We start from the raw sequence: 860,270 nt of genomic DNA, 5'->3' as shown, positions 1-860,270 counted from the left end.
AGTCGCCTTCGCCACTGGTGTTCCTCCAAATCTCTACGCATTTCACCGCTACACTTGGAATTCCACTTTCCTCTTCTGCACTCAAGTTCCCCAGTTTCCAATGACCCTCCACGGTTGAGCCGTGGGCTTTCACATCAGACTTAAGGAACCACCTGCGCGCGCTTTACGCCCAATAATTCCGGACAACGCTTGCCACCTACGTATTACCGCGGCTGCTGGCACGTAGTTAGCCGTGGCTTTCTGGTTAGGTACCGTCAAGGTACCAGCAGTTACTCTGGTACTTGTTCTTCCCTAACAACAGAACTTTACGACCCGAAGGCCTTCTTCGTTCACGCGGCGTTGCTCCGTCAGACTTTCGTCCATTGCGGAAGATTCCCTACTGCTGCCTCCCGTAGGAGTCTGGGCCGTGTCTCAGTCCCAGTGTGGCCGATCACCCTCTCAGGTCGGCTACGCATCGTCGCCTTGGTGAGCCATTACCTCACCAACTAGCTAATGCGCCGCGGGCCCATCTATAAGTGACAGCGTAAACCGTCTTTCCATCTTCTCTCATGCGAGAAAAGAACGTATCCGGTATTAGCTCCGGTTTCCCGAAGTTATCCCAGTCTTATAGGCAGGTTGCCCACGTGTTACTCACCCGTCCGCCGCTAATCTCAGGGAGCAAGCTCCCATCGATTCGCTCGACTTGCATGTATTAGGCACGCCGCCAGCGTTCGTCCTGAGCCAGGATCAAACTCTCCGAAGAAATGTTTGACTTGCTCATTTGCTTTTTTGATAGTGTGTGCTCACTTATAATTTAACGTTGGCGCTTTGTTTTGTTCAGTTTTCAAAGAGCAATTTGTTGAAGGTTTTTTTCAACTAATTCATCTTAATATAACGTTGAATAGTTGTCAACTTCTACGAAGTATTTCTTTTTTTAAAATCGCTCATTAATTAGGCGACTTCATTATCATACTGCTATTTTTCTTTAGTGTCAACATTTAATTCGTAAAATAAGAATCTCTAATAACATTTTCCTCTTGAAACCCTCTTGTTAATGAATACAAAAAAACACCCTACGTGTTTCATCTTTAAATTAATCAACTGGGACGCACTAAAATAATCGATGGATCATTCAATATGAATATAAAAGTTCGTACGAACAGACTATTGAGAGACATCACTAATTAACAACAGTTCCTAAATGGTAACCACTAGGGGTAATAGGCTCATTCTTCCTAAGTATCCCCTCGTTCCCAATGACGATGGCAGCTTTATTGTACTCAATAGGATAGATCGTTGTAGGTTTCTGTTTTACAGAAGCATTTTCTTGTAAACAATCTTCTATATCTGCTGCTGGTAAAACAGCTAACAAATTAAGTTTTTTATTATACTTTTTAAAAATGGTAAGAAGTTGTTTTTCTTCTTTTTCAGTCACTTCTGTTGAGGGCAATTTTGTCTTCCGAATAAATAAGTTCAGCTTCAGGAGAAGTATGTATTGCGTCATCTTGAAGCATATGTCTTTGTTGTTTCTTATTACGTTCAAGATGCTTATAATAGGAGTGCTTCGCTATTTGACAAAGCCAAACTGACATTTTTGACATTTTACATTCACCATTATATCTATCAATGGATTTTACAGCTTGATAGAAGGTTTCTTGTGTTAGTTCTTCTGATAAATCTGAGTTGTGACAAAGACACATTAGATATTTAAAAACTTCTTCAGCATAATTGCTATAAATTTCATCTAGTTCTCCCAATCCTTTTCCTCCTTTCGTCTATATATCCGATTCAAGTCAATTTTGTTACAAAAAATATTTATTTTTATTGGCAACAGAAAACCGCCAAACAAAATGGCGGCTTAAGCATTTAATTCAACATAACTAACCTGCCCCGTTACTTTAAGTGAAATGTTTCACAATATGTTCTCTTATACAAACAAGAATCTTTTTAATGTTTGTTTCCTTTAGCCTCTATTTGCACGTGTGAAATGAACAAAGCAGCATAAGACATACATATTAGAGTGAACTATGTAAGCTGATTTTTACAATACATTCCATTTCCCTTCTTTTATTTTGAATATTTCAACTGATTACATTCCTTGCAAAAACAAGAATAAGAAGAGGGGCAGGACACAAACTATGCTAAAAAGGAGAGTGTATATCATGGATGAAAAGGGTTTAAAACAGAACGCTAGTAATACTTTACGTACGAATAAAAAGAAAACTTTAGAAATAATAGCAAGTGTTGATGAGTTAAAAAAAGAGCATGAACCAGAGTATGTCTTTTTATATTGGGATGAGTTGAGATAGCCCTTAGTTTAACAAGTTACATGCTTTATAAGCCTTATTTGTACTTATAAAGTTACAATCCTTCTAAAAAATCCACTCTTTTAGAAGGACTTATGACCCTTTCTTTTATAACTTGTTCTGCTTTTTAATACCCGCATACACATCGTCCCTTTGCATTGGTTGCTTTTTACATTTTTCGAACCAATTTCCCGGAATCTTTTATTATCTTCAATTTCACTTTTCCAATCACCATTCTTCATGCTCCATCATATAATACCTCAAAGGAAAACCGGGGGTATCAACATGCAAGACAATCAACATGGATCGCAAATGACTGAGGTTGAAAAGTTTGATGAATGGGTAAAAAGTTTTTTTCTGGATCCGGAAACTTGTGCGTTGGATCATCAACTTTTTTCAATTGATATATACGAAAGTGACGATGAGTATATGGTGGAAGCGGTTTTGGAAGATCATGATGTGAAAGATATTAAAGTATGCCTAAGTGATAATGAGCTATCGATCATCGTTGACGATACTCATAAGCCATTTCTTGAAAAAAAAGAAGATAAGCTACCCACACAGAGAAAGATCCCTTTCCCTTTTTCGATTTGCTCACGAAGAATTACCGCTGAATTCTCGAATCCGATATTGGTGATTCGCATCCATAAGTTTTCCCCCGGAAAAACAGCTGAAGATATTAACATTGAGTAGTTCGTTCATAAAAATAAAAAGAATGGCCTAGGGACCACTTCCCCCTTAGCCATTCTTTTTTCTTGATTAACCAGCAAAATAAAAGGACGTCCGACTTCCTTTTTGTGTCGAAATGACTTGAAGCTGTGCATCGATTCTTTCTTTCAATTCCGGGACATGGGATATTATCCCTACCAATCTCCCGGTGCTTTGTATATCCATTAATGCTTCAATTGCATGATCAAGAGATTCAGGGTCGAGCGTACCGAAACCTTCATCGATGAACATCGTTTCAAGTGAAATTCCGCCAGCATTCTGCTGGACAACATCTGCAAGACCCAAGGCAAGTGCAAGGGAAGCCTTAAAGCTCTCTCCTCCCGAAAGGGTTTTGACATGCCTCTCTTGTCCTGTATATTGATCATACACAGATAACTCCAGACCGCTCTGGATATTCCTTCGTGTAGGATCAAGCTTTCGCAATAACTGATATCTTCCGCTTGTCATTTTCAGCAGCCTTGAATTGGCTTCTTTTAAGATATCATCTAAAAAGGCTGCCAGTACATAACGTTCAAAAGTTATTTTAAAGGAGTTTTGACCTTTGGAAATCTCAGACAGATGACCGACGATACTGTACCTTTCATCCAAACTTTTCTGTTCTTCCCTAATTTGCGCCAATTTCCTTTGGATTTCTTCGTTAGTCCGTTTTTCAGCCTGCAACTCATTCTGTTTTTGGCGTAACGACCCCAATTCTTCATCTATGAAATCGAATGTCTTTTTCAATCCTTCAAGATCCGGTTTGGTCACATCTTTTAATTTCATTTCCAAATCATGAAACAGACTTAAAACACTTTGCCAATTTTGATTATACTGCTGAACTTGGTCCTCCAAATTTCCAAGAGCTGCTTCCGATATTTTTGCTGCCGTATATTCTTTATAATTGGAAAAACCTTGATTGGTCATATCCGCAATTAACTTTTCCCGCTCCTCTTTCAATTCTGTATTTAAAGCCTCGATATTTCCACTTAGGGATTCTTTTTTCGCACTGATGGCCGATTCTCTTTCCTTCACCAGTTGAAGGTTTTTTTGTGCATCTTCCAAGGCAATTTGTAAGCGTTTCTGCGTATTTACTGCCATTAGATAAGCTGCATTATATTCTTCCTCTGTCCGTATTCCGTCTGGCAGGGAATCCGTTAATCCTGTTAGTTTTGTAGAGTTTTCAATATACCTGGTTTTCCCTTGGTCCTCTTTTCTCTCTAAAGAGATCAGATTTTCCTTTAGCTCGGACGCTTTCTCTTTTAAATCCAGCAACCTTTTTTCCTGATCATTTAATACTGACTTTTTCCGCATCAATTCTTTTAGCTGTTCTTGCAGCACTTTTCCTTTTTGTACAAACTGCAGCAAATGCTCATTAATATCTTCATTCCTAAACTCCGGCATGTCATTTTGTAAGTCACTTAGCTTCTCTTGTGAAGACTCTAACAGTGCGTCATATTTGGATTTCGCTTGATAATATTCACTTTCAGCTTGGCTTTTTTGTTGTTCCGCCGTTTTCAGCTTGTTTTCTTGCTCTTTCAGTTCAAAATCCGTCGGCATATGCTCATGCATCTGTGCTGGTTTTGGATGACTTTGTGAACCGCACACAGGACAATTTTCTCCAGAGTGCAGCATGAAAGCAAGCATACCCGCTTGGCCTGATCGCCAGTTTCGGTTCAGGGTTTCCAGTTTTTCCTTCTCCTGATTTTGTATTCTTTGTAACTCCTGGAACCGATTATTCTTTTCATCCAGCACTCGTTTCGTATTCTGGATTTCATAAAGAACTTCTTGAAGCTTTTTAATTTTCGATAAAGCTGAATGATTTCTTTCTGCTTCAATTTCCTGATCACGATAAAGAACAGCCGCTTTTTCCGCTTCTGTTTTTTCTTGAGCGACTTTCTCAGCTTCCGCTTCGACCGACATATGTTCCGAAACAGTTTTTTCACGAAGTCGTTTACAAGTTTGCCACTCTTTTTCATCTAAGGTAACCTGTGCTTTTAAGCTTGAAAAAGTCATGACAGCCTCTTTTACCTGCTCAAGCTGATGAACAGCTCGGACTGCCTGCTCTCTTTCATTTTCCTTCAACATTTCCTTATCATAGCAATCCTGCTTCTCAATGCGCTCAGTTCGTAACTTCTCGGACTGCTCGCTTAACTTTTGAAGTTCGGCATTCGCATCTTGCACTTGTTTGCCAATTCGCAAATAGTATTGTTCCTGCTTTTCAAGTGAAGCCGCTTTGTGTGCCATTTTCATTTGGACTTTCACTTGTTCCATTTCTGGCAGCTTTGCTTCAAGGGCCTCTTTTTCTTTTCGAAGTTTATCTTTTTCCGAAAATCGATTTAATAAATCGACAGCTTTTGAAAGCTCTTGATTTACTTGATCACGAGCTTTTTGCTTTTCCTGTATTTGGTTATTTATATATTCATTTTTTTCTGTTGCTTGCAAAATGACTCCCTGTAACAACGGTAAAACCTGCTGTTCATTAGGCTCTTCCCCTTGCAATTGCGCCTGCAGCTCTTCATGATTTCCAGGATGGATGCCTTTCATCAATTCAATTCGCCGCTGAGCACTTTTTTCGCTTTGCTTTCTTAGGATGGAAGCCTCTTCTTTTAATTTTTCTTCTATTCGTTTATAAAGTTCAGTATGAAATAATTTCTGGAGAATCTGTTCTTTATCCTTGCTGTCGGAAGTTAACAGTTTTCGGAATTCATTTTGTGGAATCATCAGGATTTGCCGGAATTGGTTCGCATCAAGTCCAATGAGTACTTTTATTTTTTCTTCAACTTCCCTTACATTCGCACCCAGCAATTTTTTTCCTTCAGGCAAAACCTCATATAATTCAGCCTTTGCTCCAACCGTAGTTGTTCCTTCACCTGCTTTTTTCTTCCGTTCCTGCTGTGGCGACCGGGTCACCAAATACGTTTTTCCACGCAGGATAAATTGTAATGATACTTCAGTCAACAGATCATCTTCGGCAAACTGACTTCGTAAATCTTGCCCGCTCCGATCTTCACCGCTGGCTTTTCCATATATCGCAAAACTAATCCCATCAAATATCGTTGTTTTCCCTGAGCCTGTCTTTCCAGAGATGACAAACATGGTCCGTTCCCCAAGGGAATTAAAGTCAATGGTTTCGCTTCCTGCATATGGTCCGAATGCCTGCATCGTTAAAATATCCGGTCTCATTTCAAAGCCTCCTCTTTCTTAACAGCTTCAATTACCGAAACCATCAAATCCTGCTTTTGTGAATCAAAGTCCCTATCTGTCATTTCTTGATAAAACGTTTCAAACAGGTCCAATTCTGATTTCCGTTCATCTTTTACAGAAGTGAAGGAATTTTTCCTCCTAAGGTCGGTCAAATCCCACTTTCGCTCCAGATGAAGTACGTTCGGATAAATCTGACGCAAGCGGTTAATAGGATCGATGAGTGCACCCTCATCATTTAGTGTTATTTTCAAATAGTCATCCCTTTTTTGCGATTGATAGAAAGCGGGATCAAGCAACTCTTCCATAACCCCGGATATTTCCCTCATATCGAACTTGGGTGCCAAAGAACGATAACGAATATCAAAGCTTCCATCTTCTTGCATATCGACGATGGAAAGCGACTTATTCTGCTTGGACTCGGAAAAAGAATATTTTAATAGTGATCCAGAGTAAAACACCTTAGGATGACGTATCGCGTCTGGGCTATGTAAATGCCCAAGTGCCGTATAATCGAACGCATCGAATAAGTCGGATGAGACACAGCCAGAACCACCTACCGACAAGACCCTTTCCGAATCGCTCGTTTTTCCGCCTAATACAAAAGCATGTCCTACGAAGACATTCGGCTCATCACTATTGAAATTCTCGGCTATCGTTCCGGTTACCCGCTTCATTGCTTCTTGATGGGAATGGATACTATCATCTTCAAAAAGATGGCGGACCGTCCCAGGTTCTGCATAAGGAACACAATAAAAGTTCACGCCCTTGATGCGAACCGGCTCACATGTTTTTGTCAATTTCCCATGAATGTATAACTGACTATGACGATACCATGATGAACCGAATGCGAGTCTTTCCGCAGAATCATGGTTTCCCGATATCGCAACGATCGGTGTATTCATTTTCACATTAATCGTATAAAGGATTTCATCAAGAAGCTCCACCGCTTCAGTCGGCGGAACGGAACGATCATATAAATCACCGGCAATCACAACCGCATCCGGTTTTTCCTCTTCGACAATTTCTATGAATTGCAAGAGCGCATGCCTTTGGTCATCTGTCATATGTACCCCGTGAACGATTTTACCTAAATGCCAATCAGCCGTATGGATAAATTTCATAGTTTCACTCCGTCCTAAATTTTACTTACTATTATTATATCAAAAATTTAACGAATAGCATGGTTTGGGTACAAACGTTCTAATTTTTACCACGCAGCTCCATTCTTTTGCATGATTCAAAATGAAAAAAGCAGACTCCAAATGAGTCTGCTTCTGAATTTAGACAAACGCGATGAAAATCGAGTTTGTCTACATTTTTTTTGCTTGTACAAATTTTGACGTTGATTTCCACTTCAGGCACTCGCCTTCCGCGGGCGGTCCGGGAGCCTCCTCGGCGCACTCGCGCCTGTGGGGTCTCCTTTAGACTCGCTATTCCCGCAGGAGTCTCGCACACCCGCTCCAATCAACTATGTTTAAAAATTTGGATAGAACTGCACATAACCCTGTCAAGTAGACAATAAAAAAAAGAGTATTTTTTAAGCTGCGGCCTTTTCTCGATATTCAATTGGGGAAAGGCCGTTGAATTTCTCTTGAAAGCGAGCCGTATTGTAAATACTCTATATACTCTTGAATAGCTAGATAAGCTTGCTCTGCTGTTTTTGGACATTTTAAATATAACTTTTCTGTTTTTAAATGTGAGAAGAAGCTTTCTATACACGCGTTGTCGTGACAATTGCCTCGACGAGAGTGGCTTCCTCGAATGCCGAGTTCCTTCACCTGATTTTCATATGATTTCGTCGTATATTGGAATCCTTGATCTGAGTGCAGGAGAGCCCCCTTGCTAATCGGCTTGTCCCTTAGCTGGTTTAGCGTATTATGAACCAATTCAAGATCATTTCGTGTAGAAACTTCCCATGCAACAATTTCATTATTATACAAATCTAAAACGGCAGAAAGGTAGACAAACGTGTCTCCAATCCGTACATAGGTTATATCTGTTACTAACTTATGAAACCTCATCTCTGCGTAGAATTCACGATTTAAGACATTATGAAATACAACTGACCCTCTTCGACCGTAGAAAGGGCGTTTCTTCCGAATGACAGATTGGACCCCCAACTCTCTCATCAATCGACGAACACGCTTGTGGTTTACAACGATTCCTTCTCTGAACAAAGCTCCAGTCATCCGTTTATATCCGTAGTAGGGGTGTAGCTTATGGATGGCTAAAATATGTTCTTTTATCCATAAATTTTTCTCAAGTCGCAAAGAACGAGTAGAATGTGTCTTCCGCCATTTGTAGTATCCAGCCTTTGAAACTTCAGCGATTTTTAATAGCCACGAAAGTGGGTACGTTTTCCTCAAACCATCGATTATTTGAAACCTTTCGGCTTTCAGGACCATTCCTTCCCATGTAGATTTGGATTGCGCTTTTTTAAATAATCCACCTGCGCTTTTAGATAGGCATTTTCCTCTTCGACACTAGAAAAATTCTTACGGTTCCATACACCACGTTGATCTTCAAAAGACTCGTTATTCTGCACTTTCTTCACCCAACTCGCTATCTGTGCATCACTTTTAATACCAAAACGCTCACGAATCTGGCGATATGACCAACCTTCCTCCACTTTCAGACGAACCACTTCTCTCTTTAATTCTTCTGTATACACTTGAAACGTTTGCCCCTTTTTTGCCATACAAAAAACCCCCTCCAGATTGACAGTTAAGAACATTTTATCATGTTCTCTTTTTTCTCTGTCTACCTGAAGGGGATAATACCAAACTCCTTTTGCCTACAGTCTTTTTTGTTTTAAAATAAATCTATTAAAACTTGAGGTGATCAGGATGCTTTCGAAACATCATTCTATTCAACGAGAACAACTTGAAATGATTACTTTTGATCAACTGGTGCCGCCGAACCATTTGGTTCGTAAAATGGAGGCTTCCATTAACTTCACTTTCTTTTATGACTTGGTGAAAGATATGTATTCAGAGGTAGGACGCCGAAGTAATGATCCAGTTATTTTAGTTAAACTGACATTCATTCAATATACCTTCGCTATTCGTTCCATACGACGATTAAGTGTGTATTCGCGGATGCAAAAGAAAAGCAAGGTATGCGTTGGACTACTTTAAGGGGACTTAAAAGATTGTCGATGCAAGCGCTGCTTACTTTCACTGCCATTAATTTAAAGAAGATTGCCATGTGGACATGACAAGGTCCTAAAATAGCATAACCTAGTGGCTCGAAGAGCCCAAATCTCTTAACCTTTGGCCAAAATTAAAAAGGGAATTTTAAAAGGGGTTCGAAATTTTTTTATTCTGAACGCCTTTTGTCTACAAACTGAAGCAGACTCCAAATGAGTCTGCTTTTTTCATCATTAGCTGAATAAATGTTCATATGGACCCATATTCACCTTTCTTTCAGCTAATTTTTTTTGCAAAAATTTATGGTCCCGCTTTGGTGTGGCAATGATATAGCCGCGTATCACTAAATCTTCCGTAATATCGCCCGCTTTTTCCTTTAGCGCCAACTCCCCGATTTTTCCCGCAATCTTATGACGTGCAACATCACGAAAAAGTTCTGGCACAGGACTCACTAAATCTTCCAGTAATTCCTTTTGCTGCTTTGACCATAAGTGCTTTGTTTGATCCAAATAGTATTCTTCCCAATCCATATCGGATTTCCCATCTTCTTTTGGAAATCTTTTCAGGAACTTTCGAAACATGAAAAAGCCACCTATGCTCATCAATATAATTAAAAGGGCTACCCAAAATAGAATGAACCATAAAAACCATCCGCTAAGCAAAGTACCACCTCATATGTATAGAATGATCGTCACTATTATTATAGACAGTAACCCATATCTTTACAAGACTGGCAATGCAATCATTCTTGACCGTTCACTTCCAGCAGGACGAGTGAAAAATCCCCTACCGCATTTTCTTCATATAGATTCGTGACCGAAGTTGCATAGTTAAAAATCTCTGCACGAAACTCCTCGTTTGACTGTGGAATCTTTAAATCAAAAACCATCTGATAAAGAAGTGTAGTAATATCATGATATTCACTATGTGTGACCTTGAAATTGAAACTGACTTTTCTGATTTCCTTACCTTCAGAATCCTTTACAGTTTCAAAAAGAAAATCCGTAACTTGCAGCGGAACATTGTTTAAAATGACCTCGTCAACCATTATCAACATCTCCTTAATAAAGTGGTTAAAGACATGTTATCACTAGAAACTCTCAGCGCCAATTATTCAACCTTGAAAAAATGAAAAAACGTGCACAGGAAACCTGAGCACGTTTTCTTCAAATCAATTTACTTTCCCTTTTTAACGATTATACGCCATTTAGCGCCATCGATTTGCTCGAACTCGGTGATTTCATGACCTTCTGTAGCAGCCCAACGCGGAATGCTCTCCGTTGCTTGTGTGCAATCGAAATTAATGATCAATTCCTCACCTTTTGCCATGTCCGCGATCGCTTCTTTTGCTTCCACTAAAGGGAATGGACACACCATTCCAGTCGTTTCCAATACTTTTGCCATTTATATTCCACTCCTTGATTAAAAAGTTTTTGACTCATATCTTAAGCCGCTTCGGATGCGGCGGCTGCCTGCTTTTGCTTACGGATGATCGTGAAATATGTTGCTACCCATGTACCCAGCAGGAAAAAGACAATCGCAATCCAACCTTGCCAAGCAAATAACGCCGAATTCACCAGGCCATTTCCGATTGTGCATCCCCCGGCAACACTTGCACCGAATCCCATGGTTACACCGCCAATTGCATTATTACGTAACGTTTTCATATCTGGCAAACGCCAACGGAATTCCCCGCTCCCTTTGGCAGCGATGAAAGAACCTAGGAAAATGCCTACTACTAAAAACGTGCCCCAATCGATTAACGCATCATCTCCGGTGATAAGGAAAGTTAAAATGTTCGCGGAAGGCGCTGTAATTCCAAGTCCGAACATCCTCCCTGTCATTGCACTCAGCGGCCAAGCCATGATTGCAATAAGGCCGACCAATAATGCTGTCACAAAAGGATGCCAGCGTTTCTCGAATAAGATGTGGGCCAATCCCGTTTTTTTCGGTTTCATTTTAAAGATTGGAAGTTTCGGTTTTCTCAATTCACGAATCACCAATATGCCAACCAAGAGTGTCACAATAATAACGAGAACCCAAGGCGAAACATTTAACGTTTCATGAATATACGTATCATTTGTACGATAAGATAACAGATTATCCCCTGCCACTTTCCATACACCATATTTCGTCATTGCTGCCCCTAGCATATATCCAAAAAGGGCAACCCAACTTCCGATCATGCCCTCTCCGGCACGATACCATGTTCCAGTCGCGCAACCTCCTGCCAGAACCATACCAATACCAAAAATAAAGCCACCCACAATGGTTCCCAGCCATGGAAAACCATCATTTCCAAACTGAATGACCCCTGTGTCCTTCAATGCATAAACTCCAATACTTTGTATCGCTATAACAACAAATGTAGCCAAAAACATCCGTCCATCTTTAGCTAAAATCAAATCACGATATGCACCAACAACACAGAAACGGCCTCTTTGAAGCACAAATCCCAGCAGTAAACCACAAATAATCCCTAACACAATCATTTGTAACATGTACCGTTTCCTCCTTAAGTAAAATAATAATAATACTAATATAATATAATTCGGATGAAATTACTAGGTTTTTGGATTGATTTTTTTCTAATGAAGTTCCCATGCAAATGAAAAACCCGAGTCATCATGAATAACGACTCAGGTTTTGTAGATTATTCCTTTGATTATCAAACCATACTGCCTCCGCCGAAACTGGCTGCTTTAACTTTCTTATATTGGTAAAGCATGGCAATTCTCCACGGAACGATCATCGCAAAAGCAAGTAAGAAAAACATTCCGCTCAATACACCGATTTCAATCGTGCTTCCCAGCATCAGCTTTGCCACCAGTCGAATCACCATGAGACCAATCAATATGAATATGAACGCTTTAGAGCGCAGAATATAAATTTTTTCATCTCTAACTTCAAATTTAGATGTTTTGATCAATAAGATGGAAAATAGCATTCCTGCAACAAGAGCCTCCAACAATTCGTATCGAGTGACCCTGAACATCGGGAAAATAAACATCAAGGCACCGGTACTCATAAACAGCGGCGGTAAAATGATTTTCTTTTCATTCACTGGTTTTTTCGTTTCCTTCATCCGTAATATGAAAACACCTATAGCCATCACAATCGCTATACCTGTTGATATATATATCATCTCTTAACCATCCCTTTTAACTAATAATAGGTAAGTACCATTAAAAATTATATATGACTTCAATTTATAAACAAAGTATATAGTACCTATTTAAGATAAACAAGGAGGTGTTTATTAATTAAGCCCGCTATTGATGATGCTTCCAATTCCCGCCTCGACAAAAGGCTTGACGATAAAACCTTGGTCCCGGCTTCTATAGACTTCGTCAACCATTTTTGCATTATGAACATCGCTGCCTGAAGTTCCTTCTTAATTTCTTAGATCAGGATTTAATTTCTATATAATATTCAATGCTTACCGCCCAATCCCGCCTTCATCAACCACTTAGTGACTGACTTATACCGAAAATCAACGAATTGGGCACCATAAGACCTAATAGCTGGCCTCAATTAGAATAATATTGAAAAATTAACTTATTATGGACTAAAAACCTGTAAAGCCACCGAATAGTCTAGACAGGACTGCAATTATTTTGGTCATCCAATCAAAAAATAAAACTACACCCATTATAATCATCAAATATCCGCCAATCTTCATGATGTATTGGCTGTACTTTTTGATCCATTTCAACTTTCCGACAAAGAAGGATAATATGAAGAACGGGATGGCAAATCCTAAAATATAGGCAGTCATATAGCTCATGGCAGCACTTGGATTCGTTGCACCCAATGAAATGACAGCACCTAACAACGGACCTGCACAAGGAGTCCATCCAGCGGCGAAGGCCAGTCCGATAAGAATGGAACCTATATATCCGCTAGGTCGATTCTTGAATTCAAAACGACTGTCTTTCATCAAAGATTTCGGCTGAAAGATTCCTACAATGAATAAACCAAAAATGATAATCAGGATAGCACCAATCTGACGAATTAATTCTTTGTAATCCGAGAAAAAAGAACCTAAGTATGAAGTGCTAAAACCAATTGCAATAAAAACCAGGGAAAACCCAAGAAGGAAGAATAAAGTATGCAGCATGCTTCTTCTTTGGAGCATGGCGTTCTCGGATTTGATTTCACCTACACTCATACCAGTGATATAAGATAAAAAGGCCGGATATAGCGGTAAGCAGCAAGGCGAAATAAAACTCAGAAATCCCGCCCCAAAAGCTAAAAACATATTAATATCATTCAAATAAGCTCACTCCTATGTATGTCAACCTATAAACATTGTAACAAATAAGATAAAAAAATACATTTATGGAACTGTGAATATTTCATGACAACCAATAGCTTATAACTGGATGGGCGACAGGCTAAGTTAACTTATTTGAATTCATTAGTCCAAGCCGATATAATTGTTATATTCATACAGATTTTACAACGAACACATAAATTAAGGGTACCTTGAAATAAATGTTGGGGCCAGAAAGGAAATATAATGGCTAAAAAGAATGAATTTCTCGAACAGATTGAAATAAAGAGAAATGAACTTATCAAAATTGTCGCTAAAGATGGTTTAAACTCTCATGTTGCCGTTGAATATAGCCAGCAACTTGATCAGTTACTAAATAAATATAATGAACTTTTTTATAAAACCGGTACAAATTTTTAATCCAGTACATCTCCCATTGATAACCACATAAGTTATTATATGATTTATTTTGCTGTCAATCTCCCCTTTTTACCTTCTTTCTCAATTAGGATACTTAGGCATGACCTTTGCAATATAAGAAAACAGGCAACCGCCATGGGCATTGCCTGTTTTTCCATTTAAAATAATGCATAAGAATCATTTTGCATCGGGATGTCGGAGGATAGGTTGTCACAACTAGAACAGCAGGAGATCCAGCTAAGATGGAAGAACCGTCCGGACCACTTCCTACCCCAATGTGACACCCGGTTGTGTACGTTATTAATCCTCGTTGCAGCACTCTATACACCACATATGAGTATTTTTCGATTATCTAAACACCTTAAGTAATGGCGGCCGGTTCTTAATCAATTTCTTAACTGTACTTCCAAGTCGGCGGCCTCAATTGATTTCCGTATATAATGATCACGAGTAAATGCAAAGAATTCACGAGTAAATCAGCTAAACTCACGAATAAATAGAGCGAATTCACGAGTAAATCGTGTAAATTCACGAGTAAACGCAATATTTACGAGGGCAACAGCTAAATTTACGAGTAAATAGCACAAATTTATGAGTAATTCAGCTAAATTCACGAGTAACAGTGTGAAATTCATGTGTAAGATGTATGTAGCAGGAGGCATTCGTTTAAGAGATATCCCTTACAAATAAAAGGAATGCTTGTTTCTACCTAAATATATTTATTTTCAAATTCAACCTGGAAAACCCTCACCTATCCTCGTTCCTTTTTCTAAAGCAATCATTTTAAATTTAAATGATAAAAATTGTGTTTGACAAATCAATCAAAAAATATTATCTTTAATTAAAGATAAATTAACTCGAGATAATATCACTTTATTTTTTTTAAACATAAATCTCGAATTAAAGATATCTAAATTCAAAATAAACTCTAGGAGGAATCATAAATGATTGGTATTGGTTTATTAGTTATACGCATAGTAATAGGGTTATCGTTTGTTGGACATGGAGCTCAAAAATTATTTGGGTGGTTTGGCGGTCATGGCTTGAAAGGCACAGGAGGCTGGTTTGATTCAATTGGGATGAAGCCAGGAATTACCATGGCCATATTTGCCGGTCTATCTGAACTTATAGGCGGAGCGTTATTTGCTTTAGGTCTCCTTACACCCTTTGCAGGTATATTAATTGCACTTACAATGCTCGTTGCGATCGTTAAAGTCCATGGAGCAAATGGCTACTGGGCAACTCAAAACGGTTATGAATATAATCTTGCCATTCTTGCAGTGGCGATTGGCGTTGCGCTAACCGGAGCTGGCCCATACTCTCTTGATTCCTTTCTATTTTAAGGAAGCTTGGGTTTTATAATCCCTATATTATGAAAAACACGGAGTTGGCTATAACCACTCCGTGTTTTTACTTTTCCCCATTATTAAGAAATTTTTCTAGTGGTTATCAAAGCTTATAACTGAGTGATAGTTACTTCGAGTATAGTTTAAATAGGTTGTCCCATATTTAAATTAGATGGTTTCAATATTAAAATGCAAACTCCCTAAGCATCACTCTTGTACAGTAATTTTCACAAAGGAGTTGGAATAATGCCATTAAATTATAGAGTACCATCGAATCCTATTCTTTATGTTAATACAAAAGAAAATCTTGGATTGAAAACAATAGTTCCTAATTTGAAATATCATGTCTAAATATCCTGCATTAGCTGTGTAGCATCTAACTTATTGGAAACGATCCTTCTCTTTTTCTTATTTTTGAGTAAAAAAACTTTAATTTCCTTCTTGTCACTTTCTCTTTATATTGGATTAAGCAATAATACAGGTTTTCTTGGATAATCAATTGAAATGGTCGTAAAAACTAAATCAACATCCAGCTTGTCAATAAAAGCTAATTCATACGAACTCAATATTGCAACAATCTCGATATTGAAATGCTCTTTCAAATTCGCAGCCAAAAGCTTTCCAGTTGAAACCCCATGATTACAAAGCACAACTGCCTGATAAACATATTGTTCTTTCTGCTTAATCTGGCTGGCAGACGTTGAAAAATAAACGGTCAAAAACCCGATCTCATCTTCTGATAATTTTTTTTGATGTAGTCCTCTATTTGCTTACTAAAGCAAGTGACTGCCTGATAAATCTCGGCATAGGACTCCTTAATAGTGTCTTTCAACGGATTAAATACCTGTAAATCGTTCTTCACCCTGCTTAATAACCCTGTGATATGCCTATACAAACCTTCATACAAATCTTCTTCTCTCTGAGAAAAGGGGATTCTGGTTACTTTTTCTACATGCTCAATTAATTGAATAGTTAATAATTTGTGCGGTAACCCAATCGAATGAATTATTCATATCTTTTGGATTAAACGATTCGATTGTAAAAGTAGTATATTTAATTTCATTTAATGATGGATATAAACCAAACTCCATACAGATGGAATCGACAAAATTTCTGACAGGATCTTCTTTTATTTCGGCTCTAACTTTGGCTAATTCCCTAAGGGTATTTCCTTCTTGCAACCGCCTTACCCATATACCTAAAAAAAGAATGCTTTGATTCCGGTATACATGATTAATCTCCACTCTGGACTTTTCAAAGACTTCGTCATAATGTTCTCCAATGACCCTTAATGCATTTGTATCCAAATAATCGAACAAATTGATCTGTAAAAGTATTTACTGTATCTATATCTCGGTACTCCATTAGTTTAGCAATATCTGTCATACTGTTAATCACATCGTATAACATAGTGCGTATTGAGCGTTCATCGCCTTTTAATACAATACCTTGCTTCGTTAAACTCACTACAGAAATCCCATATTCCTTTAAAAACTGACGAAGTCTTCTCATATCCTCATCCAATGTACTTTTCGATACCTGCAGTTTTTCTTCCATTTTAAAGAGCATTGTCGTTCTAGTGGTATCGGCAATATCTAAAAGTAAGGCAAGAAAACGTTCATTGGGCCGATAATAATCTGTTTCTCTGTCATCACCAATTTTGGACAGGAGCTTTTCGCGATCCACATCAGTTAGGTCTAACTTCAACCCTTTTCCTCTTGTCGTCGTAATTGATGGATAATTATTCTCTGCCAGATATTTATTAATCAGGACCAATTCGTTTCGAAAAGTACGCTCGCTAATATTGAACTCTTTACTTAAATCCTCACATGTCAAAAAGGTATTTACTGTCAAAAACCTGGTAAGTACTCGTTGAGTCCGTTCTTTCATGATAGTAACTCCTTTCATAGTTTCATTATAATTCGCAATATTCTAATAGTTTAGTACATCTTATTGCAACTTCAATTTGCAAAAATGTAAACGTTAACACTTTTTATTCAAACTATAAATCAAATATCCATCGAAAAAAGATGTATCTCTTATAGGGGTACAGACACATACCCATCAAGCTAACACCAATGAGTACTTAAAGTAAATCCATTTTTACAAAACAATCGTTCATACCACTAAAGAAAGATCTGCCAAAAGTCATAAACGGTAACTTTACCGTCTATTTCTCAAATTGAACGTATCCTCGAAATCAATCACCTTACATCCATTACCACCGAAGTAGTATAGGCTGCACGAAATAGCTTAGTGATTGGACATAATTAATGAAGAACCCCAGCTAAACTTCTCATAAGAAGGTAGCTGGGGTTAAAAGTTGGATGTGCAAATTATCACTTAAAACACGCGCAAGATATATCCAAAAGTTACATATTCCTCTTTTTGTTCTTGTTTATGTCTAAAAGATAGTCTGTAATTAAAAGTATAGAAGATATATAACTTTAGGAAAAAAAAGGGTATGAGCAAATGAAAGTTGGATATGCAAGGGTATCGACAGTTGGACAGTCGCTTGAAAGCCAAATTGAACAATTAATAGAATATGGTTGCGAAATAATATATATGGAAAAAGAAAGTGGAAAGAAAACAGATCGCCAGGATTTAGACAATGCAAGAAAAGCATTAAGAAAAGGTGATAAATTAGTCGTTACTAAAATTGACCGCTTGGCCCGTTCTGTTAGGGACCTTCATAATATTGCTATTGAATTGGAAGCTGAAGGAGAAGGCAATAAAAAACGTCCTTTTCAAATCGAACAGTGATGTGTTCAAAAAAGGACGAGTTTTGGAATAAATAATAACTTATTTATAATATCGTGCTTAATCGATAAAAATCATAAACGCCAATCCATAGATATGGGTTGGCGTTTTGGTGTACTTCTTAAAGTTACAAATATGATTAGTTCATTTTATAAACAACATATTAAGAAATGTTTTTCAATTCCTCTGTTAATCGTAGGAATTCTTCTTTGTTTTGATTCTGTAATGACTGGTCAATCTCTTTTCGGATTTGCTCTTTTCGGAAATTAAGAAGAGCTTTGTTTAACACCATTTCAGCAAATTCAGAATCCTTAACGTTTATTTCAGGTTGTGGTGGTGTATTAGCCAAATTCTTTTCCATAGGAAACCAACTCCTTGACCTTTTTTCTATTATACCACCATTTTCAGAATATTCAAATATTAAGTTAAGTAGTTCCAATAATATATCTATTAGACAGATAATTGTTTTATATGTTTTCAATAACAAAACTAATTATATATTACATAAGTACTTCCTTAAATAATCTTATTTCTCTAATTTGAATCGAATAGGTAATTATAAATCTAAAGTTAGTTAATTTATTTGTAGAGCGTTTCTCAGCATTAAATTTTTAAAAAAAGTAGTGTTTTTGACTTTAAAAATAATGTTTTACTTTCAGGTAGGTTTACGTTTAGCTGTTCAGTGATTGCTGGATGGTTCTGGTTTAAACTAAACGAACTTATAGGATACCCCCCCAAAAAATTTTGATTATAGGGGTTTTCTTCCATTTTTCTATTTTTGATTATGTAAAAGCTTATTTTTCATAAATAATGGGGACTAATTCCATCCCCACCTTTTGGGCTGCAATATAGCGTCTGTAACCGTCCCTAAGGATCTTTTGTATCCCTATTTATCATAATGGGTTCATCTAAGCAGCCTGTCCGTTTAACATGATTTAAAACTTGTAGTGTTTTTTCAACACTCGGATTGGAATTTAAAAACTCTTCCGTTACAACAATCTGATTTAGTAAAATAAACTCTTCTGTTTCATCTGGTTTCATTTTTATTTTCACCCCTATCTGAAGTCTAATTATATTCTTTATTCACCTATTATAAGACCGATTTAATCAGCTATTGTCACTTTTCTCATCCTAAGGCCACCATGTGGCAACCTTCTTATGGCGCTAACGCACCCTTTAGTGTAAGTACATTAGTTCACATGTTAGTTCAAATAGAGGATAAATTAAAAAAGAGCAGATAATTTTTATTTATCTGCCCTTCCTTTTTAATAGTTGGAATGACTATTGATTGCCTAGACTAGAACATTATCATTACGTCCAACATTATATCCCGCTAATATAGATACTTGCTTTAATAAAATTATTTTGTTTATTAATTTAATAAAGTTTTTAAATTGATTTTCAAGGTATATCCCTCTTTCATAGTCGTTCTAATTAAATTATTTTTAAGGGAACAGTCCCCATTAAAAATGGGAAAGGAACCCGGTATGACTGCATACAGATAGGGGACTGTTCCTATTTCTCGAAATAAAAAACCGGGCGGCATCAGCCGCCCGGTCCATTCTGTATTCCATTATTGTTTGCGATGTTCAAAGGTTTTACATGCCGTTTCCTCAACATTGTCAGCGTCATTGTTATCAAGGCCCACGACATAAATGGAGTCGGCAACACATTGATTCCCCTCGGCCCAGTACGTACAATTCTCCACGTTACATAAAACTTCGAGTTTCATAAAATGTCTCCTCCTCTTTATCGTTTAGTAACATATCCCCGTTTTTGTATATGGATAAACTCACATAAGCTTTTTCCTTCTTCTATGGAACTACCCAAATGTCTGTAAAACCAAGCTCACACTCGCCTTCTTTGCTGACCATAAGGGAGCAGATAGAATGGAATTCGCCATGCCTTCAGCTGTTTCTGGAGGCAATTATCAAAAGGCTGACAAAGCCGCCATACCTACTTAACTAACGCACCCATTAGTGGAATAAGAACCTTTCAAAAATAATATAAGACTACCCAGTTATGAGTAGTCATTTCTAATATTTGTATGTGCCTATGAGAAATGGGAATTAATTGTATCTTCAATTTTCTTTAATATACCTTTATATGCTTCTTCATCAAGGTATCCAATACTTCCGAATAGTAAATGGCCCACAGGTTCAATTCCAGTAAAATCCCATATTCCAATGTCAGAAGTGACTTTCAAACCTGCTGTCATACCAATTTCATCGTAAACCTCATTAGGAGTACCATGTGTATTGATGATAAAACCTTTTTTACCTTCTAATAATTTAATTACACCTTCTGGTCCAGCAGAATAAGCAAACCCAAATGCAAATACTCGGTCTACATATCCTTTAAGAATAGCTGGAAGACCTGTCCACCAAATAGGGTAAATAAATGTTATTACGTCTGCTTCAGCAATAAATTCTTGTTCCGTTTTAATATCATCAGGAGTTTTTCCTGCTTTCATAGCTGCTGTATCTTCTGGTTTCAGTACAGGTTGAAAATCAAGTGCATATAAATCACGGACAACAACTTCGTGACCACTTTTCTTTAATTCATTGACTGTTGTTTCCATGATAGAGTGATTTAAGCTGTCAGCGTATGGATGTGCATAAACAACAAGATGTTTCATTTAAAATAACCTCCAGGTATTTAATATCTTTTGATTGGATTATTAATCGTAATCTAATATTATAGTATTAGACATTTTTTTATAAGTAGTCATTTTTTTATAACATAGTCACAAAAATAGTACCATTAAGAAAGAGAGGCATTCATTATGGCACGAAGTATGTTCGGTGAACCTCCAGAGGACCAAATAGAGGTTTGTCCAGTTACAGAAACTCAAGATATAATCGCAGGCAAATGGAAACTCGTCATCTTATGGCATTTAAGCAGACAAACAAGAAGATTTAATGAACTTCAAAGGCTGTTACCTGATATTTCAAAAGGAATATTGACACGTCAGTTGAGAGAATTGGAAGAAGATCAAATGGTTCACAGAGAAGTATATAAAGAAGTCCCTCCAAAAGTAGAATACTCGCTCACACCTATAGGTAAAAGTTTTATTCCCCTATTGGACAGTATGGGCGAGTGGGGGAAAAAATATAAGAAATTAACAAAAAGCTAAGTGCCGTGCGTCTTAGCTTTTTTCTTTTTAATTATGTTTGCATGGTTTATCTTAAACTAACCTGCCCCGTTAGTTCCGTAAGAAAAAGGTTGCCGCAGCAACCTATTATGTTCGTCTGTTGGTTCAAGCCGTTTAACTGGAACATGGTGAATAGTGTTTACCTTATTAGGAGGAATATGCGGTCCACCGGCTACTGAGAAACAAAAAAGGTAATATCGTTTCTTTTTAATATTCGAATGATCTTCTGGTCTTCAGACGATTGATAAGCTCCTGTATAAGGCATCCCAATACTGATCCAGTGGTTAAGCGCATTCAAAATGGCCTTTTCTCCTCGGTCAAGTGTATGGTTATTGGCGATTGTCACGAAATCAACCCCGTTTGCCTTTAGAGCATCTCCCACCTCTACTGGTGAATTAAAGGAAGGATATGAGGAAAGCCCTATTTCTTTCCCGCCAATCATCGTTTCCTGATTAGCCACCGTAATATTCGTTTTCCCCAGATAGGGCTTAACAAATCGGAACATCGGATTAAAGTCATACGAGCCGTTTGACTTGCGGGCGGGTATATACACCCTATCGTGAATTAAAATATCTCCCACAGCGCCTATGGTTGCTGAAGTTACTTTTTGTTTCGGAACAGGTGTATGAGCTTGAGATGAAGCGTTGTCGGGTTTAAGTTTCTTTTTATTTTCTGCCTTTGTTTCCGAGACTTTTGGTTCCTCTTGAAATTGACCTTTTACAAATATCATATGGTCATAGAAGAATTGCTGGTACACCTTCTGTGTCAGTTTATCCTGCCGGTTTATCTATTACACCAACAACAGCTACAGATACAAGGTCATATGCATTGACGCTGTCTTATTGATCTGTTGTTAGAAGGGGGGGCCCATGATGCAAGTCATTATTAATTTCATTTTCATTCTAGTCATATCAGTAATTTTATTTTTTATCTTTAGCTATGATGCATCTTTAGATAGTGATTATATGTTGTCTCTTTTACTTATCATTGCTCTACAAATATCTTTGATATTAGCTATTCTGTTAAAAAGAAGATAACACCATAAAAACAGCCTTTAATTAATGGTTGTTTTTATGGTGTTATCTAGCGTCCTTCCTACCTTTTCCACGCGTTCCGTAAAGAAAGCCCAAAATTCCCAAGTGCATCTGCGGTTGAGGCTTAAGTGCTAGTAAATAAAAACTCTAAACTTTCCCCTGTTTTATTTCCGAATCAGCTTAGAAATAGAATGCTCAGTTATTCATTCGGACTCAATTTAAAATCACTATTTAGATTCTCATTCATATAAATGACTTTTCCATACATAAAAACCCGGATAAGAACACTTATATATGTGTTTCTTAACCGGGTTATATAACCAAATCAGTACTTTTACGAACTTTTATTCAATCCCCGGAAACCATCCTGGAGAGTGGATGATCGCTTGCCATAATGGGTCTGGAATATCAAGCTGCTGCTGATTTTCTTTGTTTATTTTGGTCACGATTTCATCTTCTCTGCCTTGTTCCACTTTTTGTACCCATTCAGGATCAATTATGATTTCACGCCCTAATGCAATTAATGGAACCCCCGATTGCAGTGCTTTGATCGCATCATCTGCTGTATAGATGGAACCAACACCAATTAATGGAACTTGTTCTCCGATACGTTCTTTAATGATCTCTATCCGAGGTCGGTCAACGTCGGTTCCCCGTCTTGCTTTCGACCAGAAATCCATTAATGAAACATGAAGATAATCCAGATCCTTTGTTACAAGCCCATCAATTAATGCAAGTGTATCATCCATTGTGATTCCTGGTGTTTCCGGTTCTTCCGGTGAAAAACGGTAACCTACGATGAACGGATCCTTGGCATGGTTGGCAACCGCCTTTTTCACTTCATCCACAACCGCTAATGGAAAAGTCAGGCGCCTTTCAAGAGAACCGCCCCACTCGTCTTCACGACGGTTCGAATGCGGCGAAAAGAATTGCTGTAGCAAGTAACCATTTGCACCGTGAATCTCGACACCGTCAAATCCCGCTTCAATGGCACGTCTGGTGGTTTCACCAAAGTCAAGAATGATCGATTCTATTTCCTTTTCAGATAGTGGACGTGGAACTGCTTTCCCTTCACCTTCCGATGGGATGTTGCTTGCACTGACAACATCACCATTTACCAATTCGGGTGGAACCTCTCGGCCGCCATGAAAGATTTGGAGAATTGCCTTTGCCCCTTTCGCTTTAATCGCTGATGCCAAACGACTTAGACTAGGTATCAATTCATCCTGATCTCCGCCAAATTCCCCGTGAAAACCTTTGCCATTAGCCGTCACGTAAGTACATGCCGTTATAACCATGCCGACCCCGCTTGACCGACGTTCATAATAGTTAACTTCGGCGTCGGTTACAGTCCCGTCAGGATTAGAAGAGAAATTTGTCATAGGTGCCATCACCAATCGATTTTTCACTTCTAATTTCTTTCCTAAATTGAACGATTCAAATAATGGTGTATATTTAGAATTCATTTAGCAATCCTCCATTTAGTTACCCACCCTGTTGGTTGGTATAAGTCCTTAATTAAATATCATCCGCGTATTATGATTATAATCATGCATACTTTGCGATTAATGCCGAAATGGCTTCTTTTGGCTGGAAGCCAATAGCTTGATCTACCTTTTCTCCATCTTTGAATAGAATAAGAGCTGGAATTCCCATCACTCCATATTGGCTCGTCGTATCTGAATTTTCATCCACATTAAGTTTAACGATCTTAACCTGATTACCCATTTCCTCATCTATTTCAGTAAGTACTGGGGCAATCATTTTACACGGACCGCACCATGGGGCCCAAAAGTCAACCAATACTAAGCCTTCCTTGATTTCACTAGCAAAATTATCATCTGTAACATGTTCTATTGTCATGATCATTTCCTCCTTGTATTATCCGAAATATTAATGATCTTTACTCACACTATTTAAAATCGAGTTTTGCGATTCTATTTCCCGGGATTTGAACCTCTGATTTCCGGGCAGTTATTTTCGGGTGGATTTTGATGGATTCCAATTTACCGGATAACTCCATAAACCATGTTTCATCTTTAGAAAGTAAAGCCAAATCAATTAAGGCCAAAAGATGAGCTTCGTTACTGACTTCTAGATCCGGCAGTTTTTCAGTCCATTTACTCGGAATCCAAATCGATTTCCCAACCGCTTTTTCATTGTCACTTTCAACTACATTCACTTTAACGATTTCTCGATTATCGCTTACGTTTTCAACGAAACCATGGATAAGTTCCCCATCTCTTGATTTTCCCTGTACCCAATCCCCATTTTTGAACAGATTGTTTTCAACCATTTCCTTAGCACCCCTTTTATGTTCATTTAATATTAAAACTATAGTTATTAACTGTATTAATAAAATATACATTTTGTGCAAAGAAAAAACTAAATCAATATCACGGACATTGTTTAATTTTTTCCAAAAATGTGCTGAGAGTTATATCTTCTAAATATTTTTCAAAATATAATTCAGCTTCATCAAATATTTGATCCATGACTACCTGGGTATTTGAAGATATGACACATTTTTTCTCCGGATCACCTGTACACCACTTTGGTTTCAGGGTTCCATGTGAGACCGCTATATAAATATCCGCCAAACTTACCTCTTCAGGGTTACAGTCTAGAATATAGCCTCCGCCCACACCTTCTTTAGTCTTAACAAATCCCTTTTTTCTTAAGCTGCTCATCATTTTCCGAATCCTAGCCGAATTTGTACAAACGTTTTCTGCGATGGACTCACTGCTTGCCATATGATCTGGTAGATAAGCTAAATAGACCAAACTATGCACAGCTATTGTAAAATCACTATTCACTTTACGTATCCTCCTCAAGGAGATTACTGTAATATTAATATTTACAGTTGATAAAGTCAACTCAAAAACCTCAACAGCTTCCTCCATTATATTTGATCAATTTAGTATTGCAGTGAAATCCCCACTTTACGCTTTTAATATTGCCCAAGTTAATGAGCCTTAAAGTAAGACTTGGTGATAATATTTATCCCTTAATTATAGATACACTAAATTGACAACGAATCCATTCTTTCTTCATGAATGGTTTTTCTATTTACAAACATTCAAATAAAAAACACCGATTACTCGGATGATTACTTTAATCAATTTTTATAATCACTAACTCATTAATGGTTTAGCGCTTAAATAAAAAGATTAATAGAAAAGATTTATTATTTTTTACATTTAGATTTCAATTTGAATTTTGATTCCCATTTGTTGTCTTTAAATTTACATTTGTGTTCAAATTTAAGCTCACACATAGGAAAACATACCTTACTTTTTTTTACAAAATCATTTATCATTCTAACCACCCTCCTTAATACTATATATGCATCTTTTGATAGAAAGTGTGGACAAGTATAATTTTTTGGCGAATTTACTTTCCAAATAAAAAAGCCCTCACATAGATTGAGGACTTACCTTACCGTTCCAAAACAAAAACTACCTTTTCTGAATCATTCATTCAGAAAAGATGGCTTAAGAAACAAAAATGAAAGATAAACCAAAATTTTATATAAAATCGGTAGAAGGATTCAGACTAAATCCATTTCGATATTATATAAAATTTTGCATCCAATCTTCCAAGAACATTGATATATCAAGGTTTCATGCTATCTTATTTTGTTTGTTGTTTATTCATGGCGCTCATCATTTGATTAATTTTCTTTTGGGATGGTTTCATACCCATTTGCATCATCATCATTTTCAACATTTGTTCGTTAATTGGCGGATTTTTCTTTAAGTAATCCATCATGTATTTACGAGCGATGAAAAATCCCAGCACTACTCCAGCAATCAATGCCAGTACGCCAACTAGAATGTAAACCCACATACTATTTCCTCCTTCATGTTGTCTAACATCAGTGTACTAGACCAAAGGTTATTATACAATACCCGCTACCGAAAAGTCCCCCATTTAGACAAATTTTCTTTCTTTTATCGGTTTTAACCAACCGTATTTTTCATGTTCAAAATCAATGGCCAGAAAACTCGCTTCATATTTTCGAATACTTTCAAAGAAAGCCGTTTCCGCTTCATAGTCTCCTTCAGCTTCAAGAGTAATGGAATCATTCTGAATGATTAAAACGGCTTTACTTGATCCGTTTGTTTTTTCTAAATAGTATTTTCCATTTTGAGTCCAATAATTCATCTTTTTTTGCAAACGTTGTTCAATAGCTAACTGCAACTGGATAATCGGGACTTTTTTGGTGACATATTCGATTTGTTTTTGCAAAATACTCTTTAGTCTGCCCCTTGCTTGAATATATTCCAAAAACAAATTGAAAAATAGCTTTTCTCTTCCATAATAATGATGGGCAAATTCATCTTCGATTAAATAAATTTGATAGGTTCTCATCAGCCAATGCCTCCTAGCTTTCCTATTTTGGAACGAAACATCTAACCACCAGCACCCTGTCCACTATTTTCCACTATTGATGACTTTCCCCTTTAACTGACACATTTAAACGAAATTTATTTATTCTCATTATATATTGACAAACAAAAAAGATATGTTGTTTGCTGGAGAAATTTTCTTCTTTTTTTGTCGAATGGAAGATTTCCTTTAGTATAGAAGCACATTCAATATATAATAGGACTCTTTTGATAAAAAAACTGACACCAATCTAGTTGGTGTCAGTTCCGCATTATTGTTATTTAAGCATTTCTTTAACAAGAGCAACTACATTTTCTACAGAGAAACCGAATTCCTCCATGATTTTACCGCCTGGTGCAGAAGCTCCAAAATGATTGATGGCTAATATTTCACCCTCATCACCTGCATAACGATCCCAGCCAAACGGGGAAGCCACTTCGATAGCTAAACGTTTTTTCACTGCCGGATTGATTACGCTTTGTTTATATTCTTTTGATTGAGTTTCAAATCGGTCCCATGATGGCATGCTGATTACCGCAACATCAATTCCTTCGTTCGCTAAAGCTTCCTGTGCTTCCACAGCCAAGTTCACTTCGGAACCAGTCGCAAGAAGTAATGCATCGGCTACTTCTTTCTTAGAAGCAGAGATGATGTAAGCACCTTTTGAAACACCTTCATACGCAGTTTCGGAAGTGCCTTTTATTGTTGGCAATCCTTGACGAGTCAGTACAAGAGCAGTTGGTTTATTTGTAGACTCCATAGCCACTTTCCAGGCTGCTGCCGTTTCATTGCCATCAGCTGGACGGATTACCCCTAGGTTAGGCATTGCGCGCAATGATGCTAATTGTTCGATTGGCTCATGAGTCGGTCCGTCTTCCCCTACAGCAATGCTGTCATGGGTGAACACATAATTAACAGGCAGTCCCATCAGTGCTGCCATTCTTATGGCAGGACGTAGATAATCAGAGAATACGAAGAATGTTCCTCCATATACTTTTAAGCCACCATGAAGTGCCATTCCATTTAAAGCCGCACCCATAGCGAATTCACGTACACCGAACCATATATTACGGCCACTGTAATTACCAGGTAATAGATCTGTCTCACCTTTGATGGCAGTATTATTAGACCCGGCTAAATCCGCAGAACCCCCAATGAAGCTAGGGACCTTTTTGGCGATCGCATTCAGTACTTCCCCACTTGAAGCACGGGAAGCTAATGTCTTACCTTCTTCATAGACTGGAATTTCCTGATCCCATTCAGCAGGCAGTTCACCTTTAATTGCAAGCTCTAATTGCTGTGCTAACTCAGGATGTGCTTCTTTGTAATTTTTAAACAATTCATTCCAAGCTTCTTCTTTTTGAGCTCCTGCATCAACAACAGCTTCATTGAAGTGTGAATACACTTCTTCAGGTACATGGAAGTCCTCTTCGAATGTCCATTTGTATGCTTCTTTTGTCAATTTAAGCTCATCTGCACCAAGCGGAGCGCCGTGAACGGCAGATTTACCTGAACGATTTGGTGAACCGTAACCGATAACCGTTTTCACTTCGATTAATGTTGGGCGTGCTTCGTCGGTTTTCGCTTCTTCAATCGCTTTAGCAATTTCCTGAAGATCATTGCCATCCTCAACGCGGATATATTGCCATCCATAAGATTTGAACCGGTCTGCTACGCTTTCACTAAATGATTGACTTAAGTCGCCGTCAAGGGAAATATCATTAGAATCATATAAAACAACAAGTCTTCCCAGTTGTAGATGTCCAGCTAATGAAGCGGCTTCTGCAGAAACACCTTCCATTAAATCTCCATCTCCACAAATGCTATATGTATAATGATCGACCACATTATAAGAATCGCGGTTATAGCTTTCTGCCAAGTGACGTTCAGCCATTGCCATTCCGACTGCCATTGCGATACCTTGTCCAAGCGGCCCGGTAGTTGCATCCACACCCGCCGTATGTCCGAATTCAGGATGTCCTGGAGTTTTACTGCCCCATTGACGGAAGCTTTTCAAATCATCGATAGATAAGCCATAGCCCGATAAATGAAGAAGGCTGTATAACAGCATAGAACCATGTCCAGCTGAAAGAACAAAGCGATCTCTATTAAACCAATCTGGATTTTTCGGGTTATGGTTCATATATTCGGTCCATAGTTTATACGCCATTGGCGCTGCCCCCATTGGCATACCTGGATGGCCGGAATTAGCCTTTTCAATTGCATCAATTGATAATGTACGAATCGTATTGATAGAAAGTGCATCTAATTTATCTAACATATTGTAAAAACATCCCTTCCTGTAATGTACCTCTTTATATTATAGTGACAAGCATAATATCACAACTAAAATCACTATTTAATGCCCCAATATTACAATTTTCTAGGAATAAGAAGTCACCTATTTAGATTAAACTAAATAGGAGAATACATACATGAATGCACTCTCTTTTTACTCCAAAATGCCAAAGAATCCTCAAATGGAATATTCCATCAGAAGAATCCAAGCATTAATGTAAATTTCGTTTTTCTTTTATATTTTTTATCTTTTGAGGAGTGACGTCATTACCCTCTGGATCCACGACTTTCACATGCTCCAACGTGTCGGACATGGATTTTCTGAATGTTTCCAAATACTCACTTCTCAATTGGGTTTGCTCTTTCGCTTCAACTTCCGTCAAGCCTTCACCCTTTGCCTTTTTAGAAAGTTCATTTATACGGGCTATTTTTTCTTTTGATAACATAATTTCGCTCCTTCATAATCTGCGGATATTGTCATGGTATTAAAAAAAAAGCGAAATTACAAGTTCTATGATTTACTTTCCTTTGTATTCATTTGATGTTCGAGAAAACGCCTGTTCACAGTAGCTTTAGATACATTGTATCCAAAGCCCCTTAATGTGGCTGCGATTTCTGAGAATGTTAACCCATTGGCACGCAGTTTAATAATTTCTTCAATAGGAATCTCCATACGGTCCCTTCCAGTGGAATTCCTTTGATTCTGAAGATTTTTTTGAGGACGGTACCCTTTTTCAACGGCTCTCATCATTCCGCGCTTTATTTTAAGATTATGTAGTTTCCTTTGATATTCTTCTACAATGCCCACTATCTGAATGACCATGGCATCCGAATCCGATAACTCCAGCTCCCCATCGTGTGAGAGAGTATAAATTTTCACATCTTCTTTAAGGATGACATGGAAAAGGGCTATTTTGGCATTCCCTCTTCCCAGTCTTGTTTCATCCTGGATTAATAGCACTTCAGCTTCTTTGGTTTTAAATAGTTCGAGCATGTCAAAAATGCCATCCCGATTCAACTCATAACCACTTGCCTGTTCTTTTATAATGGAGACAACTTCCACATCCATCTTTTCAGCCAATTTGACTAATTCATCTTCCTGCCTTGCCAATGATGTTTCCTGTGACTCTTTTTCGGTGCTGACCCTACAATAGATTACCGCCTTCATAATACCCTACCTTTACTACTTACTGCTCACTGGCCAAATTCTGGACAAGTTCTTCCCCTTTAACCGGTATGACAATGACTTGTCCAGGCTTTATCGAATCCGCACTGACTCCATTATTCTCTTCTATCCAACCAATGAATTCTTTTTTTGTCAAATTTGATTCTTCATATTCTTCGGCAATTCCCCATAGGGTGTCACCCTCGCTTACTTCTATAGAAAGGAAATCCTTTTTTTGATCATTGTTCAATGTACAAGAGAATAAAATTGAAAAGATGAATACTGATCCCGCTAATAGAATCGTATAAATATAATTTTTGTATAATTTTTTCATAATAATCCCTCCAGAGCGAATGTTCGTTCGTATGTTATGATCAAATTATAATACGAACGTTTGTTTCAGTCAACAACAAATTCGAACTTATGTTTGTATAGAGATGGGGGCCATGCTATAATGTAGCAAAGAACATTGGGGAAGAGGTGCACAAATGACAAAACTATCAAAACGGCAGCAAGATATTCTTGATTTCATTAAAGAAGAGGTCCGCCAAAAAGGGTATCCGCCTTCCGTACGGGAGATTGGCGAAGCAGTGGGACTTGCATCAAGTTCAACAGTACACGGACATTTATCCCGCCTGGAAAGTAAAGGCCTTATTAGACGTGACCCAACCAAGCCAAGGGCCATTGAAATAATGAATTTGGAGGAAGCGAACAATATTCCCAAAGTCAATGTCGTGAACGTGCCGTTACTTGGAAAAGTAACAGCGGGCATGCCGATAACGGCCATTGAGAACATTGAAGAATACTTTCCGCTTCCCGAAAGCATGGTTCCACATGATGACCATGTATTCATGCTGGAAATCATGGGTGAAAGTATGATAGAAGCAGGAATTCATGATGGAGATTATGTCATCGTGAAACAACAAAGCAGTGCCAATAATGGAGATATCGTCGTGGCGATGACTGAAGATGATGAAGCCACTGTAAAACGATTCTTTAAGGAACCGGATTACATAAGGCTTCAGCCTGAGAACTCAAATATGGAACCAATTATTTTACGAGATGTTTCGATACTTGGAAAAGTAATAGGCTTATATAGACAAATACACTAAAAGCGCTTCCCGCGCTTTTTTTGTTTGTTTAATTTATGTCCAGAATTCTCTCAATATGCATATGGAAGAGTAGATATTGAAATATTTTTTAATAGAATCTAGTTTCATGGGAATTTATACATCCCTTATAAGGGATGAAAGTTATACTATCGCCTTTCTGGTAATATGTACTTTGGTAAAAAGCTCATTGAAATAAAAAAAAGAGGATTTAAAATCCCCACTTTAATAAGGTTTAGATCGGCCAAGTCATTTCACTGTTGAATCTGCACTTGTTGACAAGCATTTTCAAGTGCAGGGAAAAAAATACATATATTTATTTTCCCCCGATAACAAAATTCCAACCATATCCATCAGAGACCCGTTGAATTAATACTTCAATAAGTAATTACGACCTGGCTGTTTCCATTGGCTGAATTACCATCTCCTTAGTTACCCCTACCATCAAAATAATGCCTCCTCAACTAAGAGAAGGCATTTCGCTATTTCTCAATATAGACCGAACGAATCAGCGTCCGGGTTCTTTCAGTACCATCCACATTTTTTTCCTTAACATCTATTGTTACATTATAAACACCTGACTTAGGTACTTCTGGAAGGGTGCCAGTAAAATTTTCAGTATCCATTGCCTTAATTGAGTTTTTTTCACTAATTTCATTACCGGTTTCATCTATCAGATGAACCAAAAATGTTGTACTGATTGGTCTTTTTTTATCATTCATTGGATTCTTTATTAAAAATTTTGCATCTTTTTGCTTAACTTTACCAGCCATACTTAATGTAATGGGATTCTTTTCGTTAAATTGTGCTGTGAACAGGAAGGCGTCTTTTGGCGATTTAGTCTTCATTCGTACTTTCCAGTCACCAATTTCAAGGTTATTTCTGTAGAATGATTGGATGGTTGCACCATTAAAAAAGGAAGTTTCATTTTTGGCTGAATGAACCTTTAAGGAAGGTGAATACTTTTTATTGGATGGAGAAATCAATTCAACCTCGACATCATTTGAGGCTGTATATATGCTTATATTACCTGGGGCAGCTTCATTTACATGGAAGCTTTGTTCGACCCAGACATTTTGTTTCAGGACATCACCCAGAACGGTTTGAGCGAGTGCTGTTGTAATGACATCATCTTCAACTCGTTCTTTATAATTGACATGATATGCAGGAATCCCAGCGGTGGATGTGCTTTTTAAATAGGGTTCAATTCTTGAAAATACAGCTGAGCCAACTCGAATATTGTCGTGATCAAAGTTGGGATCCGTAAATAAATGTGTTGCATAGGGTATTTTTGTACTCCATACATTCACCAGTCCATCATTTTCCCCATATGATGATAAATATTGTCCCCCCATTGATAAGGCTGATAGTACCGGGCCTCTGTTCATACCTGCCACAGTGAAATACAAGTTTTTACGAGAGTTGATATGGTTATCCGTGACAGAACGAAATTCAGCCATTTTACCAACTTGTAAAGAATAAGTTCCCTCATCTTTTTGACCTAATAAGGAACCAAGCCAGCCCGCATACCAGCTATAAGCCAAATCAGCTAAGTGAGAACCATGATGTGGGGAAGCTAAAGTGATCACCCTTCCAACATATTGGTGTGCTCCATAGTGGACTAGAGCCGCTTGTGTGTCTGGGCCCCCTTTGCTGTGAGCTATAATATTTACTTTTTTGCCCCCGAAATGGTTACTGATTTCTGAAAGCATTTGAGCTAAAAGCCTTCCATTGGCATATTGGCTCACTGACCCATTTCCAGCTGAATCATGAAGCTGAACAAAAACCGTTTGGTAGCCAGCTTCATACGCTTTGGTATACATATCATTGACACCATGATATTCCGTTTCGCCATACCAGCTGGTTGAACTGCCGTTTTTCCCTTGAACAAACACGATCGGTGGTTTGTTTGTATCAAGATTGGGAGGAATACTTCCAAGAAACCAATCCCCTGGACTGAAAGTTTCGGAGGGCGGTTTCAATTTTCCTGCTGAGGAAATGTCTGGCTTTGCCATAAATAATATGGTTAGAATGAGGACAAGAAAAACGACATAATTGATTACATTCCTTTTCAAGGGTTATCTCCTCCAATATCATCTGGAATTTTTTTGAACTCATCCAATTATCAATGCCCAGCTTCCAAAGCCTTCATTAGCCTTCATTAGTATATAATTGTACTTTTGCATACCATTACCTGCTATCTTCATAAAGATGGGAGAAAAAAACTAGAAGAAGTTTCATTGATAATAGAGAAAAAGTATGAAGATTTGCCTTCCATTCATTTATGTATGTGGTCTTTTTCATTTTATGAAGACGTGCTTTGGGGAAAACGGAATGCTGCCAATTCACGAAAATAGAGAACAGCCCTTATCCTGCATAGGATAAGGGCTTGTTCATCCAGGTTAACTTTTCCTTCGAATTTGCCATTGTCCATTTGCTCCTATTCATGGTGTTCAGAAGTCCGCCCTATACATTAAGTAAATAATTTTCTTTAACAGCAATTGGCTGTCATTATTGGAATCTCAGTAGCAATCGTATATTTGCAAGAAGATTAGATTTGTACACCTTTTACTCCATACACGTATTTTACAAATGTTCTAGTGTCAGCAGCTCCTATGCAAATTCAAAAGAATTATTTTCCCTTTCCTCTTTGTTCCCCCCTTTCCATCGTTACTTGAATCTTGTCCTATGGAAGTCAGGATTGTATGGATTCAAATGTCCACTCTGTTGAGGAAATGCTGGTTCAATTGAAGCTTCAACTACATTTAAAGTGTAGGTCAGGGTCAAAAAAAATGATATCGTCAATTGAGAATCCTACACATTCAGCAAATAAATAAGCCTTATCGATTCGCAAAGGAATCTTATATTGCTCATAGTCAATGTAAGTCCTCTTGGCCATCTTCAGCACTTTAGCCATTTCATCTTGAGTTAATCCTTTATACTTCCTGGCTTGTTTAAGTGTGAACTTAACGCTTGTCATATCTTGTCACCCCCTATCTAAAAAAATAATATCACACTTGAAGTATAGTTACCAACATTTTTTCGCAAAATTCACGCACTTTTCGTTTACTCACTTTCACTCATAGTGTATATTCAAGTAAGAGGTGAAGAAATATGCACATTGGTGAACGGATTAAAATGTTAAGAAAAGAAAGAAAAATGACACAAGAAGATTTGGCAAAAGTATTAAAAGTAGCTCCTACGGCAGTATCAGCTTGGGAATCCGGACGGAATAAACCTTTAATGGATAAATTGAGCATGATGTCCACTTGTTTTGAAATACCGCTATCCCACCTCATTGAAGGAGCGCCTATCGTTAGAAATAATCCTGGAATGGAATTCCTAAATGAAAAAAATGTAAGATTAATTGGTGTCTACGGAAATATCCCCGCTGGAGAGCCTAATTTCACCAACGAATATATAGAAGCGTATATGCCGACATTAAATTCGATGCTTAAATCGGATAAAGAATATTTTTTCCTTAGAGTGAATGGCAATAGCATGAATAAAGAATTCAGAGACGGATCATTGATTCTCGTTGAAAAAACAACCTACCTTGATAACGGGAAAATTGGAGTGGTCTTGGTAAATGGACATGATGCTACGGTCAAAAAAGTGAGAATCAATGAAGAAAACATCATACTCACTCCCTGCAGCACGGATCCTTTTTATGAAGAAAAAACCTATAACATAAAAAATGATAGAGTCCGTATTTTAGGAAAAGTGGTTCAAGCCATCAAAATATACGATTAATATCCAACCCGTGGGTTTCTTACGGAAAGAAAGTAAAATAAATGAATAATGAGCAGCTGTACATAGATTCATTCTTTCAGTTTATCAACTCAATTGCTGTTGCATTTTTGGTACAAGCCATCATGGTTTGTGCTTTTTAGTATTGTTCTTTTATTTGTCTTTACATAAAATCCATTAAATTTGTGTCAGCCCATAAAAAAAGGCATACCTTACATACGGAAGGACCGAATCAGGACGGCAGAATGTAGAGTTTTTCATTACATGCATATTCCTGAATCAAAAAGGCCCCTCTCTTTTTGAGAAGGGCTTACTGCGTGGTGTGCTTCTGGAAATTATAAATAATTATTAATTATTCATTTCACCCGCAATTTCTGGTTAACCGTAATGGTGTACTGACTGTCAAGACCGTTCCAATCTTTAATTTGCTGAACCGTACTGCCATAAGAATTGCTTAAGGAATATACTGTATCCCCACTAACGACAGTGTGGTATACAGCTGTACTTTTCTTAGTTAGATTGAAGCATTTAACTAAACCGTTTACATGTCCGCGAGCCAGTGATTCGATAAAGGATGACGTTTTCAACTTTGCTGCGTCATTTACATTATCGATAAATCCATTTTCAGTCAGGAGTGCAGGCATGTCCGTTTCACGGAGTACATGTAAATCTCCTGTTTTTTGTCCTCTGTCCTGGATGTTGATAAGCTTCATGACCTCTGAATGAATATGATCTTGATACGCTTTCGTTATCTGGTTAGTAGACGTATAAATGTAATCCTCGTACCCGGTTCCTCCGCCGGCATTAATGTGGATGGAGAGAAAAAAGTCAGCTCCCCACGCGTTCGCTGCATTCGTACGATCGTTTAAGGAGGGGTAGGTATCTTGGGTCCTGCTCATTTTCACAGAAACATTATTATATTCTATCAATAAGATGTCTTTGATTCGAGTTGCAATGTATAAAGTTAAATCCTTTTCTCTCAATCCATTCCCGACCGAGCCTGGATCCGTACCGCCATGGCCGGGATCAATAAATACTTTCACCATTTCTATCACCTCTATTAATCTTATGTTACGTATTAACAAATGCTTGTACACATAACTATCGGATTAAAGAAATTCTGCCGTTCTCAAAAAAAAAACACCCCCTAAAGATGAAGTGGCATTCTATGATGACATTCGCCCAATGGTGGGGAATTCTTTGAAAAAGACTTTCTCTATTTTTTTACTTTCGCATCAGGAATTTTTGGAGAATAAGCAATCTATAATCTAAGGAGCAAGAAGATTGAGAGATATTTAAAAAAGTCAACATTAACACAACTTTATCGGTTTTTGGTTTGTTTTATTAATTGCATCTGCACACTCTTTAATTGAGTCAATCACTATAGTCGGTTCTGATAATTGCGGAAAATGTCCACTCTTTTCAGCGACAATGTGTTTGCTGTTTCTTGTCAATGAAAATAATTCCAATTGATTCTCAAGTCGTTTTTTTTCGAGCTTCCTCTGGCATCATTCGATTTTCTTGTCCACCAGTAATGACAAAGTACAGGTATTTCGGGAAATGTATCAGTTAGATGGATTTGATTAATCGTTTTTTCACAAAATTTACTTCACTGAATTGTTTATGTGAAGACAAGGAATCAAACGCTTTGAACATTTTATTAATGGTTTTTACTGCCTGGCCTTGATATTCATTAAGGCTGATACCTTTCGTGGTACTGGATTCTAAATAAACAAGTCCCGCTACTTCCTTCGGGTTAAGGCGAGCATATAACTTAACATATAGGCGCCTAGCGAATGTCCAACCAATAAGAATGGAGGTTCAAATCCCACTCTTGTTAATGCTTCACGTAAAGTGTTAACAATATTTAACCCGTCTTGGCTTACCTTAAGTTTATCGCTGCCAGCAACACCAAAACGATTATAGGAAAATACTGATGATGACTCCGAAATTGCCGGCAGTATTTTCATCCAACCCTCTACCGGTCCAGAACCACCGTTAATCAAAACTATATTTGGTTTGCCGTTTCCACTAATATTATATTGTAGCGTCCCTTTCGTAGTTTCCACTTTATATTTTTCTAATTTCAATGTCAGCACACCTCACTTTGTTTAGATTAATTAACGTGTGTGACAAGCTATTGGTATCATTTATAAAAATTGCTAAATGGAATCTTTGAATTTTTTACGAAAGCTATAGAAAATGATAATGTGAACTTTCATTCCTAAACATTGTAGGGATTCTAAAAGGAGAGATTGTATGATAAATGAATATGATAAGTTTGAACAATTAGTTATAAAGGTGGATCAAGGAAACAAGCTAATTCGCGCATGGAAATTAATGGGCGGAATTTCTGCAAATGTGACAGGACTGGAAATATTACAATCGTCAGGGCGGATCGTAAAAATGATCGTTCGTCAGCATGGTGATAATGACTTGAAACGGAATCCAAATATTGCTTCATTTGAACACAAGCTCTTAGGGATATTGAAAGCTGCCGGTTTGCCTGTACCAATGCCATATTACTTTGAGCAATCCTGCGAGATATTTTCCAAGCCATGCATAGTTATCGAGTTTATTGAGGGTAAGTCAGAATTCACCCCCTCAAATCTTAATGATCATATCTTGCAATTGGCAATCAATCTAGCAAAAATCCATCGTGTTAATTGTGCAGATCTATCTTTATCATTCATGCCTAAACTGGAAAATACATATGTCGAGATGTTAAATAATAAAGATAGGGTAATCCTGGACAAAACATTAAATTTGAGCTTGATTAGAGATTTACTGAAATCCTCCATGCCGCTACCCTCCATGAATAAGGAAGTGATCCTTCATGGTGATTATTGGCCAGGAAATATATTATGGAAAGAGGATAAACTAGTTTCCATAATTGATTGGGAAGACTCAGGTTTAGGGGACCCTTTGACTGACCTTGCCAATAGTCAACTCGAAATTTTATATCATTTTGGAATGCAAGCGATGAATGACTTCACCAATCGATATAAATTCATGATGCCAGAGGTGAATTTTACAAACCTACCCTTCTGGCAATTATTTGCCGCATTGCGGTTATCTACATTTCCCGAATGGGGCTTGGAAAAAAGCAAGGAAAATACCTGGCGGAAAAGACACAAGTCATTTGTTCGTGCAGCGATTAACCGAATTCGGTAAATTAATGTTTATTCATTTTTTTTAAAATGATTGAAGGATCTGATATGCCCGTAATTTTTGATAAAGGCATTTATACCAGTCCCTTTATCATTTATTTTCATAAACTAATAATGACTTTCAAAAAAATCCCAGGAGGTGTTTACATGTATAATAAGCCCTGGGGGCATCCGAAAGGCGGTCAATGTCCACCACAATATTGCCCACCTAACAGAATGCCCACTCAATATAATCCATCTCAAACCTCCCCGACCAAGCAATATGTTAAAACCAATGTCATTAACACTGTTATTCCGGTTTTTCACCCGACACATACAACAACCGTGAATAAACACTTCAACACCTATATACCGCATACCCGAAGTATCGTAAAAGAGTGTTATTCACAAAGTTTTGTTTGCGGAGTACCTCAACCCCCCAGTTATTCGAGGAGAATGTTAAGATATTAATTAAAAAAACCCCGAATTGGGGTTTTTATTAATTCCTTCAACCTCTTGAATTGAGTTACAAAGGATTTACAACTGTCTGAATGCAAACTCCCTATACTTTTTAAAATTTTGTTTCTTATAAAACTCTTTTGCTGCCATGTTTTCAAACCAATAATCCAGTTCTATTAAATCTATATCATTCTTTTTAGCAATAACATAGACCTCATTCATTAGTTTTTTACCGTAACCTTTATGGGTTTGACCTTCAACGATACTAAGCTGATGCACATATACTGATTTATACTCATTTTTAAAAGCACTTTCAGGATAGTTTTTAATTTCAATCCATGCGTAACCAATTGGCACTTCATGTTCTTTTAAAACTAGAAAAACAAAATTATCATTTTCAACCAAATTTTTAAAAGTTTCTTTCATTACTTTATAATTATATTCCTTAAAATACTTAGGATATATAGTTTTGCATGCAGATTGTGAACATTTCGATTTAATTTTGCAATTACTTCATGATCCCTGGATTGACTTACATACATAATTATCCCCCCTGCCTATACTATATTACAATCAAGCAACGTCTACATTCCAAAAGTACACTCCTAGCCACTATCTGATAAATTTATTCCAAAACATCAGTTCCACCAAACCAACTTTAGTTACTTCAAACGCTTCGCCACCACAAGCTGCTGGCAATGGATCACAGACAATTTGCCTAAATGAAGGAACATTAATCTTATTAAAGCAGATGGAGCTTCTGATGAAACGCTTACGGCTTATCCGAAAGCCAAACTTGTCTGCCGCTGGCTTTCTTAAGGCAATCTATGAATTGTACTTACTATAAGGAATCCTATTTTCATAGGATAACGTCAGCCAAGTGAAAAAGGTATCGGAAACGGTTATGAGCGAATAAAATATTACGGAGAAAGTCTTCTAAATGTCATTGCATATGTAATAGTTGAATATGTGAGTTCAAGCACGATAAAACACGATCCTTCCTTCTTGAAAGCGGGATAAGGATCATGAGCTTTACCACTTAAAAGCGCGACCCTTTCCTTCCTGCACGGTTTAATTTTGTACATTCGATATACGTGTTTTATAGGGTTGCTAGTACACGCTAAAAGTGATTACCTATTTCGCACTAGGGAACATTGTTTAAACTCCAATATGGATGATATTCCGTTGATCTTTTCACAGGGGTATACCTTAAAACGGAGCCATATAATCATGCAGGATTAACCAAAGACTTTTGTTAAGCTTTAATTTAAGGGTCTTTAGTTGAATAAGCAGTAAAAAGGGGTCTTCATAAAGAAGATCCCTTCAGATTGTGGACAAACTCGATGAAAATCGAGTTTGTCTACTTTTATGGCTTGTACAATTTGGACGTTGATTGGAACGTAGGGCACTCGTTTTCCGCGGGCGGTCGGCCCTCGGCTTTCGCCTGCGGGGTCTCCCCTAGACGCGCTTTTCTAAGCAGGAGTCTCGAACACCCGCTCCAATCAACTTTGTCTTACCTTTTAGATAGAACGCTTTTGCCTAGATTCATTTTTGTATTAAAATAGAAGTATTAATGAGGATACTTTCTAAACATGATTCTATTCAGCGAGATCGACTTGAAATGATTACTTTAGATCAACTGGTGCCCCGAACCATTTGGTTCGTAAAATGGAGGCTGCCATTAGATGGCCAATTGGACATGTCGAGGTCCAAAAATGGCCTAACATAGTGGGCTCGTAGAGCCCCAATCTCTTAATTTTAGGCGAAATTCTGAGGAAAATTCAAAAGGGGTTCAGAATTTTTTATTTCCGAACCCCTTTTGTCTACAAACTGAAGGGTCTTCATAAAAAAGACCCCTTTTCACTTGCCGATAACATCTGATTATATTAACTAAAGAGTATGCACTATAGTGGGATACCTAGAATAGTGGGAAAATGATCTATTCGCCGCAGACTGGGAATCCTAAACCTATTAAAGTTGTGGCTAATATAGATGAAATACGGATTCTAAGTGTAGCTACGTCATCAATTTCAGTGACTAAAAAGAATTGACCATTAGCTTCTAAGATACAAGGTGATTGCATTCTTTCTTCCCCCTTACTATAAAAAGATATGATAGTATATGAAAGATATATGAAAGTGTAATAGTTTAATAGTTGATTTTAATAGAGGATAATCATTAGATTTCGATGTTAATTGCCTTAGGGGATTGCTTTTGCAGGATAAAAGTGCACTTATTTCATTCAGGGACACTGAAAAAAACACATGAAGCGCATCTTCTTCTGGGAAAACTTCAGCTTAATCCCTACTTGCGTTTAGCAGTAGATCCTTCTCTATCTCAAGATCATCGTATATGAAATTTTTGGATGTACAATTCCACTTCTTGCGCCAATAAGTGAAACCTCCCCGTTTATAGGAAAAACAATTGGCGGTCAAGGTTTCCTTCTTGGAGCGTTCCTAACTGGACATAGGAAAAATACATCCTTAACAAACCAATAGTGAGTATTTTGCTATTGGTGGATCACAAGGATATTATATATTCTATCGAGGTATATCTTAAAATAAACCATGTCTTTACAGAGGTTCTTCAGACTGTCGACAGGTTTTTCCATTCAATTTATGGGCGGATACGTCTGGCTAGATGAAAGGTTCTACCTTTACCTTCGAAATCAAGTTGCCGGCCTTACACCAAGAATGAAGACCTTTTTTCTATTACTATGAATATAATGGGTCCAGATTTTACTGGATCTCTTTTTCTTGGTGATTGACCGTTACCATATCTTCCACCTGAAGTAATAGGCTGTTGCCGTTCCCCCCGTTATTCGTTTCTTAGGCTTTGTTCCTCAGTATGTTCTCACTGGTGATATAAGATGACGATAGGAGGAATTATCGCTTGGCTCGTTAAGACAGGTCTCATTGGACCGCCAAAACTTAGCTTTACCTCGTTTTCTTTTATCGCTTTTAAGGCATCCAATAAAAAAACTTCCAGTGATACACTTAACCCCGCCTCACCTCTGATTGACTTGATGCTTTGCGTTTCTTCTATTTTCCCTAATTCCGATGAATTAGAAGATATCCTTAACTTACTATTATCAAGGATTTCGGTCGGAGGAAGCGGCTTATTTTATCACTTTCATTCTAATATTGAGCGCAACTGGAAATTTTCTTCCATGACAGAAAATATGTAACTGAATATAGGGGGTATGGGTTTAATATGAGTCCTTTAGATGTTAAGATTCTTGGGGGAAGAGATTGAAAAATAGTAAATAATATATATATAGGAGGAGTTCATCTTGAATCCTTATGCATTTTTGGCAATTGCCATCCTAAGTGAAGTGTTTGGCAGTTCGATGTTAAAAGTATCAAACGGGTTTAAAAGGTTATTCCCTTCCATTGGTGTGGTTATTGGGATGGGTTTGGCTTTTTATTGCCTATCGTTATCTCTAATAACCATCCCGCTTGGAACGGCTTATGCCATTTGGTCGGGAATAGGCACAGCTTTAACTGCTTTAGTGGGAGTTATCGTTTATAAAGAAAGCTTTAACCTGAAAAAATTTTTAGGTTTAGTCCTGATCATTGGCGGAGTGGTTGTATTGAAACTCTCTAGCGAAGGCACTTCTTAACAATTTAGTAATCGGAGGTAACAATATGAAAGGATACATAGCTTTAGGAATTTCAATCATAAGCGAAGTATTTGGTACGACCATGCTTAAGCTGTCAGAAGGCTTCACTCATTTATTCGCTACATTTGGGGTTATGATAGGATTTGGTATAGCATTTTATAGTTTATCTGTATGTCTTAAAACAATTCCGTTAAGCTTAGCTTACGCCATTTGGTCAGGAATAGGCACAGCTTTAACAGCATTGATAGGCGTGCTTTTATGGAATGAGCCATTTAGTATCACTACATTAGGCGGCTTAGTATTAATAATTGGCGGAGTGGTTTTACTAAATGCTTCCCATACCTCCAAACAAGCGGAAGGAGAATCAAACTAAGTTTGACTCTCCTCCTTTCCCCGCTCATTCAAAAATATCAGTAGACTTCACCAAGTTCTCCGTGCAAAGTCCGTGAACTTGAATTTATCGGGTCTATGCCTGGATTCGCTATACTGAAACAAGCTTCCATCGATTAAATGGACCGTACTTTTCACAACTGCCACCATATCGAAGTCTTCAATGTCCAATAATTGTTTATCTTCTTCACTGCATGGCTCCACGGTAATTTCCTTATTCGAAAAACCAATCTGTAGCCCAAGTTCCTTTTCGATATATCCATAAATCGAATCCTCACAAATTTCCTTTGACAGGTTGCTTACGAACTCGCTTTTGAAATAGTCTTTGTCCAGGATAATTTTCTTCCCATTGATTTGCCGAATCCGGAAAACCTTCCATACTTTACCATCATCAGTTAAGTCTAGAAGCTTGGCCATATTTGAGTCGGGGTTCTCAAGCTCCAACTTATGAATGATCGTTTTGGAATGCAAATTCAACTTTTCCACCATTTCTTTATAGGAAATCAACCCTGCTACAGGAAAATTAAATTTGCTGAAATCCAAGACAAATGAACCCTTGCCTTTGATTTTATGGATATATCCATTTTGTTCAAGCAACTGTAAGGACTTTCTCACAGTATCCCTGGATATGTCATACTCTTCCATGAAGCTGCTTTCGGAAGGAAGCTTTGAATTTATCGGAAAGGTTCCCTCTTCAATTTTTGAAACGATATCACCATATAGCGATAGATATTTGCTGTTCATTTCATCACCACAATATATTTTTCTTAGTCTCTTTACTCGTCCTTTTTCAACAAATAGACAACCGATTCATAGGGACGGAGGATAAAATCACCTGCAAGTTCTTTCGAATCGTTATAGTTTGAGAGCAGGAGCTCTGAGTTGTACCCGGATAGGTCAATATCATTTGGTATTTCGAAGGACGCTTCTTTTGCATAAAAGTTATTGATGACCAAAAGTTTCTCGTTTTCATAACTGCGTATATAAGCGAACAAAGCGTCATGGTCGCCAAGAATTTCCTTATAATCCCCATATGCAATGATATCATGTTTTTTGCGTAAGAATATAAGTTTTTGGTAATGATGAAAAATGGAATCCTGATTCATCAGTGCGTGTTCAGCGTTGATGTTTTTAGCATGATCAGGCACCGCAATCCATGGAGTCCCTTTTGTAAAGCCTGCATGCTCCGTATTTTCCCATTGCATGGGAGTTCGCGAGTTATCACGGGATTTAGCTTGAAGGATTTCAATAATTTCCTTTTCATCCTTGCCTGCCTCTTTTAAAATATTATAATAATTAATCGATTCCACATCCCGGTATTGTCCAATATCATTGAACTTCGGGTTGGTCATCCCTATTTCCTCCCCTTGATAAATATAAGGGGTTCCCCTAAACATATGAATGGCTGTTGCCAGCATCTTGGCAGATTCGTTATGATACTCTTGATCATTCCCGAACCTGGATACAATCCTCGGCTGGTCATGGTTGCACCAGAACAGGGCATTCCACCCATTTCCTTCTTGCATCCCATATTGCCAGCTGCTTAAGATTTCCTTTAACTGCCTGAAGTCAAAATCTGCAAGTGACCACTTTTCCCCGTTCTTATAATCCACCTTTAAATGATGGAAACTGAATACCATGGACAGCTCCTTTTCAACAGGAGCTGAATATTTGATGCAATGGTCAATGGTCGTCGATGACATTTCCCCTACTGTCAGCACCTCTTCATCCTTCCCGAAAGTTTCTTCATTCATTTCTTTGAGGAATTGATGAATCTTGGGACCGTCTGTATAAAAACATCGGCCATCTCCAGCTTTGTCATTTTCATAGATGTCAGGTTTCGAAATAAGATTGATGACGTCCAAACGGAATCCTTTGACACCTTTATTCATCCAGAAGTTTACTACATTGAAGATCTCCTGCCTTACTCTGGGATTTTCCCAGTTTAGATCAGCTTGTGTCCGATCGAACAAGTGAAGGAAGTATTCATCATGTTCCGCTACATATTCCCATGCAGGGCCCCCGAATTTCGAAATCCAATTGGTAGGGGGCTCTCCATCTTTAGATTTCTTGAAAATATAATAGTCCTTATATTCTTTATCTCCAGCCAATGCTTTTTGGAACCATTCATGCTCTGTTGATGTATGGTTGAATACCATATCAAGCATGATTTGGATATCCCGCGAATTCGCTTCTTTCACCAATCTTTCGAAATCATCCATCGTCCCAAAAACAGGATCAATGGATGTATAATCGGCTACATCATATCCATTATCATTTTGCGGTGAACGATAAAAAGGGGTGAGCCAAATATAATCCACTCCCAGTTTATTCAGATAATCAAGTTTTTCAATAACACCATTTATGTCCCCGATGCCGTCACCGTTCGAATCCTTAAATGATTTCGGATAAATTTGATAGATGGTACTTTTTTTAAAATCCTTCATTGTGATTCCTCCTCTTCGATCCCCGATGTATCTTTCGTAAGTATCGTAAAAAAGAGGGAGAATGCTTCTCCCTCCGCGTTATCAAGCATTTAATTTCGTTGTTTTCGTTCTAGTTTTCAAGTTCATTTTAGGACGTTTGGAGAATGCTATAGTCAAAATGAATGGCACAACGAAAGCAACCAGCATCGCGAGTGCAAACATCCCCATATGCTGCGGCTGGATGGATAGGATACCTGGGATCCCTCCAACACCGATTGAGTTTGCCATCACTCCAGACCCGACTGAAACGATGCCTGCAAAAAGTGAACCGATCATACCGGCTAAGAACGGAAAGCCGTATTTCAAGTTAATGCCGAACATGGCTGGCTCGGTTACACCGAGATAACAAGAAATCGTGGCAGGTATGGAAACCTGTCTCTCCTCCTGGTCCTTTCTGTTGATGTAAATCATTGCTAGCACTGCCGTACCTTGTGCAATATTGGATAACGCGATCATCGGCCATAGGTTCGTACCGCCAAGTTCACTCATAAGCTGAAGATCGATTGCGTTTGTCATGTGATGCAGGCCTGTGATGACAAGCGGTGCATAGGCAAAGCCGAAAACGGCAGCAAATAGCCAGCCAACTGATGAAGTCAATCCGGAATATACAATCGTAGAAATGACAGAACCGATTTTCCAGCCTATAGGCCCCAGAATGGTATGGGCAATGATTACAGTTGGAAGTAACGCGAAAAATGGAACGACGATCATGGAAATGGAATTGTGCACTTTATCTCTCAAGAACCGTTCTAAATACGCCAAGACGAACCCTGCAAGTATCGCTGGTATGACTTGAGCCTGGTAGCCGATCATATCGACCTGGGCAAAACCGAAATCCCAAAAAGGTATATCACTTGCCTTTGTGTTTGCCACTGCATATGCATTAAGAAGCTGTGGGGAAACCAGGGTCAAACCAAGGACGATGCCGAGAATTTGGGTCGTGCCCATTTTCTTCGAGATCGACCATGTAATCCCAACAGGAAGAAAATGAAAAATAGCTTCACCTATAAGCCAAAGGAAGGCGTGTACCCCTCCCCAAAATTGTGAAATATCCACAAGGGTCTTTGTGCTGTCATCGAACATTTTAATATCCCCGATGATATTGCGGAATCCAAGAATGAGTCCGCCAACGACTATGGCAGGAATCAGCGGGGTGAAAATATCCGCAAGATGAGCAATCATACGCTGCAGCCAGCTCATATTCTGTTTTGCTGCATTTTTCACATCTTCTTTTGACGCTTCCTGAAGTCCAGCTATGGAAACGAATTCATTATAAAACGATGATACTTCGTTCCCGATTATGACCTGAAACTGGCCAGCTTGTGTAAAAGTTCCTTTCACAAGCTTAATCGATTCGATATTCGTTACATCCGCCTTGGCGGGATCTTTCAACGCAAAACGCATTCTTGTTGCACAATGCGTAACCGTCGCAATATTTTCTTTCCCTCCGACATGTTGGAGCAAATCCTTTGCTGGTTCTGTGTATTTACCCATTTCACTACTTCCTTTCCCTAGAAAGCAAAATATAGTTGTTTTTATAACCTGTACGTATAGGTTCTGTATACGCTTTCATATTATCCTGTACGTACAGGATATGTCAAGAACTTTTTCCCCCACTTTAAAAGAATTGATTATCATGGATTTTCATTTACGATTCTGTTCTTGCACATTTGGATTTTAATAGCATTCATATTATCCCGTGATTTTAGACGAGTAGCTGAAAAATTCAGAAATAATGTATAATGAAGATATAACCTCTCAATTTATATTTTAATGGTTAGAATTTAGCAGGGAAATGGGAGATGAACTTATGTCTGAAACTAATAAATTTCCACTTATATCAGGTAATCTTTCACTGGATTTAGTGAATACGGAACTGGTCAGTCGTGGCCAACGGAAAGACTTATTACTATCAGAACGGGATATGCTGGACTGGCTTACTGTAATAAAAGGGAATAACTCATATTTGGATAATCAGTTTTCCCCAATAATAAAAGAGAGAATTCAACGAGTATTTGCAAGCATTCTAGAAATGCGTACTATTTTAAGAAAACAATTTGAATTAATAGCAGATGGGAATTCGATTCCTGATGGGTTTATCGCCTATTTGGAAAAAAAAATCGAAAAATCGCCTTTCACATATAAATTAAGTGATCAAAAACTGGTTCCCATACCTGTTGGAGAAGCGGAAGATATCCTGCAATCTTATATTGCCTTCGAGTCATTAACTTTAATTGAAAAAAATAAGCTGTCATCATTAAAGCGATGCTCGAATGATGATTGCGTCCTGTTATTTATCGATGAAAGCGGAAGACGCAAATGGTGTTCAATGAAAATATGTGGGAATAGGAAAAAGGTAGCCAGATTTCAACACCGGAAATCTGATGATGAATGAAGATACACACCTTATTAAGTTTGTCTGACAAATTTGAAGTAAGCTTGTTGCCTGCAGTTTATTCATTATAAAACGGTTCCAGTTAATTTCTTCACATCCATTTAGGATTTCATAAAACAGTAAAATGATTCGAGTTGAAACTATTCTGAACCTCCTCTTGTCAACACACTGGGTTGGCTTTTTTTCTATTTTTGGATTTTTAAACTAACCACTAAAAATTATTTTGACGGGTTAGTCCATTTCATGTAAAGTCTAATTATATAAAAAAGGAGGGTTCACTTTGGACCGTATTTCAGCCGCGAGGCATAAAGAAAAACGCTATTTTCATATTCATTATTTATCGAAGATGAAGGGAAAAGGAAGAAGCCCTTTACAAATAAATGTAAAGGACGCAATAACGGGATTGATTGGGGGATTTTTCACTATATTCGCCTTAATTCTCTTAACAAAAATAACATCAGCAGTGTGGTTAATGGCTCCATTTGGTGCCAGCTGTGTACTGGCATTCGGTCTGTGGAACGCACCATTATCACAACCGCGGAATATTATAGGCGGTCATTTTATTTCAACATTCGTAGGTTTAGCTTCCTATCATTTTTTTGGCGATGAACCTTGGGCAATCGGCTTGGCTGTCGGATTAGCAATTGCGGTGATGATGCTGACAAAAACGACGCACCCGCCAGCTGGAGCAGACCCGCTTGTAGTCATGCTTGGCCAGTATGGCTGGAGTTATTTATTTACTCCTGTTTTAACTGGTGCCGTGATAATCGTTTTACTGGCATTGTTAATTAATAATTTGCGCAGCAATCGGAGCTATCCAACCTTTTGGATTTGATTGCTTTTTAATGTGGATAAAGCATAATTTTTCAATGTTTCACTATCATGAAATAATAAACGAGGAACGCTCAGACTCCTCGTTTTTGTCAACCTTAATTGCTGTATTCCTGTTAATTAAGTTCTCCCCCGCTTTTCAATAACCTTTATCATCCATCATTTAGTTTGACTTGAGTTTCAGCAACTTCCACACCGTTCACAAGGAGTGATATTCGATGGATCCCCATGTAATGTCGACGTGTCGTCAGGTCTTTCCAATTGTGAATCCTCACTCTTTCAACTCCTTCACCATCTGAGAAATCCCTATCTGCCAATAGGAAAATTTTACGGGAAGTTTTCTGATTTGCTTTCACAAAATCGATGGCATACTCGATGCGAAGTTTCACAGTGTTCTTTCCTTGAACTTGAAAACCGAAATGAAGTTCACTCGTTTCCCCAATAAAAATCGAGTCTGGTTCATTTCTTATAAATGCGTTTGTAATGATATTCGGATTATTCAATATATCCGTGTATCCAAATAAAGAAAGGACTTCTGGATCTGCTTGACGAACTAAGGTCCTGCATCCCCGTCGAATAATCCAAATCGTGTTGGGTTCTCCGCTTTCATACCAGCGCTTGGCTGTTTCTATTACGGTTTTCGGATGATCTTTGGCAATATCATTCAAGTTATTGGCCACACTTTTGCGAACATATAGGGACGGATCGTTTTTCAGGTTCTCAAGTAATTCCAAGACGGGTGCCGGATCGGTTTTGAACATCGGTAAAGATTGGCCCCAAGGTAACCTGGGCCTGCATCCCTCACTAGCCAGCCTGCGGACATGCTCATCATCATGATTGGTCCATTCCTTCATCTTCTCGATCATTAAAACGGGATCAAGCAAGATAAAAGCACGGATTGCAAACTCGGAGGATGACCTTGCTGTAAAACGCTCCAACGCATCTAGCGATAACGGCCAATCTTTCTTATTCAAGCCATGTACCTCTACAAAATCAGGGAAAAATAAATATCTAAAACCCTCACAATCCTTATCAAGCCGATACAAAATATCCAAAGCCTCTTGATAATCACTTGGAAGATACTTTCCAAGAGTAATGGAAATGTGCCTTATTCGTTCTTTTAACTTCCTCTCGTCCCAATGCTCATCAATTACTTCCCCTATAAACGATTCAGTAGAGAAGGACGGATGGACACCCTTTACTTTTTCACCGAATTCACGAATGAACGTTTCATTATATAAATCCTTTAAAGGCTCAGCCATTTCATTCACTTCTTTTCTTCAGGTTATATTTGCTTTTGGATACTTGCACTGCCTATCAGCTATCATTTCAAACTATGTTATGCACGATACAATCATGAAAAAAGGACAGCTTACTTTACAGAACAAGTCTGTCCAAAATCAAGTGAAGTTCATTCATCACTATTAGGAATGGCTGCATAATAGCTGATTCTATAGGAATCTATAAACCTCTTTCCAATGGATGTAATCTTTGCACCAGAACCCGTTTCCCATAAGTCCATCTAATATCCCCATACAAAATCCCTCCAGGAGTTTTCCTTTGTGTATAGTATGATAGTAGTAGCATATAAAGTAAAATATTTCTACCATATTAATGAATTAATCAAAACGACAAAAGGCCACTCTAAGAGCAAAGGCCTGCTTCTAGCTTTTATCAAAGAAAAAGGGTCAGTCCCACTGAGTTAATACTTTAACACAGTGGGGACTGACCCCATTATCTATTAGACATTTTGATTTTTGCTTTATCTGACCTTCTACTTATCTATTTAATTGTTTCACCTTTACAGGCTTTTTTTCCTTGCTTAATTTGATGATTTGACCGATAATACTGATGGCAATTTCTTCTGATGTTTCCGAGTCAATTTCCAAACCTATTGGAGAATGGACCTGCTCCAACTGTTCTTGCGTGACCCCTTCACTTTTTAACTTTTCAAATATGCTTATGACCTTGCGTTTACTGGCTACCATCCCAACATATGCAATCGGAAATTGCAGTGCCGTTTTTAATACAATATCATCACAATCTTTTGTAACAATTACCACATATGATTTTTCATTTAGATTGGCTGCGAGCAAAGCCTTTCCAATATCCTCGTTCACAAAAAGGTTTGCCGCATTCGGAAAGCGTTCCTTTGTACAATAACCAACGCGATCATCGACAATGCAATAAGGATATTCAAGGAAATCAGCTAGCTTTGCCAACGCATGGCCTAAATGACCGGCCCCAGCCAGAATGAGTTCAGGCCTGCTTGTATAGACTTCAATAAAGACCCGTAACGTGCCGCCACAATTCATCTGAATTCCGTCTTTTGCATGTTTATTCAATTTATATTCAACGATTTTCGATTGTCCATTTTGGATCGCCTTTACACTATCTTCGATCACATAGTGTTCAGCCAAGCCCCCTCCGACAGTCCCTTCAATGGTACCATCCCGGTAGATAATCATTTTTCCAACATGCCTGGGAGTCGAGCCCTTTGATTCAATAATCATGGCTAAAGCAAAGGTTTCGTTTTGACGCGTCAGCATGGCCACTTTTTCCATCAGCTGCATGAAAAGCTCCCCCCTATCTTTAAACATTAATTCGGTTGATATTGCTTCATGCTAAGAAAATAACGTAAAAGATGTAACGCGACGGTTTTTCTGTATGCCGCAGTGGAGCGTTGATCGTCGATTGGTCTAATGATCTTATCGAAGGCTGCCACAATTTCAGCGATGTCTGCATCGGCTAATGGTATCGTTTTTCCAACCAGCTTCCTCTCAATATCAATGGAACGAACCATCGTAGGTCCGACCGCCCCGAAGGCAAATCGAATGTCATCGATTCGACCTTTGCTTATCCGGACGAAACCCGCAAACGATACTTTGGCAATGGCATCTGCGTTGCGGTTGCCGACTTTCTCGAAAACGACATGTGAATCTCCTAATACAAACGGAAGAATAATCTCCGTTACCATTTCATTGTGAAAGCGTTGAACCTGTCGTGGACCTTGAATGAAATCGCTAATCGCGACCATGCGATCACCATTTACGGAGCGCAACAGAAGCTTTGCATTGTATACATATAATAAAGGAAGCATGTCACCGGCTGGAGAGGCGTTGCATATATTACCGCCTAATGTTCCCCGGTTTCTAATTGCCGGGGCAGCAATTGTTTTAATTGCATTCTTTAAAGCAAAAGGAATCAACGGATTTTCAAGTAATTCACTATAGGTACAGCAGGCCCCGATGTGGAGATCCTTGTGATGTTGATACACCTGCTTTAATTCGGAAAGATGATTAATGAAAACAATCGGTTTAGGGATTTTTGGAGGTACTCCCCTTCTACTTTTGTGAAGGACCATAACATCGGTGCCTCCGGCTATGATTGCACAATCTTCTCTATTCAATTGGCTCAAAGTTTCGTCTAAACGCTCGAAGCGATACGCTGTTATTTTCTCTATCATAAGCCATCACCTTTTTTAGCTGCTAGGTTAATCGCATCAACAATCATATTGTAGCCCGTACATCGGCACAGATTTCCGGAGATGCCCTCACGAATTTCTGCCTCTGAAGGATGAGGATTTTCAGATAACAAAGCTGCACTTGCCATAATCATTCCCGGTATGCAATAGCCGCATTGCACTCCCCCGGCTATGGAATAGCTTTCATCTAAAATTTTAAATTGTTCCGTTTCAATGATGCCTTCGATCGTTTGAATATCGGCACCAGCAATCGAGCCAATTGGAATAAGGCAGCTGTTTTGCAGGAGGTTATTCACAAAAACACTGCAGGCTCCGCACTCCCCTTCACCACAGCCTTCCTTTGTTCCGATTAACTCAAACTCATCTCTTAATAAATCTAGTAATCTTGCTGTAGCAGGGGCGTCAGTTTCTACCGTTCTTCCATTTAGTGTGAATGTAATCAACCCTCTTCACCTTCTCTCATCCAAAGACTTTCAATAATGACTTCCGGTGTAATCGGAATTTGCTGAAAAGAAGTGTGCAGGGCATCCTCAATCGCAGCTTGGACTGCTGGAGCGCCTCCGATTAAAGTCAATTCACCTGCGCCCTTCGCCCCGTATGGACCATCAGCATAGGGGTTATCAAAGACCTTGCTTTCAATTGGAACAATATCCAAGGAAGTCGGCGGTCCATAATCCGATATGCTTTTTTGTTGGATTCTACCTTGTTTTGACGTCATCTTTTCCAGATAACCGTATGCTAGCCCTTGAGCCAAACCACCGTCAATTTGGCCCTTCATAATCCGTTCATCGATGACCTTCCCAACTTCATAATTGCCGTATACTTTTTCTAACTTTAAATTACCTGTTAACGTATCAACTTCTACTTCAACGATATTAACGCCCCATGAATAAGCCGGGTACGCATCTCCAGTGAAGGTTTTCTCATCCCAAGGAATCATTTCACGGTGAACATAGTGCTCAACCACTTCCTGTTCCACCCCTGTTTGCCACTGATTCTTAAGTTTTTTTGCGGCCCGTTCAAGCAATTTTCCGACAATCATCGTCGTCCTGGAAGCTACGGTCGGACCCGAGTCGGGAACCTCTTTTGTGTCGGGATAAGGGTACGAAATATCTTCGAACGGGAGGTTAAGTTCTTTGGCGACAATTTTACACAACGTCGTCAAAATACCTTGTCCCATATCAGAGTTTGAGATTTTTAGTGATACCTGGTCGTCCTTTGATTTAACCAGTTTCACCTTTGCTTTAATATGATCTCTTTCGCCACTGCCAGTAAATCCACAGCCGTGGAGGAACAGCGAAGTTCCTATCCCTTTTTTATAGCGCTGATTTTGTTGATTTAAGCGCTGAAAGTCTTCTTTTTTCTTATTGTATTCTGACACGTTGAGTACGTCCTCAATCATATCTTCCACTAATATCGGGTCGCGGAATTTACCTTTGGTGATGGTGGGATCTCCTTGTTTGACGAGGTATTTTCGTTTATATTCAAGCGGGTCGATTTTTGCCAGTTTACTAAGATGTCCAATATGACTTTCGATTCCGGCAAAGCTTTGAGGAGCACCAAAGCCTCTGAAGGCGCCGTTCGGAACGGTATTGGTTTTTAAGACATAGCCTTTTGCATGAAAATGCGGAATTTTATAAACACCAGCACTGTTTAATAATGCGCGCTGCAGCACGACAGAGCTCAATCCAACATTTGCCCCTCCATCGAGAAAGAGGTCAACACACATGCTTAAAATATTTCCTTCCTTATCAAGGGCCGTCCGATATTTGAGTTTAGCCGGATGCCTTTTCGTCGTTACCAGCATATCCTCAGAACGGTCGAACACGAGCATTACCGATTTTTTTACTGCTCTTGCGGCAACGGCTACGTGACAAGCCATCATTGAAGGATAATCTTCTTTGCCGCCAAAACCTCCGCCGGTAGGGCTTTGAACAACCCTGACTTCATCGTCACCACAGGCTAATGCGCTTAGCAATGCATTTTTTATATAATAAAGACATTGCATCGATCCCTGGACGACAATTTCATCATCCTTATAAACGGCGAGCATTCCTTGCGGCTCTAGATAGACATGCTCCTGATAACCCGTATCATATTCTTCTTCGATGATTTGATGGGCTCCCTGCTCGATAGCTGAAATGTTTTCTAAGCTTTCCCCAAATTCATAGCTTGCCAAAACTAAGGATTCTGATTTTTGCTTGATCGCTTCGTCCAATGTATAGATAGCCTGTTGTTCTTCAAATTCAACCTTCACTTCATTTAACAAACTGTACAGGATATTTAGGTCTTTGCCCGTGAGCATGAGAATTGGCTCACCAATATAATTGACCCACTCATTGGCAAAAATGGGCTGATCTTCTTTGATAATTTTGACATAATTCGGTCCGGGGATATGCTCTGCTCCAACAGCTTCATACCCTTCCGGAAGATTAGGTAATTGAATGGATATGATTTTTCCATAAGCAATTGGAGATCGATACAAAACACCATAAACCATATTTTCCACTTTTACGTCACTAATATAGGGCAACTGGCCCGATACTTTACCTTTATGGTCCTTTTTGGGCACTGAGGTGCTTATGTCTTTGAGATTCATTGCAACAACACCCTTCGACTCATTTTTTTAATGGGACATATTCTGAATAGAAACCTCTTCCAATGATTTTATCAATGAGAATGATCTTTTATGATTCATTTCTATTCAAGATTTTCGTAGTTTTTATTTTTATTTTTACTTCGAGAAATTTAAAGCATTATCATAATTAATGGCTTTTTGGTAATCCTCCGGTGTATCAACATCCATTAATACTCCCGCATCATCTACATTCATGTATTGCTTTTCGTAACCGTCCAGGACCACACGCAAATTACTTTCTGGATCGGTTTCGAGAATTTTCTGTTTCACTTCGCTTGATAATTTAATGGGATGGCCGCCTTTATAGTTAAAGCTGGGAATAACCACGTTTCCTTTGTGTTTTGCTAGTAGCTGAACAGTCTCTTTTTTTACAAGCGGACAATCGCCGGGTGTTAAAAAGAAGGTTGGGGCATTCACTTCGTTACAGCCCTTTTGAATGGAATGAAACATTCCCTGGTCAAAGTTTTCATTATAAACAAACTTGATCTGAAATGAATAGGCATTTTCACTGATGATTTTGACAATTTCCTCTTGGATGATTTCCGCTTGAAATCCAGCTACGACGATGACCCTGCTGCATAATCCTTCAAATTTAGAGATCGTTTGCTCCAACACGCTCATTTGCCCCATCGGCAAAGTCATTTTAAATGCATTCGCTCGGCTGGAATATCCAGCAGCTAGGACGATCGCTTCCATGTTTGTCACCTTCTACCTATCATTTTTCTTAAATCTCACAATAAAAGCATAAGCGGAGGTAGGATTTGCTGTATGGACTATAAGAGAACATAGTGTTTTTTCTTTATATGCGTAAAAGCCTCATTATATTACTTATGGTACGCTTCACCGTAGTTATTTAAGAGGCAAAAAAAACAGACAGGATAAATTTTTTCCTGTCTGTTTTAGTTTATTCAAAATAAGAATCAAAATCATTTCACCCCTGAATTTTCACAACATTTAAGGTGTAAACTATGTTCCCACATACTATATGTGTAGAGTGCAGAGGTAGGAAGTATACAAAATAAAGATGAGATGCAGTGGTGCATCTTTGCTTATCTATTTTACTTGTTCATGAATTAAAGGTATACAGCACGGTAATTTAACTCAGTTAGTTTCACCTTTTAAAACTCCTAAAGATATCATTATCTTTAACCTTATTAGGTTACACACTTTAAATAATTCTAATGAGATGTTCGTCGCCATCTTCATGGATACTATTTGTTTATAATAATGTATATATATTGATTTAAAAGTGGAATTACCTTAGAATTAAAACAAAGATTACCTTTTTAGGATATCGAACCCACCCACCTTTAGCAAAGAATGGAAAGGTTCAATGAAAGGCATTGTCGGTAGAAGTCTCCTTTACGGGACTGCTAACGACAATGCCTTTTTCTTTAACTAAATCTAAATATAAGAAAGACAAAACATTTCTAATAAAAGAATGAGTGTTGTTTCCGCTATTTATTTGAATAATTTGAAATAAGGTAATTTCAATGACTAGGAGGTCCTATAAATGGAGTTTGTTACAAGTGTAAACTCATCAGTCAACATTAAAGTAATTGGTATTGGCGGCGGAGGAAATAACGCCGTTAACCGTATGATCGAACATGGAGTTAAAGGTGTAGAATTTATAGCTGTTAATACAGATGCACAAGCTCTTAATTTATCAAAAGCAGAGATCAAGATACAAATCGGTGCAACATTGACAAAAGGTTTAGGATCAGGGGCAAATCCAGAGGTAGGTAAACAAGCAGTTAAAGAAAGCAAAGAGCAGATTCAAGAAGCATTAAAAGGTACAGACATGGTGCTCATTACAGCCGGAATGGGCGGCGGTATAGGAACAGGTGCTGCCCCTGTCATTGCTCAAATTGCCCGTGAGCTTGACATACTAACCATTGGCGTTGTAACACTTCCGTTTGCGTTTGAGGGCAATAAGCGTGCAACACAAGCAGCAGGAGGGATCTCCTTAATGAAGAAAGCAGTGGACACATTAATTGTCATTCCAAACGATCGCTTATTAGAGATTTTACATAAAAATACACCAATGCTTGAAGCATTTCTTGAAGCGGATAATGTTATTCGCCAAAGTATCCAAGGTATATCGGATTTAATTGCTGTACCAGGTTTAATCAACATTGATTTTGCAGACGTGAAAACAATCATGTCCAATAAAGGGTCTGCCTTAATAGGCATTGGCAGAGCAACAGGTAAACATCGCGCTGCGGAAGCTGCAAAGAAAGCCATTTCCAGTCCGTTACTTAACACTTCCATCGACGGAGCTCAAGGTGTGCTAATGAAACTAACAGGCGCCAATATAAGTCTTTATGAAGTACAAGAAGCAGCAAATATTGTTACTTCCGAGGCAGACTCAGAGTTAAATATGATTTTCGGTTCTGTTATTAATGAAAACTTAAAAGATGAAATTATAGTAATTATCATTGCTACTGGCTTGAATGATCAGGAGGTTCCATCATTGAAAATGCCTGCGCGCCCTTCAATAACAGAAATGGAAAAACGGCTGTCACACGAGTTTTGATGCAAAATACGATTATTATAATTCACCAAGACCACAGTTAGTGAAAGTCAAATAGAAGGTATGGAGCAAGAATTATCTGAAAGTCCAGAAGATGGGACATAAATAGTTTCTATTAAGCTCCCTTTAACCTTTTCCTATCCATAAAAAAGGTATGGAAACTGAAAACGATAATAGATCGGTCTGTTTTCCCGCATTTTCTATTAATAGACTGCTTTCTTCCACATATCATATTGAACGGAAATGAATGGTTTGGGAAACATGGGAAAGTGGATTGATATGGATTCCAACAAAATACTTTGAGCCTATTACCCCGATTTTCATGTTGTTTCACCTCTAAAATCAAATAGTATTTTTATTATATGGCAAAATCTTATTAGTACTAAAAAAATTCACCAAAAATCATGGTTGAAAAGTGAAAGTCCATCTCGTCTCTGTTTGCAATTTAAGAATGGGGACCTCTTCAAGGAGGTCCCCATTAATGAAGGCAAGGTTTCTTGTTAATCGGTACAGTTTATTACGGAATATCATGTCCCATCGAGCTTGTTAAAATGTTAAACCATTGCTCTTTTTCCATGCTTAGGTTTAGTGAATCAATGGCGCTTTCCAATCGTTCTTTCTTACCGGATCCAACGATCGGAATGATTTTTGCAGGATGTCTCAACAGCCAGGCATACATCACTTCATCTATCCCATTGGCACCGATTTCTTCTTTTACGATTTCTAACGTTTTTCTTAAGCGGGCAGCCTTTTCATTCGATTCCTCAAATATGCTGCCTCCTGCAAGCGGTGACCATGCCATCGGCGCCACGCCCATTTCCTGACATAAGTTCATGGTTCCGTCTTCGAAGTTTTCAAGATTGTATGCCGAAAGCTCCAGCTGATTCGTCACAAGCGGATAGTCTAGATATGATTGGAGCATATCCCATTGCGGTTTTTTGAAGTTCGATACTCCAAAGTTCCGGACCTTTCCTGATTCCTTTAATTGATTAAACGCCTCAGCCGTTTCCGCCGGGTCCATCAGGGGATCCGGACGATGGATAAGTAATAAATCAATATAATCCGTTTTAAGATTCAAAAGGGATTGTTCAACAGACTTTATGATATGGGTTTTACTAGTATCGTAATGGTGACTTTTATGGGAAGGACGGTTTTCTGATTGAAGAACGATTCCACATTTTGTAACGATCTCCATTTTATCGCGTAATGAAGGCTTTAATGAAAGTGCGTTCCCAAAAATCTCCTCACACGTATAGCTTCCATATATATCGGCGTGATCATATGTAGTGACGCCCCGATCCATTCCGTGTTCAATAAGAGATAGGATATCCTCGGCAGAAAATCTCCAATCTGCCAATCTCCACATACCGTGTACAATGCGTGAAAGACTAAGCTCATCAGTTAGACTGACTCTTTGCATGTTTTTCTCCCCTTTTATAAAATGATTGGGCTTGCTAATTAGTTGTTCGTTTTTCTATCATGACTACCCTTCGTTAATCAGTGACAGCATCTATTGCTACTGTCATGAACCTAGTATAATTTAAATTTTTGGAGAATCCTAATCTTGAGTGACCCTTATCTGCCATATTCATTTAACTTAGGTTCATGAAGGAGGATATCTCCGCCTTCTTGTTGAAGTTCACACGTTATGAACATAAGAAAAAGGCTGCCGCAGCAACCTCCTGAATATGTTAGTTCTTTTGTGTTTTCTTGTGTAATTCCACGATTTCTATCGCTAAATCTTTTGTTGTCATGGAAGTCATCAAGTGATCTTGAGCATGGATCAGGAGCATTGGAATATCGAATTTCTCACCATTCACTTCCTGTTGAATCAATGCGGTTTGGATTTTATGTGCAGAAACAAACTCATGTTCCGCTTCCTTTAATTTATCCTGGGCATCGCTTGATTTACCTTGTTTTTGCAAGGCAATGGCCTCCATTGCACAACTGCGGGCATTCCCGCTATGGAGAATTAATTGAAATGATAATTCTGATAGATCCTCTTTTGTTTTCGTCATTTTACCACTCCTTTTGATAGTATGCTATTTTGAAATTAATTGGAGGGCCGTACGCAATACTTCCTTGCCATTACAAGTTCCATAATGCATTGGATTTATCGTATCTACAGGTATTCCTTTTTCATCCCCTATTTTCTTTATATCATTAAGTTGATACCGAACTTGAGGGCCTAAAAGAATAACATCCACCTCATTTATATGGTTTCTTACTTCCATAGTGGCAACAGCCTGGATTTTCACGCTCAATCCTTCTTCCACCGCTGCTTTCTCCATCTTATTAACCAAAAGACTAGTGGACATACCTGCAGAACAGCATAATAAAATATTCATCATTATTCCTCCTTATAAATTAGGGTCAGGTTATTTAATCAATCTAAATGTGCCCCATGGTTTAATATAATCCAGTAAAAAAAGTTCCTCTTTTACAACATGGGCGACTGCATTTTTACGTTCATCCAATGGCATATCCCTAAAGATGACTTGAAGTTCGCTTTTGTATTTTCCAAAAGAATCATTGCCGATGAAAACGGACCCTTTGCGCTGCGGGATACTTTCCCGGACTGCAAAATCTTCATTCGCATATTTTTTTCGGACCTCCACTGACCGGACCATATACTCGCTGATATCACCACGGCGAAGGTGTAATTCATCCAATACAACTTTTTGCTCAATTGGTGACGCATCCGAATGGAGTTCCACTTTCAACTCGATCATGTCACGCTGTAAGGCCCCCAGCATTCTTAGTTCCTCTTCACTCGCGTAAGCATTCCCAATGATGACATCATCAATTAAACCAGTTGCCCATAGATGCTTGGCTTGTACATCAATTGAAAGTTCACGGTGCTGCTCTAATGTGCATAATCCATCATTTATACTCCAAGGACCTATATCACCGGTTTGTGAAGTAACGAATGCAGCTGTACGAATGCCATGTTCTTTAAACCGTTTACTGCAGGCGATGAAGAAGTCGTAAGGAAGACCTGTGAATTTTTTGGGATAGAAATTATGACAGCCAATGATTTGATTTTTATTGCCCTGATGCGTCAGAATGTTCGATAAATAATCAACATCATTACTCATATTCAATTCGATTTTCAATCCATAAGGATTATATGTCATTTTAGCTTCTTTCAAGCCATCGAATCCAAGATCCAGACGAACGCCGTCAGCTCCCATTTCTGCGAAAAAACTTAAATCATCATAGCTAATATCAAACTTATCGAAAACAGCTGGAGCAACATCAAGTATGACTTCCATATGTAGCGCTTTCGCATAAGAAATAATATTTTATGTCAATATATTTATTGAAGATATAGTTTGTTTTATAGACTTTGAAACTAAGAATACATAGTGCAGTTATAAATCCGCTGTTGATAAAAGTGGCGCAAACCCTTCTCGTGACTCCCCAAGTGCACAAAAAAAAGAAAACTGGAAAATTGATCACTGCCAATTTCCTGCTTTCTTTTTTGAAATCACTTTTCACTTCCAGAATTGAGTGCAAAGATGAACCAAAGCCTATATACATTTCCCTACACTATATTTGTTAACCCTCAATTAAAGGTATATGATAGATTAAAAGACTGAAGGTGGAACGGCCTATCAATTCTGAAACGAGAAAACCAATAAACATTACCCTCAATCCGTACTTGAATAATAGACTCGCTAATTTGGCTGAAGAAAGAGGTATCCCCATCGAAAGACTGATGGATAAAGCGGTAGACTTGTTGCTTGAATACATGGAAGATAATGATACCGTTAATCAAGTGAAATACAGTAATAACGAAGCGATTGAAAAGAATAATGAATTGATTGCAAAAAGCAGAGAGTTCATAAATAAAAAACAAGCACATAACCCCTAGGTAAAGTACTTGTTTCATACTGTAGGCAAACTTGATGAAAATCGATTTTGCCTACAGTTTTTTATGGTTTTTATAATTTGAACGTTGGATTTTCACTCCAGGCACTCGCTTTTCGTGGGCGGACAGCCCTCGGCGCCTTTAAACCTGCGCGGTCTCCCCTAGACTCTTATCTTCATGGAATGAATAAAACTAGAGTATCGAAATGATCTCTAATCATGATTCTATTCACCATCCCACTGCGGATTCCAAACGACTTCCCAAAGGTGTCCATCAGGGTCTTGAAAGTGTGCAGAGTATCCTCCCCAGAAAGTTTCATGTGCCGGATCGGTTATGATCGCTCCAGCTTTTTTTGCTTTTTCCAACACAATATCCACTTCCTCTTTACTGCCTACATTGTGACCAAGGGTAAATTCAGTAGGGCTTGCCGGAGACAAAGGAACCTTGGCCTCATGAGCTATATCCCTTCGATTCCATATGGCAAGCTTTAGGCCTTCTTGCAAGTCCAAAAAGGCAACGGCTCCATGCTCAAATTCTTTGCCCACTATTCCTTTTGTTTGAAATCCCAGGCCATCCCGATAGAATTCCAGCGATTTTTCCAAATCATCCACACCTAATGTAATGACAGTAATACGTGGCTTCATGATTGTCCCCCTTCTTACTTAGTTTCTCCTTCTATTGTTTACCAACGCTTCTAGTTCAAACCAGATCAAAATAAACAGGTTTTTTTGTCAATCTAAACTGAATTCCTGTATAGGAGAATGATTAACTGATCAAGCTCGAATATCAGGATTTACTCATTCACTTTACTTAAAATGTAATGAACCGAAAGGAAATTCGATTACCAATGATTTCATTTATCCTCACCTTGAAACGTTTTCTAAAAGCGCTCTGGTCCGCTTTTAAACTGAAGAACTTCCAGGTTCTTTTCGTCTTGGTCCTCGTTATGTTATTTTCCGGCACGATTTTCTATGTAAAGCAGGAAGGTCTAACTGTGATTGATTCCCTTTACTTCTGTGTTGTTATTCTTAGCACGGTTGGGCATCCCAGCTTTGAACCGCAGACAACATTAGGAAAAGTGTTTACAATGATTTATATTGTAGTCGGCACCGGATTATTTATGGGCTTAATAGGATACCTAGCATACGCAATCATAAAGAAACCGGAAAACGAGAGCAACAGCAACAAAATCTGAATGCAAAGGAATGCTTATAATAATTGGCATTCCTTTTTTATCGTAATACAATCACCCTTCACTACAACAAGTGCAAGTTCTCTGCCGAATAACAGTTGTTTATGTAGGGGCACAAATCCCCCTTTATATTGGAGACCGTCGAACTTTCATTAACATAGGATGTTAGTGAGATGGCATTCGAACAATATATATTTTATTAAAAATAATTATTTTCTTCATAAGTAAAGTGCTAGGAAACAATCAAAAAGAATTCAATATTAATTTTCCAAGAGACTATATTGAATGCTAAAAATTAAAAATGGCGGGTAGCTCAAATATCAAGCGTTGCCCGTAAATTTTAAAAGTTCTTGAGCCGTTGACCTACATTATCTTTATGGAATCAAAAAAAATGTCCCCACTTAAAGCAAGTAGGGACTTTTCAATGTTTCGCAGTAAAAATAGGTGTAGGGTATCCACGTTATTCTTTTGTATTGATCATTAAAAACAAAAAAGACCCTCTATAAGGGTGGGCTTTGAAAGATGGAGGAACCTTGTGGAGATATTGTTCACCTTACAAAATAAAAGGGTCAGCCAATCTGTCAAAACCCTATCTGCATTCTTTTTCTATATATTTACATTTAATTCCTGAAGCGATCTATTGCCATAATCGTTGCATTTCTTCTGCAGTCACTGCATCTGCTTTGGTAACATGAACAGTACCAAATGGATGATTAGGAGGAGCATATATCGAGTAAAGCTTTAGAGGAATATTACCTGTATTGGCTACATTATGCCATGTGCCAGCGGGTATCATTATTGCATAATCATCATAGACGTTTCTTACAAAGTTTAAATTATCCTTTCTATTGCCCATTTGAACAACCCCTTGACCTTGTTCAACACGTAAAAATTGGTCAACGTTTGGGTGAATTTCTAAACCAATATCTTCACCAACTTTAAGACTCATCAATGTAACTTGCAAATGTTTTCCTGTCCATAAGGCGGTACGGTAGGTTGTGTTTTGTTTCGTACCCTCATTGATATTCAATACAAATGGCTTTGGTCCATAATCTTTTACCTCAATATTATTTCTTCCATTTGATGATTGTAAAAAGCCCAAATGGTTAACATTATTTACACTCCAATAATCAGGATTTCTTAAATGGTTATACATTGGTTCATTAACATAATAAGAATTTTGATATTGATAGGGATGGATATAAGGAGCATAGTACATTTTTCTCAACCCTTCACAGTTTTTAAAATTATCATATGCACTTGTTAAGTGAATGTACTTGAAACATAAAAAAGCCCCTACACATATGAGTAAGGGGCTTAGATTTTGCAGGAATAAATCAGTAATAGTGGCTTTGCCAGCATTCTTATCAACAGAAAAATTTCTGGCCTTTTGGAACTTATATTAGACTCTGTACTCTTTCCACATATAGTACACACCTTTTTCAACAGTAACGATGGCTGCCTTAATCTTAGCTCCCCATAGCCATTTAATGATCAAATTTTCATTTGATCTCCAATCAGGATGAATTTACTTTAATCCTTTTTATTGGTCTTTTAATAAATGTAAAATAAACTAAATCATAAAGGCCCTCTCGATTGAGAAGGGCCTTTTATGGTTTGCACTTATTCTTCAAGCTCTTTTTTCTTGTTCAAGAGTTGGAGGTATTCCCTATCCAATTCCGCTTTTTCCTCTTCCTTCATAACACTGGACAGTTTACCAAGTGTCTCGATGATTTGCACTTCAATCATAAGAAGCTCAGCCTGTTTATCTTCAAGGCCATCCTTGCGAGTGGCTGATTTTGTTGATTCCTTATTTATAGCACATACTCTCGGGGGTTCTTTTTCAAATGAAAGTGAATGTGTTGCAAGCGATTGGATCAATGAACGATCATGAGTCACAAAAACGATCGTTCCTGGATATGCTTTTAACACTTCTGTTAAAGCCTCTTTAGTATGAATATCCAGGTAATTTGTAGGTTCATCCAAAACCAGTACATTATAGTTTCCCAAAAAAACTTTTGCTAGGGAAGCCCTGACTTTTTCCCCACCGCTTAAAAGTGATACTTGTTTGTGAACGTCATTTCCTTTAAAAGCTAATCGTGATAAAAGTGTACGAATAAAGGCTTGATTGTAGGGACTGTCCTCCAATATATTTTCGAGAACCGTTTTACTTTCATTTAAATTTTCTTGTTGTTGGGCAAAAAATCCAATCTTTGCTGGCATCGCGACATATAAATCTGGGTGCCTTTCCACTATCTTTTTCAATAATGTCGTTTTTCCTGAACCATTTTGACCATTGATGGCGAGTCTGCAAGCTAAGGGGACATCTCCGAAAATATGTTGTTTCAGCACCCGTGACCCGACTTTCAGGGAACAGCCATTAAATCGAATGACCCTTTTGCTATGCAAAGATGGAAATTCTGAAATATTAAAGATGATGGGGGGATCTTCCCTCGGTTTTTCTCTTTTTGCTAATTTTTCGATTCGAGTTTCGATCGCTTCAGCAGAACGGTTCAATTTCGCCTTCTGTTTCCCCGAGCTCCGTTTATGCAGCCTTGCTTCTGAATTACCCATTCGTTTAGGGGCTTTCCTAATTGAATCGGATTTGGCTTGGAGGTTTTGTGCAGCCTGTTTCAACCGGTTCTTTTCGCGGGTATACTCTTCATATTGCTTATTTTCCTTTTCTGTTTTTGCCTGCTTTTGTTCTATATACGCTTCGTAATTCCCTTCATATACCGTTACCTTGCCTTGCTCAACTTCCCATATTGTTGTACAAAGATGATTCAAGAATGCTTTATCATGTGAAGTAAGCAAAATAGCGCCATTAAAAGATTTTAAATCTTTTTCCAATTGTTCAATTCCGAATATATCCAAATGGCTGGTAGGTTCATCCACGATCAATACATCCGCATTGGAAGAAAGGGCTGCGGCGATTTTTCTTCTGGTTCGTTCACCGCCGCTTATGATTTCTTGATTCTCATCGGGCAGTTTCCATATACTCGTTAATACCCCGCTTATTTCTTGTTCAGTTTCTTCCATCTGCGGGATATAGCTGACTGTTCCATAGCTCTCGATATGACCTGAATCGGGTTCCCTCACTCCCGCTAGTATAGAAAGCAGGGTCGTTTTACCTTCTCCATTCCTGCCAACCAAACCAACACGGTCATGACTGTAAAGATGAAGTGTATCAACAGAAAGAACTTCACGGCTTCCGTAACTTTTCTTTAAATCATTCGCTTTTAAAAATAACATAAAAAAATCCCCCCCATTTTTCTAGAGAGAGATCGCCTGTTACTAAATTAATATACATAAACCAAATATACCTCATCTGATTGGATATCAGAAAAAGTAATTGTATATGAATTAGTACCTATAAACGAACAGACGAATCCCATCTCTAAACATAATCATTAAAAATCTCACATGGGTATCTAAAAAAGATTTTGTTCAAATGAAAAAATGAATTCACTTTACTTACCGATAAATCCGGTAAGCAAACAAAGTGACGGCTTATTTACATTGAACATAACTAACCGATTACACCCATTGAAATTGATTCAGATTTACTGTTTATTTGATAAGATTACTGCTTCATTGTATAAGGTACCTTTTCCTTCCAATGTAATGAATTAATGATTGCATATCATTCATATGTTTGTAAAGCAGATTTAGACCTTTTTTTAATTCATAATGAAAGAGAAAGTTAATTGGGCTCTACATGGACATGAACATCATACACTCCATGATCTTTCATCATCACTTTTTCTACATGTGTCGCTATATCATGTGCTTCTTTAATATCCAAGGTGGAATTGACAAGGATCACAACATCAATCACTTCATTGTTCCCGTAATTTCTTCCTTTAATTTCTTTTATCCCCTTGACTCCATCTACATTTGTAATTACATCCTTATATAGATGAATTTTATTTTCATCAAAACCGTCAGAAAGTTCATGTGAGGCTTGACTGAATATATCCCAGGCTGTTTTGCATATTAATAATCCAACAATGATGGCCGTAAGGGGATCAAGCCATGGCATGTTTAATTGGGATCCGAAAATCCCTATAGCTGTTCCTATACTTACCCAAGCATCGGAAATATTATCTTTCGAAGCTGCCATAACGGCTTTACTGTTAATTTTCATAGCAAGCTTTTTATTATATCGGTATACAAAATACATAGCTATTGCTGATAAAACACCTACATATCCGGCAATAATGTCGGGTGATTCCTCTCCACCTTTAAGCATGGAGGCAGCAGCATCTATCAATACTTGTACACCAACAGCAAACATGATAAATGAAGCTACCATTGATGCAATCGTTTCACTCTTCCAATGACCATAACCATGATCTTTATCTGGGGGTCTTTGAGCTAGCCTTAAACCGATCAGTACGGCAAGGGACGCGATAATATCAGTCGTGTTGTTCAACCCATCCGCTTTTAAAGCCGCTGAGTCGCTTATGTATCCGATAGCCAGCTTTATGATTGATAGACAAATATAAGCAATAATACTGATGATTGCACCACGTTCGCCTAATTTGAGGTCATTATATTTTTGTTCTTCCATTCAAGTTCCCCCCACAATTAAGTACCTGAATATCATATCAACTTAAAAATGGGTGGGTCTATAGCAACCTTTTTGTATCGCTTTATATAAGTAAGTGATAGATAACTATGTTGCATATGGCAAACTATCTGAATAGAATAATATTTATGGTAGTTTATTATAAGAAAAGCCCTTATGCTGCAAATTTCCCTCCGAAAGAAGATTGTTGCATTAGAAAAGGGTTGCGGTAACACAACCCTCACTGCTAAGTAGAAGTACAACTTATTTAGGGAATGAAGTTCCTACGCATAATTAATATTATATGTAGGTTTAAGCACCCCGTTTGGATATTGTTTCATTTCAACTAAAGCCAATTTTAGACTTGGCTTAACACTGCCGAAAAGAGGGATGCCTTCACCAATTATGACTGGATTCACTTTCAGCACCAATTGATCAATGAGTTTATGTTTTAATAACGATCCAGCCAGTTCTCCGCCCCCGCAAAGCCATAGCTTTCCGTCACCTTGCTGTTTGAGGTTTTCAATAAACGCAACGGCGTTTCCCTCGATAAGCTCTGCCTCCTCATTCGATTCAAACTGAAGGGAACTCGAGAATATATAATGTTTCAACCCTTATAACCTGGTTCACCCGGTTTGGCTCCGAATTGAAATCCAAATTCATATGTTTTACTTCCCATCAACACCGCTTCATATTGCTGGATATCGGATAAAAAGTCCGGGACATGCTCTCCTTCAAATAAGAAAAAAGAATGATTGATATCCCCTTCCAACATTGCTTGGTCGGCAATGAAATTATCCAGTGAAACGGCTACATGATATACCAACTCTGCCACTTGGCATCCCTCCAAAAGTGATTAAACATTTTACGCGAACAAAGAGTGTGCCATAACCGATTGTAAAAGGTGTCAGATAGCCATATCGATTATTCTTTTGATATGGTATTCATTTGTTTCGACACCCAATTGAGTACATAGGTATTCATTTAGTCTGAGGAATTCTGGGATCATACGTCTCAGCGTTTTAATAATTTCATTTGAATTGCGGCCACAATCCCAACTTTCCAACAGGGATAACTGCTTTACAGCTAACTTACTTCTATTACCCTCAATTTTTGTCCATACTCCATAGGGAACATCTAAATGCTCTTCCATTTCCATATACCAACCAGACACAATCAGCCACCGTATCCTATCAAGATTGGATAGTGCATATAGCATTTCTCTTCTCATAACGGCCCTGTAGGTTTCATGGACAAATGCAAGCAGCTTTCCTCTCCAATGCTCAACTTCATCAGGTGTAGGTTTATACACTTTCTCTGCCGATTCTTTTATAACAGGACTCATAATATTAAAAGGATCATAGATGACTTCTACCTCTTTTAACCAGATGGAGGGAACAATTTCCTCAGGTGCATGATACCAGCTATCAACTTTTACAAAGGTATTATAATGAGTGACGACATACGGTGAATAAGGATTGCAGTCTTCGTGAAATGAAACATCTCCCCAATTATTGGCTCTATCCCTTTTTCCCTTTAAAAATTCTGCTTTGCGTTTTGGAATTACAATAGTGTGCAAATCTATATCGGAGTAGTGATCATCGTTTCCTTTTGCTAATGAACCAGCTATGTAAATAGCCAAAACATCAGGATCTGCCGTTAAATCTTTTAATGCATTTTCCAAAAGAATATCGCGTTGTTCCGGTAAAAATGCATCTCTTTCTATATGGTTGCTAACGAATCCCGCACACAAGACCATCTCCTTTTTTTGTAAAACCGTCAAAGTAATATATATTCGTGAATCAGAATAAAATCCCTTTAGCAGAATTGCCGTGTCAGAGATATATACTGCTTTTTACCTCCTTGTTTTCTTTGCTGGGTACCTCTTTACCGGGCAACTATCCTCATTCTCGCCTATGTGGTATTATTTTGAATATTAAGTTAAAAGGAGGCATCATTTCATGTTATTTGCAAATACTCCCGAACCTCCCTATTACGCTTGTATTTTCACTTCGCAAAGAAGCGATAAGGATGCCGCAAGCTATAATTCAACCGCTGAATTCATGGATGAACTTGCCGCTCAACAAGATGGCTATTTAGGAGTCGAAAGCGTGAGAGATCAAAACGGGTTAGGAATTACCGTATCCTATTGGAAGTCCTTGGATGCCATAAAGCTTTGGAAGGAAAATGCCGCTCACAAAAAGGCACAAGAAAAAGGTATGAAAGATTGGTACTCGTCATACACCACCCGAATTTGTAAGGTTGAAAGAGATTATACAAGCAAATAATGACTTCAGTTTTAAAAACGTTCTAACCGCAAGTGACTTTGGTATCTGCCAGTTACTCTCCAGGAGTAAGGGTAAATATCTTCAATCTAATATGTGTTTCATAAAACAGTAAAAACCCATAATGGAAACTAGTTTTAAACATGGTTTGGGATGAACAACCTAAATTGTAAAATAACTCTAGTTGATTGGAATGGAAGGTACGAGACTCCTGCGGGAAAAGCGAGGCCAAGGGAGACCCCACAGGCGCAAAGAGCGCCGAGGAGGCTCCCGGACCGCCCGCGGAAAGCGAGTGCCTGGAATGGAAATCAACGTTCAAATTTACAAACCCTTAAAAAGTAAAAGTGTTTTTTTATGGGTGAAATTCATAAATTTTAGTTCAAGCTTTCCATTGAGTTTGTCTTCAGCATGAGACCTCTAAAATCCCAATTGGTAATCATCCCCTCAGTAAAATCGTAAAAGGGCTTCGGGATGAGTGCATTCCGAAATCCACTTTTGTCGACAAACAGGGACCGCTTCTTAAACGATCTCCACAATGAATTAATTAAAAGGAAATGCCGTTAAGATCTTCTTTTATGAGTGAGTACATGTATAAATCATCGAATTTGCCACGGGTAAATTCATAATGCCTAAGAAGTCCTTCTCTTCTAAATCCTTGTTTTTCCACAAGTTTTTGGGATGGGTGATTATCCGGTTCAATTAAAGCTTCAATCCTTTCCAGGTGAAAGTGGCGATAACCATACATAACAACGGCTTCCAATGTTTCACTCGCAATGCCTTTTCCCCATTGTTCTTTAGTTAATTCATATCCAATTTCAGCACGATGGTGTTTGGTTACCATATTCAGAAAACCACAACTTCCTATAACCTTACCGGAATCTTTTAATGTAATTCCCCATCTAATTCCCGAACCTTTTTCGAATATAGATTCATACCACTTAATTTCATCCCATACATCATTTACTGTCTCGAATGGATCTAACCCCATTGGCTTCACCACATCTGTATCAGATAGATATTTGAACATGTCACCCGCATCTTCCAGTGTCACTTCCCTTAATATCAATCGTTTGGTTTCAATAACCGGAAATACCTTCTCCATTCAATTTCCCTCCTCCAAACTCCCATTTCCATATTTAACTATTTAATCATTACCTAATTAAAGTCGATAATCAACGCATTATTGCTTAAAAATTAATGTTAATAACTAAAAGGCGTCCCTACTTTTGTAGAAACGCCTTTTTCCCGTTTTATTTACTTCCTTCATTAAAAGAATTTTTTGTTTCCTTTACTGCTGAAATGAATATGGGCCTTCGATTTTCATCTTTCATTTCAGGAACACTTTTTAACATGTCATCAGAAGGCATCGGTTCCTTTACTGATTTAATGCTGAACAAAACAACTCAAGCACTATTAGTGTTTAAAATTCAATATGGGAAAAAAAAACAGCCATTAATAAACAGCCATTAATTTGTTGTCTTTTATTTTGACAACAATAAATAGGCAGCCCTGTTTTGTTGTCCATCATTGTCCATATAGGACCCTTCCCACCCTTTGTACATAGTCTGAAAGGGTAAACAAAAAAAGGAGGATTTCTTGAATGTATAATTATAATTACGCTTATTACCCTAATAATGTGCATTATTATATAGATGGAGAACGAATACCTGGCCCGGGCGGCGGTCAATGGGACGGTCACGGTGGTGGTCATGGCGGCGGTCAATGGGACGGTCACGGTGGCGGTCACGGTGGTGGTCATGGCGGCGGTCAATGGGACGGACACGGTGATGGTCATCATGGCGGCGGTCAATGGGACGGTCACGGTGGTGGTCATTGGGAACACGGACAATGGATTCCACGCTGTAGGAGAGTATGGGTTCCCGGATTTGGTTGGACTTGGATTTGTAGATGGTGAAAAAAAAGACAGCTTATGGCTGTCTCTTTTTTTGCTTTTTCTTCGTTTTGTCCATTAACTCCAATTACCAGTATGCTTGTTTTCCTACTCCCCATCTGATGTTCAAAATCCTTTAAACTACATCTCTTCATATTATTGATTTCTATCGATTGAAAATCTTGATTTAACAAGTTAAACAAATAATTAGGACTTATTCCCTAATGGGTTTTGTAGAAACAAGACTTTTTTACTCATCCTTAATAAGTTACCGAGAAGATAAGCAAACTATACCATATTACAGCTGTACGGAATCTACCTTGGCTTAGTACGCTACAAATTAATCCAGGTAGTAAAAAGGATAAATGTATATCGCTTAATCAAAATGTAACGGGGTGATGTTTATGAGAATGAAAAAAGCATTAATAGGTCTCTCACTCTTATGTATGATTGTTCCTGGTATTGCCAAGTCAGCCGATTCTTTAAATTCCGTTGCTGAAAATGATCGGAGCAGTATCGTTGCAAATTGGAAATTCACAAAACAACATGTTAAAAGCGGTTCAATCGATAAAGGTAATTTAATTATTGAAGATATAACCAAACAAGGAAATGATTTAGAGTTAGTGACGAAAGGTGACCCTGCATTACCCGAATTAAAAAAAATGTTGAAATGGTCTGAAGAAGATTATTACGCTCTGGATAAAGTTGATAGCTTGAAATTCGCCAATTACGAAAACGCCCCTGCAGGAAGGTATTTTAAAACCATACGGGATGCACCTATCAATTCAGAGAATTTCGATAGGGGTTTTACCATTGAATTTGTATTTAAGATGCCAAGGAAACCCAAAAGTGGCATGGGGCTTTTTTCAAGACAAGGACAGGCGGCAGATCTTAATAAAATGGAAGGCGAGAAAAAAATCCTTTCTGCTTTATCTATATCCAGTGATCAAAAATTGCACTGGACAAGCCATCCATCCAATTTGAACTATAATGTAAGCAATTGGTCTCGTTCTTTAAATGCTGGTGAATGGTACCATTTGGCAATCGTTAATGATGGTAGCACGACGACTCTAACTTTAAATGGCGTTAGTGATTATGGAGAATCAGAAAGGGCCATAGGTATAGCAGCATTAAAAGGTAAAGGCTGGAATATCGGTGCAACAGAATTAGGAAATAAGTTAGATGCGCTTTTCGCAGGGAATATCCAGGAAATACGAATTGCCAATAAGGCATTAACTGAAAAAGAATGGCTAGTACAGGATGCTCGTGACGATGAACCCTTTGAAGGATCAAACAAGTCCTTCCCCATTCTAACGAATAAGAAGAATTATAATTTCCTTTTTATTCCAGATACCCAGAAATATTCAAGCCAAAATCCTGAGATTTTCAATAGTCAAATGAACTGGATATCCAATAACACCAAGAAGAACAATATTATCATGAATACATTTGTTGGGGATATTGTCGATAGTGATTCAGAAAAACAATGGCAAAATTCGCTCAGAGCCATTTCCCTTTTGGATAAAAAGGAAATTCCATATATGATGGCGGCTGGGAATCATGACTATGCTGCCGGAGATCCTTTTTTAACACATTATGGGCCACAGCGTTTTATGAATAAAAAATACTATAAGGGGTCGGCTCCCTCTGGGTATAGCTCATATGCAATCGCTAAGGCAGGAAGTTATGAATATCTAATCTTGATAGTGGATATGAAAAATTTGCATAAGGATCTGGAATGGTCAAAAAAAGTTCTGGACCAGCATAAAGATAAACCGACAATCCTCGTCTCACATGATATTATTTTTCCGAAAGTTAAAGATGGTAAAACCATTGCCGCCGATTCGTCTATTGGCCGGCTGATATGGGATGAACTTGTAAAGAACCATAATCAAGTGTTCATGACGGTTAATGGACATTTTTATGGGATAGCGCATCGGGTAAAACAAAACTCAGCAGGAAATGATGTCATTCAAATGCTGGTCAACTACCAAACGAATTATCGAGGGGGAAATGGCTGGCTAAGACTTGTAGAATTTGATGAAAAGAAAAATGTATTATTATTCCGTACTTATTCCCCATATGTTGACGGAATGACTAGGAAAGAAAAGTCCTATATCGATTATAAATTTTTAACAGGTGAAAATAATTCATTTAAATTGGAATGGGACTTTAAACATAGATTTAATTTCAGGTAATGTACAGGTCGGAAAAATCCAATTCCCCAGGTGTATCTGATTAACCACATCAACCTGGGTGAATTCCTTTTATTAGGATGCCCTCCTATGTGTTGAGTCGTCCAAGAAGGATAGACGTTCATTCATGATGATCTGGGATGCTGCTATTTTTTCTAGTTTTCATGCTGCTTTTTTCACCACTGATTTATACTTTCCGAAACCATTAACGACAAGGACCCCCAATATCGCAATACTTCCGCCAATGACTGAAAGGGTACTAGGTACTTCCTGCAGCCAAACCCAAGCGACGAAAATGGCAATCACAGGTTCAATGTACAACAAACTGGAAACGGAACTGGCTTTTCCTAATGATAAAGCGACTGCCCAAGTTACATAACCGATCGCCGCAGGGAAAATACCAACAAAAACCGCTGATAAATGACCTTCCATCGTTGCATGTTGAATTTCTTGAAATAGCCCAGGAAAAAATATAAAAAAGGGTATTGTACCGATCCATGTGAAGTAAGCTGTCAATTCAATCGGATTATAACGGCTAAACAGTGGCTTTTGGAAAACAAAAAACACCGCAGAAGCAATAGCTGACATCAGTACTAAAAAAGCTCCTTCAGAAATATTCAGGGAAGGTCCTGCGGTACCTAATGTTATTAAGGTGATCCCTGTGAATCCAATTCCTAAACCAATCCATCCGTATAGTCCGAGGCGTTCTTTTAAAACGAACGCAGCTATGATCGCGATGAAGACAGGTGCTGAACCGATCAGCATTCCAGCCGTTCCCGCCGAAACCGTTTGTTCCCCGAATGTCACCCCGATATGGTAAATACTAATGCCAATAAATGCAAGGATCGAAATCCTCAACAAATCCTCTTTTTTCGGGAGTCGAAATTTCACCCCAGGCCAAAGAGCATAAAGGATAAAAACTCCTGATGCTATAAGATAACGAACAAGTACCAAATGACCGGCTGAATATCCGCCATGTAAGCTTGCACGAATAGCAGCGAATGTAGATCCCCAAATAATAACTGTAATAGATGCCAATAAAAATGCCTTTGTGTTCAAAACCTATTCCTCCCAACCATCCCTATAAATTGAAGGTATCATGGATACGTGAGAACTTCAATAAAATTTCTATCTCGCTGTGAAGTGTCACAGTAAAAAAAACGAATTAAAGTACTATCTGCCAGTAATCATCGCCGACAAAGTAAATACCAGATAGGCTTGGAGAGGAAATCTTTATGGACAGGTTTGAAAAGCATGCTAAACTAAAAAGTTCTATCTAACAAAGTTGATTGGAGCGGATGTGCGAGACTCGTCGGGATAAGCGTTTCCAGTGAGACCCCGAAGGCGCAATTGCGCTGAGGGCGGACTGCTTGCGGAAAGGGAGTGCCTGGGGGTTCTATCTAAATTTTTTTCACTGTAATCCTTATCGGATTGAAGAAATTTGCGACACTCCTGCCGAATTACTGGCTAACCGAGACACCGCAGACGCTTGCGTCGAGGAAGTTTGGCAGGCAGTCGGCGGAAAGGGAGCGGATTTCTGAAATCAACTGGAACGTTTTTTAAATAAAAAAGCTGTAGCCAAACTCTATTTTTATGTTTTTTTATTGTTTTATGAATACGTTATTGGATTGAAGAAATTTGCGACACTCCTGCCGAATTACTGGCTAGCCGAGACACCGCAGACGCTTGCGTCGAGGAGGCTTGGCAGGCAGTCGGCGGAAAGGGAGCGGATTTCTGAAATCAACTGGAACGTTTTTTAATAAAAAAACTGTATCCAACCTCGATTTTCATTGAGTTTGGATACTTATTTGATTGGAATGGAAGGTACGAGACTCCTGCGGGAAAAGCGAGGCCAAGGGAGACCCCACAGGCGCAAATAGCGCCGAGGAGGCTCCCGGACCGCCCGCGGAAAGCGAGTGCCTGGAATGGAAATCAACGTTCAAACCGCGGACAAACTCGATTTTCATTGAGTTTGGATACAGAATTAATTTAATTAACTATTTTCAGGTTTCCAAGATGAAAAGCGTCTTTCAATAATGCCTAATAATGAAGTAAGAATGATTCCCGTAATAGTAATGACTAACACGCCAACAAACATGCGATCTGTTTGTAGATTTTGACCATTACTTGTCAATTGGTATCCGATACCAGCTGTCGAAGCGAATAATTCACCTACAACCACTGCAATTAATCCTTGACCTATACCTAAGCGAATACCGTTTAAAAGGAATGGGACCGTCGAAGGCAATGCAATTGTTTTAAAAATTTGAAATTCACTTGCACTAAATGTCCTTGCTGCTTTTATTAAGTTTTGATCTAATGTTAACATAGCTTTTTGAGCGCTCATCACTATTGGAAAGAAGGCCATCAAAAATACGATAACAATTTTTGATGCTGGCCCGATTCCGAATGCAATGATGATCACTGGTAATAGGGCGACTTTAGGAGTTACATATAATCCTGAAATGAAAGGGTTAACCACTGCATTAAAGGTAGAGTTCCAACCTGATAACACACCTATTGGGATTCCAATAAGTATGGCTAAAACAAAGCCTGAAACAAATTCGTAACCACTTACCTTCATATTTTCCCAAAAGGAAACTTCTTGGACCATTAAAACTGCCGCTTGTGCAATTTCAATTGGTGAGCTTATGAACAATGGATTTATCCATTCATTTTGAGAGGCAGTTTCCCAAAGCAACAGGAATAGTAAAACAGAAGCAACACTGATAAAAAATGACTTTTTTTCTTTTTTCATTTTCTTCGCCTTTTTTATCTTGTGCTTTGATTGTGTAAGTTCTATCGTACCCTTCGTCATAGTGTTCTCCTTTCATATTAATTATTTCTCTTTATTATCGAAACCTTGTTTAGAAGACTCCTGTTCAATAATGGACCAAATATGATCTACAAACTCTAAAAATTCCGGGCTGCGCTTCACATGGAGATCTCTTGGTCTAGGTATATCAACATCAACAACCTCCACTACACGTCCTGGTCTTGCCCCAAAAACAAAAACTCTATCAGCTAAAAATACCGCTTCATCAATTTGGTGTGTAATGAAAAGACTTGTCTTTTTTGTCTCATCCCATATTCTAAGTAACTCACCTTGCATAAATTCCCTAGTTTGTGCGTCCAATGCCGAAAATGGTTCATCCAATAATATTAATGATGGGTTTACCGTTAATGCCCGAGCCAAGTTTACCCGTTGCTGCATCCCACCTGACAATTCATGTGGATAATGATTTTCATAACCTTTTAAACCGACCATTTCAATAAATTCTTTAGCCTCTTTCTTTTTCTCTGCGGTTATTTGCTTTAACAGTTCAACTCCATAAAGAACATTTTCCAAAACAGTTCTCCAAGGTAATAGACTCGGGTTTTGAAAAACCATTGCCCTGTCCTTGCCGGGACCATCAATTTTTTGCTGATCTAATAGTATTTCTCCCTTACTTGGCTTTAGCAATCCAACTACAGTATTTAAAAAAGTGGTTTTTCCACAGCCGCTCGGTCCAACAATACATATAAATTCACCATCTTTAATGTTTAAATTTATATTCTGCAGGGCAACCACTTCTGCACCAGTTTTGTTATTTACGTAAGTAACGTCTAAAAAACGAGTAGACAATTTAAAGTTTTCCAGTTGTGCATTTTCCATCTTACCTATCATCTCCTTTCCATTCTAATTATTTTTTAAAAGCCTCTTCTATATAACTATTTGTCCAAATAACATCTTCAGTTGTATCCTGTTTAGTAGAAACGCCTGATATCTTGCCAAATTCAACTAATGGATCCTGGGCATTATCCCAAGCCTCTTGATTCATTTCTCCATAGCCTTTAAAAGTGTTTTTCAATCCGATTAGTGATTCCTCTAGGATATCAACATCAATTCCATCAAAATAAGATTCGATTGATTCGGCTGCCTCTCTTGGGTTATTACGTGTGAATTCCATACCTTTCCCTATTGCCCGAACTACTTTCAAAGATGTTTCGTGGTTTTCTTCTAAATATTCCTTTTTAGCAAATACAGCTTCCCAGACCATATTCCCATACATTGGCTCTTCACTTGTATTGATTACAATGTCTCCTATATCTTTACTTTCCGCTTGTAAACCCATTGGGGGTGATGCTATTCCTCCGTCAACAATCCCCTCCTGCATACCGCCAATCTTCGATCCATCTCCTGCTAATTTGACGGTTTTAAGAGTATTGGGATCAACTCCATGCATTTGCATTAAATGACTGGTGTATACGTCTCCAGAATCTCCAACAAGGTTTGTACCAATAGTTGCGCCTTTCAATGAAGCCACTCTATCTTCAAGTGATGAGTCTTTAGAAACATTCTTTTTCTTTTGATATTGTTTAGAGAGTGTAATTTGATAGGTTAGCGCAGAATTTAAAGATTGAATTGCCAATAAATCTTCACCTTTGTCAAGAGGAGTAAACATACTTCGAGGACCTGAGACTGCAAACTGAGCTTCACCTGATAATACTGAAGCAATTACTTGTGCTCCTCCACCACCAGAAACAATCTCAGCTTCAATTCCTTCCTTTTCAAAAAAACCTTGCTCTATTGCTACATACAATGGGGCAACCGACAATAATCGTGCAGGTTCCGTAAAAGTAAGCTTAACCGCTTTTCCTCCTGAATTTCCTTTGTTTTTTGTAGTTGTTTCGTCACTTGGACCGCATGCAGATACTATTAACACCAAACAAAGCAGAACGAACGCCAATTTATTCTTAAACATATTACTTACCTCCCTAAATCAAATATTTTTAACATTTCATTCACTAACTAACAATATTCCTCCTCTATTTTAGTTTTTATATACAAAACATAATTTCATATACATATCAATTCTAAATCAGCTGTCCCTTTTGGGTCAATTGCATTTTTTTGAAAATTTAGATAATTGAGTAGATTACGGCACGAAAAAACACTCATTTAGAATGAATGAGTGGCCTTTAACTCTTAAGATACAATTTTCTGCGAAATAAAGGGAAAATCTTAATGCTTCAGCAATTTAAAAAAGATTGCAATATAAGAATCGAAGTCAGTACTAGAATATGTTTTTGTTAAGGTTACCCCATTATACACATAATCCCACATTGTATCATCATTAGGACCATCGCTGGGTACTTGCACTGTATTTAAATGCCTTTGATTCCCCAGTCGTTTTCATTAACACCTTTTAACCCAACTATTGGATCAAGGAAGAGGATATTAAATTTCCCCGGTATCATTTCGGACAAGACGGATTGTAATTCAACTGCATCGCGAACGGAAACTGCCCCCCCATCTAACAAATAAGACGGATTTGCTATTTGAAATTATTTCAATAAACTTATTTATTCGGTAATTAAGTTTTTCTTTGTAAGCAGGGTAAAGATGAGTCCAATGCTGGTTGGGTATTATTAGGAAATCATGGACTGAAATAATATTATAATAGGTATCTTGGATAAAATGCGCGTTTTGCTGCATACCACCTTTTTCAAAAACCGCATCTCCATCATCAAGATAAGAAGCCCGGTTATTTTCCGGGTTAATTATTTTTTCTCTCATAGCTTGTACCTCCTTTTTTATATCCTATGAAGCTTCATGGAAATCAGTATAGTACTTAATAGATTATATAGATTACTAACAGCCCTTTTTATGTACATGAAAAATAAAAGAAGCCCAACTTTGATAAAGTGGACCTGTTGGGAACTTGGGGGGATTATTGGAAATGCAAAAGAAAATTATGGAGAAGTGAATGACTATCTAAATATTGTCCCCTTTCCACCTTTTATTGTAGGGTCAATAATCTTTTTCTAACTCCTCAATCGCTTGATTCTATCACCCACTTCAAAGGCAAGATGCCTGAGCCCTCTTGCTTCAGGATAAGTTGGACAATTGGGCTGTAAGGAAAATGAGAACAATTCCGGCTGATATTCCCCTCCGACCATTTGGGGTACCGGTATGATCTTAAACGAGAAGCTATGAAACTCAAAAGAGTTTTTCAATAGGTGGTGAGTCAAATATTCAAAGTTATTACTTTCTTCTTATTGAAAAATATCACAAATTATGTCAATTGAAACCAAATTATGAGTTTGTTATCTTAGTTAATGAACCGGTTCATGACTAGTTTATGTATGAATATTAGTCACAATAAAAGGAGAGATGAAACCATGACACAAGTACGTAACTCAACAAGCGCAGTGGAGCAGTATGCTAATCTCATCCCCATGAGCGAAATTGCTTCGAACGCAGATCAATTATTTCCTTTTCCAATCTTTAATAGTTTACGACAAAAAACTCCTGTAAGGTACGACGAGGCCCGAAGCTGCTGGGATGTGTTTCGATATGAGGACGTTCATTATATTCTAAAAAATCCAAAACTGTTTTCTTCGGAACGAGGGTCTGGAACTCTTCAAGGAAGCATTTTGACAATGGACCCTCCTAGACACACAAAAATGAGAAACTTAGTGAACAAGGCATTCACTCCTAAAGCAGTGAAGGATTTAAAAAACAAAATCGAAGAGGTGACACTTTACCTTCTCGATCAAGTTAATGAGAAGGGGACTATGGATCTCGTTCATAACCTTGCTGGTCCGTTGCCTGTCATAATAATTGCCGAATTATTGGGGGTCCCTGCTAAGGATCGGGATCTTTTTAAAACCTATTCTGATGTTCTCGTGGCAGGCGCCAAAGATAATTCAAATGAAGCCTTTCAAAGAATGGCACAGAAACGTAAGGAAGGAAGTGAGTTTCTTAAAGAATATTTCAAAAAAATAATTTTAGAGAGAAAGGTAAATCCTGAAGAAGATTTAATTTCGCTATTATTAGCAGCAAAAATTGATGGGGAAAAATTAACAGAAGAAGAGGTACTATCTTTCTGTGTTTTATTATTAGTTGCGGGAAATGAAACAACTACTAATTTGATTACAAATGCCGTACGCTATATGACAGAAGATAAAAACATTCAAGAACAAGCCAGGACAAATCTGCCTTTAATACCAAAATTGGTAGAAGAAACACTACGCTTTTATCCTCCAATACAGGCAATTGGCCGTATTACAAAGGAACAAGTCAAAGTTGGGGGCAAAACAATCCAAAAGGGGGAACAAGTAATTTGCTGGGTCGCTTCGGCAAACCGGGATGAACAAAAGTTTACAGAGCCTAATCGGTTCACATTAGAAAGGAAATTAAATCCTCATTTGAGTTTCGGGTTTGGTATTCATTTTTGTTTAGGTGCCCCGCTTGCACGTCTAGAAGCAGAAGTAGCTCTCGTGACACTATTAAGTACATTTGCAAAATTGGAAGGTGTAAAAGGGACTGAGCTGGAGGCGATTCCAAGTCCGTTCGTTTTTGGAGTGAAAAGACTTCCTTTAAAATTCACAAGATAATGAGCCTTGCTGCCTAAGAATATATAGATTAGGTCATACAAAAACCTATCAATAACAAAAAATGATTTTTTTTATAACCTCAATGAAAAAGGAAGTATATCAAATTACGACCTTTTAAAATTGAATATTTGAAAAGCATTTATTGGAGAAGATACCAAATACCACATTTATCCAATTATTAAAAATTCCACTGTACTAGGTTGATAAAAACTTAATATATTATACGGAATTTATTACATAAAAAATACAGAAACAAAAATGGAAATCACAAAATGAGTTCCATTTTTGTTTTGAGTACTATTTTGTTTTAGGGCACCTTGATGAAAGACTTTTCTTATCAAAATATACATAACCCTACTGCAAATACTACTTTCCATATATTTCAAGAGGCAAATCATCCGGATCACAAAAAAAGGTAAACCTTTTTCCTGTTAACTCATCAACACGGATAGGTTCGACTGGAATGTTTTCTTTTTCTAAATCTTCAATCGCTCGATTAATATCTTCCACTTCAAAAGCAAGATGTCTAAGCCCTCTTGCTTCAGGATAACTGGACGATTTGGGCTATCAGGAAATGAGAACAATTCAAGCTAAATTTCCCCTCCGACCATTAAATCCAATTTATACGACTGCCTATCTGACCGTTATGTCTCCTTCACGATATCACACCCTAATTTTCATAATCGGAACAAATTATTGACATGATGTATTTTTTTTACCTTCATTTGTTTCCTCCCTAAGAACATTGGTTAGTTTTAAAAATTATTTTAACAAAGTTATCCATTAATAAAAACTTAGTTTTCAGTGCTTCCTACGGACTCTACTGCACGATACTGATACATCCATTTTCCTTTCACCTGGATATAGGTCTTTACAAAGGGCGTATAATATAAGTTAATCTAAAAAAACGTATAATAAAAAAGGAGCCTTCCCCTCCTACTCTCTAGATCAATAATATAGATTCCTAGAACGCTGATTATGTTAATTAACTTTGTATATTGGTGTACTTGGTTGTAGTTTAAAATTAAGTCGTTACGTTTTCTAGTTGTAAACCAACTCCCACTTCCTCGCCAAATAAATTAAAGGGGATGTTTTGAATTACTGCCATTTTTCAGAGTGTTAACTATCATTCTCAAGCATATGCTTATATTTACATGCAGGATGTCCTTTTTGTTCGTATAATAGGACAAAGGGGAATTAAGATGAGTCTAATTTACAAGAAGAGGAGCAATTTGTTCTGTGGAAACAAAAGGCGAAGAAATAAACTGCTTAGCATTAAAAGTCAAAGAGATTATTCAATCTTCTGGCTGTCAAAATGAAGATGTAATCTTTCTGTGCATTGGTTCAGACCGATCAGTTGGGGATTCATTAGGCCCTTTAGTCGGGACAATGCTTAAAGAGCATACGGTGCCTTATCGTGTTTATGGTACCTTGGAAAATCCCGTTCATGCATTTAATTTAAAAGACACATTGAAAAAAATTAAAAAACAATTCAAAAAGCCTCTTATTTTTAGTGTGGATGCTTGTTTAGGGAATCAAAACCAGGTCGGTTATGTTTTTTTGAATGATGGACCTCTTGTCCCTGGGAAAGCTTTAAAAAAAGTATTGCCGGAAGTTGGAGATTATCATATTACAGGAATGGTCAATTATATAGATCCGCTGCCAACCATGCAATTTTTAAATGATACTCGTCTATACACGGTTATGAACCTTGCGAAAACAATCGTAAAAATAATTACTCAAGCTAGCGGCGAGACTTCTGGAATTAAATAAAAGAATGGGCTGTGCCAAAACCACTAATAATAATTGGTTTTGGCACAGCCCTACTTTGTTTAAGTTCGAAGAATTTATTAGATAACATTGTACTTAAATAATAGCCCCTGTCAAGATAGCAACAATGATAAGGACTAATGAACAAATTAGAGCCCATTTAAATGCATACCGCTGTAGTTCCCCGATATCCGTCTTTACCATCCCTACCAGTAAAAGAGTCGAGGCCACGAGTGGACTTAAGAAATGTACAGGCTGGCCCAGTACGGAAGCTCTGGCAATTTCTAAAGGACTCACTCCATAAGCTTCTCCTGCTTCGGCAAGAATTGGCAAAACACCAAAGTAGTAAGCATCATTGGATAAAACGAACGTAAATGGCATGCTGGTGAACGCAACGACCATCGGTAAAAAAGAGCCTAAAGAATCCGGAATGATGGCCACTAATGAATTTGCAATGGCATCTACCATTTTCGTTCCGGAAAAGATCCCTGTGAAAATACCAGCCGCAAATACTAGTGTGACGACGGTAATAGCATTTCCTGCATGTGACACGATTCGCTCTTTTTGCTGTTCTAGATTAGGGTAATTAATGATTGAAGCAAGCACAAATCCGATTAGAAACAACACAGGTACCGGCACTAAGCCCATTACAAGAATGACCATAACCGTGAGCGTCAAAAAAAGATTGACCCATATTAATTTAGGGCGCTTTAAATCGTCTTGTATGGCGGAAGCTACCGCTGCTTCAGCTAGAGCTCCTTTCATTTCAGGTGCAGCTTTAATATGAACAACACCAAGCCGTTTGCGCTCTTTTTTCCCAAGTACGTAAGCGGTAAAAAGAATAGCTGCAATACCTGCGAATAGTGTTGGGATAATCGGAACAAAGAATTCATTTGCATCGAGACCTAAAGATGCTATTGCTCTTGTTGCAGGTCCTCCCCAAGGAGTCATACCACTCATAATACTTACAGCCAGCATAGAAATAGTGGCAAGAATAAGTGGATTCATACCAAGGCGTAAGTAAAGAGGCAGCATAGCGGAAATCGTAATCATATGAGTCGTGGTACCATCACCATCCAAGGCAACGGTCATTGCGATTACTGCTGTACCTATCGCTATTTTTACCGGATCCCCTTTTACGATTTTTAACATAGTTTTAATGAGTGGATCAAATAATCCAGCGTCAATCAGAACTCCGAAAAACAAAATAGCGAACAATAGCAAAGCAGCTGAAGGTGCAACAACCTTTATTCCATCGAGCATCATATCTCCGAGCTCTGGACCAAATCCGCCAATTAATGCAAAGATAATTGGAATGACCACTAGAGAATTAACAGGTGATAACCGTTTAGACATGATTAAATAAGTGAAGACAACGACCATTGAAATTCCAAGTAACGTAAGAATATAAATCCCCTCCTATTAAAGAAACCGCTTACAAACCAAATGAAAAAGTTTGAATAGTTAAAAAATATTATATAATATCTTCTGTTTCCCAGTTGCTTTGTTTTCTATTTTTAGAATAGTTCATATCATCAAATAAGTGAAATACATATTTTTTTTACTTTTTCGAAAAAAAAACTTATAATCCACTTTATATTAAATAAGAAATCGAAAAAGCACAATGAAATTGTCAATGATTTCATTGTGCTTTTTCGTTAAAGATTGGAATTTTTATTCAAGAAATCAATAAAGTTTTTCACAGTAGAGAGTTTTAATGAATCCTGGTTATACATTAACCATGTATTTCTTAACACCGGCTTCCCATTTTTGTAGGATAACCCGTATGTATGCAAGTTATCTGAAGGCTGCAGGCATATTTCCGGCAGAATGGAAACACCAAGATCATTTTTGACCATCTCTTTGCACGTCTCCTGCCGATCTGTTTCCATGGTTACAAATGGTGGCTCAGGGAATCTATCATGCCACCAGCCATTTATTAAGTTTTTTAAAGAACTGTCGGTTTTATAATTTATAAATGGAAGTTCTGGCAAATTATCCAAGTCTACCTCTTTCTTAGAAATTAAACAAAGTCTTTCTTTATGCAGTAACGATTTGATTCCATACCATTCATAGTTTCCACGCAGAATGCCTAATTGAACACTAGAGGAATCTAGAAGATGCATGATTTCTGTACTCCAGCCTGTATTCACATTAAATTGTACATGAGGATATTGTGTTGAAAACTTTTTCAATATTTCTGGTAGTTTATATTGGGCAAAGTTGCTGGAAACGCCAAGCCTTAACGTTCCTCTTACCTCTTTTTTCATATTCAGCATATAATCTTTCGTTTTTTGCAACTTTTTCACCATTTCTTCCGCATAGCCCGCTAAATGTATCCCTTCTGAAGTGAACTCAATGCCTCCTTTTATTTTGAAAAATAGGTTTGTGCTAAATTCTTTTTCTAAATTTTTAAGCCGGTACGTAAGCGCCGGCTGCGATATATATAAACGCTCTGCGGCACGGCTAATGTTTTTTTCTTCATATAGTACCCTTATCGCAATCCAATCTTTTTCGTCCACTTAACCATCTCCTGCCTTTTGATTATAAGTTTTTTTATCATTTTTATTAAAAAAATATGTATTTTACTTATGAATGAACTTATCATACTATATTTTCAAAGGAACCGGTAGTGCTATAAATATTGATTTGAGAAAAGGTGGTTATACAATGAAAGTACCTGTAGTTGTAATGCGCGGCGGGACAAGTAAAGGTGTGTTCCTTAACTTTGAACATATGCCTTCGAATCGCTCACTCTGGGAAGATTTCTTACTTGACGTGATGGGCAGTCCGGATCGGAGACAGATCGATGGTCTTGGAGGAGCGAATTCATTGACAAGTAAAGCAGCGATCATCAAAAAATCAGAATCACCGGAATTCGATGTGGAATATACATTTGCGCAGATCAGCATCGATAATCAAATGGTTGATTTTAAAGGAAATTGTGGGAATATTTCATCTGCTGTAGGACCTTACGCAATTGAGCAAGGATTAGTCCCTTTACAAGAACCTGTTACAACGGTGAAAATTTTTAACACGAATACACAAAAACTGATTATTGCAGAAGTTGAGGTTGAAAATGGACAAGTGAAAAAAGAAGGCAGCTGCTCAATTCCAGGCGTGCCTGGTAAAGGATCACCTATCTATCTTTCTTTTACTCGTGCTGAAGGAGCAGTTACAGGAAAACTATTCCCTACAGGAAATCCAATTGACATGATTAAAACGAAGGATCGACTTATTCAAGTTTCAATCATTGATGTTGCCAATCCACTTGTTTTTGTAAGGGCACAGGATATTGGTCTAAACGGAAGCGAATTGCCCACTGATTATTCACAGGAAAAATTAAATGAGCTAGAAGAAATCCGGTCGATTGCAGCTGAAATGTGTCAATTTTCCGATAAGAAATCAGCAACTGTCAAATCTCCTGCTGTTCCTAAAATGACCCTAATTGCTCCTCCTATGGATTACGTAGACCTAAATGGATCGGAAAGAAAAGCGTCAGAGATGGATTTGATGATCAGAATGATGTCGATGCAAAAGCCCCATCAAGCACTTGCTATTACAGGAGCCATCTGTGCAACTGCAGGAGCTTACTTACAGGAAACGATTTTATCTGAGATGGTGAACATTAAACAGGAAATTTTTCGATTAGCCCACCCGGCAGGGATCATGGAAACAAAAGTTGATTTTTTGGCAGGACACATACGCGCTATTAAAGTGGTACGCACAGCGAGAATCATTTTAGAGGGATACGTGTACACGAAAAAAAATTACGAGCTTTCCTATCAATTAGCTTGATTTGAATTGATTTGCAAATTACAGCAAAAAAAATTATCTATCACTTGGAGGCTTTTCAATGTGGGTCATCACTGTCTTTTTAAAAGGAAATATTAAAATTTTTGAATTTGACACAGAAAAAGAAGCGAAAGAACTATTCAAAAATATGAAAGGCACTAAAATTCTTTCCGAAATAGTTTACTTAAATGATCCTTGTTTTGTATAAGTGAGTTTTCAATAGAGCCCAGACTATAATGTATCTCCAACTAACCGATGCCTACAAAATTCAATTATAAACTAGGATTGAGAATAGATGAAAATTTTCCGGGGGGAGCGCTCACCCTTATACTACAAGTTAGGATATACTGAATCCAAATTTTCATGGTTACTGGGTATTTAACCAAAAAGAAAACTAATTGTTTTCTATCATCCTTGTTATAGGGAAAAACACCCACTAACCAACCCATTATTTATTGAATGGTATCCTTTTTCACTGGCTCAATTTTAGCATCAATCGGAGCATAGGAAGAACAGCTATATAAATATATATCATACAAAATAGTTGATATCTGGTAACTGTTGATAAGTCAGCGCTGACTTCATGCGCGATAGTGCCCATCTGATCGATTCAGCTGGTGCTAAAATAGAAGAAAAATCATATTGTCTGGCCATCAGGACGCTTAAAGCTATACTCTAAAACTCATATCCCTATATGATATGAGTTTTAGTCAATGCATAAAGACTTTTAATATTTGAAGTACCAAACAGCCAAGAACTTTTTTAAGCCTTGGCTGTTTTTCATTCTTCTATTTAATGTATCCCTAGATTTTTTGGACAAATTCTTATCTAATTAACTATGCAAGGAAAAACTCAATGATTATTGACCGCTTCAACCTTTTCTTGAATATAGTGGGCTGCGGATGAACCAGCTAATTTTCCAAAGACTGCTCCAGACATTAACCCGGATCCACCAGGATAGTTTTCATAAAAAATCCCCCCAATCATTTCACCAGCCGCAAAGAGACCTTTTATCGGTTGTTCTTCTTTGTTTAACACATGACCTGTTGCATTTACATGCAAACCGCCGAACGAGAAGGTGATTCCGCACGTTACAGGGAAAGCGTAGAATGGACCTTGCTCTATTCGAAGTGCCCAGTTGGATTTAGGAGGGGTAATTCCTTTCGTTCCTTTGCCATCTTTCTCTGCGGGTCTATACTCGCCACCTTGTACGGCACTGTTATACTCTTCGATCGTTTTAAGAAATTGTGTTTGATTGACTGGCAGTAAACTAGCCAACTCTCCAAGCGTTTCTGCTTTATAAAAAGTTGCTTCTTCAAGGTCATATTCTTTACGCAGCATCGGGCGTACCTGTGCATCATAAATTTGATATGCCACATGTCCAGGCTGTTTTAATACCTCACGGCCGTATTTGGCATAAGTGTAATTTCGCAAATCTGCTCCTTCATCAACAAACCGTTTTCCTTCATTATTAAGCATGACGCTGTACGGATAAGAATGCTTTTTAAAAATATCTCCTGGCTTCGTGAAGTCCCCTACTTTTGGCGCATTATAATCTGTCCCAATCGAATGACATCCAGACCACTGCCCAAATTTTTGAGCCCCTACTGCCATAGCCATGGAAATGCCGTCTCCTGTGTTGAACTCAGTTCCACGAACAATAGCCGCTTCCCATTCTTCACCAATATTTTCACTTCTCATTTTCTTATTGGCTTCAAAGCCGCCACAAGCCAAAATCACACCGGATGTCTGAACTGTTACCATTGTATGATCCTTCTCAACAACGACACCGGTTATTGCGTTATGCTCTGATACAAGCTCCACAGCACGTGAATCGTACCAAACGTCAATGCCAATTTCTTCTGTCCGCGCAAAGAGCTGTCTCATTAAGCCCACGCCTTTATCTTCCGTTTTGATAGGCAGTCCCCCCCAGAAATTGCGCTTGCCATCTTGTACGAAAGATTGATTTTCATAATTCAATTCAAATTTTATTCCCTGATCACGCATCCACGCAATTGTTTCATACGATTTAGTAACCAGCTGTTTTGCTAATTCGGGATTACTTTGCCCGCCTGTTACTCGCATTAAATCATTGTAATAGTCGGATTCCGTGTATTCAGGCATTACAATTAAATCGGATTCTTCATCTGTTAATTCAGGTATTACTTTTCTGATTGCGTCTAAATTATTGTATGCCACACGAATGGCTCCATCCGTGAAGAAAGAGTTCCCTCCACGCTTTTCCAATGGTCCTCGTTCTAATACAAGAACTCTAGCACCTCCCTCTTTTGCTGAGATTGCGGCACATAAAGCTGCGTTTCCTGCTCCTACTACAACTACATCATAATTTCGTGTATTTGACATCTTTACCCCTCCTGATAAGTAGTGATAACGCTTCATGTAAATAATAAGTGAAAATAATGAATAAAAATAATATTGTTTTTTTATTCATTGCCATAGAAAAAATTTATGAAAGAATGCTGGAAACGCAAAACTATAGTGAGTTTATTGATTACATAAAAAGATAGATTTCTTTTTTCAATAGTTGTATTATACTTTTAGAAATCAAATAAATTATCATTATTTATAATTACCCATAAATATTTTTTATGGTTAAAGGAGAAAAATTTTATGGATGAAAAAGACTGGCTTATTTTAATTACTCTTTACGAAGAAAGAAATATAACAAAGGCGGCACAACGACTATTTATTTCTCAGCCAGCTTTATCCTATCGTATAAAACAGCTGGAAAAAGAGTTCAAAACAAATTTAATCTCTAGAGGCAAAAGAGGTGTCGAGTTTACAGTTGAAGGGGAATACCTCGTACAATATTCGAAAAATATGCGTAAGCAATTAGGAGCTGCAAAAGAACATATTTCAAATTTGGATAAAAAGGTAAAAGGAACTTTGCGCTTGGGTGTATCTGGCTTGTTTGCCCGATATAAACTACCAGTATTATTAAAAGAATTTCTAACCCTATATCCAGAGGTTGAAATCAGTTTGAAAACTGGATGGAGTTCTCAAATTCATCAGATGCTTCAAAAAGAAGAAGCACACCTCGGAATCGTTAGAGGTCCTTACAAATGGCAGGAAAATAAAGTGTTGTTTCAAGAAGAAAAGATTTGCATTGCCTCCAGTAAAAAAATTGAATTAAAAGAACTTCCTTTTCTTCCTAGAGTTAATTATCAGACAGACCAATCGTTAAGAAATACTATTGAAAACTGGTGGCAGGAAACATTTGCGGTACCACCTAAGATTTCAATGGAGGTAGATCGGATTGAAACATGTAAGGAACTGGTTCTTAATGGTTTAGGATATGCCATTTTACCAGAAATCTGTATTAAAGATGATGAACCACTGTATACTTTCCCCATTGTATTAAGCGATAATAGCTTTTTGCTTAGAGAAACTTGGGTTTTTTATCGGGATGTGACTATGGATTTGGCACAAGTAAAAGCATTTATTGATTTTCTTAATGATTCTAAACAATAGAAATAAGACGAATCGAAATAAAACTAGTACAAAGGAAGAGAATTAACATGAAAAAGTGGGATTTAAATGATGCAAGCAGGACAATCCAATTTTCAGCTGCACTTCTAACTGCTTTTATTGGAGGCAGCCTTTTCTCTCTTATCAGGTTGCCAATCCCCTGGCTTCTAGGTCCAATGGCATCCCTATTAATTGCATCACGTTTCAAAAACGTTAAATTGATTTGGCCCGTTTCGATGAGAAATACTGGATTAATTATTGTAGGTTATTCAATTGGCATCTCTTTTACCAAGAGCTCACTGTCTGATATGATTAGTCACCTTCCCTCAATGTTGATCCTTACAGCATTAATTGTCCTTGTGTGTGTATGTACAGCTTTTGTTATGTCAAAATATTCCGGCATTGACTATCCTACCTCCTTAACAAGTAGTATACCTGGAGGTTTGTCACAAATCGTTGTGTTTGCAGAAGAAGTGAAAGGTATTGATATTACGACCGTAACCTTTTTCCATGTTACAAGAGTGATAATGGTGGTTTTCTTAGTTCCCCTTTTAATTATCAGTCCCCTGTTTGCAGCGAATCGTGCCAATGATTCCTCTAAAATAATGGATAACGTTATTCCAGAGTGGAGTGATTTATTTCCTCTGATCTTTCTGTTCGCCCTTATTTGTTTTCTCGCAGCAAGATTAGGTAAAATATTCAAATTACCAGCTCCTTACTTTTTAGGACCAGTAATCGCTGTTGCGACAGTAGGCCTTTTTGGTTTGCAGGGACCACCACTTCCTCCTTCACTTCTTGATATATCTCAATTTATGGTTGGCGGTTATATCGGTTTACTATTAAAACCGGAACAACTTGACAACAAAAGAAAAACCTTATTATTTGCTTTGATGAACGGACTGATTTTGATCTGCGCAACAATGTTTTTTAGTTTTCTACTGACCCAGTATTATGATTTATCGGCTATTACGGGTTTTTTAAGTTTAGCCCCTGGTGGAATGGATCAAATGGGAATCATTGCACAAGAAGTAAATGCTGATGTATCTACTGTTACCAGCTATCAACTATTTCGGATGGCTTTTATTTATGCCGTAGTGCCTCCATTACTAAGATTGGTATTAAAATTAAGTTTAAGAAAAAAAGACAAGAACAGTAACGTTAAAACTAAATGTTAATTAAAAAAGGAGAGAGCTTTGCTCAAGGACACTGAAAAAGTCTGATTAATAAAGAAAAGAAGGTCATCATTCACAATATTTAGATGATGACCTTCTTTTTAAATACTAAAAAAATAGCATTAAATTTTTAAAAATTTCTTTATTGTATCACTTATCCTTTGGCTTTCTTTGCTCTCCTCCCTCCAATCTTTTTTTAAGAATAAATTATTTTGATACCAACACAAAAAAAATATGTATTTAACTTATTGTTCTCCCTGTATTACCTTTAATAAAGAAAAGCGCATAAGCATAATGTAAAACTTATTAATCTACCAGTTAATTTTTTATGAAGAGTCACGAAATTAATTATTAGTCATCCAGAGATCAATTGAAAGCGCATTCAATATTTGGGAGGGGATTTAATAATGTTTCTTACAATTTTAGGCATCTCCATGGTTACCGTTTTTACCTATTTAATTATGTCCAAACGTTTATCACCCATTGTTGCTTTAACTTTAGTTCCGATCGTTTTTGCAGGAGTTGGTGGTTTTGGAAGTAAAATTGGCACTATGATGATGGAAGGCATTAAGCTAGTCGCTCCTTCTGCAGCTCTATTATTATTCGCCATATTGTTTTTTGGCATTATGATAGATACGGGCTTATTTGACCCACTTATCAAAAAGTTATTAGAAGTTGTCAAGGGAGATCCTGTCAAAATTTCGATGGGTACCACAATTCTTGCATTACTTGTGGCCCTAGATGGAGACGGTACAACAACGTATATCATTACTGTTTCAGCTATGTATCCACTTTATAAACGAATCGGTATGAATCCATTGGTTTTAGCCACTGTAGCCATGCTGGCTTTAAGTGTTATGAGTGGTATGACCCCCTGGGGAGGACCTGCTACCCGAGCAATAGCAGTATTGGGACTTGATGCATCCGAATTTTTTGTTCCACTTATTCCTACCATGCTCGGTGGTGCTCTTTGGGTTATTTTCGTCGCATTTATTTTAGGGAAAAGAGAACGTAAACGACTTGGTGTAATACACATAGAAGAGTTCAAAAATGAAATAGCTGCTACTGTTGAAAATGAAGCCACTGAAACATTTCCTCATATTGACATTAAACGTCCCCGTTTTTTGTGGGTTAACTTATTAATTGTGGTAGGCATTATGGTCATGCTTATTATGGGATTGGTTCCTTCCCCCATTTTATTTTTGGTCGGTTTCGCTATTGCTTTAATGGTTAACTACCCCAATCTGGAAATGCAAAAAAGACGTATCTTAGCACATTCCGGAAACGCTTTAATTGTTGTTCTATTAGTTTTTGCGGCAGGAGTATTTGCAGGAATCTTTTCCGGTACAAAAATGGTTGATGCTATTGCTAATGGACTGGTTGCGATAATACCTGCTTCATTAGGACAGTTTTTTCCTGTCATTGTTGGCATTACAAGTATGCCATTCACTTTTGTTTTATCGAATGATGCCTATTATTTTGGGGTTCTCCCTATTCTTGCAGAAGCAGCATCAGCCTATGGTATTAGCCCATTGGAAATTGCTCGTGCTTCTATATTGGGACAACCCGCTCATTTAATGAGTCCACTTGTTGCATCAACCATTCTATTAGTTGGTATGGTTGATAAAGACCTTGGAGAATATCAGAAATTCGCATACAAATGGGCCATCTTGACAACGTTAACCTTAACAGTATTAGCTATTATTAGTGGTGCTATTTCTTTTATGTAATTTATAAAAGTCCTTGTATACTTGTTTGCAAGGACTTTTGTGGCATTTTTCAGCTAGATGGTTTTTTGATGCAACTTTGTTGTTAGGTAAAGTTCTATGATTGAAACCATGAAATAAGATTGGAAAACTGAAGTAATTACTGATATTATGTGGATCTATTGAATTAAAGAATGTAAATATTTTTATCATTCATTATGTTAATGTAAAGCATGTCCTTCCTTAACAAATTTACTGAAGCCTCTGAAGTTGCTCTGTATATAATGAATGGTAAAAACAACTCATTCAAATCAGGTCTTCATTTAAAGTCTAAGTATGGCTGATAATTTTTGCTCCACTTACTCATACTGATTCCTTCTTGTTCAGCTACCTCTGCCATACTTTCTAATAGATCAATGTGTAATTCCAAACCCTCTTCATAGTAGATTACTTTTTAACTATACTTACCAAGGATTCCATGATCAATTATTACAGCGTATTCTTCGCTATGTGTCATAGTTCACCTCCTTAATGTGATGAATTGGATATGTTGTATTCTTCGTCATATAACACCCCCAATCATTAAATGTAATAATCCCTGGTAGGGCAGGGTAATACTAAAAAAGAGAATATATGGTAATCTACTAGAGTTCAATAGATTCTCATGCATTCTCATGTAATAGACTATATTCGGTTTATTAATAGCAGATTCTGCTTCTGAACGGTTGTTACTTGCTTGTAGCACTTTTACCATAGTAATAGCCACCATTTCCATGGTTTCAATTTTTACGGTCATTTGCTGAATGTGATTTTTTACTATGAGATTTTTATTTATGGCGGCAGTTTTTGCAGACTTTGATGGTTTGGGATGTTTCAGTTTTGTGCGGGTAGAGAAGCTTTACTCCTGTTCTTTCACACAGTGGGCATTTCCCTCTGCCATTTGAAGGCAAGTAGCTGATTGATTTTCCTCGGTTTCTTTTTGCCATTCCCCATCATTCCTATTCATAATAATTCTTGTTTCTTTATTAAATGTTGGACTGGCACAAAGGTTGATAGGCATTTGATGGTTTTTAACAATAGAGCCGCAATTCACATGAAATATATTACAACTTTCCTTTTACAAAATTAAACAAACAGCAACAATATTAAACAATATTAAACAATAAAAACAGTTGATTACCAATATACAGTTTATAGGAATTATAAGGGAATAAAATCCAGTAATTTTGTACTCCTGTAATTACTGGATTTCGGGTGGCGCAGTACTTTTTAAATAGGAAAAACAGTCTAAAATTCAATCTTCTAAAATAGATTATATTTTCTCAATAAAATTTTTGTATTTTTAACTGCCTCTGATTTTACGACAAGATATTAAGTACATTCAACTTACAATAAGCTTGTATTAAAATTTTTAGCATTTTGGGGGTGCAGTTTTTGACACAACAGAAAAAGCAGAAATGGAAACGGAATTTAGTGGTGATGACTGCCATAACCGGACTAGGGTTCTCTACATTTTATACAGGCCTAAGCATTCCGGTTGCAGCGGTCGAACAACCTGACCAGCCGATTCCTAAGAAAGAATCGGTCTCAATTGTTCAACTTGTCGTACCAAATGATAAGGCAAAGGACAAGCTTCTTGAGCTTGGAATTGACCTTACCCACAGAATCGAAGCACACGACGGAGTCTATGAAGTGGATGCCGTTGTCACACCAACAGAAATTGCCATGTTAAAGACCTTCGGCATCAATGTAAAAGAGACCCTGATCACCGAAAATCAATGGAGCACACGCGTGGCAGAGCGGCAATCCACTGTCCAGCTGCAAGCCAGTCTGGCAGCTTCCGAGGATACACTTAAAGTCCTTAGGGCAAACCATTTTACCAATCAATCAGGCACCTTCCTATATCTCGAAGTAAAATCAAGCGCCGGTGCGACTGCTAGCACAGCACTTAAAGCAACTTGGACCGAGAACGGTGAGGAAAAATCTGCTACACTTTCTAGATTGGTAGATTACGGTGAATATTTATATCACTATTTGCTTTTACCAGTTAGCACCATTCCTTCATCCGTTAAAATTGAAAGTAATCTTGGAGGAACAGCTACGAGCACCATTACTGAATGGTTAGGGAAAGAGCCGAAACATCCAAAAACAGATTATGTTACGGATTTTGTTGACCACTATATGGCACCAAATGAATTATATGAACGTGCCGAAAAACTTTCAAAAGAATTCCCGAACTTGGTAGAAATCATTGATATGCCAAATAAAACAAATGGTTACAGACGTCTTGCCCAAGCAACTATCGGCGGCACGACCAATCTCGCAGTTGTTGTTTCCTCAAAAGCATGGGGACATGAAGGCGGGAATGATGTATCGGTAGAATTCAAGAATCAGGGAACCAATAATGCACCACTAAAAGTGACTGTGGATGGTACCAAGATTTTAGTAGATTTAGCTACTGATTCGTCAGGAAAGGCAACAAGTACTGCCGCACAAGTGGTTAAAGCACTGAATGAGAATGCTAGCCAACTTGTCACTGCGACTACATACCGCGGTAATACTGGTGCTGGTGTTGTCGCACCAACTACAAATGCTGCGATATTAACTGACGGCTTGAAAGCTGGGGCAGACGTTTCCCGTGATCCTTTCACAGTAAAAGCGATCCGAATCGGCAAGCATCGTGACGGTTCTAAACCAGGTGTTCTTGGATATGCTCAGGAGCATGCCCGTGAATGGGTGACCCCACTCGTAACAATCGAAACGGCGGAAAGACTACTGCGAAACTATAATCAAGATAGTGAGACAAGAAAGCTTGTTGATAATCTTGATATATTCCTTGTACCTTCAGTAAACCCTGATGGTGCTAATTACAGCTTAAATGATTACAATATGCAGCGTAAGAATATGACCAACCACTGTGGTCCCACTGCCTCTGATCCTGGGTACCGAAATAATTGGGGAGTTGACCTTAACCGCAACCATTCTGTTGGTTCCGTTTTTGATGGCTATATTGGCGGAGGCACAAGTTGCACGGGAGATACTTACGCTGGACCAGCTGAAAACTCTGAGCCTGAAGGAAGAAACCTTGTCTGGCTTGCTGACAAAAACCCAAATATTAAGTTTGCAATGAATATTCATAGTTATGGCGGCTACTTCATGTGGTCCCCTGGTGCTTACGATTCAAAACGTACAACACTGCCACGCCCATCAGCTGGTGAAGAAGCGTTTTACTGGGCAGCTTCTAATAACATCTTAAATGATATTCAAGACCACCGCGGAACGGTCATTCTACCTAGTCGTACAGGTCCAATTCCTGACGTACTATACTCTGCTGCAGGTAACTCTGCGGACTACCTATGGTATGAAAAGGGGATTTATGCCTGGAACTTCGAAGTAGGGGCAGATTTATGGAATAAGGATACGAAAAGATGGCAGGCAGTTGGATTCCAGCCAGCCTTTGAAGAAGGTCATGAAGAAGCAATGGAATTTGCCAATGGGTTGATTGGCTTAATTAAAGTAGCCTACAACAGTGCAAAAGACCATCAGCCGCCTTCCTCAAAAGCTACACCTGGAAACGGTAATTACACAGGTCCGGTTGATGTTAAGATTGAAACAAGTGAGCCAGCCACGATTTATTATACGCTTGACGGCAGCCGCCCAACCTTCCAATCAGCTAAAATTAAATTAAGCGGCTCCCGTGAATTTGCAGAAACATTAAAAATTGAAAAGACTACAACCATCAATTATTTCACTGTGGACGCCGCAGGAAACATTGAGAAAAACTACAATCCACTTAGTAATGGGAAAAACTATAATTCTGTAACGCTTACAATAAAATAACGGTTTGCAAGGGGTTGGCCTTACGGGGTCAACTCCTTTTTCATTGGTGCATTTGAACTGATAGACTTTCAATTAATTTGGGCCTTCTTTTTATATTTCAGCCTCTTTAATAGGTGGCCATAAAATCAACAAACCTCTAGCAAATAGTTCTGCTATTCCAAACCCGTTGTCACATAGCTTAATAGGATTAATGGGGATAACCGTAGTACAAATTATCGCACTTTCCAACTGTAATTATATAGAAATACTATGGTTGCCAAATTTTTAAAACAGGCTCCTTCTTGAGAGAATGGGCATCCACAATTATGAAAAAGTTATTGAGACCCGGCTAAAAAGGCTTTTAAAAAAACAGAAATAGAAAAGAACATTACTCCACACTCATTTAGACATTCGCAAACTTCATTATTGATTGAAGCTGGAGTTGGCATTAAAGAAATACAACAGCGACTTGGACATACAGATATTAATACTACAATGAATATCTATGCTCACATGAGCCAATATGGAAGAAAAGGCCTCCCAACAGTTTAGCAAACTGATGAAAGACCTTCTCCTATAGTTAGCTTTTTTGTCACAGGTTGCCGTGGTTTTTAAAAAACGAGGACAAGAATAGCATATTATCATTTTAGACGTTGATATAACAAGGTTTTAACCCCTTATTACATCATGCCGCCCATATTTCCACTAATTTGTAACATGTTTAACGTAAGTTAACACATGCTTTCTAACCAGCGTTATTATGCGTTTTTTTATGACTTTTAATGTAACATCTTTAACTCAATTTAATGGAGTAACACAGGGTTGCGTCTCCCTTATAGAGACACCTACCATTCTACATATTGGTATAATTAAGATGTCCTAACGACTATTATTATGCCTCACTAAATCAAGTTATTTGATTAGGCCCTCCAATGGAAAGCAATCTATCGATTACGAATGCTTAACTTTACTCTTCAGCATACTAGGCTTATTTTTTCTCAGAAAATAACAGGGATTTAATCCGGATCCAGGGACGCTCATTCTCCCATTCTACTTTGACTGGGACACAAAAAGTCTTTTCCAATAATGATTCGGTTAATACGTCCCTTTTTTCTCCTTTATCCATAACGTTCCCCGAATTGATTAACATAGCATGGGTTATAGATGGTACGATTTCTTCAATATGATGTGTAACATATAAAATGGTTGGGCCGTTCGGTGCAGCAGTCATATCTTCAATAGATGCTAACAGCTCTTCTTTAGAGTAAATATCCAGTCCATTGCAAGGTTCATCTAAGATTAATAATTGCGGTGAAGACATGAGGGCCCTTGCAATCATTACTTTTCTTTTTTCACCTTGAGAGAGTGTGTGGATAAATTGGTTAGACAAAAATTTGATTCTGAATTGGTCAAGTAATGCTTTTGCTTTGTTTACATCATCCTCTGTAATTTCCTCATATAATCCAATTGAAGCAAATTTTCCGCTTAAAACTACTTCAAGTGCTGTATCATTTGGGCGTGACTGATATTCCTGATCTAATGAGGAACTGACCCAGCCGATGGATTTCCGCAGTTCAGGAATATTCGTTTTTCCAAAAAGATTTCCTAAAACGGACACTTCACCACTATTCGGCCATTGATAACCTGTAATCATTTTTAAAAGAGATGTTTTCCCTGATCCATTTAGACCTAGAAGTGCCCAATGTTCCCCTTTTTGGACCTCCCATGAGACCCCATTCAATAACAGCTTTCCATTTCGCTTCCAGATAATATTTTTAAGTGAAATGATACTTTTCGTTCGACTCACTTTTACTCCTCCTTAAGGTATTAAAGCCATTTACAAACGGTTTTCCCCATGTTCAATATTTTTAAAATGTTTACATGGTCCGTTGCTGCGTTAATAGACGATAACCAATGTCCTCTAGTAATCAGGGTTAGTGTAAAAAACAAATTAACTGAATAATGTAATTATACTTACATTTCTAATTTTTTACATTTCAGACAACTAAATTTTTAAAATTAAGCATTCATGAACAGTATCAAAAGGCAATTCTCCTAATAAAAGAAGCCCTCGATTGTTCACATAGTGATCGTCATGATGTTTAAAATATGTCGAATTATGCAAAAAACATTTACTGTCTTATATCATACCGTGAAAATTTCTGTGGAAGATAATGTTGTGTTTTTAGATTAAGGCAACAAGGAGGTAATATAGTGAAAATAAAGAGTAATGATTTATGTGAAACCAATCAAAAAAGTGGAGAAATACGGACAGGAATTACCAATTTACCATCAGGCCCCAGAGAAGTAAAATATTCGGTTGTTGACGGTATTGCCATCTTTGAAGGCGATATAATACTAGGTACTGTTGAGGAAATGGAAAATTCATCGTTGGTTAAGGGCTCCTCTCGAGGAAATGGAAGATTTTTCATCGATTAAAGGCATAGGCATCACCGGTGATCAATACCGATGGCCAAACGGAATTATTCCTTTCCAAATTGATTCGAGTCTTTCTAATCAACAACGTGTGACAGATGCTATTTCCGAATGGGAAAATCGGACTTTCATTAGATTTGTACGACGAACCAACGAAACCAACTATTCGAGTTGATTACATAGATGTATTAAAGAGGTGCTCGCCCCTTGTTGAAATCCATACATATAACGCAACTAACACCTGATCACGAAATTTAGTGCTTCTTTGAACAAAGCCTATCTCTTTAGCCGGTTGTTGAAGAACCTGAGGAGACAAACACCGTTGTAATTCTTGGGAAAAGAGGTTCAATTCGTCATGAAAAACGCAATCCTTTCCTATTAATTTTACAGAAGAATAGCTCTTTTTTTCGATTTCGGGATTTCATTTACCTTAGCTTGATGGGCATGGGGTACTACCCCAACTTTAGAATAAATCATATGTTGGCCAATCGTTGATGCGCTGAATAATCGTCCATATCAGGTTGTCGAGGTTGGAGCGCATTCTTTCCAATTGTGCGTCGTTACGAGAGTTGACTAACACGGCCCAGCAATATCCGTGATGCGTCCGTACAAAGATAGAAGCCGAACCTGGTATGTCTCCATCGTGAAAATAATTCCCTGAAGGGTTGATGGCCCATCCCTTAGCGTAATTTGCAGGGCTTCCATTTATTCTTGGTGCAGTCGTGGTCGTATACACATCGTCTTTAGGGATTCTCTGTCCAGGATGTCTGGTTTAGAGGGGAAACGATCCACGCGAACGAGGAAACGAACGAGATCCGTTGCAGATGCAATCCAACCTCCATGCGAATCCATGCGGGACACCTTGATTGTGTAAGGATTCCAGTTGCTTTGCGGGTAATACATAACTTCGTTAGCTCGACGATCCGCAAGAGTGTCACCGGCAATATGCATATCGTAATACCACAGGGTTCGAGAACATATTGTCGAACAAAGTTAGCATAAGAAATACCTGAAATTCGTTCAATCACACGACCGAGCAAACAATAACCGAAGTTGAGATAATCGAAGGTCTTCCCCGGTACATAAGTCAATGGTTCGTTATCAAGCACCCATGTGATAAGCTGGTGTTGATTTAAGTCGAGATGACCAAACATTGGATCGGCGGAACTTGGCCAGCCACTCGTGTGCTCAAGGAGATGTTGGACTGTAATTTTCTCGATTTTGGGCAGGTATTGCTGAGTGCCATAGGTGGTTCAAGGATACCATTGGAGCCGAAAACTGAAGTGTCAAGTTGAAGTTGGCCAGATTCTATCAACTTGAAGATGGCTACAGCAGTGATTGGTTTCGAAACGCTTGCAATCCGAAAGTGATGACCTTTGTTTACCGGTTCGTTTGTGGCTGGATTTGTAACGCCATACCCACGGGCAAATACAAGGCGTCCCTGATAAGTGAGGGCTAGAGATGCTCCGGGTACATGGTGTGTATTCATGAATGTCTGAACAGTATTTTCAATAAACTGTTCGTCGATATTTGATAGCCCTGTATGAGTCATAGAAAAACTCCCTTTTAATGAAGAACTGAGGGCTTTGTACTTCTTGTGGTATCCCTCAGCTCAATCGTAAAGCATATATGAAAAATAAATCTTTCCACTTTCACAAAGGCTTAAAGCACCTGAGAAAGCAGATATATACATTTCTGACAAGAAACACCAGCCTAATTCTTTCCTGTATTTGATCATTGCCTCATAACTGCTTCGAAGAAAATGGGGTATTTAATGATTGATTTTGCACGGGAAATTTCTCAATTTCAGATAAATCGATAGATTAAAGTACCTAGTTTCGAGCTCTTTCCGAGTAAATGACGATTCTGTCATTGCCATACAATGTTGACTTTAAGTTGTGACTCAACGAAAGAGATATTTGTTTTCTAGTTGTCCAAACGGCACATAGACTCATGTTTCCATGTCTTTTCATTTAAGGAATGGTCGTTTTTTTCATGATGTCATTTGTGTCGTATTACCCTAGTTAATCTCTAATTGGAAAGGAACTTCAATATTGGGACCAGGCCCCCCTTTATCAATAACCATTTTGACATCTAATGTATGTGGTGCCACTGAATCGGGAACGAATATTTCAATATCCCCTTGCACTTCATACCCACAACCACAATCAAGTGGAATCTCTATCACTTCACCTGACTCAAAATTAGCTATTTTCTTCCTTTCAATAGAATATCCATTCTTTAGGTGTTCGGGAACATCCCAATCCGTGATTGGGAGTAATTCTATTTCGTATAAGGTTAAACGTGATATCTTAATATAAGGAGTATTTTCAGGTTCCAAATACACTAGAATATATCCTCCATGAAGGTTAGGTATAAATATCCATTTTCTAAGTGTAACATTTCGTTCAACTGTTATTATATCTTCTGAAAGCCCATATCCAAATTCCGCTTCGGTCGGGTAATGATAATTTATCGGGCAACAGTCCAAACGATCAACCGATTCATTCGGATTTAACTCATTATAATCAGACATTACATCACCTCTTTTGATTTATTATTTATATTATCTTGTTTAGACAATAGGTCTATTCATAGAAGCCATAATTGCTGAATAAAATAATTTTTTAGATATACGTCCGCTTATACAAGCGTAGTTTTTTAAACTGGGGCTCGAACTTTTTATAGCACTGATTTATAATTTACTCTTAAATGAAAAACCCTCCTTACTAGTGAAAATTCAATCAAAAAGGAGGGCTATTTTTATTTAGATTATTCACTGAAAAAGGCTTCCCTGTTTTCGAGTGGCACTGTGTCTGTGTAGACCAGCCGGCCTTTTCCTTCGATCGGTGCTCCAGTATCACTTAGGTGAGGAGGATGTGTCTCGAATTCCTGCACTAGAAGTCTCATTGGTCGTTGGCCGCTTGTGGGAACGTCCAGGCTGAGGCTTTGATCGAGTGCACCGGACGTTCCGTATACCGTGGTCCATCCGGCAATTATGTCTTCAGGATCGATTTCTGCTTCAACTACACCGGATCGAGCTTCGTCCGGAGCGGCAGCTAGATAACCCGATTCCAGGACCTGTACTTCGGCGCGAACGAGATTCGCTTTTGGACCGGCTGGACCTAGACCTTCGAGCGTGATGTTCGCACCCCCAGGTGTTCGTGTTACAACCAGGCGTCGGTGCGGTGGAAGCTGGATGGGCTCAGTTCGAATCGGTGCTGAGAGTCTATCCACCTCACGGACGCAATTCTCTTGATAACGGACAAGGGCCAAACGCACGAATGGGAAGTACGAAGAGTCCGCTACCTTTTTTAGGTCGATGTCGACGTACCAGCGCTTGCCCTCTTTGTCAAACTGGACCTTATACACCTGGACTGGCTGCCGCCGGTTGCCCTCGCCCTCCTGCAGGTACTCTTGCTTGTTTACCGGTGCGTTTATGTCATCGCTGGTAAGGACAAACTTTGGAGCACCTGTCTGCCAAATCGGGTCACGGCCGGCGACACTGACATAGGATAAGTCCTGTGGTGGCTGCCAGTTAGCCCCCCACGCCAGCACCCCCAATGCCTCGTCCTCTCCAGATGAGAACCAAGGTCGTTCGAAAAAGACTCGCAGTCCCCCGCCTTGACGCAGCCGTGTCAGTTTCATGCCGTCGACAGACTGTTCCCAGCGGAAAGTCGGCACGGTATAGAGCAACTTCGGTGCAGGCGGGCGAGCCGAGCTCTGTATATCGGTCACGAGCTGACCATAGGCTAGGCACGCCTTGGGATTCGTAGCAGTCACGTGATCAAAGTAATCCTGAAAGCGAGAAACGGCTGTCACGTTATAGGTGACACGACGGCGACGTGTGTCCCCGAACTCCTGACGGATTTCCGGCAACCTCAGTGGTCCGTAAGGAACGTCATAGGAACCTATTTGTACATCATGTTTTCGGGGGAAGGGCTCCTGTGAAGAGGGATTGTCCTCATAGTCAGTCCATGATGCATGGATGTCAATCCTCCCGGTGCTTGCGGTATGGATATTCAATTCGCTGGTCCCAAGGACGCAAATAGTTTCCCCAAGATTTCGATTGGATTTAAGTCGGCCACAGGGATCGTGTACCGGTCGTTGAACGGCGTGAACGAACTTAATGGTCTTCTTCGGAGTAATCATGCGATGCTTGCCTTGGGCGATTTGTTCGATCTGGCCCGGGGTAATGCCGTCAATCCATTTCGGGATGCCCAACAAGTCGACGTCCTGCGAGATTAGACACGAAGAGATATCCAGCGTCAATTCCTCGGCGGGACCAAGGGTGAATGTGAGTGTACGATGGTCTGTAGACTCTGTCACCTTGCAGCCCATTTTCGCGGCCTCGAGCCGAATTGCAACCGGTTGACGGTTATGCCAGTTTCCTTGCCAAAAACACGTATTGGACTGACAGGTGGTTTGTGCTTCGCTTTCTGACTGTGCCAGAGGACGCGACGCCATATTCAGTGTAAAGGCATTTGTTATAGGGTCGGAGAGCCATGGAAGATCAACATATTGCTCTGGAAGCACAAAATAGCATTCTCCGTTAGGACCCGTCTCTTCTTCAACCGGACGGGCACCTGGTATATCCCGTAAATCACGGTCAGCTCGCTTGGCTATTTCGAACATACGCTCTATAATTTCCACGTGAACTTCCGCGCCTAATGCTCCGTCAAAGGTGCGCCGATGTTGCATCGCCATCTCAAGGGATGACTTTGGTGCCAGGATGTGCCGTAGGTCATAAGGGCGGTAGCCATGCCTACGGGCATAATCGTCCACCGATACTCCGCGATCGCTGCGGATTACCAGCCGCCCATGTGCCTCGCCGTCCTGATACTTCCGCGTGGGAACCACTTCAGGAGGAAGGATTGGCTCAAATCTGCGGTGCGCAATGGCCTCCGTCCGCTCCTCATCATGATTGACCTCGTTTAGATACAGCCCGCTGCCCGCAAGATCAGCCACTCTTACACGCAGTCGGTACGTCCTTCCGAATTGCAGTCGTGGAAGTGATCCTGGCTCGATCTCAATCTTGGACTTGAACGGAGGATTGGTCGCCGGCAGTTGCGGCATCCTTCCCATTTCAACTTTCCGATCCGGACGCTGAACCGCATGGCTCCACCCATCCCAACGGAGGCCTATCTCGTGTATATACAGAGAATCAGCCGCGCCCGCACCCGTTGTCGCCGACATCGGCCGAACGTACCCTTCTTCGAGTAACCCACGTGGTCCGGTTCCAATCGATAGATCTCCAATATTGTAGCAGACCCGCCGCTCGCACAATGATCGCCAGTTGCCTGTATCCAGGACATCAAGGCGGTATCCGCCTATTAGGTCCTCGGCATCGAGCACGACCTTTTCTAGCTCCTGAACGCTGGCAAGCTTTTTAGAGCGTTCCACACGGTCTCTATGCATCTTTTCGCGGTCACGCTGAACAAGTGCAAAGCCTGTTGATGAGCGCAGCGCGGGCAGCGCTTGATCACCGGGAGTGTTCGTTACGCTGCCAACCATCCTCATTACGGCCCCGTCCACATCAAACGGTACGACCTCCCACTGTGGATTAGCAGAAGGGACAAGGTCAGTACCTTTGAGGGCAAGCATTCCACGATGAATTCGTTCAGTCGATTTAGGATGAAAACGTGATTCGTCTATCTCATAGCCTGTTTTTGGACGTATGTCAGTGTGCCTAGCGTTATTCCAACCCGGAGTAGGGTTGGAATCTGGATTCGGCCAAGTAGGGATGATTCTGAGAATTTTGTTATTTTCTAATTTTGTATACGGCAGTTCGAGGTCAATAATTAAACCTAGCGCCCTCAGGAGAAGAGGGTGGTCAGCAAGCTTTGCGACGATATCATGAAACTCTGGCTCGGCGGTCGCCGAATCGGTATTCATTGTAGGCATGGTGTAATCCTTATGACACTCTCGACGATAGAAGTCGTAGGCACGAGCAAGGGGCGACGCATCGGGTCCCAGCTCACACGTCTCGTCGTCTGTTGTTTGTAGTCCTGATTCCCACGTTTCACGCAGGCTTCTTAATGATGCTAGAAGCTCTGGATTGAGTTTGGGGTCATCACAGCCATGTTTAAGGTGCGTACTCGCAGCCCCTCCATACGCTTGGCTGACCTCCTTTGCGGCCTTTGACGCTGGGAAGGTCTTAAGAGAGCGGTCAACATAGGAGTTCTGCCCATATGGACGAACGAGCGTATTAGCACCAAAAAGTGCTTTCCACGCACTGAGCTGCTCGTTAAGGGAAAAGCTTATCTGCTTTTCCTCGGCGGAAAGGTAGGGAACTCGTTGAACCTCCCTCTCCTCGATAGTACTAACGGGTCCAGATTCCTGTGCCTGTACTTCAGCCTTGAACTTGATTTTGGCAAGGCGTTCGGGCCACAGTTGCATGCCAAAGCTCGACAGAGTCAGAGGCGTCCCCTGCCCCAGCAATCGGGGCGTAAGGAGCACTGATACCAACGCCTTCTGCCTATTTATCACTCTGCCAGCTGGGATAGCGGTCCAGACGAACTGGCGCTCAAGTTGGGGGTTAGAAGCTTTCAAAGTGTATTCCTCCTTTATGGTGCAAAAGTCTGTTTTCAAGTAAACTGTCATTTCTTCATTAACACTTACTATAGCCTAAGCTATTTGTTATTGACTTTCATTTTCTTGAACTCGTTTCAGCAGGCTCCCAAGCAAATGCCCGACAGTAGGTCTCCCACGGACGAGACTCCCCCTGTGGTCCGAAAGCGGCCTCTACTGATGAGGAGTGCGGATCAATGGCGTCTACACTGCCTTTCTCAGCAGCAAACGGCAACGACGCGCCGTCGATGCGGTGATGACACTCCAACTCAACGGAGGTCGACCAGAATGTAAGGTCAACTGTTGCTACCAATTTTGCAGAGCCGATCAGTGCATTTTCAGACTTTGTGTAGTTGAGGCTGACAGTTAACTCTACAGAAAGTCTCACCAATCCCAGCACTTCAACACTGCCGCCAATCCGTAAGTAGCCGGCGATCTCAACAGAATTATTCTTCACAGTGAAGACAATACCGCCCAACACGTGAACCTCGCCCTTCGCGACCAGAAAGTTCATCGCAACGCTCGCGCCGAACTCGAGTCCTCCGACTAAGCGTTCCAGGCCTTTGTCAGCGCTGACCCCCAGCTCCAAATACCCCCCGCCGCCGAACATCGAAACTGTCGCGAGGAACGGGCGCTCCTTCTTACCGAACGCAAAATCTACGCTGAAGGGTTTATTACTGAGTGACAGTGTAATGCCTGTATCAAGGACCAAGTTCTGTAGGGTTAAAACAGGTCCCAAAGGCAGCGTGGGAACGCTTACCTTATACGTAGCCTTGATTTCCTGGGGAGATACATCGATGTGAGGTCCACCAGGTCCGACTTTTGGCAGTAGGCTCTGCAGCATCTGGACAAACTTGAGCATTCCTTGGAGTTTAGCCTCCTTGATATTGAACTTAATGCTAGGAAGTTGACCAGGAAGAGCAGTGAATTGAAGTTCATTGAATTCTAGCTTTACAACGTCCATCAGATTCAAAGTAAAGTTTGTCAAAACCCCCGTTGTGGTTATCTTTGGCTTTCCGTCGACAATCTCCGAAACAGCCTGGAGGTCGATATACGAGCCGATTTCCGGTTTAAAGGGGCCAATCACCTTATTTTTAAGTTTCTCCTTCCACTTAAAAGTCGCTGTCGGCGTAGTGGCTCCGGCAACTTCCTTCCATATCACTGTAGGCGGGGTGGTGATGCTCGAGAAGATGTCACGGAGCTTGACGACACCAAGCAACTTTGCTTCTGGGCCGAACAGATCGTTTGGGCTCGGGTTCATTGTACCCAGAATCGGGCCTTTGGTTCGTGAGATTTGGTTCACATTGAAATCCGGTGCAGCAAGTGCACCCGTAAGCTCTCCTGCGGACGCAAAAGACAATAGCTTCGAGCCTATCAGGTCAAGTAGCACGTCCGGCTCTCGACCTGGCAGTGCGTTGACAAGAGTGTTGGAAAACGTAACAGGTATAGGATCCTTTTCGCCTAGCAGCTGACGGATCGCCGGTAACGAAACTTTGAGCTGTTTCACCTTCGGATAAAAGCCTGTATCGTTGGAAAATGCGGTACCACCGAATGTCATTGAGTGCACTTCTTGTATTGCACCTTCCACAGGCTCAGTCAGAGATTTCATGGCAAGCGGGATTCTTCGTCCAACAAGCGGCGGTATCACTAACTGGCGGGACGGCCCCCTGTTATACTCATCATTAATGGTTTGAATGTTCCCAGAGTATAATTTACTGACGAACAAAAGCGGCATGGTCAGATTCACAGCTTCCTGTCCTGCCTGTGCACGTACTGAAAATTCGACCGGAGCTCCGCCACGCCTCTTCGGCCAGAAAAGATTTCCGGAGGTGGATTCATCAAGCTGCACCACCCTTGGCTCGATTGTTATGTGCTGAAATGGAAACTCGCGTTCGTGCTTGCCGCCGTAGCCAATCCCGAATTCACGCTCGGCCTCTGTGATGATAAGAAATTTAAACTTGCGCAATGCTGCCACACCAGCTTTGAAGCCCCGTTCAGAAACTTCCACATAGACCGCCTGGTGCCCGAAAGGGAACAGCGCACCGCGTGTAAGCACCCGAACAAAGTAGTCTCGTCCCATCGCCGTCTCGTGGCTCCAGTCCATTTCAGGCCAGTTGCCTGTCGCCGAAAGCCATCCTCCCAACGCGCTAAGGATGAGCCGATCAACCGCGACTGGTTGCTTAGCTGGGTCCCCCCCCAATCGAGCGATGTCATTTAACTGGTTTGCACTCAGTGGGGTTGCTAGGTTATTACCCGGCAGAGCAACAAGAGGTCGTACGTAAAGTCGACCACTGGCCCTTGGGCCCGAGAGACGCAAATGCCACAACTCTGTTACTCCCTGCGGACTGGTTCCCGGGAGTTCACGATGTGAGCAGTTAGACTTCTCCTGAGGAGAGATGATGAGTCGCCAGGGAAGCTCAATAGCCGTTTTATTCGAATCTGGCATCGTTGGTGGATTTGCCGGATCTGTCTTCAGCAGGGTCAGCTGTTTTAGCGCGTTAAGCATTCCCGAAACCGAGAGCAGAACCGACTGCGACTGGTTGACTGAGAACGCGAGACGAGAGGGTCCGGCGAGTCGAGCATCTATGGTGTTGGGCTCCACCACCTCTCCCATATGCTGAGGTGGAAATTCCACAATTACCCGAGCGTCTGCCTGCTCGGGTACGAGCTCTACCATACCATCAGCTCGCACCCGCTCCTTAAGACCTACACCGTGAACATCGAGCTTGACGAGATCTTTCGGACGCAGAACGCTGTAACTCTGGATCGGGCCCGGCCAAATATCAACGACGTTCCAATTGGACCACTTGGACTGTACACCATCAAAGCACCGGTGTAACAACGCGACGCCATTCCAAATCGCGAATACATCGACTTTCGAGCCGCGAGAGACAGCGGTTAGATGATCTCCAAGTTGCCCCCCAAGTGGCGCCCACGTTGGCTCCGTGTCTATGAGCTTACGGTTCCATAGGTGGGTGTCCTTACCCACCACAAATAGATGCTTAGATGTGGCAGCCAATCCGAAGAGATCTCTATGGAGGAAGGAATCCGGATGATTGATATCCTGTGTCGCCTGCCAACCACCATTAAAGCGTTTACACTTCAATGCCTTATTGAAACCCGCGTTCCTTACGAAGAGATCTACTACACCAGGATCCACCGAGACTGCCTCGATCTGCATGCAAGCAAATAGGCCGCCAATCTTGGCGGGTTGTTGGATTACCGCAATCGGCTGACCGCCCAAACGAGTGTGCCACAGGTATTTACGTTGATCCGAAAAGATCACTTCAAATTGATCGTTACCAGTTGTTGCGACTGCGAGTGCTACGTCCTCGGGAAGCACTTCTGTTCGAAGGCGCCCGTACGATACCCAGCCTGACCATTGTGTCCCGTTGTAGCGCCTGTGCATGAGTTCCCACTCCGATCCAGCTGGCTTCGACTTGATGGCAAAGAGCTCCATCCGTCCGTCCCCCGAGACTGTCACCGCCGGCGCAACAGTACCCTGCCCTCCGAGCGATTTCCACGCAGTCCAAGTGACACCGGCTAAGGTCTTGTGCCATAGCTCACCGTCCTCGGCACGCGAAAATAGGTCTACACGATCGGTACTAGGAGAGCAGGCAATCAGTCCTTTGAACCTCCTAGGCATGCTCATAACTCCCCGCTCTGTATAGGGTCCTGCTCTTAAGCGGCTTTCCGGTCTGCACGCGCTTCTCCTCAATTCTACTAAAGCCCACGTTCTTGTTTACCACACTTTCCTCGTAGCACATTCCACTACTGAGGCAAAAGAAGTAGGAGTGTGACCTGTCGAAGGCGCGCCTGCCAAACTCCTCCATCGACCTATATCTTCTAGGATTGCTTTCTATGATGTCTATTTTCATAATGTCCTCCTTATAAACATGGGAAGGTATCTACGATTTTCGCAAACACCGATTAGTCTAAATTCTTTGGATATACGCTACTCCCAACTTTCTAAAGTATTTCAAGTATTTCACGTTATTAATAAAATATACATTTTTTACACTAGTCTGCCTGGCTCTACCTTTCAGTTCAGGGGAATCTTAATCGAGTTAAGTTAACATTGCTGGATGAATTACTCCGTGAGCAAAACTCTTTTACAAGTAAGTAGGTACCGCTGAGAAAATATCTTTTACGTTTGTGCGAAAGTAAGCAGAAATTTCCATAACTATAGCTAAATAAAGTGGTCTAGACGGGACAATATAAAGAGAATAAGTTAATTTACTATTTCTCCAAGGACAGCGATCATTAAGGATCAACAAGGGACCTCTGCAGGTCGTGTGAATTTTTCAGTTCGTGGTTCCATTACTAGGATCAACCTGAAGAACATAGAACTCTGGGTGATAATACCATCCCACAATGGTCTATGGTCGCCCAGGGAGGAAGTGCTACCGTGACGTTGAAACTTCCAGTAAATCCCTAGAAATAAAAGTGGACATTTCAAATCTGATTGAAAGCAAGATGGCATAAAAACTTGCCGAGAGTCGCTCGTATGCATGGAGTATCGATTACCTTAAAAGCATAATATAAGAAATCGAATTTAAGGGGGTATTTTTTGTCTGATCAATATGAGATAGAGTTGAGTAAATCGGAGGTTTCCTCACGTAGAGTAGAAGGCTGTTGCGAATACTCAAGGTACGGGCTTAAAGAACAGGTCACAGCTAGAACGGGTGAAACTGGTGGGGATGTTTTCTATATTAATTACCCTTCTCCTGGATATATACTTGCACACATTGAGGGAGATGACTCATGTATAATCCTCGAAAAATTAATCTTGTACAAAAAAGTTTGGAGTCCCTCAACAGATCCAGATGGGCCCCATGTAGATGAATTAGTTTTGGATGAGAAAGCCCGGGTTGGGGCTGGTGAAGTACTAGAGATCCCAGGTAACTGTGAGTGTGATTTCGAAGTGCATGGATATATTAAATTCATTGCGCCCGCTACGGCGACACCACAAACTTCAGTAAGTGCCAAGTTAATTATAGAGACTGAACATGGTAAAGAAAAAATTAATCTTTTGTTAATGATTATTTGATTTGTTAGGTAAAACCTCGAGAGGAAGGGTGGTGCCTTGTCGATTGGTATGCAATTTAAATAAATTTTATGTTATGGTTTAATTTAGTTGCTGTCGATTTGTTCCACCAAAATATAACTCTTATAAATCTTTTTAAATAATATTAATCCTAAATGGTACTGGAGTTGGACTACATTTTGCATTAATTGTAGCTCAATTCATCCTTTAAATTACCATAGGTGTATATAGTTGAAGTTTCGGTGGCTTTTCTCCCTGTGATGACACTAATCTCAAAGGTAGTCCTTGGGGTGGCTGATTTAAGAAAACCCCCTCCATGACCCCAAACCGTCCTATCGGCTATTTGAATTTATTTATAATTTTCTGCTCCTCATCATTGTCCCTTAATCTCAATGTGCTCTATGGATAAATCCAAACCTACACCTTCAAAAAGCCACCAAGTATGGCAGCTTGAACTTTAACACTTGTCATGCAGCTAAAATAAGAACTACGGTACCTGGCCGTCAATCCGTTTCAAACGTAAAACTGTGTCATGAATACTCCTCAAGATTCACTTCTGGACACTTTCTACGCAATTAGGATGTATCAGATAAATCGAACGCCCGTCCCCTTGGCGTACTTCAGCGTATTCGTATTCCCTACCGTATATACGATGTGCGCATTGCTGAAATTATCATAAGCCAAGGATGGCAGGTCACCGCCTTCAGGATCCACAACCTCTACGATCCATTCGCCGAACCGGCCACGCGAGGCTAATTTAAGCTTGTTTTCGTCGCGTCGCTAAAAGCGATGCGATAACCTCCCCTAATCATAGGATCCCTTGCCACCGAAGGAACAACCGGAAAAACAGTGTCCGTTACAATCTCATTGTGAATCTCTGTTAAACTAAGGTCGAAAACTGATGCCTTCAGCTTGCGATTAGTTTGGTCGTCATAGGCTACACACCATTCAGTGGCTCCTGTTATGGAAGTAGGTCCCGCAATTTTGAATCGACCACTTTCAAGGAGCGACGTAAAGCCAACAATGCCTTTAGAGGGGTCGTCAATTCTCGTTACGCGAACTCTTGTATGAGGCGGATTTGCCGTATAATCCTCGAGTTCCTCGATATACGCAATTAACAATGTTTCATAATCACCTTCAAACACCATTGAGGGGTGCTTACCGATGTTCCAAACGTTGTCTTCCGGTATTAACAAAATTCGCTTAAATTGCCCTGCGACTTTTCTTGTGAAGCCCAGTGAGTTCGTCGTCAAATCGTGAAAAGTGAAGTATGGAGTGTCGCGAAGCTCGGGGTTAATACGTCCCGAGTGAAGTCTAAAATCAAAGCCTGAGACACCACGTGGGTCTCCAAAACGGCTCGTCGGGATAGGCGTTTCTTCCCATAGGTAGTTACGTTTAAACCTATAAATAAGACGGTCGCTGTCATAATCATAAAAGGCTATGTGCGGATTACCCTCGGAGTCGATTTGCAGGCAGACCCGGGAGTCTTGGCCACCGACGAGTCCTTTTCCTGGCACTAACTCGTAGATCCATCCACCGTTAACGTCCCTAGTGGTCAGCATCAGATGGCCACGATCACCAGCATAAGCAATATGAGGATTACTGTTCTTATCGAGTACCAAACAAGCCCCCCCGAACGTGCGTGCGGCAACTGTGTCAAACGAAAACATCGCCATGGGCTTTATCCCCCTTGAAAGATTCTTCAACGAACACTTTTTTCTCATGTTTAATTTTTTTTACTTCTAGCTTCTCCTCTGCATCTTTACAATTTGTACGTGTCTTTCATCCATTTCAAATTTATTTCATGGACTGCTATAAGCGCTTCTTTGGATATAGATAATTTCCAAAGATTATAGTGTATGTAAAGAAGTTCTAGGCCCCGTAATGATCTATATTAAATTTATTTCAAAAATAAAAAATATATTCCAGAATAGGTAAAAATCTAAAGTATAGTTACTTTATAAAAAGATCAAGACCATTTTTTTCAGCTAAGAAAGAAGTAAACAAATTAACAAAATAGGCATGTCAATGGTTAATACATAATGTATTAACAAAATGGAATTCATTTTGTGTCTTTTGCTATAAACTAATTGCTTGTAATTCAGTACGAAACAATTCAGGTACTTCCTGAATTGTTCTTTTGTTTTCCTGAAACTAAACAAACATTCAATTCCACCGGCGAAAAAATAACGAAAAACAATTACAGGCGTTGAGTAAAATTTTGAAGCTGACATATTACGATCAATGTTCCATGTTACAAACTGTCGCCATTTGGCAGACTAGTGGAATAATTCAATGCTGATGAAAGCAAGATGTTATGCATTTGCTAAAAAATGGTCTGCTCATACATAGATCTAAATTAATCTTTTAGGGCATTATTAAAATATTTAAAGGAGGTGTTTTTATGTCTGATCAATATGAAATGGAGTCAAGTGAATCTGAGACTTCCATACGCGAAGTACACAGCTGCTCGTTTTTCAAAGACCTTTGGGAAGACCCAAGGTTAAATCTTAAGAAGCGCGTCACAGCTAGACCGGGTGAAACTGTCTGGGATTATTTTCAGATTAATTTTCCTATGCCGGGATATATAATGGCATACATTGAGGAGATAGTTCCTTTATCCACGTCCAAGAATTAGTCTTGTGGGAAAGACACCTAAAGCCGGTAACCCCGGATCCAGATTCGCCCCCTGACTACCCTGAAGGAGGCTATGAATATTATTTTGAAGAAGTAAACAGGGTTGGGGCAGGTCAAGCGCTAGAGATCCCTGGTGACTCTGCTTGTGATTTTATGGTAGGGGGAATTATTGAATTCGGTGCGCCCGCCACTCAAGCTCCTACCGAAGTGACGGACGACAAGCTGGTTATTAGAAATAATGATTATAATCGAGAATATCCCCTTCTGTTTACGATTACTTAGGTCGATTTTGGTAAACCCGGCAGGGTTTTAATCGTATTGAAAAACGGCCTCCCGTTCAAAGTTCCACTACACAACAACAAAGAGAGCTGTCACAGTGGGTATCCGAAAAATCTCAACCAGATCTCGTAGATTAGATAATTGGGGTTCCCCACATCCATGGCCCTCCTAACAATCCGTAGAGACCCGAAAGGGATTCCCAATTAAAATGAAAATGATACCTATCCGCTGCTTGAGGAGTTGTTATCCACCGTGACACTACTCTTATTATTTCATTTTGATCTTTCTCAATATCAAGCCATAATATTTTACATCAGTCCATTCTGTTCTAAAAAGGCCTGTTCCACCTATCCCCAAGCGAAAAGGAATTAGGTCAATATTATCTGGTAATTCAGTAATGCCATCCCGTGACCTGAATAGATTATCATAACTATATTAATCCAAAACCATCGTTTTTCCCCTTTATCCATGAGATAAACTGAAGTGTCTATTTTTTTGGTTCACTCTTAAACCGTTATATGCGATCAGGTGTAGCAAAATCCTCTCTCCGAACCTGTACCCACTATTTTTAATTTTAAAAATAGATTTTGTCACTTATTATGCGAAGCAAAATTCATTTTGTGTCTTTTGAATTGCTATCAAACTAATTGCTTGTACCTCATTACGAAATTTTCCGGCCTTTTCCTTGCTGCGCTTACTTGGAAAATTTAGAACGAATGTATTCTTTTATATCCAGTGGATCTCGACCGACACTCCCCAATTAGAGCAGCGACATTAATTCTCCAAATTACAACCTAAAAATTAACGGAATACTAATGACATTAGAATCTTTCCATTTAGTCCGAATGCCGCCTGGAAACCTTGAGCATTCAGGCCAATGTGACGCACACTTGGCAAGTCCTCTTTGTAGTTTCAAGACTGGGTTGGCATGCTTGCTAAGTTTTCAAGAATTTCAAGCGGGTTGACGATCGAAAAATTCTTCTTTTAGTTCTTATCACAGGTGAGCCCAGTCCCGCTTGCAAAGACGTCACCACTATTAAGGACTCGGAAGTCTTCAGCATTGCTGTTATCTCTGCCGTTGATGATGTCTCCTGTCCCTCTCTGTTTAATGATTACGGGTACCTATTCGTACCTGGGGTGATGATAAGGGCAGTGTTATAATTGCTCTCAGCCTTAACCGCCACACCATTATTGCTCCAACCCCATACTTCCCTGCCATTTTCACTCCGGCCTAAGACTCCTTTTCCTTCACCTAGGGCTTTTTTAACCGGACAATTTGGTGAAGTTATTACCGGCTTTGACATTAATTAAAATAAAAACAAACTTTCCGAAAGCTCCATCCATCCTAACCCAGCGATGTACATTATTTTTAATTATTAAGCTGATTTCCCTTCAGCTTTTCTCATCTAATGACTTCTATTCAAATAATTAGTGTTGACTTGCTTATCGTATTTTTTTAGTAACAAAGTAATCCACTTTTAAGATTAAAAGAAATAATAATTCCAAAAAGGATTAAAACAACTAAGGCTCTTTGAAAAAAACGTAACAAGATGATTCGTATAAAATAAATAACTACCCAAGGCATTCGATTAACTAGGTGGTTCATTGTGTTTTATAGCAGTACATCCCATTATGAAAATAACTACATATAGAGGATATGTTTACACAAAGCATTATTGTAGGCGTACAGACTTTAATCATGAAGCATTCCATTACCATTATAAAAAGAAAGTGTTTTATGAACCACTCACTATGGTTACGCAGGCACCCTTTTAAATTTGCGATTATGAAGACGAAAGCATGAATTATAACTAACCAATATGGTATCCGTCACATACTATACTCCAACTCAGAGCAACACGAGATTTCGTTCCAGACAAGCCCTTTTGATCTGACTTTGGTAGAGTGTGAATGGAGGGCGTATAAGAAAGCAGTGTGTGACAAAACATAAAAACACGTTCCTTTCTACTAGAAAGCATGGATTTACAAAAAATTAAATAGGGAGATAAAAATTATGGGAAAAGGTCAAAAAAAACATTCAAAGCTATTACTCACTCTTATAATAATCTTTAGTCTTTTTACATTATCTAATACCAATGTTTCTAAGGCGGCCGAAATTATTTCGATTGCAGATGCCCTTGCTAATAATAATGAGACCGCAAAGGCTTCACTTAAATACATCATTCAAAAGGATGACATCCGTATTCATGACATCCAGGGAGAAGGTCATTACTCCCTATATGAAGGACAAAATGTAGCAGATATTGAAGGGATTGTTACTCATATAGCAGATAGTAAAAACTTCTATATGCAGGAATTAAAGCCTGACAATAATGATAAAACAGCTGAAGGAATTTTAGTGTATAAAAAGCCTCATGGAGTTAAAGTTGGGGATATCGTAAAAGTTAGCGGCCAAGTTAAGGAATGGATATTAGATGGAAATAAGTATAAACTGGAAACCGATCTCCCTGTGACAGAAATTAGCGCAACCGCCATTCATGTTACAGCAAATCATCAGAAGCTCCCTGCACCAGTTGTCCTCGGTAAAGACCGTATTCCGCCTACAGAGGTAATTGACAATGACAGCTTCTCAGTATTTGATCCTGAGGAAGATGGCATTGACTTCTATGAAAGCTTAGAGGGAATGCTTGTCCAAGTAGATAATGCAAAAATTGTGGCCCCTCAGACACACGGTGATCTTGTTGTAATTCCTGGAACAATGGAGACAAATACATCAGCTGGCGGTTTGCGTATATCTGAAAATGACTATAACCCAGAAAGACTCATCCTTGATATTAATGACGAAAGCTTTGTAGCTAAAATGGGAGATCGCTTTGCAAGACCTATCAAAGGTGTTGTCAGTTATAACTTTAGTAACTATAAAGTATTAAGTCCCAAAAAAGAATTGCCTACACTCGTACAAGGTTCAAATCAACGTGAAATAACGTCCATTACACCTAATTCTGAAAAATTAACCATTGCGTCTTATAATATAGAGAACTTTTCGACTCAAACAGATGATGTGAAAGTGACCAGACTGGCGGCCGCGATTGTTAATAATATGAAGCAACCGGACATCATCGGACTGATAGAGGTACAGGATAATGATGGTCCAATAGACAGTGGAACAACCGATGCTAGCAAGAGTGCAGCGCTATTAATCGCTAAAATTAAAACTTTGGGAGGTCTTAGATACACTTATACAGATATTGCACCAGAAGACAAAGCCGAAGGGGGTCTTACTCCAGGAAATATTCGGGTGGGATTTCTTTATAATTCAGACCGTGTATCATTGATGGAAGGTACTAAAGGCACTGCGACACAAGCAGTAGGATTTAAAAATGGAAAGCTGACTTTAAATCCTGGTCGTATTGACCCAACAAATCCTGCCTTCCATTCAAGCCGTAAACCATTAGCAGCACAGTTCGAATTTAATGGAAAAAGCGTTATTGTGGTTGGAAACCATTTTAATTCTAAACAGGAGGACCTGCCGTTATTTGGTAAAGTACAGCCCCCTATATTAAAAACTGAAGTTAAGCGGATGAAAATTGCCAATATCGTCAATGCCTTTGTCAAGGATGTTCAATCGAAGGATTCGAATGCAAGAATTGTATTATTAGGCGACTTTAATGATTTTGAATTCTCAAAACCTTTAAAAGCATTAAAAGGTTATGAATTAACGAATATGATTGAGAAGGTTCCTGCAGAAGAACGATATACGTTTAACTTTCAAGGAAATGCCCAGGTGCTTGACCATATTCTTGTATCTAATAACATGGCTGCAAATACGCAGGTAGATATTCTCCACATTAACTCAGGTTTTATGGAAGAGCACGGCCGTGCAAGCGACCATGACCCTGTTTTAATCCAAACCCTTGTTAGATAAGGATGTTGTATGCAAAGGATAATGAAATATAAAGGATAGATTAAAAAAATGGAAATCCGAGTTCCTGACTTTCTTGGCTTTACTTATGGAATATTGCTAGTTTAGCCGTCATTTATGCCCCGTCTTCAGATCCAATTGTGGAATGTCATGTTCCTCGGTTGTTTACTTTATAGAATTAGCTTATGGGACATCAGTCAAAAGGGAATGGTGGTGGCAGCAAAAATCATTGGATTTAGTGTTGACGAACTAATGGTAGAACCCAACTTGATTACCAGGAACGAGAAGATTTCCGTAACGTAATTAAATTTCTTAATTACCGGTCGAACTATAGCCCCTGTTCACTGTCTCCTTTAAAGCGTCTTATAAGTAAGTAGACATTAAAAAGTCGCTTAAATAGCGGCTTTTTAATGTTTGAAAAGACTACAGCTTAGGCTAACGGTTCATAAGCCAAGACTCATCCATTACCCAGGCGCCCAAATGTTTGTACAGTTTGCCCTACACTAGCGATACACTGTCTTTTATCCTGTAAGCAAGTCGCCCGAATTAATAAACAAAGTTCTCCGAGTTGGCGATCCTCATTTTGTCAGGTTTGCATCCTTATATTTATCTAAGCAATGGCTACGTCGGCAGCTTTTTTACAAAAGCGATAGCTGTAGTCGCTCCAGCCCGCAACCTGTAATAAGTGCCACTTTCCCTTTTAATTTTGTAGTTCGGATTTTCGATAATTGGCCGGGGAACACATTAACTCTTCAAATTCCGGATGGCGTAGCTCGCGTTGTTCCGGTTAGAATTTCCTCGTAACGGATTACTATGTTCAAATTTTTTCAATCTAGACTCCCCCATAACCATACAATTAACGGTTAATTTCATACTCATCAGGGTTATTAAAATGACACATGTCAAAGTATCATCTGAATGCCCGCTCACAATTGGCTCGACAAGCACTGCGCGATTGTCCGGAAGAAAGGTGCTTTTACCTCTGTTGCTCCCCAGTATAAACGTCCAATGTTCTCTACCCTTATTCAGTTCTAAATATGATTCCCAATATGAACCATCATTAAATTTATATGAGTTAGATAAATAATATTGCTTGCCGTAACTGACAGAGATTTTGTAATTCGTTACCTTGTTCTACTAAAACTTAACTCTCTTAGTCATGAAATATAAAAAATCTTCGGCAAATTTATCATTGCATATCATGGTTAAATTATCTGTTTATAAAAAAATGAAACGAAATAATGTACGTTTTATTTGTACGTGGTCAGAATGTGGTCATCAATAGTAGTATCAGAACCACCTTTTCCATTATTCCGATATTTGTAGTTAAATATCTTGTTGGGACGGGTTCATGAATTCATGTATCAATTAACAGCTAGTTGAAATGATGATTGCTAGCCCAATTTACTGAAGACAATCTTCATTTATACTGTATCCGGAATAAGATAAGATATTATCAAAAACTAAAGCAAAAATATTGTAGGAGTTGATCCAATGAATAACTTTTATATGCATAATGGATGGCCACATACAAATGCAGGGAATCCCTCGCAACAAGTGCCAAATACGATGAACAGGCTACATGCCAATAGACGTATAGATTTAGATCATCAAACAGCATCAACAGTGTTTCTTAGGGAGGGTTTCAAACGGTATTATTGGGATTGGGACTATGGTGTTCGGATAAAAGGTAATGAATACGTGGACATTCGTTTGATTGGCGAAGAAAATCATGTGCTTATTAGTGCAGGATTCAGTATTGATAATAGATCTCAAGTAGCACTCGTGAAAAACATATATGCAGTACAAACTACTCCCATTTTCCAACATATCATGGCTATTACACTTCATAGTGCGGAACCAGTAAACGATGAGTCATTAGTTGGAATGTGGCTGCTGGTTAAAGAATTGAAATAGAATAGTTCGAGCACGTTTCGTATTAGTTTCAATTCTAGCTTTAAATGACCGCTTATAAAGTTCATACTGATTGTTTTTATTATTTGGTTGATAGTTTACAAAGTTCAAATGTTTTATAAGTTTCGTTTATTATTTTATATTTATTTTTGGCCCAAGGAAGATAACCTTGATTCCACAATTGTGGAGAGGGGTAATTTAAATGGTTTTTCACTCTCCCTGTACTAGTGATTCTGACTGTGAAACCAGCGACCCGATTTTTTAGAATCCACTTCTTGCATTGTTTTACAGACCTGAAAAAATAGTGGAATATATCATTATGAAATCCAAATACGCTGAAAAACAAAGCTCCTGTTAGAAGAGATTGCAGAATCAGAAGTCTGAAAGCTGATAAAAGAACTAGTCGACCTAACTGGCGGAATGATTGTTCTTACCCTATGAAAAGATGAATCGGTTATAATAGATGAGTCGATTAGTGAATTCTTCCTGCTGAACTGTCGGAATAGATGCTTATAGCCAGGAGATTCTTTTATTGAAGCACTGATTTATGTAATGTCAGAAGATCTACATATCGATCAATGCATGAAATTTGCCACTTATATCAGTGCTATGAGGGGGCTTTCCCTTCTGCATGTTTTTTTACCCTCAATTCCCTTAACGCCCACGCCCTGGTTAACCACACTCTTTTACAAGACTATCCAAAATCTAACGATTCAATGATCAATTCTGAGGTAGAGACCGATATGCAAACTATCCTGAAAATAGTGGAACTAGGTCGAAGTATTCGTAATGCCAAAAACATGAAGGTTAAGCAGCCTTTACAGCAAATAATTGTTTGGCGTAGTAACGGAGAACGTTTTTTAAGCGCCTATACAGCAATCATTAAAGACGAACTTAAGTTAAAGATGTCGTTTATACAGAGGATAGTGTTTTATCCATTAAGGGTTGAAACAGCAACAATGAATAAAAAGATTATTGCTAATATTGCATCTCATCTCGTAGTTGTTCTTTTCAGTGGCATCCAGCTAAACTTCCCCATTAGGTGTTGCAGCTCGTTTAATAGGTACAGTTGAAGCCATTCGCTCTAGACAATTATCCAATTATCGTTTGGAGCAAATTTCTCATAAAAGGGCGTTTCTACCATTCCTGGTGCCACTCCATTTACGATAATTCCATATTCAATTAGCTCTCTGTACATCCCAATCGTCATCTACTCCAGCATCCTTAACCGAGAAAACGAATATTGATGGTCTAGTTACTTTCACTTACACGAATTCACAAGCATCTTTTTGACTCTTACATCTCCTTTAATTTTTTAAATATGTTATTTAATAAGGAATGGTCGTTTTCAGGTCATTTTGTTTCGTATTACCCTAAATAATCACTAATTTGAGAGGAACTTTCTGATTTGAACCAGCCCCTGTATCAATAACCATTTTGACATCTAATGTATGTGGTGCCACTGAATCGGGAACGAATATTTCAATATCCCCTTGCACTTCATACCCACAACCACAATCAAGTGGAATCTCTATCACTTCACCTGACTCAAACTCCTCTATTTCCGTCATTTCAACAGAATAACTATTCCTTAGGTGAGGAGGAACATCCCAATCCCTATCTCGGCGTAATTCTATTTCGAATAAGTTTAAATTTGAAACCTTAATATAAGGAGTATCTTCAGGTTCCAAATACACTTGAATAAATCCTCTACGAAGGTTAGGGATGAAGAACCATTTTCTAAATGTAGCATTACGTTCAACTGTTATGTCTTTTTCAAGCCCATATCTAAATTTTTCTCCCAGCATTTCGGTGGGGTAATGATAATTTACCGGGCAACAGCCTGAACGAGCCTCCGATTCATTCGGATTTAACTCATTATGCTCAAACATTATATCACCTCTTTTGATTTATTACTTTGTATTATCTCGGTAAGACAAAGAATTATTCAAAGGAATTGCTATGGATAAAATTATGATTAGATATACGTCCGCTTCTACAGGCGTAGTTTAAACTAAGGGCTCGTACTTTTTATAGCACTGAGTAATAATTTATTCTTAAATGAAAAACTCTCCTTACTAGTGAAAATTCAATCATAACGGAGGGCTATTTCTATTTAAATTATTCACCTCCAAGTGATTCCCACTCACTTCATATGGAATCAACTAAAGTCCTCCACCATAGCTCCCCATCCTCGGCACGTGCAAAGAGATCCACTCGATTGGCTCTCGGAGAGCAAGAAATAAGTCCTTTGAACTTCCTAGTCGCTTGTTACCTCCATCTATATACTTTCCTGATTTGATTAGATATCTTTTTGGAAATTTTCCATTTTTTCATTCATTATACATTATCTCTTGACACACTTAATTTGTTGTTACTGTTACTATTTATGCTTAATTTTTTTCATGTAAAAGAATATCTTGATGAGCAGGTGGTTGTTGATACATACTAACTGTAAACACATGTTTCCGTTTCTATTACTTTAAATTGAACATCAACTTGATAAAGAATTATGCGAAGAAAAAGCAACCAAATCAAAAAGAAGGTTGCTTTTTTTTCGCATAATTAATATGTTCCCTAAAATTTTTACTTCTTTTAAAGATGTTCTCGCCAATTCGATTCCCACAGTCACATTTACCTTCATAAAAATCTTATGTTTCTGATAACCTTGTTAATATTGTTTCACTTATCATATGTTCATTTGAATTGAATCCGGGATTTAAGAATAATTGGACTCTCATATTTTTTGGTATAGATACAATGCTTTTTGTTTTCTGTAACTTCAATACCATCTACACAGTATTCAGATAAACCATTAAAACCTGCAACCCACTCTTTTACCTTTCCTGATTTCTTATAAATTTTAATTTGCTTGTTATAACAATTTTTGGTAGAGACCCCTACAAAGTTTTGATTTACACTCTTGAACAAACCATTCTTTATAATATGCGCGGATTATATAAACGTATTTATCGGGTGGTTCAGGTATGCTTAAAATATTGACTGTTTCTGATTCCCACCCACCTCAAGAGCAAATCTTCTTCATTAAAATTGATTTATTCTTTCATGTAAATCTCCCTTAAAACTCTTCTTAATATCCAAAATTAGTTTTGAGCATTATTTGTCACTCTAGTTCACCTCAAGTTTATCTGTTTCTTATGGGTAATCAACAAGGGCTCTTTGGATTAGATTAACCATATGTGCGCCACCACTGGCCACATTTTCATCAGATAATCCCGCACTTTGAACTGCCACTACATGTGGTTTTGAATCCCAATAACCGAAAAAGGGACCACCTGACTGTCCTTTATATGTGTCAGCCTTATGAAAAATCCGAATATGATCTTCACTATCCCAGAACGAGCCTTTTAGAGCAATATCTTTTTGATACGTAGGCCTATAATTGCCAGCCAGATCCCAAGGATACCCAACATGGATAAAGTTAGGTTGGTCGTTCCAACTTTTAGAATAAATCTTGTGATTCATCCATCCAGTTTTGTCTCCTATTCGCGTGTTAAGAACTACAACTACATAGTCGTGTTTGTATTCATCATCGGTCATCCCATCATTTGGATCCACTATTACTTCCGGAACGTAAACTTTTGTAGCGAACGACTCACCGAATGGTTTACTTGTATCGTAGAGAGCTGGAGCGAAAGTCAACCAATCGGTTGTACCGTCACTTTTCCATTTAATCATATGTGCTGCAGTCAACAGATGCCGAGGTCCTACCATGACACCAGTGCCTTTACCATTAGGTGTTTCTACTCGACCAATGGTACTCCAAGGATACGCAGTATCTTGGAAGACTTTCCTATCATCTGGGGGAAAAACAGTCCTAACATGCAGTTCCTTTGGCAAAGAACATGGTACAGGACGGAATGGAAGATGATCAGGAATGTATGCATCGGTCTGACCTACCATTAGTTCTCTTTTAGGTATAAATTTCTCAATCTGCATCGGCGGGGGAAAGGCATGGACCCCAAGTGCTGGATTCTGAATAGAAAGTTTTACCTCATATTGAAATGTATCTTTCGTATCATTAATTTCTTCTGTTTTAACCAAATCTACTTCTACCTGGGGTTTCGACTCCCCTGCAAGCATAACTATTAACTCAATAGGAAGGTTCGGTTCACTAAGTTTATCCCTAGATTGAATTTCTTCTATACTTTGTGGGTTGGGTGGATCTTCTAGGTTTTTTACTTCTTTGTTTTTATTATTTGACATGGATTTACTCTCCTTTAAAACCAATTTTCGGCAGTTAGTAAATAATAAAGCATAGTGAAGGGAAGGTACGATTCCCCGTTCTCCAAGATACTCTTCAAACATCGTTCTATAACTGCATCCTTTCTCGTTCACAATCAAACACTCGCTTATCTTTTGATTTTCGTAGCTTTTATCTAAAATATTCAGTGAACAGTCAGGGCTTCCAACAAGGACAATAGGTTCGTCCAATAACGAATGGACGGTTAAATCTGAATCCTGCAACTGTGGCAACATGACAAATGCAATATCTGCATTACCATTAAGTATAAACTCTTGTTATCTCCGCAGGTGGCGTTACTTAAACTGATGCTTACATATATTTATGAAGTTTCTTAAAAAGGTCATCCTATTTGGCAATGAACCAAAATCATAGGATTTATTCTCCACATAACTACGAAAAATCTAAAGAAACTTTCCTTTATTTATGTGACCAACTAAAAAGTTGCTTCTAGAAGGTGATTATTGCGAAATCTATATGGTTGGATGAAGAAGCACCCTTGGGCCCGCCTATACGGTGTCATAATTAATCAAGAACAATTTCTTGTACAAAGTATAGAATCGGTATAACGAACAATTTTACCGGTGTCACTGTCATGTAGCTTTAGATTAACCTCTAACCTTCCTTCCTTGTCTGAGATTATTCTAAAACGTGTTCCGAAATTCGGCTTTAGTGGATAGCCAGCGCCCTGATAGCTAGGATTCGGATCATATCCATGTTTTTCAAATTTTACAACTCCGTCTATATCTGTAAACAATAAATCAAGGGCTAGTTTAGGTTTGATAAACGGATTGGGACGAGGAGTTTCACTTATATCAACATAGTACCAAATGTCAAAAATGAAGTCGGAGTAACATACATTAACTTCTCCGCATTCACTACTGAAAAGTTTTTGATTAATAGGAGTCGCATCTCCAGTACAGCTTAGATTTGCAGGTTTTATTGTAATTCCCAGACAAATATCCGGGCTCCAGGAAATTCTTGTACCCAATTTTTGCTGTCCCTGTGGCTGATTTTGATCAAATTCGGGTGCGGTGATAGGCTCTTTTTTATTAATCATGATTAGTTCTCCTTTCTCTGTGTTCCTTTTGGCATCGCGCCAACCGTTGGATTACACTCTATAAATTTTTTAACTCACTTAGTTTGTGACGCAAAACTATTTTTATACCTCACATTCGGATTCCACAAACGTTCAATCACTTTGTTCCCTACCACTCCCTGCGGCAACCTTATTTCTGTTGAACTAACCATCTGAAAAAATGGAATGTGATTTTGCGATCTTATCCCTCTTCATAGGAAGCAGCATCCGGGTGAATGAGTTATCAAACTTAAGACTACGAGACTTGGATTTCGAGGGAAAACAAATACATGTATTACGCAAGGGTGGAAAAAAGGATGTAGTGGCAGTCTCTCCTCCGTCTATGCAGGACATAAAAGATTATCTAGCTGTGCATTAAAACGTCCCTTTTTTCTCCCTTACCCATAACGCTCCCCGAATTGATTAACGTAGCATGGGTTATAGATGGTACAATTTCTTCAATATGATGTGTAACATATAAAATGGTTGTGCCGTTCGGTGCAGCAGTCATATCTTCAATAGATGTTAACAGCTCTTCTTTAGAGTAAATATCCAGTCCATTGCAAGGCTCATCTAAGATTAATAATCGCAGTGAAGACATGAGGGCCCTTGCAATCATTACTTTTCCTTTTTTCACCTTGAGAGAGTGTGTGGTTGAATTGCGCTGACTCTCTAAGCTTTCGCTGGTCAAACTCTAAAAGCAGCATAATTCCCACTTTTTTGTGTCCAACTTATTGAATCAAATCCCTAATCCTTAACAAAAATCAGGCTTTGGCAATTCGACCTTGCCTCTTTAACTGCTTCAAAGTAGATAGATAAATAACATTTCTATATTATTTCCTGAAAATTCATCTATATTTGATATTTGTTTAATCTCACATTGAGATATATAATAAAAATAAGAAAAAAAGAAAGCGTTTTCAATTTTTAAATACTTCGTTACTTCTCATACTATAAGGAGGATTTAAAATGAGCCAAGTAGAAAGAAATTCCAAATTGCAGAAATTAATTGAGCAACAAAAATTCAATGAGAAAGAAATTTCCAGGATGACAGATTCACAGATTGAATATTATCACTGGCTCTATTTTGATGACTCTGTTTATGATTATATGTAACTCAAATATAAAATGATAAAAAGCGGGAAAAACATTGATAATTCAGGGTTTCCCGCTTTTACTTTTATCACTTTCAGAAATAATCCAACAACATTAAGGGATCATATAAATCCAGAATCTTATCATCCAGCTGGTAACGAGGACATTTATAATTATTACAAGAGCAGACTCTTAATGGGTTTTGCTCTTTTTTTAATATCAATAAAATGTGCAGTTGAACGCCAGTAGGTCCTTTTATTCGCTCATCAATTTGAAGGCGGATGGAATCAAGGCCGTAAAGGACCAAGTGTAGTAGATGTAACTTTCTTATATTGAAGATGAAAAGGGGAGTAAGACTTCACACACATAGTTTGAAATTCATCAAGTTTGCATAAGATAAATTATAGGAAGTTGTAAAAATATAAAATTCACTGTCTCAAAATGAAAAGTAATCTTGTTGTAGTGAGACGGAATAAAAGTTTTCAAAAAAAGTACATATCTTACACGTGTCATTTCACAGAACTTTCACACTTGTTCATTATATAATATAGATACTCCTTATTTTGACCACTGAATACGATTGTCCAGGACCAGTCGTATTCAGAAAAAACCTCTAAGTTCTTTCCCTTAGAGGTTTTTTTATTGAATCTCATTGTAACGAGTATTCTTAAATTTTGAGACAGAATTAAAAATTTAAATTATTTTTCATATTATCATAGTGACAAAAGAACATTGACCTGGTTGATATATCACATTTCGAACCGTTTTCGGAAACCCTGGAGTTTTATCCCAATTTAAGACAGAAGCTACAACAGCTGCTTATCCCTCATACCCTTACTCTTGCAAATCGCTTGTAAATGGCATCAGCATATTTTTTGCGGTCACCTAAAACTGGATTACCTGCTATTTCATACATTCTCTCCCACTTAAGTACTGCATTGTCAATATTTTTAATTTTCTTGAAATTATCCAAATTACCTACATAGTTTTTCACTTGTTTTTTAATATAATCGTCTTCAGTTAACTCCCACCAAATGAATTTAAGTTGGGTGTATAAGTCCCATTCATCCCAATCATGTGAGTGAGCCCACTTCACTAGTGTGTCCCAACGTCCTGAATGTCTAGTTGACCTTTTAGCATATTTAGTCTCCCACTGAGCAAGTCCTCGTCCAGGCCAATCCCAATCGGGCTTATTTGTTCGTCTATTACGTTGTATTGCACGTGGGTTCATTTCAGATTCCTGTTGTAAGTTACCCATAATACCAGCAGTAGCTTCATCTGAAAATCCTAAGTCTTTAAAAAATTCCCAGACTTTTTTAAAGTTATCACCGCCTGGTGATGGTCCGCCTCCCACTCTGGTATTGGGTATTTTGATAATTTTTCCAACTTGAAGATTGTTTGGGTCGTGAATATCTGGATTTGCCTTTCTAACCTCATCCAAATTTACTTGATATATTTCTGCTATCTTCCAGAGACTGTCACCTGGTTGAACCGTATACTTTTGCATTTGTGGATTGGTGTTATCAGGTCCTCCCGCAGCATTTGGTAGATTAATCACTTCTCCAACTCGAAGATTGTTTGGATTGTGAATATCTGGATTTGCTTTTATTAAGTCTTCAAAATTTACTTGATATTTTTCTGCTATCTTCCAGAAGTCCTCTCCTTGTTGAACCGTATGCGTATGCACTTGGGGAGGGACATTTAAAGGCCCTCTTGCATTTGGTAGATTGATCACTTGCCCAACTTGAAGTATGTTTGGGTCGTGAATATCTGGATTTGCTTTTATTAAGTCATCAAAATTTACCTGATATGTTTTTGCTATCTTCCAGAAGTCCTCTCCTTGTTGAACCGTATGCGTATGCACCTGGGGAGGGACATTTAAAGGCCTTCTTGCATTTGGTAAATTGATTACTTTTCCAACTGGAAGTATGTTTGGGTCGTGAATATCTGGATTTGCTTTTATTAAGTCATCAAAATTTACCTGATATGTTTCTGCTATCTTCCAGAGGCTGTCATTTGGTTGAACCGTATACTTTTGCATTTGTGGATTGGTGTTAACAGGTCCTCCCGCAGCCTCATCCAAATATGCAGGGCGTCCAAAGCCAACAATCTTCCACGTTGGAGTTCCGCTAATGGAACGCTTGCGACGTAGTACTTGTCCACCATTAGCGTTCGAACTACTTCCTGTGTTACCCTCGATAGTTTGCACAGTGTTACTATCAATTACTTTCTCTACCCATCCGATATGGCAAATGCGCTCGCCGTTATGAAAGAATGCATAATCACCTTTCTTCGGGGTTCTATACCACGCGCCTTTCTTCTTAAAAAACTCAGAATGGTACGGGGTGTAAGCAAACTTACCGCATATATCCGTAGCCCCTACTTGATTTGCACACCATGCTTGAAACATATCACACCAATATTGACCGTCTTGCCCGTACCACTTTCCGTATTTTGTCTTGTCTACCGGTGTTTCGGTTTGGCCAATTTCTGCTGTTATAACCGCGCCGAGCGCCGAAATTTTACATGCCATTAGTCCTCGCCTCCTAGATATTTCAGGGTTTGCTCTTTGCTCAGATTGTTCTTCAGGGTCTGCCTCAGATAACTAATTACCTGTATTTTCCATCTACCCTTGCTTGATTACGTCCTTTATTTCTTCATCTTCTTTGTTTGTATTTTCATCGTTTCCTTGATATTCCGGGGTTTGCTCAGGTTGCTCTTCAGGGTCTGCCTCAGATAGTCTATTACCTGTATTTTCTAGCAAGCCTTGCTCGATAACGTCCTTTATTTCTTCTTCTTCTTTGTTTGTATTTTCATCACCTCCTTGATATTCCGGGGTTTGCTCAGGTTGCTCTTCAGGGTCTGCCTCAGATAGCCAGTTACCGGTATTTTCCAGCTTCCCTTGCTTGATAAGGTCCTCATCACTAATTATTTCGTTTGTAATATCTGTCATTACGTCTGAAAGGACTGGTGTCAGTTCTTTTGATGCTTCTGTTTGGTATTGTAGTGTGTTTGCTGGCCGTTGTCTTGTCGATTTGTCAGGTAGAATGTTGTTGGACAAGTAACGATGGAACATGTATTCAAATAATGCAACACCAATAGCAGCGATGAGCGACATAATCAGCTCATCATCCCCGTATGTTAGGTTCTCACTCATCAACCAGATGACGACAAATGCCAAGCCAAAATCAGTAATTGTTGCCACAGTATTGTTTGTTCTAGGTAAAATCAGTAAATCACCAATGAAATACGCTGCAGCACACAGAACAAGTGTTATTAGAAAGATGTTTCTAAATGCCATGTCAAAAAATAAACCGAGAATGATGGACAAAAGGATAAGATTTGATACAAATTTTACCGCAAAAGCCTTAACGTGTTTCATGTAAATAACTCCTCCTTTTTTTGTAGTGTGCTAAGACTTTTAAAATTTATTCAAGCGTTGAGTTCGTATTTTAAATATTCAGTCTTCTATTTTCATCCTCACTTTCTCATTTACTTTAATAATTAACAGCTGTCACCTTTTTGAACTGTATGCTCTCGCACTTGAGGAGTGAGGGTAACAGGTCCTCCTTGAGTCGGTGTGGAATATTTCTGTAACAATGCCCATGTTTCTTTTCCGACTATTCCATCCACCTTTAGATGATGGTCTATTTAATACCTTACAGCCTGGTCTGTTTTCAAGCCAAAATCTGAATCAATGGCCCCTGGAGAGAATCCTGCATTTTGAAGTGCTATTTGAATGCTAGGGCCCTTTGAGCCTTTTTTAATTGCTAGTCGGGTGATTATACATTTAAAGAAGTTGCTAAAAAGCCAATACCTTGGTACATAAAGGATTGGCTTTTGATCGTTTTTTATCGTTTATGTATGATTCTTACATCGTTGATAAATCAATGTTTTCGGCTTCTGAAAAAGGCCTGATGATTGCATAAAAAAGTGGAGTTTTATTCAATCTCTTATTCAATATAATGGCCCGTTTGTTGAATAAGAAAAGCGGGCATTCTCTATTGAAGCATCGCATCATCTATAAAGCCACTAAGACAGCCGTGCAAGTATACTGCACGGCTGTCTTAGTGTTCTTGTTTTGGACTTGTTATGGTTTCCATGTAACAGTATTCCTACTGGCCGATAAACTTTCTAGCGCATCGCCTTCTCTCCTAAATATTATATGGAGTGACAAAGTGTTCTTTTAGGGACGTTTCATCTTACAGCGGTATTATATTTCTGCTTCTAATTCGCTTCTACATTCTTCCAATATTTGTTTCTTTGAATAATCATCAGTCATAGAAAATAATTCCTGATTCATCTTTTTTTCTGCTAATTCGGTTAAAATTTCATCAGCCTCATCATGTCCTATTTCTCTAATATAATTACTTTCAAATCCAGCAAACTTGATTACCTCTAGAGCAACGTCACAAATTTAATAACGACAAGAAAGTAAGGACATTTTCTCAGTCATAAAATAGGCATAGTCACAGGGGTGCTACTCGATAAACCAAAATTTGGAATAATACTTAGTCTTTTAACAGGTGACCCTAACATTGTCTGTTTTTATTCGTACAGAATCGCAGACGTGACACAAAAGGAGGAAAAACAATGGAAAGTAATCCTAAGGAATACCAAGCAGAGGTCGAAGCAAACCGATTGTTCTATCCCGTTACTCTTGAGATGACCGATTTAGCCAAACCTATCATTAAGGAAGTGGAGATTACGCCTGAAATTTCCAGCATCTTGGGTATGCCTATGTTTGCCAATCATCACATACTGGTGAATGCAAAGTCCATGACCTTTCAAGGCTATCTGTATAATAGCAACAGGCCTGACCCGGTTGCAACATTAAAAGACGTGAGAGTGACTGCAACGAAGTATCAAAACCCGAGTGGCAGGTATGAAGTCCGGGTGTATCTTGATTACTACATCACTTCTCACGGATTCCATTCTGATGGTCTCCGACAGGCGTTGATTTTCAAGAATCGGGATGGTGGTGTTATCCACACGAGGGATTTTCAGTACGATATGGTCTGGTTCAAATGCGGATGGAATGGTGTATACAGGCAACACACCTTCCTTGACACTACTTACGTGAGTTGGTTTGACCTCTGGGAGGGCATTACACACAAAGTTGATGGTGTTTCCCTCCCGTGTTAGGGACTCGGTAGGAAGTTGCACACAATAATTAAATAAAATATGGCGTACATTGCGCCTAACCCTGAACGTTAATAGTCATTGACAGGATAATGCTATGCTTTAAGTACTATGAAGTTTTTGCCGATAATGACTCTTCTTTGGCAACTTCAACTAAATTGTATAAGGAGGCAATACAAACACAGGCGGAAGAAATGCTCTGGTGTTGCTTGTCAGAAATATATATCCTGCTTGCTCAGGTGTCTTAAGTCTTTGTAATAGTGGAAATATTTATTTTTCATATATGCTTTACGATTGAGCTGAGGGACGCTACAAGAAGTACAAAGCCCTCAGTTCTTCATTAAAGGGAGTGTTTCTATGACTCATACAGGGTTATCAAATACCGACGAACAGTTTATTGAAAATACTGTTCAGACATTCATGAATACACATCATGTACCCGGTGCATCTCTAGCTCTTTCTTATCAGGGACGCCTTGTATTTGCCCGTGGGTATGGCGTTACAAATCTAGCCACAAACGAACCGGTAAACAAAGGTCATCTCTTTCGGATTGCAAGCATTTCAAAACCAATCACTGCTGTAGCCATTTTCAAGTTGGTAGAAACTGGCCAACTTCAACTTGACACTCCAGTTTTCGGCTCCAATGGTATCCTTGGAACCACCTATGGCACTCAGCAATACCGGCCCAATATCGAGAAAATTACAGTCCAACATCTCCTTGAGCACACTAGTGGCTGGCCAAGTTCCGCCGATCCAATGTTCCGTCATCTCGACTTAAATCAACACCAGCTTATCACATGGATGCTTGATAACGAACCATTGACTTATGTACCGGGACAGACCTTCGATTATCTCAACTTCGGTTATTGTTTGCTCGGTCGTGTGATTGAACGAGTTTCGGATATTTCTTACGCTAACTTTGTTCGACAATACGTCTTCGAACCCTGTGGTATTACGGATATGCATATTGCCGGTGACACTCTTGCGGATCGTCGAGCTAACGAAGTTGTGTATTACCCGCAAAGCAACTGGAATCCTTACACAATCAAGGTGTCCCGCATGGATTCGCATGGGGGTTGGATTGCATCTGCAACGGATCTCGTTCGTTTCCTCGTTCGCGTGGATCGTTTCTCCTCTAAACCAGACATCCTGGACAGAGAATCCCTAAAGACGATGTATACAACAACAACTGCACCAAGAATAAATGGAAGTCCTGCAAATTACGCTAAGGGATGGGCTATCAATCCATCTGGGAATTATTTCCACGACGGAGATATACCAGGTTCGGCTTCTATCTTTGTACGGACGCATCACGAATATTGCTGGGCCGTGTTAGTCAACTCTCGTAACGACACACAATTGGAAAGAATGCGCTCCGACCTCGACAACCTGATGTGGACGATTATTGGGCACATCAATCATTGGCCAACATATGATTTATTCTAAAGTTGGGGTAGTACACCATGCCCATTCAAGCTAAGGCAAATGAATAGCCCGAAAAAAACGCTATTCTTTCTGTAAATTAATAGGAAAGGATGGTGTTTTTCATGAGTCTTTCGCTTCTAGGCATTTGAACCTTTTTCCCAAAAATTACAACGGTGTTTGTCTTCTCAAGTTCTTCAAAGAGGTAGGCTTTATTTATCGAGATTATATGAGATGAATTTTTTATCGAATACAAGCATTGTTGAACATCTAACCAATCGGATTTTGCAATTGGAACAATAAATAACTGAACTAGACCAAAATTCAATTTAACAATTAAAATTAATTTAAGCACAGCTATTTGAATGATTGCTGTGCTTAATTTTTTCGTATCTCTTTGAATTAGATAAGTTCTTTCCCCGAAATGCCAAATTCAATATTATTATGCCTGTTCCCATCTGTTAAACAACGAAGGCTTTATATGTTTGTTTGTAGCTGCCCCCCCTTTGAACTTCCATTTTCTCACAAAACAAATCTTCCTCTTTTATCCGCTCAACTTGCCATCCTAACAGTTCACCCTTTGCTTTTTTCATGGCCACAGGGTATTTTAAAATAAAAAAACGCCCCCAACCCAATTGTTTGAGAGCCTGAAACAAAAAATTAACGTTTTTGTGAACTGGTAGACGATACATGCCTTTAAGACATATTTATTAGGTTCTTTTATTTGTACATATAATACAAAATGAAATAATATACCCGTTCTATATGTTTCATGACCAAAACGTAGACATAAAAAGGTGGTAATTAGCCTAAAGCTGGTACCACCTTTTTTCATATCCTTATTTAATAAATGTGGATGCATTATTCAACACAAACACCCGTTATCTACCCATGAAGCTCTGCTCCACCACGGAGAATGAAAATATAGTGAACTGTCCATTGAAGTAAACCCAAAAAGTTAGTTGTAGATTTCCTTCCCATGGCCCTGGTAATCGTTTGGATCGTTGGGATTCGAACCCGGGAACCAAAGGGCTCTCGGGATATTCTTGTCAAATGAGATGTTTCCATTCCAGTACCAAATATGGTCGCCTAGTTCGAGCGTCATTTTGATGCACTCCTCTCAAGATGGTCTATTGCTCACGTTAACTAAGACGTGTGGTTATGCGCTTGTTTCATGGGCAACCTCGTAGATAGGAATTTGCTTTTTCAGCGATAACACCGTTTATTAATGCCCGTTAAACATAAAATTATCCCAAAGCATCTTGTTATATATCTTATGAAACAGGTGTAATCTCTTGGCTTCTTCTGGAATAATTAGGGTAACATTACAAATAATAAACCTAGGGTTTCCATGTAACAGTATTCATTTTTGGACCAACCATGAAACCACGTTTAGGTATATGACGATCAAGAATTCATCTTCGCAGAAAACACTGGTCATTCAAGGGTCATGAAGCAAGTAGTATTTCGTTTACAGCGTCTAATGAAGCATATCGATGTAGACCAGCATATTACCCTTCACAGCTTTAGACATACTCATACATCACTTCTCATTGAAGCTGGTGCAGGGGTAAAAGAGATCCAGGAAAGGTAGGTCATTCCGATATAAACACAACAATGAACATTTACGCTCATATGACAAAAAATATCGAAGAAAAGACCTCCCATAAGTTCAGTCAACTTACGAAAGGTCTTCTCTAATTGGTGAAATTAAAATGCTTCGAAATCCGAAGGTTAGCAAAAAGTTAGCATTTCTCACTAAACTTCATCTTACAAACCCGTATATATCAAGGGTCGTAAGCCCTTCTTATATCATGCCGCCCATAGTTTGTAGGATATTACATGAGAACATCGTACAATCTAACCTTATTTAAATCACACAATGAAACATTTGTTCCTCACTAGAATATTCACTCAACAATATATAAAAATATCGGTATCGGCACCCATTCGGCACTTTTTTTGGCACCTAGGGTGTTTTTTTCTTCTATTGGGGATGTATCTTTCTTAGTAAATATCCCAAATAACGTAATTAATAAATTACCAGCAATTGTTCGATTTTGTTGTTTTAAAGTTTCACTAATTTGTTCTGCATTAGCTCTCCTGGGCCAGAATCATCTTCCTATGCTATAGCCGCTGACCTGGACAAGTCGGTAACCTTCACCGACAAGTTGATCGAACGCTTGTTGGTATTGGACTGACCTTAACCCGTGCCTCGCATGCCACGCAGGGCCAGCACTTTGTTCCCAGATCGCGGCATAGCGATCCTCTCCGTTTATGTTATAGCCACTGACCTGAACCAGCCGGTAACCTTCGCCGACAAGTTGATCGAACACTTGTTGGTATTGGGCCGACGTCAGCCCGTGCCTCGCATGCCACGCAGGACCACCACGTTGTTCCCAGATCGCGGCATAGCGATCCTCGCCATTTATACTATAGCCGCTGACCTGAACCAGCCGGTAGCCTTCGCCGACAAGTTGATCGAACACTTGTTGGTATTGGACCGACGTCAGCCCGTGCCTCGCATGCCACGCAGGACCACCACGTTGTTCCCAGATCGCGGCATAGCGATCCTCGCCATTTATGCTATAGCCGCTGACCTGAACCAGCCGGTAGCCTTCGCCGACAAGCTGATCGAACGCTTGTTGGTATTGGGCCGATGTCAGCCCGTGCCTCGCATGCCACGCAGGACCACCACGTTGTTCCCAGATCGCGGCATAGCGATCCTCGCCGTTTATGCTATAGCCGCTGACCTGAACCAGCCGGTAACCTTCACCGACAAGCTGATCGAACGCTTGTTGGTATTGGGTCGATGTCAGCCCGTGCCTCGCATGCCACGCAGGACCGCTACGTTGTTCCCAGATCGCGGCGTAACGCCAAGGCTGGAGCAACTCATTACTGAGATGCAGCTTGACCGTCCTTTGCGCCTCGTCGACTGCGACCACGGTCACTAGGACACCACCAGCTTCCAGATAGTATTTAGTACCAGCGACTGCCGGAAATGCCGCTATCTTCAGGGTCGAAACATTCGGCGGTGCTCCGCTTGTTAGGTGCGCGACAATGGAACCAAATGGCCCCACTTGCGCCCCCCTGCCTTTTAAGCCCTTATCATAATACGTGGCGGTAGAACGGTACTCGAGGTACAGGCGCTGGACATGCAATCCATCAGCCCACGCTACGATCGGCGGTCCGCCCCACCCCGGCTTAGGTGCGCCGTCCAGCGCTTTGAGTTCGATTTGGACTTCTCCCGGCCTCGACAGAAGCGAATGACCGACATCGACCCCTACATTCGGCTGGCCCATATCTAACCAACCGCAGCCCGTGAGGGTGGAGGCACACATCCCTGGCCCATCGGGTAAATTGTTAAAAGACGCGTTGGCAAAGGTGAACTTGTTGCCTTCCCCTCCCATGATGCAGAACTCATCACCATACTCTTGCGGACCAGCCGGAGTATCAAGGTTGGCGTGATTGGCGTTGTAAAGATGTCCGATTTCATGGCCGAGTATGGCAGGCGTCATGCTGGCTGCGGCCATATGTAAATACTTGCGGTTCGGGGCCCAGGCGGCACTGCTCGCCCCTGGTACATCGATGATCAGTGCGAAGTGGCCATATGGGGTCAAATCGACTCCCAACATCTGCTGGACCATGGGAACGACGCGGTCTCCCACGCCAAACCCGTAGTTGCTCCACTCCTGTACAGTCATCTGCAAGGTACACCAGTCGAAGACCCGAAACTCCAGTAGTTCCCGCTCACCGGATTGGTCGAAAACGAAGCCTGCCGTGTGGGTAATGAGTCGATGCACCTCATCACGCGTGATCGTAGTGACCCTCGGCACATCGCTACAGGAAAGCAAAAGTACCGCGAGATTATTCATAGCACCCTCCCACGATTGCTTACAACAATTAATCTGATTTTGGAAGAGTCTGCACAGTCTGTCATCATTGGCGTCGTTATCCGGCTCGGCACTGCAGTTGCACTTATGGCCACTCGAGAAGCGGATAAGTCGCTTACTAGCGAATAGCTTTCATCTTTCTTTTCTACTTGCAAATAACCGAACCGATGAAGGAAGTTTTGTAACCAGGTTACCCCCGTACCCTGATTCCCTCGTTTTAGACCGATTCGAAAGTCTTGACTTGGCATCATTGTCATCATTCCTTATCTTGTTAAATTTCTCGGCTTTTAGCAGCAGTCATACCCAAACGCTTTCGATTGAGCAGGAAACAAAAGTTCCCTGCCAAAAGATATTTTCACCGATCGGAAACCGATTTATGTAATACTATTTCTTCAAATTTCGACAATATAAACTTTTCTCTAAATAGCGGAAGAAGGAGCAACCGTCAATTTTGGTATCATATACCCAATAAATAGAAAAGCATCATGAGTCATTAGAGAATTGAAGCCATTTGTGCATCTAGGGGTACCGCCACATGCCCATCAAGCTAACAAAGTAAATGACTAGATACAAAATGCTCTTTGTTTCAAAACGAGAGAGCGTTGGAAAAGTAGACATGTCAAAGAAGCCTATATTAAAATATGATTTTTTTCACTAGGCAGCTTGTTTGTGTTTCACCGTCTTTTCGTATACAACACCTAGAATATCAAAGACGGTCTTCTTCTTATACCGATGACATTTACGGCCATTTTTCTTAAGCATTGAAAGGGATATTGCTTTTTCACAAATTCTTTTTTGAGAATTACATAAGCAATACTACCCATGAAAAAGCCAAGATGCTTTCTAAATTCATTATATTTCAATCTTACTGAAGGTATATTGTTTGTAGTGCAGGCGGCTATAGCCGCAATATTATCGTCAACTACAGCCGTATAGAAGACCTCTGTATTAAAAATATGGGCAAATGTCTTGTAAAGTTTAGCTTTATCCTTTGAAAAATAATTCAGCCATTGATAGAAGCCGTCTACAAAGATTGTACTCATCTCATCTCTTATATTTCTTTCTGCTTCACAAGCCCGAATAATATTCATAGTCTATCCCTCTATTCTTTGTGAATGTTTCAACTCGATTATTAAGAACACACATATCTTTCCATCATATAGAGCATTGCTTCAATTGGTTCTCTAGTTGACAAAACGATCCCATTTCACTATCCTGCCTTTTAATTGAGCTACTAATATTTTCTATTCTGGTTAGCACAAACCTTCCATCTTCATCTAACTATCCGTTAATTGAACTACTTATAACTGCGATTTCTTTCATTCATTATCTTATTCAAGATAATGGCCCTTTAATGGAATAGAGAAAAAGGATGCTACACAAAAGTTATTCATTTTTTTTGAAACATCCTTGATTCTTGCTTATTTAAATGTCATTTTTTATCGTGATTACAGACTATTACAAACGATATCCCTGATATACAAGGGTTTAAATCACTTTATAACATCATGCCGCCCATAGATTGTGGAGTTTTACATGAGAACATCATACAATCTAACCTTAATTAAAGCATACAATAAAACATTTGTTCCCCACTAAAATATTCACTCAACAATATAAAATAATATCGTTTTTGGCACCCATTCGGCACCTTTTTGGTGCCCAGGTTTTTTTTCTAATAAACGGATTTACCCATGCAAGTTGAAATTTCATCCATTATTCAAAAACCTTTCATTAGGAAAAGATTATCTTTATATGTCTAATTTTTGATGCTGAGATTCGCTCTACAGCGAAATTAACTTTTGTTTTATGGATAATGAATGGTTCCTTCGATTTAATATAGAAGCTTTTAAAAACACACTATTTTAAGAGACTCTTAAACCTTCTTCTTAGGGTAAGTTTTACTCACAACATATCTAAGTTCCGATAATATATAGTTATTGGAACTTAGAAAACTAGATTAAAATAATAATCAAAGAGACCACTTCAAGTTTCTTTCCAGGATATGAAATGGTCTCTTTTTTTAGTATATTTCGATGTGAAAATATTCAAAGAAATAGTGAAGCCTCTGAGTAGCTCTGAATATAATGAATGGGCAATGACCTTGGATAGATAATATAAAGACAAAGACCTCAATAACTCATTTCTTCATTTAAAATCATTTTAGTATCGATAATAATTTTTGCTCTATCCATTTACTCATACTGATTCCTTCTTGTTCAGATAACGCTGTCATACTTTCTAATAGATTAATGGGTAATTCCAAACTAGTTTTTCGATAGGAACTTCAAAAAATCAGGTGACGCTCTTCATTGTAGATGTATCCTTGTATTAGAAATGGCAGGATATCATCCGCAAAGAAACCCTTTGTCGTTAATGGCCTTTCCCCCGCCCGAATTAAGAGTAGGATCGTGTGATCCTGTCTCTCAATCGTATGTTTTCCATTCCCCATGTTTCATATAAATAGTCCACGAATGGATAAAGGACAACGGCATCCTTCGGAATTTCTAGCTCTACATAGCCTTTATACTCCAAAGTGGATTGATGAATGGGTTAGACTGGCTTTAACTGATACTCCCTTGTCCCTTCATCAAATGGCAACCATTTTTGAATATTGGCTAAGTAAAAACCCCATTCATTATCCTTATTCCGTTAACACGGGCTTCAGGCACCTTACTTGAATGGAATTTCTGAAATAAGACGATATCTTGACTAGCAGGAGAAGGCTAGCTTAGATGGTATACTTTTATTTCTACACACATACAAAAGGAGAAGACTAGAAAATCTTCTCCTTTTTCATTTAATCCTTTTCACGATAATTGGTTCTTCTCTCTCCTAGCAGTTCCGCAGCCTTTTTCTTCTATCGCTTGGTAAGGCTAAATAAATGGTAGCTAAATGCCTGTAATAATTGCTAAGAATAGCTCTTTACATAGAGCCTAAAATAAACGTTATGTAAACTAGAAAAACTGTGTAATAAAAAGAACCTATAGTGATCTCTTGCATCCACTTCTTCTTTATTCCTCGGTTCAGCAGCCTAAGTTTTCGTTTTAACTTTTTCAACCTCTTTGCCATGTTTCTCCACTTCTTGATTAGCCTTTTGAATTTCTTTTACAAGTTCTGCGACTAATTTATCAGCTTGTCCAGCCTTTTCTTCCACATATTTAAGTGTAGCATTCAAGTTTTTAATTGTATTGTTAGCTGCAGCAAGCTCTTTAACCTTTGCTTCATATTCAGCTGTTTTGATGGCTAACTGTTCCTTTGTGGCCTGATGATTAGCTGTTTCAGTATTCAATTTTGTTTCCAAATCTGAAAGCTTTGGTTGCAAATTTGAGATTTTTTTAAAAAAGCTATGTTAATCGTTAATGTTGTTATTTCGATAATAAAAAAGCATGCCTATATATAGGCATGCTTTTTTATTACCATTTTTCTTCATCATCAATCCATTGATTATTTTTTAACTCATATGATTTATTATCGTCATGGAAAACAAAGAACGATGGTAAATTCAATATATCCCGACCTGATTTTTTCCAACATTGACCAAACCAATCTGTAAACGCTTTTTGTTCTAACTCGTATATTGCTGGATAGTTTTCTTCGTAAAAATTATCAAGAAAATCATGAGTCCGGTGATGAACACAGATAGTTCTGCACCAGTCTGCAGAAACGTCGGCAGAACTATCATGCTCGACATAAATATTAACGTATACGACAATACCAAAAGCAGACAAACGACGAACATCGGATCTCGCATAAAGTACTGCCGCAGTATAAACAATGCCAGCGCGACGAGCCCTTTCGACTCACCTCCTTTTATTGTTCACAAGCGTAATTATCTTTGTCTCGGTCCATCTTCGCTTGATAAGCAGGATGGTCGGATGGTACGCCATTTGGATATTTGGTACGTAAGTCGGTGCAGTTCTGGAAGAACTCTGCTTGTGGTTCTGGCTCTGGCTCTGGCTCTGGAGTAGGCGCTGGCTTCGAAGCAGGTTTAGGTTTTGGAGCGGGAGCTGGCTTGCTTTCTTCTCTTCTTCATAATGGAAACCGTGGTCATGGTCTACGTGAGCATAGCCTGGAATACTCCAAACTCCAATCTTTTTATTACGAGCGATATACTGTGCCTTATGAAATTCATCGAGCATTGTTAAATCGTTATATAAGTAAGCGGTTGCGGCTAATCCTTTTTCCAATACCATTTCTTGATAAGTCGTATCCCCTACCCAAACATACGCTAATACTCGGCCATACTTATCGGTTCTCTCTTTTCCTACTTGAATCCCAACCGTTTTATTCTTTAATGTTTCTGTAGCAAACTGAGAAGCTTCGGGACCGAACTTTTCGACTGGCTTTTGTGGGTGCTTGGTCTCAGGTGTGTCGATTAATAACATACGGATTTGTTCTTGCTTTCCATCCATGAGGACTTCGATTGTGTCTCCATCAATGACTCGTACCACTTTCGCTTTGACTCCATGCTGTACGGCTTTAGGAGTAGCTGTTTTAGTTGTAGCGGTTGTAGTAGCTTTTTCGGAAGGCTTTTCCGTTTCCTTTTTAGCTGTTTCAGAATCTTTTTTCTCAGCCTTTTCTTCTTGCTTTTTCTCTTCCTGTGATGATTTGGTTTTCGTTTCATTAGAAGCTGTTTCTGTATCTAATGTCGGGTCGTTAATTATTGCAATCATAAAGACTACGAATGAAATTAAGCTGAATAAAAACGATTTTCTCCATTTCTTCTTTCTAAAAATATCAATGATTCCTTTCACGATAAAAACTACGAATAATAAAAACGCGATAATCTGAATTGCTCCTAACATCTTATTCCTTCTCCCCCTGTTGTATCTCGTATAGTTCTTTCATACATCTAATTTCTGTTGCCTGCTTATTAATCCACTCGTCTATGCTTTCAGCAGATCTTCACCCCCAAGTAATTCTTTCTCAAACATTTCAATTTGTTTTCTCATTGCCTTTTTTCTTCTTCAACCTACCAACTTAATTGTTTCTTCTTTGGTATTATCAATAACCCACCTTTAAATAATTTAAAGAAATTATATACCATTTTATTATTAGTAGAAGAATACCCAGTAGTTCTCACATATTTTATTTATCTATCGATTCAAGATTAATATGGAATTTCTTGTATTTACATGTGAAGATTAGCACAATAGCTGTTACATGCGTATTGCATTTTTATAAGTTAAATCTTAGATATCAGTAGCACAGTGTGTTAATTAACTGTTACCCTTCTGGAAAAACCAAGTACATTTGTCGCATTTTGGTGTTAATATAAACATATAATGTTTTTCCATATATTAAAAAACTTCCCTATTATAAGGAAGCACTAAAGTTATTAATAGGAAACTGGCATTGTTTTTTTACACTTAAAGAACATATATTTCGTGGGAGGTAACAGAAATGGGAACATCAAAAAGGAAATTGTCTAACGAAATAAAAAAGTTATTGAAGGATAAACCGCTATCCAATTTAAATGATACTGCACCAGAATTAACAAAAAAAATCTTATCTAAAAAAATACTAAATGAAAATTTTGACCAAGAGGATATAATTGATAATTCCATCAAAATTATTACTAATCAATTTCTCTCATTATCATCAAGTGGTTTTAAAGGTAAAACAAAAAAAGAATTGATTAATGACCCAATAACTCAACAAGAATTCCTTGAAATGATATTAGATCTAATAGAGAACTCTATAGTAATTGAGTCAAAGATACTTGAAAAAGCTTTAAAAATTGTAATGTGCAAATTCTTAGAGGTTGATGAATTTGATGTTTATTCTTTTGCCCAAATTTTATTCTATGAAATTGTATTTCAAATATTGCTTGGGGAATTGAATGACAATATAAAAGATATCTTCGAAGAGATAGAATATGACCTTATACAAAATATGGTTAGAAACGCTACAAATCAAGTAATGAATGTCGCTGTATACGAAAAAGTGAATTTATTTATAGAAAGAAAGATATCTTTAAATGAAGTATTAGATGAAATTGCAAAGCAAACATCCAACGCAAGCTTTGGTGAATTTTGATGGAAGATTTCGATTCCTTTTCCAAACTACATCTTAATTTGTTAAATCAAATCAACTATGATTATAAAAATAATAGTACAATAGTCATTGATCTTGTAACTGTGATGGGTGCAATTTATTGTACAGATGTTCATACTCCTAAAACCAACGATAAACCACGTTATATAGAAATGACAATACCAGTATTTAACTATCATATATGGTCTAAAGTTACGCATTTAATAGAGAATTTGGCAAAGTGGGTTTCTGAAGATACATTTAAAGTGAATTTTCAAGAAACAAACTTTGAACCCAGCAGCTATACTAATAGTCTATTACCTCCCTATCCTAATGATGTAACTCTCTTTTCAGGAGGTTTAGACTCTTTTGCTGGAGCTTATCATAATTATATAAATGGCATTAGCAGTGATTACGTTGGTTTTATCAATAAGGGAGAAGAAAAAACAAACCAGGAAAAAGTTGCAAAGTTTTACAAGGAAATTTTCATTGATACAACCGAAATAATATTAATAGAGAAACCATTTAAAAAAAAGAAGTTTTTCATTCAATCAACTAGATCCTTACTTTACCTTGCTCTTGCAATTGCCAAATCTTATTTTAATTCATCTCAGGATGTTTACTTATATGAAAATGGTATTCTTTCCCTCAACCCAGAAATAAAAAATAGGTATACAACAAAAACAACTCATCCTAAAACAATCTATTTATATAGACAATTACTTGAAGAATTGAATATTAGTATAAGAGTTAATCATCCATTTATGTTTAGAACTAAAGGTGAAATAATAAATGATATGGATAGAAGATTCAAAGAAAATATTAATAATACGTTTACTTGCGGCCAAGGAAGAGCCCATCCTGATCGTAAACATTCTGGACAATGCGGAATATGCATTCCCTGTCTTTTAAGAAAAATATCACTCTCTGCATATGATAACGAAGAATTTGATGTAACATATGAATATTCTTATGGCACAAAAATAAAAGATGTACAAGAAGAAGTATATAGAAAGGATTATGCAAGCAATTTGGATTATTTTAATTACTATTATGATTTAATTAAAACAAAACGAACACACCTTGAAATTCACACAAGAGACAAGTATTATAGAGGAGATTCTAACTTCAGATTTAACAATAATGAAATGTTTGTTAGATTCTCTGAAGAATACGAAAGGTTCATGAAAAAATATGCCCCTAATCGATACTCATGTACATATTGATTTCTATCCCGATCCCGAAAAAATTGCTTGGCAATATGAAAATTTAGGTATATATGCAATGTTTGTGACTAACTTACCAGAGTTATTTGAAAAACATTATAAATCTTTTGGAGGATTTAAATATGTACGGCTATGCTTAGGATATCACCCTCAAGTTTCAAGTGAATATGTTTTAAATGAAACTCTATTTCAAAAACTTGTACTTAAAACTAGATATATTGGTGAGGTTGGGCTTGATTATCAAAATGAACATGCAGATATTAAAAATAGGCAGATTAAATCGTTTGAATTTATCACATCACCTTTATTTAATAAAGGTAGGATTTACTCTATACATTCAAAACACACTGAGGACATGATACTAGAAATCCTAATACAGAATAAAGTTAAACACGCCATTTTCCACTGGTATAGTGGAAAGCTATCGACTTTAGAAAGAATAGTTGATAACGGCTATTACTTATCAATAAATCCTAAAATGTTAAAAAGTAAACATGGACAAAAGATTATCGAACGAGTTCCCTTAAATAGAATGCTTTTTGAAACTGATGGGCCATTTGCAAGATATAATAAGCAATTAATTTACCCATCTTCTTTTTCTGAAATTTACTCAGAATTTGAGAAATCAATCCCCACTTTTAGTGAAACTGTTTTTAAAAATTTCAAAAGGCTTCTCATTGAAAAGGACCTTTTTAAGTAAAATAAATTACTCTCTAAATTACGAGAGTTTTTTTTACAACAAAAAACGAACATACATTCCCTTGAGGAGGCTTTATTATGAAAGTTGCAGTATACATTCGAGTTTCTACCGAAGAACATGCAAGCGAAAGCTATTCGATTTCCGCTCAAAAACAGTGATTGAAAGCCTATTGTATCTCCCAGCATTGGGATATGCCGCATTCTATGTCGATGAAGGTATATCTGCTAAGGACATGAAACGGCCACAGCTTCAACAAATGCTGCAAGATATTAAAAATGGTGATATTAATTGTGTCCTTGTCTACCGTTTAGATCGTCTCACCCGTTCTGTCTTAGGAGTAGCTGCACTTGCTCAATGGGAACGTGAAAATACAGGTGAACGAATACGAATGGGATTACAGGAAAAGGTTCGTCAAGGAAAGTATGCCATGAACCACGTCCATTCGGCTATAACTTAGATTTAAAGGCCGGTAAGCTGTCCATCCATGAAGAAGAGGAAGCCCCTATCGTTAAATTGATTACAGAGCTTTATTTGAAGGGATACGGGGCCAATCGAATTTGTAAGTATTTGAATGAAAGAGAAATTACCACTAGAGATGGAAACCAGTGGAACGATAAGCCATTAATGCAGATTTTAAAGAATCCCCTCTATTGCGGAACCATAAGATGGGGTGATGTTTTAGCTGTAGATTCAGTCCCACCAATTATAGATAAGGACACCTATAACGCAATTCAAAGAACTATTGAGAGAAGAAAAAGTCTCTCCCCTAAACACATTTCCAGTGAATATATATTTTCTGGTAGTTTAAAATGCTTAAACTGTGGACAACCAATGGTAGGCTAAGGTATACACTCCCCTGGCAGACGGTCAGAAAAAGATATATAAAAATTATCGTTGCCTGCGGGTGAAAAGTGGTGAGTGTGATGGATCAAGAAGTATCTCGGAATTTAGATTAGAACGGGCTTTCTTATACTACCTTGAAAGATTAAGCTTTACTTCCGTATTAGATGAAATTGCAGCTACTGGAGAAGAGACATTGAATGAGCAACACAATCAATTTAACATTGAATCACTACAAAAGGAAATAGATAAAATCGAAGGTGAAAAAAAAAATGGCAGTATGCATGGAGTAGTGACATGATATCGGATGATGATTTCCGTTCAAGGATGGATGAGGAAAGAAATAGAGAAGTTGAAGTAAAAAATCAAATACAATCTTTTAAACCCCAAGAAGAGGTACACGCAGATTTAACCGACATCAAATATGTACTTATAGACATCAAGAGAAACTGGTCTGAACTAGAAGACACTGAAAAGAAGGCCCTTGTTCAGTCAATTGTAAAGCAAGTTCATGTGGGTTATATTGAAAAGGTATTAACTGCTGAAAGTGTGGATTATCATTGAAATTCTACACTTTTATGTACTCCCATATCTCTTAAACCTGATTACGGGATACAAATTACGTGAGGCCAATTACTTGCAGTTACATAAAAACAGACTGAAATTCACTATTTTGTATTCATTTAAAACATTGATATATCAACGCTATTTTTGCTATATTTAAATAAAATTACAAAAATACAAGCAAAAAAAACCGGTAATATCCTATAAACTAGCAGCACTAATAATAACAAATCCTATATAAATAGTTAATAACATTTGTAATTTTTGTAATCTTGTATTTATATCTTTAAAGACTACTCTATCAACGTTCAAAGGGTTACAAAAGAATACAAATTGTGTATCCACATGTAACCCTTTTTATTTCAAAACTCTTTTGTACTGAAGTCAAATCCCAACTTTTTGATAATATCTTTATTGATTAAAATTCCTTTATGAGCCCTACCTCTTTTATTAATAGTTGTGTAATCGACATCCAAGTCCTTATTTTTAAAAGTGACTGTGACATTTCTCTTCAACCAGGCAGATCGAATTTGTTTTGCATTTACCCCTAAACTCTCTTTAATGTAAGCAGGGGTTAAATACAATTCCCCATTGTGATATAAAGCACTAAAAGTTTGAGTAGGATCATAGTCTACATATAATCTGTTACGATTTGAATCAATTTCTTCAAGTAACTGTTCCAGCTCTAATAAAGGTCTATCAACTGCCTTGTTATCATTTGATATATTGTAGAAAAGTGCCTCCAGAGCGTTTAGATCCACATCTAATCCTTCACGATTAAAAAGGTCATTTAGTACTTTTCCAATAAACACTATAAAAGAGTAATGAAGAGAAATTCTTCTAGCAACATCATTCTCAACTGATTTTTCCAAATACATTTTTCTGTACTCTTCAAATTCCTGCAAATAAATAGTTCGTTTATCTTTCCAACGATTTAAGAACTCAATTCCAATAGCACCATGATTGTCAGTAAATGAGGTGTAAAGTTTTCCTGAAAAGCTTTTGTCTTCACCTTCAAATGAGAACTTAGTAATAGGAATTACTCTTGCTGCTACTCCTTGAGCTTCTGCATAGGCCAAGATTTCATTTTCACCGGATGTTAACATAATGGATCTCCATGATGCGGTGTGTTGGCTGCCTGTGATACTTCCTCTTAGCTTTCCTATGTTATTCACAAACTGATAGATCATCGTTTGAATCATTTTGATGTCGTTTACTCCATTAGAATCATCAAGTATCTGAGGATAAGAATTCAGGAATGCAGATCTTCTTTCAACTGCCACTTTAGTTGTGTTAAAAGATCCAATATACTCTTTAGGACTCCCCCATACTGATGCACAGAGTAGAAGTAAACCACTTTTACCACTACTAGATTCTCCTGATACATCTACAACTATGGGCTTCATATCAAACTCATGTAAAATAACCGAAGCAAAAGATGCTAGTAAAGGGAAAACTGCCTTTGGGTGATCCTTCACTAAGTTAAAAACATCTTCAATCCAACTTTCAACAGTCCCTTTTACCTTAAATGATTCTATTAGTTGTTGTTCCCCCCATCTCCCGGAACTATATGTATATCTTTCGTTGAAATGGGATGTATGAAGTTTCCCTTTACATCCCCTAGCCTATTTACCATTTTAACTGTCGGTATTTCGTTTAGTCCTATGAACAAATCAAAGTATTCAATTAGGTGTTTAGAGTTTGAATCATTGCAACTTAACCCTTTATCTGCAAGTGCCAATAATTCACGCCTTGAGGCTAACATACCCGCAGGAACAGTTTCCTTATAGTCCTTTCCTTTGTTACGCCAACTAATTTCATAATATATCTCGCTTTTTCCAATATGTTCCAAGTATTTAGTTATGAATGGAACATTCCTGCTCACAAAGACTTCAATGTCTTGAAATTCTCCGTAGACCTTTTTCACTTCTATTCTATAAAGTGAATCATGCTTAATTCGATATGGCTCAGGTATGACAAATCCCGATACTTTATCAAAGTCATTGTTGCTTGATTCTGATTGTACCAACTGCTTTTTTCTTGTAGTAGACTCTAGTTTTCCAATACTAGCAATAGAGGCCTTTACATCATTTATAGTGTAGCTAGCGTCTTTATCAATACAGAAATACTGGTAGATTAATAGCATGCTTTTCTCAACTTGCTCCATCGGTACTCCCGTTGATTTCAACCTTCTTCCAAAATCATAGAGCGATTGATTACGTGATCCATTTTGCATAGGAATTGAAAACTCATAACCTTTTGTCTTTTCAGCATTCCAAACTGGTCTTAAGAACCAAGGCAGTTCATTGGGGTAATCCGTTATTTGGGATATGAACCTACCTTCTGTGTTATAAGTCGGAAACACTATTAAACTATTAGTTGTGCCAACCCGAGTGTCTACTACAATCCCTATGGACGAAAAGAAATGACTAATCATTTTCACTTGAACGTTCTCATTAGAAGTTGCCTTAAAAATAAATTGAAAGCCCCTTGGTGTTTTGATTAGATGATGATGGACTTTTTCTCCTCTTAGCAACTCCACAAGATAAGAAGCATGCTCTAGAATATCTACATCGATTACAATAAAGCCTCTTGGGATTAATGCTCCAATCCATCCACCCTTTGATAGATGTTTTTGTATTTCTTCTTCAGTTAAACTTTCTTAGCAGCGTTAACCTGATGGGTTGGTGCCCTTTTGTTGAAGAAATCTGGTACTCCGTACATATCTTCTAAAGAAGAGGACTTATCAACTTTTCTTAACCCTGCTCTACTTATTTTATAAAGAAAAGGGAGGAATGCTCTGCATTCCTCCCTTTTCTATTCTTGCTATTGCTTTGGCTCCAGTCCGATCAGGCGCAGGAAGTATTCCAGACCTTTTTTGCCAATTGTTGCTTTTGGCTGCTTATCAGCAGGCGCATCCGGTCCCTTCGTAAAGAAGTTTTTCTCGACGAAGCGAATATCTGTCTCATTCACCACTCCGTCTTGATTGATATCTTGCGGCACGATGGATGCATCATTCGTACCGTATGCATCAACAACACTTCGGATATCGAGTATATCAATCATTTTGTCTCCATTCACATCCCCTGCAATACTTCTTTGATTACTTAGTCTAATATATTGCCCACGTAGCTCACCTTTTGCATCATGATATCCAGGAATGAACTTCTGCATCACTTTAAGGTGCCCCGCAACTTCGAAAACAGCTGTATATACCTGATCGGAAGCTGGAATATCATTGATTGTGAAAGATGCATTTTTATTAATTGTTCCTTTATACTTTTTACCGCTTCTGGAAAGAGCGTAGACTTGCGCTCCTATTTTTGAATAATCTCCTTTCTCCAAAAATTCACTCCCTGGATTCCCTACCAAAAATGCTTCCGGCTTGATGTAACCCAGCAACTTTGTATGTTTAGGAATTATTTTAAAATCTTCAGTGCCGTAAAAAGGAATGGCAGTGCCTGCTATTTGTCCCGATTTCTTATAAGACCCCTTCTTGACCTCAAATCCACGAAGATCTTCGTAGACTTCATCATTCAATACTTTAATCGTTACATCGAGGAACGGCATATCTCCTTCCAGTCCTCTGAATGCATTTCCAGTAATGGAAGCACCGATTTTCACACTATTAAGGTATGGTCCTTCTTCCGTCACAACTGGCTCATGGAGTGATACCTGTAAGCCTTTTTCCTTTGCATATTGTTGGACTGCCTTGTTCAGCTTCACATTCGAAAACGAGAAGAAGCCTTTGTCGAATTCTACATTAAATTCTCCGGAGACAAGCTGTTTCACATTATTAAGGCTGAGTGTCATCGTAATGTTATCGCCGACTTTAAACTCTTTCTTGTCATAACTGGTAGTCGTATATTCCGTCCCTTCTTTCATGAAGAAATACTTTTGGTAACCAACTGCCGTTGCAGTATCCCACGTTCTCAACCAAAATCTTAAAGGTTTTTTTGCAATATCCCTCTCCTCAATTCCTACTTTTACGTCTCCATTCGCTTGAACCGGGAAGTACCCAGCTATTCTTGTATCGTCACCTGCATAGTAACCCATAGTATTGGACGATTGATCGACGTTCACCCCTTTAGATTGTAATAGATTCACTGTCGCATCCTTAGCTGTTCCATGCAGCCACAATGCTTTTTGGCCATCTTCTACTGTAAACATTGAATCATTGATTTCGATTACACCCGATTTTATATCCATGTTCACTTCTGGTGCTACATTGTCCACGATAAGCGGATTTTCAAAAACATATGATTTCCCATCCGCATCATGTGCAATCATTTCTAGTATATAGTCGCCATCTGGAAGCTTTATAGGAACATCACTGATTGGGTTGGATGAATCATTTGTAAACGGAAAGACTGTACCGCTGAATACACCAGTAAAATAAGTTTCTACATCTACTAATAATCTACTCATGTCCGCTGTTCCTATGAACCCTACAGCTCTACCTGTTTTACTGTCTTTTACAAGCACATCCATGGTTTTCATTGGGCTATTCAACTTCATGATGCCATGGATAACTGAATCATGATATTGCCAGAAAGCCGTCGTATTTGTCACGGATGGTCTAGTTGTTTTCAGATAAGCAAATCCCTTTTCCGTCACCATGACAGCAAATGGAATTTGATAGGTTTCGGTCGGATTGTTGGCATTGGTCACATGAATATACCCTTCATATCTTCCTTCCGCAGCGCTGGCTGGTATCGTCATTTTTGGCTCAAGCGCTTGTATTTGGCCGCCTCCCACTGTAATCGATGAAGGCACATCCACTGTAACACCGTTACTCACTGCATCTTGAATCCCTTTACGCCCACCGTGATACTCCACTTCTAGAGTAAAAGTTTTTTCTTTCTGGCTGTTGTTTTGAACCGTCACTTTTTTACTTGCTTTAATGGGTTGATCATCTTTTTTATAATGTTTGCCGAATACAATGGAACCTGTTTCTTCATCAATTTCTACGACGTTTCCATTCTCGATATTTTGTGTCTTATCCCATACTTTGATGGAGGTATCTGTATGAACCGCTTGATAGGCATCGATTCGTCCTGCGCCCACTTCGTATACAGAATTATCCCCTTTTAAATCATCCGAAGTATTCATAAGTGCCAATTTTACATCGAAAGGAGTATATTCAGGATGCTCCTGCAAAATCAGTGCTGCTGCACCTGCCACGTGTGGCGAAGCCATCGATGTACCCGACAAGCGCACATAGGCATTCCCGTAATTAATGCCGTCCTGCGGATCGTTGATGAATTCCGGTGTCGTAGAGAATATCGACACACCTGGAGCGACTACATCCGGTTTAATATCATAATTTCCATTTACCGGTCCCCGTGAGCTGAAATCTGCTAAATGATCGCCTTCCGTTTTTGTGTTATTTAACGTTTCAAATGTGAAAGAACCTTCGCCTAGCGCCTTTAATCGTTCACCATCCGCTTTTGACAGGCGGAAAGATGGAATATATCCCACAACCTCGCCTAAGTAGGCAGGTATTTGTCCATCTGCATTGTTATATACGATAACAGCTTTAGCCCCAGCATTTTTAGCATTTATTATTTTTTCATCAAACGTAATTTCCCCACGCTGAATTAACGCAATTTTTCCGTTCAGATCTTTCTCTGTAAAATCAGCTGTTTTACCAAGTCCTGCAAATACAACTGGTATGGATTGTCCTTGTAAATCTTCTAACTTATTAGAAAAATCTTTGCCCAGGAGCTGCATATTTTCAAATTTCTCTGCGGAAGCGCTTCCATTAAATGTTGGAATGGACATCGAAGCATCGCTTGCCCCTACTGATATACCAAGAGCAGCCGTTCCCGGGGAACCTAGAGTTTTTTCGTTCGGTCCGGAGTTGCCCGCAGCAACGACGGTCACCACACCTGAAAGCATGGCATTATTTACTGCGACAGAAGTGGCGTATAAAGGATTGTTCGTCGCGGCGCCGAGCGACATATTGATGACGTCCATGCCATCTGTAATCGCTTGATCGAGTCCAGCAAGGATTCCTGCTGTATCTCCCCCTCCCAAAGGTCCCAATACTCTGTAAGCATATAAATCTACTTCAGGTGCTACTCCTTTCACAGCATAATCCGCATTATTTTTCTTTTGAGCTGCAATCGTCCCTGCGACATGTGTCCCGTGGTTTGTGTAGTACACTAAGCCAGGATATTCCGGCTTGCCAGCATTAATCCAATCCTCATATGTTGTTTCCATTGGATCTGCATCATTATCTATAAAATCATATCCACCTTTATATGCATCTTTTAAGTCAGGATGATTATAGTCAACACCTGTATCAAGAACACCGACTTTAATCCCTTTACCGGTAATGTTCTCGGAATGTAGTTTGTCCACGCCAATTTGCGGAATGCTGTCCGCCATTTTCGGATCGATGGTTTCTTTCGTTTTTACCGGCGGTTCCACTTTTACCTCGTAATCTTTAAAAATACGTTTAACTACTCCGGATTGCAGCAAATTCTCCACTGCCACACCCGGCAGAGTCATCGCTACACCGTTGAGGGACTTTGTATACTCTCTTGTGATGTTTACATCTTCCACTTTGTAATTAGTAACGTTTTTCTGGGATTTCAATGATTGCACGTGCTGTTTAAAATCTTTGTGAGCTTTTTTCACTTTCTCATTCGCATCAGCAGAAGATAGTTTCTTTCCTTTCGCTGCTTGTTTCATCACTTCAATTTTCGCCGGCGCCTGTTCAAATTCGACGATGACTTTGACTAATTCGGTGCTATTTGCATCAATATCCGGTGAAATGGTAAAGGTTGTATTTGTTTCTAATTGCTCTAATGCCTTTCTTTGTTCTGCAGACAGGCTCGCTAAGATCTCTTCCGCATTTTCAACTGGATTCAGCTTAAAAGGGCTTTTCGCCAATACATTATACGGAGCGCCTTGAGATAATAACATGCTAACAGCTAGCGTTCCTGTAAGAATCTTACTGATTTTTTTCCTCTTCATACCGCATCCCCTTATCCTATATAATTGCTATTTACTCTCTAAACATTTGTTCTTCATAAACAATTCATTTAAAGATGAATTCATGAATCTAGTAAACTAAGATTTAATACATCATCCCACATTTCTACTTTTCTGAAAATTAATCATAAGAAGTAATTTTTCATCTATTGGTTCTAGATCAATATATAACTAAAGAACTACTCCAGATCTGTTATTAAAGATAAATAATAAAGGTACTGAACAGTACTTTTAACCTTTTAAGTGATTATGATTTATGAAAATGGAACAAGTTGATTTCGAACGGCATAAATGACTGCCTGTGAACGGCTTTTCACATTCAGCTTTTTGAAAATCTTATTGATGTGAATTTTGACGGTCTTATCACTGATAAATAAGGCTTCAGCGATTTCTTTGTTACTAAGACCTTTGGCCAACTCAAACAGTATTTCTTTTTCACGCTTAGTCAAAATATTTTCGTTTGGCTCTGATTTCGTTTGCTGGTGATGGTACGTTATCAGCTTTTTCGTCATTCGAGGATGAATAACCGAATCTCCTTGTGACACCATTCGAATCGCTGCTACCACTTGTTCAGATGACGAATCCTTCAATAAATAGCCATCTGCACCAGCCCGAAGTGCTTCCATTAAGTATTCATCATCTTCAAACATCGTCAATACAAGAACGCGGCAATTCGGATACTGACTTTTCACGAGGGACGTGACCTCAATGCCATTTTTTCCTGGGAGATTGATGTCCATCAAAATACAATCAGGTCCATACTCCTCTACTTTCTTCAACACCTCATCCCCGGACACGGCTTCTCCCACGACTCGGATGTCTGATTCGAGATCCAATATACTCCGAATTCCATCACGCAAGACCGTATGATCATCTACTAATAATATTTGAATCATGATACTCCTCCCTTGCTTCTGAATCTGGAATCAACAATGTAATTTCTGTACCTTTTCCTGTGAAACTATCAATCTGAAGGGTAGCACCAAGCTGTTCGGCTTGTTCATTCATATGTAAAATGCCATAATGGGGCTCATGCTTTGTTTTAATCATGGATTCAAATAGGGAAAAGCCAACCCCGTTGTCCTTTACTTTTAAAAGTACATGTTCACGTTGATAGCTTAGAAGAATGTCAACTTCGTCCGCTTTTGCATGTTTTACTATATTTTGCAAGCTTTCCTGTAAAGTATCGAAGATGGCTCGTTCTATTGTGAAACTGAGTGTTCGAGAACGGCCTCTTTCATGATATTTAATCGCTAGATTATTTTCTTGTTTTATCGATTGAATTTTATTTGCAATGGCTTGTTTTAACCCTAGCCTATGGGTAGGATATGGCTTTAAAGCATAGATAGAATGGCGAACTTCACCTAAACTCTTCCGTAATTTTTTTATACTTTTGTCTACCATTTGCTCCATGTTTCCTGATTGATCTGCGGACTGCCTCAGAGCTGATTCCAGCTGAAATATGACCCCGGCTAATACTTGTGCAATTCCATCGTGAATTTCCCGGGCAAGCCGATTTCTTTCTTCAAGAATCATTCGTTTTTCTTGTTCGGCGACGAGGGACCGTGTTTTCAGCAAGCTGCCCAATTGATTGGCAAACGTAGATAAGGACTGTATATCTTCGGTAATAAAACTCGCCCCCCTGCTTTTACCTGCAATAAACACCCCTACCAATTCATGATTTACTATAAGAGGCAGGTAGACAAGGGAACGTATGACATCTTCAAATACTTCATCTCCCGGGGCCATACCTGTTTTCCAATCAGTAACAACAAAGGTTTTAGATATTTCTTCAAAATTTGGATGGATATCAGAAGAACTTGAAATATTGGAATGTACTTTTCCATCCATTAATAGAAGCTGCCAATCCCCCTCATCTTTTACCCATAAAGCAAACGCCTGTATTCCCAAGAATCCTTTAAGTGATTGTTTCATTTGATCTAAGTTTCCGGCAGACAGCCCGTGACTTAACTCCGTCGTAATGGTAAAAAGGTTATATAAACGTTCTTTTTCAATCCGTATTTGCCTCATGAAGGAGCTGATGGCGCAGATTGCTACAAGTGGGAAAAAGAAGAACGGAATGGTAATCCCATCCAACTCCGCTCGATATCGATGTTCTAAGATATAAATAAGAGAGGCGTAACATAAACAAAAACTGGCACTCAAAAATAAAAATATATTTTTCTTGTGCCACTGTTCTAGTGGATATTGCTGAGGCAGAATCACCATTAAAAGATCATATAGAAGGGTATTGAAAAGGCAAAAAAATACGGTAAATAAAAGCAAGCTTATTAATTCTTCATATAAAACTGGCAGGTTCATCTCCGTAATAAAAAAAGATATACATTCGTTGGAAAACCATTCTGCCAAAGTGATACTAATAGCAAATTGGGTGCAATTAAATAGTGTTCTTTGTATTGGTAAGCGGCGAAGAGTATGTGTAAAAACCATCACACATACACAAGCAACAACCGTTATATGTATACCAAACTCCCAATTCATTGGATAAATAAGCGTAAGACTGAGTGTAATACCTCCTCTTCCAATACGGATAGGAAAATACTCAATAATCCCCATAAACACAGCTAACAACAAAACGATTATGAATTCAGAAGGCACTTCACTTTTAAATATGGAATTTATAACAGCAATCATACCAAGAAAAGAAATAGAATATAGATAAAAACTCGCTATTTGTTCCCTCCTAGTGATAGAATCTATCTTTTTCAAAACGGCACCTTCCTTTATTTGCAAGAATCATTATCTATCATTATCTAACAAAAAACCGGCACTGGCAAAATGGCAAAATACCCACTAGCCAATCACCGGCTGTGCCATTACCCTAAATGGGAAGGCACAATACTAGTATACTATTAGATTCTTTATTTGCCTGCTCATCAAATGTTGTAAATGTCATGGTCTTTTGTTGTAGACTATATAGTACAAAAAGTGTAAGTAAACTACACTTCATCCCCATGACCCAAAGTTCAAATCTCTTTTTATTTGACGGAGGATTCTTTTAGATGCAATCTCAAAGTATATCAAAGCATTTTCCCAAGTTTTACAACGTCTTATAAAAACAAAAGCTAAAATTAACTTTAACCGAGTTGCGAAGGTATCAGGTTTATCTAAGGCGTTTCTCTATACCAATCTAGAAATACGAAACCGAATTGAAGAGGGATATGTATCAGTCCCATTTCAATGAATTGTCCAAGAAGTTTAGCCATAACTACCTTGATAGCAATCTATGAATTTGAATCTCCCAGCAAAACTGTAAAAGGTGCAATATTATTATAATAAAACTTAGAGGAGATTTATAAATGAACTTTCAAAGGGTTCTAATGGGTGTCTTGTTTTATTACTTGGGTTGAATGTTTCAGCTTGTGGGTTTGATCGTGTTTTAGGGAATGGAGAAGTTACCTGATCTTGATTTGAAGTAAGTTAAGTCAATTTATAGCCGGTAAATTTTGATTACACTTAAAACTTACAAATGAAAATCCTTTGTTTATGCGGTTTTTCTTGTAAAATTTAAGTTGTATAATAAATAGAACAAGATTTTTTGCATTGGAGTGAATAAAATGAAGATTGGTGTACGAGGAAACAAAGTTAAGTACATTGGGGTTAATCCACTTCAAACCGCACCAATTCAACCTATAGCTGTTTTGGGATACAATATTGAGGACATTATAAACAATACAATCGTATATAATTAAATGGAACTGATGCTTTTTAAACGGAGAGAGAGTGATTTCAAAAGTAATTAAAAAACCTTAACCCAATAAAATACAGGGCTAAGGCTACTAAAATCCTATTCAATTACTGTCTATTTACAGTAGTAATCCATAAAATGGTTCTTCGTTTGATTATAGAAACTAGCTTAGGATTATTTTAATCCTAACTTAATTAACACAGTATCTAATGTAGAACCTTTATACGAAGTTTTCGCTTTAGGTGCATTCGGAACTGTACTATTTTGTAATCCATAGTTTTTAATAAGAAGATCCATATCCTTTTTATCAACAACTCCATCGAAGTTCAAATCTGCACCGGATTTATTTGTTCCCCAATTTGTTTGTAGATATAATGCATCCATTATATCAATTACATTATCTTTATTTGCATCCCCAGCTTTAGCTCGAGCAAGTCCAGAACCAAATCTATTTCCGATTGCTTCTCCTCGAACGTCATAAGATAGTACTAACGATTTATACATCGTAAAATGACCTGGTACATCTACTTTTAATGTAGAAGCATTTTTATCAGCTTTTATTCCATCTGCAATGTATCTTCCATATTTGTTTTGTATTGGTGCCTCAATAACAGTTTTACCATCATATGACGTTACAGTTACTTTTGCACCAATTTTGGTTTGATCTAACGCGGAATTCGCTTGGTCTGTTAAAGGATCAGTCGTTCCTTCTAAATTCAAGTTACCCACTATCCTTGAATATGTGTTTTGCATTTTAACACTTTCCATATTAGTATATACATTATTTGTTACTATATTTGATTGATCAACTGTAGTTCCAGTCATTTCCATGTCAAACCAGTTGACAGAGAAATTTGTATTTGGCGTATAATGTTTAACTGTATTTAAATCGAAATTAACTAATTGCATATCTTCTGGTAATGCTTTATTTCCTAAATAGTTAAAAGTAATTGTATATTTCGTATAAAGATCATCAGATGTTGATGTTACAGATACTTGTGCATCCCCATATTGCTTAACTGCATCACTTACAACAACATTATTAATTGTAGCTAAGTCACCATTGTCTTTTAATACTGGAATTGTAACCTTTGATGTTTTTAGGTTTTTAATATTATTCGAACGAATAGAATAATTTATAGTATCTCCGGTAGAAGCGGCTTGTTTATTTGCTTTTAAGTAATAGTAAGGGTAAGTATTAGAAACAAAAGCTACCCTTAGCATTGACGTAGCATCTGAAGTAAAGTTTCTTGCATCATCATAAGCATAAAACTGAACTTTTAAAGGTTTCGTTCTTTTTTTAACTAAAATTTGATCATTGTAATTTCCATTTTTATCAGTGTTTATTGGATTTGACATATATGGACTATCATATTGGTATAAAATTTTATTATTTGACTGATCAACAGGAAAACCTGCTTGTTTTGCCTCATCTGTCTCAGGATCATTTAAATTAATATTAAAGTCATATAAATATTCACCGTTTGAATCAAATTGGCTATCTTTATACTCAATAACCTTTTGATCTAACTTATCAAAGCTTGAAGTCATAATTGGTGCGCCCTTTTCATACATAAAATCTGCTGATTTAGAGAATGTTTTCCCTTGATCATTTGTTCCAATCATTTTTAATTTATAATTACCTGTTTTTGCAATCACAGGCTCACTACTAATCGGATTTTCCGGATCACCAGTGAATGGGAAATAAGCCCCTGTAAATGCATATGCAATATTGTAAACTGTGTTTTCATTTACTCCAAAACCATTGAAAGTTCCAAGGTATCCAATATCTTCACCAGTTGTTGCATCTTGGACTACCACGTCAATATATCTCATGTGTGATCTTACTGAAAAACTAAATGACATGCCTGGAACTGCTTGTTCTGGCCAACGTATATCACCAGAATACATTGGATTAGCAATGTTTAGTGTATCAAAACCTTCATTTACTACACGACTACCAAATGGAATTTGATACGTTTCAGTTGGATCTGCATTATTTGTAAAGACGATATATCCCTCATATGTTCCTTTTTCAGCTGTTTTCGGAATGTTTAAGTCAAATTTAATTGATTTTTGACTAATTCTGTTTAATTTAACTGAAGTTGGACCAGTTAAGGTCACTCCATTTTGAGCTGCATCTTTGGAACCTCTTAATCCTGTTTGGAATTTAACATTTACACTAAATGTTTTTGCTTTTTCACTTCTATTTTTCAATGTAATCTTACGTGAATCACGAATATCTTGGTCATCAAATCCATATGAACCAAAACTGATTCCACCCGTTAATTCTTTGATTAACTTTTGTTTTCCATTGATATTTGTAGGCGTTTTATCGACTACTTCAAATTCGACATTAGAATGAAGTGCTTCATATGCATCAACACGACCACTACCGATTTCAAATACACTATAAGCTTTTGAAAGTGGATCAGCCGTATTCATTAAAATTGATTTAATGTCTGCAGGCTCAAGATCCTTATTCGATTGTAATAATAATGCTGAAACACCTGCCACATAAGGGGTTGCCATTGAAGTTCCTGATAAGCGCTTATATGCATATTTATAATCTTCCGGTTTTGTTCCATCTACTATTTTATCGTTTACGTAAAATGGGACGGTTGAAAGAATCGAAACACCTGGTCCAGTTACTTCCGGTTTAATGTCATAATTTATTCGAGAAGGACCTCTAGAGCTAAATGTTGCTAACTCATCGGATGCTGTTTGTATCTTAGTAAAATCGCCAAATGTGAAATCAGTTTTACCAGTTTTTAATGCTTCCAAGATCGTTAATCCTTCTTCATTTGAAACAGAGAATGAAGGAATCGCATTAACTGATTCACCTAAAAAAGACTGAATTGCACCCTCGGCCTTGTTTGCTTCATCATTATACATGATAACGCCAGCAGCACCTTGTTCCTTGGCATACGCAATTTTAGAGTCCAATGTATAAACTCCTCGGCCCATGAGTACAAATTTCCCTTTTACGTCTTTTCCTGTATAGTTATCTCCGAGCCCCACATCAACAATTTGGAGAGTTTTTCCTTTTAATGTAGACAAATCATCTTTATAGTTTTTTGCTAATTGTCTTAAATTGTAATTCTTCCCATTGTGTGCACCTGCATATTGATAAATATCAATTGCAACAGATGATGCACCAACAGATAACGCTAAGGCTGCAGCACCTGGTGAACCTAGCGTATAATTTTTATCGCCACTATTCCCCGCTGCAACAACGGTTGTTATTCCACTTAATACAGCATTGTTTACAGCAATTGAAGTTGCATATAATGGATCATTAAGTGAATTACCTAGTGACATATTAATAACATCCATATCATCCTTCACAGCTCGATCGACAGCTGCAATTATGTCATCAGCTTGTCCGCTGCCATATGGTCCAAGCACTCGGTAAGCATAAATATCTGCTTCTGGTGCTGCTCCAACTGTTGTATACTCAGTATCCTTCGCTACTCCACGGCTTCCAATAATCCCAGCAACATGTGTACCATGATTAGTATAATAAGCCGACGATCCATTCATTTCTGGCTTACCTGATTGTTTCCAATCAGCATAGGTCGTTTCCATCGGATTACTATCGTCATCTACAAAATCATATCCATCTTTATAAGCATCCTTTAAATCTGGATGGTTATAATCAATACCTGTATCTAGAATACCGACCTTAATTCCTTTACCGGTATAGCCTTCTGCATGTAACCGGTTTAATCCATCATAAGGAGTATAATTTGCGATATTGAATTCATCTGCATTTAATTGATCATTATCTTTTCCTTGAACAGGCGGATCAATCGTAAACGTTTCGTTACTCCAAACTGATTTGACAGCTTTTGATTTTAATAGACTTTTAATTTTGTTAGCAGGTAAACTCATTGAAACACCATTAAATGCACGTTTATATGAGCGATTAATCTTATAATTTACTTTTTTACTATTTTTATCAGCTAAAACTTGTCCTAAATCTTTTTGAAATTTTTCATGATCTTGATCGACTAAATTTGATGCTTCAGAATCTGATAGTTGTTGACCTTCTGATGCCGCTTCAATCTTAGCAACCTTTGCTGGTTTATTTGCAAACTCAATAATGACAGAAGTCTGTTTCGTAGAATTTAAATCTGTATCTGAAGAAATTTGAAGACCTGTCTCTTCTTTTGTTGAAAGTTGGTTAAGAGCTGCTCTTTGTTCTGGTGTTAAATTAGCAAGTAAACTATCAACATTCGTATTACCAGCTGCATTGGTGGCATTTGATACATATCCAAGTGAACCTAAAATAAAACTAGATGATAGAGCAAATACAGCTAAGATTTTTACGACCTTACTTTTGTTGTTTGCTTTTTTTCTCCTTTTCCTCATTAAACCTCTCCCCCTCTACTAAATAGTAGATTAATATATTTGTAAAAATGTGAAGGTTTCGTGCTGAAGACTTAACTTCACATTTAATACGCTGATCTGTCTTTCAACATCAGGTTATTAAAATTTTTCAACTAATCTAGTATTAACTAGGGGTTTATTTAATATTCAGAAATATCACCTGATTAACCCTTATCATCCCACATTTCTCCTTTTCTGAAAATTGAACATAGGATGTAACTCTTGCTGTTATTGGTTCTATACCTGCATAAAACAAAAGTACTATACCAAGAGTGACATAATAAGGGACAGGACATTTTTTCTTAAGCAAAAATGTCGTCAGTTCTGTTGAGAGGTCAGATATTCTACATTATTCTTCAGAATCCTTTGTCGAACTCGATAATTTGTAGAAACATGCAACTGCTTAAAAGGATCACTATTTGGCTTCCATATAAAGAATGTACTCACTTTTGGTCCCTACTTATTAGACACAAAAGTGAGTACATTAATTTGTTATATGGTTGATTAATAAGCAATTATAGATACCTGAAATGTTCTTGCCTTTATGACCTTCTACAATTGGCTATGCAAGGGTTTCTTCAAAAACACAGAACATTGAAAGGCAGACAAAAGAGCTCGAAGAAAATGATTGTGAAGAGATTTATATTGATGTTGCTTCTGGAAAGGACTTTGACCGTACGAATTACATAGTCATGAAAAACAAATTAAGAAAAGGTGATGAATTAGTGATTCAGATCTATCACGTTTTGGAAGGAACAAAGATGAGATTATTAAAGAATGGAAAGACATTAAAGGGATTGGAAAATTAATTTCGGAGATTTTTCTATCTGTAATGTCTTGGACTGTAGAAGAAGAACGAAATCGAATTAGAGAAGCGCAGCAAGAAGGAATTGAAATTGCAAAGGTAAAAGGTAAATTCAAGGGCAGACCTGTTAAATATCATGAACATGCTAAGAATGCTCAAGATCGATTAATTTATGGTGAAATCGTTCGAATGTTAAATAGCAATGAATCTGTTATTGATATCAGTAAAAGAACCGGTGTAACAAGAATGACAATCTATAACATTAAGAAAAGAAGTAAGAGCATGTATTAAACATGCTCTTCTTAATAAAAAGGATTATAATTAATAATCTTTTCATCAACGTCAAAAGTGAGTGGTTAATTACTAGACTCAATGTAGTATGATTCTCAAGTAGTTCCAAGCGTGTAGTACCTGTTTCTTTGAATGTTTCCTTGGTCTGACCTCTCGAAAATCGTAGAAATAGACTGTGGGAATATGAAGGATTACCAAAGAAGGTACTAAAAAGTTGAAGGAAGAAATCGAGATTGAATTTTTTGAGAATTGAACAAAGGGTTACCCTACTCACATGAGCAAGTGCTTTTTTCATAGTTTTCACTTTAATAATTAACTAATATAAAATGAGAGTAGTAAAACACCCTCTCGAATGTTTGGATTATATTAACTAACTTTTAAATATTGAATCATTCTAACAAAAAAAGCCTACGGAATTATCCGTAAGCTGTATCTCTTAATTCACTTTTGAAACACTAAAAATCACACCTGCATCTTGATCGTATTTTAAATTATAACGAATCTTATTTTTCTCCACGTTCGTTTCATTCTTTTGATATTTATAGCTTTCATCAAACAAACGTAAATCCTTTAAGACTTGCCCTACATCTTTTTGACTTAAATCGGGATTTGTGATACCAATTAAAAACCCCATTGAAAGTACAATATCTGTCCCTTCCCCTTGACCGACCATAATAAGCTCATGAACTGCACCATTATCATCAATATTTTCAATAAATGTGACATCATCATTTAATTTTGAGGTAATGGTTTCATCTTCTTTTTTTACATTCTCTAAAGAATAAGGCAATTTCAACTCTTTGACTTCCTTATTGAATGCTACTAAAAATTCCTTTTGATTATTGTAAAGTGGTAGCGTTGTGGTCATAACCGCTATGATAGGAAAGACAAAATATGCAGTTGCTATCAATGTTGCTACAATCCGTTTAACTTTGGTAAATCTCCCCTGCCTCCACATAAGAAGTATTCCAACAGGAGGAAAAACGATTAGCCAGAACCACATAAACCAAGCTTTTTGGAAAATCGGGGTTCTGCGTTTTAAATTTGTCTCAGGCTGCATCTTTTTGACCACCTTTAAATAAATCTTTGATGTTAACATTAAAAATAAAGTTCATTGCATCTTTTTCCTCTTCTTCTAAGGAAGATTCAAGAAAATTCACTACGTTTTCACTATAAGGAGTCTCATTTTCTTCTTCCATGATATGATTAAAGAGAGACTTTCCTTCGAAATCTGTCGTATCAATCCCAAAGCTTTCTTGTATTATCTGTTCATCTTGTATTTGCTGAAGTGTTGTTTGATATTGAGACTTTAATTTTGGAGTAGCTGCAATTTTGACCAATAACTTGTAAAATTTATTAGCCTGTTTATATTGCTTTTTCTGATAAGCTGCCACTGCATCATTGTTTAAAGCTTCAACCGTTTCATTATAAAAAGTTGTGATTTCTTTTGTGTCTTTTATTTTCTGTGCCTCTTGGATGAATGTTAAAGTTTTTTCATAATTTTTTTCATCCCTAGAAGTTGTAGCCTTGGATAGTATCGATACTACTTCTTCATTTACCTTGATTTGTTCAAGTAGTGTATTAGCTTTTTGTTTAATTTGGTCACTAGAACGCTGGTAACCTTGGATATAAGCCAAATGATCCTTAGCAGTTGAATTATCCTCTTTTCTAATAGCAGTTTCTGCCAATTTATAAATAGCTGAAACGGATTTTTGAACAAGAGTGTCTGTCATACTATCATTTTTTTTCATTTCATAAATCTTTTCAAGTTCGATAATAGCTGCTTGGTAATCGGCGTTGTTATATAAATCATTGGCGATTTTGTAATGCTCATTGGCTCGCACCTGGTTTTCATCTACTTTTGGTACAGGTGCTGGTGCTGGATTTGAAGGAGCAGATTTCGTTGAATTGCTACTAGATGAACCTGAACTCGAACTTGAATTCGAACTACTGCCTCCTCCGCTACTACTACCACCTCCATTATGATAGTGATACCCTGAACAAAGACCTTTAGCTACAGATTTCTCTGAGCAATTATGACCACCATTGCTATCTGTTCTGCCAGAGTGGGCGCTTACTGTTAAGGGTAATAAAAGAAATAAGCAACATAAACTGCTTATAAACAGTTGAAAATGTTTCCTCATGAAATCTCCTCCTTAAAATAGAAAACTATACATCCGTACTTTTACCTTGGGTCGAATATCTTGTTTTTTTGTGAAATATATGCAATTGGATATACATATTTCCTATTATAACAAATAATGGAGTAATAGATACTTACCAAAAGGGAGGAATTCAGATGGGATTACGGTTTCGAAAAAGCTTTAAGATTGCCCCAGGGGTTAGTCTAAATGTCAGTAACAAAAATACAGGTCTTAGCTTTGGTGGAAAAGGATTAAGGTACAGTATCAACAGTAATGGGAGAAGAACAAGTAGTGTTGGAATCCCAGGGACAGGTCTTTCCTATGTTTCTACTTCGGATAAGTCTTATAAATCGAAAGCTTATCAAACACAGAGGAATTTACAGACTCAACAAAAACAATTACGTAGTGAACAAGAAAAAGAACTCGCAAAATATGAAGTGGATGTATTTGAAAATCAATGTGAGCTTGTAAAATCTATCCATAAAGAGTGTGACGATTATGTAGATTGGGCTAATATACTAAATAGTAATCCACCATATCAACTTGGAGAAACTGGCCCTAAAGAAATTGAAGCTATTCGAAATTACGAAAATTATAAACCTAAGTTTTTCGAATGGTTGTTTAAAAGAGAGGAAAAATCTTATTGTCAATTGTCTAAGCAAATTAAGAAAGCTAAAGTGGAAGACGAGAAGGCATATAAGGAATGGGAAAAACTTGTCGAATTTGCTAAAAACGTCCTAGCTGGGGATATTGATACATATTTCAGAGTTATTGAAGAAATGAATCCCTTAAGAGACTTAAGTGAATTTGGTAGTGGTTTTGAGTTTTTGACAGACGCCCCATCTTATATGGAAGTCGAATTTGATGTTCATTCAAGTAACGTCATACCTACAGAAGAAAAGAAATTAACGAAGACAGGAAGGGTATCTATTAAGCAAATGACCAAAACTCGATACTTTGAGCTTAAACAAGATTATTTATGTAGTTGTATTCTTCGAGTTGCAAGAGAATTATTCGCATTACTCCCAATAAAAACTGTCATTATTCATTCATATGATGATCAATTAAACACAGTAACTGGCTACGAAGAAAGAATATTAATCCTTTCCATCAAGATAGATAGAGAAATCTTAAATGGATTGAACTTTGAAAGCATTTATTGTTCCGATTCAATGAATAACTTTGTACATCAGATGATGTTTAGAAAAACAAAGGGCTTCGATTTAGTTGAAAAAATAACTATAAATAAATGAGAAAAACCAAAACTGTGTGCCTACACCTACTATGTAATAGTTCCGTAAATGTGGGGGCATATAATTTGGTAAATACCGCCCCTTAACGCATCATAAAAATAGGAGAAACATTACTTAACGAGAGCCATCAATTCGGGGCTTCTATAAAAGAATAAACATGCGCAGGTAATACCCGTTATATCTTATAATAACATGAATAGAGTCAAGTGATGATCACTCGACCTTTATCTTTCAACTCTCCCCATGTACGTATCTGCATTATAGTAATTTATATCAAGCTTGTTGGATTTCGTCGATCATTTGGTTTTTCACACGAATTCCTACTGTTCATATATACGCATAAAACAAAGAAGCCCCGATATGAAGTGAACCCAAAAAGTTCTAATGTTATGAGGTTCCGGGAAGGAAATATCCCCCTTTTTTTATTGTTCTTTATAGTCCAACCTGTAAGAATAACAGTAGAGACGCCAAGAAATGTTTCCTGTTAGCCTTTTTTATAAAACTGATTTTATTCTCTATTCCTTCAATAAGATTTGGGCCTTCTACAATAAAACATTTTTTCCTTTACAAATCTGGTGACGAGAATGATTCAATTCATAGCTATATTTTAAGGTGTACTATTGCAAGGTTGCACGCTAAAATCATCTTGATTGCTGAAGGGGTTGATATCGTCAAGATACAAAATCGTTTAGGACATTCGGATCCTACAATCAAGTTCAATCATTACGCCCATATGATGCCAACGAAGAAGATGAAGTGGGTGATATTTTCCACAACGCACTTCAGAAGTCCTGTTAACAAAATGTGAGCAAGTGCCTGAAGTGGATCAAAACTCATCAGTAAAGACAAAGTAAAAAAAGGCCTAAATCCTTGTTCTATCAAGGATTTAGGCCTTTGGTAGCTGATGACCTGTGAGGGATTCGAACCCACGACCCCTTCCCTGTCAATTTTCTACCCTATCTGTCATACAGTGTTTTTGTATAAATGGATTCCATTAAGTCCAGTAATTCCAAACCTTAATGTTTATTTATGCAAATAGATTCTTCATTCCATTGTTTCTAGACATTCTGTGCAATTTCAGTGCAGTCATTATTAAATGAAAATTAATCATGATGAGGGTAGGGTGTATTTTATCAACGCACACCACATGTCCAGAGTGTATGTGGCAACACATGGGGTGCTAGAGTTATTAAAGTTGCAGGCTAGCTTATCCAGTCAATAAAAATCTAATTGGCTTTTTTCTGTGAAAATAAAATGAAAGCTGAACAAAGCAGTGAAATACTAGAATCACACAACTAACACCAATGAGAGTACTCCAGAAATCGGTCTTTCGAAGAAAATCATTAATCCTGTATCAGATGTAGCTAATGACTGAAGTAACTCCTAATACAACAGCTAAGATCGTAGCAGCAATCGGAATATCTAATTTTTTATGAAAAATCCAAAAACTCGTTTAAGTTAAAATCAATTCCAGAAATCCCCACTCCCTAGTCCTTCTTTTTTTGTTGTGTAGACTCGTTAATCATTTTTTGCAAGCGGGTATATTCCCAGTCATTTTTCGCCGAATTTAAGTAAAAATTTGAAATGCGAGATGGTAGCCATTTCAAAAGTCCAATTTTACCCCCATATCTTTGCTGAAATTCAATCTTTTTTTGTTCCTTCAGTTTATGATGACGTATTTCAGTTACATGATAGGTATCGGCCCCTGTCATGATCGCATATATAGCCCTATGATTCCCTTCTGAAATGAAATATACATCTTCATCTTCGAAATAATATGCTCTACTATTATTAAAAAATAGTTTAGCGCACTCATTCGACGATACCCATTTATGAAAGTCCTGTACGGAACTATTCTGAATGTGACCTTGGATTCCTCTCATTTTTTTCAAATCAATTTTAGGATCTTTGTGCAGAGCTTCCCAAAAGGTAATTCTTTGTTCTTTTCCATCTGTAAGTCTAAATACTCCAGCTATCTTATTTACAGGGATAGGCTTACCTTCCATAATTTCATAAAGTTCATATGCTTCGTCAAAGGAACTTCTTATCATCATCTCTTTCTTTTTCAAGTGATTGACGTGATCTGATGATACACCCCACCACAACAAAGCAGATTCTGTCATTTCAGGCTGTTTTCCATCGATGTCTATTAATTGACCTAAAATATCTTTAACAGCTGTATTTAGATCTCTAGAATCATCACCATTTAAACTACCTTTAACATATTTTATAAATTGACTAACCGCAAAATGATGTTTATTCCCATCTATAATGAGTGGTTTTTCACGTACAAGGTCTTCTCTCAACATATATTCTGAGCATACGGCATACATCTCGTCAGCAAAATTTTCCTCTTTAGTACCCGATCTCGGACCACTTTTTTCCAAATGCTCTTCAATTTTAAAGGGATACTCTAAATGGAATAAATCCTTGGGTAAAACAACTACTTCACCACCTTTTTTCAATAGTTCTACCTGTCGTCCTGGTAAATTTTTATTTTCTTCATTATTTCGCTTAAAGTCTGCAGCTGGTAAAACTTCTACTGTACCACCCTTGTCTAAAACTGCGTTAAGTTCTTCCTGTGTTATATTCATTCTTGCACCTTTTGTTTCTAAAAGTTCTAATTCATTTGGAGTAGCGATTTTTTCACGTAACTTCAATAATGCATCGAAATCATCGTCCAATTCCTTCCATTGTTGTTCATTAATTGATATCCTCTGGTCTTGCAGTATGTCTGTAAAAGGGAAATCATGTTTCCGCGCTAATTTAAAAAATGGGCCATTTGTCACCCTATGACCAATTTCGTGTCCAGTATAGAAAATTAATTGATCAGGATTACTTGCATACTCTACAGGAATCGTTATACAATCTTTTTCACGTTCGTATGTTGCACCAATATTATTTTTTTTAAAGCTTAAGGCGTCACTATCGATTATTTTTTGATTTTGCTCATTGTTACTCAAAGTCTTAATGTCAGGGAGAATATCAAATTTCACTCCCTTTACTAGTGGATGTTGGCTAATCTTTTGTACATTTTTACTGGTTTTTTCTTGCTCGACATCGGAAATCCCTTTTCTAAATGAAATAAATATATCCGTATCTTCTAATCTATTGAATTCCTCAAGTTGAAACCCAGTTCCAAGGTGTCCTTTAAGCGAACAAGTCCAATTTGTATCTTCCTTTTTTCGATTAATGTCTTCGATTATACCATCAATGTTCTTTTTGAGGAAAATGCTACCGCCTATCCCTTCTTGACTTTGTTTTTTCCATTCATTTAAATTTTTCAAATTACTTTGTATAGAAAATCCACCAAATTTAATGCCAATATCGTTGTTATCCATCTCATCAACTTCATTTGGCCGCTTACGAAAAAATCCCTTAATTCGCCCCCATGTTGTTTTTTCGTTTTTGTCATTTTCTACTGGCTTTTCTCTATTTTCACTGAAATGAGAATTCATTTCTGTATGGGGAGGATCTTCTACTTTTACGATGGTTTCTTCTCCATTCATATCAGGATCTATTTTTTCCTTTTTGAGTTCTTCTCCATTTGTATTAGGATCTATTTTTTCCTTCGTGGGTTCTGCTAGTACTTCTTCTTCCGTCTCCTTAGTTTGTTCGATTTCGCCATTTACTTTTGGCTCAGCAGTATGGTAAATGAAATGGGCCCTTTTTTCTGTTTGTTGAGGATTTTTTATTTCCCCATTATTAGGCAGTTTTTCAAATGGTTGTTTATTTTGTTCTGTCTCCATTATTTCTGGTTTATCATCATTTTCATTGTTCTGATCTCCACTTTCAAAGGGATCTCTAGGTGGTTTCAAGAATATCAGCCCCTTCTATTCAATCCTTTAACATCTCATTGCTCATGTACGCATGTCTTCAAAGTCCATTTAGCGTCCAGCTGGTTTTATATGTTTTTTCCATTTTTATATAGATCCTTCATAAACTCAAGTTTGCTTCTTGGATCTTTATTCCTGAGGCGATTATATATATATTTCATTAATTCACGGACAACGAAAAAGAGTTTATCCCGGTCTGTGATTTTCGGTTGATCGGCTGCAACGTCATCTCTAAGCATTAGACTTGAACCAAGTGCAAACATTTCCTCATTAAAACGTTGTCTTGAGTATGGTGATTTTTTTCCTAACACATTTTCAAATTCTGATAAATCCTTTGGCACCTGTGCTCCATTCCGTATCTCCCAAATAGGATCAACTGCATTTCCAAATTCTGACCATTGTTGTTCATTTAAGGAAAGTTTTTGATGCTCTAATAATTCCGTAAAAGGGTTGTCATGATGAGACTTTCTATTGACCGCCCTATATCCAATTCCTTTACATAAAGTGGGGACAACCTTTTTTGGATCACTTGCTAATTCAACCGGTATTTTCATATAGTCTTGTTGATAGTCATATGCTATATTTCTATTTTTGAAGTCCCGGCCAGAGTGAGTTTGAATTTTCGCCCCTGTAAATAAAGGATGAGTTCCGACCCGTTTCATATTTTGTGATGATGCACGCTTTGCGGTGTCAGAGATACCTTCCCCGAAAGATGTAAATATATTGGACCCTGCTGCCCTTTTATATTCTCTTAGTCTAGGTTTGTTACCTTTTCCACCTTGCTCTAGTGTAAAAGTTGAATTGGGGTCCCGTCTTTTCTTCATCACTTTATCCTTCAAAGAATTGTATTGCTTCTTCTCCTTTTTATGATCAAGATCGTTAACCGTGTTTAGGATGCTATCAATGATATTAACTAGATTTTCAGTTGTAAAGTCTGAAAGTTCAACAATCCTTTTTTTCATTTCCCTTCTATATATTGGGAATGCCTTATTTTTCTCCCATAACCACCCATATTTATCTAGACTTCTCCGAATACTCTCTTTGAATTTTGGATCATTTATCTTTTTACTCAAAAACTCTTTTATGGTTAAAAAATTGAATCCGTCATTTTTTTTGTTTCCTGGTTTATTTAAATGACCATTTTCTTCGCTACGTTCTTGTGATTGATCGTTTAATTCACTGTCATGTTTCGATTCAGTTCCATCTCCTGTTTCCACTGTATTTTCCATTTCCGAACTGTCATCTTGGATTCCATTGTTGATACCGTTTCTATCTGTAGCATCTACATCCGTTTGTTCTTTTTCTTTTTCCGAATCGACGTCCCTATTTTGTTCGCCAATCTCTTGGCTTTCATGATGTTTATCCGTAAATTCATTTCTCTTGGCATCTTCGATATTTTCATTTTCCTTTAATGGTTGATGATCCGTATTGCTTAAAATAGTATCCTTGCTGTCTTCACTAAATTCCTCTTGTATTGTCTCCTTTACCGTTTCAATGTTATTACTTCCATCTTTCCCCACATCATCATTGGAAAATGGTTCCAACATTTTGTTTGGTTCGGTTTTTTCTTCTCCTCCTATTTCTTCTAGGTTATTTTCCTTGCCTTTCTGCGTTAGCTGTGTTTCATTTTGATTAGGAATATCACCTGGAAAGTGTCCAAATGGTTTACTTCCATGATCATTTTCTTTGTTTTCTAATTCTTTGTGACTGTCATTTACCTTCTGAATGGTTTCGCTTTCTCCAATATTCTCCGTTTCTGTAATGGGTTCTAATTTCCCACCTGATTCCGAATCATTAATGCTGTCTTTTACGTTTCGAGGTTTTGGGGCCATTTCTTGACCTACCTCAACATTTGGTACCATTTTAGGCGGAATTTGTCTCTCATCTGCCATAAGATTATCCTTTGTTACATTTTCCCCTTCAATAGCTTGATCTCCTGAATCGATATTTCCCCGCAATGTTTTCTCTATCCGCTGTTGGGCAGAAGCTTCATCTCGAAAATTCTCGTACGGTAATCGACTCCCATTTTTCTCAGGTCCATCCGAACGCTCAGCACGATCATCCTTCAGACTTTCCCTTGATTCAGTTCGTTCATTTGGAAAACCCTTAAACGGAGTTTGTTCTAAGTTGATTTCATTCTCGGATAAATCATCTGATGTATCATTGAAACCTTCTGGGTCCAATGTTTCATACGTCGGAAAACCTTCAAACGGAGCTCGATTAAGAGTGGTATCCAGTTCTCCGGAGTACCCAGGAGTATCATTGATTTGGCTTCCCTCTATGTGTCCCCAATTTTCGTTTTCCAAGTCAATCAGCCTCATTTATACTTATTTCAATTCACTAGAAAAACAAAATACTATATATGTCTTTAGCCCAAAAGCAGGATCTCTCTATTTCTTCACTTCTTGAAATTTGTAATACATATAATTGACTATTTTCTTTCGTTTATCGCTTTCTTTCATGCCTGTTTGCCTAATTATTTGATTTGTGGTACAAAGTCTGGTTTCAAAGGAGATGGAATCAAAATAACCATCCTCTTCTAACTGGTCATAAAAACGGTCAAACGCATAAGGACTGTATTGATATTTTGAAACTTCTTCAAGGACGAAAGATTCCCAATTTTTCTTTTTAATAAAATCATAGATCTCTTCCATATGGTTCTGATGTTCACATTGCCCTAAGCAAAAAGTACAAACCGTTCCGTCATTTTTGGGTTTCAAGGTGTCTCGAACCATTGTTTTTACAGACTGTTGCATGTATGATATGATTTCACTGCGTGATTTTTCAGTGCTAATTTTTACTAGCGGCATTTTGACTAATTTCGGCCGTACATCTCCTTCGGAATACACAGCTGCATATCCGCGTTTTAACGTACTTATATAATTCATTTGTTCCTCGGTCATATTCATTGAATGGCCCATGCATTCACGATCCTCCTGCATGACGATTCGGTGAACAATTTTTAAGTTTGTATTTTTCAATGTATCGGGTGCTAATTTTGTTGGAACCTGATCCGCAATGAAAAAACCTTGACCATAGCTGCGAATTTCGGCTAACAAGTTAGTAAAAAACTCTACGGCCTTTGCGCGTGGGTTAGCACCCTCACCCCCTTGACCGACATTTGCTAGTAATCGGTGGGCCTCTTCAATTAAAATCAAATGATCAAACTTTTTACTTGATCCTTTCTGTTTAGACAAAAGGTCTTTCCGATACTCATATAAGTGAACAAGTACGATCCCCATCACGAATGCTTTAACATCGTCATCACCAATATCCTCCAATTCTAATACAACTGGTCGTGACAATAACTGCCCCATATTGATTGAAAAATGGGTATCGAGCATAGCTCCTTTACCACCGACACGAAGAGAGTGAACCCTGGCTTTTAAAGCAGCCGTAATATCCGATTTCAAACGCTGGTCATAACCGAGATCGTTCACAATGATGTCAATCTTGTTATACAAATTTTCTAGTGTTGGATACTGCGGAACAGGATGGATGCATTTATTTTCTAAAACGTCCCATCCACAGTCTTCATAAATTCGATAAACCGCCGTCTCTAATACATAAGGCATCGGAGGATATAGTTCAAAGCTCGCTTTAAATGTAGAAAGCAGGTAATCGATATGTGTTTGTAGTGGAATATTTCCAATTTTCTCAAACGGGTTTATCCGAAAAGGTACAGAATTTTCATCCTCTGCCCCAAGAGTAAATACTAATAAATCATCAAATCCATCGAAATTCGCAAGTTCCCAGTATTCTCGTTTCGCTGATTCAATCACCATAAAAGGAATGTGATGCTTCTTCCAAAGCAGTGTTAATAGATTTTTGGACGTATTTGATTTTCCTCCCCCAGTCATTCCAACAATAAGTCCATGACGATTCAAATCTTCTAAATCCATCTTATAAGGATTTTGTTTCAATTCATCATTCCCATTTACAATGTTTCCAATTTCAAAGTCACACCCTTGTCGTCGATCAGACGTTTCAAATTCAACGTACGGATTGATATAATAACCTGGTAATTCCTTTCGTGGTATTTGACAGAGTGTTGCTAAATCATGGCTCGGTAAAATGGTTTGATATCTATATTGAAAGGATTGTATATATGCTTTGTCTGTAGATTTCCGTTTCCACATCCCAATTGGATGGATCATTTTCTCCTGTTCATCAAGGGGATTTCCAATGAGTGGGAAACGGTGTACCATTTCACGAATATTGTTAATGGGAATGGTTCGAATCTTCTCCGGCTTCGATTCTTCCCCTGAAAAAATTGATGTAATTAAACTGCCCATTTTTTGCACCGTCTTTGGATCCGGAGAAATGTAGAAGGCGTTCATTCGCCACAATCCGTTTGTAGTGCCTTCATGAATACGCTTTTCAAGTAATTCAAGATTCTCCACATAACGCTGGTTAAATAAGTTTGTCATTTCCCATGATTCACTACCGTAGGATCCACCGCTCATCGTCCTTTTTGCGTTTTGGCTTACTTCATCCAACTCATCCAGAAGACGTTCATGAGTTCTCGCTACTAGAAATGGATTAAATCCTTTGGCTACGACCAAATAACACCATTCATCACCGTAAAGACCTTTGTAAAGCCGTTCAATCTGCAAAGTTTCCTTTTCACCTATGATCTTATTCGTCGGATATCCAGTCACAGCCCCGCCATATTGACTTAGTTTATATATTTCTGTACTCATCTCCACCATTCCAAGTGGTTCAAGTTCAATATACGGATAAGCTGAACGCAAGGAGTTTTCCATTACATGTCGATAAGATGAATCTATTCCTAAAATATATCTCACTTCATTTTTCTTACCGACTAAAGCATAAACAAAAGTGAGGTTAACATGATTAATTCCACTAATCAAATCGGCCATTATGGAATGAAAGTCCAACTTTTCATCGCTTTCCCAGAAATTTGTTAATCCTTTTATACGGAAAAAAGAAAGTTCTTCCGTCCCTTCGAATCCCTGTACAATAATCTCGCTTTCTTTATCCAGATATTTCTTACATAAGAGATCATTTTTTGTTTTAATCTCTGTGTTTTCCTTATTCATTTGTTATTCATCCTCCAAACCTATTCAATTTCTTAATACCCGGAAGAAGCAAAGCATTGATTTTTTATAAAATGGGAATCAACGAAATAATTTTCGAATCATCCATCTTAAACCAAGAAAAATAATGATCAACTGAATGATGATGGAAATGATGTTTGCCCAATTCACTTCAGCAAGAAAAAGAATAAATTGGTACATATAGAAAAAAACGGTTAAACTGATCAATCGAATAAAAGTAGCAGGAATAGAAAAGTTTGTTCGAACCCTTGATTGGCTGTTTAAAGTTTTAATTGAGTTTGCGACAATCGTGTTATGTAGTCCTCTTGAACCAAAAACTTTGACTCTTGAATATTCTTGAAAACGACCTCGAACCATTTTTCCATATAGTACGACGTTAAAACTATTCCCGTCTTCATCTAATACTTCAAAAGAATTAATATTTCCATCTCGCACAAAAGGGGCACCTGTTATAACTGAAATAAACCATTGTTTGATAAAATTGGTTTTCACTTCATCTTCATGAAAATTCCGAACTTCGCCCTCAACCGTCCGCCATAGTCCGATTTTTGGCAGATTCATGTTTTTCATTCTTTCGCCCATTTTCATAAAGCTTTTTGTAATTAACTTTACTCCATTATTATCCATTGAACGTTTCTTTTGCTGCTGAACAGAGGAGGTGGCTTGTGTCGGTACTGACTGAATAGGGTTGCTCGGTGAATGAATGTCGACTTGGCCTGCTTGAGAGGGACTTGAAAGAATTTTAGAACGCTTCGTCGATAAAAATGTTTCGCAAACAGGGCATTCTGTTACGTCATCTGAATATTCTTGACCATCCTTACACCTATGACAGTATTTCACCATTACATCCTCCTTATCAGGTAAAATAAGCACTGTTTAACATGAAGGGATAAACTTTCGTCATTTTTTATTTCAGTCTAAAAAAGTATTAAAACAGTTCATTTCTGATAAAGATTCTATGATTAAGATGTGTTTTATTTCTTACTATTCAATAATAAAAGAGTAGCAAATCATGATTTACTCATGTTTTGCTTACTCTTTCTTATTGCCAATCATTTACACAAGAATTTTTCTTCGGCTCTTATGACGATTCACTTCTTTATCCTCAGTTGTAGTTGACTGTTTTCCAGCAGGAACTGCACGTTCACGCCCCCAATTGCGAATTTGCTCAATTTGCTCAGGACTTGTTTGTGATAGTGGTACAACATTTTCGAAATATTTAATGAATGTATCCTCCGTGATTGTATCGTCGCCCTTAATGATGGCTTGTTTTACAATTTCACGTACAGCAGCCTCAATATCTGCACCAGAAAAACCTTCTGACAAGGTTACTAATTTATTCATTACTGCCTGATCGATCTCTCGCTTCAATCCATTTTTCACATAAATACGAATGATTTCTTCGCGTTCCTTAGGTTCTGGTAAATCAACAAAGAATAATTCATCGAAACGACCGTGACGGAGTAGTTCTGGAGGAAGTTTCGATACATCATTTGCTGTTGCCACAACAAATACTCGTGATAAGCTTTCTTGCAGCCAGAATAAGAATTGACCAACCATTCGTACCGATGTTCCCCCATCATTAGCTCCTTGAACAGCTCCAGCCAATCCTTTTTCAATCTCATCAATCCAAAGTACACAAGGTGCAACATGATCAGCTGTATTTAATGCTTCTTTTAAACGCCCTTCACTTTGCCCTACATATTTTCCTTGAATGGTTGAAAGGTCTAATCTATATAACGGCAGATTCCATTGGGATGCTATTGCTTTCGCTGATAATGATTTACCACACCCAGGAACCCCGACTAATAAAATTCCTCTTGGAGGGCGTATCCCGCGGTCCCGCAAGTCAGCTGTTAACAGCTTTTCGTTGGCCGCTAACCATTGTTTTAACCCTTCAAGACCTCCTACTGAGTAATTTTCTTTCACATGAACTCGTTCAATACCAGAAATATCAGCAAAGATCTGGTCTTTTGCGTGCATTAGTTCCTTCATATCTTCGTTAAGTATTTCACCATTAACCAACAAGGCAGCAATGACGTTCTCAGCTTCAATCTGGCTGATTCCCGTTAAAATGGCGGCTGCTTGTTGTTCTTCTGCCGGTCCCCACTCAATTGGTATTTCTGAGCGATAAGGAGCGATTTGACTTTGAATAATTTGCAACATCTCATCTTCATTAGGTGGGTCTAATGTTACAGACATACCAAGCCTTTGTAACTGGCCCCAAATGGGATTATTATTAATAATTATGATCACACCGCCTGTTTGTAACGCAAGCATCACTACATCTTGAAAAAGACGGGCTGTATCAGTGTCATCTCCTAAATCAGAAACCTCAGTGAAGATAAACGTAAGGTTTTGCTTTTGACTCATTTGCTGGCTGGCAAAATCCAAACCGCCAACAACGGAACGATCATCATTAACAATCCGATTGGTTAAAATATCCCTTGTTCCTTGAGACAACGTGTGTACATATACAGGCACATTAATGTTGTTTGCTACTTCACCGAGAATGTCCAGCGCTCGAGATCGTTCATTTGTTCGTAATGAAATAAATGGGATTCGAGCCTTCATATAGCGTTCCACCGTTTTTAACACTGTTTTTGTATCATTCATGGTAATATAATCCTTCTCCCCTTTTGTTTATTTGGTTGTACCCCGGTAGATTCCGAATGTAAGTTAGGTTGAACATTGCTTGAAGATTGATGATTATTTAAGTCCCCAAATTTTAAGAGTGAATTTTTTTTAATTTCCATCCCCAAATGGCCTGTTCTATCCGACTTTGCACTCTCTTCTAGTGACTTCATCGTTTTACCTGCAAAATCTTTGATCACATATTCCATTGTTTCTCTCACGTTTTCCGGCAATGCTGGTAACATGGCTACTCGATTTAAAACGGACAAACGTTTTCTTGCATCCAATAGAGCTTTAGCAATATGACTCTTATTTCCTTTGGAATTGTTTATATTTCTTTGCAATTGTTCCTCCGATTGCTTAAGACGATTTTCCAAAACAGCATATAATTGCTCTGTAAATCGTTCCGCAACTCCTTTCGTCCATTCAATTGAACCTTTTTCCATCGTTGAAATTACTTGGTCATCGATATTACCTTCTTTTAATCTCTCAAAACAATAAACCCAATCCGAATAAGTTTTTGGTACATTCATAACAATTTTGTTCTCCTTCTTCTTACCAAATTATCCGGTGGCAATAAATCCCACCCAGGAAACTGCGAAGCCAGCGCATCATTTATATTGAGCTTTGCTTGTTGATCTAACAAACTTGATTGTATTTCTTTACCATTTGTTTGTTTTCCTATCTGTCTATCTACCATTTTTGGCTGTGACTTGTTTGATTCCATTTTCCCCCTCCACCCAATGAAAGTTTCAATCATTACCAGTCATGAAATTCTATTAAAATAAATAATTATTAAACAGTGTTATTGCTTTAATATTCTTACATGATCGTAGGTTGTAAATGAATACTGTTCAGGTGAAATTTCATTTAATAAGTTGGTTACCTTTTCTGCACACTGATCCTGTTTCTCGTATTCTTTTCTCCAATCTACGACCTCAGCCAAAATTGCCCTTAATATATTTTCGTTCTGCTCCTTAATGTCATTAAAATTCATCTCAATCTGTTCCTTCTTTTTACCAATATTTTTATACCCGATGGCAAAATAAACAGCACCGACGATACTAAGAAGGAAAAGCAGTATACTCTGTTGGAATATCGCTAGTAGCAAGAGTAATCCAGCCCCAATTAAAGATGCATAATGTTTTACCCCCAATTTAACATCTGAAATGGCTTTGTTTTTTAGTTGCTCATAGTGCCTATCCAAAGAATTTTTTAAGTCTTCTTCATTCGAACCATCTGTTGTTTCATATGTCCAAGAATCAATTGATACATGAATATCAACCGGTACATTTGCATGGTTTTCTGCAGTCATGTCATCATGGGCATTTTTTATCCAATCTTTTGATAAGGCGATCGAAAACTTTTGTGTTGCGATTGAAGCATGAGAGGTTTCGGGATTCATGGCAAAGTTCGTTAACAATTGTGTAAATGGAACACGTTCTTCTATTGATTTTTCTACATCCATACGTGCATTAGCTCTGTCTTTATCTCCGTTTTCTTCAACAATTAAATTTAATAAACGTTCTTGACGTTTTAGTGGTAATTCTTCTTCGTCAAAGCTATTAACGAGCGAGTCAAGTAATACATCAACTGCAACAACAATACTTTCGGAAGGAGTAACCTCTTTTTCAAAAATGCTAGAAAAATATTCGTAAATAGCGCTATGCAGACGGGCTCCAGCTAACGTGCGCTCAAGTGTATCCCATGTTGGACTGTATTGTCGTAAATATGGATATTCATTCTCATCTAAGTTTTTCATTTTTATTTCCAAGGCATTTTTCCACTGCTGTTGCTGTTCTTCAACAAAACCAGGCTTTTCGGAAAGTTCGTCAATCCACTGTTCGATTTGCTTACCACACTTTATTCTGGCATCAGGACCAAAAACCCCATTTGCAAAACCATCAATAAGGACGACAATTTCCCTTTCTAAACTGTGTGGGTCTTGTAAACTAAAGTATCGTTCAATCCATGACCGTGAAGCTTTATTACGGGCACCACGCCTCGACACAAGCGCAAAGAAAAGGGAAGTTTTTTCAGCATCCCGGCGAAGCGCTTCTTTCATCGCGCGTTCTGCGAGTTCCCTGTTATCATTTAGCCATGAAGCTAGGGCGATTAAACAGGGTGCAAGCCAATAACGTGGGGCAGCAAGCATATGCTCTTCCGTTGTGTCTTCTATTGTTTCTTTTTTTACTAAGTTGGCATCAACAGCCTGTAATATTCCAGTAGTACGTCTGCGTACCTCCGAATAATGTCCAAATTGTTCTTGGAGTTTTTGTCGTATCTCTACTAAGCCAGTCTTTGCTAGTTGTAGGTTTTTGTCTAACATATCTTTTTGCACAAATCTATAAAAATCTTGCATTAATTGTTGAAGTTGTGATTGTGTTTGATTAATTTCTTGGGCTGCATACTCTACCTGATGCGAAACCGCGCTAATATTATTGTCAAGACTTTTCAGAATTCTTTCGATCGCACTTAAATCTGCAGCATGAATAACTCTTTGTTCAGACACCGTACTCACCTCTTTATAACTGATACTTCACCATTTTCTTTTACTGCTAACATACGATCTGAGTAAATTTCAATAAATGTATAAATCGGATGTATCGCTAGACTTCTGGCTTTTTCCATCATATTAGGAAGGGGTTCTCCCTTTTTATAATGATGAATAATTTCTAATGTGCAATCAAGAGTATGAACTTCGAAAGGCATACCTAAATAACATTTAGCAATTATTCCAATAGGATATTGAGCAGGTGCAAGTTCAGGCAGCTCGTTATGAATATCACGAATTAGTTGCTGCACCTTCGCTCCGTCGCAATGTACCCCTCCAGCATCAAGATTTGACATTGATTTAACATAATTAGAAGAACGTTTTTGGCGAAGACGTCGATCAAGATCTAGGTCCGAAGATTGTACGGATGAACGAGACTGGGTTTGAGGATTAACTGACAGTTTATGATTTGTTGACGCCTTTCCAGAAATAATCGGTTTTCGCAACCAATTTCACCCTTTCAATGTGATTCACTTTATCCACCTTATACTACTAAAGGAATACAGGGAATATTCCTAATATTACAAACAAAAAAAGACATCACATACTTTCTCAATCAATGGGATAAGCTAGTGACCTTTTTAGACGATAATATATAGTTATTGGAACTTAGAAAATTAGATTAACGTCAGCAACAGCCTAAAAATAATAATCAAAGAGACCATTTCATGCTCCTTTCCAGGATATGAAATGGTCTCTTTTTTTTAGTGTATTTTGATATATGCAAAGAAATAGTTTATAATCAATAAAAAATATAATGAGGCCTCTGAGTAGCTCTGAATATAATGAATGGGCAATGACCTTGGATGTATGGTATAAAGACCTCAATCAAATCATTTCTTTAAATCATTTTAGTATGGATGATAGTTTTTGCTCTACCCACTTACTCATACTGATTCCTTCTTGTTCAGCTAACTCTGTTATACTTTCTAATAGATCAATAGGTAATTCTCTATACGAACTTCGTAAAATCAGGTGACCCTCTTCATTGTAGATGTCTCCTTTTATTAAAAATGGCAGGATATCATCCACAAAGAAACCCTTTATCGTTAATGGTCTTTCACCTGCTCGAATGAAGAGTTGGATCGTTTGATCCTGTTCCCTCAATCGTATGTTTTCCATTCCCCATGTTTCATATAAATAGTCCACGAATGGATAAAAGACAATGGCATCCTTCGGAATATCTAACTCTACATATCCTTTATGTTCAAAAGTGGATTGATGAATGGGATAGACAGGCTTTAACTGATACTCCCTGATCCCTTTTTCAAATGGCAACCATTTTTGAATATTAGCTAAGTAAAAACCCCATTCATTGTCCTTATTCCGTTTAACACGTGCTTCAGGAACCTTGCTTGAATGGAATTTCTGAAATAAGATGATATCGCGACTAGGATGATAATACTCAAATCGTTTTGGGCGTTGGGATTCAGATGGTTTCAGTAATCCGGCGGCTTCCTCATATGCTGTTTCAGATATGACATAGATTGTCCTCTCATCACCATAAGGGACGGCCTTGGCTTTTATTGAACCATCTTGTATATACTTATAAACACTTTGTACAGATAATCCCAATTTCTTTGCAACATCATTGGGACTCATACCAGTAGGTAAAAGATTGCTTTTCATACACTAATCGATCCACTTCCGCTTTTTCATAAACGTGCCTCTTTATGTAAACGATGTGGGTCCAGAATTTTTTTGATTTTCTTCTATTTTCCAAAATGGTAGACAGTTGCCTTGGATACGCCTAATAAATCAGCCACTTCTTTTTGTGTATACCATTCCACTTTATCCCCCTCCCATCCTTCTTGATTATCCGATACTGTTATTGGAATTCGTTAATTCCTCATGATACAAGACTGCTTCGCCTGGTCAAATTTTACACGATATTGGAGACGTGGGTGTTCGATCACTTCTAAAATCACGCCTTCTTTTTTTTCAAATTGTTTAAAGTAGTAAAAACTCACTGGGTCTTCTTCTTCCGTACATGTTAAAAGAACATAAACCGTTTCCCCTATTTCATAAACTGTCTCCGTGTTTTTTTCATGGTTTAGTTTATTCATTAGTTGTATCTTCACCTTTTATCTTTTACTGTTATATGTCTATATATCTCAGGATTAATTATTTATTCATATATATATTTTAATATATAGTAGTGACTTAAATAAGTATAATTCTAAATTCCTCTTATATAATCATTATTAATTTAATATTTGAATCTAATAATATAATAATTATCGTAAACCTAAATAAAGATAGGATTTATTTAGGACCTCATACCTTTATGGATGCTTTTGCCATCATTTCTCACTTAATTGGAGTGGATGTCTATCAGATTATGAAGAGTCTGGGCCATGAGCAGCTTTCCACTTCAGAGATATATTTGGAGAAAGTTTTTGAAAAAGAACGCCAAGCGATTCATTTGTGGTTTGGGGAGTAGTATATAATAGAAGAAAATCTTCATATTCAGAGGGGTTTTTGTGATTTTTGGCGCGCTCTTAAACGATCCAGTTTCTAAAATGGTTAAATTATGAAAATGAAAAAAGAGGGAGAACAAATCATCTGGATGACTTGTTTCCCTCTTTTTTAGAATCCCTTAGGTAGGCTCACGAAGGAATGATAGGACCTGGGAGGGAAAGCCACCAGGGGCGGCGTTGGAAAATGTTCATAACAAGTTAAAAAATGGTGTTCTAATTATTTAGTTTAAAAAACTCGGATTCAAACCTTTAATTCTTCTCCCCGAACTCTTTTCCTGCTGGTTTTTGATCCTTTATTTTAAAAGAAAGGAGGAAGCTAATTAACGAAAGTACAGCGATGACGATAAATGAGATTTGCGCACCATACATATCAGGATGGACTATCTCGGGACGCTGCTGAGCATTTTCGGTAGCTGATGTCATTACAGTAACAAGTATTGCAGTGCCTACTGATGCGGCAATCATTTTCATCGTATTATCCATTGCTGCACCATGGGCGATTAAGCGTTTAGGCAGCTGGTTTAAGGCGGCCGTTGAAACAGGCATCATAACCATGGCTAATCCGAACATCCGAATACTGTACATGACCATAATAAATGTAAAACTTGTTGAAGGACCAACATCGATAAAAGTAAAGGATGAAGCGGTTATGAGGAGTAATCCGCCAATAACCAGCCACCTGGCCCCAATCCGGTCAAAAATACGTCCAATGAACGGTGACATTATTCCGGTAATAAGTGCTCCAGGAAGTATGGCTAATCCAGCTTCAAACGCAGTAAATCCTCGCATGTTTTGCATAAATAGCGGGATGAGCGTTTCTGCGCCGATCAGACCCATAAAGGTAATGGCTCCAATAATGATAGCAATCGGAAATAATGAATACGTGAACACACGGAACTCCAGCATTGGATGTTTCAGTCGCAATTGCCTGTTGATGAACCAAACAAGTGATATTGTCCCAATGCCTAGGGATATGATGGTACTCTCGTCTGTCCAGCCATAATTACCAGCCGCTGTAAAACCATACAATAATCCACCGAAACCTACGGAAGATAAAACAATCGAAAGCACATCCACTTTTGGCCGTGTAACTTCTGTTACATTTTTTAAAGCGAAGAACGCAACGATGATATCAATAATAGCAATTGGAAGTATGATAAAGAATAACACCCTCCATGAGTAGGTCTCCGTAACCCAGCCAGATAAAGCGGGACCAATAGCCGGCGCGAAGGAAATGACCAGCCCGACCAGTCCCATCGCTGCACCCCGTTTATGCACAGGGAAAATCATTAGGAAGACTGTTTGCATTAACGGGAGCATGATTCCTGCTCCGCTCGACTGAATCATCCGCCCTAGCAGCAGCATTCCAAAATTAGGAGCCAGCCCCGCTACCAATGTACCAATAGCAAATATCCCCATCGCGGAAAGGAAAAGCTGTCTGGTGGTAAAGCGCTCCAGTAAAAACGCGCTAACAGGGATCATGATTCCATTAACCAGCATAAAAACGGTTGTTAGCCACTGTGCACTATTTGCCGTAACATTCATTTCCTCCATTACAGGAGGAATGGCGGTAATCATTAATGTTTGATTCAAGATCGCAATAAATGTACCCGCAAGCAAAAGAGCAACAATTGTTGTCTGTTTACGATTTGTTGAACTCAATTATGGTCCCCCTTTACGATTTGGAAAAAAACATACTTTTGTAGATTACACGAATTTACATCAAATTTCCAGTAATTTGCTGTTAAAAATAAAAGCAATAAAGTCGGCATTAAATCATTACTTCCCCTACAACTAAAAGGGGATTTCGTTTGAAGAACAGGTTGCGATTGATGCGTACTAGCCTAGTCAAAGGGTAGCTGTTGAGCCAAACACGAAAGGAAGTACCTTCAAAAGTCACTCCCCTATAAGAGCGGATCAAATAGCTGCAGCAGACATCAAAACATTCTTCTTTATTGCATAAAAAGCTCTCTTAACTGGCTATAACAAATAATCACCATTGTAATTAAGTTGCCGATATTTGCTTAGTATATTTCCACGTTTTGATACCGTGGTCCCTATGATCTAAAAGCGAATGATACTTTTTTGTTTTTTATAAATAATTATAGAAGAAAGTCGTCATTTTCAGGGTAGTTTTGCTGTATTTTGGATTCTATTGAATGGCGGTCACTTAAAACATAAATGGTTTAAAAATTAAAGATATGAAAAGTAGTCCAAATTTACAGATATCCCCACACCTAATCCTGCAAATATAAAAAGCATCCAATTTAATGGATGCTTAGATTTCCTTTCTTTCGTAATCTTATTTCAAATTTATCACTGAAAAACTCATTTGCATTAAAAATAGTACTAATGTCTGAAATATCACCTATGTTCACAATTAAGGGTTCATCAACTTCTTGATCTGTGAGAACTATGCGATATTCATATTGATTTTCAAAGTATTTATCTTTCCAAAAATAAATATCTGTCCCTTGATTTTTATAAGAGCTCATCCTAGCTGAGGAATTGATGTTATAATCATCATATTTTACCAAGCCCCCTCTGTAAGCATAGCCTTTTTCATTGAGTGTTCTAGTAATTCTGTCAATAAATTGCGATGGAGTAACAAAAATTAAGCTAACTCCGAACTCCCTGATCATTTTATCGATTTGTTCATTAGGTAAATCAAATTTGGTATAGTAATATTTTTCATCCTCGTTAACCACTTTTAACATATCGCCAACAATTGCAAACATACAATATAATGGTCTTTTTTCATTTATATTTTTTCTGAAATTCATTTTTTTAGTTCGCCCCGACATTATTAGTTCATTGGTATCTTGAGTAAAAAAATTCATGGTTAATTCCGTAAAAACATGAGCTGCTTCAAATTTGTCTCCTACACCTTTTTCTCCTGAAGCACTTTCTATATCAATATACTTTTTGAAATTATTCATATATAAATCTCCAGACAAAAAACTTTCCACAAAAGGTGTGAACTTTATAAATCCAAAAACTTGATCTTTAAATCCAACGTCTGATATTTTCATACGCTTCATTCCCTCCTATTTGACTACTAAATTCGACAAAAGGGACTATTCACCGGTATTTATTTTAAGACTATTAAGGAACGTTTACTGTTAGTGAACATGTACCAATGTATGCCTAGTTTACAAAGAATATACTTCATTAAAAACCGCTTATCCAAAGGATAGACAGTCTTTCTTCTTTACAGTCTTCTCTTTAGCCTCTCCTGATTTCATAATCTCTCCCTAATAAAAAAAGCACCCAATTTAACGGATGCCCCCAATTTAACTCGTTCATTTCATCAATAAAATCCTTGTAGAAACGACTCAAGATGTAATGTGCTTGACACCTGGTGTTTACCCTTTCCCATTTCATTCTTATTTCTAGTTAGCCTAAAAACAGTTCTCCTGCTTCCAAATTAAAACCACAGTTAACCGTTTAAAAAAGTTATGTTAAAAAACGTTCACTAAAAGCAAAGACCATTAATTTCCTTCGAGTGAGGATTAACTAGCATCTAAATAATTTATAGATAAATTTTTTGATTTTGGGCAGTCTCCTTGTTTCATATGCATTGCTTTAATGCCAAGTTATCATTTCTGCATATATGCTCCGAAAAAATACGAAATAAACACTATCCACTTTTATTGTAGGGTTCTTTTTCAAATTTAATTAAAGCAGAAATCGTGAATATACCGAATATCCTAGGGCAGCGGTACTGTATAATGGAAGTATAAGTTTACTTATTTTTAATGCTGATTAATTGGCGTTCAGCTTATTAACTAATCTATCGGCAGAAAGGTTGGTAACTATTTTGAGTATAAATCCAAATATGGTGGAGATAGCCTCCCTCCTTGGGGAAACGTCACGTGCAACAATACTTGCAAGTCTGCTGGATGGGCGTTTTCATACGGCAGGTGAATTAGCGTTGATGGCTGCAATAACCCCCTCAAACTGCCAGCTTTCACCTTTCTAAGTTAGTGGAAGGAAACCTTGTTATAGTTGAAAAACACGGACGACATCGCTATTATCAGCTAGCAAATGGAGAAATTGCGCACATTTTGGAATCGTTTCTTGCCATTTCCCCACCTCCTGAAGTTCGGTCGTTAAAACAATCAAGTCAGGTCAAAATGCTTCAGGAAGCCAGAACTTGCTATGATCATTTGGCAGGAAAACTAGGCGTCCAATTAACTGAATCATTGTTGAAAGCCGGATATTTGAAAAAAGAAGAGAGAGAGTTTACAGTTACACCCAAAGGAGATCATTTTTTTTCAGAATTCGGCATCGATTTACTTGATTTAAGAAGAAAACGCCGTTCATTTTCCCACTCATGTTTAGACTGGAGTGAACGTCACCATCATCTTGGCGGAGCTTTAGGGAATGCGATCCTTACCCATTTTTTTGATTTAGGCTGGATAGTCCGTGTTCCATCTATTCGCGCAGTAAAGGTCACACCTAAAGGGAAGGAAGGATTTAAAGAAGTTTTTTGCATAGAGGTATAATTTAATAATCCCTCATGATGAAAAAGAAAGGTTCTTTTTCACCATGAGGGACTTTCTGTCTTTAGCGGCTTAAATCCATGCGACTACTATAAAGCTCTTTTAACTAATTTATTTTCCTTTTGGAAATTGCTATTTACAAGATAGATGCCAATGATGATAAACAGTCCGCCAATTAAGAGTGAAGTGTATATCTGTTCAGCTAATAGTGCCCACCCTGATAATACACCGAAGAAAGGTGCCAAAAATAAAAAGGCACTTGTTTTTCCGGGATCACTCTTTTGTAAAAGGTAATACCAAACAGCAAATTGCACGATCGATGACATGATACTTAACCATAATAAAATGAACAACGAATTACCATTCAGTATGAAAAATGGTTTTTCAAGAATAAAGCTGCCAAGTAAAAGCAGTAAACCGCCAAAAAGCATCTGATAGGCAGATAATACCCATGTATCGGAAATCGCCCCCCATTTTTTCGCCAATAAAGTGGAAATCGCCCAGAAAACAGAAGAAAGAATGCCGAAAAGAATACCAACCTTAAATTCAAGTTGCGCTCCCATCGTTATAATTACTCCGACTAATCCTAATAAAACACCAATCCATTGATATAGTTTATAGCGTGTTTGTGAAAAGATCGTACCGAAAACAACAACAAGCAACGGGTTCGTGAATGTAAGAATGGAGGATTCACTTGCGGTAATCGTGCGTAAACTCAGGAAAATGCACCCCATTACTCCGGCTGTTTGAAAAGTGCCGATAATGAGCATTTTTATCCAATCCCCTTTAGAGTTTGGGTGCGGTCTTTTTAAAAAGATTACGATTATCGCCATTATGAGTCCGGCAAGTGTGAAGCGTAATGCGGCTAATAATAATGGGGATGAATAAGGTAGACCAATTTTAACTACTGCAAAAGAAGAACCCATCAAAAATGTCGTTAAAAGTATCAACACTGTAAATTTGTAAACATTCATTTTTTTATCTCCTGACATATTTAAATGACCAATCTACAGTTAGTATAGCCGGTGATTATTTCAGCTCTCATCGAAATATGGAATACAGGTGGATCAAACTTAATGGTATCGACATATCATAGGGAATCTTCATAGTTTAATTGATATAAGGAACCTCTTTAAATGATCGTATTCATCTTTGAAATCAACTTAAGAAATAGAGGTAACCTCATCCTATTTTTCATATATTTCAAGAGGCAAATCATCCGGATCACTAAAAAAAGTGAACCTTTTTCCTGTTAACTCATCAACACGGATTGGTTCGACTGGAATGTTTTCTTTTTCTAAATCTTCAATCGCTTGATTAATATCTTCCACTTCAAAAGCAAGATGTCTAAGCCCCCTAGCTTCAGGATAACTAGGACGATGCGGGGGATCAGGAAATGAGAACAATTCCAGCTGATATTCCCCTCCGACGATTAAGTCCAATTTATACGATTTCCTTTCTGACCGATATGTTTCCTTCTCGATATCACACCCTAAAATATTTATATAGAAGTTCTTTGACTTTTCATAATCGGAACAAATTATTGCAACATGATGTATTTTATTTACCTTCATTTGCTTCCTCCTTTAAAACATTGGTTATTTTCATCCGATTTTACCAAAGTTATACATATGCTTCCCTCGGACTCTACTGCACGATATGGTATATTCATTTCCCTTTCACAGGTCCACCATTTAGATTAATTGCAGACATTAGAAAAGTTATATATTCATCATGGAAAATGCCAAGGCCATACTTTTTGATTAATATTATTGCTAATGGCGTATAAAAAAATAAAAAGCCCTGTTAGCTGAAATTCAGTAACATCAGGCTTTCAAGATCTAACCGGTTGTGTTTTTGCACTATCTATATACCATTTCGAACAAACTTTTGTAAATTCTAATACCCACTTTTTCCTGCATTGATTTCAAACTATTTTACAGCAGGAATTGTTTGTGGATGTTCAGTCATGAAATTTCCCTTACCCGATTTCAAGGTCATAAAAGCGATAAAACAAACGACTCCGAATGAAACCAATAACCAAACAGCTCCCTTAAACGATCCATCGAAAGCGTCTATGACAAAACCAATCGTTAAAGGAGCGATGGAGCCAGCCAATTGATCTCTAAATTGACCACCCCCACTGCAACCTCCATTGGGGTGCAGTTCACTTCACGTATGCTTTTCTTTACCAGTTATCCGTTTTATCTAATAATTGATCAATATCAAATGCATCGAGACGAAATGGAATTGACTCTTCGGCAAGTTCTTCAGTAGCAAAAAGCAATTGGTCAATATCTATTATAGTCAAAAACAATTCCCCTCTCTTTTAATCACTTTACCCTCAAACATTACTTTAATAGTCAATTCTTTTGAGTGTATCATAACTACATATATTTATTGGGTAGTTCAGGTTGTGACAACGCTCTTTGTCTCCACAATCTCTCCAGAACTAGCCCAAAAAAGTAGGTTTTGTTCAAAGGACGAACAAGTACCAAGCTAAAGATTTAATAGCCTTGTATGGTGGTTAAGCCAAAAAGCATGAATACTTCACCATAGTTATGGAGTTTTCAATCTTTAACGCGAGGCTTGATAAGTCTGAAGGAGTTCAATGGATGTACTTATATCGTGCATTCTTTTCAGTAGGAAGTACCATTGATTTTTACTAAGACTATACGGCGGGCGCATTCGGGATTTTCACCCTATAGTGAAGCGTGAAAAACCCCTCACTGGCTGCATATTCAATAGAAAAAGGGAAATACTTGGTTCGGTACGAACCCTTAAGTCTCATCCGTCCGACACATCGACAGTTACTCATTAAATCCAATATAGAATTGATCTTTATGCAAAATTCGATCATATGCATACCACGCAGCGAGCCAGCGTCCATGTGTATTATTCGCTGCTCTTGGAATGTATCGAACCGAGAATCTTCCATCTCCAATCCCAGCCCCTTCATAAGTACTGGCAAACGGAAATTCGTCACATTCATATCCTTCAGGCTTACTTAGTTTGGAACACGCTGCATCTTTCGCCTTTCTATTGGCGTTATACTGCACCGAATCATATTTAGAATACATTCGGGTAAGGGGAGGCCTCCCTTCTATTCCAGGAATCAAACTTCCTGGGGACATTAGAGCGTCCTTATGATGTTGGAAAGCTTCCGTCATGACGTTGAAGTAAGAGTTGTTCATGTCATAGTAGAAAACCGGGTGTACGTTAGCAAAAATGGCCCCTTCTTTAGGAAAGAAATGAGGGTTGAACACAAACAAGTAGTCGGCAGAGTCCATACGGATCTTCTCTTTAGGACCGTCTTCGGTAAGTGGCGGGAATTTATTACCAGGCGGGTCGATAGTCACCCTCGGCCATAGATCCATAAAGCTGACTTGATCCTTATTGCCTGCAGTAATTGGTGGCGGATCTGAATCAAAAATGGTCGATCCATCATCATTCGATCGCCATTGAGCCAACGTCCGCGTGGTCGGAGAATCATCCCCTATACAATCCCTGCTCTCAGAGATACCATCACACTTGATACTGACGGATACTTTGGAACCAATCCAACCTCTACTGTCCAAGTCCGTTTGAATATCGTCTACTTTATAGTTGTAGGAGACAGTTCGCTGGCCATTGTAACTATTTCCGATCACTGTCAGTCGAAAGGAAACCCAATCACAAAAGAATGGGAATGAGCTGGGACCGCATCCCGCCGGATCCGAGTACACGATATAATTGGACCAACAGTAAGAATAGTGATTTTTGATCCACCCTTTTGATGCGTTCTCGTTCTCTACACAGGCATCAAATTGAATGTCATCATACTCGAAGGGTGGCGGTGTCCAATCGTCCCCTTGATCAGCAGTTTTAACCAAGTCCATTTTCACAGGATAAGTTTTTTTACTCTTTGCAGCTTCCGATGCCATCTGTTCCAAGGTTTGTTTTCTCGGTGCATACTGTTGATCAGAGATTAGACCAAGTTCTTTTGGCGATTTACCTTGTTGAAGCTGTTTAATTGCCTCATCAGCTTTTTCAGGATCATTCGTCGGGATAAGGTACATCTGTGGTTTGCCTTTGGACGACTCCATTTCACCTGCTTCCTTGACATCTGACTCCTGATTTTGTTTAGCCTCAATCGACTTTGAAGTGACTAAAAAATTGAAAATCAACGTCAGGGTCAAGGTCACGGATAACCATGGTGTGTTTCTCTTCATTTTTCCTACCTCCATTATCACTAATTTTCAGAGCACAATATCAAGATATATATGATAAATAATTACTTACATCCAGCATCGTATTGTAAGTGATATAGAAGCCATAAATGATGGGAAGATGGCAAGTTCTTGAACGTAGAAGTCCGTCTAAAATCAAACTTTATTCAAATTGTTTGGATCCTTTTTAATTCTAGAATTTGAAGAATGAATAGCTCTCCATATGTAAATATTCATACACCAGAATACATTTCTAATAATTTCCATTATACCGCAAATGAAACTGTATAATTTTACAATTGTATAACAATTATCGTTTAGCATTTAACTTGCATTTATCGAATTTTCAGTTGAGCCCAAAAAACCTGATGGGACTTTTTATTTTTGTAAGAATGCTAATAATATAGTTCTATAAGTAAAGCGATTCTTTATAAAAGATTGCTCCCTATTGCGGAACAAGAACCGGTTGAAATAAAGCTAATTTCAGGAAATTCAAACCATATTCTTTTTCGGTTTTTACTGGTATAATATGGATGATTTTGTTAGTGAGAGGGGAGAAAACATGAATCAACTTGTATTTAAGCAATTTGAGATGACGAGAGAATACTTCATCAAGAATGTAGAGTCCATTTCTAAGGAACTAAACGATGTGCAGCCAGATGGCTTTAATAACACAATTCATTGGCATACTGGTCACGTTTTGACAATTACAGAACAAACTATGTTTGGTTTCCCGAATGTAACAACCCATCTTCCCACGAATTATATAAAGTTGTTTGGGAATGGCACAAAACCAGCCGATTGGACAGGGAATATACCTGCTATGGATCAGCTGGTTGTACAGTTGAAAGATCAATTAACTCGTTTAAAGCAAATTCCTCCTGAACAGCTAGATCAAGATTTGGATACACCATTCCTAGGATGTAAGACTGTTGGAGAACTTGCAGGTTTAACATTAATGCATGAAGCGACTCATATGGGGCAAATTCAGGCAATGAAGCGGATGATTGAGCATGTAAGTCTCAAAAACTGAATTTAACAAAGTGTTATATTAAGATGAAAAAGCCAGTCTAATAAAACTGGTTTTTTCTTTTGTTTGTTATATTTTATACATCATTAGTCTACATAACACTCTCTATTTTCATTGCTCCACAAACTATTCTTTCTTGAACACACTTAGTCTACCTATTTTTATTAAGCTATTCTGCCCCTTAGCCATAATTTATCTAAATAAGTTTTTCTATTATGTCAAAAAACAAACAACAGCAAAAAAAATGGACACTCAACTATCTGTAGCAACCTTTACTGGTACTGAATTAGGACAAGAGCCTGCAAATATTCCTCAAGAAGTATTTAATTCGTATCTCCATTTCATTGCCCAGCAAATCTAGCTTCAAACTCATTAAAAAAACAGATAGTTTCATATAGTTCTCAAGCTCAACAACAAATGAAGAAAGCAGATCAACAAGAAGAAACTCCAATAGAAAAACACAATATATGAGATTATGATGGGGCATGGAAAGATGACCGTCTTTAATAAAGTGCATTTTCCTTTAATTTTTTCGACTTAAGTCCTTCATTTCCTTTCACTAAAAAGGAGATGCCGATCAGCTCCTGATAATGAAGTAAAGCACCTGTCAGCCATCCATTAAGCGCAAAAATCAGCGCTCCACCACAGAGAATGAAAATCGTGGAAAATCGTCCATACTCATTCTATGGCTGGGTGAGTAAGGCGATGAACGATGGTACCAATAGAGCCCATTCGTTAGTCTGACCCCAACGGCCTCGGTGCATCACAGACTGTCGCTCCCTTAAGGAGTTGACAATAAATAATGGATGATAACAATACAACCAAGCTCGGACCTTTTTTGGTGAATCTCATTAACTAGCTCACCTAGACAATAAACCCATGAGCTAGCCTGTTTTGACCATGATGATGTAGATGTACAAGAGTTCCCAGATTATCCTCTGAGGTTATTGTTTACTTTAAGGTATCCAATCCAACTTTAAAGAATGAGTTTAATCCATAAGCCACTGATTGAACCGTATTCGCATTATCCAATAGTGACTGTTTGTTCTCCCCAGTTGGATTCTCTTTTGCACGTATGAAGGAGGCTTCCAGAGCTGACAACTTTTGTTTCAACTCATTGATTTGCTCTTGGACTGAACCCTTAATTGCAGTAGCTTCCCTGAAGCACTGTTTACCTTTTGGACTAATCGTTGCTCTGCTTATCTTCCCAGTTGTACTCTTTTTGATAGCTATGAGCTTCTTGTTCGCAAGTATCACTAACTCAGCCCTTACCACTTCAAGATTTTTATCGTACTTTTCAGCAATTTTACTTACACATCTTTCTCTATTGCATTCCTCAAGGAAAGAAAGTATTTGCTTTTGTAGATGATTCATATTGGTTTCTCCTCTTAATTTTGTTTCCATTTGCAAGAATTATAAAGTTTCTTTCTACCATTTCTTTAAAGTTTGCATACCATAAAACCCCAAAACACATATATTGTTTTTTTCGTATTTTCTCTTACAAAAAAACACCTTTAATTTATCACAGGAACCACAGAATCTAATATAAAACTACAGAAACTAACAAATGTTTTTTAAATATTCAATCAATCTCACAAAAATTGGAAGTATACGCATTCATAACGTAAGGGAAAGAACGAGACAAGCATTGTTTAAGGATATAGGAAGAGGATCAAAGCCATTCGCTTGCGGGAAGTATTAGGCTCAACAACTCGAAGAGTAAGAAAAACAGCTGCTATGTTAACCGAAATCGATGAATATAGTAAAAGGATCTATGATCATCTCACCAAGAAAAGCTGGTGGTAAGAAATTATGAAAGTAAATAAAAATATCCATATGGATTATACCAAGATAAAATTCTCTGGCACCCGTTAAGAAAACAGTTTTTTTCTGAAGCATATATCAATTAGGATTTTCCATCCTTTTCCCAAACAATAGTTAGCTTGGATTTTGAAGATATATCTTCTATAAATTCTTCATCACGATTTCTATATCCCTTTTCTCCGTCTAAAGTTAAAAAGTCATTTCACCTTGTGAAATCATATTTCCACTCAAATGCTTTACTATTACCGCAACAGACTCGATATTATGAGTCCCATGTATTTTCCTTTCGGATAATTGATTTACCCCTTTATCTCCAAGGCTTTTTACACTTTTAAAACTTTCGATTAATCTTTAAATATTCGTTTCCAACATCACTGTCAGTTTATTCCAAAATAGCATTTTCTTAAAATTAACCTGAAATTTTTACTACAATCATTTAAATAAAGTTTTCTTCAACTAACTGCCCATTAAGTTGAAATCAGGTCATTTCGGTTTTTCCTTTTTATAAACAGTACAACTTTTTTCTAACACAATTTCGATTCTTATCGCAGTTAAACCATCTATTAATAACCGATAAAACTTAACAACTTTCATTTTCTTTTCATTGTATATTCCTCAAAACTTTTGCCCTTTTTAAGCCATTAAAAAACCCTCAAGATAGTAGTTGTAACATCGTTTGTTCTGATCTTGTTACACTGCCTACCTTAAGGGGATAATATGACTAGAAAATCCAAGTATTCTAACTCTCTCGTGTCTATATTAGTCCATATTGATTTGAACTTGCCCAAAACTTTCGAACTTCTTATTAAAATCACTTGAAGTAAGGTCAGATATATGAACACCAGTATTCCTTGTTGTATGAATAAAACGACCATCCCCTAGATAAATACCGACGTGGGTTATCTCTTGACTTAAGTCTGTATCTCTAAAAAATACTAAGTCGCCTGCCTTTGGATCTCTGAGTTTCGGCAGCAAGGAATAGTAGTCCGCTGCCGAACCCCGTTTAAGGGAAATGCCCTGCTCCTTCATGGCCCAATAGATAAAACCGCTGCAATCCATTCCAATCATCGGATCATATTCTCCAAAAACATAGGTAAATCCACGTAGAGTATAAGCATACTTTATGACATCATAAGCTTTATCATAGGAAGCCTCTTGATTTGCATAAAATGGATACAAGGGACTGCTGTATATTTGAAGATACTGTCCCTGCATCAAGCTATCAGTTGGTAACGCGTTACGCTTTTTGATTGTATCCACCGATACACCGTAATTATCCGAGATACTTTTAAGTGTTTCATTATTTTGAACGACATGCTCTCCTTTTGGTGTATACGTTTTATACTCGGCTTGGTATTGTGCAAAATATTTTTCTATGGTAGATCTCACCTGAACTGTCTCTGCTCCGTATCCAGAATTAACGAACTGATTTCCCCCCAGATAGATCCCTGCGGTCACGACTTTTGAACTCCCCTTTTCCAGAAAAAATATAATATCTCCAGCCTTAGGAGTATTTGTATCCATTCCTTGCTTATAATAGCCTTCAACTGACAAACGGTCGATAGGCACCTTTTGTCGGGAGAGTACCCAATGAATCAATCCGCTAGAATCAAACCCTTTGATAGGTGTCTCTTCTCCAGCCGTTTTTTTAAATCCTGTAAAAGATTTCGCATAATTCCCAATTTGTTTCCCTCTCTCTGACCACTGATAGTTCGAAGGAGTATAAGCAGTCTGAATGGTTAACTTCTGGCCAATATATAACTTACCATCCGGTAAACCATTCATATCCATTAATTGCTCTGTCGATATATCATAGATCGCTGCAATCGATTCTACCGTTTCTTGAGAGGATACAGTATGCACTGGATCTGCTGCTTCAACTTTTAAGCCAGATAAAAAAGTAAAACTAACCATGCCTAGTAATAAAAACAACATACTACCTAATATTCTTTTCGCCATTTGACCCTTCCTTTATCATACAGATTTTGTTCCTTCCTATTGAAATTATGTAATAAAATATCAACTGTATAACTTTAACATAAAAATACTATTAATTGGATTCACTTCCACTTTCATCATTGAACTAACCTTCTCTTTTGTTTATACTTTTGCGATATAATATAAGGCCATTTTGTAAAAAAATGCCCCTTCGTAAAAGTGTCTTTTACGAAATACGCTATTTAGCTAATTATAGGATCAACAATAAAAATGATATGACGCGAAATTTAAAAAGCTCAGTTCCATAGTAAGAAAGAACACGAACTCGCTGAAGAACAAGTTTGTCTCAATTTTATAAAACCTTGAACGTCGCTTGGAACATTGGGCACTCGTGGAAAAATAAGGGTGATAATGTTATGGAAAACAAGGCAATACTGCAGCCGGAAAGGCTTTGGTAAATGGCAGCAATGGCAAAAAAGCACCTCCAATTGTTAGAATGATGTCTAACAATTGGAGGTGCAGTTCAAATTTGAAGTCTGTCTAAAGTTCTAATTTGGCAAACATAACGTTAACAAAAAAATAAGCCTAAGGAGCTCATTTAGGGAATTTAATGACTTATTTCAACTCTTTATAACATTAGTGATTTTGATTATCGTTTTTCACTGTTTTTCCAGATAAAAACCATCCGCCTATAGCGATAAGAAGCATGACTGACCAAAAGATTATATTCCAAACCGGTCCTTCAACAAAATCGTGAGAGATAATGTGCACGGCTGGATGTGCAAGGGTATGCATTAATAACTTAACCCCTACCCAACCAACGATTAACATGGCTGCCGTTTCGAGGCTAGGCCGCTCCGTCAGTACCTTAACGAAGTATCCTGCCGCAAACCGGATGACGATTAAACCTGCAATGGCCCCTAATAAAATAACAATGAATTTTGCCCCATCCATTCCTCCTATATCCCCCATTGGCGTATCTGGCAAGGCAATGACTAGAGCGACTGCAGCTAAAATGGAATCAATAGCAAAAGCAATATCAGCCAATGCAATTTGCGCAACGGTCATCCGGTAGCTTTTCCCTTTTTTTTCTTTTTCTCCGTGATCCCTTTTTAATAAATGCTTTAATGAGATGAAAATCAGATATGCAGCCCCAATGGCTTGAACTTGCCAAACATGGAAAAGGTACGAAATGATGAAGATTGCACCAATCCTAAATATAAAAGCCAAAAGCAACCCAATATTAATCGCTTTTTTTTGCTGTTCTTTTGGTAAATGCTTTGACATTATGGCTAAAACCAATGCATTATCAGCAGATAATAAACCTTCTAAAAAAATTAGAATAATTAACACCCAGCCATATTCCAATAATAACGATAGTTCCATGATACCCCCCTAAAAGCATGTAAAAGAATGCGTATATGACTTAAAACCCAACAACACTTTCTCCTCCAATATTGTCCCATCTTCTCTTCTTCCTTATTCAATCCTTCCGTCCAATTAGCTTCATTAAAATAAGGTACCGAAGCCACTCCCTATTTAAAGTAAAGCATCCGTCAGCTCTATAATATTCTTTAATGCTTAGACTTCATGATTTACATCTTCGCACTCCGAAAAACTCCAACTTAATTCCTATTCTGCCATTAAATGATATTTCTGTAAAATGTTTTTATGTTGTTCCTGCGTCTGTAATTGTACGGAGTATTCGTAACAAAAACATAGTCACTTTCATTTGACTCAATATTTTAAATGTTAATAATCCCCATCTCTACATACAAGCTTAATTAAAAGAAAGCTGCGGCGGATAACATGGAAAGGTAAACATCATTTTTCCTTATATGATTTAGTTGCAACATTAATCAAATGAATAAAATCATGGATTTACCTAAATAATAGGAAGACTAATTAACAGGGAGGGATTTATATGGATGCTAAGCGTGTAAAGCAGATTCTTTCGTCTTCATCTGACATAGAGGTTAGATATAATGGCACTTCAGTTTGGATTGATAATTTAAATGAAGATGGAAGAACAGCTACAGTACATCTAAGAGGCCCATTAGAGGAAAGATCAGACGTAGCAATAGACGAACTTAAAGAAATATAATATCCATTAAAATAAGCTCCTCTTTAATAAGAAGAGCCAGTTTGTCTACGGTAAATTAAGGATTTGTACAAATGTACGTTGATCCACTCTCCAGGCATTCGCTTTCCGCGGGCGTTCCGGGAAGCCTCCTCGGCGCCTTTGCGCCTGTGGGGCCTCCCCTGAACTCGCTTTTCCCGCAGGAGTCTCGCACACCCGCTCCCCCTACTTGTTTTGACCTTTTGAAAGAACCCATACCCCTCGTATTAAAAAGTTCCTTTACTCATTTCAACCTTAATTTTTGACCGATATAAATTTTGTCTGGGTCTTTAATTCCGTTTAGACTGACAAGCGATTTTACGGTTGTTTTATGTTTTTTTGCAATGAAGCTAAGTGTGTCGCCTTTTGTTACAGTATAAGTTGTGGTTGTTTCAGTTTTCAATGCACGGGGTTCGTCAGTCCTAAAAGTATTCATGGTATTTGTAAAATCCCTATAGGCTATATTCAAATCCACCTTTGTGCTAATCCCACTTACCTTACCTGAATCAGAATGCTGCCAAATGTCCGTGCTGCGTCCCAACGTCCTGTTGTATCTGGCAATCCAAAAAGCGTAATTCTTCAACCTTGATTCATCTAAATCATTTTCGAGAAAGTATTTACCAGTATACAGCATAGCCGTGTATCCAGCGTTTTCAATGGCTGCTAAAAAAGCGATTGCGGCATCGGTCAGCGTTTTTTTATTTGCCTTTTTTTTATTTTCCTCAAGATCAAGAACAACAGGGTAATTTAAAGCAAAAGAGCTGATTGAATCTAAAAAATAAGCAGCCTCAGCCTTTGCTTCTGCAACAGTTGCAAACTTTGCATAATGATAGGCCCCGACTTTCAATCCCGCTGCCAATGCTAGTGGTGCATTTTCTTTGAAATAAGATAGCTTAGAATAACTCGTTCCCTCTGTTGCTTTAATGAAAACGAACTTCACGCCTGCCTTTGCAACTTCCCCCCAATTTATAGCACCTTGCCAATGTGAAACATCGATTCCCTTGATATATTCCATATTAAAGTCCTCCTTAAGGAAATAACCCTATGGGGGTAAATGTTTTATGATTTTAACATATCCCTTAAAAAAACATCATATAGTGAAAACTGCAGTCCTGTTGCCCACTGCCCACCTTATAATAAGATATTTGATTGAGTTAAAACAATTTTAAATCTTTAAATTTGGCTCTTTTCGTAAAGATTGTTGTTTTTAAAACGAAACTATTTAAGGTTGATTGGAGCGGAAGTACGAGACTCCTGCGGGAGCAGCGGGACAGGTGAGACCCCACAGGCGTTTACGCCGAGGAGGCTCACCGCCCGCCCCGCGGAAGGCGAGCACCTGGAGGGGAAATCAACCACACCTCACTACTTGGTAAATAGCAACAAAGTATGTTAAAACAGCCTTAAATTCAGATTGAAGGCAAAGTAATATGCTGTTTCCTTTTGTTTTCAAAGATTATTTTATGCTATACTAATTTTATTAATATCAGAAGGGATGATGGGTGGCCGATGATTAACTAATCTTATTTTTAAAATTTGAAATCGCATATTTCAAATCATACAAAATAGGATTAGTCTGCCCATTTTCTATAAATTTTAGAGCTATCGTGAAAATAGCTCTTATTTGATAATGCACAGGTACGACTAATCCTTCCAAATGAACTGGGAGGATTTTTTTTATTCTCCCTTAAAGAGAGGGATGGTTTATATGAAAGAACTTTTAAAATTAACCAATATTAGTTATGAAGTATTGGACCAGAACATTTTTGAAAAAGTTAATGCTACAGTTCAACAAGGCGAGATCATCGGTATCATTGGTAAAAATGGTGCCGGAAAATCTACGTTGTTGCAATTAATCAATAATGATTTAGAGCCTGCACATGGACAAATCCAATGGCTGCAGCAAGACGTGAAAGTTATTATGGTTGAACAAGAAGTCGAGTCCCATTCTTCAGAAGATAAGACGCCTTCAGAAGTTAAATTACTTGATAAAATGCATGTACCAAGGCATGACTTCCCACAATTAAGCGGGGGAGAAAAACTGAAAGCCCGGTTAGCAAAAGGACTTTCTAAAGATGCTGACCTTTTACTATTAGATGAACCGACGAACCACCTTGATGAGGAAAGTTTAGAATTCCTCAAAGGACAAATTAAAAATTATGGAGGTACCATTATTTTTGTTTCGCACGATCGTTATTTTTTGGATGCTGTAGCAACGAAAATTTGGTCGATTGAAGATAAAAAGCTAATTGAGCACAGAGGGAATTATTCCAGTTATATGGAGGTTCGCAAACAGAAAAGACTTACACAACAACGTGAATATGAAAAACAGCAAAAAATGGTTGAACGGATTGAGGGACAAATGAAAGAAATCACTTCTTGGTCAAAAAAAGCCCATTCCCAATCGACCAAAAAGGAAGGAATTAAGGAATACTATCGCGTAAAAGCAAAGCGCATGGATGCACAGGTAAAGTCTAAACAAAAGCGTCTTGAAAAAGAGCTTGAAAAAGCAAAAACTGAACCTGTTGAACCAGAATACACAGTACGCTTTTCAATTAATGCAAAAAACAAGATGGGAAAACGTTTTTTGGAAGTTAAGAATTTAACTAAGTCTTTTAACGGTCGAACACTATTTAAAAACGTCAATTTCACGATTCAACATGGTGAGAAGGTTTCCATAATAGGTCCCAATGGCAGCGGAAAGACGACATTATTAAAAATAATCCTTGGACATGAAACTTATGCGGGCGATGTATGGATTTCACCATCTGCAAAAACAGGCTATTTGACGCAGGAAGTGTTTGATTTACCACTTGAACTAACACCCGCCCAGCTATTTCATAAAGAAACTTTCGAGTCTAGAGGGCACGTTCAAACTTTAATGAAGCATTTAGGCTTCACGGTATCTCATTGGACAGAACCCATTAAGAATATGAGTATGGGTGAGCGAGTAAAATGTAAGTTAATGGAATATATATTAGAGGAAAAAGATGTGCTCATTTTGGATGAACCGACAAATCACCTGGACTTAGCTTCACGGGAACAACTTGAGGATACCTTAGCACAGTACACCGGAACGCTACTCGTCGTTTCGCATGATCGATATTTTCTCGAAAAAACGACAAGCAGCAAACTCGTCATTTCAAATAATCGGATACAAAAGCAATTGTATGAATCACCCTTAAAAAGAGATGATCTGGAAGAACTGCGATTAACGCTTGAAACAGAAAGACAAGAAGTTTTAGGAAAGCTTAGCTTTATGACTCCAAACGATAAAGCGTACACAGAACTCGACCAAAAGTTTAATGAGCTTACGAAAAAAATAAATGAACTTGCTGACAAATGACTATCAACTGTAACTTATTGAAACTGATAAATTAAATGTAGAAACCCTTAGAATGATTTAAGTCTAAGGGTTTTTTAGATAGGCTCTTTTCGTAAAGATTGTTGTTTTTAAACGAAACTATTTAAGGTTGATTGGAGCGGAAGTGCGAGACTCCTGCGGGAGCAGCGGGACAGGTGAGACCCCACAGGCGTTTACGCCGAAGAGGCTCACCGCCCGCCCCGCGGAAAGCGAGCATCTGGAGGGGAAATCAACCACAACTCACTACCTGGTAAATAGCAACAAAGTATGTGAAAACAGCCTCTAGATAAGACTCAAATCGTCCAGGATTTTTGTACACCCCTCAGTTCGAGATCCATTTTCCTTCCTTCATACCGGCTTGCTTTTATTTAAGAACATGGATGAATCACGGTATTTTTCCTACAAGAGAAAACAAAAAAACTCATCGGTTTGAGGTGTTAAAAGGAAATCGGTAATGATACAATTTGCAATTCGAGAAGAATAATAATGCCCCCTCGTTAATATGCTTTTAATGATGGTTTGTTTAAAAAAGGGGGCATTAGTTATGAGTGAGAACACACAGGAAGCCAATATGAGGAATAACTCGGGAATGTTTGTTGCACGCTCTTTAGATGAGATTCGTTTTTGGTCAAGAATAATGAAGGAACACTCGTTATTTCTAAGACTGGGTTTCAGATGTGAAGATACACAGTTAATTGAGGAAGCTAATCAGTTTTATCATTTGTTTGAACGGATAGAACAGCAATCCCATTCATTAACAAATCAAGCTGATCCCGAACAGATCAGGAGATTTAACTCGGAGGTGCAGCAAGCTGCTACAGGCATATTTTTATTTAAAAGAAAAGTATTGGGATTAATACTCACGTGTAAATTGCCTGGTGCGAACAATTTCCCGCTATTAGTCGACCATACAAGCAGGGAAGCCAATTATTTTAGAAAACGATTAAAAGAATTAAATGAGGGTAAATTGAAACCTCTTGCAGATGCGATCATCAAAGAAAATGTTTTCTTTTTAAGAATCATGGCGGATCATGCAAAATTCATCGGACATCTCCTTGATCCATCGGAAAGAAAGCTCGTGGATATGGCGCGAAACTTCAGTAATGATTTTGATCAATTAGTCTTTCAAGCTGTAGACTTAGAGTCCATGAAACCGCAATCACAAACCGCCCCTCTTTTGGATCAATTTCTAGATCAGAACCGTGTTTCCGTCGTATCACTTCGAGACTTTAAGAAAACGGCCAGGGATTTAATCGAAGAATGCAAAATCAAGAGCATTATCCATCCACTTTTGGCTGATCACGTTTTCCGTGAGGCCGAACGATTCCTTGAAATCATCGATATGTTTGAATCCCACCTTACAGGTGAAACATACAATTAATTAGAGGTTTTTATATTACTGCTATTATGGATTAATATATTCAAATAAAAATTGGCCCTTCTCGATATAGAGAAGGGCTTTGATATGTAAAAAGTTAAGATTGGGAGTTCACCAATGTTTCAAGTTTCTCTTTATCAGAAACAGAAATCCATGGTAAATCCTGATTGACTTCATTAATACCAGGTTGGATAACGCGGCTATTTAAGAGGTCACAAATACAATCATTTATTAATTGGATATCCTGGTCTGATATTTTTCGGTTATATGTAGCGGCTCCTGTTTGTTTGGTTATCCCCCCTATCAAGCCTCTTTGATTTAAAGAACTTCTGATCACTTCTCTGATAGCCTCTATACTAGTCAACGGAAATACATCAAGGTGCTTAACAATCATCCTGAAAATATCCTCTTTAGATAAATCCTGTTCAATATGTTGTCGCAATTATTCCACCCCCATTTGTCAAAACATTCTCCAAATGAAACGTAAAATCCTCCTATTAACAAAAATCATTTAACAAATCCCAAAACAAAAAGCCCCTCTCAATAAAGAGAAGGGCTTTTAACAATGGAGGAGTACCACTTAGGGGGTAGTACAATAATATAATTATCGCCAAACGAATACATTTATATTCACCCCCTTCCTCAAGTTGGTGAAAACGGCCTTGCGTGACATTGAAAAATGACGCCATAGTCGTTCCCATTCTGCCCTTCCAACGTTTTATCTCCTTTGATCGGAGTGTCGTGATTGGCATTATATTAACGGATTCAAATATTAAACTCTTGGATGGTCCTATCTTTGGTATTAAGGATGCCTCTTACACTATTCAATTTTCACCATGTTTCTGTTATGCTTTTATCAATTGACAAAAGAAAGGTGTAGTTACGATGATAAAGGAATTCAGGGAGTTTATTACCAAAGGAAACGTTCTCGATCTTGCGATAGCTGTAGTAATGGGTGCTGCTTTTGGGAAGATCGTTTCATCACTAGTAGATAATATTATCACACCGCTAATAGAAATTTTATTAGGTGGGGTAAATTTTTCTTCGTTATCTATCACAGTTGGAAAAGCAGATGTTCAATACGGTCAATTTGTCCAAGCTGTGATTGATTTCTTGATCATTTCATTTGCGATTTTCATGTTTATGAAGGTAGCGAATTCTCTTATTAGAAAAAAACAAGCTAACGAGGAAAAAGTATTGGAAGCGGTACCGGCATCCGAGCAATATTTAAAGGAAATCCGTGATCTATTACAAAAAAATGCACGGCAGGATGAAACATTGTAAGTATATTCTGAATCAGTGAAAAGGTGCAGAAATAGTCAAAAATCAGAATAAGAAAAAGCCCCTCTCTTTAATGGGAGGGGCTTTTTAATGTCATAATGAACTAGTATCCGTTACTATTACTATAACAAGACAGGCGACACTAATTAAAGAACCGTGTGTTGGAATTCGTAAAGCAAAGCGACAGTAATGTTGGCAATCAAAAGAGGCCCCCTATCAACTCAATAGCAAGTACAGCTGTAATAATTTTTATTATATGAACAGAATTATACAACACCCCTGCTTCTACATATTATTTATCGGCAATATTTATCCCGTAATGCAAGGGTATACTTAACGGATTGTACTGTACCTTTTTCTTGATCTTCAATCATTTGTTCTAAAAGTTCTTTTGGAGGATAATAGTAATCCAATGGTTTAATCATACTTAAATCATATGGAGGTTGTTCGACTTTGAAAGCTCCTTCTCCAACCGCAAAGACTCCGCCAGCACCAAGATCTCTCTTAAAATTAACAGCATATGGAAAACACATTTCAACGTTGATTCTAGTTAGGGTAGATTTCTCAACCAGTATTTTAAAACACTCTTCTGTATCAATATTGCCTGTCCCTACTGGTACACCACATACCCTATAATCCTCGCCATCATGAATGATAATATGATCTTTAAAATGGGTTGTGAATGCATATGGCGCTAATTTTCTTACAGCTTCAACCGGATCCTCCCATGCCATCATTCCGTTGCCCACATCACAATGAGCGCTAACCCAAGGGCTGTTTACTTCATTTATTATTTGGATAACCTCATCTGTTAACTCTTCCTCATGATTTTCCACAGCTAGTTTTATCCTGTATTTCTTCAATAGTGGTACAATTTTCTTTATATCTCCTGGTGCTTTTTTCAATCTTTCCGGATCATACTCTCCCAAGCATGTATACGTACGAATCACATCCGCTCCGATTCTATGTGCTGCCTCAATGACCTTTTTTAGATGTTCCGGATCGCTTCCATTTGTGTCTATTTCAGCGAAAAATCCATACTTTTGAATTTCTTTTCTTACTCTCTCTAAATATTCCGGTTCAAATGATTCTAAAGTGCCCCATCCTGACAACCCTGGCCATGGAACAATATTGATCATGACTCCGTCTAATCCCAATTCAGCTGTTTTTCTGATAAAACCGAATATATCCATTCGCCCTGTAATAAATTGCAAGTGATAGCTTTCTGTTTCTAATCCAATTTTCATTTTTTCCCCACCTTTAATTATGTATTTATTTTTTTAAAAATTTTGTAGATTTCCTTTTTCCTTATTTACGATTTTAACTTAGCTGCTCATAATAAAACCTTTGACTCCCAACGCAATCATTGTCAAAAAGACAAGTCTTTTGCCTTCTATTCCTGGTGATCGATCGAACATGCTTCCGTGTAGAATAAATCCAAACATAGAAAGCAGGCTATAGAAACTGCTGTGCCACTTTTTTCTACCGGTCCGCTTAACATACCATTTTGATTAGAGTTACACTAATTAATTGAATAATATATAGAAGAATACAATTCGACCAATGAAGCCTAAATAGAATGCCTCCCGCACCATACGGGAATCATCAATTAGCTTCTTAAATTAAAAGTCTTTTTCGATTAATGTCCAGAAGTCATTTTTATACCTATAGCGCCTACAATGATACAAATAATGAATAGGTTTAATCTTAAACTTCTAGGTTCATTAAAGAAGATCATTCCTGCTAAAACACTTCCAACTGAGCCGATACTGGTCCATATTGCATAGGCAGTACCCACTGGAAGTGAAGTTAATGACAAGGATAGAAAATAAAAGCTTAAACTACCCAAAAAAAGACACGCTACAGAGGGGAGCAATTTTTTAAAGCCGTCTGCACGTTTCAGGCTAATAACACTACCAATCTCGGCAAATCCGGCAATAATAAGAAAAAACCAAGCCATTGAATCATCCCCTAACCTTGTATATCCGTTCATTTCCTTTAATGTTTAGGCTCTCCTGGATTGACTTTTATTCCAATTATCCCCAATATCATTAAAGCCATAAAAAATACTTTCAGTGGATCAATGGTCTCACCCCAAAAAAGCATCCCAATTACTACAGTTCCAACCGTTCCCAATCCAGTGAAAATGGCGTAACCAGTTCCTAATGGTATTGAATGTAAAGCTTTTGAAAGTAAAAAGAAACTAAAGATTATAATAACTACCGTAAATATACTAGGTATAATTTTGGTGAATCCGTATGAATGTTTAAGACCAATCACCCAGACAATTTCCAAAAGTCCTGCCATTATGATATATATCCATGCCATTTTATCGCTCTCTCCTTTGGCATTGACACTTATTTTTGAACCACGAAGTTCTCCATATATCGATAAATCGCATAAGCTACCCCATTTTCATCATTATTAAGGGTTGTCGTTGTACAAACAGTTTTTATGACATCCTTTGCATTTCCCATCGCTACGCTGTATCCAACTTTCTGGAACATGGATAAATCATTGTTGCTGTCCCCGATTGCCATAGCCTTATCTAATGAGCCATTCATCAAGAAAGCCAATTTTTCAAGGGCTATTCCTTTTGAAGCTTTTTTACTGGTAATCTCAATGTTATGATCAGCAGATGAAACGACCATCAACTCATCAAACTTTTTGAATTGGTTCCAGGCTTCCTCTAATTTATTTTCATCAAAAGAACATGCTAAAATGTTATAGAATTCTTCCTCCTGTTTTAAGATATCATGATAGTTTTCAACTAAAACATATCCGAACTGGTCAAATTGCCTTTCCGCTATTTCAACTAATTCTTTCATATCTGGATTCAAATCTGCGCTTTTCAAACTTTTAATCTCGTTATGGAAATGTTCTCTTCCTTTTTTAAGAGTATAGATGGCTTTATCAGTGAACACTTCGTAATAATAATTCCGTTCTTCTAACCATTGGAGAATGGATTCAACACGATCTTTAGTTATCGTAATAGAAGAAATGCACTTTGCGCTTTTTGAATGAATGGTTGCTCCATTTGTCCCGATTACAAATGGGGATATCCCGGCTTTTTCACATATTGTTTGAACGTCAAAATAAGCCCGTCCTGTTGAAATAACTACTTCAAAGCCTCTATTTTGGGCATATTGAATCGCCTTTATATTTTCTTCACTAATTTCATTCTGGTCGTTTAATAATGTTCCGTCTAAGTCTATCGCAATGAAACTCATGCTATATAGCTCCTTTTCATTCTATCTATTATATTTTCTTTCTAGCTTTTTTTTGCTGCTATCAAAAAAAGAGAGTACTCTTCCATCTCTTTTACTGGGCTATGCTTGAATCCAATTGACTTCCTCTAATTTTGAATCATTTCTCCATTCCTCTGGAAATGGCTGCTCGCAGACAATCACATCTACTTTTTCTAGAGGACAAACTTTACAAAAGGTGTCAACACCAATTTTAGAGTAATCCGTTAGCAATATGACGTGCTTTGATACCTCGACCATTTTGCGTGAAACTAATGTTTCACGTAAATGATAATTACTGACACCACTTTGAATGGAAACACCGCCAGCTGAAATGAACGCTTTATCGATATTAAATTGATTTAACATTTGTTCAGTGAGACCCCCGCATATGGATTGATGCTTTGGATCAATTTGTCCTCCCAGTAATAGAATTTGTCCTGTAAACTTATTTTGATTGAGCAATTCGGTCAACACAGACGACACAGGAAGAGAATTGGTTAAAATCGTAATGTCTTTTTTATTTTCAATACATTGGGCAAATTCAAGCATGGTTGTACCTACATCAATGGCAATCACATCTCCATTGGAAATGAGTTCCACCGCTTTTTTCCCAACCTTGATTTTCGCTTCTTGATTCACCGTTGTACGCTGTGTAAAAGGAGGCTCCTCAAATTCAAAGACTGTTTTAATCGCTCCACCGTAAACCCTCTTTAACAGTCCTTTTTCCTCTAATATCATCAAATCGCGTCGAATCGTTTCCTCTGAAACATTAAATTGATCAACTAATTCTATAACTTTTACTTTTCCCATTTTGTTAAGTTCTTTTAAAATTTCATTCTTTCTTTCTTCAGGCAAAACAGACATATTTCTCCCCCTAGATCATCCATACTTTATAACATAATGCATTCTTTCTTCGGTACAAGAATTTGAACGCGTGCTCCTTGCTCAAACATTTCCCCACGGTGGTGAAGATAGTCTACATGAAAAGCGCACTCCTCTGTTTCTACTTCATATCTTAAAACATTACCTGCCATGGAAACATCTTTAATAAATCCTTTAATCCCCCAATTCCCTTGTAAGTCCAAGCTGTCCTCACCAACAGAAACTAATTGTAAAACTTCTGGACGAATGGCAACTTCATTCCCTTTTAATTCTTTGGTGCGAACAAGTTTTCGGAAAACTTCCATATTACAGACATTATAATTCCCGATAAATTTTGCAACAAATGTATTGACTGGAGAAGTATAAATTTCTGATGGAGAACCGGATTGTACAACTTGTCCTTTATTCATGACAAAAATTCGATCAGACATCGTCATTGCTTCTTCCTGATCATGTGTAACAAAAATAGTTGTAATATCTAATTCTTTCTGTATTCTCTTTAATTCTTTTTGCAGACTTTTTCTGATTTTAGCATCCAATGCGCTTAACGGCTCATCCAGAAGCAGTACTTTTGGCTCCATGACAAGCGCACGGGCAAGAGCAACCCTCTGCTGTTGTCCACCAGATAATTGATGAGGATAAGACTCTTCTTTTCCTATTAAATCAACCATATCAATCATATTTTTCACTTTTGACTTAAGATTTTTGACCTTTTTCATTTTAAGGCCGTAAGCGATATTATCAAAAACGTTCATATTCGGGAAAAGCGCATAAGACTGAAACACCATACCGACTTCACGCTGACGCGGTGATAAATAAGTAATATCTTTTCCATCAATTAAGATTCTTCCTACATCAACGTCTTCAAGTCCCGCAATGGAACGTAATAATGTACTTTTTCCGCACCCGCTTTGCCCAAGAAGTGTAGCAAATTCACCTTTTTTTAATGTTAAAGAAATATTATTTAAAACTAATTGATTGTCATATCCCTTAGTCACTTGTTCGATGGTTACATAGCTCATTAGTTTTCACCTTCTAAAGTAGTATTTTATGACGGTATTTTTCTTAAAAAAATGAAGGAATTCACTTCTTATTTTGACCCGACAGGATTTCTTTTGTTTTTAAACGTAAGCTTTAACACAGTCCCCGTTAAAAGTAAAATCATTGAATAATAAGTTATAACAATTGCACTTGTTAAGTGACCACTGCTATTCAGTTTGTCGGATAGATAAATTTGAAGGGTTTCGAATCGGCCCCCTACAAGCAAATTGGCAAAAGCAAATTCACTAAATAAAAGAGAGACTGATAATAAGGTAGACACTAAAATTCCAGATATTATATTTGGAAACACCACCGTACGAAAGGCTTGGAATTTTGTGGCACCGAGTAATTCAGCTGCATCAACAAGTTGTACAGCATTAAGCGTACGGAGGCTGTTACGAATTCCTTGATACATAAATGGTAGAATGGTTATGAAATAAGCACCAATTAAAATCCAAGGTGTTCCGGCAATTTGAATCGGTCCAGCAGAATATAGCTTGATTAATCCAACAGCTCCAACAATCGGAGGAACTCCATAAGGAAGCATGGCTGCGGCTTGGAGTAATCCTTCCCATTTACTGAAATATACCGTGATAATAAAAATTGTCGGAAGCATTATAACAACACTAAGACCTACAGACATGACAATTAAAAACAGTGTTCGTCGGAAAGCATCATAAAACCGTTCATCTTGAAACAATTCAATATACCATTTCATTGTATAACTCTCAGGTAAAATGGTATGATCCCATTTACCAGCAATCGAGAATAAAAGTGTTCCTACAAGCGGAATTAATAAATATATAACTAGTAATCCAACAAACAATTTATGAAATGTCAATGTAGACTTCATCGTAAATCCCTCCTAACTCTACGCATCATTCGTTCATTGAACCACATCGCCCCTATCATGGTCGTTGCTAGAAGGACTCCCAATGCACTACCAAGCTGCGGCTTTAATGCAACATCACTAGCAACTAAAGAAGCAATTTGTAATGACAATAAGTTATAGTTGCTGCCGACCAATGCATAGGCTGTTGCGTAGGCTCCCATCGCATTAGCAAACAAAATACTGAATGTACCTACAATACTAGGTAAAAGAACTGGAACCCCTATCCGAAGCCAAAATGAAAATGTTGACCCTCCTAATAATGAAGATGCTTCTTTCCATTGTTGCTTAATTCCTTGATAAGACGGGTAAATGAGCATAACGGCAAGCGGAATTTGAAAATAAATATAAACAAGAATGAGGCCTGTCCAGGAATATAAATTAAAATCTGCAAACAGGTCCCAACCAATCTTGGCAAATAGCAACGTAAACAACCCATTGTTTCCAAGTAAGATAATATATGAAAATGAAAGGGGAATCCCTTCAAAGTTCGACGTCATATTGGTAACCATCAGTAGTCGGTTTTGTATTTTTTGAGAGAACTTTGTAAACGAATAGGCTGCAATGACTGCTACAATCACAGAAGTTATAGCAGAAAACAAGGAAATGACCAGGCTATTTTTAATGGCTTGTAAGTAAAATTCACTTTTGAATATGGTTAAGTATTGATCAATCGTAACTTGAATTCCATCATCTGCATAAAAACTATTTTTAATCATTGCCACTAATGGTCCTATCTCAAATCCAATCACAAACATAATAAATGGCAGTAAAAGAGCTAATAAGTAAATTTTTTGTTTTTTTATTTTTCGCAAGACTTCTCGCTCCTCTATATTCTCTAACAATTGGGAATTGGTCTAACTGTACATTCGTTAAACCAATTCCAGTCAATCTTGAAACATCATTTAATGTTTTTTACAGGGTGACTTTTCCTTTCAGACCTGGAAATTGATATGAAATCATTTTATCGGACGGCTCAATATTTAATAGTTCACAAACGAGCGGTGCAAAAGCTAATTGCGGAACCACTTCACCATAAATGCCAGGCTCAACTTTTGGACTAATGATAAAGAGCGGTACATCACGTTCACCATCAGTTATGCCGCCATGGTTGCCATATTCACTCATACCATGATCCGATGTAATTAATATGTGGTAACCTTCTTTGATCCAAATTGGCAATAGTTGTGCCAACAAGCTTCCCATTTTTAGGATTTGCTCACGATATTCTTTTGATTCCGAGCCAAAAATTTCTCCTTTTACATCTACACCGAGCGGATGAATAAATAAAAAGTGAGGGTTATACTTTCTACGTAAAGCTTCTGCATCCATTAACACATGGCTATCTGGATAGTCATCGTCCCAATAAAATTTTCCGTATTGAATTGGATTGGATTCATCTTCTTGCTCACGGTCTTCAATAAAATGGAATGGCGCACGATTATAAAGTTCGCTTACCCAGTAATAGGACACTGTTCCATTTCTTAACCCGTTTTCTTTCGTAAGATGAAAGAGACTTTTCTCAGTAGATAAACGAACGGCTTGATTGGACGTAATCCCATTCATTGAAGCCGGCGTACCTGTTAACAACACTTCATATAATGGACGGGAAAGACTTGGAAGCTCCGACTTAACTTTGTAAAGTGACGCTTGATTCGTTTCTACTAAATGCTGAATAAATCCCAGCGCTTCGCATGCTTTATCGTATCTCATACCATCAACAACAATTGCTATTACTTTATTTGACATGGACTAACACCTCTTCTTGCCAAATCTGAGGTAAATTTTTAGCCGTTTCTTCCCAAGCTTTGTAATCTTCAATTGGTTTTGCATTTTTGTACTGTTCTTCTGGAACCATTTTTTCAGCTACTTCTTTCGGAAGTTCTACATCGCGAATTGGACGGGCAAATCCTTTAGCTAAATTAATTTGTCCTTCATCGCTTAAGATATATTCTCTAGTTGCCATCGCCGCATGCGGATGCTTTGCAAATTTGTTAATAATTGTTGCGTAGCCGCTTACGACTGAACCTTCAGTTGGAATGGTCACTTCAAATTGATCGCGGTTAATTTGGTCAGCGTAACCAAGAGCATTGAAATCCCAAACAAGGGCAACTTCCACTTCCCCTTTTTCAATGTTAGCCGGCTTGGCATCAGTCAAGCTAAGGCGGCCTTGCTTGGCAAGCTTGGCAAAAAAGTCAATTCCTGGTTGGATATTTGTTTCATCACCGCCGTTAGCGATAGCGGCAGCAAGTACGGCCATTTGATTCTGTGTACCACGCTGAACATCTCCCACTGTTACTTTATAATCCCCTCTTAATATGTCATCCCAAGATTTAGGCGGGTTATCTACTAATTCTTTATTAGTAAAGAATGCAATCGTTCCTTGATAGCCAGCAACCCAATCTCCATTGTCATCTTTTGCCCACTCAGGTACCTCGTCCCAATAGGAAGTTTTATATGGCATCGTTAATTCTTTTTGTTCCGCAATTGGCCCAAAGGAAATCCCTACATCGCCGATATCGGCTGTTGCATTCTCTCCTTCAGATTCCATTTTGGCAATCTCTTCGGCACTGGACAAATCTGTATCATTGTGTTCCAATGTATATTTTTTCATCACTTCATTCCAAGTTTCTCCCCAGTTAGCCCATGAATCAGGCATACCTACACTATTAATAGTCCCCTCTTCTTTTGCCTTTGTTTCAATTTCTTTCAAGGTTAACGAACTTGGATCCTTAACCACTGGAGCAGCCTCCTCATTAGTAGCTCCACAAGCAGCTAATCCCAGTACACTCACCCCTAACATCAAAGCTTGAATAGACTTGTAACAATTCTTCTTGAATGTGCGATTCATAAAAAGTGCCTCCATTTAGTGTGGAATCTTTAATGTTTATTAATGTTTATTACGGCTTAATCATAATCAGAAAACATTAATCCCACATAAACCAAATGTTAAGATTTTGTAAACCTGCTCTTTATTTCTCCAACTCATCAGCTTTTATCTTCATAAGCATTAACAACAGTCCGCAAACAGGACTAAGGAAAGGCAAGTCTATAAAAGAGAATGTGAAAAATTTTTCATTAAAAACATATCATCCTTTTCCCCTTCTTTTTAGCTCGCCGTTAACAAAAATCCATATTAGCTAAATAAATTTTCATGAAAAAAAACTCTCTTGATACAAGAGAGTTTTACATAGATCTTATTATTATCAATGTTTGGCTATATATAATAATTGGTCTGGGCGGAATTTTTATACCTCAACCATTCCCCCAATTATAGCGCACACTACTAAACTGACAATTACAATAAAAGCCATGTCGAGACTATGAACTATAATAGCCACACCAATTGTAACCATCACAGTTTTCGTCAATTCCACTAACCTTAGCGCTTTTTTTTCCACTTATTTAACTAAAGGGAAGCTTCCTCCGCACAATGAAAAGCTCCTTCCCCCCTGCCTAGACTACACCATTTCATTCATTTCAGACTGGGCTAAATCACCAGCTGCTTTCACACGAATACGGGTTGCATTCCCAGGCATATATGCTAAAGGTACATCTTCTAATTTTCGAGTGTTTTTTTATTATGCCTCAAGAAATTCGTCACTGGTCAAAACCAACTAATCCTTTGGCAACATCGGCAATAGTATGTACTTTTTGTTGGATCCAGATAGCAGATTCATGGTTCAAAAATCATTTTGTTTGGATTTCCAAAAAAAACAAAAAATCCATTTATCATTAAATAATGAAAAATGGATTTTAATAAACTTTTATAAGATTCTAGTTATAGACCCAGGTAATCCGTTTTAAAGGCCCTTCCGACGGCGCGTAGAAATCTACTGATAAAGGTTAAAAAAAATTAAAAATCACGGAGGTTTTGCAATGAAGACAAAGATTTTGCTTGATTATTTATACCCATTTTTCACCAAATAAATATGTGCATGATCATAAATCTCCTCTCTCCTTATATTTTTACATTTATTATTATAAGGAGGAGGATCATTTAGCAAGCTACAGGTTATAAACGGTTCTCTTATTTACACTTATAAACGTTAAGAATTTCGTTGTAATGAAGGAGAATAAATTCGAAAACGAAATAATCGTTTCCCTCCAGAGGGGATGCAATTACATTGTTTCATAGTTTTTTATTTCAAATTCATTTAAAGGCCGATTAATCGACTTACTCAATTTTTTAATAAGCTCTTGGTAATCCTTAGTATCATTGGGATCTATACCTTCTCTGACGTTTAGTATCTCGTATCGGTCATACTGTTCTGGAATAAGTTTTCCGTCTACATGGATATAAAGCCTATATTTGATCCTCAGATTCATATTACCATCTCCTTTACTATCAGTTCGATATTGGGTGCTATTTTCCTGCAAGAAAAAAAGCCTATATGTGATGCTCCACTATCTATTCATTTATAACCCGAATGTTCGTAGCTCGTATTATCTCAAAACCTCTTATTTATATATATATTACATTTGAGGAGCACATATACCCGAAGAATCATAAGGAGGAATTGTTATATAAATTATAGAACAGCATATTAATGAATATACTGTATTGAATAAACCTGAATACTTTGTTCTTACTGCATAAATTGTCCAATACGAAAAAACTAGTGTATATGGAGGTTTTTTAATGAATCACCTCGAGCCAGTATTAGAAATGTATAACTATCACGCATGGGCAAATGGAGTCATCATCGATCGGTTAAATGAACTTCCAGAACACATTTACCATAAGGAAATTCAAAGTGGTTTTACGTCGGTATCAAAAGTGTTGTCTCACATTTATCTGACAGATTACACGTGGTTTGATATTATCTCTGGTATAAGTATGGATGAAGCAATGGCATCTTCTAGTGAATTAAAAAAAGAGGTGGAAATGAAAAGTATTGAGGAAATGAAAAAAATATTTATAAACTTGTACGAAAGAAACAAAGCACTTCTGAGTACAGAGGATATGGAAAAGGTAATGGTTGTGGATAACCCATATGCTGGGTCGCTTGAAACTACCATCTCCGAATCGGTATTACACATTGTCACTCACGGATCATATCATCGTGGCAATATAGCTACCATGTTACGGCAAGTGGGGCACACTTCCGTTATGCAAGATTTTGGTCTTTACCTTTATACAAAATAGAACACCAAACTATATACCATTTCCTGAATAGGGGGATGTATCGATGGATGAACTAGTTGGCTCTTGTGTTCGCTGTGCACAAGATGTGTATTGTACGGCTGGTTTTCTGAACGGTATTCTTTTAGATAACAAGAATATCTTATGTTTTAATTGTAAGGATATTTTAAATGCGATGATCAAAGAAGAAAGTTTGGAGGAGGATAATCAAAACTAGATGTTTAAATAGGTCATGCCAAATTAATGGCATGACCTATTTTGCCCGATGAACAGTCAGATTGACCTTGTTGGTTTCACACATGAACGTTGAGAGGTGCACAGGCTGGTCGTTTGCATCGAAAGCAATCTTCACAATTCTAAATAAATTTGCGCCAATATCGCATTCTAAATATTTAGCATGGATTTTTGTAGCACCAATCACGTCTATAATTTTATCGTTACTGACTATTTCGGTATGGTAATCTTCCAATAGGATCTTATAAGTTGATTCATCCCTTGCAATCTTCTTTTCCAAATCCGGAAAACGAAGTAATGAATAATGAGCGGTATCATAGAAAAGCGGACGCTCATCTACATACATGAGTCGCTCCAGTTCGAGAACCGGGCTTCCTTCTTCAATGAGGAGATGACCTGCAACATCTTTTGGTGCAGCTATGACCTCACTTCTTAAAATCCGGGAATTCGGTATCTTCCCAAGCTGATGACTAAACTCTGAGAATCCACTTATGGATAACAACTCATTATGAAACTTATTAGATGCAACAAAGGTACCCCTGCGCGGAATACGTGTCAGTGTTCCTTCCTTCACCAATTCCTCGATTGCTTTTCGAATGGTGATGCGACTAACGTTATAAGTTTCACAAAGCTCTGCTTCGGTTGGGATTTGTTCATCTGGTTTGTATTTACCGTTCTGAATATCATTCTTCAACATTTGCCTTATTTGCATATATAGTGGCTGGGGGGTTGAAGGATTTAAATTCATATTAGATTCATCCTTATCCGTCGAAATTTATTATTTACTACCTATTATACATGATTTACAGTCCCAGTCACCACGCACCGAAATAGCTAATGGTTTTCGCAGCAGACTCTGTACCCAATTCTAAGCATTTTTCGATAGATTGGCCTTTCAATAATCCATAAATAAAACCGGAAATGAAGGAATCCCCAGCCCCCATCGTATCCACCACATTCGCTTCAACGGCACCGCATTGATAAAATTGAATGCCGTCATAGGCAAGTGAACCATTTTCTCCTAAAGTGGCGACCGCAATTTTAGACCCTTGATTTTTTACATCTTTTAAAAATTGGCGGATAAAAGCATCATCCTTCGTATAAGAGAAAAAAGGATAATCAACAAACTGCGGTAAAGTCTTCACGAGATCGTGATCTAGCTGATCTGAGAAATCAAAAGACGTGAGCATTCCATTTTCTTTAAATAAGGAATAGTACTTATCCGCATGTCCCCAAATCCCCGAATGTATGAGCTGGTATGTTTGAATGTAATGGAGTTCTTCCGTCGTTAAGCGGAAATGTTTCATGACACCTTCATCGTATTCTCCAAACCTGCGGTCATTTCCTACCATTTCAACAAAGGTAACAGCTGTTTTTCCTTCTTTCCGTGAAAGATGAGAAATATCAACACCTTTTTCCTGTATCGCTTTAACCATTTTTTCACTGTATTGATCGGAGCCCACCCAGCCGATATAAGCAGATTCAGCACCTAACCCTCTTAAATAGACAGCCACATTTAAAGGATTACCGCCAGGATAGACCTCCCCGCTCTTTTGATAAACATCCATACAGTTATCTCCGACTGTAACCGTTCTCATCATTTTCCCCCGCTTTCTTTAAACTTAAGAGCACTACTTAGTAGTGCTCCACTTATCTTAATATTCCATTTGGCGATAGTATCTTCTAAGTGTTAATGGATGATTTCTCTCACGCTCAAGGTATACGCTGATTCGACTTAATACTGACCAGTTGATGCTAACTGAAAAGTGCTTTCTGAATTCTTCGCTGATGCCTTCCATTTCAAAGATTTTGGTATCAATAACCGTTATATTTTTTGAGATTTTTTCTACAAATCTCTCTACACGGTCCATCAGCGGTCTAGTTTCATCTTCCCCTTTTAATAAAATAACACTTGTATCTTCAACAACAAGTTCAAGCGTACCATGGAAAAACTCTGCAGCGTGGATGGATTTCGCTTGGATCCATTGCATTTCCTCTAAAATGCACATGGCATATGAATAAGTGTTTCCCCATAGGTTACCAGAACCGACCATCATATGGTAATCCGTGTCTTTATGTGTAATGGCGAATTCCTCTGCTTTTTTGTCAAAAGATTTAACGGCATCTAGAATTGCACGCGGAAGTAGAGAAACCTCCTTCGTGAATTGTTCATATTGCGGGAATTCATTGTTGTTATGCATGAAACGGAAGACGACCATGTACAAAAGCATAAAGAAAGTATCAAAAGAGTGCGTTTCAGAACCGGTCGTTATACAGTAATCCACAATTTGTGTTAACGGAGTATTTGGCTCTGCAACTAAAGCGATGGTAGTGGCGCCTTTTTCTTTACAATATTCAGCCGCTGCAACTGTTTCTTGAGTAGTCCCGGATACAGATGTAAAAATGCAGACTGAATCTTTGCTGAAATGCTTATGATTCATCACCATGAACTCAGCCGCAATTTCTGCATGGACATCGATGGTAGAATTTGATTTTAAAATGTATTCATATGGATACATCATGGCTATGGTGCCGCCAGCACCGATAAGGAAAATATTGCTGTAGCCCCTTTTTGTGATTCTATCTACGATTTCTTCAATCTGGCCTCTAAAAGTAAGGCCCTCTTTTTCTACAAGATTTAGAAATAACTCCTCATCAAACTTTAGCATTAACAGCTTCCTCCCTTATCCCTGTTTATTTGTTATGTCTTGTATTATATCTAAACATAATAATTTGAACAATCGTTTTATTTTAAAATTTTTTTGGTTTATCAAAAGAAGGCCTAACTTCCCTTATCATTCTGCTAAGCCACGATATCGCTGTCGTTATTTTTCTTTGATCCATATTTCCTTTCCCAATAATAGTATACCGGCAGACCTGTTACGATAACGATCAGCGCTGCAATCACTCCTTGAATAGGCGCCCAAGTAAATGTTCCCCAAGCCAGCCATGATGCTCCAAGAATAGCTAAAACCGTCGTTAACCTCCACATTGGCATACGATAGATTGGATTATAATCATCCCTTTTACGGCATTTATAAACAGCGGCAAAGTCCAGGATGTTAATTACCAATTGAATCAGTGTGAAATAGCCAAGTAACACAGTTAAATTACTGAAGCACACAAGTATACATGCATACGCAACCTGAACGATGATAGAGAAACTTGGAGTTTCATATTTAGGATGAACTCTTGCAAAGCGTTGAAAGAATAGGCCGTCCTTTGCCATTGCGTACTCAAGGCGGGGCTGAAACATTATGCAAGAACTCAGCGAACCCAAGATAACAATAATCGCCGTAATGGCCACGAATGATGATGCAATATCAGATAATCCCGGAATATATTTTACAGCTTCAGAAACAGCCGCATTGGAGTTGATTAATTCATCAAACGGCATCAAACCGATGACACAAACGGCTAACAGTGTATATAAAGCCAACACGATGAATACCGAACTAATAAGAGCTCGCGGAAGTATTTTTCCTGGATTTTTGAACTCCCCAGCCATGAAACAAATCGCAGCCATTCCCGTATAGGCCCATGTGGTTGCGGATACACCACCTATTAAACTTGACTTTTGGGCACCAGGTCCTGGTGTATAAGCAAAGTTATCAGGGTTCATGTACATAATTCCCAAGACAATGACAATCAGGAAAGGAATGATCTTGATAGCCGTGATAATGACTTGGAAAAGACCTCCTTCCTTCACACTTCGATAATGAATCGATGTGATGAGCAGGATGATCGCAATACCCAATAATTTCCCGGCGACCCCAGAGAAAAATGGGAAAAAGGTTGCTAAATAAGAAACGATCGCTAAAGCCATAATCGATATGGATGGAGGATCCAACGCCCAGAAAGTGGCCCATCCATATAAAAATGCCAGAGGCCTCCACCCAGCTTTATTCAAATAAACGTAACCGCTTCCATTTTGAGGGTATGCTGTCGATAACTCCGCCAGCACCATTACTTGCGGAATGGCAATCACCCCGCCTATTATCCAGGCTAGAATGGAAATGGAAGGAGTACCCGCAGCCTTTGCAACATCACCGGATGAGACAAAAATACCCGACCCTATTGTAGTTCCAACAGCAATAGCCAGAGCAGACCAAAAACCCAGTTTTCGTGTAAGTGTGCCATTACTCATAAAGAGTTCCTCCAAATTAGATGATTAAATTCCCAATTCCCTAACTTTTTCAATTGATTTTTTGATTGCATCTCTTGGATTTTGATAATAATTTGATCCCATAATCTCTAAAGTACAACTTCCTTTGTAACGATGGCTTTGAAGGCTTGTTAAGTATTCCCTCCAATTTAAAACCCCATCATCCAGTGCCAAATGTGCATCTGATTGACCATCTCCGTCCATTAGGTGAAAATGGCCTAATTCGGGAAGGAAGGAATAGTACTCATCAGGTGTTTCACCCGCCAGATGCATGGAAACCGTATCTATCATTCCTTTTAATGAAGTAGATTGGATTTCCTCTAACATTTTCTTTAGCCCTTTTGAGTCGATTACCAGATTGGATTCATACTTTGTCAATGGCTCTAAAACAAGAATCAAACCTTCCATCTCAGCTACTTTGGATAATTGAAAGATTGAGTCACTTGCATATTTCCATGATTCCTCTTGTGAGATAGAAAAGTCCCCTATTCCAGAAGTGATAAGCATCATGTTTGTGTCTAACTCCAGCGCGGCATAAAGATTTTCCATAAAATATTCCATGCTTTTTTTTCGCCAATGAGCATCCGAGGATGCAATGTTATAAGGATAGATACATTGTTCTGGGGTATAGCAAATGATTTTCATATTTCTAGACTTAATTTCCCTTCTCAAACTCCTTATATTTCCTAATATGTTTCGATAAACATACAAATGTGGCTCCCCACCCCATAACTCAATGCTATTAATCCCAAGGTTGTCCATGCAATCCAAAAAATAATGAAAAGGGAAATGCCTAAAAGTTATATTCATCCCTGCAATATTCAATTATTTCACCCCCTCATAATGACTTTTTATTTGTTATGCTTTGTATTATAATGAACCAGTACATTGATTGCAATGATTATTTTGAATATTAAAAAAATAATTATTCACAAAATACGGATAAGTCGTGATTTTATTGTTCAACATTAATTAACTATTTTTTAGTGAATACGAATGGTAGAATGTTAAAGTATTATACCTAGTGCACAAATTTCTCTGGTACATTGTAAGTATTATATTGGTGATTATTGTTTGAAATATGATATACCTGTAGAATGGATGTTAACCTGGGGGATTTCCAAGAGATAATGTATTCTGAAATATTGTCAAGTGAGTGGTTAATAAAGAATAAACACCTCAAAAAAGCCGTAATTGAGGTGAATCTCCTTAAATGCTGTAATTTACCGGAAAATATAGGTGGATTTACACTAATACTTCGTGAGACGAATTAGTTTCTAAACTTTTAAAAATAGCAGACAGTACAATTTGTACTATCCTAGCGGAAAGGACGTGCCATTATAATGAATCACGACAAAACAGCTATCACTAAAGTACGTACAGGTCCCATGTTTGCGGTGATGCTGGCTGGTGCTCTAGTCGCTTTCTTAAATCAGACTTTAATTAATATCGCATTGCCTCAATTAATGACTCATTTTGACATATCAGCTGCAACAGCGAATTGGCTTACTACTATCTTCTTATTGGTCAATGGGATTGTCATCCCGATTACCGCTTTCTTAATGGAACGATTCAATACAAGACAATTATATCTAGCTTCGATGGGACTCTTCGCCTTAGGAACTTTTTTATGCGGAATTGCCCCCAGCTTCTCCGTCTTATTGATCGGACGTGTGGTTCAAGCTGCAGGTGCGGGGATTTTGTTCCCGTTGATCACAAATGTAATTTTCACTTTATTTCCGCCTAACAGACGCGGTTTCGCAATGGGCATATTTGGTATCGCGATGAATTTTGCCCCGGCTGTAGGACCTACGCTATCAGGATGGATTATCCAAAACTATTCTTGGCGGGTTCTATTTTTTATCATTTTCCCATTTGCCCTGCTTGACTTCATCTTTGCCATTTTCATCATTAAAAAAGTAGGGAAAACCAGCCGGCCTAAACTCGATAAACTGGGTGTAATTCTATCCACTATCGGATTCGGCGGGGTTCTATATGGATTTGCTACTGGCGGTACTAAGGGCTGGGGCAGTCCCGAAGTACTGACAATGTTCCTTGTTGGAGGAATCAGTTTAGTTTTATTTGTCTGGAGGCAGTTTACTGTATCACATCCTATTTTGGAATTTAGAATTTTTCGGTATCGGATGTTCACTTTAACGACAATCATCAACATCATCGCAACCATGGGTATGTTCTCTGGAATGATCATCATGCCGATCTATATGCAGAATATCCGTGGGTTCACTCCGATGGAATCCGGTCTCATGCTATTGCCTGGCGGGATTTTAATGGGGATCATGTCCCCTATCACAGGTAAGCTGTTTGATCGATTTGGTGCGAGATGGCTTGCGGTGAGCGGACTTGCCATCACTATCATTACAACCTATCTTTTAACGCGGCTTCAAACAGATACGTCCTATTCTTATGTGGTGTGGGTATATACCATTAGAATGTTCGGAATGTCGATACTGATGATGCCTATCTTCACAGCCGGATTAAATGAATTGGCACTTAGCCTAAATAAATACGGCACAGCAATGGTCAATACATTGAGAATGGTGGCAGGTGCTGTTGGCATGGCATTCTTTGTGTCCATCATGACAAACCAAGGAACGAAACATGTTCAGGAAATCTTATCTCAAAGGAACATATCACCGGATAATACATCACAAATGGCGATGGCCATTAAACAAGGCAGCGTAATGGGAGTGGATGATGCATTCATGATAGCAACAGGTTTGACCATAGTTGCATTCATACTGGCCTTTTATATCCGGCAAACTTCACCACAAGAAGATACCATTACAAATCGCCTATCAAAAAAACCATCTTGAATAAAAAAGGCTAAATCCAACCCTATTTTCCAAGGTAAAAAAAATTCTTATATTATTAAACTGACTTGCCCCATGAAAACAAGGCAAAAAAAAGAGACTCTTTTAGTGTCTCTTTTTTTTGCCCTAATTACATCGTGGCCTAAAACGAGAAGGCCTTTACTTTGATTAGCTTACTCCCATGTGAATTAAAAATATCTTATGAAGAACAAATAGCAATCGTAATTTCCAATCAGCTAAGTATATATTTAGGTTTCTCTCATATATTTTAAGATAATGATTTGGACGAGGGGAATTTTTTAATGAAAAAGTTTGTTACGCTGCTTTTTTCAAGTTTTTGTATTGGAGTAGGTCTTAACTTATTTCTTATCCCCATTCATCTAATAAATGGCGGGATATTTGGCATAAGTTTATTAATCAAATATGTTTGGGGAATCCAGGTTGGACATACCATGATCATGATCAATATTCCCATATACCTTCTATCTCTTCTATACGATAAGTCTTATTTCTTTAATGCCGTCCTTGGGTTAGTTTTCACTTCAACCATTATTGATTGGCTAACACCACTAAACGGTTTGGTTCATCTGCCGATCATAACAAGTGCCATTATCGGTGGAATGACGGTTGGGATTGGTGTCGGTTTTATGCTGAGACAACATATTAGCCCAGGTGGAGTGGATTTACTAGCACTATTAATATCTAAAACCACAGCAATCAATCCTGGAATTATTATTTTTATCATTGATTCTCTCATAGTAATTGCGGGAATCATTATATTGAAAGACTTAAAGTTAATGTATTCCCTCATCACGATATCCTGTGTCGGGTTCTGCGTCATTATAATCAATTCTTTTAAGACAATTAACTTTTTAAGATAAAGTTGTACTTACAAGTGCTGAACAAAGAATGCTCTCCCTTACGAAATGCATTTTGCTCGTACTGTACTCGGGATTTCGTACGTTTTCCCATGATTTCGCACCGTTTACGCGTGAGTTTGGTCCGTTTACTCGTAAGTTACGGCCATTTACTCGTGAATTCGGCTTATTACTCGTGAGTTTTGCTGTTTTACTCGTGAATTCAGCCTATTTACTCGTGAGTTCGTACTATACCCAAGTTTTCGGCTGTCACCTGGTGGGAGTAGATTTCTGAAATCAAATGAATTTTTTCAAGAAATAACTGCAGGCAAACTCGCTTTTCTTCAAGCTATCCTTCAGTCAAGCGCGATTCCTAAAGGATTGTGCCACAACTGTTTAAGATTAAGATTTTTTTAGAATGCATTAAAAAAAGAAAAGTGGAATATGATTAAAATATCAATCTAAGGGAGGGAATGTGAATAAATGAAAAAAACAAAAATTATATATTGGATTTTCACAGGACTTTTAGTGGCACTAATGGTTTTGGGTTCTATTCCGGATATAATGTCTGTTCCCGATGCAGTCGCATTATTCAATCATTTAGGTTATCCTACTTACCTCCTACCCTTTATTGGGATTGCCAAATTATTAGGTGTCGTGGCAATACTTATTCCAGGCTTTCCAAGAATCAAGGAATGGGCTTATGCCGGTTTTGTATTTGATTTGACGGGGGCTATGTATTCAAGCATTTCAGTGGGCGACCCTGCCAGTGGATGGCTGATTTTCATTATCGGGTATATATTGATAGCCGGCTCTTATATTTACCATCATAAAATATTAAAATCCGCTTCATCTGGCACATCGAGCAATAAGAATAGTTTAACAATATAAATTAATGAAAAAACACCGTGAAAGGTGTTTTTTCTAATGGGTTTAAAAGTGGAGGAAGTGATATCATCTTCGCTTTTCTTTCTAAAAAGAAATAAAATCAAAAGCGTCCCAATAGGTTTCCTTATTGGGACGCTTTTTTTAGTACATTTGATTAACTTACTGTTTTTGAATTTAAATACGCGACAAGGATATAGCGTTCAGGTGCTGCCCCAATATAATCAAAAGGGTAACAGGTACTGACGGTTAGCGTTGCCCGTGGCTTTGGTACGATTACAGTTCGATCATCCTTATCCACAATTCGAACTTTGTTGACTTTGTATGTGAACTCTCCTGCCGATGTTCTTACTATCAACAAATCTCCTTCGCCCACTTGCCCGAGTTTACGGAATACCGTATCTCTATGACCGGAAAGTACGGAATTGTCATTTTCACCAGGTAACACACTTCCTGCAAAGTGACCAACTCCTTTTTCCAATTCATCCTCATTTGTACCATGGAAAATAGGGAGTTTTGTTTTTAGTTTGGGTATATATAGCTCCCCAATTTCTTCACCCGTTTTAGGGCGGATAGGATACAGCTCTTTCTTTGTTGTGTTATTACTTGGTGTTTTATCAATTGTTGGTTTATCACTTGGTGGTTTCTGTACAGTTTCATTCACTTGGCTACTAGGAGCATGAGTCTTGTAAAGAAAGTAGCCTTTTGCAAACTTATACATATTGGATGTGGAAAACCAAACCCCAAATAAAATGATGGCAATTGTACAAGAAAGCAGCAGTAACCGCTTTTTCTTTAATTTTTTCATATTAAGCTTTCCTGATTTTTCGATACATCAAGCTTCCGAACAAGACAAGAAATAGTCCTAAAAGGGCACTAGGCAAATAACCGGAAGCGGTATTTGGCAGTTTAGCACCTTTTACGGTTTGATGTTCTGAATTAGTATGGGCACTGATCTTTTGTTTTACTGGTTTAGCAACTGGTGCCTTTTCAATGGTCTTTTGTACCTCTTTAGCAGATTCCTTTATTTGTCCGCCTGCATTAGTAAGAGTATCAGAATCGACCATATCACCTGTTATTAACAGATCAGCCAAGAACTTCCCGTCAGTATTATATATTGATATTTTCAGGTTAGCACCCTTCAATTCTTCCAATTTCATTAAATCCAAAAGGGATACAGGTGATTCCGAGCCACTTTTCACAAGGGAATAGGAAACATTAAGCTTAAAGATGGAAAGTAATTCTTCATAGATTGAGGCCATTTCAGCTATCTGTTCAGCTGTAAGCTCGGTTGCTACATCAAATTCCTCGAAAGCCATCATGCGGTTGCCCAATTCTTCAAGTTGCTTGACTGTATCAGGGTTGGAAAGATGGTCTTCCAAAGACATCAAGTGGTCTTCAAGCCGCTGTAGTTCCTCTTCCGTTAGACCGAGTTCCTGCTCGAAAATAGGAAGAAGATCATCGACAACTTCGCTATCCATCCCGCCGCCAGTAAGGTTCCAAACAGTTTCTTCAAGATTATCTATGTATATATAATCGTTAATATTTTCACCATTTTCTTCTAACATTTGAAGCAAGGCTTGTTTATCCAATCCATAATTCTCATTAAAATAATCTAAGTTGCTTAGGTCTGCCTTTATGACGTCACCCAGGAATTCGCTAAGCTCTTCGACAGATTCAAATTCTTCCGTGCTTAAATCATAGGGTTTCAATGACGCTTCGATATCTTCTAGTGTTACTTGGAAGCCTCTTTCCTTGCTAACCTTGGTCAAATAATTGACTAATTCTTTGTCAAAATTCGGATCGCGTTCAAAATCGCCCTCTTCTGTCTCTTCTGTATAGAAATAAACAGTTTCATCGAGGTCCCAGATAAAGATATAATCGTCTAGTTCTTCGCCATTTTCGTGTAATAGATTAATTAGGCTCTCATTAGTTAGATTATAATCTTCATAAATGGCATCTAAATTACTCAAATCAGCCTTAATGACTTCGCCCAAGGCTTCTTTTAGATCACCAATAGATTCAAAGTTCTCAATACTTTCATCGTAAAAAGAAAGAGATGTTTCAATATCATCCTTCGTCACTTCAAAACCCCTGACAAGGCTTACCTCTTTTAAATACTTTGTAAATTCTTTCTCAAAGTTCTTGCTTGGTGCCGCCGATGCTAATTGCGGGAATAAGCTAATTAACAGCGTAAATGAAACTAAAATGATCCACAGTTTTTTCATACTTTTCTCCTATTCATAACATTTCATATGTTTCTAGAAAATTATAAGGTAATAACAATAATTTAACAATGAAGTTATTTTTTCCAATAAGGGAAAATTGCTATTTCACTTACTTTGCTAACAACCTTTTTAACAGCATATACCACTGTTTACGGTAATCAAGACGTATTTCTTCCTATTTATATATTGATTTCAAAAAGAGGGATTAAAAAACTCCCGCTACTGTGCCTCCAGATAAAAAAATTATTAATTTCGTTTGCCTATTAAACTTAATTGAAGCCAAAATTAACAACAAATTCACCAACGGGCTATAAATCAATTTTGTCATATCAAGTAAAGTAGTCAGTCTAATAGTATCGGACCTCATATCCTATAAATATGTACTTTGACAAAACAAAAAAAAGAAATAATCAACCCTTGAATGGTAGCTTATGTCCGAGACACCTAATGCTCCTTCTTTCTATTTCAACATCTGCAGCACATCGGAAACCCAAATTACCTAATGAACTATCAGGGGTATTGGAGCTTCGGGCAGCCACACGATATCGGTTACAATATGATTTATGACATAGATAAGATCCACCTTTCATCACACGTGTTGTCCCTTTTTCAGGTCCAATGGGATTTTGGCTGATCTTTGCCTGAGTATGTACTTTGGAAAACCAATCCGAACACCATTCCCATACATTTCCTGATACATTATATAAACCAAACCCATTTGGTGAGAATGCATCAACTGGAGCAGTTGTAAGATAGCTATCCTCCCCTGTATTTTCTACCGGGAACCTGCCTTGCCAAATATTACAGCGGTGTTCTCCTTTATAGGTAAGTTTATTCCCCCAAGGATATTTCTTCTTCACTAGCCATCGCGTCGTTCCATGATATTTGGACGTCCGGGTGATCCATCCTCTCCATAATGGATGAATCGGACCTTCGGGGTATTATTATTTTATTTCTTTTATTGAATTCCTTTTACCTGGTTAAATAAAGAATATAGTTATTTTACGCATAGATAAATTGTTTACCATCTCCCACTCCTTTGAAATTATCTAGGTGTACTCACCCGTACAAACCTCCTAGGGCCGATACGTCGTTTAAAACATAAAGGGAGAACGACAGCCCCCTTTGCAAGTTAATTATTTTGTTCGCTAATCCAATCATTTAACTTCATCTATAATGATTCCTGGTTAGTTAATCCATATCCAGCTTGTGAATTATAAGAGTAGTCACCATTTAATCGGCTAAAAAACTACTTATTGTCCTTCAGGGTTTTTGCAACAGATAATTTAAAAGTAATGAGTTCAGAGCAAGCGTTCAGCATTTTTTAAATTACCAAAGCCGAATTCATTGCTGAATCCGGCTTTGGCTAATTCTACTATTTTTCGAAAATTGCATTAGATAGAAGACGGAACAAGTAATCCGGGTGGTCGCGGAAACCTGCTTCTAACCCAATAAGAGTTACATCTTTATTCTGTTCTTTTACGATTACGGCTTGGCCCTTGGCGGTTATGTTATTTTTCCAGTGACCAGCTACGAAGAAATTATCTGAATCTGCAAGGGTCGCGACAATTTCATCATTACCAGTATCCGTGAACCATGTTGGACGATAGACAAAGCCGATATCATCCTCTCCATAACCTGCTGTTAAACCAGTTCCCTCATAATCGACTTTTACGATACCATTACTGTTGGAACCTCCTACATTAATGATGTCGTCTGTAAGACCGAGTGTCTTAGTTGCTCTAGATGCACCAGCACCTACAGCTATATATTTGCCTCCTTCATTTAAGAAGCTTGTCACATTGTCTTTAAATGCATTAAGTTGCCCGGCGTTCTGTAATCCAAATTCTTTATTAGCTTCGGAAAGGTTAGTAGAAATGAGACTTTCCGTTCCACTATAGACAAAAATATCAAAACCGTTAAGGGAATTTTTAGCCACTTCGACTGGCGTAACTTCTGTCACATCAAAACCTAGTCTTTTCAAAGCAAGCTTTGTTCCTGCGTGTGATTTCTGTTTACCCATACCTCCATCCTTTAATATAGCCACTTTTAAAGACGTAATAGCCACTGCATCTGCTGGTACATCAGCAGTTCCAACCTGTAACCCAGATTCTTTCACCGCTGCTGATACCTGATTAGCTACTGTTTTTGCAAAGAAGTTACCTTGTGCATCACGTACAATAGGTATTCCTTGCTTAAGCAATCTATTTACTAAATTTACCGATTGGACAGAGCTGTTCGGAATCATAAACGGTCCTTTTCCTGAAACGTTGCCTTGACCTGTAATCTGGTTTACTTTCGTTGCATTGACTTTAATAGGATTTTGTGTGGCTACTGCCTCGAATCCCCAAAGCTCCGGTAAGCTCCATGCGGAAATGTCGTACATTGCTGGGGTATCGTTCGTGATGTCTTCCCCATCCCAGAGCATCGTGTTTGCTAATCCGGCTTTCGCCTGATCCATCTCAACGAGATAAGTTCCTTTTGGATATAACACTCCATCCGCTTCAAATGCATTCACAGCTTGAACAACTTCAATATCATTATTAATCAAATGATTTACAGCCTTATTCGTAACAGACGGATCCTTAGGGTCTAGTGGAAGTATGTAGGCTTTTGGAAATAACCCTTCCTTATGAAAAGGATGGTCAAAGTTAATTCCTCTTTTAAAAACTTCAATTTGATCAGTAATCATGGATTGCTTGTTGGCTGTTGCAAATTTCAGTGCTCCCATAATCGAATTATACATCCATCGTACGCCGTCCCAATCATTTGTTGGAGCTTCTAATGTATGACCGTAAGCCCCATGATACATCGCATACATTGGTGTGAAAATTGGTGGGTAATCATCCCAGCCAGCGGAGTCATCGCGCAGCGGAATATAGGTACCTTTCATGTTTTGATACAAGGATCCTGAATAGTTCTCATGATCCTTCATTATTTCCGCTTCCATCGCTTCTGCCTGTTTATAGGCCCATTTTCCGTATAAGTCATACTCGTAATTAGGATTATGCGGTGGCGTACAAGGCTCAATTAACCCCTGCAGATTTGGCTGATAATTCTTCACATAACCATGAGTATCAAGGAACACCATCGGGTTCCATTCTTTAATGAGCTCAACCATCTCTTTCGTTTCTGGCTGCGATTGGGTGATAAAGTCACGATTTATGTCAATTCCTTCGCCATTAAAGCGGGTGGCATCAATACGTCCATCAGGGTTTTGTACGACATTGAAGATAAGAATATTATTCTCTAAAACGTCTTTGGTTGTTTCATCATTTTGGGTAGCAAAACGTTCAATTAATTGAAGGATTGCATCGCTTCCAACAAATTCAGTCCCATGAATAGAACCATTAATCATGATTGGAACTTTAAAGTCAGGATTATTGGCAACCCATTCTTGAGCTTTGCCTGGATTCTTAAACATTTGCTTTCTAAGTGCCTTCACTTTTCCGAACTTTCCTTGTGTTGTTGGGTCGGCAATCGTGACAACATAGAGTGGGTTTCCATCAGCTGATGTTCCACGGACTTCAACTTTCACACGGTTTGAAAGTTTTTCAATCTCTTTTAATTTGGAACCAATTTGTGAAAATTTCACAAAGTCATAGTTTTCGCTATTAAACTTGCTTCCGTCCTGTTCCTCATATGTATTCACATTTGTCCATTGAGGTTTCTCAGCATGTCCAGAACTCCACGGTATTACTGTTAGTAAACTCACAGCCATCAGGCCGGATAATGCTTTTTTCTTTTTCATCCTAAAACCTCCAGTATGATTTTTTTGTATATATCCCACCAAGTCGTTCAATGTTTATTTTATTGGGATTCGCTCTCCTATTGCAGCACTAGTTTCGAAAGATCAAATTTATGTAGTGTTACTTGCTGGGGGAGCTTATCAAATTTTATAAAGAATATTTTTTTAACAATGTGGTTTGTTCAACGTTATAAAATTAAACCGCTTTTAACAGGGTTTGTTCAGCCATTTAGCGAGTCATTTCTTGTTGTATTCAATTAAAATATGCATTAGTTAATTAACGTAATACCTAAACCCGCATTGGCTACTGTAGCTGATTAAATTCCTTTCTAGACTAATAAATTTCTCATTTTCTGCTCCCTACTAATATTTTAAATTTCCATACATGTTTAAGAGTATCGCCTCCTTATTAAGAAATAGTAACTACAAACTTAGATAACTGTTTTATAATATTATACACTTATTTTTGTGCGAATTAAGAATTTTCAGTTATTAATAATTGAATTTTTTTCCTTTTTCCATACTTCATAAACTTAAAATTATTTACAAATAATTCCCATGCGCTAAATTAGTAAAAATCTGTATAACTGTTTTGAAGTTTGTCCCTAACGGTCAAGTTACATAGGAAATCCCTCGAATCCTATGAAATTCATGTGCTTTTTGATTTCCTCTAATCAGTATAATGAAAACTAAAATGAGCTCACTTTTCTGATAACCTTATATTGAGCATAGTAATAGAGCAAACCACAAATGTTGAACTTCCGTACTTGGGCCTGTAAATACATATTCAGTATTGCACCCTGCGAAGGAATTCAAGGACTATTATAAAACTCCTAGGCCACAGTTGATAAAAAAGCAACCGTTTTATATCCAAACGGTTGCTTTTTTTCATTGCTATAAACGTTTCCAAATTCTCTTTAAATCTATTGTCGAATACTTTATCCCCATGTATTTCCTTTCCTTATGAATGATGAGATGTGAAAAGTATGGTTCTAAACTTAATCCTTCTGTTTTATGTCTATCTGGATTTTATTGATAATACGAGCCCATTCATTGCACTTACACCATTAGATTTAAATCTCCACACACATAACTGACAAAGAACTTTAATATCATTTACAGGCATCGTACTCCATGAAATTTAATTGATTGAAGTAGCAATACAGAAAAAAATATCCTGAAAGTAGGGAAACTTACTAGAAGAACAGTGATAAATTGTTTCTACCTTTGCACTTGTACTTGATCAGGTTTTACTTTCCCATCAGTGAGATAATGAAATGCGGATGAAATAAACAACTTCCCAATTTGCAGCATAGATTTTTCTTCTACATCAAACATCGGATGATGATGCGGATACTCATGTCCCCCGCCAACATGGAAGAAAGTACCCGGCACTTTTTGTAAATAATAAGCAAAATCTTCACCACCCATCGCCTGTGGAATATGGATTACTTTTTCTTGACCAAAAAGATTATTCGCGAGTTCCTCCACTCTTTTCGATTCTTCTGGATGGTTCCAAAGGGCAGGATAACCTCTACGATAATTATATTTTGAGGTTGCACCAGCCCCTTCACATGTTGTTTTAGTTATTTCTCCAATCGTTTTTTCTATTAAGTCTCTAACATCTTCATCAAATGTTCGAACTGTTCCAGTAATTTTTCCCGTTCCGGGAATAACATTAAATGTTTGACCACTATTAAATGAACCGATAGTCAATACAGCTGGTTTTATTGGGTTCACACGGCGACTTACAATTTGTTGTAAGTTCAACACTAGCTGGCAGCCTGTTACAAGAGGGTCCACACTTAAATGCGGCATTGCCCCATGTGCGCCTTTTCCATAGATCTCAATTTCAAAAGAATCGTAAGCAGCCATCGAATAACCGTCACGTACACCTACTGATCCTGTTGGAAACGTGGCTGCTACATGAGCTCCATAAATGACATCCACCCCTTCCAGACAACCGTCTTCAATCATGAATTTCGCTCCTCCTGGAAGCTGCTCTTCAGCAAATTGATGGATAAATACAACATTTCCTTCGATTTTGTCCTTCACTTCACTTAATACTTTCGCTACTCCAAGCAAAGCAGCTGTATGAATATCATGTCCGCAAGCGTGCATGACGCCAGGAATTCGAGATTTATATTCTACTTCTTTTTCATCTTGAATTGGAAGAGCATCAAAATCTGCCCTTAATGCTACTGTCTTGCCCGGTTTGCCTCCTTTTAGAAACCCGACTACACCTCTACCGCCTACACCTGTTTTTACTTCTATTCCTAAAGTTGATAAAAAGGCAGCAATCTTTTTTGGTGTGTTTTCTTCCTTAAAGGATAGTTCAGGATACATATGTAAATCTCTTCTAAAGTTCACTAGGTCTGGATACAGTTCTTCCAATCTGCCAAATAAGTTTTCTAGCATGTTAAAAGCACCCCTTTATATCATAAAATTAATAAGACGGTTTTATTACTACCATTTTGAATGAAAAAATATTATGTTTTAAAAAAAGCTGACTTATGAAACGGGCTGGATCGAAGCCATTTTCCCTTGCTTAAAAATGCTATTCCAGCATATTTTTTCAATTTGCTAGGGTTATATTTCACGGTTGCTTTAACCCTTTTCCTTAATAATAGTTATTGGACTGTTGCATTTCTATCTGGGTATTGTTTCGAATGATTATTGGTATTAAGCGTTAGTCCGACAAGTCCTGCAAAAATAGTTGATGCAATCAAGAACCAGAATGCCGCATCATAGGAACCATTGAAAGCACCAATTAAAAATCCAATAGCAAGAGGAGCTACAAACCCTGCAATCTGACCTCCAAAATTAATGGTTCCGATAGCCGTTCCAATTACTTCTGTTGGAAGCAATTTATGAGGGAGAGCAAAAACTGTCGCTAATACAAATGATTTAACGACACTTATCAAGATTGAAAAAGTAATGACAAGGGAAACTGTTGGAGCCTTAAACATAAAATAAAGAAAGACAGCCGTTAAGACGGAACTTGCAACTAAAAAAATTTTTTCACGCCCAGTTATCTTATCTAAAATCCAACCGCCCATAATAGTTGCAAATCCTCCCACAATGGCAGGCAATGCCAATAGCATACCTGATGACATCAAATCAATATTTCGTACCGTAACTAAATAAGTTGGCATCCAGGAAGCAAGTCCCCAGTTAACAATACCGATTCCAAACCAAATGACGATTAACTTCCATACTACTTGCATTTTTAATAAGTCTCTTACTGGTATTACTTTATTATTAGAAATTTGCACTTTTTCCACTTTTGCTTCTTTTATTTCTTTTAATTCAGACCGCGGGCGAATAAACAACCAAAATAGAACAGCAACGACAATCCCAAGTACACCGGTAATAAAAAACATGTTTCTCCAGCCATGTGCAACAATTAGTGGTGTAGCTAGAATCGGTGCCAGTGCCCCGCCAAAGTAATTCGAAGACATAATCGATGACGATGCCCTTGCCCTCTGCTCCTTCGGAAACACTTCAGCAACTGTCTTTTGACTGGCAGCAGGATAGCCTCCTTCACCTAGTCCAAAAAGAAACCGGATCACGATTAGAGAAAGCACCGACCACGCAAATCCTGTTAAAATGGTGAATAAAGACCATAAGACGACCGACCAAATGAGCACTTTCCTAGAACCGAACTTATCTGCCAACCAGCCGCCAGGAATTTGCATGAGTGCATATCCTGCGAAAAAAATGCTAAGGACAGTCCCGTAAGCTTCTGGGCCCAACTGAAACTCTTCACCAATTTGTACCATGGCAATGTTAATTGAAACTCGATCAAGATAAGAGACCATCCAACCAAGAAATAAAAGTGCAAGAATTATTATTTTGTTTTGTCCTTTTCCCACTAACCGTTCCATTTTTGACCTCCCATTGCTTTTTAAATAATAGTATCCTCTGGTTACAATCAAAGAAGAATCTATTTTGAAACGGTTGATTTGCGACAAAGTGCTAAATAAAAATTCGCAGCACAACTCACGTATTGAAATTTTATATTATTCAGAATATTATTACAATGTAGGTTTTTAACGTATATATTTGTGATATGTGTAAATTTTTACACAAAAGGAAGGAAGGAAGGAATAAATTGAATATATATGAAAAGATACTTGCATTTTTCAATACTAAATTTATAGACACTTCTTATCAGATTTGGATACGCAAACCACTAGAGGAGAATTTCAATTTAGCTTATAAACAGGGTAAAGAAGATATTGAAAAATTGCCATTAACTGAAATAGATTATGAGCAATCTACGCTTTTGTATGAAGGGGGAGATACATATCTATCATTTTCCTATTTGGAAGATTATCAGGTGATCGTTTGTGTGTTAGATAAAGAATGTTTTTTCAATGTTAATGAGCTCGACCATTTAAATCTGCTTTTTTACTGTTTTTTTACACATGAGATGTTCCAAGTAAGAGAGAACGAACTTGAAAAACTAATGGAAGGCATGCAATCTATTAGCTCTTCTCTTGATCTGGATGAATTGCTGACAAAAATAGTCGGGAATGCTCTTGCAGTTATTACTGCTGTAGATGCAGGATATTTACAACTTTATGATGCTGAAATTGAACGGTTAGTTCCAAGTGCATCGGTTGGTTTTAACCAGCAGATTCAATATTTTAAAACAAAAATCGGTGAGGGGATTACTGGAAAAGTCTTTATGGATGGAAAAGCCAGAGTTCTCAACTCTAATGAAGAAGTTATAAACGAAATGTTTGTTAACAATATGTCAAATGAAAATTTATTCTACATTTCTTCATCCGCGCTAAGCTTGGATGTGAGAGCAATCATGTGTGTACCCGTTTCAATTGGAAGTAAGCGAATTGGAATAATGATTGTTCATCAATACGATACAAAAAGAAGATTGACAGAGCGTGACTTGAATTTACTACAAGGATTTGCGGATCAAGCAGCGGTCGCCATTGAAAATGCGCGCCTATACACAAAAGTGAGAATGAGTTTAGAAGAAGTTACTAAATTGAGTAATCAATTAAAGGAGAGAAATCAATTTCTTTTAAAAAGAAATGAGGTTCACGAAACGTTAACAAAACTTTCACTGCAAAATGAGGGAGTACAAGCTATCATTATGGAATTAAATCGAATGTTAGATACCGAGATTGTTTTTGCTGATTTTTTAGGAAATGAGTTTTATTTTAATAAGCCAGATCAAATTCCTCCGTTAAGCATTGACGAAATATCAATTTTGTTCTTTAAACGTCAGTACCCTGTTTATATTGATGTATATGATCAACAAGCATACAGATATTTTATATACCCCATCATCAATAGAACCGTTTTTTTAGGCTGCTTGATCATTACTCTTCTTAGACCTCTTTCACATCTTGAGCGGATTACCATTGAACAAGGGAGCTCAACCCTTGCATTAGAATTGGCAAAACAGCATACATTGACTGATGTGTATTACAAAAAGACACATGAATATTTTACCGAGTTATTAGAATACAAAGAGCCAGAACTACTTTTAACAAAAGGGAAAGAACTTGGTTTAAATATGAATTCTATCATGTTTGTAACCTTATTTAAAATTAGATCCTATCAAGATTTGCAAGTTTTAGAAGCTATCATTCATCGATTGGTCTCGATTATTAAACAACAAATGGCTAGAGCCGAAAAGATCGTTTATGGCTTTCATAATAAAGTTACACTTCTAATTTCTTTATCAAGTGCAGATCATATTTCTTCAATTACTAAACTGCTTGATTCAATCATTAAAGAATGGAACAGAAAAGACGGACCGCCATTGAGTGCCGGAATCGGCAATTCTTATTATGGTGTTGAAAATATCCGGAAAAGCTATGATGAAGCTGGTAAAGCTCTTTCGTATTTAACAGAACAGAACAGACCTGGTATGATTAGATATGGAGAAATTGGACTTAATCGCTTTTTCTTAAATCAAAAGCCCGAAGAAATAGAAAGGTTTTTGAACGAAATATTTTCACCATTATGGTCTCATAAAGCAAAGAAAAATGAATTAGAAAAAACATTGTTAGTCTATACAAATTCAAATCGTTCTGCAATACAGGCAGCTGAAAAATTACATATTCATATTAATACACTGTACCAACGTCTAAAAAAAATTGAAGAAGCCTTAAATCTAAGTTTCAATAATACTGAAGATATGTTGAAAATTGAGTTAGCCTGTCACTTGAAGAGAACTTTTAATGCATAAAGATGAATTTTTTTAAAAAGTTACCTTTTAAAGTCTAAGCTTAAAACAACGTTCAAAGGTCGGTGTTTTTCATTATTTACATTAAGGGGTCCCTCCGATGGAATTACCCCATGCCCTTACCTCTTGGGGTTCCTGTATCAAGCTAAGTTAAAATTATACCGTCAAAAAGAAAAAACGCTATGCTTATCTTAAGAAGTTTACGAGAAAGGATGGTGTTTTTTTAATGAATCGCGCCATTTCAGTTGAACTGAATCTATCTCACAAGAGCCACAGTACTTTTTATGGTTCTGGTGCAAAAACTACTCGCTAGAAACACAGAGTATCAATTTCCTTTGAATGGCTAACTTATGAAGCTAATCCAAAAAAAAATTATAGATAAATTTTTTTGGTTTTGGAAAGACTTCAGCCCTTGATCTTGCTTCTTTTTATCATATGCATCGCTTCTATACCACTCAATATGTAAGTAGCTGTACGAAATAAATTTTAAACCTAACATCGAACGAACTCGCTTCTTTATAAAACGATGATCCTGTTCTACCATACTATTGAGATATTTCACTTGTCTTATTTGTATGCCTTCAGGTATATGTTTCTCTTCTTTTAACTCTTGAAGCGCTACGAGATAGGCTGGGTTTTTGTCCACTGTTATGACACGTGGTTTACAAACATGAGAAGTAGCCAAGGTTTTCTTGAAAAAGCGCTTGGTTGCTTGTTTATCTCTTGATTCACTTAGATAAAAATCAATGGTAATCCCTTCTGAATCGACTGCACGATATAAGTACATCCATTGAGCCTTTACTTTGTTATACGTTACATCGACTCTCCAGGAATCATTTGTTGGCTTAAGATGAAGCCTTACTCTTACATCTAATTCAGGTCCATATTGATGAACCCAACGCATAATCGTTGTATGAGCCATGGGTAAGCCACTTTCCTCCATCCTTCGGAAGGGTTTTTTCTCTATATCACAAAACCGTTATTTGGCTAAATCCAAAAGTTTTTCAGCCGTTTTCATTTCCTTAAATTAAAATTAAAGTCATTCTACCTTTACCTTAATTTTATCAATGGCATTATACCCATAACCTTTCTTATTCCAAAAAGGTAAATTAGGTTGAAATTGACCAAATGAATCTGTTGCTCTGGATTTAATCGTGTACTCACCTTTTTCTGTTATTTTCCATTCGAATGACCAACTAACCCATCCATAACCAGCATTCTTACCAGGTAATATATCGGCGTTACTCCATGTATAGCCATCATCCATACTAATTTCCACCTTGGTAATAACTCCTTTTCCTGTCCATGCAATCCCTTTTATTAAATGCACACCTGTATTTATTTTTTCCATGTCCAGCGGTTTTTGGATAGTCGAATTGATATTTATTGCAGTGACCGGAAATGCATTTTGATCATTGTCTTTATTTGGATAATACATATAATCAATGGTTTGAAAAGGTCCAGTGAAAGTTGTATTAATAACACTTATCTGCTTTATCCACTTAACGGATGCCATCGCATACCACTGCGGAACGATTAATCTCAATGGATAACCATGTTTAAAAGGAATTGGCTGGTTATTATACTCATATGCAATGATTGTATCCTCATGCATCGCCTTCTCGATAGGCAAACTCCTCGTGTAGGTATAAACCTCATCCAGATCGGTCCTAAGGCCATAATCATACCCCTCCACGACAACTTCTTTTGCCCCTTCTCCTATTCCAGATAATTCAAGTAATGTCCGTAATGGTACACCTTTCCACTTCCCTTGACTAATGGCCCCCTTTTCCCATTGTTCCCCAAATGTTTTAGGTTCGAAGAGATTACGCTTGTCTCCGGAGCATTCAAGGACAACTTCAACCGTTTTGGATGGATATTGAAGAATGTCTTGCATGGACAGCAGTAATGGAGCTGATACTACTCCATTTATAGGAAGCCAATAGTTTGAATTAGAAAGTGTCGGATAAGTAAAGTGGTTCCTTCTAAAAAATAATTGGTTTTCCACACTATCATTATTGATGAATTGAATGGGTGTCTCCTGATTTTCCGGCAGTAAACTACGCGTAGTTAAATAGGGTCTCACTTTTTGAGGTTTTGTCATGGTTCCCTCCTTATTAATATGAATCATTATAGATGTATCCTTGTTACTGCCCACTTCATCCTACACACCATCTGTTTAAATCCAGTTTGTCTAATCCTACGGCCGATCCCTTTGATCCATATTTGAATGGCTATTTGCTGTGAATTTTCTTGTAATAAGTAAAGTTAGGGGTCTTTTAATTTACAATATTTAGGATATTAATCCAATTGCACTTTTTAGTACTTTCGGTGCTTTTTTAATTCCTTCCGTTCCAACAAAACTGCTCGCACTCGCTATTAATATGCTTGAAGAAATGAATTTGACCACATAAAAAATTCCTGATCCAATAATTAGATCCAGGATTAAAAACCTTTTAATTGTTGAACCTTTTATTATATAAATAACGATTTGGTCGTTTTTCTTCATACTCAGATTGGTCACACCCTTATCTTTTTCTAAATGTTATGTCAAAGAGGGGTTGTCATATTCTTCTGCATCTTGTCTTTACTATTTAATAAAAACTGCTTTCTGTTAGCGTCGGGCATAAAAATCCTTATACAAGAAACGCTCACAAAAGGTCTCTGGATTGCTGATCGTTCTATGATTTTGAAGGAAAAAGCTGTTAATAAAGAAGAGCTATAGTATAAACTTGATGTATCCCCCGGATAACGGACACATAGAAAAAGTGCCCCTTATCCGGATTTTTATTCACTAGATGTAATTGGATAGGGGTTTATAGTGGACCCTCCCCTATAATTAGTGCGGTAATCTACATAAGGAGACAACCATGTATATTTGGAATATTAACAAACTTGTCAAGGCGTTACAGGCAGGAACAATAACTGGCAAACAAAAGAAAAGATATCGGATAACTTTTTGGGTACTAGTTGCTCTTACAGTGTTTTCACTGCCAGGAGTTTATAACCCTTCATCTATGAATGGATATGATGTTATTGATCTAATTTTATTTTTTATTATCAATATGATTGCAATCTATCTTTTAGTCGGTATTTATAAAAAGAGAATGAGGAAAGAATAAGATTTCTTCTTACCCTTTTTTGGCTTACTGATTCCACTGTTTTTACGTAACAGCTTATGGACCATACTTTTAACTATCATTGGCTCAGTTTACATTGTCTTATTTGCTCCTTATCATTCACTTGAGGAAACTAATATTCTCGATGTGAGTATTAATGCTACTAGTCGAAATTGTCATGAATATTATGTTTGTCCATTACTTTAAGAAGATATATAACTAGTAAGCACCTTTTTTGGTGCTTTTTTTAATTTGACTTCACATTTTCACTTCTTCCTGACAGCTTCATTCATTCCTTATAGGTATCACGTTTCATTACTATTAATTAAACAAACGAGAATCAAAAATGAAAAAAATTTGCTTCTTATCAGTTTCTTAGTACTAATCTCTTTTTCTCCTAATAAACTTAATAAACTAACTATTTAGGAGGGGTGCAATGTTTAATCAAAAGCAGGATAATATTAGGCCGCTTATTTGTAAAATTAATGACGTCACTTACCAAAAGTACCATCTATATAAGAAATCATATGAGCGGGAAGTTTTCGTCATAAAAGATTACGGTGAAGACCGCGGTATTACCAATAAAAGTATTGCATTATTCGAAGCAGTCAAGGATCATTTTGATCGTTTTAAAATTGCTAAAATTACTAAAGAAATTAATAAAGATAATATTTTGCTCGATAGCGATCTCATCCTTATAGACAAAAAAGGAAATGAGCTACACCTTTCTGGTTGTAGTTGCGGGTATGCTGGCACTGGCTCACAGGGGACAGTTGAAATTTTGAATAAGGCTGGATTCGAGATAGATAGAAGGTTTGTGTTTTGTTCAAAAGGATTCACTCTTTTTCATCCAAATGAAGAAAAAGAACTTTATGGCGAACGTTTATAAATTATCCAGATAACGGTCTATATCTATCATTACCTAATCTCCTCAGCAAGATATAAAATGGAAATGTATGAAATAAAAAATAAAAAAGCCTTGGGAACTGATTAATCAGTAATACCAAGGCTTTAAAGCTATTAATACATTGACATTAATTAAAGATCATTAACGAAACTCGGGATATATCTATGAAGAACAGCAATATATCGACGAAATTCAGGATGTATCTCCAAAAAACAGCAATATATCAACGTAATTTAGGATATACCCCCGAAAATAGCATTATCTACATTTCACTGTTAATTACAAAACCTGTTATTCCTCAAGCATGCCCTTCACTCGTTCTACTTTGTCTTCCATCCTGCGTTCTTTATCACGACGGTCATCGATTCGGATATTGGTACAAACTCTAGCAAGACCTTTTTCAAAAGGTACTTCGTGCATCGCTTGGATCACTTCAAACAATTTAGGCAGGTCGCCTTCAATGATTGTATTCATGGGTGTCAATTGAAAACGAATTTCCCCCTTCTCTTCATATTGCTTTAATACTCTTTGAATATCCGCCACATAGCTGCTAACACTTGGAGTTTGTGTACCGACAGGAATAACCGTTACATCAACTATTGCCATTCTTATTCACCAATCCTTTATATGTATTTCAATCAAGAAGCATCCATCCTATAGAAGACGGATGTTTTTACTATTATAACTCAAACTTCGCACCTGGGAAATTTGAGAGGAGCTTTGATGTTTGCGATTCGTGAATCAAAGCACTTCTACTGGCAAGTAAAATAATGTAGAATCGGTCAATTAAAAAAGGAAGCGTTGATTTTTTAAACTTTTCCTGATGATTAGGTCATTAGCTGCTTCTTTTATACATCCCTTACGAGTAGAACTGGATGTATTCCAGTTCTACTCATTTTGGTATTCCAGCTAACAAATCCACCTCTATTAAAATAGAGGTGGATTTGTTTTAGATCGATTTATTATGCCTTATCTTTTCATTTATATAATCCTTATAGACCAACACAGCAACAACAATAAAACTTAGACTAACAAGCCTGTAGATCATCTCTAAACTGATCCATTCTGCTAAAATACCTAATACAAACGCGCTAACTCCAACACCAACGTCAAAACTGGAAAAAAAGGTTGCGTTGGCTGCTCCTCTTTTTTCTTCACTTACCTTTTGAACAGTCCATGTTTGTAAACATGGCATAACGGTACCATAACCTGCCCCAAATAAAATCGCAGCAACGATGAGTTGAGATTCATTTGTCGTATATGACAGGATAACAAGTGAAAAGAATCCTAACCCAGCTGCCATAATGATAATAGACCAAGGTCCTTTTTTGTCATACCATTTTCCGGAAAACGGACGTAGTAAAGTTGAGACAGTTGCATTGATAAGGAAGAATAGAAAAATATGATCTACTTCCCTTTGCTTCCCAAAAAGAACCAAAAATGTGATGATAGCCCCAAAACCTAGTGTTGTAATAACTGTAAGTAACGCTTGGAACCATACGTCTTTTTCAAAAATCATATCCAAAAAGCGAAATGGCTTCTTCTCACGCTTTACAATAGTAGGTGAATAGACAAATTGAAGCGCAAGTACTGCCAATAAGCTCAATACGGCTGATGACCATATCAATATATCGAAGGAAAAAGAGTCATAGATAAGGATACCTATACTCGGTGCAACGATAGCCCCGACCGTTGTGGATATAGAAAAATACCCTATCCCTTCTCCTAAGCGTGTCTTAGGAATAAAATCCACTACCATTGTACTGTTAGCTGTGGTTGATACCCCCCATGCTGCACCATGGATAAGCCGTAACAATAGAAGAAGCCATATCATATTAAGAAACGGATATAGAATTGTAATGACCATTAAAGCTGCACTTGCACAAATGGCCAGACTTTTCCTCTGGTTATCCATTAAATAGTAACCTACAAAAGGCCTGATTAAAACAGCACCTATCGTAAATAATGATGTTACTAGACCAACTTGAATGGAAGATGCATTCATGCTTAACAAATAGGCAGGCAAAATAGGAAGCATCATTTCAAACCCAATAAAAACTAAAAAGTTGCTTATAAATAAAAAAAGAAATGATTTATTAAAGATTCTTTGATTTTTCATATGATTATTCCTCGCTTCTAAATTATTTTTCTAAGTTAGAAGCGTTTGGAACACCGAAACATTTTTCAATTGCCTAAGGTTTTTAGTCAATTGACTCACCCTCTCTTAACCCCTAAAAAAATTTATCAAACAATCATAACAGAACCTATCCTTATAAACAAGCAGTTCTTTTTTTAATAACTTTATAGGAAGGAATTAAGTGAGCGACAAGTTAAGATTGTTTAGGTTGTGACCGGAAAAACCCGACACTTTTTAAATGAGTAAAAAGTTATTGGGAGTACTATGCTTTTTTCTACTGTCAAGTAAAGCAATACAGTAAGCCAATCGCTCTACCCCTAGTTTAATTTGACTCTCGTTCACTTGAGAGATGCATAAACGAACGAGATTCTCCTTTTTATATTCTGCTAAAAACATTCTGGAGGCATCATCAACATATATATGCTGCTCGTTTAGCATATGAACCACCTGTTTTGCTTTCACATGCTCGGGCAAACTGATGGAAAGATAGAATCCGGAATTCGGTTTAGAAAAAGAAGTATTAGCCGGCAGCAATAATTCACATGCATCTTGAAGGATTTGCATTTTAGTTCGGTATACCTCTTTTACTTTTTTGAGATGACTATTAAACATACCGCTTTTTAAATAGATTTCTAGCGCACCTTGAGAAAGTGCTGAACTATTAAAATCCGAACTGAATTTATACCGTAAAAAGTTGTTCATCATTAATGCAGGAAGAACGACAGTCCCAATCCTTAACCCTGGGAGAAAAATTTTCGAAAGGCTTTTAATATAAATCACTCTCCCAGAAGGATCAAAAGAAAATAAAGGATCGGATTTTGGATTTGGATCAAGGTCTCCTAAAATATCATCCTCCACTATGTATACATCGTATTTTTCTGCTAACTCAACGATTTTTTTCTTTTCCCCATTCTTGTAACTATGTCCAAGTGGATTGTGAAATCTCGGGATAATATAGAAAAATTTTATATCATTATTTCGAAAAATGTATTCCAGTCGATCAAGATCTATCCCATCCATCGATAATTCGATCCCAAAAGTGGTCGCTTGATGCAGATTGATGGACTCGATAAATCCAAAATAAGTAGGCTGTTCAATTAGAATATTGTTTTTTCCATTTGGAAATGGCATAGAAACTAATAAATGGAGGGCTTGCTGCGAGCCAGAGACAACGACTAATCTTTCTGGTTTAGTGAAGACCTGTAAATTCTCCAGATATTTCACCAACTGTACTCGCAGTGAGTAAAGCCCTTGTTGATCAGAGTATGTAAATAGCTCTTCTTTGTAATGATCAATTGCTTGATTCATACAATGTTGAAATTCAACATAAGGCATAACATTTTTATCTGGACCGGCAGACAAAAAATCAATCACCTCATTCTCTTCCTTCGCTTTTTGATATTCATTCACAACATAATAGCCGCTTTTAGGAACAGAATAAATTAAATGCTCTTTTTCAAGTTCTGCATATGCTTTAATTACCGTATTTTTGCTACATAAAAAATACTCAGATAATTGACGAACAGAAGGAAGTTTACTGCCTGCAATTAGCGAACCATCTTCTAGGCGAAGCTTAATGTCTTCCATTATCTTTATATATTTTGAGTTCATATATTAATCCCCCTCCAACTGTACCAGGACAGATAGGTAAAAAAACGGTTTATTTTTATTGAATGTACTCATAGTATGTTAATTATATCAGAACTGTTTTTAAGATTAGTAAAAAATGGTACAGATGTGGTACAAAGTATAAAGATTGGGGTTGGAAAAGATGCTGGGGGAAACAAGAGAAAAATTCGGATTATTTTTGGGATTGGTGGGTGTCATTTGTTTTAGCTTAACACTCCCTTCAACAAGTGTTGCAGTGGAGTATTTTGGGACTACGATCGTTGGTTTAGGAAGAACAGTTGTAGCCGCTATTTTAGTAGGGGTGGTATTGATTGTTCGAAAAGAAAAACTACCTTCCCTTCGCCAATTCAAGCGACTACTTATTGTTGCTTTTGGTGCAGTTTTAGGATTTCCTCTCCTTACTTCTTGGGCAATGGAATCCTTGCCTGTTTCTCATGGAGCTGTGGAATTGGCTCTCTTACCGTTAGCAACAGCAGGATTTGCCATATTTAGAGCAGGTGAAATCCCATCTCTCAAATTCTGGATTTCAAGTATCATCAGCTCTTTAGCGGTTATTATGTATGCACTTCATCTTGGGTTCGGCCAATTGCAATTAGCCGATTTAGCTTTACTGGCAGCTGTGATCATACTTGGACTTAGTTACGCAGAAGGGGGGGAATTATCTAAAGAGTTGGGGAGCTGGCAAGTGATTGCATGGGCCATTATGATCGGTGTACCATTCTTCATAATTCCAGTTGGGCTGAACCTTACAACAGAAATGCTTCATGCCCCTTTACAAGCATGGATTAGTTTCATTTATCTTGCAGTGGTTAGTCAATTTCTAGCATATGTTGCTTGGTATAGCGGAATGGCAATGGGCGGGATAGCGAGAGTTAGTCAGATTCAATACTTACAACCATTTTTGATGATTGTATTTGCAACAGTATTTCTAGATGAATCCATCACATTTTTCACCATTGTAATAGCAGTAATTGTTGTCTTTTCTGTAATAATAGGCAAAAATGCTCCAGTAGCAAAAAACGAAGCTGTATCAAGGAAAAGCTAACTGCATGAACTGAATTCCAATAGATGTAGAGGCCGTCAGTCATGAATATGGATTCAAAATAAAAATCAACAAAATCAAAGGGAAACTAAGTTATGTCAAAATCATCCATTGTAAGGACAAAAGTTAATCATTGATCAACTGAACGAATTTCGAATACGGATGAGCAACAGATTTCATTATTAATGAAATCAAATCTAAAGAAATAATAGAATGTTACTGCCTAACAGGAGTGTTGATCAAATAAGGATTAACGCTCTTTCTTTTTCAAATTAGGCTTAAATCTCGTATTGTAAAATCCTTATATGTAAAAGCTTCCATATTCATTATATCTTCCAGATCCCACGACTTAGTTTCACTAAAAAATTCTTAACCGGTTTCTTTCCTTATCATGGTTCATCTTTTACACCGCCATAAAAAAGCACCCAAACCAATGGATGCCTTCTCCTTTATTCATTAATTTTGACTTCTTTCAATAGATCATTCCTATACGAAATTGCATCTCGTTCAAAAACTTTTTTAAACCTGTTTTCGTACTCTTCACGGGTTATTAAACCTTTTTCTTCCAGTAATTCCACTATAGTTCTAACCCTTACTCTACTCGACACTAATTCGTTTGTCATATTGGACAATAAAATACTAATTTTCTCATCATCATTCATTTTCTCATCCCCTTTGTTTAACTAATTTGACAAAAGGGACCAATTCCCTGCAAAAAAAAGCACCCAAAATAATCGATGCTAATGTTTTTAAATAAGTAAAATAAGAGTGGTGTTTGTTCCTCTTTTACACCCTCATATAAACTATGAGCCATACCATAACACCATATTATGGATAACTTTATTCCATCCTATGGTAATAATGCACCTTTTACTCTATGTAAACTCCTTCAATCTTTGCTACATAAAATAATGAATGCATGTTAACAGCTAAGTTTATGCTATTCTATCGGCTTAACCTTATATCTCAAAACTGTTTTTAATTTTGCAGGTTCAACTTTCCTAAAATCTGAAAGATATATTTCTCTATGTTGTAATGACGTTTTTTCCAGATTATTATTTTTTATGAATTTATTCATTACTTTAAAACTTTAAGGTTCATCATCATATGGACCAACATAAAGCATTTGGACTGATAACCCATCTTGAAATGTACCGAACCTTACATCATTTAGAAATGGATGTGGTTTCTTTTTTTCTACATGTTAAAATGCTCTTTCCACTATTTTCTTTGTTACAAAATCTGGTTGTCTAATCATGATCGTATATAATAATTCATCTTTATTTAAAGTATCTAGTTTCTTACCCTCTTCCGTAAATCCCAAATCCCTTCTAATGGATAAACGGTATATTCAAAATATCCAGCTGGAGTGTAACCTTGCTTCGGCATCATCCTGACCGCATAAGCCAATGAATAAAGAACACCTATCTTTTCAGCGAATTCGTGCTCATTTGGATTTTCTTTTCCCTTTATCAAAAAAAATTCTGTTCTGGAATTGATACAAGTTCAGGTTCTTGTTTTATAAATTCTTCTCCGTTTTCTCCATTCGTATTTCATTAGTTTTTGTTCCCTTCTATATACTTTTTCCATCCATCTAGAAAATAACAAACAGTTTGTCATCTTATTATCAAAGGACAAAAGTTCCTCTAAATGTTCATCCACAACCTTTTTATTACCCGTGAGGAAAAGAACATCATTACGATAAATCTGCCCTTTGTCCTAAAGGTCTTTAAGATTCACTATTGGGTGATATTTCGTTTCATCACTTATCTATTATACCCCCGCTGTTGTTCCGGGATAAAACTTTCCAACTATCTTTCGGAAAAGGGCATCCCGATTCTCTATTTCCCTTCTTTGTCCACTCACGCTTGAACATTCCATATTGTAAACCATCCCCATCGCCGTCCACATGTCTGTTCCTTCTCTAATGCCTCATGAAAATCGTTTCGATTAAATGTTAGCTCTCAACTTAAGGATCCATACAAAAATTCCATTCACAATTTGATCGATCTTTTTGAATAGATTTCACTTATAAAAGCCAGGATATTAAAATATATGTGTGATACAAATGAGGGTCCTACATGAATCAAGCTGGTGTTAATGAAAAATATAAGGTATCGCCATTTTATGTGTTTTTTTTAGTGCATTCCATGCAAACTGGATTAGGCGTATTGAGTTTTCAAAGAGATTTGGCTAAAGCGACGGGAACCGATGGCTGGTTATCCATACTCCTAGCTGGATTGATTGTTCATATATTAATTTGGCTAATCTATAAGATATTTAGTTTTGTTCCTGGCGATATAATCTCCACTAATAATCATGCATTCGGTAAATGGATTGGTAATTTCTTCAGTCTTTTATTTATTCTTTACTTTTTTATCCTTGGAATGACGATCATAATCGGTTATATAAATGTCATTCATGTTTGGATGTTTGAAGAGGTACCTTCTTGGGCATTTGCTTTGGTTTTCCTTATCTTGATTTATTATATAAATACAGGGGGATTCCGAACCATTACGGGTATTGCCTTCTTAACTGTACTAGTTTCATACTGGCTTTTATTTGTACCTTTTTATGGTTTTAGATACTCTGATTTCACCGGTTTTCTTCCTATTTTCCATCATAATTTATTCGAAATAATGAAAGGAACTAAAAGTTTTTCATTATCCATGCTTGGATTTGAAATGATACTGATGTATTATCCGTTCATCAAAAATGCTGAAAGATCGCAAAAGTATGCTCACGGAGGAGTTGTGCTCACTACGTTATTGAGCTTATTACTTTATTTTGTATCGATAGTCTTTTATTCACAGAAACATTTGACCCTTACTCTATACCCAACACTAACATTGACAAGTATTATTGAGTTGCCATTTATTCAACGGTTCGAATACATAACTGTTTCTTGGTGGACCATCATTATCATACCCAATATGGTCATTCCTTTGTGGGCTGCCAGCAGGGGGGTCAAGCGCTTATTCAATGTCCAGCAAAAATATCCCTTATGGGGAATGTCCATAATCATACTACTTGTGAATATACTTTTTTATGATATTGATTCCTTATATATATTAAATAAAATAATCAATCCCTACATCGTATGCTTCCTTGTTATATATTTGCCTCTTCTTTTTGTTTTCATAAGCATTAAAAAATCGCGGAACCGGTTATGAAAAAGTTTGAAATTCCTAGTGATACTGTATTCTGCTGTTCTTATAACGAGCCCACTATCACGAATTGTCCCCATCAGATAAATATCAATTCCTTCACCAAATAAGTTCGGGCTAGGAAAACATTAGGAAGACCACATATTGTGGTCTTCCCAGTTTATAGACAAAAGGGGTTCGAAATAAAAAAATTCTGAACCCCTTTTGAAATTCCCTTAGAATTTTCGCCTAAAGTTAAGAGATTGGGGCTCTACGAGCCCACTATGTTAGGCCATTTTTGGACCTCGCCATGTCCAATTGGCCATCTTCTTTAAATTAATGGCAGTGAAAGTAAGCATCGCCTGCATCGACAATTTTTTAAGTCCCCTTAAAGTAGTCCAACGCATACCATGCTTTTCTTTTGCATCTGCGAATACACGCCCAATCGTTTCTTTACGTTTTGCATATATAGGTTTTACATCTTGATGATGACGCAGATGATCTGCTTCTTCCACATGTGTTTGCCAGATATGCCGTGTCACCACTTTTTGACAGTCTTTGCTTTTTGTACACCGAGATAAAAATGAGCATGTTGTACAAATTTGTTTTGGCGATTTGTACTCACGATAGCCCTCTTTATTTGTTGTTGAGTACTTTAAAGTTTCGCCCGAAGGGCAAAGGTAACAATCAATATGTTCATCGGATACATAGTCCTGTTTGCGGAAAAATCCTTCTTTGGTGCGAGGACGTGTATAAGGTAAAGCCGGTATGATTTCTTTGTTAAATAGGTAGCTTGTAATCGCTGGTGTTTTATAAGCTGCATCTGCGGCCACGGCTTCCGGTTTTCCAACTTTCTCAATCACTTGTTCTACTAGTGGCTCTAAGATCTGACTGTCATGTATATTTCCAGGTGTTACAATCGTTCCCAATACAAAACCGTTGTGGTCTTCGGCCGCGTGGAATGAATAGGCAAACTGTTTTGTTCGTTCATCTTTCACATAATAGCCACTCTCAGAATCCGTTGTACTTTCTTTAATCTCTTTGGTCTCTTCTTTATCAAATTTATCTGGTGGAAAAGGCTTTTTTCCATGGTTTTCACGATCTTGATTGATTTCTTCTTGAAGACGTCCTTGATACGCTCGTGTTTCTTAACGAACGATTTTCTTTTCAAATTACCGTTTATTCGCACTGGCTTCATTTGTGTGAAATCCACGAAAACGTGTTCAGCACTTATTAACTTTTTATTAGCAGCTGTCATTAAAATGCGATAGAAAATCTGTTCAAACAGGTCTGTATCTTTAAAGCGTCGCTCATAATTTTTCCCGAACGTGGAGTAGGAGGTACTTTATCATGGAAACCATAGCCTAAGAACCAACGGTAAGCCATATTGGTTTCCACTTCTTCAATCGTTTTACGCATGGAACGAATACCGAAGGTATATTGGATGAAAGTCAGTTTAACTAAAATAACCGGATCAATACTTGGGCGTCCTACCTCTGAATACATATCTTTCACCAAGTCATAAATGAAAGTGAAGTCAATGGCAGCCTCCATTTTACGAACCAAATGGTTCGGTGGCACCAGTTGATCTAAAGTAATTATTTCAAGTTGGTCCCGCTGAATAGAATCATGTTTAGAAAGCATCCTCATCATCTCAGGTTTTAATGCTTTTATTTTAAAACAAAAATGACTCTAGGCAAAAGTGTTCTATCTAAAAGGTAAGACAAAGTTGATTGGAAAGGAAGGTACGAGACTCCTACGGGAAAAGCGCGTCTAGGGAGACCCCGCAGGCGAAAGCCGAGGAGCCTCCCCGACCGCCCGCGGAAAGCAGGTGCCCTACGTTCCAATCAACGTCCAAATTGTACAAGCCATAAAAATAGCCAAACTCGATTTTCATCGAGTTTGGCTATAGTCTGCAACAAAAAGGTTCTAGAACCTTTTTGTTGTATTTACCTTTTAAATCCACCTTCTGAATGAATCTAACTTGTAATCCAATCTGCTTCAATCGCTCATTAGAAATGTATTAGTTCTTGCAACATTTTAATGCATTAACCTTTATTTGAGAAGGAGTTAACTTTTTCTTGCTTAATAGCTATCTGTTTTTAAAAGTTAGTTGGGTTTTTTGAACCATAAAGATATATTTTTAACTATAAAAACTATGAAATTTTTTCCTTTTTGCCTACTTGCTAAATTCAGCAAGTAAAATATTTTTAAAAGGATCAGGACTGTTATCCCTACCCAAACTGTTCAAACTGATGACCAACGTATGCTTGCCTCCAAGTGTACCTCCAGCAAGAGTAGAAAACCCTAGAATGCCACCTGTGTGTCCCCATATCGAGGCACCGTTTGGAAGCTTAGTTTCAAAGATTCCAAGACCCCATCCATATCCTGCTATTCCTGTAGGAACTGTAGTAAGCATTTGTTTTAGTTGCTGTTCCTTCAGTAATTTGCCACGGAGCAAGGAAGAGAAGAATTTATTTAAATCGTCAGCAGTAGAAATCATATCTCCAGCCGAGCTAGCTACACTTGGGTTATAATAAGTAACGTCTTTTATGTCACTTGCTTCGTCTGGTTGGGAATATCCCCGGGCATGCTTGGTGCCTGGAATAACGCTTGAATTGCCAGGCAGGAATGTACCCGACAAATCAAGCGGTTCAATAATCCGATTTTCAATCTCTTCCGCGTAACTGTTTCCGGTTACTTTTTCAATAAGAATACCCAGTAATACGTATCCTGTGTTTGAATAAGACCAGCCCTTACCTGGGTCAAAGTCTGGGGGCAGTGAAATCCCCATCTTCACTAGTTCTTCAGCCGTATAAGGTTTTTTTGTATTCATAAGATCAACGTCTTTTGACCTTGTGTAATCAGCGATACCACTTGTATGGTTCAATATCTGCCGGATGGTAATCTGTTTATCATTATATCCGTTTCCTTGAATGACACCAGGCAACCATTTTTCGATAGTGTCGTCTAGATTCAAGCGGTTCTCTCCAGCTAATTGAAGTACAACCGTTGCGGTAAACGTCTTCGTCACGCTGCCAATGCGAAAGCGAAAATCTGTTTTCATTGGTTTCTTGGTGCTCAGATTCGCTACCCCAGCGGCATAACCCCATGTTTTTCCATCAACGGATGTTTTAGCAAGTATCCCCGGGAATCCAAGTTGCAATGCATCCCGCATTTCTTGCTTGACGGAATTATGATCTCGTTGAGTGCTTGTTTGGAACGAACTAGATACATTTTGAGTGGGCTCTACTTTTGCAATTGAGGGTGGCGATGAGTATAGCAGGGAACTTCCAGTTATTAACAGGCCCAGGCTTGCAAATGTAATTTGACTACGTATTTTCATAAGGCCTTCCTCTCCTTCTATTAATATTGTATAGGTGGTTGCTTGTTGTTCCATATGAATCCCACAGCTATACTTTGCATAAAATGACTATCCTCGTCTTGATACTCATCATTCTCATATTGATTTTCAATGTGTTTTTATAAGGAATTGTTCCATTTCTTCTACATATGATTTAGATCTATCTCATTTTACCATAAAAACCCAATAATTAGATTTAAATATCATTTTTCTATTCTCATGGTTTAGTATTTATTGCACAGTTCGAATACAATATGCTTGATGAAGTCCCTCAGTTTAATTCGATTTTCTCACAAATACTCGCTTATTCGCAGGATTTCATCACCCTTGAATTTATGTTCAAGGTTATATGGAGTGATTTCAGACATGAAGATCTCGTGAAGGCATAGTGAAATAAAGGAGTTGTACAAAACTCCACATTTTACCATATAATGCACATTCTCCACGTCGCCCCTGGAGGCTTTCCCTCCCATGTCTCAACGGGTCAATTGCCCTATCATTCCTTCGTCATGCCTATCCAAGGGGTGGAGGCCAGTTATGCTATCCTGATGGGGCGGTGCCCTTTTGTTCAAGAAATCTGGTACTCCATACATATTTGAAATCCTACGAATAAGCCAACATTAGTAAAAAGAAAACTATGAACATCAGTTTTTAAAGGTTCCCTTCTAAAACTATTAAGACATCCCCCTTTAAAACTACGCAACCAGTCCAGTTATAGGTTGAACTTTCTCTGCACAATAAGACTCGTTTCTGTGTGCTATTCCAACAAATATCCTGGCTAGCTTACCTACCAATTTCATAATCGATTTCATTTTCTTCATTTTTTTCACTTTAACATTATGGGAGTGAATGGCTTGAAATTCCGTGTTATTCATCACAAAGCTCATGGTGGCTAAGTAAAGGAAACGCCTTAGCCTGGATCGCCCTCGCTTAGAGATAACAATTTGGCCTTTCCACTTTCCAGAGCTTGCTTCAGCCAGATGCAAAACAGCGTGTCGAAGTAAAGAATTACCGTGTGAAAAACCACTTAGATCTCTTGCTTCACCTAATATTCCGGCTAAAGAAATTTCACTAATTCCCTTTATGGCAAGCAACTTCTTGGCAAAAGGTATTTTTTTAATACATCCTTAACCTCTTGTTCCACTCTTTCGAGTTGTAAGACTGCGAGATCATACTCCTCTAATAATTGTTCCAAATGGAATTTTTACGCTTCAAGTGCTTGTCTTGTGCCGACAGATTTCTTAGCTAACTGAAGAAGTAATTGAGCTTTCTTTAATCCAGGCTGCCTCTTCATTATTGATTTCCATCCTGAAACAACATGGTTTCAGGGAAAGCCGTTCCATTGGAGATGGAAATAAACGAAGTGTGGCAATAGCCCCTTTAGCAGTAATGTCTTTAAATAATTGCCTGAGTTCGGGAAAGACAATATCAATCCAACGGTTTAATTGATTAATCGTGCTAACGAGTCGTTTAACTACCACATCACGGTTAGACATAAGGACCCTAAGTATCTCAAATGATTCTGAAGTGTCCCTGACAAAGGCGTAGTAACCGTTCTTCACCATATCAGCGATGACCAGGGCATCTTTCTTATCACTTTTCGACTGAGTATTATCACGGTTTTCTTTATTCCTTTTTACTAAGTGGGGGTTTACCGTTACTACCTCAATTCCTTGTTTAAATAGCCATTTTGAAAGATTAATCCAGTAATGTCCTGTAGGTTCCATTCCCACGATGGCTACGTCAAGTTTATTTAATCCTTGAAGCTTATTCATCCATTTTAATAAACTAGCAAACCCATCTTCATTATTTTCAAATGTAAGTGGATCTCCGACTACAATTCCACGGAAATTCACTGCTCTAGCCACATGTAATTGTTGGGCAATATCCACTCCAACAACAAGGTGTTTATCGGAAATTCTTTCTATTAGTTGATTTTGTTTATCCTGCATTTTAAACTTCATATTAGGGTTCCTCCTTAGGGTTTGAGTTAGAGTGGTGTCTTACTCATATCTTATTGAGGAGCCCTATTTTTTTCAAAGCTGAAAAATAACGAACTACAGGAATGCTATCCTATTGCATAAAGAAAAAGCTGCCTTAAAAACAACTTCGATCTTAATACAGATAGGTAAGGGTTTGGTCTACTTTTATCAAAACATGGTCTGTGAACATTTTTTAGAAAATAACGTTTACCATTTTTTCATTTTTAGTATATTATTGTATAGATTATTAAAAGCTGGTAAAAGGAGCGTTAAATCAACATGAAAAAGAATCTTGCTTATCCATTTTTAGTTGTATCTTTAGTCTGTTTATTAGAAGCTTGCTCGTATAAAACTAAGGAAACAACTGCACAAAAAGAAGAGGAACAAACTACTGGTACGAAAGAAAGTGAAGCAAAAGAGGCTCATAGTACACACACTTCTAATTGGTCTTATGATGGGGACACGGGACCTGAACACTGGGGAGAACTAGACCCTGCAAACTCAGCCTGTGCCAATGGAAGTGAACAATCACCAATTAATATTGATTTCTCCCAAGTAAAAGCGGATAAAACATTAGAAGGCATTCAAATCAAATATGAGCCAACAACTTTTTCACTCGTAAACAACGGTCATACAGTGCAGGCTAATGCCAAAATAGAAAGCAACAGCATTGTCGTTGAAGGAATTGAGTACAAGCTCGCTCAATTTCATTTCCATACTCCAAGTGAACATCAATTTAATGGCCAAAATTATGATATGGAACTGCACCTCGTACATAAAGAAGCGAATGGAAAGCTTGCCGTCCTTGGAGTGATGATTAAAGAAAGAAAAGAAAATCAAAAACTGGAATCTGTTTGGGATGTATTACCGAAGGAAGAAACAGAAAATGATATTACCGTAAAAGAACCGATTGATTTACAAGCTTTACTGCCTCAAGATCAAACGACTTTCCATTATATCGGTTCGTTAACGACCCCTCCTTGTACGGAAGAAGTAAAATGGGTAATTTTTGAGCAGCCAATTGAAATGTCAAAAACACAAATTCAAGCATTCCAGGAAATTTCCCCTGACAACAATCGTCCTGTTCAATCTTTAAAAGAACGAGAAATGATTAGGAACTAGATAAATAAAGATGTCATTTACTGTTTTTTACACCGAAAAAGAAACAGCTATTGAACCGAAATAAGAGACTGCGAGAAATACTTAAGGATATAAAAAAGTCACTTAAAGAGGAAATATGCAGTGTCGAATAATTCAGACCTGTAATATCACAAAAGGTATTAATAAATCAATTATCAATATACCGATGCAGTACTAACCGGATTGTTAAAAGATGAATTTGGTTTGCTTCTAGGGATTGAAGAAAATAACCGAATAAAGCCAGCTGGCATAATGGAGTTTGTCACTCCTGCAGCCAGGTAACAATTCTATTGTCATGATTTAATTGTTGATGAAAACAAGAAGTTCATTTATTTAGATCCGTAGATTAAATGCAAGGTGAAGTTTAGAAAATATACAAGATCAGGTCTAGTACGCTTATCAAGACCTAAATCATAAAAATCCATAAAAATTTAGGGTGATACATATTAGTCATATATATTATGTATCACCCTTTTACTTCTTGTTCAACAAAAGCGCACGATTGTGGTAGATCGACAATACTACAAATGCTATAGAGCCTTGCGCTTCTTGAACTATAGCACCCGTTAGCCATCCATGAATCGCAAGAATCGGCGATTCACCACAAAGAATGAAAATGGTTAGGAAGTGTTAATACTCAGGACCTTAATCCATTCAACCCTAATCCATGGACTAATTAATTAACGCTTTCCTCTTTTTTTAAACGATTGAACAGGGACTTCTTAAGTATTGTCATTTTTCATTTTTAAAGAAACTTATTTTCATGTAGTTCAACAACTAATTCATTTGCATTAAGCTTGTCCACAAAAATTCTTCTCCGAAAAATTCACTTGGTTGAGTAATCTTTTTCATTATTCTAAAATTAATGTATCAAAATCCTTTGCGAATACTTCTTTAAGTCTGCTACATACGGCAGTCTTCATTGTGTTAATGATCTGGTTTTATTTATCTGGGCTCATCAGATTATATTGCAGAGGTGAAAAAGTGGATAATTTCAGGGGTGTTAATTAGTTAAAGTCTCCATTTAAAGACTTTAGTGATTGATTAAAAAAGCCAGATTTCTCTAGATAATATAGAGATATATCAGGCTTTTAATAATGAAAATATCTTAATGTTGTAAATCTGCTTTTTCATAAATGTACCCTTGAATTAGCTACTGAAGGAATTGGTTTAAACGCATTTATCCCGGAGATTGCTTTTATCTTAATACTCTATTTCATCGTAATCTTTAGGCTGATGGACCGGCTGCCCGTTTTCGCTTTTAGAAATATCATTAATTGTTTGCAGCTCCTCTTGTCTTTCTTCAGTATCCTTTTCATTTTGCTTTACTTGCTTTTTCATGGTGATTCCCCCCTTCCAATGGTTCTAAAAATTAATATGCACTAACAAAGGTTTCAGCATGCATCTAAGAAAAATGCAGCCAGGTCTAACTGCAACATGATTGAATAATTTTTCCATCCTCATATTCCTTTTCACACTAACAAGGCTTGATTTGTCAGTGAATCTCTCCGTCCGGATTTTGGGCCATTTCTCCCTTAAACCATGTAAAAGGAGTAAGCAAGAAGAATGAATGATGTTAACGATGGTGAATAATAACCGATACTTCATAATGCTCCTGCAAATCCAGTTAACCCAAGAGGGATGAAAATCAGTGAACCCAGGCAGCATGGAGCCATAAAAAAATCCGAAAATACAGCGGCTAACTGCGACACTTTTTCCTTCATGATTTAAACTTCTCCATGCTGCAACAATCATGCGTTGTTGTTTCTTTCTTTGTTTCTGGATAAAGTTCAAAAATATGATGAATTTAGGTTGGAATTATTTATGATACGGTTCACCGTAAACGATTGTATTTCAATTTATTTTCAAATAAGTGAGCAGTAAGATTAATTTTTAAAAGCAACTTTTTCTTTGAAAAAGGAATCAGAGTAGTTCTCTGATTCCTTTTTACTAGTTAGTTATATAAAAGTATTACTAATAAAATAGCGATAATATAAATGTCCAAATGCACACAAAAGCTAATAACCCAAAGCTATATTTTAATGTCATTTTCGTTAAATCAGATTCTTTTCCTGTTTCACCAACGGCTGCAGCTGCTATTGCGATTGACTGTGGAGAAACAAGCTTTGCCATAACTCCCCCGGCAGTGTTAGCAGAAACTAATAATGATGAGTTTGTGCCTATGATATTACCTGCAGTAGCTTGTATAGGCGCAAATAACGTATTGTTATTTACTACAGACCCCGTCATAAACACTCCAATCCATCCTAATAGTGGTGATAGTAATGGGAAGATATTTCCTGTTGTAGCAACTGCTTCACCTAAAGAAATTGTTAATCCACCATATGTCATTAACTTAGCTATACCAATAATTGCACAGATCATAATGATTGGAATCGAAAATTCTGAAACAGTTTTTTTAGGAGAGACAGACCCTCACTTAAATTGATTGCTTTCGTCGTTACAATCGTCGTTAAAGCAGCTAATAATATCGCTGTTCCTGTTGCACCGATTAAATCAATGCCAATATTGATCGAAGATCCCGGTACTATAAATTTCAGTACAGCCGATTCAAAAATTCCTCCTTGAGAAAACAAACCTTTAAATGCAGGAAAGCTCCAAATCAAAACAAATATTGTTAATAAATAAAATGGAGACCATGCCTTTACAACATCACCCATTGAATGATTTTCAAATTCATATTCTTTGCCGTTGAGTAAAAATATATGTTTAGGCTGCCACTTATTAAGAAATAATGCCAACAAACCCATTGTTAATAGTGAAGGAATAATGTCAGCTAACTCTGGTCCTACAAATATTGTAATGATCGCTTGGGCCACTGTATAAGTAATAGATGTCACCAGAATAGCCGGCAATACTTCTCTAATCCCTTTAAATCCTTAACCCTCAAAACCGGTGCGATTGATTTTCCCCAGTAATTATTTAATATGTTAAACTTTTGCACCAGAACCATATAATCTGTTATTTATTGTTCACTTTTTGTGTTTAACTTTTATTTATTAAACGCACATTTTCATAATCCTCTTGAACCGATGACTCAACATCTTTCTTTCCACGTTTTTGCAAAAATAAAATATATATTAAATGAAAGGCAATGGCTACTGGAACACCAATATAAATAGTCAACTTAGTTCCTTCGTCAAACACTAAACTAATTAATACAACCAGATTAAAGACAAACGCCAAGATAGGAACTAAAGGGTAAAGTGGGGTCCGGAATTTTAGATCACTAACTTTTCCACCTTCAGCTACATATCGTCTGCGGAAAAAATACTGAGATGCCGCAATACTCATCCAAGCCAACATGGATGCCATTCCTGCTACAGAAAGAATCCAAGTATAAATAGTTTCAGCTGCTACTTTTGAAACAAGAATAGACACACAGGAGATCCCCATACTAGCCGTTAAAGCAAGTAAAGGCACACCTTTTTTGGTTAACTTTTGAAAGGATCTTGGTGCCATCTTAGAACTAGAAAGAGAGTATAACATCCTAGTAGTGGTATAAAGACCAGAGTTAGCAACAGATAGTAATGAGGTAATAATTACAAAGTTCATAATATCGGCTGCATATGGTATACCGATGTTATCTAGAGCAGTAACAAACGGACTAGCATCTGGCTGGATTTGTTGCCAAGGTACAATAGAAACAACGATAATTATTGACAAAACGAAGAATAATATAATTCGGTAAGCAGTTTGGTTTATAGCCTTCGGGATTGTCTTCTCTGGATTTTCACTTTCACCAGAAGCAATTCCTACAAGTTCCGTACCACCTAACGAATAATTAACAGCCATCATAGCAATAACTACTGCAAATAATCCATTAGGGAAGAAGCCGAATTCTGTTAAGTGTGTAAAATAAGGAGCTGCTGGTTCACCCTCAATTGGTACAATACCAAAAATAACGGCTAACCCAATTAAGATAAACGAGATTATAGCGGTGACCTTAATACTCGCGAACCAGAATTCTGTTTCTGCAAAGCTACGCGCAGAAAGGGCATTAACAGAAAATAGTACAATTCCAGCAATTAACGACCAGATCCATGGAGAAATATCCGGGAACCACCTTTGCATCAGCGAACCTATAATGATAATTTCATACGCTACGGTTGAAGACCACCCAATCCAATAAATCCACCCAACTGTAAAGCCTGTCGATGGATGAATATATTTCGTCGCATAAGTTTGGAAAGATCCAGATACTGGCATTTCTACAGTCAATTCCCCTAAGCACAACATAACTAAATACATAATAAGTCCGCCCATCATATAGGCTAAAACTGCGCCTATAGGGCCTGACTGACTAATCGTAAAACCTGAAGCGTTGAAAAACCCTGCACCGATTACGCCACCTAAAGCAATCATAAATAAATGGCGACTTTTCATTACCCTTTTCAGACCTTGTTCATTATCTAATTCAGCCATAACACCCTCCTAAGTAAAATCAGCCGTTTTATGCATGAAATAATTATGGCATTTTCTATAATTCAGATATTGTCCTTGATACTACACCACTGAATTATCGTTAATGCAATAATTTCTGCAGATTTAAAAACTTTATCCAATTCAATATACTCATCTGGGAAGTGTGCCATTTCCGTTGTCCCTGGTCCAAATATAACTGTTGGAATTTTCCCGACTTCTGTAAGTAATCCCCCATCAGTTCCCCAAGGAGAAGCCTCTATCACGGGTTCTTCACCAGTAGTTTCTCTATATTGTTGAACTAACGTATTCATCAAATCATGTTCAAGATCAATTTCCCCTGGTAGCCATCGAGCACCAAACCATTCTAAGACAGGAGGGTTATCATTAAACCATGGGTCTAGGATTGATAATTGTTGTAGACATTCCTCCATTTCATGTTGTGCATCTTCTACCTTCTCGTTAGGTGCTACCCCCATTCTTCCCTCTATTTTTAGCAAATCAGGTACTGAAGATGGCCAGTTTCCTCCTGAAACAACTCCGATATTAATAGGAATTGGGATAGGGGTTTGCTCGTAAAGAGGATCATTAATACGTTGATTCCGTTTAGACTCCAAAGCCCTGATTTGCTCCACTAGTATCACTGCTTTATCAAAAGCGCTTACTCCCTCATATCGTGTTCCCCCGTGGGCTGATCGTCCTTTGACAAAGATCCTAAACCACATAGATCCTTGCTGTTTAGGGAAAATTCTCATATTAGTAGGTTCAGTGATTAGTGCAGCATCAGCTTTATAGCCTTTTAGAATCGTAGATAAAGTCCCTGTTCCACCACTCTCTTCTTCTATAACACTCTGAAAAATAACGTCGCCTCTAAGCTTAATATCGAGTTGTTGAATGGCATGTAAGGATAAAAGAAATGAGACTAGCCCACCTTTCATATCCGTAACACCACGACCATACATTTTTCCTTCCTTAATTGTTCCACTATAGGGATCATCTGTCCATTGTTCATGATCACCTTCAGGGACAACATCAATATGTCCGTTTAAGATGATAGAACGGCCACCACCTGTTCCGTGTAGAACACCTACAACATTAGGACTTCCTGTAAAATCATCCCTTGACGAGCAGAAGTAGGGGCTTTCGGTTAATTCTTTTCCACTTGGCTCCCAGGCATCCACCTTTAACCCCATTTTTGACAATTCTTCAGTTATTATTGATTGCGCTTTTGACTCATTTTTAGAAATACTAGGAGATTGTACAAGTCGCTGTAATAATTCTGTACCTTCTTCATAATGCTCTTTTAACCATATTTGAATTTGCTCTTTGATTGATTGCAATACAGTTCACCTCGCTTTAATGCGGTTATAGTGTTAGGTTTTCATATATGACGGTAAGCCCCATTCCACCGGCCATACATAGCGTCACCATTCCATACTTTGTTTTGGTACGTAACATTTCATTCATTAAACTAACGGTTAGCTTAGCACCAGTTGCTCCAACTGGATGCCCCAACGCAATAGCTCCACCATTAACATTTACTTTTGAATAGTCTAACTCTAATTCTTTAATAACAGCTAATGCCTGTGCAGCAAAGGCTTCATTAAGCTCAATCAAACCAATATCATCTAAAGTTAATCCGGCTAATTCTAGTGCCTTTTTTGTTGCAGGAACAGGTCCAATTCCCATAATACCTGGTTCCACACCAGCACTTGAAAACGCTCTCACTTTTAACAAAGGTTTTATACCTTTTTGTAAAGCTTTCTTTTGTGACATCATTAGTACTGCTGCTGCACCATCGTTCATAGGGCACGCATTCCCAGCTGAGATTGACCCATTTGTTTTAAAAACTGGTGGAAGATTTATTAATTTATCTAGCTGAATATCCGATCGTACAGACTCATCTGTCCTGAAAAAGTAAGATTCTTTCATCCCGTGGACCTGAACAGGTAAAATTTCCTCTTCAAAATAATGATTTTCAATGGCATGAGCTGCCTTTTTATGGCTATCAAAGGCAAATTTATCTTGTTCCTCGCGGGAAATACTGTAAATTTGCGTTAAGCGCTCTGCCGTCATTCCCATATGTTCATTTTCCAACGAGCAAATTAAACCATCAGTTAATAGGGCATCCTCCATTTCAATGTTCCCAAACTTTGTCCCCCATCTATTTTTAACTAAATAAGGGACCTGACTCATATTCTCTACCCCACCTGCAATTACCACCTCTTCTTGACCGGCCTTAATCGTTAAGGCTGCGTTAGTAATTGCTTTTAAACTTGAACCACATGCCTTGATTACAACATGTCCTGGAACACTTGTTGGGAATCCAGCTAATTGTGATGATATTCTAGCTGAATTTAATCCTCCCCCATGTACATATCCATGTCCAAATATTACTTCATTTACATCCTCTTTGGTAAGAGTGGTCTTACACATTAAACCTTCTAATATTAGTCTTCCCATTTCAGTGGCGGAAGCACTTTTAAGTGACTTTCCAAATGCACCCACTCCAGTACGAACTCCTGCAACGATGACGGCATCTTCCATTACATTCACTCCTAAATTTTTTCTGCGGTTTTAAGTATTTTCAATTGTGCATCTGTATGTTTAATTACATCTTCCACTGTGTAAGGTTCCATAACTTCTTTTAACTCTAATCCTTGTGGCGTTACCTCAATCACAGCCATTTCAGTGATGATTAAATTAACACAGCCTTTGGCCGTAAGTGGTAATGCACATTCCTTCAGAATTTTTGATTTACCTTGTTTATTTGTATGGTTCATCAGTACAATTACCTTTTTAGACTTTTGAGCCAACTCCATCGCCCCACCCATACCAGGGACAAGTTTTCCGGGAACAATCCAATTGGCCAGGTCGCCTTCTTCACTTACTTCAAGGGCTCCTAAAATGGTAACATCTAAACGCCCTCGTCGGATTATGCCAAATGCAGTAGCACTATCAAAAAAGGAAGCCCCTTGTACTACAGAACACGGATAACCACCAGCATTACATAAATTAGGATTAATATTACTCCTTTTTGGTGTCGGGCCAGTGCCTAATACTCCATTTTCGGCATGGAATTGAACAGAAATATCTGATGGGATATAATCAGCAATTAATGTAGGAATCCCTATTCCAAGATTAACAATCATTCCATTATCTATTTCTTGGGCAGCGCGCTTAGCGATACGGTGGCGATCTTCTACTCCCAAACCCATTTCCAATTCACTCCTTCACTTGGAATTACCATATCCACAAAGATTCCAGGGGTAATAATCGATTCTGGATCAAGCTCACCAACTTGAACAATCTCATCTGCTTCAACTATCGTAAAATCCCCCGCCATAGCAACTAATGGGTTAAAATTACGTGCGCTTTTTTCAAATACGAGATTTCCAAGATAATCAGCCTTTGAAGCATGGATTATAGACACTTCAGCAGTTAATGCTGTCTCGATCAAATATTCCTGCCCATTTACAGTAATATGTGTCTTTCCTTCCTCTGCAACCGTGGCTAATCCCACATCGGATAAAACACCACCTAACCCCATACCACCGGCTCGAATACGTTCAATCAACGTCCCTTGTGGAGAAAATGTAACTTCCATTTCCCCCTTGTTCATTAATTGACCGGCTATTGGGTTAGAACCAATATGAGAAGTAATTAGTTTCTTTACCCTTCCTGAACTAACCAATCTCCCAACCCCAACCTCCGGGAAACCTGCGTCATTACCTATTAAACTTAAATCTTTACATCCTTTATTTAATATCCCTTCTATAATTGTAGGTGGAGTACCGATACCACCAAATCCCCCGTACATTAAGGAGCATCCGTCATAAATCCTTTGAAGGGCTGCCTCTAAAGTACTTACCTTTCCTTGTTTAGACTTGGACAGTAGCATTTATCTTCCCCTCCATACTGAGTTCACATTGTACTTCAGAAATTGCCTCTTCTAAAATATCTACTAAACTATCAATTTCATCTTTTGTAATAACCAAAGGTGGCGAAATGATAATTGCATCCCCCATCCCATTAATAGCTCCTGACGCTGGATAAACAAGTAACCCTTTTTCAAAAGCTTGTTTAATTACCCTATTTGTTACATTTAATTCAGGTGGATAAGGGTTTTTCTTTCCTCGATCTGCTACAAACTCCATTCCAATTAAAAGGCCCTTTCCTCTTACGTCCCCAATCATTTCGTAAGACCCTAAAAGCGCTTTCAATTTACTCATAAGATATATACCTTGTTCTTCTGCTTTTTCTACCAATTGATGTTTCTCAACGTATTTAATAACCTTTAGTGCAACTGCTGCAGATTGCGGATTAGCACTATAAGTATGGCCTCCTATAATAGACTTAGATCCATTTAATATAGGTTCCATAACTTTGTCACTGACTAGAGTAGCTGCCATGGGGGTATACCCTGAACTCATTCCTTTTCCTAGAGTAATAAGGTCCGGAGTAACATTCCAATGCTCTATTGCAAACATCTTCCCAGTACGGCCAATTCCGGTCATTACCTCATCTGCAATAAATAGGACGTTACAACGCTCACAAATCTCTTTGATTTTTTGATAGTAATTAGCTGGTGGTGTGATAGCCCCCCCAGAAGCACCTATAATTGGCTCGGCAATAAATGCAGCAACACGTTCTTCCCCAATACGCCTAATCTCCGTTTCAAGTTCTTGAGCACAAATAAGACCCCATTCCTCTTCAGTTAAATTATCAGGTCGGCGATAAGTGTATGGGGCAGACACTGAAGGATAATCAGCTAACATCGATGAAAACCTCTGTCTTCTTAATACATGTCCTGACATGGATAATGCTCCCATTGTAATGCCATGATAACTAGTCCACCTGGATATAATGCGATCTTTTTGTGCTTGTCCTTTTTCTTGCCAATATTGTATAGCAATCTTCATCGCTGTTTCGGTCGCTTCTGAACCACTATTTACAAAGAATGACCAATTAAGATTTCCAGGAGCCAATTGACTCAATTTTTCTGCTAGTTTTTCAGCTGGTTCATTGGTAAATTGTGATCTATAAGAAAATGAAATTTTTTCTGCCTGAGCAAGGGTTTCGTCTATAACCTCCTGTACACCATGTCCAATACTTACCGTTACAGCTCCAGACGACCCATCAATATATTTCTTTCCATCCTGATCATATATATATATGCCTTTTGCAGATGCAGCTATTGGATACTGCTGACCTAATACCGGTTTAATTAAATAATCTCGTTCCTTCATCCGTTACATCTCCCTCGGAATTATAAGAGTATACTAAAACTTTATTAAAATTTCTGACAAATAACAATTTGACAAACGTATGAAAAAATAGAGGTTCCATTATACACAGCGTATAATGGATGATAGGATAATCTAAGTTTACTCACTAGGGGGCTATCTATGGCTATTCGGATAAATGAAGCGTTGCAACTACCTATTATGAAACAAACAAAATTAACGGCTGGAAAAAAGGGGTTACAAAATTGGATCAAATGGGTGACTATTGTGGAGGTAATTGAAGATATCTATCGTTTTCAAGATGGAGAGTTTTTGATCACAACAGGATTCGGATTAGGAGAAAATACGGAGAAACGTAAGGAATTTGAAAAGCTTTTATCCATCAGAAAACTATCTGGAATAGCTATATATACAGGATTTTATCTAAAGGAAATTCCAAAATCATTTATTACCATCGCAAACGAATTTGCCTTACCTTTAATTGAAATTCCTGCAAACATAAATTTTTCTATGATTACAAAAGAACTACTGGTACAAATTGTTAACAAACAAAGCCAAACATTTGAATATTCACTACGAATCCATCAGGATTTTACACGGCTTGTATTAGAACAACACGGATTTGATCCTATTACAAAAACCCTTCATGAAATAATTGATGCAAGTGTAATCCTTATAGCACAAGATGAAATAATAAGTTCCTACATAAAACATGACTTTATTGATATTAACAATTTAAAAAATCTATATGAAAAACAAATGGATAACTACAAAATTAATAGTCAACCTATTATAGCTAATAAAAATACTTACGGAAGTGTACTCATTATAAAGGAAAAAAGATTATCGGAAGAATTAGATTCAATCGCAATTGAGCATGCTACTACTGTATATGCCATTGAATTTTTGCGGAGAAAAGCAGTAGAGGAGACCCAATTGCGGCTCACTAGTGACTTCCTAGAAGAAGTATTAAATCCTATAATCCCAAATAATAAAGATATGATCGAGAGAGGACGTAAACTAGGAGTTGACCTTTCAAATCCGCAAAGTATCTTATACATTTATTTTCCATTATTGAAAAAGGAGAACATTAAGGAAAAATACAATGAGTTAACCGAAATTATTCAATACACTATGGGAAAGTCAAAAATCCCTTACCTCATGAGGACTAAATCCGATAGTGTCATTATTTTGGCGGAAGCAAAACCTGAATTAAATATTTTAGAGTTAGCTGAGAACCTCTTAAATAGTTGGAATTCAACATTATCAAATGAACCAATAGCTATAGGTATTGGTAAAACAACTGCCGACATTTATCAATTACACAAAAGTGCTGCTGAATCTGAGCAAGCAGCACGATTTTCCCAAATTCTATTTAAACCAAAATCTATAGTTCATTATAACGATTTTGGCATATATCAATTACTCATTGAAATGAAAGAGTCAGGGGTAGATTTAGAGGAGTTTTATCAAAAATACATTGGAAATCTATTTGATTCAAAAGGTGTAGACCTCATTACTACACTTGAAGCTTATCTTTTTTTCAATCAAAGTATTAAAAAAACAGCAAGTGAGCTATATATTCATCGTCATACACTGAAATATAGGTTAGAACAGATACAGAAAAAAACCGGATTAGACCTAAACAATTATGATAATGGCATAAAGTTATACTTAGCTATTTTGGCATATAAATTATTAAAATACATTCAAATTCAGTAAGGTGGAACGGATTTTAACAACCTTTCACTTTTCCTTGTCACTGTATCCGCCGACTCATAATAGGGTAGGAACATATTAATTTTCTTGGAGAATATAAATATGATTCAAATAGATTACCAATTAACTCTCTAAGACCCATAAATAAAAATTGATCCATAGGCCAAATTCCTTAACTTACAGGTATTTGGCTATATCTATGTAGAAATTTGATTAGCGTAAAAAATATCCGAAATGTTGGCGGTACCCCTATACTTACTCCCTATTTAGTGGGCCTAAACCAATCAATTGGATTATTAAGGGTATACCCAACATTTTTAAATAAAACCCACGCTAAGACATTTTATGCATTTCAAAATCTCATAAAGAAGAACACAGTCTAGGTTACAATATAAATGTACAAAATAGGTACAACCTATCAAAAAAATCTTTTGCTTAATTTATAAAATATGAATATAAAAAGATGTTGGTAGGACCCCCAAATGGAAAATAATTTATTTATATGGAGGCTTAACCCTTGTTGAGTATAGACAGCTGAAGCAACTGATCCAACAAATAATTCAGGAAAAATTATTATTGCAAAATTTGGAGTAGAAGAAAAAAAATATAACAGTAAAGTCGTTTAAATATTTAGTTAGGATCTTTTACAATCGTGCCCTTTAATTGAATAACACAGTAAATTCTATTAGCTGATTTAGCAAAAATAAATTAAAAATCATTTACCCTTTTTACCATTTAAATAATTAGGGTAAATTAGAAAATTTTTTCTGATTTAACCTGACAGATAGCACGATTTAAAAAAGCCCCTCGCAAAAAGCGAAGGGACCCCGAAAAAATTACTTTTCTCCATTATTAAAAGGCTCAGCCCGATCCAGCACAATCGTAGTCATCAATGGAAGATGATCTGATGCAAGAGTGTTAATCACCCGGGCACCATTTGTTTCAATATTATTTGAGGTAAAAATATAATCGATTCTTTTTGTTGGGTTTTCCGCAGGATAAGTGTATGCCTCATTTTGATTTGCAAATGCATCAATATAATTGGAATACATTAGCTTCATTTCGTTACTCTCAGGTGTCGCATTTAAATCACCCATAATAACTTTTGGCCCTTTTGATTCACCAGTAATCTGGATAATTTCCTCCATTTGGATTTGACGTTCAGCTGAAGTCAGATGTGATAGATGTGTGTTATAAGCATGAAGGTGATTCCCTTTCACGTTGATGGTCACTTGCGACAGTCCTCGCTGTTCTGTATTTCCAATTTTCGGCAGCAGGTGATTTTCAGCTTTTAAAATTGGGTACTTGCTTAAAATGGCTGTCCCATACTGGCGACGTGGCTCACCTTCATTTAACGGTTTGTAATCAAGGTTTGCGGCGTATGTATAAAACATTCCATTCCGGTTTGCCAGCCATTTTGCCTGATCTTGAAAGTCACTGCGTTCGGAAAAATGGTTGTCCACTTCCTGTAGACAAACAATATCGGCTTCTCCCTCTTCAATGATATGTGCAATTCGTTCCAAATCCAAAACGCCGTCTACCCCTTCGCCGTGATGAATATTATAAGACATCACATTGACATTAACCGATTTTCCGCGCGGGAATTCCTGCTCTTCGGCAAAAGCATTCCCGACTAAAGATGATAGTGACACAACTAAAATCATAACAGCCAACATGAACGATACCATCCTCATTTCATCCTCACCTCTCTTAAATCTCAAGCATAATTGTACAGGGTTAATATATAGGTTTTATTTAACTAATGTAAAAAAACAATTATATTTTTGGTTATGAATTAACCACTCAGTAAATCATATTCCAATTGGATTTTCACGCCTGCCGTATTACTACTCCCACCTGAACCTTGATAGTCAGTGGCAAAATGATCAGGCAGTTGAAACACTGTCGCATCTAAGATACGGATACGTACAAACTCATTTCCAGTATTAAAACAAGAGTTAAATACAAACCTAGAAACATTAGTTGAAGAGAAATTTATGTCATTAGAATCTAAAATCAATAACCTAAGTTCAACATTAGAATTAACAGAAAGAAGGCTAGAAAGTAGTACGAAGGATTTTGAAAATGACGTCTTACCTTTACAAGGATTGATTTATGAATTAAAAGGAGACTTATATAATGAGAGAGGGAGGACTCCTGATGCATTTCAGTTCTATTTAAGGGCAAGAAATATTTACATAAAAACAAACAATGGTTATACTGATAGCATTTTAAGTTCATTGGAAAAGACTGCAACAGACCTTCCGTATATTATAAGGTCACAAATAATAGATTTTAATAACTTTGCAAGTAAATTAGATCCGGAATACCAAACCCAAGTTGATAAGATAAGTTTAATTCTAAAAGAGAAATAAACATCATAAATCAGCATCCATTACGGGTGCTTTTTTATTGGCAAAATATCGCTTCCTTACTGTGCAAACTTGTGCAATCTGAAAATATTTTTTTGCACAATGCTAGATAAGACAAGGTGTGAACGTACGTTCATAAAAGAGTATGCACAAAAAAACAACACCAGTCACAGTGTCGCCTTCTTTTTGGAACGAATAAGGGTACTTTTTGAAATGCCTGTCATGTTTTCAACTTCTTTATAGCTTTGATTTTCTAAGAGTTTTAAAGCATGTTCTATCTGTTTCTTTTTGAACTTATTAGGACGACCTTCTCTAAAGTCCTCACGCTGTTTAGCTATTGCTTTGCCTTCCTGAGTGCGTTCTACAATCATATCCCTTTCAAACTCTGCGAAAGAAAAGAAGATATTCTTTATTAGCTTACTTGTGGGTGTATTATCCATCATTCCTATATTGAGGATGTTCACTTTGATACCTCTTTCTAACAAGGTTTTAACTAATTCGCTACTTTGTGTCATACTCCTAGCCAGTCTATCTAGTTTAGTGACAACCAGCGTATCACCCGCTTGTAGTATAGAAAGCAATTCCCGAAATTTAGGACGATCTGTTTTAGTTCCTGTGAACTTCTCAGAGTAAATCTTTTCGCAACCTTCCGCTTCTAGTGCTTTATAGCGAATCAAAACAACTTTCTTGGATTAAAGCAGGTGCTGAATGAAAAGGACATGCCTCTCATGGTCTCACACTCACAAGTGACTGACCAGGTCTATGAAGAGGTACTGAATGAACACATCCAGTTGTGGCAAGAGGGAAAAATCGATTTGTCATTAACACGGTTGAGTAATATTGTTGAGGATTTGGTCCGCCATGAAGTCCCCCATATTTTCCTGTTCCCGTCGCCTGATTCAGTTGTGCAGCAATTCGAGCAAATCATCAGCGAGCTTGCATTGATTAAACTGGCGGAGAGCCAAATAACCATTGGCCACATTACAATTGGAAATCCGAATACGGGTTTGGATGAGAAACGGGACTTTTTGCTCTGTGCTGAATTCCAGTAGTGATTTGTGCAAAAACATTTGCTGAAACTCCCACCTTTTGATGTTTTGCTAATGGAAGCTTTGAGCTCATCAGTTCTTACAAGGAACTCAAGACACTTACGCACAACCTTTCGCAATGCTTACTTATGTCCTATCTTGGCAAAGTGTTGCCCTTTTCGGTCCACATTGGTTGGGGGGTAGACAATACCCTGTACAAGGCGCGTTCGAACGCGCAGTCCGCCAACAACTTGTCCGTAACTAGCCGATTCCCGGGTACTTATGTGGTGACAGACACGGATAAAATCATCGGGCCATTGGGAGAAGGAAATTGTTTGGAGTACCTGAACGGAGTCAATAAGTCCATCCAACGCATCAGCAAAGACGTGGGAATCTCTACCCTTCAGCTCCAAAAAATCATGGCGGTCATTTCGAAGACAGAAAGCAACGAACTGACAGCGGAGGATCTTGCTTACCATCTTGATGTCACGGTAAGAAGTGCTAATCGGATTCTTAATCGTCTGGAGGAAAAAGGGGTGGCCCGTATTCTTTACAAAAAGCAGGAAAAGCTGCGAGGGCGTCCCAAGAAAATCTATCAGATTCAGTTTGCCGGCAAGGGATGACTTCAATCCTACTTGTTGTTTAACAATCGTTCGATGAATTGTTAAGATTTGTTCGAATATAACTGGATTTGGGTAACCTTTTCATTATAAATAAAGTGTAGATAGAGGTTACCATCTTAAACTTTGCGACCATTAAACAAATACTAGCAATAATGCCGGACACACATTTATCGTGGTGAAAACCGGCTATTTTTATATCTAGATGTCCTTAACGTTGTAAATCGGCGTCATGCTGGTGGGGTACCCTTATAAGTGTATATCGCGTTGAATTAATTCGAGGGAAATAAATTTACTAGTATCAAACCATTCCATAACCCTTAATGAACTCCCTCAGTTTAATAGATAATACTCACGAAATAAATAGTAGTCTCCCGACTCCCTTTTCTTCATATCGATATTTTTTACTATACATCTTAAACCTTTTAAGTATAGATAGATAAATGTACGCTGAACACCACTCCCTTGATGATCTAACAAAGTTTCCAAGCCATTATAGTCAAAATTAGGCTTTAAAGGAGTACCAACAATTTCGTCCAAAGGATTTATATCAACATTAAACTTTATTTTAGTGTTCGTCACTTCTTTTAAAAATCCTTGAACTTCGAGGATTTTGTGGTGACGTTTTAATAAAACTGCCTGCCTTCCTCCATTTTAAATAAGATGGGATCAGTCACCATGACTACCAATTTTAGAAAATCAAATGTCAAAAGCCATAGGCGGGAAAGAAAACTACCTCTTCCGAGCTATGGCTTTTTAGGTCTGTACGCACAGGCAGTCATGACAAACAAGCCACCTGAGAAACTTTTTAAAAGTTCTATTCGTTTTACCATCTTTATACAAAGTTGACTTCTTAAAAATAATAAGAAGCTTAGTTTATTTTTCTTTAGTGTTTTCCTCCCGTATCTTTCTAAAGCTAGAATCGTCGCCTGAACAAGCTTATTGTCAGCTTTTTCTTCTTTCAATCATAGACGGATATGGTCTTAAAGAATACTGATAGTTTTATAACCACTTATTTCGATCCCTTTTTCTGTATAGCCAACTTGTAATACTACGTGTAACACATAGAAAAAATAAACCAATAAAATTAGAAGCCATCTAATCCCTTGAACAGATAACCAATCGGCTGTTTGAAGGAACAGTGAGCTTTAATGCCATTTATCGCGGGCTAAACCAAAGGCAGATTAGAAGCGAATTGGTGATAAGATTATTAAATTTCGCAATAGAAACACGTAATTTCTTTTACATACTCTTCATCAACTTCTGTGCCAAGGCCTGGCCTATCACTGAACTGAATCACGTCGCCATTATATTTTACTGCTGCCACGTCTCGTAAAAACATTAACGGGCCTTCCATTTCATTGGTTTCGATGATCGATCGACTCATTGCCAGATGCGTTCCAGCCATTGTGCCAATAGCGGATTCCACCATTGAACCAACCTGGCAAGGCATCTCTGCAGCCTCAGCTAAACTTGCTAAAGCCAAAGCCGGATATATCCCTCCAGATTTCATCGGTTTAATATTAAGCATATCCGCTGCCTGCATCTCGAATTCGACGACGTAGTGCTTTGTCGGATATGTTTCTTTTACTTTTGTTTCCAGGCGGAACGAGTAGCAGCCTCTTTCCATATTGCCCGGTTTTCATCGGTCGCTGGAGGCTCTGATTCTCCGAAGATGGCGCGTACCCAATGTCCGTCAGTTGGATTTGGCATGAGGATAAACTTGCTTCCATAGAGATCCTTATCCTGTTCCATCAGTCTGGCACGCTCGTCAACGTCCGCTACGTAATAAACTCGGCGAAAGTCGTTCATGTTATCACCTAGATAGGAGATAACATTATAATTTTGAACGATCTCGTTTTGGTGGGTCTCCTTGTTTGATGTGTCTCTGAGAATTGTCAGGTGATTATCATCGACATACGGAAATTTAAGTTTCTTAAGTTGTGTCTTTGCATATTTGTAGGTTTTTGGTCCCTGATCACGGCTCGAGACATAGAAAACCTCCACACCTTTTTCCTTACAGTAATTAAAGAACTCCAGTGACCCCGGAGTGGGGACCATGTTATACGTTGGAATCCACTTGTCCCAGATCGCATCTTCGAAGAAGTCCTTATTATTGTTAATAAGGTATCCCCAATAGTTGACTGGGCTAAGTATCGTATCATCCAAATCCGTGATAACCGCTAACTGTTTATCGTCTGGCTTGTGGTTGGCAAGGGCAAGATCAACTTGCATTCGGGCCATATTAAAGGATTGGTGATATAGCGCCTTGTACTCTGCGGCGGTCTGCTTCCACGCAACAGCCGTAGTCAGCATGTTGTTGAGTCCGTCTCCTGTAGGACCTTCGACGTTCGGTGCTTTTTCTTGCTGTGTCGGTGCGGCCTGTACTTGCGTTGAACTCTGCTTGGAAGAGCCGAACATATAACCAACTGTTGTACTAAGAATAACAATACTGGCCAGTAAGACCGAAAAGTGTCTTTTCATTCTCTTTATCCCCCTTGTTTCTTTTCTTCTTATAGCAGAAAATTGCAATAAGAAGAAAATTTTAAAATGAAGTTCATAAAATTAAGAAAAATTATTCAATTAACTTTTCTGTGAGCCCGCAGTCACACAATCTAGATGGTTAAAATCCACCCTATAACTTTTTTATATGTTTTTTAGTAATCAAATCATCATTTTTTTATTCGATTGTAAATGCACTTCTTGTTTAGTTGAATGAAGTTGCTGATTCTTCTTCACTACGAAGTGATAATAGACATAACATCCTATGAAGAAACCTCCACCGAAATATAGTGCCAGTCGTTGTTCAGGATCAAATGCCAGACTGAACATGACGATGCAATTCGTTAGTAAGGCGATGAGTGGAAGGATCGGATAGAGTGGTGTTTTAAATTTTAAATCCTCTACTTTTCCGCCTTCTCGGATGTACTTTCTTCTAAATGCTAGCTGTGATGCAGTTATGGCAATCCAGCCGATTTGTGCTCCTAATCCTGCAAGGGAGAGCAGCCAAACGAATACTGTTTCTGCAGCAAAGAAACCAGAAAGTAAAGATAAACACGTAATCGCAAGTGTGATAACTAGAGCGTTAAATGGAACTCCTCTATGATTTACTTTACCAAGCTTTGGACTTGCCATGCCTTCCCTAGATAGTGAGTAAAGCATGCGTGTCGCAGCATATAGGCCAGAGTTGGCAACTGATAAAAGAGCTATAAGAATGATAAAGTTCATAATATCAGCAGAATATGGAACCCCGATACCATCTAGAACAACAACGAATGGACTTTCAACAAATCCTGCTTCCTCCATTGGAATCATGCCCGCAAGGAGAAATACTGACAAAACGAAGAAGAAAAAAGTTCTCCATACGGTTTGCTTAATAGACTTAGGAATCGTTTCTTCTGGGTTTTCACTTTCTCCAGCTGCGATACCAATTAATTCTGTTCCCTGGAATGAAAAATTTACAGCAATCATTGTAATTAGTAGTGCTGTTAACCCATTAGGAAGAAGACCCTCAGCGTAAAAATTAGATAAAAATGGTGCATCTTTTCCACTTTCTATATCAATAAAACCAAACATTGCAGCACCACCAACTGCGATAAACATTAAAATAGCTAATATTTTAATGGTCGAAAATAAAAACTCTGTCTCACCAAATGCTTTTGCAGATAATGCATTAAGCAGAAAGATCAATGTACCAAAGATTGCACACCACATCCAAACTGGTGATTCTGGAAACCATCTTTGCATTAGTTGACCAGCTGAGAGAAATTCAAGAGCAACTGTTACTGCCCATCCCAACCAGTAAAGCCATCCAATAGCAAAGCCTGTACCAGGACCGATAAATTTCGTCGTGTACGTCTGGAAAGAACCAGAAACAGGCATAGCAACGGATAATTCACCAAGACAAAGCATCGTTAAATACATGATAACCCCCCCAACGATGTAAGAGAGGATTGCTCCAGTTGGCCCTGCTTGTTGAATTGTATAACCGGAACCAAGGAAAAAGCCAGTCCCAATACATCCACCCAAAGAAATCATAAATAGATGTCTTGCCTTCATACTCCTTTTTAATTCATTTGCTTGATTTGCTTCTGATGTCATTTAATTCTCTCCCTTAATGTATTAAATGCAATTTCATCATTCTATAATTAAAAAATTTTATTTAAATAGTGAATATCCTCCTTTTCTAATTTTCCTTATTTTCAGTTATTTTTTAAGGCAATGTGCTTTTAGTTTAAGCTTTACTGTTTGGCCACTTAAGCTCGATCGCTTTGTTAATTGCCTTACCAACATGTTAAAATGTCATTCTGACATATTTCTGACAGAAACGATTATGAAAACAAATAAATGAACATAGAAAAAAGCAACTTGAATCGGAAACAGTCCTTTTCAAATCGCTTTTGGTCCTTTAAAGTATTTTTATTAATTTCTTATAGTGCTTTTCAACTTTTAAAGAGGGTGTGCAGCCCATTTCTTTCATAAGATATTGGCTATGCTGCTGATATTGTCTGATGAGGGCTGGCTTGTCTTTACGTTTTTCGAAGATGTCCATAGCCAGGATACAAGCCTTTTCCTCATAGGGGAAAAAGCGCAATAGCTTATTCAGGTATTCCAATTCTTGTTCAATGGATTGGTTCTTATCAAAATAATCGATCAGCTGATATGCCAGTCGAATATACATTTGGTTGATGCTTTCACTATGGGCAGAACTCCAAATATAAGCTTTATTTTCAAAAAGCTCTCCACGGTAGTATGTTTCAGCTTTCATAAGCAACGACACTACTTTTTCACTGTCAGGCTGTTGGTTGCTCCTTAACAAATCCGTGGATAATCTTACAAATTCCTGATAATCCAAGAGACATTCCTCTAGCTCCACCCAGTAGCCGTTACTATTGCTTTTAATCTGTAGTGGAACCTGCTCATTCGCAATTGTTTTCTTTAAGCGATAAATGGAGGTATGGAGATTGGTTGTCGCCTTATTAGGGTCTAGGTTGGGCCAAAGCAAATCACAGAGCTTCCATTTGTCTACGGGTTTACCAAGGTGAATTACAAGATAAGCCAAGAGCTCCTCTACCTTTGCTGTCATCCAGTGTACCTTTTGATATGAATGTTTCCCGTAGACTTCAAAATCCCCCATACAAAGAATTCTTCCCTTATGCATGATTTCTTGAGCCTCATTTGCTGATTCAAGCCCCTGCTGGCTCGTGCGGTTCATGATTTTACGAACCACTCGATTCATTTCATGCGTATCAACAGGCTTCAAAATATAATCCAAGGCATTAACTTTAAAAGCTTCTATCGCATACTGGCTGTATGCTGTGACAAAAATTATATGCGTTTGCCCATGAATCGCCAAAATCTTTTCTGCCAATTCCAATCCATTCATGTCTGGCATTTCAATGTCTACAAAAGCAACATCGGGTTTAATCTCACGAATTTTTTCAAGTGCCGTTTCAGGATGGGTAAATTGCTTGACCACTTCTAATTGGCCATTTTGATCAATGACTCGTTTTAGTAGAATATGGTTTGGTTGCTCATCATCTATGGTTATCGCAATCAGCTTGGGCAAGGTAAATTTCCTCCTCAGTTATTTAATCAGGTGTTTTCCTTGAGCGGTAAATATAAGGTGATAATCGTACCATGCTCTTCTCTGCTTTCTATGGTCAGTTTCTTGTCTACAAAATATCCCATCCTTTGATTGATGTTGGCAAGGCCTACTCCAAAAACGGTTTCCTTTCGAGACAAAATTTCTTTGATTTTTTGTTCCGACATCCCTACGCCATCGTCTGTAACAGTGACTTTCATCAATTCGCCTTTTGGCTGGACGGAAAGCTTTACCGTGCCCCCCTGCGTTTTTTTCACAACCCCATGCCGGATTGCATTCTCTACTAAAGGCTGTATTATCAATGGCATGATCTTTTGCTTTAAACAAGTTTCATCTATTTCGAAAATGGTTTGAAGTCGTTCTCCATATCTGGCTTGCTCAATATCAACATAGGATTTCACCAGCTCAATTTCACGTTGCAGCGTCACCAGCTCTTCACGGTTTTCGGTATTAAATACGATTCTTAGGTATTTGCTCAGACTGTTCAATAATTCTCCCGCTTTTTCCGAATCGGTATAGCAAAAGGCCATGATCGCGCTTAGCGCATTATATAAAAAGTGAGGTTTTATTTGCGATTGCAAATAGGCCATTTCGTTTATCGCTACTTCCTTTTCGAGCTTTTTCGAAAACTTTTTGGTTCGAATAAACCCAAATACAAATAGCGATAAAACGATCAATACAATCAGCAAGATGAAAGTGATTAGATTCCGATGTCTCTTTTGCGTGATATACCTGTTCCTAAGATCACTCTCACCAACTTTATACTTATCTACCATTTCATTGGTATCAAAATAATTCATAGCCCGATTCATTATGCTTATTAAGGTATCCATCTCACGGGTCTGTTTAAAAAAATAGCAATAATATTTAGGTGACTCTATAATGCGATAAACAGAAGTCAAATCAAAAAGCTCATTTTCATAAAAATCTTCCAAAAAGACATTTTCATTTTGAATGATATAGTCTATGTCCCCATTTTTTAGTCCGCGATACATTTTACTATCACTATCAAAATATGTGATTTGTTCTTTAGGGATGATTGTCTCAATGTAATCTGTTATGGATGTTCCCTTCACTATGCCTACTTTTTTATGAAGAAGTTCTTGCACGTATTTTATCTTTTTTGAGCTGTCTGCTTTAGCAATCACAGAATAATATGTGGCAACATAAGGTTGTGAAAAGAGACCGAATTTTTGTCTGGTTGGTGTAATGCTAATTGGAAACAGGAGGTCAATTTCCTTCTTTTTCACTTTATTAACCTTATCGGACCAACTGAGGTTTTCATCGCGTATGAAGCTATAGTTTAACCCAATGATGTCTGCAATGTTTTCAAAAAGATCGACGCTAGCGCCTGAATATTTACCTTTGGCTTCATCATAAAAGGATAGGGGAGCAAAATTGTCATCCACCATAACACGCACTTCTCCAATTGAACGTATAAAATCCTTTTCCTTTTCCGTCATAAAGAAGTGATTATACAAATATGCTTTCCGTGTTTCTTTCTCATATTCTGTAACGATTGGGCCTATTGCACCAGAAATCGCTTTGTTCAGTATCGATAATAATAGAGGATTGGAGCTGCTAGTAAATACACGGTAGGTTTCATCGTTCCGAGAATCAGGAACCGGAAGCGCTAAGAGACCGCGATTAATAAAACTTCTGTAATTCTCAACATTTGAGTAAATAAAATCAATCTTATTACTCTTCAATGCATCATAAGCAACAGAAATATCTTTGTATGGATAATATTTTATGTCACTAAAATGATTGAGCGGTTGACTGTTTTCATCTATCATGTTTAGAATACCGATTTTTTTCCCTGCAAGTGTGTATCCAGTTGTATCATACGTTATTTTTTTATCATTCGAATAAAATATGAAATTCATATTGATGCTAATGGGTTCACTAAGTAGGATATTAGGATAGTCTACTGTACGGCTTTGGATTATTGGTGACAAATCCAAAGAGCCATTCGATATTTTGTTGAAGACATCCTCTGAACTGCTCACTGCAACATAAGATAGCTTTACCCCTAACATATTTTCCAGGCCGGAGTAGAAGAGTTTATTTACCCCATATTCATTTCCATTATTTCGAAATTCATAAAATCCCCCCATGAAATCAAGATTAATAGGAACTTTCAACCCTTTTTTCCTGACTTCATCAAGGTACTCTATTTCTTCATCTGTGAATGGAATCGATTCGCTGGAAAAAGAGTCTGCAATGCTACTATATTTTTCATAGATTTCATTATATCTATTTTTGGAGGAGGATGCTTCTGCAACCGCGAAACCCGAAGTAAGAAGCCAAACCATAATCAAAAGTATGATCACTTTTTTTTCATTCATTCATACAGCCCCTTATGTTGCGTTACTCCATTTCACGTAATTTTCACCCACACCGCTGCACCGATTCGAAAACTTGCGTTTTAGCCAAATCCTTGATTTTTAAAATAGTCAGTATCATGTGTAATCCGCACTTGTTTTTATAACCACTCTTATATACTGTCATTATCTTTTCCTATTAGTTCTCAAAAACTAAAAAGATTTCGTATATTTTGGTAATGCCGCGTATTGGTTTTTTCTTTTCCACCGCAACTATATTCATCAAATCAATCAAGGGAAACATCAAGCTGTTTTGCTAAATATTCTATCACCACTTTTGGGATATCTAGCTTTTTGCTGAAGTACTTTAGTACTACAGCAAACCCTAAACGATTTGCTCTGTTTTATTTCCCCAAACTAAATGACGTTCATTTGGCAATAAAATAAAATGTTTCATCAGTTATTCTTCATTCCAGTTTCTCTACACTGACTATCCCTCTTATTCCATGTTGTTAATAGTATAATTTCCAACATAGAGATCCAGTAAGATTATCAAAAAAATCGGCGTGAAACCGCCATTTACTATTACTGTATACTTTCTGACGGACCAGAGCAGGAACCGTCTCACTAGGTCCTTTACTACTGTATAAAATTATATCACCTTTTTATATGGTTATTTTATACGGAAATATGGCCCGATTGCTGAACAAAAGTTAAAAGAGCACACTTATTGGCTATCAGTTACCTGCTTCAATACCCTTTTATCAATCATCGGCCGTTCCAGGAATTTTTTCTTGGAAGAAATCAAAAAGGGACAGATTTGTTCATATTCGGCTTCAGCATTTCTGTATTTCGATCAATTTTTCGAGTATCCAAAGAATTATCACCGAATCCTGCGGAAAGAATGCCTAAGAAGAAAATCTAACATAGCTTAATAATCCCCCTGTTATTGAAGTAAGCACCCGCTAGCTGATGTAAAAACTAAACTGCATAATTTATTTAAGTTACTTTCTTAAAGTAAATTGGGTGGAATAGACAATGCTTAATCTTTTTTTAAAGTGGCAGAAGGATGCAAAAAAATTTTGCTATAGAAACACAATAATTATTCATGCAAAAAAATTTGGCAGTCTATAGTCGCTTAAACTCTTTTAATTCTGCGAGTTACAAGTTGGCGCGATACTTGCATTGTAGATTGATAAAGATTTAAAAACATAGGAGGTACACAAAATATGTCCTTAATCCTAAAATAATGAACCATTTATAGACTAAGTCATAAAGTCGATGTGCGTATAGCGGCTTATTATTTGGAATAAGAAAGATCGCTGAATCTTTTCGTTTCCGGTGCTGGTTTTAAAAACATCTAATGGAAAAACAGATTTAAATAACTTTTTATTGGAGGCCTTTATGTGGGTAATCACTGTTCATTCAAAGAACAACTTTAAAATTTATGAGTTTGACTCTGAAAAAGAAGCTAAAGATGCTTTCAGGAGGATGCAGGGTTGTAAATTCCTAACAGAAGTCATTTATTTTAATGATCATGAATTAGTTAAAATATAAAATTTCAGAATCTTTCGCTAATTATAGTTTTAGCATTCCTTCATTTTGAACTAGTCAGAAAGAAAGATAGATGTACTAGAACCTTTATAGGTATGGATATAAAGAGGTTTATAAATTAAAGGAGAGATATGTTTATGGAAACTAAATACTGTAAAGAATCAAGAGTTATAAGAACAAGTCGCATTTTTCCAAATTATGTAAATAACCATAATACTTTGTTCGGGGGTCGTTTGATGAGTCATCTGGATCAGGTATCCTCAACTTCTGCAGCGCGTCATAGCCGCAGGGAATGTGTGACTGCCTCGACAGATTCAGTTGATTTTTTACATCCAGTTCGAACAACAGATTCAGTCTCGTTTGAATCTTATGTGACATGGACAGGTACCTCGTCGATGGAGGTTTTTGTGAAAATCATTGCAGAAGACTTAAAAAGCGGTAATCGTAAAATCGCAGCAACGGCACTATTGACTTTTGTAGCACTCGATCAACATAACCGGCCAACACGTGTTCCACAAGTCATTCCAGAAACAGAAGAAGAGCGAAAATTACATGAAACCGCACCTGATCGAGCAAGAATTCGCAAGGAAAGGAAACAAAAAAGTAAGGAATTGGCTGCTTTTTTAACTGCAAATTATCCCTGGGAACAATATAGTTCTTGCTAAGCTTTATGGACGTAGTTTAATGGGATAATTAGATAAGGACCAATAAGTTAGTTTCCTGAGGGGAATGTGACTCTTACATTAAGGATGCAGCGAGAGGATATTGTGTCAGTCTTATAGAGATGAGCCGTTACTACGAATGATAAAATGATAAATTCTTGCCTTTACTCCCGTAGAGCAAAGGCTTTTTTTAACGAGTTTCTTCTATTGATAATAATGAACATTGTATTCTTTAATAATAAGTTCTAACTTTTTGATCGAATACACAGAGGTATACAAGAGATATAGGTAAACAAATTTGACGATAATTTTTGTATCCCCCAAAAAACATCATTTCAAATTTTTTGAGGGAGTTTGAAGTCAGATATGTTTACTTTTTTTGGCGTTCCTGGTCTTTTAATGCTATTTTTTCAAGTCCATTATGCGCAAATTCTACATCTTTTCTAGGTAAAGCATCATTATTCTTCAATTGCTTATTTTTATTTTTAGACATTTTTCCACCCCCCTGTAGTTTGAGTTAGTGATACAACGTGAATGCCAATAAATACACTATTTAAAGTTACTGTGTAATATTTTTTCTTTTTCTTTATCGGCAACCAGTATTTTTAGTTTGCGTTCTTTTTCGCAGGCTATGCTATTTGAGATTCTTCTTCAACCTCGTGATTTTAACTGACCAATAATTCTAATAACCGATTTTTGAATAACTGATTGTCAATGATCTTACAGATAGTCGCATTAGGAGGATTGCTGCCAAAACCATCTGAAATAGCGAGTTTACTCCCATCATTTATGATAACTTGGCCATAAGTCGCTTCTTCTGTAGTACACACATAGCAGTAGCATAACTTGTCTTCAAGAACGATATCATCCCATAATGCAACACCCATTGCGACTGCATCAGGCAAATCAACAAAGTGCCCTCCGCTTGCCTGTAGGTTGTATTCTAGAAGAGAAGAATAACATTGAACGGCAAACATCGCTTCTTCCTTTTGGCTTGCCATAAAAATTCCATATCTTCTCAATTCCAAGCTGCTCACCTAAGCAAATATCAAAGCCGATAATACTAATGGGAATTCCTGATTTCATTATGATGCTATATGCTTCTGCATCTACATATACATTAAATTCGGCTACAGGTGTAGTGTTTCCGGCGCCAAATCCAGCAGTGCCCATGGTATAAATACGCTTAACTTTGTTCATCGTTTCTGGTGCTTTTAATATTGCAAGTGCTATATTTGTAACAGGACCTATTGTAACAATTTCTATTTCTCCTGGATTTTTTTCTACCAAGTCCAAGATCACGTCAACTGCATGCCCAGGTTCAGGATTAATGGTAGGATGAATTAAATCATCATCTCCCATACCATCTTCACCATGTACATTAACTGCTGTTACGAGGTCTCTCATTAGTGGCTTGGCTGCCTGGATGGATGGGTGGTTTTTGCGAATTTGTCACTTCTACAGTCATTAATGCATTTTTAGTTGCGAGTTCTAGGGGTACGTTCCCACTAGCTTTGAAACAAAATTTGATCAAATTAATACAAGAAACCTTGATAAGTGAATAAATAAAAGGGCATGTTTTGAAAAAAAATTAATCAAAACATGCCCTTGTAATTTTATTTGGATTATTCTTTTATAAAAAAGATTGATCATTTTTGTGTTCCTTAATCAACTAAACCAGCTAATGGTTTGTCAATATTTTCCATTAAAAACTAAAAATCCTTCATGCTATACTAAAAAAGGGTATACCTAATAACCCTCCATTTTCTTGCAATTGGAAGGTTTTGTTTTATTTAGTTAGATATAGGTCTTATACTGTATCTTGGAAAGTCGTTTTACTTTTTAACAGGGCAAAAATCCAATGTAAGAGCTTGTTAACACATGCGATTACAGCTAAGGCTTTCCTTCTTCACGCTTCTTGTCGTAAAACTCACGCATTTTTTTGTTGCGAGGGATGACTTCTTCAGTCGTTTTCTTCTTGCGACAATCACGAATAGCACAACGAACTGCCATATATAAGGCATGGCGAAGTCTGCTAGATCCACGTTTTGTGATCCGATTCTTGGTGGCCGTAAACTTACCAGATTCGAATACACTAGGATCAATTCCAGCGAAAGCTACAAGCTTCTTAGGATTGTTAAATCAATCTATCTCACCAATTTCAGAAATAATCGTTGCCGCGATCTTTTCTCCGATACCTGGGATAGATTTGATGATATTATATTCTTCAACTTCTTTTGCGAGAGCATCTATCTCTGTCTCTAACTTCGATAGGTGCTCTTTGTATTGAAGAATAATGTTAAAGCACCCGTTAGTTCAACAAGAACATTCACAAAGCCCCTCAACGTAGGGGATTAACATAAATAGAGGAAGTAAAATTATAAGTTTTATTAAACTCTCCTTAAACGAACGTTAAGTTCTTGATAATCACCATGATAGATAATATTAAACAGATCATTGCAGGAATAATCATTACAATAGATTGATGCGCTCGAAAAATATGAGCATGTAGGGCTCCTATCATGATAAGTACAAACAATACACCTGATCCAATAGCCAAGTATCTATTCCAGATACCCCCAATCATTCCTATTGCTCCAATAAGTTCAATAAATCCAATTACAGACATGAACCATAATGGATATTGATAATGCTGCCAATGTTCAACCTGAAACGGGATACGTAAAAGTTTTATGAAACCTCCGACTAAAATAAAAACTGCTAAAATTCCTTGCATAACAATAGCAATCATCTAACCTCACTCCTTTTAAAGACCTATTTAAGGGTATTCTCTTTTAACGATTTTTTATGGATATATATGTATATAATGATTCTATCATTATTAGAATCATTAATTAAAGTTACATATTGGCTATACATACTAGTTGACATAATTAGTAACAAGCGATTGCTGAACAATGAGCAGTCGCTTTTTTTACTAGTCGGATCCTAAAAGTTTTATAAATAATTGGATGTAAATAATTAAGAAACCCAGCTAATCTTTTCATGTGAAAGTAGCTGGGTTTCTTAATTACAAAGAAGATGAAACTCTACCAATTATTTTCAATAAAATTAATTTGAAAATTCATAATTTTCTGTATTTACAAAGTTCGACTTTTTTTGTATTATTTAAGAACAAGAAATGATAAGGAGGTGAGGCCTATCGATTAGGTAAGGCGAAGGCATAAAGAAATTTATGGAATTTTTTTACACTTACAATCTTATGAAAGGACTTAAGGTTAGTGGATGGCGAAATAATCTAAGCGACCTTGTGATTCCGAAATTGATGGATGATCAAGGTCTCTTTTTAGTAAGAAAAATTTTCTTCGTCGATTGGACTCTCATTTTCTCTTATTGTTTTTAACAAATGAAAAAGGAGATTGACAATGACATGGGCGATGGATATTTTGATACTAGAATTAATTAGGGAGAAAAAAGCTGAGTTATTAAATATAGTTGAACACTATGGATTCAATCATCTTAAAACGATTCAATGTAGCCAAGAGTTAGATCACTTATTGAATCTAAATGAAAAAATAAAATACAGTTCCATGTAAGCCGAACAAATAAACATTCCTTATACATAACCCAATTATTGTTTTCTTTTGTATATTCAACTCTACCATCTATGTTCCAAAACTCGTCCTTTTCTGAACACATGTCATGGCGCTTTGAATAAGTCTTTTTTTGTTACCATTCACGTTATAAAACCCTGTTCATTATTCTATGTCCAATAACCTATTAAAATTTATCTTATTTAGATTTGAAACTAATTGATCAAACTAATACAAGAAATCTTGATAAATGAATAAATAGAAAGGGCATGTTCTGAAAAAGAATTAATCAAAACATGCCCTTATACTATTTAATTGGATTATTCTTTTATAAAAAAGATTGATCATTTTTGTGTTCCTTAATGAACTAACGCACCCGTTAGTTTAAGTACAATCCTTCACAAATTGATATCTATCTTTGGAATTTAATACAACAATAAGGTTATAGAACCAAATCCTTTTTTAGTTTTATTTACCTTTTAAATCCACCTTCTGAATGAATAATCTGACCTGTAATCCAATCTGCTTCATCGCTCACTAGAAATTTAATAGTTTTTGCAACATCTCTCGGTTTTCCTATTCTACCGAAAGGAAACATCGGTTTTAATTCATTTTTTATTTCCTCTGTCATCCACCCTGTATCAGTTGGACCTGGATTTAATGCATTAACCGTTATTCCTAAAGGGGCTAGTTCAGCAGACAATGTAATAGTTAGAGCATCAACTGCGCCTTTTGTTGTTGCATATGCTAATTCGCCAGGCATTGGTCCTTGAAACTGACCCGAAGTAATATTGACTATTCTTCCACCTGATTTCTTATCAAACCTTTGAGCAAATTTACTACTTAATAGTGTCGTTGCACGAACATTTACCATATAATGCTTATCTAATTCTTCGGCAGTTAAATTAGAAAAATCGTTGTTAGTTGAGTATGCTGCGTTATTAATCAAGATATCAGGTTTACCAAGTTCTTCAGAAACTTTATTGATAAGTTGTTCAGGTGCATCATTTTGAGTTAAATCCAACTCCATACATGATACTTTAATACCTTGTTTTATTAATTCTTCTTTTAATTTCATGGGTTCATCTAATTCAATGCTCCAAGGCATTTTTTTATCATATTCCGTCCAATAAGTAAAAAATATATGATAACCCGATTCAGCTAACTCCTTACAAATAGCAGCTCCAATCCCTTTCAGACGGCTTACACCCGTAATAATTGCAATTTTCCCTTTTAATTGGTCCATTATCATCCCTCCATATCAAATAGCATTTTACCACAATTAACCAAATAACTTTATGGAACTATCCTGCCCCGTTAGTTCCATAAAGAAAAAGCTGCCATAAAGACAGCTCTGAGCTTCAGCTACGCACCCGTTAGCTGAAGAACTAGGATATTTCAGTTTTTCTTTTGTAAGAAGACAGAATCCCAAAACCAATAAATAGCAGCTGCTGCAAAACTTAAACCGTAAAATAGTTGGGTTTTAACTAAATATGTAGGTTCAACTCTAAATAACATTATATTAAACAAAAATACTGCTACAAAAGAAAGTACCGTGTAAATTAAAAGATAAAGCACATTAAATTTTCTCGGGCGTTTATTAAATATAATTTGCAATGGTACTGCAAAAAGTAAATAAGGTATAACAACATAAAAAGAATAAATAATAACAGACAACAACCGCAACCAAGAGGGTTCTCCACTAAAAACAATTATAACAACAGAAAAAGAGATACAAGACAAGAATAGACTAAAAAAATAATAAGGTATTACATCGCTAATTCCCGATACTTTTTCACTTAATTTCCAAATCTCCAATTTTGCTCAACCTTCCTAAATGTCATGTGAATTTATTCCATCATAATATCATTTCTTCAACTATTCTGCCCCTTTAGCTCCATAAGAACTGCCGAAGCAACTCCCTTATTGAAATAAAGCACCCTATAATTAAATAAACATTTGAAATAAAAATCTCATTGCTTCAATACCAATAAAGTAAAATAAACCAACTAAAATACTAAGACCTAAAGATACCCTTTTCCAATATCCCTTTTCGCTGAATCCAGCAAAAATAAAAGATAAAATAATTCCTGTTATCATTAATAAACGAAACGTTGAGACTTCAGGATTAATGATAAATGTTACAGCCATACCAAAGAATCCAATCACCAACATTATTAAAGTGAATGAAATAACTCCAAAATATTTTTTCATTACCTTCCACCCCCTTAACTTATTTTACCATTCTGTAGAGGGGATTTATTTTTATTTTTTTTATTAAACTATTCTGCCCGGATAGTTGCATAAAGAAAGAGCTACCTTAAAGACAGCTCAATATTCAGCTAACGCACCGTTAGTTCATTAAAAAAGTTGGTAGTTAGGATTCAATAGTTGCCATTGATGTAATTCGTAAATAATATCCATCTGGGTCAATTAATCTAAAATCTTCTAATCCCCACGACCTTTTCGTTAACTTAGTCTGTATAGAGTACCCTTTTTCAACTACTTTGTTATAAATATCATTTATATCTTCAACTTCTAATACTATTTCAACCCCTAATCCTGATTGTTGACTACTATTAGAAACTTTAAGAGGATGGTTTTCAGGTAAACTTTTCATTTCCGCCAACCCTAATGTAACACTTCCTTTTTTAACTGGAACGTAAGTATGTATAATCTCTTTTGGTGCATTAAATTCTAGTATATCTCTATAAAATCCCACTGATTTTTCTATACTTTCAACAAATAATTCAAGTCTTAAATTCACTTGTACATCTCTCCTTTTAAGAATTATTACATAAATAATTCTTGTTTCTTATGCAACTATCCTGCCCCGATAGTTCCATAAGAAATAGCTGCCTTAAAGACAGCTACGATCTTCAGCTAATGCACCTGTTAGTTTACTAAGAAACGTGCTCTCATACTAACGGGGAATTCGGCCATTAAAAATGAATTAGTAAGCCATTTCAATAACTTTTTTGATATGGTCCTCATTTGCTTCTATTTCTACTTTCTTACTAAGATACTTATTAAGTCTAAGGAATTCTGGTAATATACTTACCATCTTTTTCATTATTTCATTGGAATTACGACAACAATCCCAACTTTGAAGAAGAGATAATTGCCATTGGTTTAACTTACTTCTCTTGCCCTCAATTTTTGACCAAATTCCATAAGAGCTATCTAAATGTTCTTCCATTTCCATATACCAACCAGATACCATCAGCCAACGTATTCTGTCCAAATTAGATAGAGCATAATATATTTCATCCCTCATAACAGCTCGGTAAGTTTCGTGTATGAAAGCAAGAAGCTTTCCTCTCCAAAACTCAACTTCTTCCGATGAAGGTTTATAAACTAGATTTGATGATTCTTTTATTACATTACTAATAATATTAGTGGGGTCATAAAGAACTTTAAGTCCTTTTAACCAGATAGAAGGTACAATTTCGTTAGGTGAATGATACCAGCTATCAACTTTAACAAAGCAATCATAATGAGTAACAACAACGGGTGAAGAAGGATTAAAGTCTTCGTAAAATAAAACTTCTCCCCATTTTTTAGCTCTATTCCTTTTATCTTTGATAAAATCTGCTTTATTTTCAGAAGTCACTATAGTGTGTAAATCAATATCTGAATAATTATCAATGTACCCTTTTGCTAATGAGCCACCAAGATAAATAGCCAGCACATTTGAATCTGTTTTTAAATCATTTAATACGTTCTTCAAAATAACATCACGATGTTTTGGCAAAGATTCATCTCTTTCTAAATGTTTACTTACAAATCCCACTCACAAAAACCATCTCCTTTATCAAACTCTTTAAAGTTACTTATATTCCACATATAATGGGAAATTCCTTGTTGAACTATCCTGCCCCGTTAGTTCATTAAAAAAAGGTTGCCGCAGCAACCCTCCCTAATTAAACTAAGCCTCCGCTAATTCCAAAAAAACTGAAAGTTATAGATGTATGCTTGTTTAATTTATCTTCTTTTTATCCTTACTGTATACATTAATTTTGTATGAATCATTTTTAACCAATGGTTGCATTTCTTTAGAATTTAAATATTTTTTAAGGACCTTTTCGATATTATCACCATGTTCCTTTGAATCAGGATCTGAGCTATTTAAAGACGTCCATATATCAATCCTAGGTTCTGGGTTGATGGAATATCCAGTCAACGTAACTTTATAATCCCTTTTACCAATTAATTCATCAGTAATGGAATCTAGAATCGTCATCCATCTTTTGTCTCGATCTCTTTTATCCATGTCTACTTTATTAATTTTGACTGAGTATTTCTCCTTTGTTGTTTTCTGCAGTATATTATTAATTTCTTTTTTAATTTCATCTGTATTTGTTTCGGTGTCCGGTAGGGCTATTTCTATTGTCTTATTGGGATTCACACCATACTGTAAGATGTGATACTTTTCAAAAACTTTATCAAGAGCCCTCGAAAGTACCATATCCTTCTTATACTTTTTTTCTAGCTCTTCAATGTGTTTCTTTTCTTCTTCGCTATAAGGAACATCCACGTTTTTTTCTATTTTAACTTTATAAGCATCATAATTGTTTGATTGTAATATATCCTTCACAATACCTTCAATTTCACCTTTAACACTTTTATAATATTGATTAGAACCCTCAACAGTTATAGTTATCGTTTTATTGGGATAGTTAATATTAGGACCACTAAATTTGTAGCCCCTCTCGCTTAATTCTTCATTAATATTAGTACCAACCGGTTTTTTATTAATAATTGAGTTTAAGAATGGAATTTTTGAGACCACTTCTGCCATTGCAGGAGAGATGAAAGCTGAGCCAATAAATAAACTAAATAATATGACCAATGCGATACCAAAGTATGTTAACTTCCTGATCCAACTTACTTTTTTGATACGAGTTACTCGGATTGGGTTCTTATTTTTCTCTTGGAATTCCAATTTTTCAATACTAGTAATGATTCGTTTTTTCAGTTCTTGTTTTTGTGTTGTTTTCCACATTAGATCGGCATTTAACTTCTTTAAGGAACTATCAAAATCAGTATCTTCATATTGTTTTTTCATCCAAATAACCCTCCTTTATTAATTGTTTTTTCAATGCTGGAATAGCTCTAAAAAGAGTCGATTTAACTTTACTCTCAGACCAACTCAATATCTTTGCTGTATCCCCAATAGAAAAACCCTTGATTTTTCTTAAAACGATCACCTTTCGATATGTATCTTTGATTTCCCCTAAGGCTTTATATAGTTCAGATGATTCCTCTTTTATTCGAATAATTTCTTCAGGCAATGAGTTATTGTCCTTATTGTCCTTTTGCAAAAGAAATACTTCTTTAAAGAACTTGCTGGGTTTACGTTTTCTTAAAAAATCAACCGTTAAATTGTGAGCGATACTGTATAGCCATGTTTTTTCACTGGAATGCTGATTAAATGAATTATGATATAAATACGCTTTTACAAAGGTATCATGGGTCAAATCCTCTGCTTGTTGATAATCCTTAACCATCAATAAAATAAAGCTTAAAATGGATTCACTATGTTGGTCATACCAATCTGTAATTTCTTCTTTTCTGTACTCTGACAAGTTACCAACCCTCCTTTTCTTGAATGTTCAATACTTAGACGTATTAGCTAAATAAAAGTTGTGTTTTTGCATTAAAAAAATCTCTAAAAGTTTAGATTAGAGATTTTTTTGTTCTTTTATATGTTCATATCAGTTGTCTTAGAAATAAGGTAAAAAGCATGCTCCAAGCTCATGTTTTCCTCCTTAAAATAAGTTCCTCGTTAGATCTAATATTAGTATTCCTTATTGAACTATCCTGCCCCGATAGTTCATTAAGAAAAGGTTGCCTTAAAGGCAGATCCGATCCTTATTTCACAATCTGTTTTTGTCCAAAATGATATTTTCCTTTTTAACTATTACTTTAAACATTAGTTTCTTAAGGAAAAAAATTATTGTATTATGTACAGCAAAAAGTTGCCTTTTTTGCAGCATCTTCGGGAATAAACACTTTATTATCCTTTATTTTGTATGGGATATCATTTTCCTTTAATTTTTTTGTGTCAACATTCTCAACAGTATCTCCCCATTGTACATATTCTCCAGAATAGTTTTTTTGACAACCACAAATTATTGTTAAAATAGTAATTAACATAAAATACCTCATAAGTACCTTCATTATTTTAACTCCTTTAGACTTTTTCCGAATTTCATATCTGATCCACCCGTTAGCTAAAAATCCAATTTATTTATCATTATCTAAATCATCATCAAGAAAAGACTTTTTATCTTCTTTAATTCCATACTTATTTTCAAGAAATTGACCAATTATTGAACTGTTTATTCCTTTCCTTACTGCTGTTTCGATAACTATATATAGAATAAATAACCCAACAAAGCCGTAAAAAATTGAAAGTATAATACCCATAATTTTAGCTCTCCTAATAAAATTCATTAATTTAATGTTACCATAAATTAGTAATAATGGTTTGGCTTTTAACATAGCTCTTCTTCAAGTATCCTGCCCCGATAGTTGCATAAGAAACTTCTATGGCGGCCCCTGAGCTTCAGCTAACGCACCCTGTTAGCTGAAGAACTAGGATATTTCAGTTTTTCTTTTGTAAGAAGATAGAATCCCAAAACCAATAAATAGCTGCTGCTGCAAAACTAAAACAGTAATATATTTGGGTTTTAACTAAATATGTAGGTTCAACTCTAAATAACATTACATTAAATAAAAATACTGCTACAAAAGAAAGTACCGTGTAAATTAAAAGATAAAACACATTAAATTTTCTCGGGCGTTTATTAAATATAATTTGCAATGGTACTGCAAAAAGTAAATATGGTATAACAACATAAAAAGAATAAATAATAACAGGCAATAACTGCAACCAAGAGGGTTCTCCACTAAATAAAATTATAAAAACAGAAAAAGAGATACAAGACAAGAATAGATTAAAAAAATAATTAGTATTACATCGCTAATTTTCGATACTTTTTCACTTAATTTCCAAATCTCCAATTTTGCTCAACCTTCCCAAATGTCATGTTAATTTATTCCATAATAATATCATTTCTTCAACTATTCTACCCCGTTAGTGCCATAAGAAAAAGGCAGCCTAAGCAACCTGCCTTTTTGTATAGTTGACACAAACTGTGCAATAGGAGGAGAAAGTCTCTCCCTCAGATATGAGTTTTAATTTCACTTAATCACTGCCTTAATTTATTTTAAATTCTATGTATATAACTCTTAACAATATCAAAACCTATGACTAGCAACACATTACATTCATAGGAGCTGACAACATGGCTAGAAATAACAACAGTAATCAATTTGTAGTTAATGGTGCAGAGCAAGCTCTAGAACAAATGAAATACGAAATCGCTAGTGAATTCGGTGTTACACTTGGCGCTGATACAACATCTCGTGCAAACGGATCTGTTGGTGGAGAAATTACAAAACGTTTAGTGCAAATGGCTGAACAGCAATTAGGCGGAAGCACTCGTTAATCGAAATCATATGTATTGTTAGGGATAGTGATTGGACTATCCCTATTTATAATTCTCCAAACCTCAAAAAAGAAACAGAAACATTAGTTGCTGTTATTTTACTATGTCGCAGTACGAATACACTACGCTTAATCAACTAACCTGCCCCGATAGTTCCATAAGAAAAGCTGCCTTTTAAGACAGCTCTGATCCTAAGCTAACGAACCGTTAGTTCATTAACTTTTCATACGATAAAATTACAATTCCACATATTACGGATAATCCCAAAAAGGATAATACATAAAAATGAGGAGGCGTACCTCCCCCAAACACTACCTCGTTTTGAAGGGTTACTACTTTATCCCATGCACTCTCAATATCTGGTTTATAGTTTTTTGTTTTTATATAACCGACTAACATCATAACGACTAAATAGATTACATGAATTGAAATTGAACCTATAATTGCTTGAAGAACCATCTTCATATTAACTCTCCCTTTTTACTCATTTTACCATATTTAACGACAGGTGTTCTTGAACTAAACTGCCCCTTTAGTTCCATAAGAAAAAGCTGCCTTAAAGACAGCTCCAATCTTCAGCTAACGCACCCGTTAGCCATCCATGAATCGCAAAAATCGGCGATTCACCACAAAGAATGAAAATGGTTAGGAAGTGTCAATACTGATACTGACCTTAATCCAGTCAACCTCTATAGACTAATTATTTAAAAGCTCTCCTCTTTTTTTTAAACGATTGAGCAGGGTTTTCTTAAGTATTGTCATTTTTCATTTTTAAAGAAACTTATTTTCATGGTAGTTTAAGTACAATCATTCACAATCTCTATTAACTTCTCTAAAATTTTTAAGTTATGTACTAAAACTATACTTTGGCATCGTATAAAGTATAGAGGTTATTTCAAGTAAAATAAAACTGCCAAGTTGATTTTTAAAATCACTTATTTATTGAGTTCATTAGTTGGAAGAAGTATTCAGGTTTGTGAGTCTTATTTAGGTTATACCACGAGTGTAATGTATCTGGTGCAAATACATCTAATTTTTTCAGTACTTCCATCGCAAATTCCAAAGGAGCTACTCCTGATGCAGTAACCAAATTTTCACCCGTTACTACAGGTTCCATCTCATAAAAATTTTCTCCTTTATAATTAGGACAGACTATTTTAATATACTCTAAGCTATTGCTTGTATGCTTTCTAGAATCTAGATATCCCATATTCGCTAGTCCCTCAGTAGCACCACAAATAGCAACAACAATAGTGCCAAGCTTTAAAGCCTCGCCAATTTTTTTCAAGATAGGTTGATGAATAGCTTCTCCCCAAGTATTCCCTCCAGGTAGAATTACAAGATCTTTACTATCAAAGTTACATTCATCAAGAGAAATATCTGGTTTTATACTCAGTCCCCCCATCGTAGTAATAATTTCTTTATTCGCTCCTACTGTAATTACTTTTAAAGGTGCTAAATCTTTTTTGAAATATCTTCCTGAATTTAGTTCAGCAATTAAATATCCATATTCCCAGTCTGACATTGTATTAAATACATATAGATAAACTTTTTTTATTTTCATCTACTAACACTCCAATCATAATTTTCATAGTTTATTTTTTCCACATCAAAAGCTACTCCACCAAAAAAAGAACGTACGTTCCTTTTAATGCAATTATATTCCACAATTAACCAATAGTCAATTTCTTATGGAACTATCCTGCCCCGTTAGTGCCATAAGAACTAAACCACTGATACACAGGGGCGCTACTTCCTGAAATTACAATTATGTTAACTAGTTTTGTATCGAGTATGCAATAAAATATTAATAAGGTAAGAATTCATTTATGGATTTATGTGGTAAAATACAACAAATAAAGAAAGGGTATTGTGCATTTTCATTTGTTGAAATTGGACATCCCTTATAAAAAGGAGAAAATTAGATGTCTAAAAAAATATTAATTACTTTTTTATTAATGTTATTGATACTATCAGCTTGTGGCTCAAAAACACAAAATTCTACTACTGAGATTGTTAATTCACAAGCTGAAACAGTTAAGAACGACGATAAAATATTTTTGAGCAAACATATTGATGATACAGGTGTTAAGGCGGCAATTAAACTAGGACATGGCCAAGTGCTTGATCAAACATTTTATGATAAAAAACATGACATAAAAGTGCATTTTAACAGGGTGTTGACGGATGAAAAGGAAACAAAACTGTTACTGACCTATCAAAGTGAAAAAACAAATTTAAAAAAACATTATATCGACATTTTTGAGGGTGTAAGTTCAATCTACTTGATTGTTGGAGATGAACGAAAGAAGTTAGACAATGTGGGATGGGGAAGTAATTATTACGATAATAAAGAAAACAAGATGGCTGAAGCCTTATCCTTTGAATCAATCAAAAAATATGAAGGCCAAGACATTCGTTTAGAAATCGAAAATTTGACCATTTGGAATGACAGTGGGAGGGACAGTGTACAAACGACATGGCCACTCGATTTTAAACTCGATCAATCAGCCGTCTCAAAAAGAGAAACCGTAGAAATAAATAGAGAATTCACGCTTGAAAACGAAACATACAAGATTAAGCAGATAGAGTATTCAGCATTTGAAACAAGAGTAGTTGTTACTGGATCTGACACAAAACTCCTAAAAGATGAAAGTGGAATGCAATACAGAGTTATGAGCAAATTAGAAGATAAATTTCTTAATGCAAGGAAAGTTGATAAAGAATACGGTTATATCGTTGATGATAAAAAATCTGGTGTATTCTTGAAATCTGCTGGTGAAAAAGTTGATCCAGTTTTTAGTAAGGGGGAAGTAGAGGGCGCAGAGGACGAATATATTATGATTTTTGCTCCGGTTAAGTATCGCCAAGATAGTATTCTAGAAGTTGGTGATGATATTAAAATACCATTAACTAAATAGGCACTGAGAAGGGGTCTTCGATTTGAAGATCCTTTTTTCAATGCTTATGTTAACTATTCTCTTACATGTAAGATTACTGTATTACACCAATTATTACAGTTAGTAGAGGCTTAAAATCACCCTTTAAATTATTTCAAAGTTAAAAAACACGATTAGCTATTTGCTAGTCATCTCTTTCACTTTAGCGTAAATAGTGGAACGTGGAACGCCAGTCATTTTAGCTATATCATTAACGCTTAAACCGTTAGATTCTCTTTTATCATACAGATTTAACGCCTTCTTAACGTCCTTCTTGTCCCTAGTTCCATAAGAAAAGAACTGCCTTAAAGACAGCTCCGATCTTCAGCTAACGCACCCGTTAGTTTAAGTGAAATCTTCACAAACTTTTTTATCTTAGGCTTTGTTAAATAGTATTGTTTTTCAGGTATAAAATATTGGAACATCCGATTTGGACGTTCCCTTTCTTATTCCATTAAAGCCCCCCTATAATGGAATAACTGTAAAGCTAATTAAGCTTTTTAAAAGCTGCGTTTCGCTGCCCAATCACCTTGCATTTTACTAAGGAGGACAATTTGCCCAATATGATATGCGTTGTGCATTGCTAAACTCTTCAGTTCAAGCACTAATGGATTATCTCCTGGAATCTGTCTATACAAATCTTCATGTTCTGATTTTGCTAGTATTTTTCCAAGTTCACGATGAACATAAAAGTATTCTTGTTTTGTTTCCTTCCAATTTTCTAACGTCTCAGTTGGTAATCGAAATGTAGAGTCATTATTTTCTGCCTGTGGTTCATTCGCTGTTTCACCAAGAAATCGCATCAGATATCTCTTTTCAAAGAAAAGTAAATGACAAACTAATTCCCAAATGGAATTCATTGCCCCATCAGCTGGTCTCCAAATTGCCTGTTCAAAAGTGATGTCCTCTAGCACTTTTTCAAGTGGTGGAAACCAGTCTTCTTCATCTAGGCAACTTGCCCATTGTTGTAACAAAAGTGTCTTTACATCCATTTTCTATTCCCTCCAATTTAATAGATTGAATTTATTATTGCTTACCTTACAATAGATTCGCATCAGTTAAAGAGTATTCCTCTAGACAGAATATCTTTTATTACTTGTTCCATTATTTCACCTTCTAAAAGATCAGGTTATCGTATTAATTATTGTTCAACTATTCTGCCCCGTTAGCCTTATAACAAAAAGGCTACATTGCCTGCTCCTCCTATATTCATTCAGGTTCAACAGTAAAGCTTTTTACTGGCTTTACTATGACTTCTTCAATTGTAAAATTAGGAGAATCATATTTAAGATATATATGTCCTTTCCTTACGTATTCCTCGGCTTCCTCAATGGTTTTAAATCGTTTAGCATAACCATCACCAGAGCACCTGTCCGGATAGCCTGTTGAACGTAAATCCTCATAAATATAGTATTTGAATTTATTTAAGTAATTGGACACTATGTACATTAAAAATCCTCCTTAAATTCCGCAATTTATTTACCATAAAAATCCAATTTCTTTCTTCAACTATCCTGCCCCGTTAGCTCCATAAGAAAAAGAGCTGCCAAAGCAACTCCCTTATTGAAGTAATGCACCTTCTTCAACTCTTGCACCTTTTAGTTGAACAAGAAATTCAATCTTTTTTCTTTATGTAGAAGAAAAAAATCATAATTAATAACCAAAAACTCCATACCTCAAAAACACCCGATGAAGACCACATTTCACTTATCCCCGGAGTATTAAAAGTAATATACGTAAGAATAAATGAAACTACAACCAACAATATTTTTAATTTCACTTTTTACACCTACCCCAAAAGTCTGCTTTTAATATATTACATTTTATAGTATTCACTCTAATATTTACTAAAATCAATAAAATAATTTTATGGAACTAAACTGCCCCTTTAGTTCCATAAGAAAAAGCTGCCTTAAAGACAGCTCCGATCTTGCTGATATTTCAACATGGTCTAAATAGTGTTTTATTCATTAAGTAAAACAGACAATTAATGAAAAGATTATAGCTAATATTGCATCTTGTCTCGTAGTTGTTCTTATCAGTGGCATCCAGCTTATCTTACCCATTTGGCTAACAAGCCTTGCAATAATAAAAAAGATAACAAAAAAACTTAAAAACGTTCCAACCATAATATCACCTTGCTTCATTTTTCTTTTATTGTAATATTCATATTCAACTATACTGCCCCTTTAGTGCCATAAGAAAAAGGCTGCCTCAGAAACCTCTCTTATTATAGTGAAAAACTCTAATCCTTTTTACTTTCTATATTATGTAATTGAGCGACTATAAACAAAAGTAATACAACAATCATACCAACCATAGCCGCAATACCAGCGTGATATCCGGAAAAAATTTCATTTCCTTCAAAAAGGCTAACTATGCCAATGCCACCTATCCCTCCAATGAGTAACAAGAACAACATCACTGTAAATTTCCACACATCAAATTCCCCCAAAAATACACAATTACAATTTAAAGCTAACACGTTTAGTTGAAGAAAAATATTGCTTATAGAAAATATATTAATCCAGTAATACCCAAAGAGATTACACCTATGAGGCCTGAGAAGAATGCTATTTTCGTTCTAAAATTCCTATGCCCTTCTGATTCAGAATGAAAATTAGCTCTTTGCTGTTGCCCACCCGTCCAAGCTCCAATAAAAATACCAGAAATAATAATGCCAACTACTCCGATTATAAGAAAAAACTTAAACATGAATAAATCCCCTTTTTTTCTTTTTTATTACATAATATACCATGAATTTCATTGCATTTCTTGGTGAACTAACCTGCCCCGTTAGTTCCATAATAAAAAGCTGCCTTAGAGACAGCTCCGATCTTCAGCTAACGCACCTCAACAAGAACCTCAACTAATTGTATTCGAATGATCCTTTTTCCCAATCAAATAATAAACCAAATACCCTAATACATTAAATATAGCAAATACAATTATCCAACCAATGTTTAATCTTCTATGATGATAAGCATTAATGGTTGCCCAAATGGTAAATAACACCCAATAAACCACCAGACCAATGGACAATAAACCATAAGTTAAGCGATCGAAGTTTGAAATTTCCATTTCAACAGACCAATCTGATTCTTTATTATTAAATCCAGTATTGAAATGATTCAATATTGGATTCGTTTCTTCAAAAAATTCAAAATCTGAATTGGAAATATTAGAAGTTACTTTTACACCATAAATAAACTTATTATCCTCTACACTTGCAGTCATAATTTCTTTTGCATCATTAGATATAGTTGTTTGAGTACCTAAACTACTAAGTATTTCATTACCTATGTTTTCAATGTTTTTATAGTGCTGATATTCAAATAAACCTAACGATAGGAAACCTATTATTCCAAGCAATAAGAATGTAAAAGCTATATAAAGCACCCTTTTAGCAAATGTTTTTTGTGCCTGAAACAATTGACTGACAACAGAACGAATCTCATTTTCTCCTCCAAATCGTTCGATAGCAATTTCAATGGCCTCTTGTTCTGACTTACCTTCTGACTTCAATTCATATACAGCTTCTAACAAATGATTTTTCATTTCTGCTTTCAATTCTTTTATTTCTTTTCGATTCCCAGTAGCATTCAAATAAACTGAATCCACAAATACCTCAATTTGTTTCAATTTTTTCTCCCCCTTCCAAAAATGTATCGATTAATTTTTTTACAAATTTCCATTCCGAACGCTTTTCTTCAAATCCTTCTTCACCCATTGATGTCAGTTTGTAATATTTTCTTCTACCTCCTGGTCCTTGCTCATCCCCCCAGTAAGAAGAAATCCATTTATTTTTTTCCAAACGCTTTAATGACAAGTAAAGTGTGCCTTCTTTAAGTTCAAATTGATTTTCACTCTTTTCTCGAACGAACTTAGCAATTTCATAGCCATACATATCTCTGTTAAGTAAAAGCGAAAGGATAAGTGTGTCTATATGTCCTTTTAACACCTCTTTATTAATTTCCAAATTTGCCACCTCCTGGTATCTATATATTTTATTTTATATTACTTAATAATGCAAGGTATGCATCAGAAAAAAACAAGTAGTTCTTAATGAACTATCCTGCCCCGATAGTTTATTAAGAACAAAATAAAAAGGACCCTTGGTCCTTAAAAATACTTTCTATACAAGTCTCTCCGCATTGCACCACTTAGATATGCATAAATTTTTGTGGTTTCACTTTTTTCATGACCCATTAAATTTTGAATCACTTCTAGAGGGGCTCCATTATTCAATAAATTTGTGGCGTAACTATGTCTAAGTTGGTGGGGATGAATGCTCTTTTTAATGTCCGTTCTCTTTGCTACCAGTTTTATAATGTTTCTCGCTTGAGAAATACTCATTCGGTGGGGTGCACGTGTAGTCACAAATTGTGCTTCCTCCTGATCTTTTCGCTCATTTAAATATCGCTTCAACCATATTTCACAACGAGTATTGAAATATACTTCTCGTTCTTTATGTCCTTTACCTAATACGATTGCTGATTGATTAGAGAAATTGATTGAGGCCCTATCTAGAGTTATTGCTTCACCAATTCTGCACCCTGTTGAATACATAAACTCAAATAAAGCATTTTCGAATGGTGTATGACAAGCTTCCCGCAAATGTTCAATTTCCTCTTCAGACAAGTATTTTGGAACCCTTAATTCTAATTTTGGTTCCTTGATTTTGGAAGCAGGATTTCCGTTAATTAAATTTTCATCCTGAGCCCATCTAAATAAAGATTTAATAAATCGAATTCTGTGACCCAGACTGGATGGATTATCAATACTCATACGCCTGTTTGGCCTTCTTTCCGTAATAAACAAACAGGGATCCTCATCATCTCGCTCATCTAGATACCTTTTTATCCAAATGGAGCAACGAGTATTAAAGTACACTTCCCTTTCTTTATCACCTTTCCCATGTACAATGACTGAATTCGTAGAGAAATTAATATCATCACGATTTAATTTTACAACTTCCCCAATACGGCATCCGGTCGAATACATAAACTCAAACAGCGCATTCTCCATCGTTGTATGACAAGCCTCTCTTAGATGTTCTATCTCTAGTTCTGAAAGGAACTTTGGAATTCTTTTACCTAATTTCGGCTCTTTTAATTTAGAAGCAGGATTTTTAGGGATATAGCCTTCTTCATGTGTCCATTTGAATAGTGATTTAATGCAACGAACCCTATGCCCTAAACTAGATGGCTTTAAGTGATCCCCTACCTGTATTAGATATTCTTTTAGTTTCTCAGTAGTAATTTCACTCATGTCAATATCAACAAAAAATCGTAACAAGAGATTATATTGAAAACAATATGTTTTTAATGTAAGTGGTGAATTTCCCTCAATTTTTTTATCTTGTTGATACTTTTTCCACGCTTCTGATAATAACATGACTCTTTCACTTTCCTACTATTTAAATCTATTAATCTAGATTCTATTATGTTCAAAGAGAGGAATTTTCATACACAAGTTATTCAACAATCGCAGACAAATAACTAATTACTAAACTATGAGAAACCTTGAAACACAAAGAAAAGGACCCTTTCTTTACTTAGGAAGAGCGCCCTATTGCGGAATAACTCATTAAAGAGTGCTGCTCCGTGTATTCCTCTTTTCTGACGAATATTGCACCTGTTAGTTCAATAACCCTTCATGTGAACGATTTCAATCATGGGCAACATTTATGAATGGCTACTGAAGCTACCCCACCACAAACAATAATAAGTGCTTTTCCCATTCTAATCTCCTAACTAAATAGATTTTGTAAATGAAAGAGGGAAGTCAATAACAAACTAACTAGCAGTGCATCAACTTATTAGGATGCTTTAGAAAACAAATGAATGCAGTGTCTCTGCTTATCATTAATCAGCCTATTCAATCCATTTGAGTCTTTGATGCAATAATCCATCGGAGCCTTTATTTTCTCCTGTGACAAAGTCAGTCATATGGTAGGTTAAATACCCTCCGTACTTGCTCTTGGTGTTGAGCAAAAGCTCATCAACATAATAGATACCTAAAGAAAGGTCATCCAGGATTATGCTGGCCATAGCAGCATAAATGCCACAAGCAACTTGGAAGTACGTGGCGTTTGTTTTGAATTTCGGATATATTTCACTACTTTTCATCACATTATATATATACTTTTCGCTATCCTCGTAAACTAATAGGACACCAACTAGGTCTTCACCTTCAATTTCACCTACATCCGGATCAAGTAATTGTTGATTCCAATCCCAGAGAACGTCTACATTAGCCAAATTATTTCGGATTGATTCCGTTGTATATTCATTAACACGATAAATAAACCCCAATTGCATATCAAATAATTTACCTAATGTAATCACTTCTTCATGTGGCATTAGACAACCATAAAACTCTTTTTGCCCTAACCTTACTTTATACTCCATTGCATATACTTCTTCATAAAAATATTGTGGCAAATGATGTTGGACAAACATAGGGTAGCATAATATCGCTTCATCCAGGAAGCATTCGACCGACCAAGAAGTATAGAGTGTGTTAAGTTTGATTAACGTTTTGTCTTTAAAAAAGGAATCGTCATGCTCCACAATGTAGCAGGCTAATGGTTTTCGATCCGGATTTTCGTTTATGAGTTTTATGGCCATCCATTGCACTACACCAGGATTCATACCCGAGCCAACAATCGCCTTCATATTGTTAAGATTTTTTTTGCTACCTTCAAATCTAATATATCGCTCGGTCAATGGGAAACCATATAGACTTTCGTCCTCATCGACCTCAGTGTTCTCGAGGGCTGAATTGATGTAAAAAACACCTAATTCGTTACAGCATTTCATCATCTCAATTGTATCAGCCCATGAAACATCAATGACTACTTTCGTTTTTGTCTTTTTTAAATGTCTCTGAAAGTGACTTACATCCGTGAGATCAAGCTGGGAAATTTTGATTTTATCCGCAAGGTTTGGGAATAATTGGTCGTAATACTCTTTATCCTTTTGTTTAATATCAATTAGGTGAAGCTGGGAAATGCTAATGATGGGGTACATAGGGTCATTTTTATCTTGGGCGGATTGGTTTAGAATGGCCAATACCGCTTTTGCAACACCTCCACTGCTGCCTAATATAGAAATGGAAAATGAACTTGTCCCATTTAACATTTCATCACTCCTTTCGCCAATTTATGCTGTACGTGAAACATGTGCAATGATTTCTTAAACAATATATGATTCTAATGATCGTTACGTATGTGCTTCTGTCTATGAATAAGGGAGGTGTTAGAATTAATAATATGAGATTTAGAATAAGTGCTTTTTCAACTAAGGGGGCAGTAGTTTATAGAAAGGGGTTATACCATTGAAGAAACATATCTGATTGAAGGTGTATTCGGCATTCAAAAGATATCCGTTTATGGCAGGATGATTTTTGAATGTAAAAATGCTTCCGATTGTGGAACAAAAATAAAAGAGCTTTCTCGTTTTCTAGGGGGGACATTCCGCTGATTGAACTTGGATAAAATACGCGAACGAACTGTCACTTAAACGAAACTGCTGTATATAGTAATAGTAAGTTTTGAGAAAGGGTGAATAGGATCGATGATACATCCAGATACCGAGATTCGGTTTGTCAATGAAAAGATTGGTGTGGGCGTTTTTGCCACAAAAATGATCCCCAAAGGAACGATCATCTGGGCATTGGATGATTTGGACATCATTCTCGAGGAAGATGAAATTGAATCGCTTGATCTCGTACGAAGGGAAATTGTCTATAAATATGCCTACCTCAACGATGACGATTACTACGTGCTGTGCTGGGATCATGCCAGATACATGAATCACAGCTTCAGTCCAAATGTGGTATCGACGGTCTATGAGATTGAATTGGCGTCGAGGGATATTCTTCCCGGAGAGCAAATCACATGCGACTATGCTACGCTCGGGTTGGACGAACCTTTTGAGTGTGAACCGGAGGAAGGGACTTCTAGCACCGTAGTGATGCCGGATGATTATCTGTATCGCTACAAGGAATGGGATGAGTTGGCTAGGGAGGCATTCAAACAATTGAATCAAGTAGACCAGCCGTTGCGTCATTTGATTCGACCGGAGTTCGTCGACAGGGTAAACGCGATCGCAGAGGGACGTGCCGAGCCGGATTCCTTTCTTACGCTCTATGAAGAGGAGTAAAGGCAACTAAACAACCACCAGGACAGAAGGATCTGTTGGTTTGTCTATGTTCATTTAACCAGCTTTTTTTGGCGATCTAGCAAGATGGAACATGAATCATCAACGTGAGGGTTTATAACCCAGAAAAGACCGCACCTCTGTCAAGTAGACAGTGCTAAAAAAGACTATGCAGCCACCGTGATTCGGTATTCTACTGGAGCACGGTGGCTGCATAGTCTTTTTTGGAATCTCTTATAATTGTAATGATACATCTATGTTTCTATAGCTTGTATTAACTCTTCCTCTGTTTTACAATCAGTTTGATACAACATTTCTGTTTTGAAATGTGAAAAAAACTATTCTACACAGGCATTATCGAGGCAGTTTCCTTTGCGAGAGTGGCTGCCCCTTATGCCGTATTTGTTTAATCGTTTGCTGTATTTCTTAGACGTGTATTTGAATCCTTGATCTGAATGGAGGATAGTTCCGTGCACGTTTCTTTTTGTATTAAGGTCCTCAATAGTATCTAAAACTAATTTCAAGTTGTTTCTGTCTGGGATTTCCCAAGAAACTATCTCGTTATTATACAAATCTTGAATAACTGATAGATAGTAAAATTTATTCTGGAAAGGTATGTATGTAATATCGGTTACCAGAACTTCGTTTTTCTCTCTGTCTTTAAACTCCCTGTTAACCAAGTTAGGATACACTTTGGATCCCTTCTTGCCAAAATATCTCCATTTCTTTCTGATAACGGACTGAATTTCCATTAACTTCATTCTTACGAATTTATTACGGAGAATACGGTAGCAAGTTGGAGAAATATAAGGAATTTGATGGGTTTGATTTAGCAACCATCGATAACTTCGAGGTTAAGTGGCAAGACGACAACGTATCTTTGATTAATGTGTACCGAAAGGCTGAGGATGGAACTAGATTCAAAGACGAGACCATTCGCTTGGACACTTCCATTTAGTTCACAAATGGGTACTTATATTGAAGCATCCTCTCGCTAAACATCCTCCTTAAAACGGATTATATCAAGGTTTGATTAGTATGTGGAAAAACTTATGGAACTAACCTCCCTCAATAAACTAGACACAATCTCACGATTGCTCTAGAATTCTTAGGATTTCATAGTCATATCATTAACCGTTATCTATGTAAGCTCGGCATTACGCCTCAAGAATAGGGATTTACCGAAAAAAGTGCATGCTAAACTAGCTAATCATAGGAAAAAATTGGTTTAAGCAAGGTTATGATCGCACTTTAGGATATCCACATGTCTCATGGAGGTCAACCCTCCCATGTCTCACAGAGTCGATGCTCCTACATTCCTTCGTTCAACCTTTCCATGAGGTGGATGTCGGTCATGCTGCCCCACAGGATCTAAGTCCTTACGTTAGTTGCTTTGCCGACTAATCCGTGCTTCACTTTTAAATGAGTGTTAATTAAATGACCGTGTAACCTTAAAATTCAATGAATTATGCGACTGTTTGATGTACTAAAAATGTTGCCATATGAGGGATATCCTTTAACATCTTGTCTTCTTGAAACGTAAATTGTTTTTTACCGATTGAAAACAGAATGCGAATAAGCTTGTTACACAAGGCTATCAGAGATTGCATTTTCTTTAAGGGATTGTGGGAACGTGTTGTGTAATATATATGAAGAGCTTTAAAAGCCTTGTTCTTTGCCACCAGTATCATTGCTGTTTTCTTTTAAACTTAAACCTGCTAATTTTACGATTTGGCGAGGATGTTGATAGTCTCTGAGGTCTCCGACCTCTGTGGAAAACTCGCCCGTATCCTAGTAGGGATAGCTCGTAATGGCTCTGTCTATAAACCGGAAATGATCTTCCCACTTGAACAACTAGCAGCGTAAATTTACATTCACATTGTTATTTAACGAAAGTTGGCTTATCCGTAGGATTTCAAAGAAAGCACGAAGTACTGGATGTAATGAACAAAAGGGCAATGACCCGTTCCGTTAGCAAAACCGGCCTTCACCCCTTGGATAGGCATGACGAAGGAATGAAAGGGCATAGGATTATGACCCGTTGAGACATGGGAGGGAAAGCCTCCAGGGGGCAGCGTGGAGAATGCGTGCAGTATATGTAATAATATGGGATTTTAAACAGATCCCCTATTTCAATCTGCCCTCATCTTATCAAAACGGTCCTATCTCTTTCGTTCATCTAAAGCAACCTATACCATGTGGTTTGAAATCCTGCGAATAAGCGAGTATTCGTGAGCATTATCTATTAAACTGAGGGAGTTCATTAAGGAATTGATTCAATACTCAACTATATTTAGCCATTGACCATCAGGTTTATCATTTATCTCAAATAAATAGACACCAAGCTCTTTAATACTGCCGTTTCTCTAGCAACACATGCGAATGCACGTACAAAGAAACTCTTCTTTCTTTTTTTGCGATGTCCCCTGTAACATTTTAAAAAGTCGGCTCATACATTTATGAATATTTTCATTTTTGGTATTAACAATCCAGGCACATCCTACTGAACCTCATTACACAACCGACCTATATTCTCGACTTCAACAACCACCACATCCCCCGACTTGATCGGGCAGCTGCCAGATGGTGAACCCGTGGCCAAAATGTCACCGGGCTCCAGTGTCATTACCTGTGAAAGCCAGCTGATTAAAAATGGAATGCTTAGAGACATTTCATTGGTATTCCCGTCTTGGACAATGCGGCCGTTTAAAGTGGTCACAATCCTTAAGTTTGTAGGATCTACCCCGGTAACGATGCACGGCCCTAAAGGTCCGAACGTATCAAATCCTTTGCCCCGCGTAAACTGTGGATCTTTTTTTGTAAGATCTCTTGCTGTCACGTCATTAAATATCGTGCAGCCGAATACGTAATCAAGCGCATCTTCTTCTTTAATGTTTTTTCCGCGCTTTCCAATGACAAGGGCCACTTCCCCTTCAAGTTCCACTTGATTGGATAGCTCGTTTGGAGGAAGGATAATATTCTCCTTGTCTGCAATAAGCGAAGATAATGGCTTTAAAAATAGGAATGGTTCAACAAGGTTTGCCTCTCCACCCGTTTCCTTCGCATGATCTGCATATGTCCAGCCGAAATTAACCACTTTCGAAGGTTTTACAGGTTCCAAGATTTTCACGTCACTATATTTCAGCTCAATCCCGTCATACTTTATTTCCTTTTTGACAAGTTCCGCAAAACTGCTAGACAGTTGTAATATCATGTCATCCTCAACAATACCGTAATGTATATTGCCGTGATGATTCTGATAGCGAACTATTTTTTGTGTTTTTTGTAGCACATGCATTATGAATAAACTCCTTTGATGAGTAAGATATACTTTCCTCAGATAATATAAAATTCAGCTCTCCTCATAATCACAAACAAGCCCCCTGTAGGGGATAATACCAAACCCTTATGTCTGAAAATCTTTTTTATTACATGATGTTTTCTTTTTTTATATTGGTAGCATCTTGAGAGTGCTCCCAACATTCAAGACTTTCAAGACCTTTAATGCTGTCTTTATAAAAAACTGGATCTTGACCAGCCTTTTTCTGTTTCATATAATCACTTAATGCTGCAAAAGCTACTTTTGATAATAAGAGAACGGCAATTAAGTTTACGATAACCATCAAGCCCATAAATAAATCTGCTAAATCCCATACAAGCTCGACCTTTGCAACCGAACCGAATACAATCATGGCGAACGCGCCTATTCGATATAGAATCAACCACACTTTACTTTTGTGTAAAAATCGAATATTTGTTTCCCCATAATAATAGTTACCAATTAACGAACCGAATGCAAATAGGAAAACAAAGATAGCAAGACAACCTGATGCCCAGGAACCGATGTGTTCACTTAATGATGTTTGTGTAAGTGCAATGCCAGTTAGCCCTGGTTGTTTATAAGCATCAGAAAGTAAAATAATAAATGCTGTACTTGTACAGATGATCAGTGTATCCGTTAATACGCCAAATGCTTGAATAAGTCCCTGTTTCACCGGATGACTTGTTTTTGCCGTTGCGGCAACGTTTGGCGCACTCCCCATTCCAGCTTCATTCGAGAATAAACCACGTTTAACTCCATTCATGAACGCAGCGCCTATTGAACCGCCCGCTATTTGTTCAAAGCCAAACGCGTTATTAATAATAAGAGAAAGAATTTCCGGCATTTTGGTTATATTCATTGCTACGACAAATAATGCCATTCCAAGGTATAACACACCTAGAATCATAACCTTGTATTCAGCAATTTTTGCAATACGCTTCACACCGCCAAAGATAATCACAGCGAAAGCAAGTGTCATGAGAATCCCTACAGTTAAACGATCTGTACCAAATGAGTTCTCAAAAGCAATTGTAACAGTATTTGATTGTACAGAATTGAATACAAGACCGAAAGAAAGCGTAATTAAAATAGAGAATAATACTCCCATCCAACGTTTGTTCAACCCTTTTTCCATATAATAGGATGGGCCGCCTCGGAAACCAGTTTTATCTTTCACTTTATATACTTGCGCTAACGTACTTTCAATAAAGCTGGTTGCTGAGCTAATAATAGCAATAATCCACATCCAGAATATCGCTCCAGGACCGCCTAATGCAATCGCAATCGCAATTCCTGTGATATTACCTGTTCCAACGCGAGCGGCCATACCAATACAGAAAGCTTGAAATGGGGAAACGCTGTCTTTAGAACTAGTTCTCCCTTCCATTAAAACACGGACCATTTCCTTTAACATTCGAACCTGTACAAATTTCAATTTAAATGTGAAATAAATCCCACAAGAAACAAGCATAATAACTAATAATTTTGACCAAAGGAATTCATTTGTTACGCCAACTACATCGTGTAATAATTGTTGCATTCTATCACCTCTTATAAAAAATTTACTAACTTAGAAGATACCTAGTTTTTTCACTGTAAAAATATCAACTTCATCAACTGATGAATTCTGTCCAAAGTCAGGAGTTATATAGCCCCCAAATATTTGAATTAATAGCCTTGATAGCAGTATCTCAAAAATATAATGTAATATCTGCTGCAATCGATGTTTCCATCATTTCTTTTACCTTTTTAGGATCTGTTGTTTTTCCTAGCACCCACATCAATTTCGGCACGATTGCTTCTGTGTTCATATTTTTAGAACGTACTATACGATTATGGTCAATTTTCCGACCGACTTCATATATCCCCATGTCTTCTCCTTCTTCTAGACATTGAGTCGTAATGACAACCGATACACCGTGCTCTATTAATTCAATTAATTTCGCCAAAATGTTGCGCACTTGAAAAGGAACACCACCACTTCCATAGCTCTCCACAACCACTCCTTTATACAAATCTTTTAGGCAGTCAAAAAATTCTGGCTTTATCCCAGGATGTAATTTCACAACCGCTACATCTGTACAAAGTGATGTATCTAATTGAATGTGTTTCTTTTTTTGAATATGAATCGATTCATTATATTCAATATGGTCATCATGCATCAATGCAACATACGGATAATTAATACTTTCAAAGGCATCATAGCTTTTCGTTCTAAGTTTAATCGCTCTTGTCCCTTGAATGACCTTGCCGTCAAATACAATATATACCCCACCTATATCTTCACAAGCAAAACGAATGGCATCTGAAATGTTTCGTTTTGCATCCGTTTTACTATACGAAATAGGAATTTGCGAACCTGTAACAACAATCGGTTTTGATGCATCTTGTAACATATAAGAAAGTGCAGCTGATGTGTAAGCCATTGTATCGGTACCATGCGTAATAATAAAGCCATCGTATTAATCGTAATGTTCGTAAATGGCATTCGCCATACCTATCCAAAACTCTGGTTGCATGTTGGTGCTATCAATGTTCATTAACTCTTTCGTATCAATACGACAACGTACATTTAATTCAGGTATATAACTTAATAGATCATCGGCATGCAGTTCAGGTACAAGTCCGTTTTCTCCTTCAAGTGAGGCTACTGTTCCACCAGTCGTAAACAACATTAATTTTTTCAATGATAATGGCTCCTCTATCTCTTTTTTACAATAAGTTTTTTAAAAGAAAGTATTCAATTCGCGTATGTTTATTCGATTCGCGTACTTTCCATGTAATTATAGTAACATAAATATAATAATTCAAGATAAAAATATTCAATTTTCGTACACTTCATCCACTTTTTGAATCCACAGAATGGAGTTTGCTTCCTGAATCTGAGCTGAGTTATTACAAATAATAAATATCAAAAAGATGATTATTTCATTAAGATACTTAATTACAACTTAGATGAAATTAAGCCTAAAAACCCATATACATCAACTTGTTTATATGTTGTCAATGAGAATATTATAGTTTTTATATACGTGAATCATTTAGTGAAATAATTTAAAATCTTTAATTAGGGGACAATTGATTTTAGCCCATGTCGGATAATATACCGTCTGTCCAGATTTAAACATACAGTATCCTTAAAAATATCACGCAAAAAAAGCGATCATACGTTCAAAAGGCCGCCAATTGGCGGCCTTCTTATGGCGCTAACGCACCCGTTAGTTCATACAGGTTTGTTGGGTTGACACAAACTGTGAGGTGAAAATTAAGTTAAAAAGGACAAAAAAGATTACTCTTTCTTATCCTTTTCAAGTAAATCAATTATTCTATCAACTTTTGTTAAATGCTTTCTGATTTGCTTGGCTGTTTAGTAACGAGAGAAAGAACAAGAAAAAAACACACCAGAAAAAATCCCAAATATAAAAATAAGGAAAACTAGTTGAAATATCAAATCACCAATATTCATATTATATCCTACCTTTACTTCAATAAGGGGTTGCCGCAGCAACCCCTTATTGAAGTAAATCCCCTTTAGTTGGATAAGATAAGCTACGACAATGAAAGCTATCTTCAAAAATAAACCACTTAATTGAAAACCGTCTATTGATAGCAAAATAAATTATTATTTTAATCGGTGATTTTTAACCTTTATGTTAATAATTCGTATTACGTAAACCAGGAAAGTTAAATATATTGTGTTTAATGATGTCGGTATATGTTGTTTTATGTAGATTGAAATATAGAATAAATATGAACCCTATTTGTTACAAAAAAGTTCACTCTATATGTTAAGTTGGAGACTACCTTCGTTAATTATTAATTACTATAATTTTTCTTACTTGAGTTATTATATTTTTATTTATCACTTAATATTAAATACTTATATTGTATGTTTAAACAGGGTTTTAAAGAAATAAAAGAGGGAAGATATGAAAAAATTAAATGATCAACTATTGATAGACTCATACCTTAAAGCAATTGAATTAAACTTAGAAAAAAAATTTATCCTCGTTCTAGAAGAGGAATTGAAGAGAAGAGGTCTACCCCTTATCGATCAAAAAGATAGGAGTAACTAATTAGTATATGCTTTAAACTGTAATTCTTTGCTTTGTTTTTTAACCTAAACTAATAATTCTTGTTCCTTATTAGTCAATTCTCTGTATAAGACTCGTTCAAGCTGTAAAACTAATTAACTCTCTAAGATTAACCTTTTAGTGTCAAAAGTATTGACTCAAATCCACTTTTAGAATTAATTAAATCTCTTACTTGAATTTCGACATAAACTTTCATTTGTCCTTTATGAACTAAACTGTAAACGGATTGATACGCAAATAGCATTGTTGAAGGAGACTTCTAATTAATATTCGTTAAGGAGTGATGAAAGATGATAAGCGTAACAGTAGATAAGTTAAAGTTCAAGAAACAATTATCGGTGATTGAACAAATCACACTGAAAGATTTTCTGTATACATGGGTATGTAGCTCAAGCAAGGGATTTGACGATTTTTTTCACCTTGAGTACACAGTAGATGTATTTGCCAAAATGGAAAAAATGACGAATGACACCGATTTGTTGATTTCTGATGATGATTATTTCAGATACATAACATTGACGGAAGATAATCAAATTGTGATAGGTGTTTTAGATATGAATTCAGAATTAAAACATAGAATAATTTCACTAGATAAGATTAAATAATTCTTCGTTTTCTTTAATTCATACAAAATGAGGCAGTGTGGTACACTGTCTTTTTTTATTTGTTCACTATATGTCTTATGGGACGTTACTGTCCTGCCCCAAAAAAGCTGCCTTAAAGACAGCTCAGAGCTTCAGCTAATGCACCCGTTAGTTTTAGTAGATTTCTTCACATACTTTTTAGTATTTCAGTTAATACAGGAATGCCGCCCCATGCCGCATGACGATTCTACAAGGAAGCTAACATTCTGAATTTCTATGGTTTTTTCCAACAGAATAAAAATCATGTAAGAAATATCAAAATATGATAGTATTTTCTATGTCATACATAATTTAATAATTAATAAAGAAGGAGCTAACTAGACATGAACATAAAAAAATATCTAGGAATCACGTTTCTATCAGTTACACTATTACTTTTTGGATCTATCACTGTTATCCATAGCTCAGCAAATGGTAATCCAAAAGAAGAGAGAGTAGAAGCAACTTCAACAAATCCAAAGTTAAACAATGTGAAAATTTTAGCTACTGGTGGAACGATTGCAGGTTCTGCTACGTCCAATACTGACACAACTGGTTATCAAGCAGGTGCACTTGGTGTTGAAACACTAATTAAAGCTGTTCCTGAACTAAAACAAGTAGCAAATGTGAGTGGTGAACAAATCGCCAATATTGGCAGTAACAATATGGATAATAAAACTTTATTAAAGTTGGCGAAACGAATTAATGAGTTATTAAAATCTAAAGACGTTGATGGTATTGTCGTAACGCATGGAACAGATACCTTGGAAGAAACTGCTTACTTTCTGAATCTGGTCGTAAAAAGCAACAAACCTGTCGTGATTGTTGGATCAATGAGACCGGCTACAGCTATAAGTGCAGATGGACCTTTAAACTTATATAATGCTGTAAAAATTGCTGCTAGTAAAGATGCTAAGAACAAAGGTGTTTTAATCTCATTAAATGACCGGATAGGTTCTGCACGTTATATAACAAAAACCAATACAACCATGACAGATACATTCCAATCGGAGGAACAAGGCTATTTAGGAGCAATCGCAGGTAATAAAATATTTTTCTACAATGAACCTACTCGTAAACATACAACCAAATCGGTGTTTGATGTATCAAAACTAGATAAACTTCCTCAAGTGGACATTATTTATAGCTATCAAAATGATAGTAGATATTTTTACGATGCATCTGTGAAAGCAGGAGCTAAAGGGATTATAATAGCAGGTGAAGGAAACGGTTTAACTTCTGATACTGCTTTTGAGGGTGCTAAAGACGCTGTCAAAAAAGGCGTGATTATTACTCGCTCTAGCCGTGTAGGAAATGGTATTGTTACGAGAGAAAAGATTGACGATGAAAATAATTTTGTTACAGCGGACTCACTTAATCCTCAAAAAGCACGTATTTTGACGATGCTTGCATTAACAAAAACAGATGATCCAAAAGAAATTCAGCAATTTTTCAACGAATATTAATCATTAAAATTAGAAATTACTTGATTAACTAAAAGTGAATGAAATTTAAAGCATACGATGGTATGAATCACCACCGTATGCTTTTATTTATTTTTGTACTAAGTTGAACTAAATTGTCCTAGTTGTATAAAGAAACAACTCCCCTCAGGGAAGCTCAAATTTCAGCTAACGCACCCATTAGCAAAAAAACTCTTTACTTAATATTCCTAATATAATCATCCGTTTCATTATAAGAATTTATCTGATTTGTTTTTCCTCGATTTTTCATATAGTAGAAGAGATAGCATAAAATAATAAAAGGTACTCCACAATACAGAGCAATTCTTTGGCTCGCATCAAAAGCAAGACCTATACAAGAAGCAAGACACAAAACACAAGCAGCAATGGGTACAAAAGGATAAAGTGGTGTACGGAATTTTAAATTTTTAATATCTCCACCCATTTTCAAAAAATGTTTACGGAACATGTATTGTGATAAAACAATCCCTATCCAAACTACTACTACTGCAAATCCTGATATAGCCACAAGTACTACATAAACTGTATCAGGTGCAAATACACTAGATAATAGAGATAAACAAGCTACTGCCATACTTATAACTAAAGCATTCAATGGTACTCCATTTGACGTTATCTTTCCAAAAAATGAACTTATCATTTTCTCATTTGAAAGAGACCATAACATACGAGTAGATGCATATAGACCAGAGTTTGCTACTGAGAGTAAAGCTGTAATAATAACAAAGTTCATAATATCAGCTGCATAAGGAATTCCGATGTTGTCAAAAACCATCACAAATGGACTTTCAATGACTCCTGCTTCTTCCCAAGAGATTAAACCAGATAACACAAAAATTGCACCAACAAAGAAAAACATTGTTCGCCAAATTACATTTCTAATAGATCTAGGAACGTCTTTTTCTGGATTTTCACTTTCTCCAGCAGCAATGCCAATAAGTTCTGTTCCTGAAAAGGCAAAGTTAACGGAAATCATGGCCATAAAAACTGGAAGCAGGCCATTTGGGAAAAGACCCCCATCTGCAGTGAAATTAGAAAGCATGGGGGCAGAGGCTCTATCATCCATTGGAATAAATCCAAGCATTGCAGATCCTCCAAGTACAATGAATAAGATAATAGTAATTATTTTAATACCTGAAAACCAAAATTCGGTTTCTGCAAATATTTTTACTGAAAAGGAATTAAGTAAAAATATTAGAATCGCAAAGACGGCGCTCCACATCCAAACAGAAGTGTTAGGAAACCACCTCTGCATCAACAGTCCAGAGGCAGTAAATTCGGAACCTACCGTTACCACCCAAGTAAGCCAGTACATTAAACCAATAGTAAATCCAGTAGCAGGACCGATATATTTGGTAGCGTAAGTTTGAAATGAACCTGTTACTGGCATAGCAACAGTAAGTTCGCCTAGGCATAACATAACAAGGTACATGATTAATCCGCCTACTAAGTAAGCGAGAATCGTACCTCCTGGTCCAGCTTGGCTAATTGTATATCCACTGCTCAGAAAAAGACCCGTTCCAATTACACCACCTAGCGAAATCATGAACAAATGCCTGCTTTTCATTGAACGTTTCAACTGGTTTTCATTGGTATCATTTGTGTTTGGCATCTAGTCTCCTCCTCGTTTACTACTCTACAAGTACTTATTTTAATAGATAACAATATGCAAAGTTTATATTATTACAGAAAAATCAGAATTTTTAATATAAAGACTGACCTGCACAGGTCAGCCCTTATGTCATCATATTGTTTTATTATTAACTTTAAAACAAACAACTTTTGGTTCAGTCATTTCTTGAAGGGCAAACTTAATTCCTTCACGACCTAAACCAGAACCTTTTACACCTCCGAAAGGCATCGCATCAATGCGATAATCTGAGCTATCATTTACCATAACTCCACCTACATCAAGTTTACGTATTGCTCTAAATGCCTTATCTAAATCACGAGTGAATATACCTGCTTGCAGTCCGAAATCTACACGATTAGATTGGGAGATAGCTGTATCAAGATCAGGAACATTATAAATGGTAACAACTGGGCCAAAAACCTCTTCAGTTGCCAATTTACAATTTTCTGGTACGTTAACTAGAACAGTAGGTTGATAAAAAGACCCTTCACGTTTTCCACCACAAAGCAACTTTGCACCTTTCTCAACAGCTTCATTTACCCAACTTTCAACACGTTTTGCTTCTTTTTCGGAGATCATTGGTCCCATATCTGTTTCTTCTAATAATTTATCACCTACTCGATATTGTTGAGTACGATCTATAAATTTACCAATAAAATCATGATAAACACCTTCTTGGACATATATTCTCTGTACCCCTAAACAATTTTGTCCTGCTGCCCAAAATGCTCCAGAAACAGTTGACTTCACAGCTTCTTCTAAATCAGCATCTTTCAATACAATAACGGGTGAGTTTGATCCAAGCTCCATACATATCTTTTTCAAACCTGCTTTTTGAATAATTGCTTTGCCAGTGGCAAGTCCTCCTGTAAAAGAAATCATTCGTATAGCTGAATGAGTAATTAGGCTATCTCCCATGTCACCTGGATGACCAGTAATGACGGATAAAATTTTCGGTGGCAAACCGGCTTTTTCAAAAGCTTCTGCCAATAAGAGAGCACTTAATGGTGTTACAGTTGCTGGTTTTACAATAATAGCGTTCCCAGCAGCAATAGCAGGACCCACTTTATGTGCAACAAGATTTAATGGATCGTTAAAAGGTGTTATAGCTACAATAATGCCAATAGGAAAACGATAATAGTAACCTATGCGATCTTCGCTTCCGGGCATTTGATCAAACGAAATGGTTTCTCCATTAATTCTCCTTGCTTCTTCAGCACTTATACGAAGTGTTTCAATACAACGTAGTACTTCTTTTCTTGCTTCTTTAATTGTTTTACTTCCCTCACGAGCAATAGTAGTTGCATATCTTTCCTTATTTTCAAGGATCCAGTCCGCTGCACGATGAAGAATAGCAATTCTTTCGTGTGTTGGCATATCTGCTGCTATTTTAACTCCTTTTTTTGCTTCTTCTATTGTATATATGACGTCGCTTTCATTAGCAGAAGGAACTGTTGTGATTAAACTATGATCCTGTGGATCCAAGACTTCAATGCATTTATCACGAGATACCCATTCCCCAGCAAGAAACATCTTATTTTTATTTATTAATTTGTCAGTAAATATCATACAAAATCACCTCAAGATAAGTAATTTTTAACTTATAACTTTAAGACTGAAACGAATTATAATTATAATTGATCACGGTTAATGTTGATTAAATCAATAAGAATCGAGAATCCTGTTTCTTTACGTCCAGCTCCGGCTCCAATTAAGGTAATCGGGCCCGCTAAATCACAATCATAAGTAATAGCATTTTGTGCACCTAAAACTCCAGCTAGAGGATCTGTAAGAGGTATAGCTTCAGGTCCTACCTTTGCAATGACTTTATCGCCATCCTTTATACATTTAGCAATTAACTTCCATCTCTTACCTTCTGATTTTGCCCACTCAATGTCCTTTTCCGTAAGATGACTAATCCCTTCACATTCTACTTCTTCTCGTTTCATTGGAATACCCATTACAATGTTAGCAAGAATGGTAGCTTTATATTGAGCATCATATCCCTCAACGTCGCTAGTAGGATCTGCCTCTGCATAACCAAGAGCTTGTGCCTCTGACAGTGCATCTTGATAACTCAATCCTTCTTCCATTTTAGTTAGGATATAATTAGTTGTTCCATTCAAAATCCCCCGTATTTCAAAAATGCTGTTCCCTGCCAATGAACTCAGAGGCATTCTTAATGCTGGGGTTCCACTCATTACTGTTCCTTCAAAGCCCCAACGAACATCATTTTTTTTTGCTAATTCAGCTAACTCTTGATAAGCTAGAGAAACCGGACCTTTATTACTCATTACTACGTTCTTTTTGCTTTCAAATGCTGCTTTACAATGATCAATGGCAGGTTGTCCTGTTTTTACATCAGTAAAGGTAATTTCAACAACAGTGTCTGCATTACTCTCACGTATTGTTTGAAAACTATCCCACCCTCTTACCAAGCCAGGGGTTTCAGGGTAACTATCTAATTTTCCTGTTTCTTTTACAGCTTGTAACGCTAAAGAAAGATCCAACCCCTTTGGATCATAAAGGGAACCTTTCATAACATCAGAAATAGCAACGATTTTTGCATCAAAGTTAAACCCACTACGTAGTGACTCACTTTTATCTTGTAAAATTTCAGCTAACCCTTGACCAACTACACCAAATCCAAGTAATGCTATCCTATGTGTCATATTTCAATACCTCTTCCATTAGTAATATTTTATGCTTTCAACTACAGCTAACAGGGTAATTGGATTCTAAGTAAGAAAAAGCTTGCTCTAAATCTGCTATAAGATCTTCTGTATCCTCGATACCTACAGAGATACGAACTAAACCTTCTGGGATACCAAGGGCTTTACGCTCCTCAATAGTACATTCAACATGGCTAGTCGTTCTTGCAGGCCCATAAATCGTTTCAACGGCTCCAAGGTTCCCAGCTTTGTTTGCATATTTTAATTTTGATAATAAAATTTTGATAGCTTTCATTTCATCTTTTAATACAAAACTTAATATCCCACCGAACCCTCTCATTTGTTTCTTTGCGATATCATGATGTGAATGCGCTTCCAATCCTGGGTAATATACTGCGTCAACAAGCTTTTTCTTTTGAAGATACTTTGCAATTTCCATTGCACTTTTTTCTTGTTGCCGTACACGAAGCTTTAACGTTTTCATCCCTCTTAAAATAAGGTAGGCTGACCACGGGTCCATAGTTGCTCCATTAATTTCACGAAAATGATAGACTTTTTTCATTAATTTTTCAGAGCCACATACTATGCCACCTAATGCATCTGCATGTCCACTTAAGAATTTAGTTGCACTATGGACGACAATATCAACTCCTAATTGAAGCGGATTTTGATTAATTGGAGTAGCAAACGTATTATCTATGATAACTAATGCACCCACTGATTTCCCGACTCTTGCTAGCCTCTCAATATCAGTAACTTTCATAGTAGGGTTAGTAGGAGACTCTAAATATAGCACTTTACACCCTTTGGCCACTTCAGCTTCAATTTCTTTATGGTTTCCGGTATTACACAATGTCACATCGACATCAAGATTGGGCAAGAATTCAGTGAAAATTTTATTGGTTCCTCCATAAGTATCTTTAACTGATACAACCCGATCCCCCGGTCTTAGAAATGTATATAATGTACTACTAATAGCAGCCATTCCTGAAGAAAAACCTACAGCTTCCTCTGCCCCCTCGAGTATCCTCAATTTTTCTTCCAGGGCTTGAACAGTCGGATTTGACATTCGATTATAGATATAACCAGGTTTATTTCCAAGGGCAACTTCTTGCCATTCATCCACGTCATCGTAATTATAGGCTACACTAAGAACTACTGGAACTTGGGTTGCATTATATGCAAGAGATTCTTTTTCTCCTGCCCATACCGCTTTTGTTCCATCTTGCACATCTTTAAAGTTATTCTCACTCATATTTTTCCACCTCTAATTTTATTACTTTGTAAAAATGGTCTTGTTGAAACATGAATTTTATTTTGTATATAATATATTGTATATTTTATACTCCAACCCCCTCCCTTCCACATTACAGTTCACCTAATGTTATCTTGGGTTTATTTCTAAACATTAAGGTAACAAATACAAATAGTTTAAAAAACTTAAAACAAATGCAAAAAATATACTTTATATTGTATATTGTATATAGTACAGAATAGTCTGAAAATATTTTACATATCGAATTATACAATTAACTTATCTATTTTTCAATGCTTTATTATTTTATTCTTAAAAATTCTTTAAACAGCATTATTTCTAATGCTATAAGCTATATCAACTTTAAAAACAACAATTCATAAAAAAAATGGAAGTAGGAGTCGTTTTATATCTTAAATATAATAATAAATAATAGAGATATTGAAGTCTGTAAAAGATGGTGCTAAGCTAATATAAAAGACAAGAATTTCGAATTATATATTGTATACTATATAATATTAACTTTTGGCTTAGGAGGAAACGCTATCAAAAATAAATATCAATCATTAAAAGATCTCGTATATGATTATATAACTGAAAGAATTCAGAACGGAACCTTACTTCCTAAGCATAAGATAAATGAATCGGTATTATGCGAAAAATTAGGAGTAAGTAGAACTCCTGTAAGGGAAGCTTTGATACAACTAGCTTCAGACAATTTACTCGAGTATCTTCCTAGAAAAGGATTTATTGTAAAAGAACTTGATACCAAGAAAAAGCTAGATGTATTTCGAATTGTTAGTGTATTGGATTCTTTAGCAGCCTCTTTATCTTTAGAACATATCACAGAAAGTGATATTGAACGTATGGAAGATTTGGTTAAGAAAATTGAATTTTCAATTTCAACAAAAAATTATTTAGATTATCAAAAATACCAAAATCAATTCCATAAAGTATATATTGATAAATGCAATAATCCTACATTAATAGATCTTCTTGAATCTTTACAAAATAGTTTTGTTAGACAAATTTATTTAAGTAATAATGAAGAAAAGCTTTTTGCCGTATTAGAGGAAATGAATGAAGATCATAAAGAAATTACTAATTATTTTAAAAAAAGAGATAAAGAGAATTTAGAGCAACTTATTAAGAATAAACATTGGGAAATAACTCATTTAGATATGATATAGGGTTCCTGTCTTATAGTGGAAGGTAACGGGATTATCGACTCCCACCCACCAATCCGATTCTGGAGAGGGCTTGAAATACTTATATGACTAGTGTTTTATGAATACCACTATTCATTAAATATTTTAACAATATAATATTACTAGCTATTTTGTAAACACAAAGAGCGTTAACCCTTTTGGCTAACGCTCTAAATCTATTAATAATACCTTACCAACTCATATATGAACCTTTCCGACTATGTGTTAAGCTCATACATCACACTCTTCTTTCTCTATTCTATCCCTCATATAAATCGTGACCACCAACATAAATAGGACCGTTTGCATGATCAATTCTTATTGGCCATTCATACGGAACAGATATACGTCTAGCCACACCTCTCCAAAAATTACATGAATCGGCTTCAAAGTCTTGAAACTCTTTTAATAGTTCTTTATAAGATGCACCGTCAAATTGTATAATCATATCCTGCAACCTCATGAAAGCCATATGTCTAATTTCAAGCTCGGCTACCTTTTCCATTTCTTCATCAGTTGCCTCATCAATAATGGTTCCTGGCGGGGGAGAAAATAGCGTAAATATTATCTACTTCTTCTGTCGTTCCTTGTGTGGGAATCAATTTATTTCGGATCTGATTAAGCATAAAGTCAACCCCTAATGGTTTTTTCTAGTATATATTACCTACCAAACTTAGTAAACTAAATAGTCTTAATGTTCAACAAATAAAACTATTAGCATAAGGGGACAACTATGACATTAATTTTGCATTATGCAAAAATGGTAACTACAAGCCAAAATCAAGCCTTTTTAATTCAATTGCGTGAATCCTAAAAAAGCAGAGCTTCCCTCTTTGCCTATTCACTCTACACGACATACGCATGCAGTATTACAGTTAGAGGCTGGTGCAAGCATGAAATACATTCAAGAGCGTTTAGGACATGGCATATGAAATCACAGCAGATGTATAATTACAAATCAGTTAAAAATTGAACATGACACAATGGATATATTTGAGGAGGATATTAATAATGCCCTTGAATAGATTTTTTTCCGGGCATTTATCGGCCAGTTGATGAATTCATTAGACTTTATGATTAATTGCCCGAAATAGAAAAACCCCTGACACCAAAGGTGCCAAGGGTTTGAGATATTAATACATTGACATATATTGTTCGCGTTCCCATGGGTGAACTTGAGTACGGAACATATCCCACTCGATTTCTTTTGCTTCGACGAAGTGTTCAAGTAAATGTTCACCTAGTGCCTCTTTAATGACTTCATCAGATTTTAATGTTTCCAATGCAGCATATAAAGTAGCTGGTAGATCAACGATACCTACTTCTTCACGTTCTTCTTTATTCATTACATAGATGTTGCGATCAACTGGAGCTGGAGGAGTCAAGTCGTTCTTGATACCGTCAAGACCAGCTTTTAGCAGAACGGCAAGTGCCAAGTATGGGTTTGCTGCTGGATCGACACTACGTACCTCTACGCGAGTACTTACTCCGCGTGAAGCTGGGATACGGATTAGCGGGCTACGGTTTTTAGCAGACCATGCAACATAACAAGGAGCTTCGTAACCAGGAACTAGACGTTTGTATGAGTTAACAGTTGGGTTTGTTACGGCAGTGAAGCTTGGAGCATGCTTAATGATACCCGCGATAAATTGCTCAGCTGTTTTGCTTAATTCCAATTTACCTTCTTTATCATAAAATGCGTTTTCGTTGCCTTTGAATAGAGAAACGTTACAATGCATTCCAGATCCGTTAACACCGAACAATGGTTTTGGCATGAATGTTGCGTGTAAACCATGTTTGCGGGCAATCGTTTTAACAACCAATTTAAATGTTTGGATGTTATCACAAGCTGAAATCGCATCTGCATATTTAAAGTCAATTTCGTGTTGTCCTGGAGCTACTTCATGGTGGGATGCTTCGATTTCAAATCCCATTTCTTCAAGCTCAAGAACGATATCACGACGGCAGTTTTCTCCTAGGTCAGTAGGTGCAAGGTCAAAGTATCCGCCTTTATCGTTCAATTCCAGCGTCGGCTCGCCTGCTGCATCCAGTTTGAATAGGAAGAATTCAGGTTCAGGTCCAAGATTGAAATCTGTGAAGCCCATTTCTCTTGCTTCTGCAAGAACACGTTTTAGGTTTGCACGTGGATCCCCATCAAAAGGAGTTCCATCCGTATTGTAAATATCACAGATCAAGCGTGCAACTTTACCTTTTTCGGAAGTCCAAGGGAAGATAACCCATGTATTTAGATCAGGATATAAGTACATATCAGACTCTTCGATACGAACGAAGCCTTCAATGGAAGATCCATCAAACATCATTTTATTATCAAGTGCTTTTTCTAATTGACTGACTGGGATTTCAACGTTTTTAATTGTCCCTAAAATGTCAGTGAATTGTAAACGAATGTACTTAACATTTTCTTCTTTCGCTAAACGAGTGATGTCTTCACGTGTGAACTTTGCCAATTTCTATTCCCCCTAATAATTCATAAATCATATTTTTTATTGGAAAAAACGGGACATATCCCCTTGTCTAAGAGATGTACGATGCTTGCTTCCTTGTAAAAGCTCGGCACGCAGAAGCTTGCGAAGATCCTCGTCACTAAGGTCATGCCTTATTTTTTCCGCTTGTTCTAATTCTTGGGTTTTAGGTAAATTCTGTTCCTTTACAGTGAAAATCTTTTTAATGCCAGCCAGATTGACTCCTTGTTCGATTAAATCTTTAATCTCAAGCAGTCGATCGATGTCATTTAATGAAAAGACCCGACGATTTCCATCTGTTCTCATAGGAGTAATAAGTTGATGCTCTTCGTAATACCGAATTTGGCGTGCAGACAACTCAGTTAACTGCATGACGATTCCGATGGAAAAAAGAGGCATCGAACGCCGAATGTTGTTGCCGCTCATTCTTAGCATCCTCCTTTTGTTTATCTTAAAATAATCTTATATCATGTTATTAAACTTGTCAATATGATGTTACATTTTATGACGTGATTTTTTCAGAAAAATTAAATGATTTGTTACTACACAAATATTATGACTATTACTCTTACTGGAATCCAATTGTATCTGGATTCCATAACATACCTTATTTAATTTCAATTACAATTGGATCAGCTTTTTGTCCATTAGCGCATTCACAGCAGTCAATACAGCCATTTTAACATGGGCGTATGTCAATCCGCCTTGAACATAAGCAACATATGGAGCCCTTGTCGGACCATCTGCCGTCAGTTCAATGCTGGCCCCCTGTATAAAGGTGCCTGCAGCCATGATTACATCGTCCTCATATCCCGGCATATAGGCAGGATATGGTGTCACATGTGAATTGATTGGTGATGCATATTGGATGGCCTGACAGAAGGCAACCATCTTATCCCGTTCATCAAATTGAACGGATTGAATCAAGTCAGTTCGTTTCGCATCCCATTTTGGGGATGTATTCATACCGAGCTTTTCTAAAAAGGCAGCTGTGAACATGGCTCCTTTAACAGCTTGGCCCACGACATGCGGTGCTAGGAAGAATCCTTGGTACATTTCCTGCAGACTATAAAGCGAAGCACCTGCTTCAGCCCCTATTCCTGGTGATGTTAACCGATAAGAGCAAGCTTCAACCAGGTCCTTTTTACCAACAATGTATCCACCGGTTTTCACTATCCCGCCGCCAGGATTTTTAATGAGTGAACCAGCCATTAAATCCGCTCCGACATGACATGGTTCTTGTGTCTCAACAAACTCTCCATAACAATTATCCACGAACACTACGATTTTCGGGTTAATGCCTTTAACGAAGGCAATCATTTCCTTTATTTCATCGATCGTAAAGGAAGGACGTGTAGCATACCCTTTTGATCTTTGTATACCAACCATCTTCGTATTCGGTTGAATGGCATGTTTGACGGCTTCGAAATCAACGGTTCCAGTTTCCGCCAACGGAACGGCCTTATAGCTGATCTGAAAATCACGTAAAGATCCAATACCCGTCCCCCGGATACCGACGATTTCTTCCAAAGTATCATACGGCTTTCCTGTTATGTATAACAATTCATCCCCTGGGCGCAAAATGCCAAAAAGAGCGGTGGAGATGGCGTGTGTGCCTGATATAATTTGGGGGCGCACCAATCCAGCTTCCGCTCCAAAAACATCTGCGTATATCAATTCCAGCGTATCGCGGCCCATATCATCGTATCCATACCCAGTAGTAGGGATGAAGTGGGAATCACTCACTTTATGTGCTTGATAACTTTGTAATACGCGAAATTGATTTTCTTCGATTCGTTCGTCCACTTGCTTATGTAATGGAGAAATCATTGCTTCCACTTCCTGGGCAATGTTTTTCAACACTTCTCCATTTGTTAACTGCTGATACATCAAAATTCCCCTTTATAATGAATATTTCTCCAGCTGCCCGGTTATTGGATGATCAGCTAGACAAAAACCTTTGCATTCATATCTTTCCGATTCTTCATTAAAGGAGAGAGTGCGCAATATGGTTTCATTTTTCAGCTGTGATAATAGTTTACCCTCACTCGATGGCAGGAAAACATGATACGGGATCATTTCTTCAATCACGTACTTTTCAATTTCTTCCATGATTTCATTCAGATCCGATTGTTCATAGGCACTGATCATTAAAGAAGCACGACTGGCTGATCTCACAAAATCAGCGTGAACCTTATCTTTCTTATTATACAACGTTAGTTGTGGAATGGAAGGGACATCTAAGTCATTTAGCAAATCCTGCACTGTTTTCTGATGATTAAAGTAATCGGTACTTGAGGAATCGACCACATGTAACAGCAGATCCGCTTCTTTCACCTCTTCCAAGGTAGAGCGGAATGCGGCAATTAAAGATGTCGGCAAATCTTGTATGAATCCAACCGTATCCGTCAGAAGCACGGTAAATCCGCTAGGAAGAATCGCCTTTCGTGTCATGGGATCCAGCGTAGCGAATAATTGGTTCTCTTCATATGAATCTGCCTCCGTCAAACGATTGAACAGCGTTGATTTACCTGCATTCGTGTATCCCACTAGTGCTATTTGAAAGGTCTTATTACGTTTCCTTCTATCACGATAGCGTTCACGATGCTTCACTATTCCACTTAATTGCTGCTTGATTTCATCTATTTTTCCACGGATGTGGCGGCGGTCGCTTTCCAGCTTCGTCTCCCCTGGTCCCCTTGTGCCGATTCCGCCTCCCAGCCTGGACATTGCCGTCCCCTGTCCAACCAAACGCGGCAATAAATATTGGAGCTGAGCAAGTTCAACCTGCAGCTTCCCTTCCCTGGATCGAGCCCGCTGAGCAAATATATCCAATATTAGCTGCGTCCGGTCTATGACCCTTGCCTCCAATTGTTTCGAAAGGTTCCGAATCTGGCTCGGGGATAATTCATCATTGAAGATAAATAAATCCGGCTCCAGCTCCTCTTCCAGATTCCGGAGTTCTTCCACTTTTCCTTTTCCTATATATGTAGCCGGATCGACGCTTTCCCTTTTCTGGGAGATAGTCATTAAAACCTCAGCATTCGCCGTCTTCGCCAAAGAAGACAGTTCATCGAGTGAATATTCAAAGTGTTCACTTGTCTCAGTTGTTTGACACCCAATCAAGACAGCCGTTTCCTTTATTGCTTCTTCCAAATCACACGCACCACCTTCTGGTAGATTTAACTTAATCATAACAAAAAAATTGAATATATAAAAATTTCCTCAAAACGAAGCTTTTAACCGTTTTAAAAATTGCGATACCATGCTAAAATCAAATTTGGCTTTACCATCAAAATCGAAAAGACATAGAGGGACATTCATATGACATGGGAAGTATTAAGCTTCATAGGTACGATTGCATTCGCTATAAGCGGAACCATCATCGCCATGGAAGAAGAGTATGATATTTTAGGAGTTTATATTTTAGGAATCGTAACCGCCTTTGGCGGCGGGGCAATCCGCAATCTGTTGATCGGCGTCCCCGTTTCAGCTTTATGGGATCAAAGTTTCTATTTTGTCATCGCTTTAGTATCCATCACCATCGTTTTTGTTTTTCCTACAAACCTATCAAAGCACTGGGACAGATGGGGAAATCTCAGTGATGCCATTGGCCTCTCAGCCTTTGCCATCCAAGGGGCGATGTATGCCGTGGAACTTAATCATCCAATAAGCGCCATCATAGTATCAGCTGCATTAACCGGATGCGGCGGCGGGATACTCCGTGACGTGCTGGCCGGAAGAAAGCCATTGGTCTTCAGAAAAGAAATCTACGCAGTATGGGCCATCATTGCAGGCTTGGCTTTAGGCAGTGGTGTATTATCCCAGTCATGGCAGCTTTATTCGCTCTTTGCCGTCATCACGATATTGCGAGTCCTTTCTTACACCAATAATTGGCATCTTCCTAATAAAAAATGGGTGCCTAAAACATAAATTTGAAAAGCCCGCCATCTTGGTGGGCTTTTCCATGTCATTCTTTCTCTTCATCCTCGAAAATCAAATCTTGGCTGGTAAGCGTCAATAAATCGGATTTTTCAAATGAATCTTCCAGTAAAAGCCGCATCGCCTGCGCCCTAATTGACTTTTCTATTATATTGCGGATATAACGACCGTTAGAGAATGTAATAGGTCCCCGGAATGAACGTAATATGATTAAATGTTCCCTTAATTTCCTTTCGGCATCCCGATTCATTAGATACTCCTTTTCCTGCAGCATCCGATCGGCTATTTCCATTAACTGTTCAATCGTATAATCCGGAAAATCAATAACAAGCGGGAACCTGGAATGAAGGCCAGGATTAAGACTTAGGAAATATTCCATTTCCCTCGAATATCCAGCAAGGATCAAAATGAATTCATGCTGCCGATCCTCCATATGCTTGACAAGGGTATCTATGGCTTCTTTTCCAAAATCCTTTTCGCCGCCTCTTCCCAAGGAATAGGCTTCATCAATAAATAAGATTCCGCCAATGGCCTTCTTAATCAAATCCCTGGTTTTTTGGGCAGTATGACCAATGTATTCCCCGACTAAATCTGCCCTCTCCGCTTCTATTAAATGCCCTTTCGAAAGTACATTCATTTTTTGAAACAACTTCCCGATTAAACGTGCAACCGTTGTTTTCCCTGTTCCCGGATTTCCTTTAAACATCATATGCAGCGCTTGCCGGCCAGTCTTCAGCCCCTTTGCCTCACGTTGTTTATTGATGTAAATCCAGGCATATATCTCTTTTATCATCCGTTTCATTTCATCCATTCCAACCAGCGATTTCAGTTCATCTTCAATCTCTTTCAATGCCACATGCTGGTGGGGGATTTCCTGCACCAAAATTTCTTTTATCGGCAGATCCTTTTGTAGCGCTTTTCTGTTTTCCGCATTAAACACAATATTGATTTGCCCGTTATTTTTCATACGGATCGGTTGTTCCATTTCATTCACCTCTCCATCTTGGACCCTGACTCTAACACCACAATTTTTTATGATGGCATGGCAAATGCTGCATAGCCAAAATTATCCCATCGGAAAATCCGTTTATTCCTTTCGTGATTAAGCCCCATTCCCTTCTTGAAAAGCGACTTATTCTGACAGGATTTTTTCATTGGAGGATTTATTACGACAAATCCCATTCCCATCCACCAATATATTAGGGGTAATGTCATTTCCTGCGGTTTCCCGGAAAATAATCCGTCCCATGATATATATTCAAATAAGGTACGTAAAATTATCGATTCTTTGAAAAAGGACAGAGAAGGGCATACAAAAAAAACAGGTCGCTATAAGCTAAACCTGTTTTTTACATTCATATATATGATTATTCCTTCACTTCGTAATCGATCTGAACATTACGTTGTGGAGCAAATGTAGAAATCGCATGTTTATAGACTAATTGCTGCTTGCCCTCCGATTCAAATAAAACGGTAAAATTATCGAACCCTTTCACTTGTCCTCTAATCTGGAACCCGTTTAATAAAAATACCGTCACATACGTACCATCTTTACGTAATTGATTAAGAAACTGATCTTGAATATTTACTGATTGTTTCATGTATTAGTCCTCCTCTTTTCTCTCTAAATTTATGTATTCGCCTTCACCGAAAAGCTTTCCTGCTATAAATCCAGATATTTCATGTATTTTTTTTGGAAAACCCTCGAGATCGGTCATATCAAACCAAATTACATCCATTTTATTCCGGAACCAGGTCAATTGCCTTTTTGCGTATCGACGGGAGTTTTGCTTTAATGTCTCAACGGCTTCATCCAATGAAGCCCTTCCATCAAAATAATCATAGATTTCTTTATAGCCTATAGCCTGGATCGATTGGCAATCCCTCAAACCTTTTTCATGAAATGACTCCACCTCTTGAATCAGCCCTTGTTCTACCATGACATCAACACGTTGATCGATGCGTTGATATAACTTTTCACGTTCCATTGTCAATCCAATGATGCACGTATCATATTTCAATTCTGTAGGCTGTTCATTTAGCTGCTCACTCATAGTTTTACCAGTACAATGAAAAATCTCAAGTGCCCTGATCACCCTTCTTACATTATTGGGATGAATCCGATTCGCGCTTTCCGGGTCAACGCTGCGTAATTGTTCAAAAACAGGATCGATTCCTGACTCCCTTACCTGTTTTTCAAGTCCCTCCCTATAAACAGGGTCGGATGGCGCCTCCGAAAATTGATAATCATAGATGACTGATTGTATGTATAATCCTGTTCCGCCGACGATAATGGGAAGTTTACCTCTGCCTTGGATATCCTCGATACAAGCATTGGCACGCTCCTGGAACTCTGCTGCACTAAATGGTTCATCAGGTTCTTTAATATCAAGTAAATAATGGGGGATTCCTTCTGTTTCTTCCCTCTTGATTTTTGCAGTACCAATATCCATCCCCTTATAAACCTGCATGGAGTCTCCGCTAATAATTTCACCATTAAATAACTTTGCCATCTCAATGCTCATCTTTGTCTTCCCAACAGCAGTCGGTCCAATGATAACGAGAAGTTTTCCTTTTTGTTGTTTCACAATCTCACTGCCTTATATGATTTTTTCCCTATCTTATCATAATCTCGTTGAGAGCAGCTAAACATCTACCCATTATGTCCAATTGAGGTACTTTTATTCAATTTTCCACCTGTATAATCGTCACCTGTAAAAAAGGTATGATCCCTTTGAGGGATCATACCTTCTTATCAAATGTGTTTCCTTTGGATCAATTTAGCCCATTTTTCCATTTACGGGAATGATCATCGTAACGGTCGTTTCTTTTTCGGAGGATTGTACATGAATCTCTCCATCATATCTGTTCACTAAGTCTTTGACGATGAACAATCCTTGTCCGCGAACTTTGCCCTTTTGTGCCTTTTTTGTTGAAAAACCGCTGGCGAATATATTCTCCAGATCTAATTCCGAAATCATTGGTCCGGTGTTCGTGACCATAAACGTATACTTTTCATCATCAGCTTTGCAGGCAATATCCATTCGGCGTTCTTGCTCTGGCAATTCAATTGTTGCCTCAATAGCATTGTCGATAACATTTGATAATAATTTTATCAAATCGATAGTTTTGATCCGATTGAAGGATTTGGGTGAAACATCAATTTCGATATCGATATTATAATTCTGGGCCGAGAGCCTTTTGGTCTCCAACAGGACAGATAAGCCCGGATGAATCACATCCAATTTCATCGATTCAATTGAATGCACTTCTTTTGAAAGCCCTGTTAAGTATTCGAGTGCTTTTGCGTTCTCTTCTAATTTAAGCAGTCCATGTATCACCTGAATATGATTGGAAAAATCATGCCTTAATGAGCGGACTGAAGCAAATAGAGATTGAAATTCCGATTGATACGTATCTTCCGTATCCCCCACTTCACGTGTCAGTTCCTTTTGATACCATTTTTGAATGACAAAAAAGGTAACCAGCAGCATGATGACAAATCCACCATTATAAACAAGAATGGCAATGCTGCTTTTCAATACCTTGCCGTTAATGGCATTAATATCTTCCGCGCTCACATCAATGCCCAAAAAACCAATAATGTCGCCATCTTGATTTTTCATTGGCACTCCCACAGTCAAATACTCACCATATTCCGGATCTTCTAGAATCCCGGTAATGAAGCTTTTGCCTTCATACCCCTGTTTAACCTGCTCCGGCGGAACAGTACATGCACCACCGATAGGAAAATCCCCTTTATGATCTTTAGAAAACCCAGTAATCATGCACTTGGATACTGTGGGATTATCAATCAGGATGGTATAAACATATAATGCTCCTATTTTTTCACGGGCATCCTCTAAGTAAGCTTTTATATCCAAATAATCCTGGCTCTTTACTTGGTTATTGAGAAATCGCTGATAAGCCTCCATATCCATCGAGTCGGCTATAGATCTGGCAGCTACCAAGTTTTGATTGGCAACGGATTTTTGTACAGAATTTTTAATGCTTAAATATGTTGAAAACATATTTAGAAGAATGAAAACAATCAATAAAAGTATGGTCAAATAAAGAAGTGCCCTTAACTTTTTATTTTTCATAGGATTAAACTTACCTCATCTCTAGCAGCTAAAAGTTAACGAACCTATTCTGAGTTTACTATATTAAGGGATAAAGAAATAGGGAAAAATCTAATATTCTCTATAACCCCAGGCATATAATACTATAATAAATCAAGTAATTGACAGATCGCCCACTTTTTTTTGATCATATGACCTTTTATGTTTTAATCTAAACCACGTCTATTATTAATCATTTCCAATAAAATCATTTTATTCCCACAAAGTAATTATTTTAGTATAATTATGTATGTGAAAATGGTAAAAATAAATGATGCGGGGTTCGATATTCTCGCTTCAAATAAATAATTTTACCCTTTATATGAAAATATTACAAGACTGTAAAGGATTAATCTGTAAAATCACACCATATTTCATATATTTGTGCAAAATAGCGGATCACTCCTCTTCAATAGTGCATATTGACTAATTCATCATCAATAAAAATGCCGTTTCAATGAGAGGACTCCTGAATAAAAAAATGGAATCAGGGACTGAACCCCAGATTCCAATACATATGATAGCTTTTATTTAATAGAAGTGATGACTGCCCGCTCATATATTCTTTTAGTTACTTGATAGTATAGCAGTTGAAAAAGAAAATACGTTGCGATGACCATGGACGAGTAGGCAAACAAATTCGATTCCAATAAATTGCTTAATGCCACGTAGGCGACTATGGCATGAATCACCCCTATCAGAAACGGAGCGAAAAAGAGGATGCGTATTTCGGCGCTTAAAATTTGCCGTATTTCTTTTTTTGTCAACCCCAATCGATGAAGGGCATGGATTTGAATTTTTTTATCTTCTAAATTCGTAAAAACTCGCAGATACATCATGCTCCCTTGGACGATAAAGAATAATAGACTGACAAACAAGCCGATAAAAAGAATCAATATGCTTCCCTGTTTCATTTCTTGATAAATCGGAGCTCTTGTTTGCAGTTGATTATGATTATTAGACATTTGTTCGATTTCACTAGATGTTTCCATTGATTCTTCCCAATCTTTAACTTCATACCCCCGTACTCTTGCCATCTCTTTTAATGGCACATCAGCAGTGATTTCATGATAGAGCTGATCATCGACCACCATCAGAGTCGTTGCTGCTTTTATGGGTGCGACTATCGATTGATTTCGCTGACCAACCATTGTTACCTGAATGGTTCCATTGCCAAAGTGCAGTTCCTTTTGTTCTCCCTTGTGGACGAATTGATAGTCCAGTCCCCCATAAGGAAAAATATATAACGCTTCTTTTCCTGATAACTTTGCTGGTTCAATTTTTCGCAATGCAGCCGCATTGTTATAACCACTTTCCGAGATTAATAATGACCTATTTTCATTGGGTTCTCCCGTTCTCATATGTGGTAACAAGTGGGTGATGGGCACTCCAGTCATATTTACTTCGTAAAGGATCTTGAATCCATCTTCCTTTAATATTTTCTCCACTGCGGATGGTTCAATAACTGAATAAACGGAAGCATCATTTTCAATCCAGCCAATTGATTGCGGAATGTTATCCATCCCTTGCTTTTTTAAATCTGCACTGAACATGAAAAGTGTTCCTGCAGCTGTCAAAATCACGGCTGTAATGATCGAGGTCAAAAAGAATAACCTGGAATAGTCCTTAATATTGAAGATCAGGTTTGTTTGAGTAATTAAATTCGTTCCGCCATATAAGCTTTTCTTCTTCCGGTAAAGCCTGCTGCATAGAGCGACAATGCTTTGGCTGAATAAAAAATAGGTGCCGATCAGTACGAAAAACACTATGGGCAATACTCGAATATAAGAATTGTTCAACGACAGCGTACATGCCAAATAATAAGAAATGCTTAAGCAAACTGCTGATAATGCAATTAACCACCTTGAAACGAAGGGAGTCTTTTTGGGTTTTTGTTTATCTTTGAGTAAATCGACTACCTCCGCATTTCCTATGTGGAACAATGAAAAGAGCGATAATAGCTGAAATAGCAAAATGAAACCAACAATGGTATAAATAAAGGCCTCAGGGACAAAGACAAACGATATTGGTTGCTCTACAGCCAATAACCAAGAAATTGCCATTAAGAATAACTTTGAGAACAAAAACCCTAAGCCAACTCCAATCAGGATAGATATGAGGGAAACCATCGTTTGCTCCAGATAAATCAGTTTTCTAAGTTGGGATTTGGACATTCCAAGCAGTGTCAGCAGCCCAAACTCTTTTTTTCGCGGCTGTATAAATGCTGCATTCGAATAAGCGATAAAGAAAACCGAAAATATGATGATCACTATTTCTGCTGCAATGAGTCCCCTGCTAATTAGCTTTCCCCCCGGGATATCCGCATGGACCACATCAGGATGAAAGATAAATGATGCGTAAATAAAAAAGATTGAGACGGATAGGACAATACTGAAAAAATAAGCTAGATAACGTTGTGCATTTCCTTGGATATTTCTCTTAGCGAGAAGTCGGATGTTCATGATAGACTCCTCCCAAAACGCTTAACGTATCTAAAATCCTTTGATGGAAACTCTGTCTTTCCCCTCCGCTGTGCACCTCTGAAAAGAACTTGCCATCCTTTATGAATAGAATCCGGTCACAGAAGCTGGCGGCAGTCGGGTCATGAGTGACCATAAGGATGGTTGCTCCCTTTTTCTCCTGAAGTGTCGTGAGGGTATCCATTACCTGCTTGGCAGATTTGGAATCCAAATTACCAGTAGGTTCATCCGCTAAAATAATGGAAGGCTCATGAATCATCGCTCTTGCACAAGCCGTTCGTTGCTGCTGACCTCCGGAAATTTCATAAGTCCGCTTTTCTAAAATCCCTTCTATACCAAGAAGGCTCGCCAACTGATTCACCCTATTTTCCATTTCCTGCAGTTTATAACGATCTAACGCTAGAGGAAGGAGGATATTTTCGCGAACGGTAAGTGTATCAAGAAGGTTGAAGTCTTGAAAAACAAATCCAATTTCCCTCCTGCGAAACAATGCCAGGTCCTGATTGTTTAATTCATTAGGATTTTGATCATTTAGAATGACTTTACCTGTGGTTGGCTTATCAATCGTGGCCATTAAGTTAAGCAGGGTGGTTTTCCCGCTACCGGATGGACCCATCACTCCGACAAATTCCCCTTTCTGTACATTCATGGTGAAATTATGTAACGCCTTATGAAATAAATTCCCCTGTTTTTGAAAATAAGTTTTGGATAGTTGTTCTGCTTTTAAAATCGACATCCGAAAATACCTCCCTTTCTTACCGTAAGTATAATGAATAAAGCGGGAGGCTCCCATCGAAGTTTATTACATAATCGTTTAGCACCCTTACAATTCTGTCACCTTTCATGTAAGATATTTGTCTTAAAGAGAAACTCCACAGTAGTCCCTTCGGATACAGTCGATTGGATGGTAACGACATGCCCAAGTCTATTAACGATTTCCTTCACAAGATATAGTCCCATCCCGGTTGACTCTTGTTTGACTCGCCCGTTCTCACCAGTAAAGAATGGATCAAACACCCGTTTTACATCATGTGGGACGATTCCAATTCCCTGATCTGTTATCCTAAGGAAAATCTCCGACTCTTTTTCAATGATATTGAACGTTATGCTGTCATGCTCTTCCTGCCTTGAATACTTCAGTGCATTAAAGACCACCTGACTAATGGCGAAGTGGAGCCACTTACGATCCGAATGCACATATACATTCTCAAGCTCCGTGTCAAGCCTGGGATATATGAACCGCTTGATGAACTGTTTCTTTTCCTCGTTAATCACTTGCTTGACTAGATTAATTAAGTCAACCCGCTCCGATTTTACATCCTCCGAAAAACGCTGCAGCCTTGCCCCGTGCAATATAATTTCCAGCCCTCTGCGAAATCGATCATTTTCTTCTTCTATCTCTTTAAGATAATCCTTCATCGGCTCATTCGAAAATGTCCTTTTGCCTTCTTGAATCAGTAAGGAAATGACTGAAACAGGTGTCTTCATTTGATGAACCCATTGATGAATCAACAGCTCATATTGCTCCTTCTGTTTGATTTGTTCTTGTAATTGACCAATGGTTACTTTGTTCATTTGTTGAAAAAGCTCCATCCACAACTTTTGTTCATTTGTCAAAGGTTCCCTAAAGGCTTCGACATATTCAAACGACAAGCTCGGTTCTTGCGTCATCCTTGCTAATTGATTAAGAAAACGGTAATGCCTTATGTAATCGGCCGCTAAAAATAGAAGCATCATAAACAACGCGAGAATAATTAAATAGATGATATTTGAAATCGATATGTGATTCCCCGCTTCCAGAACGGATAATGTATAAGCAATAATAAGCAGGCTTACCAATAGAACGGTATAAAAAATAAAATAAAGACGGTCTTTAATAAAGGATTTCAGCTTCACTTTTCTTCACCTTGCACTATTTTTAGTCGGTATCCTTTTCCCCTGCTAGTTGTTATGGCATGCTTGATGCCAATATCCTCAAGTTTTCTCCGTACCCTTGTGACATTGACGGTCAATGTATTGTCATCAACAAATGAATCATCATTCCATAATGCTTCAAGTAACTCTTCACGCGAGACGATGGTGTCATACTGTCGTAGTAAACAACTCAATAATTTCAACTCATTTTGAGTTAACGCTACCTGATTGTCTTGATATTCGATCATCGCTTTTTCCGTATAAAGCGTTAATCCCTCCATTTCCTTTACTTGCTGGTGGAATGAAGATATATCCGCATATTCACCAAACACCCTACGTAGTACACTCTTTATTTTCGCTAATACCACTTCCAAATGAAACGGTTTTGTTAAATAGTCATCTCCCCCATATTCAATGGCCATGACTTGGTTCATTTCATCTGTCCTTGCAGAGATGAATATGACAGGAACCTTCGAAACCGTCCTTATTAGCCGGCACCAATGGAACCCATCATAATAGGGCAAATTAATGTCCAATAAAACCAAATCTGGCTTTGTATCTTGGAACTCCGCAAAAACTTGGTCCAGTTGCTTCACTTCAAAAACCTCATACCCGTACCTTTTTAAATAATTGACCAAGATTCCAGCTATTTTGAGATCGTCTTCAACCAATAATATTTTATACATTTTTATCTCCTCATTAACCTGACAATAAAAAACCTTGAATGGCATGAGCCAATCAAGGGGATTACAATAAAATTAGATTTCCTCCGGGACTTTCAATCCCTCAATGAAGGATTGAAAACTCGATGCAACTTTATAAATGTTTTCATCCTGGCTTGATGGATCCGAATACCAACCTTGATCCCAGAAGTAAACTCCCGTTTCTTCTTCATTATTTATCAGCAAAATTTTACCTGCACATGTATCATTACCTATTATAATGCAATTCTTATGTAAGTCTTCTCTGTTTTCTTCATGCCATTTCTGTAAATCCAGTTCTTTATCTAGAAGCTCTAATCCATAAAGTGCATGTAAGCATACAAGTGTGTCTAATCCATCCACATAAAACTTACAGTTTTGAACCGTAGTTGTGCCGCCATTATGCTTAAGGAGAAATTGTTTATAATCTTCAGGAATTTCAAAACCCACAAATTCCTGAAAATTATTCACTGCTTCTTCTCTCGCTTTCCCATATCCAGTAATACTCACCATTGTATCGACTCCATTTCATTTTATTGTAGTAAAATCAATTGAACTAATTGCTGTTTAGAAATACCTTTTCTTAATGGAGATCCTTTAAATATAAATTATTCATTATTACTTTAGAAAATAATACTTTTTCTAAATATATTAACATAATTTTACTATCCTTTTCAGTATTTTCTGATATATTTTTTGACAATTTCGTTGCTTTTCACTAAGAAAATAGCCTTTTTTTAATCGAAGTTTTGTCGAAAAATCGATAAACCGTATACTTTCGCAGATAATTCAGAAGTTTTCGATGATATATCTCCATTTTCGAAGATATATTCCCGATTTCGCAGATAAAATATAATTCTATAAAAAAGGGCGCCAACTTCATCTTCAAGATTGGGCGCCTTTTCTCTATTTATCAAACAATTTTATAGTCTTCATACGTAATTAATAACCTGCTCATAGAAACTGTCTCAGCACGAAGCTTATTCTTGTCACGACAATAAGCAATGATGGAACTATTAGGAACTTTAGCTGTACAATTCCATTTACTATATTTTTCATTATACCTAGAGGATATCTCGATAATCTCACCACGTACCTTTAACATCCTGCGTTCTACCAAGGGCATCAACTCCAATTCCGATATTAGTATGTACCCTAAATCAGATAAAATATTCTCGAATCCCATTCCGTCAAAGATTATGGACATTATAGCAAAACAAAAAGGTGTCTGCTATAGATTTATTATTATAGGAAATGACAAGGTAGAATGCCTCTAATCCCCTCTTTATTTAAGGTATTATAACCAGAATAATCTTAATACTCTTTTGGAATATTAAGATAAATCAAAAAAACGAGCAAATAACTCTTAATTATTACGATAAAATTATATTCGTATCACAAAAGAAATATTTGAAATTAAGAGATTTGAGTCGTATGATTAGTAGTATCGGCGGAAAAAACATAAATCAAAATAATTAAGTTTAAAGGGGAATTAGATATGGTAGATGTAATCTCAAAACCTGAACATGAAACACTTAATATTTCTGCAAACCAAGAGCAATTGGATATCTTAGATCAGCTTTTAAAGCCTGAGGTTCAGGAATCATTGAACACTTTAGTCGAGCAGTTACCAAAACTGACTGAGTTAGTGAATATTTTAACAAAGTCTTATGATTTCGCTCAATCGGTTGCGACTGATGATGTGTTGAAAAATGATACGGTCAGCGCCATTTCGGAGATCGCGACACCTGTAGTCCATTCAGTGAAAGGGCTTGCTGCTAATGCCATCGAGGCTAAGGATCGTGCAGAAGCGAATAATGATGTGATCGGTCTTTTTGGTCTGTTAAGGATGATGAAAGATCCGGAAGCACAAAAGCTTTTCCGTTTCGCCCAAGCATTTCTTGAAGTCTCTGCAGAACGTAAAAACCAAAAATAATTTAATGAACTTTCAATCAGTAAGGACGGGGGATTAACTATGTCAAAACAAATCGTCATCTTAGGTGCAGGTTACGCAGGATTACTATCTGCCTTATCCGTACGTGAATATTACAATAAAGATGAAGTGCAGGTTACAGTGGTGAACCAATTTCCAACGCACCAAATCATCACCGAATTGCACCGTCTTGCAGGCGGATCCATTTCTGAACAAGCCGTTTCCATTCCTTTGGAAAAGCTTTTCAAAGGAAAAGATATCGACCTTGTCATTTCCAAAGTGGAGTCATTCTCGGTCGATAATAAAGAAGTGAAACTTGCCAATGGTTCCACATTATCTTATGATGCCCTGGTTGTTGCTTTGGGTAGCCAAACAGGATTCTTCGGCATTCCGGGACTTGAGGAAAACAGCATGGTCTTGAAATCCGTAAATGATGCTAACAAGATTTACAAACATATCGAAGATCGCATCCGCGAATATTCTCAAACGAATAATGAAGCGGACGCAACCATCGTGATTGGCGGCGGCGGATTGACGGGCGTTGAGTTAATCGGTGAAATCGTGGATCATTTCCCTAAAATCGCCAAAAAGTTCGGAGTGGACTTCAAGGACTTGAAAATCAAGCTTGTGGAAGCTGGTCCAAAAATCCTTCCGGTCCTGCCTGATCACTTAATCGAACGTGCCATGACAAGCTTGGAAGCACGCGGCGTTGAATTCCTGACAGGTCTGCCTGTAACGGGTGTTAAAGGAAATCAAATCGAATTGAAAGACGGACAAACGATAACGGCCAATACGCTTGTTTGGACAGGCGGAGTTGCGGCTCTTCCTATCGTAGGTGAATCAGGCCTTGAAGTGGATCGCGGCAAAGCAACCGTCAATGAGTATTTGCAATCCAAATCCCATAAAGACGTATTCGTTGTCGGCGACAGTGCCGTTGCTTTCCCTCCAGAAGGCGGACGTCCATATGCTCCTACTGCACAAAATGCTTGGCAAATGGGTGAGCTCGTTGGATACAACCTATATGCAGCATTTGAAGGCAAGAAGCTTGAAGAATTCTCACCTGTAAACTCAGGTACACTTGCGAGCCTTGGCCGTAAGGATGCAGTGGCAACCGTTGGGGCCAATAACACGTCCCTTAAAGGTCTGCCGGCTACATTGATGAAAGAAGCAAGTAATGTTCGTTACCTATCACACATCAAAGCCCTATTCAGCCTGGCTTATTAATTTTAACAATAAAAGAGGACCATTCATCTTTTGATGAATGGTCCTCTTTTGAAATCAAATCTTTACTTGGTTGATGCTGAATCTAAGGGAAAATCCCTCAAGTAATTTTGCCTTTGTCAATATCCTGGTTTCTTTCAAGCGTATATCATTATAAGAGGAGACTTTCATCAATTCTTCATCCATATAAGCAGGATGGGTCATTATCTCCACACTCTCCCCATCCATTACTCTCCCTTTCAAGTTTTGAAAGTAATCTTCAACCACCATTTCTCCATAAAAATCATCCAGGAATACATCTGTAACGGTTTGAATCCCTGCAAGGTGGCTTCCGGCATTACGCACTGGCAATCCATATTTATCTGACAGCTTTTTAATAACCGGTAGAAATGCTTTGATCCCGTGTACATGATGGTGGCTATCGAAATGAGTCGGGAATAGGCCAAATTCCAAAAATCTTTCGATTTGTGCTGACCACTCCCTCTCCAATTCGCTCAAGGAAATGCCGGCAGGATCCCCATATACCGTACCTTGCTTCTTAAAGAAACCAGATTCGTCAACCAAACTCGGAACATCACTCAACAAAGGTTTACCCCATGTCAGGACTAAGTGAATACCTACCTTCAACGAGGGTGTTTTCTTGGCGATTTCAATCGCATGCTCCGTTGCTTTTGCATTCATCATGATCGTTGCCGAATTGACAATTCCATATTTGTGGCAATCCAAAATCCCATAATTTACCGCTTTAGTTAATCCGAAATCATCTGCATTTACAAGGACTTCTATCATGATAAATTATCCTGCAACTCCTTTTTTTCAAAAAACTGCGGCAAATAATCTTTATGTGCCTCTAGCATTTCATCCAAGATAAGTTTTGCAACCCGGTCGCTTGGAACGAGTGGATTGATCGTCATGGCAAGCAACGCAGTATCATAGTCCCCCGAAATTGCAGCTTCGATGGCTACCCTTTCAAAGGATTTGATTTGCTGAATTAATCCGCGGACAGCGACAGGAAGCTCTCCTACATTGATTGGTTTAGGACCATCCTTAGTTATCACGCAACTGGTTTCAATCGCCGATCCGTATGGGATGCCTTCAATCGCACCATGGTTGACCGTATTCACCGCTTGAATATCTCGCTTATCCGTATGCATCGAGCAAATCAACCGCACAGCCGCATCACTGTAATAGGCACCTCCGCGCTCTTCAAGCTGCGGCGGCTTGATAGCCAGATCCTGGTCTTTGTATAGCTCGAATAAGCCTGCTTCAAGTCTTTGAACGACCTCTGCACGTGTTTCCCCTTTTTCCGCATCCTTCAATTCTTGGGCCAGCACATCACCCGTTTTATAATAATAGTTGTGGTATGGACACGGAAACAGGTTCAACGCTCTAAGGAATTCCGGCTCCCAGCCCATTGCATGAATATTCTTCATCGTGACAGCTTTAGCTGGATCAGTAATCAACTGGATGATTTGATCTTTGACACTCTCGCCATCAACGAATACATCCAAGCCGTAAACCATATGGTTCAACCCAGCAAAGTCGATACGGACCCTTGATGGTTCTACACCCATCAAATCCGCAACACCTCGTTCCATCCCAATCGGCACATTGCAGAGTCCGATGATTTTGGAAATATTACTGTGACGCAGAACTGCTTCCGTTACCATTCCTGCAGGATTCGTGAAGTTAATCAGCCATGCTTCCGGACATAATTCCTCCATCTCATGAGCAATATCCAGAATGACGGGAATCGTTCTAAAGGCCTTGAAAAGCCCGCCTGGTCCATTCGTCTCCTGCCCGATCACTCCGTGTTTCAATGGAATCTTTTCATCAAGAGCCCTGGCTGCGAGCTGGCCAACCCGCAGCTGGGTCGTTACATAATCAGCGCCTTTAAGCGCTTTCTTTCTATCCAGCGTGAGATGGACTTCAATATTTACACCAGCCTTTTCAATCATCCTTCTTGCCAAATTCCCGACAATTTCAAGCTTTTCCTTTCCCGCTTCGATGTCCACGAGCCAAATTTCACTCACAGGAAGTTCTTCATGATATTTGATGAAACCTTCGATCAGTTCAGGCGTATAGCTCGAACCTCCGCCAATCGTGACGATCTTCAACCCCTTGCTCATTCAGCAGTCCTCTCCTTCACAGCATCTGCATGTAAAAATTCTTCGCGTAGATCGATCATTTCAATTGCAAGATCCTTCATAGTCATCGCTGTCATTAAATGATCTTGTGCATGCACCAGGATAATCGGAAGATCAAAAGAGTCCCCGCCTGCCTCAGCATGGATTAATTGGGTTTGGTATTTATGGGCTTGCAGTAATTCCGTTTCCGCCTCGGCGATTTTCAAACGGGCAGAATCAAAATCCTTCTTCTTTGCCTCCTGCAACGCTTCCATTGCAAAGCTTCTCGCATTCCCGCTATATAAAATCAATTGAAAGGATAGCTGGTATAATTCTTCTTTTTCCATTTTTCATCACTACTTTCTTAAAGGCTTAGCGTTTCTGAATCTTTTGTAAGCTTTGTTTCATTTTTTGTGTCTATCTTCACTTGAGCATAAACGAATGGTAAATAAATCGCTGTTGAAATGACTAAGTTGATTGCAGCCAGGACCGCTCCAGACACATGCCCGCCTGTGGCCAGGAATCCACCCACAATCGGAGGGGTTACCCATGGAATCTTAGCAACGATCGGGAAAACCATTCCGCTGCTTACTGCGATATAAGATATCACCGTTGTAATTACCGGGCCGAGAACAAAAGGGATGAACCACATTGGATTCAGAACGATAGGCAATCCGAAAAGAATGGGTTCGTTTATCTGGAACACTCCTGGCGCCCCTCCGAGTGCAATCATCTGTTTATACCGTTTCCGACCGGCAATGATCATTGCAATGATCAGGCCCAATGTTGCACCAGATCCGCCTAAATATACAAATGCATCTAGGAAAGAACCCGCCAATACGCCGTATTGGTCCATGTCTTTGACGCCTTTTGCATATAAATCGATATTTTTCACTCCCGAACTTTCAAAGAGCGGTGTCGTTATCCCGCCAAGGATATTAGGTCCATGCAAACCGATCATCCATAATAAATGAACAAGAAAAACTAGTAAAATAGCGAATGGCAATGAATCTACTGCACTTTGTAATGGAGATACGATCACTTTACTCAACCAGTCATTCAATACCTGCCCATCCGTAGCTTTACGGAACAGCAGTCCGAATATACCAGCGATAAAGATCGTTGCCATACCTGGCACTAACTTTGCAAATGAACGGGCAACCGCAGGAGGAACTCCATCAGGAAGCTTGATGACTAAATACTTCACTCGGGAAAGTCTCACAAATATTTCAGTGGCTATCAAGGCAACGACAATTCCTGTAAAGAGGGCTGTAGCATTAAAATAGTTCACGCTTACAAAACCCCAGGCCCCGCCAGTAACATCCTTATCATCGATGGTTAAAGTTACATTTCCGATTTGAGGCAATAGTAAGAAGAAACAGGCTGCGGATACCAGCATCGCTTCAAAACCATCGTCACCGTATGATCGTGCCAATTTATAAGAAATGCCGAATACAGCGAATACCGTCATGAATGCAAAGGTTCCAAACCAAATATCACCACCGAGCGTATTCCATGCTGGACCGAAGATAGCCTCCATCATTCTTCCGTATGGCTTGATGACTTGCCCTAAATTATTAAACAGGACGGCGAATGACCCGATCATTGTAATCGCTATCATTCCAATCAATGCGTCACGAATTGCAAGCAAATGCCGGTTATTTCCTACCTTTACCGCCCCAGGCATAATATACTTATCAATAAAAGTCATCATATCCTTATTCTCCTTTTATTAAAGTAGTGGCTTGTTTTAGCACTTCTTCACCATTACATAGTCCATAGAACATCGGATTGATGGTTGCGACAGGTATTCCCTTTTCTTTCCCCGCTTCCTGTAGCTTGGAAAGAAGATATCTAACCTGCGGACCTAATAAAATAACATCGGCCTTATCTATTTCATTGTTAACTTCTGTAGAACCAACTGCCCATATATGACACTCTACCCCTTGTTTTTTAGCACTTTCCTCCATCTTGGTAACTAATAAGCTAGTAGACATCCCTGCAGAACAACATAATAAGATATTCATTGAAATTACCCCCCTTTTTAATGATTGATTATTCAGTATTTTCAAGTGAGTTGAAACCGTTTTCTTATAAATAACCGATGTTACTTTTTTATCACTTCCCTTGGATGAAATGGGTATTATTGCCTCCATACATACATTGTAGTTACAAATTGGGAAAATATCAACACAATTTTTAATTTGTTACTACAAATTTTTGAATTAAAGTTGATTATTGAACTTATCCGAGATAATCTATATGTATATATTGGGAATGAGCATAGGAGGAATCACTGTGGAGACCATGAATAAAGAAGCGGCATTGCATTCCATAGTTAAGGAATCAATTATCGATCTCATAAAAAATGGCGAATATCAAACAAATACAAAATTACCGACTGAGGCAGAATTTTGTAAAATATACGGAGTAAGCAGGACAACAGTTCGCACGGCCTTACAGCAATTGAACGTCGAAGGCTACATCTACCGTGTTCAGGGCAAAGGGACTTTCGTTTCGGAAAATAAAGTGAAGCAATTTCTTTCAAGCACGGTTGAAAAGTTCTCTGAGCAAGTCACGATGCAAGGAAAAAACCCTTCTACAAAGGTCATTAGCTTAAAGGTGATTGAAGCAAACGCTACCCTTGCCAAGCTTTTCAAACAAAATATTGGAGACCCCGTAAATAAACTGGAACGGATACGTTACGTAAACGATATCCCCCTTCAATATGAAATTGCCTTTCTCCCCTGGTATAAAACACCCGGGCTTAATATCGAAGCCTGTGAAAAATCACTCTTTAAAGTACTTGAGACACAATTCAATTTAAAAGTAAAAAAAACGGTCGAGCACTTGGAGTTTTCACTTGCCGACGATTCCATTTCTGACAAATTGGACGTACCGAACGGCTCACCTTGTTTTTCATTGGAAACTTACACATATGAGAATGACGGATCGGTCATTGAATTCTCTAAAACTCTCTTTAGAGGCGATCGTGCTCACTTTGTCATCGAGCGGAACTATTGAAATAAGACGGATGCCTTATTAATTAAGGCATCATTGTTGTAGACAAACTCGATTTTTTTAGTGTTTGTAAGATTGGAACGTTGAATTCCACACCAGGGCCCACCTCCAATCAACTGGAACGTTTTTTTAATAAAACTGCATGCAAACTTATTTTTCTTTTAGAGGCAATCATAACGATTGCCTCTTTTCGTTGCGCATCTTATACATTTTTACACAATTACAAATACATTCATTTTATGAGTAAAATTGACAAATATATCATAATCACCTAATCTAGAAGACTAGGAGATTCCATTCTATTTACATTGGCATTCAACTTTGTACCTATTTTTTGAAAATATTAATAAAAGATATTAGGAAATCTCTTACTATTAATTAATTAGGCAGGTGGATTTTATGTGCGGTTTTGTTGGATGTATTCACGAATATCCGAAAGCCATAAATTCAAATATGAAAGAAACGATTCAGAAGATGAACACGATCATTACCCATAGGGGGCCGGATGATGAAGGATATTTCTTTGATGAATTTGTGAATTTTGGATTTAGGAGATTAAGCATAATCGATATAGATAATGGAAACCAACCCCTTTCATATGAAAATGAAAGATATTGGATCATTTTCAATGGCGAAATCTATAATTATATTGAACTAAGAAAAGAACTCATTGATGAAGGGTTTGAGTTTACGACAGATTCTGATACGGAAGTAATATTGGCCCTCTTTAGTAGCCAAAAAGAGCAAACTGTCCAGAAATTGCGAGGCATGTTCTCTTTTGTCATTTGGGATAAAATCGAGCTAAAGCTTTTTGGTGCAAGGGACCACTTTGGAATCAAGCCTTTTTTCTATTGTGAGCAAGATGATGTTACTTATTTTGCATCAGAAAAAAAGAGTATTTTGACAGCCATGAATGACGAGCTAAATGTGAATTCATTACAGCATTTTCTCAGTTTTCAATATGTTCCCGAACCATCGACCCTATCCAAGAATATTGAAAAGTTATTACCTGGACATTACTTCACTAAAGAACCAGGAAAGAAAATGGATATAAAAAGGTTCTGGAAACCTATTTTTCACCCTTCCAATATAGACGATTCAAAGGTCCTAAAAGAAATACAAGACACTCTGTTGGATTCCGTAAACGTCCATATGAGAAGTGATGTTCCAGTTGGATCTTTTTTATCGGGCGGGATTGATTCATCATTTATCTGCTCCATCGCAAAAGAGATTAACCCTAAGATCAAAACTTTTTCTGTTGGGTTCGAAAGAGATGGATATAGTGAAATAAACGTTGCACAGGAAACAGCAGCCGCACTGAATGTAGAAAATATAAGTTATATCATTAGTCCTGAAGAATTCTTGGCGGAACTGCCGAAAATCATCTGGCATATGGATGACCCTTTAGCGGACCCCGCTTCCGTTCCACTATATTTTGTCGCCCGGGAAGCTAAAAAACACGTCAAGGTCGCTTTGTCCGGTGAAGGGGCAGATGAGTTATTCGGCGGATATAATATATACCGGGAGCCCCATTCCCTGCGAATGTTTTCCTATTTTCCAACACCATTGAACAAAGTGTTGAAGGCGATTTCCTCTGTTTTGCCAGAAGGTGTTAGAGGAAAGAGTTTTATAGAGCGTGGAGTGACACCTTTAGAAAACCGATATATCGGGAACGCAAACATATTCGGCGAGAAAGAGAAAAAACGACTACTTGTGAATTATCTCAACGGACTAGAAAATGAAAAAGTGACAAATCCCATCTATTCAAGTTCTTTAGGGTATGATCCTATAACCCAAATGCAAAACATTGATATTCAAACTTGGCTAAAAGGTGATATTTTATGGAAGGCAGATAAAATGTCCATGGCGAATTCGTTAGAGGTGAGAGTTCCCTTTTTGGATAAATGCGTTTTCAATACGGCTTCAAAACTTAATATGGATCAAAAAGTGAGAAATGGAACGACCAAATACATGCTCCGAAAAGCTGCCCGCGGGATAGTGCCGGAACATGTATGGAGCAGAAAAAAGCTAGGCTTTCCTGTTCCGATACGACATTGGCTGAAGGATGAGTTATACGATTGGGCAGTAAGGTTAATCCAGGAAAGCCCGACTGACTACCTTTTTAATAAAGCGCAAATTATAGAATTACTTGAAAACCATGTAAATAATAAAGCGGACAACAGCCGGAAGCTCTGGACCATTTTGACGTTTATGACTTGGCATCAAATTTATATAGAAAAACGATATGAGCCCCAAAAGAATTTACAATCCGCTTTATATTAAACATCTTTATCGGCATCACTCTTTGCACCCAAGCATCTATGAAAGATCGCTTGGGTGTTTTCAATATTTACTTTTTTATCATCAGTTTTTCGATGCAATCCCGATTATTAAGGGTGATTAAGTAAAAAGAGATTAGGAGAATTGCCGTATCTAAGATTATCCCAATTAACCTACGCATTATTTCTGCGACGAATAAAATAGTGAAGAACAAACGAAAGGACAAACGTTCAAAAGATTTATTTTAGCTGAAATTTGCTGAACCCCTCCATTCCGTCTCTAAGTCAAAGAAGAGAGGGCATACCTCTTGTTATCCATCATTACATAACAACGGAAAATCGATAAAAGTGGAGCAATCCCTGATGGGTAGGCTAAAAAGGGCTGTGTGGGAATTCTCCATCCTCTCTGTAAGACGGTAACTTCAAGAATAGTTCGTTGAATAATTCTCGATTCCCGAATTGATGCAAATTCACTATAATTACTCGTACACACAGCAGTAAAGGCTGTATGATTTATGGCACCACTAATTGCAAAAGTACAAACTGTTGTAATCGTTGATGAATTTACTTAATCCCCGTTCTGATTAAGCCATTTTTTTGTGACAGCTATCATCTCTTCTTGTTGTTTCTTAGCTGAGATAGTCGCTTCATTATCTCCCTTTTGCTTTCCATATACACCAAATTGACCGTGGTTTCCTCCCGCTATCTTATGCATGTTTGCCTCTTTAGATAGTAAGTGCTTTGTCTTCATAATCTTCTCTACTGTAGATAGCCCATCATGTTCTGCATATAACGATAGCATAGGAACTTTCATTTTTGAAAAGTCATTCGAGTCACTGGGATATGAACCGAGGAGTATAATCCCTTCCACCTCTTTTGGATTTTCATAAGCATATGCGGAGGCGGCTACTCCTCCTAACGAGTGTCCAGCAACATACCATTTCTCCACTTCTGGATATGTATCTTTAGCTTCCATCGCTTTATTTTTATCAAACAAAGCGAAATTGAACCTCACATTTGGGATAACGACTGTATATCCCTCTTTTGATAATTCTTTTGCATAATATGCGTATGCTTCCGGCTCAACCTTGGCACCTGGATACAGGACAATGCCCACTTTCTTAGTTTTTGTTGGTTCAAATGTGACAAACCCATTTTCTTTTGTTATATTCCCCTTTCCAACTAACGTATACAATTCATCTGATGGTTTGAATGTTTGCTCTGACCATATGTAAAAGCCGCCGAAAGCGATAATCATTAATGCAAATATACTAACGAGAATATATTTAATGACTTTTTTCATTTTATACCTCACTATCCCTAAAATTTATTTCTAAGTACTTTTACTAACGCACATAGATACTGGTATTGCTCTTCATTTCCTTATGGGCTATATAAAACGAACATTACGTCTAACTTCCTTCTCTTTTGAATAGCTTATGTCATTTTCCTCATGTAGACGGATAAGTCATCTCTACTTAATCTAAAAAAGAATCAAGGCGCGAAAGAAGCTGGTTACCACGTATTTCAATGGCTGCTTAACAGTAATATCGCTATTTATGGGCATTTTTGATGCAATGCTTCCATCCTTGTTTAAATATAAAGTTTCTTATGTAGACCTTTGATACTTTATAAAAACCACATATAAAACCTACCCATTATATTCACTGATATAGGTATTTACAATCTTTCTTGAACAATTTAACATTAAACTAAAATTATATTAAAAGGGCACTTTTATGTTTTGTTCTATTATAGTACGGAAAAAACAATATAGGGGGTGATGTAGTTGGATACTATTTTATATTTTTGTTATTCAATCGTTTATATGATTCTTTTTATCATGGGAATGGCGTTACTTCGACAGGATCGCAAACTCTTTTCGTATTCAAGCTTTCTTCTTCTAGTTACTTTCGGGCTTATCGTGGATAACTTAATTATTGCCTCGGGAAAGTTCATTGGTGATGGCCCTTTGTTAAAGTCATTAAATGCATTACGTTTCTGGAGTCATGGATTTATCACTCCCACATTGATCTTGTTTGGATGGGGAATGGCAAAAAGGATACATATTCCTTTTACAAAAAAAACGATAGCACCCTACTTTTTCCTTTTCCTTACAGCTGGGCTTATCATATATGAATTTATTGAAAATATGCATAAGACATTTGTACCAATCTACGAGTATGGAGTTTTAAGATATGTTAGTGAGGAATCTTCGGGCGGCCCACCTTTAATGGTGCTTATTGTCACCTTTATATTATTTGTGATTAGTATCTACATATTTATAAGAACACGATGGATTTGGATGCTTTTAGGGGTTATAGTCATGATAGTTGGAAGTGCCATTCCTATTCCCATAGAAAGTTCGGCTGTTATCAATGCATTTGAATTAATTTTTTTATGTTCACTATGGCTTACAAACTATAAACTAGAACCTCGCTCTCCATATACAAAGTGATTCATCCTTAGAAATAAAAGGGCATAAAATTAAAAGATAAAAAATGGAATAGGAGCATGCAAAAAAAAGTAATAAGGATTTTACAATCCGCTTTAAATTAAGCGCCTTTATTGGCTTCACTCTTTGCACCCAAGCATCCATTAAAGATTGCTTGGGTGTTTTTATCACCGAAAAAACAATATCCATTCAATATAACAATTGGTATATGACGAATTTCTCAAAAGGATTAGATTCAGTAAAGCCAGGTAATATCACTTCTTTTTTCAGCTCGAAGGCAGTTTGATTTTCGAGGAAAAAAATGTAATCCTGTGAAGCATAATATAATATCAGTTTGATTTGGCGAGGTTCTTTTTCAAAGGACAGCAAAATGTTATTGATGATTTTCATGAAAATCTGTACCGAGAACGGATTAAAGAAATAAAAATGATTGTCTTGCGTATCAATATCATATTCTTCTGCCAAGCAACAGTGGAATTCTATATCGTTATTGTCGTTTTTCCTTTTTTTCATGTAGCCATTCAGATTCTCGATCGCTTCTTTATAGAAATTTTCATTCATTTCCACGCCAACCACAGATGATTGATAGAAGTGATGGATCAAAAAATTCAAGCGTCCTTTACCGCATCCAAAATCCACAATGCGATCATTTCTTTTCAGTGGATATTCTTTAAATAAATGTTCTAATGCGCTGTATGGCGTAGGTTCATATCGATGATAATGCAAAGAATCATTGAATTTTTTTTGTTCACCTTCCGTCCTGATGTTCAGCATTTCATCATAATTTTTTACTTCCATTGTTATATGCACCTGCTTCATGTTTTTTTAATAAAGGGCGTTCTAACTAAAAACCCCGGGCGTTGATCTTATCCAGGGTAATGTTTTGTTATATGAATGTCCAGACAATTAATTGGATTTTGCTCTCGTTACATAATCATTAAATCAGAGATGCTTGGGTTGGCTATATGATGACCGCCTTCCACTTGGATCCTCTGACCTGTAATGAATTTGGACTCGTCAGATGCAAGGAATAGCACGGTATAACCGATATCATCCCCTTCACCATGATATGGCAATGCATTGAATTCGCCAAAAATATCGAGTACGGCCTGAGGCATATTATTTTTCGCTGCAGGAGTTAAAATGAGACCTGGTGCCACTCCATTACAACGAATATGATCTTTACCATACTGTGCAGCGATATAACGAGTCAAATTCACTACACCCGCTTGGACGCACCATATGCGGATCGTACGGAGTCACCTGTAAATCCGGCCATTGAGGCCGTATTGATAATTAAACCTCTTCCAGCTTTAATCATGTGAGGAATCGCAAACCTGCTTCTCAATAGCACACTTTTTAAATTCACGTCCATAAGTCGACCCCATTCTTCCAAATCTAAGTTCACGACATCCAAATCTTTATGCAGGTTGGTTAAACCCACATTATTAACGAGTACCGTAACCGTTCCATATTGTTCAATGGTAAAGTCGATTGCTGCCTGTATGGAGTCTGCTTGTCCAGCATCCAAAAATACTCCAGCTGCTTCCCCACCTTGTTTTTTAATGTTTTCGGCCGCTTCTTTTGCTCCTGCTTCATTAAAAACAGCAATCACGATTTTTGCGCTTTCTTTAGCCATTAGTGGGGATATGGATAACCCAATGCCTGAAGCTCCACCTGTCACTAACTTTACCTTGTACTCTCCCCGTGATAAACCACCTGCGCTTCAAAATGTGAATAGTTTTACTTTATTAATCATGACTAACAGTACAAGAATACAACGCATATAAAGTTATTAAAAATAATTATACCTATAGTCTAATTTCATAAAATGCAGATGTGGTAAATTTTGTATCAATACAGAAAAAAGCTGAAGCACCCAGAAGTGCTTCAGCTTTTTTTCATTTTTCTTCTTCATCATCCCATATGATCCAATCATGAACCTCTAGAATTTCCAGGAATTTCATCAACCTCGGTAAGGCTGGTTCCGCTTCCTCACCAAAATGTTCACTCATCGCTTCAGAGATCTGATTTACATTCCTTTGGAACTCCATCTGTTTAATGGCATATGCTCCAAACTTATCAAGCTTGATTTTACGGACTGATGGCTGTTTTAAGAAACGAATGGTCATTATTTCCACAAAATTGGTCCTTTGAATGACCAAAAAAGTTGCTTCCGAAGATTCTTGCACCATAGTGACGCGACTTTCCAAAAGGGGAACCATGGTTAACAGGTTCCTCTTTTTTGATTGGCGTTTACGAAGCATCTTCTTTTTTCCCTTTGCTGGATACGAACCAAAGCAATCCAGCTAGAGCAAGGAATAATAAGAATGGCAGCAAATTGCTGGCTAATTTAGCCGCAGCCGGAACTTGGACACCTGCTGCGATCAATATGGCAATAAGAACACCAATCAATGATTCACCCGCTATTAAACCAGAGGCAAATAATACACCTCTGTCAACCCGTGCTTTAAGCGCTTCTTTTGTTTTCGAGAAGAACTCAACGAAGAATCGAATAAATCCACCGATCATGATTGGGGCACTTGTATGAACCGGCAAGTAAATGCCCACTGCAACAACAAGTGAATTCAAACCGAAAAACTCTAATGTAATGGAAATAGCCGCACCGATAAAGATCAGAGTCCAAGGTAAATCTCCCCCTAAAACACCTTCGGCAAGTATTTTCATAAGTGCCGCTTTAGGTGCAGGCAGTTCTGCAGAACCCATCGTATATGCGTTATCCATAAGAACCAGGATAAAACCAATGACAGAAGCGGACGCAACAACACCGATCATCATGGCAACTTGTTGTTTCCATGGTGTTCCGCCGACGATATATCCTGTTTTTAGATCCTGAGAAACATCACCTGAAACCGCAAGCGCTGTACAAATGATTGCAGCGACGGTTAAAGCGGCTACCATTCCAGTCGTACCAGTAAAACCAGTTGCCTTATAGACAATCGCAACAATCAATAGAGTGGCGATCGTCATTCCAGAAACAGGGGAAGACGAACTTCCGACGATTCCAACAACCCTTGAAGCCACTGTCACGAATAAAAATCCAAAAATCGCGATTGCAATCGCACCGATGATTCCTACATCTGTTATAGGTGTGAAAGCAATGATTAAAATTAAGATGATCGTACCCAACCAAACGTATTTAGCCGGTATGTCTTGTTCTGTACGGATAGAACCCGATTTTAGTTGTCCTTTATTGGCTTTTACGCCTTTAAGAGTATCAATAACTGAACTGAAAAGTATTGGTAATGTTTTGATCAAAGTGATCAATCCGCCCGTTGCAACGGCACCAGCACCAATATAGCGAATATAATTATCCCAAATTCCCCATGCATCCAATTCACCGATCGGTACATCAGAAGGGAAAATGGCTGTCCCATTATTTCCGCCAAAAAAGCTGATGGCCGGTATTAAAACGACCCAGGCTAATAAACCCCCACCTAGCATTTGTCCTGCAACACGCGGTCCAATAATGTACCCTACACCCAAAAGGGAAGGAAAGGCATCAAGACCAACCACTGCATTTTTAAAATTCGTGATCCCTGTTTCAACCTCTGTCTTGAAAAGCTTAAATCCATCACCAAGCCCTTTAACAACACCGCCAATTACCAAACCGGCTCCGATTAGCTTGGCGCTTGTACCGCCCTTTTCTCCTGACTTCAGGACCTCGGCACATGCCGTACCTTCTGGATAAGGTAATGTTTCATGCTCCCTTACAATCAAAAGCTGGCGAAGGGGAACCATCATGAAGACCCCTAAAAATCCCCCAGTTAATACTACGAAAATGATGAATGCTTGACTCACGTCCATGTCCCACATGAATAATGCCGGAATGGTAAATACAGCACCGGCACCAATAGCCTCACCTGCCGTGGTCATCGTTTGCACAATATTGTTTTCTAATATTGAATCCCTGCGAAAAACCCCTCTTAATATGGCCATTGAAATTACCGCCGCGGGTATAGAAGCAGAGACAGTTAAACCAATAAGTAGGCCTAAGTATGCATTTGCCGCCCCGAATACGATTGCAAGAATGATCCCTAGAATGATTGCAGTTGCAGTCAATTCCGGTAGAGATTTAGATGCAGAAACGTACGGGACGAATTTACTCTCTTTTGAATTGTTCGACAATTTAGCCACTTCCTATGTTAAACTTTAAAATCACAGAGAACATTATATCACTGTAATTTAAAGTCACGCAATGGGGAAATTCTGCTTATTAAAAGTTTGATTATATCCAATAATCAGATTAGTAGTTTCGGATATAAAATATATAAAATAATATTGATATAATAACCATGACTAATACGTTACCCGAAGTCACTGTCTATCATTCATTCAATGAAAGTATCATCAGCAACCCTTATCACCTCGATAGACACATAACCACTGGGTTAGTGCACATTAGAATGAGATTTAACATATCCTGAAAAACCAAGTCTTAAAAAAGGAATGATAAATTCATGGTCTCCTATATGGACTATACTTCACCATCCACACAATTCTTTTTCGATGTCAATAAAAGCAATTTCATGAAAAAAGACAATCAAAACTATATTAATGCATTAGGTGTTAAACAATTAAATACCCTCGAAAATGTTTCATTATTAGATATTTACCTAAGTACAGACAATGTCGTAGAACCGCATTATCACCAAAATGCAGCGGAGTTAGTGTATTGCATTTCTGGAGCGGCAACCGTTTCCTTACTGAATCCATTTACAAAGCAAATTCAAAATTACCCCATTAAACCCGGTCAAGTAGCCAACGTCCCACAAGGTTGGTGGCATTATGAAGTGGCTAATGCTGATAATACCCACTTGCTCGCCATTTTTAATGCACCAACACCTGAGGTGATCCTCGGTTCAGATATCTTGAAATTGACGCCTGCAAATATTATGGCTCATACTTATTGCATGGATGAAAACCAATGGAAAAAAGCAATTGCACCAGTTCAGCCATCAACATTCATCGGTCCGCCAGCCAACTGCCATCGAGCGGCCGAAGAAGACATACAGCAATATCCTCAATATATTAATCACCATGATAACCAAATGTATACTGCCCCGGATTACAACTATCAATATCAGCCCAATCCCCCTTATTATTATTATTATTATTGAAGATAAGTGTCGTGAACTTGATTAACCCTGTCCATGTCCTATACCCCTTTCATGGATGTTGTCTAATAAATCAGAATCGAAAAAGGCAATGGGGAACCCCATTACATCAGGATTCTCCATTGCTTTTAATTACATGACCTGTTTAACAAGCCGAATTCATTTACTTTCGCAACATCTTTCATTATGGTGGGCACCCAATGCGGTGTAAGGGTATTTTAAAAACCGAAACACTCTTGGATACAAATTTCATTATATATTCTACCGAGTTTCTTCTTATAATATAAGAGATTCTCAAATTGATCCCCCATCTATAACAACAGACGATTCATTTCAATTTTGCGGTTGGCTCAGAGCTTTTCTTATATAAAGGTACCTACAGATATCAAAGTGTTCAATCCAATTCCATAAAATTGCAACTGTAATGTTGGAGATTGGAGAAAATTCCAAAGTGGTATCAGAAAGATTAGGACATTCAAATCAGGATCTTCAGCAGAAAACTTTTCAAAAGCTCTAGGAATAAAGAGCATGGACCAATAAATGTGGTCATTTTGTGGTCATTTAACTAAAAAGCAATGGAGAACCCCATTACATAAGGGTTCTCCATCGCTTTTAATTACATGATCCGTTTGAACATTTTTTCCATTTCATATATGGAATATGAGATGATGATAGGTCTTCCATGAGGGCATGTGAAGGGATCTGTTGTCCGCCTCAGTTCATCCAGTAGTGCTTGGATTTCATCATTGCGCAGATGACGATTTGCCTTTATGGAGGCTTTACAGCTCATCATGATGGCTGCTTCTTCGCGCAATTTTTTGATGTCGACCTTTTTCATCGATAGCAATTGTTCTATCATTTCCTCAAGGATTTCCTGTTCAATTCCTTTAGGGAACCATTGTGGATGCGATCGGACAATATAGGCATTATAGCCAAACTCCTCTAAAAATACGCCGACTTTTTCCAACTCATTCCGATATTCATTTATCCGGATACATTGGTCCGTTGAAAATTCAAGGGTGATGGGGACCAGCATATCCTGTAGCTCGTTTTCAACCCGACCGACTTTTTCTTTAAAGTATTCGTATTTGATCCGTTCCTGGGCAGCATGCTGGTCTATGATATACAAGCCCTTTTCGTTTTGGGCGAAAATATATGTTCCATGCATTTGCCCAATCGGGTACATCGGAGGGATGCGACTTTCCGGTTCATTCGCCTCGATTTCCTCCTCTTGTTCGACTGTGTAGGTTGTAAACTTTTCAGCTGACTCGAAATATGATTTGCTTTCATCATCTTGTAAGACCGGTACATAGACATCTTCCATTTGCTGCTGTTCAGTGCTATAGATTATTTCCTTTATTGGTTCAAGATTGAAATCTTCATTATGATCCACGTAATTCTTTTGTTCCTGCTTTTCCCGAATCAAGGTATCCTTCAAGAGGGAAGCTTCTTTCTTGGCTTCTTCCAGGACCCGCTTGCCGCTTTCCACAACATGGTCCAATTCCAGAGTGGTTTGCTCACTTTTCACCTGTTCCGGCTTTGCTGCTGGTGTATATCCACTTGGTATTAGAGACATCTTTTTAAACGAAGATTTAATCGTTTCCGATACAAGACTGTACAATTCCTGTTCCTTGCTGAGTCTTACCTCCATTTTGGATGGATGTACATTGACATCGACAAGAATCGGATCCATTTCGATATTCAGCAAAGCGATTGGAAAACGCCCAATTGGAAGAAGTGTATGATACCCATCCAGGATTGCTTTCACGAGTGCATAGTTTTTAATGAAGCGCCCGTTTATCATGGTTGAAATGTAATTCCTTGACGCCCGGGTGATCTCGGGCATGACGATATATCCGGATAATTTGAAATCCAAGGAGCTTGCCTGAACCGGAATCATCTTTTTGGCAATATTCGTACCATAGATTGCCGCCAGCACCTGCCTGACATCACCGTTACCATTCGTATGGAGGATACGCTTCTCATTGTGTGTTAACCGTATAGAAACATCCGGATGTGAAAGTGCGAGCCTGTTAGCGACATCCGTAATATTTCCTAGCTCGGTATGAATGGTTTTCATATATTTCAACCGTGCAGGGGTATTAAAAAACAAGTCGGAAACCAGGATATCCGTTCCTTTACGGCTGGATGAAGCCTCAAGTTCCTTAACCAAGCCTCCTTCAAGAAGTATGCGCGTTCCTACCCCTTCGCCAGTGCTGCTTTTCATTTCAAAACGGGAAACTGAAGCAATACTGGGCATGGCTTCACCGCGGAAGCCAAGTGTTCGGATTCGGAAGAGATCATTTTCATCTTTAATTTTACTAGTGGCGTGACGTTTAAATGCCGCTTCTATGTCATCAGGTAAAATCCCATCGCCATTATCCACGATCCGAATGGAACCAAGTCCAGCCTCCACCAATTCAATCTCTATAATGGTACTGTTTGCATCTATTGCGTTTTCCACAAGTTCCTTAACGACTGAGGCTGGGCGTTCAACAACTTCGCCAGCTGCGATTTTATTAGATAAAGCCTCATCAAGCTGTATGATTTTTCCCATTTTTATCGCCTCGCTTTAATTCTCATTTAAGTTTCTTTTGTAATTTATAAAGGGTATTCATTGCCTCAAGCGGCGTCATTTCAAGGATATCCAGTGATTTTATGTCATCCAGCACCTTTTTTTCCTTTGGTGAAGAATTCACCCTTCCTTTAGGAGCTTCTTCTCCAAAGAAGGAAAGCTGTGCCTCATTGACGGATGTCACAGGGGCAGCTTCGGCAATAGATGCTTTTTCAGCAGCAGGCTGTTCAGGAATCGCCTTTGCCTGTCCATTTTCATTCTCTAGCTTGGCTAAAATAGCAGCCGCCCGATCTATTAACTGCTCCGGTAAATCAGCAAGCTTAGCCACATGAATTCCATAGCTTTTATCTGCTGGCCCTTCTTTAATTTTATGAAGGAAAACGACATTTCCATTTTGCTCAATGGCACTTACATGGATATTTTTCAATTTTGGGAGTTCCGTTGCCAATACAGTCAATTCGTGATAATGAGTCGAAAAGAGTGTCTTTGCCCCAATTTCCTCATGAATATATTCAATGATGGCCTGAGCAAGCGCCATCCCATCATAAGTTGATGTTCCCCGGCCTATTTCATCAAATAATATCAAACTGTTTTCTGTCGCATTCATGATGGCATTTCTTGCTTCAAGCATCTCGACCATGAATGTACTTTGACCGGAAATCAAATCATCTGCCGCGCCAATCCTGGTAAATACCTTATCAAAAATAGGTAATTCAGCTATACTTGCGGATACGAAGCATCCAATTTGCGCTAAAATCGATGTTAGCGCTATTTGACGCATATACGTACTTTTACCCGACATATTGGGCCCTGTGATCAAGAGTAACTCCCGATCTCCATCCATAAAGCAGTCATTGGGGACATATTCCTGTGATTGAAGGACTTTCTCGACCACTGGATGCCTGCCTTCCTTCAGTACGATTCTTCGATCATCGGAAAAGACAGGCTTCACATAATGGCGTTCTTCACTAATCGTCGCAAAGCACTGCAGGACATCCAGTTCACTAACGCCTTTCGCCAAATCCTGTAAGCGAGGGATATAGCTTTTGACCTCTTCACGAAGATTGAGGAATAAGTCATACTCCAAACTGATGCTTTTTTCTTCTGCTTGTAAAATCAAAGCTTCCTTTTCTTTCAATTCAGGTGTGATATAACGTTCGGCATTCGTTAAAGTCTGCTTCCGTTCATAACGGCCTTCTTCAAGCAGATGCAAATTTGCTCGTGTGACTTCAATGTAATAGCCAAATACACGATTATATCCGATTTTCAAGGATTTGATCCCGGTGCGTTCCCGCTCTTCGCGTTCAAGCTGTGCAATCCAAGTTTTCCCGTTTCTGCTGGCATCCCTGTATGTATCCAGCTCCTTATGGAAACCATCCTGAATGATATTCCCTTCCTTCACGGACAATGGAGGGTTTTCTACAAGCGCCGTTTCAAGTAAATCCGTCACTTCTTCACAAGGATCCAATTTATCGGCCAGGATTGAAATATCCTGATTGGAAGCCATTGACTTCACGATTTCACGAATGACCGGCACCTGTTGCAAGGAACGTTTCAGTTGAATCAAGTCCCGAGCGTTTACATTCCCGAAGGCCACCCTTCCGGCAAGCCGCTCCAAGTCGTACACTTCCTTCAGGCGTTCACGTAAGTCTTGTCGTTCGAAGTATTGATTTTTCAGGGTTTCAACAAGGCTTTGTCTCCGCTCGATCTGTTTTTTATTTATGAGCGGTCTATCAATCCATTGCTTCAACATCCTTCCGCCCATGGCTGTTTTTGTTTCATCAAGCAGCCATAGTAATGAGCCTTTTTTACCTTTGGAACGAATGGTTTCAGTTAACTCCAAATTACGTTTGCTAAAATAATCAATTTTCATATATTGTGATGTTTCATATGCAAGCACTGGCTGTAAATGATCCAGGCTGCGTTTTTGGGTACGGTATAGATAATTCAATAAACGTGAGGTCGTTGTCGCCAGTTTCTGGTCTTTTAACAAATGAAGCAATGGAGCGAATGACTCGCTTTGGACCAAATTACTCTCTAGGGATAGAGCGGCTGCGCCCCGTTCTTGAAGCATTTTTTTCCATTCTTCATTGAAATCCTCGGCAATGACCACTTCACTCGCACCAAGGATGGCAAATTCATTCAGAACTTCCTCGAAACTCTCAATCAATGTAACCTTATTTTCCCCTGTCGATAAATCATTGTATCCAAAGCCAAACTGACCATCCGTAAAATAAGTGATGGTGGCAATATAATTATTTTCCTTTTCACGAAGACCCTTACTATCCATTTTCGTTCCCGGGGTAATCAGCTGGACAACTTCCCTGCGTACCACACCTTTGGCTTGCTTCGGATCTTCGGTTTGTTCACAAATAGCTACTTTAAAACCTTTTTCTATCAATATATCAATATAATTAGCAGCCGAGTGATACGGAATGCCGCACATCGGAATTCGCTCTTCACTACCGCCTTCTCGGCTCGTTAATGTGATTTCGAGCTCTTGTGATGCATTCAGTGCATCGTCAAAAAACATTTCATAAAAATCGCCTAAACGAAAAAATAAAAAGGCATCCTGATACTCTGCCTTAATTTTTAAATATTGCTGTATCATTGGAGTATATCCAGCCATTCCTTCAAAACCTTTCCAAACTAAAATCTATTACACATTTATGTCCTTCATTATAACATACGAAAATGCAACATGGCCTGTATTCGAAATTGCATGGTAAATCAATTATCCTTTACATTGTAAGCTAACTGTATCTGCAAAGCCATAGGGGCTTGTCCCGCTTCAAATTAAATAAAACCGGATGAAGGGAATGTCATCCGGTATTAATTTCTATAATCTATTCGTCTTCGAATTCATCAAGGAAATCCGGATCTAAATCTTCGAAATCCTCATCATCGAAATCAGAGCCCCAGTCATCCTCACAGCGGCCATCTGGACTTACAGCGACACAAATTTTCGTTTCGCCGACGACTTCCACAAAGAATTCCCTTTCCACATGGACAATGATTTTTTGTCCACATGGGGAGATGCATGCTTCTAAACAATTCGGCTGTTGGACAGCTTTTGCAGCGATTTCATGGTCATCAAGATAATCGGGATCACGGTATTTCAGCGAAATAACGTCGGTATATTGCACTTTTTCAGTTACAACTTCCGTCTTCGAATTATGGTTATAAGAATACCAGACGTTGATTTCGTAGCTGCCGTGAATTTCTACCTTTTTGCCGACTTTCTTTGCATCGTATTTATGGTTGATGATCCAACAACCTAGAATGCTAGAAGGATGATGAGCCGGGCAAATGGTGTGAGAGGACTTTGTGAATTTACGTCCTTTTGCCACCACCGCTTTAGTAATTATCTCTCTATATTGTGACATGCTAGCGAACCCTCCTCATACAGTTTCCATTCATCCTATGCGTGGTAAAAGTCTATTGTGCGTAGAATTTTAATTGTTTGAAAACTGCTGTAATGTTTTAAACCTAGGTTATTTTATGCGCATGTTTTGGGATATGTGTCACGAATGGGCACTGTATAAGGATTTCCGCATATTAAAAAAGCCCTTCTGAAACCAGAAGGGCTTTTTTAATATTCATGAACAGCTTCCGCCGCCTGCTTGTACCTGTGAACCTGTCTCACCGCGAAGGACATCGCCTTCGGTTGATTCAATAATCAGGTCCGTCACCTTATTCGATACCTGTGATGAGACCATTTGTAAAAGATCATTTACATCCACTTGGGATTGTTTGAATTCTTGCACGATCGGAAGTTCATCCAATTGTTTTTCCAGTGCATCAATTTTGGCCTGCACTTGGCTGTATGCTTTCTCTTTGCCGTAATGTTGGAAGTTTACAGCCTGTTTTTGCAAACTCTTGATGCTGGCGATCATTTCACGGATTTTTTGATTTTCATTGATGTGAGCTTCTGCCCGTTTAAAGAAATCGACTTCTTCCGTGCTGGCGATCATTTCAGCAAGCTCGGCCGCTTTATTCAGAATGTCATCTTTAGTATATTTAGTCATATTACTCCACCTCAATCGCCGTTGCTTCTTCAACCATATCCCCATTTAATGACCATGTTTTCGTTCCGGTGATTTTCACTTTTACGATTTTGCCAATAGCGGATTTTGGTCCTTTGAAGTTCACGAGCTTATTTTTCGTTGTATAACCTGCTAATACTTCCGCATTCTTCTTGCTTTCGCCTTCAACGAGCACTTCAACAATCTGTCCATCATACTCTTTCATTTTCAATGCGCACGTTTCATTTACAAGGGCATTCAAGCGTTGCAGACGTTCCTTTTTCACTTCCATCGGTACATTATCCTGCATTTTCGCAGCCGGTGTTCCCTCACGTGGTGAATAGATGTAAGTATATGCTGCATCGAAACCAACTTCACGGTATAATGACATCGTTTCTTCAAAGTGCTCTTCCTTTTCATTCGGATAGCCTACAATGATGTCCGTGGTTAGCGATGCACTTGGGATAGCTTCCTTTATTTTTTTAACTAGCTCTAAATATTGTTCGCGTGTATACTTACGGGCCATGATTTTAAGTGTTTCCGTACTTCCCGATTGAACTGGAAGATGGATATGGTCAACGAGATTTCCGCCTTTAGCCAGTACTTCAATCAAATGATCATCAAAATCACGGGGATGGCTTGTCGTAAAACGAATACGCGGAATGTCGATTTTGCGGATTTCATCCATCAAATCGCCGAAACGATAATCGATATCCGTAAAATCTTTACCGTAAGCATTCACATTCTGTCCAAGCAGGGTTATTTCCTTGTAACCCTGTGCCGCTAAATGACGGACTTCCTGGATGATATCTCCAGGCCTGCGGCTTCTTTCTTTCCCTCTCGTATACGGTACGATGCAGTATGTACAAAACTTATCGCAGCCATACATGATATTGACCCATGCCTTGGTTTTTCCTTTACGCACTTTCGGAAGGTTCTCGATTACATCACCTTCTTTAGACCAAACCTCAATGACCATTTCCTTGGAAAGATAAGCTTCATTAAGAATTTGCGGCAGGCGGTGGATGTTATGCGTTCCGAAAATCATATCTACAAAATGGTGCTTCTCTAGAATCCGCTTTACAACTGTCTCCTCTTGTGACATACAGCCGCAAACCCCAAGCAGTAGATCCGGCTTTTCCAATTTCAATGATTTCAAATGCCCCAATTCACCGAACACTTTATTCTCTGCGCCTTCCCGAATCGCACAAGTGTTAAGTAAAATGACGTTAGCATCATCCACCGAGTCTGTCGCCTGATAACCAAGTGCCATAAAGATGCCCGCCATGACTTCTGTATCATGTTCGTTCATTTGACAGCCAAAAGTGCGAATGTAAAACTTTTTACCTTCTCCCATTCCGCGGAAACCTTCAGGAATGGCAAAGTCATCATGATATTCTACTTCTTCTTTTCCCCGCTTTTTCGCATCCTTTAAGGAAGGCGGAATATAAACGGCTTGAAAGTACTTACTGAAGTCCTTTTCGGATTTTTTGTCCGCTGGATTCTCAGCCTGTACTTGTTGTGATTCTAATCGTTGTTTCTCGTTCATAGTTAATCTCCTTTCAAAATAGTTAGTTTATTTCTTTCACCAACTATTCCAAGACCTATCATCAAATGGATTTATACGGATTCCTTTTTAAGAATTTCCAGTAAATATTAGCTATTAAGTGTGATATATCCACATTATCATAGTATAAAGCTTTTAACAGCAAGAAACAATCATTCTGTCGTGGCTTCTTCAATTGTAAGAAATTTTTCACAAATATTGAAAATAAGAACATGAAAGAAGAGGCTATGACGAATTTAGCCTCTTCTTATCATTTTTGGATGACGCTTTCCCCTTTCATGATTTTTCAAATGCAGAGCATGCAATTTCCACCTTTTTAGGTGTTCAAGGTAAAAGGAGAACCTTACCACACTGGCCTTTGATCATCAGTTCAAATCCCTTTTCAAAATCACTGAGTGAGAACCGATGGGTAATCATTGGTTTTACATCAACCTTGCCACTTTCAAGCAGACTTGAAACCTGTTGCCAGGTTGAAAACATCTTCCTTCCAGTTATCCCTTGGACAGTAAGACCCTTGAATACGATATCCTCTGTTATATTAATCGTGACGGGCTTAGAAGGCAGACTTAGAATGGATATTCTTCCACCATTGGTCGCCATCTTGAACCCTTGTTGGATAGCTGCTGGATTCCCGCTCATTTCACAAACAACATCCACCCCGTCCCCACTTGTAATGCTTTTCGTGATTTCCACTGGATCCTGATTCATTGAATGAATGAGGTGTGTGGCACCCATCTTTTTGGCTAGCTGAAGTCGATAATCATTAATATCAAGAGCGATTACTTTATCAGCACCTGCGGCCTTTGCTACAGCAATCGCCATAAGCCCAATTGGACCACAACCGATTATTGCCACCGTTTTACCCAGCACCTCGCCAGCTAGCACTGAATGGACGGCATTCCCCATCGGTTCTTGGATGGTAGCTATATCGAGTGGCATATTACTTGGATTTTTCCATAAATTCTTGGCTGGCAGAGCTATGTACTCTGCAAAGCACCCTTGTTTATCCACACCGATAATGTTTGTTTTTTTACAGATATGGAATTGTCCGGTTAAGCATTGCCTGCATGTACCGCAAACTATATGTGTTTCGGCAGATACACAATCACCAACTGAAACATTACTGACACTTGCTCCTATCTCGATTACTTCCCCTGCAAATTCGTGCCCAAATACGTATGGCGGGCTCACCCTTCCTTGTGACCATTCATCCCAGGTGAAAATATGAATATCCGTTCCGCATATCGAGGTCATCTTCACTCGAATCAAGACCTCGTCATCACGAATGTCCGGTATATCGACAACTAGTAATTGTGCCCCATAACCTCGGTGATGTTTGACGATCGCTTTCATTTTACCTCTCAACATGTACATTCCCCCTGAAATAGGGCTGTGCTTTTTCATCTACCTTAATATGTAAAGATATGAAAAATCAATCACAAAAATACCATAATCACTTTTGTACCGGCCTTTTCACATTAATAATGATGATTTTTAGGCATTCGTACATTTTTGTTAAATGGGTCATGTTTCTATAGCATCTTGTCCGCTCTCGAATAAGATATCTTGTACAGCAAAAAACAAAAACAATGAAGGAGTGACTTATATGTCATGTGGATGCAATAATCATGATCATCATGATCGGGACCGCGATCGGGACCGCGATCGGGACAGAGATAACGACAGAATCGCAGACGATTTTTGTCGTGCTGTAAGGGGCTGTAATAGGCGCGATCGGGACCATGATCGGGACCATGATCGGGACCATAATCGGGACCGCGATCGGGACAGAAATAACGATAGAATCGCAGACGATTTTTGTCGTGCTGTGAGGGGCTGCAATAGGCGTGATCGGGACCGTGATCGGGATCGCGATCGGGACCGCCATCACAATTGTTGTCGTAGAAGGAATCGTTGCAATTTCTTCGGATTCTAATTTAGAGAGTATAGTGATTCTCTCTACTTGAGCTTTCCATTTAGTCATAAAAAAGGTTCACCCCGTCTTAAGGGGTGAACCTTTTAACTTTTACATAAATTCAGCAACAAGCTTATCAAAGTGCGCTTGATCCAGTGTCAAATCTGATTTGTTTAGCGCTTTTTCAGCATACCCTGGCACTAATTCCTGGTACGAAGGGCGTGAAGAGTCTTGATAAATGATCCCTGTCACAAGACTGTCATGCTGCATCAAAGTCTGCATGGCCTGTTCTTTATTTGATGAATCATAGCCTTCAATCGTGTTCAATTTAGTTAAGTTTTGTTTAAACCAATCATACGTATTGATCTTATTATATGTTACGCAAGGAGAGAAAACATTGATAAAGGAGAATCCTTTATGGTTTATCCCTGCTTCAATGATCGCCGTCAGGTCTTTCAAGTCAGTGGAAAAGCTTTGGGCCACAAACGTAGCGCCAGCTGACAATGCTAATTCCATAGGTGAAACAGCCTGTTCTATTGATCCTTCTGGAGTGGATTTTGTTTTAAATCCAGCAGCTGATCTAGGAGAAGTCTGGCCTTTAGTCAATCCATAAATTTGGTTATCCATGACAATATACGTAATGTCGATATTGCGGCGGATCGCATGGATGGTGTGTCCCATCCCGATTGCAAAACCATCTCCGTCACCGCCTGAAGCTATAACGGTCAATTCACGGTTGGCCATTTTTACTCCTTGGGCAATTGGCAGTGAGCGGCCATGGATGCCGTGGAAACCATATGACTTGATGTAACCGGATATACGCCCTGAACAGCCGATACCGGAAACAACGGCCAAATTCTCCGGCTCCAATCCCACATTGGCTGCCGCACGCTGCATGGCAGCCTGAACGGAGAAATCTCCGCAGCCAGGACACCAGTTTGGTTTTACATCATTCCGAAATTCTTTAAACGTTGCCATATTCGAACATCTCCTTGCATTGTGTGTGAATTTCATGCGGGAGGAATGGGTTGCCATCATATTTTAGGATGCTTTTTATTTTATTAACATGTCCGACATTCATCTTGATAATATTAGCCAATTGTCCAGTCGCATTATTTTCAATAACTACTACTTTCTTAGCACTTTGCACCAATGAAAGGACTTCATCAGCTGGGAAAGGATGAATCAAGCGGATTTGCGCATGATTCACTTTCATTCCGTCCGTTTCTAAACGGCCGATCGCTTCATCAATCGTCCCGCGTGTTGAGTTAAAACCAAGAATTAATAAATCCGCTTCTTCATGCGGTGTGTTTTTGTATACTGGTGTTTGGAATGTGTTAGTTAAATTATTCAGCTTACGCATCCGTTTATCCATTTGCAATTTGCGATTCAAGGCCGTCTCGGAAGGTCTGCCCGTTTCATCATGTTCAACACCCGTAACATGGTGAATTCCATTTTTCATACCAGGCACTACCCGTGGTGAGACTCCGTCTTCCGTTACTTCATAACGCTTGAAGTAAGATTTGTTTTCTGGCTCTTCAATTTCAAAGTCAACCAATTTTCCGCGTCTTATCTCCACTTTGCCGTAATCAAGCGGCTGAACCGTCTGTTTACCTAATGATAGCTGTAAGTCGGATAAAACGATAACCGGACATTGATATTCCTCTGCAAGGTTGAATGCTTCTGCCGTATCATAAAAAGCTTCCTCAACAGTACTCGGAGCCATGACGATTTTAGGTATTTCACCATGTGTACCATAAATCATGGCCATTAAATCGGATTGCTCCTGTTTTGTAGGAAGTCCCGTAGATGGACCGCCACGTTGAGTATCGACGATGACAATTGGCGTTTCGGTAATGCCCGCTAAACCTATCGCCTCCATTTTCAAGGAAAGCCCAGGTCCAGCTGAAGCTGTGATGGCACGTACACCGCCATAGTTCGCACCGATAGCCATTGTGGCTGCCGCGATTTCATCTTCAGTCTGTATGACCGTCCCGCCAAATTGAGGAAGTTTCTTAATTAAGTATTCCATGATTTCCGAAGCCGGAGTAATCGGGTAAGCTGCCATGAAGCGGCAACCTCCTGCAACTGCGCCTAAAGCGATAGCATCGTTTCCGATCATGAACATTCGTTTCTGGCCGTCTGCCTTTTCCAGCTCCATCGCGCCCAGTTTTTCTCCAAGCAACACTTCCATTGCCTTATAGCCGGCAGTAATGGCATCCATATTCTTCTTAACGATTTCTTCACCTTTACGGCCGAATATTTCATCAACCACATCGTTGAATACGGAAATTTCCATTCCGAGAACAGCACATGTTGCACCGATGGCAACCATATTTTTCATTAATGATGTTCCTAATTCGGCTGCTATTTCCGTAAAAGGAACAATATATAATTCTGCCTTTGTATCTTCTGGGCAGACAGGTTTGAATTTTGCATCTGCAATTATGATGCCACCCTCATGTAATTCTTTATAATTGACGTCAATTGTTTCTTGGTCAAAAGCAACTAAGATGTCTAAATCATCAGAGATAGCACGAGTTTCCGTAGTACTTACACGAATTTTGTTATTCGTGTGTCCACCCTTGATTCGGGATGAGAAATGACGGTAGCCATACAAGTAATAACCTAAGCGATTGAGGGCAATACAGAATATTTCTCCTGTACTTTCAATACCTTCACCTTGTTGTCCGCCAACTTTCCATGAAAGTTGATTGATCATGTCTTACACTCCTTTAGGACGTTCGTATATAAATGCATTTAACCGCACCTCTCTTAGAACATTCAACTATGTATAATTATCGTTCTAATTTAGGAAAGGTGTACTAAACGCTTTCAATTCTATCGGTTAAATCATCAAATTGCAACCTTTTTGCTTTTATTTTTTATATTTTCAGAATATTTATTCATATCTATATAGTAAGAATTGAAAATCACTTAAGATATTTCCTTTTCAAGCGGAAAATTACGAGTGAAATTATCAAAAAGGAGACCTTTTACAAACTCACTGGAATAAAGCCTGTTCAATTCATTTATTAAGTTATGATAATCCTTATATGACGTTAAATTCTCTACCATATGATCGATTCCATCGAAGTCGGACCCTAATCCAATTTGTCTTTCCCCGCCCAAACTGCATATATGCTCTATATGTTTCAAGATATCCTTTATCGTAACCGGGCCATTTGCTAGAAATTGCGGGACAAAGGTTACGCCGATCACCCCATTTTTCTGTAAAAGGGCTTTTATCTGCCCGTCCTTTAAATTTCGCGGATGCGGACAAAGCTGATAAGCATTCGAATGGGAGGCGATCGGGAATTTCGCCAACTTTAGGGTGTCCCAAAATCCAGCTTCAGATAAATGGGATAAATCACACCAAATTGACTTCTCATTCAGTAGCGCGACCACTTCCGTTCCAAACCCTGTCAAGCCTCCCCCTCTTGTTTCCAATGCCCCATCCGCTACCAAGTTAGCGTGATTCCAAGTCAAACCTACGGAGGATACTCCAAGATGAATAAGGGTTTTCAGTTTCAATAAATCATTCCCAATGCAATCGCACCCCTCCAAAGTTAGCATTGCACCGATTTCCTTTTCTTTTAAAGATTCGATATCTGCCTTGGTCTTTATAAATTTCATTTCCGGCTCCGACAAAATCTTTTCATGAAAAATATCCACCATCGCCAAAGCCGCTTGAAATCTCATATCAGGGTGGACTTTTTCAGGTATATATATGGCAAAACATTGGACTTTTCCACCTTCGTCCAATAAACCCCGCTTTGTTATATGTAATTTTTCACTATTTGTAAAAGAAATATCCGGATCGATGAACATCTTCATCAGCACATCACAATGTGCATCAAAAATCTCCAATGTAATCCCCCTTCCTGTACTTTTTTATGATTATATATACCATTATAAGGCGACACGGGCCTTTCGTCATTTGGAAGTCACGACAAAAAAGTGCCTGCTCGCCATCCGACAAACAGGACACCCAACTTGCAATTATCTTGGTTCAATGATTAGTTTTATTGCCGTTCTCTCTTCGCCATCAATAAGTATATCTGTAAAGGCAGGAATACAAATCAAGTCAACTCCACTAGGTGCGACAAACCCTCTTGCGATTGCTACTGCCTTGACGGCTTGATTTAACGCACCTGCACCGATTGCTTGAATTTCGGCTGCTCCTCTTTCCCTGAGCACTCCCGCTAGTGCGCCTGCTACAGAATTAGGATTAGATTTTGCTGAAACTTTTAATATTTCCATTCCTAGTCCTCCTTGTTTTCCCTGCCGATTCTAACTTGGCTCAATAGTTATAACACTTTCCACTGCTACTATATTCATCAAGTAAAACTTGTATGACAAAGAAAACCGGGATTGTACACCATTTATTAAAGAATGTAAAAACGGATGGCAGTTTGACTGTCCATCCGTTCGAATCAATGGTAAAAGGGATGATCTTCGTTAATCAGGATCCTTTCTATCTTCTTTGCCTTGCCAGTTTTCTCATCAATTTCAAGGAGAACCCCGCTTAATAGGGTCCGTCCCTCTTTTGGGACTTCGAAACGAACTGGAAGGCTGGTCAGGAACCGATGGATGACTGCCTCTCTTTCCATACCAAGGATGGCATCATATGGTCCTGTCATGCCTACATCTGATATGTAAGCGGTGCCTGCAGGTAATATACGGTTATCTGCTGTCTGGACGTGTGTGTGTGTACCAACGACTGCTGTAACCTTACCATCCAGGAACCAACCCATGGCTTGCTTTTCACTTGTCGCTTCACCATGAAAATCGACAAAGATGATCGGTGTCTTTTTTCGAGCCTCCGCCACTAGTTCTTCCGCCTTTTTGAACGGACAGTCCAAATCCGGCATGAACGTTCTCGCTTGCAAATTGATGACCGCTATTTCATGCTGGTTAAATTTTAAAAATTTCATACCTTCTCCGGGTACCCCGTCTGGAAAGTTTGCTGGACGGACAAGATATTTCGCTTCATCAATAAAGTTGAAAATATCACGATTATCCCATGTATGGTTTCCCATGGTCACTGCCTGCGCTCCCCACTCTAAAAAACCGCGGTAAATCTTTTCTGTAATCCCCCGGCCACTTGCTGCATTCTCGCCATTGATGACCGTGATATGCGGACGATACTTTTCTTTTAACTTAGGAAGGTATTCTTGGATCATGTCACGACCTGGAGATCCCACTACATCCCCTATAAATAGCAATTTCATTGTAAAACCCTTTCTGGATTCACCTGATTATATGAATTATTCAAGTATGTATTGTAACATAATTGGGGGTAATTATAAGAATTATGCTTAACGATTCATATCGGAAAAAGAAAAAACGAAGCGGTTTGCACCACTTCGTCTTTCACTAACAATTATTTGGCATATTCGACTGCTCTTGTTTCACGGATGACGGTGACTTTTATATGACCTGGGTAATCGAGCTCTTCTTCAATCCTTTTCCGGATATCACGTGCGAGTCGATGTGCCGAAAGGTCATCGATTTGTTCTGGTTTCACTAGAATCCGCACTTCTCGTCCGGCTTGAATCGCAAAGGATTTCTCCACTCCATCATAGGACTCGGAAATTTCCTCAAGCTTTTCAAGTCTTCTAATGTAATTTTCAAGCGTTTCACTTCTTGCTCCCGGTCTTGCAGCTGATAATGCATCTGCGGCAGCCACAAGCACTGAAATAATGGAAGTTGGTTCCGTATCGCCATGATGTGAAGCGATGCTGTTAATGACAGTTGGATGCTCTTTATATTTGGTTGCTAATTCAACGCCAATTTCAACGTGACTGCCTTCCACTTCATGATCGATCGCTTTCCCAATATCATGCAATAAACCTGCACGGCGAGCAAGAACTTCATCCTCACCGAGCTCAGCGGCCAGTAAACCTGAAAGCTGGGCCACTTCAATTGAATGTTTAAGTACGTTTTGCCCATAACTGGTACGGAATTTCAAACGTCCTAGTATTTTGATGAGATCTGGATGGAGACCGTGAACTCCAACTTCAAAAGTAGTCTGTTCACCAATTTCACGAATATGTTCATCTACCTCACGTCTTGCTTTGTCAACCATTTCTTCAATGCGAGCCGGATGGATCCGTCCGTCCTGAACAAGTTTCTCAAGAGCCAAGCGTGCCGTTTCCCGTCTAATTGGATCGAATCCAGATAAAATGACAGCTTCAGGAGTATCATCAATAATAAGGTCAATACCTGTTAGCGTTTCTAACGTCCGGATATTTCGTCCTTCACGTCCGATTATCCGTCCTTTCATTTCATCGTTTGGAAGATTTACTACAGAAACGGTGGTCTCTGCAACATGATCAGCCGCACAACGCTGAATGGCAAGAGAAAGGACTTCTTTTGCTTTTTTATCAGCTTCTTCTTTGGCACGGGTATCACTTTCTTTAATCATAAGCGCTACATCGTGAGCAAGCTCGTTTTCCATTCGGTCTATAATGATTGCTTTAGCCTCTTCACGAGTTAAACCGGAAACACGTTCAAGCTCTGTTTGCTGCTTACGAACCATCTCTTCCACTTTGCTTTCCATCTCTTCAATATGCTGTTGTCTTTGGTTTAGAGAATCTTCTTTTTTCTCCAAAAGGCTCTCACGTTTGTCTAACGTTTCATCCTTACGGTCCAGATTCTCTTCTCTTTGCAATAACCGATTTTCTTGTTTTTGTAATTCGTTCCTTCTTTCACGGGCTTCCCGATCCGAATCGGCACGAACTTTATGAATTTCATCTTTTGCTTCCAACAAGGCTTCTTTCTTAAGTGCTTCCGCTTCACGTTTTGCATCCTCAAGGATGTGTTCTGCAGAGCCCTTTGCCCCTGCTATTCTACTCTCAAATTTTGATTTGTGAATAAAATAACCAACAACTGCACCGACGATTAGGCCAAGCAAAGTGAAGATGATTGTCATGGGTTCCATCGTTTCACCTCCCCTTGCTATGAACTTTTTACATAAAATGTTGAACTGTCGGCAAGTACATTGCACATAAATTCAATATACAGCACTTAATTTTCAAAATTTTAGTTTGAAAAATTGTAAAATATACATATTAATTGTATAGTTGAGAATTTTTATTGTCAAGCGTTTGTCCCTTATGTATCAATGTTTATTCAAGTTTTCTTAATATCAACCATCATAATGTACAGCATTCATTATGGAAGCAGTCTGTAAATCTGATTACAATGCCATTTAATCCACTGAAAATTTCGCATTTTTCTTAAAATATACATAAAAGGCCTAAGCGAATAAGCTTAGGCCTTTCCAAATATCATTAATCAAGCAATTCAAAATGCTCTTCTGTTTCATTTTCTTCTGGTGGTAATTCATGCTCTCCATCAAGATTATAGTGATCTCTGATTTTCTGAGAAATTTCCTGAGCGATGTCCTGATTTTCTTTCAAGAACAGCTTCGCATTTTCACGGCCTTGTCCGACACGCTCTTCATTGTATGAATACCATGAGCCGCTTTTAAGGACGATATCAAGGTCTGCACCCATATCGATGATTTCACCTTCCTGTGAAATCCCTTGACCATACATGATGTCAACTTCTGCTTGGCGGAATGGTGGAGCAACCTTGTTTTTTACAACTTTGATTTTCGTTTTATTACCCACGATTTCATTACCTTGTTTTAATTGCTCCGCACGGCGCACTTCCAGACGAACAGTTGAATAGAACTTCAATGCCCGGCCACCCGGAGTCGTTTCTGGATTCCCAAACATAACACCGATTTTTTCACGGACTTGGTTAATGAAAATGGCAATGGTATTTGATTTATTAATGGAACCAGACAGTTTTCTAAGTGCCTGAGACATCATCCGGGCTTGGAGACCCATATGGGAATCTCCCATTTCGCCTTCGATTTCAGCTTTTGGTACAAGTGCCGCCACCGAGTCAATGACAATGATATCTACCGCTCCGCTTCGAACTAACGCTTCAGCGATCTCTAAGGCTTGTTCACCCGTATCAGGCTGTGAAAGCAGTAACTCATCGATATTCACACCAAGTTTTTCTGAATATGCTGGATCTAAAGCATGCTCGGCATCAATGAATGCAGCCGTCCCGCCAGTCTTTTGTACCTCTGCAATGGCATGTAATGCTACAGTCGTTTTACCGGAGCTTTCAGGTCCATATATCTCAATGACCCGGCCTCTTGGATATCCGCCTACTCCCAACGCTACGTCCAATGCTAAAGAACCGCTTGAGATCGTTGAAATCCTACGATCAGTCTGTTCCCCAAGTTTCATAATCGAACCTTTACCAAATTGTTTCTCAATTTGTTTTAACGCCATATCTAAAGCCGCTTGACGATCACTCACTTAATTTCCTCCTCTATATTCAACTAATCGGCTGTCCGATTAAAGGTGTACTTACGTTAGCAATTATTTGAGTTCAAGGTTTGTACCCTGTCTCAAAACCTATCTTTACTATATACTCTTTTTACTATTTTGCCAAGCAAAAAGTCGAACATTCATTCGTTTTTTTCTTTCGGGATATTCTTTGTAAAAATGCGTTTTAGCTTAAGGAAATTTCCATTTCGCTTCACTTACTCCCTAAAAAATACATTTTTATTGAATTAACTTTTTTCTTTTTCCCCTATTTTTCAAGAAACAAACTTCTAAAACCAAATAAAAAGCAGAGCTGTATTAAAGCTCTGCTTATGGCGTTTATAAATCCCTTAATAGGTAATGACAGCCGTATTTCACACTCCGAATACGGTTTTGCGCCCTGCTACCGGAAAGATTCAACTCCTTGAAATGAGTGTTTCCATCGCGATAGGAAATGCCAATAAATACTGTACCAACAGGCTTGCCTTCTTGTTCATCCGGCCCTGCAACACCCGTAAAGCTTATGCCTACATCCGCATCGAGCTTACTCCGGACATTAGAGGCCATTTCCATTGCACACTCACCGCTGACCACCCCATACTCAGATATGGTATCATCACTGACGCCGAGGACATTGGACTTCGCATCATTCGTATAGCAGACCATTCCGCCCTTAAAGACTTTACCGGCGCCCGGGATGGTTGTCAGCTGTTCTTGGAACATCCCCCCGGTCAAGCTTTCAGCTGCCGCGATTGAAAGCTTGCGGACCGTTAATTCTTTTACAAGTTCCTTTATTAGCGAAGTATTATCACTTCCATAATGGAACTTGCCGACCCTGCCAAGAATTTCTTTTTCCGTTTCTAAAATAAGTTCTTCGCATTTTTCTTTGGAAGGGCCTTTGGCGGTGATCCTTAACGTCACTTCCCCTTCGGCTGCCAGCGGAGCGATTGTCGGATTCGTTTGATTGACAAGGAGATCTTCAATCACCGTTTCCAGTTCGGCTTCACCTATACCGTAGAACCGTAAAACCTTGGAATCGATCCGTTCATGCTTTTCCAATTTATTCATGATCTTTTCATAACCATAACTTAAAAACATCGGCTCCATTTCACTTGGTGGACCAGGCAGGAGCATATATGTAATCCCGGATTTGGACAAAACCATTCCTGGGGCCATGCCATGATCGTTTGCCAACACTTCACTGCCTTCTAAGACAAGGGCCTGCTTTTTGTTGTTTTCCGTCATCGGCCGTTCCCGTTTTTGGAAGTAAGCTTCAATGGATTGCAAAGCTTCATCATTAAAAACGAGCTTTTTCCCGATATGGCGAGCAATCGTTTCTTTCGTTAAGTCATCTTTGGTAGGACCAAGCCCACCGGTAAAAACAATCAAGTTCGCCCTCGATTCAGCGATTTCTATAGCTTGTTGTAATCGGCGGTCGTTATCCCCGACCACAGTATGGTAAAAAACGTTGATCCCCATTTCCGCAAACTGCTGCGATAAGAATCTTCCATTAGTGTTATTGATTTGACCTAAAAGAAGCTCTGAGCCCACTGCAATGATTTCTGCATCCATCTTTTCAAAACCACCATTCGTTTTACTTTGAATTAACAAATACTTCTTTGTTTTTTATAAAATAATCCAAACCTGACCAGATTGTAAAGATTAATGCAATCCATAATGCGATATTGGCAAATGGAAGTGAAAAGAGGGCAAATGGAAGGTTATGCAGCAATAAAGCCGAAATAGAAACAATTTGTGCCCATGTTTTAATTTTACCTAGCTGGTTCGCTGCAACCACTTCCCCTGTACCCGCTAACACCAAACGCAATCCAGTGACTGCAAACTCGCGACTTATGATCACGATGGCAATCCAAGATTGGCCGTACATTAAATCCAGATCAACCAAAACGATTAAGGCAGCCGAAACAAGAAGTTTATCTGCCAATGGATCTAAAAATTTCCCTAAATCAGTAATCATATTATATTTTCTGGCAAAATGGCCATCGATCCAATCCGTAGTGGAAGCAATTATAAAGAGGATGGCTCCAGCCAGGTGTGCCACTGGCAAACTGTATTCTCCCCAAGTCAGAGTCCCCCATGAAAAAGGAACGAGCATGATGATTAAAAATACTGGTATTAAACAGATTCTTGCTACTGTAATCTTATTAGGCAGATTCAAAACTTTTACCTCCAAAATTTACGCCTGCCATTCGGGCCTGCGTCTTAGATCTAAAATAATGCTTATATGTATAATTTAACTCAAAATCCAATCTTATATGCCGAGTGGACCATTTCCCGCCGCCTTACCATTAAATAGAGCAAAAATAGTCATCTATAAGATGACTATTCGGCTTTCGTAAATTGTATCGTAACCAATTGCGTATTCACTTCAGTCGGTGAAATGGAATACTCCAGCTTCTCATCATTCACATAAATCTCTGTTTCATATGCCCTGCCTATATTGATGACAGCTTCTTTTTCATTGGTGAAATCAATTTCCTGACTTTTGTCCTTTTCGATAGTGCCTTGGAAAAGTAATTTACCTTCACCATTTTTTATGCCGACCCATGGTGAGCCTTTGGAGGTCACCTTTAATTTAAAAGTATCGGTATTTTTTAATTCATACGTACTATTTTTACCGCTGGAACTTGTGACGGCAAGATTTTGCTCTTTCTCTTCATCTTTGACTGCTGTATCATCTTCATTCTTCTTTTCAGATGAATCTGATTTTTCTTCATTCTGTTTTTGGTCTGCATTCTCTTCTTCTTTGTTAAACTCTTCACTTTTATTGTAACCCACGGCATCGCTTTGTTTCGCGTCCTTTTTGTCCTCGTTATCCGGATTACTCATATAGTTCAATACCAGAACCCAAATCAATACGGCCGCACCAATGACTAAAACCGCAGCCAAGATCTTCGGTAACAATTCCACAACCTTTGAATCTCCTGCCGGAATGGTTTTCCGGGATTGGACCCGTGAAAGCTGTTCTGGCAATTCCTCACTATAGACCGATGGTATTTCACTCTTATATTGTTCGAAAATCTCTTCTGAATCCAGTCCGACCGCTTCACAATATTGCTTTATGAATGCCCGTACATAGAACTTTCCTGGCATCATACTGTAATTTCCCTCTTCAATGCCAATGAGGTAACGCTTTTGGATCTTCGTTAATTCCTGCAAATCTTCTAGGCTAAGACCTTTGGCTTCCCTAGCTTCCTTTAATCGATTACCCAACTCAGTCAAATAAAACACCTGCCATTTTAAAAGTCAAAGGAACCAAAATCGGACCCTGAAAACTGGTCTTTTTGGTCGACAACTTCATATGTTATTTCTTCTTCAGGATTGTTTCGCAATTCAATAATATAATCAAAGTCTTCGAGGGTATACTCCGTATTTTGGACAAAAACATCCGGATGTTCGATTACTTTGACAGCATCAAGCCTCATTATTTCACGAATCAACTGCCAATGACGTTCATTTGCACGGCGAGTGGAAACAATTCCATCTAAAATGAACAAATTATCATTATTATATTCATCCTCAATAAGCTGGCTGCGGATAGTCTGCTTTAAAAGGGTCGAGGACACAAACAACCATCTCTTATTAGCACAAACACTCGATGCCACGATAGATTCAGTTTTTCCGACACGGGGCATCCCTCGGATCCCGATCAATTTATGACCTTCCTGTTTAAATAGCTCGGCCAGGAAATCGACAAGCAAGCCTAGTTCATCACGAACAAACCTAAAAGTGTTTTTCTCATCGGCATCGCGCTGAATATAGCGTCCATGCCTGACTGCGAGGCGATCACGTAATTTAGGTTCCCTAAGCTTAATGACCTTTATCGTATCCATCGTACGGAGAATTGACTCGAATCTTTCTATATTACGGCTGTCTTTGGCCAACAAAAGTAACCCACGCCTGCCTTCATCGACCCCGTTAATGGTGATGATATTAATGGAAAGCATACCCAGAAGGGATGAAATATCCCCTAATAAACCAGGACGGTTGACTTGAATTTCATATTCAAAATACCATTCTTTATTATCCACGATAACACTCCTTAAGCCTAAAAGCTTTTACCCTAATCATGGGCAAAAAACTTATCCATCGTAAATTTCAAGGTCTGAACACTTTAATATTAATTGTCTAGCTTCTATAATATAGCATTTCGTGATAAGTTAAAAGGAAAAACCCTATAAAAGTATTCATTTTTATATAAGAGGACAAATAGTCATCCCCCTCGAATCCAAAAGGCCCTGTTAATTAATAACAGGGCCTTTTGGATTGATATTTTTACTTCGTTCCATTGTTCTCGACTAACTTGACCATGACACTTGCCATGGCATGTTTTTCTTGATCGCTTGCCACTGACCAAAGATCAGCAAGCACTTTCTCTTGATCATTCTGGGGCTCAACCTGATTAGCTAGGTAATCACCGATTTCGTAAGCCAAGTTGTTAACAGCGCCTTCTGACAAGCCTTGTTGTTCACCTTGATGTAATCTGTCGCCTAAGAAGTTTTTCCATTGATCCCAATTGTCCAGTACAGACATGAATGGTCACCCTTTCCTTCAAAATAGTACAAAGATATTTTGTGAAGAAATTGAGGAAATTATACATGTCTTTTAAAAAAATCATGTGTACCATCCGCCATTTACGCCTAAAATCTGCCCGGTTATATAGGACGACTTGTCGGAAAGCAAATAGTATACGGCCTCCGCGACTTCTTTGGAATGCCCCATCCTGCCCATCGGGATATCCCCTTTGATGATTTCCAGATCTTCTGCACTGAAAGATTCGAGCATGGAAGTGGAAATCGCACCGGGGGCAACGGCATTCACCCGGATTCCATTAAGCGATACTTCTTTGCTAAGCGCCTTGATAAAAGCATTTTGACTGCCTTTGACCATTGAATATAATACTTCACAAGATGCACCTGTCTGCCCCCAAATTGATGTGACGGCAACGATGGCAGCCTGTTCTTGGTACATAAGCTTTGGAAGCAGTTCCTTTGTTAATTGGAAAGGGCTCGTTACATGCAGCTGAACCATTTCAGTAACGATAGTCTCATCCATATCAGATATAAGCCCATAATAGCTATTGCCACTATTAAGGACGATTGCATGAAGGGCAAAAATATTTTCCGCCAATTTCTTATAGCCGTCCGGTGCAGCCAAATCCGCTTGTATCGGAATAAGTTCGACTTGATGAGGCTTCAGTTCTTCAATCAGGGCAAGTATCGCTTCTTCATTGCTGTTATAATGTAAATAAAGTGAGTAATTCTCCTCGGCGAGCTTTATAGCGATTTCCCTGCCGATTCCTCCACTGGCTCCTGTAATAAGGGCAAAACGTTTCCCCACTTTCACGCCCCCTTTATATTATTTCGGAAGTACCTGACAGACTGTCATCCGTTCATCGGATATTAAGTCCTTGGCGACCTCCCTGATATCTTCGATAGTTAGTTTTTCCAATACCGATACAACATCGAACAAGTTCATATCATTGAATGCATATCTGGTGAATTGATTCGCTATATATTCCGGCGAATTCAAGGAACGAAGGAAAGAACCGATTTTTTTCTTGATAGTCCTTTGCAGGCTTTCTTCATTCAGGCCGGTTCCGGCTTTTGATTTTTGCAGGATACCGAATAAAGACTCCATCAACTCATCAGGTTTGGCACTGTCCCCGCCAATTAACGCAAACCCAAAACCTTGTTCCTGTGTGTAATCATATGAGAAGCTTTGATCGATCAACCCTTCCTCATACAGCTCCTCATGCAAAGGCGAACTTTTGCCAAACAGCATTTCCAAATAAATATTGGTCGCCAATTCCCTTTTCAAAAGCTGTAAACCGGATTGGTTTACATTGATGGCCTTGATGCCCAGCATCACTTTTGGTGTCTGGACATTCATCCTTAAGACTTCCTTATCCTTGGCAACGATTTCCGGCTCTTCGTCAAATTTACGTTCCACTGCTGGTTGTTCGTTGTACCCTTTATCATTTTGGTTATCCCGAATCAGTTTCATGGTACTTTCGACATCTACCGGTCCTACAACAAATAGGAGCATGTTGCTAGGATGGTAAAACGTATTATAACATTCATAAAGCATATCTTTCGTAATACCTGCAATCGATTCCACAGTACCGGCAATATCGATTTTCACTGGATGCTGATGATACATATTGGCAATCGTCCCAAAATATAACCGCCAGTCTGAATTATCATCATACATGTTGATTTCCTGCCCAATGATTCCTTTTTCCTTTTCTACCGTCTTTTCCGAAAAGTAAGGATCCTGGACAAAGTCAATTAAGGTAGTAAGATTCCTCTCGAAATCAGACGTGCTGGAAAATAAATAAGCTGTACGGGTGAAAGAGGTAAAGGCATTTGCAGATGCTCCCTGCTTTGAAAATTGCTGAAAAACATCACCATCTTCCTTTTCAAAGAGCTTATGTTCAAGAAAATGGGCAATCCCATCTGGTACTTTAGAGAATTCCGTTTCATTCAATGGTTTGAAATGGTTGTCGATTGAACCATAATTCGTCGTGAAAGTCGCAAATGATTTATTGAACCCGCTTTTCGGAAGAATATATACTTCGAGACCATTATCCATTTTTTCATGGAAAAGCTCTTCTTTCAATTGAGTGAATGCTATTTTTTCCATTACCCTTGCACCTCCGCTTCCGTTAGGAAATAAATCGTATCAAGCTGGATCTTTTGACCAACTGCAATGATTTCTTCCTTTGTCGTCCGCTCTGTTTTTGTAAACCACTCGTCGAGTGATATATCCTGCCCGGAAATCACATTATGATATAAAATTTCCACAAGCCCTCTCGAAACGTCAATGGTTTCAAGGAGCTGGTTCTTAACGACCGCCTTTGTCTGTGCAAGTTCTTCATCGGAAAAGTTACCTTGCTTCATTTCCTTCATTTGTGCATGAATGATATCCAATGCCTGCTTGTAGTTGGCATTTTCAATGCCGGCCATGACCATCAATAGTCCTTTATGACTTTCAAGCCTTGAAGCTGCATAATAAGCAAGGCTGGCTTTCTCCCTGACATTAATGAAAAGTTTTGAATGTGAAAAGCCACCAAAAATCCCATTGAAAAGCTGAAGAGCATAATAATCCGGATCACCGTATGCAACTTGGGTTCGATAACCTATATTCAATTTCCCTTGTTTCACATCCGAATTCTCGATGATTTCTTTTTCCTTCTCCACTGCCTTGCCCGTATCCCTCGGCAGTCTAACAGGCTCACGTTCTTGCAACGACACATACTTGTCAGCCAGTGCCTCCACTTCCGATCCATCGATGTCGCCGATTACATATAAATCGATTTCATCTTCCGACAGCATTTTTTTATAGTAGGCGAATAGGGACTCTGGAGTTATCGTTTCCAAGTCTTGAAGATTACCGCTCGCTTCTAAAGCATATGGTTCGTTTTTGCACATTTCCTCTACTAGACGTGTAGCTGAATATCGCATTTTGTCATCGGAAATGGATTGAATCCGCTGTTTTAAGGAACGGATTTCATTGGAAACCGTTTTAGAGTCAAAGGCTTCGCCGTTTTTCTTCGGATTGAAGATCACCTCTGATAATAACCCAAAAGCCTTTTCGAGAAGCGGGGTTGAATCACTAAGGAATTTTTCATTGACGATATCAATCGTAAAACTTATGATTTGATATTCTCCTTTTTTAGCTACATCGACATAAAACCCTGCTCCATATAAATCATCAAGATAAGATCGAAGCTCGGGTGTTGTAGGATATTTACTTGTATTGCTTTGTAACACATATGGCAGCAGTGCACGATATGTAACGTCCTCTTTTGTCAAAGCGGCCTTCATCTTCAGCACGAGAGTATTCGTTTTATATTTATCCGTCCGGACCACATGAAGCTTGTAGCCGCTTTTTTCCGTAATTGTATCGGAAGCAATAGACATGAATAATCCTCCTCATTATATAAATCACCTTTATTAGCTTATTGTTTGTAGTTTGGAACCCTTTTAAACATCTACTTAAAATATACATGTGAAAGGAAAAATCATGCAAGTTACAGCTACTTTTTTTGGTTTTTCACCAGCTCACCATCATTTATGGCTCAATCTCTAAAGAAAAAACCGGCCAGCACAGTTTGCTGACCGGTTAGACACTTATCTTTTCCCTTTGATGTATGGCTGTCCGGATGCTTTTGGAGCATCAGCACGTCCAATGAAACCAGTTAGCGCAATGATCGTCAGAACATATGGAGCGATCAAGAGGTAAACTGATGGAATATCCTTGAAGAAGGGAAGGCTCGACCCAACGATACTTAAACTTTGAGCCAAACCAAAGAATAAAGCTGCTCCCATTGCCCCGATCGGGTGCCACTTACCAAAAATCATGGCGGCAATGGCCATGAAACCTTGACCATTAATTGTCGCATGATTGAATTCATTTGAAAAGATGGTAGCATAAATCGCTCCGCCGATCCCTCCAAAAGCACCTGATAATAAAACGGCGGCATATCGGATTTTCGTAACATTGACACCCATCGTATCAGCAGCCATGGGATGTTCTCCCACTGCACGAATTCTTAACCCGAATGGTGTTTTATAAAGAACATACCAAACGACAAAAGATATGAGAATCGCTATATATACGATGTAATAACCATTTGCGAAAAAGATGGGCCCAATAAATGGAATATCACTTAATAATGGAACATCAATCCTTGGGAATGTTTCTGTGATTCTATCAGTTTGACCTTTGTCAAAAATCAGCTTCACCAAAAACATGGTCAGACCTACTGCCAACAAGTTGATGGCTACCCCACTAACCGTTTGGTCCGCCCTGAACGTAATGCATGCCACAGCGTGCAGAATGGAAAACAGCAGGCCGGCAATCATTGCCGCTAAGACTGCGAGCCAAGGAGTCCATTCCCCAAATACATCAGCAAACATTAAGTTAAAAACAATCCCTGTAAAGGCACCAATGACCATCAAACCTTCTAAACCGATGTTTATGACACCAGCCCGTTCAGAAAACACTCCTCCGAGTGAAGTAAAAATAAGTGGAGCAGCTAGAGCTATCATAGATGGAATAATAATTTGTAATACTTGGAAAAAATCCACTTATTTCACCCCATTCTTAAATCGAGCGGCAATCCAACGAATAAAATAACTGGATGCTACGAAGAAAATGATCAATGCTATGACAATATCCACAATTTCACTAGGTATTCCGGTTTCTAGCGGCATATTTAAGGCCCCGGCTTTCAGTCCCCCAAATAATAAGGCTGCAAGCACAACACCAATAGCCGTATTCGCCCCTAATAAGGCTACTGCAATCCCATCAAAGCCCATACCTGTGAACCCGCCTTTGACCGCGGCATAACCGAAAGTTCCAAGGCCTTCCATCGCACCCGCAAGTCCTGCAAAAGCACCTGAAATAACCATGGAAAGTATGATGTTCTTATTGACACTCATCCCTGCATACTCGGACGCGTGCTGATTGAAACCTACCGCTTTCAGTTCAAAGCCGGTTTTGGTCCTTTCAAGCAGGAACCACATGATGATTACGCAAATAATCGCTACCACTATTCCCCAATGCATCCGGGAAAAATCCGTAATGCTTTCAAAAAAAGGAGACCGCAGTGATGCTGTATCAGCAATTCTTTCCGTTTTATCCAGCTTGTCAGTCATTACATTCCTAATTAAATAATTCGTCACATATAAAGCTGTATAATTCAACATGATGGAAACGATTACTTCATGTACACGGAACTTAGCTTTTAAATAACCAGGGATAAAAGCCCACAATGCCCCAGCAGCTGCACCAGCTAATATGGCCAATGGCAAATGGATGATCCTTGGAAGATCAAAAGCGATTCCGACCCAAACTGCCGCCAGCCAGCCTACAATTAATTGCCCTTCTACACCGATATTGAAAAGGCCCGTGCGAAAAGCAAAAGCCACTGCCAAACCGGCAAGGATATAAGGGATGATTGTCCTGACGGATTCCCCTACATAATAAGAATCCCCGATAATTCCATTTACCATGGAGCCATAGCCGGCAACTGGGTCATAGCCGCTTACCAACATGATTATGGCCCCAACGACTAAGCCGAGGATAACTGCTATTAACGGACTCGTTAATTTAGATAAATACTTAGACATTTTGTTTTCCACCTGCTTCCGTCCGTTTACTGCCGGCCATTAGAAGGCCAAGCTCCTGTTCAGTCGTTTCTTTCGGATCGACAATTGCGACGATTTCCCCTTCGTATATAACGGCAATCCTATCGCTCACATTCATGATTTCTTCCAATTCAAATGAAATGAGAAGTACCGCTTTTCCTGCATCACGCTGTTCAATGAGCCGTTTATGGATAAACTCGATCGCTCCTACATCAAGCCCGCGTGTTGGCTGTGCGGCAATCAATAAATCCGGGTTCCTATCAACTTCCCGGCCGATGATCGCTTTTTGCTGATTCCCGCCAGAAAGAGCCCTTGCCGGGGTATATTCACTCGGAGTCCGAACATCATAGCTTTTGATCAATGAACGGGCTTTTTCAAATATTTTCTTTGAGTTCAAGATACCGGCTTTTGAAAATGGCCTTTGATAGTAGGTTTGCAAGACAATATTTTCCCCAATGCTGTAATCGAGAACCAAGCCATGCTTATGCCTGTCTTCTGGGATATGGCCGACACCTGCTTCAGTGATTTTACGCGGCTTCAGATTTCTGATTTCTTTTCCATTTAGCATGATCGAACCAGCTGTTGTCTTCCTTAGGCCAGCCAATGCCTCAATCAGTTCGGATTGACCGTTTCCATCTACACCGGCAATACCGACAATTTCTCCTGCACGGACTGTTAAATCCAAGTTCCGAACAGCTGAAACGCCCCGGGAATCCTTGACTTCCAGTTCCTGAACCTCGAGAACTACATCCGAAGGAGTAGCGGCCGTTTTTTCCGTCTTGAATAGAACTTCCCTACCGACCATCAAGCTCGCCAATTCGTTAGGATTCGTTTCGTTGACGTTCACTGTACCAATTCCTTGCCCTTTGCGGATAACCGTTACCCGGTCACAAACCTCCATGATTTCCTTAAGTTTGTGTGTGATTAAAATGATAGATTTACCCTCTTTGATAAGGGCTTTCATAATATAAATCAATTCCTTGATTTCTTGAGGAGTCAATACAGCGGTCGGTTCATCAAAAATCAATATTTCCGCACCACGGTAAAGCGTCTTAAGAATCTCGACACGCTGCTGCATCCCTATTGAAATATCGGCAATTTTCGCATAGGGGTTAACACGAAGCTGATATTGTTCTGATAGTTTCCTAACTTCCTCGCTCGCTTCTTTTAAATCGATCTTACCCGCTTTGGATGGTTCTTTTCCTAAAATGATATTTTCCGTTACTGTAAAAGGGTCAACGAGCATAAAGTGCTGATGGACCATCCCAATTCCTAAATCATTGGCAATGTTGGGACTGGTAATCTTGACTGGCTTGCCATTCACACGGATTTCTCCCTGCTCAGGCTGGTATAAGCCGAATAAAACATTCATCAAAGTGGATTTACCCGCGCCATTTTCACCTAATAATGCGTGAATCTCCCCTTTTTTAACCTGAAGTGTAACGTTATCATTTGCGACGATGCCGGGGAATTCCTTACGGATATTAAGCATCTCAATTACATATTCCACGTATTATCAACTCCTAAAATGAGTGTAAATATTCTTAAATCATTTAATTGCTTTTACTAGCTTATTGATTTTTTTAAAAAAACCAAATGAAAAACTACGATTCTTTCATAGTTTTTCATTCGATATTTTTTCAGTTTCAAAGCGTGATTGGGAAAAGAAAGAATAGAGGGCAATTCTGCCTCCCTATTCTTTCTGGCATTACAGCTTATAAATCAAGTTTTTCGAATTCTTCATCCGTACCCGGAACGACGAATTCACCTGATTTAATTTTTTCTGTCCATTCTTCGACCGCTTTTAAAGATTCTTCTGTTACGTTATCTTTTGTTTCGGAAATGCCTACACCATTTTCTTCGATACCGTACTCAATTACTTTTCCGCCTGGGAATTTTCCTTCTTTCGCTTTCTCGGAAAGGTCTTTAACTGCCACGTCAACACGTTTTAGCATGGAAGTCAGAGTGATGTTATCGTCTGTTCCAGGAACTGCCCCCAATTTAGCTTGGTCGCTATCTACACCGATAACATAGATTTCTCTCTTAGGATCTTTTTGCTTTTGCTCTACTGCTTCAGTGAATACACCTTTTCCAGTTCCGCCAGCAGCATGATAAATGATATCGATACCTGAAGAATACATGGAGCCTGCAGTTGATTTACCGATGTCAGCTTTATTGAAATCCCCGGCATATTTAACTTCAACTTTTGCATCCGGATTTACAGATAAAACCCCAGCCTTAAAGCCAACTTCGAATTTCTTGATTAACTCAGATTCAACTCCGCCGATAAAACCGACTTTGTTTGTTTTCGTTTGCATTCCGGCAATTACACCTACTAGGAAAGAACCTTGCTGCTCTTTAAAATTAATGCTGGCTACATTCTTTTTGTCTACAACTGTATCCACGATAGCAAAGTGTGAATCCGGACGTTGGTCAGCCACTTCACCAACAGCTTCCGCTAAAAGAAAACCGATACCATAGATTAGTTGGTAATCTTCACGTACAAGCGTATTCAGGTTCTTAGCGTAATCGGCATCAGATTTAGATTGCAGGTAGTTGTAGCCATCTTTACCTTTTTCCAGACCATTATCCTTACCGAATTCCTGAATGCCCTTCCAAGCGGATTGGTTGAACGACTCGTCATCCACGCCGCCAGTATCAGTTACCATCGCAACAGTGAAGTTATCTTTGTTTTTCCCATTTGAAGATTCTTTATCATCATTCTCTGAATTACCACATGCTCCCAGTAGCGTACCGGCTGCAAGAACAAGTGAAAGAGCTAGTCCTAATTTGCGCTTTTTCAATTTTTATCCCCCTAATTTACATAGTTTTTTGAGCAGGAATGTTCTGAAAAGTCATTTATGTTTGCGTTTTCACTTCTCGTTAATTTTTTTTGCATACGTTTTGATCGACTTTTTTTGGAATCGAAACAATCGCTTGCATTCATCCGTATGCAGAGTCAAGCCCTACACACGTTTACGAAGAACATGAAAGCTGAACATATTGGCTTTAAAGTAGTTAACAGAATACAGGATAGGCTGGTCCCAATCATCCAGATGCATCTGCTTTAAAACGAGTAGCGCGGCTTCTGGCGAGCATTTAAGGATAGGAGAAACTTTCTCATGATATCCAATGGGCTCAATCTCCGCTACGGCATGCGTAATTTTCCGATGCGCATCTCTTTCCAAAATATCAAAAAGAGACTCATCATTACGGTCAAAATTTTCTGAAAGAATAGATTCAGGAATTTTGTCAATACAGTAGACGACTGGCTCCCCATTCGCTGTCCTTACTCGTTCGATGCTGACGATGCGTTCGTCTGTTGAACAAGAAAACCTGCGTATATCCTCTTCTGTAGGTTCTTGGGCCGTCGAGCTTAAGAAAATCGTACCCGGCTTCATCCCTGCCTCTTCAATCATGTTCGTGACACTTTTTAATTGCTCGATACCTGAAGTGAACCGAGGTTTCGGATTGACGAAAGTCCCAACTCCATGGCGGCGAATGATAATGTTTTCTTCTTCCAAAATTCGCAGCGCTTCTCGAAGTGTCGCCCTACTAACTCCCAATTTTTTCGCAAGATCGAATTCTGAAGGGAATTTTTCATTTTCCTGATAGACTCCAGCTTCAATATCCTGCTTCAGGTAATCAATGACCTGCAAATATAAATGTCGACTATCTGATTTTATTGACATACAGTTTCCCCCAGCTAATTTCTTAAGACATCAGACCTCTGATGTTGAATCATTCCTACTAATCGAAAATAATATAACATTTTTTTTAATATAAATAAATAGTGTTTTACTATTTACTTTAAAAGAATTTAGGAGAAATTACCCTTCCCTGTGTCTTTCAATCTAGATGTGGCCGCGGAATTTGTACGATTATTCTCCTAAATCAGATAAATTTTTAAAAAAATGCAAGATGCATGCAGCTATGTTCAAGATGCTTTTTTCCTGTATAATAGGATTTATCTTCTTTGAAGGGATGTACACAAGATGTTAAAGATTACAGAATACACAATCGAAAAATTGAATGATCCATTTGGTATTTTGTCCGGGGAACGTTACGAGTTGTTCTTGGATATTGAAGTGCCTGAAGAGGATGAGCTCTTTTCAGAAAATGGTTTATATATCCGGGTGCTTTTTGCTGTGGAAGAACAAAAAGGCAAATTGATTAAATATGATATTTTTGAAAAAGGGAACGAAGGCGCACTCGAATTCGATTTAGAAGAAGATGAAGAAGCGATGATTACCGACTTCTGCCTTAAACATTTAGACGAGGCGATGAATATTTAAAAAACCGGGCAGCTGCCCGGTTTTTTTTTAACTATGATGAATGCGCTTCATCTTGTTCATCTTTTGTAACCAATACATTTCGTGGTTTACTGCCTTCATATGGACCGACAATTCCCCTAGCTTCCATTTCATCAATCAATCTGGCTGCCCGGGTATAGCCAATCCGGAAACGGCGCTGCAGCATGGAAACGGATGCAGTCTGCATTTCTACGATCAAGGATACCGCATCCCCATATAAATCATCTTCAACTTCACCATTTGAGGTTTCTGCAATTTCATCGGGTATCATTTCTTCGTTGTATTGTGCTTTTTGCTGTGAAATGACATATGTGACAACTTCCTCGACTTCATTGTCGGATAAAAAGGCCCCTTGGACGCGGACCGGTTTTGAAGCTCCTGAAGGCAGGAAGAGCATGTCACCCCGGCCTAACAGTTTTTCGGCCCCGCCCATGTCGAGGATCGTTCTCGAATCGGTCATTGATGAGACACTAAAGGCAATCCTAGATGGGATGTTCGCTTTAATGACCCCTGTAATTACATCTACGGATGGCCGCTGAGTGGCAATTATCAAGTGGATGCCAGCAGCACGTGCCATTTGTGCAAGCCTTGTGATGGCATCCTCTACATCGTTAGAAGCGACCATCATCAAATCTGCCAGCTCATCGACAATGACCACGATATAAGGCAAGAGCGGTTGTTTGGCGTCTTCTTCAATGTTATACCGGTTAATGTAATCATTGTAGCCTTCAATATTTCGCGTACCGGAATGAGAAAATAGCTCATAGCGCCTTTCCATTTCACTGACCACTTTTTGCAGAGCCTGTGCAGCTTTCTTCGGATTGGTCACTACAGGTGCGAGTAAGTGGGGAATTCCATTATAGACATTCAACTCGACCATTTTTGGATCGATCATCATCATTTTCACTTCATGCGGTTTTGCCCGCATCAGAATACTCGTAATAATCCCATTGATACAAACGGATTTCCCGCTGCCCGTAGCACCAGCCACTAGTAAATGCGGCATTTTATTGAGCTCCGCCTTAACCGCTTCACCGGAAATATTCCGCCCTAAGCCTATTTGCAGTTTTGCGTCAGGCTTGTCAACTTCTTTGGCCTCCAAAACTTCCCTTAATGACACCATCGCCACTTCGGAGTTAGGCACTTCTATTCCGATTGCCGATTTTCCGGGAATCGGCGCTTCGATCCTAATATCCTTTGCGGCAAGTGCAAGGGCCAAGTCATCGGATAGGCTGACAATTTTACTTACCTTCACCCCTACATCCGGATGTACTTCGTATTTGGTTACGGCAGGGCCTAAATGAACTTGAGTGACCCTCGCTTTCACTCCAAAGCTATGAAAGGTGCGCTCAAGTTTTGCCGCATTTTCATGAATCAATTGGTACTCTCCGCTTTGGTCGGTTTTTTTAGGCTGCAATAACAAAGAAAGAGGCGGTAAAAGATATTCTTTATTCTCCACTTCCGTAAAATTCATAGGCGGAACGGCATCATCCTGGTCCCCTGCATTTTCAGCTGCAGTTTCCGGAACAGCGGGAATTATTTCGTTTTCGTCGCTATAGGCTTTATCAGCAAAGCTGGAAATGATCCGTTCCGTCGCCATTTCCTGTGTTTCCTCTTCTAGAGGGGCCTGATCCGTATCTTCCACCGGTTCGTTTTGCCGTTTCTTCTTTTTCACGGGATTCTTTTTCTTTTCTTTTTTGTCTTCATTCCACGTTTTCACATCATCTCTGAATGCGGACCATTGCTTTATGAAAAAGCCTCCAAGACCCCTGAAAAACTTCCCGAGGGTTTCACCTAACGTTTTCCCGGTCAATAGGACGGCACCTACAATGATAAAGAGGAATGAAACGATTTTCGATCCAGCTTCGTCGAATAAAAAGTATGAAGCGGCAAATAATATCGCTCCAATCATACCGCCCCCAAGGTCCTTTGAGCTGGCCTTGCCGGTCACTTCCATCCAGAATAGTTCCCATGTATTCGAAATGACGCTGGGCTTCGTAAATGGTCCCCCATCTGCAAGCATGTTAAACAGGGTAACATGACTTAGCAGGAGCATGCTCGCAACAAGGAAGTACATCCCGACCAATTGCCGTTTCAACAGGTACGGGACCTCTCTCTTTATCATCAAATAGAAACCAGCTGCAATTGCTCCCAACAAAAAGAGGATATACCATTCCCCCATGAAGAAGCGGATTAAAAAGACCGTCCCGTTTCCCACTGCTCCAAGCTTGGCAATGGCAATGATGGCCAAACCTATTATGGTGAGGCCAATCAATTCATATTTAAGCGTTAGTTTTAACTTCTCTGTACTATTCTTTTTTCTGCGTTTCTTCTTTGCCATAATATCACCTGATTCTTCATGAAACTATTCTAACTTTCCTATTCAACATCACTACTTGATTTCCCTTCACGAAACAAACGTTCGCTACTGATTATACCAAATAAATATGACCCTGTCCTTGATATATATACCATTCATTCTTTAGGCGGACATTTTTCCCATATAATGAATAAAAGCAGCCAAGCGGCTGCTGATTTTCATTCCAGTATATCATAATTTACCTCAGTTAGTCGTATTTACTAATGGTTCATATGTTCGAACACATTTATGACAGCTCCCGGCTGAATGTGTACATTCATAAAATCTTCAGGATCGGTGCTGACGATTCGATCAATGCGAAACGTACGGCCACCGTCATGTTCAACCATCACATGTACACCATTGTAGATCATTTCTATTAAATTTGCCGTCTTCTCATGGTGATGAGGGAAAATTATTTCTTCAGGAACGATCGTATAAAGCGTCATTGCAGAAGCCCCTCCTCTTCCCCGGCAATTTTTGGCCTTCTTTCTTCCATGAAGCTATTTAGTTTTCTCATGGCCTGACCCACTCCTCCTACATCATCGATCATACCGATTTCAACTGCCTCGGCCCCGATAACATTCGTACCGATATCACGTGTCAAGTTTCCTTTGGCAAACATTAAATCCTTAAAACTTTCTTCCGTAACGTTGGAGTGGCGCGTAACAAATTTAATGACTCTTTCCTGCATTTTATCCAAGTATTCAAAGGTTTGAGGCACGCCAATGACTAGCCCTGTCAAACGAATTGGATGAATCGTCATCGTTGCTGTTTCTGCTATATAGCTATGGTCACACGAAACCGCAATCGGCACACCGATCGAGTGCCCTCCCCCAAGTACAATCGAGACGGATGGCTTTGATAGGGAAGCCAGCATTTCTGCGATTGCCAGTCCCGCTTCGACATCTCCTCCGACTGTATTTAATATGACAAGCAGCCCCTCTATATTGGGATTTTGTTCAATTGCCACAATTTGCGGAATAACATGTTCATATTTGGTCGTTTTATTTTGAGGCGGCAGCTGCATATGTCCTTCAATTTGTCCAATGATCGTCAAACAATGGATTTTTGAGTCTTGAGATAGTTGCGGAACATTAGTAGCCCCCAGCTGCTGGATCTTTTCGATTAAAGTTGAATTCTTACCTTCCTGCTTGCCTTCATTTTCATTTGGTAATGGTGCATTATCCACTATGCCAACCCCTTTCTCTTTTAGCCTATAGCTTTATTATGTCTCGAGCCTCGGACTTCATTCTTCAAGATATAAGAGTCAGAAAAAAGAACCCCTGACTGTTCAAATCAGGGGTTCCTTACTTAATATTCCATTATGATCGGTAAAATCATTGGGCGGCGTTTCGTTTTTTCATAGAAGAATTGGTTTAACGCATCACGCATTTCCTGCTTCAGCGTGGACCAATCAAAAGGCTGGCGCGACCCATTTTTCTTTACGATTTCACTTACTATTTCAGTTGCTTCCGCAATCATTTTTTCTGATTCGCGAACATATACAAAGCCCCTTGAAATGATTTCAGGGCCTGCTGCAATGCTTTTATCCTGACGGTTCAACGTGACAACTACAATCAAAATGCCATCTTGGGATAACAAGCGCCGATCACGAAGAACGATATTACCCACATCTCCAACACCGCTGCCATCTATCAAGATATTTCCTGCAGAGACTTTGCCGGAAAGCCCCATTTTATTGCCCTTAAGTTCGATGACATCCCCTTTTTCGGCAATTATGATGTTTTCACGCTTAATTCCCGCAGCAACCCCAACTTTTTGATGGGCATATAAATGGCGATATTCCCCATGTACGGGGATTAAGAATTTAGGATTCATCAAATTGATCATCATTTTTAGCTCTTCCTGGCTGCCATGCCCTGTTACGTGCACTTTATATTTATTGGCAGATACCACTTCAGCACCAACCCTGTATAGCAAATCGACGGTTTTGGATAAAATAAGTTCACCGCCCTGCAGGGGTGATGCACTGATCAAAACGGTGTCTCCCTTTTTGATCGTTACCTGCTTGTGCGTCTGCTTTGCCATTTTTTGAAGTGCTGCAATGGGTTCGCCCTGATGACCTGTCGATAACACGACGATTTCACGGTCGTCATACTGGCCAATTTCATTAATCGGGATTATCAGCTCTTCTTCGACCTTTAAGTAGCCAAGATTCAAGGCTGTTTCATAAACGCGTTGAAGGCTTTTTCCTACAACTGCCACTTTTCTGCGACTTGCTGCCGCTGCATTGAAAACATGTTGAATCCGGTTGATGTTCGAAGCGAAGCACGCAACGATGATCCTTCCGGAGGCAGCATGGAAAGCCTCTGTAATATCTTTGGCCACAACTGCTTCTGAAGTCGTATAACCTGGCCTCTCGGCACCGGTACTATCCGAAAGCAGGCATAGGACACCTTCTTCACCGATACTGGCCATCTTACCGATTTCCGGTTTATATAGATCCGTTGCTGCCTGGTCGAATTTGAAATCCCCTGTATAAACGATTGCACCTTCACGAGTGTGGATCACGACTCCGACAGAATCGGGAATGCTATGGTTAGTCCGGAAAAAGGACACGGCTGCTTGAGGGAAACTTAAAAGGGAATCCGAATCGATTTCAGTGAAAGTTGCCCTGCCGTTAAAGCCATCTTCCTTTAATTTCGTTTTGATTAAAGCAAGTGTAAGCTTAGTTCCATAAACAGGAGCTGGTAAATATTTCAAGACATAAGCAAGCGCTCCCATATGGTCTTCATGACCATGGGTAATGAATATCCCCTGCACCCGTTCCTTATTATCCATCAAATACGAAATATCTGGGATAACCGCATCGATTCCGAGCATTTCGTCTTCCGGCAGCATTAATCCTGCATCAAGAAGATAGATGTCCTCGTCCACCTCAACGACGTACATATTTTTACCAAGCTCCCCTTGTCCTCCAAGAGAAATCACTTTTATTCCATTATTTTTATCTTTACCCAATCGAATATCCTCCTTAAAAAATCCCGTTCATAATTTCCCAATGATTTCATTATAACCGATGTTCAAAAAACATGACAACACTTACCATTTTCAGAGGGACTTTTTCATATAATTCAAAAAAACAACCTATTATGTAAGAGATGTTTCGATTGATCATAAAAAATTCCAATACTATCATCCCGAAATCGGAAAGTATATCCCGTTCATATACATCATTATGTAAAAACAAGCCAATCTTCAACGATCAGCTTGTTCCGTGTCTTTTTATTTTTTTAAAACCTTGGTTAATGCCAGGCGTTCCTGCTCCGTCAATGGCACGATTGGGAGTCTCACCGATCCAACGTCAATTCCATATAACTGAAGAGCTGTTTTGACAGGTGCAGGGCTTGGCGCTGCAAACAAACCTTTTATAAGCGGTAACAGTTCCTGATGCAGCCGGGCTGCCTCTTTCAAGTTCCCACTGATGAAGGCCTCCACTATTTTCTGCAGCTCCTTGCCAGCAATATGTGAAGCAACCGATACTACACCCACACCACCAATCGCCAACACCGGTAGTGTTAAAGCATCGTCCCCGCTATATAATGCAAAATCTTCATCCGTGCCGGCAATGATTTGGGTCATAGCGTTTAAATCCCCGCTCGCTTCCTTAACGGCTACGATATTAGGAATTTTCGAAAGGCGGATGATCGTTTCCGGTTCAATGTTAACTGAAGCCCTCCCAGGGATATTATATACCATAACAGGGAGCGTCGTACTGGCTGCAATAGCCTTAAAATGCTGGTACAGCCCTTCTTGATTCGTTTTACTATAATATGGGGCAACCAGCATTATCGCATCGGCGCCATTTTGTTCCGCCTTTTTTGTCAACTCGATGGAAGCATACGTATTGTTGCTTCCTGTACCCATGATGATGGGCACACGTTTTTCAACAACCTTAGAAACATGACGCAATAACGCGATTTTCTCCTCCGAAGATAAAGTTGGAGATTCCCCAGTAGTTCCCGACAGCACAAGCGAATCGGTTCCATTCGATAATAAGTAATTAACCAATGAAGTCGTCTTTTGAAAATCAATATTTCCCTTGCTATCGAAAGGGGTGACCATCGCGGTTGATACTCTACCAAATATCATCATCTAACACCTCTTTAATTTTTAAAACATTACTTAATAAAAACCTGATTATTGGACTTCCCCTTCATGCAATTGAAATGCATAGTGCAGGGAATTAACGGCTTCTATTAAATCTTCTTCTTTTACGAGTACCCAAATTGTCGTATGGCTGTCCGCTGACTGGAGAATGGCAATTTCCTTTTCGGAAAGCGCTGTGACAATCTTCGCTGCCACGCCAGGTACTCCATTGATGCCAGCACCGACTACCGATACCTTGGCACAATTCCTTTCAATGACCGGTTCATGACCAAGCTCGGCCAAAATCGAGAGGGCAAGTTCTGTCATCTCTTCCGATACGGTATAAACTACACCACTTGGATATATATTTATAAAGTCAACTGAAATGGAGGCATTTGCCATCGCTTTGAAAACTTCAGCCTGTAGATTATATTGATCTTTTTTCGCACGGACCTTGATTTGAGTGATCTTTGGTACATGGGCAATCCCGGTCACAAGCCTTTCACGTATGTCACTGCCCTGGCTTCCCTTGTTCACGCCTGTAACAAGGGTTCCCAAACCTTCGCTATATGTTGACCTTATCCGAATCGGGACTTTCGCCTGCATCGCAATTTCAACAGCTCTCGGATGAATGACCTTCGCCCCTTGATATGCCATGTTGCAAACTTCCGTATATGAAACGATTGATAATGGACGAGCTTGATCTGCAATCCGCGGATCTGCTGTCATGATTCCTTCCACATCCGTAAAAATATCGACCCGTTCAGCTTGCAATGCGGCACCTAATGCAGCTGCTGAAGTATCACTTCCACCACGGCCGATGGTCGTGATGTCACCATTTTTAGCAGCTCCCTGGAAACCTGCTACAACGACAACATCCTTCACCTCAAGTTCTTTCATGAGGCGATCGCATTTCATTTCGATTATTTTCGCACTGGAATAGTCGGTATTCGTCATGAATCCTGCTTGAGCTCCAGTATAAGCAACCGCATCAATACCATGTTCCAAGAGCATGTTAGTAAATACTACAGATGATATCGTTTCTCCGACAGACATAAGTAAATCCTGTTCTCGCTTTGAAAGGCTGGCTTTGGCTCCATTTACAAGGGAAAGTAAGGTATCCGTTGCATAAGGATCCCCTTTTCTTCCCATTGCTGAAACCACAACCACCACTTTATATCCTTCTTTAATCGCTTTTTCGATATGCCCCTTGGCAAATGAACGGCTTTCCTCATCACGAACGGATGTCCCACCGTATTTCTGGACGATAATTTTCATAATATGCACCCCAAATATAAGCCAGCTCCCCGATCCGGGAAGCTGACAAAAACTCTCTATCCTATTGGAATTTATTTTTCTGTCGAGTTCATTAAGAATAAATTATTACTTAACTGTAACCAAACCTAATTTCAAAAGGCTTTCAGCAATTTGAACGGAATTCCAAGCTGCACCTTTTAATAGATTATCGGAAACCACCCATAAATGGAAGCCTTTATCTTCATCCAAATCTTTGCGAATTCGGCCGACGAATACATCATTCTTGCCGACGGATGAAGCAGGTGTTGGGTAAACTTGTTGTTCAGGTTCGTCTTCCAACACTATTCCAGGTGCCGTTCTCATTAAATCCTTGATTTGAGAAGCCGCTATGCCTTCTTTTTCAACTTCAATGTATACAGATTCCGAATGACCTGTTACAACAGGAAGCCTCACGCAAGTTGCAGCCACTGGCAGGTCTTGCATATGCATGATTTTCTTTGTTTCATTAATCATTTTCATCTCTTCGAATGTGTACCCATTATCTTGGAATTTATCGATTTGGGGAATGACGTTAAATGCGATTTGATAATGCTTTTCGTCCCCTTTTACCGGTAATATTTTCGGATCGATCTCTTTTTCATCAAGCAAGTCGCGAGCCTGTTCCTTTAATTCATTTATCGCTGCTGCACCTGCACCAGAAACAGCCTGGTAGGTAGAAACAACAATTTTTGATAAGCCATATGTCTGGCGGATAGGCTCTAATGCCACAACCATTTGGATAGTTGAACAATTCGGGTTTGCAATGATCCCATTATGCTGCTTCAAGTCTTCTTCATTTACTTCAGGAACGACTAGCGGCACATTTTCATCCATGCGGAAAGCACTCGTATTATCCACCACTATCGCACCGCGTTTCACTGCTTCTGGAGCCAATTCCTTAGACACGCTTCCTCCAGCACTGAATAAAGCGATATCGAAACCTTCAAAGCTTTCAGGTTTTGCTTCCTGCACTTCGATTTCTTCGCCCTTAAACGTAAGTTTGATGCCTGCGGAACGAGCCGATGATAAAAAGATGATTTTCTTAATCGGTAAGTCCCTTTGTTCGAGTGTTGAAATCATTTGTTGTCCTACTGCTCCAGTTGCTCCCACAACTGCAATACGCAATCCCTGTGTCTCAGTCATTTATACATACTCCTTTTCTATCTCTTAAATAAGTTATTTGTTGGATTCATTACTTCTTGTTCAGAATATCATTTATTTTATCACATTAACATTCCAAAGGGTCGGACTTTAACAAAATATTCTGGTAGTGGAGTGGTTTTTTATAACTTCAACCCACAAATTTATGCATATATGTCAGTCGTTGAAAGCAGATCCGTGGCAAAAACTTGTTCAGGCTAAATCATCCTTGAACCTTTCGACGATGACAGGTTGAATCTGTTCCCTCTCCAGTGCCGATATGATCGTATCCCTTATCATGCTCATCCTTGCAACCATGGAACTTGGTTTGCCTGTGGGATTATCCTGGCCATATGGAACAAAATAAATATCTTTTGCTGCCATCAGCCTCATTAGATTGACACCATTTAGCCCAAGTGCATCATTTGTTGATATCGCGACCACGACTGGACGGTGATTCCTCATCGTCGCTTTTGCAGCCATAAGTACAGGCGAATCGGTAAGAGCATTTGCCATTTTACTCATTGAGTTACCCGTTAAAGGAGCGATCACCATACAATCGAGTGGCAATTTAGGTCCTAAAGGCTCCGCTTTGACGATTGTATCAACGACGTGATTCCCCGTCAATTTTTCTATTCTTTCGACCCAGTCTTCGCCCTTTCCAAAACGGGTTTCCGTGTTTTGAACAGTCGATGTTACGATTGGGATGACTTCCGCCCCTTCATTTACAAGTTTTTCTATTTCCGGAAACACTTCATCATATGTGCAATGTGATCCTGTTAATCCGAAACCAATCCGTTTACCTTTGAGACTCATATCATTTTCCCCTTCCTTTTCAAGAACTCGCCTTGAATCAATAGTCCCAGTGCATTCGCTAATATCTGACCAGCTGTTTTTGGGGCGACTATCCCCGGTAGGCTCGGTGCCAACAGCGCCTTAATTCCCCTTTTTTCAGCGTAACGAAAATCCGTCCCCCCCGGTTTTGAAGCAAGGTCGATGATTAATGTATGAACGGGCATATTAGCGATGACTTTTGCGGTAATTATAGGAAAAGGGATCGTATTGATACATATATCAACATTTTTCATTTCTGCAGCAAGATCATTTAAATGAAAAGGGGCTAATGCCATTTCACTGATCCTCGCTATATCTTCGCTTTTTCTTGCCCCCACCTTTACTTTTGCTCCAAGTGCGTGGAATGACCGGGCTACACTCATACCGACCCTTCCCAGTCCTAGAACGGCTACATTTGATCCATGGATAGTAAAATCCGTATGTTGAATGGCCATCATGATCGCACCCTCAACAGTGGGAATCGAATTATAAATAGCGACATCATCACGTTCGAACAATAGAACAAGTTTGCGATTCACCTTCTTGAATATCTCATCGAGGTAATCGTTACTGATTCCTGCATAAAAAGTGCAATGTTCCGGGGTATTTTTTATCATTTCTTCAGTCAAAACAACCTCTTCACTGGAAAAGATCGTTTCTACTTTCCCATCTGAATCCGTACCCCGGACAGGTAAAATAACTGAATCCAATTCCTTGAAGTTTATATCTTCCATTTTTTCCTTAACCGCTCCGGTAAAAGCATGGTCGAGCTGTTCAAAACCTACCAATAATAGCTTTGCATCAAGCTCCGTCAGTTTACGGACAACTTCAAGCTGACGCGCATCTCCACCAATTACAGCGATTTGCATGCCTGTAAGCATTAAAACCGTCACCTTCTTTATATAAAAGATCCTAAACATTCCTTGCCCCATGATACAATTCCTTCAGGAAGCAATTCGGTTTTTGCTACATTCTCTAGTTACCCTGCCATCTTATGTTTTTACTTAAAAAACGGTGATAAGAAAAGAAAAAACGCCATAGCTATTGCCAGCTAAGGCGTTTTCGAGAGTGTATTTCGAAAAGTTCCAAAGAGTATGAAGCGTCATTATCCGTCCATATGCTCTCCGTCTTTAAGCGAAAGTCCTTCCTGAAAATCAATGATGACCATATCCGCACCGATTTTTTTTATATGTTCCCATGGCACTCTTATTTCACTGCCATTCCTTAAAAGGCCGAACCATTTGACAGATGGAATGATCAACGAGGTAATTTGTCCAGTTTCATCTATTTCCAAATCCGTCTGACCAAGGACTCCTAATCTTTCCGCCCTATTCACATCGACTATTTCCTTACCGCTCAGTTCGCTTAACCTCAATTTTGGTTCCCCCTTTTTCGTCTTCTATTCAATCTATATCCGAAAAAGGTAAACTTAGAAGGCATTTAACCAAATATTGTCCATAACACTGGACACTCCCGCATTCAAAGAAAAAAAGCCTGACCTCCCATTAATGAAGGTTCAGACTTGTTCGATATTATTTGTCCCAATTTTCCAGCGGGCTCACTAATGACAAGGAATGTTCCGTAAAAATCTGATTTGCCAATTCATTGACGGTATCCTCAGTCACTTCGTCAATCTTGATGATGATATCATCAAGGGAACGGTGCTCACCCAACATAAGCTCATTTTTTCCGTTCCGGCTCATGCGGCTATTCGTGCTTTCAAGGCTGAGCATCAAGCTTCCTTTAAGTTGCTCTTTGCTATTCCGTAATTCCTTTTCCGTAATGCCATCCCTTTTTAAAGTATCCAATGTTTCCTGAATGGTTTCATACAGGCTGTCAAGCTGATTTGTGCCTGTCCCCCCATATACTGTCACCATCCCGCTATCTTGATAGCTGGAATGATAAGAGTAAACGGAATAGGCAAGGCCGCGTTGCTCCCTGACGTCCTGGAATAGACGGCTGCTCATGCTTCCCCCAAGGATATTATTCAAGGTAATCAGGCTGTATGTTTTATCATTGCCGATTTCCAATCCGTTGTAACCAAGGCATAAGTGGGCTTGTTCCGTATCTTTTTTACGGGTGATCCTATTTTCGTGGAAGGAAGGTTTGACCAATTCAAGACGGTCTTCCCCTCCTTGATACGAGCCAAAGTAGCTTTCGACTTCCTTGATCAATTTTTCATCCACATTCCCAGCAATGGACACGACTACCTTATCGGGTGTATACATGTCATGGACGTATTTTTTTAATGTATCACTATTGAAGGTTTCAAGCGTATTTTCCGTCCCTAGTATTGGATAACCAAGGGGGTGATTTTCATATACAGCCTTGCTTAAGAGGTCATGGACAATATCATCTGGTGTGTCTTCGTACATTTTTATTTCTTCATAGACGACATTTTTTTCTTTTTTCAATTCTTCCCCATCAAATGTTGAGTTGAAGAACATATCAGCCAGGATTTCAAGCGCATAGCTTGCATGGTTATCCATTACTTTAGCATAATAGCATGTATATTCTTTTGAAGTGAATGCATTCACCTGTCCACCGATACTATCGAACGATTCGGCAATTTCACGCGCATTTCTCTTAGTTGTCCCTTTAAAGAACATATGCTCCAGAAAATGTGAAACCCCATTCAATTCTGGCGTTTCATTTCTTGAACCTGTTTTGATCCATACTCCAATTGCCGCTGAACGTACTGTTGGAATATTTTCCAATACAATCCTAACTCCATTTTGACACGTGTATTTCTTAATCAACTAACATTCCTCCCAATCATTCTATGCTGCTATCGTTACCAATACATTATGGATTCGATCGCTCTTCATCTACTGCTTCCGAAACGGTAACAACATCTAAATCTTTCTTTTTTATTTCAATTATTAACGTTTCCAATGATTTTGCAGTAGATTCAGTCGGATGCATCAATATAAATGCTCCAGGGTGTACCTTAGAAAGCACTCTTTGTTGAAGGACTTCAGGGCTTGGCTTTTGCCAGTCGATCGTATCCACACTCCACATGGCGGTCTCCATACCGAAAGAATCCGCGATTTTCACCGTTTCATCCCGGTAGCTTCCACTTGGTGGTGCAAACCATTTCATTTTCAAACCTGTCACAGCTTCAATGACTTCATTCGTTTTTCGAATTTCCTCACGTGTAGCTTGTGCGGATATGTTTTTCATATCTGGATGTGAATAAGAATGATTTCCAATTTCGTGCCCGCCACCCTTAATCATCTTGGCCAATTCTGGATTTTTCTTGGTCCAATTACCTTCAAGGAAAAATGTGGCCTTAACATTATTCTTTTTTAACACGGCCAACATATCTTGTAGGTATTCATTCCCCCAGGCCACATTGATTAAAAATGATACCACTGGCTTTTCGGGATGGGCCCGGTAAATGGGAGCCGGCTCCAGATCCTCCATATGTATCTTTGCAGGGACCTGCTGAAATACCAGCTTATTCTTATCGAACACGCCCTCCTTCTTCATGGCTTTATACGAATCATCAATATTTACCTTCAGGCCGTTATATGCAGGAACGGTTTTCCAAACAGTATCTATTCGTGCATCCTGTGGTGCAATCTCATATTTTTTTGTTGATTCTTTTATTTGTAAAAGAAGCTCGTCTTCTTGCTTCATAGAAGCAACTGAATCATCGGTTAATTGGGTCAAATAAATTTGTGTATATGGATTTTGCACTAATAACCATGATATACCTGCAATGGCACTTATCGCAACTATCTGCTTCCATTTATTATTCATTTTTTACGCCCCCTTCATACCAAAATGTATGAAGAAAACGGACAAGGTAGAACATGACATCCTTTTGACGCCATTCTCCCCATGGATATTCCAATACCTTTAAACAAAAAAAGCATGCAGATTCACAAGGAATCGCATGCCGGATTTCTATTTTTCATTACGATTGAGAAGGGTTGGCTGCCTCTTTTTGCTCTTTCAAGACTGCTTTACGGGAAAGGTTAACCCTTCCTTGCTTATCGATCTCAGTGACTTTGACCAATAATTCATCGCCAAGTGAAACGACATCTTCCACTTTTCCGACTCTTTCTTCAGCCAGTTCAGAAATATGTACCAAACCGTCTTTACCATTGAAGATTTCAACGAAGGCACCGAACTTTTCGATTCGTTTAACTTTACCTAAGTATAGTTCGCCCACTACGACTTCACGTACGATATCTTCAATGATTTTCTTCGCTTTTTGAATCATTGGTTCATCAGTAGAAGATATGAATACCGTTCCATCTTGTTCGATGTCGATTTTCACGCCAGTTTCTTCAATGATTTTGTTGATATGTTTTCCGCTCGGTCCAATGACATCACGGATCTTATCCGGATTTATGGACATTGTAACGATTTTTGGAGCATATTTGGATAACTGCTCACGCGGTTGATTGATCGTTGACATCATTGATTCCAAAATGTGCATCCGGCCATGTTTGGCTTGAAGTAAAGCTTCTTCAAGAATCTCTCTTGAAAGTCCTTCAATCTTAATATCCATTTGTAGGGCAGTAACACCTTTTGAAGTCCCTGCGACTTTAAAGTCCATGTCTCCCAGATGATCTTCCATACCTTGAATATCCGTTAAGATTGTATAGTGCTCACCTGATTTGACTAGGCCCATGGCAATACCGGCAACTGGAGCTTTCAATGGAACTCCGGCATCCATCATTGCCAAAGTGCTTGCACAGATACTTGCTTGTGATGTTGATCCGTTCGATTCAAGGACTTCAGATACAAGTCTGATTGTATATGGGAAGTCTTTATCGTTTGGAATGACAGGCTCCAATGCTCTTTCACCAAGTGCACCGTGACCGATTTCACGGCGTCCTGCCCCACGGATAGGACCAGTTTCACCTACACTGAAATGCGGGAAATTATAGTGATGCATAAAACGTTTTGACTCTTCGGTCCCAAGTCCGTCCAGAATCTGCACATCACCAAGTGCACCTAATGTACAGATGGATAGTGCTTGGGTTTGTCCGCGTGTGAACAATCCGGAACCATGTGTACGGGGCAGAATGGTGACTTCAGATGATAATGGTCTGATTTCGTCAGGATTACGGCCATCCGGGCGCACTTTTTCTTCCGTGATCAAACGGCGGACTTCGGATTTAACCAATTTATTAAGGATTTCTTTAATTTGCTTTAATTTTTCTTCATCAGTTTCTTCTTCATAATGAACCAATACACGATCTTTTACTGCTTTGATCGCGTCTTCACGAGCATGTTTTTCCTGAACTTGTACAGCTTTGTTCAAGTCTGCTTCACATAGGCCTTTCACTTCTGCTTCCAGTTCAGCATCCACTTGGTATAAAGTGACCTGCATTTTTTCCTTGCCGATTTCAGCAACGATTTTCTCTTGGAATGCAATGATCTTCTTGATTTCATCATGTCCGAACATGATTGCTTCAAGCATCGTTTCCTCTGGTACTTCATTCGCTCCGGCTTCAACCATGTTGATGGCATCTTTAGTGCCGGCAACCGTCAGATTGATGTCACTTTTAGCTAGTTGGTCAACAGTAGGGTTAATAATGAATTCATTATTGATTCTCCCCACTACAACTCCAGCAATCGGACCTTCGAACGGAATATCGGAAACTGAAAGTGCAAGGGAAGAACCTAGCATAGCTGCCATTTCCGTAGAGCAATCTTGATCGACACTCATGACCATGCTGATGATCTGAACATCGTTCCTGAAGCCATCGGCGAAAAGCGGACGGATTGGACGATCGATTAAACGGCTTGCAAGAATTGCCCTTTCACTCGGTCGTCCTTCACGTTTGATGAAGCCTCCCGGAATTTTACCGACTGCATAAAGTCTTTCTTCGTAGTTGACTGTCAAAGGGAAGAAGTCAACATTTCTAGGTTCCTTCGAAGCTGTCGCAGTACTTAATACAGCAGTTTCTCCATAACGGACTAAAACTGCCCCGTTCGCTTGTTTGGCTAATTGCCCTATCTCTACCGTTACATTACGGCCGGCCCAGTCAAATGAATACGTATGTTTTTCCTGTCCCATTTATTAAACCCCTCTCTGAATCTTCACTTAGAGGCTTAGTTTACCTAAACCTGTATTGGATTAAATCATTTATATGTGAAAGTAACTAAACTCGAGTTAAAACCAAACTATTCCTATTATGCACGAAAAAAACAAGCATTAACAGTAAAATGAATAAAAATTTCATTCATTTGATTATGTATATCCTGATCATTTATAAATGGAAAAGGACCCGGCTCCTGCCGAGTCCCAAGGACGAAGGCCCAGCCTTAAGTAGAACACGTCCAAATCATTTGATTAACACCAAAAAAGCGGGAAATTTCCCGCCTTCCTGAAAAAATTATCTACGTAGACCTAATTTGTTAATTAGTGTACGGTAACGAGTAACGTCTTTGTTACGTAGGTAAGTTAAAAGATTACGACGTTTACCTACCATTTTTAGAAGACCGCGACGTGAATGGTGGTCTTTTTTGTGTGTGCGTAAGTGATCGTTCAAGTTGTTGATTTCTTCTGTTAATACTGCGATTTGAACTTCTGGAGATCCAGTGTCAGTATCGTGAGTTCTGAATTCTGCGATAAGTTCGTTTTTGCGTACTTGTGTAATTGCCATGTTATTATTCCTCCTAAAATTCTGTAAAATCACCAATTACCGAGCCAGCGTCGGAGTCTCGACTAGCCAAGCAATGGTTATTTTCATACATACAATAGAATACATGTTTTTCATCAAAATTGCAAGTCTTGTCTTTTATGCTTCAAGCTTTGCAAAATAGGCTATTGCATTTTGCTTATCCGTTTCGATTTGTGCAACCAATGCTTCAAGTCCGGAAAATTTATGCTCACTACGAAGTCTTGTATGCCATTCAACCGAAACCTGGTTGCCATAAATATCTCCCGAGAACTCCAAGGCATGAACCTCAACAGTGGGATATTTAGGTTTTTCCTCGTGGAACGTAGGTTTGTATCCGACATTGCAAACCCCGTTATACCATTTACCGCTTATTTTGATCCTGACGGCATACACGCCTGCAGCAGGGAAGATATAATCGTCACTTACTTCAATATTAGCGGTGGGGAAACCCAACTTCCTGCCCCGCTTTTCACCGTGAACGACATGACCTTTCGTTAAATAGCGTCGTCCAGCCAAATGATAAAAGTCGGAGAAGTTGCCATTACCGAGAGTTTCCCTGATTCTCGTCGAGCTAACCTTTTCATCTTCAAGTGTCTGTTTTGCAACGACTGTCTGCGAAAATCTGCCCTGTGCGTAAACAGGCAAATCTTCCATCGACCCTTGACCATAGCGACCGTATGAATAATCAAAGCCTGCAACTACATGACGGACATTCAGCCCGGCAATGTATTCATCAACGAACCGTTCCGGCAGTACCGAAGCAAATTCCTTGCTGAAATGGACGATGAATAAATAATCGATCCCCATCGACTCTATGATATCCACCTTATCTTCAAGTGGAGTGATATAGCGGATATTTTCCGTTTTCCTACCCAGTACTGCAGAAGGATGCGGGTCAAATGTCATGACTGCTAACTTAAGATTCATTTCATCGGCTTTTTGCTTGGCGGTTTGAATGACAATTTGATGGCCTTTATGTATGCCATCAAAAAATCCAAGCGCCATTACAAGCTCGGGAAAATCATCCGTATTAAATTGATGAGGATGCTCTATTGCGATCACTTTCACCTTTCAATCTCCTCTTTCCGGCGGTAAAACGGTCTATATTTCTTGTGCCAATACTTTTACAGGTTTAATTAATCCCTCTTTTGTCGGATGTATTTGATAAATGGCAATGGCCTTATCTGCTGGATCGACCATCACAAATGGCATTCCTTTATCAACAACAACATCCTTTGTTTGTTCCAATACCGCGCCGTTAAGTACTTTCTTTGCTACTTTATCACTAATCTGAAATTTGGGCAAATGAAATAATCCCCGCTCCAAAGGCAACAGAAATTCATCCGTTTGACCATTTTCCATGAACTCTTCCACTTCAGAAAATGTGAAACAGTCCTCCTGCTTAAAACCTGCTGATTCAATACGCGTCAAGTCTGACATATGAGCAGGAAAACCCAGTTCTTCACCCATCATGACTGCAAGTGTCCGAATATACGTTCCTTTGCTGCAATTTACGCGAAAACGAAAAGATATGGTTTCCCCTTTAAATTCAGAACGATCATCGAGAAGGGTAATATCATAGATGGTGACCTCCCTTGTCGGCCTCTCCACATCTATCCCTGCACGGGCATATTCATATAATTTCTTCCCGTTCACCTTTACCGCTGAAAACATCGGCGGCGTCTGTTCAATTTTTCCAGTCAATGATTCAAGCACTTCCAGAATCCGTTTACGCTGAATCACTTGATCAATCTTTTTCTCTTCGACTTTTTCTCCGCTTGCGTCCTCAGTTGTCGTTGAAAAACCAAGGGTCACTTCTCCTTCATAAGCTTTACCGGCTTCTGTCAGATATTCGGCTATCTTTGTTGCCCTGCCAATACAAATAGGTAAAACCCCTGTTACATCAGGATCTAAAGTACCTGTGTGACCAACCTTTTTTGTCTTTAAAATCTTTCTTAATTTAAAAACACAATCATGGGATGTCAATCCCTTGGGTTTCCATAATGGAAGAATACCGTTCACGCTTTCACCTCATCTTTTATAAAACACCTTAAACGATTATGAACCCCATCCCGAAAGGTGTTTTTCCTTTTTTCATATTCGGTTTCAAAAAAAAGAGACCGACTTCAAAAAGTGCAAAGCACTTATTGAGTCGGCCTCCTTTTACTGCTTGCTTATTCCTCGTCTTTTTCAGCCGGTTTATCCTCTGAATTGATTTGGGAAATCAACGACTCGATACGATTACCATAATCGACCGATTCATCAAATTCAAAAAACAGCTCAGGGGTTTTGCGCAGGCGGATTCGCTGCCCAATTTCTGAACGCATGAATCCTTTTGCCTTAGCTAGACCTTGCAGGGTTTTCTCCCTTTGTTCCTGGTCACCCAAAACGGAAATATAAACTGTTGCCTGTTGTAAATCTCCTGTAACCGCGACATCCGTCACTGTGACAAATCCGATTCTTGGATCTTTAATTTTTCGGCCGATAATTTCACTCAGCTCTTTTTTCATTTGTTCGCCAACACGATTTGAACGAAGGCTCATAATATCACCTCGATAGCCTAAAGCCAGTCTATATCTGTTATTGTTCGCTCTAGTTCCGGAAAAGAATCTAGAAATTTAAGGGCATTTTGAAGTTCCCGTTCAGTAGCCTTCCTTGAGGATGTTACGGTTACGATTGAAATCTTTGTCCGCTGCCATAAATCCTGAAAATCGGTCTCTGCTACAGAAATATTGAACTTCTGCTTTAGCCGTGTCATGACACGTTGAAGCACGGCCCTTTTTTCTTTTAAAGAATGGGTGTCATGGATGATGCATTCACATTGGACGGAGCCAACGATCATTTACGTTCGATCTCTTCCATTACATACGCTTCAATTACATCGCCTTCTTTAAGGTCGTTGTAATTTTTAATCGTAATACCGCACTCATAGTTCGTTGCCACTTCTTTAACATCATCTTTAAAACGTTTCAATGCATCAATTTCACCTTCGTAAATGACGACACCTTCACGAATTAAGCGAATTCCGCTATCACGTGTAATTTTTCCTTCTGTAACGTAAGAACCGGCAATCGTACCAACCTTGGATACCTTGAAAGTCGTACGAACCTCAGCCTGACCGATAATTTTTTCTTCGAATTCAGGGTCAAGCATCCCTTTCATAGCCGACTCGATCTCTTCGATCGCTTTATAGATGATGCGGTGTAGGCGGACATCAACATTTTCTGATTCAGCTGCACGCTTCGCATTCACGTCAGGACGGACGTTAAATCCGATGACGATTGCATTCGAAGCTGTAGCAAGGATGATGTCAGACTCTGTAATGGCACCAACGCCTATGTGAATGATTTTCACTTTAGCGCCTTCCACTTCTATTTTATTCAGGGAAGCGGCTACTGCTTCCGCAGAACCTTGAACATCAGCTTTTAGAATGATGTTCAATTCTTTTATTTCCCCTTCTTTCATTTGTTCGAACAAAGTATCTAGGGTTACACGGGATTTCTCATTACGTTGTGAAGCAAGTTGTCTCTGTGCACGCACTTCCCCAACTTGACGTGCCGTTTTCTCATCTTCAAAGACGATGAAACGATCGCCGGCTTGCGGCACTTCGTTCAATCCAGTGATTTCAACCGGTGTTGAAGGACCTGCATCCTTAACACGGCGTCCAAGATCGTTGACCATCGCACGAACACGTCCGAATGTATTACCGATAACAATCGGATCTCCAATTTTCAACGTTCCGTTTTGAACAAGCAATGTGGCAACCGATCCGCGCCCTTTATCCAAACGTGCTTCGATAACCGTTCCATTTGCTTTACGAGATGGATTCGCTTTATACTCCTCCACTTCACTGACAAGAAGAATCATTTCAAGCAAGCTATCGATGCCCTCACCGTTCTTAGCTGAAATTGGTACGAAAATTGTGTCTCCGCCCCATGCTTCAGAAACTAAACCATGTTCTGTCAATTCTTGCATGACACGGTCCGGATTGGCAGCTTCTTTATCCATCTTATTTACAGCGACGATAATTGGAACTTCTGCCGCTTTAGCATGGTTGATCGCTTCAATCGTTTGAGGCATGACGCCATCATCCGCAGCGACGACAAGAATGGTGATATCGGTAACTTGTGCACCGCGGGCACGCATTGTTGTAAACGCAGCATGACCTGGTGTATCAAGGAATGTTATTTTCTTATCGTTAACTTTAACTTGATAAGCACCGATATGCTGAGTGATTCCACCCGCTTCGCCTTCAGTGACTTTTGTATGGCGTATAGAATCAAGCAATGTCGTTTTACCATGGTCAACGTGACCCATGATCGTCACGACAGCCGGACGTTCAATCAAATCTTCAGAAGCATCCTCAGTGACAAGTGATTCAAGGTCTGTTAGATCGACACGAATCTCTTCTTCGGCCACTACACCGTATTCCGCACAAATCAATTCAATTGCATCTTTATCCAAAGTTTGGTTGATAGTTGCCATAACACCAAGCATAAAGAGCTTTTTAATGATTTCAGAAGGTTCACGGTGAAGTTTTTTTCCAAGTTCCATAACCGTCAAAGACTCATAAAACGTAATTTTCTCTGGAAGTTCTCTTTCTTTACGTTTTGTAACAGGTGCCTGAGGCGCTTGTTGTCTTTGTTTATTATTTTTATTCTTGTTATTGCGACCCTTGTTGAACTGGCCGCCAGTTGGTTTTTTCGTCCCTACAGGTTTAACTGGTGGTTTCTTCTTCAGTTTTTCTTTATTGACAGTGCTCTTTTCATCTGCTTCGGCTTCGTACTTCGCAACCGTAGCGTTAGCTTTTGGCTCTTGGCTTTTATCTTCGTTTTTAGGTTTGATTGAATCGTTTAATTTATTTACAGTTGAATCGTCTAATGCTGTCATATGGTTTGTTACCTCTATATTCATTTCTTTAAGTTTATTTATTACATCCTTGCTTGAAACGTTCTTTTGTTTTGCATATTCATATACACGCAATTTTGTCATACGTTCACCCCCGTAAAATTTAATCGAGCAGCGTTCGGAGTTTTTGTGCAAAACCTTCATCCAGAACTGCGACGGCAACTCTAGCATCCTTACCTATCGCATGGCCGAGCAATGACCTGCTTTCGACTCTTTTTAAAGGAACCTGATAAAATGCGCACTTATCAGATATTTTTTTTTCAGTGTTTTTTGAAGCGTCCGCGGATAAAATAACAACTTTGGCATTACCGCTTCTAATCTCTTTAACCACTAATTCTTCACCCGAAATTAGCTTGCGTGCTCGATTGGCCAAACCTAATAGAGACATCCATTGTTGTTGTTGGGTCATGGTGTTAGTTTTTCTCCTTATTCACTAATTCGAGCAATTGTTCATAAAGGGAAGAATCGATTTGGGTACTAAGGTGATTAGCCAGCACATTTTTCTTTTTGGCCAGCTCGATAACATCCCGATCAAGAGTCAAATAAGCTCCCCTTCCAGATTTCTTACCGGTCGGATCCAGGCTGACTTCCCCTTCTTTAGATCGAACGATGCGAATGAGTTCTTTCTTCGGCTTCATTTCGCCTGTCGCCACACATTTACGCATCGGGATTTTTTTTCGGTTATTCATCTTTTTTCACCTCGAATTACTCGTTATCCTCTTCGAAATCTGTTTCCTCTTCAGTAACATAACTATCTCTGCTCAAAAGGAATTCCTGTTCTTCCACAGGATATATACCAGCTTCGCGGGCTTCCGTTTCACTCTTGATATCAATTTTCCAGCCTGTAAGCTTGGCAGCTAAACGGGCATTTTGTCCCCGCTTACCAATTGCCAGGGAGAGTTGATAATCCGGTACGATTACAGTCGTCGCCTTTTCCTCTTCTTTAACAATGACCTCAAGTACTTTTGAAGGGCTTAAAGCATTCGCAACGAAAATGACCGGATTCTCCGACCATTTGACGATATCGATCTTTTCACCTTTCAATTCGTTGACGATGGCCTGAACACGCTGGCCTTTTTGGCCTACACAGGAACCGACAGGATCGACTTCTTCGTTATCGGAGTGCACGGAGATTTTTGAACGGTCGCCTGCTTCGCGGGCAACTGACTTGATCTCGACTGTTCCATCGAAAATTTCAGGCACTTCGATTTCGAATAAACGTTTTAAAAGGCCAGGATGTGAACGGGATACAAAAATTTGCGGACCCTTGGAAGTCTTTTCAACTTTAGTGATGAAAACTTTAATGCGGTCATGCGGTTTATATTGTTCATTCGGCATTTGCTCATTCACCGGGAGCAAAGCCTCGATTTTACCTAAGCTCACATAAATGAATCGGGAATCCTGGCGTTGAACGATACCAGTCATGATATCCTCTTCACGATCGATGAATTCGGCATAAATGATGCCCCGTTCCGCTTCACGCACCCTTTGAGTGACGACTTGTTTTGCTGTTTGTGCAGCAATACGGCCGAAATCCTTAGGTGTTACTTCCATTTCGACAACATCCTCTAACTGATAGTTGGGATCAATTGCTCTTGCTTCTTCAACAGAAATTTCCAGACGCGAATCGAACACTTCGTCAACAACGTCTTTTCTGGCAAATACACGCATTGTTCCTTTACCAAGGTTCAAGTCGATACGTACATTTTGTGCTTGGTTAAAGTTACGGCGATATGCCGATATAAGGGCAGATTCAATCGCGTCGATCAAAACCTCCCTGGAAATTCCTTTTTCGTTTTCTAAAATATAGAGAGCATCCAATAACTCATTGCCCATGGTGATCCCCCTTACGGATATTTAAATTAATGATTTGCTTGACTTAAGCGAAGGTAATCGCCAATCTTGCTTTGGCTACCTTTTCGAATGGTATGACGATCGTTTTCTTTCTTGTCTTGATTCTGACTTCGATTGTCACTTCTTCACCATCGAAACTGGTTAAGATTCCTTCGAATTCTTTTTCATCTAAAATGGGCTCGTATGTTTTTATGTAAACATTTTTACCGATAGCATTAAGGAAATCCTTCTCTTTTTTCAGAGGCCTTTCAGCTCCGGGTGATGAAACTTCGAGAAAATAATTTTGTGGAATCGGATCAACCTCATCAAGCTTTTCACTGAGTTTTTCACTCACATTTCCGCAATCATCAATATCTACGCCTGTTTCTTTATCAATGTACACTCGAAGGAACCAGCTTTTACCTTCCTTCACATACTCCACTTCGACTAATTCAAGCTGCAATTCTTCAAGAATTGGTAATGCTAATTCCTCTACGACTTCCGTTACCTTTTTACTCATTTGTTTCCTCCATACGTGCGTTGTATGCGCTTGGTTTCGGATTCAAAATAAATGGTCATTACAACACGAAAGAGTGGGTTTCCCCACTCTTGCCATTGGTTCCTCTTAGTATTTCCAATAAAAATATACCATAATCAAGATATTTATGCAAATATCATGTCTGTTTCTTCCTTTTTGAAATCCGTTTCCTCTTTTAAAATAAAGATAACTGATTTTGTTCAGGCAATGACTCCAGACAGCCTTGTTTATCAAGGTATTCAAGGATGGTCTTCGAAACCTTACCCCGTTGTTGAAGGTCTTCTTTAGAGAGGAATTCACCATTTCCCCGTGCGTTGACAATATTGATCGCCGCATTCGTTCCAAGACCAGGTATCGAATTGAAAGGCGGAATCAAAGTATTTCCTTCAATTAGGAATTGATCTGCACTGGATTTGTACAAGTCCACTTTAGCGAATGAATATCCTCGTTCACACATTTCCAAAGCTAGTTCAAGAACCGTCAATGTATTCTTTTCCTTTGTGGATGCATCCAATCCCTTTACCATGATTTCTTCCATTTTTGCTTTGATCGCTTGCGATCCCCGTGTCATGGCGTCGATTTCAAAATCATCGGCACGTACTGTGAAATAGGCCGCATAGTATAATAAGGGCAGATGCACTTTAAAATAGGCAATCCGGACAGCCATTAAGACGTAAGCTGCAGCATGGGCTTTCGGGAACATGTATTTAATCTTCTTACATGAGTCGATATACCATTCCGGCACCTCATTTTTCCTCATTTCCTCTTCGAATTCCTCCGAGAGCCCTTTCCCTTTACGTACAGATTCCATGATTTTAAACGCCAGGGAAGGATCGAGACCTTGATAGATCAGATAGACCATAATATCATCCCGGCAGCCTATAACCTCACTTAGTGTGCAGATCCGGTTGTGGATCAGTTCCTGTGCATTGCTCAGCCATACATCCGTACCGTGGGAAAGGCCTGAAATCTGAACAAGCTCGGAAAAAGTCGTAGGTTTCGTATCTTCAAGCATCTGCCGGACAAAACGCGTACCAAATTCCGGGATGCCAAGCGTACCCGTTTTACACATGATCTGTTCTTCGGTAACTCCTAAAGATTCAGTACTGCTGAATATTTTCATTACTTCCGGATCATCGGTAGGAACGGTCTTTGGATCGATGCCACTTAAATCTTGAAGCATCCGGATTACTGTCGGATCATCGTGTCCAAGTATATCAAGTTTCAAAATATTATCGTGGATGGAATGGAAATCAAAGTGAGTTGTTTTCCACTCTGAATTCCGGTCATCCGCAGGGAACTGAATTGGTGTGAAATCATAGATATCCATATAATCCGGAACGACGATGATTCCGCCCGGGTGCTGTCCAGTTGTCCTTTTCACACCAGTACAACCGGCAACAAGGCGATCGGTCTCGGCTCCGCGCATATGGATGTTATTATCAGAGGAATACCCTTTTACATATCCATAAGCCGTTTTTTCAGCGACCGTACCAATCGTTCCGGCACGATATACATATTCTTCACCGAATAAGACCTTCGTATAGTTATGGGCCTTCGGCTGATATTCACCGGAGAAGTTCAAGTCGATATCCGGAACCTTATCCCCTTTAAATCCAAGGAAAGTTTCAAACGGGATATCATGCCCGTCTTTTGTATAAGCGATGCCACAATCGGGACAGTCTTTATCGGGCAGGTCAAACCCGGAACCTACAGAACCGTCATTGAAGAATTCGGATTTCTTGCACTCAGGACATACATAATGCGGCGGAAGAGGGTTCACCTCTGTAATTTCAGTCATGGTGGCAACGAAAGATGATCCAACCGATCCCCTTGAGCCAACTAGATACCCATCATTCAATGATTTTTTAACAAGCTTGTGGGAAATTAAATAAATAACGGCAAAGCCGTGCCCGATGATGCTTTTCAATTCTTTCTCAAGACGGGCTTCCACGATTTCCGGCAGGTTTTCCCCATAAATCTTCCTTGCCATGCCATAACTCATTTCACGCATCTCTTCATCTGCACCTTCAATTTTAGGTGTGTATAACTCATCCTTGATTGGCTTGATTTCTTCAATCATATCAGCGATTTTATTCGTGTTGGTTACCACGACCTCTTTGGCTTTCTCGGACCCGAGGAAGGAGAATTCCCGAAGCATTTCATCTGTTGTCCGAAAATGTACGTCAGGAAGCTTATGACGATTCAGCGGGTTCGCGCCGCCTTGTGAATTCACAAGGATTTTACGGTAAATTTTATCATTCGGATCCAAATAATGCACATTTCCCGTGGCTACGACTGGCTTGTCCAGCTTTTCACCAAGCTTGACGATATTGGAGATGATCGTTTCTAATGATTTATCATCCCGTACATATTCAAGCTCAATCAAATGCTGATACACTTCCTTCGGATGGATTTCAAGATAATCGTAGAATTCGGCGATATCGACGACTTCCTCAAAACCCTTCTGCATCATCCCTTCAAAAACTTCCCCTTTATCACATCCCGATCCGACCAGGATTCCTTCCCGATACTTTTTAAGTTGTGAGCGCGGTAATCGGGGCACACGATAGAAATAATCGATGTGTGATATTGAAATTAATTTAAAAAGGTTTTTTAACCCCGCCTGTGTTTGCGCGATCAACGTACAATGGGACGGCCGGGAACGCTGGTAAGCATTTCCTTTACCCATATTGTCATTAAGTTGATCATGATGGGTAATCTCCTTTTCCATTGCATCCTTCAGCATCTTCAGCATAAGGTAACCTGTAGCTTCTGCGTCATAAATGGCCCTATGATGCTGGGTCAAATCAATATCGAACTTTTTACATAGTGTATTTAACCGGTGATTTTTAAACTCCGGATATAAGAAACGGGCAAGTTCCAATGTATCAAGCACAGGATTGGAAGCTTTAGGATAACCCAAGTTTTTATAACCTATATTCAAAAACCCCATATCGAAGGCTGCGTTGTGGGCAACCAGGATCGCATCGCCCGCCCATTCCTTGAACTTTTCCAGCACTTCCGAGACTTCTGGAGCATTTTCTACAAGATCATCAGTGATTCCAGTCAATTCTATCGTCGTATTGGATAGTGGGTGATGCGGATTTGCAAATGACTCGAATCGATCAATGATGTCCCCGTCACGGATTTTGACTGCAGCAAATTCAATGATCGTATCATAAACGGCTGACAGACCCGTCGTCTCTACGTCAAACACAACATAGGTTGCATCTTCCAAAGCGATATGCGCCTCATTATAAACGATGGGTACACCATCATTTACAAGATTCACTTCGACGCCATAAAGGATTTTGATACCATTCTTTTTCCCGGCACTATAAGCTTCAGGGAATGATTGTGCTCCCGCATGATCTGTAATGGCAACAGCCTTATGCCCCCACTTTGCAGCTTGGGCAACAAGCGCTGAAGTAGGTGTCACTGCATCCATCGAGCTCATTGGGGTATGCATATGCAGTTCTACACGCTTTTCTCCTTCCGGTGCCTTATCCTGCCGTCCTTGTTTAGAAATTTCATTTATATCATTTGCGATCATTACAAGGTCACGTACGAATGTATCATTTTGAATGCTGCCTTGGGCACGTACCCACATCCCTTTTTTCACTCGGGCAAGTATGGCAGCATCTTCTTTATCACGCGAAAACATTTTGACCAATATCGAGCTCGTATAATCCGTGACTTTAAATGTCAACAGGCTTCGTCCGCTTCGCAACTCACGCACTTCTGCATCAAATACGAATCCTTCGATAGCAATCCTGCGCTCTTCATCGATAATTTGTTCGATTCTGCGGAAATCCGCATCTTCTTTAATCGTGTAGCCAATTTTAACCGGTCCTTCGTAGACGCCATCGTCGCCGCCTTTTTCCGATTCTTTCTTCTGCATTTCCACTAGCGCAGCAAGTCCCTTTTCCGCGTCTTCCTTTTGTTTCTCTTCCAAAAACTTTTGGTAATCAGGATTCGACACCGTTTCCTTCACTTCCGCTTCAAGTGTCAACGGAGGAAAACCGAATGTTTGGTAGATATTCGAAATGATGCCGGAGTATTTTCGTTTCAGCTGACCAGCTTCCGTATCATTTCGGGCGCTTACGATAAGCTTATATCCATTTACCGTTGGCACTTGTTCATTCAGGAGCGATAACAGTGCTGGAGACATGCCTTCAAGCTCGCCAATGCAGTTTTTCCAATACTCTTTTACCAATTGTTCGGTCACTTGCGGATTGGCCACATTCAAGTTGAATGTGACCTTTGCAATATGGGAAAACGTACTTGCCAGATGAGTAGCAAGTCTTGTATGAACACTGCAAGGAATCAATGCAGGTATATTAAAGGCAAAATGCCATGTTTTGGACTCCCTCTCGATTGAGAGTTTATCAATTTCGGCACCTATGAAATAATTCACAAAGGCATCCTCGGTCAAGTCCATTTGCTGGAGCAAGAGTTGAAATCTCTCTCTACCGCTATTTGGATTTTGATCCATTCCCTCTCTCCCCTATCTACTATCTCTTTAGATATTATTCACTAGCATTTTCGTTTTGATATCAGAGGCTATTATAACATATCATGAATGTTTCACTAGTATCCAAATCCATGAAAAGGAAAGGCATCATCCAATTGAATGATGCCTAGTTCCCCCATTTTTAAATTATCCCAGTATTTCGTGAAGCTTTTGAGTTAGTTCAGCTCTTTCAAGTTCAAGAACCTCACCCGTTTTGCGAATTTTCACTTCGACAATTCCGTCGGATGCCTTTTTACCAACAGTCACCCTGACAGGAAGACCGATCAAGTCGGAGTCTGCGAATTTTACGCCTGCACGTTCTTGACGATCATCCATTAGAACTTCCATGCCTTGTGCCTTTAAATCTTTATATAAATCTTCTGCCAGGGCAGCCTGAGCCTCATCCTTCATATTGATTGGAATCAAATGGACTTGGTATGGCGCTAAATTCTTTGGCCAGACCAATCCTTTTTCATCGTTGAATTGTTCAGCGACAGCTGCAAGTGTACGGGAAACCCCAATACCATAACATCCCATGATCATTGGCTGCGACCGCCCATTCTCATCCAGGAATGTCGCATTCATAGCTTCGGAATATTTTGTTCCCAGCTTGAATACGTGGCCTACCTCAATCCCTTTGGCAAATTTAATTTTTCCGTTTCCGTCAGGTGATGGATCACCCTCTTGGATGAAACGAAGATCTATATAATTGGCCACGTTAAAATCACGAGCGGGATTGACGTTCACATAATGGTGGTCTTCCTCATTTGCACCACAAACTCCATTAACCATGGCTTCAACGGCAAGATCCGCAATCACTTCCACTTCAGAAGTGACATTTATTGGTCCAAGAGATCCAATTGCACATCCCAAGACTTCCTTCGTCTCATTTGGATCGACCAAATCAACGATTGAAGCGTTATAGAAGTTCTTCAGCTTGATATCATTGACTTCATGATCTCCTCGTACCAAAACTAGCACATACTTTTCATCCACTTTAAACAATAATGATTTTATTAGTTTCGCTGCATCGGTATTCAGGAATGCAGCAACTTCTTCTATCGATTTTTGACCCGGTGTATGAATTTTTTCAAGTGCAATTTGTTCTTCGCTGCTTTTTTCATATTTTACATTCACAGGTGCCATTTCAATATTGGCTGCATAATCGGAAGTATCCGAATAAGCGATGGTATCCTCCCCTATTTCAGACAGGACCATGAATTCATGTGTATCCTTGCCACCCATTGCCCCAGAATCGGCAATGACCGCACGGAAGTTCAACCCACAACGGCTAAATATATTCGAATATGCCGCAAATAAATTTTTATATACAGCATCCAGGCTTTCTTGATTAGCATGGAAAGAATAAGCATCCTTCATGATGAACTCACGTCCACGCAACAATCCGAAACGCGGTCTTTTTTCATCACGGAATTTGGTTTGGATTTGGTAAACCGTCAATGGAAGACGCTTATAGGATTTCACCTCATCGCGAACTAAACTGGTTATCACTTCTTCATGCGTGGCACCAAGCGCAAATTCACGGTTGTTGCGATCCTTAAGCCGCATCAACTCTGGACCATAAGTATACCAACGTCCAGATTCCTGCCAGAATTCGGCTTGTTGTAAAGCCGGCATCAACAGTTCCACTGCACCTGCATTTTCCAGTTCTTCCCTAACGATCGCCTCAACCTTTTGAAGCACCTTTTTTCCAAGCGGCATAAAACTATAAACCCCGCTGGAATTTTGTCTCATAAATCCTGCACGCAATAGCAGCTGATGACTTTTGATTTCAGCATCTGCAGGCACTTCCCTCAATGTAGGGATCAACGTCATACTTTGTTTCATATTTGCACCTCTTCAATATTTCCTTTAAATTACTTGCAGCTTCGGTAAATTTGATACCGCAACATTTTAATACGGTCATTTCATACAAAAAAGACTTTCCGGTCATTCAGAAAAGCTAATTTAATATACTCATTCTCGATTATACTTACGATTTCCCTAGAAAACAAACAATTTCCCCAAAACGATTAAAAAACTAGGAAATCCCTTCAGATAAGAAAACGGCCAACAGATAATTCTGCTGGCCAGTTTTTGCATTATCCAAACATGTCTTACAGGAAGAATCGCTGGATGTCATTCCAGGTAACGACAATCATCAATAACATCAGCAAAGCAAAGCCGATGAAGTGGACCATCCCTTCTTTTTGACGGTCAATTGGTTTCCCTCTTAAGAATTCGACCACAAAGAATAACAGTCTTCCTCCATCCAATGCCGGCAGCGGAAGCAGGTTCATGATTCCCAGGTTAATGCTTAGCAGCCCTGCCCATTTCATTAACGTGAATAAACCTTGTTTCGCCACTTCCTCAGTTGATTTATATATGCCTACAGGACCAGATAAACTGTCGATCGTAAATCCTCCCGTTACAAGATCACCAAGGATGATGAAGATTTGTTTTGTCCAAAAGTACGTTTCTGTAAAACCATATTGTATAGCTTTAATCGGTGCTTTTTCAACCGGAGGGTAAACACCGATAATCCCGATTTTCTTCCCTTCCCTTTCCACTTCTTGTGGAACAACCGGTACTTCTAGTGTTTTCCCGTCCCTGTCAACGACAAACTCGATCTCTTGCCCAGGGTTCTTTTGAATGCTTTCCTGAACATCTCCCCAAGTGGAGACTTCCGTACCTTCTATGGATTGAATGACATCTCCCGATTTTAAACCGGCATTTACAGCCGAACCATCCGGAGTCAACTCACCTAGTTTCGCTTCATCCACCACAACACCTTGAAACAGGCCGATCAGCACAAAAATGACAAAAGCCAAAACGAAATTCATTGCCGGACCAGCTACAATCGTCAGAAAACGATGCCCAAGCGACTTTGAGGCAAATTGCCGGTCAAATGGAGCAATCTGGTTCTCTACACCATTTTCAACGATCACAGCCTCTTTATGGATGGCAAACGTTTTTAGTGTATCTTCCTCTCCCTCTTCATAACCAGTAAGGATCAGTTTATGATCAAGGTCGATCACTTCAACTTCCACAAGTCGAATATCAGGATATTTATCTTTATTGTTCAAAATGATCTTTGTAACATTCTCATCATTATCGAACATTAACCCCACCCGATAGCCGGGTTTCAATTCTATATTTTCTGCGTCTTCACCGGCCATACGCACGTAACCGCCAAGAGGAAGCAATCGGATGGTATAAACGGTTTCCTTCTTTTTATATGTGAATACTTTTGGCCCGAAACCGATTGCGAACTCACGGCATAAGATTCCTGCTCGCTTTGCAAACACTAAGTGCCCAAGCTCATGGAAAAAAACTAGAGCTCCAAAAATGATGATGAACGCTATAATCGTTTCTAAAGTCTGCATGTTCCGGTCACCTATCTTTCACTAAAGATTCTATATACTGCCTTGTCATATTATCGACTTCCTGAATCGTTTCTAAATCTGGAAGGGCTATGACGGAATGCTGATTCAGCGCTTTTTCAATTAACGCCTCAATTTCAAGGAAGTTTACCTTTCCAGATAAGAATGCAGAGACTGCGGCTTCATTGGCGGCATTCAACACAGTAGTCATCGTTCCGCCCATTTTACCTGCTTTATAAGCGAATTGCAAACAAGGATATCTGGTGAAATCCATATCCCTAAAATGCAGTTTGCCTGCTTCAGCAAGGTTCAATCGTTTGCGGCCTGCCAGCGGAATACGGTCTGGATAAGTAAGTGCATATTGTATCGGCACCCGCATATCCGGAGTCCCCAGTTGTGCTATCACGCTGGAGTCATGAAACTCAACCATGGAATGGATGATGCTCTCCTTATGTAGCAATACATCAATTTTATCGTAGGGAAGATCGAATAGCCAATGGGCCTCGATCACTTCCAACCCTTTATTCATCATTGATGCTGAATCAATCGTGATTTTAGCTCCCATTGACCAGTTCGGATGGTTCAGTGCCTCTTCCACCGTTACATCCTTCAATTCTTCCCTGGTCCGATCTCGAAAACTGCCTCCTGAAGCAGTAATGACAAGACGTTCTATATTTTTTTCCTTTTCACCTTGCAGTGCCTGAAAAATAGCTGAATGCTCACTGTCAACCGGCAGCAATCTGACCCCCGCTTTTTTTGCTTCACTCATGACCAAATGACCTGCCGTCACCAACGTCTCCTTGTTGGCGATAGCAATATCCTTTTTTGCCTTTATTGCTTGAAGTGTCGGATAAAGACCCACGCTTCCGATGACGGCATTGACCAATATCGTCGCCTGACCATAAACAGCAACAGCAGTCAATCCCTCATCCCCATACATGAACTCGATATCTTTGCGGTTGGAGAATTCACTTTTCAAAACATGATAATCTTCTTCCGTCTGGACTGAAACCAGTTTCGGTTCAAACTCTTGTATATAAGTCCTGACCAATTCTATATTCTTTCCAGCAGAAAGCGCCACGATCTTGAATTGATCTGGATGGGACCTGACTACATCCGCCGTTTGTTGACCAATCGATCCTGTCGCGCCCAAAAGGCTGATATTTTTCAAATTGTTCATCTCCTAATTCATATAACGCTTGCCTATATTTATATTATAAAACATGCAATAAATGCAAAATCGGTAAAATGAAGATCACACTATCTAGCCTGTCCAAAATTCCACCATGTCCCGGGAGAAGATTCCCTGAATCCTTAACGCCATAATGACGTTTATACGCGGATTGGACGAGATCACCCAATTGGCCGAATACCCCAATGATTAATGAAATCAATAATAATTGTAATAACGTGTAATCAAGGCTGGAGAAGGCGTAAAATAAAACACCCACCACCATCGCGGATATTAACCCGCCGATAAATCCTTCCACCGTCTTGTTTGGACTTATTTCTGGCCATAGCTTTCTTTTACCAAGCGATTTACCAATGAAGTAGGCTCCGGAATCAGTTGCCCAGATCGTAAATAGGGTAAGCAGGATATAGATCAGCCCCAACCCCAAAGAGTCACGTGTTTCAAATAGGAAGTAGAAACCTATCCCCAAGTATAGGATTGAAATCACTAGAAAGCCTGCGTCATCAAAGGTAAAACGGTTTTTTGAAACGACTGTATAAAGTAACAGCAGCAAAACCCCGATCAAGAATACTTGAACTTTATCATAATTAATTTCTGCCAAAAAAGCGGTATGCTCATTAGGCAATAAAAGCACCCACAATAATATGTGAGAAAGAAATGCTTCAAAAGAAAGTACACGTAACTTTTTCATTTTCATCAGTTCGTACAAACCAATTGAACCTAACAGATAAACCGTCAGTAAAAAGGGAGTGCCCCCTAAAATGACTAGTGGAATGAAGATAGCGGCAACTACGACCGCCGTAATAATTCGTTGTTTCATTATTCCATTTTCCTCGCCTTCTACATTAAACGCCACCGAATCTTCGTGAACGCTTTTGATACTCCTCAACTGCCTGCAATAAATGCTCTTCACTAAAATCCGGCCACAGCACTTCAGTAAACCAAAGCTCCGTATAAGCAGACTGCCAAAGCATGAAATTACTTAAACGGATTTCACCGCTAGTACGGATCAGTAAATCGGGATCCGACAAATGTTTGGTCATCAGGTAACTGGATACCATTTCCTCCGTTACATTTTCCTTTATTATACCATTCTTAGCATCTTGAATGATGCTATTCACTGCAGATACAATCTCCCCACGGCTTCCATAGTTCAGGGCAAAATTCAGAATCATCCCATCATTGTCTTTCGTGTCTTCCATTGCCCGTTTAACGGCACTTTGAGTATGTGACGGAATGAGTGACAAGTCCCCAATCGTTTCAACTCTAACATTTTCGGAAATGAGCTCGGGCAAAAAAGTCCCAAGAAATTCCTGGGGCAGCTTCATCAAAAAGTCGACTTCACTTTTCGGGCGTTTCCAATTTTCAGTGGAAAACGCATAGACCGTCAAAGTTTTGACCCCTAATTTATTGGCAACTTTCGTAATTCTACGAACGGTTTTCATTCCTTCATGATGACCCGCCACACGTGGCAATGCACGCTTTTTGGCCCAACGGCCGTTCCCATCCATAATGATGGCGATATGCTGAGGAACATCAAACTGTTTAATATGCTGAATCCTATTTGTTACATCGGAAGAAGCATCTTTTTTAACGAAACGCTTCCAAAGTGAATACATATGTTAGTCCCCCATCAGGTTGTACTTATCTCTCTACAAAGGCAAAGTTTTTCGTGCACTATGTATATCAAGCTTTCTGCCGCTTAATAAGAATCTATATTATAATATCAAAAAAAAACTGGTTCTCATATTATTATTATGAAAATTATTTCCTCATTAGAAGCTTGAAAGGGAGAAATCATTCCTTCTTTTTTTCTGAAACCGATTATGACTGACATGAAAAATGCAAAAAAAAGGCCACCTCCAACGTTTGCATGCAACATACTAACTCAAGGAGTAATCATTATCGGAGAAACCTTATTATAACAGTTTTCTCCTTTAAGCACACCTATATGTTAGCACCAAGACATGACCCAGTATGGATTCGGCCCTCTTTATATAATCAATTCTTCAATGGAAATTATACTTCCAAAATTTCTTTTTCTTTATCTTTTGTAATTTCATCGATTTTCGTGATATTGCCATCTGTCATCTTTTGGATGTCATCAGCATAGCCACGCAAATCATCTTCAGTGATTTCACCACTTTTTTCAAGCTTTTTCAAATCATCATTAGCATCGCGACGCACATTACGGACAGCTATTTTTGCCTCTTCCGCTTCTTTTTTCACAACTTTCACAAGCTCTTTTCTGCGCTCTTCAGTTAACGCCGGGATGGCTATCCTGATGATCGATCCGTCATTAGAAGGATTTAAGCCTAAGTCTGATTTCAAAATAGCCTTTTCGATTTCACCCAATACCGTTTTATCATATGGTTGAATGACTAACAGTCTAGCTTCCGGGACAGAAATACCAGCCACCTGATTAACTGGTGTCGGCGAACCATAATAATCAATCGAGATTCTATCAAGCAATGAGGCATTTGCCCTTCCGGCACGGATGCTTGCTAATTCACGTGTGTACGCTCCAATGGCTTTTTCCATTTTCGTTTTCGCATTCGAAATAACTTGTTTCGGCATCTTTTATTTCCCCCTTACAATAGTTCCAAGCGTTTCGCCTAAAACGGCCCGTTTAATATTACCTTTTTCCATGATCGAGAAGACGATCAATGGAATATCATTGTCCATGCATAGTGAGGACGCAGTTGAATCCATTACTTCTAACCCTTCTTTAATCACATCAAGATAGGAAAGTTTATCATACTTCACTGCATTTTTGTCTTTAACCGGATCTGCATTGTATACGCCATCCACATTATTCTTCGCCATCAAGATGACATCAGCTTCAATTTCTGCAGCACGCAGGGCGGCAGTGGTATCCGTTGAGAAGTATGGATTACCTGTACCAGCTGCAAAAATCACCACTCTCTTTTTCTCTAGATGCCTGATTGCACGGCGTCTAATGTATGGTTCTGCTACTTGTCTCATCTCAATGGAAGTTTGCACGCGTGTTTCAATTCCAAGCTGATCAAGGCTGTCTTGTAATGCCAATGAGTTCATGACTGTAGCCAACATCCCCATATAATCGGCATTAGCACGATCCATGCCCATTTCACTGCCTATTTTCCCGCGCCAGATGTTTCCGCCACCGACAACAACAGCTACTTCCACATCAAGCTCAGCCACTTCCTTGACTTGTTCAGCAATGGATTTAATTACTGCAGGGTTAATTCCAAATCCTTCTTCACCGGCTAATGCTTCACCACTTAGTTTTAGAACGACACGTTTATATTTAGCGTTACTCATGAGAACCTCCAACTATGTAATCTTTTCATTCGTTCATCATGCTTTCTTGCAATACTGCCAAAAAATCATGACATTTCAAAAAATAGGGAACACAAGAGTGTTCCCCATTATTAATTATCCGACAATTAGTCTTTTTTAACTTGGTTCATTACTTCTTCAGCAAAGTTTTCTTGACGTTTTTCAAGACCTTCCCCTACTTCATAACGAACGAATGATTGGATTTTTCCGCCTTTTGATTCAACGAATTGTCCCACTTTTTGATCAGGGTTCTTAACGAAAGCTTGTTCGTTAACACAGATTTCTTCGTAGAATTTATTGATACGTCCTTCAACCATTTTCGCAACGATTTTTTCAGGTTTTCCTTCATTAAGAGCTTGCTGCGTAAGAACTTCGCGTTCGCGTTCTAATTCGCTAGCATCCACTTGGTCGCGAGAGATATATTTAGGGTTAATTGCAGCAATATGCATTGAAACGCTTTTAGCTGCCTCTTCGTCAGTTGTACCTTCAAGAACTGACAGTACGCTGATGCGTCCGCCCATGTGAAGGTATGCACCAAATGCGTCGTTATCTGTTTTAGAAACGACTTGGAAACGGCGAAGAGTTAATTTTTCCCCAATTTTAGCAACAGCAGCATTGATATGATCTGCAACTTTTGCTCCATTTTCCATTGTTTGCTCAAGAGCAGCTTCAACGCTTTCAGGTTTGTTCGCAAGAAGGAACCCAGCCAATTCCTTAACAAGAATTTGGAAGCCTTCGTTTTTAGCAACGAAATCAGTTTCAGAGTTCACTTCAAGAATAACCGCTTGGTTTCCTTCAACAACGATTGAAGTTAAACCTTCAGCAGCGATACGGTCGCCTTTATTAGCAGCTTTTGCAATTCCTTTTTCACGTAGGAAATCGATTGCCTTTTCCATATCGCCTTCTGTTTGTACAAGTGCCTTTTTACAGTCCATCATACCGGCACCAGTTTTTTCACGCAATTCTTTAACTAATTGTGCAGTGATTGCCATAATATATATCCTCCTCAAATTAAATGCAGTTTATTCAATCTTTACCCATTATTGCCAAAAAATACTTGTTATCATCAAAGAAAATAACGAGCTTTGACAACATTTCCAAAAAACATCCACTTTTACAGTCAATATGACGGAACTAAACCAGCTGATGATTTTCATCCCTTAAAAATCGCCCATACCTTTAAAAAAAGACATTCCGTATAGTGATTTTATGTATGTTTATTTAGTGCAAAAAAAAGGGATAAAAGGCATTATCCTCTTATCACCTTTTTTCTTACTGAATAAGCAACCTTTTTTACTTATTAAGCAGTAGTTGTTTCAGTTGCTGTTTCTTCGCCTTGTTTAGCTTCTAAGATAGCATCTGCCATTTTACCTGTTAATAATTTAACAGCACGGATTGCATCGTCATTCGCAGGAATAACTACATCGATTTCATCCGGATCACAGTTTGTATCAACGATACCAACAAGTGGAATGTGTAATTTGTGTGCTTCCGCAACAGCAATACGCTCTTTGCGTGGGTCGATAACGAAGATCGCATCTGGAAGAGTCTTCATATCTTTAATACCGCCTAAGAATTTCTCTAAGCGATCCCATTCTTTTTTAAGTTGGATAACTTCTTTTTTAGGAAGGACTTCGAAAGTTCCGTTTTCTTCCATTTTTTCGATATCTTTAAGACGAGCGATACGTTTTTGGATTGTTTCAAAGTTTGTTAAAGTTCCACCTAACCAACGTTGGTTTACATAGTACATACCAGAACGGATAGCTTCTTCTTTAACAGATTCTTGAGCTTGTTTTTTAGTTCCGACAAAAAGAACAGTACCGCCGTTAGCAGCTAGTTCCTTCACGAAGTTATAAGCTTCTTCAACCTTTTTAACTGTTTTTTGAAGGTCGATGATGTAGATGCCGTTACGCTCAGTGAAGATATATTTCTTCATTTTTGGGTTCCAGCGACGTGTTTGGTGTCCGAAATGCACACCAGCTTCAAGCAATTGTTTCATAGAAATGACTGACATTTTAGTTCCTCCTAAATGGTTTTGTTTTTCCTCCGCACCGATCATTTTCATACAGAAACTGTCGTAACAGCACCATCTGCAAGAATCACGGGGCGTGTGTATTAACACCATTTCATAATATATCATAATGACTCCGCACAATCAAGAGATAAGTTTATCTATTCATGCGAAACTTTAGTAATAGCTCTATCTCCGTTTGACCGCGACCTAACTTTTTGGGGATTTCCTCTATTGAATGTCCTTGATCCGCTAACATATCCACTTTTTCATTTAATGACCGTTCATTTAACGAAGCCTGCAGCATGTCCGAAAATTCCTTGGCAGCCTGCTTCCCTTGATTTTGAGGGGAAGTGGCAGCCGATGCAAGTTCCAATTTGTCCTCGACTTTTACGGGTAAAGCATTGGCCTCATTTTTTTCAGGCATTATTTTATAAGCGTTAATTGCCTGCTTTTTAGCGGCGGCACGACTTCCCGCTTTATACTCTAGCAGAATGTTTTGTTCTTGTTTTTCTTTCTTTGTTTCTTTGATTGAACTATGTTCTTGTCCTTTTTGTCCATGCTCAGGATTCATTGCCACCGAATTGTTGATTGCCTTTTCCAGTGTCTCGTTGTCCTCTTTCATCTCCATTAAATAACCAGACAAAAGTTGTTCCATTTCTCCAATGACGGCTTTTTGGTCTTTTTCCAACATGCTTAAACGATTTTGACGAAGATATAAAACGATGATGGCAAAAATGGTGAATATGTTCAATACAAACAACAGAAATATAAAAAATGCTGACATACTGCCTCCTAATTAACCGGAATAGTCAATCCTGTTACCTTTAAACGGATGGGGATCTTTTTTCACTGTTGTTTTTTCTTGATTACTTTCCCTATTCTCTTCTTGACAAAGTACAGTTCGAACATTCTGTGATTTCGAATCATTTATTGATGCAAGTATCCGTAAAAATTCTATCAAGTTGATTTACAGGGCTTTCTTCGTTCAATAGGAATCCCTTATGCCTTCCAGACTTCATAGCCCTCTTCAATGGAAGAATCTTCATTAAATCTTTTGATCTTGCATCGTGTTTCTTAATTTATAGATCGCTTTCGAGTGAATTTGGGATATCCGTGACGTAGATAGGCTCATCACTTGTCCGATTTCGGTTAACGTCAGTTCTTCTTTATAAAAAAGCTGTAAAACCAACTGTTCTTTTTCATTTAGGGTTTCAATGACTTTGGCTAATTCCTCATACAGTTCGTCCCTTAACACATGTTCCTCAGGTAAATCCGCCTTTTCATCTTTAATATGAAAATTCGCGCTTTCTTTATCGTCCTCTTGGGGATTTTCATCCATCGATAGTACATTGGCAAAGAAATTCTCATTTAATGCAGCATATACTTCATCTTCCGGAATATTCAATTCAGCGGCAATCTCAGTTGGCGAAAGGTTCCTCATGTATTGCTGCTCCAGCTTCTCTATTGCAGATTCAATTTTCTTGGCTTTATCTCTTGCACTCCGTGGAAGCCAATCCTCTTTTCTTAATCCATCTAAAATGGCACCACGAATTCTAAATGATGCATATGTGTCAAACTTGAGGTCACGCTTCGTATCAAAACGTTCCAGGGCATCGAATAACCCCATCATCCCTAAACTCCTTATATCATCCCGGCTCACATTTTTAGGAAGACTTACTGAAATACGTTGAACATGGTACGATACGAGAGGTATGTATTTCTTTACCAAAATGTACCCGGCTAGCGGATCTCTGCAATCCACCCAATTTTTCCAACATGACTGCTCTTCTTCGATGGTCAGATAAGACATTGGACATCCTCCTAACATTGTTATACGATTTGTGATCAATACGGCCCTTAAAGCCATACATGCAATAATAATTCGGTTGCAAATGTACCTGTCATATTTTTGGCTTTTCAAAAGCCAAATCCAATCCAATATGTTTTTAGTCCCTTTTGTAAAGGTCCGTATATTTAGCAGACAATCATTTAAATTGAATTCAATCGTTCTTCCGCTATTCCCGCCAACATCTTCGGCAACGATTCTAATCCGCAAGTCAGATAACTCTTTCCGGACAGCTTCCACATTCCGGGGTCCGATTCTCATTAAATCCCCTCCGGAGGCAAATTGAAACATTTGTGCTCCTCCAGCCAGCTTCGCTTTGAGGAATGGCATTCTTGCGCCTTCTTTGACTAATACCTGCACTAATTCCTTTATCGCCGTATCTGCAAATTTGGCAACATTGATCTGTCCCGATTTTGCGAGTGAAGAGTCTGGAAGCATGATATGGGCCAAACCTGCAATTTCTTTTTTTTCATCATAAATCACAACACCGACACACGATCCCAAACCTGAAGTACGAATCGTATAGGGAGGTTTTATTATATTCATATCCGCTATTCCAACCTTAACAACCTGGACCTTTACGGATTCAGTCATTAGGTGAAACTCCTAAGGCGGAAAAAATGATATCAAAAAATTCGGGATCAGGTAATGCTTCCCTCACTTTAATCTTGCAGAATGAATTCAGGCGTGTTGCCAAGGATTTCGTGAAACCGGGGGGCATATGCTGGACAATGAGTATGGGAGCAACAATTTCTACTGGGAGTCCTGTCAAGACAGTCTGCAGAGCTCTCGGGCCTCTGTTGATGTACCGATGACTATTATCTTCTTGTATCCATAGGATCATTTTTTTTAGTTTTTTTTCGTTTTTTGACAATCCAGTTGAATCTATTTTACTATATTTTCCCCAAATAGATGGGCTTCTTTCAATATTTTTCGCATTTTTTTCTAGTTTGTGAACATTTGCCCTGCTGGCAGCCATAACTTTTTCATGGAGTTCTTTCTTGATTTTTTGTAAATCAATGAAACGGCTCCCGAAGGTTTAGCTACAAAGTCAAAGGCTCCACTGTTCATGGCGGCAAATGTATTTTCCGTTCCTTTTTTCGTGGCGCTTGATAACATGACTACAGCGGTTGGACATTCATTCATTATCCGGTTTAATGCTTCCAATACGTCCATAATCGGCATTTCCACATCCAAAGTTACGACATCGGGTTTTAATGTTAATGGCATCTCTTCCATTCCTGGCAGTCCCGATGACTTCCACCCTGCTATCTTCTGCTAAAAACTCTGAAATTAACTTTCTCATAAATGCAGAATCGTCTTCTATCAGCACTTTTACTTTACCCATAAAAGGAAACCTACTTTCCAAAAAAATATCTCTTCATACTTTGGAGGAAATGGCTTTTTTGCAAAGTCAATTCTACCCCAAATGAATGATTTGCATATCTCGAAGTAATGTCCACAATGGCTTTGGATACATCGGCTTCAGAATCGAAAAGGAGAAAGGGCATTTGGCATTTTCTGGTGATTGAAAAGTATTTGAAAATAACTCCACATCGATCACCTCTCTCTATAATTAATAAATAATTACATTATCAATAAATTAACCCAGTGCATTTACGTTTTTAATTTTAAAGAAACATTATAACTATGTCCATAAACAATACATAGACTTTAGACCTATTATGGTCGAAAATTGTCATAAATTGCTCAAATTTGCCGTTTTTATTAGTATGATTACAGGGTTAATATTACGTAATATTACATTTCAATATGATATTCTACATATTAACCAAATTTTACTTCTGTTAGCTTTTTTATCATATCGAAAAACAAATCTATATAACTGATACTTTAGAACTAATTTTCACATTCACTTTCAATTAATTATTTCAATTTAGTTGATTTCACCCTTTAAAATAAAGGATTTATAAGAGAACAAAGGTTTACTGCCTTTTTTCTTTTTTTGAAAAAAAAACGTTTTTTCAAAACGCTGATTCATTCGACAAAATTCCCTAATGGCTAAACCCGTTATCCATAGAGTTTTAGTAATCAAAAAGTTTCAACAACGTTCATTTTCACTATTACAATAGTTATAATAGTATAATTATCTTTTTTAAGAAAAGTTTAACTAGTTTTTCAATTCTAATAGAAAACAAGCCTATATACACATTTCCCTTTAATTCGAATTACCTCTTTCTCCTTTCTCCCCCTGACATTCACCCGCTTTTGCTTATTAGTCCCAGAGAGCAACAGATCCAAATACCACAAAAAAAAGCAGCCCTTTTTCAAGGACTGCCTTTCTATATGTTAATTATTTTTAAGCTTCTCTAATTCAAGAAGGAATTTATCGTTCAATACCTTGATATAAGTACCTTTCATTCCAAGAGAGCGTGATTCAATGACCCCTGCACTTTCCAGTTTCCTTAGGGCATTTACGATAACGGAACGGGTGATACCGACACGGTCCGCAATTTTTGATGCTACAAGCAGACCTTCATTACCTTTAAGTTCCTCAAAGATGTGCTCTATTGCTTCCAATTCACTGTAAGATAACGAGGAAATCGCCATTTGAACGACAGCTTTACTACGAGCTTCCTCTTCTATCTCTTCTGATTTTTCACGAAGGATTTCCATACCGACTACAGTCGCACCATATTCAGCCAAAATTAAATCATCATCGTGAAATTTTTCTTGTAAACGGGCAAGAACCAATGTTCCTAAACGTTCTCCACCACCCATAATCGGTACGATCGTTGTTAATCCAGTTGCGAAAAGCTCTTTGTTTTCGACTGGGAAAGCAGTATATTCGCTTTCGATATCAAGGTTCGAAGAGGTTTCGGGAATATTGAACAGGTTTTTTGTGTACTCTTCAGGGAATTGTTTATCTTCCAACATTTTGTACATGCGTTCGTTTTCAATTTGCTGACTTACCGCGATGCCAAGTAATTTCCCGCGGCGGCTGACGACGAATACATTCGCTTCGATAACTTCACTTAAACTTTCAGCCATTTCCTTGAAGTTAACTGCTTTACCTGCTGCCTTTTGGAGCATTGCATTGATTTTTCTTGTTTTTGCTAATAAATTCATTTGATTTGTTCCTCCTAAAAATACCATGGTTCACAATAACTATGAAGTTGTATTTCCGTAATTTTATGTTCATTGCGTAGGCAAATCATTGCCAAAATTGTTTCTAATTAAAGGATAAACTGGCTTAAATCTTTGTTCCGGGCGATAGAACCAAGCTTACCTTCGACATATTGGGGTGTAATTGTAATCTTCTCCATCGTTATTTCCGGAGCTTCAAAAGATAAGTCTTCAAGCAACCGTTCCAAAATGGTATGAAGTCTTCTTGCACCTATATTGTCTGTGTTTTGATTTACTTCGAAGGCCACTTCTGCTATCTTACGAACAGCATCGTCAGAAAATTCAATTTCTATACCTTCAGTTTCCAATAAAGCAACATATTGTTTTAACAAGGCATTATCCGGTTCATGAAGAATCCGTACAAAGTCGTCTACAGTCAGTTTGTTCAATTCAACACGAATTGGGAATCTACCTTGTAATTCAGGGATAAGGTCGGATGGCTTAGCCATATGAAAGGCCCCTGCAGCAATGAATAGGACATGATCCGTTTTAACGGAACCATATTTAGTCACTACTGTTGAACCTTCAACTATTGGCAGGATATCCCTTTGGACACCCTCTCTTGATACATCCGCTGATGAACTTCCAGATTGCTTACTCGCAATTTTGTCTATTTCATCTATGAAAATGATCCCATTTTGCTCAGCCCCGTATACTGCATCTGAAGTTACTTCATCCATATCAATCAATTTTGCCGCTTCTTCATTTGTTAAAACGGTTCTCGCTTCACTTACTTTCAATTTGCGCTTCTTGCTTTTTTTCGGCATCAAGCTTCCTAAAGCATCCTGCATGTTCATCCCCATTTGTTCCATTCCCGAACCTTGGAGCATATCAAACATCGAAGCAGCCTGTTCTTCCACTTCGACCGTTATCATTTCACTTTCCAGCTCACCATTAGCCAGCTTCTCAGCGACGATTTTTCTTTTTTCCTGCAAACTTAAATCTTCGGAATTTTCTTCCGGGTCCTGTTCGTCTTGATTGTTATTGCCTCCAAAAAAGACTTCAAGAGGATTCTTGAAATTACTCTGTTTTTTTGTTGATGGCACTAATAACTCTATTAGGCGGCGATTTGCATTTTCTTCTGCCCGTTCCTTTACGCTGGCCATCTTTTCTTCCTTCACGAGGCGGACGGAAGTCTCAACCAAATCACGAACCATGGACTCTACATCACGGCCGACATACCCGACTTCCGTAAATTTTGTTGCTTCAACTTTTACAAAAGGAGCACCTACCAATTTAGCCATTCTCCGAGCTATTTCTGTTTTCCCAACACCTGTCGGTCCAATCATTAATATATTCTTCGGAACGACTTCATCACGAAGTTGATCCGAGAGAAGGGAACGTCGGTAGCGATTCCGAAGAGCCACTGCCACTGCCCGTTTTGCCTCACGCTGCCCAACGATATACTGATCCAGTTTTTCAACGATTTGCCTCGGTGTTAAATTAGCTTTTTTTGACATTTGCGCTCCTCCTTACAACTCTTCCACGATTATATTCGTATTCGTAAATACACAAATTTCCGCTGCAATTTGTAAAGATGATTGAGCGATATCCTTTGCCGATAAATGGTCACTGGAAAACCGCATCAATGCCCTGCCGGCAGCCAGTGCATAATTCCCTCCCGATCCTATGGCGAGAATCCCGTCATCCGGTTCAATTACTTCCCCGGTACCAGAAACGAGCAGCAAATGGTTCTTATCCATCACGACTAGCATTGCTTCCAGCTTTCTCAAAACATTGTCACTTCTCCATTGCTTTGCCATTTCGACGGCAGCACGCTGAAGATTGCCATTATACTCTTCAAGTTTGGCTTCGAACATCTCAAATAAAGTGAATGCATCTGCAACGGAACCAGCAAAACCTGCAAGAACATTACCATTAAAGATTTTTCTCACTTTCCTCGCTGTATGCTTCATCACTACTGAATTTCCTAAAGTAACCTGCCCATCACCGGACATGGCACATTCACCTTTATGATGCACTGCAAATATCGTTGTCATAAAGTGTCCCCTTTCAACATTTAAGGCCGCGGATGTGATGCATTGTAGACTTTTTTCAATTGGTCTTTTGTAACATGCGTATACACTTGCGTTGATGAAATTTTAGAATGACCAAGCAATTCCTGAACCGTGCGAATGTCCGCCCCATTATTCAATAGGTGTGTAGCAAACGAATGCCTTAGCATGTGGGGATGAAGACTTCCATCTGCGGCTGACTTTTTAATCAATTCATTCAATATATAGCGAACTCCCCTAGGTGTCAGAGGGTCTCCACGAAAATTAACAAATAAATAAACATGCGCCTTGGCGTCAGACGAAGTCAATTCCATCCTGGCTGTACGTATGTATAAATCTATCGCTTCCTGTGCATATCTACCAACCGGAACGTAGCGATCCTTTTTTCCTTTTCCATGGATCAGTACCGTCCCTAAGGAAAGATCGATATCCTGCAGTTTAATATCACAACATTCACTTACGCGAATGCCTGTAGCATACAATAATTCCAGTAAGGCATTGTTCCTTATTCCTATCGGTGAATCTTTCTTTAAAGAAGAAAACAACTGATCCATTTCCTTCTCATAAAGAAACCGTGGCAGTCTTTGATCCTTTTTAGGTAAAGAAGCAAGGGAAAAAGGGTTATCCTTCACATCACCTTCACGCAGTAAAAATTTATAAAGGCTCCGCAAGCAAGAAGTTTTTCTTGCAACAGTGCGCTTAGAAAGTTTTTTCTCATATAAATTCGTTAAATATAACCGGACATCAAGATATTCAACGGACGTGATGTCCTCAATCCCCTGTTCATTAAGGAACAGAAAAAATTCGTGAATATCACGTTTGTAATTTTCAATGGTGTAATGTGAACTGTTCTTTTCAATTTGTAAATATTCGATGAAGGATGATAATGCCTTTTTTTGATTAATCATGGAAACACCTCGCAAAGGCTAATAAATAGTATCATACTTTAAAACAGCAGGCAAATATTTTACAAATTTTTCACAAAGTTCTGAATTGTGTCCAAAGCGCGTTTAGCATGTGTTTCGTTCCGCTCTTTTTTGGATTTGATTCTCACTTCAAGGTCTGGAAGCAATCCAAAGTTGGCATTCATCGGCTGGAAGCTCTTACCATTAGTCGACGTTATGTACCTTGCCATGCTGCCCATCGTCGTCTCCGCAGGGAAAATGATAGGCTCCAAACCTTCGACGATCCTTGCAGCATTGATACCTGCTACAAGTCCCGACGCAGCCGATTCAACATACCCTTCAACTCCAGTCATCTGACCGGCAAAGAATAAATCATCGCGATTCTTGAATTGGTACGTTGGCTTCAAAACATTAGGTGAGTTTATGAAAGTGTTTCTATGCATGACCCCATAACGTACAATTTCCGCATTTTCCAATCCAGGTATGAGCTGCAATACTTCTTTTTGCGGCCCCCATTTCAAATGTGTCTGAAAACCAACAATATTGTAAAGTGTTCCTGCCGCATCATCCTGACGCAATTGAACTACAGCAAAAGGGCGTTTTCCCGTTTTTGGATCTTCTAGGCCAACAGGCTTCAATGGACCAAATAACATCGTTTTCTTCCCACGTGATGCCATCACTTCAATCGGCATGCAGCCTTCAAAAAAGATCTCTTTTTCGAATTCTTTAAGCGGGACTGTTTCAGCAGCAATCAATGCATCATAAAAGCGGTCAAACTCTTCTTCCGTCATCGGACAGTTCAAATAAGCCGCTTCCCCTTTATCATAACGGGATTTCAAATAAACTTTATCCATATTGATGCTGTCTTTTTCAAGAATTGGTGCGGCAGCATCATAAAAGTACAAGTATTCTTCATCCATGATTTGCTTTAAGCTATCAGATAGTGACTGACTTGTAAGCGGACCGGTTGCAATGACGGTAGGACCTTCCGGAATTTCCGTCACTTCTTCATTAATGACCGTCACATTTGGATGATTTTTGACCCTTTCCGTAACAAGACCGGCAAATTCATGACGATCAACAGCTAATGCACCGCCAGCAGGTACAGCACAAGCATCCGCTGCGGACATGATGACCGAATCCAGTATACGCATTTCTTCTTTTAATACACCAACTGCATTTGTTAACGTATTTGCCCGAAGTGAATTGGAACAAACAAGTTCAGCGAATTTATCGGTATGATGGGCTGGCGTTTGTTTTACAGGGCGCATTTCGTATAGATCGACTTTAATTCCTCTTTTAGCTAACTGCCACGCCGCTTCACTTCCAGCAAGCCCAGCACCGATTACACTTACTTTTGTTTCTTTCATTTTTCGAACCTCCATGTATAGATATGATAAGACAGGATCATTTATCATTAAAACTGCTTTCCAGAAGTTTCATTTTTAACGATATCTATGTATTTATACCCGAAATACTCATTCCTGCTAACGATTATTTTAAAGATATGCCATCCATATTCACTAAAAGGGTAACGGACGCAAATAGGAATTATATCTTTAAAAGAATGTACTTGTCCACTGAATTTTACATCACATGGCCTAAATAAAAAAGTTTCAAGCTTTATCCATTTTCTTCTTGGAAGTAAATCCACATATCACCATGATATCATACTTCCCTGAACATAAAGAAACCCGGCCAATGCCGAGTCCATTTATATTTAGGATTTTTCGATAGTTCACAAGGAAAGTAAACGATTTCACGGCCTTTTCTATGCTTGGGGCATTTCTTTAAAATCACAATCCATGCACTGGACCTGGACTCCTTTTTTGAGTTTTTTCTCAACAAGTGTACCTTCACATTTTGGACAACTCCGCGGCAGCGGTTTATCCCAAGATATGAAGTCACATCCAGGGTAGGTATCACACCCGTAAAATATGCGTCGTTTTTTACTCTTCCTTTCAATGATATTTCCTTCTTTACATTTTGGGCATTTGACCCCGATTTCCTTGACGATTGGTTTGGTGTTACGGCAATCCGGGAAATTACTGCATGCCATGAACTTTCCATAACGTCCCATCTTAAAGACCATCCCATGTCCGCACTCCACGCAATCTTCACCTGCAGGTTCATCTTTGATTTCAATTTTCTCCATCTCGACTTCGGCCTTGGCCAAATGAATGGCAAATTCTTTATAAAATTCATCGATGACCTTAATCCATTCAATATTGCCTTCCTCAACGCTGTCAAATTCCTGTTCCATCTTGGCAGTGAACTCTGCATCGAGAATATCCGGGAAGAATTCGCGTATCAATTCGAGAACGATCTCACCAAGCTCTGTCGGGATGAACCGTTTATTATCCAAGGTAACATAGCCCCGTTTTTGGATCGTATCCAAGGTAGGCGCATATGTAGAAGGACGGCCTATTCCCAGTTCCTCTAGGGTCTTGACCAGACGGGCTTCAGTATATCGGGGCGGAGGCTGTGTAAAATGCTGCTTCGGTTCGATATCTTTTGAAAAGAATTGATCTCCTTTTTTCACATCCGGAAGTGCATTTTCCTTTTCTTCCACCGAGTCATCGGATCCTTCAACATATACCTTCATGAAACCCGGAAATTTAATTTTTGAACCATTTGCCCTGAAGATGACATCCCCGTTATGCAGGTCGATGCTCATCGTATCCATGACCGCCGAAGACATTTGACTGGAAACGAATCGTTCCCAAATCAATTTATAAAGACGGAATTGATCTCTGGATAAGAACTCCTTGACTACACCCGGTTCACGTAATGTGCTTGTTGGCCTGACCGCTTCATGCGCGTCCTGGGCATTAGTTTGTTTTTTCTCCTTGCGCTGCTCGACCTGAACATATTCTTTACCATAATTATTTTGAATGAACGTATGGACTTCCTCTTTGGCACTATCTGAAATACGGGTCGAATCGGTTCTCATATAAGTGATTAACCCGACTGTACCTTCCTTGCCAAGCTCGATTCCTTCATAAAGCTGCTGAGCAAGCATCATGGTTTTCTTCGCACGGAAATTCAATTTACGTGCCGCTTCCTGTTGCAGGGAAGAAGTTGTAAAAGGTGCTGCTGGATTGCGCCTTCTTTCCTTTTTAGCCACAGCTCCTATCGTAAATTCGCCGCCATTTAAAGAAGCGAGCACTTTTTTGACGTCCTCTTCGGTATTTAATTCCTTCTTCTCGCCGCCAAGGCTGAAGAAAGAACCTTCAAACTGTTCTTTCCCTTTTACAAAATCAGCCTTGATTGTCCAATACTCTTCCGGAATAAAATCTTTGATCTCCTTCTCCCGGTCAATGATCATCCGTACAGCAACCGATTGGACCCGTCCCGCGCTTAAGCCTTTTTTCACCTTTTTCCACAATAACGGGCTTATATTGTATCCGACCAAACGGTCCAAGACCCTTCTTGCCTGCTGAGCATCAACCAATTTCATATTTATTGGCCTAGGCGATTTAAATGATTCCTTGATAGCCTCTTTCGTGATCTCGTTGAATACCACGCGGCAATCTGAGTTAACGTCAACATCAAGACTGTGAGCCAAATGCCAGGCAATCGCTTCCCCTTCCCTGTCGGGGTCAGCCGCGAGATAGATTTTTTTCGCTTTTTTTGCAGCGGTTTTCAATTCTTTTAAAACCGGGCCTTTGCCACGGATAGTTATATATTTAGGTTCATATTCATGTTCAACATCGACACCCATTTGACTTTTAGGCAAATCGCGTACATGCCCCATGGAAGCCTTTACTTTATATTTTTTTCCCAAGTAACGTTCTATTGTTTTCGCCTTTGCGGGCGATTCCACAATCACTAAGTATTCTGACATCCAATAAATCCTCCTCAAAGAGGTAATATAAATCTTCACTATTATTAATCATTCAAAAATCATTTGTCAACACCTCTTTATTTTTCAAAGCATGCTGATTCATTTATTTCTAGTTTTTTGACAAGAGGTGCCATTTGCAAAACTTATAACAGTTTTACAATATTTTCAACCTTTTTGTCTAATAATTCAACCCAACCTTCAAAAAAAGCACCTATTTTTTCAATTTTCCCGTTTGATTCTCCGTCTATCTTCTATATTATATTGTTCAAAACTCTTCCTCGATCTGCCTGGAGCTAAAAACAAGTTTGGCACCATCATAAATCAATTGATTGGTACCCAGTGATTCAGGGCTCGTAACATTACCAGGAAGCGCAAATACTTCCCTGCCGTGTTCCAAAGCAGCTTGTGCCGTAATAAGGGAACCGCTTCTTTCTTTTGCCTCCACCACGAATACGCCCTGTGATAATCCGCTGATGATTCGATTCCTAAGTGGAAACATCCATGGTTCCGCCTTCACTTCCGGTGGAGTCTCAGATATAAGCAGGCCTTTATTCATGATTTCTTCAGCAAGGGTAAAATTGGATTTCGGATATATTTGCTTAAGCCCTCCGCCTAAAACCCCGATCGTATCTCCGCCTTCCCTTAATGTGATCTTATGTGACTCTGCATCGATTCCAGCCGCCATTCCGCTTATGATCACGAACTTTTTCTTTACAAGCGGTAATAGAATCGTTTTTAAGGCCTCCAGCCCATACGAGGTTGGCTTGCGTGTTCCAACAACACCTAGGGTATTCTTCCTTGTTAAAAGCTTCTTATCACCTTTAAAATAAAGAACCCACGGAGGATCGAATATTTGCTTTAGCAAAAAAGGATATTCATCATCGAAGATCGTCAAACAATGGATTTGGCTATCTTCGTATTTTTTAAGTATTTCGATGGAATGGAGTGAATGTAAATCTTTGAGAAAGAGGTTAAGCTTATTTGAAGGGGTAGGGAGCATTTTTGCCCATTCAACGTAATTCGTCGTGAACAGGGAAGATAATGATGGGTCTTTGGACATGATTGCTTGGATTGTTTTCCATCCTGCTCCGCGGCAATGATGGAGATGGATTAACTTTTCTTTTTTATTCAATCGGAAACGCCCCTAATCGGATATTTTTAAAGGTAGGTTGATAGTGATGTACTTGGTCTCTCCCGAGGAAATTCGAGGAAATAAAGACCGACCCACAAAAAGGTCGGCCCAGCTTAAATCAATGTGTTTTACAAGGTTCGTAAATATCTTTTTCTTTTAAAACGGAAATCAATGTTTCTCCCATTACGGAAGGAGTTTCGGCTACTTTAATTCCACATTCGTTCATGACGCGGATTTTCTCGTCAGCCGTCCCTTTTCCTCCTGAGATAATGGCACCAGCATGTCCCATGCGTTTACCGGCAGGAGCCGTACGGCCACCAATGAAACCAACAACTGGCTTAGTCATATTTTCCTTCACCCAGATTGCCGCTTCTTCTTCTGCTGTTCCGCCGATTTCCCCGATCATGATCACCGCATGTGTTTCTGGATCTTCATTGAACGCTTTTAAAACATCAATGAAATCCGTTCCGTTAACGGGATCTCCACCGATACCGACAGCCGAAGATTGCCCGATGCCTGCTTGCGATAATTGGTGAACAGCTTCATATGTCAAAGTTCCAGAACGGGAAACTACGCCTACATGGCCTTTTTTGTGGATATACCCTGGCATGATACCAATCTTACACTCTTCAGGAGTAATGACACCCGGGCAGTTCGGTCCGATCAAGCGAGTTTTTTTGCCTTCCATGTAGCGCTTCACCTTGACCATATCCAGTACAGGAATATGTTCCGTGATACAAATGGCAAGATCAAGTTCCGCGTCTACGGCTTCAAGAATTGCATCGGCAGCAAATGGTGCCGGTACATAGATAACAGATGCACTCGCGCCGGTTTCAGTGACAGCTTCGGAAACTGTATTGTATACAGGTACCCCTTCCACTTCTGTTCCACCTTTACCCGGAGTGACTCCCCCTACGATTTTCGTGCCGTATTCCAACATTTGTTTTGTATGAAATAATGCTGTTGAACCAGTGATTCCCTGAACGATCACTTTCGTATCTTTATTAATATAAACGCTCATTATGTTCCCCCCTGCCTATTATCCTACAAGTGATACTATTTTTTGTGCTCCATCTGCCATTGATTCAGCAGCCGTAATATTTAAACCTGACTCTTTTAGAATCCTTTTGCCAAGGTCCACATTCGTTCCTTCAAGACGAACAACAAGAGGGACATCCAGTCCAAGCTCTTTGGCAGCAGCCACGACGCCTGTAGCGATGATGTCACATTTCATGATTCCTCCGAAGATATTAACGAAGATGCCTTTAACATTTTGATCGGAAAGGATGATTTTGAAAGCCTCTTTTACTTTTTCCTCAGTGGCGCCGCCACCAACATCAAGGAAGTTAGCCGGATCTCCCATATAATGTTTAATGATGTCCATCGTCGCCATAGCAAGCCCGGCACCATTAACCATGCATCCGATATTTCCGTCAAGCGATATGTAACTTAGGCCATGTTTTGATGCTTCAATCTCTTTCGCATCCTCTTCATCCAAATCACGGTACTCCGCGATGTCCTTATGGCGGTAAATCGCATTATCATCGAAATTCAATTTAGCATCAAGCGCCATTACATCGCCGTCGCCCGTTACCACTAATGGGTTGATTTCTGCGATTGAGCAATCCTTATCAACGAAAGCTGTATATAGGTTAATCATCAGTTTAGAAGCTTTATTTATAAGTGAAGCCGGAATATTGATATTGAATGCAATCCTCCGTGCTTGGAAACCAGTCAGGCCGACAACCGGATCGATTACTTCTTTGAATATTTTCTCTGGTGTCTTTTCGGCCACTTCCTCAATTTCCGTACCGCCTTCTTCAGAAGCCATCAATACGACACTGTCCGTAGCACGGTCAAGGACAAGCCCGATATAATACTCTTTAGTAATGTCGCAGCCTTCTTCAATAAGTAAACGCTTAACTTCCTTGCCTTCAGGTCCCGTTTGATGGGTCACCAGTGTCTTGCCAAGAATCTCTTCTGCATATGTACGTGCTTCATCAAGATTCTTCGCTACCTTGACTCCGCCGGCTTTACCGCGGCCGCCCGCATGAATTTGAGCTTTGACGACAACAACTTCCGTACCTAACTCCTTCGCTGCTTCAACTGCTTCATCAACAGTAAAGGCAACCCGGCCATTTGGAACGGATACCCCGTATTGTCGCAATATCTCTTTCCCCTGATACTCATGGATATTCATTTCCCATCCTCCTTATCTACTAAAAAACAACTTTGAAATTTAATGCGTGTTTTCTCTATCATATTACAACAAAATTCTCCCTCGTGCATAATATTCTTTCACATAATTTTTGAAATATTATTATAATATACTTCCTTACCCTTTAATAAAATAGAAAAAACCTTCTGCGCCGTTGTGTTTTTTTCTTATTAATACCATTTATTTCGGATCTGCAATTCTAGTATAAATAGAGTCATATTTCTATCAAAAAACACTTCCATGAAAGCCTTTTCAATCTTTTGATCCAAAGATATCCTCATGAAAAACTACTGTTAAAACCTGGTCTTGATTCAAAGGAAAAGCAAAAGGACAAAGCCATGGCCTTGTCCTTTAACTAATAGTTCAGTATTTTTTTAATATAATGAAAAAACGTCAGTGATTTCCCTAATATTCTACATAAACCAACAGAAACCCATTGGTGAAACCAAATGGTTAGTCTCCTACTAATTCATGCCCTTGTCAACTTTATAAATGAATGCAAATACCTCTGCAACAGCTCCATACAATTCTTCCGGAATCGTTTGATTTATATCCAATTGACCTAAAAGTGCAGCAAGCGATTCGTCCCTATGGACCGGTATATCGTGTTTCATGGCCTTTTCCATAATAGCTTCAGCCGTTTTCCCTTTCCCCTTGGCCAATATGACGGGCGCTTTGGATGTCTTTTGATCATACTTTAAAGCAATGGCTTCTTTTCGTTTATCTTTTATCATATTCGAATATCCACTCCACTATATGAACCCGCTTCTGAAAAAGGAATCGGTTCCCCCTAAGGTCCCGCTCTTTTTCATATACGGGATTAACAAACGAAACTCCTGATAATCTGTAATCCATTTTCCCAAGATTCTCTCTCAGGATGCCAAGATATTGACCGGCCGCCTCTTCAAGGGTTGCACCATGCCCATTGATGACCGTCACCTTTATGATTCGGTTTTGAACCTGCATGTCGATGACGGTCTCTTCAAGGCGCTCCAATTCTAAATAAAATAGGACTCGTCAGTAATCCGGGTCTATTTTGCCTTCTTTTGTCTTCCTTCCGCTCCATTGTAACGTCAGATCCGTTTGAGTAGACCCCAGATTGAGTGGAAGTGTAAGGAGTAAATTCTGAATCGGCCCGTTTTCCTGTGAAAGGATCTGTTGCGCAGTAATCCGATTCAGGATTTGTTCTGCCATCTCCTTGATAGCTGCCGGAATTTGCTCATTCAGCAATTTAAGCAGCAGTGGTTTAAGTGTCTCTAAATCATTGGGGAAATCCGCCATATCATCTCCTGGAAGATTAATGAGTGCATGTTCCAGCTGGAGTCCAAGGATCTTGGTCATTTCTTTCAGTTGGTGTGCGACAGAAGGTCCATTGGTAAAATCGATTGATTGAAAATCAGCTGCCAATACATGTAAAAGGACCAGCTTCTCATTAATCCTAGCATATTGGGCCTCAGGAGGCTCATTAAGCGACTTAAACAGTAACCCAGCCGCTTTACCCTTCGACTCAGCTACTTGCTCTGTGTCCATATTCAAGTAGCCTATAAGGTCATTCACTTCTATTTTTCCGCCTACCGCCTTTGTAGCTATCGCGCTTCGGCAAAAGCATTCTGGAGTATATGAAAGGCAAGAGGGGTAAGTTTTTCTGCAGAAATGTTTTTTCTCTGCATCGAGTGGATATCAATCGGCAGTTTTGCCTTCTCGTGATCATGACTATTCAATATGCGGTTAATAGCCATTTCGATTTCTTCAACATGTGCAAATGCTCCGCCTTTAGCCTCGGAAAGCAGCTGCAATCCTTGGTGTAATTTATCAATCGCTGAATTTTTAGGAATACCGGATTTAACCTCAGCTCCATCCACTAAACTTTCCAGAAAGACGGATTCCGTCATTCCCTTTGGAACGAAAGCCGTCTTTTGAAGCAGGGAAAATGCCCCGGATTTCATTTCTGGCGTTGAATCGGAATTCAGCCAAGTGGTCACAAGTTTTTGCAAACCGATTTGTTGAAGCTGGTTCTGTTTGGCAACATGTAAAGAGTCCAATACCTCCTTTAGTTTGGAGGCAGTCCCCGTTACTGCCCCACCATCCTGCAGCTGCTGCCTGAAGCCACTGAGGAGTTTGTGGAAAGGTTCACCTTTGGACTGCGTAAATAATGCATCAAATACACCTTTTACAAAAGGCAGTTGCTGAATGAACATTGTTTTTATTACAGGCAGACCAACCTCTGCAGCATCAGCAGCTTTTAACCATTGCAAAGCGGATCGAAAAGTCTCCTTGGTTATCGGAAGGCGGTTTGTCAGCAGGTATTCGGCAAGCTTGGTTGCGGCCGGTTCAGGTTTTATGCCGAGGTGAGCGATCAATTGTGCAACTGTTCCCTTTAAGCCAGAAACGTTCAAATTGGGGGAATCTAAAGCTTTTAACACGACAGACCCCTCAATTGGTTGCTGCACTTGAAACCAATACTTCACTCCTGTACGAAGCGGGATATCAAGAGTGGCAACCATTTTTTGATGGCCAAACTGTACCTCGGACGTTTCGTTAAGAAAAACCTTATTCACCTTCCCGAAAAGGATTTGCCCGTTTTTCAAACACGCAGTTCCTTTTATTTCAATGGGTGAAGCTACGGGTTGACTGATTGCTATGGATTGCACCACTCATCCCCCCTTATTCCTTCGTTCGTGCAGCGATTTCCTTAACTGGCGCAAAACTTCTTCTATGCCAAGGTGTAAGCCCGTGTATGTCGAGCGCTTCTAAATGTTGGCTTGTCCCGTAACCCATGTGCTTTTCAAAACCATATTCCGGATATTTTTCACCATATTCCTTCATCATCCTATCACGAGTCACCTTGGCTATTATGGATGCCGCAGAGATGCTAATGCTTCTTGCGTCACCCTTTATGAGCGAAAGCTGGGGAATCGGCACATCCAGTTCCATCGCATCGATCAACAAATGATCCGGAAGTTCTGACAGATCGTTAACTGCAGCCACCATTGCCTTTTTCGTAGCTTGATATATATTGATTTCATCAATTACTTCGCTATGTACAACACCTACACCTACGGATATCGCTTCCTTAAAAATCATCTCATAAAACTGTTCCCTTTTTGACTCCGGAATCTTTTTAGAATCATTAAGCCCTGGCAAATAAAAAGAATCAGGCAAGATGACTGCACTTGTCACAACCGGTCCTGCCAGAGGTCCTCTTCCCACTTCATCGATGCCAGCGAGAATGGAAAACCCCTGTTTCCTTAATTGCCTTTCAAACTCTGTCATTTCCGTGAAAGCATCCCTTACCTGTTGTTCTTTTTCATAAGTTCTTTGCCATTTGTTTACTAAGTCGGTTACTCCCTTCCGACCGTCCTCCCGACATTTCTTTAAAAATAAATCTTCAGGCTCTCTTATCGTCTTTAACTTTAAGGAGATTTCCTTAATGCTCATTGCAGTTATCATCTTTTATCACCCATCATTTTAATTATCGGCAGTCTTGCTTCCTTTCTACAGTTCAAACAAAAATACGGAGCGGAAAAGAGACATCAAAAAGAAAAAATCTTTTCGACATCCAACTCCAGCTCCGTATTACAACACTCAAGTCAATGTTAATCTTATTCGGGGATATCATCCTTTTCATATTCCGAAGGAACCTCGAACGTAAGCGGGCCCATCTTTTCTGAACGGATTTCACGTACGACCAACTCTGCGGTTTTGTCATAATCGATGAAGCCCCCAGATGCTAAACAGCCCCTGAACTTTCCGACAGCATCAAACAATTCGAGCGTTTCCTGTGGAATTACATCCAGGTTATAACGGGATTTCAGTCTTTCCGGGTATTCTTTTTCCAAAAAGCGAAGGCCGTATAATGAGACTTCGTGCAAGTTTAAAATCGTATCCTTGATCGCACCTGTCAACGCAAGCTTCAAACCTACTTCTTGATCCTCGAATTTCGGCCAGAGAATCCCCGGCGTGTCGAGCAATTCCAATTCCTTACCCACTTTTATCCATTGCTGCGCTTTAGTGACTCCAGGTGTATTTCCTGTTTTGGCAATGTTCTTTTTGGCAAGTCGATTGATTAAAGTCGATTTCCCCACGTTCGGAATGCCGACTATCATGGCACGGATCGCTCTCGGCTTTATTCCTCTTGATTCCATCCGCTCATACTTTTCTTTTAAAAGATTTTTGGATGCAGCTGTAATCTGGTTTAAACCGTTTCCTGCCTGTGAGTTAATGGCAATCGCCGTTTTCCCCTGCGATTTATAATGTTCCAGCCACATATTCGTTTTTGCCGGATCGGCCATATCAGCTTTATTCAAAAGGATGACCCTCGGTTTATGCTGAATGATTTCGTCGATCATCGGATTTCGTGAAGATGCCGGAATCCGGGCATCCACAAGTTCAAAGATAATGTCGATCAGTTTTAATTTCTCTGTTACTTCCCGTCTTGCTTTGGCCATATGGCCAGGGAACCACTGTATTGTCAATGGAATCCACCTTCCTACTATTCCGCCAATCGAAAGTCCTCGATCGGCCAATAAACTAATTTAGTTTTTCCTAACACTTTATCGTAAGGAACGACACCTACACCAATATGGCGGCTATCCTTGCTGAAACGGCGATTATCCCCCAGGACAAATAGGTGATCTTCAGGCACCGTTCCTTGTTCTATGACATCACTTAATGTAAAAGGTTCCGTCAAAGCCCCGCCATCAATCAATTGTTCTTTATATTCATCCAAATATGGCTCATCATAAGCTTTTCCATTCACGTAAAGAGTATCATTTCTATATTCAACTTTTTCCCCTGGCAATCCGATGACCCGCTTTATGTAATCTTTGCCTTCTGGAGCTTCGAAAACGATAATGTCGAATCTTTTGGGTTCGCCAATCGAATAGGAGATTTTATTAACGATCATGCGGTCCGTATCCTTTAATGTCGGCATCATGGAATTGCCGTCCACAACAATAGGAGCCAGGAGGAAATAACGAATCAGCGTCGCCGCTATAACCGCGATTATGACCGCCTTTGTCCATTCCCACAATTCATTTTTCTTTTTCGCCATCCTTATCCACCCTTTTTGAAGCATATCAACAATTATTTTAACATGTTGCAGACGCTATAGCGAGCAGGATTCTATATAGCTTTCCCCCTATGTGCATTCATCGTTTCTTAAAGTGCAAAAAGGGAGCCTGATAAACAAGCTCCCTTTTTTTGCATGATACTGTTTGGTTATTCACCTTATGTGGATCATGGTAAACCCGCATGAAGATATTCGAAGAATTAACGACGAATTTCTTTAATACGTGCTTTTTTACCACGAAGTTCGCGTAGGTAATAAAGTTTCGCACGACGTACTTTACCGTGACGGATAACTTCTAGTTTCGCAATTTTTGGTGTGTGAACAGGGAAAGCACGTTCAACTCCAACGCCGTAAGAGATCTTACGTACTGTGAAAGTTTCACTAACTCCGCCGCCACGACGTTTGATTACAACGCCTTCAAACAACTGGATACGTTCGCGAGTTCCTTCAATAACCTTTACGTGTACACGTACTGTGTCACCAGGTCTGAATGATGGAAGATCTGAGCGAAGTTGTTCTTTTGTGATTTCGTTAATAAGATTTTGCATCGATTTCAACTCCTCCTGGACGCTCTTGCAAATACTTATTGTTTGCAGCGGAACATCGTTATAAGACTGAGCATTTTGCCCAAGTCACAAGGTATATCCTATCATACTCTAAACGTCGATGCAATAGACATCAGTCTTCTTTTTTAATCTCGGACAATAATTTTTTTTCAACTTCCGATAGTTCATAACTATCGAGTAAATCCGGACGTCGAATCCAAGTTCTGCGCAGAGATTCCTTCATCCGCCATTCATCGATTTTTTTATGATTCCCGGATATTAGCGGATCGGGAACTTTCATCCCCCGGAAATCTGCAGGTCTAGTATAATGGGGATGCTCTAACAAACCAGAAGAATAGGAATCAAGGATCGGGGAGTCAACATTCCCCAAAACGCCCGGCAGCAAGCGAACAACGCTGTCAATAATGACCATTGCACCCAATTCCCCGCCTGTAAGCACAAAGTCACCTATAGATATTTCATCCGTTACGACATGCTCCCGGATGCGCTCATCATACCCTTCATAATGCCCGCAAATGAAAATGAGATGTTCTTCTTCAGCAAGCTCCTCGGCTTTTTTCTGCGTATAACGCTCTCCCTGGGGACAAAGGAGGACTACCCTTGGGGTTAGCTCACCTTGCCCTTTAAGAGCTTCCACAGCATCAAAGATCGGCTGTGCCTTTAATACCATTCCGGCACCGCCTCCATAAGGATAATCGTCTACCGTCGAATGCTTATTATCTGCATAATCTCGAAAATTGGTCACCTTATAGCTAACAGCCTGCTTTTCCGCAGCCTTTTTTAAGATTGACGAACCAAATACCCCTTCGAACATTTCTGGAAAAAGCGAAAGCACATCGATTTTCATCAGTCTAAAAGTCCTTCCATCGGTGTAATGATGACCTTTTTAGCGGAAATATCCACTTCTTTAACTATTTGTTCAATATACGGGATCAGGATGTCCTTACTGCCAGCTTTCTTAATGACCCAAACATCATTGGCACCAGGCGTAAGAACCTCAACGATTTCCCCAACTTCCATTCCTTCATCCGTAAATACCGAACAGCCGATGATTTCATGGAAGTAGAACTCACCTTCGTCCAATTTACCAAGCTGTGCTTCCTTCACTTTCAGGACCCCGTTTTTAAATGCCTCGACCTGTCCGACGTTATAATAGTTCTCGAACGTCAATAGGTTAAAGTTTTTATGGGTGCGATGCGACCTGATGATGAGGGGCAAGGGTTTTTTCTCCGTGTCCCTAAACAGATACAGAGTATTTCCCACTTTGTATCGTTTTTCTGGAAAGTCTGTTGAAGAAATTACACGGACTTCTCCTAAAAGACCATGTGTGTTGACAATTTTACCTACATTAAACCATTTTTCCATTCTTTCACCTCTAACGAATTTCCGAGACGATTCCATCTTTTATGACAATGGTCTTCGTTGCCATGATTTCGTCCCAATCTGCCCCAATTTCCACATCAATGATACTTTGAACTTCCCGTTCCTTCAATTCACTACCTGCGGGAAGGATCTCCAACTGCTCCATTTGAAATTCAAGCAGTTTAATTTTTTCTTGCCTCTGGTTTATTTCTTTTTCAAAATGAGCACGGAGACTAGCAGGTTGGAGAGTTCTTGTTTTTTCAAGTTTTTTCAGTTCAAAGCGAAGCTGTTCACTCTCTTTTTGAAGCTGAAGGCGTTTTGACTTGTATTTCTCGAGGAGCTGATTCTTGCTGGATTCCGTTAATACTTGGTTAACGATTACATTTTGGAGAATTTTCATTCCAGCACCTCCTATTATCTATGATTTCTTATTTCCTTCAAAAAATATGTATGATGGGGTAATCTTTTTGAAATGGGGGTCATTCTCTTAAGTATAACGTAAATCGATAAAAGATGCGTCTTAAAAAGGCGTAAAGTTTAAAGTCCGGGTCTATTCAATTAGGATCCAAGTCGAAATTTCACTATCTTGAAGTACAAAAAAAGGAGGGGTATTAACCCTCCTTATTCGGAAATCTCCAAATAGATTTTCTTCTGCTGTGAAGATCCTGCTGCATATACCACAGTCCGAATCGCCTTAGCAACACGCCCTTGTTTACCGATTACCTTGCCCATATCCTCTTTATGAACGGAGAGGATATAAACAATCCGGTCGGATTCTTCCTTGGAGGTCACAATGACCTCTTCCGGATAATCCACAAGTGCTGAAACAATCGTTTCAATAAGTGCTTTCATCAACTACCGTCGATTACTTGCTGTTTTTTGCAACATGGAATTTTTCCATGATGCCTTGTGTAGAGAATAAGTTACGAACTGTATCAGATGGTTTAGCTCCATCTTGTAACCATTTAAGAGCAAGCTCTTCGTTGATTTCAACTTTAGCTGGTTGAGCAACCGGGTTATAAGTTCCTACCACTTCAATGTAACGTCCGTCACGTGGTGAACGAGAATCTGCAACTACAATACGATAGAAAGGAGATTTTTTAGCTCCCATACGTTTTAAGCGAATTTTTACTGCCATTTTAAATAAGCACCTCCGAATAGTTTCACACAAGATAGTATAATATCAAATGTCTTGCATGTTTGTAAAGGTTTTTTTCTTAACAGGTAAAAAAAGTGTTGAAATACATGGCTTCGACCCGTATTCGCCTCAGTTTTATCCTGAAATAAACCTTACATGAACGGGAATTTGAATCCCTTTTTCTTTCCTTTTTGCATGTTCGTAACCTGTTTCATCATCTTTTTCATTTCTTCGAATTGCTTCAGTAGACGGTTCACTTCTTGAATCGATCTGCCGCTTCCTTTTGCAATCCGTTTCTTGCGGGATGCATTCATGGTTTCCGGATGTTCCTTTTCATGCGTTGTCATTGAACGGATGATAGCTTCAACATGACCGATCTGTTTCTCATCGATCTGAAGGTTGTCCATCCCTTTCATTTTATTCGCACCGGGAATCATTTTCAGAATATCATCAAGCGGTCCCATATTCCGCACCTGACCAAGCTGATCAAGGAAATCATCAAAGGTAAAAGTGGCGGTACGCATCTTTTTCTCTAATTCTTTCGCTTTTTCTTCATCTACATTGGCCTGTGCTTTTTCGATAAGGGTCAATACATCACCCATGCCGAGGATCCTTGACGCCATCCGTTCTGGATGGAACGCTTCAAGTGCATCCAATTTTTCACCCATACCGACGAATTTGATCGGCGTGTCGGTGACTGAACGAATTGAAAGTGCCGCACCACCACGTGTATCCCCATCAAGTTTCGTTAAAACGACTCCTGTCAGGCCTAGCTGTTCATTGAAGCTTTGGGCTACATTGACCGCATCCTGACCTGTCATCGCATCGACAACCAGGAAGATTTCATCAGGTTTTGTCAACTCTTTGATATCCTTCAGTTCGCCCATCAAGTTTTCATCCACATGAAGACGGCCTGCGGTATCAATCAACACATAGTCATGATGTTCTTCCTTAGCTTTTTCAATTGCCTGTTTGGCAATTTCGACAGGGCTGACCTGGTCCCCAAGGGAGAAAACAGGCATGCTTAATTGTTTGCCAAGTGTTTCGAGCTGCTTAATCGCCGCCGGACGGTAAATATCAGCCGCAACGAGCAATGGCTTGCGGTTGTATTTTTTTCTAAGAAGATTGGCAAGCTTTCCGGTGGTCGTCGTTTTACCAGCACCCTGAAGACCTACCATCATAATGACAGTCGGTGGTTTCGAGGCAACGGCAATCTTGCTCTGTTCGCCGCCCATCAGCTCAGTCAATTCTTCCTTAACTACTTTAATTACCTGTTGACCGGGGGTTAAGCTTTTCAGCACTTCCTGACCTACCGAACGTTCACTGACACGTTTTACAAAATCCTTCACGACTTTAAAGTTAACATCCGCTTCAAGCAGGGCCAATCGAACTTCACGCATCATTTCTTTAACGTCCGCTTCGTTGACCTTCCCTTTTCCACGGATCTTTTGCATCGTGCTCTGCAGTCGGTCGGCCAATCCTTCAAATGCCATATTGCCGCCTCCTAATCCAACTTCTCAAGCGTTGTGATTGCGTCTAGCAGCTTCTCTTTTGAAAAGGATTCCTTTTCTATGAGTCCCTTCATATTCGCAATCCACTGGTTACGCTCTTGAAATTTTTGAAATAACAATAGCTTTGCTTCATATTCCTCAAGCATCGCTTCTGTTCTTTTTATATTATCATAGACTGCCTGCCTACTGACTTCGTATTCATCGGCAATCTCCCCAAGAGAGTAATCATCCAGATAGTAGAGGGACATGTAGCTCTGCTGCTTCTCTGTTAACAACGATTGGTAAAAGTCATACAAATAATTAATCCGCGTTGTCTTTTCAAGCATCTTAGCAAGCCTCCCTGCTGTTAAGTGAAAACCCTTTACAAGTTTATATTGTAAAGCCTTGTTTATTTGATGTCAAGTTAAACTCCTTACCACGTGTTTGCAAAGCATTATTTTTTTCATTTTCCGCTTCTTTTTTGGACCTTTCTTCAATAGGTCCTCCAATTATCATGGTAAAAAAACCAGAAGAGAATGAACTCTTCCGGCATACAATTTTCCCTTAAACCTCTTCTTTATCGATGATATCAGCAAAAAGGCCATAAACATATTTCTCGGCATCGAATTCCTGTAGATCATCCATTTTTTCACCTAGCCCGACAAATTTAACGGGAATGGCCAATTCATTGCGAATCGCCAAAACAATTCCACCTTTTGCGGTGCCATCAAGCTTTGTTAAAACAATACCGGAAACATTTGTCGCTTCCTTGAATGTCTTGGCCTGGATAAGGGCATTTTGTCCAGTTGTAGCATCAAGGGCAAGCAGCACCTCGTGTGGTGCACCTGGTACTTCACGTTCAATTACACGTTTCACCTTTTCCAATTCCTTCATTAAATTCACTTTATTCTGCAAGCGACCGGCAGTGTCACAGATAAGGATATCCGCTTTTCGTGCCTTGGCGGCCTGAATGGCGTCGAACATGACAGCTGCTGGGTCAGAGCCTTCACCCTGTTTGATTACACTGACACCGACACGCTCACCCCAAACCTCAAGCTGTTCAATCGCACCGGCACGGAAGGTATCCCCTGCAGCCAATACGACAGATTTTCCTTCTGTTTTGAATTTGTGGGCAAGTTTACCAATGGTCGTCGTTTTACCTACCCCATTAACCCCTACAAACAAAATGACCGTCAAACCTTCTTCTTGTATATTCAGGCTAGACGTCGCTTCATCATCACCTTGGTAGATTTCAACAAGCTTTTCGGAAATAACGGACTGCACTTCCCTCGTATCAGAGATATTGCGAAGCTTGACTTCCATTTTTAATTGATCAATCAGTTCCATCACAGTATCAAAGCCTACATCAGCCTGTATCAGGATTTCTTCAAGCTCTTCAAAGAAGTCCTCATCCACTTTCCGATAACGGGCAACAAGTTCATTAACCCTTCCAGTAAAAGAATTCCTCGTCTTTGTCAAACCTTGTTTGAATTTTTCCCCAATGGATACTTCTGCTTCAACTGATTTTTCTTTTTCTTCCTGAGTCGTAAATTTCTCTTTTAACTTTTTGAAAAAACTCATTGTCCCACTTCCTCTAATTCATGAATTTTAAACTTCCATAAAGTTTTCTGATTCTTCCATCCGGACGGAAACAAGTTTGGAGACACCTGACTCCTGCATCGTAATGCCATATAGGACATCCGCCTCTTCCATCGTGCCTTTGCGGTGAGTAATCACGATGAACTGCGTTTCCCTGCTGAACTTTCTTAAAAATTGGCTGAACCGGACGACATTCGCCTCATCTAGCGCTGCCTCGACTTCGTCAAGGATACAGAAAGGAACAGGACGCACTTTTAGAATGGAGAATAAAAGGGCTATGGCAGTCAATGCTCGTTCTCCGCCGGATAAGAGGCTCAAATTTTGCAGTTTTTTTCCGGGAGGCTGTGCAATGATATCCACCCCTGTATTTAGCAAATCATCAGGATTCGTCAGTTTCAGCTCCGCCCTGCCTCCGCCAAATAAAGCTTTGAAGACTTGTTCGAATTCTTTACGGATCGAATAGAAAGTATCCGCAAAGCGGCGTTTCATTTCATCATCCATTTCATCGATGACTTGGAATAATGTATCTTTCGCCTGTTGAAGGTCTTCCTTTTGACTAAGAAGGAATTCATAGCGTTCAGCTACACGTGCGTATTCATCAATTGCACCTAAATTCACCGTCCCCAGTTCCTCGATAGCAAGCTTGATAAGCTTCACCCTTTTTTGAGCTTCGTCGGCAGGCATCATCAATGGATACTGTTCTTTAGCACCTTCAAAGGAAAGGGTATATTCTTCTCGCAAGTGGTCGAGGCGATTTTCCAGTTCGACATCCAGACGAGTTAATTTCACTTCTTCATCCTTCATCACTTCGACAATGCCTCTATAAAGTCGATTTTCTTCTTTCAAGGACAGTTCGAGCGTTTCAACTTCCATTAGAAGCTCGTTTTTTTCCTGTTTTTTTATGGTGATTCCTTCAATTGCTCCATTTTTATCGAGCAATTTCTGCTGAGCCATATCTTCCAGGGACTCTTCCCCGCTTGAACTGTCTGTCATTTCATTGGTCAGGAGCCCTAAATCATCTTTGTTTTCAGCAAGCCTGCTGGATTCCTTAGAAAGGTCCGATTCAATGCGTTCCATCTTCTCTTTTTGGTTTTGCAGCTGGCCACGCTTGGAAGCCAGCATTACCCTCAGTTCATTCGTTTCTTCAGCAAGGCTCTCTTTTGAGGATTGTTGTGATTGCTTTTGTTCGGTCATTTCGGAAATCAACCGGTCCAGACCATCAATTTCCGATTTACATGATTCCAAAAGTTCTTCCAGCTCTTCAAGTCTTGCCGTTTTTTGCTGTTGTTCTTCTAAATATGAATTTTTATCCAAATCATAAAGGTGCAGCCGTTCATTCACATTTCTTTCCTGAAGCTCCACTTCACGGAGTTCCCCTTTAAGGGTTTGTTCTTGTAACCGAAGTCTCTCCCCCGTTTTTCTGGTTTGTTCAAGCGTTTGCTCTTGAACACCCACATCCACTTTGAGCTGTTTGACTTGCTTTTCAAGCTGATTCGTTTTGACTTCCATGGCAGCAAGTTTTTGTTGGAGCTCCTCCAATTCCGTTTTCCTTGAAAGCAGGGAGGTCGTTTTTTGCTTTAAGGCTCCACCAGTCATTGAACCACCTGGATTGACGATATCCCCTTCAAGTGTTACGAAGCGGAAACGGTGCTGCATCATTTTCGCCAGGTCATTTGCCCCTTTTAAATCTGTGGTGATAATCACTGTTCCTAATAGGTTTTCAGCTATCGCTGCATGCCTATCATCATATTGGATCAATGAGGAACCAGTCCCTACAAAAGCTGAATGGCTCTTCAGCATCGATAATTGGTTAGCTGATATCTCTCTTGCCTTTATGACTGATAAAGGCAAGAAAGTCGCACGCCCGTACCTATTTTTCTTCAAGAAGGAAATGGCTTCCCGTGCATGCTCTTCGCGTTCCACAACAACATGCTGCATCGCTCCGCCCAAAGCCGTTTCAATGGCCGTTTCATACTCCTTTGGAACCTTTATCAATTCCGCAACTGCCCCTTCAATGCCTCGAAGGGTTTCTTTCGCTTTCAAAACCTCTTTTACACCCTGAAAGAAGCCTGCATAATCATCTTCCATTTCTTCAAGCAGTTCCTTACGCGATTTAGCCTGTTGAAGAAATTGATAGGCCTTATAAAGGGTGGTTTCTTGTTTTTGATACGTATCTTTTGCCGCATTCAATTTATTCTGCTGATTTCGGAAATAAGTGACATGCTCTTCAAGCTGCTTGGTCATATTGTCCATCATCTGTGAATATTCCATTTTTTTAGCAGTGATATCCATTCTTTCAGTTAAGAACTTTTCATTTTCCAAATCAAGTTTTGCATTTTTATGTTCCTGCTGCGCAAGCTGCTGAAGCAGGTATTGTTTTTCGTTTTTGGCCGAGGCCTGCTTGTTCAACCACTCGATATAGTCACTCTTTTTCGCTTCGATCACCGCTTCGATATCACTATTGAATAGGCCGAGGCTTTTTTGTTTTTCATGTAAGGTTTCAGAAATCCCTTTCACTTCCAAGTTCAGTGCATGCAGGATTTCCGTTTCCCTTTCCTTTTGCAAAGACAAACGCTCGACAGCAGCCTCACCTTCCACAATCGCTTTTTCCAGCTGTGACTTGTTTTGGGCGGCATTTTTTTTCCGTTCTTTCAAAACTTCTTTACGGCCTTCAAGCTTTTCAAGTTCTTCGCTGGCATTCAGGAGAATCTCCTGAAGGCCATTGATCGATGTCTCAAGCGTCGCAAGACTATCCCTTAACTTTTTGAGATGCGCTTCCCTGTCCTGAAGCTGTCCTGCCATTTGCTGTTCCATTTCATTATGTTTTTCAAGTTCCTGTGATAGTTTTTCCCATTTTTCATAAAGCTCTTCAATTTCATAAACGGTTAAAGCCACTTCTATTTGCTCTAGTTCGTCTTTCTTCGCCAAAAATTCCTTGGCGAGGGAAGACTGAATTTTTAACGGCTCCACCTGCCCCTCCAATTCATGGAGGATATCATGGACACGGTTTAAATTATCCTGTGTTTCCGTCAGCTTCGATTCCGCTTTTCGTTTTCTCGTTTTATACTTCAGGACACCGGCCGCTTCTTCAAAAATCACTCGTCTTTCTTCAGCCTTACTGCTAAGGATTTCTTCCACTTTCCCTTGGCTGATGATGGAAAACGCTTCTCTCCCAAGACCGGAATCCATGAAAAGGTCTATGATGTCTTTCAGACGGCAACCTTGATTATTAATGAAAAATTCACTTTCTCCCGATCGATATACACGTCTTGTCACACTGACTTCATGAAAGTCGATCGGCAGGGAATTGGTCTCGTTATCAAGGGTCAATGATACTTCCGCAAAATTCAACGCTTTCCTCGTGTCACTTCCCGAAAAGATGATATCTTCCATTTTTGCTCCACGCAGTGATTTCGCAGACTGCTCTCCAAGGACCCACCGGACTGCGTCGGTCACATTACTTTTACCGCTTCCGTTTGGTCCAACCACTGCCGTGACACCAGGTACAAAATCTATCGAAATTTTCTCTGCGAAAGATTTAAATCCTACAACGTCCAAACGTTTGAGGAACATGACCTTTCCCCCTCTACTGTTCAACTATCTTGTTGATTTTTTTCTTTTAAAACGATCAATGCATGCTCGGCTGCATGCTGCTCCGCTTCTTTTTTGGACTTTCCTATTCCAGAGCCAAGTTCTTCCCCATTCAGTGAGACCGTCGAAACAAACTCCCGATTATGGGCCGGTCCTTTTTCCTGCAAGATCTTATATTGCAGGACACCGATGGCATCGCGCTGGATCAGCTCCTGAAGCTGGCTCTTATAATCCATCACATGAGAAAAAGCACCCTCGTCTATCTTCGGAAACACGACATTCGTCAAAAACTGCACAACTGGCTCTAATCCTTGATCAAGGTACAAAGCACCAATATAGGCTTCGAATACATCCGCAAGCATGGCAGGGCGTTCCCTTCCACCTGTCATTTCTTCCCCTTTTCCGAGTAATACATATTCCCCGTAAGAAAGGCTATTGGCAAAAGCAACAAGTGAAGGCTCACACACAATGGCTGCCCTTAGTTTGGTAAGTTCACCTTCGCTCATCATCGGATATTTTTGATATAAGTATTTAGAGATGGTCAGTTCAAGTACAGCGTCCCCCAAGAATTCAAGCCTTTCATTATCTTCATAAGGCTTACGGCGATGCTCATTCACATAAGATGAATGTGTAAAAGCTTGTTTCAATAAATTTTCATCTTTAAAATGAAAACCCAGATTTTCTTGCAACTGTTTGAATTTATTTTCCTTGATTGATGGTTTACGATTATTTCCGTTCCTACGCATCACACAAAACCCTCCACGGTTCAAAAAGCATATTTTTCCAATACATAAAAAGAAACCTGGCAGGAATTCCTGTCAAGCTTTCCTATGTACCATCATACATGATTATCCGCTTAAAGAAAACTAAAGGCAAAAGACACTGCATGCAGGCGGAGCATACCCGTGAACATGCTCATTCCGTTTTCTGCCGCTGAATCAAACTTCTTTAAGCAATAAGAGAAAGCCCCGTTAAAAAACGGAGCTTTTAGTCAAATGACAATTCATTACATAGTGCTTTGTATGTAATTCACAGCATCACCTACTGTGGCGATTTTTTCAGCGTCATCGTCCGAAATTTCCATATCAAACTCGTCTTCGAATTCCATGACTAGTTCAACTACATCAAGGGAATCGGCACCAAGATCTTCTTTGAAAGAAGCTTCAAGTTTTACCTCTGATTCTTCTACGTTCAAACGATCTACAACGATTTTAGTTACTCTTTCTAATACATCTGCCAATGTGTTCACCTCCCCTCAAGACATTATAAATTAATTTCGAAAAAAATCAAAGAAAACTTACATGACCATGCCGCCATCTACATGAAGAGTTTGCCCAGTCATATATTTGCTTGCATCGGAAGCAAGGAAAGACGCCACTGCAGCAATATCTTTAGGGTCACCGAAACGTGCAAGCGGAATTTGGTCCAGCATGGCTTTTTGGACGTCCTCAGGCAATTCGCCAGTCATATCCGTTGAGATGAAACCTGGGGCAATCGCATTGACCGTAATGCCTCTTGATGCAAGTTCCTTTGCCGTCGTCTTAGTCAAACCGATGACACCTGCTTTAGCCGCTACATAATTAGCCTGCCCTGCATTTCCGCTGACGCCGACGATCGATGCCATATTGATGATCCTGCCGCTTCGCTGCTTCATCATTTGCCTAGTGACAGCTTTGGTGCATAGGAACACGCCTTTAAGATTCGTATTGATAACAGAATCCCATTCATCTTCTTTCATGCGCATCAATAGGTTATCACGTGTGATGCCGGCATTATTAACCAGGATATCCACTCTTTCAAATTGTTCGACGACCTCTTTGATCATGCTTGTCACCGATTCACTATTTGCAACATCGCATTGTATGGCGAATGCTTTTCGGCCCAATGCCTTGATTTCATCAACCACTTCATTCGCTTTAGCTTCACTGCCGGAATAGTTAATGGCAACGTCTGCTCCCTGCCGGGCAAGTTCCAATGCTACTTCCCTGCCAATACCTCGTGATGCTCCCGTTACAAGCGCTTTTTTACCTTCGAGGATCATGCTTGTACCCCCTTCAATGTTTCAATTGTTTTAGTTAGAGTGTCTATATCGGATACCGAATGAATTTGAACGGAACGATCAATTTTCTTTATCAATCCGCCCAACACTTTCCCTGGGCCAACCTCGATGAACGTATCCACGCCCAATTCAAGTAGATTTTTCACACTGTCCTCCCAAAGGACCGGTGAATACAGCTGTTCGATTAATTTTTCTTTTATTTCGGCAGGTGCTGTAATAGGCTTAGCCGTTACGTTTGAAATGACAGGAATTTCTGCCTGTTTGAAGCTTACTTCATCAAGGACACCCTGTAACTTTTCTGCTGCCGGTTTCATTAATTCAGAATGGAACGGTCCACTCACTTCAAGAGGAAGAGCCCGTTTAGCCCCATTTTCCTTGGCTTTTGCACTTGCAAGTTTAACCCCTTCGGAGGTGCCTGAAATGACGATTTGCCCTGGACAATTAATATTGGCCAATTGAACGGATTCACCTGTGGCCGTAATTTCAGAAGTGACTTCAGATAGAGCTTCACGGTCCATTCCCAAAATCGCAGCCATTGAGCCTTGACCATTCGGTACCGCAGCTTCCATGAATTCACCGCGTTTACGCACTGTATATACGGCATCTTCGAAAGAAATTGCACCAGATGCCACTAATGCCGTATATTCACCTAAACTGTGCCCGGCAGTATAATCGGGTTTGATTCCCGCTTCTTCCAACTCCTTGACAAAAGCATAACTCGTAGTCAATAAGGCTGGCTGTGCATTATAAGTCACCGTTAATTCTTGTTGTGTGCCATTAAAGATCAATTCCGTAAGCGGAAAATCAAGTTTTTCATCTGCTGATCGAAAAATTTCCTGAGCACGCTCTTTTTCCTGAAATAAGCCATGCCCCATTCCTATTGATTGTGATCCTTGTCCTGGAAAGACAAAAGCAATTTTACCCATCTGTTACTCCCCTGCCTCTATGATTTATTATTGTTTTTCTATTGTCTCCGCAATTGTCGATATGACGTCATTTCCAACCATATCGCGAGTCTGGCGTATAGCATTATAGACCGCATTCGCATCTGAAGAACCATGCGCCTTAATGACAGGTGCCTTCAAACCGAAGAGGCCAGCACCGCCATACTCCGAGTAATCCATTTTATTTTTTATGACTTTTAGTTCTGGCTTTACCATTGCTGCAGCCAACTTACTTTTGAGGTTGCTCATCAAGGCAGCTTTCACCATTTTGAATACGCCCATAGCAGTACCTTCAAGAGTCTTTAACACCATATTTCCCGTGAAGCCGTCCGTCACGACAACGTCCGCCGGCCCGTTTAGGAGGTCTCTTGCCTCTACGTTACCTATAAAGGATATCTCCGATGATTGCTGCAGTAATGTAAAGGCATGCTTAGTCAGTTCATTCCCTTTTTTTTCTTCTGTTCCGATATTAAGTAATCCGACACGGGGCTTTTCGATTCCCCGCACTTTTTGGGCATAAACAGACCCCATTATCGCGAATTGAAGGAGATGCTCCGGTTTCGCATCGGAGTTCGCGCCTACATCCAGTAATACAAAACCCTTGCCATCGATCGTCGGAAGGGTGGGAGCCAATGCCGGACGTTCAATGCCTTCTATCCTTCCGACCACAAACAAACCTGCAGCCATCAGCGCCCCCGTATTGCCTGAAGAAATGCATGCGTCCGCTTCTCCGTCAGCCACTTGCTGTGCAGCCAATACCATCGAAGCGCTTTTCTTGCGGCGAACCGCACGAACAGGTTCATCGGTACTTAATATTTTTTCATCAGTATGTATAACCCTTATTCGGCCATGCTTCGCTAAGTATTGGTTAATTTCGGATTCATTGCCTATCAAGGTAATTTCAACATCGGAAAAAGCCTCGACAGCTTTCATCGCTCCCAAAACCTGTGCCTTGGGAGCATTATCGCCACCCATTGCATCTATCGTTATCTTCATTTTTTTCATCCTTTACTAGCAAGTTAAGAGCGATACATTTCGAACTCGCCTTTAAAAACCAGTTCATTACCTACGTAGCTTCTAACCTCCACCACGGAACGATCGTTGGTGTGGTCCACGTTTTTAACCCTCGCTTTAGCTACCACTCTTTCATTTTCCTTTACAGAACGAGTGAATAAAATGGATGCTTTCGCAGTTAATGCCAATTCATCATTTATGACTGCCACAGCCAATGAGTTTGCTTGGGCAAAAAGGTGATGTCCCCTTGCGATTCCATTCCGCTTAAAGACATGCTCTTTATTTATATCCAAAATCGAAATTGCATTATCATCTAAATTAAGATCAATTACTTCCCCGATGATTTCATCCAAAGGCAATGCCCTGATTTCGTCACTGAATTTTTTCTCGGCCACGCTTTTAATCCGTTCACGCAGTTCCGGTATCGATAATTCAAGACGGTCAAGCCTAATGGTCTGGACGCTCACCGAATATTTTTCAGCCAGCTCCTCATCCGTTACAAAAGGATTCTGTTTAATCGTTTCGATTAATAATTGCTGGCGTTCCTTCTTATTTCTTCGCATTTGAAGGTCACCATCCGTAGTATTATGACTAGGTACTAATAGTAGTATATATATTTTAAAAACAGATTGCAAGATATTGCGTAAAATCTCACAATCTGCTATTGGTTTTTTATTCAGTTCAGTCCAGCTTTTCTCCTGTAAATACTCCCGTTCCCTCTAAATAGTCCCGCAAAGGTGCATACTCCGGGGAATGCCAAAAGCTTTGGGAGGCAATCAATTTTGCTGCATCCATCCTTGCCACTTCAAGGGTCCTGTAATCATGGACCATGTCGGCTACCTTGAATTCGGGAAGGCCGCTTTGTTTTTTACCGAAGAAGTCCCCAGGTCCACGGAGTTCCAAATCTTTTTCGGAAAGGGCAAAACCATCGTTTGTCTCAGTCATGATTTTCATCCGCTCTTTGCCGACTTCCGTTTTCGGATCAGCCAGCAGGATGCAAAAGGACTGATCGCTTCCCCGCCCAACCCTTCCGCGCAGCTGGTGCAACTGTGAAAGTCCAAAGCGCTCCGCATCATAAATGACCATTACCGTTGCATTTGGAACATTCACCCCAACCTCGACGACCGTCGTGGAAACAAGGATTTGCGCTTCGTTGGCACTGAACTGCTGCATCACTTCTTCCTTTTCATCCGCAGGCAGCCGTCCATGCATAAGACCCACTTTGTACCTGTTCGCAAAGTATTGTGTCAGCATTGCATGAACATCAAGAACATTCTGTAAAGAATCGAGTTTCTCCGACTCCTCAATCAATGGACAGATGACGTAAGCCTGTCTCCCTTTCTTTAGTTCCTTTTCGACAAAGGATAAGATCCGATCAAGCATTTGGTGTTTCGCCCAATAGGTCTCTATCGCTTTACGCCCGGCAGGCATTTCATCGATCGTCGAGACGTCCATTTCCCCAAACACTGTAATTGCGAGAGTTCGCGGAATTGGTGTAGCCGTCATGAAAAGTACATCTGGATTGGTACCTTTTTCACGAAGGATGCGGCGCTGCTCCACTCCGAAACGATGTTGTTCATCCGTTATGACAAGACCTAAGTTCCGGAAATTCACTTCATCTTGAATCAATGCATGAGTTCCTATCAAAAGATCCAGCTCCCCGGATTCCAGCATTTGCAATAGTTCCTTGCGCTTTTTGCCTTTTACCGAACTTGTCAATAATGCGACCTTTACTCCACTCGGTTCCAACATGGCTTTCAGCGATTGTGTATGCTGCTCAGCCAAGATTTCCGTCGGGACCATAAGTGCACCTTGGAAACCTGCTGTAATCGTCGCCTTCAGGCATATGGCGGCAACCACCGTTTTCCCAGACCCGACATCCCCTTGAAGCAGACGGTTCATCCTGTAGGGAGACTTCATGTCATTCATTATTTCCTCGACGACCCTATTCTGAGCGTTCGTCAAAGGAAAAGGCAGGGTTTCAACAAAGGCTTCCAGCCGCTCCATATCAAACTCCTGGCCTATTCCTTTTGACTGCTCCCGCTGTACTTTACGAAGTGCCTGCATTTTAAGTTGAAACAATAAAAATTCTTCATACACAAAACGGCGTCGGGCCTTCTTCACCTCATTGGCCGATTGAGGGAAATGCATGGTACGAAGAGCATCATTACGCGGCATCAGTTTGTATGCCGCCAATAATTGCGGGGGCAGATTTTCTTCTATCATTGTCCCATATTCAGAAAATGCATTGGAGATGAAGCGGCGGAGCCCTTTGACGGTAATGCTGCCCTTCACTGAGTACACCGGTTCGAACTCTTTCTCCCGGCTCCGGTCACCAACATGGCATTCCGAGCCTGTAATGGTTTGACGATGACGATCCCACTTTCCCGTTACCGTTACGGTTTCGCCTATCGCAAGCTTCGGCTTCAGATAAGGCTGGTTAAAAAAAATGACATTTATTAAATATCTCCCAGTCAAAACTTTAATCGTGAGCCTGGATTTTTTCTTTCCGAAGTACCCTAACGTGGGTACCGTATGAACTTTGCCTTCTACAGTAACCCGTTCATCATGCTCGACCGTTTCTAAATCCCTCAACCGGTAATCTTCATAGCGATATGGGAGGTGCTCAAGGAGATCCGCGACGGTATGGATCTCCATTTCCCCCAAAGCTGCTGCCGTTTCGGCCCCAATGCCTTTTACTGCGGTAATGGGTTCGCGTAAAGTCGAGTTCACTTCTTATTTAGCGGTAAGCCAAAGATTTTCGCTTCCAACTCCCGCCCAGTCGGTGTAGCCGCTAAACCTCCTTGTGCAGTTTCCCTAAGAGCAGATGGCATCGTTTGCCCGATTTTATACATCGCATCAATTACTTCATCACATGGTATGCGGCTTGTGATGCCCGCTAAAGCCATATCTGCTGCAACCATGGCATTGGCTGCACCCATGGCATTACGCTTCACACAAGGCACCTCCACAAGCCCAGCAACAGGATCACACACAAGACCAAGCATGTTCTTTAATGTGATTGCCATCGCTTCTGCACTTTGTGCCGGTGTCCCTCCTGCCATTTCAACGATGGCTGCCGCTGCCATACCCGAAGCAGAACCGACCTCCGCCTGACAGCCCCCTGCGGCTCCAGAGATCGAAGCATTATTCGCTACTACAAAACCAAACGCCCCTGCTGTAAATAGGAACTCTATTTTCTGTTCCCGATTCGGTTTTAATTTATTTTGCAAAGCGAAAAGCGCACCAGGCACAACACCAGCAGATCCGGCAGTGGGTGTCGCACAAATCGTCCCCATGGCTGCGTTCACTTCGTTTGTTGCCACGGCTTTGCTTACCGCATCCAACAGCAGTTCACCGGATAAGGAGTTTCCGGATTTAATGTAATTCTGAAGAAGGACTGCATCCCCTCCCGTCAGGCCGGAAACGGACCGTACACCTTGAAGTCCTTTTTCAACTGCCTGTTCCATTACATCCAGGTTGACTCCCATCTGGCGGATGATTTCTTCACGGCTTTTTCCCGTTACTTCCATTTCCTGCTCTATCATCAGCGTTGAAATTTTTTTCTGCTTTGATTCAGCTAATTCTACTAATTCCGCTACATTTCGAAACATGATTTCTTCTCCTTCCTAAGTGGAAACGATTGCTCTATCAATCCACAATCCTTGCTACTTGAGTGATATTGGGGAGTGCTGTAATTTCAGCTATGACGTGATCCTCCAGGTTTTGGTCCACTTCAATCGTCATCAAGGCCATCTGCCCTTTCTCTTTTCGGGAGACTTCCATTTGGCCAATATTGATTTGATGCTTGGCTAATATGTTTGAAACATTGGCAATGGCACCAAATCGATCATCATGAACGACGAGTATGGCAGGGTTGTGCCCGGACAGCCTCAATTTAAATCCGTTCAATTCGACGATTTCGATCTTTCCCCCGCCTATCGATATTCCGACAAGTTCCAGTTCACCATCATCATCACCAACTGTTATTTTTGCTGTATTGGGATGTTCCGGTACTGCCTCTTCTTCTCGAAATGTAATTTTCATTTTCTTTTTGCGTGCTATTTCCAGCGATTCTTTGATTCTCTCATCAAATGTATCAAAATCAAGCAAGCCTCCTACAATGGCAACATCGGTTCCATGGCCTTTATAGGTTTTGGCAAACGATCCGTAAAAAGAAATATGGGCCCATTTTGGTTCCCGGTCGAATAAATTCCTGGCAACCCTACCGATCCTTGCAGCTCCTGCTGTATGGGAGCTGGAGGGGCCGATCATAACAGGACCAATTATATCGAATACACTTCTAAATTTCATGATTAGCTCCTCCTTCTATTCACTTGGAGTCAGTTTAATAATAAAGCCTGATATATTGTAATTACAATTATGCTGTCCGTAATCCTTCTTTTCATAAAAATAAATGCTCTTTTCGTAAAAATTGTTGTTTTTAAAACGAAACTATTTAAGTGATTGGAGCGGAAGTGCGAGACTCCTGCGGGAGCAGCGGGACAGGTGAGACCCCACAGGCGTTTACGCCGAGGAGGCTCACCGCCCGCCCCGCGGAAAGCGAGCATCTGGAGGGGAAATCAACCACAACTCACTACCTGGTAAATAGCAACAAAGTATGTGAAAACAGCCAAAATAAAACTGCATAGCCTAATGACATATGCAGTTTATTGCCTTTTATTTTTTTCGGGATCCTCCAAACATTATGACGGATAGGTTTCCCTTATTTTTCATGTTCTCTACTTATTCAATTGAAAAAATGAAAGAATATAAAGGTTGTTTCCCATTATGGACTTCAACTTCAACGTCTTCGAAATTCTCATTACAAAACGCAACAAGACTTTCGACATCTTCAGCAGTGGCATCTTCACCATATAAAATGGTAAGGATTTCTGAATCTTCGTCAATCATATCGGAAAGAAGATCTTTTGCCGCTTGAGTCATGTCTTTATCCTTCACCTTGATGGTGCCTTCAGCAATTCCCATGAAGTCCCCGGTCTCGATTGCAAGACCGTCAATGTTGGTATCCCGGACAGCATAAGTAATCTGGCCCGTTTTCACATGCGAAAGGGCTTCGATCATCGCTTTTTTATTCTCTTCGGCATCAAGTGAAGGGTTGAAAGCCAACAATGCAGCCATTCCCTGTGGTACTGTTTTCGTTGGAATGACAGTCACATGATCCCCAAGTACATCTGCAGCCTGATTGGCGGCCATGATGATATTTTTATTGTTAGGCAAGATGATCACATGATCTGCATATGCCCCTTCGACAGCTTTAACGATATCTTCCGTACTAGGATTCATCGTTTGCCCGCCTTCGATGACGGACTTAGCGCCGATGCTTTTGAATAATTCGCTGATGCCAGCGCCCATCGCCACTGACACTACAGCGTACTTCTCTTTGGTGGGAGGTTTAGTTTGAAGCGGTGTATTCGTCTCACCTACAATCGCAGTATGCTGTTCACGCATATTATCGATTTTCATTTTTATTAAACTACCATATTGCTGTCCATAATTCAGGCAGGTGCCAGGCTGTTCAGAGTGAATATGTACTTTGACGACTTCATCATCTGAGATGACTAGTAAAGAATCTCCGTACTCACTTAAATCATTTCTGAATTTTTCTTCATCAAATGATTGATTGGCAAGTTTTTCACTTTCCAACCGGACCATGAATTCCGTACAGTAGCCAAACACGATATCTTCCGTGTTCATATGTCCTTGTACATTCATATGATGTTCGGCACTGATCATGTCATCCATGCTTGGACCATTAGCGGATCGGACTGGAAGGGCTTCACCTTTCAGCTCAGCAAGGAAACCTTCATATACAAACACCAACCCTTGCCCCCCGCTATCAACGACACCCACTTCTTTTAAGACTGGAAGAAGATCAGGTGTGCGTTTTAATGAAGCATTGGCCTCCGTAACGATTTCTTCCATTACCTGAATTAGGTCTATATGCTTTGCTGCTGATGAAACCGCTTGCTTGGCTGCATCTTTTGCAACCGTTAAAATGGTTCCTTCAACAGGTTTCATAACGGCTTTATAAGCTGTCTGAACCCCTGCTTCAAAAGCTTGGGCAAATTCTTCACTATTGATTTCCGATTTATGTTCAATCGCTTTAGCAAAACCGCGGAACAGTTGCGAAAGGATAACTCCCGAATTGCCGCGTGCGCCCATAAGCAATCCTCTTGAAAGCGACGCACCCACTTTTCCGATGTGTTCCTGGACGTTATTTTGCACTTCCTTCGCTCCCGAAGTCATCGATAAATTCATATTCGTTCCTGTATCTCCATCCGGAACAGGGAAAACATTCAACGCATCAACCATTTGGGCATTAGCCGCTAAATGGTTGGCACCTTGAATGATCATTTCTGCAAAGCGCTTTCCGTTCAAACTTGTAATTGACACAAAACTTTCCTCCTATACTTAAGGGTTCGTCACACGAACTCCCTGTACAAAAATGTTAACGGAATCAACAGCTAATCCTACAGTTTTGTCCAGAGTGTACTTTACCTTTGATTGCACATTATGTGCAACTTCCGAGATTTTCGTTCCATAACTTACGATAATATACATATCGATATGAACTTCTTCCTCTTCTTGACGGACAATTACACCTTTAGTAAAGTTTTCTTTTCTTAAAATTTCGGCAATGCCGTCTTTAAATTGTTTTTTGGAAGACATTCCTATAATTCCGTAGCAATCCACGGCTGCGCCGCCTGCTACAGTAGCGATAACCTCATTAGAGATATCAATTTGTCCATACTTCGTTTGTAATTCGATAGACATTTTCTTTTCCCTCCCAAAAATCAAATCAACTAAAGACATTTTACTATAATGTCTATGGTTTTAAAAGTAAATGTCTTACGGTACTCTATATAATTCAATTTTGAAGTATGTATGTCAAGGTTTTTTTCTTGAAAGTAATTAACTGAAGTATTGCATTCTATCGGTAGGTATGATAAATTATTAAAGTATTTTACAAAGACTTAAGACGACTGCGAAAAACTTAAGCTTGTTGTAGTTAGGAGGGAATTTGACATGGCACGTAAATGTGTAATCACTGGAAGAAGAACTCGTTCTGGTAACAGCCGCTCTCACGCAATGAACGCTAGCAAGCGTACATGGGGCGCTAACCTTCAAAAAGTACGTATTTTAGTTGACGGTAAACCTAAACGTGTATACGTTTCTGCAAGAGCTCTTAAATCGGGCAAAGTAGAACGCGTATAATGTTACGGCATCCTCTTAGGATGCCTTTTTACTTGTAATGGCCGGTATTTAATGGGGATGGTTACAAATCTTTGACCAGGTCCAGTCTGCATCAAGAAGGATGCCTTCACCCATTAATGGATGGCCGCCCTATTTTACTAAAAAATAACACCTCCCTAAATTTGAGAGGTGTCATGGAGATAAGTATCAGCCTTTTTTAAACGCTCCGAGCATAGCCCTTACCAAACTGCCCAGAACTTTTGGCAATTTAATCGTATAAAATTTCATCATGCCCCTCCTCTTTGCATCCCACAATTAAAGATGAAGTGGAATTTTTCTATTACAACATAAGCTTTTAAGCGGATATAGGATGATCGTAATTATATCCGAATCTGCTCTAAGCATGAATTTTAATCACTGCTTCTTATCACCATTAATATGCCTTTCTCAAATGAAACATTCCCAGATTCGGAAATTAGTTCATTGCTGATGCAAAGCGTCGAACCCATTTCCAAGCTTGCATCGTCCAGCGGATATTTGAAACCCGAAAGAGTAATGCCGGTGACTTCAGCGTTTACTGGGAGCAAGGACAAGTATTTCTTATCATTCAAAGCAGTGACCTTATATGAACCTGCTGTCTTTACTGTGATTATATTTTGCCGATCGACTATGTATATATCCATATTACCATGATGAGGGAGGACACTTTCTTTTTGGAGCAGCTGGATATTCCCGAGAAAATGGTCCATTCTTCCCCCTGTTGCGCCCAGAATGTGAATTTCTCTTGGCTTTTGCCCCATTGCCCATTTAAATGCGATTTCTAAATCCGTTTCATCCTTTTCCGAGGAATAAAGATTGATTTCTTCCAGCATTTGCTCAATCTTTTCGTATTCACCTTTCGAAACCGAATCAAAATCCCCAAAACCGTACTTAGGTTCGATACCTTTTTCAAGCAGAGACCATACTCCCCTGTCAACCCCGACCCAAAGATCTGTCTTCTCCTTATACCATGTCAAATCCGGCCAAAAACATTCCGGACCTCCAGCCATTATACTGATAATCATCGAAATCATCCTTTTCCATATAAAAATCATATCCAAGGTGCCTTAGTTTAATTGATAAAAAAAGCCGATCACCATCATATGAATATGATAGTGTCGGCTTATATCACTTTCCCCGAATCTTTTGAATCGCTGCGTGTCGATTTTCCTGATCATATATTGCCGAACCGGCCACCAGGATTGTCGCCCCTTGTTCAATACATAGTTTAGCCGTTTCTTCATTTACTCCACCATCAATCTCTATCTCGAGATTTTGATTATACATTCCTGCCATCGCCTTCACTTCGGCAATTTTCGGAAGAACGGATTTAATGAACTTTTGCCCCCCAAAACCCGGATTAACCGTCATCAACAATACCATGTCAATATCTTCGATTATAGGTTGTATCAAGGAAGACGGAGTGGCTGGATTAAGCACCACGCCTGCCTTTACACCAAAAGATTTGATCAATTGAACCGTTCGATGCAAATGTGTGCAGGCCTCTACATGTACAGTTATATAATCAGCTCCCGCTTTCGCAAAGGACTCGATATAACGATCAGGTTGTTCGATCATTAAATGAACATCAAGCGGAAGCTTCGTTACTGGGCGGATAGCATCAACAATTAGTGAGCCAATTGTTATATTCGGCACGAAATGCCCATCCATGACATCCACATGGATCAAATCCGCTCCGCCCCTTTCCACATCAAGAATTTCTTCTCCCAATTTTGCAAAGTCAGCTGATAAAATGGATGGTGCGATTTTAACCATTTTAATACCTCGGCTTTCTATCTCTTATTTCTTCTAAGAATTGCATATAATGCTCGTATCGATAACGGGGAATTTCCCCGGAATCAACCGCTTCCTTCACTGCACATTTCGGTTCTTTATCGTGGAGACAGGCCCTGAATTTACAGTCTTCCCCATGCTTATGCATTTCCGGGAAGCAATAGGATAGCCGTTCAGCTTCCATTTCCATGAATTCAAGTGAACTGAACCCTGGAGTATCCGCGACAAGTCCAGAGCCAATATGGATCAATTCAACGTGCCGGGTCGTATGCTTCCCGCGTCCCAGGTGTGAAGAAATATCATCCGTCTTTAAAGCCAATTCCGGATTGATGGCATTCAGCAAAGACGATTTCCCAACACCGGACTGACCCGCAAATACACTGGTTTTTCCTTCTAGATACGGCACTAGTTCTTCAATCCCTCCGGCGGTAACGGAAGATGTCTCCAGTACAGTATAGCCAAGTTTCTGATAGTCCTTAATATACTGAGACAATTTCTTTTGATTTTCAGCTGTAACCAAGTCCAGTTTCGTCACGACGATAATCGGTTCGATTTCGTTATCTTCGATCAATACGAGAAATCGATCAAGCAAGGCTGGACTGAAATCAGGTTCCACTGCCGAAAAGACAAGGATTGCCTGGTCTACATTCGAGATTTGCGGGCGTATCAATTCATTCTTTCGCGGTTTTATTTCGGTCACGGTCCCGTCCGTTTTATTTTCCGCTTCAAAAACAACATAATCACCAACGAGCGGGGTTACCTTATTCTTCCTGAACAGGCCCCTTCCACGGCATTGAAAGACCTCTTCACCATCAAGGACATAATAAAATCCACTTAATGCTTTGATAATTTTTCCTTCGGGCATAACCACACTCCTAATTATTATATTTATTCTGGATATGAGACGGATTCGTCAATGATGACCTGATTGTCCCTCATGATTTTATATCCTGCTTTCTTATCCGGGGAAACCATTAATTCGATCGTTCTCTTCGCATCTTGCAATATATAGAATGTTTCTTGAGGCTCCGTCATGCTATTGTCGATATCCTCGATGAAAATTTGTATTTTTTGTGTTTTGCCTGGCTCAACCGGATCATACTCGATTATGACTTCCTCCGTTACACTCTTGGGCGGAATCTCTTCTTTCCCTTTTGAAATGACCACTTTCACAGTACTGCCCTTTTCCACCTTCGTAGCAGGTTCCGGTGATTGGGAAATGACAAGCCCCTCAGCTACGGAATCATCATAGATTTCTTCTTCGACATCGATCTTTATTCCACTTTCACTGGAATAATCATCAAGGGCAGCTTTATTGAACCCCGTTAAGTTCTTCAAGCTCAACAGATCTGCCCCTTTACTGACCGTCAGCTCAAGCTCCGTTTCGGATGGTACGACCTCAGTGGCACCCGAGGGAGATTGATCTATGATCGTGCCGGGAGCACTGTCATCATATTTTTCAGTAACGCTTATGTTTTTGAATCCCATTTTTTCAAGCAGGGATTTAACATCAGAGTAATCTCGACCTTTATAGCTGGACAATGAAATCGTCTCTTTACCAACGCTTTGATAAATATCGATCACTGCACCTTCCTTGACCGTCTTACCTTCCTTAGGATTGGTTTTGATCACAAGACCAGCTTCAACCTCTTCATCTTCAATCTCGATCGTCTCTCCAATTTCCAAATCCATTTCAAGCAATTCAGTAATGGCGTCATCCAATTCTTCCCCTTTAAGGTCAGGGATCGTCACTTCCTTCGAGACAAGGAGGGGAGGTAAAACTGTGACAGATAAAACAGCAAGCAGTGCGAGAACTAAAAAGGTGGTCACCAAGATCGCAGGCATGTTCTTTCGCTTTTTACCTTTGTGTTCCGACTTGTTTTTTTGTTTTTTCTGTTTCTTTTGTTTCTTTTTTGAATTACTCTCTGCTTCTGATTCACTTTCCTCATCGTCCGCATAAACTAACGTATTTTTTTCAGGGCCCCTTATGATTGTCTCATCGATGCTTGAAAGCTGATCATCCGTTATGACGGGGATGGCTTTTGTTGCATCATGATCTTCGGGAATCGCAAAAGGAAGTTCATTTGAACGCTCCGGATTAAGCGACGTCCGTATATCATCCTCCATCGAGTCCACACTCTCATAGCGGTAATATGAATCTTTGGCTGTCGCTTTCAAGATAATATTTTCCACACTCTGGGGTATTTCAGAATTCCAGCGTTTTGGTGAAGGAGTTTCCGATTGTAAATGTTTAAGAGCTATCGACACGGCTGATTCACCCGAAAAAGGCAGTCTCCCCGTCAACAATTCAAACATGACGATGCCAAGTGAATAAATGTCCGATTTCTTATTGGCCATACCGCCTCTGGCCTGTTCCGGAGATAAATAATGAACCGAACCCAAGACTGCGTTGGTCTGCGTTATGTTTGTTGCACTTAGGGCCAATGCAATGCCAAAGTCCGTAATCTTGACGGTACCTTCCTTATCAATCAAAATGTTCTGTGGCTTGATGTCACGATGGATGATCCCATTATGATGGGCATGGGAAATCGCTGCCGTGATTTGCCTCATGATATCCAAGGCTTCATCAACTGGAATTGGATAATATTTTTGTATGTATTGCTTAAGTGTAAAACCGTCAACGTATTCCATTACAATATAATAGATGGAATCTTCTTCACCAACATCATAAATACTTACGATATTGGGATGGGCCAAACTGGTTGCCGATTGGGCTTCCCGATTGAAGCGCTTGATGAACTCTTCGTCATTATTAAAATCCATGCGAAGGATTTTCAATGCAACATCCCTATCCAAGATCATATCCCTTGCAAGGTAAACATTAGCCATACCGCCGCCGCCGACCATCTGGATCAGTTTATAACGGCCGTTGATCCTTCTGCCAATCAACATTCAATTCACCTGCTTTCACTTTCTTCAGTAAATTGAACAAGCACAAGGGTGATATTATCTTCCCCACCGTAGTGATTGGCCTTATCTATTAATGAATTCGCCTTTTCTTCAAGTGACTGTGCATTGGTTACCGTTTCTTCCAGTTCCAGTTCACTCACTTTATTCGTCAACCCGTCCGAACAAAGCAATAGTAAATCATTTTCTTCGAAGATGACCGTCATAATGTCCATTTCCACTTGCATTTCTGTCCCCAAGGCTCGTAATAAAACATTTTTCCGTGGATGGTTTTCGGCATCTTCTTTCGAAATCTGACCGGAACGGACCAATTCGTTAACGAGTGAATGATCTTCCGTGACTTGCTTAAAACCACTCTCATTATACAAATAACACCGGCTGTCCCCGATGTTGGCAATGGTAGCAAACTTGTCGGTGCAAATGGCTGCAACAATGGTGGTCCCCATGCCCTTACATTCCGTATTCGCTTCTGCATGTTCAAAAAGCAACTGATTGACCGTGAAGATTTGATGCTTAAGCCAATCTTCGGCATCATTTGCCGTTTCGATTCCGGTGGATACTTCCCAGCCCTTTTTCAGAAGGTCTATCGTCATTGCACTGGCTACATCCCCGGCACGGTGGCCGCCCATGCCATCTGCAACGATGGCAAGGCGAACGCCTTCCGAGTTCTTAAAGATTCCGCCATTATCTTCATTATGCTGGCGGACTTTTCCACGGTCTGTCTTAAATATTGCCCTCATAGGGTCACCTCGTCTCTTCTTTGCGCTCCTTGGCCCGAAGCTGGCCGCAGGCTGCGTCAATATCACTGCCTTGTTCCCTTCGGATCGTTACATTAATGCCGCGCTTCTTCAATGTTTTTTCAAACTCAAAAATCTGGTCCCGAGGTGTTCGTACATAGTTGCGTTCCGGTACATAGTTAACCGGTATTAAGTTCACATGGCATTTTATCCCTTTTATTAAAGCTGCTAATTCTTCAGCGTGCTCCACTGAATCATTTTCGCCACCGAATAGACCATATTCAAAACTTACACGGCGGCCTGTTTTTTCTGTATAGTATTTGATGGCCTCAATCAGGTCTGGAAGTTTGTAGGCCTTATTGATCGGCATCAATTTACTTCTCAATTCCGTATTCGGTGCATGAAGGGAAACAGCAAAGTTTATTTGCATGCTTTCTTCGGCAAACTTATAGATTTTAGGAATGATTCCACTTGTGGAAACGGTAATATGACGCGCCCCGATGTTCAAGCCCTTTTCATGGTTTATATTCTTCAAGAATGACATCATATTATCGTAGTTATCAAACGGTTCACCGATTCCCATGATAACGACGGAACTAACACGCTCTTCCGACTCATCAAGTGCTTGCTGAACTTTAACGACCTGGGCAACAATTTCCCCTGATTCAAGATTCCGCTTTAAACCGCCAAGTGTCGAAGCACAGAATGTACAGCCAATTCTGCATCCTACCTGCGTTGTCACGCAAATGGAGTTTCCGTATTCATGACGCATCAGCACCGTTTCAATCGAATATCCATCTTGGAGTTCAAATAAAAACTTCATCGTTCCGTCATTGGACGTTTGCTGAATCAATGTCTTCAATGTTGTGAAGGTGAATTGCGACTCCAACTTATCCCGTAATGATTTCGAAAGGTTGGACATATCTTCAAAACTGGAGACACGCTTTTTATAAAGCCAGTCATATACTTGCTCGGCCCGGAATGCCTTCTCTCCATTTTGAAGCAGCCATTCTTTAATTTGGTGAAGCTCCAATGAGTAGATCGATGGTTTTTCTGTTGTCGTGTCTTTTCTTACTCTAGATGATTTAGTGATTTCTGCCATTACAGCACCTTCTTTCTAAAACTCGCAATAAAGAATCCGTCACTGCTAAAATATTGCGGAAAAACTTGCAGCGTATGACCCTCGATATATGGCTGAACGCTTTCAGGCATTCTTGTGGACAAGGTTGCATCGCTTTCAAAATCCGGATGGCTTTCCAAAAATGCTGCAGCGACTTTGTCATTTTCTTCTTTATCCACCGTACAGGTACTATATACTAACCGTCCTCCTTGCTTAACAAGCGGGGCAGCCGATTCCAATAATTGTTGTTGTATACTTGAGAGTTTCATTATATCATCTTTTGTTTTAGTATACTTTACATCAGGTTTCCGGCGCATGACTCCCAACCCGGAACATGGTGCATCGATCAGGACCCTGTCAAACCCTTCCTTATTAAAGTGCTCTTGCACTTTTCTGCTATCAAGGGCCATTGTCTTAATATTGTTTCTGAGTTTTAAGCGCTCCGCCTGCTCTTTAATTAGCTTGACCTTATGTTCATGAAGGTCGAGTGCATATACTTGTCCTGTGGTCAAGCCTTCTGCGATATGGGTCGTTTTCCCTCCAGGTGCAGCACAGCAATCGAGCACAGCATCATTTTCATTCGCACCCAATGCATGGGCAACTAGCATTGAACTCTCGTCCTGAATCGATAAATACCCCATTTTATAGCTTTCTGAATGAGCAAGATTCCCTTTATAGCTGACTATTGCTTCGGGAACGACTTCACTCGCTTCAACATCATATCCTTCTTCCGTTAATATGCTGATCAGTTCACGGCGTGAGATCTTTTTTAAATTAACACGTCCTGTCTGTAATGGCGCAGTTAAGTTGATTTCACACATTTCCTTGGTTTTTTCATAGCCAAATTGCTCTACCCAACGCTGGACCAGCCAAATAGGATGACTCACTTCTATGGAAAGCCGTTCCAGATCATTTTTAATTTCCTCTAAAGAAGGAACACCATTTCTTTGAATATTACGAAGCACACCATTGACCATCGAAGAGGTGCCCTTGTGTCCGCGCTTTTTGGAAATTTCTACGGCCTCGAAAATGATTGCATGATCAGGCACTTTATCTAAATAGACCATTTGGTAAACGGAAAGTCTAAGTAAATTGATGACCCAGCTTTGCGTTTTTTTAGGTTGTTTAATAAACGGGTTCAAAAAATAATCCAAAGTCATTTTCCTCTGGATGGTACCGTAGCTTATCTCTGTAAGCAAACCGCTGTCCACGGCGGATAACTGGTGCTTTTTAATCAAGTTGTTCAATAATAGGTTACTGTAGGATTGGTTTTTCTCTACAGATTCCAAAATATCGAGAGCGATTTCACGTACTCCCTTTTTAGTTTGCTTCATTCTGTTCTCCTAACTTCATGCCTGCTTTAATGAACGATCCCGCTCCGCGCAAGTAATCTTTCGCCGGCATTTTTTTCTTTCCTGAAGGCTGCAGTTCTGTTACTAGTATTGCCGTCTCATTGCCTGTCGAAACGATGAAACCATCATTTTGTACCTCAACGATCATGCCCGGCAAGGCCTGCTTCCCAGCTTCTAATTTCTTTACTTGCCATATTTTCATAATGGAACCGTCTAAGGTTGTATAAGCAACAGGCCAAGGATTCAGGCCGCGTACATGGTTATAGATGTCTTCCCCTGATTTCGACCAGTCGATTTTTTCCTCCGACCGTTTGATGTTAGGCGCAAAAGATGCTTTAGCATCATCTTGCTTGATTGCCTGTAACTCTTCATTTATAAGTTTCGGAAGTGTGTCCGCAAGTAAATCCGACCCTACCTTGCTTAATTTATCATGCAGTGTACCAACATTGTCTTCTTCCTCTATAGTTACTTCCGCCTGAGTCAATATATCACCGGCATCCAATTTTTCTGCCATATACATGATGGTTATCCCTGTCTTTTCTTTCCCCTGTAAAATGGAATAATGAATCGGCGCCCCTCCACGCAGTTCAGGAAGCAGGGAGGCATGTACATTAATACAACCGTACTTAGGGGCATCCAACAATTCATTCGGAAGAATTTGTCCGAATGCCGCCGTCACCACTAAATCAGCATTCAATGCAATGATTTTTTCAAGTTCTTCTTTTTCCCGGATTTTTTCAGGCTGATAAACGGGTATCCCATGCTTTTCGGCTTCGACTTTAACTGGCGGCGGCGTAAGCACCTTTTTACGGCCCACTGGACGATCTGGCTGTGTGACAACAGCGATCACATCATACCCTTCATCAATGATTCTTTTCAATACCGGCACCGAAAAGTCCGGTGTACCCATAAAAATTATTTTTGTCATTCTTCTCCATACCTTTCTAACTCTTCTTCCGAGATATACCGGGAAACCTTACTTGTAAATAAGACTCCTTGCAGATGATCGATTTCGTGTAGAAGGGCCCTTGCAAGGAAATCCTCCGCTTCTATCTCGAAATAAGATCCTTTTCGGTCTTGTGCCCGGACTTTGACACGGAAAGGACGCACTACTTCACCATATAAACTCGGGAAGCTCAAGCATCCTTCAACACCTGTCTGTTCTCCTTCCAATTCCAGCACTTCCGGATTAATCAGTTCGATTGCACCTGATCCTTCCTCTATTTCAACGACAGCCACTTGCTTTTTCACGCCAACTTGAGGTGCTGCAAGTCCAACGCCATCCGCCTCCACCATCGTTTCATACATGTTATTTAACAGCTTTGCCAACTTTTTATCAAAACTTGTTACTTTATCGCATTTTTGTTGTAAAATTTTTTCAGGAAACAAAACAATCGGTAAAATAGCCAAAATTAAAGGTACCCTCCTAGATATGAAAAACAACACTTCATTATATAAAAACGCAAGCTGTTACAGCTCGCGGTAATCATCCATCTCTAAAATAATTACATCATGATCTGTGGATTTAAATCTATTGAAATCTGCAGATGATTATGAGCGGTTTCTTTTTGGTAATGCTCTAAAAGTGTGCGTAAATGCTGATTCAGGTCCGGCTCTCGTTTGTATTTTATCAGACATTGATAGCGATATCTATTGTTGATTCGACTAATGGGCGAAGCAACCGGACCTAGTACGACAGAATCCCGATTCAATCGCGAGCCTAAATAATTGGTGATTTTCTCAGTAACACTCACCGTCTTCATTAAATCTTCATGTGAAACGGTTATAAGGACAACATAATAATATGGAGGGTAATGACTTTGCCTCCTTAGATACATCTCCCGTTCATAAAAAGCATCATAATCCTGCAGGGCAGAAAGCTCGATGCTGTAGTGCTCAGGCGTATAGGTTTGGATGACCACTTCTCCCGGAAGCTGATGACGTCCCGCCCTTCCGCTGACCTGCGTCAGCAGCTGAAATGTCTTTTCCGAAGAACGGAAATCAGGCAGATGTAGCATCGTATCGGCTGAAAGGACTCCAACAAGAGTGATATTAGGAAAATCAAGGCCCTTGGCTATCATTTGGGTGCCTAGCAATATATCCGCTTTTCCTTCACCAAAGGCATTCAGCAATCGCTCATGTGAACCCTTCTTACTCGTCGTGTCAACATCCATTCGTATGACCCTTGCTTCAGGCAGGATTTTTGCAAGCTCTTCTTCAACCTTTTGAGTTCCTGTACCAAAGAACCTTATATGTTCACTTTCACATTCAGGGCAAACAGAAGGCATTCCCTCTTCAAACCCACAATAATGGCATTTCATTATATCATTAAAGCGATGATATGTAAGTGAAATGTCACAATTAGGGCAGTTGATGACCAATCCGCAGCTTCGACACATCACAAAGGAAGAATGCCCCCTTTTATTTAGCATCAGGACAGTTTGCTCCCCCTTCTCAAGCCGGTCTTTCAGCTTGGTAAAGAGCAGCTCCGAAAACATGGAACGATTTCCCGTTCTTAGTTCTTCCCTCATATCTACAATATCCACTGCTGGCAAAGCATTTTTATTCATCCTCTGGCTAAGGGTCAATAATTTATAGACATTTTTCTTGGCTCGAGCAAAAGATTCCAGTGTAGGTGTGGCGCTGCCAAGAATAACCGGACAACCATATGATTTTGCTCTTTCAATGGCAACATCCCTAGCATGGTACCTTGGTGTTTCTTCTTGCTTATAACTGGATTCATGCTCTTCGTCAATGATGACCAGCCCCAGGCTTTCAAAAGGAGCAAACACGGCAGAACGCGCCCCGACCACCACTTTTACTTCTTTGCGGTGAATTTTACGCCATTCATCATATTTTTCACCTACGGATAAACCGCTATGCATGACAGCTACCTGCTCCCCAAATCGTTCCTTAAACCTCTTCACCGTCTGTGGCGTCAAGGAGATTTCAGGTACAAGCATGATGGCTTCCTTCCCTTTTTCAATGACAGAGGCAATTGCCTGTAAATACACTTCCGTCTTCCCGCTGCCGGTTACACCATATAAAAGGAAAACATCATGTTCATCATGATGTATTTTCTCTTGGATCGGCTTCAATGCAGCGGCTTGTTCAGCTGTCAGTGTAAAGGGAATGGATTTTTCGAACACACGGTTTTCATAAGGATCACGGTATACTTCTTGATCCATTTCAGCCAAGGCCCCTTTTGAAACTAGGGATTTGACGGTACCGCTTGATGTGTTCATCAATTCAAGCAATTCCTTTAACGGGATGGGTTCTTGATGTTCAATAAAGTATTGAAGGAGTTCCTGTTGTTTTTTTGCATGGCTGGATATGGCTGATGCCATTTCTTTCAGTTCCATAGGGGAAAGCAAAGATTTAATGACTCGGACCGTCTTCTTGTTAAGTCGGTTTTTCACATTGTATTCGAGCTCAAGATTGCCATTTTGCATTTCCTTTTGGACCAGGGAGGCATTCTCCCCTTCAATCACGTCTTTCCAAGATAGTGAATCATTTTTTCCGAAAAGGTTTTGAATGGAGGGAGGGATCTGATCCTTTTTATCTTCAACGACTTTAATGACTTTTTCATACTTTGCTTTCATCGCTGCCGGAAGCATGGCCTGTAGCGCTGAAATTTTAAAACACATCGCCTCCTTGGTCAACCAGTCACCTAGCTGAAGCAATTCATCATTGATGATGGGCTCCAAATCCATTGGTTCCTTTATAAAGCGTAATTTCGCAAAGTCGCTTTTAGCTTTTAAGCCTGTGACGAACCCCTGCACCATTCTTGGACCGAATGGGACGATGACTCTCATTCCGGGCTTGATGACTTGGTTCCACTTTTCAGGGATGCGATAGTCGAATTCTCGATCCGTTTGTTTAGCAGGTACATCCACGATGACGGATGCTATATCCATAAGACATCATTCCTTTTGCTTGCGAGATACTTCTGCCAGGATGCTTTTAGCTATATCCGCTTTACTCATTTTTGGAAGTTCGGTCGCACTTCCATCTTTATCGTAAATGGTCACGATGTTCGTATCCGTTCCAAATCCTGCCCCTGCAACGGTAACATTATTGGCAACGATCATATCTGCATTCTTTTTGACCAATTTTCCTCTTGCGTATTCTTCAACGTTGTTCGTTTCAGCCGCAAAGCCCACCAAAATCTGATGCGTTTTATTTTCACCGAGTTCCTTTAGAATATCCTTTGTCCGTTCAAATTCAATCACATTTTCCCCTGGCTGCTTTTTCATCTTTCGGGTATGATAGACCTTCGGTTTATAATCCGCCACTGCAGCCGTCATGATTACGGCATCACTGGCAGCGAACTGATCGAATACCGCATCATACATATCTGCTGCTGATTCCACTGGTATTACTCTGGCCTTGGGAGGTGGCGTCAAGTTCACTGGGCCGGTAATCAATGTCACCTCAGCGCCCATTTCAATTGCCGCTTCGGCTAAGGCATAGCCCATTTTGCCGCTGGAATGGTTCGTCACAAAACGCACCGGATCAATCGCTTCACGTGTCGGTCCTGCCGTGATTAAATATTTCTTTCCTTTAAGAGGCTGTTGCTGTAATTTGCGTTCATTGAAATATCGATTAAGATGTTCTACGATTGTTTCAGGTTCCTCCAATCGCCCTTTCCCTACATATCCGCAGGCCAAATACCCTTCACCCGGTTCAATGAATTGATATCCAAACGACCGAAGTGTCTCCATATTTTTCTGAACCGCTGGATGTGCGTACATGTGCACGTTCATTGCCGGCGCAACCCAAACAGGTGCTTCCGTTGCCAATAGGGTGGTCGTGATCATATCATCCGCGATTCCATTGGCTACTTTGCCAATGACATTGGCTGTAGCTGGAGCCAACAGGATGATATCAGCCCAATCAGCCAAGTCGATGTGGGCAATGACTGAAGAATCCTTCTCATCAAAAGTATCTGTGTACACATCATTTCTCGAAAGTGCTTGAAAGGTGAGCGGCGTCACGAACTTACGTGCCGATTCACTCATGATCACTTTAACATGCGCACCTTCCTGAGTTAATTTACTTGTCAGGGCAGCAGCCTTATATACAGCAATCCCGCCGGTGACACAAAGAAGTACTTTTTTATCGATAAGCATGCAAATTTCCCCTAACTATACATTCTATTCTTTCTAATTATGACGGAAAACCGAAGAAATTTCATTTGAAATGCGCAATAACCTATGGATTCCCCCAAACATTACTTTAAAAAAAATCAAAACAAACAGGCCTGACACCTTGGCCGCAGGAAGGAAGCACTTTCCAAATGTAACGCTCCTGTTTGCTTTAGGGTGTCAGGCCCGATAGGTCAAGCTCTGTGTTCTCTTAGTTTTCCTCGTAAGAATTATCGTAAGTCAATTTACCGGAATGAATTTCTTCAAGGGCACGACCTACCGATTTATGGGAAACCGGTTTTATAAGGCAATTATCTTTAATTTGCATTTCCCTGGCGCGTTTAGCTGCCACCGATACAAGTGAGTATTTAGAATCGATTTTAAGTAATAGAGAATCAATTGATGGATATAACATGATTTATTCCGCCTCCAACATTTTTTTATATAAAACTGCAACTCTTTCCCGACGGCAATGCTCGGCAATTACAATTGCATTAATTCTAGCACATGCTGCATCCACATGATCATTTTCAACAACATAATCGTACAGATCCATAAGTTCTATTTCTTCCTTGGCCACTTTCATCCGGCCTTTTATCGCTTCCTCCGTCTCGGTTCCGCGAGTAACGATGCGGCTTTCAAGTTCAGTCAAACTCGGAGGAGCAAGGAAAATGAAAAGTCCTTCAGGGAACTTCTCCCGGACCTGTTTAGCTCCTTGAACTTCTATTTCCAGAAATACATCTTTTCCGGAATCGATTGTTTCACGGACATAATCCACGGGTGTTCCATAGTAATTACCGACGAACTCAGCATATTCCAGCAATTTGCCTTCTTCGATCAGTGCTTCGAATTCCTCGCGTTTTTTGAAGAAATAGTCCACTCCGTCCACTTCACCATGGCGAGGCAGCCTTGTCGTCATCGAAATTGAATATTCGAATGCCGTTCCTGGCTGAGAAAAAATCGCCTTCCTAACAGTTCCTTTACCAACACCGGATGGTCCGGACAAAACGATTAATAAACCTTTTTCTCTCATATTGTTTCAGTTACCCCTCTTCTACGCTGTCATCTCTATCTTGTAGCCGTGCAGCAACCGTTTCCGGTTGAACGGCAGATAAGATAACATGGTCGCTGTCTGTAATTATAACGGCCCTGGTTCTTCTGCCATATGTAGCATCTATTAAGGATCCGCGATCTCGGGCGTCTTGGATGATCCTTTTTATCGGAGCCGATTCAGGGCTCACGATGGATACGATCCGGTTCGCGGAAACGATATTCCCAAAACCAATATTAATGAGCTTAATTGACATTTTTGTCCCCCATTCATATCTATTGTCACCTTGTTAGGTTCATCATAAACCGACTACTCGATATTTTGAACCTGTTCCTTTAATTTTTCAAGCAAACTTTTCATTTCCACCACATCTTTCGTAATGGCCGAATCATTTGCCTTTGATCCAATCGTATTGACTTCCCTATTCATTTCCTGGACAAGGAAGTCAAGTTTCCTTCCAATTGGTTCACTATGGGTAAGGGTCCTTGAGAATTGCTGTAAATGACTATCGAGTCTGGTCAGTTCTTCATTTATATCACATTTATCAGCAAAAATGGCCGCTTCTGTCACAATACGGCTATCTTCAATCAAACCATCAGTCAACTCGGCCAGTTTGATTTCCAATCGGGCTTTATATTTTTCGACGACTGAAGGTGCATGCATTTTGACTCCTGCTACAATCTCACCAAACTTTTCAAGCTGGCGTTTCATGTCCGATGCAAGTTCCTGACCTTCGAGATCCCGCATTTTTTTCAGATTTTCCAATGCCCCCGTGACGGCCTTCATTAAAAGGGATTCCAAATCGGCAGGAACCGCAGGTACTTCTTCCGTCATGAAAATCGATTCAAGTTGCAGCATATCCTGTAATGTAATTGAACTTTCCAGATTGTATTTTCCCTTGACTTCATCCATCAATCCCACATATTGATCAGCAAGATCCCAATCGATCTTCACCTTTTTGGAAACCAGGCTCTCACCTTCCACTGTAATGAAGATTTCCACCCGTCCCCTTCTTATGTATTGATTCGCCTTCTTTTTCACCTTTTCTTCCAAAACCAAAAGCTGGCGCGGCATTCGAATCGTATATTCACAAAAACGATGGTTAACGGTCTTGATTTCAGCAAAAACCCTGACCTGTTCGTTTTCCGCCTCTTCTCTTCCATAGCCCGTCATACTGGTAACCATGGTTCCACATCCTATCAAAACATAATGTAGTAATTTGGCCTTTTGACATTCATTATATATTAGCTAAAGTACGGAAACATTAGCTTACAAATAAAATACCATAAAAATAAAAAGGCAATAGAGCAAGACTCTACCACCTTAAAGATTATACCATATATCACTGTGCTTTTCTTGCTAAAAAGGTTCCAGCCAGTAAAAAAGTTGGTATGGATGCCATTCCTATTACTAATAGCCAATCCCTTCCCGAAATCGGTACCGTATGAAAGATGGTTTGTAAAGGCTGCACATACATGACGGCTACCATCAATAATAGGGAGGAAAGTACAGCCCCCACTAGATAAAGGTTACCGAATGGATTTCTCGAGAAGATCGAACGTTCACTTCGGCAATCGAATACATGTATAAGCTGAGCCAAGACCAAGGTAGCGAAAGCAATCGTTTGTGCATAAGCAAGATTATCCGGATTTGCACGATATACAACATAAAATGCAATCAATGTGGAAACCCCTATCAGAAAACCGCGTGAGATGATCTTCCAGCCAAGCCCCCTTCCAAAAACACCTTCATTGGCATTTCTCGGATTTCTTTTCATTACATCTTCTTCTGCGGCATCCAGGCCCAATGCCATCGCGGGCAGTCCGTCGGTTACAAGGTTCACGAATAAGATCTGGATTGGTATCAATGGTAATGGCAAGGCACATAGCATCGCAAAAAACATGACCAAAATCTCCCCAACATTGGAGGCAAGCAGGTAACGGATGAACTTCCTGATGTTTTCGTAAATATTCCTGCCTTCTTTAATGGCCGATTTTATTGTGGCAAAGTTATCGTCAACCAATATCAAGGAAGAAGCTTCTTTAGCAACATCAGTCCCCGTGATGCCCATGGATATACCAATATCCGCTGATTTTATCGCAGGGGCATCATTGACACCATCCCCTGTCATTGCAACGACATGTCCTTTATTTTGCAAGGCTTTTACGATTTTCAACTTATGTTCCGGGGAAACTCGGGCAAATACCGAAACAGTTTCAACAACTTCCTCAAGTTCCCCGACTTCCATGTCCGCCAATTGCCGTCCTTCAAGTACACGGTCTTTTCCTTTTAAAATTCCAAGTTCTTTAGCAATTGCCTTTGCAGTTATCACATGGTCGCCTGTAATCATGACAGTTTTGATCCCGGCGTCCCTGCATTCCATAACTGCCTGTTTCACCTCCGGACGCGGGGGATCGATCATGCCCTGAAGTCCCATGAAGGTCAAATTACGCTCAGCTTCGGTTTCATGCAGCAAAATCGTTCCTTTTGAAAGAGGTTTATAACCTACTGCAATCATTCTAAGTGCCTGCGAAGCAAGCCCATTCATGTCATGTTGCACCCTTTCCTTGCTCTCCCGATTTAATATTTCCGACCTTCCTTCCCAAAGAATCGTGTCGGACTGGGCAATCAATACGTCCGGGGCACCTTTTACTATAACGAAATGATTATCTTTATCATCCTTCACTATGACACTCATCATTTTGCGGCTCGAATCAAATGGAAACTCCTTTACTATCGTAAACCTCTTAGATAGGTGTTCCCTCGTCAATCCAGCTTTCATTGCCGCGACCAACATCGCCCCTTCTGTCGGATCACCGTCTAGAATATATTGTTTACCATTCTCCTTTAACTCAGCTTTATTACAGAGCATGCCGAATGTAATTATTTGAAGCAAGGCATTATGGTTTTTCGGGGCAACTGAAACTCCATCTAAAGAAAATTCTCCGACCGGATTGTAACCAGTACCGCCGACATCCCAAGTTTTCCCTCCACTCCAAACCTTCGTCACCGTCATTTTGTTTTGTGTCAGTGTACCTGTTTTATCTGAGCAAATCACTGTTGCACAGCCAAGCGTTTCTACGGCAGGAAGCTTACGGACAATCGCTTTTTGTTTGATCATACGCTGAACACCTAAAGACAAGGCTACGGTCACAATGGCCGGCAAGCCTTCGGGAATCGCCGCAACAGCCAGAGATACCCCGGCCAAAAACATCGTATAAAGGTCATGTCCTTGAATGACACCAGTCAGGACTACGATTACAGTTAATATTAAGGCCGTGACGATCAAAATTTTGCCTAGCTGCTCCAACCTCCGTTGAAGCGGTGTTTCTTTTGTTTCCGCAGTCTGCAGGAGATCAGCAATCTTTCCCATCGCCGTATTCATTCCAGTAGCGATTACGATTCCGACTCCATTCCCTCTTGTCACCATCGTTCCCATAAACGCCATATTTTCCTGATCACCGATACCTTCAACCTCATTCATCAATGGATCAGAACATTTAACGGCCGGGAGTGACTCGCCGGTAAGTGCCGACTCTTCTATTTCAAGGCTTGAATGGTCGATGATCCGTAAATCGGCACCAATACGGTCACCGCTCGAAAACTTCAGGATATCCCCAACAACCACTTCTCTCGATGGGATTTTCATCCACTGGCCATCTCGAAGCACGTTAACTTGCGGTGCAGCCATTTCCTTTAAGGCATCCAAGGATTTTTCTGCCTTCCGTTCTTGGAAAAAACCAAGTAATCCATTCAAAAAAACAATCGCCATGATGGCAATCGCATCGATATATTCACCCAATATCCCGGAAACCAATGTCGCGGCAAGTAAAACTATGACCATGAAATCTTTGAATTGGGCGAAAAATAAAAGAATGGCTGACTGTTTTTCTCCTTCCTTCAATTCGTTAAAACCATTCTTTCGCAGCCTGTCCTTTACTACATCATCGTCCAAACCGTGTGTAACGTTTGTTTGAAGCGCTTTCTCCATTTCTTGATTATTCATTTCCCTGAACTCCATCAAGTATCACACATCCCTTTGAATAGAATGAAATAGGCTCCTGTATACATCTCAACAGGCGCTTTTTGCTTTACTCTTCCAACACCTGCCTGCTTACCGATACATAAAACAACCTGCTCTTCTTCCATGATTATTCAGACTCGTCCAAAATAATGCTATAATTAAACAGAATTGCGGAAAGAAGAACGATCCGGATAATTTTTTGAATGAACGAACTGTAATCATGATGAATGGACCAATTTTGTATTCACTATCAGGAAATAAAAAAGCATCCATTCACTGTACCTGAACTGCTGCTTTCACCCAGTTGGCTAAAAAAATTGTGATTAACTAAAATGGGCAGCCGTGATGCATTTATAACGCCCGGCAAAAATGAGTTCTTAGAAAATCTTATGTAAAGGAAGTAAAAATAGAATGTCATTTGATGGATTATTTACGAAAGCGATGACGGAAGAAATCGCTTCTTTATTAGAAGGTGGACGAATCAATAAGGTACATCAGCCTTATAAAAATGAAGTAATACTGGTTGTTCGTGCAGGAGGTAAGAACCATAAGCTCTTATTATCAGCCCATCCAAGTTATTCGAGGGTGCAAATGACCGAAGAAAGTTATGAAAATCCCAAAGAGGCACCCATGTTCTGTATGCTTCTTAGGAAGCACCTCGAAGGCTATACGATAGAAAACATTTATCAATATGAACTTGATAGGATGATCATTTTTGAAGTGAAGGGCCGTAATGAGCTTGGCGATGTCTCTCAAAAGCAGTTAATCATCGAAATCATGGGGCGACACAGCAACATTGTTTTAGTAGATAAAGAACGAAATATGATTTTGGACAGCATTAAGCATGTTTCACATGCCGTCAACAGTTATCGGGCGATATTGCCCGGCCAGGAATATAAGGCTCCACCCGCACAGGAAAAGAATGATCCCTTCAAGGCTACCGAGGACGATATCAGGAAGAATATTGACTTCAATGCAGGAAAGCTGGATCGACAGCTTGTTGCCCATTTTTCAGGGGTTTCACCATTAATTGCAAAGGAAGCCGTCTACCGGGCCGGACTTGCCAACAGCACGACCCTTCCAACAGCCTTTTTAAAGATTATCCAGGAAATCTCGGAACGGAAATATGCTGCCACGATCAAACAAGATGGAAATAAAGAAGTTTTTTATATGCTTTCACTAGAGCATCTGTCTGGGAATCAACGTACGTTTTCTTCATTGAGCGAGATGCTCGACCGCTATTACTTCGGAAAGGCAGAAAGAGATCGGGTTAAGCAAAAGAGCCAGGATGTAGAACGTTTCATTACTAATGAAATCGAAAAGAACTCAAAAAAAATCGGCAAGCTCGAACGTACATTGAAAGATACGGAACGCGGTGAACAGTATCAGTTGTTCGGTGAGCTGCTTACAGCTAATCTATATCAAATGAAAAAAGGCATGAAGGAAATAGAAGTCGTCAATTATTATGATGAAGAACAAAGTATGGTCACCATCCCGCTTGACCCATTAAAAAATCCGTCAGATAATGCACAAAAGTACTTCTCAAGATACCAAAAGTCCAAAAATGCAGTCGGAGTCGTCCAAGAACAAATCGAAAAGACAAAATTGGAATTGACCTACTTCGAAGCCTTGCATCAGCAGCTCCAATCAGCGTCACCCAGGGATATAGAGGAGATTCGGGAAGAACTTCAGGAAGAAGGATACATTAGGCAAAAAAAGAAAAAAGGCATGAAAAAGCCTGCAAATGCAAAACCGCAGCTTGAAACATATTATGCTACGGATGGAGATCTCATTTTTGTCGGGAAGAATAATAAACAAAATGATTATTTAACGAACAAGTTTGCACGCCGTGATGAAATATGGCTTCATACCAAAGATATACCCGGCTCACATGTTGTGATTCGAAATGAATCGCCAAGTGAAAAAACAATAAAAGAGGCCGCCGTATTAGCAGCTTTCTTCAGTAAAGCAAAGCAATCGAGTTCAGTGCCCGTTGATTTCACACAGGTTCGCCATGTTAAGAAACCCAATGGTTCCAAGCCCGGGTTCGTAATCTATGACCAGCAGCAGACCGTTTATATTACACCGGATGCCGATACTGTCATACGCTTAAAGGAAGCGGTAAAGGAGTAAAAAAATAGAGGGGGCCCAGTCCTGAGTGATTGGGCCCCCTCTATTTTCATGCCGAAATCCAAGCTGTATCAGCCGGATTCTCCCGCCATTTTTTTAGCTTTTCCAATTCTTCTGCCGTGATGTACCCTTTATCATTAGCGACTTTTATCAAAGTAGAGTAGTCACTCAACGAATGGTTAATAATGCCCTCAGCTTCGAATTTTTCTTTTCCCTTTTCCAATTCGTAAGTAAAGATCGAAACGACTCCTAGAACATCACATCCAGCCTCTTTCAGCGCGTTAACAGCAGTAATCACACTTCCGCCGGTTGAAATCAAGTCTTCTACAACGACCACTTTTTGTCCTGGAACTGCGCGGCCTTCGATTTGATTGCCCTTACCGTGCTCTTTGGCTTTGGATCGAACATAGCACATCGGTGCATTTAATTTTTCACTCACCCAAGCTGCATGCGGAATGCCGGCAGTTGCTGTGCCTGCAATCAGTTCAGCATCAGGGAAATGCTGTTCAATCAAACCTTTCAATCCTTCCGCTATTTCATTGCGAACCTCTGGGTATGAAAGGGTCAAACGATTATCACAATAAATGGGTGATTTAATTCCAGATGCCCAAGTAAAGGGGTCATTCGGCTGTAAGTACACTGCTTTTATTTCCAATAGATGTTCAGCTATCTTATTATTTAACATGATATTCCCTCCCAAGCTGCTTTCATATCCAAATACGCCCTTAATGGATCTGCCGCCCCTGTTATGGCTCTCCCTACAACGATGGCATCCGCTCCAAAATCCCTAGCTTGTTCAGGCGTGGCAATTCTCTTTTGATCATGCGTCTGTCCACCTGCACTTCGGATTCCAGGTGTGACGGTCAAGAATTCATGACCGATCCGTTCATGTATGTTCTTTACTTCATGGGTAGAACAGACGACGCCATCCAATCCTGCCTGTCTAGTAAGTTTTGCATAATGGAGGACCGAATCTTCCAGAGCCCCGGCAATGTTTTGCTCAGCATTCATTTGTTCTTGTGACGTACTCGTCAGTTGGGTAACCCCAATGCATAATGGACGTTTATTACCAGCGGACGTACCCTTATCCAGACCTTCCATGGCTGCTTCCATCATCTTTTGTCCACCTGCCGCATGTACATTGACCATGTCAGCGCCTAAAGCTGCCAATCCGGTCATGGCCATTTTAACGGTATTTGGAATATCATGAAGCTTCAAGTCCAAAAACACATCGTGGCCTTGCTCCTTTACGAAAGAAACGATTGATGGACCATTCTGATAAAATAATTCCATCCCCACTTTTACAGCCAGTTTTTCCGAATGGAACTGTTTTAGGAATGTCTCCGTTTGAAGGAGGTCAGGGAAATCAAGAGCGATTATTAGTGACTGTTTCATTTTGCTTCCAGCTCCTTCCGGTACATTCTGAAATATGGTCAAATCCCAGCTCATCCAACAATTTCGGTAATTCTTCGATGATGGTCGGGCATACAAAGGGATCCACGAAGTTCGCGGTTCCCACTGCAACAGCACTGGCACCCGCATAGAAAAATTCAATGACGTCTTCCGCCGTAGCGATGCCGCCCATTCCGATTATTGGAATAGAAACTTGCTGGCTAACCTCATAAATCATCCGGAGCGCTACAGGTTTTATTGCAGGACCAGATAATCCACCCGTTTTGTTAGAAAGGATCGGTTTGCCCGTTTTTAAATCCAGTCGCATGCCGACTAATGTATTTATCATTGTCAACCCGTCGGCCCCGCCATCTTCAACTGCTTTGGCCATATCCACAATATTACTGACATTCGGTGAAAGCTTCACATAGACTGGGACGGAAGATACTTCCTTTACCGCCTTGGTTACCTCTTTGGCAACTTCCGGTACCGTACCGAAAGCTATGCCTCCTTCTTTTACATTCGGACAAGAGATATTCAATTCAAGTGCTTTCACATTCCCCGCCTTGCTTATTTCACTGGCAACTTTTACATAGTCTTCTATTTGCGAACCTGCAACGTTGGCAATGATGGGAACATCATACCTACTTAGCCAGGCCAGCTCTTCACTGATGACCTTTTCCAAGCCTGGATTCTGCAGACCGATGGCGTTCAGCATTCCCGAAGAGGTTTCCGCAACACGCGGAGTCGGGTTGCCGAACCTCGGCTCAGGAGTGGTCGCTTTGATCATGATCGCCCCAAGAATATCCAAGTCGAAAAATTGACTGTATTCACGGCCGAATCCAAAGCATCCAGATGCTGGCATGACCGGGTTTTTCAAGTGTAATCCTGGTAATTCAACTGAAAGCCTGCTCATAATACCACCTCTCCTGCCCGGAATACGGGTCCATCGCTGCAAACCTTTTTATAACTGAAACCAGTTGGGTCATCCCCTGTATGACACACGCAAGCAAAGCATGCACCGATGCCGCATCCCATCCTTTCCTCAAGGGACAGGAAAAGCTTTTTCTCACGATAGCCCGATTCCAAGGCTCTTAACATTGGTGTAGGCCCGCATGAAAAGATCGTTGCAAACTCTTGCTCCAGATTGTCTATTACCGTCGTAACAAATCCTTTTGTCCCGTATGAACCATCCACCGTGGCAATATAAGTATCACCTAATTCACTGAATTCTTTTTCGTAAAAGATGGCTGACTTGGTCTGGAAGCCCAATACATGAATTACCGTAACACCTTTCGCAACCAACATTTGTGATAATTGATACAGGGGCGGGACACCAATCCCGCCGCCAACCAATAATGCCGTTTCACCCTGTTTAGCCTCATGAACGGGAAACCCGTTGCCAAGGGGTCCAAGGATATCGACCGCTTCCGCCTCTTTACGCTGCGATAACAGTGTCGTTCCTTTACCTTCAGCCCGGTATATCATCGTGAACTGTTTTTCACTGCTGTTGTAAGAAGAAATCGAAATCGGGCGTCTTAACAATGGCTCAGTGCCTTCTGTTGTCTTGACTTGGACAAACTGGCCTGGTTGATTCATCTCTGAAACCAATTCACCTTGCAGGGTAAGTTCAAAGATGGACGGGGCCAGTTCCTTATGATTTAACACCTTCATTCTTTCCTTCTTGATCATATATAGCTCACCTCACGACTTTTTTCCGTTTTTCCCATTGCTTCTGCCGAGAAGGTCATGGATTCTATCACTCTTAAAATGGCTTCTGCCGTATCAAGTGATGTTAGGCATGTCACTCCATTTTCAACCGATTCACGTCGGATTCTGAAACCATCCCGTGCCGGCTGCTTACCTTTTGTCAAAGTATTTATAACAAATTGCGCTTCCCCGTTCCGGATGACATCCAGCAGGTTTGTGCCTTCTTCGCCAATTTTTCCGACAATTGCAGTCGGAATTCCTGATTGCTCCAATAGGGCAGCAGTTCCGCTGGTGGCTATCAGCTTGAAGCCGATATTATGGAAACGTCTTGCTAAAAGCAGCGCTTCCTGCTTATCTTTATCCGATATCGTCAATAACACCGAACCATGCCCCTTGATCTTGAAACCGGAAGCGACCAGCCCTTTATATAAAGCTTTTTCAAGGGTGGTATCTTTACCCATTACTTCACCAGTCGATTTCATTTCAGGTCCGAGTGAAATGTCCACACCTCTTAATTTCGCAAATGAGAAGACCGGCACTTTCACATAGACCCCCGTTTGTTCTGGCACTAACCCCGATTTGTAACCTTGGCTTTCAAGTGTGTGGCCCAAGATGACCTTCGTGGCTAAGTTAGCCATCGGCACATTCGTAATTTTACTTAAGAATGGAACGGTTCGGCTGGAACGTGGATTTACTTCAATCACATACACTTCTTCATTGCTGATGACATATTGGATGTTCAAAAGACCGATTATATTCAAGCCTTTTGCCAACCGGGTCGTATAATCAATGATTACTTCTTTTTGCTTTTCCGTTAAGTTTTGTGGCGGATAGACTGCAATCGAGTCACCTGAATGGACGCCGGCGCGCTCAATATGCTCCATGATCCCAGGGATAACGACCGTTTCGCCATCGGAAATACCATCCACTTCGATTTCCTTACCCGTTAAGTAGCGGTCTATCAGGACAGGGTGATCCGGATTTATTTTCACGGCATTTTTCATGTAATGCAGCAATTCTTCTTGTTTATAGACGATTTCCATCGCTCTTCCTCCGAGGACATACGATGGCCTTACTAAAACCGGGTACCCGATATCTTCAGCGATGACGATCGCTTCATCAACCGATGTTGCAGTTTTACCCTTTGGCTGAGGAATGCCTAAATCCTGAAGTGCTTTTTCGAATTTATTGCGATTTTCCGCCCTATCCAGGTCTTCAAGTGAAGTACCTAGGATTTTCACTCCTCTTTCAACCAGACCATCTGCAAGGTTGATTGCTGTCTGTCCGCCAAACTGGACGATGACCCCTTCCGGTTTTTCCAAATCGATGACATGCATGACATCTTCAATAGTCAATGGTTCGAAATAAAGTTTGTCGGAGATACTGAAATCCGTCGAAACTGTTTCGGGATTGTTGTTGATGATGATCGCTTCATATCCCGCTTCCTTAATGGCCCATACCGAGTGTACGGTCGCATAATCAAACTCTACTCCTTGCCCGATCCGAATTGGGCCTGATCCCAGAACAATGACACTTTTCTTTTCAGTGACGATGGATTCATTCTCATCTTCGTATGTCCCATAAAAATACGGAGTTTCCGATTCGAATTCGGCAGCACATGTATCAACCATTTTGTAAACAGGGATGATTCCTTGCTGTTTCCGGTATTCATAGACATCAATTTCGGGAACTCCCCATATTTCTGCAATCGTTTTGTCAGAAAACCCTAGTTCTTTAGCCTTTTGCAATACTTCACAATCAAAAGAATGTTCTTTAAGCTGCTTTTCAAAGTCGATTATCTTTTTCAACTTATGCAAGAAGAATAAATCGATCTGGCTCCATTCGTGGATGGTTTCGATCGTTTTTCCCCTTCTTAACGCTTCACCGATATAGAATAACCGTTCATCTCCGGCTTTTCTGATCCGTTTCTCTATCTTTCCATCTTCAAACTCGTCATTCAAATTAAGATGGAATATACCCGCTTCAAGGGAACGCACAGCTTTTAAGATTGATTCCTCGAATGTACGGCCGATTGCCATGACTTCTCCGGTCGCTTTCATTTGGGTACCGAGCCTACGGTTGGCGCTTTCGAACTTATCGAAAGGCCAGCGCGGAATTTTCGTAACGACATAGTCCAGTGCCGGTTCAAAGCTGGCATAGGTTTTGCCAGTGACAGGGTTCATCATCTCATCGAGCGTCAAACCAACGGCTATCTTTGCTGCTAGCTTTGCAATTGGATAACCAGTCGCTTTTGAAGCAAGTGCCGAAGAACGGCTGACCCTTGGGTTCACTTCAATGACATAATATTGATAGCTGTTTGGATCTAGCGCAAGCTGAACATTACATCCACCTTCAATTTTCAAGGCGCGAATAATCTTCAAAGACGTATTTCGAAGCATTTGATACTCTCTGTCACTTAATGTTTGGCTTGGTGCCGCAACGATTGAATCGCCTGTATGGACACCGACAGGATCGAAGTTTTCCATATTACAAACGACTATTGCATTATCATTGGAATCACGCATCACTTCATATTCCACTTCTTTGAAACCGGCAATGCTCTTCTCAAGCAGACATTGGTGAACAGGGCTGCTTTTCAGGCCCCCCTCAACGATCTCGATAAGCTGCTCTTCGTTATCACAAATACCACCGCCTGTTCCGCCAAGCGTGAAGGCTGGACGAACAATGACCGGGTAGCCGACTCGTTCAACGAATGTATAAGCTTCTTCCAGGTTATGAATAATGTCGCTGTCAGGCACTGGTTCCCCAAGATCGTTCATTAGCGTACGGAAAAGGTCACGGTCTTCCGCTTGTTGTATAGCCGAAAGTTTGGTCCCAAGAATTTGGACATTGCATTCTTCCAGAATTCCTGATTCGGCAAGCTCAACTGCCATGTTCAAGCCAGTCTGTCCGCCCAAGGTAGGTAATAGTGCATCCGGGCGCTCTTTACGAATGATTTTGCTGACAAATTCCAATGTGATCGGTTCGATATAAACCGCGTCAGCCATTTCAGTGTCTGTCATGATTGTCGCAGGGTTAGAGTTAATCAGGATCACTCGATAGCCTTCTTCTTTTAAGGCTATACACGCTTGGGTTCCTGCATAATCGAACTCGGCGGCCTGTCCGATCACGATCGGACCGGAACCAATTACTAGGATGCTTTTTATATCATTGCGTTTTGGCATGTTTTTTCCCCCTTGTTGGTTGCAGCTTCAATCATTTGTAAGAATTCATTGAATAAGTAGTTGGCATCTTCCGGACCTGGTGATGCTTCTGGGTGATATTGTACGGTGAAAGCCGGATACTTTTTATGGCGCAGGCCTTCAATCGTATCGTCATTCAATGCTGTATGTGTCACAATAAGATCTGTACTTTCAATGGAAAGCTCTTCAACTGTATATCCATGATTTTGAGATGTAATGGATACCTTTCCGGTACGAAGGTCCCTAACCGGATGATTCGAACCTCGATGGCCGAATTTTAATTTTGCCGTATCCGCCCCGTTTGCAAGTGCGAATAATTGATGTCCTAAACAGATTCCGAATAACGGTACTTGCGTTTGGATTGTACGGATCATTTCGAGCGTCTCATGAACACTTTTCGGATCTCCAGGGCCGTTTGAAAGCATTACGCCATCCGGATGGTATTGCATCACTTCTTCGGCCGTGACGTTATAAGGCACAACCACGACATCACAGCCGCGCTTCGTCAACTCACGTAAAATCCCATGCTTCATGCCGTAGTCTACAAGAACAACCCGCGGGCCTCTGCCCGGGCTGGAATAAGGTGCTTTTGTTGAAACCTGTTTTACCTGATTAGAAGGAATCACCGTTGCCTTCAATTGGGAAACCACTTCATTTGCATCTTTATTGATATTGCAAAGCGCCCCTTTCAGTGCACCTGATTTCCTGATGATTCTTGTCAGCTTTCTCGTATCGATTCCGCTTATTCCAGGTATGTTCTTCATTTTCAGATATTCATCTAGTGATAATTGGTTTCGCCAGTTGGAAGGAAGTTCTGCTGTTTCCTTAACGACGAATCCTGCTATCGCTGGATTGATGGATTCAAAGTCATCGCGGTTTATTCCGTAGTTTCCGATTAATGGATACGTAAGTGTAACGATTTGACCGCAATACGATGGATCGGATAGAATCTCTTGGTAACCCGTCATTCCTGTGTTAAAAACGACTTCACCTATTTTTTCTACATCCCCTCCGAATGCTTCCCCAAGGAATACTGTCCCATCTTCTAAAATTAGCTGTCTTTTCATCCTTGAACACGTCCTTTTTCCCAAGCTATTTTTCCTTCTGCAATCGTCATGACTGGCCAGCCATAACATTTCTTTTCATTAAAAGGTGTATTTTTCCCTTTTGAAGCAAACTCTTCAGCATTGATTTCTTTTTCCTTTTCCAAATCGATGAGTACGATATCCGCAGTAGCACCTTCTTTTAGCTCTCCATAAGGAAGGGAGAAGCTTTCGGATGGTTTGATTGTCATGAAATCGATCAATTGCTTTAATGTTATGATGCCCTTTTTAACCAATTCGGTGTAAAGCAGCGGGAAGGCCGTTTCCAATCCTACTATTCCGAAAGGAGCCAGCTGCATTCCCTGCGCCTTTTCCTCTGCCGCATGCGGGGCATGGTCTGTTGCTATAAAATCGATGGTTCCGTCAAGCAATCCTTCTATCAACGCATCCCGATCTTCACGGCCCCTTAATGGCGGGTTCATTTTATAATTCGTATCAAGTCCCGGTATATCATCTTCACACAATAATAAGTGATGCGGTGTAACTTCGGCGGTGACACGGATACCGGCGCGTTTGGCATCCCTTACCGTCCTTACCGATTCCTTCGTGGAAATATGGCAAACGTGATAATGGCAGTCCGCCGCTTCGGCAAGAAGGATATCCCGGGCGATATGTACAGCTTCACATACCGACGGAATCCCATTGATTCCCTGTTCTTTTGAGAATCTTCCTTCATGGACGGAGCCTTTATTGATTAAGCTATTGTCTTCACAATGAGCAACAATGGCCATATCTTGAGCTGCTGCCCGTTTCATCGCTTCCAGCATCATCCCGGCTTCTTGAATTCCTACGCCATCGTCCGTAAAGGCGAAAGCACCCGTTTGTTTTAGTGAAGAAAAGTCGGTCAGCTCTTTGCCAGCTTCCCTAATCGTGATGGATGCATATGGGAGTACCCTGACATGAGCCGTTTCTTCAATTTTCCTGTTAAGCGCTTCTAGGTTCTCCACTGTATCAGGAACTGGCCTAGTATTAGGCATCGCCGCTACCGTAGTGAAACCGCCTCTTGCCGCTGCAAGCGTCCCGCTTGCGATTGTTTCCTTATGTTCACCGCCCGGTTCGCGTAAATGGACATGCAGGTCAACAAGCCCAGGTGTAATCAGTAATCCTCCAGCGTCAACTACGTTACAATTTTCCGTCGCCAAGTTCTCGCCGATCTTTGTGATGACCTTGCCTTCTATCTCAATGTCCGCTTTTTTGAATGAGTTTTGATTATCTAGCAATACTCCATTTTTGATTACTGTTTTCATGGATGTTTCCCCCTTCGGTTTGTTCAAGCACATTTTTTAATACGGCCATTCTAATGAACACGCCATTTTCCATTTGTTTAAAAATTCTCGAGCGGCTGCATTCGACTAAATCACTGTCTATTTCAACACCGCGGTTTATTGGTGCAGGATGCATGATGATCGCATCCGGTTTCATATTTTTTTCACGTTGTTTGGTCAGGCCGAATTTTTCCAGGTAATCTCCATTTTCCTGATCGTATTTATCAATATGCCTTTCATGCTGTATTCTGAGCAGCATGACCACATCCGATGTAGCTACCGCATGATCGATGTCTTCATACCTTCCTAAACTGTTTGTTCTGTCAAACCATTCAGGCGGACCCGAAAATACGACATTCGCTCCTAAACGAGTCAGTGCTTCTGCATTCGATTTCGCAACCCGACTATGCCTTACATCACCGATTATCGCAATCTTCAAACCTTTGAAACTTTTAAACTCTTGTTTAATCGTCAATAAGTCCAGTAATGATTGGGTTGGGTGATTTCCGCAGCCATCCCCTGCATTGATTATTGGAATCCCGATCTTCTCATTCAATTCGTCAAAATAATTATCCTGTTCATGACGGATGATCAAGGCATTTACACCTATAGCTTCTAACGTTTTAACTGTGTCATATAAGGTTTCGCCTTTTAACACGGATGATGTACCCGCATCAAAAGGTATGACCTCAAGCCCCAATTTTCTTTCAGCCATTTCAAAGCTTGATTTTGTACGTGTACTTGGTTCAAAGAAGAGATTGGCAACTGTGGTCAGCTGCTTTGGAATCCAGCTGGCTCCGTTGGCAAAACACTCTGCCTCATGTAAAATCCCTTCAATCTCACTTATTGTCAATTCATTCATGGTCAATAATTTTTTCATCGATCCTGCTCCTCTCACATTTGTGATGCGGGGCATAAAAAACACCCCGCCTTTAAGGACAGGGTGTAGGTCATAAAGATTGTGAGGACACGGAATGGTTTACACTTTTCCCCGTTCTCATTCATCTTTACAGCAACACCCTTTTAAGCCTCTCTGGACTTCTTTTAAAAGGTGATCTATTGTTTTGATGCAATATCTTATTTTCCAAATATATCTCCGGATATTTTTTCCCGGTCAGGAAGAATCAAGTTAAGAAGGATTCCGACGATGGCTGAAAGTGCCATTCCGGAAAGCGATACCGTTTCCGATAGTTGTACGAACGCTCCTCCGATTCCTAACACCAGGATGACTGAAGCTATCATCAGGTTTCTTTTTTTGTCAAAGTCGACCTTATTATCAATCAGCATCCTCAATCCACTTGAGGCGATGATACCGAAGAGCAAGATGGAAATGCCGCCCATCACAGCTGTAGGTATCGAGCTGATGACTGCTGAAATCTTACCGTTAAAGCCAAAGATGATTGCAGTCAATGCTGCCCCTCCGATGATATAGACACTGTACGCCTTCGTCATGGTCAGGACCCCAATATTTTCACCATACGAAGTCAGCGGCGGCCCACCGATGAAGGACCCAATCATGATTCCTGCGCCATCTCCTAAAATCGAGCGATGCAAGCCTGGCTTTTCCAAAAAGTTTCTGCCGACTACTTTGCTCAGTACCATCTGATGTCCGATATGTTCTGATAAAGTTACGATGGCAACCGGTACCATGATGGCAATGACTTCCCATGAGAAGGTAGGTGTATAGGTTACATACGGAAACATGAATTCAGGCATTTCCCACCATTTTGCTGCCTTGATCGGTTCATAATCTATTATTCCTGCTACAGCCGAACAGCCGTAGCCCACTATGATTCCCATTAAAATGGGGATCAAGTTAATGAATCCCTTAAAGAACACGTTGCAGATGATGGTTACCGCTAATGTGATCAGCGCTATAATTATATAAGTGACGCTGTATTTATCTTGCGGATCATACATTGCCATGTCCACTGCCGTTCCGGCAAGGCTTAATCCGATTACGATAATCACCGGACCCACCACAACCGGAGGAAGTATATTCATTAACCAGCGCAAACCGACTTTCTGGATGATCAAAGCTACAATCCCATATATGAACCCTGCTGCAAAACAGCCGATCATGGCCGCTTCCGGACCTCCCAAAGCCTTAGCCGCGATGATTGGCGCAATGAAAGCGAAAGATGAACCGAGATAAGCTGGTATCTGACCTTTCGTTATCAGTAAGTATGAAAGTGTTCCCAACCCGCTTGAAACCAGTGCTACCGCCGGGCTTAAACCTACCAGGAATGGCACCAGCACCGTTGCACCGAACATGGCGAACAAATGCTGGATGCTTAACGTAATCCACTGTCCAGCCTTTGGCACGTCCTCGACATCCAGTACGATGTCCCTTTTCGTTTCTTCCATTTCCGTATCCCCCTCATGAAAATTCCATCAAAACTGTAAAAACCCTCTTTGCTATATACAAAGAGGGTTTCTCAGAAGGTAAATGCCTATACATAGGGCACAGCTCTTCCGATTGACTCCCCTTTGCCAGCCTCTCTGGACTGTCTTTAAAAGGGTAATATGAAATTTTCATGGTGTTTAGTTTTCTAATATAGTAACTTGATCCACTTGATCTACTTCTGTTAAAGTAACTGTAATTTTTTCAGATTGTGAAGTCGGAACGTTTTTACCGACGAAATCCGCGCGAATCGGCAATTCCCTATGTCCCCTATCCACTAATACGGCAAGCTGAATCTGCGAAGGTCTTCCCAAATCCACCAGAGCATCCATTGCGGCTCTAACGGTTCTGCCTGTGAAAAGAACATCATCCACTAAAATCACTTTCTTGTCAGTGATATTGACCGGAATGTCAGAGCCTTTTACGATGGGTTCCCCATCATTGCTCTTTTTCGAAAGGTCGTCGCGATAAAGCGTAATATCCAGTTCACCCAGCTCTATTTCCTTGCCTTCTATTTGATTGATGCGCTTTGCAAGTCGGTCAGCGAGGAAAATCCCGCGTGTACGTATCCCGATTAAGACGCAATCCTCAATCCCCTTATTTTTCTCAATGATTTCATGTGCAATCCTCGTCAAGGCTCTGCTAATGGCCTGCTCATCAAGTACTATGGCTTTCTCATTCAACACGTCGGCCACCCCGATTCTTTTTTCTGATAAGTCCATTTCAACAAAAAAATCCTCATGCCAAGAAGGCATGAGGATTTTATCGCCGTGGGCATAATTATCCCACTTTGCGTATCCGTTTCCTTCTCAGTCTCTCTGAACTGTGTTAAAGGTTCTTATTAAGTTGTTATTATAATATATCAAAAAAGTGAATGTGTCAATCCTTACTTCTACGTAATTGATTAATTAGATTTTCAAACTCCTCCGGAATCGGAGCTTCGAATTCCATATACTCATTAGTACGTGGATGAATGAAACCTAGAAGACCGGCGTGCAACGCTTGTCCATCCAATTTCAGGGTCTTTTTCGGACCATATTTCGGATCTCCCGCCAGTGGGAAGCCAATGTATTTCATATGAACACGGATTTGATGTGTCCTTCCCGTTTCAAGCTGGCATTCCACCAAAGTGAAATCTTTGAAGCGTTCGATGACACGGAAATGCGTGACGGCATTTTTGGCATTCGAATCTGTGACAGTCATGCTTTGGCGATCTTTTTTATCGCGGCCGATCGGTGCATCGATCGTTCCGAAATCATGAGGGATCACACCATGAACTACAGCTTGATACTTACGGGTAACCGTTTTGTCAACGAGCTGCTGTACCAGTTTCTCATGTGCCATATCATTTTTGGCAACCATCAATAGACCTGATGTATCTTTGTCGATCCGATGGACGATTCCAGGACGCATGACACCGTTGATTCCAGAAAGATCCTTGCAGTGAGCCATCAATCCATTTACAAGCGTGCCAGATACATGTCCCGGTGCCGGATGGACGACCATACCGCTCGGTTTATTAACCACGAGTACATCTGCATCTTCATAATAGATATCCAAATCCATTTCCTCTGCTACCGCATCCAATTCCTCAAGTTCTGGAATCGTCACTTCGATTGTATCGCCAGGAACAGCTTTGTAATTCGTTTTAATAACCGCGCCATTTACCAAAACATGATCTTCCTTGATCCATTGCTGGACCTGTGTGCGAGACCATTCCTCATTCAAAGTGGAAAGGGCCTTATCAATCCTAACTCCTTTTAGTGTTTCATCGATGCTGTATAACCTTTTATCCATTATCTTTCTCCTTAGCGTTTTTTTCTTCTAAAAACATATGAATCACGAGCAGTCCGACACCAATTGAAAGCGCAGCATCAGCAACATTAAATACCGGGAAACTGTAGCTGAAAATATAGGTATGAACGAAATCCACTACTTCCTGACGAGCAACACGATCGATGAAATTACCAATCGCACCGCCTAGCATGAGACCAAGTGCAACTCCAAGTAAAATGCTTTCCTTCGCCATTTTCTGAATATAATAGACAAGTCCAATGATGACAGCGATGGTGATGATGTAGAAAAACCACATTTGACCTTGTAGAATTCCCCATGCTGCCCCACGATTACGATGCGAGGTGATATATAGAAGGTTTTCAATAATTTCAATGCTTTCTCCGTACTCCATTTTTTTCACAATCATCCATTTTGTCAGCTGATCGAGAGCTATGACCAAAAGGGCAATCAAATAATAAAACACATTTTTTCCCCCAAACTAATCAAATCTTCACTTTTGAATTGTAGCATAAACTAGAAATAATGACTAATCCGAAAAACAGAAGTCCGCTAACTGCTCCTTAAGAATATCGGGAAGATTGGATAAAGGCAAAATTCTACGATTGGGGTTTTAGCTTCATTCACACAAAAAAGCCGGCCCTTCATATAGGGACCGGCATTTTTGCAGGAATTATTGATTCACGAAATGTTCTTTCACAACTGTAGCACAACGCGGACAAAGTGTTGGATGATCCTCCACTTGACCTACTTCCTTCGAAACATTCCAGCAACGTTCACACGTTTCACCTTCTGCTTTTGTAACAAGGATCGCTATATCCTCAAGTTTAACCGCTTCGGCTGGGGCACTTGCCACATCTCCAGCGATTTCAAATTCGGATACGATGAATAGCTGTTCAAAGCTTTCCTTGATGCCATCAAGCAGATTTTTCGTTTCTTCATTAACATATACCGTCACTTTAGCATTCAGTGATTTTCCGATGACCTTCTGGTTACGGGCTTCTTCCAATGCTTTCAGAACATTATCCCGGACATCCATGAACGCCGTCCATTTTGCTTCAATGACTTCAGCATCTTCAATGGAAATTTCTTCAGGCATCAATGTCAACTGTACGCTTTCTTCCGTTACACCCGGAATGAACGCCCATACTTCATCAGCTGTATGAGAGAGGATCGGTGATACCAATTTGGTCAAGCTGACCAATGATTCGTAAAGGACCGTTTGAATGGCCATACGCTCTTTCCCATTTGGTGCTTCACAATAAAGAATGTCTTTTGCATAATCAAGGTAGAACGAACTTAAATCCTGTGTACAGAAATTATTGACCATATTATAAATGGTAGCAAACTCATAATTTTCATAACTTAGCTTCGACTGTTTGATCAGTTTATTTAATTTAACCAGCATGTATCGATCGACTTCAGGCAATTCTTGAACAGCCACTTTATCGGTCTTAGGATTGAATCCATCCAAGTTCCCTAAAAGGAAGCGGAATGTATTACGGATCTTGCGGTAAACTTCCGAAACTTGTTTTAAAATAGGATCGGAAACCCTGACATCCGATTGGTAATCCACCGAAGCTACCCAAAGGCGTAAGATATCTGCACCAAGTTGATTCATGACCTTGGATGGCAGTACGACGTTCCCAATCGACTTACTCATTTTACGGCCTTCGCCATCCAATGCGAACCCGTGGCTAAGTACACCTTTATATGGTGCTTTGCCTGTAACGGCAACGCTTGTTGAAAGTGATGAGTTAAACCAGCCGCGATATTGATCGGACCCTTCTAAATAAAGGTCAGCAGGGCGTTGCAAGTCGTCTCTTTCTTCAAGTACCGCTTGATGAGAAGAACCGGAATCGAACCATACGTCCATGATATCCGTTTCTTTCGTGAAGATACCATTCGGGCTGCCTTCATGTGCATAGCCTTCAGGCAGAAGATCTTTCGCTTCACGCTCAAACCAGATGTTTGAACCGTGTTCGCGGAATAGGTTTGAAATATGGTCGATGGTTTCATCCGTAATGATCGGCTCGCCATTTTCTGCATAAAACACTGGAATTGGTACGCCCCAAGCGCGTTGGCGGGAAATACACCAATCCCCACGGTCACGGACCATATTGAATAGACGCGTTTCGCCCCAAGCCGGAACCCATTTCGTTTCTTCAATCGCTTCCAGAAGTTCATTGCGGAAGTCCTTGATTGACGCGAACCATTGTGCTGTTGCACGGAAGATCGTTGGCTTCTTCGTCCGCCAGTCATGTGGATAAGAGTGTGTGATGAACGTCAGGTTCAATAACGCGCCTGCTTCAGTTAATTTTTCGGTAATCGGTTTATTCGCTTGATCATAAAATAATCCGGCAAATTCCCCTGCTTCTTCCGTCATGACCCCTTTTTCATCTACAGGACAAAGTACGTCCAAGCCATATTTTTGCCCAATGATAAAGTCGTCTTCACCATGGCCTGGCGCAGTGTGAACACAACCAGTTCCAGCTTCAGTCGTTACGTGCTCACCTAACATCACTAAAGATTCACGGTCATAAAGAGGGTGTTTGGCAACAGCACGGTCCAACTCGCTCCCTTTTACTGTTTTTTGGATGGACGGGTTTTCCCAGCCTAATGTTTCAGTAACCGATTCAAGCAGTGCCTCAGCAATTAAGAATTTTTCATTTTCGACAGCCACTACTACATAATTTAATTGCGGATGCAATGAGATACCAAGATTAGCTGGAATCGTCCATGGAGTTGTCGTCCAGATGATGATCTTGACGCCTTCATCGATCACACCTTTGCCATCTGTGACTTCAAAAGCAACATAGATCGACGCAGAGCGTTTGTCTTGATATTCAATTTCAGCTTCGGCTAGCGCTGATTCACTTGAAGGGGACCAGTAAACAGGTTTTTTCCCTTTATAAATGTAGCCTTTTTTCGCCATTTCACCGAATACCTTGATTTGCTGTGCTTCATATTCAGGCTTCAATGTGATATAAGGATTTTCCCAATCACCACGGACCCCTATTCTCTTAAACTGCTCCCGTTGATTGTCAATCTGGCCATAAGCATACTCTTCACAAAGCTTTCTGAATTCGGCAACGCTCATTTCTTTCCGTTTCACGCCTTTTTTCGTCAATGCCGTTTCGATTGGAAGCCCATGTGTATCCCAGCCAGGTACATACGGTGCTTGAAAACCGCTCATCGATTTAAATCGGACAATGAAATCCTTTAAAACCTTATTCATTGCATGGCCCATGTGGATATCGCCGTTGGCATATGGAGGTCCATCATGCAAAATGAATAAAGGACGTCCTTCCGTTTGTTCTTGCACTTTTTTATAGATGTTCATTTCTTTCCATTTTTCTTGGATTTCCGGTTCACGCTTCGGCAAATTCCCCCGCATTGGAAATTCAGTTTTAGGCATCAATAAGGTATCTTTGTATTCCATCATAAAATCCTCCATCCGTCTTTTAAAAAAATTCATTCGAACCGATGACTTGATATCCGGCCAAAATAAAAAGCCCTCTCATCCCTAAAAAAGGGACGAGAAAGCTTTGCTTCCCGCGGTACCACCCTGGCTAGAAAGATTCACAAAAGTGAATCCAACCTCTCGAGCATTCGTAACGTGAATGAAACGCTTCATTTACTTACTGCAAAAGCAGGTTCAACTCAGAACTCAAGGGTGATCTTCAATATCTTCGCTTATTCCGGGCTTTCACCATCCCCGGTTCGCTAAAAATAAGTGTGTGAAGAATTTACTTTCCCTGTCATCGTCTAATTTCATAATGAATTGTATTGTTAAAAAATTATATGCGAAAAAAGTGTTCAAAGTCAAGGAATCGTTTAAATTTCCTCTTCCACTCTCTCATTTAATTCTATTTCAGTCGCATCGACTTCATAATCCAGAAGATGATCCCAATCGTCATTGTCCAGCAAATCCAGCTGTGCACCGACAAGCATTTTGAAACGTGTCCGGAATACTTTGGATTGCTTTTTCAAATCTTCAATATCCATCGCTATTTTCCTTGCTTTCACAAGTGACTCATTTACGATCCTGTCAGCATTTTTCTCTGCTTCCTTTATGATCAGTTTCGCTTCTTTTTGGGCATTGCGCCTTAATTCTTCGGCTGCTTCCTGTGCGACAATAATCGACTTGTTAAGTGTACCCTCAATTGTCGTAAAATGTCCCAAACGATCAAAAGTCTCGTTCAGTTTATCTTCAAGTTCCTTCTTCTCCCTCAAAATCAGTTCATAATCTTTAATGACCTGGTCGAGAAATTCATTTACTTCATCTTCATCATACCCTCGAAATACTTTGTTAAATTCCTTGTTATGTATATCTATCGGGGTTAAGGGCATTACGGCACCTCCAGAACGGTTTCTACTCTAGTATGTTAAAACTCTATATTCGACAATAAATTTATGATTCCTGCTTTTTCTTGAATTATTTTTGTCTGCCTAACGAGATTCTCCACTTATCCTTCTTGGTTTTCCCATCGATTGAAGCTATTTTACATCTGCCAAAACCTCTGATGGAAAGTGTGTCACCCTCACGGCATTCTTCCGAGACGTTTTCCGTTTGCTTGAAATTCACCTTTACTTTTCCTGACGTTATCAAGGACTGGGTTTTTTGACGGGACAAATTCAGGACGGCCGATAGTACACTGTCAAGCCTAAGAGAACTGACGGTGGTTACTTGCTCTTCCCATTTTTCCTTAACTTGAACGATATTCCCGATTGGAAGTCGTTTGATGGAAACGGAAGCATTACCTATTTTCTCCAGATTTCCAGTGAGATATGAATCCATCTCTTCGGCAGCTATAAATTGAATATCCTCTTCCGTCACTATTATATCACCAAATTTTTCACGTTTTACCCCTAGTGACATCAAGGTTCCAAGTATTTGCCTATGTTCAAGCGTTACAAATTTTTTTGGATAGGAGATATCGTATAAGGAGATATTGAAATCAGATGGTTCAGGAGAGTAATAATCAGGGTAAATGAGCACACGTTTTCGCTCTACGAAATCGCTCCCGCCATTGAATTGCAGTTTCACTTCCGGATCATTCCCTATTAGGGAAGTAAGGATTTCCTGCTGACGCGGATCAAGAAAATCAGATAGTTTCGGAGCGTAGGAATGTTTCACCTGATCAATCCAATTCATGGCCTGGTCGATAAAATCTTTTTCCTCCGGCCTGAAATGCTGATAAATACTCATGATTGAATAAATGCTCCTTAGTTATCAAATTAATGGTCGATCATATGGAATTGATTGAACTCATTCTGCGTTGCAACTACACAGCGGAAATTGTTCCGACTGTGTAGTAATATGCATGTCAGGTTAATTGTTGATCATCCAATTAATGTCTGTAAGTAATAGATTCCATAACCGCTGGCAAAATTAAGAACCAGCAAGGCCACAAGAGGTGAAAGATCAATCATGCCAAGTGGCGGAATGAACTTTCTGAACGGTTCTAAATACGGTTCGCAAATTTTTTCCAAAAACTGACCGATTGATGTCTCCCTTGCATTGGGGAACCATGACATCAATATGTAAACGATTAATGCCATTGAATAAATTTCAATTAAATAATATAAACCCTGAAGCACTAGACCCATTAACCATTACCACCTCGCTTCTTCGTACTCCTCTTCGGCGGCGAAGCCGGTAATATTACCGGAAACATCGACGTTGTCCGGGGTACATAAGAATATATCTGTTCCTATTTTTTGGATATCCCCGCTGATTGCATAGACAGTCCCACTTAGAAAATCGATGATTCGCTTTCCTTGGTCATGCTGGATCCGTTGAAGGTTCACGACTACTGCGCGCCTGTTTTTCAAATGATCAGCTACCTCCTGGGCTTCTGCATAAGCACGCGGCTCCAATAATACTACTTTAGAAGATTTTTGTACGCTTTGCAAACTTACGATATTCTGATTGGTATTATTCCCTGCAGAAGCGGACTGCTGCTGTTTAGCTGACTTCACGACTTTTGGTTCAGCCTCCTCTTCTTCCACCACTTCTTCCCTGTACTCATATTCATCATCCAGCGCGAAATAAGATTTAAATTTTGATACGAACGACATCTATAGCGTACCTCCTTAAAATTATTCGCCTACAAGTGCTGTACCAATCCGGATCATTGTAGCGCCTTCCTCAATGGCAATCATGAAATCATTGGACATACCCATGGACAATTCAGTACAGGGGGCATGCTTCAACTCCAAAGCTTGTATTTCAACCTGGATGCCTTTCAGTTTCCGGAAGCATTCCCGCAAAATCCGTTCATCATCGGTCAATGGAGCCATCGTCATCAATCCTGCAACATTCACCTTATCAAAAGCAGATAACCCTTTTATGAAATCAATAGTCGCCTCTGGATTCAGACCATGTTTTGATTCCTCACCAGATACATTCACCTGCACTAAACAGTTTATCGGCTCATTAGCGCGTTTTTGAATTTCTTCTGCCAAAGAAATTCGATCCAATGAATGGATATATGAAATTTTATCGATGACATTCTTAACTTTGCGTGTTTGCATGGAACCAATATAATGCCAGTTTGGCTTGTCCTTCAGCACTTCATATTTAGCCAATAGCCCTTCGTCACGGTTTTCGCCCAAATCAAGTATTCCCGCTTCCAATGCTTCATTCGCTCTCTCGACCGAAACATATTTCGTCACTGCGATCAACTTTATCGCTTCACGGTCCCTTCCACTATTTTCACATGCTATATTTATTTTTTCTTCGATGTTTTTTAAATTGTCCACTACTTTCACTGTTACTCTAAATCCTCCTTCCAACCGATAAAACTCATCAATCTGCCTGTCTTCCCGTTATCACGGCGATGTGAAAAAAACAATTCATGATCACAGCTTGTACAGTATGATGTAACGTCGATCTGACTATTTGGAATTCCTGATTTTTGAAGAATCAATGCATTAAGTTGCTTAAGGTCTAACTGATATTGTCCTTCACTGATTAAATTATAGGGCTTTTCGTCAATATCTACCAGCAAATTCTGCACTAAATCCATGACATAATCATCAACTACATAGCATTTTGAACAAATCGAAGGTCCAATAACAGCAAATATCTCACTTGCTTTTATACCCTCATTCAGCCATGCCTCAACCACCTTTCGTGCAATCCCATTAACCGTGCCCTTCCAGCCAGCATGTGCCACCCCAATCATACCATGTGCCGGAGCAAGAAAGTATAAGGGCACGCAGTCTGCATAGCAAAGGGTCAATAGAACGTTTGGGTCCTTCGTATAGAATCCATCAGTCGCTTTAAAGGCTGAATCATAATCCGCAGCACCTCTCCCGCAATCGCGGCTGGTAACCTGATGGATATTCGTTTCATGTGTCTGCTCGGCCCCTATCCATTCATTAAGCGGAAACATCAGCTTATCGGCTATAATCCTGCGGTTTCCCTGGACATCACCAAGTTTATCCCCGACATGAAAACCGGTATTCAATGTTTGAAAATCACCTGTACTGACTCCCCCATTTTTTGTGGTGAAGCCCGCTACGAGCTGGAGATTTTTTTGTCTCCAGCTGTCAATGAGCATATATTGGTCTTTTATTAAAACAAATGGCTCTTTCATGCTATAAACCTCTTTATTTTTAGTCTAGTGTATCATATATTTGCGCCATGCACCTTTAAAAACGTTCATCTTTCAGTTCTCCTTGAAATACCGTCTGATGTTCAACAAGTATGACATCCGCACCGATCTTTTTTATTTTGCGCCATGGAATCACAATGTCTTGTTCTCTTCCAAAAAAGCCCATTAATCGGGTGCCATTTGAAACGACGATGGCCTCTATTTTCCCCGTGGCCGTATTTATTTCAAGGTCTGACATATTACCCAACTTCTTCCCATCCGCTATATTGACGATATCCTTTATTTGAAATTCTGAAATCCTGGTCACATCACTCAGCTCCTCAAAAATTCATCATAGATGAAGGTCCTATTCCTATGTATATGACAAGATGCGCTCAAGGATGAAGATTACGATAAATAAACGTCCCCGATTCACGATCCCTTCCGGAAGGGATTTTCAACAAAAATAAAAAAGCCGCAATGGATAAGTAGCTATGAAGCGGGTATCGACATTTTTGCCCTGCCCGCTTCAGCTAACTTTTTCTCATGCTCAGCTTCTACTGTTGGATATTTTTATTCATTTGCTTGATTGCCGCTTTTTCCAAGCGGGAGACCTGTGCTTGTGAAATGCCGATTTCCTCGGCTACCTCCATTTGCGTCTTCCCTTGGAAAAACCGTTTGCGAAGGATCATTTTTTCCCGGTCATTCAACCGTCTCATGCCTTCATTTATAGCTATTTCATCAATCCAGGTACTATCTTTATTTTTTTCATCACTCAGTTGGTCGAGTACATAAATCGGATCCCCGCCATCATTATAAATCGGTTCAAAAAGTGAAACTGGATCTTGTATAGCATCTAGTGCAAAAACAATTTCTTCATGAGGTACTTCCAACACCTTGGCGATTTCTTCAGCTGTCGGCTCACGAAGGGTCTGGCTTATGAGCTTTTCTTTTACCTGCAAAGCTTTGTAAGCGATGTCTCTTAAAGAACGGGATACCCGAATCGGATTATTGTCACGAAGATATCTTCTGATTTCTCCAATAATCATCGGTACAGCATACGTTGAAAACTTAACATTTTGACCTAGGTCAAAGTTATCTATCGACTTCATCAACCCTATACAGCCTACCTGAAATAGATCATCTACATACTCTCCCCGATTGTTGAAGCGTTGAATGACGCTTAGAACGAGTCGAAGATTCCCGTTTACCAGTTTCTCTCTTGCTGAAATATCGCCATCTTGCAGTTCTTTAAAGAGTTTTCTCATTTCTTCATTCTTTAAAACCGGTAATTTTGATGTATCCACACCGCAGATTTCAACCTTATTACGAGACAAAATTATTCCCTCCTCACAGGAGCGCTGTACAAAAAACAGTATTTCCGCGGGAGGAAAAAATATGCACATGGCCAGAACAGAAAATCCCGATTATTTTTCAATATTACTACCGAAGTATTGATTTGATTGACATTTAAGCACTTTATTTTTTTACACCATTTTATTAAATTCTTTACGAAGCCTCTTAATAATCCGTTTTTCCAAACGCGAAATGTAAGATTGGGAAATCCCCAGCATGTCGGCAACGTCCTTTTGGGTTTTTTCTTCTCCTCCTGCAAGTCCAAAACGGAGTTCCATTATCTGTTTTTCACGTTCCGATAACTGTGTAAGTGCTTTTGTCAGCAACTTACGGTCAACGTTTGCCTCAAGGTCTTTCGTGATAATGTCATCATCCGTTCCAAGTACATCGGATAACAGTAGTTCATTTCCATCCCAATCAATATTCAGAGGTTCATCAAAAGAAACTTCAGAGCGGATTTTGTTATTTCTGCGTAAATACATCAATATTTCATTCTCGATGCATCTCGATGCATATGTAGCCAGTTTTATTTTCTTCTCTGGATTGAATGTATTCACAGCCTTGATCAAACCTATGGTACCTATGCTGATTAAATCTTCAATGTTGATGCCTGTATTTTCGAATTTCCTGGCAATATAAACAACCAGCCTTAAATTACGTTCAATCAAGATCGAGCGTGCAGCTTCATCGCCATTTGGTAATTTATTGATCAGTATTGCCTCTTCTTCCTTTGAAAGGGGCGGCGGCAGTGCCTCACTCCCTCCTATATAAAATATTTCGTCCGTTTTCAATCCGAGCTTGAACAATAGTTTGTACCAAAAGTAAGTAAGCCGAAGAATGAATTTCTTCAAAATAATTCTCCCTTCTAATAAACGGATTATGGGTCAAATTCAAGAGTGAATCGATGGTTCAGGAGGCAGTTTGCACCGGTATGCCGGTTAACATCTTCGGGTGAACGATAGATTGATAGCTATTGTCGGGAGAGAGTTGTTGAAAGGTGAACGAAATGAGACCCTGCTTGACATGAAATTCTTTTTCTCCTTGAACGATTTTAATATAATCGGGTTTGATTGCGGTTAACAGCTGATGTTCATGACCTACGACTTTATAAGGGATGACACGCATTCTTCCTGTCCATGAATATTCGGGCTGCACTTCCTGACTAATCAGGGTATCGGGGTTTTTAAAGAGCTCTAGCATATCATTCGGAATTCCCGTTTCCGCGCCTGAAAGAGAAATGATCATTACTGGGGAACGTGTAATCGGGTCATATAGTTGATTACCGCTATCCACCAATCCATGAAACGTTCCTTCAAAGTCAGAAATTTTAACCGAGACCGAAACCATTTGTTCATGTGTAAGCTTGGTCATTTCCATCCCTTCTATTGTTCGCCTGGAAAATTGCCATGCGAGCGGGAACCCGATCATGACGAATATCCAGCTGACAGGGTCGCCAAAACGATTGATTCCGGCATATTGACCAGGGTCCTTGGACACGATTTGGAATTCAAATAGGTAGTGAAGTCCTAGAAGGATTCCTCCCGATAAAAATGTCACAAAATATAAAGTGGCCACCGATTTCACGAAAAGTTTTAGCCTATTAAACCCAAAGGTTGCCAGCACCATGACCATGGATACTAAAATCTTCATGTATACCCGGTCGGCAATTGCATAAAAAGGAGTAAATGCCAATACGATAATGAAGGAACCAATCAGTCCGCCGATGCACACCCGCCAAAGAGCTACCCTTCGTTTGAGAATGATTGCGGTCCAATATAAAAGGAGGCAGTCAAATAACCAATTCAATAACCAGATCACATCTAAATATAAAGTCAAACACCCTCCCCTCCTTATATGAACTAACCTTCCACTAGCAAAAAGTATAGCGTACCTGCCCTAAGAAAGTGTGTCACTTTTTGTATTGAAAACTTAAGAGTTTTTCAGTCATTTTTACCCTTTTTGTAGAAAATCAGCTATTGATATTTTCAATACTGTCTTAGAGACTATCCTGCTCCCTTTTACTTCTGTCGATTTATGTTATAAAAGTTTAATAATTTCTCTCTCATCTTTTTACATTAATGAATGGAAGTGAGCAAAAGATGGAAGCTCCCTTCTGCCCAGGCAACATCCAGCACAATTCCGTCTAGGGATGCATTTTATTAACGACAAAAAACCGTCCCCAAATGGGAACGGCATATGACGTCGTTATTAACGGCGTCTATTACGGTTACGGAGGAAGGTTGGAATATCCAAAGCCTCATCGCCTTGATTGGCATTACGTGCAGGCTGTTCATTGACTTCTTCCCTCTTCACTTCACGCTTCACGTTAGACTGAGGCGTTTGTTGTGTCTGAGGTCTTGATTGCTGCTGCTGTCCGAGTGTTGGACGTCCAGTAGGCCGAATTGAAGCTTCAACCTCGTTAAAGCCTGTAGCAATTACCGTAACGACGATTTCATCTTTAAGGTTTTCATTGATAACAGAACCAAAAATCATGTTGACGTCTTGATCGGATGCTGTAGCCACGATATCGGCCGCTTCCTGGACTTCAAAAAGACTTAGGTTCGTACCACCGGTAATATTCATCAGTACACCTTGGGCGCCATCAATCGATGTTTCAAGCAACGGACTGGAAATGGCTTTTTTCGCCGCTTCAGCTGCACGGTTTTCCCCGGAGGAAATCCCGATTCCCATAAGAGCGGAACCTTTGTTGGACATAATCGTCTTCACATCGGCAAAGTCCAAGTTAATAAGACCTGGAACAGCAATTAAATCTGAAATCCCTTGTACACCCTGGCGAAGTACATTATCCGCTTCACGGAATGCTTCAAGCATTGGCGTGCTTTTATCGACGATTTCAAGGAGGCGGTCGTTCGGAATGACGATCAGTGTGTCAACCGATTCCTTCATGGATGAAATGCCGCCTTGTGCCTGTGTTGCACGTTTTCGGCCTTCGAAAGTAAATGGACGGGTAACTACACCCACTGTAAGGGCCCCTAGATCTTTAGCAATGCCCGCTATGACAGGAGCTGCCCCCGTTCCCGTACCGCCGCCCATTCCAGCCGTTACGAATACCATATCGGCACCTTTAAGCGCTTCTTCAATCTGCTCTTTGCTTTCTTCAGCAGCTTTTTTTCCTACCTCTGGATTGGCACCTGCACCCAAACCGCGTGTAAGCTTCCCACCGATTTGCATTTTGATTTCTGCTTTTGATAGATTAAGAGCCTGTGCGTCAGTATTGACAGAAATAAACTCAACACCCTGTACACCATGCTCGATCATTCTGTTTACCGCATTGTTTCCGCCGCCGCCAACACCTATTACTTTTATCGTTGCTAATTGTTCTAGATTAGAATCAAACTCCAACATGACAATCCTCCTATTTTGACGAAATTCCCGATTCTTAATGATTGTTATTCAAAAAAGTAACCCAGGATTTTTTTGAATTTAGATTCACCTTTTTCACCTTGTTTTTTAGCCGTGTTCTCTTTATTTTTCTGAGAAACCTTCTGGCTGCGCTGGTCGTTATCTTCTTGAGCTTGTCCAGCTGCTACAGGAGTTTTATTAGCGGTGTTTTTTTGCATTCTCTCTTTCTTGCATGCGTGTTTAATCAAACCAACAGCCGTGGTGTATTGGGGTTCCCTAACACCGATGTAATTGGGTTCAGCTGTCCTTACTCGGTTTTGGAACACATATTGAGCTAGTTCCAGGACACCCGGCATCTTGACGACGCCCCCGGTCAACACGAAACCACCCGGTATATCCTGGAAGCCAAGTCTCTTCAAATCATCTTGAATCAACTCGAATATTTCGGTCACCCGCGCTTCAATGATATCCGAAAGCATTAACTGGTTGCAGGTCTGTTGCTGATCGCTGCCGATGATCGGTATTTGGAATACTTCATCTTCAGACGCGTCATCATAATAGGCATGTCCATGCTTTACTTTTATTTTCTCAGCTTCTTCCATAGTCGTCCTTAGAACGATGGAAAGGTCCTTCGTAAGTGTTTCCCCGCCTATAGGTATCACAGACGTATATTGTAAATAGCCTTGTTCGAAAATTGCCAGGGTCGTGGAACCTCCGCCAATATCGACAAGTGCCACACCAAGTTCTTTTTCATCCTTGGATAAAACAAGGGAACCTGCGGCTAAAGGCTGAAGGGCGATATCGGTTATTTCCAATCCTGCCCTTTCCACACAGCGCAGCGTATTATGTAAAATTGTCCGAAGACCTGTGATTAAAATCCCTCTCATTTCCAACCGGACACCTATCATGCCCCGTGGATCACTGATTTCATCAAGTTCATCAACTTTGTAGTGAATCGGCACCACGTCGATGATTTCCCTGTCGGATGGTATCGTTATTAACTCAGCTGCTTCCCTGACACGGAAAACGTCATGCTCGGTAATCTCTTTATTGTCACTGGATACCGCTACTACCCCATGACACGGCTGAAGCGTCACATGATTTCCACTTATGCCGACGATTACCTTTGTTATCTCCATCCCTATCATCCGTTCTGCTTGCTCTATAGCCTTTTGAATGGATTGGACGGTTTCATCTATACCGACGATCGAACCCTTTTTGAGCCCTTCTGATTTAACATTTCCTACACCGATTATATTTAATGTGTCATTGACCATTTCCCCAATGATAACTTTTACACTGGATGTACCGATGTCAAGACTTACGTATATTTCGTTGCTGTTCATTCCATGGCACCTCCTTCAGTTTTATACATGTATTAGTAGAATAACATTTTTATATCGAAGACTTATACATTATAGAATAACAGAACTGTTTACAACAACTGACGAATTACATAGATAAGCGTTTCATTTTGCATTTCCCGAACAAAACTCGTACTTTATGGTGCATATTGTTCGCTTCTCTACGAGACTGATTTACTAAAAAAACTAGATACTGCCATAAACTATTCGTCATTTATAACTTAATTCCCTTTAAAATTATAGATTTTTTTTCTGCTTTTTCCGGGAAATGGACCATTTTTCAATCAGGATCCTTCTAATCAGGGCAATATTTTGAAAGAGCCTGACACCGAATACAAAGATTGCGGCTAAATATAAGTCTACACCAAGATGTACACCTAGAAAAGCCAAACCTGCGGCTAAAATAATATTAAAGAAGAATCCTGTTACAAATACAACTTCATCATAAAGATTTTGCAAATGAGCCCGTATCCCCCCAAATAAGGTATCAAAAGCAGCAAGCACGGCTATGGAGAGATAATTTGAATATTCATGGGGAATATCAAAATCCACCAAAAAACCAAGGGTGATTCCAATCAACAGACCAAAAACTGAAAGCCACATCACGATTCCCCCCCATCCATAATGGGCTCCATATGTTCCACGTTTATAGCATTTTGGTAAGCCGGCAATGTCAACTTGCCGGAAGGCACCTTAATCTGCACTTCAAAATTGTCTATAAAGAAATCATCCATAAGTTCGGAACCTTCAATGCGCTGCTTCAGTTTCTTTGGATTAACGGTTATTACCTGCATTTCGACCGGGTAATGAACCAGAGGGTATCCGTCCATTTTCGGCTGCCCATTAATATCACGAATAACCGATGTTGATATATACCTTTGTCCTGAAATGGAAATTTCGTCAGCGCCATATCTATACATTTCATTAATGAGCCTAATGATCAATACTGGTGAAATATACTCGACCTTCTCACCAAGAAGGATATCGGCTTTGATAGGCTGTATAGATACGATTACCCCATTACCTCTTATTTCGGTCAAACCTGCGTCAGTCTTCAATTCGGTCAGGGTGTCACGCAAGACTTCTTCTTTACTCTCATTTTTCTTTGTTTCATAAGATGCTATTTTTCCCTCAAGCTTACTGATACCCTCTATTAATTCCGCCTGGGTCTGCTGTTCTTTCAATAAATCATTTTTCAGTTCCCACATATCCCTTGTATCGGATACGACAGGCTGATTCACCAAATTGAATTGAATAGCGAGCATGAAGCCAGCAATCAACGTAACCAAACTAAAAGAAAGCTTTTTTTTCATTTCCAGTTTCTCACCAATCTTTCATCGAATCCGGCGGTCACGATCACCCTCCAATAATTGGATCAAAAATGATATTCTTTTGCTTTTCCACTGTAAAGATAATATTCTCATTAACCAGCTGTTCCTTGATGCCACCCGGTAAATCCAGTGAAGCACCCAGGACTTCCGGGTCCCCTATCGCAGATATGATGAAGGGAGCAGGATGCTGATGGCCATCGATTGTAATCACAGGCCCATTACAGATTATGTATGAATCATGATTTAACCTTTGGCCGTTAATCGCAACAGCCTCTGCACCTGATATGTATAATTCATTGACGACCTTGAAGACATGCTGTTCATGGACGAGGTAATTATTAACATTGGCTTCTGATTCCATATCTGTACCATCTTCAAGCGTCACCTGAAGGCCTGAGCCTTTCACTTTCACTTTTCCGAGAAACATTCGGTATTTTTCCGTTTCCTTTGCCAAATTGAAAAAAAGCTGCTTTTCCTGAGCTAGGTCTTTTTCTATTTGGGATACATTTTCTTGCTTCTGGAGGAGTTCCTTCTGAAGTTCCCGGTTCTGCTTCTCTTGTTCGATCAGCTGCTGCCTGAGCTCATATTCCTGGTCCCAGGCTTTGTCCTTCCCTGCACCTTCACCTTCTTTGGTCAGATTGTAAGAGAAGGCAATCATGAATCCGAGAACCACGCAAACCAGGGGTAAAACCACCCGGTTGCCATTAATTTTCCTCATTGGTGTCTTCCTTTTGTTCAGCGTCTTCATATGCTTTAAAATAAGAACCCACTTCCAGATCGATGACTCCCTTTACATTTGGATCCAGCTGGCTGACTATCGATGGATAGTGAATCATTTTCTCGTATAAAGTCCGGCTTGTCGCACTTACTTCAAACCCATCGTTCATGAACATGACGATATGGTATTCATCGGTTTTTGTAGGAGCGTAATGAATTTCCGAAATGGCATTCTGAATCTCGTCAGGAAGCTTGTCCAGCTCTTCTAAAAGCAACTTTAATGCTTTACCCTCTTTGAAACCAATTAAAACAGGGGCAAATACTGGAATTTCTCCTGTTGCTAACTCCTCTAAAACGGACCCGTTTTCCAAAATGGGTGCAAACTTCCCATTATTGGACAGATATGCCATCCTGTTATGTTCCGAAACCGTAATTTTAATGGAATTGGGAAATACCGGTGTCACCTTAACGCTTTTTATTTCTTGATTTTTTTTGATATTGGCTGCCGCTGTCCCTGTATCAACCTTCCAGATGCTTCGATCCTTCTTCACCTTACTCAATTTAATGATCTGTTTGGAAGTAATATAACGATTCCCCTCTACCTGCACGGATTTCACATAGCTCAACGGGGATAGGAAATATAGCACACAAGCAACAAGAATGAAGAAAAGGGACAGCAAAAGAACAAGTCGCCTGTTTGCTTTGCTTTTTCTTAATTGTTTTAATTTCGGGATGCGGTCCTCAATGGAAACGATTTTTCCCTTTTCCATCCCCTTCACCTCTTCCTGAAAAAATGGATGGTTCTTGACAGTTCGAAATCAAGACAAACTCAATATTATGTTCTTAACAAACTTTAAAGGTAACACATTATATCACAATATTTGGATATAATGCATCCCGTTATTTTCTTCCGATAATTTCCACTTCTGTTTCCATTTCAACTTCAAATTTATCATATACAGTATCCTTCACATGCTGTATCAAGGCTTGAACATCCGCTGCACTTCCATTACCTGTGTTAACGATGAAGTTCCCGTGCATCGGTGAAATCTGGGCTCCGCCAATAGAATGTCCCTTCAAGCCTGCATTCTCGACCAATTTACCAGCATGGTGTGGAAGTGGATTCCTAAATATGCTCCCGGCACACGGCAGATTATATGGCTGGGTATCTTTACGATAATTCTTGTTATTTTGCATTCTTTCAACGATTTCGGTTTTATCCCCCTCTGTCAATTGAAAAATTGCTTCCAGTACGATACCGGGTCTTTTCTTCTGAAGCAGAGAAGTTCGATAAGAAAACTCCATTTCCTCTTTCGAAAGCCAAGCTAGAGTTCCATCTTCAAAAAGAACATGTGCCTGCTTGAGTATTTCACTCATATCGGAACCATGTGCACCAGCGTTCATATAGACCGCTCCGCCGACGGAACCAGGAATCCCACTGGCAAATTCCAATCCTGCATATCCTTTTTTACTGATTTGTACGGAGAGGCTTACAAGTGATACCCCAGCTCCTGCTTTGATCTCCGTCCCATTTATCTCGAGATGATCAAGACCTCTGCCCAATTTAAGCACGGCACCTTCAATTCCGCCATCACTGACCAGCAGGTTCGAGCCCCTGCCGATCACCCTCCACGGCATCCCATTTTCTTTGATGACCTGCATCGTTTTTTCTATATTTTCAATGGATGACGGCACGATGAATAAATCAGCCGGCCCCCCAATTTTCATAGTTGTATGATTTGCAAGCGGTTCCTGTTCAAGAACTTTGCCGATTTTCATTTCAGTTAATTGCTTTATCACATTATCCATGATAAACCTCCTTGTTGTTCCAAAATTCCAAGTTATAATTTTCATTTCCTCTTCCATGAGGTCACTTATATTACAAGATTAATAACGCCTTTTTAGCAGAAAAATGAACAGAAGCAAGCCCCAGTACGGCCTAACCCTCTTATACTATAGTCTAAACAAAGACGTATTGCCAATATTTATTGTGGATTCCCCAACATTCATACATGGTAATATTTAAGCGGCATTTCATTTATTTCTAATTTTCGGCAAGCCCCCAAAAAAAATCGTTTTTCCTGGAAGGGTTTTCAACGTAAAAAAGGGAAGCCCTGCGTTCAACAGGACTTCCCTTTTGCCAAACCACATTTTTTTCTTATTTCAGAACCTCGAATATCGGCTAATATTCAGGAGCACCCCAATCGCCATCAACATGAGCGTCAGCGATGAACCGCCATAACTTAAGAGGGGCAAGGTGATACCCGTAACCGGCATAAGTCCCGTTACCACCCCTATATTGATCATCACTTGAATGGCGACCATTGCAATGATTCCTACTGCTACAAGGCTCCCGTATAAATCAGGGGCACCAAGTGCGATCCGAATGCCCCGCCAAAGCATTAGCGCAAATAATAAAATGACAAGAGAGCCCCCGATGAAGCCAAGTTCCTCGGAGAGTATGGCAAAAATGAAATCAGTCTGCGGTTCGGGTAAATAGAAAAACTTTTGGCGGCTTTGCCCGAGTCCCAATCCGAACAACCCCCCTGGCCCGATTGCATAAAACGATTGAATCATCTGAAATCCACTGCCCAAAGGGTCTTCCCATGGATCCAGAAAAGACGTGATCCTTTTTATCCGGTAGGGCGCTGACAAAATCAGACCGATAAAACCTGCTACCCCAATTAGCCCCAAGCCGACAAAATGACTGATTCTTGCCCCGGAAATAAAAATCATGACAATGCACGTTCCAACCATTACCGTTCCCGTTCCAAGGTCTGGCTGTAACATGATCAAACCAAATGCCAAAAACACTAAACCCAAGGATGGAAGCATCCCTTTTTTAAAGGAGGTGATCAGCTTTTGCCGTTCTGATAAAAACTTAGCTAAAAAAGCGATCATCGCCAGCTTCATGAACTCAGAGGGTTGGACCGAAAAAGCACCTACACCAATCCAGCTCCTCGAACCATTTCTCGCCATCCCTATACCTGGTACAAGCACAGCAAGTAACATAATGAAACAAATGATGATAAGGATTTTGGCCCATGTCCGCCACGTCCAGTAATCCACATTCATGATGAAAAACATGGCTATGACACCGACGCAGGCAAAAAGCAACTGCCTTTTAGCAAAATAAAACGAATCATCAAATTTATATGTTGCCCAAATGGCACTCGCGCTGTAAACCATGATTAATCCAACAGTCAAAAGACTTAAGGTGACGATAATGAGAATGAGATCAGGATTCGATTTTTTTAATGGCACGGACATCCACCTCTAGGAAGTTTTTAGCCTACGAATATAAACATCAGTGCTGATTGCTTGTCAGCACTTTAGTCAAAAAAAAAGCGATAACGGCTCATTATCGCTTTTTTTCATGGTGTCAACGTAGAAGCAGGATCACTTCTCTCTGCGAAAGCTCTTACTTAAGTTTATGCACGGCCTCCATAAACATGTCTCCTCTTTGCTCAAAAGTTTTATATTGATCCCAGCTTGCACAAGCCGGGGAGAGAAGAATACAGTCGCCTTCATTTGATAATTCAAATGCAGCCGGTACGGCCTTTTCTACATTATCGACACGTTTTATATTCGCTATTCCTATTTCTTTGGCTACCCGTTCAATTTTTTCCGCCGTTTCGCCAAAAGTTATCACGGCTTTGACATTTTTCATCGCCGGTTTCAACTCATCAAATTCATTTCCGCGATCCAGACCGCCTGCCAATAAGATGACCGGTTCCGTAAAGGATGTTAACGCTTTGGATGCTGCAAGAATGTTCGTCGCTTTCGAATCATTATAAAATTTACGGTTATCGATCGTTGCCACGAACTGCAGACGGTGCTCCACACCATAAAATGTTTTCAATACAGTCTGAATGGCTTCATTAGCTACACCCTTAAGCTTGGCCGCTGAGATGGCGGCGAGTACATTTTCCAAATTATGCTTCCCGGGAAGGGCTATCTCTGAAACTTCAATGATTTTTTCCCCTCGGAAACAGGCGGCACCATCTTCCACATAGGCTCCATTCTCATGTTTCACTTCAGCTGAAAAAGGTACAAGTTGAGCCTTGGTCTCTTTCGCCATGGATAAAACAAGATCTTGATCTGCATTATAAATCATGAAATCTGATGCTATTTGATTTTTCGTGATGGCAGCTTTTGCTTCGACATATTCCTGTTTGGAACTGTGATAATCCAAATGTGCATCATACAAATTTGTCACGATTGAGATTTCAGGACGAAATTCGTCTATTCCCATTAACTGAAACGATGATAATTCTATGACGATCGAGTCATCTGGTTTTGCATGTTCAGCAACACCAGATGCCACTGTCCCGATATTACCGGCAATCAGCGGGGATTTTTCACCGGACTTCAACATTTCGTATATCAATGTTGTCGTGGTCGTTTTCCCATTTGTACCAGTGATTCCTATGAAAGGTGCTTCACTTATCTGGTAGGCCAGTTCAACTTCCGTGATAACAGGAATCCCTTTTTCCAATGCCCCTTTTACGATAGGGTTCCGATAGGGGATTCCCGGATTTTTCACGATCAGCTCGAACCCCTCATCCAGAAGCTCGATTGGATGACTGCCGCAGATGACTTTGATTCCCTGTTCAAGAAGTCCTTGAGCCTCAGGATTTTCCGATAATGGCTTCATGTCATTAACCGTCACGAAAGCACCTAATTTATGTAGAAGCGAAGCTGCCATCACTCCGCTTTTTGCCAAACCCAATACTAATATCTTTTTCTCTGAATACTTTGCAGTCTCTTTCAATTATATCCACACCTCTAAATAGATTCCGAGTACCGCACACAGCAGCCCCACTGTCCAGAAAGTGACGACGACACGCCATTCCGACCAGCCGGAAAGCTCATAATGGTGGTGAAGCGGACTCATTTTAAATATACGTTTACCAGTCGTTTTAAAAGATCCTACCTGAAGGATGACCGAGAGCGTTTCAATGACGAAGACTCCGCCAATGATTACCAGGAGGATTTCAAGCTTCGTTAACAAGGCGATGGTTGCGATCGCTCCCCCAAGGGCCAAGGAGCCCGTATCCCCCATGAAAACCTTTGCCGGGTGTGCATTGAATACCAAAAATCCGAGTACTGCACCGACAACCGCCACCGAAAAAATGGCGACATCATATTGTGACTGACTCCAGGCCAAAATGGCAAAAGCACCAAAGGCAATGGCTGATGTCCCTGAGACAAGTCCATCAAGCCCATCCGTCAAATTGACGGCATTCGAAAAGCCTACCAGCCAGAATATAACGATGAACAGATAAAACCAGCCAAAATCAAAAGCAAAGTCAGTGCCTGGAATCGTCAATTCAGGATTAAAACGGTCTGTCTGCTTGAAGACGAAGTAAAAGATGACCGAAATCACAATTTGTCCAAGCAGTTTTTGCTTGGAAGTCAGTCCCAGGTTACGCTTCATGACCACTTTGATGAAATCATCAAGGAAACCTAATAAACCAAAACCTAAAGTAACGAATAATAATAAATACGTTTCGGTTGAAGGTGCCGAAAATTTCAAAGTCATGACTAGTGTAGCGATGGTAACAGATAATAATATGACCAAACCGCCCATGGTGGGTGTTCCCGTTTTTTTCAAATGCGATTGCGGGCCTTCTTCCCTAATACTTTGCCCGAATTTCAATCTTCTTAAAAACGGGATGAAAATCGGCGAAAGAAGAACGGTTACTAAAAACGCCACCAAAATCGTATAAAAAATCACTTGTTCCAACATTCCTTATTCCCTCATTCCTAACACAATTCAAATATTAAATTCTGCTTGATGTCTTTTCCTATTTTGTTGCAGGGTAATTTCAGCATTGGTTCAAACTGAACCCAAACGACTTTGAATCGCCTTTTCCGCTTCTTCACGGTCATCGAAGTGAAGCACTTCGTCACCGACCAATTGATAGGTTTCATGACCTTTTCCAGCAATTAATATAACGTCGCCCTCTTCCGCCTTGGAAACTGCGTAAGCTATCGCCTGCCTGCGGTCTTCAATAACCGTATATTCTTTGCCTGCTACACCAGCTTCCATATCCCGGAGGATCTGGGCAGCATTTTCACTGCGTGGATTATCCGAAGTGAAGATCGGGTCAGTCGCCAAGCTGCATGCAATTTGCGCCATGATTGGACGCTTTGTCTTGTCTCGGTCCCCGCCGCAGCCCACTATCACGTAAATTTTCTTTCTAGCAAACTCACCAACAGTCTTCAGAACATTTTCCAAACTGTCCGGAGTATGGGCATAGTCAACGATGACCGGGAAGTCCTGATTCGCTGAAATGAGCTCAAAACGGCCTGCAACACCTTTTATATCCTCGACGGATCTAATTGTCTCATCCAGATCGTTACCGGCGCACAAGGCAGCAGAGATGGCAGAGAGTACATTATAAACACTGAATTTACCAATTAGCTTCAGCTGAATGTATCGCTCTTCTTTACCTGCTGTCAAGGTGAACGATGTGCCATTTGCATCAATTTTTATATCTTTGGCCCTGATATCCGCTTCATTGTCTATGCCGTATGTAACGACTGTAGCAGCAGTCACCTTAATGAAATCGGCAGTTGCCTCATCATCAGCATTAAGTACAGCATATTTAGGGCGATTTTCTATGTAAGCATTGCCAAGCTGTGAGAAAAATAAGGATTTTGCCTGCCTGTATCTGTCCATGGTTTTATGAAAATCCAAATGATCCTGTGTGAGATTCGTAAAGACGGCAATATCATAATCACAGCCATGGACGCGCCCAAGCTCAAGTGCATGCGATGAAACCTCCATAATGGCCGTGGAGACGGATGCTTCGGCCATTTCATGAAAAGCCTTCTGTAGTGTAACGCTATCTGGCGTCGTATTCTTGGTTTCATATACCGTATCGGCGATTTTTGTATACATCGTGCCAATCAAGCCTGTTTTTTCATGTCGATCCTCGAAAATCTTTTCCAATAAGTGACTGGTCGTCGTCTTTCCATTCGTTCCTGTAATTCCGATCAAGCGCATCTTTTGAGTCGGATGGCCATAAAATGCATCGGCAAGAACCGCCATCGCCCTGCTCGAATCCCTGACTACGATCACGGGAACATCGAGGTCAAGCGGCCTTTCGGCAATGACTGCTGCAGCTCCATGCTCTACAGCAAGTTGGGCAAAATCATGACCATCGACTGTATAACCTTTTATACAAACAAATAAACTTCCGTCTATGACTTTACGGTTATCATTTTCAATGGAGGTGATTTCAGGATTTTCTCCTTCATACGTAAATAAGGAGTGTAAATAAGATAGTAATTTGTGAAGCTTCATTTTTCCATCCCTCTCAACTTAATTTGAGGATTCATTATATGTGATTAGCCTTGGCTTGTCGAGAAACCAATTTCAATTATACGGGGTTATCCCGACTCCGTAAACAAAGCGGCTGATGAATCTTCAGCCGCTTTAACTATTCATATATTATATTATACTTATTCTGTATTTTCGCCAAGATAAATTCTTATTGTAGACCCTTGTTTTACTTTAACACCTGGATCTGGGGCTTGATTTATTACTTTATCCCCATTTCCGGCAATATCAAGCTTAAGGTCGATGAGCTGGGTTTGCAACTCTTTTTTGCTGAGACCCACGACGTCAGGTACCTCGACCATGACGGGATCCGTCCAGACCGTCTCCTTCTCAATCTGGTTTTTCCTTGGCTTGACGCCCATGGCCCTAAGTGAATCCTCCATGATATTCCCAACGATCGGTGCGGCAACGACCCCGCCGAATTGTACCGTTCCTTTCGGATTATCCACAGCTATATAAACGACGATTTGTGGATCATCCGCTGGAGCGACACCAATGAATGAGAGAATATAATTATTTTCAAGGTATCTGCCATTTTCAGCTTTTTGGGCTGTACCCGTTTTCCCGCCGACGCGGTACGACTCCACGAATGCTCCTTTACCGCTTCCTTGGGCGACAACGGATTCAAGCGCTTCCCGGACTTTCTTCGAGGTTGCTTCTGAAATCACCTTTTTCTTCGCCTGAGGGGTCTTTCGCATCAGCACTTCCCCATTTTTTGGATTCACGAGTTCCTTCGCGATAAATGGTGTATACAAAGTCCCGCCATTCACGGCTGCCGATACCGCTGTCACCTGCTGAATGGGCGTTACGGCTACACCTTGTCCAAACGCAGTAGTTGCCTGCTCAACCGGACCCACTCGATCCATGTTGAACATGATTCCTTTTCCTTCTCCGGTTAAATCAATTCCCGTCTTTTGACCAAAACCGAAATCATTTATATATTTAAACAGCTTGTCTTTACCAAGCCGGTTCCCTAATTCCACAAAACCCGGGTTACATGAGTTCTCGACCACTTCAAGAAAAGTTTGATCCCCATGTCCTCCGCTTTTCCAGCAATGCAGCGTTGATCCTGACACTTCCACATGTCCGGAATCATAAAAATGTTCCTTTTGTAAGTCGACCTTCCCTTCCTCAAGCGCCGCAGCAAGCGTGATGATCTTAAAAGTCGATCCCGGTTCATATATACTCCAAACTGGTAAATTACGATTATACACTTCTGAGGGGACATTTTGAAAATTGGCAGGGTCGAAGGTTGGCCTGCTGGACATTGCCAATATTTCCCCAGTGTTCGGGTCCATTGCAATGGCAATTATACCATCGGGATCATATGTCGCCTCCGCATTATCGAGCTCCCTCTCCACAATTGTCTGGATTTTGCTATCGATGGTCAGCTTCAAATTATCACCATCAACAGGGGGCTTATAGTCATCGGCCATATTCTCAAGCCTTTTCCCTTTCGCATCGGAGTAAAATTTAACGAATCCTTTTTCCCCACTTAGTTCCTTATCATAAGACAATTCAATACCCATCAACCCTTGATTGTCAGAGCCTGTAAAGCCAAGAACATGTGAAAGGTATTCACCAAATGGGTAATGGCGCTTTGAATCTTCAGCGATGTATACGCCCTTTATCCCTAATGCTTTAATTTCCTTCGCCTTTTCGTGAGATATCTTTCTGCCTTCCGGAATTCTGACGCTCATCGCCTGTTTCGTTAACCATTGATAAGCCTTTTCCTTTGTCATATCCAATATTGAAGCAAGCTGTTCCGCCGTCTCCCCAGGATTCTCAATCTGTCTAGGGATGACATAGACTGTTGGCGCAGATATATTCGTTGCCAGCTCGACACCATTCCGATCAAGGATTTCTCCTCGTTTGGCTTCAAAAGGAATATTCCTGCTCCAGGAATCTTTAGCCAGCCCCGTCAACTTATCCCCTAGATAAAACTGTACAATTCCCAATCGGATATCAATGATAAAAAAAACAACGATACCGATCGCCAAAGCGATTGCCAGCCGTTTTCGGACAGTAACATTCGAAACACGCAAAAACAGGCACCTCCATTTCATACATGCTTCAATATATGCTTGTCTACTCGATGCTAGACTAGAAACTTTGAAAGAAATAAAGAGGGAATCCATTTGGATCCCCTCTTTATCTTCACTCTGTTTTCTCTTTTGTCGCTATATCTTCACCAGCCCCATCAGGCTGGGATAATTCAATATTGAAGGTTTCCCCTTCATTTACCTTTTTCCCGGCCTCAAGACTCTGTTTACTCACGTATCCAGTACCTTCGGTTTTCAGATCCAGTTTTGCAACCTTAGCCAATTTCATGACATCGCGCAAGGACCATCCCTTCATGTCAGGGACTTTCATTTCGCCTTCCGTCCTGAGGATTATCTTTTCACCCTGTAAGAGTACACTCCCCTCTTTCGGGGATTGGTCGAGCACTTTACGTCCACTTCCGATCGTACTTACATCATAACCAAGTTCCTTCAGTTCTGTAACAGCTGAACTCTCGGTTTGATTCGTATAGTCTTTGATTTTATTTGCTTTTTGTTTTTTAACTTCTGAAGGTTTTATGTTTAGATATTGCAGGCTATTTTGCATGACAGGATTAAATATCTCTGACAATGGATCAGCCCCAACATAAGATACACCTAACTTGGGCTGCTTTACCGCCACATACATGACCAACTGCGGATCATCTTTTGGAGCCATTCCTAAAAAGGAGAACACATAGTTATTTTTCCCTTCTAAATATCTACCTGTCGGACCCGCAATTTGTGCAGTACCGGTTTTCCCCGCTACTTGATATCCATCAATGGCATATTTTTTCCCTGTTCCTTTTTTCGCGGAAATTACAGTTTCCAAATAATCACGTACTTGTTTTGCAGTTTCTGCCGAAATCGGTTGCCCTGTCACTTTCGGCTTGGTCGTTTTCAAATTTTTTCCGGTATCCTGATCGGAAATGCTTTTTATCACGTACGGCCGCATCATTTTTCCGTCATTGGCTATTGCGGATGCAGCTTGAATTTGTTGAATCGGTGTAACGGTCGAACCCTGTCCAAAGGAGGTAGTCACTTTTTCAAGCTTATACTTGTATTGAATTTTACCGGTTATCTCGTTTGGCAGGTCAATTCCCGTTTTTTTATCAAATCCGAACTTAGTCAAATACTCACGGAACGTATCGGCTCCTATTTTATCCATTGCAAGTGTGGCAAAAGCGACGTTCGAGGAACGTTGAACCCCTTCCAGAAAGGTCATGCTCTTCCCTCTTTCGATTCCGCTATGATCCCCGATTTTACCCGATCCGGCTTTATAGGTTCCTGCAACAAAGCTTTCATTCGGATTAAAGACCCCTTCCTCAACAGCCGCGGCAAGGGTGAATGTTTTCATGGTTGAACCCGGTTCGAAGGTTTCTTCAATTGCCAGGTTACGCCATGTATCCGTTAGCCCGACTTTCGTTGTCGGATGGAAGGTAGGCCTTTGCCCCATCGCCACTATCTCCCCCGTTTTGGGATTGGAGACAATCGCTATGATTTGTTCGGGATCGTATTTTTCCTGCACTTTGCTCATCGAGTCTTCCAGGAACGTTTGTATTTTCTTGTCGATCGTAAGCATGACATCATTGCCATTATCCGGAGCAACGACCTTTTCCTTCTTATCCGGTAAGAGGAAACCCCATGAGTCACTGTCATATGTCAGCTTCCCATCCGTTTCCTGCAATTCTTTATTGAGATACCTTTCGATGCCGAACTTACCAGCCATTTCTCCCGTTTCTTCATCCTTTTCTACATAGCCAATCAGATGGGAGGCGAAAATTCCATTCGGATAAAAACGTTTATTCGTCCTTCCGAATGTAATTCCCGGCAGTTCCAATTTTTCTATTTTCTGCTTGACTACCTGAGTCAAATCCTTGCCGGCACTGCCAAACTCCACTTGGTATGCCCCTTTTTTCGTAAGTCTTTCATAGATGTCCTGTTCATCCATGTCGATATATTTAGCAAGCTCATTCGCCGTCTTCTCCGGATCCTTGACATGCTCCGGCTCCTTTTCACTAAGTACTGCCCTTAAGATATAGGAGGAAGTATCCTCGGCGATGACTTCACCTTTTGTATCGAGTATGCTTCCCCTTTTAGCTTCTATTACCTGTTTTTTTTCATATTTCTTGTCGATTTTCGAAGCCAGTACCTCCCCGCCAGCTGTACCAGTCACCTGAATATACAAAAAGCGGCAGATTAAAACAAAAAAGAGCAGGCCGAATAAGAAGAATAATCCGGCTGCCCCATGCTTCATATTTTTTTGTTTCTGCATTATCACTGCACACCCTTCACATTATTCTCATTTAACTTGAACCCTAGCGCTGCAGCTTTTTTCCAAATTCTCTCGTATGTACTAAGTTCAGCAACCTGCACTTTCAAATCATCATTTACTTTACCCTGTTCTTCAATCGACGTTTCCACTAGCTGGATCTCTTTATTCGTTTCATAGATGGCCGCTTGATTAGAGACTATTTTCACTCCCATGAAGGTAACCATGATAGCAAGGGCACAGAGTAAGAAAACTTCACCAATGGATATCTTCGCTTTACGGATGACCACTGTTTGCTGTGCCTGTTGCTGCTGTTGGTCTTCATATTGCTGTTCTTGTACTTTTTTGGCTATGGAACTCATTCATGTTCCCCCTCACTGATATTTTTCTGTAATCATTGCTTTTCGGCGATTCTTAGCTTAGCCGACCGGGAACGATTATTCCCTTCCAATTCTTCTTCTGAAGGTAAAATCGGTTTTCTCGTAATTATTTTCATAGTTGGTTTGTATTCATCCGGGATAACTGGAAGTCCAGGTGGAAGATCCGGCATGCTACTGGCCTTTTTAAATACCGTTTTACAAATTCTATCTTCGAGCGAATGGAATGTAATTACAGATATTCTTCCCTCTTTATCCAAAAGCGAAATGGCCTGCTCCAGGGAATCTTCAAAGACACCAAGTTCGTCATTCACAGCGATCCTTATTGCTTGGAACACTCGTTTCGCAGGGTGTCCGCCTTTACGTCTAGCCGGGGCCGGTATCCCATCCTTAATTAATTCCACAAGTTCGAACGTCGTTTCAATCGGTTTTATTTCACGTGCCGCTTCAATTTTCCTGGCAATTTGTTTCGAAAACTTTTCTTCTCCATATTGGAAGAAAATTCTCAGCAAATCATGGAATGACCAAGTATTCACGACATCATAGGCAGAAATGGCTGCACTTTGGTCCATCCTCATATCCAATGGTGCATCATGGTTATAGCTGAAACCACGCTCCGGTGTATCCAATTGCGGGGATGACACACCTAAATCATAAAGGATCCCGTCCACTTTCTCGATTCCCCGGGCATTCAACTCTTCTTTTAAGTATTTAAAATTATTAGGAACAAGAACAATACGTTCGCCATAGCTTTCCAATTTTTCCTTAGCATTCCGAATCGCCGTTTCGTCCTGATCAAAAGCATAAAGCCTGCCTTTGTCAGAGAGCTGTGAAAGTAAGTATTCGCTGTGACCGGCTCCTCCTAAAGTACAATCCACATAAATTCCATCAGGTTTGATGTTCAATCCATCAACCGTCTCTTTTAATAACACTGTTGTATGTTGAAACATGCTAGACATCCTTCCAATCGGTTATTGAGTGACTCTATTTCTGAGGGCAGCCTTAAATATCAAAGCCAATCATATTTTCTGCTATCTCAGCGAAAGAATCCTCCGAAGCTGAAAAATAGTTTTCCCAAAGGGATTTGCTCCAAATCTCAATACGATTGGTAACACCAAGAATTACACATTCTTTTTCCAATTGGCCATATGAAGTAAGCGGCGTGGGGATATTAATTCGCCCTTGTTTATCAATTTCGCATTCGGTAGCTGCAGAAAAGAAAAAACGGGTAAAGGCTCGGGCATCTTTTTTTGTTAAAGGCAGGGCTTTCAGCTTTTCTTCTAGCAGCTTCCACTCTTCCATAGGGTAACCAAATAAACATTGATCGAGTCCGCGGGTAAGGACAAATTGCTCCCCGAGATTTTCCCTGAATTTCACCGGGACTATCAAACGGCCCTTTATATCGATGTTATGATGGTACTCTCCCATGAACATACCCACTACCCCCACATTCTAATCTCAATGTACCACATTCCCCCACCTTTCTCCACTTGTTTTTACTTTCTCCTTCCAAGTAAAAATTACCTTCTTTTCTTATTAAGTTTATTTAGCCAAATTATTCAAAGAAACGTGCATTTCCCTCGAATGCACTCAAACTTAGACGCAGGCCCACTATTACTGTCGAAGCCCCGCCTGACAAGTACTCAGGAAACAGAAAAAAAGACAGGCTTAAGCACCTGTCTTTTTTCACATTTCAATCCCTCCATCAGGATTGGTTTGTGGCAACCGTATTCAAAATGATCTACTCCCCACTTTTCCCCAAAACGGATGGTTTTTCTAAATGAAAATCAATTTATGCTGATTATTGAAGCGATAGTCCAGTTTCATCATATCCCTTACGAGTTCTGGCCCGTATTGATTCAAGTAATAAAACACATTCCAAATCCTCTCCTGGGGTGATTCAAGAGGGTACAGCGAATTTGCTATCCGATCATATTTTTTCAAGATGACCGAATGTCGTTCCTTTGTACGGTCACCGATTTTGCCATACATGAAATTCAATTGCTTTTGAATGAATTCAATGTTCTTGTTCAACATCGGCTCGAGCCCCCTATCCAAAGAGACAGCGTGGACAAAAAGCTTTTCATGGTTCTCTTCAAGCTGTGATTTCAGCGTCCCGAACAGGGTGTCAATCGTTTCATCTTTAACGGAATCAAGGTAACTTTCCACAGCATTAGCGGTTCCTTCAGTCAGAACAGTTTCCAAACTGAGTTCCATTTCTTCAAGGTCGCTTTGGATACTCCGCTCCACCAGCGTGATATTCAACCTAGGAATGATTGGCGGCATCTTCATGGAAAACAACTCAAACACCTTTTTTAATTCTGCCCAATAGGCTATTTCCCCTGGCCCAGAAACGAATGCCAATACAGGGAAAAGCATTTCCTGCATGAGCGGGCGTGTAATGACATTGTTGCTTAATCGTTCTGGATGATTTCTCGCTATCTGCAAGAGTTCATCCCCGTTAAATGATACCTCACCGTTTTTTCCGCTGAAACCGCCTTCTACACGTTCGAGTAAACATCGATCTTTTTTTTCTGGATCATAATAAAATAAATTAGCGGCGCCTTTATCCATTTCAATCATTTTTGCATACCCTTTCGCATGCATGAATGATTGCTGTTCCTCGACCACTTCAGCAATCCGTCCACTTTCATTGACCATCGATTCAAAGTATGCCTTCTCAATTCGCCTTAAATCCGGATCTCCGGCATCGACTAGTAAAAGGCCATATTCTTTGAACCATTCATGAATCAGCTCGGCGAAGAAATCGACGAAGGTATTCGATCTCTTAATGGTTTCCTTCATATCAATCAGGAGTTTGTTCGTAAATTCCGTTTCTCCATAAGTTTCAATGATTTCCTCAAGCCACTTCTCTGCCTTTTCCGTTTCCAGCTCCACATCAGAAACCATTGTTTTATATGGCTGGTAGGAAGGATACGTTTTTTTATCGGGTTTTCCGTTTTTCATAACATAAACATGATTGACCTCAGCCAAATCATGATCTTCTCCAGCTATCCAAAAAACCGGAATGACTGGCTGCCCCAGTTTTTTTTCCTGTTCTTCCGCAAGCTTAATGATCGATATCACTTTATGAATGGTATACAGCGGCCCTGATAATAACCCAGCCTGCTGTCCTCCAATCACAACAACGGAATCATCCCTGCGCAGCCTTCCAATATTACCCTTAACTGCCTCACTGAATGAAAGACGAGACATGTATTGTTGTATGTAATCCGACAATTCATCACGTGAAAAAGAGCGGTTCATCAATTCTTCATATCTATTGTGATAAATGTCAGGCTTAGACAAGTCATAGTGAAAATAATCCTCCGTTTCAAGACGGTTTTGTAAATAGTCCGATGCAAAACGGTTTAAAGATGGTAACGCGAGATCTTTCATCTCCATTTCTGTTCTCCCTTTCTCTGCAACTACAATTCTTTTTAGAGTATAACATTCCGGTTTAAGAAAACAAAAGAAGTTGCCCAGCAGCAGAAAATTGATGCGATGTTCTATGTTATGTAGTCAATATCTTCGTAATACTTGTAATTATTCCAATGGAAAACAATAGAAGGTAAGCCACGAAAAAAAAGGCGAAGTTCACTCTCCAAAAACCCTTTAATACCTTATGGAAAATGATTTCTTCTTTTACCTTGTAATGGACAAGAACCACCACAAATGCGTTGATGAGCATGATGAGCATGATCACCCAAATAATTTGCATATCCCAGATCGTAATGATCAAATAATGGACGGATAATACGAACAGCAGCGTACTCATGTCCATCGCAAATTGAACGGAGCGCCGATGGTTTCCAGTGAATTGTTTGGCACCTATAAAAAAAAGTATATACCCTACGAAAGGCAAGGTAATAAATATCGCGGCAAGGCTTGAAACTACGTACGGCACATCCTCATCCCCCCTGAGACTCTTTTCCTTTGACCATCTTATATAGAGAAGACGTCAGGCAATCACTTTTCCCTTTACTCTTTGCCTCCGAGAGGATATGACCCAAAATGGCATCAATTTCCGTTTTACGACCATTTTCTAAATCTTTTAGCATGGAAGATCGATTTTCAGCAGTTGCCATGCAAACGGCTTTCACATGTTCAAATGACTCATCCTTATTTTGAACTTCCAAAATACCGGAGATTTCTTCAAAAAGTTCTTGAAATAATTGGTAGTAAAAAGAGTTAGTGATTAAACCGCCATTTTCCACACCAAGTATCGCCGTTAATGGATTTATCACCGCATTGACGACAAGCTTATCCATCAGCATCGAGTGAAAATCTTCACTCTTCGTAAAAGGAAAATGATCGATCCTTTCATTCACTAGCGATAGTTGCTCAAGTTCCCCGCTAAAGGAAGCGATTCTTGTCATGCCAAGTCCCGTATGCTGAACGGTATTCCCGTCATGTTTCAATGCTCCATGCTCCACTACCCCCACATATATGGTAGGGGATTGAAGCTGCTTTAAATAAGAAATATGCCCATAGCCATTCTGCAAGAATAGCAATGGAACCTGAAAATCTTTGATCCTAGGCAGTATTTGCGGCAGGTGATATTGCTTGACGGCCACTATAAGAAGATCCACATCCGATATCCCTTCATCCAGCCCCTTGGACATGATGCCCGTCTGCAGTCGGCTTTCACCATCCGCAATAAGACGGATTCCATCACGTTGGATGATGGACGCCTGATCCGCAGTATGGGTATAGAGAGTCACATTATGCTTTTCACTTAAACGGGACGCAAACAGCAGCCCTATGGCCCCTCCGCCAATGATTCCAATTCTCATGATAACCTTCCTTACTTTTTGAAATATATTTACTATTTTATCACATTATCTTTTTTAGCCTGCACGAATTTTCCCATCGTTGGAAAACACAGCCATTCCGATTGGATGAAACGATGGAACTGCCATTAACGATGGCTCGTCATAAAATACCAATGGAAAGAATGATTAATACGCCATTGAAGATATAATATTTTCTTCTTTAAGTGTTAATTTAATGGTATATTAGATACGAAAAGCTTAGCCATTTTGAAGACTTTACAGGAACAAAAGATAACTCCAAACTCACCCCAAAAGAAATTGAAGGGAAAAGGGCGGGGAATAAAAGGCTATAAGCATTTAGTAAGCTAGGATAAGTCGATGATGTCATACTAGATTTAACCTAAGTTGAAATTCCACATGGCAAAGATCAGTGGGATGACTTTCAAAGGGTACTATCGGAAGAGGTTTATCAGAATTAAGGGGGAGCTTTTTTATGGAATACAAGGTTGAACGATTACTTGTAAATTTTAAAACGCTTGAGGAATTCAAAAAATTCAAAGAATACGGGATACAGGAACTGTCCATGCTAGATGATTTAGAAGGTAACATCATTGAAAATGACAGCCAATCACCTTTTTACGGAATCTTTTATGGCGATAAACTTGTAGCTCGAATGAGCCTTTATAAAAGAAGCGCTAAATTCGACCAGTATTTTGACAATTCCAGGGATTTCCTTGTTCTTTGGAAACTTGAAGTCCTGCCTAACTATCAGAAAAAAGGTTATGGAAGAGCTTTGGTCGAATTCGCCAAAAGCCTGAACATGCCTATCAAAACTAACCCAAGAGTCCATTCACAAGACTTTTGGAAAAAGATGGGTTTTTCTGCTGTTTCCTATGATTTGGACAGGGACCTCGGAGAAAACCCGCTGATTTGGAGCCCTTTTGACGTACAAGATAAGAAAGAAATAGATACACAAGAATAAGGAAGCATCAAGAAAATGCGGGCGGATTTTCCCACCCGCATTTTTTATTTATTGACCCTTTCCAAATTACCATTCTTATCCATTTGGAAACTCACCTTCGGATTCGCCTTTTCGTCCTCCTGGACACTAAGTTTTCTTGCGCGCTCCATGATCTGCATTAACGCACGATAATCTTCCTCAACAGCTTTCAGGTTTTCCTTAAGCAGGACATTCTCTTCCAGTAATCGGACATTTTCCCGTTCAAGAAATAGGGAACGCTCAGAAATCCGTTCTTTTTCCTTATTATCAAGCTGAAAGAATTCATCCATTTTGGTTAAATATAATATAACTTCCTGAAGGGTAATAGATTCTTTATCTTCATGCTCGGGCGTTATTTCTTCAATCGTGACATTTTCGACCGTTGCAATCGAATCCCTTTCCACTTCAGGATTATTGACTACCTGTTCTTTCCTTTGTTTTTTCGCCAGCTCTATCCCTGATTTATATTGCTTCCTAACAAATGAATTCCAACGGAACCCACAAGCAGCAGATGTCCTCGATAACTGTTTCCCCACTTCTTCAAACGCCTTTAATTGTGTACTGCCTTCCCGTATATGCCTCAGTACCACTTCAGCCAACAACAGATCCTCATCATGAGTCCATGCATCTTGTCTCGCAATCGTCATCTCTCTACCTCCTTAGCAAGTTTTAATTCATAATATGCACATGCTAGGAAAGATAGAAGATATATAGAGCGTGTAATATTTATTTTTTCTTATTTAGAAAACGCTCGACTGCAGCATGATGCTCATCACTCGCCCACAGTTTGGAACATTCCCGGATTTCCGCATCCATTCTTCCTTTAAGCCCGCTATCCTGCCATTTATGTACCAGCAATCGTTTATAGGCCATCAATACCCCTGTCTCATGGCGAAGAAAATCTTCCGCAAACCATTCCCATCCATCCGTACCTTCTCCGACTATCTCATCTACGAAACCAAGTTCCTTCGCTTCCTCAGCTTTATGTACTTTTGCATCCAATAATAGCTTTAGCGCTTTTTGCTCTGGTATTTTTTCAAGTAAAAGCGAAGCTCCGCCCCAGCCAGTCGTTATTCCTAGAGTACCTTGTACAAACCCTAGCCTAGCTTCCCTCTTTGCTAACCTGAAATCACAAGCTGTCGCTATTTCGCATCCGCCGCCGAAAGCACTTCCATTGATTAGCGCTATTGTCGGTTTTGGGAAAACTGCTAGTTTATACAGAATTTCACCCATTTTCGATAACATAGCAAAGGCCTCTTCTTCTGTATGCAAATCCTGAAATTCCCTTAGATCCCCGCCTGAACAGAACGCCTCAGAGCCCGCCCCGGTCAGGACCAGCAACTTAACTTCATCATCGCATGCTGCTTCCGATAATATCGACTCAAGTTCGTCCATCAGCTGATAATTCACGGCATTCCTTTTCTCCGGTCTATTAAATAGGAGCTTCATGAAACCGCGTTTACCCTTTTCAACTTCAATCACCTGATCCATGTATACACCTTCTCCAAAATCACCGGCAAACGCGAATGATTCGAAATATTCTGCCAAATATATTTGTAAAAAAAGCACAGAGAAAAATCCCTGCGCTTTGATTAGCGTGTTGCATCAAGAGAGCTAAGCTCTCAAGTAGGTCAAGAAATTATTTTGCGACAACTTCTTTTCCTTTATATGTTCCACATTCTTTACAAACGTGATGTGAAAGAGTCATTCCACCACAGCTCGGGCATTCTACCATACCAGGTACTTGAAGCTTGAAGTGTGTACGACGTTTTCTTTTTACAGTTTTCGACGTTCTTCTAAAAGGTACAGCCATTATTCCCACCTCCTTAAAAAATATAAAAAAGCTGGAAAAATCGGATTAACGATTTTTCGTTCCAATCAAGATTCTTTATTGTTGTCAAAAAAGTCGGCAAGCTTTGCAAATCTCGGATCAACCTTATGCTCATTTTCCTCTTCGGAAATAACAGCCCAGTCTTTCCCAGATTGAGGAGCAGCTTCATTCGAATCGACATCCTCACAAAAAACCTGCATCGGAATTTCTAGCAATAAATTTTCTTTAATTACCGGTATTAGGTCTACAACGTCGCCTTCCACAACAGTGACATCATCTCCGTAGAAATCTGTGCCATCTGCCTTTAAAAGAAAGGTTTCCTTTGTATCAATATCAATCGGATATTTAACGTCTACCAGTGTACGGGAGCAAGGTAATGTTAATTCACCTGAAAGATGCAAGTGAAAAGTAATCTCGGTCGAGCTGATATCAGCTCTTCCTTCTACTCTGATCGGAGAAACATCGCGAATTTGCGGGTCTCTTTCTCTAATGTCCAAGACATCCACCAGTTCATCAAACCGTAAATCTTTGTCCCGAATTTTTTGAAGTTGACTAATCGTCCATTTCAAATGAAATCACCTCAAGGCAACAAAAATAATTATAGCTTTCAATTATAAGTTTGTCAATATTTTTTCTTTACACTATAATGTAGTCATCCTAACTGATTGTCTAAGTTTTATGAATCATTTTCTAACAAAAAATCCAGACGATTACTTATAGTAATTTTACTTGAAATACTATTTTAGCACTAAGTTGATAAAATACAAAGTTTTTCTCTGAGGTGAACGAATGAAAGCTTGCGGTTTAGTAGTCGAATATAACCCTTTTCACAATGGACATGTTTTACATGCAAGAGAAAGTAGAGAAAAAACAGGGGCAGATGTCGTTGTCGCTGTTATGAGCGGGCCCTTCTTACAGCGTGGCGAGCCCGCTATCGTCAGCAAGTGGACACGCGCTGAAATGGCCTTGAATGGCGGCATTGACCTTGTCATTGAGCTGCCATATGCTTTCGCGACACAGAAGGCTGAAATATTTGCAAAAGGATCTATTGCTCTTTTGGAATCGCTAGGCTGTGACTCCTTTTGCTTCGGAAGCGAGGATGGCAAAATTGAACCATTCATCATCGCCCACAGAATCCTTTCGGAAAATTCCGCTGCATTCGATGCCGCAATCAAATCGGCCATGGATGCCGGTAATAGTTATCCGTCAAGTGCTGCCCAGGCTTATCGTTCGATCATCCATGGTGATGCGGCATTGGATTTGACGAAGCCGAATAATATCCTTGGAAAAGAATATGTAAGTGCTGCCCTTTCAAACGGCTACTCCATTCGTCCTTATACGATTCAAAGGGTCGCTGCAGGATATCATGAAACAAAGTTGTCCAAAGACCCTATTGCCAGCGCAACGGGGATACGTAAAGCCATCCATGAACACCAGGAATTACATTCTGTTTCCAGTTATATTCCTCAAGCGACGATGAGTGGCCTTGAGCAATATTTAACGCGCTACCATGCCTTGCATGACTGGGAAATGTATTGGTCCATGTTGAAATACCGTATACTTTCTTCCTCTTTAACCGAATTGGCAGGAATATACGAAGTTGAGGAAGGCATAGAGCACCGAATGAAGGAGATGGCCAAACAATCTTCGAGCTTTTCTGGATTCATGGCAGCGCTGAAGACAAAACGCTACACATGGACACGGCTGCAGCGGATGTGTGTCCATATATTGACGCATACATTCAAGGAACAGGTAATTCATAATGACCAACCGGCCTATATCAGACTTCTTGGCATGAATGGCCGGGGGCAAGAATATCTTCGTTCTGTAAAAAAAGGCTTGCCACTCCCTCTCATCTCTAAACTTTCTTCCTATCGGAAGCAGGACATCGATTCGGACTTGCGAGCAGCACAGGTGTATGCCCTGGGCTTGCCCGAGCCGCATCAAGCTGCATTGATGAAACGTGAATATGAATCTCCCATCATTTTCAAATGAAGAAGGATTCAAGCTTGGCTGTTTCATCCTTAAGTGTAAAAAGCTAATCATGAAAAAAAGCGCAGACAGTAGATGACTGCCTGCGCTTTTTTTCATTTTCCTTTTCCATTTAGCTTCGTTAAATAGGCTACTGCATCTTCAAAGTTGTCAACCGGCACGATCTTCATGTCAGTGTCAATATCCTTTGCTGCAATGAGTGCATCTTCATAATTCGAACCTGCTGCTCCGTTTTCATTCGGGGCAAAGAATATCTCGGCTCCAGACTTATCGGCTGCAACAATTTTCTGTTGGATTCCGCCAATTGGACCGACTGTCCCATCATCAGACATCGTGCCCGTACCCGCTATGTCATATCCACTTGTAAGATCGCCTTTCGTTAATTGATTATAAATTTCCAACGAAAACATTAAACCAGCCGAAGGACCGCCTATATGTTCTGAATCTATGGCAATCGCCGGTTTTGTGTTCACCCTTCGATTGTCATCCAGCGAAATGCCGATTCCTACCCTATTTGGATCATTTTTAAAAGGCTGCAAAGAAAGAACGGCCGTTTTCTCCGTCTCTTCCCGCTTATAAACGATTTTAACTTCATCTCCGGCCTTCTTTTCATTAATATAATCCATGAATTCCTGTGCAGACTTGAATTTAACATCATCAACTTGAATGATTTGATCGCCCGCTTTCAGCTCTTTTGCTGCAGGCATTCCTTTTAGCACGTCCAAAACATATACACCCAGGTACTCGTATTCGACTTCTTTCCCTGCTTTTTCATATGCGATCTTAATGGCATTATTTTTAGAACCATCCATTAAGTGGAGCTGCCTGATATTATATTCTTCATCTGTTTCATCTTCGCTTCTGATGGAGGCTTCCGGATAAAGCTCCTGATATTTGCTCCACTTCGCCATCATGTAGGAATATATATTTGCCCGGCCCATCCTTACAGTGGTTAACATAAAGCTTCCTTTTGCTTCATCTCCCCCGGATACCTCAATGATTGGCTCCAATTCTTTAGCCATTCCTGGTTTCGATACATAAAAAGGTAGGGAATAAAGGGCTGATGCTATGAGAAGTATAGCCACCACCAGGAAAGTGCGTACATACGTTTTACGGCTCATCTTCAAAGGACTCCTTCCAAGTAACAATGCTCTGCTTAATTTGATCAATCTTACCTCTTGCTGCTTCTTCTCCAATACTAATTATTTCCTGTACATTTGTAAATGATTTCGAGCTGTATTTCTCAACCCTGGGGCGTATCATGACGTCTGAAGCAAACTCCCTGCTTTTAACCAGCTCCATTTGCAGGATATCGAGGCTTTGCATGATGACGTCATATATGGAGTTTATCTCCATATCCTGTTTCACGTGAGCTACATCCACACCAATTATGATGTCTGCTCCCATATCCTTCACAACTGAAACAGGAACCCTGTCAACTACGCCGCCATCAACAAGCAATCTGTTTCCGATTCTTTCGGGGATGAAAATCCCGGGAATGGAGATGCTTGCCCTTACAGCCGGGGCGATGGGACCTTCCTGAAAAATGACCTTTTCCCCCGTTTTTATATCAGTGGCTACCACCGCCACAGGAATATCAAGTTCTTCAAATTTCTTGCCATATGTAAATACCCTGATTAAATCCTTTGTCCGCTTACCCGAAATGAAGCCCATCTTAGGTATGGTGAAGTCCAAATAATACTTCCGCTTAAATGCACGGGACAACTTATACAGCCTCTCGATATCCGACCCCGCTCCATAAAAGGCTGCAACCATTGCTCCCATGCTGCTTCCAGCAATCATATCTATCGGAATGCCTTCTTGCTGCAATACCTTTATCACGCCAATATGTGCAAACCCCCTAGCTCCTCCTGACCCAAGTGCAAGCCCGACTTTTGGTTTCGACAAAGATATCCCTCCCGCTTTAACTAGTTCAAAATATTGAAATAACACTCATTCAAAGTTATGGTCTTAAACGGATTTATAGAAGCATATTATTTATATTGACAGTGAAACAAGCATGGCAGATATATTCCATTGTGCGGATCATCCCTCTTTACATGTCGGTACAATCCTTATTCCATCATGCGCTTACTTTTCGAGAAAAAGAAGTTCATATTTTATTATATACGAAACGAACTGCCCTTATTTAGTAACCTTCAAGAGGAGGCTGAATTTTGCTAAAATCAAAATCTAAAACAGTACTGTTAGCTACCTCCGTCACGATGATGGCAGTTGGCTTGATCATCTTCCCCCAAGAATCCTTTGAAGCTTCCAAAGGCGGACTGAACATTTGGTGGACAATTGTATTCCCTTCGCTTCTGCCTTTCTTGATTTTCTCGGAGTTATTAATCAGTTTTGGGGTTGTCAGGTTCATTGGTGTCATGCTCGAACCATTTATGCGTCCCCTATTCCGTGTACCAGGAGTGGGAGGCTTCGTTTGGGCGATGGGACTTGCATCAGGGTTTCCAGCCGGGGCGAAATTCACTGTAAGGCTTCGTCAAGAAGAACAATTGACCCGCATTGAAGCTGAAAGACTCGTTTGTTTTACTAATTCATCCAATCCATTGTTCCTATTCGTTGCCGTTGCCGTTGGTTTTTTCCACAACCCTCATTTAGGGATCATCCTTGCCCTTTCCCACTACCTAGGAAATATTTGTGTAGGCATCATCATGCGTTTTTACCGTTGGAAAGAAGAAAAATCCCATGCAAAAGTAATGACCAAGCTCCCCTCCATAAGACAAGCCTTTGGTCAAATGCATCGTACCAGAATAAAAGAAACAAGGCCATTTGGCAGTTTACTTGGAGATGCGGTACTCTCATCCATCCAAACCCTATTGATGATCGGGGGGTTCATCATTCTCTTTTCTGTGGTGAACAAGCTTTTATTTCATATGAACATCACCGGATTGCTAGCATCTGGGGTCGGAGGAATTCTACATATTTTTAATTTCCCGGACTCCTTAAGCCTCCCCTTCATATCAGGCATGTTTGAAATGACTCTAGGTTCAAAATTAACCAGCACGGTCGAAGAGGCGACACTCTTTCAGCAAACCGTGATGACAAGTTTCATCTTAGCTTTCAACGGGTTCAGCATCCAAGCGCAAGTTGCCAGCATCATTGCCGCAACTGACATTCGTTTCACTCCCTTTTTTCTGGCCAGGATTGCACATGGCCTTCTTGCATCCATTATCACCATCCTGCTTTGGGAACCATTCTATAAAGGCAAAATGTACAGCGGCAGCCCGATAAACGCATTCCCGGTCAGCGGATCCGGTGAACACGCGAATTCCCTATATCAAAGCATGCTTGATATAGGTCCCATTCTAACACTCGTGTTTTTGATCCTATACATCATCATATTTACCAAAAGGCTATTCAAAGGCCTTTCGTAAACCAAAAAAGAGCATTGCCCGTTGGCAATGCTCTTTTTTCTATCCTTTCAGTTCCTCGTATTTTTTGGCCAGAGCTTTCTGGACGACACTTGGCACTAGTTCAGAAATATCCCCGCCATACTTTGCAACTTCTTTCACGATACTTGAACTCAAGAAAGAATATTGATTTTTCGTCATGATAAAGAATGACTCTATTTTATTGTTAAGGAATCGGTTCATCGAAGTTCCCTGCATTTCATATTCAAAATCAGAAGTCGCCCTCAATCCCCTGATGATGGCATTCGCGGAAACGCTTTCAGCATAGTCGACCGTCAATCCCTGATAGAAATCCACTTTAACATTCGGCATATGGGCAGTCGCTTCAGTAATCAGTTCCAGTCTCTCCTCCACTGTAAAAAGAGAATTTTTCGCTGAATTGTTCACGATGACCACATATACCTCATCAAAAACATTCGCTCCCCTTTGAATGATATCAAGATGACCAAATGTTATTGGATCAAAACTCCCCGGACAAATCGCTATTTTGGACATTCATAGTTCCCCCTGTTCGTGTACGTTTCCCCATTGATAAATCGTAACGGCAATGACGCCATAAACTTCTTTTCTCTTAACGGTAAAGTCACCAACTTTTTCTGGCATAGTAACATCATGGCCATGCTCACAAACAATGTATCCCATATCGTTCAGCAATCGGTATTTATGTATTTCTTCAAGAATCTCGACTAGCTTTTGTTTCTTATAAGGTGGATCAAGAAAAATCAATTCAAAAGTCATTTCCCTTTTCACCAAAGCCTTTAATGCACGTTCTGAATCATTTTTATAAACTTCTGCACGGTCTGAAAACTTGCATAGTTCCAAATTAGCCTTAACCGTTTGATTTGCTTTAAAATCCCGGTCGACAAATATGGCTTTATCCATGCCTCTGCTTAACGCTTCAATTCCCAGTCCACCGCTTCCGGCAAACAAGTCGAGGACCAGCCCTCCTTCGAAATAAGGACCAATCATGTTGAAAATGGATTCCTTGACTTTATCAGTAGTCGGCCGGGTTCCTGTACCCGGTACAGCCTTAAGTGGTCTTCCTTTGCAAATTCCGGAAACGACCCTCATCATTCTCACCACATTTTATGACAAATTTCTGTTACTTTCCTATCCTAACATATTAGAAAAAGCTAGCCAATATTTAAACCCATTTGCCTTCATTTCCATGATGAAAAGAACATATCATTTCGTACCATGGATAGAAGATATCCATTCTTTTTATAAATCTTTTACATCTTGAATAATAAAATGGTTTTTGGCAATAATGTGAATAACAACATTCCTTTTTAGGTGTTGTTGCCAACCGCGGAGAAGGCTTACGTTTCCCCATAAGTTCTTCCTCCGGTTTCTCCTCTCCCTTTGCCTTCTGGTCCTTAGTTAGACATAGAAGGACCCTGCATATTTTTGCAGGGCTTTTTTTTATTGATAAACCACTTATTCCTAATTCCCTTTGTCATCATTCGTCAATGAAGTTGTCCTTCTCTTTTATGAGGGATAATGATAAAGTAATGAATAATAAGTTAGTTAGGAGAGGTTTAATTGATTCAACGTTTTATTGAAATTGGACAAGGATATTCCGATATATATGAGTTGCTGGAAGTAGGCCGCAATCAGAAACATCGAGTTGCAAGGCTATTGGCCATGCATACTACTATAAATGATAAAAAGGTAACGTCATTGGTCATCGTCATGGAGCCCACAGATCCCGGGAAATTCCAGCCGCTTTACATTTGCCGTGAAGGTATCCCTAACCCACATGCCACCAAAAACAAACGCTATGAGCTTTTTGAGAACTTGGCTGAGGAACTGGATAGGCCAATTATTGAAATCGAAGTGAAACCTTCGGTGCTCTTTGCAGAAATCGAGTTGTACTACCAGCACTTAATCGGCATTTTGCGAATGAATAGATATCTGCCGCCATTAGGCTGAAAGATGTTGCTGCCCTGAAAATGAAAAAGCTGACTCCGCATGAGTCAGCTTTTTTCAAATTCCCATTTTATAATCATATTCTTTCGCTTTATCCGGTTTAGAGTTTTCGAACTCCACCTTCAAAAAAGGCTTGTAAGAAAGGTCCACCTTTTTAACGAACGAATAATTATTCAGTTTTTCCACCAGTGGTTCCACTTCATCCATATTCGTATAAAGCACGACATATTTCAACTTTTTTGAAACATAATGGATATTTCCAAATTTCCTAAGCATTTTGGCTTGTTTCAATGTATGTAAATAGACGATGATTCCCTGTCTCGCTCCAAGCATATCAATAACTCCCTTTTATAAAGGTTTTAACTAAGTGTAGCATAGCAGAATCTTTACTTTCAACCAAGAAAAAAAGATTATAAACAAAATTCTCTCACTATTATGAATATACACACTGTGAAGGGAGCCAAACAAACGATGGATTTAAACCAAATTTGGCATCAATTTATTGTGCATCTATTAGATAATGATGAAATTACCCAAGCTTCGATAAAAAAGTTCACAGGAATCCCCTTTATATATATCCATTATCATCCGGCACCAAATGATGATGGTAAGCTTTCCCTCTTAATAAAAAAAGCCGCAAGCCTTTCAATGCGTGGCAAGCAGCTTCATTGTGAAACCATTTTCGTACGGCAGGAAGAACATTTATATGTATTCCGGCATCGTTTTTATGTGCCGCAGAAAAAGATGTTTTGCTGCGGCAACCTTTGTCCGGATTGTATTTTATATCGCAGTTAATCGCTTTTTGCCACGTGACCGAAATATGTAAGATGATAGTTCATGCATCGGTTCATGACCATGTCTCGGCGAGGTTCCAAACATGACACAGCCACCGAACTCCGTAGTAATGTCGAATTTCGATGGCTGCATGTTATATACCGGCCCTGAATGGTCCCAATCTGGCCATTACCTTAAGCAGAGCACCCGCAACTTCCCCCGGTTCCGCAGCTTCCCGTCGAACATCCGCCGGATGAAACAAAAAATGGATTCCCAGCCGGGGTTTTGACCTGTTCAGAAACCGCTCGGCCAATTCTTCCGCTTATTTCATCAAGAACGGATTGCAATTCTGTCTCCGCCCGCTTAAACCTTGCAACGGCAGGATGCATGTCCATGTCCCGTTTAGCTTGCCTCGTTTCTAAATTGATGCGTTTATAATCCGGGTGATATTTACCGAACCTTTGAACATCTTCAAATAGATCCTTGAGCGAAGTAAACTTGGAAATAATCCCCTGGGCCTCTTTGTCGTTTTGTAATTTATATAAACTAAGGAGATATTCTTCTCCTATTTCAGAATGAAGGATCATTTCAGCTAATCCATCAGCCTGATGTAAAATGTCGATGATTTCCATAGTAGCAAGCATTAACAAGCTCACCTCCACAACCATTTTACCATTTCTCTCTTTTAGATGCTAATGGTTTGATTAAATCGAGGAAGTGATATGTACCTCAAGCTCTTTTTGCAGCCCTGTTTTTTCACCTGCACCGTTTAAAATCTCCAGCTTTATTTTATGCATGCCATTCGGGACATCCTTTACGATAAATGCTGCCGTTTTCATATCGACTTTCTTTTGATTATCAATAAATACGGACACAGTTGCCAATTGTTCAGGATTTGATTCAGAAAAACCATAGTTTTTCAAGTAGCACTCAACATAGACGGAGTTGCCTTTTACAAATGTTTTTACCCGAAAGTCCTCATCTGAGTTTTGGATGCTCGATACAGTGGTGGCAGCCTCTAGTGTAGAAACACCTTGTATGGCTACTCCTGAGTTTTCAGGTTCAGGTATTTTCTTGCCACACCCCGTCGCTGCCATCAACACTGTTAGAGCCAATATCAACTTTCTCATTCCATCGTCCCCCTTTTGCCTTTATTGTTCGCCAAAAGGAGTAATTTACTCTTACTTTCTTCATTCACTTGGAGCATTCATTGCTTGAAACATATGAAGCATCATTGAGGCAACCTGAACGCTTTCCGAAAATTTAGAGACCCGATGTGGAATCGACTTCTCAAAATAATATTTAGCTTCGGTTTCAAACACATCCACTTCATGTGGATTACGCATTAATCTTTTGTACCATGCAGGCTGAACCCTCAAATAATTTCGCATATCTTCGTTTGTTTGAATGAATTCATATATATTTTGGCGCATGAAAAACCCTCCTTAATCTTTGGTGAATAAAAAAGGGTTAGCTCTCTGCTCTTTTTCTTTTGGGGGGGGACTGGTATCACCTGATTTATTCCCTTGGAAAGCAGATAGCACTCCTTGGATTGCACCGATGGCCTGATTGGCATTCGTAATATATTGTTGAATCTGCCCCATATCCATGTTTTTAACGGCATTCATTAACGAACCGATCAACTCAGTGCTTTGGTCTCCCTTTTCAACCGGCGGTGATTGAAATCCTGTATTCTCTTTGGGCTCACCCACACTGCCGTCAGCCTGCCAGCGTGGATGATCTTCTCCGAGTAAATACCACTCTTCAAAAAGTTCCTGCCATGTTGCTTGTTTGCTTCTCACTTCATTCACTAAATGAGGATGTTCCTTTACAAACTCCCGAAATCCATCCACGGAGGGCCGCTTTCTTTTTGCCATTACTCTCACCTCACACTTAGACATCGCCTATTGCACCATATGCTAAAGGTAGATAAAAAGTGCATAAATTCCTTTACTAATGTAATGGGGCGTGACTGCGGAATCCAAGTTCGTTATGTAAAAACCTCCATTGGCAAACGATCCACATCGAGGGGAATGCAAATGGTTGGGACCTTTTTCAATTTAAAAATATGATCCACAACAAGAAAACGGACCCAAAACCGGATCCATTTCAGACTGTAGTCAAACTCGATGAAAAACGAGTTTGTCTACATTTTTTTTGCTTGTACAAATTTGGACGTTGATTGGAACGTAGGGCACTCGCTTTCCGCGGGCGATCCGCCCTCGGCCCACTTTCGCCTGTGGGGTCTCCCCTTGGACTCGCTATTCCCGCAGGAGTCTCGCACACCCGCTCCAATCAACTAGGTTTAAAAACTTGGATAGAACTCCTTTTGCCTACAGTCTTTTTTGTTTTAATATAGATCTATTAAAACTTGAGGTGATGAGGATGGTTACGAAACATCATTCTATTCAACGAGAACAACTTGAAATGATTACTTTAGATCAACTGGTGCCGGCGAACCATTTGGTTCGTAAATGGAGGCTTCCATTGACTTCACTTTCATTTATGACTTGGTGAAAGATATGTATTCAGAGGTAGGACTCGCAGTATTGATCCAGTTATTTTAGTTAAACTGACATTCATTCAATATACCTTCGTTATTCGTTCCATGCGTAAAGGGATTGAAGAAACTGAAACAACTATGGCAGGCAGCAGACACAGCAACGTTTTGTATTGGGAACGATTGTAACAACTGCTAATACACATGACAGTCATATTTTGAAGCTACTTGTTGAGCTAGGAGTGAGAAAGTTAGAAAACGTGAAGCTGTTGCCGCAGATGCAGCTTATAAAGCACCAGCGATTACAAGCTACCTATTTAACAAAGTAATCACACCTGCTTTACCCTATACACTTCCTCAAACAAAAGAAGGATTCTTTATGTTTCGATGAACACTTTGATTGTTACCTTTGCTCTTCGTGTAAAACTTTAAAGTCCTCAACAACAAATAAAGGGGTCTATCGCGAGTACAAATCGCCAAAACAAATTTGTGCAACATACTCATATTTATCACGGTACAGAAAGCAAGGACCATCAAAAGGTAGTGACACGACATATCTGGCAAGCATTTGTGGAAGAAGCAGATCATTGCTTCATCATCAAGGTATAAAACCTATATACGCGAAACGCAAAGAAACGATTGAGCGTATATTCTCAGATGCAAAAGAAAAGCATGTTATGCGTTGGACTACTTTAGGGGACTTAAAAAATTGTCGATGCAAGCCAATGCTTACTTTCGCTGCCATTAATTTAAAGAAGATGGCCACGTGGACATGGCAAGGTCCTAAAATGGCATAACATAGTGGCTCTAAGAGCTCAAATCTCTTAACCTTTGGTCAAATTTCAAAGGGAATATTAAAGGTTCGGAATTTTTTAATTCCGAACCCCTTGTCAACAAACTGAAACGGACCCAAACCGGGTCCGTTTTTTTATCTCTTTATGAAATTCTGGGTGTAATAATTTTTATATACCCCGACGCCCAGACCTGTAAATTCCTCGTTCAGCATCGCATCCCGATGTCCTTTGCTATTTAGCCAACCTTCCATGACCGCAGCTGCATCCACATAATGGGCTGCTATATTTTCACCTGCCGCCCTGTATTTCACATGACCTGCATCAAGACGATTTTCCAAATCCCCCTTTGTTTCAGAAACATGGGTTCCTTCAGGGGTGTCCTTCATTTCCCGGCTATGAAGGTAAGCAACCTCCGCAGTAGCGGCATCCCATTCTAAAGGCTTCAAATCAAATCTGCTGCGCATGATATTCGTAATATCGAATATTTGCTGCTCATTTCCATCTTCCACTTTCGCCATGTCCTCATCTGAAAGGTCCTTAACTGTCACAAGTTCACCATGATAGGTCAACTCATACGGCTTTTGTTTCAATAGGGCGGAATCATTCAAGAATCGGATGCTTGAAACAGTACCAGTGAACTTATCCAAATAAAGCTGAACATTAATATTCCCTAAATCAATTAACGGCCTCATGTTCATATCTTCCTCCGACAATTCAAAACGATAGGAACTGTGTCCAACTTCAATATCAACAGTTGGTTCCACATATAAACTGGAATAGATGGCATCAATCGATTGTCCAATTTTAAAAGGAGCGACATTTACCTCATCACCGATTCCATAAGCAGATACCACTTTTTCATTTTCAACGGCTAATTGGAAATAATTATTGTAATCCTTTTTATAAACCCACCATTCATATCCATAGGCAGACAAATCAATTCGATCCGGCTTACCGTATTCCCTTTCTATCTCTTTTGCATTTTTCCCGATCGTTACTGCCAGACCTTCTGTCACTTCAGTAACCCCTTCCTTTTCAGAGGAAGTGCTTCTTTCATTTATATGTCCATTGGGGTTAACACCTTTGTTACCATCAATAAGGGGGTTCCCTTCATCTTCATCGCCGATATTAAGATAAATACCGATTACGAAAAAAATAATGATTAACACCAACACCTTACCTAAACTGCGCAGAGGAACACTCCCTCTCTCTATCTAATTTATGTATCCAATGCAAAAACCTTTCTTTCCTGATTATATCACTGTTCAATCATATTTTTCTAATTTACGTTAGACTGCCCCTTCATTAAATTTATTTTAAAAATGGAACTTTTGCGAATGATTAAAATACCATGGTTGAGTTCATTGCAACTTCCACCATTTCGTACTATTATAAAATATAGGATAAAATGGTATATTATAAACATACTTGGAGATTTTTAATATATTCATGTACATAATATTTTCCCGGTATGTCATTTTAATTCTCAATAGTAAACATAGGAGGTACTACTCGTGAAATTTGAAAGCTTTGGAATCGAAAACATCACAGCCGACTTAAACCGATTAGATGACCTAATGCCGCAATATGGTTTAATACGAGCAGAACAATGGGATTACGAAAGAGTAAGTTACGATCGTAAGTTCGAATTAAAAGAAGGCACGTTTTACCTGAGAATACTTGGCTATGCTACAGAGGGCGATGTTGGCGCTCACAGGGCCGTCATCAAATTAATGGTTCCTCTATTAGGAAAACACTATTATCCACACGGAGTTGAATATGGTGAAGGGGAGGATTTTCCTGCATCACTAGTTAAACAAAGTGAAAAAATCCTCGCTCAAATCAAAGAAGAACTTACGCAATTCAACGGCCTATAAAAGCCGTCAGCGAAAAGTGGTACAAAGAGAGAGGAACATGTGTGATGCTCTCTTTTTTGTATCCAATACAAAAGCCTGATGCTTTTTTTGCACCAGGCTTTTTTGTCATTTTAAAATCCTAGGATAGCCTTTATTAAAGATGTTGTTTCGCCGCCATGATAAATCACATAAAGCAGAATGTAAACAGCTACTCCAGTAATCCCAGTGAAAAACCAAATGATGCTTGTCGCCGGCCCGATTTTTTTATGAATGGCGAATTTACCTTTAAACCCAGTGGTAAGCATGATGATTCCCAAAACAGCTCCAGTTGTTGCAAGCGTTATATGGAAAATCAAAAAAATCGTATAATAAATTTTTATGTCATCGGGTCCGCCAAACGACGTACTACCAATGAAGACCGTCCGAGAAAGATATATAGTGAAAAAGATCACCGCAAAAATCGCAGCTGCCATCATGGTTTTTTTATGGGTCTCGATTTTGCGCTGTTTAATTTGATACCAGCCTATTGCAACAGTGATGGCACTTAATACAATGAAGGCTGTACTTATCGTTGGAAGGATTGGTAAAGACATATGAAATGTAGTCCTCTCTATATTTATTAATCAACTACCATTTTATAAGAGGCAATCATAAAATTCAATAAAATCAAGGATTATTAACAGAATGCTCACTTTTATAGAATACCCAAGTCAAATTACTGGCTATTTGCTTTAATTCGAATCAGGTAAAGTCAGATAAAAGACTTGTCCGCCCCAAGACAAGTCTTTTATCGTACAATTATTCTGCAGTCTGAAAATCCGAAGGTATAGGATCGATATCATTTTGGTTGCCATTCTCCTTTTTGAACCAAGCAAAGAAAATGACACCCAATACATAGCCTAATACGATTTCTTGAATCACTTTCATCAGAACCCCGCCAAGCTGTTGATCCTCAAGCAATGGCAGTCCATTGAACATTTCCGGACCACTGAGCGTTAAACCGGATAGTGCGGAGGCCGGAACGCAAAGTTCCATGGCACTGGCCCAAGATTCCGCATTGGTGAATGTATCATACATCGGATCATTAGCAAATATGATTAAAGCACAGGCAGGGGTCATTAGAATGCCACTGCCGAATATATAAGCTACTTTTTTCACACCTGATAGACTTTCACGTTCGGGCAGTTGATTGACAAGCGGGAACCACATCAAAACAGCGGTCGTAAATAAAAGGACCGTGTATCCAGCATGAATCCACATCCCCGTTTTGATAAAGTCGAATACTAACGGGATATGGTACAACGAGAAAAGAACGTTAAATAATAAAAGGGCGATAAGAGGTCTCGTGAAAAACTGAAATAACGGCTTCACTCCCCTTGAATTTATGAGTGTTCTCATAAGCCAATCTGGAATCGCAATGATAAATAATGGCGGAATCACGAGATAGAGCAGTGCCATTTGAAACATGTGGGCACTGAACATGATATGGCTCAATAAATCCAGCGGCGATCCTTTTACCACATAAAGAAGGAACATGGCTATCAAAAAATAAGTTGCCTGTTTGACGGAAAGCGATGAGCTGCCCGGAAACTTCCCCCTTTTTTTTGTCACCAGCCAAAAATAGCCAACGGTAATAAGTACGAGGGCGGCAAAATAATAAGGACTCCACAAAGCGCGAAATCCAAAAATATCAATAGACAAAAAAATCACCTCGTTCATGAACTTTTTCTTACTATCCATTATACCTAAAATGAAACATTGTAACAAATATAGATAAACTTGGATGAGAATCACCACATAAAGAAAACCGGCTATCATTCAATAGCCGATTTTCTTTATGGTTTATATCCAAACAATCGTTAGGAACACAAGGACCGTTATCAAGCCCACTGCAAGGCCGGAAAATAAGAACAATGCAATGGTGCCATGCCCTTTATGCTTCATGTGCATGAAATAATACAATTGGAAAATCACTTGTACAACTGCCAGCAGCAAAATGACCGGTTTAATGAACCAATGTGAAAAACCCTCAATTCCAACTGCAGCAAAAGCAAGTAATGTAAAGAAAATCATTAGTGTAAATGATATCACTTGGTGTTTCATCTCTTCAGCATTTTTCTTACGGCGATATTTTAAATCGACATTCGGGTTCGCTGAATTTGATTGTTCATTCGCCATCAGTTATCCCACCATTCCCATTAAGTATACGACAGTAAAGATAAATACCCAGACTACGTCAATGAAATGCCAATATAGACTCGCAACAAAAAATTTAGGAGCGTTATACAAATTCAAGCCCCTTCCTGCATTACGAACCATAAGAGATATTATCCAAACCAAACCGAAAGCAACGTGTCCTCCATGAAAACCAACTAACGTATAAAACGCGGAGCCGAAGGCACTGCTCGTAAAGGTATGATGGAATTCATGAACATAGTGATTAAATTCATAAATCTCGAGTCCAAGAAAACCAAAACCAAGTGCAACCGTAATCACAAGCCAAGCTTGCATTTGTTTAAAGTGGTTATTTTTCATATGGTACATTGCATACACACTGGTCAATGAACTGGTCAGTAACAGCATGGTTGCTACAAAAGTAAGTGGTAATTCGAATAAATCTTTAGCTAAGGCTGCATCACCATTTGGAACTTTATCCTTCAATGCTAGGTATGTTGCAAATAGTGAGGCGAATAATACAGTCTCTCCACCAAGAAACAACCAGAAACCTAAATACTTATTTTTACCTTCTAAAGTCGCTTTCTCGGGAGAAGCAGGCCAAGTGGCATCCGTGAATCTTTCATCTGTTTGCATTATGCCTTACCTCCCTTGTCTTTATCGTCCATAAGGTCTGCTTTATGAATATGGTATCCATGATCGTCTTTAACTGAACGGATAAACATTGAACCAAATGTCACCAAAAGTCCTACTATCATTATAGGCAGGGTCCATGTCTTATCATCCATATGGTATAAAGCGCCGAATGCAGCGATAAATAAACCTGAAGCAATCGTTAATGGAAGAATAGATGAATTTGGCATATGGATATCCCCAAGTGGTTCTGCAGGAGTCATTTCCTTTTTCCCTTCCATTTTTTCAACCCAGTATGGATCTAATCCGCGGACTAACGGCAGTTGTTTAAAATTATAAAAAGGCGGTGGTGATGGAATGGCCCATTCTAGCGTACGGCCATCTCCCCAAGGATCATTGCCGACCTTTTCATTCTTCACAGATGTAATGATGATATTGATGACCATAACCAAGACACCAAATGCCATCAAAAAGGCTCCCACAGTACTAATCATATTACCTGTATTAAAGCCTTGATCGTCCAAGAATGTAAATACGCGACGAGGCATCCCCATCAAACCTAAGAAATGTTGAATGAAGAATGTTAAATGGAAACCAATCAAGAACGTCCAAAATGTGATTTGCCCCAATTTTTCGCTTAACATTGTCCCAAACATCTTCGGCCAATAGAAATTGATCCCTGCCAATAAACCTAATACAACCCCACCGACGATTACATAGTGGAAATGGGCAACAACGAAATAACTATCATGGTATTGATAATCGGCAGGTGCAGATGCGAGCATGATACCAGTCACGCCGCCCATTGTAAATGTAGGAATAAAGGCAACTGCATAAAGCATCGGAACCGTGAACTTGACGCTTCCTCCCCACATCGTAAAAATCCAGTTGAATATCTTAATACCTGTCGGTACAGCAATAGCCATGGTCGCCACGGCAAAGATTGCATTTGCGATCGGACCTAGACCAGTGGTAAACATATGGTGCGCCCAAACCATGAAACCTAAGAAACCGATTAAAACGGTTGCAAATACCATCGATGAATAACCAAACAATCTTTTTCTGGAGAAGGTAGCGAAAATTTCAGAAAAAATACCGAACGCTGGAAGAATCAGGATATATACTTCCGGGTGACCGAATATCCAGAATAAATGCTCCCAAATGATCGTATTTCCCCCTGCCGCTACATCAAAGAAATTCGCACCAAACATCCGATCGAACATCATTAACACCAATCCCACGGTAAGCGGAGGAAAAGCGAATAATATCAATGCAGAAACAACGAAAGTTGACCAGGTAAACAGCGGCATACGCATATATGTCATACCTGGCGCACGCATATTAATGATGGTTACTAGGAAATTGATCCCTGCCATTAGTGTTCCAAAACCTGATATTTGTAGTCCAAGGACGTAAAAATCAATGCCATGGCCTTCGGAGTGAAGGGATAGTGATGCATACGATGTCCAGCCTGCATCGGGAGCCCCCCCTAAAAACCAGGAAAGATTTAAAAAGACTCCCCCAAAGAAAAACAGCCAAAAACCTAATGAGTTCAAAAATGGGAACGCAACATCACGCGCCCCTATCTGTAATGGCACAACCGCATTCATAACAGCAAATACCAATGGCATTGCCGCCAGGAATATCATTGTCGTACCGTGCATGGTCAAAATTTCATTATAAAATCCGGCACTAACGAAGTCATTATTTGGGATTGCAAGCTGGATGCGGATAAACATCGCTTCCAAACCGCCGATTACAAAGAATAACCCGCCAGAGATAAGATATAGAATGGCGATTTTCTTATGGTCTACCGTCGTCAGATAATCCCAAAGCGTAGCGCCAAATCCTTTTTTATTAGCGTAGGTACTCACGATTTAACCTCCTTAATCAATGTTCTATTTGTCTTCCACCTTAAGCTCTAATAGATAAGCTGCCAGTGCATTAATATCTGAATCCGAAAGTTCACCGTAAGTACCGGTCATCGTGTTGCCCGGTTTATACTTCTCAGGATCCTTGATCCATTTCTTCACATTCTCTTCCGTATGATCCAATACGCCAGCAACTTTTTCACGCTCACCGAATGTAGCCAGATTCGGAGCCTGACGAGCAGCTTCAGGCCTGCTGTCATTCGGCGTCACCGCATGGCAGCCTATACAACTTTGATTAAAGACATCTTCACCCTGTTTGGCCAGATCGCCTTCAACGACAGGTTCCTTCGAGGCTTTCATATCTTTAGTCCATGCTTCAAAATCACTTTTAGACTTCGTTATGACCTTAAAATCCATCAAAGCATGTGAAGGACCGCAAAGCTCAGCACATTTTCCGTAGAATACATTGTTCGAATCTTCTGCCTTTTCACCGTCGAATTCTAAGAAAAACTGATTGACCCCTTCTGTATTTGTATCCATCTTTCCTCCGACAGACGGTACCCAGAATGAGTGCTTAACATCTGAAGCAGTTAGATTGAAGTACACTTTTCGATCTGTCGGCACAACCAAATCCTGACTTGTTACGACGCCAAGGTCTGGATATTCAAACTCCCACCAATAAAGGTTTGCCCTAACATTCACGACAAGTGCATCCTTCGTCTTTCCATCCTTATCTTTCTTATCCATTGCCTTTGTGTCGGCTAAGTCAAAAGTCGTGACGACGGTTGGAACAGCCAGAACAATTAAAAGAAGGATAGGAATAACAGTCCAGATAATTTCGAGTTTATGACTTCCTTCAATTTGTTTCGGTATTGTTTCGTCGCCTTCCTTCCGACGGAAGCGTAGTATAACTACAACAAACAAAATAATCACAACAATAATAACCAGTACCATGATTAGTGTACTCAATATCAGTAAGTCATACTGAGATTGCGCAACATCGCCAGCTGGCTTCAGTGCGGATAGAAATGGTTCGCCGCAGCCCGAAAGGACAAGTCCTACAATTCCCAGCAGAGCAATTAGGCGCCATTTGTGCAGCCTTTTTTTCATAGCTTCAGAAACCCCTCTTTCGTCAAAATTTTCTCACAAAAATAAAAATGGGCGCAATTGCGAATATTCTCTCTATGTCAATTTCTAAAAAGAAAGAATCCCTAATCTAAGGAATTATTAAGTTGATTCATGTAACCGCTCTTATGTATGCCCCTGTTGGTTCCGTTAATATGTATGAATGGCGGTCAGTGCTTTATTTATCAGTAAACTGGAGCCTGTAAAAGAACAGGCCGCCAGTTTATTTAAACCAAATCTAGATCAGTGTGACAATAACCATCGCTACAAATAAAATGGTCATATAATTTAAAGAATATACAAACATGGATGTTGCCCATTTAACATCGTCTTTCTTTTTATACCCCTTAATTCCCAAAATAAGCCAACCTGTGCTCAATAATGCAGCAAGAATAACTAGCGGTGTTCCTAATGGAGTTAAAAAGAAAGGAATGAACATTAAACAGATGATCCATAGCATAATCGATCTTTTTGCAGCCTTGAACCCTTTTACGACCGGAAGCATAGGTACTCCAGCTGCGCGATATTCTTCGACACGCCTCATTGCAAGTGCATAAAAATGAGGAGGCTGCCACAAGAACATGATCGCGAACAGGACCCAGGCGATCTTATCAAGGCCCGGGTCGACCGCAGCCCACCCGATAAGCGGAGGCACCGCTCCGGATATACTGCCTATTATCGTATTCGAGACAAATCTACGTTTGAAAACCATAGTATATAAAACAACATAGGCGAAGACGCCGAATGCTCCCAGTATGGCAGTTGTCATATTAGTCAATGCAAGTAAAATCAGCCCTGCAGCAATTAAGCCGAAACTTAACGCCAATACCTTTGAAGGCTGTACTTTCCCGGTTACCGTTGGACGGTTTTTCGTTCTTTCCATTAAATGATCGATATCACGGTCATAATAATTATTGAAACTGCAAGATCCCGCCATTATGAGCGCCGAACCTGCAAGTGTATAAAACACTACATCTAGATTGCTTAAGAAGCTAAGCCCCGAAAAATGAAGAGCCAACCACACGCCGGTAAAAGCTGTAATTATATTTGAATTGACGATCCCCACTTTTATAAGTGCGAGAAAATCCTTCCAAGCTGTTGTTTCAGGTATATCCGATTGAAGGGCGGCTTTACTGTCCTCCATGACAGCTTCTGACAAACCCCTTGTTTCTGACATTTGTTTTCCTCCTTTAAATCATTCAGCACAGACGCAAATGCAAAAAAATACTTACATATGCTATAGAACATTATTTCATACTTTTTGATATTTGTAACCAAGGAAGCGTAAACAAAAAGTAAATTATTTACCAATGACTGTCGTCAATGGAATCCATCGAGAGCTATCATTCTTAATATCATGCTTAATAACAGTAAAATTTAGTAAAATCATTTCTTCAATATATTAAAACACATTTTTGGAAGCTTTTGTGAAAATTTTTCGGATATTTTTGACCAATTTGTGTCTCAATAATTTACTGCTCTTGTAAGATGTTCATCAAGAACATGAATAGTATGCTATTATCATCATCCCCTAGGCTCTATCCCTATTTTGCTCCTACTTGAAGGTTTACACTCCCTTTATTTCTATCAAAGTCTTTTGTAACTTTCAACTATTTCAGGCATTTTAATTAATAGTTATAATATTAACTGAACTTGTAAAATCATTCTATTTTGTGTAATATCGAGGAAGTTCGACAAATATTATGAAAAATCTTATGCTATTATTAATTTTATGGAACAATCCTAATTTGCTACAGAGAAAAAGGTGGGACTACTAGTGAAATCGTCTCTTAAATGGTTTGCTGTTTTAACAACGATTGTAATGCTTTTCATCTTACTTGGCGGCGCTTTAGTCACGAAGACGGATTCCGGCATGGGATGCGGCAGGTCCTGGCCATTGTGCAATGGCCAATTGATCCCGGACAAAATCACGATTGAATTGGTCATTGAACTTTCCCATCGTCTCGTTTCAGGTGCTGGAGGATTCTTGGTTTTAATTTTATCGTATATGTCTTGGAAAAAAATCGGCCATATCCGTGAAGCACGTTTCTTATCCGTCCTTTCTTTTGGTTTTCTGTTACTACAAGGGTTAATCGGGGCCGCTGCCGTCATTTGGTCACAATCCGATTTTGTCCTTGCCCTTCATTTCGGCATATCGCTCATTTCCTTTGCTGCCGTCTTTTTACTGACATTGTTGATTTTTGAAGTAGACAAGAAGTTCGAAGCCGAAAAACTTATAGTTGACAAACGAATGAAATTCCATATCATTGGCGTATTGATTTTTTGTCTCGTTGTCGTATATACAGGTGCTCTTGTAAGGCATACAGAATCAAGTCTTATCTGTAAGGATTGGCCTTTATGTGTAAATGACAGCCTCGCACTCCCCACTAACCTTTATGAATGGATTCAGATGGGACACCGTGCAATCGCAGGCGCCATTTTCATTTGGGTATCGTATGTGGCTTATATCGCAAAAAAACATTACAAAAATCAAAAAGTGTTATATGGCGGTTGGATGGCTGCGTTCATTCTCGTATTTTTACAGGTTACCGCTGGAGCCTTCATCATTTTCTCAAGGCAAAACTTATATATCGCATTGACACACGCATTATTCATTGCCTGCTTTTTTGGTGTAATGAGCTATTTGATGCTATTGACATCAAGAAGCAAAAAAAATGCACTGGCCAAGCAAAAAAGAAACTCCACGCACACAGTCAAAGGACAGGATGAAAAGGACATAACACCAACAGTACCCGCCCGTTAATTTCTGATTGTTCAATCAATAATATAATAGGACAAAACAAGAACCACCATTCCCTAGGGAATGGTGGTTCTTGTTTCTTGTTTTGTCTTAAGATACCGTGGATTGCCTTGAAAGAGGGTGTAGGGCAGCTTGAAACCTCAAGCATACCCCATATACCCTAAATCATTCAGAAGGTCACAGTCAGCGATATTACTTAGTTATTTCAATCAATAAGTCTCCAGTACTGATCGCTTCTCCATCTTTTACATAAATATCTTTGACGGTCCCGGAGAATGGTGCTTGCACGGTGGTTTCCATTTTCATCGCTTCCGTAATGATCAGGTGATCACCCTGCTTGACCTGATCTCCTTTCTCGACCACTACACGAATTACCGTACCTGGCATTGTCGCACCGATTTGTTCTTTATTTTTTGGATCAGCTTTTACTTTTGATACAACGGAAGATTTAATGTTTTCATCCTTGATGATCACTTCACGTGATTGACCATTCAACTCAAAATACACAACCCGTGTTCCATCAGCCAATGGCTGGCCGATTGAAACCAATTTTACGATAAGCGTTTTACCCTTTTCGATTTCAACTTCGATTTCTTCCCCTAGCCTCATACCATATAAGAAAGTCGCGGTATCGAGGTTGGAAACATCTCCAAACAGCTCAATCGTTTTATTGTAGTCAAGGAATACTTTTGGATATAGGGCATATGCAAGCACATCGAAATCAGTGACTGCCCGTCCCAATTCCTTGAATAATTCTTCTTTAAGTGCTGCAAAGTCCACTTCTTCCAATAACTCACCCGGTCTTACTGTTATAGGTTTCTTCCCTTTCAGGATAACTTCCTGAAGCTCTTTAGGGAATCCCCCAACCGGCTGACCTAGATAGCCTTCGAATAACTCTATGACTGAATCAGGAAAATCGATGGATTTACCTTTTGTCAGAACATCCTTTTCTGACAGGTTATTTTGTACCATGAATAAAGCCATGTCCCCAACAACTTTGGATGAAGGAGTCACTTTAACGATATCGCCGAACATTACATTGACGCGCTGATACATCTCTTTCACTTCATGCCAGCGATCTCCCAGCCCAACTGCTTTGGCTTGCTGCTGCAGATTACTATATTGACCGCCCGGCATTTCATGTTTGTAAACCTCGGTATGAGGCGCGTTCATGCCGCTTTCGAAGTCATGATAGAATTTCCTGACCTCACCCCAGTATTCTCCTAAACGCTCCAGTGAATCGACTTCCAGCTTAGGCTGTCTGCTTGACCCCTCCAATGCATAATGAAGTGTTTGTACACTTGGCTGCGAGGTAAGTCCAGCTAATGAACCAATCGCCGTATCAACGATATCCACACCAGCTTCGATCGCTTTCGAATACATGTAAATCCCATTTCCGCTTGTATCATGAGTATGCAGATGTATCGGAAGGGATGTCGCTTCTTTCAGTTCCGATACAAGGCGGTATGCAGCATCAGGCTTCAAGAGGCCTGCCATATCCTTGATCGCTAAAATATGGGCACCGGCTTGTTCCAATTCCACCGCCATATTTTTATAGTAGTCGATATTATACTTGCTGCGTGTTGGATCATTCAAGTCCCCTGTATAACAAATGGCAGCTTCTGCAATTTTGCCGGATTGACGGACTGCATCAATAGCCAATTCCATCCCTTTAACCCAGTTTAAACTATCGAAGATACGGAAAACATCAACGCCTGCATCCGCTGATTTCTCGACGAATTCACGAATGACATTATCAGGATAATTTTTATAACCAACTGCATTTGAAGCCCTTAAAAGCATTTGTAATAGGACATTCGGTGCTTTTTTCCTGAAACTTAACAGCCTGTCCCACGGATCTTCTTTCAAGAAACGATAGGCGACATCGAAAGTTGCCCCGCCCCACATTTCCATTGAAAATAAATCAGGAAGCAGTTTTGCTGTAGGTTCTGCGATATCAAGGATATCTTTCGACCTGATTCTCGTCGCCAGTAAAGATTGATGTGCATCACGGAAAGTCGTATCGGTGATCAATACCTCTTTCTGTTCTTTGATCCAATTGACCAGTCCCTCTGCTCCTTGCTCTTCAAGTATATTTTTTGTACCCGAGATAAGCGGCAAGCCACCAACATTCGGAATCGGTGCTGGATCAAAAACAGGTTTTTTCTTTTTCTCGACTCCCGGGAATCCATTCACGGTCACATTTCCGATATATGAAAGCATTTTTGTCCCACGGTCTTTTCTAATTGGGAAGCTAAATAATTCCGGTGTTGAATCAATGAATGATGTATCATATTCCCCATTTATGAATTTTTCATGTTTTACAACATTTTCAAGGAAGGGGATATTTGTTTTAATACCACGAATCCTGAATTCCTTAAGGTTACGAACCATTTTGGAAGCTGCCTGCTCAAATGAAAGCGCATGAGTAGAAAGTTTAACGAGAAGGGAATCATAATATGGTGTGATGACCGCACCTTGGAACCCATTCCCTGCGTCCAGGCGGACACCGAATCCCCCACCGGAACGGTACACCATCATTTTCCCGGTATCAGGCATGAAATTATTCAATGGATCCTCGGTCGTCACCCTTGATTGAATCGCATATCCATGAGTTTTAATGCCTGCTTGTTCGGGAATCCCGATCTTCTTGCCATGGAGCTCATGCCCTTCAGCCACCATGATTTGAGATTGAACGATATCAATGCCCGTAATCATTTCAGTGATCGTATGCTCAACCTGTACCCGTGGATTGACTTCAATAAAGTAAAACTCGCCATTTGCGACAAGGAACTCGACCGTACCAGCGTTTACATAATCAATATTTTTAGCCAACTTGACGGCTGCTTCACAAATCCTTTCCCTTAAATCTTCGGAAAGGGAAACGGAAGGTGCCACTTCCACAACTTTTTGATGCCGTCTCTGAACGGAACAGTCACGCTCATATAAATGGACGATATTCCCATGAGTATCAGCCAAAATCTGAACTTCGATATGCTTCGGATTTTGTATGAATCTCTCTACATAGACTTCATCATTACCAAAAGCTGCTTTAGCTTCTGATTTTGCGCGATCATAAGCCTCTTCAACTTCTTCGATTTTTCCGACAATTCGCATTCCGCGTCCGCCGCCGCCTAATGAGGCTTTTATAATAATTGGAAAACCGTATCGTTCACCAAATTCCTTGACTTCTTCAACACTGGTCACCGGTCCATCGCTACCAGGGATAACCGGAATATCCGCCAGTTCAGCTTGTGTTCTGGCTTTTACTTTGTCACCAAACATATCTAGGTGTCTTGATTCTGGTCCGATGAAGATTATGCCCTCTTCCTCACAACGTTTCGCAAATTCAATATTTTCTGAAAGGAAACCATAACCGGGATGAATCGCATCGACGCCACTCATTTTGGCAATCGCAATTATGCCTTCAATATCCAGGTATGCATCAATCGGCTTTTTGCCTTCCCCGACCAAATATGCCTCATCCGCTTTATATCTGTGATAAGAACCATAATCTTCCTTTGAATAGATTGCAACTGTGTGAATGTCTAATTCCGTACAAGCCCGAAAAATCCTTATCGCTATTTCCCCGCGATTTGCCGCAAGTACTTTTTCTATACGTTTCCCCATTGCTACCACCCTAATCAATATGTATTTTTATTGAATATATAGAAAAAAAGCGTGAAAGATTTCCACCACTTTTTATTCATGAATTGATTTCCCTAATAAGGACTCCAATCTGTTTAGGCTCATTTTATCGCTGATGTAATTATTTCGATATATTTTATATTTTCGTTTTTCACATCCGATAAAGACAAAAAAAAGAGCCATTTATCATTAACAAATTAAAATTTAGCTATAATAATATATTATCAATTTGATTTAACATTCAATTAATATAACAATAATACTAAAATTAACTGAATACAATAAAAAAATAAAAAATTACATATATTCGTATAAAAACACAGGGAATTAGATCTGACTCCCCTACTATCGATCCATTATTGATCAAAACCATATGACCGGAAAATCCCACAGGGAATATTTTTAAAATCGGAAGATGACCATTGAACTTAGAAAGAATTCAAAAGAATAAGATAACTAAAATTGAACTTCGCGAACCAATTAGTATGTCACTATTAAATATAGTATAACATTATTCATTAATTGTGTATATAAATAAAAAACTCAAACAATCATCGAGATTTGTTTGAGTTAGTATGTTTTATCTATTATTTTTTTAACGATGCTTCATGCAAAACTGACAATTCCTGTTCAAGGGTTTCCAAAAGGGATTTACCCTCGGTCTCCTCTACCAAACCTAAACGTACGGCAAAATCAATTTCTCGTGATAGGCCGAACATTTGCGTATCAAGTACCTCTTCATATAAAGGACATTGAGGCATAGTGAGATTTTCCATTTGAACTTTTATCAGTTTTAGAATCTTGTCAGCATCTGCTTTTAATAAAGCATAAGCTTTTTCTCGATGATTGACAAGCATATCAGATGCCATGTTAAATCCCCCCGCTCAGAGCGATTAAATCTTATCTCTAAATTCTACCTTTAGTTTTGTGAAAAAGCAAGGACATTGACGAACAATTTGCCATTGAAATATCACGATCACCTCTCAAATGGATATACCCAGCCATGGAATTTGTTCACCATCTTGAAGATGTGACATTTCTATTATAATTGATTATAATCATTAAAGAGCAACAGAAAGGAATGAGATATTTGGAACCCATCGTATTTATAAATGGAAAAGTGAAATATCCAATTACGCTAGATCCTGGAGTATGGATTTTTGATGACCGTAAAGTTGAAATCGATACATATTTCCACGCTGAAAGAGTCCAAGTCAATGAACTAGAAGAATATACGATTGCCGCCTCCAAACATTGGCAAAAAGAAATACAGGAAGGCGCAATAATGCCACCCACAATAAAAACGGAAAGAAAATTCGAGAAGCAAAGATTGCTGGAAGGGACTTTCGGCATCCCTTTTGAACCGTTTTTAAAAAACGCCGAACCTGAAAATGGGGTGACCGAAGTCATCGTTACAACCGATGATGAGGAACTTACATTCCCGTTGGCAACGGCACTTGAATTTTTCCTGGGCTTTTCCAAGGATGGAAAGCCGCTTAAAATATCCGAAGGCGGCCCCCTGGAAATTTATTTCGGAGACGCTTCCAACATCAATGATCCGATAAAAAATGTACGGTCTTTCACTGTTAAATAAGACTGCGTTCATCCTTGCCAAAAACTTTGGCAATCGGCAAGGGAACCCCCTTGCCGATTGCATTATAAAAGTGTAGCTGCCAGTTGTGCCAATCCCGATCTTTCCCCTTTTATCAATTTAACATGGCCGGCTATACGCTCGGTCTTGAATTTTTCCACAACATAGGTCAAACCATTATTATATTCATCTAAATAAGGATGATCTATTTGCTCCGGGTCCCCCATCAAGACAATTTTGCTCCGTTCCCCGACCCTCGTCAAGATTGTCTTGACCTCATGTTTCGTTAAGTTCTGCGCTTCATCGATGATGATGAACTGATCCGGTATGCTCCTTCCCCTGATATAGGTGAGGGCTTCAACTTCGATCGAACTCATTCCTGCTAAAATCGCATCCAATTCCCCAGGTTTTTTCGTATTGAACAGAAATTGGAGATTATCAAAAATAGGCTGCATCCATGGTCTTAATTTTTCTTCTTTTTCCCCAGGCAGATAACCAATATCTTTACCGACCGGAACAATGGGCCTGGCAACCAAAAGTTTCTTATATTGTGATAAATCTTCAGTTTGCATCAATCCTGTTGCCAATGCCAATAAAGTCTTGCCTGTCCCCGCCTTACCAATGAGCGTCACAAGCTGGATATCCGAACGAAGCAACAAATCAAGGGCCATGGTCTGCTGGACATTTCTCGGTTTAATTCCCCAAATATGCTCCCCTTCATACATCAGTTTCTTGACTAGCCTGCAGTTCTCATCCACTATCCCGATCGCCGAAGCTGAACTGCCCAGCGTGTCCTTCATCAACAGGAATTGATTTGGGTAATATGCATCTTTTGTCAGTTCTTCCAGTGAAAGAAAACTTTTTTCATAAAACTTATTCAGGTTATCAATCGATACATACACTTCTTTGTGCCCAGCGTATATATGATCCAGTTCTACAACGCGATCATTTAAAAAATCCTCTGCCTCTAGACCGATGGCGTCAGCTTTAACCCTGACGAGAGTATCTTTGCTAACCAGAATGACCGTTTTTCCATCTTCCTTCGTCTCTTCTTCCAAAGATAAATTTTTCGCGACTGCCAATATCCTGTTATCATTCGTTTTCTCAACAAAAATTTCCTGAAGTTTGTGAAATGAACGGTGGTTGAGTTCAATCCTTATGCTGCCTCCATTATGAAGCGGAATGCTCTGATGCAGCTTTCCTTTTTCACGAAAACTATCGATCAATTTCGATACTTGCCTGGCATTCCTTCCGATTTCATCCATATACCTTTTTTTTGAATCCAATTCTTCTAAAACGACTGCTGGAATGACAACTTCATTATCTTCGAATGAATAAATCGAATACGGATCCTGCAACAGGACATTCGTATCTAAAACATAGATTTTTTTCCCCAATATGACGCCTCCTGCCTGCTCTATAGGATATGTCTTACCATTTACTACACTCAGCAGTTATGTAGCGGACGAGACTGTTGATAAAATATATGTTCCTTTGCATAAAGATAGAAGAACATTTACAGACTATAAAGAAAACTTCCAGCAAAGAATGCCATCCCCAACATTGATTACACCATGTTTCACTGCATGTAATAATGACAACAGACTTGGTCGGTGGCGGACAGGCTGGAACCAAAGAACATTTAAGGAGGTTGTACATTGCAAAAAATCATATTGTCGCTCGCTGCTGTACTGTTGATGTCAGGTTGCGCAACGGATAATAAAAATGAAGTGTCTGAAAATAATGCGCAAAACAATATAACGAAAGTCAATAATACGACCATTAAGGAAGCAGACAGGAATACAGGTCAGCAAACTGCGGAAAGACTCACCGGTTTGGCTAAGTCCATTCCAGAGGTGAACGATGCCACCGCAGTCGTACTTGGCAAATACGCCATCGTCGGAATAGATATCGACCAAGATATTGAGCGTTCACAGGTTGGAACGATAAAGTACTCAGTCGGAGAAACTTTAAAACATGATCCTGACGGTGCTAGTGCCATCATCGTCGCTGACCCGGATTTAAATGAGCGGATCAGGGAGGTAGCCAAAGATATTAAAGATGGCAAACCGGTAACCGGGATCCTAAATGAACTCGCTGACATCACAAGCCGAGTCATCCCGGAGGTTCCTGGTGATATTTTAACCCCAACGCCATCTAAGAACATCGAAAAGGAAAAAAATAAACTTGATGATGATACGGAAAGAAAAGAACTCGATAAAGAGCAAAATGATCAATCCAATCACTTTAAAGAATGAATTTACCCGACCCGAAATGAATCTTCGGGTCTTTTTCATACCCAACAATCAACGTTCAACTGTTAGTTTCACTTTATCCTCGTTTTACCATAAAAATATTGGTATACTTAAAAGCATATTCAAATTGAAGTGAGGTTCAACTAATATGAAGGTTAAATGTGTAATATGCGATCAAATTGAATCTATACCTGACGATAGCCCAGAAGCGAAGAAACTTAGAAACCGTCCTATACATACCTATATGTGCAATACATGCAACCTACGCATAGAAGAGCGTACGAACGAGCGGATTGCTACCGGTAACTTCCGTCTTTATCGGACGATCAAAAATGAAGATGAGTGGTAAAACATTTTATAAAGTTACTCTGATTGGCCTGATCAATGGACTTCTGCTTGGATGGATAATGAAGTGAGTCGAAATGCTATCCGGTAAACAAGTGTATAAGCTTTTATTGAATGTGGATTTCCTCCCCCTAATGGGAGCGGTTTCCTGGAGTGAGGAATCATTATTCTTTTTCCACCTCCTTTTCTCACTGGCAATTACGTATAGTTACGTTTATTTTCTACATCCTTTGAAAGTTTTCAGGAAATGGAACAAATACGCACTTGCTTTTATCACGATCATTCCAGCCATCATGCTTTACTTCCCATTATCGGCGCTGTCAAAAACAGAAGTTGTCCTTCCTTCTGATTTGACAGCTTTCTTTTTGTGGACAATCTTACATCTTTTTTATGGTCTTTCCCTCCCTAAAGCAATATAAAAAGAACCGTGCTTAAATCGCACGGTTCTTTTTATCATTACTCGATATTTTTATACTTTTCTGGCTCTAACTGAATTTGGTCTAACATGATATCAATCAATTCAATCGGATAACGCTGCTTTTTCATTTCGTCTCCCAAAAGGTACTCGACGAAATAAAAAGGTTCTGTTTTTGTAACCGAATCGATTATCACCTGATGATCGTCTTTCAGCATCTGCATGAAAAACATTTCTGTATCGCGTGCAGCTGAATCATCAGGCCTTGCATCACAGACAACTTTGATCGTCAACCAATTGTATAAAGCATCCTGTAATGATTTCATCATCTTAAGCCTGTTCTTCTTTTCTCGAATTATGAAGACGTATCCTATAAATCCCCAGAACAAGCGAAGCGATGACTAATGCCTCCCCCATAGGGAGAAACACCGCAAAGAAAGAAAGAAGGGTACATCCAAGTGCCATTACCACATAAATGACCACATTTTTTAGCAATGGTAACTTTTTGGCAAAACCTAACTGATAGACAAGGATGCATAATCCAAAGACCGTCAAATATAAATACCACATTCCTGCTTCAGGATTTTCATCCACTCTGTACAATGCTGCAAAAAATGATAATCGCTCTTGGATATCCAATCTTTTCTCCTCCTCTTGCTATTTATTTTTCTTCAATAGCAACTTTTTTTCTTTTAGCTGCTCTTTCACGCTCGTTTTTATCTAGAATTTTTTTACGAAGGCGGATTGAATCCGGAGTTACTTCACAGTACTCGTCATCGTTCAAATATTCCAGAGCTTCTTCAAGGGACATGATTCTTGGTTTTTTCATGGAAGAAGTTTGGTCTTTATTTGCTGAACGCATATTGGTCATTTGTTTCGCTTTAACGATATTAACAGTCAAATCGCTATCACGGTTATGTTCCCCGACGATCATGCCTTCATAAATATCCGTACCTGGCTCAACGAAAATAACACCGCGGTCTTCTACTTGCATAATACCGTATTGTGTAGTTTTTCCTGATTCCATGGATACAAGTACACCTTGGCGTCTTCCGCCGACTTGACCTTGTGCCATTGGTTGATAGCTGTCAAATGAATGGTTCATGATACCATATCCGCGTGTAATTGTTAAGAACTCAGTTGAATAGCCAATAAGTCCGCGAGCTGGGATCGTGAACAGTAAACGAACTTGACCGCTTCCGCTGTTGATCATATCCAATAATTCACCTTTACGGGCTCCCATTGATTCCATGATCGAACCAGTGTGCTCCTCTGGTACGTCGATTTGTACACGTTCAACCGGCTCACAACGGACACCATCAATCAAACGAACGATAACTTCCGGTTTAGAAACTTGCAGTTCATAACCTTCACGTCTCATGTTTTCGATCAGGATGGAAAGGTGAAGCTCCCCACGACCTGAAACAATCCAGACATCCGGAGAATCAGTATTTTCGACTCTTAAGCTGACATCAGTCTGCAATTGGTTTCTCAAACGCTCTTCAATTTTACGAGCTGTAACGAATTTACCTTCACGGCCTGCGAATGGGCTGTTATTTACAAGGAAAGTCATTTGTAATGTTGGCTCGTCAATACGCAGGATAGGTAGAGCTTCAGGGTGCTCGGTCGGACAAACCGTTTCCCCTACGTTAATATCCTCCATACCAGAAACGGCAATTAAATCACCAGCAACGGCTTCTTGGATTTCAACTTTCTTCAAGCCAATATAACCAAAGATTTTCGTTACACGGAATTGTTTAACCTTCCCATCAAGTTTCATTAATGAAACTTGTTGACCTACATGCATTTTACCGCGGAATACACGGCCAACACCAATACGTCCTACATAATCATTATAGTCAAGTAAAGCCACTTGGAATTGAAGCGGTTCATCTGAGTTATCAATTGGTGCAGGGATCGTTTCGACGATTGTTTCGAAAAGTGGGGTCATGTCTTCTTCTTGTTTAGCAGGATCTGAATCCAAGCTCGCAGTACCAGCGATACCTGAAGTGAAGACAACTGGGAAGTCTAATTGTTCTTCTTCAGCTCCTAGTTCGATGAATAAGTCAATTACTTCATCGACCACTTCATTTGGACGTGCAGAATCTTTATCGATTTTGTTCACGACAACGATTGGCGTGATCTTTTGTTCCAATGCTTTTTTCAACACGAAGCGAGTTTGCGGCATACAGCCTTCATATGCATCAACAACAAGAAGAACGCCATCGACCATTTTCATGATCCGTTCCACCTCACCACCAAAGTCGGCATGACCAGGCGTATCCAAAATATTGATTCTTGTATCTTGGTATTGAACTGCTGTATTTTTCGCAAGAATCGTAATTCCGCGTTCTTTTTCAATCGCATTAGAATCCATCGCACGTTCTTCCACATGTTCATTTTCACGGAAAGTACCAGATTGCTTTAGCAACTGATCCACTAACGTCGTTTTACCATGGTCAACGTGAGCAATGATGGCTATATTACGAATATTTTCTCTTAATTTCAAAAAATTCACTCCTAAAAAAGTTTGTGTAAAACGTATCACTAGTATTAACTTACATATTATATCACAAACATACTAGAAACAAATACAGAAATTATGTACAATAGATATATTAGGGGTGATATTCATGAACATTAAATGGAATTTCTTAATATTAGCGGTATTGGCAACATCATGCATTGGCTCCATTGGCATCTTCATTGCTGAAAAAAGCTTGATTGGAATATTAGCTGCAATCGTTATTCTTTGCGGAATCATGGGGTTCGGTTTCACCCAGAAGAAGAAATTACGTGAAGCCGGGAAGTTATAATATAAAAAACTCGCTGGCAGACAGCGAGTTTTTTTGTTAATTATTTCTATCCGAGACTTTTATCATGGCCGCAATCAGTCCTTGATACTAACGGCTGGAGTTTCCTGATAAGTATTTGTCAAATACTTCTTTGTGCAGCCCTGGTTTTGATACGAAAAGTGAGTCGCCTTTTAAAAAATCCAATTTGTCACCTTTCATATTACTAGCTTCCCCGCCCACTTCCTCGACCAGTAAAACTCCCCCGGCAAAGTCCCAAGGCATGAGTCTCATGGTTATGTATGCATCAATCCTCCCAGCGGCCACGAATGCCAGCTCCAACGCTGCCGAGCCATAAGAACGTGTTCCTCTTGCATCCCGGACCAGCGGTGCCAAAAGACTCGGGTCGATCCTCCGGTTTTCCGTTACCCAGCTTGCATTAATGGAAATGATCGCTTTGCTTACCGATGCCTCTTCAAGAGATGGGAGCCTTTGATCATTCAGAAATGCTCCTTGTCCCTTAATCGCATGATATAATTCATCACTAAAGACATCATAAACCATGCCAATCTTTCCGATGCCATCCACATAAACCCCAAGAGAAATCGCAAAATTCCTCTGTTGATGAATGAAGTTCAAAGTTCCATCAATTGGATCGATGATCCACACCGTACCTTTTAGGTCTTTAATATCATTGCCCATTCCCTCTTCACCAAAAATGCGGTGTTCTGGAAAAGCTTCGCCGATTTTTTCGCAAAAAAACTTTTCTATCCCCTTATCCATATTAGTTACCAAATCATTCGGATTCGTTTTCATTTCAATATTCAACTTGGTTTTGAAGGACGCCCTTAGCCTATTACCGGCTTCTTTCATCCATAACTTCGCATATGTATCCATTTCCTTGACCGATGCCATTATAATATCCCCGTCCTTTATGATCAGAAACTACATTAAAATGATCCTCTTTTAAAGATTAAAGCAAATATAGCTTGCCTTCAAGCTTTTAACATCTTAAATTTTCCATTTTTTTAACTGATGAGGAAGGAAGTTTCCTTGACTTCCCATCCATTAATCGTAATCATGATTTAGCCAGCAAGAATATTCTCCCTTACTTGACGTTCCCCTTCCTTATTAAAGGGACTCGAGACCAAATGAAATTCCACATTATATATATTGGACATTTAATGAAAAACGGACACATTATTTTTTAATAAAATAAAGTGTCCGTTATCTATAATAAAATTCCTTGTATTGAAATTGATTCATTTCCTTAATTCATTCTCCTTCAAGGTCTCTGCAGCCAATCATTTACAAGGCTTTCAGTTTCAACAATTCCAAGCGGATGCGTTCTAGTCTTTGCTTGCATTGTGACCTCTTTTGGTCATTCTCTTCACCGATTGCTTCAAAAAGGGTTGCTAATTCATAGTCCATTTCCATTCTTAACACTGCAGCTCTATGTCTTTCAACTTCTTTAGCTTTTAATGCTTGGTTCATGACTTGTTTCATAATTAACATTCTCCCTTCGTTAATTAACGTAATTTTCTGAATTTATATTATCATATGACTTCCTACCTCAAATAGCAACTAATTTGTGCTATAACCTATAAGGAATTTTACATTGCCAACCCGAATCGTATTTTTTAAATTTTACTTTTACTTATGCTACAATATGTGCAGATATTACGGTAGGAGAGATGAAAATGAATATAGCAAGTTTTACAGCAGATGATTTTGATGTTTTTAAAATTGATGGATTGGAACCGCGCATGGATGCTTTAAAAGAACGGATCCAGCCTAAATTGCAAGCCCTAGGTGAGCACTTTTCTCAAAAGCTCTCAGTTATGACCGGCGATGAAATGCACCCTCACGTTGCAAAGCATGCTAGACGGACAGTGAATCCCCCTAATGATACATGGGTTGCTTTTGCTGCCAATAGCAGAGGTTATAAAATGATGCCGCATTTCCAAATTGGGTTATGGGAAACGCATATGTTCATCTGGTATGCCGTCATTTACGAAGCCCCTAATAAAATGGAAATCGGAAAGCATCTGGAGCAGCAGGCAGATCGATTGGTGAATAGCATTCCCTCCCATTATGTTTGGTCAATGGACCATACAAAACCTGATGTCATCCCTCATGATGGTCTTGGAGTAGATGATTTGAATTCAATGTTCACCCGTTTGCAAACGGTAAAGAAAGCCGAAATCCTATGCGGTATAAAAATTTCCCGTGATGACGCTATTAAGTTAAAAGATGATGATTTCATTGAAACCATTCAAGATGCGTTTGAACATCTTTTACCCTTATATCAATTAAATTAAACACATTGATTCCTATTCGGATCCAACAATAACTGGATAATATAAAAGGAGAGCCAAAGAGCTCTCCTCAGACTGTAGGCAAACTCGATAATCATTGGGTTGTCTACAGTTTTTTTAGGTTTTTAAAAATTTGACCGTTGCCTCCAGGACTCGCTTTTCCGCCAGAGTCTCGTACACCCGCCCCAATCAACTATGTTTTAATTAGAACTCCTTTTGCCTATAAACTAAGGGCAGGCTGGGAGTCTCTCCATCCCTATTTTTGCACTAAACCTTTGCTTGCTTGAATCAAGTCTCTAATTCGGTCTTCCTTGCCTGTCTCGAAGCATTCGATGATCTTGCTGCCGACAATGACTCCATCGCAGTATTGTATGGCATCACGGATATGTTCTGGAGTCGATATGCCGAACCCGGCAAGAACGGGAACTGGACTTATCTCTTTTACTTTCTTTAAATAGCCTCCAAGTTCTTCTCCGAAGGCATCACGGGCACCTGTGATGCCTTTGACTGTAACTGCGTAGATGAAGCCCTCCGCCCCTGCGGTTATCTCAGTGATGCGCTCTTGCGGAGACGTGAGTGTCACAAGTCGGATAAGAACGATCCCTGCAGTTTTGATTGATGAAAAGATGGCTTCTTCTTCAATCGGTAAATCGGGGATGATGCACCCGGAAATTCCTGCTTGAAGACAGTCAGTCGTAAACTCTTTAAGTCCATAAGCCAGGATTGAATTCGTATATCCCATTAAAATAATGGGGATGTTCACATCATTTTTGATTTCCATTACTTTTTTCAGAACATCTTTTAAAGTTGTTCCATTTTTCAAAGAACGGATTCCAGCTTGTTGGATAACGGGTCCATCAGCGACAGGGTCAGAGAAAGGTATTCCTAGTTCAACGGCAGTCGCCCCGCTGTTTTCAAGGAAAAGAAGCTGGCTCTTTAACCCATCAAGACCTCCATCACCTGCCATGATATATGGTATGAATGCTTTTTCCTGCTTTGTTTGGCATTCTTCAAGCGCATTTGTTAATTTATTCATGTTCACTACCCCCCATCAATGATTGGACCGTTTCAACATCCTTATCACCACGGCCGGACAGGCAAATCACCAGTCCTGTTCCTTTCTCCATTTCTTTAGCAAGCTTTAAACCATAGGAAATGGCATGTGAACTTTCTAAAGCGGGGATGATCCCCTCCTCCCTTGACAGCATCGCTAGGGCTTCCAAGGCTTCATCATCGGTTACTGAAGTATATTCCACCCGATTCGTATCTTTTAAGTAACTATGTTCAGGCCCTACCCCTGGATAATCCAGCCCTGCCGAAATAGAATGTGCCTCCTGGATCTGACCGTCCTCGTTCTGCAAAACATACATGAATGCCCCGTGGAGCACCCCAGGTTTCCCTTTCGTCAAACTTGAAGCATGCAACGGTGTATGAAGTCCATGCCCTGCCGCTTCCACTCCGTATAACTTTACCGTTTCATCCTCAATGAAGGGATAAAACATCCCCATTGCATTACTTCCTCCGCCTATGCATGCAACTACTGCATCCGGCAGGGAATGAACCGCCTCAGAATATTGACGTTTTGTTTCATTCCCTATCACGCTTTGAAAATCACGGACAATTACGGGGAATGGGTGCGGACCAAGAACTGATCCCATTATATAATGGGTGTCATCCACATTAGCCACCCAATATCGTAACGCTTCATTTACTGCATCCTTCAGTGTCCCGCTTCCTTGTGATACAGATATGACCTTGGCTCCCAAAAGCTCCATCCTGAATACATTCAATTTCTGTCTCCTGATATCTTCTTCCCCCATAAAGATGATGCATTCCAACTTTAGCAAAGCACACACAGTCGCCGTTGCAACCCCGTGCTGTCCTGCACCCGTTTCGGCAATCACTTTTTTCTTGCCCATTTTCTGAGTCAGCAAAGCCTGGCCGATCGTATTATTTATTTTGTGGGCTCCGGTATGATTCAAGTCTTCGCGCTTCAGATAAATATCTGCACCGCCAGCCAGTCTCGTTAAGTTCTCCGCAAAATAAAGAGGTGTTTCCCGACCGATATATTGTTTCAGGTAATAACTTAGCTGCCTTTGGAATTCTGGATCATTTTTAGATTGTTCATATACTTCTTCAAGCTCCGTAATCGCCGCCATTAAAGTTTCTGGAACGAAGCGGCCTCCATATGCTCCAAAATGTCCAGTTTTATCAGGCTGTGTATAAGTATTCATCTATTCATTCCTCTTTTCCGGCTGTATTTTTTGCCTCATTGATAAATGCTTTCATTTTTACAGCATCTTTTAATCCGTTTGTTTCAACACCACTTGCTACGTCAACTGCGAATGGTGAAACGGCATTAATCGCTTTTCCGACATTTTCCGGAGTCAGCCCACCAGCTAGAATTACCTTCTCCAGTGGCAGATCAGCTTTTCGAATCATATCCCAATCCAAAGTCAATCCCTTGCCGGATGCGCTCTTAGGAAGATCGACCAATAGATAATCCGCTGGGTATTCATGCAGGTTTTCAAAGTCTTTCTCTGTATGGATGGCAAAGGCCTTGATCACCGGCAGGGGCATTCTGCGGGCAAAGCTGGCAGACTCGTTACCATGAAGCTGAATATAATCCAATCCCGCAATTTCAGCACTTTTTATCACTTCTTGTTCAGTTTGATTGGCAAACACTCCGACCTTTTTAACATGGCCAGCTAGATTCGCTCCGAAATCTCCTACTATCTCCGGCTCAACCTTCCTGCTGCTCTCGGCAAAAATGAAACCAATGAAGTCTGCCCCGGAACTAACAGCAGTCTGAGCAGCTGCCAAAGTCTTTATCCCACAGATTTTCACTAACATATTAATCTCCTTATATACTCATTTGCAGTTCGGCCATCTTGTGCGGAAGATTTGATGCAGTCATGAGTGTCTCCCCGACCAAAACCGCTTTTGCACCAGCATCCTTTACACGCATCACATCTTCTTTTGTTTTGATCCCACTTTCACTGATAATGATATGGCGTTTGGGATCAAGCAACTTCGCCAGTCGTTCTGTTACAGCCAAATCCACTTTGAAGGTCTTTAAATTCCGATTGTTAATCCCTACGAGCTCTGCATTCAGCTCTAGAGCACGTTCCAGTTCGGCTTCATCATGGACTTCCGTCAATACTTCAAGCCCTTTCTTTTTTGCATATTGATATAATTCATGAAGGCGTTCTTTAGAAAGTGCTGCCACAATCAATAGAATGATAGTCGCACCTGCTCTATGGGCCCGATCAATTTGGATTTCATCGATGATGAAATCTTTGCACAACCTGGGAATTTGTATAGCCTCGCTTACGTTTCTCAAATCTGCAATGGATCCTTTAAAGAAAACCTCATCCGTCAATACGGATATCGCTGCAGCTCCGCCACTTTCATATGAAAGGGCCTGCTCGATCGGATCTACATTGATTTTAATGTCCCCCTTTGAAGGGGAAGCCCGTTTTATTTCCGCGATGACCGCCATCGATTTAGCCGTTTTCAAATTTTCCACCAAAGATGGTCTGACTATGTTGATCATGACCGAATCATCTAAGGCCCTTTCTTTTAATTTTGCGACTTCAACCTTTTTCTGTTCGATGATTTTCGTTAAGATATTTTCCATTACATGACCACCTTATTTCTATTGCCATAAGCAATCAGATTTTCTAACTTTGCAAGAGCCGATCCGCTATCAATGCTTTCTTTGGCCATGGAGATTCCTTTTTTGATCGTTGCTGCCGTACCATGTGCGTATAATCCCAATCCGGCATTCAATAAAACGGTATCACGATATGCACCTTTTTCCCCTTTGAGAAGCCTAAGCATGATATCGGCATTTTGTTTGGCGTCACCACCACGGATGGCATCATTTCCGTAAACCGGCAGATCCACTTCTTCAGGATGGAGCGTAAATGGGATAATATCTCCTTGCTCCAAAAGGACGAGTGAGTTTTCACCCTGCAGGCTCGCTTCATCCATGAACCCGGCACCATTTATCACGACTGCGCGTTTTCTGCCCAATTTATGCAGGACTTCCGCAAACAGCTCAAGCATATCTCGTCGATTGATTCCCATTAATTGCGTGTCGAGCTGGACTGGATTTGTCAGAGGACCGATAAGATTAAATATCGTCGGGATTTTCAGTTCTTTTCTCACTTTCATTATCCTTGCAATATTAGGGTGAACAGATGGGGCAAATAAGAATGTGATCCCATTTTCCTCCAACAGTTCCTTTAACATGTCAGGCTCCAAGTACAAATTAACGCCTAATGCTTCCAATACATCCGCACTTCCCGTTTTGCTTGAAATGCTGCGATTTCCATGTTTGGCAACCTTGACACCGGCCCCAGCAAGCACGAAGGCCGATGCTGTGCTTATATTGAAGCTTTGTGACCCATCTCCTCCCGTTCCGCAATTATCCATTACATTAAGGGAGCTTGTTTGTACACTTCTTGCTTCTTTTCTCATGACTCTGACAAGGCTTGCTATTTCACCTGCCGTTTCCCCTTTGGCTTTTAAGGCAATGATGAATGCTGCCATCTCGCTTTCGGAGATATCTTTAGAAAATAACGATTGGGCTGCTCTGCTCATCTCTTCTTCCGTCAATGTTTGACGCTCTGCTAACTTCGCTAAATACTCCTTCACCGCTAACTCCCCCAGTCGTTTTTTGTTTTATAGAATGGATTGTTCCTTCTCTGATTGAAAGGTACCGGCAATCTCATAAAATTGATGTAATAATTCCTTGCCGATTTTCGTCCCTATTGATTCAGGGTGGAACTGTAAACCGTAGAGAGGGAATTCCTGATGTCTAAGGGCCATGATTTCCCCATCATCCAGTGCCACTGCCGTCACAGTCAGTTCTTCTGGCAAACTCGCCCTTTCAACCACAAGGGAATGGTAGCGCATTACCGGGAATTGTAAGTCCTGTTTGGCAAAAACACCTGTTCCATCGTGTTCGATTACCGATGTTTTTCCATGCATGATTTGTTTCGCCCCAACAACATTCGCTCCAAAAACCGCCCCAATGGCCTGGTGCCCCAAACAAATGCCTAATAGCGGAACCTTCTCATAAAAATTGCGGATGATCTCCATACTGATTCCAGCATCTTCGGGCCTGCCCGGTCCCGGGGAAATGACGATTGCCATTGGATTCAGTTCCTCAATTTCCGCAAGGGTGATTTCGTCATTCCTTTTTACTACGATTTCTTTTTCCACTTCACCTAAATATTGATAAAGGTTGTAAGTGAACGAGTCATAGTTATCAATTAATAAAATCATCTATTGTGAACCTCCATTAAAGCGCGTGCTTTATTTTGTGTTTCTTCATATTCCGTTTTTGGATCTGAATCATATACGATTCCAGCCCCTGCCTGTACATAGGCCTTGCCACCTTTAATGATCATCGTCCGAATGGCTAAAGCCATATCAAGATCCCCTCCAAAACCTATGTAGCCTATCGAGCCCGAATACATCCCCCGTTTACAATTTTCCAGTTCATTGATCAGCTCCATTGCCCTGATTTTAGGAGCACCTGAAACTGTTCCGGCAGGAAGGCAGACCGTCAGTGCATCTAAACTCGTGTACCCTTCCCTAAGCTTTCCGCTAACCTTCGAAGCAATATGCATGACATGCTGATATCTTTGAATTTCCATTTCCTCGGTAAGGTGGATTGAACCGATTTCGCAAACCCTGCCAAGATCATTTCTACCTAAATCAACTAGCATCTTATGCTCGGCAAGTTCCTTCTCATCCATCAGCAGGCTTTTTTCGAAGCCCTTATCTTCTTCATCCGTTTTCCCTCTCGGCCTTGTGCCGGCAATGGGATTAACATGAACCGTTCCTGATGAAACACTGATTAAACTTTCTGGAGAAGACCCAATGATTGTATATTCACCAAATTCTATATAAAACATATAAGGAGAGGGGTTGGCTAATCGCAAACGACGATAAGCGTCGAAAGGCTCCCCATCAAAATCCGCTTTAAACCTTTGTGATAAAACAACTTGGAACACTTCACCAGCTATGATCGCCGATTTAGCTTCAAGGACCATTTTCTCGAATTCATCCTGACTGAAATTCGAGTTGAATTCCAAATATTCCGACGATATTTCCTTTGACGGCTTGCTTGCCTGATTTATTTTATCCTTCATTCCCAATAAACTTTTTTCACTATCTTCTTCAGCAGTCAAAAGATGGATCTTCTGCAGAACATGATCGAATATATACAGTTCTTTATAAAAAAGAAAGTGAGCATCAGGCATTTGCAATGAATCAGGAGGAACCGGACCAATATTTTCATAAAGACGAATGATATCATAGCCCATATATCCGATTGCGCCACCGTTAAATGGCGGAAGATGTGTGGGAACCTCTTCTATTTCCACTAATAATTCTTTTTTTAGAAACTCGATGATATTGATGTCCTTAACGATTTGATCACCTGTTTCAATGTCTTTCACATTTACTCGGTCAGCAAGCGATGTCACCTCCAAATAAGGTTTTGAACCTAGATATGAGTAGCGGCCGTTGTCATGATGCGAATTCGAACTTTCCAATAAAAACTTCTGGTCACCATCTAATTTCTGAAATATGGCAATGGGTGTATGGATATCCCCTTCAATTGTATCCATTTTGAAACGGAATATTTTTTTTTCATCCAAATTATTCATCTCTTGATTCCCTCCCGATTCTTATGCGCTCTTATATTCCCCGGAGGGAAAACCCTTTTGGCCAAATGACCAGGTCTTCATTTCCTCTGGATATTTTCTTTAAAAGGTATATATATTGAAATTCCAATAAAAAAATCCCCTGCAAACACAAATATGTGTCTGCAGAGGACGGTATACCGCGGTGCCACCTCAAGTTGGAGAAATGCATCATTTTTCCCTCTCAAGCAAGAATTGAATTCTTGCGATTACCCTTTAACGGTGGCAGCCGAGTTTCCCTACTTATTTTCAAGAAACCACTCATAAGTCCATTCATCTTCTTATATCGTACCGGTTTCCACCTATTCCGGCTCTCTGTGACGCATCTAAAAAGATTACTACTCTCATTCATAGATTTAATTATCATTTTCAAAAAAAACGCAAAAAGGGCCCTCATCCAAAGGACGAGGAACCCGTGGTACCACCTTAATTAGCTAAATTAGCTCACTTTACGGCATTAACATGCCTATCTCCATTAACGATGAGATAATCGCCAAAGCCTACTCCGTTCATCCGTTTCGGTTTGGGGCTCGGAAGTCCATTCGCTTAATTTCGTTCACCAGTTTTCAGCAACCACTGGCTCTCTGCAGAACATCATTAAGGTACTCTTCTTCGTCACTGCCTTTATCTTTTTCTTGATTATTATGTTAAAACAATCTTTTCAGTAAGTCAATGGAGTTTTCGAAAAATTATATTTTTAATGTTTCATTTTTATCCATTCCCCGTCATCGATTCCTTTTGCCTTCTTAATGACAAGATAGGCTGAATAGGTGCTGACTGACTCGAACTCATCCGTATACTTTTTTTCATCCGCCTTGCCGGGGACTATTTCCTTGAATCTTCGGTAAGCCTTCATGAATTCTTCCTTTTGTATCTTATTTTCATAAGCCTTTTCTACTGCTTCAAAGAATTTTATCACATCTACGATTTCGTCAGTAGACCAATCAAGATCCATTGGATATTGATAATCCATATCCTAAACACGCTCCTTCTAGATAGTTTTTCATGTTGTCCGGCGGACCATGCATCATCAGTCTGCCCATTTTGAACGAATTGCTTCCGCCTGGTCGATAATCCGACTGAATAGTTCAGCAGTCGATGGTACATCATGAATCAGCCCCATCACTTGTCCAGCCCAGGCAAAGCCTTCACCTTCGACACCGTCATGAATATAACGCTGATTCGCTTTTCCACTTATGTATTCCTTCAATTGTTCATATCCGCCGTTTTCTTTTTCAATATCAAGAATCTTATCGGTCCAGCTGTTTGCAATTACCCTGGCTGGTGCACCAATGGACCGCTTGATGATAACGGTATCATTTTCCGTGCCGGAAACCAAGGCATTTTTATATAATTCATGTGCATGAACACACTCCTTGACAGCTATGAAACGTGTTCCCATCTCGATTCCTTCGGCACCAAGCGCCAACGCTGCCATCAAACCTCGTCCATCGCCAAAACCTCCAGACGCGATGACTGGAATTTTAACGGAGTCCACAACTTGAGGAATTAACACGGAGGTTCCAATATCATCACGCCCTAAATGTCCTCCGCCCTCCTGACCAACTACCATCACTGCATCTGCACCAAGCTGTTCAGCCTTCATTGCCTGCCTTCTTGCAGCAACAAGCACCAGTTTTTTCACTTGAGTGCCTTTAACGTAATCAAGAAAAGGGCCAGGGTTGCCGCCGGTTACGGAAACAGCTGCAATTCCCTCTTTCAAGGCTGCTTCAAGCATGTGTTCATAAGGCCTCCCATGCTGGCCGATCGCAAAGTTCACACCAAACGGTTTATCCGTCAATGATTTTGTTTTTCTTATTTCTTCTATCAGCTGCTCCGGGGTGTCCAAGGACATGGCCGTCACCTGCCCTAGCCCGCCTGCATTCGACACTGCCGCAGCCAGGTCGGCATATGCTAAATGGGCCAATCCCCCCTGTACAATTGGGTATTGAATACCTAACAAATCGGTCACACGCGTTTCCCACTTCAAACTCCTCATCTCCCTTTTCATTTGCTGGGTTGTTTATTTAGCTGAATCCAAATCATTAGCTTCATTATGGCAAATATTGTTTACCCGTTCAATTTTTAACTCACACATACAATATAAAAAAAGAAGAATTCTTGAGTAAATCAAGTTAATACTAGAAAAATGGATATTTATAAACTGCTGATAATTTTATTGGGCTCCTTAAAGACAAAGAGACATATATAAATTGTTTAAGTCAGGACATTAAATCACTCTAGGCATTTATTATAAGACGTGCTATAATTCATATGTTTTATGTCTATCCACAAGCTTACTAACCATACAAATGGAATCGGAGAAACATACGATCATTAATAGAAAGGGAGTAAAACCTCCCATATTTCGTACCTATTTTACTGAAAAGGGGCCACAAAGAATTGTCACAGAATGAAACACCCTTATACACTGCCTTATTGCAGCATGCAAAAAGAAATCCCGTTCAATTTCATATTCCAGGTCATAAAAAAGGAAAAGGAATGGACGCTGATTTCCGTAATTTCATTGGAGAAAATGCATTATCGATAGATTTAATCAATATCGCTCCACTCGATGATCTCCATCAGCCAAAGGGGATCATCAAACAAGCTCAGGATCTTGCCGCTGAAGCTTTTGGGGCAGATCACACATTCTTTTCCGTTCAAGGAACAAGTGGAGCAATCATGACAATGGTCATGACAGTCTGCGGACCTGGGGACAAAATCATCGTCCCAAGGAATGTACATAAATCCGTAATGTCTGCCATTGTATTTTCCGGAGCTGTTCCCATTTTCATCAATCCTGAAATAGACAAAGATTTGGGCATTTCACACGGAATCACCGTTGATGCCGTTGAAAAAACTTTAAGGGAACATAGCGATGCAAAAGGATTGCTTGTCATCAATCCCACCTATTTCGGCATTTCGGCTGATTTGCAAAAAATAGTGGAAGTTGCCCATTCCCACCAAATCCCAGTACTCGTAGATGAAGCACATGGTGTCCATATACACTTCCATGAAGACTTGCCGATGTCAGCCATGCAGGCTGGAGCGGATATGGCTGCTACTAGTGTTCATAAACTGGGCGGTTCACTAACGGGAAGTTCCATATTGAATGTTAAGACTGGATTGGTTTCCGCAAATCGTGTTCAAGCCATATTGAGCATGCTTACAACCACCTCAACCTCCTATATCCTTCTGGCTTCCCTGGATACGGCTAGAAGACAACTTGCGACAGTAGGCAGGGAAATGATCGATGAAGCGATCAATCTCGCAGGGTATATCCGTGAGGCCGTTAATGAGATTCCTTATCTTTACTGTGTCGGCAGCGAAATTCTCGAGAGCGAGGCAGCCTTTAGTTATGATCCGACAAAATTGATCATATCCATCAAGGAATTGAATATTACCGGATACGACGTTGAGAAATGGCTTCGTGAAAAGCATAATATCGAAGTGGAACTTTCCGACTTGTACAATATCCTTTGCCTGATAACACCTGGAGACACAAAAACAGAAGCGGACCTGCTGATCGCTGCGCTTAGAGACTTAGCGGATGAGTTTAAGGAAATGGCGGCTGAACATGAAAAGATCGAAGTTCTGCTTCCTGATACACCACCGCTGGCTTTATCACCCAGGGAGGCATTTTATGCAGAAACCGAAGTGGTTCCCATTGAGGAATCTGTCGGCAAAATCAGCGCTGAATTCATCATGGTTTACCCGCCTGGAATTCCGATCTTCATTCCAGGAGAATTGATTACTGAAGATAATATCAATTACATCCGGAAAAACATCGAGGCCGGACTTCCGGTTCAAGGCCCTGAGGACCCAGAGATAAAACATTTACGCATCATAAAAAATTGATTATCCCATCAAACCAGAGCAGAGTACTGCTCTGGTTTTTTTTAACCTTTTATTATTAAGCACTGGCTTCTATAAAAAGGGTGCTCCAGGTTACAACCCTGAAACACCCTTACATTCTATTAATCTTGAAATCTTTTTTCCATTTATTTTTCAGAGGCAGCTGTATCACAGCATTGGCAGTTGTGATTATGTGTGTATAATACACTTACTTTCTCATCTTCAAAATGTTCAATCGTGCTATTGCAAGTTTGACATACGATAGTTCCCATTTTTACAACCCCTTCCCCTATATTGTATGCATCATTGATATAATGTAACCGCTTTAAATGAATTATAATATAACACATTTATTATTTCAAGCTAAAAAGTATAACATATATACTTTTTCCCACTTAATGAACGATCATGTTGAAAGAAATGGATTCCAATCGTTCGTTAGACTGATTCTTTTTTTAGGCTCTTTTCATAAAGATTGTTGTTTTTAAAACGAAACTATTTAAGGTTGATTGGAGCGGAAGTGCGAGACTCCTGCGGGAGCAGCGGGACAGGTGAGACCCCACAGGCGTTTACGCCGAGGAGGCTCACCGCCCGCCCCGCGGAAAGCGAGCATCTGGAGGGGAAATCAACCACACCGCACTACTTGGTAAATAGCAATAAAGTATGCGAAAACAGCCTTTTTTAAAACACGGGAATTTATTTATAAACAAAGGGCCCTGGACTCAGTGCATAACACTCCTTGCTTTAGCATGGCAAGGTAAAAAAGGAATTTCGCCTTTTCATTTACATATAGATAGGTATATAATACATCCATAAAATGTTAAAATATTCTTACATCTTATCGATTGAAGGGGGATCCACATGTCTGAAAATGCCTATATCAAACTCGTTCCTGAGTCCGTGAAAGGAACTGTAACCATCGAAGACGTGAAAGAATTGCTGAACTATTATCAAATGATTACAGCGAAAACCGGAAAGCAATTGGATTGGGACTATGATAAGAAAGCATTTCCTTATGAAATGAAAGTACCGGAAAGAATGAAGGATAAGGCCATATATCTCCAAGCCAAAGAAGATCGATATCACATGATATTGATAGGAGTTGACCAAGAAGTCGTAAAGGATGAAGATGGATCAGATCGGATACAATCCTATATCCAATTCACCCTCCCTGAAACAGCAACTTTCGGTGATAAGGGAAAAGCTAATGAATTGTGCAAATTCCTTGCAAAGAAATTACGGGCGCAGCTGCATCTCTTCAATAAACGGGTAATGTATTATTATCCAAGGAAATAAAAAAACCTGCGTATGCCGAAATTGGCTCATGCAGGCGTTTCAATTAATTTTGGATCAAGGGACTCATAGCCTTTCTTTTGAAAACCTTTCACGATATCCTCTATCGCTTCACTCGTCCATTTCCGGTCATGCATCAGTAAGTTCGCCCCATTTCCCAAATAAGGGCTGTTCAACATGATTTCCGTTAAAGCTTTTTTATCCTGATACTCTTTTTCCCAGTCATAGCCGTAAGTCCAATTCATGACCAACATTTTTTCTTTCTCAGCGACTTTTTTTGAATGCTCGGTATTCGAACCAAATGGCGCCCTGAAGTACTTAGGGCGTACCCCTATTATTCCCTCAACCAAATTGTTCAATTTTACGATTTCCCTCTCTTGTTCCTTTTCGTTCAACTCTTTTAAATTTACATGGGAATACGTATGATTTCCTATGGAAAAACCCATTTCATGAATTTCTTTCAGCATCGCTTTATTTTCATCATTTTCAAGAAAGTGACCGTTCACGAAAAATATCGCAGGTACTTCTAGTCGCTTCAGGGTTTGGGCGATTGCCAGGGAATATTTATCAGGTGCATCATCAAATGTCAACAACACAACTTTCGGATTTGCATCCCCAATCGGTTTAAATGACCAATTCTCTTTATCCACCCGATATTCTGCCTTTACATTCCCTTCGCCAATTGTTTGTGACGTTTCTGTTTCCAAATCTTTCTCTTGCTGACTTTCATCTTGGACCGTTGTCGTCGTTTCGACACTTTTTTCACGCTCATTTTCAGTTTGATCGGAACTCGGGTCATTACAAGCCATCAATAAAAATGATACTAATGTAAATAATGCCACTACTTTGTTAAACATGATACCTCCGTGGTTTTATATGTCATCGAAGCTTACGTAAAAATTCAATATACGGGTACCAGCGTTTCCAAAAGGATTTGCAAAATCCCGTAACATAATAGACTTATCACGGTAACAAGCATGGTTCGTCTATTGGATTTTAAAATCATTTTACCAATGTAAATGGCTAGATAAGAAAAGACCAGAAACATGAATACTTTGAAAACGAATCGATCGTTAACAGACAGCCATTCAACTAATGTATACCCGCTCCAAACGATTAGTTGAAAGAGGATTACCAGATAATTTTTCAAGTGATCCACCCCATTTTAATATGAATATATCAGCCATTATCTTTTTATTGGCAAAAAATATTCTTTAACAAATCGCTCATCTTATTTTTTATCCTTTATGGCCTTTTTCAAACCCTTTCAAGGAAAAAAGTAAGAAGTCCTTTTTATAGCTTATGCCCTTTTTGTCCATTTCATTTAACTAGTGAGAAGAAATTCATGAATGGGGAGTCATCCTTCATTTTTTTAATCCGGCCAATAAAAAAAGCGTACTGCATTTAGCAGTACGCTTTATATATCTCAATTACTTAATGATGTGAATAGGAGTTCCAAGGGCAACTTCAGCAGCTTCCATTGTGATTTCCCCTAAAGTTGGATGTGCATGGATTGTCATCGCAATATCTTCGGCAGTCATTCCTGCTTCGATAGCCAAACCTAGTTCTGCAATCATATCAGAAGCGTTTGGTCCTGCAATTTGTGCTCCAATAACCAATCCGTCTTCTTTGCGAGTGATAAGCTTCACAAATCCGTCCGTATTATTTAATGAAAGAGCACGTCCATTTGCAGCGAATGGGAATTTAGAAGCAAGCGCTTCGATTCCAGCTTCCTTCGCTTCTTTTTCATTATAACCGACAGAAGCAAGTTCCGGTTCAGAGAAAACAACAGCCGGAATAGCAAGATAGTCGATTTCAGATGAATGTCCAGCAATGGCTTCAGCTGCAATTTTACCTTCATAAGAAGCTTTATGAGCTAACTGAGGTCCAGAAACGATATCACCGATTGCGTAGATGTTTTTCACGCTAGTACGGCATTGTTTATCCGTTTCAATCAAACCGCGGTCAGTCATTTTGATTCCGACTTGTTCCAGGCCGATCTCAGCAGTGTTTGGACGACGTCCAACTGTTACTAAAACGTAATCGGCTTCAACTTTTTTCTCTTCGCCTTTTACTTCATAAGTAACGGTTACACCTGTATCAGTTTCTTCCACGCCTTTAGCATTTGCTTTAGTAACAATTTCAGCACCTTTGTTTTTAAGGTTACGCTTAACAAGTGCTGCCATTTGTTTTTCAAAGCCTGCAGAAAGGATTTCTTCTGTACCTTCAAGGATCGTCACTTTAGTGCCAAAGCTAGCGAATGCTCCGCCAAGCTCAGTTCCGATGTAACCTCCGCCGATTACCACGATCGAACTTGGAACTTCTTCCAAAGCAAGAGCGCCAGTTGAATTAAGTACGCGTTTCGTATATTTAAATGACGGAATCTCGATTGGCGATGAACCAGTAGCGATGATTGCGTTTTTAAATGTATATGTTTGGGCTGAGTCATCATTCATAACACGGATGCTGTTTTCATCAACGAAATAAGCTTCGCCAGTTACAACATCAACATTATTGCCTTTTAACAGGCTGCTTACACCGCCAGTTAATTTTTTTACAACAGTACCTTTCCAAGCTTGTACTTTAGAAAAATCAACAGTAACTTTTTCTGCAAAGATACCCATATCTTCTGAATGCTGAGCTTCATGGAAACGGTGTCCAGCCGAAATTAAAGCTTTCGATGGAATACAGCCTACATTCAAACAAACTCCGCCGATTGTTCCTTTTTCAACGACCGTTACTTTCTGTCCAAGCTGTGCTGCGCGAATTGCGGCAACATATCCCCCTGGGCCTGAACCGATTACTAAAGTATCTGTTTCGATTGGAAAATCTCCTACTACCATTGTTTACGCCTCCATTAACAATAATTCTGGGTCGTTCAATAACTTTTTGATATGATTCAATGCATGTTGAGCTGTTGCTCCATCAATCATGCGGTGATCAAAGCTCAGTGATAATGCCAGAACTGGAGCGGCGATAATTTCCCCGTCGCGTACAATTGCTTTTTCGGCAATGCGTCCAATCCCTAGAATGGCAACTTCTGGATGATTGATAACAGGTGTGAACCATTGACCGCCTGCGGAACCGATATTCGTAATGGAGCAAGAAGCACCTTTCATTTCGTTAGGAGCCAATTTGCCGTCACGGGCTTTCGTCGCTAATTCGTTAATTTCTTGTGAAATAGCGAAAGTTGATTTACGATCTGCATCTTTTACAACTGGAACGAGCAGTCCTTTGTCTGTGTCTGCCGCAATTCCGATATTGTAATAGTGTTTATGGATAATCTCACTAGCTTCATCATCAAATGATGTGTTAAGCATAGGGAATTCACGCAATGCACTTGTTAACGCTTTAACAACATAAGGTAGGAATGTAAGCTTGATTCCTTTTTGTGCAGCAATTTCCTTGAATTTCTTACGGTGAGCAACCAATAGCGTCACATCGACTTCATCCATTAATGTAACATGCGGAGCTGTCTGCTTGGACTTAACCATTGCTTTTGCGATCGCTTTTCTCATACCGCTCATTTTCTCACGAGTTTCAGGATATTGCCCCTCTGGAATTGAAACTTTTTGTTTTTCAGTTGTTTCCGTATCATTTTGTTGTGAAGCTTCACTTTGAGCTGCTGGTTGCTGTGGAGCGGTTTTGCCGTTTTTGAAAGCATCAATGTCTTCCTTCATGATGCGGCCGTTATCCCCAGAACCAGTGATCTCACGAATATTTACCCCTTGTTCGCGTGCATATTTCCTGACAGAAGGCATGGCGATAATACGGCGTGAAGGATCTGCCTCAACCTGTGGCTGTGCTCCCGCGCCCGTTACTCCGCTATTTTCTTGAACCGGAGCAGCCTCTTTCTTGACTTCCTGTCCAGCTTCAGCAGTTGCTTGAACCTGGGCCTCCGTATTCTTCTCGCCTTCTGCCTTCGCTTCTTCTCCATGATCCCCTTTAAACTGAAGATTTTCATAACCTGGAGCATCGAATGTTACAAGTACATCGCCAACAACGGCAACCGTTCCTTCTTGAACAAGGATTTCTTCAACGGTACCTTCCACTGGTGATGGTATTTCAACAACGGCCTTATCGTTTTGAACCTCGCAAAGCACGTCATCTTCTTGTATCTTATCTCCTGGTTTTACAAACCATTTCACTATTTCACCTTCGTGTATACCTTCTCCGATATCAGGGAGTCTAAATTGGAATGCCACTGAGTTCAACCTCCTATATTAAATCATACTTAGTGCTTTGAATAAAGTCCTTTATCTTGCATTACCGTTAATGCAAAATCACTTTCCCGAGCAGGACATTCATTCCATTACTTAAGATTGTTAAAACTTCAAGACTTTAGTCGCCGTTTCAATAATGTCTTTATAATTAGGGAGCCATACTGTTTCAGCTTGTGAAAACGGGAATACCGTATCAGCTGCCGCCACGCGCAGTACTGGAGCATCCAAGCTCAAAATGGCACGTTCGTTAATTTCCGCTACGACATTCGCTGCTATGCCAGCTTGCTTTTGTGCTTCTTGAACAACGATAGCGCGTCCTGTTTTTTCTACTGAAGCAATGATTGTATCGATATCCAATGGTGATACAGTCCGTAAGTCGACCACTTCGACGGAATGACCATCCTTAGCCAATTCCTCAGCTGCCTTGATGGATTCCTGCACCATCGCACCATAAGTAATAATGGATAAATCCGTTCCTTCTCTTTTCACATCCGCTTTTCCTAATGGAATTGTGTATTCTTCTTCAGGAACTTCTTGACGGAAAGAACGGTACAATTTCATGTGCTCAAGGAAAATGACAGGGTCATTATCACGAATTGCTGAAATCAATAAGCCTTTTGCATCGTAAGGAGTGGAAGGGATAACTACCTTTAACCCTGGTTGCTGGGCCATTAAACCTTCTAAGCTATCAGCATGCATTTCCGGAGTATGGACTCCGCCCCCAAAAGGTGAGCGAATTGTAACCGGTGCACTGTAACGTCCGCCTGAACGGTAGCGCATACGAGCAAGCTGACCGCTTACGGAATCCATTACTTCATATACAAACCCAAAGAATTGAATTTCAGGAACAGGACGGAAACCTTGTAAAGAAAGACCGACCGCTAATCCACCGATTCCAGATTCAGCAAGAGGTGTATCGAATACACGATCTTCACCGAATTCTTTTTGAAGATTTTCCGTTGCACGGAAAACTCCTCCATTAAGACCTACATCTTCTCCAAAAACGAGTACATTCTCGTCATTTTTAAGTTCTGTACGTAATGCTTCTGTAATTGCTTGAATCATCGTCAATTGAGCCATGGCTTACTTCGACTCCTTCTCTTTATAAATTTCATATTGTTCTTTTAAGTTATAAGGCATTTCTTCATACATGATTTCAATTAGGTCTGTAACCTTTTGTTTAGGTTCTGCATCAGCCAATTTGATTGCTTCTTTAATATCTTCTTTGGCCTTCTCTATCGTTTCGTTTTCTAATTCTTCATTCCAAAGTTTTTTGCTTTCCAAGAATTTGCGGAAACGAACCAATGGATCTTTCAGTTCCCACTCGTTATCCATTTCAGAGGTACGGTAACGTGTCGGGTCATCCCCAGCCATCGTATGTGGTCCATAACGGTAAGTTAATGTTTCAATCAATGTAGGGCCTTCACCATTGATTGCACGTTCACGCGCTTCTTTAACGGCTGTATATACGGCCAACGCATCCATACCATCAACCTGGATTCCAGGAATACCTGCAGCCACACCCTTTTGGGCCAATGTTTTAGATGCTGACTGCAAATCAACTGGTGTAGAGATTGCGAAACGGTTATTTTGCACGATGAAGATAGCTGGCGCTTTAAAGGCACCTGCAAAGTTAATTCCCTCATAGAAGTCACCTTGTGAGGTTCCACCGTCACCCGTATATGTAATGGCAACAGCTTTTTTCCCGCGTTTCTTCAACCCAAGAGCAACTCCGGCAGCTTGGATATATTGAGCGCCGATTATGATTTGAGGAGAAATTACATTGACGTCTTCAGGAATTTGATTTCCCTTAAAATGACCCCGGGAGAATAAGAATGCTTGCCAAAGCGGCAGGCCATGCCAAACGATTTGCGGAACATCACGATAACCAGGCAAAATGAAATCTTCTTTTTCCAAAGCATACTGGGAAGCGATTTGAGAAGCTTCTTGACCGGCAGTCGGTGCATAGAAACCTAATCTGCCTTGACGGTTCAGTGATATGGAACGTTGATCCAAGATGCGTGTATAAACCATACGGCGCATTAATTCTTGCAATTGTTCATCACTTAAATCAGGCATAGCCGCTTCATTCACGACTTCTCCCTCTTCATTTAAAATTTGAAAAGTTTCAAATTGTTCTTCTACTTTCTTAAGCTGATCCTGAACATTAATTTTAGCTTGTTTAGTTTTTTGAGCCATTTGGCACCTCATCCTTTCATTAAAAAGGTTTGCTATTATTATTCTATAAAGCAAAAATAGTTTGCTTTTTAGTTTCTGCAACAATACATTCTTTTATTTTTCCCTTAAGACCAATCCTCAAACGTGGATATGCTTAATATGTCTCAATCTTATTCTGTACCATAAAAAAAATCAAGGAAAATGATACAAGAATTTTTATAGATTAAGTTTACAAGATGAATTAACATCAAGTCAATCACTTGGAGTTCCTAATAATTTTGATTTAATAGAATTTCCAACACTCATACTTCTTCTCTGTATTAGTTTTCAATTTACAACTGTACTATTAAATTTCCCTTATTTATCAATTTAAGGATGGCGAAGGATAACATTTCAATTCCCCAGCATATCCCATCGATTCCAAAACCGCTTTAACTAAAGGCATTTTAGTCTATAAAATAATATACCAACAAAATATTCAACCGCTTTCATCTAAGTCTGCTGTTAGATTTTTAATTATCGTTTTTTTTTAGTACAGGTATGAAAATTCCACATCAGGCTGGTTGCACAAAAAAAGACCATTCTAAAATTTTTTAGCCAAAAAAGAACTGGATTGAAAAAAATATGGGCTGTGAGTGAGGATCACAGCCCATATTTATATTAATTTGTTGAATCCGCCATTTCTATGCCGGAACTATCATAAAAACTTTCTTTTTTTTGATTTGATTTTTCCGTTAATGCATTAAATTCCTCATTCGCTTTCAAAACTTTTGTATAAGAGGTATTTATTTTCTCGATTTGCACTTGTAATTCATCCATTTTCAAATCCTCTTTTTTGAAAAGCTCATATAATTCACGATCATAAGCGAGACTTTGTTGATAGGCATCATATAAATCATCATAGGTGCTATAGCGCTCACTCATGATCTTTTTCATTTCAGTCGCTTCTTTTTTTATCTTTTCGTCCTCTATTTTCCCGATTTGTTCATCTATTTGATTGAATTGTTCTTTTGAGGATTGCATACTGCTTTGTTCCTTTTCAATTATTTTTTCCCTTTCGTCGATATTCTTGGTTGCTTCATCTGAAAGCTCGACGATCTGTTCATAATCGTCCAATCCAAGTTTAATGATTTTCTCATATTTTTCTTTTTCTTTTTTCTCCAAATCATTAAGCGGCTCTTGATTCTCGGTGAAATCACTTTCCTTTTCTGCAGTTTTCTCCAGGATTTTGTGGATTCTTTCTTCCGGTGAACCATTAAAACAACCAGTCAAGATCACTAAAGAAAGAAGTAAGATAACAAATGGACCAAAACGTTTCAACATAGACAACTCCTTCTGATAGTTCTTTGAAGATTCATGTTCCTCAATTCATTCTTAAGCCGCAGACATTTGTTACAATCATATTCCGAGCAGGTTTTTTTCATTACTGGGCGCTAGCCTACACCCTTTAAACCATACTGCATAGGCTGTAGGGACCGTTTCAAATTTGAATGGTCAGCATTTTAATAAATACAAAAACGGAGGTATGAAATTATGTATGGAGGTTTCAACCAAGAATGTTGTTATCCGGTTTCCGCTGCACCCAGCTATGGATATGGCGATGGTGGAGGCTGCGGCTTTGGAAGCGGCTTTGCCCTGATCATTGTCCTGTTCATTCTGTTAATCATCGTCGGCGCGTGCTTATGCTAACCAGGTAATTACTATTACCTTTACCCGAAAATGTTAACGATTTACCCTGATTCACAAAAAATGATAATATTTTTTAAATAGACCAACATGCAAATAAAATAATGGCAGGGATAGGAAATCATCGACTTGATTCCATCCCCTCCATTTTTCTTTCATTAAACCATTCATTAACTTTCAGCCTTTTTTTTGTTAAAATAACCCTATACATATTATAAGAATTTTTATGAGGTGAAAGATTATGCTTACCATGGATGATTTTGTTAATGAAGACGATCCAATCCTAAGGCAAGTCGCGGTAGAGGTTCCGCTTCCGGCATCAAATGAAGATAAGCAACTTTTAGCCAGCTTGATGGAATATGTCCAAAATAGCCAGAAACCTGATATTGCTGCTCTATACGGGTTAAGGGCAGGAATTGGCTTGGCTGCACCACAGGTTAATGTTTCAAAAAGGATGATTGCGGTTCATTTAAAAGAAAAGGATGATCAACTTTATAGCTATGCACTTTTCAACCCTAAACTCGTTAGCCATTCAGTCGAAAAAGCATACTTGACATCCGGAGAAGGCTGTCTTTCCGTAAATCGTCCAGTTTCCGGCTATGTGCCACGTTATGCCCGAATAACGGTTGCGGGTACGGACCTGGAAGGAAAATCGGTTCAACTCCGCCTGAAAGGCATCGCAGCCATTTGCTTTCAACATGAAATCGACCACCTTAATGGTATCATGTTTTATGATCATATCAATCCGGAAGACCCCTATGCCATTCCGGAAAATTCAATTGCGGTGGAAAGGTAACGTAATAGGCAAAACCCCCGTCTGTTGGTTGACGGGGGTTTTATTTTTTATATCAGTTCAAGTTCCTTCAAACCAAAAAGTATGCCATCATCATCGACATCCTTCGTTACAAAGTCGGCCTCTTGCTTCACAAGCTGACCGGCATTCCCCATAGCCACGCCATATCCCGCTACTTTTAACATCTCTATATCGTTTAAGCCATCTCCAAAGGCGTAAACATCCTCAAGAGCAAACCCGACTTTTTCCATTAATATTTTAATGCCTTCAGCCTTTGAACCCCCGAATGGAAGTACATCCGTCGAATACTCATGCCATCTAATGAAGTGAAAATCATCATATTTCCCAACAAAGTTCCCTTCTTCAGCTTCCGAACAGAATAATAAGGCTTGGTATATATCATGGTCCTCATAAAAATCCGCCACATGTTCAGGGTGGGGAAACTTAAGGCTGCTCAATGCTTCTTCAATTCTGTTATGATGCGGAACACTCGATTTCATTGTCTCCTCATTCATGAACACGATCGGTATTTCATTTTTTTCAGCATGTTCGTGAAGGCGTTTTATCTCAGGTATGCTCAAAGGGTTTTTATAAACGACTTTCCCTTCAAAAACAACGTATTGTCCATTGAAACTTACGAATGTATCGATGCCAAGCTCTTCCCTTAAAGACTCGAACATGAACGGAGCCCTTCCTGTGGCAATCGCTACAAAAACCCCGCTATCCTGTAGTTGCTTAATGGCTTCTTTTGTTGAAGCAGGTAACTTTTTTTCATGATCAAGCAATGTTCCGTCAATATCAAAAAATACGATTTTCACTTGCGATTCACTTCCAATTCATTCATTTTTTCCGTTTTAATATGTAACCATTTAATAATTGTCATCAAGATAAGTCAAGTAACTCTACCGGACCCAACTCAAAGTTACGTTTTTTATTCAGGAATGGGCATATACTATTCTTAATAGAAACCAACTCAGGCTTTCCAGATTACACTTCTCCCATCCTTCTGCCTCTTAAATCCCAGTTGCTTGTTTGAAAGAGCCTTTTTTTTCAAAAATGGGCCATGTACCTGTAAAGACGTATTTACATTATTGAATAATCCTATACAATAATAATTAAGGGAGCGTGATCGCCATGTTAAAAAAGCTTCGTAAAAAGCTTGTTAAACAGTGGAATGATCTTTTAAGAAAAAAATCTATCGCATGATTTGCCACTCATTCCTGCCTTGGCCGTCATCCATATGCGAATTTTTTTCGGACAGCCCTTCAAAAACTTGCGGAGGGCTTCTTCCTTGTTGTAAAGTTCTTGTTAGGCATTCTTTCTATCTTGGCTTTTATATGGTCTGGTGAATACATATTTCAATCAAAATATGAGTCGCTGTGTTTTCATGAAACGCTGCACACAGCGGTACCGTATTAATTTAGAAAGAAATCGTTTAAAAAAAGATCCCATGATTTAAGTTTTACACATGGCAAAAACGGATAGGATATAAGATAGAGGAAGCTACAATTGGATTGATACCAGATTCGGCCATCTATTTTTTTATATACTTTTAGACATTGGTATATTTAATTCATCAAACCCCTTCCGTTTTTATGGCGGAGCTGGGTTTATTTTTACATGATGTTGAAAAACATGAAAAAATTGTTGTTTTTATATATAATGAAAAAAGCAATGCAAACAAGTGAGGAGAGATTAAAATGGTTTTTAAGGTATACTATCAAGTAACCATATCAGAGGTTCCCATCAGGGAGAATACTAAAACAATGTTTGTCGAAGGTGAATCCGTTCGTGACGTTCGTTTAAAATTAAAAAAAGAACCTTATAACGTAGAAATCGTACTACCCGTAACCGGAGCATATTTAGAATATGAAAAACAAAATGAAGATTACAAAGTATTGGAGCTATAATTTATGAAATTCGTAAAAAACGATCAAACAGCTGTATTCGCCCTGGGCGGTTTAGGCGAAATCGGTAAGAACACATATGCTGTTCAGTTTCAAGATGAAATCATCATCATTGATGCTGGAATTAAATTTCCTGAAGATGAACTCCTCGGTATTGACTATGTGATTCCAGATTACAGCTATTTAGAGAAAAATGTAGATAAAATCAAAGGTGTCTTCATTACCCATGGTCATGAAGATCACATTGGCGGGATTCCTTATTTACTTAGAAAAGTGAATGTCCCTGTATACGGCGGGAAGCTTGCACTTGGACTGCTCCGTAATAAATTGGAAGAACACGGCCTTTTACGTCAGACAACCATGATTGAAATCAGTGAAGATGAAGTGATCAAGTTCCGGAAAACGTCTGTCTCTTTCTTCCGTACAACTCACAGTATCCCTGACTCATATGGAATCGTCGTAAAAACCCCACCTGGACAAATTGTCCATACTGGTGATTTTAAATTCGACTTCACCCCAGTGGGTGAGCCTGCAAACCTGACCAAGATGGCTGAAATCGGTAAAGAAGGTGTATTGTGCTTACTCTCGGATAGCACAAATAGTGAAGTGCAGAACTTTACTATGTCCGAAAGCCGTGTCGGTGATACCATTCAAGACATTTTCCGCAAGGTTGACGGCAGGATTATTTTTGCAACGTTTGCATCGAACATCCATCGCCTTCAGCAAGTTGTAGAAGCAGCCGTGGCCAACGGCCGTAAAATAGCCGTTTTTGGCCGAAGCATGGATTCAGCCATATCAATCGGACAAGATCTTGGTTATATCGTAGCGCCTAAAGATACATTTATTGATGTACAGCAATTGAATCGTATGCCTGCGAATAAAGTAACCATCCTTTGTACAGGCAGCCAAGGTGAACCAATGGCAGCACTGTCGCGCATAGCGAACGGCACTCACCGTCAAATTCAAATCATCCCTGGTGATACGGTAGTATTTTCATCTTCACCCATCCCAGGTAACACAATCAGCGTTTCCAGAACGATCAATCAATTATATCGAGCAGGAGCAGACGTCATTTCAGGTCCTCTGAATGACATTCATACTTCAGGACATGGCGGACAGCAGGAACAAAAGCTTATGCTCCGTCTGATAAAACCAAAATTCTTCATGCCAATCCACGGTGAATACCGTATGCAAAAACTGCATGCCCGCCATGCAGTCGATTGCGGCGTTCCGGAAGAAAATTGCTTTATCATGGATAATGGTGAAGTTCTTTCCTTAAGTGAGAACACAGCTCAAATCGCTGGTAAAATCCCTTCAGGTTCGGTTTATATCGATGGAAGCGGCATTGGGGATATCGGTAATATCGTTCTCCGTGATCGTCGGATTCTTTCCGAGGAAGGCCTTGTCGTTGTTGTGGTCAGCATCAATATGAAGGAATTCAAAATTGCATCCGGTCCTGACATCATCTCACGCGGATTTGTTTATATGAGAGAATCAGGAGACCTTATCAGCGATGCTCAATCCTTGATCACAAAGCATTTAAATAAGGTGATGGATCGCAAAACTACTCAATGGTCTGAAATCAAAAATGAAATTACAGACACTCTATCTCCATTCCTATATGAAAAAACGAAACGCCGTCCGATGATCCTGCCGATCATCATGGAAGTGCAATAAATAATAGAAGCCCAGCCATCATTTGGCTGGGCTTTTTTTGTTTAGGTTTGTAAATCCCCCACCTTGAATTCCACTCCAGGCACTCATTTTCCCCGGCGCCTTAGAAGCCTGTGGGGGGCTCCCTTACACGTCTCCGCAGGATCTCGAATACCCGCTCCAAACAATTTTGTTTTAAAAGTTAGATAGAACTCCTTTTGTCTACAGTCTTTCTTGTTTTAAAAATGGAAAGCTTCCGAAAGTAAAACTGATAAGAAGCATGTATTTCTTGATTCCACACTGTCGAAGTGCCGGAAACACGAGTGTTTATCATGTACGCAAAAATAAAAAGGGAATTGAAAAATTGTTGATGCAGGCTATTCTCTATAACTCCTTAAGATCCAATTAAAAAACAAAAAGGTTTCGGAATGAGGCCATTCCGAAACCTTTTTGTTTTTCCTTTGATAAAAGCGCTTCTCGATTTTAGCAGGACGCTTACTTATTCCACAATTTTTTTTTCAAAGCGATTGATGTCCGAATCCGCGCCGATGACGATCAATATATCACCTTTATGTATTAAATCGCTCGCCTGTGGGGAAACATTAATTTCGTTCCCTCTTTTGATTGCGACTATATTCAGTCCATAGTGGGCACGGATATCAAGGTCAATTATCGAGTTTCCATTCATCTTTTGGCTTGCAACAATTTCGACGATGGAGTGTTCATCAGAAAGCTCCAAATAATCGAGAATATTATTGGAGACGATATTATGGGCAATCCTTCTCCCCATATCCCGTTCGGGGTGCACGACATAGTCGGCCCCAATTTTACGAAGAACCTTCTCGTGATAATCATTTTGCGCTTTAACCGTAACATTTCCGACACCCAATTCCTTAAGCATGAGAGTCGTCAATATACTGGCTTGAATATTCTCGCCAATCGCTACAATGACATGATCAAAATTTCGAATCCCTATATTCCTTAGTACATTTTCATCTGTCGTATCCCCTACTACGGCATGTGAAGCTATTCTGGCAAATTCATTCACTCGATCTTCGTCGGCATCGATAGCCAGAACCCCTAATCCTTCTTCAGCTAATGTCTTGACTATGCTGCCGCCAAAACGGCCAAGTCCAATCACCGCAAATTCTTTTTTCACAATAAGCCCTCCAACGTCATTCGTTCTTTCTTTAGAGCATGTTCTGCACTGAAAATCATTTTTATGCTTCGCTTCCTTTAAACGTTATATAATCCGTTAAGTGATCGATCGCGAGTTCAATGGCTTTTTCGTCCGGGCTTAACTTGGCGTGATGCAATCCGTATTCCGATGAAACCCCCAGCCAGAACATGAATCCCGGAATCTCCTTTAACATATAACCAAAATCTTCGCCAGTCATTGCTTCAGTACATTCATGCAAATGAACAGCAGTTGACTTCTCTGTGAAATCCATGAATTCCCGGGTCAACCGCTCTTCATTATATACCTGATGATACATCGCGCCATAGTCGATTTCAGCCAAGCACTCATATCCTACTTGTATACCATCCACAAGCGCTTTTATCCTAGACTTGACCTTTACCATCGATTCGGGGTTAAGAGTGCGTATTGTGCCCTCTAACCGCGCTGTCTCCGCAATAATGTTTTGAACGGTGCCTCCAGTAATCTTCCCAACTGTAATGACAGCTGAATCTAGCGGATTGACATTCCTGGAAACGATTGTTTGAAGCTGCCCTACAAGCGAGCAGGCCGCAATGACCATATCATTTGTTTCATGCGGATAGGCTGCATGTCCTCCTTTCCCCCTCAAATCGATGAATAATTCAGATGTATTGGCAAATAGAAGCCCTTCTTTAACGGCAATCGTCCCAACTGGATACTCCGGAGCAATATGTAAAGCAAGAATCATATCAGGCTTCCATTTTTTCATCGTTTCCGATTTAAGCATTGGTTCAGCTCCGCCAGGACCCTCTTCTGCAGGCTGGAAGATGAATAGCAAGTCATCATCGATCGGATTTTCCGTGAAATATGTCAATAATCCCAAACCTATGCTCATATGAAAATCATGACCGCAGGCATGCATATATTCCTCGTGGTTGGATGCAAACGGCAATCCGGTTTCCTCTTTTATCGGCAAACCGTCTATATCAGCCCTGTAGCCAATGGTTTTTCGCGGGTTCATCCCCTTCACTTTCACGAATATCCCAGTTCGCCATGTTTCTATTTCCATTCGCTCCTGGGCCAGATTCGTTATGTAATTCAGTAGGTATTGCTGCGTCTTGAATTCTTTGAACCCTATCTCCGGTATTTGATGCAGATCACGCCGGATCTTGGCAAAAGGGTTTATTTTCACATTATTCCCTCCCTATACAGAAAGCGTGGATATAGTTATCCACGCTTCAGGCAATATTCACTAAAGAAATTAAAGTTGACGAAGTTCTTGCATGATTTCTGTTTTTGATTTTGTTTTTTCGTCAATTTGTTTAATGACCCTCGCCGGGATACCAGCAGCCACGGAGTATGGAGGAACGTCTTTCGTTACGACGGCACCGGCAGCGACAACGGAACCTTCTCCGATTTTGACACCTTCCAGTACGACCGCATTGGCTCCGATCAATACATCATCTTCCAAAATGACCGGTTGTGCGGAAGGCGGCTCGATGACACCTGCTAAAACGGCACCAGCACCTACGTGACAGTTTTTGCCCACTGTTGCACGTCCGCCCAGTATTGCGTTCATGTCGATCATTGTACCTTCACCGATGACAGATCCAATATTGATTGATGCACCCATCATGATGACTGCGTTATCTCCAATGGAAACTTGGTCACGGATTATTGCGCCTGGCTCGATACGGGCTTTGATGCCTTTTAGATCCAATAAAGGAATGGCAGAGTTACGACGATCATTTTCAACTACATGATCCTCAATTTTTGTTCCTGCTGCATTGATCGCTTCTTCGATTTCAGACCACTCACCGAATACAACCCCTGTATTTCCTGTTATGAAAGTTTTAGAAGCTGGACCAAAATCCAGGCCTTCTAAATCGCCTTTGACATATACCTTTACAGGTGTGGATTTTTTACTATTCGAGATAAAAGAAATAATTTCGTTTGCATCCATTTTATTCATTCCGGGTAAACCTCCTAAATATGTATCATTACTCGTTTTAAATTTACCAGACAACAGCCGGCAAGACAAGTTGAATGTCACTCATATATATTATTCTGCCCTATTGACATTTTCGTCGGCGGACCTATAACATTCCTTGGTCGCGAATATGCTCTTTAACCACTTCCGTGAATGCCTGGACTTGCTTTAACTGGAAGGCAGATTCATAGCCGCAAAGCCATGTATCACGTTCGATTGAGTGGTTATGCCCATCCAGTAGAGGGATTTTAAATACATTCGTATCTTTATCATGTAAAGTGATGGCTGGCAGGATCGCATATCCAATACCATTAAACACCATTTGTTTGCATGTTTCGATTTGATCAACGACTATGGTGTTTTTTGGTGTCGTTTGAAATTGCCGATGCCACCAATCTTGAATTTCCTGATAATAATTCGAATCGCTCTTAAACTGAATGAATGGACGGTCAGTTTCGAAGACTTGATTCAGTTCCTTCATTTCAGTATCCACCAAATACAGCATATCCGTGAATAAATGCTGTTTTACGCCTTTCCAATCCGGTGCTCCCCTTATGATGCCAATATGCACTTGCCCTTCATACAAAGACTTTAAAATCTCACTGCTCCAGCCAGTGATCAAGGAAATTTTTGCATACGGATATTTTCGGACGAACTTTTTCAATACTTGCGGCAGCCAATTTTGACCGACAATCGAGGCACAGGCTATTTTCAAAGTGCCATATACTTCATGGTCCATGGCTTGAATACTTTCCCTGACCTTCTCTTCTTTTTCTATAACCTCATTGGCCAAACGAATTACCGCTTCACCTGCAGGCGTCAGTGACAGCCCTTTTTGTGAACGCAGAAACAGTTTCGAGCCCCAATCCTTTTCTATTGATTGTAAACGCTGGGATAAAGCCGGCTGGGAAACGAACAACCGCTCAGCTGCTTTTCTCATATTCATTTCCTGAGCAAGCACTGATAATAAATGAAATTCTGAAAATGACATACACACCAACCTCTTGATAATTAAATCTTATCATGATGATTTAATTTATTTAAATTTTATTATCAACAAAGTCCGCTTATAATACAAGAGAAAAGGAACGGAGTGAATATCCTTTGACGATCATTTTATTGCTTGCCATCAGTTTTGCAGCTTCCTTTGTCGGGACATTGGCCGGAAGCGGCGGTCTCAACGGCATGCCGTCCCTTCTTTTGATAGGCCTACCCATTCACCAGGTTATTGGATCAGTCAAATTTCCCATTATGTTTTCTTCTTTTTCTAGCTTATATATTTTACTCAAGAAAAAGCAGCTAAAATTGAAGGATGCCCTCCAGTTAATCCCATTTGCCCTTTTTGGTGGCTTATGCGGCGGTCTGCTTGCTAATTCATTCTCCGAGAAGGCAATGAATTTGTTAGCCATCTGCCTTTTGACTGTCGCTTTGATCATGAATTTCATCAAAAAACCGCAACCTTCCGATGAAACGGATTGGCATCTCCCAAAAAAAGTTTATCCATCCCTATTCGGAATCAGTGTCTATGACGGAATGTTCGGACCGGGACAGGCGACCATGCTCATGTATACCTTTTTAAGAAATGGCGCCACCTACCTTCAATCCCTGGCCTTTACTAGATTCCAAACTTTCATTAGCTGTACAGCTGCATTCATTACCTATTTCATGGCCGGTAACATTGCATGGGGGATTGCCATTTATTACACGATCGGTTCCCTGATCGGATCACGGCTGGCCTTGCGTGTGGCTCAAAAAATCTCCACTGGACAGTTGAGATTCATTTTACATTCGGTCACGATCGCATTGATTCAATTGGTCATCAGAGTTGCGTTTCCTTAAAACAAAGGCAAACTACATTAACGAGTCTGCCTTTTTCCTATGCCTTCTTATTCATCCTTATTCTTTCTTAGTCTCGTTAGAAACAGGAAGCTGATTACAGAGAAGACTAGAACAATGAGATAAATCGTCTGTAAAGACAATGTAAGTCCTTCCTGTAAAACATTTACCACATTTTCAGGAAGCGACGTGCGTTCTTCACTGTCCAACAATTTATTTGCCGTATCTATCGTCACTCCCGATCCGGCCGGCGCATGCTCGTTCAGATAAGCGTGAAGTCTCATATTCATGATTCCTCCAAGTAATGCAGCACCTACAGTATTTCCTAAATTACGCATGAACATATTGGAAGCCGTCGCAATACCCCTTCGTTCCCAGCTGACGTTTTTTTGAATGACGACAATGAATGAAGTAGAAGTCAAGCCCATGCCTACACCGACAAAGAAGGATCCCATGGCGGCAATAATGGGCCCAGCCTCCGGCTTCATCCATACTAGGATCAGACTCCCAAGGATCAATGAGCACCCTCCAAGAAGGGAGGTTGATTTAAATCCTATTTTCAACAATAACTTGCCTGACACCATAGATGCGATCGGCCAGCCAATTGACATGGCTGTCAAAGTAAAACCAGCTACCGTAGGCGAGCGCTCCATCACGCCCTGAACGAATGTGGGGAGGAAACTTGATAATCCAATCATCATCACCCCTGTCGTCAAGGATACTAGGTTCGCAATCAAAATGGAACGCTCCTGCCAGATTTCAAATGGCATCATCGGTTCGGCTGCTTTCTTTTCCTGAAGAATGAATAGGATAAAGGTGATGATGGCCACTAATGCCAAGGATATGACCGGAGCTGAAGTCCATGACCATTTCACTCCTCCTTCTACGAGCAGCACCATAAGAGTGGATATGGACAATGTCAATAGCGTTGCACCTAGGTAATCGATATCACGTTTTTTCTTTTCGATATTTTCATGAAGGAATAACCAAATTCCAATAAAAGATAGTACGCCCAAAGGAATATTGACCCAAAAGACAAGTTTCCAAGTCAGGGATTCAACAAGCAAGCCGCCCAATGCCGGTCCCATTACCGCTGAAATGCCCCAAACGCTCGAAAGATACCCTTGAACGCGTGCCCTCTCTTCATTTTTATAGATATCACCAATAATTGTCGAGGCTACAGGCGCTACAGCTCCCGCCCCAAAACCTTGTACAAAGCGATAAATGATGAGTTCCGTCATTGAATTGGAAAAGCCGCAAAGAAGGGAGCCGATTAAAAAGACAACGATTCCAAATAATAAGACGGGTTTTCTCCCGAGTATGTCCGATAGCTTTCCGTAGATTAAAACTGTTACGGCGTTCATTAACAAATAGCCTGAAAACACCCAGCTGTATAGTGAAAAACCACCTAAATCACTTACAATGGCCGGCATTGCCGTCGAAACGATCGTTCCTTCAATAGCATTCATAAACATCGCTAACATGATGGCAGCCAATATGAAGGGACGTTTCAATTTTTTATTCTGCACGCTTGCACTATCCATTGCATGGCCCAATTTTTGCATCCTCTCCTAATAGATCCTACCTGTTAATAGACTTCACCACTAACTGGATCAAATATGTAAAAAAACAAGAAAACTCGCCAACTGGCGAGTCTTGGGGTTAACCGTCATTTATGCCTTGCTTATTTATCAGGTGTATTTTGTTTAAATACTTTTTTCAAGATTGCCCTTCTTGTTAAGATGCCTTCAAATACATGTTCGTCATTCTCCACACAGACAAACGGATGATCAATCAACAATTCCACACCCTTGGTCAATGTATCTTCAATATGCAGGCGAGGTATTTCTATATTCATTATTTCAGAAACTTTTTTATGCTCAAGATTATCAAATTCAATTCGTTCCAGTCCCAAGATTGAATCGAGAATGACTGGTGTGCTAATTAAACCATGCAGTTTATACATCGGATCTAACACAGGAATGGCCGTATAACCGCTCTTTGTCAATACCAATAGTGCATGTTCTAAGTTATTGGTTACCTGCACGTGGGCCACGCGTTCAGAAGAAATCATTAAGTCTTTAACGCTGGATTCCAATAAATCCCCATCATGAGTACCGATCATGTTAAAACCCCTTACCATATGTTTTTATAAACAGCTCTTTCTATAGTTTAACATATGTAAGCAGAAAAGGCTCATTCCTAGACCAATAAAATCCCAATTGGCGGGATTCGTGAGAGACCCTTAGCCCTTACTAGTTTTGATGTTAACCTGTTTAAAACCGCATTCCGGGCATTGATAAATCACATTTTGGTTGGATTGTGCCGTTAATACATTTTCCATTTCCCTTTCCTCACCGCATTCCGGGCATATTACCATCGGATTTTTCATTTACATCCCTCCAACTAATAAGATGTCGTAAAAATCACTACTTCATTCAGTAAAAATTGGCCGGTTTTTCACAATAAAAAAGCCGCTTCCAATGGAAGGCGGCTTTTTGTGTTTTTTTAAGATTGAAGAAGATCAAAGATTTCAATGGTAATCATATCAATATTATCAAATTGATATTTTGATGATTTCCCTTTATCACTGTATACTTCAAGCTCGAACATTTCTGTTTTGCTGAAATATGTAACCTGGCACTTTTTCACACCATCTATTTCAAAAAAACGTTGAGCAGATTCAGATTCCTTCGCTTGCTCTTGAAGACTTTTCAATCTGGTAAGGATGCCCTGTAATTGAGACATACTCCCTCTCCTTTCTGAATAAAACCTTTTCGATAGGTTTCACTATACCATACTTTTCTATCCAGTAGCCACGCGGAAATAAATTCAGAATAATTTAAAACTTCATTCTTTACATGGCACTATTAACAGAATAAAATAAGGAATGGATTTTGTACATGAAAAATTTTCTGGGGGTAGATTCTGTTGCAAAACATTAGTGAGCTTGGTTTTCGAATTTCATTGATTGATGGTTTTGATTTGGATAGAAGAAATCGTACAGGAACATATGTAATTGCCGATGAGGACATCACCTTAGTCGAAACTTCCGCCAGCCCTTCCATCCCCCACTTAATGAAGGGGCTCGAACATTTGGGAATCGCCCTCGAAGATATTACATATATCATTCTTACCCATATTCATTTGGACCATGCAGGTGGAGCTGGACTTTTTTTACAGCATTGTCCGAATGCCAAAGTGATCGTCCATCCAAAAGGCGCAAGGCATCTAGAAGATCCAACGCGTTTGATCGCTGGGGCTAAAGCAGTCTATGGTGAAGAATTCAACAAGCTTTTCAATCCGATATTACCTATACCTTTTGAAAGAATGCTGATTAAACAAGATAGGGAATCCCTAAAAACAAGTGATACATCCATGTTGACCTTTTATGATACGCCAGGACACGCGAACCATCATTTAAGCATATACGATTCGGTTTCAAAAGGGATGTTTTCAGGTGACACCGTAGGCATCTATTATCGTGAACTCGATGAAGAAGGTTTGGAATTTTACTTACCGTCCACATCGCCAAACCAATTTAATCCCGACGCGATGCTTGCTGCAGCGGAATTGTATGAAAGCATTGGCGTCGAACGTATATATTTTGGCCATTACGGCGTATCGGAAAACCCTAAGGAAGTATATAAACAACTTCATTACTGGCTGCCTAAATTTGTGGAGACTGCCAAATCGGCATATAGGGAATATGCTAGCTTCGAGGATCAAGTGGCAGCAACCAGTAAAAATATTTTCACGGAAGTCGCTGTTCATTTAGGCGAAAAAGGAATCACTGCTGATCATCCAGTTTTTGAAATCATTGCCATGGACTTGAACGTTTGTTCCATGGGATTGATAGACTATCTTGTAAAACAGGAGAAAGATCGGTAAAACGATCCTTGAGGTTTATCCCTATTCAAATGTCTTGGCATTCTCTATAATGAAAAAGTACCTTACTAAAGCATATATGGAGGAATGAAATGAAAGACGTTACACTCTATACCCAACCTGATTGCCCTCCCTGCAAAATCATGAAAATGTTCTTTGATGATAATAATATAGTATACAAAGAAAAAGATATTAAAGCAGATGGGCATGCACGTAAAGAACTAACCAATAAATATGGGGCTTATTCCACACCAACGGTCGTCATCGATGGGAAAGCCATTATTGGTTTTGAATTGGACGAAATAAAAAAGGAATTGAATATATAATAAAAAGTCTAGAGAAGGCTGTGGCCTTCTCTAGACTTTTTCATTTCAGCTTCCTTTAAAATCCCCAATTCTATTTTCTGTTTTCATACTTTACATCCTTTACCTTCCAAGCGCCATTTTCCTTTTTCAAAGTAACTGCTTCTACATGTTTTTCCATCGATACAGGTCCGTCCCCATTGTCCTGGAATTCTTCCTGAACATAAATGACATCACCTTTATTCCCATATACAATTTCCGTATTCTTATCGTAACTGAAGAAAGGGATATAATACGGAGCGAAATCTGAACCAAATGCGGTATAACCGCCATCGACTTTCACTACATTCGCTTGGACGAACTTCTCGATGAAATCACCAGTGAAATGTTTTTCCAACTTCCCTTCAATCGCTTCCTTAGAACGTACTTCCTCACTGATCGAAACCTGATTCTCCATGGCATCATGTATTAAAGATAGTACTTCCTCTCTATGTAATTCCTCCGCTGAAGCAGTGACCCCCCCACTTAAAAATAAAAGGACGCTGGCAAGACATGCAACTAAATATTTACTCATTACAATCATCTCCTCGTTATAGAATTTCTCCTAATGATTCGGATTTTTTGCCTATGTCTTTCAATACCCGTCCAGATCAAAGCCAAACTACAAAAACACATTCTCCGTTAGACCTTGAAACCATCGCCCATTTTTCACAATAAAAAAGAAGATTTCATGATATTGAAATCTTCTTCTTACAACTATCGAAAAGCATAGTAAAAAATAAAACCGGCAACCAAAATCGTCCCAATAAAAAGAGAAACGAATATCGGGTTCTTTAAATAAGGATGTTCCTTAACTGAATCATCGATAGTCGAATCATAACTGGCTTTCACTTTCTGTGCCCTTGCTACAGAATAAGTATAAAAGAGCAGATATAACGCCATGACTGTAACGATAATGATTAGAATCCAGATGTACGTGCTCAAAATATGTCTCCTCCAAGCGCATCATTTCTGCTTATCGTTACACATTTAAAGCGATTATATTCATGAATCGTTTTTTATAATAGTGCTTCATTTTCATATAAATAACTATAAGAAAGATCACAGAAAATATATTCCTTATTATTCAGTGGATAGGAAAAGGTCCGAATGGTTTCCCCCGTTTCAATATCACTGTATAAATCGGATAACCTTCCTTTTTTCTCGTTACGCATCTTTACAATATTTTCGAGGAAATAAGGTCTCCAGCTCCAATTTTTATTCATATAACTCGGTTGGACCATCCATTGTCCGTCCTTATGGAGGATATTGGGGGATTTTTGATACCCCGCTTCATCACATATATATAGACGAAAACATATTGAATCCAATTTTTTCGCCAAAACTCCGAGAAACTCTTCATGGGAGCCGGCCCGCTTGTGCTGTTTTAAGAAGTTATGCATATTCTCGTTGAATTGCAAAGTCTTTTGATAAACGGCTTCAAGCTTCTTGGTCTCTAAAGAAATGAAGGACTGGCATTCTTGATGGAATTTTTCACGAAGTAAATCTTTATTAATGAATTCGCCTTCCGGTTTCGCCAAGAAATACCCTTGATAATATCGTCCCCCATTCTTCCATGCAAAGCGAAGCTGGTATTCAGACTCAATGTTCTCAAATAGTAAGTTGGCGCCGATTTTACGTGCTAGCATGCTTAAAGAAAACAGGATGACCTGATAGGCATCCCCACCTGAGATGCGAAGCTGGTCCAGGTTAACTTTTAAAATATTCGGAGAAATCTGTGCGATTCGGTCCAGTTGCGTATCTTGTCCTAAATGATCTAAAGCTATCTTAATCCCATATGTTTTAAAGTAAGCAAGCACATGCTGCAGAGGATCTATGTTTTCCGGACTGATCGTGTCTGATAATTCCAACACGATCCGGTGCATTTCCTCCGGTTGAAAATGACGGTGTAAAATCTCCATGAATTCTTCGCCATGATCCAGCATAAGCAAATTAGGATCTCTGTTGATAAAGATAAGAAAATCTTCACCATAGTCCTTTATTCTCTCCAAGGCAATTTCAAGTACGTAATTATCCACTTCCACCCTATACTCTTCCGGCACTGCAGAATCGTGAAAAAATGGGCCAAGGCTTTTATATTCAGATTGTTCCTCATAGCGCCCCAGAATTTCATACCCGATTACCTGATGTTGATCTGCACTGAAAATCGGTTGAAAGAATGGTGTCACCCTGTCTAAATTCTTTAATATCTTTTCTGTATCCATGATGCATCTTCCCCCTAATTACGAAAACACCAATATGCCAAAATTATACCATTAGTTTCTTGCATTGATAATAAATAATTTTAATTCCTACTGCATAACTCTTTTTTCAATACACTAAAATTCCCCATTCATCCTATCCATTTGAAAAGGAACACATTGAAAAGGCATTGCCCATAAATGGAACAATGCCTACCGTTTTTTATGGTTTGAACAATGAACGCTGATTTCCTCTCCAGGCACTCGCTTTCCGCGGGCGGTCCGGAAGCCTCCTCGGCATCTTTGCGCCTGCGGGGTCTCCCCTGGCCTCGCTTTTCCCGCAGGAGTCTCGTATCTTCCGTTCCAATCAACTTTGTTTAACTTTTAGATAGAACCCTTTGCCTAAAGGCTTCATGGTTTTAAATAGAATTAATAAAACTTGATGTGATTAGGATGCATATCTGTGTCATCATCAAGATATAAAAACTATATATGCTAACGTAAAGAAACGATTGAGCTTGTATCCGCAGATGCAAAAGAAAAGCATGGTATCCATTAAATACTTTAAGGGGACTTAAAAAATTGTCGATTGCTGCGATGCTTACTTTCGCTGCGATTAATTCAAAGAAACCGAAGGCATTGTCCATATATGGAACAATGCCTTCAGTCTGATCAGAAAGGGAAGAACCATGGTATCGTGATCACCATGATAACGCCAATGAAAATCTGTATGGATATCCCGATCATGATAAAATCTTTATGCTTGTAATCACCTGCCGTCATGACAAGCGCGTTGGTAGTGGCAACCCTTGGAGTGGATAACGCCAAACTGCCAGCAACGGCAAGGCATAGAAACACAGGAAGTGGATCGATTCCTTGATTAACCGCAGATGTCAGGGCGATGGGCGTCATGATAACCGTCGCGGCTCCATACGGGATGAATTGGCTCAGGATCAGTGTCAGGAGGTAAAAGACCGCTAAAATGCCGTGTGCTCCGATATTACTGAATAAAACGGCCAGCCAATCACTTATCATTCTCACTCCACCCGTATTATCCAATGCAGCCGTAATTCCGAACATGGCAGCTATCAATAGCACAGGTTCCCAGTTAATCTTTTGGTAAGCATCCTCCATCGAACGGACACAGCCAGTAACCACCATCAACAATGCAGCCGTCAATACCGACAGTACAGCAGGGACGGATTCCATCGATAAAAGAATGACCATCAAAGCAGTGATTCCCAAGGCAATCCACGCTTTGCCCTTGGAATTCACCGGAGAGCCATCTTCTGATGTACTCCCAATAACGATGACATCCTGCAAATCCGAGGAAATCCTTTCAATGTTCTCCCATTCTCCATGTATCAGGATTGCATCCCCCGGTTTCAGGCGTTCCGTTCCGACATCCGCTTGAATATATTCGCCATTCCGATTGATTGCCAGTACATTACATTGGTATTTCTCACGAAAATGGACATCTATCAAAGTTTGATTTTCATAATCCGAATTCGGGACGATCAATATTTCCGTCAATCCAAATCTACTGCTAAGAAAATGTTTCTTTATTTGTTCGGTATTGAAATGTTTAAATTCCAGTTCATAGTTAAGTGCCAATCTCTCAACTGCCTCTTCTTCTCCAAACACCAAAATGATATCTTCAGGGTGAAGAACCTCATCCGCCCTGGCTGAAATCGTCTGCTGCCTTTGCAACAGCGGCAGTTGCTTATCCTTTGGCTTCCGCTGGATTTCAATTAAAGTCAATTCATACTGAATAGGAAGCTGGAGGTCCGACAGCCTTTCCCCAACAATATCGGAAGTAGCGGGTATATGCAGATAATGCAATCGGTCATATACTTTGTACATGCCGGCAAGCTCCCCTGCCGACAGTCCCTTTACACTATTGTTCGCTGCAATGGTCTTCTCGGGAAGCAACAGGCGTCCGAGTGTCAACATGAAGAATAACCCTGCTGCAAAGGCGACTAAGCCCACAGGTGTAAAGTCAAAAAATGATAAATTCCCTATTCCATTTTGCCGTAATACATCAGCGACGATCATATTGGAGGGAGTACCCGTAAGTGTTAATAGCCCTCCAATACTGCTTGCATAGGCAAGGGGCAATAAATACCTTGTCGGACTTGTTTTTTGTTGTAAGGCCATGCTCATGACGAGCGGTAGCAGTATGGAAACAATTCCAGTTCCGCTTAAAAAAGCACTTAATATTCCTGCTGTCAGCATGACGATAAGCAGCGATTTCCATTCACTGCCCCCACATAAACCCAACAACTTGTTTCCTGCCTTTTCCACGATTCCTGTATTTAACAGGCCGGCACCGACTATAAATAGCCCAGCCAGCATGATGACCACTTGATTCGCAAAACCGGCCACTAGTTCATCCAATGAAAGAATCCCCAGTAACCCAAGAATGGATAGCGCACTAAGTGCAATTAAATCTGCTCGAAATTTTCCTTGTATAAAAAGCGCAATCGCGCATAGAAGTATAATCAGTGTAATAAACATTGGTTCGGTCATCATGTTACCTCCGTATAGATGTTCAATTTCAAACCGGATACGGTTTCATCAAACCCCAGTTTACATGTTTTTCATAAGCTTATAGAAGATATTTTCTTCAATTTATGTATATTGTTTGTTAGTATGAGGAAGTAACATTTTTATATTAGATAGGTTGATTAATTTGAATAAACCCATTTCCAGAAGAACATTCTTAAAGAAAAGTCTTGGTACTTTGGCTACCTTAACCGGTTTAGGTATTGGCGGAAACTATTATGCCCATAATTTGGAGCCGAAATGGTTGGAAACCAAGCATAAAATCATCAGCAATCCGCTTATCCCAAAAGGTTTTCATGGCATGAAAATGGTCCAATTCAGCGATACGCATTTAGGCTTTCAATTTCAGCTTAAGGATTTACAAGCAATTGTCAATAAGATAAACGAACTGGAACCTGATGTTATTTTATTTACTGGAGATTTAATGGACCAGCCTAATAAATACAAGGCTCACCAAAAAATCCCTCTCGTTTTGAATCAGCTCAAAGCGCCGCTTGGAAAATTCAGCATCTACGGTAACCATGATCATGGGGGATATGGCTCAGAAATTTACAGCGATATCATGGAAAAATCCCATTTTACCATGTTGCAAAATACCTCAGCTAAGATAACCTTATTAACGGCTGAAGAAATAATCATTGCCGGTGTTGATGATGCCATGCTAGGAAAGCCGGATTTTGAAAAAGCCCTTTTCGGCATCCCGAAAGAAGTGTTCACCATCATGCTTTCACATGCTCCTGACCTTGCCGACATATCAAGGACTTACGACATCCAGTATCAAATAAGCGGTCACAGTCATGGAGGTCAAGTGCAAATTCCCTTCGCCGGTGCCCTGGTAACTCCCCCATACGCTGAAAAGTACCGGGAAGGCACGTATGAAATCGATTCATTAACGTTACATGTTAATAGAGGCCTTGGCACTACCCGTCTCCCCTATCGTTTTCTTTCACGTCCGGAGTTAACTGTTTACGAATTCCAAGCCGAAAAATGATAGAAAAAGAACACAGGGGAAAACCGCCACACTTATTAACAAAACCTGTGCGGATAAAACAACTTGTTGCCATTAATCATTTGTAATCGACTCCTATGAATTATAGCATTAGATGTATATCTGAGAAAACCAGGTTTTTTTTACCAGTACCCATGCTAATTGCCATAAAGGTTATACCATACTTAAATAGCCACATAGGAAAGTGCCGATACAACCTAAAACAGACACCGTTATATAGATAAGGCAATCTATATAACGGTGTTTTCTTATAAGTTCAAGTGTTTCCATACTGAATGTTGAAAACGTCGTAAAAGCGCCAAGGAAACCTATCGTCAGAAAAACATGCAATGATAAAGCCCAGCTTTCTTTCACTGGCAACACCATTCCCAGCCCAAAGGATCCTATAAGATTAATCAGTAAAATGCTAACGGGTATCGAGACGGCTGGCAATAGCCTATTAAAAATAATCTGCAAGACATATCTAGAAGCTGCCCCAAAAAAGCCTCCTATAAAAACTGAAAGAACCTCAATCAAAGAGTCTCACCTCTCCGTTTTTCAAACATGCCCAGTCCAAGGAAACCAGCGGCCAAACCAAATAAAAGCGTGGCTCCAAGATACATTCCCGCCAATGGCAGAGAAGTCTGCAGGAGATTCACCACTTCCTGAGAAAATGTGGACATCGTGGTAAAACCGCCGCAAAACCCGCTGCCTAGCGCCAAAAAAACAAACGATTTCTTTTTCGAGGCGAAATACCCATTTATCATTCCAAGTAAAAAGCTGCCTACTATATTTATTAAGAGGGTTCCAAGCGGGAAGAAGGAATGGCCGGCAGACAAGATTACACAATAACGCAATATCGCTCCAGCCGCTCCTCCAAAACCGACTGCAAAAATGTTTTTAAACCGTTCCATCCAGGACACCCCAAATTTTTATCATAAGTAGCTTCATTATAACAGATTAAGATGAAACAGGCTCTTTTCTTAAAAAAATCCATACTATGTAAAGAATTTGAGAAAAGGAGGCTAATTATGCAAACACAGTATTTACCTTACTACCACTATCCACAGACCATAATGCTGCAGAACGATTACAGAAATGCATATGGGAATGAATATGGATCTGAATATTGGAATGACGAGCGCTTCTTTCCTTTCTTTCCGCTATTGGCTCCTGTAGCTTTTGTTGCAGGATTGGCAATTGGACCGTTGCTATTCAATAATCGTCCACCTGTCTATCCTCCATATCCTCCTCCATACCCGCCCGCCTACCCTCCTTACCCTGCTTATCCAGCGTACCCTCCCTATCAAGGCTTTCAGGGTTACCAGCAACAACAATTCGGCGCACAGGCTGGGGTATCTGAAAATATCAATATCTACACTCAATAAGAGTTGGACAGAAGGCGACATAAACGCCTTCTTTTTCTTGGACCAAAAGGGAGTCGGATTGAATTTTACTTCCCTATATATTTTGAAGTGGTATAATATGAAAATGAATAGATGGTAAAGTGTTGGGAAATGATGGTCATACCCTAGAGATGTACATGCTTAATTTTTTCACTATTTTCTGCCTAGTTGCACATACGTCCCTATTTCAACCAATATATAAAACAGGTTTTTCCTGAAGGAAGTCTGTATGTAACGTCCTTCTAACCTTATTAAGAAAAGGAGTTTCCACTGATGAACCAAACGAAAGGACATTCTGAAAGGGATGAGTTTTCGATAAACTCCCTTGCCCAAGCCGTGTTTATTGTCAATAAACATGCAAAGACTGCATTGGAGCCAAAGAATTTATATAATTTAAAACGGCTCGCATTAAGCAAGCTTATGCAAGAAGGAAAAGCGAAGAAGATTGGACTTCATTTCTCTGATAACCCTCGCTTTGCAGCACAACAATCCGATGTCATTGTCGAATGCGGATCATATGTTTTTCATTTACCTCCCACTAAGGAAGATTTGAAAAAACTACCCCACCTCGGCAGCCGGGCAGCCTCCATACGGAACCCTAAAGCCGCGTTGTCATTATCAAAGGCCAAACAGATCCTGCAATCTTACGTTGGACAAGCAGGTGAAAAACAACCGAACACAACCAATACCGAGAAAAGGGCCCACGGGCGCAAGTCGGTCAAGCAACCTTTTCACAATCCATTCCCATCCTCCTTTTTAGGAAAAGGTTCCAAGTATTGATCATTGATAAATCAAAAGGGCCGTGAGGTAATGCCTCATCGGCCCATTTTCACATTCATAATACCAATCTGTCTATCAACTGTATAAGCTCTTCAATTTCAGGCTTGCTGATTTGCGCGTCAGCCCCTACGACCTGACCTTTATGACGCAGGCTGTCAGTAATCAAAGAAGAGAAAATAATCACCTGCAGCCCAGCGAGTTCTCCGTTTTCCTTTATTCTTCTAGTCAAATGATGTCCATCCATCTGAGGCATCTCAATATCGGTAATCACCAGTTGCACTTCATCTTTAACCACTTTTCCTGATTCAATCAAATTCTCAAGATAATTAAATGCATCAAGTCCATTCTCATAAAACTCCAAGTACTTGAATCCTGCTTCTGACAATGTATCGAACAGCAGCTTTCTCAGTAATGGTGAATCTTCAGCAATCAGGATTCTCTTGTCAGAATTTTGCCGGATACCAAGCTTTTTTACCTGTTGGATGTTTATTCCTGATTCTGGATTGATTTCGACCACTATTTTTTCAAAATCGAGTAACAGTAACATTTCACTATTTAATTTTATTACTCCGATAATCTGACTTTCAAGGCCCTGATACATATCCGAGGGCTTTTCGATTTGGGACCAGGAAATACGGTGGATCTGTGTTACGGTATGGACATGGAAAACCACTTTTTGCTGATTGAATTCAGCCACTATGAATTTATCCTGCTCAGGAGTTTCAGATGGCGGAAGCCCTAAAGCATCCGCGACATTCACAACTGGCAGTACTTCTCCGTGAAGCTCGATGATCCCCTCCACATTTGGATGGGAATGAGGGACAAGCGTGATGGGGACTGGATTGATGATTTTTTTCACCTTAATTACGTTAATGCCGAATTTATTCTTTCCGAGACCGAATTCCACTATCTCAAGCTCATTCGTTCCACTTTCCAGTAATATTCCTTTATTTGCTTCCACGGTTTCATCTCGTCCTTCTGCTTTTTCATTTCAAAATTCCATTAATCATTAAACCGCTAGGAAAAATATCATGGTTTCATCAATGAACTCATACCTAATAATTCGGTTAAATAATTCTTTTGTTTAGAGCATGGATAAAAAAAATCCAGAAGTGATCATTTATTAAGGCTGTTTTCACAGACTTTGTTGCTATTTACCAGGTAGTGAGTTGTGGTTGATTTCCCCCTCCAGAGGCTCTCTTTCCGCGGGGCGGGCGGTGAGCCTCCTCGGCGTAAACGCCTGTGGGGTCTCACCTGTCCCGCTGCTCCCGCAGGAGTCTCGCACTTCCGCTCCAATCAACCTTAAATCGTTTCGTTTTAAAAACAACAATCTTTACGAAAAGAGCCTTTATTAAAGCCCAAACAAAAAAGGGACCCATCTGAGTCCCCCTTATTCCAAGCTCGTTTTCACCACTGTCATTCCGCCAACATATCGTTCGTAAGCCTATCCCTTCGATATAAACCCCCGCCGCGCAAACTAAATAATGCATACTCACCAATTTCTCAAATGATTCTTATCTCTTTCGCGACCTTTTCTTTGGATTGAGCCAACCTTTCTTTACAAAAAATAAAAACATCATCAAGGCAATACCGCCCATCGTTCCAAGAATGAGGAAATAGCCATAATGCCAATTTAATTCCGGCATATATTCAAAATTCATCCCATATACGCCCACTATGAAGGTCAGCGGCATGAAAATAGTAGTGATGACAGTCAATGTCATCATCGTTGAATTCATATTATTAGAGTTCACAGACAAATAGCTATCACGGATATCGGACGAAAAATCTCGATACGATTCAAGCATTTCAGTCAATTTAAGAAGATGATCGTACACATCATTAAAATATAGATGCTGATCTTTCAAGTAATTCAGACGCTCCGATGAAATCATTCTATACAATAAATCACGCATCGGCAATATGGTCCGACGGAGCCTGGACATATCTGTACGTAAATCGAAAAGCTGATCCATCAATTCGTTAATCGTGTCATTTTCAGTATTTTCCTCAATGCTAGCCAATTCGCTTTCAATTTTATAAACAGGCGGGAAGAACTCATCGACGATCCTGTCAATTATCCTATGCATCAAGAAAAAGGGACTTTGCTTCAACATTTTATTACCGGCAATTTCTCCCCATACCTTTTCCAGTTCAAGCATATCTTCCTTATGAAAACTGACTATCCATTTTTCACCAACAAACATATCCAATTCCACTGCTTTAAATACCTTCTCCCTTAAAGCATGAATCACAAGAAATTGGTAGCCTTCATAAAAATCCATTTTGGGACGTTGATTAAAATCATCCAGGCAATCTTCAATTGCCAGCGGATGAAAGTGAAAATGATTGGTTAAAAGTTCGATTTCCTTGTTTGTGGGATTGGAAAAATCCACCCAGTACCACTCGATATCCGGATTATTCATTTCCGTTAGCGGTAAATCAAAACTGATTTCTTGATTAGAAGTAATTGCGCAAGTCCTTATCAAATGTATCAACCCTCAAAATTTTCTTATCATACATTATACCTTTATTTCATTAATCTCAAAAAGTTTTCTCCCCCTCCAAACTAAATGATAAAATAGGATGAATGAGTCAAACATAGTACATAAATTCATGTAGGTAGATAAGGGAGGATATTCATAGATGGAACATTTAATAAACCCTCTAGTAAAAGACGTACAAATATCAGGAATCCGCAAATTCTACAATATGGTCGCTGATATCGAAGGCACCATTTCCTTAACGATAGGACAGCCTGACTTTCCAACTCCAACGCATATTAAAGAAGCGGCAAAAAAAGCCATCGATAATGACTATACCGTTTATACTCACAATGCGGGCTATCTGGAATTAAGGGAAGCCGCTTCAAATTATGTAAAAGATAAATACAAGCTTGACTATGATCCCGCGAATGAAGTGATCGTGACCTCTGGTGCCAGCGAAGGCATAGACATTGCCTTTCGGACGATCCTCATCCCAGGGAACGAAGTAATATTACCTGGTCCGGTATATCCGGGATACGAACCCATCATTAAGATGTGCGGCGCAACACCTGTTTATGCCGATACAACAAAAAATGGATTTCGTTTGACGGCAGATATACTTGAAAAGTACATAACTGAAAACACTCGGTGCATCGTTCTGCCCTATCCATCGAATCCTACCGGGGTTACATTAACTGCCGAAGAATTATTGGACATTGCCGAACTTGTTAGGGGCAAGGACATCTTCATATTGGCTGATGAGATATACAGTGAGCTGGTATTCGATCAGGAGCATGTTTCGATTGCCACTTTCTTAAAAGAACAAACCATCGTCTTGAACGGATTGTCCAAGTCCCATTCCATGACCGGGTGGAGGATTGGCCTTCTGTTTGCGCCTGCAGCCATCTCTCAGCATCTCCTGAAGGTTCACCAATACAATGTGACATGTGCCGCATCCATATCGCAGAGAGCTGCCTTGGAAGCATTGACGGCAGGCAGAAATGATGCAATACCCATGAAGACTGAGTATGCACGGAGACGGGAATACGTGTACAGTCGCTTACAAGCGATGAAACTGGAAATAGTCAAACCAAATGGTGCCTTTTACTTCTTTATAAAGCTGCCTGAAGGCTATGCCTCTTCCCTTGACTTTTGCCTTAAGCTTGTTCAACAGGAAAAAGTGGCAGTGGTCCCTGGAGATGCCTTTTCTCCCCTTGGCGAAGGGTACTTCAGGATATCTTATGCCTATTCCATGGAGACCCTGGAAAAGGCCTTGGACCGTATTGAAGCTTTTTTAGCTAAAAAGTAATCGCAAAAAAATAGTGGCCTTCAATTGAATGGTCAATTGAAGGCCACTTTCCAATTTTCAAGGATGTCAGGCTACCTAAGGTTTTTCACCTTGCCGCCAACTAATACAATCTTCGTAAAAAACGAATTTCCCTATATCCTTCTTCCTTATTTGTCGTGGTAAGGCTCACTTCAACGATGGACCCAAGTAAATCAGCCATCACTTCTTCAAATTCCTTTGCGGAGCGCGGCTTTGAAAAGCCTAAGCTCTTCAATTCGCGCATCAGTATCTGAAAACCGGCATTCGTTTCGATATGACTGAATTTCACCGGCAAGATTAGCGGACTTTCATTCATTAATTTCAAATCCCAACGAATGGGCTTTGTTTGATGAATGGTTTTTTCTCGTTTAAAACCTTCAACCCTTACAATATATCGACCATCTTCCAATTCCTGGAATTTCATATTGATATCATCGAATTCGCCCATAGCTTTCACCCCTTTTTGTAAAGGCTGTCGCTATCAGCTTATTCATGATAAAGAAATGCTAGCACTTAATTATAATGTTTATATAATGCCTGTGTACCGCTATTTTCTTCGCCAGCTTCTGCCAGCCCCTCATACAGGGATTTGCTCAGGCTTAATCCAGGAGCGTCCATTCCCATTCTTTCCGCTTCATCAAGTGCAATCTTCATATCCTTGATAAAATGCTTGATATAAAAACCAGGTTCAAAATCCCCTTCAACCATCCGCGGTACGAGATTGGACAATGACCAGCTCCCGGCAGACCCCGATGATATGCTTTTTAATACCCGGTCCGGATCCAACCCCGCCTTTTTGGCATAGGAAATCGCTTCAGTCACTCCGATCATATTGGATGCAATGGCGATTTGATTGCACATTTTCGTATGCTGTCCTGAGCCAGCCGGGCCTTGATGGACAACATTGCTGCCAAGGATATCAAAAATGGGCCGGACCGCTTCAAATGCTTCACTAGACCCGCCGGCCATGATCGTGAGCTTTGCATCACGAGCACCGATATCTCCACCGGAAACCGGTGCATCCAATGATTCCATGCCCCTTTTCTTCGCTTCCTCTGCTATCTTCACTGCCAAAGTTGGAGTCGAGGTCGTCATATCGATTAAATAAGTTCCTTGTTTCCCGTTCTCGATAAGGCCATTTTCCCCAAGATAGATTTCCTCCACATCACTAGGGTATCCCACCATGGAAATGATTACATTAGCTTTTTGCGCAATTTCCTTTGGAGCAGCTGCCCACTTCGCTCCCTGTGAGAGCAGTTCACTTGCCTTATCTTTCGTCCTTGTATAAACAAATACCTCATACCCCGCCTTAAGCAGATGTGCGGCCATGCTTTTTCCCATAACTCCTAAACCAATGAAGCCGATCACTTTGTTCGATTGCATCAATGCAGATTCCTCCCAATCATTTTGTTTCAAAAAAAACTTAAATGGACTTTATCATTCCTCCGTCAACTAAATAGGACTGCCCCGTTATATATGTATTAGCACCTGAAACAAGGAAAGTAACGAACTTTGCAAATTCTTCGGGTTCCCCATAACGCCCAAGAGGGATTTTGTTAATGGATTGTTCAGTCATCTCCTCAGGAGTGACGCCTTGTTTCTCTGCATTCATCTTATCAAGGTGCTGAACGCGATCCGTTGCGATTCTTCCTGGACCGACTGTATTGATCAAAATCCTGTCTGGTGCTAATTCTGAAGCTAACGTCTTCGACAAACCAACGATTGCCGTCCGGAATGTATTAGATAATATTAGTCCTGGAATCGGTTCCTTAATGGATGAAGAAGCAATATTAACGATTTTCCCGCCTTGTTTTTTTAAATGTGGCAAGCTCTCACGGATCGTCCTTATGAAGCTTAGTAAATTAAGTTCAAAAGATTGTTGCCATTCTTCATCATTGAAATCTGAAAAAGAACCTCCTGGAGGACCTCCGGCATTATTAATAAGAATATCGATACCGCCGAATTCTTCAGCGGTTTGCGCAACCAGGCTTTTAATATCTTCAGCTTTTGTTATATCCGTTACCATATAAGAAACTTTACCCGTCCCAAGCTGCGATAATTCCCTTTGTACGGCGGCTAGCTTTTCTCCATCACGGCTGGCTAGCATGACATTTGCTCCTTCTTTAACCAATTCGGCTGCCATAGCCTTCCCCAAACCTTGACTTGAAGCTAAAATCAAGGCATTTTTCTTTTCCAAATGTAATTCCATATCATATCTAACCTCCATATTCTTAAAAATATAATTCCATTATATCGTTATAACCGTAAAGTGAAAAATCTGAATAATCATTCTTATGATTTTTTATTTGCAAAAAAAATAGCCGGCTGGATAACCAACCGGCTTCAAAGGGGGAAATGAGAATGTCAGCTGCCCTAAAAGAGCTAAACAACTGTGCTTGCTTTTTATTTACCCCCATTTTGGTGCAATAAACCATTTTTTCTTTAAAGTACAAGAATTACAGGACAGCACCCCATCCGAAGGTTCTAATGGATGGGGTGCTGTTTTCCTGATTTAATTATTTCTTCAAAGCGTTAACAACCGCTTCTTTCACATTATCATTCGTGTCCAGCCCTAGAACTTCCTGAGATAGTTTTTTCATTTCTTCAAGCGAAAGTTGGCTAATTAAAGAACGTGCTTTTAAAATCGAAGTGGCACTCATTGAGAATTCATCAAGGCCCAATCCGATTAAAATCGGGATGGCCACTTCATCTCCAGCCATTTCCCCGCACATTCCGGCCCATTTCCCTTCTTTATGAGCTGCATCTATGACCATTTTAACCAAGCGTAAAATCGCTGGATTGTATGGTTGATATAAATAAGATACTCTCTCATTCATTCGGTCAGCGGCCATCGTATACTGAATCAAGTCATTAGTGCCTATGCTGAAGAAATCGACTTCCTTAGCAAATATATCCGCCATCACTGCAGTTGAAGGGATTTCAACCATGATTCCGACTTCAATCTTTTCGGCAACTTGAATACCATTATCAAGCAATTCCTGCCTGACTTCAGCCAAGACGGCTTTAGCTTCGCGGAATTCAGCCAGTGTTGCAATCATCGGGAACATGATCTTCAAATCCCCGTAAATGCTTGCACGAAGCAGGGCACGCAGCTGGGTCCGGAAAATCTCCTGCTCATTTAAGCAAAGGCGAATCGCACGGTAGCCAAGGAAAGGGTTCATTTCCTTAGGAAGTTCTAAATAAGGCAACTCCTTGTCTCCGCCTATATCAAGCGTTCTGACGACTACAGGCTTCCCTGACATTCCTTCCAGCACAGCTTTGTATGCCTCGAACTGTTCTTCTTCACTTGGAAAGTCATTTCTGCCCATATAAAGAAATTCCGTACGATATAACCCGATGCCTTCACCGCCATTTTGATGTACGCCCTCCAGATCTTTCGGCGTGCCAATATTGGCTGCCAATTCCACATGGTGGCCATCATTCGTAACGGTTTTTTCATGAACAAGTTTCGCCCACTCAGCTTTTTGCCTGGCATAGGCTTCCTGCTCCTCTTCGTAGCGTTTCACGAGTTCAGGAGTGGGATTGATGTGGACTTCACCCTTTAACCCGTCAATTATGACCAAGTCACCATTTTCAATGGAAGAGGTCACTGACTTCGCTCCAACGACTGCTGGAATTTCCAATGAACGGGCCATTATGGCTGAATGGGATGTACGTCCACCGATATCGGTCGTGAATCCTTTAACATATGCCGGATTCAACTGTGCTGTATCGGATGGAGTCAAATCCTCCGCAATGATGATCACTTCTTCAGCAATCATGCTAGGATTAGGAATATGAACACCTAAAAGATGTGACAGCACCCGTTTCGTGACGTCACGGATATCCGCTGCTCTTTCCTTCATGTATTCATTATCCATTTGTTCAAACATCGTAATGAACATGCTTGCGGTTTCATTTAAAGAAAACTCAGCGTTGACGTTTTCTGATTGTATTTTATCCTGAATTGGAGTGATAAGTTCCGGATCAGCCAAAACAAGCAGGTGCGCGTCAAAGATTGCGGCTTTATCGGCCCCTAGATCCTTTTCGGCTTTATCCCTGATTATTTCCAATTCATTTGTTGACTTTTGAATAGCTTCCTTAAAACGGGATATTTCAGCCCCAACATCTTCTATGCTTCTTTTTACAATCGATAAATCTGGCTCAGTCAGTCGATAGGCTTTAGCGATGGCTATTCCGTTTGAAGCTGCTATTCCACTAATCAAAGTGGACATTATTCTGCTAATCCTTCTCTGTTCAACGTTTCAGCAAGTGTGTTCAATGCATCATTTTCATCGCTTCCTTCAGCAGAAATCGTAATTTCCGCACCTTTGCCGATACCTAGGGACATTACACCCATAATGGACTTAAGGTTCACTTTTTTCTCTTTATATGCAAGGTTTATTTCTGAATCAAATTTTCCTGCAGCTTGTACTAGCAATGTTGCCGGACGCGCGTGAATTCCTGTTTCTGCAGTTACTGTAAATGTTTTTTCTACCATATAGATCAATCTCCTTTAAGATAAATTAACAAAAATAGGTTATGTAAGGGGTTTTCTCTATCCAAATGAAAAAAGAAATGCCCTTTTCCTTATCAGGATAGCATTATCATTCCCAACAAACAAACCAAAACTATTGGTACCTACAAAATAGTACAAAAATATAGATGGAACTGCAACTATTACTTTTCAGATTCTTCAATGATTAAATGGACAGCTGTGCATTTTTGGTAAAAAAAGCCCTGAAACTCAGCATAATGAAAAGGACCACCGTTAATGAAACGCTTCCGAGAATTCCAATCAGAATCGCAATCTGGTACTCAATAGCAATTAGCGGGCTTATCCCCGAAATGATTTGCCCTGTCATCATTCCTGGAAGGAAGATAATCCCCATCCCGAGCATATTGTTCAAAGTCGGGAGCACAGCCGAGTCGAATGCAGCATCCACATATTTCTTCACAGCCCTCGCTGGAGTCGCTCCAAGCATCAACATCGCTTCTACCTTTTCACGATTACCGCTTATCCCTTCATGGAGGTTCTTAAGCGCCAATGTCACTCCGGTCATGGCATTCCCCACGATCATCCCTGCAATTGGAATGAAGTACCTCGGCTCATACCATGGCGTGAAATGAATCACGACCACATTAAAATAAAACAAGGCAGCCATGGGACCTGACAACATACTTAAGATAACGATCCTTTTGATTTTCTTATTAAGAGTATGGGATACTTGCTTAAAAATATTATGGATGGAAAATAGGGCCATCGCACATAAAAATCCTAAAGAAAGTAATGGGTGGGGATTTTCAAAGATATATGTCAAAACATATCCTGCGAGAATGAGTTGGACAGTCATCCGCACCGTGGCGAGCATGATTTGCTTTTCCCGTGTAATCCCGCGCCACTTCACGATTATGAGCAGAATCACTACAAACACGTAGGCCGCACAAAGACGCCAGAACTCAATATCTATTATCCCATTCGACTCCATTAATAGTCACTCTCCTTCGCCTTTTTCAGAACGATCCTATGCTCAGCACACATGTCCGCCAGTTGTTTTGAATGGGTTATCATGATGACGGTTCCTTTTTCCCGCTTCACTCCTTCTAAAAAACGCCCCATGACCGTCAGCTCGGCTTCCTCATCAAGAGCTGAAGTCGGCTCATCCAATAAATACACGTCGGGGTTCAATAAAAGTAACCTCGCCAGTGCCAGTCTCTGTTTCTCCCCGCCAGAAAGATATTCCGCACCCTCGTCTAAGGACTTCTGTAACTGGACCGTTTCAAGTGCTTTAACCAATTCTTCTTTATCCTTTTTTTCCCGTTCCGTCAATTCCAGGCCAATCTGAAGATTTTCTTCAATCGTACCCGGTAAAGTGAATGGTGCCTGAGAAAGCATTGTGACTTTACGCCGGAGCTCTATCGGGTTGAATTCATCCAGCAACTGATCCTGATAATAAATCGAACCGCTATCCGGGTCATCCATCCTGTTCAATAATCGTAGCAGTGAGGTTTTTCCTGAACCGCTTTCCCCAGTCAAACAAGTAACCATACACGCCGGTATTTCCAAATCATCAATATTCAAAATTCCTTTATATTTAATATTTTCTAGCCTGAATATCATTTTACCCTCCTGCATCCCTTACTCCACGATATCATTATAAGAAACTATCCTGATATGGGGTAGCGATGCATGTAAAGATTTTCATTTTCTTTCGCATTTTTATAGGTTAGTATTATTCCTGCCGAATATATCCATGACGGACGTGGAAAACACCTTAATAAATGGAGGGACTTATCATGAACGGAAATTCCTTTTTACATTCTTACCTGAATGTTTTTCTCCTTACTGCACTTTGCCTGATCACGTTGTCTGGCTGCCAGGCAGCTTCAGATAACGTGATCAATCAATCCAAACAGGAAGATTCACTTTCCAACGAAGACATCCGTTCCAGTGCGGATTCTTCAAATGAAGAAAAAGGCAAGACATTCACTGCCGAGATCATCAAAGTTATTGACGGAGATACAGTAAAAATCAAAATGACTAATGGAAATCAAGAAACGGTCAGGCTCCTGTTGATAGATACTCCAGAAACCGTGCACCCATCCAAGCCTGTTCAGCCTTTTGGACCTGAAGCAAGCAAGTTTGCCAAGGAACTCATGCCTTCGGGCTCTAAAGTGGAAGTAGAAACCGGCATAGGTGAAAGAGATAAATACGGCCGGCTGCTGGCCTATTTTTATGTAGATGGTAAAATGGTGAATAAACTCCTGCTGGAAAAAGGACTGGCGAGGGTAGCCTATGTTTATGCACCGAACACGAAATACCTTGATGAATTGGAAAATATTCAAAAACAAGCCCAACAAGACGAAATCGGTATTTGGTCAATTGAAAACTATGCAACTTCAAAAGGGTTCGATGATTCGAAGTCAAAAGAAGCATCCGCGGAAAAGCCCACTGGCTCTTGCAATAACCCGCAAATTAAAGGGAATATAAATTCCAAAGGCAATAAAATTTATCACATTCCTTCGGGCCAATATTACGAAATAACTAAACCAGAAGAAATGTTTTGTACTGAAAAAGACGCACAGGATGCTGGATTCAGAAAATCGCAAAGTTAACAAATACATTGGTTTTATTAAAAAAAGATCGAGTTGATTTCAAAAATCCGCTCCCCTTCCGCCGACTGTCTGCCAAGCCTCCTCGGCATAAACGCCTGCGGGGTCTCGGCCAGCCAGTTATTCGGTTGGTGTGTAGCAAATTTCTCCATCCATTAATTAGTACAGGAAAAAAAACATGAAGGATATACTAGTCTTATATAGGGTTCGGAATAAGACGAGCCAGCTATTTTTTCTTTTAAAACACAAAGTTGATTGGAACGGAAGGACGAAACTCCTGCGGGAAAAGCGTGGCAAGGGGGGACCCCCGCGGGCGTGCCGAGGAGGCTCTCGGAACGCCCGCGGAAAGCGAGTGCCTGAAGTGGAAATTTGAATTTTACACCGCCTCAAAAAAACTGCGGACAAAAGGATTTCTATCTTTCAAAACAAAGTTGATTGGAATGGAAGGTACGGAAAAGCGCGTCTAAGGGAGACCCAACAGGCTTAAAGAGCGCCGCGGGGCTCCCGGAACACCCGCGGAAAGCGAGTGCCTGAAGTGGAAATCTAAATTTTACACCGCCTCAAAAAACTGTGGACAAAAGGATTTCTATCTTTTAAAACAAAGTTGATTGGAACGTAAGGTACGAGACTCCTGCGGAAAAAGCGTGGCAAGGGAGACCCCGCAGGCGCGCCGAGGAGGCTCCCTGACCGCCCGCGGAAAGCGAGTGCCTGAAGTGGAAATCTAAATTTTACACCGCCTCAAAAAATCTGCGTACAAAAGGATTTCTATGTTTTAAAACAAAGTTGATTGGAACGTAAGGTACGAGACTCCTGCGGGAAAAGCGCGTCTAAGGGAGACCCCGCAGGCGCGCCGAGGAGGCTCCCTGACCGCCCGCGGAAAGCGAGTGCCTGAAGTGGAAATCTAAATTTTACACCGCCTCAAAAAATCTGCGGACAAAAGGATTTCTATGTTTTAAAACAAAGTTAATTGGAACGTAAGGTACGAGACTCCTGCGGGAAAAGCGCGTCTAAGGGAGACCCCGCAGGCGCGCCGAGGAGGCTCCCTGACCGCCCGCGGAAAGCGAGTGCCTGAAGTGGAAATCTAAATTTTATACCACCTCAAAAAAAACTGTGGACAAAAGGATTTCTATGTTTTAAAACAAAGTTGATTGGAACGTAAGGTACGAGACTCCTGCAGGAAAAGCGGTCTAAGGGGGACCCCCGCAGGCTTGCCGAGGAGGCTCCCAGATGATGAAGTGGAAATCAAAGTTGAACTATAAAATATATCCTTGTTTTAAATGAGGCCATTCCAAACTACCCTTGTCGACAAACGGAACATGATGTTTCGGCACATCCAATCTTAGGATGTGTTTTTTCATTTGGTCCCACACACTCAATATTTCCTTAATTATCCTTTTCTCATCAAAAAGGTTCTCTTAGCTCCTTTAAAACCCACTTGTTATTACCGCCATTTTTCGGTTATGCCATTTGGTTTTATCCGATCGATTTATTTATGGTAGAAGCACCCGGGAATACAGGAAAGTGCACTTTCTAAAGGTGACTTGCTTAATGAAAGATTTCTCAGCGCTAACGGAAGAATTCACCCCGATGATTCATCATATTATCCGCTCACTTTCCATCTATAAAAATAAGGAAGAATATTTTCAAGTAGGCTTGATCGCTTTATGGGAGTCATTAGGGAATTTCAATGAGGAATATGGACAATTCTCCAACTATGCCTATACGGTAATCAAAGGCAAAATTCTGAACGAATTAAAGCATCATCATAAATATGAAATCCGTACCGAACCTTTTGATTCCTTCCTATTAGAGATGATTAAAGATCCTTTTTCAATGCATGAAGAGGCCTTTGCGATCGAAAATATATTAACCTATACGGAAGGATTGACACTGAATCAGCAACGGTGGCTTTTACAGACATACCTTGAAAATAAAACCGTGACTGAAATAGCTGAGATATATCAAGTTACTGCTGCAGCCGTCAAATCATGGAGAAAGTCCGCCTTAAATAAATTAAGGAAACAATTGATTTTTCCATTATAAATAATTTGGGGCGGCTCAATCATGAGCCACCCCAAATTATACATCCATCAACTTCTTGCTTCTTCTAAATACGTATAAATTATCACACCGTTATGTTGAGCATTCCCCCGAAAATGTTTAAAGTCATCCCGATTAACAAGAACCTCACGAAAAGCTAAAAATTCTTCTTTTGTTATCCGGAACTCTTCCATTTCCCGATTTGCCAATTTATCGAGTACTTCTTTCGCTTCCTCTGCATTCATATATTATCCTCCTTAATTATCGAATGTTCCATCATTTTCAGACAGGAGAAATTCCGCTTTCATTTTAACATAAACTTGCCACTTCATATAAATCGGAATTTTTTGTTGCCCACTTACTACATTATTCTTTACGAATGCTTTAAAATAGTGCAAACTGTATATTAAAATATCATAATGTAAAATGATTGGCATTTTTTGTACATATAATTACATACTGGTACGCATAACTGCGTTTGCAAGATATACCAAATTATGCCACATCTTTACAACGCTCCATTACAAGAATCGTACCTCCTTTTAAAAGTTTAGCTTACTGTACCGACATAAGAGATAACTAATTCACTAATTCTCTTACTAGCACTTCCCACGTCAAAATCTAAACGGCAAGATGTTCGAATAATCCAATTACTCCATTGTTACTTTTTGATCATTGGAAACAAAATGGGAAAGGATGATTACCATGAAGAAAGCGGAAGTTGGAAATATCATTGAATTTAGAGAAGGCTTAAAAGGAATCGTCGAGAAAGTGAACGAGAACTCAGTAATCGTGGACGTCACGTATATGGAAAATTATCGTGATTTGGAGCTTGAACAAAAAACAGTCGTAAACCATAAAAATTATAAAATCATAGGATAATTCAATTTATCAAACGGGATGGTTACTAGATGACCATTCCGTTTTTCACTTTTTAGCAATCGTCCCATTCGATTCCCCCGCTTTTTGTAACCATTTCCATTTCATGCCGTCTAATTCATTAAAGGGAAAAGCACCTGTATGTGATGCAGGAATATCCAGTTTGAAATTTCTATCAGAAAGAGGAGGGAAACACATGACTTGTTGGACACGTTATATTGGCTGTGTCACATTCGCCGCTTTTCTGCTGACTGGCTGCGGTACGGCCACAGACGAAAATGCAGATGAGCCACAGGAAGATTCAATAAAAGAGGAGAACGGAGGAAACACTTCTCAAAGAGGCAATCGTAATAAAATAAGACTGATGGAGCAAAACCTGCAGTATACAATGAACGGGGAAGCAAAAGAAAAAACAGCATTCCTAAAAAAAAGCGATAATCAACCGTTCAGCCTCTATGTTTTGCAACAATTCAGGTTAAGTACCGAAGAACCAGGAAAAGATATTGTGTTCCTGATTGAAGATGACTCCATTTATATGAGAATCGAATTGTTGAAGGCCGATGTCAGTTGGGATGAGGTGGAAGAAAATGTTCAAGACCAGCTGAAAAGCATTTCAAAAACGATTAGGGATCCTTCACTCGATATCAAGAGCGGCACAGGATTTGAAGTGGAAAGTGGGGATGATGTCATCACTTCCATATTGCTCAAGGATGAAAAAGCCCCCGTCCGCTTAACTATGTTCACGAAAAAAGATAAAGATTACCGGGATGCTTTTCTAGAGATGGCTAAGACGCTGATGAAAGGGTGACCACTGATTTCCCCATGGTACGGAGGGCTAGGGGCAGGCCCCCCATTCTCCATTACTCCTTGCCTGCCTTGCTCTTCCAGACCAGCACTAAAAAAAGGAGGCTTATGTATCCAAAAACCGGATAAATATATCCTAGTAACCTTCCATATCCGAATTCACTAATGACTAAAGCTATTAAAAAGATCACCGCTATGATCAGCATGCTTGGCAATTTAATATAACTGCTGATTTGCCTCTGTAAGCCATATATGTTTCCGATGACCGATGTGAATATCTCTCCGTATATCACCAAAATGAACATCCAATACAACTGACCCGCAGCAGTTCTCATAATAACTGCTGAAGGGATTTCATAACGATTCACGTCAGGAAGTGTCATAAGTGAAAAATGCCCCGTCAATAAAATGATGGTCAGGAATATCCCTCCAAGAATTGCTCCATGCTTAATGACCTTCTCATCTCGAACTTCATACGCAACCGGAACCAGCACAGCCTGTGCCAAAGCAAGATTAAAGGCTGTGTAGGCAAAGGGGGACAAAATCATTTTCACGGTGATCACTTCATCCGGAACTTTTGTAAGGGTCTTAAAGAAATCCCCATTTCCTAAAGTCGAGAAAAAAAGAATCACGCTAAAGCAGATCATGATTGGTACAACAAACGAGTTCACAGTGAAAACACCGCGCATGCCCATCATCAGGACCAAGGATGCCAGGATGATCGTAGACCAACTTCCTATACTTTTAGGCACGCCAAGTTGTTCTTCAAAAACGGCTCCAGAACCCGAAATCATGACAGCCGTCACCCCTAACAGCATGATTAGGAAAAAGAAGTTGATGATTCCCGCTATTTTCTTCCCAAAAAGAAATTGATTGAACTCCTCATACGAAGATGCTCTGATCCTTGCGGAAATGAGCATGATTTTCGTCCCAGTAAAAATGAAAATATAACCTGCTATTAAAATCCCGATAAAGCCATAAAAACCATAACGGGTAAAAAACTCGACAATCTCTTTTCCAGTTGCAAATCCTGCACCGACGACTGTGCCTACATAAACCGCTGCAATCTGAAAACTCCCTGACCATCTTGACAGCATACTCTCCCCTCCTCCCTACATTTATATGTAAGGAAGGGACATTTAAGACAAGCCGGGCAATATTCCTTTCGTCGGCTGTTTTTTTCCTCGGTTTCTTTCTCTCACAGTGCAGTCTGAAACCCTGCATTTCACTTTGAAGCATCATTCCGAATGCATGAATATTAAAAAGACGCTTGGAATAATCTCCAAGCGTTCAGACTGTATACTAATTAATAAACATACCAGTTGGTTCCAGAAATTCGCTCCCTTTCCGCCGACTGTCTTTCATGCCGCATCATTGCATGCACCTCGGCAGGAGTGTGGCAAATTTCTTCAATCCAATAAGGTTTCTTTCTATATAAAAAAGTGTTCATGAAGGATAACCAAGTCTTCTTTTATAATCATGGTTCGGAGTTAGACCATTTCATAATGCCTTATCATCAACAGTGGAGAGCCATTCGTCTATCACCTTCACAACGGACTGTACAGTTCCGTCAACAAACGGGGATTTCAGATTCGCAGATTCAACGAGATCAAGGAAGGACTTGCTGCCTCCAAGTTGGCACAGATTCAAATAATCCTCCCAAGCCGTTTCATCTTTTTCAGTCGACCTTTTCCAGAATTGGAAAGCACAAATCTGGGCCAATGTATAGTCGATATAATAAAAGGGTGATTGATAAATGTGGCTTTGCCGCTGCCAATACCCGCCATGCTCCAAGAATTCATTTCCTTCATAATCGCGATGCGGCAAATATTCCATCTCGATCTTACGCCAAGCCTGCTTTCTTTCAACGGGGGAGGCATTAGGATTTTCATAGACAAAATGCTGAAATTCATCAACAGCTACCCCATACGGGAGGAATATGAGGGCACCGCTTAAATGGGAAAACTTATATTTTTCCGTATCTTCCTTGAAAAATAGCTCCATCCATGGCCAAGTTAAAAATTCCATGCTCATCGAATGGATTTCACATGCTTCATATGTAGGCCAATAATATTCAGGAATATCAAGATCACGGCTGCGATAAACTTGGAATGCATGACCTGCCTCATGTGTCAAAACATCAATATCCCCGGAAGTACCATTGAAATTAGAAAAGATGAATGGAGCTTTATAGTCTTCTATAAAAGTACAGTAGCCACCGCTTTCTTTTCCTTTTTTCGCCACAAGGTCCATCAGGTCATTATCAATCATATAGTTGAAAAACTGATTCGTTTCAGGCGATAGTTCCTGGTACATCCTTTTCCCATTTTCGATGATCCACTCAGCATCGCCTTTTGGAATGGCATTACCCGTTCTGAAATGAAAATTCTCATCATAATAGTTCAGCTTCTCCAATCCAAGACGTTCCCGCTGCCGTTCCTTCAGCCGGGTGACAAGCGGTACCACTTCCTCTTTCACCTGCTTGCGGAATGCAGCAACCATATCAGCATCATAATCAGTCCTTGTCATTCGATAATACCCAAGTTCCACGAAATTCCCATATCCCAGCGCTGTCGAAATCCCATTCCTCACCTTGACAAGTTCATCGAATATACGATCCAATTCCTCCTGCTTTTCTTCAAAGAAACCGTAATATGCCTCACTTGCATTTTTCCTTAACTCACGGTCCGAGGACTCCATAAAAGGCTGAAGCTGCGCAAGCGTTAATTCTTTTCCATCGAAGCGAATTTTTGCAGAGGCAATTAATTGTGAATACTCACTTGATAATTTATTTTCTTTTTGCAGCTGTGGTATGATTTCGGGCGAAAAGGTTTTGAGTTGGGCCTCTGCCAGGTCAAATAGTTGAGTTCCCCATTTCTCCTCAAGCTCCTTACGGAATTTCGAGCGAACGAGATCTTTGTAAAATTTTGAGGTCAATTCTTCCATTTCAGGGGAGAAGTCATCTAAGTAATCATTCTCCGCTTTATAAAAAACATCATTGGTATCTATGGAATGCCGGATATAGACTAAATTAAACATCGTACCTACATAATTTCGTATTCCGTTTATTTCTTCCATGGCTTTTATTTGTGCATCGGCATTTGCAGCATCCGTAAACTTTTCCAAAGCTTTCATGAACCGGGTTTTAATTTCATCCATTTCAGGCCGCTTATATTCATACTCATTAAATTTCATATGTAAACTCCCTTTCGAATATAAAACAATTTTTCTGTATAACCAGTGTGACGTTATCCAATCGAATTCGTTTCCAAGTAACATTCACCATTATCACGGTTGTCGTAATGTAATTTAATTCGCCATAGCTTATTAAAAACCTTTTTATGTCGCTAAAACAAATTCATGTTTTATCAGACATAAAAAAACAGCACCTGCAGTCAAATCCAGGTGCTGGTTCTTTAGCTAATTTTGAGCGGAATACCCAATCTTTTTAAGCAATTCGATCACGGTCGCCTTTTCATCTTGCGTAAGTACACTCATGATATCATCGATTCTTTTTTCATGCTCAGGAAATACTCCTTCTATAAAGGCCTTTCCTTTATCGGTTATCTTTGCAAAGGTTACACGGCGATCCTCTTTACATGCTATGCGCTGCAGATATTCCTTCTGTTCAAGTTTATCCACGACATAGGTAATGCTGCCGCTGGCTAGCAGGATTTTTCCGCCTATTTGCTGAAGAGGCTGATCCCCTTTATGATAAAGCAATTCCAGTACTGCAAACTCAGTTGGATTCAAACCCTCTTCAGCTATATGTTTATTAACCACATCATTAATGGATCGATGAGCTCTAGACATCACAATGAACAGTTTCAAAGACTGTTGGATGTTATTATTCTCCATAACTTCACAACCTTAAAAATTTTTAATTAAAATATCTTGAATTAAAAGTTATTATATGACATTAAGGATTTTTTGTCAATCTGCCCTGTTAGTATGCACTATTGTTTAATCAATCATTTTGATATACTTGAAAAAAAAGTTAAAGTAGTGACAAACATGAAAACAAGGCATAAATTCACCACATACCTACTTATTGTTATTTTACCATTAATTTTTCTCTCTATCATTTATTGGATGCATTTAGAACGTTCCCTTCAAAAAGAAAGACAGGAACAAGCTGAATGGGCGGGAACGGTTTATCAAGAATACATAGATCAAGTTATAAGGGAAACGAAGGAAAACCTTGAGCTGCTTAGCCTTAGCAGTTCCGTGCTTTATATGGATGATAAAAAAACCGAACTTCTTATGAACTGGATCAAAGATACAGATTCCAGGTATGCCGGAGTATATTGGCTAAATCGCGACGGTGTTTCCATTTCGGGTACGAATAAGAATTTCCATCATTACCATTTAATCGAAAAAAATGATATAGAACGTGCAGTAAAAACTCAAAAAGCAGTTGTAGCAGGAACAAAGGAGCTTTATAACGCTCATTTTAATTATTTTTCCATTTTTGCTCCCATACTGGATCAAGATAAAAAAGTGCAAGGGTTTTTATTGGCACATATCAGGCTGGATCATATGGAAAAAATATTGAAAATGCTCAGCCCTGGTCATACCTTTATATTGGAAACAAAGGACAAAACCCGAATTTTAGATATAAATGCCGAGGGATTCAATGGACATTCAACATGGGTGGATGTTCCTTTGACCGAAGTCGATTGGAAACTGTCCGTCAAAGTGCCTGACAAGGTTAACACTAATAACATGAATGTTTTTTTAATGCTTGTCTTTTTCACCTTCTTTATTACTCACATGATTTATATCATCATGGAGGAACTGATCGTTCGCAGGCATGCCAAAAAACAAAAATTACTAAACGAAAGCCAAAAAATAGATTTTGTCGGTACATTGGCTGCAAGTACTGCACATGAAATAAAAAACCCACTTACCGGCATAAAGGGGCTAGTTCAGTTACTGGTTGAAAAACACCCTGAGGAGCAAGATCAGTTCTATTACTCTGTCATCATGAAGGAAATTGAACGGATCAATAGCATCGTCAGCGAATTTTTGATTTTAGGAAAGCCAACGGTACAAACTTTATCCTTATATGATATTCGCAGTATCATTGCTGAATTGAGACCAATAATAGAATCAGAAGCACGTCACTTCAATATTGAAGTGGAATGGAATATCATAAAGGAGCCAATCCTGGTTCATTGTACAAAGGATCAACTCAAACAAGTCATTCTCAACATTGCCAAAAACGGTTTCGAGGCCATGGAAGTTGGGAAAAAGTTAAGGATTCGAATTCACCATGAAAATGAATCGGCTAAAATCATGATCATCGATAACGGGCAAGGACTGACTGAAAAAGATATAGGGAAAGTGTTCGATCCCTTCTATACATCGAAAAAAGAAGGAACGGGATTAGGGCTATTTGTGTGTAAACGAATCATTGAATCTTTTAACGGCACCATCGAGTTTTCAAGTAAACCTCTGGTCGGTACAACCGTTACAATCAGCTTGCCGCTTATAAAAGACCACACTTAGCAATACTTTGAAGAGTTATCGATTTTTTCATGAAGACTAGTAACGATCCCGATTTATTTAAAGGTGTCATGAATACGGTGCATGCTTATTGAATCTATTTATGGAATAGGTAAAAATCTTAATAAGGAAGAAGGATATATACAGATGGGAAGTATCGCTGCCATTAAAACAAAAACGCAAAAACAAGATATGACTCTGAAAATCATGATCATCATAGGCATATGCCATTTAATGAATGATTCTCTTCAGGCCGTCGTACCGGCCATGTTCCCAATCCTCGAAAAATCAATGTCGCTTTCATATACACAGCTTGGAATGATTGCATTCTGCCTGAATATCGTCTCATCGCTCCTGCAACCGGCAGTTGGGTTTTATACGGATAAAAAACCGTTTCCATATGCATTGCCCATTGGGTTGACCAGTACTTTAATCGGGGTCATCATTCTCGCAATTGCCCCAAACTATACCATTATCCTTGGTGCAGTCATCCTGATGGGCTTAGGGTCGGCCATATTCCATCCGGAAGGCTCCAGGGTTGCCTACATGGCAGGCGGACCAAAGAGAGGCCTGGCACAATCCATTTATCAGGTCGGCGGGAATAGCGGGCAGGCACTTGCCCCACTCATCACAGCCATCGTACTTGTTCCATTTGGTCAAAAGGGCGCACTCTGGTTTGCCCTGGTTGCCTTAATGGCCGTTATCCTACTGCTGTATATTGCCAATTGGTATTCCCAAAAATTAGTTCACTTCCAGCCTAAAAAGCTTGCTGCAAAAATAATCAATAAAGAGCGGTCCCATAAAGTGGCCAAAGCCCTGGTTTTGATTTTATTCATAATCTTTGCCCGTTCCTGGTATGTATCGTGCATGACGAACTTTTATAGTTTTTATTTGATCGAACAGTATTCATTCACGATAAAAGCCGCACAATTTTTCCTATTTGCCTTTTTGGCAGCTGGTGCTGTTGGTACTTTTTTCGGAGGCCCGCTTGCTGATAGATTCGGACGTAAAAACATCATTTTCTTTTCTTTCGCTGCCAGCATGCCAATAACCGCACTTTTACCATTCGTACCTCCTACAGCCGCTTTTATCTTATTATTGATAGCGGGATTCATTATTATGAGCAGTTTTTCCGTCACGGTAATATACGCACAGGAATTGGTCCCGGGAAAAGTCGGTACGATGGCAGGCTTGACCGTAGGTTTAGCCTTCGGAATGGGTGCCATTGGATCCGTTTCATTGGGAGCCATTGCAGATATAATTGGAATTGAATCCATGATTAAACTAGTGGGATTCCTGCCATTACTGGGGATCATCAGCATATTGCTACCGTCTGATCTAACATTGAAAAAATGGTATGCAGAAGATTGATGCAAAATGGTTTTTTCCAGGAACATATTCTTTATGTCTAAATACAATGAATTATTGTTTCACCCAAAAATTCGCAAAGAAGTAACGATAAGTACCTTACAAAGGAGAAATTTATGAGTGGAGTTTTATTAGGAAGCATCCTATCTGCCATGTCTACAGGGTTTGGTGCGTTACCGATCTTGTTCATTCAAGGTTCAATCACACATCGATTCAGAGACACGCTACTGGCATTTACCGCTGGAATCATGATGGCTGCTTCGTTATTGAGCCTGATCCCGGAGTCTCTGGCCACCGGAGGGTATATTCAGCTGGTAATTGGGGTTTTTCTCGGGGTAATGACATTAACGATCATGGAACAAAACATTCCTCATATCGATCTCAGCCATACGAAAAGTGGTATTCAGTTCGATGAAAAGGCCTTGCTCATCATCACTGCCATTACACTCCATAATATTCCTGAGGGGCTTTCTGTCGGGGTCAGTTACGCCTCTGATACAGCTGATACAGGTAACTTGATCGCTTTTGCCATCGGCCTGCAAAATGCTCCGGAAGGCTTACTGGTCGCCTTGTTTTTAATTAATCAAAAAATCGGTAAACTCACAGCATTCCTGATTGCAACCTTAACCGGCACCATCGAAATAATTACAGGCTTACTGGGTTATTATTTAACCTCTTACATTGGGTTCCTGGTTCCTTACGGCCTAGCTTTCGCCGCCGGGGCCATGCTTTTCATCGTTTATAAGGAACTGATTCCCGAAAGCCATGGGGATGGTAATGAACGCACATCCACCTATTCCTTCATTATCGGCCTTTTGTTCATGGTCATATTATTGGAAATTTTATAATTGCGGTACTTCCATGGCTGGCTCCATCAAGTGAGTCAGCTCTTACTTTTTATTTATCATGTAATCCATTCAGAAAAATTAAGACTTCTAAAACAATCCTATGCACGAAGGACACCTTCTGGTGACCTCCCCTCGATATATACCCCAAATCCAAAGGAAATTCAAAAGATATATTCTTGTTTATATAAGTCTTTCTTTATTTGTTTTCAGATATGATTCATTTCACCAGAAATCACACAAAGTTGATTGTCTCTTGCCTGCTAATATAAAAAGTCAAGGCATTCAGTTCCTTCTAAAAGGAAATGTCTTCATTAAAGGGCTGCTGTACAATAACAACCATTTCATCTCGCTTATTTCTCACTTCCACTGATGAATGATGTTGAAGGATCAGATACTCATTTATAAGTTTGTCAAGCTGCTCACTTTGGCGAAGGGTATACTCATGGCCAAGTCCATACATTTTCGCCAACTCCATCATTTCCCAACGCTTCATTCGAATCTCAGAACAAATTTCCGTTGCACACCTAGAATTCATAACTACATTCACTACTCCTGCCCTTTTAAAGTTACATTATAATAAAGAAGTATTACAAAATATGCCTTATATGTAAATAGATTCGCAAAAAAAGACAAAACTTCTTAAATTGCGATATGGCTTGGTCCATCAGCAGACAGGATATGACGGAAATTCCTAAGCATAAGCATCATATATTGATCAGGAAGATTTCATATGAAGCCAGCTCCGAAAATCGCTTTGAAAGATTCCCCTATTTGGATGCTATTATTAGTTTTCGCTTATTCAATTCGAGCAAATAATTTTTCAATGATTTAAAAGCAGGACAGCCCCTTAAGTGAAGCAAAAATGTTTATCATTCAACCCTCATTTGAAATCCCAGGATAATGATGATGGAACAAAAAAGGAATCCGATAAAGGATCCCTAATGAAGTATCCATGCTTTCCGTTAACTTAAGAAAGGTATAGAGCATCCCCTTCTACATTACTCGAATGGCAAATAAATATGAAAGCTCGTCCCTTTTCCCACTTCGCTTTCCACTTCTATATAGCCATTGTGTTCTTCAATGATTTTATAGCTGACCATGAGCCCCAGTCCTGTTCCCCTATCCTTCGTCGTATAAAAAGGTTCACCCAATTTTTTTAGCATTTCCGTTGAAATCCCCATGCCTTTATCAGTAATTGAAATGCAAACGTATTTCTCTGAAAATCGGCTTGTTTTAATGTGAACAGATCCGCCATCCGGCATGACTTCCAATGCATTTTTGATGATATTAATGAACACTTGCTTTAACTGGTTCGCTTCACATAAAACCTTACATTCATCTTCTTCAAAGTTTGTCTCGAATTGAATATTTTCCAACAGTGCCTGAGCGGCCAGTAATTCCAGTGTCTCTCTCAATATGGTATGAACGTCCTGTTTGAAAACTTTTAGCGCCTGCGGCTTTGCCAGAACCAAAAATTCCGTGATAATGGTTTCGATTCGCTTAATTTCGGATGTAATCACATGAAAATATGTGGAAAACTCCCCTTTAACACCATCCTCAAGCAACTGGATAAAACCTTTTAAAGCTGTCATTGGATTCCTGATTTCGTGAGCAATACCTGCCGCCAATTCACCAACGACATTCAAAGTATCCGATTTACGGATTTGTTCCTGCATTTCGAGATTTTTACTCACATCACGGAAAATGCTTAAATTCAGATTCGAATATAAATTTTTCCTCGTCAAAAATTCAATATGCTTAACTCTTCCATCTTCGAATGTTATCGGAATGATGGAGGAGTATACCTCATGCTTATAAACATTTTCAATGTGAGAGTTCAATTCTGGAGCATTTTCAGGAATTTTTTCGATGAACCCCTTAACAGATAAAGAAAGCAGTTTGCGCTTCGAAATCTCCAATATTTTCTGACCCGCTTCATTAATATCCGTGAACCCTTCATGATTCCATAAAATCAGGCCGTCTAATGTTCCCTCAAAAATCTTCCTGAACTTCTTCTCACTATCCCTTAATTCCTTCTCAATCAGCCAGCGCTCACTGACATTTCGAAAGATCGTTACGTTATATCCGTCACCTTCATGTTTTTTTGCAGTCAATTCTAGCAATTTAATTTGGTTATTAGGCATTTTATAAATCAGCTCACCCCGCACCTGGGTGTCTCTTTCAAACGTTTCCATCATCTGATTAAAATGGTGATTGTTGCTGTAAACGTATTTCCAGATATAACTGCCAATCAAATCCTCCCTGCTGGATTCGAATATTTTACATGCTGAATGATTGACTCGAAAAATGATCCCGTCATCATTCCAGAATATGATTGCATCCATAGACTGGTCGAATAATTCCGCAAAAATCCGTTCGCTCGTCTCTAACTTTTTTTCTATTATATTTGATTCTGTAATTCTTCCAAGCACAGACATATATAGTTCATTTCCTACCGTTGAACTTATCGAAAAAGTAAAATGATGCAGTTCATCCCCGACCTTTATCTCTACCTCCCCTTTATAGTTCGACTCATCAAAGGCTCTTTGTATGCTCTCGTCCCAATATCCCCTATAATCTGGGGAGATGAGGTCCCTCATATTCTTACCGACAATCTCTTTTTTCGGAATGCCCAAGGCATGGATAAAGGCATGGTTCACTTCCATTATTATTCCTGAACTGTCGAATAGAACGATGCTTTCTATGGCTGTATCGAAAATTTCCAAAAACATCTGTCTTGACATCCCTGTTTCCCTTGACGAAGAAACATCCAATGTCACATCCCCCAAACGATAGAACTGCTGTCCTTCGGAAAGTGATCCCATTCGTATAAACTCTATTTGCTTAAGGGCTCCGGTATGTAGCTGGATAATTTGCCTTTCACTTTCATTCGAGGTTTTTAGGGTGCTTGACACTTCCTGATTATTTAAAGGGATGACATCGAGAAAATCAGTTATCCTCATGGACTCCAGTTGAGCTTTAGGTGTTTCCAGCAGGGCACAAGCGGCATCATTGGCATAAGTGAGACGCAGTTCCTCATCAACCCTGATATAAGGCTCTGACATTGAATCGAACATATTCAGAAACCCTTCGATCTGTTTATTCAATTTTAAAATTTCCTGTTTATATTCCGTTTCATTCTCATAACCGATATTCATATTAACCCCCCTCATCAAAACCCATACCTACCCAACCTTATTCGACATCCATCTTGATTTTCCTCGGTATTTTTTGAAAATCAGCGCAAACACCTTTATCCAAAATTAACCTATATATCAAATGATAGTATATTGAATGCTGTAAAACTTAGCGTTAAGCTTAATTTAAGGTTTTTATAATAAATTTAATAAATAATGATTTAGTACAAGGTATTTAGGGAATAAGAAATAACAATGCTTTCTAGCTACCTTAAAATTTATTAAATGGAGGCAATAATGAAACAACGTGATTTTTTCTTCGATAACGCCAAGTTCATTCTCATGGCATTTGTCGTCTTTGGTCATTTGCTGAATACGTATATACATGACAGTGAAACGATATATGCTTTATATAAAACCATTTATTCCTTTCACATGCCTGCCTTTATCCTTGTTTCAGGATTCTTTGCGAAAGGTTTTTATCAAAAAGGGTATTTAGGTAAAATTACTAAAAAGCTGATTTTACCCTACATCATTTTCCAATTGATATATACCGTTTACTATTATTTCTTATATGAACGTTCTGCCATCACTGTAGACCTGCTTGACCCCCAATGGTCGCTATGGTTCTTGATCAGTTTATTCTGTTGGAACATCATGCTGCTTGGTTTCTCAAAGTTAAAGCCATCAGTAGCCATAGGTTTATCTTTAATAATCGCATTATTGATTGGTTATATAGACAATATTTCCAATTACCTTAGTCTCTCCAGGACATTCGTTTTTTTCCCGATGTTTTTGATTGGGTACCATTTAAGCAAGGAACATTTAAAAAAACTATTCACTCCCAAAGTTCGTTTGGCATCACTTATTGTCATGTTAGTGATTTTTATCGGTTTTTATTTAAATACCGATATTAATTATAAATGGCTGCTCGGTTCGAAACCATATGCCGAACTTGAAGATGCGACAATCGTGTCCATGTTTAAACGCCTGGGATTTTATGGATTGAGCATCATTTCAGTGTTCAGCTTCCTTTCGTTCATCCCACGCAGACAATATTTCTTTACGAATTGGGGTAAACAAACCCTTTATGTGTATCTGCTGCATGGTTTCTTCATTCGTTTCTTCCGCGAAAGCACCATACAGGAATACTTCAGCAATACAGAGAGCTTTATCATGCTCGCCGGACTCTCTTTCTTGATTACCGTGTTATTATCAAGTGAAATGATCGCTTCCATGGCACAGCCGATTATCGAATTGAAGGCGACCAAAACAAAACGATTCATGACTAAAACGAAAGACTATATTAAACAAGCGTTTTAAATAAAACGGATGAAGCATTTCCTGCTTTATCCGTTTTTTCAAATTCGATTTCTTATCCGACTTTCAAGCAGAAAAGATTCCCCTTCAATACCATTACTCATTTTTCAAATGGAGCACGCTATGGTAAAATAACTCGTTAGTGCTTGTTGGCTTAAAAAGACATGTACACGAAAGGAGCCAGGCGTTTCTTTTACGCCCTTAACATGAATATAATAATCAGTACTCTTAACGCAAAATATATCCATACATCGCTATCCATCCGATATTTAAAAGCATACGCCCAGCCTGATTATGATGTCCAGCTGGCAGAATATACGATAAAAGATCCAATTATGAACATCGTTGGTGACCTTCATTCCAAAAAACCTGATGTCATAGGGTTCAGCTGCTATATTTGGAACATCGAGGAAACAATGAAAGTCGTAGCCATGCTTAAAAAAATCAACCCGGAATTGGTCATCATTCTCGGCGGACCTGAAGTCACCTATGATGTTGGGGAATGGCTTGATCAGATTCCCGGGGCTGATTTCATCGTAATCGGTGAAGGTGAAGTCACCTTCAAGGCCCTTTTATCTGAAATTGAAGGTTCGAATGACTATAAGAAGATCGGCGGCATTGCGTACCGACAGGATGGAAAAAAAATCATCCAGCCTCAGAACGGCAAGGTTGATTTAAAATCCCTCCCTTCTCCATATCGTTTGGAGGAAGACCGCGGCGACCTATCTAAACGTGTCACCTATATCGAAACTAGCCGAGGTTGCCCGTTCAGCTGCCAATTTTGCCTTTCATCGATTGAAGTGGGTGTCAGGTATTTTGATCGTGAAAAGATTAAAGAAGATATCAGGTACCTTATGGCTAATGGTGCAAAGACCATTAAGTTCGTTGACCGAACCTTCAATATTAGCCGAAGCTATGCCATGGAGATGTTTCAATTCTTAATCGATGAGCATCTTCCCGGTGTGGTTTTCCAGTTCGAGATCACGGCGGACATCATGCGTCCGGAAGTTATCCAGTTCTTGAACGACAATGCCCCTGCAGGACTGTTCCGCTTTGAAATAGGCGTACAATCGACGAATGATCATACGAATGATCTAGTAATGAGAAGACAGAATTTCGAAAAACTGACCAGGACCGTAACCATGGTAAAAGATGGTCAGAAAATTGATCAGCATTTAGACCTTATTGCCGGTTTACCGGAAGAAGATTATCATTCTTTCCGAAAGACCTTCAATGATGTTTTCGAGCTTAGACCCGAAGAGATGCAGCTTGGTTTCTTAAAGATGCTTCGTGGAACCGGCTTACGGATACGAGCCGATGAACACCAATATATATACAGCGAACATGCTCCTTATGAAATATTGGGGAATAATGTTTTATCCTTCGATGACATTGTCCGCATTAAACAAGTTGAAGATGTACTTGAAAAATACTGGAACGATCATAGAATGGATCATACTACGGAATATCTTGTCAAAACGGTATTTCAATCACCGTTCGACTTCTTTCAAGATTTCGGTACCTATTGGGATGAACAAGGGTGGTCACGAATCGGCCATCAGCTTGAAGACTTGTTCAGACGTTTACAGCAGTTTTTGGCTTCCCGGGAATCTGCCGAACTGAAAAACATTATCGGACTCATGAAATTGGATTATTTCATGAATCAAAAATACAAACCACGTAAACCTTGGTGGGAAGCTTCATTAGATAAAAGTGGTCGGAAAGAGATATATGAATATATTCTCAATAAGCCTGAACAGCTTGGTTCCTCTTTCACCGCTTTGGCCCTAAATGAAAAAGAAATACACAAACACACGTTGCTCGAGGCACTTCCCTTTGATTTGAAAACGTATTTAGCCGAGGGAACAATCGTCGATAAACCTTCATTCATGCTTGCCTATTTTGATCCGAGTGGTAAGGGATCAACGATTTTCCCTCTTTCAAAATCCGGCAGCATCATCCTTTAATAATAAGGACGGACCCAAGGCTGGGTCCGTCCTTTTTTACTTATCACTTTCACGTTTTTTATTTTCTTTTGCCAAAATTTCATAAATTTTAGTTGCGTTCATATCGCCGCTGAATTCGATTCCAAATTCAGTTCGTACATGTTCACCCATCTTTTCCCCGCTGTTCCGTTTTTCTTTATCCATTACTTCTTCCTTTTCTGCCTTGCTTTGAATTGCGGTTGGCACCTTTCATTGCATTTTCCTCCATTGCGAACTCATTGGAAAATTCATTTTCAGCTTGATTTCTTTTTGGCGTTTTACTTGCTTTGACAGCTCCATCCACATTGGCTTTCCGTTTCATTTTCATCCACCCTTTTTAATATAGTTTACCTTTTAGAATGGGGTAAAAATGCCGGAAATTATTCAGGGATAATATAGGGACAGACGAGAAAAATAACCGTAAAACGAAAAGGGAGACACTACATGAAAAAGAAATTGGATTCACCAATTGTCAACGATACACAGCCACACCAAATTAACGCACCAAGCTTTAAAGGGACCGGTATAAAACCACAGGCTCCATTCGTCAATGATTATGGAGTCGTCATTGGCGACAGTAAATATGCCTCTGAAAACTCACCACTCGAAAACTGGAGCGAAGATACAGACCCAGAAATCATGGCTGGAGACGAATGGGTACACCCCACCAATGATATAGGCTGGAATTCAACTGAAAACCGCCAACTATTAGAGTCTAAAATAGCTCCGCAGCCGCCTTTCATGCATCCAGATAAAGATGTTAGCACTGATACGGATTGAGGCGTGCTTTCTTTAGGGTCAAAGGAACAAGTGAAATCCTAGAAGGGGTGCATCATACACCCCTTATTCTCATTTAACCTGCAAAATCAACTTCCCTTTCGTTTGCCGGGCGTTCATTTCCTCATGAACGGCTGCTGCCTTTTCAATTGGGTAGATGCCCCCGATAGTTAACTTAAGCTCCCCAGACGCAACGTATGCAAAAAGGTCTTGAATGCTAGGCAACAGCAAATCCGGGTGTTTCATGATCTGTGGCAGGAAAAAACCCACGACGGATTGATTGCGCCTCATTAATTGCTGCGGGTTCATCGTATAAGGCTTACGACTTGCATTACCAAAAACAACAAGACGTCCAAAGGGAGCCAAACATTTCAACGTTTTATTGAAAATATCCCCTCCAGCCATTTCCAGCGCGACGTCTACTCCCTTTCCTCCCGTGACCTCACGGACTTTCATTTCCCATCCTTCTTGCGTGTAATCAATGAGTTCATCTGCCCCCATCTCTTTAGCCAGTTCCAACTTTTCCACTGTACTGGCGGTGGCAATCACTTTTCCAGCCCCGAAGATTTTGGCTAACTGTACGGCAATCGATCCCACTCCCCCAGCAGCAGCATGGACCAATACCGTTTCACCCTGTTGCATGCGTCCCATTGTCTTAAGAATATGATAGGCGCTCAGACCTTGGAGGGGCAAGGCAACAGCTTCATGGAACTGAATGGCATCAGGAAGCGGAATGGCCGAGAATTCATCAGAAAGGGCATATTCTGAATATCCACCAGATTCAATTAAGCTGACGACCCTTGTACCAGGTTTGATTTTGGTCACCTTTCCACCAACTTCTACCACTACGCCGGCCACTTCCGCACCGGGAATGAACGGAAGCGGCGTAGGAACTACATATTGCCCTTCCCTTCTGGCTGTATCTGCATAATTGACGCCTACACAATCGATTTCAATCAGAACTTCATGCCCTGTTGGCACAGGTCTTTCCATTTCAGTCAATTTCAGCACTTCCGGTCCGCCGTATTCTTCAAAATGAATAGCTTTCATCTTTATCCCTCCCTTATTAATTTCCTGTAAATTCCGGCTTTCTTTTTTCTTTGAATGCCGCTACCCCCTCCAGATGATCTTCCGTGGAAGCCATCAAGGTTTGCGTAATACGTTCCTGTTCCAGTATTTCATCAAGTGTAGCCGTAAATGAATGGCTGACGAGCTTTTTCATCATCCCATATGCTTTTGTCGGTCCATTTGCCAGTTTTACCGCAAGTTTCAATGATTCCTCTTCAAGTTGATTGAGTGGATATAAATAATTAATGACACCTAGCTGATATAAGCGTTCCCCAGAAATTGGCTCGGCCGAAAAGAAAAGCTGCTTTGCAAGGTGGGGCCCTACTAATTTAGGTAAAAAATACGAACCCCCTCCATCAGAGATCAGGCCTACCTGTGAAAAACTCATGGCAAATTGACTATCATCTGAAGCCACGATCAGATCACAGGCGAGTGCCAAATTGAATCCTGCACCAGCAGCAAATCCATGGACGGCAGCGATTACAGGAACCTCGGAAGCATCCAGAGCCAATATGCATTCATTCATTCTGCCAACATGATCATACAATTGACCTGCAGAGGCCTGCCCCATTGACTTCACATCGCCTCCTGCAGTGAATGACCTTCCCGCACCTTTGATGATGACTGCCCTTATATGCGGTGTTTGTTTAACATCCTTAATCGCTTTCGTTAAGCTTGCAATCATATCCGGACTAAATGCATTCAAGCTTTCAGGGCGATTCAAAGTCAGGATCATTACATTATCGATTACTTCTTTCAATAAGTGTTCTTTTAACATTTACCCATCCCCTTTTTCTATTTGATCAACCAGCCGCCATCCACCAATAAATCCGTACCAGTCATATAGGAAGCCTCCGGGGAAGCAGCAAAGGTAATGACATTACTTATTTCCTCCGCCTTCCCCACTCTTTCCAGTGCCGTGTTCCGTTGAATGGACTTTACGAATTTTTCATTTTGCAGTCCATCCTCCGTCAATGGCGTTTCAATGAATCCCGGCGATACGGAATTGACCCGAATGCCGACTGCAGCGAGTTCCAGTGCCAAAGATTTCGTTAAACTGATGACTCCGGCTTTAGCAGAGCTGTAATGCGGGATGAACGCTCCTGCCTGATGTCCTGACAGTGAAGCCACATTCACGATTGCCCGATTGCTGGAACCTTCATTTCCGCCACTAGCTCCTTCTTCCATCAATTTACCCAAATACTTGGAAACTAGAAAGACACTTTTCAAATTGACATGTTGAATCATATCCCAATCAGCTGCAGATGTATCCAGGAGCTTCGAGGACTTTGAACCACCTGCGTTATTGATTAAAATGTGAAGGTCACGATATTTTTCCTTCACAAACTTGGCCAGCTCCATTACCTCTTCCTCGACGGTAACATCTGCAGGGAAAATATCAGCAACCGGAATCGGGTGCCTGGCATTGATTTCTGCAGCTGCTTCCTCCAGCTTTCCTTTCGTCCGCCCTACCAACAGCACTTTTGCCCCTTCGTCCGACAAGCGCATCGCCGTAGCTTTCCCAATACCAGAGCCTGCACCTGTCACCACCGCTATTGACTGCGAAAACCTCATCCCCTTCACTCCTTATCTGTATTTTCGAACTACGTTTCCTGCCTTTTCAATTCCGCTTCGATCCTTCCATCCACCAACTCTGGTACAAGATCAAACGAACCTTTTTGCGCCGCCAATTCCAAATCGGGGATCAAACTATGTTTGTCAAACAACTGTCCGACATACGATGATTTCAGGATATCAAAGGCATTTTCGCTATTCGTGCGATAAAGCGCATTGGCAGCCTTTGCTGCATCGTTGAGTATGAACGTACCTTGTGATCCAGCAATCAGGCAATCTATCAAATGGCCTGCACCGTAAAAGTCTTCCAGACTGAATTCACCTGAATTTCCCGAACAAACGATGAGGATCGTTTCTGTTTTATGATACTTTTTTATTTTTTCCGCAACAGACGGATTATTCAACAAAGAAGCAATATAAACCCTTTTGGCAGCGGCTGAATTTCTCAACGCGACCGTTCCATTAGTAGTGGACAATATTAAAGTTTTGCCGCGTACCAACTTACTCAATAGCGTTGGACTTGGATACATTAAATCATCAACCGGCTTTGCTTTTAGTTCTCCTGCCACTACAAAATCCCCATGGTCCAAGTCCTGGCTTTTCACCAAGGCATCCAGTGGATCCATGACAGGTATCACCTGGCGTGCTCCATCATGAAGTGCTGAAATAATCGTGGTAGTCGCTAATAACACATCCAGGATGACCGCAACTTTCTCCCCTTCTTGAAGCTTTTCCACATCTATCTCTTCTTTTTTTAGTAGTAAATGAATGTTTTGAATATATTCCATTTTATTAAACTTCCTTCGCAGCTACATTTGCAGCATGAGTGAGTAAGCTTTTCACCGTTTTTCCAAGATTGGAAAAACGGGGATCATCAGTCTGGCCTTTTTTATATCGATAATAGATTTGCTGAAGGATGACAGCTAACTTAAAATAACCAAAGGTTAAATAAAAATCGACGTTGGTAACATCCCTGCCACTTCTTGCTGCATACGCCTCGATAAACTCCCTTCGAGTCAGGAAACCAGTTAAAGTCGTGACGGACGCTTGACCCACACCGATTTTGATAAGTTCCGGGTCACCGCTTTCAGTCCAGTAGCTTAATGCCACTCCTAGATCGGCTAGCGGATCACCAACGGTGGACATTTCCCAATCAAATAAACCAACCATCTCTGTAAGGCCCTGATTGAACATGGCATTATTGATCTTATAGTCATAATGGATTATTGAAGTCTGGCTATACTTCGGGATATTCTGTTGAAAATAATTAATAAGCGGACGTATTTCCTTTATTTCAGCAGTCTTTGCTCTCTCATAGCGGGAAATCCATCCGTGTACTTGTCTTTCAATGAACCCTTCAGGTTTGGATATTTCGACCAAACCCGTTTTCTCATAGGGAATCGAGTGAAGATCAGCAAGCCGATTCACCATCACATATGAAAGCTGTCGGCACTTTTCAACAGTAGGCTCGATTCCCTTTGGAAATTCAGTATCTATTACAATTCCATGTTTCCTTTCCATTAGGAAAAAAGGGGCCCCCGCAACCGATTCATCATCCGAGAACAGAATAGGCTCGGGAGCTGCTTGGAAATATGGGTTGATTGAGGAAAGGATATGATGTTCACGCTTCATATCATGTGCCTTTGGAGCAACAGGGCCAAGCGGCGGCCTTCTGAGAACAGCCTCCCACTCACCAACTTTCAGCTGATAGGTCAAATTGGAATAGCCCATAGAAAATTGTTTTAATTCCAACGGTTCATTTGGAAGGTCCAATACATTTTTTCTTAGGAAACCTTCTAATGCACCAATATTCAATTCCTCGCCGGGCCGAACAGGAATCGTATCGTCAACCATGTTCTTCCACTCCTTTAGACTTTGTCATTCTAATTATGAACAAGATGTGAAATGAGCTTTTCTAATAAATTCAGGAATAGGTTCACTTTTTTGTTTCAAAAAATTAAAACAGACTAAAACTGCACTTCCTTTAGCAATCACTTCCCCAGTTTGTGAACAGAGGATATCATGGACCATATCACAGCTTTTCGTACCTACCTTTGTCAAAGATGTACGAATGGTCAAGAGTTGATTGAAATATCCCTGAGCAATAAAGTCGCATTTAGTGGAGGCTAACAAAAAATTCCAAGATTCTACATTTGTCGCTAGGCCTAAAGCTTCAAAAAATTTCAGGCGTGCTTCTTAGAGGTATACGAAATAGCTTGTGTTATTGATATGGCCCAAAGCATCCGTTTCGGAAAAACGGACGTTGACTTCCAATTCATGCATAAGGCCCCTCCTTGATTAACGATGTACGAAAGCAGGTTTACGTTTATCCAAGAAAGCGGAAACCCCTTCTTTAACATCTTCAGTTTGGAAGATTTCTTCAAAAAGATTCGTTTCAATCTCTAGACCTTGTTCAAGTGTTGCCTCACTTCCTTCATTAATCGCCTTCTTGATTCTCGAAAGTGCCTGAAGTGAGTGCCTTGTCATTCGTGAGGCCAAGATTTTCGCTTCCGATAAGCCGCTGCCTTGCTCAACGACTTTATTGACAAGCCCGATCTTTTCCGCTTCCGCGGCACCAAGCGGATCACCGGTAAATATAATCTCTTTTGCCTTTGCATTTCCTACAAGTCTTGACAAACGCTGTGTACCGCCAGCTCCAGGGAATAAGCCTAATTTCACTTCCGGCAGTCCGATTTGAACTTGTGTTTCAGCTACTCGCAAATCACAGGCCAGTGCCAGTTCGCATCCGCCGCCCAAGGTCAGGCCGTTTAATACAGCCATCGTAGGTTTAGGAAACTGTTCGATTTTAGTTAGGACGGCATGACTTTCCTTAACTATTTCTTTCATATTCGGGTTCCCCATCATGCTAGGGAATTCTTTTATATCAGCCCCGGCCGCAAATGCGATATTGCCTGCACCGGTTATGAGTACCGCAACAGTTTCAGTATCTTTTGAAAGTTCATCGAAAGATTCTCCCAATTCTCTGAATACTTGTTTACTGATTACATTTAATGGAGGATTTTCGATGGTGATGACCGCAAGCTTATTTTCCTTAACCACTTTAATTAATTTTGTCATCAATTCTTCACTCCTTGGTTTGGATAATCATACCAGCCTTTTCCTGTTTTCCTGCCTAAATGTCCTTTATTCACCTTTTCTTCTATACAAGCATTTGGCTTGTCTTCTTGATTTCCAGTTTCATTGAAACGCTGCTGCATGACAAAATACCCTACATCAATACCTGATAGATCCATCAGTTCAAAAGGACCAATGGGATGGCCTAAAGCTTTCCTGCAAATCAAATCGATATCCTTATAGTCAACAATTCCTTCTTCATACAAATATAAGGCCTCACGCTGCAACGCTCCCAAAATTCGGTTGGCTACGAATCCCGATATCTCTTTCCTCAACAAAACTCCTGTCCTATTCATATTCTCTGTGACTTCCATTGCAAGCTTCGCTGTTTCCTCGGATGTTTGGTCACTCATTACAACCTCAACACAATCCATTACTAGAGGCGGGAAAAAGAAATGCATATTAATGAACTTATCCGGACGATTCGTTACACTCGCAATCAGGCTATTGACAATCGTTGAACTATTCGTGGCAAAGATGGTTTCTGCTGGGGCCAGTTCTTCAAGTTTAGCGAAAACCTCCTGCTTCACATCAAGTTTTTCAACTACCGCTTCAATGATCAAATCAGCCACACTGGCCGCTTTTTCAAGATCGGTGGTATATTGAAGACGGCTAAAAGCAGCCATTTTACGATCTTCAGACAATTTTCCTTTTTGAACCCATTTAGTCAAAATGACGTCCAATTTTTCTTTGGCTGCATTCAACGCGTTTTCATGGACATCCTGAAGAATCGTTTCGTAACCTCCCAGTGCAGCAAGCATCGCAATTTGATGCCCCATCTGCCCAGCCCCAATAACGGTAATTGATTGAATTTGCTTGTTGGCCATGCCTTCTATCTCCCTTCGACTAACCGGTTAGTATGTAACCTGGTCACGCTTCAATTCCCTGCAGAATCATCCCCATAAAAATGGCTGCAACTTCCTGTTCGGTTTTTTCACCTTCTGGGTCGAACCAATGATAGCTCCAATTGGCCACACCCAAAATAGCAAAAGAGATGATCGATGCATCGAGATTGGAACGCAGTTCTCCGCTCTCGATGCCACTAATCAGAACTTGCTCGATTTTATAACGGAACTCATCCCGCTTAGGAAGGATTTGTGCAAGCTTATCGTCACTTAGATTCTTCATTTCACGGAAAAAGACCGTTGCGCTGGATTTTTTGGTTTTAATGCTCTTTAAAAGCATCAAGACCATATCGAAAAGTTTATCCTTGCAGCTTTTCCCAGGTTCCAACATGATTCTTTCCTGATCACTAAGCAACTCGTCGATATAAGCTAGATGAATATCCATTAGCAACTGCTCTTTGCTCGTAAAGTAATAATAAAACGTTCCCTTCGTCACCCCTACCGATTCGACGATATCAGAAATCGACGTTTCACTAAAGCCCTTCTTTTCAAATAAGCGTATGCTATGTTCTGTCATTTTTTCTTTCATGTATGCATCCTCGCAATCTGTTAAAATTTCAGCTGAATTGATATCATACGCTTTCGTGCTATCAAAGCCCTTTTATTTCCTGGAGAGTTCTTCTCTTAAAGCCCGCCTTAAAATCTTTCCGACATTTGTTTTCGGTAACTCTTCACGAAATTCAACGAAATGCGGAACTTTATAAGCCGATAGGTTTGCACGGCAGTAATCGATGATTTCCCGTTCATTGGCCGTTTTATTATTTTTAAGTACAAGCACCGCTTTTACCGACTCCCCTCGGTAAGCATCTGGAACTCCGATGACAACGGCTTCCTGGACAGCTGGATGTTCATAGAGAACTTCCTCGACATCTCGCGGATATATATTATAACCACTTGCGATGATCAAATCTTTTTTCCTGTCGACAATATAGAGGTATCCATCTTCATCAACTTTGGCGATATCACCCGTATAAAGCCAACCATCCCTTAGGGTAACCGCCGTTTCCTCTGGCATATTCCAGTAACCTTTCATCACTTGAGGCCCTTTGACGACCAATTCCCCCAATTCGCCAGATCCCACTTCTTTTGTTCCGTCTCCCAGGTCCATCACTTTATATTCAGTCGAAGGGACACCAATCCCCACGCTCCCAGGTTTCCTTTTTGCAAATGCCGGATTACAATGCGTTGTTGGCGAAGCTTCCGTAAGACCGTAGCCTTCCAATATCTTCGCACCTGATTTTCGTTCGAACTCACGCAGCAGTTCCACGGGCATCGGTGCACTTCCGCTGTTACAGACCTGAATGGAGCCCATTCCATATTCTTCTGCCTTCGGATGATTCGTCAACGCTACATACATGGTCGGTACACCAGGAAAAGTGGTCGGCTGTTCACGCTTAATCGTTTCCAGCACTTCTTCTATTTCAAATCGTGGCAGCATGATGGAGTCACCCGCGATATACACGGATAAATTCATTGCGGACGACATTCCAAAAACATGAAAAAGCGGGATGACCGACAGCGTTCTTTCAGTACCTATTTTTAATTCATGCTTGAAGAATTCATACGTTTGAACGACATTGGCCAGAATATTGCTGTGTGTCAGCATCGCCCCTTTTGAACGGCCAGTCGTTCCTCCTGTATACTGAAGAACGGCTATATCATTTTCCGGATCTATTGATACGGGATTGATTTTTCCGTCTCCTGTCTTCATGAATAGATCAAAAGACGCATCAGGCTGAAAATCTGCATCCGAAGTCTGCAGGCTTACGACGATAATATTTTTCAAATTTGAATGTTGCTGGACACTTTTCACTTTCGGGTATAATCCATCCAATACAACGATCGTTTCTGCACCGGAGTCCTGTAAAATATGCTGCAGCTCCCTTTCAACCAGCATTGGGTTGATTTGGGTGATAATGGCTCCTGTTGTCAATGATCCATAATAAGCTATGACGTACTGCGGACAGTTAGGCAGCATGATGGCGACACGATCACCTTTTTGAACACCTTTTTTTTGCAAGGCTGAAGCAAAGGCTAGCGACGCATGAAAAAGTTCCTGATAAGATATCTTTCGGTCATAAAAAGTAATAGCTGTATTGTTTGGATGGGACTCACATGCATTTTGAAGGATTCTTTGCATCGGGAACTCAGGGACTTTTATTTCCTTTGAAATTGAATCAGGATAAACGGAAAGCCATTTTTTTTCATTCATCATTTCATACCCTCCAGCCATATTTACTTACCTTTCATTACTTTGCATGTGAACCTCCATCGACGATCAAAATATTTCCAGTCACAAAATCAGATGCCTTTGAGGCCAGGAAGACCGCTGCCCCTTTCAAATCATCATCACTCCCTAACCTTCTTAGCGGCGTTGAATCCAAGATAGGATTCTTTCCTTGCTCAAGAACCCCTTTCGTCATTTTTGTCGGAAAGAAACCGGGTGCGATTGCATTAACATTGATATTATGCTGCCCCCATTTAACGGCTAAATCCTTCGTTAAAGTAATGACCGCCCCTTTACTCGTATTATATCCGACTGTATCGAGCACCCTCGGGTCGGTACCCCCTAATCCGGCAACGGAAGCGATGTTTATGATTTTCCCATGTCCCTGCTCAATCATGACCCTGCCTGTTGTCTGGCTCATGATAAAGGTTCCGGTTACATTGACATTCATCACCTTCTGCCACGCTTCAAGGGGCATGTCGACGGCTGGTGCCCCCCAGGATGCCCCGCTATTGTTCACTAATATGTCGATGGCACCAAATTCACGGTAAGTTTCGTTAACGACTTCCTGGACATCTGACGGATTGGTGATATCACACTTGAAGGAAAGCGCCTTGACTCCAAGCTTTTGGATTTGCGAGGCAACTTCGTCACATGCTTCCTTCTTCCTTGAACAAAGTACGACATTTGCCCCAGCTTCGGCAAAGCCGGTCGCTATTTGTGCTCCCAATCCTCTCCCTCCACCGGTTATGATCGCCGTCTTTCCAGTTAGATCGAATAAGTCGGCAACTTTCATATTTTCACCTCATGCTTTTGTTGGTATTTTCGAAGTTCTATTTTAGCAACTTGTGAGCGGTGAACTTCATCGGGACCATCAGCAAGCCTTAAAGTCCGTGCATTGGCCCAATGAGCAGCAAATGGGAAATCATCGGAAATCCCGGCAGCTCCAAAGCCTTGGATGGCCCTGTCCAGCACATTCAATGCCATATTTGGCGCCACCACTTTTATCATCGCGATCTCCGCCTTCGCTTCCTTGTTCCCGACGGTATCCATCATATAGGCAGCTTTTAAGGTCAGAAGTCTTGCTTGTTCGATTTCAATCCGTGAATCAGCAACCCACTCCATGATTACACCTTGTCTCGCCAATGTTTTACCAAAAGCGACACGTTCTTGAATGCGCTTACATAATTCTTCAAGTGCTCTTTCAGCAGCGCCGATCAGCCTCATGCAATGATGTATCCTTCCCGGTCCGAGCCTTCCTTGGGCAATCGCAAATCCTTTTCCTTCACCCCATAGAATATTCGTTGCCGGGACCCTTACATTTTCAAACGTGATTTCGGCATGGCCATGCGGGGCATGATCATAACCAAACACAGGGAGCATTCTTTCAATTTTGACACCAGGTGTATCGAGCGGGACAAGAATCATTGACTGTTGTTCATGCTTGGCCGCCTCAGGATCTGTCTTACCCATGACGATGGCAATCTTGCATCGGGGATCGCCTGCTCCTGAAGACCACCATTTTCGGCCGTTGATGACATACTCATTACCCGTCCTTTCAATGCTGCATTCGATATTGGTCGCATCGGAAGACGCCACTTCCGGTTCCGTCATCGAGAAGCATGAACGGATTTCCCCAGCAAGCAAGGGCTTCAGCCAACGTTCTTTATGTTCATCCGAGCCATATCTCACCAACACTTCCATATTACCAGTGTCCGGCGCATTACAGTTGAAGATTTCAGGTCCTATCGTCGACCTACCCATGATCTCGCAAAGCGGGGCATATTCTAGATTTGTTAAACCCGCGCCATAACCGCTATCAGGTAAAAATAAATTCCATAATCCTTCTTCTTTTGCTTTTGCCGTCAATTCAGATAAAATCGGGGGAATTTCACTCCAGCGGCTTTCCTGTGCTTCGAGCTGCTTTTTGTATGTCGATTCATTTGGGTAAACGTGCTTCTCCATGAATTCCGTTAACTTCTTTTCCAGATTTTTCACCTTTTCAGTATGTTCAAAGTGCAAATTGAATTCCTCCTTTTAAACTTACTAACCGGTTAGTATGTTATTACTTTTAAAGTATATACACAAGATTCTGATTTTTTCAAATAATTTAATCTTTTGTTTTCTTGTCATTCAAAATCCCGCATCTTGACCTTTTCGTTCTCACTATATTGCTTTTGTTGTACGGTTGGAAATATACAAACGATTTTCGTACCTTTTTTCAGTTCACTTGTGATGAATACTTTTCCTCCATGCTTTTCGATGATTCTAAAACAAACGGAAAGACCCAAACCCGTTCCTGATGTTTTTGTAGTGAAAAATGGTTCTCCTACTTTTTGAAGAGAGTTTTCCGGAATACCATCCCCTTCATCCAAAATGCTCAAAAAAACTTCCCCATTTTTTTCATTTATGCTCACAAAAATATTTCCGCCATTCGGCATCGATTCTATGGAATTTTTTATCATGTTTATTAGCACTTGCTTGATTTGGTTTTCATCAAAGTACATAAAAATTGGTTCTGAATCATAATTTTTATGAATTTGAATATTGTTCAGTACAGCATTTGTCTCCAACAGCGTTACGACATGGTTGCAGCTTTCCTTTATATCCTTCTCAAGGAATACCGCCCCAGTGGGTTTCGATAGCAGCAAGAGTTCATTCAGCACTTTCTCGATTCGATTTATTTCCGAAAAAATAATATCGTAGTATTCCTCTTTTTCGGCACCGCCATCTTTAATCAGCTTCACGAATCCCATTATCGCCGTCATCGGATTCCTGACTTCATGTGCAATCCCAGCCGCAAGTTGGGCAGCCGTTGATAACTTGCTTGATGTGATTGCCAAATGTTCGTTTAGGCTCACAAGCTTTTCCTCCGCATGTTTACGTTCATTAATTTCCGATAATATGCCCGCCGTCCCGATGAATTTCCCAGCGTCATCGTAAATAAGTTTAACGAATGCCTCCACCCAGCTTGTTCCCTTTTTCGCATTTAGTTTAATGTCCGCACGAAAATATTTATCCCCTCGATGAAAGGAGTCCGCAAAGGCCTTTAATACGTCTTGATAAGATTTGTTATCCATATGTTTAGAAAAGTGAAGCCCCAGGGATTCATTCACGGATGCACCACTCATCGATTTCCATGCCGGGTTTAGGTACAACCATTTTCCTTTATCATCCGTTTGGAAAATAACCTCATTGAAGCTATTGACCAATTCTTTAGAGTAATTGGAGAAAATGCGATAACGCCCTTCACTATCCTGCAATAAAGCTATCGTTTTCCGTTTATGATCATAGATGGCACCCAAACACCAGGCTATGGTTAAAATTACGACTAAATATATTCCTGCAAAGGCGGAAAAACCGCGTTCTTCATGACCCAGCCACCCTACATAGGGTAATATCAATACAAAAAAAAGAACAGGGACAATGATCCTTCCAGTATATTTCTTCACATTCTCCACCTCCTTACCAAAATGATTTATACTTCATCCGATCGAATTCCAAGTAAGGGATCAAATTATGCATATTTGAAATGGTAGGACACTCACTTATAGGTAAATTTCAACATTTTATCCATGATTCCTGCAAACAACACAAAAAACCTTCCCAAGGGTGGAAAGGTCACTGTTCAACTTAAATCATTTACCCAATGATGACGCGTTCTTTTGGATAATGGAAATTTTCCGTAACTTCTTTATGGCCTATGATATACAGGAGGGAGGTTATCCCAACACGGCCAATGAACATAATGATCATAATGACAATTTTACCGGTATTGCTGAGGTCAGGTGTAATTCCCATCGAAAGGCCGACTGAACCGAAAGCCGAACATACTTCAAAAATGATTTGCATCAAAGTGAAATTTTCGGTAATGGATAATATGAAGACCGCCATTATACAAAGAAGCGATCCCATGATCATAACCGCTGTCGCTTTTCGGATATCATCGGGATGAATCTCCCGTTTAAAAACTTTTATGGAACGCCTTCCTCTCATGAAATTCCATAAAAATAGAATCATGATGGCCAGTGTAGTTGTCCGGATTCCTCCCCCGACTGAACTTGGGGAGGCTCCAATGAACATCAATATACTCAACAACAAAAGGGTCGGTTCCGAAAAGTCACTAACATTCATGGTTGCCAACCCGCCGCTCCGCGTATTGGAGGACATAAATAATGAGTAAAAGAACGATTCATGCCAGTTCTTATTTTTAAAGAACCCATTAATTTCCAGAATATAAATCAGGATCGTTCCCCCAACGATAAGGGAAAAGAAAGTGACTGAGGTCAGCTTCGTGAACAAAGAAAAATGAAACTTATAAGTACGTGCCTTATTGGACAAAAACTCCCTCAGCTCAATCAAGACAGGAAACCCAATGGCTCCAAGGGTAAGCAGGATAATCGTTATGAACTGTACAAAATAATCGTCTTTAAATGGAATCATCGATATACCGGTAATATCAAAACCAGCATTCGTGGTGGCACTTACGGCTAAAAATAAGCCATTTAAAAAGGCTTCTTTCCCGTTTGGAAAATAATTCAGAAAGTAAATGCCTAAAACGAGAGCCCCTATCATTTCAATTACGACAAATATCTGAATGATTTGGATCAATAATTTAACAAGACCGGAAAGATTCGATTGGTTTTGATCTGTCATGATCAATTGTCTTTCCTTCAAGCCGATTTTCTTGCCCACTATAAGCCAGAAAAAGGTTCCGAGTGTCATGATGCCAATACCGCCAAATTGGAGAACGAACATGAGAATGAAATAGCCTACCTCATTATACACTTCGGGCAAACTTACAACTGTTAGACCTGTTACACTAACTGCACTTACGGCTGTGAATAAAGCATCCATGAATCCAAATTCCACGCCTGGCTTAAGAGCGACTGGCAGGCTCAACAGTACCGTCGAGATGCTGACTGCCAAAACATAATAACCGACAATAAGCTGAGCTGGTGTTAACTTTGATAATAATTTTTTGATAGCAAACATAAAGAGTTTCCTTTCTTGCTCCTTTATAGTTATGCAAACACATAACCATTAAAAATCTAGTTTACCCTTTTTTCATTCTTTTTTCCATTCTCTTTTAAAACTGACTTACTTACAACAAAAAGGCAGGTTTACCAATAAGTTTGATGCTGCTCGCATAAGTAAAACTCCACATTCTACTTATACTATCATTACAGCGGCAAAAGCCGTTGAAAAAGTAAAGGGGAGATTCAAATGGCTAACAGCAGTAACAACCTTCTTGTTCCAGGAATCGAACAAGCATTAGAACAAATCAAATATGAAATTGCATCTGAATTCGGTGTACAATTAGGTTCCGATACTTCAGCACGTGCCAATGGTTCAGTTGGCGGAGAAATCACGAAACGTCTTGTACAACAAGCACAATCTCAACTTAAAGGTCAATAATTCACAATTAAATATCCATGGCTAAGAGTCCAGCTGCATGCTGGACTCTTTTTAATGATTATGTCCATTTCCATTATTGCCTTTACCCCTTTTCGACTTATCCCAATCTTTCCTATCTTGTTTATACTGCTCACCCTGTTTACCTTGTTTAACTTGTTTTTCCTGCCTATCCTGCGTATCCTGTTTATCTTGTCTATCATGCCTACCCTGTTTATTTTGCTTATTTTTATTGTCGGGCTTTATAGAATCATCACTATTCTTTTCTTTGAGTGATGAGACTTTTTTTTTATCGAACTTTTTATCATTCTGTTCATTTTTCTGCTTGTCCTTTGATTGGTTGCTGTGATATCTATCCGATTTCCCTTTTGACTCGTTGCCTTTTTCCTTATATCCATTTATCGCATTCCGTTTTCCACTTGTATCTTCCCGTTCAGTTTGTTCCTTAATTTCGGTAACTCCCGCGTTTTTCCGTTCAGTCGGTTTGGCTTCATTCGCCGGCTTTTGTTTTATTTCATTTTCATTATTCTCTTTTTTCTTTTCTCCATCCGATTTGTTTTCCGCACTTAACATTACGCCCTTTTCTTTCGGAATAACAACGTTTTCCTCGACTTTTTTAACTGGCGCCGGGGCAGGCTCCCTCTTATTGACCTTTATCTTATCTTTATCTTCATTCAACTTCTTTTCGAGATACTTACCCGTGGATATGCCTTGTTCCCTAGCTTGCTTCCGATCGCTTTTTGTTGCCTGGATCACTTTCATCTTTGTTTTGGAAACATTATCCTGCTCAGATATTTCTTTTATCTCCTCTTTTAAATTCTTATCCAGTTCTTTATTTTTTTCCATTAACGTTGTGGAAACGACTATTTGTTTATTTCCTTTCAAATAACCAAGTTGCTTCGTCGTTTCAACGATTCGGTTTGTGACAGCCTTTATATCCTTGCCTTTCCAGTCCTTCAGCTGACCGATCACAAGCTTTCCGTCTTCATTTAATCCTGTAAGCTTGAGAACTTCTAAATCATCGTCAAGCTCCAATTCAATGCTTGGATTCACATCTATCGTCATATATGCCGACACAGGACCAGAGAAATAAGAAGGAAGAATTGAAAAGAGAATCAGGAAGGTGGAGGCAATGCTTAGCACGGCCGTTTTTTTGAAAGATGAATGAATATTGGAAAAGGCTAAAGTGAATTTTTGTTTTGCAGGTGAAAAAGTGATTTCCTCACCCACTTCATATTCCCTTTCCTGCCTTTTGGTTTTCAGAAATTCACCCTCGGGGGTCAATAGGGTTACAAATCGTTTATTAACTGAAAGAATAACTCCTTTTTTCATTCATCGATAGCCCCTTTTATATAATCATTCAAATACAAAAAATCTCCGTTTATTATGATTGCCACGGCAATGATGTATTTTCTGTTCCGTTCAATCGTTTTTCTGCTTACTTCCACTTTTCCCTCAAGCTGTTTTACGGGCAGCCGCTTTTTTGCAAAAAGGATTTCCTTCAGTTCGTCATCTTCCATTAACAATTTAGCGATCATAATAGCTCCCTTCCTGGCATCTGCATGTTTGGGAGAGTTTTCAACTAAATCCTCAAATGACAGACCAAAATCCTCTAGATGGCTTATATAAAGCTGAATTTCTTCTTTTCTTCTTTCCGATTCCTTCTGCATCTCGTATTCATTGATGGAATTTTCATTATCGATATATATTTGGCTTTGATCATTCTCATCATTCAGTGTTAAATCCAATAGGATTTCTTTTTGTTTGGACTGGCTTCTTAAATAATCTATAACCCTTCGTTTAACGAGGGTTTCGGCAAATGCCAATAAAGAACGGCCTTTTTCCGGGGAGTATTTTTCAATTGCCTCGTTAAAAGCAATCATTCCAATACTGAATTCATCATCTGATTCGTATATGTAACGTTTGCAAACCGATGAGACTGTTTTTGCAATAAAAGGTTTGAATGACTCTATAGTATCATTACGAAGGCTATTATCGCCTTGTTGAATTTTCAATACGGTTTCTTCTAAAGAACGCTTTTTTTTGAATGCTGTAAACAACAAACCAAGCATTTGCTCACCTCGCTCCTGTTGAACATAAAATACGCATCAACATACTTATCTTAAGCGGAGGGAGTCTAAAAGACAGTACCAAAAGAACTATTTTTGCAATAAAAATGAAATCATACAATTTATCAACATGATAAAATACTTAGTTTTTTCTCGTTTGTTACAGTGCAATTACAGTAAAATATCTTTTTCCGTTTTTTTGCCCAATACAATGGGACAATTGTCATTTTTATAACCGGAATTTAATATTCACATCTTTTAACATATCATTCGTAAACATACCTGCGCTTTTGAGGGTCATCCCATAAATACTTTAAGAAGCAAAAAAAATAGGCGTGACCGGCACGCCTGTTTTTTTACGCTTCCTGTATTTTTTTCTCTTCTTTCTCTTTTTTTTCTTTTTTGCTTGAAATGATCCATGCACCTGCTGCAATTCCAATCAATACAGTCCAGAAAATCGATTTCCAAAGAGTTGATTCAGGGAAATGATGATCAATGAAAGCAAGTGAAGGGTGTGCAAGTGTGTGTACCGCCAATTTCACACCAACCCAACCCACAATCAAAAATGCTGCCGTTTCAAGTGAAGGACGCCGATGAAGCAGCTTAACGAACGCATTTGCTGCAAATCGCATAATGATCAACCCGATCATGCCGCCGAGGAACATGACAGCGAATTGCCCTCCGTCAATACCGCCGACTTTCATCCAGCCTGTTGCAGGAAGTGTAACAGCCAGCGCGACGGCAGCCAACATGGAATCGATTGCGAAAGCGATATCAGCCGCTTCAACCTTTACCACGGTCATCCAGAAGCCGGATTGCTTTTTAGGTTTCGTGATTTCCTTCTCACCTTTACCAGCGTATTTTTTGTAAATGTGCTGAGAAGCGATGAAAAGTAAATAAATCGCACCGATTGCTTGAACTTGCCACACCTCGACAAGAAAGGAAATAAGGAATAGACTGGCAAAACGGAAAACAAAAGCTCCCATCAGACCATAAAACAAGGCTTTCCGCTGTTGTTCTTTTGGCAAATGCTTAACCATGACAGCCATGACGACTGCATTATCTGCAGCCAGTATCCCTTCTAATCCAACCAAGATAAGAAGGACCCAGCCATATTCCAATAACATTGATGCTTCCATCCATTCAACCTCCAATAGTGGTATTTCCTTCCTATTGGCATTGGCAAAAAGAAAAAGACCTCTGCCGTATAGGCAAAGGTCTTGCTGAACATGAAATCATGTCAACAAAGCCGATGAATGTTTAACATTCACGTAATGACGACTTTGTTTTAGGGCGAACCCTAACGCTACTCCCCTTTGAAAAGGAAAATCAGTTATTAAGTATATTAATAGTATACGCGCTCGTTATGAAAATAACAATCTTTTTTTATAAATGGATCTCATTTTCTGTTCCTTTTGGATAATTTTATCAACGATAAATATTCTTTGCCGAAACGAATCCAGTTCGGTTTGGCAGAAAAATAGTTCTGAAACAGCGATAAAAAACTCGTGTATTTCCCTTCATATGGATACCATTGTATTTCTGTATCGTTTTTACCTTTATCGATCATGATTGCTTTTTCATGGCAGAAAATCTTCAATCCATGCTCGCCATGATAGCGGCCAACCCCACTTTGTTTGGCACCGCCAAATGGTAAATGATGATTAGCAACCGTAATCAGCACATCATTGATCGTCACCGCACCGGTTACTAACCGTGACGCAATCCGACTTGCTTTTTCCCTATCCATTGTCCAAACGCTGGAATTGAGTCCATATTCACTTTCATTTGCCAGGGCGATCACTTCTTCCTCCGTATCGAAAGGCACAACAGGCAACACGGGTCCGAACGTTTCTTCTTTCATGATTTTCATGGAATGATCGACATTGGAAAGAATCGTCGGCGGAATGAAATGGGTCTGCCCCGTTTTCCACTCTTTCGGAGGTGTTCCGGTTTCAAGTACGGCCCCTTTATTCAGTGCATCCTCCAGTTGGTCAGCCACAATATCGACTTGTTTAGGGAAAGTCATTGAACCGATATCATCGTGCGATTGCACCCCCTGCCTCATGGACTTCGTTTTTTCTTTAAGAAGCATCAGGAATTCCTTATAAACAGGACGTTCCACATAAACCCTTTCAACACTCATGCACACCTGCCCACTATTTGTGAAAGCCCCCCAAAGAGCCCCGTTCACAGCCCGTTCCAGGTTAGCATCACGCAGAACGATCATCGGATCCTTACCGCCAAGCTCCAAAGTCGTTGGGATCAGGTCTCTTGCTGCAACCTCACCAATCATTTTTCCGGTCCTTACAGATCCAGTAAAAAATATATAATCTGGTTTTTGCCCAGTTAATGCCGCACCCAATTCTTTCCCTCCATGGGCAAACTGTATAGTTCCTTCTGGGAAACCAGCTTCAAGAAACAGATTTTCGATGCACGCCCCAACTAAAGGAGTTACCTCTGATGGTTTGGCGATGACAGTATTTCCAGCCGCTAGGGCATTAAGAATGGGAACCATGGAAAGCTGCAGCGGATAATTCCATGGTGAAATGACGAGAATCGTTCCACGGGGCATATAATGGACATAAGATTTTTTACCAATTAACAAGAGTGGAGTGGTGACCTTCCGTCCGGAAAGAGTTTTCACTGCATGTTTCTCGATATGCTTGATTGCATCGATCGTTGGCATGATGTCAGCAACCAGCGCTTCAATTTTCACTTTTCCCGCATCTTTTGAAATGACTTCTGCTATTTCATCCATCCTTTCAACCATCAATAAACGGAGCCGTTTTAAATAGTGCAGCCGTTCCTTGATGGGAAGATTCGACCATGATTGGAACGCATGTCTTGATTTCATATATATTTGAGGAATCGACTTCAATGGTGTTGGGACGATTTCCGCAATCTTCTCACCTGTTGCCGGAGAAAACACTTCCAACTTGTCATGTATTTCTTCCATAACTACTCCCCTTGCTTTAACTTTTTTATCGGTACTCCATATCATTTTTATGCTTTAAATAAAGATCGACCAGGAGGAACACCTCCTCTGAAATGCAGCAAAACTTATCGGCTGCACAGCTGTCAAAACGCCCTTTTTAAAGTGAAATTAGGATGCCTGGAAGAATTGATAAGAGCCCCTGAGCTCTTTTTCTTGAACAGATATACGTTCTTATACTTCACTAACCGTACGAAAATTCTCCCTGAACCCTCTTTATATAATGCCAGAGACACAGCAGCCTGTATAATATAATCGCTTGGAACCAACTTCACAACCGGTTCTTTCTCTTCATAAGATTCCTGACCGACTCCCTGCCGCTTAATCGGTGTATTCCCCTTAAGATGAATTACACTAACAAATTCGTTTACAGTTTACAGTAGCCACTGCATCACATCACGTTTTACAACTCAATTGGTGAAGCTCCATGAAATCCATCTCCTTCGCAAATACCATTAACTTAATCTTCCAGACATGATAGCACCCCGAAATGGAATATATAGTAAAAATTCTTCGTTATAAAAAGGAATATTCACTTTTTTATCGAAGGTAGTGTATATAAGAATCGAAATTCTGATAATCCGGCAGACAAGTTTATCGGTTTTAGTGTTTAATACTGGGTAATGGAGGATAAATTCATATTATCGAATAAAAATTATTATCTATATAACCGATTTTCCGTTACTATATAAGAAGGCGATTTTTTCGCGCATACATATTTGAGGTGAGCGCACAAGTGAAAAGAATAATTAAAGCATACGACTTCCCTATTTTCATCGCTGTCGTATTACTCTGTTTGTTTGGTTTAGTCATGATTTACAGTTCGAGCATGATCACTGCTGTCGCTCGATACGGCCAGTCCATGGATTTCTTCTTTGAGAAACAAAAAACGGCCTTTCTCATTTCATTCGTGGCAATGATCGTCACGATGATTCTTCCTTATAAGATGTACAAAAACAAAATGTTCTTGATGTCTATGATGTTTGGCATGGCCGGTATCCTTTTCCTGTTGTTTGTCTTCGGCCATACAGCAGGAAATGCCACAAGCTGGTTCAAGTTAGGGACAGCATCGATACAACCTGCGGAATTTTCCAAGTTAGCCATGATCATTTATCTGGCAGCCATTTACGGAAAAAGGCAGGATCGAATCAATAGTATTGATAAAGCCGTCATCCCGCCGATTTTCTTTCTGGTATTCATCTGCTTTTTAATCGGAATACAGCCTGACTATGGAACGGCAGCGGTCATTTTCCTGATTTCAAGTACCATGATCATTTCATCCGGGATGTCTTTTAAGAGTATATTCAAACTCTCTTTGATCACTGCGATATTCGTTGCCATATTTGCATTGGGGGTACTCGTGACAGGAAATTTCTCAGCCGTTCTTACTGAAAATAAGATATCTCGTTTTACCGGGTTTGCAGACCCTTTCGGAAAGGCAGGAGAAAGCGGGTATCAACTCGTGAATTCCTTATTCGCCATAGGTTCCGGCGGCCTTACTGGAGTGGGACTTGGTGACAGTGTACAAAAATACGGGTATCTGCCTGAATCACATACTGATTTCATCATGGCCGTCATTGCAGAAGAGCTCGGGATATTCGGAGTGGGATTCGTTCTATTGACACTAGGTTTTATCGTCCTGAGGGGATTTGTACTTTCAGCCAAATGCAAAGATCCATTTGGAAGTCTTTTATTGATCGGCATCTCATCCATGATCGGCATTCAAGTCGGTATCAACGTCGGCGGAGTGACCGGACTTATCCCAATTACAGGGATCACCCTTCCATTCATCAGTTATGGAGGATCTTCCTTACTGCTGCTTATGCTTTCAATGGGCATATTCCAAAATGTCGTCATGCGAATGAATTTACTTGAACAGAAAGAAAAAGTCGTATCCATCCCAAAAGATGAGATCGCATCTTCAAAGTAAACGATCAAATACCCCTGGCATTTCTGTTCATGGCAGGGGTTCCCCTTCTCTGTAAGGTTATGGAAGTTATCACAAAAAAACAGGCAGTCGAATCCGACCGCCTGTTTTTTCATTTATAATGGATACCGATTTTAGTAAAGCCAGAAATCAGGCTAAGCAAAGGACAAAGTAGGCAGAAAAATGCAAACGGAGCATATTCAAGGGTTGAAACACCCAATACCTGTGTCAGGAATACACCGCAGACACCCCAAGGAACCAAAGGATTCACAACTGTTCCCGCATCTTCAAGTACCCTCGCAAGCGTTTTGGGCTGCAGGCCTAAATCTTCATATTTCTGCTGAAAAGCTTTCCCAGGCAGTATAACTGACAAATACTGTTCACCCACTAGGAAATTCACGCTGATTCCTGCAAATACAGTAGCGGAAATCACTTTCGCTACACTCGTCAATGAATCCTGGATTGCATTTAAAATAGAAGGAATGACTCCCAATTCAAACAATAGTCCGCCCATCGCCAATGCCAGCAACACCATCGAAACGGAGAACATCATACTTTCAATTCCGCCCCGCGATAGGATTGAGTCAAGTTGTTCCATTCCACTCTTCAGTACAAAACCGCCGTATAAGATATCCGCTAGTTTTGCAACCGTCAAACTTGGGGTTTGTATGAAAGCAATGACAGCCGCCGAAATGATACCTGCTGACAATGTCGGAATCGCTGACACCTTTTTCAAAGCCATGATTAGAACGATGACAAACGGAATCAAACTCCATATGCTTATATTCGTTTCCATTTCCAGGGCTTTGGTCATGGCTTCGATTTCCTCAACGCGAGCAACTTTGACATTCGGTGAAAGGAAGTAAAAGATGATAAGCGATATGAAAAAACCTGGAATCGTAGTCCAAAGCATATTATTAATATGTTCAAATAATGGTGCTCCAACCGTTCCTGATGCAAGGTTGGTAGAGTCGGATAATGGAGACATTTTATCCCCAAGAAATGCACCGGAAATGATAGCACCGGCTGTAATAGCCAACGATAAATCCATCGCCGCCGCCATCCCTATCAAAGCAACGCCGATTGTTGCTGATGTTGTAAGTGAACTCCCGATACAGAGCCCAATTAGCGAACACACCAGAAATGTGATTGCATAGAAATATTCACCAGAAATCCAGTCAAACCCATAGAACATGATGGTAGGGATTGTCCCGCTTGCCATCCAGATCGAAATCAGCATTCCAATGAAAAAGAATATATAGATGGCTCCCATACCAGTGCCTGCACCTTTGACGATAGCTGCCTCCATAATCGAAAATGGCAGCTTCTTGAACTTTCCATAAACAAATAGAAATAGGAGTGCCGCTATAATTGGAATATGGGGGGCAAGTCCATAATGAATGATGCCAGTTGCAATGATTAAGAAAAGAACTGCCAAAACCCCGATTGCTTCAGGTAAGGAGAGTTTTAGCTTTGCATCTTCAAGACGCATGATGTATTTCCCCGCTTTCATGTTGTTTATTCACTGAGGTAAGGATCGGACCTTTTCACTCCTCATAATTACTGAAACGCTTTTAAGCACTAAAGTTACTAGCTAAATATAAAGGAGTTTCAGGTGATTGTCAAAGGAATAATAATCTATTTTAGTAGAATTCGATTCTTCATTCCTTTTTATCACAAAACGAAAACCCATACTTTGATTCGTATCGGCTCAGCCTAGTATACCCTAAGATATAAGTCCTCTTCTTTGCTTTGCCCCCCATAAGGCCCTGTCTTAATCCAATACCGATGTCCCTACAATTCTTTCAGTTATGTCGCAGTCCCACCTAAATGAACAGCAAACCGTTCCTGATCATAGATAACTTGGCTTTTAACTATGATTCCTGTACGCCGAAGATTTAGATTTAAAATTTCATCAACTGCTGCATTCGAATGTGTAATTACACAAATTCTTTTATTATAATCTTATTTTGATTAATAGCGAATTTTTGCAATTGATACTTTTTGCTACGCATTTTCCTGGGCTTATACCTTTATTAAAACGCTATCCATACCTTTTAAACTATCTATTTTATTAATTTACCTTTAACATAGCCTTAAATAAAAATAGCCAACATCTCCTCTTTTCAAAAAAAGGTTAATATTATACAATAAGTTTGTTAAGTATTTCACAAACTTCCGTTGAAAAGTATCCATCCAAGAAGGATGGATACTTAGAAGGCTACATTAACAAGGATATATAGATAGGTAATGTAATTAAGGATAGAATGGTACTAATTACAAATGAAGATGCTGTTTCAGTTGATAACGAATCAAATCTAGTTGAAATCATTGCCGCTACAGCAGATCCCGGAAATGATACTAGCAAAATGGCTTTAATTGTATCTGCATGATCAAGGCCAATTAGATGAGCAACCAGAATCATATATAATGGAATAGCCACAACTTTTAAAATGGAAATACCAAAAGCAATTGGTCGTAAGCTAATCTTACGGATACCCACGGTTACACCAACAGCAAATAATGCAACCCCAGATGTCACTGACCCAATTTGATCGAGCGCATTTTTTATGATATCCGGTGCCTGGAACCCTACTAGTGTTAATACAACAGCAAGTAAGGGAATACATGCAAGCGGTTCGCTAAGACCATGCAAAACGATACCCAGAATGTTTGTTTTTTCATCTTTAGATTTACCCAATCCGGATTGTCCGACCGTACCAACTATTGTTGCTAATGGATCCAGAAGGGCATTCACCACAATACCGGTAATCGCAATAGGTATAGCTATCTCTTGCGCCCCAAACAAGCTGCCTAATACAGATATCCCCATAAAAGCAAAGGCTGGCTGAGTTGCGTTTAATGAAAACATAGATGCTTTAGTTAAATCGAATTTAAACACCAAACGAGCCACTATTAAAAGGATCATGTAAAAGCCAATAACACCTATGGTCATAGTTAAGAAAAATGACCATTGATTAATTAAGGTTTGTTTTGAGGTTGTTGTGATCCCAATGAATAAGTGTGCAGGTAATGCAAATTTTGTAACTAACGTGTTAAGCCCTTTGGATGATTCTGAATTAAAAACTTTAAAATACCCACCCAAATAACCAATAATAATTGTAAAAAAGATTGGTATTAATGTTAAAAATATATTCCCAATATTCACTCGAGATGCACTTCTCTTTCCAAAAAATTGTCCTATTTAAAAGATTACTATGACTGACTTATACGGAGATTCCCCTAAAACGGATCCCCTTTCTTTTGAGACAACAAAATAATCTGGATTTATTTCCCACGAATAGTTTTGTACTCCGGCTTCCACATGGATTCTGTTATTGCTTTTTCAATATCTGTTATATCCGCTTTCGCAATGCCTTCTTCAATGGCTGTCTTTGCCACTTCAATGGCTACAGATTTAGAAACCTCTTGCAATTGTTTGATTGAAGGGAGTAAAGAAGCACCAGGCTTACTGCTATCCGATAATCTTGAAACAGCAGATGAGGCTGCTGCAAGCATTCCCTTAGAGACTTTTGTTGCTTCTGCGACAATTGCACCAAGTCCAAGTCCTGGGAAAATATATGCATTATTAGATTGTCCGATTGAATAAATCACATCATTATAGTCAACATCATCAAACGGGCTTCCTGTCGCTATTAAGGCTTTACCTTGAGTCCACTTTATAAGGTCTTCAGGAACAGCTTCCGCTAAGGAAGTCGGATTTGACATCGGCATAATTATAGGATGTTCCACGTGCATTGCCATTTCTTTTACAACTTCTTCTGAGAAAGCCCCTGTTTGACCAGAAGTGCCGATTAAGATGGTTGGTTTAACCTTTTTTATTACCTCTAGCAATGGAATAATTCCGACTTCATTCCGCTCCCAGTCCTCGACTTCCTCAGCTTTCCGGCAATACGACTTTTGGAATTTCAAAACATCTGGAATGTCATCTATCAACAATCCACGATAATCGACGGCCCAAAAGTTACCATATGCCTCTTCTCTGGAAACGCCATCTAGGATCATGGCTTCAACCATTTGATCAGCATTACCGATTCCTGCTGCACCTGGACCAAAAACAACAACCCTTTGTTCCTTTAAAGGAACACCAGTTACTTGTAAGGCAGATATTACGGCGGCTAGTGTTACTGCACCTGTACCTTGTATATCATCATTAAAAGTGAGAATTTTCTCGCCATAATTATCGATGATATTTCGTGCATTTATATTTCCAAAGTCTTCCCAGTGAAGTAGTGCCCTTGGGAAGAAGGCTTGAGACATTTTAACAAATAAATCAATGAATTCGGTGTATTCATCACCGCGAACACGCCCAAACCTGTTACCAATATACAGTGGATCACTAATCAGGCTTTCATTGTCTGTACCAACATCCAGGACAATAGGTAGCACCCTGCTTGGATCAATTCCCGCAGCTGCTGTGTAGACTGCCAATTTGCCAATGGCTATGTTAATTCCACCAACTCCCTGATCTCCGATTCCAAGAATACTTTCAGAATCTGTAACAACTATTAAATCGATATCATCAGATGAAAGGTCCAGGTTTTTAAATGCATCTTCCATTGCGTCCATATTATCAATAGATAGGTAAAGACCTCCTGGACGGTGATATTCTTGGGAGTACTGTTGAATAGCCTCTCCTACAGTAGGTGTGTAAATGATCGGCAGTATTTCACTTAGATGGTCTTTAAGTAGACGGTAAAACAGGACCACATTCCTATTAAATAAATCATATAACATTCCATTCTTCCGAATATCGCTAGGTTGAGTGGAGAATTGTTCATAAGCTCTTTTTACTTGTTCCTCAAGAGTAAGCACCTGGGATGGTAGCAAGCCTACCAATCCTAGCTCCTTTCTTTCTTCCTTAGTGAAAGCGACCCCTTTATTAATAAATGGGTTTGACAGAACACCTTTTCCTCTTAAAGTTGTATCCAAACCCGTTTTTGTCTTTTCATAAGCTGTCATAGACGTTCCCTCTTCCTAAAAATGTATATTTAAAAATGATCATTACCAGGCAATAGAGTATATTCTTCCCTGGGGAAGTGTAATTACTAAAAGAAAACTGTAAAAAGGAAAATAAATATACAGCACAAAAAAAATATTTCCTCATTACTGCTTATTTGTTCAATCTTGTGAAAAATTTATAAATAACTCAATCGCCAGTCTATATCTTAGTAGTCATTTACGGAGGACACTAGCTTATTTAACTAATTTTAGTATTATGTAATTAAAAAAAGTAAGCAGCACTTTGGCTGCTTACAGATAACGTTGAATAATATGGCTCTTTTCATCATTAAATTTGTGTTGGGAGACTGGTCGGCCTACCGTTCCATAGATTACCTTAACATCAAGGACACCGATATCCTTCATGAATTTTAAATATTTCCTTACTGATACCCTGGATATACCCGCCACATTTACGACTTCCTCTGTTGAAAAGGGAGAATTTTTAAATACCAGTATCACATTCCATATAATCCTTAAGGTATCTTGAGCTAATCCTTTCGGTAATTCCTCTGGTAAATGAATTTCTTCTTGATGTAAAATTCGATAATCCAATTCTTCTTGATTTAACATATTTTTATCTTGAATAAAATCTGATTTGTTCCGATATGCTGATAAGGCCGCGTTAAAACGGTCAAATTCAAACGGCTTAATTAAATAATCAACAGCACCTAGTCTTAATGCTTTCTGAATCCTTTCAATGTCCGACGCAGCAGAAATGACAATAACATCTATCTCTTTTTCACTTTCTCGAATTTGCGAGAGTAAATCGAGTCCATTTTTCCCAGGCATGAAAATGTCTAATAGAACTAACCCTATTCTTTGATCTTCCAATACATTCAGAGCTTGATCCACTGAGGAACAGACAGCAGCTAATTCGTAGCCATCGACTTGATTCAAATAGCGCTTATTGAACTCTGCAACCATCGGGTCATCTTCTACGATCATTACCTTAATCATCCTACATCATCCTTGCTTTGTATGGTATATAAACCACAAACGTTGTTTCTTGACCTTCTTTTGAACTAATATTGAGATCTCCTCCTAGCTTATCCAGGCTTGCCTTAACTAAATATAAACCAATCCCCCTGTCCTCTCCTTTTGTTGTATATCCTTTTAGAAGGATATGATTAAGATTGGCATCAGATATTCCCTGTCCAGTATCATGAACTTCAATAGTTAAAATATCATCTGCATAATCAAACTTTAATTCAATTCGTTTAACGGGTCTTTTTTCTACTGCTTCTATAGCATTGTCAATCAAATTTCCTATTATCGTAATTAGCTCATGAGTAATAGCTGCATTTTCTGGTTCGGGCAATTGAAAGTCAGAGGATAATGCCAGCTTAGCACCTGCTTCCCTTGCATAACTTAGTTTTCCAATTAAAAAACCGGCTAGTACTGGATCTTTAACGGTTTTGGTAATAAAGCCAATCTCGTTTTCTCTGTGGTCAACAAGATCACTAATATATGCTGCAAGCTGATCATAATAATGCATATGCACCATACCAAGTATTACATGAAGTTTGTTCATGAATTCATGCGACTGGGCCCTTAACGATTCAGCATATAAGCGGACTCCAGTCAGCTGTTCCGCCAGCAGATGTATTTCTGTTTTATCACGAAATGTAGCCACGGCCCCTACGATTTCATCCTTCACAAATACTGGTACCTTATTCACTAGTAAGACACTATCTTTTAAATCCTGCTCTTTATCTAATTCGACTATTCCGGTCTCCAGGATTCTATCCAGGTTTGAGTCAGGCATATAACTAGTTACCTTTTTACCCGTTGGATTTTCATTAATGCCCGCTTTCTTAAATATCTTTAAAGCTGCTTTGTTTACGAGAGTAATGGTTGAACTCTGATCTACCGCTATGATTCCCTCTCGAACTGATTGTAAAATGGCATTTCGCTCTTTTAAAACCTTCGCAATAGCAAAAGGTTCCAGCCCAAATAATATTTTCTTAATATACCTTGCCAAAAGTATTGCGCCGGCAATTCCGGTCAATATTCCAAAAGCGGTTCCTACATAAATATTAAAACGGCTTTTTAAAACAGCTTCATTAACTTTGTGAAGGGAAATACCGACCACCACGGCTCCAATTTGATTATCCTCTGAATCATAAACAGGGGTGAAAGAACGCAAAGACCTGCCTAAAGTTCCTTTGGAAATAGAAATGTGCTCTCTACCTCGTAATACATCTTTCTCATCCCCTCCAACAAATTTTTTTCCTATTTTACTTGGATCGGGGTGAGTTTTCCGGATTCCATTATTATCGATTATTACTACAAATTCTACATCTGTCGATTTTTTTATCCTATTGGTAAATTGCTGAACTTCCTGATTGTTCTCACTTCCACTTAACGCTTCGATTACAAGCGGGGTTTGTGCTGCCATGCGTGCTACGTTTACTGCTTTTTCAGTCTGGCTCTTTTCTATAGTATCTGCAACTGTTTGGCTAATGAGAATATCTGTAATGAATAATGAGAGGGCTACTACCCCACACACCAGTATCATAATAGTAAACTGTAGACTCCATTTACCTTTCTTCACTTCTACACACCTCTTTGGTCTAAAAACTCTATTAACTTTAAGGGATACTTTTATGTTAAGTATGTTCATTTTGCTTATATCACACAATTATTCGGTACTGTATCAAGTTTAAAAAGGTAGCCAGGTGATTTAAATCAATTAAGAGAAGAGATATATAGCCTAACCATTTGCTAATGGTATCCTTAAAAACACTGATTCAACCGCAATATTTTCCAAATAATAAAACAGACTATACCTTCGTAGGCTTGGATATAAATTAATTATTCCCCTCTAATGTCTTAACCCCAACTTACCTCGATAGTTCAATATAAGTAATTTTTGCTATACTCCTCCTGCACCAAGGTTAAATCCACAAGTTTTCTATTAGTATTATGCGGTTCATAAGAAGTTTAGCGGAATATCCCAGCAATTCTTACAATGCTCGAAGTTACTATGATTTTCTTATTTAACCTTTCCAATTAGTTACTATTTAATTTTCAAAAATACAGCTGTATACCATCTTCTATCTCCATGTTTCCGTATATCTAAAATCGACATGTTTAAAACAGGAGGAATGATTAAAATACACGCATTTTCAACAGATTTCAAAACAAAAAAGTAATAAAGAGAGTACTCAAGAATCTTCTACCCTATCTAGACTTTTTGACCAAAAAGGGTCGTCATTTTCCCAAGTATGGAAACATGTTTAAGGTACTATCAAAAAACCCTTTCGATATTTAAACAATGCCCCAGATAAAGGAAAAAGCCCGTGTATAAAACACGGGCTTTCTTCTTTATTTCAAATCCATTGGATTATATAATTCAACGTCAGGATTTTTATCTTGGAACCAACGAAGTGCAAACTCATTTTCAAATAAGAATGCATATTTATCAAACCGGTCCTTAACAAGGATGCTTCTTGAGCTATGAAGATTTTCATCAAGCTTTTCATCTTCAGCCCAGCGTGTAATCTTGCTGCCCATGCGCTCCATCACGACTTCAACATTGTACTCGTTCCTCATTCGATGCTCGAATACTTCAAATTGAAGCTGCCCAACCGCACCAAGCAGATATTCTTCCATCCTAACCGTTTTGAAGAGCTGAATTGCCCCTTCTTGTACAAGTTGGTTAATACCCTTATGGAAATGTTTCTGTTTCATGACGTTTTTAGCTGTTACCCTCATGAATAGTTCCGGCGTAAACTGAGGCAGCCTTTCAAACTGAAACATGTCTTTGCTTGTGGTAATCGTATCGCCAATTTGATAATTACCAGTATCATATAAACCGATGATATCTCCGCTTACCGCTTCATTTACAGTGTTTCGATCATCAGCCATGAATTGGGTAGAGGAAGAAAGGTTGATCGGTTTCCCTGTCCTGCTCAAGTTGACGCTCATTCCACGCTCGAATTTACCGGAGCAAATGCGAAGGAAGGCGATTCGGTCACGGTGCTTTGGGTTCATGTTCGCCTGGATCTTGAAAATGAAACCGGAAAAATCATTGCTGACAGGATCCATTTCACCTGATGTTGTCATCCGTGCTTGTGGAGCTGGTGCAAACTTCAGATAAGCATCCAAAAACGTCTGAACACCGAATGTCGTTAAAGCACTTCCGAAAAATACAGGACTAAGTTTTCCATTCGCAATGTTTTCTTCAGAGAATTGGTTACCCGCTTCCGTCAACAGCATGATTTCTTCCAAAGTTTGCTCATATAGCTGGGAATCCTTAAGTTTATGATCCAATTCGAGTTCACCATCTTCATTCAACGGAAGGAAACGCTCTTCCCCTTCAGTTTTGAACTGTTCAATCCTATTGTTGAACCTGTCGTAAATGCCCACGAAGTCTTTTCCCATCCCGATCGGCCAGTTCATTGGATATGTTTCTATTCCTAATACCTCTTCAAGTTCGGCAAGCAATTCCAGCGGCGTTTTACCTTGTCGGTCCATTTTATTGATAAAAGTGAAAATCGGTATACCCCTCATTCGGCATACTTTGAATAATTTAACCGTTTGATCCTCGATACCTTTTGCCGAGTCGATGATCATCACGGCGCTATCAACAGCCATCAGTGTACGATATGTGTCTTCACTGAAATCTTGGTGGCCCGGTGTATCGAGAATATTGACACGGAAGTCATCATAATCGAATTGCATGACTGATGATGTAACGGAAATTCCCCGTTGCTTTTCAATTTCCATCCAGTCACTGGTTGCATACTTCCCTGTTTTTCTAGCTTTAACTGTTCCGGCATCGCGGATCGCGCCGCCAAACAGCAGTAATTTTTCTGTCAAAGTCGTTTTCCCGGCATCCGGGTGAGAGATGATTGCGAAGGTCCGTCGGGATTGAACCTCGTCTTTTAAATTAGTCATAATATGTTCCTTTCATTATTGGAGTCATCAATAAAAAATTTATAGGAGGTTTACTGTATTTTTTACATTGGAATGGCAACCTTTCTTTGTATGCAAAAATCCTGATCATACACAATATATGTAAGAAGAAATATATCATAAGGCTTAAGCATTGGCTACTCAGCATTCATTTCAATCAACCTTTCTATTTTAACACGATATGAAGGAAAGATGTAGAGGTGAATGAAACACCAATAGGGGATTTATTAAGATGCAAAACAAAGGACGCTTAATCAGCGCCCCTTATCTTGATACATATGATTACCGTTCATTTATTCATGGTGTATTTATTTACCTTGCAGTTTTTAACGATTTTTGATTCCGCTTGTTCTTCCAGCGTTTTTTTACTTCCTTGAATATGATTGGAGCAGCAAAAATGAGAGCTCTTTTTAATAATTTCTTCATTTTTCATCAGTCCTTTCTTTCTTATCCTATACCCGATTATTTTCGCAGAAAACTTTAATGCCAACTTGTTTTCCTGTTTTCACCATGAAGCCATTTCATAATGACATGGAATCCCAAGTCAAATTTCAATCAAGGAAAATCCCGCGCGACAATATCGTTATATTTCCCCATATAAAACCTGTCTAATATTATTTTCCCCAAATGGGAATGTATAAATTACTTCCATTTGTTTTATCCTTTATAAAGGTGGGTATATACTAAAAAACTGGAAATTGCTCCAGAGGTTATTGTGGTAATTTTTCCTGTAGGCTTTCACATATTATCAAGCATCATCGTATGATAATTTTAACTTGAATGAGGGTGCTGGATAATGTGTGAAATTGATTTTTCCCTCTAGGTAAAATCATCACCATTAATATTTTTTAACTTTTTAGGAGGATTCATCGAATGACAGTAACAGGTAAAGTGAAATGGTTCAATAGTGACAAAGGATTTGGTTTCATCGAAGTACCAAACGGAGATGATGTTTTCGTACATTTTTCCGCCATTCAAGGAGAAGGTTTCAAAAGCCTTGATGAAGGTCAAGAGGTTGAATTTGAGATCGAGGAAGGAAACCGCGGACCTCAAGCTAAAAACGTCGTAAAACTCTAAAGCATAGATACACAAACATAATTGATGCAAAAGGATGCCTCCCATATCGGGCGGCATCCTTTCCTTTATATGTACATGCGAATATTCACGTTATTTTTCATTAAAATGATCCAAAATGAAATCGGGAACATGTTCGCCAGAAAAACTCTTGATGTCCACATCTCTGCTTTCTTTATAATAAAAGGCAGCTGAATACTCCCCGCTCCAATCAATTTGGGCATTATCAATCGCTGTCTCGATTTCAGAAGCGGTCTTAATTTTCAAGCGATTTGGCTGTTGTTCAATCTGCTGTGCAAGTTCGCTTTCAGAATTCGTGTGATAAATTTTCGAATCGGACTTTGCAACCAGGATATAAGAAATATCATCAGCCATTAACCGCGCTTGTTCCGATTGTCCGGTACTTACCATCCATTCTGAAAACTGAGGATATGAAGAGTCCCAATTCATATAAATGGTTTTGTTATTATTCAAAAGAATCTCTATGGAGGCAAAATCACCAAAAGAAGAAGTCATTAGTGCGAACGATTGATTATTCAGGTCCTCCGACAATGCCTTCACTGCAGCTTCCAGCTGTTGACGGTCCGTGATCGTTATGGATTTGTCCACTTGGCCGCTCGCCGTTATCTTGATTTTAGAAACATCTTGAGCGGAAACATTCAATACCTGATTAACCATTTTTTTATATTCATTAGACTCATATATTTTCGCCAAAAGTGGCATGTATGAATCGTAATTCTGCAAATGATACTCTCTTGCTAACCGTTTTCCATTCTTGAGTTCATACATCAGAAATACGGATTGACCATCATTCCATTCACCAATGGAAACCTTTTTACCCTTATCGATGATTTCCTGATGCAATAACCTGATCGCTTCAATATTTTCCTTCTCTTTAAGATAATTGGAAGCATTATTCGACGTGTCATCGCCTTCAAAAAATATAGGAGAATCACCAATATAAATTTGGCTAATCATCTTTTCATCAGGAATCTTGGTCTTATACTGAAGGGGATCTATTTTTATAATGAGTGCCAGCACAATGACAGCCGCTATAAACGCTACATAACCTTTCAGGTTGACCCGTATTCGCCAAGTCTTTTGCAGGACGATTTCCCCTAAATAATATCCAAGCAAAGAACCGACGGTATATCCAAAAAAAATCCACCCAGGTTCGCCTGTCGTTTCGCTAAAATAAAGCCCTGTAAACAGCATCATGCATAATGTCAGGCCGATTTTAAACACTGGCTTAATCTTCGGGTAAACAAATGCCTGCGACACATGCTCCAGCTTTCTCCTCTCATAGAGAAAAAGAGAGCTGATCAGAAATAGAAAGGTTAATATACTATAAATTAATGTATTAATAGAGAAGAAAGTGATTTTTTCCATCTCCGTTGCTGCTAATAATGGGGAGATGCCATTCATATTGGCACTTAGATAATACTCTGCAGAAAATCCTGCTATCAAAAATTTCACATTAGCTGCAAACAAAACAAAAAGCCCCACCGGCAAAGTAAGAAAAATATAGGTCAGCACTCCTTGAAAGGCTGATAATCCCGTAACCATTCCAAGTAAAACGGCAACGGAAAAAATCAAAGCTTCCAAAATAAATGTTGTCCCCATCCAAGACCATATATCCGTCATGGTATATAGCCGTTCTATATCAATTGCCGAGTGAAATAATATCAATATTGAACCTGTAAGTAAAATCGGCAAACCCATGAAGCCAATTCCCGTTCCAATCATATGAGCGTAGATGCTGCGTCTCGTAATCGGTAAACTATGAATGAAGTCTGAGGCTTGTTTCATTTGTAAAAACCGAAAAAGGAAGATGGCAAGTAATACTGGAATAACGATGACCAAGACAAACTGTATCATCTGCTGACAGGAAAAAAGGTTTTCGAATTCCACATATTCATTGTTCCCATTCAAGATAATCGCTAACATTTCCAGAGGCAGCGCAAATATGAGGCCTACAAGATATAGGAAACCAATCCAGCCAGTGCTTCTGAAAATATAGATAATCAGTTCCCTATTAAACCAGGTTATTCTGGATGACATAACCGATATCCCCCATTTCATAAATGAATATCTCCTCTAGAGTAAGGGGGAGAATATCTAATATTTCCGGCTGAAACTGATTAAAATGCGATTTAATCATGGCTTCATTACCTTTAACGATACAAACGATCACACTGCCGCGTCTTTCCTTGTTAAGGATTTGAATTCCGCGGTATAAACCATGGGGAATTTTGTGCTTAAAGGCAATTTGCACTTTATGTACATCAGCTTTCAAGTCATTCAAAACCTTTTGGATAACAAGCTCACCCTTATGCAAAATCCCTACATGATCGGCTAAATCTTCAATTTCCCGGAGATTATGGGACGATAGTAAAATCGTCATATTCCTTTCCGATACATCCTGAATCAACAACTGTCTCACATTTTTTCGCATGACCGGATCTAATCCATCAAACGGTTCATCCAATATTAGAACTTCCGGCATCGTCGAGAGTGCTAGCCAAAAAGCAACCTGTCTCTGCATCCCCTTCGATAGTTTATGTATTTTATTTTGGACGGGTATCGGGAATACTTCCTGTAATTGATAGAAACGTTCATGATTCCACTCACTATAAATATGGCTATAAAAACCTGCCATTTGCGTGATCGTATAGTTAGCCAGGAAATAAGGCGTGTCAGGAAGGAAGAAACAACGATTTTTCACTTCACGGTTTTCAAACACATATGATCCATCAATAAGAACTTCACCTGCATCCTGTATCAGGTTGCCTGAAAGCATTTTTAATAGAGTCGTTTTCCCCGCTCCATTTGAACCTAATAACCCGAATATGGAGCCTTTTGGTATAACCAAGGTGACGTTTTTGATTGCTTCTTTTCCTTCATATAATTTACTCACCTGTTTTATTTCAATCATGAATCCCCCCCCTTTGCCAATGGACTGATTTCCTTTATTATTCTATAAATTTCACGTTTATCGATTCCGATATACAGAGCTTCAGCGAGTACCTTTGAAAGCTCGTTTCTGATCTCTTCTTCTTTCAATGAATTTTTGAAGTTAGGAGGTGCAACGAAATTCCCTTTGCCTGGTAAGGTATATATAAACCCGTCAGACTCAAGCTGCTTGTACGCTTTCTGGATCGTATTTGGATTGATGGTCAACTCCTGAGCCAATATTCGGATGGATGGGAGCTGATTATGTTCCTGTAAAACTTCATTGATCATTAGTTCCTTTATCTTATCCATCAATTGCTCATATACCGGCTTTCCACTTTGAACATCCAACTCAATCATCATGAACCCTCCTTGCAATGGGTGTATTACATCTCCTAATACAGTACATTATAAAACAATATCTTCCAATTTAATACCATTTTCAAACAATACTCGCTTTCATTTTGTTTAACAAGACTTACAGCAGGGAAGTAATGATAGTAAGAATGAATAAAGGAGTTGTTTTCATTGAAACCATTATATACAGCTACAGTTACCGTACACGGTGGTCGTGAAGGACATATTAAATCAGAGGACGGGATTCTGGATTTCGATGTGAGGTCACCGAAGGAATTAGGTGGTTCCGGTGAGCGCGCCACAAACCCTGAACAGTTATTCGCAGCCGGTTACGCGGCATGTTTTGACAGTGCCTTGAATCTTGTACTGCAAAAAGAAAAGAAAAAGGTCGATACGTCCGTGACGGCAAATGTAACGATCGGTAAAGATGAGGAAGACGGCGGTTTTAAATTGGCTGTAAGGTTGGATGTTTCGATTCCCGACCTAAGCAGGGAAGAAGCCGAAGAGTTCGCCAAAAAAGCACACATGACCTGCCCCTATTCAAAAGCAACACGCGGAAACGTCGATGTCACCTTGATTTTGGTATAACGTTTAAGCAAGGGACTGGATACGGCATTAAGGCCGGCTCCAGTCCCTTTTTCTTATTTCACTTCTTCCAATCCCTTCAGTTTCAAAAGAAAGCCAAGACCTATTATCGCCATGATGATCAATGACCCTAGTGCCATCCTGCTCGCCAATGTACCGAGGTCGTGGAATATCAACGTTATCGTTCCATATAATAGCGGACCGATTATTGAAGAGACTTTTCCAGAGAATGCAAATAGTCCAAAAAATTGCCCCCTCTTCTCATCCGGAGTCAATTCAATGATATAGGTCCGTGATGTCACCCACATCGAACCTAGCGAAATTCCGAACATACTCCCTGCAACCCAGAACCAAAGGGCGGTTTGTGCGAAGACCGCTATAAATAAAGCGACCAAGAGCAGAATCCCCACATACGTCACAGCCAGCCGCGGTCCCTTCGACTGTGTGATGTATCCAAACAGAAACGATCCGGCAATGCTCGATACTGTCGATACCAGGTATAGCAAAATGAATCCGCTGGAGGAAAATCCAACAACAGTCTTGGCATATACGGCCATCATGCCGATAGTGGTCGCAATTGCATCATTTAAAAAGAAATAAGCAATCATGAATGTAAAAACCGATCGGTAGGAGCGCATCTCTTTAAATGTTGATTTAATTTCCTTATAACCTGATAAAAAAGGTTCTTTCGCTTTTTGCTGTTTTGGAGATTCTTTTAAAAAAAAGAATAAGGGAAGGGAAAAAACCAGAAATAAAATGGCCGTGGGTATGAAGGCTTCATGTGAACTCCCTTTACTTATGAATGGATAGATTGACAGTCCCACTAACGTTCCAAGGTAGCCTACCGCCACGCCAAACCCTGATATTAGCGGCAATTGCTGTTTCGTGCCTAAATCACTCATCATCGTATCATAGAAAACCAGACTCGAATGATAGAAAAACTTTGCTATCACAAATAAAAGAATGACGATCGCTAAGGAAACGGGAATGCCCAGAATCTTTCCATCCAACGGCGTCCCCCCGAATACCCCCATTAAAAATGTACATACAACGGAAATGAGTGTGAAAATCATAATGTATTTTTTCATTTTTCCCGTTCGATCGATCATGACACCGAACAGCGGGGAAAACAAAACGAGAAACAAACTGGCAATCGCATTAGCGTAGGAGATGAAGGTACTCGCAATCTGATCAAGAACGGCATTTTCCCCAATCTGTTCCTGGAGGAAGAATGGAAAGAAAATCGTATTGATATTAGAAGAAAAAATCGTATTGGCAAAATCGTAAAACGCCCAAGAGAGAATGGGAAGGGAAAAATATAAACCAAAATTCCCCTTCCATTTTTTAGACTTCGGTTTCACCTGCAATTCCATCTGCTTTCCCTCCTTATTGATACTTAAATTATATGTATTCCATACCATTCCAATAAATCCTTTAAGTCGGATTATAACATTGTGTAAAACATGATTTTTTCCTGCCTAACATGTAATATTATGAAATGAGACTGTCCTGCTAATTTTTAATCATTGTGCCTGATAGGAGTGTGAAAGATGACCGCATTTTTTCTTATTATCGTGATAACCATGCTTGTCCTGTTCGCTCTCTACGCTAAAGGATCAAAAAGTGATTTCCCTGAAAGCTTAATAAAGCAGCATTCCCCCATTAAAATTGGCCATCGAGGTGCATCTGGATATTGCCCCGAGAATACAATGGCATCTTATAAAAAAGCCATTGAATTGGGTGCTGATTTCCTGGAAGTGGATATTCACCTCAGTAAAGATGATGTCCTTGTGGTTCATCATGATCCCACCTTGGATCGAACCACAAACGGAAAAGGGAACCTCCGTGATTACACGGCAGCCGAATTAAAGGAACTGGATGCAGGAAGCTGGTATCATTCTCGTTATAAAAACGAAAGGATACCTTTACTAAGTGAGGTATTGGAGAATTTCGGGTCTGAGGTCGGAATTTTAGTCGAATTGAAACATCCCTCTGCTTATCCCGGCATAGAAGAGAAACTTGCCGAAGAATTAGGTAAATTCCAAGAATGTTCAACAAGTAAAAATAAGATAATGGTTCATTCGTTCGATATGGAATCCATGAAAAGGTTTCATCAATTAATGCCGGACATACAAGTGGGCGTTTTGATAAAACGGCGAATCAATGACCAAAAAATAAAAGAGATTGCCGAGTTCGCATCATTTTTGAATCCAAAACAAACGATTTTGAGTACGAAGCTGCAAAAGCGAATCCAAAAGCACGGGATGAAAGTATTTACATGGACCGTCAACAATAAAAAACAAATACACATGTTCAAAATGATGCAGGTAGATGGGATCATTTCCGATTTTCCAGATTATTTTTTGGATTGAAACTTTGAATGATAAGTGATAACTAGTTCTTTACACGGTTCAGGGTGAGACCACTCCGAATCCCTTTTAAAATTCCCTTTGAAATTTTGATAAAAGGTTAAGACCAAAGACTGTAGGCAAAAACATAGTTGATTAGGGCGGGTGTGCGAGACTCCTGCGGGAATAGCGAGTCCAAGGGAGACCCCACAGGCGCAAGTGCGCCGAGTCCGGACCGTCCGCTGAAAGCGAGTGCCCTACGTTCCAATCAACGTCCAAATTTGTACAAGCAAAAAAATGTAGACAAACTCGATTTTCATCGAGTTTGTCTACATTCTGAACAATCCGCAAATGCGGATTGTTTTTTGTTTTTTAATAACAATGAAAGTATTGTATTTCTTGCCCGTCCGTCCCATAATAGGCCCATCGCTGTTGACTTCGTCTCCAACGATAACCTGCCACTGAATTATATCCGACATATGTTGGGTAAAACCAAAATGAACGGCCATTCTTAAGCCAAATATACGTATGTTTGTATAAGCACCCTTTCATTGACCCAGTGTCCATTGCCTTATACATTCCTTCATGAAGTTGTGGAGTGAATAATGGCGGAGCTATATGAGGCGGTCCTCCTCCGTACGGCGGCCGGGGCGGTGGCTGGCCCCCTCCGTGGGACGGACCAGGCGGGCAAGGAGGAGTCCTTACATCCATCATCTGATTCTCTAATGGATATGCCCCTTCCATGAAATGATTGCCCATATTTCGGAGATGTGCATTTCGTTCATTACCGTTATGGTCGTTCTGTTGATTGAATGAATCGTATGGTTTCATACCTTTTCACTTCATAATTTGAACTTCCATTTATCCGTATGTAGACGAATGACCATTTGTGCAACCTTTGCTCTGAACGGTCTCGAATTTGATTTCCATTTGATCTATTTTTGAAATTTATGCATCAGAAAATATTCCCTGTTTATTTTTTGAAAAAACCCCTATATTTTTTAGCTTTCTTGCCCTAGAATTGATATAGTGTTGGTAATGATTTAAATGTGGTCAAAAGTCATGTCAGGCCCTAAATCATTTTTGGACAAATTTTCTTATCTTAGAAAAAACGAGGGATTCCTATGTGGGAATTATTATTAGAATTCGATTATCAAACCGTTCGCCATGCGGTATGGGCAGGTTACTTATTTACCTTTGTCTTTCCACTGGCCGCGTTTTACTTCTTAAATAAAAAGCAATCGCTCTTGAATGACAAATATCAAGCTTCCGTTCATACAGATAAAAGTAAATCCCCTGTTCATACAAGCAGCACCTTTGACTGGCGCGGTGCACAGCGCTTTTTCACCTTTATCCGGCAAAAAGATTCACCAGATGATTCCGATGAGCCAAGCCTCCTTCTAGTTGTTTAAACATTAACAATTCGAGGAGGAAATTATATTGAAGAAGAAAAACATGTTTTTAATTGCCGTCCTATTTTTGGCAACGACCCTTTTGACTGGTTGCTCAGCAGCAACGAGCGGTCCATTTCATACTGCATTGGTTAACCCCATGACAAAAATGCTGGAATTCAATGCTGGTTTATTTAATGGCAACTATGGTTTAAGCATCATCATGATGACATTTTTGATTCGCCTTGTTTTGCTACCACTGACTGCCAAACAATACAAAACACAGCTTAGCATGAAGACGAAGATGAATGGGCTGAAACCGGAAATGACAGCAATCCAGCAGAAAATCAAAGAGACGAAAGATCCTGCTAAACAAAAGGCCCTTCAGCAGGAAATGATGCAGCTTTACCAAAAACATGGAGTCAATCCTTTAAACATGGGCTGCCTGCCGCTCTTAATTCAAATGCCGATCCTAATGGGCTTTTATTATGCGATTCAAGGTTCCCATGAAATTGCGACCCATAGTTTCCTTTGGTACAGCCTAGGTCAGCCGAATATTGCCATGGCGATAATCGCTGGTGTCATTTATTACTTCCAATCGGTCATTTCCGTGAGACAAATGCCGGAAGAACAGCAGAAACAAATGAAGATGATGAGCTTGCTCTCACCAGCAATGATTTTATTCATTTCTTTCTCTGCTCCTGCCGCATTGCCACTATATTGGTCAATCGGTGGTATATTCATGATTGTTCAGTCAATCGTGCTTCAGCGAATATATAAAAAAGACCATGCCGCTGTCCCGGCTGCAAATGAAACGGTCATGAAAAAAAGCTAATCCACTTGGATTAGCTTTTTTCGTACTTTCATTTTCCACTTGCGCTGGAAAGCGATGGGATTTCCAGGATGAGATCACTTTGTTTTATTTCTTCGGCAATAGATTTGTTGAAACCTTTTCGAAAAATTTCTCTACATATGCGAAATCCGTGTAAAAGAACAATAATAGGTCACCCGGTTGTGATTTCTCCCAGGCTTTTATGAATGCGTCCAATTCATTAGGTTCGATGAATGTCCGATCTTTTTGTAACCCAGCTTCTACCGCAGCATCCTGAAGCAGCCCGGCTACTTCTAACGGCTCCCTTCCCCGCAAATCATCGTCTTCTTTAATGATGAACAGATCGGAATTAATGGCCGCTACCTTGGAGAGTCTGATAAGTTCTTCATCAATACGGTCCCCCGGCCCTGCCAAAACAGTGATAAGATGATTTTTGTTATAGGCACTGACCGTTTCGAATATGGCCTTCAATCCCGCTTCATTATGAGCATAGTCGATGATGATCGTGCGCTCTTTCAACTTTTTCAAATTGAACCGTCCTTTGGACAAATTCGTATCAGGCATAAATGTGGCAGCCTTCCTTCTTAGTTCTTCCATGGAAATGCCTTGTGTTTCGGCTGCGGCTAACGCCTGAAGTAAATTGGCGATATTATGACGTGCCATGCCGGAGATCGTAATTGGAACCATGGTGCAATCCATAAATGGATGGATGACTCCATCAGCTGAATGACAAATGACGCCTTTTTCATTGACGTACCAAACTTTACATCCCTTATCTATCGCAGCTTTCACGTGAGGCTGGGTGGCATCTGTAGAGGTGTAAATGACCTCCCCATCTGTATAAGCGTTCATGGCAGCTACATTCGGATCATCTGCATTCAGTACACAATAGCCTGTTTTCATTACGACTTCAGCTACCAGCCTCTTTAATTTAATGAGATCATCCAATGTATCGATTCCATCACGGCCGAGGTGATCCTCACTTACATTGGTGATGATCCCCACATCACATTTACGAAAAGCAAGACCTTCACGCAGAATCCCGCCCCGGGCCGTTTCCAATACGGCAATATCGACTTCAGGATGGGCCAATACCATTCTTGCACTGACAGGGCCACTGCAGTCACCGTGATCCAATACCTCATCGCCGATATATACTCCATCAGAATTTGTCATCCCAACTTTTGTTTTTTCATTAGTAAGAAAATAATGAATCAATCGGGTTGTTGTCGTCTTGCCATTTGTTCCGGTCACTGCAATGATCGGTATAGCCGCCTCTTCCCTGGTCGGAAATAAATAATCGACAATGGCTTTGCCTACATCCCTTTTTTTCCCTTCACTCGGATAATGATGCATTCGAATTCCCGGTGCAGCATTCACTTCAATAATTGCAGTCCTTGAATGTTCGATCGGTTTTGATATATCCTCACAAATAAAATCTATTCCGGCGATATCCAAACCGATCGCTTTCGCAGCTGCAACAGACATATTCTTAATGGTCGGATGAACCTGGTCCGTTACATCGATTGCCTTTCCGCCAGTCGAAAGATTTGCATTGCCGACAACTTGAACCAATTCACCTTGATTCGGAATCGTATCGAGCGTCCGATTCGATTTTTCCAAGTAACACGTCACGGTATGTGTAAGTGGGATTTTTGACATCGGCTTTTCATGACCTTCTCCCCGCAAATCATTACAATTTTCCTTTTCTATCAAACTGCGTATCGTTTCCTTGCCATTGCCAATAACATAGGGTGGAAGCCTCAAACTGGCGGCGATAAGTTCTCCATTAACTATCAGTAACCGATAATCATGTCCTTCAATATGCCGTTCGATAATATACTTCTCCACATGCAACTCCAAACAATTGATCACATTGAATAGCTCATCCTTATTTTTGATATGGGTGATGACACCCTGACCCTGTCTCCCATTATACGGTTTTATGACCAGTGGAAAACCCAGCCTGTCCGCCGAGGCAAAGATATCTTCAATGGAATGGGCAACTTCCCCTTCAGGTACAGGGAGGCCACATCCTCTTAATATGGATTTGGTCAATGCTTTGTCACATGAATTCTCAACCGCAATACTCGAAGTCTGGCTAGAGATTGTCGCCTGGACATACTTCTGCCTTACACCTGTTCCTAAACGCAGTAAGCTTTCATCACCCATTCGCTCGACAGGGATATCTTTTGCTTGCGCTGCCTTAAAAATGGCTTCGGTACTTGGCCCCAATTTATATTTATAATATAACTGCTCTATTTGTTTTACATAAGATTGAACATTTATAAGTTTTTCACCATTCAGGATGGCTTCCGCGATATCTTTTGCTGCTAAAAAAGCTTGAAGACCTGAGTGAGGCTCCTGATAGTCGAAGGTAACATAATAAAAACCCTTCTTTTCCATCATTATCGTTTTTCCGCGAATGGCTTCGATTCCGGCCAAGTTTTGAAGCTCAATCGTCATATGCTCCAATATATGTCCCATCCATGTTCCTTTTTTCAGCCTTTCGGCAAAACCGCCCCGATACCCTTTTGAACATGTATGGCTTCCCAAGTTCGGAAGCGCCTTTAACAATTTTTCATTGAATCCAGGTATCGAATCAGATGGTTTCTGTTCCAGTTCCCCTATATCCAATTCAATGCAAATCGTTGGTGTATAAGCAAAATAATTAGGTCCTTTTAAATAACGGACTCGATTGATCTTCATTGCTGGATCCCCTTTTTCATCAACAATTTCCTTGTAAGCAGGTCAAAACGGTATCCCCTGGTCAGTGCATGAAGGTTAAATCCCGAAAGAGTCAACTCTTCACTGCCATTATCAGAAGATGTGATATTGATATAATCACTAGTGCTGCCATCAAGAACCAATACTTGATGTTGGCCGACTACTTCAAAATGACCGTCTTTAACTAAAATTGCTGTATTTTCATCAATGCCAATACCCATAATTTCTTTTTTCCCTGCTATTGCACTTAACAGACGGTCGAATCGGCCACGCTGGGAAAAATGTTGATCGATTATCAGTCCGTCCAGGAAGCCGAAACCTACGCCAATTTCAACCTTTAACTTATTGTCATTCAGCATCGTGTCAGCAGCAACGATCATATGCTTACCTAAAATCGAAGCGCCAGCACTTGTTCCTGCTATCACCATCCCTTCATGCCAGGCTTTAGAAAGGGCATCGTGGAACTTTGTTTTTCCAATAAGTTCAGACAATCGGCTTTGGTTTCCCCCTGAAATGAAGATGGCGGAAAAAGATGGCAGCTGTTCACAAATTGCCGGATCGTTTGCATCCTGCCTTGAATCCAGCTTGATCACTTCCACCCTGTTCACACCTAAATCCCTGAAAATCTTGATATACTCTGTACTCACTTCCTCAGGAATTTCACTCGCCGTAGGCAATATTCCTATTCCGCCTTCACTATGGGTTGCAAGCTCGACAAATTTATTTAATACTTCACCTTCAAGGCACTTATCCTCTGCCCCGCCAATGATAAGTAATTCACCACAATTCATTCATCATACTCACCTTTACAAATGGATTCACATCATGAAATTTCTCTAAACAGAACACATAATGACTAGTATGGCAACTTCTTTCAGTATTCATTCATAAAAATGGCAAACTGCATAATTTTGTTTAACTTAATGAAAAAAGAGGAAAAGTAATAGAGTAAAAAATAAAAGGAGTGTGCAAAAATGAGCCAAAACCAAATAAAAGAAAAAGTATTGAACATCATCCGTGATCATAAAATAGGAGTTTTATCTTCAGTTGAAAACAACAAACCACATTCACGCTATATGACATTTTTTAATGATGAATTAACTTTATACACACCCACGAGCGGAAAGACGGAAAAAATCGACGAAATTGAAAAGAACCCTAATGTTCATATCCTGATCGGCTATGATAATGAAGGATTGGGCGATTCTTACCTGGAAATCTCAGGTACCTCGAAAATAAACGATTCACAGGAACTGAAAGATAAATTATGGAATGAATCATTTGAAAAGTGGTTCGAAGGTCCGAAAGATCCAAATTATTTAATTCTGCAAATTAAGCCGGAAAGCATACGGTTGATGAACAACAATGGTGAACCTCCACAAGAATTATCATTATAAATCTTTATTTTTTGTACTTACGCCAATTGACGAGTATTACGCTCAAACTCACGAGTAAATGACCAAAATTCACGAGTAAAACACCAAAACTCATCAGTATTTAATCGAAATTCAGGAGTATTACTCCAAATCACGAGTAAATGACCAAAATTCACGTGATAAAACACCAAAACTCACGAGTATAATGAAAATATCGCTAAAAAACAAAGTAAAAGCCCGCACTACTATGATAGGAGTGTGGGCTTTTCTCACGATTATACCAACTCTGATTGGATATAATGCAAAATCAGATTGGCTGTATGCTTTAATGAAGAGACATGTGTACGCTCGAAGGCATGTGATGCATCGATTCCCGGTCCGATCAGGCCATGGACGACATCATATCCTGCCCGGATGGCAGCGGAAGCGTCCGATCCGTAAAATGGATAAATATCGACACGGTAGTCGACGGCATTTGCTTGGGCAAGTGAGACCAGATGCTGACGCAGTTTATAATGATAAGGACCCGAGGAGTCTTTTGCGCAAATGGAAACGCTGAATTCATCCGTCGTTTGTCCATCACCAATCGCGCCCATATCGACAGCTAGATATTCGACTGTTTTCTTAGGGATATTGGAATTTCCTCCATAGCCGATTTCTTCATTGTTGGAAATCAGGAAATGGGTCGTATATGCCAATTTTATCTTTCCTGTGGAAATGAGATCAATGATATGAAGGAGGATGCCAACACTAGCTTTATCATCCAAATGCCTTGATTTCAAAAAGCCTGTATCCGTCACTTCCACTCTCGGTTCAAAGGAGACAAAATCTCCAACAGAAATGCCAATGGCCTCGGTTTCCGCCTTCGTTTTCACGACAGCATCTATCCGGACCTCAATCGTTTCATCATCACGCTTGGCATCCCCGGCATTTTTATAAACGTGGACAGAGGTCTGATTGATTAAAATGGTCCCGGTGATAATGGCTCCGTCAGCTGTATGGATTTTACAATACTCCCCTTCCACTGAGTTCCAGCGGAAACCGCCGATCATCGTCAATTTAAGGCGGCCATTCGCCTTGATTTCCTTTACCATGGCTCCCAGAGTATCGACATGGGCAGTCAGCAAGCGTTGTTTGTTATCATCTTCGCCTTTTAATGTAGCAAGCAATGCCCCTTTATTCGTGATGTTATATGAAACCTTCCTCTGCTCCATGAAATCGGCCGCGTATTTAATGGCTTGTTCAGTATAGCCGGAGGGGCTGGGTATGGACACCAATTCTTTTATGTAAGATATGATTTCTTTTTCTTCGATCACGCTCATGCATATCTCTCCTTTCCTCTTTGTTCATTATATCTTTTCATGGCAACTTTTAACATATTAAAGGACCGCCAAAAGGCGGCCCTTTAATAGATTTAACTCATAAAAGCCATGACAGGCAAGATGGCCATAGCTAATGTTGCAATTCCATATAACGCTAAATTCTCCATATTCACTCTTCTTTTCCACTTATCGCGCCATACCTTGTATCTGTCCATATCTTCGTTTCTCATAAAAAAACCTCCTATGATGAAAGTTCAACTTCACTTCAATTGTCTTTGTTTGTTGGACATTTCCTTCATATATTCCAAGAAGGCAATTCTCTTTTCCTCTGGATAGGCTACAATGTCTGCAATGATTTCCTCTTCGAGAGGTTTCAGTAAACGGCCAACCGATTCAGTAAACAATATTTCTAACTCTCTCTTTGTTTCATTAGGATTTCTCACTTCCATCAATATCACCCTTCCAATTACTTACTATTATCTATATAACCTTTATCCACTTCATTGAAACGCAAAAAAATCGACCGCCACAAAGGCAGTCGATAGTCAGCTTAAATTATTTCGTTACCCCGACATTATGCCATTGATATTGACGGCCTGCGAGATAGTCGTAACCTGTAACGCGTTCATTCACTCCAGCCAATTGATAACGGAATAATGTCGGAATGACCGGAACCTCTTCATGAATCAATTCTTGCCACTCATTATACGTATCGATTCGATATTGATCATCGAAGGCTTCCTCTGAAATCCCTTTAGCAAGAAGTTCATCATTTTTTTCACTCACCCAGCGGGTATAGTTAAATTCTGCAGACCTGGACCATATTCCTGATGGATCCGGATCGGAAGCAACACCCCATGCAGCTTGATAAATATCAACTTTATCATTATCCTTTTTCAGCAGGTCGTAGAAAGAATTGAACTCATGCAGCCTTCCATCCTGCAATTCGACGTCCAACCCTACTTGTTCCCATTGCTGGATATAATATCTTGCCAGTGGCTCAGAAACATCGGAACCGCTCATGGAAGCAAAGTTGATTTTGAACTCTTTTCCATCAGCATCCTCACGAATGCCATCGTTATTCGTATCTACAAATCCTGCTTCATCCAAGAGTTCCTTAGCTTTTTCAGGATTATATTCATATGCTTTTAAATCTTTATTGTTATATTTAAAGTTCGGTGTAATGACAGAGTTGGCAGGGAAGCGAAGGCCCTTGAACATCTTTTCGCCAACTTCTTCATTATTGATGGCATATGCCATCGCCTGACGAAGGCGTTTGTCTCCGAATTTCGGATTCTCATCCATAACATTTTCTTCTTTTTCCTTATCATAATGACCGAAGTTGAAACCAATATAGGTATAAGCCAATTCAACTTTCCCCAATAATTCGACATTATCCAATTCCTTTGCTTGCTCATATTGCTCCGCCAGGACCTCCGCTACATCGAGGTCACCATTTTCAAGTGACTTGACGACAACAGACGGATTCACGACTTTTAATGTGACACTGTCCAATTTTGGTTCACCGCGGTAATAATCTTTATTCGCTTCGAATTCGACCGCTTCCCCTTGAACGATTTTCTTCACTTTGAATGGTCCAAAACCAATCGGATTTTTACGAATTTTATCAGAAGATTCCAAATCCGCAATCGGAACATCTTTTAAGTATTCTTTATGAAGCGGGTATGTCCATAATCCGGTCGTGACCGACGGGTTCGCTTTTTTGAATGTGAAAGTGATTTTCTTGCCATCGACTTTAATGCCTGAAATCTTATCTGCTTTCCCTTCATGATACTCTTCCATACCCTCGATCAAAGCCATTTGCTCATCATAGCGGACACCTTTGTAATCTTTGCTTCCCATGACAAGATATGCATATTCCAAATCGGCGCCTGTCACAGGCTTTCCATCATGCCAATTTACATTATCCTTGATCGTCAGCGTGACCGTTTTATGATCGTCCGATATCTCATAGGAAGCGGCACCTTCATTCGTATATACATAGTTTTCGTCTGTATCCAATAAATCTTCATCAAAGAATGTGATAACTTGGTTATCGGGTTCGCCTTGATAGAAAACTTTGTTTAATATCCCTTCAAACGGGGTATCTGATACCAAACCATATGTCAAATGGCCGCCTTTAATCGGCTCTCCTTGATTCGTCGTCTTTGTCGGGAATTTAGAGGTATCGACCTGTTCGACATCTTTCCCTTTTTTCTCTTTCGTTGACGATTTCTCCGTATCATTCGAACATGCAGCAAGCAGTAGAGACGAAATGGCCAATGCACTTAATACCTTACTGTAGCTTTTGATTTTCATATCATACACTCCCCTTTTTTTATCCTCTTCTTTGTCTTGCATCGGCTGCGCGTTTTAACGCTTGACCAACGAAATTTATACTCAGCATCAACACTAAAATCATGAGTGATGCGGGTACCCATATCCACCACTTGTTTTCCAGAACATCTGGATTTCGAGCATAACTGATGAGCGTCCCTAAACTCGGGGTGCTCTCCGGAAGGCCGAACCCTAAGAAAGTCAAACTGGATTCTAAGCCAATATTGCCAGCAAGGTTCAAAATGAAGTTAACGATGATCAATGAACTGACATTGGGCAGAAGCTGAAACAGGATGATTTTCCAATGTGGCGTCCCGAGAGTCTGTGAGGCATGAATATAATCCAGCTCACGCTCAGACAAAGCCTTAGAACGAATCAGCCGTGCCTTTCCTGTCCATAAAAACATCGTCATGATTAAAATGAAAACATATACATTGAAGATCGGTACAATCGTAACCACAACGATGATGAACATCAATTGCGGCAGGGCAATCACGAAATCGATAACACGCATGATCACATTATCGGTTGCCCCACCAAAGTAACCGGCAAGAAGTCCTAAAGATAAACCGATGATAGCCGTGAATAATGTAATGAATAAACTGATCGTGAATGAATTTCTGGTACCGATTATCAGTTGTCCGAATACATCCCGGCCGCCATAATCGGTTCCAAGCCAATAGTCTGAAGATGGTTCCATATAAATGGAGAGAAAATCGACTTTGGCTATTTCCTTGGCGTCCATGAAGAACGACGCACCGTAAACAAAAAGCAATATGGCTGCTAATATAATCAATGAGCCCATGGCAAGTTTATCTTTTTTGATTTCCTGCCAGATGATTTTCATTCCTGAAGGGCTCACATCGTTAACTTGTATGTTCTTTCCGGTTTCCACTTTCATTTCCATACGACTCACCCCGCTCCTATTCTATCCGTATACGCGGATCGACCGCACTAAGTATGATGTCCGAAAGAAGAGTGCCAAGCAGAGTGGCAAATCCCGTCATCATGACGATGGCCGTGACAACACTGAAATCCCGCAGACTTACTGAACTAAGGAAAAGCTGCCCAAGTCCCGGATAACTGAAAATGGTCTCGATTATGACCGCGCCGCCGATCAATCCAGTAATTTCATAACCTAAGAATGCTGCTATCGGTAAAAAGGAATTTCTCAGGATATGCCGTGAATACACTTTTGATTCAGGCACACCCTTCGAACGCGCTGTCCTTACAAAATCCTTGATTTTATTATCGATGATTTCATTTCGCAAATATTGGATCGTACTTGTTGTTGCAATTAAAGCTGTACTTAAAGCTGGTAAAATCAAATGATTGATCTTGCTTACAACATAGGCGAATGTTCCTTCATCCACTTTTGAATCGACACTGCCTCCAGACGGGAACCAATCAAGGGCAAATCCGAAAACGAATAACATGATTAAAGCAAAAATGAAAATTGGCGTGCCAAACCCTAAATAGCTATAACCCGTAACGGTTTTATCCACCCAGGTATCGTTATACCTTCCGCTAAGTATGCCTAATGGTATCGCAAGCATATATGTAAAGATCAGCGTGACCAACGCCAGGAACACCGTATTCCAAAGCCTGTCTTCGATCACATCCATAACGGGCGTCTTATGTGTATAGGAAACACCGAAATCACCCTGTACTGCATTGGATGCCCACCTTAGATATTGTTGGTACCAAGGGTCATTCAAACCCAGCTCTTCCCTGATCCTATCAAGCTCGGCTGGATTGGCCCTAGGGTTTATTTCCTGGCCAGACAGGGCATCTCCGGGCATTGCCTTTGCCATCATGAAAACGATGATGCTCAATAAAAAGAGCTGCGGGATCATAACTAATAATCGTCTTAGGATAAATTTCCACATATTCCTTCCACCTCCTTATTGTAATGCGACTCTATGTGTCGATGAGATTGGCTTCAAATCGTAAGCACGTCCATTCTCATCGAAATATTTTGAGTAGGTAGACTCATATTCCGAGGTGAGTTTTTTTCTAAGCTGCACTTTATCTTCACGGACTTCCGGCTCTAAATCAGGAATGGCGGCAATCAGGCGCTTCGTGTATATATGTTGTGGATTTTCATAGATTTCCTCGCTTTTTCCTTCCTCTACCAATCTACCGCGATACATAACGCCCATCCGGTCACACATATGCCGGATTACACCTAAATCATGCCCGACAAATAAATAAGTCAAATTGAACTCCTGTTGGAGATCCTGAAGAAAATTCAACACCTGTGCCTGAACGGAAACATCCAGGGCTGACACCGGTTCATCCGCAATGATCAGTTTAGGTTTCAATGTCAATGATCGGGCAATCCCGATCCGCTGGCGCTGACCTCCTGAAAATTCATGAGGATACTTGTGAATCGACTCCGGACTCAGTCCGACTTTGTCCAAGAAGTCCTGTACGATTTTCTTTTCCTCTGAAGGGGATAACCGTTCGAAGTTCCTCAGCGGTTCGGCAATGATGTCAAGTACCCTCTTCTTCGGATTCAATGATGAATACGGGTCTTGGAAAATCATTTGGATATCTTTTCTGAACGGTTTAATTTCTCTTCTACTTAAAGAAGCTAAATCCCTGCCTTCAAACAGGATTTGTCCGGATGTCACCTCATTCAGTTTGACCACTGCCTTGCCTGTCGTGGACTTGCCGCTTCCGGATTCCCCGACCAAACCATATGTTTCCCCTTGCTGCAACTCAAAGGAGACACCGTCAACTGCCTTTACGTGATCGACCACCCTTCGAAAAAAACCGCCCCTTATTGGAAAATGCACTTTTAGATTATCTAATTTTAGTAATGTCATGAACCGATGCATCTCCTTCAGCTTGAAAATAGAATGCTTTATAGCAGGTACAGCGGACAAAATGACCGTTGCCCACTTCGTGAAGCCGGGGTGTCTCTTCATGCGCATGTTTTGGTATCCATGGAATCCTATCTTGGAAGCGGCATCCGATCCGATCCATTTTGGCTATCGATGGAACGATTCCCTCGATAACATGCAAACGGTTTTTCTCGTTTGCGGCCGAAGGAATCGAATTCAATAATGACCTTGTATATGGATGCAGCGGATTGTTGAATATCGCTTTAACACTTCCCGTTTCCACTACCTGACCTGCATACATGACAACGATCCTGTCAGCGACCTCTGCTACAACGCTCAGATCATGTGTAATTAAGATGATCCCCATTTTTGTCCTGCTCTGGATATCCTTCAGCAGATCAAGTATTTGCGCTTGGATCGTAACATCCAAAGCCGTCGTGGGTTCATCGGCGATGACCAGTGCAGGGCTGCAAGCAATGGCAATCGAGATCATTGCCCTTTGCCGCATTCCGCCCGAGAGCTCATGCGGATATTGCTTGTACGTCCGTTCAGGGTATGGAATTCCCACTTGTGTCAAAAGTTCGATCGTCCTGTTCTTTTTTTCAGCACTGGAGAGTTCAGTATGGTAATCAAGATTCTCCTCGATCTGTTTTCCGATGGTCATGAGCGGGTTCAAAGCCGTTAAAGGTTCCTGGAATATCATACCCAATTCCTTACCACGGACTTTATTCATTTGTACATCATTCAACTTAAGGAGATTTTGGCCATTATAATGGATGTTTCCTTCGGATTTCGTTCTTTGCTTATTATGTAATTGCATGATGGATAAGGCCATTGCACTCTTTCCACACCCTGATTCTCCAACAACTGCTACAATTTCATTTTCATTCACCGTAAACGAAACATCATCCACCGCTGCATGATATTTGTTACCGATTCGGAATGAGGTAGTTAGGTTTTCTATTTGCAAAATAGCTTTCTTCATCCTTGCTCCCCCTAAACTATTTTATCGGGAAAATAATTAATCTTCTGATAATTATTTAAAATTTTAATCATTTTTTTACAATTATACAATAGTTTTTATAGAAAATAATCACATTTTTTTCATATTTTATAACTTTAGGAATAATTTTCTGCAACATAAAAACGTTTCCTTTATAACTGTTATACAGTAAAGTTTTGAAGTCCGATTAAATATATAGAATCCATAATTTCGGATTTATTATTTCGAGATAGCTTTTTTTGAAGTTTATGTCTATTTATTGACCTTATCGTTTTACTTACCGCGGAATGGTTTCGTTTGAAGTATTTTAATATTTCAGAAAAATTAGTATATTTGTAAGAATATCATAGAAAAGGTAATTACTTCATATATATTTCAATACTTTTAAAAAAACACCAAATTTTCATTGTATGCAATGAAACCTTTTTAAAACAGATTCGTAGAAAACGGTAGAAAATAAATGATGGGGTGATTGAATGTATTCACAAACTGTACAAACATATATGCCGTCCGTCATGCGGACGTTCGCTTTATCTCTTGCCGTTTCCGTTTTAGGTATGGCTCTAGGCACTCTTGTTCCGCCATCCTTGTTTCTTCCCTTGGCGATACTTGAGATTGCCATGTTGATTGGAGCATTCATATTGCGAAGGAAAAAAGCCATCGGTTACACATTTTTGTATATTTTCACGTTGATTTCCGGAATTACGACCTATCCGATCATTGCCCACTACCTAGCCGCAGCAGGGGCAAATGTGGTGATCCTGGCAGGTGTTACGACGACAGTCGTATTTGGAGGACTGGCGGTTTATGCCACAACCACCAAAAGGGACCTTTCATTCTTGGGGGGGATGTTATTTGCGGCCTTGCTAGCTTTAGTTGTCATTAGCATTTTCAACATTTTCTTTCCATTAAGTTCTACAGCCATGCTGGTCTTTTCATTTATAGGGATTTTAGTTTTCAGCGGTTATATTTTATATGATTTCAATCGAATGAAGCATTACGGGGTAACAGCCGAAGAAGTACCGCTCATGGCGTTGAATCTATATCTTGATTTCATTAACCTATTCATTAACATCTTGCGCTTCTTTGGTATTTTAGCTAGCGATGACTAAAAGACCTAACAAGGGAACATAAACAAGACGCTTGGAATTATCCAAGCGTCTTTTCACTTAATGTCTCGATCATCAATAAGAACGGCTGAAGGGATGCCTATCTTATTTATACAATCCTGGATTTGATTGATCGGTCCATGGCAGTTTCACACCGAAAGTACTTGCAATGAACTGTGTATCTTCCCTTCTTTTTTTCCTTATTTGGGCCCGTTGTTTTGCTGATTCATTTAAATTCATTTCCATCTCCGTTTCCGGAACCAAACGGGGAACAGGAATTGGTTTACCTTCTTCATTAATGGCAACAAATGTCAGGAAGGAAATGACGCATAAATTTCGGGCTCCTGTAACTAAATCCTCTGCAATCACCTTTACGATGATTTCCATTGATGTTCTGCCCGTATAAGTCACGAAGCTTTCAAGGCAAACTGCATTTCCTTCGTGAATAGGGTGCAGGAAATCGACGGAATCAGTTGATGCCGTAACGACGTTGCTTCGCGCATGACGCATGGCTGATATAGCCGCTACATCATCAATGTATGCCATTAATTTGCCTCCGAACATCGTACCAATATTATTTGTATCCGGCGGGAGGACCAGGCTTGTTTTTATGACCAAAGAGTCCCGGCAATTTTTTGTTTCTTCCATGGTGACTGCACTCCTTTATGTCTGATTTCTCACTAGTTCACTTTATCGAATTCTTACCTGTAAAGCAATTCACATGCTTATTTTCCTGCTATTAGTCAAAATTATGCGGCTTATAATGAAGCCAACCACTTTCACTGCCCTTTTGGCTGCTTGCCTTGCTGCAGCTCACGCAGGCTTAAGCCAAATGTCATTTGTAAATGCGGATAATCCTTGAACCCTGCCCAATCCCCTCCCCAATCGAAACCTAACCCTTTAGCGATTGTTACGACTTCCATCCAATCTGACTTTCCATTATCGTTACCGTCATAACTCATATCCCAAATGGCCTCGCCTTGTTTGTTAAGGAGGGCAAAATCTATAGCCAAACCGAAATTATGCAGCGACTCGCCACCTCTTGCATTCGTTACGATGTTGCCCGGGTCTGATCGGCCCTTTTCATAGAGTTCATTTTGCTCGGCTAAAGACCGGAATCCGGCCGTAATGATTACCGGGATGCCTTTGTCCTTAGCCAGTTGAATGAGCTCGTCTTTTTTTTCGGCGACGATCGGATTCAGCTCGTCAGTCAGTTCGATTTCGTCTAGATCAGGCGGAAGCATATACTTGAACAATAGCCACAGCAGCAATCCGAAAAAGCCCAATACCAAACATGTCCTTATCCAAGTGGCTTTCACTTAAAAAATCCTTCCTTTACGAAAATATCTATCTGAAAATGAAAAACTCAACCAAAGACGGATGAGTTTTTCTTCTATTATAACTTTGCTTTTAATTCTTCAATTTGCAATAAATGCCGTTTTTCATGCAGTCCCACGAACGGAATCCATTGCTTCAGGCTTAAATCTTTGAACAAAGGATGCGGAAAAGACTTTTGTTCGAGATCAATTTCCTTTGCATGGTCAACGACATGTACAAAAGCTTTTCGGGATTTGGACAACTTCTCCTTAACTTCACTCAAAGTTTGGTATGATTCCGACGGAGTGACAAATGGCGGGGCCTGGACCTTCATTTTACGATTTAACGTAAGTTCTATCGGTTTATCCACAGCAGGAATGCTTTCATCGCTTTTCAATTTATCGGAAATGCTCTTTGTTATGGCCCTCTCCATTAAATATAAATGATCCAAAACCTGGATGATGCTCCATCTTCCTGTTTCAGGTTGGGCGTTCAGCTGTTCATCCGATAGTCCGTTGACCGCATTTAAAAGTTCTCCCCTGATTTTTTCATTTTCATTCATTTTAGCATCTCCTCTTATCAGCCTCGCTAATCTCCTTTAATTATTCCATGTCCTATAGGAAAGTGTAAAATAATAATTCTTTTTTTGACAAAACGAACCGATTAAAAGTTGTCTATTTTTCGAAAAGCCCTATGATAGTCATAAAGGAAAAAATCATCTAGGACAGTAAAATAGGAGTGATCGTCATGAGTGGAGGACATATTTCATTCAGCCAAAAAGGGCGCAGTGCAATACATGCAATACCCTCAAAAGGAAGCATATGGTTGATGCTTAAACAAATGTTCAATCGGGTCCCATCGAAATGGAAGTTTTGCTCTTTGGTTTTATGTATCATGCTTTTCATTTCATTGCTTGAGTTCTCCATCCCCCAATTGACACAGTTTACGATTGATAAAATCATTCCCGAAAAAAGATATGACTCGTTGATCTGGATTGGTGCAGGAATTCTTTGTGCTGCAATCTTATTGGCTATACTGAACTACTTTAACAGCTATATCGTTTCCAAGGTCGGTCAAAAGGCCATCATTGATATACGCAATAGCATGTATGAACATATTCAAACACTGGATATGAAATTCTTTGATAAAAACCGGACTGGTGACTTAATGTCTCGGTTGACCAATGATGTCAATTTACTGCAGCAGCTCATCTCTTCGAGCATGCTTCAGGTTTTGACTGACACGGTGACCTTCATTGCCGTAGCGGTATATATGCTTTTCATTAACTGGAAGCTTACCATTGTCCTTCTTATTACATTCCCTTTCATGTTCTATATCACAAGGGTATTCGGGAAACGCATCAGGATGTCATTTAGGTCTGTGCAAAGTTCCGCAGGAGATGTCAGCAACCAGTTACAGGATTCGATTTCAGGAATGCGGCTCATTCAATCTTTTACAAATGAAGAATTCGAATCAAGGCGGTTTGCGGAGCGTAATCAGGAAAATATGGCTGCAAACCTTAAGTCCGTTCGGCTGCGTTCCATGTTCGGGCCGATTATTGATTTATTGAACAATATCGGTCTTGTAGCAGTCATTGTGTTCGGTGCTTGGCAAGTGATGGAAGGTGAATTCACAATAGGATTAATCGTGGCCTTTCTAGCCTATTTGAGGTTGCTGCAGAGTCCCGTTCGCAATTTTAGCCGGGTAATCAGCATTGTCCAGCAATCAGCCGCCGCCTTTGAGCGGATAACTGAAATATTGGAAACCCAACCTGAAATAAGTGACAAGGGAAATGCCATTGAACTCCATGCCATAAAAAAGAAAATTGAGTTTAAAAGTGTTGATTTTGCTTATGATGAGACTGTTCCTGTTCTCGGCAATCTAAACCTGACCATGAAAGCTGGTCAAGTAACCGCTTTGGTCGGCTCCTCCGGCGCAGGAAAATCGACCATCACGAGCCTACTGATCCGATTTTATGATCCGCAAAATGGAACGATTAAAATGGATGGACATAATATCAAAGATGTGTCACTGAAGTCATTACGGGGACAAATGGGAATTGTTTCTCAGGATATCATTCTATTCAATGGTTCCATCCGTGATAACATCGTGTATGGCAAACTTAATGCTACAGATGATGAAATCATCGAATCCGCCAAAGCAGCAAATGCTCATGACTTTATCTGTGCCTTTCCTGATGGTTATGATTCTCAGATCGGAGAGCGCGGAGTCAAGCTTTCAGGCGGACAAAAACAGCGCATTGCCATTGCCAGGGCACTTTTGAAAAATCCGCAAATCATCATTCTCGATGAAGCAACGGCTGCCTTGGATACAGAATCTGAACATTTGATCCAGCAAGCCTTGTCACGTTTAATGAAAAAACGGACTTCAATAGTCATTGCACATCGTTTATCGACCATTCATGACGCCGATCAAATCATTGTTCTGGAAAAAGGGCAGGTTCTTGAAAGAGGAACACATGACCAGTTAATGCAAAACAACGGCCGATACAAGCAGCTCCATGACTTACAGTTCCCTCAACTAAGCGATATATCAAATACCTAGCAACTTAGCAGGCAAACATGCACAGAAAGCCTTTCTGTGCATGTTTGGTTTCATTTGAAATCATACCTTTCCAAAACCCGATTCGCAATGAGCTGATACCCTTTTTCATTCGGATGTAACTTATCACTGAAATACTTTGTTTTCTTTTCATCTTCAAAAAGATCATTTGTAGGAATGAATAACATCCTTTCACCTTTATCCGCTAATCCCTTTATTGACTCGTTATAATCGCGAATGTGCTTTTCAAGTTTTTGATTGTCTTTAATTGGGTTATATAGTCCTACTACCAGAATATCCGCTTTATCGTTTGCCTCTATCAGTGTTGATGTAATCTTTTTCAGATGGTTGATATATTCCCGTTTACCCTCATTGATTTTTCGGTCACTTATCTTCTCCAAGTTCCCGCCATTACTATTGATCAAGTCATTCGTTCCAATAAAAACAATGAAAGTATCGGCTTCATCAAGTTTCGTTTTAATGCGGTAATCATCTAGCTGTTTCATCACCCCATCCGTTTCCTGGCCTTTAATACCGTAATTCCAAAAACTCACTTTTTGCTCCGATTGCGGATTATTCAATTCATCTTCAAGGCCTTCTATATATCCTTCCCCGTCCTTATCCCCTTTTCCATAGGTTAATGAATCTCCAAAAGCCATGACCCTTTGCACATCTTCCGACTCCGAGGCCTGAAATTCATATGCAGCAAAACATATAACCAGTACGATAATCAATATACCTGCCAATTTTTTCATTTAGTTCTCCTCTTGTCTTTTTACTAGAAGTATTTAATCTTTTTCATACCCAAAAAATCTGCAGTACTAACATAAAAAAGAATTGTCAGATAAAGAATAAAGAGTGTATGATAATATAAAACTTTCAATGGATTGGGTTTCATTCAACGTCCCTAAAACCAAAAACGGGATTACCCTTCATTCTGGAGATTGAATAAATGATAGTTAGGAGTTTAAATCATGGAAGAACACATAGAGTTTAGAGAGGCAGAACTATCTGATCTACCCAGAATTGTTGAAATATATAATTCGACAATTGCTTCAAGGATGGTCACGGCAGATACGGAACCTGTATCCGTCCAATCGAGGGTTAAATGGTTTGAGGAACATCATTCAGAAAGTAGACCGCTATATATCATTACTATAGAAGGGAAAACCGCTGGATGGATGAGCTTTCAATCCTTTTATGGCCGACCGGCATATAATTCCACTGCCGAAATCAGCATTTACATTGATGATTATTTCCGGGGAAAAGGAATTGGACAAATTTCGATTCGAAAGGCAATTGAATTGAGTCCAAAATTAGGTGTTAAGACTTTATTGGGTTTCATTTTCGCCCATAATACACCAAGCCTTAAGCTTTTTTCCAAATTCGGGTTTGAAGAATGGGCACATTTACCTCAAGTTGCCGAGATGGATGGCATTGAGCGGGATTTGATCATTCTAGGTAAACGTGTCGATATTTAATATATAATTCTTTAGAGCTATTGCCTTGAGCAGTAGCTTTTTTAGATTAATACAGGTCGAATTGCTAATTTAAAAATACCTATATGCTTCTTGAAGGGAAAAATATTCAGAATCTCTTTTACTTGCTAACGCATTCAATAGCGTATCCAATTCTTGACTGGCTTGTACAGTCAGCAGACTTGTTAAGCCGTAAATCGCTCCCAACTTTATCATTTCCTGTCTCTTCTCTTCTACTTTTTCTATAGTTACCTTACGGCAAGGCATCATAGCCACCTCCCATTTATTCAATATTTTTACACTTTCATCATAATGAAATCACTAGTTAAAATCAACTATTTCCCAGAAATTAATTGTGTTATTTTATAGGTCAAATGTGACAAAACACCTATTTTGTTATTTAATTATGTATAATTTGTGTCGTTTTCTAATAAACGCAAAAAAAGCATCCACTAGTGTAGACTGCGAATGCTTACATCATATCCCTTATCCAAAAATCCAAATATTGTATTCCGATAACTATGTCATCCATTCAGAAGGTGACTCGTTATTAGGTCTATTTATAACAATCTTATATTCATCTTCAAGTACTTTTAATGGGGCATCATAAAGGTGCCTTTCATCAGAGGTTTTGTATACTCCATTGGCCAATAGCTCTTCAATGAGTTTTGCCTTCCTCTGTTCAATCCTCTTAAATAATTCTGCCATGTAAATGGCTCCTTTCCGTCCTAGTGCCTGCTTCTAGTTAGCTAAACTTTATCAACTTGTTTGATTTCACCAAATTATATATACCTTTTCTAGTATGTCACTAAACGTTATTTCCCAAAAATAAAAGCCCCTTCTAATTTAAGAAGAGGCTGACAGTGTCCGTTCGGCTCTTCTTATCTTCCAAGCATATGCTTGTTGGATTTAGCACAGTTCCCTAAACGGGTCCGCTGCCGAGGTTTCTTAGGGCCAAGTCCCTCCACCTCTCTGGATAAGAATTCAATATATAATGATGTAGAAATGATTCTATCCTAATAATCTTCAAAAGTCAATTACCTGGTTCTCCCTTTTTTCCTGGACATAAAGTGATTCCTCTTTCAAATACGGGTTGCATTTTCTTGTCTTTCTGATATGATGTCAGTAATTACATACAATTCACACCACTAGGGGAGTCTTTTTTAAGACTGAGATGGAATTAGTTCCGGACCCTTTGAACCTGAACCGGCTCATACCGGCGGAGGGAAGTGGATGATATCGTCCATTTTACAGACTATATCCATCTACCCCGTTCCGTATTCAGGAACGGGGTTTTTTATTTAACAAAGGCAAAGGGAGCCATTCTATAGGAGGATGAACAATGGAGAATACAAAATTAGAAACATTCAGTGATAGACTGCATGCACGGGCAAAAGAGATTTGGAAAAGGAACCATTCACATGCCTTTGTCCAGGCAATTGGAAACGGCACACTTCCTGAAAAGAAATTTGCCTATTACCTGAAGCAGGACTATGTCTATCTCATGGATTATTCCAAGCTCTTTGCTTTAGGTGTCATCAAAGCCCATAACATCGAAACCATGGCAAAATTTGCGAGCATTTTAAATGAAACCCTTCAAGTGGAAATGGATATTCATCGGCATTATGCTTCCGAATTCGGGATCAGCTCCAAGGAATTGGAAAATACAGAACCTACTCCAACCACTCTAGCCTATACAGGTTACATGCTAAATGCAGCTCAGCATGGGACTTTGGCAGACTTGATCGCCTGTCTCCTTCCCTGCGCTTGGGATTATTATGAAATCGGTTTGCTATTAAAAGAACAAAATGGAGCAGCACTGGAAAACAATCGCTACGCAGATTGGATAAGGTCCTATTCATCTCCTGAGTTCGGGGAAGCACACAAGTGGCTGATCGCTTTGTTGGAAGAATTGACGGAAGGCATGCCTGAAAAGGAACTTCTTAGATTAGAAAAGCACTTTTTGGTTACTTCCCGATATGAATATTTATTCTGGGACATGGTTCAAAATGAGCAGGATTGGCCTCTGTAGGTGGTTGACATGAGGATGAACCCTATCAAGAAACTGACATTGACTGCCATGATCACGGCTTTAACGACGCTTACCAGTTCATTTATTTTCATCCCTGCAGGATTTGCAAAAATCTTTCCTATTCAACATCTGGCAAATGTCCTGACGGCGGTTCTATTGGGGCCTGCATATGCGGTGACACAAGCTTTTTTAGTTTCCATCATTAGAAACATGTCTGGTACCGGTTCAATTTTCGCCTTTCCAGGCAGCATGATTGGTGCACTTTTGGCCGCCATCCTTTACCGAAAAACACAAAGCTTAAAATTCGCCTGTTTAGGGGAAGTGATCGGGACCGGCTTTCTCGGTTCCCTGGCCTGTTATCCGCTTGCCACCCTCCTATTGGGAGAAAAAGCTGCACTTTTTGGTTTTTTACCGGCTTTTATGTTCAGTTCATTCGCAGGTGCGATTTTAGCTTTCATATTACTTAAAATACTGCTAAAAAATAATTATATGAAGGGGTTTTTTTATGAAAACAGCATTAACGATCGCAGGCTCTGATTCAGGGGGCGGTGCTGGAATACAAGCGGATTTAAAAACATTTTCTGCACATGGTGTATTTGGAATGTCTGCCATCACAGCCGTAACTGCCCAAAACACAATGGAAGTCCGTTCTGTACAGCCCATTGAAACAGCTATCATATCGGATCAAATTGCAGCTATCTTTGAAGATATTCCTGTCGATGCAGTAAAAATAGGCATGCTTGGATCAAAAGAAATCGTGGAAACGGTCGCTGCGTCCCTTAAAACCTTCATGCCTGCCATCGTTATCCTTGACCCTGTCATGATTTCCAAAAGCGGCCACCATTTGCTCGACGAAAAGGCCATCTCTGCCTTAAAAATGGAATTGCTTCCGCTTGCAAATCTTGTAACACCCAATGTACCAGAAGCGGAAGTACTTACTGGCTTCCCGATTCGGACGAAACAAGATTTCTACAGGGCATGCATTTCGATACAAGAAATGGGTTCCAAAGCCGTTTTACTTAAAGGCGGCCATGCAGCAGGAAATCCAAATGATCTTTTTTATGATGGGACTGACTTCCACTGGATCAAGGGAGAGCGCATTCATACAAAAAACACTCATGGTACGGGCTGTACCCTATCATCCGCCATTACATCTAACCTGGCAAATGGACTGCCATTGCAAGTGTCGATCGAACATGCCAAGACCTATATTTCCGAAGCGATACGCAATAGCTTTTCAATCGGTAAAGGTCATGGACCTGTCCATCATTTTCATTCATATTCAAAAAAAGAACGGAGTGACTTGTTATGAAGGTTTCTTCAGCCGATTTATTTATGAAGGTAAGAGAAAGGAAACCACTCGTTCACCAAATCACCAACTTTGTTACGGTCAATGACTGTGCAAATGCCACCCTTGCCATCGGAGGTTCACCAGTAATGACATCGAGCCCAAGAGAAGTGGCGGATATGGTCAAATTAGCAGATGCATTGGTCCTGAATTTCGGAACGATCGATGATAAAGCCTTGGAAGCAATGGAGATTGCCGGTAAAACGGCAAATGCCCTGGACATCCCGGTCATTTTGGACCCGGTGGGAGTTGGTGCCACCTCCTATCGTTCAGAGCAAGTCAAAGAGCTCCTAAGTAAGGTTACTTTCCAAATCATTCGAGGAAATGCGAGTGAAATCCTGTCATTGATGGGTGGGGATACCGTTACGCGCGGGGTGGATTCGGGGGAACTTGCGATTAGCAATGCAGAGCTGGCTGCACGAGCGGCAAATGAACTGAATTGCATCATCGTGGTCAGCGGAGCTAAGGATGCGGTCAGCGATGGAAAACATACGTCCATCATCGATAACGGGAACCTCCTTTTAACTAATGTTACAGGTACCGGTTGCATGTCCACTGCTCTTATCGGAACTTTTTCCGGAGTCACCGATGATTTATATTCTGCAGCAATTGCCGGTATCTCAACAATGAGCATATCAGGGGAACTTGCAGCCTCAACCCTTCAAAAGGATGAAGGAACAGGTACTTTCCGTGTGCGATTAATCGATGCCATATCAAGAATGGATAAGGAAATCTGGATGCATGAGGTGAAAATAAGTGAAGAAGTCCCAAATTGATTTAAGCCTGTATTTAGTTACGGAAGAGTCCATAGCAATAGAAGAATTGACCAAAATCATTGCACAATCGGTTTCAGGAGGAGTCTCGATCGTACAACTTAGAGAGAAAAACAATTCCTCCCTCTCCTTTTATGAAAAAGCATCTGCATTAAAACAGTTATTGAATGAGCTTTCCATTCCCCTTATCATCAATGACCGGGTGGATATAGCACTTGCTGTTGGAGCGGACGGAATTCATATTGGGCAAGATGACCTTCCACTGCCTGTCGTCAAAAAAATGGTTCCTGAAGATATGATTGTCGGTGTATCTGTCTCCAGTCTTGAAGAAGCTCTCGAAGCCGAACGAAATGGAGCGGATTATATAGGAGTCGGTTCCGTTTTCCCCACCAAGACCAAACAAGATGCAACCCTAATGGCACTTGAGGATCTGGGGGAAATTTGCCGCGGCGTATCCATTCCCGCAGTAGCCATCGGGGGTATCACTGCCGATAACATTTCCGCTCTCTCTGATAGCGGACTATCAGGTACCGCAGTCGTATCGGCCATCATGAATGCAGATAATCCGAAGACTGCCTCCGAATCCCTTTTAAAAATCATAAAAGACTTTAAATAACAAAAGGATGGGGACTGCATGCAGCCCCCATCCTTTGTTTATGTCAAAACGGTATTCTTTGTTTCCTTCCCAAAAGCCACGGCAACTGCCCCCACTAAAATAGCAATTGTAAAAATGGTGAAAATCGAAGAAATCGGGGTGTCTGCGGCAACTAAATACCCTACAAGCAAAGGTCCAAGAACACCGCCAATCCTCCCGATCCCTGCAGCTAACCCAGCCCCTGTACCGCGAACTGATGTTGGATACTGTTCAGGTGTGTACGCATAAAGTGCCCCCCATGCCCCTAGGTTGAAGAAAGAGAGGAACATTCCGGAAACTATCAGCAGTGCCAGCCCCTCTGCCGATCCAAAGAAAAAGGCACTGACGGCCGTCCCAATTAAGTATGTGATCAAAACGAATTTACGTCCCATCTTCTCTATCAGCCATGCAGCTGAAAAATAACCCGGAAGCTGTGCGAGCGTCATGATCAAAACATATTCAAAGCTTTGAATCATGCTGAAGCCTTTAAGGACCATCACACTTGGCAGCCATAAAAACATCCCATAATAGGAAAAGACCACGCAAAACCATAGAATCCACAATACAAGGGTCTGACGGGAGTAATCCTTTTTCCAGACACTTTTCATATTGCTTAATACAGATGGTCTTTGCTTTTTTTCAAGTTCCGTATACTTTGGTGAATCCGGCAGTTTCAAGCGCAGGTACAGCGCATATAAAGCTGGAACTGCGCTCAATAATAATGCAACCCGCCAACCATAAGCCGGTATGATGAAATAGGATATGAGTGCTGCCAAAATCCAGCCAACCGCCCAAAAGCTTTCAAGAAGGACGACAACCCTTCCCCTTTTACTCGCTTCAACACTTTCAGAGACCAATGTCGAGGCAACCGGAAGTTCTCCCCCAAGTCCCATTCCAATCAAAAAACGCAATATCAAGAACAGGCTGAGTGTACTGACTGCTGCAGACAGGCCACTTGCGATCGAAAACAATAATAAAGTAATGATAAAGACATTCTTTCGTCCGACCCTGTCGGCCATCGCACCAAAGAATACGGCGCCAACAGCCATTCCTATGGAGTTTATGCTCCCAATCCAGCCAACCTGCTCACTGGTTAAGTTCCAATCCTGCTTTAATGCAACAATGATGAAAGAAAGCATACCGACATCAAGTGCATCGAACATCCATCCAAGACCCGCAACACCAAGTAACTTACGCTGCGATATCATTTTCGCATTATTTCCCATATATTCCTCCAGAACTTTAGACCTTCTTGTTATTTTATCCTTTTTCATTTTAACTATTAACTTTCATTTTTGCTATAGTAATTACACATGTCATGACAAAATAATACTACATTTTTTTTATAGATGAAGAAATCTTGGATATTCTGTCGAATGTTATAGATTGAATATTCCCTTTTTTTCATTTATCATAAAAATTGGCAATCATAGCGTTAACAATAAGTCATCATGTTTTGCCCAAGATAAACATTTTATTCAGGAGGGTAATTAATGACAAATCTAACGTTAGAAGTAAGTGGAAAGCTGCAAAAATTTTTAACAGGACCAAAAAAGCTCTATATTAATGGTCAGTTTGTAGAAAGTGCTTCAAAAAAAACCTTCTCCACTCCTAATCCTGCTACAGGACAAAAACTTGCCGATGTTTATGAAGCTGATAAAGAAGATATCGACTTAGCCGTCAAAGCTGCACGCAAAGCATTCGATGAAGGTCCTTGGTCAAGAATGAGCGCAGCTGCACGCAGTAGACTTATGTATAAACTAGCCGATTTAATGGAAGAAAATAAAACTGAACTTGCTCAATTGGAAACGTTGGATAATGGGAAACCAATCAGTGAAACTACAAATGCCGACATTCCTTTAGCAATTGAACATATGAGATATTTTGCTGGCTGGTCCACCAAGATTGTTGGACAGACCATCCCGGTAAGCGGAAATTATTTTAACTACACGAAACACGAGGCTGTTGGTGTTGTCGGCCAAATCATCCCATGGAACTTTCCGCTTCTTATGGCGATGTGGAAACTGGGAGCGGCACTTGCTACAGGTTGTACGGTCATATTAAAGCCCGCTGAGCAAACACCGCTTTCCGCTCTTTACCTGGCTGAATTATTGGCTGAAGCCGGTTTCCCTGATGGGGTCGTCAATATCGTTCCCGGTTTTGGTGAAACGGCTGGACAAGCGCTTGTCGACCACCCGCAAGTAAATAAAATCGCATTTACCGGCTCGACCGAAGTTGGAAAATTGATCATGCGTTCCGCTTCATATTCATTGAAACGGGTCACTTTGGAACTTGGAGGGAAATCGCCAAACATCATCTTGCCTGATGCGGATTTCTCAAAAGCCATCCCTGGAGCTTTGAATGGGGTCATGTTTAACCAAGGCCAGGTATGCTGTGCCGGTTCCAGGGTTTATATCCAAAAGAAACATTATGATAATGTTGTTGCCGATATGGCTAGCCATGCAAAAAACATCAAACAAGGGATAGGCCTGGATCCAAGCACCCAAATTGGGCCGCTTGTTTCCGAGGAGCAGCAAAATCGGGTAATGGGCTATATTGAAAAAGGGAAAAACGAGGGTGCGGAAGTTCTTGTCGGTGGAAATAAACCGGGTGAACAGGGCTACTTTGTTTCTCCTACTATATTCGCTGGTGTTGAAGAGGATATGACGATTGCTAAAGAAGAGATTTTCGGACCGGTCATAGCGGCAATGCCATTCGAGGATTTAGATGATGTCATTAACCGTGCAAATGCCAGTGAATATGGTTTGGCTGCCGGCTTATGGACAAGCGATATAGCCAATGCCCATTATGTTGCCGGAAAACTCCGTGCCGGTACCGTATGGGTGAACTGTTATAACGCGTTCGACGCAGCTTCTCCGTTCGGCGGCTACAAACAATCCGGAATCGGACGTGAAATGGGATCTTATGCACTGGACAACTATTCTGAAGTGAAAAGTGTCTGGATTAATTTGGGTAAATGATTTACTGACTATTTAGAAAGAGGGTCTCAAAGAGGCCCTCTTTCTTTCAGTCCATTGATTCACTGCATCAAATTATTCAACTATTCAAACCTTTTCAATAGTCTTTCCTTCTTTAGTTTTGGTAAAATGCAAGTTAGACAAAATAGGTGCTCGAGCAGCTCCCTGCCGGTTATAATGAACTCCTTCGTATAAGAGTATTTTTCACAAACGATGTAAAAAGTTTCTTTTTTATATGACAAAAAGTACAATTAAAAATGTAGAAAATGGAAAAGAGGAGTTTTAAATGATGAGTGATTTTCAAACGAATTTAGAAAAATATGCAGAACTTGCCGTAAAAGTCGGCGTAAACATCCAACAAGATCAAACCTTGGTCGTAAACACAACATTAGAGGGTGCTGACCTTGTGCGTCTCATTGTAAAAAAGGCATATGAGAACGGTGCGCGCAATGTCATCGTTAATTGGAATGACGATATCGTTTCACGTACTAAATATGAATTGGCTCCAGATGAGGTGTTCCACGAATATCCAAAGTGGCGCGCAGAAGAAACGATCGAACTCGCAGAAAACGGAGCTGCTTATCTATCCGTCATCTCCTCCAGCCCTGACTTATTAAAAGGTGTAAAGCCTGAAAGGATTGCCAACTACCAAAAAGCATCCGGGACAGCACTGAAGAAGTGGCGTCAGTATATGCAATCCGATAAAGTGAGCTGGTCCATAGTTGCCGTCCCTTCAAAGGCTTGGGCTGATAAAGTATTCCCTGAAGAAGCAGAAGGAAAACGTGTTGACCTCCTATGGGAAGCCATTTTCAAAGCAGTTCGTGTTGATGTGAAAGATCCTGTGGAAGCCTGGAAAAAACACGATGACTCCCTGCATGAAAAGGTTGATTATTTAAATGATAAGCATTACCAAAAATTGCATTATACGGCTCCCGGAACCGACCTGACAATCGAATTACCTAACAAACATCTATGGGTAGGGGCAGGGAGCGTTAACGTACAGGGGCATGAATTCATGGCTAATATGCCAACCGAAGAAGTGTTTACAGTTCCATTGAAAACAGGCGTTAACGGTACGGTTTCCAGTACGAAACCACTTAGTTACGGCGGAAACATCATCAATAATTTTTCCGTGACGTTTAAGGAAGGACGGATCATTGAAGTAAAAGCAGAAGAAGGGGAAGAAATCCTAAAGCAATTGGTTGAAACGGATGAAGGTTCACACTACCTTGGTGAAGTCGCGCTTGTTCCATTCAACTCACCGATTTCCCAATCGAATGTTTTATTCTTCAACACATTATTTGATGAAAATGCATCAAACCATCTCGCTATCGGTAGCTCCTATGCTTTCTGTATTGAAGGCGGAAAAAACATGGGTCCAGAAGAACTTGCAGAAAATGGACTGAATGAAAGCCTTACACATGTCGATTTCATGATTGGCTCGGAGAAAATGAACATCGACGGCATCAAACAGGACGGCACTTCCGAACCTGTCTTCCGTAATGGGGATTGGGCGTTTTAATTACCCGGCTTTAAGCCCCTTCCATCACTTGAAAACCTTCAGCCACGTGATTTCTGCAGTACCTGGGAACATGTGGCTGTTTTTTCATGCCCAAAAAGGGAGACAAGCCCATAGTAATATCGACTCCTTGCTTTCGAGTAAGTTCATTCGCTATAACTTGGCCTGCCCCCGCTTAATCCCATATTGTGACATCCACTCCTTGTTCATCCTAAAACATGACCCATTAACTTTTTCTATACAACATTCAAAATTATTAGGCTCATTGCCATATGCTTAGTCTGTTTTTTATACGCAATGTATCATTGGAATATGTTGAACACATCTTTCATTGCCAAATATGTTATACTATTAGTAAAGAGGGTGGCTAAATTGAAAAGCAATAAGTATAATACTGGTGAAACAGTAACCATTCAGGATACGAATGAATCAGTAACCATTAATAAATGGGCATATGTAAAAAACATGAAGAGATATTCTTATACTGTTAAAGAACATCCGACTACTTTTTTCTTTGAAGAAGAATTTAAAAAAGCTTAATGACAAGTCACTAAAAACCTACTCAGTCAGAGTGGGATTTTTTTTTGCTTTCATTTTATTGCACAATAAAAAACAGACTCCCATCGAGGAAGTCTGTTCATATAGGTTACGATTTAATTTTAAAATTAAGCTTTTTGAACGTTAGCAGCTTGAGCTCCACGTGCACCTTGCTCAACTTCGAAAGTTACTTTTTGACCTTCGTCTAAAGATTTGAAGCCTTCGCTTTGGATAGCTGAGAAATGTACGAATACATCGTCTCCGTTTTCGCGTTCGATAAATCCAAAACCTTTTTCTGCATTAAACCATTTAACTGTACCTTGTTCCATTGTTGTTGCCTCCTAGTGCATAACACACATTGTATTACTATTTTTAATCATTTGGAAAATAACGAGTATCCTCTTCCACAACCAAAAACAATTCTTTATTAGATTAACATGAATTGATGCAGATAGCAAATTTTCCAGTGATAATTTAAAAATGGCCACATTCTTTTTGCCTTCTTATTTTCTTTATTTATCCAATTTAATGATTCAGATAGTAATTAATGGGTATATCAGAGTAATAAGAAACAGTACGATTTTCACTTAAAGAATTATCAACAAGGAGGACACTCAATGAAATATTACAAAGTTTCTAATAGCGGTTTTGACAGTAAGGTCATTGTAGCCTATAGCGGGTATGAGGCACTCGGGTATTATTTAATGGAAATCGATGATCAACTTGGTTTTGTTGATGATATAGATGTGGAAGAAGTGGATGCTGATGATCGAGTCGAGATTTCCTATACCGGTTATCCCGTTTATAAGACACTTAAGGAGCTATATCAAGAGAAAGATTTTTGGCAAGTTCCTAATGTTGTCGTGGAAGTCGAATAATGAAAGCACCCCACCTTTTAGGAGAATTCGAAGTTACCTCCCAATCCACCCGGTCAAATAGTATTTGGTAATTGCCAGATATTCACGGGTATATGATTTCAACAGTGACACTTTTGGTGTCTTTGCCGGCAATCCCTTCATGTCCAAGCCTTCTTTTTTTGCTATTTCGACTGCCCGGTATGAAAGTCATTGCTAACGATCAACCCTGAAGCTGCTGTATCAGGAATGAGTTCTTTTGAGAAAACGATATTTTCGTGAGTTGTTGTAGATTTGTCTTCCATCATGATGCGTGCTTCTTCAATTCCTTGGGCGATTAGCCCCTGTTGCATTGCTTTTGCTTCCGATATATCTTCTCCCGGTCCTTTGCCGCCAGATACAATGACCACTGTATGTTTATTCGCCGATAAATATTCTGCAGCTTTATCAATCCGGTATTGTAAGGATAATGATGGAACCGAACCTTTGACCCTTGCTCCAAGAATCATGAGGTAATCGGCATTTTCCGGAATTTGCTGGTGAATGCTTTCCTGAATTTTCATGTGCAAAAATCCAAAATACCCAAGTACTGCAATGACACTTATTACATAAAAAAGTTTCATCGTCCTTTTCAAAATTTTTCCCCGCTTCAGTTTCTTATCATATATAACTTTCATTACCATTAACTCCTATATAACTAAGATCGAAGAGAGGGAAATCATGAAAGACTTCCCTCTCTTCTCAATCGACAGTTTCTGCGACCATATCATCATATATCATTTTCCCAATTTTACTGATTACTTGACGGCTTTCTTCCTCTGATTTCATATCTTCAGTAAGAACTGCAGCATAAACAGTTTGTGTTTCTGACCGAATGATTGCACAATCATGGGCAACTCCCCGAATTCCGCCCGTTTTGCTTGCGACCTTGACTCCTCTGCCCATCAGCGATGGAAGTTTATCCCTTAATTGTTGATTGTCAAATACATGCAATATTTTTTCCCGGCTTTCTTTCGTTAAAAGGTTGCCTGTATGTATGGCTTTTAAGCAGGTAATCGTATCTTCTGCCGAAATGGTATTGTCGCGCCCTTCTTTTAATGCCTTAAAATCCTGCATTTTCCGTTCAAGGACAGTATTTTTCAAACCAAGTTCCTTGATGCATTGATTGATTTCTTCAAAACCCAACAGGTTCATCACCATATTCGTGGATGTATTGTCGGAAACAGTTATCATCAATGTCAGTAAATCCTCTACGGTCAAAAATACCTTATTCGATAAGACATGCAGGACCCCAGATCCCCCAGTCACTTCACTAGGCGGGATGGTCACTGGTTGGTTCAAATAGATTTTCTTTTGCTCACTTTGACGATAACCTTCGATGATCATTGGTATTTTGATCAAACTCGCTGATTGAAAGGATTCATTCTCGTGATATCCAATCGTGTCCCCAAGACCATTTTCAATTTTATATGCGATTCTCCCATTAAATGTTTCAACTAATGCCAAGATATCATGTTCTATAGTTTGTAAGGTCATCTACTCCCTGTTCCTCCCTTAGATTTCATTTAAACCCCTATAAAAAACTCCCTTATACCCTAACTTATTCTACCATGTTAAAAGCAGTACAATCTTATTAGAAATTCCATATTGAATAAATTTTTGTATAAAAAAAGAGCCTTCATTTTGAAGGGTTTCCAGTTTGTAGGTTAGGACCTTGCCATATCCACGTGGCAATCTTCTTTAAATTAATGGCAGCGAAAGTAAACATCGCTTGCATCGACAATTTTTTAAGTCCCCTTAAAGTAATCCAACGCATACCATGCTTTTCTTTTGCATCTGCGAATACACGCTCAATCGTTTCTTTGCGTTTCGCATATATAGGTATTACATCTGGATGATGACGCAGATGATCTGCTTCTCCCACATATGCTTGCCAGATATGCCTTGTCACTACTTTTTGATGTTCTTTGCTTTCTGTACACCGTGATAAATATGAGCATGTTGCACAAATTTATTTTGGCGATTTGTACTCGCGATAGCTCTCTTTATTTGTTGTTGAGTACCTTAAAGTTTCTCCCGAAGGGCAAAGGTAACAATCAAAGTGTTCATCTTAAACATAGTCATGGTTGCAAAAGAATCCTTCTTTTTTCGAGGACGTGTATAGGGTAAAGCAGGTGTGATTCCTTTGTTAAATAGGTAGATTGTAATCGCTGGTGTTTTGTAAGCTGAATCTGCGGCAACTGCTTCTTGTTTCCCACCTTTCTCAATCACTTGCTCAAGAAGTGGCTCCAAAATATGACTGTCATGTGTATTACCAGGTGTTACAATCGTTCCCAATACAAAACAGTTGCGGTCTGCGGCCGCGTGGAATGAATAGGCAAACAGTTTTGTTGGTTCCCTTTCACATAGTAGCCCCTCTCAGGATCCGTAGTACTTTCTTTAATTGCTCTGGTTTCTTCCTTATCAAATTTATCTGGTGGAAAAGGTTTCTTTCCATAGTTTTCACGACCTTGATTTATTTCATCTTGAAGACGACCCTGATATGCTAATGTGCGAATAAGCCCAAATTTGAAAAGAAAATCGTACGCAAAGAAAAATTTAAAAAATAGTTGATTGGAACGGAAGGCACGAGACTCCTGCGGGAAAAGCGTGTCTAGGGGAGACCCCGCAGGCGCAAGCCGAGGAGGCTCCCCGACCGCCCGCGGAAAGCGAGTGCCCTACGTTCCAATCAACGTCCAAATTGTACAAGCCATAAAAATAGACAAACTCGATTTTCATCGAGTTTGTCTACAGTCTGACAGCCTTCATATTGAAGGCTCCCTTAATACCTATCATTCATCTAGCTTTAATGGCACGGCCCTTCACTAGTGGGAATCGTTTCTTCTCGGTGGTATCCACTTGTGTGATTTCACCATCATGTACGGTAATTAAAACCGATCCATATTGCAGATCCTCCAAGCTTGAAATGATATGCCTGATTTTCAATTCTTCTTTCTTTTCCATAATATCTCCCCTTCACTACTGGTAATAAAGCTTCGTTTTCACCTAATGTAAAAAAGGTTCGCACGACAAGCACATATGCGCTTCCCACTTTCAATGTTTTCTTGGGAACTTGGTTTACCTATCATATCCTCATCACTTAACTTTCCGTATAAGAATAACCAGTTAATAGGAACTCCATATTCCCTCCCTTCCCTATAAAAAATAAAAGGCACCCGCCATCTAACAGATTAGATGTAAGGGTGCCTTTAGTTGACTAATCGGCAATATTCGGGAATGGCAAATGTTATAGAAAAATACGATTTAATGTGGCAAACCACATTATTCTTACCAACTAACTTGGTATTTACTACTATAATCCAATTTTATCCTTTTGTCAATCCTGTGTTTAAATTTTCTGATTAGTCCGCCTTTTACATTTTACTTATTTACCACTTTACCAAACTAAACTATTTGAGATATACTATTTTAGTATAAGTTGTCGGTATAAACACACACTTTGTATATAAGAAAGGTTCGATATAAATGATAAATAAAAAATGGGGTTTATTGATTTTGACCACTTTCGTAATTGGAAATATGGTCGGCGGCGGAATTTTCATGCTCCCTGCTCAATTAGCACAGGTATCCAGTCCGTTAGGGTCCACATTGGCATGGATCGTTACTGGACTAGGAGTTTTTCTAATAGCTTTGGTGTTTGGTAACCTGGCAGTCCGGAAACCTGATTTGAAGGCTGGACCTCAAAGTTATGCTCAGTCATTATTTAAATCTCCTGTTAAAGGAAGGGTTTCAGGGTATAGCATGGCTTGGGGGTATTGGGCTGCGAATTGGGCTGCGACAGCTTCTGTCATCATTTCATTTGCTGGTTACCTTTCAACGTTTTTCCCTGTGATGCATAGTCCAAAAGTGATTTATACAGCGGGTTCGTTTCAACTTGAACTAGGTAAAGCATTAACGTTTGCGGTATGTTCCGTTGCCCTTTGGGGGATTCAGGCAATCTTGGTAAGAAGTTTTAACAGTGCCGGGAAAATGAATCTTTTTGCTACAGTTACCAAAGTGCTTGGATTCTTATTTTTCATCATTATCACGATATTCATCTTCGATACTTCCAATCTAGGAAACGGAGCTGAATTTTATGATAAGGCGGGAACTGCAATCTCCCTAGGTGATCAAGTGAACGCTGCTGCCATTTCAACATTATGGGCCTTCATCGGTATCGAAGCTGCCGTCATGCTTTCAAACCGTGCCAAGTCACAAAATGATGTAAAGAAAGCGACGATTCTTGGTTTACTTATCGCTGTTGCCATTTATATCGGCATTACTTTATTGACGATGGGTGCCATATCACAAGACGAGTTGAAAATATCACAAAAACCGCTTGTTGACGCACTACAAGCAGTAGTTGGTTCAAGCGGCACGTATATAATGGCTGCTCTTGCCGTCATTTCCTTATTGGGATCGACGATCGGATGGATTGTAGTTGCCTCGGAAGTTCCTTACCAGGCAGCGAAATCGGATTTGTTCCCGGCCTATTTTGCGAAAGCAAACAAAAATGGCACACCTGTCCGTTCTATGACAATAACAAATATCATGACACAGATATTCTTATTCTCCACTATTTCAGGTACGATTTTGGAGGCTTATAAATTTTCGATGATCGTCGCTACACTTGCTTACTTGATCCCGTACCTTGCATCCGTTCTGTATCAATTGAAACTTGTGATGACCGGGGAAACCTATGACATCATGAAAGGCTCAAGGGTACGTGATGGCATTATTACAATCTTGGCGTTAATCTACTCGATCTGGGTCATCAAGACAGGTACAGCCGATATGAATACATTCATACTAGGCATTGCTTTATATGTATTCGGAATCATCCTATACCCACTCTGGATGAGAAAAAAAGCATAACCTTAAACACCTAGGCATTTTTAAATGCCTAGGTGTTTTTTATATTTCTTTCACAATCAATCTGGTTTTCAGCTGTACCGTTTCCCCTGAGCATAACTCCCTCAATCCAGTCAATTTTGCAGGCAAATCCAAATTAGGAGCATTCGTTACCCAAGTATATGGTTCAGGACAAACGAACCCCTCCTGATTGAACAATACCCAAAACTTAAAATGTTGATCGCCTTGATAGATGACTTGTATGCCAGCCTCTTGATCACTGAGAATGCACTCGTTTTCCGGATTTCTTTCCTTATCATAGCCAAATAAGTCATCAAATTGCCGGCCGTCCAAGCTAATTCCCTTTTGGATTTCCAATGTATTGGCCGTTTCATGAATTGCACCTGTGGGCAATGATCTTTCATTCAACTCCCAATGTTTATTGACGGGAAGAGATATTCTGCAGCCCTCCCATTTACTCACTGGTCCAAATGGAAAATTGAATACAGTATGATAACCTGCTCCCCACGGAAATGGTTCAATGCCCTTGTTGGTGATTTCCAATTGTATTTCCAATGTTTCAGCCCTTAAAGATAAAGACATATTCACAGTGATATCTTGTGGAAAGCTACCTTTTAGATCAAAATCACAGCTTGAGAATTCAGTATTAATCACGATTTCTTTCCCGTTCACTTCCTTTTTGCGGACTTTCCACGGCATGTCATGCAAAAACCCATGAATATGATTGGATTTTTCCATTTCATTGATTGGAAACTTATACGAAGTCCCCTTATATGTAAATTGACCATCTTCAATTCGATTAGGAGGAAACAGGATTGGCATTCCGTATAAAATGGAAGCTTTTTTATACTCCTCCACACTATCCGGAGTTCGCAGCAACTCAATATCCTTATGCTTGTATTTCAATGAAAGCAGATTGCTACCTAAAGATGGTACAAGTATCGCTTCCACTTTTTCATTGCCGAACTTTATGGCCTTTTCATTTAAAAAAGTGATATCTTCTATATACCCTTTCACTTTTTCTCCTCCTTTGACTTGAACATATATCCATCCTACTTCCACGGACCATTTAATGCAACAAATGGAAAATATATTTCGTCCTTACTCTTTCTAAGTTTGAAATAGTATGTGTAATCGAGGATTTTGCTTAATTTACTCTGCTAATTTTCTTTTTTCCTTTTCCTTCTCCCGGACGACTTGTAACTTTTTAAATAAAAAAAAGATGCCGTTACGGCATCCTTTTTTACTTATCTATTACTTTCACTTACCAAAGCCACTATACCTTCATCATCATCCAAAACAAGTTCAATACCTGAGTATGGATCTTTATTCATATATTCATCCAGCCATAAACGAAGCGCTTCTATCAAGTTGATGGTGATTAACACTTGTTTCCGGCCATCGACAAACGCTTCCGCCGAAAAGCCATAATCATCATCATACATTAACTCCACTTCTACCTCATTAGGTTGTACCTGCTTTTTACGGGCAATGTAAACACAAACCGCATTGATGATATCTTGTTCGGAAATTTTTAGCCTCTCCATGGGTTTGGATCTTCTTTCTTCTTCTTATCTTTGAAATATGTGAATATTTTACGGATTACAACGATTAATACAACAACCGCCATCACGTTGATTAATAGACCAAGTATAGAACCAAGCATTCCCATATTGGCAAATAGGCTACCAAAAAGTAAACCTGCCAATCCTCCTAGCATAAGTCCTTTCATTAAGCCGCCTTTTGCGAATGTGTTTCCACTCTTGGCTTTATTGGCAGTAGTGGCATCGGATTTCTTCGTTTCTTTATTTTGGAAATTCGAATTATTATTGTTGTTGCTGTTAAAGCTTCTTTTTCCGGACTTGTAACCCCTTGCATCGACTGACTCCGTATGATCCTGGAATACATAAGTGCCGACTGGCGAGAATGCTAGTGTAATTGTAAGTAATGCAGCCATTAATTTCTTCATCATGTTTTTTTGCCTCCGTTTTAATAGTATGGAATGTTGTTTCATTATATCTTTTCCCAGATTAACTGAAAGTCCACATCACCTATCCTTGTTTTATCTTATAGTATTTACGTTGAAATTCAAAATAAGTTTCATTTTTTTTTGATTTTTTTCAAAAAAATAAGCAGGGGCATTTTCTCCCCTGCTTATTATTGAACTATTAGTTTACACGAACGACACGGCCGTTGTATACATCTGCCCAATATCCGCTTTCCATATTGGCAATTGCAACACCTGTTGAACTTTGGGAACCGATAAATTTGCCGCCGCCGACATAAATTCCGACATGCCCATCAGTTTTATAGGTATTGAAGAATACTAAATCTCCAGGTTGTTTTTGACTATCAGATACTTGACGTCCTGCATTTTTCAATGCATCCGTACTGGCTGGAAGGTTCACACCAGCTTGTTTATAAGCCCATGCAACGAACGCTGAACAATCGAAAAGACCGTTAGCGATATCGGATGCCGTTCTTCCGCCTCCAAATTTATACGTGGAGTTACCGATATATTTATAACCTGCTGTAATGGCAGAGCCTGTATTTGCACTGCTTGGCTTACTTGATGTTTCGGTTTTACTTGCTGCAGGTTTAGCTGCAGAACTGTTTTTAGATGAATTTGAAGATGATTCAGCTTTAGACGAACTTTTTGCCGAAGCCTCTCCTTTTGACGAACTTGATGATCCTTCACTGGAAGAACTTGATGATTCTTCACTGGAAGCATTTGAAGAATTCACTTCTTCAGCTGCACGGTCAAGATCTGCTTTTTCCGATGCTTTACGTTCTTCCTCTTTTTTGATATTTTCACGAATGGAAGCTATTTGTGCTTCTAGACCAGCATCTTTATTCTCTAAAGATTGTTTAAGCGCTTCTGTTTCCGATTCTTTCTTTTCGATCTTAGCCTTCATGTTGACAGTTTCAGCTTTTTGATCTTCAATTTGAGATTGCATGCCTTTAAGCTCTACTTCCATATCCTTAAGGCTTTGCAATTTCTTCTCAACGGTCGCTTGTTTTTTCTCTAAGTCAGCTTTATCCGCTTCCTGCTCGCTAAGAATCTGTTGGTCAGCTTCCACGATAGTGGCTACCGCCCCAACACGATTAACGAATTCACCAAAGCTTTTAGAACCTAAAACAACTTCCAGGTACTCAACGTCCCCGCCGCTCTCTTGGAAAGAAAGTGCGCGCTCTTTCAAGACTTCCTCGCGTTTTGCGATTCTTTCTTCCAACGCTTTAATTTCTTTCTTTAAAGATTCTATGTCTTTTTCGGTGTCTTTAATTTCTTGTTTAGTATCTTTGATTTTTTGGTCATTTTCTTTCATTGCCGATTCGATCTGGGCAATTTGGGCATTCATTTTCGATTGTTCTTTTTTCAATTGCTGAATAACTTGTTCTGCCTCTGAAATATCTGATTGTATTCCAGTACGTTGCGATTGAATATCCGTGATAGATTCAGCTTTTACAGACGGTATGGCAAAAGCGCTTCCTAATCCAAGCATAATTGTCGTGTTCAATACGATAAGTTTTTTCTTCAAACTCATTTCCCCTGCTTTCCTCCCCTTGCATTTCCATCGACCCACTTCTTTTTCTCTATGAAAAATGATTAGTCAAAATAATTTGCTGGGAACTCTTCTCTATTTTTTTACTCTTTATGTAATCTTCTAAGGTTGAGATAATATTAAATACATTTCTTAAACTCTACTATGTTTTCATCTAAGTCGTAGTATATCATCAGATTTTGTCAAATACGTAATAACAATATTACAATTATATTTCAATTTTAACATTAAACATAAAGATTCGACTTTTTCACGTGATAAAACATCCAATATCTTACATAATCACCTTCACATTTCTATGCAAGACTTTCTATCTAGTGTTTAGCACCAAGGGACCATGGACTATTGGCAGACAAAAACTCACCACCTGTGAAGGCACGGTAGCCCTTTTGGAACAGATTTCAGCTCATTTACCAATCATGGAGGAAGGTTTTCTGACAGTCTATTAAAAAAAACCGCTTTCAGCGGTTTTTTCGTCAAGATTCGACCCACTCTTAAATTCCAGCCATAAAGTCGACAAAAACTTTCAATTCTTTCGGTCGGACGAATACCCTTTCCCCTTTGCTTATTTCCAGATTCAAATATTGTTCCTTCGTCAGTTCGATTTCCAGCGGTTCGTTTGTATCCTGACGAATGACTTCTATCCGGACGATGGGGCCAATTGTATGGATGTGGTCAACTATGGATGCGATCGAATCCTTTTCCGCTGGTTCTCTTTCTATGATAAAGTTATGGGCCCTTACATAACCAGTGCCCGCTCCATCTTCACTGCCCGGGGCATTCATTTCTACATTGCCAGTAACCAATTTCCCTTTATGCACGTTGCCCTTGAATAGATTGACACTGCCTAGAAAATCATAAACAAAGGGATTTTCAGGGTGATCATATACTTCTTCCGGGGTTCCAATCTGTTCAATTTTCCCTTCATTCATGATTACGACCCGATCAGCAACATCCATCGCCTCTTCTTGATCATGAGTCACGAACACGCTCGTAACATTGAATTCATCATGAAGTCTTCTTAGCCAACGACGAAGTTCTTTGCGCACCTTGGCATCCAATGCCCCGAATGGTTCATCAAGCAAGAGGATATTCGGTTCAACGGCAAGTGCCCTTGCCAATGCGACACGCTGGCGCTGGCCGCCTGATAATTGCGATGGATAACGATCTTTATATCCTTCCAACTTGACGAGTTGAAGCAATTCGGTAACCTTTTGTTCGATAACTTCTTTACTAGGCCTTGTTTTTCTGGGGCGAACCTTTAATCCATAGGCGATATTATCAAAAATCGTCATATTACGAAAAAGGGCATAATGCTGAAAGACGAAACCCACATTTCGATCTTTTACATGCTTATGCGTATAATTCTCGTCATTGAAGAGGATCTTTCCGCTTTCTGCCAGTTCAAGGCCCGCGATAATACGCAGTAATGACGTTTTTCCCGATCCGGAAGGGCCAAGCAGGGCTACTAGTTCACCGCTCTTTATTTCCAGATCGATGTTTTGGAGTGCTTGATAGGACCCGTAATATTTTGTAACATTTTCAATGATGATACTCATTTCATTCCTCCTAACTTGCTTTGGTCGATTTAAAGTCCGTTTTCCACTCTATGAAGCTTTTAATGATCAACGTTATGATTGCAAAGATGGACATCAGGGATGCAACCGCAAAAGCGGCCGAAAATTGATATTCATTGTATAAGATTTCAATATGAAGCGGCATCGTATTGGTCATGCCCCGTATATGGCCTGATACGACCGATACAGCTCCAAACTCCCCAATTATTCTGGCATTGCAAAGGATGATTCCATATAAAAGTCCCCATTTTATATTGGGAAGCGTCACATACCAAAATGTCTTGAACCCTCCCGCACCCAGCGTGAGTGAGGCCTCTTCTTCAGACGTCCCCTGACTTTGCATGAGCGGGATCAATTCGCGCGCAATGAATGGGAAGGTAATGAAAATGGAGGCGATGACAATCCCTGGTATTGAAAAGATCACTTTAATGTCAAGTGATTGCAGCAGTGGACCAAGTGTTCCATGTAAGCCGAACAGAAGGACAAAAATCAACCCGGCAATGACCGGTGAAACGGAAAAAGGCAAATCTATCAATGTTATTAAGAAGTTTTTTCCCTTGAAATCATATTTTGTTATCGTCCACGCAGCAACCACTCCAAATATGGCATTGAGCGGCAAGGTGATGAGGACAACGATCAATGTTAACTTAATCGCAGCCACGGCATCAGGGTGGGTGATGGCCGCAAAATAAGCTTCGGCACCTTTTTCAAAGGCTTTTACAAAAATCGCGATTAATGGGACAACTAAAAACAAAGTGAGAAATAGCAATACAATGGAAATGAGGATCCACTGTATGGATTTAGGCTCTTTAGTTGCGTTTCTCGTAATAATGACTGGGTGATTCGCTTTTGCAACCACTGAATTATCATGTTCCATCATATCCCTCCTACTTCCCAGAATATCTTTTGCCGGTCCACCATTGTAAGATATTGATGGTCAACAAAATTATAAATGTAATAATGAGCATGACGGCAGCAACAGCTGTTGCACCTTCATAATCATACTGTTCAAGTTTTGTCATGATGATCAGCGGGGAAATTTCCGTTTTAAATGGCATATTTCCGGCAATGAAGACAACGGATCCATATTCTCCAAGTGCCCTCGCAAAAGAAAGGGCAAAACCCGTCAATATCGCTGGGATCAATTCCGGGAAGATGATTTTAATGAATGTCTGCATTCGATTCGCCCCTAAAGAGGCAGATGCTTCTTCCATCCCTTTTTCGATATTTTCAAGCACCGGTTGAACCATCCGCACCACAAATGGCAGACCGATGAATATAAGGGCGATGATGATCCCTGCGGGAGTGAAAGCGACTTTAAAGCTGAAAAATTGCCCGATCCATCCGTTCGGTGAATACAAGGTGGTCAACGTAATCCCTGCAACGGCAGTCGGGAGGGCAAAAGGCAAATCAACCAGTCCATCGATGATCCTTTTGCCGGGAAACTCATAACGAGTAAGCACCCAGGCAATCAATACACCAAAAACTGCGTTAACAATGGCCGCAGTTAACGCTGTCAAGAAACTCAATTTATAAGAAGCGAGAACCCTCGATTCAGTTATGGTCGCCCAGAAATCCTGGAACCCCATTGAAAATGCGTTTAGAAAAACCATCGATAACGGGATCAAAACGATGATGGTGAGATAAAGCAGCGTAAAACCCATCGTCAATCCAAAACCGGGTATGGTCCTCTTTTTCGTCTGTTTACCTTCAGTCACTATATTCATCGCTTCACCTCAACCCTTTTTCTGATTTATGAAGGAGAAGATGTTAAAGCCACACCTTCTCCTTCATGCTTATTGCTGTTGGTAAATCTCGTCGAATGTGCCACCATCATTAAAATGTCTTTCCTGGGCACTTTTCCAACCGCCAAATGTATCATCAACAGTCACCATATCGATATTGGCAAATTGGTCTCCATATTCAGCGAGGACCTTCTCATCCCTTGGACGATAGAAGTTTTTCGCGGCAATTTCCTGACCGGCATCCGTATACAGATATTTCAGGTAGGCTTCGGCCACTTCCTTTGTTCCTTTTTTCTCGACCACTTCATCGATGACAGCTACCGGTGGCTCTGCTAATATACTGATTGAAGGGTTGACGATTTCATATTTGTCATCACCGAATTCTTCCAGTGTTAAATAAGCTTCATTCTCCCAAGCGATCAGTACGTCACCGATTCCCCTTTCCACAAAAGTGGTCGTTGCACCGCGGGCCCCTGAATCCAGGACTTCAACATTCTGATAAAGTTTTTTCATGAAATCCTTCACTTTTGTTTCGTCATTATCGAAATTTTTCTCCGCATAAGCCCAGGCAGCCAGGTAATTCCACCTTGCCCCTCCGCTTGTCTTTGGGTTTGGCGTAATGACGGATACATTCTTTTTAGTCAGATCATCCCAATCTTTAATGCCTTTAGGGTTATCCTTTTTCACCAAAAACACAATCGTTGATGTATATGGTGTCGAGTTCTCCGGTAAACGTTTTTGCCAATCCTTCGCTAATAGGTTACTAGCTTCATAAATGGCATCAATATCATAAGCCAATGCCAATGTAACGACATCCGCCTCCAATCCATCAATGACAGCCCTGCCCTGTTTACCAGATCCGCCATGTGATTGTTGTATCGTTACATCCTGACCTGATTCTTCTTTCCAGTGCTTCACGAACGCTTCATTGAATTCCTGGTACAATTCCCTTGTCGGATCATATGACACATTCAAAAGCTCTACTGACTTCGATGTTCCGTCCCCTTTCGTTTTTTCCGAGTTGCATCCAGCAAGTACACCGAAGGCTAAAATCAAACTTGTCAATAACATCAACTTTTTCATGAGCTTCCCCCTCTTTTTACAGCAAAAAAGGCATTCTATTTCCCTTCATTTATTTTATGGGAGATAGTATGCCTTCAGTTCTCTGATCAGCAAGTATTTTGATTTTTGTATATCCTTACCATAAAGCAAAGTTTACCAAGTTGTCAACTAGGTATTACATGTCCCTTTAATTAAATTCATTCATGTTTTGCAGGTTGAAAAAATCACCTAAACGAGAAGGGCTCAATCCACCGGGGAGATTGAGCCCTTTTTAATACCTTGCCAACAATTATGAATTTGATGATTTTTGATAAAGCTTATTTTCCACGATATACTGATAACACTGATCAGGCAGTAAATATCGTGGTTCCCCGCCCATTGCAAATTCATCCCTTATATATGTAGAACTGATTTCCATGGAAAGGCCTTTATCAATAAGGTGAAATGTATTGCCATCATCATAATTCCTTAGCAATGGACTTTTGGATATGATTTTCAGCATATCGATTCCATCCCGTGCCATGACGATGAATTTATGATTGGCAATCAATTTTTCCCTGAATTTCCATCGTAAGTGTACCGGCAGCTCCTGATTATCAATATCTTCAAGTAAATCTGCACCCATTATGAAGTAAACTTCGTCTTTTGGAAATCGAGATTTAAAATATTCCATCGTATACCAAGTATATTGTTTACTCGTTCCGGCACGTTCATTAATTTCATAATCACTGACTTCGAATATCGGGTTGCCCCCTATTGCCAGATTGAGCATTTGCCAACGGTGTTCATTGCTTGTTTTCATCTGTTTATCGATACGGCCATTTGCGCAAGGTAAAAAAATCACCTTGTCCAGTTTAGCACGATGCGCAATGGTGGATGCTGTCCATAAATGCACATTCGTGACCGGATCGAAAGAAGATCCGTAAACCCCAATTTTACCCATCATTTTATCCCCCTCATCAGCCTTTCTTCTTCACCACGGCCCTGACCGGGCTCCCGTCCCCTGCTTCCAATGCCAGCGGCAATGCAGCCAAATCGTACAGCCCAGGCTCCAGTCCATCAAGGACCAGCCCTTCGAGTATATGAATTCCACAGCCTGACAGTTTATTGTGGGCAGGTAATTCTTTGCTGTCGAGACAGTCGACTGAAGGTAAATCAAGCCCAAGGAGCCTAACCCCTTTATTTGCAAGGAAGGAAGCTAAATCAGGTTCAACCGGTGGAATCCATTCCGGAAAACGGCTAAGGTCCTTCCATTGACCTGTTGCCACCAACAACCGCCGGACCCCTGTCAATTCGATGCCTTCAAAAGCTTTAATGCCAATGTTTTCAGCTGCATCCAGCCTTTCTACGGTAGCAGTGCCAATATATAAATCAAGATCGAGTTCGATGATTTTTTTCCATTCTCATCAAAATGATAGGGAGCATCAATATAAGTTCCTAAATGTGTACTCATCCGGATTTCCCCTACATTGACGGAAGACCCTTCAGCCATTGATGAATTCAGCCGATATGAATATTGCGTATCTCCTGGCCAATATGGCGTATTTTCATTGAGGCGCTGAGAAATATCTAACTATTGATTCATGTGTTCCCCCCCCCCCCCCCCCCCCCAGTTTGGTCCTTAATGTCCATAGCTCAGGAAAAAATGGCTGTTCGACCACTTTCTTCAGATAACTTACACCGGACGATCCGCCAGTTCCCTTTTTATTGCCGATGATACGTTCTACGGTGCTCATATGATTGAATCTCCAGAATTGTTGTTGACTTCCAATATCAACGAGTTTTTCGGCCAGCTCATACAAATCCCAGTAGTTATGCACATCACGGTAAACGGTCAGCCACGCGCTTTCAACACTTGCATTTTCCTGATAAATGACAGACCAATCCCTGTTCAATACCGATTGATCAATGGGAAGTCCCCTTGCAGCCAAAGCCCCTATAGCCGCATCATAAATACTAGGTTTATTCAAGGCTGCCATCATCGACTCATAAAGCTCGGGCTGATGACGGAAAACGGCCAATATTTGCGAATTCTTTTGACCCATCGCAAATTCTATCAACCTGTTCTGAAATGATTGAAACCCTGAAGAGTTTCCTAGTTTCTCCCGGAATTCCATATAATCGGCTGGCGTCAACGTCGAAAGCACATTCCAGGATTGAACTAGTTGCTGTTGGATCCTGGCCACTCTGGATAGCATCTTAAAGGACGGCTCCAAATGTCCTGCCACAATATGATCAGTTGCCGCAGTCAATTCATGGAGGATCAATTTCATCCATAATTCACTTGTTTGATGAATGATGATGAACAGCATTTCATCGTGATGGCCGGAAAGCCGATGCTGACTTGATAAAATTTGATTTAAGTGCAGATAGTCCCCATAGGACATATCTTTTTCAAAATCAGTTACCATACTTTCTTCCAAACGATGTTCATCCCTTGGATCCTTATCCATACCATCCCTCTTTCCCTTTACTTTCTTTTGAATTTCGACATCAATAAGTAAACGATGCAAAGAAAGATCAGCCAAGGAACCCCGAACTGGAGCACGATTTTAAATGGGCCAGTGAACCAGGTGGATACCGTCAAAGCAAACAAAAGAAATGCACCCAGAATCGTTAGATATGGAAATCCATACATTTTAACCGGTAATTTGCGGCCCCCTGATTTCTCCCACCTCTTCCTGAAATACAAATGGGAAATGAACACCATGAACCAGGTTAGAATGGCTCCGAACATCGATATCCCCATCATAAATGCATATGAAGTATCCGGAAGCAGGACTTTTACTCCTGCAGCAAGAAATATTCCTAAAGTGGATATGAGAAGGGCCCTTAGCGGGACACCTTTCCTGCTCACTTTTTGAAATAGGGCTGGAGCCTGATGTTGCTCGGATAATGAAAATATCATTCTGGTGGAGGCATATAATTGACTATTCATTGCAGATAAAGCAGCGGTTAAAATAATGAAATTCATTATCCCAGATGCCCCGGGAACATTCAGCATTTCCATTACCTTGACAAATGGGCTCTTATCAATACCGGCAGCTTGCCAGGGAACAATCATTAACATGATTCCGATAGTCAGTACATAAAAAGTGGCAAGCCTGAAGACAGTTGCCTTCAAAGCTTTAGGTACGGCTATATCCGGGTCCTTTGCTTCCCCCGCCGTCACCGCAATCAGCTCAGTTCCTAAAAAGCTGAAGAGCGAAATGAATATGGCGACCCAGAGCCCCCAAAATCCGAAAGGCATAAAACCTCCATCACTGGCATAGTTCTCTACACCGATCCCGCTTGAAGGTTCGGCGCCAATCACCACATAGGCCCCCAGTAGAATGAATATGACAATGGCGCTTATCTTGATCATTGAAAATACATACTCAAAATTGCCGAATGTATTGACACTCGTCGCATTTACATAGATTAGCAGTGCAGCAAAAAGGACAATCCAAATGCTCCCAGGCACAGCCGGAAACCAATATTTCATATAAACAGCGATGGCACTCACTTCGACACCAATGGCAAGAACATTCGCTATCCAATAGGAATACCTCACAACAAAACCCGCAAATGGACTTATATATTTTTCCGCAATGGTTCCAAAGGATCCCGATGTTGGATGGGCTACAGTCATTTCCGCCAAACATCCCATCAGCAGAAGGACAATGAATGCACCTATTGCATAGCTGATAAGTACACTTGGACCAGCCGTTGAAATCGCAAGGCCGCTGCCCAAAAATAACCCGGTGCCAATTGCACACCCCATGGCTATCATAGTGATTTGATTCGATGATAATTCACGTTGAAGCTTATTTTTCTCCATATGTTGCTCCCATTCTAGGCAATGATTCCCCTTTTATTTTCATAGTTTTCATATAAATTGCCGTCCATGACCTTCTTTAGTACCTGTACAGTTTCGTAGACTTCCTGAAAAGAGGTAAAAAGAGCGATAGGTGGATGGCACCCACAGAATGACAGGCATCGAATCATATCATGATTCCACGCTCATGCGCTTCCTTCGTTAACCTTTCCATATCAAGGATCCGACCGCTTCGATATAAAACCGTCGGAAGTACAATCAACGCTATTTCCCCGTTCATCTCGGCTTTTTCATTTGTAAATCCCTACCCCTTCCCATGCCAACCTTATCATTCCGTCAGGATCTTTTTCAATATAATCCTTTTTATCAAAAATCATTGTGTAGTGATTGGTTTCATCATATTTCGGCCAAATTTCACCTTCCGGGGGGTTGGGGTTTCCATATTTCGCAAAGTTGACCCAATGGCCCTGCATTCTATGGGATACCTTTAGGGCAGCTGACCTTGAACCATATGAAACAATCCGTTTCCCGAATGCCGAGTCGAAGGTCTGGAAAGCAAAAGGGATTTCCATACCATGCGTCGCCCCTAATTTACTTATGCGCATGGCCGCCGTTTTATAATCAAAACGATACATCCATGTTTTTTCAAAGCGGCTGTATGCCTCCGCATACCAAACCGAGGGAATATGGAAAGTAGCATCACGGCCAATGCCTAGTACAGCTTCCTTTTCTGGGTAATTTGTATAAGCGTTCGTAATTCGCTCTTTTGCCTTCGGATCAGTATTTTCGAACATTTTATGAATCATCGCCGTATTAGTTGGGATTAGAGGGGGGGCCATCTGATCGAATAATGTCGCTTCGTCCCTATTTGTTCCTATAAGCAAGGGTATACCCCCTGTTCTTCCCGATCGAATCGAATCTAGTGGATAATCGGGCAGGAAGTCACCATCTACGACTGGTCCAAATGCTAGGGAGCCCGGCATTTCCTGTGAATTTTCCTGTAAAAGTTGGTGGGAGGCAGCGACAATCTCTTGAACCGGAAGGGTTATTAGCCGGTGGCTTTCACCCTTTCCAATGCCCAATATCTCAAGGAACTTTTCACTCAATTGGCGCGCAAATCCTTTTCCGTAAACAGATGTCGGAGCAGGACTTTCTGCAATGGCCTGCTTAAAAAGACCCCTTGCTGAAGGTACAGTAAGTAAAGTCGTCACCGCATTACCACCAGCTGATTCACCAAATATCGTAACATTATCAGGGTCGCCGCCAAAAGCTTCTATATTTTCTTTAACCCATTTCAAAGAAGCAACTTGGTCACGTAAACCTAAATTGTTTTCAAATATTTCCCCTTCACCTGCCAACTCGGTCAAATCCAGATATCCCAGTGCCCCCAGCCTATAGTTGATGCTTACCACGACTACATCTCCATTTTTAGAAAGTAAGTGTCCATTGTACATATCAAGGGATCCAGCTCCTGTTATATATGCTCCCCCAGGAATCCATACCATGACCGGGCGTTTTTTATCATCAGCTCTAGGCGACCAAATATTCAGGAACAAACAATCCTCATCCATTTTTTCATTTGTGCTCATCCCTGTTCTTACCGCACGATCCATCGGCTGCGGGGGAACGGGACCAAAATCCACTGCATCCATGACACCGCTCCAATTATCAACTGGCTCCGGAGAACGGAAACGCAGTCCATCAATCGGCGCTTTCGCATACCTGACTCCACGCCAAACATATATATCGTTTTCCATAGTACCTTGAAGATGTCCTTTTACCGTCGTAACTATTGATCCAATCATTCCCAATCACCTCTTCATATAGTAGTAGATATGTAAGTTCTTCTTTTTCCATTCCCTTATATCCTTCATCTTTATCGAAAAAAGATCTATATTGTCAGTTCAGCCAAAATAAAGGAATGCCATCGTATATAAAGCTCCGGTTATACTCAGGAGTTTGAATTGTTATTTTAAATAATGGTTTTCAATGACCCGTTCAACAAAAAAAAAAGACCCAATCAGGTCTTTTTTTGTTGAACTCGGCAAAGATCTTAGGCAAGCATGGCAAGGATACTCAATAAAGAGCTGCCCCGAACGGAAAGCTGCTGTGCAGCATATGTTAATTGCTGTTCATCGAGCTGTTCCAATAAAGGCTTTAATTCCAGCAATTCATTCTCCAGTCCTCTAAGGTCTGTAGATAGCTTGTCCACCATCAAGAGCACCTGCTCAGAATCAACAGTGGTTTCAGACAAGACTTGTAACCGTTCCTTGATTTCAGTCAAAGGCATATTCTGTTCTTTATACCGATTAATCATTTGAAGACGATTTAAAGCATCTTCTGTGTAATACCGATATCTTGACCCCGTTTTTTCATAGTTCAGCATTCCTAATTGTGTGTAATAGTCAATGGTTCTTCTCGAAACATTCGCAAGTTCAGCAAGCTGGCCAATCCGATATACATTCACCCAGATAGTCACCTTCTTTAAAAAATCTACTGTTAACGATACTATAACATATCTATCCGAAAAGGTGACATCGAGATGAAACTATTAGACTACTTTATCCGAATTGCCCTTCAGCTGCTTCTTGGCAAAATACAGGGCATCTTCCTTCGATTTAAAAAAGTGCTGTTTTTCTATTTTATGATACAATCCAGTGCTGAGTAACAATTCCTTTGGTTGCTGCTGAATTCCGGAAATGATCAATTTCCCCTTATATTTTCCGATGCGATTAACGATCGCCAATAGCGCTGCCTCTGCTGAAGTGTCCATATATGTTACCCGGCGCATGCTTAATACCAACACTTTCGTCTTATTATCCAAGTTCTCCAATATCGATGACTCCAGGACGTCTATCGAACCAAAGAAAAGAGGTCCTTCCAAGTTATACACATTGATCTTTGAATCCGAATTATCAATTGGAACAATCTCGGTAATCTCATGACTTCTTTCCCTAACCTTTAACGTGTGGCTCATTTTTGCAATGAAGGTGATGAATGCAATCAATAAGCCGATTCCCACTCCCATGATTAAATCAGTGAAGACAGTGATGAGGAAGGTGACTAGCAAAACCGCAGAATCCGCCGTCTTCGTTTTCAATACATGAGCGAATTCCTTTCTTTCACTCATATTCCAGGCAACAAACATCAATATGGGTGCCATGCTAGCCAACGGTATATGCTCTGCAAATGGGGAAAGCACCAGCAAAACCAGTAAAACGACAATTCCGTGAATGACTCCGGACATCGGGGAGGCTGCCCCGCTTTTTATATTGGTAGCTGTCCTGGCGATTGCTCCGGTTGCAGGTATCCCGCCGAAGAATGGCGTAGCGATGTTCGCGATTCCTTGCCCAACCAACTCTTTATTACTATCATGCTTGGTACCGCCCATGTTATCCGCAACAGTAGCGGATAACAATGACTCGACACCTCCTAACAAGGCAATCGTAAAAGCAACTGGAAGGAGTGTGATAATGACTTCCACTGATAGCTCCGGCACTTGGAATTCCGGAAAACCTTTCGGAATCGCTCCATACGTAGAACCAATCGTAGCCACCTTATCGGGAAATAAAAAGTAAGCTGCAATTGTGGAAATCAGCAGACCCAGAAGCGGTCCTGGCACTCGTGGCAAAAGTCTAGGTGCCAGCAGTATGACGACAAAACATATAATCGCAACAATCACACTATATAGATTGATCGTGTCTGCTTTAATCACCAGTTCCTTCATGTTATCAATGAACGCTTCATGTTTTTCCACTTTCATACCAAAGAAGTTAGCAATTTGCCCTGAAAAGATTATTATCGCAATTCCTGTTGTAAATCCAATGATGACAGGACGGGGAATGAACTTCATCAAATTGCCTAACTTAAGCAGACCCATCAGGACTAACATTATCCCCGCTAAAAAACCGGCAATGAGCAGGCTTTCATACCCATATTGCATAACGATTCCAAATAATAAAGGAACGAACGCCCCGGTCGGCCCGCCAATTTGATACTTGGAGCCACCCAAAATCGATATGAGGATTCCTGCGATGATGGTCGTATATAACCCGTATATCGGTTCGACGCCTGAAGCAATTGCAAAAGCCAGCCCTAAAGGAATGGCTACAACCCCTACGACCAATCCTGCCGTCACGTCTTTTTGAAAACCCTTCATGTTATATCCTTGAAATCTAGAATCTTTTATCATCTTTTTCAAACTCACATCCTTAGTCGTTTTTTAAGATTGGAATCTAGCATCATCATGAAAATGACATTCTTTCATTTTAGAGGGAGTTACTTGTTTGAAATTAATCTAATTATTGTAGGAATTTTCCAACGGGACAAACCAAGCGGGGGACTTTTCAAAACTAAGAAATAATTGTCATATATAATCTCCTTTTGTAAGGTTATTTGACATGGACTCGACCACGCTTCAATATTATACAGTAAAACGTAAAACTGTACATTGTTAGAAACATTAACATTTGTTTACAACTTTTTGAATATTTTTACATTAACATTACAATCCGGGACCATTTTTCCAGTCTAGTTAATTTGAAGCCGGAGATTCAGACTACGAATCAGGAGGTTTGAACTTTGGTCTAATTCCCCATACCGGAAACTTGATCAGTGAACAATGGAAAAAGCATGTTTTGAGAAAGATTGCTCAAAACATGCTCTGCCCCAATACACACTTTCAGTTTACAGCTCTTCTCCTCTCGTCTCGATAATATGCTTATACCAATGAAACGACAGCTTCTTTTTCCGTTTTAACTGATCATGATGATCCACGTAAATAAATCCGTATTGCTTCTTATACCCGTTTAACCAACTTAAAAGGTCAATGACAGACCATGCGTAATACCCTTTTAAATGGATGCCTTCTTTGATTGCACGTTTAATCACTTTTAAGTGTTCCTCAATATACTTAATGCGCGGAACATCTACTACTTCACCATCGATAATCGGATCCTCATCACCAAGTCCGTTTTCTGTAACATACATTTTAATATCGCCGTAACGTTCTTTTAACATATGCAAGCCATCTAAAAATCCTTGAGGTGAGATTTCCCAGCCCCATTTTGTATAGGTTTTATCTTCCATTTTTACGGTCCGATAAAAGCCATCAAAGGACGGGTTCCCTGGAGCCAGAGTAGATGTTTCTCTTGAATGCTCCATGCTTGAAACGCCTTCCAGGTATTTTTCCACCCGAATGGGCTGGTAATAATTGAGTCCAATAAAATCATTTTTCTCCGCATTCCTTTTTAGCGTATCCAGTTCTTCTTCTGTCCAACTTGGTGTCCAGCCTCTCTCCTTTAATTGCTCAACTACATAAGCTGGATATTCACCTTTTAAAATTGGATCATAATACCAAAAGGTTTCATATTCATTGGCATGCCGAGCAGCTAATACATTTTCATGTTTGTCATCAATACTATAAGCTGGCAGGAATACATGGGTAATCCCAATTTCACCGTAATGATTCAGTGCCTTGTATACCTCTACCGCTTTGGCATGTGCATAAAATACATAATGTGTCGCTTGAAAGTATTTATTTTCATCGTTTTGGATTCCAGGCGGGTGCGCTCCTTTTAAATACCCTAAACCGCAAAACATAACCGTTTCATTAAACGTGATCCAATGTTTGACGCGATCTCCGAATGCGCGAAAACAAATTCCCGCATACTTGACGAATGCTTCAGCTGTTCGCTTATTCGTCCATCCCCCATCTTGTTCAAGCGTCAAAGGCAAATCCCAATGATACAGCGTAACAAATGGGACAATCCCATATTTTAAACATTCATTAATCACATTATTATAAAATTCCAAGCCTTTTACATTGACTTCCCCATCACCTGTTGGCAAAATACGGGCCCATGAAATGGAGAAGCGATATGATTCAAGTCCCATCTCTGCCATTAATTTAATATCTTCTTTGTAACGATGATAATGGTCTATCGCTACATCCCCATTTGTACCTTCAAAAGTTTTCCCCGGAATCTTTGAAAAAACATCCCAATTCGTTATACCTTTACCATCTTCATCCCATGCTCCTTCTATTTGAAAAGAAGCAGAAGCTGCTCCGAATAAAAAATCGTGTGGAAATTTCATTAAAAACCCTCCCTTTTCATACCTGCTTATTAAATTGATAATAATATATTTTTATTCATTGGTACAAATATTATTATTTTTAGTTCACGTAAAACATAAGCCTTATAGATAATGTTTACTATCACGGAATAATTAAATCCAGAATTCCGCTGAATCAATCTCTCTTTTTCTAGCAAAAGATGATCGATACTAAGTAGCATATGAACATACAAAAACCCGTCCACCTTTTGGGGACGGGTTACACATATTAAAGATGTTAGCAATCATTCCACAACCGGGAGCCAACCTTTTATCCCAATCAACTTTTCCCAAAGCGGATCTGGAATGACCAGTTCATCCTGATCTTTTTTTGAGAGGGTAGTCCGTATTTCCGCTTCTTTTCCAGACCTGATTTTTTCAATCCAATGCGGTTCCATAAGAAGTTCACGGCCAAGGGCGATAAAAGGGACCCCCGTTTCCATGGCTTCTGCAACTTCATCGGGTGTATGCAGTGAACCTACACCGACCACCGGGATACGATTACCTACTTTATCGTAAATTTTAACGATGCGCGACTTTGTCCTATCACTCTCACGGAATGAGCCATTCCAGAAGTGACCTACCGATATATGTAGATAATCCAGGTTTTGATTCGCTAATCTATCAACGAATTGGATCGTATCATCTAAAGTGATTCCAGGATTGCTGCCTTCTTCAGGAGAAAGGCGGTAGCCAATTATAAACGGCTTTTCTGCATGCTCGGCAACCGTTCTCTCGACTTCATTCACAATGGTAAGCGGGAAAATCAATCGTTTTCCCAATGTTCCGCCCCATTTATCTGTACGGCGGTTCGAGTGTGGCGAGAAGAATTGTTGAAGCAAGTAAGTATTGGCACCATGGATTTCCACACCATCGAAACCTGCTTCGATGGCCCTTCTTGTTGCTTCGCCAAATGCCTTAATAACGTCTTGTATTTCATCTTCATTCATTTCCCGCGGTACAGGTGCTTCCTCGTTGGAAGCAATGGCACTTGCAGAAACAGGTTGGTTATCAGGCAATAATTCGGGCGGACTTTGACGGCCTCCATGATATATTTGCAGGATCGCTTTTGCCCCGTTGGACTGAATCGTTTCAGCTAGTTTTCTCAAGGATGGGATAAAGGAATCGTCATCTGCACCTAGTTGGCCTGGGAATCCCTTGCCTCCAGCAGATACATAGGCACATGCCGTGACAACCGCACCTACACCAGCCGAGCGCTCAGCGTAATAGGCCAGTTCATCATCGGTTACAACCCCTTGGTCATCCGAAGAATAAGTGGTCATAGGAGCCATCATGATACGATTTTTCACTTCTACCCCTGATGGAAATATATATGGTTGAAAGATCTTTTCGTATTTTTGATTCATGCCAATCCTCCCCCTTTACTATTAGTGGTGATGTCCATGCGGTTCTTTAGTAGGATTCGTGATTTCAAAACCTTCTTCAGGAACATAAAAATATTTAATCCAGACACCATCCAGAAATTCTTCACGTGAATCAAGCAAAATATCGATATCTTTATCTGTTTTGACGATTTCATCATATTCTGCCGGTGTATCAAGCTTCATGTCATAATGGGCATGATCGCCATGCATATGGGTGATATATACACGAATCATTTTCCCTTCGGCTTCTTCAGTGCTGAGCATCTTTTGTAAGACCTTTGCTGCATTGCGATTTATTTTGCAATTCATGTCCATTCCTCCAACAATAAAATTATCCCTGTACTGAATTCTACCCAATTAAGGGTTATCAGTAACATCCATTTTTCCCCTTCATGATTGGCCTTATCCGCGGTCTGAAGGAAAGACGATGCCGATTTGCCTTCTTGCTTCATCCATGATTTCCATAGTCAACAGTGAATTCGAATATGTATTTATATCGGATTCCATTTTCCCCTGCTGTATCAAATCAACAAATTCCTTCGCTTCATAATACATGGTAGGCATATCCTGTTTAACGGAAATATTTTCAGTGGTTCCATTCCGATACTGAATATCCACCGCTTGCGGTCCTGAAATTTTCTGAATGATGATGCTTCCATGTTCACCTTGAATTTCCGATGGCAAATTGGACTCAGTAATTTTGGAAAACATGACGACTGCCTCCATTTCATCATAGGAAAGCAGAATCGTACCTTGCCCATCAACTCCTGATTCGAGCATCGTTCCTGATGCCTGCACCTTATTCGGTTTACCGAACAGTACAACAAGTGGATAGAGCACGTAAATGCCTAGATCCATTAAAGAGCCACTGGAGAATTCAGGATTGAATGCATTCAGCACAGTTCCTTGTTTATATGAATCATAGCGTGATGAGTATTGGCAAAAGCTTCCCGAGAAACGCCGTATCTTCCCGATTTTATCCAGATTGCCCTTTATACTTTCGAAATTCGGCATGATGGTCGATTTCATCGCTTCCATCAATAGCACATCATTTTGTTTTGCAGCCTCAATCATTTCCCTTACTTCAGCCGCATTCGAGGCCATTGGTTTTTCACATAATACATGTTTTTTATTTTGTAAAAATAACACGGCTTGCCTGCAATGATGAGAGTTAGGGCTTGCTATATACACAGCATCGATTTCATCGCTGCTGGCCATTGCTTCTAAATTCGTAAAAGTCGTATGTACTTCGTATTTATTGGCAAATTCCTTGGCTTTCTCCTCTGTACGTGAATACACGGCAGTTAAGGATAAACCCTCTACATGCTTTGCAGCCTCCAAAAATCGTTCCGTGATCCAGTTTGTACCTATTATCCCTAATCTTATCAACATCCTATCCCCTTTCAAGCTAACTTTATCATGTCCTCAATATACAGACATTTCACTGAAAAACAAAGTATAATGAACACCCGCAATTGTTTAAATTGGATTTTTTAGGCAATATTCGTTTATAATTTTTCTATATTACAACTGCCATGATGTTTCTACATACTCCCAAACTGGGAATAGAAGACTTAAAAGGAGCGTGTGAAGTGTATGACAGAATTAATGAAAAACAAAGTTGCCATCATTACCGGTGGGGGATCAGGAATTGGCCGGGGTGCCGCACTGAAACTAGCTAAAAACGGCGCGAACATCATCTTTTTTGACCGTACAGTCGAAAATGCCGAAAAAGTGAAGGAAGAAGTGGAGAACCTTGGCCGAGAGGCTTTAATCATTAAAACGGATGTTTCCAAGGCTGAGCAAGTTGAACATGCCTACAAAACAGCCCATGAACATTTTGGGAAAATTGATTTTGTATTTGCAAACGCAGGCATCAACGGAGTGATTGCCCCTATAGAAGACATAAAGCCAGAAGATTGGGATAAGACACATACCATCAACCTCAAAGGCACCTTTCTCACCATCAAATATGCCATTCCTTACATGAAGGAAACGGGTGGCAGCATTGTGATCAACAGCTCCATCAACGGAAACCGATATTTCAAGAATTTTGGTTTTTCCGCTTATAGTTCATCCAAAGCCGGTCAAGTCGCTTTCGGTAAAATGGCCGCACTCGAATTGGCAAGATATAAAATCAGGGTAAATACCATTTGTCCCGGTTCCATCGATACGAACATTGACAATAACACATTCCCGGAAGAAGAAAACCTTAAAAAAATCAGGATTCCCATTGAATATCCCGAAGGCTCCCAGCCCCTGGCAAGGAAAGCGGGGACTGCCGAACAAGCTGGTGATCTCGTATTGTTCCTAGCATCAGACATGTCCTCCCATGTTACGGGCACGGAAGTTTATATCGATGGAGCGGAATCACTATTATGAATCAAAAAGGCAAAAAGCTGAAATCCAAATCAGGATTTCAGCTTTTCTTTTTAAGTAACTCGCCTTAACCCGCGACGGGCAAGGAGTAAATAAGCGCACATGGCGATGACATGACAACTTACCATCACAATTCCCATCGGCAATGGCGACTCACCTGAACCTAACCCCACCAGGGGAGCCATTAGCGATCCTAATATGAAGGGAAGCAGGCCAATTAAAGCCGAAGCACTGCCTGCTGTTTTTTTCTGATTTTGCATCGCTAAAGAAAAACTCGTTGTACCGACAATACCGACGCTGGAGACGGAGAGGAATAAAGCGGCCAAGATTCCGGCCAAGCCCATTTCGAGAAGGACTGAGGCAAGAAGTAATATTCCCCCAAACAAAGCTAGGCATAACCCCATTTGAAGCAATCTTTCTTCTTTAACCTTGCCTGCCAGCTTCCCGGCAACTTGTGAAGCGATGATGATCCCTACCCCGTTTATTGCAAAAATCAGGCTGAAGGTCTGTGGGGAAACCCCATAAATGTTCTGGAGAACAAAAGGCGATCCGGAAATATAAGCGAACATTGCAGCACTTATGAATCCTTGTGCAAAAGCATAGCCCATAAACACACGATCCTTCAATAAGTTCCCAAAAGTCCTGATCGTATCATTTACCCCTCCAGCACTCCTGTGATTGGACGATAAAGTTTCCTTTATCCCAAAAAATGCAGCCGCAACCATAATGATACTTAATACTGAAATGACAATGAAGACGCCCCGCCAAGAAGTGAACTGCAAAAGTTGACCGCCAAAAACCGGAGCCAATATCGGTGCCGCCCCATTAACCAGCATTAACATGGAGAAGAACTTGGTCAAATCCGTTCCTGAAAAAAGGTCACGAACTATGGCTCTTGAAATGACAATGCCTCCCGCTCCCGCAATACCTTGGATAAAACGTAATAATAAAAGCAATTCAATGGTTGGAGCAAAAGCGCATAACATAGATGAAATGCAATAAATGGATAAAGATATGATTAACGGTGAACGCCTTCCTTTTGCATCACTTAGAGGCCCTAAATAAATTTGGCCCAAAGCCAACCCTAACAAGCAGGCAGTCAAGCTTAGCTGAGCTAATGACGTACTGCTTTTCAGATCCTCTGCCAGTGTGGGGAGACCCGGTAAATACATATCAAGTGACAGTGGTCCGATCGCTGCAAAAGACCCTAGCATAAGAGCCATCAACAGCCTTTTGGATTTAGTCATTTCGTTGCCTGATGATATCGTTTCCTTCATTTCAATCATTATTAACCCTATCCCTTTCAACTAATTGTTCTTCCTAATAAACTCGACTTTCTTTATTTTACAAAAGATCTGCACAATTTACGATAAGTATGCTCCACTTGAATGGGATTCTTCCTTTCGGCACTCAGGTAAGCACAGGTGCATCAAAACTCTGAAATCTTCTAAAAAGGACAAATCATATTTCAGAAAATATCATTTGAGAATACTACGAACCAAAGAAACACTATTACATTCCCCATAAAAAATGACCCCATTTTTGGGGTCATTTCAGATTGTAGACAAACTCGATGAAAATCGAGTTTGTCTATTTTTATGGCTTGTACAATTTGGACGTTGATTGGAACGTAGGGCACTCGCTTTCCGCGGGCGGTCGGGGAGCCTCCTCGGCTTTCGCCTGTGGGGTCTCCCCTAGACGCGCTTTTCTAAGCAGGAGTCTCGTACACCCGCTCCAATCAACTTTGTCTTACCTTTTAGTTAGAACACTTTTGCCTGGAGTCATTTTTGTTTTAAAATAGAAGTATTAAAACTTGAGGTGATGAGGATGCTTTCTAAACATGATTCTATTCACTTGAAATGATTACTTTAGTTCAACTGGTGCCACCGAACCATTTGATTCGTAAAATGGAGGCCGCCATTAATTTAAAGAAGATGGCCAATTGGACTTGGCGAGGTCCAAAAATGGCCTAACATGTGGGCTCGTAGAGCCGCAATCTCTTAACTTTAGGCGAAAATTCAAAGGGAATTTCAATAGGGGTTCGGAATTTTTTAATTCCGAACCCCTATTGTCTACAAACTTGAAGTGAAGAGAGCTTGCCTGCAGTTTTTTTATTTAAAAAAGGTTGCCGGGATTTCAGAAATCCGCTCCCTTTCCGCCGACTGTCTGCCAAGCCTCCTTGACGCAAGCGTCTGTGGGACCTCGGCAAGCCAGTTATTCGGCAGGAGTGTCGCAAATTTCTTCAATCCAATAAGGGTTATAGTAAAAAAACATGAAGGATAGTCTATTCTTGTTTTAAAATCTTTGTTCTGGATGAAACCAATCCGAACCCCATCTTAGCGTCATTTTGATTTATTCAACAATACTAAATTACGGGGAGTATCACCAGTTAATCCTTCCACCAAGTTTTGTACAGCAAGAGTTGCCATTTTCATTCTTGTGGCAATGCTAGCACTCCCGATATGCGGTAATGTAACCACATTGGGCAAAGTTAGCAGCGGGTGGTCCAGAGGGACGGGCTCTTCTTCGAATACATCCAATCCAGCCGCCCAAATCTCTCGATTTTCCAGCGCCTGGTACAACGCTTTTTCATCGATAATTCCGCCTCTTGCGGTATTAATGAGCACAGCCGTCCCTTTCATCAATTCCAGCTGCTCCTTGCCAATCATATAAGCCGTTTCCGCTGTGAGCGGCAGCATGACACAAACGAAATCCGAGATTTGGAGCAATTTTTCAAGGGGCTGATATTCGATTCCTAACTCTTTTTCCTGTTCATATTTACGGCTTCGATTAAAATAAACTAAGTTCATATCAAATCCCTTAGCTCTTTTTGCAAGGGCTTCCCCAATTCTGCCTAACCCGATTATACCCAGCGTTGCACCGTGTACATCTTGTCCTGTCAGCTGCATCGGCGACCATGTTTCCCACTTTCCACTCCTTAAATAATCTTCTGCCTCCATCATCCTCCTTGCCGTTGCAAGCAGTAAGCCGAAGGTTAAATCAGCTGTTGTTTCCGTTAAAACCCCCGGTGTGTTCGTTACCATGATGCCCCGTTTTGTTGCACTTTGAACGTCAATATTATTATGGCCCACTGCCATATTCGCGATGATTTTCAGATTGGGTGCCTGTTCGATCAGTGACTCATCGATTTGTTCCGTCAATAAGCAAAGCAGCCCCTCGACTTCTTTCATTTCTTCTACAAGGACTTTTCTAGGGACCGGTATATCCTCTTGATCCCACATCCTGACATCATAATTCCGACTAAGACCTTCGATGATTTGTTCTGGCAATTTCCTTGTAATATAAATTTTTGGCTTCAAACCATAACCTCCTATACCGTTTCGTTCCATGGAACACATTCAGTTTTCATTACAATAATTAAATTTAAAGAATATTGGCTAAATGACTAGCTTGTTTATTCAATTTTAAAATAAACTAGATAAATAGACCATCCATTTCCAATCAATCTTACTATTAAATTTCTTGATTGCCTGGAAGCTTCCGCTTGACAGTTTCAATTCATTCAACCAATCATAGAATAATAACCATTTACATCTATTCGGTCATTACTAATATCGCAATTTTCCAGATAAAGTTTATCTCGATTTAGGAGGATATGGGACGTTCATGAAAACGAATACAACATTTAAAATTTATCCAATTATAGCTCCAAGCGCTTTATCTTTAAAAAGTATAAACTTTTATTTAGTTAAACAGGATGAATCTTTAACATTAGTCGATGCAGGTATGAATGATGACGTTTGCTGGAAAGCACTGCAGCAAACATTAAACGAAAATGGATTTACAGTTGGGGACATAACGGAAATTTTGTTAACCCATCACCATGGAGACCATGTTGGTTTGGTCAACCGGATTACCGAACTCCATCCGATTCCCGTTTATGCCCATTCTAAATCCATTCCCCGTTTAAAAAGGGACCCTGATTTCTTAAGTATGAGAATTGGATTTTATAAACAGCTATACCTTGAGATGGGCTGTGGTGAACTTGGAGATAAACAAGTGGCTTACCTATTCAACGCGGTCGATAATAATAAAGATCAAAAACTGAATGGTGACATCATCGCAATCACGGAAAAACACTGGCTGAATTTTGAAGTGGTCGAATTTCCCGGGCATGCCCCGGATCAAATTGCTTTCCTTGACCGAGAAGGGAAACGGCTTCTTGCCGGTGATTTATTGATTGAACATATCTCAAGCAATGCCTTGATCGAACCTGATGAAAACGGTAATAGAATGCTGACTCTTGTAGATCATATCGATTCATTAAAACGATGTTCAGCATTACAGGTGAATCTCCTATTTCCTGGTCATGGTAACGTGATTGAACAACCCGGTCATCTGATTGAAAAAAGACTCAACAGCATAGAGAGGAAATCACAAAAGATCCTGGCCTTGATAGAATCCGGAATTTCTACAGGCAATGAACTGGCAAAGGAGTTTTACAAACAAAAGTATATAGCAGAATTCCCGCTCGTCATGTCAGAAATCATCGGCCATTTGGATTATTTGGAATATCAGGGGAAGGTCACGAAACAACTCGTTGAAAATGTAGTTCATTATCGAGCTAAATGACATCAAAAAAGGCTGAATTGAAAAAGTCCCCACTTAGCAGGGACTTTTTCATGGAAAAATGTACAAAATAATTGAATCTGAAATACATAGGACTTTTTGGGTGTTTTAATGAATCTAACAGGAAATCGATTAGAAAGTGAGGAATTTATTATCTGAATATTAAATATTTTCAGAATAGGGGATTTGCTGTGAAAAGAAAATTTTTAAAGGTTTTAAGTTCAACAGTAGTAGCCGCAACATTACTTGGCCCAAATGTCAGCTTAGCTGAAAGAGGACCAAATCCGACAGGCGAACGAACCTTTCTACCGAAGCATTCCTAAATTATGACGAACTTGTAAAAGAATTAAATCAACTTGAGCAAGCGAGTGCAGGGATAGTCAATGTAGAAGTGGCCGGAAAAACGAATCAGGGCCGTTCCATTCAAAAAGTGACTGTCGGTCATGGTGACAAAGTCGTTCTTATTCAAAGTGAAATTCATGGAAATGAAAAAACAGGAACTGTCGCGTTATTGAACATTCTTAAAAACCTTGGTCAAAGTAACTCGCCTGAGGTAAAGAAAGTTCTTGATGAACTAACAATTGTTGCCATTCCAATGATGAACGTAGACGGCTCAGAGCTTGATCGTCGTGGAAATGAGATGAAATGGTCTGAAGTTGTAGGTAAATTCCCCCAACTTTCTAATGCAAAACCTACTTGGAACTATTACACTACTCCCAGATCAGGAGACGACTATGCTAGCAAACCAGGATTTGATGTTAATCGTGACTTCAATCCAGACCTAAATTATGTACCAAAACCTCAAGACTTCCCGGGGGCATCTGAAAAGCCAGGCTGGTTTATTACCCCCGAAGCGCAAACGCTACGTGACACATATAAAGGGTTAAAATCGAAATTCGGGAAAGTGGATGTTTTTATCGATCTTCATCATCAAGGATTCCCATATCTCGAAGGAACTGCTGAGCGTGCAACTATGTCAATATCAGGTAAATTCGTTCCTAACCCAAGCACTCCAGAAGGTGCTAAATATGCAGAGTATGCAGATGATTTCAAATATGATTTCTCTCGTCAGTTAACACTTACTGCGTATAATGCACTTCAAGCAAAAGGGAATTCAGTTTTTACAAATATTTCATTATATGATCAATCTATTGACCTGCCAGGAACTGCTTTAGGGACGTTTGCTTTAAACGGAAGTGGGACGGTTCTATTTGAAGTTAGTGGTCAAACACAAAACTTTGGGCAAAAAAAGAATGGCCAGCTCGTAAAAACGGTTGAAACGGGGCTAATGGGTATTATCAATGGCGTAACAGATGGATCGGTTCATAATCTTAATCCATCAGACTATGAAAAAATTCCTGAAAGTTCATCTACACCCGGAATCTAGTCAATTTTGAAACTTAATTGTAAAGGGGACTTGTCCGCCATCTGGCATCGGTTGAATATCGAAGCCAGATGGCAGCAAAGCCCTTTTTATTTGTCTAATTGACACTGAAACTTCAGCCTTTTCTTGCTGAAGATACTTACACGCACACGACAATCTCTCTGGAAAAAATGCCTTTCCTGGCAACACATCGATCAGCAATCTCAAATCCAGCTTCTTCAATCATATGATCCATCGTATCGATCGTTACGACAACGACCTTATCAGCAAAGCTTCTTGCATGTTTAAGGATTGATAGCTGATCCTCCGGCGTCGCATGTGTATATAGATTATAAGGCATATCGATAATCGCTACATCATATTTACTGGTGACCTCCGAAATCGGACCTGTAGTTACCTCACCTTCGAGTCCGAAATAGGCAATGTTCTCCCTTGAACCGTCGGTAACAAGCGGGTTGATATCCCTACCATCAATATTGATCCCCATCGAAAGGGCTTCCACCAATACCGTTCCAATTCCGCAGCATGGATCAATTGCCTTCACCCCATCCGGATGTGGAACGGCAATGTTGGCAATGGCCCTCGCCACTCTCGTGCTAAGCGCAGTTGAATATTCACGGGGCTTCTTCATATGTTTTAACCAAACCGCTTCAGGTTTGACATACTTCCCAAAATACCAACGACCGCCAAGCGTCACGATTCCAAAGACCTGATCTGGATTACGCACATCGGCATTTCCCTGAATGTGCCAGCCAATCTGACGTTCAATTTCACGCTGTCCATCATAATCTATCTTTGCATCTTTATTCAAATCATTAATTTTCACGAATAATACTTTGAATGTCGAGTCAGGCAAATGAATACCTTTTACTTGCTCAGCGATTTCGGATATGCTTTCCCCTTCAAACATGATGTCGACCCGCCCTTTTATAAAAGGGCTCCTGCTCGGTTCAATGGCTATATCACTTTTCAAAATATCCCCTGAAGTCTCAAAGCCAAAGAAAGAACGCATCTCCATTTTAGATAATGAGCGTTCGTCAGGGGTGCATGTAAATGTATATATATATGCCGGTTTGCGGCTATGATTAGTCAATCCATTCCCATCCTTCATTACTTTAGATTATACCTTTCTATCAAACATAGCTGTAATAGTATAGAAAAGCAAATGGAATCGTGCAGAAAAAAGCAGGAATGCTTTTTATTCAGCATTCCTGCCACTATATTTTTCATTGTTCCATCTCTAAACGAAAGGAATTATTAATCCAATTTATACAGGTGGCTATTTATATACTTCGCACGGGCCTCAATGAATTTCAGGATGAATTCGGGCTCATCATCAAATTTCTCAATATTCCCCTTGATATATGGGTCTTTTGATACATAAGGTCTTAATTGATCATGCATTTCCTGAATGATAGGTTTCATATAGGCCACGGTATAATGATTGTTCAAAATCTCCTTAAGAAGTTCTTGGTACCTGACACGAAATCCCCTTACATCAAGGATTCTAGCAGTCAATGTATTGAACCCCCCGATTCCCACATAATCCTCTTCCATCACTTTCCCGTTAACATCCCTGCCCCATGTCGCATCATAATCCCATGGAATCATTTCAAATAGACCCGTATCTCCATTTCGATACAAAGCATAGTTATGAACGAACCCATCATAGTTTTGCGTGAGTATGACACCGGCCAGCCAGCGCAGGTACTTTTCCACATCGACATATTTTACGATTTCCTTTTCAAAATCCACTCTTGAAATTGTATTGATTTGGAGGATCAGCTCTTGTAAATATAATTCCTCCTTTTCTGTCCCGCATTTTTTTTGATAGCCCATCTCCAATGATTTTTTGATTCCTTTATCCAAATCGCTCATCAATGAGAAATTGGCATCACCATCCACTGCATAGAAAATGGACCCATTGGGGAGCCCCCTTTTCTTCAAATAATATTCATCCACTGATTCCAATTCCAGATATATTCCCTCTTCCTTTCCGTTTAGATTTAGGAAAACGAACTGGGCTTTCGGTGATAAAGTCCCTATATCTGCAAAAAAATCTAAAGATAATTTATTTCTTAATAAAGATTTATCTTTATATTCGGCATTTAAATGAACTTCCTTGGCATTCTTAAAAGTATTAGGTTTATAAAAGACTACATTATAGGATTTTTTCCGAAAACTTCGGATATGTGAGCCACGGTAAGCAATATCAATATCAAGTTTTTTTTTGTTGATCGTTAACTTTGCAGGTAAAGGATCATTGCACCATATATCTCTGCGAAGCTCCATTAAATTAACTGGTGGAATAAAAAGCTGATACACAGGCAGCTTCTTGTCAGCATTCATATAACCTAACCCTTCCCTTTCACTTTCCTATTAAATTATGGAAAAAAAGCGAGGGGTGTCACCAAAAACAAATATTTAATAAAAATGTGCTATTATCTCTGGCATATTACGTACAAGCGCATAGTTTAACGTATAGAAAGGGGGATATATAAATATGTCTGACATCAATCGTGATATACAAAATGCGGTGGATAGAGCTAATTCCTTCGGGTTAAGCGATTTCATGCATAATGACCCATGTTCAAAAGGCCGTTCTTCACGTAAAAACAACAATAACAGGCGAACTTCCCGCAGAAGCACTAAACGTTGCACGAGCAGGAATCGGTCCACTTCCGGCACGCAAAGGCGCTCTTGCTGGAAACGGAGATCTACATGCAGCACACAAAGGCGCACTAGCAGGAGGAGGTCCACTTGCAGCACACAAAGGCGCACCAGCAGGAGGAGGTCCACTTGCAGCACACAAAGGCGCACCAGCAGGAGGAGGTCCACTTGCAGCACACAAAGGCGCACCAGCAGAAACCGGTGTTCCATATGCAGCAGACAACGGCGCTCCAACAGAAACCGGTGTTCGTCCAACCACTGCAGTTGGCTTTGCGGCAATAACTTTCGCAATAAACGGAAAAGGTGCTTCTAGTCTCATGGTACCGTTTTAATGTACAACTAATATTTTTTTACTGGATATTAAGCTTTACTTTAAAGTCCAAATTCTATAAAAAAACACAAAACTCGTCCTATAGGGGCGAGTTTTGTGTTTTTAAAATTATCACGATCGTTATATCCATTCAAATGTCCCGTTCCTTTAACAATAAAAACACTGCCATTTATAATGACAGTGGACTTATTTGCCATGTACCTGAACCTATAAAAAAGGATCCTATCCTCTTACTATACGGTAGGACCCTTTTTGGTTTCACTTATTTAACGGAGACCAATTCGAACTGTGCATACACATCCTTCAGCCCTGCTTGAATGGCTTGACCAGCCTTCCCACGATAATGAATTTGCACACGATCAATCAATTCTTCGATACCATCTTTCAGGCAATAACCGCGCAGCAGTTGACGGATGAATTCCCTGCCATGCTCTGTAGCAAGCGTACAGGAAGCCTCGACTATTACTCCATATTTAATGTCAAGCTCCACCGTGATCGTGATTGAATCATATATATTTCTCGCTGCCATCCCTTGAGGAAGTTTTGCATGCCCTGCAATAAAGTATGTGTTCATCATCTGATCTGATCTCCTCTATCTATAGTTAATGTACGGAAACTTGCTCGAAGGGCCATGCCGGCAATTGCTTGCGAAGCTCTTTATCTTGTCTATAGCCAAGTGCGTATTCACCCTGCATTACAGTATGAATCTCACGGGTTCCTTCGTAAATGACCGGAGCTTTTGAATTCCGCAGAAAACGTTCTACGGGATATTCATCCGAGTAGCCATAGGCACCATGAATTTGAACAGCATCATTGGCCGCTTCATTAGCAGCATTACATGATATCCACTTGGCAAGTGATGTTTCCTTCGTATTCCTTTTTCCTTGATTTTTCAAGGTGCCCGCTTTAAAGACCAGCAATCTGGAAATCTCTAAATTTGCTGTCATCTTGGCAATCATCTGTTGAACGAGCTGATGCCTGCCAATCTCTTTTCCGAATGTGCTTCGTTCATGGCAATACTTCAAGCTTGCTTCCAGGCTTGCTTCTATTAACCCTACAGCACCTGCGGCCACTGTAAACCGGCCGCTGTCCAATGCCGACATGGAAATTTTAAAGCCCTCACCTTCTTCACCAAGCCTATTCTCCACCGGAACTTTTACATCCGTTAAAAAGATCTCGCCTGTATTCCCTGCACGAATTCCTAATTTCCCTTTAATGGCTTTCGACTCCACTCCCTCGAAAGTCCGTTCCACGATAAAGGCAGTGATTCCCCTTGAACCGGCATCATGATCCGTCTTGGCGAAAATGAGGAAATGATCTGCATAATCACAGAGCGAAATCCATGTTTTTGACCCGTTTAAGATATAATGGTCCCCAACACGTTTTGCCGTTGATTTCATTGCCGCTACATCAGACCCTGCATTCGGTTCAGTCAGCCCAAAAGCACCAATCTTGATTCCTTTTGCCTGGGGTACTAAATATTTCTGTTTTTGTTCTTCCGTCCCCCATTGAAGCAGGGTCATGCTATTCAACCCTGTATGTACAGAAACTGCAGTTCGGTAAGCCGTATCTCCTCGCTCCAGCTCTTCACAAACGATGGCTAGGGTATTATAATCCATTCCGACCCCGCCATACTCTTCGGGTATACACACGCCCATCAACTGCAATTCAGCTAACCTTTTTAAAATATGCGGCTGGAATTGACCTTGCCTATCCCACTCTTGAATATACGGAATAATTTCCTTATCCACAAATTTCCTTACCACTTTCTTCACACTTTGCTGCTCTTCTGTTAATTCGAAATTCATCATTAAAATTCCTCCTAAATAATTTTATTTTCCTTGAATTTGCTTATTTGATCTGGACTATATCCTATTTCAGCCAAAATGGAATCGGTATGCTCGCCATAGAGTGGCGGATGCTTTCTCATGGTAACCGGTGTTTTTGAAAGGTTCAGGGGAGATCCCGTCACTTTAAGATCTTCGATTGTGGGATGTTCCATGCTCACCAACATGCCTCTTGCGATGATTTGCGGATCCTCGAACATCTCTGCTATATCATTAATCGGACCATTCGGTATCCCTGCATCATCAAACAGCCTTTTCCATTCCTTCTTTGTCTTACCTCTCAACGAATCCTCTATTATCGGTATTAATTCTTCCTTGTTTTGCAAACGTTTTTCATTATGTTTAAACTGTTCCTGTTCCGCTAAATCAGGTCTGCCTATAACGGTTGAAAATCTCCTGAACTGATCATCATTTCCCACAGCCACGACAAGCTCTCCATCCCTTGTCCCGAACGTCTGGTATGGAACGATATTTGGATGTTGGTTCCCCATTCTTTCAGGGGTCAAGCCACTGAATAAATAGTTGCTGGCGACATTCACCAATGAAGAAACCTGACAATCCATCAATGAAATATCAATTTCCTGTCCTTCCCCCAATTTATCCCTATGATGTAAAGCGGATAAAATGCCAATGCATGTATACAGGCCAGTCAATATGTCAGCTATGGCCACTCCGACCTTCACGGGGCTCCCATTTTTCTCTCCGGTGATGCTCATCAAACCACTCATCGCTTGAATGATATAATCATAGCCTGGCAAATCTTTATAAGGACCGGTTAAACCAAATCCTGTAATCGAGGCCATGATCAGTTTGGGGTTGATTTCCTTTAAATCCTCATAACCCAACCCCAGTTTTCCCAATGTGCCTGTCTTGAAATTTTGAATCACTATATCCCCTGAAGCCACCAACTTCCGGAAAATCTCTTTTCCTTCCTCAGATTTTAAATTCAAGGTCATGCTTTGCTTATTTCGATTTGCACATAAATAGTAAGCGCTTTCCCCTTCGGCGAATGGCGGCCCCCACCCTCTCGTTTCATCCCCTGATTCATGATGCTCGATTTTAATGACATCGGCACCCAAATCGCCGAGAATCATTGAACAAAACGGCCCCGCCAAAACACGGGATACATCGATAATCCTGACTCCCTCCAAAGCTCCATTCATATCATCACCCCTTTCAAACTGTCATGGATACACAAAAAAGAGCCAGTAAAACCAACAATGTCATTACATTGAATGTTTCACTGACCCTTATCCACGAACTGTCTTCCTGCAAAGGAAGATCAAGTGAACCAAGTCAATTTTTATGGATTCCAGTTTTTTATGTCAAGCCGGCCATGCAACAAGGTAACTTGTTGTCATCGGTTTGGTAAATTAAGTATAGTTGTATTTTTTGAATTTTGCAATAATTTTGTTTGAGTGTTATATTACATCTGTTCCGTATACTTTCAGTATGCCTCAGGACTCCCCCCCATCCAAAGTAATCGGAATTGCCTTTACTCGTTTGGCATGTGATGATTGAATAGTTATAACTGTCAATATATGAATTTTACATATTATCAATTGTCGCACGGCAGAAGGAAAGCTTAAAAAGGGGGTGGCGCTATGGACAATAAAAAAATGGAAATAATTGAAGCGATCAAGAAATACCACACAATTATCATTCATCGTCATGTAAATCCGGACCCGGATGCATTGGGATCACAACTCGGTTTAAAGAAGCTATTGAAGAACTCCTGCCCTTCTAAAGAAGTCTATGCGGTAGGCGAGGAAGTGGATAAGCTTCTATTCATAGGTGATATGGATGTCATTTCAGATAACAAATACAAAGGTGCCTTAATGATTGTTTGTGATACTGCCAACATTTCACGGATCAGTGATTCCCGATATGATCATGGAGACATGCTGATCAAAATTGACCACCACCCCGAATACGAACAATTCGGGGACATTTCTTGGGTCGACCCTTCTTATAGCTCTGCAAGTGAAATGCTTGTTGATTTATTCTTGGAATTTCCAGAAGGCTTCATCATGAATAAAGAAGCGGCTAAATCTTTTTATGCAGGAATACTTAGTGATACAGGGAATTTCACGAATGGGAATACAACTCCCAGGACATTAAAAATGGTTTCGCACTTAAGAACCTATAATATTCAGCCAGAAAGAATCCATAACAGCCTTAATGTTAAGCCGAAAAACGCTTCCCGACTTCAAAAAGACATTCTCATGAGCTTCAAGGTAACCGATAAAGGGGTAGCTTACTTCATTATTACGGACGAGCTTTTAAATATGTATGGGGTGGATCGACTCGAAGCTTCGAATTTAGTCAATACGCTATCAAGTGTCAGGGACAATAAAATCTGGGCTTTCTTCATTGAATACCCTTCTGAAATCCGTGTCAGGATTCGTTCACGGAATATTCCCATCGCATCAGTCGCACGTCAATTCAATGGTGGAGGACATTCACTGGCTTCAGGCGCTACCATCCATTCCTGGGAGGAGGTTGATCATGTTATCCAAGCATTGGATCAAGTCTGTCCATAACAGAGAGTTCATGACCTGAGGTGTTTATATCAGGATTATTTCCCCGCTTAATTAAAATGGATAAATCCGGCCTTTTAAAAAAAGCGCCAAAGCCAGGATGGCTGAGGCGCATGCTTGTTATTTGGACACTTCTTCAAGAATTGATAAATCGATCATGCCTTTTATATCACTGCTAGGGATATAACCGGCTTCCTTGCTTATGTCGGCCATTTCTTGAATGACTTGCTCATTAACTTCAGTTGTCACTTCAAGGCGTGAAAATGCTGAAGCCACTTCTTCTTTGCTTAATTCTTTTCCAGTCAGTTCCTTCAAATGCTTAATAACCAGTTCTTGGCTTTCTTCAGGGTTTTCCTGTATGAACTTCACCGCTTTTTCATGCGCTTTCAAATAGGAAGCAGCGAGCCCCTTTTTATCCAAGAACTTCTGGCTTGCAGCCACTACCGTGTTAGGTGAATCTTTTCCCCATGCAAATTGATCCCAGTCAAGCACCAGCTTTCCTTTTGCCTGGTTTTCCAATACATACCCCCATGGTTCCTGGGTCGCTGCTGCATCGACAGACTTTTGAACAAAAAGGGCGGTTGTGTCAGCAGGTGCTGCCGCATACAGTTCAACTGTGCCCCCATTTGTAGTCGGTTTTAAATCTACATCTTGAAGGGCCTTCCTAAGCATGACATCCTGTGTGCTTCCAATGACGGGAATCGCTACCTTTTTACCGGCCAAATCTTTTAAATCCGTAACCTTGCTGCCTTCGCTAGCCACAAGTACGGCACCTCCATTAACAGCCCCGGAGATCAGGTGGTATTCAGGGTTTTTCACGTAAAAGTTAAGCAATGGACCAGGCCCGACCGTTCCGACATCAATGGCGTTTGTGGCCATTGCTTCCATGAATAATCCTCCATTGGCCACTGTTTTGGTTTCAATCTTGACATCTTTACCGAACTCTTCTTCGAAAAAGCCTTTTTCAAGTGCAATGATCGTTGCACTGTGGGTTAGGTTAGGAAAATAACCAATTTTCACGGATTTCCCCCCGGACCCTTTCCCTTCTTCATCATTACTGCTGGATTGAGTGCATCCGCTTACTATTCCGATTAACAAAACAGACAGAATAAGGGCAAAGAATGATTTTTTCAGCATATTTTTCTCTCCTTTATAACTATTATTTTATTAAACTACCGTTACTTCACTCCCCATTTCAGTTGAACATTCCGTTCAAGACGGGAGAAGACAACATTATCCACGATCGTTCCGATGATTGCGATGATGATCATCACGGAGATGACCAAATCCATTTGTCCAAGTGATCTGCCCATTTCCAGCAATTGGCCAAGACCGCCTCCCCCGCCAAGTAATTCACCTGCCATCAATGCACGCCAGGAAAAGGCCCATGCAATTCGGAGACCGGATATTATTTGCGGGACGGATGCTGGTAAAATCACCGTACGAAGAAAATGAAATCCGGTCGATCCATATGTTTTGGCAACCCGCTGATACAACTGGGGTACATTCCGGAAGCCACTTGTTGCATTAACCGTCATCGTCCAAGTTGCTCCGATGGTGACGATGAAAAGGATCGAAAAATCATTCAATCCGAACCAAATGATCGCTAAAGGGAACCACACGATACTCGGAATGGACTGTAAAGCCGTCACGACGAATCCTAAAGTGTCTTCTACCAATTTAAAGCGCCAAATGAAATATCCTAATATCAGACCTATTATAATGGCAATCATAAAACCGATCAGGATACGGCCAAGGCTTTTTCCGATGGCTTCGGTTATTTGTCCGCTCATCAGTCCCTTAAACAGAGTTTCCAAAACCTGAGTCAGGCTTGGGAACATGAAATCCGGAAGACTGGAAAGTCTAGATGTGACTTCCCATATCCCCGCTATCATCGCGATGAATATGATTCGTCTTAAAGCTGTAATCATTCCCCATTTCCTCCTTCAGCACTTTTTCAATTTCCTCCTGCAAAATCGATAGAACCCTTTGTTCTGTATGCAAAGTTACACTATCCGGCATAACTCCATCTTTCATGGAAGGAACGGAAATCGTCTCTTTGATTTTCCCGGGACGGGTAGCAAAGACGATAATTTTTTCGGAAAGCTGAACGGCCTCGCGAATATTATGGGTAACGAAAAAGATCGTCACTTTAGTTTTTCTCCAGATTTCGAGCAGCTCTTTATGCAAAACCATCCTCGTTTGCTCATCAAGTGCGGAGAATGGCTCATCCATCAACAGGATATCCGGTTCCATCACCAACGCTCTTGCGATGGCTACCCTCTGTTTCATTCCTCCTGAGAGTTGATGAGGATAGGAGTCAACATATCGGCTGAGGTGAACCATCTTTAAAATGTCCAATGCCTTGGCTTTTGCCTCTTCTTTGGGCATTTTCTTTATCTTCAATCCGTATGTAACATTTTCAAGTACTGTCAGCCAAGGAAATAACCCCGCCTCCTGAAACACGACAACCCGTTCCGGACCTGGCTTCACCACTTTTTTCCCAGCTACACGTATTTCACCCAGATCTGCTTTATCAAGGCCGGCAATCAGATAAAGGAGCGTGGATTTACCACATCCTGAAGGGCCGACGATCGAAACGAAGCTTCCTTTCTCGACCTCTATGTTTATCTTATCGAGCACCTTTATGCTTTCTTTCTTTTCATTCTTAAAACTTTTTTCAATGCCGTCTATTGTTAAATACATAAAGTCACCCCACTTTTATATCGCATCGATTTACTAAACATTATTTCTTAATAATGATTAATCCAATGGTTTTTGTCAACTATAAAAATGCAAAAATTCTAATTTATTGGTATTTTTCTATTCAACTGTCAATGTATTGATGAATATTCCAAACCTACATAAAAATACATATCTATAAATACCATAAGCAAATAAAAAAACCCGAGCCCCTTTTAAGGGTTCAGGCTGAATATATCCATAATTTTCAACTTCAGTTAACCGCGGTCACCAGCACTCTTTCGATTACCTTAAAAAATCCTGCTTCCATACAATTTATCCTTCATCTTTTGTGTCCTTGCATGCAGAGGCTTTTTCAAAATGACACCTAAGATGAACGTGATTATTAAAAAGAGAATCAAGATAAAAATGTCCTTGCCAGCTACACTCCAGGTTATTCCCCCAACAGATTCACGAAGCAAACCCACAGCATAGGTGAATGGCAAGAAAGGGTTAATATGCTGAAAAAAGGGCGGTGTGACTTGAATGGGGAAGGTGCCTCCTGAACTTGATATTTGAAGGACCATCAAGACGACGCTTATCCCTTTTCCAATATTTCCAAGAACGGAAACGAAGGTGTAAACAATGAGTGTAAATACCGTACTTATCAGAACGGAAAACAGGATGTACTCAAATTTATCCGCTACATAAACACCGATAAGGACGATATTCCCAATGGAAACACTAAGGGCCTGCATCACCCCAATGATGAAAAATATTAGATACCGCCCGATATAAATTTGATACGGGCTGTAGACCTTTTGAGAAACACCCACGCTAAGCATGGAAATCAATATTGTACCGCCGACCCAAAGGGAAAGTGCCGTAAAGAAAGGAGACATGGCGGATCCATAGTTCGGAATCGGAAAGAGACTGTGTTTATTGAGCAGAACTGGTTCTGAAAAAAATTCACTTTCTTGTTCAATATCATTCCTTAGGAAATCGATCACTTCTTCCATATTATAAGACTTATCAATTTCCCTCATTTTAGAAGCCAGAGCCTTTATTTTCGTTTCGATTTCCGGAAACTTATTCTGTAACTTATCAATATCCGCTGTACGTGTTTCCAATGTTCGATTGGTCTCATTCAACAGCGTCCTCACCTCAGGAAGAACCTTGGTTCCCTCCTCCATCGTAAGCTGGACATTATTCAATATTGCTTCTGTTTCATTCCAGATTTCATTGAATTTTGGCCCCGTTTCCTTTGAATAGCTCTCCTGGAAGCTTGCCAAGACTTGATCGTTGTTCCTGCCAAGTTCGATAAGATTGCCGTATGCTCGGTCATTCAGCGCTTGAAGTTGGTTCGAAGCATTATCCCTAAGTTCATCAACCAGCTGTATTTCTGGCTGAAGCACGTTTTTCTCATTAAATTGATTGACTCTCACCAATAAATTATACATACTGTCCAAAAGGTACAACTCTTTATTTATCCTCGTTACACCTTGTTCCACTAGCTGATCCGACTCATTGTCAGGTAAATCCTGACCCGTTAACCGGTTAGCCAGCACTAAAATGGATTCATTATCGCTCCTTATGTTCTCGATATCATTTTTCAAGAGGGGATTGATTCCTTCGAATGCCTGCCTTGTTGAATCTACATAACTAGAAACGTCCGATACCAATTTGTCCTTCTGTGATGTTATTCCTTCTATCGAATTCAGGCCATCATTGACCCTCTTAATGATATCTTCAGCCTTTTTGACATGTGTTTGAACGGTTTTGATATTTTGTTCAAGCTCAGGCAGTTCAGCCTCTAATAAATAAACCATATTCTTCATTTTTTGAATCGTCGGCAACTCGTTTTGCAAGGTGATTCCCAGTTCATTAAAGATTGCAAGGATACTCCCACTGGCTGATTTGATAAAGGTTTTGCTCACATTGTCCACAATGCTGTTGGCACCCGCTGCCGTAATTTTAGGAGCAATGGAATTGATTTTTTCATTAACATAGTAATCAATCCCCGCCTTCTTAGGGTCATCGGTCATGATCGTCGCAATATGTTCGGAAAAGTTCTCCGGAATGATGATGGATGCATAATAATCACCCTTTTCCACCTTTTCTATCGCTTCTTTTTCCGATGTGAACCTCCAGCCCAGATCCTTATTCTCCTTTAACCCTTCCATTACTTCCTTGCCTATGTTCACGGCTTTGCCATTTAACTCCGCACCTTTATCATTATTGGCAACACCGACAAGAATTCCTTCCGTGTTTGCATACGGGTCCCATGATGCAACAATATTAAACCACGCATAAATGGAAGGGATGAACATGAGAAAGACGACTACGATACAAACAAAGAAATTTTTATAAATGCTTTTTAAATCGTCAATGAAAATTTCCTGAATATTTCTCAAAACATACCCCCGTGCAAATGTATTTTGATACTATTATTCGTAGAAATTTCTTAATCGATACTAAGTAAACATATCCATGGATTCATCAAATAAAAAAGAAGCAAGTATTGAGCGGCTTGCTTCATGATATTTCAACAAATATGAATGCCTGGTTTATTGAATGTTGTTTCATAATTCATTTTTTTATGTATCGCACCAATCGTTTAAATCTATTAATTCAAGTGGGGTTCCCAAATCAAAGACGGTTTCTTGTCTGTTTCCTTTACAGAATAAAGGGCAAGGTGTAAGAACATACTATCTCAAACGAACTGTCGGGAGTTTTGTAAGGGAGAAATCGTCATGTCGGAATCTGTTGAAATCATCTTTCGAACCTTTACCTCTTTTATTTTATTATGGATATTTGTCCAACTTCTCGGTAAACAGACAATTGCCCAGAAGACCTATCACCTTTATATCGCTTCCATTACGATGGGGACAATTGCAGGAAATCTAGCATTCAATATTAAAATTAAATTCCTGTATTTCATCATTTCCATAATTATTATGGGTACCGTCGTTTTCATGCTCAATCTTCTAGCGGTTCGAAATCCGCGTTTCGGGAAATGGATTGCCGGAGAACCTGCCACTTTAATTCAAAAAGGAAGAATTCTTGAAGAGTCAATGGAACGGATGGGGTATTCACTGGATTCTCTTAAACAGGCTTTGCGGGGAAAAGATATCTTCAACATAGATGAAGTTGAATGTGCGATTTTAGAGATAAATGGTTCACTCTCTGTATTAAAAAAAGAACAATACCAAAATGCCACCAGGCAGGATTTACCAATACTGCCCCCAGCAGGTTCTGTACCAATTGAACTGGTCTATGACGGAAAAATCTTATATGATAACCTAACCACACACACCTACAATGAAGGATGGTTGATGGCTGAACTCAAAAAAAGGAACCTTGTTGTTTTTGATATCTCGTATGCTGTCGTAGGGACAAAAGGAAATTTATATATTGATTTGATTAAGGATCAATCAAGGGAATGATCTTTATCATAATCACTATTAAAATAATTTTGGGTATGGATAAAAAAAGTATTTTTTCCAGAAGGAAAAAACACTTTTTCACCGTACTATGGATTTAACCCTTTTCAATCACGTTTATCAATTCCCTTAAATAATCCGGCAGATCAGGCGGACGCCTGCTTGACACAAGATTTCCATCTACGACGACGGGCTCATCTATCCAAGTTGCCCCTGCGTTTTCCATATCATCTTTAATGCCAGGTGTACTCGTTACATTCTTCCCTTGTAAAATTTTCGCGGATATCAACACCCAACCAGCGTGACAAATTTGCCCAATGGGTTTTTTATTTTCTTCCATGCTTTGGATAAGTGATATCACTTCAGGAAACCGGCGAATTTTGTCGGGTGCCCAACCGCCCGGTACAAGAATGGCATCATATTCTTCAGCCTTGATACTGCCATACTCATAATCAGATATGGCTGGTACACCATATTTTCCAATGTATGTTTCATTCGCCTTTTCTCCGGCGAGATGAACAATCGCCCCTTCTTCTTTTAAACGTAAAATCGGATACCAGAGTTCTAAATCTTCAAAATCATGGTGCACAAGACTGATTATTTTCTTTCCTGCTAATCTCATGAAAATCTCTCCTTCTTTCGTACTTTCCGCTTTACCATTCTTCCCTATTACTTCCCTTTTTCTACTGCCTGTACACATTACATTCATTAACACATGCATCAATATCCGGTCTAAAAATCAACCTTTACCAAGTATAACCCAGCTGCCTCCGCCATACGGCCCGTTTGGATTCTTTCTTTTGACTCTATAATACTTGGTATATTTTCAGCATCTATTTCCCCTACTCCAACTTCTATCAACGTCCCGACAATCTTTCTAACCATATTATAAAGAAATCCATCGCCTCGTACTGTAATTTCGATGAAACCGGCATCTTCTTCTATATCAATGGAATATATTTCACGTACCATGGATTTTTTCTTGGATTTTGCATTTGAAAAAGCAGTGAAATCATGTTCACCTACAAAATATTGACATCCTTTTTTCATTCTAATGATATCCAGCTTTTTCTCTACATGCATACTGTACTTTCGCATGAAAGGATTTGTATATGGCTCGTTCCAGATCTTATACAAATAGGTTTTATCCTTAGCATTATAACGTGCATGAAAACGTTCAGGGACTAGCGTAACCTCTACAATGCTGATATCTCTTGGTAAATATCTATTCAAATAATCCATGATTTCAACTTCAGTCAGATTTTCACCGATCTTAAAATTGGCGATTTGAGCAAGGGCGTGTACACCGGCATCCGTTCTGCTGCATCCGATGATCTCGATTTTTTCCCCTGCCATTTCCGTTAATACATTTTCTATTTTCCCTTGGATCGTATCATCACTATTACCAAGTCGCTGCCAGCCTTTATAGCGCCCGCCATCATATTGAATGGTCAATTTATAATTGTTCATTGCTTCCTCCTTATTTCATCTAAACAGAAAAATTCTTGATAAAATACAAGCCCCCATACAACTCCTGCTGTATGAGGGAACAGATGGTCTTCTTAGAAAAACTTTTATATTGTTAAGGTTTTGTACCATATTTCGTTCGGGAGCACCCCACCGCTTACAAAGACCATGAATTATGTAAAGGTGACAGCATCTTATCTATCATTCGATAGTCAATCCTAGCTGAAATGCACTTCTGCATAGTGTACCAAAGTGGCTAGCGTCATGCAACGAACGATTCACCTTCACATGCAGTTTCTGTGCAACTTTTTGCAATGCATAAAAACACACAGGAATGATATTTGGATATGCTGTGATACCAAGGATTTGAGCCTCTGTTAGTTGATGACCTGTGAGGTCCCTAAATATTAAGGATAAAACTCTATCTTAATTATAAAAAAATGCAATACTTGAAAGTTAATATTCTTGAAAAATATTACTAATATGATAAGAAATGTATTATCCGATACGATATAATAAGGATATTAGTAATATGATAAATCAAGGAGGAGCTCAGATAGACATAGTGTCACTGGGGTCATCTGTTTTCCCATTTACTCTAGGAGGTACATTTTGAAAGAATCTATATTGAAAAAAGGATGGTTAAGTTTGGGGGCCATCGGGTTATTTTTCCTGGGGAAAATGAAATGGTTGTTTGCGCTATTGAAAATAGCAAAAGTAGGTTCCCTGGTTTCTATTTTCGTTTCATTAGGAGCGTATGCCTTGGTTTACGGTTGGAAATTTGCCGTAGCCCTAGTCTATCTAATTTATATCCATGAAATGGGGCATTTACTTGCTGCAAAGAGAAAAGGCATCAAAACATCCAATGCCATTTTCATCCCTTTTGTCGGAGCATTAATTGCCCTTAAGGAAGAACCCAAGAATGCTAACCAAGAAGCTTATCTTGCCTTCGGAGGTCCTTTATTAGGTACATTAGCATTTCTACCAGCCATCCCCTTATTTATGATGACGGAAAATCCATTTTGGCTTTTAGTTATTACACTTGGAGCCATGATTAACCTATTTAATCTAATGCCTGTGCATCCTCTTGATGGAGGACGTATAGTGGGAGTCATCTCCACAAAGCTATGGGTAGTAGGGATTATCGGGATGGTTGTATATTTATTTCTCCATCCAAATCCATTCTTAATTCTTTTCTTATTATTGGGTATTTCTAAGTGGTGGAAAGAAATTCGTAGCGAGACAACCAGAAATCAAAGAGACATCATCATTGAATTGAATCAATTTGGATTAAGGCAACTAGAACAATATGCAGCTGCAACAGATGAAGAAAAAATTCGCCTGGTTAATATTTGGAATATGGAATCAAGTCAACAATATGAAAAGTTTAACAACATGAAGAGTTGGCATATCCCTCTATTTGATGATAATAAGCTAAAAGAAAAACAGCTGACCGAGGTAAAATTAAATATTTATAGATCCTTAATGGATGCTGCTAATACGAATGAATACCAGAACGGACCGACCGATTTTGAAAATATAGGCACCTATGAACGAATAGCAGCAAAGTTCTTTAAAGAAGTGCAAGAACAAACTGAAATTAGGGATAAAGAGAAATCCTATTACTCATCGAGTCTCAAAACAAAAGTCATCTGGTTCTCATTATACATTGGGCTTGCCATTTTCTTAATGATAACAAGCTTATATGCAGGTGATTTAATGGAACAATATAAAACTTCATTACCGTAATACATTATGAAAGGGGGACCTCAATTTATGAATGTCCCCTTTGACTGTCCATTTATTTAGGCTTGTGAAACATTAATGTTAATTATGTATAAATAAAAGAGACTACTTCTTGCACATAACCCTGTCAAGTAGACAATAAAAAAAGAGTATTTTTTAAGCTGCGGCCTTTTCTCGATATTCAATTGGGGAAAGGCCGTTGAATTTCTCTTGAAAGCGAGCCGTATTGTAAAACTCTATATACTCTTGAATAGCTAGATAAGCTTGCTCTGCTGTTTTTGGACATTTTAAATATAACTTTTCTGTTTTTAAATGTGAGAAGAAGCTTTCTATACACGCGTTGTCGTGACAATTGCCTCGACGAGAGTGGCTTCCTCGAATGCCGAGTTCCTTCACCTGATTTTCATATGATTTCGTCGTATATTGGAATCCTTGATCTGAGTGCAGGAGAGCCCCCTTGCTAATCGGCTTGTCCCTTAGCTGGTTTAGCGTATTATGAACCAATTCAAGATCATTTCGTGTAGAAACTTCCCATGCAACAAATTCATTATTATACAAATCTAAAACGGCAGAAAGGTAGACAAACGTGTCTCCAATCCGTACATAGGTTATATCTGTTACTAACTTATGAAACCTCATCTCTGCGTAGAATTCACGATTTAAGACATTATGAAATACAACTGACCCTCTTCGACCGTAGAAAGGGCGTTTCTTCCGAATGACAGATTGGACCCCCAACTCTCTCATCAATCGACGAACACGCTTGTGGTTTACAACGATTCCTTCTCTGAACAAAGCTCCAGTCATCCGTTTATATCCGTAGTAGGGGTGTAGCTTATGGATGGCTAAAATATGTTCTTTTATCCATAAATTTTTCTCAAGTCGCAAAGAACGAGTAGAATGTGTCTTCCGCCATTTGTAGTATCCAGCCTTTGAAACTTCAGCGATTTTTAATAGCCACGAAAGTGGGTACGTTTTCCTCAAACCATCGATTATTTGAAACCTTTCGGCTTTCAGGACCATTCCTTCCCATGTAGATTTGGATTGCGCTTTTTTAAATAATCCACCTGCGCTTTTAGATAGGCATTTTCCTCTTCGACACTAGAAAAATTCTTACGGTTCCATACACCACGTTGATCTTCAAAAGACTCGTTATTCTGCACTTTCTTCACCCAACTCGCTATCTGTGCATCACTTTTAATACCAAAACGCTCACGAATCTGGCGATATGACCAACCTTCCTCCACTTTCAGACGAACCACTTCTCTCTTTAATTCTTCTGTATACACTTGAAACGTTTGCCCCTTTTTTGCCATACAAAAAACCCCCTCCAGATTGACAGTTAAGAACATTTTATCATGTTCTCTTTTTTCTCTGTCTACCTGAAGGGGATAATACCATCTTGTACTCTCTTTTATTACACCTATAGTACTAAGATCATCAGTATTATCAAAAACTTAAACACCAAATATCTCAGTTCCTAAAATCAAATATACAAAAGGAAATATTAATAAAACCGAAATTACAATGATAGCACTAAGCATCCAAATCTATGCCCATAACATTGACGGTTCTGTTAATAACATCATATATAGCAAGAAATTGGTCTCGATTAAATTGCTTCAAGTTTGGCTGGATAAAAACATCGAAATTTTGTCTGCTGTATCTAAATTACTGCCATGAACATACGTTTGATGAGCAGGTCATAATACTTATCTACACAATCGTTCACTGGAGCCGCTTGACCAATAATCTCTTTCCTCTTTATCTAGTATATGTGTTCATTAATACCTCTCTTCAGAGGTATGTTCAGACCAGTGTATTTCTTTTGTCAAGCAATCGATATCTCTTAAAAACCGAGCACGAACTTTGAACTTGATTTTCTATTTGTTTATTCATCAATCTTTCTAAGACAACTCCTCTTTCTTTGGGCCTTGTCTTATTGGATACCAGTTTAATTTCTCACTCAAAATTCAGCTAGAGAGATTCTCCAAGGAGGCTTCTTTTTCTTGTTTTAGTTTAAAGTCGGGTCTCCATTTTCTTAGAGTACATTAATTTATTAACATTTTATCCAATTCACGAACTTTATCATATGACTCCAATAGTTGTTCAGGTATTAATGTTCTCCCATAATCCCAAGCATTAGTTTCTATTTCAGATTTCAGCTTTTCTTTTTCTTCTTCGTGACCATACATTAAAATCCTTAAATCATGTTTGTTTTTCTTAAAATCTAAATAATAACCAATCATACGATAAAGAATAATTTTAACAAAGTCTTCCTCTGTCTCTTTTATTCTAATTTTCCCTTTATAACCGTTAACTTGAAGGTAATTGAATTTTATAGTATTGGTCGATACGTTATAACTCATAGGTGCACTTAGGTTATTGTCAAATTCATAAATAATATCCAAATTGTGCTCATTTAATGTGTTATTAATTATCTTTCCGATATCGCTTATATAAAGCATTTAACAATCACTTCCCTTTTAAAGACTTACCAAATTATAGTAGTAGATTAAATACTTCATCCTTTATCAATATAATAAACTGTTGAGGTATTAAAATCATCCGTTAAAAACAAAGGGAATATTTACCATATAATACTGAAGTGGAGGGTAAGGGTTGTAATTCTTCTCTATATTGTTCTACCATCATTTTAAGTGAAGGCATTGTACTATACTTTTCAAGCCAAGAAACATCGTTTGCTGATATTTTGCATAGTCTTCATGCGTCATGTTCAGGGCTTCCAGGAAGTATTCCCGTGCATGGTATTTAGTAGTGAGTAATCCAACACATTATAGTAAAGTGGATTTTACCGAAGAATATGATTATGTACCTTTTAAAGAAAAGCCAAAAAGAAGGTCTTCTTTTTAACCTCCATCGCTAGCCGAATAAGCAAAAGGCTTTACCCACAGTTCCTTAAAATATTAATTATTACAAATAGTTGTCCTTTAATGTCTTTTAATCCTTCTCTATCCGCCACCAATCCAGTAAATAATACATAATGAACTATCTTAAAAAACAAAAAAAGACCCAAACCCTTGCTATATCAAGGATTTGAGCCTTTGGCAGTTGATGACCTGTGAGGGATTCGAACCCACGACCCCTTCCCTGTCAAGGAAGTGCTCTCCCACTGAGCTAACAAGTCGTATGTAATCAAGCTCTATAGAGCTTGGTTTAAAACTTACTTAGTTGCTGACTTCTTTTCTGAACAAGATTTATTATATAGTGGTATTCAAAATAAAACAAGTAGTTTTGCTAAAAAAGTTTTTTTTCCATAAAGTGTGGTCTTAGGCGTTAATCCCTGAAAGTACGATCTGACCCCCAAAATTTCTCGGAATAGAATCCGCCTCACCTTTTTCAAGGAGAATCCAAGGCTCCTAATCATACGTTTACTCAACTTTAATTAACAAATATGATGTCCATTTACTCAATCTAAGACTAAAGCAGAAAGATCTTTACATTGGAGAAGGGAATCTAGCAGCCTGAAAGTTTGTTAAAGATGCTTCTGCTAAAATTTCTCCGTTTGCATCTGCGCTAAATAATACTTGTACCCGATCTCCTGCTTGTAACTGAAGGATTGTAGTAACGGATAGTCCAATAGGTCTTGATTTCTCCAAGAAGTCATTAACAATATCTAAATTATCTCCGTTTACGTTAATGGAAATGGATGCGACATATCCTTCTTTTGAAGAACTCCTTTTTTTGTCTTTTGAAGAATGATGTTTTCTGCAATAATCACAGTTGCAACTATTTTTACTGCAATAATCACATTTGCAATTATCTTTTTTGTTTTTTGAGGAATCATTGCTTTTACTTTTTGACGGACAAAACGAGACTTTTGCTGTTATCTCATAAATTCCATCCTTAGTTGGAATAAATGTTGATATGTGCGGATTATATTCATCCGCTAAATCAAACTGTTCAGTTTGGAATAAAACTTTTATAGAGGGAGTTAACGCTGCTTCGTATAGTTGTGGTGTATTCTTATTAGCCCTGAACGCAGATGCTCTTACTAGATTATGTTTCTTATTGTCACAGTGACAGTCATTATGTTTCTTATGGCACAAATGACAGTCATCGGTTTTCTTTTGCTCACAGGTACAGTCACTGTGTTTTTTATGACAACAATGACAATCATCCGGTTTCTTTTGATGACAAATACAGTGTTTCTTATGGCACAAATGACAGTCATCATCTTTCTTTTGCTCACAAATACAGTCATTGTGTTTCTTATGACAGCAGTGACAATCATTATGGCAGCTATGACAATCATCCGGTTTCTTTTGGTGGCAAATACAGACATTGTGTTTCTTATGGCAGCTATGACAATCATCAGATTTCTTTTGGTGACATATACAGTCATTGTGTTTCTTATGGCAGCTATGACAATCATCCGGTTTCTTTTGCACACATTTCTTATTAAGATATGTGGTGTCTATAAAGGAATTACAATGTGAAATGGAATTATGATTTTTAATTATAATCACCTTTTTCCTTTTTATTTTCGGGTTATTTTATTCATTAAAAGAAAAGATGTTTGTACATATGTTACAAATTTGAAAATAAATCTAACTTAAACAGCAAAAATCTACTGGATTATATATCTTATTAAGAGGGTGGTCGTTAACAACAAGGAAGGGATTTTTGTGGATATAATCGGGGAAACAGATTCTTTATTCTCGATCTGAAAATGAGGTGAGGTATAATCGCACTTCAGTTTTGGTTGATGAAGAACCTAGCTACTGCGATTCTAAGAGGACTGTTAGAAGAAAGGTCAGAAATTGAGTACATAAATTGTTTTTTTGTTAAAAACTCTACATATAATATTAAAAAAGTTATAATTTCATCTTCTTCCATTTACCCTCACAACAAGACAGAACAAACATTCGCTTTTAACTTGCGTACAAAACGTATGTTCGTATATAATGATAGCAAGCAAGTCAGCAAAGGAGTGACCGGGAATGAAATATATACTTCGTAAACATATGGAAGAAAATGCTCCATTAGAAATAATTTATCTCTCCGAACAAGGTAAGATTACACAACGGAAAATCCAGGTGCTTGAAATTTATCCAGGCCATATTCACGCATTCTGTTTTCTAAGGCAGACAAAACGGACATTTAAAGTAGCCAACATCCTTTCTGCCCGCCTCATTAAGGCCAGGTTTTACAGGTCTGGCTGAAGATTGCTCTTCAAGGTTCAACCTATTAACTCTTCTTCTTCCTGGATGTCCTTTTCCTGTTCAGTTAACGATTCCTCTTCATCTCTCAGACGATGAGCTAACCTTGAGGCGGCACTCGCGGCAATGCTTGCAACGATGTCATCCAGGAAGGTATGCACGATTCCTTCTTGCTTCTTATCAAGTTCGTGTATGACGCCTATTTTATTTTTATCCAAATGGCCAAAGGTTGTTACAGCAATGCTTCCATAACCGAGTACTGCACCAAAGGCAATCGTTTCATCCACTCCGAATAGCCCTTCATCCGATTCAACAATCGATTGCAGGGGTTCTGATAGTTTTTTTTGCTCTGCCAGTTTATCCAGCTCCACACCGACTAAAATGGCATGTTGAATTTCCCTTTTCAACAGGACACGCTCAACGCTGTGGATGCATTCCTCCAGCTTAAGATCAGCCTTGTACGGGAACTGCAATTCATAAACGATTTTTGCAATTGCCTCCACACTGACACCACGCTCCAATAATGTTCGTTTAGCCGCCTTTGTCACTTCCCTGCTGTGCACGTGTACATCTGCCATTTTATTCGCCACCTTTTTTTGTATTATTTTTCTATATCCTTGTATTATAGCACCTTATAATTTAAATTTTTAGAAAATATAACGAAAATTTTATATTCCAAATTCTTGTCGCGGGAAAAAGTTGCTAGGCTATGCTAAAATAATCAAGTAAGTTGTTTTTCATTATTAATTATCATTGAGGTGCGGGATAATGAGTTTACGCAAAGGCACAATTAAAGAGTACATGTTTAAAAGCGAAGCTTTAGCAGAAGAATTGGAATTGCTTGTCTATTTGCCTGCTAATTATTCGCCATTGTATAAATATTCGCTTGTGATTGCTCAGGATGGCCGTGATTATTTTCAAATGGGCCGAATCGGTCGGGTAGCAGATGAACTGTTAGGGAACGATGAGATCGAGAATATCATCATTGTCGGCATTCCTTATAAAGACCGCTTTGACCGTAGGCGCAAATATCATCCGGACGGGGAACAGCATATTGCATACATACGTTTTCTTGCCCATGAACTAGTTCCGTTTTTAGATGATGAATTCCCAACCTATCAAATGGGACATGGTCGAACTTTGATAGGTGACTCTCTTGGCGGTACAGTTTCTCTATTGGCCGCTTTGCAGTATCCGCATACATTCGGTAAATGCATCATGCAGTCCCCGCTTGCCAATGAAGCAGTAATGGATGCTGTACGTAATTTTGAGAATCCGCATCTCCTCGAACTTTACCATGTGATCGGGACCGGTGAAACGGATGTACCGACGACGGATGGCAATAAGGCAAACTTCATAGAACCAAATAGGGAATTGCATAAATTAATAAACCAAAAAGGATTTCCTTGCTTCTATGAAGAATTTGAAGGTAATCATACCTGGAAATACTGGCAGGCAGATTTGAAACGAGCACTATTGGAAATGTTCTAATTACTCGAAATCATCTGTTTGGGATGGTTTCAAGAAAAAAACATGTCCAACTATAATACAACAATAAAAAATATCAGGAGGTTTTATTTATGAAATATGGTGTTGCAATTTTCCCTTCAAAAAAACTTCAAGATTTAGCTAACTCCTATCGCAAACGGTATGATACGAAGTATGCTTTCATACCACCGCATCTAACGCTTAAACCAACGTTCGAAGCGACGGATATGGAAATTTCAACAATCGCGGAACAATTAAAAGGCATCGCTCAAAAGTGCAGACCTTTTACGATGAGCGTAACCAAAACGAAGTCTTTCCAACCCGTAAGCAATACGATTTATTTCAAAGTAGAATTATCCGAAGGGCTTCAAGAGCTGCATGATGCGCTTAACAATGAGGATTTCATAAAAAGTGAAAGTGAACATGCATTTGTCCCGCATATTACAATCGCTCAAGATTTATCCGATAATGAGCATTCTGATGTTTTAGGCCAATTAAGCATGCTTGACATCAGCCATGAAGAAGAGGTGAAACGAGTTCACTTGCTGTATCAACTTGAAGATGGGGCATGGACCGTTTATGAAACATTTAGATTAGGAGCTGAATGATTTCGTGTTTGTAAAAATCGCAGAGAACAGCCAAGAGCTTGAAAACGCATATATGATTCGAAGAAAAGTGTTCGTCCAAGAACAAAACGTCCCTCTTGAAGAAGAGATCGATGAATATGAAAAAGATTCCACACATTTCGTTTTATATGATGAGCAGCATCAGCCAATCGGTGCTGGCCGCTTCAGGGTCATTGACAACATCGGTAAAGTACAGCGCATTTGTGTACTGTCATCGGGCCGTAAGAATGGTGCCGGCGCCATGATCATGAATGCTATTGAGGAATACGCAATCCAGCAGGAAGTGCCTCAATTAAAGCTTGATTCCCAAGTGCATGCCATCCCTTTTTATTCAAAATTAGGTTATGAGATCGTTTCCGACGAATTCATGGATGCTGGCATTCCTCATAAAACGATGAAGAAAACCATTTTTTGATATAAAAAAGCTGTCCTTTCAGTCTTCTGATTGGACAGCTTTTTTTGTTCGTTCATGGACTTAAATTATCGTTTTATGAAAAAAACCATTTCCGTTCAATGGCAAACTCATCAAAAATACATAGTCTATATATAGAAAGCAAGAAGGAGGGAAAATTTTATGGGTAACAATGATTTTAACCTGGATGAGTCTCAAAAAAGACTGATGGAGCTGCTGGTTTCGAGGACTTTGAGAAAACATGGTTTCAAAAAGGAAAAGGTCGATCTAACTGAAAAAGAGAGAAACAACCTTAAAGAAACCGTTCGTTATTTACAAGAGCAATCACTAAAAATCATAAACCAAGAAAAGAACATCACGGAACATGATGTTAATCCAGTTACCAATTCCATTCACAACAAATTCACGGATTCCAAAAATAAATGATGCACCATATCACCTAATCACCTTACTTGCTGGCGAGAAATAAGTAAACCGAGACATAGCAGCACTTACATTTCATTCCTAAAGCTCCAGCTTCTTTATTATTCATCCCCCACACACTAATACTTTCTCTAAGTATTTAAAAAATAGACGAATGAACTGATTTATTCGTCCAACCCGATTAACCATCAAAGCATATTTTAATAGGGAATAAAACCTAAGGAGGAAAAAACAACATGAACCAAAATGTATATCGTAGCAATTGTAACACACATGATGACTCTGAAAGGTCATGGTCGGCTCTAGATTCCGCTTCCAGGCATCCCCTTTCAGGATTCTGTAACGACGATGACACAAAGATTGACCAAGATGCAAGACAGGATAATAATCAAGTTCAGCTTTCTGAAGAACTTATTTACATTAAAGATTCTTGTAATGTAAATATCACTTCAACGGATGTTAAAGCGGCCCTCTCACTACAAGCTGCTCTACAAGCTGCAATTGCGGTCATCGTAAGCATTTCCGTTGCAGATGCTGATAATGCTGATAAGATCACTCAACAATTAATCCAATCTTCCAATGTTAAACAAATCACGCGCCAAAAAACAATTGTTGAAAACAGCCGTGATATCGACATTACAACAACTGATGCACAAATCGCTCTAAACATCCAACTTTTATTGCAACTATTGTTAGCCCTAATCGTGGAAATAGACATTCTTTAAGAAGTCAGCACAAAAAGGACACTTCACGTGTCCTCTTTTGTCTTTCTGGAGGAACTAGACAATTTCGTTGATGAACCTGCCTTTTCCTGTCATTCCAGCCGTTAAATCTTTCCTGACGCTCCTGCCCATTTCAAGTTGATATGTGCCTGCTCCATATGCACTTACCCGAACATTATCTTGAATTTGATTTAATCCTTCAACGCTTTCCCTTTCCCTTTATCTTTCCCTTTCCAACACCTGATCAAAACGGATGGGTTGAATGGGTGCCGCTCCTTTAACAATTCTTACTTTCCCTGCAACTTCGACCGTCCGGTTGGCATATTGAATATAATCAAATTGTGTGACAGGTGCTATATATCCCATAGTAACCCCTCCTTATATTGAAATAGTTATGTTGTCATTTAATTACCCTGCCAGAACAATATTTAAACATGATTTCCATATTCTTTTTTCCTAATCTTCTGGTATGATGAGTATTGCCGATATTTTTAATAGATTAGAGGTATCCATTTATATGAATCAAGCAAAATCTGGCAATGAAATCGTACATTTACATACCGTTTCAGCTGGTGAGCTGCAGACACTTTTTGAAAAAGGAAAACGTGATCAGCTTTCTTGTATCATTTGTCATAAACCAGTGAAATTATTTATCGGAATCCATGAGACACCTTATTTTTATCATAGCGACCCATCGCAGGGACCCTGTGAAATGCCAATTTCAGAATCCATAAATGAAGATAAGCCCTTAGAATATATGGAACAGAATGGATTTAGGATTCCAACATCTCGAACCATCACTGAAACGAAAACCATTACCGAACCTTTCCTTAAAAGCCGCCCCATAACCGGCAATCCGAAATATTCAGATAAACCATATGACATGGCACAATCAGAGGAACCATACTTTCAAGAATTATCCTCTTCAGGGGTTGTTCTCGATGCAGAGCAACTCAAGGCGGTAATGACGGTCGATGGACCCATCCTTGTCCTTTCAGGAGCAGGTAGCGGGAAAACCCGCGTATTGACGGTACGCACTGCCTATATGCTCACAGTGAAAAAGATTGATCCCAAAAGTATCATGCTTGTAACATTTACGGCGAAATCCGCAAAGGAAATGCAGCAGCGTCTGCTCGGTTATCCCTATATGACGCCCTCCCTTGTTTCTCAAATCGTTAGCGGGACCTTTCATAGCATCTTTTATAAAATCCTGATTTTCCACGAACCAGCCAAATGGCAGCGCGATTTCCTATTGAAGTGGGAGTGGGAAAAAGAAAAGGTATTGAAGCAGGCTGGCAGGGAATTGGAACTTGATGATAAGGAATTTGCATATGATCAGGCTCTTCAACAAATCGGGCTTTGGAAAAACTCTTTGGCCTTTCCAGAAGATATTCACCCTAAGGACGATTGGGAGAAATCGTGTTTATTTTTATATAAGAAATATGAAGAATATAAACAGCAAACAGGGAAGTATGATTTTGATGATATGCTTGTAGGCTGTTATGTATTTTTAAAAAATCACCCAGATTTTTTAAAGAAATATCAGCAAAGGTTTAACTATTTTTTGGTAGATGAGTTTCAGGATATCAATAAAGTTCAATATGAATTGATAAAACTCCTATCTGCTGAATCAAAAAATGTATGTGCGGTTGGAGATAATGACCAATCCATCTATTCATTCCGTGGAAGCGATCCGAAGTATATTTTGAATTTCAATCATGACTTCCCTCGATCCCAAGTGGTGAAGCTGACGGAGAATTACCGCTCTTCCCATGAAATTGTCGCTACAGCGAACCGCTTGATCAAGCGAAACCAGAACCGGATGGAGAAAAAGATGAGGGCACAGCATGATTCAGGAAATCCACCTGTTTTATTTTATCCTTATGATGAAGAATTGGAAGCGACGATGATCGTATCCGATATCCAAGAGAAAATATCCAAGGGAGCAAACCCTGGGGACTTTGCAGTATTGTACAGGACACACACGATGTCCAGGGCCATTTTTGAACGGCTTGCCGCTTCCAATCTGCCATTCGTCATTGAAAAGGATGCGGATTCGTTTTATCAGCGCAAGGTCATTCGCGGCATGCTTGCCTTTATGCGCTTGAGTTTGTTCCCGCATGACAGCAAGGCAGCATCTGAGGTCCTTTCCTCCCTATTCTTAAAGCAAAGTATATTACAAGAGTTAAAAGCAATGACAATATTGCAGGATTGTGACTTCATCGATGCATTTGCTTTTGTTAAGACTGGACATGCTTTTCAAGAACGAAAATTAAAAACGATTCCTGAACAGATTCGGTCTTTAAAAATTATGTCGCCACTCGTAGCGTTAGAGATCATCGAGAAAGATTTAGGATACCAGGAATATGTAAAAAAACGCGGTAATGATGCGAACCTGGAAAAAGGATCCGATGACATCCGTGACTTAAAGGTGGCGGCAAATCGTTTTCCAACCGTCGCCGCTTTCATTGAACATGTCGATCATATGACTGCGATGGTCCAAGAGATTAAACAGCTATCGAAACACTTTAAGGACGCCATACAGCTTACCACCATACATCGTTCCAAAGGGCTTGAATATCAAACCGTATATGTCCTTGCTGCTGTAGATGGCAGCATTCCTCATGATTTCGCACTTGAATCTTACCGAAAAGGGGAACTATCCCCTCTTGAAGAGGAAAGACGATTGCTCTATGTAGCGGCAACCAGGGCTAAAAAGGATCTTTACCTTTCCATCCTGCAAACTAGACGCGGACGGACTGCCCATCCATCACGTTTTCTGAAGCTTTGACCAAAAGCCGATACTATAAATCTTGCAAATGGGCTTTTTTAGTTTAAAAAACTGCAGACAAACTCGCTTTTTTTCAAGTTTGTCTGCAGTCTGAAGGCCTGCATGATAGCAGGCCCTTTTTCATTTTTTATTTATCATATTGGATATCGTCCCGAAATCAAGTTTATTCCCTTCAGCTACGATGGAATGAACGATTTTATCTTCCGTTTCCTTATTGACCGGTTTATTCGCTATTTTCGAAACACGCTTAATGACGTTTCTAACCGTTGTTTCATCTTTGAAGTTGGCTCCTTGCAACGAGTTTGCCAATTCTAATACATCTTTCATATTTACGCCGGTTTTACCTTCTATGTTTTTAAAAAAGTTATTATCCATACTTAAGCCCCTCCCTTTTCTGTACCTATCCTATGGCATTATCAGAAAAAAGTGCTAGGCCCATACAAAAAAAATAAAAGGAATAGGCTTCTTCTGCCTATTCCTTTTACGCCTTAGCAGAAAGAAGCCCCTACAATAATCAATAGGATGAACAATACAACGATTATCGCGAAAGTAGAACCGCCGCCATATCCGCCGCCGTATCCATAACCGCCGCCGTATCCATAACCGCCGCCGCCACAACAACCGTAGCCACCAAAACCAAACATACATATCACCTCGCTCTCGCTAAAGCTTACTGATAACATATGTAGGTCTGGACAAATATGTATAGGCCATGTCCCATTCCAAGGCTGCCTATTTCGGTAATTTTATCCTTTTGGCCTGAAAACCAATGCTCCGATGAATCCAAAAACGATCGCTGCAGAGATACCGGAACTCGTAATTTCAAACATACCTGTCAGTACGCCAACGAGCCCATGTTTTTCCGATTCCATCATCGCCCCGTTCACCAGCGAGTTCCCAAACGAAACGATCGGTATGGTTGCTCCTGCACCGGCAAAGTCAACCAGCGGCTCATATAAATCAAATCCGCCAAGAACAGCTCCTATTACAACGAATAAGCTTAACGTATGTGCTGGGGTTAGCTTAGCAACATCGAAAAGCAGCTGGCCTACTACACAAATCAAGCCACCGATGACAAAGGCCCAAAAAAACATTGCTAACATCGAAATCCCTCCTTTTTCATGAATTCATCCCATACTCAATGGACACTGCATGGGCGATGCACGGAATCGTATCTTTTTGCTGGACGGAAAGCGGCGACAATAACGCTCCTGTTGCGACAAGCAGGATTTTTTTATATTTACCGGAAATCATTTCATTTAATATATGACCGTATAAAACGACTGCCGAACATCCCGCACCGCTCCCGCCAGCCAAAACAGGCTGGTCCTTTTTAAAAATCATCAATCCGCAATCCTTGAATTTTTCCTGATTGATATTACAGCCCTTTTGTTTCAATAAGTCATGGGCTGTCTCACTCCCTATTTGACCTAAATCCCCAGTAATGATGAAATCATAATCATCCGGGGTCAAACCAGTATCATTGAAATGGGCAAGTATCGTATCGACTGCAGCCGGGGCCATTGCTCCCCCCATGTTGAAAGGATCTTTCAATCCCATGTCAATGACCTTACCAATAGTGGCCGAGACAATATGTGGATATTCCCCTTGCTTGCTTCCATTAGGAGCAACCAGCGCCACCCCTGCTCCTGTTATCGTCCATTGGGCTGTAGGTGGCTTTTGCCCGCCATATTCAGTTGGATAGCGAAATTGTTTTTCAACAGCTGCATTGTGGCTCGATGCACCTGTCAACACATAGTTAGCCCCGCCATAATTAGTGATGAAGGCAGCTAGAGCAAGCCCTTCCATCGATGTGGAACAGGCTCCAAACAAGCCGAAATATGGAATTCCATTGGTTCTTGCCGCAAAGCTTGTCGGTGTAACCTGATTGATTAAATCACCAGCCAAGAAAAACTGTACCTGCTCCTTGTCAATCTCCCCTTTCTCCAAAGCAAGCTCTACCGCTTTCTCCATCAAATGGCGATGAGCCTTCTCATATGAATCCTGCTCCATCCATAAATCGTCATAAAGAATATCGAAATCACCCGCGATTTCTCCATTTGCTTCAAATGGACCTCCTGTTACCCCTGTTTCCAAGATGACCGGTTTATTGGTGAACATCCATGTTTGTTTTCCCTTTAACACCGCTTAGCCCCCAATCATTAGGTAAATCGTTTTTATCAACGCCACGACAAAGGCTGAAAATACTCCGAATAAAATAACCGATCCGGCCAATTTAAACATATTGGATCCAACTCCAAGTACAAAACCTTCCGTCCTATGTTCGATTGCTGCAGAAATGACTGCGTTACCGAACCCAGTGACTGGGACGGCACTCCCTGCCCCAGCATACTGGCCAATCCGGTCGTAAAATCCGAAACCGGTCATCAAAAGGGCCAGAAACACCATGGTAGCCGTTGTCGGACCTCCAGCTGTCTGCTCTGTAAAGTTGAAAAAATAAATATAGAAGTAGGAAATGGCTTGTCCCACTATACAGAAAATACCACCTACTAAAAAGGCCTTCAAACAATTCTTCACTATTGGTCTTTTAATTTCATGCTTCCCTTGAAGCTCTTGATACGCATCCTGTATTGGGGTCGTTTTATCCTTGCCGCTCATGTGTTGAACCTCTCTTCTAAATTAATTCTTTTTGAAGTTCTTCAATTTCCTTGAACTTCTTCCTTGCCTTTTTCTCGGGAACATCCTTTTCCTTGAGTAACTCGTTCAACCTTACTGATTCCAAAAAGATTTTATAATCGCTTGAAACAATAAAATCATTCTCTGGAAACTTTTCTTCCAGATTTTCAGTCACAGTCTTTTCAATTTTCTTCATATGAAAACGTTGTAAATGCTTAACTTTATAAGCGACGATAATCTTTTTCCCGTTTTTCACGACGATCACGTCATAGATTGTGTCTTCATTAGCAACTGTTTCCTTTACCTTTGAGATCAGTCCCTTTTCATCCTTCCCATCCATTCCATTAATGATATCCATCGGTTCAGGATTCGTACGTTTAATCATCGCGAAATTCTCCGTTTTTCCATCATTCTGATTGCTGCACGCCGTAAGCACACACAAAACAACTATAAAAATCAGCAAGCTTCCCTTAAAATATCTTCCTTGTCTGAACATAGAATCACATCCTAATTTATCGTTCTATTGTTATTTTCTTGTTTAACGGTTTTTTTATGAATGGTAGGATTAGGAAATAAAAAAAACCTTCCAAAATGGAAGGGTTTTTTCACTCAATAGCCTTTATTTTTATTGTTATTATTACAGCCACAATCTTTCTTGATTTTGATTGGCTGATCTTTTTTTATCGGTTTTGCATATGCCCATGGATTATTCTGTTTCTGATTCAATTCATGACGCCTCCTTTAAGATCTATATCATACTATATGAATGATTAGACAAGTTGTTTCCAATCAAATGTCCATAATTTTGCTGATTATGACCTCAATTATCGCTCCTACTGCTGCAACGGCAAGTATCAATATCAGTACGTCGCCTATAAACCAATGTTGGATATAAAGGCAAACCAGAAAAAGGCTGACCCAGACACCCACACACCAAAAACAACTTAGCAATTGACCAATCCACCCCAGCAGACCCTTTTCCTTGGGCATTAAAAATATTTCCACAATTCCTTCATCATTTTTTTCCTCTATCTCTTTAAAAAAGGGGCTGCGCAGCGGCTCCATGATTTTATCGAAAACGATCAAGCGTGTCAGCCTGAAGGAAGCCAAGCCTAATATGATAAATAAGGTAAATTCACTTTGTGGGGGAAACATTTAATATTGCTCCTTCACTTGGATTCTTCAATTATTTTGGCATCGATGATATCCGGCAGACCCACGAAACGGATATGGTTCCCTCTTTTAATTTTAACTGATTCCCCTCTCATGCCCAACACATGAAACCGAAGCTTTTCTCCGTTAATTACAGCCTCACATAATGGTTTTGGAAAACCTTGATGATTGGATAGGCGGGAAATGATGTCACGGGAAGATTCTTTCTTCTCCACCTTTTTCCTTTTTCTCTTAACTGGCTTTTTTTCATTTTCCTGTTCAATTTGTTCAGGATGTTCCATTTTTTCAACCGGAGCTTGCTCAGGGACATATTCTTCCGTGATTTTCCTTAATCCCGTAATCTCTTTTTCAATTTCCATCATGGCATCATAAACACCAAATTCGCGTTTGACCTGTTCGATTTTTTCTTCTTTATGCTCGGCTTCTTCCTGAAGTTCCGGCTCAGCGCTGTCTTGAGGTTTAGCCTTTTTCGTTCGAAAATCACTTTGCATATTTCCACGCAGATCTGATATTTTTGCTTGATCGACATATATGAGTGGTTTGGATTCCTTATCGCCATTTTTCCCTGACATGAAAACCCTCCTTAATATTTCAGAATATCCACGGACTGCAGCTGTTCCATTTGGTATTGGACAACCTTTTTCCCGAATTTATGCCTTATGAACAAACTGGATTCTTTTTTTTGTTCCAATTTCCCGAATAGTGTACGGTCATTGATGATGAATCTACAAACAGGCTTAGGTGCAAAGGCTGGAAGTCGGGACAATAGCTCCACCAATTCCTCGGCGGTATATGAAGTACTGATATTTTTTCCATGTAAATTGATATGTCTCTTCAGCGTATTTTGTATAGTTTGTTTTCCATCAGCACAAGGCACACCAACTTTTTCCACGTCCATGATACCCCTCCTTCTTTTTCTCGAATAGGGTTGAAAGCAGCTTTATGCCGATTCTCGCAAATAATGAATATCCGCTCTATGTATCATTTATATGAAACTCACCCTTCTTTATGCTGGAGATGTGACACTCCTTCAAAAAAGGACATCAACCAAGCTTGGATATGCTGGGCATTTATGGAGAAAACTAAAAAATTTGAAGATGAAAAAAATCGGATAGATTTCAAATGAGGATGCAGCAATTAAGGATTCCTGAGGAGTGGAAAATCAATAAAAAAAAGGGGACCGATATCGGTCCCCTTCTTTTACTGTCATCCGATTATATGGTAACCAGAATCCACATGGATATTTTCCCCGGTAATCCCGCGGGACATGTCACTTAATAAAAATACTGCCGTATCCCCTACTTCTTCTGGTGTCGTTGTACGACGAAGCGGTGCTTCTTCTTCAATCTTCTTTAAAATGGTATTGAAGTCGCGAACACCTTTTGCGGATAGGGTACGGATAGGTCCCGCTGAAATAGCATTCACTCGAATGTTATCTTTGCCAAGATCACTTGACAGGTAACGGACATTGGCTTCAAGTGAAGCCTTAGCCACTCCCATTACATTATAATTAGGCATGACCCGTTCACCGCCAAGATACGTCATTGTGACGATGCTGCCGCCTTCCGGCATGATTTCTTTCGCCGCTTTAGCTACAGCCGTTAAAGAAAATGAACTGATATTATGGGCAAGCAAGAACCCTTCACGGCTCGTATTGACGAACTCACCGTCCAGTTCTTCCTTGTTAGCGAATGCGACACTGTGTACCACGCCATGAATGATGCCTGTTTCTTCCTTAATCGTCGCAAAACATTTTTCAATGCTTTCATCCTTCGTTACATCACATTGTAAAATGATGGAGGGCTCCCCTTCCAATGTAGAAGATAGTTCCCGAACGCTTTTTTCCGTACGGTCTTTTCCGTAAGTGAAAATCATTTTTGCACCTGCTTTATGTAAGGAACGGGCAACTCCCCAAGCAATACTTCTTTTATTCGCAACACCCATTATGACAAACGTTTTTCCCTCTAATGAAAAAGTCATCGTATGTGACCTCCTATTTTTAATACAAGTTATTAGTACCTGCTACTAATGACAGTATATCAAATTTCCTTTGATAAAAACACCGTTTTCTAAAGTCCTCTGGGAATGACCCTCCAGGAGGGCCATCTTTGACTTATAGTAAATAGCCCATTAATAATGTTGCTAATCCGAAATAAATAAGAATACTGATAAGGTCATTTATAGTTGTAATGAAAGGACCTGAAGCTACTGCTGGATCGATTTTCATTTTATGCATGAGAAGCGGGACGATTGAACCGGCAAGTGTGGCAACGATCAGAGTTATGAAAATCGAAATACCGACCAATAACCCCAGCATTAAATCTTTTTGCCAAAAATAGACGATGAAAATGATAGCAATTCCGCATGTCAGACCAATAATAAGGCCAGTTCCAGCCTCTCGAAGGACTAGTTTCCACTTGCTTTCCTGTTCTAATTCACCTGTTGCGATTCCTCTGACCGCCACTGCCAATGCCTGTGTTCCTGTATTACCAGCCATGCCGCCAATCAATGGAATAAATACAGCCAGAATCGCTTTTTGACTTAGTGTCTCTTCGAATCGCCCGATCAAACTCGCAGTCAGCAAGCCTAAGAACAAGAGGATGACCAACCATGGCAGCCGTTTTTTTGCAGCTGAAAATGGACTCTTATCAACATGATCCAGATCAGATATACCGGCGAGTTTAGAATAATCATCGGATGCCTCTTCATCCATGACATCAATGATATCATCAACCGTAATAATCCCTAACAAATGGTTCTGGAAATCGACGACCGGCACGGCAAGGAAGTTATAGTCCCTTATTTTTCGTGCCACCTCTTCCTGGTCTTCAGATACAGGTACGGAAACTACCCTGTCATCCATTAAATCACCAATTAACGCATCTTCATCTGCAATGATCAAAGTCCTGAGCGATAAAACACCAAGCAGTTTCTTTTCCTGATCGGTAACGAACACATAATATATCGTTTCCGCATCCGGAGCTTCCCTTTTTAAGATCTGCATGGCTGATCGAGCCGTTTCATTTGCTTCAATGGCAATGAACTCTGTCGTCATGATACTTCCTGCAGTAGATTCCTCGTAATTCAGAAGTTCCTGGATTTCGCTTGCCGCTTCATCATCCATGATGGTCAAATAGCTGACGGCCTGCTCATCATTGATTTCATTCAGGACGTCAGCAGCATCATCCGCATACATATGGGAAAGCATATCGGCTGCGTAAGAAGGATTCATTTCAGCCAACAGGCTTTCATAATCCTCTTGATCTATTTCTATATTCTCAAAAAGGTCCGCCATTTCTTCCGGTGACAAATATGTGTAAATGACGGATCTGAATTCATCTGACAAGCTTGTATAAAATTGAGCCTGATCATAAGGATGCATTTCGAGGAACTCCGTACGGAACTGATCTAGATTTTCCGTTTTAAGCGCTTCAAGCAAAAACTCGTTATTCACTTGACTACTCTCCCGCTCCCTCTCCCGGTCCTTCATCTCCTCCATAACCATACACCTCCTAAAACAAATTTTTCATTTCTTCGTTTATATTTTATTTTTTAAATAATACTATACTAATACCATAAACATATACAAAACAAACAAAGGATGTGTCAAATGAACATCGATATCATAGGGGACATTCATGGATGTTTCGCTGAATTCAGGCAGCTGACCGAAAAAATGGGCTATACATGGGAGACTGGGGTTCCTGTACATCCCTCTGGAAGGATTCTCGGCTTTGTAGGGGATTTAACCGATCGCGGCCCCAATTCCCTTCAAGTAATCGAGGTTGTCCATGAATTAGTCATTAACCAAAATATAGCAAGGTATGCCCCAGGTAACCACTGCAATAAATTGTATCGTTATTTTTCAGGCAATAAAGTACAAATATCACACGGTTTAGAAACTACTGTAGCTGAATATGAATCACTGAACAGTCGGGAGCAAAAGAAAATCCGAAAAAAATTCATGGATCTATATGAACGCTCCCCACTTTATCAAATCATGGATGAAGGGCGATTGATCATTGCCCATGCAGGAATTCGCAATGACTATATTGGTCAATATAGCAGTAAAGTAAAAACCTTTGTCCTCTATGGTGATATAAATGGCTCCAAACATCCGGATGGGTCTCCGGTCAGGAAAGACTGGGCCAAATCATACAAAGGGGAATCTTGGATCGTATATGGCCACACACCTGTCCCTGAAGCTAGACAAGTCAATCATACATACAATATTGATACAGGCTGCGTCTTCGGTGGAAAACTGACGGCTGTCCGTTATCCCGAAATGGATCTTCAAGAAGTGCCTTCAACCATGCCATATATAGCGGAAAAATTCAGGACATCTTTTGATTAACCAAAAAAACTCGCCAACTTGGTGAGTTTTTTTGCGTCCATGATTTTTTTAAAATCCTGAATCGTTCGTTTTAATGTGGCCCGTTATAAAATCAGGAATCCCATCCTTTACTTCCATCGAGCAAACGGGACATATCTTCTGGTAACTCTTCTTGAAACAACATCATCTTCTTTGTGAAAGGATGTAAAAATTTCAGCTCAAAACAATGCAGGGCTTGGCGAGGTATACCTCCCCTGTTCCCTCCATATAAATCATCACCAGCCAGCGGGTGACCAATATGAGCCATATGGACCCTGATTTGATGCGTACGCCCTGTTTGGAGTTCCAAATCAAGGAATGTATGGGACTCTGTGTGTGCCAATACCTTAAATAGGGTACAGGCATGCCGGCCATCCTCCCTAACTTCCCGTTCGATGATGCTGGTCGATTTTCGTCCGATTGGCGCCACTATCTCTCCTACAGGTCCTTCAACGATCCCCTCAGCTATGGCTTGGTATCTCCGTTTAACCTGTCCTGATTTTTGCTGTTCACTTAATAAGTGATGGATATGCCGGTGCTTGGCAATTAAAACCAGACCTGATGTGTCCCGGTCAAGCCGTGTAACTATATGGATCGTCGCCTGTACTCCCGTCTTCCTATAATAACCCGCCAAGCCATTCGCCAGACTGCCGTTAGGATGCTCGCGGGAAGGAATGGTATTCATGAAAGGGGGCTTGGCCACCACCAATACAAACTCATCTTCATACCTGACATCCAGGGGGATCGGTTCCGGTAAAAGGCCTTCGCTTGCCTGCTCCGGCGGGAATATGACGGTGACGGTGTCACCTGTTTCAATCCGTTCCCTTACGGTTACTTCTTCACCGTTCAACCGGATATATCCACCTTTAAACTTAATATCCGTTAATGCTCGTTTTGAAATATCGCATTTGCTGAGAAACTCTCGCAATAAAGAGCCAGAATCCTCTTCAGAAACCGACCAGGTCAAAGAAAAGTTTTGATTTGACATGAGGTGAGTCTATCTCCTTAATTAGCAATAAATGAATCATGCACTCTTTTCCAGAAAGGAAAAGGGCGGAATCTGGCAAATCGGATCTTTTCATCTGCCACCCGGCACTGTATCGACTTTACATTTTCCTGAAGCAAGGACAAATGGTCGACCGTAATTTGAAAATTGACCGCATTGACCGGCCTGAACATACATGTATGATGTGCCGGCAGCAGAAGTGGAGATCCTACCGTTCTAAACACCCGGTTATTAATGGATGCCAATTCGGTAATCTGGATGGCATCGATTGATGGATGGACGATGGCCCCGCCAAGCGCCTTATTATACGCCGTGCTTCCAGATGGGGTCGCAATGCATAAACCATCTCCACGGAACGTCTCGAAATGCTGGCCGCGTATTTCAACGTCCATTACGAGCGTCCCTTCAACACTTTTGACTGTCGATTCATTCAAAGCCAAAAATCTGTTTTCCCGTCCTCCATGCTGATAACGGACAATCGTTTCGAGCAGTGGATATTCCACTATTTGAAATGGGGTTTTGGCTAAAGCTATCACCAATTTTTCGATTTCATCAGGGGTCCAATCTGCATAAAACCCAAGATGTCCTGTATGTACTCCAACAAAGGCGGTTTTATCCAATCGATTCTTATAACGGTGAAAAGCATATAATAAAGTGCCATCACCACCGACAGAAATGACAATATCCGGCTGATCTTCGTCATATTCCAAATGAAAGTCCTGAAGATACGTTCGCATCCTTTGCATTAAAGTATTCGATTTCGCATCTCCTTTTGACGTAATCGCAAATTTCATGTAATCCCACCTTCAATTTAGATTTCTTCTCGTTTACCCATTTATTTGTTCAAGAATCTTTCTTCCGGGAAAAAAGACGCTGGGCTTCCTGGATTTCCGTACGGATTTGCGACATCTCTGCATCAAGCAGGAAGGCAGCTTCAGCTGCACGTTTGAGTCGCAGTTGAATATCTTCCGGGAAAATGCCTTTATATTTATAATTTAAAGAATGTTCAATCGTCGCCCAAAAATTCATCGCAAGAGTCCTGATTTGAATTTCGGCAAGGATATTCTTTTCGCCATGGATCGTCTGGACCGGATAGCGGATCACAACATGATAAGAACGATAGCCGCTAGCTTTTTTATGGGAAATATAATTCCTCTCCTCGACTATCTCGAAGTCATTTCGACCTCGTAAAAGTTCAACCACCTGTTCGATATCATCCACGAATTGGCACATCATGCGAAGCCCTGCAATATCCTGGATCTCAGTTCCCAATTTATCAATGGGAATGTCCTTTAGGCTCGCCTTATCCAATATGCTGACAATCGGCTTTACCCTGCCTGTTACAAATTCGATCGGTGAGTGAATATTCTCTCTCTCAAACTGTTTCCTTAAACCCTTTAGCTTAACCTTCAATTCTTCGACAGCCTGAGTATAAGGCGCCAAGAAATCGTCCCAACTCTCCATTGCCACACCACCTATATCTATCTAAAAAGCGCCTGTTCAACTCTGGTATGGGCAGAACGCTCTCCTAAACCCAGCAGCCAAATGACTTTATGCCAATTCACCACTGGATCCTATTACATCTTTCTCTAGCAAAGAATATGTATTAAATTTCTATATATACGATTGACCAATTCTCGTGCTCAACGTTTATATTTTATCATATCCTGCAATTGATTCCTAAAAATTCAAGTACAATAGCAAAAAATTATTGAATTCAATTTGACAGCTGGAATGGTTCTTATATGATTAACCTAAGAATCAGCGAAAAAGGATGGGACACATGAACCAGCATATTGAAATTGAATTTAAAAACCTCTTAAGCGAAAAAGAATTTCGTCAACTGATCGAATACTTTCATGTCGGGGCATCGAACTTTAAAACACAGAAAAACCATTACTTCGATACACTTGGATTCTCTTTGAAACAGCAAGACTCTGCACTTAGGATCAGGGAGAAAAATGGGCGATACGAGCTGACTTTAAAACAGCCCGCTAAAGAAGGATTATTGGAAACGAATCAAGATATTCCTGAAGAAACCGCATATGGCTTCCTGAAACATAACATATTCCCTGATGGCGAGATCCGACATCTTATCCTCGAGTGCGGAATTGATCCAAAAGACTTTACCTGCTTTGGGACACTACAGACAGACCGTTTTGAATTTCCTTACAAAGAGGGTCTGCTCGTTTTAGACCATAGTTCGTATTTGAATCAGGAAGACTTTGAGCTTGAATATGAAGTGTCGGATGCAAAAGCCGGGAAAAAAAACTTCCTGACCCTCCTTGAAACCCTTAAAATTCCGGTAAGGGAAACCGAAAATAAGGTTAAGAGGTTTTATCGTGCCAAATTCCAAAAATAATCCTGTTTGAACCCATTCGGAGGTGGAGAGTTTGAAAATCCAAGATTTCAAAACGTTTATGGAATTGCAGGCAATCGAGCAATTCACGAACGGCAACATCAGAAATACAAATTCATCTCGATCCGTTTTCCAGGACATGCTCTCGGCATTGGTTTCGAGTGATGCTCTAGAAGGCGCTTCGCAGACATTGGGTTCCTTATTATCCAATGTGGAAACGGAAGCGAAGAAGTCCTTTCTTCAACCCATCGGCCTGACATCGAACATCAACCCGATTTCCGCTGCCCATGCTAACAATCAGAGCAGCGGAAACGCAACAAACTATGATCATATCATCAGCCAGGCGGCAAGTTTATATAATCTCCCGGAAAAACTGATTAACTCTGTCATTAAACAAGAATCGAACTTCAACCCTGAAGCCACCAGTTATGCGGGTGCAACCGGCCTTATGCAGTTAATGCCAGCAACTGCAAAAAGCCTTGGGGTGGATGATGCAACCGATCCAGAACAAAACATCATGGGCGGGAGTAAATATTTAAGTCAAATGATGGCACGTTATGACGGGGACATTCAGGTTGCCCTTGCTGCATATAATGCTGGGCCTGGAAATGTCGATAAATATAACGGCATCCCTCCTTTTAAAGAAACTCAGAACTATGTCCAAAAAGTTTATGGCACATTTTCAAGCTAAAGCAAGCTGACCCTGTTTATTTATGATGGGTCAGTTTTTTCATGTCTATATATTCTTCTTCCACGCATCTGAAAAAATGGTAAAGCTCCTCAAATGCTGTCATCTTCGATCATTTCCCTGTGTCATACTACAGATGTAAAATTTTCTTTAAGCTATATATTTGTTATATCAGTACGTCATTGATAAAATATGATTAAATATCAACCATCTTTCTTTAAAAGGAGTAATCAACATGATGCAAGGGAACCCTACACCATATGAATTAATTGGAGAAGGGCAATTACACAAATTAATTGATGTGTTTTACTCCAACGTTAGTCAACACCCGGATCTGCAGCCAATATTCCCTGACGATTTAACTGAAACAGTCCGTAAGCAAAAACAATTTATGACTCAATATTTAGGCGGGCCCTCTTTATATACCGAAGAGCATGGCCATCCTATGTTGCGGGCTCGACATATACCTTTTGAAATTACACCAGAACGTGCGAAAGCATGGCTCTCATGCATGTATCAAGCCATGGACGAAGTTGGCCTTGAAGGTGAGATTAGGGAGTTTTTCTATCACCGCCTCTATTTGACGGCACAGCATATGATCAATACATCCGGAACTGACGGGAAAGGAGAAGACAGTTGAGCGCACAAAAACCAGTTTTCAATATTTCCGATTGGATCAAGACGCAGCATTGCTATGAAATAGGAAAAAAGCCAATTGAAATTTATGTTTTTGTTGATCCGCTTTGTCCCGAATGCTGGGGCTTAGAACCAATTATTAGGAAATTACAGATAGAATATGGCCAACTGTTCAGTTTACGCCATGTTTTAAGCGGTAAAATCGATTCTCTTAATATGGGGAAAAATAAAAATTATGAAAACCTTGCTCAAGTTTGGGAAAAGACAGCCAGCCGCTCGGGAATGTCCTGCGACGGGAGCCTTTGGTCTGAAAACCCAATCTCTTCTCCATATACAGCTTCCATCGCAATAAAGGCAGCGGAATTGCAGGGCCGTAAATTGGCCATTCGTTTTTTAAGGCAGCTTCAAGAATATGTATTCATAGGTAAAAAGGATATATCCAATATCGAGGTCTTGACCGAATGTGCCAAAATGGTCGGTTTGGATGTGGAGGAATTCCTTTATGACATCAATTCTTCCAGTGCAGCAAAAGGCTTTCAATGTGACATGAAAATCACAAGTGAAATGGAAGTGACTGAAATACCTTCCCTTGTCTTTTTCAATCAAAATATTGAAGAAGAGGGGATAAAGGTTTCAGGTGTCTATTCTTACGAGGTATATGTTCAAATTTTAGAAGATATGCTGAATGGTCTTCCAGCCCCCGCACCCCCTCCCTCTCTCGAAGAATTTCTAAGCTGTTTCAAACTAGTGGCCACAAAGGAGATTGAAACGGTTTATAATATGAGTAAGAATACCGTCGAGTTGGAAATGAAAAAGCTTGTTTTAAAACAGTTGGCAGAGAAAATTCCTGCTAAATACGGAACGTTTTGGAGATACACAAAGAAACAGTCATGAATTTGACTGCTTCTTTGTTATATTTTAAAAAGGAAAAACCATGCAAATCAAAAGATTGCATGGTTTTTTTATTATAAGAAATAAGGGGATGGGAGAAATTTTTCACGATCAAACAAAGGGGTATAAGTTTGTTTGTGATTTACTTCACAATATATAATATAACAGATAACCCATTTATGTTTCAACTATATGTGTAACTTTTCACAAATTGTTCACAATATATATTTTTCGTCTTTTATTATCCTTTCTAGTATATATAGCTAAATAAGAGACGGTTTTAATTTTTAGAACATACGTGTTTTGATAGCTGATTTAGTATGGGATTGAGTCTATTTGTGAAATGTGTCACAATAATGACTAAAAATTTCTCTTTTTATTCATTCAGCTTATGTTCAACTTTTATTACTACCATTATAGTTCATGCACATGAAAAACCCCGGCAAATCAAGAAATTTGCTGGGATTTCACCTATTTATACGATTAAGGGGATAGGAGAAATTTCACGACGAACAAACAAAGGGGTATATGTTTGGGATGTGATAACTTCTATATCTGTACTATAGCAGATTACACACCTTATTTGCAAGAACTTTGTGCGCGACTTCACATTATTGTCATATTCTTAGAATACTGCTTATTCTAAAACATACTATCTAATAATGAGCAGATGAGTTTTTACTGCTGCCAGGTTGGAGGTGACCAAATTGAAAGGCTTTATTCTACTCATACTCTTGATAGGGTCGCTATTTGTCCAGCTACTCGGTATCATGGACCTCATTCCTCTGTATTTTACCTCCCCTATTTTATTTTTTGTTTTGTTCATAATTCTTCATAGCTTAAATCAGAGAAATCGTTTTAAAGGATTATGACGGACATCTAGATAAAGATGAAAAGGACCCGAAGTGTTCGGGTCCTATCCACATCCTATTTATTCAAAAGTTCTTCCAACTCATTTAATTTTTCCTCGAATACATTCATGGCTTCTTGTACAGGCTCGGCTTTTGTCATATCGACGCCGGCCTTTTTGAGTACTTCAATCGGATAATCGGAACTTCCTGATTTCAAGAACTCCAGATACCTTTTGACAGCAGGCTCTCCTTCTTCAAGGATTTGCTTGCTCAATGCTGTTGCTGCACTGATTCCAGTTGCATATTGATAAACATAGTAATTATAGTAGAAGTGTGGAATACGAGCCCATTCCAAACCGATTTCTTCATCAATGGTCACGTTCTCGCCAAAGTATTTCTTGTTCAGCCCATAATATTCCTTAGTAAGCATATCCGCCGTCAACGCTTCCCCATTTTGAGCTTTTAAATGAATCGTATGTTCAAACTCTGCAAACATCGTTTGTCGGAACAATGTGCCACGGAAGCCTTCCAGGTAATGGTTCAGTAAATAGATGCGTTTCTTTTCATCTTCGATCGAATTCAGTAAATAATCATTCAACAGGTTTTCATTACAAGTGGATGCAACTTCCGCTACAAATATTGAATAATTCCCGTATGGATATGGCTGATGTTTACGTGTATAGTAGCTATGGACCGAATGCCCAAACTCATGAACGAGCGTGAATAAGTTATTGACGTTATTTTGCCAGTTCATTAGAATATAAGGGTTCGTCCCGTATGTCCCCGAAGAATAGGCGCCGCTTCGTTTCCCTTTGTTCTCATGCACATCGACCCAACGGTTTTCAAATCCCTCTTTCAAAACGTTCAAATAGTCCTCCCCTAGCGGAGCAAGACCTTTAAGGACATAATCTTTGGCCTCGTCATATGTCACTTCCATCTTCACTTCTTTAACAAGAGGAGTGAATAAATCATACATATGGAGTTCATCTAATTCCAGTACCTTTTTACGTAAATCAAGATAACGGTGCAGTAATGGCAAGTTGTCGTTGACCGTTTTAACGAGATTATCGTATACGGTCTCCGGAATGTTATTATTACTTAACGCCGCTTGGCGTGCTGAATCATATTTTCGAACCGTGGCATTGAAGTTGTGGTTTTTCACCTCACCTGACAGTGTTGAAGCAAATGTATTACGGAACTCCCCGTACTTGCTGTATACCCCTTTAAATGCCTCCTCACGTACACGGCGATCTTCACTCTCAAGAAATCTGATATACCTTCCGTGAGTAATTTCCACTTCATTTCCCTCTTCATCCTTGATGGTCGGGAATTTCAGATCGGCATTGTTAAGCATACCGAAAGTATTACCCGATGCATCGAGTACTTCTGATGCCTGCGCCAATAGTTCTTCCTGCTCTGCTGATAGGATATGGGGTCTCTGAAGATTAATTTCCTCTAAAGAATGTTTATATAATTTCAATTCTTCTTTTTCTTCCAAAAACCCTTCCACTTTACTTTCGTCAATACTCAATAGTTCAGGAACCATATATGAAAACGCAGCCGCTGCCTGTGCGTATAAAGCTTTTGCCCGATCCTCCATCCCTTGATAAAATGGATTGGTTGTATCTTGATCATTGCGCATATGTGAATAAGAATAAACTTTCCCTAGCTTCTCGAAAACCTCATCTTGAAGTTGGAGGGCCGCAAATAGCTTTTCTGCGCTTTCTCCCAACGTCCCTTTATGCGCCTCCGCTTTCTTGAGGTCTTCCTTTACCGCTTTGAAGGCAGCTTCCCAATCTTCCTCGGTTGCGAAGATATCTTCCAGTCTCCACGTATCTTCAGGAGCTATTTCACTTCTTGAAGGTAATGTATTCGTTTTTGTTTCCTGTGCCATAAAAATTCCTCCCCATTCTATTGAAACTTGCTATTGGGCTAACTCATTAAACCGGATTGAACACTGCAATGCTTCATTCTGTTTAATTCCCAGTTCTTATTACTATTTCTCCATTTACAAAAATAATCCTGCCATTTCATCTGAATTCAAGATAAATTGAGATGTCATCACTGATTATACTGGATATTCCCCTTTTCCATCATCAATTTATGCTTATCATAGAAATCATTTTCCAAAATCTGAGCTTGATCACTGGTGAAGGGAAGGGTAAATTCCTTTTCAACTTTAAAGACCCCTTCTTCCAGCTTTGATAAATAACCCAATTGTTCCATAAGCATGATATATTGATCTATAGGATACTCGATGGTTTTTTCATGAAGCAATGGCAACGGTCTGAACTTTATTTCCCCTTTTTTTGAACGCTTTCTAAAAATGCGGATAATATCAGCCATATAAATCTTTTCCCCTGTTCTTTTCTCTTGAAACGCATCCATGTATAACCATGCCTGCCATTCGATTGAGGCAGTTTCGATCAACAGCATCCCTCTGACGGGAACACCCACTTCAATTGGAAGTGTCGCAGGTGAAATATGATGTAAATATAGGGCTTCGAAAAAAGGATCGCATCTGCGTGCTGTTTTCACTCGATGGAGCGACCAGCCATTTCTTTTATATCTCCATACAGGCAGAAAAGGGAAACGAAAGCAGTTTTGGGGCACTGCCCGACTAGGGGTAAGGAGCTTTAGAGAAGCTGTTGTCAATTCGGCAAATACGGTTCTAGGGGTAAAAGGAGTGAGGTTCTTCAAAACTGATAAATGATCAGTTTCCGGGCAATACATCCAAAGAAACGGATGATGGAAGCTGCCGGTGACGAAGAGCCATTGGAAGCGGGATATACTGAATTCATAAAAGCTTTTCCTTTTTAAGCTTTTTGCAGCGAGGATCCAGATTGGTTTAATGCCTATGCTTTGATAGGCTCTTGACCTTTCCATGAAATCAGCCTCGGGGATAACTGAGCATTGAAATTCTATCGCATAACGATTACCTCCTATCCTCACTAAAATATCAGTCCTTTTCTTAATTTCGGGAAGGTAGGCTTCTAGATCCACTTGATAACCATGTGATAAAAACCACTGAAACAATTTTCTTTTTCCCATTAAATGATAGGCGGATTCCGGTTCTGAAGAAGCACGGCATGAAGAACTATTTTTATGGGCGAAATGCGGAACCCTTACACTGCCCGCTTTGATGGTCAATTCCATCTTGCAGCATGGACAGTAATAATCTGCTGACTTTCTCCAGTCATCAATCATGTTTGCCGGTATCTTTTCAGGGAGGGTAATCCAAGTCCCATCTTTATTTATCGCAGTTAGCATACATCTCCTCCTCACCCACTACATTCGCCTGGTTCGCTTAGGATTCCTTTTAATGTGAAAAAAAAAATGCCTGATCGGCATAAAAGAGAGTTACTATCTAAAGAAGGGGTGAAAGCAATCGGCAAGTGGACTCCAATAATTTCAAACCGAAATTCCGTTTGGAAAACTCATCAATCTCCACTTCCTTGGATACCTTTATATCTTCCATGTAATCATTCACCAGCTGCTGAGCACTTTCCGTCCGGTAAAGAAATGCATTGACTTCGAAATTCAGGTGAAAGCTTCTCATATCGATATTGGTTGTCCCAATTGATGCCATTTGGTCATCCACTATGATGATTTTACTATGCATGAAGCCTTCATTATATTGAAATATACGAACTCCAGAGGCAAGCAATTCGGGAAAATAAGTTCTCGAAGCATGAAATACGATACGTTTATCGGGGTTCTTCGGGACGAGAAGCCTGACATCCAAACCACTTAAAGCAGCCACCTTCAACGCTTGTAAGATATTGTCATCAGGAACGAAATACGGGGAGGCAATCCAGACGGACTTTTTTGCTGAAGTGATCATCTTAAAAAAAATGCTTTTAATGATCGTCCATTCACTATCCGGCCCTCCGCCAATCAATTGAACTCCGCCATATCCGTGATGGTTCGGCATTCCGGTCATGAGGTATTCATCGCTTAAAAAACTATTGTTGGTGCTATAATACCAATCCTGCAGAAATATGAGCTGTAACGTCCTGACCGCTTCCCCCTTTATGATGAGATGCGTATCCCTCCAAGAACCGAATTTCTGGTCTTGTCCCAAATATTCATCCCCTATATTGAGGCCGCCGATGAAACCGACAGAGCCATCTATCACAATTATTTTACGATGGTTGCGAAAGTTGAATTTATTATTTAATAAAGGGAGATGCAACGGACCAAAGGCCACCATTTCGGCTCCCGCATTCTTCAGTTCATCGATATAAGATCGGGCTAACTTCCAGGAACCAACCGCATCATAGAGAAAACGGACCTTTACCCCTTCTTTTACTTTTTGTATCAAGATGTCTTTTAGCAGTCCGCCAATGCGGTCATCCCTAACAATATAATATTCTAAATGAATATGATGTCTTGCTTTTTTTAATTCTTCGATGATATTGGAAAATGTCTCCTCACCATTCCGTAAAACCCTGGTTTCGGTCGTAAATGATACAGGACTATTCCCCAGCCTATTTGCAAGATTGATTAACTGCTGAGGGTGCTCGCCCATTTCCATAATTCGTTCATTATATCCCGCTTCGCCGCTTATTTTCACGAAAGTCTGTTTATCCAAAAAGTACTTCTTGCGAAATATCCTATCTTTCCGAAAATTACGGCCAAACAAAAAGTAAAAAATGAAACCGATGAATGGGAAAGCGCAAAAAATAACAAGCCATGTTATGGTCTGGATGGGATCTCGATTTTCGAGGAAAATGTTGAATCCAATTATCACCAAGAAAAGGGTCAAAATAAGGCTAGAATAAAAAATCAGCCTGCCATCAACGCCATTTAATAGAAAATGCCAAGTGCTGACCAACATGAGAATAAGCAGACCGATGCCAACTATATTCTTCACCTAGACTCCCTCCAATTAACAAACACAGGAACACTAAAAAACCCCCTTAGACGAAAAGGCCGATTTCTACTGAAATCGGCCTCAACAGTCTATGCGAAATATTTATCGACCGTTGTGAATACATCATTTTCGATAACTATCTTTCCGTACTCTTCAAGCATATGCACCGTTATAGGCGACTCCTGGCTATATTCCAATAAAAGACTTAGAACATTATCGATTTCTTCCTCATCAATCTCCGCTTCGGAAAATTCGATATAAAGATAATATTTATTCTGATAAACATAAAGTTTAGTCGTCCAATCATCCAAGCCATGACGTTTGCTTAATGAAATGACATCTTCGAAATCCTCGAAAGTCGTGATGAATTCAATCATACCATCTTCGAATGTCATACCGCTTTCTTCATCTTTGCCATGAAAATGTTGATCAAGAAGCGTATCCATCTTGTCTGATACATTCAAATCCCTTAACTTATCATCTGAAAGAGGCAGCTCGAGTTTCTGACCATCTTTGGCAAGCTGGGCTTTTGTGACCAAAACCTCCAAGCCTTTTTCAAGGGCTTGAACTTGAATCCATAAAGGTCCTTCAATCATGAATTCTTCTTCCTGATGCACTTCATCCATCATTTCCCAAAAAAGTTCCTCACTTCTCTCGCGGCTGTACCAAATTTCTTCGCGATCAAAGCCTCTTTCCTCAATATCTATATAGGAAATATAAAATTTTACTGTATCGTCATTAATGCGTTCGATTTCCATGATTCCCCTCTCCCTTCCTTTCTCATTTTGAAGGGATAATAACCCCCAAGCGAAAATTGCTCTTAAAAGCTCTTTACCCGTAAGTGAATACTGTAAATCATGATAGTCATTAAAACAGACTATTTTACATCATTTTATGACAAAACCTTGAAGAAGGGAAATAAAAAACATTACTTATCTAAAAAACAATTGTTTGCCTAATATTCCATTCATTCTATAAAAAAATACATCCGCATGCAACTATCATAATGCTTTATTAAATTTCACTCTTACTGCCGTCAATGTCATATTATATACATGGCATGATGAGCTGCATTCTTATTTTTTCTTAAAATGATGACCGGTTCAAGGGACCTGTTGCAGCTAAGAAACGACCGCTGTCGCCTATCAATCCTGTTATGTTCCCCGTCATTAAGTTAAAAAAATCAGCGGAAAATCGGATATGTATAAAGAAAAAGCCCTGCACATTTCCTGGCAGAGCTTGAAAGACCTTATTAGTTGACCATACGTTGTGCTTCCCGTAATTGGAAGGTACGAACTTTACGTGGTAAAAATCGTCTTATCTCATCTTCATTATAACCAACTTGAAGCCGTTTCTCGTCAAGGATAATTGGACGTCTCAACAGTCCAGGATTCTCCTTGATCAATTTATATAATTCTTGAAGAGGCAGGCTCTCTAAATTTACGTTTAACTTTTGGAAAGTTTTTGACCGTGTTGAAATGATTTCATCGGTTCCATCTTCTGTCATTCGAAGAATTTCTTTAATCTCATCAATCGTTAACGGTTCTGAAAAAATGTTTCTTTCTTTATATCCAATCTCATGTTCCTCTAACCATGCTTTTGCTTTTCTGCATGAAGTACAACTAGGTGATGTATATAATGTTACCATGCTTACTCACACTCCCTAAATATAGAATCGGTGATCTATGAGGGGAAATCTACTATTAGTATTCATAAGTACCACTCTAATTTGAAATAATTTTAAATAAGTATTTCATGTTCCTTATTATACACTAATTTTTTTAAAATGAATACCCTTTTTGATATTTGAAAAAATCCTTTAAAACTTCCTGTTCAGGCTGTACTATAACTATTTCATTTTTTTATGTAATACATTAAGACCACATTTTCTAATTGAAAAAACATACCTGCCATTCTCATTTAACTCTCAATTCGGCCCTCATGATTATTTAATTATCTCGTTACTTTTATTTACCCCCAATCCTTGTCAATAAACAAGATCATGTTAATATATTTTCTTTAATAAAAAGCAAATTCCTCCTTTTACAAGAAAAACCATTCTTTTAGCACATATATTTCCAAAAGTGAAAAAGGTAATTCGAAAGAATCCGCAATAAGGGAGTAATCTACCATCCAAGAAGTTATGGATATTCATTTGCCTGCAGAATATGCCAGTAAAAGACAGTTAGTCTTCAGTCTATAAGTCGATTCAGCTGATTCCAGAAATCCGCTCCCTTTCCGCCGACTGTCTGCCAAGCCTCCTCGACGCAAGCGTCTACGGGGTCTCGGCTAGCCAGCTTCTCGGCAGGTGTGTCGCATATTTCTCAATATATTGGAGGTTACATCCAAAATGACTTTATTGAATATTAACCAAATTATCCTTTTAAAAAACATGATCTCGACAAACTAAAAAGGGCCGGTTAACAACCGGCCCTTTTTACTCAAACTTCCATCTCTTTAAAAATATCGGCTTCCTGACCTGCATTCAAGCTAAGTACATCATCTACATCTTGATAAGATTTCCCATAAAGATCATCATCTTTGTAAGTATGGATTTCAGAATAAATCTCTTTCATGAAATCAAATACATCTTCTTCATCAATAGATGGATTTGCCGGCCAATACAAGATTTCCATAGGCGTATTCTCCTTGGTGGCAAGCGATTTTCTGCTGTAGGAAATCGAAGAGGCGTGCTTGAATCCTTCCCTTTTATAAAATTTCAGCCTTTTAAATGTATCATCATCATTTTCTTGTACTGGTTCTACTTCCAGCAAGATCGTTTTCTGCTTTTTTTGCAATTTTTGAATTAATTTTCTTCCAAGTCCCTGCCCCCTTGATTTCTTTGATACAAAAAGGTAATCAACGAATATAAACTCGTCCCCTTCCACATATAATAAAACATGGTCGGGACCTTCATCCTTTTTATATATTTCCTGCTTATCTTCTAAAAGAACTTCTATGTGTTCTTTTGACTTCATTTCTTCAATAGGGAAATACTGGTTTAGCTTTTCATACCAATTCATAATTTAATCTCCTCATTTGCTAGTTTATACTTTCCAGATTTTTTCTTATCCTCTACAATGGAACTTGAATAGCTTGAAAATATTAGGAGGGTTTTGATGATCAGCTACTTTTTGGACTTTTTTTTAGTCGCCGCTTGCGTTATTGGCATTACGGCTGTGAATGGCGTTGTGACGAATGGAATCGGCGAAAAATGGTTTGGCGGGAAACGTCACTCTCATATTTTCGATCAATCGAAACGAATTCAGTCAGGGTGGAGTCAAGTTGGCGGGAATAAAAAGCGGTAATTCAGAGAGAATTTTGGATGACCGGAAGGAACTTCCTAGGTCATCCTTTTTTTCATGGGGTATAGTCTACTCCCTTTGTATATCGATTTGCTGCATTCCACAATAAGTATTCATCAATACCATTATCATTCAATGCTTTTATTTGGGCTTCCACTTCTTCCTTACCATACCTTTGGTAATTACCATCACCTAAATATGAGGCAGTAAAATCTTGGAGCCAAGGTCTTGAAGTAGGTGGTGTTTTTAATTCCTTTAGCTTCCCGTTCTCCAATTTCGCATATTCCTTAACGAGATTATAAGGCTCCAAATCAGGCTTTTCGATACCAAAATAAGATGTCCAGTGGCTCGGATATATCATCGAGGAAATAACATCAACATTCTCAGAGATTTTTGTGAAGTTTTGCCCAATTCCGGGAGCTTCAGGCAATGTAGCCGCATATCCGAAAATATCCACCGACACTTCGACATCGTATGGCTCCAGTTGCTTCCTCGCATAACTTACGAAATCCGTAACTGCCTGAACCCTTTTGGCTGTATGACTCATTTTCGCTTCATCATATTCACCGACATCATATTTCAAATCATCTTCTTTATTTTCGAATCCTTCGGGAAAACGGACATAGTCAAATTGAATTTCTTTAAAACCCATCTTTGCCGCTTCAATGGCAATACCGACATTATAATCCCACACTTCTTTTAAGAATGGGTTAACGAAGGCTTCCCCTCGACCATTCTTCCATACCTTTTCACCATCTAAAAAAGACAACTCAGGTTTCTCTTTGGCCAAAAGGGAGTCTTTAAAGACGACAACCCTTGCAATCGGATAAATCTGTTTATCCTCAAATTTTTTCAGCATTGCCCTCGGGTTTTTTATGTAGTCTTTACCAATCCCAGCATATGGAGAGTCGGGATCATCCGTTTTATACGTTACGTTCCCCTTGTCATCCTTAATGTCAATGACCATCGCATTCAAATCGGTTTCATCTACATATTTGATAAGTTCATTCAGTTTATTGCCACCCGCTGCAGGCCCTGTCACATATATTCCGCGTACAGCATCCGGATAGTCGAATTTCAACCCCGAATCAAAAAAACGCGGTACGCTCGCAGGCAATTCTTTATTTTCTAATGCTACCTGCCTCGTTTCGTTCATGCCTTGCGCATGAACTGGCTGTTGAATCAGGAATATGCACATACCTGTCATCAACCATTTACACATTGGTTTCATTTTCTCCACCTCATTCGCCATCAGTCATCAATATTCAACAAATATAATAAACCCCTTTCTTTAATACCACAAACAATTAACTTTACTCCTATATATGATAAATAATTAAAAAAACTGCTTTACAAAGTTTCAGCTTAAGAATACGTTCACAATCCTGTATTCCCTTGTGAGTATCCTTCCCTAAAATGGTCTGCTCATTGTGGTATATGTTAAACGGTTTGATTTTCCTCGAACCCTTCATTTCTTCCATGTCAAAAAAGAAACGGAAATCCTTTCTAATGGCTTGATTTCCGTTTCGATTATACATTTAATATGAATAAATGCTAAAATACAGTATAGTGGACATTTCGTATTCTCAGAATGGCATCGATACAGGACAAAACGGCCCTCCACAAGATTCAAATGAGCGTTTCCCCACACAGGAACATGCACATTTCTTTCAAAGAATGTGGATTCATTTTCTATCTATCCTTACAATAATGAAGAGCGAATATCCATTTATCAATAAACGTATTTAGAGGAGTGACTAGCAGTTGAAAAGGATTTTCTCCGGCATTCAGCCATCCGGTTCCGTTACTTTAGGAAATTACATCGGAGCCATGAAACAATTCGTTAACTTACAAAATGAATATGAATGTTTCTTTTGTATTGTTGACCAACATGCAATTACAGTTCCACAAGACCGCATCAAGTTAAGGAAAAACATTAAAACATTGGCTGCTTTATATCTGGCCATTGGCCTGGATCCTGAAAAGAATACCATCTTCATTCAATCAGAAGTACCAGCGCATGCACAGGCAGGCTGGATTTTACAGAGTATATCCTATATTGGGGAACTTGAGAGAATGACACAATTCAAGGACAAATCCGCTGGCAAAGAAGGGGTATCCGCAGCATTGCTCACTTACCCGCCGCTAATGGCTGCTGATATTCTCCTTTATAGTACAGATGTGGTCCCTGTCGGGGAAGATCAAAGACAGCATCTTGAATTGACACGCGATCTGGCTGAACGATTCAATAAAAAGCATAATGACATATTTAAAATCCCGGAAATCAGCCTCCCTACAGAAGGGGCCCGTATCATGTCCCTTCAGGAACCAACCAAGAAAATGAGCAAATCCGATCCTAATAAAAAGGCGACGATTGCCTTATTGGATGACCCGAAGCAAATCGAAAAAAACATCAAGAGCGCAGTTACCGATTCGGAAGGAATTGTCCGTTACGATAAGGAAAACAAAGCAGGTGTTTCCAACCTGATGTCCATATACTCCATTTTCAGTGGAAAAACCTATTCAGAAATTGAAGAGATGTATGAGGGCAAAGGCTATGGTGACTTTAAAAGTGATTTGGCTGAGGTGGTTCTTGGAGAAATCCTCCCAATCCAAGAACGCTATAATGCATTGATCGATTCACCTGAATTGGATGAAATTCTGGACCGCGGTGCAGAAAAGGCGAATATTGAAGCCAATAAAATGATCAGAAAAATGTATAATGGGATGGGACTTGGCAGAAAGAGATAAAAGAAGACGATTCTCAACGAATCGTCTCAGTGTGTAAACAAAAGGTTTCGGAATGGTATCATTCCGAAACCTTTTGTTTGTTTGGAGAAGTTGACCTCTCGTGATTCTTTCTCACATTCTTGCCAAATATGTCACTCCGCGGGCTCAGGCAAATTTTCAAATTGTACATAAAAAACTGTAGACAGATTCGATTTTCATCAAGTCTGTCTACAGTCTGAGACTTATCCTCAACGGATCGTCTTTTTTGTTCATAAAATCGATGGGCTATCGCCAGCCTCCACTTGCCAAAGCTTTTCAAAAAAAGGCTGCCCCTTCACAAGGTTTTCACAAAGTTGAAGGTGCTTCTCTGACCAGCCTTCCTTCATTTCTTCATATAACTCAAGCCATGCTATCTGAAAATCCATTTCTTGAATGCTTTCATATTTCTCAGGGGCCCATTCTGTGTACCAATAGCGGATTTCAGCAGTGTTTTTCGCCGTGAATAATTGGTCCATGGCCATGAATAACAATTGCTTAAGCTGTCTTTCTTTTCTTGTCAAACCGTTCATGAATAAGGGAGACGGCGACAAAATATGATATTCTTTCTCAGATGTAGGTTTTTCAGTAAAGGTGTAATCCATCTCATCATGGTTTTCTATCATGTCATAAACAATTTGTTCCTGCCGGGGAATTATTCTGCTTTTCCTAATCGGAATATGATAACCTATCGTATCAACAGCTAAAATTCCATTTCCGTCAGTCACGATAAAACAATAGTCAAGCTGAATTCGCTCATGATTTTTCCTTGCATATGCTTTTTGATAAACATCATTCAGCAATGGCTTAGGTAATTCTGACAAGTCGTTTTCTATGTAGTGGAACAATGTTGATGACACTTTCAACAAAGGAACTTGATCTAGTAGTTCGATCCCGTCATCTTTCCTCCATTCATGAAAATGACAAATATTATAGCCGTTTTCTTCTCCTTCAAACCAGTTAACCCATACATCATGAAGATATAGCATCATTCATCCCTCACTTAAACAAATTTCTGTTTGTCAATCAGTATAGGCAGGAACCATACAATTTATTCCTATTCTAGAAAACAGATTAAGAAAAAAAGAACGTATATTTTAGCTCTATTTTGATAAGAATTCTTCAGATTGAATAATGAATGATCTTTTCACGGAGAGTTTTTCAAAATTTTTCACCAGGTAATAGCCACTACAGTATCCAAGCATATATGGATATCCTTTTGTCCCAAGCAGAAGTACATCATGAAGAGGATCTGTACGTTTTATTGTGTGCTTTTCCTCTAAATGCTTTCTCCAATATTCTCGTAGTTTATCTTCCTGATATAACTTAGTCCAATTCGCTAAATATTTTGTTCCTAAATATTTCCCCACCGTTCTTTCCGCTAGTCCTTCCATGATCATCGTATCAAGGAGAGTGAATTCTTTTTGGTCCTTTTTCAAATGATGCAGACGGCAAACATGATGGTATTCATGAATCAACAGGGCCTCCATTTCCTTTTCGGCTATCCCCTTTCCGTAAAAAAGGAATAGTTTATCTTTAAAGGCCAACCCTGACTTCGTTTCAACTTTTTTATTCCATATCCCTGTAGACATGAGCGGGAAAATATATATGGGAACATCAGGCCCTCCCCATAGCTTCTTATAAGCTGTAAACAAGCTTTGTGTTTTTTCCCATACATCGTTTTCCTGTAAGTCTTCCCATGTGATTTTTGTTTTTTGATTCGGCGAATACATGCCATGCTTCAATAAATGATGATACATCATTTCAGCATCAAGGGTATCGTTGAAATTGCTTTTAAGTCTTTCCATCATCTGGATCGGCCGGTTGAAATCCTTCCTCATCCATTCATTGGTTGAAATGACTCCCATTTCCCCATACACCTCCGCTTCTATTGACTATCGTATGATTTAATGAAGGCGGATGACACAATATATCCCTTTTCCTTTCAACCTAAAAAAGAGCAGATCCCAAAAAGATCTGCTCTTCCTTCAAAACTTATTGATATTTCTTGAAAAGAATCGTTGCGTTATGTCCACCGAATCCAAGTGAATTGCTGATGGCTGCATTGATTTCGCCCTTCCTTGCTTGATTCGGGACATAGTCCAAATCACACTCAGGGTCTGGTGTTTCAATATTGATGGTTGGAGGCAAAATGCTGTCCCTGATTGCCTGAATCGTGAATATTGCTTCCACACCGCCTGCTGCACCTAACATATGGCCTGTCATTGATTTAGTAGAACTTATAGCAAGTTTATTAGCATGGTCGCCAAAGACTTCTTTGACTGCCATCGTTTCGTATTTGTCATTGTAAGGCGTACTCGTTCCATGGGCATTCACATATTGGATGTCTTCCGGATTCAAACCTGCATCCTCAATTGCAATTTTCATGGCTCTTGCACCGCCTTCTCCACCTGGTGCCGGAGCGGTAATATGGAAGGCATCTCCAGTTGAGCCATAACCAGCTATTTCAGCATAAATATTGGCTCCTCTATTCAATGCATGTTCAAGGTCTTCCAGAACGATGATTCCAGCTCCTTCACCTATTACGAAACCATCACGGTTAAGATCGAAAGGACGGCTAGCGGTTTGTGGATCAGGATTTGTCGATAAAGCCGTATTTGCACAGAAGCCTGCAACCGACATTTTTGTGATTGGCGCTTCGGCCCCGCCTGTAATCATGACATCGGCATCGCCCCGTTGAATGGCTTTAAACGCATCACCAATTGAGTTTGTTCCTGTAGCACAGGCTGTTACCGTACATGAATTGATTCCTTTTGCACCCAGTAAGATAGAAACCTGGCCGGCTGCCATGTCCGGTATCATCATTGGAACGAAAAATGGGCTAACCCGTTTATATCCCCTGTTTAAAAAGTTTTCATGCTGTGTTTCAAGTGTCTCCAGCCCGCCGATACCCGAACCGATCCAGACCCCGACACGTGCAGCATTTTCATCGGTTATTTCCAGCTTGCTATCATTATATGCCATAACGGAAGCTGCAATTGCATAATGCGTAAAACGGTCCATTTTGCGAGCTTCTTTACGATTTATATATGTTTCTATATCAAAGTCCTTGATTTCAGCAGCCACTTTAACGGGAAATTCTTCAGCATTCAAACGAGTTAAAGGCCCTATTCCCGATTTCCCCTCGATTATATTCTTCCATCCAGTTTCTGCATCATTACCAACTGGAGAGATTGCTCCAATACCTGTTACAACTACACGACGATTAGTCATTGAAAATGGCTCCTTCCTATTTTTAAAGCTCTTACGATTAGTATCTTCTTTTATTTACCCCACCTAAGAGCGATCGCTCCCCATGTAAGGCCACCACCAAAACCGACCATGACGATTAAGTCATTGTCCTTGATTCTTCCAGCTTCCATTTCTTCCACAAGGGCCATTGGAATGGACGCTGATGAAGTATTTCCATATTTATGAACCGTTTTTGTCATTTTCTCAAGCGGGAGACCCAGGCGTTCCCTTGAGGCTTCCATTATGCGTATGTTTGCTTGATGCGGAACAAGCAGATCCACATCTTCCTTTGTCAAACCAGCTTTGTCCAATACACCCAGGCTGGATTCCCCCATCTGACGGACAGCAAATTTAAATACTTCACGTCCATTCATATGAATGAAATCTCCTTCCTGTAATAAGTGCTTCCCGCCAGTTCCATCTGCGCCTAATTCAAAGGAAAGGACCCCTTTGCCATCAGATACAGGTCCAAGTACAGCTGCACCCGCTCCGTCACCAAAAAGGACAGCAGTATTACGGTCTTCCCAATTGGTTACTTTCGAAAGTTTTTCAACACCGACAATCAACACATGCTTATATGCACCTGTCTTAATAAATTGCTGTGCCGTGATCATTGCATACATAAATCCGGCACATGCCGCACTTACATCCATTGCAGCTGCCTTCATCGCTCCCAATTTCTCTTGAATCATGCAAGCGACAGAAGGAAACGACTGATCAGGTGTAACGGTAGCCACAAGAATCATATCTATCTCTTCAGCCGAAATTTCCGCATTTTTCAATGCAGCCTTTGCGGCTTCATAAGCCATATCTGATGTATCAATATCATCATTTGCAATTCTTCTTTCCTCGATACCCGTCCTGGTCCGGATCCACTCGTCAGAAGTGTCCATAATTTTTTCTAAATCCGCATTTGTAACGATTTTGTCGGGTAAGTAGCGGCCAAGCCCTAGTATTCCAGCATTCATCTTGCCATCCCCTTATATTTTAATGAGTTATTATAATCATCTATTATTACCTGGTACTAATTTTATATAAAAAAAGACTTCCTTGCAAGAGTTAACAATTTGAAAGGCTAAAGAAATCTCTTTCGGAAGTCGGTCAAGCGCCTATGCCAGGGGAAATTCAGGGACATACATTATAAATAAAAGGAGTAAAGGAGGACTCATTGTGGACATTTTCAATCGCAACCGCGAAAGAAACCCGGATGATCATTTTTCGAATTTGATGTTTGGCAGGAAACCCGAACCAGAGCGAGAGGAATCGAAGGTTGATTACTTGCAATTGATGGCGAGCGTTGAAACATTGATGGGCTTGTACAGTCAATACAAACCGACCATTGATAAAATCAATCTGGATCCATTGATTGCCAAGTTCTTGAAAAAAGAATAAAAAAATTAAGGCTGCCCTTTATCGGGACAGCCTGCCTTTAATTAACGCTGAGCATCTTGTTTGCCAAGCTCATAAGCTTCTTGCATTACGCTTTTAAAGAGCTCCATGAATGGCTCTGCCATCTCCATTGAAAATGGAATCCCGCTTGCCTCAAGCTTCGCTTTTGCCTCTGGGAAGTATTTCATGGCGATTCCCATAAATTCAAGAGTTTTATCTGAACTCATTCGCGTTTCCCCCCTATCTTTTGAATATTCATCAATTGATTTGTGACGCCAAAATAAAGCTCAATAATATCATAATTCCACAGAACCCTTTCGTAAAGGGCGCACATATAAAATCATGGATATCTTTTGATGTTCTTCCTATCCTTGTACATTATAGTACAAGACATATAGATTAGAGGCAAATATACCGTTTTGTTCTTCTCAAATAACGAAAATATTTTTTTAATCACGCTTTCTCCACTTTTTAAGTAAGTTTAATCGTTTATTATGTTTTTTTTGTAATGCAATGCCTTCTTCCGGTTCCATTTTGCATTGCACTTCAAATATTGTTCCTTTATTGATTTTAGTTGTTGATTGTTGGGGAGTGAATGAATCCATGCTTTCATCAAATATTAGCTTGGCACATTCATTCCAATGATCATCAATAGAGCTGCACAATTGGATGTCCCTATCGGAACCTGAGGTTAGCACCGCTTCCAAAGCATTAACAAAATCAGTGATATAGAGAGCATCAAAGGTATATTCGGCAGCAATTGCCGCTTTGATATCAGACTGCCCAAGCTGATTGATTCCAGCTTCAAAGCTCATGCCTTCCGATTGCCATGGTCCATAAATCGTCGGTAAAAATATGATTTTTGCGGAATCGATTTCACGAATCGAGCTTAATATGGAATGATAAATACTGACATCTTTTTCAATGGGCATGAAAAGAACGAAATTGGGCGTTTCATTCTTGCCATTTTTGAATTTCTCAATGAAGGAAACGATTTCGCCTATCAGAAAATCGATTTTCCCCATTTTGCCGCTTTGAATATCGTAGCAAGAGATGAACACCGTGTCCTCCTGTGAAATATCCAATAATTTAAGTTTATTTATCGGAAAGTATATAAAATTTGAATTCCTTCCTATTTCAAGTTCTTTTTCTTCCATAATATATTGATTTGCTTCGGAATCATCCCAATCGATTCCAATTACTTCTTTCCCTTGGTTCAAAAAATATTGAGTCACATAGAATCCCACAAATCGATAAGTGCCAATGACAATGTTTGTTTGCATAAATACAGCCTCCTCGTATGCCATCAAGCCCACTTCACCTGGCACGTCTAGTTTTTTTAGATGCTGTATCGTATGCAAACTATTGTAAAAATATATCTCTTCTCATAAAATCTCTTCATTCTCATTGAAAAACTTTTGTATTTGATAGGGGATTTTATAACGTTTTTCGGGCAATATATACGTCAGCTGCAGGTCTGCTTTTCTTGCCAGCTGGATTTGCCGATAAAGGGAGGCTTGCTCTTTCCGTAAGCTTCCAAAAACCTGAATCACTTTCATGGGGATATTCTCTGCGATTACTGAATCTTCAGTGTCCAGGATATGCTGCTCACATTCCGCAGGTTCAAGCTCATATGCAGCAGCAACCTCGGACAGCCACTTTTTATAGAAGAACTTATTTTCCTTTTCTTTCTCCAATTGTGCTTTCAAGGAAAAAACCGGATCAATCAATACGACAGACCGAATTTTATTTCCAAGTTCATTCATTAGCTTTAGGGCAAGTAGTGCGCCTGTCCCCTCTGCCAATATATGAACCCTTTGATTGACTATTTCTTTTTTCATGAAAAGAATATATAGGTTAAGGGAAAGGTCCAGTGCTTTAGGACTGCCCCAGTTGGCTCCGTGAAAATTGGATGAAAACAGCGTGTATCCGTATTCCTTTAAATATTCCAATATCTGCAGCCTCCCAGGATGCTGCAGCCAAAAGCTGCTGTCTTTTTCGACAAAATGACTACGGTCTCCAATTACCATTACGGAAAAACCACTGGGCCGCTCTGGATAATAGATGATATTCCACTGGTCATCAATTTGAAAAGTTCGTTGTTCCATCGTTCTAACTCCTTTATGGAATATTACTACTATATTAATTTATGACGAAAAATAGAAAGGGTCAGTGGAAACGCCTAACTTCTTATCTTAAATTAAGCAAGCAGGGACGATTTTTGTTTTTATTTTCCCCTATAATTTCCTTTTTGAAGTTTTGAACCAACTTGTATGCCCAAAAAAATTCTCTTATGATTTAATGTATTGAATAATTTAAAGGTTATTATTAAAAACACGTTTTAACTGTATATTAATTATGGTAAGATAAAAATGAATGTAGTGGAATGAGGTGAAATTCGATGCGTTATGCTTGGACAATTTTTTGGACATTCTTATTAGTGCATATGACTGTATATGTTGTTTCTTCCATGATCGGAGTTTCATACGATGCTGCGCAGGGAACGATTTTAGGATTGGCTGCTGCTATCCTGATTCTTATCATCCCTGCTATCTTGCCTGCTGGGCCAGCTAAAGACTCCCATCAACATTAAGAAGCAAAAGAGGACATCCTTTTTAGGATGTCCTTTTTGTTATACCATACTTTGCTTACGGGTAAACTGCATGGCGACGTTTTTATATGAGGACCAATTCATCATGATTATAATCAATCGTGATTCCTTCTTTAAGCTCAACAGTCCCAGCTATGATTTTACGGGCGATTTTCGTTTCGAGATGCTTTTGGATGAATCGCTTCAGCGGTCTTGCTCCATATACCGGATCATATCCCTGGTCCGCAATGAATTCCTTAGCCGCTTTTGTGACGTTGAGGACTATATTTTGTTCAGTTAACCTCACTTGTAATTGATGAACCATTTTATCTACGATTTCAACGATTTCTTGTTTTGTCAGAGGTTTGAATAAAACAATATCATCAACTCGATTCAAAAATTCCGGACGGAAATGCCCTCTTAATTCTTTAAAGACCTGATCTTTTATTTCTTCTTCAATGCCACCATCCACCCGGTTGGATTGCAATAAGAAATGGGAACCGATATTGGAAGTCATGATGATCACCGTATTTTTACAGTTGATTGTTCTGCCTTGGGAGTCTGTTATTCTTCCATCATCCAACATTTGCAGTAAAATATTGAAGACTTCCGGATGCGCCTTTTCAATTTCGTCCAATAATATGACTGAGTAGGGGTTTCTCCTAACAGCCTCCGTAAGCTGGCCGCCTTCCTCAAATCCAACATAACCGGGAGGTGCACCAACAAGTCGGGACACGGAATGTTTCTCCATATATTCCGACATATCAATTCGAATCATATGTTCCTCACTATCGAATAATGTTTCTGCCAAAGCTTTTACCAATTCGGTTTTACCGACACCAGTCGGCCCAAGAAAAATGAATGAACCGATTGGTCTGTTTGGATCTTTTATTCCAGCCCTTGCTCTTAAAACAGCATCGGATACGAGTTCCACCGCTTCTCCTTGACCGATTACACGTTCATGCAGGATATCTGATAGGCGAAGCAGCTTCTCCCTTTCACTTTCCACCAGCTTGCTTACCGGAATCCCTGTCCACCTTGCCACAATCGAGGCAATTTCCTCCTCCGTCACTTCCTGGCGAAGCAATCGTGATTCCTGTTTTTCCTTTTCCAATTCGTCTTCCATTGCTTCCAATTCTTTTTGAAGCTGCGGAATCCTTCCATGCCGAAGTTCAGCTGCCCGGTTAAGGTCATAGTCATTCTCTGCCTGTTCCAGTTCATGACGCAGTTTCTCAAGCTCTTCACGTTTGTCCTGCACCTTTTGAAGCGCTGATTTCTCCATTTGCCACTTGGATTTCATGCTATTCGCTTGATCCTGAAGTTCTGATAGTTCTTTTTGAAGCCCTTCCAGCCTTGCTTTGCTTTGAGGGTCGTCTTCATTTTTCAGGGCCGCTTCTTCAATTTCAAGTTGCATGACTTTTCTCGTGATTTCATCCAACTCGGATGGCATGGAGTCGATTTCCATGCGGATCATCGCACAAGCTTCATCCACTAGATCGATCGCTTTATCCGGTAAAAATCGCTCCGTTATATATCGGTTCGAAAGGACAGAGGCTGCAACGATTGCCCGATCATGTATCCTGACGCCATGATGAATTTCAAACCGTTCCTTTAATCCCCGCAAAATTGAAATCGTATCTTCAACATCCGGTTCAGGAACCAGAACCTGTTGGAAACGGCGTTCCAAAGCCGGATCCTTTTCAATATATTGCCGATATTCATCAAGGGTCGTTGCACCGATACAATGCAGCTCACCGCGCGCAAGCATCGGCTTTAACATATTTCCGGCATCAAGGGCGCCATCTGTTCTTCCTGCACCGACAATTGTATGCAATTCATCAATGAATAAGAGAATTTTCCCATCACTCTTCTTGATCTCATTCAACACCGCTTTTAGGCGTTCCTCAAATTCACCCCGGAATTTGGCCCCTGCGACAAGTGCACTCATATCGAGTGAAAAAACGGTCTTATCCTTTAAACCTTCCGGCACATCCTTCCTGACGATCCTTTGAGCCAACCCCTCGACAATCGCTGTTTTACCTACTCCAGGTTCTCCTATTAATACAGGATTATTTTTCGTTTTCCGTGAAAGAATCCGGATGACGTTACGGATTTCCGTATCTCGACCGATTACTGGATCGACCTTACCCGATTTAACCTCAGCAACGAGATCTCTGCCGTATTTTTTCAGTACTTCATAAGTGCTTTCTGGATTTTGACTAGTCACTCGCTGATTCCCCCTTATATCGCTTATAACCCGTTTTGCTTTATCATAATCAATTCCATATGATGAAAATAGCCTGTTTACATTCGTTCTATTGACTTGCAAAGACGCAAGCAGTATATGTTCGACAGATAAGTATTCATCCTCCCACATCTGCATTTCCTTTTCGGCAGCCGTCAGAATTTGCTGTAGGGAGGATGACATGTAAACCTGGGAAACACCCCCGCTCACTTCCGGTAATCTATCCAATTCCTTATTCAGCTCTATATCAAATAGATTCACCGATTTACCAGATTCCGATAAAATCCTGATTAATAAACTTTCATCCTGCTCCATTAAGGCCTTTAATAAATGAAGCTCCGTCAGCTCGGGATTCCCTCTTTCATTGGCTAGTTCCTGACCGCCAGTGAATGCCTGTTGGGTTCTCTCCGTCATTTTATTAATATCCATCTTGAAACCTCCCATTCATCTATATCATGAACGAATCCCAAATTGGTTTGACCAATTTTGACCTTTATATTTTTATTATACTTCTAATTCTCCCCATGTAAAGGAAAGTTATAAGAAATGCAGTAGTTTGGAAAATAAACGGAAAAAGCCTTTCTTCATATAGAAGAAAGGCTCAGACTGTACAAATTTGGACGTTGATTGGAACGTAGGGCACTCGCTTTCCGCGGGTGGTCCGGGAGCCTCCTCGGCGCACTTGCGCCTGTGGGGTCTCCCTTGGACTCGTTATTCCCGCAGGAGTCTCGCACACCCGCTCCAATCAACTATGTTTAAAATTTCAGATAGAACTCCTTTTGCCTACAGTCTTTTTTGTTTTAAAATAGAACTATTAAAACTTGAGGTGATGAGGATCCATCTTCTTTAAATTAATGGCAGCGAAATTAAGCATCGCTTGCATCGACAATTTTTCAGGGTCCCCTTAAAGTAGTCAACGCATACCATGCTTTTCTTTTGCATCTGCGAATACACGCTCAATCGTTTCTTTACGTTTCGCATATATAGGTTTTACATCTTGATGATGACGCAGATGATCCACTTGGACATGGAAAGGTCCTAAAATGGCTTATCATAATGGCTCGAGAGCCCAAATCTCTTATCCTTTGGTCAAAATTAGAAGGGAATTTAAAAGGGGTTCGGAATTTTTTAATTCTGAACCCCTTTTGTCTACTAACTGAGCCTTTCTTCATATAGAAGAAAGGCAGAACCATTTGTAACATGGATACATTCCTTTATGGATGAAATAAAATGGTTTATGCTTTCACGGCCGTTTTATTGTAACCATGAAATTCATCGACGAATTGGAAATCCCTATCCGTCCGACCTGCAAGGATCGTATCTCGGAGCAGAATGCCTGCATCGGTCGTATTGTGGATGATTTCCCCCCACATTCTTGCACTCGTTTGAACATTAGCCGTACGTGGAATGCGTTCCTCCTGGTATTCCAAAAATGCCTGTTCAATGTCATTCCCATGCTTATGGAGCATATCAGACAAATAAGCTGCATCTTCTAAAGCCTGGCAAGCGCCTTGTGCCAAGTATTGAAGCATCGGATGTGCCGCATCGCCCATAAGCGTAATTCTTCCTTTTGTCCAATTATCAATTGGTAAACGGTCATACATCGGCCAACGGCGTTGTCTTTGAATGAATGAAATCGCATTCTGAACAAGCTCACAAGTTCCGGCAAATACACGGTCCATTTCTTCCGGTGTTCCCCATTGATCTGTTTTTTCGTTTTCTTCCGTATATTGAGAACTTTTGAAAACCACTACTTGGTTATAAAGTTCTCCCCTTCTAACCGGATATTGAACAAGATGAAGGTCTGGCCCAATCCACATGTATACATCATCTAAATCCCCATGGCTCGTAACCTCCTCCATCGGGATCGCTCCCCTGTATGCAACATATTGAGAGCAAACCGGCTGATCTTCCACAAAAAGTTTCCGTGCCTTGGACCATAATCCATCGGCTCCAATGACAGCAGTTCCTGAATGTTGGGACCCGTTGGCAGAAGTAACCGTCACTTCACCTTCATACTCTACTGTCTCAATAATGGTTTGATTCGTGACCAGTTCGATATACGGGTTCTTTCCACAGGCTTCAGCCAATACTTTATGCAAATCGGAACGATGCAAAACAACATACGGAGCTCCATATCTTTCTTTATAAACATCACCTAAATCCAAAGCGGAAAGCTCTTTTCCGGAAAAAGCGTCCATCAGCACCAATCTTTTTGGAAATACTGCAATATCATTGATTTTATCCATGACACCTAAACGCTGCAATACGTTGGTGGCATTTGCTGCAAGCTGAATCCCTGCACCAATTTCCCCAAATTCGGGAGCTTGTTCTAGGACTTTTACATACTGTTTTGTTTCTGCGATTCCTAAAGCAGTTGCCAATCCGCCAATTCCCCCACCGATAACGATGAATGGTTTTTTTTCTGTGTTCATCATCAATTCCCCCTATATTAGTTGCTTTTAGCCAAAGTTGCGGACCACTACCACGGTAAGCGTTTTCATTCGAATGGCATTCATCTATTCACTTGTATCTTAGCTGAAGATTCCAAACCGATTATTTTCAAACCAAAACAGGCTTGAATTCACTTTCAACCTTTTGGTACCCATTGTTTGTGTCTAATGCTTGTTGCTGTTCCAAATCGAAACTTTCCATTATTGGTAGGTCGTTTACCGAGAATAAGTAAGAATCCGCTTCTGCAACGTGCTCATGCCATGCCCAATTCGGAACGACGAAATAATCGCCCTTGGACCAGTCAAAACGCACTCCATTAATGACCGTATATCCTGATCCTTGGTGCACTTGATAAATCGTGGAATGGGTATGGCGATGGGCTTTCGTATGGAAACCCTTAGGAAGTTTCTGCATCCATGCCCCCATCGTCGGATTGGCCGTCTGGCCATTTGATGGATTGATATATTCCACGGCAAAACCTTCATATGGATCCGGTTCGAAATTCATCAATCCTTCTATCGCTGCTTTGGTGCCTTTCCACTTGTAGTTGGCAAGCGGTGCCACTTGTGAATAACGGTCGGATACTGGACGAACCATTCCGCCTTGATAACGGAGCTCTGAAAAATTATCCGGCCGCTTAGGCGTTTCAATCCGATCTGGATATGGTTCAAAGAAAGTGCCGCCTATGGAATAGATGGTTGGGATATCAAGGGCATCCATCCAAATCATTGGTTTTTCTCCAACATGGCCATGACCATGCCATAAGTTTTTAGGCGTGATCAAAAAATCGCCTTCTTCCATGAAGATCCTTTCTCCCTGCACGATGGAGTAGGCACCTTCACCATCCGTAATGAAACGAAGTGCACTTTGGGAATGACGGTGGGAAGGGGCCACTTCACCTGGCAACAGTAGCTGGACCGCTGCATAAAGCGTTTGTGTTGTCGAAGCCCATCCCCAAGGCTGGCGATAAGTAAGGCCAGGGTTTTGAAAATAAATCGCCCTGCGCTCCCCGCCTCGGTCAGGTGTGAAGATTTCAGCCGCTTCCATCAATTTTTTTGTCAAAAGCTCTTCTTTCCATAAATAAGCATGCGCATGAGGTTTAGGTTCATGGTCCATCAGAGCGGGAATGGCTTCCCACAGCGGCCCAAGGTTATACTGCTGAATATCCTTTGTAAAATCTTTTACGATTGTACTATTCATGTATTCCGATTTTTCAGCCATATTAATCCCTACTTTCTTTTTTATCTTGCCTCACTGGATTTTAGAAAGATTTCGCTTAATTTGATCAGAATGTCCTGAAACATGCTCATCGATGAAGTGATCGACTATATAAGAAACTGGTTTGTTTCCGAATTTAGCGAAATTCCGGTGTGGCGATTCTTTGGATAGTGTTTCTTCATCTAAATTCCCGAGACCGCTCTCGACTTTATATTTAAGCTCCTCCACTTGCTTCATGACATCATCCACAGCAAGTTTGTCAGTATCGGTAACCGCCGCCAATCGGGCTGGATCTTGCAATCCACGCCCCCATTCGGCTCCAGGCACCGCTATTACAGTTTCCACTTCACCTAACCAATAAGGAATGGCTTCAGCTAAATGGGAAAGTATCTGCATGATTGACCATTCATCCTCTGCCGGTTTAAATCGGATCGTTTCTTCCGGTAGGTTTGCCGTTGTCTTAAGAATATGGTCGATGGATTGTTGCACTGATTGGATTGATGTCCCGATTTCCTGATAAGCCATTTTATTCTCCCTCCCCGACACGTCTCACACGGTTTTCAAGATAACCTATTTTGTCGATTTCGATTTTGACAACGTCACCATCTTTCAAGAACACTTGTGGATCACGGGCTACTCCTACCCCACCCGGTGTTCCTGTTAGTACGATGTCACCTGGTTCAAGAGTCATTAAGTTCGATAAGAATTCAACTAGATACTTCACATCGAATACGAAGTTGGATGTATTCGTTTTTTGGCGTTCTTCACCATTTACCGTTAATCGGACATTCAAGCCCGATGGATCGGACAGTTCATCGGAAGTGACTAACCAAGGCCCTATCGGAGCACTTCCTTCAACCGTTTTCCCTTGTAGCCACTCAAGTGTACGCCGTTGGATATCACGGTAAGTGACATCATTAGCAATTGTATAACCAGCTACATAATCAAGAGCATCTTCTTTTGAAACATTACGTGCCCTTTGTCCGACAACAAAAGCGAATTCCGCTTCATAATCCAGTTGTTCCGAGATTGGGAAAAACGGTATATCATCCTGGGGACCGATAACTGTATTGGCGAACTTTGCGAATACTACAGGGAATGGCGGCAGTTCACGGCCCATTTCAGCAATGTGTTCACGGTAATTATGACCGACACAAATAATTTTGCTTGGCTTTTGGACAGGGGCCTCAAGCTTAATATTTTCAATTTCATGTACCAATTTATGTCTGAAGGAATCACGATTGTTAATAGCGTAGTCCGCAGCCTTTTGCGCGATGGAAAGGCTTTCATCCCCTCCCTGTAAAAACTCCTCCATTGTTGCAGGGACATAAGCGTCAGCAATTTGTTCACTGCGAAGTTTCCCTTCGCTTTCAAGAAGCGCTTGATAGGCATAGTTCAAGTCAACGACTACATTTTCCGGGTAAATTGCACCGATGCGTTTAAATCCTTGACTGCTGAACGTTACTAATTTCATATTCATTCTCCTTTATTAATCTGGATTTTTTTAAAACCTCTTTTTGATGCCAACATCCTAATTCTGCTGGATTTGCTTCGCAAACCAGAATTTGAATGACGTACACACCTTATCCATTTCACTTATAGATAACATTGTTCACTATTTATATAAATGATAACTCAATTTTCGGAATATTGTCAAGAAAGTATTGCAAATTTTTGTGCAAATGTTATCATCTACACCATTATCAGTACTGCGGAATCAAAAAGTTCGTTATTCATTTAATAGGAACGTATATTGATAGCTTCAAGCATCCGGCGGTTTTTTCTGCTGAATTTCATGTATATTTTACATATTCTGATATACTAGACCTAAATTAAAACAGATTAGGGAGATTGATTTATGGAAATCGTAAAATCCGGTTCGACGATTCAATCATTACAAATAGGGATGAGCATCATAGATTTACTTGCTTCCCAAAGAACTCCTTTAAGATTCTCTGATATTCAGGAATTAACGGAGATAACGAAAAGTAACCTCTATAAATATTTGAATACTTTGACTCAACTGGAGTTACTATATCGCGATAAGACAACCGGTATGTATCACCTTGGGAGCAAATTGATTCAATACGGAATGGCAGCGATAGGAAATGAGGATGTAACGAGCAGAATAACTCCTTATTTACAGGAAATCAGTCACCATACTTCCTGCACGGTCCTTTTTTCCGTTTGGACATATGATGGACCAATCACTGCAAAAATATGGAATTCCAATCAAAACTTAAACATAGGGGCACAGTTAGGTACGCGACTTCCGCCATCATCCTCTTCCGGAAAGGTATTCACTGTATTTCAGGATCCTTCCTTGACGGCGGAATGGATTGAAAAAGATCGTAATGTTACGGGCTCGTTCCTTAATGAAACGAATGAATATGATGAAATTCGGACATACAAAATAGCTTTTGCCAAAGAGCCACTTGTACCATCCGTTTCCTCCATGTCCATTCCGGTTTTTAATTATAATTCGGAATTGTTGGGAGCAATCACTGCCGTTGGGTTCACCGAAAACATTCCTGATCATTATGAAGATCCTTTAAGTGTCTATTTAAGGAAAAGCTGTTTGGAAATCTCGAATATATTCGGTTATTCCGCTGAATAGAAAAAAAGCAGGAAGAAGGATGGCGACCATTCCTTTTTCCTGCTTTTTGATGTTTCATGGCTTCCGCTTATAGGTCCATATCCGATTATGATTGGATGTTTCAGGAAAAGAATCCCCTGCATCCAGCTTTACCATTTTCGGATTCACTACCGTGCTGCCCGTTTCACCGATTTCTACGTAGGTCCCATTATTCGGTGCCTTCTGACCTGGCTTAAATTGACGATTTTGCCCCATAGATTTCACCCCTTTACATGCTTTCCCTGTTATTATTACCAGGTTCCTATCTTTCATGTCAGAAAAATTAGGAACATACAGGAAATTCAGCTGAATTAAAAAGCGTCTGTTCTCTGAGCAGACGTCTTTTTAAGTTTTTAAAAATTGACCGTCGATTGGAACGTAGGGCACTCGCTTGGACGCTCTTTTCCCGCAGGCATCTCGAACACCCGCTCCAATCAACTTTGTTTTAACATTAAGGATAGAGCCTTTTACCTGCAGTCTTTTTTGTTTATAGATGTATTAAAACTCGAGGTAGTTAGTATTCTCTAACTGCTACAAATAAAATCAAAAAGGTTTCGGAATGAGACCATTCCGAAACCTTTTTTTCTACAAACTGAGTGACCGCTCTCTGAGGTAAGCTTTTTTGGTTAAGACATTAAGTCCACCAGGACCGCCTTTTGGGCATGAAGGCGATTTCCGGCTTGGTGGAAAACGACGGAATTAGGACCATCGATCACTTCAGCCGTAACCTCTTCCTCCCGATGTGCAGGCAGGCAATGCATGAATAAATAATCTTCTTTAGCAAGTTTTACTAGCTCACCATTAATTTGATAATCTTTAAAAGCTTCTAAGCGGATACCATTCTCGATTTCCTGCCCCATGGAAGTCCAAACATCCGAATAGACGATATCCGCATCTTTTATGGCCTCCAAAGCTGAGGTTGTCACCAAAATTTCACTGCCAGTCTCTTCTGCCACTTTTTTAGCATAGGCGACGACCTTTTCATCAGGTTTATAGGCGTCAGGACACCCAATGGAAAAATCCATTCCCATTTTTGCACAGCCTACCATCAATGAATTCGCAACATTATTGCCATCACCGATATAACTCATCTTCAAGCCTTTTAACTGCCCTTTTATCTCGATGATCGTCAAGAAGTCTGCAAGTACCTGACAAGGATGTGCAAGATCTGTTAACCCATTGATGACTGGGATAGAAGCATTTTCTGACAATTCCAGTATTTTTTCATGCTCGAAGGTACGAATCATGATGCCATCAATGTATTCAGAAAGAACTTTTGCAGTATCGGAAATCGTTTCACCACGTCCAATTTGCAAGTCATTGCCACTTAGGAACAAAGCGTGCCCGCCAAGTTGCATCATGCCCACTTCAAAAGAAACACGGGTACGGGTAGACGATTTTTCAAAGATCATCCCCAGCGTTTTCCCTTTTAAAGGCGTATATTCTTCACCTGCTTGCAATTTGCCTTTAATGGTCTGCGCTAGCTTTAACAAATCTGCAATTGCCGTTGGTGTAGACTCTTTCATGGTCAAAAAATCTTTTCCATTTAAAATCTTCGCTTGTGTCGGTGCCGTCATTGAACTCATACGTGTGACACTCCTTTCGAATATGGTATAAGCCATTCCTGAAGCGAGGTAACCCCTGGATCGGCATTTTCCACCGATTGCAGATAGGCCTTGAACGTCTCTTCTTCCGTAAAAGCAAGCAGTCGGTATTTCGCTGCAAGTAACCTTAGCTGCTTATCTTCCTCCGTTGTTCCATATGCCAAAACGACCGCCGCATTTCCTTCATTTAACCATTCATCAAAATCTGAATTCCCCAATGTCAAACCAGCTTCTTTGATTTGCACTAACAGGTCTTCACTTAATTGAACTGATTCTGATTGATAAACGCCTGTGGTATGATTAGCTTTTTGAGCATGGAACACTTTTGTCAACGCTTCATTTACCGTTTCCCCGATGGCGATTCCTTCACCTGTTGATTTCATTTCCGGACCTACCTTCGAATCAAGTCCGCTTAGTGCAAAAGTAGAGAATACGGGATATTTGACAACTGCATATGGAATTTCATCCATTAAGCCCGTTTTTTCGAAAGCATTCGACAATGAATATTTCCCAAGCAATATTTTTGTCGCTATTTGCACCAAAGCTACATCGGTCACTTTACTGATGATTGGAATTGTTCGACTTGCACGAGGATTCACTTCCAATACGTATACACTATTTCCTTCGATCACGAATTGGATGTTCATAAGACCTTTATAACCAAGTTCACTAACTAGTTTTTCAGCATAAAGAGTCATTTTATCTTTAATATCATCCGTTAAGGATTGAGCTGGCAATAAGGCCATGCTATCTCCTGAATGGACGCCTGCTTTTTCTATATGTTCGGCAATGATGGGAATATAAACATCATTTCCATCAGCAATCAAATCGATTTCGGCTTCCTTCCCTGGAATATAGGAATCGATCAACACGGGATAGACTAGTGCCGTTCCATTAGCCATTCTATTCAACAAGCTTTCTTTGGAGCCGATGATTTCCATTCCCTGGCCGCCAATTACATAGGATGGGCGTAAGAGTACCGGAAAGCCGATGGCCTCTGCCCGGGAAATTAATTCTTCTTCTCCATTAGCCATTGAACCTGGTACATGGGGGATATCCAGTTTTTGAAGAAGCTGATAAAAACGATCACGATCTTCTAATTGATCAAGTGTATCGAAGGATGTCCCCAACAAATTGACACCGTATTCTTCCAGGCCTTTAGCAAGGTTTATCGCAGTCTGCCCGCCAAATTGGACGATAACATCTTTTATGTCTTCCGCTTCTATCACATTAAGAACATATTCAAGGGTCAACGGTTCGAAATAAAGGCGATCTGCTGTCGCAAAATCCGTGCTTACCGTTTCCGGATTATTATTGATCATGATCGTTTCAACATTTTCATCCTGGAGTGCATAAACACCGTGAACTGAACAGTAATCAAACTCTATTCCCTGCCCGATGCGAATCGGGCCGCTGCCAATCATCAAGACTTTCTTTTTATCCGTTTTTTGCTGTTCGTTCTCACCAAAATATGTTGAATAGTGATAGTTTGTATGTGATTCGAACTCGGCTGCACATGTATCAACCGTTTTGTAGACCGCCGTCACACTTAGTGATTTCCTGTGTGCTCTCACTTCCATCTCATTTACTTTCCATACGGAAGCAAGATAGCGGTCTGAAAAGCCCTTTTCCTTGTATGACTGAAGTTCTTCCCTTGTTACATGATCGATTGCTTTAGCTTCAATCTCCATTTCGCTTTGGATCAATGAAGCAAAGGATTTAAGGAAGAAATAATCTATGGCTGTCGCTTCATGAATTTCTTCAATCGTCACGCCTTTTCTGAGCATTTCAAAAATGACAAAGATTCGTTCATCCGATTTTTCGGCAAGCTTTCCCCAAAGTTCAGGAACGGTTTTATTTTTCAGTGATGATAGCTGCAGCCCAATCGTTTTCAATTCCAAAGAATCGACGGCCTTTTGGACTCCCCCCTCAAAGCTGCGGTGTAAAGCCATGACTTCACCAGTTGCCTTCATCTGTGTTCCCAATTTGCGGTCGGCGGTCGTGAATTTATCGAATGGCCACCTCGGGAACTTCACCGCTACATAGTCAAGCGCAGGTTCGAAGCTTGAATATGTGCTTTTCGTTACAGGATTGATGAGCTCCGATAAATCGTAGCCGACAGCGAGCTTTGCCGCTATGCGGGCTATGGGATAACCTGTTGCTTTTGAGGCTAGTGCCGATGAACGGCTGACGCGCGGGTTCACTTCTATTAAATAATATTGCTTGCTATTCGGATCAAGTGCAAATTGAATGTTACATCCCCCTATGATCCCTAAAGCAGAGATGATTTTAATGGATGCGGCACGCAGCATCTGAAACTCATCGTCCGATAAAGTCTGTGATGGTGCCACGACGATCGAATCACCTGTATGGATCCCTACCGGATCGATATTTTCCATATTACAGATAGTGATGCACGTATTGTTGCCATCTCGCATAACCTCATATTCGACTTCCTTAAAACCAGCTATGCTTCTTTCAATCAAGCATTGTGTAATTGGGCTTTCTTGCAGTCCGCCCCGTACAAGCTCCTTAAAGGTTTCCGGTGAATCGGCAATACCGCCGCCAGTTCCGCCGAGTGTATAAGCGGGACGAACGATGATGGGGAAACCGATTTTGTCGGCAAAAGCCAGCGCTTCTTCAAGAGTATGGACAATCGTACTGTCGGGAACGGGTTCACCTATTTCAAACATCAACTCACGGAACAGCTCACGATCCTCCCCTTTTTTGATGGAGTCGATCGGAGTTCCCAATAATTTGACCTTATATTTTTCAAGTATTCCAGCATCATCCAACTGATAAGCTAGGTTCAATCCTGTTTGACCGCCTAATGTAGCTAGCAGGCCATCCGGCTTTTCTTTGGAAATGATTTTTTCCAGTACATCAACCGTTAAAGGTTCGAAATAAACAGCATCCGCATTCATATCATCAGTCATGATTGTTGCCGGATTGTTGTTGACCAGTATGACTTTATATCCTTCTTCCTTTAAAGCGAGGCAGGCCTGTGTACCTGCATAATCGAATTCGGCGGCCTGCCCGATGACAATCGGCCCCGAACCAATCACTAAAATGGTCTGTATCGTGTCGTCCTTAGGCATAAGCTTTTTCTCTCCCGCTATAATCATTTATCATTTGTAAAAAGTCTTTGAATAGTAATGAACTCTCGATAGGTCCTGGATTTGCCTCAGGGTGGTACTGGGTAGTGAAGATTGGCAAGTCTTCATGCATGAGTCCCTCAACCGTGTTATCATTCACGTTTCTGAATCTCACTTGAAGCGATGTTCCTTGCAAGCTCGGTTCATCAACCTCATAACTATGATTCTGCGAACTCATATACACCTGTTTCGTTTTCAAATCGACCACGGGCTGATTCGCACCACGATGTCCAAACAGCATTTTTTTTGTATTTCCACCTAACGCAAGGGCCGTTAATTGATGACCGAGGCAGATGCCCATCGTTGGAAAACTTGTAATGATCTTTTTTATGTTTCCTAAAAGGTATTCAAGCTGTTTTGGATCCCCAGGCCCATTTGAAAGCAAAATACCATCTGGCTTCAAGTCCTTGATTTGCTCGAATTCCGTATCGAATGGTACGACAGAGACTCGGCAGCCTTGAGCGACCAATGAATCCAAGATTGATTTTTTATAGCCGAAATCCATCATCACAACGTGCTTGCCGCCTTCACCAAATTTCTCGACAACCTTTGTGGATACCTCAGCTACATGGGCTGATAAACCATTCAGGCTGGGTACGACAGTGTATTTTTCATCAGCTGTGATGACTGCCTGCATGGAACCTTCCTTTCTTATATTTTTAACGACCGCTCTTGTGTCCACATGGCTTAAAAGAGGAATGTTCCACTTGTCTAAATATTCACCAATTGAATATTTAGCCTGATAATGGGAATGGCTCATATTTCCTTCATATACAATCACACCGGCAACATGCGGCTTTTTACTTTCAAAATCATGTTCATTGATTCCGTAATTTCCGATTAGTGGGTATGTGAAGATGACAATCTGGTCCTTATATGAAGGATCTGTCAACACTTCTTGATATCCGGTCATTCCTGTAAAAAAGACAATCTCTCCAGTGATTGTTTTTTCAGTCGATGTAGTCAGCAGTTCCCCTTCAAAGACGGAACCATTCTCTAAATGTAGATAGCTTTTCATGATCTTCACCTCTTTAGATGATGTATATTTATATATACAATAGCATAATTATTCATTTTATTCTATAAAAATTCAATGAATTTAGACAGTTTGTTTTATTGCCAATACTTTTTTAATTTTGTTTATCGCCGTATCGATCTCCAATTCGGAAACAGTCAGGGATGGAAGTAAACGAAGTACTTTAGGACCTGCACTCAATACAAGTAAGCCCTCTTTTTGTAATTCCATTAAAAACACCTGAACATCTTGTTTACATTCAATTCCGACCATCATTCCCAGACCGCGAATCTCTTTCACTTCTTCGATGCCATTCAATGCTTTTGCCAATTCGCTCTCAAGGTATTCCGCCTTTTTAACGGTTTCTTTTAAAAACCCTGATTGAAAAATTTCCTTTAATACAGCTTCGGCTGCCGAGACACTAACTGGATTCCCTCCAAAAGTGGATCCATGACTTCCAGGGTCAAAGAATACAGACAACTCTTCCTTCCCAATCATCGCCCCGATTGGCAGGCCATTTCCCAATCCCTTTGCCGAAGTGATGATGTCCGGCAGGATATTGAAATGCTGGAATGCAAATGGCTTTCCTGTACGTCCTATCCCAGTCTGAATTTCATCTATGATAAGGAGAGCTCCGTGTTCTTTGCATTTAGTTTGAATCGCGTCCAGATATGATTGCTGTACAACATGGATGCCGCCTTCTCCTTGAACGATTTCAATCATTACAGCTGCCGTATTTTCATCGATGGCTGCTTTCATGGCATCATGATCATTAAATGGAACATATTCGAACGAAGCTAGCATCGGTCCGAAACCAGTCTTGATTTTTTCCTGTCCCGTTGCAGCCATCGTTGCAAACGTACGGCCATGGAAAGACTGCTGACACGTGACAATCTTGCTTTTCCCGGTAGCTTTACGTGCTAGTTTGATGGCTGCCTCATTCGCCTCGGCACCGCTGTTGGCAAAGAACACCTGACTTAAACCAGAGGCATCAGCCAGCATTTTTGCTGTCCGTTCCTGTATGGAACTTTGAAACATGTTCGATACATGCCAATATTTATTAAGTTGTTCCGTCACGGCCATTTTTACCAACTCATGACAATGTCCCAGATTCAAAACCCCGATTCCGGATGTGAAATCCAGATACTCTTTACCTGTTTCACTCGTAATCTTCAATCCTGACGCTTTACTTGGCTCAATGTCCCACCTAGCGTATGTAGGAAATAAAGAACTCATTGAAATACCCCTTCTTCCTGAAGAAATTTTGTACCGATGAATTGTCCGCCTTGATAAAAATGATCTTTCCCACTAACGATCATCACTTCTTCAATCCCTTTATTCAGCACCGACAAGGCTGTATTGACTTTCGGGATCATTCCGCCATGGATACTTCCATCCATGATCAAATTCTTAGTTTCCGTTTCATTCAATTTCTCAATGATCTGCCCATTCTTCAAGACCCCTTGAACATCGGTCACAAATAAACACATGTCAGCCGATAGTGCCTTAGCTACAGACCCGGCAGCCATATCGGCATTCACATTTAGTTTATTGCCCTCTTCGGTAGATGAGATGGGCGTCAATACCGGACAATAGCCTTTTTCGAATAAAAGTCCGATTAATTCCGTATTGACTTGTTGTATTTCACCAACAGCCCCAAGTTTCTGTTCATCGATATATTCACCTGTGAGAATTCCGCCGTCCGAGCCATTTAAACCGACTGCCTTGATGCCATGGGCTTCCAATTTATGAACGAGGCTGCGGTTCGATTTTCCTGCCAGCATAAGTTCCACAATTTCCAGCACTTCTGTGGTCGTTTTTCTTAACCCATCTTCAAATACTGGTTCAATTTCAAATTTTTCAAGCATTGAATTTATATCAGGGCCGCCCCCATGCACAAAGACAATATGGTAACCGCGGTTTTGTAACTCTTTAATACTATTGAAAAACGACTCGGATAACTCATTGATGATGCTGCCGCCGCACTTTATGACTAATATGTTCATACTTTCACCTCTTACGAACGATAGCTTCCGTTTATTTTCACATAATCATAGGTTAAATCGCAGCCCCATGCCGTGCCTGATTCATTACCATCTTTCAAATAAACACGAATGATGATACTTTCATTTTCCAAGTATGCTTTGGCTTCTTCCTCAGAAAACATAATCGGCTCACCGTCTTTAAGTACGACGATATCACCAAAAACGATTGTTGTTTGATCCGGATTGAATCCCACTCCGCTTCTTCCCATTGCAGCTATGATTCGTCCCCAGTTTGCATCCGCTCCAAAAGCTGCCGTTTTCACCAGATTTGAACCGACGATCGTCTTCGCCATCATCTGTGAATCTTGTTTCGTATGCATGCCATGAACATTCACTTCTATCAGTTTAGTCGCACCTTCTCCGTCTTTCGCAATTTGTTTGGCGAGGTTTTCGGAAGTTTGTTTTAATAATTCCAGGAAGATGGACCATTCTGGATGGTCAGGTGTCAAAGGTTCATTGTTCGCTTCTCCATTCGCGAGCACTAACACCATGTCGTTCGTTGAACAGTCGCCATCAACCGTGATTTGATTGAATGTATCATTGGTAATCGAGGATAATGCTTGCTGTAAATCATGCGGTTCAATGACGGCATCCGTCGTAATGAAACCTAGCATTGTGGCCATGTTCGGATGAATCATTCCCGAGCCCTTGGCAGCACCGCCCATTTTCACGGTTTTACCGTCGATGATTGTTTCATAACCACAACTCTTCGTTACAATATCCGTTGTTAAAATGGCGGTACCGAAAGCTTCAGCAGCTTCAGGTGTATTTTCTGGCTGCAATGCCTCTATGCCGTTTCTTACTTTCTCCATTTCCATGAATTCCCCTATGACTCCCGTTGAAGCCACTGCAAATGAATGGTCCTCCAAACCGAACTTTTGAGCCGCAAGCTTCCTCATTTCATTTGCATCTTTTAAACCTTGTTCACCTGTACAAGCATTCGCACAAGCACTATTCACTACAATGCCGTGAAGTTTTCCATTAACGGCAATACTGTCTTTCGTTACATTGATTGGAGCGGCTTGAACGACATTTTGTGTATAAACGGCCGCGGCTGATGCTGGGACATCGGTAAAAATGATGCCAACATCCTTTTTAGAATAGCGTAATCCTGCATGGACACCTGACGCTTTGAACCCTTGGGGCATTAAAATGTTTCCTTCTTGAATTTGTTTGATTTCTTCAACTGGCTGTAGTGTATTCATTGGTTCCCTCCATAGTTTACGGATATAACGGACTGTTCCATAGTCCTGCCGTTTCTTCTAGTCCCATTAATATATTTGCATTTTGAATGGCCTGCCCTGCGGCACCCTTCACTAAATTATCAATAACCGAAACCACCGTTACCTTACCTGTTCTTTCATCATAATCGACGCCAATGTCGCAAAAGTTCGATCCGTATACTTGTTTCGTGGATGGAAAGCGATCAAGGGGCTGTACCCGGACAAATGGGTGGTTGTCGTAAACCGTTTCGTACAAATCCTTTAATTCAACATTTGAGGTTTCCCGATTTACCTTTATATACATCGTTGCCATAATCCCTCTTGTCATTGGAACAAGATGGGTATTGAAGGAAATGGGCTGTAAACCTGATGACCATCGCCCAAGCTGTTGCTCGATTTCCGGTATGTGTTGATGTTGATTCACCTTATATATCTTAAAGTTCTCATTCATTTCACTAAAATGGGTGACTGCGGAAGGTGATTTACCCGCCCCTGAAACCCCGGATTTTGCATCGATGATCACATCGGCATCCGCACCGGCCAATCCTTCAGTGAATAAAGGGGCAAGACCTAATAGTGATGCGGTTGGGTAGCACCCAGGATTTGCAATGATCGTCGCTTTTTTTATAGCTCCGGCATTCCATTCAGCCAATCCGTATACGGCTTTTTCAATAATATGCTGAGGCGCTGCCGGCTTTTTATACCAGTTTTCGTATTCACCTGGAGTTTGAAGCCTAAGGTCTCCTGATAGGTCGATCACTTTAATGTCCAGGTCAGAAAATTCCGAAATCAATTGCGATGAAACGCCCGAAGGAGTTGCAAGAAATACAATATCGGATTTTTTTGCAATCGCTTCTGGGTCGATTTCTTCTAATGTATCTTTCATATGCATTAAATGTGCATTTTCTTCATATAAACTTCGACCAAATTGGGATGAAGTATGCAATGATTTTATTTTAAATTGCGGGTGATTATTCAAAAACCTTATTAGTTCCATTCCTCCATAACCCGTTGCACCTACTATTGATACGTTCATAAAACCATCTCCTATAATTTCAGGTCCCTGTCAATCTTTGATTCTATTATTATAAGACTGAATAAAAATAAAATCAAATGTATTTTTATAAAATTATAAACATAAATTTTAAATGAAATATTATCCAACAAAACTACTAGAATTATCCAAAGCTGTTGACTACTAGGGTTTTTTCCGTTTAAATCAAAGGTAGTAATTTAGTAATGACGGTTTCTGAAAGGTGGTCATATGCATGAATGAATTATCGTTATCCAATCGGATGCAAGCAATTTTAGATAATAAACAACAAATTAAACATATGGAAAAAGGGCGCTACCTTTTTCATGAGAGCACCCCAGCAAGTGATTTGTATTACATTATAAATGGGAAAGTAGAAGTGAGTAAGGTTGTTCCCGACGGTCGGGAATTAACTATACGCATTAGTTCGGAGAATGATTTGGTTGGGGAGACAGTCTTATTTTCTCAAAATCCTAAATATATGATGAATGCAAAAATGATGGAAGATGGTACTGTCGCGGTTATTTCCAAAGAAGCATTAGAAGAAAAAATCGCCTCCGATAGCCATCTCGCAGTCGAGATGATGACATGGTTATCCGCTCAAAACCGTAAAAATCAGGCTAAATTCCGCGATATGCTCCTGCACGGTAAGAAAGGTGCATTTTACTCCACCCTCATCCGTTTATCAAATAGCTATGGCACTGAAGCGGAAGACGGCAAAATTATCAATCTTCCCTTTACAAACCAAGAACTCGCGAATTTTTGCGGCACATCCCGCGAAGTAGTCAATAGAATGCTCGCTCAATTAAGGAAAAACAATGTCATCTCCATTAAAAAGGGCCGCATTACTATTCTTGACTTTGACTATTTGAAACAGGAAATCGACTGTGAAAACTGTCCAATAGAAATCTGTACAATCGATTGAATCCTTTCCCATAAAAAGCAGCAATACATAAAGCCTTAATGATCTTAATAATGAATGGAATTTATTTCAGACTAATCCATCCCTAGGACCATTGAATCATTTTCATTACCTGTATCCTAAATAAAAATGCATAAAAAAAGTATAAACATGGATTTCGCCATAGACCGGCATCAGGTCCTGACAACTATACAAAAAGGGATGGCATAGCTGCCATCCCTTAATTTTTCATTCGGACGGATTATCCGCCAATGAATGACATTTCGATTTTTTCCTGTTTCTTCACCGTTCCCGCTGCACGTTCATCCGAATAGCGGTCGTCCCTACGGTTCCAAAGTGAAATGATGAAACCTGTCAATTCTTCATCGGTCATGTCGGAACGGAGCAATGACTTCAAGTCATGTCCCTTTCCATTAAACAGGCATGTATATAAACTTCCATTAGCAGAAAGACGTGCACGTGTACAACTTGAACAAAAAGACTCGGAAACCGAGGTAATGAAGCCTACTTCTGCAGTAGTGCCCTTATAGCGGAAGCGTTTTGCGACCTCTCCAAAATAATCTTCTTCAACTGGTTCGAGATCGAATTCGGTTTGGAGCATTGCAAGCAGTTCTTTTTTCGTAATGACATTCTTTAACTGCCAGCCATTTGTATGTCCGACATCCATGAATTCTATATAGCGTAATTGAAGGCCCTCATCTTTACAAAATCGGGCCATCGGCAGGATTTGAGATTCATTGGTTTCTTTTTTGACTACCATATTCACTTTAACGCCAAGCCCTGCTTCTTTAGCAGCAGCGATGCCTTCAATTACGGGCTTTATGCCGATATTCCTGCCGTTCATCTTCTTGAAAAGATCGTCATCGAGGCTGTCCAAGCTGATATTCACCCTCTGCAAACCAGCTTCCTTCAAATTTAAGGCATGTTTTTTCAAGAAGACCCCATTCGTGGTCAGTCCAATATCTTCAATACCTTCAATTTTAACGAGATTTGAAATCAGAGTGGTAAGATCTCTTCGGAGTAATGGTTCCCCGCCAGTCAACCTTAGTTTTTTTACCCCTAAGCCTGCGAAGATTTTAGATAGCCTTACAATTTCCTCATAAGATAATAGCTCACTTTTAGGCAGGAACTGAAAATTCTCGTGAAAAATTTCAGCAGGCATGCAATACTGGCAGCGAAAGTTACAGCGATCTATGACTGAAATCCTTAAATCCCTTAGTGGCCTGTCCAATGAATCTTTAATTTGACTGTTCAATTAACCACTCCTAGCCGAAAGTATTAGAAAAAAACCAGACCATAAAAAGTGGCTCCTTGAATGGGTTCACTTTTTTTGACTGGCTTTTCATTTCTATTACAGAGTTATTATTTTATACCTAATGCAATTTTAGCATATCTGGACATTTTGTCTTTCGTCCATGGCGGACTCCAGACTATCTTCACGTCCGTTTCCTTGACCTCTGGGATATCTTCCAGAACCAATTTAACTTGATCGACGATCGTCCCAGCCATCGGACAGCCCATTGCTGTCAATGTCATCGTAACGGTGGTCAGACCTTCCTCATCCATATCCACATCATATACCAAGCCTAAATTAACGATATCTATACCAAGCTCAGGGTCAATGACCTGCTCCAAAGCTCCAAGAATAATGTCTTTTGTATCTTGATCCACTTCAATCACTCCTTTTATGGAAATCTCTAGTTTGTCGCTTTCATCATTATGTCCGTATAAGCATCATAACAGATTTCGAGTGAGTACTTAAGCATTTTGCACAGCAGACAGTAAATGTTTCGCGAACCAGTCCGCTGTCTTAAGCACTCCTTCTCTGCTGACCTTATGCCCAGCCTTAGGGTCAAGGATAAAATCAATTTTTTCATCTGCCTTGCCATACCCTGCTTTGACCCCCTCATAAAAACGGTATGCATGCTGATAAGGTACAACCGGATCTTTGGCACCATGCCAAAAAAGAAGCGGTCGGTCGCAAAGCTTATCCTGATTTAGACTCAAATCAAATGGCTTGAGTTGTTGAATCACCTTCGCAACTTCCTCATCAGTAACTGGGATATCAACTTTCCTTTTCTTAATCTCCTCCATTTGGAGCTCTGCATACGCGACATATGATGGGTTCCCCATTAAACTGACTCCGGCGGAAATCCATTCATATGCAGCCAGAGCCCCATTAGTAACTATTCCCCCCATTGAAGTACCTGCCACGCCAATTCTGTCGGGATCAATCAATTTTCGGGATAATAAATCATCCTTCAGCAAAGATAAATCCTGGATTGTTTGTAAAACCATTTCCCAAAAACGGGGCATCATTTGAGAATCACTTAAACCTGCTTCCCTTTCCCCATGATGAATCACATCGGGTAGAAGCACACGAAACCCCTTTTCAGCCAATAAATAAGCATAATGCAGATTATGTTCTTTTGCACTTTGAAAACCATGTATAAAAATAATAAGCGGCAATTCCTGATTGAAAGTGGTTTGTTTCCCTAAGTGCAAGACGGGAATTTGTCCAATTCGTTCTTTTTCAATTATTATCAAGTTAACCCCTCCGAATAATTTGTTCCGGTCTTTTCAATCCATTATCAAAATGGAATTTTCATTACCTTTAAATCTGAGCTTCACTTTAATTATCATAATCCTGAATATAGTAATATCATACAGGAATGCATAAAGAATGAAAAAGATTTACATTTACTTTAAAATAGGCTTAACAATATTTGCATATAATGAAATCAAAAAGAACAGAAGGTGTGTACATGACTGAGAAACATTTAATCGTATTGGATCTTGATGGCACTTTACTTACAGATAACAAAACAATTTCTTCAAGGACTAAAAAAACACTCCTAAAACTTAAAGAAGATGGACACGAGGTTATGATCGCCACCGGGCGCCCCTTTCGCTCAAGTGAACTTTATTACCGGGAACTGGGGCTGACTACACCAATCGTTAATTTCAATGGCGCTTTCGTCCATCACCCATTACATACAAGCTGGGGGGTATACCACTCTCCACTGGATATAAATGTTGCGAAAGAAATTGTCGAAGCGTGTGATCAGTTTACATATCATAACATCATCGCTGAAGTCCGGGATGAAGTTTATGTCCATTATCATGATGAAAAGTTGATGAACATGTTCAATCTAGGAAATCCGATCATGAAGACAGGTGATTTACGCAATTACCTTCAGGATTCCCCAACTTCGATGCTGATTCACACAGATAGTGAATTCGTAGGGCAGATTCGCCAGCATCTATCCGATGTCCATGCAGAATTGGTCGATCACCGCCGCTGGGCAGAGCCCTTTCATATCATCGAAATAATAAAAAGCGGGTTAAGTAAAGCCGTTGGGCTAAAACGCGTATCCAACTATCTGGAAATTCCTCAAAACAGGATAATCGCTTTCGGTGATGAAGATAATGATTTGGAAATGCTCGAATATGCGGGAACCGGGGTGGCCATGGGAAATGCGATCTCACCAGTAAAAACGGTAGCAAATTCGACGACATTGACGAATGAAGAAGATGGTATAGCCGTCTTCCTCGAAGAAAAATTCAATATAAAAGCCTAATTCGTCATTTTTTACCTTCATAATATTCAACTTTCAAGCCAAACTAATATGGACAACAGATCTATTCCGTTGTCGACAACGCTCAGAATCGGAGGAGATAAGAATGGGTAAAAGCAGTAAATCTAAACGATTTGTACAGCAGGGCAAAGAAAGTGTTGCCAGGCATGCCGAAAAAATCCCTTATCACACTACGTTTGAAGAGGCAGAAAAAGACAGGTTAAGAATTATGTCTGAACAAAGCTATGGTGGCTTCTAATGGGAAACAAATTATTCCAAAAGGCTAGGGAATTTGTTGAAGAAGCTCTCCACTCTGAGCATGACGGTGACCAGCATAAGACAGAGGAAATCGCTAAAAACGCTCTTTCATCAGCCTTTGCCAATACGAACGAGGCTGAAAAAGAACAATTGCGAGAGCTCCAGCAAGAGCTGGAAAATCACTCTAAATAATGTGAAAGCCTCCAGGGATTCCTGGAGGCTTTCGCTTTGTTTTTCATCAATTGTTATTTCGTGCCTTACCGCCTTTTTCACCGATCTCCTTATAAAAATCTTTACCATGGGAGTCAGCAGTGGCTTCCCCGCCCTTTTGTCCAATTTCCTGATAGAATTCCTTATCATGATTATCCGAAGTGGCTTCTCCGCCCTTTTGCCCAATTTCCCGGTAAAAATCCTTGTCGTGATTTTTAGAAGTGGCTTCCCCGCCTTTACGGCCTGCTTCCTGCCTGCTCATTTTTTCGTCGTTAGCCATTTTAATCACTCCTTCATAAGATTTTAAATTGGCGCTACAATATAAGAATTAGCCGTTTTGTACAGGCAATAAACTTATTACGCCGAAATACCTTCTTTTGTAATAGAAGTGTAATGGCCTTGATTTTTCATTAATATCATTCCCTGCGGAAAGTCCCAACAATTCCTGACGTTTCTATGATGTTTGTGAATGCGTGTGGATCCACTTCCTTGATGATCTTTTCAAGGTCATACAGTTCATACCTTGTAATGACAATCAATAACATTTCCTTAGTTTCGTTAGTGAATGCACCTTTTGCGGGAACCCTTGTAATTCCGCGGACTAATTTAGCATGGATTGCCTGTTTAAGCTCTTCGCTTTTCTTTGTAATGATCATTGCCGTAAGCTTTTCATGACGTGTATGTATCGCGTCCACGACACGGGTCGATGTATAAAGGGTAACAAGTGTATACAAAGCTTTTTCCGGTCCATAAACAGCACCTGCCGTTACAATGATCACGCCATTCAGCAGAAATAAATAAGTCCCTACAGGTTTATCCTTCTTCCGTGAAAGAAGCATGGCGATAATATCCATTCCGCCAGTCGATGCACCGTATTTCAAGGTGATCCCCACACCAACTGCAGCTATGACTCCGCCAAATACCGCATTCAATAATATGTCAGGTGACCAGCGTGTAATCGGGATGATTTCCATAAAGAAGGACATCAAGGCAACGCTGAGGAAACTATAAAAAGTGAAAGACTTTCCTACCTTTCGCCAAGCAATGATCGTTACTGGAATGTTCAATAAAAGCAAGAGAATACCTGTCGATACATTAATAGGAGCAAAAGATCCAATCATCCTCGATAGAAGCTGGGCCACTCCGGTAAATCCGCTTGCATATACGTTTGCCGGTATTAGAAAAAAGTTCATTGCGATGGCATTAAGCAATGCCCCGACCACAACTATGATAATTTTCTTCATTTCACCACTGTACATCCTAAAAACCTCCATTTCACCCTTATTCTATTATCTTTTTACCCTTAATTATTTATTCTATTTACGTAGAGATTGAATTTTTACCGTTACGTGCTACACTAAAAAGTAGAGTGACCACTCATTTTCTAAAAATTGTAAAAAGAAAGCAGGTGTATTATGGCTATCACAATTCTTGCAGATAGTGCATGTGATTTGCCGTTGTCTTTCTATAAGGAAAACAATGTTTCATTAATCCCTTTACAAGTCCATCTTGACGGGGAAACTTATGAAGATTTACTTACCATTAATTCTCACGAAGTCTATCAGGCGATGCTTGAAGGAAAAGCCCCGAAAACATCGCAAGCTTCTCCAGAATACTTTATAGAACTTTTCACACAGTTTGCCAAAGAGAAAAAACAAGGGATATATATCGCCTTTTCCTCCGAGTTATCAGGAACATATCAAACGGCAGTCATGATTCTTAACCAGGTGAAGGAAGAGTACCCTGACGTTGACATTGAAATCGTCAATACGAAATGCGCTTCGATGGGCGTCGGTTTAATTGTAAAGAAAGCAGCCGATCTGGCAGCAAACGGTGCCACTAAAGAAGAAATTCTGGCTGCCATAGAATTCCAAACCCGGCATATGGAGCATCTATTCACTGTAGACAACCTTGAATATCTGGCCCGTGGCGGCCGCATCTCCAAAACATCTGCCCTTGTTGGCGGTTTATTAAACATTAAACCGTTATTGCATGTTGAAGATGGGAAGCTTGTTCCGCTTGAAAAGATACGCGGCAAAAAGAAATTGATCAAACGTGTAATCGAATTAATGCACGAAAGAGGCAAAAACTTAACTACCCAAACGATTGCCATCAGTCATGGTGATGATGAAGCAACGGCCCTGGAATGGAAGGAAGCCATCCAAAATGAATTCGGGACAACCGGCTTCATGATCCATACAATTGGCTCCGTCATCGGCGCGCATGCCGGCCCTGGCACAATTGCCCTCTTCTTCTTAAACGATACCCCTGAGAAATCATAAACATACATACTCCCTTCCATAATTGTGAACAATATATATTGATCAGATAATGGAAGGGAGTTTTCACTATGTCCAAAACAACCGATGACAATAAAAGGCCAAAAGATAACCAAGCGAGAAATGCTGAAAAAAATATCGCTTATCAGGAAAACCTTGCTGCAGGTAAGCACTCCTATTCGAAGAAAACGGACCATAAATGAAGCGTGGGGCTTGTCCCCTCGCTTTTTTAATTATCGTTTAGATAGTTGTCTTCCTATCATACTTTCTCTATAATAAAGGAAATAAACCCTGCTGGAGGTAAGTGATGGCAAAGGAAAATTCATTTGATATTGTTTCGAAAGTAGACTTTTCAGAGGTAACGAATGCAGTTACCATGGCTATGAAGGAAATACAGACACGCTATGATTTTAAAGGGAGCATAAGCAGCATCACAATTGATAAAGAAGACTTGGTTTTGGTATCCGACGATGAATATAAGCTCGAACAGCTGAAGGATGTTCTCATCAGTAAACTCATTAAACGTGACGTACCCGTCAAGAACCTGGATTATGGAAAATTGGAAGGAGCTTCTGGCGGTACCGTTCGCCAACGGGCCAAGTTAATTCAAGGCATCGATAAGGAGCAAGCAAAAAAGATCAATACCATCATTAAAAATAGCGGCCTTAAAGTGAAAAGCCAGATCCAGGATGATCAAATCCGGGTTACCGGTAAGAACCGGGATGATTTACAAGGAATCATTTCCGCGATTCGGGGCGCTGATCTGTCCATTGATGTACAATTCTTAAATTACCGCTAATTATGAAGGCCTCACCTGCTTTGGGTGGGCCTTTTTTCATTTGTTTCAACTGCCTCCATCAGCGCTCATCCTCCTCTTTTTCTTATGAATCGCCTTCATTGAACATGGAAAGACTAGTCATGTTCCCTTCAGTTAAAACACATAAACCAAAACTTTTATGGGTATTTTTTCCATGTTTTCTTTTTCCTAAAAGAAGGAATAGAAAAAGCGTAGATCATTAAATGGGAGGCGTTTATATCTTGACTACTCAAAACCAAAATCAGAACAAACAAGGATTTCCACCTCAACATCAGCAGCATCAACCTGGATTGGAAACAAAAATGGAACCGAACCCTGATTCAGTTAATGCTGCCTACAAAGGAAGCGGCAAATTAAAAGGTAAAACGGCAATCATAACGGGAGGAGACAGCGGAATCGGAAAATCAGTTGCCATTTACTACGCTAAAGAAGGAGCGAATGTGACAGTTGCATACTTGGATGAACACGAGGATGCCAAAGCGACAAAAGAATTGATCGAAAAAGAAGGCCAGAAATGTTTACTCATTTCCGGTGATATCGGTGATGAAGCCTTCTGCCAGGAAGTCGTCAAAAAAACGGTTGATGAATTTGGCGGTTTGGACATTCTAGTCAACAACGCCGGAGAACAGCATGTGCAGACAAGTATCCTGGACATTTCAGCTGAACAATTGGAAAAAACGTTCCGCACGAATATTTTCTCGATGTTCCACTTAACTAAAGCTGCATTGAAGCACCTGAAAAAAGGAAGCAGCATCATTAATACAACCTCTATCACAGCCTATCAGGGCAACCCAAAACTAATCGATTACTCTTCAACTAAAGGTGCAATACTTGCATTTACAAGAGCCCTGTCGAACTCCATTTCAAAAGATGGCATCCGAGTGAATGGTGTTGCGCCTGGACCGATCTGGACACCGCTGATTCCTGCCTCATTCGGCGAAGAGGATGTTGCCAAATTCGGACAGGATACTCCAATGGGCCGTGCAGGTCAGCCTGAGGAATTGGCACCAGCCTATGTATATTTGGCAAGTGATGATTCATCCTATGTCAGCGGACAAGTCATCCATGTAAATGGTGGGACCGTTGTTAACGGATAAGGCCTTACCTTTTTTCCAAAAGCAGTGGATTTCATAAATTGAAATCCACTGCTTTTACTCTTTCAGGCAGGATATTTCCGGATAACGCGGAATATATGACAGGGAAGGAGTGGAGTCATTTTTGAAAAATATTGTAGATCCATGGTTCACCGTTCAGGGATTGGACTCAAAAACGTTTGCAATCAGTGAATATGGTCATTGGGAGAAAGTTCATTCCTTTTTATTACTTGGTGAGACCCGGGCTGCGTTAATCGACACAGGATTAGGCATCGATTCTAAGCGGATTACAGACCAGCTTACCGATCTTCCGATCATCGTCCTGACCACACACGTTCATGCGGATCATATTGGCGGTCACGGTGATTATGAAACGATTTATGTTCATGGTGATGATGCCAATTGGCTGATTAACGGCATTGAAGGTTTGCCCTTGGAACAAATAAGAAAGAACATGGCCCGGGATATCACATTAACCATACCCGATTCATTCAATCGTGATACATACAAGCCATACCAGGTGTACCCCGATAGGCTTTTATCGGACGGGGACATGATTGATCTTGGGAACCGAAGTTTAAGCATTTATCATACACCTGGTCATTCGCCTGGCGACATTTCAATTTTGGATGATGAAACAGGTTTTTTATTTACTGGCGACCTGCTTTATTCAGATACTCCCGTTTATGCCTTTTATCCCTCGACAAACCCTGAAGACCTTGTTAATTCGTTAGAAAAAATCGCAAAGATCAAGGCAGTCTCCAAAATCTATGGCGGTCACAACCAACTAGGCCTCGAACCAAAGATCCTTGAAGAAGTCATTGCAGCCATTCAATATCTTAAAGAGAATCATTTGGTCAGACACGGAACGGGTGTACATGCATTCAAAAGTTTCAGCGTACATTTACTAGATAAAAAAGGCATTGCTTTTACGCAATGCCCTCTCGTTCAATAAGTCATGGCCATTGCACCTTGCTTGATCGATCTGCAGGAATGCCTTTCCACGAAATGATGTGGAATGATGGTCCCGGCAGGAGCATCTCCAGTCTGCAGTATATGAATGAGGCCCTTAGCGGCCTGATATCCCAAATCAAAAATATTAATATCTACGGAGGTCAGGGCTGGTAATGACAGTTCAGAGAAAAGAACGTTATTGAAGCTGACGATTGACATTTCTTCAGGAGTGCGCACGCCCATTTCGCGAAGTGAATGCACGATGCCAAGTGCCATGAGATCATCACTGACTACCAAAGCGGTAGGTGGTTCATCGATGGATAGTAACCTTTTTGCAGCGGCTTGTCCCCCTTCATGCAAAAAATCTTCATGCAGGGTATATTCCATCCTTCGATCGATCCCAGCCCTCTCCAATGCCCGTTCATATCCTGATAAGCGATCAATGGTCATCATGAGGGATTCATCACCTCCGATGAATCCAACCCTTTCATGTCCTAGCTTTATGAGGTAATCCGTTGCCTGTTCGGCAGCCAAGACATTATCGTTATCAACATATGTTATCTCCTCGATGTAATCATAGGGTTTCCCAATGATCACAAATGGAAAATCCCTTTCCCTCAAATAGGTCAGAATGTGATCGTTCATCCTTGAATACATCAGGATTATTCCATCCACCATCCCCCCCTGCACCATATTCACTACTCCTTCGTAGATTTCATCTTCTGTTTTTCCCGTGCTTAACAACAGGGAATAATGGTTTTCCTGAGCTCCCTCACTTAGACCCTGGAGGATCGTAGGAAAAAAGGGATTTTGATAATAATCATTTGACGAACTTGGCATTACCAAGCCAATGATCCTGGTCGATTGATTGGCAAGACTACGTGCAATGAAGTTTGGATGGTATCCTAATTTAGTCATTGCCTTACGTACCCGTACCTTTGTTTTTTCACTTATCCGAGGATTATTTGCAATCACTCGAGAAACTGTTGAAGGAGCAACATTCGCTAGCTGTGCCACATCTTTTATTGTGATGGCCATGCATTTCCCCTCTCCTTTCTTAGCCTTTATTGACTTCATTTAAAAAAGGTGAATACCAATAAACACTTCTCTAATATTCGTTTTATATTTATACATTTTGTATGTATTCATAATACACTCAGTTCAATAGTTATATCCATACTTTTTTAATGTTTATTTAATTTTTCAGAAAATACTCACTTTTCCGTTTTTTTCATCTGGATTTAAAATTCAAAAAGAAGCTGATGGATGATCAGCTTCTTGAAAAACGACAGGTCTATTGGAAATTAAGAAGTCAGACGACTAACTACATAGGTTTTAGGCTAATTTCCAATCAAGTCCATTGAATCAATAACGATAAATCCTCGTTTCATATGGACGTAAATCAATAAGGGGCACCTTAGGACAATCCTCATAATTAGCCAGCAAGAGTTCCATTTCCCCCCAATAAGAAAGATCGATTTGATGGTGATTCATACTAAAGTTACATACTACCATAACTGAATTATCATTCATGTTTCTTGTATAAATATAAAGTTCAGGATGATCTTCCCATAATAACTCATATTCCCCATAAACAAGGACCTGATGTTTTTTTCGAAGTTCAATCATCTTTTTATAAAAATGATAGATGGATGACGGGTCATTTTTCTGCTGTTCTACATTAATGGCGCGATAATTTGGATTAATCCTCATCCAAGGGGTTCCATGAGTGAATCCGCCATTTTCAAGATCATTCCATTGCATCGGTGTTCGTGAATTATCACGGCCGCTATGCCATATAATGTTCATGATCTCATCATGAGGTCGACCTTTCGAGGTCTCTATCCTATAAAAGTTTTTCATTCCGACATCATCATAATCATCAATCGAATCAAATTGGACATTTGTCATGCCAATTTCCTGACCTTGATAAATAAAAGGTGTCCCTTGCATGAAAAAGTAAAGGGCCCCTATCATTTTTGCGCTTTCCAACCAATATTGATGATCATTTCCCCAGGTGGATACACTTCTCGGCTGGTCATGATTTTCAAAAAACAAGGCATTCCATCCTTTGTTTTTCAGCCCCTTTTGCCATTTGGTCATCGTTCGCTTTAACCCTTGAACATCAACAGCATGATTCTGTCCCCTATTCCATAGACCAAGATGTTCAAATTGAAAGATCATATTGAACTTCCCATTCGATTCCCCGACCCATTCTTCCGCCTGCTCTATCCTGACGCCATTGGCCTCACCGACCGTCATGATATCATACTTAGAGAAAGTCTCTTCTTTCAACTCCTGAAGGTAATCCAGAATCCCGTCCTGATTCGTATGCATTTCAAAAGCAGGTACATACTGATGCCAATAAGGATTGGGCATATCCGGAAGGCCTTCACGCTTATGAATATGCGTGATTGCATCAATCCTGAAGCCATCGATTCCCTTATCGAGCCACCAATTGACCATTTCATATAATGCCTTTCGCACATCAGTGTTTTTCCAGTTTAAGTCCGGCTGCTTTTCGGCAAATAGATGTAAATAGTATTGATTGGTCCTTTCATCGAATTTCCAGGCACTTCCGGAAAAGATGCTTTCCCAATTATTAGGCTCACGGCCATCCTGACCATCCCTCCAAATATACCAATCCCGTTTCGGATTATCGCGGGAAGAACTTGATTCTACGAACCAGGGGTGCTCATCACTTGTATGATTCAAAACAAGGTCGAGTATCACCTTCATCCCACGCCCATGAACATCTTTCAATAACAGATCAATATCTTCGATTGAACCGAATTCATCGGAAACTGCTTGATAATCACTAATATCATAGCCATTATCCGCATTGGGCGATTTATAAAAAGGGCAAATCCAAATGACATCTATCCCTAATTCCTGCAGATAGTCGAGCTTTGAAATCAAACCTTTTATGTCTCCGACCCCATCACCATTACTATCCATGAAACTGCGCGGGTAAATTTGATAGCAAACCGCTTCTTTCCACCAGGTCTTATTCATGCTGTAACCTCCCGATCCTGTTTTCCACAAAGCCTTAGGGACAATGTTTGGCGGCTACCGACAATCGAGAGGTATATGATTATTTTGGTTGATTCCGTTTTGAACGTTTAATAACCAAAGCAATGAATATACCAAAAATGAGAAGAACCAATCCTATGACTAACAGGTAAGGAATATTAATAATCGACTTAGGTGACAGCGTATAGACTTCTGTCGTCTCCCTGTCGATTACGATAGAGTAGCTGTTGTCCTTACTGCGGACCAGATCCCCATTCAGCATACCTCTCAACTCTTTATTACTTTCAAGTTCCTTATCAGCAAGGTTTATCGTTTGAGTTTCAGTCGTATTGTTCATGGCGACGACGATCGTTTCATCACCATATTCACGCTTGAATACCGAAGCTCCTCCTTCTTCATATAAAAGCTCCATATCCCCTTTTACCAATGCTGGGTACATGTCTCTGAGATCAGAAAGCTTCGTTATATATTCCACCAATTCCTGTTCTGTCTTAAAATTCATCAACTTATGATTATCCGGGGCAATATCGCCGTTCAAGGCAATTTCCGATCCATAAAATACGATTGGCACCCCTGGCATCGTATATAGATACGACAGGGCCATCCTCCATCTGGAACCTGGATTTTCGTTATGGTCGGCTGCATCCTTTGTAAACCGGGGCAATCCCTCTGTATCCATGAACAAAGCCTGATGGGCATTGCCCCCTAATTCATCTTCGCTTTTCGCAAACGCATTAAAAACAGGTTTCAATTCTTTATCGGGTGCAGCAAATGCTTCCCGTAGCTCTGAATTTTGCGGATAAGCCATAAAAGCATCGATACCCGTCTCCTTGTAGCTTGAGATCAATTTCGCATCACCTTGAACATCGCCGATTGTATAGAAATTTGATTTTTCAGATTTGACTGCATCCACAAATTCCTTCCAAAAATCTTTTGCTACGTATTGGACTTTATTTATACGGTATCCATCAATATCGGTTTCCGTTATCCACCATTTGGCAGCATCAAGTAAATATTTCCTTGTTTCCTCATTATCTTGATTCAAATCGGGAAGACCATCAACCCACCCTGTTTCCAAATCCGTTTGGCTACCGTCCTTGGAAATCTTTTTTTCTTCATGGAACCAATCTTGTTTTTTGGGATCGGTCAGCCACGCGGATTCAGGCCCCACATTGTTTGCTTGAAAATCAATGATCACCTTCATATCGCGTTTATGTGCCTCATTCACGAGTTTTTTAAACTCTTCCATTGTCCCATAGTGTTTATCCGTTTTATAAAAATCGGCCACCCAATCGCCATGATAGCCATTTGCATCATTAGCGAAAATCGGTGAAAGGATGATAGCGGTATAACCCATATCTTTTAAATAATTCAGTTTCTTCGTGACACCTTCGAAATCCCCGCCATTAAACGTGGAAGGGTCATTCACGTTCGCATCTCCATTATTTTGGGTATCCCCATCGAAAAATCTGTCGACCAATAATGAATATACGCTTTCATCCTTCCAAGTTCGTTGTTCTTTTTCAGCTGCTCCTACTGGAATGGCGTAAAAAAGAAGCAGCGGAATTAAAGCGAGTGATAACGCTCTTTTTCTCATATCCGTTCTCCTCCTAGCTATCTCTTTACGCCTTTAAGATTAGCCTTTTGACCCCTTAACGTCAAATCCAATTTATAAAAAACTTTACACTTAAGGGACAAACTGGGGATACTGGTTATGGTTACTGAATTGGAAAAGAGCCAAACACGGTTAACGTTCTTTTTTTATCTTCTTGACCGCTTTATCCAAAGCCCTTTTTGGTTTTGCTTTTTGAGTGGTCATTTCATCCATGGCTGAATTCATCGGTCCCCATACTTTATTCATTTCCGGAATATTCGGCACTGGTTCGGCGTATTGTAATTGTATGCTTAAGGCTTGTGCCCTTTCATTTTCTTTGATTGCGGCATTGTGTTTAATTGATTTATTAGGTGGGATTTCCCCTGTTAAATCAAAACGCTTCATTGCATTATCATCATTAGTCAAATATTCAACTAACTTCGTAGACCAATAAGGGTGTTTTGTGAATGCTGTTACATGCCAGCCTTTGATTTCCATGAACGTTTTCATTGGCTGACCATTGGGCAATTCTGGCATGGGGGCAATTCCTGTATCCTTTCGCTCGGTAAATGAGTTCCCGTCACTCATGATAGAAGCCAATTTCCCTTGTAAAAACAACTTCTCGATTCCTGCCTTGCCGCCTTTAGGAATCAAACCCGCCCTATACCATTTTTGGATGTACGCAGCCCCTTTTATGGAACCCTTATTATTCAAACCAATGTCGGAAGGATCTAACTTTCCATTCTTATCTTTAAATATATAACCTCCCATTCCAGCCATTACTCCATACGAATCATGGAAATCATTCCACTTGGCATAGTAACCATGCACGTTACGCTTTCTTAATTCCTTCGTCATTTTATAAAGGTCATTCATCGTCTCAGGAGCCTTAGCCATCAATTTTTTATTATAAATGAAGACGGAGGTGGTTACGGACTTTGGCAATCCAAAAACCTTATCTTGATACATCTCCCCCCTAATTGAAGGTTCAATGAATGCATTCAATACCTCATCTTTCACCTTCACTTCCTGAATTAAGCCTTCCTTCACGATTTGCCCGACTTTCTCATGGGAAAAAGTTACGACATCCGGTGCCTTTCCATTTCCGATTGGCCCATCTCGACGAAGTCGTTCATACATCCCGGTAGCCATTTCAAGCTCTTCATGCTTAACTTTGATTCCATATTCTTTTTCAAAGGCTTCAATCACCGGCTTTAGGGCCTCCGCTTTACCTTCTTCCTCCCAAATGATCAATTTTTCCGGCTTCGCTTCATCGCTGGCTTCGTCTTCTTTTTTCTTATCTTCTTTCACTGCTTTATTTTTATTTTCTAAATCTGAACTGGATCCGCAAGCACTTACACTAACAATCAATAATATGGACATGAACAAATGAAAAATCAGCTTCTTCACTTTCATTCTCCTTTTTGCAATGTTTATTCTATCATGTCCAAAAGCACCAAATAATACTGTTTTTCAGTTCAGTACTTCAAATAAAGCCAATTGATGAAAGCGATACCAAAGCTATTGTTATCATTATATGAACGGCTTTGATTTTTACAACATTTTCCTTGGCGTATTTATTTCCTTGTAGTGATGAACAATTTTTGTTATTTTTTAGTTAATAAGTGCTTCTTTCAATTGAAATTGGGTATATAACCAAAATGAAAAAGCACTTTACCTGGCTTAGTACCACTTCATAGAGACCCTCCTCGTAACAGCCGGAAGTTTCCTTTTTCACAGTCCCAAAACTTATAGAATCGGAGTGGTTTTCATGGAATTTTCATCCATACACCATAGACCTAATGACAATTACGGCTATCCTATCAACACTGAAACCCTACATATCCGCCTACGCACGAAAAAACAAGATATCTCCTCAGTTGGATTGATTTTTGGGGATCCATACATTTCAAATAATGGTGAATGGTTGTACGAGGAACTTCCCATGAGTCTGTCGGGCAGCGATACCCGTTATGATTATTGGCATATCTATGTGAAGCCTCCCTACCGAAGAATTCGATATGGGTTCAAGGTATCGGCAGAAGAAGAATGCTCCATTTACACGGAAAAGGGCTTCTTCAAAGAGCCTCCCCGAGATCCCGGATGCTATTTCGCGATTCCCTATCTCCATCAAAATGAAGTTTTCGGGGCACCGGAATGGGTCAAAGATACAATTTGGTACCAAATTTTCCCTGAACGATTTGCGAACGGAAACCCCGCCAACGACCCCGAAGGTGTGAAACCCTGGGGAAGTGAAGAACCGGCGGTGGATAATTTTTTTGGCGGGGACTTCGAAGGAATCCTTGAACATTTGGATTACCTTGAGAATCTCGGCATCAATGGAATTTATTTCACGCCTATCTTCCATGCCTACTCCAATCATAAATACGATACGATTGATTATCGGAGTATCGATCCGCAATTCGGAACGAAGGAAACATTGAAAACACTAATAGCCGAATGCCATAGACGGAATATACGGGTCATGCTGGATGCCGTTTTTAACCATAGCGGCTACTATTTCCCCCCTTTCCAGGATTTACTCGAAAAAGGGGAGAAATCGAAATATAAGGATTGGTTCCACCCTCACAGCTTCCCTCTTAAGGGAGGGGAAAGGCCCAATTATGAAACATTCGGTTTTTTTGAATCGATGCCAAAATTGAATACGGCAAATCCGGAGGTGAAAGAATATCTGCTCGAAGTCTCGGCTTATTGGATCAAGGAGTTCGATATAGACGCCTGGCGGCTAGATGTGGCAAATGAAGTCGATCAGCCATTCTGGCGTGAATTTCGAACAACGGTGAAAAATATAAAGCCTGACCTTTATATCCTTGGGGAAATTTGGCATGACTCCATGCCATGGCTTCGCGGCGATCAGTTCGATGCCGTCATGAATTACCCTTTCACCAACAAAGTTTTTCGCCTGGTCGCTTCACAAACCATCAATGCACGCGAGTTCACTGAAGAAATGACAGCCATCTATCACAGTTATCCAACCAATGTTTTTGACGTGACATTCAACCTTCTTGGAAGCCATGATACACCGCGGATTTTCACGGATTGCGGGGAAGATTTAGCTAGAGCCAAGCTCATTCACGCAATCCTGCTGACATTCAATGGCAGCCCTTGTATTTATTATGGAGATGAAATCGGCTTAACCGGCGGCATGGATCCAGGATGCCGAAAATGCATGGTCTGGGAAGAAGAAAAACAAAACACCGAGCTACTCAATGAAATTAAGGCATTGATCCACTTGCGAAAAGAAGAAAGGTTACTTGCCAATGACGGGGAGTTTAAATTCCTTGATACAGCCGGAAATGAAAATATCGTGGCTTACCAAAAGTATAATGAAAAACGTTCTGTCGTGATCCTCATCAATCCGACCGATATCAAGCAATCCTTCACCCTTCCTGTTGATTTGAAAGGACGTACTCTAACGGATTTAAGAACGAAGGAAACCACACAAGTTGGCAAATTTGAATTGGGTGGTTATCAATATAAAATTCTCGCAATCAATCATTAGGCAAATGAAAACGGGGCGTTGATAATCATCCGCCCCTTTTTTTTCACTCGATTATTTGGATATCATATTCTTTGAACCATACATGGGTCTGTGCCAAATGCGCGAGCAATTGTGGCCCTGACATCAATTGGCCGAACCATGGCACTTTAAAAGCCGCACCCTTGGAATCTACTATATCGGTTAGCTTCTGTTTATCGAAAAATTCATGCAGGATCGAATTTTTATCCGTCAGTAAGTCTTTCAACCACGCCTGCACACGGTCTGTATATATAGGGTTATGGGTTTTTGGATATGGACTTTTTTTACGATACAATACTTCATCCGGTAATAGCCCCTCCAAAGCCTTCCTAAGAATACCCTTTTCACGGTTGCCTTCCATTTTCATTTCCCAAGGAATGTTCCATGCATATTCAACAAGGCGATGATCGGCAAATGGCACGCGCACCTCTAGACTTGCCCCCATACTCATCCGGTCCTTCCGGTCAAGGAGCGTCGTCATGAACCATAATAAATTCACATAGAAAAGCTCTCTCCGCTTTGCCGCTATTCCGCTTTCCCCTTCCAATTTAGGCGTTTCGGCAAGGGTGGCCAAATAAGCTTCCTGGGCATATTCCTCCAGCTTCAATTTCTCGCGCCATCCCGTTTTCAATAAAGATACCCGCTCATCCGTAGATCTCATCCATGGAAAGCCAGCACGATTCAAATCATCCTCACGGTGAAACCAAGGATAACCTCCAAAAATTTCGTCCGCACATTCGCCAGACAGGCCTACGACAAAATCCCGCTTGATTTCCTTACAAAACCAAAGTAAAGAAGAATCGACATCCGCCATGCCTGGGAGGTCCCTTACAAGGACAGCTTCCGTTAAATAATTTGTCAGCTGCTCTTGAGAGATAACCGATGAATGGTGAACCGTGTTAAAACTATCCGACATCTTTTTAATCCAATACCCATCGGAGTTTGGCTGGAAATCATTTGCCTTGAAATAACGCTCATTATCCTCATAATCAATGGAATACGTATGAAGCTGGCCTTTCCCTTCTTTTTGATAGGCATTTGCAGCAATGGCCGTGATTGCGCTTGAGTCAAGCCCTCCTGATAAGAAGGTACAAAGCGGAACATCAGATACAAGTTGCCGCGTCACTGCATCTTCGACAAGGAAGCGAACCTTCTCGGCCGTCTCATCAAGCGTATCCCGATGTTCTTCGCTTTTCACATTCCAATATCTCCAAATCCGGAGGCCTTTCCTTGATAAAGTAAGCGCATGGGCAGGCCTTAATTCCTGGATATCATGAAATACGCCTGAACCTGGCTTCCGGGATGGACCAACACCAAAAACTTCAGACAACCCTTCGCGGTCAATCTCCGTTTTAACATCCGGATGGGCCAGAATCGCCTTCAGCTCCGATCCGAAAATGAACCCGCCGTCCCTTTCCGCATAAAAGAATGGTTTTACTCCCATGCGATCTCTTCCGACGAATAATTTCTGTTCCTTTTCATCCCAAATCGCAAACGCAAAAATCCCATTGAACAAGTCAATGCATTTTTCTTTCCATTCTATATAAGAAGTTAGCAAAACTTCTGTATCAGAATGACCGTTAAAGGAATATCCTTTTAATAATAGCTGTTTACGAATATCCTCGGTGTTATATAGCTCACCATTATAACAAAGCGTATATCTGCCGTTTTCTTGATTTTTCGTCATCGGCTGTTTTCCGCCTTCCGCATCGACAACCGTTAACCGTTTATGACCAAAGGCAACATGGGCTTCGCTCCAAACATTATCTTCGTCAGGCCCCCGCTTTGCCAACGTTTTTGTCATGTTTTCCAGCGTTTTCGTTTTTGTCCGTAAATCTTTTTGAAAATGCACCCAGCCTGTTATCCCACACATTTTACACTTCATCCTTTCTATCCGGACTATCAAAAATATATTGGCTCCCTGTCTTAAAAAGATTTACAGTCCCTAAGTATCGCTCAGCATCATTCCGTAGGGCCACCTGCCAACAACGCCCGGCGTCGTTAATGAATTGTTGAGCAAAGCATCCCGTGTTAAACATAGCCTATGCAAAGACGGAAAGATGGTTATTTGTCCATAATATTTTAAAATATACAGTTATATTTTCATTGGATTTTGACTAAAAAGTAGGTGAGGATTCCACTATTGGAGGTATATGTATGAGTCAGCAACAACGAACTAAGTTAATGAATAGGCAAACAAGAGCTTTTACCGAAGGAACAGTGGAAAATATCAATCAACAATGGATTTTTTTCGATGATGAAACAGATGAGGCCTGCTCCATTGAAGACCACGTTGACAGCATCATCGAAGTGTACAGGGGCGGGCGCTGGCAGCAAGGAGTAATTGAAGAAGAGGGAAAGATCCTGCTTCATCGGGAAATCACCTTCTTAAGGGAAAATGAGCCCATTCGGATACGCAAAAAACTGCTCTACTCTTTTGAACGTTTATTGGAAGAATTGAACGATGATTCCTTTTTCCAATTTGTAACGACATTGAATTCACTAGATTTTTCTATTTATGATTGTATATATAGCTATAACCAGCTCACTTTTTTAAGGGCCGTCCCAAACCAGTCCGGCGTGAATTTCTTCACCTTTGATAACGAGAGCCAAATTTGTCTCGTTCAGCACCATTTTTCTTACGGGAAAAAGGATCATGATCGTTTTGAATTCACCCTGAACACCGGAAAAAGGATCGTCATTGAGAAAGTGAATTCACAATAACGGTTAAAAGAAAACGGGTAAATGAGATTTCCTCATTTACCCGTCTTTAATTCTGTATTAAAAAAAGTCCATTCCTTGTGGCAGTGAAAGTCCTAAATAAAGGACGAATACAAGCGCTACGATGAACAATATCCACATGGCACCTGTGCTTTTTCTTTTTTTCGTACGGACCAGCACCATTTCCATCGCCGCAATCACGATGATTCCAACAATCATTTTTACTGCGTAAGCACCAAAATCAGTGATCAGCATGCCGCCAGTAAGGAAAATCAATAGATAGAACAACCGTGTTATCATATGTAGCATTTTCGCTTTCGGGTTTGCACCTTTAAGCATCGAATATGTGACAAAGAAAAGAATGATTCCGATAACCCAAGCTGTAATATGCATATGTGTCATTTTTTTGCCCCCTCGTTCAGTTTCCATTTCATCATATCATAGGCTTTTACAAAAAAACAAAACTAAGTATCCACCTGAATGGGTAAAACCAACAATTTAATGAACATCATTTACATTTCTCCTTAACTGGTCCCTACCTGCGCATGACCGGCTTTTTACCATACGTAAAAAAACGCCATATATATTCAACCGGTCCGTATTCATAAAGGCCCATCCACAATAAGGAAAGCAGGATTTGCAGGCAAAACAGGGCTATTAGAAAAACAAATCCTGTCGTATATGAGACTGATCCATATAAACCAAGGCCATATGAATAAAAAATGCCCGTACATACCATCGATTGGAACAAGTAATTGCTCATCGACATCCTTCCGATATACGAAAGCGGATGTAACAGGCGGGAAGCCCCTGCCCGTTCCGCCAAAAGAGTGATTGCCGTGATATAAAAAATCGTAAGTAACGGTCCTCCCAAATAATCCTGGACGAATATCGTTCCAAAATGGTATACCGTCACATATGGCAGCATCTTAATTGACATGCCCAATAGCAAGCTTACGATCGATATCGCTTTCAATTGTCGTTTATATTGGGTTGGATTTTGGAGAAAGCCTTGTTTTGCCACGCCTGCTCCCATTAAAAAAAACGGAAAAATAGATAAAAAAAGGATAATGGCATTTAAAGGGTTGTTCACCATATACCAATCCAACGCCCTTTGACTCATCAGTTCCGTAAATGTACCAGATTGATAAACTTCCAAAGACTGTTTCATCATCGCCGAATCAGTCGTGATCGCCATCCCTTCACTATCAAAAGTGCCCATTATAAGAAATAGAGAACCCAATATTGCAAAAGGCAAGACATAACAAACCGAGCCAAGCAGAATTAAATTCCGGCCCTTCATCTTATAAAAAAACAAAAATGCAAACCCAAATACAGCATAATTAATGAGGATGTCCCCATGCCAGATGAAGAAAGCATGAATACAGCCAAGTATCAGCAGGAAACTTAGCCTTTTCATATATAGTAACGGAAATGAAATACCCTTTTCTTCACTCCTTACTGCCAAAATGATTGCCCCGAAACCGAACAGAAAGGCAAATAACGGATAAAAGCTGGCCTGTGCGACTATATCACTGAATCTGTACAAAATCCCATCCCATCCTCCTGCCCACCGCTCGGCACCATCTATGTACAAGAGCGGGGAGTGGAAAGAAGGCATATTCACTAAAAATATCCCTAAAATGGCTAATCCACGTAAAATATCGATGCTTACTATCCGTTTACTTTCCTGCAATGGTACCATTGCGCCCTTCATAGGTACACCCTCTTTCATTCATACAGATTTAACATCTTTTCTATATCTCCATTGCATCACCTTTAACTTTCGTGACCGCTTTGTGCTTTTTTATCAGTATGACAAACAAGCTGCCCAATAAGCAAAAGATTCCAGCAAGGAAGAATGCCCATGTATAGGAGTTGAATATTTTGAAGATAAGCCCTCCACCGTACGCCGCCACTGCTGCACCCACCTGATGGGCCGCGAATATCCACCCGTATACGATCCCGCTTTTCTCCAAGCCAAATACTTGCCTTGAAATGCTTATGGTCGGAGGGACGGTCGCTATCCAATCCAAGCCATAGAAAACGGAAAAAATAATCAATAGACCGATAGAACCTTCATTTAATGCAAAAGGGAGTAATACGAGGGAAGCACCCCTTAGAGCGTAATACCAAAACAACAGCCAACGGTTATCAAAACGATCTGATAGCCACCCGGATACAGTCGTACCAATCAAATCAAAGATTCCCATGAAAGATAGCAGTGATGCTGCCGTCACAACCGGTAAACCAAAACTAATGCAGTAAGAAATGAAATGTGTCCCGATTAACCCGCTCGTTGAAAGTCCGCATATAAAAAAGCTACCTGCCAATAACCAGAATTCCTTCACTTTCACTGCTTCAATCAACGACTTAAAAGCCATGGCGATGGGGTTCTTTTTTTGGACTGTAACAGCCTCCTGCTGTTCCTCTTCCAATCCATATGGAAGAGTGCCGACTTCCTTCGGATTGTTTTTCATGAATAAAAGGATGATTGCCAGCATGATCAAGCTAAGGACCAAAATTAATCCAATCGCCCATCTCCACGAATAACCCTCAATGATGATGGCTAAAATCGGAAGTAAAATGAGCTGGCCCGTGGCCGTACTTGCCGTCAGTATCCCGACCGCCAGCCCCCGCCTCTTCTCGAACCAACGATTTGCCACATATGGGCTTAATACCGTTAAAAACACTCCAGAACCCAATCCAATGATAATTCCCCAAATTAAAATGAGCTGCCACTCATGCTGCATGAAAAAAGTGAGGAGAATCCCTGCCAATAAAGTGGACATGGCCGATACCATCATTTTCTTCAATCCAAGCACCTCAATTAGGGCGGCCATGAAAGGACCCGATAATCCATAAAGAAAAAGACTTATGGCAAAGGCTAAAGAAATGACGGACCGGTCCCACCCGAACTCATTTTCAAATGGTACGATGAATACTCCCGATGATGACCTAACAATTCCGGCTACAATAATCGAGAAGAATGTTATGGTTAAAATAAACCAGCTATAATGAATACGTTTCAATGCTCTCCCCCACAATCCAAAATTGTTAAAATCAACATAATGAAAAAAGAAAAATTATAATAATTTGAAATATTTTATAATAGTAACACTTTATCGTAAAACAAGAAGCTTTTTTTCAAAACAAATTCCAGTGTTCCTGATTAACCTTCCCTTATCCAACAATGACTTGAGTTAGCGGCTTACATATCAGTGTCCACCTCGATCCTCCTTTCATCAGGATCGATATCTGCATAGCTTAATATGAAACCGAATTTAAACGGCAACAAAAAAATGCTGTTCATTTCTGAACAGCGTTAGCGAGCTTCAATTAACGAATCTGCCTGTTTTCCCCTTAGATTCCCAATAATCATTACGGAGATGGATTTTTTGTATTTTCCCCGATGCCGTTTTTGGAAGCTCATCGACGAACGACACACTGGTAACTGATTTAAAATGAGCTAATTTTTCCCGTGTGAAGGCCTTTATATCATCCTCCGATAATTCCACGCCCATTTTTGGCACGATGAAGGCATGCGGTGTCTCTCCCCACTTTTCATGCGGAACGGCAATGACCGCCGCTTCAAGAATGTCCGGATGTTCGTAGAGTATGCCTTCCACTTCTATTGAAGAGATATTTTCTCCGCCACTAATGATTATATCCTTTTTGCGGTCTAATATATCCACATTCCCGTTTTCATCGATTGTGGCCATATCCCCTGTATGCAGCCATCCATTTATCAGTGTCTGGCTGGTCGCTTCTTCATTTTTCCAATAACCTAACATCACTCCATGGCTGCGGACGATAAGCTCGCCGATATCCACGCCATCATGGGCAACTTCCTCACCATCTTCATGGATAACCTTTACCTCACTGCCTATGATGGGATATCCGGCTTTCGCCTTCATTCTGTATTTTTCTTTTTCCGGAAGATCTTCGAATTCAGAACGAATCAGCGATATCAGACTGACAGGTGTTGATTCTGTCATTCCGTAAATTTGAATGAACTCCCAGCCTAACTCTTTTTCCACCCTTGTAACGAATGCAGGAGGCGGAGCGGAGCCTGCAACGACGATTCGGATATCCTGCTCGATATTCGGAACATTCCGTTCATAATATTGGAACAGTGAATTCAGAACCGTCGGTGCCATATGCATGATGGAAACCTTATGCTTTTGCAGTGCATTAAATATCATTTCTGGGCTGGTTTTCCTCAAACAAACTTGAGTGGCACCATTTGCCGTATAATAAAATGGCGCCCCCCACCCATTCACGTGGAACATCGGCAGTACGTGCAAATATGTATCGCGGTCATTGACCCTGAAATGATGCATCGCACCCAGGGCATGTAAATAGTTGTTGCGGTGAGTCAGCATCACCCCTTTGGGATTTCCTGTGGTTCCGCTAGTATAAAGAAGGCTCGAAACATCATTTTCATCCACTGACTCCCGGTTAAAACACTTGTTATCATAACGTTCCAGCCAATGGTTGTAATCGGTTTCATTTATCTCCTCATCCTTATAATGAACGATTATGTGCTCCACCGATTCAAGTTTGTCCTTGACAGGGGAAATTAGATGATACAATTCCTGATCTACGAAAAGGACCTTGGACTCGCTATGGTTCAAAATGAAAACATAATCTGCAGGCTTCAAACGGATATTCAAGGGAACGATTACAGCACCAAGTTGAAATACCCCATAAAAGCCTTCAAGCATTTCAATTGAGTTAGGTGCCAAATATGCCACCTTATCACCCTTTTTGACACCGATATCCCTTAAACCATTTGAAAGCTGGTTTACACGGCCATTCAGCTCTAAATATGTTAAAACCTTGTCATCTCCAATGATGGCTTTCTTATCTCCATATAGTAAGGCTGCTCGATCTAAGAAATGCGATAATACTAATGGTACATTCATTTCCTCACCTCTAGTTTTATTTGAAAATTCTGAATTAGCATTATATTACCATATCTATTTCCAACATTCCAACAATATCAACCGTTGTTATATAACAATATATTAATAGGCAGATGAATCACATCAATCATGAGTCAACATACAATACATTGAAACTCCCTTCAGAGTGATAGGCTCATGGCCTTAAATTCAGGGGAAAACCAGAATAAAAAAAGGGTGATTTTCTTGCCGGCCATCGTAGGAATCGTTCAAGTCATCAACGTCGGTAGCAGTGGAATTGTCCATATTGGTGACGTCTTTAAAATTAGTCCCTATTCCACCTCAAAAACGTTTGCAGGTGCTGGCTCGTTTAATACGGGTGAATCCATATCCCTTTATAATGCCTATAGCACCACGAATACAAATGATACTGATGGTATTGATCAGCCACTGGTCCTAAATCTCTAATGTTTTAAGAAAGGAGTCAGCATGATCTTCAATATTCACCAGACCATACAAATCAATATGATAAAAATTGAAAGCATCGCCAATTCATCCGTTTTTCAAATAGGTAGTGCAGGGGTGATTAAACCATATTCCACATTGGCCAATACCGGGGGATTCACTGAGCCTGCTCCCGAAATTGAAGCCGATGTAACCCCATTAGCCAGTTTCGTCCCATTTACGCCCTCCTAGTTCATAGGCATTCACCTACATCCTACTTTTTCATATACTGTCTTATATGAAATCAACTTATTGTGAAGGTGGGTGTTGAATCGTGAATCAGGATCTCTATTCATATTCCATACAAATGCAGCGTTTTCTTGAAGCCCAGGATAAACGGATCATGAAACTTGAACACGAACTCAAACGCCTGACAGATGAAATTGCCGAGCTGAAAAATAAACCGCCAATCCATGTAGATAAAATTGAATATAAATTCGATCAGTTAAAAGTCGAATCTTTAGATGGAACATTGAATATCGGTTTAAATCCAACTGACCTTAACAACATTGATGAATTTGCCGTCAACAACCAACCTGTTCAGCCTGCCCCTAACCTATTTCCAGGCAGGGAAATCGTCGTCCAGGAAATTCACAACGATATCCTTTCAGACTTGGAAAATATGATCACCGATGCTGAAAACCAACTGAAAACATCATTGGAACCCTCATATCATGATTTCATTAAGCAAGATGTCGAACGCCAGCTTCATCAACGTATCAATATGTATTTCGATAATCTTTCTTACGCGGAACGTGCACCGCAGCAACGGGATAATGTCAAGGAAAAGATCAGGGAGAAGGTGAAATCCGATATTCAAACTGCATTATTCCAATTCATTACCCATTCACAAGCCGAGACAGGAGGAAATCCAAATGGAGTTTAATGTAACCAATCACCAGCTTTGTGTAGGAGATATTAAAATTACCGGTGTAGCAAGCTCTGCTTTATTTCTCATAGGGGATGTACAAACGGTCCAACTATCCTCAGCATTCGATACCCCGCCGGAATCCCTTATCATAGGGACATTCGTGCCGCTTTCTCCAGAAGGATAAAAAATATGTTTTCAAGAATATCTAAAGTAAAATCTATAGTATCAGACACGGTATCGTTCAGCTCCGCCATGCAAATCGGGGATACCTCATATATTGACGGGAATTCCCTGGCTTTAGCCGTTCAAAAGAAAAGTGAAACTTTCCACTCAGTCGATATTCATTTCGAAGACTATGACATTTTTAAGAAACCATTTTATATCCCAAGATTGAATGAACCAGTCATATCAAGTTTTTCAAATCCGAATCCCTTCATACGGGTCGGCAATATCAATATAATCGGGGTATCGGCCTCATCTGTGGTTGGTGTGGGGAACGTAGGCCATGCACGTATGGAATCAAGAGTGAAGCATATTCGGGAAGTGCCTAAAGAAAACGAAGAGACGCCAATCGAGGATTCAACCAACCAACAAACTTAAACTTTTAAAGGAGGGGTTCATATGCCTGCCATTATCGGCCCGGTTCAAGTATTTAATGTCGCGCAAGGAAACCTGTTATTCGGTGATTGCGCCGTCATTTCCCCTAAGTCTTCCTCCAAATCGGTTTTCGGATCCGGCTCAGGGAACACAGCTGCAATCACTTTCACGGCCAATGGCCTGAATGGAAGCAATGTCCTTGATATCAATGGAGTTGACCAGCCCATTACAGGGAATAATTAGTCATAGAAAAAGCCTCCCATTTCCAGGGAGGCTTTTAGACTGTAGACAAACTCGATAATAATTGAGTTTGTCTACAGTTTTTTTAGTTTTTACATTTTGACCGTTGATTTCCACCTATGCACTCGCTTTCCGCGGACGATCCGGAAGCCTCCTCGGCGCCTTTGCGCCTGCGGGGTCTCCCTTGGACACGTTTTCCCCGCAGGAGTCGCGAACACCCGCTCCAATCAACTTTGTTTTAACATTTAGATAGTACTCCTTTTGCCTACAATCTTTTTTGTTTTCAAATAGTAGGACTAAATCTTGAGGTGATAAGGATGCTTTCTAATCATGATTCGATTAAGCGAGATCAACTGTTGCCGCCATCAGACCATTTGGTTGGTAAATTGGGACAGCGATTGATTTTCTCTTTCAGTTTTGACTTTGTGAAAGATATGTATTCAGAGGTAGGTAGCCCAAGTATTGATCCAGTTATTTTATAAACTGAAAGCCTCCCATCTCCAGGGAGGCTTTTAATTTCGGCCTATTTTTCTAACATGTTGAATACTTGCTCGACATCTTTGTCTCCCCTGCCTGATAAATTAACGATCAGTATATCATCCATTGTCAACTCTTTAGCGAGCTTCATGGCGTGAGCTAGGGCATGTGAGCTTTCGAGAGCCGGAATGATTCCCTCTGTTTTGGATAATACCTGAAAAGCCTCAAGAGCTTCTTCCCCTTTTACCGTCACATACTCCGCTCGTCCGCTTTCTTTCAAAAAACTATGCTCGGGCCCCACACTCGGGTAATCCAAACCTGCAGCTATAGAGAATGTCGGTTTTGGTTCTCCTTGTTCATCCACTAACGTCAAACTTTTGAATCCATGCAATACTGCCGGGACACCTTGCGAAATACTTGGGGCTTCAATCGGTTCTACACCAATTAAACGGACATTTTCTTCATCGAGATAATGAGCAAAAGCACCGATCGCATTACTTCCCCCTCCTGCACAAGCAATGATGGCAGTTGGCAGTTTTCCTTCCTTTTCAAGGATCTGGCGTTTTGATTCTTCACTTATGATTGATTGGAAATGTTTAACGATCGTTGGATATGGGTGTGGCCCCACTGCTGAACCAAGCAAGTAAAAAGTATTTTCATAGTTTTGCACCAAGTCATTCAATGCCTCATCAACAGCATCCTTCAATCGACCCTGTCCCTTTTCGACAGCTACGACTTTTGCCCCCAGCAATTCCATCCGAAAGACATTCAATGCCTGCCTCTCCGTATCCAGCTTACCCATATAGATCACACACTCCATGCCAAACATCGCACATGCTGTCGCAGTCGCCACACCATGCTGTCCTGCTCCTGTTTCTGCGATGATGCGTTTAGCACCCCTTCGTTTAGCGAGCAGGATTTGTCCGATCGCATTATTAATTTTATGAGCACCTGTATGATTCAGATCTTCACGCTTCAAGTATATTTTTGCCCCGCCAACCTTTTCCGTTAAATTCTTTGCAGGTGTTAACGGGTTTTCGCGTCCGACATATTCTTTCAGATAATATCGGAACTCCTCAATGAATTCCGGGTCATCCTTATATTTCAGGAATTCCGTTTCTAAAATATCCATAACTTCCTGAAGTTCACCCGGTATAAAGCTTCCACCGAACTCACCAAAGAATCCCTTGCTCTTGATCTCACTCGTCATACTCTTCTCTACTCCTTTAAAAAGGTATTTTTCTCCACTAGTATATAGTAAGCATTTAGACATTTTCAAACTATTCTGTTTATTCAGCCGAAAAGAAGCGTCCCACATCAATGGGACACTCCTTATCTCTTATACTTCCAATAAATGCGAGCCGTCAAAGAAAAACAAGTAACGGCCGGTTACCTTCTTATTCATTATTCCTTCAACAGCCCTCGTATAAAGCTGAAGCTGCATCTGATATCGATCGGCAAGAATCCCTTTAGCCCCTTCGTACCCGCTTGCAAAACGGCCGGTGATCGTATCCGTTTTATAGTCGAGAAGCACAAGACCTTGTTCATCCTCAAAGATACAATCAATCACCCCTTGGATAAGGACTTCTTCATCTCCAGCTGTCCAATCGCTGTAAGCTTCCTTTGCAGGCAGCGACATCGTAAATGGCACTTCACGGCGAATGCTTTCGGCCCTCTGCATTCTTTGGCCGATTTCACTATCGAAGAAATCGACGATCGTCTCCGGATCCACAGCTTCTTTCTGTTCCTCCGTCAACAGCTCACGTTGAATCAGATCAATGATCAGTTGCTGAATCGATTGAATGGTAATCTCTTTAGATAGATCAATATGCTGCATGACTAAATGTGTAATCGTACCCCTTTCAGCAGGAGTCAGTGACTTTTCTTGCATGAAAGTCGGCCGCTTCGTGATAGGCCGCTTAAATTTACGCAACAGCTCTGTGGAGCTTTGCTCGTCCTTGAGTTCATATTGACGTTTTAATTCAGAAACGGATTGCTTGGAACGATACACCGTCGCCTCATGCTCGGGGTACTCCCATTCCAGCTGTTCCTTGATATCATCATAAAACTCGGAAACGATGTCGACCTTCTCCGATTTCTGGACATGTTCAAGCATTTGCTCTTGAACCAGTGCCTCTTCCTCATCCAGAACAGCAAGCTCTTCACTTGGAATGACGGAAATGGACCAATTCGATGGATGCGACTCCATTTCCAGGCCAAGACCTGCAGCACCAAGAGAATCCCGATGTCGGACAAGGGATGGACCAATCCAATCAAGATAACTTTTTGCACCTGCCCGTACATAGTCCTTCAATAGCCAATCTCCATGTGCCGCATTACTTTCCCAGTTCTGCTGCGTTTTTTCTGCATCATTGATACTGGCAATCAAATAAAGCTTTTCCTTAGCCCTTGTTAGCGCCACGTAGAGGACACGCATCTCCTCGGCAATTAATTCAAGCTGCTTTTTTTTCTTAAAAGCCAATTGAGGGAGGGATGGATAAGTTATCCGTAATTCGGAATTCACATACTTTGCCGCAAAGCCATAATCTTTATCCAGTAAATAGGACTTTCGTAAATCCATCATATTGAATTGCTTGGAAAGACCGGCAATGAACACGATCGGGAACTCAAGCCCCTTTGACGAGTGAATTGTCATCAAACGAACTACATCTTCCTGTTCCCCTAAAGCCCGAGCTGCCCCTAAATCATCTCCACGTTCTTGCATCCTTTCTATGAACCGCAAGAAACGGAACAGACCGCGGAAAGAACTTGCTTCATATTGCCTTGCCCTGTCATATAGCGCTCGTAAATTGGCCTGACGCTGTTTGCCGCCCGGCATCCCACCTGCAAAATCATAAAACTGCGTTTCGCGGTATAGGAGCCAGATCAGATCTGATAATGCCTCCTGCCTGGCAAGCTTCCGCCACTTCACTAGCTTTTTATAAAATGCAGAGGCTTTTTCATAAAGCCCCGGATGTTCTTCAGGGTCACTCTTTCTGTAAAAATCAGCTAGTGCTTCGTAATAGCTCCCTGTATGGAATAAACGCACCTTTGACATCTCTTCTTCATCCAACCCGACGATAGGTGAACGGAGTACGGAAGCCAATGGGATATCCTGTTGCGGATTATCAATCACCTTCAATAAGGAAATCATGATGGCCACTTCGGTCGCTTCAAAATACCCCGTGGATAAATTAGCATATACTGGAATTCCCTGCTTTTTAAATTCCTCCATGATTTGCGGTGCCCATGGCATTGAACGAAGAAGAATGACCATGTCCCGATAAGTGGCAGATCGGTACCTTTTGGTTTTCGTATCATATATCCGATGCTTTTCGCTTATAGCCTTTTTAATGAGCTTGGCCATCTGCCTTGCTTCGAGCTGCGCTTTTTCAAGCTCCTCGGCCTCAAATCCGCCATCATATCCTTCCATTTCCGAATGAGCTTCAGGATCGGCTGCTCCATCAATTAAATGGAGCTCGATCGGGTTTGGATCGTCTTCGGGATATGGGGCACCTTTTTTCAATTGGGCATCTTCATCATAATCAATCTCACCGACTGTAATGCCCATCAACTGTTGAAACAAGAAATTGGTCCCATCAAGAACTTCCTTTCGGCTCCGGAAATTGCGGTTTAAATCAATTTTCAGTCCGGAATCAACACCGTCATGGGTAAATCGTGTGTATTTTCCAAGGAAGAGATTCGGTTCTGCAAGCCTGAACCGGTAAATGGACTGCTTGACATCGCCTACCATGAAAAGATTCCCATCATATTCTCCGTCAGCCGTCACCAATTTTAAGATCGATTCCTGAACCAGGTTCGTGTCCTGGTATTCATCCACTAGTACCTCTTTAAACTGGTTCCTGTATTCGATGGCTGCCGCTGAAGGTTTTCGTTCACCATCCACCGTTTCCCCTGTCAAAATTTGAAGACAATAATGTTCCAAATCGGCGAAATCCACCAAATTCTTTTCTGCTTTTGCAGCAAAGAATCTTTCGTCAAACCGTTTAACAAGCATTACAAGTGTATCGACATAACCCTTAAGCTCCCTTATATCCCGCAGGTAGCTTTCCGGTTTCCGGGAAAATAACTCTTCCTGTAACGATTTGATGATCTTCTTGGCCTTATCCCGGTACTTGGTAGCCTCATCAGCCACTTCCTTGATAAAATCTGCACCGGTAAGGCGTTTTGCCGTCCCGAATTTCACGTTTTGGATTTCCTCATAAAGTGCATTCCAAGATTGGTCCTTCACTTCCGAAAGTTTAGCAACCAGTGCAAGATCGGCTAGATAGTTCTCAGCCCTTGGAGCCGGCCCCCCAGGGGTTTTTGTCAACGCAAGCGAGCGTTCCAATAAATCCCTGGCCGTGTCCAATTGTAAACCTATATCGAACTTCAATGAATCAATAAACGAAAGATCATCAATCCCATCATCAACTGCCAGCTCATACATGCTGGCGGCACCATCGAGCCATCGGTCCGGGTTTGGATTCGATTGCGAAAAATCATGCAGCGACCGAACGATATTCTGAAGTGCATCATCATTTCGATCGCTTGTGAAAGCATCGACCAAATTAAAGAACTCTTCGTTATCACTTTGGCCATACTGCTCCTCGAAAAGCTCTTCCATCACTTCATCACGGAGCAGCTGGATCTCCGTTGAATCTGCAATCCGGAAGCCTGGGTCGATATCCGTCAGATAATAATACTTCCTGATCACCTCTAGACAAAACGAATGGAGTGTGGAAATCGAAGCACGATTAATCAAGCTCAACTGCTTACGTAAATGCTGTGAATGCGGATTTTCATCGATCGCTTTTTCTAATGCATCACTTACCCGATGGCGCATTTCGGCAGCCGAGGCATTGGTGAATGTAACCACGAGCAGTTCATCAACATCGATAGGATCTTCTTCTGAAATGACTTTTTGAATGATCCGATTGACCAGTACCGCTGTTTTCCCTGAACCCGCAGCGGCCGCAACCAGGATGTCCTGATCTTTAGCCCATATTGCCTTCCATTGATCTTCTGTCCAAGTCACGTCTCCTGGCAGAGCAGGAATTTTCGTTTTACTCATCGCTCTCCCCCTCTCCCCTTAATAGCTCAAGAACGTCATTTTGTTTCTTCTGTGCCAAATTCCTGAATTGGTTCTCCTCCAGTGACTGGTCGAATTGGCATACAGATTTAAAGGAACAGAAGGTACACGGCGTTTTTTCCTTTAATTTGTATGGAGTAATATCCACATCACCATCGACCATTCGATCTCCAGCCTCCTGATAAATACGGCGCACATGATGATTCAGAAGCGAAAACTCCTCCCTGCTGGCAACTTTGGAAGCCGCCAGGAGCGATCCGTCCTTTTTAAATCCAGCTGGAATGATATCCGACTTACCCGAATTTTCAATATCAAGCGAGGTATCCATCAACTGAATGACATTTGAATGGTCCAGTACAAGTCCATTCATTTTAAAGCTTTTATAAATTTCTTCTTCAATTTTATCCAAACTGAGCATTCCCTTTGATTTGACAACGGGATTATGCACATGAAAATACAAAACTCCGGCTGGAATCGCTTCTTTTCCAATCAGCGACTTGGAATGGGTGACAACGATATCTAGGTATGTCAACATTTGCAGCGCTAGTCCATAATATACTTCACTCATGTTCAGTTCCTTTTCACTCGACTTATAATCGAGCACACGCAAATAGACACCCTCATCTTCTTCCGCTTTATCCACGCGGTCGATCCGCCCGATCAATTCCATCTTCGTACCGTTTTTCAATGTGAAAGAAAGTGGCGGCAGCTCGCCATTTTTTCCGAATCCAAGTTCTAATCCGATCGGAGCAAAACCGCTCGCCTTTGCATGTTCACTTAATACGATCGAGGCACGTCCAATCACGTGTTCGAGTTTCCTGCGTAAATAGTGATGGCGGTTCGTACTTAACAAAATCTGATTTTGGAGTTTAGGAGCAAGTCTCTCCACAGCAATTCTGGCCAGCTCCAAGCATTGTTCCGGGGTCAATGTAGACCAAGGAATATCATGTTCCTTCAAGTAATCGGAAATCATTTTCAACGCTCCATGGAACATCTCGCCTATATCCGGGGCATCCAAACGGAAAATCTGCCTTTCCCTCAATTTCAAGCCATGAGCCGCATAATGGGAAAACGGGCAGCTATTGAACATTTCCATCCTGGATACACTCGTAAGAATGCTCTCACCGTATAATTGCTTACTTGTTTCCTCAGTTAATTTCTTTGTCCTATTTTGATAAAAAAGGCTCGATAAAACCTTAGTTGCTGAAGGACCGGCCATTTCATCATCAATAATGGCATTATATACATCCCACCATAGTGAATGGATTGGATAGTTCCTTTTCTTCAGCTGCAATTGGGCAGCCAGGTACGAAAGGGCCACATCATGATTCGCTGCATATTTCACCTGTTCCTCTGCAGACAGATCGGACGGATCGTTCATATAATACACATCGGAAACGTTAGGCAATACGTCCCTTACCCGTTTCAAATAGGATGAAGGTAAAAGCGCCTTCCCTTCATCATCGGCAAGCGGATATGATAAATAAAGGGCCTCGGCAGGCGTAGTGAATGCTTTGTACGCTGTGAACTCCTCATCCAGCAGGCGCACTTTCGAACTTGGGGCAACATCAAGTCCACCAGCCAGCAGCACATCACGATCACTATCTGAAAATATCCCGTCAGATACTGCTTTTCCCGGCAGAACCCCTTCGTTCAATCCGATAACAAAAGCTGTCTTCACATCATCCAGGCGGGATAAATCTAGATTAGCGACTAATACTTGGTCAATTGCCGGCGGTACCAAAGAAAATTCAAGAGACTCCAAACCAGCTTCAATGATTACCGCAAACTGTTTCATGGAAAGCTCTTCCCCGCTCAGCAGTTCAACGAATTGGTCCAACAGGTCGACAACCGCATTCCATGTTTGCTCATGCTCTCTTGCCGATACCAAATCACCTGCTTCTTCTGCCTCCAGTTTCAGCTTTTCCAATTTTTCCGGTATATGCAATTCTTCAAGATATAGATAAAGGGCTTCACACAATTCCCTGCCATTAGCAGCCTTTTTAGCCCGTTTTGAGAGCCTCAAGATGGGCTCGGTAAATAATTGCTTCATTTCATTCAACTCTTGCTCAAGCATCATTTCCTTATCCGTTTGGTTCCGGTCCTCGAGTTCCAGACCGCGGAAGCGCCGGTAGGTCCAACGATCTTTGGACGTCCACCCGCTTCCTTTAATGCCGCGGGCCAGCACATAGTTTTCCAGCTTATCTACCTGCTCACGCATCCGGTCGTGGTTTTTTTGCAGCGGAAATAGAAGCTCCGTCTTGATTGCACGAAATACCGGTTCATAACGCCAATAGCCATTGATGATCTCCAAAGTCGAACGAATCAGTTCAATCAGAGGATGATTCAGCATCGTCCGTTTGGAATCGACGAACAAGGGAATTTGATAATCCCGAAAAACGGTTTGTAAAATATCTGCGTATGCTTCCCCGTTACGGACTAAAATCGCAATATCACGGAAACGGTGCTGTTTCTGTCTGACCAGCGACAAGATATCCCGGGCAACGCCTTCAATCTCAGCTCTGCGGTTAACTGCCTGGGCGATCGTTACATCAGGTGACTGCTCAAACGTTCGTGCAGGACGAATGGAAAAATAAGTTTCCAGATGATTCAGCCCCGGACTCTTTCCAAACCTTTCCGAACTTTTTAAGATTCGATCTTCTGAAATCGGTATGCCATTCCTCAATCCAGCCTGATATAGGTGATGATAAAGGTTTCCCGTTTGCCTGAACAATTGCAAATCATCCGGAGCATATTGCCTGTAGGGCTGATCTAACGTCAGCGAGACCGTTACACTCCTGCACAGCTTCATCATTTCTTCAACAATCAATAATTCCTGTGGAGTCAAGCTATAAAAACCATCGATATATATATCCGCATTCCTTATATATGAAGACTCTGACATTTTTTCGATCAGCAAAGTGAAATAATCCTCGGAGTCTAAATATTTATTGACCATTTCATCCTCAAAAGCCTGATAGACCAATTCAAGATCATGCAGTTTATCCTGAATGCCGCTGCCGGCCTGTGAGGTTTCAGCCAAATAGTTTTGAATGTCATCAGGTTGGATGCAATACTGCTTGAACTCAGCCAGCATTAGCTCCATCTGTGCAATGAACCCCTGCTTATCAGCAGATCGACTGAACATCTTTAACTCTTCCTTTTTATCATCCATGATCTTCCGTATCAGCATATTAACGCCAACACTGTCAAGATGCAGCCGGCTCATCCCCCCGGTTTCCTGAAGAACCCGCCAAGCAAGCCTGCTAAAACTGAAAACCTGTGTCCGGATCATTCCGGCAAGGCCTGGTGTTTTAATTAATTTATATTCAGATAGAAACGTCATCTGATCAGGAACGAGGTAGATAATTGGATTTCCTTCGGGATCTTCTGCCAATTTAGAGCGGATTTCGTCCAATATATTCGAAGTTTTCCCTGTACCCGATCTTCCCAGTAAAAAACGGAGTGACATCTCTTTTCCCCCTTACAACATAATATCTAGATCCATCATACCAGAAATACTTTCGTCTTTATGACTAGGTTTCTGTTTCCAATTAGATTTACTTTCTATTATTTTACCGTTTCCCTTAAAAAAACACCAATCGTACGTTCGCGTTTCCCCCAAAAGAAAAAGCCCGCATCTTACTCGGGCTTCCACAATCACTCACCTGTAAACTTAAAATTGAAATCATTGACCGGCCAATATCGAACATCCACTTTACCGACAACATTTTCTACCGGTATATAACCAAAGTGACGGCTGTCAGCACTTTCAAGACGATTGTCACCCATGACAAAAAGCTTGCCCTCCGGAACTTTGGTCATATCCGTCAATTCTTTTAATGTAAAATCACCTGTAAAATCCTGTCCTGGGAAACCTTCCTTGAATTTCTCAAGATAAGGCTCATCCACTTTCTCACCATTTACGTAAAGCCAATCATCTTTATAACGAATACGGTCACCTGCAACCCCTATAACCCGCTTAACATAATCTTCTTGTGAATTCGCATGAAAAACAATAATGTCAAAACGGTTGATATCATGAATCTGGTAATTGATTTTATTCACGACAAGTTTATTTCCATCTTCAAGGGTCGGCTGCATCGACTTTCCTTCAACATCATAGCTTGAAAAGAGAAATGTACGGATTAAGATGTAAATAACAAAAGCTATCATCGCTGGTTTTATCCAATCGGATAAAGAATTCTTGTTTGTTTTTTCCATCTAGTTCAACCCCTACTGCATTTATATATTAATTTATTGCCCTTCTTCTCTCTTCATGCTTTTATTTAACCGGACTTCCAGCCTTTTCCCCACATACCATAGGATAAAGATGACGATTCCAATAATGATCGTTCGCACAGGTTTATGAATCAATGATACTAAATCGTAACCTACGAAGCTGATCGTAAAAATCATCACCGCCTTCCCTCCAACTACTGCAAGTCCATATTGCAGGGTACTGACTTTTGAAAGTCCTGCCACGATATTAACGATAGCCGAAGGTGTAAAAGGGAAGCAGAGCAATATGAACAAAGGACCGAATCCATGGTTCTCAACCCATACCATCAACCTCTGCACCTGTTTATGTCTTTGCAAAAATCGGAAAAACCTCATTTGACCATATCTTCTAATAATCCAAAAGATCAAAAAGGACCCCGCCACCGCACCAATCCAAGAAAATAAAAACCCCCACCAGAGACCAAATGCCGTTGCATTGGCAAGCACGAACACCACTAAGGGCAAAAAAGGCAAAAAAGCTTCCAGCATCGGCAGTAAGATTCCGGGAATTGGACCGAATGAGCGATATTGCTGAATAAGTGCCGATATATGATCAAGTGTAAACCACTCACGTATAGTATCCAAATCCATAATTATCTCCCTCGACATGCTGCCATCAAAGCAGCATAAACTTATTAAAAACCGTTTATTTTAGATATATCACTTTCCCCCGAAATTGCAAGAATTATTATCCATATATCTTCATACTTTCCCTATCTCCGGAAAACATAATCTTGTTAACGAATATTTCTAGATTTATCAAAACTGCTTGCATAACCACTGAAAATACATTAGGATAAAAACGGAACAAATGTTCTTATTTTTGCAGGATATACATATTAGTATTAAAAACGCGCTATTTAGAAAGGGGCGGTCATGATGACCCGCATTCCAGAAGGTGACCGAAATATGATTGAAAAAGCCATCTACCTCCCTATGGTTATTACAGTCTTAAACCGGGATCTCAAGGTCATCGAAATTAGTCCGTTTAAATTAAAAAGGCCCTATTCGGAGCTGGTGGAACATATTTTAAAAGTGGTTCAAGACGAACTTGCCGAGGTACGGCGCTATTTGCGCAAAGAGAATATTAAAGTTAGTGAAATCAAACGCGATGAATCCTTCACGATGTATTGTTTTTTATATAAAGGATACGAGGAACATCATAATTATTTCAATCCCCGCCTTCGCAACAAAACCGAAGACTTGTTATGTTATTACTTTTTCGAAAAAAAAACCTCAAGGGATTAACGGGTTAAAAGGGATCCTTCCGGAAGGATACAAATTCCCTTGGATGTAAAAAGGTTGACCATAAAAAAGCATTGCATCTTTCCTGGCATAAAGGTAAGGGAGTCTTTCATGATCAAGATCGATTAGACTCGCTTACCTCCATTCCCCCTGTTTGAATATTCCATAACATCATAATTTAATTGGCTAGTTCAAACCAAGGCATAACCTATGTAATCAAGTGCATAAACATTTAAGTTTTAAGTCTCTTTAAATGAAAGTTAATTACATGCTCCATGACAAAGGTTAGAGTGGCACCCGTTATGATCGTCTCATCATATTGAAGAAAAGGATAGGAAAACAGTCAGCTTCGACAAATCGATGTAAAAGTAACCAATATCATGATCCGCCGCAGAATGTAACACGTATTCATGATTTGCCCTGATCGATTGCCGTCAAC

General features: G+C 39.8%; 787 protein-coding genes, 1 tRNA gene, 1 rRNA gene, 39 pseudogenes, 2 riboswitches and 2 other annotated features (1 of these 832 running past the window's edge). Of the genes and pseudogenes, 202 read left to right on the top strand and 626 right to left on the bottom strand.

All coding sequences use genetic code 11. The features are described 5' to 3' along the window. The 3 genes from NYE65_RS22445 to NYE65_RS22435 all read right to left on the bottom strand — a co-directional run. Positions 1-742 (bottom strand): 16S ribosomal RNA (locus NYE65_RS22445); it reaches 809 nt to the left of the window's first position. Positions 743-1,159: 417 nt separating this feature from the next. Continuing rightward, positions 1,160-1,429, bottom strand: coding sequence for a hypothetical protein (locus tag NYE65_RS22440; RefSeq protein ID WP_340861728.1), 270 nt, complete (start codon positions 1,427-1,429; stop codon positions 1,160-1,162). Next, positions 1,407-1,736 carry an RNA polymerase sigma factor gene (locus NYE65_RS22435; protein ID WP_340861727.1) on the bottom strand — a complete coding sequence of 110 codons (330 nt, stop codon included), beginning with the start codon at positions 1,734-1,736 and terminating at the stop codon, positions 1,407-1,409. The genes NYE65_RS22440 and NYE65_RS22435 overlap by 23 nt, the downstream gene beginning before the upstream one ends. A 405-nt stretch (positions 1,737-2,141) precedes the next feature. Between NYE65_RS22435 and NYE65_RS22430 the strand changes: the two genes are divergently transcribed. Next, complete coding sequence (locus NYE65_RS22430; protein WP_156404311.1) at positions 2,142-2,288, top strand: hypothetical protein; 147 nt, start codon at positions 2,142-2,144, stop codon at positions 2,286-2,288. 282 nt (positions 2,289-2,570) lie between these two features. Next, entirely contained in the window at positions 2,571-2,978 is a 408-nt protein-coding gene (locus NYE65_RS22425) for an Hsp20/alpha crystallin family protein (protein ID WP_034312897.1), read from the top strand. 66 nt (positions 2,979-3,044) lie between these two features. Here NYE65_RS22425 and NYE65_RS22420 read toward each other — a convergent pair whose 3' ends face one another. The 3 genes and pseudogenes from NYE65_RS22420 to NYE65_RS22405 all read right to left on the bottom strand — a co-directional run bounded on the left by NYE65_RS22420 (position 3,045) and on the right by NYE65_RS22405 (position 8,895). Beyond that, a complete protein-coding gene (locus NYE65_RS22420) occupies positions 3,045-6,176 on the bottom strand; it encodes an AAA family ATPase (RefSeq protein ID WP_340861726.1) in 3,132 nt (1,043 codons plus the stop codon). Beyond that, positions 6,173-7,318: an exonuclease SbcCD subunit D gene (locus tag NYE65_RS22415; RefSeq protein ID WP_328177712.1), complete on the bottom strand. Its 1,146-nt coding sequence runs from the start codon at positions 7,316-7,318 to the stop codon at positions 6,173-6,175. The genes NYE65_RS22420 and NYE65_RS22415 overlap by 4 nt, the downstream gene beginning before the upstream one ends. Positions 7,319-7,734: 416 nt before the next feature. After that, a pseudogene (locus tag NYE65_RS22405) lies at positions 7,735-8,895 on the bottom strand (IS3 family transposase). A gap of 148 nt (positions 8,896-9,043) precedes the next feature. Between NYE65_RS22405 and NYE65_RS22400 the strand changes: the two are divergent. Together NYE65_RS22400 and NYE65_RS27345 are read left to right on the top strand one after the other, a co-directional pair. After that, positions 9,044-9,277: pseudogene (locus NYE65_RS22400) on the top strand (IS5/IS1182 family transposase); the annotation flags it as partial. Continuing rightward, positions 9,274-9,414, top strand: a pseudogene (locus NYE65_RS27345) (transposase); the annotation flags it as partial. The pseudogenes NYE65_RS22400 and NYE65_RS27345, both read left to right, overlap by 4 nt. Before the next feature lie 165 nt (positions 9,415-9,579). On the opposite strand, the gene NYE65_RS22395 reads toward NYE65_RS27345, so the two are convergent. From NYE65_RS22395 to NYE65_RS22370, 6 genes are all read right to left on the bottom strand, one after another. Further along, the gene (locus NYE65_RS22395; RefSeq protein ID WP_034312903.1) at positions 9,580-10,008 is read right to left on the bottom strand and encodes a DUF2621 domain-containing protein; all 429 of its coding nucleotides are present in this window, start codon (positions 10,006-10,008) and stop codon (positions 9,580-9,582) included. An 80-nt stretch (positions 10,009-10,088) separates the two neighbouring features. Continuing rightward, complete coding sequence (locus NYE65_RS22390; RefSeq protein ID WP_340861725.1) at positions 10,089-10,394, bottom strand: DUF3219 family protein; 306 nt, start codon at positions 10,392-10,394, stop codon at positions 10,089-10,091. 128 nt (positions 10,395-10,522) lie between these two features. Next, positions 10,523-10,750, bottom strand: a complete 228-nt coding sequence (locus tag NYE65_RS22385; protein WP_340861724.1) for a sulfurtransferase TusA family protein — start codon at positions 10,748-10,750, stop codon at positions 10,523-10,525. A gap of 41 nt (positions 10,751-10,791) precedes the next feature. Next, entirely contained in the window at positions 10,792-11,847 is a 1,056-nt protein-coding gene (locus NYE65_RS22380; protein WP_340861723.1) for a YeeE/YedE family protein, read from the bottom strand. Positions 11,848-12,014: 167 nt separating this feature from the next. Further along, positions 12,015-12,491: a CcdC family protein gene (locus NYE65_RS22375; RefSeq protein WP_034312912.1), complete on the bottom strand. Its 477-nt coding sequence runs from the start codon at positions 12,489-12,491 to the stop codon at positions 12,015-12,017. A gap of 423 nt (positions 12,492-12,914) precedes the next feature. Next, entirely contained in the window at positions 12,915-13,622 is a 708-nt protein-coding gene (locus NYE65_RS22370) for a cytochrome c biogenesis protein CcdA (RefSeq protein WP_034312916.1), read from the bottom strand. Between the two features lie 246 nt (positions 13,623-13,868). Here NYE65_RS22370 and NYE65_RS22365 point away from each other — a divergent pair, with 246 nt between their 5' ends. Both NYE65_RS22365 and NYE65_RS22360 read left to right on the top strand, forming a co-directional pair. Beyond that, positions 13,869-14,042: an aspartyl-phosphate phosphatase Spo0E family protein gene (locus NYE65_RS22365; RefSeq protein ID WP_072272814.1), complete on the top strand. Its 174-nt coding sequence runs from the start codon at positions 13,869-13,871 to the stop codon at positions 14,040-14,042. A 944-nt stretch (positions 14,043-14,986) separates the two neighbouring features. Further along, entirely contained in the window at positions 14,987-15,385 is a 399-nt protein-coding gene (locus NYE65_RS22360; RefSeq protein ID WP_328177710.1) for a DoxX family protein, read from the top strand. Positions 15,386-15,843: 458 nt separating this feature from the next. Here NYE65_RS22360 and NYE65_RS22355 read toward each other — a convergent pair whose 3' ends face one another. The 4 genes from NYE65_RS22355 to NYE65_RS22340 all read right to left on the bottom strand — a co-directional run bounded on the left by NYE65_RS22355 (position 15,844) and on the right by NYE65_RS22340 (position 17,278). Continuing rightward, positions 15,844-16,107: a hypothetical protein gene (locus tag NYE65_RS22355; RefSeq protein ID WP_340861722.1), complete on the bottom strand. Its 264-nt coding sequence runs from the start codon at positions 16,105-16,107 to the stop codon at positions 15,844-15,846. Further along, on the bottom strand, positions 16,104-16,295 hold the full coding sequence (locus NYE65_RS22350) for a PRD domain-containing protein (RefSeq protein WP_340861721.1): 192 nt from the start codon (positions 16,293-16,295) through the stop codon (positions 16,104-16,106). The genes NYE65_RS22355 and NYE65_RS22350 overlap by 4 nt, the downstream gene beginning before the upstream one ends. Before the next feature lie 49 nt (positions 16,296-16,344). After that, entirely contained in the window at positions 16,345-16,569 is a 225-nt protein-coding gene (locus NYE65_RS22345; RefSeq protein ID WP_340861720.1) for a hypothetical protein, read from the bottom strand. Positions 16,570-16,654: 85 nt separating this feature from the next. Next, positions 16,655-17,278 carry a helix-turn-helix domain-containing protein gene (locus NYE65_RS22340; protein WP_340861719.1) on the bottom strand — a complete coding sequence of 208 codons (624 nt, stop codon included), beginning with the start codon at positions 17,276-17,278 and terminating at the stop codon, positions 16,655-16,657. A gap of 582 nt (positions 17,279-17,860) precedes the next feature. On the opposite strand from NYE65_RS22340, the gene NYE65_RS22335 reads away from it, so the two are divergent. Further along, positions 17,861-18,151, top strand: coding sequence for a recombinase family protein (locus NYE65_RS22335; RefSeq protein WP_095391315.1), 291 nt, complete (start codon positions 17,861-17,863; stop codon positions 18,149-18,151). Between the two features lie 160 nt (positions 18,152-18,311). Here the strand turns inward: NYE65_RS22335 and NYE65_RS22330 are convergent, their stop codons facing one another. The 4 genes from NYE65_RS22330 to NYE65_RS22315 all read right to left on the bottom strand — a co-directional run bounded on the left by NYE65_RS22330 (position 18,312) and on the right by NYE65_RS22315 (position 20,786). Further along, positions 18,312-18,509 carry an IDEAL domain-containing protein gene (locus NYE65_RS22330; RefSeq protein WP_340861718.1) on the bottom strand — a complete coding sequence of 66 codons (198 nt, stop codon included), beginning with the start codon at positions 18,507-18,509 and terminating at the stop codon, positions 18,312-18,314. Positions 18,510-19,015: 506 nt separating this feature from the next. After that, positions 19,016-19,189 carry a hypothetical protein gene (locus tag NYE65_RS22325; RefSeq protein ID WP_328177704.1) on the bottom strand — a complete coding sequence of 58 codons (174 nt, stop codon included), beginning with the start codon at positions 19,187-19,189 and terminating at the stop codon, positions 19,016-19,018. Positions 19,190-19,721: 532 nt separating this feature from the next. Further along, the gene (locus tag NYE65_RS22320; RefSeq protein ID WP_065421195.1) at positions 19,722-19,880 is read right to left on the bottom strand and encodes a DUF1540 domain-containing protein; all 159 of its coding nucleotides are present in this window, start codon (positions 19,878-19,880) and stop codon (positions 19,722-19,724) included. Positions 19,881-20,201: 321 nt separating this feature from the next. Then, positions 20,202-20,786 carry an NAD(P)H-dependent oxidoreductase gene (locus NYE65_RS22315; protein WP_340861717.1) on the bottom strand — a complete coding sequence of 195 codons (585 nt, stop codon included), beginning with the start codon at positions 20,784-20,786 and terminating at the stop codon, positions 20,202-20,204. Between the two features lie 147 nt (positions 20,787-20,933). Here NYE65_RS22315 and NYE65_RS22310 point away from each other — a divergent pair, with 147 nt between their 5' ends. Next, positions 20,934-21,284 carry a winged helix-turn-helix transcriptional regulator gene (locus NYE65_RS22310; protein ID WP_327078015.1) on the top strand — a complete coding sequence of 117 codons (351 nt, stop codon included), beginning with the start codon at positions 20,934-20,936 and terminating at the stop codon, positions 21,282-21,284. Between the two features lie 205 nt (positions 21,285-21,489). On the opposite strand, the pseudogene NYE65_RS22305 reads toward NYE65_RS22310, so the two are convergent. The 11 genes and pseudogenes from NYE65_RS22305 to yneA all read right to left on the bottom strand — a co-directional run. Next, positions 21,490-22,032, bottom strand: a pseudogene (locus NYE65_RS22305) (CapA family protein); the annotation flags it as partial. A 648-nt stretch (positions 22,033-22,680) separates the two neighbouring features. Beyond that, positions 22,681-23,802 carry an NADH-dependent flavin oxidoreductase gene (locus NYE65_RS22300; protein ID WP_340861715.1) on the bottom strand — a complete coding sequence of 374 codons (1,122 nt, stop codon included), beginning with the start codon at positions 23,800-23,802 and terminating at the stop codon, positions 22,681-22,683. A gap of 82 nt (positions 23,803-23,884) precedes the next feature. Beyond that, positions 23,885-24,199: a thioredoxin gene (trxA, locus tag NYE65_RS22295; protein WP_340861713.1), complete on the bottom strand. Its 315-nt coding sequence runs from the start codon at positions 24,197-24,199 to the stop codon at positions 23,885-23,887. Between the two features lie 49 nt (positions 24,200-24,248). After that, positions 24,249-24,632 carry an IDEAL domain-containing protein gene (locus NYE65_RS22290; RefSeq protein ID WP_057276124.1) on the bottom strand — a complete coding sequence of 128 codons (384 nt, stop codon included), beginning with the start codon at positions 24,630-24,632 and terminating at the stop codon, positions 24,249-24,251. Between the two features lie 100 nt (positions 24,633-24,732). Beyond that, complete coding sequence (locus tag NYE65_RS22285; RefSeq protein WP_034312932.1) at positions 24,733-25,152, bottom strand: RrF2 family transcriptional regulator; 420 nt, start codon at positions 25,150-25,152, stop codon at positions 24,733-24,735. Between the two features lie 817 nt (positions 25,153-25,969). Beyond that, a complete protein-coding gene (locus tag NYE65_RS22280) occupies positions 25,970-26,185 on the bottom strand; it encodes a YneF family protein (RefSeq protein WP_034312934.1) in 216 nt (71 codons plus the stop codon). An 84-nt stretch (positions 26,186-26,269) separates the two neighbouring features. Continuing rightward, positions 26,270-26,710, bottom strand: a complete 441-nt coding sequence (gene sirA / locus NYE65_RS22275; protein WP_034312935.1) for a sporulation inhibitor of replication protein SirA — start codon at positions 26,708-26,710, stop codon at positions 26,270-26,272. Positions 26,711-27,005: 295 nt separating this feature from the next. Further along, positions 27,006-29,009: a transketolase gene (gene tkt, locus NYE65_RS22270; RefSeq protein ID WP_328177697.1), complete on the bottom strand. Its 2,004-nt coding sequence runs from the start codon at positions 29,007-29,009 to the stop codon at positions 27,006-27,008. 229 nt (positions 29,010-29,238) lie between these two features. Further along, positions 29,239-29,472, bottom strand: a complete 234-nt coding sequence (locus tag NYE65_RS22265) for a DUF896 domain-containing protein (protein ID WP_034312941.1) — start codon at positions 29,470-29,472, stop codon at positions 29,239-29,241. A 65-nt stretch (positions 29,473-29,537) separates the two neighbouring features. Further along, a complete protein-coding gene (locus NYE65_RS22260; RefSeq protein ID WP_034312943.1) occupies positions 29,538-30,194 on the bottom strand; it encodes a YneB family resolvase-like protein in 657 nt (218 codons plus the stop codon). A gap of 19 nt (positions 30,195-30,213) precedes the next feature. Then, positions 30,214-30,525 carry a cell division suppressor protein YneA gene (gene yneA, locus NYE65_RS22255; protein ID WP_034312946.1) on the bottom strand — a complete coding sequence of 104 codons (312 nt, stop codon included), beginning with the start codon at positions 30,523-30,525 and terminating at the stop codon, positions 30,214-30,216. A 154-nt stretch (positions 30,526-30,679) separates the two neighbouring features. Here yneA and lexA point away from each other — a divergent pair, with 154 nt between their 5' ends. Further along, complete coding sequence (lexA, locus tag NYE65_RS22250) at positions 30,680-31,303, top strand: transcriptional repressor LexA (protein ID WP_034312948.1); 624 nt, start codon at positions 30,680-30,682, stop codon at positions 31,301-31,303. 479 nt (positions 31,304-31,782) lie between these two features. On the opposite strand, the gene NYE65_RS22245 is transcribed toward lexA, so the two are convergent. Together NYE65_RS22245 and NYE65_RS22240 are read right to left on the bottom strand one after the other, a co-directional pair. Then, on the bottom strand, positions 31,783-33,315 hold the full coding sequence (locus tag NYE65_RS22245) for an esterase/lipase family protein (protein ID WP_034315334.1): 1,533 nt from the start codon (positions 33,313-33,315) through the stop codon (positions 31,783-31,785). A 740-nt stretch (positions 33,316-34,055) separates the two neighbouring features. Next, positions 34,056-34,280, bottom strand: coding sequence for a helix-turn-helix transcriptional regulator (locus NYE65_RS22240; protein WP_034312951.1), 225 nt, complete (start codon positions 34,278-34,280; stop codon positions 34,056-34,058). Between the two features lie 134 nt (positions 34,281-34,414). Between NYE65_RS22240 and NYE65_RS22235 the strand changes: the two genes are divergently transcribed. Then, entirely contained in the window at positions 34,415-35,053 is a 639-nt protein-coding gene (locus tag NYE65_RS22235) for a LexA family protein (RefSeq protein ID WP_052137445.1), read from the top strand. A 353-nt stretch (positions 35,054-35,406) separates the two neighbouring features. Here NYE65_RS22235 and NYE65_RS22230 read toward each other — a convergent pair whose 3' ends face one another. Continuing rightward, a complete protein-coding gene (locus NYE65_RS22230; protein ID WP_283867611.1) occupies positions 35,407-36,096 on the bottom strand; it encodes an N-acetylmuramoyl-L-alanine amidase in 690 nt (229 codons plus the stop codon). 696 nt (positions 36,097-36,792) lie between these two features. Then, the gene (locus tag NYE65_RS22225; RefSeq protein WP_340861712.1) at positions 36,793-37,140 is read right to left on the bottom strand and encodes an alpha/beta fold hydrolase; all 348 of its coding nucleotides are present in this window, start codon (positions 37,138-37,140) and stop codon (positions 36,793-36,795) included. Between the two features lie 169 nt (positions 37,141-37,309). Between NYE65_RS22225 and NYE65_RS22220 the strand changes: the two genes are divergently transcribed. Both NYE65_RS22220 and NYE65_RS22215 read left to right on the top strand, forming a co-directional pair. Next, positions 37,310-38,224, top strand: coding sequence for an aminoglycoside phosphotransferase family protein (locus tag NYE65_RS22220; RefSeq protein ID WP_340861711.1), 915 nt, complete (start codon positions 37,310-37,312; stop codon positions 38,222-38,224). 26 nt (positions 38,225-38,250) lie between these two features. Beyond that, complete coding sequence (locus NYE65_RS22215) at positions 38,251-38,670, top strand: CotD family spore coat protein (protein ID WP_340861710.1); 420 nt, start codon at positions 38,251-38,253, stop codon at positions 38,668-38,670. Between the two features lie 66 nt (positions 38,671-38,736). Here the strand turns inward: NYE65_RS22215 and NYE65_RS22210 are convergent, their stop codons facing one another. The 3 genes from NYE65_RS22210 to NYE65_RS22200 form a co-directional block, all read right to left on the bottom strand. Beyond that, positions 38,737-39,084, bottom strand: coding sequence for a GNAT family N-acetyltransferase (locus tag NYE65_RS22210; protein ID WP_340861709.1), 348 nt, complete (start codon positions 39,082-39,084; stop codon positions 38,737-38,739). 1,513 nt (positions 39,085-40,597) lie between these two features. Then, entirely contained in the window at positions 40,598-40,741 is a 144-nt protein-coding gene (locus NYE65_RS22205) for a DUF3956 family protein (RefSeq protein WP_145505124.1), read from the bottom strand. Between the two features lie 770 nt (positions 40,742-41,511). Further along, on the bottom strand, positions 41,512-41,703 hold the full coding sequence (locus tag NYE65_RS22200) for a hypothetical protein (RefSeq protein ID WP_340862168.1): 192 nt from the start codon (positions 41,701-41,703) through the stop codon (positions 41,512-41,514). A 247-nt stretch (positions 41,704-41,950) separates the two neighbouring features. Between NYE65_RS22200 and NYE65_RS22195 the strand changes: the two genes are divergently transcribed. Beyond that, on the top strand, positions 41,951-42,280 hold the full coding sequence (locus NYE65_RS22195) for a DMT family transporter (protein ID WP_054396540.1): 330 nt from the start codon (positions 41,951-41,953) through the stop codon (positions 42,278-42,280). Positions 42,281-42,305: 25 nt separating this feature from the next. Beyond that, entirely contained in the window at positions 42,306-42,653 is a 348-nt protein-coding gene (locus NYE65_RS22190) for a DMT family transporter (RefSeq protein ID WP_048685943.1), read from the top strand. Between the two features lie 47 nt (positions 42,654-42,700). Here the strand turns inward: NYE65_RS22190 and treR are convergent, their stop codons facing one another. The 3 genes from treR to treP form a co-directional block, all read right to left on the bottom strand. Then, complete coding sequence (gene treR / locus NYE65_RS22185; protein WP_340861708.1) at positions 42,701-43,414, bottom strand: trehalose operon repressor; 714 nt, start codon at positions 43,412-43,414, stop codon at positions 42,701-42,703. Between the two features lie 32 nt (positions 43,415-43,446). After that, positions 43,447-45,117, bottom strand: coding sequence for an alpha,alpha-phosphotrehalase (treC, locus tag NYE65_RS22180; protein WP_340861707.1), 1,671 nt, complete (start codon positions 45,115-45,117; stop codon positions 43,447-43,449). 81 nt (positions 45,118-45,198) lie between these two features. Further along, the gene (treP, locus tag NYE65_RS22175; protein ID WP_340861706.1) at positions 45,199-46,650 is read right to left on the bottom strand and encodes a PTS system trehalose-specific EIIBC component; all 1,452 of its coding nucleotides are present in this window, start codon (positions 46,648-46,650) and stop codon (positions 45,199-45,201) included. Positions 46,651-46,966: 316 nt separating this feature from the next. Here treP and NYE65_RS22170 point away from each other — a divergent pair, with 316 nt between their 5' ends. Then, on the top strand, positions 46,967-47,551 hold the full coding sequence (locus tag NYE65_RS22170; RefSeq protein ID WP_268590286.1) for a CGNR zinc finger domain-containing protein: 585 nt from the start codon (positions 46,967-46,969) through the stop codon (positions 47,549-47,551). 280 nt (positions 47,552-47,831) lie between these two features. After that, complete coding sequence (locus NYE65_RS22165) at positions 47,832-48,386, top strand: HPP family protein (RefSeq protein WP_268590287.1); 555 nt, start codon at positions 47,832-47,834, stop codon at positions 48,384-48,386. A gap of 148 nt (positions 48,387-48,534) precedes the next feature. Here the strand turns inward: NYE65_RS22165 and NYE65_RS22160 are convergent, their stop codons facing one another. The 6 genes from NYE65_RS22160 to NYE65_RS22135 all read right to left on the bottom strand — a co-directional run bounded on the left by NYE65_RS22160 (position 48,535) and on the right by NYE65_RS22135 (position 55,200). Next, on the bottom strand, positions 48,535-49,644 hold the full coding sequence (locus NYE65_RS22160; protein WP_328177689.1) for a DNA alkylation repair protein: 1,110 nt from the start codon (positions 49,642-49,644) through the stop codon (positions 48,535-48,537). A 516-nt stretch (positions 49,645-50,160) separates the two neighbouring features. Then, on the bottom strand, positions 50,161-50,955 hold the full coding sequence (locus tag NYE65_RS22155; RefSeq protein ID WP_340861705.1) for an XdhC family protein: 795 nt from the start codon (positions 50,953-50,955) through the stop codon (positions 50,161-50,163). 26 nt (positions 50,956-50,981) lie between these two features. Next, entirely contained in the window at positions 50,982-51,848 is an 867-nt protein-coding gene (locus NYE65_RS22150) for an FAD binding domain-containing protein (protein ID WP_328177687.1), read from the bottom strand. Beyond that, entirely contained in the window at positions 51,845-52,309 is a 465-nt protein-coding gene (locus NYE65_RS22145; RefSeq protein WP_063576666.1) for a (2Fe-2S)-binding protein, read from the bottom strand. Before NYE65_RS22145 ends, NYE65_RS22150 begins: the two co-directional genes overlap by 4 nt. Further along, positions 52,306-54,465 carry a xanthine dehydrogenase family protein molybdopterin-binding subunit gene (locus NYE65_RS22140; RefSeq protein WP_340861704.1) on the bottom strand — a complete coding sequence of 720 codons (2,160 nt, stop codon included), beginning with the start codon at positions 54,463-54,465 and terminating at the stop codon, positions 52,306-52,308. Before NYE65_RS22140 ends, NYE65_RS22145 begins: the two co-directional genes overlap by 4 nt. A gap of 135 nt (positions 54,466-54,600) precedes the next feature. Continuing rightward, positions 54,601-55,200: a nucleotidyltransferase family protein gene (locus NYE65_RS22135; protein WP_328177685.1), complete on the bottom strand. Its 600-nt coding sequence runs from the start codon at positions 55,198-55,200 to the stop codon at positions 54,601-54,603. An 817-nt stretch (positions 55,201-56,017) separates the two neighbouring features. Here NYE65_RS22135 and ftsZ (NYE65_RS22130) point away from each other — a divergent pair. Further along, positions 56,018-57,040 (top strand): cell division protein FtsZ, encoded by a 1,023-nt coding sequence (gene ftsZ, locus NYE65_RS22130; RefSeq protein WP_328136298.1) that lies wholly within the window; start codon positions 56,018-56,020, stop codon positions 57,038-57,040. 514 nt (positions 57,041-57,554) lie between these two features. Here ftsZ (NYE65_RS22130) and NYE65_RS22125 read toward each other — a convergent pair. From NYE65_RS22125 to NYE65_RS22110, 4 genes and pseudogenes are all read right to left on the bottom strand, one after another. Beyond that, positions 57,555-58,457: an aldo/keto reductase gene (locus NYE65_RS22125; RefSeq protein WP_340861703.1), complete on the bottom strand. Its 903-nt coding sequence runs from the start codon at positions 58,455-58,457 to the stop codon at positions 57,555-57,557. Between the two features lie 271 nt (positions 58,458-58,728). Further along, positions 58,729-59,055: a PTS lactose/cellobiose transporter subunit IIA gene (locus tag NYE65_RS22120; protein ID WP_340861702.1), complete on the bottom strand. Its 327-nt coding sequence runs from the start codon at positions 59,053-59,055 to the stop codon at positions 58,729-58,731. A gap of 24 nt (positions 59,056-59,079) precedes the next feature. After that, complete coding sequence (locus NYE65_RS22115; protein WP_048685915.1) at positions 59,080-59,385, bottom strand: PTS sugar transporter subunit IIB; 306 nt, start codon at positions 59,383-59,385, stop codon at positions 59,080-59,082. Positions 59,386-59,415: 30 nt separating this feature from the next. Continuing rightward, positions 59,416-60,339: pseudogene (locus NYE65_RS22110) on the bottom strand (DUF871 domain-containing protein); the annotation flags it as partial. Between the two features lie 302 nt (positions 60,340-60,641). Here NYE65_RS22110 and NYE65_RS22105 point away from each other — a divergent pair. After that, positions 60,642-60,914 (top strand): ribbon-helix-helix domain-containing protein, encoded by a 273-nt coding sequence (locus NYE65_RS22105; protein ID WP_198426235.1) that lies wholly within the window; start codon positions 60,642-60,644, stop codon positions 60,912-60,914. Positions 60,915-61,135: 221 nt separating this feature from the next. On the opposite strand, the gene NYE65_RS22100 is transcribed toward NYE65_RS22105, so the two are convergent. Next, complete coding sequence (locus NYE65_RS22100) at positions 61,136-61,555, bottom strand: VOC family protein (RefSeq protein ID WP_340861701.1); 420 nt, start codon at positions 61,553-61,555, stop codon at positions 61,136-61,138. A 203-nt stretch (positions 61,556-61,758) separates the two neighbouring features. On the opposite strand from NYE65_RS22100, the gene NYE65_RS22095 reads away from it, so the two are divergent. Then, a complete protein-coding gene (locus tag NYE65_RS22095; protein ID WP_340861700.1) occupies positions 61,759-62,106 on the top strand; it encodes a potassium channel family protein in 348 nt (115 codons plus the stop codon). 634 nt (positions 62,107-62,740) lie between these two features. Here NYE65_RS22095 and NYE65_RS22090 read toward each other — a convergent pair. The 5 genes and pseudogenes from NYE65_RS22090 to NYE65_RS22070 all read right to left on the bottom strand — a co-directional run bounded on the left by NYE65_RS22090 (position 62,741) and on the right by NYE65_RS22070 (position 68,456). After that, a complete protein-coding gene (locus tag NYE65_RS22090; RefSeq protein ID WP_340861699.1) occupies positions 62,741-63,322 on the bottom strand; it encodes a cupin domain-containing protein in 582 nt (193 codons plus the stop codon). A gap of 404 nt (positions 63,323-63,726) precedes the next feature. Then, a complete protein-coding gene (abc-f, locus tag NYE65_RS22085; protein ID WP_340861698.1) occupies positions 63,727-65,355 on the bottom strand; it encodes a ribosomal protection-like ABC-F family protein in 1,629 nt (542 codons plus the stop codon). Between the two features lie 451 nt (positions 65,356-65,806). Continuing rightward, complete coding sequence (locus tag NYE65_RS22080; protein ID WP_098187227.1) at positions 65,807-66,676, bottom strand: cation diffusion facilitator family transporter; 870 nt, start codon at positions 66,674-66,676, stop codon at positions 65,807-65,809. Between the two features lie 281 nt (positions 66,677-66,957). Further along, positions 66,958-67,508: pseudogene (locus tag NYE65_RS22075) on the bottom strand (dihydrofolate reductase family protein). Positions 67,509-67,580: 72 nt separating this feature from the next. Continuing rightward, a complete protein-coding gene (locus tag NYE65_RS22070; protein ID WP_340861697.1) occupies positions 67,581-68,456 on the bottom strand; it encodes an aminoglycoside 6-adenylyltransferase in 876 nt (291 codons plus the stop codon). A 178-nt stretch (positions 68,457-68,634) separates the two neighbouring features. Between NYE65_RS22070 and NYE65_RS22065 the strand changes: the two genes are divergently transcribed. Continuing rightward, on the top strand, positions 68,635-68,961 hold the full coding sequence (locus tag NYE65_RS22065; protein WP_063576684.1) for an antibiotic biosynthesis monooxygenase family protein: 327 nt from the start codon (positions 68,635-68,637) through the stop codon (positions 68,959-68,961). Between the two features lie 541 nt (positions 68,962-69,502). On the opposite strand, the gene NYE65_RS22060 is transcribed toward NYE65_RS22065, so the two are convergent. Further along, positions 69,503-70,060, bottom strand: coding sequence for a GNAT family N-acetyltransferase (locus NYE65_RS22060; protein ID WP_340861696.1), 558 nt, complete (start codon positions 70,058-70,060; stop codon positions 69,503-69,505). Between the two features lie 498 nt (positions 70,061-70,558). Here NYE65_RS22060 and NYE65_RS22055 point away from each other — a divergent pair, with 498 nt between their 5' ends. After that, a complete protein-coding gene (locus NYE65_RS22055) occupies positions 70,559-70,873 on the top strand; it encodes a hypothetical protein (protein WP_340861695.1) in 315 nt (104 codons plus the stop codon). Between the two features lie 380 nt (positions 70,874-71,253). After that, positions 71,254-73,047: a LamG-like jellyroll fold domain-containing protein gene (locus NYE65_RS22050; RefSeq protein ID WP_340861694.1), complete on the top strand. Its 1,794-nt coding sequence runs from the start codon at positions 71,254-71,256 to the stop codon at positions 73,045-73,047. Between the two features lie 159 nt (positions 73,048-73,206). Here NYE65_RS22050 and NYE65_RS22045 read toward each other — a convergent pair whose 3' ends face one another. From NYE65_RS22045 to NYE65_RS27340, 6 genes and pseudogenes are all read right to left on the bottom strand, one after another. After that, the gene (locus tag NYE65_RS22045; protein ID WP_328177669.1) at positions 73,207-74,103 is read right to left on the bottom strand and encodes a DMT family transporter; all 897 of its coding nucleotides are present in this window, start codon (positions 74,101-74,103) and stop codon (positions 73,207-73,209) included. Positions 74,104-75,037: 934 nt separating this feature from the next. Next, on the bottom strand, positions 75,038-75,802 hold the full coding sequence (locus tag NYE65_RS22040) for an ABC transporter permease (protein WP_161784879.1): 765 nt from the start codon (positions 75,800-75,802) through the stop codon (positions 75,038-75,040). An 81-nt stretch (positions 75,803-75,883) separates the two neighbouring features. Beyond that, on the bottom strand, positions 75,884-76,699 hold the full coding sequence (locus NYE65_RS22035; protein WP_328178293.1) for an ABC transporter ATP-binding protein: 816 nt from the start codon (positions 76,697-76,699) through the stop codon (positions 75,884-75,886). A 28-nt stretch (positions 76,700-76,727) separates the two neighbouring features. Continuing rightward, on the bottom strand, positions 76,728-77,789 hold the full coding sequence (locus NYE65_RS22030; protein ID WP_340861693.1) for an ABC transporter substrate-binding protein: 1,062 nt from the start codon (positions 77,787-77,789) through the stop codon (positions 76,728-76,730). A gap of 518 nt (positions 77,790-78,307) precedes the next feature. Then, the gene (locus NYE65_RS22025) at positions 78,308-78,604 is read right to left on the bottom strand and encodes a DUF1796 family putative cysteine peptidase (protein WP_340861692.1); all 297 of its coding nucleotides are present in this window, start codon (positions 78,602-78,604) and stop codon (positions 78,308-78,310) included. 278 nt (positions 78,605-78,882) lie between these two features. Continuing rightward, positions 78,883-78,984: pseudogene (locus tag NYE65_RS27340) on the bottom strand (VOC family protein); the annotation flags it as partial. 225 nt (positions 78,985-79,209) lie between these two features. Here NYE65_RS27340 and NYE65_RS22020 point away from each other — a divergent pair. Next, a complete protein-coding gene (locus tag NYE65_RS22020) occupies positions 79,210-80,427 on the top strand; it encodes a cytochrome P450 (protein ID WP_340861691.1) in 1,218 nt (405 codons plus the stop codon). A 366-nt stretch (positions 80,428-80,793) separates the two neighbouring features. On the opposite strand, the gene NYE65_RS22015 is transcribed toward NYE65_RS22020, so the two are convergent. Then, positions 80,794-80,937, bottom strand: a complete 144-nt coding sequence (locus NYE65_RS22015) for a hypothetical protein (protein WP_340861690.1) — start codon at positions 80,935-80,937, stop codon at positions 80,794-80,796. 729 nt (positions 80,938-81,666) lie between these two features. Between NYE65_RS22015 and yyaC the strand changes: the two genes are divergently transcribed. After that, positions 81,667-82,200, top strand: a complete 534-nt coding sequence (gene yyaC / locus NYE65_RS22010) for a spore protease YyaC (protein WP_340861689.1) — start codon at positions 81,667-81,669, stop codon at positions 82,198-82,200. A 93-nt stretch (positions 82,201-82,293) separates the two neighbouring features. Here yyaC and NYE65_RS22005 read toward each other — a convergent pair whose 3' ends face one another. Beyond that, a complete protein-coding gene (locus NYE65_RS22005) occupies positions 82,294-83,604 on the bottom strand; it encodes a CitMHS family transporter (RefSeq protein WP_340862167.1) in 1,311 nt (436 codons plus the stop codon). Between the two features lie 251 nt (positions 83,605-83,855). Beyond that, positions 83,856-84,719: a LysR family transcriptional regulator gene (locus NYE65_RS22000; RefSeq protein WP_328178290.1), complete on the bottom strand. Its 864-nt coding sequence runs from the start codon at positions 84,717-84,719 to the stop codon at positions 83,856-83,858. A gap of 148 nt (positions 84,720-84,867) precedes the next feature. Here NYE65_RS22000 and NYE65_RS21995 point away from each other — a divergent pair, with 148 nt between their 5' ends. Beyond that, positions 84,868-85,995, top strand: coding sequence for a 2-methylaconitate cis-trans isomerase PrpF family protein (locus NYE65_RS21995; protein WP_340861688.1), 1,128 nt, complete (start codon positions 84,868-84,870; stop codon positions 85,993-85,995). A 58-nt stretch (positions 85,996-86,053) separates the two neighbouring features. Further along, complete coding sequence (locus NYE65_RS21990) at positions 86,054-86,200, top strand: hypothetical protein (protein WP_340861687.1); 147 nt, start codon at positions 86,054-86,056, stop codon at positions 86,198-86,200. A gap of 644 nt (positions 86,201-86,844) precedes the next feature. On the opposite strand, the gene tcuA is transcribed toward NYE65_RS21990, so the two are convergent. Next, positions 86,845-88,356: an FAD-dependent tricarballylate dehydrogenase TcuA gene (gene tcuA, locus NYE65_RS21985; RefSeq protein WP_340861686.1), complete on the bottom strand. Its 1,512-nt coding sequence runs from the start codon at positions 88,354-88,356 to the stop codon at positions 86,845-86,847. 267 nt (positions 88,357-88,623) lie between these two features. Here tcuA and NYE65_RS21980 point away from each other — a divergent pair, with 267 nt between their 5' ends. The 5 genes and pseudogenes from NYE65_RS21980 to NYE65_RS21960 form a co-directional block, all read left to right on the top strand. Further along, positions 88,624-89,484 (top strand): LysR family transcriptional regulator, encoded by an 861-nt coding sequence (locus NYE65_RS21980; protein ID WP_063576696.1) that lies wholly within the window; start codon positions 88,624-88,626, stop codon positions 89,482-89,484. 47 nt (positions 89,485-89,531) lie between these two features. Continuing rightward, entirely contained in the window at positions 89,532-90,656 is a 1,125-nt protein-coding gene (locus tag NYE65_RS21975; RefSeq protein ID WP_340861685.1) for an AbrB family transcriptional regulator, read from the top strand. A gap of 404 nt (positions 90,657-91,060) precedes the next feature. Next, positions 91,061-92,383, top strand: coding sequence for a CitMHS family transporter (locus NYE65_RS21970; RefSeq protein ID WP_340861684.1), 1,323 nt, complete (start codon positions 91,061-91,063; stop codon positions 92,381-92,383). A 1,410-nt stretch (positions 92,384-93,793) separates the two neighbouring features. Then, positions 93,794-96,199, top strand: a complete 2,406-nt coding sequence (locus NYE65_RS21965) for a M14 family metallopeptidase (protein ID WP_340861683.1) — start codon at positions 93,794-93,796, stop codon at positions 96,197-96,199. A gap of 330 nt (positions 96,200-96,529) precedes the next feature. Beyond that, positions 96,530-96,758, top strand: a pseudogene (locus NYE65_RS21960) (tyrosine-type recombinase/integrase); the annotation flags it as partial. Between the two features lie 408 nt (positions 96,759-97,166). On the opposite strand, the gene NYE65_RS21955 reads toward NYE65_RS21960, so the two are convergent. Continuing rightward, positions 97,167-97,985 (bottom strand): ABC transporter ATP-binding protein, encoded by an 819-nt coding sequence (locus NYE65_RS21955; RefSeq protein ID WP_340861682.1) that lies wholly within the window; start codon positions 97,983-97,985, stop codon positions 97,167-97,169. Positions 97,986-98,392: 407 nt separating this feature from the next. On the opposite strand from NYE65_RS21955, the gene NYE65_RS21950 reads away from it, so the two are divergent. Next, positions 98,393-98,617, top strand: a complete 225-nt coding sequence (locus tag NYE65_RS21950; RefSeq protein WP_340861681.1) for a hypothetical protein — start codon at positions 98,393-98,395, stop codon at positions 98,615-98,617. Beyond that, positions 98,595-98,789 carry a M12 family metallopeptidase gene (locus NYE65_RS27335; protein ID WP_445670431.1) on the top strand — a complete coding sequence of 65 codons (195 nt, stop codon included), beginning with the start codon at positions 98,595-98,597 and terminating at the stop codon, positions 98,787-98,789. The genes NYE65_RS21950 and NYE65_RS27335 overlap by 23 nt, the downstream gene beginning before the upstream one ends. Here the strand turns inward: NYE65_RS27335 and NYE65_RS21945 are convergent. From NYE65_RS21945 to NYE65_RS21915, 7 genes and pseudogenes are all read right to left on the bottom strand, one after another. Next, positions 98,780-98,993 (bottom strand): annotated as a pseudogene (locus NYE65_RS21945) (IS4 family transposase); the annotation flags it as partial. The gene NYE65_RS27335 and the pseudogene NYE65_RS21945 sit on opposite strands and share 10 nt — an antisense overlap. Before the next feature lie 364 nt (positions 98,994-99,357). Then, positions 99,358-99,825: a serine hydrolase domain-containing protein gene (locus NYE65_RS21940; protein ID WP_340862166.1), complete on the bottom strand. Its 468-nt coding sequence runs from the start codon at positions 99,823-99,825 to the stop codon at positions 99,358-99,360. Beyond that, positions 99,747-100,166, bottom strand: a complete 420-nt coding sequence (locus tag NYE65_RS21935) for a serine hydrolase domain-containing protein (protein WP_340861680.1) — start codon at positions 100,164-100,166, stop codon at positions 99,747-99,749. The genes NYE65_RS21940 and NYE65_RS21935 overlap by 79 nt, the downstream gene beginning before the upstream one ends. A gap of 468 nt (positions 100,167-100,634) precedes the next feature. Next, positions 100,635-101,150 (bottom strand): hypothetical protein, encoded by a 516-nt coding sequence (locus NYE65_RS21930; RefSeq protein ID WP_340861679.1) that lies wholly within the window; start codon positions 101,148-101,150, stop codon positions 100,635-100,637. Between the two features lie 236 nt (positions 101,151-101,386). Continuing rightward, complete coding sequence (locus tag NYE65_RS21925; RefSeq protein ID WP_340861678.1) at positions 101,387-105,217, bottom strand: hypothetical protein; 3,831 nt, start codon at positions 105,215-105,217, stop codon at positions 101,387-101,389. A gap of 46 nt (positions 105,218-105,263) precedes the next feature. Next, positions 105,264-108,644, bottom strand: coding sequence for a hypothetical protein (locus NYE65_RS21920; RefSeq protein ID WP_340861677.1), 3,381 nt, complete (start codon positions 108,642-108,644; stop codon positions 105,264-105,266). Positions 108,645-108,822: 178 nt separating this feature from the next. Then, positions 108,823-109,062, bottom strand: a complete 240-nt coding sequence (locus NYE65_RS21915; RefSeq protein ID WP_340861676.1) for a hypothetical protein — start codon at positions 109,060-109,062, stop codon at positions 108,823-108,825. A gap of 692 nt (positions 109,063-109,754) precedes the next feature. Here NYE65_RS21915 and NYE65_RS21910 point away from each other — a divergent pair. Then, positions 109,755-110,234: a hypothetical protein gene (locus NYE65_RS21910; protein WP_340861675.1), complete on the top strand. Its 480-nt coding sequence runs from the start codon at positions 109,755-109,757 to the stop codon at positions 110,232-110,234. Between the two features lie 749 nt (positions 110,235-110,983). On the opposite strand, the gene NYE65_RS21905 is transcribed toward NYE65_RS21910, so the two are convergent. Next, complete coding sequence (locus tag NYE65_RS21905; protein WP_340861674.1) at positions 110,984-111,907, bottom strand: hypothetical protein; 924 nt, start codon at positions 111,905-111,907, stop codon at positions 110,984-110,986. 728 nt (positions 111,908-112,635) lie between these two features. Here NYE65_RS21905 and NYE65_RS21900 point away from each other — a divergent pair. The 4 genes from NYE65_RS21900 (at position 112,636) to NYE65_RS21885 (ending at position 118,947) form a co-directional block, all read left to right on the top strand. Further along, positions 112,636-112,869: a hypothetical protein gene (locus NYE65_RS21900; RefSeq protein ID WP_340861673.1), complete on the top strand. Its 234-nt coding sequence runs from the start codon at positions 112,636-112,638 to the stop codon at positions 112,867-112,869. Between the two features lie 2 nt (positions 112,870-112,871). Next, positions 112,872-113,150, top strand: a complete 279-nt coding sequence (locus NYE65_RS21895) for a hypothetical protein (RefSeq protein WP_340861672.1) — start codon at positions 112,872-112,874, stop codon at positions 113,148-113,150. 2,011 nt (positions 113,151-115,161) lie between these two features. Beyond that, the gene (locus tag NYE65_RS21890) at positions 115,162-117,033 is read left to right on the top strand and encodes an endonuclease/exonuclease/phosphatase family protein (RefSeq protein ID WP_340861671.1); all 1,872 of its coding nucleotides are present in this window, start codon (positions 115,162-115,164) and stop codon (positions 117,031-117,033) included. A 1,491-nt stretch (positions 117,034-118,524) separates the two neighbouring features. Further along, entirely contained in the window at positions 118,525-118,947 is a 423-nt protein-coding gene (locus tag NYE65_RS21885) for a hypothetical protein (protein WP_340861670.1), read from the top strand. Positions 118,948-120,028: 1,081 nt separating this feature from the next. Here NYE65_RS21885 and NYE65_RS21880 read toward each other — a convergent pair. The 5 genes and pseudogenes from NYE65_RS21880 to NYE65_RS21860 all read right to left on the bottom strand — a co-directional run bounded on the left by NYE65_RS21880 (position 120,029) and on the right by NYE65_RS21860 (position 124,268). Further along, the gene (locus NYE65_RS21880; protein WP_340861669.1) at positions 120,029-120,154 is read right to left on the bottom strand and encodes a hypothetical protein; all 126 of its coding nucleotides are present in this window, start codon (positions 120,152-120,154) and stop codon (positions 120,029-120,031) included. A 163-nt stretch (positions 120,155-120,317) separates the two neighbouring features. After that, positions 120,318-120,836, bottom strand: a complete 519-nt coding sequence (locus tag NYE65_RS21875; protein WP_340861668.1) for a hypothetical protein — start codon at positions 120,834-120,836, stop codon at positions 120,318-120,320. 1,264 nt (positions 120,837-122,100) lie between these two features. Next, positions 122,101-123,171 (bottom strand): trypsin-like serine peptidase, encoded by a 1,071-nt coding sequence (locus NYE65_RS21870; protein ID WP_340862192.1) that lies wholly within the window; start codon positions 123,169-123,171, stop codon positions 122,101-122,103. A gap of 120 nt (positions 123,172-123,291) precedes the next feature. Then, a pseudogene (locus tag NYE65_RS21865) lies at positions 123,292-123,444 on the bottom strand (LysR family transcriptional regulator); the annotation flags it as partial. Between the two features lie 293 nt (positions 123,445-123,737). Continuing rightward, entirely contained in the window at positions 123,738-124,268 is a 531-nt protein-coding gene (locus NYE65_RS21860; RefSeq protein ID WP_340861667.1) for a hypothetical protein, read from the bottom strand. A gap of 199 nt (positions 124,269-124,467) precedes the next feature. On the opposite strand from NYE65_RS21860, the gene NYE65_RS21855 reads away from it, so the two are divergent. Further along, positions 124,468-124,665, top strand: coding sequence for a tyrosine-type recombinase/integrase (locus NYE65_RS21855; RefSeq protein WP_340861666.1), 198 nt, complete (start codon positions 124,468-124,470; stop codon positions 124,663-124,665). Here NYE65_RS21855 and NYE65_RS21850 read toward each other — a convergent pair. Next, the gene (locus tag NYE65_RS21850) at positions 124,651-124,905 is read right to left on the bottom strand and encodes a hypothetical protein (protein ID WP_340861665.1); all 255 of its coding nucleotides are present in this window, start codon (positions 124,903-124,905) and stop codon (positions 124,651-124,653) included. The genes NYE65_RS21855 and NYE65_RS21850 overlap by 15 nt on opposite strands. Before the next feature lie 350 nt (positions 124,906-125,255). On the opposite strand from NYE65_RS21850, the gene NYE65_RS21845 reads away from it, so the two are divergent. Beyond that, positions 125,256-125,402 carry a BH0509 family protein gene (locus tag NYE65_RS21845; RefSeq protein WP_192204266.1) on the top strand — a complete coding sequence of 49 codons (147 nt, stop codon included), beginning with the start codon at positions 125,256-125,258 and terminating at the stop codon, positions 125,400-125,402. A gap of 234 nt (positions 125,403-125,636) precedes the next feature. Further along, positions 125,637-125,702, top strand: a pseudogene (locus tag NYE65_RS27330) (hypothetical protein); the annotation flags it as partial. Between the two features lie 505 nt (positions 125,703-126,207). On the opposite strand, the gene NYE65_RS21840 reads toward NYE65_RS27330, so the two are convergent. Beyond that, positions 126,208-127,914 (bottom strand): phage tail tip lysozyme, encoded by a 1,707-nt coding sequence (locus tag NYE65_RS21840; protein WP_340861664.1) that lies wholly within the window; start codon positions 127,912-127,914, stop codon positions 126,208-126,210. Between the two features lie 93 nt (positions 127,915-128,007). Beyond that, on the bottom strand, positions 128,008-128,763 hold the full coding sequence (locus NYE65_RS21835) for a YndM family protein (protein WP_340861663.1): 756 nt from the start codon (positions 128,761-128,763) through the stop codon (positions 128,008-128,010). Between the two features lie 1,211 nt (positions 128,764-129,974). On the opposite strand from NYE65_RS21835, the gene NYE65_RS21830 reads away from it, so the two are divergent. Together NYE65_RS21830 and NYE65_RS21825 are read left to right on the top strand one after the other, a co-directional pair. After that, a complete protein-coding gene (locus tag NYE65_RS21830) occupies positions 129,975-130,526 on the top strand; it encodes a hypothetical protein (RefSeq protein WP_340861662.1) in 552 nt (183 codons plus the stop codon). 354 nt (positions 130,527-130,880) lie between these two features. Continuing rightward, entirely contained in the window at positions 130,881-131,969 is a 1,089-nt protein-coding gene (locus NYE65_RS21825) for a serine hydrolase domain-containing protein (RefSeq protein ID WP_340861661.1), read from the top strand. A gap of 934 nt (positions 131,970-132,903) precedes the next feature. On the opposite strand, the gene NYE65_RS21820 is transcribed toward NYE65_RS21825, so the two are convergent. Continuing rightward, a complete protein-coding gene (locus NYE65_RS21820; RefSeq protein ID WP_340861660.1) occupies positions 132,904-133,050 on the bottom strand; it encodes a hypothetical protein in 147 nt (48 codons plus the stop codon). Between the two features lie 345 nt (positions 133,051-133,395). Here NYE65_RS21820 and NYE65_RS21815 point away from each other — a divergent pair, with 345 nt between their 5' ends. Next, positions 133,396-133,539 (top strand): tyrosine-type recombinase/integrase, encoded by a 144-nt coding sequence (locus NYE65_RS21815; protein ID WP_340861659.1) that lies wholly within the window; start codon positions 133,396-133,398, stop codon positions 133,537-133,539. Between the two features lie 520 nt (positions 133,540-134,059). On the opposite strand, the gene NYE65_RS21810 is transcribed toward NYE65_RS21815, so the two are convergent. From NYE65_RS21810 to NYE65_RS27325, 6 genes are all read right to left on the bottom strand, one after another. Further along, positions 134,060-135,820 (bottom strand): hypothetical protein, encoded by a 1,761-nt coding sequence (locus tag NYE65_RS21810; RefSeq protein WP_340861658.1) that lies wholly within the window; start codon positions 135,818-135,820, stop codon positions 134,060-134,062. Next, on the bottom strand, positions 135,817-136,089 hold the full coding sequence (locus NYE65_RS21805) for a hypothetical protein (RefSeq protein WP_340861657.1): 273 nt from the start codon (positions 136,087-136,089) through the stop codon (positions 135,817-135,819). The genes NYE65_RS21810 and NYE65_RS21805 overlap by 4 nt, the downstream gene beginning before the upstream one ends. A 447-nt stretch (positions 136,090-136,536) precedes the next feature. Beyond that, positions 136,537-136,929, bottom strand: a complete 393-nt coding sequence (locus NYE65_RS21800) for a hypothetical protein (RefSeq protein WP_340862191.1) — start codon at positions 136,927-136,929, stop codon at positions 136,537-136,539. 1,943 nt (positions 136,930-138,872) lie between these two features. After that, a complete protein-coding gene (locus tag NYE65_RS21795; RefSeq protein WP_340861656.1) occupies positions 138,873-139,130 on the bottom strand; it encodes a hypothetical protein in 258 nt (85 codons plus the stop codon). A 124-nt stretch (positions 139,131-139,254) separates the two neighbouring features. Next, on the bottom strand, positions 139,255-139,569 hold the full coding sequence (locus NYE65_RS21790) for a hypothetical protein (RefSeq protein ID WP_340861655.1): 315 nt from the start codon (positions 139,567-139,569) through the stop codon (positions 139,255-139,257). A 72-nt stretch (positions 139,570-139,641) separates the two neighbouring features. Next, positions 139,642-140,646 carry a thermonuclease family protein gene (locus tag NYE65_RS27325; protein ID WP_445670430.1) on the bottom strand — a complete coding sequence of 335 codons (1,005 nt, stop codon included), beginning with the start codon at positions 140,644-140,646 and terminating at the stop codon, positions 139,642-139,644. A 598-nt stretch (positions 140,647-141,244) separates the two neighbouring features. Here NYE65_RS27325 and NYE65_RS21775 point away from each other — a divergent pair. From NYE65_RS21775 to NYE65_RS21745, 7 genes are all read left to right on the top strand, one after another. Beyond that, positions 141,245-141,880 (top strand): hypothetical protein, encoded by a 636-nt coding sequence (locus NYE65_RS21775; RefSeq protein WP_340861654.1) that lies wholly within the window; start codon positions 141,245-141,247, stop codon positions 141,878-141,880. Further along, complete coding sequence (locus NYE65_RS21770; RefSeq protein ID WP_340861653.1) at positions 141,880-143,103, top strand: hypothetical protein; 1,224 nt, start codon at positions 141,880-141,882, stop codon at positions 143,101-143,103. Before NYE65_RS21775 ends, NYE65_RS21770 begins: the two co-directional genes overlap by 1 nt. Further along, a complete protein-coding gene (locus NYE65_RS21765) occupies positions 143,072-143,803 on the top strand; it encodes a TatD family hydrolase (protein WP_340861652.1) in 732 nt (243 codons plus the stop codon). Before NYE65_RS21770 ends, NYE65_RS21765 begins: the two co-directional genes overlap by 32 nt. A 169-nt stretch (positions 143,804-143,972) precedes the next feature. Beyond that, positions 143,973-144,260, top strand: a complete 288-nt coding sequence (locus tag NYE65_RS21760; RefSeq protein WP_340861651.1) for a recombinase family protein — start codon at positions 143,973-143,975, stop codon at positions 144,258-144,260. Then, positions 144,197-144,646: a recombinase family protein gene (locus NYE65_RS21755; protein ID WP_340862165.1), complete on the top strand. Its 450-nt coding sequence runs from the start codon at positions 144,197-144,199 to the stop codon at positions 144,644-144,646. Before NYE65_RS21760 ends, NYE65_RS21755 begins: the two co-directional genes overlap by 64 nt. A gap of 61 nt (positions 144,647-144,707) precedes the next feature. Continuing rightward, a complete protein-coding gene (locus tag NYE65_RS21750) occupies positions 144,708-144,944 on the top strand; it encodes a hypothetical protein (RefSeq protein ID WP_340861650.1) in 237 nt (78 codons plus the stop codon). Continuing rightward, positions 144,941-145,207, top strand: a complete 267-nt coding sequence (locus NYE65_RS21745; RefSeq protein WP_340861649.1) for a hypothetical protein — start codon at positions 144,941-144,943, stop codon at positions 145,205-145,207. Before NYE65_RS21750 ends, NYE65_RS21745 begins: the two co-directional genes overlap by 4 nt. A 362-nt stretch (positions 145,208-145,569) precedes the next feature. Here the strand turns inward: NYE65_RS21745 and NYE65_RS21740 are convergent, their stop codons facing one another. From NYE65_RS21740 to NYE65_RS21720, 5 genes are all read right to left on the bottom strand, one after another. Next, complete coding sequence (locus tag NYE65_RS21740) at positions 145,570-146,706, bottom strand: DUF927 domain-containing protein (protein WP_340862164.1); 1,137 nt, start codon at positions 146,704-146,706, stop codon at positions 145,570-145,572. Between the two features lie 38 nt (positions 146,707-146,744). Continuing rightward, positions 146,745-147,644 (bottom strand): DUF927 domain-containing protein, encoded by a 900-nt coding sequence (locus tag NYE65_RS21735; protein WP_340862163.1) that lies wholly within the window; start codon positions 147,642-147,644, stop codon positions 146,745-146,747. Between the two features lie 389 nt (positions 147,645-148,033). Beyond that, positions 148,034-152,191, bottom strand: a complete 4,158-nt coding sequence (locus tag NYE65_RS21730) for a S8 family serine peptidase (protein ID WP_340861648.1) — start codon at positions 152,189-152,191, stop codon at positions 148,034-148,036. 272 nt (positions 152,192-152,463) lie between these two features. Further along, the gene (locus tag NYE65_RS21725) at positions 152,464-153,105 is read right to left on the bottom strand and encodes a response regulator transcription factor (protein WP_328178282.1); all 642 of its coding nucleotides are present in this window, start codon (positions 153,103-153,105) and stop codon (positions 152,464-152,466) included. Continuing rightward, positions 153,080-154,939, bottom strand: coding sequence for a GAF domain-containing sensor histidine kinase (locus NYE65_RS21720; RefSeq protein ID WP_340861647.1), 1,860 nt, complete (start codon positions 154,937-154,939; stop codon positions 153,080-153,082). The genes NYE65_RS21725 and NYE65_RS21720 overlap by 26 nt, the downstream gene beginning before the upstream one ends. A 283-nt stretch (positions 154,940-155,222) precedes the next feature. Between NYE65_RS21720 and NYE65_RS21715 the strand changes: the two genes are divergently transcribed. Then, on the top strand, positions 155,223-155,414 hold the full coding sequence (locus NYE65_RS21715) for a DUF6262 family protein (RefSeq protein WP_340862162.1): 192 nt from the start codon (positions 155,223-155,225) through the stop codon (positions 155,412-155,414). A gap of 678 nt (positions 155,415-156,092) precedes the next feature. Here the strand turns inward: NYE65_RS21715 and NYE65_RS21710 are convergent. Next, on the bottom strand, positions 156,093-160,292 hold the full coding sequence (locus tag NYE65_RS21710) for a S8 family serine peptidase (protein WP_340861646.1): 4,200 nt from the start codon (positions 160,290-160,292) through the stop codon (positions 156,093-156,095). Positions 160,293-160,867: 575 nt separating this feature from the next. On the opposite strand from NYE65_RS21710, the gene NYE65_RS21705 reads away from it, so the two are divergent. Then, positions 160,868-161,119: a recombinase family protein gene (locus NYE65_RS21705; RefSeq protein ID WP_328178297.1), complete on the top strand. Its 252-nt coding sequence runs from the start codon at positions 160,868-160,870 to the stop codon at positions 161,117-161,119. Between the two features lie 23 nt (positions 161,120-161,142). Further along, positions 161,143-161,406 carry a helix-turn-helix domain-containing protein gene (locus NYE65_RS21700; RefSeq protein ID WP_340861645.1) on the top strand — a complete coding sequence of 88 codons (264 nt, stop codon included), beginning with the start codon at positions 161,143-161,145 and terminating at the stop codon, positions 161,404-161,406. Between the two features lie 436 nt (positions 161,407-161,842). On the opposite strand, the gene NYE65_RS21695 is transcribed toward NYE65_RS21700, so the two are convergent. Next, positions 161,843-162,466 carry a hypothetical protein gene (locus NYE65_RS21695; RefSeq protein WP_340861644.1) on the bottom strand — a complete coding sequence of 208 codons (624 nt, stop codon included), beginning with the start codon at positions 162,464-162,466 and terminating at the stop codon, positions 161,843-161,845. Next, positions 162,456-163,550 (bottom strand): YHYH domain-containing protein, encoded by a 1,095-nt coding sequence (locus tag NYE65_RS27320; RefSeq protein WP_445670429.1) that lies wholly within the window; start codon positions 163,548-163,550, stop codon positions 162,456-162,458. Before NYE65_RS27320 ends, NYE65_RS21695 begins: the two co-directional genes overlap by 11 nt. Before the next feature lie 155 nt (positions 163,551-163,705). Here NYE65_RS27320 and NYE65_RS21685 point away from each other — a divergent pair, with 155 nt between their 5' ends. Then, positions 163,706-164,803 (top strand): DUF4236 domain-containing protein, encoded by a 1,098-nt coding sequence (locus NYE65_RS21685; protein ID WP_340861643.1) that lies wholly within the window; start codon positions 163,706-163,708, stop codon positions 164,801-164,803. Between the two features lie 1,487 nt (positions 164,804-166,290). Here NYE65_RS21685 and NYE65_RS21680 read toward each other — a convergent pair. The 13 genes from NYE65_RS21680 to NYE65_RS21620 form a co-directional block, all read right to left on the bottom strand. Further along, on the bottom strand, positions 166,291-168,621 hold the full coding sequence (locus tag NYE65_RS21680; protein ID WP_340861642.1) for a hypothetical protein: 2,331 nt from the start codon (positions 168,619-168,621) through the stop codon (positions 166,291-166,293). A gap of 86 nt (positions 168,622-168,707) precedes the next feature. Beyond that, on the bottom strand, positions 168,708-170,945 hold the full coding sequence (locus NYE65_RS21675) for a hypothetical protein (protein WP_340861641.1): 2,238 nt from the start codon (positions 170,943-170,945) through the stop codon (positions 168,708-168,710). 84 nt (positions 170,946-171,029) lie between these two features. Continuing rightward, complete coding sequence (locus NYE65_RS21670; RefSeq protein ID WP_340861640.1) at positions 171,030-173,702, bottom strand: ATP-binding protein; 2,673 nt, start codon at positions 173,700-173,702, stop codon at positions 171,030-171,032. 78 nt (positions 173,703-173,780) lie between these two features. Then, positions 173,781-174,563 carry a hypothetical protein gene (locus tag NYE65_RS21665; protein ID WP_340861639.1) on the bottom strand — a complete coding sequence of 261 codons (783 nt, stop codon included), beginning with the start codon at positions 174,561-174,563 and terminating at the stop codon, positions 173,781-173,783. A gap of 213 nt (positions 174,564-174,776) precedes the next feature. Then, complete coding sequence (locus tag NYE65_RS21660) at positions 174,777-176,336, bottom strand: AAA family ATPase (RefSeq protein WP_340861638.1); 1,560 nt, start codon at positions 176,334-176,336, stop codon at positions 174,777-174,779. Further along, on the bottom strand, positions 176,333-176,887 hold the full coding sequence (locus tag NYE65_RS21655; RefSeq protein WP_340861637.1) for a hypothetical protein: 555 nt from the start codon (positions 176,885-176,887) through the stop codon (positions 176,333-176,335). Before NYE65_RS21655 ends, NYE65_RS21660 begins: the two co-directional genes overlap by 4 nt. Next, positions 176,884-177,081, bottom strand: a complete 198-nt coding sequence (locus tag NYE65_RS21650; protein ID WP_340861636.1) for a hypothetical protein — start codon at positions 177,079-177,081, stop codon at positions 176,884-176,886. The genes NYE65_RS21655 and NYE65_RS21650 overlap by 4 nt, the downstream gene beginning before the upstream one ends. Before the next feature lie 78 nt (positions 177,082-177,159). Beyond that, complete coding sequence (locus NYE65_RS21645) at positions 177,160-178,866, bottom strand: hypothetical protein (RefSeq protein ID WP_340861635.1); 1,707 nt, start codon at positions 178,864-178,866, stop codon at positions 177,160-177,162. Between the two features lie 5 nt (positions 178,867-178,871). Continuing rightward, positions 178,872-179,354 (bottom strand): hypothetical protein, encoded by a 483-nt coding sequence (locus NYE65_RS21640; protein WP_340861634.1) that lies wholly within the window; start codon positions 179,352-179,354, stop codon positions 178,872-178,874. 400 nt (positions 179,355-179,754) lie between these two features. After that, positions 179,755-180,537: a helix-turn-helix domain-containing protein gene (locus tag NYE65_RS21635; RefSeq protein WP_340861633.1), complete on the bottom strand. Its 783-nt coding sequence runs from the start codon at positions 180,535-180,537 to the stop codon at positions 179,755-179,757. A gap of 212 nt (positions 180,538-180,749) precedes the next feature. Next, positions 180,750-180,974 (bottom strand): hypothetical protein, encoded by a 225-nt coding sequence (locus NYE65_RS21630; protein ID WP_340861632.1) that lies wholly within the window; start codon positions 180,972-180,974, stop codon positions 180,750-180,752. Between the two features lie 663 nt (positions 180,975-181,637). Next, entirely contained in the window at positions 181,638-183,050 is a 1,413-nt protein-coding gene (locus tag NYE65_RS21625; protein WP_340861631.1) for a DHA2 family efflux MFS transporter permease subunit, read from the bottom strand. 605 nt (positions 183,051-183,655) lie between these two features. Beyond that, the gene (locus NYE65_RS21620) at positions 183,656-184,420 is read right to left on the bottom strand and encodes a hypothetical protein (protein ID WP_340861630.1); all 765 of its coding nucleotides are present in this window, start codon (positions 184,418-184,420) and stop codon (positions 183,656-183,658) included. Between the two features lie 788 nt (positions 184,421-185,208). Here NYE65_RS21620 and NYE65_RS21615 point away from each other — a divergent pair. Continuing rightward, a pseudogene (locus tag NYE65_RS21615) lies at positions 185,209-185,896 on the top strand (ArsR/SmtB family transcription factor). Between the two features lie 86 nt (positions 185,897-185,982). Here NYE65_RS21615 and NYE65_RS21610 read toward each other — a convergent pair. Continuing rightward, complete coding sequence (locus NYE65_RS21610) at positions 185,983-186,867, bottom strand: DMT family transporter (RefSeq protein ID WP_328178262.1); 885 nt, start codon at positions 186,865-186,867, stop codon at positions 185,983-185,985. A gap of 213 nt (positions 186,868-187,080) precedes the next feature. Next, positions 187,081-187,467: an SMU1112c/YaeR family gloxylase I-like metalloprotein gene (gene gloA2, locus NYE65_RS21605; protein WP_340861629.1), complete on the bottom strand. Its 387-nt coding sequence runs from the start codon at positions 187,465-187,467 to the stop codon at positions 187,081-187,083. 395 nt (positions 187,468-187,862) lie between these two features. On the opposite strand from gloA2, the gene NYE65_RS21600 reads away from it, so the two are divergent. Next, positions 187,863-188,015, top strand: coding sequence for a hypothetical protein (locus tag NYE65_RS21600; protein ID WP_328178261.1), 153 nt, complete (start codon positions 187,863-187,865; stop codon positions 188,013-188,015). A gap of 66 nt (positions 188,016-188,081) precedes the next feature. Here the strand turns inward: NYE65_RS21600 and NYE65_RS21595 are convergent, their stop codons facing one another. Beyond that, positions 188,082-188,204, bottom strand: coding sequence for a hypothetical protein (locus tag NYE65_RS21595; RefSeq protein WP_328178260.1), 123 nt, complete (start codon positions 188,202-188,204; stop codon positions 188,082-188,084). 499 nt (positions 188,205-188,703) lie between these two features. Next, positions 188,704-190,104 (bottom strand): NucA/NucB deoxyribonuclease domain-containing protein, encoded by a 1,401-nt coding sequence (locus tag NYE65_RS21590; RefSeq protein WP_328178259.1) that lies wholly within the window; start codon positions 190,102-190,104, stop codon positions 188,704-188,706. Positions 190,105-190,663: 559 nt separating this feature from the next. Here NYE65_RS21590 and NYE65_RS21585 point away from each other — a divergent pair. Continuing rightward, on the top strand, positions 190,664-191,134 hold the full coding sequence (locus tag NYE65_RS21585) for a DinB family protein (RefSeq protein WP_098186990.1): 471 nt from the start codon (positions 190,664-190,666) through the stop codon (positions 191,132-191,134). Positions 191,135-192,082: 948 nt separating this feature from the next. Here NYE65_RS21585 and NYE65_RS21580 read toward each other — a convergent pair. From NYE65_RS21580 to NYE65_RS21560, 5 genes and pseudogenes are all read right to left on the bottom strand, one after another. Continuing rightward, entirely contained in the window at positions 192,083-192,505 is a 423-nt protein-coding gene (locus NYE65_RS21580; RefSeq protein WP_034313108.1) for a hypothetical protein, read from the bottom strand. A 532-nt stretch (positions 192,506-193,037) separates the two neighbouring features. Next, positions 193,038-193,106: pseudogene (locus tag NYE65_RS21575) on the bottom strand (hypothetical protein); the annotation flags it as partial. A gap of 38 nt (positions 193,107-193,144) precedes the next feature. After that, positions 193,145-193,300 carry a DUF1572 family protein gene (locus NYE65_RS21570; protein ID WP_328178295.1) on the bottom strand — a complete coding sequence of 52 codons (156 nt, stop codon included), beginning with the start codon at positions 193,298-193,300 and terminating at the stop codon, positions 193,145-193,147. 414 nt (positions 193,301-193,714) lie between these two features. After that, entirely contained in the window at positions 193,715-194,914 is a 1,200-nt protein-coding gene (locus NYE65_RS21565; RefSeq protein ID WP_340861628.1) for a C40 family peptidase, read from the bottom strand. Positions 194,915-195,529: 615 nt separating this feature from the next. Next, complete coding sequence (locus NYE65_RS21560) at positions 195,530-196,279, bottom strand: TerC family protein (protein WP_328110340.1); 750 nt, start codon at positions 196,277-196,279, stop codon at positions 195,530-195,532. Positions 196,280-196,817: 538 nt separating this feature from the next. Here NYE65_RS21560 and NYE65_RS21555 point away from each other — a divergent pair. After that, entirely contained in the window at positions 196,818-196,997 is a 180-nt protein-coding gene (locus tag NYE65_RS21555; RefSeq protein WP_034313120.1) for an H-type small acid-soluble spore protein, read from the top strand. 259 nt (positions 196,998-197,256) lie between these two features. Here NYE65_RS21555 and NYE65_RS21550 read toward each other — a convergent pair whose 3' ends face one another. Further along, positions 197,257-198,027 (bottom strand): GH25 family lysozyme, encoded by a 771-nt coding sequence (locus NYE65_RS21550; protein ID WP_340861627.1) that lies wholly within the window; start codon positions 198,025-198,027, stop codon positions 197,257-197,259. A 690-nt stretch (positions 198,028-198,717) separates the two neighbouring features. On the opposite strand from NYE65_RS21550, the gene abc-f (NYE65_RS21545) reads away from it, so the two are divergent. Both abc-f (NYE65_RS21545) and NYE65_RS21540 read left to right on the top strand, forming a co-directional pair. Further along, entirely contained in the window at positions 198,718-200,355 is a 1,638-nt protein-coding gene (abc-f, locus tag NYE65_RS21545) for a ribosomal protection-like ABC-F family protein (protein ID WP_340861626.1), read from the top strand. Positions 200,356-200,917: 562 nt separating this feature from the next. Next, on the top strand, positions 200,918-201,754 hold the full coding sequence (locus NYE65_RS21540) for a DUF2935 domain-containing protein (protein ID WP_251543791.1): 837 nt from the start codon (positions 200,918-200,920) through the stop codon (positions 201,752-201,754). A 94-nt stretch (positions 201,755-201,848) separates the two neighbouring features. Here NYE65_RS21540 and NYE65_RS21535 read toward each other — a convergent pair whose 3' ends face one another. After that, positions 201,849-202,193, bottom strand: a complete 345-nt coding sequence (locus NYE65_RS21535; RefSeq protein WP_340861624.1) for a hypothetical protein — start codon at positions 202,191-202,193, stop codon at positions 201,849-201,851. A gap of 443 nt (positions 202,194-202,636) precedes the next feature. Here NYE65_RS21535 and mscL point away from each other — a divergent pair, with 443 nt between their 5' ends. After that, a complete protein-coding gene (gene mscL, locus NYE65_RS21530; protein ID WP_340861623.1) occupies positions 202,637-203,035 on the top strand; it encodes a large conductance mechanosensitive channel protein MscL in 399 nt (132 codons plus the stop codon). Positions 203,036-203,328: 293 nt separating this feature from the next. Here the strand turns inward: mscL and NYE65_RS21525 are convergent, their stop codons facing one another. From NYE65_RS21525 to NYE65_RS21475, 11 genes are all read right to left on the bottom strand, one after another. Further along, complete coding sequence (locus tag NYE65_RS21525) at positions 203,329-204,279, bottom strand: sugar phosphate isomerase/epimerase family protein (RefSeq protein ID WP_328178252.1); 951 nt, start codon at positions 204,277-204,279, stop codon at positions 203,329-203,331. 392 nt (positions 204,280-204,671) lie between these two features. After that, positions 204,672-204,992, bottom strand: coding sequence for a DMT family transporter (locus NYE65_RS21520; protein ID WP_034313134.1), 321 nt, complete (start codon positions 204,990-204,992; stop codon positions 204,672-204,674). Positions 204,993-205,030: 38 nt separating this feature from the next. Continuing rightward, positions 205,031-205,360: a DMT family transporter gene (locus NYE65_RS21515; RefSeq protein ID WP_340861622.1), complete on the bottom strand. Its 330-nt coding sequence runs from the start codon at positions 205,358-205,360 to the stop codon at positions 205,031-205,033. Between the two features lie 29 nt (positions 205,361-205,389). After that, a complete protein-coding gene (locus NYE65_RS21510) occupies positions 205,390-206,262 on the bottom strand; it encodes a Cof-type HAD-IIB family hydrolase (RefSeq protein ID WP_340861621.1) in 873 nt (290 codons plus the stop codon). 99 nt (positions 206,263-206,361) lie between these two features. Beyond that, a complete protein-coding gene (locus NYE65_RS21505) occupies positions 206,362-207,144 on the bottom strand; it encodes a DeoR/GlpR family DNA-binding transcription regulator (RefSeq protein WP_048678105.1) in 783 nt (260 codons plus the stop codon). A 26-nt stretch (positions 207,145-207,170) separates the two neighbouring features. Continuing rightward, positions 207,171-208,184: an ABC transporter ATP-binding protein gene (locus NYE65_RS21500; RefSeq protein ID WP_340861620.1), complete on the bottom strand. Its 1,014-nt coding sequence runs from the start codon at positions 208,182-208,184 to the stop codon at positions 207,171-207,173. A 68-nt stretch (positions 208,185-208,252) separates the two neighbouring features. After that, positions 208,253-209,056 (bottom strand): ABC transporter permease, encoded by an 804-nt coding sequence (locus tag NYE65_RS21495; protein ID WP_252280534.1) that lies wholly within the window; start codon positions 209,054-209,056, stop codon positions 208,253-208,255. Next, positions 209,053-209,907 (bottom strand): ABC transporter permease, encoded by an 855-nt coding sequence (locus tag NYE65_RS21490; RefSeq protein ID WP_328178247.1) that lies wholly within the window; start codon positions 209,905-209,907, stop codon positions 209,053-209,055. The genes NYE65_RS21495 and NYE65_RS21490 overlap by 4 nt, the downstream gene beginning before the upstream one ends. A gap of 100 nt (positions 209,908-210,007) precedes the next feature. Further along, positions 210,008-210,841: an alkaline phosphatase family protein gene (locus NYE65_RS21485; protein WP_340861619.1), complete on the bottom strand. Its 834-nt coding sequence runs from the start codon at positions 210,839-210,841 to the stop codon at positions 210,008-210,010. Further along, the gene (locus NYE65_RS21480) at positions 210,831-211,943 is read right to left on the bottom strand and encodes an ABC transporter substrate-binding protein (RefSeq protein WP_340861618.1); all 1,113 of its coding nucleotides are present in this window, start codon (positions 211,941-211,943) and stop codon (positions 210,831-210,833) included. Before NYE65_RS21480 ends, NYE65_RS21485 begins: the two co-directional genes overlap by 11 nt. A 1,271-nt stretch (positions 211,944-213,214) precedes the next feature. Continuing rightward, entirely contained in the window at positions 213,215-213,421 is a 207-nt protein-coding gene (locus NYE65_RS21475) for a hypothetical protein (RefSeq protein WP_053534520.1), read from the bottom strand. A 313-nt stretch (positions 213,422-213,734) separates the two neighbouring features. Between NYE65_RS21475 and NYE65_RS21470 the strand changes: the two genes are divergently transcribed. Both NYE65_RS21470 and NYE65_RS21465 read left to right on the top strand, forming a co-directional pair. Beyond that, entirely contained in the window at positions 213,735-214,241 is a 507-nt protein-coding gene (locus NYE65_RS21470; protein WP_328178245.1) for a DinB family protein, read from the top strand. 43 nt (positions 214,242-214,284) lie between these two features. Next, positions 214,285-214,455, top strand: a complete 171-nt coding sequence (locus tag NYE65_RS21465; RefSeq protein ID WP_328178244.1) for a hypothetical protein — start codon at positions 214,285-214,287, stop codon at positions 214,453-214,455. A 36-nt stretch (positions 214,456-214,491) separates the two neighbouring features. Here NYE65_RS21465 and NYE65_RS21460 read toward each other — a convergent pair whose 3' ends face one another. The 5 genes from NYE65_RS21460 to NYE65_RS21440 form a co-directional block, all read right to left on the bottom strand. Next, complete coding sequence (locus tag NYE65_RS21460) at positions 214,492-215,220, bottom strand: GntR family transcriptional regulator (protein WP_048678490.1); 729 nt, start codon at positions 215,218-215,220, stop codon at positions 214,492-214,494. Positions 215,221-215,287: 67 nt separating this feature from the next. Next, positions 215,288-216,070: a fructoselysine 6-kinase gene (frlD, locus tag NYE65_RS21455; RefSeq protein ID WP_328178243.1), complete on the bottom strand. Its 783-nt coding sequence runs from the start codon at positions 216,068-216,070 to the stop codon at positions 215,288-215,290. Between the two features lie 57 nt (positions 216,071-216,127). Then, positions 216,128-217,141: an SIS domain-containing protein gene (locus NYE65_RS21450; protein ID WP_340861617.1), complete on the bottom strand. Its 1,014-nt coding sequence runs from the start codon at positions 217,139-217,141 to the stop codon at positions 216,128-216,130. A 134-nt stretch (positions 217,142-217,275) separates the two neighbouring features. After that, the gene (locus NYE65_RS21445; RefSeq protein WP_268590356.1) at positions 217,276-218,619 is read right to left on the bottom strand and encodes an amino acid permease; all 1,344 of its coding nucleotides are present in this window, start codon (positions 218,617-218,619) and stop codon (positions 217,276-217,278) included. A 24-nt stretch (positions 218,620-218,643) separates the two neighbouring features. After that, a complete protein-coding gene (locus NYE65_RS21440) occupies positions 218,644-219,462 on the bottom strand; it encodes a TIM barrel protein (protein WP_340861616.1) in 819 nt (272 codons plus the stop codon). A 518-nt stretch (positions 219,463-219,980) separates the two neighbouring features. Between NYE65_RS21440 and NYE65_RS21435 the strand changes: the two genes are divergently transcribed. From NYE65_RS21435 to NYE65_RS21425, 3 genes are all read left to right on the top strand, one after another. After that, positions 219,981-221,471 carry a DHA2 family efflux MFS transporter permease subunit gene (locus NYE65_RS21435; RefSeq protein WP_106028348.1) on the top strand — a complete coding sequence of 497 codons (1,491 nt, stop codon included), beginning with the start codon at positions 219,981-219,983 and terminating at the stop codon, positions 221,469-221,471. A gap of 299 nt (positions 221,472-221,770) precedes the next feature. Next, on the top strand, positions 221,771-222,349 hold the full coding sequence (locus NYE65_RS21430; RefSeq protein WP_328178240.1) for a YitT family protein: 579 nt from the start codon (positions 221,771-221,773) through the stop codon (positions 222,347-222,349). Between the two features lie 459 nt (positions 222,350-222,808). Then, the gene (locus tag NYE65_RS21425; RefSeq protein ID WP_048687048.1) at positions 222,809-223,216 is read left to right on the top strand and encodes a DoxX family protein; all 408 of its coding nucleotides are present in this window, start codon (positions 222,809-222,811) and stop codon (positions 223,214-223,216) included. Between the two features lie 151 nt (positions 223,217-223,367). Here the strand turns inward: NYE65_RS21425 and NYE65_RS21420 are convergent, their stop codons facing one another. The 6 genes and pseudogenes from NYE65_RS21420 to NYE65_RS21395 form a co-directional block, all read right to left on the bottom strand. Then, positions 223,368-224,018, bottom strand: a complete 651-nt coding sequence (locus NYE65_RS21420) for a class D sortase (RefSeq protein WP_328178239.1) — start codon at positions 224,016-224,018, stop codon at positions 223,368-223,370. 1 nt (position 224,019) lies between these two features. Beyond that, on the bottom strand, positions 224,020-225,438 hold the full coding sequence (locus NYE65_RS21415) for a processed acidic surface protein (protein ID WP_340861614.1): 1,419 nt from the start codon (positions 225,436-225,438) through the stop codon (positions 224,020-224,022). Positions 225,439-225,848: 410 nt separating this feature from the next. Next, positions 225,849-226,377, bottom strand: a pseudogene (locus tag NYE65_RS21410) (formylglycine-generating enzyme family protein); the annotation flags it as partial. A 436-nt stretch (positions 226,378-226,813) separates the two neighbouring features. Further along, entirely contained in the window at positions 226,814-229,189 is a 2,376-nt protein-coding gene (locus tag NYE65_RS21405) for a M14 family zinc carboxypeptidase (RefSeq protein ID WP_340861613.1), read from the bottom strand. 1,218 nt (positions 229,190-230,407) lie between these two features. After that, positions 230,408-231,604 carry a M20 metallopeptidase family protein gene (locus NYE65_RS21400; protein ID WP_340861612.1) on the bottom strand — a complete coding sequence of 399 codons (1,197 nt, stop codon included), beginning with the start codon at positions 231,602-231,604 and terminating at the stop codon, positions 230,408-230,410. 212 nt (positions 231,605-231,816) lie between these two features. Next, the gene (locus tag NYE65_RS21395; protein WP_340861611.1) at positions 231,817-233,073 is read right to left on the bottom strand and encodes an MFS transporter; all 1,257 of its coding nucleotides are present in this window, start codon (positions 233,071-233,073) and stop codon (positions 231,817-231,819) included. Positions 233,074-233,300: 227 nt separating this feature from the next. Here NYE65_RS21395 and NYE65_RS21390 point away from each other — a divergent pair, with 227 nt between their 5' ends. Further along, positions 233,301-235,409 carry a helix-turn-helix domain-containing protein gene (locus NYE65_RS21390; protein WP_340861610.1) on the top strand — a complete coding sequence of 703 codons (2,109 nt, stop codon included), beginning with the start codon at positions 233,301-233,303 and terminating at the stop codon, positions 235,407-235,409. Between the two features lie 402 nt (positions 235,410-235,811). On the opposite strand, the pseudogene NYE65_RS21385 reads toward NYE65_RS21390, so the two are convergent. From NYE65_RS21385 to NYE65_RS21375, 3 genes and pseudogenes are all read right to left on the bottom strand, one after another. Continuing rightward, positions 235,812-236,349 (bottom strand): annotated as a pseudogene (locus tag NYE65_RS21385) (IS6 family transposase); the annotation flags it as partial. A 96-nt stretch (positions 236,350-236,445) separates the two neighbouring features. Further along, a complete protein-coding gene (locus NYE65_RS21380; RefSeq protein ID WP_340861609.1) occupies positions 236,446-237,510 on the bottom strand; it encodes a sulfite oxidase in 1,065 nt (354 codons plus the stop codon). A gap of 189 nt (positions 237,511-237,699) precedes the next feature. Continuing rightward, a complete protein-coding gene (locus NYE65_RS21375) occupies positions 237,700-237,921 on the bottom strand; it encodes a hypothetical protein (RefSeq protein ID WP_095395746.1) in 222 nt (73 codons plus the stop codon). Positions 237,922-238,276: 355 nt separating this feature from the next. On the opposite strand from NYE65_RS21375, the gene NYE65_RS21370 reads away from it, so the two are divergent. Next, positions 238,277-238,528: a hypothetical protein gene (locus NYE65_RS21370; protein WP_340861608.1), complete on the top strand. Its 252-nt coding sequence runs from the start codon at positions 238,277-238,279 to the stop codon at positions 238,526-238,528. A 433-nt stretch (positions 238,529-238,961) separates the two neighbouring features. Continuing rightward, the gene (locus tag NYE65_RS21365) at positions 238,962-239,414 is read left to right on the top strand and encodes a hypothetical protein (protein ID WP_328178231.1); all 453 of its coding nucleotides are present in this window, start codon (positions 238,962-238,964) and stop codon (positions 239,412-239,414) included. Positions 239,415-239,723: 309 nt separating this feature from the next. On the opposite strand, the gene NYE65_RS21360 is transcribed toward NYE65_RS21365, so the two are convergent. From NYE65_RS21360 to NYE65_RS21350, 3 genes are all read right to left on the bottom strand, one after another. Further along, positions 239,724-240,038, bottom strand: coding sequence for an MTH1187 family thiamine-binding protein (locus NYE65_RS21360; protein WP_057276246.1), 315 nt, complete (start codon positions 240,036-240,038; stop codon positions 239,724-239,726). A 343-nt stretch (positions 240,039-240,381) separates the two neighbouring features. After that, positions 240,382-241,551, bottom strand: a complete 1,170-nt coding sequence (locus NYE65_RS21355) for an MFS transporter (protein WP_340861607.1) — start codon at positions 241,549-241,551, stop codon at positions 240,382-240,384. 252 nt (positions 241,552-241,803) lie between these two features. Further along, positions 241,804-243,180: an aminotransferase-like domain-containing protein gene (locus NYE65_RS21350; protein ID WP_340861606.1), complete on the bottom strand. Its 1,377-nt coding sequence runs from the start codon at positions 243,178-243,180 to the stop codon at positions 241,804-241,806. Positions 243,181-243,340: 160 nt separating this feature from the next. On the opposite strand from NYE65_RS21350, the gene NYE65_RS21345 reads away from it, so the two are divergent. Further along, positions 243,341-244,243, top strand: coding sequence for a DMT family transporter (locus tag NYE65_RS21345; RefSeq protein ID WP_340861605.1), 903 nt, complete (start codon positions 243,341-243,343; stop codon positions 244,241-244,243). 446 nt (positions 244,244-244,689) lie between these two features. Here the strand turns inward: NYE65_RS21345 and NYE65_RS21340 are convergent, their stop codons facing one another. Together NYE65_RS21340 and NYE65_RS21335 are read right to left on the bottom strand one after the other, a co-directional pair. Further along, the gene (locus tag NYE65_RS21340) at positions 244,690-244,902 is read right to left on the bottom strand and encodes a hypothetical protein (RefSeq protein WP_063576823.1); all 213 of its coding nucleotides are present in this window, start codon (positions 244,900-244,902) and stop codon (positions 244,690-244,692) included. 631 nt (positions 244,903-245,533) lie between these two features. Further along, a complete protein-coding gene (locus NYE65_RS21335) occupies positions 245,534-245,716 on the bottom strand; it encodes a hypothetical protein (protein ID WP_340861604.1) in 183 nt (60 codons plus the stop codon). A gap of 605 nt (positions 245,717-246,321) precedes the next feature. On the opposite strand from NYE65_RS21335, the gene NYE65_RS21330 reads away from it, so the two are divergent. Next, positions 246,322-247,413, top strand: coding sequence for a GerAB/ArcD/ProY family transporter (locus tag NYE65_RS21330; RefSeq protein WP_340861603.1), 1,092 nt, complete (start codon positions 246,322-246,324; stop codon positions 247,411-247,413). A gap of 260 nt (positions 247,414-247,673) precedes the next feature. On the opposite strand, the pseudogene NYE65_RS21325 reads toward NYE65_RS21330, so the two are convergent. The 3 genes and pseudogenes from NYE65_RS21325 to NYE65_RS21315 form a co-directional block, all read right to left on the bottom strand. Further along, positions 247,674-249,030 (bottom strand): annotated as a pseudogene (locus tag NYE65_RS21325) (IS1182 family transposase). 535 nt (positions 249,031-249,565) lie between these two features. Further along, positions 249,566-250,732, bottom strand: a complete 1,167-nt coding sequence (locus tag NYE65_RS21320) for a serine hydrolase domain-containing protein (protein ID WP_328178225.1) — start codon at positions 250,730-250,732, stop codon at positions 249,566-249,568. A 713-nt stretch (positions 250,733-251,445) separates the two neighbouring features. Beyond that, positions 251,446-252,714: pseudogene (locus NYE65_RS21315) on the bottom strand (IS110 family transposase). Between the two features lie 297 nt (positions 252,715-253,011). Here NYE65_RS21315 and NYE65_RS21310 point away from each other — a divergent pair. Next, positions 253,012-253,854: a carbonic anhydrase gene (locus NYE65_RS21310; RefSeq protein ID WP_340861602.1), complete on the top strand. Its 843-nt coding sequence runs from the start codon at positions 253,012-253,014 to the stop codon at positions 253,852-253,854. A 1,221-nt stretch (positions 253,855-255,075) separates the two neighbouring features. Here the strand turns inward: NYE65_RS21310 and NYE65_RS21305 are convergent. The 8 genes and pseudogenes from NYE65_RS21305 to NYE65_RS21270 form a co-directional block, all read right to left on the bottom strand. After that, positions 255,076-255,213, bottom strand: a complete 138-nt coding sequence (locus NYE65_RS21305) for a hypothetical protein (RefSeq protein ID WP_275726054.1) — start codon at positions 255,211-255,213, stop codon at positions 255,076-255,078. Positions 255,214-255,846: 633 nt separating this feature from the next. After that, positions 255,847-256,712 (bottom strand): annotated as a pseudogene (locus NYE65_RS21300) (L-lactate permease). Between the two features lie 166 nt (positions 256,713-256,878). Continuing rightward, complete coding sequence (locus NYE65_RS21295; protein WP_340861601.1) at positions 256,879-258,318, bottom strand: amino acid permease; 1,440 nt, start codon at positions 258,316-258,318, stop codon at positions 256,879-256,881. Between the two features lie 62 nt (positions 258,319-258,380). Then, positions 258,381-259,655: a peptidase gene (locus NYE65_RS21290; protein ID WP_340861600.1), complete on the bottom strand. Its 1,275-nt coding sequence runs from the start codon at positions 259,653-259,655 to the stop codon at positions 258,381-258,383. A 25-nt stretch (positions 259,656-259,680) separates the two neighbouring features. Next, complete coding sequence (locus NYE65_RS21285) at positions 259,681-260,862, bottom strand: thiolase family protein (protein ID WP_340861599.1); 1,182 nt, start codon at positions 260,860-260,862, stop codon at positions 259,681-259,683. Positions 260,863-260,873: 11 nt separating this feature from the next. Beyond that, positions 260,874-261,533: a 3-oxoacid CoA-transferase subunit B gene (locus NYE65_RS21280; RefSeq protein WP_340861598.1), complete on the bottom strand. Its 660-nt coding sequence runs from the start codon at positions 261,531-261,533 to the stop codon at positions 260,874-260,876. Continuing rightward, positions 261,518-262,216, bottom strand: coding sequence for a CoA transferase subunit A (locus tag NYE65_RS21275; RefSeq protein WP_340861597.1), 699 nt, complete (start codon positions 262,214-262,216; stop codon positions 261,518-261,520). Before NYE65_RS21275 ends, NYE65_RS21280 begins: the two co-directional genes overlap by 16 nt. Next, a complete protein-coding gene (locus NYE65_RS21270; RefSeq protein WP_340861596.1) occupies positions 262,197-263,564 on the bottom strand; it encodes an aspartate aminotransferase family protein in 1,368 nt (455 codons plus the stop codon). Before NYE65_RS21270 ends, NYE65_RS21275 begins: the two co-directional genes overlap by 20 nt. Before the next feature lie 159 nt (positions 263,565-263,723). Between NYE65_RS21270 and NYE65_RS21265 the strand changes: the two genes are divergently transcribed. Next, positions 263,724-265,283, top strand: coding sequence for a PucR family transcriptional regulator (locus NYE65_RS21265; protein WP_340861595.1), 1,560 nt, complete (start codon positions 263,724-263,726; stop codon positions 265,281-265,283). An 833-nt stretch (positions 265,284-266,116) separates the two neighbouring features. Here NYE65_RS21265 and NYE65_RS21260 read toward each other — a convergent pair. Continuing rightward, on the bottom strand, positions 266,117-266,974 hold the full coding sequence (locus tag NYE65_RS21260) for an endonuclease/exonuclease/phosphatase family protein (protein WP_340861594.1): 858 nt from the start codon (positions 266,972-266,974) through the stop codon (positions 266,117-266,119). A gap of 303 nt (positions 266,975-267,277) precedes the next feature. On the opposite strand from NYE65_RS21260, the gene NYE65_RS21255 reads away from it, so the two are divergent. After that, the gene (locus NYE65_RS21255; protein WP_340861593.1) at positions 267,278-267,655 is read left to right on the top strand and encodes a hypothetical protein; all 378 of its coding nucleotides are present in this window, start codon (positions 267,278-267,280) and stop codon (positions 267,653-267,655) included. A gap of 164 nt (positions 267,656-267,819) precedes the next feature. On the opposite strand, the gene NYE65_RS21250 is transcribed toward NYE65_RS21255, so the two are convergent. After that, positions 267,820-268,329: a recombinase family protein gene (locus NYE65_RS21250; protein ID WP_340861592.1), complete on the bottom strand. Its 510-nt coding sequence runs from the start codon at positions 268,327-268,329 to the stop codon at positions 267,820-267,822. A 51-nt stretch (positions 268,330-268,380) separates the two neighbouring features. Here NYE65_RS21250 and NYE65_RS21245 point away from each other — a divergent pair, with 51 nt between their 5' ends. Together NYE65_RS21245 and NYE65_RS21240 are read left to right on the top strand one after the other, a co-directional pair. Continuing rightward, positions 268,381-268,704, top strand: coding sequence for a hypothetical protein (locus NYE65_RS21245; RefSeq protein ID WP_340861591.1), 324 nt, complete (start codon positions 268,381-268,383; stop codon positions 268,702-268,704). 263 nt (positions 268,705-268,967) lie between these two features. Next, the gene (locus NYE65_RS21240; protein ID WP_340861590.1) at positions 268,968-269,303 is read left to right on the top strand and encodes an HTH domain-containing protein; all 336 of its coding nucleotides are present in this window, start codon (positions 268,968-268,970) and stop codon (positions 269,301-269,303) included. 1,207 nt (positions 269,304-270,510) lie between these two features. On the opposite strand, the gene NYE65_RS21235 is transcribed toward NYE65_RS21240, so the two are convergent. The 5 genes from NYE65_RS21235 to NYE65_RS21215 form a co-directional block, all read right to left on the bottom strand. Further along, entirely contained in the window at positions 270,511-270,930 is a 420-nt protein-coding gene (locus NYE65_RS21235) for an enolase C-terminal domain-like protein (protein ID WP_340861589.1), read from the bottom strand. Next, complete coding sequence (locus NYE65_RS21230) at positions 270,888-271,784, bottom strand: 5'-nucleotidase, lipoprotein e(P4) family (protein WP_340861588.1); 897 nt, start codon at positions 271,782-271,784, stop codon at positions 270,888-270,890. The genes NYE65_RS21235 and NYE65_RS21230 overlap by 43 nt, the downstream gene beginning before the upstream one ends. A gap of 180 nt (positions 271,785-271,964) precedes the next feature. Continuing rightward, complete coding sequence (locus NYE65_RS21225; RefSeq protein WP_340861587.1) at positions 271,965-273,401, bottom strand: amino acid permease; 1,437 nt, start codon at positions 273,399-273,401, stop codon at positions 271,965-271,967. Between the two features lie 307 nt (positions 273,402-273,708). Further along, on the bottom strand, positions 273,709-274,869 hold the full coding sequence (locus tag NYE65_RS21220; RefSeq protein ID WP_340861586.1) for a response regulator: 1,161 nt from the start codon (positions 274,867-274,869) through the stop codon (positions 273,709-273,711). Between the two features lie 26 nt (positions 274,870-274,895). Further along, complete coding sequence (locus tag NYE65_RS21215; RefSeq protein WP_340861585.1) at positions 274,896-277,253, bottom strand: histidine kinase; 2,358 nt, start codon at positions 277,251-277,253, stop codon at positions 274,896-274,898. 1,380 nt (positions 277,254-278,633) lie between these two features. Between NYE65_RS21215 and NYE65_RS21210 the strand changes: the two genes are divergently transcribed. Continuing rightward, entirely contained in the window at positions 278,634-278,786 is a 153-nt protein-coding gene (locus NYE65_RS21210; protein ID WP_170974065.1) for a hypothetical protein, read from the top strand. 134 nt (positions 278,787-278,920) lie between these two features. Beyond that, positions 278,921-279,448 (top strand): acyl-CoA thioesterase, encoded by a 528-nt coding sequence (locus NYE65_RS21205; protein WP_340861584.1) that lies wholly within the window; start codon positions 278,921-278,923, stop codon positions 279,446-279,448. Positions 279,449-279,815: 367 nt separating this feature from the next. Here the strand turns inward: NYE65_RS21205 and NYE65_RS21200 are convergent, their stop codons facing one another. The 5 genes and pseudogenes from NYE65_RS21200 to NYE65_RS21180 all read right to left on the bottom strand — a co-directional run bounded on the left by NYE65_RS21200 (position 279,816) and on the right by NYE65_RS21180 (position 282,197). Continuing rightward, positions 279,816-279,938, bottom strand: a complete 123-nt coding sequence (locus tag NYE65_RS21200) for a hypothetical protein (RefSeq protein ID WP_284702828.1) — start codon at positions 279,936-279,938, stop codon at positions 279,816-279,818. A 172-nt stretch (positions 279,939-280,110) separates the two neighbouring features. Next, complete coding sequence (locus NYE65_RS21195; protein WP_340861583.1) at positions 280,111-280,350, bottom strand: hypothetical protein; 240 nt, start codon at positions 280,348-280,350, stop codon at positions 280,111-280,113. Position 280,351: 1 nt separating this feature from the next. Next, positions 280,352-280,807, bottom strand: coding sequence for a nucleoside hydrolase (locus NYE65_RS21190; protein ID WP_340861582.1), 456 nt, complete (start codon positions 280,805-280,807; stop codon positions 280,352-280,354). Positions 280,808-281,255: 448 nt separating this feature from the next. Next, positions 281,256-281,746: pseudogene (locus NYE65_RS21185) on the bottom strand (transposase); the annotation flags it as partial. Positions 281,747-281,846: 100 nt separating this feature from the next. Continuing rightward, positions 281,847-282,197, bottom strand: a complete 351-nt coding sequence (locus NYE65_RS21180) for a DoxX family protein (protein ID WP_340861581.1) — start codon at positions 282,195-282,197, stop codon at positions 281,847-281,849. Between the two features lie 634 nt (positions 282,198-282,831). Between NYE65_RS21180 and NYE65_RS21175 the strand changes: the two genes are divergently transcribed. Further along, the gene (locus NYE65_RS21175) at positions 282,832-283,002 is read left to right on the top strand and encodes a Spo0E family sporulation regulatory protein-aspartic acid phosphatase (protein WP_370694130.1); all 171 of its coding nucleotides are present in this window, start codon (positions 282,832-282,834) and stop codon (positions 283,000-283,002) included. Positions 283,003-283,471: 469 nt separating this feature from the next. Here NYE65_RS21175 and NYE65_RS21170 read toward each other — a convergent pair whose 3' ends face one another. The 10 genes and pseudogenes from NYE65_RS21170 to NYE65_RS27315 all read right to left on the bottom strand — a co-directional run. Further along, a complete protein-coding gene (locus NYE65_RS21170; RefSeq protein WP_340861580.1) occupies positions 283,472-284,245 on the bottom strand; it encodes an SDR family oxidoreductase in 774 nt (257 codons plus the stop codon). Between the two features lie 152 nt (positions 284,246-284,397). Beyond that, positions 284,398-284,817: a UPF0715 family protein gene (locus NYE65_RS21165; RefSeq protein WP_340861579.1), complete on the bottom strand. Its 420-nt coding sequence runs from the start codon at positions 284,815-284,817 to the stop codon at positions 284,398-284,400. Positions 284,818-284,946: 129 nt separating this feature from the next. Beyond that, the gene (locus NYE65_RS21160; RefSeq protein ID WP_340861578.1) at positions 284,947-285,213 is read right to left on the bottom strand and encodes a hypothetical protein; all 267 of its coding nucleotides are present in this window, start codon (positions 285,211-285,213) and stop codon (positions 284,947-284,949) included. 163 nt (positions 285,214-285,376) lie between these two features. Further along, positions 285,377-285,766 (bottom strand): VOC family protein, encoded by a 390-nt coding sequence (locus NYE65_RS21155; protein ID WP_340861577.1) that lies wholly within the window; start codon positions 285,764-285,766, stop codon positions 285,377-285,379. 186 nt (positions 285,767-285,952) lie between these two features. Further along, entirely contained in the window at positions 285,953-286,792 is an 840-nt protein-coding gene (locus NYE65_RS21150) for an aminoglycoside 6-adenylyltransferase (RefSeq protein WP_340861576.1), read from the bottom strand. A gap of 186 nt (positions 286,793-286,978) precedes the next feature. After that, positions 286,979-288,067: a DUF4030 domain-containing protein gene (locus NYE65_RS21145; RefSeq protein ID WP_340861575.1), complete on the bottom strand. Its 1,089-nt coding sequence runs from the start codon at positions 288,065-288,067 to the stop codon at positions 286,979-286,981. Next, a complete protein-coding gene (locus NYE65_RS21140; RefSeq protein ID WP_340861574.1) occupies positions 288,051-288,587 on the bottom strand; it encodes an RNA polymerase sigma factor in 537 nt (178 codons plus the stop codon). Before NYE65_RS21140 ends, NYE65_RS21145 begins: the two co-directional genes overlap by 17 nt. A gap of 376 nt (positions 288,588-288,963) precedes the next feature. Continuing rightward, on the bottom strand, positions 288,964-289,182 hold the full coding sequence (locus NYE65_RS21135) for a hypothetical protein (RefSeq protein WP_340860592.1): 219 nt from the start codon (positions 289,180-289,182) through the stop codon (positions 288,964-288,966). Positions 289,183-289,248: 66 nt separating this feature from the next. Continuing rightward, a complete protein-coding gene (locus NYE65_RS21130; RefSeq protein WP_317779271.1) occupies positions 289,249-289,431 on the bottom strand; it encodes a hypothetical protein in 183 nt (60 codons plus the stop codon). A 178-nt stretch (positions 289,432-289,609) separates the two neighbouring features. After that, positions 289,610-289,960 (bottom strand): annotated as a pseudogene (locus NYE65_RS27315) (UPF0715 family protein); the annotation flags it as partial. A gap of 352 nt (positions 289,961-290,312) precedes the next feature. Between NYE65_RS27315 and NYE65_RS21125 the strand changes: the two are divergent. Further along, positions 290,313-290,516 (top strand): alpha/beta-type small acid-soluble spore protein, encoded by a 204-nt coding sequence (locus tag NYE65_RS21125; protein WP_340861573.1) that lies wholly within the window; start codon positions 290,313-290,315, stop codon positions 290,514-290,516. Between the two features lie 207 nt (positions 290,517-290,723). On the opposite strand, the gene NYE65_RS21120 is transcribed toward NYE65_RS21125, so the two are convergent. Then, the gene (locus NYE65_RS21120; RefSeq protein WP_340861572.1) at positions 290,724-290,981 is read right to left on the bottom strand and encodes a hypothetical protein; all 258 of its coding nucleotides are present in this window, start codon (positions 290,979-290,981) and stop codon (positions 290,724-290,726) included. A 466-nt stretch (positions 290,982-291,447) separates the two neighbouring features. Then, the gene (locus tag NYE65_RS21115; RefSeq protein ID WP_340861571.1) at positions 291,448-292,080 is read right to left on the bottom strand and encodes a type 1 glutamine amidotransferase family protein; all 633 of its coding nucleotides are present in this window, start codon (positions 292,078-292,080) and stop codon (positions 291,448-291,450) included. 361 nt (positions 292,081-292,441) lie between these two features. Between NYE65_RS21115 and NYE65_RS21110 the strand changes: the two genes are divergently transcribed. Continuing rightward, a complete protein-coding gene (locus tag NYE65_RS21110) occupies positions 292,442-293,437 on the top strand; it encodes a hypothetical protein (protein WP_340861570.1) in 996 nt (331 codons plus the stop codon). 156 nt (positions 293,438-293,593) lie between these two features. Here NYE65_RS21110 and NYE65_RS21105 read toward each other — a convergent pair. The 10 genes and pseudogenes from NYE65_RS21105 to NYE65_RS21060 form a co-directional block, all read right to left on the bottom strand. After that, a pseudogene (locus tag NYE65_RS21105) lies at positions 293,594-293,737 on the bottom strand (helix-turn-helix domain-containing protein); the annotation flags it as partial. A gap of 218 nt (positions 293,738-293,955) precedes the next feature. Then, a complete protein-coding gene (locus NYE65_RS21100) occupies positions 293,956-294,447 on the bottom strand; it encodes a DinB family protein (RefSeq protein ID WP_340861569.1) in 492 nt (163 codons plus the stop codon). Positions 294,448-294,664: 217 nt separating this feature from the next. Continuing rightward, positions 294,665-294,904, bottom strand: coding sequence for a hypothetical protein (locus NYE65_RS21095; RefSeq protein ID WP_340861568.1), 240 nt, complete (start codon positions 294,902-294,904; stop codon positions 294,665-294,667). Positions 294,905-295,700: 796 nt separating this feature from the next. Beyond that, positions 295,701-295,895 carry a hypothetical protein gene (locus tag NYE65_RS21090; protein ID WP_054399314.1) on the bottom strand — a complete coding sequence of 65 codons (195 nt, stop codon included), beginning with the start codon at positions 295,893-295,895 and terminating at the stop codon, positions 295,701-295,703. 68 nt (positions 295,896-295,963) lie between these two features. Continuing rightward, positions 295,964-296,170, bottom strand: a complete 207-nt coding sequence (locus tag NYE65_RS21085) for a DUF5316 family protein (RefSeq protein WP_034306256.1) — start codon at positions 296,168-296,170, stop codon at positions 295,964-295,966. 150 nt (positions 296,171-296,320) lie between these two features. Next, on the bottom strand, positions 296,321-297,097 hold the full coding sequence (locus NYE65_RS21080) for a permease prefix domain 1-containing protein (protein WP_340861567.1): 777 nt from the start codon (positions 297,095-297,097) through the stop codon (positions 296,321-296,323). Beyond that, positions 297,084-297,434 carry a PadR family transcriptional regulator gene (locus NYE65_RS21075; RefSeq protein WP_328177584.1) on the bottom strand — a complete coding sequence of 117 codons (351 nt, stop codon included), beginning with the start codon at positions 297,432-297,434 and terminating at the stop codon, positions 297,084-297,086. Before NYE65_RS21075 ends, NYE65_RS21080 begins: the two co-directional genes overlap by 14 nt. 143 nt (positions 297,435-297,577) lie before the next feature. Beyond that, positions 297,578-298,228, bottom strand: a pseudogene (locus NYE65_RS21070) (tyrosine-type recombinase/integrase); the annotation flags it as partial. Further along, positions 298,229-298,852: pseudogene (locus tag NYE65_RS21065) on the bottom strand (tyrosine-type recombinase/integrase); the annotation flags it as partial. 479 nt (positions 298,853-299,331) lie between these two features. Then, a complete protein-coding gene (locus NYE65_RS21060; RefSeq protein ID WP_340861566.1) occupies positions 299,332-300,600 on the bottom strand; it encodes a saccharopine dehydrogenase NADP-binding domain-containing protein in 1,269 nt (422 codons plus the stop codon). A gap of 435 nt (positions 300,601-301,035) precedes the next feature. On the opposite strand from NYE65_RS21060, the gene NYE65_RS21055 reads away from it, so the two are divergent. Beyond that, on the top strand, positions 301,036-301,623 hold the full coding sequence (locus NYE65_RS21055; RefSeq protein ID WP_096340642.1) for an SET domain-containing protein: 588 nt from the start codon (positions 301,036-301,038) through the stop codon (positions 301,621-301,623). A gap of 251 nt (positions 301,624-301,874) precedes the next feature. On the opposite strand, the pseudogene NYE65_RS27310 reads toward NYE65_RS21055, so the two are convergent. The 6 genes and pseudogenes from NYE65_RS27310 to NYE65_RS21030 all read right to left on the bottom strand — a co-directional run. Next, positions 301,875-301,946 (bottom strand): annotated as a pseudogene (locus tag NYE65_RS27310) (hypothetical protein); the annotation flags it as partial. A 12-nt stretch (positions 301,947-301,958) separates the two neighbouring features. Next, on the bottom strand, positions 301,959-302,372 hold the full coding sequence (locus NYE65_RS21050; protein ID WP_158226195.1) for a DDE-type integrase/transposase/recombinase: 414 nt from the start codon (positions 302,370-302,372) through the stop codon (positions 301,959-301,961). Positions 302,373-303,086: 714 nt separating this feature from the next. Beyond that, positions 303,087-303,399, bottom strand: a pseudogene (locus NYE65_RS21045) (IS110 family transposase); the annotation flags it as partial. 721 nt (positions 303,400-304,120) lie between these two features. Next, positions 304,121-304,918: a fumarylacetoacetate hydrolase family protein gene (locus NYE65_RS21040; RefSeq protein WP_340861565.1), complete on the bottom strand. Its 798-nt coding sequence runs from the start codon at positions 304,916-304,918 to the stop codon at positions 304,121-304,123. Between the two features lie 130 nt (positions 304,919-305,048). Continuing rightward, on the bottom strand, positions 305,049-306,482 hold the full coding sequence (locus tag NYE65_RS21035; RefSeq protein ID WP_340861564.1) for an alanine/glycine:cation symporter family protein: 1,434 nt from the start codon (positions 306,480-306,482) through the stop codon (positions 305,049-305,051). 151 nt (positions 306,483-306,633) lie between these two features. Next, a pseudogene (locus NYE65_RS21030) lies at positions 306,634-307,629 on the bottom strand (asparaginase). A 1,242-nt stretch (positions 307,630-308,871) separates the two neighbouring features. Between NYE65_RS21030 and sda the strand changes: the two are divergent. The 3 genes from sda (at position 308,872) to NYE65_RS21015 (ending at position 311,125) form a co-directional block, all read left to right on the top strand. Next, complete coding sequence (sda, locus tag NYE65_RS21025) at positions 308,872-309,018, top strand: sporulation histidine kinase inhibitor Sda (protein WP_328176016.1); 147 nt, start codon at positions 308,872-308,874, stop codon at positions 309,016-309,018. Between the two features lie 308 nt (positions 309,019-309,326). Then, positions 309,327-309,641 carry a hypothetical protein gene (locus tag NYE65_RS21020; protein WP_340861563.1) on the top strand — a complete coding sequence of 105 codons (315 nt, stop codon included), beginning with the start codon at positions 309,327-309,329 and terminating at the stop codon, positions 309,639-309,641. Positions 309,642-310,003: 362 nt separating this feature from the next. Further along, on the top strand, positions 310,004-311,125 hold the full coding sequence (locus tag NYE65_RS21015) for a type II asparaginase (protein ID WP_328176018.1): 1,122 nt from the start codon (positions 310,004-310,006) through the stop codon (positions 311,123-311,125). Between the two features lie 193 nt (positions 311,126-311,318). Here the strand turns inward: NYE65_RS21015 and NYE65_RS21010 are convergent, their stop codons facing one another. The 4 genes from NYE65_RS21010 to NYE65_RS20995 form a co-directional block, all read right to left on the bottom strand. Then, the gene (locus NYE65_RS21010) at positions 311,319-312,755 is read right to left on the bottom strand and encodes an amino acid permease (protein WP_328176019.1); all 1,437 of its coding nucleotides are present in this window, start codon (positions 312,753-312,755) and stop codon (positions 311,319-311,321) included. 132 nt (positions 312,756-312,887) lie between these two features. Further along, complete coding sequence (locus tag NYE65_RS21005) at positions 312,888-314,345, bottom strand: aldehyde dehydrogenase family protein (protein ID WP_340861562.1); 1,458 nt, start codon at positions 314,343-314,345, stop codon at positions 312,888-312,890. Positions 314,346-314,407: 62 nt separating this feature from the next. Further along, a complete protein-coding gene (locus tag NYE65_RS21000) occupies positions 314,408-315,448 on the bottom strand; it encodes a homoserine dehydrogenase (protein ID WP_252297633.1) in 1,041 nt (346 codons plus the stop codon). 37 nt (positions 315,449-315,485) lie between these two features. Continuing rightward, the gene (locus NYE65_RS20995) at positions 315,486-316,703 is read right to left on the bottom strand and encodes a cystathionine gamma-synthase family protein (protein ID WP_340861561.1); all 1,218 of its coding nucleotides are present in this window, start codon (positions 316,701-316,703) and stop codon (positions 315,486-315,488) included. Between the two features lie 473 nt (positions 316,704-317,176). Here NYE65_RS20995 and NYE65_RS20990 point away from each other — a divergent pair, with 473 nt between their 5' ends. Beyond that, positions 317,177-317,893 (top strand): GntR family transcriptional regulator, encoded by a 717-nt coding sequence (locus NYE65_RS20990; protein WP_340862161.1) that lies wholly within the window; start codon positions 317,177-317,179, stop codon positions 317,891-317,893. Between the two features lie 277 nt (positions 317,894-318,170). Here the strand turns inward: NYE65_RS20990 and NYE65_RS20985 are convergent, their stop codons facing one another. Further along, on the bottom strand, positions 318,171-318,416 hold the full coding sequence (locus tag NYE65_RS20985) for a hypothetical protein (RefSeq protein ID WP_412762683.1): 246 nt from the start codon (positions 318,414-318,416) through the stop codon (positions 318,171-318,173). A 263-nt stretch (positions 318,417-318,679) separates the two neighbouring features. Here NYE65_RS20985 and NYE65_RS27305 point away from each other — a divergent pair. Continuing rightward, positions 318,680-318,936 (top strand): annotated as a pseudogene (locus NYE65_RS27305) (site-specific integrase); the annotation flags it as partial. A gap of 108 nt (positions 318,937-319,044) precedes the next feature. On the opposite strand, the gene glnA reads toward NYE65_RS27305, so the two are convergent. From glnA to hflX, 4 genes are all read right to left on the bottom strand, one after another. Then, a complete protein-coding gene (glnA, locus tag NYE65_RS20980) occupies positions 319,045-320,379 on the bottom strand; it encodes a type I glutamate--ammonia ligase (RefSeq protein ID WP_034313424.1) in 1,335 nt (444 codons plus the stop codon). 36 nt (positions 320,380-320,415) lie between these two features. Continuing rightward, the gene (locus NYE65_RS20975; protein ID WP_034313425.1) at positions 320,416-320,820 is read right to left on the bottom strand and encodes a MerR family transcriptional regulator; all 405 of its coding nucleotides are present in this window, start codon (positions 320,818-320,820) and stop codon (positions 320,416-320,418) included. A gap of 195 nt (positions 320,821-321,015) precedes the next feature. Further along, on the bottom strand, positions 321,016-322,284 hold the full coding sequence (locus tag NYE65_RS20970; protein WP_328176022.1) for a methionine gamma-lyase family protein: 1,269 nt from the start codon (positions 322,282-322,284) through the stop codon (positions 321,016-321,018). A 12-nt stretch (positions 322,285-322,296) separates the two neighbouring features. Beyond that, positions 322,297-323,550, bottom strand: a complete 1,254-nt coding sequence (hflX, locus tag NYE65_RS20965; protein WP_057276372.1) for a GTPase HflX — start codon at positions 323,548-323,550, stop codon at positions 322,297-322,299. A gap of 168 nt (positions 323,551-323,718) precedes the next feature. On the opposite strand from hflX, the gene NYE65_RS20960 reads away from it, so the two are divergent. After that, positions 323,719-324,327, top strand: coding sequence for a trimeric intracellular cation channel family protein (locus tag NYE65_RS20960; RefSeq protein WP_034313431.1), 609 nt, complete (start codon positions 323,719-323,721; stop codon positions 324,325-324,327). Positions 324,328-324,364: 37 nt separating this feature from the next. Here the strand turns inward: NYE65_RS20960 and spoVK are convergent, their stop codons facing one another. From spoVK to NYE65_RS20910, 10 genes are all read right to left on the bottom strand, one after another. Further along, on the bottom strand, positions 324,365-325,321 hold the full coding sequence (spoVK, locus tag NYE65_RS20955) for a stage V sporulation protein K (RefSeq protein ID WP_268590431.1): 957 nt from the start codon (positions 325,319-325,321) through the stop codon (positions 324,365-324,367). Between the two features lie 382 nt (positions 325,322-325,703). Beyond that, positions 325,704-325,937 carry an RNA chaperone Hfq gene (gene hfq / locus NYE65_RS20950; protein ID WP_034313436.1) on the bottom strand — a complete coding sequence of 78 codons (234 nt, stop codon included), beginning with the start codon at positions 325,935-325,937 and terminating at the stop codon, positions 325,704-325,706. A gap of 3 nt (positions 325,938-325,940) precedes the next feature. Then, positions 325,941-326,861 (bottom strand): tRNA (adenosine(37)-N6)-dimethylallyltransferase MiaA, encoded by a 921-nt coding sequence (gene miaA, locus NYE65_RS20945; protein ID WP_445670460.1) that lies wholly within the window; start codon positions 326,859-326,861, stop codon positions 325,941-325,943. A 255-nt stretch (positions 326,862-327,116) separates the two neighbouring features. After that, positions 327,117-328,439: a sensor histidine kinase gene (locus NYE65_RS20940; protein WP_106028523.1), complete on the bottom strand. Its 1,323-nt coding sequence runs from the start codon at positions 328,437-328,439 to the stop codon at positions 327,117-327,119. Positions 328,440-328,984: 545 nt separating this feature from the next. Further along, a complete protein-coding gene (locus NYE65_RS20935; protein WP_340861560.1) occupies positions 328,985-330,919 on the bottom strand; it encodes an ABC transporter permease in 1,935 nt (644 codons plus the stop codon). Continuing rightward, the gene (locus NYE65_RS20930; RefSeq protein ID WP_057276367.1) at positions 330,897-331,673 is read right to left on the bottom strand and encodes an ABC transporter ATP-binding protein; all 777 of its coding nucleotides are present in this window, start codon (positions 331,671-331,673) and stop codon (positions 330,897-330,899) included. The genes NYE65_RS20935 and NYE65_RS20930 overlap by 23 nt, the downstream gene beginning before the upstream one ends. A gap of 98 nt (positions 331,674-331,771) precedes the next feature. Then, positions 331,772-332,833, bottom strand: coding sequence for a sensor histidine kinase (locus NYE65_RS20925; protein WP_340861559.1), 1,062 nt, complete (start codon positions 332,831-332,833; stop codon positions 331,772-331,774). Then, complete coding sequence (locus tag NYE65_RS20920) at positions 332,830-333,537, bottom strand: response regulator transcription factor (RefSeq protein ID WP_340861558.1); 708 nt, start codon at positions 333,535-333,537, stop codon at positions 332,830-332,832. The genes NYE65_RS20925 and NYE65_RS20920 overlap by 4 nt, the downstream gene beginning before the upstream one ends. 72 nt (positions 333,538-333,609) lie before the next feature. Further along, positions 333,610-334,065 (bottom strand): SMI1/KNR4 family protein, encoded by a 456-nt coding sequence (locus NYE65_RS20915; RefSeq protein ID WP_328176026.1) that lies wholly within the window; start codon positions 334,063-334,065, stop codon positions 333,610-333,612. Between the two features lie 400 nt (positions 334,066-334,465). Then, entirely contained in the window at positions 334,466-334,672 is a 207-nt protein-coding gene (locus tag NYE65_RS20910) for a hypothetical protein (RefSeq protein WP_063591633.1), read from the bottom strand. A gap of 378 nt (positions 334,673-335,050) precedes the next feature. On the opposite strand from NYE65_RS20910, the gene NYE65_RS20905 reads away from it, so the two are divergent. After that, the gene (locus tag NYE65_RS20905) at positions 335,051-335,488 is read left to right on the top strand and encodes a DUF1641 domain-containing protein (protein WP_048689143.1); all 438 of its coding nucleotides are present in this window, start codon (positions 335,051-335,053) and stop codon (positions 335,486-335,488) included. Between the two features lie 39 nt (positions 335,489-335,527). Beyond that, the gene (locus tag NYE65_RS20900; RefSeq protein WP_187050052.1) at positions 335,528-336,709 is read left to right on the top strand and encodes an NAD(P)/FAD-dependent oxidoreductase; all 1,182 of its coding nucleotides are present in this window, start codon (positions 335,528-335,530) and stop codon (positions 336,707-336,709) included. A 54-nt stretch (positions 336,710-336,763) separates the two neighbouring features. Here NYE65_RS20900 and chbG read toward each other — a convergent pair whose 3' ends face one another. Genes chbG through NYE65_RS20875 form a run of 5 tightly spaced genes read right to left on the bottom strand, consistent with a single transcriptional unit; the run spans position 336,764 to position 340,859 of the window. Continuing rightward, a complete protein-coding gene (gene chbG, locus NYE65_RS20895) occupies positions 336,764-337,495 on the bottom strand; it encodes a chitin disaccharide deacetylase (protein WP_340861557.1) in 732 nt (243 codons plus the stop codon). After that, positions 337,492-338,835, bottom strand: a complete 1,344-nt coding sequence (locus tag NYE65_RS20890; protein ID WP_098865156.1) for a 6-phospho-beta-glucosidase — start codon at positions 338,833-338,835, stop codon at positions 337,492-337,494. The genes chbG and NYE65_RS20890 overlap by 4 nt, the downstream gene beginning before the upstream one ends. Next, complete coding sequence (locus NYE65_RS20885; RefSeq protein WP_095678825.1) at positions 338,832-339,179, bottom strand: PTS lactose/cellobiose transporter subunit IIA; 348 nt, start codon at positions 339,177-339,179, stop codon at positions 338,832-338,834. Before NYE65_RS20885 ends, NYE65_RS20890 begins: the two co-directional genes overlap by 4 nt. 17 nt (positions 339,180-339,196) lie before the next feature. Further along, positions 339,197-340,546, bottom strand: a complete 1,350-nt coding sequence (locus tag NYE65_RS20880; protein WP_034313464.1) for a PTS sugar transporter subunit IIC — start codon at positions 340,544-340,546, stop codon at positions 339,197-339,199. 4 nt (positions 340,547-340,550) lie between these two features. Next, positions 340,551-340,859, bottom strand: coding sequence for a PTS sugar transporter subunit IIB (locus NYE65_RS20875; RefSeq protein ID WP_048684685.1), 309 nt, complete (start codon positions 340,857-340,859; stop codon positions 340,551-340,553). 280 nt (positions 340,860-341,139) lie between these two features. Between NYE65_RS20875 and NYE65_RS20870 the strand changes: the two genes are divergently transcribed. Beyond that, entirely contained in the window at positions 341,140-341,856 is a 717-nt protein-coding gene (locus NYE65_RS20870) for a GntR family transcriptional regulator (protein WP_063596531.1), read from the top strand. Positions 341,857-342,252: 396 nt separating this feature from the next. After that, a complete protein-coding gene (gene asnB, locus NYE65_RS20865) occupies positions 342,253-344,136 on the top strand; it encodes an asparagine synthase (glutamine-hydrolyzing) (RefSeq protein ID WP_340861556.1) in 1,884 nt (627 codons plus the stop codon). Positions 344,137-344,700: 564 nt separating this feature from the next. Here the strand turns inward: asnB (NYE65_RS20865) and NYE65_RS20860 are convergent. Next, a complete protein-coding gene (locus tag NYE65_RS20860; protein ID WP_340861555.1) occupies positions 344,701-345,435 on the bottom strand; it encodes an alpha/beta fold hydrolase in 735 nt (244 codons plus the stop codon). 486 nt (positions 345,436-345,921) lie between these two features. Here NYE65_RS20860 and NYE65_RS20855 point away from each other — a divergent pair, with 486 nt between their 5' ends. After that, positions 345,922-346,590, top strand: coding sequence for a hypothetical protein (locus NYE65_RS20855; RefSeq protein ID WP_340861554.1), 669 nt, complete (start codon positions 345,922-345,924; stop codon positions 346,588-346,590). A 186-nt stretch (positions 346,591-346,776) separates the two neighbouring features. Here NYE65_RS20855 and NYE65_RS20850 read toward each other — a convergent pair whose 3' ends face one another. The 4 genes and pseudogenes from NYE65_RS20850 to NYE65_RS20835 form a co-directional block, all read right to left on the bottom strand. Then, positions 346,777-347,385, bottom strand: a complete 609-nt coding sequence (locus NYE65_RS20850; RefSeq protein WP_340861553.1) for a methyltransferase — start codon at positions 347,383-347,385, stop codon at positions 346,777-346,779. Between the two features lie 128 nt (positions 347,386-347,513). Beyond that, positions 347,514-348,271: pseudogene (locus tag NYE65_RS20845) on the bottom strand (SDR family NAD(P)-dependent oxidoreductase). A gap of 217 nt (positions 348,272-348,488) precedes the next feature. Beyond that, positions 348,489-348,854, bottom strand: coding sequence for a PqqD family protein (locus NYE65_RS20840; protein ID WP_340861552.1), 366 nt, complete (start codon positions 348,852-348,854; stop codon positions 348,489-348,491). Further along, positions 348,844-350,736 carry an OPT family oligopeptide transporter gene (locus NYE65_RS20835; protein ID WP_063576869.1) on the bottom strand — a complete coding sequence of 631 codons (1,893 nt, stop codon included), beginning with the start codon at positions 350,734-350,736 and terminating at the stop codon, positions 348,844-348,846. Before NYE65_RS20835 ends, NYE65_RS20840 begins: the two co-directional genes overlap by 11 nt. Positions 350,737-351,068: 332 nt before the next feature. On the opposite strand from NYE65_RS20835, the gene NYE65_RS20830 reads away from it, so the two are divergent. Further along, on the top strand, positions 351,069-351,728 hold the full coding sequence (locus NYE65_RS20830) for a cupin domain-containing protein (protein ID WP_340861551.1): 660 nt from the start codon (positions 351,069-351,071) through the stop codon (positions 351,726-351,728). A 613-nt stretch (positions 351,729-352,341) separates the two neighbouring features. On the opposite strand, the gene mutL is transcribed toward NYE65_RS20830, so the two are convergent. From mutL to NYE65_RS20695, 27 genes are all read right to left on the bottom strand, one after another. Further along, positions 352,342-354,282, bottom strand: a complete 1,941-nt coding sequence (gene mutL, locus NYE65_RS20825; protein WP_098184632.1) for a DNA mismatch repair endonuclease MutL — start codon at positions 354,280-354,282, stop codon at positions 352,342-352,344. 22 nt (positions 354,283-354,304) lie between these two features. After that, on the bottom strand, positions 354,305-356,929 hold the full coding sequence (gene mutS, locus NYE65_RS20820) for a DNA mismatch repair protein MutS (protein ID WP_340861550.1): 2,625 nt from the start codon (positions 356,927-356,929) through the stop codon (positions 354,305-354,307). A gap of 217 nt (positions 356,930-357,146) precedes the next feature. Further along, complete coding sequence (locus tag NYE65_RS20815; RefSeq protein ID WP_057278378.1) at positions 357,147-357,686, bottom strand: outer spore coat protein CotE; 540 nt, start codon at positions 357,684-357,686, stop codon at positions 357,147-357,149. A 213-nt stretch (positions 357,687-357,899) separates the two neighbouring features. Continuing rightward, a complete protein-coding gene (locus NYE65_RS20810) occupies positions 357,900-358,328 on the bottom strand; it encodes a RicAFT regulatory complex protein RicA family protein (RefSeq protein WP_034313499.1) in 429 nt (142 codons plus the stop codon). Between the two features lies 1 nt (position 358,329). Further along, the gene (gene miaB, locus NYE65_RS20805; RefSeq protein ID WP_340861549.1) at positions 358,330-359,874 is read right to left on the bottom strand and encodes a tRNA (N6-isopentenyl adenosine(37)-C2)-methylthiotransferase MiaB; all 1,545 of its coding nucleotides are present in this window, start codon (positions 359,872-359,874) and stop codon (positions 358,330-358,332) included. Between the two features lie 342 nt (positions 359,875-360,216). Further along, positions 360,217-361,257: an L-threonine 3-dehydrogenase gene (gene tdh / locus NYE65_RS20800; RefSeq protein ID WP_340862159.1), complete on the bottom strand. Its 1,041-nt coding sequence runs from the start codon at positions 361,255-361,257 to the stop codon at positions 360,217-360,219. 244 nt (positions 361,258-361,501) lie between these two features. Continuing rightward, positions 361,502-361,876: a hypothetical protein gene (locus NYE65_RS20795; protein WP_340861548.1), complete on the bottom strand. Its 375-nt coding sequence runs from the start codon at positions 361,874-361,876 to the stop codon at positions 361,502-361,504. 42 nt (positions 361,877-361,918) lie between these two features. Then, positions 361,919-362,785, bottom strand: a complete 867-nt coding sequence (locus tag NYE65_RS20790) for a 2-oxoacid:ferredoxin oxidoreductase subunit beta (protein ID WP_057278380.1) — start codon at positions 362,783-362,785, stop codon at positions 361,919-361,921. Continuing rightward, positions 362,772-364,529, bottom strand: coding sequence for a 2-oxoacid:acceptor oxidoreductase subunit alpha (locus NYE65_RS20785; protein WP_034313511.1), 1,758 nt, complete (start codon positions 364,527-364,529; stop codon positions 362,772-362,774). Before NYE65_RS20785 ends, NYE65_RS20790 begins: the two co-directional genes overlap by 14 nt. Before the next feature lie 215 nt (positions 364,530-364,744). Further along, positions 364,745-365,677 (bottom strand): dipeptidase, encoded by a 933-nt coding sequence (locus NYE65_RS20780; RefSeq protein WP_445670428.1) that lies wholly within the window; start codon positions 365,675-365,677, stop codon positions 364,745-364,747. A gap of 132 nt (positions 365,678-365,809) precedes the next feature. Further along, complete coding sequence (spoVS, locus tag NYE65_RS20775) at positions 365,810-366,070, bottom strand: stage V sporulation protein SpoVS (protein WP_029281188.1); 261 nt, start codon at positions 366,068-366,070, stop codon at positions 365,810-365,812. 173 nt (positions 366,071-366,243) lie between these two features. Then, positions 366,244-367,041 carry a TIGR00282 family metallophosphoesterase gene (locus tag NYE65_RS20770; RefSeq protein ID WP_328177601.1) on the bottom strand — a complete coding sequence of 266 codons (798 nt, stop codon included), beginning with the start codon at positions 367,039-367,041 and terminating at the stop codon, positions 366,244-366,246. A 152-nt stretch (positions 367,042-367,193) separates the two neighbouring features. After that, a complete protein-coding gene (gene rny / locus NYE65_RS20765) occupies positions 367,194-368,753 on the bottom strand; it encodes a ribonuclease Y (RefSeq protein WP_057278383.1) in 1,560 nt (519 codons plus the stop codon). Positions 368,754-369,105: 352 nt separating this feature from the next. Then, complete coding sequence (gene recA / locus NYE65_RS20760; protein ID WP_034313522.1) at positions 369,106-370,152, bottom strand: recombinase RecA; 1,047 nt, start codon at positions 370,150-370,152, stop codon at positions 369,106-369,108. Between the two features lie 348 nt (positions 370,153-370,500). After that, a complete protein-coding gene (locus NYE65_RS20755; protein WP_057278384.1) occupies positions 370,501-371,733 on the bottom strand; it encodes a competence/damage-inducible protein A in 1,233 nt (410 codons plus the stop codon). 22 nt (positions 371,734-371,755) lie between these two features. Beyond that, complete coding sequence (pgsA, locus tag NYE65_RS20750) at positions 371,756-372,340, bottom strand: CDP-diacylglycerol--glycerol-3-phosphate 3-phosphatidyltransferase (RefSeq protein WP_328118717.1); 585 nt, start codon at positions 372,338-372,340, stop codon at positions 371,756-371,758. A gap of 164 nt (positions 372,341-372,504) precedes the next feature. Further along, entirely contained in the window at positions 372,505-373,404 is a 900-nt protein-coding gene (locus tag NYE65_RS20745) for a helix-turn-helix domain-containing protein (RefSeq protein WP_057278385.1), read from the bottom strand. A gap of 17 nt (positions 373,405-373,421) precedes the next feature. Further along, a complete protein-coding gene (locus NYE65_RS20740; RefSeq protein ID WP_034313530.1) occupies positions 373,422-374,213 on the bottom strand; it encodes a DUF3388 domain-containing protein in 792 nt (263 codons plus the stop codon). A 244-nt stretch (positions 374,214-374,457) separates the two neighbouring features. Continuing rightward, positions 374,458-374,715 carry a DUF3243 domain-containing protein gene (locus NYE65_RS20735; RefSeq protein ID WP_034313532.1) on the bottom strand — a complete coding sequence of 86 codons (258 nt, stop codon included), beginning with the start codon at positions 374,713-374,715 and terminating at the stop codon, positions 374,458-374,460. An 81-nt stretch (positions 374,716-374,796) separates the two neighbouring features. Next, on the bottom strand, positions 374,797-375,522 hold the full coding sequence (ymfI, locus tag NYE65_RS20730; RefSeq protein ID WP_048684725.1) for an elongation factor P 5-aminopentanone reductase: 726 nt from the start codon (positions 375,520-375,522) through the stop codon (positions 374,797-374,799). Positions 375,523-375,540: 18 nt separating this feature from the next. Beyond that, on the bottom strand, positions 375,541-376,827 hold the full coding sequence (yfmH, locus tag NYE65_RS20725) for an EF-P 5-aminopentanol modification-associated protein YfmH (protein WP_057278387.1): 1,287 nt from the start codon (positions 376,825-376,827) through the stop codon (positions 375,541-375,543). Then, the gene (gene yfmF / locus NYE65_RS20720) at positions 376,827-378,107 is read right to left on the bottom strand and encodes an EF-P 5-aminopentanol modification-associated protein YfmF (protein WP_057278388.1); all 1,281 of its coding nucleotides are present in this window, start codon (positions 378,105-378,107) and stop codon (positions 376,827-376,829) included. Before yfmF ends, yfmH begins: the two co-directional genes overlap by 1 nt. Positions 378,108-378,317: 210 nt before the next feature. Further along, positions 378,318-379,238 (bottom strand): ABC transporter permease, encoded by a 921-nt coding sequence (locus tag NYE65_RS20715; protein WP_048684941.1) that lies wholly within the window; start codon positions 379,236-379,238, stop codon positions 378,318-378,320. A gap of 39 nt (positions 379,239-379,277) precedes the next feature. Continuing rightward, positions 379,278-380,321 carry an ABC transporter permease gene (locus tag NYE65_RS20710; RefSeq protein ID WP_340861547.1) on the bottom strand — a complete coding sequence of 348 codons (1,044 nt, stop codon included), beginning with the start codon at positions 380,319-380,321 and terminating at the stop codon, positions 379,278-379,280. Further along, entirely contained in the window at positions 380,314-381,849 is a 1,536-nt protein-coding gene (locus tag NYE65_RS20705; protein ID WP_340861546.1) for an ABC transporter ATP-binding protein, read from the bottom strand. The genes NYE65_RS20710 and NYE65_RS20705 overlap by 8 nt, the downstream gene beginning before the upstream one ends. Positions 381,850-382,054: 205 nt before the next feature. Then, complete coding sequence (locus NYE65_RS20700) at positions 382,055-383,143, bottom strand: BMP family lipoprotein (RefSeq protein ID WP_034313552.1); 1,089 nt, start codon at positions 383,141-383,143, stop codon at positions 382,055-382,057. 162 nt (positions 383,144-383,305) lie between these two features. Then, positions 383,306-384,031 carry a GntR family transcriptional regulator gene (locus NYE65_RS20695; protein WP_034313556.1) on the bottom strand — a complete coding sequence of 242 codons (726 nt, stop codon included), beginning with the start codon at positions 384,029-384,031 and terminating at the stop codon, positions 383,306-383,308. Between the two features lie 303 nt (positions 384,032-384,334). Between NYE65_RS20695 and NYE65_RS20690 the strand changes: the two genes are divergently transcribed. Further along, complete coding sequence (locus NYE65_RS20690) at positions 384,335-384,634, top strand: DUF6509 family protein (protein ID WP_034313558.1); 300 nt, start codon at positions 384,335-384,337, stop codon at positions 384,632-384,634. A gap of 31 nt (positions 384,635-384,665) precedes the next feature. Here the strand turns inward: NYE65_RS20690 and NYE65_RS20685 are convergent, their stop codons facing one another. The 75 genes and pseudogenes from NYE65_RS20685 to NYE65_RS20315 form a co-directional block, all read right to left on the bottom strand. Beyond that, entirely contained in the window at positions 384,666-386,993 is a 2,328-nt protein-coding gene (locus NYE65_RS20685; RefSeq protein WP_328109742.1) for a DNA translocase FtsK, read from the bottom strand. A gap of 239 nt (positions 386,994-387,232) precedes the next feature. Continuing rightward, complete coding sequence (locus NYE65_RS20680; protein ID WP_340861545.1) at positions 387,233-387,460, bottom strand: YlzJ-like family protein; 228 nt, start codon at positions 387,458-387,460, stop codon at positions 387,233-387,235. Then, positions 387,457-388,203 carry a ClpP family protease gene (locus NYE65_RS20675; protein ID WP_034313566.1) on the bottom strand — a complete coding sequence of 249 codons (747 nt, stop codon included), beginning with the start codon at positions 388,201-388,203 and terminating at the stop codon, positions 387,457-387,459. The genes NYE65_RS20680 and NYE65_RS20675 overlap by 4 nt, the downstream gene beginning before the upstream one ends. A gap of 122 nt (positions 388,204-388,325) precedes the next feature. Then, entirely contained in the window at positions 388,326-389,996 is a 1,671-nt protein-coding gene (locus tag NYE65_RS20670; protein WP_328135773.1) for a ribonuclease J, read from the bottom strand. A gap of 264 nt (positions 389,997-390,260) precedes the next feature. Further along, a complete protein-coding gene (gene dapA / locus NYE65_RS20665; RefSeq protein ID WP_328177605.1) occupies positions 390,261-391,130 on the bottom strand; it encodes a 4-hydroxy-tetrahydrodipicolinate synthase in 870 nt (289 codons plus the stop codon). Between the two features lie 45 nt (positions 391,131-391,175). Next, positions 391,176-392,402, bottom strand: a complete 1,227-nt coding sequence (dapG, locus tag NYE65_RS20660) for an aspartate kinase (protein WP_034313576.1) — start codon at positions 392,400-392,402, stop codon at positions 391,176-391,178. 105 nt (positions 392,403-392,507) lie between these two features. Then, positions 392,508-393,563 (bottom strand): aspartate-semialdehyde dehydrogenase, encoded by a 1,056-nt coding sequence (gene asd / locus NYE65_RS20655; protein ID WP_340861544.1) that lies wholly within the window; start codon positions 393,561-393,563, stop codon positions 392,508-392,510. Between the two features lie 210 nt (positions 393,564-393,773). Next, positions 393,774-394,376 (bottom strand): dipicolinate synthase subunit B, encoded by a 603-nt coding sequence (locus NYE65_RS20650; RefSeq protein ID WP_034313581.1) that lies wholly within the window; start codon positions 394,374-394,376, stop codon positions 393,774-393,776. Next, positions 394,373-395,275: a dipicolinic acid synthetase subunit A gene (gene dpaA / locus NYE65_RS20645; protein WP_127778615.1), complete on the bottom strand. Its 903-nt coding sequence runs from the start codon at positions 395,273-395,275 to the stop codon at positions 394,373-394,375. The genes NYE65_RS20650 and dpaA overlap by 4 nt, the downstream gene beginning before the upstream one ends. 224 nt (positions 395,276-395,499) lie before the next feature. Next, positions 395,500-395,769, bottom strand: a complete 270-nt coding sequence (locus NYE65_RS20640; protein WP_241591230.1) for a YlmC/YmxH family sporulation protein — start codon at positions 395,767-395,769, stop codon at positions 395,500-395,502. 157 nt (positions 395,770-395,926) lie between these two features. After that, positions 395,927-397,153, bottom strand: coding sequence for a M16 family metallopeptidase (locus NYE65_RS20635; protein WP_053534388.1), 1,227 nt, complete (start codon positions 397,151-397,153; stop codon positions 395,927-395,929). 46 nt (positions 397,154-397,199) lie between these two features. Continuing rightward, positions 397,200-398,159, bottom strand: a complete 960-nt coding sequence (locus tag NYE65_RS20630; RefSeq protein WP_340861543.1) for a polysaccharide deacetylase family protein — start codon at positions 398,157-398,159, stop codon at positions 397,200-397,202. 157 nt (positions 398,160-398,316) lie between these two features. Next, positions 398,317-400,434: a polyribonucleotide nucleotidyltransferase gene (gene pnp / locus NYE65_RS20625; protein WP_034313594.1), complete on the bottom strand. Its 2,118-nt coding sequence runs from the start codon at positions 400,432-400,434 to the stop codon at positions 398,317-398,319. 319 nt (positions 400,435-400,753) lie between these two features. Next, complete coding sequence (rpsO, locus tag NYE65_RS20620) at positions 400,754-401,023, bottom strand: 30S ribosomal protein S15 (protein WP_034313598.1); 270 nt, start codon at positions 401,021-401,023, stop codon at positions 400,754-400,756. Positions 401,024-401,158: 135 nt separating this feature from the next. Further along, a complete protein-coding gene (gene ribF, locus NYE65_RS20615) occupies positions 401,159-402,109 on the bottom strand; it encodes a bifunctional riboflavin kinase/FAD synthetase (RefSeq protein WP_340861542.1) in 951 nt (316 codons plus the stop codon). Positions 402,110-402,142: 33 nt separating this feature from the next. Next, positions 402,143-403,063 (bottom strand): tRNA pseudouridine(55) synthase TruB, encoded by a 921-nt coding sequence (truB, locus tag NYE65_RS20610; protein WP_328177607.1) that lies wholly within the window; start codon positions 403,061-403,063, stop codon positions 402,143-402,145. 152 nt (positions 403,064-403,215) lie between these two features. Further along, positions 403,216-403,584 (bottom strand): 30S ribosome-binding factor RbfA, encoded by a 369-nt coding sequence (gene rbfA, locus NYE65_RS20605; protein WP_034313607.1) that lies wholly within the window; start codon positions 403,582-403,584, stop codon positions 403,216-403,218. A 17-nt stretch (positions 403,585-403,601) separates the two neighbouring features. Next, complete coding sequence (locus NYE65_RS20600) at positions 403,602-403,883, bottom strand: DUF503 domain-containing protein (protein WP_034313609.1); 282 nt, start codon at positions 403,881-403,883, stop codon at positions 403,602-403,604. Then, a complete protein-coding gene (gene infB, locus NYE65_RS20595; RefSeq protein ID WP_053534384.1) occupies positions 403,880-406,033 on the bottom strand; it encodes a translation initiation factor IF-2 in 2,154 nt (717 codons plus the stop codon). Before infB ends, NYE65_RS20600 begins: the two co-directional genes overlap by 4 nt. A 19-nt stretch (positions 406,034-406,052) precedes the next feature. Then, entirely contained in the window at positions 406,053-406,358 is a 306-nt protein-coding gene (locus tag NYE65_RS20590) for a YlxQ family RNA-binding protein (protein ID WP_034313614.1), read from the bottom strand. A 4-nt stretch (positions 406,359-406,362) separates the two neighbouring features. Next, complete coding sequence (gene rnpM / locus NYE65_RS20585) at positions 406,363-406,638, bottom strand: RNase P modulator RnpM (RefSeq protein ID WP_034313617.1); 276 nt, start codon at positions 406,636-406,638, stop codon at positions 406,363-406,365. A gap of 16 nt (positions 406,639-406,654) precedes the next feature. Next, complete coding sequence (nusA, locus tag NYE65_RS20580) at positions 406,655-407,785, bottom strand: transcription termination factor NusA (protein ID WP_048684764.1); 1,131 nt, start codon at positions 407,783-407,785, stop codon at positions 406,655-406,657. Between the two features lie 43 nt (positions 407,786-407,828). Continuing rightward, on the bottom strand, positions 407,829-408,302 hold the full coding sequence (gene rimP / locus NYE65_RS20575; RefSeq protein WP_057278399.1) for a ribosome maturation factor RimP: 474 nt from the start codon (positions 408,300-408,302) through the stop codon (positions 407,829-407,831). Between the two features lie 193 nt (positions 408,303-408,495). Continuing rightward, on the bottom strand, positions 408,496-412,818 hold the full coding sequence (locus NYE65_RS20570; protein WP_340861541.1) for a PolC-type DNA polymerase III: 4,323 nt from the start codon (positions 412,816-412,818) through the stop codon (positions 408,496-408,498). A 165-nt stretch (positions 412,819-412,983) separates the two neighbouring features. Next, a complete protein-coding gene (locus tag NYE65_RS20565) occupies positions 412,984-414,684 on the bottom strand; it encodes a proline--tRNA ligase (protein WP_340861540.1) in 1,701 nt (566 codons plus the stop codon). 269 nt (positions 414,685-414,953) lie between these two features. Beyond that, the gene (gene rseP / locus NYE65_RS20560) at positions 414,954-416,222 is read right to left on the bottom strand and encodes an RIP metalloprotease RseP (protein ID WP_034313629.1); all 1,269 of its coding nucleotides are present in this window, start codon (positions 416,220-416,222) and stop codon (positions 414,954-414,956) included. 7 nt (positions 416,223-416,229) lie between these two features. Further along, on the bottom strand, positions 416,230-417,390 hold the full coding sequence (gene dxr / locus NYE65_RS20555; RefSeq protein WP_340861539.1) for a 1-deoxy-D-xylulose-5-phosphate reductoisomerase: 1,161 nt from the start codon (positions 417,388-417,390) through the stop codon (positions 416,230-416,232). 43 nt (positions 417,391-417,433) lie between these two features. Continuing rightward, positions 417,434-418,231 (bottom strand): phosphatidate cytidylyltransferase, encoded by a 798-nt coding sequence (locus NYE65_RS20550; RefSeq protein ID WP_034315397.1) that lies wholly within the window; start codon positions 418,229-418,231, stop codon positions 417,434-417,436. Positions 418,232-418,256: 25 nt separating this feature from the next. Then, positions 418,257-419,030 (bottom strand): isoprenyl transferase, encoded by a 774-nt coding sequence (locus NYE65_RS20545; RefSeq protein ID WP_034313634.1) that lies wholly within the window; start codon positions 419,028-419,030, stop codon positions 418,257-418,259. A gap of 400 nt (positions 419,031-419,430) precedes the next feature. Next, positions 419,431-419,988 carry a ribosome recycling factor gene (frr, locus tag NYE65_RS20540; RefSeq protein ID WP_034313637.1) on the bottom strand — a complete coding sequence of 186 codons (558 nt, stop codon included), beginning with the start codon at positions 419,986-419,988 and terminating at the stop codon, positions 419,431-419,433. A 3-nt stretch (positions 419,989-419,991) separates the two neighbouring features. Continuing rightward, on the bottom strand, positions 419,992-420,714 hold the full coding sequence (gene pyrH / locus NYE65_RS20535; RefSeq protein ID WP_034313639.1) for a UMP kinase: 723 nt from the start codon (positions 420,712-420,714) through the stop codon (positions 419,992-419,994). A 125-nt stretch (positions 420,715-420,839) separates the two neighbouring features. After that, on the bottom strand, positions 420,840-421,724 hold the full coding sequence (tsf, locus tag NYE65_RS20530) for a translation elongation factor Ts (RefSeq protein ID WP_034313641.1): 885 nt from the start codon (positions 421,722-421,724) through the stop codon (positions 420,840-420,842). A gap of 308 nt (positions 421,725-422,032) precedes the next feature. Further along, positions 422,033-422,746 (bottom strand): 30S ribosomal protein S2, encoded by a 714-nt coding sequence (rpsB, locus tag NYE65_RS20525; protein WP_034313644.1) that lies wholly within the window; start codon positions 422,744-422,746, stop codon positions 422,033-422,035. Between the two features lie 154 nt (positions 422,747-422,900). After that, positions 422,901-423,530, bottom strand: coding sequence for a hypothetical protein (locus NYE65_RS20520; protein ID WP_340861538.1), 630 nt, complete (start codon positions 423,528-423,530; stop codon positions 422,901-422,903). 261 nt (positions 423,531-423,791) lie between these two features. After that, positions 423,792-424,556: a FliA/WhiG family RNA polymerase sigma factor gene (locus NYE65_RS20515; RefSeq protein WP_340862157.1), complete on the bottom strand. Its 765-nt coding sequence runs from the start codon at positions 424,554-424,556 to the stop codon at positions 423,792-423,794. A 168-nt stretch (positions 424,557-424,724) separates the two neighbouring features. Then, positions 424,725-425,030: pseudogene (locus NYE65_RS20510) on the bottom strand (chemotaxis protein CheD); the annotation flags it as partial. Between the two features lie 148 nt (positions 425,031-425,178). Next, positions 425,179-425,571 (bottom strand): chemotaxis protein CheB, encoded by a 393-nt coding sequence (locus tag NYE65_RS20505; protein ID WP_340861537.1) that lies wholly within the window; start codon positions 425,569-425,571, stop codon positions 425,179-425,181. Further along, complete coding sequence (locus NYE65_RS20500; RefSeq protein WP_340861536.1) at positions 425,538-425,822, bottom strand: response regulator; 285 nt, start codon at positions 425,820-425,822, stop codon at positions 425,538-425,540. The genes NYE65_RS20505 and NYE65_RS20500 overlap by 34 nt, the downstream gene beginning before the upstream one ends. Positions 425,823-426,902: 1,080 nt before the next feature. Continuing rightward, positions 426,903-427,682 carry a GTP-sensing pleiotropic transcriptional regulator CodY gene (gene codY, locus NYE65_RS20495; RefSeq protein ID WP_057278408.1) on the bottom strand — a complete coding sequence of 260 codons (780 nt, stop codon included), beginning with the start codon at positions 427,680-427,682 and terminating at the stop codon, positions 426,903-426,905. 107 nt (positions 427,683-427,789) lie between these two features. Continuing rightward, positions 427,790-429,199 carry an HslU--HslV peptidase ATPase subunit gene (gene hslU / locus NYE65_RS20490; protein ID WP_048684871.1) on the bottom strand — a complete coding sequence of 470 codons (1,410 nt, stop codon included), beginning with the start codon at positions 429,197-429,199 and terminating at the stop codon, positions 427,790-427,792. Positions 429,200-429,211: 12 nt separating this feature from the next. After that, positions 429,212-429,739: an HslVU peptidase proteolytic subunit gene (gene hslV, locus NYE65_RS20485; RefSeq protein WP_340861535.1), complete on the bottom strand. Its 528-nt coding sequence runs from the start codon at positions 429,737-429,739 to the stop codon at positions 429,212-429,214. A gap of 20 nt (positions 429,740-429,759) precedes the next feature. After that, positions 429,760-430,662, bottom strand: coding sequence for a tyrosine recombinase XerC (gene xerC, locus NYE65_RS20480; RefSeq protein WP_048684877.1), 903 nt, complete (start codon positions 430,660-430,662; stop codon positions 429,760-429,762). Positions 430,663-430,721: 59 nt separating this feature from the next. Next, complete coding sequence (gene trmFO / locus NYE65_RS20475; protein WP_048684880.1) at positions 430,722-432,029, bottom strand: FADH(2)-oxidizing methylenetetrahydrofolate--tRNA-(uracil(54)-C(5))-methyltransferase TrmFO; 1,308 nt, start codon at positions 432,027-432,029, stop codon at positions 430,722-430,724. 401 nt (positions 432,030-432,430) lie between these two features. Continuing rightward, positions 432,431-434,506: a type I DNA topoisomerase gene (topA, locus tag NYE65_RS20470; protein ID WP_034313673.1), complete on the bottom strand. Its 2,076-nt coding sequence runs from the start codon at positions 434,504-434,506 to the stop codon at positions 432,431-432,433. A gap of 265 nt (positions 434,507-434,771) precedes the next feature. Continuing rightward, the gene (gene dprA / locus NYE65_RS20465) at positions 434,772-435,638 is read right to left on the bottom strand and encodes a DNA-processing protein DprA (protein WP_340861534.1); all 867 of its coding nucleotides are present in this window, start codon (positions 435,636-435,638) and stop codon (positions 434,772-434,774) included. Between the two features lie 118 nt (positions 435,639-435,756). After that, positions 435,757-436,659, bottom strand: a complete 903-nt coding sequence (gene sucD / locus NYE65_RS20460) for a succinate--CoA ligase subunit alpha (RefSeq protein ID WP_057278412.1) — start codon at positions 436,657-436,659, stop codon at positions 435,757-435,759. Between the two features lie 18 nt (positions 436,660-436,677). Beyond that, complete coding sequence (gene sucC, locus NYE65_RS20455; protein WP_340861533.1) at positions 436,678-437,838, bottom strand: ADP-forming succinate--CoA ligase subunit beta; 1,161 nt, start codon at positions 437,836-437,838, stop codon at positions 436,678-436,680. A 482-nt stretch (positions 437,839-438,320) separates the two neighbouring features. Beyond that, entirely contained in the window at positions 438,321-438,590 is a 270-nt protein-coding gene (locus NYE65_RS20450; RefSeq protein ID WP_340861532.1) for an EscU/YscU/HrcU family type III secretion system export apparatus switch protein, read from the bottom strand. Then, positions 438,577-438,822 (bottom strand): hypothetical protein, encoded by a 246-nt coding sequence (locus NYE65_RS20445; protein WP_340861531.1) that lies wholly within the window; start codon positions 438,820-438,822, stop codon positions 438,577-438,579. Before NYE65_RS20445 ends, NYE65_RS20450 begins: the two co-directional genes overlap by 14 nt. A gap of 51 nt (positions 438,823-438,873) precedes the next feature. Beyond that, positions 438,874-439,413: a hypothetical protein gene (locus NYE65_RS20440; protein WP_340861530.1), complete on the bottom strand. Its 540-nt coding sequence runs from the start codon at positions 439,411-439,413 to the stop codon at positions 438,874-438,876. Positions 439,414-439,442: 29 nt separating this feature from the next. Then, positions 439,443-440,507 (bottom strand): hypothetical protein, encoded by a 1,065-nt coding sequence (locus NYE65_RS20435; RefSeq protein ID WP_340861529.1) that lies wholly within the window; start codon positions 440,505-440,507, stop codon positions 439,443-439,445. 13 nt (positions 440,508-440,520) lie between these two features. After that, complete coding sequence (locus NYE65_RS20430; RefSeq protein ID WP_445670459.1) at positions 440,521-441,303, bottom strand: ribonuclease HII; 783 nt, start codon at positions 441,301-441,303, stop codon at positions 440,521-440,523. A gap of 155 nt (positions 441,304-441,458) precedes the next feature. After that, a complete protein-coding gene (gene ylqF, locus NYE65_RS20425; RefSeq protein WP_340861528.1) occupies positions 441,459-442,331 on the bottom strand; it encodes a ribosome biogenesis GTPase YlqF in 873 nt (290 codons plus the stop codon). A 17-nt stretch (positions 442,332-442,348) separates the two neighbouring features. Continuing rightward, a complete protein-coding gene (gene lepB, locus NYE65_RS20420; protein ID WP_034313700.1) occupies positions 442,349-442,909 on the bottom strand; it encodes a signal peptidase I in 561 nt (186 codons plus the stop codon). A gap of 218 nt (positions 442,910-443,127) precedes the next feature. Beyond that, positions 443,128-443,475: a 50S ribosomal protein L19 gene (gene rplS, locus NYE65_RS20415; protein ID WP_034313702.1), complete on the bottom strand. Its 348-nt coding sequence runs from the start codon at positions 443,473-443,475 to the stop codon at positions 443,128-443,130. 130 nt (positions 443,476-443,605) lie between these two features. After that, positions 443,606-444,340, bottom strand: coding sequence for a tRNA (guanosine(37)-N1)-methyltransferase TrmD (gene trmD / locus NYE65_RS20410; RefSeq protein ID WP_034313706.1), 735 nt, complete (start codon positions 444,338-444,340; stop codon positions 443,606-443,608). Then, on the bottom strand, positions 444,340-444,858 hold the full coding sequence (rimM, locus tag NYE65_RS20405) for a ribosome maturation factor RimM (protein WP_034313708.1): 519 nt from the start codon (positions 444,856-444,858) through the stop codon (positions 444,340-444,342). The genes trmD and rimM overlap by 1 nt, the downstream gene beginning before the upstream one ends. A 10-nt stretch (positions 444,859-444,868) precedes the next feature. Beyond that, on the bottom strand, positions 444,869-445,255 hold the full coding sequence (locus NYE65_RS20400) for a YlqD family protein (protein ID WP_034313711.1): 387 nt from the start codon (positions 445,253-445,255) through the stop codon (positions 444,869-444,871). Positions 445,256-445,476: 221 nt separating this feature from the next. Beyond that, entirely contained in the window at positions 445,477-445,707 is a 231-nt protein-coding gene (locus NYE65_RS20395; RefSeq protein ID WP_048684915.1) for a KH domain-containing protein, read from the bottom strand. A 13-nt stretch (positions 445,708-445,720) separates the two neighbouring features. Further along, positions 445,721-445,993, bottom strand: a complete 273-nt coding sequence (gene rpsP, locus NYE65_RS20390; RefSeq protein ID WP_048684918.1) for a 30S ribosomal protein S16 — start codon at positions 445,991-445,993, stop codon at positions 445,721-445,723. A 152-nt stretch (positions 445,994-446,145) separates the two neighbouring features. Further along, the gene (gene ffh / locus NYE65_RS20385; RefSeq protein ID WP_034313716.1) at positions 446,146-447,486 is read right to left on the bottom strand and encodes a signal recognition particle protein; all 1,341 of its coding nucleotides are present in this window, start codon (positions 447,484-447,486) and stop codon (positions 446,146-446,148) included. A gap of 11 nt (positions 447,487-447,497) precedes the next feature. Then, positions 447,498-447,830 carry a putative DNA-binding protein gene (locus NYE65_RS20380; protein ID WP_034313718.1) on the bottom strand — a complete coding sequence of 111 codons (333 nt, stop codon included), beginning with the start codon at positions 447,828-447,830 and terminating at the stop codon, positions 447,498-447,500. Between the two features lie 217 nt (positions 447,831-448,047). Then, positions 448,048-449,064, bottom strand: a complete 1,017-nt coding sequence (gene ftsY, locus NYE65_RS20375; protein ID WP_034313721.1) for a signal recognition particle-docking protein FtsY — start codon at positions 449,062-449,064, stop codon at positions 448,048-448,050. A 27-nt stretch (positions 449,065-449,091) separates the two neighbouring features. Then, complete coding sequence (gene smc / locus NYE65_RS20370) at positions 449,092-452,655, bottom strand: chromosome segregation protein SMC (protein WP_340861527.1); 3,564 nt, start codon at positions 452,653-452,655, stop codon at positions 449,092-449,094. A 20-nt stretch (positions 452,656-452,675) separates the two neighbouring features. Beyond that, positions 452,676-453,419: a ribonuclease III gene (gene rnc, locus NYE65_RS20365; RefSeq protein ID WP_034313726.1), complete on the bottom strand. Its 744-nt coding sequence runs from the start codon at positions 453,417-453,419 to the stop codon at positions 452,676-452,678. Between the two features lie 260 nt (positions 453,420-453,679). Further along, positions 453,680-453,913 (bottom strand): acyl carrier protein, encoded by a 234-nt coding sequence (locus NYE65_RS20360; RefSeq protein ID WP_034313729.1) that lies wholly within the window; start codon positions 453,911-453,913, stop codon positions 453,680-453,682. A gap of 57 nt (positions 453,914-453,970) precedes the next feature. Then, positions 453,971-454,714, bottom strand: coding sequence for a 3-oxoacyl-[acyl-carrier-protein] reductase (fabG, locus tag NYE65_RS20355; protein WP_034313733.1), 744 nt, complete (start codon positions 454,712-454,714; stop codon positions 453,971-453,973). Beyond that, the gene (fabD, locus tag NYE65_RS20350; protein WP_328177622.1) at positions 454,711-455,658 is read right to left on the bottom strand and encodes an ACP S-malonyltransferase; all 948 of its coding nucleotides are present in this window, start codon (positions 455,656-455,658) and stop codon (positions 454,711-454,713) included. Before fabD ends, fabG begins: the two co-directional genes overlap by 4 nt. A gap of 27 nt (positions 455,659-455,685) precedes the next feature. After that, positions 455,686-456,672: a phosphate acyltransferase PlsX gene (gene plsX, locus NYE65_RS20345; protein WP_034313740.1), complete on the bottom strand. Its 987-nt coding sequence runs from the start codon at positions 456,670-456,672 to the stop codon at positions 455,686-455,688. Between the two features lie 23 nt (positions 456,673-456,695). Further along, positions 456,696-457,253 (bottom strand): transcription factor FapR, encoded by a 558-nt coding sequence (gene fapR / locus NYE65_RS20340; RefSeq protein WP_034313744.1) that lies wholly within the window; start codon positions 457,251-457,253, stop codon positions 456,696-456,698. Between the two features lie 118 nt (positions 457,254-457,371). Continuing rightward, positions 457,372-459,423, bottom strand: a complete 2,052-nt coding sequence (gene recG, locus NYE65_RS20335; RefSeq protein ID WP_054396921.1) for an ATP-dependent DNA helicase RecG — start codon at positions 459,421-459,423, stop codon at positions 457,372-457,374. Then, positions 459,420-460,304, bottom strand: coding sequence for an L-serine ammonia-lyase, iron-sulfur-dependent, subunit alpha (gene sdaAA / locus NYE65_RS20330; protein WP_063576897.1), 885 nt, complete (start codon positions 460,302-460,304; stop codon positions 459,420-459,422). The genes recG and sdaAA overlap by 4 nt, the downstream gene beginning before the upstream one ends. Before the next feature lie 37 nt (positions 460,305-460,341). Then, entirely contained in the window at positions 460,342-461,004 is a 663-nt protein-coding gene (gene sdaAB, locus NYE65_RS20325; protein WP_034313754.1) for an L-serine ammonia-lyase, iron-sulfur-dependent subunit beta, read from the bottom strand. A gap of 432 nt (positions 461,005-461,436) precedes the next feature. Then, positions 461,437-463,107 carry a DAK2 domain-containing protein gene (locus NYE65_RS20320; protein ID WP_034313758.1) on the bottom strand — a complete coding sequence of 557 codons (1,671 nt, stop codon included), beginning with the start codon at positions 463,105-463,107 and terminating at the stop codon, positions 461,437-461,439. Between the two features lie 18 nt (positions 463,108-463,125). Continuing rightward, the gene (locus NYE65_RS20315; RefSeq protein ID WP_034313762.1) at positions 463,126-463,488 is read right to left on the bottom strand and encodes an Asp23/Gls24 family envelope stress response protein; all 363 of its coding nucleotides are present in this window, start codon (positions 463,486-463,488) and stop codon (positions 463,126-463,128) included. 252 nt (positions 463,489-463,740) lie between these two features. Between NYE65_RS20315 and rpmB the strand changes: the two genes are divergently transcribed. Next, entirely contained in the window at positions 463,741-463,929 is a 189-nt protein-coding gene (rpmB, locus tag NYE65_RS20310) for a 50S ribosomal protein L28 (RefSeq protein ID WP_034313767.1), read from the top strand. 186 nt (positions 463,930-464,115) lie between these two features. On the opposite strand, the gene spoVM is transcribed toward rpmB, so the two are convergent. The 18 genes from spoVM to NYE65_RS20220 form a co-directional block, all read right to left on the bottom strand. Then, entirely contained in the window at positions 464,116-464,196 is an 81-nt protein-coding gene (gene spoVM / locus NYE65_RS20305; protein ID WP_034313769.1) for a stage V sporulation protein SpoVM, read from the bottom strand. Positions 464,197-464,318: 122 nt separating this feature from the next. Next, positions 464,319-464,972, bottom strand: coding sequence for a thiamine diphosphokinase (locus NYE65_RS20300; RefSeq protein ID WP_268590469.1), 654 nt, complete (start codon positions 464,970-464,972; stop codon positions 464,319-464,321). A gap of 103 nt (positions 464,973-465,075) precedes the next feature. Then, on the bottom strand, positions 465,076-465,723 hold the full coding sequence (gene rpe / locus NYE65_RS20295) for a ribulose-phosphate 3-epimerase (RefSeq protein ID WP_328177623.1): 648 nt from the start codon (positions 465,721-465,723) through the stop codon (positions 465,076-465,078). A gap of 1 nt (position 465,724) precedes the next feature. After that, positions 465,725-466,606 (bottom strand): ribosome small subunit-dependent GTPase A, encoded by an 882-nt coding sequence (rsgA, locus tag NYE65_RS20290; protein ID WP_268590471.1) that lies wholly within the window; start codon positions 466,604-466,606, stop codon positions 465,725-465,727. A gap of 23 nt (positions 466,607-466,629) precedes the next feature. Then, positions 466,630-468,654: a Stk1 family PASTA domain-containing Ser/Thr kinase gene (gene pknB / locus NYE65_RS20285; protein ID WP_340861526.1), complete on the bottom strand. Its 2,025-nt coding sequence runs from the start codon at positions 468,652-468,654 to the stop codon at positions 466,630-466,632. Between the two features lie 5 nt (positions 468,655-468,659). Beyond that, the gene (locus tag NYE65_RS20280; protein WP_328177626.1) at positions 468,660-469,409 is read right to left on the bottom strand and encodes a Stp1/IreP family PP2C-type Ser/Thr phosphatase; all 750 of its coding nucleotides are present in this window, start codon (positions 469,407-469,409) and stop codon (positions 468,660-468,662) included. Positions 469,410-469,413: 4 nt separating this feature from the next. Beyond that, positions 469,414-470,508, bottom strand: a complete 1,095-nt coding sequence (gene rlmN / locus NYE65_RS20275; RefSeq protein WP_340861525.1) for a 23S rRNA (adenine(2503)-C(2))-methyltransferase RlmN — start codon at positions 470,506-470,508, stop codon at positions 469,414-469,416. After that, positions 470,508-471,860 (bottom strand): 16S rRNA (cytosine(967)-C(5))-methyltransferase RsmB, encoded by a 1,353-nt coding sequence (gene rsmB / locus NYE65_RS20270; RefSeq protein ID WP_057278424.1) that lies wholly within the window; start codon positions 471,858-471,860, stop codon positions 470,508-470,510. The genes rlmN and rsmB overlap by 1 nt, the downstream gene beginning before the upstream one ends. Then, positions 471,847-472,806 (bottom strand): methionyl-tRNA formyltransferase, encoded by a 960-nt coding sequence (gene fmt, locus NYE65_RS20265; protein ID WP_034313796.1) that lies wholly within the window; start codon positions 472,804-472,806, stop codon positions 471,847-471,849. Before fmt ends, rsmB begins: the two co-directional genes overlap by 14 nt. After that, positions 472,803-473,288: a peptide deformylase gene (gene def / locus NYE65_RS20260; protein WP_098184662.1), complete on the bottom strand. Its 486-nt coding sequence runs from the start codon at positions 473,286-473,288 to the stop codon at positions 472,803-472,805. The genes fmt and def (NYE65_RS20260) overlap by 4 nt, the downstream gene beginning before the upstream one ends. Before the next feature lie 95 nt (positions 473,289-473,383). Continuing rightward, on the bottom strand, positions 473,384-475,795 hold the full coding sequence (gene priA, locus NYE65_RS20255) for a primosomal protein N' (protein ID WP_340861524.1): 2,412 nt from the start codon (positions 475,793-475,795) through the stop codon (positions 473,384-473,386). A 6-nt stretch (positions 475,796-475,801) separates the two neighbouring features. After that, a complete protein-coding gene (coaBC, locus tag NYE65_RS20250; RefSeq protein ID WP_340861523.1) occupies positions 475,802-477,010 on the bottom strand; it encodes a bifunctional phosphopantothenoylcysteine decarboxylase/phosphopantothenate--cysteine ligase CoaBC in 1,209 nt (402 codons plus the stop codon). Positions 477,011-477,236: 226 nt separating this feature from the next. Then, positions 477,237-477,440 carry a DNA-directed RNA polymerase subunit omega gene (rpoZ, locus tag NYE65_RS20245; RefSeq protein ID WP_034313807.1) on the bottom strand — a complete coding sequence of 68 codons (204 nt, stop codon included), beginning with the start codon at positions 477,438-477,440 and terminating at the stop codon, positions 477,237-477,239. A 3-nt stretch (positions 477,441-477,443) separates the two neighbouring features. Further along, positions 477,444-478,058, bottom strand: coding sequence for a guanylate kinase (gmk, locus tag NYE65_RS20240; protein ID WP_034313809.1), 615 nt, complete (start codon positions 478,056-478,058; stop codon positions 477,444-477,446). Between the two features lie 10 nt (positions 478,059-478,068). Continuing rightward, positions 478,069-478,332, bottom strand: coding sequence for an extracellular matrix/biofilm regulator RemA (remA, locus tag NYE65_RS20235; RefSeq protein ID WP_034313813.1), 264 nt, complete (start codon positions 478,330-478,332; stop codon positions 478,069-478,071). 53 nt (positions 478,333-478,385) lie between these two features. Continuing rightward, on the bottom strand, positions 478,386-479,261 hold the full coding sequence (locus NYE65_RS20230) for a YicC/YloC family endoribonuclease (protein WP_057278429.1): 876 nt from the start codon (positions 479,259-479,261) through the stop codon (positions 478,386-478,388). Positions 479,262-479,418: 157 nt separating this feature from the next. After that, complete coding sequence (locus NYE65_RS20225) at positions 479,419-482,097, bottom strand: calcium-translocating P-type ATPase, SERCA-type (protein WP_340862155.1); 2,679 nt, start codon at positions 482,095-482,097, stop codon at positions 479,419-479,421. Further along, positions 482,097-482,225 (bottom strand): hypothetical protein, encoded by a 129-nt coding sequence (locus NYE65_RS20220; protein WP_262869245.1) that lies wholly within the window; start codon positions 482,223-482,225, stop codon positions 482,097-482,099. The genes NYE65_RS20225 and NYE65_RS20220 overlap by 1 nt, the downstream gene beginning before the upstream one ends. Positions 482,226-482,511: 286 nt before the next feature. On the opposite strand from NYE65_RS20220, the gene NYE65_RS20215 reads away from it, so the two are divergent. Then, positions 482,512-484,233: an Rqc2 family fibronectin-binding protein gene (locus tag NYE65_RS20215; protein WP_328177629.1), complete on the top strand. Its 1,722-nt coding sequence runs from the start codon at positions 482,512-482,514 to the stop codon at positions 484,231-484,233. Positions 484,234-484,279: 46 nt separating this feature from the next. Here the strand turns inward: NYE65_RS20215 and pyrE are convergent, their stop codons facing one another. The 42 genes from pyrE to NYE65_RS20005 all read right to left on the bottom strand — a co-directional run bounded on the left by pyrE (position 484,280) and on the right by NYE65_RS20005 (position 529,671). Further along, positions 484,280-484,915 carry an orotate phosphoribosyltransferase gene (gene pyrE, locus NYE65_RS20210; RefSeq protein ID WP_054396935.1) on the bottom strand — a complete coding sequence of 212 codons (636 nt, stop codon included), beginning with the start codon at positions 484,913-484,915 and terminating at the stop codon, positions 484,280-484,282. After that, the gene (gene pyrF / locus NYE65_RS20205) at positions 484,909-485,625 is read right to left on the bottom strand and encodes an orotidine-5'-phosphate decarboxylase (protein WP_268590479.1); all 717 of its coding nucleotides are present in this window, start codon (positions 485,623-485,625) and stop codon (positions 484,909-484,911) included. The genes pyrE and pyrF overlap by 7 nt, the downstream gene beginning before the upstream one ends. Continuing rightward, the gene (locus tag NYE65_RS20200) at positions 485,597-486,538 is read right to left on the bottom strand and encodes a dihydroorotate dehydrogenase (RefSeq protein ID WP_340861522.1); all 942 of its coding nucleotides are present in this window, start codon (positions 486,536-486,538) and stop codon (positions 485,597-485,599) included. Before NYE65_RS20200 ends, pyrF begins: the two co-directional genes overlap by 29 nt. Next, positions 486,535-487,314, bottom strand: a complete 780-nt coding sequence (locus NYE65_RS20195) for a dihydroorotate dehydrogenase electron transfer subunit (RefSeq protein ID WP_054396938.1) — start codon at positions 487,312-487,314, stop codon at positions 486,535-486,537. The genes NYE65_RS20200 and NYE65_RS20195 overlap by 4 nt, the downstream gene beginning before the upstream one ends. Further along, complete coding sequence (gene carB / locus NYE65_RS20190) at positions 487,311-490,517, bottom strand: carbamoyl-phosphate synthase large subunit (RefSeq protein ID WP_328177631.1); 3,207 nt, start codon at positions 490,515-490,517, stop codon at positions 487,311-487,313. Before carB ends, NYE65_RS20195 begins: the two co-directional genes overlap by 4 nt. Next, positions 490,496-491,602, bottom strand: coding sequence for a carbamoyl phosphate synthase small subunit (locus NYE65_RS20185; RefSeq protein ID WP_053534348.1), 1,107 nt, complete (start codon positions 491,600-491,602; stop codon positions 490,496-490,498). Before NYE65_RS20185 ends, carB begins: the two co-directional genes overlap by 22 nt. Beyond that, positions 491,599-492,885 (bottom strand): dihydroorotase, encoded by a 1,287-nt coding sequence (locus tag NYE65_RS20180; RefSeq protein ID WP_340861521.1) that lies wholly within the window; start codon positions 492,883-492,885, stop codon positions 491,599-491,601. The genes NYE65_RS20185 and NYE65_RS20180 overlap by 4 nt, the downstream gene beginning before the upstream one ends. Continuing rightward, positions 492,848-493,783 (bottom strand): aspartate carbamoyltransferase catalytic subunit, encoded by a 936-nt coding sequence (locus tag NYE65_RS20175; RefSeq protein ID WP_328177632.1) that lies wholly within the window; start codon positions 493,781-493,783, stop codon positions 492,848-492,850. Before NYE65_RS20175 ends, NYE65_RS20180 begins: the two co-directional genes overlap by 38 nt. A gap of 197 nt (positions 493,784-493,980) precedes the next feature. Continuing rightward, the gene (locus NYE65_RS20170; protein ID WP_034313846.1) at positions 493,981-495,270 is read right to left on the bottom strand and encodes a solute carrier family 23 protein; all 1,290 of its coding nucleotides are present in this window, start codon (positions 495,268-495,270) and stop codon (positions 493,981-493,983) included. Positions 495,271-495,447: 177 nt separating this feature from the next. After that, positions 495,448-496,029, bottom strand: coding sequence for a bifunctional pyr operon transcriptional regulator/uracil phosphoribosyltransferase PyrR (pyrR, locus tag NYE65_RS20165; protein ID WP_057278480.1), 582 nt, complete (start codon positions 496,027-496,029; stop codon positions 495,448-495,450). A gap of 157 nt (positions 496,030-496,186) precedes the next feature. Then, entirely contained in the window at positions 496,187-497,104 is a 918-nt protein-coding gene (locus NYE65_RS20160) for an RluA family pseudouridine synthase (protein WP_034313849.1), read from the bottom strand. After that, positions 497,097-497,567 carry a signal peptidase II gene (gene lspA, locus NYE65_RS20155; protein WP_034313851.1) on the bottom strand — a complete coding sequence of 157 codons (471 nt, stop codon included), beginning with the start codon at positions 497,565-497,567 and terminating at the stop codon, positions 497,097-497,099. Before lspA ends, NYE65_RS20160 begins: the two co-directional genes overlap by 8 nt. Before the next feature lie 207 nt (positions 497,568-497,774). Further along, entirely contained in the window at positions 497,775-500,543 is a 2,769-nt protein-coding gene (ileS, locus tag NYE65_RS20150; protein ID WP_340861520.1) for an isoleucine--tRNA ligase, read from the bottom strand. Between the two features lie 395 nt (positions 500,544-500,938). Beyond that, positions 500,939-501,454, bottom strand: a complete 516-nt coding sequence (locus NYE65_RS20145; protein ID WP_034313857.1) for a DivIVA domain-containing protein — start codon at positions 501,452-501,454, stop codon at positions 500,939-500,941. A gap of 85 nt (positions 501,455-501,539) precedes the next feature. Continuing rightward, positions 501,540-502,313, bottom strand: a complete 774-nt coding sequence (locus tag NYE65_RS20140) for a YlmH family RNA-binding protein (RefSeq protein ID WP_328135800.1) — start codon at positions 502,311-502,313, stop codon at positions 501,540-501,542. Positions 502,314-502,447: 134 nt separating this feature from the next. Further along, positions 502,448-502,714: a YggT family protein gene (locus NYE65_RS20135; RefSeq protein ID WP_034313862.1), complete on the bottom strand. Its 267-nt coding sequence runs from the start codon at positions 502,712-502,714 to the stop codon at positions 502,448-502,450. A gap of 6 nt (positions 502,715-502,720) precedes the next feature. Continuing rightward, positions 502,721-503,185, bottom strand: a complete 465-nt coding sequence (locus tag NYE65_RS20130) for a cell division protein SepF (protein ID WP_057278438.1) — start codon at positions 503,183-503,185, stop codon at positions 502,721-502,723. Positions 503,186-503,206: 21 nt separating this feature from the next. After that, a complete protein-coding gene (locus tag NYE65_RS20125) occupies positions 503,207-503,878 on the bottom strand; it encodes a YggS family pyridoxal phosphate-dependent enzyme (RefSeq protein ID WP_268590482.1) in 672 nt (223 codons plus the stop codon). 2 nt (positions 503,879-503,880) lie between these two features. Then, positions 503,881-504,708 carry a peptidoglycan editing factor PgeF gene (pgeF, locus tag NYE65_RS20120; protein ID WP_340861519.1) on the bottom strand — a complete coding sequence of 276 codons (828 nt, stop codon included), beginning with the start codon at positions 504,706-504,708 and terminating at the stop codon, positions 503,881-503,883. A 55-nt stretch (positions 504,709-504,763) separates the two neighbouring features. After that, on the bottom strand, positions 504,764-505,033 hold the full coding sequence (locus NYE65_RS20115) for a YlmC/YmxH family sporulation protein (protein ID WP_034313870.1): 270 nt from the start codon (positions 505,031-505,033) through the stop codon (positions 504,764-504,766). Positions 505,034-505,262: 229 nt separating this feature from the next. Next, complete coding sequence (sigG, locus tag NYE65_RS20110; protein ID WP_034313871.1) at positions 505,263-506,042, bottom strand: RNA polymerase sporulation sigma factor SigG; 780 nt, start codon at positions 506,040-506,042, stop codon at positions 505,263-505,265. A gap of 150 nt (positions 506,043-506,192) precedes the next feature. Then, positions 506,193-506,912, bottom strand: coding sequence for an RNA polymerase sporulation sigma factor SigE (sigE, locus tag NYE65_RS20105; RefSeq protein ID WP_034313874.1), 720 nt, complete (start codon positions 506,910-506,912; stop codon positions 506,193-506,195). A 58-nt stretch (positions 506,913-506,970) separates the two neighbouring features. Then, entirely contained in the window at positions 506,971-507,897 is a 927-nt protein-coding gene (gene spoIIGA, locus NYE65_RS20100) for a sigma-E processing peptidase SpoIIGA (RefSeq protein ID WP_340861518.1), read from the bottom strand. 372 nt (positions 507,898-508,269) lie between these two features. Further along, positions 508,270-509,427, bottom strand: coding sequence for a cell division protein FtsZ (gene ftsZ, locus NYE65_RS20095; RefSeq protein ID WP_034313879.1), 1,158 nt, complete (start codon positions 509,425-509,427; stop codon positions 508,270-508,272). 44 nt (positions 509,428-509,471) lie between these two features. Next, positions 509,472-510,770, bottom strand: a complete 1,299-nt coding sequence (gene ftsA, locus NYE65_RS20090) for a cell division protein FtsA (protein WP_057278442.1) — start codon at positions 510,768-510,770, stop codon at positions 509,472-509,474. 255 nt (positions 510,771-511,025) lie between these two features. Continuing rightward, entirely contained in the window at positions 511,026-511,391 is a 366-nt protein-coding gene (locus NYE65_RS20085; RefSeq protein ID WP_034313884.1) for a small basic family protein, read from the bottom strand. Continuing rightward, the gene (locus tag NYE65_RS20080; protein WP_340861517.1) at positions 511,391-512,101 is read right to left on the bottom strand and encodes a DUF881 domain-containing protein; all 711 of its coding nucleotides are present in this window, start codon (positions 512,099-512,101) and stop codon (positions 511,391-511,393) included. Before NYE65_RS20080 ends, NYE65_RS20085 begins: the two co-directional genes overlap by 1 nt. 43 nt (positions 512,102-512,144) lie before the next feature. Beyond that, the gene (locus NYE65_RS20075) at positions 512,145-512,837 is read right to left on the bottom strand and encodes a DUF881 domain-containing protein (protein WP_057278443.1); all 693 of its coding nucleotides are present in this window, start codon (positions 512,835-512,837) and stop codon (positions 512,145-512,147) included. Further along, entirely contained in the window at positions 512,824-513,606 is a 783-nt protein-coding gene (locus tag NYE65_RS20070) for a cell division protein FtsQ/DivIB (protein ID WP_063576911.1), read from the bottom strand. Before NYE65_RS20070 ends, NYE65_RS20075 begins: the two co-directional genes overlap by 14 nt. Positions 513,607-513,736: 130 nt before the next feature. Next, positions 513,737-514,645, bottom strand: a complete 909-nt coding sequence (gene murB, locus NYE65_RS20065) for a UDP-N-acetylmuramate dehydrogenase (RefSeq protein WP_063576912.1) — start codon at positions 514,643-514,645, stop codon at positions 513,737-513,739. Positions 514,646-514,999: 354 nt separating this feature from the next. Continuing rightward, positions 515,000-516,106, bottom strand: coding sequence for a stage V sporulation protein E (gene spoVE, locus NYE65_RS20060; protein WP_034313896.1), 1,107 nt, complete (start codon positions 516,104-516,106; stop codon positions 515,000-515,002). A gap of 151 nt (positions 516,107-516,257) precedes the next feature. Further along, positions 516,258-517,610: a UDP-N-acetylmuramoyl-L-alanine--D-glutamate ligase gene (gene murD / locus NYE65_RS20055; protein ID WP_063576913.1), complete on the bottom strand. Its 1,353-nt coding sequence runs from the start codon at positions 517,608-517,610 to the stop codon at positions 516,258-516,260. Continuing rightward, positions 517,611-518,588 (bottom strand): phospho-N-acetylmuramoyl-pentapeptide-transferase, encoded by a 978-nt coding sequence (gene mraY, locus NYE65_RS20050; RefSeq protein WP_034313901.1) that lies wholly within the window; start codon positions 518,586-518,588, stop codon positions 517,611-517,613. A gap of 90 nt (positions 518,589-518,678) precedes the next feature. Continuing rightward, complete coding sequence (locus tag NYE65_RS20045) at positions 518,679-520,151, bottom strand: UDP-N-acetylmuramoyl-L-alanyl-D-glutamate--2,6-diaminopimelate ligase (protein ID WP_340861516.1); 1,473 nt, start codon at positions 520,149-520,151, stop codon at positions 518,679-518,681. A 158-nt stretch (positions 520,152-520,309) separates the two neighbouring features. After that, positions 520,310-522,232: a stage V sporulation protein D gene (locus NYE65_RS20040; RefSeq protein WP_340861515.1), complete on the bottom strand. Its 1,923-nt coding sequence runs from the start codon at positions 522,230-522,232 to the stop codon at positions 520,310-520,312. Between the two features lie 112 nt (positions 522,233-522,344). Then, on the bottom strand, positions 522,345-524,501 hold the full coding sequence (locus tag NYE65_RS20035; RefSeq protein WP_340861514.1) for a penicillin-binding protein: 2,157 nt from the start codon (positions 524,499-524,501) through the stop codon (positions 522,345-522,347). Between the two features lie 2 nt (positions 524,502-524,503). Further along, on the bottom strand, positions 524,504-524,860 hold the full coding sequence (ftsL, locus tag NYE65_RS20030; RefSeq protein WP_063576915.1) for a cell division protein FtsL: 357 nt from the start codon (positions 524,858-524,860) through the stop codon (positions 524,504-524,506). A 32-nt stretch (positions 524,861-524,892) separates the two neighbouring features. Next, the gene (gene rsmH, locus NYE65_RS20025; protein ID WP_340861513.1) at positions 524,893-525,825 is read right to left on the bottom strand and encodes a 16S rRNA (cytosine(1402)-N(4))-methyltransferase RsmH; all 933 of its coding nucleotides are present in this window, start codon (positions 525,823-525,825) and stop codon (positions 524,893-524,895) included. Between the two features lie 52 nt (positions 525,826-525,877). After that, positions 525,878-526,309 (bottom strand): division/cell wall cluster transcriptional repressor MraZ, encoded by a 432-nt coding sequence (mraZ, locus tag NYE65_RS20020; protein ID WP_034313914.1) that lies wholly within the window; start codon positions 526,307-526,309, stop codon positions 525,878-525,880. A gap of 342 nt (positions 526,310-526,651) precedes the next feature. Continuing rightward, entirely contained in the window at positions 526,652-528,280 is a 1,629-nt protein-coding gene (gene bshC, locus NYE65_RS20015; RefSeq protein ID WP_328177642.1) for a bacillithiol biosynthesis cysteine-adding enzyme BshC, read from the bottom strand. Between the two features lie 109 nt (positions 528,281-528,389). Continuing rightward, entirely contained in the window at positions 528,390-528,782 is a 393-nt protein-coding gene (locus NYE65_RS20010) for a DUF3397 domain-containing protein (RefSeq protein WP_034313918.1), read from the bottom strand. Between the two features lie 4 nt (positions 528,783-528,786). After that, complete coding sequence (locus tag NYE65_RS20005) at positions 528,787-529,671, bottom strand: 2-dehydropantoate 2-reductase (RefSeq protein WP_340861512.1); 885 nt, start codon at positions 529,669-529,671, stop codon at positions 528,787-528,789. A gap of 472 nt (positions 529,672-530,143) precedes the next feature. Between NYE65_RS20005 and NYE65_RS20000 the strand changes: the two genes are divergently transcribed. Beyond that, positions 530,144-530,632 (top strand): N-acetyltransferase, encoded by a 489-nt coding sequence (locus NYE65_RS20000; RefSeq protein WP_034313924.1) that lies wholly within the window; start codon positions 530,144-530,146, stop codon positions 530,630-530,632. Positions 530,633-530,676: 44 nt separating this feature from the next. Here NYE65_RS20000 and NYE65_RS19995 read toward each other — a convergent pair whose 3' ends face one another. The 4 genes from NYE65_RS19995 to NYE65_RS19980 all read right to left on the bottom strand — a co-directional run bounded on the left by NYE65_RS19995 (position 530,677) and on the right by NYE65_RS19980 (position 533,050). Beyond that, entirely contained in the window at positions 530,677-531,297 is a 621-nt protein-coding gene (locus NYE65_RS19995) for an RsfA family transcriptional regulator (protein WP_034313926.1), read from the bottom strand. 79 nt (positions 531,298-531,376) lie between these two features. Further along, entirely contained in the window at positions 531,377-532,219 is an 843-nt protein-coding gene (locus NYE65_RS19990; RefSeq protein ID WP_328109764.1) for an enoyl-CoA hydratase/isomerase family protein, read from the bottom strand. A gap of 70 nt (positions 532,220-532,289) precedes the next feature. After that, positions 532,290-532,463, bottom strand: coding sequence for a 50S ribosomal protein L32 (rpmF, locus tag NYE65_RS19985; protein ID WP_034313929.1), 174 nt, complete (start codon positions 532,461-532,463; stop codon positions 532,290-532,292). Between the two features lie 65 nt (positions 532,464-532,528). After that, the gene (locus tag NYE65_RS19980; protein ID WP_034313932.1) at positions 532,529-533,050 is read right to left on the bottom strand and encodes a YceD family protein; all 522 of its coding nucleotides are present in this window, start codon (positions 533,048-533,050) and stop codon (positions 532,529-532,531) included. A 220-nt stretch (positions 533,051-533,270) separates the two neighbouring features. Here NYE65_RS19980 and NYE65_RS19975 point away from each other — a divergent pair, with 220 nt between their 5' ends. Beyond that, entirely contained in the window at positions 533,271-534,476 is a 1,206-nt protein-coding gene (locus tag NYE65_RS19975) for a nucleotidyltransferase (protein WP_063591697.1), read from the top strand. 92 nt (positions 534,477-534,568) lie between these two features. Here NYE65_RS19975 and NYE65_RS19970 read toward each other — a convergent pair whose 3' ends face one another. Next, positions 534,569-535,594 carry a SepM family pheromone-processing serine protease gene (locus tag NYE65_RS19970; protein WP_063576921.1) on the bottom strand — a complete coding sequence of 342 codons (1,026 nt, stop codon included), beginning with the start codon at positions 535,592-535,594 and terminating at the stop codon, positions 534,569-534,571. Continuing rightward, positions 535,584-536,381, bottom strand: a complete 798-nt coding sequence (locus NYE65_RS19965) for a patatin-like phospholipase family protein (protein ID WP_034313939.1) — start codon at positions 536,379-536,381, stop codon at positions 535,584-535,586. The genes NYE65_RS19970 and NYE65_RS19965 overlap by 11 nt, the downstream gene beginning before the upstream one ends. Before the next feature lie 269 nt (positions 536,382-536,650). On the opposite strand from NYE65_RS19965, the gene ylbJ reads away from it, so the two are divergent. Then, positions 536,651-537,868, top strand: a complete 1,218-nt coding sequence (ylbJ, locus tag NYE65_RS19960; RefSeq protein ID WP_057278456.1) for a sporulation integral membrane protein YlbJ — start codon at positions 536,651-536,653, stop codon at positions 537,866-537,868. A gap of 39 nt (positions 537,869-537,907) precedes the next feature. Here the strand turns inward: ylbJ and coaD are convergent, their stop codons facing one another. Further along, positions 537,908-538,399 (bottom strand): pantetheine-phosphate adenylyltransferase, encoded by a 492-nt coding sequence (coaD, locus tag NYE65_RS19955; RefSeq protein WP_034313942.1) that lies wholly within the window; start codon positions 538,397-538,399, stop codon positions 537,908-537,910. Beyond that, positions 538,400-538,975 carry a 16S rRNA (guanine(966)-N(2))-methyltransferase RsmD gene (gene rsmD, locus NYE65_RS19950; RefSeq protein ID WP_340862154.1) on the bottom strand — a complete coding sequence of 192 codons (576 nt, stop codon included), beginning with the start codon at positions 538,973-538,975 and terminating at the stop codon, positions 538,400-538,402. 471 nt (positions 538,976-539,446) lie between these two features. Between rsmD and NYE65_RS19945 the strand changes: the two genes are divergently transcribed. After that, positions 539,447-539,836: a DUF7147 family protein gene (locus NYE65_RS19945; protein WP_034313948.1), complete on the top strand. Its 390-nt coding sequence runs from the start codon at positions 539,447-539,449 to the stop codon at positions 539,834-539,836. A 54-nt stretch (positions 539,837-539,890) separates the two neighbouring features. Here NYE65_RS19945 and NYE65_RS19940 read toward each other — a convergent pair whose 3' ends face one another. Next, positions 539,891-540,166 (bottom strand): YlbG family protein, encoded by a 276-nt coding sequence (locus tag NYE65_RS19940; RefSeq protein ID WP_048684554.1) that lies wholly within the window; start codon positions 540,164-540,166, stop codon positions 539,891-539,893. A 138-nt stretch (positions 540,167-540,304) separates the two neighbouring features. Between NYE65_RS19940 and NYE65_RS19935 the strand changes: the two genes are divergently transcribed. Next, positions 540,305-540,628: a hypothetical protein gene (locus NYE65_RS19935; RefSeq protein ID WP_034313954.1), complete on the top strand. Its 324-nt coding sequence runs from the start codon at positions 540,305-540,307 to the stop codon at positions 540,626-540,628. Between the two features lie 173 nt (positions 540,629-540,801). Here the strand turns inward: NYE65_RS19935 and NYE65_RS19930 are convergent, their stop codons facing one another. The 4 genes from NYE65_RS19930 to NYE65_RS19915 are packed head-to-tail and all read right to left on the bottom strand — an operon-like array spanning position 540,802 to position 542,484. Further along, positions 540,802-541,251 (bottom strand): YlbF family regulator, encoded by a 450-nt coding sequence (locus NYE65_RS19930; RefSeq protein WP_057278483.1) that lies wholly within the window; start codon positions 541,249-541,251, stop codon positions 540,802-540,804. Positions 541,252-541,311: 60 nt separating this feature from the next. Next, on the bottom strand, positions 541,312-541,737 hold the full coding sequence (locus NYE65_RS19925) for a hypothetical protein (protein ID WP_057278458.1): 426 nt from the start codon (positions 541,735-541,737) through the stop codon (positions 541,312-541,314). A 60-nt stretch (positions 541,738-541,797) separates the two neighbouring features. Further along, complete coding sequence (locus tag NYE65_RS19920; RefSeq protein WP_034313959.1) at positions 541,798-542,040, bottom strand: YlbE-like family protein; 243 nt, start codon at positions 542,038-542,040, stop codon at positions 541,798-541,800. Positions 542,041-542,052: 12 nt separating this feature from the next. Continuing rightward, a complete protein-coding gene (locus NYE65_RS19915) occupies positions 542,053-542,484 on the bottom strand; it encodes a YlbD family protein (RefSeq protein ID WP_340861511.1) in 432 nt (143 codons plus the stop codon). A 508-nt stretch (positions 542,485-542,992) separates the two neighbouring features. Here NYE65_RS19915 and NYE65_RS27300 point away from each other — a divergent pair. Then, a pseudogene (locus tag NYE65_RS27300) lies at positions 542,993-543,254 on the top strand (IS5/IS1182 family transposase); the annotation flags it as partial. A 188-nt stretch (positions 543,255-543,442) separates the two neighbouring features. Beyond that, the gene (locus tag NYE65_RS27295) at positions 543,443-543,904 is read left to right on the top strand and encodes a transposase (RefSeq protein WP_445670458.1); all 462 of its coding nucleotides are present in this window, start codon (positions 543,443-543,445) and stop codon (positions 543,902-543,904) included. Positions 543,905-544,035: 131 nt separating this feature from the next. On the opposite strand, the gene NYE65_RS19905 is transcribed toward NYE65_RS27295, so the two are convergent. Next, positions 544,036-545,070: a CAP domain-containing protein gene (locus tag NYE65_RS19905; protein WP_223255878.1), complete on the bottom strand. Its 1,035-nt coding sequence runs from the start codon at positions 545,068-545,070 to the stop codon at positions 544,036-544,038. A gap of 345 nt (positions 545,071-545,415) precedes the next feature. Between NYE65_RS19905 and NYE65_RS19900 the strand changes: the two genes are divergently transcribed. Further along, positions 545,416-545,778: a YugN family protein gene (locus NYE65_RS19900; RefSeq protein ID WP_034313973.1), complete on the top strand. Its 363-nt coding sequence runs from the start codon at positions 545,416-545,418 to the stop codon at positions 545,776-545,778. Positions 545,779-545,888: 110 nt separating this feature from the next. Here the strand turns inward: NYE65_RS19900 and NYE65_RS19895 are convergent, their stop codons facing one another. From NYE65_RS19895 to cyoE, 7 genes are all read right to left on the bottom strand, one after another. Then, positions 545,889-546,350, bottom strand: coding sequence for a DUF420 domain-containing protein (locus NYE65_RS19895; protein WP_048684536.1), 462 nt, complete (start codon positions 546,348-546,350; stop codon positions 545,889-545,891). Positions 546,351-546,555: 205 nt separating this feature from the next. Next, complete coding sequence (gene ctaG, locus NYE65_RS19890) at positions 546,556-547,458, bottom strand: cytochrome c oxidase assembly factor CtaG (RefSeq protein ID WP_445670427.1); 903 nt, start codon at positions 547,456-547,458, stop codon at positions 546,556-546,558. Positions 547,459-547,599: 141 nt separating this feature from the next. Further along, positions 547,600-547,935, bottom strand: coding sequence for a cytochrome c oxidase subunit IVB (gene ctaF / locus NYE65_RS19885; RefSeq protein ID WP_034313978.1), 336 nt, complete (start codon positions 547,933-547,935; stop codon positions 547,600-547,602). 3 nt (positions 547,936-547,938) lie between these two features. Next, on the bottom strand, positions 547,939-548,568 hold the full coding sequence (locus NYE65_RS19880) for a cytochrome (ubi)quinol oxidase subunit III (protein WP_034313980.1): 630 nt from the start codon (positions 548,566-548,568) through the stop codon (positions 547,939-547,941). Further along, a complete protein-coding gene (gene ctaD / locus NYE65_RS19875; protein WP_106027286.1) occupies positions 548,568-550,439 on the bottom strand; it encodes a cytochrome c oxidase subunit I in 1,872 nt (623 codons plus the stop codon). Before ctaD ends, NYE65_RS19880 begins: the two co-directional genes overlap by 1 nt. 24 nt (positions 550,440-550,463) lie before the next feature. Beyond that, complete coding sequence (gene coxB / locus NYE65_RS19870; RefSeq protein WP_034313987.1) at positions 550,464-551,546, bottom strand: cytochrome c oxidase subunit II; 1,083 nt, start codon at positions 551,544-551,546, stop codon at positions 550,464-550,466. A 253-nt stretch (positions 551,547-551,799) separates the two neighbouring features. Beyond that, positions 551,800-552,738, bottom strand: a complete 939-nt coding sequence (cyoE, locus tag NYE65_RS19865) for a heme o synthase (protein WP_034313989.1) — start codon at positions 552,736-552,738, stop codon at positions 551,800-551,802. A 600-nt stretch (positions 552,739-553,338) separates the two neighbouring features. On the opposite strand from cyoE, the gene NYE65_RS19860 reads away from it, so the two are divergent. Beyond that, positions 553,339-554,325: a COX15/CtaA family protein gene (locus NYE65_RS19860; RefSeq protein WP_098184689.1), complete on the top strand. Its 987-nt coding sequence runs from the start codon at positions 553,339-553,341 to the stop codon at positions 554,323-554,325. Between the two features lie 189 nt (positions 554,326-554,514). On the opposite strand, the gene pyc is transcribed toward NYE65_RS19860, so the two are convergent. Further along, on the bottom strand, positions 554,515-557,952 hold the full coding sequence (pyc, locus tag NYE65_RS19855; RefSeq protein ID WP_340861510.1) for a pyruvate carboxylase: 3,438 nt from the start codon (positions 557,950-557,952) through the stop codon (positions 554,515-554,517). 605 nt (positions 557,953-558,557) lie between these two features. After that, positions 558,558-558,839 carry a YlaN family protein gene (locus NYE65_RS19850; RefSeq protein WP_034313996.1) on the bottom strand — a complete coding sequence of 94 codons (282 nt, stop codon included), beginning with the start codon at positions 558,837-558,839 and terminating at the stop codon, positions 558,558-558,560. 221 nt (positions 558,840-559,060) lie between these two features. Here NYE65_RS19850 and NYE65_RS19845 point away from each other — a divergent pair, with 221 nt between their 5' ends. Next, positions 559,061-559,564, top strand: coding sequence for a hypothetical protein (locus NYE65_RS19845; RefSeq protein ID WP_034313999.1), 504 nt, complete (start codon positions 559,061-559,063; stop codon positions 559,562-559,564). A 62-nt stretch (positions 559,565-559,626) separates the two neighbouring features. Here the strand turns inward: NYE65_RS19845 and NYE65_RS19840 are convergent, their stop codons facing one another. Next, complete coding sequence (locus NYE65_RS19840) at positions 559,627-560,958, bottom strand: PhoH family protein (protein WP_034314003.1); 1,332 nt, start codon at positions 560,956-560,958, stop codon at positions 559,627-559,629. Positions 560,959-561,219: 261 nt separating this feature from the next. Between NYE65_RS19840 and NYE65_RS19835 the strand changes: the two genes are divergently transcribed. Both NYE65_RS19835 and NYE65_RS19830 read left to right on the top strand, forming a co-directional pair. Beyond that, positions 561,220-561,819: a YhcN/YlaJ family sporulation lipoprotein gene (locus NYE65_RS19835; protein WP_145504969.1), complete on the top strand. Its 600-nt coding sequence runs from the start codon at positions 561,220-561,222 to the stop codon at positions 561,817-561,819. Positions 561,820-561,964: 145 nt separating this feature from the next. Further along, positions 561,965-562,165, top strand: coding sequence for a YlaI family protein (locus NYE65_RS19830; protein ID WP_328177651.1), 201 nt, complete (start codon positions 561,965-561,967; stop codon positions 562,163-562,165). A gap of 452 nt (positions 562,166-562,617) precedes the next feature. Here NYE65_RS19830 and NYE65_RS19825 read toward each other — a convergent pair whose 3' ends face one another. The 3 genes from NYE65_RS19825 to typA are packed head-to-tail and all read right to left on the bottom strand — an operon-like array spanning position 562,618 to position 565,085. After that, positions 562,618-562,902 (bottom strand): hypothetical protein, encoded by a 285-nt coding sequence (locus NYE65_RS19825; RefSeq protein ID WP_034315418.1) that lies wholly within the window; start codon positions 562,900-562,902, stop codon positions 562,618-562,620. Positions 562,903-562,906: 4 nt separating this feature from the next. Beyond that, positions 562,907-563,215, bottom strand: coding sequence for a YlaH-like family protein (locus NYE65_RS19820; RefSeq protein WP_034314008.1), 309 nt, complete (start codon positions 563,213-563,215; stop codon positions 562,907-562,909). Positions 563,216-563,237: 22 nt separating this feature from the next. Next, positions 563,238-565,085: a translational GTPase TypA gene (gene typA / locus NYE65_RS19815; RefSeq protein WP_034314011.1), complete on the bottom strand. Its 1,848-nt coding sequence runs from the start codon at positions 565,083-565,085 to the stop codon at positions 563,238-563,240. Positions 565,086-565,209: 124 nt separating this feature from the next. On the opposite strand from typA, the gene NYE65_RS19810 reads away from it, so the two are divergent. Then, positions 565,210-565,392 (top strand): YlaF family protein, encoded by a 183-nt coding sequence (locus NYE65_RS19810; protein ID WP_057278468.1) that lies wholly within the window; start codon positions 565,210-565,212, stop codon positions 565,390-565,392. Positions 565,393-565,479: 87 nt separating this feature from the next. Here the strand turns inward: NYE65_RS19810 and NYE65_RS19805 are convergent, their stop codons facing one another. After that, positions 565,480-566,283: an inositol monophosphatase family protein gene (locus NYE65_RS19805; protein ID WP_340861509.1), complete on the bottom strand. Its 804-nt coding sequence runs from the start codon at positions 566,281-566,283 to the stop codon at positions 565,480-565,482. A gap of 393 nt (positions 566,284-566,676) precedes the next feature. Further along, positions 566,677-566,874, bottom strand: a complete 198-nt coding sequence (locus NYE65_RS19800) for a hypothetical protein (protein ID WP_034314018.1) — start codon at positions 566,872-566,874, stop codon at positions 566,677-566,679. 194 nt (positions 566,875-567,068) lie between these two features. On the opposite strand from NYE65_RS19800, the gene NYE65_RS19795 reads away from it, so the two are divergent. Next, on the top strand, positions 567,069-567,689 hold the full coding sequence (locus NYE65_RS19795; RefSeq protein ID WP_096338294.1) for a YktB family protein: 621 nt from the start codon (positions 567,069-567,071) through the stop codon (positions 567,687-567,689). A gap of 253 nt (positions 567,690-567,942) precedes the next feature. On the opposite strand, the gene trpA is transcribed toward NYE65_RS19795, so the two are convergent. From trpA to NYE65_RS19750, 9 genes are all read right to left on the bottom strand, one after another. Continuing rightward, complete coding sequence (gene trpA / locus NYE65_RS19790) at positions 567,943-568,722, bottom strand: tryptophan synthase subunit alpha (RefSeq protein ID WP_340861508.1); 780 nt, start codon at positions 568,720-568,722, stop codon at positions 567,943-567,945. Further along, on the bottom strand, positions 568,715-569,920 hold the full coding sequence (trpB, locus tag NYE65_RS19785; protein ID WP_328109825.1) for a tryptophan synthase subunit beta: 1,206 nt from the start codon (positions 569,918-569,920) through the stop codon (positions 568,715-568,717). The genes trpA and trpB (NYE65_RS19785) overlap by 8 nt, the downstream gene beginning before the upstream one ends. 4 nt (positions 569,921-569,924) lie before the next feature. Then, complete coding sequence (locus NYE65_RS19780) at positions 569,925-570,539, bottom strand: phosphoribosylanthranilate isomerase (RefSeq protein ID WP_106028016.1); 615 nt, start codon at positions 570,537-570,539, stop codon at positions 569,925-569,927. Positions 570,540-570,549: 10 nt separating this feature from the next. Further along, the gene (gene trpC / locus NYE65_RS19775) at positions 570,550-571,326 is read right to left on the bottom strand and encodes an indole-3-glycerol phosphate synthase TrpC (protein WP_340861507.1); all 777 of its coding nucleotides are present in this window, start codon (positions 571,324-571,326) and stop codon (positions 570,550-570,552) included. Beyond that, the gene (trpD, locus tag NYE65_RS19770) at positions 571,326-572,348 is read right to left on the bottom strand and encodes an anthranilate phosphoribosyltransferase (protein ID WP_048687068.1); all 1,023 of its coding nucleotides are present in this window, start codon (positions 572,346-572,348) and stop codon (positions 571,326-571,328) included. Before trpD ends, trpC begins: the two co-directional genes overlap by 1 nt. 27 nt (positions 572,349-572,375) lie before the next feature. After that, positions 572,376-572,981 (bottom strand): anthranilate synthase component II, encoded by a 606-nt coding sequence (locus tag NYE65_RS19765; protein WP_340861506.1) that lies wholly within the window; start codon positions 572,979-572,981, stop codon positions 572,376-572,378. Then, positions 572,978-574,372, bottom strand: a complete 1,395-nt coding sequence (trpE, locus tag NYE65_RS19760; protein WP_340861505.1) for an anthranilate synthase component I — start codon at positions 574,370-574,372, stop codon at positions 572,978-572,980. The genes NYE65_RS19765 and trpE overlap by 4 nt, the downstream gene beginning before the upstream one ends. Positions 574,373-574,533: 161 nt before the next feature. Further along, positions 574,534-574,769 (bottom strand) — a binding site (T-box leader). A gap of 36 nt (positions 574,770-574,805) precedes the next feature. Beyond that, positions 574,806-575,036, bottom strand: a binding site (T-box leader). A gap of 69 nt (positions 575,037-575,105) precedes the next feature. After that, on the bottom strand, positions 575,106-575,381 hold the full coding sequence (locus NYE65_RS19755) for a UPF0223 family protein (RefSeq protein ID WP_048687073.1): 276 nt from the start codon (positions 575,379-575,381) through the stop codon (positions 575,106-575,108). A gap of 57 nt (positions 575,382-575,438) precedes the next feature. Beyond that, positions 575,439-576,398 carry an NAD(P)H-dependent flavin oxidoreductase gene (locus NYE65_RS19750; RefSeq protein ID WP_063591715.1) on the bottom strand — a complete coding sequence of 320 codons (960 nt, stop codon included), beginning with the start codon at positions 576,396-576,398 and terminating at the stop codon, positions 575,439-575,441. 413 nt (positions 576,399-576,811) lie between these two features. Between NYE65_RS19750 and NYE65_RS19745 the strand changes: the two genes are divergently transcribed. Then, positions 576,812-578,269 carry an aminotransferase class I/II-fold pyridoxal phosphate-dependent enzyme gene (locus tag NYE65_RS19745; RefSeq protein WP_063576939.1) on the top strand — a complete coding sequence of 486 codons (1,458 nt, stop codon included), beginning with the start codon at positions 576,812-576,814 and terminating at the stop codon, positions 578,267-578,269. Between the two features lie 143 nt (positions 578,270-578,412). Here the strand turns inward: NYE65_RS19745 and NYE65_RS19740 are convergent, their stop codons facing one another. Beyond that, entirely contained in the window at positions 578,413-578,538 is a 126-nt protein-coding gene (locus tag NYE65_RS19740; protein WP_081108747.1) for a GapA-binding peptide SR1P, read from the bottom strand. Positions 578,539-579,127: 589 nt separating this feature from the next. Between NYE65_RS19740 and NYE65_RS19735 the strand changes: the two genes are divergently transcribed. Then, a complete protein-coding gene (locus NYE65_RS19735; RefSeq protein WP_095389975.1) occupies positions 579,128-579,562 on the top strand; it encodes a DUF1885 family protein in 435 nt (144 codons plus the stop codon). 26 nt (positions 579,563-579,588) lie between these two features. On the opposite strand, the gene NYE65_RS19730 is transcribed toward NYE65_RS19735, so the two are convergent. From NYE65_RS19730 to NYE65_RS19700, 7 genes are all read right to left on the bottom strand, one after another. Next, entirely contained in the window at positions 579,589-580,416 is an 828-nt protein-coding gene (locus NYE65_RS19730) for a polysaccharide deacetylase family protein (protein ID WP_340861504.1), read from the bottom strand. 44 nt (positions 580,417-580,460) lie between these two features. Continuing rightward, positions 580,461-580,718: a hypothetical protein gene (locus NYE65_RS19725; RefSeq protein WP_306804763.1), complete on the bottom strand. Its 258-nt coding sequence runs from the start codon at positions 580,716-580,718 to the stop codon at positions 580,461-580,463. A 271-nt stretch (positions 580,719-580,989) separates the two neighbouring features. Beyond that, positions 580,990-582,402: a dihydrolipoyl dehydrogenase gene (gene lpdA, locus NYE65_RS19720; RefSeq protein ID WP_053534295.1), complete on the bottom strand. Its 1,413-nt coding sequence runs from the start codon at positions 582,400-582,402 to the stop codon at positions 580,990-580,992. Positions 582,403-582,405: 3 nt separating this feature from the next. Continuing rightward, entirely contained in the window at positions 582,406-583,764 is a 1,359-nt protein-coding gene (locus tag NYE65_RS19715; RefSeq protein WP_034314061.1) for a dihydrolipoamide acetyltransferase family protein, read from the bottom strand. A 120-nt stretch (positions 583,765-583,884) separates the two neighbouring features. Then, positions 583,885-584,862, bottom strand: coding sequence for an alpha-ketoacid dehydrogenase subunit beta (locus NYE65_RS19710; protein ID WP_034314063.1), 978 nt, complete (start codon positions 584,860-584,862; stop codon positions 583,885-583,887). 3 nt (positions 584,863-584,865) lie between these two features. Continuing rightward, positions 584,866-585,981, bottom strand: coding sequence for a pyruvate dehydrogenase (acetyl-transferring) E1 component subunit alpha (pdhA, locus tag NYE65_RS19705; RefSeq protein WP_340861503.1), 1,116 nt, complete (start codon positions 585,979-585,981; stop codon positions 584,866-584,868). Between the two features lie 639 nt (positions 585,982-586,620). After that, positions 586,621-587,283, bottom strand: a complete 663-nt coding sequence (locus NYE65_RS19700) for a YkyA family protein (protein ID WP_098184697.1) — start codon at positions 587,281-587,283, stop codon at positions 586,621-586,623. A 210-nt stretch (positions 587,284-587,493) separates the two neighbouring features. Between NYE65_RS19700 and NYE65_RS19695 the strand changes: the two genes are divergently transcribed. Further along, the gene (locus NYE65_RS19695) at positions 587,494-587,649 is read left to right on the top strand and encodes a YjcZ family sporulation protein (RefSeq protein ID WP_063576945.1); all 156 of its coding nucleotides are present in this window, start codon (positions 587,494-587,496) and stop codon (positions 587,647-587,649) included. A 238-nt stretch (positions 587,650-587,887) separates the two neighbouring features. Next, entirely contained in the window at positions 587,888-588,442 is a 555-nt protein-coding gene (gene def, locus NYE65_RS19690) for a peptide deformylase (RefSeq protein WP_053534293.1), read from the top strand. Between the two features lie 47 nt (positions 588,443-588,489). Here the strand turns inward: def (NYE65_RS19690) and NYE65_RS19685 are convergent, their stop codons facing one another. Then, positions 588,490-589,257 (bottom strand): Cof-type HAD-IIB family hydrolase, encoded by a 768-nt coding sequence (locus NYE65_RS19685; protein ID WP_340861502.1) that lies wholly within the window; start codon positions 589,255-589,257, stop codon positions 588,490-588,492. Between the two features lie 882 nt (positions 589,258-590,139). On the opposite strand from NYE65_RS19685, the gene NYE65_RS19680 reads away from it, so the two are divergent. Both NYE65_RS19680 and rnjA read left to right on the top strand, forming a co-directional pair. After that, positions 590,140-590,349, top strand: a complete 210-nt coding sequence (locus NYE65_RS19680; RefSeq protein ID WP_034314070.1) for a DNA-dependent RNA polymerase subunit epsilon — start codon at positions 590,140-590,142, stop codon at positions 590,347-590,349. A gap of 3 nt (positions 590,350-590,352) precedes the next feature. Then, the gene (gene rnjA, locus NYE65_RS19675; RefSeq protein ID WP_034314071.1) at positions 590,353-592,023 is read left to right on the top strand and encodes a ribonuclease J1; all 1,671 of its coding nucleotides are present in this window, start codon (positions 590,353-590,355) and stop codon (positions 592,021-592,023) included. A gap of 475 nt (positions 592,024-592,498) precedes the next feature. Here rnjA and NYE65_RS19670 read toward each other — a convergent pair whose 3' ends face one another. The 4 genes from NYE65_RS19670 to NYE65_RS19655 form a co-directional block, all read right to left on the bottom strand. After that, complete coding sequence (locus NYE65_RS19670; protein ID WP_057279020.1) at positions 592,499-593,158, bottom strand: potassium channel family protein; 660 nt, start codon at positions 593,156-593,158, stop codon at positions 592,499-592,501. 61 nt (positions 593,159-593,219) lie between these two features. Continuing rightward, the gene (locus tag NYE65_RS19665; protein ID WP_082201306.1) at positions 593,220-594,344 is read right to left on the bottom strand and encodes an N-acetyldiaminopimelate deacetylase; all 1,125 of its coding nucleotides are present in this window, start codon (positions 594,342-594,344) and stop codon (positions 593,220-593,222) included. A gap of 75 nt (positions 594,345-594,419) precedes the next feature. Further along, on the bottom strand, positions 594,420-595,130 hold the full coding sequence (dapD, locus tag NYE65_RS19660) for a 2,3,4,5-tetrahydropyridine-2,6-dicarboxylate N-acetyltransferase (protein ID WP_328178322.1): 711 nt from the start codon (positions 595,128-595,130) through the stop codon (positions 594,420-594,422). A 124-nt stretch (positions 595,131-595,254) separates the two neighbouring features. Then, on the bottom strand, positions 595,255-596,139 hold the full coding sequence (locus tag NYE65_RS19655) for a LysR family transcriptional regulator (RefSeq protein WP_034314080.1): 885 nt from the start codon (positions 596,137-596,139) through the stop codon (positions 595,255-595,257). 113 nt (positions 596,140-596,252) lie between these two features. Here NYE65_RS19655 and NYE65_RS19650 point away from each other — a divergent pair, with 113 nt between their 5' ends. Continuing rightward, positions 596,253-596,987: a sulfite exporter TauE/SafE family protein gene (locus NYE65_RS19650; RefSeq protein WP_340861501.1), complete on the top strand. Its 735-nt coding sequence runs from the start codon at positions 596,253-596,255 to the stop codon at positions 596,985-596,987. 47 nt (positions 596,988-597,034) lie between these two features. Here the strand turns inward: NYE65_RS19650 and NYE65_RS19645 are convergent, their stop codons facing one another. The 4 genes from NYE65_RS19645 to NYE65_RS19630 all read right to left on the bottom strand — a co-directional run bounded on the left by NYE65_RS19645 (position 597,035) and on the right by NYE65_RS19630 (position 599,732). Next, the gene (locus tag NYE65_RS19645) at positions 597,035-598,549 is read right to left on the bottom strand and encodes an MDR family MFS transporter (RefSeq protein WP_340861500.1); all 1,515 of its coding nucleotides are present in this window, start codon (positions 598,547-598,549) and stop codon (positions 597,035-597,037) included. 119 nt (positions 598,550-598,668) lie between these two features. Continuing rightward, the gene (gene cbpB / locus NYE65_RS19640) at positions 598,669-599,109 is read right to left on the bottom strand and encodes a cyclic-di-AMP-binding protein CbpB (RefSeq protein WP_034314084.1); all 441 of its coding nucleotides are present in this window, start codon (positions 599,107-599,109) and stop codon (positions 598,669-598,671) included. Between the two features lie 120 nt (positions 599,110-599,229). Then, positions 599,230-599,376, bottom strand: a complete 147-nt coding sequence (locus tag NYE65_RS19635) for a hypothetical protein (protein ID WP_094246583.1) — start codon at positions 599,374-599,376, stop codon at positions 599,230-599,232. Positions 599,377-599,492: 116 nt separating this feature from the next. Continuing rightward, positions 599,493-599,732 (bottom strand): YkuJ family protein, encoded by a 240-nt coding sequence (locus tag NYE65_RS19630; protein ID WP_034314086.1) that lies wholly within the window; start codon positions 599,730-599,732, stop codon positions 599,493-599,495. Positions 599,733-599,915: 183 nt separating this feature from the next. On the opposite strand from NYE65_RS19630, the gene NYE65_RS19625 reads away from it, so the two are divergent. Beyond that, on the top strand, positions 599,916-600,875 hold the full coding sequence (locus NYE65_RS19625) for an MBL fold metallo-hydrolase (RefSeq protein ID WP_340861499.1): 960 nt from the start codon (positions 599,916-599,918) through the stop codon (positions 600,873-600,875). An 89-nt stretch (positions 600,876-600,964) separates the two neighbouring features. Continuing rightward, positions 600,965-601,198: a glutaredoxin family protein gene (locus NYE65_RS19620; RefSeq protein ID WP_034314090.1), complete on the top strand. Its 234-nt coding sequence runs from the start codon at positions 600,965-600,967 to the stop codon at positions 601,196-601,198. A gap of 70 nt (positions 601,199-601,268) precedes the next feature. Here the strand turns inward: NYE65_RS19620 and NYE65_RS19615 are convergent, their stop codons facing one another. The 3 genes from NYE65_RS19615 to NYE65_RS19605 form a co-directional block, all read right to left on the bottom strand. Next, positions 601,269-601,748, bottom strand: a complete 480-nt coding sequence (locus NYE65_RS19615) for a DUF3993 domain-containing protein (RefSeq protein WP_328178326.1) — start codon at positions 601,746-601,748, stop codon at positions 601,269-601,271. A 182-nt stretch (positions 601,749-601,930) separates the two neighbouring features. Further along, positions 601,931-602,158, bottom strand: a complete 228-nt coding sequence (locus NYE65_RS19610) for a hypothetical protein (protein ID WP_034314096.1) — start codon at positions 602,156-602,158, stop codon at positions 601,931-601,933. Positions 602,159-602,232: 74 nt separating this feature from the next. Continuing rightward, positions 602,233-603,438: an EAL domain-containing protein gene (locus NYE65_RS19605; RefSeq protein WP_057279015.1), complete on the bottom strand. Its 1,206-nt coding sequence runs from the start codon at positions 603,436-603,438 to the stop codon at positions 602,233-602,235. Positions 603,439-603,872: 434 nt separating this feature from the next. On the opposite strand from NYE65_RS19605, the pseudogene NYE65_RS19600 reads away from it, so the two are divergent. Further along, a pseudogene (locus NYE65_RS19600) lies at positions 603,873-604,086 on the top strand (transposase); the annotation flags it as partial. Here the strand turns inward: NYE65_RS19600 and NYE65_RS19595 are convergent. Further along, entirely contained in the window at positions 604,087-605,943 is a 1,857-nt protein-coding gene (locus tag NYE65_RS19595; protein WP_063576951.1) for an SLC13 family permease, read from the bottom strand. 163 nt (positions 605,944-606,106) lie between these two features. Between NYE65_RS19595 and NYE65_RS19590 the strand changes: the two genes are divergently transcribed. Next, a complete protein-coding gene (locus NYE65_RS19590) occupies positions 606,107-606,970 on the top strand; it encodes a metallophosphoesterase (RefSeq protein WP_328178327.1) in 864 nt (287 codons plus the stop codon). 171 nt (positions 606,971-607,141) lie between these two features. On the opposite strand, the gene crcB is transcribed toward NYE65_RS19590, so the two are convergent. Together crcB and NYE65_RS19580 are read right to left on the bottom strand one after the other, a co-directional pair. After that, positions 607,142-607,504 carry a fluoride efflux transporter CrcB gene (crcB, locus tag NYE65_RS19585; RefSeq protein ID WP_340861498.1) on the bottom strand — a complete coding sequence of 121 codons (363 nt, stop codon included), beginning with the start codon at positions 607,502-607,504 and terminating at the stop codon, positions 607,142-607,144. Further along, on the bottom strand, positions 607,501-607,881 hold the full coding sequence (locus NYE65_RS19580) for a fluoride efflux transporter FluC (RefSeq protein ID WP_283867413.1): 381 nt from the start codon (positions 607,879-607,881) through the stop codon (positions 607,501-607,503). The genes crcB and NYE65_RS19580 overlap by 4 nt, the downstream gene beginning before the upstream one ends. Before the next feature lie 162 nt (positions 607,882-608,043). Between NYE65_RS19580 and NYE65_RS19575 the strand changes: the two genes are divergently transcribed. Next, entirely contained in the window at positions 608,044-608,355 is a 312-nt protein-coding gene (locus NYE65_RS19575) for a hypothetical protein (RefSeq protein ID WP_371748521.1), read from the top strand. Between the two features lie 291 nt (positions 608,356-608,646). Continuing rightward, positions 608,647-609,153: a YkyB family protein gene (locus tag NYE65_RS19570; RefSeq protein WP_052137475.1), complete on the top strand. Its 507-nt coding sequence runs from the start codon at positions 608,647-608,649 to the stop codon at positions 609,151-609,153. Positions 609,154-609,208: 55 nt separating this feature from the next. Here NYE65_RS19570 and NYE65_RS19565 read toward each other — a convergent pair whose 3' ends face one another. Both NYE65_RS19565 and corA read right to left on the bottom strand, forming a co-directional pair. Further along, positions 609,209-610,114 carry a chemotaxis protein gene (locus NYE65_RS19565; protein ID WP_340861497.1) on the bottom strand — a complete coding sequence of 302 codons (906 nt, stop codon included), beginning with the start codon at positions 610,112-610,114 and terminating at the stop codon, positions 609,209-609,211. 553 nt (positions 610,115-610,667) lie between these two features. After that, on the bottom strand, positions 610,668-611,651 hold the full coding sequence (gene corA, locus NYE65_RS19560) for a magnesium/cobalt transporter CorA (RefSeq protein ID WP_328178329.1): 984 nt from the start codon (positions 611,649-611,651) through the stop codon (positions 610,668-610,670). A gap of 148 nt (positions 611,652-611,799) precedes the next feature. On the opposite strand from corA, the gene NYE65_RS19555 reads away from it, so the two are divergent. Continuing rightward, entirely contained in the window at positions 611,800-612,948 is a 1,149-nt protein-coding gene (locus NYE65_RS19555) for an aminotransferase A (protein ID WP_340861496.1), read from the top strand. 100 nt (positions 612,949-613,048) lie between these two features. Here NYE65_RS19555 and NYE65_RS19550 read toward each other — a convergent pair whose 3' ends face one another. From NYE65_RS19550 to NYE65_RS19520, 7 genes are all read right to left on the bottom strand, one after another. Further along, positions 613,049-613,414, bottom strand: coding sequence for a hypothetical protein (locus NYE65_RS19550; protein WP_340861495.1), 366 nt, complete (start codon positions 613,412-613,414; stop codon positions 613,049-613,051). A 65-nt stretch (positions 613,415-613,479) separates the two neighbouring features. After that, complete coding sequence (locus tag NYE65_RS19545; protein WP_340861494.1) at positions 613,480-614,382, bottom strand: NAD(P)-dependent oxidoreductase; 903 nt, start codon at positions 614,380-614,382, stop codon at positions 613,480-613,482. Positions 614,383-614,389: 7 nt separating this feature from the next. Further along, positions 614,390-615,175, bottom strand: a complete 786-nt coding sequence (locus tag NYE65_RS19540; protein WP_048678207.1) for an SDR family oxidoreductase — start codon at positions 615,173-615,175, stop codon at positions 614,390-614,392. 307 nt (positions 615,176-615,482) lie between these two features. Further along, positions 615,483-617,201, bottom strand: coding sequence for a phosphoenolpyruvate--protein phosphotransferase (gene ptsP / locus NYE65_RS19535; protein ID WP_048678209.1), 1,719 nt, complete (start codon positions 617,199-617,201; stop codon positions 615,483-615,485). Next, positions 617,201-617,467 carry a phosphocarrier protein HPr gene (locus NYE65_RS19530; RefSeq protein ID WP_034314127.1) on the bottom strand — a complete coding sequence of 89 codons (267 nt, stop codon included), beginning with the start codon at positions 617,465-617,467 and terminating at the stop codon, positions 617,201-617,203. The genes ptsP and NYE65_RS19530 overlap by 1 nt, the downstream gene beginning before the upstream one ends. Positions 617,468-617,669: 202 nt before the next feature. Then, complete coding sequence (locus NYE65_RS19525) at positions 617,670-618,455, bottom strand: ABC transporter permease (protein ID WP_098184715.1); 786 nt, start codon at positions 618,453-618,455, stop codon at positions 617,670-617,672. Then, complete coding sequence (locus NYE65_RS19520) at positions 618,455-619,084, bottom strand: ABC transporter ATP-binding protein (protein WP_098936706.1); 630 nt, start codon at positions 619,082-619,084, stop codon at positions 618,455-618,457. Before NYE65_RS19520 ends, NYE65_RS19525 begins: the two co-directional genes overlap by 1 nt. A 179-nt stretch (positions 619,085-619,263) precedes the next feature. Between NYE65_RS19520 and NYE65_RS19515 the strand changes: the two genes are divergently transcribed. Together NYE65_RS19515 and NYE65_RS19510 are read left to right on the top strand one after the other, a co-directional pair. After that, on the top strand, positions 619,264-620,082 hold the full coding sequence (locus tag NYE65_RS19515) for a thermonuclease family protein (RefSeq protein WP_340861493.1): 819 nt from the start codon (positions 619,264-619,266) through the stop codon (positions 620,080-620,082). A gap of 1,545 nt (positions 620,083-621,627) precedes the next feature. Beyond that, positions 621,628-622,122 (top strand): sigma-70 family RNA polymerase sigma factor, encoded by a 495-nt coding sequence (locus NYE65_RS19510; RefSeq protein WP_063576960.1) that lies wholly within the window; start codon positions 621,628-621,630, stop codon positions 622,120-622,122. A 47-nt stretch (positions 622,123-622,169) separates the two neighbouring features. Here NYE65_RS19510 and NYE65_RS19505 read toward each other — a convergent pair whose 3' ends face one another. After that, positions 622,170-622,364 carry a hypothetical protein gene (locus NYE65_RS19505; RefSeq protein WP_048678216.1) on the bottom strand — a complete coding sequence of 65 codons (195 nt, stop codon included), beginning with the start codon at positions 622,362-622,364 and terminating at the stop codon, positions 622,170-622,172. A 460-nt stretch (positions 622,365-622,824) separates the two neighbouring features. On the opposite strand from NYE65_RS19505, the gene NYE65_RS19500 reads away from it, so the two are divergent. Together NYE65_RS19500 and NYE65_RS19495 are read left to right on the top strand one after the other, a co-directional pair. After that, the gene (locus tag NYE65_RS19500) at positions 622,825-623,001 is read left to right on the top strand and encodes a YkvS family protein (protein ID WP_064505160.1); all 177 of its coding nucleotides are present in this window, start codon (positions 622,825-622,827) and stop codon (positions 622,999-623,001) included. A 193-nt stretch (positions 623,002-623,194) separates the two neighbouring features. Beyond that, on the top strand, positions 623,195-623,806 hold the full coding sequence (locus NYE65_RS19495; RefSeq protein ID WP_340861492.1) for a hypothetical protein: 612 nt from the start codon (positions 623,195-623,197) through the stop codon (positions 623,804-623,806). 52 nt (positions 623,807-623,858) lie between these two features. On the opposite strand, the gene NYE65_RS19490 is transcribed toward NYE65_RS19495, so the two are convergent. From NYE65_RS19490 to NYE65_RS19480, 3 genes are all read right to left on the bottom strand, one after another. Beyond that, positions 623,859-624,899 carry a YkvI family membrane protein gene (locus tag NYE65_RS19490; protein WP_063576963.1) on the bottom strand — a complete coding sequence of 347 codons (1,041 nt, stop codon included), beginning with the start codon at positions 624,897-624,899 and terminating at the stop codon, positions 623,859-623,861. A 403-nt stretch (positions 624,900-625,302) separates the two neighbouring features. Then, on the bottom strand, positions 625,303-626,997 hold the full coding sequence (locus NYE65_RS19485; RefSeq protein WP_340861491.1) for a M3 family oligoendopeptidase: 1,695 nt from the start codon (positions 626,995-626,997) through the stop codon (positions 625,303-625,305). 225 nt (positions 626,998-627,222) lie between these two features. After that, positions 627,223-627,660, bottom strand: coding sequence for a MarR family winged helix-turn-helix transcriptional regulator (locus NYE65_RS19480; RefSeq protein WP_034314147.1), 438 nt, complete (start codon positions 627,658-627,660; stop codon positions 627,223-627,225). A gap of 156 nt (positions 627,661-627,816) precedes the next feature. On the opposite strand from NYE65_RS19480, the gene NYE65_RS19475 reads away from it, so the two are divergent. The 3 genes from NYE65_RS19475 to NYE65_RS19465 all read left to right on the top strand — a co-directional run bounded on the left by NYE65_RS19475 (position 627,817) and on the right by NYE65_RS19465 (position 631,526). Then, the gene (locus NYE65_RS19475; protein WP_340861490.1) at positions 627,817-629,313 is read left to right on the top strand and encodes an ATP-binding protein; all 1,497 of its coding nucleotides are present in this window, start codon (positions 627,817-627,819) and stop codon (positions 629,311-629,313) included. A gap of 144 nt (positions 629,314-629,457) precedes the next feature. Continuing rightward, positions 629,458-630,681 (top strand): MFS transporter, encoded by a 1,224-nt coding sequence (locus tag NYE65_RS19470; RefSeq protein ID WP_063577806.1) that lies wholly within the window; start codon positions 629,458-629,460, stop codon positions 630,679-630,681. Positions 630,682-630,794: 113 nt separating this feature from the next. After that, positions 630,795-631,526, top strand: coding sequence for a ZIP family metal transporter (locus tag NYE65_RS19465; RefSeq protein WP_034314151.1), 732 nt, complete (start codon positions 630,795-630,797; stop codon positions 631,524-631,526). Positions 631,527-631,818: 292 nt separating this feature from the next. Here the strand turns inward: NYE65_RS19465 and NYE65_RS19460 are convergent, their stop codons facing one another. After that, positions 631,819-632,061 carry an aspartyl-phosphate phosphatase Spo0E family protein gene (locus NYE65_RS19460; RefSeq protein ID WP_034314155.1) on the bottom strand — a complete coding sequence of 81 codons (243 nt, stop codon included), beginning with the start codon at positions 632,059-632,061 and terminating at the stop codon, positions 631,819-631,821. Positions 632,062-632,524: 463 nt separating this feature from the next. Beyond that, positions 632,525-634,684 (bottom strand): PAS domain S-box protein, encoded by a 2,160-nt coding sequence (locus tag NYE65_RS19455; RefSeq protein ID WP_340861489.1) that lies wholly within the window; start codon positions 634,682-634,684, stop codon positions 632,525-632,527. Positions 634,685-634,960: 276 nt separating this feature from the next. Between NYE65_RS19455 and NYE65_RS19450 the strand changes: the two genes are divergently transcribed. Together NYE65_RS19450 and NYE65_RS19445 are read left to right on the top strand one after the other, a co-directional pair. After that, positions 634,961-635,986: an acyltransferase family protein gene (locus NYE65_RS19450; protein WP_340861488.1), complete on the top strand. Its 1,026-nt coding sequence runs from the start codon at positions 634,961-634,963 to the stop codon at positions 635,984-635,986. Between the two features lie 203 nt (positions 635,987-636,189). Continuing rightward, on the top strand, positions 636,190-637,950 hold the full coding sequence (locus NYE65_RS19445; protein WP_328178411.1) for a B12-binding domain-containing radical SAM protein: 1,761 nt from the start codon (positions 636,190-636,192) through the stop codon (positions 637,948-637,950). 36 nt (positions 637,951-637,986) lie between these two features. Here the strand turns inward: NYE65_RS19445 and NYE65_RS19440 are convergent, their stop codons facing one another. Together NYE65_RS19440 and NYE65_RS19435 are read right to left on the bottom strand one after the other, a co-directional pair. Next, positions 637,987-638,133 carry a hypothetical protein gene (locus NYE65_RS19440; RefSeq protein ID WP_164468810.1) on the bottom strand — a complete coding sequence of 49 codons (147 nt, stop codon included), beginning with the start codon at positions 638,131-638,133 and terminating at the stop codon, positions 637,987-637,989. After that, positions 638,126-638,290: a hypothetical protein gene (locus tag NYE65_RS19435; protein ID WP_057278994.1), complete on the bottom strand. Its 165-nt coding sequence runs from the start codon at positions 638,288-638,290 to the stop codon at positions 638,126-638,128. Before NYE65_RS19435 ends, NYE65_RS19440 begins: the two co-directional genes overlap by 8 nt. 122 nt (positions 638,291-638,412) lie before the next feature. On the opposite strand from NYE65_RS19435, the gene NYE65_RS19430 reads away from it, so the two are divergent. Further along, a complete protein-coding gene (locus NYE65_RS19430; protein WP_034314168.1) occupies positions 638,413-638,748 on the top strand; it encodes a DUF3905 domain-containing protein in 336 nt (111 codons plus the stop codon). 69 nt (positions 638,749-638,817) lie between these two features. On the opposite strand, the gene NYE65_RS19425 is transcribed toward NYE65_RS19430, so the two are convergent. The 14 genes and pseudogenes from NYE65_RS19425 to NYE65_RS19360 all read right to left on the bottom strand — a co-directional run bounded on the left by NYE65_RS19425 (position 638,818) and on the right by NYE65_RS19360 (position 652,650). After that, positions 638,818-639,795 carry a quinone oxidoreductase family protein gene (locus tag NYE65_RS19425; RefSeq protein ID WP_057278993.1) on the bottom strand — a complete coding sequence of 326 codons (978 nt, stop codon included), beginning with the start codon at positions 639,793-639,795 and terminating at the stop codon, positions 638,818-638,820. Positions 639,796-639,811: 16 nt separating this feature from the next. Further along, the gene (locus NYE65_RS19420) at positions 639,812-640,591 is read right to left on the bottom strand and encodes an enoyl-CoA hydratase/isomerase family protein (protein ID WP_034314172.1); all 780 of its coding nucleotides are present in this window, start codon (positions 640,589-640,591) and stop codon (positions 639,812-639,814) included. 17 nt (positions 640,592-640,608) lie between these two features. Continuing rightward, complete coding sequence (locus NYE65_RS19415; protein WP_057278992.1) at positions 640,609-641,388, bottom strand: SDR family NAD(P)-dependent oxidoreductase; 780 nt, start codon at positions 641,386-641,388, stop codon at positions 640,609-640,611. A 29-nt stretch (positions 641,389-641,417) separates the two neighbouring features. After that, complete coding sequence (locus NYE65_RS19410) at positions 641,418-642,176, bottom strand: 2-phosphosulfolactate phosphatase (protein WP_328178340.1); 759 nt, start codon at positions 642,174-642,176, stop codon at positions 641,418-641,420. A gap of 4 nt (positions 642,177-642,180) precedes the next feature. Beyond that, positions 642,181-643,242, bottom strand: a complete 1,062-nt coding sequence (locus NYE65_RS19405) for a phosphotransferase family protein (RefSeq protein WP_340861487.1) — start codon at positions 643,240-643,242, stop codon at positions 642,181-642,183. Positions 643,243-643,275: 33 nt separating this feature from the next. After that, positions 643,276-643,671, bottom strand: a pseudogene (locus tag NYE65_RS19400) (acyl-CoA thioesterase). Between the two features lie 15 nt (positions 643,672-643,686). Next, a complete protein-coding gene (locus NYE65_RS19395) occupies positions 643,687-644,466 on the bottom strand; it encodes an enoyl-CoA hydratase (protein WP_340861486.1) in 780 nt (259 codons plus the stop codon). Beyond that, on the bottom strand, positions 644,466-645,350 hold the full coding sequence (locus tag NYE65_RS19390) for a 3-hydroxyacyl-CoA dehydrogenase family protein (RefSeq protein WP_340861485.1): 885 nt from the start codon (positions 645,348-645,350) through the stop codon (positions 644,466-644,468). Before NYE65_RS19390 ends, NYE65_RS19395 begins: the two co-directional genes overlap by 1 nt. A 43-nt stretch (positions 645,351-645,393) precedes the next feature. Then, positions 645,394-645,957 carry a TetR/AcrR family transcriptional regulator gene (locus tag NYE65_RS19385; protein ID WP_340861484.1) on the bottom strand — a complete coding sequence of 188 codons (564 nt, stop codon included), beginning with the start codon at positions 645,955-645,957 and terminating at the stop codon, positions 645,394-645,396. Between the two features lie 72 nt (positions 645,958-646,029). Beyond that, a complete protein-coding gene (locus NYE65_RS19380; protein ID WP_328178414.1) occupies positions 646,030-647,640 on the bottom strand; it encodes a long-chain-fatty-acid--CoA ligase in 1,611 nt (536 codons plus the stop codon). A gap of 37 nt (positions 647,641-647,677) precedes the next feature. Beyond that, positions 647,678-648,451: an SDR family oxidoreductase gene (locus NYE65_RS19375; RefSeq protein WP_328178344.1), complete on the bottom strand. Its 774-nt coding sequence runs from the start codon at positions 648,449-648,451 to the stop codon at positions 647,678-647,680. After that, positions 648,448-649,677: an acyl-CoA dehydrogenase family protein gene (locus NYE65_RS19370; protein ID WP_328178345.1), complete on the bottom strand. Its 1,230-nt coding sequence runs from the start codon at positions 649,675-649,677 to the stop codon at positions 648,448-648,450. Before NYE65_RS19370 ends, NYE65_RS19375 begins: the two co-directional genes overlap by 4 nt. 107 nt (positions 649,678-649,784) lie before the next feature. Next, the gene (locus NYE65_RS19365) at positions 649,785-651,107 is read right to left on the bottom strand and encodes an ATP-binding protein (RefSeq protein WP_328178346.1); all 1,323 of its coding nucleotides are present in this window, start codon (positions 651,105-651,107) and stop codon (positions 649,785-649,787) included. Positions 651,108-651,297: 190 nt separating this feature from the next. Further along, on the bottom strand, positions 651,298-652,650 hold the full coding sequence (locus tag NYE65_RS19360) for a TrkH family potassium uptake protein (RefSeq protein ID WP_328178347.1): 1,353 nt from the start codon (positions 652,648-652,650) through the stop codon (positions 651,298-651,300). Between the two features lie 231 nt (positions 652,651-652,881). Between NYE65_RS19360 and NYE65_RS19355 the strand changes: the two genes are divergently transcribed. Continuing rightward, positions 652,882-653,073 (top strand): alpha/beta-type small acid-soluble spore protein, encoded by a 192-nt coding sequence (locus tag NYE65_RS19355; protein WP_034314196.1) that lies wholly within the window; start codon positions 652,882-652,884, stop codon positions 653,071-653,073. 51 nt (positions 653,074-653,124) lie between these two features. Here the strand turns inward: NYE65_RS19355 and NYE65_RS19350 are convergent, their stop codons facing one another. The 4 genes from NYE65_RS19350 to NYE65_RS19335 form a co-directional block, all read right to left on the bottom strand. Continuing rightward, on the bottom strand, positions 653,125-654,402 hold the full coding sequence (locus NYE65_RS19350) for an anti-sigma factor domain-containing protein (RefSeq protein WP_340861483.1): 1,278 nt from the start codon (positions 654,400-654,402) through the stop codon (positions 653,125-653,127). Continuing rightward, on the bottom strand, positions 654,399-655,142 hold the full coding sequence (sigI, locus tag NYE65_RS19345) for an RNA polymerase sigma factor SigI (protein WP_034314203.1): 744 nt from the start codon (positions 655,140-655,142) through the stop codon (positions 654,399-654,401). The genes NYE65_RS19350 and sigI overlap by 4 nt, the downstream gene beginning before the upstream one ends. 353 nt (positions 655,143-655,495) lie before the next feature. Further along, positions 655,496-656,278: a TerC family protein gene (locus tag NYE65_RS19340; protein WP_340861482.1), complete on the bottom strand. Its 783-nt coding sequence runs from the start codon at positions 656,276-656,278 to the stop codon at positions 655,496-655,498. A gap of 260 nt (positions 656,279-656,538) precedes the next feature. Then, positions 656,539-658,098 (bottom strand): aldehyde dehydrogenase family protein, encoded by a 1,560-nt coding sequence (locus NYE65_RS19335; protein ID WP_340861481.1) that lies wholly within the window; start codon positions 658,096-658,098, stop codon positions 656,539-656,541. A gap of 772 nt (positions 658,099-658,870) precedes the next feature. Between NYE65_RS19335 and NYE65_RS19330 the strand changes: the two genes are divergently transcribed. After that, the gene (locus tag NYE65_RS19330) at positions 658,871-660,064 is read left to right on the top strand and encodes an FtsW/RodA/SpoVE family cell cycle protein (protein ID WP_328178350.1); all 1,194 of its coding nucleotides are present in this window, start codon (positions 658,871-658,873) and stop codon (positions 660,062-660,064) included. Between the two features lie 109 nt (positions 660,065-660,173). Here NYE65_RS19330 and nhaC read toward each other — a convergent pair whose 3' ends face one another. The 7 genes from nhaC to NYE65_RS19295 all read right to left on the bottom strand — a co-directional run bounded on the left by nhaC (position 660,174) and on the right by NYE65_RS19295 (position 670,439). Then, positions 660,174-661,553 carry a Na+/H+ antiporter NhaC gene (nhaC, locus tag NYE65_RS19325; RefSeq protein WP_054397042.1) on the bottom strand — a complete coding sequence of 460 codons (1,380 nt, stop codon included), beginning with the start codon at positions 661,551-661,553 and terminating at the stop codon, positions 660,174-660,176. Positions 661,554-662,282: 729 nt separating this feature from the next. Beyond that, on the bottom strand, positions 662,283-663,230 hold the full coding sequence (locus NYE65_RS19320) for an AEC family transporter (protein ID WP_340861480.1): 948 nt from the start codon (positions 663,228-663,230) through the stop codon (positions 662,283-662,285). Between the two features lie 119 nt (positions 663,231-663,349). Beyond that, positions 663,350-665,044 (bottom strand): NAD-dependent malic enzyme, encoded by a 1,695-nt coding sequence (locus tag NYE65_RS19315; protein WP_340861479.1) that lies wholly within the window; start codon positions 665,042-665,044, stop codon positions 663,350-663,352. 291 nt (positions 665,045-665,335) lie between these two features. Then, a complete protein-coding gene (locus NYE65_RS19310; RefSeq protein ID WP_328178352.1) occupies positions 665,336-666,043 on the bottom strand; it encodes a response regulator in 708 nt (235 codons plus the stop codon). A gap of 1 nt (position 666,044) precedes the next feature. Further along, on the bottom strand, positions 666,045-667,640 hold the full coding sequence (gene dcuS, locus NYE65_RS19305) for a DcuS/MalK family sensor histidine kinase (RefSeq protein ID WP_340861478.1): 1,596 nt from the start codon (positions 667,638-667,640) through the stop codon (positions 666,045-666,047). A 773-nt stretch (positions 667,641-668,413) separates the two neighbouring features. Next, on the bottom strand, positions 668,414-669,988 hold the full coding sequence (locus NYE65_RS19300) for a peptide chain release factor 3 (protein ID WP_318261888.1): 1,575 nt from the start codon (positions 669,986-669,988) through the stop codon (positions 668,414-668,416). A gap of 307 nt (positions 669,989-670,295) precedes the next feature. Continuing rightward, positions 670,296-670,439, bottom strand: coding sequence for a hypothetical protein (locus NYE65_RS19295; protein WP_328178354.1), 144 nt, complete (start codon positions 670,437-670,439; stop codon positions 670,296-670,298). Between the two features lie 440 nt (positions 670,440-670,879). Here NYE65_RS19295 and cspD point away from each other — a divergent pair, with 440 nt between their 5' ends. Next, a complete protein-coding gene (gene cspD, locus NYE65_RS19290; protein ID WP_034314240.1) occupies positions 670,880-671,083 on the top strand; it encodes a cold-shock protein CspD in 204 nt (67 codons plus the stop codon). 90 nt (positions 671,084-671,173) lie between these two features. Here cspD and NYE65_RS19285 read toward each other — a convergent pair whose 3' ends face one another. Genes NYE65_RS19285 through NYE65_RS19275 form a run of 3 tightly spaced genes read right to left on the bottom strand, consistent with a single transcriptional unit; the run spans position 671,174 to position 674,392 of the window. Beyond that, entirely contained in the window at positions 671,174-673,141 is a 1,968-nt protein-coding gene (locus NYE65_RS19285; protein WP_340861477.1) for a DUF6449 domain-containing protein, read from the bottom strand. Beyond that, on the bottom strand, positions 673,116-674,015 hold the full coding sequence (locus NYE65_RS19280) for an ABC transporter ATP-binding protein (protein ID WP_264640603.1): 900 nt from the start codon (positions 674,013-674,015) through the stop codon (positions 673,116-673,118). The genes NYE65_RS19285 and NYE65_RS19280 overlap by 26 nt, the downstream gene beginning before the upstream one ends. After that, positions 674,012-674,392, bottom strand: a complete 381-nt coding sequence (locus NYE65_RS19275) for a GntR family transcriptional regulator (RefSeq protein WP_264641352.1) — start codon at positions 674,390-674,392, stop codon at positions 674,012-674,014. The genes NYE65_RS19280 and NYE65_RS19275 overlap by 4 nt, the downstream gene beginning before the upstream one ends. A 168-nt stretch (positions 674,393-674,560) precedes the next feature. On the opposite strand from NYE65_RS19275, the gene NYE65_RS19270 reads away from it, so the two are divergent. Beyond that, positions 674,561-674,977 (top strand): organic hydroperoxide resistance protein, encoded by a 417-nt coding sequence (locus NYE65_RS19270; RefSeq protein WP_063576989.1) that lies wholly within the window; start codon positions 674,561-674,563, stop codon positions 674,975-674,977. A gap of 53 nt (positions 674,978-675,030) precedes the next feature. Here the strand turns inward: NYE65_RS19270 and NYE65_RS19265 are convergent, their stop codons facing one another. After that, a complete protein-coding gene (locus NYE65_RS19265; RefSeq protein ID WP_340861476.1) occupies positions 675,031-676,347 on the bottom strand; it encodes an MFS transporter in 1,317 nt (438 codons plus the stop codon). 177 nt (positions 676,348-676,524) lie between these two features. Between NYE65_RS19265 and NYE65_RS19260 the strand changes: the two genes are divergently transcribed. Beyond that, complete coding sequence (locus NYE65_RS19260) at positions 676,525-677,346, top strand: glycerophosphodiester phosphodiesterase (protein ID WP_268590534.1); 822 nt, start codon at positions 676,525-676,527, stop codon at positions 677,344-677,346. A gap of 348 nt (positions 677,347-677,694) precedes the next feature. Here the strand turns inward: NYE65_RS19260 and NYE65_RS19255 are convergent, their stop codons facing one another. Continuing rightward, positions 677,695-678,153 (bottom strand): hypothetical protein, encoded by a 459-nt coding sequence (locus tag NYE65_RS19255; RefSeq protein WP_340861475.1) that lies wholly within the window; start codon positions 678,151-678,153, stop codon positions 677,695-677,697. A 293-nt stretch (positions 678,154-678,446) separates the two neighbouring features. Between NYE65_RS19255 and NYE65_RS19250 the strand changes: the two genes are divergently transcribed. Together NYE65_RS19250 and yidC are read left to right on the top strand one after the other, a co-directional pair. After that, complete coding sequence (locus NYE65_RS19250; RefSeq protein ID WP_340861474.1) at positions 678,447-678,734, top strand: hypothetical protein; 288 nt, start codon at positions 678,447-678,449, stop codon at positions 678,732-678,734. A 28-nt stretch (positions 678,735-678,762) separates the two neighbouring features. Further along, positions 678,763-679,548 (top strand): membrane protein insertase YidC, encoded by a 786-nt coding sequence (yidC, locus tag NYE65_RS19245; RefSeq protein ID WP_237752152.1) that lies wholly within the window; start codon positions 678,763-678,765, stop codon positions 679,546-679,548. Between the two features lie 84 nt (positions 679,549-679,632). On the opposite strand, the gene cphA is transcribed toward yidC, so the two are convergent. Next, entirely contained in the window at positions 679,633-682,254 is a 2,622-nt protein-coding gene (cphA, locus tag NYE65_RS19240) for a cyanophycin synthetase (RefSeq protein WP_340861473.1), read from the bottom strand. Further along, complete coding sequence (locus NYE65_RS19235; protein ID WP_328178361.1) at positions 682,251-683,063, bottom strand: cyanophycinase; 813 nt, start codon at positions 683,061-683,063, stop codon at positions 682,251-682,253. The genes cphA and NYE65_RS19235 overlap by 4 nt, the downstream gene beginning before the upstream one ends. 183 nt (positions 683,064-683,246) lie before the next feature. Between NYE65_RS19235 and NYE65_RS19230 the strand changes: the two genes are divergently transcribed. Next, the gene (locus NYE65_RS19230) at positions 683,247-683,669 is read left to right on the top strand and encodes a pyridoxamine 5'-phosphate oxidase family protein (RefSeq protein ID WP_053534231.1); all 423 of its coding nucleotides are present in this window, start codon (positions 683,247-683,249) and stop codon (positions 683,667-683,669) included. 254 nt (positions 683,670-683,923) lie between these two features. Here NYE65_RS19230 and NYE65_RS19225 read toward each other — a convergent pair whose 3' ends face one another. The 8 genes from NYE65_RS19225 to NYE65_RS19190 all read right to left on the bottom strand — a co-directional run bounded on the left by NYE65_RS19225 (position 683,924) and on the right by NYE65_RS19190 (position 691,141). Beyond that, positions 683,924-684,964: a M42 family metallopeptidase gene (locus tag NYE65_RS19225; RefSeq protein WP_328178415.1), complete on the bottom strand. Its 1,041-nt coding sequence runs from the start codon at positions 684,962-684,964 to the stop codon at positions 683,924-683,926. Between the two features lie 98 nt (positions 684,965-685,062). Next, positions 685,063-685,200, bottom strand: a complete 138-nt coding sequence (locus NYE65_RS19220) for a hypothetical protein (protein WP_156319562.1) — start codon at positions 685,198-685,200, stop codon at positions 685,063-685,065. A gap of 30 nt (positions 685,201-685,230) precedes the next feature. Continuing rightward, positions 685,231-685,419, bottom strand: a complete 189-nt coding sequence (locus tag NYE65_RS19215) for a hypothetical protein (RefSeq protein ID WP_054397060.1) — start codon at positions 685,417-685,419, stop codon at positions 685,231-685,233. 106 nt (positions 685,420-685,525) lie between these two features. After that, positions 685,526-687,289: an oligopeptide ABC transporter substrate-binding protein gene (gene opp4A / locus NYE65_RS19210; protein ID WP_249597079.1), complete on the bottom strand. Its 1,764-nt coding sequence runs from the start codon at positions 687,287-687,289 to the stop codon at positions 685,526-685,528. Positions 687,290-687,308: 19 nt separating this feature from the next. Continuing rightward, positions 687,309-688,208 carry an ABC transporter permease gene (locus tag NYE65_RS19205; protein ID WP_034315454.1) on the bottom strand — a complete coding sequence of 300 codons (900 nt, stop codon included), beginning with the start codon at positions 688,206-688,208 and terminating at the stop codon, positions 687,309-687,311. 22 nt (positions 688,209-688,230) lie between these two features. After that, positions 688,231-689,196, bottom strand: coding sequence for an oligopeptide ABC transporter permease (gene opp4B, locus NYE65_RS19200; RefSeq protein WP_328178362.1), 966 nt, complete (start codon positions 689,194-689,196; stop codon positions 688,231-688,233). Between the two features lie 15 nt (positions 689,197-689,211). Next, positions 689,212-690,138 (bottom strand): ABC transporter ATP-binding protein, encoded by a 927-nt coding sequence (locus NYE65_RS19195; RefSeq protein ID WP_053534228.1) that lies wholly within the window; start codon positions 690,136-690,138, stop codon positions 689,212-689,214. Then, positions 690,116-691,141, bottom strand: coding sequence for an ABC transporter ATP-binding protein (locus NYE65_RS19190; protein WP_340861472.1), 1,026 nt, complete (start codon positions 691,139-691,141; stop codon positions 690,116-690,118). Before NYE65_RS19190 ends, NYE65_RS19195 begins: the two co-directional genes overlap by 23 nt. A gap of 494 nt (positions 691,142-691,635) precedes the next feature. On the opposite strand from NYE65_RS19190, the gene NYE65_RS19185 reads away from it, so the two are divergent. Then, a complete protein-coding gene (locus NYE65_RS19185) occupies positions 691,636-692,271 on the top strand; it encodes a Bax inhibitor-1/YccA family protein (protein ID WP_034314277.1) in 636 nt (211 codons plus the stop codon). Positions 692,272-692,373: 102 nt separating this feature from the next. Here the strand turns inward: NYE65_RS19185 and NYE65_RS19180 are convergent, their stop codons facing one another. From NYE65_RS19180 to NYE65_RS19170, 3 genes are all read right to left on the bottom strand, one after another. Beyond that, a complete protein-coding gene (locus NYE65_RS19180) occupies positions 692,374-692,916 on the bottom strand; it encodes an acyl-CoA thioesterase (protein WP_034314279.1) in 543 nt (180 codons plus the stop codon). Positions 692,917-693,047: 131 nt separating this feature from the next. Beyond that, positions 693,048-693,512, bottom strand: coding sequence for a M15 family metallopeptidase (locus NYE65_RS19175; RefSeq protein WP_081088762.1), 465 nt, complete (start codon positions 693,510-693,512; stop codon positions 693,048-693,050). Between the two features lie 152 nt (positions 693,513-693,664). Then, on the bottom strand, positions 693,665-694,147 hold the full coding sequence (locus NYE65_RS19170; protein WP_328178364.1) for a DinB family protein: 483 nt from the start codon (positions 694,145-694,147) through the stop codon (positions 693,665-693,667). A gap of 185 nt (positions 694,148-694,332) precedes the next feature. On the opposite strand from NYE65_RS19170, the gene NYE65_RS19165 reads away from it, so the two are divergent. Further along, on the top strand, positions 694,333-696,150 hold the full coding sequence (locus NYE65_RS19165) for an ABC transporter ATP-binding protein (RefSeq protein ID WP_340861471.1): 1,818 nt from the start codon (positions 694,333-694,335) through the stop codon (positions 696,148-696,150). A 50-nt stretch (positions 696,151-696,200) separates the two neighbouring features. Here NYE65_RS19165 and NYE65_RS19160 read toward each other — a convergent pair whose 3' ends face one another. After that, positions 696,201-696,902, bottom strand: coding sequence for a DUF459 domain-containing protein (locus tag NYE65_RS19160; RefSeq protein ID WP_328178366.1), 702 nt, complete (start codon positions 696,900-696,902; stop codon positions 696,201-696,203). A gap of 219 nt (positions 696,903-697,121) precedes the next feature. Here NYE65_RS19160 and NYE65_RS19155 point away from each other — a divergent pair, with 219 nt between their 5' ends. Next, a complete protein-coding gene (locus NYE65_RS19155; RefSeq protein WP_034314287.1) occupies positions 697,122-697,628 on the top strand; it encodes a GNAT family N-acetyltransferase in 507 nt (168 codons plus the stop codon). A 69-nt stretch (positions 697,629-697,697) separates the two neighbouring features. Here the strand turns inward: NYE65_RS19155 and NYE65_RS19150 are convergent, their stop codons facing one another. Together NYE65_RS19150 and NYE65_RS19145 are read right to left on the bottom strand one after the other, a co-directional pair. Next, a complete protein-coding gene (locus tag NYE65_RS19150; RefSeq protein WP_063596405.1) occupies positions 697,698-697,892 on the bottom strand; it encodes an aspartyl-phosphate phosphatase Spo0E family protein in 195 nt (64 codons plus the stop codon). A gap of 252 nt (positions 697,893-698,144) precedes the next feature. Beyond that, complete coding sequence (locus NYE65_RS19145; protein ID WP_034314291.1) at positions 698,145-698,333, bottom strand: Fur-regulated basic protein FbpA; 189 nt, start codon at positions 698,331-698,333, stop codon at positions 698,145-698,147. A gap of 170 nt (positions 698,334-698,503) precedes the next feature. Next, positions 698,504-698,608, bottom strand: a riboswitch (SAM riboswitch). A 157-nt stretch (positions 698,609-698,765) separates the two neighbouring features. Continuing rightward, positions 698,766-698,870, top strand: a riboswitch (TPP riboswitch). A gap of 97 nt (positions 698,871-698,967) precedes the next feature. Here NYE65_RS19145 and tenA point away from each other — a divergent pair. Genes tenA through thiE form a run of 5 tightly spaced genes read left to right on the top strand, consistent with a single transcriptional unit; the run spans position 698,968 to position 702,394 of the window. Beyond that, on the top strand, positions 698,968-699,657 hold the full coding sequence (tenA, locus tag NYE65_RS19140) for a thiaminase II (protein ID WP_328134786.1): 690 nt from the start codon (positions 698,968-698,970) through the stop codon (positions 699,655-699,657). A 15-nt stretch (positions 699,658-699,672) separates the two neighbouring features. Next, positions 699,673-700,194, top strand: coding sequence for an energy coupling factor transporter S component ThiW (thiW, locus tag NYE65_RS19135; RefSeq protein ID WP_095679446.1), 522 nt, complete (start codon positions 699,673-699,675; stop codon positions 700,192-700,194). Continuing rightward, positions 700,163-700,969: a bifunctional hydroxymethylpyrimidine kinase/phosphomethylpyrimidine kinase gene (thiD, locus tag NYE65_RS19130; protein ID WP_095679415.1), complete on the top strand. Its 807-nt coding sequence runs from the start codon at positions 700,163-700,165 to the stop codon at positions 700,967-700,969. Before thiW ends, thiD begins: the two co-directional genes overlap by 32 nt. Further along, positions 700,966-701,781, top strand: a complete 816-nt coding sequence (gene thiM, locus NYE65_RS19125; RefSeq protein WP_340861470.1) for a hydroxyethylthiazole kinase — start codon at positions 700,966-700,968, stop codon at positions 701,779-701,781. Before thiD ends, thiM begins: the two co-directional genes overlap by 4 nt. Then, positions 701,762-702,394, top strand: coding sequence for a thiamine phosphate synthase (gene thiE / locus NYE65_RS19120; RefSeq protein ID WP_340861469.1), 633 nt, complete (start codon positions 701,762-701,764; stop codon positions 702,392-702,394). Before thiM ends, thiE begins: the two co-directional genes overlap by 20 nt. Before the next feature lie 38 nt (positions 702,395-702,432). Here the strand turns inward: thiE and NYE65_RS19115 are convergent, their stop codons facing one another. Beyond that, positions 702,433-703,638 (bottom strand): MFS transporter, encoded by a 1,206-nt coding sequence (locus tag NYE65_RS19115; protein ID WP_034314304.1) that lies wholly within the window; start codon positions 703,636-703,638, stop codon positions 702,433-702,435. 267 nt (positions 703,639-703,905) lie between these two features. Here NYE65_RS19115 and NYE65_RS19110 point away from each other — a divergent pair, with 267 nt between their 5' ends. From NYE65_RS19110 to NYE65_RS19100, 3 genes are all read left to right on the top strand, one after another. Beyond that, the gene (locus NYE65_RS19110) at positions 703,906-705,393 is read left to right on the top strand and encodes an aldehyde dehydrogenase family protein (RefSeq protein WP_034314306.1); all 1,488 of its coding nucleotides are present in this window, start codon (positions 703,906-703,908) and stop codon (positions 705,391-705,393) included. 286 nt (positions 705,394-705,679) lie between these two features. Further along, a complete protein-coding gene (locus tag NYE65_RS19105; protein WP_340861468.1) occupies positions 705,680-706,912 on the top strand; it encodes an aminopeptidase in 1,233 nt (410 codons plus the stop codon). A 369-nt stretch (positions 706,913-707,281) separates the two neighbouring features. Further along, positions 707,282-707,449, top strand: coding sequence for a hypothetical protein (locus NYE65_RS19100; RefSeq protein WP_164468809.1), 168 nt, complete (start codon positions 707,282-707,284; stop codon positions 707,447-707,449). Between the two features lie 125 nt (positions 707,450-707,574). Here NYE65_RS19100 and cspC read toward each other — a convergent pair whose 3' ends face one another. After that, positions 707,575-707,775 carry a cold shock protein CspC gene (cspC, locus tag NYE65_RS19095; RefSeq protein WP_034314312.1) on the bottom strand — a complete coding sequence of 67 codons (201 nt, stop codon included), beginning with the start codon at positions 707,773-707,775 and terminating at the stop codon, positions 707,575-707,577. 288 nt (positions 707,776-708,063) lie between these two features. On the opposite strand from cspC, the gene NYE65_RS19090 reads away from it, so the two are divergent. Beyond that, on the top strand, positions 708,064-708,324 hold the full coding sequence (locus NYE65_RS19090; RefSeq protein ID WP_048687304.1) for a hypothetical protein: 261 nt from the start codon (positions 708,064-708,066) through the stop codon (positions 708,322-708,324). A gap of 33 nt (positions 708,325-708,357) precedes the next feature. On the opposite strand, the pseudogene NYE65_RS19085 reads toward NYE65_RS19090, so the two are convergent. The 4 genes and pseudogenes from NYE65_RS19085 to NYE65_RS19070 form a co-directional block, all read right to left on the bottom strand. Then, a pseudogene (locus tag NYE65_RS19085) lies at positions 708,358-708,953 on the bottom strand (YdcF family protein). An 88-nt stretch (positions 708,954-709,041) separates the two neighbouring features. Then, the gene (locus NYE65_RS19080) at positions 709,042-709,836 is read right to left on the bottom strand and encodes a serine hydrolase (protein WP_340861467.1); all 795 of its coding nucleotides are present in this window, start codon (positions 709,834-709,836) and stop codon (positions 709,042-709,044) included. A gap of 142 nt (positions 709,837-709,978) precedes the next feature. Then, positions 709,979-710,852 (bottom strand): annotated as a pseudogene (locus NYE65_RS19075) (transposase); the annotation flags it as partial. A gap of 283 nt (positions 710,853-711,135) precedes the next feature. Continuing rightward, positions 711,136-711,303, bottom strand: a complete 168-nt coding sequence (locus NYE65_RS19070; RefSeq protein WP_069202242.1) for a YezD family protein — start codon at positions 711,301-711,303, stop codon at positions 711,136-711,138. 522 nt (positions 711,304-711,825) lie between these two features. Between NYE65_RS19070 and NYE65_RS19065 the strand changes: the two genes are divergently transcribed. After that, positions 711,826-713,214 (top strand): amino acid permease, encoded by a 1,389-nt coding sequence (locus NYE65_RS19065; RefSeq protein WP_328178372.1) that lies wholly within the window; start codon positions 711,826-711,828, stop codon positions 713,212-713,214. 39 nt (positions 713,215-713,253) lie between these two features. Here NYE65_RS19065 and NYE65_RS19060 read toward each other — a convergent pair whose 3' ends face one another. The 20 genes and pseudogenes from NYE65_RS19060 to NYE65_RS18965 form a co-directional block, all read right to left on the bottom strand. Further along, on the bottom strand, positions 713,254-714,228 hold the full coding sequence (locus NYE65_RS19060; protein WP_340861466.1) for an aldose 1-epimerase: 975 nt from the start codon (positions 714,226-714,228) through the stop codon (positions 713,254-713,256). A 230-nt stretch (positions 714,229-714,458) separates the two neighbouring features. Continuing rightward, entirely contained in the window at positions 714,459-714,758 is a 300-nt protein-coding gene (locus tag NYE65_RS19055; RefSeq protein WP_034314323.1) for a YxcD family protein, read from the bottom strand. Next, a complete protein-coding gene (locus NYE65_RS19050; protein ID WP_134783465.1) occupies positions 714,746-715,180 on the bottom strand; it encodes a hypothetical protein in 435 nt (144 codons plus the stop codon). Before NYE65_RS19050 ends, NYE65_RS19055 begins: the two co-directional genes overlap by 13 nt. 199 nt (positions 715,181-715,379) lie before the next feature. Further along, complete coding sequence (locus NYE65_RS19045) at positions 715,380-716,756, bottom strand: C40 family peptidase (RefSeq protein ID WP_328178374.1); 1,377 nt, start codon at positions 716,754-716,756, stop codon at positions 715,380-715,382. 512 nt (positions 716,757-717,268) lie between these two features. Further along, a complete protein-coding gene (locus NYE65_RS19040) occupies positions 717,269-718,333 on the bottom strand; it encodes a sulfate/molybdate ABC transporter ATP-binding protein (RefSeq protein WP_340861465.1) in 1,065 nt (354 codons plus the stop codon). A 10-nt stretch (positions 718,334-718,343) separates the two neighbouring features. Next, a complete protein-coding gene (gene cysW, locus NYE65_RS19035) occupies positions 718,344-719,228 on the bottom strand; it encodes a sulfate ABC transporter permease subunit CysW (protein ID WP_268590553.1) in 885 nt (294 codons plus the stop codon). Between the two features lie 10 nt (positions 719,229-719,238). Continuing rightward, the gene (cysT, locus tag NYE65_RS19030; protein WP_340861464.1) at positions 719,239-720,078 is read right to left on the bottom strand and encodes a sulfate ABC transporter permease subunit CysT; all 840 of its coding nucleotides are present in this window, start codon (positions 720,076-720,078) and stop codon (positions 719,239-719,241) included. Between the two features lie 69 nt (positions 720,079-720,147). Beyond that, positions 720,148-721,179, bottom strand: coding sequence for a sulfate ABC transporter substrate-binding protein (locus NYE65_RS19025; RefSeq protein ID WP_340861463.1), 1,032 nt, complete (start codon positions 721,177-721,179; stop codon positions 720,148-720,150). A 268-nt stretch (positions 721,180-721,447) separates the two neighbouring features. Beyond that, positions 721,448-722,101, bottom strand: coding sequence for a nicotinate (nicotinamide) nucleotide adenylyltransferase (nadD, locus tag NYE65_RS19020; protein ID WP_328178417.1), 654 nt, complete (start codon positions 722,099-722,101; stop codon positions 721,448-721,450). 16 nt (positions 722,102-722,117) lie between these two features. Then, complete coding sequence (locus NYE65_RS19015; RefSeq protein ID WP_328178376.1) at positions 722,118-722,432, bottom strand: hypothetical protein; 315 nt, start codon at positions 722,430-722,432, stop codon at positions 722,118-722,120. Between the two features lie 71 nt (positions 722,433-722,503). After that, positions 722,504-722,725 (bottom strand): cyclase family protein, encoded by a 222-nt coding sequence (locus NYE65_RS19010; RefSeq protein ID WP_340862152.1) that lies wholly within the window; start codon positions 722,723-722,725, stop codon positions 722,504-722,506. 43 nt (positions 722,726-722,768) lie between these two features. Beyond that, positions 722,769-723,611 (bottom strand): annotated as a pseudogene (gene kynA / locus NYE65_RS19005) (tryptophan 2,3-dioxygenase); the annotation flags it as partial. Positions 723,612-723,628: 17 nt separating this feature from the next. Beyond that, a complete protein-coding gene (locus NYE65_RS19000; RefSeq protein ID WP_340861462.1) occupies positions 723,629-724,978 on the bottom strand; it encodes an amino acid permease in 1,350 nt (449 codons plus the stop codon). 287 nt (positions 724,979-725,265) lie between these two features. After that, positions 725,266-726,780 (bottom strand): carboxylesterase/lipase family protein, encoded by a 1,515-nt coding sequence (locus NYE65_RS18995; protein WP_328178379.1) that lies wholly within the window; start codon positions 726,778-726,780, stop codon positions 725,266-725,268. A 248-nt stretch (positions 726,781-727,028) separates the two neighbouring features. Next, the gene (locus NYE65_RS18990; RefSeq protein WP_052137486.1) at positions 727,029-727,442 is read right to left on the bottom strand and encodes a MerR family transcriptional regulator; all 414 of its coding nucleotides are present in this window, start codon (positions 727,440-727,442) and stop codon (positions 727,029-727,031) included. An 84-nt stretch (positions 727,443-727,526) separates the two neighbouring features. Further along, complete coding sequence (locus NYE65_RS18985) at positions 727,527-729,167, bottom strand: SulP family inorganic anion transporter (RefSeq protein ID WP_340862151.1); 1,641 nt, start codon at positions 729,165-729,167, stop codon at positions 727,527-727,529. Between the two features lie 494 nt (positions 729,168-729,661). Next, positions 729,662-731,071 (bottom strand): glycoside hydrolase family 1 protein, encoded by a 1,410-nt coding sequence (locus NYE65_RS18980; protein ID WP_328178380.1) that lies wholly within the window; start codon positions 731,069-731,071, stop codon positions 729,662-729,664. Between the two features lie 263 nt (positions 731,072-731,334). Beyond that, the gene (locus tag NYE65_RS18975) at positions 731,335-732,456 is read right to left on the bottom strand and encodes an NADH-dependent flavin oxidoreductase (RefSeq protein WP_340861461.1); all 1,122 of its coding nucleotides are present in this window, start codon (positions 732,454-732,456) and stop codon (positions 731,335-731,337) included. 21 nt (positions 732,457-732,477) lie between these two features. Continuing rightward, positions 732,478-732,783 (bottom strand): iron-sulfur cluster assembly accessory protein, encoded by a 306-nt coding sequence (locus tag NYE65_RS18970; RefSeq protein ID WP_340861460.1) that lies wholly within the window; start codon positions 732,781-732,783, stop codon positions 732,478-732,480. Positions 732,784-732,876: 93 nt separating this feature from the next. Continuing rightward, positions 732,877-733,863 carry a Gfo/Idh/MocA family protein gene (locus NYE65_RS18965; RefSeq protein ID WP_328178420.1) on the bottom strand — a complete coding sequence of 329 codons (987 nt, stop codon included), beginning with the start codon at positions 733,861-733,863 and terminating at the stop codon, positions 732,877-732,879. 207 nt (positions 733,864-734,070) lie between these two features. On the opposite strand from NYE65_RS18965, the gene NYE65_RS18960 reads away from it, so the two are divergent. Next, positions 734,071-734,856, top strand: a complete 786-nt coding sequence (locus NYE65_RS18960) for an SDR family oxidoreductase (RefSeq protein ID WP_340861459.1) — start codon at positions 734,071-734,073, stop codon at positions 734,854-734,856. Between the two features lie 50 nt (positions 734,857-734,906). Here NYE65_RS18960 and NYE65_RS18955 read toward each other — a convergent pair whose 3' ends face one another. Together NYE65_RS18955 and NYE65_RS18950 are read right to left on the bottom strand one after the other, a co-directional pair. Beyond that, positions 734,907-736,139 carry a multidrug effflux MFS transporter gene (locus NYE65_RS18955; RefSeq protein ID WP_445670457.1) on the bottom strand — a complete coding sequence of 411 codons (1,233 nt, stop codon included), beginning with the start codon at positions 736,137-736,139 and terminating at the stop codon, positions 734,907-734,909. A gap of 1,056 nt (positions 736,140-737,195) precedes the next feature. Beyond that, the gene (locus tag NYE65_RS18950; RefSeq protein WP_340861458.1) at positions 737,196-738,173 is read right to left on the bottom strand and encodes a 2-hydroxyacid dehydrogenase; all 978 of its coding nucleotides are present in this window, start codon (positions 738,171-738,173) and stop codon (positions 737,196-737,198) included. A gap of 307 nt (positions 738,174-738,480) precedes the next feature. On the opposite strand from NYE65_RS18950, the gene NYE65_RS18945 reads away from it, so the two are divergent. Together NYE65_RS18945 and NYE65_RS18940 are read left to right on the top strand one after the other, a co-directional pair. Then, positions 738,481-739,446, top strand: a complete 966-nt coding sequence (locus tag NYE65_RS18945) for an MBL fold metallo-hydrolase (RefSeq protein WP_340861457.1) — start codon at positions 738,481-738,483, stop codon at positions 739,444-739,446. A gap of 388 nt (positions 739,447-739,834) precedes the next feature. Then, complete coding sequence (locus NYE65_RS18940) at positions 739,835-740,830, top strand: M14 family zinc carboxypeptidase (RefSeq protein WP_445670426.1); 996 nt, start codon at positions 739,835-739,837, stop codon at positions 740,828-740,830. 136 nt (positions 740,831-740,966) lie between these two features. Here NYE65_RS18940 and NYE65_RS18935 read toward each other — a convergent pair whose 3' ends face one another. Both NYE65_RS18935 and NYE65_RS18930 read right to left on the bottom strand, forming a co-directional pair. Further along, positions 740,967-741,938, bottom strand: a complete 972-nt coding sequence (locus tag NYE65_RS18935; protein WP_412762751.1) for a TRM11 family SAM-dependent methyltransferase — start codon at positions 741,936-741,938, stop codon at positions 740,967-740,969. A gap of 146 nt (positions 741,939-742,084) precedes the next feature. Next, on the bottom strand, positions 742,085-743,176 hold the full coding sequence (locus NYE65_RS18930) for a CotH kinase family protein (RefSeq protein WP_328178386.1): 1,092 nt from the start codon (positions 743,174-743,176) through the stop codon (positions 742,085-742,087). 154 nt (positions 743,177-743,330) lie between these two features. On the opposite strand from NYE65_RS18930, the pseudogene NYE65_RS27290 reads away from it, so the two are divergent. Continuing rightward, positions 743,331-743,384 (top strand): annotated as a pseudogene (locus NYE65_RS27290) (hypothetical protein); the annotation flags it as partial. A gap of 22 nt (positions 743,385-743,406) precedes the next feature. Beyond that, positions 743,407-743,829, top strand: a complete 423-nt coding sequence (locus tag NYE65_RS18925; RefSeq protein WP_340861456.1) for a hypothetical protein — start codon at positions 743,407-743,409, stop codon at positions 743,827-743,829. Positions 743,830-744,090: 261 nt separating this feature from the next. On the opposite strand, the gene NYE65_RS18920 is transcribed toward NYE65_RS18925, so the two are convergent. The 3 genes from NYE65_RS18920 to NYE65_RS18910 are packed head-to-tail and all read right to left on the bottom strand — an operon-like array spanning position 744,091 to position 746,838. Next, positions 744,091-744,402, bottom strand: a complete 312-nt coding sequence (locus NYE65_RS18920; RefSeq protein ID WP_328178423.1) for a DUF3870 domain-containing protein — start codon at positions 744,400-744,402, stop codon at positions 744,091-744,093. Between the two features lie 28 nt (positions 744,403-744,430). Beyond that, positions 744,431-745,636: an acyl-CoA dehydrogenase family protein gene (locus NYE65_RS18915; RefSeq protein ID WP_054400504.1), complete on the bottom strand. Its 1,206-nt coding sequence runs from the start codon at positions 745,634-745,636 to the stop codon at positions 744,431-744,433. Between the two features lie 14 nt (positions 745,637-745,650). After that, positions 745,651-746,838, bottom strand: coding sequence for a CaiB/BaiF CoA transferase family protein (locus tag NYE65_RS18910; protein ID WP_278088984.1), 1,188 nt, complete (start codon positions 746,836-746,838; stop codon positions 745,651-745,653). A 441-nt stretch (positions 746,839-747,279) separates the two neighbouring features. On the opposite strand from NYE65_RS18910, the gene NYE65_RS18905 reads away from it, so the two are divergent. Continuing rightward, positions 747,280-748,218, top strand: a complete 939-nt coding sequence (locus tag NYE65_RS18905; protein WP_340861455.1) for a DHH family phosphoesterase — start codon at positions 747,280-747,282, stop codon at positions 748,216-748,218. A gap of 117 nt (positions 748,219-748,335) precedes the next feature. On the opposite strand, the gene NYE65_RS18900 is transcribed toward NYE65_RS18905, so the two are convergent. The 4 genes from NYE65_RS18900 to NYE65_RS18885 all read right to left on the bottom strand — a co-directional run bounded on the left by NYE65_RS18900 (position 748,336) and on the right by NYE65_RS18885 (position 753,311). Next, positions 748,336-749,352, bottom strand: a complete 1,017-nt coding sequence (locus NYE65_RS18900) for an aliphatic sulfonate ABC transporter substrate-binding protein (RefSeq protein WP_268590575.1) — start codon at positions 749,350-749,352, stop codon at positions 748,336-748,338. Positions 749,353-749,393: 41 nt separating this feature from the next. Next, positions 749,394-750,146, bottom strand: a complete 753-nt coding sequence (locus NYE65_RS18895) for an ABC transporter permease (RefSeq protein WP_340861454.1) — start codon at positions 750,144-750,146, stop codon at positions 749,394-749,396. Beyond that, complete coding sequence (locus NYE65_RS18890) at positions 750,079-750,921, bottom strand: ABC transporter ATP-binding protein (RefSeq protein WP_340861453.1); 843 nt, start codon at positions 750,919-750,921, stop codon at positions 750,079-750,081. Before NYE65_RS18890 ends, NYE65_RS18895 begins: the two co-directional genes overlap by 68 nt. Before the next feature lie 287 nt (positions 750,922-751,208). After that, positions 751,209-753,311, bottom strand: a complete 2,103-nt coding sequence (locus NYE65_RS18885; RefSeq protein WP_340861452.1) for a YhgE/Pip domain-containing protein — start codon at positions 753,309-753,311, stop codon at positions 751,209-751,211. Positions 753,312-753,650: 339 nt separating this feature from the next. Here NYE65_RS18885 and NYE65_RS18880 point away from each other — a divergent pair, with 339 nt between their 5' ends. Further along, on the top strand, positions 753,651-754,343 hold the full coding sequence (locus NYE65_RS18880) for a DUF421 domain-containing protein (RefSeq protein ID WP_340861451.1): 693 nt from the start codon (positions 753,651-753,653) through the stop codon (positions 754,341-754,343). A gap of 94 nt (positions 754,344-754,437) precedes the next feature. Here the strand turns inward: NYE65_RS18880 and NYE65_RS18875 are convergent, their stop codons facing one another. Both NYE65_RS18875 and truA read right to left on the bottom strand, forming a co-directional pair. After that, positions 754,438-754,962 (bottom strand): type 1 glutamine amidotransferase domain-containing protein, encoded by a 525-nt coding sequence (locus NYE65_RS18875; RefSeq protein WP_063596564.1) that lies wholly within the window; start codon positions 754,960-754,962, stop codon positions 754,438-754,440. Between the two features lie 110 nt (positions 754,963-755,072). After that, complete coding sequence (gene truA, locus NYE65_RS18870; protein WP_340861450.1) at positions 755,073-755,810, bottom strand: tRNA pseudouridine(38-40) synthase TruA; 738 nt, start codon at positions 755,808-755,810, stop codon at positions 755,073-755,075. Between the two features lie 621 nt (positions 755,811-756,431). Between truA and NYE65_RS27285 the strand changes: the two are divergent. Together NYE65_RS27285 and NYE65_RS27280 are read left to right on the top strand one after the other, a co-directional pair. After that, positions 756,432-757,083 (top strand): annotated as a pseudogene (locus NYE65_RS27285) (site-2 protease family protein); the annotation flags it as partial. Beyond that, positions 757,083-757,556 carry a hypothetical protein gene (locus NYE65_RS27280; protein ID WP_445670425.1) on the top strand — a complete coding sequence of 158 codons (474 nt, stop codon included), beginning with the start codon at positions 757,083-757,085 and terminating at the stop codon, positions 757,554-757,556. The pseudogene NYE65_RS27285 and the gene NYE65_RS27280, both read left to right, overlap by 1 nt. A gap of 153 nt (positions 757,557-757,709) precedes the next feature. Here NYE65_RS27280 and NYE65_RS18860 read toward each other — a convergent pair. The 4 genes from NYE65_RS18860 to NYE65_RS18845 form a co-directional block, all read right to left on the bottom strand. Continuing rightward, positions 757,710-758,869 (bottom strand): IS3 family transposase gene (locus tag NYE65_RS18860; protein WP_445670424.1). Its coding sequence is split into 2 segments (ribosomal slippage): positions 757,710-758,611 and positions 758,611-758,869, totalling 1,161 coding nucleotides; the frame shifts between segments, so codons are not numbered across the junction. 735 nt (positions 758,870-759,604) lie between these two features. Continuing rightward, positions 759,605-760,021, bottom strand: a complete 417-nt coding sequence (locus tag NYE65_RS18855; protein ID WP_063577040.1) for a hypothetical protein — start codon at positions 760,019-760,021, stop codon at positions 759,605-759,607. Between the two features lie 608 nt (positions 760,022-760,629). Further along, positions 760,630-760,701, bottom strand: a tRNA-Val gene (locus tag NYE65_RS18850). A gap of 310 nt (positions 760,702-761,011) precedes the next feature. Beyond that, positions 761,012-761,623, bottom strand: coding sequence for a hypothetical protein (locus NYE65_RS18845; RefSeq protein ID WP_340861448.1), 612 nt, complete (start codon positions 761,621-761,623; stop codon positions 761,012-761,014). Here NYE65_RS18845 and NYE65_RS18840 point away from each other — a divergent pair. Next, positions 761,606-762,013: a hypothetical protein gene (locus NYE65_RS18840; RefSeq protein WP_340861447.1), complete on the top strand. Its 408-nt coding sequence runs from the start codon at positions 761,606-761,608 to the stop codon at positions 762,011-762,013. The genes NYE65_RS18845 and NYE65_RS18840 overlap by 18 nt on opposite strands. A gap of 504 nt (positions 762,014-762,517) precedes the next feature. Continuing rightward, positions 762,518-762,739 carry a hypothetical protein gene (locus NYE65_RS18835; RefSeq protein WP_034314444.1) on the top strand — a complete coding sequence of 74 codons (222 nt, stop codon included), beginning with the start codon at positions 762,518-762,520 and terminating at the stop codon, positions 762,737-762,739. A 17-nt stretch (positions 762,740-762,756) separates the two neighbouring features. On the opposite strand, the gene NYE65_RS18830 is transcribed toward NYE65_RS18835, so the two are convergent. Next, a complete protein-coding gene (locus NYE65_RS18830) occupies positions 762,757-763,314 on the bottom strand; it encodes a phosphatidylglycerophosphatase A family protein (RefSeq protein WP_034314446.1) in 558 nt (185 codons plus the stop codon). 190 nt (positions 763,315-763,504) lie between these two features. Here NYE65_RS18830 and NYE65_RS18825 point away from each other — a divergent pair, with 190 nt between their 5' ends. The 5 genes from NYE65_RS18825 to NYE65_RS18805 all read left to right on the top strand — a co-directional run bounded on the left by NYE65_RS18825 (position 763,505) and on the right by NYE65_RS18805 (position 766,410). Then, a complete protein-coding gene (locus NYE65_RS18825) occupies positions 763,505-764,227 on the top strand; it encodes an alpha/beta hydrolase (protein ID WP_340861446.1) in 723 nt (240 codons plus the stop codon). An 89-nt stretch (positions 764,228-764,316) separates the two neighbouring features. Then, complete coding sequence (locus NYE65_RS18820; protein WP_034314450.1) at positions 764,317-764,832, top strand: YjcG family protein; 516 nt, start codon at positions 764,317-764,319, stop codon at positions 764,830-764,832. A 4-nt stretch (positions 764,833-764,836) separates the two neighbouring features. Then, positions 764,837-765,265, top strand: a complete 429-nt coding sequence (locus tag NYE65_RS18815; RefSeq protein WP_034314452.1) for a GNAT family N-acetyltransferase — start codon at positions 764,837-764,839, stop codon at positions 765,263-765,265. Between the two features lie 159 nt (positions 765,266-765,424). Continuing rightward, positions 765,425-765,688 (top strand): hypothetical protein, encoded by a 264-nt coding sequence (locus tag NYE65_RS18810; RefSeq protein ID WP_034314453.1) that lies wholly within the window; start codon positions 765,425-765,427, stop codon positions 765,686-765,688. Positions 765,689-765,921: 233 nt separating this feature from the next. After that, entirely contained in the window at positions 765,922-766,410 is a 489-nt protein-coding gene (locus NYE65_RS18805) for a spore coat protein (protein WP_063577043.1), read from the top strand. 216 nt (positions 766,411-766,626) lie between these two features. On the opposite strand, the gene NYE65_RS18800 is transcribed toward NYE65_RS18805, so the two are convergent. Then, the gene (locus NYE65_RS18800; RefSeq protein ID WP_340861445.1) at positions 766,627-766,773 is read right to left on the bottom strand and encodes a hypothetical protein; all 147 of its coding nucleotides are present in this window, start codon (positions 766,771-766,773) and stop codon (positions 766,627-766,629) included. 151 nt (positions 766,774-766,924) lie between these two features. Here NYE65_RS18800 and NYE65_RS18795 point away from each other — a divergent pair, with 151 nt between their 5' ends. Next, on the top strand, positions 766,925-769,198 hold the full coding sequence (locus NYE65_RS18795; protein ID WP_340861444.1) for an ATP-dependent helicase: 2,274 nt from the start codon (positions 766,925-766,927) through the stop codon (positions 769,196-769,198). A gap of 120 nt (positions 769,199-769,318) precedes the next feature. On the opposite strand, the gene NYE65_RS18790 is transcribed toward NYE65_RS18795, so the two are convergent. The 11 genes from NYE65_RS18790 to mgtE all read right to left on the bottom strand — a co-directional run bounded on the left by NYE65_RS18790 (position 769,319) and on the right by mgtE (position 776,498). Further along, complete coding sequence (locus NYE65_RS18790; protein WP_034314458.1) at positions 769,319-769,573, bottom strand: stage VI sporulation protein F; 255 nt, start codon at positions 769,571-769,573, stop codon at positions 769,319-769,321. A gap of 113 nt (positions 769,574-769,686) precedes the next feature. Then, the gene (gene yjcZ / locus NYE65_RS18785) at positions 769,687-769,842 is read right to left on the bottom strand and encodes a sporulation protein YjcZ (protein ID WP_340861443.1); all 156 of its coding nucleotides are present in this window, start codon (positions 769,840-769,842) and stop codon (positions 769,687-769,689) included. 102 nt (positions 769,843-769,944) lie between these two features. Further along, a complete protein-coding gene (spoVAE, locus tag NYE65_RS18780) occupies positions 769,945-770,301 on the bottom strand; it encodes a stage V sporulation protein AE (RefSeq protein WP_063577046.1) in 357 nt (118 codons plus the stop codon). 16 nt (positions 770,302-770,317) lie between these two features. After that, positions 770,318-771,343, bottom strand: coding sequence for a stage V sporulation protein AD (gene spoVAD / locus NYE65_RS18775; RefSeq protein WP_268590584.1), 1,026 nt, complete (start codon positions 771,341-771,343; stop codon positions 770,318-770,320). Positions 771,344-771,346: 3 nt separating this feature from the next. Continuing rightward, positions 771,347-771,817, bottom strand: a complete 471-nt coding sequence (spoVAC, locus tag NYE65_RS18770; RefSeq protein WP_340861442.1) for a stage V sporulation protein AC — start codon at positions 771,815-771,817, stop codon at positions 771,347-771,349. A gap of 16 nt (positions 771,818-771,833) precedes the next feature. Next, a complete protein-coding gene (locus tag NYE65_RS18765; protein WP_328177473.1) occupies positions 771,834-772,331 on the bottom strand; it encodes a YhcN/YlaJ family sporulation lipoprotein in 498 nt (165 codons plus the stop codon). Between the two features lie 293 nt (positions 772,332-772,624). Next, positions 772,625-772,990, bottom strand: coding sequence for a DUF1360 domain-containing protein (locus tag NYE65_RS18760; protein WP_340861441.1), 366 nt, complete (start codon positions 772,988-772,990; stop codon positions 772,625-772,627). Positions 772,991-773,004: 14 nt separating this feature from the next. Then, positions 773,005-773,580: a hypothetical protein gene (locus NYE65_RS18755; protein WP_340861440.1), complete on the bottom strand. Its 576-nt coding sequence runs from the start codon at positions 773,578-773,580 to the stop codon at positions 773,005-773,007. A gap of 11 nt (positions 773,581-773,591) precedes the next feature. Next, entirely contained in the window at positions 773,592-773,906 is a 315-nt protein-coding gene (locus NYE65_RS18750; RefSeq protein ID WP_328144400.1) for a hypothetical protein, read from the bottom strand. Between the two features lie 308 nt (positions 773,907-774,214). Beyond that, on the bottom strand, positions 774,215-774,988 hold the full coding sequence (fabI, locus tag NYE65_RS18745) for an enoyl-ACP reductase FabI (RefSeq protein WP_034314473.1): 774 nt from the start codon (positions 774,986-774,988) through the stop codon (positions 774,215-774,217). Between the two features lie 133 nt (positions 774,989-775,121). Further along, on the bottom strand, positions 775,122-776,498 hold the full coding sequence (gene mgtE / locus NYE65_RS18740; RefSeq protein WP_340862149.1) for a magnesium transporter: 1,377 nt from the start codon (positions 776,496-776,498) through the stop codon (positions 775,122-775,124). A 120-nt stretch (positions 776,499-776,618) separates the two neighbouring features. Between mgtE and prpE the strand changes: the two genes are divergently transcribed. Beyond that, positions 776,619-777,362: a bis(5'-nucleosyl)-tetraphosphatase PrpE gene (gene prpE / locus NYE65_RS18735; RefSeq protein ID WP_340861439.1), complete on the top strand. Its 744-nt coding sequence runs from the start codon at positions 776,619-776,621 to the stop codon at positions 777,360-777,362. Between the two features lie 91 nt (positions 777,363-777,453). On the opposite strand, the gene NYE65_RS18730 is transcribed toward prpE, so the two are convergent. From NYE65_RS18730 to NYE65_RS18720, 3 genes are read right to left on the bottom strand one after another with little or no spacing between them, the layout of a single operon-like run. Further along, a complete protein-coding gene (locus NYE65_RS18730) occupies positions 777,454-778,368 on the bottom strand; it encodes an RluA family pseudouridine synthase (RefSeq protein WP_268590587.1) in 915 nt (304 codons plus the stop codon). Between the two features lie 17 nt (positions 778,369-778,385). Further along, the gene (locus NYE65_RS18725) at positions 778,386-779,180 is read right to left on the bottom strand and encodes an NAD kinase (RefSeq protein WP_034314482.1); all 795 of its coding nucleotides are present in this window, start codon (positions 779,178-779,180) and stop codon (positions 778,386-778,388) included. A gap of 49 nt (positions 779,181-779,229) precedes the next feature. Next, complete coding sequence (locus NYE65_RS18720; RefSeq protein WP_034314484.1) at positions 779,230-779,850, bottom strand: GTP pyrophosphokinase; 621 nt, start codon at positions 779,848-779,850, stop codon at positions 779,230-779,232. A 319-nt stretch (positions 779,851-780,169) separates the two neighbouring features. Between NYE65_RS18720 and NYE65_RS18715 the strand changes: the two genes are divergently transcribed. The 4 genes from NYE65_RS18715 to NYE65_RS18700 all read left to right on the top strand — a co-directional run bounded on the left by NYE65_RS18715 (position 780,170) and on the right by NYE65_RS18700 (position 782,963). Next, the gene (locus tag NYE65_RS18715) at positions 780,170-780,748 is read left to right on the top strand and encodes a CYTH domain-containing protein (RefSeq protein WP_340861438.1); all 579 of its coding nucleotides are present in this window, start codon (positions 780,170-780,172) and stop codon (positions 780,746-780,748) included. 22 nt (positions 780,749-780,770) lie between these two features. Beyond that, complete coding sequence (locus NYE65_RS18710; RefSeq protein WP_445670423.1) at positions 780,771-781,436, top strand: lytic transglycosylase domain-containing protein; 666 nt, start codon at positions 780,771-780,773, stop codon at positions 781,434-781,436. Positions 781,437-781,668: 232 nt separating this feature from the next. Next, a complete protein-coding gene (locus NYE65_RS18705) occupies positions 781,669-782,073 on the top strand; it encodes a globin domain-containing protein (RefSeq protein ID WP_053534150.1) in 405 nt (134 codons plus the stop codon). Beyond that, positions 782,070-782,963 (top strand): ClpXP adapter SpxH family protein, encoded by an 894-nt coding sequence (locus tag NYE65_RS18700; RefSeq protein WP_082201283.1) that lies wholly within the window; start codon positions 782,070-782,072, stop codon positions 782,961-782,963. Before NYE65_RS18705 ends, NYE65_RS18700 begins: the two co-directional genes overlap by 4 nt. Before the next feature lie 924 nt (positions 782,964-783,887). On the opposite strand, the gene pepF is transcribed toward NYE65_RS18700, so the two are convergent. The 6 genes from pepF to NYE65_RS18670 form a co-directional block, all read right to left on the bottom strand. Continuing rightward, on the bottom strand, positions 783,888-785,705 hold the full coding sequence (gene pepF, locus NYE65_RS18695; protein ID WP_063577054.1) for an oligoendopeptidase F: 1,818 nt from the start codon (positions 785,703-785,705) through the stop codon (positions 783,888-783,890). 167 nt (positions 785,706-785,872) lie between these two features. Next, a complete protein-coding gene (locus NYE65_RS18690) occupies positions 785,873-787,081 on the bottom strand; it encodes a competence protein CoiA (RefSeq protein ID WP_340861436.1) in 1,209 nt (402 codons plus the stop codon). 97 nt (positions 787,082-787,178) lie between these two features. Beyond that, entirely contained in the window at positions 787,179-788,687 is a 1,509-nt protein-coding gene (gene cls, locus NYE65_RS18685) for a cardiolipin synthase (protein ID WP_340861435.1), read from the bottom strand. A gap of 89 nt (positions 788,688-788,776) precedes the next feature. Further along, on the bottom strand, positions 788,777-789,445 hold the full coding sequence (gene mecA, locus NYE65_RS18680) for an adaptor protein MecA (protein WP_034314498.1): 669 nt from the start codon (positions 789,443-789,445) through the stop codon (positions 788,777-788,779). A 494-nt stretch (positions 789,446-789,939) separates the two neighbouring features. Next, a complete protein-coding gene (gene spxA / locus NYE65_RS18675) occupies positions 789,940-790,335 on the bottom strand; it encodes a transcriptional regulator SpxA (RefSeq protein WP_034314502.1) in 396 nt (131 codons plus the stop codon). A gap of 793 nt (positions 790,336-791,128) precedes the next feature. Further along, on the bottom strand, positions 791,129-791,710 hold the full coding sequence (locus tag NYE65_RS18670) for a GNAT family N-acetyltransferase (RefSeq protein ID WP_034314505.1): 582 nt from the start codon (positions 791,708-791,710) through the stop codon (positions 791,129-791,131). A 96-nt stretch (positions 791,711-791,806) separates the two neighbouring features. On the opposite strand from NYE65_RS18670, the gene NYE65_RS18665 reads away from it, so the two are divergent. Beyond that, complete coding sequence (locus NYE65_RS18665) at positions 791,807-791,995, top strand: hypothetical protein (RefSeq protein WP_034314508.1); 189 nt, start codon at positions 791,807-791,809, stop codon at positions 791,993-791,995. A gap of 52 nt (positions 791,996-792,047) precedes the next feature. Here the strand turns inward: NYE65_RS18665 and NYE65_RS18660 are convergent, their stop codons facing one another. Beyond that, a complete protein-coding gene (locus tag NYE65_RS18660) occupies positions 792,048-793,190 on the bottom strand; it encodes a putative glycoside hydrolase (RefSeq protein WP_340862148.1) in 1,143 nt (380 codons plus the stop codon). Positions 793,191-793,756: 566 nt separating this feature from the next. Here NYE65_RS18660 and trpS point away from each other — a divergent pair. After that, on the top strand, positions 793,757-794,743 hold the full coding sequence (trpS, locus tag NYE65_RS18655) for a tryptophan--tRNA ligase (protein WP_328177465.1): 987 nt from the start codon (positions 793,757-793,759) through the stop codon (positions 794,741-794,743). Between the two features lie 248 nt (positions 794,744-794,991). Here trpS and NYE65_RS18650 read toward each other — a convergent pair whose 3' ends face one another. The 4 genes from NYE65_RS18650 to NYE65_RS18635 form a co-directional block, all read right to left on the bottom strand. Then, entirely contained in the window at positions 794,992-795,747 is a 756-nt protein-coding gene (locus NYE65_RS18650) for a YjbA family protein (RefSeq protein ID WP_034314514.1), read from the bottom strand. Positions 795,748-795,861: 114 nt separating this feature from the next. Next, positions 795,862-796,626 carry a DUF2268 domain-containing protein gene (locus NYE65_RS18645; protein WP_328176042.1) on the bottom strand — a complete coding sequence of 255 codons (765 nt, stop codon included), beginning with the start codon at positions 796,624-796,626 and terminating at the stop codon, positions 795,862-795,864. 127 nt (positions 796,627-796,753) lie between these two features. Then, positions 796,754-797,992 (bottom strand): beta-ketoacyl-ACP synthase II, encoded by a 1,239-nt coding sequence (fabF, locus tag NYE65_RS18640; protein WP_034314517.1) that lies wholly within the window; start codon positions 797,990-797,992, stop codon positions 796,754-796,756. Positions 797,993-798,042: 50 nt separating this feature from the next. Further along, a complete protein-coding gene (locus NYE65_RS18635; protein WP_034314519.1) occupies positions 798,043-798,978 on the bottom strand; it encodes a beta-ketoacyl-ACP synthase III in 936 nt (311 codons plus the stop codon). Between the two features lie 202 nt (positions 798,979-799,180). Between NYE65_RS18635 and NYE65_RS18630 the strand changes: the two genes are divergently transcribed. After that, entirely contained in the window at positions 799,181-799,402 is a 222-nt protein-coding gene (locus NYE65_RS18630; RefSeq protein ID WP_340861434.1) for a hypothetical protein, read from the top strand. Between the two features lie 41 nt (positions 799,403-799,443). On the opposite strand, the gene NYE65_RS18625 is transcribed toward NYE65_RS18630, so the two are convergent. The 3 genes from NYE65_RS18625 to NYE65_RS18615 all read right to left on the bottom strand — a co-directional run bounded on the left by NYE65_RS18625 (position 799,444) and on the right by NYE65_RS18615 (position 801,507). Beyond that, positions 799,444-799,626 carry a ComZ family protein gene (locus NYE65_RS18625; RefSeq protein ID WP_034314525.1) on the bottom strand — a complete coding sequence of 61 codons (183 nt, stop codon included), beginning with the start codon at positions 799,624-799,626 and terminating at the stop codon, positions 799,444-799,446. A 222-nt stretch (positions 799,627-799,848) separates the two neighbouring features. Next, positions 799,849-800,682, bottom strand: a complete 834-nt coding sequence (locus NYE65_RS18620) for a hypothetical protein (RefSeq protein WP_328176043.1) — start codon at positions 800,680-800,682, stop codon at positions 799,849-799,851. Positions 800,683-800,784: 102 nt separating this feature from the next. Next, positions 800,785-801,507 carry an alpha/beta hydrolase gene (locus NYE65_RS18615; protein WP_057275858.1) on the bottom strand — a complete coding sequence of 241 codons (723 nt, stop codon included), beginning with the start codon at positions 801,505-801,507 and terminating at the stop codon, positions 800,785-800,787. A 293-nt stretch (positions 801,508-801,800) separates the two neighbouring features. On the opposite strand from NYE65_RS18615, the gene NYE65_RS18610 reads away from it, so the two are divergent. Continuing rightward, on the top strand, positions 801,801-801,992 hold the full coding sequence (locus tag NYE65_RS18610) for a YjzD family protein (protein WP_034314532.1): 192 nt from the start codon (positions 801,801-801,803) through the stop codon (positions 801,990-801,992). Positions 801,993-802,074: 82 nt separating this feature from the next. On the opposite strand, the gene clpB is transcribed toward NYE65_RS18610, so the two are convergent. The 6 genes and pseudogenes from clpB to NYE65_RS18580 all read right to left on the bottom strand — a co-directional run bounded on the left by clpB (position 802,075) and on the right by NYE65_RS18580 (position 809,380). Further along, positions 802,075-804,663, bottom strand: coding sequence for an ATP-dependent chaperone ClpB (gene clpB / locus NYE65_RS18605; RefSeq protein ID WP_328176044.1), 2,589 nt, complete (start codon positions 804,661-804,663; stop codon positions 802,075-802,077). A 385-nt stretch (positions 804,664-805,048) separates the two neighbouring features. Next, positions 805,049-805,258: pseudogene (locus NYE65_RS18600) on the bottom strand (transposase); the annotation flags it as partial. A 211-nt stretch (positions 805,259-805,469) separates the two neighbouring features. Continuing rightward, positions 805,470-806,669 (bottom strand): FAD-dependent monooxygenase, encoded by a 1,200-nt coding sequence (locus tag NYE65_RS18595; RefSeq protein WP_340861433.1) that lies wholly within the window; start codon positions 806,667-806,669, stop codon positions 805,470-805,472. Positions 806,670-806,796: 127 nt separating this feature from the next. Further along, positions 806,797-807,909 carry a cupin domain-containing protein gene (locus tag NYE65_RS18590; RefSeq protein ID WP_340861432.1) on the bottom strand — a complete coding sequence of 371 codons (1,113 nt, stop codon included), beginning with the start codon at positions 807,907-807,909 and terminating at the stop codon, positions 806,797-806,799. 30 nt (positions 807,910-807,939) lie between these two features. Beyond that, complete coding sequence (locus NYE65_RS18585) at positions 807,940-808,431, bottom strand: DinB family protein (RefSeq protein ID WP_340861431.1); 492 nt, start codon at positions 808,429-808,431, stop codon at positions 807,940-807,942. 1 nt (position 808,432) lies between these two features. Further along, positions 808,433-809,380 carry a fumarylacetoacetate hydrolase family protein gene (locus NYE65_RS18580; RefSeq protein WP_328176048.1) on the bottom strand — a complete coding sequence of 316 codons (948 nt, stop codon included), beginning with the start codon at positions 809,378-809,380 and terminating at the stop codon, positions 808,433-808,435. Between the two features lie 384 nt (positions 809,381-809,764). On the opposite strand from NYE65_RS18580, the gene NYE65_RS18575 reads away from it, so the two are divergent. Continuing rightward, positions 809,765-810,523, top strand: a complete 759-nt coding sequence (locus NYE65_RS18575; protein WP_340861430.1) for an IclR family transcriptional regulator — start codon at positions 809,765-809,767, stop codon at positions 810,521-810,523. 54 nt (positions 810,524-810,577) lie between these two features. On the opposite strand, the gene NYE65_RS18570 is transcribed toward NYE65_RS18575, so the two are convergent. The 8 genes from NYE65_RS18570 to argC all read right to left on the bottom strand — a co-directional run bounded on the left by NYE65_RS18570 (position 810,578) and on the right by argC (position 820,619). Then, on the bottom strand, positions 810,578-810,757 hold the full coding sequence (locus tag NYE65_RS18570; protein ID WP_034314546.1) for a YjzC family protein: 180 nt from the start codon (positions 810,755-810,757) through the stop codon (positions 810,578-810,580). A 410-nt stretch (positions 810,758-811,167) separates the two neighbouring features. Next, positions 811,168-812,127, bottom strand: a complete 960-nt coding sequence (gene argF, locus NYE65_RS18565) for an ornithine carbamoyltransferase (RefSeq protein ID WP_340861429.1) — start codon at positions 812,125-812,127, stop codon at positions 811,168-811,170. Further along, entirely contained in the window at positions 812,124-815,243 is a 3,120-nt protein-coding gene (locus tag NYE65_RS18560; protein WP_340861428.1) for a carbamoyl phosphate synthase large subunit, read from the bottom strand. The genes argF and NYE65_RS18560 overlap by 4 nt, the downstream gene beginning before the upstream one ends. Further along, a complete protein-coding gene (locus NYE65_RS18555) occupies positions 815,236-816,318 on the bottom strand; it encodes a carbamoyl phosphate synthase small subunit (RefSeq protein WP_328109943.1) in 1,083 nt (360 codons plus the stop codon). Before NYE65_RS18555 ends, NYE65_RS18560 begins: the two co-directional genes overlap by 8 nt. Positions 816,319-816,399: 81 nt before the next feature. Beyond that, positions 816,400-817,551 (bottom strand): acetylornithine transaminase, encoded by a 1,152-nt coding sequence (locus NYE65_RS18550; RefSeq protein ID WP_328176052.1) that lies wholly within the window; start codon positions 817,549-817,551, stop codon positions 816,400-816,402. After that, positions 817,548-818,321 (bottom strand): acetylglutamate kinase, encoded by a 774-nt coding sequence (argB, locus tag NYE65_RS18545; protein ID WP_328176053.1) that lies wholly within the window; start codon positions 818,319-818,321, stop codon positions 817,548-817,550. Before argB ends, NYE65_RS18550 begins: the two co-directional genes overlap by 4 nt. Before the next feature lie 11 nt (positions 818,322-818,332). After that, positions 818,333-819,565 (bottom strand): bifunctional ornithine acetyltransferase/N-acetylglutamate synthase, encoded by a 1,233-nt coding sequence (gene argJ, locus NYE65_RS18540; RefSeq protein ID WP_328176054.1) that lies wholly within the window; start codon positions 819,563-819,565, stop codon positions 818,333-818,335. A gap of 16 nt (positions 819,566-819,581) precedes the next feature. Further along, positions 819,582-820,619, bottom strand: coding sequence for an N-acetyl-gamma-glutamyl-phosphate reductase (argC, locus tag NYE65_RS18535; protein WP_328176055.1), 1,038 nt, complete (start codon positions 820,617-820,619; stop codon positions 819,582-819,584). A gap of 232 nt (positions 820,620-820,851) precedes the next feature. Between argC and NYE65_RS18530 the strand changes: the two genes are divergently transcribed. Next, positions 820,852-821,541 carry a Crp/Fnr family transcriptional regulator gene (locus NYE65_RS18530; protein ID WP_214769263.1) on the top strand — a complete coding sequence of 230 codons (690 nt, stop codon included), beginning with the start codon at positions 820,852-820,854 and terminating at the stop codon, positions 821,539-821,541. 238 nt (positions 821,542-821,779) lie between these two features. Here the strand turns inward: NYE65_RS18530 and moaA are convergent, their stop codons facing one another. From moaA to NYE65_RS18515, 3 genes are all read right to left on the bottom strand, one after another. Next, a complete protein-coding gene (moaA, locus tag NYE65_RS18525; protein ID WP_340861427.1) occupies positions 821,780-822,793 on the bottom strand; it encodes a GTP 3',8-cyclase MoaA in 1,014 nt (337 codons plus the stop codon). A 107-nt stretch (positions 822,794-822,900) separates the two neighbouring features. Further along, complete coding sequence (locus NYE65_RS18520) at positions 822,901-823,209, bottom strand: metal-sulfur cluster assembly factor (protein WP_034314562.1); 309 nt, start codon at positions 823,207-823,209, stop codon at positions 822,901-822,903. A gap of 87 nt (positions 823,210-823,296) precedes the next feature. Beyond that, positions 823,297-824,085, bottom strand: coding sequence for an alpha/beta fold hydrolase (locus NYE65_RS18515; RefSeq protein ID WP_340861426.1), 789 nt, complete (start codon positions 824,083-824,085; stop codon positions 823,297-823,299). A gap of 218 nt (positions 824,086-824,303) precedes the next feature. Between NYE65_RS18515 and NYE65_RS18510 the strand changes: the two genes are divergently transcribed. The 3 genes from NYE65_RS18510 (at position 824,304) to NYE65_RS18500 (ending at position 825,566) form a co-directional block, all read left to right on the top strand. Beyond that, the gene (locus NYE65_RS18510) at positions 824,304-825,119 is read left to right on the top strand and encodes a Cof-type HAD-IIB family hydrolase (RefSeq protein WP_340861425.1); all 816 of its coding nucleotides are present in this window, start codon (positions 824,304-824,306) and stop codon (positions 825,117-825,119) included. Between the two features lie 103 nt (positions 825,120-825,222). Continuing rightward, positions 825,223-825,375, top strand: a complete 153-nt coding sequence (locus NYE65_RS18505) for a hypothetical protein (RefSeq protein WP_164468789.1) — start codon at positions 825,223-825,225, stop codon at positions 825,373-825,375. Beyond that, complete coding sequence (locus NYE65_RS18500) at positions 825,375-825,566, top strand: DUF3813 domain-containing protein (RefSeq protein ID WP_034314570.1); 192 nt, start codon at positions 825,375-825,377, stop codon at positions 825,564-825,566. The genes NYE65_RS18505 and NYE65_RS18500 overlap by 1 nt, the downstream gene beginning before the upstream one ends. 49 nt (positions 825,567-825,615) lie before the next feature. Here the strand turns inward: NYE65_RS18500 and NYE65_RS18495 are convergent. Both NYE65_RS18495 and NYE65_RS18490 read right to left on the bottom strand, forming a co-directional pair. Beyond that, positions 825,616-825,864, bottom strand: a pseudogene (locus tag NYE65_RS18495) (KGG domain-containing protein); the annotation flags it as partial. Positions 825,865-826,000: 136 nt separating this feature from the next. Then, entirely contained in the window at positions 826,001-826,843 is an 843-nt protein-coding gene (locus NYE65_RS18490; protein WP_034314573.1) for a YitT family protein, read from the bottom strand. A gap of 156 nt (positions 826,844-826,999) precedes the next feature. Between NYE65_RS18490 and NYE65_RS18485 the strand changes: the two genes are divergently transcribed. The 5 genes from NYE65_RS18485 (at position 827,000) to NYE65_RS18465 (ending at position 830,729) form a co-directional block, all read left to right on the top strand. After that, on the top strand, positions 827,000-827,866 hold the full coding sequence (locus NYE65_RS18485; RefSeq protein WP_340861424.1) for a DegV family protein: 867 nt from the start codon (positions 827,000-827,002) through the stop codon (positions 827,864-827,866). Between the two features lie 68 nt (positions 827,867-827,934). Then, positions 827,935-828,066, top strand: a complete 132-nt coding sequence (locus tag NYE65_RS18480) for a DUF3941 domain-containing protein (RefSeq protein ID WP_072272565.1) — start codon at positions 827,935-827,937, stop codon at positions 828,064-828,066. Positions 828,067-828,170: 104 nt separating this feature from the next. Further along, positions 828,171-828,662, top strand: coding sequence for a YajQ family cyclic di-GMP-binding protein (locus NYE65_RS18475; protein WP_034314577.1), 492 nt, complete (start codon positions 828,171-828,173; stop codon positions 828,660-828,662). A gap of 239 nt (positions 828,663-828,901) precedes the next feature. Beyond that, positions 828,902-829,777, top strand: a complete 876-nt coding sequence (locus NYE65_RS18470; RefSeq protein WP_372464620.1) for an SDR family oxidoreductase — start codon at positions 828,902-828,904, stop codon at positions 829,775-829,777. 121 nt (positions 829,778-829,898) lie between these two features. Continuing rightward, complete coding sequence (locus NYE65_RS18465) at positions 829,899-830,729, top strand: MBL fold metallo-hydrolase (protein WP_340861423.1); 831 nt, start codon at positions 829,899-829,901, stop codon at positions 830,727-830,729. Here the strand turns inward: NYE65_RS18465 and NYE65_RS18460 are convergent. The 4 genes from NYE65_RS18460 to NYE65_RS18445 form a co-directional block, all read right to left on the bottom strand. Next, positions 830,723-831,766 (bottom strand): LacI family DNA-binding transcriptional regulator, encoded by a 1,044-nt coding sequence (locus tag NYE65_RS18460; RefSeq protein WP_340861422.1) that lies wholly within the window; start codon positions 831,764-831,766, stop codon positions 830,723-830,725. The genes NYE65_RS18465 and NYE65_RS18460 overlap by 7 nt on opposite strands. A gap of 327 nt (positions 831,767-832,093) precedes the next feature. Further along, positions 832,094-833,743 (bottom strand): glycoside hydrolase family 13 protein, encoded by a 1,650-nt coding sequence (locus tag NYE65_RS18455; protein ID WP_340861421.1) that lies wholly within the window; start codon positions 833,741-833,743, stop codon positions 832,094-832,096. A gap of 79 nt (positions 833,744-833,822) precedes the next feature. Further along, the gene (locus NYE65_RS18450) at positions 833,823-835,358 is read right to left on the bottom strand and encodes an alpha-amylase family glycosyl hydrolase (protein WP_340861420.1); all 1,536 of its coding nucleotides are present in this window, start codon (positions 835,356-835,358) and stop codon (positions 833,823-833,825) included. 150 nt (positions 835,359-835,508) lie between these two features. Continuing rightward, positions 835,509-836,765: an extracellular solute-binding protein gene (locus tag NYE65_RS18445; protein WP_412762686.1), complete on the bottom strand. Its 1,257-nt coding sequence runs from the start codon at positions 836,763-836,765 to the stop codon at positions 835,509-835,511. 361 nt (positions 836,766-837,126) lie between these two features. Between NYE65_RS18445 and NYE65_RS18440 the strand changes: the two genes are divergently transcribed. Continuing rightward, positions 837,127-838,878 carry a glycoside hydrolase family 13 protein gene (locus NYE65_RS18440; RefSeq protein WP_340861419.1) on the top strand — a complete coding sequence of 584 codons (1,752 nt, stop codon included), beginning with the start codon at positions 837,127-837,129 and terminating at the stop codon, positions 838,876-838,878. A 43-nt stretch (positions 838,879-838,921) separates the two neighbouring features. On the opposite strand, the gene asnB (NYE65_RS18435) is transcribed toward NYE65_RS18440, so the two are convergent. Beyond that, positions 838,922-840,769, bottom strand: a complete 1,848-nt coding sequence (asnB, locus tag NYE65_RS18435) for an asparagine synthase (glutamine-hydrolyzing) (protein WP_340861418.1) — start codon at positions 840,767-840,769, stop codon at positions 838,922-838,924. Between the two features lie 284 nt (positions 840,770-841,053). Here asnB (NYE65_RS18435) and NYE65_RS18430 point away from each other — a divergent pair, with 284 nt between their 5' ends. Next, the gene (locus NYE65_RS18430) at positions 841,054-841,620 is read left to right on the top strand and encodes a DUF2777 domain-containing protein (protein ID WP_020018810.1); all 567 of its coding nucleotides are present in this window, start codon (positions 841,054-841,056) and stop codon (positions 841,618-841,620) included. A gap of 57 nt (positions 841,621-841,677) precedes the next feature. Here the strand turns inward: NYE65_RS18430 and NYE65_RS18425 are convergent, their stop codons facing one another. The 4 genes from NYE65_RS18425 to NYE65_RS18410 form a co-directional block, all read right to left on the bottom strand. Further along, entirely contained in the window at positions 841,678-842,019 is a 342-nt protein-coding gene (locus NYE65_RS18425; protein ID WP_048686864.1) for a YisL family protein, read from the bottom strand. Between the two features lie 133 nt (positions 842,020-842,152). Beyond that, positions 842,153-843,334 (bottom strand): DUF418 domain-containing protein, encoded by a 1,182-nt coding sequence (locus NYE65_RS18420; RefSeq protein WP_340861417.1) that lies wholly within the window; start codon positions 843,332-843,334, stop codon positions 842,153-842,155. Positions 843,335-843,374: 40 nt separating this feature from the next. Further along, positions 843,375-844,649, bottom strand: a complete 1,275-nt coding sequence (locus tag NYE65_RS18415) for an MFS transporter (protein ID WP_340861416.1) — start codon at positions 844,647-844,649, stop codon at positions 843,375-843,377. 303 nt (positions 844,650-844,952) lie between these two features. Continuing rightward, positions 844,953-846,545: a long-chain-fatty-acid--CoA ligase gene (locus NYE65_RS18410; RefSeq protein ID WP_340861415.1), complete on the bottom strand. Its 1,593-nt coding sequence runs from the start codon at positions 846,543-846,545 to the stop codon at positions 844,953-844,955. Between the two features lie 225 nt (positions 846,546-846,770). Here NYE65_RS18410 and NYE65_RS18405 point away from each other — a divergent pair, with 225 nt between their 5' ends. From NYE65_RS18405 to NYE65_RS18380, 6 genes are all read left to right on the top strand, one after another. Continuing rightward, positions 846,771-846,992 (top strand): spore germination protein, encoded by a 222-nt coding sequence (locus NYE65_RS18405; protein ID WP_063232412.1) that lies wholly within the window; start codon positions 846,771-846,773, stop codon positions 846,990-846,992. 21 nt (positions 846,993-847,013) lie between these two features. Continuing rightward, a complete protein-coding gene (locus tag NYE65_RS18400; protein ID WP_034314608.1) occupies positions 847,014-847,220 on the top strand; it encodes a spore germination protein GerPB in 207 nt (68 codons plus the stop codon). 82 nt (positions 847,221-847,302) lie between these two features. Continuing rightward, entirely contained in the window at positions 847,303-847,914 is a 612-nt protein-coding gene (gerPC, locus tag NYE65_RS18395) for a spore germination protein GerPC (protein WP_262870998.1), read from the top strand. After that, positions 847,904-848,083, top strand: coding sequence for a spore gernimation protein GerPD (locus NYE65_RS18390; RefSeq protein WP_264640531.1), 180 nt, complete (start codon positions 847,904-847,906; stop codon positions 848,081-848,083). Before gerPC ends, NYE65_RS18390 begins: the two co-directional genes overlap by 11 nt. Positions 848,084-848,088: 5 nt before the next feature. Further along, positions 848,089-848,499, top strand: coding sequence for a spore germination protein GerPE (locus tag NYE65_RS18385; protein ID WP_268590617.1), 411 nt, complete (start codon positions 848,089-848,091; stop codon positions 848,497-848,499). 21 nt (positions 848,500-848,520) lie between these two features. Further along, positions 848,521-848,739: a spore germination protein gene (locus tag NYE65_RS18380; RefSeq protein WP_063596493.1), complete on the top strand. Its 219-nt coding sequence runs from the start codon at positions 848,521-848,523 to the stop codon at positions 848,737-848,739. Between the two features lie 520 nt (positions 848,740-849,259). Here the strand turns inward: NYE65_RS18380 and trpB (NYE65_RS18375) are convergent. The 5 genes from trpB (NYE65_RS18375) to NYE65_RS18355 form a co-directional block, all read right to left on the bottom strand. Further along, positions 849,260-850,423, bottom strand: a complete 1,164-nt coding sequence (gene trpB, locus NYE65_RS18375; RefSeq protein ID WP_340861414.1) for a tryptophan synthase subunit beta — start codon at positions 850,421-850,423, stop codon at positions 849,260-849,262. Between the two features lie 129 nt (positions 850,424-850,552). Next, positions 850,553-854,287, bottom strand: a complete 3,735-nt coding sequence (gene addA, locus NYE65_RS18370; protein WP_340861413.1) for a helicase-exonuclease AddAB subunit AddA — start codon at positions 854,285-854,287, stop codon at positions 850,553-850,555. Next, a complete protein-coding gene (addB, locus tag NYE65_RS18365) occupies positions 854,280-857,777 on the bottom strand; it encodes a helicase-exonuclease AddAB subunit AddB (RefSeq protein WP_340861412.1) in 3,498 nt (1,165 codons plus the stop codon). The genes addA and addB overlap by 8 nt, the downstream gene beginning before the upstream one ends. A gap of 188 nt (positions 857,778-857,965) precedes the next feature. After that, complete coding sequence (gene lepB / locus NYE65_RS18360) at positions 857,966-858,529, bottom strand: signal peptidase I (RefSeq protein ID WP_034314624.1); 564 nt, start codon at positions 858,527-858,529, stop codon at positions 857,966-857,968. 33 nt (positions 858,530-858,562) lie between these two features. Further along, the gene (locus tag NYE65_RS18355; RefSeq protein WP_241590656.1) at positions 858,563-859,177 is read right to left on the bottom strand and encodes a TVP38/TMEM64 family protein; all 615 of its coding nucleotides are present in this window, start codon (positions 859,175-859,177) and stop codon (positions 858,563-858,565) included. Positions 859,178-859,465: 288 nt separating this feature from the next. Here NYE65_RS18355 and NYE65_RS18350 point away from each other — a divergent pair, with 288 nt between their 5' ends. Continuing rightward, the gene (locus NYE65_RS18350) at positions 859,466-859,834 is read left to right on the top strand and encodes a hypothetical protein (protein WP_275730155.1); all 369 of its coding nucleotides are present in this window, start codon (positions 859,466-859,468) and stop codon (positions 859,832-859,834) included. Positions 859,835-860,270: the final 436 nt, after the last annotated feature.

Source organism: Peribacillus sp. FSL R5-0717 (assembly GCF_038002945.1).
GTDB lineage: Bacteria > Bacillota > Bacilli > Bacillales > DSM-1321 > Peribacillus > Peribacillus frigoritolerans.
Note: the sequence above shows the minus strand (reverse complement) of the source record. Positions and strands in the feature narration are given on the sequence as shown.

Excerpts from the sequence above, each read along its gene's own strand:
- NYE65_RS22430 (WP_156404311.1), top strand. The coding sequence starts at position 2,142 with ATGGATGAAAAGGGTTTAAAACAGAACGCTAGTAATACTTTACGTACG.
- NYE65_RS22425 (WP_034312897.1), top strand. The coding sequence starts at position 2,571 with ATGCAAGACAATCAACATGGATCGCAAATGACTGAGGTTGAAAAGTTT.
- NYE65_RS22420 (WP_340861726.1), bottom strand. The coding sequence starts at position 6,176 with ATGAGACCGGATATTTTAACGATGCAGGCATTCGGACCATATGCAGGA.
- NYE65_RS22415 (WP_328177712.1), bottom strand. The coding sequence starts at position 7,318 with ATGAAATTTATCCATACGGCTGATTGGCATTTAGGTAAAATCGTTCAC.
- NYE65_RS22390 (WP_340861725.1), bottom strand. The coding sequence starts at position 10,394 with ATGGTTGACGAGGTCATTTTAAACAATGTTCCGCTGCAAGTTACGGAT.
- NYE65_RS22385 (WP_340861724.1), bottom strand. The coding sequence starts at position 10,750 with ATGGCAAAAGTATTGGAAACGACTGGAATGGTGTGTCCATTCCCTTTA.
- NYE65_RS22380 (WP_340861723.1), bottom strand. The coding sequence starts at position 11,847 with ATGTTACAAATGATTGTGTTAGGGATTATTTGTGGTTTACTGCTGGGA.
- NYE65_RS22375 (WP_034312912.1), bottom strand. The coding sequence starts at position 12,491 with ATGATATATATATCAACAGGTATAGCGATTGTGATGGCTATAGGTGTT.
- NYE65_RS22365 (WP_072272814.1), top strand. The coding sequence starts at position 13,869 with ATGGCTAAAAAGAATGAATTTCTCGAACAGATTGAAATAAAGAGAAAT.
- NYE65_RS22360 (WP_328177710.1), top strand. The coding sequence starts at position 14,987 with ATGATTGGTATTGGTTTATTAGTTATACGCATAGTAATAGGGTTATCG.
- NYE65_RS22340 (WP_340861719.1), bottom strand. The coding sequence starts at position 17,278 with ATGAAAGAACGGACTCAACGAGTACTTACCAGGTTTTTGACAGTAAAT.
- NYE65_RS22335 (WP_095391315.1), top strand. The coding sequence starts at position 17,861 with ATGAAAGTTGGATATGCAAGGGTATCGACAGTTGGACAGTCGCTTGAA.
- NYE65_RS22330 (WP_340861718.1), bottom strand. The coding sequence starts at position 18,509 with ATGGAAAAGAATTTGGCTAATACACCACCACAACCTGAAATAAACGTT.
- NYE65_RS22325 (WP_328177704.1), bottom strand. The coding sequence starts at position 19,189 with ATGAAACCAGATGAAACAGAAGAGTTTATTTTACTAAATCAGATTGTT.
- NYE65_RS22320 (WP_065421195.1), bottom strand. The coding sequence starts at position 19,880 with ATGAAACTCGAAGTTTTATGTAACGTGGAGAATTGTACGTACTGGGCC.
- NYE65_RS22315 (WP_340861717.1), bottom strand. The coding sequence starts at position 20,786 with ATGAAACATCTTGTTGTTTATGCACATCCATACGCTGACAGCTTAAAT.
- NYE65_RS22310 (WP_327078015.1), top strand. The coding sequence starts at position 20,934 with ATGGCACGAAGTATGTTCGGTGAACCTCCAGAGGACCAAATAGAGGTT.
- NYE65_RS22300 (WP_340861715.1), bottom strand. The coding sequence starts at position 23,802 with ATGAATTCTAAATATACACCATTATTTGAATCGTTCAATTTAGGAAAG.
- trxA (WP_340861713.1), bottom strand. The coding sequence starts at position 24,199 with ATGACAATAGAACATGTTACAGATGATAATTTTGCTAGTGAAATCAAG.
- NYE65_RS22290 (WP_057276124.1), bottom strand. The coding sequence starts at position 24,632 with ATGGTTGAAAACAATCTGTTCAAAAATGGGGATTGGGTACAGGGAAAA.
- NYE65_RS22280 (WP_034312934.1), bottom strand. The coding sequence starts at position 26,185 with ATGTGGGTTTACATTCTAGTTGGCGTACTGGCATTGATTGCTGGAGTA.
- sirA (WP_034312935.1), bottom strand. The coding sequence starts at position 26,710 with ATGAGAACCTATCAAATTTATTTAATCGAAGATGAATTTGCCCATCAT.
- tkt (WP_328177697.1), bottom strand. The coding sequence starts at position 29,009 with ATGTTAGATAAATTAGATGCACTTTCTATCAATACGATTCGTACATTA.
- NYE65_RS22265 (WP_034312941.1), bottom strand. The coding sequence starts at position 29,472 with ATGTTATCAAAAGAAAAAATAGCCCGTATAAATGAACTTTCTAAAAAG.
- NYE65_RS22260 (WP_034312943.1), bottom strand. The coding sequence starts at position 30,194 with ATGAAGGCGGTAATCTATTGTAGGGTCAGCACCGAAAAAGAGTCACAG.
- yneA (WP_034312946.1), bottom strand. The coding sequence starts at position 30,525 with ATGAAAAAATTATACAAAAATTATATTTATACGATTCTATTAGCGGGA.
- lexA (WP_034312948.1), top strand. The coding sequence starts at position 30,680 with ATGACAAAACTATCAAAACGGCAGCAAGATATTCTTGATTTCATTAAA.
- NYE65_RS22245 (WP_034315334.1), bottom strand. The coding sequence starts at position 33,315 with ATGGCAAAGCCAGACATTTCCTCAGCAGGAAAATTGAAACCGCCCTCC.
- NYE65_RS22240 (WP_034312951.1), bottom strand. The coding sequence starts at position 34,280 with ATGACAAGCGTTAAGTTCACACTTAAACAAGCCAGGAAGTATAAAGGA.
- NYE65_RS22235 (WP_052137445.1), top strand. The coding sequence starts at position 34,415 with ATGCACATTGGTGAACGGATTAAAATGTTAAGAAAAGAAAGAAAAATG.
- NYE65_RS22230 (WP_283867611.1), bottom strand. The coding sequence starts at position 36,096 with ATGGTGAAAGTATTTATTGATCCCGGCCATGGCGGTACGGATCCAGGC.
- NYE65_RS22220 (WP_340861711.1), top strand. The coding sequence starts at position 37,310 with ATGATAAATGAATATGATAAGTTTGAACAATTAGTTATAAAGGTGGAT.
- NYE65_RS22215 (WP_340861710.1), top strand. The coding sequence starts at position 38,251 with ATGATTGAAGGATCTGATATGCCCGTAATTTTTGATAAAGGCATTTAT.
- NYE65_RS22210 (WP_340861709.1), bottom strand. The coding sequence starts at position 39,084 with ATGAAAGAAACTTTTAAAAATTTGGTTGAAAATGATAATTTTGTTTTT.
- NYE65_RS22205 (WP_145505124.1), bottom strand. The coding sequence starts at position 40,741 with ATGCAATCACCTTGTATCTTAGAAGCTAATGGTCAATTCTTTTTAGTC.
- NYE65_RS22190 (WP_048685943.1), top strand. The coding sequence starts at position 42,306 with ATGAAAGGATACATAGCTTTAGGAATTTCAATCATAAGCGAAGTATTT.
- treR (WP_340861708.1), bottom strand. The coding sequence starts at position 43,414 with ATGAACAGCAAATATCTATCGCTATATGGTGATATCGTTTCAAAAATT.
- treC (WP_340861707.1), bottom strand. The coding sequence starts at position 45,117 with ATGAAGGATTTTAAAAAAAGTACCATCTATCAAATTTATCCGAAATCA.
- treP (WP_340861706.1), bottom strand. The coding sequence starts at position 46,650 with ATGGGTAAATACACAGAACCAGCAAAGGATTTGCTCCAACATGTCGGA.
- NYE65_RS22170 (WP_268590286.1), top strand. The coding sequence starts at position 46,967 with ATGTCTGAAACTAATAAATTTCCACTTATATCAGGTAATCTTTCACTG.
- NYE65_RS22160 (WP_328177689.1), bottom strand. The coding sequence starts at position 49,644 with ATGGCTGAGCCTTTAAAGGATTTATATAATGAAACGTTCATTCGTGAA.
- NYE65_RS22155 (WP_340861705.1), bottom strand. The coding sequence starts at position 50,955 with ATGCAGCTGATGGAAAAAGTGGCCATGCTGACGCGTCAAAACGAAACC.
- NYE65_RS22150 (WP_328177687.1), bottom strand. The coding sequence starts at position 51,848 with ATGATAGAGAAAATAACAGCGTATCGCTTCGAGCGTTTAGACGAAACT.
- NYE65_RS22140 (WP_340861704.1), bottom strand. The coding sequence starts at position 54,465 with ATGAATCTCAAAGACATAAGCACCTCAGTGCCCAAAAAGGACCATAAA.
- NYE65_RS22135 (WP_328177685.1), bottom strand. The coding sequence starts at position 55,200 with ATGGAAGCGATCGTCCTAGCTGCTGGATATTCCAGCCGAGCGAATGCA.
- ftsZ (WP_328136298.1), top strand. The coding sequence starts at position 56,018 with ATGGAGTTTGTTACAAGTGTAAACTCATCAGTCAACATTAAAGTAATT.
- NYE65_RS22125 (WP_340861703.1), bottom strand. The coding sequence starts at position 58,457 with ATGCAAAGAGTCAGTCTAACTGATGAGCTTAGTCTTTCACGCATTGTA.
- NYE65_RS22120 (WP_340861702.1), bottom strand. The coding sequence starts at position 59,055 with ATGACGAAAACAAAAGAGGATCTATCAGAATTATCATTTCAATTAATT.
- NYE65_RS22115 (WP_048685915.1), bottom strand. The coding sequence starts at position 59,385 with ATGAATATTTTATTATGCTGTTCTGCAGGTATGTCCACTAGTCTTTTG.
- NYE65_RS22100 (WP_340861701.1), bottom strand. The coding sequence starts at position 61,555 with ATGAAGCCACGTATTACTGTCATTACATTAGGTGTGGATGATTTGGAA.
- NYE65_RS22095 (WP_340861700.1), top strand. The coding sequence starts at position 61,759 with ATGATTTCATTTATCCTCACCTTGAAACGTTTTCTAAAAGCGCTCTGG.
- NYE65_RS22090 (WP_340861699.1), bottom strand. The coding sequence starts at position 63,322 with ATGTACTATGCTCCTTATATCCATCCCTATCAATATCAAAATTCTTAT.
- abc-f (WP_340861698.1), bottom strand. The coding sequence starts at position 65,355 with ATGTTATTTTTAAAAGCGAATGATTTAAAGAAAAGTTACGGAAGCCGT.
- NYE65_RS22080 (WP_098187227.1), bottom strand. The coding sequence starts at position 66,676 with ATGGAAGAACAAAAATATAATGACCTCAAATTAGGCGAACGTGGTGCA.
- NYE65_RS22065 (WP_063576684.1), top strand. The coding sequence starts at position 68,635 with ATGTTATTTGCAAATACTCCCGAACCTCCCTATTACGCTTGTATTTTC.
- NYE65_RS22060 (WP_340861696.1), bottom strand. The coding sequence starts at position 70,060 with ATGGAGAAGGTATTTCCGGTTATTGAAACCAAACGATTGATATTAAGG.
- NYE65_RS22055 (WP_340861695.1), top strand. The coding sequence starts at position 70,559 with ATGTATAATTATAATTACGCTTATTACCCTAATAATGTGCATTATTAT.
- NYE65_RS22050 (WP_340861694.1), top strand. The coding sequence starts at position 71,254 with ATGAGAATGAAAAAAGCATTAATAGGTCTCTCACTCTTATGTATGATT.
- NYE65_RS22040 (WP_161784879.1), bottom strand. The coding sequence starts at position 75,802 with ATGAAAAAAGAAAAAAAGTCATTTTTTATCAGTGTTGCTTCTGTTTTA.
- NYE65_RS22035 (WP_328178293.1), bottom strand. The coding sequence starts at position 76,699 with ATGGAAAATGCACAACTGGAAAACTTTAAATTGTCTACTCGTTTTTTA.
- NYE65_RS22030 (WP_340861693.1), bottom strand. The coding sequence starts at position 77,789 with ATGTTTAAGAATAAATTGGCGTTCGTTCTGCTTTGTTTGGTGTTAATA.
- NYE65_RS22025 (WP_340861692.1), bottom strand. The coding sequence starts at position 78,604 with ATGAGAGAAAAAATAATTAACCCGGAAAATAACCGGGCTTCTTATCTT.
- NYE65_RS22020 (WP_340861691.1), top strand. The coding sequence starts at position 79,210 with ATGACACAAGTACGTAACTCAACAAGCGCAGTGGAGCAGTATGCTAAT.
- NYE65_RS21995 (WP_340861688.1), top strand. The coding sequence starts at position 84,868 with ATGAAAGTACCTGTAGTTGTAATGCGCGGCGGGACAAGTAAAGGTGTG.
- NYE65_RS21990 (WP_340861687.1), top strand. The coding sequence starts at position 86,054 with ATGTGGGTCATCACTGTCTTTTTAAAAGGAAATATTAAAATTTTTGAA.
- tcuA (WP_340861686.1), bottom strand. The coding sequence starts at position 88,356 with ATGTCAAATACACGAAATTATGATGTAGTTGTAGTAGGAGCAGGAAAC.
- NYE65_RS21980 (WP_063576696.1), top strand. The coding sequence starts at position 88,624 with ATGGATGAAAAAGACTGGCTTATTTTAATTACTCTTTACGAAGAAAGA.
- NYE65_RS21975 (WP_340861685.1), top strand. The coding sequence starts at position 89,532 with ATGAAAAAGTGGGATTTAAATGATGCAAGCAGGACAATCCAATTTTCA.
- NYE65_RS21970 (WP_340861684.1), top strand. The coding sequence starts at position 91,061 with ATGTTTCTTACAATTTTAGGCATCTCCATGGTTACCGTTTTTACCTAT.
- NYE65_RS27335 (WP_445670431.1), top strand. The coding sequence starts at position 98,595 with ATGGAAGATTTTTCATCGATTAAAGGCATAGGCATCACCGGTGATCAA.
- NYE65_RS21935 (WP_340861680.1), bottom strand. The coding sequence starts at position 100,166 with ATGACTCATACAGGGCTATCAAATATCGACGAACAGTTTATTGAAAAT.
- NYE65_RS21930 (WP_340861679.1), bottom strand. The coding sequence starts at position 101,150 with ATGTCTGATTATAATGAGTTAAATCCGAATGAATCGGTTGATCGTTTG.
- NYE65_RS21925 (WP_340861678.1), bottom strand. The coding sequence starts at position 105,217 with ATGACAGTTTACTTGAAAACAGACTTTTGCACCATAAAGGAGGAATAC.
- NYE65_RS21920 (WP_340861677.1), bottom strand. The coding sequence starts at position 108,644 with ATGGAGCTCTTTGCCATCAAGTCGAAGCCAGCTGGATCGGAGTGGGAA.
- NYE65_RS21915 (WP_340861676.1), bottom strand. The coding sequence starts at position 109,062 with ATGAAAATAGACATCATAGAAAGCAATCCTAGAAGATATAGGTCGATG.
- NYE65_RS21905 (WP_340861674.1), bottom strand. The coding sequence starts at position 111,907 with ATGGCGATGTTTTCGTTTGACACAGTTGCCGCACGCACGTTCGGGGGG.
- NYE65_RS21900 (WP_340861673.1), top strand. The coding sequence starts at position 112,636 with ATGTCTGATCAATATGAAATGGAGTCAAGTGAATCTGAGACTTCCATA.
- NYE65_RS21890 (WP_340861671.1), top strand. The coding sequence starts at position 115,162 with ATGGGAAAAGGTCAAAAAAAACATTCAAAGCTATTACTCACTCTTATA.
- NYE65_RS21885 (WP_340861670.1), top strand. The coding sequence starts at position 118,525 with ATGAATAACTTTTATATGCATAATGGATGGCCACATACAAATGCAGGG.
- NYE65_RS21880 (WP_340861669.1), bottom strand. The coding sequence starts at position 120,154 with ATGACGATTGGGATGTACAGAGAGCTAATTGAATATGGAATTATCGTA.
- NYE65_RS21875 (WP_340861668.1), bottom strand. The coding sequence starts at position 120,836 with ATGTTTGAGCATAATGAGTTAAATCCGAATGAATCGGAGGCTCGTTCA.
- NYE65_RS21870 (WP_340862192.1), bottom strand. The coding sequence starts at position 123,171 with ATGTCAAATAATAAAAACAAAGAAGTAAAAAACCTAGAAGATCCACCC.
- NYE65_RS21860 (WP_340861667.1), bottom strand. The coding sequence starts at position 124,268 with ATGATTAATAAAAAAGAGCCTATCACCGCACCCGAATTTGATCAAAAT.
- NYE65_RS21855 (WP_340861666.1), top strand. The coding sequence starts at position 124,468 with ATGGAATGTGATTTTGCGATCTTATCCCTCTTCATAGGAAGCAGCATC.
- NYE65_RS21850 (WP_340861665.1), bottom strand. The coding sequence starts at position 124,905 with ATGATTGCAAGGGCCCTCATGTCTTCACTGCGATTATTAATCTTAGAT.
- NYE65_RS21845 (WP_192204266.1), top strand. The coding sequence starts at position 125,256 with ATGAGCCAAGTAGAAAGAAATTCCAAATTGCAGAAATTAATTGAGCAA.
- NYE65_RS21840 (WP_340861664.1), bottom strand. The coding sequence starts at position 127,914 with ATGGCATGTAAAATTTCGGCGCTCGGCGCGGTTATAACAGCAGAAATT.
- NYE65_RS21835 (WP_340861663.1), bottom strand. The coding sequence starts at position 128,763 with ATGAAACACGTTAAGGCTTTTGCGGTAAAATTTGTATCAAATCTTATC.
- NYE65_RS21830 (WP_340861662.1), top strand. The coding sequence starts at position 129,975 with ATGGAAAGTAATCCTAAGGAATACCAAGCAGAGGTCGAAGCAAACCGA.
- NYE65_RS21825 (WP_340861661.1), top strand. The coding sequence starts at position 130,881 with ATGACTCATACAGGGTTATCAAATACCGACGAACAGTTTATTGAAAAT.
- NYE65_RS21820 (WP_340861660.1), bottom strand. The coding sequence starts at position 133,050 with ATGACGCTCGAACTAGGCGACCATATTTGGTACTGGAATGGAAACATC.
- NYE65_RS21815 (WP_340861659.1), top strand. The coding sequence starts at position 133,396 with ATGAAGCAAGTAGTATTTCGTTTACAGCGTCTAATGAAGCATATCGAT.
- NYE65_RS21810 (WP_340861658.1), bottom strand. The coding sequence starts at position 135,820 with ATGAATAATCTCGCGGTACTTTTGCTTTCCTGTAGCGATGTGCCGAGG.
- NYE65_RS21805 (WP_340861657.1), bottom strand. The coding sequence starts at position 136,089 with ATGATGCCAAGTCAAGACTTTCGAATCGGTCTAAAACGAGGGAATCAG.
- NYE65_RS21800 (WP_340862191.1), bottom strand. The coding sequence starts at position 136,929 with ATGAATATTATTCGGGCTTGTGAAGCAGAAAGAAATATAAGAGATGAG.
- NYE65_RS27325 (WP_445670430.1), bottom strand. The coding sequence starts at position 140,646 with ATGTTAGGAGCAATTCAGATTATCGCGTTTTTATTATTCGTAGTTTTT.
- NYE65_RS21775 (WP_340861654.1), top strand. The coding sequence starts at position 141,245 with ATGGGAACATCAAAAAGGAAATTGTCTAACGAAATAAAAAAGTTATTG.
- NYE65_RS21770 (WP_340861653.1), top strand. The coding sequence starts at position 141,880 with ATGGAAGATTTCGATTCCTTTTCCAAACTACATCTTAATTTGTTAAAT.
- NYE65_RS21765 (WP_340861652.1), top strand. The coding sequence starts at position 143,072 with ATGCCCCTAATCGATACTCATGTACATATTGATTTCTATCCCGATCCC.
- NYE65_RS21745 (WP_340861649.1), top strand. The coding sequence starts at position 144,941 with ATGATATCGGATGATGATTTCCGTTCAAGGATGGATGAGGAAAGAAAT.
- NYE65_RS21735 (WP_340862163.1), bottom strand. The coding sequence starts at position 147,644 with ATGATTAGTCATTTCTTTTCGTCCATAGGGATTGTAGTAGACACTCGG.
- NYE65_RS21730 (WP_340861648.1), bottom strand. The coding sequence starts at position 152,191 with ATGAAGAGGAAAAAAATCAGTAAGATTCTTACAGGAACGCTAGCTGTT.
- NYE65_RS21725 (WP_328178282.1), bottom strand. The coding sequence starts at position 153,105 with ATGATTCAAATATTATTAGTAGATGATCATACGGTCTTGCGTGATGGA.
- NYE65_RS21710 (WP_340861646.1), bottom strand. The coding sequence starts at position 160,292 with ATGAGGAAAAGGAGAAAAAAAGCAAACAACAAAAGTAAGGTCGTAAAA.
- NYE65_RS21700 (WP_340861645.1), top strand. The coding sequence starts at position 161,143 with ATGTCTTGGACTGTAGAAGAAGAACGAAATCGAATTAGAGAAGCGCAG.
- NYE65_RS21695 (WP_340861644.1), bottom strand. The coding sequence starts at position 162,466 with ATGCAGCCTGAGACAAATTTAAAACGCAGAACCCCGATTTTCCAAAAA.
- NYE65_RS27320 (WP_445670429.1), bottom strand. The coding sequence starts at position 163,550 with ATGAGGAAACATTTTCAACTGTTTATAAGCAGTTTATGTTGCTTATTT.
- NYE65_RS21685 (WP_340861643.1), top strand. The coding sequence starts at position 163,706 with ATGGGATTACGGTTTCGAAAAAGCTTTAAGATTGCCCCAGGGGTTAGT.
- NYE65_RS21670 (WP_340861640.1), bottom strand. The coding sequence starts at position 173,702 with ATGAATAAGGAAAACACAGAGATTAAAACAAAAAATGATCTCTTATGT.
- NYE65_RS21665 (WP_340861639.1), bottom strand. The coding sequence starts at position 174,563 with ATGGTGAAATACTGTCATAGGTGTAAGGATGGTCAAGAATATTCAGAT.
- NYE65_RS21660 (WP_340861638.1), bottom strand. The coding sequence starts at position 176,336 with ATGAATGATACAAAAACAGTGTTAAAAACGGTGGAACGCTATATGAAG.
- NYE65_RS21655 (WP_340861637.1), bottom strand. The coding sequence starts at position 176,887 with ATGAATGTACCAAAAACTTATTCGGATTGGGTTTATTGTTTTGAGAGA.
- NYE65_RS21650 (WP_340861636.1), bottom strand. The coding sequence starts at position 177,081 with ATGGAATCAAACAAGTCACAGCCAAAAATGGTAGATAGACAGATAGGA.
- NYE65_RS21635 (WP_340861633.1), bottom strand. The coding sequence starts at position 180,537 with ATGAAAAGCAATCTTTTACCTACTGGTATGAGTCCCAATGATGTTGCA.
- NYE65_RS21630 (WP_340861632.1), bottom strand. The coding sequence starts at position 180,974 with ATGAATAAACTAAACCATGAAAAAAACACGGAGACAGTTTATGAAATA.
- NYE65_RS21620 (WP_340861630.1), bottom strand. The coding sequence starts at position 184,420 with ATGAAAATATCAGACGTTGGATTTAAAGATCAAGTTTTTGGATTTATA.
- NYE65_RS21610 (WP_328178262.1), bottom strand. The coding sequence starts at position 186,867 with ATGAATGTTTACAAATTTACAGTGTTGATACTTTTAACGACATTTTTG.
- gloA2 (WP_340861629.1), bottom strand. The coding sequence starts at position 187,467 with ATGAAGGTAAATAAAATACATCATGTTGCAATAATTTGTTCCGATTAT.
- NYE65_RS21600 (WP_328178261.1), top strand. The coding sequence starts at position 187,863 with ATGAAATTTCCCTTACCCGATTTCAAGGTCATAAAAGCGATAAAACAA.
- NYE65_RS21590 (WP_328178259.1), bottom strand. The coding sequence starts at position 190,104 with ATGAAGAGAAACACACCATGGTTATCCGTGACCTTGACCCTGACGTTG.
- NYE65_RS21585 (WP_098186990.1), top strand. The coding sequence starts at position 190,664 with ATGAATCAACTTGTATTTAAGCAATTTGAGATGACGAGAGAATACTTC.
- NYE65_RS21580 (WP_034313108.1), bottom strand. The coding sequence starts at position 192,505 with ATGAATCATCTACAAAAGCAAATACTTTCTTTCCTTGAGGAATGCAAT.
- NYE65_RS21565 (WP_340861628.1), bottom strand. The coding sequence starts at position 194,914 with ATGGCGAAAAGAATATTAGGTAGTATGTTGTTTTTATTACTAGGCATG.
- NYE65_RS21560 (WP_328110340.1), bottom strand. The coding sequence starts at position 196,279 with ATGGAACTATCGTTATTATTGGAATATGGCTGGGTGTTAATTATTCTA.
- NYE65_RS21555 (WP_034313120.1), top strand. The coding sequence starts at position 196,818 with ATGGATGCTAAGCGTGTAAAGCAGATTCTTTCGTCTTCATCTGACATA.
- NYE65_RS21550 (WP_340861627.1), bottom strand. The coding sequence starts at position 198,027 with ATGGAATATATCAAGGGAATCGATGTTTCACATTGGCAAGGTGCTATA.
- abc-f (WP_340861626.1), top strand. The coding sequence starts at position 198,718 with ATGAAAGAACTTTTAAAATTAACCAATATTAGTTATGAAGTATTGGAC.
- NYE65_RS21540 (WP_251543791.1), top strand. The coding sequence starts at position 200,918 with ATGAGTGAGAACACACAGGAAGCCAATATGAGGAATAACTCGGGAATG.
- mscL (WP_340861623.1), top strand. The coding sequence starts at position 202,637 with ATGATAAAGGAATTCAGGGAGTTTATTACCAAAGGAAACGTTCTCGAT.
- NYE65_RS21525 (WP_328178252.1), bottom strand. The coding sequence starts at position 204,279 with ATGAAAATTGGATTAGAAACAGAAAGCTATCACTTGCAATTTATTACA.
- NYE65_RS21520 (WP_034313134.1), bottom strand. The coding sequence starts at position 204,992 with ATGGCTTGGTTTTTTCTTATTATTGCCGGATTTGCCGAGATTGGTAGT.
- NYE65_RS21515 (WP_340861622.1), bottom strand. The coding sequence starts at position 205,360 with ATGGCATGGATATATATCATAATGGCAGGACTTTTGGAAATTGTCTGG.
- NYE65_RS21510 (WP_340861621.1), bottom strand. The coding sequence starts at position 206,262 with ATGAGTTTCATTGCGATAGACTTAGACGGAACATTATTAAACGACCAG.
- NYE65_RS21505 (WP_048678105.1), bottom strand. The coding sequence starts at position 207,144 with ATGTCTGTTTTGCCTGAAGAAAGAAAGAATGAAATTTTAAAAGAACTT.
- NYE65_RS21500 (WP_340861620.1), bottom strand. The coding sequence starts at position 208,184 with ATGAGCTATGTAACCATCGAACAAGTGACTAAGGGATATGACAATCAA.
- NYE65_RS21495 (WP_252280534.1), bottom strand. The coding sequence starts at position 209,056 with ATGAAGTCTACATTGACATTTCATAAATTGTTTGTTGGATTACTAGTT.
- NYE65_RS21485 (WP_340861619.1), bottom strand. The coding sequence starts at position 210,841 with ATGTCAAATAAAGTAATAGCAATTGTTGTTGATGGTATGAGATACGAT.
- NYE65_RS21480 (WP_340861618.1), bottom strand. The coding sequence starts at position 211,943 with ATGAATCGCACATTCAAGAAGAATTGTTACAAGTCTATTCAAGCTTTG.
- NYE65_RS21475 (WP_053534520.1), bottom strand. The coding sequence starts at position 213,421 with ATGAATCTGAGGATCAAATATAGGCTTTATATCCATGTAGACGGAAAA.
- NYE65_RS21470 (WP_328178245.1), top strand. The coding sequence starts at position 213,735 with ATGAATCACCTCGAGCCAGTATTAGAAATGTATAACTATCACGCATGG.
- NYE65_RS21465 (WP_328178244.1), top strand. The coding sequence starts at position 214,285 with ATGGATGAACTAGTTGGCTCTTGTGTTCGCTGTGCACAAGATGTGTAT.
- NYE65_RS21460 (WP_048678490.1), bottom strand. The coding sequence starts at position 215,220 with ATGAATTTAAATCCTTCAACCCCCCAGCCACTATATATGCAAATAAGG.
- frlD (WP_328178243.1), bottom strand. The coding sequence starts at position 216,070 with ATGAGAACGGTTACAGTCGGAGATAACTGTATGGATGTTTATCAAAAG.
- NYE65_RS21450 (WP_340861617.1), bottom strand. The coding sequence starts at position 217,141 with ATGCTAAAGTTTGATGAGGAGTTATTTCTAAATCTTGTAGAAAAAGAG.
- NYE65_RS21445 (WP_268590356.1), bottom strand. The coding sequence starts at position 218,619 with ATGAGTAATGGCACACTTACACGAAAACTGGGTTTTTGGTCTGCTCTG.
- NYE65_RS21435 (WP_106028348.1), top strand. The coding sequence starts at position 219,981 with ATGAATCACGACAAAACAGCTATCACTAAAGTACGTACAGGTCCCATG.
- NYE65_RS21430 (WP_328178240.1), top strand. The coding sequence starts at position 221,771 with ATGAAAAAGTTTGTTACGCTGCTTTTTTCAAGTTTTTGTATTGGAGTA.
- NYE65_RS21425 (WP_048687048.1), top strand. The coding sequence starts at position 222,809 with ATGAAAAAAACAAAAATTATATATTGGATTTTCACAGGACTTTTAGTG.
- NYE65_RS21420 (WP_328178239.1), bottom strand. The coding sequence starts at position 224,018 with ATGAAAAAATTAAAGAAAAAGCGGTTACTGCTGCTTTCTTGTACAATT.
- NYE65_RS21415 (WP_340861614.1), bottom strand. The coding sequence starts at position 225,438 with ATGAAAAAACTGTGGATCATTTTAGTTTCATTTACGCTGTTAATTAGC.
- NYE65_RS21405 (WP_340861613.1), bottom strand. The coding sequence starts at position 229,189 with ATGAAAAAGAAAAAAGCATTATCCGGCCTGATGGCTGTGAGTTTACTA.
- NYE65_RS21400 (WP_340861612.1), bottom strand. The coding sequence starts at position 231,604 with ATGCTAGAAAACTTATTTGGCAGATTGGAAGAACTGTATCCAGACCTA.
- NYE65_RS21395 (WP_340861611.1), bottom strand. The coding sequence starts at position 233,073 with ATGGAACGGTTAGTGGGAAAAGGACAAAACAAAATAATAATTCTTGCA.
- NYE65_RS21380 (WP_340861609.1), bottom strand. The coding sequence starts at position 237,510 with ATGACAAAACCTCAAAAAGTGAGACCCTATTTAACTACGCGTAGTTTA.
- NYE65_RS21370 (WP_340861608.1), top strand. The coding sequence starts at position 238,277 with ATGTATATTTGGAATATTAACAAACTTGTCAAGGCGTTACAGGCAGGA.
- NYE65_RS21365 (WP_328178231.1), top strand. The coding sequence starts at position 238,962 with ATGTTTAATCAAAAGCAGGATAATATTAGGCCGCTTATTTGTAAAATT.
- NYE65_RS21360 (WP_057276246.1), bottom strand. The coding sequence starts at position 240,038 with ATGGCAATAGTTGATGTAACGGTTATTCCTGTCGGTACACAAACTCCA.
- NYE65_RS21355 (WP_340861607.1), bottom strand. The coding sequence starts at position 241,551 with ATGAAAAATCAAAGAATCTTTAATAAATCATTTCTTTTTTTATTTATA.
- NYE65_RS21350 (WP_340861606.1), bottom strand. The coding sequence starts at position 243,180 with ATGAACTCAAAATATATAAAGATAATGGAAGACATTAAGCTTCGCCTA.
- NYE65_RS21345 (WP_340861605.1), top strand. The coding sequence starts at position 243,341 with ATGCTGGGGGAAACAAGAGAAAAATTCGGATTATTTTTGGGATTGGTG.
- NYE65_RS21340 (WP_063576823.1), bottom strand. The coding sequence starts at position 244,902 with ATGAATGATGATGAGAAAATTAGTATTTTATTGTCCAATATGACAAAC.
- NYE65_RS21330 (WP_340861603.1), top strand. The coding sequence starts at position 246,322 with ATGAATCAAGCTGGTGTTAATGAAAAATATAAGGTATCGCCATTTTAT.
- NYE65_RS21320 (WP_328178225.1), bottom strand. The coding sequence starts at position 250,732 with ATGAAAATACGTAGTCAAATTACATTTGCAAGCCTGGGCCTGTTAATA.
- NYE65_RS21310 (WP_340861602.1), top strand. The coding sequence starts at position 253,012 with ATGAAAAAGAATCTTGCTTATCCATTTTTAGTTGTATCTTTAGTCTGT.
- NYE65_RS21305 (WP_275726054.1), bottom strand. The coding sequence starts at position 255,213 with ATGAAAAAGCAAGTAAAGCAAAATGAAAAGGATACTGAAGAAAGACAA.
- NYE65_RS21295 (WP_340861601.1), bottom strand. The coding sequence starts at position 258,318 with ATGGCTGAATTAGATAATGAACAAGGTCTGAAAAGGGTAATGAAAAGT.
- NYE65_RS21285 (WP_340861599.1), bottom strand. The coding sequence starts at position 260,862 with ATGGAAGATGCCGTCATCGTTGCAGGAGTTCGTACTGGAGTGGGTGCA.
- NYE65_RS21280 (WP_340861598.1), bottom strand. The coding sequence starts at position 261,533 with ATGGGTTTGGGAGTAGAAGATCGCCACCGTATCGCTAAGCGCGCTGCC.
- NYE65_RS21275 (WP_340861597.1), bottom strand. The coding sequence starts at position 262,216 with ATGCTACTGTCCAAGTCTAAACAAGGAAAGGTAAGTACTTTAGAGGCA.
- NYE65_RS21270 (WP_340861596.1), bottom strand. The coding sequence starts at position 263,564 with ATGAAGGAACGAGATTATTTAATTAAACCGGTATTAGGTCAGCAGTAT.
- NYE65_RS21265 (WP_340861595.1), top strand. The coding sequence starts at position 263,724 with ATGGCTATTCGGATAAATGAAGCGTTGCAACTACCTATTATGAAACAA.
- NYE65_RS21260 (WP_340861594.1), bottom strand. The coding sequence starts at position 266,974 with ATGAGGATGGTATCGTTCATGTTGGCTGTTATGATTTTAGTTGTGTCA.
- NYE65_RS21255 (WP_340861593.1), top strand. The coding sequence starts at position 267,278 with ATGTCATTAGAATCTAAAATCAATAACCTAAGTTCAACATTAGAATTA.
- NYE65_RS21245 (WP_340861591.1), top strand. The coding sequence starts at position 268,381 with ATGGTCTCACACTCACAAGTGACTGACCAGGTCTATGAAGAGGTACTG.
- NYE65_RS21235 (WP_340861589.1), bottom strand. The coding sequence starts at position 270,930 with ATGGAAAGAGGCTGCTACTCGTTCCGCCTGGAAACAAAAGTAAAAGAA.
- NYE65_RS21230 (WP_340861588.1), bottom strand. The coding sequence starts at position 271,784 with ATGAAAAGACACTTTTCGGTCTTACTGGCCAGTATTGTTATTCTTAGT.
- NYE65_RS21225 (WP_340861587.1), bottom strand. The coding sequence starts at position 273,401 with ATGACATCAGAAGCAAATCAAGCAAATGAATTAAAAAGGAGTATGAAG.
- NYE65_RS21215 (WP_340861585.1), bottom strand. The coding sequence starts at position 277,253 with ATGAATGAAAAAAAAGTGATCATACTTTTGATTATGGTTTGGCTTCTT.
- NYE65_RS21210 (WP_170974065.1), top strand. The coding sequence starts at position 278,634 with ATGTGGGTAATCACTGTTCATTCAAAGAACAACTTTAAAATTTATGAG.
- NYE65_RS21205 (WP_340861584.1), top strand. The coding sequence starts at position 278,921 with ATGGAAACTAAATACTGTAAAGAATCAAGAGTTATAAGAACAAGTCGC.
- NYE65_RS21200 (WP_284702828.1), bottom strand. The coding sequence starts at position 279,938 with ATGTCTAAAAATAAAAATAAGCAATTGAAGAATAATGATGCTTTACCT.
- NYE65_RS21190 (WP_340861582.1), bottom strand. The coding sequence starts at position 280,807 with ATGGGAGATGATGATTTAATTCATCCTACCATTAATCCTGAACCTGGG.
- NYE65_RS21180 (WP_340861581.1), bottom strand. The coding sequence starts at position 282,197 with ATGATTGCTATTGTTATGCAAGGAATTTTAGCAGTTTTTATTTTAGTC.
- NYE65_RS21175 (WP_370694130.1), top strand. The coding sequence starts at position 282,832 with ATGACATGGGCGATGGATATTTTGATACTAGAATTAATTAGGGAGAAA.
- NYE65_RS21170 (WP_340861580.1), bottom strand. The coding sequence starts at position 284,245 with ATGGACCAATTAAAAGGGAAAATTGCAATTATTACGGGTGTAAGCCGT.
- NYE65_RS21160 (WP_340861578.1), bottom strand. The coding sequence starts at position 285,213 with ATGAAAAAATATTTTGGAGTTATTTCATTCACTTTAATAATGTTGGTG.
- NYE65_RS21145 (WP_340861575.1), bottom strand. The coding sequence starts at position 288,067 with ATGAAAAAACAATATGAAGATACTGATTTTGATAGTTCCTTAAAGAAG.
- NYE65_RS21135 (WP_340860592.1), bottom strand. The coding sequence starts at position 289,182 with ATGAAGGTACTTATGAGGTATTTTATGTTAATTACTATTTTAACAATA.
- NYE65_RS21130 (WP_317779271.1), bottom strand. The coding sequence starts at position 289,431 with ATGGGTATTATACTTTCAATTTTTTACGGCTTTGTTGGGTTATTTATT.
- NYE65_RS21125 (WP_340861573.1), top strand. The coding sequence starts at position 290,313 with ATGGCTAGAAATAACAACAGTAATCAATTTGTAGTTAATGGTGCAGAG.
- NYE65_RS21120 (WP_340861572.1), bottom strand. The coding sequence starts at position 290,981 with ATGAAGATGGTTCTTCAAGCAATTATAGGTTCAATTTCAATTCATGTA.
- NYE65_RS21115 (WP_340861571.1), bottom strand. The coding sequence starts at position 292,080 with ATGAAAATAAAAAAAGTTTATCTATATGTATTTAATACAATGTCAGAC.
- NYE65_RS21110 (WP_340861570.1), top strand. The coding sequence starts at position 292,442 with ATGTCTAAAAAAATATTAATTACTTTTTTATTAATGTTATTGATACTA.
- NYE65_RS21100 (WP_340861569.1), bottom strand. The coding sequence starts at position 294,447 with ATGGATGTAAAGACACTTTTGTTACAACAATGGGCAAGTTGCCTAGAT.
- NYE65_RS21095 (WP_340861568.1), bottom strand. The coding sequence starts at position 294,904 with ATGTACATAGTGTCCAATTACTTAAATAAATTCAAATACTATATTTAT.
- NYE65_RS21085 (WP_034306256.1), bottom strand. The coding sequence starts at position 296,170 with ATGTTTAAGTTTTTTCTTATAATCGGAGTAGTTGGCATTATTATTTCT.
- NYE65_RS21060 (WP_340861566.1), bottom strand. The coding sequence starts at position 300,600 with ATGTTAAATGGGACAAGTTCATTTTCCATTTCTATATTAGGCAGCAGT.
- NYE65_RS21055 (WP_096340642.1), top strand. The coding sequence starts at position 301,036 with ATGATACATCCAGATACCGAGATTCGGTTTGTCAATGAAAAGATTGGT.
- NYE65_RS21050 (WP_158226195.1), bottom strand. The coding sequence starts at position 302,372 with ATGGAAATTCAGTCCGTTATCAGAAAGAAATGGAGATATTTTGGCAAG.
- NYE65_RS21040 (WP_340861565.1), bottom strand. The coding sequence starts at position 304,918 with ATGCATGTGCTACAAAAAACACAAAAAATAGTTCGCTATCAGAATCAT.
- NYE65_RS21035 (WP_340861564.1), bottom strand. The coding sequence starts at position 306,482 with ATGCAACAATTATTACACGATGTAGTTGGCGTAACAAATGAATTCCTT.
- sda (WP_328176016.1), top strand. The coding sequence starts at position 308,872 with ATGAAAAAATTAAATGATCAACTATTGATAGACTCATACCTTAAAGCA.
- NYE65_RS21020 (WP_340861563.1), top strand. The coding sequence starts at position 309,327 with ATGATAAGCGTAACAGTAGATAAGTTAAAGTTCAAGAAACAATTATCG.
- NYE65_RS21015 (WP_328176018.1), top strand. The coding sequence starts at position 310,004 with ATGAACATAAAAAAATATCTAGGAATCACGTTTCTATCAGTTACACTA.
- NYE65_RS21010 (WP_328176019.1), bottom strand. The coding sequence starts at position 312,755 with ATGCCAAACACAAATGATACCAATGAAAACCAGTTGAAACGTTCAATG.
- NYE65_RS21005 (WP_340861562.1), bottom strand. The coding sequence starts at position 314,345 with ATGATATTTACTGACAAATTAATAAATAAAAATAAGATGTTTCTTGCT.
- NYE65_RS21000 (WP_252297633.1), bottom strand. The coding sequence starts at position 315,448 with ATGACACATAGGATAGCATTACTTGGATTTGGTGTAGTTGGTCAAGGG.
- NYE65_RS20995 (WP_340861561.1), bottom strand. The coding sequence starts at position 316,703 with ATGAGTGAGAATAACTTTAAAGATGTGCAAGATGGAACAAAAGCGGTA.
- NYE65_RS20985 (WP_412762683.1), bottom strand. The coding sequence starts at position 318,416 with ATGGAAAAGGTAGCCGAGCTTGAAATTAGACATATGGCTTTCATGAGG.
- NYE65_RS20975 (WP_034313425.1), bottom strand. The coding sequence starts at position 320,820 with ATGAGCGGCAACAACATTCGGCGTTCGATGCCTCTTTTTTCCATCGGA.
- NYE65_RS20970 (WP_328176022.1), bottom strand. The coding sequence starts at position 322,284 with ATGTATCAGCAGTTAACAAATGGAGAAGTGTTGAAAAACATTGCCCAG.
- NYE65_RS20960 (WP_034313431.1), top strand. The coding sequence starts at position 323,719 with ATGACATGGGAAGTATTAAGCTTCATAGGTACGATTGCATTCGCTATA.
- spoVK (WP_268590431.1), bottom strand. The coding sequence starts at position 325,321 with ATGGAACAACCGATCCGTATGAAAAATAACGGGCAAATCAATATTGTG.
- hfq (WP_034313436.1), bottom strand. The coding sequence starts at position 325,937 with ATGAAACAATCAGTAAATATTCAAGATCAGTTTCTTAATCAATTACGT.
- miaA (WP_445670460.1), bottom strand. The coding sequence starts at position 326,861 with ATGAGCATTGAGATGGCAAAGTTATTTAATGGTGAAATTATTAGCGGA.
- NYE65_RS20940 (WP_106028523.1), bottom strand. The coding sequence starts at position 328,439 with ATGAAAAATAAAAAGTTAAGGGCACTTCTTTATTTGACCATACTTTTA.
- NYE65_RS20935 (WP_340861560.1), bottom strand. The coding sequence starts at position 330,919 with ATGAACATCCGACTTCTCGCTAAGAGAAATATCCAAGGAAATGCACAA.
- NYE65_RS20930 (WP_057276367.1), bottom strand. The coding sequence starts at position 331,673 with ATGTCGATTTTAAAAGCAGAACAACTATCCAAAACTTATTTTCAAAAA.
- NYE65_RS20920 (WP_340861558.1), bottom strand. The coding sequence starts at position 333,537 with ATGTATAAAATATTATTGGTTGAAGACGATCTCAAAATAGCTGGAATC.
- NYE65_RS20915 (WP_328176026.1), bottom strand. The coding sequence starts at position 334,065 with ATGGTGAGTATTACTGGATATGGGAAAGCGAGAGAAGAAGCAGTGAAT.
- NYE65_RS20905 (WP_048689143.1), top strand. The coding sequence starts at position 335,051 with ATGGTAGATGTAATCTCAAAACCTGAACATGAAACACTTAATATTTCT.
- NYE65_RS20900 (WP_187050052.1), top strand. The coding sequence starts at position 335,528 with ATGTCAAAACAAATCGTCATCTTAGGTGCAGGTTACGCAGGATTACTA.
- chbG (WP_340861557.1), bottom strand. The coding sequence starts at position 337,495 with ATGATAGAAGTCCTTGTAAATGCAGATGATTTCGGATTAACTAAAGCG.
- NYE65_RS20890 (WP_098865156.1), bottom strand. The coding sequence starts at position 338,835 with ATGAGCAAGGGGTTGAAGATCGTCACGATTGGCGGAGGTTCGAGCTAT.
- NYE65_RS20885 (WP_095678825.1), bottom strand. The coding sequence starts at position 339,179 with ATGGAAAAAGAAGAATTATACCAGCTATCCTTTCAATTGATTTTATAT.
- NYE65_RS20880 (WP_034313464.1), bottom strand. The coding sequence starts at position 340,546 with ATGATGACTTTTATTGATAAGTATATTATGCCTGGGGCGGTAAAGGTA.
- NYE65_RS20875 (WP_048684685.1), bottom strand. The coding sequence starts at position 340,859 with ATGAATATCTTATTATGTTGTTCTGCAGGGATGTCTACTAGCTTATTA.
- NYE65_RS20870 (WP_063596531.1), top strand. The coding sequence starts at position 341,140 with ATGAATAAAGAAGCGGCATTGCATTCCATAGTTAAGGAATCAATTATC.
- asnB (WP_340861556.1), top strand. The coding sequence starts at position 342,253 with ATGTGCGGTTTTGTTGGATGTATTCACGAATATCCGAAAGCCATAAAT.
- NYE65_RS20860 (WP_340861555.1), bottom strand. The coding sequence starts at position 345,435 with ATGAAAAAAGTCATTAAATATATTCTCGTTAGTATATTTGCATTAATG.
- NYE65_RS20850 (WP_340861553.1), bottom strand. The coding sequence starts at position 347,385 with ATGGAAGTAAAAAATTATGATGAAATGCTGAACATCAGGACGGAAGGT.
- NYE65_RS20840 (WP_340861552.1), bottom strand. The coding sequence starts at position 348,854 with ATGCTTCGTAAACGCCAATCAAAAAAGAGGAACCTGTTAACCATGGTT.
- NYE65_RS20830 (WP_340861551.1), top strand. The coding sequence starts at position 351,069 with ATGGTCTCCTATATGGACTATACTTCACCATCCACACAATTCTTTTTC.
- mutL (WP_098184632.1), bottom strand. The coding sequence starts at position 354,282 with ATGGGAAAAATCATACAGCTTGATGAGGCTTTATCTAATAAAATCGCA.
- mutS (WP_340861550.1), bottom strand. The coding sequence starts at position 356,929 with ATGGCTGGATATACTCCAATGATACAGCAATATTTAAAAATTAAGGCA.
- NYE65_RS20815 (WP_057278378.1), bottom strand. The coding sequence starts at position 357,686 with ATGTCACAATATAGAGAGATAATTACTAAAGCGGTGGTGGCAAAAGGA.
- NYE65_RS20810 (WP_034313499.1), bottom strand. The coding sequence starts at position 358,328 with ATGACTAAATATACTAAAGATGACATTCTGAATAAAGCGGCCGAGCTT.
- miaB (WP_340861549.1), bottom strand. The coding sequence starts at position 359,874 with ATGAACGAGAAACAACGATTAGAATCACAACAAGTACAGGCTGAGAAT.
- NYE65_RS20795 (WP_340861548.1), bottom strand. The coding sequence starts at position 361,876 with ATGACTAAATGGAAAGCTCAAGTAGAGAGAATCACTATACTCTCTAAA.
- NYE65_RS20790 (WP_057278380.1), bottom strand. The coding sequence starts at position 362,785 with ATGGCAACGTTTAAAGAATTTCGGAATGATGTAAAACCAAACTGGTGT.
- NYE65_RS20785 (WP_034313511.1), bottom strand. The coding sequence starts at position 364,529 with ATGATCAATCAACTTTCATGGAAAGTTGGCGGACAACAAGGTGAAGGT.
- spoVS (WP_029281188.1), bottom strand. The coding sequence starts at position 366,070 with ATGGAAATATTAAAAGTTTCAGCAAAATCTAATCCTAATTCTGTAGCA.
- NYE65_RS20770 (WP_328177601.1), bottom strand. The coding sequence starts at position 367,041 with ATGAAATTGCTATTTATAGGGGATGTAGTGGGATCTCCAGGTCGTGAC.
- rny (WP_057278383.1), bottom strand. The coding sequence starts at position 368,753 with ATGGAACCCATGACAATCATCTTCACTTTGCTTGGCCTAATCGTCGGT.
- NYE65_RS20755 (WP_057278384.1), bottom strand. The coding sequence starts at position 371,733 with ATGGATGCAGAAATCATTGCAGTGGGCTCAGAGCTTCTTTTAGGTCAA.
- NYE65_RS20735 (WP_034313532.1), bottom strand. The coding sequence starts at position 374,715 with ATGTCTGTACTGGACAATTGGGATCAATGGAAAAACTTCTTAGGCGAC.
- yfmH (WP_057278387.1), bottom strand. The coding sequence starts at position 376,827 with ATGGAAAAAATAGCATTCACTCAATTGAAAGAAGAGCTTTTCCATGAA.
- yfmF (WP_057278388.1), bottom strand. The coding sequence starts at position 378,107 with ATGTCTATTGCTTCCGATACAATTACGGAAAAAAGCGGCTACAAGCTT.
- NYE65_RS20715 (WP_048684941.1), bottom strand. The coding sequence starts at position 379,238 with ATGATAGCTCTAGCTGCTCCACTTATTTTTACTTCACTCGGAGGAGTG.
- NYE65_RS20710 (WP_340861547.1), bottom strand. The coding sequence starts at position 380,321 with ATGTCTAAGTATTTATCTAAATTAACGAGTCCGTTAATAGCAGTTATC.
- NYE65_RS20695 (WP_034313556.1), bottom strand. The coding sequence starts at position 384,031 with ATGTCAATAAAATCAGATAGTCGACATTTATATTTGCAGGTCATTGAT.
- NYE65_RS20690 (WP_034313558.1), top strand. The coding sequence starts at position 384,335 with ATGTTAAAGATTACAGAATACACAATCGAAAAATTGAATGATCCATTT.
- NYE65_RS20685 (WP_328109742.1), bottom strand. The coding sequence starts at position 386,993 with ATGGCAAAGAAGAAACGCAGAAAAAAGAATAGTACAGAGAAGTTAAAA.
- NYE65_RS20680 (WP_340861545.1), bottom strand. The coding sequence starts at position 387,460 with ATGACGCTTTATACGATCGTTCCTGAAGAAATAATTTTCCCTCATCAC.
- dapA (WP_328177605.1), bottom strand. The coding sequence starts at position 391,130 with ATGATGATATTTGGTAGAGTATCAACCGCGATGGTCACCCCTTTCGAT.
- dapG (WP_034313576.1), bottom strand. The coding sequence starts at position 392,402 with ATGAAAATTATCGTCCAGAAATACGGTGGGACATCCGTTCGTGATGAG.
- asd (WP_340861544.1), bottom strand. The coding sequence starts at position 393,563 with ATGACTGAGACACAGGGATTGCGTATTGCAGTTGTGGGAGCAACTGGA.
- NYE65_RS20650 (WP_034313581.1), bottom strand. The coding sequence starts at position 394,376 with ATGAGTCTCAAAGGTAAACGGATTGGTTTCGGATTAACAGGATCACAT.
- dpaA (WP_127778615.1), bottom strand. The coding sequence starts at position 395,275 with ATGCTTACAGGCATGCAAATCGCTGTAATTGGTGGAGATGCGCGTCAG.
- NYE65_RS20630 (WP_340861543.1), bottom strand. The coding sequence starts at position 398,159 with ATGAATAATAAATGGAAGCAGATAGTTGCGATAAGTGCCATTGCAGGT.
- pnp (WP_034313594.1), bottom strand. The coding sequence starts at position 400,434 with ATGGGACAGGAAAAACATACGTATTCATTTGACTGGGCCGGCCGTAAT.
- rpsO (WP_034313598.1), bottom strand. The coding sequence starts at position 401,023 with ATGGCAATTACACAAGTACGCAAAAACGAACTTATCGCAGAATTCAGA.
- rbfA (WP_034313607.1), bottom strand. The coding sequence starts at position 403,584 with ATGAGCCTTCGTTCAAATCGTGTTGGCGAACAAATGAAAAAAGAGCTG.
- NYE65_RS20600 (WP_034313609.1), bottom strand. The coding sequence starts at position 403,883 with ATGATCGTTGGCTCCGTCCAATGTGAATGCATCATCCATGACACCCAT.
- infB (WP_053534384.1), bottom strand. The coding sequence starts at position 406,033 with ATGACAAAATTGCGTGTATATGAATATGCAAAACAAAAGAACGTTTCA.
- NYE65_RS20590 (WP_034313614.1), bottom strand. The coding sequence starts at position 406,358 with ATGACCCAACAACAACAATGGATGTCTCTATTAGGTTTGGCCAATCGA.
- rnpM (WP_034313617.1), bottom strand. The coding sequence starts at position 406,638 with ATGAATAACCGAAAAAAAATCCCGATGCGTAAATGTGTGGCGACAGGC.
- nusA (WP_048684764.1), bottom strand. The coding sequence starts at position 407,785 with ATGGGCAATGAGTTATTGGATGCTCTCTATATTTTAGAAAACGAAAAA.
- rimP (WP_057278399.1), bottom strand. The coding sequence starts at position 408,302 with ATGAGTAAAAAGGTAACGGAAGTCGTAGAGGAATTAGCATTACCAATT.
- NYE65_RS20570 (WP_340861541.1), bottom strand. The coding sequence starts at position 412,818 with ATGGATCAAAATCCAAATAGCGGTAGAGAGAGATTTCAACTCTTGCTC.
- NYE65_RS20565 (WP_340861540.1), bottom strand. The coding sequence starts at position 414,684 with ATGAAACAAAGTATGACGTTGATCCCTACATTGAGGGAAGTGCCTGCA.
- rseP (WP_034313629.1), bottom strand. The coding sequence starts at position 416,222 with ATGCAGACTTTAGAAACGATTATAGCGTTCATCATCATTTTTGGAGCT.
- NYE65_RS20550 (WP_034315397.1), bottom strand. The coding sequence starts at position 418,231 with ATGAAACAACGAATTATTACGGCGGTCGTAGTTGCCGCTATCTTCATT.
- NYE65_RS20545 (WP_034313634.1), bottom strand. The coding sequence starts at position 419,030 with ATGTATTCACTTTGGAAGCGTTTCGTTAAAAAAGATGCTTCTTCCGAT.
- frr (WP_034313637.1), bottom strand. The coding sequence starts at position 419,988 with ATGCCGAAACAAGTTATTTCGAATGCGAAAACGAAAATGGAAAAAGCC.
- pyrH (WP_034313639.1), bottom strand. The coding sequence starts at position 420,714 with ATGAGTAACGCTAAATATAAACGTGTCGTTCTAAAACTAAGTGGTGAA.
- tsf (WP_034313641.1), bottom strand. The coding sequence starts at position 421,724 with ATGGCAATCACTGCACAATTAGTTAAAGAATTGCGTGAAAAAACTGGT.
- rpsB (WP_034313644.1), bottom strand. The coding sequence starts at position 422,746 with ATGTCAGTCATTTCTATGAAACAATTGCTTGAAGCTGGTGTGCATTTC.
- NYE65_RS20520 (WP_340861538.1), bottom strand. The coding sequence starts at position 423,530 with ATGTCAGCATTTTTTATATTTCTGTTGTTTGTATTGAACATATTCACC.
- NYE65_RS20515 (WP_340862157.1), bottom strand. The coding sequence starts at position 424,556 with ATGTCTTATCTGACCATCGAAGAAGAGCAGTCATGTTGGAAAAATTGG.
- NYE65_RS20505 (WP_340861537.1), bottom strand. The coding sequence starts at position 425,571 with ATGGCTGCCAGCAGGGCAAATGTTCACAAACTAGAAAAAAATGCGAAA.
- NYE65_RS20500 (WP_340861536.1), bottom strand. The coding sequence starts at position 425,822 with ATGCCATTAACATTAAAACCCGATGTCGTAACTTTGGATGTGGAAATG.
- codY (WP_057278408.1), bottom strand. The coding sequence starts at position 427,682 with ATGAATTTATTAGCAAAAACAAGAAAAATCAATGCAATGCTCCAAAAG.
- hslU (WP_048684871.1), bottom strand. The coding sequence starts at position 429,199 with ATGTCAAAAAAAGCTAATTTAACACCGAGGCAAATCGTTGAAAAACTG.
- hslV (WP_340861535.1), bottom strand. The coding sequence starts at position 429,739 with ATGACAACGATATTTGCAGTGCATCATAAAGGTGAATGTGCCATGTCC.
- xerC (WP_048684877.1), bottom strand. The coding sequence starts at position 430,662 with ATGATTAATCAAAAAAAGGCATTATCATCCTTCATCGAATATTTACAA.
- trmFO (WP_048684880.1), bottom strand. The coding sequence starts at position 432,029 with ATGAAAGAAACAAAAGTAAGTGTAATCGGTGCTGGGCTTGCTGGAAGT.
- topA (WP_034313673.1), bottom strand. The coding sequence starts at position 434,506 with ATGTCAGAATACTTAGTGATTGTGGAATCGCCCGCAAAGGCGAAAACA.
- sucD (WP_057278412.1), bottom strand. The coding sequence starts at position 436,659 with ATGAGCGTTTATATTAATAAAGATACGAAAGTGATCGTTCAGGGAATC.
- sucC (WP_340861533.1), bottom strand. The coding sequence starts at position 437,838 with ATGAATATCCATGAGTATCAGGGGAAAGAGATATTGCGACAATACGGG.
- NYE65_RS20450 (WP_340861532.1), bottom strand. The coding sequence starts at position 438,590 with ATGATAAAAGATAAACGAAAAGAAGCCATTGCTTTAAAGTATGATCAA.
- NYE65_RS20445 (WP_340861531.1), bottom strand. The coding sequence starts at position 438,822 with ATGCAGGTTCAAAACCGAATCATAAAGGTGACGGTCATCAATGGGCAT.
- lepB (WP_034313700.1), bottom strand. The coding sequence starts at position 442,909 with ATGGCGAAAAAGAAAAATGAATTGTGGGAATGGACAAAGGCGGTCATA.
- rplS (WP_034313702.1), bottom strand. The coding sequence starts at position 443,475 with ATGCAAAATCTTATTAACGAAATCACAAAAGAACAACTTCGCTCAGAT.
- trmD (WP_034313706.1), bottom strand. The coding sequence starts at position 444,340 with ATGAAAATCGATGTGCTTTCGCTTTTTCCAGAAATGTTCGAAGGGGTA.
- rimM (WP_034313708.1), bottom strand. The coding sequence starts at position 444,858 with ATGGAAAAATGGTTTAATGTAGGTAAAATTGTCAACACACATGGTCTT.
- NYE65_RS20400 (WP_034313711.1), bottom strand. The coding sequence starts at position 445,255 with ATGAAAATTCTCCAAAATGTAATCGTTAACCAAGTATTAACGGAATCC.
- NYE65_RS20395 (WP_048684915.1), bottom strand. The coding sequence starts at position 445,707 with ATGAAAGCACTTATTGAAACGATTGTTTCAGCACTTGTGGATTATCCG.
- rpsP (WP_048684918.1), bottom strand. The coding sequence starts at position 445,993 with ATGGCAGTAAAAATTCGCTTAAAACGTATGGGAGCTAAAAAATCTCCT.
- ffh (WP_034313716.1), bottom strand. The coding sequence starts at position 447,486 with ATGGCATTTGAAGGATTGGCCGACCGACTGCAGAGCACGATGCAAAAG.
- NYE65_RS20380 (WP_034313718.1), bottom strand. The coding sequence starts at position 447,830 with ATGCTTGAAAAGACAACGCGGATTAATTATTTGTATGACTTTTACCAA.
- ftsY (WP_034313721.1), bottom strand. The coding sequence starts at position 449,064 with ATGAGTTTTTTCAAAAAGTTAAAAGAGAAATTTACGACTCAGGAAGAA.
- smc (WP_340861527.1), bottom strand. The coding sequence starts at position 452,655 with ATGTTCCTCAAACGTTTGGACGTTGTAGGATTTAAATCTTTCGCAGAG.
- rnc (WP_034313726.1), bottom strand. The coding sequence starts at position 453,419 with ATGCGTAGGAACGGAAATAATCGTAAACCATCAATCAAGGAAAATAAA.
- fabG (WP_034313733.1), bottom strand. The coding sequence starts at position 454,714 with ATGATCCTCGAAGGTAAAAAAGCGCTTGTAACGGGAGCATCACGAGGT.
- fabD (WP_328177622.1), bottom strand. The coding sequence starts at position 455,658 with ATGGGTAAAATTGCTTTTGTCTTTCCAGGACAAGGATCACAATCAATA.
- plsX (WP_034313740.1), bottom strand. The coding sequence starts at position 456,672 with ATGAAGATAACGATAGATGCAATGGGTGGCGATAATGCTCCCAAGGCA.
- fapR (WP_034313744.1), bottom strand. The coding sequence starts at position 457,253 with ATGCGAAGAAATAAGAAGGAACGCCAGCAATTATTAATCGAAACGATT.
- sdaAA (WP_063576897.1), bottom strand. The coding sequence starts at position 460,304 with ATGTTTCGAAATGTAGCGGAATTAGTAGAATTAGCTGAATCAAAGCAG.
- sdaAB (WP_034313754.1), bottom strand. The coding sequence starts at position 461,004 with ATGAAATTTAGAAGTGTATTCGATATAATTGGTCCTGTTATGATCGGC.
- NYE65_RS20315 (WP_034313762.1), bottom strand. The coding sequence starts at position 463,488 with ATGTCTATCGAATTACAAACGAAGTATGGACAAATTGATATCTCTAAT.
- rpmB (WP_034313767.1), top strand. The coding sequence starts at position 463,741 with ATGGCACGTAAATGTGTAATCACTGGAAGAAGAACTCGTTCTGGTAAC.
- spoVM (WP_034313769.1), bottom strand. The coding sequence starts at position 464,196 with ATGAAATTTTATACGATTAAATTGCCAAAAGTTCTGGGCAGTTTGGTA.
- NYE65_RS20300 (WP_268590469.1), bottom strand. The coding sequence starts at position 464,972 with ATGATTATCAGTATAATGGCTGGAGGTCCGGAATGTTTTTGGCCGGAT.
- rpe (WP_328177623.1), bottom strand. The coding sequence starts at position 465,723 with ATGGTTAAAATCGCACCATCCATTTTATCAGCTGACTTTGCAAAATTG.
- rsgA (WP_268590471.1), bottom strand. The coding sequence starts at position 466,606 with ATGCCCGAAGGAAAAATTATCAAAGCATTAAGTGGATTTTATTATGTC.
- pknB (WP_340861526.1), bottom strand. The coding sequence starts at position 468,654 with ATGTTGATTGGCAGAAGGATCAACGGCCGTTATAAACTGATCCAGATG.
- NYE65_RS20280 (WP_328177626.1), bottom strand. The coding sequence starts at position 469,409 with ATGAGGGCAATATTTAAGACAGACCGTGGAAAAGTCCGCCAGCATAAT.
- rlmN (WP_340861525.1), bottom strand. The coding sequence starts at position 470,508 with ATGGCAGAAATCACTAAATCATCTAGAGTAAGAAAAGACACGACAACA.
- rsmB (WP_057278424.1), bottom strand. The coding sequence starts at position 471,860 with ATGAAGCAAACTAAAAAGGGAGTACGTGAAATCGCTCTCGATATTTTG.
- fmt (WP_034313796.1), bottom strand. The coding sequence starts at position 472,806 with ATGACAAAAATAATTTTTATGGGTACACCGGACTTTTCGGTGCCGGTA.
- priA (WP_340861524.1), bottom strand. The coding sequence starts at position 475,795 with ATGGATATAGCATCCGTCATCGTGGATGTACCTGCTAAACAAACGGAT.
- coaBC (WP_340861523.1), bottom strand. The coding sequence starts at position 477,010 with ATGCTTATCGATAAAAAAGTACTTCTTTGTGTCACCGGCGGGATTGCT.
- rpoZ (WP_034313807.1), bottom strand. The coding sequence starts at position 477,440 with ATGTTATATCCATCAATTGATTCTCTATTACTTAAAATCGATTCTAAA.
- gmk (WP_034313809.1), bottom strand. The coding sequence starts at position 478,058 with ATGAGAGAAAAAGGTTTATTAATCGTTTTGTCCGGACCATCCGGTGTT.
- remA (WP_034313813.1), bottom strand. The coding sequence starts at position 478,332 with ATGTCAATTAAGCTCATTAATATTGGTTTTGGGAATATCGTTTCCGCG.
- NYE65_RS20230 (WP_057278429.1), bottom strand. The coding sequence starts at position 479,261 with ATGGTTACCAGTATGACGGGCTATGGAAGAGAAGAGGCGGAAAACGAA.
- NYE65_RS20225 (WP_340862155.1), bottom strand. The coding sequence starts at position 482,097 with ATGGAGTTCAGGGAAATGAATAATCAAGAAATGGAGAAAGCGCTTCAA.
- NYE65_RS20220 (WP_262869245.1), bottom strand. The coding sequence starts at position 482,225 with ATGGAAGAAGAGCAGGTTGTTTTATGTATCGGTAAGCAGGCAGGTGTT.
- NYE65_RS20215 (WP_328177629.1), top strand. The coding sequence starts at position 482,512 with ATGTCATTTGATGGATTATTTACGAAAGCGATGACGGAAGAAATCGCT.
- pyrE (WP_054396935.1), bottom strand. The coding sequence starts at position 484,915 with ATGTTAAATAATAAGATAGCTGAACATCTATTGGAAATAAAAGCAGTG.
- pyrF (WP_268590479.1), bottom strand. The coding sequence starts at position 485,625 with ATGAAACAGTCACTAATAATCGCTCTTGATTTCCCTGACCTCCTTCAA.
- NYE65_RS20200 (WP_340861522.1), bottom strand. The coding sequence starts at position 486,538 with ATGAGCAGGCTTTCAGTTGAATTACCAGGATTACACTTGAAAAACCCG.
- NYE65_RS20195 (WP_054396938.1), bottom strand. The coding sequence starts at position 487,314 with ATGATCAAGAAGGAAAGAATGAAGGTGTTAAATCATAAGGAACTGGCC.
- carB (WP_328177631.1), bottom strand. The coding sequence starts at position 490,517 with ATGCCAAAACGCAATGATATAAAAAGCATCCTAGTAATTGGTTCCGGT.
- NYE65_RS20185 (WP_053534348.1), bottom strand. The coding sequence starts at position 491,602 with ATGAAAAGACAGCTAATTTTAGAAGATGGGACAGTATTCCTTGGGGAA.
- NYE65_RS20180 (WP_340861521.1), bottom strand. The coding sequence starts at position 492,885 with ATGAAAACAGTAATCAAAAATGGAGTATTGCTAGATAATCAAAACTCA.
- NYE65_RS20175 (WP_328177632.1), bottom strand. The coding sequence starts at position 493,783 with ATGAAAAAATTATTGACCATGAATGAATTGACAATAAGTGAGATTGAA.
- NYE65_RS20170 (WP_034313846.1), bottom strand. The coding sequence starts at position 495,270 with ATGGAAGAAACGAAAAGGGACATCGTACTGGATGTCGAGGACGTGCCA.
- pyrR (WP_057278480.1), bottom strand. The coding sequence starts at position 496,029 with ATGGACTTATCAGAAAAAAGAATCGGGGTGGCCGACGTGTTGAATGAG.
- NYE65_RS20160 (WP_034313849.1), bottom strand. The coding sequence starts at position 497,104 with ATGGATAAAAGGTTATACAGCATCGATGAAACACTAAAAGGAGTTAGG.
- ileS (WP_340861520.1), bottom strand. The coding sequence starts at position 500,543 with ATGGAATACAAAGATACCTTATTGATGCCTAAAACTGAATTTCCAATG.
- NYE65_RS20145 (WP_034313857.1), bottom strand. The coding sequence starts at position 501,454 with ATGCCCTTAACCCCGATAGATATACATAACAAGGAATTTAACAAAGTA.
- NYE65_RS20140 (WP_328135800.1), bottom strand. The coding sequence starts at position 502,313 with ATGAGTATTTATCAGCATTTCAGGCCGGAGGAAAAAGATTTTATCGAC.
- NYE65_RS20135 (WP_034313862.1), bottom strand. The coding sequence starts at position 502,714 with ATGGGTCTAGTGCTTCAGGGTTTATATTATTTAATTGAAATTTATTCA.
- NYE65_RS20130 (WP_057278438.1), bottom strand. The coding sequence starts at position 503,185 with ATGTCGTTCGTATCAAAATTTAAATCTTATTTCGCGCTGGATGATGAA.
- pgeF (WP_340861519.1), bottom strand. The coding sequence starts at position 504,708 with ATGAAAGAGCCATTTGTTTTAATAAAAGACCAATATATGCTCATTGAC.
- ftsZ (WP_034313879.1), bottom strand. The coding sequence starts at position 509,427 with ATGTTGGAGTTTGATTCTAATCTAGAACAATTAGCAACGATAAAAGTA.
- ftsA (WP_057278442.1), bottom strand. The coding sequence starts at position 510,770 with ATGAACAGCAACGAAATATACGTAAGTCTTGACATCGGTACATCCAGT.
- NYE65_RS20085 (WP_034313884.1), bottom strand. The coding sequence starts at position 511,391 with ATGTGGCTTTCAGTTTTTGGTCTGTTGATTGGAATCACCCTTGGTTTT.
- NYE65_RS20080 (WP_340861517.1), bottom strand. The coding sequence starts at position 512,101 with ATGAAAAAAAAGCTTTCTTTTAGTTTGGTTACGTTGATTGCTGGCTTC.
- NYE65_RS20075 (WP_057278443.1), bottom strand. The coding sequence starts at position 512,837 with ATGAGGAAAATTAATGGCAACCGGGTGGTTTTACCCCTGGTTTGCGTG.
- NYE65_RS20070 (WP_063576911.1), bottom strand. The coding sequence starts at position 513,606 with ATGGAAAAGGGAAAAATCGTTTCCATTGAGGACCGCATCCCGAAATTA.
- murB (WP_063576912.1), bottom strand. The coding sequence starts at position 514,645 with ATGGATAATGTGATAAAGCAATTAACTGAAATGAAAATCGGCAAAGTT.
- spoVE (WP_034313896.1), bottom strand. The coding sequence starts at position 516,106 with ATGTCCGTGCCATTAAAAAAATCGAATCCTGATCTCATTCTCATTATC.
- mraY (WP_034313901.1), bottom strand. The coding sequence starts at position 518,588 with ATGTTGGAACAAGTGATTTTTTATACGATTTTGGTGGCGTTTTTAGTA.
- NYE65_RS20045 (WP_340861516.1), bottom strand. The coding sequence starts at position 520,151 with ATGAAGCTTCACAAATTACTATCTTATTTACACTCCTTATTTACGTAT.
- NYE65_RS20035 (WP_340861514.1), bottom strand. The coding sequence starts at position 524,501 with ATGCAGAAACAAAAAAATATGAAGCATGGGGCAGCCGGATTATTCTTC.
- ftsL (WP_063576915.1), bottom strand. The coding sequence starts at position 524,860 with ATGAGTTCCATAGCCAAAAAAGTACAAGAACAGCAATATGAAGACCAA.
- rsmH (WP_340861513.1), bottom strand. The coding sequence starts at position 525,825 with ATGTTTCAACATACAACAGTGTTATTAAAAGAGACGGTTGATGGATTG.
- mraZ (WP_034313914.1), bottom strand. The coding sequence starts at position 526,309 with ATGTTCATGGGAGAGTACCATCATAACATCGATATAAAGGGCCGTTTG.
- bshC (WP_328177642.1), bottom strand. The coding sequence starts at position 528,280 with ATGGAGATGAAAGATCTCGCGTTACCATCTTTAAACCGTTTTGCATCG.
- NYE65_RS20005 (WP_340861512.1), bottom strand. The coding sequence starts at position 529,671 with ATGAGAATTGGAATCATTGGCGGAGGGGCCATAGGGCTGCTGTTTGCG.
- NYE65_RS20000 (WP_034313924.1), top strand. The coding sequence starts at position 530,144 with ATGGAATACAAGGTTGAACGATTACTTGTAAATTTTAAAACGCTTGAG.
- NYE65_RS19995 (WP_034313926.1), bottom strand. The coding sequence starts at position 531,297 with ATGACGATTGCGAGACAAGATGCATGGACTCATGATGAGGATCTGTTG.
- rpmF (WP_034313929.1), bottom strand. The coding sequence starts at position 532,463 with ATGGCTGTACCTTTTAGAAGAACGTCGAAAACTGTAAAAAGAAAACGT.
- NYE65_RS19975 (WP_063591697.1), top strand. The coding sequence starts at position 533,271 with ATGAAAGCTTGCGGTTTAGTAGTCGAATATAACCCTTTTCACAATGGA.
- NYE65_RS19970 (WP_063576921.1), bottom strand. The coding sequence starts at position 535,594 with ATGAGCCGTAAAACGTATGTACGCACTTTCCTGGTGGTGGCTATACTT.
- coaD (WP_034313942.1), bottom strand. The coding sequence starts at position 538,399 with ATGTCCAAAATAGCGATTTGTCCGGGGAGTTTTGATCCAATAACATTT.
- rsmD (WP_340862154.1), bottom strand. The coding sequence starts at position 538,975 with ATGAGGGTCGTTTCCGGAATTTGCAAAGGAAGACCACTTAAGGCTGTA.
- NYE65_RS19940 (WP_048684554.1), bottom strand. The coding sequence starts at position 540,166 with ATGCTTGGAGCGAGACAGGGAATCATCGTCTATTTACATACATTGAAA.
- NYE65_RS19935 (WP_034313954.1), top strand. The coding sequence starts at position 540,305 with ATGGATTTAAACCAAATTTGGCATCAATTTATTGTGCATCTATTAGAT.
- NYE65_RS19930 (WP_057278483.1), bottom strand. The coding sequence starts at position 541,251 with ATGCTTGCTACTATGGAAATCATCGACATTTTACATCAGGCTGATGGA.
- NYE65_RS19925 (WP_057278458.1), bottom strand. The coding sequence starts at position 541,737 with ATGAGAAAGTTGATATTGGCTCTAACAGTGTTGATGGCAGCGACGGGG.
- NYE65_RS19920 (WP_034313959.1), bottom strand. The coding sequence starts at position 542,040 with ATGCGCCAAAATATATATGAATTCATTCAAACAAACGAAGATATGCGA.
- NYE65_RS19915 (WP_340861511.1), bottom strand. The coding sequence starts at position 542,484 with ATGGCAAAAAGAAAGCGGCCCTCCGTGGATGGATTTCGGGAGTTTGTA.
- NYE65_RS19895 (WP_048684536.1), bottom strand. The coding sequence starts at position 546,350 with ATGTCTTTACCAATCCTTCCAACGATAAGTACAGCCTTCATTGTATTA.
- ctaF (WP_034313978.1), bottom strand. The coding sequence starts at position 547,935 with ATGGCGAATGAACAATCAAATTCAGCGAACCCGAATGTCGATTTAAAA.
- NYE65_RS19880 (WP_034313980.1), bottom strand. The coding sequence starts at position 548,568 with ATGCAAACAGATGAAAGATTCACGGATGCCACTTGGCCTGCTTCTCCC.
- coxB (WP_034313987.1), bottom strand. The coding sequence starts at position 551,546 with ATGAAAAAAAGGCTGCACAAATGGCGCCTAATTGCTCTGCTGGGAATT.
- cyoE (WP_034313989.1), bottom strand. The coding sequence starts at position 552,738 with ATGTCAGAAACAAGGGGTTTGTCAGAAGCTGTCATGGAGGACAGTAAA.
- pyc (WP_340861510.1), bottom strand. The coding sequence starts at position 557,952 with ATGGGGAAACGTATAGAAAAAGTACTTGCGGCAAATCGCGGGGAAATA.
- NYE65_RS19850 (WP_034313996.1), bottom strand. The coding sequence starts at position 558,839 with ATGGCATCTGATATGCTTGTCAATCATCGAGAAAAAGCTTATGCTTTA.
- NYE65_RS19830 (WP_328177651.1), top strand. The coding sequence starts at position 561,965 with ATGAAGGTTAAATGTGTAATATGCGATCAAATTGAATCTATACCTGAC.
- NYE65_RS19825 (WP_034315418.1), bottom strand. The coding sequence starts at position 562,902 with ATGAAATCATTACAGGATGCTTTATACAATTGGTTGACGATCAAAGTT.
- NYE65_RS19810 (WP_057278468.1), top strand. The coding sequence starts at position 565,210 with ATGAACATTAAATGGAATTTCTTAATATTAGCGGTATTGGCAACATCA.
- NYE65_RS19805 (WP_340861509.1), bottom strand. The coding sequence starts at position 566,283 with ATGGCATCGGTCAAGGAAATGGATACATATGCGAAGTTATGGATGAAA.
- NYE65_RS19800 (WP_034314018.1), bottom strand. The coding sequence starts at position 566,874 with ATGAAACAAGTCATGAACCAAGCATTAAAAGCTAAAGAAGTTGAAAGA.
- NYE65_RS19795 (WP_096338294.1), top strand. The coding sequence starts at position 567,069 with ATGAATATAGCAAGTTTTACAGCAGATGATTTTGATGTTTTTAAAATT.
- trpA (WP_340861508.1), bottom strand. The coding sequence starts at position 568,722 with ATGAATAAATTAACAAATGCGCTTGAAGAATGCCAAACAAAGCAGGAA.
- trpB (WP_328109825.1), bottom strand. The coding sequence starts at position 569,920 with ATGAATACTTATACACAGCCTGATAAAACTGGACATTTTGGAGCATAT.
- NYE65_RS19780 (WP_106028016.1), bottom strand. The coding sequence starts at position 570,539 with ATGTTAGTGAAAATCTGTGGGATAAAGACTTTGGCAGCTGCTCAGACT.
- trpC (WP_340861507.1), bottom strand. The coding sequence starts at position 571,326 with ATGGAAAATATCTTAACGAAAATCATCGAACAGAAAAAGGTTGAAGTC.
- NYE65_RS19765 (WP_340861506.1), bottom strand. The coding sequence starts at position 572,981 with ATGATTTTATTAATTGATAACTATGACTCGTTCACTTACAACCTTTAT.
- trpE (WP_340861505.1), bottom strand. The coding sequence starts at position 574,372 with ATGAATAATTTGGATGAAAAAAAAATATTCCGTTTCAAAATGGATACA.
- NYE65_RS19755 (WP_048687073.1), bottom strand. The coding sequence starts at position 575,381 with ATGGATTATCAATATCCAATGGATCTTGATTGGTCTACTGACGAAATC.
- NYE65_RS19740 (WP_081108747.1), bottom strand. The coding sequence starts at position 578,538 with ATGGGAACTATCGTATGTCAAACTTGCAATAGCACGATTGAACATTTT.
- NYE65_RS19735 (WP_095389975.1), top strand. The coding sequence starts at position 579,128 with ATGTCTGAAAATGCCTATATCAAACTCGTTCCTGAGTCCGTGAAAGGA.
- NYE65_RS19730 (WP_340861504.1), bottom strand. The coding sequence starts at position 580,416 with ATGTTTAACAAAGTAGTGGCATTATTTACATTAGTATCATTTTTATTG.
- lpdA (WP_053534295.1), bottom strand. The coding sequence starts at position 582,402 with ATGGTAGTAGGAGATTTTCCAATCGAAACAGATACTTTAGTAATCGGT.
- NYE65_RS19710 (WP_034314063.1), bottom strand. The coding sequence starts at position 584,862 with ATGGCTCAATTGACGATGATTCAAGCAATTACAGAAGCATTACGTACA.
- pdhA (WP_340861503.1), bottom strand. The coding sequence starts at position 585,981 with ATGGCTCAAAAAACTAAACAAGCTAAAATTAATGTTCAGGATCAGCTT.
- NYE65_RS19700 (WP_098184697.1), bottom strand. The coding sequence starts at position 587,283 with ATGTTGAAACGTTTTGGTCCATTTGTTATCTTACTTCTTTCTTTAGTG.
- NYE65_RS19695 (WP_063576945.1), top strand. The coding sequence starts at position 587,494 with ATGTATGGAGGTTTCAACCAAGAATGTTGTTATCCGGTTTCCGCTGCA.
- def (WP_053534293.1), top strand. The coding sequence starts at position 587,888 with ATGCTTACCATGGATGATTTTGTTAATGAAGACGATCCAATCCTAAGG.
- NYE65_RS19680 (WP_034314070.1), top strand. The coding sequence starts at position 590,140 with ATGGTTTTTAAGGTATACTATCAAGTAACCATATCAGAGGTTCCCATC.
- rnjA (WP_034314071.1), top strand. The coding sequence starts at position 590,353 with ATGAAATTCGTAAAAAACGATCAAACAGCTGTATTCGCCCTGGGCGGT.
- dapD (WP_328178322.1), bottom strand. The coding sequence starts at position 595,130 with ATGAATAAAATGGATGCAAACGAAATTATTTCTTTTATCTCGAATAGT.
- NYE65_RS19655 (WP_034314080.1), bottom strand. The coding sequence starts at position 596,139 with ATGTCATTTTCAGAATTTCATTTATTATCAGTGCTTGCTCAGGAAATG.
- NYE65_RS19645 (WP_340861500.1), bottom strand. The coding sequence starts at position 598,549 with ATGCAAAAATTGGGCCATGCAATGGATAGTGCAAGCGTGCAGAATAAA.
- cbpB (WP_034314084.1), bottom strand. The coding sequence starts at position 599,109 with ATGATCGGTACTCATGATGGGGATTTATTGGAATCCAGCGTTAAAGAC.
- NYE65_RS19635 (WP_094246583.1), bottom strand. The coding sequence starts at position 599,376 with ATGAAAAATCCGATGGTAATATGCCCGGAATGCGGTGAGGAAAGGGAA.
- NYE65_RS19630 (WP_034314086.1), bottom strand. The coding sequence starts at position 599,732 with ATGTCTCAATTACAGGGCATCCTTACCAGATTGAAAAGTCTTCAAGAG.
- NYE65_RS19620 (WP_034314090.1), top strand. The coding sequence starts at position 600,965 with ATGAAAGACGTTACACTCTATACCCAACCTGATTGCCCTCCCTGCAAA.
- NYE65_RS19615 (WP_328178326.1), bottom strand. The coding sequence starts at position 601,748 with ATGAGTAAATATTTAGTTGCATGTCTTGCCAGCGTCCTTTTATTTTTA.
- NYE65_RS19605 (WP_057279015.1), bottom strand. The coding sequence starts at position 603,438 with ATGGATACAGAAAAGATATTAAAGAATTTAGACAGGGTGACACCATTC.
- NYE65_RS19595 (WP_063576951.1), bottom strand. The coding sequence starts at position 605,943 with ATGACCGAACCAATGTTTATTACACTGATTATACTTCTATGCGCGATT.
- NYE65_RS19580 (WP_283867413.1), bottom strand. The coding sequence starts at position 607,881 with ATGGAACGGTTTAAAAACATTTTTGCAGTCGGTTTTGGAGGAGCGGCT.
- NYE65_RS19575 (WP_371748521.1), top strand. The coding sequence starts at position 608,044 with ATGCTGCAGAACGATTACAGAAATGCATATGGGAATGAATATGGATCT.
- NYE65_RS19570 (WP_052137475.1), top strand. The coding sequence starts at position 608,647 with ATGAACCAAACGAAAGGACATTCTGAAAGGGATGAGTTTTCGATAAAC.
- NYE65_RS19555 (WP_340861496.1), top strand. The coding sequence starts at position 611,800 with ATGGAACATTTAATAAACCCTCTAGTAAAAGACGTACAAATATCAGGA.
- NYE65_RS19550 (WP_340861495.1), bottom strand. The coding sequence starts at position 613,414 with ATGGGCGAATTCGATGATATCAATATGAAATTCCAGGAATTGGAAGAT.
- NYE65_RS19540 (WP_048678207.1), bottom strand. The coding sequence starts at position 615,175 with ATGGAATTACATTTGGAAAAGAAAAATGCCTTGATTTTAGCTTCAAGT.
- ptsP (WP_048678209.1), bottom strand. The coding sequence starts at position 617,201 with ATGTCCACTTTGATTAGTGGAATAGCAGCTTCAAACGGAATAGCCATC.
- NYE65_RS19530 (WP_034314127.1), bottom strand. The coding sequence starts at position 617,467 with ATGGTAGAAAAAACATTTACAGTAACTGCAGAAACAGGAATTCACGCG.
- NYE65_RS19525 (WP_098184715.1), bottom strand. The coding sequence starts at position 618,455 with ATGGAGTCGAATGGGATAATAGATATTGAGTTCTGGCGTCTTTGTGCG.
- NYE65_RS19515 (WP_340861493.1), top strand. The coding sequence starts at position 619,264 with ATGAACGGAAATTCCTTTTTACATTCTTACCTGAATGTTTTTCTCCTT.
- NYE65_RS19510 (WP_063576960.1), top strand. The coding sequence starts at position 621,628 with ATGAAAGATTTCTCAGCGCTAACGGAAGAATTCACCCCGATGATTCAT.
- NYE65_RS19505 (WP_048678216.1), bottom strand. The coding sequence starts at position 622,364 with ATGAATGCAGAGGAAGCGAAAGAAGTACTCGATAAATTGGCAAATCGG.
- NYE65_RS19500 (WP_064505160.1), top strand. The coding sequence starts at position 622,825 with ATGAAGAAAGCGGAAGTTGGAAATATCATTGAATTTAGAGAAGGCTTA.
- NYE65_RS19495 (WP_340861492.1), top strand. The coding sequence starts at position 623,195 with ATGACTTGTTGGACACGTTATATTGGCTGTGTCACATTCGCCGCTTTT.
- NYE65_RS19490 (WP_063576963.1), bottom strand. The coding sequence starts at position 624,899 with ATGCTGTCAAGATGGTCAGGGAGTTTTCAGATTGCAGCGGTTTATGTA.
- NYE65_RS19485 (WP_340861491.1), bottom strand. The coding sequence starts at position 626,997 with ATGAAATTTAATGAGTATGAATATAAGCGGCCTGAAATGGATGAAATT.
- NYE65_RS19480 (WP_034314147.1), bottom strand. The coding sequence starts at position 627,660 with ATGGAGAATAATAACATCCAACAGTCTTTGAAACTGTTCATTGTGATG.
- NYE65_RS19475 (WP_340861490.1), top strand. The coding sequence starts at position 627,817 with ATGAAAACAAGGCATAAATTCACCACATACCTACTTATTGTTATTTTA.
- NYE65_RS19470 (WP_063577806.1), top strand. The coding sequence starts at position 629,458 with ATGGGAAGTATCGCTGCCATTAAAACAAAAACGCAAAAACAAGATATG.
- NYE65_RS19465 (WP_034314151.1), top strand. The coding sequence starts at position 630,795 with ATGAGTGGAGTTTTATTAGGAAGCATCCTATCTGCCATGTCTACAGGG.
- NYE65_RS19460 (WP_034314155.1), bottom strand. The coding sequence starts at position 632,061 with ATGAATTCTAGGTGTGCAACGGAAATTTGTTCTGAGATTCGAATGAAG.
- NYE65_RS19455 (WP_340861489.1), bottom strand. The coding sequence starts at position 634,684 with ATGAATATCGGTTATGAGAATGAAACGGAATATAAACAGGAAATTTTA.
- NYE65_RS19450 (WP_340861488.1), top strand. The coding sequence starts at position 634,961 with ATGAAACAACGTGATTTTTTCTTCGATAACGCCAAGTTCATTCTCATG.
- NYE65_RS19445 (WP_328178411.1), top strand. The coding sequence starts at position 636,190 with ATGAATATAATAATCAGTACTCTTAACGCAAAATATATCCATACATCG.
- NYE65_RS19440 (WP_164468810.1), bottom strand. The coding sequence starts at position 638,133 with ATGGATAAAGAAAAACGGAACAGCGGGGAAAAGATGGGTGAACATGTA.
- NYE65_RS19435 (WP_057278994.1), bottom strand. The coding sequence starts at position 638,290 with ATGAAACGGAAAGCCAATGTGGATGGAGCTGTCAAAGCAAGTAAAACG.
- NYE65_RS19430 (WP_034314168.1), top strand. The coding sequence starts at position 638,413 with ATGAAAAAGAAATTGGATTCACCAATTGTCAACGATACACAGCCACAC.
- NYE65_RS19425 (WP_057278993.1), bottom strand. The coding sequence starts at position 639,795 with ATGAAAGCTATTCATTTTGAAGAATACGGCGGACCGGAAGTGCTGAAA.
- NYE65_RS19420 (WP_034314172.1), bottom strand. The coding sequence starts at position 640,591 with ATGTTAAAAGAACACTTATTGAAAGAAGTAATCGATAATGTAATGATC.
- NYE65_RS19415 (WP_057278992.1), bottom strand. The coding sequence starts at position 641,388 with ATGAGGTTTTCGCAGTCAATAGCGGTGGTGACAGGTGCAGGCTCTGGT.
- NYE65_RS19410 (WP_328178340.1), bottom strand. The coding sequence starts at position 642,176 with ATGGAATATATTCAAAACATTCATTTACTACTAAAAAAAGAAGAGATA.
- NYE65_RS19405 (WP_340861487.1), bottom strand. The coding sequence starts at position 643,242 with ATGGTTGACGATACGATTCCTGTTCGGCCCGGCGAGGAATTGAATATT.
- NYE65_RS19395 (WP_340861486.1), bottom strand. The coding sequence starts at position 644,466 with ATGACAAAATTAATTAAAGTGGTTAAGGAAAATAAGCTTGCGGTCATC.
- NYE65_RS19390 (WP_340861485.1), bottom strand. The coding sequence starts at position 645,350 with ATGGCCAACAAGCAAATTCAATCAATTACCGTTATTGGGGCTGGGCAG.
- NYE65_RS19385 (WP_340861484.1), bottom strand. The coding sequence starts at position 645,957 with ATGAAAGAAAAAATGACAGAACATAGCATACGCTTATTTGAAAAGAAG.
- NYE65_RS19380 (WP_328178414.1), bottom strand. The coding sequence starts at position 647,640 with ATGAATGAAAAAAAATGGCTTTCCGTTTATCCTGATTCAATTTCAAAG.
- NYE65_RS19375 (WP_328178344.1), bottom strand. The coding sequence starts at position 648,451 with ATGAAAGTTGCCGACTTATTCGATCTAACTGGAAAGACGGCGATCATA.
- NYE65_RS19360 (WP_328178347.1), bottom strand. The coding sequence starts at position 652,650 with ATGTTTGCTATCAAAAAATTATTATCAAAGTTAACACCAGCTCAGCTT.
- NYE65_RS19355 (WP_034314196.1), top strand. The coding sequence starts at position 652,882 with ATGGCTAACAGCAGTAACAACCTTCTTGTTCCAGGAATCGAACAAGCA.
- NYE65_RS19350 (WP_340861483.1), bottom strand. The coding sequence starts at position 654,402 with ATGAAAAAAGGAGTTATTCTTTCAGTTAATAAACGATTTGTAACCCTA.
- sigI (WP_034314203.1), bottom strand. The coding sequence starts at position 655,142 with ATGCTTGGTTTGTTGTTTACAGCATTCAAAAAAAAGCGTTCTTTAGAA.
- NYE65_RS19340 (WP_340861482.1), bottom strand. The coding sequence starts at position 656,278 with ATGGAAGCATCAATGTTATTGGAATATGGCTGGGTCCTTCTTATCTTG.
- NYE65_RS19335 (WP_340861481.1), bottom strand. The coding sequence starts at position 658,098 with ATGGAAGAAATACATGACAAGTTGGAAGTGTTTTCTCCGGCAACAGGT.
- nhaC (WP_054397042.1), bottom strand. The coding sequence starts at position 661,553 with ATGCGTCTTGAAGATGCAAAGCTAAAACTCTCCTTACCTGAAGCAATC.
- NYE65_RS19315 (WP_340861479.1), bottom strand. The coding sequence starts at position 665,044 with ATGACAGCTTATGAAAAGACAAAAACGGGTTTGGATACAACTTTAAGA.
- NYE65_RS19310 (WP_328178352.1), bottom strand. The coding sequence starts at position 666,043 with ATGATTAAGGTAATGATCGTAGAAGATGACCCGATGGTTGCAGAGTTC.
- NYE65_RS19300 (WP_318261888.1), bottom strand. The coding sequence starts at position 669,988 with ATGACTAATTTAAAAGACGAGGTTCAATCCCGACGGACCTTCGCAATC.
- NYE65_RS19295 (WP_328178354.1), bottom strand. The coding sequence starts at position 670,439 with ATGAAAAATGAAGAAATTATTAAAAAGAGCTCTCATTTTTGCTGCTCC.
- cspD (WP_034314240.1), top strand. The coding sequence starts at position 670,880 with ATGACAGTAACAGGTAAAGTGAAATGGTTCAATAGTGACAAAGGATTT.
- NYE65_RS19285 (WP_340861477.1), bottom strand. The coding sequence starts at position 673,141 with ATGTCATCCAGAATAACCTGGTTTAATAGGGAACTGATTATCTATATT.
- NYE65_RS19280 (WP_264640603.1), bottom strand. The coding sequence starts at position 674,015 with ATGATTGAAATAAAACAGGTGAGTAAATTATATGAAGGAAAAGAAGCA.
- NYE65_RS19275 (WP_264641352.1), bottom strand. The coding sequence starts at position 674,392 with ATGATTGAGTTGGATGTTCAAAGTGGAAAGCCGGTATATGAGCAATTG.
- NYE65_RS19265 (WP_340861476.1), bottom strand. The coding sequence starts at position 676,347 with ATGGAATTGCAGGTGAAACCGAAGTCTAAAAAATGGAAGGGGAATTTT.
- NYE65_RS19260 (WP_268590534.1), top strand. The coding sequence starts at position 676,525 with ATGACCGCATTTTTTCTTATTATCGTGATAACCATGCTTGTCCTGTTC.
- NYE65_RS19255 (WP_340861475.1), bottom strand. The coding sequence starts at position 678,153 with ATGAAACCATACGATTCATTCAATCAACAGAACGACCATAACGGTAAT.
- NYE65_RS19250 (WP_340861474.1), top strand. The coding sequence starts at position 678,447 with ATGTGGGAATTATTATTAGAATTCGATTATCAAACCGTTCGCCATGCG.
- cphA (WP_340861473.1), bottom strand. The coding sequence starts at position 682,254 with ATGAAGATCAATCGAGTCCGTTATTTAAAAGGACCTAATTATTTTGCT.
- NYE65_RS19235 (WP_328178361.1), bottom strand. The coding sequence starts at position 683,063 with ATGAATTGTGGTGAATTACTTATCATTGGCGGGGCAGAGGATAAGTGC.
- NYE65_RS19230 (WP_053534231.1), top strand. The coding sequence starts at position 683,247 with ATGAGCCAAAACCAAATAAAAGAAAAAGTATTGAACATCATCCGTGAT.
- NYE65_RS19220 (WP_156319562.1), bottom strand. The coding sequence starts at position 685,200 with ATGAGAAACGAAGATATGGACAGATACAAGGTATGGCGCGATAAGTGG.
- NYE65_RS19215 (WP_054397060.1), bottom strand. The coding sequence starts at position 685,419 with ATGGAAGTGAGAAATCCTAATGAAACAAAGAGAGAGTTAGAAATATTG.
- opp4A (WP_249597079.1), bottom strand. The coding sequence starts at position 687,289 with ATGAAAATCAAAAGCTACAGTAAGGTATTAAGTGCATTGGCCATTTCG.
- NYE65_RS19205 (WP_034315454.1), bottom strand. The coding sequence starts at position 688,208 with ATGAAAGTGGAAACCGGAAAGAACATACAAGTTAACGATGTGAGCCCT.
- opp4B (WP_328178362.1), bottom strand. The coding sequence starts at position 689,196 with ATGTGGAAATTTATCCTAAGACGATTATTAGTTATGATCCCGCAGCTC.
- NYE65_RS19195 (WP_053534228.1), bottom strand. The coding sequence starts at position 690,138 with ATGACATTACTAAAATTAGATAATCTAAAAGTGCATTTTCCAATAAGG.
- NYE65_RS19190 (WP_340861472.1), bottom strand. The coding sequence starts at position 691,141 with ATGAAGAAAGCTATTTTGCAAATAGAAAACCTAACTACCTCATTCCGA.
- NYE65_RS19185 (WP_034314277.1), top strand. The coding sequence starts at position 691,636 with ATGTATTCACAAACTGTACAAACATATATGCCGTCCGTCATGCGGACG.
- NYE65_RS19180 (WP_034314279.1), bottom strand. The coding sequence starts at position 692,916 with ATGGAAGAAACAAAAAATTGCCGGGACTCTTTGGTCATAAAAACAAGC.
- NYE65_RS19175 (WP_081088762.1), bottom strand. The coding sequence starts at position 693,512 with ATGCTTCCGCCTGATCTAGACGAAATCGAACTGACTGACGAGCTGAAT.
- NYE65_RS19170 (WP_328178364.1), bottom strand. The coding sequence starts at position 694,147 with ATGAATGAAAATGAAAAAATCAGGGGAGAACTTTTAAATGCGGTCAAC.
- NYE65_RS19165 (WP_340861471.1), top strand. The coding sequence starts at position 694,333 with ATGAGTGGAGGACATATTTCATTCAGCCAAAAAGGGCGCAGTGCAATA.
- NYE65_RS19160 (WP_328178366.1), bottom strand. The coding sequence starts at position 696,902 with ATGAAAAAATTGGCAGGTATATTGATTATCGTACTGGTTATATGTTTT.
- NYE65_RS19155 (WP_034314287.1), top strand. The coding sequence starts at position 697,122 with ATGGAAGAACACATAGAGTTTAGAGAGGCAGAACTATCTGATCTACCC.
- NYE65_RS19150 (WP_063596405.1), bottom strand. The coding sequence starts at position 697,892 with ATGCCTTGCCGTAAGGTAACTATAGAAAAAGTAGAAGAGAAGAGACAG.
- NYE65_RS19145 (WP_034314291.1), bottom strand. The coding sequence starts at position 698,333 with ATGGCAGAATTATTTAAGAGGATTGAACAGAGGAAGGCAAAACTCATT.
- tenA (WP_328134786.1), top strand. The coding sequence starts at position 698,968 with ATGGAGAATACAAAATTAGAAACATTCAGTGATAGACTGCATGCACGG.
- thiW (WP_095679446.1), top strand. The coding sequence starts at position 699,673 with ATGAACCCTATCAAGAAACTGACATTGACTGCCATGATCACGGCTTTA.
- thiD (WP_095679415.1), top strand. The coding sequence starts at position 700,163 with ATGAAAACAGCATTAACGATCGCAGGCTCTGATTCAGGGGGCGGTGCT.
- thiM (WP_340861470.1), top strand. The coding sequence starts at position 700,966 with ATGAAGGTTTCTTCAGCCGATTTATTTATGAAGGTAAGAGAAAGGAAA.
- NYE65_RS19115 (WP_034314304.1), bottom strand. The coding sequence starts at position 703,638 with ATGGGAAATAATGCGAAAATGATATCGCAGCGTAAGTTACTTGGTGTT.
- NYE65_RS19110 (WP_034314306.1), top strand. The coding sequence starts at position 703,906 with ATGACAAATCTAACGTTAGAAGTAAGTGGAAAGCTGCAAAAATTTTTA.
- NYE65_RS19105 (WP_340861468.1), top strand. The coding sequence starts at position 705,680 with ATGAGTGATTTTCAAACGAATTTAGAAAAATATGCAGAACTTGCCGTA.
- cspC (WP_034314312.1), bottom strand. The coding sequence starts at position 707,775 with ATGGAACAAGGTACAGTTAAATGGTTTAATGCAGAAAAAGGTTTTGGA.
- NYE65_RS19090 (WP_048687304.1), top strand. The coding sequence starts at position 708,064 with ATGAAATATTACAAAGTTTCTAATAGCGGTTTTGACAGTAAGGTCATT.
- NYE65_RS19080 (WP_340861467.1), bottom strand. The coding sequence starts at position 709,836 with ATGACCTTACAAACTATAGAACATGATATCTTGGCATTAGTTGAAACA.
- NYE65_RS19070 (WP_069202242.1), bottom strand. The coding sequence starts at position 711,303 with ATGGAAAAGAAAGAAGAATTGAAAATCAGGCATATCATTTCAAGCTTG.
- NYE65_RS19065 (WP_328178372.1), top strand. The coding sequence starts at position 711,826 with ATGATAAATAAAAAATGGGGTTTATTGATTTTGACCACTTTCGTAATT.
- NYE65_RS19055 (WP_034314323.1), bottom strand. The coding sequence starts at position 714,758 with ATGGAGAGGCTAAAAATTTCCGAACAAGATATCATCAATGCGGTTTGT.
- NYE65_RS19050 (WP_134783465.1), bottom strand. The coding sequence starts at position 715,180 with ATGAAGAAATTAATGGCTGCATTACTTACAATTACACTAGCATTCTCG.
- NYE65_RS19045 (WP_328178374.1), bottom strand. The coding sequence starts at position 716,756 with ATGAGTTTGAAGAAAAAACTTATCGTATTGAACACGACAATTATGCTT.
- NYE65_RS19040 (WP_340861465.1), bottom strand. The coding sequence starts at position 718,333 with ATGAGTATCATCATTGAAAATGTTACAAAATATTACGGGTCCTATCAA.
- cysW (WP_268590553.1), bottom strand. The coding sequence starts at position 719,228 with ATGGAACATGATAATTCAGTGGTTGCAAAAGCGAATCACCCAGTCATT.
- cysT (WP_340861464.1), bottom strand. The coding sequence starts at position 720,078 with ATGAATATAGTGACTGAAGGTAAACAGACGAAAAAGAGGACCATACCC.
- NYE65_RS19025 (WP_340861463.1), bottom strand. The coding sequence starts at position 721,179 with ATGAAAAAGTTGATGTTATTGACAAGTTTGATTTTAGCCTTCGGTGTA.
- nadD (WP_328178417.1), bottom strand. The coding sequence starts at position 722,101 with ATGGGTAAAATTGGGGTTTACGGATCTTCTTTCGATCCGGTCACGAAT.
- NYE65_RS19000 (WP_340861462.1), bottom strand. The coding sequence starts at position 724,978 with ATGGAGAAAAATAAGCTTCAACGTGAATTATCATCGAATCAAATCACT.
- NYE65_RS18995 (WP_328178379.1), bottom strand. The coding sequence starts at position 726,780 with ATGATTGGATCAATAGTTACGACGGTAAAAGGACATCTTCAAGGTACT.
- NYE65_RS18985 (WP_340862151.1), bottom strand. The coding sequence starts at position 729,167 with ATGATAAAAGATTCTAGATTTCAAGGATATAACATGAAGGGTTTTCAA.
- NYE65_RS18980 (WP_328178380.1), bottom strand. The coding sequence starts at position 731,071 with ATGAAATTTCCACACGATTTTTTATTCGGAGCAGCTTCTGCTTCTTTT.
- NYE65_RS18975 (WP_340861461.1), bottom strand. The coding sequence starts at position 732,456 with ATGAATCAAAAATACGAAAAGATCTTTCAACCATATATATTTCCATCA.
- NYE65_RS18970 (WP_340861460.1), bottom strand. The coding sequence starts at position 732,783 with ATGAATTGCAAAATAAATCGCAATGCAGCAAAGGTCTTACAAAAGATG.
- NYE65_RS18960 (WP_340861459.1), top strand. The coding sequence starts at position 734,071 with ATGACAGAATTAATGAAAAACAAAGTTGCCATCATTACCGGTGGGGGA.
- NYE65_RS18955 (WP_445670457.1), bottom strand. The coding sequence starts at position 736,139 with ATGATTGAAATGAAGGAAACGATATCATCAGGCAACGAAATGACTAAA.
- NYE65_RS18945 (WP_340861457.1), top strand. The coding sequence starts at position 738,481 with ATGAAAACGAATACAACATTTAAAATTTATCCAATTATAGCTCCAAGC.
- NYE65_RS18935 (WP_412762751.1), bottom strand. The coding sequence starts at position 741,938 with ATGAAGGATGGGAATGGATTGACTAATCATAGCCGCAAACCGGCATAT.
- NYE65_RS18930 (WP_328178386.1), bottom strand. The coding sequence starts at position 743,176 with ATGAATGCTGACAAGAAGCTGCCTGTGTATCAGCTTTTTATTCCACCA.
- NYE65_RS18925 (WP_340861456.1), top strand. The coding sequence starts at position 743,407 with ATGACCCATGTTCAAAAGGCCGTTCTTCACGTAAAAACAACAATAACA.
- NYE65_RS18920 (WP_328178423.1), bottom strand. The coding sequence starts at position 744,402 with ATGAACACATACTTTATTGCAGGGCATGCAAAACTTCCTCAAGGGATG.
- NYE65_RS18915 (WP_054400504.1), bottom strand. The coding sequence starts at position 745,636 with ATGAATTTCGAATTAACAGAAGAGCAGCAAAGTGTGAAGAAAGTGGTA.
- NYE65_RS18910 (WP_278088984.1), bottom strand. The coding sequence starts at position 746,838 with ATGAATGGAGCTTTGGAGGGAGTCAGGATTATCGATGTATCCCGTGTT.
- NYE65_RS18905 (WP_340861455.1), top strand. The coding sequence starts at position 747,280 with ATGGACAATAAAAAAATGGAAATAATTGAAGCGATCAAGAAATACCAC.
- NYE65_RS18900 (WP_268590575.1), bottom strand. The coding sequence starts at position 749,352 with ATGCTGAAAAAATCATTCTTTGCCCTTATTCTGTCTGTTTTGTTAATC.
- NYE65_RS18895 (WP_340861454.1), bottom strand. The coding sequence starts at position 750,146 with ATGATTACAGCTTTAAGACGAATCATATTCATCGCGATGATAGCGGGG.
- NYE65_RS18890 (WP_340861453.1), bottom strand. The coding sequence starts at position 750,921 with ATGTATTTAACAATAGACGGCATTGAAAAAAGTTTTAAGAATGAAAAG.
- NYE65_RS18880 (WP_340861451.1), top strand. The coding sequence starts at position 753,651 with ATGTCGGAATCTGTTGAAATCATCTTTCGAACCTTTACCTCTTTTATT.
- NYE65_RS18875 (WP_063596564.1), bottom strand. The coding sequence starts at position 754,962 with ATGAGATTAGCAGGAAAGAAAATAATCAGTCTTGTGCACCATGATTTT.
- truA (WP_340861450.1), bottom strand. The coding sequence starts at position 755,810 with ATGAACAATTATAAATTGACCATTCAATATGATGGCGGGCGCTATAAA.
- NYE65_RS18855 (WP_063577040.1), bottom strand. The coding sequence starts at position 760,021 with ATGCTTTATATAAGCGATATCGGAAAGATAATTAATAACACATTAAAT.
- NYE65_RS18840 (WP_340861447.1), top strand. The coding sequence starts at position 761,606 with ATGTTTCTTATGGCACAAATGACAGTCATCGGTTTTCTTTTGCTCACA.
- NYE65_RS18835 (WP_034314444.1), top strand. The coding sequence starts at position 762,518 with ATGAAATATATACTTCGTAAACATATGGAAGAAAATGCTCCATTAGAA.
- NYE65_RS18830 (WP_034314446.1), bottom strand. The coding sequence starts at position 763,314 with ATGGCAGATGTACACGTGCACAGCAGGGAAGTGACAAAGGCGGCTAAA.
- NYE65_RS18825 (WP_340861446.1), top strand. The coding sequence starts at position 763,505 with ATGAGTTTACGCAAAGGCACAATTAAAGAGTACATGTTTAAAAGCGAA.
- NYE65_RS18820 (WP_034314450.1), top strand. The coding sequence starts at position 764,317 with ATGAAATATGGTGTTGCAATTTTCCCTTCAAAAAAACTTCAAGATTTA.
- NYE65_RS18810 (WP_034314453.1), top strand. The coding sequence starts at position 765,425 with ATGGGTAACAATGATTTTAACCTGGATGAGTCTCAAAAAAGACTGATG.
- NYE65_RS18805 (WP_063577043.1), top strand. The coding sequence starts at position 765,922 with ATGAACCAAAATGTATATCGTAGCAATTGTAACACACATGATGACTCT.
- NYE65_RS18800 (WP_340861445.1), bottom strand. The coding sequence starts at position 766,773 with ATGGGATATATAGCACCTGTCACACAATTTGATTATATTCAATATGCC.
- NYE65_RS18795 (WP_340861444.1), top strand. The coding sequence starts at position 766,925 with ATGAATCAAGCAAAATCTGGCAATGAAATCGTACATTTACATACCGTT.
- NYE65_RS18790 (WP_034314458.1), bottom strand. The coding sequence starts at position 769,573 with ATGGATAATAACTTTTTTAAAAACATAGAAGGTAAAACCGGCGTAAAT.
- yjcZ (WP_340861443.1), bottom strand. The coding sequence starts at position 769,842 with ATGTTTGGTTTTGGTGGCTACGGTTGTTGTGGCGGCGGCGGTTATGGA.
- spoVAE (WP_063577046.1), bottom strand. The coding sequence starts at position 770,301 with ATGTTAGCAATGTTTTTTTGGGCCTTTGTCATCGGTGGCTTGATTTGT.
- spoVAC (WP_340861442.1), bottom strand. The coding sequence starts at position 771,817 with ATGAGCGGCAAGGATAAAACGACCCCAATACAGGATGCGTATCAAGAG.
- NYE65_RS18765 (WP_328177473.1), bottom strand. The coding sequence starts at position 772,331 with ATGTTCAGACAAGGAAGATATTTTAAGGGAAGCTTGCTGATTTTTATA.
- NYE65_RS18760 (WP_340861441.1), bottom strand. The coding sequence starts at position 772,990 with ATGTTTCCCCCACAAAGTGAATTTACCTTATTTATCATATTAGGCTTG.
- NYE65_RS18755 (WP_340861440.1), bottom strand. The coding sequence starts at position 773,580 with ATGTCAGGGAAAAATGGCGATAAGGAATCCAAACCACTCATATATGTC.
- NYE65_RS18750 (WP_328144400.1), bottom strand. The coding sequence starts at position 773,906 with ATGGACGTGGAAAAAGTTGGTGTGCCTTGTGCTGATGGAAAACAAACT.
- fabI (WP_034314473.1), bottom strand. The coding sequence starts at position 774,988 with ATGACTTTTTCATTAGAGGGAAAAACGTTTGTCATAATGGGTGTTGCG.
- mgtE (WP_340862149.1), bottom strand. The coding sequence starts at position 776,498 with ATGAAGGACCGGGAGAGGGAGCGGGAGAGTAGTCAAGTGAATAACGAG.
- prpE (WP_340861439.1), top strand. The coding sequence starts at position 776,619 with ATGAACATCGATATCATAGGGGACATTCATGGATGTTTCGCTGAATTC.
- NYE65_RS18730 (WP_268590587.1), bottom strand. The coding sequence starts at position 778,368 with ATGTCAAATCAAAACTTTTCTTTGACCTGGTCGGTTTCTGAAGAGGAT.
- NYE65_RS18725 (WP_034314482.1), bottom strand. The coding sequence starts at position 779,180 with ATGAAATTTGCGATTACGTCAAAAGGAGATGCGAAATCGAATACTTTA.
- NYE65_RS18720 (WP_034314484.1), bottom strand. The coding sequence starts at position 779,850 with ATGGAGAGTTGGGACGATTTCTTGGCGCCTTATACTCAGGCTGTCGAA.
- NYE65_RS18715 (WP_340861438.1), top strand. The coding sequence starts at position 780,170 with ATGAACCAGCATATTGAAATTGAATTTAAAAACCTCTTAAGCGAAAAA.
- NYE65_RS18705 (WP_053534150.1), top strand. The coding sequence starts at position 781,669 with ATGATGCAAGGGAACCCTACACCATATGAATTAATTGGAGAAGGGCAA.
- pepF (WP_063577054.1), bottom strand. The coding sequence starts at position 785,705 with ATGGCACAGGAAACAAAAACGAATACATTACCTTCAAGAAGTGAAATA.
- NYE65_RS18690 (WP_340861436.1), bottom strand. The coding sequence starts at position 787,081 with ATGCTAACTGCGATAAATAAAGATGGGACTTGGATTACCCTCCCTGAA.
- mecA (WP_034314498.1), bottom strand. The coding sequence starts at position 789,445 with ATGGAAATCGAACGCATTAATGACGATACAGTAAAATTTTATATTTCC.
- spxA (WP_034314502.1), bottom strand. The coding sequence starts at position 790,335 with ATGGTAACATTATATACATCACCTAGTTGTACTTCATGCAGAAAAGCA.
- NYE65_RS18670 (WP_034314505.1), bottom strand. The coding sequence starts at position 791,710 with ATGAATTGGTATGAAAAGCTAAACCAGTATTTCCCTATTGAAGAAATG.
- NYE65_RS18665 (WP_034314508.1), top strand. The coding sequence starts at position 791,807 with ATGATCAGCTACTTTTTGGACTTTTTTTTAGTCGCCGCTTGCGTTATT.
- NYE65_RS18660 (WP_340862148.1), bottom strand. The coding sequence starts at position 793,190 with ATGTGCATATTCCTGATTCAACAGCCAGTTCATGCGCAAGGCATGAAC.
- NYE65_RS18650 (WP_034314514.1), bottom strand. The coding sequence starts at position 795,747 with ATGCTATATCTTCATGATGTATGGGTTAACTGGTTTGAAGGAGAAGAA.
- NYE65_RS18645 (WP_328176042.1), bottom strand. The coding sequence starts at position 796,626 with ATGGGAGTCATTTCAACCAATGAATGGATGAGGAAGGATTTCAACCGG.
- fabF (WP_034314517.1), bottom strand. The coding sequence starts at position 797,992 with ATGACTAATCGTCGTGTAGTTGTAACAGGTATTGGAGCAATCTCTCCA.
- NYE65_RS18635 (WP_034314519.1), bottom strand. The coding sequence starts at position 798,978 with ATGAATGCTGGAATACTAGGGCTTGGCCGCTACTTACCCGACAAAATC.
- NYE65_RS18625 (WP_034314525.1), bottom strand. The coding sequence starts at position 799,626 with ATGAGTTCAGATAAAACTCTTGAATTTATGGGAATCGCCATGAAATAC.
- NYE65_RS18620 (WP_328176043.1), bottom strand. The coding sequence starts at position 800,682 with ATGCAAACAAACATTGTCATTGGCACTTATCGATTTGTGGGATTCTAT.
- NYE65_RS18615 (WP_057275858.1), bottom strand. The coding sequence starts at position 801,507 with ATGGAACAACGAACTTTTCAAATTGATGACCAGTGGAATATCATCTAT.
- NYE65_RS18610 (WP_034314532.1), top strand. The coding sequence starts at position 801,801 with ATGCGTTATGCTTGGACAATTTTTTGGACATTCTTATTAGTGCATATG.
- clpB (WP_328176044.1), bottom strand. The coding sequence starts at position 804,663 with ATGGATATTAATAAAATGACGGAGAGAACCCAACAGGCATTCACTGGC.
- NYE65_RS18595 (WP_340861433.1), bottom strand. The coding sequence starts at position 806,669 with ATGAACACAGAAAAAAAACCATTCATCGTTATCGGTGGGGGAATTGGC.
- NYE65_RS18590 (WP_340861432.1), bottom strand. The coding sequence starts at position 807,909 with ATGGCTGAAAAATCGGAATACATGAATAGTACAATCGTAAAAGATTTT.
- NYE65_RS18585 (WP_340861431.1), bottom strand. The coding sequence starts at position 808,431 with ATGGCTTATCAGGAAATCGGGACATCAATCCAATCAGTGCAACAATCC.
- NYE65_RS18580 (WP_328176048.1), bottom strand. The coding sequence starts at position 809,380 with ATGAAATTAGTAACGTTCAGCAGTCAAGGATTTAAACGCATCGGTGCA.
- NYE65_RS18575 (WP_340861430.1), top strand. The coding sequence starts at position 809,765 with ATGGAAATCGTAAAATCCGGTTCGACGATTCAATCATTACAAATAGGG.
- NYE65_RS18570 (WP_034314546.1), bottom strand. The coding sequence starts at position 810,757 with ATGGGGCAAAATCGTCAATTTAAGCCAGGTCAGAAGGCACCGAATAAT.
- argF (WP_340861429.1), bottom strand. The coding sequence starts at position 812,127 with ATGAGTTCAATGACGGCACCGACACAAGCGAAGATTTTAAATGGAAAA.
- NYE65_RS18560 (WP_340861428.1), bottom strand. The coding sequence starts at position 815,243 with ATGCCTAAGGACGACACGATACAGACCATTTTAGTGATTGGTTCGGGG.
- NYE65_RS18555 (WP_328109943.1), bottom strand. The coding sequence starts at position 816,318 with ATGAAAAGCTATCTACATTTAGAGAATGGTTCCGTCTTTGAAGGGGAA.
- NYE65_RS18550 (WP_328176052.1), bottom strand. The coding sequence starts at position 817,551 with ATGAGTTCTTTATTTCCTACATACGCTAGGTGGGACATTGAGCCAAGT.
- argB (WP_328176053.1), bottom strand. The coding sequence starts at position 818,321 with ATGAACATATTAGTCATAAAGTGCGGCGGCAGCATCATCAATGAGTTA.
- argJ (WP_328176054.1), bottom strand. The coding sequence starts at position 819,565 with ATGAATACACTACAGCCAGTTGAAGAAATCAAACAAATTCAAGAAGGA.
- argC (WP_328176055.1), bottom strand. The coding sequence starts at position 820,619 with ATGAACGTATCAATAGTAGGTGCAACGGGTTATGGAGGAATGGAACTA.
- NYE65_RS18530 (WP_214769263.1), top strand. The coding sequence starts at position 820,852 with ATGAATGAATTATCGTTATCCAATCGGATGCAAGCAATTTTAGATAAT.
- NYE65_RS18510 (WP_340861425.1), top strand. The coding sequence starts at position 824,304 with ATGACTGAGAAACATTTAATCGTATTGGATCTTGATGGCACTTTACTT.
- NYE65_RS18505 (WP_164468789.1), top strand. The coding sequence starts at position 825,223 with ATGGGTAAAAGCAGTAAATCTAAACGATTTGTACAGCAGGGCAAAGAA.
- NYE65_RS18500 (WP_034314570.1), top strand. The coding sequence starts at position 825,375 with ATGGGAAACAAATTATTCCAAAAGGCTAGGGAATTTGTTGAAGAAGCT.
- NYE65_RS18490 (WP_034314573.1), bottom strand. The coding sequence starts at position 826,843 with ATGTACAGTGGTGAAATGAAGAAAATTATCATAGTTGTGGTCGGGGCA.
- NYE65_RS18485 (WP_340861424.1), top strand. The coding sequence starts at position 827,000 with ATGGCTATCACAATTCTTGCAGATAGTGCATGTGATTTGCCGTTGTCT.
- NYE65_RS18480 (WP_072272565.1), top strand. The coding sequence starts at position 827,935 with ATGTCCAAAACAACCGATGACAATAAAAGGCCAAAAGATAACCAAGCG.
- NYE65_RS18475 (WP_034314577.1), top strand. The coding sequence starts at position 828,171 with ATGGCAAAGGAAAATTCATTTGATATTGTTTCGAAAGTAGACTTTTCA.
- NYE65_RS18460 (WP_340861422.1), bottom strand. The coding sequence starts at position 831,766 with ATGGCCATCACAATAAAAGATGTGGCACAGCTAGCGAATGTTGCTCCT.
- NYE65_RS18455 (WP_340861421.1), bottom strand. The coding sequence starts at position 833,743 with ATGAATAAGACCTGGTGGAAAGAAGCGGTTTGCTATCAAATTTACCCG.
- NYE65_RS18450 (WP_340861420.1), bottom strand. The coding sequence starts at position 835,358 with ATGAGAAAAAGAGCGTTATCACTCGCTTTAATTCCGCTGCTTCTTTTT.
- NYE65_RS18440 (WP_340861419.1), top strand. The coding sequence starts at position 837,127 with ATGGAATTTTCATCCATACACCATAGACCTAATGACAATTACGGCTAT.
- asnB (WP_340861418.1), bottom strand. The coding sequence starts at position 840,769 with ATGTGTGGGATAACAGGCTGGGTGCATTTTCAAAAAGATTTACGGACA.
- NYE65_RS18430 (WP_020018810.1), top strand. The coding sequence starts at position 841,054 with ATGAGTCAGCAACAACGAACTAAGTTAATGAATAGGCAAACAAGAGCT.
- NYE65_RS18425 (WP_048686864.1), bottom strand. The coding sequence starts at position 842,019 with ATGACACATATGCATATTACAGCTTGGGTTATCGGAATCATTCTTTTC.
- NYE65_RS18420 (WP_340861417.1), bottom strand. The coding sequence starts at position 843,334 with ATGAAGGGCGCAATGGTACCATTGCAGGAAAGTAAACGGATAGTAAGC.
- NYE65_RS18410 (WP_340861415.1), bottom strand. The coding sequence starts at position 846,545 with ATGAATGTACCATTAGTATTATCGCATTTCTTAGATCGAGCAGCCTTA.
- NYE65_RS18400 (WP_034314608.1), top strand. The coding sequence starts at position 847,014 with ATGATCTTCAATATTCACCAGACCATACAAATCAATATGATAAAAATT.
- NYE65_RS18390 (WP_264640531.1), top strand. The coding sequence starts at position 847,904 with ATGGAGTTTAATGTAACCAATCACCAGCTTTGTGTAGGAGATATTAAA.
- NYE65_RS18385 (WP_268590617.1), top strand. The coding sequence starts at position 848,089 with ATGTTTTCAAGAATATCTAAAGTAAAATCTATAGTATCAGACACGGTA.
- NYE65_RS18380 (WP_063596493.1), top strand. The coding sequence starts at position 848,521 with ATGCCTGCCATTATCGGCCCGGTTCAAGTATTTAATGTCGCGCAAGGA.
- trpB (WP_340861414.1), bottom strand. The coding sequence starts at position 850,423 with ATGACGAGTGAGATCAAGAGCAAGGGATTCTTTGGTGAGTTCGGTGGA.
- addA (WP_340861413.1), bottom strand. The coding sequence starts at position 854,287 with ATGAGTAAAACGAAAATTCCTGCTCTGCCAGGAGACGTGACTTGGACA.
- addB (WP_340861412.1), bottom strand. The coding sequence starts at position 857,777 with ATGTCACTCCGTTTTTTACTGGGAAGATCGGGTACAGGGAAAACTTCG.
- lepB (WP_034314624.1), bottom strand. The coding sequence starts at position 858,529 with ATGGAAAAAACAAACAAGAATTCTTTATCCGATTGGATAAAACCAGCG.
- NYE65_RS18355 (WP_241590656.1), bottom strand. The coding sequence starts at position 859,177 with ATGGATTTGGATACTATACGTGAGTGGTTTACACTTGATCATATATCG.
- NYE65_RS18350 (WP_275730155.1), top strand. The coding sequence starts at position 859,466 with ATGACCCGCATTCCAGAAGGTGACCGAAATATGATTGAAAAAGCCATC.